The organism is Paenibacillus xanthanilyticus (genome assembly GCF_042682185.1).
Classification (GTDB): Bacteria; Bacillota; Bacilli; order Paenibacillales; family Paenibacillaceae; genus Paenibacillus_Z; species Paenibacillus_Z xanthanilyticus.
This window is the reverse complement of record NZ_JBHUHA010000002.1, coordinates 275,001-1,022,500: the sequence shown is the minus strand read 5'-3', so window position 1 is coordinate 1,022,500 and position 747,500 is coordinate 275,001. Positions and strand designations below refer to the sequence as shown.

642 protein-coding genes, 19 tRNA genes, 1 rRNA gene, 2 pseudogenes, 4 riboswitches and 1 other annotated feature (2 of these 669 cut by a window edge) are annotated in these 747,500 nt (G+C 58.7%); of the genes and pseudogenes, 515 read left to right on the top strand and 149 right to left on the bottom strand.

Features of this window, described 5'->3' with window-relative positions; translation table 11 throughout:
* The 18 genes from ACFSKT_RS21625 to ACFSKT_RS21540 all read left to right on the top strand — a co-directional run.
* Positions 1 to 2,389, top strand: a 23S ribosomal RNA gene (locus ACFSKT_RS21625) (it extends 541 nt beyond the left edge of the window).
* Positions 2,390 to 2,554: 165 nt separating this feature from the next.
* Positions 2,555 to 2,630 (top strand) — tRNA-Asn (locus ACFSKT_RS21620).
* Positions 2,631 to 2,636: 6 nt separating this feature from the next.
* A tRNA-Ser gene (locus tag ACFSKT_RS21615) sits at positions 2,637 to 2,724 on the top strand.
* A 15-nt stretch (positions 2,725 to 2,739) separates the two neighbouring features.
* Positions 2,740 to 2,814: transfer RNA gene (locus ACFSKT_RS21610), tRNA-Glu, on the top strand.
* Between the two features lie 19 nt (positions 2,815 to 2,833).
* Positions 2,834 to 2,908, top strand: a tRNA-Gln gene (locus ACFSKT_RS21605).
* A 6-nt stretch (positions 2,909 to 2,914) separates the two neighbouring features.
* Positions 2,915 to 2,987, top strand: a tRNA-Lys gene (locus ACFSKT_RS21600).
* Positions 2,988 to 3,002: 15 nt separating this feature from the next.
* Positions 3,003 to 3,088, top strand: a tRNA-Leu gene (locus ACFSKT_RS21595).
* Between the two features lie 9 nt (positions 3,089 to 3,097).
* Positions 3,098 to 3,184, top strand: a tRNA-Leu gene (locus ACFSKT_RS21590).
* 4 nt (positions 3,185 to 3,188) lie between these two features.
* Positions 3,189 to 3,263, top strand: a tRNA-Gly gene (locus ACFSKT_RS21585).
* 7 nt (positions 3,264 to 3,270) lie between these two features.
* A tRNA-Arg gene (locus tag ACFSKT_RS21580) sits at positions 3,271 to 3,347 on the top strand.
* Positions 3,348 to 3,355: 8 nt separating this feature from the next.
* Positions 3,356 to 3,432, top strand: a tRNA-Pro gene (locus tag ACFSKT_RS21575).
* A gap of 105 nt (positions 3,433 to 3,537) precedes the next feature.
* A complete protein-coding gene (locus ACFSKT_RS21570; protein WP_377718159.1) occupies positions 3,538 to 4,701 on the top strand; it encodes an MFS transporter in 1,164 nt (387 codons plus the stop codon).
* Between the two features lie 147 nt (positions 4,702 to 4,848).
* Positions 4,849 to 4,923, top strand: a tRNA-Glu gene (locus ACFSKT_RS21565).
* Positions 4,924 to 4,932: 9 nt separating this feature from the next.
* A tRNA-Met gene (locus ACFSKT_RS21560) sits at positions 4,933 to 5,009 on the top strand.
* Positions 5,010 to 5,020: 11 nt separating this feature from the next.
* Positions 5,021 to 5,097 (top strand) — tRNA-Asp (locus ACFSKT_RS21555).
* A gap of 15 nt (positions 5,098 to 5,112) precedes the next feature.
* Positions 5,113 to 5,188, top strand: a tRNA-Thr gene (locus tag ACFSKT_RS21550).
* Positions 5,189 to 5,198: 10 nt separating this feature from the next.
* Positions 5,199 to 5,285 (top strand) — tRNA-Leu (locus tag ACFSKT_RS21545).
* A 3-nt stretch (positions 5,286 to 5,288) separates the two neighbouring features.
* Positions 5,289 to 5,363, top strand: a tRNA-Gly gene (locus ACFSKT_RS21540).
* Between the two features lie 213 nt (positions 5,364 to 5,576).
* On the opposite strand, the gene ACFSKT_RS21535 is transcribed toward ACFSKT_RS21540, so the two are convergent.
* Positions 5,577 to 6,446, bottom strand: a complete 870-nt coding sequence (locus ACFSKT_RS21535; protein WP_377718160.1) for a helix-turn-helix domain-containing protein — start codon at positions 6,444 to 6,446, stop codon at positions 5,577 to 5,579.
* A gap of 159 nt (positions 6,447 to 6,605) precedes the next feature.
* Between ACFSKT_RS21535 and ACFSKT_RS21530 the strand changes: the two genes are divergently transcribed.
* Positions 6,606 to 7,439, top strand: a complete 834-nt coding sequence (locus ACFSKT_RS21530) for an amidohydrolase family protein (RefSeq protein WP_377718161.1) — start codon at positions 6,606 to 6,608, stop codon at positions 7,437 to 7,439.
* Positions 7,440 to 7,557: 118 nt separating this feature from the next.
* On the opposite strand, the gene ACFSKT_RS21525 is transcribed toward ACFSKT_RS21530, so the two are convergent.
* Both ACFSKT_RS21525 and ACFSKT_RS21520 read right to left on the bottom strand, forming a co-directional pair.
* Positions 7,558 to 8,439 carry a DUF6999 family protein gene (locus tag ACFSKT_RS21525; RefSeq protein ID WP_377718162.1) on the bottom strand — a complete coding sequence of 294 codons (882 nt, stop codon included), beginning with the start codon at positions 8,437 to 8,439 and terminating at the stop codon, positions 7,558 to 7,560.
* A complete protein-coding gene (locus ACFSKT_RS21520; RefSeq protein WP_377718163.1) occupies positions 8,436 to 10,310 on the bottom strand; it encodes a 3-oxoacyl-[acyl-carrier-protein] synthase III C-terminal domain-containing protein in 1,875 nt (624 codons plus the stop codon). The genes ACFSKT_RS21525 and ACFSKT_RS21520 overlap by 4 nt, the downstream gene beginning before the upstream one ends.
* A 222-nt stretch (positions 10,311 to 10,532) precedes the next feature.
* Between ACFSKT_RS21520 and ACFSKT_RS21515 the strand changes: the two genes are divergently transcribed.
* From ACFSKT_RS21515 to ACFSKT_RS21490, 6 genes are all read left to right on the top strand, one after another.
* The gene (locus ACFSKT_RS21515; RefSeq protein ID WP_377718164.1) at positions 10,533 to 11,363 is read left to right on the top strand and encodes a transglutaminase domain-containing protein; all 831 of its coding nucleotides are present in this window, start codon (positions 10,533 to 10,535) and stop codon (positions 11,361 to 11,363) included.
* A gap of 85 nt (positions 11,364 to 11,448) precedes the next feature.
* On the top strand, positions 11,449 to 12,600 hold the full coding sequence (locus ACFSKT_RS21510) for a metallophosphoesterase (RefSeq protein ID WP_377718165.1): 1,152 nt from the start codon (positions 11,449 to 11,451) through the stop codon (positions 12,598 to 12,600).
* A 68-nt stretch (positions 12,601 to 12,668) separates the two neighbouring features.
* Positions 12,669 to 14,057: a class II fumarate hydratase gene (gene fumC, locus ACFSKT_RS21505; RefSeq protein ID WP_377718166.1), complete on the top strand. Its 1,389-nt coding sequence runs from the start codon at positions 12,669 to 12,671 to the stop codon at positions 14,055 to 14,057.
* Positions 14,058 to 14,091: 34 nt separating this feature from the next.
* On the top strand, positions 14,092 to 14,487 hold the full coding sequence (locus ACFSKT_RS21500; protein WP_377718167.1) for an acyl-CoA thioesterase: 396 nt from the start codon (positions 14,092 to 14,094) through the stop codon (positions 14,485 to 14,487).
* A 52-nt stretch (positions 14,488 to 14,539) separates the two neighbouring features.
* Complete coding sequence (locus ACFSKT_RS21495) at positions 14,540 to 15,163, top strand: nitroreductase family protein (protein WP_377718168.1); 624 nt, start codon at positions 14,540 to 14,542, stop codon at positions 15,161 to 15,163.
* 282 nt (positions 15,164 to 15,445) lie between these two features.
* Positions 15,446 to 16,564 carry a hypothetical protein gene (locus ACFSKT_RS21490; RefSeq protein WP_377718169.1) on the top strand — a complete coding sequence of 373 codons (1,119 nt, stop codon included), beginning with the start codon at positions 15,446 to 15,448 and terminating at the stop codon, positions 16,562 to 16,564.
* A 197-nt stretch (positions 16,565 to 16,761) separates the two neighbouring features.
* On the opposite strand, the gene ACFSKT_RS21485 is transcribed toward ACFSKT_RS21490, so the two are convergent.
* Positions 16,762 to 18,681 carry an ABC transporter substrate-binding protein gene (locus tag ACFSKT_RS21485; RefSeq protein WP_377718170.1) on the bottom strand — a complete coding sequence of 640 codons (1,920 nt, stop codon included), beginning with the start codon at positions 18,679 to 18,681 and terminating at the stop codon, positions 16,762 to 16,764.
* A 137-nt stretch (positions 18,682 to 18,818) separates the two neighbouring features.
* Between ACFSKT_RS21485 and ACFSKT_RS21480 the strand changes: the two genes are divergently transcribed.
* Positions 18,819 to 20,321, top strand: a complete 1,503-nt coding sequence (locus ACFSKT_RS21480) for a DUF4153 domain-containing protein (RefSeq protein WP_377718171.1) — start codon at positions 18,819 to 18,821, stop codon at positions 20,319 to 20,321.
* Positions 20,322 to 20,420: 99 nt separating this feature from the next.
* Here the strand turns inward: ACFSKT_RS21480 and ACFSKT_RS21475 are convergent, their stop codons facing one another.
* On the bottom strand, positions 20,421 to 21,665 hold the full coding sequence (locus ACFSKT_RS21475; RefSeq protein WP_377718172.1) for an MDR family MFS transporter: 1,245 nt from the start codon (positions 21,663 to 21,665) through the stop codon (positions 20,421 to 20,423).
* A 232-nt stretch (positions 21,666 to 21,897) separates the two neighbouring features.
* Here ACFSKT_RS21475 and ACFSKT_RS21470 point away from each other — a divergent pair, with 232 nt between their 5' ends.
* On the top strand, positions 21,898 to 22,194 hold the full coding sequence (locus ACFSKT_RS21470) for a hypothetical protein (protein WP_377718173.1): 297 nt from the start codon (positions 21,898 to 21,900) through the stop codon (positions 22,192 to 22,194).
* Between the two features lie 30 nt (positions 22,195 to 22,224).
* Positions 22,225 to 22,989, top strand: coding sequence for a carbon-nitrogen hydrolase family protein (locus tag ACFSKT_RS21465; RefSeq protein ID WP_377718174.1), 765 nt, complete (start codon positions 22,225 to 22,227; stop codon positions 22,987 to 22,989).
* Positions 22,990 to 23,067: 78 nt separating this feature from the next.
* Here ACFSKT_RS21465 and ACFSKT_RS21460 read toward each other — a convergent pair whose 3' ends face one another.
* Positions 23,068 to 24,402: an arabinan endo-1,5-alpha-L-arabinosidase gene (locus ACFSKT_RS21460; RefSeq protein ID WP_377718175.1), complete on the bottom strand. Its 1,335-nt coding sequence runs from the start codon at positions 24,400 to 24,402 to the stop codon at positions 23,068 to 23,070.
* A gap of 264 nt (positions 24,403 to 24,666) precedes the next feature.
* Between ACFSKT_RS21460 and ACFSKT_RS21455 the strand changes: the two genes are divergently transcribed.
* Positions 24,667 to 25,410, top strand: a complete 744-nt coding sequence (locus ACFSKT_RS21455) for an MBL fold metallo-hydrolase (RefSeq protein ID WP_377718176.1) — start codon at positions 24,667 to 24,669, stop codon at positions 25,408 to 25,410.
* Positions 25,411 to 25,618: 208 nt separating this feature from the next.
* On the opposite strand, the gene ACFSKT_RS21450 is transcribed toward ACFSKT_RS21455, so the two are convergent.
* Positions 25,619 to 25,954, bottom strand: a complete 336-nt coding sequence (locus tag ACFSKT_RS21450) for a winged helix-turn-helix transcriptional regulator (protein WP_377718177.1) — start codon at positions 25,952 to 25,954, stop codon at positions 25,619 to 25,621.
* 138 nt (positions 25,955 to 26,092) lie between these two features.
* Here ACFSKT_RS21450 and ACFSKT_RS21445 point away from each other — a divergent pair, with 138 nt between their 5' ends.
* From ACFSKT_RS21445 to ACFSKT_RS21435, 3 genes are all read left to right on the top strand, one after another.
* On the top strand, positions 26,093 to 27,268 hold the full coding sequence (locus ACFSKT_RS21445) for an MFS transporter (RefSeq protein WP_377718178.1): 1,176 nt from the start codon (positions 26,093 to 26,095) through the stop codon (positions 27,266 to 27,268).
* Between the two features lie 132 nt (positions 27,269 to 27,400).
* Positions 27,401 to 28,147: an ABC transporter ATP-binding protein gene (locus ACFSKT_RS21440; protein ID WP_377718179.1), complete on the top strand. Its 747-nt coding sequence runs from the start codon at positions 27,401 to 27,403 to the stop codon at positions 28,145 to 28,147.
* Positions 28,144 to 30,111, top strand: a complete 1,968-nt coding sequence (locus ACFSKT_RS21435; protein WP_377718180.1) for an ABC transporter permease — start codon at positions 28,144 to 28,146, stop codon at positions 30,109 to 30,111. Before ACFSKT_RS21440 ends, ACFSKT_RS21435 begins: the two co-directional genes overlap by 4 nt.
* 91 nt (positions 30,112 to 30,202) lie before the next feature.
* Here ACFSKT_RS21435 and ACFSKT_RS21430 read toward each other — a convergent pair whose 3' ends face one another.
* Together ACFSKT_RS21430 and ACFSKT_RS21425 are read right to left on the bottom strand one after the other, a co-directional pair.
* Complete coding sequence (locus ACFSKT_RS21430; protein ID WP_377718181.1) at positions 30,203 to 31,216, bottom strand: sensor histidine kinase; 1,014 nt, start codon at positions 31,214 to 31,216, stop codon at positions 30,203 to 30,205.
* Positions 31,213 to 31,884, bottom strand: coding sequence for a response regulator transcription factor (locus ACFSKT_RS21425; protein WP_377718182.1), 672 nt, complete (start codon positions 31,882 to 31,884; stop codon positions 31,213 to 31,215). Before ACFSKT_RS21425 ends, ACFSKT_RS21430 begins: the two co-directional genes overlap by 4 nt.
* Positions 31,885 to 32,101: 217 nt before the next feature.
* On the opposite strand from ACFSKT_RS21425, the gene ACFSKT_RS21420 reads away from it, so the two are divergent.
* The 3 genes from ACFSKT_RS21420 to ACFSKT_RS21410 are packed head-to-tail and all read left to right on the top strand — an operon-like array spanning position 32,102 to position 34,959.
* Complete coding sequence (locus ACFSKT_RS21420; RefSeq protein ID WP_377718183.1) at positions 32,102 to 33,190, top strand: ArsR/SmtB family transcription factor; 1,089 nt, start codon at positions 32,102 to 32,104, stop codon at positions 33,188 to 33,190.
* Positions 33,191 to 33,203: 13 nt separating this feature from the next.
* Complete coding sequence (locus tag ACFSKT_RS21415; RefSeq protein ID WP_377718184.1) at positions 33,204 to 34,175, top strand: ABC transporter ATP-binding protein; 972 nt, start codon at positions 33,204 to 33,206, stop codon at positions 34,173 to 34,175.
* Positions 34,159 to 34,959, top strand: coding sequence for an ABC transporter permease (locus ACFSKT_RS21410; RefSeq protein ID WP_377718185.1), 801 nt, complete (start codon positions 34,159 to 34,161; stop codon positions 34,957 to 34,959). Before ACFSKT_RS21415 ends, ACFSKT_RS21410 begins: the two co-directional genes overlap by 17 nt.
* A gap of 76 nt (positions 34,960 to 35,035) precedes the next feature.
* Here the strand turns inward: ACFSKT_RS21410 and ACFSKT_RS21405 are convergent, their stop codons facing one another.
* From ACFSKT_RS21405 to ACFSKT_RS21395, 3 genes are all read right to left on the bottom strand, one after another.
* Positions 35,036 to 36,502, bottom strand: a complete 1,467-nt coding sequence (locus ACFSKT_RS21405) for a stalk domain-containing protein (protein WP_377718186.1) — start codon at positions 36,500 to 36,502, stop codon at positions 35,036 to 35,038.
* A 41-nt stretch (positions 36,503 to 36,543) separates the two neighbouring features.
* Entirely contained in the window at positions 36,544 to 37,977 is a 1,434-nt protein-coding gene (locus ACFSKT_RS21400; protein ID WP_377718187.1) for a stalk domain-containing protein, read from the bottom strand.
* Between the two features lie 241 nt (positions 37,978 to 38,218).
* Positions 38,219 to 38,518 carry a hypothetical protein gene (locus ACFSKT_RS21395; protein WP_377718188.1) on the bottom strand — a complete coding sequence of 100 codons (300 nt, stop codon included), beginning with the start codon at positions 38,516 to 38,518 and terminating at the stop codon, positions 38,219 to 38,221.
* A 133-nt stretch (positions 38,519 to 38,651) separates the two neighbouring features.
* A riboswitch (ZMP/ZTP riboswitch) is annotated at positions 38,652 to 38,732 on the top strand.
* A gap of 59 nt (positions 38,733 to 38,791) precedes the next feature.
* Between ACFSKT_RS21395 and ACFSKT_RS21390 the strand changes: the two genes are divergently transcribed.
* From ACFSKT_RS21390 to ACFSKT_RS21375, 4 genes are all read left to right on the top strand, one after another.
* Positions 38,792 to 39,643: a bifunctional 5,10-methylenetetrahydrofolate dehydrogenase/5,10-methenyltetrahydrofolate cyclohydrolase gene (locus tag ACFSKT_RS21390; protein WP_377718189.1), complete on the top strand. Its 852-nt coding sequence runs from the start codon at positions 38,792 to 38,794 to the stop codon at positions 39,641 to 39,643.
* Positions 39,644 to 39,710: 67 nt separating this feature from the next.
* Complete coding sequence (locus ACFSKT_RS21385; RefSeq protein ID WP_377718190.1) at positions 39,711 to 39,881, top strand: hypothetical protein; 171 nt, start codon at positions 39,711 to 39,713, stop codon at positions 39,879 to 39,881.
* Positions 39,882 to 40,081: 200 nt separating this feature from the next.
* A complete protein-coding gene (locus ACFSKT_RS21380) occupies positions 40,082 to 40,717 on the top strand; it encodes a histidine phosphatase family protein (RefSeq protein ID WP_377718191.1) in 636 nt (211 codons plus the stop codon).
* 115 nt (positions 40,718 to 40,832) lie between these two features.
* Positions 40,833 to 41,393, top strand: a complete 561-nt coding sequence (locus ACFSKT_RS21375) for a hypothetical protein (RefSeq protein WP_377718192.1) — start codon at positions 40,833 to 40,835, stop codon at positions 41,391 to 41,393.
* A gap of 102 nt (positions 41,394 to 41,495) precedes the next feature.
* On the opposite strand, the gene ACFSKT_RS21370 is transcribed toward ACFSKT_RS21375, so the two are convergent.
* The 4 genes from ACFSKT_RS21370 to hflX all read right to left on the bottom strand — a co-directional run bounded on the left by ACFSKT_RS21370 (position 41,496) and on the right by hflX (position 46,545).
* Positions 41,496 to 42,668, bottom strand: a complete 1,173-nt coding sequence (locus ACFSKT_RS21370) for a polysaccharide deacetylase family protein (protein WP_377718193.1) — start codon at positions 42,666 to 42,668, stop codon at positions 41,496 to 41,498.
* A gap of 62 nt (positions 42,669 to 42,730) precedes the next feature.
* Positions 42,731 to 43,309 (bottom strand): hypothetical protein, encoded by a 579-nt coding sequence (locus tag ACFSKT_RS21365; RefSeq protein WP_377718194.1) that lies wholly within the window; start codon positions 43,307 to 43,309, stop codon positions 42,731 to 42,733.
* Positions 43,310 to 43,544: 235 nt separating this feature from the next.
* Positions 43,545 to 44,933, bottom strand: a complete 1,389-nt coding sequence (locus tag ACFSKT_RS21360; RefSeq protein ID WP_377718195.1) for a glycine--tRNA ligase — start codon at positions 44,931 to 44,933, stop codon at positions 43,545 to 43,547.
* A gap of 334 nt (positions 44,934 to 45,267) precedes the next feature.
* On the bottom strand, positions 45,268 to 46,545 hold the full coding sequence (gene hflX / locus ACFSKT_RS21355) for a GTPase HflX (protein WP_377718196.1): 1,278 nt from the start codon (positions 46,543 to 46,545) through the stop codon (positions 45,268 to 45,270).
* 500 nt (positions 46,546 to 47,045) lie between these two features.
* Between hflX and ACFSKT_RS21350 the strand changes: the two genes are divergently transcribed.
* From ACFSKT_RS21350 to murI, 3 genes are all read left to right on the top strand, one after another.
* Positions 47,046 to 47,939, top strand: coding sequence for an aminoglycoside 6-adenylyltransferase (locus ACFSKT_RS21350; RefSeq protein WP_377718197.1), 894 nt, complete (start codon positions 47,046 to 47,048; stop codon positions 47,937 to 47,939).
* Between the two features lie 98 nt (positions 47,940 to 48,037).
* A complete protein-coding gene (locus ACFSKT_RS21345; RefSeq protein WP_377718198.1) occupies positions 48,038 to 49,300 on the top strand; it encodes an ATP-binding protein in 1,263 nt (420 codons plus the stop codon).
* A gap of 82 nt (positions 49,301 to 49,382) precedes the next feature.
* Entirely contained in the window at positions 49,383 to 50,189 is an 807-nt protein-coding gene (murI, locus tag ACFSKT_RS21340; RefSeq protein WP_377718199.1) for a glutamate racemase, read from the top strand.
* Positions 50,190 to 50,329: 140 nt separating this feature from the next.
* Here murI and ACFSKT_RS21335 read toward each other — a convergent pair whose 3' ends face one another.
* Both ACFSKT_RS21335 and ACFSKT_RS21330 read right to left on the bottom strand, forming a co-directional pair.
* Positions 50,330 to 51,292, bottom strand: coding sequence for a TauD/TfdA dioxygenase family protein (locus ACFSKT_RS21335; RefSeq protein ID WP_377718200.1), 963 nt, complete (start codon positions 51,290 to 51,292; stop codon positions 50,330 to 50,332).
* Positions 51,279 to 52,103 carry an alpha/beta hydrolase family protein gene (locus tag ACFSKT_RS21330; protein ID WP_377718201.1) on the bottom strand — a complete coding sequence of 275 codons (825 nt, stop codon included), beginning with the start codon at positions 52,101 to 52,103 and terminating at the stop codon, positions 51,279 to 51,281. The genes ACFSKT_RS21335 and ACFSKT_RS21330 overlap by 14 nt, the downstream gene beginning before the upstream one ends.
* Before the next feature lie 451 nt (positions 52,104 to 52,554).
* On the opposite strand from ACFSKT_RS21330, the gene ACFSKT_RS21325 reads away from it, so the two are divergent.
* The 8 genes from ACFSKT_RS21325 to ACFSKT_RS21290 all read left to right on the top strand — a co-directional run bounded on the left by ACFSKT_RS21325 (position 52,555) and on the right by ACFSKT_RS21290 (position 61,162).
* A complete protein-coding gene (locus tag ACFSKT_RS21325) occupies positions 52,555 to 53,664 on the top strand; it encodes an ABC transporter substrate-binding protein (protein WP_377718202.1) in 1,110 nt (369 codons plus the stop codon).
* 39 nt (positions 53,665 to 53,703) lie between these two features.
* Positions 53,704 to 54,570 carry an ABC transporter ATP-binding protein gene (locus ACFSKT_RS21320; protein WP_377718203.1) on the top strand — a complete coding sequence of 289 codons (867 nt, stop codon included), beginning with the start codon at positions 53,704 to 53,706 and terminating at the stop codon, positions 54,568 to 54,570.
* Between the two features lies 1 nt (position 54,571).
* Entirely contained in the window at positions 54,572 to 55,411 is an 840-nt protein-coding gene (locus ACFSKT_RS21315; RefSeq protein WP_377718204.1) for an ABC transporter permease, read from the top strand.
* Between the two features lie 28 nt (positions 55,412 to 55,439).
* Positions 55,440 to 56,807, top strand: coding sequence for an LLM class flavin-dependent oxidoreductase (locus ACFSKT_RS21310; protein WP_377718205.1), 1,368 nt, complete (start codon positions 55,440 to 55,442; stop codon positions 56,805 to 56,807).
* A gap of 92 nt (positions 56,808 to 56,899) precedes the next feature.
* Positions 56,900 to 58,336, top strand: a complete 1,437-nt coding sequence (locus tag ACFSKT_RS21305; RefSeq protein WP_377718206.1) for a DHA2 family efflux MFS transporter permease subunit — start codon at positions 56,900 to 56,902, stop codon at positions 58,334 to 58,336.
* A gap of 196 nt (positions 58,337 to 58,532) precedes the next feature.
* The gene (locus tag ACFSKT_RS21300) at positions 58,533 to 59,081 is read left to right on the top strand and encodes a GNAT family N-acetyltransferase (protein WP_377718207.1); all 549 of its coding nucleotides are present in this window, start codon (positions 58,533 to 58,535) and stop codon (positions 59,079 to 59,081) included.
* Positions 59,082 to 59,353: 272 nt separating this feature from the next.
* On the top strand, positions 59,354 to 60,316 hold the full coding sequence (locus tag ACFSKT_RS21295) for an aldolase catalytic domain-containing protein (RefSeq protein WP_377718208.1): 963 nt from the start codon (positions 59,354 to 59,356) through the stop codon (positions 60,314 to 60,316).
* 102 nt (positions 60,317 to 60,418) lie between these two features.
* The gene (locus ACFSKT_RS21290) at positions 60,419 to 61,162 is read left to right on the top strand and encodes a FadR/GntR family transcriptional regulator (protein WP_377718209.1); all 744 of its coding nucleotides are present in this window, start codon (positions 60,419 to 60,421) and stop codon (positions 61,160 to 61,162) included.
* A gap of 57 nt (positions 61,163 to 61,219) precedes the next feature.
* Here the strand turns inward: ACFSKT_RS21290 and ACFSKT_RS21285 are convergent, their stop codons facing one another.
* Together ACFSKT_RS21285 and ssuD are read right to left on the bottom strand one after the other, a co-directional pair.
* Positions 61,220 to 62,311 carry a taurine ABC transporter substrate-binding protein gene (locus ACFSKT_RS21285; RefSeq protein ID WP_377718210.1) on the bottom strand — a complete coding sequence of 364 codons (1,092 nt, stop codon included), beginning with the start codon at positions 62,309 to 62,311 and terminating at the stop codon, positions 61,220 to 61,222.
* Between the two features lie 146 nt (positions 62,312 to 62,457).
* Positions 62,458 to 63,600: an FMNH2-dependent alkanesulfonate monooxygenase gene (gene ssuD / locus ACFSKT_RS21280; RefSeq protein ID WP_377718211.1), complete on the bottom strand. Its 1,143-nt coding sequence runs from the start codon at positions 63,598 to 63,600 to the stop codon at positions 62,458 to 62,460.
* Positions 63,601 to 63,790: 190 nt separating this feature from the next.
* Between ssuD and ACFSKT_RS21275 the strand changes: the two genes are divergently transcribed.
* Together ACFSKT_RS21275 and ACFSKT_RS21270 are read left to right on the top strand one after the other, a co-directional pair.
* A complete protein-coding gene (locus ACFSKT_RS21275) occupies positions 63,791 to 64,525 on the top strand; it encodes an AAA family ATPase (protein ID WP_377718212.1) in 735 nt (244 codons plus the stop codon).
* 301 nt (positions 64,526 to 64,826) lie between these two features.
* Positions 64,827 to 65,345 (top strand): copper amine oxidase N-terminal domain-containing protein, encoded by a 519-nt coding sequence (locus ACFSKT_RS21270; RefSeq protein WP_377718213.1) that lies wholly within the window; start codon positions 64,827 to 64,829, stop codon positions 65,343 to 65,345.
* A 174-nt stretch (positions 65,346 to 65,519) separates the two neighbouring features.
* Here ACFSKT_RS21270 and ACFSKT_RS21265 read toward each other — a convergent pair whose 3' ends face one another.
* Positions 65,520 to 65,822: a hypothetical protein gene (locus ACFSKT_RS21265; protein ID WP_377718214.1), complete on the bottom strand. Its 303-nt coding sequence runs from the start codon at positions 65,820 to 65,822 to the stop codon at positions 65,520 to 65,522.
* A 174-nt stretch (positions 65,823 to 65,996) separates the two neighbouring features.
* On the opposite strand from ACFSKT_RS21265, the gene ACFSKT_RS21260 reads away from it, so the two are divergent.
* Complete coding sequence (locus ACFSKT_RS21260; RefSeq protein ID WP_377718215.1) at positions 65,997 to 67,346, top strand: vWA domain-containing protein; 1,350 nt, start codon at positions 65,997 to 65,999, stop codon at positions 67,344 to 67,346.
* On the opposite strand, the gene ACFSKT_RS21255 is transcribed toward ACFSKT_RS21260, so the two are convergent.
* The 5 genes from ACFSKT_RS21255 to ACFSKT_RS21235 are packed head-to-tail and all read right to left on the bottom strand — an operon-like array spanning position 67,343 to position 72,758.
* Complete coding sequence (locus ACFSKT_RS21255) at positions 67,343 to 68,212, bottom strand: ATP-binding cassette domain-containing protein (protein ID WP_377718216.1); 870 nt, start codon at positions 68,210 to 68,212, stop codon at positions 67,343 to 67,345. The genes ACFSKT_RS21260 and ACFSKT_RS21255 overlap by 4 nt on opposite strands.
* A gap of 31 nt (positions 68,213 to 68,243) precedes the next feature.
* The gene (locus ACFSKT_RS21250; protein ID WP_377718217.1) at positions 68,244 to 69,059 is read right to left on the bottom strand and encodes a hypothetical protein; all 816 of its coding nucleotides are present in this window, start codon (positions 69,057 to 69,059) and stop codon (positions 68,244 to 68,246) included.
* Positions 69,037 to 69,630, bottom strand: a complete 594-nt coding sequence (locus ACFSKT_RS21245) for an RNA polymerase sigma factor (RefSeq protein WP_377718218.1) — start codon at positions 69,628 to 69,630, stop codon at positions 69,037 to 69,039. The genes ACFSKT_RS21250 and ACFSKT_RS21245 overlap by 23 nt, the downstream gene beginning before the upstream one ends.
* Before the next feature lie 9 nt (positions 69,631 to 69,639).
* Positions 69,640 to 71,889 carry a hypothetical protein gene (locus ACFSKT_RS21240; RefSeq protein ID WP_377718219.1) on the bottom strand — a complete coding sequence of 750 codons (2,250 nt, stop codon included), beginning with the start codon at positions 71,887 to 71,889 and terminating at the stop codon, positions 69,640 to 69,642.
* Positions 71,886 to 72,758, bottom strand: a complete 873-nt coding sequence (locus ACFSKT_RS21235) for an ATP-binding cassette domain-containing protein (RefSeq protein ID WP_377718220.1) — start codon at positions 72,756 to 72,758, stop codon at positions 71,886 to 71,888. The genes ACFSKT_RS21240 and ACFSKT_RS21235 overlap by 4 nt, the downstream gene beginning before the upstream one ends.
* 345 nt (positions 72,759 to 73,103) lie before the next feature.
* On the opposite strand from ACFSKT_RS21235, the gene ACFSKT_RS21230 reads away from it, so the two are divergent.
* The 4 genes from ACFSKT_RS21230 to ACFSKT_RS21215 all read left to right on the top strand — a co-directional run bounded on the left by ACFSKT_RS21230 (position 73,104) and on the right by ACFSKT_RS21215 (position 77,103).
* Positions 73,104 to 75,200, top strand: a complete 2,097-nt coding sequence (locus ACFSKT_RS21230) for a putative bifunctional diguanylate cyclase/phosphodiesterase (protein WP_377718221.1) — start codon at positions 73,104 to 73,106, stop codon at positions 75,198 to 75,200.
* Between the two features lie 25 nt (positions 75,201 to 75,225).
* Positions 75,226 to 75,618, top strand: coding sequence for a gamma-glutamylcyclotransferase family protein (locus ACFSKT_RS21225; protein WP_377718222.1), 393 nt, complete (start codon positions 75,226 to 75,228; stop codon positions 75,616 to 75,618).
* A gap of 310 nt (positions 75,619 to 75,928) precedes the next feature.
* Positions 75,929 to 76,627: a Crp/Fnr family transcriptional regulator gene (locus ACFSKT_RS21220; RefSeq protein ID WP_377718223.1), complete on the top strand. Its 699-nt coding sequence runs from the start codon at positions 75,929 to 75,931 to the stop codon at positions 76,625 to 76,627.
* Between the two features lie 47 nt (positions 76,628 to 76,674).
* Positions 76,675 to 77,103: a DMT family transporter gene (locus ACFSKT_RS21215; protein WP_377718224.1), complete on the top strand. Its 429-nt coding sequence runs from the start codon at positions 76,675 to 76,677 to the stop codon at positions 77,101 to 77,103.
* Between the two features lie 180 nt (positions 77,104 to 77,283).
* Here ACFSKT_RS21215 and ACFSKT_RS21210 read toward each other — a convergent pair whose 3' ends face one another.
* Together ACFSKT_RS21210 and ACFSKT_RS21205 are read right to left on the bottom strand one after the other, a co-directional pair.
* Positions 77,284 to 78,093, bottom strand: a complete 810-nt coding sequence (locus tag ACFSKT_RS21210) for a hypothetical protein (protein WP_377776341.1) — start codon at positions 78,091 to 78,093, stop codon at positions 77,284 to 77,286.
* A gap of 132 nt (positions 78,094 to 78,225) precedes the next feature.
* Positions 78,226 to 79,242: an LLM class flavin-dependent oxidoreductase gene (locus ACFSKT_RS21205; protein WP_377718226.1), complete on the bottom strand. Its 1,017-nt coding sequence runs from the start codon at positions 79,240 to 79,242 to the stop codon at positions 78,226 to 78,228.
* 220 nt (positions 79,243 to 79,462) lie between these two features.
* Here ACFSKT_RS21205 and ACFSKT_RS21200 point away from each other — a divergent pair, with 220 nt between their 5' ends.
* The 8 genes from ACFSKT_RS21200 (at position 79,463) to ACFSKT_RS21165 (ending at position 92,947) form a co-directional block, all read left to right on the top strand.
* Entirely contained in the window at positions 79,463 to 79,744 is a 282-nt protein-coding gene (locus tag ACFSKT_RS21200) for a hypothetical protein (protein ID WP_377718227.1), read from the top strand.
* A 389-nt stretch (positions 79,745 to 80,133) separates the two neighbouring features.
* On the top strand, positions 80,134 to 81,732 hold the full coding sequence (locus tag ACFSKT_RS21195) for a copper resistance CopC/CopD family protein (RefSeq protein WP_377718228.1): 1,599 nt from the start codon (positions 80,134 to 80,136) through the stop codon (positions 81,730 to 81,732).
* Positions 81,733 to 81,758: 26 nt separating this feature from the next.
* Positions 81,759 to 82,622, top strand: coding sequence for a sensor histidine kinase (locus ACFSKT_RS21190; protein ID WP_377718229.1), 864 nt, complete (start codon positions 81,759 to 81,761; stop codon positions 82,620 to 82,622).
* Between the two features lie 128 nt (positions 82,623 to 82,750).
* Positions 82,751 to 83,437, top strand: coding sequence for a response regulator (locus ACFSKT_RS21185; RefSeq protein ID WP_377718753.1), 687 nt, complete (start codon positions 82,751 to 82,753; stop codon positions 83,435 to 83,437).
* Between the two features lie 183 nt (positions 83,438 to 83,620).
* Positions 83,621 to 84,256, top strand: a complete 636-nt coding sequence (locus ACFSKT_RS21180) for a YcnI family copper-binding membrane protein (protein WP_377718230.1) — start codon at positions 83,621 to 83,623, stop codon at positions 84,254 to 84,256.
* Between the two features lie 506 nt (positions 84,257 to 84,762).
* A complete protein-coding gene (pheS, locus tag ACFSKT_RS21175) occupies positions 84,763 to 85,794 on the top strand; it encodes a phenylalanine--tRNA ligase subunit alpha (protein ID WP_377718231.1) in 1,032 nt (343 codons plus the stop codon).
* Positions 85,795 to 85,823: 29 nt separating this feature from the next.
* Positions 85,824 to 88,265 (top strand): phenylalanine--tRNA ligase subunit beta, encoded by a 2,442-nt coding sequence (pheT, locus tag ACFSKT_RS21170; RefSeq protein ID WP_377718232.1) that lies wholly within the window; start codon positions 85,824 to 85,826, stop codon positions 88,263 to 88,265.
* A 326-nt stretch (positions 88,266 to 88,591) separates the two neighbouring features.
* Positions 88,592 to 92,947, top strand: a complete 4,356-nt coding sequence (locus ACFSKT_RS21165) for a cell division protein ZapA (protein ID WP_377718233.1) — start codon at positions 88,592 to 88,594, stop codon at positions 92,945 to 92,947.
* A 131-nt stretch (positions 92,948 to 93,078) separates the two neighbouring features.
* On the opposite strand, the gene ACFSKT_RS21160 is transcribed toward ACFSKT_RS21165, so the two are convergent.
* Positions 93,079 to 93,459, bottom strand: coding sequence for a cupredoxin domain-containing protein (locus ACFSKT_RS21160; RefSeq protein ID WP_377718234.1), 381 nt, complete (start codon positions 93,457 to 93,459; stop codon positions 93,079 to 93,081).
* Positions 93,460 to 93,660: 201 nt separating this feature from the next.
* Positions 93,661 to 94,023 (bottom strand): phage holin family protein, encoded by a 363-nt coding sequence (locus ACFSKT_RS21155; protein WP_377718235.1) that lies wholly within the window; start codon positions 94,021 to 94,023, stop codon positions 93,661 to 93,663.
* A 155-nt stretch (positions 94,024 to 94,178) separates the two neighbouring features.
* Between ACFSKT_RS21155 and ACFSKT_RS21150 the strand changes: the two genes are divergently transcribed.
* The 5 genes from ACFSKT_RS21150 (at position 94,179) to cysK (ending at position 100,108) form a co-directional block, all read left to right on the top strand.
* Entirely contained in the window at positions 94,179 to 96,542 is a 2,364-nt protein-coding gene (locus ACFSKT_RS21150; protein ID WP_377718236.1) for an endonuclease MutS2, read from the top strand.
* A 25-nt stretch (positions 96,543 to 96,567) separates the two neighbouring features.
* The gene (locus ACFSKT_RS21145; RefSeq protein WP_148932769.1) at positions 96,568 to 96,990 is read left to right on the top strand and encodes a DUF350 domain-containing protein; all 423 of its coding nucleotides are present in this window, start codon (positions 96,568 to 96,570) and stop codon (positions 96,988 to 96,990) included.
* Positions 96,991 to 97,151: 161 nt separating this feature from the next.
* Positions 97,152 to 97,727, top strand: a complete 576-nt coding sequence (locus ACFSKT_RS21140; RefSeq protein WP_377718237.1) for a hypothetical protein — start codon at positions 97,152 to 97,154, stop codon at positions 97,725 to 97,727.
* 123 nt (positions 97,728 to 97,850) lie between these two features.
* Positions 97,851 to 99,161, top strand: coding sequence for an MFS transporter (locus ACFSKT_RS21135; protein WP_377718238.1), 1,311 nt, complete (start codon positions 97,851 to 97,853; stop codon positions 99,159 to 99,161).
* A 29-nt stretch (positions 99,162 to 99,190) separates the two neighbouring features.
* Positions 99,191 to 100,108 (top strand): cysteine synthase A, encoded by a 918-nt coding sequence (cysK, locus tag ACFSKT_RS21130; protein ID WP_377718239.1) that lies wholly within the window; start codon positions 99,191 to 99,193, stop codon positions 100,106 to 100,108.
* A 500-nt stretch (positions 100,109 to 100,608) separates the two neighbouring features.
* On the opposite strand, the gene ACFSKT_RS21125 is transcribed toward cysK, so the two are convergent.
* Complete coding sequence (locus ACFSKT_RS21125) at positions 100,609 to 101,679, bottom strand: CotH kinase family protein (RefSeq protein WP_377718240.1); 1,071 nt, start codon at positions 101,677 to 101,679, stop codon at positions 100,609 to 100,611.
* A gap of 388 nt (positions 101,680 to 102,067) precedes the next feature.
* Between ACFSKT_RS21125 and ACFSKT_RS21120 the strand changes: the two genes are divergently transcribed.
* The 4 genes from ACFSKT_RS21120 to ACFSKT_RS21105 all read left to right on the top strand — a co-directional run bounded on the left by ACFSKT_RS21120 (position 102,068) and on the right by ACFSKT_RS21105 (position 104,833).
* Complete coding sequence (locus ACFSKT_RS21120; protein WP_377718241.1) at positions 102,068 to 102,817, top strand: hypothetical protein; 750 nt, start codon at positions 102,068 to 102,070, stop codon at positions 102,815 to 102,817.
* A 119-nt stretch (positions 102,818 to 102,936) separates the two neighbouring features.
* Positions 102,937 to 103,602, top strand: coding sequence for a DUF2642 domain-containing protein (locus ACFSKT_RS21115; protein ID WP_377718242.1), 666 nt, complete (start codon positions 102,937 to 102,939; stop codon positions 103,600 to 103,602).
* Between the two features lie 114 nt (positions 103,603 to 103,716).
* Positions 103,717 to 103,941: a hypothetical protein gene (locus ACFSKT_RS21110; protein WP_377718243.1), complete on the top strand. Its 225-nt coding sequence runs from the start codon at positions 103,717 to 103,719 to the stop codon at positions 103,939 to 103,941.
* 70 nt (positions 103,942 to 104,011) lie between these two features.
* Positions 104,012 to 104,833, top strand: coding sequence for a spore coat protein (locus tag ACFSKT_RS21105; protein WP_377718244.1), 822 nt, complete (start codon positions 104,012 to 104,014; stop codon positions 104,831 to 104,833).
* 108 nt (positions 104,834 to 104,941) lie between these two features.
* On the opposite strand, the gene pdxR (ACFSKT_RS21100) is transcribed toward ACFSKT_RS21105, so the two are convergent.
* Positions 104,942 to 106,405: a MocR-like pyridoxine biosynthesis transcription factor PdxR gene (gene pdxR, locus ACFSKT_RS21100; RefSeq protein WP_377718245.1), complete on the bottom strand. Its 1,464-nt coding sequence runs from the start codon at positions 106,403 to 106,405 to the stop codon at positions 104,942 to 104,944.
* 117 nt (positions 106,406 to 106,522) lie between these two features.
* On the opposite strand from pdxR (ACFSKT_RS21100), the gene hisC reads away from it, so the two are divergent.
* From hisC to ACFSKT_RS21040, 12 genes are all read left to right on the top strand, one after another.
* A complete protein-coding gene (gene hisC / locus ACFSKT_RS21095) occupies positions 106,523 to 107,599 on the top strand; it encodes a histidinol-phosphate transaminase (RefSeq protein WP_377718246.1) in 1,077 nt (358 codons plus the stop codon).
* Between the two features lie 165 nt (positions 107,600 to 107,764).
* A complete protein-coding gene (locus ACFSKT_RS21090; RefSeq protein ID WP_377718247.1) occupies positions 107,765 to 108,256 on the top strand; it encodes an Lrp/AsnC family transcriptional regulator in 492 nt (163 codons plus the stop codon).
* Positions 108,257 to 108,268: 12 nt separating this feature from the next.
* Positions 108,269 to 109,483, top strand: a complete 1,215-nt coding sequence (locus ACFSKT_RS21085; protein WP_377718248.1) for an aminotransferase class I/II-fold pyridoxal phosphate-dependent enzyme — start codon at positions 108,269 to 108,271, stop codon at positions 109,481 to 109,483.
* A gap of 112 nt (positions 109,484 to 109,595) precedes the next feature.
* Positions 109,596 to 109,841, top strand: a complete 246-nt coding sequence (locus ACFSKT_RS21080) for an aspartyl-phosphate phosphatase Spo0E family protein (protein WP_377718249.1) — start codon at positions 109,596 to 109,598, stop codon at positions 109,839 to 109,841.
* 152 nt (positions 109,842 to 109,993) lie between these two features.
* Positions 109,994 to 110,503: a DinB family protein gene (locus ACFSKT_RS21075; protein ID WP_377718250.1), complete on the top strand. Its 510-nt coding sequence runs from the start codon at positions 109,994 to 109,996 to the stop codon at positions 110,501 to 110,503.
* 191 nt (positions 110,504 to 110,694) lie between these two features.
* A complete protein-coding gene (locus ACFSKT_RS21070) occupies positions 110,695 to 111,243 on the top strand; it encodes a hypothetical protein (RefSeq protein ID WP_377718251.1) in 549 nt (182 codons plus the stop codon).
* Positions 111,240 to 111,818, top strand: coding sequence for a cob(I)yrinic acid a,c-diamide adenosyltransferase (locus ACFSKT_RS21065; protein ID WP_377718252.1), 579 nt, complete (start codon positions 111,240 to 111,242; stop codon positions 111,816 to 111,818). Before ACFSKT_RS21070 ends, ACFSKT_RS21065 begins: the two co-directional genes overlap by 4 nt.
* A 2-nt stretch (positions 111,819 to 111,820) precedes the next feature.
* Positions 111,821 to 112,780, top strand: a complete 960-nt coding sequence (locus ACFSKT_RS21060) for an RluA family pseudouridine synthase (protein WP_377718754.1) — start codon at positions 111,821 to 111,823, stop codon at positions 112,778 to 112,780.
* Between the two features lie 19 nt (positions 112,781 to 112,799).
* Positions 112,800 to 113,165: an arsenate reductase family protein gene (locus tag ACFSKT_RS21055; protein ID WP_377718253.1), complete on the top strand. Its 366-nt coding sequence runs from the start codon at positions 112,800 to 112,802 to the stop codon at positions 113,163 to 113,165.
* A 78-nt stretch (positions 113,166 to 113,243) separates the two neighbouring features.
* A complete protein-coding gene (locus tag ACFSKT_RS21050; RefSeq protein ID WP_377718254.1) occupies positions 113,244 to 114,443 on the top strand; it encodes an aminotransferase class I/II-fold pyridoxal phosphate-dependent enzyme in 1,200 nt (399 codons plus the stop codon).
* A gap of 203 nt (positions 114,444 to 114,646) precedes the next feature.
* Entirely contained in the window at positions 114,647 to 115,507 is an 861-nt protein-coding gene (locus ACFSKT_RS21045) for a 5'-3' exonuclease (RefSeq protein WP_377718255.1), read from the top strand.
* Between the two features lie 375 nt (positions 115,508 to 115,882).
* Positions 115,883 to 119,164 (top strand): carbohydrate binding domain-containing protein, encoded by a 3,282-nt coding sequence (locus ACFSKT_RS21040; protein WP_377718256.1) that lies wholly within the window; start codon positions 115,883 to 115,885, stop codon positions 119,162 to 119,164.
* A gap of 78 nt (positions 119,165 to 119,242) precedes the next feature.
* On the opposite strand, the gene ACFSKT_RS21035 is transcribed toward ACFSKT_RS21040, so the two are convergent.
* Together ACFSKT_RS21035 and ACFSKT_RS21030 are read right to left on the bottom strand one after the other, a co-directional pair.
* Positions 119,243 to 119,665 carry a DUF4183 domain-containing protein gene (locus ACFSKT_RS21035; RefSeq protein ID WP_377718257.1) on the bottom strand — a complete coding sequence of 141 codons (423 nt, stop codon included), beginning with the start codon at positions 119,663 to 119,665 and terminating at the stop codon, positions 119,243 to 119,245.
* Positions 119,666 to 119,681: 16 nt separating this feature from the next.
* Positions 119,682 to 119,945 (bottom strand): DUF4183 domain-containing protein, encoded by a 264-nt coding sequence (locus ACFSKT_RS21030; protein WP_377718258.1) that lies wholly within the window; start codon positions 119,943 to 119,945, stop codon positions 119,682 to 119,684.
* A 341-nt stretch (positions 119,946 to 120,286) separates the two neighbouring features.
* Between ACFSKT_RS21030 and ACFSKT_RS21025 the strand changes: the two genes are divergently transcribed.
* The 7 genes from ACFSKT_RS21025 (at position 120,287) to ACFSKT_RS20990 (ending at position 129,178) form a co-directional block, all read left to right on the top strand.
* Entirely contained in the window at positions 120,287 to 121,486 is a 1,200-nt protein-coding gene (locus ACFSKT_RS21025; protein ID WP_377776340.1) for a D-alanyl-D-alanine carboxypeptidase family protein, read from the top strand.
* 367 nt (positions 121,487 to 121,853) lie between these two features.
* The gene (locus ACFSKT_RS21020; protein WP_377718260.1) at positions 121,854 to 123,611 is read left to right on the top strand and encodes a sensor histidine kinase; all 1,758 of its coding nucleotides are present in this window, start codon (positions 121,854 to 121,856) and stop codon (positions 123,609 to 123,611) included.
* 27 nt (positions 123,612 to 123,638) lie between these two features.
* Positions 123,639 to 124,949, top strand: coding sequence for a response regulator (locus ACFSKT_RS21015; RefSeq protein ID WP_377718261.1), 1,311 nt, complete (start codon positions 123,639 to 123,641; stop codon positions 124,947 to 124,949).
* Positions 124,950 to 124,975: 26 nt separating this feature from the next.
* On the top strand, positions 124,976 to 126,397 hold the full coding sequence (locus ACFSKT_RS21010; protein WP_377718262.1) for an ABC transporter substrate-binding protein: 1,422 nt from the start codon (positions 124,976 to 124,978) through the stop codon (positions 126,395 to 126,397).
* 211 nt (positions 126,398 to 126,608) lie between these two features.
* Positions 126,609 to 127,037 carry a hypothetical protein gene (locus tag ACFSKT_RS21005; protein ID WP_377718263.1) on the top strand — a complete coding sequence of 143 codons (429 nt, stop codon included), beginning with the start codon at positions 126,609 to 126,611 and terminating at the stop codon, positions 127,035 to 127,037.
* Between the two features lie 554 nt (positions 127,038 to 127,591).
* Entirely contained in the window at positions 127,592 to 128,623 is a 1,032-nt protein-coding gene (locus ACFSKT_RS20995) for a phosphotransferase (protein ID WP_377718265.1), read from the top strand.
* A 66-nt stretch (positions 128,624 to 128,689) separates the two neighbouring features.
* Positions 128,690 to 129,178, top strand: coding sequence for a hypothetical protein (locus ACFSKT_RS20990; protein WP_377718266.1), 489 nt, complete (start codon positions 128,690 to 128,692; stop codon positions 129,176 to 129,178).
* A 69-nt stretch (positions 129,179 to 129,247) separates the two neighbouring features.
* On the opposite strand, the gene ACFSKT_RS20985 is transcribed toward ACFSKT_RS20990, so the two are convergent.
* Together ACFSKT_RS20985 and ACFSKT_RS20980 are read right to left on the bottom strand one after the other, a co-directional pair.
* Entirely contained in the window at positions 129,248 to 129,979 is a 732-nt protein-coding gene (locus ACFSKT_RS20985; protein WP_377718267.1) for a class I SAM-dependent methyltransferase, read from the bottom strand.
* 31 nt (positions 129,980 to 130,010) lie between these two features.
* On the bottom strand, positions 130,011 to 130,901 hold the full coding sequence (locus tag ACFSKT_RS20980; protein ID WP_377718268.1) for a helix-turn-helix transcriptional regulator: 891 nt from the start codon (positions 130,899 to 130,901) through the stop codon (positions 130,011 to 130,013).
* Positions 130,902 to 131,060: 159 nt separating this feature from the next.
* Between ACFSKT_RS20980 and ACFSKT_RS20975 the strand changes: the two genes are divergently transcribed.
* Positions 131,061 to 132,440, top strand: coding sequence for an MATE family efflux transporter (locus ACFSKT_RS20975; RefSeq protein WP_377718755.1), 1,380 nt, complete (start codon positions 131,061 to 131,063; stop codon positions 132,438 to 132,440).
* Positions 132,441 to 132,646: 206 nt separating this feature from the next.
* Positions 132,647 to 133,837 (top strand): Gfo/Idh/MocA family protein, encoded by a 1,191-nt coding sequence (locus ACFSKT_RS20970; protein ID WP_377718269.1) that lies wholly within the window; start codon positions 132,647 to 132,649, stop codon positions 133,835 to 133,837.
* A 418-nt stretch (positions 133,838 to 134,255) separates the two neighbouring features.
* On the opposite strand, the gene ACFSKT_RS20965 is transcribed toward ACFSKT_RS20970, so the two are convergent.
* The 3 genes from ACFSKT_RS20965 to ACFSKT_RS20955 are packed head-to-tail and all read right to left on the bottom strand — an operon-like array spanning position 134,256 to position 135,141.
* A complete protein-coding gene (locus ACFSKT_RS20965) occupies positions 134,256 to 134,474 on the bottom strand; it encodes a cysteine-rich CWC family protein (protein ID WP_377718270.1) in 219 nt (72 codons plus the stop codon).
* A gap of 45 nt (positions 134,475 to 134,519) precedes the next feature.
* Positions 134,520 to 134,801, bottom strand: a complete 282-nt coding sequence (locus ACFSKT_RS20960; protein ID WP_377776339.1) for a hypothetical protein — start codon at positions 134,799 to 134,801, stop codon at positions 134,520 to 134,522.
* A 46-nt stretch (positions 134,802 to 134,847) separates the two neighbouring features.
* On the bottom strand, positions 134,848 to 135,141 hold the full coding sequence (locus ACFSKT_RS20955) for a DUF3055 domain-containing protein (protein ID WP_377718272.1): 294 nt from the start codon (positions 135,139 to 135,141) through the stop codon (positions 134,848 to 134,850).
* 277 nt (positions 135,142 to 135,418) lie between these two features.
* On the opposite strand from ACFSKT_RS20955, the gene ACFSKT_RS20950 reads away from it, so the two are divergent.
* The 11 genes from ACFSKT_RS20950 to ACFSKT_RS20900 all read left to right on the top strand — a co-directional run bounded on the left by ACFSKT_RS20950 (position 135,419) and on the right by ACFSKT_RS20900 (position 148,166).
* Complete coding sequence (locus ACFSKT_RS20950; protein WP_377718273.1) at positions 135,419 to 136,417, top strand: HRDC domain-containing protein; 999 nt, start codon at positions 135,419 to 135,421, stop codon at positions 136,415 to 136,417.
* A 248-nt stretch (positions 136,418 to 136,665) separates the two neighbouring features.
* Complete coding sequence (locus tag ACFSKT_RS20945) at positions 136,666 to 137,127, top strand: chemotaxis protein CheX (RefSeq protein ID WP_377718274.1); 462 nt, start codon at positions 136,666 to 136,668, stop codon at positions 137,125 to 137,127.
* A gap of 177 nt (positions 137,128 to 137,304) precedes the next feature.
* Positions 137,305 to 138,111, top strand: a complete 807-nt coding sequence (locus ACFSKT_RS20940; RefSeq protein ID WP_377718275.1) for an SDR family NAD(P)-dependent oxidoreductase — start codon at positions 137,305 to 137,307, stop codon at positions 138,109 to 138,111.
* A gap of 28 nt (positions 138,112 to 138,139) precedes the next feature.
* Complete coding sequence (locus ACFSKT_RS20935; RefSeq protein WP_377718276.1) at positions 138,140 to 139,681, top strand: DEAD/DEAH box helicase; 1,542 nt, start codon at positions 138,140 to 138,142, stop codon at positions 139,679 to 139,681.
* Positions 139,682 to 139,835: 154 nt separating this feature from the next.
* Complete coding sequence (locus tag ACFSKT_RS20930; protein WP_377718277.1) at positions 139,836 to 140,567, top strand: thioesterase II family protein; 732 nt, start codon at positions 139,836 to 139,838, stop codon at positions 140,565 to 140,567.
* Positions 140,568 to 140,628: 61 nt separating this feature from the next.
* A complete protein-coding gene (locus ACFSKT_RS20925; RefSeq protein ID WP_377718278.1) occupies positions 140,629 to 141,048 on the top strand; it encodes a VOC family protein in 420 nt (139 codons plus the stop codon).
* Positions 141,049 to 141,266: 218 nt separating this feature from the next.
* On the top strand, positions 141,267 to 143,180 hold the full coding sequence (locus tag ACFSKT_RS20920; protein WP_377718279.1) for an S-layer homology domain-containing protein: 1,914 nt from the start codon (positions 141,267 to 141,269) through the stop codon (positions 143,178 to 143,180).
* A gap of 227 nt (positions 143,181 to 143,407) precedes the next feature.
* Complete coding sequence (locus ACFSKT_RS20915) at positions 143,408 to 144,178, top strand: ABC transporter ATP-binding protein (protein ID WP_377718280.1); 771 nt, start codon at positions 143,408 to 143,410, stop codon at positions 144,176 to 144,178.
* Entirely contained in the window at positions 144,159 to 145,409 is a 1,251-nt protein-coding gene (locus tag ACFSKT_RS20910) for an ABC transporter permease (RefSeq protein ID WP_377718281.1), read from the top strand. The genes ACFSKT_RS20915 and ACFSKT_RS20910 overlap by 20 nt, the downstream gene beginning before the upstream one ends.
* A gap of 21 nt (positions 145,410 to 145,430) precedes the next feature.
* Complete coding sequence (locus ACFSKT_RS20905; RefSeq protein WP_377718282.1) at positions 145,431 to 146,498, top strand: aminopeptidase; 1,068 nt, start codon at positions 145,431 to 145,433, stop codon at positions 146,496 to 146,498.
* 162 nt (positions 146,499 to 146,660) lie between these two features.
* Positions 146,661 to 148,166: an ABC transporter substrate-binding protein gene (locus tag ACFSKT_RS20900; protein WP_377718283.1), complete on the top strand. Its 1,506-nt coding sequence runs from the start codon at positions 146,661 to 146,663 to the stop codon at positions 148,164 to 148,166.
* Between the two features lie 72 nt (positions 148,167 to 148,238).
* Here ACFSKT_RS20900 and ACFSKT_RS20895 read toward each other — a convergent pair whose 3' ends face one another.
* The gene (locus tag ACFSKT_RS20895; RefSeq protein ID WP_377718284.1) at positions 148,239 to 149,543 is read right to left on the bottom strand and encodes an aminotransferase class I/II-fold pyridoxal phosphate-dependent enzyme; all 1,305 of its coding nucleotides are present in this window, start codon (positions 149,541 to 149,543) and stop codon (positions 148,239 to 148,241) included.
* 467 nt (positions 149,544 to 150,010) lie between these two features.
* Between ACFSKT_RS20895 and ACFSKT_RS20890 the strand changes: the two genes are divergently transcribed.
* Positions 150,011 to 150,802 carry an AraC family transcriptional regulator gene (locus ACFSKT_RS20890; protein ID WP_377718285.1) on the top strand — a complete coding sequence of 264 codons (792 nt, stop codon included), beginning with the start codon at positions 150,011 to 150,013 and terminating at the stop codon, positions 150,800 to 150,802.
* Positions 150,803 to 150,839: 37 nt separating this feature from the next.
* Here the strand turns inward: ACFSKT_RS20890 and ACFSKT_RS20885 are convergent, their stop codons facing one another.
* Positions 150,840 to 151,472 carry a pyridoxamine 5'-phosphate oxidase family protein gene (locus ACFSKT_RS20885; RefSeq protein WP_377718286.1) on the bottom strand — a complete coding sequence of 211 codons (633 nt, stop codon included), beginning with the start codon at positions 151,470 to 151,472 and terminating at the stop codon, positions 150,840 to 150,842.
* Between the two features lie 117 nt (positions 151,473 to 151,589).
* On the opposite strand from ACFSKT_RS20885, the gene pdxR (ACFSKT_RS20880) reads away from it, so the two are divergent.
* Positions 151,590 to 153,125 (top strand): MocR-like pyridoxine biosynthesis transcription factor PdxR, encoded by a 1,536-nt coding sequence (gene pdxR, locus ACFSKT_RS20880; protein ID WP_377718287.1) that lies wholly within the window; start codon positions 151,590 to 151,592, stop codon positions 153,123 to 153,125.
* Positions 153,126 to 153,272: 147 nt separating this feature from the next.
* On the opposite strand, the gene asd is transcribed toward pdxR (ACFSKT_RS20880), so the two are convergent.
* On the bottom strand, positions 153,273 to 154,061 hold the full coding sequence (gene asd / locus ACFSKT_RS20875) for an archaetidylserine decarboxylase (protein ID WP_377718756.1): 789 nt from the start codon (positions 154,059 to 154,061) through the stop codon (positions 153,273 to 153,275).
* 294 nt (positions 154,062 to 154,355) lie between these two features.
* On the opposite strand from asd, the gene ACFSKT_RS20870 reads away from it, so the two are divergent.
* The 11 genes and pseudogenes from ACFSKT_RS20870 (at position 154,356) to thiD (ending at position 172,805) form a co-directional block, all read left to right on the top strand.
* Positions 154,356 to 154,646, top strand: coding sequence for a hypothetical protein (locus ACFSKT_RS20870; RefSeq protein ID WP_377718288.1), 291 nt, complete (start codon positions 154,356 to 154,358; stop codon positions 154,644 to 154,646).
* Between the two features lie 152 nt (positions 154,647 to 154,798).
* Positions 154,799 to 155,965 carry a glycosyltransferase family 4 protein gene (locus tag ACFSKT_RS20865; protein WP_377718289.1) on the top strand — a complete coding sequence of 389 codons (1,167 nt, stop codon included), beginning with the start codon at positions 154,799 to 154,801 and terminating at the stop codon, positions 155,963 to 155,965.
* A 223-nt stretch (positions 155,966 to 156,188) separates the two neighbouring features.
* Positions 156,189 to 157,244 carry a copper amine oxidase N-terminal domain-containing protein gene (locus ACFSKT_RS20860; protein WP_377718290.1) on the top strand — a complete coding sequence of 352 codons (1,056 nt, stop codon included), beginning with the start codon at positions 156,189 to 156,191 and terminating at the stop codon, positions 157,242 to 157,244.
* An 87-nt stretch (positions 157,245 to 157,331) separates the two neighbouring features.
* Positions 157,332 to 158,252, top strand: coding sequence for a copper amine oxidase N-terminal domain-containing protein (locus ACFSKT_RS20855; protein ID WP_377718291.1), 921 nt, complete (start codon positions 157,332 to 157,334; stop codon positions 158,250 to 158,252).
* A gap of 7 nt (positions 158,253 to 158,259) precedes the next feature.
* On the top strand, positions 158,260 to 165,198 hold the full coding sequence (locus ACFSKT_RS20850; protein WP_377718292.1) for a glycoside hydrolase family 78 protein: 6,939 nt from the start codon (positions 158,260 to 158,262) through the stop codon (positions 165,196 to 165,198).
* 63 nt (positions 165,199 to 165,261) lie between these two features.
* Positions 165,262 to 165,369: riboswitch (TPP riboswitch) on the top strand.
* A gap of 445 nt (positions 165,370 to 165,814) precedes the next feature.
* Positions 165,815 to 167,575 (top strand): phosphomethylpyrimidine synthase ThiC, encoded by a 1,761-nt coding sequence (gene thiC / locus ACFSKT_RS20845; RefSeq protein ID WP_377718293.1) that lies wholly within the window; start codon positions 165,815 to 165,817, stop codon positions 167,573 to 167,575.
* The gene (locus ACFSKT_RS20840) at positions 167,568 to 168,779 is read left to right on the top strand and encodes a ThiF family adenylyltransferase (RefSeq protein ID WP_377718294.1); all 1,212 of its coding nucleotides are present in this window, start codon (positions 167,568 to 167,570) and stop codon (positions 168,777 to 168,779) included. The genes thiC and ACFSKT_RS20840 overlap by 8 nt, the downstream gene beginning before the upstream one ends.
* 19 nt (positions 168,780 to 168,798) lie before the next feature.
* Positions 168,799 to 169,656: a thiamine phosphate synthase gene (gene thiE, locus ACFSKT_RS20835; protein ID WP_377718295.1), complete on the top strand. Its 858-nt coding sequence runs from the start codon at positions 168,799 to 168,801 to the stop codon at positions 169,654 to 169,656.
* A gap of 6 nt (positions 169,657 to 169,662) precedes the next feature.
* Positions 169,663 to 170,439: pseudogene (locus tag ACFSKT_RS20830) on the top strand (thiazole synthase); the annotation flags it as partial.
* 178 nt (positions 170,440 to 170,617) lie between these two features.
* Positions 170,618 to 171,781, top strand: a complete 1,164-nt coding sequence (gene thiO, locus ACFSKT_RS20825) for a glycine oxidase ThiO (RefSeq protein ID WP_377718296.1) — start codon at positions 170,618 to 170,620, stop codon at positions 171,779 to 171,781.
* The gene (thiD, locus tag ACFSKT_RS20820; protein WP_377718297.1) at positions 171,765 to 172,805 is read left to right on the top strand and encodes a bifunctional hydroxymethylpyrimidine kinase/phosphomethylpyrimidine kinase; all 1,041 of its coding nucleotides are present in this window, start codon (positions 171,765 to 171,767) and stop codon (positions 172,803 to 172,805) included. The genes thiO and thiD overlap by 17 nt, the downstream gene beginning before the upstream one ends.
* 144 nt (positions 172,806 to 172,949) lie before the next feature.
* On the opposite strand, the gene ACFSKT_RS20815 is transcribed toward thiD, so the two are convergent.
* Positions 172,950 to 173,561: a TetR/AcrR family transcriptional regulator gene (locus ACFSKT_RS20815; RefSeq protein ID WP_377718298.1), complete on the bottom strand. Its 612-nt coding sequence runs from the start codon at positions 173,559 to 173,561 to the stop codon at positions 172,950 to 172,952.
* Between the two features lie 86 nt (positions 173,562 to 173,647).
* The gene (locus ACFSKT_RS20810) at positions 173,648 to 174,208 is read right to left on the bottom strand and encodes a CBO0543 family protein (protein WP_377718299.1); all 561 of its coding nucleotides are present in this window, start codon (positions 174,206 to 174,208) and stop codon (positions 173,648 to 173,650) included.
* A 270-nt stretch (positions 174,209 to 174,478) separates the two neighbouring features.
* Between ACFSKT_RS20810 and ACFSKT_RS20805 the strand changes: the two genes are divergently transcribed.
* From ACFSKT_RS20805 to ACFSKT_RS20690, 24 genes are all read left to right on the top strand, one after another.
* The gene (locus ACFSKT_RS20805) at positions 174,479 to 175,288 is read left to right on the top strand and encodes a beta propeller repeat protein (RefSeq protein ID WP_377718300.1); all 810 of its coding nucleotides are present in this window, start codon (positions 174,479 to 174,481) and stop codon (positions 175,286 to 175,288) included.
* A 92-nt stretch (positions 175,289 to 175,380) separates the two neighbouring features.
* Positions 175,381 to 180,708 carry a WIAG-tail domain gene (locus tag ACFSKT_RS20800; protein ID WP_377718301.1) on the top strand — a complete coding sequence of 1,776 codons (5,328 nt, stop codon included), beginning with the start codon at positions 175,381 to 175,383 and terminating at the stop codon, positions 180,706 to 180,708.
* Positions 180,709 to 180,907: 199 nt separating this feature from the next.
* On the top strand, positions 180,908 to 181,846 hold the full coding sequence (locus tag ACFSKT_RS20795; protein WP_377718302.1) for a glycosyltransferase family 2 protein: 939 nt from the start codon (positions 180,908 to 180,910) through the stop codon (positions 181,844 to 181,846).
* A 191-nt stretch (positions 181,847 to 182,037) separates the two neighbouring features.
* Entirely contained in the window at positions 182,038 to 182,763 is a 726-nt protein-coding gene (locus ACFSKT_RS20790; RefSeq protein ID WP_377718303.1) for a glycosyltransferase, read from the top strand.
* Positions 182,760 to 183,503: a glycosyltransferase family 2 protein gene (locus tag ACFSKT_RS20785; RefSeq protein WP_377718304.1), complete on the top strand. Its 744-nt coding sequence runs from the start codon at positions 182,760 to 182,762 to the stop codon at positions 183,501 to 183,503. The genes ACFSKT_RS20790 and ACFSKT_RS20785 overlap by 4 nt, the downstream gene beginning before the upstream one ends.
* Before the next feature lie 37 nt (positions 183,504 to 183,540).
* A complete protein-coding gene (locus ACFSKT_RS20780) occupies positions 183,541 to 184,263 on the top strand; it encodes a sugar phosphate nucleotidyltransferase (protein WP_377718305.1) in 723 nt (240 codons plus the stop codon).
* On the top strand, positions 184,260 to 185,381 hold the full coding sequence (locus tag ACFSKT_RS20775; RefSeq protein ID WP_377776338.1) for a GT-D fold domain-containing protein: 1,122 nt from the start codon (positions 184,260 to 184,262) through the stop codon (positions 185,379 to 185,381). Before ACFSKT_RS20780 ends, ACFSKT_RS20775 begins: the two co-directional genes overlap by 4 nt.
* A gap of 158 nt (positions 185,382 to 185,539) precedes the next feature.
* Entirely contained in the window at positions 185,540 to 186,952 is a 1,413-nt protein-coding gene (locus ACFSKT_RS20770) for a glycosyltransferase family 2 protein (protein WP_377718307.1), read from the top strand.
* Positions 186,953 to 187,101: 149 nt separating this feature from the next.
* A complete protein-coding gene (locus tag ACFSKT_RS20765; protein WP_377718308.1) occupies positions 187,102 to 187,395 on the top strand; it encodes a nucleoside-diphosphate sugar epimerase in 294 nt (97 codons plus the stop codon).
* A 27-nt stretch (positions 187,396 to 187,422) separates the two neighbouring features.
* Positions 187,423 to 187,746, top strand: coding sequence for an alpha-helical endospore appendage domain-containing protein (locus tag ACFSKT_RS20760; protein ID WP_377718309.1), 324 nt, complete (start codon positions 187,423 to 187,425; stop codon positions 187,744 to 187,746).
* Positions 187,743 to 188,084: a hypothetical protein gene (locus ACFSKT_RS20755; protein ID WP_377718310.1), complete on the top strand. Its 342-nt coding sequence runs from the start codon at positions 187,743 to 187,745 to the stop codon at positions 188,082 to 188,084. Before ACFSKT_RS20760 ends, ACFSKT_RS20755 begins: the two co-directional genes overlap by 4 nt.
* On the top strand, positions 188,081 to 188,368 hold the full coding sequence (locus tag ACFSKT_RS20750) for a hypothetical protein (protein ID WP_377718311.1): 288 nt from the start codon (positions 188,081 to 188,083) through the stop codon (positions 188,366 to 188,368). Before ACFSKT_RS20755 ends, ACFSKT_RS20750 begins: the two co-directional genes overlap by 4 nt.
* Before the next feature lie 397 nt (positions 188,369 to 188,765).
* The gene (locus tag ACFSKT_RS20745; RefSeq protein ID WP_377718312.1) at positions 188,766 to 189,860 is read left to right on the top strand and encodes a CgeB family protein; all 1,095 of its coding nucleotides are present in this window, start codon (positions 188,766 to 188,768) and stop codon (positions 189,858 to 189,860) included.
* A gap of 30 nt (positions 189,861 to 189,890) precedes the next feature.
* On the top strand, positions 189,891 to 191,036 hold the full coding sequence (locus tag ACFSKT_RS20740; protein WP_377718313.1) for a CgeB family protein: 1,146 nt from the start codon (positions 189,891 to 189,893) through the stop codon (positions 191,034 to 191,036).
* Between the two features lie 343 nt (positions 191,037 to 191,379).
* Entirely contained in the window at positions 191,380 to 192,933 is a 1,554-nt protein-coding gene (locus ACFSKT_RS20735) for a glycosyltransferase (RefSeq protein WP_377718314.1), read from the top strand.
* A 38-nt stretch (positions 192,934 to 192,971) separates the two neighbouring features.
* Positions 192,972 to 194,069 carry a non-hydrolyzing UDP-N-acetylglucosamine 2-epimerase gene (wecB, locus tag ACFSKT_RS20730; RefSeq protein ID WP_377718315.1) on the top strand — a complete coding sequence of 366 codons (1,098 nt, stop codon included), beginning with the start codon at positions 192,972 to 192,974 and terminating at the stop codon, positions 194,067 to 194,069.
* A complete protein-coding gene (locus ACFSKT_RS20725) occupies positions 194,059 to 195,042 on the top strand; it encodes a polysaccharide biosynthesis protein (RefSeq protein ID WP_377718316.1) in 984 nt (327 codons plus the stop codon). The genes wecB and ACFSKT_RS20725 overlap by 11 nt, the downstream gene beginning before the upstream one ends.
* Positions 195,039 to 195,869: a dTDP-4-dehydrorhamnose reductase family protein gene (locus tag ACFSKT_RS20720; protein ID WP_377718317.1), complete on the top strand. Its 831-nt coding sequence runs from the start codon at positions 195,039 to 195,041 to the stop codon at positions 195,867 to 195,869. Before ACFSKT_RS20725 ends, ACFSKT_RS20720 begins: the two co-directional genes overlap by 4 nt.
* On the top strand, positions 195,866 to 196,831 hold the full coding sequence (locus tag ACFSKT_RS20715; RefSeq protein ID WP_377718318.1) for an NAD-dependent epimerase/dehydratase family protein: 966 nt from the start codon (positions 195,866 to 195,868) through the stop codon (positions 196,829 to 196,831). Before ACFSKT_RS20720 ends, ACFSKT_RS20715 begins: the two co-directional genes overlap by 4 nt.
* Before the next feature lie 22 nt (positions 196,832 to 196,853).
* Positions 196,854 to 197,579, top strand: coding sequence for a glycosyltransferase (locus tag ACFSKT_RS20710; RefSeq protein WP_377718319.1), 726 nt, complete (start codon positions 196,854 to 196,856; stop codon positions 197,577 to 197,579).
* Positions 197,580 to 198,092: 513 nt separating this feature from the next.
* Positions 198,093 to 198,893, top strand: a complete 801-nt coding sequence (gene bacA / locus ACFSKT_RS20705; protein ID WP_377718320.1) for an undecaprenyl-diphosphate phosphatase — start codon at positions 198,093 to 198,095, stop codon at positions 198,891 to 198,893.
* A gap of 740 nt (positions 198,894 to 199,633) precedes the next feature.
* Positions 199,634 to 200,125, top strand: coding sequence for a GNAT family N-acetyltransferase (locus ACFSKT_RS20700; RefSeq protein WP_377718321.1), 492 nt, complete (start codon positions 199,634 to 199,636; stop codon positions 200,123 to 200,125).
* Between the two features lie 108 nt (positions 200,126 to 200,233).
* Entirely contained in the window at positions 200,234 to 201,016 is a 783-nt protein-coding gene (locus ACFSKT_RS20695; protein WP_377718322.1) for an SDR family NAD(P)-dependent oxidoreductase, read from the top strand.
* A gap of 128 nt (positions 201,017 to 201,144) precedes the next feature.
* On the top strand, positions 201,145 to 201,726 hold the full coding sequence (locus ACFSKT_RS20690; protein WP_377718323.1) for a hypothetical protein: 582 nt from the start codon (positions 201,145 to 201,147) through the stop codon (positions 201,724 to 201,726).
* 33 nt (positions 201,727 to 201,759) lie between these two features.
* Here the strand turns inward: ACFSKT_RS20690 and ACFSKT_RS20685 are convergent, their stop codons facing one another.
* From ACFSKT_RS20685 to ACFSKT_RS20675, 3 genes are all read right to left on the bottom strand, one after another.
* A complete protein-coding gene (locus ACFSKT_RS20685) occupies positions 201,760 to 202,476 on the bottom strand; it encodes a glycosyltransferase (RefSeq protein WP_377718324.1) in 717 nt (238 codons plus the stop codon).
* A gap of 59 nt (positions 202,477 to 202,535) precedes the next feature.
* Positions 202,536 to 203,621, bottom strand: coding sequence for a glycosyltransferase family 4 protein (locus tag ACFSKT_RS20680; protein WP_377718325.1), 1,086 nt, complete (start codon positions 203,619 to 203,621; stop codon positions 202,536 to 202,538).
* A 224-nt stretch (positions 203,622 to 203,845) separates the two neighbouring features.
* The gene (locus tag ACFSKT_RS20675; RefSeq protein WP_377718757.1) at positions 203,846 to 204,805 is read right to left on the bottom strand and encodes a ketoacyl-ACP synthase III; all 960 of its coding nucleotides are present in this window, start codon (positions 204,803 to 204,805) and stop codon (positions 203,846 to 203,848) included.
* 323 nt (positions 204,806 to 205,128) lie between these two features.
* Here ACFSKT_RS20675 and ACFSKT_RS20670 point away from each other — a divergent pair, with 323 nt between their 5' ends.
* Both ACFSKT_RS20670 and ACFSKT_RS20665 read left to right on the top strand, forming a co-directional pair.
* Positions 205,129 to 206,469, top strand: coding sequence for a YhcN/YlaJ family sporulation lipoprotein (locus ACFSKT_RS20670; RefSeq protein WP_377718326.1), 1,341 nt, complete (start codon positions 205,129 to 205,131; stop codon positions 206,467 to 206,469).
* Between the two features lie 232 nt (positions 206,470 to 206,701).
* The gene (locus tag ACFSKT_RS20665; RefSeq protein WP_377501205.1) at positions 206,702 to 206,926 is read left to right on the top strand and encodes a helix-turn-helix domain-containing protein; all 225 of its coding nucleotides are present in this window, start codon (positions 206,702 to 206,704) and stop codon (positions 206,924 to 206,926) included.
* Between the two features lie 91 nt (positions 206,927 to 207,017).
* Here the strand turns inward: ACFSKT_RS20665 and glsA are convergent, their stop codons facing one another.
* Complete coding sequence (gene glsA / locus ACFSKT_RS20660) at positions 207,018 to 207,953, bottom strand: glutaminase A (RefSeq protein ID WP_377718327.1); 936 nt, start codon at positions 207,951 to 207,953, stop codon at positions 207,018 to 207,020.
* A gap of 221 nt (positions 207,954 to 208,174) precedes the next feature.
* Here glsA and ACFSKT_RS20655 point away from each other — a divergent pair, with 221 nt between their 5' ends.
* The 4 genes from ACFSKT_RS20655 to ACFSKT_RS20640 all read left to right on the top strand — a co-directional run bounded on the left by ACFSKT_RS20655 (position 208,175) and on the right by ACFSKT_RS20640 (position 213,789).
* On the top strand, positions 208,175 to 208,855 hold the full coding sequence (locus ACFSKT_RS20655; protein WP_377718328.1) for a tetratricopeptide repeat protein: 681 nt from the start codon (positions 208,175 to 208,177) through the stop codon (positions 208,853 to 208,855).
* A 167-nt stretch (positions 208,856 to 209,022) separates the two neighbouring features.
* Positions 209,023 to 210,615 (top strand): SWIM zinc finger family protein, encoded by a 1,593-nt coding sequence (locus tag ACFSKT_RS20650; protein ID WP_377718329.1) that lies wholly within the window; start codon positions 209,023 to 209,025, stop codon positions 210,613 to 210,615.
* The gene (locus tag ACFSKT_RS20645; RefSeq protein ID WP_377718330.1) at positions 210,612 to 213,548 is read left to right on the top strand and encodes a DEAD/DEAH box helicase; all 2,937 of its coding nucleotides are present in this window, start codon (positions 210,612 to 210,614) and stop codon (positions 213,546 to 213,548) included. The genes ACFSKT_RS20650 and ACFSKT_RS20645 overlap by 4 nt, the downstream gene beginning before the upstream one ends.
* 37 nt (positions 213,549 to 213,585) lie before the next feature.
* Complete coding sequence (locus ACFSKT_RS20640) at positions 213,586 to 213,789, top strand: hypothetical protein (RefSeq protein WP_377718331.1); 204 nt, start codon at positions 213,586 to 213,588, stop codon at positions 213,787 to 213,789.
* A gap of 281 nt (positions 213,790 to 214,070) precedes the next feature.
* Here ACFSKT_RS20640 and ACFSKT_RS20635 read toward each other — a convergent pair whose 3' ends face one another.
* Positions 214,071 to 214,196 (bottom strand): hypothetical protein, encoded by a 126-nt coding sequence (locus ACFSKT_RS20635; protein ID WP_281288269.1) that lies wholly within the window; start codon positions 214,194 to 214,196, stop codon positions 214,071 to 214,073.
* A gap of 336 nt (positions 214,197 to 214,532) precedes the next feature.
* On the opposite strand from ACFSKT_RS20635, the gene ACFSKT_RS20630 reads away from it, so the two are divergent.
* The 9 genes from ACFSKT_RS20630 to ACFSKT_RS20590 all read left to right on the top strand — a co-directional run bounded on the left by ACFSKT_RS20630 (position 214,533) and on the right by ACFSKT_RS20590 (position 224,722).
* Positions 214,533 to 215,870, top strand: coding sequence for an ABC transporter substrate-binding protein (locus tag ACFSKT_RS20630; protein ID WP_377718332.1), 1,338 nt, complete (start codon positions 214,533 to 214,535; stop codon positions 215,868 to 215,870).
* Between the two features lie 31 nt (positions 215,871 to 215,901).
* A complete protein-coding gene (locus ACFSKT_RS20625) occupies positions 215,902 to 217,725 on the top strand; it encodes a cache domain-containing sensor histidine kinase (protein WP_377718333.1) in 1,824 nt (607 codons plus the stop codon).
* On the top strand, positions 217,722 to 219,362 hold the full coding sequence (locus tag ACFSKT_RS20620) for a response regulator (protein WP_377718334.1): 1,641 nt from the start codon (positions 217,722 to 217,724) through the stop codon (positions 219,360 to 219,362). The genes ACFSKT_RS20625 and ACFSKT_RS20620 overlap by 4 nt, the downstream gene beginning before the upstream one ends.
* 40 nt (positions 219,363 to 219,402) lie before the next feature.
* Positions 219,403 to 221,007, top strand: a complete 1,605-nt coding sequence (locus tag ACFSKT_RS20615; RefSeq protein WP_377718335.1) for a glycoside hydrolase family 3 protein — start codon at positions 219,403 to 219,405, stop codon at positions 221,005 to 221,007.
* Positions 221,008 to 221,223: 216 nt separating this feature from the next.
* Positions 221,224 to 221,673, top strand: coding sequence for a MarR family winged helix-turn-helix transcriptional regulator (locus tag ACFSKT_RS20610; protein WP_377718336.1), 450 nt, complete (start codon positions 221,224 to 221,226; stop codon positions 221,671 to 221,673).
* Positions 221,674 to 221,820: 147 nt separating this feature from the next.
* Positions 221,821 to 222,456, top strand: a complete 636-nt coding sequence (locus tag ACFSKT_RS20605) for a nitroreductase family protein (protein ID WP_377718337.1) — start codon at positions 221,821 to 221,823, stop codon at positions 222,454 to 222,456.
* A gap of 84 nt (positions 222,457 to 222,540) precedes the next feature.
* Positions 222,541 to 223,491 (top strand): ring-cleaving dioxygenase, encoded by a 951-nt coding sequence (locus ACFSKT_RS20600; RefSeq protein WP_377718338.1) that lies wholly within the window; start codon positions 222,541 to 222,543, stop codon positions 223,489 to 223,491.
* The gene (locus ACFSKT_RS20595) at positions 223,488 to 224,111 is read left to right on the top strand and encodes an alpha/beta hydrolase (protein WP_377718339.1); all 624 of its coding nucleotides are present in this window, start codon (positions 223,488 to 223,490) and stop codon (positions 224,109 to 224,111) included. Before ACFSKT_RS20600 ends, ACFSKT_RS20595 begins: the two co-directional genes overlap by 4 nt.
* Positions 224,108 to 224,722: a flavin reductase family protein gene (locus ACFSKT_RS20590; protein WP_377718340.1), complete on the top strand. Its 615-nt coding sequence runs from the start codon at positions 224,108 to 224,110 to the stop codon at positions 224,720 to 224,722. Before ACFSKT_RS20595 ends, ACFSKT_RS20590 begins: the two co-directional genes overlap by 4 nt.
* 75 nt (positions 224,723 to 224,797) lie before the next feature.
* On the opposite strand, the gene ACFSKT_RS20585 is transcribed toward ACFSKT_RS20590, so the two are convergent.
* The 3 genes from ACFSKT_RS20585 to yfbR all read right to left on the bottom strand — a co-directional run bounded on the left by ACFSKT_RS20585 (position 224,798) and on the right by yfbR (position 226,832).
* Positions 224,798 to 225,427 carry a TetR family transcriptional regulator gene (locus tag ACFSKT_RS20585; RefSeq protein ID WP_377718341.1) on the bottom strand — a complete coding sequence of 210 codons (630 nt, stop codon included), beginning with the start codon at positions 225,425 to 225,427 and terminating at the stop codon, positions 224,798 to 224,800.
* Positions 225,428 to 225,468: 41 nt separating this feature from the next.
* Positions 225,469 to 225,933 carry a hypothetical protein gene (locus ACFSKT_RS20580; protein WP_377718342.1) on the bottom strand — a complete coding sequence of 155 codons (465 nt, stop codon included), beginning with the start codon at positions 225,931 to 225,933 and terminating at the stop codon, positions 225,469 to 225,471.
* A 275-nt stretch (positions 225,934 to 226,208) separates the two neighbouring features.
* Positions 226,209 to 226,832: a 5'-deoxynucleotidase gene (yfbR, locus tag ACFSKT_RS20575; RefSeq protein ID WP_377718343.1), complete on the bottom strand. Its 624-nt coding sequence runs from the start codon at positions 226,830 to 226,832 to the stop codon at positions 226,209 to 226,211.
* Positions 226,833 to 226,933: 101 nt separating this feature from the next.
* Between yfbR and ACFSKT_RS20570 the strand changes: the two genes are divergently transcribed.
* The 6 genes from ACFSKT_RS20570 to ACFSKT_RS20545 all read left to right on the top strand — a co-directional run bounded on the left by ACFSKT_RS20570 (position 226,934) and on the right by ACFSKT_RS20545 (position 233,066).
* Positions 226,934 to 228,481 (top strand): fumarate hydratase, encoded by a 1,548-nt coding sequence (locus tag ACFSKT_RS20570; RefSeq protein ID WP_377718344.1) that lies wholly within the window; start codon positions 226,934 to 226,936, stop codon positions 228,479 to 228,481.
* A 49-nt stretch (positions 228,482 to 228,530) separates the two neighbouring features.
* Positions 228,531 to 229,496 (top strand): bile acid:sodium symporter family protein, encoded by a 966-nt coding sequence (locus tag ACFSKT_RS20565; protein ID WP_377718345.1) that lies wholly within the window; start codon positions 228,531 to 228,533, stop codon positions 229,494 to 229,496.
* A gap of 41 nt (positions 229,497 to 229,537) precedes the next feature.
* On the top strand, positions 229,538 to 231,346 hold the full coding sequence (pnpS, locus tag ACFSKT_RS20560) for a two-component system histidine kinase PnpS (protein WP_377718346.1): 1,809 nt from the start codon (positions 229,538 to 229,540) through the stop codon (positions 231,344 to 231,346).
* 115 nt (positions 231,347 to 231,461) lie between these two features.
* Positions 231,462 to 232,184: a response regulator transcription factor gene (locus ACFSKT_RS20555; RefSeq protein ID WP_377718347.1), complete on the top strand. Its 723-nt coding sequence runs from the start codon at positions 231,462 to 231,464 to the stop codon at positions 232,182 to 232,184.
* 197 nt (positions 232,185 to 232,381) lie between these two features.
* Positions 232,382 to 232,591, top strand: coding sequence for a hypothetical protein (locus ACFSKT_RS20550; protein WP_377718348.1), 210 nt, complete (start codon positions 232,382 to 232,384; stop codon positions 232,589 to 232,591).
* Entirely contained in the window at positions 232,584 to 233,066 is a 483-nt protein-coding gene (locus tag ACFSKT_RS20545) for a hypothetical protein (protein WP_377718349.1), read from the top strand. The genes ACFSKT_RS20550 and ACFSKT_RS20545 overlap by 8 nt, the downstream gene beginning before the upstream one ends.
* Positions 233,067 to 233,151: 85 nt before the next feature.
* On the opposite strand, the gene ACFSKT_RS20540 is transcribed toward ACFSKT_RS20545, so the two are convergent.
* Complete coding sequence (locus ACFSKT_RS20540) at positions 233,152 to 233,664, bottom strand: hypothetical protein (protein WP_377718350.1); 513 nt, start codon at positions 233,662 to 233,664, stop codon at positions 233,152 to 233,154.
* A 120-nt stretch (positions 233,665 to 233,784) separates the two neighbouring features.
* Positions 233,785 to 234,654 (bottom strand): helix-turn-helix domain-containing protein, encoded by an 870-nt coding sequence (locus ACFSKT_RS20535; protein ID WP_377718351.1) that lies wholly within the window; start codon positions 234,652 to 234,654, stop codon positions 233,785 to 233,787.
* 167 nt (positions 234,655 to 234,821) lie between these two features.
* On the opposite strand from ACFSKT_RS20535, the gene ACFSKT_RS20530 reads away from it, so the two are divergent.
* Together ACFSKT_RS20530 and ACFSKT_RS20525 are read left to right on the top strand one after the other, a co-directional pair.
* Positions 234,822 to 235,907 (top strand): Gfo/Idh/MocA family protein, encoded by a 1,086-nt coding sequence (locus ACFSKT_RS20530; RefSeq protein WP_377718352.1) that lies wholly within the window; start codon positions 234,822 to 234,824, stop codon positions 235,905 to 235,907.
* A 543-nt stretch (positions 235,908 to 236,450) separates the two neighbouring features.
* Positions 236,451 to 237,554: a GGDEF domain-containing protein gene (locus ACFSKT_RS20525; protein ID WP_377718353.1), complete on the top strand. Its 1,104-nt coding sequence runs from the start codon at positions 236,451 to 236,453 to the stop codon at positions 237,552 to 237,554.
* Between the two features lie 163 nt (positions 237,555 to 237,717).
* On the opposite strand, the gene ACFSKT_RS20520 is transcribed toward ACFSKT_RS20525, so the two are convergent.
* The 3 genes from ACFSKT_RS20520 to ACFSKT_RS20510 all read right to left on the bottom strand — a co-directional run bounded on the left by ACFSKT_RS20520 (position 237,718) and on the right by ACFSKT_RS20510 (position 239,469).
* Positions 237,718 to 237,858, bottom strand: a complete 141-nt coding sequence (locus tag ACFSKT_RS20520) for a DUF6254 family protein (RefSeq protein ID WP_187434533.1) — start codon at positions 237,856 to 237,858, stop codon at positions 237,718 to 237,720.
* 152 nt (positions 237,859 to 238,010) lie between these two features.
* Positions 238,011 to 239,087, bottom strand: a complete 1,077-nt coding sequence (locus tag ACFSKT_RS20515) for an AI-2E family transporter (protein ID WP_377718354.1) — start codon at positions 239,085 to 239,087, stop codon at positions 238,011 to 238,013.
* A gap of 199 nt (positions 239,088 to 239,286) precedes the next feature.
* On the bottom strand, positions 239,287 to 239,469 hold the full coding sequence (locus tag ACFSKT_RS20510; protein WP_377718355.1) for a hypothetical protein: 183 nt from the start codon (positions 239,467 to 239,469) through the stop codon (positions 239,287 to 239,289).
* Positions 239,470 to 239,712: 243 nt separating this feature from the next.
* On the opposite strand from ACFSKT_RS20510, the gene ACFSKT_RS20505 reads away from it, so the two are divergent.
* Both ACFSKT_RS20505 and ACFSKT_RS20500 read left to right on the top strand, forming a co-directional pair.
* Positions 239,713 to 240,393 (top strand): MIP/aquaporin family protein, encoded by a 681-nt coding sequence (locus tag ACFSKT_RS20505; RefSeq protein ID WP_377718356.1) that lies wholly within the window; start codon positions 239,713 to 239,715, stop codon positions 240,391 to 240,393.
* A 123-nt stretch (positions 240,394 to 240,516) separates the two neighbouring features.
* Complete coding sequence (locus ACFSKT_RS20500) at positions 240,517 to 241,272, top strand: alpha/beta fold hydrolase (protein ID WP_377718357.1); 756 nt, start codon at positions 240,517 to 240,519, stop codon at positions 241,270 to 241,272.
* A 153-nt stretch (positions 241,273 to 241,425) separates the two neighbouring features.
* On the opposite strand, the gene ACFSKT_RS20495 is transcribed toward ACFSKT_RS20500, so the two are convergent.
* Positions 241,426 to 242,427: a lipoate--protein ligase gene (locus tag ACFSKT_RS20495; RefSeq protein ID WP_377718358.1), complete on the bottom strand. Its 1,002-nt coding sequence runs from the start codon at positions 242,425 to 242,427 to the stop codon at positions 241,426 to 241,428.
* A gap of 166 nt (positions 242,428 to 242,593) precedes the next feature.
* On the opposite strand from ACFSKT_RS20495, the gene ACFSKT_RS20490 reads away from it, so the two are divergent.
* The 3 genes from ACFSKT_RS20490 to ACFSKT_RS20480 are packed head-to-tail and all read left to right on the top strand — an operon-like array spanning position 242,594 to position 245,104.
* The gene (locus tag ACFSKT_RS20490) at positions 242,594 to 243,349 is read left to right on the top strand and encodes an IclR family transcriptional regulator (protein ID WP_377718359.1); all 756 of its coding nucleotides are present in this window, start codon (positions 242,594 to 242,596) and stop codon (positions 243,347 to 243,349) included.
* Between the two features lie 26 nt (positions 243,350 to 243,375).
* Positions 243,376 to 244,149, top strand: coding sequence for an SDR family NAD(P)-dependent oxidoreductase (locus ACFSKT_RS20485; protein ID WP_377718360.1), 774 nt, complete (start codon positions 243,376 to 243,378; stop codon positions 244,147 to 244,149).
* Positions 244,150 to 244,201: 52 nt separating this feature from the next.
* Positions 244,202 to 245,104 carry a fumarylacetoacetate hydrolase family protein gene (locus tag ACFSKT_RS20480; protein ID WP_377718361.1) on the top strand — a complete coding sequence of 301 codons (903 nt, stop codon included), beginning with the start codon at positions 244,202 to 244,204 and terminating at the stop codon, positions 245,102 to 245,104.
* Positions 245,105 to 245,238: 134 nt separating this feature from the next.
* On the opposite strand, the gene ACFSKT_RS20475 is transcribed toward ACFSKT_RS20480, so the two are convergent.
* On the bottom strand, positions 245,239 to 246,006 hold the full coding sequence (locus ACFSKT_RS20475; RefSeq protein WP_377718362.1) for a YjgB family protein: 768 nt from the start codon (positions 246,004 to 246,006) through the stop codon (positions 245,239 to 245,241).
* A 175-nt stretch (positions 246,007 to 246,181) separates the two neighbouring features.
* Positions 246,182 to 247,018, bottom strand: a complete 837-nt coding sequence (locus ACFSKT_RS20470; RefSeq protein WP_377718363.1) for a helix-turn-helix transcriptional regulator — start codon at positions 247,016 to 247,018, stop codon at positions 246,182 to 246,184.
* A gap of 137 nt (positions 247,019 to 247,155) precedes the next feature.
* On the opposite strand from ACFSKT_RS20470, the gene ACFSKT_RS20465 reads away from it, so the two are divergent.
* Positions 247,156 to 247,923 carry a sugar phosphate isomerase/epimerase family protein gene (locus tag ACFSKT_RS20465; RefSeq protein WP_377718364.1) on the top strand — a complete coding sequence of 256 codons (768 nt, stop codon included), beginning with the start codon at positions 247,156 to 247,158 and terminating at the stop codon, positions 247,921 to 247,923.
* A gap of 39 nt (positions 247,924 to 247,962) precedes the next feature.
* On the top strand, positions 247,963 to 248,985 hold the full coding sequence (locus ACFSKT_RS20460) for a Gfo/Idh/MocA family protein (protein WP_377718365.1): 1,023 nt from the start codon (positions 247,963 to 247,965) through the stop codon (positions 248,983 to 248,985).
* A gap of 88 nt (positions 248,986 to 249,073) precedes the next feature.
* Here ACFSKT_RS20460 and ACFSKT_RS20455 read toward each other — a convergent pair whose 3' ends face one another.
* Positions 249,074 to 249,487 carry a DUF2203 domain-containing protein gene (locus tag ACFSKT_RS20455; protein WP_377718366.1) on the bottom strand — a complete coding sequence of 138 codons (414 nt, stop codon included), beginning with the start codon at positions 249,485 to 249,487 and terminating at the stop codon, positions 249,074 to 249,076.
* Positions 249,488 to 249,932: 445 nt separating this feature from the next.
* On the opposite strand from ACFSKT_RS20455, the gene ACFSKT_RS20450 reads away from it, so the two are divergent.
* The 7 genes from ACFSKT_RS20450 to ACFSKT_RS20420 all read left to right on the top strand — a co-directional run bounded on the left by ACFSKT_RS20450 (position 249,933) and on the right by ACFSKT_RS20420 (position 256,129).
* Positions 249,933 to 250,547 (top strand): CBS domain-containing protein, encoded by a 615-nt coding sequence (locus ACFSKT_RS20450; protein ID WP_377718367.1) that lies wholly within the window; start codon positions 249,933 to 249,935, stop codon positions 250,545 to 250,547.
* Positions 250,548 to 250,569: 22 nt separating this feature from the next.
* Positions 250,570 to 251,400, top strand: a complete 831-nt coding sequence (locus ACFSKT_RS20445; RefSeq protein WP_377718368.1) for a pyruvate, water dikinase regulatory protein — start codon at positions 250,570 to 250,572, stop codon at positions 251,398 to 251,400.
* 153 nt (positions 251,401 to 251,553) lie between these two features.
* Positions 251,554 to 252,387 (top strand): 5-dehydro-4-deoxy-D-glucuronate isomerase, encoded by an 834-nt coding sequence (kduI, locus tag ACFSKT_RS20440; protein ID WP_377718369.1) that lies wholly within the window; start codon positions 251,554 to 251,556, stop codon positions 252,385 to 252,387.
* Between the two features lie 30 nt (positions 252,388 to 252,417).
* Positions 252,418 to 253,194, top strand: a complete 777-nt coding sequence (locus tag ACFSKT_RS20435; RefSeq protein ID WP_377718370.1) for a DeoR/GlpR family DNA-binding transcription regulator — start codon at positions 252,418 to 252,420, stop codon at positions 253,192 to 253,194.
* A gap of 1 nt (position 253,195) precedes the next feature.
* On the top strand, positions 253,196 to 253,948 hold the full coding sequence (gene kduD / locus ACFSKT_RS20430) for a 2-dehydro-3-deoxy-D-gluconate 5-dehydrogenase KduD (protein WP_377718371.1): 753 nt from the start codon (positions 253,196 to 253,198) through the stop codon (positions 253,946 to 253,948).
* Positions 253,949 to 254,028: 80 nt separating this feature from the next.
* A complete protein-coding gene (cls, locus tag ACFSKT_RS20425) occupies positions 254,029 to 255,480 on the top strand; it encodes a cardiolipin synthase (protein ID WP_377718372.1) in 1,452 nt (483 codons plus the stop codon).
* Between the two features lie 271 nt (positions 255,481 to 255,751).
* The gene (locus tag ACFSKT_RS20420; RefSeq protein ID WP_377718373.1) at positions 255,752 to 256,129 is read left to right on the top strand and encodes a winged helix-turn-helix transcriptional regulator; all 378 of its coding nucleotides are present in this window, start codon (positions 255,752 to 255,754) and stop codon (positions 256,127 to 256,129) included.
* 84 nt (positions 256,130 to 256,213) lie between these two features.
* On the opposite strand, the gene ACFSKT_RS20415 is transcribed toward ACFSKT_RS20420, so the two are convergent.
* Positions 256,214 to 257,284: an SDR family oxidoreductase gene (locus ACFSKT_RS20415; protein ID WP_377718374.1), complete on the bottom strand. Its 1,071-nt coding sequence runs from the start codon at positions 257,282 to 257,284 to the stop codon at positions 256,214 to 256,216.
* A 302-nt stretch (positions 257,285 to 257,586) separates the two neighbouring features.
* Here ACFSKT_RS20415 and ACFSKT_RS20410 point away from each other — a divergent pair, with 302 nt between their 5' ends.
* The 12 genes from ACFSKT_RS20410 to ACFSKT_RS20355 all read left to right on the top strand — a co-directional run bounded on the left by ACFSKT_RS20410 (position 257,587) and on the right by ACFSKT_RS20355 (position 277,886).
* Positions 257,587 to 259,044 (top strand): S-layer homology domain-containing protein, encoded by a 1,458-nt coding sequence (locus ACFSKT_RS20410; protein WP_377718375.1) that lies wholly within the window; start codon positions 257,587 to 257,589, stop codon positions 259,042 to 259,044.
* Between the two features lie 261 nt (positions 259,045 to 259,305).
* Entirely contained in the window at positions 259,306 to 263,469 is a 4,164-nt protein-coding gene (locus tag ACFSKT_RS20405; protein WP_377718376.1) for an S-layer homology domain-containing protein, read from the top strand.
* A gap of 357 nt (positions 263,470 to 263,826) precedes the next feature.
* Complete coding sequence (locus tag ACFSKT_RS20400) at positions 263,827 to 265,614, top strand: sensor histidine kinase (protein ID WP_377718377.1); 1,788 nt, start codon at positions 263,827 to 263,829, stop codon at positions 265,612 to 265,614.
* Positions 265,607 to 267,163 carry a response regulator transcription factor gene (locus tag ACFSKT_RS20395; RefSeq protein WP_377718378.1) on the top strand — a complete coding sequence of 519 codons (1,557 nt, stop codon included), beginning with the start codon at positions 265,607 to 265,609 and terminating at the stop codon, positions 267,161 to 267,163. The genes ACFSKT_RS20400 and ACFSKT_RS20395 overlap by 8 nt, the downstream gene beginning before the upstream one ends.
* A 152-nt stretch (positions 267,164 to 267,315) precedes the next feature.
* Positions 267,316 to 268,293: an ABC transporter permease gene (locus ACFSKT_RS20390; RefSeq protein WP_377718379.1), complete on the top strand. Its 978-nt coding sequence runs from the start codon at positions 267,316 to 267,318 to the stop codon at positions 268,291 to 268,293.
* 12 nt (positions 268,294 to 268,305) lie between these two features.
* Positions 268,306 to 269,211 carry a carbohydrate ABC transporter permease gene (locus tag ACFSKT_RS20385; protein WP_377718380.1) on the top strand — a complete coding sequence of 302 codons (906 nt, stop codon included), beginning with the start codon at positions 268,306 to 268,308 and terminating at the stop codon, positions 269,209 to 269,211.
* Between the two features lie 124 nt (positions 269,212 to 269,335).
* Entirely contained in the window at positions 269,336 to 271,069 is a 1,734-nt protein-coding gene (locus ACFSKT_RS20380; RefSeq protein WP_377718381.1) for an ABC transporter substrate-binding protein, read from the top strand.
* Positions 271,070 to 271,204: 135 nt separating this feature from the next.
* Positions 271,205 to 273,586: a glycoside hydrolase family 95 protein gene (locus tag ACFSKT_RS20375; protein WP_377718382.1), complete on the top strand. Its 2,382-nt coding sequence runs from the start codon at positions 271,205 to 271,207 to the stop codon at positions 273,584 to 273,586.
* 314 nt (positions 273,587 to 273,900) lie between these two features.
* Entirely contained in the window at positions 273,901 to 275,385 is a 1,485-nt protein-coding gene (locus ACFSKT_RS20370; protein ID WP_377718383.1) for an alpha-N-arabinofuranosidase, read from the top strand.
* Positions 275,386 to 275,391: 6 nt separating this feature from the next.
* Positions 275,392 to 275,667: a DUF6171 family protein gene (locus ACFSKT_RS20365; protein WP_377718384.1), complete on the top strand. Its 276-nt coding sequence runs from the start codon at positions 275,392 to 275,394 to the stop codon at positions 275,665 to 275,667.
* Between the two features lie 280 nt (positions 275,668 to 275,947).
* Positions 275,948 to 276,931, top strand: a complete 984-nt coding sequence (locus ACFSKT_RS20360; RefSeq protein WP_377718385.1) for a Gfo/Idh/MocA family protein — start codon at positions 275,948 to 275,950, stop codon at positions 276,929 to 276,931.
* Positions 276,932 to 276,953: 22 nt separating this feature from the next.
* A complete protein-coding gene (locus tag ACFSKT_RS20355; protein ID WP_377718386.1) occupies positions 276,954 to 277,886 on the top strand; it encodes an aldo/keto reductase in 933 nt (310 codons plus the stop codon).
* A gap of 89 nt (positions 277,887 to 277,975) precedes the next feature.
* Here the strand turns inward: ACFSKT_RS20355 and ACFSKT_RS20350 are convergent, their stop codons facing one another.
* Entirely contained in the window at positions 277,976 to 278,944 is a 969-nt protein-coding gene (locus ACFSKT_RS20350; RefSeq protein ID WP_377718387.1) for a phosphatidylinositol-specific phospholipase C/glycerophosphodiester phosphodiesterase family protein, read from the bottom strand.
* A gap of 182 nt (positions 278,945 to 279,126) precedes the next feature.
* Here ACFSKT_RS20350 and ACFSKT_RS20345 point away from each other — a divergent pair, with 182 nt between their 5' ends.
* The 22 genes from ACFSKT_RS20345 (at position 279,127) to ACFSKT_RS20240 (ending at position 305,134) form a co-directional block, all read left to right on the top strand.
* On the top strand, positions 279,127 to 280,119 hold the full coding sequence (locus ACFSKT_RS20345; RefSeq protein WP_377718388.1) for an aldose 1-epimerase: 993 nt from the start codon (positions 279,127 to 279,129) through the stop codon (positions 280,117 to 280,119).
* Between the two features lie 518 nt (positions 280,120 to 280,637).
* On the top strand, positions 280,638 to 282,872 hold the full coding sequence (locus tag ACFSKT_RS20340; RefSeq protein WP_377718389.1) for a putative bifunctional diguanylate cyclase/phosphodiesterase: 2,235 nt from the start codon (positions 280,638 to 280,640) through the stop codon (positions 282,870 to 282,872).
* A gap of 505 nt (positions 282,873 to 283,377) precedes the next feature.
* Positions 283,378 to 284,775: a stalk domain-containing protein gene (locus ACFSKT_RS20335; protein ID WP_377718390.1), complete on the top strand. Its 1,398-nt coding sequence runs from the start codon at positions 283,378 to 283,380 to the stop codon at positions 284,773 to 284,775.
* A 43-nt stretch (positions 284,776 to 284,818) separates the two neighbouring features.
* Complete coding sequence (locus tag ACFSKT_RS20330; protein WP_377718758.1) at positions 284,819 to 285,670, top strand: phosphate ABC transporter substrate-binding protein; 852 nt, start codon at positions 284,819 to 284,821, stop codon at positions 285,668 to 285,670.
* 111 nt (positions 285,671 to 285,781) lie between these two features.
* Positions 285,782 to 286,729: a phosphate ABC transporter permease subunit PstC gene (pstC, locus tag ACFSKT_RS20325; protein WP_377718759.1), complete on the top strand. Its 948-nt coding sequence runs from the start codon at positions 285,782 to 285,784 to the stop codon at positions 286,727 to 286,729.
* A complete protein-coding gene (gene pstA, locus ACFSKT_RS20320) occupies positions 286,729 to 287,622 on the top strand; it encodes a phosphate ABC transporter permease PstA (protein WP_377718391.1) in 894 nt (297 codons plus the stop codon). Before pstC (ACFSKT_RS20325) ends, pstA (ACFSKT_RS20320) begins: the two co-directional genes overlap by 1 nt.
* Positions 287,623 to 287,735: 113 nt before the next feature.
* Positions 287,736 to 288,950 carry a methyl-accepting chemotaxis protein gene (locus ACFSKT_RS20315; protein ID WP_377718392.1) on the top strand — a complete coding sequence of 405 codons (1,215 nt, stop codon included), beginning with the start codon at positions 287,736 to 287,738 and terminating at the stop codon, positions 288,948 to 288,950.
* Between the two features lie 152 nt (positions 288,951 to 289,102).
* Positions 289,103 to 289,876 carry a phosphate ABC transporter ATP-binding protein PstB gene (gene pstB, locus ACFSKT_RS20310; protein WP_377718393.1) on the top strand — a complete coding sequence of 258 codons (774 nt, stop codon included), beginning with the start codon at positions 289,103 to 289,105 and terminating at the stop codon, positions 289,874 to 289,876.
* A 29-nt stretch (positions 289,877 to 289,905) separates the two neighbouring features.
* Complete coding sequence (phoU, locus tag ACFSKT_RS20305) at positions 289,906 to 290,565, top strand: phosphate signaling complex protein PhoU (RefSeq protein ID WP_377718760.1); 660 nt, start codon at positions 289,906 to 289,908, stop codon at positions 290,563 to 290,565.
* Positions 290,566 to 290,767: 202 nt separating this feature from the next.
* Positions 290,768 to 291,730, top strand: coding sequence for a phosphate ABC transporter substrate-binding protein (locus tag ACFSKT_RS20300; protein WP_377718394.1), 963 nt, complete (start codon positions 290,768 to 290,770; stop codon positions 291,728 to 291,730).
* Positions 291,731 to 291,828: 98 nt separating this feature from the next.
* On the top strand, positions 291,829 to 292,755 hold the full coding sequence (gene pstC, locus ACFSKT_RS20295; RefSeq protein ID WP_377718395.1) for a phosphate ABC transporter permease subunit PstC: 927 nt from the start codon (positions 291,829 to 291,831) through the stop codon (positions 292,753 to 292,755).
* Positions 292,752 to 293,639, top strand: a complete 888-nt coding sequence (gene pstA, locus ACFSKT_RS20290; protein ID WP_377718396.1) for a phosphate ABC transporter permease PstA — start codon at positions 292,752 to 292,754, stop codon at positions 293,637 to 293,639. The genes pstC (ACFSKT_RS20295) and pstA (ACFSKT_RS20290) overlap by 4 nt, the downstream gene beginning before the upstream one ends.
* A 15-nt stretch (positions 293,640 to 293,654) precedes the next feature.
* Positions 293,655 to 294,413: a phosphate ABC transporter ATP-binding protein PstB gene (gene pstB / locus ACFSKT_RS20285; RefSeq protein WP_377718397.1), complete on the top strand. Its 759-nt coding sequence runs from the start codon at positions 293,655 to 293,657 to the stop codon at positions 294,411 to 294,413.
* A 62-nt stretch (positions 294,414 to 294,475) separates the two neighbouring features.
* Complete coding sequence (gene phoU, locus ACFSKT_RS20280; protein WP_377718398.1) at positions 294,476 to 295,132, top strand: phosphate signaling complex protein PhoU; 657 nt, start codon at positions 294,476 to 294,478, stop codon at positions 295,130 to 295,132.
* Between the two features lie 662 nt (positions 295,133 to 295,794).
* On the top strand, positions 295,795 to 297,297 hold the full coding sequence (locus ACFSKT_RS20275) for a GGDEF domain-containing protein (RefSeq protein WP_377718399.1): 1,503 nt from the start codon (positions 295,795 to 295,797) through the stop codon (positions 297,295 to 297,297).
* Positions 297,275 to 298,489: an EAL domain-containing protein gene (locus tag ACFSKT_RS20270; protein WP_377718400.1), complete on the top strand. Its 1,215-nt coding sequence runs from the start codon at positions 297,275 to 297,277 to the stop codon at positions 298,487 to 298,489. Before ACFSKT_RS20275 ends, ACFSKT_RS20270 begins: the two co-directional genes overlap by 23 nt.
* A gap of 156 nt (positions 298,490 to 298,645) precedes the next feature.
* The gene (gene polA / locus ACFSKT_RS20265) at positions 298,646 to 301,306 is read left to right on the top strand and encodes a DNA polymerase I (protein ID WP_377718401.1); all 2,661 of its coding nucleotides are present in this window, start codon (positions 298,646 to 298,648) and stop codon (positions 301,304 to 301,306) included.
* A 227-nt stretch (positions 301,307 to 301,533) separates the two neighbouring features.
* Positions 301,534 to 302,388, top strand: coding sequence for a DNA-formamidopyrimidine glycosylase (gene mutM, locus ACFSKT_RS20260; protein WP_377718402.1), 855 nt, complete (start codon positions 301,534 to 301,536; stop codon positions 302,386 to 302,388).
* Positions 302,389 to 302,501: 113 nt separating this feature from the next.
* Entirely contained in the window at positions 302,502 to 303,221 is a 720-nt protein-coding gene (locus ACFSKT_RS20255; protein ID WP_377718403.1) for an MntP/YtaF family protein, read from the top strand.
* Between the two features lie 31 nt (positions 303,222 to 303,252).
* Positions 303,253 to 303,849, top strand: coding sequence for a dephospho-CoA kinase (gene coaE, locus ACFSKT_RS20250; protein WP_377718404.1), 597 nt, complete (start codon positions 303,253 to 303,255; stop codon positions 303,847 to 303,849).
* A complete protein-coding gene (locus ACFSKT_RS20245) occupies positions 303,846 to 304,424 on the top strand; it encodes a lytic transglycosylase domain-containing protein (protein WP_377718405.1) in 579 nt (192 codons plus the stop codon). The genes coaE and ACFSKT_RS20245 overlap by 4 nt, the downstream gene beginning before the upstream one ends.
* A gap of 233 nt (positions 304,425 to 304,657) precedes the next feature.
* Positions 304,658 to 305,134 (top strand): hypothetical protein, encoded by a 477-nt coding sequence (locus ACFSKT_RS20240; RefSeq protein ID WP_377718406.1) that lies wholly within the window; start codon positions 304,658 to 304,660, stop codon positions 305,132 to 305,134.
* A gap of 27 nt (positions 305,135 to 305,161) precedes the next feature.
* On the opposite strand, the gene ACFSKT_RS20235 is transcribed toward ACFSKT_RS20240, so the two are convergent.
* Complete coding sequence (locus ACFSKT_RS20235) at positions 305,162 to 306,805, bottom strand: pectate lyase family protein (RefSeq protein ID WP_377718407.1); 1,644 nt, start codon at positions 306,803 to 306,805, stop codon at positions 305,162 to 305,164.
* A gap of 348 nt (positions 306,806 to 307,153) precedes the next feature.
* Positions 307,154 to 307,372, bottom strand: coding sequence for an alpha/beta-type small acid-soluble spore protein (locus ACFSKT_RS20230; protein ID WP_148930539.1), 219 nt, complete (start codon positions 307,370 to 307,372; stop codon positions 307,154 to 307,156).
* Positions 307,373 to 307,531: 159 nt separating this feature from the next.
* On the opposite strand from ACFSKT_RS20230, the gene nrdR reads away from it, so the two are divergent.
* The 3 genes from nrdR (at position 307,532) to ACFSKT_RS20215 (ending at position 308,841) form a co-directional block, all read left to right on the top strand.
* Complete coding sequence (gene nrdR, locus ACFSKT_RS20225) at positions 307,532 to 308,011, top strand: transcriptional regulator NrdR (RefSeq protein WP_148930538.1); 480 nt, start codon at positions 307,532 to 307,534, stop codon at positions 308,009 to 308,011.
* Between the two features lie 49 nt (positions 308,012 to 308,060).
* Positions 308,061 to 308,133, top strand: a tRNA-Ala gene (locus ACFSKT_RS20220).
* 321 nt (positions 308,134 to 308,454) lie between these two features.
* Complete coding sequence (locus ACFSKT_RS20215; protein WP_377718408.1) at positions 308,455 to 308,841, top strand: MerR family transcriptional regulator; 387 nt, start codon at positions 308,455 to 308,457, stop codon at positions 308,839 to 308,841.
* A gap of 41 nt (positions 308,842 to 308,882) precedes the next feature.
* Here ACFSKT_RS20215 and ACFSKT_RS20210 read toward each other — a convergent pair whose 3' ends face one another.
* Positions 308,883 to 309,641: an SDR family oxidoreductase gene (locus ACFSKT_RS20210; RefSeq protein WP_377718409.1), complete on the bottom strand. Its 759-nt coding sequence runs from the start codon at positions 309,639 to 309,641 to the stop codon at positions 308,883 to 308,885.
* Between the two features lie 388 nt (positions 309,642 to 310,029).
* Here ACFSKT_RS20210 and ACFSKT_RS20205 point away from each other — a divergent pair, with 388 nt between their 5' ends.
* Both ACFSKT_RS20205 and ACFSKT_RS20200 read left to right on the top strand, forming a co-directional pair.
* The gene (locus tag ACFSKT_RS20205) at positions 310,030 to 311,376 is read left to right on the top strand and encodes an LLM class flavin-dependent oxidoreductase (RefSeq protein WP_377718410.1); all 1,347 of its coding nucleotides are present in this window, start codon (positions 310,030 to 310,032) and stop codon (positions 311,374 to 311,376) included.
* Between the two features lie 55 nt (positions 311,377 to 311,431).
* Positions 311,432 to 312,235 (top strand): SDR family oxidoreductase, encoded by an 804-nt coding sequence (locus tag ACFSKT_RS20200; protein ID WP_377718411.1) that lies wholly within the window; start codon positions 311,432 to 311,434, stop codon positions 312,233 to 312,235.
* A gap of 407 nt (positions 312,236 to 312,642) precedes the next feature.
* Here the strand turns inward: ACFSKT_RS20200 and ACFSKT_RS20195 are convergent, their stop codons facing one another.
* Entirely contained in the window at positions 312,643 to 312,789 is a 147-nt protein-coding gene (locus tag ACFSKT_RS20195; RefSeq protein WP_377718412.1) for a class IIb bacteriocin, lactobin A/cerein 7B family, read from the bottom strand.
* A 293-nt stretch (positions 312,790 to 313,082) separates the two neighbouring features.
* Here ACFSKT_RS20195 and ACFSKT_RS20190 point away from each other — a divergent pair, with 293 nt between their 5' ends.
* From ACFSKT_RS20190 to ACFSKT_RS20180, 3 genes are all read left to right on the top strand, one after another.
* On the top strand, positions 313,083 to 314,072 hold the full coding sequence (locus ACFSKT_RS20190) for a tRNA dihydrouridine synthase (protein WP_377718413.1): 990 nt from the start codon (positions 313,083 to 313,085) through the stop codon (positions 314,070 to 314,072).
* A gap of 289 nt (positions 314,073 to 314,361) precedes the next feature.
* Complete coding sequence (gene rhaD, locus ACFSKT_RS20185) at positions 314,362 to 315,204, top strand: rhamnulose-1-phosphate aldolase (protein WP_377718414.1); 843 nt, start codon at positions 314,362 to 314,364, stop codon at positions 315,202 to 315,204.
* A gap of 126 nt (positions 315,205 to 315,330) precedes the next feature.
* Positions 315,331 to 315,891, top strand: coding sequence for a hypothetical protein (locus ACFSKT_RS20180; RefSeq protein WP_377718415.1), 561 nt, complete (start codon positions 315,331 to 315,333; stop codon positions 315,889 to 315,891).
* Positions 315,892 to 315,925: 34 nt separating this feature from the next.
* On the opposite strand, the gene ACFSKT_RS20175 is transcribed toward ACFSKT_RS20180, so the two are convergent.
* Positions 315,926 to 316,759: an AraC family transcriptional regulator gene (locus ACFSKT_RS20175; RefSeq protein WP_377718416.1), complete on the bottom strand. Its 834-nt coding sequence runs from the start codon at positions 316,757 to 316,759 to the stop codon at positions 315,926 to 315,928.
* A gap of 191 nt (positions 316,760 to 316,950) precedes the next feature.
* Here ACFSKT_RS20175 and ACFSKT_RS20170 point away from each other — a divergent pair, with 191 nt between their 5' ends.
* Positions 316,951 to 317,934 (top strand): aldo/keto reductase, encoded by a 984-nt coding sequence (locus ACFSKT_RS20170; protein ID WP_377718417.1) that lies wholly within the window; start codon positions 316,951 to 316,953, stop codon positions 317,932 to 317,934.
* A gap of 155 nt (positions 317,935 to 318,089) precedes the next feature.
* Here the strand turns inward: ACFSKT_RS20170 and ACFSKT_RS20165 are convergent, their stop codons facing one another.
* Positions 318,090 to 320,171, bottom strand: coding sequence for a fibronectin type III domain-containing protein (locus ACFSKT_RS20165; protein WP_377718418.1), 2,082 nt, complete (start codon positions 320,169 to 320,171; stop codon positions 318,090 to 318,092).
* A gap of 389 nt (positions 320,172 to 320,560) precedes the next feature.
* On the opposite strand from ACFSKT_RS20165, the gene ACFSKT_RS20160 reads away from it, so the two are divergent.
* Complete coding sequence (locus tag ACFSKT_RS20160) at positions 320,561 to 321,229, top strand: hypothetical protein (RefSeq protein WP_377718419.1); 669 nt, start codon at positions 320,561 to 320,563, stop codon at positions 321,227 to 321,229.
* Between the two features lie 245 nt (positions 321,230 to 321,474).
* On the opposite strand, the gene ACFSKT_RS20155 is transcribed toward ACFSKT_RS20160, so the two are convergent.
* Positions 321,475 to 322,704 (bottom strand): acyltransferase family protein, encoded by a 1,230-nt coding sequence (locus ACFSKT_RS20155; RefSeq protein ID WP_377718420.1) that lies wholly within the window; start codon positions 322,702 to 322,704, stop codon positions 321,475 to 321,477.
* 242 nt (positions 322,705 to 322,946) lie between these two features.
* On the opposite strand from ACFSKT_RS20155, the gene ACFSKT_RS20150 reads away from it, so the two are divergent.
* The 17 genes from ACFSKT_RS20150 to ACFSKT_RS20070 all read left to right on the top strand — a co-directional run bounded on the left by ACFSKT_RS20150 (position 322,947) and on the right by ACFSKT_RS20070 (position 345,600).
* Complete coding sequence (locus ACFSKT_RS20150; protein WP_377718421.1) at positions 322,947 to 323,846, top strand: alpha/beta hydrolase; 900 nt, start codon at positions 322,947 to 322,949, stop codon at positions 323,844 to 323,846.
* A 346-nt stretch (positions 323,847 to 324,192) separates the two neighbouring features.
* Entirely contained in the window at positions 324,193 to 326,172 is a 1,980-nt protein-coding gene (locus ACFSKT_RS20145) for a fibronectin type III domain-containing protein (protein ID WP_377718422.1), read from the top strand.
* A gap of 215 nt (positions 326,173 to 326,387) precedes the next feature.
* A complete protein-coding gene (locus tag ACFSKT_RS20140) occupies positions 326,388 to 328,757 on the top strand; it encodes a fibronectin type III domain-containing protein (RefSeq protein WP_377718423.1) in 2,370 nt (789 codons plus the stop codon).
* A gap of 179 nt (positions 328,758 to 328,936) precedes the next feature.
* Positions 328,937 to 331,360 carry a fibronectin type III domain-containing protein gene (locus ACFSKT_RS20135; RefSeq protein ID WP_377718424.1) on the top strand — a complete coding sequence of 808 codons (2,424 nt, stop codon included), beginning with the start codon at positions 328,937 to 328,939 and terminating at the stop codon, positions 331,358 to 331,360.
* Between the two features lie 194 nt (positions 331,361 to 331,554).
* Positions 331,555 to 332,427 (top strand): nicotianamine synthase family protein, encoded by an 873-nt coding sequence (locus tag ACFSKT_RS20130; RefSeq protein ID WP_377718425.1) that lies wholly within the window; start codon positions 331,555 to 331,557, stop codon positions 332,425 to 332,427.
* 341 nt (positions 332,428 to 332,768) lie between these two features.
* Positions 332,769 to 334,001, top strand: coding sequence for a 4-hydroxyphenylacetate 3-hydroxylase C-terminal domain-containing protein (locus tag ACFSKT_RS20125; RefSeq protein WP_377718426.1), 1,233 nt, complete (start codon positions 332,769 to 332,771; stop codon positions 333,999 to 334,001).
* A complete protein-coding gene (locus tag ACFSKT_RS20120; protein ID WP_377718427.1) occupies positions 333,998 to 334,915 on the top strand; it encodes an ABC transporter ATP-binding protein in 918 nt (305 codons plus the stop codon). The genes ACFSKT_RS20125 and ACFSKT_RS20120 overlap by 4 nt, the downstream gene beginning before the upstream one ends.
* Positions 334,908 to 336,368 carry a 4-hydroxyphenylacetate 3-hydroxylase family protein gene (locus ACFSKT_RS20115; RefSeq protein ID WP_377718428.1) on the top strand — a complete coding sequence of 487 codons (1,461 nt, stop codon included), beginning with the start codon at positions 334,908 to 334,910 and terminating at the stop codon, positions 336,366 to 336,368. Before ACFSKT_RS20120 ends, ACFSKT_RS20115 begins: the two co-directional genes overlap by 8 nt.
* Positions 336,365 to 338,041, top strand: a complete 1,677-nt coding sequence (locus tag ACFSKT_RS20110; protein WP_377718429.1) for a copper resistance CopC/CopD family protein — start codon at positions 336,365 to 336,367, stop codon at positions 338,039 to 338,041. The genes ACFSKT_RS20115 and ACFSKT_RS20110 overlap by 4 nt, the downstream gene beginning before the upstream one ends.
* Positions 338,042 to 338,053: 12 nt before the next feature.
* A complete protein-coding gene (locus tag ACFSKT_RS20105) occupies positions 338,054 to 338,704 on the top strand; it encodes a YcnI family copper-binding membrane protein (protein ID WP_377718430.1) in 651 nt (216 codons plus the stop codon).
* 40 nt (positions 338,705 to 338,744) lie between these two features.
* On the top strand, positions 338,745 to 339,785 hold the full coding sequence (locus ACFSKT_RS20100) for an ABC transporter substrate-binding protein (protein WP_377718431.1): 1,041 nt from the start codon (positions 338,745 to 338,747) through the stop codon (positions 339,783 to 339,785).
* Positions 339,786 to 339,803: 18 nt separating this feature from the next.
* A complete protein-coding gene (locus ACFSKT_RS20095; RefSeq protein ID WP_377718432.1) occupies positions 339,804 to 340,586 on the top strand; it encodes an ABC transporter permease in 783 nt (260 codons plus the stop codon).
* An 18-nt stretch (positions 340,587 to 340,604) separates the two neighbouring features.
* Entirely contained in the window at positions 340,605 to 341,591 is a 987-nt protein-coding gene (locus tag ACFSKT_RS20090) for an ABC transporter substrate-binding protein (protein ID WP_377718433.1), read from the top strand.
* 210 nt (positions 341,592 to 341,801) lie between these two features.
* Complete coding sequence (locus tag ACFSKT_RS20085; RefSeq protein WP_377718434.1) at positions 341,802 to 342,164, top strand: DoxX family protein; 363 nt, start codon at positions 341,802 to 341,804, stop codon at positions 342,162 to 342,164.
* 75 nt (positions 342,165 to 342,239) lie between these two features.
* Positions 342,240 to 342,821: a TetR/AcrR family transcriptional regulator gene (locus tag ACFSKT_RS20080; RefSeq protein ID WP_377718435.1), complete on the top strand. Its 582-nt coding sequence runs from the start codon at positions 342,240 to 342,242 to the stop codon at positions 342,819 to 342,821.
* A 66-nt stretch (positions 342,822 to 342,887) separates the two neighbouring features.
* Positions 342,888 to 343,598, top strand: a complete 711-nt coding sequence (locus ACFSKT_RS20075; RefSeq protein ID WP_377718436.1) for an SDR family oxidoreductase — start codon at positions 342,888 to 342,890, stop codon at positions 343,596 to 343,598.
* 280 nt (positions 343,599 to 343,878) lie between these two features.
* A complete protein-coding gene (locus tag ACFSKT_RS20070; protein ID WP_377718437.1) occupies positions 343,879 to 345,600 on the top strand; it encodes an ABC transporter ATP-binding protein in 1,722 nt (573 codons plus the stop codon).
* 136 nt (positions 345,601 to 345,736) lie between these two features.
* Here ACFSKT_RS20070 and ACFSKT_RS20065 read toward each other — a convergent pair whose 3' ends face one another.
* On the bottom strand, positions 345,737 to 346,657 hold the full coding sequence (locus ACFSKT_RS20065; RefSeq protein ID WP_377776337.1) for an AEC family transporter: 921 nt from the start codon (positions 346,655 to 346,657) through the stop codon (positions 345,737 to 345,739).
* Positions 346,658 to 346,683: 26 nt separating this feature from the next.
* A complete protein-coding gene (locus ACFSKT_RS20060) occupies positions 346,684 to 347,373 on the bottom strand; it encodes a metal-dependent hydrolase (RefSeq protein ID WP_377718439.1) in 690 nt (229 codons plus the stop codon).
* 114 nt (positions 347,374 to 347,487) lie between these two features.
* Between ACFSKT_RS20060 and ACFSKT_RS20055 the strand changes: the two genes are divergently transcribed.
* Positions 347,488 to 348,294 carry a PaaX family transcriptional regulator C-terminal domain-containing protein gene (locus tag ACFSKT_RS20055; protein WP_377718440.1) on the top strand — a complete coding sequence of 269 codons (807 nt, stop codon included), beginning with the start codon at positions 347,488 to 347,490 and terminating at the stop codon, positions 348,292 to 348,294.
* A gap of 88 nt (positions 348,295 to 348,382) precedes the next feature.
* Here the strand turns inward: ACFSKT_RS20055 and ACFSKT_RS20050 are convergent, their stop codons facing one another.
* Entirely contained in the window at positions 348,383 to 349,708 is a 1,326-nt protein-coding gene (locus tag ACFSKT_RS20050) for a replication initiation protein (RefSeq protein WP_377718441.1), read from the bottom strand.
* A gap of 1,156 nt (positions 349,709 to 350,864) precedes the next feature.
* Between ACFSKT_RS20050 and ACFSKT_RS20045 the strand changes: the two genes are divergently transcribed.
* The 22 genes from ACFSKT_RS20045 (at position 350,865) to ACFSKT_RS19940 (ending at position 378,106) form a co-directional block, all read left to right on the top strand.
* On the top strand, positions 350,865 to 353,099 hold the full coding sequence (locus ACFSKT_RS20045; RefSeq protein WP_377718442.1) for a helix-turn-helix domain-containing protein: 2,235 nt from the start codon (positions 350,865 to 350,867) through the stop codon (positions 353,097 to 353,099).
* 674 nt (positions 353,100 to 353,773) lie between these two features.
* Positions 353,774 to 355,411 (top strand): extracellular solute-binding protein, encoded by a 1,638-nt coding sequence (locus ACFSKT_RS20040; protein ID WP_377718443.1) that lies wholly within the window; start codon positions 353,774 to 353,776, stop codon positions 355,409 to 355,411.
* Between the two features lie 89 nt (positions 355,412 to 355,500).
* Positions 355,501 to 356,409, top strand: coding sequence for an ABC transporter permease (locus ACFSKT_RS20035; protein ID WP_377718444.1), 909 nt, complete (start codon positions 355,501 to 355,503; stop codon positions 356,407 to 356,409).
* Between the two features lie 45 nt (positions 356,410 to 356,454).
* A complete protein-coding gene (locus tag ACFSKT_RS20030; protein WP_377718445.1) occupies positions 356,455 to 357,330 on the top strand; it encodes a carbohydrate ABC transporter permease in 876 nt (291 codons plus the stop codon).
* Between the two features lie 71 nt (positions 357,331 to 357,401).
* Positions 357,402 to 358,352 (top strand): sugar phosphate isomerase/epimerase family protein, encoded by a 951-nt coding sequence (locus ACFSKT_RS20025; RefSeq protein ID WP_377718446.1) that lies wholly within the window; start codon positions 357,402 to 357,404, stop codon positions 358,350 to 358,352.
* Positions 358,353 to 358,357: 5 nt separating this feature from the next.
* On the top strand, positions 358,358 to 359,044 hold the full coding sequence (locus tag ACFSKT_RS20020; protein ID WP_377718447.1) for a hypothetical protein: 687 nt from the start codon (positions 358,358 to 358,360) through the stop codon (positions 359,042 to 359,044).
* Between the two features lie 6 nt (positions 359,045 to 359,050).
* A complete protein-coding gene (locus tag ACFSKT_RS20015) occupies positions 359,051 to 360,814 on the top strand; it encodes a hypothetical protein (RefSeq protein WP_377718448.1) in 1,764 nt (587 codons plus the stop codon).
* The gene (locus ACFSKT_RS20010) at positions 360,811 to 363,036 is read left to right on the top strand and encodes a glycoside hydrolase family 88/105 protein (RefSeq protein ID WP_377718449.1); all 2,226 of its coding nucleotides are present in this window, start codon (positions 360,811 to 360,813) and stop codon (positions 363,034 to 363,036) included. Before ACFSKT_RS20015 ends, ACFSKT_RS20010 begins: the two co-directional genes overlap by 4 nt.
* A 250-nt stretch (positions 363,037 to 363,286) precedes the next feature.
* Positions 363,287 to 365,152, top strand: a complete 1,866-nt coding sequence (gene iolD, locus ACFSKT_RS20005; protein WP_377718450.1) for a 3D-(3,5/4)-trihydroxycyclohexane-1,2-dione acylhydrolase (decyclizing) — start codon at positions 363,287 to 363,289, stop codon at positions 365,150 to 365,152.
* 24 nt (positions 365,153 to 365,176) lie between these two features.
* Positions 365,177 to 366,109, top strand: coding sequence for a myo-inosose-2 dehydratase (iolE, locus tag ACFSKT_RS20000; protein ID WP_377718451.1), 933 nt, complete (start codon positions 365,177 to 365,179; stop codon positions 366,107 to 366,109).
* A complete protein-coding gene (iolC, locus tag ACFSKT_RS19995; protein ID WP_377718452.1) occupies positions 366,099 to 367,115 on the top strand; it encodes a 5-dehydro-2-deoxygluconokinase in 1,017 nt (338 codons plus the stop codon). The genes iolE and iolC overlap by 11 nt, the downstream gene beginning before the upstream one ends.
* 272 nt (positions 367,116 to 367,387) lie before the next feature.
* Positions 367,388 to 368,845 (top strand): CoA-acylating methylmalonate-semialdehyde dehydrogenase, encoded by a 1,458-nt coding sequence (locus tag ACFSKT_RS19990; protein ID WP_377718453.1) that lies wholly within the window; start codon positions 367,388 to 367,390, stop codon positions 368,843 to 368,845.
* A gap of 122 nt (positions 368,846 to 368,967) precedes the next feature.
* Complete coding sequence (gene iolG / locus ACFSKT_RS19985; RefSeq protein WP_377718454.1) at positions 368,968 to 369,990, top strand: inositol 2-dehydrogenase; 1,023 nt, start codon at positions 368,968 to 368,970, stop codon at positions 369,988 to 369,990.
* Between the two features lie 26 nt (positions 369,991 to 370,016).
* Positions 370,017 to 370,835, top strand: a complete 819-nt coding sequence (gene iolB, locus ACFSKT_RS19980) for a 5-deoxy-glucuronate isomerase (RefSeq protein WP_377718455.1) — start codon at positions 370,017 to 370,019, stop codon at positions 370,833 to 370,835.
* A gap of 72 nt (positions 370,836 to 370,907) precedes the next feature.
* Positions 370,908 to 371,915 (top strand): LacI family DNA-binding transcriptional regulator, encoded by a 1,008-nt coding sequence (locus tag ACFSKT_RS19975; RefSeq protein WP_377718456.1) that lies wholly within the window; start codon positions 370,908 to 370,910, stop codon positions 371,913 to 371,915.
* 182 nt (positions 371,916 to 372,097) lie between these two features.
* Positions 372,098 to 372,880 carry a CAP domain-containing protein gene (locus ACFSKT_RS19970; RefSeq protein ID WP_377718457.1) on the top strand — a complete coding sequence of 261 codons (783 nt, stop codon included), beginning with the start codon at positions 372,098 to 372,100 and terminating at the stop codon, positions 372,878 to 372,880.
* 155 nt (positions 372,881 to 373,035) lie between these two features.
* On the top strand, positions 373,036 to 373,161 hold the full coding sequence (locus ACFSKT_RS19965; RefSeq protein WP_377718458.1) for a hypothetical protein: 126 nt from the start codon (positions 373,036 to 373,038) through the stop codon (positions 373,159 to 373,161).
* A 231-nt stretch (positions 373,162 to 373,392) separates the two neighbouring features.
* Positions 373,393 to 374,379 carry an ATP-binding cassette domain-containing protein gene (locus ACFSKT_RS19960; RefSeq protein ID WP_377718459.1) on the top strand — a complete coding sequence of 329 codons (987 nt, stop codon included), beginning with the start codon at positions 373,393 to 373,395 and terminating at the stop codon, positions 374,377 to 374,379.
* A gap of 19 nt (positions 374,380 to 374,398) precedes the next feature.
* On the top strand, positions 374,399 to 375,199 hold the full coding sequence (locus tag ACFSKT_RS19955; protein WP_377718761.1) for an ABC transporter permease: 801 nt from the start codon (positions 374,399 to 374,401) through the stop codon (positions 375,197 to 375,199).
* Between the two features lie 138 nt (positions 375,200 to 375,337).
* Positions 375,338 to 375,820 carry a PH domain-containing protein gene (locus ACFSKT_RS19950; protein ID WP_377718460.1) on the top strand — a complete coding sequence of 161 codons (483 nt, stop codon included), beginning with the start codon at positions 375,338 to 375,340 and terminating at the stop codon, positions 375,818 to 375,820.
* Entirely contained in the window at positions 375,807 to 377,351 is a 1,545-nt protein-coding gene (locus ACFSKT_RS19945) for a PH domain-containing protein (protein WP_377718461.1), read from the top strand. Before ACFSKT_RS19950 ends, ACFSKT_RS19945 begins: the two co-directional genes overlap by 14 nt.
* A gap of 110 nt (positions 377,352 to 377,461) precedes the next feature.
* Positions 377,462 to 378,106, top strand: a complete 645-nt coding sequence (locus tag ACFSKT_RS19940) for a hypothetical protein (RefSeq protein ID WP_377718462.1) — start codon at positions 377,462 to 377,464, stop codon at positions 378,104 to 378,106.
* A 211-nt stretch (positions 378,107 to 378,317) separates the two neighbouring features.
* On the opposite strand, the gene ACFSKT_RS19935 is transcribed toward ACFSKT_RS19940, so the two are convergent.
* Complete coding sequence (locus tag ACFSKT_RS19935) at positions 378,318 to 380,153, bottom strand: fibronectin type III domain-containing protein (protein WP_377718463.1); 1,836 nt, start codon at positions 380,151 to 380,153, stop codon at positions 378,318 to 378,320.
* A gap of 887 nt (positions 380,154 to 381,040) precedes the next feature.
* On the opposite strand from ACFSKT_RS19935, the gene ACFSKT_RS19930 reads away from it, so the two are divergent.
* Positions 381,041 to 382,057 carry a cell wall hydrolase gene (locus ACFSKT_RS19930; protein WP_377718464.1) on the top strand — a complete coding sequence of 339 codons (1,017 nt, stop codon included), beginning with the start codon at positions 381,041 to 381,043 and terminating at the stop codon, positions 382,055 to 382,057.
* A gap of 184 nt (positions 382,058 to 382,241) precedes the next feature.
* Positions 382,242 to 383,042, top strand: a complete 801-nt coding sequence (locus ACFSKT_RS19925; protein WP_377718762.1) for a DUF2935 domain-containing protein — start codon at positions 382,242 to 382,244, stop codon at positions 383,040 to 383,042.
* A gap of 119 nt (positions 383,043 to 383,161) precedes the next feature.
* Here ACFSKT_RS19925 and ACFSKT_RS19920 read toward each other — a convergent pair whose 3' ends face one another.
* Both ACFSKT_RS19920 and ACFSKT_RS19915 read right to left on the bottom strand, forming a co-directional pair.
* Complete coding sequence (locus ACFSKT_RS19920) at positions 383,162 to 383,935, bottom strand: alpha/beta fold hydrolase (protein WP_377718465.1); 774 nt, start codon at positions 383,933 to 383,935, stop codon at positions 383,162 to 383,164.
* Between the two features lie 12 nt (positions 383,936 to 383,947).
* Complete coding sequence (locus tag ACFSKT_RS19915; RefSeq protein ID WP_377718466.1) at positions 383,948 to 385,096, bottom strand: M23 family metallopeptidase; 1,149 nt, start codon at positions 385,094 to 385,096, stop codon at positions 383,948 to 383,950.
* A 201-nt stretch (positions 385,097 to 385,297) separates the two neighbouring features.
* On the opposite strand from ACFSKT_RS19915, the gene ACFSKT_RS19910 reads away from it, so the two are divergent.
* From ACFSKT_RS19910 to ACFSKT_RS19900, 3 genes are all read left to right on the top strand, one after another.
* Positions 385,298 to 386,029 (top strand): response regulator, encoded by a 732-nt coding sequence (locus ACFSKT_RS19910; protein WP_377718467.1) that lies wholly within the window; start codon positions 385,298 to 385,300, stop codon positions 386,027 to 386,029.
* A gap of 1 nt (position 386,030) precedes the next feature.
* Complete coding sequence (locus tag ACFSKT_RS19905) at positions 386,031 to 387,824, top strand: sensor histidine kinase (protein ID WP_377718468.1); 1,794 nt, start codon at positions 386,031 to 386,033, stop codon at positions 387,822 to 387,824.
* Positions 387,825 to 387,916: 92 nt separating this feature from the next.
* Complete coding sequence (locus tag ACFSKT_RS19900; RefSeq protein ID WP_377718469.1) at positions 387,917 to 388,441, top strand: DinB family protein; 525 nt, start codon at positions 387,917 to 387,919, stop codon at positions 388,439 to 388,441.
* Here ACFSKT_RS19900 and ACFSKT_RS19895 read toward each other — a convergent pair.
* Positions 388,424 to 388,651, bottom strand: a complete 228-nt coding sequence (locus tag ACFSKT_RS19895) for a hypothetical protein (RefSeq protein ID WP_377776336.1) — start codon at positions 388,649 to 388,651, stop codon at positions 388,424 to 388,426. The genes ACFSKT_RS19900 and ACFSKT_RS19895 overlap by 18 nt on opposite strands.
* 164 nt (positions 388,652 to 388,815) lie before the next feature.
* Here ACFSKT_RS19895 and ACFSKT_RS19890 point away from each other — a divergent pair, with 164 nt between their 5' ends.
* Positions 388,816 to 389,583, top strand: coding sequence for a TetR/AcrR family transcriptional regulator (locus tag ACFSKT_RS19890; RefSeq protein WP_377718470.1), 768 nt, complete (start codon positions 388,816 to 388,818; stop codon positions 389,581 to 389,583).
* Positions 389,584 to 389,685: 102 nt separating this feature from the next.
* Here the strand turns inward: ACFSKT_RS19890 and ACFSKT_RS19885 are convergent, their stop codons facing one another.
* The 4 genes from ACFSKT_RS19885 to ACFSKT_RS19870 all read right to left on the bottom strand — a co-directional run bounded on the left by ACFSKT_RS19885 (position 389,686) and on the right by ACFSKT_RS19870 (position 392,941).
* Positions 389,686 to 390,876, bottom strand: a complete 1,191-nt coding sequence (locus ACFSKT_RS19885) for a DUF418 domain-containing protein (RefSeq protein WP_377718471.1) — start codon at positions 390,874 to 390,876, stop codon at positions 389,686 to 389,688.
* A gap of 52 nt (positions 390,877 to 390,928) precedes the next feature.
* A complete protein-coding gene (locus ACFSKT_RS19880; protein WP_377718763.1) occupies positions 390,929 to 391,720 on the bottom strand; it encodes an ABC transporter permease in 792 nt (263 codons plus the stop codon).
* Positions 391,720 to 392,607, bottom strand: a complete 888-nt coding sequence (locus ACFSKT_RS19875; RefSeq protein WP_377718472.1) for an ATP-binding cassette domain-containing protein — start codon at positions 392,605 to 392,607, stop codon at positions 391,720 to 391,722. The genes ACFSKT_RS19880 and ACFSKT_RS19875 overlap by 1 nt, the downstream gene beginning before the upstream one ends.
* Positions 392,608 to 392,794: 187 nt before the next feature.
* Positions 392,795 to 392,941, bottom strand: a complete 147-nt coding sequence (locus ACFSKT_RS19870; protein WP_377776335.1) for a hypothetical protein — start codon at positions 392,939 to 392,941, stop codon at positions 392,795 to 392,797.
* 281 nt (positions 392,942 to 393,222) lie between these two features.
* Between ACFSKT_RS19870 and ACFSKT_RS19865 the strand changes: the two genes are divergently transcribed.
* The 5 genes from ACFSKT_RS19865 to ACFSKT_RS19845 all read left to right on the top strand — a co-directional run bounded on the left by ACFSKT_RS19865 (position 393,223) and on the right by ACFSKT_RS19845 (position 397,461).
* On the top strand, positions 393,223 to 393,918 hold the full coding sequence (locus ACFSKT_RS19865) for a response regulator transcription factor (RefSeq protein WP_377718473.1): 696 nt from the start codon (positions 393,223 to 393,225) through the stop codon (positions 393,916 to 393,918).
* On the top strand, positions 393,911 to 395,050 hold the full coding sequence (locus ACFSKT_RS19860; protein WP_377718474.1) for a HAMP domain-containing sensor histidine kinase: 1,140 nt from the start codon (positions 393,911 to 393,913) through the stop codon (positions 395,048 to 395,050). Before ACFSKT_RS19865 ends, ACFSKT_RS19860 begins: the two co-directional genes overlap by 8 nt.
* A 70-nt stretch (positions 395,051 to 395,120) precedes the next feature.
* Positions 395,121 to 395,996, top strand: coding sequence for a M15 family metallopeptidase (locus ACFSKT_RS19855; RefSeq protein WP_377718475.1), 876 nt, complete (start codon positions 395,121 to 395,123; stop codon positions 395,994 to 395,996).
* A gap of 16 nt (positions 395,997 to 396,012) precedes the next feature.
* Complete coding sequence (locus ACFSKT_RS19850; RefSeq protein ID WP_377718476.1) at positions 396,013 to 396,516, top strand: VanZ family protein; 504 nt, start codon at positions 396,013 to 396,015, stop codon at positions 396,514 to 396,516.
* Positions 396,517 to 396,594: 78 nt separating this feature from the next.
* Entirely contained in the window at positions 396,595 to 397,461 is an 867-nt protein-coding gene (locus tag ACFSKT_RS19845) for an AraC family transcriptional regulator (RefSeq protein WP_377718764.1), read from the top strand.
* An 81-nt stretch (positions 397,462 to 397,542) separates the two neighbouring features.
* Here ACFSKT_RS19845 and ACFSKT_RS19840 read toward each other — a convergent pair whose 3' ends face one another.
* The 3 genes from ACFSKT_RS19840 to ACFSKT_RS19830 all read right to left on the bottom strand — a co-directional run bounded on the left by ACFSKT_RS19840 (position 397,543) and on the right by ACFSKT_RS19830 (position 399,991).
* Positions 397,543 to 398,556 (bottom strand): alpha/beta hydrolase family protein, encoded by a 1,014-nt coding sequence (locus tag ACFSKT_RS19840; protein WP_377718477.1) that lies wholly within the window; start codon positions 398,554 to 398,556, stop codon positions 397,543 to 397,545.
* Positions 398,553 to 399,092, bottom strand: coding sequence for a GNAT family N-acetyltransferase (locus ACFSKT_RS19835; protein WP_377718478.1), 540 nt, complete (start codon positions 399,090 to 399,092; stop codon positions 398,553 to 398,555). The genes ACFSKT_RS19840 and ACFSKT_RS19835 overlap by 4 nt, the downstream gene beginning before the upstream one ends.
* Positions 399,093 to 399,199: 107 nt before the next feature.
* Positions 399,200 to 399,991: a MerR family transcriptional regulator gene (locus ACFSKT_RS19830; protein WP_377718479.1), complete on the bottom strand. Its 792-nt coding sequence runs from the start codon at positions 399,989 to 399,991 to the stop codon at positions 399,200 to 399,202.
* 178 nt (positions 399,992 to 400,169) lie between these two features.
* Between ACFSKT_RS19830 and ACFSKT_RS19825 the strand changes: the two genes are divergently transcribed.
* From ACFSKT_RS19825 to ACFSKT_RS19805, 5 genes are all read left to right on the top strand, one after another.
* Complete coding sequence (locus ACFSKT_RS19825; protein WP_377718480.1) at positions 400,170 to 400,772, top strand: TetR/AcrR family transcriptional regulator; 603 nt, start codon at positions 400,170 to 400,172, stop codon at positions 400,770 to 400,772.
* A 55-nt stretch (positions 400,773 to 400,827) separates the two neighbouring features.
* Positions 400,828 to 401,256: an SRPBCC domain-containing protein gene (locus tag ACFSKT_RS19820; protein ID WP_377718765.1), complete on the top strand. Its 429-nt coding sequence runs from the start codon at positions 400,828 to 400,830 to the stop codon at positions 401,254 to 401,256.
* Between the two features lie 21 nt (positions 401,257 to 401,277).
* On the top strand, positions 401,278 to 401,658 hold the full coding sequence (locus ACFSKT_RS19815) for a VOC family protein (RefSeq protein WP_377718481.1): 381 nt from the start codon (positions 401,278 to 401,280) through the stop codon (positions 401,656 to 401,658).
* A gap of 85 nt (positions 401,659 to 401,743) precedes the next feature.
* On the top strand, positions 401,744 to 402,250 hold the full coding sequence (locus ACFSKT_RS19810; RefSeq protein ID WP_377718482.1) for a tellurite resistance TerB family protein: 507 nt from the start codon (positions 401,744 to 401,746) through the stop codon (positions 402,248 to 402,250).
* A gap of 200 nt (positions 402,251 to 402,450) precedes the next feature.
* On the top strand, positions 402,451 to 403,380 hold the full coding sequence (locus ACFSKT_RS19805) for a hypothetical protein (protein WP_377718483.1): 930 nt from the start codon (positions 402,451 to 402,453) through the stop codon (positions 403,378 to 403,380).
* A 121-nt stretch (positions 403,381 to 403,501) separates the two neighbouring features.
* Here ACFSKT_RS19805 and ACFSKT_RS19800 read toward each other — a convergent pair whose 3' ends face one another.
* Positions 403,502 to 404,083 (bottom strand): NAD(P)H-dependent oxidoreductase, encoded by a 582-nt coding sequence (locus ACFSKT_RS19800; RefSeq protein WP_377718766.1) that lies wholly within the window; start codon positions 404,081 to 404,083, stop codon positions 403,502 to 403,504.
* Between the two features lie 125 nt (positions 404,084 to 404,208).
* On the opposite strand from ACFSKT_RS19800, the gene ACFSKT_RS19795 reads away from it, so the two are divergent.
* The 3 genes from ACFSKT_RS19795 (at position 404,209) to ACFSKT_RS19785 (ending at position 407,154) form a co-directional block, all read left to right on the top strand.
* Positions 404,209 to 405,225, top strand: coding sequence for an AraC family transcriptional regulator (locus ACFSKT_RS19795; protein ID WP_377718484.1), 1,017 nt, complete (start codon positions 404,209 to 404,211; stop codon positions 405,223 to 405,225).
* A gap of 235 nt (positions 405,226 to 405,460) precedes the next feature.
* Complete coding sequence (locus ACFSKT_RS19790; RefSeq protein WP_377718485.1) at positions 405,461 to 406,111, top strand: FusB/FusC family EF-G-binding protein; 651 nt, start codon at positions 405,461 to 405,463, stop codon at positions 406,109 to 406,111.
* A gap of 140 nt (positions 406,112 to 406,251) precedes the next feature.
* On the top strand, positions 406,252 to 407,154 hold the full coding sequence (locus ACFSKT_RS19785) for a LysR family transcriptional regulator (protein ID WP_377718486.1): 903 nt from the start codon (positions 406,252 to 406,254) through the stop codon (positions 407,152 to 407,154).
* 6 nt (positions 407,155 to 407,160) lie between these two features.
* On the opposite strand, the gene ACFSKT_RS19780 is transcribed toward ACFSKT_RS19785, so the two are convergent.
* Both ACFSKT_RS19780 and ACFSKT_RS19775 read right to left on the bottom strand, forming a co-directional pair.
* Positions 407,161 to 407,493: a hypothetical protein gene (locus ACFSKT_RS19780; RefSeq protein WP_377718487.1), complete on the bottom strand. Its 333-nt coding sequence runs from the start codon at positions 407,491 to 407,493 to the stop codon at positions 407,161 to 407,163.
* Positions 407,494 to 407,617: 124 nt separating this feature from the next.
* Complete coding sequence (locus ACFSKT_RS19775; RefSeq protein ID WP_377718488.1) at positions 407,618 to 408,355, bottom strand: alpha/beta hydrolase; 738 nt, start codon at positions 408,353 to 408,355, stop codon at positions 407,618 to 407,620.
* Positions 408,356 to 408,707: 352 nt separating this feature from the next.
* Between ACFSKT_RS19775 and ACFSKT_RS19770 the strand changes: the two genes are divergently transcribed.
* On the top strand, positions 408,708 to 410,402 hold the full coding sequence (locus ACFSKT_RS19770; RefSeq protein ID WP_377718489.1) for a M3 family oligoendopeptidase: 1,695 nt from the start codon (positions 408,708 to 408,710) through the stop codon (positions 410,400 to 410,402).
* Positions 410,403 to 410,589: 187 nt separating this feature from the next.
* Here ACFSKT_RS19770 and ACFSKT_RS19765 read toward each other — a convergent pair whose 3' ends face one another.
* Complete coding sequence (locus ACFSKT_RS19765) at positions 410,590 to 411,246, bottom strand: flavin reductase family protein (protein ID WP_377718490.1); 657 nt, start codon at positions 411,244 to 411,246, stop codon at positions 410,590 to 410,592.
* A 512-nt stretch (positions 411,247 to 411,758) separates the two neighbouring features.
* Here ACFSKT_RS19765 and ACFSKT_RS19760 point away from each other — a divergent pair.
* The 4 genes from ACFSKT_RS19760 (at position 411,759) to ACFSKT_RS19745 (ending at position 441,275) form a co-directional block, all read left to right on the top strand.
* Complete coding sequence (locus tag ACFSKT_RS19760) at positions 411,759 to 420,683, top strand: non-ribosomal peptide synthetase (RefSeq protein WP_377718491.1); 8,925 nt, start codon at positions 411,759 to 411,761, stop codon at positions 420,681 to 420,683.
* A gap of 332 nt (positions 420,684 to 421,015) precedes the next feature.
* Complete coding sequence (locus ACFSKT_RS19755) at positions 421,016 to 422,674, top strand: type II CAAX endopeptidase family protein (RefSeq protein ID WP_377718492.1); 1,659 nt, start codon at positions 421,016 to 421,018, stop codon at positions 422,672 to 422,674.
* A gap of 3 nt (positions 422,675 to 422,677) precedes the next feature.
* Entirely contained in the window at positions 422,678 to 433,066 is a 10,389-nt protein-coding gene (locus ACFSKT_RS19750) for an amino acid adenylation domain-containing protein (RefSeq protein WP_377718493.1), read from the top strand.
* 67 nt (positions 433,067 to 433,133) lie between these two features.
* On the top strand, positions 433,134 to 441,275 hold the full coding sequence (locus tag ACFSKT_RS19745; protein ID WP_377718494.1) for an amino acid adenylation domain-containing protein: 8,142 nt from the start codon (positions 433,134 to 433,136) through the stop codon (positions 441,273 to 441,275).
* A gap of 162 nt (positions 441,276 to 441,437) precedes the next feature.
* Here ACFSKT_RS19745 and ACFSKT_RS19740 read toward each other — a convergent pair whose 3' ends face one another.
* Positions 441,438 to 441,863 carry a helix-turn-helix domain-containing protein gene (locus tag ACFSKT_RS19740; protein ID WP_377718495.1) on the bottom strand — a complete coding sequence of 142 codons (426 nt, stop codon included), beginning with the start codon at positions 441,861 to 441,863 and terminating at the stop codon, positions 441,438 to 441,440.
* A 146-nt stretch (positions 441,864 to 442,009) separates the two neighbouring features.
* Here ACFSKT_RS19740 and ACFSKT_RS19735 point away from each other — a divergent pair, with 146 nt between their 5' ends.
* From ACFSKT_RS19735 to ACFSKT_RS19710, 6 genes are all read left to right on the top strand, one after another.
* Positions 442,010 to 442,207 carry an XRE family transcriptional regulator gene (locus ACFSKT_RS19735; protein WP_148930439.1) on the top strand — a complete coding sequence of 66 codons (198 nt, stop codon included), beginning with the start codon at positions 442,010 to 442,012 and terminating at the stop codon, positions 442,205 to 442,207.
* Positions 442,208 to 442,222: 15 nt separating this feature from the next.
* Entirely contained in the window at positions 442,223 to 442,435 is a 213-nt protein-coding gene (sda, locus tag ACFSKT_RS19730; protein ID WP_377718496.1) for a sporulation histidine kinase inhibitor Sda, read from the top strand.
* Between the two features lie 211 nt (positions 442,436 to 442,646).
* The gene (locus ACFSKT_RS19725; RefSeq protein ID WP_377718497.1) at positions 442,647 to 444,389 is read left to right on the top strand and encodes an ABC transporter ATP-binding protein; all 1,743 of its coding nucleotides are present in this window, start codon (positions 442,647 to 442,649) and stop codon (positions 444,387 to 444,389) included.
* Positions 444,390 to 444,405: 16 nt separating this feature from the next.
* The gene (locus tag ACFSKT_RS19720) at positions 444,406 to 445,080 is read left to right on the top strand and encodes a response regulator transcription factor (RefSeq protein WP_377718498.1); all 675 of its coding nucleotides are present in this window, start codon (positions 444,406 to 444,408) and stop codon (positions 445,078 to 445,080) included.
* Positions 445,077 to 446,243 (top strand): sensor histidine kinase, encoded by a 1,167-nt coding sequence (locus ACFSKT_RS19715; protein ID WP_377718499.1) that lies wholly within the window; start codon positions 445,077 to 445,079, stop codon positions 446,241 to 446,243. The genes ACFSKT_RS19720 and ACFSKT_RS19715 overlap by 4 nt, the downstream gene beginning before the upstream one ends.
* Positions 446,244 to 446,389: 146 nt before the next feature.
* On the top strand, positions 446,390 to 447,172 hold the full coding sequence (locus ACFSKT_RS19710) for a MerR family transcriptional regulator (protein WP_377718500.1): 783 nt from the start codon (positions 446,390 to 446,392) through the stop codon (positions 447,170 to 447,172).
* Between the two features lie 17 nt (positions 447,173 to 447,189).
* Here the strand turns inward: ACFSKT_RS19710 and ACFSKT_RS19705 are convergent, their stop codons facing one another.
* Positions 447,190 to 447,681: a hypothetical protein gene (locus ACFSKT_RS19705; protein WP_377718501.1), complete on the bottom strand. Its 492-nt coding sequence runs from the start codon at positions 447,679 to 447,681 to the stop codon at positions 447,190 to 447,192.
* 382 nt (positions 447,682 to 448,063) lie between these two features.
* Between ACFSKT_RS19705 and htpG the strand changes: the two genes are divergently transcribed.
* Positions 448,064 to 449,941, top strand: coding sequence for a molecular chaperone HtpG (htpG, locus tag ACFSKT_RS19700; RefSeq protein ID WP_377718502.1), 1,878 nt, complete (start codon positions 448,064 to 448,066; stop codon positions 449,939 to 449,941).
* Between the two features lie 193 nt (positions 449,942 to 450,134).
* Here the strand turns inward: htpG and ACFSKT_RS19695 are convergent, their stop codons facing one another.
* Positions 450,135 to 450,404 (bottom strand): hypothetical protein, encoded by a 270-nt coding sequence (locus ACFSKT_RS19695; protein ID WP_377718503.1) that lies wholly within the window; start codon positions 450,402 to 450,404, stop codon positions 450,135 to 450,137.
* 175 nt (positions 450,405 to 450,579) lie between these two features.
* Between ACFSKT_RS19695 and ACFSKT_RS19690 the strand changes: the two genes are divergently transcribed.
* Positions 450,580 to 450,939 carry a hypothetical protein gene (locus tag ACFSKT_RS19690; RefSeq protein ID WP_377718504.1) on the top strand — a complete coding sequence of 120 codons (360 nt, stop codon included), beginning with the start codon at positions 450,580 to 450,582 and terminating at the stop codon, positions 450,937 to 450,939.
* A 261-nt stretch (positions 450,940 to 451,200) separates the two neighbouring features.
* Entirely contained in the window at positions 451,201 to 452,259 is a 1,059-nt protein-coding gene (locus tag ACFSKT_RS19685; protein ID WP_377718505.1) for a cation diffusion facilitator family transporter, read from the top strand.
* A 52-nt stretch (positions 452,260 to 452,311) separates the two neighbouring features.
* Here the strand turns inward: ACFSKT_RS19685 and ACFSKT_RS19680 are convergent, their stop codons facing one another.
* Together ACFSKT_RS19680 and corA are read right to left on the bottom strand one after the other, a co-directional pair.
* Positions 452,312 to 453,274, bottom strand: a complete 963-nt coding sequence (locus ACFSKT_RS19680; RefSeq protein WP_377718506.1) for an EamA family transporter — start codon at positions 453,272 to 453,274, stop codon at positions 452,312 to 452,314.
* Positions 453,275 to 453,321: 47 nt separating this feature from the next.
* A complete protein-coding gene (gene corA, locus ACFSKT_RS19675; protein WP_377718507.1) occupies positions 453,322 to 454,269 on the bottom strand; it encodes a magnesium/cobalt transporter CorA in 948 nt (315 codons plus the stop codon).
* A 201-nt stretch (positions 454,270 to 454,470) separates the two neighbouring features.
* On the opposite strand from corA, the gene ACFSKT_RS19670 reads away from it, so the two are divergent.
* From ACFSKT_RS19670 to ACFSKT_RS19655, 4 genes are all read left to right on the top strand, one after another.
* A complete protein-coding gene (locus ACFSKT_RS19670; protein ID WP_377718508.1) occupies positions 454,471 to 455,709 on the top strand; it encodes an MFS transporter in 1,239 nt (412 codons plus the stop codon).
* Between the two features lie 168 nt (positions 455,710 to 455,877).
* Complete coding sequence (locus ACFSKT_RS19665; RefSeq protein WP_377718509.1) at positions 455,878 to 456,276, top strand: VOC family protein; 399 nt, start codon at positions 455,878 to 455,880, stop codon at positions 456,274 to 456,276.
* A gap of 120 nt (positions 456,277 to 456,396) precedes the next feature.
* A complete protein-coding gene (locus tag ACFSKT_RS19660; protein WP_377718510.1) occupies positions 456,397 to 456,915 on the top strand; it encodes a GNAT family N-acetyltransferase in 519 nt (172 codons plus the stop codon).
* Between the two features lie 191 nt (positions 456,916 to 457,106).
* On the top strand, positions 457,107 to 457,451 hold the full coding sequence (locus ACFSKT_RS19655) for a hypothetical protein (protein WP_377718511.1): 345 nt from the start codon (positions 457,107 to 457,109) through the stop codon (positions 457,449 to 457,451).
* 19 nt (positions 457,452 to 457,470) lie between these two features.
* Here the strand turns inward: ACFSKT_RS19655 and ACFSKT_RS19650 are convergent, their stop codons facing one another.
* Together ACFSKT_RS19650 and ACFSKT_RS19645 are read right to left on the bottom strand one after the other, a co-directional pair.
* Positions 457,471 to 457,929 (bottom strand): hypothetical protein, encoded by a 459-nt coding sequence (locus ACFSKT_RS19650; protein WP_377718512.1) that lies wholly within the window; start codon positions 457,927 to 457,929, stop codon positions 457,471 to 457,473.
* Between the two features lie 12 nt (positions 457,930 to 457,941).
* Positions 457,942 to 458,706: a hypothetical protein gene (locus ACFSKT_RS19645; protein ID WP_377718513.1), complete on the bottom strand. Its 765-nt coding sequence runs from the start codon at positions 458,704 to 458,706 to the stop codon at positions 457,942 to 457,944.
* A 147-nt stretch (positions 458,707 to 458,853) separates the two neighbouring features.
* Here ACFSKT_RS19645 and ACFSKT_RS19640 point away from each other — a divergent pair, with 147 nt between their 5' ends.
* The 5 genes from ACFSKT_RS19640 to ACFSKT_RS19620 all read left to right on the top strand — a co-directional run bounded on the left by ACFSKT_RS19640 (position 458,854) and on the right by ACFSKT_RS19620 (position 462,851).
* Positions 458,854 to 459,552, top strand: coding sequence for a class I SAM-dependent methyltransferase (locus ACFSKT_RS19640; protein WP_377718514.1), 699 nt, complete (start codon positions 458,854 to 458,856; stop codon positions 459,550 to 459,552).
* 270 nt (positions 459,553 to 459,822) lie between these two features.
* Positions 459,823 to 460,677 carry an amino acid ABC transporter substrate-binding protein gene (locus ACFSKT_RS19635; protein ID WP_377718767.1) on the top strand — a complete coding sequence of 285 codons (855 nt, stop codon included), beginning with the start codon at positions 459,823 to 459,825 and terminating at the stop codon, positions 460,675 to 460,677.
* Positions 460,678 to 460,689: 12 nt separating this feature from the next.
* Positions 460,690 to 461,367, top strand: a complete 678-nt coding sequence (locus ACFSKT_RS19630) for an amino acid ABC transporter permease (RefSeq protein ID WP_377718515.1) — start codon at positions 460,690 to 460,692, stop codon at positions 461,365 to 461,367.
* Between the two features lie 12 nt (positions 461,368 to 461,379).
* Positions 461,380 to 462,129 (top strand): amino acid ABC transporter ATP-binding protein, encoded by a 750-nt coding sequence (locus ACFSKT_RS19625; RefSeq protein WP_377718768.1) that lies wholly within the window; start codon positions 461,380 to 461,382, stop codon positions 462,127 to 462,129.
* Positions 462,130 to 462,248: 119 nt separating this feature from the next.
* Positions 462,249 to 462,851, top strand: coding sequence for an acetylglutamate kinase (locus ACFSKT_RS19620; RefSeq protein ID WP_377718516.1), 603 nt, complete (start codon positions 462,249 to 462,251; stop codon positions 462,849 to 462,851).
* Positions 462,852 to 462,929: 78 nt separating this feature from the next.
* Here ACFSKT_RS19620 and ACFSKT_RS32665 read toward each other — a convergent pair.
* A pseudogene (locus tag ACFSKT_RS32665) lies at positions 462,930 to 463,637 on the bottom strand (GNAT family N-acetyltransferase); the annotation flags it as partial.
* Between the two features lie 357 nt (positions 463,638 to 463,994).
* Between ACFSKT_RS32665 and ACFSKT_RS19610 the strand changes: the two are divergent.
* The 8 genes from ACFSKT_RS19610 (at position 463,995) to ACFSKT_RS19575 (ending at position 474,325) form a co-directional block, all read left to right on the top strand.
* Complete coding sequence (locus ACFSKT_RS19610; protein WP_377718769.1) at positions 463,995 to 465,182, top strand: GTP-binding protein; 1,188 nt, start codon at positions 463,995 to 463,997, stop codon at positions 465,180 to 465,182.
* 366 nt (positions 465,183 to 465,548) lie between these two features.
* Positions 465,549 to 465,863 (top strand): hypothetical protein, encoded by a 315-nt coding sequence (locus ACFSKT_RS19605; RefSeq protein ID WP_377718518.1) that lies wholly within the window; start codon positions 465,549 to 465,551, stop codon positions 465,861 to 465,863.
* A gap of 529 nt (positions 465,864 to 466,392) precedes the next feature.
* On the top strand, positions 466,393 to 467,361 hold the full coding sequence (locus ACFSKT_RS19600) for an ABC transporter permease (protein WP_377718519.1): 969 nt from the start codon (positions 466,393 to 466,395) through the stop codon (positions 467,359 to 467,361).
* A gap of 19 nt (positions 467,362 to 467,380) precedes the next feature.
* Entirely contained in the window at positions 467,381 to 468,268 is an 888-nt protein-coding gene (locus tag ACFSKT_RS19595) for a carbohydrate ABC transporter permease (protein ID WP_377718520.1), read from the top strand.
* Positions 468,269 to 468,356: 88 nt separating this feature from the next.
* Positions 468,357 to 470,078, top strand: coding sequence for a type 2 periplasmic-binding domain-containing protein (locus ACFSKT_RS19590; protein ID WP_377718521.1), 1,722 nt, complete (start codon positions 468,357 to 468,359; stop codon positions 470,076 to 470,078).
* A gap of 109 nt (positions 470,079 to 470,187) precedes the next feature.
* Positions 470,188 to 472,101 (top strand): sensor histidine kinase, encoded by a 1,914-nt coding sequence (locus ACFSKT_RS19585; RefSeq protein WP_377718522.1) that lies wholly within the window; start codon positions 470,188 to 470,190, stop codon positions 472,099 to 472,101.
* Entirely contained in the window at positions 472,076 to 473,626 is a 1,551-nt protein-coding gene (locus tag ACFSKT_RS19580; protein ID WP_377718523.1) for a response regulator, read from the top strand. The genes ACFSKT_RS19585 and ACFSKT_RS19580 overlap by 26 nt, the downstream gene beginning before the upstream one ends.
* Positions 473,627 to 473,839: 213 nt before the next feature.
* On the top strand, positions 473,840 to 474,325 hold the full coding sequence (locus ACFSKT_RS19575) for a VOC family protein (RefSeq protein WP_377718524.1): 486 nt from the start codon (positions 473,840 to 473,842) through the stop codon (positions 474,323 to 474,325).
* 84 nt (positions 474,326 to 474,409) lie between these two features.
* On the opposite strand, the gene ACFSKT_RS19570 is transcribed toward ACFSKT_RS19575, so the two are convergent.
* Positions 474,410 to 475,540, bottom strand: a complete 1,131-nt coding sequence (locus ACFSKT_RS19570) for an NADH:flavin oxidoreductase (protein WP_377718525.1) — start codon at positions 475,538 to 475,540, stop codon at positions 474,410 to 474,412.
* A 308-nt stretch (positions 475,541 to 475,848) separates the two neighbouring features.
* Positions 475,849 to 476,079: a binding site (T-box leader), on the top strand.
* A gap of 54 nt (positions 476,080 to 476,133) precedes the next feature.
* Here ACFSKT_RS19570 and tyrS point away from each other — a divergent pair.
* The 3 genes from tyrS (at position 476,134) to ACFSKT_RS19555 (ending at position 478,227) form a co-directional block, all read left to right on the top strand.
* The gene (tyrS, locus tag ACFSKT_RS19565; RefSeq protein WP_377718526.1) at positions 476,134 to 477,414 is read left to right on the top strand and encodes a tyrosine--tRNA ligase; all 1,281 of its coding nucleotides are present in this window, start codon (positions 476,134 to 476,136) and stop codon (positions 477,412 to 477,414) included.
* A gap of 141 nt (positions 477,415 to 477,555) precedes the next feature.
* Positions 477,556 to 477,816, top strand: coding sequence for a DUF2164 domain-containing protein (locus ACFSKT_RS19560; protein WP_377718527.1), 261 nt, complete (start codon positions 477,556 to 477,558; stop codon positions 477,814 to 477,816).
* A 54-nt stretch (positions 477,817 to 477,870) separates the two neighbouring features.
* Positions 477,871 to 478,227: a hypothetical protein gene (locus ACFSKT_RS19555; RefSeq protein ID WP_377718528.1), complete on the top strand. Its 357-nt coding sequence runs from the start codon at positions 477,871 to 477,873 to the stop codon at positions 478,225 to 478,227.
* An 85-nt stretch (positions 478,228 to 478,312) separates the two neighbouring features.
* On the opposite strand, the gene ACFSKT_RS19550 is transcribed toward ACFSKT_RS19555, so the two are convergent.
* Positions 478,313 to 478,768: a DUF6376 family protein gene (locus ACFSKT_RS19550; RefSeq protein WP_377718529.1), complete on the bottom strand. Its 456-nt coding sequence runs from the start codon at positions 478,766 to 478,768 to the stop codon at positions 478,313 to 478,315.
* A gap of 281 nt (positions 478,769 to 479,049) precedes the next feature.
* Here ACFSKT_RS19550 and ACFSKT_RS19545 point away from each other — a divergent pair, with 281 nt between their 5' ends.
* A complete protein-coding gene (locus tag ACFSKT_RS19545) occupies positions 479,050 to 482,349 on the top strand; it encodes a DEAD/DEAH box helicase (protein ID WP_377718530.1) in 3,300 nt (1,099 codons plus the stop codon).
* Positions 482,350 to 482,512: 163 nt separating this feature from the next.
* Here the strand turns inward: ACFSKT_RS19545 and ACFSKT_RS19540 are convergent, their stop codons facing one another.
* A complete protein-coding gene (locus tag ACFSKT_RS19540; protein WP_377718531.1) occupies positions 482,513 to 484,189 on the bottom strand; it encodes a ribonuclease J in 1,677 nt (558 codons plus the stop codon).
* 149 nt (positions 484,190 to 484,338) lie between these two features.
* Here ACFSKT_RS19540 and ACFSKT_RS19535 point away from each other — a divergent pair, with 149 nt between their 5' ends.
* The 7 genes from ACFSKT_RS19535 (at position 484,339) to ACFSKT_RS19505 (ending at position 492,982) form a co-directional block, all read left to right on the top strand.
* Positions 484,339 to 484,497: a hypothetical protein gene (locus tag ACFSKT_RS19535; protein WP_377718532.1), complete on the top strand. Its 159-nt coding sequence runs from the start codon at positions 484,339 to 484,341 to the stop codon at positions 484,495 to 484,497.
* 278 nt (positions 484,498 to 484,775) lie between these two features.
* Complete coding sequence (locus tag ACFSKT_RS19530; RefSeq protein ID WP_377718533.1) at positions 484,776 to 485,801, top strand: LacI family DNA-binding transcriptional regulator; 1,026 nt, start codon at positions 484,776 to 484,778, stop codon at positions 485,799 to 485,801.
* The gene (locus tag ACFSKT_RS19525) at positions 485,798 to 488,083 is read left to right on the top strand and encodes an AraC family transcriptional regulator (RefSeq protein ID WP_377718534.1); all 2,286 of its coding nucleotides are present in this window, start codon (positions 485,798 to 485,800) and stop codon (positions 488,081 to 488,083) included. The genes ACFSKT_RS19530 and ACFSKT_RS19525 overlap by 4 nt, the downstream gene beginning before the upstream one ends.
* A 753-nt stretch (positions 488,084 to 488,836) precedes the next feature.
* On the top strand, positions 488,837 to 489,757 hold the full coding sequence (locus ACFSKT_RS19520) for an ABC transporter permease (RefSeq protein ID WP_377718535.1): 921 nt from the start codon (positions 488,837 to 488,839) through the stop codon (positions 489,755 to 489,757).
* Positions 489,758 to 489,772: 15 nt separating this feature from the next.
* The gene (locus ACFSKT_RS19515; protein ID WP_377718536.1) at positions 489,773 to 490,660 is read left to right on the top strand and encodes a carbohydrate ABC transporter permease; all 888 of its coding nucleotides are present in this window, start codon (positions 489,773 to 489,775) and stop codon (positions 490,658 to 490,660) included.
* A 61-nt stretch (positions 490,661 to 490,721) separates the two neighbouring features.
* Positions 490,722 to 492,311, top strand: a complete 1,590-nt coding sequence (locus tag ACFSKT_RS19510) for an ABC transporter substrate-binding protein (protein ID WP_377718537.1) — start codon at positions 490,722 to 490,724, stop codon at positions 492,309 to 492,311.
* A 140-nt stretch (positions 492,312 to 492,451) separates the two neighbouring features.
* The gene (locus tag ACFSKT_RS19505; RefSeq protein ID WP_377718538.1) at positions 492,452 to 492,982 is read left to right on the top strand and encodes a hypothetical protein; all 531 of its coding nucleotides are present in this window, start codon (positions 492,452 to 492,454) and stop codon (positions 492,980 to 492,982) included.
* Positions 492,983 to 493,047: 65 nt separating this feature from the next.
* Here the strand turns inward: ACFSKT_RS19505 and fabV are convergent, their stop codons facing one another.
* Together fabV and ACFSKT_RS19495 are read right to left on the bottom strand one after the other, a co-directional pair.
* Positions 493,048 to 494,238 carry an enoyl-ACP reductase FabV gene (gene fabV, locus ACFSKT_RS19500; RefSeq protein ID WP_377718539.1) on the bottom strand — a complete coding sequence of 397 codons (1,191 nt, stop codon included), beginning with the start codon at positions 494,236 to 494,238 and terminating at the stop codon, positions 493,048 to 493,050.
* A 181-nt stretch (positions 494,239 to 494,419) separates the two neighbouring features.
* The gene (locus tag ACFSKT_RS19495) at positions 494,420 to 496,033 is read right to left on the bottom strand and encodes a glycosyl hydrolase family 18 protein (RefSeq protein WP_377718540.1); all 1,614 of its coding nucleotides are present in this window, start codon (positions 496,031 to 496,033) and stop codon (positions 494,420 to 494,422) included.
* A gap of 306 nt (positions 496,034 to 496,339) precedes the next feature.
* Between ACFSKT_RS19495 and ACFSKT_RS19490 the strand changes: the two genes are divergently transcribed.
* Positions 496,340 to 496,513 (top strand): hypothetical protein, encoded by a 174-nt coding sequence (locus tag ACFSKT_RS19490; protein ID WP_377718541.1) that lies wholly within the window; start codon positions 496,340 to 496,342, stop codon positions 496,511 to 496,513.
* Positions 496,514 to 496,691: 178 nt separating this feature from the next.
* Positions 496,692 to 496,783, top strand: a riboswitch (cyclic di-GMP riboswitch).
* A 77-nt stretch (positions 496,784 to 496,860) separates the two neighbouring features.
* Positions 496,861 to 497,022: a hypothetical protein gene (locus ACFSKT_RS19485; protein ID WP_377718542.1), complete on the top strand. Its 162-nt coding sequence runs from the start codon at positions 496,861 to 496,863 to the stop codon at positions 497,020 to 497,022.
* Positions 497,023 to 497,133: 111 nt separating this feature from the next.
* On the opposite strand, the gene ACFSKT_RS19480 is transcribed toward ACFSKT_RS19485, so the two are convergent.
* A complete protein-coding gene (locus tag ACFSKT_RS19480; protein ID WP_377718770.1) occupies positions 497,134 to 500,010 on the bottom strand; it encodes a polysaccharide lyase family 8 super-sandwich domain-containing protein in 2,877 nt (958 codons plus the stop codon).
* Positions 500,011 to 500,428: 418 nt separating this feature from the next.
* On the opposite strand from ACFSKT_RS19480, the gene ACFSKT_RS19475 reads away from it, so the two are divergent.
* From ACFSKT_RS19475 to ACFSKT_RS19465, 3 genes are all read left to right on the top strand, one after another.
* Positions 500,429 to 501,595 (top strand): MFS transporter, encoded by a 1,167-nt coding sequence (locus ACFSKT_RS19475; protein ID WP_377718543.1) that lies wholly within the window; start codon positions 500,429 to 500,431, stop codon positions 501,593 to 501,595.
* A gap of 184 nt (positions 501,596 to 501,779) precedes the next feature.
* Entirely contained in the window at positions 501,780 to 502,955 is a 1,176-nt protein-coding gene (locus ACFSKT_RS19470) for a PstS family phosphate ABC transporter substrate-binding protein (protein ID WP_377718544.1), read from the top strand.
* Positions 502,956 to 502,993: 38 nt separating this feature from the next.
* On the top strand, positions 502,994 to 503,197 hold the full coding sequence (locus ACFSKT_RS19465; protein WP_377718545.1) for a hypothetical protein: 204 nt from the start codon (positions 502,994 to 502,996) through the stop codon (positions 503,195 to 503,197).
* An 89-nt stretch (positions 503,198 to 503,286) separates the two neighbouring features.
* On the opposite strand, the gene ACFSKT_RS19460 is transcribed toward ACFSKT_RS19465, so the two are convergent.
* Positions 503,287 to 504,399, bottom strand: coding sequence for a glycoside hydrolase family 88 protein (locus tag ACFSKT_RS19460; RefSeq protein ID WP_377718771.1), 1,113 nt, complete (start codon positions 504,397 to 504,399; stop codon positions 503,287 to 503,289).
* 170 nt (positions 504,400 to 504,569) lie between these two features.
* Here ACFSKT_RS19460 and ACFSKT_RS19455 point away from each other — a divergent pair, with 170 nt between their 5' ends.
* Positions 504,570 to 505,448, top strand: a complete 879-nt coding sequence (locus ACFSKT_RS19455; protein ID WP_377718546.1) for an AraC family transcriptional regulator — start codon at positions 504,570 to 504,572, stop codon at positions 505,446 to 505,448.
* 420 nt (positions 505,449 to 505,868) lie between these two features.
* Here the strand turns inward: ACFSKT_RS19455 and ACFSKT_RS19450 are convergent, their stop codons facing one another.
* Positions 505,869 to 506,258, bottom strand: a complete 390-nt coding sequence (locus ACFSKT_RS19450; RefSeq protein ID WP_377718547.1) for an SET domain-containing protein — start codon at positions 506,256 to 506,258, stop codon at positions 505,869 to 505,871.
* Positions 506,259 to 506,518: 260 nt separating this feature from the next.
* Here ACFSKT_RS19450 and ACFSKT_RS19445 point away from each other — a divergent pair, with 260 nt between their 5' ends.
* Genes ACFSKT_RS19445 through ACFSKT_RS19425 form a run of 5 tightly spaced genes read left to right on the top strand, consistent with a single transcriptional unit; the run spans position 506,519 to position 510,091 of the window.
* A complete protein-coding gene (locus ACFSKT_RS19445) occupies positions 506,519 to 506,929 on the top strand; it encodes a hypothetical protein (protein ID WP_377718548.1) in 411 nt (136 codons plus the stop codon).
* Positions 506,926 to 507,117 carry a hypothetical protein gene (locus ACFSKT_RS19440; RefSeq protein WP_377718549.1) on the top strand — a complete coding sequence of 64 codons (192 nt, stop codon included), beginning with the start codon at positions 506,926 to 506,928 and terminating at the stop codon, positions 507,115 to 507,117. The genes ACFSKT_RS19445 and ACFSKT_RS19440 overlap by 4 nt, the downstream gene beginning before the upstream one ends.
* Positions 507,118 to 507,150: 33 nt before the next feature.
* The gene (locus ACFSKT_RS19435) at positions 507,151 to 507,876 is read left to right on the top strand and encodes a glycosyltransferase family 2 protein (protein ID WP_377718550.1); all 726 of its coding nucleotides are present in this window, start codon (positions 507,151 to 507,153) and stop codon (positions 507,874 to 507,876) included.
* The gene (locus ACFSKT_RS19430; protein ID WP_377718551.1) at positions 507,869 to 509,011 is read left to right on the top strand and encodes a glycosyltransferase; all 1,143 of its coding nucleotides are present in this window, start codon (positions 507,869 to 507,871) and stop codon (positions 509,009 to 509,011) included. The genes ACFSKT_RS19435 and ACFSKT_RS19430 overlap by 8 nt, the downstream gene beginning before the upstream one ends.
* A 3-nt stretch (positions 509,012 to 509,014) precedes the next feature.
* Positions 509,015 to 510,091 (top strand): polysaccharide pyruvyl transferase family protein, encoded by a 1,077-nt coding sequence (locus ACFSKT_RS19425; protein WP_377718552.1) that lies wholly within the window; start codon positions 509,015 to 509,017, stop codon positions 510,089 to 510,091.
* A gap of 241 nt (positions 510,092 to 510,332) precedes the next feature.
* Here ACFSKT_RS19425 and ACFSKT_RS19420 read toward each other — a convergent pair whose 3' ends face one another.
* Both ACFSKT_RS19420 and ACFSKT_RS19415 read right to left on the bottom strand, forming a co-directional pair.
* Entirely contained in the window at positions 510,333 to 511,910 is a 1,578-nt protein-coding gene (locus tag ACFSKT_RS19420) for a sensor histidine kinase (protein WP_377718553.1), read from the bottom strand.
* On the bottom strand, positions 511,907 to 512,593 hold the full coding sequence (locus tag ACFSKT_RS19415) for a response regulator transcription factor (protein ID WP_377718554.1): 687 nt from the start codon (positions 512,591 to 512,593) through the stop codon (positions 511,907 to 511,909). Before ACFSKT_RS19415 ends, ACFSKT_RS19420 begins: the two co-directional genes overlap by 4 nt.
* 290 nt (positions 512,594 to 512,883) lie before the next feature.
* Here ACFSKT_RS19415 and ACFSKT_RS19410 point away from each other — a divergent pair, with 290 nt between their 5' ends.
* From ACFSKT_RS19410 to ACFSKT_RS19400, 3 genes are all read left to right on the top strand, one after another.
* The gene (locus tag ACFSKT_RS19410; protein WP_377718555.1) at positions 512,884 to 514,443 is read left to right on the top strand and encodes a catalase; all 1,560 of its coding nucleotides are present in this window, start codon (positions 512,884 to 512,886) and stop codon (positions 514,441 to 514,443) included.
* 257 nt (positions 514,444 to 514,700) lie between these two features.
* Positions 514,701 to 516,218 (top strand): glucose-6-phosphate dehydrogenase, encoded by a 1,518-nt coding sequence (zwf, locus tag ACFSKT_RS19405; RefSeq protein WP_377718556.1) that lies wholly within the window; start codon positions 514,701 to 514,703, stop codon positions 516,216 to 516,218.
* Between the two features lie 175 nt (positions 516,219 to 516,393).
* A riboswitch (cyclic di-GMP riboswitch) is annotated at positions 516,394 to 516,476 on the top strand.
* 79 nt (positions 516,477 to 516,555) lie between these two features.
* Positions 516,556 to 517,155: an HD-GYP domain-containing protein gene (locus tag ACFSKT_RS19400; protein ID WP_377718557.1), complete on the top strand. Its 600-nt coding sequence runs from the start codon at positions 516,556 to 516,558 to the stop codon at positions 517,153 to 517,155.
* A 63-nt stretch (positions 517,156 to 517,218) separates the two neighbouring features.
* Here ACFSKT_RS19400 and ACFSKT_RS19395 read toward each other — a convergent pair whose 3' ends face one another.
* The gene (locus tag ACFSKT_RS19395) at positions 517,219 to 518,505 is read right to left on the bottom strand and encodes a glycoside hydrolase family 27 protein (RefSeq protein WP_377718558.1); all 1,287 of its coding nucleotides are present in this window, start codon (positions 518,503 to 518,505) and stop codon (positions 517,219 to 517,221) included.
* Between the two features lie 109 nt (positions 518,506 to 518,614).
* Entirely contained in the window at positions 518,615 to 519,487 is an 873-nt protein-coding gene (locus tag ACFSKT_RS19390) for an AraC family transcriptional regulator (RefSeq protein ID WP_377718559.1), read from the bottom strand.
* Between the two features lie 234 nt (positions 519,488 to 519,721).
* Between ACFSKT_RS19390 and ACFSKT_RS19385 the strand changes: the two genes are divergently transcribed.
* From ACFSKT_RS19385 to ACFSKT_RS19355, 7 genes are all read left to right on the top strand, one after another.
* Complete coding sequence (locus ACFSKT_RS19385) at positions 519,722 to 520,831, top strand: rhamnogalacturonan acetylesterase (protein WP_377718560.1); 1,110 nt, start codon at positions 519,722 to 519,724, stop codon at positions 520,829 to 520,831.
* 114 nt (positions 520,832 to 520,945) lie between these two features.
* Complete coding sequence (locus tag ACFSKT_RS19380; protein WP_377718561.1) at positions 520,946 to 523,294, top strand: alpha/beta hydrolase; 2,349 nt, start codon at positions 520,946 to 520,948, stop codon at positions 523,292 to 523,294.
* A gap of 443 nt (positions 523,295 to 523,737) precedes the next feature.
* On the top strand, positions 523,738 to 526,152 hold the full coding sequence (locus tag ACFSKT_RS19375) for a chemotaxis protein CheW (RefSeq protein WP_377718562.1): 2,415 nt from the start codon (positions 523,738 to 523,740) through the stop codon (positions 526,150 to 526,152).
* Positions 526,153 to 526,189: 37 nt separating this feature from the next.
* On the top strand, positions 526,190 to 526,684 hold the full coding sequence (locus tag ACFSKT_RS19370; RefSeq protein ID WP_377718563.1) for a chemotaxis protein CheW: 495 nt from the start codon (positions 526,190 to 526,192) through the stop codon (positions 526,682 to 526,684).
* Between the two features lie 47 nt (positions 526,685 to 526,731).
* On the top strand, positions 526,732 to 528,558 hold the full coding sequence (locus ACFSKT_RS19365; protein ID WP_377718564.1) for a methyl-accepting chemotaxis protein: 1,827 nt from the start codon (positions 526,732 to 526,734) through the stop codon (positions 528,556 to 528,558).
* Between the two features lie 12 nt (positions 528,559 to 528,570).
* Positions 528,571 to 529,386: a CheR family methyltransferase gene (locus ACFSKT_RS19360; RefSeq protein ID WP_377718565.1), complete on the top strand. Its 816-nt coding sequence runs from the start codon at positions 528,571 to 528,573 to the stop codon at positions 529,384 to 529,386.
* A gap of 52 nt (positions 529,387 to 529,438) precedes the next feature.
* Positions 529,439 to 530,470 (top strand): protein-glutamate methylesterase/protein-glutamine glutaminase, encoded by a 1,032-nt coding sequence (locus ACFSKT_RS19355; protein ID WP_377718566.1) that lies wholly within the window; start codon positions 529,439 to 529,441, stop codon positions 530,468 to 530,470.
* 72 nt (positions 530,471 to 530,542) lie between these two features.
* Here the strand turns inward: ACFSKT_RS19355 and ACFSKT_RS19350 are convergent, their stop codons facing one another.
* Positions 530,543 to 531,544 carry a LacI family DNA-binding transcriptional regulator gene (locus tag ACFSKT_RS19350; protein ID WP_377718567.1) on the bottom strand — a complete coding sequence of 334 codons (1,002 nt, stop codon included), beginning with the start codon at positions 531,542 to 531,544 and terminating at the stop codon, positions 530,543 to 530,545.
* A gap of 158 nt (positions 531,545 to 531,702) precedes the next feature.
* On the opposite strand from ACFSKT_RS19350, the gene ACFSKT_RS19345 reads away from it, so the two are divergent.
* Genes ACFSKT_RS19345 through ACFSKT_RS19335 form a run of 3 tightly spaced genes read left to right on the top strand, consistent with a single transcriptional unit; the run spans position 531,703 to position 534,032 of the window.
* Positions 531,703 to 532,044, top strand: coding sequence for a UxaA family hydrolase (locus ACFSKT_RS19345; RefSeq protein WP_377718568.1), 342 nt, complete (start codon positions 531,703 to 531,705; stop codon positions 532,042 to 532,044).
* The gene (locus ACFSKT_RS19340) at positions 532,034 to 533,197 is read left to right on the top strand and encodes a UxaA family hydrolase (RefSeq protein WP_377718569.1); all 1,164 of its coding nucleotides are present in this window, start codon (positions 532,034 to 532,036) and stop codon (positions 533,195 to 533,197) included. Before ACFSKT_RS19345 ends, ACFSKT_RS19340 begins: the two co-directional genes overlap by 11 nt.
* A 40-nt stretch (positions 533,198 to 533,237) precedes the next feature.
* Positions 533,238 to 534,032, top strand: coding sequence for an SDR family NAD(P)-dependent oxidoreductase (locus tag ACFSKT_RS19335; protein WP_377718570.1), 795 nt, complete (start codon positions 533,238 to 533,240; stop codon positions 534,030 to 534,032).
* 14 nt (positions 534,033 to 534,046) lie between these two features.
* On the opposite strand, the gene ACFSKT_RS19330 is transcribed toward ACFSKT_RS19335, so the two are convergent.
* Genes ACFSKT_RS19330 through ACFSKT_RS19315 form a run of 4 tightly spaced genes read right to left on the bottom strand, consistent with a single transcriptional unit; the run spans position 534,047 to position 538,175 of the window.
* The gene (locus ACFSKT_RS19330; protein ID WP_377718571.1) at positions 534,047 to 535,180 is read right to left on the bottom strand and encodes a GerAB/ArcD/ProY family transporter; all 1,134 of its coding nucleotides are present in this window, start codon (positions 535,178 to 535,180) and stop codon (positions 534,047 to 534,049) included.
* Positions 535,181 to 535,185: 5 nt separating this feature from the next.
* Complete coding sequence (locus ACFSKT_RS19325; RefSeq protein ID WP_377718572.1) at positions 535,186 to 535,413, bottom strand: hypothetical protein; 228 nt, start codon at positions 535,411 to 535,413, stop codon at positions 535,186 to 535,188.
* Positions 535,414 to 535,437: 24 nt separating this feature from the next.
* On the bottom strand, positions 535,438 to 536,667 hold the full coding sequence (locus tag ACFSKT_RS19320; protein ID WP_377718573.1) for a Ger(x)C family spore germination protein: 1,230 nt from the start codon (positions 536,665 to 536,667) through the stop codon (positions 535,438 to 535,440).
* Between the two features lie 29 nt (positions 536,668 to 536,696).
* The gene (locus ACFSKT_RS19315; protein WP_377718574.1) at positions 536,697 to 538,175 is read right to left on the bottom strand and encodes a spore germination protein; all 1,479 of its coding nucleotides are present in this window, start codon (positions 538,173 to 538,175) and stop codon (positions 536,697 to 536,699) included.
* 136 nt (positions 538,176 to 538,311) lie between these two features.
* Here ACFSKT_RS19315 and ACFSKT_RS19310 point away from each other — a divergent pair, with 136 nt between their 5' ends.
* The 7 genes from ACFSKT_RS19310 to ACFSKT_RS19280 all read left to right on the top strand — a co-directional run bounded on the left by ACFSKT_RS19310 (position 538,312) and on the right by ACFSKT_RS19280 (position 545,838).
* Positions 538,312 to 539,421 carry a GerAB/ArcD/ProY family transporter gene (locus ACFSKT_RS19310; RefSeq protein ID WP_377718575.1) on the top strand — a complete coding sequence of 370 codons (1,110 nt, stop codon included), beginning with the start codon at positions 538,312 to 538,314 and terminating at the stop codon, positions 539,419 to 539,421.
* Positions 539,396 to 540,802 carry a spore germination protein gene (locus ACFSKT_RS19305; protein ID WP_377718576.1) on the top strand — a complete coding sequence of 469 codons (1,407 nt, stop codon included), beginning with the start codon at positions 539,396 to 539,398 and terminating at the stop codon, positions 540,800 to 540,802. Before ACFSKT_RS19310 ends, ACFSKT_RS19305 begins: the two co-directional genes overlap by 26 nt.
* Entirely contained in the window at positions 540,792 to 541,937 is a 1,146-nt protein-coding gene (locus tag ACFSKT_RS19300; RefSeq protein WP_377718577.1) for a Ger(x)C family spore germination protein, read from the top strand. Before ACFSKT_RS19305 ends, ACFSKT_RS19300 begins: the two co-directional genes overlap by 11 nt.
* A gap of 139 nt (positions 541,938 to 542,076) precedes the next feature.
* Positions 542,077 to 544,263 (top strand): alpha-galactosidase, encoded by a 2,187-nt coding sequence (locus tag ACFSKT_RS19295; RefSeq protein WP_377718578.1) that lies wholly within the window; start codon positions 542,077 to 542,079, stop codon positions 544,261 to 544,263.
* A gap of 137 nt (positions 544,264 to 544,400) precedes the next feature.
* On the top strand, positions 544,401 to 544,811 hold the full coding sequence (locus ACFSKT_RS19290) for a phage holin family protein (protein ID WP_377718579.1): 411 nt from the start codon (positions 544,401 to 544,403) through the stop codon (positions 544,809 to 544,811).
* Between the two features lie 142 nt (positions 544,812 to 544,953).
* Positions 544,954 to 545,355, top strand: a complete 402-nt coding sequence (locus tag ACFSKT_RS19285) for a YhjD family protein (RefSeq protein WP_377718580.1) — start codon at positions 544,954 to 544,956, stop codon at positions 545,353 to 545,355.
* 99 nt (positions 545,356 to 545,454) lie between these two features.
* On the top strand, positions 545,455 to 545,838 hold the full coding sequence (locus ACFSKT_RS19280; protein WP_377718581.1) for a cupredoxin domain-containing protein: 384 nt from the start codon (positions 545,455 to 545,457) through the stop codon (positions 545,836 to 545,838).
* 55 nt (positions 545,839 to 545,893) lie between these two features.
* Here ACFSKT_RS19280 and ACFSKT_RS19275 read toward each other — a convergent pair whose 3' ends face one another.
* Complete coding sequence (locus ACFSKT_RS19275; protein WP_377718582.1) at positions 545,894 to 546,148, bottom strand: hypothetical protein; 255 nt, start codon at positions 546,146 to 546,148, stop codon at positions 545,894 to 545,896.
* Between the two features lie 136 nt (positions 546,149 to 546,284).
* On the opposite strand from ACFSKT_RS19275, the gene ACFSKT_RS19270 reads away from it, so the two are divergent.
* The 5 genes from ACFSKT_RS19270 to ACFSKT_RS19250 all read left to right on the top strand — a co-directional run bounded on the left by ACFSKT_RS19270 (position 546,285) and on the right by ACFSKT_RS19250 (position 549,200).
* On the top strand, positions 546,285 to 546,572 hold the full coding sequence (locus ACFSKT_RS19270; protein WP_377718583.1) for a Dabb family protein: 288 nt from the start codon (positions 546,285 to 546,287) through the stop codon (positions 546,570 to 546,572).
* 5 nt (positions 546,573 to 546,577) lie between these two features.
* Positions 546,578 to 547,003, top strand: a complete 426-nt coding sequence (locus tag ACFSKT_RS19265; protein WP_377718584.1) for a DUF86 domain-containing protein — start codon at positions 546,578 to 546,580, stop codon at positions 547,001 to 547,003.
* A gap of 145 nt (positions 547,004 to 547,148) precedes the next feature.
* Positions 547,149 to 547,826, top strand: coding sequence for a helix-turn-helix transcriptional regulator (locus tag ACFSKT_RS19260; RefSeq protein ID WP_377718585.1), 678 nt, complete (start codon positions 547,149 to 547,151; stop codon positions 547,824 to 547,826).
* 469 nt (positions 547,827 to 548,295) lie between these two features.
* Positions 548,296 to 548,805 carry a DUF948 domain-containing protein gene (locus ACFSKT_RS19255; RefSeq protein ID WP_377718586.1) on the top strand — a complete coding sequence of 170 codons (510 nt, stop codon included), beginning with the start codon at positions 548,296 to 548,298 and terminating at the stop codon, positions 548,803 to 548,805.
* Between the two features lie 20 nt (positions 548,806 to 548,825).
* Entirely contained in the window at positions 548,826 to 549,200 is a 375-nt protein-coding gene (locus tag ACFSKT_RS19250) for a YtxH domain-containing protein (protein ID WP_377718587.1), read from the top strand.
* 83 nt (positions 549,201 to 549,283) lie between these two features.
* Here the strand turns inward: ACFSKT_RS19250 and ACFSKT_RS19245 are convergent, their stop codons facing one another.
* On the bottom strand, positions 549,284 to 550,201 hold the full coding sequence (locus ACFSKT_RS19245) for an AraC family transcriptional regulator (RefSeq protein WP_377718588.1): 918 nt from the start codon (positions 550,199 to 550,201) through the stop codon (positions 549,284 to 549,286).
* Positions 550,202 to 550,385: 184 nt separating this feature from the next.
* On the opposite strand from ACFSKT_RS19245, the gene ACFSKT_RS19240 reads away from it, so the two are divergent.
* The 6 genes from ACFSKT_RS19240 (at position 550,386) to ACFSKT_RS19215 (ending at position 554,860) form a co-directional block, all read left to right on the top strand.
* Positions 550,386 to 551,426 carry a copper amine oxidase N-terminal domain-containing protein gene (locus ACFSKT_RS19240; RefSeq protein ID WP_377718589.1) on the top strand — a complete coding sequence of 347 codons (1,041 nt, stop codon included), beginning with the start codon at positions 550,386 to 550,388 and terminating at the stop codon, positions 551,424 to 551,426.
* A gap of 206 nt (positions 551,427 to 551,632) precedes the next feature.
* On the top strand, positions 551,633 to 552,448 hold the full coding sequence (gene racE / locus ACFSKT_RS19235) for a glutamate racemase (protein ID WP_377718772.1): 816 nt from the start codon (positions 551,633 to 551,635) through the stop codon (positions 552,446 to 552,448).
* Positions 552,449 to 552,669: 221 nt separating this feature from the next.
* Positions 552,670 to 553,890, top strand: coding sequence for a M14 family zinc carboxypeptidase (locus ACFSKT_RS19230; protein ID WP_377718590.1), 1,221 nt, complete (start codon positions 552,670 to 552,672; stop codon positions 553,888 to 553,890).
* A 95-nt stretch (positions 553,891 to 553,985) separates the two neighbouring features.
* A complete protein-coding gene (locus ACFSKT_RS19225; protein WP_377718591.1) occupies positions 553,986 to 554,303 on the top strand; it encodes a hypothetical protein in 318 nt (105 codons plus the stop codon).
* Positions 554,300 to 554,602 carry an iron-sulfur cluster assembly accessory protein gene (locus tag ACFSKT_RS19220; protein ID WP_377718592.1) on the top strand — a complete coding sequence of 101 codons (303 nt, stop codon included), beginning with the start codon at positions 554,300 to 554,302 and terminating at the stop codon, positions 554,600 to 554,602. Before ACFSKT_RS19225 ends, ACFSKT_RS19220 begins: the two co-directional genes overlap by 4 nt.
* Before the next feature lie 36 nt (positions 554,603 to 554,638).
* Positions 554,639 to 554,860 carry a YuzB family protein gene (locus tag ACFSKT_RS19215; protein WP_148930337.1) on the top strand — a complete coding sequence of 74 codons (222 nt, stop codon included), beginning with the start codon at positions 554,639 to 554,641 and terminating at the stop codon, positions 554,858 to 554,860.
* Positions 554,861 to 555,024: 164 nt separating this feature from the next.
* On the opposite strand, the gene ACFSKT_RS19210 is transcribed toward ACFSKT_RS19215, so the two are convergent.
* Together ACFSKT_RS19210 and ACFSKT_RS19205 are read right to left on the bottom strand one after the other, a co-directional pair.
* Entirely contained in the window at positions 555,025 to 557,022 is a 1,998-nt protein-coding gene (locus ACFSKT_RS19210; RefSeq protein WP_377718593.1) for an LTA synthase family protein, read from the bottom strand.
* A gap of 165 nt (positions 557,023 to 557,187) precedes the next feature.
* Entirely contained in the window at positions 557,188 to 558,330 is a 1,143-nt protein-coding gene (locus ACFSKT_RS19205; protein WP_377718594.1) for a THUMP domain-containing class I SAM-dependent RNA methyltransferase, read from the bottom strand.
* Between the two features lie 118 nt (positions 558,331 to 558,448).
* Here ACFSKT_RS19205 and ACFSKT_RS19200 point away from each other — a divergent pair, with 118 nt between their 5' ends.
* On the top strand, positions 558,449 to 559,075 hold the full coding sequence (locus ACFSKT_RS19200) for an O-methyltransferase (protein WP_377718595.1): 627 nt from the start codon (positions 558,449 to 558,451) through the stop codon (positions 559,073 to 559,075).
* Positions 559,076 to 559,450: 375 nt separating this feature from the next.
* Here ACFSKT_RS19200 and ACFSKT_RS19195 read toward each other — a convergent pair whose 3' ends face one another.
* The 4 genes from ACFSKT_RS19195 to ACFSKT_RS19180 all read right to left on the bottom strand — a co-directional run bounded on the left by ACFSKT_RS19195 (position 559,451) and on the right by ACFSKT_RS19180 (position 563,557).
* On the bottom strand, positions 559,451 to 560,662 hold the full coding sequence (locus ACFSKT_RS19195; protein ID WP_377718596.1) for an MFS transporter: 1,212 nt from the start codon (positions 560,660 to 560,662) through the stop codon (positions 559,451 to 559,453).
* 214 nt (positions 560,663 to 560,876) lie between these two features.
* Positions 560,877 to 561,620 (bottom strand): twin-arginine translocase subunit TatC, encoded by a 744-nt coding sequence (gene tatC / locus ACFSKT_RS19190; RefSeq protein WP_377718597.1) that lies wholly within the window; start codon positions 561,618 to 561,620, stop codon positions 560,877 to 560,879.
* A 1-nt stretch (position 561,621) separates the two neighbouring features.
* On the bottom strand, positions 561,622 to 561,834 hold the full coding sequence (gene tatA / locus ACFSKT_RS19185) for a twin-arginine translocase TatA/TatE family subunit (RefSeq protein WP_377718598.1): 213 nt from the start codon (positions 561,832 to 561,834) through the stop codon (positions 561,622 to 561,624).
* Positions 561,835 to 561,928: 94 nt separating this feature from the next.
* Positions 561,929 to 563,557 (bottom strand): PhoX family protein, encoded by a 1,629-nt coding sequence (locus ACFSKT_RS19180; protein WP_377718773.1) that lies wholly within the window; start codon positions 563,555 to 563,557, stop codon positions 561,929 to 561,931.
* A 272-nt stretch (positions 563,558 to 563,829) separates the two neighbouring features.
* Here ACFSKT_RS19180 and hemE point away from each other — a divergent pair, with 272 nt between their 5' ends.
* The 3 genes from hemE (at position 563,830) to hemG (ending at position 567,400) form a co-directional block, all read left to right on the top strand.
* Positions 563,830 to 564,903 (top strand): uroporphyrinogen decarboxylase, encoded by a 1,074-nt coding sequence (hemE, locus tag ACFSKT_RS19175; protein WP_377718599.1) that lies wholly within the window; start codon positions 563,830 to 563,832, stop codon positions 564,901 to 564,903.
* Positions 564,896 to 565,828, top strand: coding sequence for a ferrochelatase (gene hemH, locus ACFSKT_RS19170; protein ID WP_377718600.1), 933 nt, complete (start codon positions 564,896 to 564,898; stop codon positions 565,826 to 565,828). The genes hemE and hemH overlap by 8 nt, the downstream gene beginning before the upstream one ends.
* A gap of 96 nt (positions 565,829 to 565,924) precedes the next feature.
* The gene (gene hemG / locus ACFSKT_RS19165; protein WP_377718601.1) at positions 565,925 to 567,400 is read left to right on the top strand and encodes a protoporphyrinogen oxidase; all 1,476 of its coding nucleotides are present in this window, start codon (positions 565,925 to 565,927) and stop codon (positions 567,398 to 567,400) included.
* 105 nt (positions 567,401 to 567,505) lie between these two features.
* On the opposite strand, the gene ACFSKT_RS19160 is transcribed toward hemG, so the two are convergent.
* Positions 567,506 to 568,045 (bottom strand): phosphatidylglycerophosphatase A family protein, encoded by a 540-nt coding sequence (locus tag ACFSKT_RS19160; RefSeq protein ID WP_377718602.1) that lies wholly within the window; start codon positions 568,043 to 568,045, stop codon positions 567,506 to 567,508.
* A gap of 145 nt (positions 568,046 to 568,190) precedes the next feature.
* Here ACFSKT_RS19160 and ACFSKT_RS19155 point away from each other — a divergent pair, with 145 nt between their 5' ends.
* From ACFSKT_RS19155 to rdgB, 6 genes are all read left to right on the top strand, one after another.
* Positions 568,191 to 569,306 (top strand): GerMN domain-containing protein, encoded by a 1,116-nt coding sequence (locus ACFSKT_RS19155; protein WP_377718603.1) that lies wholly within the window; start codon positions 568,191 to 568,193, stop codon positions 569,304 to 569,306.
* Positions 569,307 to 569,591: 285 nt separating this feature from the next.
* Positions 569,592 to 570,599: a methionine ABC transporter ATP-binding protein gene (locus tag ACFSKT_RS19150; RefSeq protein ID WP_377718774.1), complete on the top strand. Its 1,008-nt coding sequence runs from the start codon at positions 569,592 to 569,594 to the stop codon at positions 570,597 to 570,599.
* The gene (locus ACFSKT_RS19145; RefSeq protein ID WP_377718775.1) at positions 570,590 to 571,255 is read left to right on the top strand and encodes a methionine ABC transporter permease; all 666 of its coding nucleotides are present in this window, start codon (positions 570,590 to 570,592) and stop codon (positions 571,253 to 571,255) included. Before ACFSKT_RS19150 ends, ACFSKT_RS19145 begins: the two co-directional genes overlap by 10 nt.
* Before the next feature lie 45 nt (positions 571,256 to 571,300).
* Positions 571,301 to 572,188, top strand: coding sequence for a MetQ/NlpA family ABC transporter substrate-binding protein (locus ACFSKT_RS19140; RefSeq protein WP_377718604.1), 888 nt, complete (start codon positions 571,301 to 571,303; stop codon positions 572,186 to 572,188).
* A 185-nt stretch (positions 572,189 to 572,373) separates the two neighbouring features.
* On the top strand, positions 572,374 to 573,120 hold the full coding sequence (gene rph / locus ACFSKT_RS19135; protein WP_377718605.1) for a ribonuclease PH: 747 nt from the start codon (positions 572,374 to 572,376) through the stop codon (positions 573,118 to 573,120).
* Positions 573,117 to 573,764: an RdgB/HAM1 family non-canonical purine NTP pyrophosphatase gene (gene rdgB, locus ACFSKT_RS19130; protein ID WP_377718606.1), complete on the top strand. Its 648-nt coding sequence runs from the start codon at positions 573,117 to 573,119 to the stop codon at positions 573,762 to 573,764. Before rph ends, rdgB begins: the two co-directional genes overlap by 4 nt.
* A 129-nt stretch (positions 573,765 to 573,893) precedes the next feature.
* Here rdgB and asnB read toward each other — a convergent pair whose 3' ends face one another.
* A complete protein-coding gene (asnB, locus tag ACFSKT_RS19125) occupies positions 573,894 to 575,738 on the bottom strand; it encodes an asparagine synthase (glutamine-hydrolyzing) (protein ID WP_377718607.1) in 1,845 nt (614 codons plus the stop codon).
* A 157-nt stretch (positions 575,739 to 575,895) separates the two neighbouring features.
* On the opposite strand from asnB, the gene ACFSKT_RS19120 reads away from it, so the two are divergent.
* The 4 genes from ACFSKT_RS19120 (at position 575,896) to ACFSKT_RS19105 (ending at position 578,982) form a co-directional block, all read left to right on the top strand.
* Complete coding sequence (locus ACFSKT_RS19120; protein ID WP_377718608.1) at positions 575,896 to 576,294, top strand: hypothetical protein; 399 nt, start codon at positions 575,896 to 575,898, stop codon at positions 576,292 to 576,294.
* Positions 576,291 to 576,647, top strand: a complete 357-nt coding sequence (locus tag ACFSKT_RS19115; protein ID WP_377718609.1) for a hypothetical protein — start codon at positions 576,291 to 576,293, stop codon at positions 576,645 to 576,647. The genes ACFSKT_RS19120 and ACFSKT_RS19115 overlap by 4 nt, the downstream gene beginning before the upstream one ends.
* A 187-nt stretch (positions 576,648 to 576,834) precedes the next feature.
* Positions 576,835 to 577,962 carry a BMP family ABC transporter substrate-binding protein gene (locus ACFSKT_RS19110; RefSeq protein ID WP_377718610.1) on the top strand — a complete coding sequence of 376 codons (1,128 nt, stop codon included), beginning with the start codon at positions 576,835 to 576,837 and terminating at the stop codon, positions 577,960 to 577,962.
* A gap of 42 nt (positions 577,963 to 578,004) precedes the next feature.
* Positions 578,005 to 578,982 (top strand): aromatic ring-hydroxylating dioxygenase subunit alpha, encoded by a 978-nt coding sequence (locus ACFSKT_RS19105; protein WP_377718611.1) that lies wholly within the window; start codon positions 578,005 to 578,007, stop codon positions 578,980 to 578,982.
* 145 nt (positions 578,983 to 579,127) lie between these two features.
* Here the strand turns inward: ACFSKT_RS19105 and ACFSKT_RS19100 are convergent, their stop codons facing one another.
* Entirely contained in the window at positions 579,128 to 580,033 is a 906-nt protein-coding gene (locus ACFSKT_RS19100; protein ID WP_377718612.1) for an SDR family oxidoreductase, read from the bottom strand.
* 184 nt (positions 580,034 to 580,217) lie between these two features.
* On the opposite strand from ACFSKT_RS19100, the gene ACFSKT_RS19095 reads away from it, so the two are divergent.
* From ACFSKT_RS19095 to ACFSKT_RS19085, 3 genes are all read left to right on the top strand, one after another.
* A complete protein-coding gene (locus ACFSKT_RS19095) occupies positions 580,218 to 580,916 on the top strand; it encodes an SDR family NAD(P)-dependent oxidoreductase (protein ID WP_377718613.1) in 699 nt (232 codons plus the stop codon).
* A 116-nt stretch (positions 580,917 to 581,032) separates the two neighbouring features.
* Positions 581,033 to 582,241 carry a chromate efflux transporter gene (chrA, locus tag ACFSKT_RS19090; RefSeq protein WP_377718614.1) on the top strand — a complete coding sequence of 403 codons (1,209 nt, stop codon included), beginning with the start codon at positions 581,033 to 581,035 and terminating at the stop codon, positions 582,239 to 582,241.
* A gap of 10 nt (positions 582,242 to 582,251) precedes the next feature.
* Positions 582,252 to 582,710, top strand: coding sequence for a hypothetical protein (locus ACFSKT_RS19085; RefSeq protein WP_377718615.1), 459 nt, complete (start codon positions 582,252 to 582,254; stop codon positions 582,708 to 582,710).
* Between the two features lie 68 nt (positions 582,711 to 582,778).
* Here ACFSKT_RS19085 and ACFSKT_RS19080 read toward each other — a convergent pair.
* Positions 582,779 to 582,855, bottom strand: a tRNA-Arg gene (locus tag ACFSKT_RS19080).
* A gap of 270 nt (positions 582,856 to 583,125) precedes the next feature.
* On the opposite strand from ACFSKT_RS19080, the gene ACFSKT_RS19075 reads away from it, so the two are divergent.
* Both ACFSKT_RS19075 and ACFSKT_RS19070 read left to right on the top strand, forming a co-directional pair.
* Positions 583,126 to 586,281, top strand: coding sequence for an efflux RND transporter permease subunit (locus ACFSKT_RS19075; RefSeq protein WP_377718616.1), 3,156 nt, complete (start codon positions 583,126 to 583,128; stop codon positions 586,279 to 586,281).
* 30 nt (positions 586,282 to 586,311) lie between these two features.
* A complete protein-coding gene (locus ACFSKT_RS19070; RefSeq protein WP_377718617.1) occupies positions 586,312 to 587,208 on the top strand; it encodes a TetR/AcrR family transcriptional regulator in 897 nt (298 codons plus the stop codon).
* 201 nt (positions 587,209 to 587,409) lie between these two features.
* Here the strand turns inward: ACFSKT_RS19070 and ACFSKT_RS19065 are convergent.
* Positions 587,410 to 587,483 (bottom strand) — tRNA-Gly (locus tag ACFSKT_RS19065).
* Between the two features lie 231 nt (positions 587,484 to 587,714).
* Here ACFSKT_RS19065 and ACFSKT_RS19060 point away from each other — a divergent pair.
* From ACFSKT_RS19060 to yajC, 53 genes are all read left to right on the top strand, one after another.
* Positions 587,715 to 588,578, top strand: coding sequence for a hypothetical protein (locus tag ACFSKT_RS19060; protein ID WP_377718618.1), 864 nt, complete (start codon positions 587,715 to 587,717; stop codon positions 588,576 to 588,578).
* Between the two features lie 92 nt (positions 588,579 to 588,670).
* Entirely contained in the window at positions 588,671 to 589,972 is a 1,302-nt protein-coding gene (tig, locus tag ACFSKT_RS19055; RefSeq protein ID WP_377718619.1) for a trigger factor, read from the top strand.
* Between the two features lie 377 nt (positions 589,973 to 590,349).
* Positions 590,350 to 590,940, top strand: a complete 591-nt coding sequence (gene clpP / locus ACFSKT_RS19050) for an ATP-dependent Clp endopeptidase proteolytic subunit ClpP (RefSeq protein ID WP_148930311.1) — start codon at positions 590,350 to 590,352, stop codon at positions 590,938 to 590,940.
* Between the two features lie 24 nt (positions 590,941 to 590,964).
* Complete coding sequence (gene clpX, locus ACFSKT_RS19045) at positions 590,965 to 592,221, top strand: ATP-dependent protease ATP-binding subunit ClpX (protein WP_148930310.1); 1,257 nt, start codon at positions 590,965 to 590,967, stop codon at positions 592,219 to 592,221.
* 115 nt (positions 592,222 to 592,336) lie between these two features.
* Positions 592,337 to 593,452, top strand: coding sequence for a flavodoxin-dependent (E)-4-hydroxy-3-methylbut-2-enyl-diphosphate synthase (ispG, locus tag ACFSKT_RS19040; RefSeq protein ID WP_377718620.1), 1,116 nt, complete (start codon positions 592,337 to 592,339; stop codon positions 593,450 to 593,452).
* A gap of 119 nt (positions 593,453 to 593,571) precedes the next feature.
* Complete coding sequence (gene lonB, locus ACFSKT_RS19035) at positions 593,572 to 595,278, top strand: ATP-dependent protease LonB (protein WP_377718621.1); 1,707 nt, start codon at positions 593,572 to 593,574, stop codon at positions 595,276 to 595,278.
* Positions 595,279 to 595,370: 92 nt separating this feature from the next.
* On the top strand, positions 595,371 to 597,716 hold the full coding sequence (lon, locus tag ACFSKT_RS19030; protein WP_377718622.1) for an endopeptidase La: 2,346 nt from the start codon (positions 595,371 to 595,373) through the stop codon (positions 597,714 to 597,716).
* A gap of 58 nt (positions 597,717 to 597,774) precedes the next feature.
* The gene (gene yihA, locus ACFSKT_RS19025) at positions 597,775 to 598,377 is read left to right on the top strand and encodes a ribosome biogenesis GTP-binding protein YihA/YsxC (RefSeq protein WP_377718623.1); all 603 of its coding nucleotides are present in this window, start codon (positions 597,775 to 597,777) and stop codon (positions 598,375 to 598,377) included.
* Positions 598,378 to 598,583: 206 nt separating this feature from the next.
* Positions 598,584 to 599,174 (top strand): non-ribosomal peptide synthetase module, encoded by a 591-nt coding sequence (locus tag ACFSKT_RS19020; protein WP_377718624.1) that lies wholly within the window; start codon positions 598,584 to 598,586, stop codon positions 599,172 to 599,174.
* 356 nt (positions 599,175 to 599,530) lie between these two features.
* The gene (gene speD / locus ACFSKT_RS19015) at positions 599,531 to 599,929 is read left to right on the top strand and encodes an adenosylmethionine decarboxylase (RefSeq protein ID WP_148930304.1); all 399 of its coding nucleotides are present in this window, start codon (positions 599,531 to 599,533) and stop codon (positions 599,927 to 599,929) included.
* Positions 599,930 to 600,105: 176 nt separating this feature from the next.
* Positions 600,106 to 601,512 carry a glutamyl-tRNA reductase gene (hemA, locus tag ACFSKT_RS19010; RefSeq protein WP_377718625.1) on the top strand — a complete coding sequence of 469 codons (1,407 nt, stop codon included), beginning with the start codon at positions 600,106 to 600,108 and terminating at the stop codon, positions 601,510 to 601,512.
* Positions 601,513 to 601,589: 77 nt separating this feature from the next.
* Positions 601,590 to 602,408: a cytochrome C assembly family protein gene (locus tag ACFSKT_RS19005; protein ID WP_377718626.1), complete on the top strand. Its 819-nt coding sequence runs from the start codon at positions 601,590 to 601,592 to the stop codon at positions 602,406 to 602,408.
* Complete coding sequence (locus tag ACFSKT_RS19000; protein ID WP_377718627.1) at positions 602,408 to 603,109, top strand: precorrin-2 dehydrogenase/sirohydrochlorin ferrochelatase family protein; 702 nt, start codon at positions 602,408 to 602,410, stop codon at positions 603,107 to 603,109. Before ACFSKT_RS19005 ends, ACFSKT_RS19000 begins: the two co-directional genes overlap by 1 nt.
* On the top strand, positions 603,106 to 604,071 hold the full coding sequence (gene hemC / locus ACFSKT_RS18995; RefSeq protein WP_377718628.1) for a hydroxymethylbilane synthase: 966 nt from the start codon (positions 603,106 to 603,108) through the stop codon (positions 604,069 to 604,071). The genes ACFSKT_RS19000 and hemC overlap by 4 nt, the downstream gene beginning before the upstream one ends.
* A 5-nt stretch (positions 604,072 to 604,076) precedes the next feature.
* Entirely contained in the window at positions 604,077 to 605,633 is a 1,557-nt protein-coding gene (cobA, locus tag ACFSKT_RS18990; protein WP_377718629.1) for a uroporphyrinogen-III C-methyltransferase, read from the top strand.
* Positions 605,634 to 605,657: 24 nt separating this feature from the next.
* Positions 605,658 to 606,653 carry a porphobilinogen synthase gene (hemB, locus tag ACFSKT_RS18985; RefSeq protein ID WP_377718630.1) on the top strand — a complete coding sequence of 332 codons (996 nt, stop codon included), beginning with the start codon at positions 605,658 to 605,660 and terminating at the stop codon, positions 606,651 to 606,653.
* 63 nt (positions 606,654 to 606,716) lie between these two features.
* Positions 606,717 to 608,018, top strand: coding sequence for a glutamate-1-semialdehyde 2,1-aminomutase (gene hemL, locus ACFSKT_RS18980; RefSeq protein ID WP_377718631.1), 1,302 nt, complete (start codon positions 606,717 to 606,719; stop codon positions 608,016 to 608,018).
* A 64-nt stretch (positions 608,019 to 608,082) separates the two neighbouring features.
* Positions 608,083 to 609,009 carry an RluA family pseudouridine synthase gene (locus tag ACFSKT_RS18975; RefSeq protein ID WP_377718632.1) on the top strand — a complete coding sequence of 309 codons (927 nt, stop codon included), beginning with the start codon at positions 608,083 to 608,085 and terminating at the stop codon, positions 609,007 to 609,009.
* Positions 609,010 to 609,178: 169 nt separating this feature from the next.
* Positions 609,179 to 610,567: a LysM peptidoglycan-binding domain-containing protein gene (locus tag ACFSKT_RS18970; protein WP_377718633.1), complete on the top strand. Its 1,389-nt coding sequence runs from the start codon at positions 609,179 to 609,181 to the stop codon at positions 610,565 to 610,567.
* Positions 610,568 to 611,044: 477 nt separating this feature from the next.
* Positions 611,045 to 613,705: a valine--tRNA ligase gene (locus ACFSKT_RS18965; RefSeq protein ID WP_377718634.1), complete on the top strand. Its 2,661-nt coding sequence runs from the start codon at positions 611,045 to 611,047 to the stop codon at positions 613,703 to 613,705.
* A gap of 55 nt (positions 613,706 to 613,760) precedes the next feature.
* On the top strand, positions 613,761 to 615,137 hold the full coding sequence (locus ACFSKT_RS18960; protein ID WP_377718635.1) for a bifunctional folylpolyglutamate synthase/dihydrofolate synthase: 1,377 nt from the start codon (positions 613,761 to 613,763) through the stop codon (positions 615,135 to 615,137).
* A gap of 7 nt (positions 615,138 to 615,144) precedes the next feature.
* On the top strand, positions 615,145 to 616,548 hold the full coding sequence (gene murC, locus ACFSKT_RS18955; RefSeq protein WP_377718636.1) for a UDP-N-acetylmuramate--L-alanine ligase: 1,404 nt from the start codon (positions 615,145 to 615,147) through the stop codon (positions 616,546 to 616,548).
* 196 nt (positions 616,549 to 616,744) lie between these two features.
* Complete coding sequence (locus ACFSKT_RS18950) at positions 616,745 to 618,193, top strand: SPOR domain-containing protein (protein ID WP_377718637.1); 1,449 nt, start codon at positions 616,745 to 616,747, stop codon at positions 618,191 to 618,193.
* A gap of 60 nt (positions 618,194 to 618,253) precedes the next feature.
* Complete coding sequence (locus ACFSKT_RS18945) at positions 618,254 to 618,496, top strand: DUF4321 domain-containing protein (protein ID WP_377718638.1); 243 nt, start codon at positions 618,254 to 618,256, stop codon at positions 618,494 to 618,496.
* 43 nt (positions 618,497 to 618,539) lie between these two features.
* A complete protein-coding gene (locus tag ACFSKT_RS18940; RefSeq protein ID WP_377718639.1) occupies positions 618,540 to 619,172 on the top strand; it encodes a Maf family protein in 633 nt (210 codons plus the stop codon).
* Between the two features lie 35 nt (positions 619,173 to 619,207).
* Positions 619,208 to 619,897, top strand: coding sequence for a RadC family protein (radC, locus tag ACFSKT_RS18935; protein WP_377718640.1), 690 nt, complete (start codon positions 619,208 to 619,210; stop codon positions 619,895 to 619,897).
* Positions 619,898 to 619,942: 45 nt separating this feature from the next.
* A complete protein-coding gene (locus tag ACFSKT_RS18930) occupies positions 619,943 to 620,974 on the top strand; it encodes a rod shape-determining protein (RefSeq protein ID WP_377718776.1) in 1,032 nt (343 codons plus the stop codon).
* Between the two features lie 75 nt (positions 620,975 to 621,049).
* A complete protein-coding gene (gene mreC, locus ACFSKT_RS18925) occupies positions 621,050 to 621,913 on the top strand; it encodes a rod shape-determining protein MreC (protein WP_377718641.1) in 864 nt (287 codons plus the stop codon).
* Entirely contained in the window at positions 621,910 to 622,434 is a 525-nt protein-coding gene (gene mreD / locus ACFSKT_RS18920) for a rod shape-determining protein MreD (protein WP_377718642.1), read from the top strand. The genes mreC and mreD overlap by 4 nt, the downstream gene beginning before the upstream one ends.
* 68 nt (positions 622,435 to 622,502) lie before the next feature.
* On the top strand, positions 622,503 to 623,162 hold the full coding sequence (gene minC, locus ACFSKT_RS18915; RefSeq protein WP_377718643.1) for a septum site-determining protein MinC: 660 nt from the start codon (positions 622,503 to 622,505) through the stop codon (positions 623,160 to 623,162).
* A gap of 194 nt (positions 623,163 to 623,356) precedes the next feature.
* Complete coding sequence (minD, locus tag ACFSKT_RS18910; protein ID WP_377718644.1) at positions 623,357 to 624,148, top strand: septum site-determining protein MinD; 792 nt, start codon at positions 623,357 to 623,359, stop codon at positions 624,146 to 624,148.
* 6 nt (positions 624,149 to 624,154) lie between these two features.
* Entirely contained in the window at positions 624,155 to 625,327 is a 1,173-nt protein-coding gene (locus tag ACFSKT_RS18905; RefSeq protein WP_377718645.1) for an FtsW/RodA/SpoVE family cell cycle protein, read from the top strand.
* 182 nt (positions 625,328 to 625,509) lie between these two features.
* Positions 625,510 to 626,454 carry a peptidoglycan DD-metalloendopeptidase family protein gene (locus ACFSKT_RS18900; protein WP_377718646.1) on the top strand — a complete coding sequence of 315 codons (945 nt, stop codon included), beginning with the start codon at positions 625,510 to 625,512 and terminating at the stop codon, positions 626,452 to 626,454.
* A complete protein-coding gene (locus ACFSKT_RS18895; RefSeq protein ID WP_377718647.1) occupies positions 626,447 to 627,331 on the top strand; it encodes a site-2 protease family protein in 885 nt (294 codons plus the stop codon). The genes ACFSKT_RS18900 and ACFSKT_RS18895 overlap by 8 nt, the downstream gene beginning before the upstream one ends.
* A 39-nt stretch (positions 627,332 to 627,370) precedes the next feature.
* A complete protein-coding gene (locus ACFSKT_RS18890) occupies positions 627,371 to 628,621 on the top strand; it encodes an Rne/Rng family ribonuclease (protein WP_377718648.1) in 1,251 nt (416 codons plus the stop codon).
* Between the two features lie 163 nt (positions 628,622 to 628,784).
* Positions 628,785 to 629,096 carry a 50S ribosomal protein L21 gene (rplU, locus tag ACFSKT_RS18885; protein ID WP_377718649.1) on the top strand — a complete coding sequence of 104 codons (312 nt, stop codon included), beginning with the start codon at positions 628,785 to 628,787 and terminating at the stop codon, positions 629,094 to 629,096.
* Between the two features lie 14 nt (positions 629,097 to 629,110).
* Complete coding sequence (locus ACFSKT_RS18880) at positions 629,111 to 629,449, top strand: ribosomal-processing cysteine protease Prp (protein ID WP_377718650.1); 339 nt, start codon at positions 629,111 to 629,113, stop codon at positions 629,447 to 629,449.
* 13 nt (positions 629,450 to 629,462) lie between these two features.
* A complete protein-coding gene (gene rpmA / locus ACFSKT_RS18875; RefSeq protein WP_377495326.1) occupies positions 629,463 to 629,771 on the top strand; it encodes a 50S ribosomal protein L27 in 309 nt (102 codons plus the stop codon).
* Positions 629,772 to 629,944: 173 nt separating this feature from the next.
* Complete coding sequence (locus ACFSKT_RS18870) at positions 629,945 to 630,682, top strand: Spo0B domain-containing protein (RefSeq protein WP_377718651.1); 738 nt, start codon at positions 629,945 to 629,947, stop codon at positions 630,680 to 630,682.
* A 13-nt stretch (positions 630,683 to 630,695) separates the two neighbouring features.
* Positions 630,696 to 632,018 carry a GTPase ObgE gene (gene obgE, locus ACFSKT_RS18865; RefSeq protein WP_377718652.1) on the top strand — a complete coding sequence of 441 codons (1,323 nt, stop codon included), beginning with the start codon at positions 630,696 to 630,698 and terminating at the stop codon, positions 632,016 to 632,018.
* A gap of 214 nt (positions 632,019 to 632,232) precedes the next feature.
* Positions 632,233 to 632,670, top strand: a complete 438-nt coding sequence (locus tag ACFSKT_RS18860; RefSeq protein ID WP_377718653.1) for an ACT domain-containing protein — start codon at positions 632,233 to 632,235, stop codon at positions 632,668 to 632,670.
* Positions 632,671 to 632,709: 39 nt separating this feature from the next.
* Complete coding sequence (locus ACFSKT_RS18855; protein ID WP_377718654.1) at positions 632,710 to 633,996, top strand: homoserine dehydrogenase; 1,287 nt, start codon at positions 632,710 to 632,712, stop codon at positions 633,994 to 633,996.
* 26 nt (positions 633,997 to 634,022) lie between these two features.
* The gene (thrB, locus tag ACFSKT_RS18850) at positions 634,023 to 635,000 is read left to right on the top strand and encodes a homoserine kinase (protein ID WP_377718655.1); all 978 of its coding nucleotides are present in this window, start codon (positions 634,023 to 634,025) and stop codon (positions 634,998 to 635,000) included.
* The gene (gene pheA, locus ACFSKT_RS18845) at positions 634,997 to 635,872 is read left to right on the top strand and encodes a prephenate dehydratase (RefSeq protein WP_377718656.1); all 876 of its coding nucleotides are present in this window, start codon (positions 634,997 to 634,999) and stop codon (positions 635,870 to 635,872) included. Before thrB ends, pheA begins: the two co-directional genes overlap by 4 nt.
* A gap of 183 nt (positions 635,873 to 636,055) precedes the next feature.
* On the top strand, positions 636,056 to 638,233 hold the full coding sequence (locus ACFSKT_RS18840) for a LysM peptidoglycan-binding domain-containing protein (RefSeq protein ID WP_377776334.1): 2,178 nt from the start codon (positions 636,056 to 636,058) through the stop codon (positions 638,231 to 638,233).
* A gap of 141 nt (positions 638,234 to 638,374) precedes the next feature.
* On the top strand, positions 638,375 to 639,058 hold the full coding sequence (locus ACFSKT_RS18835; RefSeq protein ID WP_377718777.1) for a BofC C-terminal domain-containing protein: 684 nt from the start codon (positions 638,375 to 638,377) through the stop codon (positions 639,056 to 639,058).
* Between the two features lie 226 nt (positions 639,059 to 639,284).
* Positions 639,285 to 639,788, top strand: coding sequence for a crossover junction endodeoxyribonuclease RuvC (gene ruvC / locus ACFSKT_RS18830; RefSeq protein WP_377495310.1), 504 nt, complete (start codon positions 639,285 to 639,287; stop codon positions 639,786 to 639,788).
* Positions 639,785 to 640,417 (top strand): Holliday junction branch migration protein RuvA, encoded by a 633-nt coding sequence (gene ruvA, locus ACFSKT_RS18825; protein WP_377718658.1) that lies wholly within the window; start codon positions 639,785 to 639,787, stop codon positions 640,415 to 640,417. Before ruvC ends, ruvA begins: the two co-directional genes overlap by 4 nt.
* A gap of 20 nt (positions 640,418 to 640,437) precedes the next feature.
* Positions 640,438 to 641,460, top strand: a complete 1,023-nt coding sequence (ruvB, locus tag ACFSKT_RS18820; protein WP_377718659.1) for a Holliday junction branch migration DNA helicase RuvB — start codon at positions 640,438 to 640,440, stop codon at positions 641,458 to 641,460.
* Between the two features lie 71 nt (positions 641,461 to 641,531).
* Positions 641,532 to 643,682 (top strand): SpoIID/LytB domain-containing protein, encoded by a 2,151-nt coding sequence (locus ACFSKT_RS18815; protein ID WP_377718660.1) that lies wholly within the window; start codon positions 641,532 to 641,534, stop codon positions 643,680 to 643,682.
* Positions 643,683 to 643,690: 8 nt separating this feature from the next.
* On the top strand, positions 643,691 to 644,734 hold the full coding sequence (queA, locus tag ACFSKT_RS18810) for a tRNA preQ1(34) S-adenosylmethionine ribosyltransferase-isomerase QueA (RefSeq protein ID WP_377718661.1): 1,044 nt from the start codon (positions 643,691 to 643,693) through the stop codon (positions 644,732 to 644,734).
* 6 nt (positions 644,735 to 644,740) lie between these two features.
* Positions 644,741 to 645,889, top strand: a complete 1,149-nt coding sequence (tgt, locus tag ACFSKT_RS18805) for a tRNA guanosine(34) transglycosylase Tgt (protein ID WP_377718662.1) — start codon at positions 644,741 to 644,743, stop codon at positions 645,887 to 645,889.
* A gap of 15 nt (positions 645,890 to 645,904) precedes the next feature.
* The gene (yajC, locus tag ACFSKT_RS18800) at positions 645,905 to 646,219 is read left to right on the top strand and encodes a preprotein translocase subunit YajC (protein WP_377718663.1); all 315 of its coding nucleotides are present in this window, start codon (positions 645,905 to 645,907) and stop codon (positions 646,217 to 646,219) included.
* 138 nt (positions 646,220 to 646,357) lie between these two features.
* Here the strand turns inward: yajC and ACFSKT_RS18795 are convergent, their stop codons facing one another.
* Together ACFSKT_RS18795 and ACFSKT_RS18790 are read right to left on the bottom strand one after the other, a co-directional pair.
* On the bottom strand, positions 646,358 to 647,218 hold the full coding sequence (locus ACFSKT_RS18795) for a phosphatase PAP2 family protein (protein ID WP_377718664.1): 861 nt from the start codon (positions 647,216 to 647,218) through the stop codon (positions 646,358 to 646,360).
* Between the two features lie 109 nt (positions 647,219 to 647,327).
* Positions 647,328 to 647,711 carry a TIGR04086 family membrane protein gene (locus ACFSKT_RS18790; RefSeq protein WP_377718665.1) on the bottom strand — a complete coding sequence of 128 codons (384 nt, stop codon included), beginning with the start codon at positions 647,709 to 647,711 and terminating at the stop codon, positions 647,328 to 647,330.
* A gap of 258 nt (positions 647,712 to 647,969) precedes the next feature.
* Between ACFSKT_RS18790 and ACFSKT_RS18785 the strand changes: the two genes are divergently transcribed.
* On the top strand, positions 647,970 to 648,671 hold the full coding sequence (locus ACFSKT_RS18785; protein WP_417629474.1) for a DUF421 domain-containing protein: 702 nt from the start codon (positions 647,970 to 647,972) through the stop codon (positions 648,669 to 648,671).
* Positions 648,672 to 648,713: 42 nt separating this feature from the next.
* Here the strand turns inward: ACFSKT_RS18785 and ACFSKT_RS18780 are convergent, their stop codons facing one another.
* Positions 648,714 to 650,348, bottom strand: coding sequence for a putative polysaccharide biosynthesis protein (locus ACFSKT_RS18780; protein WP_377718667.1), 1,635 nt, complete (start codon positions 650,346 to 650,348; stop codon positions 648,714 to 648,716).
* Positions 650,349 to 650,516: 168 nt separating this feature from the next.
* Between ACFSKT_RS18780 and ACFSKT_RS18775 the strand changes: the two genes are divergently transcribed.
* The 14 genes from ACFSKT_RS18775 (at position 650,517) to ACFSKT_RS18710 (ending at position 668,353) form a co-directional block, all read left to right on the top strand.
* Positions 650,517 to 650,756: a post-transcriptional regulator gene (locus ACFSKT_RS18775; RefSeq protein WP_377718668.1), complete on the top strand. Its 240-nt coding sequence runs from the start codon at positions 650,517 to 650,519 to the stop codon at positions 650,754 to 650,756.
* A gap of 164 nt (positions 650,757 to 650,920) precedes the next feature.
* Complete coding sequence (secD, locus tag ACFSKT_RS18770) at positions 650,921 to 652,186, top strand: protein translocase subunit SecD (protein WP_377718669.1); 1,266 nt, start codon at positions 650,921 to 650,923, stop codon at positions 652,184 to 652,186.
* Positions 652,176 to 653,105, top strand: a complete 930-nt coding sequence (secF, locus tag ACFSKT_RS18765; RefSeq protein ID WP_377718670.1) for a protein translocase subunit SecF — start codon at positions 652,176 to 652,178, stop codon at positions 653,103 to 653,105. The genes secD and secF overlap by 11 nt, the downstream gene beginning before the upstream one ends.
* Before the next feature lie 92 nt (positions 653,106 to 653,197).
* On the top strand, positions 653,198 to 654,103 hold the full coding sequence (locus ACFSKT_RS18760) for a cation diffusion facilitator family transporter (RefSeq protein ID WP_377718671.1): 906 nt from the start codon (positions 653,198 to 653,200) through the stop codon (positions 654,101 to 654,103).
* A gap of 43 nt (positions 654,104 to 654,146) precedes the next feature.
* Positions 654,147 to 656,624: a single-stranded-DNA-specific exonuclease RecJ gene (gene recJ / locus ACFSKT_RS18755; RefSeq protein WP_377776333.1), complete on the top strand. Its 2,478-nt coding sequence runs from the start codon at positions 654,147 to 654,149 to the stop codon at positions 656,622 to 656,624.
* Complete coding sequence (locus ACFSKT_RS18750) at positions 656,621 to 657,133, top strand: adenine phosphoribosyltransferase (RefSeq protein ID WP_377718673.1); 513 nt, start codon at positions 656,621 to 656,623, stop codon at positions 657,131 to 657,133. The genes recJ and ACFSKT_RS18750 overlap by 4 nt, the downstream gene beginning before the upstream one ends.
* 287 nt (positions 657,134 to 657,420) lie before the next feature.
* Positions 657,421 to 659,604 carry a RelA/SpoT family protein gene (locus tag ACFSKT_RS18745; protein ID WP_377718674.1) on the top strand — a complete coding sequence of 728 codons (2,184 nt, stop codon included), beginning with the start codon at positions 657,421 to 657,423 and terminating at the stop codon, positions 659,602 to 659,604.
* Between the two features lie 24 nt (positions 659,605 to 659,628).
* Positions 659,629 to 660,072, top strand: a complete 444-nt coding sequence (gene dtd / locus ACFSKT_RS18740) for a D-aminoacyl-tRNA deacylase (protein WP_377718675.1) — start codon at positions 659,629 to 659,631, stop codon at positions 660,070 to 660,072.
* A gap of 96 nt (positions 660,073 to 660,168) precedes the next feature.
* Entirely contained in the window at positions 660,169 to 660,339 is a 171-nt protein-coding gene (locus ACFSKT_RS18735; protein WP_187434258.1) for a hypothetical protein, read from the top strand.
* A gap of 864 nt (positions 660,340 to 661,203) precedes the next feature.
* Positions 661,204 to 662,451 carry a histidine--tRNA ligase gene (hisS, locus tag ACFSKT_RS18730; RefSeq protein WP_377718676.1) on the top strand — a complete coding sequence of 416 codons (1,248 nt, stop codon included), beginning with the start codon at positions 661,204 to 661,206 and terminating at the stop codon, positions 662,449 to 662,451.
* Between the two features lie 39 nt (positions 662,452 to 662,490).
* Complete coding sequence (gene aspS / locus ACFSKT_RS18725) at positions 662,491 to 664,308, top strand: aspartate--tRNA ligase (RefSeq protein ID WP_377718677.1); 1,818 nt, start codon at positions 662,491 to 662,493, stop codon at positions 664,306 to 664,308.
* A 102-nt stretch (positions 664,309 to 664,410) separates the two neighbouring features.
* Positions 664,411 to 665,166, top strand: a complete 756-nt coding sequence (locus tag ACFSKT_RS18720) for a tRNA threonylcarbamoyladenosine dehydratase (protein ID WP_377718678.1) — start codon at positions 664,411 to 664,413, stop codon at positions 665,164 to 665,166.
* Between the two features lie 291 nt (positions 665,167 to 665,457).
* Positions 665,458 to 666,768, top strand: a complete 1,311-nt coding sequence (locus ACFSKT_RS18715; protein ID WP_377718679.1) for a replication-associated recombination protein A — start codon at positions 665,458 to 665,460, stop codon at positions 666,766 to 666,768.
* A 271-nt stretch (positions 666,769 to 667,039) separates the two neighbouring features.
* On the top strand, positions 667,040 to 668,353 hold the full coding sequence (locus ACFSKT_RS18710) for a hemolysin family protein (protein WP_377718680.1): 1,314 nt from the start codon (positions 667,040 to 667,042) through the stop codon (positions 668,351 to 668,353).
* A 123-nt stretch (positions 668,354 to 668,476) separates the two neighbouring features.
* Here ACFSKT_RS18710 and mnmA read toward each other — a convergent pair whose 3' ends face one another.
* Positions 668,477 to 669,595, bottom strand: coding sequence for a tRNA 2-thiouridine(34) synthase MnmA (gene mnmA, locus ACFSKT_RS18705; protein ID WP_377718681.1), 1,119 nt, complete (start codon positions 669,593 to 669,595; stop codon positions 668,477 to 668,479).
* Between the two features lie 243 nt (positions 669,596 to 669,838).
* Here mnmA and cymR point away from each other — a divergent pair, with 243 nt between their 5' ends.
* The 14 genes from cymR to ACFSKT_RS18635 all read left to right on the top strand — a co-directional run bounded on the left by cymR (position 669,839) and on the right by ACFSKT_RS18635 (position 684,033).
* Positions 669,839 to 670,258, top strand: coding sequence for a cysteine metabolism transcriptional regulator CymR (gene cymR, locus ACFSKT_RS18700; RefSeq protein WP_377718682.1), 420 nt, complete (start codon positions 669,839 to 669,841; stop codon positions 670,256 to 670,258).
* 63 nt (positions 670,259 to 670,321) lie between these two features.
* A complete protein-coding gene (locus ACFSKT_RS18695) occupies positions 670,322 to 671,476 on the top strand; it encodes a cysteine desulfurase family protein (RefSeq protein WP_377718683.1) in 1,155 nt (384 codons plus the stop codon).
* Positions 671,477 to 671,492: 16 nt separating this feature from the next.
* Entirely contained in the window at positions 671,493 to 672,041 is a 549-nt protein-coding gene (locus ACFSKT_RS18690; protein ID WP_377718684.1) for a PRC-barrel domain-containing protein, read from the top strand.
* Complete coding sequence (locus tag ACFSKT_RS18685) at positions 672,038 to 672,235, top strand: hypothetical protein (RefSeq protein WP_148930243.1); 198 nt, start codon at positions 672,038 to 672,040, stop codon at positions 672,233 to 672,235. Before ACFSKT_RS18690 ends, ACFSKT_RS18685 begins: the two co-directional genes overlap by 4 nt.
* A 153-nt stretch (positions 672,236 to 672,388) precedes the next feature.
* Positions 672,389 to 673,459, top strand: coding sequence for an AI-2E family transporter (locus tag ACFSKT_RS18680; protein ID WP_377718685.1), 1,071 nt, complete (start codon positions 672,389 to 672,391; stop codon positions 673,457 to 673,459).
* A gap of 587 nt (positions 673,460 to 674,046) precedes the next feature.
* Positions 674,047 to 676,683 carry an alanine--tRNA ligase gene (gene alaS / locus ACFSKT_RS18675; protein WP_377718686.1) on the top strand — a complete coding sequence of 879 codons (2,637 nt, stop codon included), beginning with the start codon at positions 674,047 to 674,049 and terminating at the stop codon, positions 676,681 to 676,683.
* Positions 676,684 to 676,732: 49 nt separating this feature from the next.
* Complete coding sequence (locus ACFSKT_RS18670) at positions 676,733 to 676,996, top strand: IreB family regulatory phosphoprotein (RefSeq protein WP_148930240.1); 264 nt, start codon at positions 676,733 to 676,735, stop codon at positions 676,994 to 676,996.
* Between the two features lie 33 nt (positions 676,997 to 677,029).
* Entirely contained in the window at positions 677,030 to 677,446 is a 417-nt protein-coding gene (ruvX, locus tag ACFSKT_RS18665; protein WP_377718687.1) for a Holliday junction resolvase RuvX, read from the top strand.
* Positions 677,447 to 677,454: 8 nt separating this feature from the next.
* Positions 677,455 to 677,757 (top strand): DUF1292 domain-containing protein, encoded by a 303-nt coding sequence (locus tag ACFSKT_RS18660; RefSeq protein ID WP_148930238.1) that lies wholly within the window; start codon positions 677,455 to 677,457, stop codon positions 677,755 to 677,757.
* A gap of 38 nt (positions 677,758 to 677,795) precedes the next feature.
* Positions 677,796 to 678,095 (top strand): DUF1292 domain-containing protein, encoded by a 300-nt coding sequence (locus tag ACFSKT_RS18655; protein ID WP_377718688.1) that lies wholly within the window; start codon positions 677,796 to 677,798, stop codon positions 678,093 to 678,095.
* A 144-nt stretch (positions 678,096 to 678,239) separates the two neighbouring features.
* Complete coding sequence (gene mltG / locus ACFSKT_RS18650; protein WP_377718689.1) at positions 678,240 to 679,370, top strand: endolytic transglycosylase MltG; 1,131 nt, start codon at positions 678,240 to 678,242, stop codon at positions 679,368 to 679,370.
* Positions 679,371 to 679,400: 30 nt separating this feature from the next.
* On the top strand, positions 679,401 to 680,363 hold the full coding sequence (locus ACFSKT_RS18645; protein ID WP_377718778.1) for a peptidase U32 family protein: 963 nt from the start codon (positions 679,401 to 679,403) through the stop codon (positions 680,361 to 680,363).
* A 51-nt stretch (positions 680,364 to 680,414) separates the two neighbouring features.
* A complete protein-coding gene (locus tag ACFSKT_RS18640) occupies positions 680,415 to 681,668 on the top strand; it encodes a peptidase U32 family protein (RefSeq protein ID WP_377718690.1) in 1,254 nt (417 codons plus the stop codon).
* Positions 681,669 to 681,993: 325 nt separating this feature from the next.
* Positions 681,994 to 684,033: a methyl-accepting chemotaxis protein gene (locus ACFSKT_RS18635; RefSeq protein WP_377718691.1), complete on the top strand. Its 2,040-nt coding sequence runs from the start codon at positions 681,994 to 681,996 to the stop codon at positions 684,031 to 684,033.
* Between the two features lie 87 nt (positions 684,034 to 684,120).
* On the opposite strand, the gene ACFSKT_RS18630 is transcribed toward ACFSKT_RS18635, so the two are convergent.
* Positions 684,121 to 684,807: a zinc metallopeptidase gene (locus ACFSKT_RS18630; RefSeq protein WP_377718692.1), complete on the bottom strand. Its 687-nt coding sequence runs from the start codon at positions 684,805 to 684,807 to the stop codon at positions 684,121 to 684,123.
* 49 nt (positions 684,808 to 684,856) lie between these two features.
* Entirely contained in the window at positions 684,857 to 685,297 is a 441-nt protein-coding gene (locus ACFSKT_RS18625; protein ID WP_377718693.1) for a MerR family transcriptional regulator, read from the bottom strand.
* Positions 685,298 to 685,774: 477 nt separating this feature from the next.
* Here ACFSKT_RS18625 and ACFSKT_RS18620 point away from each other — a divergent pair, with 477 nt between their 5' ends.
* From ACFSKT_RS18620 to ACFSKT_RS18610, 3 genes are read left to right on the top strand one after another with little or no spacing between them, the layout of a single operon-like run.
* Entirely contained in the window at positions 685,775 to 687,049 is a 1,275-nt protein-coding gene (locus tag ACFSKT_RS18620) for an ammonium transporter (protein WP_377718694.1), read from the top strand.
* Positions 687,050 to 687,103: 54 nt separating this feature from the next.
* Positions 687,104 to 688,174, top strand: a complete 1,071-nt coding sequence (locus ACFSKT_RS18615; RefSeq protein ID WP_377718695.1) for a DUF294 nucleotidyltransferase-like domain-containing protein — start codon at positions 687,104 to 687,106, stop codon at positions 688,172 to 688,174.
* Between the two features lie 18 nt (positions 688,175 to 688,192).
* Positions 688,193 to 688,927 carry an exonuclease domain-containing protein gene (locus tag ACFSKT_RS18610; protein WP_377718696.1) on the top strand — a complete coding sequence of 245 codons (735 nt, stop codon included), beginning with the start codon at positions 688,193 to 688,195 and terminating at the stop codon, positions 688,925 to 688,927.
* On the opposite strand, the gene ACFSKT_RS18605 is transcribed toward ACFSKT_RS18610, so the two are convergent.
* Positions 688,901 to 689,377: a M67 family metallopeptidase gene (locus ACFSKT_RS18605; protein ID WP_377718697.1), complete on the bottom strand. Its 477-nt coding sequence runs from the start codon at positions 689,375 to 689,377 to the stop codon at positions 688,901 to 688,903. The two genes, ACFSKT_RS18610 and ACFSKT_RS18605, sit on opposite strands and share 27 nt — an antisense overlap.
* Positions 689,378 to 689,429: 52 nt before the next feature.
* Positions 689,430 to 690,740, bottom strand: coding sequence for an MFS transporter (locus ACFSKT_RS18600; RefSeq protein WP_377718698.1), 1,311 nt, complete (start codon positions 690,738 to 690,740; stop codon positions 689,430 to 689,432).
* Between the two features lie 120 nt (positions 690,741 to 690,860).
* Between ACFSKT_RS18600 and ACFSKT_RS18595 the strand changes: the two genes are divergently transcribed.
* Complete coding sequence (locus ACFSKT_RS18595) at positions 690,861 to 691,406, top strand: TlpA family protein disulfide reductase (protein WP_377718699.1); 546 nt, start codon at positions 690,861 to 690,863, stop codon at positions 691,404 to 691,406.
* Positions 691,407 to 691,491: 85 nt separating this feature from the next.
* On the opposite strand, the gene cimA is transcribed toward ACFSKT_RS18595, so the two are convergent.
* On the bottom strand, positions 691,492 to 693,105 hold the full coding sequence (cimA, locus tag ACFSKT_RS18590; protein WP_377718700.1) for a citramalate synthase: 1,614 nt from the start codon (positions 693,103 to 693,105) through the stop codon (positions 691,492 to 691,494).
* A 247-nt stretch (positions 693,106 to 693,352) separates the two neighbouring features.
* On the opposite strand from cimA, the gene ACFSKT_RS18585 reads away from it, so the two are divergent.
* The 6 genes from ACFSKT_RS18585 (at position 693,353) to yjbM (ending at position 700,837) form a co-directional block, all read left to right on the top strand.
* Positions 693,353 to 694,627: a DNA polymerase IV gene (locus tag ACFSKT_RS18585; RefSeq protein WP_377718701.1), complete on the top strand. Its 1,275-nt coding sequence runs from the start codon at positions 693,353 to 693,355 to the stop codon at positions 694,625 to 694,627.
* 72 nt (positions 694,628 to 694,699) lie between these two features.
* Positions 694,700 to 694,933: a ferredoxin gene (locus tag ACFSKT_RS18580; protein ID WP_148930223.1), complete on the top strand. Its 234-nt coding sequence runs from the start codon at positions 694,700 to 694,702 to the stop codon at positions 694,931 to 694,933.
* A 217-nt stretch (positions 694,934 to 695,150) separates the two neighbouring features.
* Complete coding sequence (locus tag ACFSKT_RS18575; protein WP_377718702.1) at positions 695,151 to 696,917, top strand: FecR family protein; 1,767 nt, start codon at positions 695,151 to 695,153, stop codon at positions 696,915 to 696,917.
* Positions 696,918 to 696,929: 12 nt separating this feature from the next.
* Complete coding sequence (locus tag ACFSKT_RS18570; RefSeq protein ID WP_377718703.1) at positions 696,930 to 698,519, top strand: stalk domain-containing protein; 1,590 nt, start codon at positions 696,930 to 696,932, stop codon at positions 698,517 to 698,519.
* Between the two features lie 401 nt (positions 698,520 to 698,920).
* Complete coding sequence (locus tag ACFSKT_RS18565; RefSeq protein WP_377718704.1) at positions 698,921 to 700,018, top strand: quinone-dependent dihydroorotate dehydrogenase; 1,098 nt, start codon at positions 698,921 to 698,923, stop codon at positions 700,016 to 700,018.
* Between the two features lie 18 nt (positions 700,019 to 700,036).
* Complete coding sequence (gene yjbM / locus ACFSKT_RS18560; protein ID WP_377718705.1) at positions 700,037 to 700,837, top strand: GTP diphosphokinase; 801 nt, start codon at positions 700,037 to 700,039, stop codon at positions 700,835 to 700,837.
* Between the two features lie 99 nt (positions 700,838 to 700,936).
* Here the strand turns inward: yjbM and ACFSKT_RS18555 are convergent, their stop codons facing one another.
* The gene (locus tag ACFSKT_RS18555; RefSeq protein ID WP_377718706.1) at positions 700,937 to 701,482 is read right to left on the bottom strand and encodes a PCYCGC motif-containing (lipo)protein; all 546 of its coding nucleotides are present in this window, start codon (positions 701,480 to 701,482) and stop codon (positions 700,937 to 700,939) included.
* Positions 701,483 to 701,490: 8 nt separating this feature from the next.
* Positions 701,491 to 702,048 (bottom strand): thioredoxin family protein, encoded by a 558-nt coding sequence (locus tag ACFSKT_RS18550; protein WP_377718707.1) that lies wholly within the window; start codon positions 702,046 to 702,048, stop codon positions 701,491 to 701,493.
* 130 nt (positions 702,049 to 702,178) lie between these two features.
* Here ACFSKT_RS18550 and ACFSKT_RS18545 point away from each other — a divergent pair, with 130 nt between their 5' ends.
* Genes ACFSKT_RS18545 through ACFSKT_RS18535 form a run of 3 tightly spaced genes read left to right on the top strand, consistent with a single transcriptional unit; the run spans position 702,179 to position 705,412 of the window.
* On the top strand, positions 702,179 to 703,840 hold the full coding sequence (locus tag ACFSKT_RS18545) for an RsmB/NOP family class I SAM-dependent RNA methyltransferase (RefSeq protein WP_377718708.1): 1,662 nt from the start codon (positions 702,179 to 702,181) through the stop codon (positions 703,838 to 703,840).
* Positions 703,840 to 704,595, top strand: coding sequence for a pseudouridine synthase (locus ACFSKT_RS18540; protein ID WP_377718709.1), 756 nt, complete (start codon positions 703,840 to 703,842; stop codon positions 704,593 to 704,595). The genes ACFSKT_RS18545 and ACFSKT_RS18540 overlap by 1 nt, the downstream gene beginning before the upstream one ends.
* 19 nt (positions 704,596 to 704,614) lie before the next feature.
* Positions 704,615 to 705,412, top strand: coding sequence for a Cof-type HAD-IIB family hydrolase (locus tag ACFSKT_RS18535; protein WP_377718710.1), 798 nt, complete (start codon positions 704,615 to 704,617; stop codon positions 705,410 to 705,412).
* A 92-nt stretch (positions 705,413 to 705,504) separates the two neighbouring features.
* Here the strand turns inward: ACFSKT_RS18535 and ACFSKT_RS18530 are convergent, their stop codons facing one another.
* A complete protein-coding gene (locus ACFSKT_RS18530) occupies positions 705,505 to 705,600 on the bottom strand; it encodes a dihydroorotate dehydrogenase (RefSeq protein ID WP_148930213.1) in 96 nt (31 codons plus the stop codon).
* A gap of 221 nt (positions 705,601 to 705,821) precedes the next feature.
* Positions 705,822 to 707,198, bottom strand: coding sequence for an RsmF rRNA methyltransferase first C-terminal domain-containing protein (locus ACFSKT_RS18525; RefSeq protein ID WP_377718711.1), 1,377 nt, complete (start codon positions 707,196 to 707,198; stop codon positions 705,822 to 705,824).
* A 259-nt stretch (positions 707,199 to 707,457) separates the two neighbouring features.
* Between ACFSKT_RS18525 and ACFSKT_RS18520 the strand changes: the two genes are divergently transcribed.
* The 4 genes from ACFSKT_RS18520 to ACFSKT_RS18505 are packed head-to-tail and all read left to right on the top strand — an operon-like array spanning position 707,458 to position 709,713.
* The gene (locus tag ACFSKT_RS18520; protein ID WP_377718712.1) at positions 707,458 to 708,006 is read left to right on the top strand and encodes a GNAT family N-acetyltransferase; all 549 of its coding nucleotides are present in this window, start codon (positions 707,458 to 707,460) and stop codon (positions 708,004 to 708,006) included.
* A gap of 26 nt (positions 708,007 to 708,032) precedes the next feature.
* On the top strand, positions 708,033 to 708,698 hold the full coding sequence (locus tag ACFSKT_RS18515; RefSeq protein ID WP_377718713.1) for an HAD family hydrolase: 666 nt from the start codon (positions 708,033 to 708,035) through the stop codon (positions 708,696 to 708,698).
* A gap of 13 nt (positions 708,699 to 708,711) precedes the next feature.
* On the top strand, positions 708,712 to 709,215 hold the full coding sequence (locus ACFSKT_RS18510) for a cysteine hydrolase family protein (RefSeq protein WP_377718714.1): 504 nt from the start codon (positions 708,712 to 708,714) through the stop codon (positions 709,213 to 709,215).
* 45 nt (positions 709,216 to 709,260) lie between these two features.
* Positions 709,261 to 709,713 carry a DUF2663 family protein gene (locus ACFSKT_RS18505; RefSeq protein WP_377718715.1) on the top strand — a complete coding sequence of 151 codons (453 nt, stop codon included), beginning with the start codon at positions 709,261 to 709,263 and terminating at the stop codon, positions 709,711 to 709,713.
* Between the two features lie 26 nt (positions 709,714 to 709,739).
* Here ACFSKT_RS18505 and ACFSKT_RS18500 read toward each other — a convergent pair whose 3' ends face one another.
* Positions 709,740 to 710,612 (bottom strand): helix-turn-helix transcriptional regulator, encoded by an 873-nt coding sequence (locus ACFSKT_RS18500; protein WP_377718716.1) that lies wholly within the window; start codon positions 710,610 to 710,612, stop codon positions 709,740 to 709,742.
* Positions 710,613 to 710,972: 360 nt separating this feature from the next.
* Between ACFSKT_RS18500 and ACFSKT_RS18495 the strand changes: the two genes are divergently transcribed.
* The 17 genes from ACFSKT_RS18495 (at position 710,973) to ACFSKT_RS18415 (ending at position 723,984) form a co-directional block, all read left to right on the top strand.
* A complete protein-coding gene (locus ACFSKT_RS18495) occupies positions 710,973 to 711,344 on the top strand; it encodes a sensory rhodopsin transducer (RefSeq protein ID WP_377718717.1) in 372 nt (123 codons plus the stop codon).
* A 16-nt stretch (positions 711,345 to 711,360) separates the two neighbouring features.
* The gene (locus tag ACFSKT_RS18490) at positions 711,361 to 712,119 is read left to right on the top strand and encodes a DeoR/GlpR family DNA-binding transcription regulator (protein ID WP_377718718.1); all 759 of its coding nucleotides are present in this window, start codon (positions 711,361 to 711,363) and stop codon (positions 712,117 to 712,119) included.
* A 260-nt stretch (positions 712,120 to 712,379) separates the two neighbouring features.
* Positions 712,380 to 713,108, top strand: a complete 729-nt coding sequence (locus ACFSKT_RS18485) for a (Fe-S)-binding protein (protein ID WP_377718719.1) — start codon at positions 712,380 to 712,382, stop codon at positions 713,106 to 713,108.
* On the top strand, positions 713,105 to 714,619 hold the full coding sequence (locus ACFSKT_RS18480; protein WP_377718720.1) for a LutB/LldF family L-lactate oxidation iron-sulfur protein: 1,515 nt from the start codon (positions 713,105 to 713,107) through the stop codon (positions 714,617 to 714,619). The genes ACFSKT_RS18485 and ACFSKT_RS18480 overlap by 4 nt, the downstream gene beginning before the upstream one ends.
* The gene (locus ACFSKT_RS18475) at positions 714,612 to 715,349 is read left to right on the top strand and encodes a LutC/YkgG family protein (RefSeq protein ID WP_377718721.1); all 738 of its coding nucleotides are present in this window, start codon (positions 714,612 to 714,614) and stop codon (positions 715,347 to 715,349) included. The genes ACFSKT_RS18480 and ACFSKT_RS18475 overlap by 8 nt, the downstream gene beginning before the upstream one ends.
* Positions 715,350 to 715,510: 161 nt before the next feature.
* Positions 715,511 to 716,701 (top strand): MSMEG_1061 family FMN-dependent PPOX-type flavoprotein, encoded by a 1,191-nt coding sequence (locus ACFSKT_RS18470; protein ID WP_377718722.1) that lies wholly within the window; start codon positions 715,511 to 715,513, stop codon positions 716,699 to 716,701.
* 38 nt (positions 716,702 to 716,739) lie between these two features.
* The gene (locus ACFSKT_RS18465; RefSeq protein ID WP_377718723.1) at positions 716,740 to 717,117 is read left to right on the top strand and encodes a cupin domain-containing protein; all 378 of its coding nucleotides are present in this window, start codon (positions 716,740 to 716,742) and stop codon (positions 717,115 to 717,117) included.
* The gene (locus ACFSKT_RS18460; RefSeq protein ID WP_377718724.1) at positions 717,114 to 717,626 is read left to right on the top strand and encodes an NUDIX domain-containing protein; all 513 of its coding nucleotides are present in this window, start codon (positions 717,114 to 717,116) and stop codon (positions 717,624 to 717,626) included. Before ACFSKT_RS18465 ends, ACFSKT_RS18460 begins: the two co-directional genes overlap by 4 nt.
* Before the next feature lie 162 nt (positions 717,627 to 717,788).
* Positions 717,789 to 718,286 (top strand): GNAT family N-acetyltransferase, encoded by a 498-nt coding sequence (locus ACFSKT_RS18455; protein WP_377718725.1) that lies wholly within the window; start codon positions 717,789 to 717,791, stop codon positions 718,284 to 718,286.
* A gap of 183 nt (positions 718,287 to 718,469) precedes the next feature.
* Positions 718,470 to 718,895, top strand: coding sequence for a VanZ family protein (locus tag ACFSKT_RS18450; protein ID WP_377718726.1), 426 nt, complete (start codon positions 718,470 to 718,472; stop codon positions 718,893 to 718,895).
* Between the two features lie 12 nt (positions 718,896 to 718,907).
* A complete protein-coding gene (locus ACFSKT_RS18445; protein WP_377718727.1) occupies positions 718,908 to 719,621 on the top strand; it encodes an HAD family hydrolase in 714 nt (237 codons plus the stop codon).
* Positions 719,622 to 719,681: 60 nt separating this feature from the next.
* The gene (gene hisA / locus ACFSKT_RS18440; RefSeq protein ID WP_377718728.1) at positions 719,682 to 720,455 is read left to right on the top strand and encodes a phosphoribosylformimino-5-aminoimidazole carboxamide ribotide isomerase; all 774 of its coding nucleotides are present in this window, start codon (positions 719,682 to 719,684) and stop codon (positions 720,453 to 720,455) included.
* A 40-nt stretch (positions 720,456 to 720,495) separates the two neighbouring features.
* On the top strand, positions 720,496 to 721,257 hold the full coding sequence (locus ACFSKT_RS18435; protein ID WP_377718729.1) for a class I SAM-dependent methyltransferase: 762 nt from the start codon (positions 720,496 to 720,498) through the stop codon (positions 721,255 to 721,257).
* A gap of 19 nt (positions 721,258 to 721,276) precedes the next feature.
* On the top strand, positions 721,277 to 721,570 hold the full coding sequence (locus ACFSKT_RS18430) for an antibiotic biosynthesis monooxygenase family protein (RefSeq protein ID WP_377718779.1): 294 nt from the start codon (positions 721,277 to 721,279) through the stop codon (positions 721,568 to 721,570).
* Positions 721,571 to 721,752: 182 nt separating this feature from the next.
* Entirely contained in the window at positions 721,753 to 722,211 is a 459-nt protein-coding gene (locus ACFSKT_RS18425; protein WP_377718730.1) for a GyrI-like domain-containing protein, read from the top strand.
* 16 nt (positions 722,212 to 722,227) lie between these two features.
* Positions 722,228 to 723,196, top strand: coding sequence for a DMT family transporter (locus tag ACFSKT_RS18420; RefSeq protein WP_377718731.1), 969 nt, complete (start codon positions 722,228 to 722,230; stop codon positions 723,194 to 723,196).
* Between the two features lie 11 nt (positions 723,197 to 723,207).
* Positions 723,208 to 723,984: a PhzF family phenazine biosynthesis protein gene (locus ACFSKT_RS18415; protein WP_377718732.1), complete on the top strand. Its 777-nt coding sequence runs from the start codon at positions 723,208 to 723,210 to the stop codon at positions 723,982 to 723,984.
* A gap of 114 nt (positions 723,985 to 724,098) precedes the next feature.
* On the opposite strand, the gene ACFSKT_RS18410 is transcribed toward ACFSKT_RS18415, so the two are convergent.
* Entirely contained in the window at positions 724,099 to 724,407 is a 309-nt protein-coding gene (locus tag ACFSKT_RS18410) for a WGxxGxxG family protein (RefSeq protein WP_377718733.1), read from the bottom strand.
* Between the two features lie 190 nt (positions 724,408 to 724,597).
* Between ACFSKT_RS18410 and queD the strand changes: the two genes are divergently transcribed.
* Genes queD through queC form a run of 3 tightly spaced genes read left to right on the top strand, consistent with a single transcriptional unit; the run spans position 724,598 to position 726,509 of the window.
* Positions 724,598 to 725,080, top strand: a complete 483-nt coding sequence (queD, locus tag ACFSKT_RS18405; protein WP_377718734.1) for a 6-carboxytetrahydropterin synthase QueD — start codon at positions 724,598 to 724,600, stop codon at positions 725,078 to 725,080.
* Entirely contained in the window at positions 725,070 to 725,786 is a 717-nt protein-coding gene (locus ACFSKT_RS18400; RefSeq protein ID WP_377718735.1) for a 7-carboxy-7-deazaguanine synthase QueE, read from the top strand. The genes queD and ACFSKT_RS18400 overlap by 11 nt, the downstream gene beginning before the upstream one ends.
* Positions 725,787 to 725,807: 21 nt before the next feature.
* A complete protein-coding gene (gene queC / locus ACFSKT_RS18395) occupies positions 725,808 to 726,509 on the top strand; it encodes a 7-cyano-7-deazaguanine synthase QueC (protein WP_377718736.1) in 702 nt (233 codons plus the stop codon).
* 104 nt (positions 726,510 to 726,613) lie between these two features.
* Here the strand turns inward: queC and ACFSKT_RS18390 are convergent, their stop codons facing one another.
* Positions 726,614 to 727,834, bottom strand: a complete 1,221-nt coding sequence (locus tag ACFSKT_RS18390; RefSeq protein ID WP_377718737.1) for a GGDEF domain-containing protein — start codon at positions 727,832 to 727,834, stop codon at positions 726,614 to 726,616.
* Positions 727,835 to 727,949: 115 nt separating this feature from the next.
* Between ACFSKT_RS18390 and ACFSKT_RS18385 the strand changes: the two genes are divergently transcribed.
* Genes ACFSKT_RS18385 through ACFSKT_RS18375 form a run of 3 tightly spaced genes read left to right on the top strand, consistent with a single transcriptional unit; the run spans position 727,950 to position 733,690 of the window.
* Positions 727,950 to 729,080 (top strand): glycosyltransferase family 4 protein, encoded by a 1,131-nt coding sequence (locus ACFSKT_RS18385; protein ID WP_377718738.1) that lies wholly within the window; start codon positions 727,950 to 727,952, stop codon positions 729,078 to 729,080.
* Between the two features lie 24 nt (positions 729,081 to 729,104).
* A complete protein-coding gene (locus tag ACFSKT_RS18380; RefSeq protein WP_377718739.1) occupies positions 729,105 to 730,442 on the top strand; it encodes a metallophosphoesterase family protein in 1,338 nt (445 codons plus the stop codon).
* Positions 730,439 to 733,690, top strand: coding sequence for an AAA family ATPase (locus ACFSKT_RS18375; RefSeq protein WP_377718740.1), 3,252 nt, complete (start codon positions 730,439 to 730,441; stop codon positions 733,688 to 733,690). The genes ACFSKT_RS18380 and ACFSKT_RS18375 overlap by 4 nt, the downstream gene beginning before the upstream one ends.
* A gap of 63 nt (positions 733,691 to 733,753) precedes the next feature.
* On the opposite strand, the gene ACFSKT_RS18370 is transcribed toward ACFSKT_RS18375, so the two are convergent.
* Positions 733,754 to 734,797: a YkvI family membrane protein gene (locus tag ACFSKT_RS18370; RefSeq protein ID WP_377718780.1), complete on the bottom strand. Its 1,044-nt coding sequence runs from the start codon at positions 734,795 to 734,797 to the stop codon at positions 733,754 to 733,756.
* 162 nt (positions 734,798 to 734,959) lie between these two features.
* Between ACFSKT_RS18370 and ACFSKT_RS18365 the strand changes: the two genes are divergently transcribed.
* The 4 genes from ACFSKT_RS18365 (at position 734,960) to ACFSKT_RS18350 (ending at position 737,269) form a co-directional block, all read left to right on the top strand.
* Positions 734,960 to 735,529: a xanthine phosphoribosyltransferase gene (locus ACFSKT_RS18365; RefSeq protein ID WP_377718741.1), complete on the top strand. Its 570-nt coding sequence runs from the start codon at positions 734,960 to 734,962 to the stop codon at positions 735,527 to 735,529.
* A gap of 91 nt (positions 735,530 to 735,620) precedes the next feature.
* On the top strand, positions 735,621 to 735,941 hold the full coding sequence (locus tag ACFSKT_RS18360) for a hypothetical protein (RefSeq protein WP_377718742.1): 321 nt from the start codon (positions 735,621 to 735,623) through the stop codon (positions 735,939 to 735,941).
* Between the two features lie 93 nt (positions 735,942 to 736,034).
* A complete protein-coding gene (locus tag ACFSKT_RS18355) occupies positions 736,035 to 736,259 on the top strand; it encodes a hypothetical protein (protein WP_377718743.1) in 225 nt (74 codons plus the stop codon).
* 254 nt (positions 736,260 to 736,513) lie between these two features.
* Positions 736,514 to 737,269: a divergent polysaccharide deacetylase family protein gene (locus ACFSKT_RS18350; protein WP_377718744.1), complete on the top strand. Its 756-nt coding sequence runs from the start codon at positions 736,514 to 736,516 to the stop codon at positions 737,267 to 737,269.
* Here ACFSKT_RS18350 and ACFSKT_RS18345 read toward each other — a convergent pair.
* A complete protein-coding gene (locus ACFSKT_RS18345; protein ID WP_377718745.1) occupies positions 737,237 to 737,956 on the bottom strand; it encodes an N-acetylmuramoyl-L-alanine amidase family protein in 720 nt (239 codons plus the stop codon). The two genes, ACFSKT_RS18350 and ACFSKT_RS18345, sit on opposite strands and share 33 nt — an antisense overlap.
* A 136-nt stretch (positions 737,957 to 738,092) precedes the next feature.
* Between ACFSKT_RS18345 and ACFSKT_RS18340 the strand changes: the two genes are divergently transcribed.
* Positions 738,093 to 738,329: a YqzE family protein gene (locus ACFSKT_RS18340; RefSeq protein WP_377718746.1), complete on the top strand. Its 237-nt coding sequence runs from the start codon at positions 738,093 to 738,095 to the stop codon at positions 738,327 to 738,329.
* Here ACFSKT_RS18340 and ACFSKT_RS18335 read toward each other — a convergent pair.
* From ACFSKT_RS18335 to ACFSKT_RS18325, 3 genes are all read right to left on the bottom strand, one after another.
* Complete coding sequence (locus ACFSKT_RS18335) at positions 738,312 to 739,223, bottom strand: hypothetical protein (RefSeq protein ID WP_377718747.1); 912 nt, start codon at positions 739,221 to 739,223, stop codon at positions 738,312 to 738,314. The genes ACFSKT_RS18340 and ACFSKT_RS18335 overlap by 18 nt on opposite strands.
* A 156-nt stretch (positions 739,224 to 739,379) precedes the next feature.
* A complete protein-coding gene (locus ACFSKT_RS18330) occupies positions 739,380 to 740,357 on the bottom strand; it encodes a YqhG family protein (RefSeq protein ID WP_377718748.1) in 978 nt (325 codons plus the stop codon).
* The gene (locus ACFSKT_RS18325) at positions 740,354 to 742,162 is read right to left on the bottom strand and encodes a DEAD/DEAH box helicase (RefSeq protein ID WP_377718749.1); all 1,809 of its coding nucleotides are present in this window, start codon (positions 742,160 to 742,162) and stop codon (positions 740,354 to 740,356) included. Before ACFSKT_RS18325 ends, ACFSKT_RS18330 begins: the two co-directional genes overlap by 4 nt.
* A 270-nt stretch (positions 742,163 to 742,432) precedes the next feature.
* On the opposite strand from ACFSKT_RS18325, the gene ACFSKT_RS18320 reads away from it, so the two are divergent.
* Positions 742,433 to 745,060 (top strand): adenosylcobalamin-dependent ribonucleoside-diphosphate reductase, encoded by a 2,628-nt coding sequence (locus ACFSKT_RS18320; protein WP_377718781.1) that lies wholly within the window; start codon positions 742,433 to 742,435, stop codon positions 745,058 to 745,060.
* Between the two features lie 139 nt (positions 745,061 to 745,199).
* Here ACFSKT_RS18320 and ACFSKT_RS18315 read toward each other — a convergent pair whose 3' ends face one another.
* On the bottom strand, positions 745,200 to 746,375 hold the full coding sequence (locus tag ACFSKT_RS18315; protein ID WP_377718750.1) for a M20 family metallopeptidase: 1,176 nt from the start codon (positions 746,373 to 746,375) through the stop codon (positions 745,200 to 745,202).
* A 52-nt stretch (positions 746,376 to 746,427) separates the two neighbouring features.
* Positions 746,428 to 746,637 (bottom strand): DUF2536 family protein, encoded by a 210-nt coding sequence (locus tag ACFSKT_RS18310; protein ID WP_377718751.1) that lies wholly within the window; start codon positions 746,635 to 746,637, stop codon positions 746,428 to 746,430.
* Between the two features lie 146 nt (positions 746,638 to 746,783).
* Between ACFSKT_RS18310 and ACFSKT_RS18305 the strand changes: the two genes are divergently transcribed.
* A protein-coding gene (locus ACFSKT_RS18305; RefSeq protein ID WP_377718752.1) for a stalk domain-containing protein crosses the window boundary here: on the top strand, positions 746,784 to 747,500 show its 5' portion. The gene runs 510 nt beyond the window's last position; 717 of the gene's 1,227 nt are visible here — the first part of the coding sequence; the start codon lies at positions 746,784 to 746,786; the stop codon falls past the right edge of the window.

Here is a 747,500-nt window from a genome sequence, read left to right as displayed (position 1 = left end):
GGAGTGAAATAGAACCTGAAACCGTGCGCTTACAAGAAGTCAGAGCCCTCTATATGGGTGATGGCGTGCCTTTTGTAGAATGAACCGGCGAGTTACGTTCACGTGCAAGGTTAAGTCGGAAAGACGGAGCCGCAGCGAAAGCGAGTCTGAATAGGGCGATTGAGTACGTGGTCGTAGACCCGAAACCGTGTGATCTACCCCTGTGCAGGGTGAAGGTGCGGTAACACGCACTGGAGGCCCGAACCCACGAATGTTGAAAAATTCGGGGATGACGTGGGGGTAGCGGAGAAATTCCAATCGAACTCGGAGATAGCTGGTTCTCCCCGAAATAGCTTTAGGGCTAGCCTCGGTATTGAGAGTCATGGAGGTAGAGCACTGATTGGGTGCGGGGCCCGCCAAGGGTTACCAAGTCCAGTCAAACTCCGAATGCCATCGACTTATAACCGGGAGTCAGACAGTGAGTGCTAAGATCCATTGTCAAGAGGGAAACAGCCCAGACCATCAGCTAAGGTCCCCAAGTGTGTGTTAAGTGGGAAAGGATGTGGAGTTGCAAAGACAACCAGGATGTTGGCTTAGAAGCAGCCACCATTTAAAGAGTGCGTAATAGCTCACTGGTCGAGTGACTCTGCGCCGAAAATGTAACGGGGCTAAACACACCACCGAAGCTATGGATTGCAACTTTGTTGCAGTGGTAGGGGAGCGTTGTATGTAGGTTGAAGTCAGACCGTAAGGACTGGTGGACAGCATACAAGTGAGAATGCCGGTATGAGTAACGAAAAGACAAGTGAGAATCTTGTCCGCCGAAAGCCTAAGGGTTCCTGAGGAAGGCTCGTCCGCTCAGGGTAAGTCGGGACCTAAGGCGAGGCCGAAAGGCGTAGTCGAAGGACAACAGGTTGATATTCCTGTACCACCGTAGCCGTTATGAGCAATGGAGTGACGCAGAAGGATAGTAACGCGAGCTGATGGAATAGCTCGTCCAAGCAGTGAGGCTGATGTGTAGGCAAATCCGCGCATCGTAAGGCTGGGCTGTGATGGGGAGGGAAAATTACAGTACCGAAGGTTATGTGTTCCCGCTGCCAAGAAAAGCTTCTAGCCAGGTCAAGGTGCCCGTACCGCAAACCGACACAGGTAGGCGAGCAGAGCATGCTAAGGCGCGCGGAAGAACTCTCGTTAAGGAACTCGGCAAAATGACCCCGTAACTTCGGGAGAAGGGGTGCCTCGGTAGGGTGAATAGCCCTAGGGGGCCGCAGTGAAAAGGCCCAAGCGACTGTTTAGCAAAAACACAGGTCTGTGCGAAGCCGTAAGGCGAAGTATACGGGCTGACGCCTGCCCGGTGCTGGAAGGTTAAGGGGAGTGGTTAGGGGCAACCCGAAGCTATGAACCGAAGCCCCAGTAAACGGCGGCCGTAACTATAACGGTCCTAAGGTAGCGAAATTCCTTGTCAGGTAAATTCTGACCCGCACGAATGGCGTAACGACTTGGGCGCTGTCTCAACGAGAGATCCGGTGAAATTTTAATACCTGTGAAGATGCAGGTTACCCGCGACAAGACGGAAAGACCCCATGGAGCTTTACTGCAGCTTGATATTGGACTTTGGTACGATCTGTACAGGATAGGTGGGAGCCGTTGAAGCCTGAGCGCCAGCTTGGGTGGAGGCGCCGTTGGGATACCACCCTGATCGTATCGGAGTTCTAACCCGCCACCCTGAATCGGGTGGGGGGGACCGTGTCAGGCGGGCAGTTTGACTGGGGCGGTCGCCTCCTAAAATGTAACGGAGGCGCCCAAAGGTTCCCTCAGAATGGTTGGAAATCATTCGAAGCGTGCAAAGGCATAAGGGAGCTTGACTGCGAGACCAACAAGTCGAGCAGGGACGAAAGTCGGGCTTAGTGATCCGGTGGTACCGAATGGAAGGGCCATCGCTCAACGGATAAAAGCTACCCTGGGGATAACAGGCTTATCTCCCCCAAGAGTCCACATCGACGGGGAGGTTTGGCACCTCGATGTCGGCTCATCGCATCCTGGGGCTGAAGTAGGTCCCAAGGGTTGGGCTGTTCGCCCATTAAAGCGGTACGCGAGCTGGGTTCAGAACGTCGTGAGACAGTTCGGTCCCTATCTGTCGTGGGCGTAGGAAATTTGAGAGGAGCTGTCCTTAGTACGAGAGGACCGGGATGGACGTACCGCTGGTGTACCAGTTGTTCCGCCAGGAGCACCGCTGGGTAGCCAAGTACGGACGGGATAAGCGCTGAAAGCATCTAAGCGTGAAGCCCCCCTCAAGATGAGATTTCCCAATTAGTAAGACCCCTGGAAGACGACCAGGTTGATAGGTTCGAGGTGGAAGTGCAGCAATGCATGCAGCTGACGAATACTAATCGGTCGAGGGCTTATCCTAAAAGCAATCACGGAGTGAATGCTATCTTCGGAAGCATCTTCTGTGAACATTCGGAGAATGTTCACTTCGGAAGCATTGCTTGCTTCGGAGCGACATCTTCGAAAAAAACACAGCTAAAGTGTTGAGTTTCGTATCCAGTTTTCAAGGTGCAACACTCCTGAATATTCCCTGATAGCTCAGTTGGTAGAGCACTCGACTGTTAATCGAGTTGTCACAGGTTCGAGTCCTGTTCGGGGAGCCATTCCATGGAGAAGTACCCAAGTGGCTCAAGGGGACCCTCTGCTAAGGGGTTAGACTGCGTAAGTGGTGCGAGGGTTCGAATCCCTCCTTCTCCGTTCTTCTCTCAATAAGGCCCGTTGGTCAAGGGGTTAAGACACCTCCCTTTCACGGAGGTAACAGGGGTTCGAATCCCCTACGGGTCACCATCTTAGAATATTCAAGTGTTGGGGATTAGCCAAGCGGTAAGGCAACGGACTTTGACTCCGTCATGCCAAGGTTCGAATCCTTGATCCCCAGCCATTTTACGAGCCATTAGCTCAGTTGGTAGAGCACCTGACTTTTAATCAGGGTGTCGTAGGTTCGAGTCCTACATGGCTCACTTTTATCTTTATATGCGGTTGTGGTGGAATTGGCAGACACGCTATCTTGAGGGGGTAGTGCCCACCGGGCGTATGGGTTCGAGTCCCATCAACCGCACCATCTCAATATGCGGTCATGGCGGAATTGGCAGACGCGCTAGATTCAGGTTCTAGTGTCAGCAATGACGTGGAGGTTCAAGTCCTCTTGACCGCACCATTATGCGGAAGTGGCTCAGCGGTAGAGCATCGCCTTGCCAAGGCGAGGGTCGCGGGTTCGATTCCCGTCTTCCGCTCCATAAATACGCGCCCTTAGCTCAGCTGGATAGAGCGTTTGACTACGAATCAAAAGGTCAGGAGTTCGAATCTCTTAGGGCGCGCCATTTTATAACGGGATGTAGCTCAGCTTGGTAGAGCACCTGGTTTGGGACCAGGGGGTCGCATGTTCGAATCGTGTCATCCCGACCATCTTTTCAAAGCATGGAATACATAATCTACGCCGATCGCCTCTGGGTGATCGGTTTTTTGATATTTCGGACGTATGCAAGTTTCACGGAATGGAGCGTGGTAAGGATGACGGTTAATGTCCTTCGCATCTATAATATCGTCTATTTTTCGCTGTTTGCGATTTTTCTTTCTTTTCTGCCTGTGTATTTGTCTTCGATCGGGTTATCCAAGACGGAGATCGGCCTGCTCATTGGATTAGGCGGTTTCGTGGGGATGGTCGCGCAACCGATGTGGGGGATGCTTAGCGACCGCTTGCGAACGGTCAAGAAAGTATTGCTGCTGCTCCTTTTGCTGTCGGTCATCGTGGGAACCGTTTTGTTTCAATCGCAGCAATTGCTTCCGCTGTACGGACTCGTTGTGCTCATGTACGTATTCTTTATGCCAACGGACCCGCTGATGGAAAGTTTGAACGTGCAGGTCGCTCAACGACAAGGCGTTGCCTTCGGTTCGATCCGTATGTTTGGCGCGCTCGGCTATGCGGCGGCTTCGATGATCGTGGGGTACGCAGGCGAAGCAGGCGGTACATCGTCCTATGTTTATTTATTCGTCGGTTACGGGGCGCTGGCGCTTCTTCTCGGCTTTCTGCTGCCAGATGCTCCTGTTAGTGCGAAAGTGACGCGCCAAGGCGATTTAAAGGCCTTTCTGAAGGCGAGAAAGACCTTGTTATTCTTTACGCTGATCCTCATTATCTCGATCCCGCACCGCATGAACGATATTTTTATCGGTTTGTATGTGGAGTATCTTGGCGGGAGCACGGTACAGGTGGGCTACAGTTGGACGGTGATGACCGCGGTAGAGGTGCTGTTCTTCGCGATAAGCGGGAGGTTGATCAAACCAGGTCGAGAAATGGCTGTCATCACGTTTGCGGCGGGGTGTTACGCGATCCGCTTCTTATTGAGCGGATTGGCTTCGACACCAGGTGCGGTCGTCTGGCTGCAAATCATGCAGGGTGTATCGTTCGTCCTCTTCTACGGCGCAGCGATACAATTTTTATATCGCATCATTCCGGAAGAATGGAAGGCGACGGGCCAGACGCTCTTGGCCGTGCTGTTTTTCGGCATCTCGGGCGTTGTCGGCTCTACTGCCGGCGGCTGGCTGTTCGATCACATTGGCGGAGAAAAGGTGTATCTTCTCATGTCGGCGCTGGCATTCATCGGTGTTCTATTTAGCGTGGCCGTTCGGAGGTCGATCGAAGAAAAGCCCGGTTCGGAGACCGAAGCGAAGATCTAAGCGGAGCGAGAGCCGATCAGGATGCGGAATACGACGAATTTTTACGTCATACCGCAAAATCTTAATATTTTTCTCGAAAAGTATTGCCAAGTACTTGAAACGTATGTTATATTACTATTCGTTCGTGTGAAACGAACATAATAGTAAGGCCCGTTGGTCAAGGGGTTAAGACACCTCCCTTTCACGGAGGTAACAGGGGTTCGAATCCCCTACGGGTCACCATTTATTTATCGCGGGGTGGAGCAGCTCGGTAGCTCGTCGGGCTCATAACCCGAAGGCCGCAGGTTCAAATCCTGCCCCCGCAACCAATTCTTCATGCGGAGCCGTGGTGTAGAGGCCTAACATGCCTGCCTGTCACGCAGGAGACCGCGGGTTCGAATCCCGTCGGCTCCGCCATTTTTTTCATCATTTGCCGCTGTAGCTCAATTGGTAGAGCAACTGACTTGTAATCAGTAGGTTGGGGGTTCAAGTCCTCTCGGCGGCACCAGTTTTCATATGCGGTCATGGCGGAATTGGCAGACGCGCTAGATTCAGGTTCTAGTGTCAGCAATGACGTGGAGGTTCAAGTCCTCTTGACCGCACCATATGCGGAAGTGGCTCAGCGGTAGAGCATCGCCTTGCCAAGGCGAGGGTCGCGGGTTCGATTCCCGTCTTCCGCTCCATATGCGAAACGAACGTTCAGCGAGATGCTGAACGTTTTTTGTTTTTTTATGTAGGCAACGACATCATAGTGGCGCAGCGACAACAGGGTTGGTGGCCGGGAAAACAAAGCATGCGTATTCTCCTGAGGGATCAGTCTTGGATAATACGGGAGCAGCACGAAGAGCCTCCTTCTTGAGGAAGGAAGGCTTCGTGCGTTTCAAGTGTCGGTTGATTTAAGTAGGGAAATTTAACGTCAGCCGACGAAAGCGCGAAGGCGTGGATCCGGTAACGGCCTTGAACTTTTTGTGAAAATAGGGCAAGCTCTCGAAGCCGCATTGCGCGGCGATGTCGCTGATTTTATCATCGGTGCGGGTAAGGAGTTCTTTGGCGCTAAGGATGCGTTTGGTAAGAATGTACTCCGTGACGTTCATGCCGGTCAGCTGCTTGAATACCCGGCTGAAGTGCGAGGGACTGACGGCGGCTTCGCGCGCGAGCTGCGGCAGATGAATTTCCGCGAAGAGATGCTCCTCGATGTAGTGCAGCGCCTGGCCGATCCAAGGCCATATATGCGGGGGCGGGACGTCGCCGGCGGTAGAAGGCGTCGTATGACGCGCCAGCACGAGCAGCAATTGCTGCAGCGTTAATTGAACTGCTTGCCGGCATCCCGGCCGCTTCTCGCTGAGCTCCTCGTGGATGAGTTCCAGATGCTGCTCGATCGTCTCGCGGTATGTACGCGTATCCAGCTGGTACTGCTTGGCTTGTTTGCTGTGCTCGAAAGCGTCTAGGAGCGAGAACCCGTCTCCGTATACGTTGGGCGGTATGAGGAGCGGGCTGAAATATAAGGCGGTAGCGATGACCGGATCGGCCGCGTCCGGGAGCGTGCGGTGAATCGTGTCGCCGGGGATTAAGAAAAGATCGCCGGGTCTCACGTCGTACAGCGTCTGATCGATGAAGAAGGTTCCGCTGCCGGCATAGATAAAGACGATTTCGTACCAGTCGTGAAAATGCTCGGGCAGCTCGGTTTGCGACGATTTGGTCTCTCGGTAAGCGATATCGAACATGAACGGGCTTCCAGGCTTGATCGGTTTGCGTAATGGTTTCACGTACAGAGGCTCCTTTGAGTCGATTAATCTCGCTTTCTCCTAACATAGCAAGAAAGAGTACAAATCTGCAATGAGAAGCGACTTCTTGGCGAAGATATGCTGATACAATAGAAAAGAACGTCCGTTATGAACCATCCTATTCCACGCAGGAGGGGACTTATGCGTATTGATGCCCATCAGCATTACTGGAAATTAAGCCGGGGCGACTACGGCTGGATCGGTCCGGAGATGCCGGTGCTGTGCCGGGATTATTTGCCCGCCGACCTGCAGCCCGAATTGCAGCGGCATCGAATCGACAAGACGATCGTCGTGCAAGCAGCGGCGACGCTGGCGGAGACGGAATATTTGCTGGAGCTGGCGGAATGCGATGAATCGATCGCGGGCGTAGTCGGTTGGGTCGATATGTTCAGTCCCTCCTATGTTCACGCGTACGAACGTTTTGCCGGACATCCGAAATTCGTCGGGTTCCGCACCATGCTTCAGGATCTTGCGGATTCGTCGGTCATACTCGAACGCGGATATTTGGAGGCGCTTTCTTTCTTCGAGCGGAAAGGCACGCCGATTGATCTATTGGTCAAAACCCCGCAGCTGGACGCGTTGATTGAAGCGCTGGAGCAGGTGCCGCGGCTGCATGCGGTGATCGATCATGTGGCCAAACCGCGCATCGCGGAAGGCATCCAGGAGCCGTGGCGCAGCCAAATGGCGGCGATCGGCGCGATGCCGAATATATACTGCAAGCTATCGGGGATGGTGACCGAAGCGGATCATGAGCGCTGGAAGCCGGAACAGCTGGAGCCTTACATTCGCCATGTGCTGGAGCAATTCGGACCGGACCGCGTCATGTTCGGCAGCGACTGGCCGGTTTGTTTGCTGGCGGGCAGCTATACCGACGTCATGCATGCGCTGGAGTGTGCTTTGCCGGAGACATGGACGTCCGAGGAACGGGAGAAGCTGTTTGGCGGGAACGCGGCGGCTTTTTATCGGCTGAAGTAAGGCGGGCCCATCGCAGCGAAAAGCCGAGCCAGGTAGGGTAGGGTAGGGTAATGTGAAGTCCTTAGGCGGCGCTTCCGGCTCATTTAATCAACCGAAAACGTCAAGTAGGCTTCTTCCGTCAGGAAGAGGCCTCTTGGCGTTTCAACTCGACTAGCGTCGCGTGTAACTGCTCGGTCGCCAGCCCGTGCAGCACGAGCCGGAAGCCGGCGCGCAGGGTGGTCAGCGGCACCATCGGATGCTTATTGTTCACGAGCGCCATCCGCTCATTGCTGCCGACGATGCGGGAGGCGTAGATGCCGATCGTCTCGTCGAGCTGGAGCGAGTTCGTCGCCCGCCAGAAATCGTTATCGGTCAGGAACAGCTGGTAGACCGGCGTGAAGCATTCGATCGCCGTCGTAAGGTCCATGAAATTCGTCCAGCGCCCCGGCATCGGCTCGATCGGAATACGGCCGTGCGTAATCGCGTCGAAGTTCAAGCGCTTCTGCTTCGTAATTTCCAGCCCCTTCTCGCTCAGCTCGCGGTTCAGATTAATGACGAAGTTGTACAGGTTCAGGTCGTGAATGAGGAACAGATCGTCCTTCACCGGTTCCAGATTCGTCGGCTTGAGCGGATTCAGCTCGATCGCAACGCCCGGTATGTTGTCGCGGATGAATTGCAGCACTTCGGAGCCGAGATAGAAGTGGCGCAAAATCATGAAGTTGGCTTCCGGGCTGACGAACGTGCGCATGCCCCAATACAGCACGCGGTGAAGAAGGCGCGACGAGGTCAGTGCCTTGGGCACGACGATTTTGTACAGCTGCAGGACGATGATGAGCAGCCGGGCGAACGGACGCAGGACGGGGAGCAGAAACTGGCGCGATTTGCCGGAGCAGTCTTTGAGGTAAGCGGCCTTGGCTTCCTCGTTGAACGGGATGCTGCGGTCCATGTACAAGGCGAGAAAAGGATCCGGGTCGCGCTTGTCGTGCGTCATCCGCTCAAAATGGTTCGGTTGTTGGCTCATGCGTTCCCCAGCTCCTCTAATTGCAGCACGTAGAGGCGTGCGGTCGTTTTGGCCGTCTTGACGATGCGCGCCGCCATGTCCATTGTCAGCATCGGGTGGGCAATCGCGGTTTCGAGCCGTTCGAAATGTTTCTCGTCCGAGTCGCCGTGATAGATCAGGAACGACACCTGCTCGTCGGTCAGGTTCAGCTGCGCTTGAATCATTTCGCCCCAGTACCGGGCCATGCGGCAGCCAAGACCCTCGATGATCCACATGGCGCCGATCAGATCGAACGGATTATCCCGGCTGGCCCGCTGGAACAGGTAAGCGGATAGCGCCTCGCTGCCGATGTTCTTCTCGCCGGACTGGATCGCGGAGAGTTCGCCGCCGACGGCCGTGTAGTTGCGCTCGAGAATTTGAAAATCCCGATGTTCGTCCCGGGCATGCGCAATGAACAAGGAACGCAGGTCGATATGCTCGATCGCGATGTAGGAGGCGGCGCGGGCGATCCACTGCGAGCCGTCGATGACCTGCTGCCGAATGTTCTCCATGAGCAGCTTATACAGCTCCAACGTGAATTTGCCGTCGTATAGCTGACGAATAGCAGGCACGCGGGCAAGCCTCTGCTCGAAGTCGATCCATACCTGGACGAGCTCCCGGACAAGATAGGCTTGCGTCGCGCTGGCGGCATCGTAGTCCAGATGCGGCGCTTCCGGCTCCCGTTCCTTCACGAGACTGATCGCCGCGGCCGATTGATCGTCCGCGGACCCGACGACGGTCAGCAGCATGAAGGACGTCTGGAACCGTCCGCTCTCCGGCACCATGCAGAGCACCTGCTCGCCTGGCTTCAGATGGCCGTCGTTCAGCAGTTCCTCGAGCATGATGTAGATGGACGCGGCGCCGGTATTGCCTTTGGTGTACAAGTTGGTGAACCAGCGCTCTTCAGGAATGGTCAGTCCGCCGAGCCGGAGCAGGCGGAAGATTTCTTCCCGGAAGAAGTGCGAGGAGTAATGGCAGACCATCCAATCGATTCGCGCCGGGTCGATCCGTCCTTCGGTTACGAGCTCGAAGAGGCGACTCACGCCGACCTTGGGCATTTCGTTCACGAGCCGGATATCCTGCTTGAGATTGATGGCGCCGCGATCCGCTGCCTCCTGAATGGACGGGTAGTCGAGCCAGCTGGCCGGAGCGTCCGCGCCGGAAGAGACGCCGGCGTACATGCAAGCCTCGTAACGGTCGGCATAGGACATGTTGTCGATCCACTCGATCCGCAGCGACAGGCCGCATGAAGCGGGCTGGCGTTCGAGCACCGCGGCGCCGGCGCCGTCGGAGAGCATGAAGCGCAGAAAGTCGGTGTCGAACGGAATGGGACGATCCATAAGGGCGGCTTGCTGCTCGAAGCGAGTGTGTTTGAAAATACGGCTCGGAAACTCGCTGGCGCACGATACGGCGGCCTCGGTCTCGCCCGTCGCCACGCGCAAGAAGGCGTTCTTCATCGCCTGCATGCCGCTTCCGCACACGCCATGGTGAGTTGCGATGTCCATCGCGGGAAGCCCGGTACGCGCATGTACCATGCTGGCAAAGCCCGGTACGAGGAGGTCGCCCTGCGTCGTTCCGGCTGCAAGGAACCCGATCCGCGAATCGAGCGGTTCATGATGGCGTCGCAGCGCGTCGGCAATGGCGTATTGCGCCATCTCGGCATTCGAATAGAGGCTGCGCTGCTGCTTGTCGATCGCGTAGTGCCGGGTGCGAATCCGGTTTTGTTCCAAGATGCGGCGCATGGACTTGGAGCTCTTGCCGCCGATGCGGCCCAAGTAATCCTCGATCTCTTCGTTGCCGACGGGCTGGCCGGGCAGGAACTTGCCGATGCTGGTTATGTAGACGGAATTCATGCTGAAGCCTCCTAATTTGAACGGGGGTGGGCGAAGCTGGATGGATGCTGTTGCTTTAGTCGTATCATCTAAGAATCGCGCCTGTGCGAATAGTACTATTTCTCTCTAGTACCTGAGAAAGAGGACGAACCCGAGGGGGACCGCGCACAAGGCACTCGCCTTTCTTCTCCAAAACAAGGAAGGTATAATGGGGACAAGAAGCTACTTAAGGGGGCTGTCATCATGAGCAGGTTGATCGTTCGTCTAGGACTAGCGGCGGCGGCGTTAACGTTCGGGCTTGGCGCGGAAATGCGCTTCATAGACGCGGAGGCGCTCGCGCGGAGCACCTCGACGCCGTCTGCGCTCGAACGGGAAATCGCGATGCAGGTGGAACAGCGGCAGCCCGTCATTAAACTAGCGTATACCGGCGACCGCGCCGAGCTATCGGCGAACATCGCGGAGCTGACCCGGCGCGCGATCGAAGCGGATGATTATACGGCGTACGTGGTCGATGCTTATTTCTATTCGGTGCGGGCATGGGGAAGCACCGCCACGGTGACGATGAACGTGCGGTACCGGGAATCGGCGGAGCAGACGCGATATGTCGACGAACAAGTTCGGCAGGCGCTGGCGGCCATTATGACGCCCGAAATGAACGACCGGCAGAAGGTGAAGGCGATTCACGACTGGATCGTGCTGCGATTGGCCTATGACGAGAACCTGGCCAGGTACACCGCCTACGAGGCGCTGACGCAAGGCAAGGCGGTCTGTCAGGGTTACGCCCTGCTGAATCAGCGGATGCTGGCGGCGGCGGGAATCGAGAGCCGCATCGTCGAAGGCCAAGTGGACAGCGGCAGTCACGTATGGAATCTGGTCCAGCTCGAAGACGGCTGGCATCACGTCGACGCGACATGGGACGACCCGCTGCCGGACAAGCCCAGGCAGGCCGGCAGCAAGTATTTGTTGATCAGCGATGAGGAGATACGGAAGGACCACCGTTGGGAGAAAGCGTATCCGGCCGCGCGAGGGGAAGCGGGAACGGTGGCGGCTCCCAAGGATGCGACGGCTGATTAAGCGGGAAAGCAGAAAGCAAGGATGGGGATAATCTGGCGGCAACCGGCCAGGTCTGCTTGGAAATTGACATGGGAGTCGGATACGGATGAATATCGTTTCTGCGTTGTTGTTTTTGTTGGTTTTTCTCGTGCTTAACGCCTGGATAAGCTGGAACGGCTCGTTGTTCTGGTCGGCGATACTGCCGGAGGGCATGATGAGCGCGTATTGGATCATCTATGGGGTGATTGCGGTTGCCTATATAGCCGCCATGCTGCTGCGGCGAGCTCTTCCTTATTGGGGCTACGCGCTGCTGAAGCAGATCGGCTCCTATGGATTGGCCGTCTTGTTCTATGCGCTGCTGCTCGTGCCCGCGGGAGACCTGATTTACGGCGTGCTTCGGCTCGCCGGACTAGAGGCGGCTACGGCGCTGCCCGTCGCGGGCTGGACGGCCAGCGGCGGGCTGCTGGTCCTGCTGCTCAAGGGCTCCTGGAACGCGTGGCGCCCGATTGTAAGACGGTATGACATCGAGATCGGGAAATCCGGCGGCGCGTATAAATCGCTTCGCGTCATGGTCGCCTCGGATTTGCATTTGGGGAATATCGTCGGCAAACGGCATTTGAGACGGCTCGTGCGCAAGGCGGAGGAGTTGAAGCCCGACTTGATCCTGATGCCTGGCGACGTGCTCGACGACAGCGTGGAGCCGTTCGTGCGCGAGCGGATGGCGGACGTCATGCGGGAGCTGCGCGCCCCGCTCGGGGTATACGTCTCGCTAGGCAACCACGAATACTACGGCGGTCATATCCCCGAGTATATGGAGCGTATGAAGGCGATTGGCATCGAGGTGCTGACCGACCGTACGGTATTGGTGGCGGATTCCTTCTATGTGGCCGGCCGGAAGGACAAGGCTGCCGAATCCATGCAGAACGGCCGCCTCCCCGTCGCCGAGCTGCTGGCCGGATTGGACCCGGCCAAGCCGATCCTGCTGCTGGATCATCAGCCCTACGGCTTCGAGAAAGCGGCCGAGGCAGGCGCGGATCTGATGCTCTCCGGCCATACGCATAGAGGGCAAATGGCGCCAAACCATTGGATTACGCGGCGTTTGTTCGAGCTGGACTGGGGATATATGCGCAAGCACGCCATGCATGTCGTCGTATCCTCGGGCTTCGGCACGTGGGGGCCTCCGGTGCGGATCGGAAGCCGCAGCGAGGTGCTCGATCTCCGGGTCACCTTTACCGGATCGCAGGAAAAATCCGGCTAAAGTCGGACGGTTGGAAAACGTTGGCTCGGGTACAATGTAGGTGGACAATATTCTGGGAGGTAGGTCAAATGAGTTTTCGGATCGAAAAGGATTCCATGGGTGAAATCCAGGTGCCGGAGGATCGCCTATGGGGCGCGCAAACGCAGCGCAGTCTGGAGAACTTCAAGATTGGCACGGAGAAAATGCCGCTTCCCGTCATTCAAGCGTTCGCTTATTTGAAGAAGAGCGCCGCGCTCGCCAATAAAGGGCTCGGCAAGCTGGATCCGGCTAAGGCCGATGCGATCGCCGATGCCGCCGACGAAGTGCTGGGCGGACGCTGGAACGCGGAGTTCCCGCTGGCCGTCTGGCAGACCGGCAGCGGCACGCAGTCGAACATGAACGTGAACGAAGTGATCGCGCGGCGGGCGACGCAAATTCTGCGGGAGCGCGCCGGCGAAGGCAGCGTGCATCCGAATGACGACGTGAACCGCTCCCAAAGCTCCAACGATACGTTCCCGACGGCCATGCACGTCGCCGCGCTGATCGCGGTCGAAGACGACGTGCTGCCGGCGATCGATCAGCTGAAGTCGACGCTTATTCAGAAGCGCGACGCGTTCCACGACGTGATCAAGATCGGAAGGACCCATCTTCAGGACGCGACGCCCCTGACGCTCGGCCAAGAGATCAGCGGATGGGTGCGCATGCTGGAGAAGGCGGACGCCATGATCCGGCTGAGCGCGGAATCGCTGCGCGAGCTTGCGATCGGTGGCACGGCCGTCGGCACGGGGCTTAACGCCCATCCGGAGTTCGGGGATCGCACGGCGGCGGAAATTAGCAGACTGAGCGGCAAGACATTCAAGAGCGCCCAGAACAAGTTCCATGCGCTGACAAGCCATGACGAGCTGGTGTTCGTCCACGGCGCGTTCAAGGCGTTGGCCGCCGATCTGATGAAGATCGCCAACGACGTGCGCTGGCTGTCCAGCGGACCGCGCTGCGGCATCGGCGAGATCCGCATTCCCGAGAACGAGCCGGGCAGCTCCATCATGCCGGGCAAGGTCAATCCGACGCAGAGCGAAGCCTTGACGATGGTCGTCTGCCAAGTAATGGGCAATGACGCGGCGATCGGCTTCGCGGCAAGCCAGGGCAATTTCGAGCTGAACGTCTTCAAGCCTGTCATTATTCACAACTTCCTGCAATCGGCGCGGCTGCTGGCGGACGCCATCCGCTCGTTCGACGAGAACTGTGCGGTCGGCATCGAAGCGAACCGGGAGACGATCCAGCGACACCTGAACGAATCGCTCATGCTCGTGACGGCGCTGAATCCGCATATCGGCTACGAGAACGCGGCGACGATCGCGAAGACCGCTCATAAGGAAGGGTTGACCTTGCGGGAGGCGGCGATTCGCAGCGGTCTGATTACAGCCGAGAAGTTCGACGAGGTCGTTCGCGCGGAGGATATGATTTCGCCGAACGCGTAAACCCTCGCGTCATACAGCAGTAGGAGATGGGACCATGGAAGTATCGCTAGAGCTGATCGTGCGCTCCACCGAGATCGACGTGAACGGGCATGTGAACAACGCGAAATATTTGGAATACCTCGAATGGGGCCGCGAAGAATGGTACGAGCGCATGGAGCTGCCCTATGAGAAGTTTCTCGCGTTAGGCGTGCAGACGGTGACGGTCAATATCAACATCAATTATCGCCGGGAATGCAGGCAGGGCGACCGCCTAACGGTCATCACTGCGCCGGAGAAGGCGGGACGCAGCAGCTATGTGCTCCGGCAGGAAATTCGCAACGCGAATGGCGTCGTATGCGCGGACGCGCTCGTGACGAGCGTCGCAATGGACGCGGTGACGCGCGCGAGCCGCGTAATGCCGGAAGCGCTGCGAGCACTGTTCCCTGCGTGACGCATCGATGCCGTCGAAAAAGCCATTCTTAATTCCTAGGAGGCGTAAAATCATGAGCCAAAACGAAACAAATCCGTCCAACGTACTTGAACTTGCCGACGAGGTGGCCAGCCGCCGCGAGACCGACCATGCCGTTACGCCGCTGTTCCTCAATCGCTGGTCTCCCCGTTCGTTCGCGGATACGCCGGTAGCCGAGGAGACGCTGCTGACGGTGCTGGAAGCGGGCCGATGGTCGCCATCGTCCAACAATCTGCAGCCATGGCGGTTCATCGTCGCCAAGACACCGGAGCAGCTCGAGCTGTTCCAATCGTTCATCGTGCCCGGCAACCGGGCCTGGACGGACCGCGCGCCGGTGCTGCTGCTTCTCGCGTCCAACCCGCTGCGCGACAACGGGGAGCCGAACGGCTCGCACGCGTTCGATACGGGAGCGGCATGGGCGTCGATCGCGCTGCAGGCGCAAGCGCTCGGTCTGATCGCGCACGCGGTCGGCGGCTTCGACCGGGCGAAGGCGAAAGAGACGCTGGAGCTGCCGGATGGATTGGAGCTCCATGCGGTCGTGGCGCTCGGCTACCGCGGCGGCCTGGAGACGCTGGATCCGAAATTCCACGAGCGCGAAGTACCCAGCGGCCGGCGTCCGCTTCAAGAGAGCCTTATCGAAGCGAAAGCGAAGGGGTAACGGAAGAGATTCGGAAGGGCAACGCCCAGTCATACCGAGAGGGATAACGGAAGGACAGGACAAGCAGATGGCAGAGGCCGTCTGCTTTTTTGTATGAATAGAGATAGAACTATAGAGGATTCCCCGTGTTGCATAATGGAGATGCCAGAAATATAATGACCTTAATTTGGAATAGAACGTGGACAGCTCGCCGAATAGGTGTCATGAGGGCTCGTAAGGGTAGCGAGGCGGGAGTCCGTCATCTTTGAACCGAGCACGAACTCGATACGGGGAGGTTCAGCAATGGATAAGGGAAGACGCATAAAGCGTTGGTATGGAGTTTGTCTACGAGCAGCGATGCTGGCTATGGTCGCCTGCTCGCTGTTCGCTTCCCAGCCCTCGGAGGCTTCCGCGAACGGCGGGGCGCTGTCTTGGCCGCCGGCCGGGCAAGGGCCTCTGCGCTTCGACGAGAACTCGGGAATCGCGCTGGTCCGCGAGAAAATCATATATGAGATCGACCGGGAGCGTAACGATATCGCGCATGTCCAGGTTGAGTACGTGCTGCGCAACGGTAACGGGGGACCAAAGGATATCGAGCTGTTGTTCGTTACGCCGTCATTTCCCGAGGAGGAGTTCCATGTTAAGGAAGGAGATCGCGCCCTAAAGAAGACGGCGATTACGCATGTACAGCTTGAGAATTGGATGAAACGCGAACCCGCGAGAGAAGTGGTGGAACCGCTAAGCGGCAAGGTGCTTCGGTATCGGGAGCGTTCGCCGGGTACATTTAGCGGCGAACGCACGGATACGGGCTACTCGTTCCGCCTTTCCTTTACCTCGGGCGAGGAGAAAACCGTGACGATGGGCTACACCGACTATGGCGGCTTTCATCGGATCAACGTCGTGGAGACGGTTCATTCTTATCTGTACTATATGACGCCAGCTTCATTCTGGGAGGGCGAGACGGCCGTCGAGCTGGAGGTGCGCGTGCCGGATGGCAAGTATCGCTTGCATTCAAGCATCCCGCTGACGAAGTTGGACGAGGCCGCATACGGCGCTAAGCTTGACACCCTGCCGCAAGCGGAATGGCGGCTGTCCCTCGTAGATGCTTCGGGGCTGATCTACGGCACGAATTCGCCGATTCGGCATAATTTAATCAGTCTGCTCATCGTCGTGCTCGCGGCCGGCGGACTGTTCTACACGGCAATGCGGCGCAGACAATCGCTTATCATAGCGGCAGGAGCGCCGGCGATTTTCGCCTATGCTTACTTTTATGTCCAATCGGTCAGCAGCGATAAGATCCTCGATTTCTTGGCGGTCGGGTTGATTCGGGTGGTGCTCGCGGGACTGTTGGCGGCGGGCTGGCTCGTCGTTTGGTTAAGCATAAGGAAAAGAAAGGCCGCCGAAACGACAACGAGTGGGTAAGAGCAAGCTTGCTTGCAGGCGAAATACCCGCGTTCTGCGGGCCGCCCGAATGGTATAAGCACGGACAGACCGCGCGCCTGCGCTTAGTGGACGAAGGCATGGCGAAGCTGCAAGCGCGAGGGAGCGGGGAAGGCCGCCTCTTATCGGATTCAACAAAGCGTTAGGCTATTCGAAGAATGCAAGAAGAGCAGGCGCGATCAAAGCGCCTGCTCTTCTTGCGTGTCCGGGACGAACCAAAGATCGCGAAAACGGACCCAGCTGAGCGATTCCAGCGCGATGCCGCGCACGTTCGGCTGAAAAGCGGTCTTCAGGTGTTTGCGATATAGGAACATGAGCGCGCCGCGGTCCGTCAGCGTCTCTTCGATCGCGAGGAACAAGCTCCTTCGACGCGCGGGATCCGGCTCGGCCAGCACAAGCTCCACCGCTTGGTCCAGCCAGTGCCGCATATCCGGCAGCGTATGCTGCTGAAGGCTTCTGAACAAGTCCACGAGGCGCAGCTCGCGGTGCTCGTCGAGCATGACGGCGAAGAGCAGCAGGTCCGCGTCCATGCGGGCTTCGCCCTTGAACAGCTCGGCGGGGATGAGCTGGATGTCCATGTCGATTCCGGCTTGGCCGCACAGCTGCTGTATGATGCGCGCGTCGCGCTCATACTGCGGGATCGTGGCGAACAGCAGCCGATCGCCGGCAGAGCCGGAGCGGGAGCCCTTCGCCGGAGCCGGCGCAGCGATGGCGGGCGTCTCATTCGCCGGTTCGGATGCGTGGAGGCGCGAGACCCGTTCAGCCGCGATCTCATCGACGCGAGCACAGGCTTGCGCCGAGGCGAAGACCGGGGTCCCGAGAAGGCCGCCGCGATGAGCCGCTTGTCCTTCGCCCGGCCAGAAGCTGTCCGCTTGTTCGAGCACGTCGCCGGACAGAAGGCCAAGCAGCTTCCTCCGATCGATCGCCTCGTTCAACGCCGCGCGAAAGCGCGGGTCGCTAAGCGGACCTTCCTTCAGCTCGTTCACCGTCAGGAACTTGCAGGTCGTGCCGGATTGACGTACCTGCTGCCAGCCGGCCGAGGCGGCATCCGCCATGCGGACGTTGTGCATGACCTGGAAGGCGGGCAGCCGGGAAGTCTCCTGATTGGCCTCATCGCCGTCCATGGTCCACACCTCTACCCGGTCGAGAAAGCCGCGACCTTGAAAATAGGGGCCGAACGCTTCCAGCACCCAGACCCCTTGCTCGCTTCCCGTCAGCCGGAACGGACCTGTCCCGACCGGCCGAAGGCCGAATTCGGCGCCGGCAGATTCGCAGACATCCTGCGGCACGATGGAAGCCCGATTGGTCGAAAGGAAGGCAAGGAACGTCTCGTTGCGATGCGCAAGTCGGATGCGGACCGTCGTCTCGTCCGGGGTCTCGATGTCCGCGATTCCGCCGTATGCCCAGCTGTACAATCCGTTCGGCGCCAGCTTGCAAAGCCGTTCAAGCGAATATTTGACGTCGGAGGCGACCATCGCGCGCCCGTGATGGAACAGTACGCCTTTACGCAGATAAAACGTCCATAAGGTGCGGGTCTCATCCGTATCCCAGGCGTGTGCGAGATGGGGAATGATGCCTTGACCATGGGCGTCCATCCGGACAAGACCGTCGAACAGCTGGGCGACCAGATGGGATTCGCCCGCGTAATGCGTCGCGGCCGGATCCAGCGTATAGATGGTCTGCGCCAGCGGAAAGCGCAAAATATCGGAACGGGCGGAACCGTGCCGCTCGGAATGAAAGCCGAATTGCCCGCTCAGCCACTGTTGAAACTGCTCCCGGGCGCCTCCTTGATCCTCGAAGGACTGCAGAAGCGCAAGCGCCGCCTGCAAGTCCGACCGCTCGATCAGCTCCTGTGCTTCCTGAAGCGCCGTCTGCTCCACGCTCGCGAGGAAGCACAGCGTCGAGCGGTTGCCCCGTCCTCGCTTCGCTTCCCACGTCAGCCATCGTTCTTCTTGCATCCGCTTGAGCAGCATGACCATGTTGCGGTGCGTGCAGTCGATCACGCCGGACAGCTCGCCCGTCGTCGCCTCGAACGGCTCGCCGTCGCGGATATGCGCGTAATGCTGGCGGAGCGCCAAATAATGCCTGCGAATTTTCATGGAAAGATCCCCTAATTAAAATATGAAATTTCCAGTGTCTAACTTGCACTTTTTATTCCTGTTTTCATGGCTACAATATAAAGGAGAACGTCCTCAAAATGCAAGTCTATTACGTTGTTGCAAGGAGCGATTCGCGCATGAGAGATCCCGCACCCTGGCAAAAGAGATACGATCGGCTGCTGCCGATCGCGTTGCTATTCGGCGTATTCAGCCAGTACGCGCTCGTGGGACATGCCGCGGGATTATCGGTCCCGCTGCTGGTCATGGCCTTATATGCCGTCTTCTTCTACGCCATGAAAGGCAGAATCGGAGGGCTGGATCAGTGGCGGGGACAAAGCCGCTCCGGCTGGCTGCTGTTCCTCCCCATCGCGCTGCTCTCCGCAAGTTATGCCTTATTCTCGAACGAGTTGTTCCGCGCTCTGAACGCGCTGTTCATTCCGGCCATGCTGCTCGCGCAGGCGGCGCTCTTGACCCGCGCAAGCAGTAAGCCGTGGTACCGGGCGGCGTTCTACGCCGATCTGTTCGACATCAGCTTCATTCGCACGATGAAACAAGGCGCGGTCCCGTTCCGGCTGATCCGCGAGCTGATGGTTCGGGGAGGACGAAGGGAGGAGGGACGCGGGGCGGCGGGACAAGCGCTGCTCGGCTTGCTGCTCGCGGTTCCGGTGCTGATCGTGGTCGTGCTGCTGCTCGCGGCGGCGGACGGCGTCTTCCAGGCGTGGCTTGGCCGAATTCCCGCGCTGTTCGCAGACGCGCAGCTGGGCGAAGCGGTCATCCGGATTGGCTTCGCGCTCGTCGTCTCGCTGCTTGTGTTCTGCTACTTGTGGGGACTGTTATTTCCGGAGCAAGGGCCGCGAATGGCGCAGCGCCGAGGCGGCGAGCCGGTCGATGGCCGCACGGTCGACATGCGCCTGCACGCGGTGACCGGCTGCACGCTGCTCGGCAGCGTGGCCCTCGTCTACGTGCTGTTCGCCGCGCTGCAGTTCTCGTATCTGTTCGGCGCCGCGGACGGCCTGCTGCCGGAAGGGACGGCTTACGCCGCTTATGCGCGCCGCGGATTCGTGGAACTAGTGCTCGTCGCCCTAATCAATCTGGGGCTGCTGCTGCTTGGCCTTCACGGCCTGAAGCGCGAGCCGGGCGCCCTTGAGCATGCGCGCAGAACGCTGCTCGGCCTAATTGTCGGCTGTACGTTCGTCATGCTCGCTTCGGCGTACATCCGGTTGTCGCTGTACGAGGAGGCCTATGGCTACACGGTCACGCGGCTGCTCGTGCACGGCTTCATGCTGTTCCTGGCGGCGCTGCTGGCATTCGCGTTCGCGCGCATATGGCGCGAGCAGATCTCGCTGGCGAAAGCGTTCATCGGACTCGGACTGCTATCGTACGTCATTCTCAATTACGTGAATTTGGATGCGCGCATCGCCAGCCAAAATATCGCGCGCTACGAGCAATCCGGAGACATCGACGTCGACTATTTGGCGGGGCTGTCCGCGGATGCGGGGCCGCAGCTGCGGAAGCTGCTGGAGCGTCATCCGGAGCTGTCCGGCCTCGAGGCGGCCTTGACGCGGTTACGTGAAGACGCAAGCAAGGAGAAGGGCTGGCAATCGTGGAATTGGTCGAAACAACGGATGCGGTGGGAATAATAACGCCGGATCGGCAGAGGATGAAGCAAAGGCGGGGACCCTTGACGGTCCTCGCCTTGTGTGCGTCCAACGATTAGCGCGACGATAGCGGCTAAACTTTCACGCGGCTCGATCGGTTAGCCCGGCACGCGGCTTGCGCTGCTCGAGCAGCCGATGTCCGCGATAATAAAACGGAACCGCGATGAAGGTTAGCAGCATGAGAATGCCGAATATTAGCGGTCCTTGCGAGAAGCCGAGCTTATGCAGCAGGAATCCGCCCAGCCAAGCGGTTGCGCTCTGGCCGAGGAAGGCCAGGCCGCTGGCCCCGAAATACGCGCCTCGTTGATGCTCGGGGGCTATCTCGCCGACGATGACGTCGCCGTGCACGAAGCATAGAATTTCGCCGATCGTGAAGACGACCACGGACAGCGCGAGCAGGGCAGTATTGTCGAAAAGCCCGAAGCCGAAGACGCCGAGTCCGAAAAAAACGCAGCCGACCTTGAGCGCCGTAATGGACGAGTATCGTTTCATCAACCAGCCGAGCGGATATTGCAGGACCAGGACCGATACCGCGTTAACAAGGAACAGCTTGGGGTACAGGTCGATACGGTCGTGGCCCATGTACTGCGACAGCGTCGTATCCAGATGGCTGTAGGCGCCGGCGACGAACAGGTTGCCCATCAGGAAGCAGAGGAAGATGCGATCGGCGAAGACGACCTTGAAAATACGACGGAACGGCACCGGCTCCGATCCTGCTTGTCCCGCGCTGGCCGGACGGTACGAGCGGCGGACGATCGCGAGCGCCGCGGCGTAGAATAGGAAGATGACGCCGGCAATCGAGAACGGGGCGAACGAGGACGAGCCGCCTGCGCCTAATTGAAGTCCGATGAGCGGCCCGATGGCTGCTCCGATATTGATGACGAAATACCGGGCGTTAAACAAGATGGACCGCTGTTCGGCGGGCGTCACGTCCACCAGCAGGGCGCGGGCGGTCGGCTCGAACACGTTGCGGAACAAGCCGTTGCAGGCGCTCAGCAGGAAGAAGGCGGCGATGGAATCCGCCAGCGCGAAGCCCGCGAATACGAGGCTCCACAGCGTCATCGCCGTAATCATGACGGGGAAGCGGCCGAACCGGTCGGAGAGCATGCCCCCGATAAAGCTACTGCACGTCCCGGCGAACAGGCTGATGGCGAGAATCGCCCCGACGGTCGTCGGATCGATTCCTTTCGTCTGGCTCAAATAAATGCCGAGGAACGGGATTGCCATGAAAAATCCGGTGCGGGACAGGAAGGTGCCGGCCAAGATGGCCCAAGCAACGGGATGAAATCTAGGAATAAGCGAACGTGCTTGAATTGAGGTTGCCATAGGTGCGTCATCTACTTTCGGTAGGAAGTCTGCGCATGTCTTGCGTTGGTACTAATTATACGCGGCGGCCGACAGACAAAAAGGGTAGAAAACGACTTGGACAGTTCCCCTTTTCAAGGCGGGGGGCACCCATGTATGATGGAGGGCGTTAGTAGAGGGAGATTCGTTCAGCCGGAGCCTATGGCGAGGGGCTGAACGCGGCGGTTGCCGCGGAAGGGAGAGCCAGGCAGGAATGAAACGAAAAATCATCATCGGCGCGCTCGCGGCGCTCGCCGTTCCAGCGTTAATCCATTTGTCGCTCGAGGGGATCAGCCGGTATGTCAACGCGGCGCCGCCGGCAGCCGACGAGGCGAGTTTGGAGCTGGCGCCGGTTGCGCTTCTAGGTCATCAGGAAGGCACGGTGTCCGTGTTCTGGTACTCCTTCGGGTTCCCGGAATACATGTCGATCGGAACGGCGACTTTGGCCGTCTATATATTGGGGGTCGCGATCCGGACGCGGCTTCGACGACGGAGAGAACGTACGGAATAACGGACGATTGGACAAGCAGAAGGGAGCAGGATGTTAATGAAGATCGGACTGGCGCAAACACGGTTCCCATCAAGTATGACGGACGGTTTGAGCGCCATAGCGGCGATGATCGAAGAAGCGGCGCGGCAGGACTGCGAGCTCGTCTGTTTCCCGGAATCGATCCTGCCCGGCCTTCGAGGCGTTGGCTACGACGTCGAGCCTTACAATCACGGGCGAATGCGGGGGGCAGTCGAACAGGTGCGCAAGCTAGCGGCGGAGTGCGGCATCGCCGTGATCCTGCCGACGGAGTGGGAGGACGAGCTCGGCCTGCACCTGGTCGCGTTCGTCATCTCGGGGGAAGGGGAGCTGCTCGGCTACCAGACGAAAAATCAAATCGATCCGGACGAAGATCGGTTCGGCTATGTCCCCGGCGACGGCCGCCGTCTGTTCGAGGTCGGCGGCACGAAGTTCGGCATCGCAATCTGTCATGAGGGCTGGCGCTATCCGGAGACGGTCCGCTGGGCGGCGGTTCGCGGGGCCAGCATCGTATTCCATCCGATGTTCACCGGCGCAGTTACCCGTCCGGCGTTCTACGCGGCCGCGGCCGCCTGCCGAAGCGAGGAGAACCGGATTTTCTTCGCGCCCGTCAACTTCGCGCTCCCTGTACAAGGATGTCCGAGCGGCATCGTGGCCCCCTCGGGCGAGTGGCTATGCGCGTCCGAGCCGGGGCGGGAGCAGCTGCTTGCGTACGAGATCGACCCGGCGGAAGCGAGCGGCTTGCTGGCGAGGCGGTATCGTCCGGAGCTGCTGCGCTAACATCGAGATTGCTCGGCAAAAAAAAGGAGTAGCACGCGCGATGCGGCTGCTCCTTATTAGCGTGCGCTTATTACGCATCTAAATCTTGCTGGCCCATACGGCCACGCCGCGTTGATCCAGACCGGCGAGCGCGAGGGTCGGCTTGTTCCGCTGCCAATCCCAGGCGGGCGTCAGCAAGCAGGTCTCCACGACGCTGCCATAGGCGATGGCGATCGTCGTCTCTCCTGTCTGCTCCCACTGCCCGACGATGGAGCAGCATTCGAACCGGCCGTCCTCGAACAACGTCATCGGGACCGAATTCAGCACGGACTGAGGAATGAGCGGCGTCAGCTTGATCCGCTCGTATTCCCCGACGATCGACGCCCGGTCAATCGGCTGGATGCGTTCCCCGGCATAGCGCTGCGGGTTCAGGAGCGGCCAGCCGTCCGGGGTCCAGAGGATGCGGTGCACGTGCATCGTCGCGATCTGAGGGCCGCTGAAATCATGCTCGCGAATATGGCACGCCAAGTACCAAGCGTTGTCGTCGTCGCGCAGAACCGAATTGTGTCCGGGACCCATGTAGCCTTGGCCGCCGCCGAAGCGATAGCCGCCGGCGATCAGAAGTCCGATCTCATTGCGGTCGTCGTCCACGTCGTTCATATCCCGACCGTTCGGATCGAGGTAAGGTCCGAGCAGCGCGCGGCTTCGGCCGACTCTAATATTGTAATCGCTCTTCAGCGAGCCGTACGACACGAATAAATAGTAAAAGCCGGTATCCGGATTGAAACGGATGTACGGCCCCTCGATCGCGCCGTCCGCCCACTTCGGCCGCCTCGCGACGCAGACGCCGATGCCTTCCTCGGCCGCGAGTCCGGTCTCCTTGTCCAGCTTGATGATATGCATGCCGCCCCAGAAGGAGCCGTAGGCCATATAATGATCGCCCGTCTGCTCTTCGACGATGAGATTGGCGTCAATGGCGTTGACCGGAGAATCGTGGCTCGTCTTGAGCACGACGCCCCGCGGCTCGAACGGACCTTCCGCGTTGTCCGCGACCGCCAGGAAAATAGCAGACTGTCTGACGCCCCAAGTGGAATTCGAGCAATAAAGCCGGTATTCGTCGCCGACCTTGATTATATCCGGCGCCCATATGCCGGTATCGCCGACCCAATCAGACGATTCCTTCGGCGGGTTTTCGACGACTTTGCCGATGGTCTCCCACGTGATGAGATCGACCGATCGTCTGGCGATTGCGCCGGTGCAATACGTATAATATAGGCCCGTCGCCGGGTCGCGGAAGAGCGCCGGGTCGTGGGAGCCCCATAGACTGGACGGGTCCAGCTTCGGCGGCTGCTGTCCCTCGACGAATACGGGCTTCGGCGGCTGCGCGGGTGGAGCGGATGGGAAATGGATCGTCGCAGTATTCAGGTCGGTCATGGAAATCCTCCTTGAGAGATGCGCATGAAGTGCATGCCGTCGGCACAATGAAAGCGTTGGCATGGGTTAGGTTCATTCTATAAAAATATTAATATGTTTGCAAATATATTAATAAAAACATTAATACAATTATTAATCTAATATCGGGGATTTCGCTTTTTTAACTAGATAAAAAGTTATTTACGAATTAAACGTAATTTGTTAGGATGAGAGTAATTAACCTGAGAAAAACAAAGTAAGAGGTTAAATAAAGGAGGCGTATGTATGAATATTCAACGACTGTCTTGGGCTGGAATTCGAATTGAAGCAGGTGGCACCGCGGTGCTGATCGATCCAGTCACGCGCATTCCCGATCGCTTCGGCGGCGCGCGCGAACCGATGCATCCGCTGCGTACGTACGGCGAAGCCGATGTCGTCTTGGTTACGCATTTGCACGAGGATCACTTCGACCCCGATGCGATAATCGAGGCATTTGGCGCCGACATTCCGGTGTATGTGCCGTCTGCGATGGCGGACTCCGCGCGTGCAAAAGGATTGACGAACGTCATCGGGGCAGACGTAGGCGAATCCTTCGCGCTGGGGAACGGCGTGAAGGCGGCCGCCCTTCCCTCCGTCGACGGGGTCGGAGACGTGCAGGCAGCGTGGACGGTGGAAGCATGCGGACGGCGGGCGATCCATTGCGGCGATACGCTGTGGCATGGGTATTGGTGGGGAATAGCCGCCCAATACGGACCGTTCGACGCGGCCTTCCTGCCGGTGAACGGGGCGGTGCTCCAACTGCCGGGACGGCTGCCCAGCGGTCAGCCGATCTGCCTGACGCCGGAGCAGGCGGTGGCGGCCGCCGCGATTCTGACCGCGGGGATGCTGGTGCCGATCCATTATGGAACCGTGCACTATCCACCGGTCTATACCGAAACGCCGGATATCGCGGCCAGGCTCGCGGCGGCATCGGAGGGCAAGGTCGACGTGCGCATGCTGAAGGCTGGAGAGTCGGTTGCGCTTGGCTAATGAAGCGGGGAAGGGCTTGACGCGCGCTGGCGCTATAGCCAAGCAGGTTCGAATTGGGATGGTCCGCTCATAGGGGAAGAAGCAATAGAGGTTGTGGACGGCATTTCGGGGACGCGGCTTCGCTTGCGAATCTGCCGAAGGGCGAAGTCAAGCAGACAAGAGGGTGGAAACTACCGCGTTAGCGACGGTTTCCACCCTCTTTGGCATGTCACGGTTTGCGTCCCGCCCATTTGGCCGCCCAGCGGTCCATCGCCTTGAGCGCCTCGTTGAAATCCATCCCTTTCTCGGTCAAGGAGTATTCAACGGTTACGGGGACGGTCGGGATCACCTCGCGATGCACGATGCCGGTATGCTCTAAATGGCGCAGCGCATCGGTGAGCGATTGCGTCTTGACCACTTTCACGTCCCGCTGCAGCTGCTTGAACCGTTTCGGCCCCTTGTACAGCTCGGCGATGATCAGGAACGACCACTTGGCGCCTAGAATTTGGAGCACCTCGCAAATATTCGATAAATCTTCTTCCTCATGCCGAAGCTGCTCGCTCATCGAATCACCCGCTTATAAATAGTTAGTTGATCAATGCGAACGGACTATGTCCATCTGTTTTGCCTTCTTACAATAAGTTATTAACTTAACTATAATGACTGACAAGAGGGAAAACATCTGTTGAAGGAGATGGGGAGTATGAATCGGACATTGATCATGATGCTAGCGCTCGGGGGCTTCCTGGCCGGCTCCGCCGAGCTGGTCGTATCTGGTATTTTACAGCTAATCGCGGCGGATTTAAACCTGTCGGTAGCTTTGGCGGGACAGCTCGTCACCGCATATTCGGTCGCGTTCGCGGTTGGTACGCCGCTAATTATCGCATTCACATCGAAGCGCGAACGCAAGGACGTGCTGGTCGGCTCGCTCGTTCTATTCGCGCTTGGCAGCGCAGTGGCGTTCTTTAGCACGAGCTTCGCGGTTCTTGTGCTATCGCGCGTCGTGCTTGGCATCGGCGCGGGATTATACAGCGTGGTTGCGCTCAGTTCGATCGCGAAGCTCGTGCCACCGGACAAAATCGGCCGCGCGGTCGGCATGATCGCCCTCGGCTTCAGCCTCGCGATGGCGCTCGGGGTGCCGATCGGCGTGGCGATCGCGGAATGGTGGAGCTGGCGCGGCATTTTCGCCTTGCTGGCGGCGCTCAGCTTGCTGGTCGCCGGCGCGCTCGCGAAGCTGATGCCGAACATAGCCGGGGGAGCGAGCGTTCCGTTCGTCCAACAGGCGCGTGTACTGCGTAACCCCGTCATTCTGGCCGGCATCGGCGCGGCGTTGTTCAACAGTATGAGCCACTCGGTCATCCTGACGTATTTGGCGCCGTATTTGCAGACGATTTACGAGGTCGGCGCGGGCGGCGTCGGGGTCATCATGCTCGCATTGGGCTTGATCGGGGTGTTCGGCTCGCGTCTGGGCGGCAGCGGCGTTGATCGCTGGGGCGCGGGGGAAATGCTCGTGCTCAGCATGGCGGCGGGCGTCGTGACGCTGGCGTTAACGCCGCTGCTGTCGGCAACGCTTGCCGGAGGTCTCGCGTTGATTATCCTCTGGATGGGCTCGGTCTTCATGTCCGCTCCGGCGCTCAATGCCTATCTGATCCGGCAAGCCGGCGATGCTGCCGATCTCGTGCTCGGACTGAATACGCCGGTTATTCACCTGGGGCTGGCGCTCGGGGCAGCCGCGGGCGGCGTGCTGTCGGATGCTTCGGGCACGGTGCTGTATCATCCATGGCTCGGCAGCGTTATGGTGACGATTGGCGTCGCGGCAGCGGTATGGTCGAGCGGCACAGCCAGACGTAAAGGGTCAGCGGCAAAAACGGCGGTTTGAAGCGGGGGCTATTGCGCCAAGCTGCCCGATCCGAAGCCAAAGTGACAAAAACGTCACCTTCCTGCCAGCCGCCGCGATGGATAGCTCTCTTCATCCGGTCTATAGTAAGGACAGGAAAGGGAGGATGCGAACGTGCAAGCCATCATTCAAACGAAACAATTATCCAAGCATTACGGAAAAACGCAGGTGCTGAACAATATCGATCTTACTGTGAACGAAGGGGAGTTTACCGCCATTATGGGGCCGTCCGGCTCGGGCAAATCGACGCTGATGAACGTGCTGTCGACGATCGACCGGCTGTCGGGCGGCGACGTTTGGCTGAAGGGACAATCGCTGCTGGCGCTGAACAAGCGGGCGCTGCGCGAATTTCGCCAGTCGCATATGGGCTTCATTTTCCAAGACTACAACCTGCTCGATACGCTGAACGTGAAAGAGAACATTCTGCTGCCGCTATCGCTGCGCAAGGTCAGGTCACAGGAGATGGAAGCCCGCTTGAAGGCGATCGCGGAGGCGCTGGGCATCGAGAGCATCCTGGACAAATATCCGAGCGAAATTTCGGGCGGCCAGAAGCAGCGGGCGGCGTCGGCGCGCGCGATCATTACCGAGCCGTCGATCGTATTCGCCGACGAGCCTACGGGCGCGCTCGACTCGCGCTCGGCCACGGGACTGCTCGAGCAGCTCGTTCATTTGAACGACACCTTCGGCACGACCATCCTTATGGTGACGCACGATCCCTATGCGGCGAGCTATTGCGGAAGAGTGATCTTCCTCCGGGACGGCGGCATCGTCAGCGAGCTGTATGCGGGCGACCAAGGACATAAGGCGTTCTACGACCGGATTCTGGATACGCAGAGTCTGCTCGGGGGAGGCAAGCGATGAGCCTGCTCGATCTGACGCTGCGCAACGTGCAGCGGAATTTCCGCCTGTATACGATTTACCTGGTTTCCATGATCATCGGGGTCGTCATTCATTTCACCTTCTCGTCGCTCATGTTCAACGACGATATTCTAAGCGCGCTGGAGAACCGGGATAATTTCCGGATGGGCGTGTCGGTCGCGTCCGTGGTCGTATTCGTGTTCATTATTTTCTTCATTCTGTACGCCAATTCGTTCTTCATGCGGCAGCGCAAAAAGGAATTCGGCACGTACCTGCTCTTCGGCATGCGCGAGGGGCAAATCACGCGGATGGTGTTCTACGAAACGCTGGTCCTCGGCGCGGTATCGCTGGTATGCGGCATCCTGCTCGGGGGCCTGCTCTCGAAGCTGTTCGGCATGCTGCTCATGAAGCTGATGCAATACGACAGCGTCATCTCGCTATCCTTCCCGCTCGGAGCGGTCGGGACGACGGTGGCCGTGCTGCTGGCGCTCGCGGTCTTCGTCACGCTGCAAAGCCACTTCGTTATCCGCCGCGTCCAGCTGATCGAGCTGTTCCGGGCGAAGGAGCGGATGGAGAAGCCGATCGATGCGAACAGATGGCTGGCGCTGCTGGCGGTCGCGCTGCTCGCGGCGGCATTCGTCGTCATCGGCGGCGGGGCGACCTCGGTCATGTGGCAGGAGTACACGCTGGTGAGCATGATTATCGTCACGATCGGCATCATCGGCGGCACCTTCTTGTTCTTCCGCCAGTTCACGGGCTGGCTGCTGCAATATATAAGCGGAAGGCGGCGGTACTTCGAGGGCGGCACGATGCTGTGGACGTCCGCGCTGCGGTTCCAGGTGCGCGGCAATACGCTCAATCTGACGTTCATCACGCTGTTCGGCACGCTGATCATGCTGCTCACCTGCTTCGTTACAATCAACTACAAGGTCCAGTTCGACGCGGTCGGCATGAATTTGCCGAACGACATCGCCTATGAAGCGAAGGACCCGGCCGTCCGGACGGAGGCGGAAGCCATCATCGCCGAGTCCGCGCACGGCATCGTGTGGCATCGCACGCTGGAGGCGCTCGCGTCCGATCCGACTACGCCGGTGGACGATGCGTTCGAGAATCCCGAATATTTTTTTCCGCAGGTGCTGCTGGTGCCTCAGCAAGCGTACAACGAGCTCGTCAAGCTGCGCGGCGGCGACCAAACGGTCTCGCTTACGGGCGACGAAGCGGTATCGCTCTCGCAGGGGACGGATTTCGCGACGACGTTCGAGGGGGGCGACGTCAAACGGCTGGAGCTTGCGCTGGGTTCGCGTACCGCCGCGTTCAGCGTCGTCGAGAAGAAGGACTACGCGCTGCTCGGCTGGGCGAGCGATCCGGTGCTCTCCATGGTGAAGAAGCCGGCGGTTCTCGTGGTCGCGGACGAAGCTTATGCGTCCTTGCAGACGGACGCGGCGCGCAGAACGTTCGAAATCTACGATATCGAGGACGCGAAGAACGCGGAGGCGCTGTCGAAGGAGCTTCACGCGCTGGTGACGAAGCAGCCGGAAGCATATTACTCCTCGTTCGCCGACGTCTACTCAAAGCAGATCGAGGGCTCCGCGCTGCTGCTGTTCGCGAGCGCCTTCCTCGCGGTCATCGCCGTCTTCGCGCTGGCGAGCGTCATCTACTTCAAGCAGCTGCGCGAGGCGACGGAGGCCCGGGGGCAGTATGCGATTTTGCGCAAAATCGGGGTGCGGGAGGAGCAAATCCGCGGCGCCGTCCGCAAGCAGCAGCTGTTCGTGTTCGCGCCGCCGCTCGCGCTGGGAATCGCGTTCAGCTGGTTCATCATCAAGGTGTACATTCTGGATTCGGTGAAGGACTTTCCGGGGCTGACGGCCGCGGTGTGGGCGATCATGGGCGGCTATTTCATCATCTATTTCGTCTTCTACCTCGCGTCGGTGAACTTATATTACCGGTTGGCGAGCGCACGGGGATAGGGGATAGTAGGAGCAGCAAAAAACCGCAAGCGAACGGCTAGGATGCCGCGTGCTTGCGGTTTTTGGCGTCTTTCTCGATTGAACGTCCGGGCTAATCGTTTTCTTCCGCAATCGCCACGCGCCGCATCGACCAATGCACGTCGTGATGCTTCGGAAAATGGATCACCATCTCCGTGTACGCGCCGGCCACCGACGAGCAGGTCATGTAATGGCCGAGCCGGTTCGAGAGCTCCTGCGCGAGATAGAGTCCCATGCCCGTCGATTTGGCCTGCGTCTGCCGCCCGTTCGTCCCCGAGAAGCCGCGGTTGAACACGCGCGGCAAATCCTTCGCTTCGATGCCGATGCCGTTGTCCCGGATGACGAGCTGCTTCTCCTGCGCGAAGACGCGGGTCGAGATGACGATTTCCCCGTTCTCAGCCGTGTATTTCAAGCTATTCGTGAGGACTTGGTCCGCGATGAATTGGAGCCACTTCGGGTCGGATTGGACGGATAGCGACGGCTCCATCCGCAGATCGATCCGGATTTTGCGCGAGATGAACGTCTTCGCGTGGCGTCTGACGATGCCTTTCATGAAGGACGCAAGCGCGACTTCGCCGATCTCGTAATCTTGGCTGAAGCTGTCCAGCTTCGCGTAGTAGAGCGCCTGATCGACGTAATGCTCGATGCGGGCCAGCTCCTCTTCCAGGCTTGCCGGGTCGATCTGCGTCTGCTGCATGAGCCGAAGCACGGAGATCGGCGTCTTGATCTCGTGGAACCACGACACGATGAAATTATAATGCTCGCGCTGCTGCGCCTTCGCTTCGTTGAGCGCCTGGATGTGCCGGCGCTCCATCCGCTCCATGGCTTCGCGGTAGGCGGCCGCCTCCATCGACAGCGGGCGCGTCTCCTCGTCGTCCATGTGCCGGATCGCGCTTGCGCTCAGCGCGAAGCGGTACAGCGTGAAGCCGGCGGCGATGATCAGCGCGAGCGCGCAGGCGTACAGCACGGTGCTCCAGCGCCATAATACGCCGGGGTCGGTCATGAAGACGAGGGTGACGACCGCGACGACCGCGAGCAGGGCGAACAGGTAAGGCCGCTCGTACGCCAGGAACCGCCTGAACTTCATTCGACGATATACCCCATTCCTTTGCGCGTCGCGATAAAGTCTGCAAGGCCCAGCGAGGCGATCTTGCGCCGGAGCCGATTGACGTTGACGGTCAGCGTGTTGTCGTCGACGAACTGCTCGTCGTTCCAGAGCGCCTGCATCAGCTCCTCGCGCGAAATGATTTTGCCGATGCTGCGCATGAACGTCTGCAGCACGATGAATTCGTTGCGGGATAACTCGACGCTCTGCGTCCCCGCGGCGATCGACGAATTGGACAGGTTGAACGTGAGCCCGCCGTGCGCCAGCTGCAGCTGCTCGTCCTGGTAGGTATAATTGCGGCGCAGCAGCGCATTGACCTTGGCGACGAGGACGCCGAGATCGAACGGCTTCTGCACGAAATCGTCGCCGCCCATGTTGATCGCCATGATGACGTCCATGTTCTGATCGCGCGAGGAGAGGAACAGGATCGGCACCTTCGAAGCGGCGCGGATACGCTGGCACCAGTAGTACCCGTCGAACACCGGCAAATTGATGTCCAGGATGACCAAATGCGGCTGGGCTTGTTCGAATTCCTCCAACACCCGGTCGAAGCGGACCGCCTCGGTCACCTGCATCTGCCACTTGCGCAGCGTGTCGGCCACGATCGCACGGATCTTGTCGTCGTCTTCGACAAGCAGGATATGAAACAAGGAAGAGACCTCCTTTGGCGAATTTGTCGTGTTTTAAGTATAGCATTTCGGAACGATCAGGGGAGCGGGACGACGATTTCCGAAAATAACCATTAGCAAATATTGACAGGTGGGCGGTTGTTTGTTAATTTTGTCTTAAGTCATTATTTAAAACTGAGTATAGATTGTTAAGTATAAACTTAAGTCAGATCGAATGGAGAGGATCGTTATCGAACCCATGATCGAGCAGCAGCAGCAGTTGTTGGAGTTCGGCTACTGCGAGCCGCTAGAGTTCATCGCCGCGCTCTCGATGGCGGCCAAGAAGGATTTCATGCTGGAATTCGGCCGGGAGATGGGCATTGCGCTGGACGAAGAGGCGACGAACATGCTGGAGGGAATGATCGGCCGGCTGTCCCGTCACGTGAAGCGGGAGATGAATCTGCTCTTCGGCAAAAGCACGCTTTACGACCGGCTGGACGCCGGCCTGTACAACGTCTTCTTCGGCGGCGAGGAGGCGGCCACCACGAAGGAGTGGTTCGAACGCTATCGCAATTGGGACGCGCTCGATCTGGTGTATATGCTGCTGGAGGCGGTGTACGAGAGCGCGGGAATCGACTGGCTGGATGGGAGAGACGCCGCTTCGGTCCGAACGGATGCGCAGCTCCTGCCGCTGCTGGCCGCCGCGCATCCGCTGCCGGATGCGGAGCTGCACGCCGAGCTGCTCGATTGTGCCCGTTATCCGGAGGAGTTCCGGCACCGGACCGTCCTGCTGCTGGAATCGTTCTGGACCCATGCTTTTCTGCCGGAGCGGGAGCGCCTCGCGGCGTTCGGCGAGGAAGGCGCTCGGAAGTACGAGGCGCTGTTCGCGGCCGATCCCGAGCAGTCTTTCGCCCGCATCGCCCGGATCGATCCGAAGCTCGTCACGAAGCGGACGCGCGTGCACGTCAGCTATATTTCGCAGGTGTGCATGTTTTTCAACGCCGTCGATTGGCGCGGCGACGCGTGCAGCTGGATGTCGCTCGGCTACTTCAACGACGCATTGGAGCGCAGGCAAGAGGATAAGGACATGACCGAGAAGTTCCTGAAGGTGATCGCGGACAAACGCAGGCTCGACCTGCTGGAACTGCTCAAGACGCGCAATCATTACGCCGGGGAGCTGGCGCAGTTGATGGCGCTGACGCCGGCGGCTATCAATTATCATACGAACCTGCTGATCGATCTCGGTCTGATCCGGATTACGAAGGCGGACGGCCGCATCTATTACGAGCTCGACGCCGATCGGCTGTCTATGCTGATGGATCAGACCAAACGGATGTTGTTGAACTAAGGAGGGGAACGAAATGAGCCATTACGTGTTCGAAGCGCAGGAGATCAGCCAGCTCTATAAGAAAGGCAAGAACACCAAGCTGGCTAACGATAACATATCGCTCGGCATCGAGCGGGGCGAAATTCTCGGGGTGCTCGGTCCGAATGGGGCGGGCAAATCGACGCTGATCAAGCAGCTCGTCGGCCAGCTCAAACCGACGTCGGGCCGGGTGCTGTATGAGGGCAGCGAAGTATACGCCCAATCGCGCCGCGTCGCTTCGGAGGTGGCCTATTTCTCGCAGGACCCGCATGTGCTCTCGGATTTGCTCGTCATGGAGGCGCTCGTCTTCACCGCCCGCCTCCGGGGGATGGAGGCGCGCGCGGCGAAGCGCGAAGCGCAGGCGCTGCTCGAGCTGTTCGAGATGAGCGAGCTGTCCGGCAAGAAGCTAAGCCGAATCTCCGGCGGGCAGAAGCGGATGGTGGGCATCGGGACCGCGCTCATCGGCCATTCGCCGGTGCTCATCCTGGACGAACCGACCAACGAGCTCGATCCGAAGAAGCGCCGCCTCGTGTGGAATTTGATCGAGGAGCATAACCGGCAGGGGGCGACGATATTGCTCGTGACGCATAATGTGCTGGAGGCGGAGCAGGTCGTCGACCGGGTGGCGGTCATCAACCACGGGAAGCTGCTGGCGATGGACGCGGTCGCGAAGCTGAAGCAGCGGGTCGATCAGCGGCTCCGGTTCGAGATCGGCACCACGATGGGGCAGCGGGAAACGGCGGAGCGTGAGCTGTCCGCGTGGGGTATCGTGCAGGAGGGCGGCGAGAACCGCATCCGGCTGCTCGTCGAGAAGCACCGGGCGGCCGCGCTGCTGGAAATGATTATCGCGCGGTCGGACCTTGCGATCGAGGAATATTCCGTTCTTCCGCCAAGTCTGGAGGACGTCTACTTCCACATCGACCGGGAAGCGGAGAAAGGGGAGGCCTTGCATGAGAGGGTCGGTTAATCCCGCGCCGCAGGCCGCGATCGCGGTGCCTACGGGCTTGGGCAGATGGTGGACGGAGCTGTCGATCCTCGTGCGGATTCAATTCGCGACGATCCGCAACAGCTGGGTGTGGATTATCGTCATGGCGACGCTGATTCCGATGACGACGATTATTTTCATGCGGTTCTTCATCACCGATCCGTCCTACGAGAACATTGTGCAGATCTTGGCGGGCAATTTGCTGTTCGGCATCATCGTCATGGGGCTTAACGGCTTGGGACAGGAAATTTCGTTCCAGAAGCATCAGGATCACTTTACGTTCTACGCCTCGCTGCCGATTTCCAAATTCAACTTCGTGCTGGCCAACATGATCCGCGGCTTGATGAGCACCGTGCCTTCGTTCGTCATCCTCTTGTTCCTCGGCCAGTGGATGTTCGACGTGACGCTGCACATGACGCCCGCGCTGCCGCTCGTGGCGCTGCTATGCCTGACGAGTGTCGTCGGCGTCGGGATCATCCTTGGCTTCTGGTCGCCGAGCCATCAGCTGACGAACATTCTATGCCAAGCGCTCATGATGCTCATTACGTTCCTGTCGCCGGTCATGGTGACGGCCGACCAGCTGCCGACGGTCGTGCAGTGGATCTCGTACGCGCTGCCGACGACGTACGCGGCGGATGCGATGCGGCAGGTGCTGCTGCACGGTTGGACGACGGGCGTCCTGATCGATTGCCTCGTCATGCTCGCGTTCAGCGTGCTGTCGTTATTCATCGTCAGCAGGCTGGTCAGCTGGCGGGTGAACCGGTAGCGGTAGCGAAAAGCAAAGCCCTGTTCGCTTCACGCGAACAGGGCTTTTGGGTTGAGGTGCTGAGGCCCGACAAGGGCTACTCATAACGAATATCAATCTTCTCCGCCGCCTGATTCCAGTCCACCTGCGCGCCGAGCTGCTCGCTAATGAAGCGAAGCGGCAGGTAGGAGGTGCCGCTGACGCTGAACGGCGGCGTTTGAAGGTTGACCGCTGCGCCGTTCAGCTGTGTGATCCCCGTCTTGTAGTTGATCGTGATGCGAAGCGGCTTGTCCGGATCGACGCCCGTTAGCGTGACGGTCTTGGCATGGTCGTCCCAACTCAGCTTGGCGCCAAGCTTCTCGAAGACGGAGCGCAGCGGGACGAACGCTTGACTGGCGCGCGTCACGACGCCGTTCGTCAGCTCGACCGATTCGCCGTTCAAGATGACGGCGATCGGCTTCTGCACGGGGACGGGCAGCTCGTGGCTGAGCTCGTAATCGCCGTAGCCAAGCTCCGCGTTCTTGTTGAATCCCCACCCCCAGAGCGAGCCGTCCTTCAGCTGGAAAATGAGATGCCGGCTTGCTTCCACCTCTTCTACGCCCGTCGCGAGCAGGTTGAACTTGGCGTTCGGCGCTAGTTTGACGCCTTCCACCGATGTTTCATAAAGCTTGCCGTCGTCGGTCAGCGCGACGAGTCTGCGCTCGGCCAGGTAGGCTTCGCGTACGTCTTGGACGGCGCTAAGCATGACCGGTTGCTGCTTGTAATAGACGACGCCGTCGGATTGGCCGGTGACCGTCTTCCCCCAGAACCATAACCTGCCGCTGCGGTCAATGGCCGCCGAGCCGTTGATCTTCGCGATATTCGAGAGGCCGCGGACCTGCGCGGGCTTCACGTCTTGACGGCCCGTCTCGGCCACTTCTTCGGGGAGCGTCCACACGGTGCCGTCATGCTTGAGCCCCGCGTTCCGCTCGATGTCCAGCATTCCGCTCCAGCCGGGAACCGGCGAGAAGCGCGCAAGCTCCGGCGCGCTTCGGACGACCGAGCCCTCCTTCTTCAGGAACACCAGCACGCTCGCTCGATCATACGCGGGGGTCACTTCCTGATAGGCCGCGATTTTCGCCACGCCCTCGATGCCTTCAATCTTCCTCGTCTTCGACGGCACGAGTCCGTGCGGGTTCACGGGAACGGCGAAGACCGCGCCGCTCGCGTCGGCGATGAGCGCCTCGTCTTCCCAGTAACGCAGCACCGATGCGAGGCCGACCGCGCCGGGGATCTGCTCGATCGTTACGCGGTTCGTCGCGGCATCCCGCTGCCAATGCCAGACCGTATCGTCTTCCTTCACGACCAGCTGCTCGGCGAAGGCTTCCTTCACATCCGTCAGCCCGTGTACTTGGGTCGGGACGGCCTGCTTGCCGCTCCACGCCCAATATGAGCCGTCTTTCTTAATCAGCGATGTGGGCGAAAAGTCCGAGATGCTCCCTTGAAGCGCGGCCGCCGAAGTCGGGAACGCCAGCTGCAGCGAAAGCGCCGAAGCCGCTAGGAGCGCGGTGAGCGTTTTTTTCATCTATGCGATGCCTCCTCCGGGTCGTCATTTTACTTGATGAATTACTTATAGGTGATGCTGATCTGCTCTTCCTTCTGCTTCCATTCGACCTTGGCCCCAAGCTGTTCGCTAATGAAGCGAAGCGGCAAATACGAGTAGCCGCTCACGCTGAACGGTTCCGTCTGTGTCTGGACCGTCTTGCCGTTCAGCGTCGTCGCGCCGCTGCGGTAGTCGATCGCGATGCGCAGCGGGCTTGCGCCGTTCGTTCCTTCGAGCGTGACCGTCTTCGCCGAGTTGTCCCATGCGATTTTGGCGCCAAGCTTCTCGAAGACGGAGCGCAGGGGCACGAACGCTTGGCTGTCGCGCGTCACGACGCCGTTCGTCAGCGCGATCGTCTCTCCGTTTAATACAAGCGCGATCGGCGGCTGCATGGGAACCGGGATTATCACGGATGCATGGTCGAGCCCCCATGTCCAAAGTTTGCCGTCCGTTTTCTGAAAGAGACGTCCGCTGTCGCTTAGGCTGTCCACATCTTCGGCATGCAGGATGAAAGACGGATTGGACGGCATTCTGTCGACCTCGATGCTCGTCTCATACAGCTTGCCATTGTTGGTTAGGACGAAGAGCGACCTTCCCGCAACGTGAGCCTCGCGTACGTCGTTGATCGTCGCGATGCGAACCGGCGTCTGCTCGTGATACACGGTGCCGTCCGTGAAGCCGGTTACCGTCAGGCCCCAATACCATAACCGCGAATCTCCGTCGATCGCCGTGAAGGCATTAAGTTTCTTAATGTCGTTCAAGCCTTTCACTTGCTGCGGCGACTGATCCGATTGCGACAGCTCGTCCGACACAGCCCAGACGGTACCGTCGTCCTTCAACGCATAGCGGCCTTCCAGCGCAATAATGCCGTTTAGGCCCGCGACCGGAGTGAAATCCGTACGGCCTTGCGTCTGGCGCAGCACCGTCCCGTCTTTCTTCAAGAACAGCCATTGCTCGCGGTTGCTGAGCTTTACGTCCGCCGCGAAGTACGAGCTCATGGCGATGACGTTGTCGATGCCGGAGAGTTGGACGATTTCGGTAGTCTCCAGTTTGCCGTATTCCCTGTAAGGGAGGCGGTACACCGCGCCGGCCGCATCTACGGCGAGGAAGGCGGTATCATGATGGATGACGTCGGTCAGGCCTTTCATGCCGGGCACCTGCACCGCGGTCGATTTGCCCGTCCGATAGTCGACGGCCCAATGCCAGACGGTATCGTCTTTCTTCACGGCGAACTGGCCGATCGACGCCTTGATGTCCTGTAGCGCGGTTACCTGCGTCGGCACGGAGCGTTCGAGCATGCCTTGACTGCCCCATTCCCAGAGCGTGCCGTCTTTCTTCACGATGGTGCCGAGTCCGTATTGGGCAGTCGTCCCGCCGGCTGGCGCGGCTGCGGCAACCGTGACGATTTGAAGCGCGGTAAGGGATGCGAGTATTGCGGATCCGATGCGTTTTCGCATAGGGGGGGATTCCTCCTTCGGTCGTGGCGGTGTAAACAAACCACCCATTAGACGCTTCGGAGGCGGGGAAGGTTACGATAGTTAGGGAATATATGTAAATTAAACTTTTCTCATCGCATCGCAGTTTATCATCGTAAAGGGAAACGCGCGTTTCGCCGGCGCCTCGGGCATGGAGGAACATCGGAGGAACGCGGCATAAGCCGAAGCTAGCGCAAGTCAGCGCCTCCCAACCAGACTCGGATCAGAGGCGAAACCGCTCGATATGGGAGGACAGTCCTTCCCGCAGCAAAATCTCTTTCTGCTTCGGTCCGAATAGATCGAAATGGGGGTATCGGTCGCGGCGATGGATGTAAGCCGGATTCAACCCGTGCTGCCTGCACCAGGCGGACAGCCGTTCCAAGTCGGCGCAGCCCGCTTTGGTCACGGTCCGCATGCCGGGGAATCGCTCGTCGGTCCAATAATGCGTCAGAAAAGCGATTTCGCCGCGTAGGACCGCTTCCTTCCACGCGTTCAATTGTTGTCTTGTAATGCCTAGCGCCATGTCGGATCCACCTTTCTCCCTTTACTTTACCACGGCGGGTCAGGGATTTCGAAGCGCTGCAGGACTCTTTCGTTCGGCGAGCGAAAACGAGTCTTGCTCAGGTGCGCGCTTCGGCCTATAATGGTCGTAATTGAACGTGATGCGTAACTGGCGGAGCATGGGGAACCATGAGGGAGCGCATTGGCGGTAACGGCCGTACGCCTGGGCGAAGGTAAGGGGAGCAGCATCCCTTGCCTTTTTTTGTTTTGATCAATCCTACAGGAGATGAACCAAATGGCGGAAAACACATTGATTTTGAATGGAACGACGGTGGCGGACGGCATCAAGGCGGATCTTGCGGCGCGGGTAGCGGTATTGAAGGAGAACGGGATCGTGCCCTGCCTGGCGACGATCCTCGTCGGCGACGACCCTTCGTCGGCCACGTATGTGCGGATGAAAGGGAATGCCTGCGCGCGGCTCGGCATGGAGTCGCGCCGGATTCATCTGGGGGCGGAGACGACGACGGAGGAGCTGATCGCGGTCATCGACGAGTTGAACGCCGACGACGGCGTGCACGGCATCCTGCTCCAGCATCCGGTGCCGCATCAGATCGACGAACGCGCGGCGTTCGAAGCGATCGCGATCGGCAAGGACGTGGACGGGGTGACAATGCTCGGTTTCGCGCAGAACGCGTTCGGCATGGCGGAATATCCGTCCTGTACGCCGGCGGCGATCCTAACCATCCTCGACTACTACAACCTGCCGATCGCAGGCAAGCACGCCGTCGTCGTCGGACGCAGCCCGATTCTGGGCAAGCCGGTGTCGCTCATGCTGCTGAACCGCAACGCGACCGTGACGGTCTGCCACTCCAAGACGGAGGGCTTGGCCGAGCTTGTCCGTCAGGGCGACATTGTCGTGGCGGCCGTCGGCAAGCCGGCCTTTATCCAGGGCGAGTGGATCAAGGACGGCGCCGTCGTGCTGGATGCCGGCTATAACGAGGGCAACATCGGCGACGTGGATTACGAGGCATGTCTCGCGAAGGCGAGCGCCATCACGCCAGTGCCGGCGGGCGTCGGTCCCGTCACGATCGCCACGCTGCTCAAGCATACCGTGGACGCCGCGGAAAGAAGGGTGTTTCAACCGTAGTAAATCCGGGTATACGCGAATATACTGTGCTGAAGTCGTCTATTCGTGGTAAAGGAGCTGAGCTGAAGTGGAGATTGGTCAGTTCGAACAGGAAGTCTATACCGTAGAATTCGCGGATCGGCACTATAACGTCGTTTACTACCGGGAGATCGAGGCGATCGGCACGGAGGATGCCCGGCAGCAGATTCTGCTGCACCACCCCGACGCCAACATTCGCGCGGTCACCCGGAAAGAATAGCTTGTCGCAAGGAAGAACCGCCCGCGAGCGCCAGCTCGCGGGCGGTTTCTTTGTGTCACGTCGATAACCGGCCCTTGGATGGGGGAGGAAAATATGGACTGGCGGCGAACTTACAGAAGAAATGCAGCTCCATTGACCGTGAGAAGATAAATTCGGGCGGAACGGCACAAGCCGGGATCCGCATAGGGAGGTTCTACTCGTTGGCAGCTTCAACCTATTTGTATTTCGTCCGTCATGGGAACACGAACTTTTCGAAGGATCTCGAGCGGGAAGGCGCCGGCGCGAAGTTGACGGAAGAGGGCGAGCGCGATGCGCGGCGGGTGGCGGAGCTGCTGGTGGGCGAGGGTATCGACGTCATCGTCTCCAGTCCGCAGCATCGGGCGCGGGATACTGTCGCTCCGCTGGCGGAACGGCTGGGGAAGGAGATTACGCTTATCGAGGCGCTGAAGGAACGAGCGATCGGCAGCTTGAGCGTGGATATACCGGAGGAGGCGTTCCGGCGCGCAGTGGCGCTTTCGTTCGAGGATCTGGATGCGGCGTTACCCGAAGGGGAGACGACGCGGCAAGCGCGAGCGCGGGCGGTACCGGCGATCTCGCGCTTGCTGGAGGATCACGCAGGCAAACGGATCGCGATCGGCACGCATGGCAATATCATGACGATCATGCTCCACTATTTCGATGCGCGCTACGGCTACGCGTTCTGGTCAAGCACGAGCAAGCCGGACATCTACAGAGCGAGGTTCGAAGGCGGGCGGCTGGCCGAGGTGGAGCGATTGTGGGAGGAAGAGAGGACTGCGAGACCTTCATCCGTCACGCCGGGAGACGACAGCCGGTGACATGGACAGCCGACCGTGCAAGGAGCTGCTGCGTCATCGCACGACAGAGGCGCAGCTTGCGCATTGGTACGACGGCGGCAAGCGAATTTAACAACAGAAGAAAGGCGTTGTTCGCATGACCTTATATTATTACATGGCCGCAGGCCGCGAGCTGCCGACGGGCGCGTTCGGCAAGAACAAGACGACGATGACGCTGAATCATTACGTAACGCGCGTAAATCCGGCTGCGGCCGATAACGGGCCGATGCAGATGCTGCTGCGGAAGTACCCGGCGGGCGAGCAGCTAATGGAAGTGTACGAGACCGAATTGGATGCCGTCGGCTTGTTCGTTAAAGGTCCCATGGAAAACCCGGGAGCCGAGCATCCGTTCCAGCTGCCCCATATTTATGAAATGAGTCCGGAGGGCGGTACGTACAAGCTCCGTCCCGAATGGATCCAGACGCAGCCTGCAGCGTATGCGAAAAATCGCAAAAGCCTGGACGTGCTGCTCGATTATTTGCGGCGCCATCTCGAACCCGGGGAGCATGCCGAGCTTTACGCCTGCCGGGCGGACGGAAAGGAGCGGTTCCAGGACCGGCCTAAGCGCGAGCTGGACACCGTGCTGGACTTGAACGCGTTCACGCTGGGCGAAGCGTTCGATTGGCGGGAGCGCCAGTTGATCCGGGTCACGCGTTAGGGGCGTAATGCCGATGGCGGCATACAAAAGGCGGCGAGCCTTGGAAGTTTCCTTCCTTGGCCTGCCGCCTTTTCCGTGTGGATGATCGATGGATGAATGGCTTTATCGCGCAGGGTCCAGCTTCTTCAGGAACGCTTCGTCTACGTCGGCATTGGTGATGTTGATGCGCTTCAGGCGCAGCGTGCTCGGCCGGCTGCCGGGGTAATTGATGCCGGGCTTGACGAGCAGCGTCATCGTAAATCCCGCTTGACGGGCAATCTCTTCGCTGGCCATGCTGTAGTCGCCGAACGGGTAGCAGAGCACGAAGACGGGGCGGTGCGTATGGCGCTCGATCATCGTCTTCGACAGGATGAAATCGTCCAGCACCTTCTGCTCGTATGCCGCTTTCGTCTCCGGCTGTTTACCGACATAAGCCGGCGCCGTGACGAGACCGCGTTCGACGTCCGATCCGCGCACCTTGCCTTTGCGGTGCAGGTCGTACGTGTGGCTTTGGATATCGACGAGGCCGGTGGCGGACATCTCGGCGATTTGCCCCCAAGTCAGCTTCGGGGCCGCCTGGTCATCGGTCGGGCCGCCTGCGCCGCTTCGCATCGTGGAGGCGATGACGAAGATCGTCGCCTTGGCGTTGTATTTGCGCAGCAGCGGGTAGGCCAGCGTATAGTTGCTCTCGTAACCGTCGTCGAACGTGAGATAGACGGGTTTCTTCGGGAAGAGGCGCTCCCCCTTCAAATACTGCTGTGCTTCCGCGGCCGACAGCGTCGTGTACCCGCTCGTCGCAAGCGCCGCGAGCTGCTTCTCCAGCGCCTTCGGATGCACGATCGTCGACGAATCCAGATCGGTCTGAAAATGATGGTACATTAAGATCGGCAGCCCGTCCATCTCCGTACGGTAGCGAACGCCGTCGCTCGCGATGCTCAGCCGGTGCGTGCGCGCGTTCCAATCGACCGTATAGTTCGCGAAGCCGTTCAGCTTTCGAACTGGAAAATACAACAGGCCTTTGCGCTCCAGAAGCTCCTCCCGTGTTACGTTCAGCGTTCCCGATGGCGTCTGCTTGGCGCGAAGAGCCACGCCGCCGGGGGTTCGCTCCGGCACGAGCCCGAAGCGGGGGGCGGCATCGTCGAGGGGAAGGTAGACACTTCCGGACTGCTCGATCGGCGGGTGAGGCAGCTTGGCTTCCCAGCCGTTGAAATACGTATGGATCGCCACCGCCTTGCGTCCGTATGGGAACAGCAGCAGGAGCAGGATGGCGAGCATGAGACTGACTTTAGATTTCATGAGGCACCTTGATTAGAATGGATTTGGGTACAATGGCTTGCGGTTATACATTGCGGATGCAGCTAGCCGCGATGGCGTCTGCGCCGGACGAGGAACGCCGATATCAACACAGCGACAAGTCCGCTGGATAGAAGGATTAGCGCTCCATCCCGAAGGGACAGCTGTCGCCTGTTATCGTCCAGATTGACGATCGTCCGCGGCTCGACGCCAGGACCAAGCACGCGGAGATCTCTGGCGGCGGCCGACAGACCCTTAACGCTGCACAGACCGGCGTACGCATCTCCGTTACGCTCCTGATAAGCATAGACGAGATAGCGGGCGCCGACTTGGAAGTGGATTCCGCAGGAGGCTTCGGAGCCGCGGTCGAACACGATCAGCTCGGTATGGTCGGCGCCCTTCCACGATGCGGTCACCTTGAAGTGGTTCGCCTCCCGATATTCGATCGGTCCGAGGACGCCGGCTCGCCGCTTCTGTTTCTTCACGCGCAACACCTCGCCCGTGAACACAAATTTGGCGCTCGCCAGCGCTTCGGAAGGATTCGGTGTCGCGCAGTCGCATGCGTAAGAGACCGATGGCAAGGGGATCGCGATCCCAGCGGCGGCATAGAGCGCAAGCAGGAAGAATAAGACGATTTTTTTCATCGCGTAGGTGTCCCTTCATCATATCGCAGCTAATTCCGATTTGTAAATTAACTCCATTTCAGACGAGACATGACAGCCTAATGTTGCGCCGTCCGAATTGAAAAATAAAAAAAGCAACCGGCTTAGGCCGATTGCTTGACGAATGTACCATTTATTCTAGTTCCCGCTCGTATATGCCGGACATCTGCGCATCACAAGATAAGAAGGTTAAGCGTCGCCCGCTGATTAGATCACTTTAGAACTTCACGCGCCCCGTCAAGTAAGCCTTCAGCTCCGCGATCGGCAGACGCGTCTGCTCCATCGTGTCGCGGTCGCGAACGGTGACGCAGCCGTCGGTCTCCGACTCGAAGTCGTAGGTGATGCAGAACGGCGTGCCGATCTCGTCATGACGGCGGTAGCGCTTGCCGATGGAGCCGGCGTCGTCGTAGTCGACCATGAAATCTTCGGCCAGATCGGCGAAGATGCGCTGCGCGCCTTCGGCCAATTTCTTGGAGAGCGGGAACACCGCCGCCTTGATCGGCGCGAGCGCCGGATGGAAGCGGAGCACGACGCGGCTGTCGTCGCCCTCGAGCTGCTGCTCCTCGTAGGCATCGATGAGGAACGCCAGCGTGACGCGGTCCGCGCCGAGCGAAGGCTCGATGCAGTACGGCACGTAGCGCTCGTTCGTCTCTTGGTCGATGTAGTGGAAGTCCTCGCCGGAGTGAGCCATATGCTGCTTCAGGTCGTAATCGGTCCGGTCCGCGATCCCCCACAGCTCGCCCCAGCCGAACGGAAAGCGGTACTCGATGTCGGTCGTCGCGTTGCTGTAATGGGACAGCTCGTCTTCGGAGTGATCGCGCAGCCGAATGCTCGATTCGTTCATGCCGAGGGACAGCAGCCAGTCACGGCAGAAGCTGCGCCAGTATTCGAACCACTGCAGGTCTTCGCCCGGCTTGCAGAAGAACTCCAGCTCCATCTGCTCGAATTCGCGCGTGCGGAACGTGAAGTTGCCCGGCGTAATTTCATTGCGGAAGCTCTTGCCGATCTGGCCGATGCCAAACGGGATTTTCTTGCGCATCGTTCGCTGCGCGTTCTTGAAGTTGACAAAAATGCCCTGCGCCGTCTCGGGACGAAGGTACACCGTGTTGGAACTCGATTCCGTCACGCCTTGGAATGTCTTGAACATCAGGTTGAACTGGCGAATGTCCGTATAATCGCGGCTGCCGCAGTCCGGGCAGGCAATTGCGTGCTCGTCGATCAGCGCCTTCATCTGGTCGAAGGACATGCCGTCGACGACGATCTCGATGTCCTTCTCGCCCAGGGCGTTCTCGATCAGTTTATCCGCGCGGTGGCGGGCTTTGCACGATTTGCAGTCGATCATCGGATCATTGAAATTGCCGACGTGGCCGGAGGCGACCCATGCCTGCGGATTCATCAGAATGGCCGCGTCCAGCCCGACGTTATAGGGCGATTGCTGGATGAACTTCTTCCACCAGGCGCGCTTGATGTTGTTCTTCAGCTCGACGCCGAGCGGGCCGTAGTCCCACGTGTTGGCGAGTCCGCCGTAAATTTCCGATCCCGGGAATACGAAGCCGCGGTGTTTGGCCAGCGCGACGATTTGCTCCATCGTTTTGTTACTGCTCATCGTAGTGCACGCTCCTCAAGGTTAGGTTACAGCCGTATTCAAATAAAAAAGCTCCCGCCTCTAGGTCATCGCGGGGGAGCGATGCCTAGGGACGAGAGCGTAGCTGCACCCGCGGTTCCACCCTAGTTGACGTTTCGCTGCATGCGAGAACGCCCACTTTTCACAATTCCGCTCCGGACTGCCTTTTCCCTGACGAATCGCCGGGCTTGCACGGTCCCCGGCTCGCTGCCTTATAAGCGACTGGACGTCGCATCAGGTACTATTGGTCCATCAACGCGGATATGGCTGATTGGTGAACATCTTACCGCGGACGCGGACAAAAATCAATCCTGCGTTATTCGGCTTCGATCGGATCGGCGAACAGATGCTTGAACTTCTCGTAGTCCGCGGACTTGCATTCCATCTTCAATCGCGTGCCGTTCGGCTCGTAAGTCGTCTCCCGCACATGCGCGTTGGCATTGAAATAGGCGACCAGACGGCCCTCCTGGAACGGAATGATGACCTCGCACTCGACATAGTTCTGGAAAACCTTCTCTTTGACGAGCTCGACGAGCTCTTCCAGCCCGGCCTTCTCTTTCACCGACAGGTAGACGTTATCGCCGCTCGTCTGCGGGTACGCTTCGCCGGTCAGATCGGTCTTGTTGTACGCGTATATCATCGGAATATGATCCGCGCCCAGGTCCTTCAGCGTCGAGTTCGTCACGTCGATCATCCGCTGGTGCTCCAGGTTCGCGTAATCGACGACCTGGATGAGCAGATCGGCCTCGGCGACCTCCTCCAGCGTGGAACGGAACGCCTTCACGAGATGATGCGGCAACTGGCTGACAAAACCGACCGTATCCGTGAGGAGGAACGATTTGTTGTCCGGCAGCTCAATGCCGCGCACTGACGTCTCCAGCGTGGCGAACAGCATGTCTTTGGCCAGCACTTGTTTGTTCGATTCCGGCATGTACCGGTCCAAAATGGCGTTCATCAGGCTCGATTTGCCGGCATTCGTATAACCGACGAGACAGACGACGGGCACGCCGGTCTTCTGGCGCTGCTTGCGCTGCACTTGGCGGCGGGCGACCAGCTTCTCCAGCTCTTGCTGCAGGGCGGAGATCCGGTCCTCGATGCGGCGGCGATCCAGCTCGAGCTTCGTCTCGCCCGTACCTTTGTTCTTCATGCCGGAGCCGCCGCCTTGACGGCCGAGCGATTCGCGCAAGCCGACGAGACGCGGCAGCATGTACTGCAGCTTCGCGACTTCGACCTGCAGCTGCGCTTCGCGCGTCTGGGCGCGCTCGGAGAAGATGTCCAGGATGACGATCGTGCGGTCGATGACCTTCTTCTGCAGCGCGCTCTCCAGGTTGCGGATTTGGGATGGCGACAGCTCGTCGTTGAAAATGACGGTCGAGGCGTCCAGTCCCTCCGCGAGCCCCAAGAGCTCGTCGATTTTACCGCTTCCCAGGTAGTGGGAACCGTTGATTTTGGCCATGTTCTGAGTCAGCTCGCCGACGACCTCGATATTGCAGGCTTCCGCGAGGTTGCGCAGTTCCTCCATCGAATAGGCAAAGTCGGGACGATCCTGCAAATTAACGCCGACGATCACGGCTCTGTTGTTCGGTTGTTCCATATATGAATTCCTCCTAGGGCTTGTTTGGGATGCAAGGGAAGCGCGCGGACGCCAAAAAACGCACGGGCGTTCTGGCCTGTGCGTTCGAAGAGTCGAAGGAAGGAAACAAGGGAGTATCCGGTACGATCGATCGATGGCGCAGAAAGTGCCGTCGCCGTTAGCCGGTTACCAAACGGTCGATTCGGAACACGATGGACAAACAGACCCGCATCAGGGCGAGCGTCATCCAAGCGCAATCCGAATATTTGATTCCCTATAGGTATGTTCGAGACCTGCAATCTCGACGATCTCGTGGTACGATTAACCATGGGTTACCTATAAAGGACAGACCTATCCTGAGTCCTCTGCACAAGCAGAGCCTTGGCGCTATTCAATTAGCCGCGCAAAGTACGAACTCGGATAAAATCTATCACACGTAACCCTCCGTTCAATTTGAAGTACACACATTCTAACATAGCCGGCCGCGTATTTGCAAACAAATGGAAAAGAGGCGAGAATTCATGCGAAACGAAGCGCAGATGATGGACTTGATTTTGTCGACGGCCCGAGAGGACGAACGCATCCGGGCGGTTATTCTGAACGGCTCCCGGGCGAACCCGGAAGCCAGAAGGGATCTGTTCCAAGATTACGATATCGTGTACGTCGTCGCGTCGGTGGAAGACATCATCCGCGATCGCGCTTGGTTCGACCGCTTCGGCGAGCGCATGATCGCCCAATCTTCCGACCAGCAGCTGGACAGCGACCGCCAGCCGGGCGATAGCTTTATCTGCATGATGCAATTCATGGACGGCAACCGCCTCGATCTTCGCTTGTTTCAGGCGGACCGGCTGGCGGAGCTCGAACCGGACAGTCTCAGCGTGCTGCTGCTCGACAAGGACGGGCTGATCGGGGAGATGGAGCCGCCGAGTCTTCGGGATTATGCCGTGAAGCCGCCGGCCGCGCGGGAATTCGACGCATGCGCCAACGAGTTTTGGTGGGTAAGTACATATGTGGCCAAAGGATTGTGGCGGGACGAGCTGACGTACGCGAAGTCGATGATGGACGGGCCGGTAAGGGAGATGCTCATCCGGATGCTTGTATGGCGAATCGGCGAACGCACCGGTTATGCGGCCGATACGGGCAAGCTCGGCAAATATTTGAAGTCGCATCTGGCGCCAGCCGAGTGGGAGCTGTTCGTTCGGACCTACCCGGACGCCGTTCCGGAGCGGATGTGGGAAGCGCTGCTGCGGATGGGCGAGCTGTTCCGGCAAGCGGGACGCGAGGTGGCGGCCGCTTGCGGCTATGTCTACCCGGAGGAAGACGACCGGCGGGTAACCGCGCACTTGGCCTACGTCAGAAGGCTGGCGCCCGATGCTTCGGATTATATGAACCGCGATGGACATGGACGAATATGATTTTACACGGCGAGGCATGCGGGAAATAGGAGGATATTGGCAAGCGAGCTCGAACTGTGATTTGGTAGTGCAGAATGCCCAGCCGGGAGGTTGAACCGTTGTTCGTACAGATACTGCTGCTGGATGTGTTGTTCGTCCTCGTCCCTACATTTATTTTTGGCATTTTCTACGACCGGATGCGCAAGGCGCCGCTGTGGCATGGGTTCTTGCTCGGCCTCTCCGCGATGGTATGCCTCTCGACGAGCGTGCGCGAAGCCAATCTGTATTGGGATTTGCGCTACATCCCGCTCGTGATCGCCTTTCTCTACTGCGGCCGCAAGGCCGGACTGCTGGTAATGATCTGCATATTGGCGATTCGAACGTATGTCGGCACCGACGAAATGGTGGTCGGTCACATCAGCATCCTGTTGGCGGCGAGCGTACCGTGGTTGGCGGGCGCGGGTATCGGCGCGCTCCCTTATCGCGAACGGATCGCGAAATCGCTCATGATCGGCTGCTGGCCGCTAGTCACGTCGTTGGCGGTGCTCGGCGTTTATTCTGTACTGTACGGGGCGGATCGCTTCGGATGGCCGGATTTGCTGCAGATGCTTGTTTTCGGCGTGGCCTATATCGTTGCCCTTGGTCTATCGATTATGCTGAATGAAGCGATACTGGAGCGCGAAATGATGAAGATCGAGCTGCAGCGCGGCGAGAAGCTGCAGGTCGTCGGCGAGCTGGCGGCGTCGATCGCGCACGAAATCCGCAATCCGCTGACGGTCGTCAAAGGATTTCTGCAATTAAGCTTGGAACGAAAGGAAGCGGGTATTGCGCATATTCCGATCATGCTGGAGGAGCTCGGGCGCGCGGAGATGATCATCAACGATTATTTGAGCGTGTCGCGCCCCCAATTCGAGAAGATCGAAGCGTTCGATTTGGGCCTGCTGATTTCGAATATACTGGCGTTGTTGGATCCGCTTGCGAATAAAGAGGGCATCCTCATCGAGATGCAGCTGGAGGAGGGCCTCGCGCTGCGCACCGACAAGGCGCGCCTGCAGCAGGCGCTGCTGAATTTAATCAAGAACGCCGTCGAGGCGACGAAAGCCGGCGGCGTCGTGAAGGTTACGTTGAAGCCGGGGCCGGGCGAAGCGCACGTGACGATCGCCGATACGGGCCGTGGGATGACCGAGCAAGAGCTGAATCGCCTTGGCACCCTGTTCTATTCGACGAAGGAGAAGGGAACGGGGCTCGGCACGAGCGTCTCCATTCGGATTATCGAAGCGATGCGAGGGACCATTTCGTTCAAAAGCAAGCCGGGCGTCGGCACCCAAATTTCAATCGTGCTCCCGCTCGCGGAGCCTAACGTCCGGGAGCGCTTAGGCTAATCGCCTTCGCTAAGGCTGGACACGCGGGCCCGCTTGGAGGGATAATGGGATACCACCATTTCAAAAAAAGAGGTCAATTGGCATGATAACGACATCCAATGAGGCAAACGCCAAGAACATCGTATTTTTTGACTCGGGGCTGGGCGGGTTGAGCGTGCTGTCCGAGGCGCTCGATCGGCTGCCGGGCGAGAATTATATTTATTTCGCGGATAATCTATACGTGCCGTACGGGATGAAGCCGCAGGAGGACGTGCGCCGCTTCATTCTCGGGGCGTTCGAACGCATCATGGAGAACGAGGTGAAGGCGATCGTCGTCGCGTGCAATACGGCCACGAGCCTCGTCGTTCGCCAGCTGAGGAGCGACTACGGCATTCCGGTCATCGGCATGGAGCCGGCGGTTAAGCCGGCCGTGGAGCATAACCGCGCCAGCGGCAAGCGGGTGCTCGTGCTCGCGACGCCGATCACGCTCAAACAGACCAAATACGCGGAGCTGATCTCGCGACTGGACGGCGATCATATCGTCGATTCGCTCCCGCTGCCGGAGTTGGTCGCGTACTGCGAAGCGCTCAATTTCGATCCCGGCGAGATCGGGGCTTACTTTCGGGATAAACTCGCGCCCTACGATCTGAACAACTATGGTACGATCGTGCTCGGCTGCACGCATTATCCGTTCTATGGCAAATTGTTGAAGGAGCTGCTGCCGCCTCATATCGAGCTCGTCGACGGGAGCCGGGGAACGGTGTCCCGCTTGTCGGATGTGCTGGAGACGCACGGCTTGTCGAACCCGCAGACGCGCGGTCGCGTAACCTTCAGCTGTTCCGGGGAGCCGGCATATATCGAGAAGCTGGAGCGGGCGTTGGCGCTGTATCGGTCGGAGCTGTCGGTCTAACATGGAGTCGGCCGAATGGCAAGGTGAATAAGGGAGACGAAAGCCCGTCAAGGCATACGCCTTGACGGGCTTTTTGGCAGGGCTGACATTCTCCTGCTGTGCGATGTTCTTCGTGCAGGATGATCCCCGCAGGATCCGACTTAACCCGATGCGCCTCCGAAAGGCCGGTCGCCCACGATGGAGATTCGCTCCGCGACCCGGCGCTCCGGATAATAATCGTTCACCGCGTAGTGCTGGAGGGCGCGGTTATCCCAGAAGGCGACCGTATCCGGCTCCCAGCGAAAGCGGACATGATACTCGGGGATCGCGATTTGGCGGAACAAATACTGGAGCACTTTCTCGCTCTCTTGCTCCTCCAGGCCGACGATCCGGGTCGTGAACGAGGAATTGACGAACAGCGTCTTCCGTCCCGTCTCCGGATGGACGCGCACGATCGGATGCTCGGCAGCGGGGAATTCGGCTTGTTTGGCGGCTAATTGCTCCGGAGGCAGCGCCCGTCCGAACACGTGGGTGAAATCGTGAATCGCGGTCAATCCGTCGATGCGCACGCGGATCTCTTCCGGTAAATTATCATAGGCGGCCGCGGCATCCGACCAGATCGTATCGCCGCCGCCGGACGCCGGCACCTCGATCAGGCGCAGCACGGCACCGAGGGCGGGAGTCAGCCGCCAGGTTACGTCCGCGTGCCAATTGTTCTCGCGTCCCGCGGTCTTGTCGTCCTTGGCGAAACGAACAACGTCCGCCGAATCGCCCTGCGGCAAGAAGGGATGGTTCTCGAGCTCTCCCCAATTGCGGGCGAACGCCGCCTGCTGCTCGGACGTGATCCGCTGATTGCGGAAGAAGAGCACCTTCCACTCCAGCAGGGCGCGGTTCAGCTCCCGCTTCAATTCCTCCGTGAGCGGCAGGCGCAGATCGACGCCCTCGATCTCGGCTCCGAGCGTCCGCGCCAGCGGCTTCACGTCAAACAACGTATAAGGATCGGACGGCGCGTCGCCTGGCAGACGCCGAAGCAGGCGCGGACCGTTCACCGCTTCTCGGGCAATCGCAAGCGGCCGATCCGCGGCCGGCTTGCCTGCTGCGAGATTCGCTTCAGGAATGGCCATGTGATTGCGCCTCCTTCCGCAAGGCTTCAACAGGTTGCAGATGTTGACGGAAGAACCGGGTAGTCGCTTGAAGCGCCTCAACAAGGGCCGGAGTCGGGCCGGTGAACGGATGCTGAACGCCGAAACTATGGTCGCCGCCCTCGATTTGAACGAAAGAATGGCCTGGCGCGGCCAAACGAAGCGCTTCATGGCCGAGCAGAATGCGCTCGACATCGGCGCTGCCTTGCACGATAAGGGCAGGCTGCTTCAGATAAGCCAGTTTGTACGGAATGTCGTACCGGGACGCGTTCTGCTCGATATCGGCCGCGATGAACGGCTCGGCGCTAACGCCGGCGGGCGGCGTCAGATCCGATGGCGGATTCCAAGCGACGACGGCCCCGATCGCGGTCTGCTCCGCGGCCGTGATCACCGAGGCAGCTCCGCCTCGGCTATGGCCGAGCAAGCCGATTCGGCCGGGATCGGCGGACGCGGACAGCGGCAGTCGTTGTTCACGGACCAGCTCAACAATGGTCTGAAGATCTTCCAACTCCCTGCTTAACGTCCGGGCTTGGGCGATAACGGCATCAGGCTGTTTGGCCGCGGCCGCGTCGATTCTTGAGAAATCGAAGATGACGGTATAAAATCCAAGCTCGGCAAGCGCGTCTGTCACATAAGGCCAGAAGCCCCACTCCTTGAAACCGCGGAATCCGTGCGCCGTAATGAGGACAGGGAGGTCCTTGTGACCATCCTTCGCTTTAATTTCACCATTTAAGAACAATCCGTGGTCCAACGGGGCGCGAAACGCCTCCCGGCTAATCCGTGTCGTGCTCATGCCATCTACCTCCTACGCGAATGGGATTATGCATCTGAAGCAAAAAGAGGCTTTCTTCCATCAAGAAAGAACGCCTCCGTCCGTACGGTTAACGCATCGGATACACGGCCTTGCGGCTCAATACCCGATAAAACAAATTGGAATTGTAGACATCATATTATAGGGGGCCATCACAGCTGTCAATAGCGTGAATTGTCGAATCATTTTTTTGTCACTAGGCTGTTGACAACCCGATTTGATGCATGATAAAGTCGCTCTAAACCAAATCCAAGTAACTGAATTGGAATTGTAGGTAAAGGTCGACCAAACCATTGGAGACCCTGATCGAAAGCGTGCGCGGCGCGTTTAGATCGGGGTCTTCGACGTTTTGGGGCGGATTGGCGGACTACCGGAAAACCGGACCGATTGGACAGAGATTTCTTGCATCTACATAAATGGGAGGTTGAGGAGAATGAACAACGTACAGAAACGAAAAAGAGGGATCGGGAAGCTAGGGATCATCATGGCGGCGGTCGTCATGACGGCAGTGGTGCTGAGCGGCTGCGGCGGCGATAAAACCGTCACGGCGAACGCGAACGCAGGCAGCGGCAGCAAAGACGCGAAGAACGAGGCCGCTTCCTCGACGAATGGCGAACCCGAGCTGCTCGAGCTTCGCTATCAAGGCGGAGTAGGTTCGGTGACGCTGCCCGAGCTGGCCGAGGATCTGGGCTATCTGGCGCCGATCAAGCTGAAGTGGATCGGCAACACGATCAGCGGCCCGCAGGACATCCAATCCGCGGCGACGGGCGACGTCGACTTCGGCGGGGCGTTCAACGGCGCGGTCGTCAAGCTCATTGCCTCCAAGGCGCCGGTCGTGCCGGTCATCGGCTATTACGGGGTCAACGAGCAGCGGTGGGGCGGATACTTCGTGCTGGAAGACAGCCCGATCAAGACCGCGAAGGATTTTATCGGCAAGACGGTCGGGATGAACACGCTCGGCGCGCACTATGAGGTCGTCCTGAAGACGTGGCTGCGCAAGGAGGGGCTGAACGAAGACGAGATCAAATCGGTGCAGCTCGTCGTCATCCCGCCGATCAACGCGGAGCAGGCGCTGCGCCAGGGACAGGTCGATGTTGCCGTCCTCGGCGATATGGCGCGCGACAAGGCGCTGGAGCGGGGCGGCATTCGTCCAATCTTCAACGACTACGACCTGCTGGGCGAATTTACGGCGGGATCGTACGTCCTGCGCAAAGACTTTATCGAGAAAAATCCGAACACGGCCCGCAAATTCGTCGAGGCCGTCGCCAAAGCGATCGAGTGGGCCCGTGCAACGCCGACCGAAGAAGTCGGCGCACGCTTGGAGAAAATCCTTACGCAGCGCGGGCGCGACGAAGATACGTCGGTATTGAAGTACTTCAAATCGTACGGCGTCGCAGGCAAAGGCGGCCTCATCTCGGATAAGGAATTCCAGATTTGGATCGACTGGCTGGAGAACGAAGGCACGATCAAGAAGGGGCAAGTGAAGGTGCCGGACATTTATACGAATGAGTTTAATCCATTCAAGGACGAAGCGAACAAATAGAGCAGGCGGCAGGTCTATTCCACGCGCGAGGTGATTGAGATGACGACGAAAATCAGTTTTCAGCATGTGAACAAGACGTTCAAAGTGAAAGGAAACGCTGGCCGATCCGAGGCGACCGAATTCACGGCGCTGCGCGACATCAATTTCGACGTGAAAACGGGCGAATTCATGGTCATCGTAGGGCCGAGCGGTTGCGGCAAATCGACGCTGCTCGATTTGCTCGGCGGCCTGACGAAGCCGACGAGCGGCAGCATCCTGATCGACGGCAAGCCGATCAAGGGGCCGGCGCTGGACCGCGGCATCGTCTTCCAGCAGTACGCGCTGTTCCCTTGGAAGACGGCGCGCGGGAATATCGAGTTTGGCCTGGAAGCGAAGGGCATTCGAGGCAAAGAGCGGACCGAGCGGGCGCGCGAATTCCTCTCGCTCGTCGGCCTGGGCGGTTTCGAAGACCGCTACCCGCATGAGCTGTCCGGCGGGATGAAGCAGCGCGTCGCCATCGCCCGCAGCCTCGCGTACGACCCCGACGTCCTGCTGATGGATGAGCCGTTCGCCGCGCTGGACGCGCAGACGCGCGAAACGCTGCAGAGCGAGCTGCTGAAGATCTGGGAGAAGACGAAGAAGACGATCGTGTTCATTACGCACGGCATCGACGAGGCTGTCTATCTCGGTCAGCGCGTCGCGGTCATGACGAGCCGGCCGGGGCGGATCAAGGAAATCATCGACATTCCGCTTAGCGCGCGCAACGGCGAAGAGGACTTGCGCTCGGACCCGGAATTCGGACGTCTTCGCCATGAGATATGGAGCTTGCTCCGCGACGAGGTACAGCGCGCGCAGGCTTACGAGATTCAAGACAAAGTCGGTCACGCGCAGAACGCATCCAATAAAAATAAATCGGGGGTGTTGTAACATGGCAACGGCGGAAAAAAGCGTATCGCTGCCGATCGGATCGGCGCAGCGGCGGAGCTCCGCGATCGCGGCGCCGCTCGGCATCATAGGAAAGGTGTTGAAACGCACGATCGCCATCCTGGCGCTGGCGGCCATATGGGAAATGGTGCCTCGGGTAGGTCTCGTGGAGACCGCCTTCCTGCCGCCGCTCTCCGAAGTGCTTCAGGCCTGGTGGGGCTTGCTGACGAGCGGCGAATTGTGGACCCACACGGAATCCAGTCTGATTCGCTCGCTCGCCGGCTTCGGCATTGCGATTGCGGCGGCCATCCCGCTCGGACTGTTGATCGGCTGGTACAAAGGGCTGTCGGAGCTGCTCACGCCGGTGCTCGAGCTATTCCGCAATACGGCGGCGCTGGCGCTGCTGCCGGTATTCACGCTCATTCTGGGCATCGGCGAGACGTCCAAAATCACGCTGATCGTCTATGCGTGCTCGTGGCCGATCCTGCTCAACACGATTTCCGGCGTAAAGAACGTCGACCCGCTGCTCATCAAGTCGGCTAAGTCGATGGGGCTGTCGCCGGTTAAATTGTTCATTAAAGTCATTCTGCCCGCGGCCGTCCCGACGATCTTCACCGGCGTCCGGCTGGCCGGAGCCGGCTCGATTCTCGTCCTCATCGCGGCGGAGATGGTCGGCGCCAAAGCCGGTCTTGGCTATTTGATCAACTACGCGCAGTTCAACTTCCAGGCGCCGGAGATGTACGCGGGCATCATCAGCATCTCGCTGATCGGCCTGCTCTTCAATCAAGGGCTCGTCACGCTGGAGAAACGATTCACCGCTTGGAAGCAGACGCAATCCGAATAACAAATATAGCTAAGGATAGGTGATCGCAATGTCCACTGAAAATAAACGTCAAATCAAGCTCGGCGCCTTCTTCATGATTCCCGGCCATCATGTCGCGGCATGGCGGCACCCGGAGGCGGAGGCTCACTCCGTGCTGGACTTCAAGTTCTATAAGAAGCTGGCGCAAACGGCCGAACGCGGCAAATTCGACATGGTCTTCCTGGCGGACGGCTACGCGGTGTCGAAGCGGTTCCCGGCGGCGCTCGAGCAGACGGTTAGCGTCCGTCCCGAACCGCTGACGCTTCTGTCGGCGCTGTCCGCGGTGACGGAGCATATCGGCCTGACGGCGACGGTATCGACGACGTACAACGAGCCGTTCCACGTGGCGCGCAAATTCGCGTCGCTGGACCACTTGAGCGGCGGCCGCGCGGCCTGGAACGTGGTCACATCCTCGCACGACGAGGAAGCGCTGAATTTCAACCAACAGGTGCATCTGCTGCACGAGAAGCGCTACGACCGGGCGGAGGAGTTCCTGAACGTCGTTACCGGCCTGTGGGACAGCTGGGAGGACGATGCGTTTCTCTTCGACAAGGAAGCCGCCAAATTCGCGGACGGCAGCAAGGCGCACACGTTGAATCACGAGGGCAAATGGTTCAACGTGCGCGGACCGCTCAACGTTGCGCGGCCGGTGCAGGGGCATCCGGTCATCGTGCAGGCCGGCGCTTCGGAGCCGGGCAAGGAACTCGCCGCGCGCACGGCGGAGGTCATCTTTACCGCGTGGCAGACGCTCGAGGAGGCGCAGGCGTTCTACGCGGACGTGAAGGGCCGGCTGGCCAAGTACGGCCGTTCGCCGGATTCGCTCAAGATCATGCCGGGCGTCTTCCCGATCATCGGCCGCACCGAAGAGGAAGCGATCGCGAAGAAGCGTCAGCTCGAGGAGCTGATTCCGGTGGAAGCGGGCGTCAGCTTGCTCTCGGCGCTCATCAGCTTCGACCTGTCCGGGTACGACGTCGACGGCCCGCTGCCGGAGCTGCCGCAGCTCGAGCAGGTGAACGGCGGCAAGAGCCGATTCACGCTGCTGAAGGATTTGGCCGAGCGGGAAGGCTTGACGATCCGCAAGCTGTATCAGCGCATCGCGGGGGCGCGCGGCCACCGCGAGATCTTGGGCACGCCGGTGCAAATCGCGGATCAGCTGGAGGAGTGGTTCCATAACGGCGCGGCGGACGGCTTCAACATCATGCCGCCGTACCTGCCGGGCGGATTGGACGACTTCGTGGAGCTCGTGGTGCCGGAGCTTCAGCGCCGCGGCTTGTTCCGCACCGAATATGAAGGCAGCACACTGCGCGACCGCCTTGGGTTGTCGCGGCCGATTCACCCGGCTCAGCTGCAGCCGGCTAATATCGCCGCCTTGTCATGACCTCCGGTCTAGGGGGCGCCGCGGTAGCTCCGCAGGCGCCCGCCGTCATTAGGGAGCGGAAGGAGCCTTCCTCGTATTCCTGGCGGACGCTCATGACGCTGATCGTCGGCTCCTTCATTGGCATCTATCATGTCGTCTCGCTGAATGTCGCGCTGCCGGGTTTCATGACGATATTCGGAGCCGAGCTGTCGACGGTGCAATGGCTGGTCACGGGCTTTACGCTCGCGACCGGCATTATCGCCCCGCTCAGCGGCTACTTTGGCGACAAGTGGAGCAACAAGACGCTGTTCCTTGCGTCGCTTGCCGGCTTGACGATCAGCTCGGTGCTCTGTGCGCTGGCATGGAATATCTACGTCTTGATCGCCTTTCGGATCCTGCAGGGGATCTTCTGCGGCCTGATCCAACCGGTATCGCTGACGATGCTCTACCAGTCGGTTCCGGCCGATAAGCGGCCGCTTGCGGTCAGTCTCTGGTCCGCCTCCGGGATCCTCGGTCCCGCGCTGGCGCCGACCGTCAGCGGCTGGCTGCAGGGGTACAACTGGCACTGGATGTTCGTCGTCATGCTGCCGCTCAGCCTGGCGACCATGGGGTACGGGTGGCGGCATTTGCCGGGGGGAGGTCACGCCTCGCGGCGAAGGGCGGATTGGACGGGAATCGTTCTGGCGGTCGTCGGCAGTCTAGCCCTGCTGCTGCTATTCGGCAAGGTCCATGCGTGGGGCTGGGGCTCGCCGCTTGCGATCGGATGCTTGTGCGTCGGGCTCGCGGCCGCGGCCGCTTTCGTCCTTCACGAGCTGCGGGCGTCCGAGCCGCTGCTCCAGCTGCGTCTCTTCCGGCTGCGTCTGTTCACCGCAAGCTTAGGCGCTTCCGTCGTGCTGATCATCGGCTTGTATTCAGGTATCTATTTCATCCCGCTTTATTTGCAGCAGATCCATGCCATGACCTCGCTCGAGGTGGGGCTTCTGCTGCTGCCGCCCGCGCTGTGTCTGGGCGTCTCGACGCTGTTGTCGGGGAAGCTGTACCCGCGTTTGGGACCTGTGCCCCTCGTCGTGGCGGGCGCCGTGCTGCTCGCGTGGGCGTCGTGGCAGTTCAGCCTGCTGACGCCGGACACGCCGGAGGGCTACGTCATGCTGTGGATGTCCGTGCGATACGTTGGGGTCGGGCTGTCGATGACGCCGGCTATGAACGCGGGCATGGGCGCCGTCGCCAGCGAGCTGGCGGGCGACGCCTCGGCGCTCATTAACTGGCTGCGGCAGGTATTCGGCGCGTTGGGGCTCGGCTTGTTCACGTCGTTATTCTACGCGCGATTCGCGGTCCACGAGCGGCAGCTCGCGGACGCGTCTAACGGGTGGAGCGCCGAGCGTCTGCACGAGGAGGCGTACACGATGGGCATCAACGACGCGTTCCTTGTCGCAGGCTGGTTCGGTGTCGCGGCGATTCCGCTGGCGCTGCTGCTCGGCAGCCGGGTCCGATGGACCCGGCGCGCGAAAGCAGCGAGCGCGCCGCGCGAAGAAGGTGGAAGCGGGTTGTAGTTTCGAGCATTAGCGATGAATAGTCCGCGCCGGTATCGGCGCGGATATTTTTTGTTGGTCGCCCAGGTAAAGGAGCGTGAGAATGGCTTTTGGCAATAGGAGAGGAACAAGCACGACTCGCCTCCCGTTCATTTGCCGCTCCCGCGCGGCGCATGCTACAATTTGCTCATTCTGAAGAGCGGAGGAACACTCATACATGAACTCTTTTATCATTCATCAGTCCAATGTGCAGGAAGGCATTGTCGCCCGGCAGGCGACGCCGGAGGATACGGAGGCGGTGCTTGCGCTTCTGCTCGGCACGGCTAAGTGGCTGCAGAGCACCGGCTCCACGCAATGGAGCGCGCTGCTGCGCGGCGAGGACAGCCACGACACGCCAGCCGCCATCCGGCGCGGCGAAACGTTCGTCTTCGCGGCCGAGGACGGCGAGCTGGCGGGCGTGTTTATTCTCATGCAGCAGCCGAGCCCATGGGATCGCGACCTGTGGGGCGAGCTGGCGGAGAACGGCGAGTCGGCATTTTATTTGCACCGGTTGGCGATTAACCGCCGATTCGCCGGGCGCAGGCTCGGCGAGGCGATGATGCGCTGGGCGGAGAGCGGCATCCAATTCGGAGGCAAGACGCTCGTCAGGCTCGACTGCATCGCCAGCAACGAGGCGCTGAACCGCTTTTACAGCGGACTCGGCTATGCGTTCCGAGGGGCGACGAACGGCTTTAATTTGTATGAGAAGCCGACGGCTTCGCGGTAAACGCGCAGCGGGGAGCGGGATGCCGCGATACGATCGGCGCGTCCCGCGTCTGGCTCCGAGCTGCGTCCCGGGGTGAAAGGAGGGGCCGAGAAGCCTCTCTTTTTCGCGTGTAACGAGCGTCTCTCTTTGCGGATTCGACGCTTTGGCGCGTCTATTCACTAAACCGACTAATTTGAGAAGCGAATCCGGCAATTATTGTTTTGCGTTCGCGTCCCCATTCAAGTATGATGGATAGAAAAGACAATTGCCTAGCAGAAGGAGCATCAGTTGCCATGATTTCGAAAAACAGCCATGCCAAAATCGTCGACTGTACGATCCGCGACGGCGGACTCGTCAACAACTGGGATTTCAGCGTCGAGTTCGTCCAGCACTTATACAACTGCCTGAACGAGGCCGGCGTCGACTATATGGAGATCGGATACAAGAATTCGCCCAAGCTGTTGAAAGGCGCGGACAGTGCCGGCCCTTGGCGCTTCCTGGACGATGATTTCCTCCGCACCGTCATTCCGCAGAAGCTGAACACGAAGCTCTCCGCGCTCGTCGATATCGGCCGCGTGGACGAGAACGATATTTTGCCGCGCGAGCAAAGCATGCTAGACCTCATCCGCGTCGCCTGCTATATCCAGGACGTGGACAAGGCGCTCGAGCTCGTGCAGCTGTTCCACGATCGCGGCTACGAGACGACGATCAACATCATGGCGCTCTCCAACGTCATGGAGCACCAGCTGCTTGAGGCGTTCGAGCAGATCAACAACAGCGTCGTCGATGTCGTCTACATCGTCGATTCGTACGGTTCGCTGAGCCCGAACGACTTTAACCACCTGGTGGACAAGTTCCGCAAATATTTGCCGAACAAACGTCTGGGCGTGCACACGCACAACAATATGCAGCTGGCGTTCGCCAACACGCTGATCTCCGCGGAGAAAGGCGTCGAGCTGCTCGACGCGTCCGTATACGGCATGGGCCGCGCGGCGGGCAACTGCCCGACGGAGCTGCTCGTGGCGAATCTGAAGAACACGAAGTACAAGCTTCGCCCGGTGCTGGACATGATCGAGAAGTACATGATTCCGCTCCGCGAGAAGGAAGAGTGGGGCTATATCATCCCGTACATGATCACGGGCATGCTCGACGAGCATCCGCGTTCGGCGATGGCGCTTCGCGACTCCGCGAACAAGGACAAGAGCGTGGATTTCTACGACAAGCTGACGACGCCGGAAGTGTCGCACGGCAAATAAAGGATTGCGAATTACGAAGGCCGACCGGATGTCTGCCGCAGCGCTTGCGGGCGCGAGCGGCGGCCCGGCCGGCTTTTTTTGCGGGAAGGGCGGTAGTTGACGATGAGTTTTCAGAAAATAACGCCGCGCAAAATCTACGAGGAAATCGCGGAGCAGCTGAAGGCGCATATTTTGGACGGCGGCTGGAAGAGCGGCGAACGGCTCCCTTCGACGAAGGAGTTGTCCGAGCAATTCTCGGTGGGGCGCTCCACGATGCGGGAGGCGCTTAGCGCGCTCAAGGCGATGGGGCTGATCGAGATCCGGCATGGCGACGGCTGCTTCGTCCGCTCGGTGGAAGCGGGCGATGTACGGATGCCGGATTTCGACACCCGCTTGCTGAGCCGCGAAGCGATATTCGAGCTGTTGGAGGCGCGGATCGCGCTGGAAGTCTCGAACGCGTCGCTTGCCAGCCGGCGGCGGACGGAGGCGGATATGGCCGCCTTCCGGGAGCTGCTGAAGAGCATGCGGGATCGTCTGGGCGACGAGTCGTTCGGCGAGACGAGCGATCTGGCGTTCCATCGGCTGCTTGCCGAGGCGGCGCACAACACGATTCTCGTCCGGCTGCTCGAGACGATCGCCTCGCAGTTGGAGGCGGCGATCAAGGAGGCCCGGCGCATTCAACTCTACGGGAACGAGCAGGTGGCCCAGCGTTTGCTCGAAGAGCACGAGGCGATATTCGCGGCGGTCGAGCGGCAGGACGCCGCTGAGGCGGAAGCGCGCATGCGAGCCCATCTCGCGCACGTGGAAGGCGCGCTGCGCAAGCATTTCGAACAGCTGGATCATGGACAAAGCCCCGACGGCGCATGAATATGCCGTACGGGGCTTCCCGTGTTTCCTTCTGCCTTGGGATCGGTTGCTTCGCGCCTACTGTCCGCCTATGGCGTCGGTACGAATCGCTTGCTGGTAGAACGCAAGGTCGGGCGCGGTCGTAATCGTCTTCTGCGCGGCCAGAAAATCGCCGGTCGCTTTGAGCGTCTTCGCGAAGTCGCTTTCGGCTCCGCTTGCGCCCAAATATTTGGGCTCGCGCTGTTCCTCGGATTTGAGCCACACGAGCTGGTTCATCTGATCGAGGCTGTCCTGCTCGTTCTGGCCGAGCAGCGGCGCGAGCGCTTTGGCGGCCTCTTCGGGCTTGTCGCGGTAAAATTGAATCGTCTCGTCCAGTACGGCGACGTATTGCTTCAGGAACTCCGGATACTCGTCGGCGAACGTCTTGCGGACGATGCCCACGTCGGAGGTCACGATGCCTTGCTCGGCAAGCTCTTTCGCGGTGACGACGACTTTGCCCCCGTCCGCCTTGATTTTGCCTAACACCGGATTCCACACGAACGCGCCGTCGATGTCGCCGCGCTGCCAAGCGGCAAGAATGTCGGGCGGCTGCATGTCGAGAATCGTGACGTCCTTCTCGGCAACGCCAGCTGCCTGAAGGCCGGATAACAAGCTGAAGTGGCTCGTCGAGCCGAACGGCACGGCGATAGTTCGTCCGACGGCATCCTTGAGCGACGCGATCCCGCTGTCTCCGCGGACGGCCAGCGATTCGGCTTCGCCGATAATGTCGTGCAGGAAGTAGACCTGAAGATCAAGCTTGTTGGCGACCGCCACGGCGACGGGAACGGAGCCGGCCAAGCCGAGGTCGATGCCTTTGGCGGCGATCGCGGTGTTCACGTCGCGGCCGGATTCGAACGGAATCCACGTAATTTTCGTGTTCGGGAATTTCTTCTCCACCGCGCCGGTCGCTTTGGCGAGGAGCTCGGCGTTCGGGATGACCTGGAAGCCGATTCTCACTTCCTCGGGCTGTTTCGCTTCCGATTGTACGTCCGCCGAAGCGATCGTTTCTTTCGTCTCTCCAGCAGGATTCGAGTTGCCTCCGTTCGAGCCGCATCCGGCGAGCAGGAGCGCGGAGGCCAGAAGCGGAAGCGCCAAGGCGCGGACATTGAGTTTGCGGTTAAATCTAGACATGGCGTGCGTAACCCCTTTAGTAAAGTTATTTGGTAAAATAAACGTATCGCTCCGATAACGTGTCGGAGGTCGCGGTTCGATGAAACCGATGACGCGCCGGGCGTCGTACGGCCGCCCGCTAGTCAAGTTGTTGGCTTCTCCGCGCTTCATGCACGGCTAGCCGGCTGCCCAGGACGGTGATCGTAAGCGATCATTTCGCCCTGCTTGCCGATCACGTCCCGCTCCGCGCCGGAGCGGTTAAGCGGCAGGAGCGGGAACAGCAGCTCGGCCGCGCGGTACGCTTCTTCCAGATGCGGGTAACCGGAGAGGATGAACGTCTCGATTCCAAGCGCCGCGTACTCCCGCATCCTGGCGGATACCTGTTCGGGATTGCCGACGAGCGCGGTGCCAGCGCCGCCTCGTACGAGACCGATGCCCGCCCACAGGTTGGGCGCGACCACGAGCTTGTCGCGATCTCCCTTGTGCAGCGACGCCATGCGACGCTGGCCGACCGAATCCATGCGGGAATAGACCTGCTGGGCTTTGACGATCGTATCGTCGTCGACGTAGCGAATCAGAGCTTCAGCCGCTTCCCATGCCTCCTCTTCGCGTTCGCGCACGATGACGTGAAGGCGGATGCCGAAGCGGACGGTTCTCCCTTGCGCCGCATAGGCGGCTCTAACCTGCGCGATCTTCCGCTCGACGTCGGCGGGGGGCTCGCCCCATGTCAGATAGACGTCTGCGTGTTTGGCGGCGACGTCGATCGCGGCGGGGGACGAGCCGCCAAAGTAAAGCGGGGGATGCGGCTGCTGCTGCGGCGGGAACAGCACTTTGGCGCCGTTCACCTTCAGATGGGCGCCCTCATAATCGAGCGGCTCCTCTTCGGCGAGCAAGCGGCGCCAAACCGTCAGGAACTCGTCGGTCAGGCTATACCGGTCGTCGTGGCTGAGGAATAGTCCGTCGGCTTCCAGTTCCTCGGGATCGCCGCCCGCGACGACGTTCAGCAGGAGGCGTCCGCCGGATGTCCGGTCGAAGGTGGCCGCCATGCGGGCCGCAAGCGTCGGCGACATGAGTCCCGGGCGCAGCGCGACGAGGAATTTCAGCTTCTGGGTCGCGGGGATAAGCGAGGAAGCGATGACCCACGCGTCCTCGCAGGAACGCCCGGTCGGGAGCAGCACGCCGTCGTAGCCTAAGTCGTCGACGGCCTGCGCGATTTGGCGAAGGTAGACGGGCGTGATCGCCCTCGCTCCGTTCGTCGTGCCCAAGTAACGTCCGTCTCCGTAAGTCGGGATAAACCAAAAGAGCTCCATGCTTCTCATCCTCTCGTAAAATAAAAAACTCCCGGCACGCCCAAAAAAAGGGGATGCGGGAGTTTCCAGCTGGTCTGGTCAACTGCGCGGTTATCGTTTATTTAATTCCAACCGGAATACTATGAATAATGTAGCAGCAGCTGAAAATGTTGTCAATCAAAATGACGAAAGAGAGGAGGGGACTTCGCCCATGCCATTTTTGAAACGGCTGACGCTGCGATGGGAAGAGCTAGCGCCCGAGGACCGCGGACGGTTCCCTTACAATATTCCCGCGCTGCGGCAGTTGGACGAGCTGGCGTTTCGCGAGAACGTCACGTTCTTCACCGGCGACAACGGCTCGGGCAAATCGACTTTGCTCGAAGCGATCGGCGATCTGTGCGGGTTCAATATCGTGGGCGGCAAAGATACAGTCGTGCGCAATCAGATGGACGATGTGTCGCTCACGTCGATCATGAAGCTGCAGTGGCTGCCCAAGGTGAACCACGGCTTATATTTTCGGGCGGAGACGTTCGATACATTCGCGAGCTACATCGACGAGCTGGCACGGGACGTCGGCAGCTCGGCCTACGCGCCCTACGGCGGCATTTCGCTTCACCAACGCTCGCACGGCCAGGCTTTCCTGACGTTCTTCGAGAATCGGCTGTTGAAAAAAGGCCTGTACCTGCTCGACGAGCCCGAGTCGGCGCTCTCGCCGCAAAACCAGCTGGCCTTCCTGCGCATCATTCACGACATGGAACAATCGAGCCAAGCGCAGTTTATTATCGCGACGCATTCGCCGATCCTCATGGCTTACCCGGGCGCGGTCATCTATCATTTCCAAGAAGGACGAATCGAGGAGATCGCCTACGAGGAGACGGAGCAGTACATGCTGACGCGGGACTTCCTTAATCACCGGGAGCGATATTTGCGCATGCTCTTCGAATAGCAGCTTGTCGGCCAAGTCCGATTTCGCGATCCCCGGCTTCGCGCCGGAGACAATCCCGCTGCGCGCAGCGGGGTTATTTTTTATGTTCAGGAAGCGGCGGTAGGTCTTACGTGTGACAAATGGCCTATATTTACCCGCCTTAGGGCAGCATGAATCGGCATAATCGGCCTTCAAACGGCGGCGAAAAGTTTATTTTTTTGAGGGGATCTTGTCCGTTTCAAACGGATTTGGAGCCGTGTATATCCTAAGTGTCAAGCACGTGATTCAAACAAAGACGAACTCAAAAAAGGGAGAGATGATGATGAAGGGTTTTCGCGCGAAAGTCGGCATGATGCTGGTGGCATCGGCACTGGCGGTACCAACAATGGCCGCGGCCGCGGAGGAAGCGGTCACCACGACGGATACGGTCGTATCCACGGAGACGACGGTTCCGGCGGTTCAAAACATGAGCATCAAATTCCGGCTCGACAGCAGCCAATTCGAAGTGAACGGCACGACGATGACGATGGACACGGCACCGGATATCGTGAACCAAACGTCCTACGTCTCGCTGAAGCATTTCGCCGAAGCGATCGGCGCCGAGCTGACTTGGGATGCTTCGGGCGAGAACGCGACCTTGAAGACCAGCGACTTCACCGCGACCTTCAAAATCGGAGATTCCCTCATTTGGCTCAACGGCGCGGAGGTTGAACTTGGCGCATACATAGGCGAGAAAGACGGACGCACGATCGTGCCGATCCGCGCGCTCGGCCAGCTGTTCGGCTGGAACGTCAACTTTTACGGCGCCGGCAATATTTATTTGAGCAAAACGATCATGTAATGGGTGATCGCGTGAACACGAGGTGAAACTCATACGTTCCTATAGGTCAAGAAAGGGATGCCGGATCGTCAAAGCCATTTGACGACGGCATCCCTTTTTATTGGGGGGATTCGGCGGGCGGTCGTCACTCGGCAGCGAGTAACCCCTCGGATGTCGAGACCGTTAACCGCTCGTTTAGAAGCCCGGCAGCTCGCCGTCCCCTCGAATGTTGGCCGCATGATGAGCCGTGTTCGGATGCAAAAAGCCCGTGCCCGCAAGCGCGCGTCCGCCGGCCGTGGCGCCGGTCAATTCGACGCGCAGGTCCGCGCTTTCCTCGAAGTCGTGCAGCAGCGCTGTCTGGGACATGCCATCGATCTCGATGTACCAGAGGCGGTAGCCGGTATCGGTAACGACATAAAGCTGGGCTTTCGCGAACAACAGCTTCGTCGTCTCTTCGCCGCGCATAATGCTCAGTTCGGCCAATTGATAAGTTTCCATAACGCGTCTGTCCCCTTACGTCAAAGTCTTCTTCCGATTGTACTTCCCGGGCATTCGGGATGCAACCTTTATCCGTCTGGATGCGTTTGGAAGTTGTGGAGGCGCATATCCAGAACAAATAGCATGTGCATGCGCGTTCCGCAGCGTGTTCAATCCATACAAGGGGGCATGGAGATGAAGAAGACACGAACGAGAATGAAGGAACAAGGCGGCGGCCGCAAGCTTATCAAAGGCATGCGGCCGCTTGCGCTGCTCTTGGCGGCTGCGCTGCTGGCGAGCGGCTGCTCGTCGAACGACAGCGGCAACGATGCGGCTGCGGGCAATACGGCGGTCGGCGAAGCGGAGACGGACAGTGGCGCGACGGCCGACAAGGGCAGCGATTCGTCCGCGCCTTCCGATGGCGGCGACGAAGCCGCTAGCGAACCGAAGCCGTCGAAAGCGGAAGACAAGGCATCGCCGACTAAGAAGCCGAACGGGCAGCAGCCTGATCCGCAAGCCGGCTTGCTGACGGCGGGCGAGTGGAATGATCTGAGCGAATGGCAGGATTGGCAGCAGCTGAACGCCAGGCCGGAAGTGCAGCAGCTGCGCGATTACTGGGAATTTTACCGGTTCGATATGCTGGATGTTCGCGTCACCGGCGGCGGCCGGCCCGTTGCGGACGCGATCGTCCGCGTCGTGGACGAAGACGGTCAATACGTCTGGGAAGCGCGCACCGATGCGTCGGGTCGGGCCTTCGCTTACGCGGGGCTGCTTGACGAGCAGAGCGGCCAGGGCAAATATTCGGTCGAGGTCGAGTCGGACGGCGGACGGAAGCAATTCGAGAACGTATCGATTCCGCGCGGCGAAGCGCTGCAGGTAGATCTAGGCGAAGCGAAGCAGGCGCCGGACGATCTGGATCTCATGTTCGTCGTCGACACGACCGGTTCCATGGACGACGAATTGGCTTACTTGCAGACCGAGCTGAAGGACGTCGTGAAGCGGGTAGGCCAAGATAACGGCCAACAGCTCGATATCCGGGTCAGCACGAATTTCTATCGGGACAAAGGCGACGATTACGTCGTCCGGCCATTCCCGTTCACGCCCGATATCGATACGGCGGTGAAGCAAATCGGCGAGCAGGAAGCTTATGGCGGGGGGAATTTCCCGGAGGCCGTCGATCAAGCGCTTCAGGACGCGGTGCACGAGCACGAATGGAGCACGGACGCTCGCGCCAGATTGCTGTTTCTCGTGCTGGACGCCCCGCCGCACCACGATGATCCCGTTATTCGGAAGATGAAGCGCTTGACGCAGGATGCGGCGGCGCAGGGCATTCGGATCATCCCCGTCGTGTCGAGCGGCGCGGACAAAAATACCGAGTATCTCATGCGGTTCATGTCCGTGGCGACAGGCGGGACGTATCTGTTCTTGACCGACCACAGCGGCGTCGGGAACGAACACTTAGACCCGACTGTCGGCGAATACGAGGTTCGGCCGCTCAATGATTTGCTCGTCGACGTCATCAACCGGTACGTCCAGGCGAATTAACGTCCGGCTATGCCGGCTCGGTAGCGGCATCGAATGAAATACGCGTCCTCGAGCGTCGTCAGCGCAGGTTCGAAGCCTGCCCCAGGACAGCGGCTGCCGAGAAGACGGAGCTCGTCATAGCCGTCCTCGGGCCGGATGTGGAGCAGCTGTGCGGGATCGAACCGGCGGTGGGCGCCCTGGACGACAGTTCCGGTCCAGACGGAAGCGGGTAAGCCTTCCGTCCACTCTTCCGCCGTGCCGTAGAAGCAAGGGAGGCCTTCTTCGAACCACAGCACGTGGTCCGCCCATGCTTCCCATTCGTTCATCTCGTGCGTGGATACGACGATCGTGCGGCTTCGCGAATGGGCGGCCACGAACCGGGTGAAGTGCAGCCGCTCGAGCGTATCCAGCGCGTTCAAGGGTTCATCCAGGAATAGAAAAGACGGCGAGGCGATCCACGCTTGCGCCAGGGCGACCCGCTGTCGGACGCCCTGCGCAAGCGTTTTGATTTTGTGGGCGCGGTAGTCCCCGAGATGGAACGACTCGATCAGCCACTCCAGTTCGCCGGCGGCCAAGCCTCCTTTCAGCTCCGCGAAATAACGGAGCAGCTTGGTGACGGTCATTTGCTCGTACAGCTCAACGCCCGACGGCACGAATCCGATGCGCGCGCGGATGGCGGCCAGATCCCGTTCCACCCCCAAGCCATCGTAGCGAATGATGCCGCTGTCGGGGAAGCGGGCGGTCGCCAGCAGCTGCAGCAGGGATGATTTGCCCGCGCCGTTCGGCCCGACGAGCAGCGTGATCCCCGGCTTGAGCGTTAGCCGCGGCACGGACAGCTCGAACGACGATGCCTGGCGGCGGTACACGACCTGATGCATTTCCAGCATGATGCTTGTTTCTCTCCCTTGTTCGTCGTCGTTACGGAAGCAGGCGCGTGCCGAAGCTTCTGCGGTAGGCAAGCGCGAGCAGGAGCAGGCCCGCCAGCAGCGCGCCGGTCTGGATATGGGTCAAATACTCGTTCGAGGCGAAGTCCCACACCGGCACGATCCGCTGCATCAGGCCGTTCCAAGCGAACCAGAGCAGCAGCGCGACGGCATAGGCGGTCTTCATCCCGCGCGACATGATCAGATAAGCGGTGAGACCGCTCAGGAACAGCAGCACCGACAGCCAATGCAGCATGAACGGCAGCATCGGGAACGTCTCCACCTTCATGTTCATGTAGAACGAACCGGCGATGCCGAACAGCAGATTCAGGCTGATGACGATCATCGTACGGACGATGAGGAGCAGCGCGGGCGGGAACGGCGTGATCGACTCGATCATCCGCAGCTCCTTGTTCCAGGTGCGGAAGCTGTACGCAAGCGAAGCGAGCAGCAGCGCGGGTAATATAAAGGTGAAGGTGTTGCCTACCGAATGGAACGAGACGTTCTGGTCCGTCGGCAATATTAACAGCAGCATCGCGAACACCATCAAGCTGGCCAGCCAGTACATCCGGGAGTACGAAGAGAGCTGCGAGCGGATCAGCCGGTACAGCGATAGCGGGCGCAGCGGCGCCGATTGAAGCGTGTAACGCTCGGCTTCGGAGGTCTGCCGCAGCTCGTTGAACGCCGGTTGGAGATTGCGAATGAGACGGATCGTGTCCTGCGACGAAACCGGGCTCGCGAGCAGCCGGGAGAGCGGTTCGCGCATTTCATCTTCTAGCTGATTCAGTTCATTGTCGTTTGGCACGCTCATTCCGTCCGCCTCCTTGATGGCCCGCATCCGCCGCGATTTCGGGATGCAGGCGCGATTTTAACTTGCGCAAGCCGTTGTATAGATGAGTTTTGACCGAACCGAGCGGCAAGCTGACGATGTCGGCGATGTCTTGCAATTTCAAATCCTGAAAAAATCGAAGCGTGATGATTTCCTTTTGCACTTCGGGCAAGGAATCGAGCGATTCCTTGATTTCTCTGCGGGTCTCCTGCCGTTCCGCGATCAGCGCGACGGCCGGACCCAGATCATGCTGCTCCGGCGGCTCGGCGAACGAGGTTTGCACGTAGCGGAAGTGGGCGCTTTTCCAATAATCCCGGCATAAATTCAGCGCCACCCGGTACAGCCACGCCTGCACGTTGTCCGGCGGCTTCCGGTCCTGCAGCTGCTTGATCAGGCGGAGGAACGTCTCCTGGACGAAATCCTCGGCTTTGCCGCTGTCTTTGAGCTGCCGCTGGAGGAAGCCCGAGAGCGGGGCGTGATAGCGGTGGACGAGCGCTTCGAAGCTCGCTTGGTCGCCATCGGCCATCCGCTGCAATAATTCTTCATCTGTCATCGGAATTGCTCACCTGCCTTTCTCCTCATACCAGGCTTGTAGCCATTGTTCCCACGTAATACGCGGGTAGCGGTACGGCTCCGCCGCTTCGATCGCAAGCGGGCTTGCGAAACGCGCGGAAGTATGGTCTTCGATCGTAAGTCCCTCGTTCCAAAATCGCCGCAGCACCCGTTTGGCCACGTCCGCTTTGCCTTCTTCATAGGCGGTATCGATCATTTGCTTCATTTTTTCGCCGATCGGCGAGAGCATATAGACATCCTCCTCTTGCGCGATGACGCGTTCCTTCATCGGGATGTACAATGCGATCATTCGCCTGATTTCCTGCACGATCGAATACGTGCTCAGCATGCTGCGGTTCTGGTCTTCCCATTCGTTCACCGGGGACGAGCTGTAGACCGTGTCCCCGAACAGCAGGAAGCTGAGCGTTTGCTCCATCCGGTACGCATCGAGATTGCTATGCCGCAGCTCGCCGATAAACAACGTGTCCCCGATTGGAAAGACGCTTGTCAACCCGTAGCTGCGGTCAAACGTGCCAATGAACGGGAAATACACGATTTGGCGGATGCGCTCCAGCCGCATGCCCGTCCACTGTTCATAGAATGCCCGGCGCTCGCGCAGATTTTCCAAGAAAATCCGCGCCTCCTCCACATTGCCCGGCGTCGTCAGCATGAAGGCGGGCTCGTCTGCCACCTTCACCGTCGTGAACGAGCCGCCTGCTATGGTGGGAAGAGCGGCGTCCGTCCCGGCGAAGCTGCGCGCGTCTGGACGGTCATCGTCCGCCGGGGGCAGCGTGGAGACGAGCCGGCCGGCGAAACCTTCCAGCCGCAGGCGAAAATCCGCGCGCAGTCCGTCCGTCACGTCGGCGCGAGGCACGATCTGATCGCCTAGACGATACATCAAGCTGTCCCCGCCGGGGATGGGATACCAGCCCAGATAAGCCGGGAGGAATGAGCTCCCTCCGTGCGCGAACAGAAGATGGTACTGCCCCGAGCCGTCCTGCGCCCATTCGTTCAGCGGGGAAGCGGCGGCATATTCCCAGACCACCTTGTGCGAAGACGCGGCCGGATCGAGCGCATCCTGATCGAACGAGATGCGATCCTGCTCCTGCGTCCAGGGAACCGTCTCACCGTCCACCGTTAGTCCGCGTACGTTGAATTTTGGATAGAGCAGGAAGGTCACGCGTCCTTCGGTGCGATCGGTTACGGTATCGACCCCTTCATGAGCGGGAAGCAGTTGTCCCGCTCGGGTCGGCAAGACGATCTCCGCTCTCGCGGTTAAGGAATCGTCCTCGCCGCGCGAGAGCCGCACGTCGAGGCTCGCCACTTCGAAGGCATAGGGCTCGTGCGGCCGAATTTGTGCCGCATCCGCATCCGGAACGGACGGCATAAGCTGCCGCCATTGCGCGTATCGCTGCTGCCATACCTCAGCATAAGGGACGTACACCGCGGAGGCGGCGATCAAAGCGGCGCCCATAAGCGCGATCGGCGCAACCGGCCTGACTACCGGACGAGTGCGGGCTAGCAGGGAGCAAGCCGCCGCCAGGAGCAGCACGGTGACCGTCCCGGCGAATGCGTACGTCAGCGGATACTCCAAGCCGGACAACCGATAGGCCCAGGCCTCGCTCGCAGACGCCCCCAGATCCCCGATCAAATGATTCAAGCTGAACAGTCGCATCGGATGCCAATTAAACACTTCGATTAAATAGATGGGCACGAAAATCGAACCGAATATCCAGCCGCAGAAGGCGACAGGAAGCGCGAACCGCAGCGGGAACAAGGCGCCGACGACGATCCCGACCGCTACCCCAGCCGCGAAGGACGTTTCGTAAAGCGGCGCGTAATGGGCGATTTCGCTCCAGATGGACCGCCAACTTAATTTATGATGGACCGCGACGCCAACATAGACGGCGAGTATGCAGACGGTAAATGCGCTGCTGTACAGCATGCCGGCAATCCATTTGGCCGCGATCATGACGCGGTTCGTCACCGGCAAGGTCAAGCTCCACTCATAGGATGGATTCAGCGCGTCCCTCCGGATCAGCAGCACGCCGAGGAACATGGGGAGCGCCGTCAGGAACGTCATCAGCGTGGCGTGAGCATCGGCGGCGTACAAGTTGACGTCCATCGAGGCCGGAAGTCCGATATCCGCGCATTGAAATAGCATCCATAGCCCGGCCGCGGGCGGCAGCAGGAGGGTCCATCGCAGCCTGGCGATCAGCTTCAGCTCGAATCCCGTTTGCAGCCAAAGCGTCCGCATCACGATCCCGCGCCTCTGCTTCCGGTGATGAGCGCCAAATACCCTTCTTGCATCGTCGGCGCGGCGGCATGGGCATACGGAGTCGGAGGATACTCCGAGATCGTGCGGCAAAGAATGCCGTCCGCCGTGCGGCGAGCGGTCAGCAGCCGCTCTTGCGCCATCGCCCGCCATTCGCGCTCGGAGGCTTCCCACTGCCAAAGCTTGCCTTCGGCGTAACCGGCGAGACCGCCTAGCCGCCCGTTGTATAAAAGCTTGCCGCTTCGCAATACGAGCACTTGACCGCATACGGCCTCGATATCGCTCAGTACGTGCGTCGACAGCAGCACGGTGGCGTTCGGCGCCAGCTCGGCCAGCACGTTGCGCAGCCGCAGCCGCTCCTCCGGGTCAAGGCCCGCCGTCGGTTCGTCGACGATAACGGCTTCCGGCTTGCCGACGAGCGCTTGTGCGATGCCGAGCCGCTTGATCATGCCGCTGGAGAAGGAGCCGACCGGCTGATCGGCTTTGTCTTCGAGACGGACCGCGGCAATTAGCGCTTTCACTTGAGATTGCTGCTCCAAGCGGGTGCCCGCGTTCTTCAGCTTGGCGGCGTGCAGCAGCCACTCCCGGGCGGTCAACTGCGGATAAAGCCGGAACGTCTGGGGGACGTAGCCGATCCTTATTCTGGACCTTGCCACGTCACGAACGGTGACGCCGTGCAGCGAGGCATCGCCGGTCGTCGGCGCGAGCAGTCCGGCGAGCAGGCGCATGAGGGTTGATTTGCCAGCCCCGTTGGGACCGAGCAAACCGTAAATTCCGCGTTCTAACTGAAAGGTCAAGGGCTCCAAGGCCCAAATTTGTTTGTATTTTTTGCCTAATTGGTCGGCGGTAAGCATGCTTGCGATTCCTCCTCCTTCCTAAACGAGCGCCGGGGGCGAAAAGTTTGAGGAAGTGCTTGAAAGATGCTGGACAAGATCAATGTTTATAGTACAAACTAGAAAGAAGAACCATGTTTCTTCCGTCTATTTTACACGAAATCGTCCGGAATCGGATCATGCGCTTTCGAGAAGGATCGCCTAGGTCCTTGGACGATCGGTCAGGAACGGCGGAAGTATATTCATACATAATCGCAGTCTGTCGAATAGTGGCAATGAAGGATAATGGACGCAGGATGAAAGTCCTTTCCGATATAGGAGAGGCGAACGCAATGGAGCAATCCTTCTGGAGGGAATCGACCATTTATGAAACGGGCGGACATATGGACATGGGGAGCGGCGGTCTGCCTCATCGCGGCGGCGGCTGTTCCCGGCATGTTTGAATTTGGAATGAATTTGCATATTTATAAGCGGGATTTCGCCTTTATGCACGCGATGGGGGAATTTCTAACCTTTGCTTCCTGCTTCACGATCTTCACGCTCGGCTGCCTGTCCCGTCCGGGTGCCCTGACGCGTTGGCAGCGCTCGCTGGCTTCCTTGTACGGCGCGGTTGGCGTGCTGAGCCTGATGCATGCCATGACCTCGAAGGGCATGCCGCTGGCTTCGGCGGAAGGCGCGGTCTCGCTGCCGCTCGTCTATGCGGGCTGCGCCGAGCTCGCCGGCGCGATCGGACTGCTCGTTCTATTCGGCAAAGGCCATCGTGAAGCGGAGCGTGGGCAATCGCGGCTTGTCATAATCGGCGCAGCCACGGCCAGCGCCGTCGCGGCCGGGGGGATTTACGCGTGGGCAAGCAGCGTTGGTCTGGCGCAGGGGAACGGCATACGGGCGGTTGGCGCCGCGACGGAGGGCGTGATTCTGGTGGCATACGCGCTCACGGCGGCGCTGGTGTTCTTCCGTTACCGTACCTCCATGCCGACGCTCGCCTCATCCGCGATACAAGCGGTTGCGTTGTTTGCGCTTGCGAATTCGCTTCTCGTGGTCAGCGGCGGCGCCGAGACCTACGCGTTGCTGGCAGGACATGGATTACGGCTGCTCGGTTTCGCTTCGCTGATCCGGGGCATGATCGCCACGGCAGCGGAAGCGGAGGCGCAGATGCACCAATCGTGCAAGGCGGATATCGACCGCGACGAACTGACCGGGCTTGCGACAAGGCGCATGCTGAAGGAACAGCTGCAGGCCGAGATGATTCAGGCCAAGAACGACAACCGCGTCCTGGGGCTGCTGCTGCTGGATATCGACCGGTTCAAGACGATCAACGACGCGCTGGGCCATACGTTCGGGGACTCCATGATCCAAGCGGTCTCGGAGAGACTGCGGACGGCGATGGACGGTCAAGACCGGATCTACCGGATGGGCGGAGACGAATTCGCGGTCGTGCTGCCCGGACTAGCGACGACCGAGGCGGCCGAAACTTACGCGCAGCGGCTGATGGGCATGTTCGACCGGCCGATTCTGCTCGACGACGCGGAATATCACATCACGATCAGCATCGGCATTTCGTTTTTCCCGCAGGACGGAGAGAGCGTCGACGTGCTGATCAAGAATGCCGACACGGCGATGTACACGGCGAAGGTGCACCGCAACGAATTCCAAAGCTATCATTCCGAGATGAACCAGACGACCCGGGATAAGCTCCGGCTGGAGAGCGATCTGCGCAAGGCGCTGGAGAACGAGCAATTCACGCTCGCCTATCAGCCGCTGGTCAATTTGAGCACGGGACGGATCGTCGGCGTAGAGGCGCTCGTCCGCTGGCAGCATCCGCAGCGCGGACTGCTCCCGCCGGGGGAGTTCATCCCGCTTACCGAGGAGAACGGGCTGATCCTGCCGCTCGGCGAATGGGTGCTCAAGGCGGCTTGCAGACAGAACAAGGCGTGGCAGGATGCGGGCATGCCGCCGATGCGGATGTCGGTCAACCTGTCGATGAGACAATTCCGGCAGCATAAGCTGGCCGACCGGATCAAGAGCATTCTGGAGCAGACCGGCATGCCGCCGGAATATTTGGAGCTGGAGATTACGGAGAGCATGACGAGCGACGTGGAGTTCGCGATCGATACGCTGTCGAATTTGAAGGCGCTCGGCGTGCAGATCAGCATTGACGATTTCGGAACGGGATACAGCTCGCTCGGTTACTTGAAGCGGTTCCCGGTCGACAAGCTGAAGATCGACCGCTCGTTCGTTACCGACCTGACGGAAGGAAGCAGCGACGCCGCAATCGTCACGACGATTACGTCCATGGCCCGCCATTTGAAGCTGAAGGTTACCGCGGAAGGCGTCGAGAACGACGATCAGCTTCGCTTCCTGCGCGAGCGGAACTGCGAAGAGGCGCAAGGATATTACTTCACGAAGCCAATCCCGGCGAATTTATTCGAGCATTGGTATAAGCGGTATTTGCAAACGGCTTAAACAATCGGAGGTGGCAGGCCTGCGCGTGACATTATTCATCTATGGCTCGCTGCTGCCGGGGCTGAGCAACCACGGGTTATTGGCCGGACGTATGCTGGCTATGACACCGGGCCGCGTCGCCGGGCGGCTGGTCGACGTCGGGCCGTATCCCGCGTTGGTCCGCGATGCGGCCGCGGCGGAGAAGGGCAGCAAGGCGCGCGGTCTTTGGATCGACGTGGAGCTTAAGTTCTTGCCCATGCTGGATGAGCTGGAAGACTTCGCTGGATTGGAAGAGCCGAACGATTACGATCGCGTCTGGACCGCGGATGCCGATGACCCGGCGAAGTGCGGCTGGGTGTATGTCTGGCCGGACGACCGGGGCAAGCCGGCCGTGGACGGCGAGGATTGGGCGCGTTATTTCGACGAGAAGCGCAGATAGAAAGCAAGAGAACGGGGGCTACATGCGGCTCCCGTTTTTTTTGTGCGGATTTCGTGTACGCTGGCTGATCTTCTATCGCTGCAGCTAGCATGCCTCGCGTTTGCCGGTCTCTCGCTGCTGCTTGCCTTTGCCGTGTGCGTGAAGACGCTGGCGCCATCCAGGGCCGTGTTTTTCGAATCGCAGCCGTGACGTCAATTAACCTCCTTCATGCAGGTATAATAGGACATATGTCCTTTGGCATCGGCGGAAAATGACGTAAACTTTCGATGTCAGTCGAAACACAGCTATGGCATGAAGGGAGCGGCGAAAGTTGAAAAAGCGGAACGACGCGCAAGAGATTCGCGCGCTGATCGAAGGCCATGGTCTTGGCGAGGCGTTCGGTCCGGAGGCGGCGGAGCGGATAGAGCTTCGCGTATACGACGACGGCGAATTCGTGTGCAAGATGGGCGAGCAGACGGACGGACTGTACGTGCTCGTATCCGGCAAGCTGAAGATTTATACGCTGCTGCCGTCCGGCAAGTCGATGCTGCTTCGTTTCGGCAAGGCGCCGTCGCTAATCGGCGACGTGGAGTGGACGGGGCAATTTCCGGTTAAGAACAATGTGGAGGCCGTGGGCGAGTGCGTCCTGCTGTTTGTCAGCCGCGAGGTCATTATGGAGCTGCAGGCGCATCGTCCGGCTTTTCTTTGGTTCATGATCGAAAATTTAAGCTACAAGCTGCACACGTTCGGCAATGCGACGGCAATGAACGTGCTTTATCCGGTAGAGAACCGATTTGCGAGCTATCTGCTCACCCTGCACGAGCTTCGGGACCGGCAAGGAGCCGCGGACGAAATCCGTACCACGACGCTGACGGAGACGGCCGAGATGCTGGGGACGAGCTATCGCCATCTCAACCGGGTCATCGCCCGTTTCATCGGCGAAGGGGTGCTGGCGCGCCGAAGAGGGCGTCTCGTCATTTTGGACGAAGAGAAGCTGCGCGCGCTGGCCGGCGGCCATTCATACGCGTAGTCGGGCAGAGCTGGCGTGGCGGCTGTCGGAAGGGGTTCTGGCTAGTAATGACTGGGATACTGTATTCGATCGTGGCGGGTCTGATCGTGGCGATGCAGGGCGTCGTCAATACGCGGCTCAGCGAGAAGGCGGGGTTTTGGTTGACGAACGCGTTCGTGCACGGCTCGGGATTTGCGGTTTCGCTGCTCATCTTAGCCATCATGCGCGATGGCAGCGCGGGGGGGCTGATGCAAGCAAGCAAAGCCTACTGGCTCGGCGGAGTGATGGGCGTTGGGATCGTATTCGCGGTCATGAAAGGCATGGGGACACTCGGGCCCTCGTATTCGGTGGCGCTGCTCATGATCGCGCAGCTGATCTTCGCTCTGTTAATCGACAGCTTCGGCTGGTTCGGGACGCGAGCGGTGCCTTTCACCTGGAATAAAGCGGCAGGTATCGCGATCATGATCGCCGGTATCTTGGTCATGAAGTGGAAATAGATTCCGTCTCACGGGCAAGCGTTGGTACGAAAATCGGCAGCGGCGATAGAGTCGACCCAAGATCGCCGGCGGGAGACGAAATGGACGCCTCTATGCCCGAACAGGCCGCAGCGCTCGTTAGTCGAGCGCTGCGGCCTGTTCGGCGTGCCCAGCTGGTGTCGGGCGTACGAAGCGGATGGGCTATCGGACGATCGACGAGACCGGAACTTCGCCGGTCTCGTCGGTGCCCGCGGGGAACCACCCCATCGTCTTGGCTTCCGGCGTCACAGCAGGCCGACCATCCTCTGTCACGGGATCATCCGCATCCGCTTCAATAATCGCGGGGCTCGCGCCGGGTACGGTCGTCCTCCCGGGCGCGGCCGCATGGATGAGGCAGACGGGGAGCAGCACCGCGGTCGTGCCAAGCAGCATCAATCGTTTCACCCGGTAAACGGCGGCGGTGCCGTCAAGGCGATGGATGCGTTTATGCTTCACATGCTGCCTCACCGCCAGCAGAACGGCCAGCATTAGGGCCGCCCCGGCGAATAGGGACAGCTGCATCGGAGTCTCGCGCACCGACGGAAATACCGTTACGGCCGCATAGACGAAAGCCCCGAGGTTCAGCGCGTGGATCGGCAGCACCATCTTCTTATCCGATGCGGCTTTGCGGAGCGTCCGGCTTGGCCGCGACGACGCTGCCGGCGCCAGCTTTGCCGCGAACTTCGCCATGCGCCCGGCAGCCGATATGGCAGCCATGGCCGGTACGGCGATCAATGCGCCGAAGATGGCCCACTGGGCGAACGCCGTCACGGCCGCGCCGCGCGCGAGCGCTGCGGCCTCGCCGCCGATCAGCAGCGCGGTGATAACAAGCAGCAGCAGTGTCATCCCGGCGGTGCGCCGCATGCGGCCGGTGCTGTCGGCTAACGCAATCGCCCCGGCTCCATAGCTGGCGAACAAGGTCATCGTCGCGATGAGGAGCGCGATCGCGTCGCGCATCATCGTTTCTGGCATTTCCATACGCCTCCGTTTCCCATTAACATCACTTCCTCTATGTTACAAAGACGCGAAGGAGCGGGGAATCGGCCGGGGACGGGTTTTGAACCTGGACCTCAGGCTCGGAAGCGGGGTAGCCCGCAGACGGAGTTACCCGCTCACCGCTTCCTTCAACAGCTCGTAAGATCGCACTCTGGCGGCATGATCATACACGGTCGACGCGACGATGAGCTCATCGGCCTGCGTTTCGTCCACGATCTCTTGCAGACGCGCGCGTACGGTATCTCGGCCGCCCGCGATCGTATAGTTCAGCTGCCGGCGGACGATCGCTTTCTCCTGCGGCGTCCAGAGCGCGTCCATATCCGCGACCGGCGGCTGGAGCATCCCGGTACGCCCGCGAATGATATTGAGGAATTGCTGCTCGTGACTCGTGGCCAAGTAACGCGCTTCCTCGTCGGTCTCGGCCATGACGATGTTCACCCCGACCATGGCGTACGGCTTCTCCAGCTGGCTCGAGGGTTTGAAGCCGCTGCGGTACAGCTCGAGCGCCGGCAGCAGATAGTCCGGGGCGAAGTGGCTTGCGAACGCGAACGGCAGACCGAGCTCGGCGGCAAGCCGCGCGCTAAAGTCGCTCGAGCCTAGCAGCCAGATGGGGATATCGAGTCCTTCGCCGGGGAAAGCGCGGACTCCGGCCGGACGGTAGTCCTGGTGCGCATTCGGATCCAAATACGCGCGAAGTTCGCCCAGCAGCTCCGGAAAATCATGGCCGCCGCTCCCGAGTCCGCGGCGAATGGCGCGGGCGGCAGGCTGGTCGGAGCCCGGCGCACGGCCCAGTCCAAGATCGATCCGGCCGGGGTACATCGATTCCAGCGTGCCGAACTGCTCGGCGATCATGAGCGGGGCATGGTTAGGCAGCATGATGCCGCCGGAGCCGACGCGGATCTTCGTCGTGCCTGCGGCAATATAGCCAATGGCGACGGAGGTCGCCGAGCTTGCGATGCCGGGCATGTTATGGTGTTCGGCGAGCCAATAGCGGTGATAGCCGAGCCGCTCCGCGTTGCGGGCCAGGTCGAGGGAATTTCGGAATGATACCGAAGGCGTACTTCCGGCCGTGACCGGAGCAAGGTCTAATATGGAAAGCGTTACGTTCTCAATGGTTTTGCGCATGGTTGGAATAGCCTCCTGACAAGGATTCATGAATAGAGCATCCCCCGTCATTATGATCTTTTATTGAAATAAAAGCAAGTACCGACGTATTTGTAAGTAAGTATACAATTTATACTTAATCATAGGCGCTGAAGTCCGGCATGTCTTTCAAAATGGGCATGACCGACGCGAATTATGCTACAATGTGGGAAGTTTGACAATCGAGGAGTGGACATGGAAGATGGGCGGTCAACAGGTTAACGAGCAAGAGCTGGTACGGTACATCGCGGGCAAAACGAATGCGGACGAGAAGAGCATCGGACTCGTGCTGCGGCATGCGGCGGCGTTCATGGAACGGGCGCAAGCGGGACGCAAGGGCGAGGTCGATGTCGATATCGACGATATCGTCGATTACGTCATGACCCGCAAGGATGTTCGGCTGAGCGAGCTGGCGGTCGAGAGCATTCTCGAGGCGGAAATGGATTATTTGATGGACAAAGGGTTAGCCGGATATATTGACTAATTCGCGGGCAGGGTTCTCGCGGATCAGGCGCTCGCAGCTGCGCGGGCGCTTTTTGCGTTTCGTCTTTCCGCCGCGTAGTTTCATGTTTAATTTATGAAACTATCTAGGTTACAATGGCGATAGTTGGACGATAACCAATTAAGGAGGGAACTGATAATTTTTGGCTGATGTTGCCTGGGATCTAAGGGGCGGTCGCGCGGCGAGGCCAAGGCATGGCCCGAAAGTTCGGATTTTGTGCACTGGCATGAAAGTGATTCGGTTAGTACACTAAGACTTGTAGTGTAAATGAGAAAGGACGTGCGGCTTCATTGTTAACTCCTGCAAATCAAACATCGACTTATGCAATGCAGCGATTAATTAGCCTCCGCCATGCGGCGCGGCTTCTTCTTATGTTGGCGATGGCGGCGTCGCTGCTGCTGCTGCCGAGCCTGGCATCCGCCCACGCGGTCATCGAGAAGATGACGCCGGCCGCGGGCGAGCGAACGGCGGAGGGACCGGAGATGATCGAGCTCGTCTTCAACGAGGCGATCGAATCCAAGGTCGGTTCGCTCAAGGTGCTGGATAATCGGTCCAAAACGATAGGCTCGTCCGAGCCGAAGACAAGCGAGGACGGGCGTACCTTGTCACTCGCGCTCCCCGCGCTTGCGGAAGGCGTGTACACCGTTTCCTACAACGTTATTTCGGCGGACGGTCATCCGGTAAGCGGATCGTACGTCTTCATTGTCGGGAATCCGCCGGAAGCCGTCGATGCGTCGAATTTCAACGTCCATACCGAGCTGGGCCACGAAGGACACGTGATGTCCAACCAGCTGGGCGGCAGGGATTTCATTTTGTACGCCATCCGTATCGCTTATTATGCCGCGCTTCTGCTTGCCTCCGGTCTTCTACTGTGGTCGGCCGTCGCGAGACAGGAGAACCAGCCGTTGGGCCGCGTTCGCCGCAAATGGGAACTGCCCGTCGCGCGCAGCTTGCTCGTGATCGTCCTGCTCTTCGTATTCGTACAAGCGACGGAGATGATGAAGGGCTATCCGGCGAGCGATTACGCGAAGCTGTTCGGCCAAACCTCGGTCGGACGCGCATGGCTGCTGCTCATCGTGCTGGCGGTTGCCCTGTTCCCCGTGCTGAAGCTTGGCGCGGCGGCTCGCGCTGTATGGGCCGTGCTCATCCTGGGCGTGGAGAGCTGGAGCGGCCACGCGGCCGTCTACTCGCCGAAATTCGTGACGATCTTGCTGGATTTCATCCATCTGGCAGGCTCCGCGCTCTGGGCGGGCGGGCTTGTCCTGCTATTCGCCGTGTGGAAGTTCGATCGCAAGGAGGCGGGGCGTTTCGCGGAACAGTTCTCGCGGATGGCGCTCCTATCGATCGCGGTCATGACGGTCAGCGGCGTGGCGATGACGTTATTCTTCCTGCCGTCGCTGGATTATCTGCTCTATACGCCGTGGGGCAAAATGCTCATCGCCAAGACCGCCGTCGTCGTGCTCGTGCTCGTCGTCGGCGCGCTGCTCCGCTTCCGGGTGCGGAAGGGACAGCTGCCGCCGATCGCGCTGCTGCGGGTGGATTTAGGCTTAATGGCGCTCATTATCGCGGTTGTCGGCATCTTCACCTACATTACGCCGCTGCCGGCGAACGAGCCGATTCTGTATCATAAAATGGGCGAGGAGCAGCATCTCACCTTGCGCATCTCGCCAAACAAGCCGGGAGTCGACAATACGTTCTCCCTGCGCGTGTGGCTGCCGGAGAACGTCGGTTCGGCGAAGTCGGTCAAACTGCGCATGATCTCGCTCGATCGTCCGGAGCTTGGCGCCATCGATGTGCCGCTTGCGCCGTTCGAGGACGAGGAGACCAGCCAATTCACCGGCTTCGTCGGCGAATCGTTGAAGGCCGAAGGACCGTTCCTGCCATTCGCGGGCAAATGGCAGGCGGAGATGCGGGTCATCACCCAGAACGACGATGAAATCGTGGAACGTTATGAATTCCGCAACTATTAAACGGGTCGCGGGAAGGAGCGTCGGCGATGCGCTATAAGCGGATCAAATGGCTGATCCTCTGGATCCCGACAGCGACGATCGCGCTCTGGGAATATGTGCGGCACGCGTTCCTGCTTCCCTATATCTCGATGGATCTGGGCAACTTGCTCGCGCCGGTCATCGTGCTGGTCGTGACGCTTACGCTCGTGCGCGGGCTCATGCGCATGCTGGAGGAGGCGCACGAGTCGCTGCAGCGGGAGCGGGCGGTGAAAGCCGCGCTCGTCGAGCGCGAGCAGCTGGCGCGCGAGCTTCACGACGGCATCTCGCAGTCGCTTTTCTTGCTGGCCGTCAAGCTTGACCGGCTGGAGCGGGAGACGGAGGGTGGCGCGGCCGCCCAGACGGCCGTCCAGCTGCGCGGCACCGTCAGACGCGTGTTCGAAGACGTCAGACAGTCGATCGCGAATCTGCGCAGCGAGCCGTCGCTCGCGGATACGGAGTGGATGCAGCCGGTCGTGCTGCTCGCCGAGGAGATGGAGCGTTCGGATGGCCTGCGGGTGGAGATGGACTGGCGATTGTCGGAGCTGGGGCTGACGAACAAGCAGAAGGTCGAACTCATTGCCATCATCCGCGAAGCGATGCTGAACGTGCAGAAGCATGCGGGGGCGACCCGGATGCTGGTGCGTACGGAGCCGGAGGAGGGCGGAGGATTCCGCTGCACAGTCGAGGATGACGGAACGGGCGCCGATCCGGATGAGCTGATGGCGAAAGGCCGTTACGGCATCCGCATGATGCTGGACCGGGCCAAGGAAATGGACTGGCAGCTTGACATCGGCAGAGCCGGCGGGCCTGACGCGCGCGAACAACGCGGGGGCGGTCTGCGTGTCGAACTATCTTCGAAGGAGGGCGCTTGAGCATGAGGAAGCATCGGGAGCAGCCAAGAGAACAAGCGCAAGTCGAGCAATCGGGAGAAGGAAGCCCGCAGCCGCCGAACCGGGTTCGAGTCGTGATCGTCGACGATCATCCCCATGGACGGGAAGGCATGCGGGAAATCCTCGCCGCCGACCCGCTCTTCGATATCGTCGGGGAGGCGGCGCACGGCGAGCAGGCCGTCATGATGGCCGCCGAGCTTGCGCCGGAGCTGATGCTGATGGACATCAACATGCCGGTCATGAACGGCATGACGGCCACCCAGCATATCAAGGCGATCGATCCGACAATCAAGATCGTTATGGTGACGGTGTCCGACGATATTACGCATCTATTCGAGGCGATCAAGCGGGGAGCGCAAGGTTACTTGCGGAAGAATCTGTCTCCTTCCTCTTGGCTGGAATATTTGCGGGGCATCGTCGTCGACGATGCGCCGATGTCGAAGGAGCTGGCGCGGCGCCTGCTGCAGGAATTTAGCGGCGCCGCCGCTTCGGGCTCCGGCGATGCGGGGCGCATCGAGTCCGCAACCCCCGCCTCCCGGCAAGGGAAGCCGCAGTTGTCCGACCGCGCGGAGACGGGCATCGGCGATCATGGCCGAACGCCGCTGACGCAGCGGGAAGGCGATATCTTGGCGCGCGTCGCCTCGGGCGATTCGAACAAGCAGATCGCCGCCACGCTGGGCTTGTCCGAGCATACGGTGAAGAATCACTTGAAGAACATTTTGCAAAAGCTGCATCTGGACAACCGGGTTCAGCTGACGCGCTACGCGTACGAGCAGGGATTGGTAGGCGACCGCTAAGCCGAGGCATTCGGATTGCGGAATATGCGGGTGATGGGAAGGGGCTCGAATCGGCCGGAAGGCGGGTTTGAGCTTCTTTTTTGTTCACAATTCAGACACAAATGGCTAGCCCTATCGAGTCATGCCCCTGCAGAGCCGCTGCGCTATACTCGGTTCATCGAGCTAATAAGCATAGGGGGAATCATGATGAACGCTATGAAGAAGATGACGGTCATCGCGATGGCGGCGATGTTGTCCGTGGTGCTGTTCGCCGGCATGGCGAGCGCGCACGTGACGGTATGGCCGAAGGCGGCGACGCAGGGCAGCTACGAGGTATTCACGGTACGGGTGCCAAGCGAATCGGAGAACGTGACGACCAAGAGCGTGCGGCTGACCGTGCCGGACGCGGTGAAAGTGTCCCGGGTCGAGCCGAAAGCCGGTTGGACCTACGCGATCGAACAGAATGCGGAAGGCGGCATTACGAAGGTGACCTGGACGTCGGAAGGCGAAGGGCTGAAGCAAACGGAATTCGCAGAGTTCCGCGTGAGCGGCAAGGTGGCCGAGGACGCCACGGAGCTGATCTGGAAGGCGTACCAAACGTATAGCGACAACTCGGTCGTCGAATGGATCGGCGCGGCGGATGCGGATTATCCGGCATCGGTGACGACGGTGGCCCCGGGTGCGGCCGAGGGCGACGGCCATCACGGCGCGGCCGCATCGGCCGATGCGGCTGCCGAAGAAGCAACGAACGGCGAGTCCAAGCTGCCGCTTATCCTTTCGATCGTGGCGGTCGTGCTCGCGGCGATTGCGGCTGTCCGTTCATTCGCGGGCAAGAAATAATCGGTTCGGCGCGAACGCGAATCGCGCAGCGCAAGAGAGGTCCCGTCGGCGTCAGAACGATGCCGGCGCAGGGCCTCTCTTTGTTGTCCAGCGCAAGGAGAAGCCGATTTCGCGGATTTTCGCGCGGACGCTTGCGTAGGGGTCGACATTTTATATATAATCGACACATACTTTAACGCGATGAGGAAGATAAGTACGCAGTACCGCCGCACAGGGAGAAGACGCCGAAGATTGAGAGCGTCTTTACGGGAACGTGGCTGCCGAAATTCCCTTCCGAGCAGGTTTCTGAACGGGCACGCGGTCTTTACGGGCTGCTTGCGCTAGTAGGCGGACCCGGCTCTCCGGCCGATATCCGGAGCATGAGGAACGGCTTCGTCCCCGCCAACGCGCTATATGCGCTTGTCCGGCGGCGCGTCGACGTTCGAATATGGGTGGTACCACGATCCTTTCGTCCCTGCGTCAGCGGGGAGGAAGGATCTTTTATTTTGCGTATGGAGGCGAAAGGAATGAAAGAACGTTTAGAAGCATTGCGTTCGGAGGCGTTGGCGGAGCTTGCGACCGTCGACAGCCCGCAGCTGTTGAATGATCTGCGCGTCAAGTATTTGGGCAAGAAAGGCGCGCTCACGGAGATTTTGCGCGGCATGGGCTCGCTGAGCGCCGAGGAGCGCCCTATCATCGGCCAAGTCGGCAACGACGTGCGCGCGGCGATCGAATCCGTCATTGAAGAGAAGCAGGCGGCCTTCGTCGCGGCGGAGACCGAGATGCGTCTCGCGGCCGAGACGATCGACGTGACGCTGCCGGGCAAGAAACCGGAAGCGGGCGCGATTCATCCGCTGAACAAAGTGGTGCAGGAGATCGAGGATATTTTCGTCGGCCTCGGCTATACCGTCGCGGAAGGTCCGGAAGTCGAGACCGATTATTACAACTTCGAAGCGCTGAATCTGCCGAAGGATCATCCGGCTCGCGACATGCAGGACTCGTTCTACGTTACGGACGAAATTCTGATGCGCACGCAGACGTCTCCGGTTCAAGTCCGTACGATGAAGGCGGCGCAGGGCAAGCCGATCAAAGTCATTTGCCCGGGCAAAGTATACCGCCGCGACGACGACGACGCGACGCATTCGTTCCAGTTCAACCAGATCGAAGGCCTCGTGATCGGACCGAACATTCGGATGAGCGACCTGAAGGGCACGCTGCTCCAGTTCGTGCAGCTCATGTTCGGCAAACAGGCGCAAATTCGCCTTCGTCCGAGCTTCTTCCCGTTCACGGAACCGAGCGCGGAGGTCGACGTCACTTGTTCGCAGTGCGGCGGCGACGGATGCCGGATGTGCAAGCATACCGGCTGGCTCGAGATTCTCGGCTGCGGCATGGTGCACCCGCGCGTCCTGGAGATGGGCGGATACGATCCGAACGAAGTGAGCGGTTTTGCGTTCGGCATGGGCGTGGAGCGGATCGCGCTGCTGAAATACGGCATCGACGATATCCGCCACTTCTATACCAACGATCTGCGCTTCCTGAGCCAGTTCGTTCGCATGTAACGACAAGTTTGTAATAGGAGGGTACGACAGTGAACGTTTCATATAAATGGTTGAGCGAATATATCGATTTGAGCGGATACAACGGCGAGCAGCTCGCCGAACTGATGACCAGCGGCGGGATCGAAATCGACATCGTCGAAAATCGCGACAAGGGCGTTACCGGCGTCGTGGTCGGCCACGTGGTCGAGCGCGAGAAACATCCGGATGCGGATAAATTGTCCGTCTGCAAAGTGAACGTCGGGCAGGGTGAATTGCTGCAGATCGTGTGCGGCGCGAAGAACGTGGCCGCCGGCCAACTCGTGCCGGTCGCGACGATCGGCGCGAAGCTGCCGGGCGACTTCGCCATCAAGCGCGCCAAGCTGCGCGGCGTCGAATCGCAAGGGATGATTTGCTCCGCCAAGGAGCTGGGACTGAACGACAAGCTGCTGCCGAAGGAACAGCAGGAGGGAATTCTCGTCCTGCCGGAAGGCACGCCGGTCGGCGCATCGATTCTCGACGTGCTCGCGATCGCGGACGAGGTGCTTGAGCTTGACCTTACGCCGAACCGTTCGGACTGCCTCAGCATGCTGGGCGCGGCCTATGAGGTTGCCGCGCTGACAGGCCGTCCGGTCACGCTGCCGCAGGCCGGGCTGAAGGATGCGGCCGAGGTAGCGTCGGATTACGTGAAAGTCGAAGTGGAAGCGAAAGAGCAATGCACGCATTATGCCGCGCGTTATATTAAAGGCGTTCATATCGGTCCTTCCCCGCAATGGATGCAGAACCGTCTCATGGCGGCCGGCGTGCGTCCGATCAACAACGTCGTCGACGTGACGAACTACGTCATGCTGGAATACGGGCAGCCGCTGCATGCGTTCGACGCCGACAAGGTCGAGGGCGGCCGCATCCTGGTTCGACTGGCACGCGAAGGCGAGACGCTGGTGACGCTGGACGGACAAGAGCGCAAGCTGGAGCCGCATATGCTCGTCATTACGGACGGCACGAATCCGATCGCGCTGGCAGGCGTGATGGGCGGCGCGAATTCCGAGGTGACGGACGCGACGGTGAATATCCTCCTGGAATCAGCGCGCTTCGACGGTTCGACCGTTCGCAAGACGAGCCGTCAGCTCGGTCTTCGCTCCGAATCGAGCGCGCGCTTCGAGAAGGGCGTAGACCCAGCGCGAGTGATTCCGGCGCTCGACCGCGCGGCCGCGCTGATGGCTGAAGTCGCGAACGGCCTGGTGCTGGACGGAATCGTGCAATCCGAGCCGGCGGCAGTCGAAGAAGCCGTCATCGCCGTATCGATCGCGAAGATCAACGGCTACCTCGGCACGGAGCTGTCCAGTTTGGAGATCGAGACGATTTTCGGCCGTCTCCAGTTCCGTTACGAAGTATCCTCCGATCATGTGTTCACCGTCCATGTTCCGTCACGCCGCGGCGATATTACCCGCGATGTGGATTTAATCGAAGAAGTGGCGCGCCTGTACGGGTATGACAACATCCCGACGACGCCAATCGAAGGCGCGACTTCGCCGGGCGCGCTGACCAAGGCGCAGGCGATCCGCCGCGAGCTGCGCAAGCGGCTGACGAACGCGGGATTGCACGAGGTCATCAGCTACTCGTTCACGCATCCGGAACGGACGGCGCTCTTCCCGGATCTGACAAGCAACGCCGTGCCGGTTCGTCTGGCGCTGCCGATGAGCGAAGACCGCAGCGTGCTGCGCACATCGCTGCTGCCGCAGCTTCTCGAGACGGCGACGTATAACCGGAACCGGAAGAACGACGACGTGGCGATTTTCGAAATCGGCAGCGTCTTCCACACGGACGAGACCGAGCTGACGCGCCTGCCGCAGGAGAAGCACCGTCTGGCGGCGCTCATCACGGGCAACCGCATCGGCGCGAAGTGGAACCGCAAAGCGCAGCCGGCTGATTTCTACGATGCCAAGGGCATTGTCGAAGCGATTGCCGAGACCCTCGGCGTATCCGGGTCGCTGTCGTACGAAGCGGCGAAGCCGGAGCACTTCCATCCGGGCCGCACGGCTGCGGTCAAGCTGGACACCGAGCGCGGTCCGCTCGTGATCGGCTACGTCGGCCAGCTTCACCCTTCGGTGCAGCTCGCGAACGATCTGGGCGATACTTACGTCGTGGAGCTTGAGCTTACGCTGCTGTACGAGCAGGCGGATTTCGGCATCGTGTACAAAGCGCTGCCGCGCTACCCGGCGATGCAGCGGGATATCGCGCTCGTGGTCGACCGCGGCGTGGAAGCCGGCGCGCTGAGCGCGGCTGCTGCGGAACAAGCCGGCGCGCTGCTCGAGTCGATCAACGTGTTCGACGTCTACACCGGCGAGCGGCTCGGAGCAAGCAAGAAGAGCGTGGCGCTGTCACTCGTCTACCGTCATGCGGAGCGTACGCTGACGGATGAAGAAGTCACGGAGCTGCACGCTTCCGTCGTGTCGAAGCTGGAACAATCTTTTGGCGCGGAATTGCGTAAATAGGCAGGAGATGCAAGAAGCCGCATCGAATTAGTTCATTGCGAACCGATTCGATGCGGTTTTTTTGTTCTACGGAACGCGGATGCGCTTCCATGGAAGCAACCGCTCGGCATCGGCGCGCGCCGGCAGCCAGTTTTTCGGGCATGACGGATGGAAGGCATCTGGCGGTCCCGCCCTCGGCTTGATTCGCCAAGAGCCCATCGGTTATGCTGTTTGAAACGAATGCGTTGATAGCTTAGAAGCTTGCAAGAAGCCGATTGGAAGTACAGGAACGATAGAAGCCCGAAGTTAAGTCACAAGGATTTATTTCCCGAGGAGGAACCGCCTTCATGGATGCTGCCGGACGTAAAAGCATAACGGTTGATATATATGGTCATCAGTTCAAATTAATGGGTCACACGAACCCCGAGTATATTCGGAGGGTGGCTGCGCTCGTCGACGAAAACATGCACAAGCTGGCGAAAGGATATCCGCGTCTGGATATTCCCAAACTCGCGCTGCTTGCTGCCGTACATATGGCGGAAGACGTATTCCGGTTAGGCCGGGAGAACGAACAGCTGCACGAAACGGAAATCCGCTGCCAGACGTTGGCGCAGGAGCTCGAAGGCGCTCGCGCCGAGCGGGAAGCGCTGCAAGGGGAGCTTGAGCAGACGAAAGCGGCTGCGATTCAGGAGCTGGAGAAAGCCTTTGCGGAAGCCGCCGAAGAGCTGGCGCAGCTCCGACAAGAGAAGGAGAAGGAGCTTGCCGCGCTGAAGGAAGCGAAGGAGACGGAGCTCGCGACAGCCGAGCGCCGGCATCAATCGGTCATCTCGGAGATGCGCGAGGAGCTGGGCTTGGAGCTGGAGCTGCAGCGCGAGCATTATGAGCAGGCGGCGGAAGCAGCCGCGGCCGAGCTGGAGCGGATTCGCGCCTCGCTGGCCGAGGAGCTGCGACTCGCGGCCGAATCGCATGCCGAGTCGGCCCGGGAAGCGGCGGCGCAGCTGACGCGCCTGCAGGAGGAGCTGGCCCGCGAACGGGAGTCGGGCGCGGAAGAGACCGCCAGGCTGAACGCCGAGCTGGAGCAGGCGATGCTGATCTACGCGGAAGCGGAGGAGAAAGCCGCGGAAGCCCTGGCGCAGACGCGGTCGGAGCTGAACGCCGAGCTGGACGGTCTGAAAGCCGGGCATATGGAGGCGCAGACGCGCGCAGCCGCGGAGCTTGAGCATGAGCGGGAAGCGGCCGCCAGCGTGCTGGCCCGCAAGACTCGCGAGCTCGAGGAGGCGATCGCGGCGAAGGAGACCGCGGAGGCGGCAGCAGCGGCGGAGCTGGCGGACTTGCGGCAGACGATGCAGGAGCGGCTGGAGCAGGCGCAAATCGCCGTCATCGCGGCGGAGCAAGCGGCGGACGAAGCCGTGGCCAAGCTGCGCGCCGAGCTGGAGGCTCAGCTGGAGCAGGCCCTTGCCGCTCAGATCGAGGCGGAAGCGGGAGCAGAGGCCGAGCTGGCCCGCGTCCGCGCCGAGCTGCAGGCCGAGCTCGCGCACGCGCAAGCTTCCCATGCCGAGGCGGCGGCCGCAGCGGATGAGCTGCTGCGGGCCCAGCATGCGCTGCGGCTGGAGCTCGAGCAGGCACGCGAACTGCAGAGCGGGCAAGAGGCGCAGCTCGACGAGTCGAAGCGCCGGCTTGAGGCGCTTCAAGCGCAGCTGGCGCAGGCCGAGCAAGCGCACGTGAGCCAAGCCGGCGAGCTGCAAACGGAGATCGAGCTGCTGCAAGAGGAGCTCGCATCGGCGAAGGGCGCGCATGCCGGCCGAACGGAGGAGCTGCAGGCGGAGCTCGGGCAGCTGCGCAGCGAATTGGCGCAGGCGAAGGATGCGCACGTGAGCCAAGCCGGCGAACTCCAAGCGGAGATCGAGCTGCTGCAAGAAGAGCTGGCTACCGCGAAGGACGCCTATACCGGTCGTACAAGCGAGCTTGAAGCGGAGCGCGAACGATTCCAGGAGGAGCTGGCGAAGGAAAGGGAAGCGCATGCGAGCCGTGCCGGAGAACTGCAAGCGGAGATCGAGCTGCTGCAGGAGGAACTGGCGGAGAAGCAACGGGCACATGCGAGCCGAGCCGACGAGCTGCAAGCTCGGATCAACCGACTAGAGGAAGAGCGGGCGACCGAGGCTAGCGCGCATACGAGCCACGCAAGCGAGCTGCAGACCGAAATCGAGCTGCTGCGCGAGGAGTTGGCGGCTTCCCGAGAATCGCATGCCGGCCAAACCGTCGACATGCAGACGGAGATCGAGCGGCTGCGCGACCAACTCGCGAAGTCGAGCGACGCCCACGCGAGGGTAACGAGCGAACTCCACACGGAGATCGAACTGCTGCAGGAAGAGCTGGCGGCTGCCAAGGCGGCGCATGCCGGTCAAACCGGCGAGCTTGAGGCGGCAATTGCCCTCATTCGGACCGAGCAGGCGCAAGCAAGCGACTTGCACGCGAGCGAAACGAATCGGCTGCAGGCGGTGATCGAGCAGCTTCGCGAGGAGCTTGCCCAAGCCAAGGCATCGCACGCAGCCGAATCAGAATCGCTGCGCAACCAGCTGGCCAATGAGAAGGCCGACGCACAGACGCGGCTTGCGCAGGCGCAGGCTGAGCTGGACCAGCTGCTCGCCGCTTTCGAAGAGGCGGAGTCGGCTGCGGCGGCCAAGCTGGAGCGGCTGCAGATCGAACTTGGGGAGGAGCGGACGTCCTCGTCGGACACGATCGCCGAACTCGAGCGCGAGCTATCCGCCGCGCAAGCGGCGCTGTCGGCCGAGCAGGAGAGCGCGCGCGAAGCGTTGGCGCAGGCGCTTGCGCAGCACGTCTCCCGCGAGGAAGAGGCGCAAGCGGAGTTCGCGCAGGCGGCGGCCGCGGCGGCCGAACAGCTCGAGGCGGTTAGGCGCGATTTCGACGAGCGCCTCGCGATGGCGCAGCTGGAGCTTGAAGAATCGGAAGCCGAGAAAGAAGCACGGCTGGCTCAGCTTCAAGCTCAGCACGATCAGGCGCAGGAAGAGCTTCGGGAGGAGCTTCGCCGCGTACGCGATGAAGCGCGCGCCCAGCTAGAGCTCGCCCGCGAGTCCGCGCGTCTCGGTCTGGAAGGAGAGCGCGAGGCGGCGAAGGCGCAGCTGGATCGCGCCGCCCTGGAGGCGGCCGCAGAGCTGGATCGCGTCCGCGAAGAGCTTCAGCTGGACCTGGAGATCGAACGGGAGCTTCATACAGAAGCGGCGGCCGCCGCGATCGAGGAGATCAACCGGCTAAGAGCGGCCAACGAGACCGCGCTGGAGGAAGCGCAAGCGCAAGCGCGGCAGCAGCTGGAGCAGGTTCGCGAAGCGTTCGCGAGCGGCATCGAGCAGGAGAAGCGCAAGCATGAGGCGATGCTTGAGGCGGAGCGGCAAGCGACTGCCGAAGCGGAAGCCGCTCATGACGCGGTCCTGCTGAAGCTGGAAGAGGCCAAGCGATCGGCAGAGGCCGAGCTTGCCGCCGTTCGCGCTCAGGCGCAGGCGGAGCTTGCCGCGGCCCGTCAAGCCGCGGCGGAGGAGCTGGAAGCGGCGAAGGCAGCTCTTGTGCGCCAAGCGGAGGAAGAGCGCCGTGCCCTGCAGGCGCAAGCCGAAGAAGCGCGGCAAGCGGCGCAAGGCGAGCTTGCTCGCGAGCGTGAGAGCTCGGAACGTATGCTGGCGCAGGAGCGCGAGGGCGCGCAAGCGCTGCTCGACGAAGCGGTGCTGGAGCAGCTGGAGCAAGCCGAAGCGCTGCGTGCCGAATACGAAGCGCGCATTCGCTCGCTGGACGAAGCGAAGCAGGCCGAGCTCGCCCGCAGCCGGACGGCGAACGAAGAATGGCGCGAGCAGGTCGAGGCGCTGGAGGCCGAGCTTGAACGTGTCCGCGGCGAACGGGAAGCCGCCGTCTCGGCCGCGCAGGCGGCGGAAGGCGAGAGCCGCGCGCGATTGTCCGAAGCGGAGGCTTCGATGCGGGCACGCATCGACGAGCTGGAATTCCAGCTGCTGGAGGCGTCCGAAGCCGCGGCGGAGCTGCGCGGCCAGTTGGACGAATTGAAGCAGAAGGAAGCTCAGCGCAGCCAGACCGCGGGACGGCAGGACGAGCAGCTGCGCAAGCAGAACGAGCAAGCGGCGGCCGCCCAACGCCAGGCCCAGCAGCTGGAGGTGCAGGTCCGCGAGCTGACCGATGTCCGGGAGCGGCTTCGCCAGGAGCAGGAGACGCTCAAGGCACGGGAGCGCGAGCTGAGAGCGAAGCTCGGCGCGGCCGAGCAGCGGCTGCTGGAGCAGCGCGGCAATCAGCAGGAGCTGGAGGCGCTGCGCGCACAGACGGCAGCGCGAATCGCCGAAGCGGAAGCCAGTCTGGCCGGCGCGCTGCACCGCGCGGCCGAGCTGGAGCGGGAGCGCCGGGCGGCGGGCGAAGAGCTGGAGCTGGCACGGCGTCAAGCGGCCGCGCACGCGGAAGCCGAGTCGTCGCTAGCGGATCAGCTTGCGCTCGCGCGGGACGAAGCGGAAGAGCGAATCCGCGAGCTGACGCGCCAAGTATACGCGCTGCAATCCGAGATGGAAGAGCTGCAGCGGAATTCCGATCAAGCGGCGTTCGAGCGGCTGCAGGTCGAGCACAATAAGCTGAAGATCGAATATTCGAAGCTTCAGACCGAATACAACGAATGGATCGAACTGATCGAAGAAAGTTAAGCAGCGGTTATTGGGGCAGAATTCGCAAGAGAGGGCTCGCCATAACGGAGAGCCCTCTCTTTTTTTTTGCGGCGCGTCGGCGGGAAAAGAAGAAAGCGCCTCATCACCGAGATGGTGCGAGACGCTTGCATTTACTCGACGACGATCGTCGATTTCATTTTGGAGTGGCCGCCGCCGCACTGAATGTTGCAGAAGAACGTATACGTACCCGGTTCGTTGATCGTGACGACTTTATCATCGCCGGCCTGGATTTTCACGCCGAGATCTTGAATCTCGATGCCATGAATACCCGATTTGGTTTCGACGCTAATTTTTGTCGCTTCGCCTTTTTTGATTTTATATTCGGCTTGGTCAAACTCCCAGTTGGATGCTTTGATCACGATTTCGCTCGCGGCCGTAGCCGGTTCTTCCACGGCGCTGCTCGTCTCCTGAGCGTTGTTGTTCGAACCGCAAGCGGCCAATACGAGCACGATCGCGGCAAGCGTCATCATGAGCCATGTTTTCTTGAACAATGGTGGTACCCCTTTCCGTGCGTGGACTTAAGTTCTGGTGATTCGTACTTAAGTATACCGCTAATCGGACAAAATACCAGTGACGAACTGTTGAAGGATCGAGAGCGTTATATGTGGATTGACGGATAAGCGGACATAAAACCGGCCTCGCATGGGCGCGAGGCCGCGTTTCATGAGGACCGAGTAATCGGCAGCTTTACCTTAGCTGTGCTCTGCCCGTCGTCCGGCATCGTATGGCGTGCTGACCGGAATGAACAAGTCGATGATCCCGATCACCAAGGCCGCGAGGATGGCGCCGAGCCACGTGACGGCGAGGCCGCCGACGATGAATTGCGCAACCCAGATGACGGCCGCGCTGGCGATGAAACCGACGATGCCGCGCCCGAACGGCGTGACCCGTTTGCCGAAGATCCCTTCAATGATCCAGCCGAACGCCGCGATGACCAGCGCCAGGAACAACGCGCTCCAGAACCCGCCGACGCTGAACTGCGGAACGATGTAGCCGACCACCATCAAGACGATCGCCGCTACGATGAAACGGACGATATGACCCAAAATATGCATGACGAAACCCTCCTGGACCAAAAGTTTGTGATGCAAAGTTTCGTTGCAACAACTAGTGTACCCCCGCCCCCTTGACGGCCATGCATCCCAGCTTCCGTCATGGCATACGCATACAGCTTCGGCTATAATAAGGAACGAGAGGAGTTGTGCTCAGATTGGACACCAAAATACTGCAAACTTTAGAGTTTTCCAAAATTGTACATAGATTGACCTCCCATGCGGCGACGTCGCTCGGCAAGGCGGCGGCAGAAGCGTTAAGCCCAAGCTCCGACCTGGAAGAAGTGAAGCTGCGGCTGCAGACGACGGACGAAGCTTATAAGGCGGACCGGCTGAAGGGCAACGCGCCGTTCGGCGGCGTGACCGACATCCGGCCGCAGCTGCTGCGTTCCAAGATCGGCGGCACGCTTAATCCGGCGGAGCTGCTGGAGGTCGCGGAGACGATTCGCGGCTCGCGCAGAGTGAAGCGCCACGTGCTCAATCTGCATGAGGACGATCCGATTCCGCAGCTGGCGTTTCAGGCGGAGCAGCTCACCGAGCACAAATCGCTCGAGGACGCGATTCTTGCCTGTATCGACGATCAGGCGGAAGTCATGGACAGCGCAAGCAGCGAGCTCGCGGCGATCCGCAGGGAGATTCGCGGCGGCGAAGGCCGCATTCGCGAGAAGCTCGAGAGCATGATTCGCTCTTCTTCCGTGCAGAAAATGCTGCAGGACGCGATTATCACAATCCGCGGCGATCGCTACGTCATCCCGGTGAAGCAGGAATATCGCTCCCACTTCGGCGGCATCGTGCACGATCAATCCGGATCGGGCGCGACGCTGTTCATTGAGCCGGAAGCGATCGTGGCGATGAACAACAAGCTCCGGGAGATGCGGGCGGCCGAATCACGCGAGATCGAGAAAATACTCCAGATCCTGACGGCGCAGACGGCGGAATACGCCGATGACCTGCTGCTGGATCTGGACGTGCTCGGCCAACTGGACTTCGCGTTCGCGAAGGCGCGTCTCGCCCACGGCATGCGCGCCAGCCTGCCGATGATGAACGACCGCGGCTTCCTGAAGCTCAAGCGCGGACGCCACCCGCTCATCGCGGAGGAGAAGGTCGTGCCGCTCGACGTGGAGCTGGGCAATCAATATTCGGCCATCATCGTGACGGGTCCGAATACGGGGGGCAAGACGGTCTCGCTCAAGACGATCGGTCTGCTTAGCCTGATGGCGATGTCGGGTCTGTTCGTCCCGGCCGAGGATGGCAGCCAGCTGTGCGTATTCGATGCGATCTACGCCGACATCGGCGACGAGCAGAGCATTGAACAAAGCTTAAGTACGTTCTCGAGCCATTTGACCAATATCATCCGCATTCTGAAAGGTATGACGCCGAAGAGTCTCGTCCTGCTCGACGAGCTGGGCGCCGGCACAGACCCGGCTGAGGGCTCGGCGCTGGCGATCGCCATTCTGGAGCACATGCACAAGATGGGCTGCCGGATCGTAGCTACGACGCATTACAGCGAATTGAAAGCATACGCCTACAACCGCAAAGGCATTATCAACGCGAGCATGGAGTTCGACGTGCAGACGCTGAGTCCAACGTACCGGCTGCTCGTCGGCGTGCCCGGCCGAAGCAACGCGTTCGCGATCGCCGAGCGGCTCGGCCTGCAGCGCTCGATCATCGAGCACGCGCGCGGGGAAGTCAGCGAAGAGGATATGCGCGTCGAATCGATGATCGCCTCCCTCGAAGCGGATCGTCTCGGCGCCGAAGCGGAACGCCATACGGCCGAGGCGCTGCGCAAGCAGATGGAGGCGCAGCGGGCGCGCCACGAGGAAGAACTGCAGCGTTTCGAGGAGCAGCGCGACCGGTTGCTGGAGAAGGCGAACGAGGAAGCGCGCGAAGCGGTCGCCAAGGCGAAGCGCGAGGCGGAGACGATCATCGCCGACCTGCGCAGGCTGGCGCTCGAGGAGGGCGCTTCGGTCAAGGAGCATAAGCTGATCGAGGCTAGACGCAAGCTTGACGACGCCGCGCCTGCGCCGAAGCTGGCGAAGGGCGCCAAGACGAAGGCGGCCAAGCCGCAGCAGATCGGTCCGGGCGACGAGGTCACGGTGTACAGTCTGAACCAGCGCGGCCATGTCGTGGAATTGAGCGGCTCCGACGCGCTCGTCCAGCTGGGCATTATGAAGATGAAGGTGGCGCTTTCCGACCTGGAGCTCGTGAAGCGGGCGGAGACGGCCAAGACGCAGCAGCCGAAGCAAGCTGCCAGCTTGAAGCGGACGCGCGACGAGAATACGCGGATGGAGCTGGATCTGCGGGGAGCGAACTTGGAGGAAGCCATCCACGAGGTGGATCGGTTCCTGGACGAGTCGTTCTTGGCGGGGCTCGGCCGCGTGTACATTATCCATGGCAAAGGCACAGGCATTCTGCGCACGGGCATTAGCGATTTCCTGCGGCGCCACAAGCATGTGAAAGGCTACCGGCTTGGCGATTACGGCGAAGGCGGGTCTGGCGTGACGGTAGCGGAGTTGAAGTAAGTTTACGCACGGGAGGTGCCCGCCGGTGGAACGCGAAGTCGATCAATTGCTGAGCAATCCGTATGCCGCGTCGCTCGCCTATGTTTCGGTGGCGGTTCTGGCCTTGGTCGTGTTTTTATTCCTCTTCGAGGTCGTCACGCGCTATAATTGCTGGGACGAGATTCGCAAGGGCAATGTCGCGGTAGCCATGGCAACGGGAGGCAAAATATTCGGCATTTGCAATATTTTTCGCTTCTCCATCGAAGCGAACGATTCCGTTTACGAGAGTATGGGCTGGGCGGGCTTCGGCTTCGTCCTGCTGCTGGCCGCGTACTTCCTGTTTGAATTTCTGACGCCGGTCTTCCGGATCGACGACGAGATCGGCCGGGATAACCGGGCCGTCGGATTTATCGCCATGATGATATCGGTCGCGTTGTCCTATGTCATCGGCGCCACCGTCATCATCTGAGAAGCGCGGCCATCCTTGCCGATGCTGAAAGGGACGTTTATTGGGGATGAAATATTTATGGGGAACGCTGCTTGCGCTTGCTGTGCTGTTCTTTGCGCTCGGCGTCTGGTATGTGACGAAATAAGAAACCATGTTGGTTATGAAGGCCGGAGGAATTCGAAATGAGCGAGATTGAAACGACAGCGGTGTGCCCGTGGTGCCACACCGAAATTATTTGGGACAGCGAAATTGGGCCGGAGAAGCATTGCCCGTATTGCGGCAACGAATTGTCCGGCTATCGGACCGTGCAGATCGGAATCGATCAAGCGGACGAAGAGGAAGACGACGTAGAAGCATCGCCCGCCGATAGCGCGGACGCCGATTCGTACGACGATCTATGGGACGAAGAGGACTCGAATACGGCTAGCTCGCGCTCGGTTCAGCGCAGCGGCGGATCGTTCGGGGTCGGCGGCGGCCATCTGGCCGCGCAGGCGACTGTGCAGCATCTGCTGGAACAGCAGCTCGACATGCCCGAGTGTCCGGTCTGCCGAGAGTTCCTGCTGGAAGCCGGCGCGCAGACGGTGGCCGAAGGGTTCGCGCCTGTCTATTCCAAGCTGCTGAAAGGGCCGCTCTTGGCCGCACCGTTCCAGATCGTCACGTACGTATGCCCGTCATGCTTCCACGTGGAGAACAAGCTGGCTAAGCCGGATCAAGACCGGATGATCGAGACGCTGGCGGAAGCGGCGGACAATCTATAACCGAAAAGCCGATCTAGGCTTGGTAACTGGAGCCAAGCGCATCGTATGGGGCATCGTTCCTCCTTCTCCGGGGTATCTTACGTCAAGAGTACGTAAGCGACCAAGGTGGGAGGAACGAGAGCTATGGAGCAGGGCAAACATTCGGTGCAGTCCCAATGGGCGGCTACGATGGCGCGCGGGAAGATGCGCACGGAATCGTTCGGCGGCGGCGGCAAGCGCAACTACGACAGCCGCTCGCTGGACGGGCAGGCTGTTCTTTTGCTGGTCGTGCAAGGACTGCTTGGCATTGCCAACGCGCTGTCGGGTACGTTCGTGCCCGTATACCTGTGGAAGGCGAGCCAATCGCTGGCGCTGATCGGCTGGTTCAATCTGTTTCAAGCGACGGTCAGCGGCTTGACGTTCTGGCTCGCCGGCAAGTGGGTCAAAGAACATAATAAGATGCACTGCCTCCGGCTGGGCGTGGCGCTGTCGGGGGCCTTTTATTTAACGGTGCTGCTGATCGGCAAATCGGCCGTCGACTACGCGATTCCGCTGGGCATGCTCAACGGCGTCGCGCTCGGGTTGTTCTGGCTCGCGTACAACGTCGTCTATTTTGAAGTTACCGAGCCGGGCAACCGCGACCGTTTCAACGGACTGGCCGGATTTCTAGGCTCTGGCGCGGGTATTCTGGCCCCGTGGATTTCAGGTCTCATTATTACATCGCAATCGGGTGAACGCGGGTACACGATTATTTTCACGATATCGGTCATCCTCTTCGCGGTGGCGGTCGTCATGAGCTTCTGGCTGAAGAAGCGGGAGGCGGTCGGGCAATATGAATGGCTGTACGGCTTCCGGCAGCTAACGCGCAAGGACAGCCCGTGGCGGCGCGTCGTGCCGGCGATTATGGCGCAGGGCGTGCGCGAAGGCGTATTCATGTTCCTCATCAATCTGCTGGTCTATATCTCGACGAACAACGAGCAGAAGGTCGGCAACTTCTCGCTCATCACGTCGTTCGTCGCGTTGATCAGCTTCTGGCTGATCGGCAGGCTGCTGACGCCGGACCGGCGGAAGACCGCGATGTTGATCGGCGCCGTCATGGTCACGGCGGTCATCATTCCGTTGTTCTGGCCGCTGCGCTATGGCAACCTGCTCATGTTCGGTATCGGCTCGGCGATCTTCATGCCGCTCTATATCATACCGATGACGTCGACGGTGTTCGATATGATCGGCCAGTCCGAGGAGAGCGCCAGCCGGCGGGAGGAATTCATCGTGCTGCGCGAGGCGGGACTAACGGCGGGACGCGTCATCGGTCTGACGTCTTACCTGCTCGTGCTGCCGATCGCGAAGGGAACGCCGCAGGCCGTGCCGATTCTGCTCCTTGCGGTCGGGCTGTTCCCGATTATCGGCTGGCTGTTCATTCGGCCTTATTTATCAAAAGTGAAGCGACCTGCATAAGGAGCGGCTCATAAGGGAGAGAAGCGCTTATGGTGCGTATTGTGAACAATGTGGCGGAACTGATCGGCGACACGCCGGCGGTTCGGCTGCGTCGCCTCGTCCAGGAGGGCGACGCGGAAGTACTGGTGAAGCTGGAGAAATTCAATCCGAGCGGAAGCGTCAAAGATCGGGCGGCCTCGTCGCTCATCGCAGACGCCGAGCGTCGCGGCTTGCTCCGTCCCGGCGCGACGATCATCGAGCCGACAAGCGGCAACACGGGTATCGGGCTGGCGATGAATGCCGCGGTGAAAGGCTACAAGCTCATTCTCGTCATGCCCGATAATATGACGAAGGAGAGGATCGGGCTCTTGAAAGCCTACGGCGCCGAGGTCGTGCTGACGCCGGCCGCCGAGCGCATGCCGGGCGCGATCGCCAAGGCGAAGGAGCTGCAGGCTTCCATCCCCGGCAGTTTCATCCCGAATCAATTCGAGAACAGCGCCAATCCGGATGTTCACCGCACGACGACGGCGCCCGAGATAATCCGCCAGACCGGAGGCCGTCTGGACGCGTTCGTCGCGACCTCCGGGACGGGCGGCACGGTAACCGGGACGGGCGAGACGCTGCGCGCCTCCATACCGGGCTTGTACATCGCCGTCGTCGAACCGAAGGGATCGCCCGTCCTATCCGGCGGCCAGCCCGGCCCGCACAAGCTGGTCGGCACGAGCCCCGGGTTTATTCCGCAAGTGTTGAATACGGACGTGTACGACGAGATCGTGCAGGTCTCCGACGAAGACGCGCTTGCGACGATGAGAGCGCTCGCGCGCGAGGAAGGACTGCTGCTGGGCCCGTCGTCGGGCGCGGCCGTCTGGACCGCGCTGCAGCTGGCCCGCAAGCTGGGCGAAGGCAAACGCGTGTTATGCATTGCGCCGGATAGCGGCGAACGGTATTTAAGCATGGATATTTTCTAATCGTTCCTTTTCGATCCAAAACAAAAAAGAACCCGCAGCCCGCCATATCGGCGGCCGCTGCGGGTTTTTGTTGTTTCGGTAGATTATGCCTGACTTCAGAACGACGTAAGCTTTGTCCGCAGGACAAAAGCGTGCCGCGATCGAAAGCACCCGCCGACCGCGAACAAACGTGCCAGCACGAAAAGGGGAGTCCTGAAGTTTTCCAACGGAAAACTCACTTCGGAAGCATAAGCTGGCCGAAGTCCTTTGGTTCCCTTCAGCGGAGGGGGCAATGCTGTCAGGTTAAGGAAAAAGTCGGGTGAAGCAACCATGGCCTATAGTTGACAGGCGTATGTCTAAGAACTGCCTTCAAAACCGACTGAAGCTTTGTCCGAGAGGACAAAAGCGTGCCTCGCTCAAGCCTACCCGCCGACCGCGAACAATAGTAGCAGCACGAAGAGGGAGTCCAGAGGGCAAAGTCCTTTGGTTCCCCTCAGCGGAGGGGGAAGGGGGAGGAAGCCCTAATCCTTCCACTCGGCGAGCTGTGCCAACAGCACCTCCCGACGCTCCTTGATGAACCGGCTGATGACGTCCGCCTCGCCGAGAAACGTCTCGTAGGGCCATTTGCGCGTAAAATCGTCCCGCACCTCGGCTTGTATGTTGGCCATCATGTCTCTGACGATCGGTTCGACGGCGCGAGGCGTGAACGTCTCGTTCAGCAATCGTTTCAGCAGGCTGCGGTATCGGACGCGCACGGATCGGTAAGCCAGCAATTTGCCCGTCAGCTTATTCATCCCCCGCACGGGCACAAGATCGCTCGGACATAAGCGGCCGAAGCAGTTTCGCCCCCACGTCCCTTCGTAATCCCATGGAATAATCCGGTATTTGCTCGTTGCCCGATGCTCGTATAACGCATAATTCTGATCGAAACCGTCGTAGTTGTTCGTCAACACCGCGCCTGCCAGCCAGCGTAAGTAGAGGTCGACATCGAGACGTTTGCCAAGGTAGGCGCGCAGCGCGGGGCTGGATGGCCGATTCACGTGCGCGATGAAGGCGGCGAGCCGCTTCTTCGTTCCGTCGCCCCCTTTGACGAGCTGGTAGCCGGCGAAGAGCGAGCGTTTGCGACGCTTCGTCTCGTGATCGATCAGCGTGAAATCGGCGTTGTCGTTCACCGCGTAGACGAGGGAGGACGCACCGATGCGCCGGCGCTTGAAGAATCGCCCGTCGACCGCTTCGATCTCGACATACACGCCATGCGGCTTGCCGTTCCAATGCAGCTGGACGTGGCGGGTTCGCGGCGCCGGAACGCCGATCTCGTTAAAGAAGCGGAAGGACAGCGCGTTGCGGATGAGCGAAGGGTCGTCGTACTCCGCGTTCCAGTGCAGCGTGCGGCCTTCCGTCTGAATTTCGTATGATTTCTTCAAGTAGTTGCGGGTATGGCCGCCCCGGATGCGGATCCGGGCTTCGGCCGCCGCGCCGTCTCCGACCAGCCGCGCAGGCACGTAACGGTCGCTCCATACGTCCCGGAGCAGCTCATGACTCGCGCTGGGGTCAATCTCGATGGAGCGAACCGGCAATCCCTTTCCGGCCATGGGATCATCCTCCAGGCATCAGGTTCAGCCTGCCGCCTGCGGCGGGCAAGCTGCGATACCTTACTCTATGCGGGAGCCCGGCTGGAGGTGTGCGGATGGCGCGAGAAAAGCCAAAAGAAGCGTCTGCTCGGACGGGGAGCGGACCGCAGGCAAGCAGGCTTTGCGGAGCTAGACTAGCGTATATCTGATAGAAAATAGATTGCTATCCTAGTCCCTTTGAAGACGGGATACATATAAATATATTACAAACCGTCATCCGGAAGATTCGGGGGAAAGCGTCGGCCGGCAAGGCGTTTGCAGACGCTGCCAACCGCTAGATTGGAAGGAGGACGCGTGGCGAAGTTTCTATTTTCTTCACCCATCCTATATTAAACGGGAGGAATTCGGTATGGCATACGAGTACCATGGCAAGTCGTTCGGCAAGAAGTGGGACGGCCACAAATCCGACGGCCATAAATCGTACGGCAAGATGTTCGGGCACAAGTCGTACGACAAGAAGTGGGAGCACAAGTCGTACGACAAGAAGTGGGAGCACAAATCCGATAAGGATCATCGTTCCCATGGCGGCAAAAGAGACGAGGACTGGAAATGTCTGATCAAGAAGCATGTCGTCATCAAGCTGAAAAAAGGCTGTCCGGACTGGATCGATGGCGTGCTGATCGGCTTTGACTGCCACAAAATCGTATTGTTGACCAAAGGGGGCATCGTCTACGTCGAGGTCTCCTGCGTGAAGAGCATTCACGAGAAGAAGGACAAAAAGGAGCACTGCGGCTGCGGCAAACACGACGGGCATCATTCCGGCGGCCATAAAGACCATCACTCCGACGGCCATAAAGACCACCACAGCGGCGGCAAAGGCTACGGGCATGGCTTCATGGGCGGCGGCGACTGGTTCGACGGGCATCGCACGAAAGGCGGCGACGGTCTGCGCAGCGAAGGGCACCACGGCGGTCATTACGGCTCCGACAAAACGTGGGGCGTGAAGGACGGAGGCGACTACGGCGGCAAGAAGGATCACAAAGGCAAAGACGAGCACACAGGCAAATACGGCCACAAAAAAGGCGGCCACAAAAAAATCGGGCGTAAATGCGGCTGCGGCTGCAGATGCAAATGCGGCAAAAAGAAAATCGCCCGTTAACGCGCTCCAAAAGCCAGCCATTATCACGATCGCATGATGCAGCGCGGGCTGCGCGCCTCCAGCAGGCGCCAGCTTCGCGGCATCGGCATCCACAGCCGCACGAGGAGGAAGGGAAAGTCATGAGAAACCTACGTCCGCTCCTTAACCGTTACGTCGAGCTTCAAATCGCCGATGCCAAGCAGCCGGTCCGCGGCTGGCTGACTGATCTGGGACAAGACATTCTCGTCGTCTGCACCGGCGCCAACTACGTCTACGTGCCTCTCGTTCACGTCCGCCGCCTAAAGCTGCTGAACGCTTCACCGCCCCCGTCCGGGCTGCCGGAGGCGCCTTACGAGAACATGAACGACGGGATCTCTTACCGCAAAATACTTATGAACGCCAAAGGAATGTTCTCCGAATTGTATATTACGGGTGAGCAGTCGGTTCACGGGTACGTCAACAGCGTCATGAACGATTTCTTCGTCTTCTATTCGCCCGTCCATCACTCCGTCATCGTATCGCTTCAGCATCTCAAGTATTTGATCCCCTATCCGCAAGGCGAGACGCCGTATGCCTTGACGCCCGAACAATTCCCGCTTAAGCCTTCGCCGCTCACCTATGCGCGATCCTTCGACCAGCAGCTGCAGAAGCTGATCGGCGAGTTCGTCATTCTCAATCTGGGCGAGCAGGCGAGCGGCATCGGCGTGCTGAAAGGGATCGATCAGCAGGTCGTGGAGCTGTCGGACGCGAGCGGAGCGCCGGTCTTCGTGCACCTGAATCATATTAAGACGGTTCATTTGCCCTAATGGAAGGCGAAACCGCTTCTTTCCAATTTCGGGGAGGAGCGGATACATATTTTGGATGCGTGCGGTTCATAATACGGATGGTTTGAAAAAAATGGCGATAAGGAGGGGAATCGCATGTTACAGCCGATGTCCTCGAAAGAATTGGAGTATATCATCGATTCGATCTCGAATGAAGACCTGCTCTTGAAGCAATGCGCGGTTGCGGCGACGTCGACGTCGAACCAGGCGCTCGTCAACATCTATCAGCAAGCCATCAGCCAGCACCAGCAGCATATCGAGACGCTCATTCATACGATCCAGCAGCATCAGCAGCTGGCGCCGACGCAGCCGCAAAGCTAACCTGTCCCGCGAGGGACAAGCGTTTCGCTCGTACGAGATCGTGACAGTTAACCATAAGGAGGTTTTTCACGTGTTCCAACAATCGAACGGCCAGAATCAGTCGCATACCCATCTGTTGGCGGAGGAGGATTTGGCTTATACGGTGCTTGCCGACCTGAAACGCGTTTCCGGCGAGTACGCGACGGCGGTGACCGAATCGAATTCCCCGGATATCCGGCAGGTGTTCACATCGCTGCTGAACAGCACACTCCGGCTTCAAGGCGAGCTGTATCGCGCGATGCAGCAGAACAACCTGTACGACACGCCGACGTCCGCGCTGCGCCAAGAGGTGGACAAGCAGCTGCAGAAGCAGCAGCAGTCCCAGCAAAAAGCGGCGCAGCTGCTCCAAAAGGTCGGGCTGCAGCCGCAGAGCCAAGGCCAATTCCAGCCGCAGCAAGCGGCGAATTCGCGCCAACAGTTCCAACAGCCTCAGCAGGCGCAGCCGGTCAACGCGCAGGCGCAGCAGTTCCAGCAAACGCAAATGCCGGTGGCCGCGGGCGCGTTTGCCCAACAGGAGACGCAGCGTCAACAGTTCCAACCGAACCAATTTCCGATCGGCGCGAGCGCGTTCCAAGTGAGCGAGCAGCAATCGGCTTCCCAATATCAACCCGTTCACCAATCGATTACATACGGGCAGCAGTCGCACAACCCGCAATCGGGCATGAGCCAACAGCAGTACCAGCAGGCGAGACAAAACCAGCATTCGCAGCAGTTCCAGCCGTCCCTTCAGAACCAGGCGTTCCGGTCGAGCGCTCCGTCTTCCGCGCAGCAATCGCGCGCCGGCTCCGGGTTCGCGCCGCTGCAGCCGATCCACCAGACGCCTGGCGGCAATCAGCCGAATTACTTCTCCTAAGCACGACGTTACACGTAAGAAGCTCCCGCGAGGGAGCTTTTTTGCTTGAAAGACGAGCATACAGGAGAGGAAGTTCCGTCATTGCGGCTGTTCTCTAAGGCAGGCCAGCTAAGTTCTCCAAGCTTCCGCCAGCCTTCGGATGCCGGGCGCGATTCGTTGGATCGGGATGCCGCCGTAGCCGAGCAGCACCGTGCCGGGGGCGGCAAGCTCTGGAGCAAGCGCATAGATGGACGTCGGATAGACGAGGACGCGCGCCGCTCTGGCGGCGGTCACAAGCTCGTCCTCGCGCCTGCCCTCGCGGTCGCGCAGCAGCACGTGCAGCCCGGAGCCTTGGCCGATGACCTCCGCGCGATCGCCTAGATGCTCGCGGACGGCAGCCAGCACGGCCTCTTGCTTGCGGCCGTACAGCATGCGCATGCGGCGGATATGGCGCTCGAAATCGCCGGCGCGCATGAACTGCGCAAGCGCGGCTTGGAAGATCGGCGAGGCGAGCTGGTCGTAGCTATGGGCCATCGTCTTGAACGCCGACAGCATCTCCGGGGGTAGTACCACATAGCTGAGCCGAAGCGACGGAGCCAGCGCTTTGGAGAACGTGCCCAAGTAGATGACGCGACCGCCGGGATCGAGCCCTTGAAGGGAAGGAATCGGCTTGCCGCCATACCGGAACTCGCCGTCGTAATCGTTCTCGATAATATAAGCATCCCGTGTCTCCGCCCAGGCGAGCAGCTGCAGCCTTTTGGCGATCGAGGTCGTCATGCCGTAAGGAAATTGGTGGGAGGGCGTGACGTAGACGGCTTGGGCGGAGGTGGCCCGAAGCTCCTCGATTCGGATGCCGTCCGCCTCCAGCCGAATCGGCGCGACCGGCGCGCCGGCTTGCAACAGCAGCGATTTGACGCCGTCATTGACCGATTCTTCCGCCGCGACCTCCCGAAGGCGCGGACGGAGCAGCTGAAGCACCAGATCGAGCGAATGATACGTTCCCGCGCCGACGACGATCTGATCGGGCGAGCAGCGTACGCCGCGAGCGTGAAGGAGATAAGCGGCAATCTCTTCCCGCAGACCAGGATCGCCCTGGTAATCGCCGTACAAGAGGATACGGCCGTTCTCGGGCAGGAAGCAGGCGCCGACGAGCTTTCGCCATTGGCCATGCGGGAAATGGGACAGATCGACGGCGCCGTAGCCGAAATCGTAATCCGCTTCGTCGGCATCGGCGGCGTGATAGGCACGCGGCGGGAGCGGGGGATCATCTGCCGGACGGGGCTTCGACGCAGGTTCGCCGATCGGTCCCATGCGGGGAGAGGGGACGATCTCCGGCGAATGGATGGCGAGATCCGCGACGAAAAGTCCGGAGCGGGGGCGGCTGACCGCATACCCTTCCGCGGCAAGCTGGTCGTATGCGAGGGCGATCGGCGTTCGGCTGCGGCCCAGCAGCGATGCGAGCAGGCGCACGGAGGGCAGCTTCTCGCCGGGGCGCAATTGACCGGCGTTGATTTGAGCTTTGATATATCCATAGAGCTGCATATAAACAGGGACGTCGGACGCATCGTCGATCGTCGGCATGAGCGAGTGCATACGGATTCTTCTTCCTTTCGTGTATCTGTCACATGTAAAAAGTATAAACTGTACATTTTTCGTGTGACAAGACTGCATTACGATGGGAGCATGCCATTAGAAAGGGATGAGATGTCGATGACGCACACATACGCGCTGCCGCATATTGAACGGTTGGAGCCTTATGCATTAGGCGAGCAGCCGAAGCCGGGCCGGACCTGCGCCAAGCTGAATCAGAACGAGAGCCCTTATCCGCCCTCTCCGGCGGTGCTCGAAGCGCTGCGGCGCATGTCGGAGGAAGCGCTCCGCAGATACCCGGATCCAACGGCCGCCGCGCTCCGGGAAGCGATCGCCGAACGGACGGGGATCGCGGCGGATCAGATCTACTGCGCGAACGGGTCCAGCGAGATCATCTCGCTTCTGTTCAAGCTGTTCGTCGGCCCGGGCGGACGGGCGGCCGTGGCCGAGCCCGGCTTCGGACTCTACCAGACGGAGGCGGCCGGCCATCAATCCGCGTGCATCCCGGTCCCGCTGCTGCCGGATTACCGCTTGGATATCGATGGGTTGTTATCCAGCGGCGCCGAAGTGATAATTCTGATTCATCCCCACGCGCCGACCGGTTTGTTGACAGAGCGGGAGGATCTGGAGCGTCTAATCCGCTCGTTCCCGGGGCTGGTCGTCGTCGACGAGGCTTATATCGACTATGCGCCTTCCGGCTCGTCCATTCTGCCGCTCATCGGGCGATACTCGAATCTGCTCGTTCTGCGGACGTTCTCCAAATCCTACGGGTTAAGCGGACTGCGGGCGGGTTATTGCGCCGGAAGCCGGGAGCTGATCGGGACGTTCGCGAAGGGCGGAGGCATCTATAACGTGGACGCGCTGGCCCAGACGCTGGCGCTGGCCGCCGTGCGTGACGCTGCCTACATGCGAGGGATCGTATCACGCGTCGTTGCGACAAGGGATGCCTTTGCCGCCGAGCTGCGCAGGCGAGGATACGACGTGCTGCCGTCGTCAGCCAATTTCGTGCTGTGCGCGCCCCCCGCGACCGGTCCGGATGCCCAAGCAATATACCAGGGGCTGGCCGAGCGTGATATTTACGTACGGCACTACGAGCATCCGAGGCTTCGCGGCTTGCTCCGGATTTCGATCGGGACGGACGAGGAGATGGGCGGGCTGACGAAGGAGCTGGATGCGCTTGCGGCCGAATCCGGCTAGTGACGGGCGCGGCGGCCGCAAGCCGCGCCGCTTTTTCGCTTTGCAGGAAGCTTGGATTCGTTGTAATATAGACTTTATTACTTAGTGACACATCATGTAAAATTACGCCCTGCAAGCAAGGCGCAAGCGCTTTACTGTGGAATGGGGCAAGCGGAGGTATTGACGATGAGTGAGCTTAAAACGAAGATTTTGGAGCTGCTGAAGGAAGATGCGCGGCGCAGCGCGGAGCTGATCGCGACGATGCTGGATGCGGAGGCCTCGGCGGTGACGCAGGCGATCGCGGAACTCGAGCAGGAGCACGTCATCGTCAAATACGCGGCCGTTGTGAACCCGAGCAAGATCGACGAGGAGAAGGTTACCGCTTTGATCGAAGTTCAAATTACGCCGGAACGCGGCCGCGGATTCGAAGGTATCGCGGAACGGATCTATCAATATCCCGAAGTGCAGTCGGTCTACCTGATGTCCGGCGCATACGACCTGCTGGTCGAAGTCCAAGGGAAGACGCTCAACGAAGTAGCTTCGTTCGTATCGAGCAAATTGTCGACGATCGACGCGGTGCTGTCGACGAAGACGTTCTTTATTCTGAAGAAATACAAGCAGGACGGCATTATATTCGAGGAGCGCGAAGACGATCACCGTCTTCTCGTCTCGCCGTGAGGGTGATGGGCCATGATTAAAGAAGAAGAGAAATCCCAGCCGCAAACATCGCCCCGTTCCATGCGCGATTACCTCGCGCCTGGCGCGCGCGATATGAAGCCGTCCGGCATCCGCCGGTTCTTCGATTTGGCGGCCGGCCGCAAGGACATCATTACGCTGGGCGTGGGCGAGCCGGATTTCGTCACGCCTTGGCATGTGCGCGATGCTTGCATCTACTCGCTCGAGAGAGGCAAGACGCAGTATACGTCCAATGCCGGCATGCCGGAGCTGCGCGAGGCGATCGGTCAATATTTGAGCGATGGCTTCCATGTGAATTACAATCCTGCGGACGAAATTATCGTGACCGTCGGCGGCAGCGAAGCGATCGACCTCGCCTTGCGGGCGCTCATTACGCCGGGCGACGAAATTCTCGTGCCGGAGCCTTGCTACATCACCTACTCGCCGATCACGACCTTGAGCGGCGGCGTGGCGGTAGGCGTCGAGACGTTCGCGGAAGACAATTTCAAGCTGCGCGTGGAATCGCTGCAAGCCGCGCTGACGCCCCGCTCCAAAGTGCTGATCCTCTGTTACCCGAGCAATCCGACGGGCGGCATCATGACGTATGAAGACTGGCTGCCGATCGCCAAGTTCGCCGAGGAGAACGACCTGATCGTCATCTCCGACGAGATTTACGCCGAGCTGACCTACGGCATGAAGCACGTCAGCTTCGCTGCGATGCCTGGCATGAAGGACCGGACGATTCTCGTCAGCGGGTTCTCCAAGGCGTTCGCGATGACGGGCTGGCGGATGGGTTACGCATGCGGACATCCGGAGCTGATCGGCGCCATGCTGAAGATTCACCAATACACGATCATGTGCGCGCCGATCATGGGCCAGATCGCGGCGCTCGAGGCGCTCCGCAACGGGCTGGAAGAGAAGGACCGGATGGTCGAGTCGTATAATCAGCGCCGCCGCATCGTCGTGCAGGGCTTCCGCCAGATCGGGCTGGAGTGCCACGAGCCGCAAGGCGCGTTCTACGCGTTCCCTTCCGTGAAATCGACCGGGCTGACGAGCGAGGAATTCGCGACCCGGCTGCTGCAGGAATACAGCGTGGCGGCGGTTCCGGGGGACGTGTTCGGCAAAGGCGGCGAAGGCCACCTGCGGTGTTCGTACGCCAGCTCGATCGCGAACTTGACGGAAGCGATTGATCGAATTGGACAATTCGTTCAGAAATTGAAGGCAAACTAAAAAAATAGTTTCAATATTGGCAGACTTTGTTATAATAACTTTAACAAATTTTTATAAACATAGTTTGCACAAGTATGCCGGCAACCGATATCGACGACAGAAGGAGGAATGAATGTTGGCTTGTGCGGATTATGAATTCTCGTTTCTTAACGAAACGGGCGCCATGCAAGCGAAGCAGTACTCCTCCTCTATCCGCGTATTGGAAGACGAGATATACGAGCTGCGTCAACGTATGGAACAATCGTACCTGGAGCAGAAGACGTTCAGCTCCGAGATCGTCATCGACCTAAGCCGTAAACTCGACATTAAGATTAACGAGTACATGCGGTTTATGGTGAGAAGAAATTCGCTCCAGTAACAGGAACAGCAGCCGGCCGGCAGGCCGGCTTTTTTGATTTCTGGCGATTTATTAGTTAAGGGCGGAAGATGGATTTACAAACGAGAACAAATGTTCTATTATAAATGGGCATTCAAGAAAGAGGAGATATGCCGGAAAGGAAGAGGTCTACAATGGCAAGCAGAGAACAACTGCTGCATGATTTCGCCGCGCTTATTCCGTTCGCGGAGTCGCTGCGCGGGCTGGACGAAGCGGCCTGGACGGCGCCGGTCGCGCCCGGGAAGTGGGCCGTTCGCGATATCATTTCCCATATTATGCTATGGGATAAGTATTATTTGGAAGAAGCCATCGAGCGAATTTCCCAGGGCGAGCCGATATCGGCGCGGCATTTGGATTACGATGCATTCAACCGGGACGCCATGACCTTCGCTGCGACCCGCAGCCCGAAGGTGATCCTGGATCTTGCCATACGCTTCCGAAGCGAGATCATCCGCCAATTGACGATGCTCGGCGAGGAGCGCGCATCGCGCGTCTATACCGATGCGGACGGTCATCCGTTCGCCGTCAGGCAGTACGCGGCTGATTTTATCGCGCACGACGCGCATCATATGGCGCAGATTCGGCGCTTCTTGGGCCGGGAGGCGGATGTCGCGATCCGTTCGGATTCGCCGCAGCGTACATAAGTCGGCCGGGCGATTGGGCCCGGCTTCGAACGAGCGCGTTCTTCCACGGGGGAGAGCGCGCCGTTTGTCTTTTTCGTGACGAATCTTATCGGAATCTCTCGAACCTATCGCTTCGCGGATGTGGGGAGTGCGCCAGATATGATATAGTGAACGTAGACACTACGCCAGTGGAAGGAGCTTATTTGCCGAAGATGAAGAGAACGAAGAGATTGGCAGCGCTGCTGCTCATATTGTCCTTATTTGGCGCGCTGCTCGCGGGCTGCGGGGATGAGCCGGATTTAACGGTGTTCATTATGCCGAAGGAATATTTCAATCCCGACGCGGCGCAGAAGATCGAAGATAAAGTGCAGGCCGGGTTCGGCGACACGAAGACGATCGCGGTGAATGCGAGCCCGATGTACAACGCGCAGAAGCTGGTCGTCGAGATTGCGGCCGCGGGCAACGGGATCATCGTGATGCCCAAGGATGCGCTGCAGATGATGATCGACCAGGGGCCGGCCGTTCAGCTTGACGATACGTTCAAGGCGGAGGATTACCAGGAAGGCGTCATGGAGAGTCTGATCGAGGGCGAGAACGGCGAACTGACGAAGGTGAAGGGCTTGTTCGCGATTCCGGTCGAGAAGATCCCGGCCTTCAAGGCCGCCGGCTATGAAGAGAAAGATATCGTAGCGATTATCCCGGTGAACGCGCCGGATCGGGAATTGTCCAAGCAAGTGATGAAGGAGCTTATGAAGCCATGAGATTATATACGAGAACCGGGGACGGCGGGCAAACTTCCGTCAAAGGCGGCCGGGTGCGCAAGGACGACATCCGCGTCGATACGTACGGCACGATCGACGAGCTGAACAGCTTCGTCGGACAAGCGGCGGCCGTGGCGGCGCGCGAAGGGAAGCAGGAGGCGCTGGTCGCCGAGCTGCTGGATATCCAGCAGGAGCTGTTCGATTGCGGCTCCGATCTGGCGTTCGCCGATCCGGCCGGGCGGGATTTCAAGATGGACGCGCAGCCAGCCGAGCGGCTGGAGCAATGGATCGACGCGCATATCGCGGCGGCGCCCGAGGTGACGCGCTTCATTCTGCCCGGCGGGAGCGAGACGTCGGCCGTGCTGCACGTGTGCCGCACCGTCTGCCGTAGAGCCGAGCGCCGCGTCGTGACGATGGCTTCGGAGATGGAGATCAATATGGACGTGCTGAAGTATATCAACCGCCTTTCGGATTATTTCTTCGCGGCGGCTCGATCCGCGAACGCCGTGCTCGGGGTTCCAGACACGGAATACGTCCGCAGCGCGGAAGTGTTCCGCAAGAAGAAGAAGTCATGACGATGCAGTATTACCCGCCGCTCTCCGTGCTCGTAGAGGCGAAAGATGCGGGGATGATGGTGCGCACGCTCGTCGAGCGCCGCCTCGGCGTCTCGCGCAAGCTGCTCTCCCGTCTGAAGCTGACCGAGCATGGCATTACGGTCAACGGACGGCGGGTGTACGTGAATGATCGCGTGCAGGAAGGCGATCTGGTCGAGCTGCGAATGGAGCAGGAACGGTCGGACGATATTTTGCCGGAGCCGATGTCGCTGGATATCGTGTTCGAGGATGCGGATCTGCTCGTCGTCAACAAGCCGCCGGGCATCGTCGTGCATCCGACGCACGGCCACTATACGGGCACGCTGGCGAATGGCGTCGTCCACCATTGGCAGGAACGCGGCGAGGTCGTCCGGTTTCGTCCGATCCACCGGCTGGACGAGGATACGTCCGGGCTCGTCGCGATCGCGAAGACGCCTTACGTGCATCAGCAGCTATCCGAACAGCTGCAGGCGGGCGAAGTCTATAAGTCATACTACGCGTATGTATACGGCGCGCCGCCCGCCAATGCCGGCACCGTCGACGAGCCGATCGATCGGGATCCCGAATCGCCGCACATTCGTATCGTGACGCCGGACGGCTACCCGTCTGTGACGCATTACGAGACGGCCTCCGTGTTCGGATACGGCATCGCGTCGAAGGTGAAGCTGAAGCTCGAGACGGGGCGCACCCATCAGATTCGCGTGCATATGAAGCATATCGGTTGTCCGCTGATCGGCGATGCGATGTACGGCTTCGCCGCGCCGGATCGACTTGCGGACGGTCTGCCGAAGCTGGAGGGACTGGTCGAGCGTCAGGCGCTGCATGCCGCCGTGCTGGGCTTTACCCATCCGATTCGCCGCGAATGGATGCAGTGGGAAGCCTCGCTTCCCGAGGATTTGAGCAGCTTGGAGGCGGCGCTTGCCAAGCAGGATTTTGGACGATAGATAGGAGCAATGACATCCGATGAATAAACTTACGGTATACGAGTACCCCAAATGCGGCACCTGCCGCAGCGCGCTCAAGTGGCTGAAGGCCGCAGGCTATGCGGATATCGAGACGCACAACGTGTTCGAGACGGCGCCTTCCGCCGATACAATCACGGAGCTGGTCGCACGCAGCGGTCTCGACATCAAGAAGTTCTTCAATACGTCCGGCGAGGTCTACAAGGAGCTCGGTCTGAAGGACAAGCTCGGGGCTATGACAGACGAAGAGAAGATCGCCCTGCTCGCCTCGAACGGCAGACTGATCAAACGACCGGTCGTGACGGACGGCCGCAAGGTGACGGTTGGCTTCAAGGAAGAGCAGTTCGAACAGGAATGGAAACCATAAAGCCGGATTACGGCGCGCTCTTGCCGACAACATGGCAGGCTGCGCGCCGTTCGTCGATATAGGGAGGCGCGTGAACGAATGAAGAAATCTTGGCGGGCAGAGAAGTTGGATCGGCTCGGATCCTCGATCTTTGCCGAAGTGAGCGGTTGGAAACGAGAGGCGATGGCGGCGGGCATGGACGTGATCGACCTGAGCATCGGCAGCCCCGACCAGCCGCCCGCGTCGGAAGTGCGGCAGGCGCTCGCGGACGCGGCGCTAAGAGCAGACGCCTACGCATACCCGGGCACGAAGGGCAGCCGAGGCTATCTCGGCAAAGTCGCGGAATGGATGACGTACCGGTTCGGCGTCGACGTGAATCCCGAGACGGAGCTGCTCTCCTTGATGGGGACGCAGGACGGGCTCGGCCATCTAGCGCTCGCGTTGTGCAATCCCGGCGATATCGCGCTTATTCCGAACCCGGGCTATCCCGTCTATGCGGCAGGCCTTGCCGTGGCAGGCGTCGAGCCCTACTTGATGCCGCTTCGCGAGGAACGCGGGTATTTGCCGGACTTCGACGCGATTCCCGACGAGGTATGGCGCAAGGCGAAGTTCATGCTGCTCAACTATCCGAGCAATCCGCTATCGGCGGTTGCGGACCTGGCCTTCTATGAGCAGGCGGTTTCTGTGGCGCGGCGGCATGACGTCCTAATCGTGAATGACCTGGCATACTCGGAGATGGCGTTCGACGGTTTCCGCCCGCCGAGCATTTTGCAAGTGGAAGGGGCGCGCGATATCGCAGTGGAATTCCATTCGATGTCGAAGAGCTTCAACCTGGCCGGCGGTCGAATCGGCTTCGTGGCGGGCAACGCGGAGGCGGTTGCGGCCATGGCCGAGCTGAAGGGCAATATCGACTTCGGCGTGTTCCTTCCCGTACAGGAGGCGGCTGTAGCCGCGCTGGAGCGCGATATGTCGGGAACGATCGAATCGGTAGGCGGGTTGTACGAGCGGCGCAGGGATCTATTCCTTGAAGCGCTGGCGGCCGAAGGCTGGGAAGTGCCGAAGCCGAAGGCGACGATGTTCATCTGGGCGAAGCTTCCTCCGATGCGGTGGGTGCTTGCGGAACCTTGGACTTCGCGTCGAATTTCCCGGGAAATGCTGTCGAGGCACGGGGTGGCGGTCATTCCGGGCGATGCGTTCGGTTCGGAAGGCGAAGGCTGCGTACGCATCGCGCTCGTCGAGGAAGAAGGAAGGCTGCTGGAGGCGGCAAGGCGGATCGGACGATTTATTCGGGGCGAATAGCCGGTTAACGAATTGACCGGATGATGCTTAGAGGGGCTGTCCGCGCAAGATGGCGCGAACGAGCATCGCTCCCAGCGGGAGGCCCATTCGGAAATAGGTCGCTGCGCAGCAGGCATCATTAGCAATGTTTTGGCATTGCAGGCTGCTTGGGCGATGCACTAAGATGAGAAGAAGCAAGTATAACGGTATGGGGATGGAATCGGATGAACGAGAACAAAATTTTGATCGTGGATGGCATGGCCTTGCTGTTCCGGGCTTTTTTCGCGCAGTCTTACAGCGCCCGGCGGCTCGAGGACGGCACGCCGACGAACGCCATTTACGGCTTCATGCAGTATCTATTCGACGCGGTGAACGAATTCCGGCCGACGCACGTGGTATGCTGCTGGGATATGGGAAGCAAGACGTTCCGCACGGAATTATTCTCGGATTATAAAGCGAACAGGCCGGATGCGCCGGAAGATTTGATTCCGCAGTTCTCGCTCGTCAAGGACATCGTGGCGGCTTTGAATATCCCGAACATCGGGCTTGAGGGCTACGAGGCGGATGACTGCATCGGCACCGTGTCGACTAAGCTAAGCGAGCTGGGGCACGTCTACATTCTTACCGGGGACCAGGATATGCTGCAGCTGGTGGCGGAGCGCATTCATGTTGTCATTATGAAGAAGGGCCGGAATAATTACGCGGTGTACGACTTAGATTTCCTGAAGACGGACAAAGGTATACATCCGTTCCAGGTCGTCGAGATGAAAGGGCTCACGGGCGATACGAGCGATAATTATCCCGGCGTCAAAGGGATCGGCGAGAAAACCGCGCTGAAGCTGCTGGCCGAATTCGAGTCGATCGACGGCATCCTGAGCAATCTCGAGGCGCTGCCGAAGAGCGTCAAGGCGAAGATCGAAGCGGATCTGGAGATGCTTCATTTGTCCCGCACGCTCGCGCGCATTAACATCGAAGTGCCGGTCGCATGCAGCCTCGAGGAATGCGCCTGGAGCGTGCCGCTGGAGTCGGCTTCCGAAGTGTTCGATAAATACCGGTTAACGAACTTATTGAGAATGATCGGCTAATACGAGAAAACGAGAAGCCCTTTTCCTGCTTGCGGGAGAAGGGCTTCTTCGCGTTGTTCGTCTGCGCGGATAAGCAGGTATGAGCAGGCCTGCAACGCGGCGATCATAACGGGCCGAAAGTTGCAGACGGCGCTGATCCTGCTGCCCCATACAATAAATTCCACCGCGAGAAGTCAATTCCGTCGACTGTGTGGAAGGGGAAGCGCCACTACAATATCCGTGTAAACGCTTTAACGAGCTGCCGCATTGATTTGTGCAAACGTTTGAACGAAAGGAGGAATGCGAATCAAGACGGCGCGTAAGCCGCGCCGGGTAATCATGCCGAAAGCACAATTATCCAATCGCGCTCGGCCACTAAAGGAGGACTAATTGTACATGCGAGCAAGAACGTTCAGCAAACGAATCATTGCCTGGCTCATGGGCTTCATGGTGCTCGCGACGTCCGGCATCATTCCGCCGGCTGCGGAAACGATCGCGCAAGCGGCGGAAACATCCGCGGGATCGGCCACAATCTACTACTACACGCCAACGCGTAACTGGACTACCGTCTACATGCATCACAACGGGAGCGGAACTTGGACGCAGGTGCCCGGGACGAAAATGGACGCGGCCTGCCCGAACTGGACGCGGTCGACCGTTACGCTCGGCAGCGCGGCCGCGTTTGATCTGGTCTTTAACAATGGCTCCGGCACATGGGACAACAACGGCGGCGCCAACTACAAGGCCGGCACGGGAGTGCACCAAGTGAAGGACGGCAAGCTTACCGCCGCCGCCGGCAATCCATGCGGTACCGGGGGTGCGGACACGACCGCGCCGAGCGTCCCCGTCGGTTTGGCGAAAGGTGCGGTGACCAGCTCGTCCGCCGTGCTCTCGTGGACGGCTTCCACCGACAACACGGGCGGCAGCGGGGTAGCGGGCTATGATGTATACCGCGGCGGCGCGCTCGTCAAGAGCGGCGTAACGGGCTTAACCTATACGGATACGGGGCTCGCACCTGCCACGGCTTACAGCTACACCGTCGTGGCAAAGGATGCGGCGGGCAACCAATCGGCACAATCCGCGCCCTTGTCCGTGACGACTGCCGCAGCCGGCAATCAGCTCGTCGTCTATTATTACACGAAGACGAAAGGGTGGACATCGGTTAATGTCCACTATCAGCCGGCGGGAGGCAGCTGGACCGCCTCTCCGGGCGTGGCGATGAACGAGACGGCCTGCACGGATTGGGTGAAGAAGACCGTTGATCTGGGTTCCGCGGCGTCCATGAAGGCGGCCTTTAATAACGGCTCGGCCTGGGATAACAATGGCGGCGCGGATTATACGCTGGCTGTGGGAACCGTAACCGTGAAAGACGGCGTCGTGACCGCCGGGGCAGCGAACCCATGCGCGCCGCTGCCGGAAGACGTCACGCCGCCATCGGTTCCGCAAGGCGTATCGGCGGTAGCGAGCGGGCTGACGGTAACGCTGACCTGGACGGCTTCGACAGACAATGCGGGCGGCCGGGGCGTAGCCGGCTATGAAATTACGCGTACCGGCGGTACCGCTGGCGCGAAGACGTTCACGACCACGGGTACGTCGTTCCGCGACGCTTCGCTGGAAGCGCGCACAGCTTACAGCTATACCGTGAAAGCGTATGACAGCGCGCAGCCGGCCAACAAATCGGCGGCCAGCGCGGCCGCGAGCGCTACGACGGGCGACGCGCCGCCGCCAGTGCCGGGCGGAACGCCGATCGGCACGGATATGCGCGAAGACTCGATCTATTTCGTCATGACGGCGCGCTTCTACGACGGGGACGCTTCCAATAACCGCGGCGGCTCGGCGCACACGACAAGCGGCAACGCGGCGAATAACGACCCGATGTTCCGCGGGGATTTCAAGGGACTGATGGAGAAGCTGGATTATATTAAGGCGCTCGGGTTCTCGGCGATTTGGATAACGCCGGTCGTGTTGAACCGCTCCGACTACGATTATCACGGCTATCACGGCTACGATTTCTTCCGCGTCGATCCGCGGTTGGAATCTACAGGGGCGTCTTATCAGGACTTAATTAACGCGGCGCATAACAAGGGCATCAAGATCATTCAGGACGTCGTCTACAACCACTCCAGCCGTTGGGGCGCCAAAGGCTTGTACACGCCGAAGGTGTTCGGCATCCGCGACACCCAGTGGAGCTGGTATTACGACGAGCCGGTCGCCGGGGCGGAATACGACGGTCTGACCGTGAACGCGAGCGGCAAGCCGTACAACGGCGATCTGTGGTCGACGTCCGAGCCTGCGGGCAACACGTGCCGCAACTGGGGCGTGCCGACGGGCGCCACGAGCAAGGAAGGGTACAAAATCTACAATTGCCAATGGCCGAATCCGACGAGCGGCATGTTCCCTTCGAACCTGTTCCACCAGTGCTGGATCGGCAACTGGGAGGGAGAAGACTCCCGCAGCTGCTGGATCCATGAGGATTTGGCGGACTTCAATACCGAATCGAAGCCCGTGCAGGATTATCTGATCGACGCGTACAACCGCTTCATCGACATGGGCGTCGACGGCTTCCGGATCGATACGGCCGTCCATGTTCCGCGCGTCACCTGGAACCGCCATTTCCTGCCTGCCGCGCAGGAGCATGCGGTCTCGAAATTCGGCGACAAAGGCAAGAACTTCTTCATGTTCGGCGAAGTCGGTTCGTTCGTGAACGACAAGTGGAACCGGGGCTCGGTCAACCATTCCGCGCAGTTCTTCACGTGGAAGGAGCGGACGACGTATAGCGCCGACGATACGGCGGCGGCGCTGGAGCAGTACAACTACGAGAACAACATGGGCACGAACAACCAGCCGACGTCCACGAACGCGTTCCTAAGCGGCAACGCGTATCATCAGCCGGATCATTCCAAGTTCTCGGGCATGAGCGTCATCGACATGCGCATGCACATGAACTTCAGCGATGCAGGCAACGCATTCTGGAACGGGAAGGACTCGGATGACAGCTACAACGACGCCACGTATAACGTGGTCTACGTCGACAGCCATGATTACGGGCCGAACAAATCGCCCTCCCGGTATACGGGCGGAACGGCGGCGTGGGCGGAGAATATGAGCCTCATGTGGACGTTCCGCGGTATCCCGACGCTCTATTACGGCTCGGAGATCGAATTCCAGGCGGGCAAGCCGATCGATTGCGGCCCGACCTGCCCGCTCGCGACGACGGGGCGCGCTTATTTCGGCGACCACCTCGAAGGCTCGGTCGTGGCAAGCGGCTTTGGTCAGGTCTCCTCGGCTTCCGGCACCGTCGCCCAGACGCTTCAGAAGCCGCTCGTCAAGCATCTGCAGCGGTTGAACCAAATTCGCCGCGCCATCCCGGCGCTGCAGAAGGGGCAGTATTCGACGGAGAACGTCAGCGGCGGCATCGCCTATAAGCGGCGGTATACCGATACGGCCAAAGGCGTCGACAGCTTCGCGCTCGTCGCGGTCAGCTCCTCGGCGACATTCAGTAATATTCCGAACGGCACGTACAAGGACGCTGTCACCGGCGACGTGCGCACCGTCACGAACGGCACGCTCAGCGTGAACGTCAGCGGCCAAGGCAACCTGCGCGTGTACGTGCTCGACCTGCCGGGCAACCCGGCGCCGGGCAAGATCGGCGTGGATGGACCTTATTTGAAAGCGTAACCGAAAATGGATTGGGATCGCACGACAAAAACCCGCGCCGAGCGCGGGTTTTTGTCGTGCTTCCGTTTTTCCTTTCTATTACACGATAATGTCGATATCCGGCACCGAAATGACCGGCGGCGTCGTAATCGTCGACGTCGTGTTCGAGAAGTCTGCGACTTCGAGGACGACAGGGGCGCCTACGGGGATGTCGACCGTGTTGATGACGAGCGAAGCGGTCGTCAGCGAAGTGAGGTTCGCTTCCTGCATCATGCCGTTGACGTACACGTTCAAGTAGCCATTGACGGGCGGCGCGGGAAGCACGGTGATCGCATCGCCGTTGTCGTTGACGAACCCGGCGGCAGGTATCGTGGTCACGCCCCCGGCGATCATCGGCGCGGTCACCGTCGCGACGAAACGGAAGACGGCCGGCAGGACGCTGGTCGTCACCGTGCCGCCCGAGGCGACAGGCGCGGTCGCGCTGGCCGCGATGAATAATTTGATGAGCGAAGCTGGCATCATATTCACCCCCTTTCGTTCAGGCCATGATCCGGATCGACTGGACGATGATCGGCACGCCCTTCTGCGGGATATCCTCCGACAGGAAGCGAATCGAGCCCGCGCGAATCCGATACATGTTGGCCGGCTGAAGCACGGCGTTCACGAACGTCTGGATCAGCGACATGCCTCGCGGGTTCGGAATGCGATTGGTCCGCCCGTAGCCATCCACGCCGTCCTCGTCGCGGTATTCCCGCTTGGCGCCGTCCGCGACGGCGTAGAAGAGATAGACTTTGGTTTGCAAGGGACGGCGTGTCCTACCGCGGGATGATTTGCGCTTCGGCTGCCTTGAAGCTCGTTTACGGGGCGATTGCCGGATACTCACCTGGTCGTCACCTTCTTGGCCAAAAATGGGATTCCTTTACAGAATATGCGTTCACGCTCATGCCCGCGCAGCCGTTTGCCCGCGTTGCGAATGACCAAAAATGTGATCTAGCCTACACTTTTCTATTGTTGACGATCCGGTTGGGATGCTATCTTTAAATTATAGGGCAATCCAACCATTCCGCTCTCCAGAGCGGCTATATCCGGCGATAGAAAGGGCTGAGGACGATCGTCTTGCTTCGCTGCCTCCGTATTTGCACCATGATTATGCTTCTGGGAATATGCCTGCCCCGCGGGCTGCACGCCGAAGAAAGTATTCTGCAGCCGCCGGAGCTCCAGTCGGAGGCGGCGATTCTGATCGATGCCCGCTCCGGCACCGTCCTGTTCGAGAAAAACGCGACGGAGCGTCTGTATCCCGCCAGCATTACGAAAATCGTCACCGGCATCATTGCGCTCGAATCGGCCGATCCGGAAGCCATTGTGACCGTGTCCAAGGAAGCGCGGTATGAGGACGGCACCCGCGTCTATTTGGCCGAAGGCGAGCAGGTCACGCTCGGCAATCTCGTTTATGCGCTCATGCTCAATTCCGGCAACGATGCGGCGACCGCGATCGCGGAGCATATCTCCGGCTCGAAGGCGCTGTTCGCCGAGAAAATGAATGCGTTTGCGAAGGATACGGTCGGGGTATACGATACGCAGTTCACGAATCCGCACGGCTTGCCCGACCCGGCGCATTACACGACCGCTTCGGACATGGCGAAGATCGCGCAGTACGCGATGCGCAACGAGCGGTTCCGGGAGATCGTCGCAACAGATAAAATGCCGTGGAACGGCAAAGAGTGGCAGTCCCAGCTCGACAACCATAACAAGCTGCTCACGACATACGAAGGTACGCTCGGCGTGAAGAACGGCTACACGCAAGCGGCGGGCAATACGCTCGTCATTGCGGCGCAGCGCGGCGGCCTGGAGCTCATCGGCGTCATCCTGAAGGCGAACACGAACAAAGTGATTTACGCCGAAATGACAAAGCTGCTGGATTACGGGTTCGCGGCATTCGAGCCGAGACAGCTGTTCGCGGCGGGCGAAACGTACGAATACGGCACGGGCACGGAAGGAGAGACGCCTCGGATGTTCGTCGCCGAGGAGGAGCTGTGGACGGCGGTGCCCCGGCATGAAGTCGCCGACATGCAGGTCGACGCGCTCGGTTCGGTTACGATGAGCACCCCTTCGCGGACATGGACGGCCGGCATGCTGACGCTGCAGGCGTTCCCCGCGGAGAGCGCACAGCCGGCTGAGGCGGGAAGCGAAGGCGCCGGAGCGGCCGAAGACATCCGGGATGAAGCGGCTGTCGCTGAATCTGGTTGGGAGCTGCCGATTGCCGGCGCCTGGCTGCTCATGAATATCATGCTGGGCGCGATCGCGTTCTTGAAGCTGCGCAAGCGCGCGATGCGAAGGGCATAGCGCCGCCGCCGTGTCCGGTTTCGTCCGGGCTGATCCCATACTAGGAACAAGGCGTCTCAACCATCCGGTTGAGACGCTTTTTACATTTCATTTTCGCTGCATGCGGCATGCCGCCATGTTCGTAACAAACGACATCATCTTCGTAATGATGCACATCGCCAACCCGCGCGCCCTTGTCTATAATCGAAGCGTTAGCGGAATCGACCGCTATCGGATCGAACAAGCAAAGAATATGCCGGGCTGTCTTCTCAAGAGGACAGTCCCTACTTTAATATAGAGACAGACGAAGCCAAGGGGCCGGAGGGGAACTACGCTGAAAATCGGACTGACGAACCCGATCACCCAGCTCAACGTCAAGCAGCAGGTGATGCTGTTATTTGCCGTCATGGTCATTCCGATCCTGCTGCTCAATTTCTACGGGAACAGCAAGGCGGAGCAGATTCTGAAAGGGCATGTGACGAACGCGTATTTGGAGCTGAACAAACAAAATCTCGACTTGATCAACCGGGATATCGATACCGTCAACAAGGTGACGACGACGATCATCCAGAACCCGATCACCCAATCGCTCGTGCCGCGTGCAAATGAAACCGTTTACCAGCGGGTGCGGAAGTTCGCGGAGGCGGACCAATTTCTGGCCAGCTACTCGGTCGGCGTCAAAGGCGGGGAGGCGGTCTACTATTCGCTTTACGTCTATGATCCGAACGACGATTACGCCTTCGCCCCTTACGACCCGCAGATCAAAAAAGCGGGCGTCTACTTCTTCTCGGACGAGAGCAAGCCGGTCTGGTTCGACGAGGCGGTGCGCAAACGGGGAACGGGCTATCTTGCCATCATCGACGACATCGGCACGCTGCCGAACAAGACGACGCTCGCCTACATACGTTCCGTGACGAATATTTCGCTCGGCACCGGCGTCATCGGGGTGCTCGTCACGACGAATATGGACGAGAAAATTTCGGAGTCGCTCCGTTCGGTCAGCCTGCCGGACGGCGGCATCTATTTGACCGATTGGCACAACCGGATCCTCGCGGCGGCGAACCGGCAGATCGGGGATCCGCTGGCGCTGCCGGAGAACCACGGCGAATGGCTTGCGGGCATCGGCACGACGGATTTCATAGCATCGGGGTTTCTGCATGTGATGAGTTATGACGCCGCGCTGCAGCAGAAGCTCATCTACCAAATTCCGATCGCTTCGCTGCTGCAGAAGCAGAACGAACTGAAGCACGTCATCCAGCTCATCTCGATCGTCTATACCGCGGTCACGTCCATCATGATGATCTACTTCTGGCGCTCGCTCATGACCCCGCTGCAGCGGCTGGCCGTCTTCGTGCGCTCGTACGAGCCGGGACGGAAGCTGCCGGCCGCCGCGGGCAAGCGGCGCAAGGACGAGGTCGGCGTCGTCGTCTCGTCGGTGTACGACATGGCGGGCAGGCTGAACACGCTGATCGAAGACCGCTACCAGATGCAGATCCGGGAGAAAGAGGCGCAGCTCCAGATTTTGTACCATCAGATCAATCCGCATCTGCTGTACAACACGCTGGAGAGCATCTATTGGAAAAGCTCGCTCGAAGGCAATTCCGAATCGGCGGAGATGATCAAGGAGCTGTCGCGTTTGATGAAAATCAGCTTGAGCCGCGGCCGCGAGCTGATTACGATCAAGGAGGAACTGGAGCATGCCGCCGCGTACATCGGGCTGCAGGAGAAGCGCTATCAGTACGGATTCCGCGTGGAATGGGACGTCGATACCGATATCGAGCCGTTCTTGATTCCGAAAATCACGCTCCAGCCGCTGCTCGAGAACGCGATGATCCACGGCGTACGCAATATGGAGGACGACGGAATCATCCGCATCCATGGCCAGCGCCGGGGAGACGAAGTCGTGCTGCGCGTGGAAGATAACGGCTACAAGGAGGTCGATTTCACGTCCATCGACCGGCTGCTGCGCGAGGATCGGCCGAATCCGTCGCTCGGGTACGGCATCCGCAACATCCACCAGCGCATCCAGCTGCATTTCGGGAGCGAATATGGTCTCTCCTACGGGCCGAAGGAGGGCGGCGGCACGGTCGTCACGATCGTCATGCCGACCCGGACCGAAGAGCAAGGGCCGGCGGGTTCAGAATAGGAATGCGGGAAGAACGGAGTGAGAGAGATGCACAACATCCTGATTGTCGATGACGAGCCGCTTATCTGCATGGGCATCAGCAATTTGCTTGCCGGCGCGGGCCTCGGCATCGGACATATCTATATGGCGCATAACGCGTACGAGGCGCTCGATTATTTGCGGATGGAAGATATCGATCTGCTCATCACGGATATTCAAATGGGCACGATGAGCGGCCTGGAGCTCATGCAGCAGGCGAAGCTTATTAAGCCTTGGGTGCAGACGATCGTCATCTCGGCGCACGAGACGTTCCAATATGCGCAGACGGCCATGCGGCTGGGGGCGAAGGACTATTTGATCAAGCCGCTGAGCGGCGCGCAGGTCATGGATACGGTGAGGGACGTGCTGCTGCAGACCGGCAAAGCCGATCGGCCGGACGCGGTGTACTCGCCCAAGGTGCAGGAGGACTTCCGGATGGAAGCGCCCCTCGAAGAACGGATGGCGCTGCTTCGCGAGCTGATGGCCGGGGAGCGGTTCCCGGAGACGAGAGAACAATTGGCGCTGCAATATGGCATCGAGCTGCGAGGACCGTATTTCGCGGTGATTACGGCCGCGCTGCGTCTGTCGGACGATCTCGGGGAGCGGGACCGGAATTTGCTGCGGTATGCCGCGCTCAATATCGGGGGCGAGCTGGCGGGGCAGGGCTGCTCTGCGCTCGGGTTCTATACGGGTCCGACGAGCATCGGACTGCTGCTTCAGTGGGATGAAGCGCAGTACGCCGCGCTCGGGCCGAACAAGATCAACGGCATCGATATGACGGGACGAAGCTTGCATTTTACCATCAAGCGGGTGTTGAAACTCGACAGTATCGTCGGGATCAGCCAGATCCTGCGCGGGGAGGCGTTCGTGCCGGAGCTGCATGAACAAGCGCGGAAGGCGGCCCGATGGCATCAGGAGCTGCCCGACCACGAGGTGTTCTATTACGGAGACTTCAAGTGGAGCCAGTCATCGCAGGAGCCGACCGAGGAGGAGCTGGCGGCGCAGAACAACCTGACGGTCGAGCTCGCGATGCAATACATTCACAAGCACTACAGCCAGAAGGGGCTGAGTCTGCACGAGGTGGCGCAGGGGACGTACGTCAGCCCGAACTATTTGAGCTATTTGTTCAAGAAGCGCACCGGCACGAACCTGTGGGAATACGTGACGAAGCTGCGCATGGAGGAAGGGCGGCGCCTCCTGCTGGAGACCGGGCTTCGACGCTACGAAATCGCGGAGCGGATCGGCTACGATTCGCCGGAACATTTCGGCAAAATCTTCAAGAAGTATTACGGCATCAGCCCGAGCGAGCTAAAGAAATAACGGCAGGAGCAAGGAGGGCGCAACCGATGCGCAAAATCGCGACCGCGTTAATCGCGCTGAGCATGGCCGTCGGAACCGGGGGCTGCATTGGCGAAAGCGGGGGGCATGCGGGTCCGAAGGCGACGGAAGGCGGCGGGACTGCCGCTTCGGATCCCGCCCGTGACCGGGTCACCATCAGCATCTACTATCCGACCCCGGATTTGCCGGAGAATCGGGCGCACGAGGACGACAAGATCCGACGCTTCATCGCGCAGTACCCTTACGTCGACATCATCAAGAGCAACTGGCAGTACAATCCGAATGAGATCGGCATCAAGATGGCGTCCGGGGAAGCGCCGACGCTGTTCAACTCGTTCGCCTCGGAAGGCCGTTATCTCGCCGAGCGCGGCTGGGCGGCGGACATTACCGAGCTGTACGAGGCCTACCCGCACAAGGAACAAATCAACCCGCTGCTGCAGGATCAATTTCGGATCGCAGGCCGCGTCTACGGGTTGGCGGAGCGGGGCTACGTGACCGGCGTCATCCTCAACAAAAAGCTGCTCGAGGATCGAGGCGTGAAGCCGCCAGCGTACGATTGGACGTGGGACGACCTGCTCGCCGTCGCGAGCGCGGCGTCGAACCCGGCGAAGGGGATATCCGGCATCGCGCCGATGGGCAAGGGCAACGAGGCGGGCTGGAACTGGACGAATTTCCTGTTCGAGGCGGGCGGAGATATCCTGACCGTGGACGGGGGCAAGGTGCGGGCGGCGTTCCAGGGGGAAGCGGGACTGCGCGCCCTGGAGCTATACCGGAAGCTGGCCTGGGATGCGCGGGCGATTCCGAAGGATTGGGCGGTCGGCTGGAACGATGCGATCAGCATGTTCGTGCAAGGCAAGACAGCGATGATCATCTCCGGTCCGGATAGCCCGATCATTCAGGCGCTCAACCAGTGGGGCATGCCGCCGGAAGACGTGCTGTTCTACCCGATGCCGTCCGAGAAGCCGGGCGGGAAGCATACGGGCATCCTTGGCGGGGATTATCTCGTCATCAATCCGAACGCGACCCGGGAGGAGCAAGAGGCGGCGTTCCAATACGCCACCTTCGACATGTTTACGGAGCAGAGCTTGGAGGCGCTGGATGCCGAGATCGCGAAGCGCGAGCAGGACGGTCAATTTTTCATTACGCCCTTGATTCCGTATTTCAAAGATGATTCCGATTACGGCCGGCGGGTAAAAGCCATCTACGAGCGCCATGCCAACGTGTATGCGTACGACGACGAAGCGGTGCGGCTGTTCGATGGCAAAGTCGAAGTCCAGTACAACACGCAGCAGTATTACGGGGCGGTCACAGCGATGGTGCAGGCGGTCTTCGCCGACCCGGAAGCGAATTTGAACCAGCTGCTGCAAGAGACGGCGAAGACGGTGCAGAGCTTGTATTTCGACCGGGTGAACGTGCCGGGTAGTCCGTAGCGATTTTGGCGGAAGCGGCCGTTCGCGCGATACTAACGTAACCTTCAATTACAGGAATAGTCCAGGAGGGCTCGCGCTTCCGATCTGTTCGGCGGCTCGCGCCCTTCCTTGCCATCTGGACGGTATGCCGTCCGGGGAGGAAACGTTGACAAGGAACGGGTATCATGTGACGATGGCGAGGAGATGTGCGAGTTGAGAAGGGGCGAACGCAATGGAGGACAAGCCGCCAAAAAGAAAGCTTTCGGCGGGAACATGGATCAATCTGCTATTCGGAGGTTGGCTGAGTTGGACAGGATGGACACTGCTGTTGGGTGGGTTAATATTGAATACGCTTCTCATCCCGAAAATTGATTTGACCTTCATGCACGCGAACCGCGAAGCGATAGCGGTCATGGGCTATATTTTGGATGTGAAGGTCGTGTACTACCTAGGCAAAAAGCGGAATAAGAAGGCGGTTTATGCGACGGAATGGTACGCCATTTCAGAATCGGGCAAGCGATTAGAAGGGACGTCCTACATAAAGGGAGAACAACCTCGACGCGGCGACGATGTGCGAATCGTTGCTCCTTTAGGCCATGACGAAAATGCAAGATCGAGGGCAGTCTCGCCCGGCCATTGCCGCCGAGTTGGCTGGTGCTAGTGATTATCCCGTTATTGGGCGGAACTTTAGCGGCAATACTGATGGCACATTCATACCGCAAGGCGGCACTGCTATCGCGTGGCAGGCTAGTAGAAGGAACGTTGCTATCGAAGACACGCACGAACGTAGAGGTTAATGAAGCTCCCGTTTATTCTTTGACTTACAGTTATGCGGCAAGAAGCGGAGAGGCATTCGAACGATCCGTGCGAACGAGTGATCCGGCTCGGTACGAAAGCGAGCATGCAGTGATGATAGCATACGATCCCCGGCGGCCATCAAGGGGAGTATTTTTGAACACTTTGCCTGGCATGACGAAAGTTGAAGGCGATTGGGTGCGGACGGAGGTCGATAGTTCGACGATGGCGCTCGCTTGTCTTTTCGGAATGCTGCTGTTCGGCTTGATTGCTTCTAGCTTATATGCGACTTTAATGTATCAAGCACGAGCTTTTTGGTGATGCGACCAAACATGGAGAATTCCGCATTCGCAACTTCCCGCCTGTCTCTAGCGTCGAATCTGTGTTAAATGGCGCGGGGCTTACGAGCATGGATAATAAATGAGCGATGAGTCGGAGGACATTGAACATGGGAAGAAACTGCGCGCGATGCGTTCTGTGATCGATCCGGACAGCCTGCAGGCTTGCTTGCAAGCGGACTATGACGTGGGAAATTGGCAAGACTGCATATTGTGGCTGCGCGGACTGAACGATACGTACCGGGTCCGGACGCAGCGCGGGATGTATATGCTGCGGCTGTATCGGCCTGAAGTCGGCGAAGCCGACGTTCGGTATGAGATGGAACTGTTGAATGGTTTGACCCAAGAGCTGGCTGGAGGCGACACGCGGGTGGCTGCGCCGGCCGCAAGACGCGATGGGAACTTCTATGCGGTGCTCGAGGCGCCGGAGGGTCAAAGAATTGCCGTGCTGTTCCCGTTCGTGGACGGAACCGAGAATGCGCTGGCCGACGAAGCCGCATGTTATGCCTTCGGTCGTTCGGCCGGCGAGCTTCATGCGGCGATGGACCGCGTTCGTGTCTCGCAGGATGCATCGAAAAGACCGCTCGATGTTCGTTTCCTCGTGGAAGAGTCTCTGGAGCGAACGTTGAGCTATATCGGTACGCGCCATGCCGCTGCGCCGTTTTTGCGGGCATATGCCGAAACGCTCGTCTCGCGCATCGAAGCGGCGGTGAAGGAGGGCTTGGATTTCGGCCTCTGCCACGGGGACATGCATGGCAACAACAACGCGTTCGAGTCGGACGGCTGCTATACGCACTATGATTTCGAATGGGCGGCGCCCGGCTGGCGAGCGTACGACTTGGCGCATGTGCGCGTGAGGAAGCGGCAATCGGCGGAGACGAAGGACCTGCTGTGGGCGCAGATCTTAGGGGGCTACCGTTCGACGCGAGCTTTCAGCAAGCGGGATGAGGAAGCGGTCGAGTTGTTCGTCTTGGCGAGGCGGTTCTGGGTTATGGGCTTAGATGTGATGTTCATTCCGTCCGATATGGGCGCGCTCGATTATAGTGACGAATGGCTGGACGGTTTTGTGAAGGAGTTCAAGGAGGCAGGACTGGTCCCGGAGGCGGTGCTGTAGGTCTGTGCGCGGCCGTGTCCTTTCGCGCGCCGCTTGCCTGAACAAGACAAGAAAGAAGGATGAACGGTGAAGAAATCGGCCGGCATCGCCATCTGGCGGCTCCTATGGCTGCCTTGCGCCGCGGCGTTGCTGCTGTGGGTGCTGTTGTTTGCCGCGTATTATGGACATGTTGCCTATCAAAAAGCGCAAGCGGTGCGGCACACGACTGTCTTTCTGCAGGAACTTCAGCAAGCAGAATTTCACCAGGCGGCTAAACATTATGGCGAACCCTTGGATGGGGAAGGTTTGAGACTTCTCCACGAGCGAGAGGCTTTCAAGTTAGCGGATTACGATCACGTCCGGGCGGAATTCGACGATGGCTGCGTCTGTGTAGTCCATGCGGAGCTTACGTTCGAGACCAAGGCGAAGATGGTGGAGACGGACGCGATCATTACGCTTCGAAAAGGAAGAAAACCCGGACAAGTGTGTGCGATCACACCATCCGCGTTGAAGCGAGGCGAGATTCCAGAGCTTGATGCGTGGAATCGGATCGTTTGCGGGCATGACGGTTTTTAGTCGATCACGCAGAGCAGTGCCATCATAAAAACAACCCGGAGGACGCGGCCCTTCGGGTTGTTTCGCCCGCTATTCGCCCGGCTTCCGCGCGGCGACGAGCAGAAACATCGGCCGGCGGAATTCGTCCTTCCACGCGGCCAGCAGCTCCGGCGTTGGCGGCAGCTCCGACAGCTTCGTGATCGCGAAGCCTGCCGAGAGCAGCGCGTTCAGCTGCGTGGACACGGTGCGGTGGTATTTGACGACGTCGTTGTCCAGGAAACGCGCTTGGCGCGCGCCTTCTTCGTGATAATCATCCAGCGGCCAATGGAGCCGCTCGCCATCCGGCCCGTAATGCCAGTCCTGCGCCGCGCGGGCGGTGAAGACCGGATGCTCGACGGAGAAGACGAAGGCGCCGCCAGGCGCGAGATACCGATAGACGCGGCGGCATATGTCCGCGAAATCCGCGATGTAATGGAAGGCGAGCGAGCTCAGGACGACGTCGAACTCGCCGTCGGCAAAATCGATGTCCTCCATCGCGAGCTGCCGGTATTCGATGTCCGGATCATGCGTCATCGCTCGGGCACGGTCCAGCATGTTGGCGGACAGATCGACGCCGACGACCGAGCGCGCGCCGTGCTCTCGCGCGTACCGGCAGTGCCAGCCGAACCCGCATCCGAGATCCAGCACCCGTTTGCCCGCCAGTACAGGGAGCATTGCGCGGAACTCGTTCCACTCGCCCGCCGCATCCAACCCGCCGACCGAACGGGGCATTTGACTGTAGTTGGCGAAGAAGCCGTCTTCGTCGTATTTGTTCTGTTTCATCGATAAGCTAGCCTCCTTCTCCATTTTCGTCTCACTCCTTCAAAAACCGCTGGCGGTACTGCCGCGGCGACAACCCCTCGTACTTCGTGAATCGCGACGTAAAATACGCCGCTTGGTGAAAGCCGACTTCCTCTGCGATCCGCGCGATCGTAAAATCCGTGCGCAGCAGCAGCAGCTTCGCCTGCTCGATCCGGTAGCGGAGCAAGTATTCGATCGGCGAGCAGCCGAACTCGGCCTGCATGCAGCGGGCGATATAGATCGGATGGAAGCGCAGCTGCTCACCGAGCTGTTCGGCTTTGATGTCCTCCTTGTAATGCCGGCGCAGGTACATGGCGGCTTGCTGCGCGCAGGCGGCGCGCGGCGAACTGGCTTGTTTGCGGATGGTGGCGGCAAGCTGCTGGAGCACCTGCTGGAACAACGCGTCGAGCTGCCAGCGGGTAATGCCGAGATAGGACGTCTCGTTCAGCGCAATCAGCCGGTCCAGCAGCTCATACATATTGCTCGCCTGCGGAAGCGCGGCGTATTGCGGCAGCTGGAGCCGGTACGGCGTCGGGTCGAACGCGTGCAGCATGCGCGGCGCGCCTTCCTCCGGGGTCGCTGCCAGCGCATCGATACGTTCATCATCCTCGGCGCTCCATTCCCCCGCAGTTTGAAAATGAATCCAGTAATGCTCGGTCCGCTCCCGGCAATCCTCGTAGCCATAATGGTAGGCATCGGGACGCAAGAGGAGCGCGCTGCCCGGCGTCAAAGCAAACCGGCGTTCGTCCTCGCCGACGAACAAGCAGCCCTTGCGGACGATCAGCAGATCGAACACGCCGATGCCTTGCCGGCTCAAGTGCCGGTCGCCCGGCGCGAAGTCGGACAGCCCGCCGAGTATGTAGAACGGCAGCGGCGGGGCGCGAAAGGTCAGTACATTGGTCACGCTATCATTTCCACCTCTTTTGCGTTCAGGTTGGGATCGTGAAAGTTTCCGTTCAAATCCTGATACATGAGCTTCAGTATACCACGTATAATGTGTACAGAATAGTTCGCTCATGTTCATCATCACGGGAAAGACACGAAGAGGTTGGAGGTTGGAATGATGAAGGGAATCGATCGGAAATTTACGCTGTGGGCGCTGGCGTGGCCGATTTTTATTGAAGTGTTTTTGCAGACGCTGCTCGGGACGGTGGATACGCTGATGGTCAGCGAAGTATCCGACGACGCGGTGGCGGTCGTTGGTTTCTCGAATCAGTTATTTAACGCGCTCATGACGCTGTTCATTACGGTCGCCAGCGGGGCGGGCATCTTGATCGCCCAGCGAATCGGCGCCAAGCGGGAGGAGGATGCCCGCACGATCGCGATCATGTCGGTCACGGTCAGCGGCGCGATTGGCCTTGCGATCAGCATTGTGCTGTACCTGTGGCCGCAAGCGATCGCACGCGTGCTGCAGATGCCGGAGAATCTGATGCCGCTGGCGGACACGTATATCTCCATCGCGGGCGGCGGTATGGTATTGACCGCGATCATGGCCGCCTTCAGCACGGCGATCCGCAATACCGGCAATACGAAAGGGCCGATGTACGTCATTATCGGCGTCAATATCGTGCATGTCGTCATGAACTACGGGTTCATCTATGGCGAGCTCGGCTTCCCGCAGTGGGGACTCACGGGCGTCGCGGTGTCCACGTTGGCCAGCCGCGTTATCGCGTCGGCGGTGCTGCTCGTCATGTTCCTGTACGCATTCGGACGCAAAATCATGCTGCCCGAGTTTCTCCGCTTCGACCGGAAGCTGTTCGGCGAGGTCATGCGCATCGGCTGGCCGCTCGGCGTGAATATGTCCTGCTGGGTGTTCACGCAGCTGCTCATTTACACGTTCATCGCGATGCTCGGCGCGGCGGAGCTGGCGGCGCGCACGTATATGAATACGCTCGAATCCTTCTGTTTCATGCTGGGCTATTCGTTCGCGCTCGCGCTGCAAATTCAAGTGGCGCATCTGTTCGGCGCATCCCGGACGAGAGACGCTTACCAGGCGACGTTCCGCGCGATGTGGATCGGCCTCGCGGTCGTCACCGTCAACTCGCTGGTCATCTACTTGATGGGCAGCTGGCTGCTCGGACAATTCACCGACGATGCCGAGATCGTCGCGATCGGCGTCACGCTGCTCGGGATGAACCTGCTGCTGCAGCCGGGCAAAATGATCAATATGGCGCTCGGCAATGCGCTGAACGCGGTCGGCGATACCCGTTTCGTCATGTACATCTCGATCGGTTCGATGTGGGCCATCGCGGCCGGATGCTCGTACGTCACGGGCATTTCGCTCGGCTGGGGGCTTGTCGGCATCTATGGCTGCATGATTACGGATGAGTATTTGCGCGGATTTCTCTCTTGGCGCCGCTGGCGCAGCCGGACATGGATGACGCGGCAGTCGCACGCTCCAGCGGATGGCGGAGCGGCGGCGAACGGCGCTGTGCAAGCCTAGCCGAAGTTTGGAAAACCTCTTGCTCGATACGCACCGATTGACGGGGCGGATCGTACCGCAAGAGGTTTTCCGCGTTTAGGCGTAAATTGGCGTCCCTATGGAACGCATCGCGCGCAGGACCGATCGGCGTGAACGTGGTACAAGCCTGCGGCTTACGGGGTAATAGTCAGGTACAGGTTCAACGGAAAGCAAAAGGAGGCGTAACGATGGATACGATCAAAATCGGCATTATCGGCGGGGGCTTCATCGGTCCGGCCCATATCGAAGCGGTGCGAAGACTGGGGTTCGTCGAGGTGAAGGGACTCGCGGGATCCAGCGAAGAACGCGCGGAGCAGAAGGCGGCCGAGCTCGGCATTCCCGATTACTACGGCGATTACAGAGAGCTGCTGCGCGACCCTGAGATCGTCGCGGTCCATAACTGCACGCCGAACGATCTCCATTTCGAAATTAACCGGGCGATCATGCTCGCCGGCAAGCACGTCCTATCCGAGAAGCCGCTCGCGCTGAACAGCCGGGAATCCGGCGAGCTGCTGCGGCTCGCGCGGTCGAACGGCGTCGTGCACGGCGTTAACTTCAACTACCGGCAGTTCCCGATCCTGCAGCAGCTGTCGGCCATGATCGAGCGCGGCGAGCTGGGGGATATTCATCTCATCCAGGGCAGCTATTTGCAGGATTGGCTGCTCTACGATACCGATTACAGCTGGCGGCTGGACCCGAAGATCGGCGGCGCGACGCGGGCGGTGGCGGACATTGGTTCGCACTGGTGCGACACGGTGCAATTTGTGAGCGGCAAACGGATCAGCGAGGTCTGCGCCGATTTCTCGACCGTGATCCCGGTTCGCCGCAAGACGCAGCAGCGGATAACGACGTTCGAGACCGCCGCGGCGGAGGTCGCCGCTGGTTCCGAAACGGAAGTGTACGAGAATTATGAGGTGGAGACAGAGGATACGGCGTCCGTCCTTATCCGCTTCGAAGACGGAAGCAAGGGCAGCTTCACGGTGTCCCAGGTGAGCGCCGGGCGCAAAAACCGGCTCAGCTTCGAGCTCAGCGGCAGCCGCCAGTCCGCCTTCTGGAATCAGGAGGAGCCGCAGCAATTGTGGATCGGCCACCGGGACAAGCCGAACGAGGTGCTGCTGGCGGACCCGTCGCTGTTTGCGGAGGAGGCGCGCGGATCTACCCACCTTCCCGGGGGACATAACGAAGGCTGGCCGGACGCGCTCAAGAACAACATGCTGCAGTTTTACACCTTCATCCGGGAAGGGCGCGATCCGGCGTCGGAGGCGATGCCGTTCGCCACGTTCGAGGACGGGCACCGGTCGATGCTTATCGTCGACGCGATACTTACGAGCCACCGGGAAGGAAGATGGGTGAAGGTGTCCGAGATGCGCGAAGTATAGAGGGCCCGCAAAGTTACAGCTGATTGACGTAAAAAAGAGCCGCCCGAATTGATTTCGGGCGGCTTGTTTGACCCCACCGACTAAAAAACAACCCCGGATTCTCGTCAGCGGAGTTTCCGGGGTTGTTCTTAAATAGGCGGATGTCGACATTTAAGCCCCTCAAATTGAGGCGGTACTGTGCGGCTATTCGGTTGGCGTGCTGCGTTCCATTACCTTGAACGCAAACCAATCCGTCGATGAATGCAGCGTTCCATTACCTTGAACGCAAACCAATCCGTCGATGAATGCTGCGTTCCTTTACCTTGAACGCAAACCAATCCGTCGATGAATGCTGCGTTCCTTACCTTGAACGCAAACCAATCATCGGGTTTAATCTTTATTTTAATCTCGCCTTTGCGTGTCAACGAGGCGGTTTAGTTTATTTTTCCTCTTGGGCGGCGGTGCCGGGTGACTTCTTTGTCTCTGTTGTATAGTCCGCTAAGCACGCCTGGCATATGCATCGCTGTCCGCGAAGTTCAGCCGGAATGCGCTGCAGCAGTTCTTTCGGGAAATGCTCGGCGAAGCACCAGCAGGACGGCTGCGCCCGATTCGCTTCGTACCCGCAGTCGCTATCGCGGCCGCATAAAGGGCAATTCATTGTGCTCAGCTCCTAGGAGCCGACTCGATCTACCGCATCCTCGCCTTAAGGTTCATCAAGGGCATCGGGCGTCGTATCATTGAAATCCTCGCCCGGGTAGCCGCGGTTCAAGCCGTTGTGCAGCTCGCGGTTCTCGTAATCGAACCGGTTGGCCGGACGCTGGTCCACGCGCCAAGGCTTGCTCTTGCCCAGCTGCTCCGACACCATCGAAGAACCGTAAGGTCCTTCCGGGAACTCTTCGAACGTCAAGTCATTGCGCTGGGACTCCACCGTGGATAGATCGGTATACGGCCGGCGGTCTTCTTCTAAAAATCGGCTCACGCGCATCACTCCTGTGTACGGTAGTGGCATTACCGTAACAGTTTGCCCGCCGTCAGTCGGTAAAATTCACCGTGCCGACGATCAAATAAAGAAATTGGCTTAGCTCGGCCGCTTCTTCTTCACTGAGCTTGAATGTGTACTCCAGGTACCCTTCCTCCTCCAGATCATCCGGGCCGATTATAGCGGTTTTGCCGCTCTGCAGATCGGTCACGAGCTTCTTGCCGTAGAACCGGTTGGTCGTCGTCACAGCCAGATCGAACCGCTTAAGGCTTGGGGTAATAAAAGTCGTGAACCGCGTCGATGTTTCTTCCGTCATGTCGGACATAAAATCATAATCGGGCAGCATGAATGAGTCCTCCTCCGTATTGGTCTTTCGTTTCCTGACTATATGCCAAGTATCATAGCATTCGCCCATTAAAGCGGCAATAAGGAGCGGGACTTAAGGCTGTGTTCCCCTTGTCAGTCTTTGTCAGCCTATGCTATGATGAACCCAATCAAAGACTGCACGCGGGGAAGCACCTCTCTTTGTCCGATAACCGGACATGGGAGGTGCTTTTTGCGTTGTCCGCAATCTCTCCGCGCGCAGAGCTTGAGGCCGAATATACTTGTGGAGGTTGTCTAGTATGCAGGTAGTGTTTATGAACACGTTCGAGAGAACGTCGGAGCTCGCACAGGCGGAGCAAGCCCAGTTATCGATTTGCGAGCAGCAGGGAAGCTGGTCGGTGCTATGGTCCGGGAGCGGGTCTGAAGGAGAGGGTCAAACGATATGGTTCGAAGGAAGCTCGTGGGAGGAGATGCTCGCCTCTTTCCGGCACGGCGTCGCCGTGAAAATGGGAGAAGGCTTCGTGCCGGTCATCGATGGCATGCTTGAAGAGCGCAAACCGCTTGCCGCGGCGTCCAGCGTATATGCGATGCTGCAATGCTACGGCGAGACAAATGCCAATGCGGCGCTATTCGATGCGCTCCGCGACTGGCGCCGGGCGAAGGCGGCGGCCGAGAGGAGATCCGCCTATATGGTCGCGAATAATCGCATGCTGCTCATGATTAGCGCTTACGTGCCCTTGCTGCCCGAGGAGCTCGTACAGATTCCGGGCTGGGGCGATTCGAAGCTGGCAGCGTATGGCGAGGATATCCTGAAGATTACGGCGGCCTTCGAACAGCCTCAGCCGTTCCCGCTCGACTGGGTGAGCGAAGCGCTCGATCCGAAGCTGTTCACGTCGTGGATTTATAAGCAAAAGGAGAATAAATATAAAGCGGTGCTCGATCGTCAAACCGATAAAAAACGTTTGCTTGCTGCCATTGCGGAAGGCAAATCGATCGCGCAAATGCAGGCGGAGCTGGAGATGCCGCGACGCGATCTTATGGAGAAAATCGAGCGGCTGGAGCTGGAGGGCTACGACCTGGAGCCGTTCATCGCGCGCGAGCTCGCGGATATGCCGAGCGTCGAGCAGGAGCAGGTGTGGGAAGCGATGACGATCATCGGAGACCGGTACTTGAAGCCGGTGCTGCATCAGGTTTACGGCGAGGATCTGCCGTCCGGACAGCCGGTCGACATGCTCTATGACCGGCTTCGTCTCATTCGTCTGCGCTTCCGGAGACACGATAAAGCGGCTGCCGTATAAAACCGGAAATGGGCAGGATGAACTAGGCAATTGGTGGAAACAGCCCAATCCGAGCGTGTGCGTATAAACAAACGTATTTCCTTTTCCGATATATCCAATATATCACGAACATAGTTCGACAAAATCAGGGTTGTTCCGAGTTTCCTGAAAAAGGCATAGTATACTTGACCTAAGTTATCTAGTATAATACGAGATAGCTAGGTAGATGGGGAACTCGAAACGAGTCGAAAAAGGAGCGTTTCCTCGAGATGAAGGCTGAGTATATTAATCCATTCCTGGAGTCTGCTAAAATAGTCATCGAACAGGTGGCTCAAGTGCGGCCGTCGACAGGAACATTAGGCGTTAAAGACGTGAAGTTCGTCGAGAACTATATTTGGATCCAAATCGGTCTGAACGGCCAACTGAACGGCGATATCGTACTAGGTTTGAGCGAAGAGGTTGCCATCAAGATGGTCTCGGCCATGATGGGTGGTTTCGCGATTTCCGAAATGGACGAAATGGGTAAGAGCGCGATTTCCGAGTTGGGCAACATGATCAGCGGCAACGCGAGCACCATGCTGTTCAATCAAGGCGTCCGCGTGGACATCACCCCGCCTAAAGTGCTTCATTCCGCCCAGTCTGCCGGCTTCGAAACAAAGAAAGCATTGACGATTCCGTTGATTATGGATGGCATCGGCGAATTGGATATTCAAGTTCTTATCGCATCTTAATCGAGTTGCAACACCATTCGCTCCCGCAAGGGAGCTTTTTTACATAGTATTAACTTTTACGCTTAGACAGCTGAATGCTGCATTCCCAATCTCCCGATTGGGAACGCAAACCAATCAGCTTCTCTTTCGCATTGCCCCCCGCTCTGTTAAAGTAGAGCAAGAGCGGCCATAATTGGAATGAAAGATGGAATGCGCGTGAAACAGCTGAGTCAGTTGCGGAATCGAATTGTCGTCATTACCGGCGCGACCAGCGGCATTGGCGCGGTAACGGCCGTGAAGCTCGCCGAAGCGGGCGCCGTGCCGATTATTACCGGACGCAGCGCAAGCAAGCTTGCGGCGATGCGCGGCAGCGTGCCCGGCCAGTGCGGGTTTTACGAGCTGGACGTGACGGATACCGCCGACGTCCAGCGGGTCGTCGACCGGATCGCGACGGATTTCGGTCGAATCGACGTATTGGTCAACAATGCGGGCTTCGGGCTATTCGAGCGCTTTGAAGACGCGCCGCTCGAACATTTTGCCAAGATGATGGATACGAACTACATGGGCACCGTCCGCTGCACGAAAGCGGTGCTTCCTTATATGAAGAGCCAAGGCAATGGGCATATCGTAAACATCGCCTCAATGGCGGGCAAGCTGAGCACGGCCAAGGCCTCGGGGTACGCGGCGACCAAGCATGCGGTGCTCGGGCTAACGAATGCGCTGCGAGCAGAGCTGGCCCCGGACGGCATCGCGGTATCGGCCGTCAATCCCGGTCCGATCGACACGCCGTTCCTCGAGACGGCCGACCCGGGTGGCGGATATGCGGCGAGCGTCAAGGGTTATTTGCTTAAACCGTCGCAAGTCGCGGACGCGGTCGTACGCGTCATCGCGAAGCGCACGCCGGAGGTCGATCTGCCGCTGTCCGCGGGCATTGGCATCCGTCTATACGGACTAGCCCCCCGATTCGCCGACAAGACATTCGGCAAATTACTGAACCGCAAATAGAGCGAAAGCTAAAGGAGCAAGACAAGAAATGAATGTATTATGGGAAACGATGGGCGTAAAGGCCGAATTGGCCGCCAAATTGAGAGATAACGGCATCGATCAGCCGACGCCGGTGCAATCGGCGGCAATCCCCGAACTGCTTGCCGGGCATGACGTAACCGCGAGGTCGCAGACTGGAACAGGCAAGACGCTGGCATTTATCCTGCCCGCGCTTCAGCGGATCGAAGCGGACAATGACGCGCTTCAAGCGATGGTGCTGGCGCCGACGCAGGAGCTCGCGATGCAGATTTACCGGGTTGCAGAGCTGTACGGCGAAGAGCTGTCCCTCCGCGTCCAGCAGCTGATCGGCGGCGCGTCGATGCAGCGGCAGGTCGAGAAGCTGAGGCAGAAGCCTCATCTCGTCGTTGGGACGCCGGGCCGCATCCATGAGCTCGTGCAGGCGGGCAAGCTGAAGCTGCATCAGATCAAGCTGCTCGTCATCGACGAGGCGGACCAAGTGTTCGATCTCGGTTCGACGAAAGAAGTAGACACGCTGCTGACCCGGATGGACAGGCAGCGCCAGCTTGCCTTCTTCTCCGCCACGCGCCCGCAGACGATGGAAGCGTTCGAGCAGAAGTGGATGCGGGAGCCGAAGACGATCGACGTGACGACCGATCAGAAGCTGCCGAATCAGGTGGAGCATTATTATATCGTGTGCGACAAGCGCGACAAGACGGATACGGCCAGACGGCTTATCCGCATGTTGAATCCGCGTTCGGCGCTCCTTTTTATTAACGATACCGACGAGATCGCCAACTATGAAGCTAAATTAAGTTATGAAGGGTTTGCCGTCGAGACGCTGTACGGCGATGCAGACAAACAACGCCGCGCCGCTACTCTTGCCCGGTTCCGGGATGGTCGCTGCCAATTGCTGGTCGCCACGGACGTGGCCGCGCGCGGCCTTGATATCGCCGGCTTGCCGCTCGTTGTCCAGCTCGACCCGGCGACCGACGCGGAGCATTACGTGCATCGGGCCGGGCGAACCGGCCGAATGGGACGCGAGGGCACGGTCGTCACGATCATTACGCCCCAGCAGCGGTTCATCATGAGCAAATTCGCCAAGCAGCTGGGGATCGTGCTGGAAGAGAAGCAGATGTATCGCGGCCGGTTATGGGATGCCGACGAACAGCCATCATCCTACCAAAGCGGCCCGCAGCGCGAGGGAAGGGGACGCGACGGCGCTTGGCGGTCCGGCGCCGATGCAAGCGGAAGCCGCGCGCCGGGTGGCAAGCAGGCTGCAACCGGTCAGCCTCGTCCGGGCGCCGGCCTCGGACGGGAGACGAACGGGCCTAGTTTGCCGGATCGCGGCGAGCGCCGCTCCGCCGGCGAACGTCCGGTCTCGGACAATCGCTCGGACGCTGTCCGCTATTCGCGCACGGAAGAGGGCGTAATTCGCAAGAAGAGCGAACCGGCTTCCGCCTCGCCGAAATCCGCGCCGTCGACCAAGCCGGCCCAGAAAGCAGTCCGTGAGCGCGACCGCAAAGACAAAGGCGCGCCGAAATGGCTGAAGGCCAAACGGGATTCTCAATAGAGCAAGACAACCGGTCCGTTGATTTCTTTTGGCCGCGGACGGGAGGGTATGCGCTTCATGGACCCACTCTCCGGCCGAGAGCGCCGGACCGGTCTACATAGAGAATACGAGTGATGATGTCGCATTTAAGGCGTTTCGGGAGGAGAAACGGTACATGCAGCCCTACTATTTGTTTTGCCTTCCCCATGCGGGCGGATCGGCGATGATCTATGCCCGCTGGCTCGAGACCGTGGACCCGGCGATCAAGCTGGTCCCTCTCGAGCTGCCGGGAAGAGGCACGCGGTTCAAGGATCGTCCTTACCCGTCGATCGGCCCGCTCGTGGAGGAGCTGCACCGCAAGGTGAGCGCGTTCGTCGCGAGCGGCGCCGATTATGCCTTGTTCGGCCATAGCATGGGAGCGCTCTTGGCTTATGAGCTTGCGCGCAGGATTGCAGCCGGCGGAGAACCAAAGCCGCGCCATCTGATCGTCTCGGGCTTGAAGGCGCCGCAGCTGATCAACCGGGCATGGGAGCCGCTTAGCCACTTGCCGGACGACGAGTTGAAGGCGCGGTTAGCCCAAATGGGCGGAACACCTCAAGCGGTGCTGGATAACGAGGAGCTCATGGAGCTGTTTCTGCCCGTGATCCGAGCCGATTTTCGGCTGCTGGACGAATATGTGCATGAACCGCAGGTGAAGCTCGCGGTGCCGGTGACCGTGCTCACGGGGAATCAAGACCGGATGACGGAAGCGGAGATGCAGGCTTGGCAGGAACTGGCGAGCGGGCGGTTCGAGCTGCATACGTTTCCGGGCGGGCATTTCTATCTCGCCGATCAGACTCGCGAAGTCTCGGAGTGCGTTAGCGAAGCGCTGCTGGGCGGCCGCCTGCAGCAGTGGATGTGGCGTTGATCGGGACGAGGAACAGCAATGATATGGTTGCAAGGGGAGCCTTTCATGAGGAGGTAAGGCCATGAAGCCGCGAATTACGGTCGTTACGTTAGGCGTGGATGACTTGGAGCGATCGCTCGCCTTCTACCGGGATGGTCTCGGTTTTGCGACTGAGGGCATTGTCGGCCAGGAATTCGAGCATGGCGCGGTCGTCTTTATCGACCTGCTGGGCGGATTGAAGCTTGCACTGTGGGAGCGGCGGAACATCGCCCATGACGCGAAGGTCGCATTATCGCCGCCGAGTCCGACGGAGATGACGATCGGGCACAACGTGGGCAGCAAGGCCGCGGTCGACGAGATTATGGCGCTGGCCGGACGATCCGGCGCAGTTATCGCGGTCCCGCCGCACGATACGTTTTGGGGCGGGTACTCGGGGTATTTTCAAGACCCGGACGGTCACCTATGGGAAGTGGTATGGAACCCGCAGTGGGAGTTGGACTAGGGTAAGGGGACAGGTCGTGTGATAGAGAGACAGTGCGGAATTTCGCCTGTCTCTCTTTTGCGTGCCCGATAGGATGAGGCCTTGCGAGGAGGAGGCGCCTAGCACGCGTTCAAAAAAGTTTTCGACCCCACCCCCACAAACCGAAAAGGCCCGGCCGAATAGTATGGGCGAAAGCAAATCGCGGCACGGACCGCAGCTAAATGGGAGAGTGGCAATTGATGAACAAGGCAATGTTGAAAAAGACGGCAGTGGCATCGATGGCGGTACTGACGCTGGCAGGCGGCGCGACGAGCGCGTTCGCGGACGGCAAAGGCAAAGGGAACGACCGCAAGGACGATGACCGCAAATCCGGCTACAGCCAGAAAAAAGAAGAGTACAACATTAACGTCAATTTCAAAGATGAGAAGGAATTGAAATGGGCGCTTGAATATATCGTTCGCCTGGCATCGAAAGGCGTCTTCACCGGTTACGAGGACGGCACGTTCAAGCCGAACAAAGTCATCACGCGCATCGAGGCGATCACGGCGGCCGTTCGGTTGATGGGCCTGAAGGAGCAGGCGGAATCCGCCGAAGAGATGGCGACCGTCTTGAACTTCAAGGACGCGTCCGAACTGAAGAAGAAATATCCGTGGGCGGTCGGCTACGTCGCCGTCGCGCTTGAGAAAGATCTGTTCAACGAGACGGACACGAGCATCCAAGCCGAGAAGCCGGCAACTCGCCTGTTCGCGGCAACGCTGCTCATCAAGGCATTGGGTCTCGACGCCGAAGCCAAAGCAAAGGTCAACACGTCGCTGAACTTCCGCGACGCGAAGAACATTCCTGCGGCGTCGGTCGGCTACGTGGCGCTCGCGGTGGAGAAAGGGCTTATCACCGGCTACAACGACAACACGTTCCGTCCGAACCAGCCGGTTACCCGCGCAGAGCTTGCAGCGCTGCTCGATCGCACCGACGAGCAAATGCCGGATGACGACCAAGACGCGCAGGCGATCAGCGGCAAGCTGAAAGCGGCTGCGGCCGACGGCAAGATCACGATCGTCAAGTCGGACAACACGGAGACGACGGTTTCGCTGGCATCCCATGTATTCGTTTTCCGCAACAACGTGAAGGCGAGCGTGACATCCCTCGTCGCCGGCGACGAGATCGTGGTGCGCACGTTCGGCGGCAGCGCGGTGTTCATCGAAGTGACGAAACCGGCTGAGAGCACGGTTGCCGACGCTTCCTATGCAGGCAAGCTGAAGGCCGGCGTATCGAACAATTCGATCACCCTGGTGAAAGCCGATAATTCGGAGGTTGTTATTCCGCTGTCTTCGGGCGCGTACATCTTCCGTAACAATGTGAAAGTAGCGGCATCCGCGCTCGTGGCGGGCGACGAAATCGTCGTGCAAGTGTCCGGCGGCAAAGCCGTATTCATCGAAGTGACGAAGACGGCGGTACAGACGCCGGCCGACCAAACGTACAACGGCACGCTGAAAGCGGCGGTGTCGGGCGATTCCCTGACGCTCGTAAAAGCCGACAAATCCGAAATCGCGATTCCGATCGACTCGAACGCGTACATTTTCCGCAATAACGTGAAGGTCGCGGCGTCCGCGCTCGTGGCCGGTGATCAAATCACGGTCAGCGTGGCGAATGGCAAAGCGGTATTCATCGAAGTGACGAAGACGTTCGAGCAGCAGCCGGTGGAAGCAACGTATACGGGCAAGCTGAAGGCGGCCGTCTCGAATAACACGATTACGGTCATCAAAGCAGACAACACGGAAGTCGCAATCCCGCTTTCCTCGAATGCGTACATCTTCCGCAATGACGTGAAGGTGGCGGCATCCGCGCTCGTGGCCGGCGACGAGCTGCTCGTTCGCACGTACCAAGGCAAAGCCGTCTTCGTGGAAGTAACGAAGAACTACGTACCGCAAGTCGTGACGCAAACAGGCAAGCTGAACAGCGTATCCCTCGGCGCGGACGGCAAGATCAACATGATCTCCATCACGCAGGAAATCGCAGGCGGCACGCAGGCGCTCGTCCTGAATGTAGCTTCCAACGTGACGATCGTCGGCGATTCCGCCAAGCTCGTGGCTGGCGCGACGGTCGAGCTGAAAGTGACGAACAACGCGGTTACGTCCATTGAAGTGAAGGCATAATCGACTCCTCTTCCTAAAGAGATCAACATGAACCCCCGTCTATCGGCGGCGCTCCCCTGCGCATTGCCTTTGGACGGGGGTTTTGTGTCGAAAGGGGCGAAAATAGCCGCGCTGCTGCGTTGTCCGGTCGTACTCGCACGAAACTCCCCTCGTCGCGACGAACGATAGAGTGCCGTTTCGCCTTGCGCGGCTAATTTCGGTATAATGTGGACAGTGAGGTGAGCTGGATGAATCCGGTATTGGAAGTCCGCCAGTTGACTGGCGGCTATAGTCCGCGCAAGCCCGTGCTGCACGATCTCTCGTTCCAGGTGGAGCCGGGCGAGATGATCGGCCTGATCGGCTTGAACGGCGCGGGCAAAAGCACGGCGATCAAACATATTCTCGGTCTGATGCATCCCCATAAAGGCGACGTGCGCATTCAAGGGAAGACGCTTGCGGACAACCCGGAGCAGTACCGCTCGGCGCTGGCCTATGTGCCGGAGACGCCGCTCCTGTTCGACGAGCTGACGGTGGAAGAGCATCTTCGGCTGACGGGCATGGCGTACGGCGTGGAGGAGCGGGATTACGAGGCGCTGTCCGCCTCGCTGCTCGGCGAATTCCATATGAAGCCGAAGACGAAGGCGTTCGCGGCCCATCTCTCGAAGGGGATGCGGCAGAAGGTGATGATCATGAACGCGCTCCTCGCGCGGCCGCCGCTGTACATCATCGACGAGCCGTTCCTCGGACTGGATCCGCTCGGCATCCGGTCGCTGCTGGATAAGCTGGTCGAGGTGAAGCGGGAAGGCGCGGCCATTTTCATGAGTTCGCATATTCTGTCGACCGTAGAATCGTACTGCGATCGTTTCATCGTGCTGCATCACGGGCGCATGATCGCCTACGGCACGCTTTCCGAAGTATGCGAGACGGCGGGCATGCGGAGCGGGGAACGGTCGCTGGAGGAAGCGTTCTACCGGCTGACGATGGCGCCAGGAGGCCCGGATGGGACGCATATCGATTGAAGCGATTTGGGCACAACGGTCGTCGGCGTTCTGGCGAAGCTCGATGCCATATATCATCGATATGGCCAGAAGCGGCGTGCCGTTCGTGACGGCGATGGTGCTGCTGACGGCGCTGGCCTGGTATACGTCGCTGCTGCGGGCGATGCCGCCCGATTTTCCGTTCACGCTGGTCGGCATGGCGGCGCTCACGCCCGTTATCGCCTATAGTCCGCTGCGGACGTGGCTAAGAGAGGCGGATATCGTGTTCCTGCTGCCGCGCGAGGGCGAGATGCGCCGATACATAAGTCGTTCGATTCGGTATAACGGCCTTCCGGGTCTGGTCGCCGCGCTGATCGTCTGCCTAATCTATCTGCCGATCTTTACGCGCGGTCCAGGGGAGATGCCGCCGATGCTGCTGCTCGCCGTCGTGATCGCGATGAAAGGTCTCAGCATCGCGGCCGCGTGGCAGGAGCGAAGGCTGGTGTGGCGGAACAGCAGAAGGCTCATGCGAGTCGCCAGATGGATCGTGACGGCCATGTGTACCGCTGCATTCGTGCAGAGCGACCCGTTAGTCGCGGTCGTCATCGCGGCGGGGGGCATACTGCTGCTTGCACTGCTGTACAGGAGCTTGCCCAAATACCGCATGCCCTGGCAGACGCTGATCGCCGAGGAGAAACGCACGCAGCGTCGGTATACCGTGTTCTTCAGCGCGTTCGCCGACGTGCCGGCGGAGACGGCGCAAGTGGCGCGACGCGGGTATCTCAGCTGGCTCGGGCGGCGCATTCGATATTCGAGCGCACATGCCTTCGCCTACCTTTACGCGCATACGCTTATGCGCACGGAGCTTGGCGGCATTGCGATCCGGCTGACGCTGCTCGGGATGCTCTCGGGTTGGCTTGCGGCGGACGCAGGGTTATGGAACGGTTGGGGAGCGACTGGCGTGTACGTGTTGTTCGTCTGGCTCGTCGGCTTGCAGCTGTCGGCGCTCACGCAATCGCATCGGCATTCCGTCTGGCGCCATGTGTACCCGCTGCCGGAGTCACAGCGGGTAGCGGCTGTCGTCCGCGTTGACCGGTTCGCATTCTTGATTGCCGCCGCGCTGCTCTTCGTGCCGTATGCGATCGGGCTGCCCGCGCGCGGACAGACGGCGCAAGCGCTGGTGGCACTTGCGGTAGGGCTGGCCTTTATTTTGCTCGTTCGGCCGTCGCGAATCAGGCGCAAAATGAAAACCGATTGGGAAGAAGAAGACTAGAGGACAAGGGGAGACAACAATATGGCAGATCCACGCGTAGGCGAGCTGGCGAAGGTGCTGGTAGGCCATTCGATTCAAGTAAAAGCGGGTGAACGCGTCCTCATCATCGGGGAAGCGGAGACCGCGCCGCTCATTCGGGCCGTGTACAAAGAAGTGCTGCGGGCGGGCGGACATCCCGTTACGCAGGTGACGCTGCCGGAGATCGAGCGCATATTCATCCAAGAGGGCACGGATGAGCAGCTGGACGATATTCAGGTCATGAAATGGCTGTACGAGCAGTCGGACGCGGTCATCCGCATTCTGGGCGAAGCCAACAACAAGGAGCTGACGAACGTCGACCCGCTGCGTATTCAACGCCGGCGGAAGGCGACCGCGGAGCTGTCTCAGTACTTGATGAAGGGCGGCGCCCGGTGGGTGCTCACGATGTTCCCGACCCAAGCGCAGGCGATGGACGCGGGCATGTCGCTGGAGGAATACGAAGATTTCGTGTACAGCGCGGTAAATGTGGATTACGAGGCCATGCTGCAATCGATGCTGGCTGCTTCCGAGAAGTTCAACGCGGCGTCCAAGTTGCGGATCGTCGCGAAGGAGACCGATCTGACGGTCGATATCGCAGGGCGCAAGGCAGTCATGTGCGCGGGCTACCGCAACGTGCCGGACGGCGAATTCTACTTCTCGCCGAACCATCTGCTCACCGAAGGTCATATTTATTACGAATGGCCGACCATCTTCAACGGTCAAGAGATCGCCGGCATCCGGCTGCGCTTCGAACAGGGGCGCGTTGTGGAATGCTCCGCCGAGAAGGGCGAGGCGGCGCTGATCGCCGCGCTGGACACAGACGCGGGCGCCCGTTTCCTCGGGGAGCTCGGCATTGGCTGCAACTTCGGCATCGAACGGCCGACCAAGGAGATTCTGTTCGACGAGAAGATCGGCGGATCGGTCCATCTGGCGCTCGGGCGCGCGTATGAGGCGGGCGGCCCGGGGAACGAATCGCTCATTCATTGGGATATGATCAAAAGCTTGAAGGACGGCGGCGAGATCTATCTCGACGGCGAATTGGTGCAGAAGAACGGCAAATGGCTGTTCTAAGATGATTGACGAGCAGGCTCTTCATCACGGAAGATCGTTTCCGGATGAGAGCCTTTTTTTTGCTGTGTGCGAGATAGGATAAATCTAGGGTACTCTATTAAAATTTGACAAAAGAAGTGAGAGTGGTAAAATCTAGAAGATTAAAATAATAGGAGGTAACGAATGAAAGTTTCCAAATGGTCCCTGCCGACAGTCTTGTCGCTGTCGCTGCTCGTTACGGGCTGCGCGGGCGGGAATGACTCCGCCTTCTCGATGGACGAGGAGGAAGCGGGGACGCTGAAGGTGATGGCGCATGACGAATCGTGGTTTTTCCAGCAATACGGCAATTTGTTCAATACGAAGTTTCCAAACGTGGAGATTGAAGTGTTAAGCATGCGTTCGATCTACGGCGAAGGCGTGACGGATCACGAGAAGGCGTTCGCGGATTTCATCGAGAAGGAGCAGCCGGACGTCCTCATGCTCAGCATGGACCAATATGTGAAGTTCGCCGAGGCAAACAAACTCATCGAGCTGGATGCGATGCTCGAGGAAGAAGATTTCAAGAGCGCCGATCTGCTGCCCTTCGCGGTGGAGAGGATGAAGGAAAAGGGCGGCGGCAAGCTGTACGGATTGTCTCCCTTCTTCTACAGTCAAGCGCTATTTTACAATAAGGACTTATTCGATAAGTATGGCGTCCCGCTGCCGGACAAGAGCTTGAGCTGGCAGGAAGTCTTCGAGCTGGCGAAGCGGTTCCCGACGGGCGGCGATCAGAAGGAGCGCGTGTACGGGTTCTCCTATGGGTATGGGAACTTGACGAACATGGGCATGCTGATCGGCAATACGGAAGGGCTCCGCTACATCGATCCCGCCGCGACGAAAATCTCCATCAACACGGAGGGCTGGAAGCGTGTGTACGAGACGACCTTGGCCGCCGTCAAATCCGGCGCGATCTATTCGCCGGAGATGGTAAGCAATACGTCCGGATCCGGGAGCTATGAGGATTACATGGAACGGGACAAGTTCCTGTCCGGCAAAGCCGCGATGACCATGAACGGCTCCTATTACATGGACGAGCTTAGCCGCGCAGGCGATTTCAACAAAGACTACAAGCCGTTCACGTGGGGGTTGCTGACGGAGCCGATCGATCCGGCCAATCCGGGCACAGGCACGACGCTCGATCTGTCAGAGATCTATGCGATCAACGCCAAGGCGGCGAATCCGAAGGCGGCTTGGCAGCTCGTGAAGTATATTAACGGCGATCAGGCGGCGAAGCTGCTATCGCGGACGCAGAGCGGCAGTTTGCTGACGCGCACGCAGTATAACAAGAACAAGGTGAAGGGCGACGTGAACCTGGAGCCGTTCTATGCGCTGAAGCCTCGAGAATCGAATGACTTTAACACGAATATTCCGGGCGAGTTCTATACACCGTTCTTCGATAACGCGGAGAAAGAGCTGAAGGCGGTGCAAGCAGGCAGCCAAAGCTTGGATGAAGCGCTGCAGGCGATCGAGACGAAGGGGCAGCAGGAGCTGGATAAGGCGCGCAAAGCCCAGGAAGCCGAGAAGGCGAAGAAAGCTGCCGAAAGCGGCGGCGATAAGGCGGAGCCCTCCGGTGGCGACGCGGAAAGCGTGCAGGATGCAGAGACGACGGAGAGTGCATCAACTGCTACCGTGGCGGAGCCAACCACGTAACCGCTTGCGTACTTTCATAACGTAAAAAAGCCGCTGTCCGGGTGAACCGGATAGCGGCTTTGTTCGTTGGGGTTATTTGCTCGCGACCGTCACGTCTTGCACGGCCTTGTAGATCGTATCGTACAGCTCCTCGAGGTACGGCTCCTCAATGCAGGAGAACGCAACGCGCAGATCGGTCTCGCCCAGCGCGATCGTGCCGATGCCGTATTCGTCGAGCAGGCGCTGACGGACAGTCTCGGCGGTGACGCCTTTCAGCTTCAAGCACATGAAGTAGCCGGAGTTGAACGGGTAGTAGCCCCATACGTCGCCGTAGCGTCCGCTGTCGAGCAGTTCTTTGACGCGGTTGGCGCGGCCTTTCATAATGTTGAACTTCTCGGCCTTCTGCGCTTCGAATTCCGGCGATTGCAGCGCGTGAAGGACGAACGTTTGGGATGGATGCGCGCCGCTGGAGATGGTCGCGCGGATAATGCCCAGCGTCTTTTGCTCGAGCGCTGCAAGCAGCGACTCCGATGCGCTGGCGAACGTGATGAAGCCGACGCGGAAGCCCCAGACGTACTCTTCCTTGGTTGCGCCGTCGACCTTGATCGCCAGCACGCGCTCATGAAGGTCGGCCAGCTTGCCGAACAGCGACTCTTGCAGCGAATTCTCGAAGAAGAGGCCGAAGTACGCGTCGTCCGTCACGACGACGACGTTCACGCCGGCTTCGGCGGCGTCGCGGATCGCGGCGACGATCTCTTCGCCTTCCTTCGCGTTCGGCGTATAGCCGGTCGGATTGTTCGGGAAGTTGAGGACGACGATCGCTTTGCCCTTGCCCTTCTGCGCCAGCAGCGCTTCGCGAAGACCGGCGCTATTGAAGCGCTCCTCTTCGTTATAGAGCGGGTATTCGACGATCTCGGCGCCGCGGCGGACGCCGAAGGTCAGCTCGTAGTTCTCCCAGTTCTTGTTCGGGATAACGACGGCATCGCCGGCATCCGCGAACAGGTCGGCCACGATGCTCAGGCCGTGCGTGAGCGCGTTCGTGACGACCGGGTTGCCGAAGCTTTTGCCCGCGAGCGAAGGATTCTCCTTGATCATCTTCTCGCGCCATGCGGCGCGCAGCTCGGGCTTGCCCGCAGGAGGCGCATATTCGTAAATGTCCTTCGGATTGTACGCGGACAACGTATCTTGAATGACCTTCAGGTGCATCGGTTGACCGCCTTCAGTTGCGATGCCGATCGTGGCGTTGAACTTCTTCGCTTTCGATTTCGCTTCCGCGGATTGGCTTAAGATGCCGACTTTCGGGAAATAAATCGCTTTGCCAAGGGACGACAGCATCGCGTAAATGTGCGGATTTTCACGTTCGATCGTCGCGTTCAACTGCTGGGCAAGTGGGTTCATTGCACTCATTCCATCCTTCCACAAATTGGTTCGTAGGTTTGGGTTTACATGTTGAAAACTGTTTAGGTGATATTATATCACTATTTCAAGGCGGAAGCGCGTTAAAGAAGGGTGAAAATTGATAAATATTTAACATTTAAAAGCATTTTCGTATTTAATGTTCGCTTTGCGGACTATTTCGAGAAAATGCTGCGTCGGAAGCATAAGCTTAGCAATTCATGGAATGTTCGCTTTACGAACATAAACGAAAAATTGCTGGCTTCGGAAGCAACCGCTTTGCATTTTCGTATTTAATGTTCGCTTTGCGGACTATTTCGAGAAAATGCTGCGTCGGAAGCATAAGCTTAGCCGCCCCAATCCTTCAACGCTCCCTTCGGCCTGCGACGCCGATCTCTTGCGAATCGCGGCGGCCCGGTGTAGAATGACATCGACTAACATGTACCGGACGGATGGGAGGAATTTTCGCGGTGCTTCATCTTCCGCCATCAAGCTATATCTTAAAATCCGCCTTTGCTAAAATCGTATGCGAGCCCGGCTGGAAATGGCAAAAACGCGAAAAGCCGATGGCGAATTACGACCTGTTCTACGTCTGGAGCGGGGAAGGCGAAGTCATTCTCAACGATGAACCGTTCCAGGTCGGAAAGGGCAGCTGTTTCCTCTTTCGACCCGGCGACCATACAAGCGCGACGCATAATCCCCAAAAACCGCTCATTTTGACCTATATTCACTTCGACGTGAGCGAACCGGCGGCGCTCGTGCCGGAGCCGTACCGCGTCTTAACCGAGACGGTCGATTTCGAGCATTTGCTCTCGCGCTACGTCCGCTTGTTCCTCGTGAACACGTACGCGGCCGAGGAGGAAGCAAAGCTCATCCTGAAGCAGCTGATGATCCTGCTCCTCCGCGACGATATTATGGGCACCGGACCGGTGGAACGCAAAGCGAGCAACCAACTAACGGAGGCGATCCACGAGATCGCGAACTTCATCCGTCAGCATCCCGGCGCGGCGCATCGGGTGGAGGATCTGGCCCTTCGCGCGCAGCTATCGCCGCGGTACTTCTCGATTAAATTCAAGGAGATCGTCGGCGTCTCGGTGCAGACGTACATGATCCGCACGCGGATCGAACGCGCGCAGCATCTGCTCATGCACGCGGGGATGAACGTAACCGAGGTGGCGGATGCGCTCGGGTATCGGGATATTTTCTTCTTTAGCCGCCAATTCAAGCAATATACCGGCAAAAGCCCGTCCGAGGTCAGATAAGACCTTGGCGGGCTTTTCGTCGTCGATCGATCGTGCCTCAATCGAGCGGCTGCTTATGGGCCGGGCAGTAGCGGCGCATGAGCTCCACCGTCTCCGCGTCATAGTCGCTTCCGCGTTCGAGAAGTCCGCCCTCCACGGCCTGGCGCGGCTTCTCCTTCAAGTTCTGGCCGAACTTGAATTTGCCGATGACGCGAACCGGGTCAATCCGAACGACCGCAACGCCCTTCAGGCGCGGCGCGTAGTCCGGATCGTCGGCGTCGATCGTCTTGTAGCCCCCTTCGGGCTGCAGCTTGCGCATGAGCGCCTCGAGCGCGAGCGCCTTCTCGCGCGGATCGTCCACGATGACGGCCTCGCCGTCGATGCGGACGGATTTGAAGTAACTCGTCGCCGGACAGGCCATCAGCGGATCGGAGAAATAGGATGGAATAATCGCATATTCCTTGGCGATGGCGAAGGTCACCTTCGATCCGGCGCGCAGCGCCGTCATTTTCTCGCCGATCCGGCTGCCGTGAAAATACAGCTTGCCGCCGGTATAAGTATAATTTAGCGGCGTGACGATCGGTGCGCCATCCTCGTCCACCAGGCCGAGAAACCCGAAGCTCATCTCCTCGAGAAACGCCGTGATGTCTTCCTCTTGTTCGTTTTGCATCTGGAATTCTTGTCTTCGCATGGCCCCGCCATCCTCTCTAGATTCATTAGTAGCGATCGTAACGTGAATATTGACAATTAAAAAGATCCAATCTAGAGTAATTTCAATGTACCAGTTGGCGAATGGAGTCGGTGTGCCATGAATGTTCGAACGGGATATGAACGCTATTATGAGGCTTACGGACGCAAGACGGAGGCGCTCTATCAGGCGATGCGGGACGCGATCGTCAGCGGCCTCGCACAGGAAGGGATGCGGCTGCCCTCCAGCCGGGCGGTCGCGGCCGAGTACGGCCTGTCGCGGGGAGCGGTGAATCAGGCGTACGATATGCTGTATGCCGACGGCTACGTTCGGACGGAGGCGGGCAGCGGAACATTCGTCGCCTATCGCCCGGCTGGCGCCCGCGTTCCGGGAATGAAGGAGAGGAAAGAGAGCGACTCGGCATCCATTCGGCTATCGGCATGGGGCGAGCGGCTGCAGGCGTTCGGCTATGCGGCACAATCGAGCGAAGAACCGCGGCCGCGCATTGATTTCGAGACGAACGTCCACGCGCGGGAGCTATTCCCCGAAGCGGAATGGAAGAAAGCCATGTACGCGGAAGTAAGAGGCGCGGGCGGCAAGCAGGATACGCTGCCGGGCGAAGGCTATTATCCGCTGCGGGAAGCCATTGCCGTCCAGCTGAGGCGCGAGCGCGGCATTTGGGCCGATGCGTCGCGAATCGTGCTGACCAACGGTTCGATGCAAGCGATCGGCTTGCTGGCCATGCTGCTCTTGACGCCGGGCGACGCGGCCGTCATCGAGAATCCGACCTATGCCGGCATCGTCCGCGCGGTGCAAGCGGCGGGAGGCGCGCTTTTGCCTGCCCGCGTGGATCGGGAAGGCATCGTGCCGGAGGAGTGGGAGGCGCGCCTGCTGTTCGTAACGCCGACGCGCCATTTTCCGACCGGAGCGGTGCTGTCTTCGGAGCGGCGCGGGGCGCTGCTGGCTTGGGCCTCTCGCCAAGGAGCCGTCATCATCGAGGACGATTACGACAGTACGTTCCGCTGGAGCGGCCGGCCGAATGAACCGCTCAAGGCGCTGGACCGCGAGGATCGCGTCGTCTATGTCGGCACGTTCTCCCGTACGATGCTTGGCGAACAGCGGATCGGATACGCGCTCTTGCCGGAGCTGCTCGTCGAGCCGTTCCGCCGGGCCAAAATGCTATTCGAGCCGTCGTCCAGCGCGCCTGAAGCCCAGCGGGCTCTAGCCGCATTCATCGCCAGCGGCGCCTATGACCGCCATATCCGGCGCATCCGGCGGGTGAGCGGGCGGCGATTGCACCGGCTTCGCCGCGAGGCGAGCAAGCGGCTGTCCCGCTGGTTCGCGTTCGTGGATACGGACGCCGGGCTGCATCTGTTTGCGTATTGGATCGGTTTGCCGGAGGATTACGATCGGCTGCGGGAGGCGTGCGGGATGAAAGGCATTCGGTGGGCGGACGGATCGCGGTTCTGGGTGGAGCACATGCTGTCGGGCGCGCCCGAATGGGAAAACGTGGAGAGACCGGTTAGCGGAAGGCAAGGTTCGGATACGCGCTGCGCGCTGTTCGGCTTTGCGCATTTAAGCGAGGAGCTGATCGTGGAAGGCGTCGCCGGCATTGAAGCTGCGGCGATCTCGTTATTCGGCGACGGCCGCGAATAGGCGACACGGATGACGCCGTCTTAACGGAGCGTAAAGTATTATCTGTTAAAAAAGCCGCCTGAACGGCGAGCAACCCGTAACAACCGGGTGATCTGCGTTCAGACGGCTTTTCGCGCGTCGCGTTGGGGAAATGGGCTGCGGCTTGTTCTAATTGTCGACCAATACGCCGAGCCGTTCGCCCATCCGCACCTTCAGTCCGACCTTCAAGTCCTCGCGCGGGATGAAGCTGTCGTCTTCGGCGAGGAGCACGACGGTGGACCCGAATTCGAAATAGGCGAGTTCGTCGCCCTTCTCGACTTGGTCGCGGCGCGGTTCAACGTATTTGATACTGCTGACGTTCATGGCGCCAACCTTGACGACGGCCAGCTCGCCCGCCGATGTGCGGATATACGTGATGAGCCGTTCATTGCGGCTGAGCACGCGTTTCATGTGGCGGAGGCCGAACTCGTTAACCGGGTAAACCTTGCCCGGGACATGCTCGCGCTCGACGACGGCGCCGGTCACAGGCGTATGGATGCGGTGATAGTCCGTCGGGCTCAAGTAGAGCACGATATAATAGCCATGCTTGTAGTTCTCGGTGCGCGGCGAACGGTTGAGCAGCTCGTCCACCGTGTAATCCTGTCCCTTCACGTTCAAGATGGTGCCGGCTTCGATCGGTCCCGCGCCCGTAATGAGCGCATCCACGGGACTGGCGACCGCTTCGGCCGCGGCGTCGATGATGCGCATGCCAGGCTTCAGCCTTCGGGTGAAAAATTCGTTCAGCGAGCTATATTCATGCATTGCCTTCTCGGCTTCTTCCACGCGGATGCCGTACATGGCAGCGAATTTCGGTATAAAGCGCCGGCTGGCAGACGATTGCGCGAATCGTCCGGTTATTTGCGAGATCCATTTGCGGGAGCTAAGCTCGGTCATGGATCGGAGCAGCCATTTGGTCATGCCCGTCATTCACGTCCTTCCTATGTTCAAACGCTGATGCTTGCGGTACTTCGACTAGTTTGACATATCGCGTGTGTTTAATCAATACATTCTGGGACTTGATCGTGCGCTGATTGCAAAATCCAATGTTTGGATGTATTCGGAATTATTGGTCGGAACGGCCTCTTCCAAACGGTGCGAAGCCGTCATCTCGACCGGCGTGCGATTCGCTTATGGCCGTCATGTTCGCCTTCGATTGCGGCGAGGTTTGTCCCGTCTTGCTTTTGCCTATGCTGGCTGGTAGAGGTGATCGGCATGGAATGGCTGGTTTTAATCAGCACCGTGATCGGCGGGGCATTGGTTTGGTTATTGCGAAAGTTGGGCGGAGCGTGGCGGTTGGCAGCCAACCTCGCGGCGCTGCTCGCCTATGTCGCCGTCGTGGCGATCGGGGGCGGCAAGGTGATCGAAATCATCGTGGACGACGAGGTGCTCATGACGACGGTGCACGAAATATTTCTAAATGAGTTGTTTTTGGCGGGTGGAGGTTATTTGGCGGTATTCGGCCTTAGCCGGCTGGTGGAGTCGATGTTCAAACGGGCCAGATAGACGCGCGGGCGGGGCTGCATGTTTGAGAGCTACACAAGAATAAGCGGGATAATAGCCGAACTCTGACGGCCTATAGGGAGCCGCCGTTTCCATGCGATGGACAGCTTCGTAAGCTAAACTAGCTAGCTATGCGAGAAGGAGCTGATCCCGACATGACACGTCCTCGCATCGCATTTGTCACGCCAGGCGCTTTCCCGCTTCCTTCGCCGAACGGCGGTTCGGTGGAGCGCGTCGTGGAGAAGCTCGTGTCGCGGCTGGTGCCGACCATTGATGCGACCATCTACGGCCGGACCGGACGGTCGCTGTCCCGAAGCGGGATGCTGAATGGGGCGCGATGCATCCGTTACCCGGCAGCCGACAAACGCAAATACACGGCTCGGGTGCAATCGGCGCTGAAGAGGCTCACGCCGGACATTATCGAGGTGGAGAACCGGCCGATGTACGTGCTGCGGCTGAAGCGCAAGCGGCCGAGGAGCCGAATTTGGCTGCATCTGCATTCTTCCACCTTTATTACCGGCAAAGCCATTACGCGTTCCAACCTGGAACGAAGCTTCGCCCTTGCCGAGCGGATTATCGTAAACAGCGAGTTTCTTCGCGAAGACGTCATCCGCAGAGTGCCCGAGGCGGCCGGTAAAGTCAGCGTCGTCCACCCCGGCGTGGACATCGAGCGCTTCCCGTCCCAGTATACGCCGGAGGGCGCGGCAAGACGCCAGGCGCTTCGCGCGGCGAGAGGCTGGGAAGGGCGAAGCGTCGTCATGTTCATAGGCCGCCTCATCCCCATTAAAGGCGTGCATCACATTCTTCGCATTCTCCCGCGGCTGATCGAGCAGCATCCCTCCGTGCTGCTGGTCATCGTAGGCGGCGCCTTCTATGGCTCGAAGCGCACGACGGCTTACACGCGCAAGCTGCATCGGATGGGGGCCAAGTTTCGGAAACACGTCCTATTCGTCCCCTATGTGCCGCATACGGAGGTGCCCGACTGGTTCATCGCCGCGGACATTGCCGTCGTGCCTTCCGCGAATCGGGAGGCGTTCGGGCTCGTCAACGTCGAAGCGATGTCCTCCGGCTTGCCCGTCGTCGCCACCCGCGCAGGCGGAATGAAAGAAATCATCGAAGACGGGGTGACCGGCTATCTCGTCTCTCCGGAGAACGTCGAATTGGAGTTGGAGCAGCGTTTGCTGGAGCTGATGCGATGCGACGACCTGCGCCTTTTGATGGGATTGAAGAGCCGGGAACGGGTGGAGAACGCGTTTACGTGGGACCACTCCGCCCAGCGCTGGTTGGCTTTGCTGCGGGAGAGCGGATTCAGGCACGTGTAGAATTGTTGCAGGTTAGAAAGGCTCTACATGGCGCACGTATATGCGACTCACTCATTTTGGGTCTTGCTTCCAATATGGGCGTGCGTTATGATGAGAGGAACATAGGTACATCGTTATAGGACTACGGACAGGAAGCACCTGCTGATAGGCTCGAGTTGAGCGTATTGGCAGGTGTTTTTTGTCATTATATGTCGCTATAGGAAAGAAGTGGTGGTAGAATGTGATGGAGGATTTTGAAAGAGATTTGTATGGAAGTCGTAGATTGCGGGCTTGGAGCATTCGGGCGTTGAACAGCCTCGGTGTTAAGGCTCTAGGCAGCGGCGGAAGGGGGATCCGAGTTAAGAAACTTTGGCGGACGGCTGTGACTTCGATTCTCCTCGCGGTATCTATCGTGTTCATGTCCAGTGCGGGGGCTGCGCCGCGGTCGATAATGCTGAACGTAGACGGGACGCATATGCCCGCGAGTTCAGTAGCCGAAGGGCCTTACATCAACAAGGATGGGCGCAATCTTGTTTCGCTGCGTCATGTGCGATCGGCATTGGATGGCGTTCGCGTCAGTTACGACGAGAAGACGAAACGTGCTAGATTGACATCGGTCTTGCACGAAATCGAGGTGCCGGTCGGCCAGAAGTATTTAGTTGTGGATGGGAAGAAAATGACGATGGACACGGTTGCGTCTGCGCGGAACGGCGTTACCTATTTGCCCGCTCGGGCGATCGGGGAGGCGTTAGGGTATAAGGTGCAGTGGTATGCGCGGACGGGGACCGTGTACTTTATTTCCGCGAAGGAAAATAACTATGCGCGGTATCGGCTGGTCCAGGCGAAGCCGCTGCCGGTCACGGTCGCGGTGGGGGATTTCAGCGTCAAGGTTAGCAAATTCGAAATTTACCCGGTTGATTCGGCCGAAGCCAAAGAACTGCAGAAAAAATACGAACTTTCCAATTTTGGAACGCCCTATTATCTGGCCAAAGTGCAGCTGACATTGAGCAACCAGACTGACAAGAGCATCGGCTTTGACTACCAGGACTTCACGACGAAGTTTGCATTTCGGATCAATAGCGACAAGAAGGTTGCACTCCCCGCCATGTCGGTCAAGAAGGAGTATCTACAGGCTTTGAATAGCCCTAACCTACTTATGGCTTGGCGACTTGAGCCAGGAAAGAGTTTGACAAGCACTGCCGCCTTTGTGCTCACGCAGAAGAATATTGATTCTATTGATTTTATGGTCGAGGTGAATGGCGGGAAAGCAGCTGCTTTACTCGCTCAACTTGGGAAATAGGCGTCTGCCAGGACGTGGCTTAATACGCGTTAACTACATAACGCGGTTCTTCGGAAAAAGAGCCGCTTAATCGAGAGGATGAATTCTATGAGGAAATCTTTGAAATCGATCGCCGCGGCCGCCCTGCTCACCGCAACTATCGGATCGTTTGGGGCCGGTCAAGCATCGGCAGCCATCGTCAGCTCCGATATGCCGGTAAAAGTGCTATATAATGCTCGGCAAATTTCCGGGGACGTCGGTCCCAAAGTAATCGATGGCGCTGTACTTGTTCCAATTCGTTTCATCAGTGAAAAGATGGGCGCAACAATTATGCTAAGCGGAAATGACGTGACAATTTCTAGCGGCAAATCAGTTGTGAAAGTCACGATCGGATCAAAGACAGCAATTGTAGACGGGAAAAGCAAAACTTTGAATGCTGAGGTTATTTCTGAGAATGGACGCACTTTAGTTCCCCTGCAAGCCGTCGCCGGGCTTGGAGTGGCAGTTGAGTGGGACAGCCTCACTAAATACGTTTGGGTAGGCAGCAAGGATGTTCCCGAACTAAAGGACGTAGGCTCTAAACCAACTTCTCTTAAACCGTATATTAGTTATTACAAAAATGACGACTGGATGCTTAAATTAACCGAGCCAGCCACAAACACAGTCACGATTATTGAACAAAATGCATTTCCTTTTAAAATTGGTAATCGAATCTTCTATAGATATGATATTTCTTTCGGAGCCAATAATGAAAAATACATCAAGGCAACAACCACCGATAAAGGAATCATGGTGACACCACTTTACTTCATGACAAATGACGGAAAACTCCTGTTCAGAGACGCATTAGATAAACTTCGAATATCAAATGGAGATTTTAGGACTCATTTTTACCCGATTATTTCGGAAAGAGATAAATACCTTCTCAACAATATCAACTACAAGAGTTTCACAATGAACCAAGTTAGCTACATTCAAATTTTTGCAACTTTCGATAGCTTTATTTACTTGAGAAACCCATGGAGGTAATTAGGTCTTGATTAGGAAAAAGACACAGAAGAGATACGCGATTCTCATCATTTGTATCTTAGTGGCCGGATTACTTATGGAGGCGATCCCTGGGCTGAATTTTTTTGTCAGGGCAGCTTCCTCGGTTGGCAGCAATGCCATGGTTACTCCCGTTTCTCTTATAGAAGTCCCTTACAACAAACCGCCCACCTCGAGATACGCCGTTGGTTTTATGTCATACGAAATTTGGAAAAACTCCGCTGGTGAGTGGGTAAGCAAGAGACCTGGCGAACCTGCAGAAATGAGCTACACATATAACTTTAGTTTTCCCGGCAGAACTGTTCGTGACGTACAGATCAGAGCGTTTTCACCCACTTCAGATGGCTATGTTTTTACGAAATCTCGCGGGGAAGATTATAGATCATACGCTCAGTATGTCGGAAGCTCATCCGATCCAAGTATTGCTTCAAACAGCAAGAAAGGTATAGGCACGAGCAATATTTCATTCACCGCTCTTATCGACGGTGTATTAAACGCCAAAAATCCTGTAGATGCAATTGAAGGTGAACATGACAAGTTCGATCCTGATGTGGAAGCATGGCGCTATCTATACCCAGTAGTGTTTGAATTTCAACTTGATGGATTCCTAGAAGTCCACCACTTCACTACAGACGGCGTCAATATCGACGATCTTTTCACCGGCCAAACGGATACCAATTCAAGGGCCATGGAGGTGAATAAACCCTATACCGCCGCGCCCGGAACAAACTCGAAGTATACATACGTCGGGTACAAGGAACAAAATGAAACTGCCCCTTCCGGCGGTTCTATACTTGAAGGTAAACCAAGCTCATTTACCTACAATGGGACGTACGACACAAAGTACATCACCTTCTACTACGAGACCGGAGGGGCGGTCGACGTTAAACACCTCACGACAACCGGCGCAAGCCTCGATCCGGTTCCATTTAAGAACCACGTCGATAAGCTAGCAGACGGCCAATCGTATACAGCGTCGATTCCGAACGCCAGCGGGTACCAATACGTCGGCTATCGTAAGACGACCACCGGCACAGAACCAAGCAAAAGCGGCCCATACACCAGCGGGTCCTTCGGTACATTCACGTACAATTCCGGCGATTTTCAGCGCATGCATCTGCATCTCGTCTACGAGGTCGTAAGCGATGCGCAAATCAGCATTCGTCATATGGTCAGGGCCGGACCGACAGGTACATACAAAATGGAGAGAGAAGAGATTAAACCCATCACTTCTCTTCCCTACTCCGAACAATTCAATGCCCATTCACAGTATGGATCGGTTAACGGTTCAAGCTTGTCTTATATCCGCTACGATGACACCGTCGGCACCGGAGACAAGATCAACGTGAGTCTGAGCACCACACAGAAGAAAGCATACGTCTCCTTCTACTATCAGCATGCGCAAAGCTTTACGGGAGACTTCGATGTCGTGCCAGAGACGATCGCGTACAAAGACTCGTTCAAGCTGCATCCAAAGGATGTTCAATTGAACGGCTGCACCTACATTTCGCATTCGTTTAAAATCGAACGCAGCGGCACATGGACTGGTCCAAATGTCGTCGGCCAGACCACGGACTCCACCTATTCATTTAGTGATTACCCTTGGGTGATTGGGGTCGGCTACCATAGCGTCTATATGAAAATCAAAACTAGCTGCGGCGAAAGTAACTGGATCGGCCCGAAGGGCTTGAACGTTACCGGACCGTCGAAAAACGGCCCGCCGACATTCAAAATCGGCTTCACGCGGCCAAACGATACCAAGACGGCCTTGCATGAAGTCGTCGCCGGTACAACGCTGGACCTTGTCTACCTCGAAGATCCATCCGTGCCGACCCCGAACGATCCGGATGGCGACCTGATGTCCTTTATGGGGTTCGACTTTGCTGCAGGCAGTGCATTCATCCAGTCGATCCCGTCCAATAGTATCGAATACGTAAACGGGCAGCATGGCATAAAAATGGACGTCACTGGCTGGCATAACGTCTGCGGACAGATGCAGGATCAGTGGGGCCTATCTGCCACAGCATGTACGTATATCAACGTCGTACCGCCGAACCCGGTTCCGATCATCGGCTGCCCGGCTGCCGTCATTGAGAATCATCCGATCCCGGACAGTGCATTCGACGCGAGCCGCAGCTATAGCCCGCTGAAGATTAGTATCGATCATACGCGGGACGAATGGATCAACAAGAAAACCGAGGGCTATTACAACGGCACATCGTCCAATGTTACCGTGACCGTCGGACTCCATGTGTACGACGCGAACGGACTCAAATCCCTTGAGCCTGCTTATTGTACGATTACCGTCAAACCGGACTTGCCGCCTGTCGCCAAGTTAGGCGTTCCTCCCGTCGCGATCCGCGGCGAGGTAGCAGAAATTCTTAACCGTTCGACCAGCCCGGATGGCGATCCGATCACGCAAGCGGAGTACAAATACAAGTACGATGCCAACAACAATGGATTTGCCGATGATATATGGCAATCGCATACAGGTACGCTAGTGAAAACGACGTTTACTCCTTCGAAAGTCGGGAAGTACCTTTTCTACGTGAAGGTTACGGAGGCTTACGGGAAATTCGACGATACAGAAAATGAAGTCGCAAGCTCATTGACAATGGACGTCGTGAACCAAGCCCCGGAAGTCAGCTTCTCGATGGAAGGGAAGAACCCGAACCCGGATCTTGATGGGTACACCGAGCTGACGCCTGCGCAAATGCTCAATCAATCGCTTTATATTACGAACACGAACAAGCCAGTCTATAACAAGGCTAATCTTTGGGAAGTCCAAGGAAAGAAGCTTGTCGGCCTGGAAGGCCGGAATTTCGGGCCACAGGACATTAAAACCTATCGGATTAGTCGAACGGTATATGGAGGCAACGGAAGAACCTATGACTCCTATGAAACCTTGGTAATGGCGGATAATGGCTACGGGCCAAACCGACTTTCACCATGGCGTTCACAAGTCGGAAATACCCATACGTTCTCTTACCCATTGGTTGACCCTGCTACTAAACAATTTTTCCAGTTCAGCGGGTATGATACTTATAATGGTGAAGGGACTCTCTTCTCCAACAAGAAATATGTGTATTTCAGTACCTATCAATCTGGTCGGGAACTAGACGGAACGTACACGTATGAAACGAAAATTTATGCGCTAGACCCCAAAAAACTGAGTCCGGTTAAAACCATCATTGGAGGATGGGGTACGTTTACGAGGGAATATACAAACGGCAGTCCGTTTGTATTTGTCATCAATAAAAATGAACCCTCGTCCAAGAGAATGCCATTTAAAGATTCCAGCGGGCGTGCAATAGAGGTCTATATGACGCCATCGTATTTTACCGATTGGAAGCTGGCCGATGGATATATATACGCCAAAAGGAGCTGGGATGGCAAATACGATGGTCAATCCTACTGGTACAGTGAAATCGTCGTCTATGACGCGTTCACGGGCAAACAAGTGCGCAGTTCCATGGACAATCCGGACTTTTATGCGCAGTTGAAAAAAATGCTCACGGACAACGGAATTCCAGATGGGGGAGGCGTCGGAGTTTTAGAACGAGCCACGGGCACAGGAATTGTCGTTCAAAACGCTATTTCCCAAGCAAAGCCAGGGCAAGTATTCCAGTACCGATTTCGAATAAACGCAGACCTTACCTTTACCTTTTTAAGTAAACAACTTGCACCTGCTGCTAAGGGTGAATATGCAAAAAACAACATGAGTTCAAGCGATATGCAATTGAGGTACGGAGGATACTCCCCATTCTTCGATGCAGCCGGAAACATGTATCAGTATGAGGGGTATACGCCTTGGAGTGGCAGCTTGCGCGGTGTACCCGATCTCAATGTGACCAAGTACGATGCAACCGGAAAGCTGGTATGGCGTGTTTACTTAACACCTTTGCACCCGCTTCACAATAATTTACCAGGCCCTACTTTAGATGCGACCTTTATGAGCGTCTTTTATCAGTCGATTGAGTCCATTCCATCCTTAATGCTTGATCCGATTACTGGTGAGTTATATGCCAAGTATTACTACGATTATTACCCCTCCCAGGGACAAGTCATTCCGAACGCCATGACGGAGTTAAAGGTGATCAACACGGCTACTGGCGGGGTGATCAAGACCATTAACGATTTTAGCCATGCGGATGAGCTATCCCAACATTATGATTACACAGGCGGTCCTAATAATCGTCTCGGCCCGAAGTACTTCATGGACTGGAGCGGAAAAAGATGGGGCGGTCAAAGCGCAACCGTCACGATTGAGGGCAACCGTACCAATCGGGCAAATCAGCCTGATGGCTATGACCTTGGTGTACAGCGGGGCTACAATGAGATTTACGATCAGGGCGGGAATACCATTGGACGAGCAGGCGCTCCAGCCGGTTTTAGCCCGCAAGTATTCGGCGAATACGTACAGGACGGGGTGTTTGCCTCCTTCTCGGGAGCGCAATGTGACGGCTGCTACAGTCCGCAAGATTTGGTCAATCTCAATATTTCTGTTGGACCACCATCCACGACGCCTGCAATCGTCAAATCGTTCACGAACGGCCAGTTTTATTCATCGACATCATCGACCCTGAAAGACTTTGAAGCGCGGTTTGCGTTTAACATCCGCGACATCGACTATGATCAGGAATGGTTCGGCTATTCCTTCCGCATGAGCAGTCCGACGCAGCGATACGCGGTCGAGAGCGACGGGCGATCCTTGGCGCTGGCGGTGTATCAATCCGGCATCCGCACGGTGCTGGACAGCGTACCGTATCCGTTTCAAAGTCAAAAGGACTACGTGCTGAAAGTCCGGGCGGCCGGCGAGGAACTCGAAGTTTTCCTGAACAACACGCCGATACTGGCAGCTAACGACGCAACATACGCCGAGGGGAAATTCGGCTATTTCAGCGACAAGTCATATGTCACCTTCGGCAGCATTTTCTACAAGACGCTTGATCGCAGCTCGCCATGGTCCCATGCTTACGCCATCTGGGAAGAAGGCGCGGCCAAGGCGGACATCCAGTACAAGGATATCGTCTTCGCCGATCCGGAGAACGATCCGGCCGCGGGCGGGCAATACGACTGGTCGGTGCGGCATACGGCGCGGTTTATCCACCATCAGGGCGTATCCAAGCTTCACGGCAAGACGTTTGCCAACGCTCAGCTTGCCTTTGACGCGGTCGGCGATTACGCGATCCAACTTCGGGCGAAGGACGATCCGAATCCCGATTATTTATTCCCAAGCACCGTATTCGGCAGCTACCGGAAATCCTCGAATACGTTCGAGCAGACGATAACCGTCCATCGGCGGCCCATCGCGGATTTCAGTGTGCAGCAAGGGGAAGAGGGGTACATCGAATGGACGGACCGCAGCCGCGACCCGGACCGCTACTGGAGCGCTTCGGACTACTCCTTGGAAAATACGGGCATTGATTACAGGCTTAATCGCGGCATCGTGGAGAAGCGGTTTTATTACATTTCGCCCGGCGGCACCTACGCGGCCAAGAAGCTTACGACACCTGCGGAGACAGGCATATACGAGATCGGCATGGCCGTGAAAGACGAATACGGAGCATGGAGCGAATACGATGTCGAGTACATCTCCATCGGCAGGCTGCCTGCTCCGGATGACCCGCCGATCCCCGGATTTACGGCGAATCCGGTCGAGACGCACCGCGGCGCGGTTGTTACATTCTCCTCTTCTGCATCGGATAAGGAGGATGGCGGCAGAGAACATATCGCGCATGCCTATTATGTGTCGAAGCTGGGGGCCGAAGAGAATGAAGCGCTGCAAAGCACGTCCCGCACGACGTGGACGAAGGCGTTCTCGACGATGGGGACTTTCCGAATCCGTCAGGTGGTCGAGGATTCCGCCGGCCAAGACGCGGAGATGACCAGCCAGGTGACAATTGTGAACCGTCCGCCAACGGCGCAGGTGACGGACCCGGGCAGCGCGAATGCGTCGGCGCCGACCGTGGTGAAGGAGCTGCGTCCGCGGTTCATATGGACCTACGGCGATCCGGATGCAGATGAGCAGTCGCAATTTCAGCTGCGAATCACGCGGCAGGACGGTGGCGTGATTGCCGATACGGGCGTTCGCTCGGGCGTCCAGCAGCAGTTCGTGCCGACGGCGGATCTGCCGGAGAACATCCTGCTGAGCGTGAACGTGCGGGTGTTCGACGGCTTTGATTGGAGCGTTTGGAGCTCGCCGAAATTTTTCACGATCATCACGAACGATCCGCCGGAGGGAGACTTCGGCTGGACGCCTAGCCCCGTCTACGAAGGGGATGTCGTTCAGTTGACGCACGCGCTGACCGATCCGGATGACGATCGCTTGACGCTAAGCTATCGCGTAACTGCGCCCGGTGGCCAGCTGTCGACGTATTCCTTCGAGACCAGCCCGCCGTATTCGACGGCCGGACCTTCCTTCAAGGCGGTTCAGCCAGGAAATTACACGGTCGTGCTCTCCATCTCGGATGGCCAAGCGCCGCCCGTCCTGGTCACGAAGACGATCCCCGTCCTTCCGCTCGGGCTGTCGGGCGCGGTCCGGCACACGCCGGAGTGGGACAACCGGCGGCGGGCTTACAACCTTGCGAAGAGCGGCAAGGAGAATGAGCCGCGGGGAGCGCACGTGTTTTGGGCCGGTGAGAAGTTCGTGCTGCGCGCCCAAACGACGGCGACAGGGACCCTCACGACGGCCGACCGGGTGGACGTGACGCTGAATGGATCGACCGTCCGGTTGACGGCGGATAACCCGGCCCGAACCGCATGGAGCGGCGAGTTGTGGGAAAGCGGATTCGAGGACTTGGCGGACGGGCCGCTCGCCTTCGTTTTCCGCGTCCAATACAGCAACGGTACAGTGAAGACGGTCTCCGTGCCTGTCCAGATCGCGGGCAACGTCAATCAAACGTACGGTGTTCATCGCAAGCAATAGGCGGCTGCGGCAGGAAGAAAAAGGGTTGACAGTATATTTAAGCACGGGGTATAGTCGTACCATGAAATCCACTAGGGGCGCCCATCCGGGCTGAGATAAGGCGAATCACGCCTTGGTCCCTTCGAACCTGATCTGGGTTATGCCAGCGTAGGAAAGTGGGAATGTGCGTGCGAATTCGTCTTGCCTGTCCGCAGCAGCGTCCTTTCGGCGTGTTGCGGGAGCAGCAGGTGTGGACTATTCCTCTTCGCGGCCAGGGACGTGCGACGTCCGGCTTGCGAACAGGTGAACCGCGTGAACAGACCGCTCCTTCGCCGGAGCGGTTTTTTTGTGCGCGTAGCGAATCGGACATACCCGCGTGGGCGAATGGGCCACTTCGGAGGAGTCCTCGAGCCATCGCGCCGCGCACCGCAACGGCCGAAGCGAGAATTCGAGATCTTGTACGGCGTCATCGCGCTGCTGATTTTCCGTATGCAAGCGGAGCGGCGATGGAGATGCGCTTCATTTCTCGATTAAGGATCTGATATCACGTCGGGCACATTCGCGCCTGCCCGGCTTTTTTGACTGCTGATCATGCCTCCTAGGGGATTTCTCATCCACGCCTAGGAGGTTTTTTATTATGCCAATCTTGACAACCCCGCTGCCAGGCAGCCGGAAAGTATATGTACAAGGAAGCCGCGCCGACCTTCGCGTACCGATGCGCGAGATCGCGTTGTCGCCTAGCTCCGTGCGCGGAAGCGAAGAAGCGAACGAACCGATTCGAGTGTACGATGCGAGCGGTCCATACACGGACACGGATTACGAAGCGGATATTCGCCGCGGCTTGCCGGCTTCGCGGCGCGCTTGGATCGAGGAACGCGGCGACGTCGAATCGTACGACGGGCGCGAAGTGAAGCCGCTCGACAACGGCTTCCGCTCGGAGGAGACCGCGGTTAAGCGCGGCGCCGAGCTGTTCCCGGGTCTGGCCCGCAAGCCGCTGAAAGCCCGCGAAGGACGCAATGTGACGCAGCTTCATTACGCGCGCCAAGGCATCGTGACGCCGGAGATGGAATATATCGCGATTCGCGAAGGCATGACGCCGGAGTTCGTCCGCAGCGAGATCGCGGCCGGACGCGCGATTATTCCGGCCAATATCAACCACCCGGAGAGCGAACCGATGATCATCGGGCGTCACTTCCACGTGAAGATCAACGCCAATATCGGCAACTCGGCGGTCGCCTCCTCGATCGAGGAGGAAGTGGAGAAGATGACGTGGGCGACCCGCTGGGGCGCGGACACGATCATGGATCTGTCGACGGGCAAAAACATTCACACGACGCGCGAATGGATCATCCGCAACTCGCCCGTGCCGGTCGGCACCGTCCCGATCTACCAGGCGCTTGAGAAGGTGGACGGCAAAGCCGAGGATCTCTCGTGGGAAGTGTTCCGCGACACGCTCATCGAGCAGGCGGAGCAAGGGGTCGATTATTTCACGATTCATGCCGGCGTGCTGCTTCGCTACATTCCGCTCACGGCGAAGCGGGTGACCGGGATCGTCTCGCGCGGCGGCTCGATCATGGCGGCGTGGTGTCTGGCGCACCACAAAGAGAACTTCCTGTACACGCATTTCGAAGAAATTTGCGAAATCATGAAGCGCTATGACGTGTCGTTCTCGCTGGGCGACGGTCTCCGTCCGGGCTCGATCGCCGATGCGAACGACGAGGCGCAATTCGCGGAGCTGCGAACGCTGGGCGAATTGACGAAGATTGCCTGGAAGCACGACGTCCAGGTCATGATCGAAGGACCGGGGCACGTGCCGATGCACTTGATCAAGGAGAACATGGACCTTCAGCTGGAGCTGTGCGACGAGGCGCCGTTCTATACGCTCGGTCCGCTGACGACGGATATCGCGCCGGGGTATGACCACATCACGTCCGCGATCGGCGCGGCGATGATCGGCTGGTTCGGCACCGCGATGCTCTGCTACGTCACGCCGAAGGAGCACTTAGGGCTGCCGAACAAAGAGGACGTGAAGGAAGGCGTCATTACATACAAAATCGCCGCCCATGCGGCCGATCTGGCGAAAGGGCATCCGCGCGCGCAAATTCGGGACAACGCGCTGTCCAAAGCCCGCTTCGAATTCCGCTGGCGCGATCAGTTCCATCTGTCGCTCGATCCCGAGCGGGCGATGTCCTACCATGACGAGACGCTGCCGGCCGAAGCGGCCAAGTCGGCGCATTTCTGCTCGATGTGCGGGCCGAAGTTCTGCAGCATGCGCATTACGCAGGATATCCGCGACTATGCCGAGGCGAACGGGCTGCACACGGAAGAAGCGGTGGAGGCCGGTATGAAAGAGAAATCCGACGCCTTCAAGGCGGCGGGCAGCAGTATCTATGCGTAAGCCGGAGGAGCAGCCGCGCTGGCCGGACCGGTATTCCCGGCAAACGCGGTTCGCGCCGATCGGCGAGAGCGGGCAGCGGCGCCTTGAACAAGCGGGCGTGCTGATCGTCGGCTGCGGGGCGCTCGGCGCCTCGCTGGCCCAACATATGGCGCGCGCGGGTGTCGGACTCGTACGAATCGTCGACCGCGACTACGTCGAGCCGAGCAACCTGCAGCGGCAGGTGCTGTTCGACGAGCAGGATGCGCTGGAATCGCTGCCGAAGGCCGTCGCGGCGGCCCGCAAGCTTCGCCTGATCAACGGCGAGATCGAAGTGGACGCGCGCGTGCAGGACGTGACGAACGCGAACGTCGGCGAACTGCTGGAGGGCATGGATGCCGTGCTGGACGGGACCGACAATGCGGCGGCTCGGCTGCTGCTGAGCGAACATGGCTTCCGGCGGGGCATCCCGTTCTTCTACGGAGGAGTGGCCGGCTCCCAAGGAATGAGCGCGTCGCTCGTTCCCGGCGCCACCGCTTGCTTACGCTGTCTGATCGGGGGCGGCGAGTCGGATTCGGGAGCGGACACCTGCGATACGATCGGCGTCATCGCGCCGGCCGTGGAGTGGGTCGCCGCGCTGCAGGCAGCGGAAGCGCTGAAGTGGTTGAGCGGGCGACGCGAAGCGCTGCGGCGCACGTGGCTGAGCGGGGATCTGTGGCATTTCCGAGTCCGGGAGTCGGCGCTTCCTTCGCCCGCGCAGGGGTGCGACATTTGCGGCGGCGCGCAAGCGGCGGCAGAACGCGGAGGCGATGCGGACAATTCGAGAATTCGCGGCCGCAATGCAAAGGGTGCGCGCGACTCGCGGCAGGCCGCCTTTCATTTGACATCGTTATCCCTGAATCGATCCGGCCCGCTGGCAGAAGGCGAGCCCGTTCATCACGGATTTCGCGCGCAAACCGCGGTTTTATGCGGCCGGGATACCGTTCAGGTCACGATGGAAGAAGGCATCGGTCTGGATTTGGGCGAGGCGGAGCAATGGCTGGCTGCACGCGGCTGCGAAGTGACGAGCAATCCGTATTTGGTCAAGGCGGCCATGCCCGAAGGGGAGAAGCTGGTCTTGTTCCCGGACGGCCGGATCCTGGTGCAGGGCACGCAGGACCCGGCGCGCGCGACAGCGCTGTGCGGGGCGTATCTAACCGGCATGCGGGCAGCGGCAATCCTGCGCTGATGGAGAGGAGAAGAAGAGCATGAGGAGCAAGGGATTCGACTTTGGCTTGTATGTCATCACGGGCGAGAACTATCATCCGGGGCGCAAGCTGGAGCAGGTGATGGAGCAGGCGCTGCTCGGCGGCGCGGATATCGTGCAGCTGCGGGCGAAAGACGCCCCAAAACGGGAGGTGTTGGCCCAAGCGCGCATGCTTCGCGACTTAACGGCCCGCTACCAGGTGCCGCTGATCATCAACGATCATCTGGACATCGCGCTGGCAGTATCGGCGGACGGCGTCCATCTCGGCCAGGAGGATTTGCCGCTGGCTGAGGCGCGGGCGATACTGGGACCGGACAAAATTATCGGCATCTCGACTCACAACATTGCGCAGGCGTTAGAGGCGCAGGCGGGGGGAGCCGATTACATCGGCGTCGGTCCGGTCTTCCCGACCGGCACGAAGCCGGGACGGCAGGCGGTAACGACGTCTTACGTGAGGGAGGCGGCCGATCGCGTCACGATTCCTTTCGTGGCGATCGGCGGCATCACGCTGGACAATGTGGACGCGGTGCTCGAGGCGGGCGCCAAGCGGATCTGCGCCGTGTCTGCCATCGTCGGCAGCGCGGATCCCGCCGAGACGAGTCGGGCGTTCAAGCATCGGCTTCGCGCCTTTGCGGCGATGGCTATGCCGAATCCGGCGTCCAAGCAAATCCGGGTCAACGGCCGCGACGAATGGACGAACGCCGGGAGCGTGCAGGAGCTGGTCGGCCAGTATGGGCTCCAAGACGCGCGCATCGTCGTGGAATTGGACGGGGTTATTTTGTCGCGGGAAGCCTGGGCGCGGACGCAGGTGTCCGAAGGCGCGCAGCTGGAGCTGGTGCATTTTGTGGGAGGAGGTTAAAACGTCATGATCGAAGCAAACGTCAATATGGATCCGCTCGTCATTGGGGGCAAACGGCTGCAGTCCCGGTTTTTCCTCGGCACGGGGCGGTTCCCTAGTCCGGCCGTGCTGCAGCTCGCGCTTGAAGCGTCCAAGGCGGAGGTCGTCACGTTCGCGGTGCGCAGAGTAAATCTGGACGACGCGCGGGACGATTCGATCTTGCAGCATATGCACGAGCGCGAGCTGACTTATCTGCCGAATACGTCGGGCGCGAATAACGCGGACGAGGCGGTTCGCATCGCGCGGCTGGCCCGGGCGGCGGGACTCGGCAGTTGGATCAAGGTAGAGATCAGCGCGAATCCGCGCACGCTGCTGCCCGACCCGCTGGAGACGCTGCGGGCGACGGAGCGGCTGGCGGCCGAAGGGTTCGTCGTGCTGCCGTATACGTCGGACGATCCGATTCTGTGCAAACGGCTGGAGGAAGCCGGCGCGGCAGCCGTCATGCCCGGCGGCGCGCCGATCGGGTCCGGCCTCGGAATATTGAATCCGTACAATATCGGGCTGATCGCCCAAGAGTCGCGCGTGCCGGTCATCGTAGACGCCGGCATCGGCTCCGCGGGCGACGTCGTGCAGGCGATGGAGCTCGGGGCGGACGGCATTCTGGTCAACACGCCCGTCGCCAAAGCGCTGGATCCGGTCGGCATGGCGCAGGCGATGCGGCTCGCGGTCGAAGCCGGCCGGCTGTCGTATTTGTCCGGGCGCATCCCGAGACGCCAATATGCTTCGGCAAGCAGCGAGGCCGAGGGCATATCGAAGCCGGGATTATCCGTCCATGATGGCCATGGCGGCAATCCGGCACGGGACGTGAAGCTGGACGCAGCGACAGCAGCACAAGGCGAGAACGCCGCGCGAGAAGCCGCCGTCGCGATGGCGAGCAACCTCAGACAGCATGCGGCCGAACCAGCCGAAGCGGGGAAGGGGCTTGGCGGAATTGGCTGAGCGCGTCATCATATTGGGCGGCGGCATCATCGGCCTCTCCTGCGCGTTCGAAGCGCTGCGGTTAGGGTATGACGTCACGGTCATCGAGCCGGAGGCGTTCGGTGGCCAGGCTTCGGGGGCAGCGGCGGGGATGCTCGCCCCGTTCACGGAAAATCCCGAGCAGCCCGATCCGTTCTTCCGTCTGTGCCTGGAAAGCTTGAACCTGTACCCGTCATGGCTGGCCGACATCGAGGCGGTGTCGGGCTGCCGCGCCGACCTGCTGCAGACGGGCAGCTTGACGGTCGCGCTGCATGAAGCGGATCTGCTGCCGCTTCAGACGAGACTGGCATGGCAGCGGTCTTGCGGCTCCGGCGCGGAGCTCGTCGAGGGCGAACGGCTGCGCCGCATGGAGCCTCAGCTTGCGGCAAGCGCGCTTGCCGCCGTGTATACGCCGGAGGAGAGCCATGTGTACGCGCCCGCGCTCGTCGCCGCGCTGGAGGAGGCTTGCCGCAAGCTCGGCGCGCGCATGGTCGATCATGCCGGCGGCATTCAAGCGCCCGATCTGTTCGCCGCGGGAGGCATACGCATCGAGACCGCCGCTTGCGGCAGCTATGACGGCGATCGGTTAGTCGTCTGCTCGGGCGCCTGGGCGGGGCATTATGCGGCCTCCTTCGGCTTTCCGATCCCGGTGCACCCGATACGCGGCCAAATCTGTTCGTTCGACGTGCCCTTCGGAGAAGTGCGTCATATGGTGTTCTCCTCGCAGGCATATTGGGTGGGCAAACGGAACGGGACGCTTGTCTGCGGCGCTTCGGAAGACGTGGCGGGTTTCGACCGGACGGTCACGGAGCGCGGCATTGAACGTCTTGTACGCTGGGGCCCTCGGGTGCTGCCGTTCTTGGATGGCCGGGAACCCATCGACCGATGGGCGGGGCTGCGCCCGGCGACTCGGGACGGCTGGCCGCTCATCGGCCCGATTCCGGGTCGCGAGGACGTCATCCTCGCAGCCGGACATTACCGCAACGGCATCCTGCTAAGTCCCGCCACCGGCGCGCTCGTCGGCCGCATGCTCTCGGGCAGCGCGCAGGCTGAAGAGGCGCGCCCATTCGCGCCGGATCGGTTCGCCGTCTTGCAGAGGAGGGGAAGAGAATATGCGGGATTTCGATAATTGGGCGGCTTCAGCCCGTAACCAGCATGGCCAATTGTCTGGCCTGGCCGGGACTTCGGCAGCAGGCGGTCAATATGCGATTCAGCTGCCTCAGGACGTCGAGCCGCCGGCGGGGCGAGAGCCTGAAGCTGCGTATGCCGGCATCCGAGAACCTATCGCGTATTCCGCCGAGCTGACGGGCTGGCCGCCCCGGGTGCTTACCATCGCGGGCTCCGACAGCGGAGGCGGGGCTGGCATCCAAGCGGATTTGAAGACATGCCAAGAGCTGGGCGTCTTCGGCATGAGCGCGATCACGGCCGTGACGTCGCAGAACAGCCGCGGCGTGCATGCCGTCTATCCGATGCAGGAGGAAGCCGTCCTCTCTCAGATCGACGCGGTGCTCGGCGATATCGGCGCGCACGCGGTCAAGACGGGCATGCTGTATTCGAGCGATATCGTCAAATCTGTCGCTTCGAAGCTGGACGCTTACGGCATCCGCAAGCTGGTCGTCGATCCCGTTCTCGTGGCCAAAGACGGCTCCCCGCTGTTCCGGCGCGACGCGGTGAACGCCTTGCGTGACGAGCTGCTGCCGCGCGCGCTCGTCGCGACCCCGAATTTGCCGGAGGCGTGCGAGCTGCTCGGCATGGAGGAGAGCGCGATCCGATCCGTCTCCGACATGATGGAGGCAGCCAACATGCTGCTTCGGTTCGGTCCCAAATACGTCCTGCTTAAAGGCGGTCATCTGGAGGATGAAGCGTTCCGGGGACTGGCGATCGACGTGTTGGCCGGAGGCGACCGGTTGGCGGGAACGGAGCCGCTAACGCTCAGCGGCCCCCGTATCGCGACCCGGCATACGCACGGGACCGGCTGCTCGACGGCCGCGGCGATCGCCGCTTACTTGGCGCGCGGCTTCGAGATGGAGCATGCCGCGCGGGCGGCGAAGTGTTTCGTCGCCGCGGCGATCGCCCGCGCAGTTCCGCTCGGCGGAGGGATCGGTTCCCTATGGCATGCCGCGCACCGGGAGCCGGCGCACGGCCTCCAGTAAGCCAGGGCAGGCGTCAACAAATAAACCTCCGGCCCGTTCGCACCGGGCGGGGGTTTATTGGCCGTTCAAGCGGAGCGCGGCCGCCCTCGCGAACGGCTAAGGGTCGGTGACCGCGCCTGTCCTGTCGTCCGGCCCACTCGGGCGCTAGTCCGGGATATCCTGGCTGAGATGGATGGGGCCGGTCCGCACGACCCGGACGATCATCTGCGCGAATTGCTCCGGCGTCTGCTGCATCCCGGTCTCCAGCCAATGCTGAAGGAAGCCGAGATTGGCGGCCGACACGTAAGCGATCAGAAAATCGTACGGGATGTTCAGCCTCGCCTCCTCCACCCGCCATAGCGGCAGCAGCTTGTCGTAGAAATTCTCCTTCAGCAGCTGGACGACTTGGTCGCCGAAGAAGGAATCGCCGCCGGGCCCGAGCAGCAGACGGAACAGATCCGCGTGATCCGCGATGTACGCGAACAGGTCGACCAGGCTCTGGTCGGTTTCGTCGACAGCCGCTTTCCGGATCAGACCGTTCACGTCGAGGGTAATGACTTGTTCCCGCAAGCCTTGCAGAAACGCCATTTTACTCTGATCCAGCATATCCGGCACGTCTTTGTAGTGCAAATAGAAGGTGCCCCGGTTGATCTCGGCCCGCTGGGTCAGATCGCTGACCGTTATCCCCTCCAGTCCGCGTTCCTCGATTAATTCCAGCAGCGCCTTGTGGAGCAGCTGTTTCGTGCGTTCTTTTCTCCGATCGATACGTTCCGCCATACCGTGTAACCTACCTTCCTGCCCCTAAGCAAGGAGCGAATCGTCAGGGACTTCAATATGTTAACCTTTTCCATAACGAGCGCCGATCATGCGTCTCCCCGGCCCTTACTGCTTACCGCTCGCCAGCGCAGCATGCAATAGCGCACGAGAATGGCCAACAACACGAAACCGAGCAAAGAATACGCGTGTCTCCAACGATGAATCTCGAATAACCCGAGACGGATGAAAAGCGGTTCGATAACATAGGAGAAACACGCGGAGAGCGCAAACGCGCCGAGTAGATAGGCCCGCCAAGTAGAAGCAAACTGATACACGCACGCGAAGGAGAGCGGGATGACGCTCATATCCGCGGGAAGAAAAGGCGGCACGGTGGGCAGCAGCTTGTCGGGATACCCCCACAGAAGGAGATAGCTGCCCCAGACATCGCCGAACATGGCGATGATGCTCCATGCGAATACGCATGCGAGCAATTCCAGCGTGCGGGAGGGCACGCGGATCCATCTCCACCAGATGATCCAAGGCAAAATGGTGGCGGCCAGCAGAAACCACCAGTGGAGCGAAAGGAAATCGTCTTGATACCAGTGGTCGAGCGTCACTTCTTTATATTCATTCCGGATTTGATTGACGGCTTCGTGGGTCGGCTGCATCCTCCATCATCTCCTTCTCGTTAACGTGGTCAAAATATGGAAGGGTTATGCGCCGTTTGCTTCATTTAATTGACAGTGATAATCATTATCACTTAAAATAATGCTGTTCCAGAGGATAGCTTGCATTGAACTGCTGGACCTTCGTTCGGCGAGCATGATCCATGCGGAGATAACTACCCTTCGGCTTACGATCTTACGTCCGAGAGGGATCACGATATACGGGCGAATTACGCCATACCAAACGCCTTTTGAGCGAGGAGTGTCAATTTCATGCTGCCGAATTTCAATCGAAGCTGGCAGCCGCAATCGCGGCCGCTTCATTTTTCATCCGTTAAAGTACAAGGGGATCGCTCGCTAGTCGCGGCGTCGCCGGGCAAAGGCGTATACCATCGCAAGGAACACGGCGAATGGCAGCGGATGTCCGACGGGCTGCCGTCCGAATCGATGGTTCATCGGCTGCAAACGATGGATCGTCGGCTTTACGCGTGCACGAGCAAAGGGCTGTACCAGCTCCAGGACAACCGCTGGGTGAACGGCGATTTGGAACAGGCTTGTTATCAATATAAAGAAGAGTGGGGCTCCGCGTTCGCCGCGACGGACGACGGATTGTTATATCGCAACGGCGGCGAGTGGAGGCAGTCTGCGTACAAACGGATGATCGTATACGATTTTCTGTTCACGCCGGAGTATCTTTATATCGGTCTCGAAAGCGGCATCGGGATGTACGACCGCATGACGGATCAATGGGCCGGTTTTCCGCTCGGCTCGGGCGTGACCAGCCTCGCGGCCGACCGGACGCGATTGATCGGCGCGACGGATAGCGGCGAGCTTGTCATGAGCACGGGACGCGGCGGCTTCGAACGGATTCGTTTCGGCGATATGTTCGTGTTCAGCGTCGTCTCCCGATTGCCGCATGTGTACGTGTGCACGGATAAAGGATTGTTCCGGGTGGGCAGGCTGGGGGGCCGTCTGACCCTCTTCTCGCTAAAGCCCGGGCTGCCGGTGACGGACGTGGATTGGCTCGGTTCCGACCTGTACATGGCGACCCTGTCGAAAGGGATCCAAACCATGCGCGCGTAACGTTTTTGCCGCCGGATGCGAAACTCCAGTGACCTGCCTATAGGTGAATGCATATGATGCTATGACATTCGAGGTGGGAGAAGGAGAGGGCTATGGCGAAAAGCAGGAAAGGGAAACGCGCTAACGGGCAAAAACCGTTATTTTACGTCGATAATCCGAATGCTTCCGAATTGAAATGGCTGGACGATGTGAAGAAGAAAGCGCCGGCAGCATCCGGCGGCGGGGTATTCGACCCGCGCAAATCCGAGAACGAGAAGAAGCTGCAAGTCAATGCGGCCGCACCGCCGGCCGAGCCGATCCTCTCATTAGACGAGGCAGGCCACGACTGGCAGGAACTGCCGGCCGAGCTGAACGAGGATGCGGAGTACTGGCCGGAAGAAGGCGCAACCGCCGTCCAACCGGAGGCAGCTGGCCCGAGCGCGCTTGAGGCGCAAGCTGCATCAGTCGCGGAATTGCCGGTTGCGGACGTCGAACCGGAGATGAGCCGCGAGGAAAGGCTGGCGGTCTACGAGGAGCTGCGCGAACCCGAGCGGCCCGCCGCCTTCGTGTATACCGACGATATTGCGGACGAGGCGATCACGTCGGAGAAGATCGCGCCGGGCGCCATCGATTCGGCGCGACTGGGCCGCGGATCGGTCGCTTCCCGCAATTTGGCGGACTTCGCCGTCGAGAGCATCAACCTTGCGGAGGGCGCGGTCACGGCTTCGAAGCTGGCGCCGAATTCGATTACCGGCGAGCATCTGATTCCGGGCTCCGTCAACGGCTCGATTCTCGCGGAGCGCTCGATCGCCGGCGACAAGCTTCGCGATGGCAGCATTACGTCCGAGAAACTGGCGGACCGGACGATCAGCGCGGACAAAATCGCCGAAGGCTCGATCGAGACGAAGCATCTGAAGGCGTTCATCGTCTCCAGCGATTTGCTTGAAGACCAGGCGGTGACAGGCAGCAAAATCAAAAGCGGGGCCGTCCGTCCCGAGCATCTTGCGGCGGATGCCGTGAACGCATCGAAGCTGGCGGACGGCGCCGTGACGCGCTCCAAGCTGCGCGACGGCACGGTGACGAGCGAGAAGCTGGCCGCGGGCGCCGTGGATTCGGTGCATTTGAAGCCGGGTCTTCTGCTTGCCGAACACGTCGCGACCGGCATTCTGCTGGGAAAGCATTTGGCTCCGGGCGAAATCGTCGGGGAACATCTGGCCGAAGGCGCGGTCGGGCCGAGGGAGCTGCGCCGCGGAGCGGTCGATCAGGACGCGATCGCGACGGGCGCAATCGGCGAGACGCAGATCAAAAAAGGCGCGGTCGGCGCGGAGGCGCTGGCAGAGGGAAGCGTTAACGCCGAGCATCTGAACGACGGCGCGGTGACGACGCCTAAAATCGCCGATTTGTCCGTTTCCACGATCAAGCTGGGCGAGCATGCCGTCACGGCGTCCAAAATCGCGGACCAAAGCATCACGGCGGCGAAACTGGCGGATAATGCGGTCCAAAGCAAGCATCTCGGCAAAAGAAGCGTAGGCCCCGATCATATCGACGGCGGCTCGGTGACCGACCGCCATCTTGCGGTACGGTCGGTCAATGCCGCTCATTTGACCGAGGATTCCGTCGGGACCCGCCATTTGCTGGATAAAGCGGTGAAATCGGAGAAGCTGGCCGCCGGCGCGGTTCACCAAGCGCATCTTGCGCCAGGCTCCGTCGGGTCCGAGCAGCTTGGCGAGGGCGCCGTCACGGAGAGCCGTCTGGCCAGCGACAGCGTAACGGGGGATAAGTTGGCCGGCGGCGCGGTGTCCGTCCGGCATCTGGGGCACGAATCGGTCGCGTCCGACAAGATCGCGCCGGAAGCGATCAAAGCGTACCATCTGGCCGCCGGCGCGGTCACGGAGGAAGCGATCTCCGTCGAGTCCGTCGCGCCTTGGCATCTCCAACCGGGTCTGGTTGCCGCCGAGCACTTGAGCGACGGGTCCGTTCAGACCAACGCGCTGCAGGATGGAGCGGTGAAAGCCGCCAAGCTGGCGCCGCAATCGGTGCAGGAGCGTCATCTGACGCCAGGCATCGTGTACGGTCACCATCTGGCAGACCATGCCGTGAACTCGCTCAAGCTGTCGCCGGAGAGCGTATCGACCGATAAGCTGACGGACGGCGCGGTGACCGGCGGCAAACTGGCGGACGGAAGTGTCTCGGGCGCCAAGCTGGCGCCGCAATCGGTGGAAGGCGTTCACTTGACGGACGGCGCGGTCGGCGCGCATCACCTGGCAGACGGTTCGGTCGGCGCGCGTCATCTGGCGGAAGGCGCGGTTCAAGCCGGCCATATCGCAGCAGGCGCGATCGGGTCGGACGATCTCGCGGACGGGTCGATCACCGGCGCGAAGCTCGCTCCGGAGTCGATTGGCGCGGAGCAGCTGGGCATCGAATCGGTCGGCAGCCGGCAGATTGCCCAAGGCGCCGTGCTAGGCGTTCACCTGGCTTCGGGCAGCGTCATGGAGTACCATCTCGGCGACGGGGCGGTAACGGAATCCAAGCTGGCGGCCGGCAGCGTCGGAGCCGAGCAGGTGCAGGACGGGGCGGTCGGCAGCGAGGCGCTGCAAGCCGGCGCGGTATCCGCCGCGCATTTGCAGCCGGAAGCCGTTGGAGCCGAGCATGTCGCCAAAGGAAGCATCGGAGCGGAACATCTGACGGCCGATAGCGTCGGCGCCGAGCAGCTGAAGGATGGCTCTGTGGGCACGATCCACCTGATCGAAGGCGCCGTAACCGGCGAGAAGCTGTCGGTGCAATCCGTCGGCGGCGATCATCTTCGGATCGAGTCGATCAGCGGCAAACATGTCAAAGCGGAAACGCTGCAGGGGTACCATATCCGCAAAGGTTCCATCACGCAGGCCCATCTGGCCGGCGACTTGTTCCTGCCGGGCAAACTGCCGGACGGCAGCATTCACGGCAGCAAGCTCAAATCGGGCTCCATCGGTCAGACGCAGCTGTCGGCCGGCGCGGTAACCGGCAGCGCGATCGGGCATGGGGCGATTCAATCGGCTCATTTGGCCAAAGGGGCGGTTCGCGGCGAAGCGTTGAACGCGGGCGCCGTAGAAGCGAAGCACTTGGCGACCGGCGCCGTAACCGGCGAGAAGCTGGCGGCGAGCGCCGTGACGAACGCGGTCATCGCGGACGGCGCAATCACGGCTGATAAGCTATCGGCTGGCGCGGTCGGAGAAGCCCAGCTGCAGGACGGTTCCGTCACGACGGGCAAGTTGGCAAGCGGATCGATTGGCGGCGAGCATCTCAAGGCGGGAAGCGTCGGCAGCGATGCGATCGCGGATGCGTCCGTCACGGCCGATAAGCTGGCCGCGGACGCGGTCGGCACGGAGGCGCTCGCGGCAGGCAGCATCACAAGCGATAAGCTGGCATCGGGCGCGGTCAGCGCGAATGCGCTGGCAGCGAGCAGCGTGACGTCGGAGAAGCTGGCGCCAAGCAGCGTGGATTCGATTCATCTGGCTCCCGGGTCGGTCGGCAAGGACGCGATCGAAGCTGGCAGCGTGACGGCCGATAAACTGGCACCTGGCGTGCTGGACTTCGAGCTGGAACCGGGCAGCGTTGAAGCGATCCATCTTGCAGCCGGTGCTGTCGGCGAGGACGCGATCGAAGCCGGCAGCATTACGGCCGACAAATTAGCGCCTGGCGTGCTGAAGAGAGAACTCGATCCTGGCAGCGTGGCCGCGGTTCACTTGGCGCCTGGGTCGGTCGGATCGGCCGCGATTGCGCCGGGCAGCGTCACGGGCAATAAGCTGGCTCCCGGGTCGGTCGGATCGGCCGCCATCGCGCCGAACAGCATCGCCGCCGACAAGCTGGCCCCTGGATCGGTCGGATCGGCTGCGATCGCGGCAGGCAGCATCACCGCCGATAAGCTGGCAGCAGGCGTACTGGATTACGAAATCGAGCCAGCGAGCATCGCCTCGGTGCACTTCAAGCCGGGCGCGGTCGGATCGGCCGCCCTCGCGCCGGGCAGCATCACCGCCGATAAATTGGCATCGGGCGCGGTCGGCGCGCATGCCATCGCGGCGGGCAGCGTGACGGCCGATAAGTTGGCCCCGGGCGTGCTGGATCACGTGCTGGAGCCGTCGAGCGTCGCTTCGATCCACCTGGCCCCTGGAGCGGTGGGCACGGAAGCCCTTGCGCTGGGCAGCATCACGGCCGAGAAGCTGGCCGAGAATGCGATCAGGACGAACGCCATCGCCCCAGGCAGCATCACCGCCGATAAGCTGGCGCCGGGCGTATTGGACAACGAGCTGGAGCCGTCGAGCGTCGAATCGATTCACCTGGCAGCCGGCGCGGTGGGCACGGAGGCCATCGCCCAAGGCAGCATCACGGCTGATAAGCTGGCGCCAGGCGTGCTGGACCAGGAGCTCGCACCATCAAGCGTAGCCGCGTTTCATCTGGCGTCGGGAGCGGTCGGCGCAGACGCGATTCAAGCGGGCAGCATCACGGCTGATAAGCTGGCAGCGGACGCGGTCGGCGCGCATGCCCTCGCGCCAGGCAGCGTTACCGCCGACAAGTTGGCTTCTGGCGCAGTCGGCTCGGCCGCCATCGTCACGGGCAGTATCACGGCCGATAAGCTGGCGCCAGGCGTACTGGATCGCGAGCTTGCTGCGGGCAGCGTCGGTCCGGATCAACTTGCCGCCGGCGCAGTCGGCTCGGCGGCCATCGCCCCAGGCAGCGTCACGGGCAGCAAGCTGGCGAAAGGGGCCGTCGGCACGGACGCGCTTGCTTCGGGCAGCATCACGGCTGATAAGCTTGCGGCAAGAAGCATAAATGGGATTCATCTGGCCGTCGGCTCCGTTGATACGGACGCGATTGCCTCGGGCAGCATTACGGCCGATAAACTGGCGCCTGGCGTCATTGACGCGGACGCCATCCTGGCGGGCAGCATCACGGCCGATCGGCTTGCGCCGGGCGTGCTGGATCACGAGCTCGCACCGGGCAGCGTGGCTTCGGTTCATCTCGCGCCTGGCGCGGTCGGAGCAGGTGCCATCGCGAAGGGCAGCGTGACGAACGAGAAGCTGGCTTCTGGCGCCGTACACGCCGAGCATCTCGCGCCGGAGCTTCAGCTGGCGATTCGCAGCCCGCAGCTTGGGGATGGCAGCATCGGGACGGAGAAATTGAAATTCGCTCCGGTGCGCACGGCGAACGCGCTCATTTCCGCGAATCAGCAATTCGGATTTGCGGCCTACGATTTCGCGGGCCAAGGCGAGCTTGTCGAAGCGACGGTCGTGTTCGGCGAACCGTATGCGCATAACGGCTATGTGCTCGTCGCGACGACGGATCATCCTTCCTGCTACGTGGTCATCAAAGAGAAGCATGCGGACCGCGCGGTGCTGTCGATCATTCGGACGCGGATCAGCCCTGAGCCGAAAGGCCAGGTCAACTGGATCGTCATCGGCTAATCGCCTCTTTGGAACCCCCTTTTCTTTCGCGCTGCGCGAGAGAAACGGGGGTTCTTCGGCGTTCGCGGCATGAACGGGTGAAAGCCTTGACGTACACCTGCCGTTGCGGCGGCGATATTCGTACATACAATAGCTTGTGAATAGTCTGTCTGCATAGGAGCCAGGCGGACATCTATTTAGGCAAGGTGAGGTGATCGTCATGAGAAAAAAGACGGCGAATGCATCACGCGCTCGGCAGACGAGACGTTCGGTCCGCAAGCAGCCGCGTCCGCGAACCCATCGGAAGCCTCTTGCCCGGAATCGCAAACGACCGTCGCGCCCGTTACGCGGAGCGAAAGTCCCGCCGGCCGTTCAACCGTCGGCGATGGCGGAGCCGATCCAACGTGTATCCGATTCCCCGCCTGCCGTCTCCGTCGTCATACCGGTCATGAATGAGCGCCGTCATATCGCGGGGGTGATCCGCGAAGCGTTCCGCGTGCATCCGGATTCGGAAGTCATCGTCGTCGCGAACGGCTCGACGGACGGCTCCGCGGAGATCGCGCGGCGTATGGGGGCTAAGGTATTGTCCTATCCGCGGCCGCTTGGCCATGACGTCGGGCGAGCCGTCGGCGCCGAGCATGCCCGGGGCGATGTCTGTCTATTCCTGGATGGGGATATGATCATCCCGGCGGCGCAGCTCAAGCCATTCGTGCAGGCTGTCCTGCAGGGCGGCGTCGACGTGGCGCTCAACGACTACTCCGGGCCGACGAACAAAATGCAGGTGCACAGCGTCGTGCTGGCCAAACACGCGCTCAACACGATGTTGAACCGGCCTGATTTGGCGGGTACTTCGCTCACGGCCATCCCGCACGCGCTCAGCCGAAAGGCGCTGGAGACGATCGGGACGCAGTCGTTGTCCGTGCCGCCGCTCGCGCATGCGAAAGCAGTCCGCCTCGGGCTGCGGGTCGTCCCGGTTCAACGCGTGAACGTCGGGAAGCTGAACCTTCCAAGACGTGAGCGCGAACGGGTCGCGCCGCTTGAGCGGCTGATCATGGGCGATCATCTGGAGGCGCTCGAATGGCTGGCCCTGCATAGCGGAGCAAGAGCGGGATTCGCAGACGGCCGTACGGCCAGAAGCGGCCGGGGAGGTGACGTATGAGGCGAATCCGACGAACTCGATCAAGGCGCGCCAACCGGCCGCCGTTCGCATCCCGCGGCAAATCGCGGTCCAACAAGCGGCTCTCTGGTGCACGGCGGCCGCGCGGGCGACAACCGAGAGGGCGGCGCAGCGTCAGCGCCAGACCCGGACATTCACATCCCCAGGTCAAGCAGACCGCACGCGACTATCGCGTGTCCGCTATCGTGGTAGGCAGCCGATCGCCCGAAGCGGTCGCGCACATCCGTCAATGGTCTCGCCTGCCCGTGTTGGAGACGATTGTCGTGCTGGATGGCAAGGATCCTTCGCTCGCCGCGATGATCCGCGCGCAGACGGATGCGATCGTGCTCTTCCTTCCCGAGATGCTCGGCCCTGACGAAGACAGGGCATTGGGCGCTTCGCAAGCGCGAGGGGACATTCTCCTGTTTGTCTCGGGCCAGGATCCCGTCGACTTGGCGGCAGCCGGACGGCTCATTGCGGCAGTCGGGCAGGGGGCCGATATCGCGCTGGCGGATCGAGGCGCCAGTCTGGGCACGTTCCGCCAATGGGGGGAGGCCGATCGCGTGCGGGCCTTCATGAACAGCGCGCTGGGCTGCGCCTGGCTTGGCCCGAATACGCTGGATCAACTGCCGCACGCGTGGTCGCGCGTCGGGATGGAGCGTATCGGGGTTGAGCGGCTCGCTGTTCCGGCGCTCGCGCAGGCCGCGGCGATCACGGAGGGCCTCCGTTTGAAGACGATCCCGCATCATGCGGCCGCCATTCGCCGCGGCAAGGAGCGGCACGATCCCGATCAGGAAGGCCCGCTGCGGCTTGGCGACCATGCGGAAGCGCTGGTGAGCGTCATCCAGCGGCAGGGCAGCCGTCTTCAATGGCCGGATGAGACGAGAAGGCGCAGCGAGACCGGAGGCGACCGACAGTGAAGATGACGAGCATTATCATCCCGACGAGCAATGGACTGACGATGCTTCAGCAGGCGATCGGCGCGATTCGAACGTATACGAGTCCGCACGAAACCCCTTATGAACTCATCGTCGTCGACAACGGATCCACGGACGGAACGCCGGACTGGTGCGCCCGCGAGGGCGTGAAGCTCATTGCATTGCCCGCTAATGAGGGTTTCCCCGCTGCATGCAACCGGGGGCTGCGGCTGGCCAAAGGCGACTATTTGCTGCTGCTCAACAATGACGTGACGGTGTCCGAAGGCTGGCTGAGCGGGATGCTGAACGTGCTGAACGGCATGGAGGGGGCCGGGATGGTCGGACCGGTCAGCAATTACGTCAGCGGCCGGCAGCTGGCGACGTATCCGTTCTCGACCATGGACGAATTCCATCAGACGGCGGCCTACGTTCGATCGCTTCAGCTGGAAGCGGAGCCGATTGCTCGTCTGGTCGGCTTCTGTCTGTTGTTCAAACGCGAGCTGTACGCGGCCATCGGCGGCTTGGATGAACGCTTCTCGCCGGGTCATTACGAGGATGACGACTACTGTCTCCGCGCCCGGATGCTCGGCTTCGGGCTGTATATGTGCCGAAGCGTGTTCGTGCATCACCAAGGAAGCGCCAGCTTCAAGCGCGGCGAAGCGGCAGCGCTGGCGCAGCTGATCGAGCGGAACCGAGGGCTATTTATCGAGAAATGGCAGGTCGACCCGGCTCAATTCATGTAAGGCACAGATTTGTACTCGTACGTTAGGAGGGGATCGCTTGAAAGCTGTCATCTTGGCCGGTGGCACGGGCAGCCGTTTGATGCCGCTCACCAAGCTGCTGAACAAGCATTTGCTGCCGGTGGGCAGACTTCCCATGATCAGTTACGGTATCGACAAAATGAAGGAAGCGGGCGTCACCGATATTTTAATCGTCACAAGCAGACAGGCCGCCGGGGCATTCATCCATTATTTGGGGAGTGGTGCGGAATACGGCGTTTCGCTGACCTATCGCATTCAGGAGGAGGCTGGCGGTATCGCGCAGGCGTTGGAGCTGGCGCGTCCTTACGTCGGCGCCGACGAGAAATTCCTCGTGCTGCTCGGCGACAATCTGTTCGAAGAGGCGCTTACCCCTTATGTGGATGCCTTCCGGCGGCAGCCGAACGGCGCGATGGTCCTGCTGAAGGAGGTGCCGGATCCGGAGCGTTACGGCGTGCCGAAGTTCGACGAAGCCGGCGAGATTGTGCGCATTGAGGAGAAGCCGGCGCATCCGGACAACAATTGGTGCGTCACGGGCATATACGGGTTTGACGGCCATGCATTCGATTTTATCGCCGGCATCGAGCCTTCCCAGCGCGGCGAGCTGGAAATCACCGACGTGAACAACGCGTACGCCGCGCGCGGTCAGCTGCGCCATGGCAAGCTGCAGGGCTGGTGGACGGACGCAGGTACATTCGAATCGCTGCAGGAGGCGTCGCTGCGGTTGTCGGGGGATGCGCCATGATCCGCCCGGCACCGCTCGCGACAGCCGTCCAAGCTGCGGTTCCCTCGGCCGCCCCGGAACCGGCGAAGCGCCGGGCAACGCCAAGTCCGGCCGCCGGTCGACGAAGAAAGAAGACCGGCGCCGTGCCCGCAGCTAAAGAAAGAAAGCCGCGCAAAAGGACGTCGCGCCGCCGCCCGGCCAAACGAGGCGCGGCAAAACCGGCGCGCCCCCGGCATCGCAGGATTCCCGTGGAGCATGAGGCCCAAGTGCCGATCGATGATCCTGCCGCTCATCCCGCTGCAGGCGTCGGGGAGGGGCGAGATGCATACGAGGCGGGATACGAACGCGGCTTGTATGAAGGCGGCGAGCAGCTGCTCGAACAGTTGGTCCCGCCCGGCGCGCTTCTGGAAGAGATTGGATTGCGCGAGGTGCTGGCAGCCGGACTGGCCGCAAGGGCGCCGCAGCTGTATCCGCTGGCAGAGCCGGCACTCGTGTACGAGGAGCTGACGCACGCGATCGAGTCGAAGCAGCCTTACGCCCTCGTTCGGCTTGGCGACGGCGAGCTGCTGACCTTGGCGCAGGATACCGTGTTCGACGCGGAGACGATTCGGAGGGAGGGCCGTTTTCTGCCTTACGCCGGCGTGACGCCGCCCGATCTGGCGGCGCGCGATCTCGTCGCGATGGCCGTCCGGCAGGCGAACCGGGTCGGCGTCCCGGTAGCCAGACGGAAACATTTTCAGCTGCTGCTGCATCCGGTGCTTCGTCACCACGGCATCGATCCGGCCGGCCTGCGCCTCACCTCGTCGACGATCAACTACGGGCTTCAGCAAAGCGGGCTGCTGCCTCACTTGCTTACCGGCCGACGCCTCCTGCTCATCGGGGATAAAGCGCCGGCATTGGCGGAAGCGCTCGTCTCGCGCGGATTTACGGTGACCGGGATTGTCAGCCCCGTCAACGGCTTCGCGGCCATCGATAGGGTGATCCACGAAGCGAGCTTCATCGAGTACGACCTGGCGCTCGTCTCGGCAGGCGTCCCCGCCGTCGTCATTTGCTGGCGGCTGGCCACGGAATTCGGTCGGGTGGCGCTGGATTTCGGACATCTAGCCGACGCGCTCGGGAAAGGGCAGCTCTCGGTCTAGCTGCCTGCTGGCGCTTCCGAAGCGAGTTTTCTTGTCGCGAAGAAGCAGTCTCAAAGTAGTAACAAGAAAACTTGGCTTATGCTTTCGAAGCGAGTTTTCTTTGTCTCAAAGTAGTAATTTCAATGAAGTAACAAAGAAAACTTTAAGGAGCTGACGTTATGCCTCCCAAAAAAAGGCCGGCTCGCGCCGCGACCCGCCGCCCCAAGGCGAGGCCGGTTGCCCGGAAAAAACGGGATTGGTATCGCGCGGGCTACGATAGCGGATTCGAAACGGGGACCCGGCTCGGGCACGAAAGTTTCGGCTCGTTATTCGATGGCACGAGCATTATCATTCCGACGTACAATCAGCTCGCATACTTAAAGTCATGCATCGCAAGCATCGTCGACCATACCGATTTGCCCTACGAGATTATTATCGTCGACAACGGCTCGACCGACGGCACGGCCGCCTTTCTCCAGTCGCTCAGCGGTCAGATCCGCTATCGCATTCTCGATTCGAACCGCGGCTTCGCGGGTGCGACGAATACGGGATTGATGATGGCGAAAGGACAGACGCTGCTGCTGCTTAACAACGATACGATCGTGACGGACCGTTGGCTCGACAATTTGCTGACGTGCCTGAACAGCGATCCGCGCATCGGCATGGTCGGTCCGGTGACCAATTATATTAGCGGCAGCCAGCAGATCGAGGTGCCTTACGTGAACGTGGAGGAGATGCCCGAGTTCGCGCGGGAATTTAACCGCTCCGACAGCGCCAAATGGCATTTGACCGACCGGCTGACCGGCTTCTGCCTCCTGTTCCGCCGCGAGCTGCTGGAGCGGACCGGTTATTTGGACGAAGGATATGCGATCGGCAATTTCGAGGACGACGACTACAACGTGCGCGTCCGGCTGCAAGGGCGCCTGCTCGTCATCGCGCGGGATACGTTCATCCACCATTACGGCAGCGTCAGCATCAAAGCGCTGGGCAGCGAGCTGGAGGCCGTCAACCGGAACAATTCCACGTTCTTCTCGGAGAAGTGGGGCAATCCGCACGAGCTGATCGAACAAGTGAACACGCTGCTGCGCCGAGACGCGCAGGCGAGAGCGGCGGCCGCGCCTCCGGGTGAACCGGAGTCGGCAGACCCGTCTTCTCCTCCGCTGCCGAGCGAGTCCGCGTTTTTCCCGCAGGGGGTTGCCGTGCGCGGCGTGCGCGAGCAGATCTACTGGGTGGAGAACGGGCAGAGACGTCCGGTTGCCGGGGCGCTGTCTTTTCCGTGCGCGCGCCTCTCGCAGGTCGATCTGCTCCGCTGGCCGATCGGCGAGCCGATGGATGCGCTAGAGGCGGAACTCCGTTGGCGCGGACAGCCGGCGGGGGATGGCATCGGGCCGATGAACGGCTCCGCCCTCAGTCCGGACGGCCAATTATACATGGTCGAACAGGGCGTCAAACGAAGGCTCGCAACCCAGGCGGCGGCGGAATTTTGGGGACTGCAGTATCGCGTTCATCTGACGCCGGCCGTGGAGGAATGGGCCCTGCTGCCCGAAGGTTTGCCGATCATCGCGCCGTCGCGGGTCTCGGCGAATCTGTGAGCGAGGTGCCGCCCGCATGCGCCTGCCTTGCTTTGCCCGGACCATGGTTCCAGGCTGTGCGGTCCGATGCGCTGCCCGCGGGCGGCCGACCCCAGTATCACAGGCCAAGAAGGCGCATATGCTGAGTAATAAAAAGGGAGGGCGGCGGCATGGATCACATCGTAACGGAAATGATCGAGCATATTTCGCGCTCGCACGAGCATATGGCGCGCGTGCTCGAGGCCAAACGCCACGTTGCGGTTCGGATGGCGCAAATGGTGCATGCGCTGCCGGACACGCATCCGGATTTCGGCGGCATGGAAGGCTTGATGGAGAGCTCGCAGGCGGTGACGCAGAGCGTCGTCTCTTATTTGAATAGCATCGCCGAATTGCAGGAGACGCTCGCGACGACGATCGGATCGATCATGAAGGAAATGGAACAGCCGGAGCGGGACGATGAGTAAGGGGACGGATAAGGGGAGGGAGACCTCATGAGCAGGGAAAGCGCCTATGCGAGAATGCTGGATGCATCCGCTAAGCTGCAATCGAACGTCGCGTTAATTTTGGAGGCCAAAGCCGTGGAAGCCGAGAAGGTGCGCGCTTGGCTCTGCAACCATGTCTCTCCGGATGCGTACGGCGAGCAGCAGGAGCATCTGAAGGATACGCTTGGCGTTCATGAGCAGTTGATCGAGGTCATCGACGGACTGACGAAGCTGAACCAAGGGATGTCGAATGTGTTGAAGGCGGCGCTTCGGCAGGATGAACGAGGCGGCGGAGGCGGGTACTTCGGCGGATTCGGAGACCGCGACGAATGAGTCTTCTCACGCGGGAATGGGAGGCGAGAATCGAGCTGATCCGCTCGATTGCTAAGAGCCAGCTGGCGATCGCCCGAATCCTGGATAGCGTGGCGGACGTCGTCGGACATTCGCCGGAGATGGCACGCAAAGTCTACGACAACGTCGAATCCATGACGGCCTTTCAGCAATCGTTGGCGGAGAAGGCGGCGGGGCTGCGCACCCACAAACCACGGCAAGGCCGGCCGGGCAAACCGCTGCTGCTCCATGGAACGGATGGCTGGCAAGGAGAAGGGCGGCCGGGCGGCGGCAGCGACGTCGGCCGCAGTTCGTCGCAGAGGGGAGGGGAATGCGGATGAGCACGCCTTTACGGAAGAAGAAAACCCGGGTACGCGGCGCGGCGTCCAGCCGAACGAAGCGGAGAAGAACGGCCGCCGCGGCCAAAGGCGGCCGACGGAGACGTTCGACCGCCTTGCGCGGGAAGAGAGCGTCCGCGATCCGGCGGCGCGTGCCGCGCGCGCGGCACACCGCCGCTTCGGCGTACAACGAGAGCTATAACCATGCGTACAACGAAGGCTACAACATCGGATTTGCCCAAGGCTTCGAGCACGGACATCAGATCGCATACGAGCAGCAGCCATAAGGAAACAGCGGCCGGAAAATGGGCCGCTGTTTTTGTTTGGCGGTCCGTCTATACGAGAGGTCGTGCCGATTCGCGCCATGTTCACGCAATAGCGACACCAGCTTCACCGGCGTCACAATCGAGCGCCTCGCCCCTTCCGCCCCTCGCGCCCGCGCCCCATCCCTCAACTCCCGATCGCCTACCTCCTCGCGTTCTTCCTGTAACCGCTTGCCGGAATATACTACCGACCTCTAGCATCTTTACGCCTTCCGGGACGGCTGCCGTTCCCGGGCTAAATACGCGCCGCTGCTGGTTATCCGCCAATTTTGCCGCCTCGCCGGACAAGTGACCATGAGCCTTCCCTACCATCCGCATATATATGTAGACAGAAAGACTACCAAGGTTGAGGTGTGCGCCCATGGAATCGTTACGGAAGCAGAACGCGAACGCGGCGAAGCAAGGCTACGACGAAGGTCTCGCACATGGGACCCGGGACGGGGCGTGCGAAGCGGTCGTGCGCAGCGTCGCGCAGCCGCCGCCTGCAAGACGGGGCGTGCGGGTGCTGTATATCCCGCAAGGCTTCGAGGCGCTGGACGAGGGCATTATTTCGGCGCTTCGCCCGCTCGTGGGCGAACTGTTCACCGCCCCTGCCAGCCGGATCGCCGAGCAGGCCGCATTCATCCGTCCGGACTGGGTGTTCGTGCTGAACGGACTCCATGTGTTTCCGGACGATCACCTGGAGCAGATCGACGCGGTCCGCGCGCTCGGCATCAAGACGGCGATTTGGTTCGCAGACGATCCCTACGTCACCGAAGACACGATACGGATCGCCCCGCGGTACGACGCCGTCTTGACCCATGAACTCGGCACCATTCCCGTTTACCGGTCCAATGGCTGCGCCAACGTGAGCTACATGCCGCTGGCCGTAAACATCGGACGCTTCAAGCCGCAGCGGGTCGAAGCCCAGTATCGCAGCGACGTATGCTTCATCGGGCAAGCGTTCTGGAACCGGGTGGAGATGTTCGACGCGATCGCGCGGGAGCTGGCGAGCAAACGCGTCTTCATTGCCGGCGGCATGTGGGAGCGCCTGCCGAACTACAAGCTGCTGCAGCCGATGATTCGTCATGGCTGGCTGCCCGTCGAAGAGTCGGTCAAATATTACAACGGCGCCAAAATCGTCATCAACATGCACCGTGCCACCGCGGCGGGCGTCGACAACCGCAATTCGCTCAATCTCCCCGGCCTGTCGATCAACCCGAGAACCTACGAGATCGCCGCCTGCGGCACACTGCAGCTGACAGACGTCCGGCAGGACTTAAGCGACCACTACCGGCCGGGCTGGGAAGTGGAGACGTACGCGAACGTACAGGAGCTGGCCGCCAAGCTCAACTACTATCTGGTCCACGAAGAGGCGCGCCGGACGATCGCGCTTCGCGGTCTTCGTCGCACGCTGCAGCATCACAGCTTCGAGACGAGGCTGGAGCAGGTCGCGCAGACGCTGGGTTGGGAATAACCGCCCCGATTACGAAAGGAGTTGAAAGCCGTGGCAGCTTCGCCGCGCGCGCAAAGCAAACAACGCAAGCCATCCTTCAGCAAACAGGCGGCTCTTGGCCGACGGGACGGCTTGAACAGCGGATTCGAGCACGGATTTTGGTACGGACAGTGCGAATCCGTGCTCCAGCGCATCCCGCAGCAAACCGCCATTTGGCCGATTCACGCGATGTTCGTCGCCACGAGCAAAGGGTTTCCGTATTCCCCCATCGACGCCGCCTTGGCGGAGACGCTCGCCGGGATGACCCGCCAGCTGACGGTCACGAACGATTCCGAGCCCGTGGCCGCGATCGCCGCGCAAGCGCGGCCTGATATTGTCATCGTGCTCGACGGACTTAATATGCCGCTGGACCAAATCGACGCGATCCGCGCGCTTGGCATCCGCACGGCGATCTGGTTCACCGACGATCCTTACTACACGGACATGACGGCCGTCATCGCGCCGCGTTACGACGACGTCTTCACGCTGGAGCTGAGCTGCGTCGAGTTCTATCGGAATCTCGGCTGCGCCAACGTCCACTATCTGCCGCTTGGTTTCCATCCGGCGGAGTTCCGGCCCCGCAATCCGCCGGCCGAGAAGCGCCATGAGGTCAGTTTCGTCGGCTCGGCCTATTGGAAGCGGGCGGAGTTCTTCGATCAAATCGCGGATTACCTGGCGTCTAGAGATTCCTTCATTTCCGGCATCTGGTGGGAGCGCTTGACGAATTACAACAAGCTGAAGGACAAAATCGCGCTCGGCGCCTGGATGGGGCCGCTCGAGACGTCGGCCGTGTACAACGGCGCCAAAATCGTCATCAACATGCACCGGGCGCACGACGACCAAACGTTCAACAACAACAGCGCGGGCATTCCCGCGGTTTCGCCGAACCCGCGCACCTTCGAGATCGCCGCCTGCGCCACGCTGCAGCTGACGGATGTGCGTTCCGATCTGGTTAGCTTCTTCACGCCGGGTTTGGAAATCGTCACCTACAGCTCGCCCCAGGAGATGATCGAGAAAATCGACTATTACCTCACGCATGAATACGAACGCCGCGAAATCGCGATCCGGGGCATGCGCAGGGCGATGAGCGATCATACGTACGCCCGTCGGCTCGATCTGATGTTCCAGATGCTCTTTGCCCCCGTGATCCAACCTTGATGGCGGAGATCGGACGCACACTCGGCTGCCTGCCCATGGATAGCGAATTCCGGGGGCGGGCGAAAGACGTCGTACGCGCCAGCACGCCTGTCCGGCGGGCCCGCGAAAACCGGCGCTCGTATCCGGCATGCACAGACGTCCAAGGCGGGCGCGGATCGATTTGTGCGAATGGGAAGGGGCGATATGTCGTGCCGATCGAAATATCTCCTCCATATATTGTAGTACCGTACGCCGCGGGACAGCTCCTTCCCAACCGGGTTTGCCCGAATTCATGCCGCACGGCAGCTGACGCGAAGGAGGTGTATGCATACCCGTGCAACGCACGGGTATCGCAGGCTCATTCATGCCAATGAAACCGAAGATGCTTGTGTTCTCCCACATCTGCAGTCCCCAGTTCGTGACGGGGGCCGAGAAGCTGCTCGTGTTCATGCTGCGCGAGCTGAAGCCTTATTTCTCCTGCACCCTCGTCGTGCCTACGGAAGGCGTCATCGCCCAGCAGGCCCGCGAGCTCGGCATCCCGGTCATCCACCATGACGTGCCGATCGTCGTGCCGCTGTATCTGGCGCTCCCCCACTTAATGGGAGAGATCGAAACCTACCAGCGGAGCGAAGCGTGGCCGGCGCTGATCGAGCTCATCCGGCGCGAGCAGCCCGACGTGGCCTTCGTGAACACGACGGTGCATCCGCTGCCGGCGATCGCGGCCAAAATGCTCGGCATTCCGGTCATCTGGTCGGTCATGGAGGCGATCCGATTCACCCCGCACACGGCGGATTCCGCAGCCTTGATCGAGCACTGCGCCGATCTGGTCGTGGGGATCTCCGAGGCGACCCTGGCGCCGCTGCGCACGCCGGGTCTGCTGCCCAAGTCGATCATCATCCCGCCGTCCTGGGAGCCGAGCGCCCTTCATCCGGAGAGCTGGCCCGAGCTGCGGGCGCAGCGCCGCGCCGCGCTCGGAGTGGCGGATCATCAGAGACTGGTCGGCTATATCTCCTCCTCGATCTTCGAAGCGAAGGGTCTGGACCATTTCATGCAAATGGCAATCGAAGTGGCGGAACGATTCCCGGATGCGATCTTCCTGATCGTGGGCAATCCGACCGATCCGGCCTACTTCGAGCAGTGCCTGGAGCTTGCCAGGGCGAGAGATCTCATGAGCCGGTTCAGATGGATCCGGTTCGAGGAGAATGTCGAGACGATCTACCCGGCCATGGACGTGACGGTCATCCCGAGCACGACGGCCGAAGGGTTCGGCATGACGGCCCTCGAGGCGATGGTGTTCGGCCGGCCGGTCGTGCTTTACGGGTCCGGCGGATTGGCGGAGATCGCGGGCGCGACCGGCAACGGCGCCTACATGGCGACGACCGGCGACACGGGCGGCTTGTTCGCCCGCGTATGCAGCTTGCTGGGCGATCCGGCCCGGCTGGCGGCAGCCGGCGCGCACAATGCGTCGGCGTCCCGGATCGCGTTCGGCATCGATGTCTACCGCAGGCGAATCGTGCAGCTGGTGGGCTTGCTTGCCGGCAGAGGCGTGCTGCCGCCGGCGCCGGTGAAAGGAAGCAAGGACACCGTATACCGGTTCGAGCACGGCGTGCTGCGGCCGTACAGGACGGCGGAAGCGCTGCGGGCGGACGGCTTCGCATTCGAGCAGGTTCGCGAGGTGTCCGACCTGCTGATCGACCTGCTTCCCAAAGGCGCCCCGATCGGCGAGCCGCCTCCCCCGAAGCGGAGGAAGCTCTCGCGTGCGCTTGGCAGGCGTCGCACGGCCTTGCGTGCCCGGAGAAGGCGCGGTCGCAGGAGGCCGGCGCGCAGTGGCCGGATTGTGCGCAAGCGCGCCAGAAGGATCGGCGCCGTCCGCGTTCGGACGCGTCGCGGACGGCGCGCCCGCAAGCCGCGGCGTTGATGCCGCGCCTTAAGTTTTGAAGGAGGGAAATGACGGATATGCGCGTAGTGACGATTCTGGGAACACGGCCGGAAATCATCCGGCTCAGCCGCATCATACCGAAGCTCGATGCGCTGGCGGAGGAGCACGTGCTCGTGCACACGGGCCAAAATTTCTCCCGCACGCTGAGCGACATTTTTTTCAGCGAGCTTGGCTTGCGGGAGCCGGATTACATGCTCGGTCAAGGCATGCAGACGCTCGGGGGGCAGCTTTCGGTCATGTTCGGCGAGATCGAGCGCATCCTGGCGAAACACAAGCCGCACGTCGTGCTGCTGCTTGGCGACACGAACAGCGCGCTCTGCGCGATTGTCGCGGAGCGGATGGGCATCCCGGTCGTGCACATGGAGTCGGGCAACCGCTGTTACGATCTGGGCGTGCCGGAAGAGAAGAATCGCCGGATCATCGACGCCGTCTCGACGATCAATATGCCGTATACCGGCTACAGCAAAGGCAATCTGCTGCGCGAAGGCTTCCCGAGCAACCGCATCGTGCAGACCGGCAATCCGATCAACGAAGTCATCGCCCACTACATGCCGCAGATCGAGGCGAGCACGGTGCTGGCCGACCTGGGCCTTGCGCCCGGCGGCTATATGATCGTGACCGCGCACCGCGCGGAGAACGTGGATGATCCGGAGCGGCTCACCGGCATCCTGGAGGGGCTCAATCGCGTCGCCGCCCGGTTCGATACGCGGCTGGTCTGCAGCATTCATCCGCGGACCAAATCGCGGATCGAGAGCGGGAACGTACAGGTGGCGATGGACCCGCGCGTGTCCTTCCACGAGCCGCTCGGCTTCTTCGATTTCGTCACGCTGGAGCGGTTCGCCAAGTGCGCCATCACCGACAGCGGCACCGTGCAGGAGGAATGCTGCATCTTCGGCGTGCCGACGGTGACGATTCGCACGACGACGGAGCGCCCGGAGACGGTCGACTGCGGCAGCAACGTCGTGTGCGGACTGGACGCGAGGGCTATCGAAGAGGCGGTTGCCGTCATGACGGCGCTGCCGGCCGCTTGGGAATGCCCGGAAGGCTATTTGGCGAAAGACGTCTCGGATAAGGTTGTCAAATTTCTGCTTGGAGGGAAATGGAATGTTTACTAATCAGCGCATTCTTGTCACTGGCGGCACCGGATCCTGGGGCTACGAGCTGATTCGCCAGCTGCTGCCCCAACAGCCGAAGGAAATCATCGTCTTCTCCCGCAACGAGTCGAGCCAGGTGGCGATGAGCCGCGCGTTCGAGCATCCGGCCCTCAGCTTCTGCATCGGCGACATTCGCGATAAGGAAGCGCTGGTGAAGGCGTGCGAGGAGGTCGACTACGTCTTCCATCTGGCGGCGCTGAAGCATGTGCCGGTGTGCGAGGACCAGCCGTACGAAGCGCTCAAGACGAACGTGATCGGCACGCAGAACGTCATCGAAGCGGCCATCGCGAACAAAGTGAAGCGCGTCATCTATATCTCGACCGACAAAGCGGCGAATCCGTCCAACTTCTACGGCATGACCAAAGCGATCGGCGAGAAGCTCATCGTCTACGCGAACCTGCTTCGCTCCGATACGAAATTCGTCTGCGTCCGCGGGGGCAATGTGCTCGGGACGAACGGCAGCGTCGTGCATCTGTTCATGAACCAAATCAAGACCAAGGGCCAAGTCCGCATCACCGACATGAAAATGACGCGCTTCTTCTTGACGCTCCATGACGCGATCGCGCTGCTGTTTAAGGCGAGCGAATCGAGCCAGGGCGGCGAAATTTTCGTCATGACGATGCCGACGTGCCGGATCGTCGATCTCGCGGAGGTGCTCATGGAATCGCTCGGCATCCAGGCGGAAATGGTGGAGACGGGCGTTCGGCCGGGCGAGAAGCTGCACGAAATTTTGCTGACGGAATTCGAAAGCACGAGCACGGTCGTGTACGACGACGAATACTTGGTCATTTTGCCGCCGCTCGACATCCCGGGCCTGCGCGAGCATTACAAGCCGTATCCGGCCGTCGAGTTCGACAGCTTCAGCTCCAGCCAAATGCTGATGAGCAAAGAGGAGATCAAGGCGATGCTTGTGCGCGGGGGGTTCCTCGCATGAAATTGCTGATCGTCGGGGGGACCGGCATGGCCGGCCACATGTTCCGCGCCTATTTCGGGAGCAAACCCGGATACGAGGTGCTGTACACGACGAGGGATGCGGAAGACCCATCGGGTCTTCCGCTGGAGGTGACGGACAGCGAAGCGGTTGCTTCGCTGGTCTCGTCCGTCCGTCCCGACGTCATTCTGAACGCGGTGGGCGTGCTGAATCAGGATGCGGAGAGCCATCCGCTGCTCGCTTACCAGGTGAACGGACTGCTGCCGCACTGGCTGCGCCATCAGGCGGAGCAGATCGGGGCGAGATTGATCCATATTAGCTCGGACTGCGTATTCAGCGGGGAGCGCGGGCGGTACACGGAGGCCGACGAGCCGGAAGGCATGACCGTCTATGCGCGCAGCAAGGCGCTCGGGGAAGTGAAGGACCCGCAGCACCTGACGATTCGCACGTCGATTATCGGTCCGGAAATTCGCCAGAACGGCATCGGCCTGCTGCAATGGTTTCTGAAGCAGGAAGGGACCGTGAGCGGCTACGCGCGCGTCATGTGGAACGGGGTGACGACGCTGGAGCTCGCGAAGGCGGTCGAATACGCGATCGCAAGACCGCGCATCGGCGGCCTGGTGCAATTGACGGCCGCGGAGACGGTCAGCAAGCTGGAGCTGCTGCGTCTATTCCGCGAGACATTCGGACGGGATGACGTGACGATCGTGCCGGACAGCCGGATCTTCCTCGATCGCTCGCTCGTCTCGACGCGGGACGATTGGCAGTACGAAGCGCCGGGCTATGCGATCATGCTGCGCGAGCTGGCCGAGTGGATGTCCGCGCGATGAACCGGCCTCGCCTGTTGATTACGGGCGCGGGCGGATTCTGCGGGGAGCATGCCTGCGCGCATTTCGCATCGGCGGGCTGGCACGTGACCGGGGCCGTGCGCCGTCTGCCGCGGCAAGGGGCCATGCAAGCAGGAACGGATGGCGTGGAGTGGCGCGCCTCCGACCTGACCGCGCCCTCTGAAGTGAAGGCGCTGCTTGCGGATGCGCGCCCGGATGCCGTCCTCCATTTGGCGGGGGTGAACGCGGTCGGGCCGTCTTGGGACGATCCGGCGTCCGCGCTGGAAGCGAATCTGATGGGAACGGTCTACGTGCTCGAAGCGATCCGGGCGAGCGGGAGGCCGATTCGCGCCATCGTGGCCGGATCAATGCTGCGCTATCCGCTGCCGTCCGGGACGCAGGCGCCGGCGCCGCCGCATCCATACGGCTTGAGCAAATCGCTGCAGGTGCTCGCCGCCCAGAGCTGGGCGGCGATGTACGGGATGGACGTTATCGTGGCCGAACCCGGGAATTTGATCGGTCCCGGCCGTTCGCGAGGCATCGTGGCGCTGTTGGCCCGTTACGCGGCCGAGACGGAGCTGGCGGCCGAGCGGGGAGAGGCGCCGCCTCCGGCTTTTCGCCTCTCCTCCCGAACCGAACGCCGCGATATGCTCGACGTCCGGGATGCGATTCGCGCGTATGAATTGCTGCTCACAGGCGGAGAATCGGGCCGCGTCTATCCGCTGGCATCGGGCAGCATGATCACGCTCGGCGAGCTGGCGGACAGCTTCGCGCGGCTAGCGCATGCGCCGCTCGCCTTCGAGGTCGGAAGCTCGGCCGCGCCTTCGCCGCTGCCGGCGGACACGTCGGCGCTGACCGCGCTCGGGTGGGCGCCTTCGATCCCGCTTGCGCAGTCGGCCTCGGATACGCTGGAACAGATGCGCCGACTGGTTCGCAGCGGACCGGACGGCGCGGCGAACGTCTAATAAGAGGAGGAGCCGTCGAGCGATGGGAGAAGCCGGACCGACCGTAACGGTCGTCATTCCGTTTTTTAACGATCCATATGTTACCGAGGCCGTGGACAGCGTACTGGCGCAAACGTACGCCGACATCGAAATCATCGTCGTGGACGACGGTTCGACGATGCATGCCGAACGGCTGAAGAAATACGGCAGCCGGATTCACTACTTGGGCAAGGCCAATGGGGGAACGGCGAGCGCGCTTAATTACGGCTTCCGGCTTGCCAGCGGCCGATATGTCGCGTGGCTCAGCTCGGACGACCGCTTCTATCCGGAGAAGATCGCCCGCCAGGTGCAGGCGATGGAGCGGTCCGGCAGCTGGATCAGCCATACGGGCTTCGATTTGATCGACGAGGGCGGGCGTATTGCGGAGAAGGGGATCACGCCCCCGCCTGCTGGGCCCGAATTCTACCGCGCCTTCAACACGGCCAATCCGGTCAATGGCTGCACCGTCATGATGCGCAAGCTCTTGTACAACCAGATCGGGGAGTTCGATGAACAGCTGAGATATACCCACGATCTGGATTATTGGTACCGCGTCATGCTGGCGGGATTCCCGTTCTTGCTGCTGCCGGAGCCGCTCACGGCGTACCGCTGGCATGCGGGAATGGGGACCGTATTGCATAAAGAGGCGATCTCGCGCGAGATTCGTCTGACGCAGGCGAGACATGCGAGCCGGTGGAGCGCGTTTACGAGCCATTTGATCGGGGGATAGCGTCAGACCCGCGGCCCCGTCGAGCCTGACGGGCGAGAATTCGGCGAGTTAGGTTGAGGGACCGGCGGCGCAAGCGCGCGGGGAGGCGGCTTCTGCCGCCCCCGATGCTCTGGCGCTTTTTTTTTGCCGTTTTATCTTAGGCTGACAGCCGGCGTTCGCGATTAACTTAAGTCCCCTGCACGCCCCATTTTAGGAGAAACATCCGAGGTGAAACGGCTGACGCCGTCTTTTAGCGGCGCGGCGCGTTACATTCCGGATAAGCGAATTGGCTTGCGTTCACAATCCAAGGATTGGGAATGCAGCATTTCGCGACGAGAGATACAAGATGTATGAATAAACGTGAAACTTATCAATTCTTGTATTTCAAAAAACAGGTATTGAAGATGAGGTTTTCCTAGGCTTGCCCGTGCTATAATCGTAAAATAGGCTTGCGCCGGCAAACTTTCGACGGTTCCCGATCGTCAGTAGGTTGGCCGGAACGCAAAAGATAGAAGAAAGGCGGATAGGAATCGTATGTACGACATTATTAGCGCGATTGTGTTGGGACTACTGGAGGGCTTGACCGAATTTTTGCCTGTATCCTCCACGGGCCACTTGATCTTGGCGGGGCATTTGCTCGGCTTTGAAGGGAAAGCGGCGGATACGTTCAAGATCGTCATTCAGCTGGGCGCCGTGCTTGCCGTGTTCGTGCTCTATTTTAAGCGTTACATGGACATGCTTAAGAATCTATTGAAATTCGATTTCTCCGACAAAAACAAACTAAACGCCATTCACCTCGTGCTGGCCATGATTCCGGCATTGGTCGTGTACCTGGTCTTCAAGGACGTCATCAAAAACGAGCTGTTCGGACCGGGCCCCGTGCTCATCGGTCTCGTCGTCGGCGGCGTGCTCATGATCGTGGCCGCCCGTGCGAAGCGCAGGGTTACCGCGGAAGAAAGCGATAATATTACATACCGGCAAGCGTTCGGCATCGGCATGTTTCAATGTTTGGCCCTATGGCCGGGCTTCTCGCGCTCGGGCTCCACGATCTCGGGCGGCCTCTTGCTCGGCACGAGCCAGAAGGCGGCGGCCGACTTCACCTTCATGATCTCCGTGCCGGTCATGCTCGGCGCGACGGTGCTGGACATGTACGACAGCCGCGAATATTTGACCGCGGACGACATGACGCTGTTCGTCATCGGCTTCATCGCCGCCTTCGTCGTCGCGATGATCGCGGTCGTGACGTTCCTCAATTTGATCAAACGGCTGAAGCTGGAGTGGTTCGCCCTCTACCGCTTCGTCCTGGCAATCGTGTTCTATTTGTTCCTCATGTAGAGTAAGCATGAGAGGTTTGCCGGCCATGAGGCCGGCAGGCCTCTTTTTCATTGAATAGGAGCTTAGGGAATTGTGCAGCCGCTCATGTTATGGATAAAAACGTAGAGCGTGTCCGCGGAAGCGGACGAAAGCGAAGGTCAGCAGGGAGCTGTTTCAAGCAGACAACCTACAGGATACCACCCCAAGGCTAAACGTAACGAACGAAGCTCGAACAAGAGCCAGTCCGAAGGACTAGCGGGCTCCACCCGAACGGACACATCGAAGACGGCCGCACAACGAGTCACGCTCCTTCCGGGTGTCCAGAGGGCCGGGCCCGTGGTTCCCCTCGGCGGAGGGCAATGCTGTCAGGTTAAGGAAAGCCACTCAGGGCCAAAGTCTACAGGCTCTAATGTTAGGACGGACTTCAACACCTACTGAAGCTTTGTCCGCGAGGACAAAAGCGTGCCAACCTCTTACCGCCCCGCCAACCGCGACCCAACTCGCTAGTATGAAAAGGGAGTCCAGAGGGCAAAGCCTGAGCGGTTTCCAACGGAAAGCGCGCTTCGGAAGCATAAGCTTGGAGCCTCCTCGGCGGAGGAGGTGGGAGGAGGGAGCAACAAAAGTGGGATTAAAAGGGCAGAGCCCTCTGGTTCCCCTCGGCGGAGGGGGAAGGGGCGAGGGAATCTTTACATTCGCCGGGTTGAATTAATATAAATTGTGTTGTATATTTATACAAACGAACACGACAAGGAGGTCTTCCTTTGATTTATAAAATTGCAGATTCCCATGATGCGCCGGTCATTCACGAAGTGATGATCCAGGCTTTCCTTCACGATAAAGCAGAACCATCGGCCATGTCCGTTCCGGTCGAGACCGCGGAACGGATCGCCCTCGCGCTGGAAAGCGGCGAGAAAGCGATCATCGCCTACGACGAAGAAGACGGCTTGCCCGTCGCGACGGTCCGATTCGCGCTCAAGGAGACCGACGGCGTCGATTTCCACCAGCTGTCCGTCCTCCCCGGCAAGCAGGGACAAGGCATCGGCAAGGCGCTGCTTCGATTCATGGAGGCGTATGCCGCTAGCTGCAACCGCAATACCGTGACGTGCAAAGTTCGCTTGAACGCGCCCCGTCAAATCCGGTTGTACGATTCGATCGGATACAGCGTCCTCGGCGAAGAACTCGAACAGAAGCCGGACGGCACGAGCGTCTCCGTCGTCGCGCTCCGGAAAGTGCTTCAACTCCAGCCTGCCTAATGACAAACCGCCGCGCCCGTCCGGTGGTTTTTTCTTTTTCCGCCTCTCGTAGACGGCCCTAGGAAGGATATGGAATAATAGAGTAAAAAACGATCGGGAGGCATGGATATGGATCTCGGATTAAGCGGCAAAACGGCAATCGTAACGGGAGGAAGCAAAGGCATCGGGCTGGCGACGGCCATTCGGCTGGCATCGGAAGGCGCGAACGTGGCGATCGTGGCACGGGGGAAGGAGGCGCTCAACTTCGCGGCGGCCCGCATCGTCGAAGCCACGGGGCGCGAAGCGCTTCGGATATCGGCGGACGTCGCGTCGGAGGAAGCGGCGCGCGAGGCAGTCGCGCGGACGGTCGAGACGTTCGGCGGCGTCGATATTCTGGTGAATAACGCCGGAACCTCGGCTGCGGCGCCCTTCGAGTCGGTGGAGGCGGACGCATGGGATGCGGACCTTGGCTTGAAGCTGTACGGTGCCGTTCATTTCGCGAAGGCGGTCATCCCGCATATGCGTGAGCGCGGCGGAGGCGCGATCGTCAACGTCACCGCGGTAGGCGGCAAGACGCCGTCCGCCTCCTCGCTGCCGACCTCGGTCAGCCGCGCGGCCGGCTTGGCGCTGACGAAAGCGATGAGCAAGGCTTTGGCCAAAGACGGCATCCGGGTCAACGCGGTGTGCATCGGGCTCATTCGCAGCGATCAGATTGAACGGATGTGGCAGACGAAGGCGCCGGAGCTGACGTGGGAGCAGTTCGCCGCCGATCCGAAGCACGGCATTCCGCTCGGTCGTATCGGACGCGCGGAGGAAGCGGCCAACGTCATCGCGTTTCTCGCTTCGGCGGCGGCCTCGTATGTAACGGGTACTTCGGTGAATATCGACGGCGGTGCGGCCGCGGTGTTGTAGCTTCTTACGGCATGCAGATCATCTCCTGGATAAATGAACGGATTCTCACAATTAAAGGCTTATCATAGTTTGATATTTATGGTAAATTAGTCATCATATACATGATATGATGGGCAGGTGAGGGTTCGATGAAAGTAAGAAGCTTGCTTGTCGGCATGACCGCGCTCAGTCTATGTACCGCTGGTCTCGTATACGCGGATCCCATCGCGAAGAGCATGAGGGTCATCGTGAACGGCACCGAAGCGGCGGGCGGCAGCGCGAAGGCATTGGATGGGCTGTACTTGTCGGTCGACCTGATCCGGGATCAGCTGCGCGGCATCGTCGGCTTGGATAGCAAGAAGCAGACGGTGTCGATTTATACGCCGAACGTACATATGATGACGAAAGACAGCGATTCCATATTCGGCGAGGTGAACAAGGGCGCCAAAATTTCCTTCAACGTGCTCGCCCAGATCGATTCGCTCAAGACGGATCTCGCCGCCTTCAAGGTGACGATCACCGCTCCGGACGGCAGCGAGACGCTCATCGAGGAACGTAAGGCCGGCCAGAAGGCGTTCCCGGAGAAGGGCAAGGAAGATTTCTGGATCAATACCCCGGTGCTCAGCTACAAATTCGCGGATAGCGGCAATTACAAGGTTCGCTTCCACATGCAGCCAGTCGGCGACTCGGCCATGCACGTCGTGTCCGAGAAGGTCATCGTCTCCAAATAATCGCCGGCGACATACGAAAACAAGCCCAGCCCCCTAGTCGGGAAGCTGGGCTATTAACGCATCCATCAGCGGCGCGAAGGCGCGGTTGACCGAACCGGCTTCGTCCATGATCCGGTCGAAATGCCTCACCGTGCCCATATTGGTATGACGACGGTAGGCGGTGAGCGGTTCGTTCAAATAGTGGAAATCGATGCGGCAGAGCACCATTCGGATCCACAATTCGTAGTCGTGCGTATAGGGAAGCCCCGGGTTGAAATAGCCGATCTCCTCCACGATCTTCTTCGTCATCATGACGGTGCAGCCGTTCACCGGGCAGCCCAGGCGCAGCGCTTGGATGAACGCTTTGGCCGTCGGGTACTTCAAACCCGCCCGATACTGGGTAATCGCGTTGTGCTCATTAATGACGTCGTAATCGGTATGGCTGATCTGCGCGCCGACGCTCTCCATGAAGATGACCTGATTGTTCACTTTGTCCGGGTAGAACCGGTCGTCGGAGCTGAGCCAGGCGACGTATTTGCCGCTGGCGGCCTGGATGCCGTAATTCAGCGCGCTGGCGGTGCCGGCGTTGGCTTTGCCAAGATAGACGATGCGGTGCAAATATGGCGCGATCAGATGCTGATTGCTGGTCGAGCCGTCGTCCACCACGATTACTTCGATATTCCCGTAGGATTGCCCGAGGGCGCTTTCGATCGCCTGGCCGATGTAGGGATCATTGTAAAAAGGGATGATGATCGACACTTTAGGCGTCATACCGTCCACCTCTTCTTCTCTATAATGGTATTGCCGCTTCGGCGGGACGCTTGTCGGCGTCAAACCCGGTGAATGCCCAGCGCGGTGAGGACATTCACCATATCGGCGGCGTAGCGGGCGAGGGAGAAACCAGACCGAATGTGCTGCTGGGCCGCCGCGCGGATCGATTCCGCCGAAGCGCGGTTATCCATAAGCTCGAGCGCGGAGCTGACCGCCCCTTCCAGATCGTCCCTGGCGAAAAACTTGCCGGTGACGTGGGGGGTAATAAACGCGCGAACGCCATCCGAGTCGGTCGCGAGCACCGGGCAGCGGCAGCCCATCGCCTCGGCGACGGCATAGCCGAATCCTTCCGTATTCGAGGTAGATAAGAGCAGTCCATGCGAATCTCCGGTCGCGGACAAATACAGCGGCATCTGATCGTGCGGCACGTTCGAGCGGACCGTCAGCCGGCCGCCAAGTCCGAGCTCTTGGACGAGCGCCTGGAATCGCTCGCGTTCGCCAGCTTGGGCAAGGTTCTCGTCGACGAACATCCACACCTCCAAATCCGGCTTGCGCTTGGCGAGCTCGCCGGCGATATACAGGAAGAGCGGCCAATTCTTGTTGGGCTCCAGCCTGCCGATCCAGCTGACGACCGGCTTGCCCTCCGGATTCAGCCACGGCGCCGGCCGATGGGCGAACCGATCCGTGTCGACCATGTTCTGCAAATAGAAACGGGGGAGGTCGGGATACAGAGCGTTGAACAATTCCATTAAGTGCACCGTCGGGGGACTGATGATCGCCTGCGTAAAGCCTCGAAGCCACGGTCCGGCATCGACCAGCGTCTGTCTTGCTTCACGAAGATCGCCAAGGCCCTGCGCCTCGTACAAAATCGGCCCCACGTATCCTAAGCCCCGCAAGCGCGGCGGCATCAGATGATCGCACGAGGCGATGACCGCGTCGTAGCTGTACGTTTCGATAATCGAACGGATATCGGCGTCGTCGTTGGTGATGAAGTGGGTCGTGTCCGTCAAATTTTGCCGGCCGGCCCCATCCTGCAGATAGAGGAGATGCGACTCGATGCCGGCCAGCCGAAGCGCCCGGCTGCGAAGCCGATTCAGCGTCTCGAGCCCGCCGCTTGGGATGAAAAACGTGAACAGCAATTTCATAGGAGGCGTCTCCTTTTGGCGTGAAATGGCTATCTCTACCTCTTATTTTATGCGCGGGATTCTAGCGCCCGATTGGATAAATGACCCTTTCCCGCCGCTTTGTTCATCGTGCTTTGAATTGCGGTCAGACGCCGAATAGCCCTGCCGGAGCGCGTGATCGCACTCCGGCAGGGCTATTCTAGCGCATGATGATAACCAGGATATCTCCACTCGGGAGCAGAACGCTACAGCGTCCAGCGCAGCAGCAGCGCCGCTTCCGTCAACCCGCCGCCGAATCCGTACAGCAGCACGAGGTCGCCGGTCTTCAGCCGTCCGTCTTTCATGGCGATATCCAGCGCGAGCGGAATGGATGCGGCGGACGTGTTGCCGCGCGTCTCGAGGCTGGCGAGCGTCCGCTCGACCGGAATACCCGTGCGCTCGCAGACGGATTCGATGATACGCATGTTGGCGCTGTGCGGCACGAACCAATCGAGATCGGATGGCGAGTAGCCGTAACGCTCCAGCAGCGCCGATACGCCCTTGGGCACGTTCGTCACGGCCCACTTATACACTTCCCGGCCGTTCTGGACGATTTTGCCGTTCGTGGCGATCGGCTTGCCGTCGATGGAAGCGGACAGGCTGGAGCGGTACAGATTCGCGTTGCGGTCGCCCGAGGTCGAGACGTACGAGCCGAGCAGCGATCCTTCTTCGCTTCTTTCCAGCAGCGCGGCGCCGGCGCCGTCCCCGAACAAGATGCAGGTGGAGCGGTCCTCGTAATCGGTCGCCTTGGAGAGCGTCTCCGCGCCGATGACGAGAATCTTGCGGTGGACGCCGGTCAGCAGCAGGCCGTTGGCCAGCTGCAGGGCGCTGACGAACCCGGCGCAGGCGGCTTGGATGTCTGCCGTCCCGCATGTCTCGATCCCGAACTCGGCCTGTACGCGAGCCGACATGCTCGGGAAGAACGTATCCGGCGTCGTCGTCGCGACGAGAACAAAATCGACGTCGGACAGCTCGGCGCCGTAACGGGCTTGCAGGTCCCGCACGGCCGCAAAGCACAAATCGCTGCAGTATTGGTCATCGGCCGCGATGCGTCGCTCGCGGATGCCGGTGCGCTGCACGATCCATTCGTCGTTGGTATCCACCATGGCCTCCAAATCCGCATTGGTCAAGATGCGCTCCGGGACGTAGCTACCGAATGCGGTCATGCGCGCGTTGGAGTAGAAGGAAGGGGTCTGCACGGCGATCAGCTCCTTTGGTTTTAGTATCTACTATTAGTACCAGGTTCTAATACCTTCACTTTACCTAAATTCGTTCGTGGTGTCAACGTTGAACCGGACGAACGCCGCTATTTAAGATTTGATGTCCTTCGTGAAATGGCGGATAAGGAATGGGAATATTTGTAGGAGAGTGTGATCCCATTAAAGCCATGACCGGCATCGGTTAAAAGTGACAGCATAGCCCCTCCGGCTTCGGCTAACGCTATAATCGGGCAAAAAGCATGCTCGATCATACGAATGGAGGATGGTTCATGCAGCGCAAATGGTTATGGCTTGCCGCCGGCGCCATGTTCAGCACGGTCATCGTCGGCTGTTCCGACAATCATGGCGAGCTGGGCAACCGGAATATCCGCCAGCAAAGCGTCCGCGAGGACGGCAATGGCAATATGCACGTCAGATTTTTCGCGAACGATCAGCTGAACGAGCAGAATCGGATGAATGGCCGCCGTTTGAACAGCAACAACATTATCGGATCCCATCGCAATTATCGTCTGGAACTGGATACGAATATCGCGGAACGCCTCTCCTCGTTATCCGGAGTAGGCACGGCTTACGTCATGCTGACGAACTCGAACGCTTATGTCGCGATCGACGGCAGGGAGCAGGGGGGAATCAGCGCCCAATCGGTCGGTCAGTCGTCCATGCGTCCGCTCTCCCGCACTGACATGGCGTATTTACCGCCTTCGGCCCATGCCCTAACGGAGGGCGGCGCGCGAGCCTATGCTCACCCGTTCGGCGATACGATGAGCCATTCTAATTTCGACGGCATGACGCAAAGCACCAGAGCGAGCCGCTTCGACGGCCGGAGAAGCTACGACAGCACGAAATTCGGCCGCCAGTCGGCGGTTCGGACCGGCTTGGGCGCGAACGCCGCGGGAGCCGGCACGAATGCTTTTGGCCCGCTGAACTATGCGCATACGTTCCGCGATACGATGGGGCTCTCGAATTACGCGGAGATGCTGCAGAGCACCGGCGAGCTGAATCGGATCGGCGACCGCATGCAATATGATGCCATGAATAATAAGAATATGGCGAACGATCGCATGATCGGCATGCGCTCTTCGGCCGCGGGCACCCCGTCGAACGGAGCGGACATCGTCCGTAACGACCGCGAATCCACCATGGAAGCCCAGATGGATCGCGGCCGCCGCATGAATAGCCGGGCTATGGATATTATGCGCGATCGGTTACGGTTTACCCATCCTGCCCAACGCGGCAACACCACGAGCGGCGCGACGACGGTACGGCCGTATGGCGGGGAATTGGGCCGCGGCATGTCGATCGGCTACCAGAACAGCATCGATTACGACATGTATGGCAGCGGAGGACGAAGCACAGTTCGTCCGCTGTCCATGACGGGCGCTAGTGCCGTGCGCATCGACGGTCAGCTGCAAGCCGAGGTCGAGCGTGAAGTGAGATCAATGGCTCCTTCCGTCAACCACGTATACGTCTCCTCCAACCCGGACTTCGTCCACCGGATGGCGGCGTATGCCGAGGATGTTCGTCTCGGACACCCGATTCAAGGGTATATCACCGAGTTCAACGCCATGGCGGAGCGGGTCTTCCCGGCAAGGGCGCTTCGAGACCGATAATTTCTGTTACACGCGATAGAAGAAGAACCGGCGTCCGCGCAAGCGGATCGCCGGTTCTTCTTTTGCGTTCGCATACAGGCCTGGCCGTTTCGCCTTGCCGTCGCGTTATCGTGACGAGCGCCCATTTTTATGCACAATCGCACCACTCTATTCGCCTTTTCATACTATATTTTGACTGTATCCCTTGACCTTGTTAGACAACAAAAATCCCGAGCAAGGAGGGGTGACGCATTTGAGGGACAACGACCAGAAGAGCAAATTTTTATTGACGCACCGCGAACGCGAAGTGTTCGAACTTCTCGTTCAGGACAAAACGACTCGCGATATCGCGCAGCAGCTGTTTATTAGCGAGAAAACGGTCCGCAACCATATTTCCAATGTTATGCAGAAACTGAACGTCAAAGGTCGTTCGCAAGCGGTTGTCGAGCTGATTAAGCTTGGGGAACTGAAAATTTGACCGCCCGGCCGCTAACCTTGCTCAAGCCTTCTTATTGCGCTTTCGTTCGAAAGCGGTGTAGGAAGGCTTTTTGACGCGCGCGGGACACGACTTAGAACAAACTCCAATCGAACGCCGTACTCATCCGCTCCAGCAGATGGACGCCCGCCGTGCTGTTGCCTTGGCGTCCGAGCGCGGGGCCGACGACCCCGATGCCGTATTGACCGGGTACAATGGCCATGATTCCGCCGGAGACGCCGCTCTTGGCAGGGATGCCGGTGCGGATCGCGAACTCGCCGGAGGCGTTGTACATGCCGCACGTGACCATGAACGATTTGGCGATGCGAACGTAGCGTCGAGGGACGAGCTCCCGGCCCGTAACCGGATCAATGCCGCCGAATGCGAGCACGAGCGCCATGCGCGCCAGCTGCGTACAATCGATCTCCACGGAACAGTGATCGAAGTAGACCTGCAGCAGCTCCTCGACGTCGATCTCTCCGCCGAGCACTTCGTTATCCTTCAGAAAATAAGCGAGCGAACGGTTCCGATGCGCCGTCGCGGCCTCTGATCGGCTGACCGCTTCGTTGATGCGCAGCTCGTTCGTTCCGGCCGCATCCCGGAAGAAGCGAAGAATGCGCTCGATCTTGCGGGCGGGCGTCTCGCCCTTGATCAGCGACGTAACCGCGATGGCTCCGGCGTTGATAAGCGGGTTGAACGGGATGCCAGGCTCAACCAGCTCCAGCTTGAGCATGGAATTGAAGTCGTCCCCCGACGGTTCCATCCCGACCTTGGCGAACACGCCTTCCTCGCCGTGATCCATAAGCGCCAGCAGCAGCGTGAACACCTTGGAGATGCTCTGCATCGTGAATTTCAGATCATGGCTGCCTTCGGACGCGGTCTCGCCGCCTCGCCCCATGAGGGTGATGCCGAGCGCGTCGGCCGGTGCCTTTGCCAGCTCCGGTATATAAGCGGCGACCCGGCCATGAACGGCGAGCGCGCGGCTTTCGTTCACCCAGCCCGGCAGCTGGGCGCGAATTTGATCCAACATGCGATTTCCTCCCGCGGTGGCTAGTTGTTATTAGTGTAAGACGCCGCCTTGGCGATATGCAAGCAAGCTTTTTTGGCGAAGGAGTAGGCGATTCGCGTCTGGATCACACTAACGACATGGAGGGAAGAGGCAGCATAGCCGTCTATTCGCCATGCCCATTCTCATGTACAATAAGGAAGCGGTTCCCAATATTTCCGTGTATATGACATCAGGAGGGCATTATGTTTAAATTTTTATTGTTTGTTTTGTTATGGCGGATTCTAGGCAATCCGTTCTTGGCGATTCTGGTTTTTCTCGTCGTGCTGTATATTATCGACCGCAGGTTCGTCGGTTTATCCCCGAGCATCGTGAAGCCGTTTCGCCGCTTGTCCGCGATCCGCAGACTCCGTCAGCAGGTGCTCATGAATCCGAACGACGTTCCGGGCAAACACGAGCTCGCCCGGCTCTATATAGAACGGAAGAAGTACGCCAAGGCGAAGGAGCTGCTCATGCCGCTTCAGGACGCGTTGGACCATTCGGCGGAATTCTGGGACGATCTGGGGACGGCTCTTGCCTATCTTGGCGAAGAGGACGCGGCGGAGGCCGCGCTGCGCAACGCGCTCTCCATTAACCCGAGGGTGAAATACGGCGCCGCGTACTTGCGGCTTGCCTCCCTCAAAGCGAAGTCCGATCCCGCGGCCGCCATCGGGCACTTGGAATCCTTCCGCCGGATCGATGCGTCTTCCTGCGAAGCGTATATCCAGACGGCGAAGCTGTACGCACAGCTCGGCCGCAAGGAGGACGCGGCTCGCGCGCTTGCGGAATGCGGCCAGATATACCGGGCGCTGCCTCGCTTCAAGAAAAGGCAGGAGCGCAAATGGGCGCTTAAGGCTTGGTGGGGCAGACTAACCGGTCCACGATAGATCGGACGAACCGGATGCGATCACGTTCGTCGTTCGCCTCCCCCATACGAGATTTTCTTTCGTAACGATGCTCCCTGCGATGGATTGGATATCCATTGCAGGGAGCATTTCCGTTTCGGTTTTGCTATAATAAAAAGAATGGCTGAACGAAGCGGAGGGACGGACGGATGTACACACGTTTTCAGTTGAACGACGGCTTGGGCGAATCGCTGGAGGCCCAGCTCGCCGAAGTCATGCCGGCGGAGCTGCTGGAGCGCGGCTGGGATTACTTCCGCAGGGAGAAGGTGCGTTCGGTCGAGGTGATGAACGGCACGAGCATCTACGGCTCGGTCAAAGGCGAGACCGTATACGCGGTAACCCTTGACGCCGACGAATTCGCCTTCAGCACCTGTACCTGTCCGCACGGCGGTTATTGCAAGCATATGGCGGCCGTTTATTTCGCGTACTGCCAATATGCCGGGATGAGTCCGGACGAAGCCTACAATCGGCTGTTGTACGGCGGGGCGATCGGAGGGGAGCCGGCCGGGGAAGTCGACGGCTCTTCGACGGGGACGCCGCCGCGGACGGACGATCCCGCTCAGACGCCGTCCGGCTGGATCGAGGCGATGGAACGGAAATTCGGCGATACGTACCGGCAGTGCAGACATTCGCTGCATCCGCTGCAATCGGTGCTGACGTCGCTGAAGAGCATGTCCAAGACGTGGCCGGAGACGCAGCGCAGAATGCACTGGATGCATGCGATTCTGTTCGTGGCGGAGCAGGCGGAGCGGGCGTATTCGGCGGTGGACAGCCATACGCGCTACTATTACGAGATGGCGTTCGCGCGGATGACGGAGCCGTGGATCGCCCAGTATTTGGAGCTTGCGAGCCAAGTGAACGCGGCCGGCATGTCGGGGGCGGAACGGGAAGCGGTCGAGAGTCTTCGGGCGTTCTTTCACGCCCGCGACATGGACCGCGAAGGGCAGCTGCACCGTTGGGAGACGCTGTACTTCGCGCTGTGGGGCAAAATGATCGACGATCCCGTTTGGCGGGACGCCGAGGAGAAGTGGCTCGCCGGTCGGCACCAGCTCTCGCGTAGAGCGGGCCGCGTCTCGTTCTTCTACCCGATGGCGCTGGCGTTCCTCCATTTCGTGGAGGGCGGCGACGATAAGGCGGTGGCGCTGCTCGCCGATACGGAGTTCAACCGGACGGTGCTGCTCGCCTGCGACTGCGCCTTGGAACGACTGGAGGAGAACGACTGGGATCGGCTCGCCAGCTGGATGGATTACATTTATGCCGGACTCATGGTCGAACGCAAATCCCGCGCCTTCGGTCCGTTCCTGTCGATGTGCAGAATCGCCGATGAGCGTCAGCCGGAGAATCCGGCGTGGGAGAAGTATCTGATCTCGTTCTTGCCCAACTCCTACTCGGCCTTGTCCGATCATTGGATCGAGCAGCAGCGCTACCGGCAGTGGGCGGATCTTCAGCTGCGGATCGGCATCGATCCCGACGAGCTGGACGTTCAGGTGGTGCGGGAGGTGGCCAAGAACGCCCCGCTGGTGCTGTTCCCGATGTATCACCAAGCGATCGATCAAGCGATCCGCAGCCGCAACCGGCAAGGCTACCGGAACGCCGTCAAGCTGATGAAGAAGCTGGAGAAGCTGTATAAGACGGAGAAGAAGCAGGAAGCTTGGGATCGCTACATAGGCGAGACCGTGCGCAAGCACCAGCGGCTTCGCGCGCTGCAGGAAGAGCTCTGGAGGGGAAAAATCATCACATGAGAGGCTACACGGGAGCGGAAACGCTGTATGTCGACGGATATTGGAAAGACGGCGAAGGAATCGTGCTGAGCGTCCGCCATGCGGCAGGGCTTTCGCAGCGAAGCCGTTCGCTGCTGTTTGCCTGGCATGCCCCGTCTTGGTACGGCACCGAGATCGAGGAGCGGCTCGACGAGCGAACCGGGCAGATGGAGCTGAGCGTGCCTGCGCTGCTTGCGATGGATTATTTGGCGCAGCCCGCGCCGGTATCGCTTCTTGAAGTGGAGTGGGGCGAGCGCGCCCGGCGTCTTATGGATTACGCGGCGCTGCTTCGGACGGTGCTGCTGCGCGGCTGGTTCATCCCGGACTGGTCGCGATGGACGGAGCAGGAGCGCGCCTGGAGGTTGGATATCCCGACGCTGGAACCCGAGGCCGAGGCGATCGTCAGGCTGGAGGCCGAGCTGGCCGAAGCCGGCGACGGAGGCGCGCGGCGATGGCTGACGCAGCTGGTCGAGTCGCTGATCGAGAACGATGCCACCGTGGCCCAAGCCTGGCAGGAGACCGCCAGAGGCGCGGGCGAATCGGTGCTGGCGCAGAAGGCCGCCGACGAGGACGACTGGCTGGTCGCGATTGGACTCAAGCGCGACGACGTTCCGTTCCGGATGGCGCTGCAGCTGATGGAACCCGACGGCGAAGCCGGATGGCGGCTGCGCCCTGCGGTGCAGGACCGGGCGCTGGGCGGCGGTTGGCGCGCGCTGCGCCCGGCGGGACCTTCCGCCGGCGGGGAGGCCGAAGAAGGCTTGCCGCCGCTGCGCTTCCGCCTGCCGGACGACGCGCCGGCCGATTGGCGGCCGCATTTCGCTTCGCGGATGAGGCGCGAGGAAGCCAAGTGGCTGGCGGCGCTGCCGGATTGGACGGACGGCGGGGATGCGGAGAGCGGCGGACTGGCGTATATGCGGACGGAGCTGACCGACGGCGAGGCGTTTCAATTTCTGGAGCAGGCGAGCGGGAAGCTGCTGGCGGCGGGCGCGCCCGTGCTGCTGCCCGGCTGGTGGGAGAACGTGCGCAACCGGCGCCTGCGTCTGCGCGCCAAGGTCAAATCGTCGATCGGCGCGCCCGATCAGTCGACCTTCGGCCTTCAGCAGATCATCGACTTCGATTGGAAACTCGCGGTCGGCGGCGTCAGCATGAGCGAAGCGGAGTTTATGCGGCTGGCCGAGGAGAACCGCCGCTTGATGCAAGTGGGCGGGGAGTGGGTGCATTTGGACCCGGACGACGTGGATCGGATCCGCCGCTGGCTGAAGAAGAACGGCGGCAAGCAGGGGTTCACGATGCGCGACGTGCTCGAGATGCATCTGCGCGGTTCGGCCGAATTGGAAGCGGAGCAGGAAGACCGCGAGGCGCTTGAGGCCGAGGTGGAGCTGAACGAGCATCTGGCCGCCTGGATCGGCAAGCTGAGCGAGACGAGCGAGCTGCCGGTCATCGAGAAGCCGGCGGACTTCCGAGGCGAGCTGCGGCCGTACCAGCTGCAAGGCGTGTCTTGGCTTGCGTTCCTGCGGCAATTCGGCATCGGGGCCTGCTTGGCGGACGATATGGGCCTGGGCAAGACGGTACAATTCACCGCGTATTTGCAATACGTGCTGGAGAAGGGGAATAGGCTCGGGCCGTCGCTCCTCATTTGCCCGACGTCGGTCATTGGCAACTGGGAGAAGGAACTGGAGAAATTCGCGCCGTCGCTACGCATCCACGTGCATTACGGTCCGAAGCGATTCAAGGGCGAAGCGTTCGCCGAAGCGGCGCAGGACGCGGACTTGGTCATTACCTCGTACGCGCTGGCGCCGCTCGACGAGGAAGACATCGGCGCCGTGCCATGGGATGTCGTCTGTCTGGACGAAGCCCAGAATATTAAGAACTACTACACGAAGCAATCGATGGCGATCCGCGCCTTCCCGGCCCGGCACCGGATCGCGCTGACCGGGACGCCGATGGAGAACCGGCTGACCGAGCTGTGGTCGATCTACGATTTCATCAACCCCGGCTATCTGGGCAGCTTGGGCGAATTCAGGCGGGCGGTCGTCCAGCCGATCGAGCGCGAGCGGGACGAGGCGCTCATCGCCGAGCTGCAGCGGTGGGTGAAGCCATTCATGCTCCGCCGCGTGAAGAAAGACCCTTCGATTCAATTGTCGCTGCCGGAGAAGAACGAGATGCAGACCTACCTGTCGCTCACGGTGGAGCAGGGCGCGATCTACGAGAACATGGTCTCCGATCTGCTCGGCCAGCTGGAGTCCGTCGGAGCGATGCAGCGGCGGGGGCTCATTCTCTCGGCGCTTACCCGGCTCAAGCAGGTGTGCGACCATCCGAGCCTGCTGCTGAAGGAAGATCCGCAGGCGCCGGGGGCTTGGGATCCGGAACGTTCGAACAAGGTGCTGCGTCTGCTCGAAATGGTGGAGGAGATCGCGGCCGAGGGCGAACGCTGTCTCATCTTCACGCAGTACGTGGACATGGGCCTCGCGCTGCAGCGGCTGATTAACGAACGAATCGGCCTGCCGACGCCGTATTTGCACGGCGGCGTGCCGAAGGCCGCGCGCGACGCGATGATCCAGTCGTTCCAGAACGAGCAGGAGCCGGGCTGCGCCTTCGTGTTGTCGCTGAAGGCCGGAGGCACGGGCCTCAACCTGACGGCGGCGAACCATGTCATCCATTTCGACCGGTGGTGGAATCCGGCCGTCGAGAACCAAGCCACGGACCGCGCGTTCCGGATCGGGCAGAAACGAAGCGTGCAAGTGCACAAGTACGTCACGCTCGGCACGCTGGAGGAGCGGATCGACGATATGATCTCTCGGAAGCAGCTGCTGAACGACCAGGTCGTCGGCCAGTCCGAGAACTGGATTACCGAGCTGTCGACCGACGAACTGCGCGATTTGTTTTCGCTGCGCAAGCAGCGGCTGAAGGGCTAACGAACGCCGGCATCCGGCGGGGAATGAGGGGCGAAAGATGGAGAACGGTAAGGGAGACAACACGCTCAAAGAACGGGACGAACGCCAAGCGGCGCTGTCCGGGCGCAAGCCGGTCGGCGAGGAGCCTGAGCTGCTCGCCCTTGATCACGGTCCAGACGACGTCGCGCCGCATTGGCAGTCCTTCTACCAGGCTGTGCGGCAGTCGGTCTTGGGCATACGCGAGAAGAGCGGTCAAGTATAAGGGAAAGGATGATCCGAGTCCGTCGGATCATCCTTTTTTTTGCGACGAGCACGGGAAAGGCGGCCTAAATAAGGTCGACCGCATGTTCGCCGACTTCACGACAAGGGGAAGACGAAATCCATGCTGCTGCATCCGCTTCTCGCGTCGAATAGACGTTAACAAGCTAGGCGCGACGCCTTCTTGCCCCGGCATCGTACCTGGCCGCTTCACGATGCGCCGGTTGTTTGGTACAGTAGAAGCAACATGCAGCATCGTGGGGCTAGAGGCGCATGACACGCTGCTTAGTCGTTCTTGCTGCTTGGCTTCTGTACCGCCGTATCGTCCGACAGCTTGTCGCCGAACTGGTCCAGACGCGACGGGCTGGCCGCCGGTCCGTTGTTTTTCGGTTTGTTATTGCGTCCTGACATGTTCTTCACCTCCCGCTCTCATAACATGGGCGGGTTGGGCGGCTTTCATGCAGCCAGAACGATTCCCGCGAGCCATGCTCCGGGCGCAGATCAATCAAGAAGAGGAGTTTGAACCATGGGCATCCGTAGAAATGTGTCCCCTCTCCGGTTTTTTTTGTCCTCTTGCTTCGCGGATTCCGCCGCTATAATGAGAGTGGAAAGGGATATGGGGGTTCGACCGCGATTGGATGAAAGCGCATGCTTTTACAATTTGCCTTTTCCGCCGGTTCGGCCGCATGTACGCCTCTTCGGCGCGCGCAGCGCCCTATCGGGACGAGCAAACAGGAGGTCTCATTCATGAACATACGGCATACAGCCATGACCGTCATCGCGGTTTCCGTCGCAGCGGCATTCGCCGGCTGCGCGTCCGGGGGGACGAATGAGACCGGAGCGGACGCTCCCGGCGGGAATTCGGTATACAAAGACGTCAAGCTGACGCTGCGGCATACGCAGATCAAGGAATCGAGCAAGATCCGGCTCAAAATTTTTCAGGACGTGGTAGCGAAGACGGAAGCGGACAATCCGGGCTTGACAATCGAGCTCGAGGGGATCGACGAAGTCGTCAACCGGGACCAGAAGCTGAAGGCCGAGATGGCCGCGGGCAATCCGCCCGACATCTTCGAGGTGTTCGGCGGCGCGGATTTGGCGCTATACGTCAAAGCCGGACGAATGATGGATTTGACGCCGATCCTCGATGAGCTCGGCATCCGGGACGACTTCGCCAACTTGGACGAATTCACCATCGACGGGAAAATATACGGCCTTCCGTTCGGGGGCTATTGCGAAGGCGTGTTCTACAACAAAGCGCTGTTCGAGAAGCTCAACCTGACGGTGCCCCGCACCTGGGACGAACTGCTGCACGTCGGCAATGTGCTCAAATCCGAGGGCATCGTTCCGTTCGCCCAAGCCGCGAAGGACGCTTGGGTGGTCGGGATGATGTGGAACACGATCGCGGAGCGGTTCGTTGGCATCGACGCGTTCTACAAGCTGCGGACGGGCGAGGCGAAGTGGACGGATCCGGGCTTCGTGAAGTCGTTCGAGGCGTTCGCGCAGCTCGTGGACAAGAAATTTTTCACCGACGGATCGCTCGGACTCCCTTATGCGGTGCAAGGCACGCAGTTCCTCAGAGGGGATGCGGCGATGGTGTTCACCGGCACGTGGGACGCGAACCGCTTCGTCGGTCCGGAGGCCGGCAAGCTGGACGGCAACATCGGATTTTTCACGTTCCCGGCGATTCCGGGCGGCCAGGGCGACCAAACGTCCATTAACGGCGGCTATTCGAACGGCTTCGGCTTCTCCGCCAACGTGAGCGAGGATCAGAAGGCGATGATCGTCGCGTTCATCCGGAATTTTTACACGGTCGAGATTCAGAAGCGAACGCTGCTCGAGGACAAAGTGCTGCCTTCGATGCGCATGACCGACCTCTCCGGCGTCGATCCGCTCATGTCGGAGGTGCAGCGGACGCTGGCGAACGCGTCGTCGGCTTGGAAGGCGTTCGACTCGATCGTGCAGCCGAAAGTGGGCGCGGATCTGGGCGTCGGGCTGCAGGAGCTGATCGGTCAGGTGAAGACCCCCGCGGAAGTGGCCGCGCATGTTCAGGAAACGCAGCGCATCGCCAACCAAGCGACGCCGTAGCTTGCAAGTTCGTTAGAAGGAGCGATCGCATATGAACTTAAGAGTGAAGCTGTTCGCCGCCTTCATCGGACTGATCGTCGTTCCCTTGATCGGACTCGGCATCGTTTCCTTTCTGAATTCCGAGCATTTGCTCGAGAAGAAGTACAGCGAACAGACGGAGATCACCTTGAAGGCTGTCGGCGGCAACATCCGCTTTTTCTTCAAGGAGCTGGACCAAATTACCGACGCCAGCGTGACGAACAGCTGGATTCAAGAACCGCTGAAGGCGAATCTCGGCGCGGAGATCACCAAGCCGCAGGGGCAGATCAAGAAGAACCAGGCCGACAAGGAGCTTACGCGCGTGCTGTTCCAACATCCGGCCATCAGCATCGTCGTCCTGTACGCGAAGGACAATATGCAGTATCTCGCCTCGCGGAACGATCCGACCACCTTCCGTGCGATCGCGCTCGATCAGCTGCAGGGCTATGCGATTTACGATCAGGTGGTCAAGCGCAACGGCCTTCCCGTCTGGATCGGTCCTTACGAGGAGCAGGGGTTGACCGGAGACGACGTGCCGCTGTTCACCCAGATGCGGCTGGTGAAGGATACCGAATCGTTCAACGACCTGGGCGTCATGGTCACGCAGTACAAGACGGACGAGGTGGACCGGATGCTGCAGGACTTCACGCTGTTCGGCGACGATCACACGTCGCAGACTCGGTACTTGATCCTGAACAAGGACGGCCTGGTTATGCTCGACAGCGAACATGATCTGGAAGGGACATCGATCGCAGAGCAAACGGATCTTCAGGTCGATACGGCTGCCGGATACATGAGCGCGCGCGCCCGGTTCAGCGGCGAGGACGTGCTGTTCTCCGCCTATAATCTCGACCGCAGCGGGTGGGTGCTCGTCTCGGTCAAGTCTTGGGAATCGTTGACGAACGAGAACATGCGCTTTCTCCAGTGGATCGGCGGGATCACGCTGCTCTGCCTGCTCTCGGCCGTGCTGTTCAATATGCTGTTCGTCAACCGCATCGCCAAGGCGATCATCCGCGTCGTCCGCAAGATGCGTCTCGTGGAGCAGGGCATGATGGATACGCGCGTGACGGCGCACGGCCGCGACGAGACGGTGCTGCTGGCGCGTTCGTTCAATAGCATGGTCGAGACGATCGGCCGGCTGCTGCGGGAGGTCCGCCACGAGCAGGAGCGCAAGCAGCGCGCCGAGATGATGCTGATGCAGGCGCAGATCAAGCCGCACTTCCTGTTCAATACGCTGGAGTCGATCAACGCGCTGGCCGCGCAGAACGACGGGCGCAAGGTGATGCTCATGGTGCGGAGGCTGAGCAATCTGCTGCGCACGAGCATGCATCAGGCGGAGGTCATTACCGTCCGGCAGGAAATCGAGCATGTGCGCAGCTACCTCGAGATTCAGGATTACCGCTTCGAGGACGTCTTTACGTACGAGCTGGACATCCCGGAGGGCGCGCTCGACTTCACGATTTTGAAGCTGTCGCTGCAGCCGCTCGTCGAGAACAGCATTCAGCACGGCTTCGAGGGCCTGACGGAGCTCGGCGTCATCACGATCTCGGCCGAGGTGATCGACGGCGCGGTCGTATTCATGGTACGGGACAATGGGATCGGGATGAGCGAGTCGTCGCTGCGCAAACTGAACGGGATCGAGAACGAGAACACGGGACGCGCAGGCGCGCCGCCTCTCGGCGAAGGCGAGCGCAACGGACTGGGGATGCGCAATGTCGCCGACCGGCTGCGCATCCATTACGGTCCAGCTTACGGCATGATCGTCTGCAGTTGGCCGGGGTACGGTACAGTCATACGGATAACGATTCCGCGAATACGGGGTGAATGGATAGGATGACGCAGAACAACAGAGTGCTGCTGGTGGACGACGAGCTGCATATTACGCGCAACCTGGAGAAGGTCATTCCGTGGGAGATGCTCGGCCTCGAGGTGGCGGGGACGGCGAAGAACGGCGTCGAGGCGCTCGATTTACTGGAGCAGAACAAGGCGGATTTGATTTTGTGCGACATCCGGATGCCGGTCATGGACGGACTGGAGCTCGTGCGGCGCATACGCGAGCAAGGGCTCGATCTGGACGTCATCATGCTGACGGGCTACCAGGACTTTACGTACACGCGGGCGGCGATCCAATTCGGGGTCAAGGATTACGTCCTGAAGCCGATTCCGTACGACGAGCTCACCGGCGTCATCGCCCGAGTCATGAACGAACAGCGGGCCAGAAGACGCAAGGCGAAGGACGAGGAACGCAAAATCGGCCAAATGATCGATATGGCGAACGAGAAAATTTTATACGACGTGCTGATGGATTACACGGTGATCACGCCGGACAGCCTCCTGATGGCGGGCGTGGAAGGACAGATCGACGAGCCGGCCTACACGGTCATCGTGCTCGACTTGAACGTCGGCTCGGAGGACGCTCAGGATTGGCGAGAATGGACGGCCAAGGAGCGGAAAATGTGGAACTACTCCATCATCTCCGTGCTTCGCCGAACGCTGCAGAAGGCCGCGCTGCCGCATGCGGTTATCCAGACGCGCGACGGCGAGTGGTGCGTGCTTATCCAGAATGCCGGCGAGACGCTCGGCCAGGAGCAGATGGCGGAATGGACGCGCCACCTGCTCGGGGCAGTCCGTCAGGAGGCCGCGCACAAGCTGAACGCGGGGATATTCGCCAGGCAGGCGGCGCTGACGGATCTTGCGGCCGCCTATAAGACGGTGCAGCGCGGCATGCAGCTCGCAATCAGCGGAGACGGTCTGGCTTTCTTCGGCGGCGAGAAGAGCGCGGCGGTCGAGCCGGAGCGCGTCATGTGGGATACGGCGGAGCGGCTGGTCGGCGGGCTGAAGCGCGGCGACCCGGACAAGGTGAACGACGAGTTAAGCCGGCTGGCCGATCAGATGCAGCACGCAGGCGACATTCCGACGGAGCGGCTGGGGGCGATGCTGCATTTCGTGGCGCTGCACCTGATGCGGGAGTTGAAGGAAGCGGGACTGCTGCCGCGCGATCAGGAAGAGGTGTTCTGGCGTAAGCTTGACGGCCGCTTCTGCGTCAAGGACCTTATGGCGGCGATCCGCCAGGCGTCGAGCGTCGGGGTTGCCCGGTCGACCGACAAGCGCAAGCACTCGCACCGCCAGATGGGCGACGCGAAGGCGTTCATTGACCGGAATCTATTCCGCGATCTGAGCGTCGAGGAAGCCGCTTCCTTCGTCGGGCTCAGCACCTCGCATTTCAGCCTGCTGTTCAAGCAGACATACGGGGAGACGTTCATCGAATACGTGACGCGCGAGCGGATGGAGCGGGCCAAATCGCTGCTCGCCGATACGGCGCTCAGCGTGTCGCAGATCGCGAAGGAAGTCGGCTATGCCGAACGGCGCTATTTTACGAAAGTGTTCATGAAATACACCGGACAAAATCCGTCCGAATTTCGCACCTCCCGGCAGGGAGGGCAAGCAGCCGAGAACGAGCCTGAGGATCTGTAACGAACAGATCCGATGTAAGGACAAGGGAGAGAGACCGACGATGACGCAGGACATACACAAACTGAGCTTGAAAGAGAAAATCGGCCAGCTGTTCGTATTCGGCTTCCAAGGATACGAGCCTGCTCCGGAAATATTGGACTTAATCGAACGCTATGGGGTAGGCGGCGTGATCTACTTCACGCGCAATATCGTGGATGCCAAGCAGGTGCACGAGCTGTCGCAAAGCTTGAACGATGCCGGCCGGAAGGCCGGGCGGGTGCCGATGTTCATCGCGATCGACCAGGAAGGCGGCATGGTCGCCCGCTTGGTGAAAGGGATCACGCTGACGCCGGGCAACATGGCGCTCGGGGCGACGGGCGACGCCGATGCGGCAGGCGATACGGCGCGCATTAGCGGCGAGCAGCTGCGCGCGGTCGGCGTGAACTTGAACTTCGCGCCGGTCGTGGACGTCAACAATAATCCGGACAATCCGGTTATCAATGTGCGCTCTTACGGCGACAACGCCGAACTAGTCAGCGAATTCGGCCTTGCCGCGGTGCGGGGCTATCAGAGCGCTGGCGTCTCGGCGACGGTGAAGCACTTCCCCGGCCATGGTGATACGAATGTCGACTCCCACCACGCGCTCGCGATGCTGGCGCACGATCGGGCGCGGCTGGAGGAGATCGAGCTGGTGCCGTTCCGCAGAACGGCGGAAGACGCTGATTTCGTCATGACCGCGCACGTCGGCCTGCCGGCGCTCGACCCGTCCGGCGTGCCTTCCACGCTGTCGAAGCCGATCTTAACCGGCCTACTGCGCGAGGACATCGGCTACCAAGGCATCATCATCACGGACTGCTTGGAGATGGACGCGATCGACAAGAATTACGGACCGGGCAAAGGCTCGGTCATGGCGCTGCAGGCGGGCGCGGACATGGTGCTCGTCTCGCATACGCCGGCCAAGCACCGCGAGGCGCTGGCGGCCGTCGAAGCGGCGGTTGCCAGCGGCGAGCTGTCGGAGGAGCGGATCGACGCGTCCGTGAAGCGGATTCTGGCGGCGAAGGCCAAGCGCGGGCTTTACGAGCCGCTGAAGCCTTGGGCGGAGATCGAGGCGAGTCTCGATACGCCGGAGCAGCGTCAGGTCGTGGAGAAGTGGAGCGAGGCGTCCGTCACCCTCGTCAAGAACGAGGGCGGCCTGCTGCCGCTGCGCAAGGAGGCGAAGACGCTCGTGCTCTGGCCGGAGATTGTCGCCGTATCCGTAGCCGACGAGATGCTCTCCGAGGATGGGACGCTCGGCGCAAGGTTGGCGCATCGTCTCGCCGACGTGGTCGAGCGCAAAGTAACCGACCCAAGCGCGCTGGAGGGACTCGAGCAGTTCGAGCAAATCGTATTCGTCAGCTACGACGCGGCGAAATTCGCGGCGGAGCGCGCCATGGCCGCCAAGCTCGCGGAGCTGGCGCCAGACCGAACGGTTGCCGTCTCGGTGCGTAATCCCCTCGATCTGCTGCTGTACCCGGACGTAAAGGCGTTCCTCGCCGTCTACGAGTGCCGTCCGCTCGCGCTGGAGGCCGCAGCCAAGGCGTTGACGGGCGAGCTGGCGCCCGTTGGCCGGCTGCCGCTGCGCATCTCGGAGCAATATCCGCTCGGATGGCGCTGGCAGCAAGCATAAGCAAGCCGCAGTCATGATGGATTAGGATGGGCCGCGGCCTTAGGTGAACCTAGGGCGCGGCTCTTTTGCATGCAGCATTCATCATGGGGCGAATAACGGCAACGGCCGCAGGAAACAATTTAAGTAAGAGGTGTTGACATTGGTTTTAAATTGCGTTATCTTTAATTCAAGATAATTAAATCCAAAGCAAACAACGAGAAAGGAGCGGAGGAAACGATGCCGATCGAACTCAACCATGATCAAGCGGAATCGCTCAAGCTGTTCGTCGTGTTATCCAAGGCCTACAAGACGCTGATGGATCAAGCTGTGAAAGACATGAAGCAGCATCAGCTGTCGCCGTCGGAATTCACGATTCTCGAGGTGCTGTACAACAAAGGACGCATTCCGCTGCAGCAGATTGGCAGCAAGATTCTCGTCACGAGCGGCAGCGTCACTTACAATATCGACAAGCTGGAGAATCGCGGGCTGCTGAAGCGCGTTCCTTGCCCGGATGACCGGCGCGTCACGTTCGCCGAGATTACGGAAGCGGGCAGCGAGCTGTTCGATCGTATTTTTCCTCCGCACGCCGAAGTCATTCACGCCTTGACGGCAGGACTGGACAGGGAAGAGAAACGGTTGGCGACCGAGCTGCTGAAGAAGCTAGGCAAGGGGAGCGGCGCCGGATAGTTGCTAGGCATAAGAGCTGCACTCGGGAAGTCCTATGGCAAGCCGGGGGGCTTCTCCATAGGAATGGCAGGCAGCGGCCTGCAATTTCTTTTAACTGATATCTTAAATCAAAGATAATGAAATTTAAAATTCGCAGGAGGCGTAGTAATGTCCACATTCGAGGAAATCGTAAAGGAAAGAAGATCGGCGTCCAAGTTTCAACCCGGCATCGCGATTAGCGATGAAGAATTGAACGCGATGTTCGGCCTGGCCAAGTATGCGCCGTCCGCGTTCAATCTGCAGCACGCCAGATACGTCGTCGTACGGGACGAGGCGCTGAAGAACGGACCTGTCTACGAGGCGGCCGGCAAGCAGCACAAAGTTCGGTTGGCCTCCGCCGCCATCTTGGTGCTGGGTGACCTAGAAGCTTACAAGGACGCCGCTCGCATCAACGAAGGATTGCTGAACCTAGGCGTCATCAGCAAGCAGGAATACGATCGCACGGTCGAATCGGTGACGAGCTTCTACGAGGAACGCGGACCGGGATTCATGCGCGACGAGGGGATCCGCAACGCCAGCCTATCGGCGATGCAGTTCATGCTCATTGCCAAGGATAAGGGATGGGATACCTGCCCGATGATCGGATTCGATCCGGATCGCATGCGTGAAGCGCTCGGTATCCCGGAGCGTTACGTCCCCGCGCTGCTCATCACGATCGGCAAGGAAGACGAGAGCGGGCAGCGTCCGCGCGGGTACCGCAAGCCGGTGGCCGAGTTCGTATCGATAGACGGATTTGCGCAATAAACAATTGTCTGTAAGCGGCTAAATCTTATCCTAAGCCAACCCAAAACATAGGGCTCGCAGGAGCCCCTAAAAGGAGCGATTCTTATGACACTTCGTACATCCGGTATTCACCATATCACCGCATTTGCCCGCGACCCGCAAGCGAACGTCGATTTCTATGCGGGGGTGCTTGGCTTGCGACTGGTCAAAAAAACGATCAACTTCGACGCGCCCGAAGTCTACCACCTCTATTTCGGCAACGAAAATGGCAGCCCGGGCACGATTATCACGTTCTTCCCGTGGCCGAATTCCCGCAAAGGGCGGATCGGCGGCGGTCAGGTCGGCACGACGACGTACGTCATTCCGGAAGGCACCCTCAGCTTCTGGGCGGAGCGTCTGGCGAAACTCGGCGTGAAAGCGGAGCAGACGACCCGCTTCGGCGAAACGTTCCTCCAATTTGCCGACAATGAAGGTTTGCAGCTGGAGCTCGTGGAGCGCCGCGACGGCGAACCTAGTCAATGGTCGTTCGGCGGCATACCGGCGGACAAAGCGATCAAAGGCTTCGGCGGCGCAATTCTGTACAGCGTCAACCATGCGCAGACGGCCGATGTGCTCGTCAACGTCATGGGACTCGACAAAGTCGGCGAGGAAAAGGGGTACGCCCGCTTCCAATCCGAGGGGAATCTCGGTAACATCATAGATGTCCGGCTGGAAAATATGGCTTGGGGAGACGGCGGTGCGGGTACCGTTCATCACATCGCATGGCGCGCAAAAGATTTCGAGGAGCATGAAGCATGGCGCGAGCAGGTAGCCGGCCATGGCCTCGGCCCGACGCCGATCGTCGACCGCCAATACTTCAATGCCGTTTACTTCCGGGAAGGCGGCGGCATTCTGTTCGAGATCGCGACCGATCCTCCGGGCTTCGCTCGCGACGAGGCGCCGGAGACGCTCGGCGAGAAAGTGATGCTGCCCGAATGGTATGAGCCGCACCGCGCGGCGATCGAAGGCAATCTGCTGCCCATTCAAGTACGCGTATTGGAAGGTGATGAACAATGAGACATCTTTTCGAACCGGGAACGGACGCGAATGCGCCGACGCTGCTGCTGCTTCACGGCACGGGCGGCACGGAGCGGGATATGCTTGGACTCGGGCGCATGATCTCGCCCGGCTCCTCGCTGCTTAGCGTAAGAGGCAATGTGCTGGAGAACGGGATGCCGCGGTTTTTCCGCCGGCTTGCCGAAGGGGTCTTCGATATCGAGGATCTGATCGCCCGTACGGAAGAACTGTACGGCTTCCTGGATGAAGCGTCCGCCCAGCACGGATTCGATCGCGGCAATGTCGTCGCGGTCGGCTACTCCAACGGGGCGAACATTGCAGGGTCCCTGCTCTTCCACCACGCCAATTCGCTGCGCGGCGCGATTCTGCACCATCCGATGGTGCCGCGGCGCGGGGTAGACATCCCGTCCTTGAGCGGGGTGCCGGTGTTCATCGGCGCCGGCACGAACGATCCGATCTGCACCCGCTCGGAATCGGATGAGCTCATTTCGCTGCTGGAAGGCGCTGGCGCGACCGTAACCGCGCATTGGGAGCAAGCCGGCCATCAGCTGACCCGTACTGAAGCACAGGCGGCGGCGGAATGGTTCCAGGCGTCCTTCGGCGCCGGTGTCGGCCAATGATCACGATCGATCCGGCGCTTCATAGCGAACGCGACGTCTACAAGCTGATGATCGGCAGCATCGTACCCCGGCCGATCGCCTGGGTGACGACGCTCTCGGAGAGCGGGGTGCTGAATGCCGCGCCGTTCAGCTACTTCTCCATCGTCTCCAGCAACCCGCCGCTGCTTGGCGTGTCGATCCAGCGCAAGGCGGGCGAGATGAAAGACACCGCGCGCAACGCGATCGCCCGCGGCGAGCTGGTCATCCATATCGTCGACGAGGAGAACGTGGCTCAGGCGAATCAGACGGCCGCCAATCTGCCGCCGGATCAGAGCGAAGCCGAGCTGGCCGGCTTGACGGCTGTGCCGAGCGAAGCGATCGCGGTCCCGGGTCTCGCCGAAGCCAAAATCAGGATGGAGTGCGTGCTTGATCAGGTCGTGCCGATTAGCCGGCCGGGCGAGATGGAGCCGACGGGCGACCTGCTCCTTGCCCGCGTCGTCCGGTTCCACGTCGCGGAGAGCGTCTACCAGGACGGCCGCATCGACGCCGGCAAGCTGCAGCCGGTCAGCCGGATGGCCGGCAACGACTATGCGGCGTTGGGCCGACTGTTCACCATCGATCGGCCTATATAAAAGACGAAATCCCCTGTCAGCGTGCGACGACGCCGGCAGGGGATTTTGATTTTGGTTTGCGCGGATGCGTCGCGCTTACGCTGGCGGACTGTCGCTTCGCACCATCCGGTCGAACAACGCGATCAGCTCGTCGATATAAGCTTCCAAGTCGACGTCATCCGTCAGCTTCTTATTGAACATATATTCACCGATTGCGCCTTGAATCACGGAAGCCATGATCTGCGCGTTAAAGCTGCGGAATTCGCCGCGCGACTGTCCATTGGTCAGGATACGCTGCAGCTCGGCCGCCAGCGGATCTTCATCGTCGTCGCCGATTTTGTAATACGGTACATTGTCCGGCGTGCGCGCGTGGAAAATAATCTCGATCAGCGCCGTGCTGTGTCTCGGCCGGGTCGCCTGGTAGGCAAGACTGGCGGCGATATAGGCGTGGAGCTTCTCCGCGTTCGTGGATGCCGCGCGCGTTCGCTCCAGCACGTAACCGGCCGAATCGCTGACCAGCGCCATGAGCGTGTAGTCCATCAGCTCGTTTTTGTCCTTGAAGTGGTAGGAGATCAGCGCCGTGCTGATTTCAGCCCGTTTGGCGATTTGCGCCAGGCTCGCGCTCGCGAACCCGATCTCGTCGAGCGTCGTGATGGCCGCATCGACAATCTGGGCCCGGCGCGCTTCCGTGATGAACGATTGCTTCTCTTCGGTCTTCTTGCTCATGCGTGTTTCCTCCCCCGACAGCGAAGCAGGCCGCCAGTCGGTCATTTCGAGTGCGATTTGGCTTTCTTGCTCCATTGTACGAGCTGAACAATGGCGATGACAACCACGACGTTAATCACGATTTGGAGCGGGTGGGCTTCAATCTGTTCGGGCATCCGTTCGACGATCGAACCATCGAACAACCGGCCGACCAAGAAGACGATGACGATCAGCAGGCGCAGCGCGAATACGACCGGGATCATGCCGAGCGCCATTTGAAACAGCGGCTTGCCATGCTCGCTGCGCGCGAGGATAAGCGCGGAAGCGGCGAGCGCCATAATGCCGCCCAGCGCCATGAGCGCCGGCTGAATCCAGCGGTACCAGGGCAGGTCGGCGGCTTGCCAATGGTCGGCGTAGAAAAACCAGACGGCCCATAAGGCGAGGACGCCTGCGGCGGCGCTTAACGCCGCGAACCACTTACGGTCCGTTTCCTTGACGGATGCGGTGCTTGCTTTCGATTCACTCATGTTCATTTCCCCTTTCGAATAATTGCCGATTGTTCGAAGGCAGCGGCCAGACTAGAGAATGAGATTCGAATACTGGTTCAATGAATTGATCGAATGAACTAGATATTATGTGAACAATCATAAAACTGATTACTTGATCAAATTATAGATCGTGTGAACAACCGGTGTCAACGGCGCGATAAAAAATCCCCGAACAAAGGGCCTTCGCCCAATGCTCGGGGATTTCGTTCATCTGCTCATTTTGCTCGTCGGCTGTTCGCCGCGAGACGCCTCGCTCACTCGTCCTCCGACAATTCGTCGAGCGTCTTGCTGAAGGCGCTGGCCATATGATCGAGGAACCATTCGGTCTCCTGCATGCCCAACTTGCTAAGCGACTGCTCGATCTGACCTTTGGCCACGGCGAATTCGCGGTTGCCGGAGGACAGCTCGGACAGACACTTGATATAGGCGTCGAGCAGATCGGCCGCCTTGACGATGCGCCGCAGCTCCAGCTCCTCGGCATCCGGAGGCGGGGCGTCCGGCGCATGCTGGCCGAGCTCCCGCAGCAGCGGCTCGTAAGCAGCCTTGAGCGGGTCTGGCACCATGCCCATCAGCCGCTCGCCGGCCATCGCCTCGAGCTCCCGAAAATTCGAGAGCATGCGCGGATTGTGATGCTTGACCGGCGTCGGGATATCCCCGGTGAACACCTCGGTCGCGTCGTGGAACAAAGCGATCGTCGCCGCGCGCTCGGCGTTTAGCGAACGGCCGAACACGCGGTTGCCGATCTCGCACAGCAGGTGGGCGAGCAGGGCGACGTGATAGGAATGCTCGGCGACATTCTCGCGCGTCGTGTTGCGCATGAGGCTCCATCTTTTTATATATCGCAGCCGGTACAGGTAAGCGACAAAGTGATTTTCCAAGCGCGTTCTCTCTCCCTTGCGGATGGTTCTCCTATCGCGGAGGTCTATGCTATTATAGTATTATACCAGTTTTGCGAATAGAGAGAGGAGCAGCATCGTTCATGCAACATTTTGAAGAGAGCGTTTACAAGCTCATCGTCGAAACCTCCACGAACCTGCCGGGCGACGTCCGTAAGGTGATCCAAGCCGCGCAGGAAGCGGAAGACCGCGCCACGCGCGCCGGGTTGTCCCTATCCACGATCGCCACGAATATTGAGATGGCCGAATGCAACGTCTCCCCGATCTGCCAAGATACCGGGATGCCGACGTTCGTCGTGCATACGCCCGTCGGGGCGAACCAGATTGTCATGAAGAAGCAGATCCGCAGCGCGATCGCGCGCGCCACGAAGGACGGCAAGCTGCGCACCAACTCGGTCGATTCGCTGACAGGCGCGAACACGGGCGACAACCTCGGTCCCGGCACGCCGGTCATCCACTTCGAGCAATGGGAGAAGGACGATGTCGATATTCGCCTGATCCTCAAAGGCGGCGGCTGCGAGAACAAGAACATTCAGTACAGCCTGCCGACCGAGCTGGAAGGCTTGGGCAAGGCAGGACGCGATCTTGACGGCATCCGCAAGTGCATTATGCACGCGGTATACCAAGCGCAGGGCCAAGGCTGCAGCGCGGGCTTCATCGGCGTCGGCATCGGCGGCGACCGCACGACCGGCTACGAGCTGGCCAAGCAGCAGCTGTTCCGTCCCGTCGACGATACGAACGACATCCCGGAGCTGGCGCAGCTGGAAGACTACGTGCTGGAGCATGCCAACAAGCTCGGCATCGGCACAATGGGCTTCGGCGGCAACGTGACGCTGCTCGGCTGCAAGGTCGGGGTCATGAATCGGCTGCCGGCGAGCTTCTTTGTCTCCGTCGCTTACAACTGCTGGGCTTACCGCCGTCAAGGCGCCTTGCTGAACGCGGAGACGGGCGAGATCAAATCGTGGATCTATCCGTCCGGATCGGATACGCCGATGAAGAACGAGGCGGCGGACGAGGCGGCAGCCTCGGTATCCACGCAGCCTGAGCGCCGCGAGGTGGTGCTGACCACGCCAATCACGGAGGAGCAGATCCGCTCGCTCAAGGTCGGCGACGTCGTCATCATCAACGGCGAGATGCATACCGGCCGGGACGCGCTGCATAAGCATCTGATGGACCACGACGCGCCGATCGACCTGAACGGCGCGGCCATCTATCATTGCGGGCCGGTTATGCTGAAGGATGAAGCGGGACAATGGCACGTGAAGGCGGCCGGCCCGACGACGAGTATCCGCGAGGAGCCTTATCAGGGCGACATCATCAAGAAGTTCGGCATCCGCGCGGTCATCGGCAAGGGCGGCATGGGACCGAAGACGCTGAAGGCGCTCCAAGAGCACGGCGCGGTCTATCTGAACGCGATCGGCGGCGCGGCGCAATATTACGCCGAGTGCTTCAAGAACGTCAACGGCGTCGACTTCATGGAATTCGGCATTCCGGAGGCGATGTGGCATTTGCAGACCGAAGGGTTCGCCGCGATCGTCACGATGGACTCGCATGGCAATAGCTTGCACGCCGATGTGGAGAAGGATTCGTTCGCGAAGCTGGCCGAATTCAAAGAGCCGGTGTTCAAATAAGCCATCCGCCGCGGCGATGGCCAAGACTAGATATAAATGAGGGATGCGCGTGCGCAATTTCGGCCTGGCATTCAATAAGAAATTCGAACAATGGATGTTTCTCATTATCCCGGGATGTCTCATCCTGGGATTTCTTTTTTCCGGCGCCCTTGCGCGATTCGCCGGCACCGTCCCGTATTTGTTCGCCTACGTGACGTTCGTGATGGCCATCGGCTGCGGTATCAAGCATCTCGCGGCGGTGATGAAGCGGCCCGGCGTGATGGCGTGGACGTTAGTCCTCACCCATGTCGTGTCTCCGCTTATCGCTTACGGATTGGGCACGCTCGTCTTCGGCGCAGACTCCCCGTACGTCGTCGGCTTCGTCTTGTTCACGATCATTCCGCTCGGTGTCTCGACCGTGCTGTGGGTGGGCATGTCGGGCGGCAGCGTCCCGTTGATTCTGGCCATGGTCGTCATCGACTCTGCGTTAAGTCCGTTCGTCGTACCGGCTGGCATCCATCTCCTGTTCCGCGAGAGCGTCGAGACCGATACGGCGCAGATGATCTTCGATTTATTGACGATCATCGTGGTGCCCACCCTCGTCGGCGTCCTGCTGCACGACCTCACCAAAGGGCGCATTCAACCCGCGATTCAGCCCTACGCGGCGCCGCTTTCCAAAATTTGCTTCGCCCTTGTTGTCCTGCTGAACGCGGCGGCGATCGCCCCGCAGGCTTCGGCGCTGAAGGACGATTTGCTGCGGATCGTGCCGCTGGCGGTCTTAATGGTCGGGATTTGCTACGCGGTGGGCTTCCTCGGCGCATTGCCTTACCGGAACCGGGAGATGCTGACGACGGTCTCTTACGCCTCGGGCATGCGCAATATTTCGCTTGGCATTGTGCTGGCCATGGGTTACTTCAGTCCGCTCGCCGCGGTTCCCGTCGTCCTGTCGATTCTGATCCAGCAGCCGCTTGCGACGCTCCATCATGCCGTTTTACACAAACTTTACAATCGGAAGGCTGGCGTTCATAGCCCATGACGAGTACGATAGGGGACAGGAAACGGTGGAGGATACGGAAAATGAATAGTTTTCGGTTTCGATTGACCTTCGCAATGGTCGCGCTGATCGGCTTGTCGGTACTGGCCGCGGGCATTGTGATGGGCAACACATTCAAGCAAAATCATATTAACGCGCTGGAAGCCAGCATGGTGCGGGAGATGCGGATTATTCTGGACGGCATGGCGTGGCAGGACGCCGACGCCGGCACGCCGTTCGATTATTATACCGAGCAGGCGCAGCACTTAAAGGAAACGACGGAATCGCGCGTCACGTTCATTCGCGGCGACGGCGTCGTGCTCGGCGATTCGGATCATGATCCCCGCACGATGGATAACCACGCCGAACGAACGGAGATCGTGGAAGCGGGGCGCGACGGCGTCGGCCGCGCGATCCGTCACTCGGATACGCTGGACGAGAATTTGCTGTATGTCGCGATCGAGGCGGAACGCGGACAACCGGATAAGGGTTATATCCGGTTGGCGCTTAGCCTGGCGGCGGTCGAAGCGAGCATGAGCCGCATCTGGAGCGCGCTCATTATCGGCTTGCTTGTGCTGTTCATCGTCGCGGCGCTGGTCAGCTACCGGCTCGCGAGCGGGCTGACGCGGCCGCTGGAGCAGATCACGGCGGCGGCCAAACGAATCAAGAGCATGGATTACCAGGCACGGGTCAACGTGAAAAATCACGACGAAATCGGCGAACTCGGACAAGCGCTCAACGCGATGGCCGAAAGTCTGCAAATTCAGATGGCTCGCATTCATCAGAACGAGAATCAGCTGGAAAGCGTCCTGGACAACATGATCAACGGCATCGTCATGATCGACCGCGCGGGGCGAATGGTGCTGATCAACCGGCGGGCGGAAGAAGTGCTCGGGTTTCATGCCGGAGAGATGGTCGGCCGTCATTATACGGAAGCCAAGCAGCAGTACGAGCTGACGCAGATTATCCAGGATGGTCTGGAGCATCGGGAGCATGTGCGGGAAGAGATTACGTTCTATTTCCCGGAGGAGCGGCTGCTTGATCTCAACCTGGTGCCGATTTTCGAGGACGGCTCGGAATTCGGCGGCGTGCTGCTCGTCCTGCAGGACGTCTCGGCGATTCGGCGTCTCGAGCGGATGCGAAGCGAATTCGTCGCCAATGTGTCTCATGAGTTGAAGACGCCGGTCGCAGCGGTGAAGGGATTCGCCGAAACGCTGCTGAGCGGCGCGGTGAACGATCCGGAGATCACCAAATCGTTCCTGCAGATCATCTACGACGAGAGCGAACGGCTCAACCGGCTGATCGGCGATATTCTCGAGCTGTCGAAGATCGAATCGCGACGGGTGCCGCTGCAATTCTCGCCGATCGAGCTGCCGTCATTCATCTCGAAGACGGTGGAAGTGATGACGAGCGAAGCGGCGCGCAAGCATATCAACCTGTCTATGCGGGTCGAGCCGGGGCTGTTCGTGGAGGCGGACGAGGATCGCTTGCGACAAATCGTCATGAACCTGCTGGCCAACGGCATCAGCTATACGCCGGAAGGCGGCAAGGTATCGATCAGCGTGCAGCCGCTCGTCGACGGGCGGCCCGTGAGCGGCGGAGACGAGCCGGACTACGACTACATTCGTATCAGCATTTCGGATACGGGCATCGGCATTCCGAAGAAAGACCTGCCGCGCATCTTCGAGCGGTTCTACCGCGTCGACAAGGCGCGTTCGCGGAGTTCGGGCGGTACGGGTCTCGGCTTGTCCATCGTGAAGCACTTGGTCGAGCTGCACCATGGCACGATTTCGGTCGAGAGCACGGTCGGAATCGGATCGACGTTCATCATCGATATGCCGGTAATTCAATAGATTTCATGGAGAGCGGGAAGAGAGATAAAGGTTTACCCGCTCTTCATAGAATGATATGATTGGCTTGTAAAGAAGCCAAAAATAGTGCAAAACAATGCGAAACTTGGGGGTTCTCATGTCGCAAAAGGTATTAGTCATCGAAGACGAACCGACGCTCGCGCGATTGCTTTCCTACAACCTGACGCAAGAAGGGTACGACACAACGGTAATCGAGCATGGCGTAGAAGGGCTGCAGGCCGCATTGCAGCGTTCGTTCGACCTCATTATTCTGGACATTATGCTGCCTGGCATGAACGGATTCGAGATCTTATCGCGTCTGCGCCAAAGCGGCAACGGCACGCCGGTCATCGTCCTGACGGCGCGCAACGCCGAGGAGGAAGTCGTGCAGGGCTTGAAGCGCGGCGCGGACGATTATATTACGAAGCCGTTCGGCGTCGCGGAGCTGCTCGCCCGCGTATCGGCCGTGCTGCGGCGCACGGGGCCGGAGCAGGACGGCAAGGCAGCGGAATCCTCGGATAAAGTCATTTCCGCCGGAGAACTGTCGATTTTCCCCGAAAGGTACGAGGTTATTCTTGCCGGGGAAACCGTACCGCTTCGTCCGAAGGAATTCGAAGTATTGCTTTATCTGGTGCAGCGCCCCGGCATGGTCATTACCCGCGACGATCTGATGAACGTCGTCTGGGGCTTCGACTACATCGGCGGTCAGCGCACGGTCGACGTGCACGTCAGCTCGCTGCGCAAGAAGCTGGAGCTCGGTCAGCAATCGGTGCAGATCGAATCCATTCGCGGCGTCGGCTACAAGCTCGTCATGCCCAAGAAGCTCGGTTCGTCCAAATAGACGGCCGGGCTTTTTGCATACCTAGAATCCGAGTCAACTTCCTCCGCTTGCGGCGCTTAGGCGGAGTGGTTTGTTTCGAGTCGGCGCGATCGCTGTAAGAATATCTATCACCTATCGCCGCTTACATATTCGATGGCCCCTGAGGACAACCTACAACCAAATGCTTCCATCAGTATTAGGCAAAGGAGAGGATTCGCATGAAATCGAACGATACAGGCAAAAAACGGGATGATCAGACGGCCGTCGATACGGCGGGACTGCCGATTTTCCCGTACCGCGAAGATATATCGGCGACGAAGTCGATTGATCCGGTCGTCGAGGAGATCATGGACAATGTTGAGCATACATTCGTCGATGACGAAGCTGACGGCGAAGGCACGACCCGAACGAAGCGGGACAATGATTAAATATGTGAACGGTTGGTTCGCGATCGCGAGCGCATACGTGCTGTGCTTCTTCGCGTCCGGGACGGCGTGCGCGATGCTGTCCCGGCAGCCGATCGACCGGTACGACTTGGCCGGCGTCTGGATCGGCGCTGTCATGGTGGTCGTTCCCTATGCGCTTGCCGGGCTGTACGTATACCAACAATGGGGACGGTCAATTCGGCAAGCATTCGCGTTCGGCTTGACGCTGGTGATGGGCGAACGGCTGGGCATTCTGTTCTTCGGATCGGTCTTCGTTGCGGCAGGAGGTGACGGCGGCGGCAATGGCGTCGTCACCTGGCGCAGCGTGATCGACTTTGTGTGGGCGGAGGCGCTGCCGTATTTTACGCCGATTTATATTTACTGCGGCGGAATTAGCATCATCGTGTGCGTCGTCTCGGCGGTTGCGATATGGCCGAAATACGTGCGACCCTTGCAGCCGAGCCCATCGGCAGGATAAATGGTTGCGGCAAGGCGCGTACCCTTCCGCCTTCGCATGGAAAAGCCGTGGAGAGATAACTGTCTCTCCACGGCTTTTCGTGAGGTTAGGGCTCGCTTTGGCTGTGGTTGGCCGCTAACCGAACGACGGATTCGCCGCCATCGGCAGTATACTCGACCGTGTAGTCGTAAGCTTCCGCAATGGCGCGTAGCGGCAAATAAACATGCCCGTTCGTAAGGAGCATCTCTTGCGTAATCTCAAAGCGTTCATCCCGCACGTGATCATAAAAAGCCTTCTCGCCCGCGACCATCGTAAATCCGTCGCTGCGCTCCCCGACTGCGTTCAGATCGAAGGCCTGGATGAGTAAGCGCCGTTCGACGGGGTTCCAAGCAATCCCCTTAGAGACCGTGTCGAAGGGCACCAAAATGGAGAGCAGGAGAGGAGATACATACAGCACGTTATCTTGCGCGACATAGTCGGAGCGCTCCAAATCTCGCTTCTCGCCGTTCGCGTATTCGATCCTGATCCCTTTCGCTGGTTCGGCTGCATAGGCTGGCAAGGCTCCTGCCGCGCAGAGGAATGCAAGCACGGCCGTTAATCCGATTCGCTTCAATTTCACGGTATCGCTCCTTATTGTGGTAATAAACGGGATACCAATTTGACGTTTGGTCCCTGCGAATAGTTCCAAGTCCACGCGAAAAAGCCCGCCGTCCGTCTCTGTCGGAGACGAACGCGGGCTTTATTGCCGGTTCCAGGCGAGCATTCGCTTCTGGAACTGCTTCGGCGAGCAATCGTTGTATTTCTTGAACATTTTATAGAAATGCGCCATGTTCGGCATGCCAATCCGGTCGCCTACTTCCGAGACGCTCATGTCCTTGGTGAGCAGGATGCGTTCGGCCCACTTGATTTTGCGGTAATTCACGTATTCGGTGAACGAAAGGCCGATCGCTTTCTTGAAAAATTTGACGAAATAATAATAGCTCATGTTGGCCAGCTTGCATACTTCCTCCACCTGAATGCGGTCGGTCAAATGCGTCTCGACGTAATCGAGCACGCCGCGCAGCCGCGCCCGGTCGAAGTCTTCGCTCTCGGCGAGCATCTTCTTGGTGTCGCTGCGGATGAGCAGCAGGAGCAGCTTCTTGATCAACATGCTGACGGCCAGCTCATAGCCCGTCTGCTTCGTCGTCGCCTCCTGCAGAATCGAGCGGATGCACTCGGCGGCTTCCGCCTTCGCATGGGCATTCTCGCGGAAGATGTAGTTCGCTTGGCTGAGCGGGTTCTTCGTCTCGGAGAAAAACCGCATGTACGGCATGGAGCTGTGGTCGAAAAATTGCTCCAGGTCGAATTGCAGCACGATATAGTGCATCGGCACGCCAATGCTGCGGTCGCGATGCAGCTGGTTGGCGCCGATGATCGCGACGTCGCCGGCCTCCAGACGGACGCTTTCGTCGTCGATATACACGTCCAGAATGCCGTCCGTGACGAGCAAGAGCTCGAGTTCCCGGTGATGGTGCCAGTCAATGTAAAAATCGTGCATGCGCTCGGATTGAAATATTTTAAGAGACAAGAGAGGGTTTTCATAGACAACCTTCTCGTTGTAGAATTCCACGTGATCACCCCTGCAACAACAAAATGGCATAAAACGATCGCAAGATCCGCGATTACTAATCCATGCTTGTTTGAACTATACTTATTCTAGTTCATTGAGGTTCAATGGCACAACGCAAAATTACAGGATGGCGCTATAATAAACCGGATCTTTGGAGGGTAAATCAAATGGCACAAGCACAAGTACGCATCGGCATCATCGGCTGCGGCGGGATTGCGAACGGCAAACATATGCCGGCGCTGGCGAAAGTCGCCGAAGCGCAAATGGTCGCGTTCTGCGACATCGAAGCCGAGCGCGCGGTGAAAGCGAAGGAAACGTACGGCACGAGCGACGCGGTCGTCTTCACGGATTACCGCGAACTGCTAAAGGACGAGACGATCGAGGTCGTCCATATTTGCACGCCGAACGACTCCCATGCCGAAATTACGGTGGCCGCGCTCGAAGCGGGCAAGCACGTTCTGTGCGAGAAGCCGATGGCGAAGACGGCCGCGGATGCGCGCCTTATGCTCGAAGCGGCGAAGCGCACGGGCAAGAAGCTGAGCATCGGCTATCAAAACCGGTTCCGCGCGGACTCCCGCTATTTGAAGGAAGCTTGCGACCGGGAAGAGCTGGGCGAGGTGTACTTCGCCAAGGCGCACGCGATCCGCAGACGCGCGGTGCCGACGTGGGGCGTGTTCCTCGACGAGGAGAAGCAAGGCGGCGGACCGCTGATCGACATCGGCACGCATGCGCTTGATCTGGCGCTCTGGATGATGAACAACTACAAGCCGAAGGTCGTCCTCGGACGGGCTTACCATAAGCTGTCCCAGAACGAGAACGCGGCCAACGCGTGGGGCCCGTGGGATCCGGCGCAGTTCACGGTCGAAGACTCGGCGTTCGCGATGATCACGATGGAGAACGGCGCGTCAATCGTGCTCGAATCGAGCTGGGCGCTCAATTCGCTCGAAGTCGACGAAGCGAAAGTGACGCTCTGCGGCACCAAAGCGGGCGCGGACATGAAGCAAGGTCTTCGCATCAACGGCGAAGAGAATAGCCGCTTGTACACGAAGGATATCGAGCTGAAAAGCGGCGGCGTGGCCTTCTACGAGGGCGCAAGCGACGACCCGGCCGAGCTGGAAGCTCGCGCATGGATCGATGCCGTGCTGAACGACAAGGATCCGGTCGTAACGCCGGAGCAGGCGCTGGTCGTATCCGAGATTCTCGAGGCGATCTACGAATCCTCCAAGACGGGCAAAGCGATTTATTTCGAATAAGACCGAAGATCTTCAATTTATTGAGCATCCGCGTGCGGCACGAGCTGCAAGCGGATGTTTTTTTGTTGCTAAGGAAATTACGCAACCATTCAAGTTCTGAAAAAAACGTAAAGCGTGTCCGCGGAAGCGGACGAAAGCGAAGGTCGGCACGGAGCCGCATCAAGTAGGCAACCTACAGGATACAACCTAAGGCTAAACGTAACGAACGAAGCTCGAACAAGAGCCAGCTCGAAGGGCTAGCGGGCTCCCCTCGAAAGGACTCATCAAGGACGGCCGCGTAACGAGTCACGATAGTTCCGGGTATCCAAAGGGCCGGGGCCCTTGGTTCCCCTCGGCGGAGGGGGAAGGGGCGAGGGAGAAAGAGGGGTTGAAGGGCGAAGTCCTTTCCTCGATATTGGAGAGGAGCGGAAATCGAGGAACAAGCAGGAATATTGTCGAACGAAGTAGAATATTTCAGGAAAGCGATCTGGAACGGTGTCCACAGCCTTGCGCGGATGCGGCGGCCAGCGGCTTAGGTGCAGCTAGAAGTGTGGGGGTAGAGGAATGCGCAATGAGCGCCCTTCGTCCGTTCAAGCGTCGGACAAGTGGATGAGGATGGTCGTGAACGGGTATTGGCTCACGTTAGCCGTTACGCTTCTCGGACAAATCGCCGTGTACGCGATCTCAGATCGGACAAACAACGTATTCGATGCGTCGAGATATATGAAGCACTATGTGTGGCTGCCGGACGTTATTCTGGTTGCCCTCCTTGGCGGCTTGGAAGCCGCATTGCGCAAGCTGCCGGGGCGGAAGGATGCCGCGATCTTCATCGCGGGCATGCTGCTGGCGATGACGTTGGCCTTCTTCATGAGCGCGAACCTGCCGGGGGCGCTCGTTATTCTGCTGCTCCCGATGCTGGCCGGCATGTTTATGCTGAAGTCCAGCTATATTTATATTTCGCTAGGCTTGAATTGGACGTATCTGCTGCTGTTGTTCGCATTCGCGCCAGGTCGGCAATCACTTCCATTTTTCTGCGAAATGGCCATCGTCGCCTTCGTCCTGCTCGCTGCGGCGTTCAGCGGCGTCGGGGTGCTGAAGCGGGGGAGCGATTTGTTCGCGGTGCTGGAGAAATCGCATAAGTCGGTGCAGGAGCTGCTCGTGAAGAACGCGATGATGGACCGGATGAACAAGATCGACGCGCTGACAGAGCTCTACAACCATAAGACGTATCACGATTACGCGGAGAAGCTGGCCGAGCAGCAGCAGCGAAGCGCATTCCCGCTGCAGGTGGCGATGATGGACGTCGATAACTTTAAGCTGGTCAACGACACGTACGGTCACTGGGTCGGCGATATCGTGCTTCGGCGCGTAGCCGAGATCATCCGCGAGCATATGGAGGCGGATGACTTCGCGGCGAGATACGGCGGCGAGGAATTCATCGTGCTGCTGACGCTGAAGCCGCTGGAGCAATCGCTTATGGTGGTCGAGGCGATTCGCGGGGCGGTCGCCGAGGTCAAGTTCGAGGAGATGGGGGGCAGGTCCGTGACGATCAGCATCGGGCTTCATGATTTCGCGCAGGGCGAGAGCAAAGCCGACTTCTTCCGTACTGCCGACGCCGCGCTGTATGAGGCGAAGAAGATGGGGAAGAACCAGACGGTCATCCGGTAGCGGCTTGTAGGGGTCGAAATGGAAAAAGCTGCGCTCTACGCGCGCTCGCAACGTTGAAGTTGCGGACGCGGTAGGCGCAGCTTTTTTTGCGCAATAGGGAGAAGCCCCCACGAAGTCTGCCACATGTGGCTAGGCGATGCGGCGCTTCTCTCCGATGCACGGGTTACTCGTGATTGCGGAAACCCGCTTCGCCGGAGGAGCTTTCGTCAGACAGTTCTGCGAGACTTTTAATCTTGCCGTGGGGCCTTTGGTTTTGCTTGCGGCTTTTCCATGCGCTTTCACGACGGCCTTGAGAACTGGACATGAGAATGGCTCCTTTCGGTGATCACAATTAGGATGAGTTCGGGACGCGTACGGGGATCGGCGGATGCGCCGCTTCGCCCGGGGTCCGCTTCTATTGTCGCTCGAATCGCCCTTCGTTATGCGCGATGCAGATGTCAATTGCCGTCAGCCGGGTCAAATCGGAGGCTCGTCCGCCAGATCCGGCTCCGCCTCGGTGCGAAGCTTGATGAATCGGTAAATTTGGACGACGATGATTTTGACGATCGCATAGATCGGCACGGCGAGCAGCAAGCCGAGCGGTCCGACCAGCGTGCCGGCGACGAGCAGCAGCAAAATAATCGTCAGCGGATGGATTTCGAGCTGCTTGCCCATGATTTGCGGCGAGATTAAGTTCCCCTCGATCTGCTGCGCCACGAGCGTGACGATGAGCACCTTCACGATCATCATCGGCGAATCGACCGAAGCGACCAGCACGGCCGGCACGGCGGCGATGAACGCCCCGATATACGGGATGACGTTGGTCAGCATCGCCGCGAGCGCGAGCAGCACCGCGTAGTCGATGCCGATAATGAGATAGCCGATGAGCAGGAGAAGGCCGACGCAGATGGCGACGGTGATTTGTCCGCGGACATAGGTGGCGATCGTTTGGTCCATTTCGGACAGCAGCTTGCGGGCGAGCGCTTGGTTTTTGACTGGCAGGACCTTCAAGAACCCGCCGCTCATTTTCTCCCCGTCCTTCAGGAAATAATAGAGGACGAACGGGATGACGACGGCAAGGAGCACCAGATTGGCCACGAAGCCGAACAGCGCCGTAATATTCGTGCTGACCAGCTTGACGGCCACGTCCGCGTATTGGGTTGCTTTATCCTGCAGCGTCTTGAAGTCCAGGCTGAAGCTCTCGAGGAACTGGTTGAACGATTCGTTGTCCGCCAGTTCGTACCCTCGCTGTACGGCCGTCTGAACGAGATGCGGCATGCTCTCGGCAAGCTCGACGAACTGCTTCTTGATAATAGGCGCGACATAGATGATGAGCAGCGTGACTAAACACACGATCAGCAAGTAGATAATGAGGATGGCGGCGCTGCGCGGCACCTTCCTGCGGGAGAGAAACTGCACCAGCGGCCGCATCAAGTAGTACAAGGTTCCCGACAACAGAATCGGTATGAATAGCGTTTGGAACATTACCGCGATGGGATGAAACACGAAATTGATTTTGACCCCGACCCATATGATGAGAAAGATCAGCAGCACGCCGTAACCGACGCGAAAAAACTTGGAATTCGGCAGAAACGTTCACCTCCGCGATAAGTCTGCCGGTGCATCCGGATTGGGGCGAATGTCGCATGCCGGACTTGCCGATTTCTTGATATCGTGCCCATGCTATCAAAGCGTGATCCCTTTGTCAAACAACCCCAGGGGCACGCTTCATCGAGTCCGTTCCGGGTTGATCTTAACGTTTGATTCCCAGCAGGCGAACCAGCCAGCCGATAGCCGTTATCCCTTTCATCGCGCGCCTTCTTTGTTTCGCCGTATCGCTCCCCATCCGGTAGAGTCCCATCCGCTCCGCCCTTCGGATCTCCTCAAGCTCGTATTCTCTCAGCTTCTCGACCATATATTCCTCATGCAAACGCATTGCGCTCCGCCTCCAGACATGTTCGGCTTTTGTTCGCCTTCTGTATTTATTATGTCAGCGGAAGATAACGGTAAAAAGTGTAAGGATAAGCGGAATCATTTCCCCTTTTCGGTCGGCACGGTTTAAGGGCGGTGCGCGGCGAAGCCGTTCTCCTTCCGGACGCAGTCCTCGCTATATCAGGGGTGTCATATTCCGAGCATGCCCGCGATAGAGTGTGAGAGGAGGCGGAAAGGAGGCGGCAGGATGAATCATGCGAGAAGGAAATACGCGGCCGAAGGCGCGGGAACATTCGTCCTGGTTCTATTCGGATGCGGAAGCGCGGCGACCGCCGGAGGCAATCTCGGGAATTTAGGCGTTGCGATGGCATTCGGCTTATCGCTTATCGCGATGGCGTATGTCATTGGGCCGGTCTCCGGCTGCCACGTGAACCCGGCGGTGTCGCTGGCAATGTTTCTCCAGGGCAAGCTAAGCGGCCGTGATTTGGTCGGGTATATCGCTGCTCAGCTGATAGGCGGAACGCTCGCTTCGGGCTTGTTGTACGCGATTATCGAATCGACGGGCAGGGCGGTAACCGACCTGGGACAGAACGGCTATGGGCCAGGGTATGGCATCGGCATTACGGCGCCTATGGCCATTATCGTAGAGATTATTTTGACTTTTGTCTTCGTGTACACGCTGCTGGGCGTGAAGGCGACCGAGGCGACGGGCAAGATCGCGGGCATCGTGATCGGCCTTACGCTCACCTTCGTCCATCTCCTCGGCATCGGACTGACGGGGACTTCGGTTAATCCGGCGCGCAGCTTGGGACCGGCACTATGGCTGGGCGGCGATGCGCTAAGCGAGCTATGGGTGTTCATCCTCGCGCCGCTGATCGGTTCGGTCGTGGCGGTATGGGGGGTTCGGCGGTTGTATGGGAGGAAGTAGGCGAAGGCTTATCTTGCGGATTAACGTCAAAAATGAAAAAGTCGAATAAACCTTGCCACACAGTCGTCACTGTTCCTATCGTATACTTCTCTCATATGAAAGCGGTCTAAGGAGGAGTATAGGATGCATGATGTCAAGACGACCAACAGCTTGTCTGAAATCGGGGTTGTCTTCTTGTCCGGAGCAGGGCTTCGGCAGGAAATTTGGGCGGACGTCGTCTCGCAGCTGGCATGCCCGGCGCTGGTGGCGGAATATCCCGGCAAAGATGGCGGTTCCGCAGAAAATAACGCGTTCTCGTTGAAGGATTACGCCGGGCATGTGCAGCGTCAAATCGAGCATTGGGGCGTACGCCGGTTCGTGCTGGTGGCGCATTCGCTAGGCGGAGTGATCGGCCTGTGCGTCGCGCAGTTGATGCCGGAGCGGGTTGTTGGCTTCGTCGCGGTCGGAGCGGTTATACCGAAGAACGGCGGTTCGTTCCTATCCGTTCAGCCGTGGCCGAAACGCGTTCTCGTCTCAACGGTGCTTCGACTGGCGGGCACGAAGCCTCCTGCAGCGGCCCTCCGGCAGGGTTTATGCCACGATCTGACTTCGTTCCAAACGGAATCCGTGGTGGCGGGATTCCAGCCTGAATCGGTTCGCGTGTACACAGACGGTTGTGAGGCTGGCGTGCCGGAGGTGCCGAGGATGTACGTGAAGCTCACGCAAGATCGGATGCTGGATCAGCGACTACAGGACCGGATGGCGCTCCAGTTGGCGGCTCACCGCACCGTCAGCCTGCCGAGCGGGCATTTACCGATGTTGAGCATGCCGGAGAAGCTGAGCCGCGTGTTGGTGGCGTTCATGGCGACGGGGCCAGACGATCACGTGCAAGTCGTTTGACGCTTTAAAGTTGCCGGCTACGTTCCCCGCATACATCCCCGCCGCTCGGTGCCAAGTTGCTCATGCAACGATGCCATATCACGCGTCAAAAAGGCTCGTCCGGGGCGATTAATCGCCCAGACGAGCCTTTTTCATATCCGCACGCAGTACAGCTTAATCCCGCAGCAGCAGGAGCGACACGAACTCGTCTTCCGTCAGTTTGCCGAAATACGTGTTCAGATTGACGCCTGCGAGCGCTTGGCGGATCGCCTCTTCCTCATAACGGATGCCGGTCAGCAGCTCCTCGATTTCGGCGACCTCGCCGACGCCGAAGAAGTCGCCGTAAATTTTGACGAGATCCATGCGGCCGTCCGCCACGTCGAGCCGGACGTCGATGATCCCGGAGACGAATTTGCGTTCGTTCTGGATGTTGCATTTCGGCGAGCGTCCGTAGTTCCAATCCCAATTGCGGTAGCGCTCCTCGGCGAGCTTGCGCACGCCATCCCACTGCTCCGCGCTAAGCTTGTATTGCGGCACGTTCTCCGGCTCGCAGCCGAACAGCTCGCGCAGCAGCGTCGTGCGGAATTCCTCCGTCGTCATCGGCTCGGCCAAATACTCGGAGATGTTCGCCACCCGGCCGCGTACCGATTTGGTGCCTTTGGACTCGATCTTGATCGGCTTCACCTTCAGCGCCGAAGCGACGTTCTCCATCGCGGAATCGAACAGGAGGGTGCCATGGCTGAACATCCTACCGCGCGAGGCGAATTGGGCGTTGCCGGAAATTTTGCGTTCGCCGACCTGGATGTCATTGCGACCGCTCAGCTCCGCGTTCACACCAAGCTTGCGCAGCGCATCGATGACCGGCTGGGTGAACTTCGCGAAGTTATGGAACGAATCGCCGTCGTCCCGGGTCAGGAAGCTGAAATTCAGGTTGCCGAGGTCGTGATAGACCGCGCCGCCGCCGGACAGACGGCGTACGACGTGGATGCCCTGCTCGTGTACATAATCCGTATTGATCTCCTCGATCGTGTTCTGATTCTTGCCGATGATGATCGACGGTTCGTTAATATAGAACAGCAGGTAACTGTCATCCATCGGCAAATTGCGCAGCACGTATTCTTCGAGCGCGAGATTCAAGGTCGGGTCGGTAATGCCCTCATTATCGATAAACAGCATGTCGGTTCGCCTCCACAATGATTTCCACCTTCCATTACAGCAACCGGCGGGCACAAAGTCAAATTTTGCTTGCGGCGATCGGGCGTTCGATTTTATAATGGGTGTAGGTTTTATATAATGAATATGGTTTTGCATACAAAACCATGCAGCGCGAGGTTTAGACCGTATGACGAACGAGAAACCGAAATATTGGGTACCGGCTTTGGAGAAAGCGCATCACGTGCTGGCCGCGATTGCCGCGGAGCCCGGCGCGCTCAAGCTGATCGATCTTTCCCGCAAGCTGGAAATTAACAAAAGCTCGATGTTCACCATGCTCGCGACGATGGAAACGCTGGGCTGGGTGAAGCGGGAGGAAGGCGACACGTATGCGGTCGGTCCGGCGCTGGGCGACTTCGGCTACGCGTACCAGCGCAGCTTCGATATGCGGCCGCTCTTCCGCGAGGAGGCCGCCCGCGTCCTGCATCGTCTAGGGGAGAGCGTGCAGCTGGCCAAGCGCGTGCAGCACGAGGTGCTCTACCTGGACAAAATGGAAGCGCCGTCACCGGTCCGGCTCGTCTCCGAGCCGGGCATGCGCTTGCCCGCGCACGCGACGGCGCTCGGCAAGGCGATGCTCGCGTTCGTGCCGGAAGAGGAGATTGCAAGTCTTCTGCCGGAGACGCTCGCGCCGCTTACGGCGCATACGCTCCGGGACCGCGGCATGTTCATCGCCCATCTGAAGCAGGTGCGCGAATCGAAGCTTGCCTTCGATTTGCAGGAGGCGGCGATGGGGTTCAATTGCGTCGCCGCGCCGGTATTCGACCGCGAAGGGGAGGCGGCGTTCGCGGTCAGCTGCTCGATGCCGCTGCACAGCTGGACCGAGAAGCAGGACGAGGCCGTGCGCGAGATCCGGGGATTGGCTGAGCGGCTGTCCGGCCGCATGTAGAATACAGACGGAGAGGATGAAGGAAGATGCGGCTGAAGGATAAGGTCATATTGATTACCGGATCGGGTTCGGGCATCGGACGCAGCACGGCGCTGTTGTTCGGGGAGGAAGGGGCAAAGGTGATCGTCAACGATTTGTCCGAGGAGAAGGGCGAAGAGACGGCGGCTGATATTCGCGCGGCCGGCGGCGAGGCGGTCTATTACAAGGCCGACGTGACGGACCCGGCATCGGTGCAGCCGATGGTAGATGGCGTCATCGCGTCGTTCGGGCATATCGACGTGCTGTTCAACAACGCCGGCATCAGCGGCATTGGCGCGCTGCACGAGATCGAGCCGGAGATGTGGGACAAGGTCGTGAACGTCAACGTGCGAGGCGTCTATGTGCCCAGCAAATACGTCCTTCCGTATATGATGGAGCGCCGCAGCGGTTCGATCATCAACATGTCGTCGTGCATCGCGGAGATCGGGCTGGCCAGACGGGCCGTCTACGCCGCGACCAAGGGCGCGGTGCTCTCGCTCACCAAGTCGATGCAGGTGGACTATGCGCCGTACAATATCCGCGTGAACGCGCTGCTGCCGGGGACGATCATGACCCCGTTCGTGGAGAATTATCTTCGCACCTCGTACGCAGACCCGGAGGAAGCGATCAACGGGCTGAAGTCGCGTCAGCTCAGCGGCGAGATCGGACTTCCCGAGGACGTGGCCAAGGCGGCGCTATTCCTGGCTTCGGACGAATCGAAGTTCATGATGGGCTCTCCGCTGTACATCGACGGCGGCGTCGTATTCGGGAAGAACGCATAAACAGCTATTCTATTCCTCATTCCAACAATCGAATTCTAGGAGGCAACCTATCATGAAACTGGTGACGATCCAAAAAGCCGGGCGGCAGCTGCTCGGCGTGAAGACGGAAGCGGGCATTATCGATATCGAGGCGGCGCTGGCGGCGCATCCGGCGGAGACGGCGGTGCCGACCGACGTCATGGCCGTTATCGAGGGGGGAAATCAGGCGGTCGACGCGATCGACACGTACATCGCGGGGCTGGAGACCGGCAGCGGCGCTGCCTATGTTCTTGACGAGCAATCGGTCGAGTGGGGGCCGTGCGTGACGCGTCCGAACAAAATCATCTGCATCGGCCTTAACTACCGCAAACATGCGGAAGAGACGAAGGCGGCCATACCGGAATATCCGATTCTGTTCAATAAATTCAACAACACGCTGACGGGCAACGGCAAGGACATCGCGATTCCGAAAGTGACCAAGCAGCTCGATTACGAGGCGGAGCTCGTCATCGTCATCGGCAAGAAGGCCAAATACGTCGCCAAGGAAGAGGCCCTTGATTACGTATTCGGCTATGCGGCCGTTAACGATCTGTCCGCGCGGGATCTACAGCTTCGCACGCAGCAATGGCTGCTCGGCAAGAGCTGCGACGATTTCAGCCCGCTCGGTCCGTATCTCGTAACCGCAGACGAGGTCGGCAATCCGAACGACCTGGCGATCCGCGCGGTCGTGAACGGCGAGGTGCGCCAGAATTCGAACACGTCGGACATGATTTTCGGCTGCGACGAGATCGTCAGCTACGTCTCGCACCATATGACGCTCGTGCCGGGCGATATCATTCTGACCGGCACGCCGGAAGGCGTCGTCCTTGGTTTGCCGAAGGACCAGCGCGTCTACCTGCAGCCGGGCGACACGGTGACGATCGAGATCGAGAAGCTCGGCTCGCTGACGAACCGTTTCGTGGCGGAAGAAGCGTAAGCAGAGGTTCTTCGCGCTATTTAGCGGCTAAGGCAAGACGAAGATTGGTTCTTGGGCTGCATGCCGAACCATAACAAAGACTCCCGCTCGCGCCGCAAGGCGAATCGGGAGTCTTTTGGCATTCGGCCAAGCTGTTACCCGGCCATATTGTTCACGGCATCCTTCGGCGCGTACACCGAGATATGGTCCACCGTCCCCGTCGACTTCGGAATGATGAATTTGAGCTGGAAGTCTTCGCCGGCCTTATAGACATAAATATCGTCGTCGCCGTTCTTCGTCTGCTCGTCCGCCTTGCCAATCGCTGCTTCGATCTGCGCGAGCGTCAGCGACTGCAGGCTCGGATCGTCGGACCGAACATCGAAGATCTGGTTGCCTTTATTGTAGCCGATGACGGCGTTCTTGGCGCCGTAGGTCGCGTACATGCCCTTGCCCGCGAACTCCTCGTGATCCGATTGCCCCCAAGCCTTCTCGACATCGTCGATAAGGTCCGTGTGCGCGGCGAACTCGATGCCCGGCACCTTGCCCTGCTTGGCCAGCGCGAGCAATTCCTTCACTTGCTTGCCGGTATCGGCTTGTCCCTCGGAACCGTTCGTGCCGCCGCCCGCGCTGCCTGCCGTCGTGCCGCCGTTCGTGCCCGTACCGCCATTCGCAGATCCGGGTTGATTGTTCGCGTCCGGAATGCCGGTCGTGCCGTTATCGGTGACGGGCGTGTCGCCGTCGGTCGCACCGCTGGTTCCTCCGGCGTTGCCTTCCGGTGGCGGGACCGCGCCGTTGTTCTCCCCCGCATTCGTCGCGTTCTCGGCCGGCGCGGCGGAATTGTTGTCCTCGTTCTGGCAAGCGGCCGCCGCGAGCAGTCCGGCCAGTGCAAGCGCTAGTGCAGTCTTGTTCCATTTTCTGTTCATGGTGTCAGCTCCTTGTCATGGATTCGTCCTGCTGATTATTCAGTCTAGGTTAAATCCATACCTCTCATACTTCGCGACGAAACGAGCATGGTGTTCGATCTGACCGTCCGAACGGGAACAGACGCAGCCGCTACCTAAGGATCTGCTTAGCAGTCGCGGGTGGAAAAGCGCGGATCTACAGCAAATTCGTGCCGATCTCCGTCTCCCGGAACCGCTTGCGGAATTCGCCGGGCGGCGTGCCGTAGCGATGCTTGAACACTTTATGAAAATACGAATATTCGCCGAAGCCGCAGTTCTCCGCGATCTGATGGAGCGAGAACGACGTATACTTCATCCGCTCGAGCGCGGCCGACAGCCGCACCTCGGTCGCATAGTCCATCATCGTGCGGCCGACATGCTCCTTGAACAGGTGAACGGCGCGGGAGACCGACAACCCGGCGTGACGCGCCGCATCGTCGATTTTGAACCGGCCGGTCGCGTTCTCCTCGATGAATCGCTTCAGCCGCAGGACGGCGAACGGCGGCGGCGCGCTCGGGGCCGCCGTCTCCGTGACCGCTCGCTCCAGATAGAGGCATAGCGTCCGAAGCAAATAGTCGATAAGCTCGGGACTACCCGTCCCGCCCCCGTCGTCCGTCTGGCGGCGCTTCTCCGCGATCATCAGGCGCCAGAGGCCGAGCAGCTTCTCGTCGGGATCGATGCGGGCGATGAGCGGTCTGCCGGCGCGCGCCCACCATTCGTCGAGCCATTCGCTGACTGTCAGCAGGTAGTAATCCCCGCTCGCGATGCTGCCATCGGCGGCGTGCTGCTCCCCGACATGCAGTCCGTAGACGGTCCCGGGCGGGAGCATGAGCAGGTCGCCGGTCTCCAGCGCCACGCGGCGCCCCCCGATGTCGGCCTCGCAGCGCCCTTCGGTCTGCAGCCGGAATAAGTAGCAGGGCAAGCCTGTGCTATAGTGGTCATGGAAGCGCTGGGTATGGTAAGAATAGCCGCAGGTAAGGACAACGGATGACAAGGGTGAGGCCTCCTAATCAAAAATGATAGCCAAATAATCGATGTTACAATTATATCGTTTATGGTCAGCCCGCGCCAAGGGCGCTAAGATGAAGCTATATCGAAAGAAACAACACCGCTCAAGGAGAGTGTTTACGCATGAGAAAAATGGGCATTGGCGTGCAATTGTACACGCTTCGCAATGAAACCGCTGCCGATTTCGCCGGCACGCTGCGCAAAGTCGCGGAACTTGGCTACGAGGGCGTGGAATTCGCGGGCTACGGCGACTTGTCCGCCGACGAGATGAAGGCGCTGCTGGAAGAAACCGGACTGAAAGCGATCGGCGCGCACGTGTCGCTCGACGCGATGCGCACCGACTTGCAGGGCCAGATCGACTATCTGAAGACGATCGGCGCCCGCTACATGATCTGTCCGTGGGTGAGCGAAGAAGCGCGCAACCTCGAAGATTGGAAGAAGAACATCGCGTTCTGGAAGGAAGCGGCCGAGGAAGCAACGAAGCAAGGCCTCGTATTCGGCTACCATAACCACGACTTCGAGTTCCACGAGAGCATCGACGGCCAATTCGTATTCGACGCAATCTATGCGGCAGCGCCGGAATCGATTAAAGTGGAAATGGACGTCTGCTGGGTGAAATTCGCCGGCCAGGATCCGATCGCGTATATCAACAAATACGCCGGCAACCTGCCGCTGCTTCACTTGAAGGACTTCGCGCGCGACGAGAACGGCGGCATGATTACGCTCGAGCTTGGACAAGGCGAAGTGAACCTGGGCGATGTCGTCAAGGCTGCTTCCGATGCCGGCGTAGAATGGCTGATCGTCGAGCAGGACAACTGCCAGAATCCGCCGCTTGCAAGCATCGCGAATAGCTTGAACTGGGTCAAACAGAACTATTTGGCGCTCGTCTAAGAGCCCCTATCTCAATTGAATGAAGGAGAATGAACACGCATGAGTAAAGTAAGAGTGGCCGTCATCGGTTGCGGCTCGATTTCCAAATACCGCCATATTCCGGAGTACGCGGCCAACGAGAACGTCGAAATCGTCGCCTTCGTCGACGTCGTCGCGGAGCGCTCCCAAGCGTACGCCGACAAGTACGGCGCGCTGGCGTTCACGGACTATAAAGAAATGCTCGCCCAAGTGAAGCCGGACGCGGTCAGCGTCAACCTGCCGAATGCGCTCCACGCGCCGGTATCCATCGACGCGGCGAACGCCGGCGCGCACGTGCTCGTCGAGAAGCCGATGGCGGCGACGGCGGAAGAAGGGCACGCGATGATCGAAGCGGCCAAGAAGAACGGCGTGTTCCTGATGGTCGGCCACAACCAGCGCTTGATGCCGCCGCACGTGAAGGCCAAAGAGATTCTCGATAGCGGCAAGCTCGGCAAAGTGCTGACGTTCCGCACCTCGTTCGGCCATCCGGGTCCGGAAGGCTGGAGCGTCGACGGCCGCAACAGCTGGTTCTTCGAGAAGGAAGACGCGATCATGGGCGCCATGGGCGACCTCGGCGTGCACAAATCCGACCTGATCCGCTACCTGCTCAGCGACGAAGTATCCGAAGTGGGCGCCTTCATCGGCACGCTCCACAAGGACGGCACGCAAGTGGACGACAACGCGACGTGCTTGATCCGCATGAAGAGCGGCGCGATCGGTTCGCTCGTCGCAAGCTGGACGTACTACAAAGGCGAAGACAACAGCACGGTCCTCTGGTGCGAGAACGGCGTCATGAAGATCGGCACGCATCCGGACGATCAAGTCATCGTGGAACTCCGCGACGGCACGATCGAGAAGTATAAAGTCGGCGCGATCTCGACGAACGACAAGCAGGAATCCAGCGGCGTCATCGACGCGTTCATCACGTCGATCACGACGAACACGCCGCCGAGCATCTCCGGCGAAGAAGGACTGAAATCGCTGAAAGTGATCCTGGCGGCGTTCGAATCGCAAGCGACCGGCCGCATTATTTCCTTGGATTAATCCTGCGATCTGCTTCTCATACGAAAGAGCCTCCTATGCACCGCAAGGGTGTCCAGGAGGCTCTTTGCTTTGCGCGGAAACTGCGCTTTTAAGCGCCCGGGAGCGACTTGCGTCCGGCGAAGCCTTCGTCCCAGCCGTGGTAATGCGTGATGCGGCTCTCGCCTTCCTTCCAGCAGAGCAGCACGTCGCGGCCGTCGACTTCGCCGGGGAAGTCGAGCAGACCGGGATGAATCATTTTGAGCTGGACGCCTTGGCGCTCGAAATTCCCGATCGCGAGCTCGATCTCCATGCGCATGAATTCCAGCTCGCTCTCCAGTTCGAAGAACGGGTCGGGATCATCGGGCAGCCGCTCCGAAGATCGGGCATACCCGTTCTTCATTCGTTTCAGCTCGGATAGCCTCTCCTCGAACATGTTCGTCAGCCGCTGCAGACGAGCAAGTTCTTCCTTCAGCCTGGGCAGCAGCGCGTTGGCTTCCGTCAAGGTGAATTTTTTAGTCGTCACGGCACTCACTCCTTGCGTTAAGTGTACCCGATTGGGCTCGCGGCCGCCAAGTCCGCAACCCTTCCGAACTGCCTTAACATACGCGACGCGCGCGCCAATTCGTCCGCCAAGGGACGCATTTTTAGAATCTCTTAAAAACGAGAATGATTCTGATCAGCAAATCGATCATATTCGACAGCGAATGCGCGTGGTAGAATGGAAAAAGCGAACTTCGGGCTGGCGCTCGGGCCGAAGAGGCAGCGCTTTCATGAATGACCGGCAAGGATCGGCCCGCAATCCAGTACAAGCACTAGGCTTGCGCCATCCGGCCGGTGACCGCGGCCATCGTCTTCCGACGGCGGAGGATGGCCCTTCATCTTTTCCATAGCTGAGTTCTGCGAATCGCATAAATCGCGTGAACGTTTTTAGTGCCTGACCAGCGTTTAATGTCTGTCATAAGGGGTGTATGAACATCGAACTTACAGCGCGCCAGCGCGATATCGTCCAGCTCGTCCGCCAGCAGGCTCCAATTACAGGCGATCAAATTGCCGAGCAGCTCGGCATCAGCCGGGCTACGATTCGCTCTGATCTTTCCTTGCTTGTCATGCTTACCGTGCTTCGCGCAAAACCGAAAGTCGGCTATTTCACGGGAGATGCGTCCGATTACGAGACTCAGGAGCCATCCTGTACCGATATGAGCGTGCGGGAGGCGCTGGAGAAGCCGACTTTGCTGGCCAGCGCCTTGTCCGTCCACGAGGCGGTCGTAACGCTGTTTCTGGAGAACGCCGAGACGATCTGCATCATCGACGAGAACAAACGGTTCATCGGCATCGTGACGGCGAAGGACTTGCTGAAGCTGACGCTGGGCAATCCTCAGGCCGGCGCCATGCCTGTCGGGATGGCGATGTCGTGGCTGCCGGCCATGGCGGCGCTGTCGCCGGACGACAGTATCGGCTCCGCCGTGAGGACAATGCTCGCGCACGGTCTGGACGGCGCGCCCGTGTTGACGGAGAGCCGCGAGGTGGCCGGCTGGATTTCGAAGACGGCGATCCTCCGAAGAATGGTAGAGACGGATGTCTGATACGGAAAGGAGCGGGTCGGGAGTGAGGGACAAACAGCAAATCTTCATCTGCTCGGATGCGGTCGGCGAAACCGCGGAGGCGGTCGTCCGGGCCGCGATGCGGCAATTCGCGTTCACGAGCGGCAAGTTAAGGCGTTATGGCCATATCAAGCATGCCGACGAGGTGCGCGCGATCGTGGACGAAGCGGCGCGATGCCGAGGCGTCATCGCGTACACGCTCGTGCAGCCGGAACTGAACGGCTTGATGCGGGAGGAGGCGGGCGCGCGCGGCGTTAGAGCCGTCGACGTGCTGAGCCCGATGATGCAGGCGTTCATCGATACGTTCGAGGATACGCCGAACCGGATCCCCGGCCTCAATCAATCGCTCGATGCCGAATATTACAGGAAGATCGAAGCGATGGAGTTCGCCGTTCATTACGACGACGGCAAGGATCTTCGCGGCATTACGCTGGCCGACGTCGTCCTGATCGGCGTGTCGCGCACGTCGAAGACCCCGATCTGCCTCTATATGGCGCACAAGGGCATCCGGGCGACCAACTGGCCGCTCGTGCCCGAGATTCCGGTGCCGGAGCAGCTGCTGAAGCGCAGGAACGGCTTGATCGTCGGCCTGACGATGGATCCCGAGAAGCTCGCGTCGATCCGTACCGAGCGGCTTAAGGCGCTCGGTCTGCCGAAAGGCTCGGTCTACGCGACCGCCGCGCGCGTCGAGGAGGAGCTCCGCTACGCGAATCGAATCATGAACATGGTCGGCTGCGAGATCATCGACGTCACCAACAAGGCGATCGAGGAGACGGTGGGCATCATTTTGGAGCGGTTGCCGGCCGACCGGGCATTCTCGTCGCTCAATCTCTAATTCACAGACATGTTCGCAAGCATCCCCATCGAAGGGATGCTTTTTTTTCGTGCACGGGACTGGTTCGCTGCGAAATAATCGTTGCCATTCGGTTCGTTTTCGTTTAAATTAAACGTAAATGAACTTATATGAACTTAAAAGGAGCGATTGAACGTGGAAATCCGTTATGCGTCCCACCCGAATGAAGTGAAGGGCTTCGATACGTCGAGGCTGCGTGAGGAATTTCTGATCGAATCATTGTTCAAGACGGATGAGCTCGTGCTGACCTATTCGCACGTCGACCGTTTCATCGTCGGCGGCGTCGTGCCGGTGAACGAGAAGGTCGCGCTGGAAGCCGACAAGAAGGAGATGGGCTCCGCGTTCTTCCTGGAGCGCCGCGAGATCGGCATCATCAACATCGGCGGCAAAGGCACGGTAACGGTAGACGGCACGGTGTACAACATGGATTCCAAGGATGGCTTGTATATCGGTCTCGGCTCGCAGGAAGTCGTCTTCGCGAGCGACGACGCGAACGCGCCGGCCAAATTCTATCTCAACTCCGCACCGGCGCATAAGACGTATCCGACGACGCGCATCGCGATCAGCGAAGCTTCGCCGAACCATCTGGGCAGCATTCAGAACTCCAATGAACGCACGATCTATCGCTACATCCATACCGGCGGCGTGCAAAGCTGTCAGCTCGTCATGGGCATGACGCTGCTGAAGCCGGGCAACATGTGGAACACGATGCCGTGCCACACGCATAACCGCCGCTCGGAGGTGTACTTGTACTTCGACATGCCGCAGGACGGCGTCGTCTTCCACTACATGGGCGAGCCGCAAGAGACCCGCCATCTGGTCGTGCGCAACGAGCAGGCGGTCATCTCGCCGAGCTGGTCGATCCACAGCGGCGTCGGCACGAACAACTACACCTTCATTTGGGGCATGGCCGGCGAGAACCAGATTTTCGAGGATATGGACGCCGTGGCGATGCAGGACTTAAGATAAGAGGAAATTCAGTCAGAACGGATGATGGCAATGAACGCCCTAAGGCGGCACGAAATGATCATGGAGGCGCTCCTGGAGCAGAAGGAAGTGACCGTGAACGCGCTTAGCGACCGGCTCGGCGTTACCGGCAAGACGATCCGCGAGGATTTGGCGAAGCTGGAGGAGCAGGGACTGCTGCTGCGCGTCCACGGCGGGGCGATGCTCGCGCAGGGCGATCAGCTGGGCATTCTCTCGGCGAAGGGCGCGATCGCCAAGCATCTGGGCGAGAAAGCCGCGATTGCGGAGCTGGCGTTGTCCTACATCGAGCCGGGCGACATCATCGCGCTCGACGGGGGCAGCACGACGCTCGAAATCGCCAAGCGGCTGGACAACGCGCCGATCACGGTCGTCACGAACGATCTGAACATCATCGCCGAGCTGCTGCGCAAGGATGAGGTTCGGCTCGTCGTGCCCGGGGGCTACCGGGTGCGCAACATGCTGGCCGGTCCCGAGGCGGCCGCTTATATTCGGGGGCTGAACATTCGCAAGGCGTTCATCGCCGCGACGGGCGTTCATTTGCAGGTTGGCTTTACGGTCTATACGAATGATCTGATCGATTACAAACGCGCGATTATCGAATCGAGCGAGCGGGTGTTCGGCGTCATCGATCACCATAAGCTGGGGCAAAGCGCCCTTCGGACGTTCGCCTCGCTCGGCGATGTCGACGCGATCCTGACCGACGCGGGCTGTCCGCCGGAGACGGCCGAACGGTTCCGCGAGGCCGGGATCGAAGTGAGGATGGAACATGGAGACGCGGGAGGGCAATAGGATGAGTTTATTCGATCTTACCGGCAAGCGGGCGCTTGTGACGGGCGCATCAGGCGGGCTAGGCCAGGCGATGGCGATCGGTCTGGCGGAAGCGGGCGCGGACATTATCGCGGTCTCGTCGTCGGAGGCGCGGGAGACGGTGCGGCTCGTGCGGGAGCTTGGCCGCAAGGCGGAGCTGATCGCGGCGGATTTGAGCCAAGAGTCGCTGCTGGAGGGCGTCGTCGCGCAAGCGAACGAATTTTACGGCGGTATCGACATTCTCGTGAATAACGCGGGCATTATTCGCCGGAAGCCGGCGGCGGAGCATTCGTGGCAGGACTGGCACGACGTCGTGTCGCTTAATCTGGATTCGGTGTTCTTCCTCTCGCAGCTGGTCGGGCGCGGGATGCTGGAACGCGGCAGCGGCAAAATCATCAGTGTCGCCTCGATGCTCACCTACCAAGGCGGCATCAACGTGCCGGGCTACACGGCGAGCAAGCACGGCGTCGCGGGCATCACGAAGGCGCTGGCCAACGAGTGGGCCGGACGCGGCGTGCAGGTGAACGCGATCGCGCCGGGGTATATGACCACGAACAACACCGCGCCGATTATCGCCGACGAGAATCGGTACAAGTCGATCACCGACCGGATTCCGGCCGCGCGTTGGGGAACGCCGGACGATATGAAGGGGCCTGTCGTGTTCCTGGCTAGCGCGGCGTCGGACTATATGAACGGCCACGTGCTGAACGTGGACGGCGGCTGGCTGGCCCGATAGTCCCGCAAATATTTTGCCAACGTTTAGGTAATGCGCTATAGTGGTCTCATCCGGGTCGGAATCGAGGTGCCATAAGGCGCATGGTATGGTGGTTGTACGAACATTCTACGACGGTGATGCTGCTCTTCAACCTTGTGTTGGCAGCCGCCGTCATTTTTCTTGAGCGCCGTAACGTGGGCGTTACCTGGGCGTGGCTGATGGTCCTGCTGTTCATCCCGATCATCGGCTTTATCCTGTATTTGGTGTTCGGCCAGAATTTAAGCAAGGTGAAGCTGTACAAGATCAGCCGGGAGACGAGCCTCGTGATCAAAGCGATCATCGAAGGGCAGCGGCGGGCTTACCTGCACAACGATATCCAGTTCCACGATCCGGCGATGGTGCCGTATAGCAATTTGATCTACATGAACTTATCGAGCGGCTTCGCTCTGTATACGCAGGATAACGAAGTGGAGATCTACACGGACGGGCACGACAAATTCGACGCCCTCATCCGCGATATCGAGAGCGCCCAGCTGCATGTGCATCTGATGTATTACATCGTCAAGGACGACGAGATCGGCAGACGGCTCATGGCGGCGCTGGTCGAGCGGGCGAGAGCGGGCGTCGAGGTGCGGTTTCTGTACGACCACATTGGCAGCTCGCGGCTGCGCATGTCGTATTTCAGCGATCTCATCCAGGCGGGCGGCCATGTCGCCTCGTTCTTTCCATCGAAAATCCCTTACTTGAATTTCCGCGTGAATTACCGCAATCATCGCAAGCTGGCTATTATCGACGGCGCGGTCGGGTATATCGGCGGATTCAACATCGGGGACGAGTACCTGGGGCTGGATAAGCGGTTCGGCTATTGGCGCGATACGCACTTGCGGCTGCGGGGCAGCTCCGTGCTTCAGATGCAGGCGCAGTTCCTGCTCGATTGGAACCTGGCCTCCGTGACTGCGATTCCGGAGAATCCGGGCTATTTCCCCGTCGTCGAGAGCGAGGGCCAGGTCGGGGTCCAGATCGTCTCGAGCGGTCCGAACAACACGGCCGAGCAGATCAAGAACGCCTACATCAAGATGATCCATTCCGCCAAGGAGTACATTTACATCCAGACGCCGTATTTCATTCCCGACGAGAGCGTGCTGACGGCGATCCGCTTGGCGGCGCTGTCGGGCGTCGAGGTCGTTCTAATGATACCGGCCGTCCCGGATCACAAGATGGTGTACTGGGCGTCGTTCTCCTACTTGGGCGACGTGCTGGATGCGGGCGGGCGGTGCATGCTCTACACCAAGGGCTTCCTGCACGCCAAGACGATCGTCGTCGACGGCAAAATCGCTTCAGTCGGCACGGCCAACGTCGATATACGCAGCTTCAAGCTCAATTTCGAGGCGAACGCGATTATTTACGACAGCGGCGCGTCCGGGAGACTGAAAGCGATTTTCGAGCAGGACATGAACGACTGCCGGGAGCTGACGCCGGAGAACTACGCGGCCAGATCGCGGCTGCAGCGGTTCCGGGAATCGTTCACGCGGCTGCTGTCGCCGATTTTGTAAGCGAAGACGGGCAATCGCATGGCGGATGTCGAATAAGGACGGCTTCTCGGCGGAGGAGCCGTCTTTTGCGCGTTCGGCCTGCATTTTCGGCCAGGACGGGAGGAATTCGGCTATTGGCGGCAAATATGGAATAAGCATAATATGCCGAACCGAAATCGCCATCAACTGGAGAGTTCAACTATGCAAAGAAGGTCGCATGGAAGGCTGCACGGCCATACGCCCTTGATCTAGAAACGCAGGCTGTCGGAAGGGCCAGGAAGGGGATACGCGCATGGAGCCGGCAAGGAAAACGTATCAAACGGCGGTGGAAGCGACGCTGGAGGTGATGGGCGGCAAATGGAAGCCCGTCATCTTGTTTCACTTGACGTTCGGCCGCAAACGCAACGGCGAGCTGATGAGCTTGCTCCCTGCGGTGTCGCAGAAGGTGCTGACCCAGCAGCTCCGCGAGCTGGAAGAGACAGGCGTGATCGCGCGCATTGTCTATAATCAGGTGCCGCCGAAGGTCGAGTACGAGCTGACCGAATACGGGTGGACGCTAAAGGATATTTTGCACGCGATGTGCCGATGGGGCGACGTACATATCGAGCGAACGTACGGCCAGGACGCCGACATCCTGAACAGTCCGCACCAGGACGAGCGGGAGGCGTAGCGACGGATGAACGCAAAGAACGAGAAAGCCGGTTTCCCGAATAAGGAGACCGGCTTTTGTCCTGACATAGGAACCTCGCATGCGTTATGGAATCAGTCTCAGCCGGCGCATCTCCGTGAATATATCGAGGAACATCGCTTCCGTATCGATGAATTCATGAAACCCGAACCGGCGCGCCTTTGACCCGTCCGCGAAGAAATCATAGTCCCAGGAGAACGCGAAATCCCCGAATGCCCACGAGGAAACATCCTTGTAGCGGTTGGCCGCGAGGCCGTGTTTCTCCACCATGTGATCCCACAGCGGTTCCTTATCCGCCATGACGGTCGCCAGCGACATGGGCAGCGGCGGAGCCGTCTCGAGTTCGAAGAACCGGGCGATCTTGGGCCACATCTCATCCCACCGGAACAGATCGCCGTTGGCGATGTTGAACGCTTGATTGGCGCAGCGTTCGTCAGTGGCGGCCCATACGGTGGCGCGAGCGAGCAGCCCGGCATCCGTCATCTCCATCAGGCTATGGTAGGCGCCGGGCTTGCCCGGAAATCGCAGCGGGATGCCGAGTTCCTTGGAGATCGAAGCGTAGACGGCAATGACCATCGCGAGATTCATTGGATTGCCCAATGCGATCCCGCCGACCACCGACGGCCGGATCGCCGACCAGGTCCAACTGCTGCCCGGTTGGCGGCGTTCCAGAAATTGCTGCTGATCGACGTTGAATTCGGGCGGCATGTGGGGAGCGTCCGTTTCGCGGGCCGGCGTTTTGAACGGTCCCAAATGCGCGCCGTATACTTTATAGCCTTGCATGAGGCTGATGTGCTTCAACTGTCTCGCCGCAGGCTCGACCGCGTTGACGACGTTGACCAGCATGGCCAGATTGGGCGCGACCAACTCCGCCCATGACGGTCGATCCTGATACGCGGCGTAGAAAATATGCGTGACTTCCGTCAGCCCGCCAAGCTTGCGCTGCGTGTCCTTCTCATCCAGAAGATCTGCCGCAATATAGCGAATGTGACCTCGCGCTTCCCCGCCGCGACGGGATACCCCAATGACGTTCCAATCGGGCAACCCCTCCAAATAGTCGATTAAGTTCCGTCCAATGACGCCGTTAGCGCCGACGATCAATGCCGTTTTGCGCAGGTGTTCCCTTTTCTCCTCCATGCGATCCGCTCCTTCATGATTTTTTTTGGAATGGAATATAACGCCATTGTGCGGGATGGGATCGCAGTTGAAAAGTACGCACTTTGAAGTTACGTAAGCACCTGAAAGTAACGATGCGAACTAGTTCTGAGGAATGAAGTCGAACTCGATCGAAAAATAGGGCTGGAAATACCCGATATTCCTGTTTTGCTGCTTCCAAAACGAAGAAATAGTAAAATACACCCATAGTCAACGCATGTTACAGAATGTATCATTATGGGGGAAAAGATAGTCGAAATGTCGCGAGGGGAGTGTTTTACAGCATGGTGAAGTCGAAAAGAATCGCAGTCGCCCTGATGGCCGGGCTGATTGCCGTCCCTAGTCTCGGGGTGGCGCAAGAAGCAGGAACTCCGGTGGATACGAAAGGGCATTGGGCCGAACAGGTATTGAACAAATGGTCTGCAAGCGGCTGGCTGAAAGGGAACGAAGAAGGGAAAATATGGCCGAATCGAACCATAACCCGTGCGGAAGTTGCCGCGCTGGTCAATGCTTCGTTCGGATTCAATACGAAATCGGACGTTGTGTTCAACGATGTAAAGCCCGGCCGCTGGTATGCGGATGCCGTCTCGATTTCGGTCAAGGCCGGTTATTTTCAAGGCACGCCCGAAGGAAACTTTCGGCCGGACGAGCCTGTGTCGCGACAGGAGATGGCCGTTATCCTCACGCGGCTGCTGGCGTTGACCCCGCAGGATCCCCCTGCTCAATACCTCGATGCGGCGAAGGCGCCGGCTTGGAGCAAAGGAGCGGTCGGCGCGATGGCCGCTAGCGGCGTCATGATCGGTCGCGCGTCCGATTCGTTCGGGCTGACTGCATCGTCCACCCGGGCCGAGACCGTCGTCGTGCTGGATCGCGCGCTGAGCAAGCGTCCGCCGTTGCCCGGCACGACGGATCCGGCGCCGGAGACGCCGGCAGCAGCCGGGGTTACCGGCACGATCACGGGAAGCGGGAGCGAGGCGCTGCCTGACGGCGTGCTGGAATTAACGGCAAGTGACGGGAAGCGATATGAGATCCAGGTGCGTGCCGGGAAATTTTCGCAGACGTTGGCAGATGGCAGCTATACGATTGATTCGTATGTCATCGGCAAAACGCGGCTGAAAGTCGGCGTTTCACTTACGGTCGTGAATGGCAAATCCGACCGCGAGCTGAAGCTGACACCGGTCGCGAATGCGATCGGAAGCGTAACCTATGCGGATGGCAAGACATGGGGCAGCGGCAATTTGGTGTTGACCCAAACTTCACCGACGAAGCAATTCGTGGAGATCAGCGTGGTCAACGGCCTGTTCGCCGGGCAGCTGGAGAACGGCACCTACACGATCGGCAAGGTGGAGGACGGCAGTTCGTTCATTCCGATCATGAAGACGTTGACGGTCAGCGACGGGAAGGTGACGGATCCCGCCGTGCTTCAACTGAAGGCGCCGACCGTGACGAATACGGTCCATGCGACATGGGCCGACGGCTCCGAGCTCCCGAGCGCAGCCTTGATCGTCACGCCGCAAGGTTCGGACGCAGCGCTGTTCCTGCCGATCGAGAAGGGCCAAGCGAAGCTCACGCTGAACGACGGCGATTACATCTTTACCGGTTACATGTTGGAGAGTACGCAATGGCTCGTCAAGCTTGACATTCCGTTCAAAGTCAAGGACGGTAAGCTTGCAGCGGATCCAACCGCCGTCCAGGACGGTAAGGTCAAAGCCGATCCGTTCACGGTGCTGCTGCCGAAATAGATAACGGAATAGGCCGTATATAGGCGTTTAATAGCACCTCTCAAAAATGATCTCCTTGTCGAGCATCATTTTCGAGAGGTGTTTTTGTTATGCGAATGTCGAATTATCAGCGGGAAGACGGACGGATAAGGCTTGAAGTCCTAGAGACATGCTTGAATGGATTGCATAAATAATACCTATTCTACCATGGAAACATATGGATACGTTATGTATCATCTAGTAAGGAAGAAAGAGTCGAAATGTCGAGGGGAGCGTCGGAAGTTGGTCAGATCGAAACGAATTGCCACGTTTTTAATTGTATGCATGCTGGCTATGCCCGTTACGTCGGGGTACGCGGCAGCAAATGGCGAACCGGTGGATACAAAGGGCCACTGGGCGGCGGGCACGCTGGACAAATGGTCCGGCAACGGCTGGTTGAAAGGGACCGCGGAAGGGGAATTGCTCCCGAATCGCACGATAACCCGTGCGGAAGTCGCGGCATTGGTCAATGCTTCGTTTGGGTTCACCGACAAATCGGGCGCGGTCTTTAAAGATGTCCGATCCGGCATCTGGTATGCCGATGCCGTCTCGATCGCGGCGCAGGCCGGCTTTCTGCAAGGGTCGGCGGACGGGTATTTCCGGCCCGATGCGGCAATTACGCGCCAAGAATTCGCCGTGTTGATCGCGAGGCTGCTCGACTTGGGACCGGCAGATCCCCCGGCACATTATAAAGACGCCGTGAATGCGCCCGGCTGGAGCAAGGGCGCGATTGGCGCCGTCCTGAAAGCCGGCATTATGGTCGGCCAGACACCAGACTCGTTCGGGCTGCAGAAGCTGGCGACGAGAGCGGAGGCTGTCGTGATCCTCGATCGCGCGCTAGGCAAGCGGACAGTTCAAACCGAGGAGCAACCGGCGGACAAGCCGGAATCGGCAGAAACGGAGAAACCGGCCGTTACGGCGCCGCAGACGCCAATCCCGCCCGCGGCGGGGAACGGCACCGGCGGCGGGGCTCCCGGCGGAGGCAATCCGGGCGGCGGTAATTCGGGAGGCAGTCCTGTAAGCGGGCCGGCGGAGGCTTATTATGCAGAGGCGAAGACGGTTCTTGGCGGTACGGCCATCACGCTGAAGACCGCGCCGCCATATGGAACGTCGCTTTGGTATGCGCCTGTCGGCACGACGGTATTCGCCGAAGGCCCGCAGCAGTCCGTGCTGAGAGGCAATGGCGTCGCCAAGCGGATCGCTGCGCCGGAGGCGGCCGGAACGTATCGGCTTTACGTGGTCAGAGGCGGCACGGCGTCGGCTGCATCGTTTGCCGCGCTGACCGTCGCGAATACGCCGAATATCGAGGGGACGCTGAAGAACAAAGTCGGCGCCGCGATCGAATCCGGCGAGCTGGTGCTGGAAAATCATAAGGGAGAACGGTTCACAGCCAACGTGGCCGCCGGAGCGTTCAAGCTGTACTTGCCGGCAGGGGACTATCGCGCGGTGAAGCTGGTGCACGGCGATGCCGAGTCCGACTTGTTCGCGCGCTTCTCTGTTAAAGGCGGCAAACTGGCGGTCGGCACTTCGCTTGATCTCATCGTCTATGCGTCCGCAGAGCACAATGTGAACGGCGAAATCCGTTTCGACGGCGCGGTAGGAACCGATGTGGACGGCATAGCGGAGGTGGCGAAGGAAGGGAGCGGCAATCGCTATGCCGTTCCCGTACGGGATGGGCGTTTCGTTTTGTATTTGCCGGCAGGCGTCTACCGCGTCGGCGGATTCCGGTCGTCGAGCGGCGAATGGTTTGCGGCGCCCGAACGTGTTTTTGTCGTGGAGCAGAACCCGTCCGTCATTGCGGTTGATCTGAGGCGGGCTAACATTACCGGGGGAATTATCCAGGCGAATGAACAGCCGGCAGCGAATGGGCTTGTCGATATCGTCAGCGCGGGAGTGGGGAATAGACAGTACTACCATGCGCGCGTGAACAATGACGGACTGTTCCAGGTTTATTTGCCTGACGGACCTTACAAGTTCTACAGTTACGACAATGGCGTGTACAGTCAACCGATCGGCGGATCATTTTTCGTTCAGGGAGGCAAAGTTACCGAGGGCGGTACGACCGTGAAGCTTCCAGCTGCGAATTTCTCCGCGACTATCAAACAAGGGGAACGAACCGTAATCGAAGGCAGCATCTGGGTTGGCAGAAGCGACGGCAGTTCCTTCGCCATTCCGTTCAAGGAAGGCAAGCTGGAGGCGGCGTTGCAGCCGGGTTCATATACCGTGAAAGCTTACCGCGGGGATTATGGAAGCTACGCGTTGAATGTGCCTTTCGAATTTACCGAGGGTATGAAATCCGTTACACTTGCAGTGCCAGCCGCCAACGTGAAGGTCACGTTCACCGGCGCGGACGGCGATCAGAGCGGAACGCTTAGCATCGTGAATGTCCACGCGAGGGAAACCTACTCTGCCCCGGTGCTGGAAGGGAAAGTTGAAGCCTTCCTTCCGGATGGCGAGTATGCGCTCTTGTATAGCGGGGAGAACGGCAAACTGATCACGCTGCAGCAGCGAATTACGATCAAGAACGGACATGCCGCCCAGCCGGAGATGACCCTCCCCGTTCCGGTAGCGAACGTAAAGGGGACGATTAGCGGTGGCGGCAACGCCCCCTTTGTAAGAAACATTGTGATCCGCTCGAAGTCTAATCCTACCGACGTGTACCATCCGCAAATCGTGGACGGTCGATTCGATCTATACTTGCCTGACGGCGAATATGAAGTGACGGGATATTCGTTCAATTACTATGCCGACTTCGCGCTTTCCCTGGCCTTCAAGGTCGAAGGCGGCGCCAGTCCGCATGTTGAAATCCCCGAAGGCAAAGTAAAAGGTACGCTGCATCAAAAATTAACGGGTATTCGTATTTCTGGCGCTAACCTGTTAGTCAGAAAAGTTGTCGGAACGAATGACCAGACCTACTCGATTCCGGTGATCGACGGGAAGTTCGAGGCTGATCTGCCGGATGGGGATTACCGTGTGGTCGGTTACGAAGACTGGGGTTCGTATCATTTGACTACGTTGGTCGGCGGGTTCACCATCAAGGGAGGACAATCTCAAACCGGCCCGCTGCTTCTTATTGAAGAGGGAAGCAACGTCGAAGGTACTCTCTATTCCGCAGAAGAATGGTATACCCAAGTGAAGCTGTACGTGCTGAACGACCAAACCCAAGAGCAGCATTACATTGAAGTGCGCAACAACCAGTTCAGCGCTTATTTGCCTGACGGTTCGTACACGATCCAGGGCTACTACGATACGGCGAGCAATCGCGTTGTGGAACTCGGCCGGCCGCTCGCGATTCAAGGCGGCAAGCCGACGGAGAAACCGATCGTCCTATCCAAGGATGCGGTCCAACGAGGAACGGTCAAGACGGCCGGGGGCGAAGCGGCGGACGCGGGCAAGCTGCGGATCAAGGCGGCGGGGGAGAACGGCACTCGCTATGAGGTGCCGGTCAAAGCGGACGGGACGTTCTTCTTCAACCTGCCGGCCGGCGATTATATCGCGGAGAGTTATGCGGGTTCGGCCGGGAATGTCGATTATGCGCTGAACGTGCCGTTCACGATACCGCAGGACGGAGCAGGTCAACCCCTTGCGCTCGTGATCACAGCCGCGATAAGCGGCAAGGTTCAAGGCGCCGCTGGCGAGTCGCTGCCGGACGGCGTGCTGACGTTGAAGGATGCAGCGGGCAAGCTCGTCCAGATTCGCGTACAGCACGGCGTGTTTCACCAGCCATTAACCGACGGCACCTATAAAGCGGAATCGTATACAGTCGGAAAAACGAGCCTGAAGGTCAACTATACGTTCGAGGTCAAAGCCGGCAAGGCCGACCGCGAGCTGACGATCGTGCCGGTCGCCAACGCGATCGGGGGCGCGTTCGCCGCCGATGGAACGCCATGGGATGGCGAGCTATTCCTCACGCCGTCCTCGCCGAAGGAGCCGTTCGTCGAGCTGAGCGTCGTGAACGGCCTGTTCGCCGGTCAATTGAAGGACGGCACCTACATCATCGCCACGCTGCAGAACGGGGATGTCTACGTGCCCGTCATGCGGACGCTCGTCGTCAGCGGAGGCCGGGTGACGGATCCGGCTGTGCTTCAGCTTCTGGTGCCAACGTCGCCGATTCCGGTCGGCGCGCAATGGACCGACGGTACGTCCGTGAACGGACTGGCGCTGATCATCCAGCCTCGCGGCTCCTCGGCGAAGATGCTCCTGCCTATCCAAGACGGGCAAGCCGAGCTGCTGTTGAACAACGGGATGTATGACATAACGGGGTATCTCCTCGTGAACGACGAGAAGCCCAAACCGTTTAATCTGCCGTTCGAGATAAAGGAAGGCGAGCTTATCCCGGACCCGGCTGCCATCCAGGACGGTCGTGCGAAAGCCGATCCGTTCACGGTGCTGCTGCCGAAAACCTAACCAGCACGTTATCGTGCGAACAATTTATCGCTTATCGCCAGAACTTTAGATAAAAGCCGCCGGGCTTGCCCGCGCGGCTTTTGTCGCGTCATGCGGCGTGTGTCGCCAGCACATGGCCGTCGTTGCTTCTTCGATTTCCCACGCCGCCCACTGATTCCCCCATGAAAATAGATCGAATTTCCTCATGTTTTTATGCGAAAATGTGTCTTACAATGGAAGGTAGGCATGAAGAAGCGCTGCGACGGGGAAATTCGAAAACGCTTTCCGTCGAAATACGCGGTTATGCCTGAGCCGGAATGCCCACACTTGAAGCGAGTACGGCTTTCATCATGGATTTTACCGCAGGGGGGTGCGAGCTTGTATAAATCGATCATTCGGATCGTCAACGATATGAAGCTGCGCCATAAGCTGTTTTTGTCGTTTATTGTAGTCGTGTTCATTCCGGTGCTCATCATCGGGTATTTCTTGACGAGCGAGCTGCGCTCCATGGCGCTCGGCAACGCGATGGAACAGACCGTGACGAACGTCGAGCGGGTGAAGAAACGGACGAGCGAGGTCGTCAGCATCTCGTACGACACGGCGTACCGGCTGGCGAACGATGCCCGGCTGGAGACGGTCGCGAATCGGCGGTACGACTCCGTATACGACGTCGTCAAAGCTTATAAAGAATATCCGGATTTTCGGGATAATCTGCGCTTATATGAAGAACTCGCCGCGATCCGGCTGTACGTGAACAATCCGACGCTGCTTAATAACTGGGAGTTTATCCAGCCAACGCCGGACATCGTGGAGGCGCCTTGGTACCAAAGCGCCATTCAGAGCAGTCTCGTCGATTGGAGCTACGTCGAGGATGAGCGGGACGGGAAGAAATATTTAAGTCTTGTGCGGCGGGTCGATTTCCCGAACCAAAATTCGACCGGCGTGCTCGTCATTAATGTCAATTCGGAGATGCTGGCCTCTATCCTGGCGCAAGAATCGTTCGAGACGATGATCGTCGACAGCAGCAATCAGGTCGTCGCGTCCAATCGTCCCGGCAAGCTGGGCAAGACGCTGGAGGAGCTCCAATTCGATCCGGCGATTATCGAGGGCATGACGGGGACGTTCGAGACCGTCATGGACGGCAACAAGCTGCAAATCATGGTGGACGATCTCCGGCCGAAATCCAGCATGAACGAGCTTCGCATCCTCTCTATCTTCTCGATCGACCAGATCGTGCAAGAGGCGAACCGGACGATCCGGCTGGCGGTCACCGTTATCTCGATCAGTCTGGCCGTCGCGACGCTGCTCATTTACGGATTTTCCACCCTGCTGTCCAACCGGCTGCTTCGCCTTAGCAAGCATATTAACAAGGTGGCGACGGGCAATCTCGGGATCGCGATGGAGATCGACGGCAAGGACGAGATCGGCCAGCTGTCCAGGCAATTCAATGCCATGGTCGCGAGCATTAACGGGCTGATGAGCGAGGTGGAGGAGTCCAATTACCAGAAGCGGCAGCTCGCCCAGAAGCAGAACGAGATCAAATTCAAAATGATGGCCAGCCAAATCAACCCGCATTTTCTGTTCAACGCGCTGGAGTCGATCCGCATGAAGGCCCACATCAAAGGGGAGACGGAAATCGCGAAGGTCGTGCGGCTGCTGGGCAAAATGATGCGCAAAAACCTGGAGGTCGGCAATCGCAGCATTCCGATGCGCAGCGAGATGGATATCGTCCGCTGTTATCTGGAGATCCAGAAATTCCGCCATGGCGACCGCCTTCATTTCGAGCTGCTCATCGATCCGGCCGCGGAGGAAACGTTCATTCCGCCGCTCATCATCCAGCCGCTCGTCGAGAACGCCGTTGTGCACGGGCTCGAGAGCAAGGAGGAAGGCGGTCTCGTTCGGGTCAAAGCCAGCGTCGTCGGGCAAGAGGTGCATATCGAAGTCATGGACAATGGCACCGGCATGACGGAAGAGCGGGCCGCGGTCGTCCTGCAATCGCTGAGCGAGCAGGACGACGACGAGCGCAACCGGATCGGGCTGCGCAACGTCCATATGCGGCTGCTGCTGACGTACGGCGCGGAGCACGGACTCAACATTCACAGCGTGCCCGGCGAAGGGACGCAAATCCGGTTTCACATTCCGCTAGGGGGGCGATCACATGTATAACGTGCTGCTTGTCGATGACGAGCCGATGATACGGGAAGGACTTCGGACGCTGATCGACTGGGAGGAGCTGGGCTACCAGGTCGCGGACACCGCCGGGAACGGGAGGGAAGCGCTGGAGAAGCAGGAGCGGCTGAACCCGGATTTGATGATCGTCGATATTCGGATGCCGGGCATGGACGGCTTGACGTTGATCGGCCATCTGCGGGAGAAGAACGAGCGTCTTCATATTTTGATCCTGAGCGGGTACGCCGATTTCGATTATGCCAAGAAAGCGATCCAATACCAGATTGACGGCTACCTGCTCAAGCCGGTGGACGAGGACGAGCTGACCGGATATTTGGATCGGCTGAAAAAGGTGCTCGACGCGGAATCGGCCGCGAACCGGCGTCATTCGGCGATGAGCGAATGGAACCGCGAACGGCTCATTCAGACGTGTCTGGAAGGGGCTTATCCGGAGGATGCCGCCGATAGCTTGGAAGACGCCGCGCGGGAGGCCGGGTTAGTCTGGCCGTCCTACGAGCTGCTGCTCGTGCGGCTGCATGCGGAGCAGGATCTGGATTCCGGCGTCTTCGCGTACATGAAACGGCGATTCGTCACGTTGTTCGAGGAAGCGGGGCGGGGAGTTGTCTTTTACGCGGAGCCGTATATCGGTCTGCTGCTTCGGGAGCCGCTGCAGAGCGAATACCAGAGCGCCCGCGTCTATCGGGATATCGCGAATATCGCGGCTGAACGCGAGCTGGGCTTCACCGTCGTCTCGGGCGGCGCGGAAGAGCGGCTGACCGATCTCGTGCGCGCCCATGCGACGGCCGTGCGGCTGATGAATCTGCGTTTCTTCTATGAAGAAGGCCGCATCATCGGAGAACAGACGGAGCCGATCGATCACAAGCTGGCGGACGAAGCGGACGAGCACGAGCCCTTCGATCCGGATGCGACCGCGGAGAAGCTGTATTTGACGCTGGATATCGGCAACATGGAGGCCGCGAAGCAGCTGGCCGCCGAAGCGGGCGAAGCGATGCTGCGCGCGAACTATTCGGAGCAAGAGATCAAGACCGGGATGGTGCAGTTGATCACGGGCGCCATCGGGAAGCTGACCCTTCACCGCCAAGAACTGCAAGATCGGCGCCACGAGCTGTCCGGCGGCATTATCGGACTGTACAAGCCGCATACCTACCAGTCGTTGATCGAGAGCGTGCAGTCGGTGCTCGCCCGCGCCATGGAAGGGCTGGACGCGGGTGGAACGGATAAGCAGATCATGAAGATGATCGATCTCATCCAGCGCAATTACCAGCAGCCGCTCAAGCTGGAGACGCTGGCGGACGTGCTTGGATACAACAGCGCATATTTGGGGAAGCTGTTCAAGACGACGACGGGCGAGTATTTCAATAGTTATCTGGACAAGGTGCGGATCGAGAAGGCGAAGAGCTTCCTGGATCAAGGCATGAAAGTGTACCAGGTCGCGGAGAAAGTCGGGTACACGAACGTCGACTATTTTCACAGCAAATTCCGCAAATACGTCGGCGAATCGCCATCCGCCTACAAGAAAAAGTGAAACATTCGACACGCGCTCGGCCAACGCCGGGCGCTTTCTCTATTTTCTAGGGGACGGAGTAGAATTTTTATATGATTTTGTAGAAAATCCTTGGGGTACTTCCGCCGCCGCCGCTTCGTTACAATAAGGACATACAGCAAGGAGGGGTACCAATGGAAGCGGTAACACAAGAGAAGCCCAAGGAGAGAGGGCGCCGCGAGACATCCCGGTTCTGGCGCATTTTTCTACAGCAGAAATATTTGTACATGATGTCCATTCCGTTCGTCATCTGGGTATTCATCTTCAGCTACCTGCCGTTATGGGGCTGGACGATGGCATTCCAGAAGTACAGACCGATGCCGAACAAATCGTTCTGGGAGCGCATCGTCGATCAGAAATGGGTTGGATTCGATCAGTTCGCGCGATTGTTCGCCGATGACCAATTTTATCTGGTGCTGCGCAATACGCTGGCCATGAGTTTCATGGGGCTGATCGCAGGCTTTACGATCCCGATCATTTTCGCGATTCTGCTTAATGAAGTCCGTCTGATGGCGTTCAAGCGATTCGCGCAAACCATATCGTACTTGCCTCACTTCGTATCCTGGGTCGTCGTCGCCGGCATCGTCACGAAGATGCTGTCCGCCGACCACGGCGCAGTCAACGATTTCCTGATGTGGATCGGCATTATTGATCAGCCGATACAGTTCATGGCCAAGGGATCCTACTTCTGGAGCATCGTCACTGCGGCCGATGTATGGAAGGAAACGGGCTGGAACACGATCATCTACCTGGCCGCAATCGCCGGCATCAGCGCCGAGCTGTACGAAGCTGCGAGAGTCGACGGCGCAAGCCGGCTTCGCCAAATCTGGCATATTACGATTCCGGGCATACGTTCGACGATCATTATTTTGCTTATTATGTCCATCGGACATCTCGTTAGTATCGGCTTCGAGAAACAGATGCTGCTCTCGAACAACCTGGTCACCGACTACTCGCAGGTGCTTGACCTGTACGCCTTGCAGTACGGACTGCAGATGAGCAACTTCTCGTTCGGTACCGCGATCAACATGTTCAACTCCGTCGTCAGCATCATCCTGTTGTTCACGGCGAACGGCATTTTCAAACGGATTACCAAAGAAAGCATCATGTAGGAGGGGTGCCCCATGGCAGCGAAAACGATGCGCAAAGGCGCGCCTATATCTGACCGCATATTCGATATTTTCGTCTACGGCTTCGTCCTGTTGGTGACGGTCGTGACGCTCTATCCGTTCCTGAACGTGCTCGCGCTGTCGCTCAACGATTCGACCGACAGCGTGCGCGGCGGCATCACGATCTTCCCGAGGGAGTTTACGCTCAAGAACTACAGCATTATCTTCGGCTACGAAGGCTTGCTGCAAGGTTTGCAAATTTCGGTTCTCCGCACGATCGTCGGCACGGTGCTCGGCTTGATCAGCGCTTCGATGCTGGCCTTCACGCTGTCGCGTCCGGAATTCCAGGCCCGCCGCTTTATCTCGGTGTTCCTGGCGCTGACGATGTACGTCTCGGGCGGTCTGATTCCGACGTACCTGCTCATCAAGGATCTGAACATGATCGGCACTTTCGCGGTCTACGTTCTTCCAGGCATGGTATCGGCGTTCAACGTCTTCATCATCCGCTCGTTCATGGACGGCATTCCGTATGCGTTGCAGGAATCCGCCAAGCTCGACGGCGCGAACGACTTCACGATTTACTGGCGGGTCATCCTGCCGATGGCGAAGCCGGCGCTCGCGACGATCGCGCTCTTCTTGGCGGTCGGTCAATGGAACGCCTGGTTCGATACATGGCTGTACAATGCAAGGGCCGATCACTTGACGACGCTTCAATTCGAATTGATGAAAGTGCTGCAAAGCACGACCACCGGCAACAGCGATTACCGGAACACGAACATCACCCAGGTGATGGCGAGCATCTCGCCGGAATCGGTCCGCATGGCGATCACGATCGTCGTTACCGTTCCAATCCTGTTCGTCTATCCGTTCCTTCAACGGTATTTCGTGAAAGGCATGACGCTCGGCGCGGTCAAAGGCTAATCGCCGGACTGACCAAACTTGCCGGCGGTAATCACGGGCAGCGCAAGCTGCCCTCCATATCGGTATTTACAGGGGCACCTGTTGTACAACATATAGTTGTGAATCCAAAAGGGAGGTTTACACGATGACACAAAAGAGAAAGTGGACTGGCGTAGTGTTGGCGACCGCGATGGTAGCCGGACTGCTCGCAGGCTGCGGCGGCAACAACAACGGCGGCAACGCCGGTACGAACAATGGTGCGACGAACGGCAACCAGGCGGCGGAAGGCAATAACGCGGCGTCCGAAAATTTGAGTCCGCTTACATTAACGTACTACAGTGAAGATACGAACGCGAACTGGGCGAACATGCAGGATGCGGTCGGCAAGAAAATCACGGAGAAAACGGGTATCACCCTCGACGCGGAATTCGCGGTCGGCGACCCGGTACAGAAGTCCGCGCTCATCGCGACGAGCGGCGACTACCCGGATCTGATCGCGGCGAAGAACAGCATCAACAAATTCGTTGACGCCGGCGCCGTTATCGACCTGACCGATCTGATCGAAGAACATGCGCCCAACATCAAGAAGCTGTACGGCGAAGAGATGAACCGTCTCCGTTACAGCAACGAAGACAAATCGATTTACGTCATCCCGACGAACGCGGGCGTCGACCAAACGTACTTCACCGCAGGCGGCGGCTTCGAGCTCCAGCATCGCGTCGTGAAAGAGCTGGGCTTCCCGAAAATCCGCACCGTGAAAGATTTTGAGAACGCCATCAAGCAATATTTAGCAAAGCATCCGAAGGACGAGAACGGCAATCCAAACATCGGCCTGACGCTGAACGCGGACGACTGGCACATGTACATCTCCGTCACGAACCCGGCTTTCCTCGCGACGGGCGGCTCCGACGACGGCGAATACTACATCGACATCGACACGCAAGAAGTGACGTACCACTTCAGACGTCCGGAAGAGAAAGAATACTTCCGCTGGCTGAACCATATGAACGCCGAAGGCCTTCTGGATCCGGAGAGCTTCGTTCAGAAGTATGACCAGTACAAAGCGAAAGTCGCTTCCGGCCGCGTACTCGGCTTGATCGACCAAGAGTGGGACTATGCGGACGGCGAGAAAGCGCTGAAGGCCGCAGGCAAATTCGACCAAGGCTACGGCCACTACCCGGTCACGCTGACCGAAGAATTTAAAGACGCTTCCTTCCAGCCTACCGGCTTCCTGAGCGGCTACGGCGTCGCGATCTCCAGCACGAACCCGGATCCGGTCCGCACGATCAAGTTCCTGGATTACCTGGCTTCCGACGAAGGTCAAGTGCTCGTGAACTGGGGCATCGAGGGCGAGCATTACAAAGTAGAGAACGGCAAGCGCGTCATTCCGGCAGAAGTTAACGACCGCAAAATCAACGACGCCGCGAACTTCCAGAAAGAATCCGGCATCGGGCAATACCAAATGATCGGTCCTCACTACGGCGACGGCGTGAAAGATCCATCCGGCAACTACTACACGACGAACTTCCCTGAGCAAATCGTGGCCAGCTACAACGACGTGGAGAAGGAAGTGTTGGCCGCTTACAAGGCGACGACATGGAAAGATCTGTTCCCGAAAGAAGAGGAATTCAAAGTTAAGCCATGGGGCGCGGCATGGAACATTCCGGTTCCAGGCGACAGCGAAATCACGATTCTCGACGAGAAGCTGAAGAGCATCACGTGGAAACGCATTCCGGAAGCGATTCTGGCGAAGCCGGCCGATTTCGACAAAGTGTGGGATGCCTACATGAAAGAAATCGAAGCGGCAGACGTCGAGAAAGCGGAAGATCTGCGTCAAGAACTGGTCCAACAGCGCGTAGAGCTCTGGAGCGGCAAATAGATCGACTCCAATTGCGCAGCCGAGCGGCAGCGCAGCAGAACCAAAACCTCCAACCGAGCATTGCGGGTTGGAGGTTTTTTTGCCAAGATAGGGCGAATGGAAATCGCAGGAAGAAACGAGGAGGGCAGAAACCGCATGAAGCAACCGGGGAACGAACTGGCATTATGGTACGAGCAACCGGCCGGGACATGGGAAGAAGCGCTGCCGATCGGCAACGGCCGTCTAGGCGGCATGGTGTTCGGCGGCGTCCGGCAGGAACGAATTCAATTGAACGAGGATACGCTCTGGTCGGGCTTCCCGCGCGACACGAACAATTACGAGGCGCTGCGCCATCTGAAGCGGTCCCGGGAATTGCTGCGCGAGGGGCGCTTCCGCGAAGCCGAGAAATTGATCGGCGATGGCATGCTCGGCCCGCGCTCGGAAGCGTATTTGGCGATGGGCGATCTATGGCTCGACCAATCCATGGCGGGCGGCTGGAGTGAATACAGGCGATCGTTGGATTTGGATACCGGGATCTCGTTCACGGCGTTCCGCGACGACAACGATACGGCTTATCGTCGAGAGACGTTCGTCAGCCATCCCGACGGGGTGATGGCCGTTCGTATGGAAGCCGAGGGTCCGGGAACGATTAATGCACGCGTCCGGCTAAGCTCCAAGCTGCAATTCTCGGTCGCGGCGGATCCAGCCGGGGAAGAAGCGACGACCGGCAAGCTGACCCTGCGCGGCAGGGCGCCGAGCCATGTCGCGGATAATTATCTGGGCGATCATCCGCAAGCGGTGTTGTATGAGGCGGAACGCGGATTATCCTTCGCCATCATGCTAATCGTGCAGTTGAACGGCGGGCGGCTCGCCGCGGACGAGGATGGCAGCCTCGTCATCGAAGGGGCCCATTCCGCGCTCATTCTGTTGACTGCCGCCACCGACTTCACGGAATATGACGATCAGCCGGCTCCGGGCTCGGGATTGGAGATCGAGCGTTGCGAGTTGCAGCTTGCGGCCGCTGCCGGGATCGTCTACGACGAATTGAAGCGCAGACATATCGAAGACCATCGTGCGCTGTTCCGCCGCGTGAGCCTTACGCTAGGCGCAAGCGAAGGCGATCGGCTGCCGACCGATACGCGTCTGACAGCCTACCAGGGCGGAGCAACCGATCCGGCACTGGAAGCGCTGTTGTTCCAATATGGCCGTTATTTGCTCATCGCGAGCTCCCGTCCGGGCACGCAGGCGGCGAACTTGCAGGGCATCTGGAACGATCACGTCCAGCCGCCTTGGAACAGCAACTATACGACGAACATCAATACGCAGATGAATTACTGGCCGGCTGAACTTGGCAACCTTGGCGAATGTCACGAGCCATTGTTCGACTTGATCGGCGAGCTCAGTCGGACGGGCGCGCGGACGGCGGCGATTCACTATGGCGCGCGCGGCTGGACGGCGCATCATAACGTCGACCTGTGGCGCGTCTCCACGCCGGCGAGCGGCGATCCAAGCTGGGCGTTCTGGCCGCTGGGCGGCGCGTGGCTGAGCCAGCATCTGTGGGAGCGCTACCGGTTCAGGCCGGACGAGGAGTTCCTGGCGAAGACCGCTTACCCGCTCATGCGCGGCGCGGCGCTATTCGGTTTGGACTGGCTGCAGGAGAACGAGGACGGTACCCTGACGACGCTGCCGTCGACGTCGCCGGAGAATCGCTTCGTCACGGAGGAGGGCGAACCGTGCAGCGTGACGATCGGCTCGGCGATGGATCTGACGATCCTCCGCGAGCTGTTCCATGCTGTGATCCAGGCGGCCGAGATAGTGGATGCGGACGCCGAATTGCGGGGCGAGCTCGAGCGCGCGCTCGCGAGGCTGGCGCCCCTGGCGATCGGAGAAGACGGACGACTGCAAGAATGGTCGCTGCCGCATAAGGAGCTGGAGCCGGGACATCGGCATGTCTCGCATTTGTACGGCGTCTATCCAGGCGCGTCGATCAACGAACGCGACACGCCGGACCTTATGGAGGCCTCGCGCGCGTCGCTCGCTGCCCGCATCGCGCAGGGCGGCGGGCATACCGGATGGAGCTGTGCCTGGTTGATTAATCTTTACGCCAGGCTGCGCGAGAGCGAGAATGCGCACCGATTCGTCCGCACGCTCCTCTCTCGCTCGACGTATCCGAACTTGTTCGACGCGCATCCGCCGTTCCAGATCGACGGTAATTTCGGCGGCACGTCCGGGATCGCCGAAATGCTGGTGCAGAGCCATCTCGATACGATCGAGCTGCTGCCCGCGCTGCCATCCGCCTGGACGGAGGGCAAGGTTACGGGCTTGAGGGCCAGAGGCGGATTTATCGTCGATATCGAATGGCGCAATGGCAAGCTCGCGCAGGCGAGAATCGAATCGACTCATGGCTCGGACTGCCGAATCGGGTATGACGGGGGAGTTTCCATCCGACTTCCGGATGGAGAGATCGTCGCGTCCCGCGCGGCTTTCGGAACCGAAGTTGGCGGCATTTATTTGGTTACCGGCGTGGAAGGCGGATAGCATAGAGTCTGACATGCGGCAATCCGCATGGGCACGTATGTTCGGAAAACGAGCGGAAACGCGAAAATTTCCAAATAGCCGGGCGACCTTTGGTTGCCCGGCTGTTTGGCGATTCCCTTCCCCGATTATTTCCTAGGAAATGTCGTAGGCCTAACACGCTAAATTGATAGTTGGATTTATGTATTTGTTAATCTGTTGCTAATTTTATCATTGCGAACAGCCATGGTTTTATGGTTTAATTAATTCATGTACATAATATGTTAATCAGTTAGTTATTTCATTAATCCAGTATGCGGTTAAAGGAGATTTGTGACATGAGCAATCATATCGTCATTAACGCCGACCTCACGAAAGGTACGATCAGCAAGCATATTTACGGTCATTTCGCGGAGCATCTGGGTCGCTGTATTTATGGCGGCATCTGGGTTGGAGAAGATTCGGATATTCCGAATACGAACGGCATTCGCAACGACGTCTTGGAAGCGCTTAAAGGGTTGAGCATTCCGAACCTGCGCTGGCCGGGCGGCTGCTTCGCGGATGAATACCACTGGAAGGACGGCATCGGTCCGCGCGAAGGCCGCAAGCGGATGGTCAACACGCACTGGGGCGGCGTCGTGGAGAACAACCATTTCGGCACTCATGAGTTCATGAAGCTGTGCGAACTGCTCGGCACGGAGCCATACGTCAATGGCAACGTCGGCAGCGGCACCGTCCAGGAGATGTCCGAGTGGGTCGAATACATGACGTTCGACGGCGAATCGCCGATGGCGGACCTGCGCCGCGCGAACGGGCAAGAGCAGCCTTGGCGTCTGAAGTTCTTCGGCGTCGGCAACGAGAACTGGGGATGCGGAGGCAACATGCGTCCGGAATATTACGCGGACCTGTACCGCCGCTACCAGACGTACGTGCGGAATTACGGCGACAACAAAATTTACCGCATCGCGGGCGGTCCGAACATCGACGATTACCGTTGGACCGAGGTGCTCATGCGCGAAGCGGGCCGTATGATGGACGGCCTCAGCCTGCACTATTACACGATCCCGGGCAGCTGGGAGGAGAAGCAATCGGCGCTTGATTTCAACGAGAGCCAGTGGTTCGAGACGATGAAGAAGGCGCTGCACATCGACGAGCTGATCACCAAGCACAGCGCGATTATGGACCAGTACGACCCTCAGAAACGCGTCGCGCTGATCGTCGACGAGTGGGGAACGTGGTTCCTGGTCGAGCCGGGTACGAATCCAGGCTTCCTGTACCAGCAGAACACGATGCGCGACGCGCTGGTCGCAGGACTGTCGCTGAACGTGTTCAACGCGCATTGCGACCGGGTCCGGATGGCGAACATCGCCCAGACGGTCAACGTGCTGCAATCGGTCATCCTCACCGAAGGGGACAAAATGGCGCTGACGCCGACCTACCACGTCTTCGAAATGTACAAGGTGCATCAGGATGCGGAGCTGCTCGAGCTGTCGAACTCGTCCGCTGCCTACGAGATGAACGGTCAGACGCTCGACCAAATCAGCGCGACTGCCTCGCGCGGTCAGGACGGCAAGCTGAACATCAGCCTTTGCAACGTCAGCCATGAAGCAGCGGCGGAGATTACGATCGAGCTGCGCGGCTTGAAGGATGCGCAGGCGTCCGCTTCCGGCCGCGTGCTGCATGCGGCGGATATCCACGCGCACAACACGGTTGACGCGCCGAACGCGGTCGCGCCGGTCGCGCTGGAAGGCATCCGCTTCGAGAACGGCATTCTGCGCGCGACGCTGCCGGCTGCATCCGTCGCGGTGCTGAGCATCGGGTAACGCCCGATGTCCGCGCTCGCAAGCCGGCCGGAAGGCTGCAAGGGCTGTCGGGACAGCGTCCATGTGCCGGAGGCGCAGATCGACCGCATGATCGAGAAGCTGGAGCGCCATCCAGAGAGCTGCGCGCCGACCGATCAATACGAGGCGCGGCTGGCCAGCTGCGCGGCCTGCGCCGATCTGCAGTACGGTTCCACCTGCGCCCACTGCGGGTGCTTCGTCCGGGTGCGCGCCAAGCTGCTGGCCGGCACGTGCCCGAAGCCCGGCGGATCCAAGTGGGCCTAACCATCTTAGTCCCGTCCATGCCGCAAGCCGCCCGGCTCGCCCTTCATCGGAGCGTGAGCCGGGCGGCTTGGCGCATGCGCGGGCTAGCGATCGTCAGCATGCTCCGCTCGTCGCGAGCGGAAACCAAACTGGGCGTTGCCAGCATGCTCCGCTCCCTATCGCGAGCGGAAACCAAACTGGGCGTCCCAAAATCTAATATGAATAAGCCATATTGTTCTATATAAACGATCACCTTTCTTGGACTATAATGGTGCCAAAACCAAGAAAAGCAGGTGCACGCATGAACCGAAAACTACGTTGGGGCATTATAGGATGCGCAGGTATTGCAGTTCGTTCCGTTATTCCAGGTATTCAGCAGTCGGAGACCGGCGAGGTCGCCGCGATCGCGAGCCGGGGCTTGGCCAAGGCGCAGGAGACTGCCGAGAAGCTGGGCATCCCGAAAGCTTACGGCAGCTATGAAGAGCTGCTCGCGGACGGAGACATCGACGCAGTCTATATTCCGCTGCCGAACCATCTACATATGGAGTGGACGATTAAAGCGATCGAGGCGGGCAAGCACGTGTTGTGCGAGAAGCCGATCGCGCTGAATGCGGCGGAAGCGCAGCGCATGGCGGACGCCAGCCGCAGCGCGGGCGTCCATCTGGCCGAGGCGTTCATGTACCGCTATCATCCGGCCTACGCGCGGGTGAAGGAAATTATCGATTCCGGCGAAATCGGCGAAATTCGCGGTATTCACGGCACGTTCACGTTCAACAACGCGAAGGATTCCGGCAACGTCCGCTACAAGCGCGAATGGGGCGGCGGCTCGATTTACGACGTCGGCTGTTATCCGATCAGCGCGGCCAGACTGCTGCTTGGCGAAGAGCCGGTTGCCGCCACCGTTCACGCCTTGCTATCGCCCGAGCACGACAACGTCGATATGATGGCCTCGGGTATTCTCGAGTTTAGCGGCGGCGTGGCGCTCTCCTTCGACTGCGGCATGTGGGCGGCATTCCGTAATACGCTCGAGGTGCTCGGCACCGAAGGACGCATCGAGCTGCCATCCGCTTTCCTGGGCTCGAACTTCTTCGTGCACACGGGCGAAGGCACGCGTGTAGAAGAGCAGCCGACGCTTAACCAATATTCGCTTCAGGCCGACGATTTCGCACGCGTCGTATGGGGCGAGAAGCAGGCTACGTTCGCGCCAGAAGACGCGGTGGCGAACATGAAGGTAATCGATGCTTGCCTGGAGTCGGCGTATACGCGCTCCCGGGTCACCCTTTAAGGCGAGAGGAGCGGCGGATACGATGAAGAAGATCGAACTGGCGGGATTGAAGCAGGGCGTATCGCAATTGATCATGGGCTCGGATTACTTCGCGCCGGAGGTGTATGAACTGGTGCGGACGAACCTCGACGCGTTCACCGCGATCGGCGGCAATACGATCGATACGGCGTATATCTACTGCGGAGGCAAAAGCGAGCAGGCGATCGGCATGTGGCTGGAGGAGCGAGGCAACCGCGGCGACATCAACGTCTGGACGAAAGGCGCGCATCCAAACCAACACGGCTCGCGCGTGTCCAGAGAAGCGATTCGCGAGGAGCTCGGCATCAGCCTGGAGCGTCTGCGTACCGATTACGTCGACTTATACGCGCTTCATCGCGACGACCGGAACGTACCGGTCGGCGAGATTCTGGAATGGCTGAACGAGCTTGCCGAAGAAGGGCGCATCCTCACGTTCGGCGCATCGAACTGGACGACGGACCGGCTTGCCGAGGCGGCCCGCTACGCGGAGGAGCACGGGCTTCGCGGGTTCTCGTTCAGCAGCCCGAACCTAAGCTTGGCGAAGGCGCAGGAACCGTATTGGCACGATTGCGTCAGCATCGACGCGCCATCGCTGGCTTGGCACGAGCAGAGCGGGCTGCCGCTGTTCTCCTGGTCCGCGCAGGCGAGGGGCTTCTTCACCGGCCGATTCACGCCGGACGACCGCTCGGACGCCGATCTTGTGCGCGTCTTCTACAACGACGACAATTGGGAACGCTACCGCAGAGCCGAGCAGCTGGCGAAGGAGAAGGGCGTGACGACGATTCAGATCGCGCTCGCCTACGTACTGAACCAGTCGTTCCCGTCGGCGGCGATCATCGGTCCGCGCAACGAGGCGGAGATGCGCTCCTGCCGCGAGGCGGCCGATCTGACGCTGTCGCCCAGCGAGATTCAGTGGCTGGATTTGCGCCAGCCTTAAACGAAACACGGCACGACCCGCCGAATATCTATTCGGCGGGTCGTTCGGTTGTATAAGCGGCAGAGCTCGTCTGCTCGCCGCATGCGTGCTTAGAACCACCTTTGCGGCCATAGCGACGATACAGGCTCGGCATAGATTTGCCGCGCGGCTTTTGCCAGCAGCGTCCAATAAGACGGAGGAGGGGTTTTGGCGCTCGCCAGTTGCCGTTCTTTGATGCGGTCCGTGTAGAAGCCGTGCGCGCCCTGGTCCATGTACCGCAGCATCGCGTCCGCGTCATTTATGGTGTGGACGTACGCATGTACGCCCGCTTGCTCCAACCGATGCAGGAAGTCGGCGTTTGCCATCGATTCCGGCAGCGTGACGGCCGCGACGCGCGGATGGGCGCGGACGAACGTCAGCGCCTCCGCTTCCGTATCCGGGGACATATAGAGCGTATAGATATACGAATCGAATCGGTGCACCGATTCGATCGCGGCATACATCGTTTGGTCGTAAAATTGCGGGACAATCCGGCGCAGCAGCTCCGGTTCATGCTCGGCGGCTTCCTTCATCGCCTGGAATTGACGGCGAACGATGGTCGGATCGGCGTCTTTCGTATCGGTGATGAACACCGCGTCCGGATAGGCCCGCAGCAGATCGAGGAGCCCCTCGAAGTCCAGCGTTCGGTACGCATGATGGACGAGCAGCGACAGCGCCTCTTCGCGGGTCAGCGGCAGGCCGCGCCGGCCGGCTTCGGGCGGGGTTTGTCCCAACAGCCCGTACAGATAGGTCTGCCAGTCATGGCGTGTAACGAGATAACCGTCGGCGGACAGCTGCAGATCGACTTCGAACAACCGATAACCGTCGGCATAGTTCGATTGGAACGCCTCCAGCGTATTCGTATACGTGTGCCCGTCGATTTCGCCCATGCCGTGCGCAACGAGCCGATGACGAGTCCAATCGGGCTCCGTTCTGGGCGATTGCGCGGCGAGCGCCGTGTTGGGACCGTGTGTCGTCGTAGCCGCGAGAGCGTAGGTTAGTAGACTAATAGCCAGCAGCAGCGCGGAAGATCGGTTCATATGGAGCAGCCTCCCTCCGGAATTCGTGGATGTCAAGGAATACCCGGTGTTTACCCGCTTTGGGGGGACGATAATCCGGAGCGGATTGGCGGCTTCATTGTTCCCGCGCTTTTTGGTAATCTAGTAGAGTAGAACAGCGAGATGTGCGAGATTCGAGCAAGTTAACAAAGGAGCGTATACATATGAGCGAAATCAAAGCTTTCGAGGGAACTTATCAAGGCGAACGCGCTATCTACTTGCGCGCGGGCCGCTACGAGGCGGCGCTGCTTCCGGAGATCGGCGCCAATCTGATCGCCTTCCGCGACGTGGAGAACGGGAATCGCTTCCTGCACGAGCCGACCGAGGAAGAATTTGCTTCCTTTAAGGCCAAGCCTTGGATTCATGGCATTCCGGTCCTGTATCCGCCGAACCGGTTCGAGGATGGCAAATTCCCGTGGAACGGCACGGTCTACCAATTCCCGGTCAACGAGACGTCGACGGGCAACCATCTGCACGGCTTCGTGGCAGATACGCCTTGGGAAGTGGAGGACTTCGGCCAAACGAAGACCGAAAGCTACGTCGTCGCCGCCCTGCACGTCACCGAAGGCCATCCGGTCTATACGTATTTGCCGCACCGCTTTACGATCAAGCTGCGCTACGCGCTCGGCGCGAACGGCCTGTCTCAGCACATCTTCGTCCAGAATGAAGGCGATTCCGAGCTTCCATGCCTGTTCGCCTTCCATACGGCCATCAACGCGCCGTTCGTGCCGGGCGGAGAGGCCAAGGATTATCGCGTGAAGCTGACGATCGGCGAGCGTTGGGAGCTGAGCGAGCGCATGCTGCCGACCGGCGCCTACCAGCCGCTGACGGCCGACGAGATCGCGCTGCGCGACGAGGGCGTCTACCCGTTCTTCGGCGAGATGGACAACCATTACACCGCGGTGCCGCAGAACGGCCGCAACCGGATGGAGCTGACCGACACCAAAGCAGGCGTCACGCTCGTGTATGACGTCGGCACCTCCTACAAGCAATGGATGATCTGGAACAACGGCGCGACCGAAGGGTTCTTCTGCCCGGAGCCGCAGATCAATCTCGTGAATGCGCCGCACGTCGACCTCCCGCGCGACCAGATCGGTCTGTTCAGCCTCGCCCCGGGCGAGATTTGGGAAGAGACCGCTCGCCTGTACGTGAAATAAAAGAAAATTACCAATAAAAAGCAAAACTCCGCGCCAATCCGGCGCGGAGTTTTTGTTTTTTATTGGAATGCAAGAAACGCACCATCTCTCAAAAGGCAGTAAAGCGTGTCCGCCCCAGCGGACGAAAGCGAAGGTCAGCACGCAGTAAGCCATCCGCTCTATCGAACAGGATTCCACCCCAAGGCACAACGTTACGTACGAAGCGCGAACAATAGCCTGTCCGAAGGACAAGCGGGCCCCCTGCGAAAGGACACATCGAAGACGGCCGCGTAGAAGGCAGGCTTATTTCGGGAGTCCAGAGGGACGACTCCCTCTGGTTCCCCTCCGCTGGAGGGGGAAGGGGCGAGGTGTAGACAAGGAAGGGGCGAGGCGAATGACGGGATGGGGCGAGGAAAAAATAAAATTATTTTGCGATTTGATGTAAAAACTTGTTCGGTTTTGGTCGAAATAGAAAGTAACAGATCGCGTGGCGACAAGCGCGGTCGATCAGGATTAACGGAAACGGGGGACAACAAGAGATGACAGAACCGATAAAGCCTACCTTCATACAAGAATCATTTGCCAGATGCGCGGCTTACCAATTGAAGGCAGACCAATTACCGGGATACCAATCTTGCGATCCCGAACGGCATGCGGCGAAATTGGAAGAATACGCGGAGACGCTTTCCATTACACAGGAATTCATTACGCATATGCAGCTGTCCGTCTCCGAGGAGCTGCCGCTGCTGGCGGCCGTATTCGATAACGAAGGCGTGATCTTGCAGCTCGCCGGCGATTCGACCATGATGAAGCTGATCGAGGCGGCGGGCTTCAAGTCCGGTGTCGCGCTGACGGAAGAGCTCTCCGGCACGAACGCGGTTAGTCTGGCGATCATGAGCGGCGGTCCCGTGCAGCTGATCGGCGACGATCACTACCATCATTTTTTCCACAGGCTGGCCTGTTATGCGGTCCCGTTCAAATACTTGGAGACCGGCGCGCGAGGCGCCGTGCTGCTGATGACGTCGGCGCATCTTCATAATCCCCTGCTCATCCATCTCCTCCGGACGGCGGTGGATGCCATCGAGCGGGAGATGACCCTTCGCGAACAGAACAAGCGGCTCAACGTGCTCAATCAGATCATCATGAACACGAAGAAGAACTCCGCCATCATCTCGGATGAATCAGGATTCATTATCGAGGTGAACGAGCTGGCCGCCCAGAACTTCAAGCTGAGCCGGGACGAGCTAATCGGCAAGCAAATTTGCGAACTGCCGCATTTGGGCGATTATTTCGGCCGCGTGCTGACAGAAGGCGCCTTGTACGAGGATATCGAAATTAGCCTGGAGGGCTTCAACATCGTCGGGTTGTTCGATGCCAGCCCGATCCTGAACGAGAAGGGCAGCATCATTGGCGCGTACGGACAGTTCCGCGACATTACGGAACGCTACGAAGCGGAAGCGCGCATTAACTATATGGCATTCCATGATGAGCTGACCGGACTTGCGAACCGCCGAATGTTCATCCAGACGGCGCAGGACGAGATGCACCGGCAGCCGCATTTGGACGAAGGCCAGCTGGCATTTATCTATTTGGACCTCGACCGTTTCAAGTTGGTCAATGATTCGCTCGGGCACACCGAAGGCGACCGGCTGCTCAAGGAAGTCGCGACGAGGCTGAAATCGTGTATTCGCGACAACGATCTGGTCGCCCGCATGGGCGGCGACGAATTCATGTTCATGCTGCGCAGCGTGCATCATGAACACGAGATTGCCGGCGTGGCGGAGCGCATTCTGCAGGCTTTCGAGGAGCCGTTCATCCTGGGCGTGCACGAATTCCACGTCACCCCGAGCATGGGCATCGCGCTGTACCCCAAAGACGGCACGGATATCGAGACGCTGATGGTGCAGGCGGACAGCGCGATGTATCAAGCGAAGGCGAGCGGGAAGAACACGTTCAAATTTTTCGACTCCGATATGCGCATCATCACCGGCGGCCAGCTGGCGCTGGAGACCGCGATGCGCCGGGCGATCGAGCAGGAACAGTTCTCGCTGCACTATCAGCCGCAAATGGACACGCAGACGGGCAAGCTGATCGGCATCGAAGCGCTGATCCGCTGGCAGCATCCGACGATGGGCATGATTCCGCCGAGCCGGTTCATCCCGCTTGCCGAAGAGACAGGGCTGATTCTGCCGATCGGCCAATGGGTCATGAGGGAAGCCTGCCGGCAGAACAAAGCCTGGCAGGAAGCCGGTTACGCTCCTATGCGCATGTCCATTAACTTATCGGCCAAGCAGTTCACGAAGAGCGATCTGATCGAATCGATCTCGAGCGTGCTGGATGAGACATCCTTGACGCCGGACTTCCTCGAGCTCGAAATAACCGAATCGATGACGATGGACGTCAATTCGACGGTCATGACGCTGAACGGGCTTCGGAAGCTGGGCGTACAAATCGCGATGGACGACTTCGGCACCGGCTACAGCTCGCTCAACCATCTGAAGCGTTTCGGCCTGCATCGCTTAAAGATCGACCAATCGTTCGTCCGCGATATTATGACGGACACCAACGATGCGGATATCGTCGGTTCGATCATCGTCATGGCGCACCGCCTTGGCCTGCGCGTCATCGCCGAGGGCGTCGAGAATAAAGAACAGTATGAGTTCCTGCAGGAACATTTATGCGACGAAGTGCAGGGCTACTATTTCAGCAAACCGCTGCCGGCGGAGGAGCTGGAGAGCCAGTTCCTCGCCGTCGACAGCGCACTCATACGATAACCCAAAAGGACTGCCGAAGCGGCGGTCCTTTTTTTGTCGTGACCTTGTAACGCCGCAAGGCGATCGCGCCTCCAATAACGACACCAGTATCGCTGTTGCTCCATGAGGTGTTCCCTTAAACATGCAGCGACTATTACCCGTAAGGCCTCCCGCGCGTAACGAGTCATCCCGCTCAGCGGCTTCCCGAGGGTTTAGCCTCCTTCCCTTCGGGAGCATACGCTTGGGCAGAGCCCTTTGGTTCCCCTCAGCGGAGGGGGAAGGGGGAGGAATAGTCTAGGCCATTGGCAGGAGTCCGGAAAGTTGCAAGCGGGATTTTGTCCTTCATAATAACTACATATTTGATTAACAGACGGTTTACAAACCTTGCCTATAATCGGTCTTGTACATAAGGAACACCCCTTGTGAGGCAGGCAATGGCAGGATCGGCGAATGACGAACGAGGGCGGTCATGAAGAGACAACGGCAGGTCAAAAACAGTTCTAACGAGGAAAGGTGAACTAATTCCATGTCCATGAAGAAAACGGTCATCATCTCCGTACTCGCGGCAGCGGTCAGCACGTCCGCGGTCGGCGCCGTATCGGCTGCTCCTGCGGCGACGGCAAGCACGCAAGTTACAAGCAGCACGTTCTACGTGAACGATGCGTTAACGACGGTTCGCACGATCGTGAAGGACGGCGTGACGCTCGTGTCCGTCCGCGATCTTGGCGTCGCGGCAGGGGCGACGTTCACGGTAACGGGCGGCAAGACGGTGCTGGCGTACTTGAACGATGTGCTTGTCGAGCTGCAGGACGGTTCGACTACAGTGCGCATCGGCGGCGAAGAGGGCGAACTGGGCGCGGCGGTCGTGAACGTGAACAACTCGTTCTACGCCGAACTGGAAGGCTTCGCGAGCGCGCTTGGCATTGAGCAGACGACCGATGCGTCCGGCAAAGTATGGCTGGATACGACGAAGCGGCTTGCGGATGCGGAAGATCCGATCTGGATCGACGCGCAAACGCTGCTTGTCAGCACGCTGGCGGAAGATGGCAGCCGAGTGGATTATAAAGTAAACGCGGCAACCGGCGAATTCACGGAAGTATTCCGCACGAGCACGGCTTCGACGCTGACGGTTGCGCCAAACGGCGCGAAAGCGGCTTACACGGACGAGACCGGCGCGGTCTACGTACTGGATCTGGCGACGAAATCGTCGGCGAAGGTAAGCAGCGACGACACGATCAAGCCGGAGCTCGTCTGGTCGGCGGATAGCAGCGCGATCTATTTCCTGCAAGGCGACAAAGGCTCGGTGATCGCGAAGCTGAACCCGGCCGATGGCGCGATTACGAAAGTGCTGGAAGATAAAGTCGACTACAAAGCCGATCTGGCGGTATCCGCGGACGGCAAGAAATTCATCTATTCCGTCACGAAGCCGGGCGCGGTCACGGCCGATGCCAACAAGCCGGTCGAGAGCGACGACGTGGCGATCGACATGACGGGTACCGAGCCGCAGCTGTACGTCTTTGATTCGAGCGTGAAGGACGGCAAGCCGGCGAAGCTGACGGAGAAGACGGACGACAAAATTTTCGTCGGCGCTTCGGCGGACGCGGGTCAAGCCTACTACATCAGCTCCGAAGAGAACAAAGCCTCGTCCCTGATTGCGGTCGGCACGGACAAATCCGTCAAATCGCTGCTGGATGGCAAAGACGTGATCCAAGCAACGGCAGCCGGCGATAAGCTATACGCGCTTGTGGCCACGGCGACCGGCGGCGAAGTCTACGAAGTGCAAGGCGGCACGTCGAAGCTGCTCTATACGGTATCCGAGGACGTGTCGGAGATCGTAGCAGGCCAAGGCACGCCGGTCGCGGTCGTCGAAGGCGGCGCGATTCTCGTGGACAACGGCGGCAAATGGAAGAAAGTCACGAAATAACTTAACCCCCTACATTCGAGAGGAGATTTAACGAATCATGAAAATGAAATGGTTTAAAAGTTTGGCGTTCACGACACTCGCCCTCGCGGTAATGGCTACGGCCGTTCCGGTCGCAAGCGCGGCCAGCAAGCTCAGCGGCAAAATCGTCATTAACGGCTCGTCGGCGCTCCTGCCGCTCACGCTGCAAGCCGCCAAGGAATTCAAGAAAGCGAATCCGAAAGTGAAAATCTCCGCATCCGCAGCCGGCTCCATTACGGGTCCGCAATCGGTGCGCAAAGGCATCGCCGACATCGGCGCGGTTGACTGGGACGCTTCCCAAGACGTGCCGGGCTTCAAGAAATTCGAAGGTCAAGTGGCGCACAAAGTCGCGGTCATTCCGTTCGCGGCTGTCGTCAACAAAGGCGTGGGCGTCGACAACCTGACGACCAAGCAGCTGCAAGACATTTTCTCCGGCAAAGTGAAGAACTGGAAGGAAGTCGGCGGCAGCGACGCGTCGATCGTCGTCGTCAACCGCGCATTCGGCTCGGGCACGCGCGTCAACTTCCAAATGAAAGCGTTGGACGGCGCGGACTTCATGTCCAAAGGCGACAACTACAAAGAGGTTAAGTCGAGCGGCGATATGAAAACGGCCGTCGAAACGACGCCGAACGCAATCGGCTACATGGACCTCGTCTATGTCACGAGCAAAATGAAGGCGCTCAAAATCAACGACGTGGCGCCGACCGAAGCGAACGTCATTAACGGCAAATACAAAGTATGGGGCTACGGCTATTACATGACCAAAGGCCAGCCGACGGGCGCGACGAAGGCGTTCATCGAATACATCCAAAGCAAGACGTTCCAGAACGGTTCGCTGAAAAAATTGAAGTTTATTCCGATCTCCGCGATGAAGTAATTTCAACTCCCATGCGGCCAGCTTAGGATGAAAGTGCCTAGCTGGCTTCTTTTATGGGGTTCGCGTGAAGATTTTGTAAAAAACGAAAGGGGCTTAACGAGCATGATGGAGATGTCTGCGCCCGCGAGCGCCGCGGCAACCGAGCTGGGCACGAGCTTGAAGACGAGCTCGGGCAAGACGTTCGGACGCCGGGCGAGGCTCGCGTTCTATAACCGCACGTTCAAGGCGATCTGCGTCGTCTGCGCGGTTTTCGTATGCATTATTTTGTTCTCGATTCTGTTTCTGATGGGCCGCACCGGCATTCTGACGTTCGAATACGTCTCACCGATGGAGTTCTTCTTCTCGACCGAATGGGTGCCGGAGAACGAGCAATACGGCGCGTTCGTGTTTATTTTCGGGACGTTCGCGTTGACCGCGCTGACGATGCTGATCGCCATGCCGATCTCGATTCTGATCGCGGTCTTCCTGGCGGAGGTAACGCCGCCGTGGCTGCGCGCCATGCTTCGTCCGGTGCTCGATTTGCTGGTGGGCATTCCTTCCGTCGTGTATGGCTTCCTGGGCATGACGCTGCTCATCCCGCTGCTGCGCGACGTGACGGGCACGACGATGGGCGACGGCCTGCTCGCGGCCGCGATCGTGCTGACGATTATGGTGCTCCCGACGATCAGCCGGATCAGCGACGATGCGATTACCGCGGTGCCGAAGAAGTACCGGGATGCATCCTACGCGCTGGGCGGCACCCGTTTCCAGACGACGTTCAAGGTCGTCCTGCCGGCGGCGCGCAGCGGCATCATGTATGCCGGCATCCTCGGCATGGCGCGCGCGATCGGCGAGACGATGGCGGTCGTCATGGTCATCGGCAACACGCCGCAGCTGGCGAACAGCCTGCTGAAGCCGACGTCCGTCCTGACGAGCAACATCGTCATGCAAATCGCGAACGTGCCATTCGACTCGACGTGGAACTACGCCCTGTATTTAATGGGCTTCCTGCTGCTTGTGATTTCGCTGCTCATGATCGTGCTCATCCGCTTCATGCAGCGTAAAGGAGTGCAACGATAATGTCCGCTGGCATTCAAAAGAGCCCGTTCGTGTCTTCGCGCAAAAGCGGGAACCGGCTCAAAAACAATCTGTTCACCGGCCTTGTATGGACGGTCGGCATTTGCACGATCATCTTCATCGTTGGTCTCCTGTTCCTCATCTTGGAGAAAGGCATGCCGAAACTAAGTCTCGACTTCCTGCTCGGCCTGCCGGACGAGATCATGGAAGGCGGGGGCATCGGTCCGGCATTGTTCAATTCCTTCTATGTCCTGATCATCTCGCTCGTGATCTCGATACCGCTTGGCATGGCGGCTGGCATCTACCTGGCGGAGTTCGCGCCGGATAACAAGTTCATCGGCTTCCTGCGCGTCTGCGTCGAAGGCCTGGCTTCCGTTCCTTCGATTATCTTCGGCTTGTTCGGCATCGTGCTGTTCGTCGAAGCGTTCGATATCGGCTTGACGATCATCGGCGGCGCGGTGAGCCTTGCGTTCTTGAACCTGCCGGTGCTTACCCGCGTGACGGAGGAGGCGATTCGCGCCGTGCCGCAGGAGATGAAGCATGCCTCGTTCGCGCTGGGCGGCACGCATCTGCAGACGATTCGCCGCGTGCTCATCCCGGTCGCGCTGAATGGCATTATTACCGGCATCTGCCTCGTGGCCGGCCGTGCGTTCGGCGAGAGCGCCGTCATCATCCTGACGGCCGGGGTGACGACCTCGGGCGTGATGTGGGATTTCAACCTGCTGTCGCCGGGCGAGACGCTAGCCGTCCATCTCTGGTATGTGCAATCCGAAGCGATCGTGCCGGATGCGGTGGAGATCGCGGAGAAGTCGGCGGCCGTGCTCGTCTTCATCGTGCTGCTGATCAATCTGCTGTTCCGCATTCCGCTCTGGTTGAACGCGCGGAAGATGCGATAATTGACACAATATGACGCATTTTGACATTCCGTTAACATTTTCATATACGTCCGATAATGCTCTTTCCCTATAGTGGGAACTAGCGATAGAGGATGGAGATGGAGGGAACAGGAATGAACAATGCTGTATTAACGACGGTACGTGGGCTGACGATCGTAAGCGAGGCCAAGAAGAAGGTGAACGACGAGAAGCGGGAATCGTTGGCCAGCAGGGTGAGCGGCCCGGCCGAAGGTTCCCGCGACTCCGTATATACAAGGTTTATCCGCCCGGTCATGATGGTGCTGCCGACGCGCAAGTGCAGCGAAGTGATCGAGCAGTTCAATGCGGCGCCCGATAGCGAGTGCGTCATCGTGTGCACGGAAGCGGACGAGCCGCTCGGCCTTGTCATGAAGCATCGGCTGTCCAGGCTCCAGACGCAGCGATTCGGCAAAGAGCTGTTCTTCGAACGCAGCATTACGAAGCTGATGGACGAACAGCCGCTTGTCGTCGAGGCGGCAATATCCGACCAGGAGCTGCTTGATCAGGCGCTCGGACGCGAGGAGAGCACCTTATATGATTGCGTAATCGTCACGAAAGGCGGCCGCGTCGCCGGCATCCTGACGATGGCGGATCTGCTCAACTTATCCCGGCTGCTGCAGCAGCAAAGCGCCCAGTCGCAAATCAAGACGATGGCCGGCGCTGAACGAATGGTGCACGAGATCGACCGTTCGGTCGAAGAGGTGCTGCAGGCCGCGCGTCATGGCGAACGGATGTCGGAGAAAATGGTCGACTACACGCTCCAAGGCAAAAGCGAGCTGAATAAAGTCAGCGAGGCCTTCTCGAACCTCTCCGGACTGACGGCCCGCCAGGTCGAGCAGATCAAGCAGCTGCAGAATCAGGCGGACGCGATCGGCGCCGTGTCGAAGCTGATCCGCGACTTGGCCGAGCAGTGCAACCTGCTGGCGATGAATGCCAGCATCGAGGCGGCCCGGGCCGGCGAGCATGGCAGAGGCTTCGCCGTCGTCGCCGGCGAGGTCGGGAAGCTGGCGACGCAGACGAAGCAGTCGGCCGGCGAGATCGGCGACTTGATCCGCACCGTTCTGCAAGCGGTCTCGGTCACCGCCGAGCTGGTCGCCGCCAGCCGCGACGAAGCGCTGTCCAGCGCGGCCTCCGTGCAGGAGGCGTCCGGCGCATTCGAGCAGCTGTTCCACGCCGCCGCCGGCAACCGCAAGAGCGCTTCCGAGATCGGACGATTGGCGGACGACGCATACCGGCAATCCGAGCGGGTCGCCAGCGAGCTGAACCAATTGATCGACACCATGCGAGGCGGGATGGAGCACGAGAACTAGCTTTCTAACGCGTTGGGCAGCATCCGACGGATATTTTACATTCCGTTTACAAATCATCAATACGACTTTGACATATCGACGCTAGGATAGGTACAGGTTGGACAGCGGCGTCAATGTTGTCCGAATGAAGTCCGCACACTGGAGGGAACGCCATGCAAGCGCCAGCTCATACGCAAGCGTTAATCGAAATCGATAAATTAAATTTGTACTACGGTACATTCCACGCGCTCAAGAACGTGTCCATGGAAATTCCGGAGAAGGCCATTACCGCCTTCATCGGTCCGTCCGGCTGCGGCAAGTCCACGCTGCTGCGCACGTTGAACCGGATGAACGACATGATCGCGGGCACCCGGATCGAGGGCAAAATCGCCATCGGCGGGGCAGACATCTATTCGAAAGAGGTCGATGTCGAAACGCTTCGCAAGAAGGTCGGCATGGTATTCCAGCAGCCGAACCCGTTCCCGAAGTCGATCTATGACAATGTCGCGTACGGTCCTCGCCTTCATGGCATCACGAGCCGCAAGCAGCTGGACGAAATCGTCGAGACGAGTCTTCGTTCTGCCGCGCTGTGGGAGGAAGTGAAGGATTATCTGAAGCGTTCCGCGCTCAGCCTCTCCGGCGGTCAGCAGCAGCGGCTGTGCATCGCGCGCGCCTTGGCCGTCGAGCCGGACGTGCTGCTCATGGACGAAGCGACATCCGCCCTGGACCCGATCTCGACGCTGAAGATCGAGGAGCTGGCGCAGGAGCTGAAGGACCGTTATACGATCGTCATGGTGACGCACAATATGCATCAGGCGGCGCGCGTCTCGAATCAGACGGTGTTCTTCCTGAACGGCGAAGTCGTCGAATACGCCGAGACGGAGAAGCTATTCTCCACGCCGCGCGACCAACGGACGGAAGATTACATTAGCGGACGATTCGGCTAGATTAGAGGGGGACGTTACAAGCAATGATGATGACTGCACGCAAAGAATTCGACCATGGACTTGAAGATTTGCGCGAATTGCTGCTCGATATGGGGCGCAAAGCCTCCACGGCGCTGGACCGGTCCCTGCGGGCGCTCAGCCAATTGGACGTAGAGGCGGCGAAGCGGGTCATTGAAGACGACGTCGATCTGAACCGTCTCGACGAGCGGGTGTTCGACCTGGGCGCTCGCCTCATCGCCACCCAGCAGCCGGTCGCGAAGGACCTGCGCCGGATTCTGATCGCCTTCAAAATCTCGAACGATCTCGAGCGGATGGGCGATCTGTCCGTCGACGTGGCCAAAGTCGTGCTTCGCCTCAGCGGCGAGAAGCTGATCAAGCCGCTCATCGACATTCCGCGCATGGGCGAGATCGTCCAGTCGATGATCGACGACGCGATTCGCGCCTTCGTGACGGAGAATGTGGATCTGGCCTACAAAATGGCGAAGGAAGATGACCGCGTCGACGAGCTGTACGGCCAAATTATTCGCGAGCTGTTTGCGCTCATGGCGGAGAATCCGTCGACGATCGCGCAGGCCAGCCAGCTCAGCTTCGTCGGCCGCTTCGTCGAACGGATCGGCGATTACGCGACGAACATCGGCGAGAACGTCGTCTACCTCGTCACCGGCACGAGACCGGAACTTAACGCCTAGCTGCATGTGTGAACAGTCTGTTGAGGGGTAACCTGAAGCAGGCTGTTTTTTATTTACAAAGCCGCATAGGCAAGCATACATTTCCCGAAAATATTTACATTGCGTTTACATAGTGAAAATACCCGTTTAACGACAAGCTTTTACAATGAATCATGTAAAGCAAATAAACCCGTGCAAGAAACGGAAGGAGAAAACCATTAGCATGAAAAAGATGTTGCTTGTAGTAATGGCTCTGGTGTTGACGGTCAGTCTGGCGGCTTGTGGTTCGAAGAACTCGACGAACAACGCGGCCAACAACGGCGCGAATCAAGAGGCTGGCACAAATAACGGAACGACAGGCGGCGCTGAAGGCGGCGGTGAAGAACTTTCCGGTTCGATCCTGGCAGTAGGTTCGACGGCATTGCAGCCGCTCGTCGATCAAGTATCGAAGAAATTCATGGAGCAGCATAGCGGCGTGACGATCCAAGTGCAAGGCGGCGGCAGCGGCACAGGCCTGACGCAAGTCGCGGGCGGACAAGCGCAAATCGGCAACTCGGATATTTTCGCCGAAGAGAAATTCAAAGACGCGGAAGCCGATCTGGCCAAAGACCTGGTCGACCACCAAGTAGCGGTCGTGGGCATGGCGACGGTCGTAAATAAAGAAGTCGGTGTAGACAGCCTGACGAAACAGCAGCTGGTCGACATCTTCACGGGTAAAATCACGAACTGGAAAGACGCAGGCGGCGCGGACGAAAAAATCACGATCATCAACCGCCCGGCAAGCTCCGGCACGCGCAAAACGTTCGAGACGTACGCGCTCGGCACGAAAACGGAAGACCTGCAAGGCTCCATTCAAGAAGATTCCTCCGGTACGGTTAAGAAGCTCGTCGGCGAAACGCCTGGCGCAATCGGCTACCTGGCCTTCTCGTACCTCGACGATACGGTAAAACCCGTGAAATACGACGGCGTTGAACCATCCGAAGCAACGGTGATCGACGGCACGTACCCGGTATGGGCATATGAGCACATGTACACGAAGGGCGAGCCGGATGCGGCGACGAAAGCCTTCCTCGAGTACATGCTGACAGATGAAGTGCAAAACGCCGACGTGACGGAGCTTGGTTACATCCCGGTTAACAAAATGACCGTTACCCGCGCGGTAGACGGTACCGTAACGAAGAAGTAATCGGACTGAAGGCGGTCCGCTAGGACGGCCGATACGCATTCACAAGCCAGAGAGGCGATCCATTCGCCTCTCCTTGGCAGTTAAGAAGGAGAGGTACTATGGAGCAGACGGCTGTGAAAGGTCAGAAGACCAATTCGAAATCCGCATTCATGAAACCGCACATCAGAGAAGAATGGGTTGGCCGCGTATATACGTTCATTTGTATTTTGATCCTGATCGCGACGATTTTGGCTATCGTTTATTTTGTCGCTTCCAAAGGCTTAAGCACGTTCATTACGAACGGTGTGAACATCGGAGATTTGCTAACTGGACTGAAGTGGGATCCGGAGGGCGAACCGGCCGTGTTCGGCGCGCTTCCGTTCATCTTCGGTTCATTCAGCACGTCTTTGCTCGCTGCGCTCATCGCCGCTCCGCTCGGCTGCTGCGCCGCGATCTTCATGACACAAATCATGCCCGGGGCAGGCAGACGCTATATGCAGCCCGTCATCGAGCTGCTCGCCGGCATCCCGTCGGTCGTCTACGGCTTTGTGGGCTTAAGCGTCATCGTGCCGATGCTTCGCGCAGTTTTCCCCGGTCAAGGGATCGGGATTCTGGCCGGTTCGCTCGTGCTGGCCGTCATGATTTTGCCGACCATCACGTCCATCGCGACGGATGCGCTCGCCTCGCTGCCAGGCGGCTTGAAGGAAGGCTCGTTCGCCCTTGGCGCGACGCGCTGGCAGACGATCTACCGCATCGTCCTGCCGACGACGCTGCCGGCGCTGCTGACCGGCGTCGTGCTCGGCATGGCGCGCGCGTTCGGCGAGGCGCTGGCCGTCCAGATGGTGATCGGCAACGCGCCGCATATTCCGCGTTCCTTGTTCGAATCCGCATCAACGCTTACGAGCGCCATTACGCTCAGCATGGGCAATACGATTTCCGGGACGGCGCATAACAACGCGCTTTGGTCGCTTGCGCTGATTTTGCTCACGATGACCTTCGTCTTCGTCTTCGTCGTCCGCGTGCTGGAGAGGAGAAATCACCGATGAACGCTAGAACCGCCGACAAAGTCGCGACCGTCGTCATTTGTTTATTCGCCGGCATTATCGTACTCGTCCTGCTGGGACTGCTCGGCTTTATCTTATTCCGCGGCTTATCGCATATCAGCTGGGACTTCCTCACCTCGGCGCCAGAGACGATCAAGGCCGGGGGCGGCATCGGGCCGCAGCTGTTCAACTCGCTGTTCCTGCTCGTGCTGACGATGATCATCACGATTCCGCTAGGACTTGGCGCCGGCATCTACATGAGCCAATACGCGAAGCCCGGCAAAGTGACGAACTCCATTCGTCTCGTCGTCGAGGTGCTCTCGTCGTTCCCGTCGATCGTCGTCGGCCTGTTCGGCTTGCTCGTGTTCGTTAACATCATGGGCATCGGCTTCTCGCTCTTCTCCGGCGCGCTCGCGCTGACCGTCTTCAACCTGCCGCTCATGGTCCGGATTACGGAACAAGCGATGGCCGGCGTGCCTCGCGAGCAGAAGGAAGCGAGCCTGGCGCTCGGTCTCTCCCGCTGGAAGACGATCACCTCGGTCATGCTGCCGATCGCGATGCCGGCGATCATTACCGGCACGATTCTCGCTGCAGGCCGCGTATTCGGCGAAGCCGCCGCGCTGCTCTTCACCGCCGGCATGAGCTCGCCGCGGCTCGATTTCACGGACTGGAATCCGATCAGCCCATTCTCGCCGCTCAATCCATTCCGACCGGCGGAGACGCTGGCCGTGCATATTTGGAAAATCAACAGCGAAGGCCTCGCGCCGGATGCGGGAGAGATCGCCGCGGGCGCTTCCGCCGTGCTGGTGCTGACCGTGCTGCTGTTCAACTTCGGCGCCCGCTGGTTCGGCCGCTTCATGCACCGCAAATTCACCGCAACACGTTAGCAGGAGGAATCGCACATGGCAACCACCGGGATGAAAGTGAAGGATTTGAGCGTATTTTACGGAGAGAAGGAAGCGGTGAAGAAGGTGTCGCTCTCCTTCTCGCCTAAGCAAGTCACCGCCTTGATCGGTCCGTCGGGCTGCGGCAAATCGACCTTCCTGCGAAGCTTGAACCGGATGAACGATACGATCGGCGGCGTGAAGACGACCGGCGAGATCTGGATCGACGATGTGAACATCAACGACCCGTCGATCGACGTCGTCGAGCTGCGTCAGCAGATCGGGATGGTGTGGCAGCGTCCGAATCCGTTCCATAAGTCGATCTACGAGAACATCGCCTTCGGTCCGCGCTATCACGGGATCAAGAACAAGAAGAAGCTCGACGAGATCGTGGAGGACTCCCTCCGCAAGGCCGCGCTGTGGAATGAGACGAAGGACCGGCTGCACAATTCCGCGCTCGCGCTCTCGGGCGGCCAGCAGCAGCGGCTGTGCATCGCGCGTTCAATCGCGGTCAAGCCGAAGGTGATTCTGATGGACGAACCGGCTTCCGCACTCGACCCGGTATCGACCTCGAAGATCGAGGAGCTTATCGCAGAGCTGAAGAAGGAATACTGCATCGTCATCGTGACGCACAACATGCAGCAGGCGGCTCGGGTATCCGACCGGACGGCATTCTTCTATATGGGCAAGCTGATCGAGACGGACGAGACGGACAAAATGTTCACGAACCCGTCCGAGAAAGAGACAGACGATTACATCTCAGGCCGATTCGGTTAACAAGAGTCTTCGCAAGAAGCGATAACGGGGCGGCGAGTCGCCGACGAAGGGGAGAAGCGTACGTGAGACGCAAAGAACTGGATGAAGGACTGAAGCAGCTCCAGGAGCTGCTCGTCGAGATGGGCGAACGCGTCGAGCATGCGCTTGCGGAGGCGATGGCGTCTCTGCAGACGCTGGATGCCGAGAAGGCGCGCGTCATCGTGGAAGAGGACCGCAAGCTAAACGAGCTGGAAGAACGCATCGACCAGCTCGGCGCGCGGATGATCGCCACACAGCAGCCGGTGGCGAAGGATTTGCGCCGGATTCTGACGGCGTTCAAGATGGCGGCGGATCTCGAGCGGATGGGCGACCTGTCGGTCGATATCGCGAAGATTACGCTTCGTCTGCAAGGACAGACGCTCGTCAAGCCGCTGGTCGACCTTCCGCGCATGGCGGAGCTGACGCAGCAGATGATTCACGAGTCGATCCAATCCTACGTGCAGGAGAACGTCGATTTGGCGTACAAGATGGCCAAGGACGACGACGAGGTCGACGCGCTGTACAATCAAGTGACGCAGGACTTGTTCAAGCTGATGGTGAGCAACCCGCAGACGATCACGCAGGCGGGCATGATCAGCTTCGCCGGCCGCTACGTCGAGCGGATCGCGGACCATGCGACGAACATCGGCGAGAGCGTCGTGTATCTGGTGCTCGGGAAACGGCCGGATTTGAACGTGTAGCCTCGAATTTCTCGTTGCGACCCTAAAGACAAACAAAGTGGTGCCACAGGATCATGTTCCTGTGGCACTATTTTTATTCAAATTTTCACCTTGGTCTTAACTTTATTATTGATCGTTTATTTACTTACATAATCCATAACCTTCTGGTTCCCCTCGGCGGAGGGCAATGCTGTAAGGTTAACGAAAAGCATAGGGAGAAAGCCAGCGACGGTCAGCGGTTAACAGGCTTCAACACGCTTATGTCTGAGAAGGACTTAAACCCGCTGAAGCTTTGTCCGGCAGGACAAAAGCGTGCCCCGCTCAAGCTCAATCGCCGACCGCGAACAAACATGCCAGCACGAAATAGGGAGTCCTGAGCGTTTCTAAGGAAAACGCACTTCGGAAGCATACGCTTGGGCAAAGCCCTTTGGAGCCTCCTCGGCGGAGGAGGAGGGAGGAGGGAGCAACAAAAGCGGGGTCAACGGGGCGCAGCCATTCTTAACCTGACAGCATTGCGGCGGAGGGGGAAGGGGGAGCGAGAACGGAGGATCCTGGAGGGCGAAGCCCTTTATTGCGCCCCTTTTACCCACGCTTTACAAACCCGGAACGCTCCTTAAACAATCCGGTGCTACAATAGCGAAATAGTGCAAGAGAATCAGTTCATTCGCATCGAGGGGATAGCCGTGGAAGAGATCGGATACGGATTGCTGGATCGAACGTTGATGGAGAAAATAACGGAGCGCTGGCATCATGGCGGGGTCGGGGTTATTCTGCTGCATATTGACCGAGCGGGAAACGACGAGCTGGCGGCCATCCGGCATTGGATGGAACAGGAACGCCGCTTATTTTGGCAGTACCGGATGAATCACGATTATTATTTCCTGCTCGGCCGGCAGCGCGAGGACGTGCGGCTGGACAGGCTTATCGCCCAATCAGCGAAAGCGCTGCGCGAATGTCTGCGGGCAGCGCAGCGAGGCGGACAGCGGGATTATGCCGGTTATGCGATCGGCAGCTCGGCGATTTACCCTTCCGGCGTAGGACGTTCGGCGGAATCGATGATATACGGCGCGCTGAAGGAAGCGTTGTCGGCCGCGAGCGAGCCGCTTCGGCAGCCGGTCCGCGGGCGCAATGACGAGCAGGATGAGCCGGCGGATGCTGGACAAGCACCTGTCGGAGACGCATTCCAAATCGGCGCATTGGCGAAGCAAATTCCGGTATTTGACGTGAAAACGCGCGTATCGGAGGTCGGCAAGCTGTTCGAGATGAACGAGCGCTTGCAAGGGGCGGTCATCGTGGCGGGGCAGCGTCCGGTCGGGCTGATAATGAAAGAGAAGCTGCACCAATTGCTTGCCGGGCCGTTCGGCATCGCGCTGTATTGGAACCGTCCGATCGAGAAAATTATGGACGATCATCCGCTCATCGTCGACGCCGAAAGCTCGGTGGAGTCGGTCTCGCAGCTGGCGACCGCGAGGGATCATGCCAAACTATACGACGTTGTCGTCATCACGCGGGACGACCGGCTGCTGGGGGCCGCGTCGATCCGTTCCATTCTGGAGTGTATGACGAACCTGCGGACGGAGGAAGCGAGAACGTCCAACCCGCTTACCGGCTTGCCGGGCAATGCGTCGATCGTCCGGGAGATGCAGCGGCGAATCGCCGCAGGGCGCCCCTTTGCGGTGCTGTACGCGGACATGGACTACTTCAAATGGTTCAACGATCGCTTCGGCTTCAGCCAAGGCGATGCGTTGATTCGATACTGCGCGTCAGTCCTACAGGAGGAAACGAGGCAGGCGGCGCCGAACGGCAGTTTCGTCGGCCATATTGGCGGCGATGATTTCATCGTTATCGCCGATGCCGGTCAAGGCGAGACGTTGTGCCGATCGGTCCTAAGCCGATTCGACGACGGCGTCGTGAGTTTCTATGGCGGAGCGGACAATCTGGCCGTGTCGGATCGTTCGGGTAACCGGGTCGACCAGGAAGGGGTCAGCTTGTCCGTCTCGCTCGTGCGGTGGGACGGCGACCGGCCGGTCACGCCGGAGAATTTGTCGCAGGCGGCCGCGCGATTGAAGAAGCGGGCCAAGAGCATGCGAGGCAGCTCGTATGTGAGCGGCGGCGTGTTTGAAATGCATCGGGGAGAGGAACGAAATCAACGTGGAGCAAGTCATGGATATGAATCGACACTATAGCCGGCTGTGGGGCAAATCGCGACCCGGTGCCGCCGGCATCATCTATATGGCTTGGCATGGGCCGGGCAAGGACGAATACCGGCGCAGAAGCTGGTCGGCCGCGCAGTGGAGGAGCTTTGTCGAGCGGGAGACGGAAGCGCTCCGCGCGGAGCTGCCCGGCGTGCAGCAGATTTGGATGCGCGAGGATCTGTTCCTTTGCCTGCCGATGTCCGGCGATGACGCGGAGCTGCAAGAGGAGCGGCTGCTGGAACTCGCGAATCGGCTGAAGCGCGAGTGGGAGCCGTCGTACCGCGGCATCGCGGCATCGGATATGTTGCCTGGCATGGCGCTGCATACGGGGATCGCCTATATGCGGGATAACGGCCAGCGCCTTAATTCGTCGTGGTGGTACGAAGGGATGAAGCGGGCGCTCGTACACGGCCAGCATCTGTTCGCGACGGAACGCAGCATGAAGCTGCGTCTGTTCGAGCAGCTCACGCGGCAGCGGCTGCTCTACCCGGTCTTCCAGCCGATCATCTCGCTGCGCAACGAATCGGTGTACGGCTACGAGGCGCTCAGCCGCTTTCCCGCCAACCGGTGGTTCCCGGGCCCGCAGCAGCTGTTCGATTTCGCGTCCGCGGAAGGGATGGTGTACGTGCTGGACCGGCTGGCCCGCGAGCGCGCCATCGAGTCGAGCGCGGGTCTGGCGGGCGGACAGAAGCTGTTCATCAATCTGACCGCGCAAATTATGGACGATCCGCAATTTACACCGGGGCAGACGTTGTCGCTGCTAGCCAACATGGGCCTCTCCGCGCACCACGTCGTGTTCGAGATCACCGAGCGCAGCTCGATCGAGGATTTCCAGACGGCCAAGCGGACGCTCGATCATTATCGGAGCCAGGGATTCCAGATCGCGATCGACGATGCCGGCGCGGGCTATTCCTCTCTCCAATCAATCGTGGAGCTGCAGCCGGATTTTATCAAAATCGACCGTTCGCTCATTCGCGGCATTCATGCCGATGCGGTGAAAGGGCATATCGTGCACACGTTTACCGAATTCGCCTCCAAAATGGGCAGCGCCATCATTGCCGAAGGCATCGAAACGGAGGAAGAGCTGTCTTACATCCGTGATATGGGCGTTCCTCTGGCGCAAGGGTACCATCTCGGCAGGCCGCAAGAGGCGATTAGTACGGGCCATCATGGGGAGAAATGAAGAAGAGCGTATCCAGACTGGCCATGCGGATGGCCGGTCTTTTCGTCTCACGGGCAAGATTACGATTACCAGGCGGTATCGGCGGCGCAAAGTGGGAAAGCTTGTCTGCTTTATGCTATGATAACGGGTAGTAAATAAGTGCGCGAGGTGCCTGACATGGAAAAATGGGTCTTGATCGACGGTAACAGCATCGCTTACCGGGCTTTCTTTGCAATGCCGCCTTTGACGAATTCGGCCGGCATGCACACGAACGCGGTTTTCGGCTTTACGCAGATGCTGCTGAAGCTCCTGGAAGAAGAGAAACCGACGCATATGCTCGTCGCGTTCGACGCAGGGAAAGTGACGTTCCGCCATGAAGGCTACGAGGAATATAAGGGCGGACGCCAGAAGACGCCGCCGGAGCTGTCCGAGCAGTTCCCGGTGCTGAAGGAGACGCTGAAGGCATTCGGCATCGCGCAATTCGAGCTGGAAGGCTACGAGGCGGACGATATTATCGGGACGCTGACGCGCATCGCGGACGAGCGCGGCGTGCAGGCCGTCGTCGTATCGGGCGACAAGGATATGCTGCAGCTGGCTTCCGACCATGTGACGATCGCGATCACCCGCAAGGGCGTCACCGAGATTGAACACTATAACCCTGGCGCGATTCAGGAGAAATACGGCTTGACCCCGCTGCAGATCATCGATCTGAAAGGGCTAATGGGCGATACGTCCGATAACATTCCCGGCATCCCCGGCGTCGGCGAGAAGACCGCGCTCAAGATGCTGCACGAATTCGGTTCGGTCGAGAACGTGCTGGCCAACACGGACAGCCTGAAGGGCAAAATGAAAGAGAAGGTCGAGACGCACAAGGAAGACGCGATCATGAGCAAAAAGCTGGCGACGATCTTCCGCGAGGTGCCGATCGAGAGCAAGGCCGACGAGATCGCTTACGGCGGCTACGACAAGGCGACGCTGGCCGAATCGTTCCGCAAGCTGGAGTTCAAATCGTTGATCGAACGCCTCGACCTGAACGCCTCGGACGCTTCTGGCGCAGACGCGATCCCGGCCGATGAGAGCTATGAGCTGATCGTCGTAGACGAATCGACGTCGGCCGAGACGCTGAACGAGGCGCTTGCGGGCACCGAGTGTCTTTACATCGAAGCCGTCGGCGAGAACGCGCATCAAGCGCCGCTGCTCGGCCTGGCGCTCAGCGCGGGCGAGCGCGTCTTCGTTCTTTCGCACGATACCCTTATGGGACCTGCCGGCGAGCCGGTCAGAAGCTGGCTCTCCGATCCGGAAGCGCCGAAGCAGGGCTATGACCTACATAAGGCGGAGCTTGTGCTGTCGTGGCACGGCATCGAGCTGCGCGGCACTTCTTTCGACGTCATGCTGGCCGCCTACCTGCTCGACCCGACGGAATCCGACCAGACGCTCTCGTTCCTGGCGGGCAAATACGGCATTCCGTCCATCGCATCCGACGAGTCGGTGTACGGCAAAGGCGCGAAGTTCAAAGTGCCGGATGCGGACGCGCTCGCGCGTCATCTGGCTCAGAAGGCGGCCTGCGTGAAGCGGCTCATCCCGCTCCAATACGAGGAGCTGGAGAAGAACGGCATGAGCAACCTGTATTTCGAGCTGGAGCAGCCGCTGTCCGTGGTCCTTGCTTCCATGGAGAAGAAGGGCATCAAGGTCAATCCGGAGGTGCTGCAGGAGCTGGGCCGCGAGCTGGAGCGCAACATCGCGCAATACATGAGCGATATCTATTCCCATGCCGGGATGGAATTCAATATTAACTCGCCGAAGCAGCTCGGCGAGGTGTTGTTCGAGAAGCTGCAGCTCCCGGTCATCAAGAAGACGAAGACGGGCTATTCGACCGACGCCGAGGTGCTCGAGAAGCTGGAGCCGTATCACGAGATCGTCCGGCTCATCCTGCACTTCCGCCAGCTGTCCAAGCTGCAATCGACTTATGTGGAAGGCTTGCTGAAGGAGATCCGGCAGGATACGGGCAAAGTCCATACGTACTACCGGCAGACGATCGCGGCGACGGGCCGCCTGTCTAGTCAATTCCCGAACCTGCAGAACATTCCGATCCGGCTGGAGGAAGGACGCCGCATCCGCAAAGCGTTCGTGCCCTCCGAGCCGGGCTGGTACATTCTGGCGGCCGACTATTCACAGATCGAGCTTCGGGTGCTCGCGCATATTTCGGGCGACGAGAAGATGAAGGAAGCGTTCCTGAATGACATCGACATACATACGAAGACGGCGATGGACGTATTCGGCGTACAGCAGGAGCAAGTCGACGCGAACATGCGCCGCCAGGCGAAGGCGGTCAACTTCGGCATCGTCTACGGCATCAGCGACTTCGGCCTGTCGAACAACCTGGGCATTACGCGTAAAGACGCAGGCCGCTTCATCGAGCAATATTTCGAGGCGTTCCAAGGCGTTCGCGGGTATATGGACAATATCGTCATGCAGGCGCGCCGCGACGGATACGTCACGACGCTGCTCGAACGCCGCCGGTACTTGCCGGAGATCAAAGCCTCGAACTTCAATTTGCGCTCCTTCGCGGAACGCACGGCGATGAACACGCCGATCCAGGGCACCGCCGCCGATATCATCAAGCTGGCGATGGTGAAGATGGACAAGGAATTGGAAGCGCGCGGGCTGCGCAGCCGCATGCTGCTCCAAGTGCATGACGAATTGGTGTTCGAGGTGCCGGAGGACGAGCTCGAGACGATGAAGACGCTCGTGCCGGAAGTGATGGAGAGCGCGATCCAACTGGACGTGCCGCTCCGGGCGGACGTCAATTACGGTATCAATTGGTATGAGGCGAAGTAGACGAGCAGGAGGCATTCGTCCCCGATTTAAGGTATAATGGTCATGCGGTATTGACTTTTTTCACGCATCGTTTCATTTGCGTTCCGGATCGGGAACCTGAACGAAATTCGAAGTTATAGGAAAGCAGCGGGCTAAGACAGGCGTTTCGGACGAAGCGGCTTGCCTTGGCCTGCTTCGGTGTTGCGGCGCGCGCCGCATCGGCCGTTTGCATCAGGGAGGGAAGACATATGCCGGAATTGCCGGAGGTTGAAACCGTGCGAAGGACGCTGATCCAGCTGGTCGCGGGCAAACGGATCGACCGGGTGACCGTGTCGCTGCCGCGCATCGTCCAGCGTCCGCAGGAGCCGGAAGCTTTCGCGGCGGCGCTGGCCGGGCAGACGATCCGCACGGTGGAACGAAGAGGGAAGTTTCTGAGGATCGTACTCGACGATCTCGTGCTGGTGTCCCATCTTCGGATGGAAGGACGCTATGGCGTCTATGGACAGGACGAGCCGGTCGAGCTGCATACACACGTCATTTTCCATTTTGATGACGGCACGGAGCTGCGCTACAAGGACGTCCGCCAGTTCGGCACGATGCATCTGTTCGCGCCGGGCGAGGAGTTCGAGCAGAAGCCGCTTATGAAGCTGGGCATCGAGCCGCTGGACGAGTCGTTCACGCTGGGGGCGTTCAAGCAGGCGCTCGCGGGCCGCACGACGAAAATCAAGCCGCTGCTGCTCAATCAGGAATACGTGGTCGGGCTTGGCAATATTTACGTGGACGAAGCGTTGTTTACGGCGGGCATCCATCCGGAGCGCACGGCTGATACACTGAAGTCGTCGGAGTGGCAGAAGCTGCATGAAGCAGTGCGTTCGACGCTCGAACGCGCGGTTGACGCGGGCGGCTCGTCCATCAAGTCGTACGTGAACGGGCAGGGCGAGATGGGCATGTTCCAGCATCAGCTTCTCATCTACGGACGCAAAAACGAACCGTGCAGCCGCTGCGGCCGGGCGATCGAGAAGTCGGTCGTCGGCGGACGCGGCACGCATACGTGCCCGTCCTGCCAGAAGCCGCCAAGGCCGAAGCCGGCCGCGCGGGAATAGCGGGCGATGCACCTGCGGGCGGGTGTTCCGCATATGATGTACCATTCATGGGCGAATATACGTGTTCTTTCGCAAAGAAAGTTCACGATTGGCCATCATGGGAGGGACATCGGTTGCTCGCACATGCTGCATCTTTGCTGCTGCTCGCGTTTGCCGTCAGTCTGGACGGATTGGGCGTGGGCGTAACTTACGGATTGCGCCGGATCCGCATACCGGTCTTCTCGGTTGTCATCATTTCGCTTTGTTCCGGATTTGTCGTGTGGTTATCGATGCAGATCGGCACCGTGCTGGCCGGTTATCTTTCGCCGGATTTTGCCAGCTGGGCCGGCGCCGCGCTGCTCGTGTTGATCGGCGCGTGGGCGTTGATCCAGCATTTCCGCCGAGGCAAAGGGGAAGACGAAGAGACGGAGGACGAAGCGGACGTTCGAACCGCGACGACATCCGTAGCGGATCCGGACGGCGCGCCGTCCGCCAGCGACTGGCAAACGACCAAAACGATCGTGATCTTGGAGCTGAAGCGGCTGGGGTTGGTCATTCAAATTTTGCGCACGCCGCAAATCGCGGACGTGGACCGCTCGGGCATCATCTCCGCTTCCGAGGCCGTACTGCTCGGCTTCGCGCTGTCGCTGGACAGCTTCGGCGCCGGCTTAGGCGCAGCGATGGTCGGATTTCCGCCGGTGCTGACCGCGCTTATCATTTGCACATCCAGCGGATTGTTTCTGCTGGGAGGCATGCAGCTTGGCTTTCGCTTCGCGGGGATGCGGGGCATGCAGGCGCTGTCGGTGCTGCCGGGATTGATGCTGATCGCAATGGGAATTATGAAACTGCTCTAACGGGCAAAGAGGTTAGTAATGAGGTGAAGGCATGATACTGGGGTTAACGGGCGGCATCGCCTGCGGCAAAAGCACGGTCTCGTCCATGCTCGTCCGCCGGGGTGCCCAACTCGTCGACGCCGATAAGGTCGCCCGGGAAGTCGTTCTTCCCGGCGAACCGGCGCTGAACGAGATAATCGCGTTATTCGGCCAGCGCGTCATCGCGGAGGACGGGACGCTGGACCGGCGCGAGCTGGGGAGCATCGTGTTCGCGGACGCGGACAAGCTGAAGCAGCTTGAACGCATTCTCCATCCCGCCATCCGGGCGCGCATGCGCCAGCAGGTAGAGGCCTACGAAGCGGCCGATCCCAACGGCCTTGTCGTCGCGGATATACCGCTGCTGTACGAGACGGGACAAGCGGATAGCTATCCGCGAATCATGGTGGTTTACATACCGAGAGCGCTGCAGATCGAACGGCTGATGGCCCGCAATTCGCTGCCGATGGAAGAGGCGGTTCGGCGCATCGACCTGCAGATGGACATCGAAGAGAAGCGGAAGCAGGCCGACTACGCCATCGATAATAGCGGGGACTTGAAGGCCACGGAAAGGCAGATAGACGACTTTTGGCGCGAAGCGGGATTGGCATGAAAATCGTAAATAAACCTAAATTTCGGCGTAGAATGCTGGCGCTGCTCGTCGTAGCGCTGGTTGGCCTCTTATTTCTCAACTCCGATTGGATCGGACGCTGGATGTATCCGATCTCGTACGAAGCGGATATTCGCGTAAGCGCGAAGAATTACGGCCTGGAGCCGCATCTCATCGCCGCGATCGCACGCGTGGAGACGAACTACAGCCCGAGCAAAGTGTCGAAGAAAGGCGCGGTCGGCATTATGCAGATCATGCCGGACACGGCGAAGTGGATCGTTGAACGCGGGGGCTTTAACGGCGTTACGCTGGACAACCTGTCCGCCCGCGCCGATATCGGCATCGAGATCGGCTCCTGGTATTTGCAATCCCTGCACAAGCAATTCGACAACAACCGTCTTGCTGCCGTGGCCGCCTACAATGCCGGACCCGGATCGGTGAAACGGTGGTTGTCAGACGGCACGTGGAACGGCAAGGAAGAGACGCTCGACGACATTCCGTACGGCGAGACCAGGCACTATGTACAACGCGTCATTTATTATTATAATAAGTACAGGAAGCTGTACCCGGATTTTTAGCTTCTCATGTAGACTGCGGGCACGCATGAAAGAATAGACCATTCCGTTTACCGTCGGCGACTAAGTTGCCGGCGATTTTTTTGTGCTTGCAGTATCGTATCACGACGCGAAGCGAACGGAACAGGATTGATCGTGTCGAAAAATTCTCGTCCGTCTAGGTATGGGGAATGATGGTTCTGTCTCCATTACATGCCATAATTGAACTAAATCCTTGCCTTGAGGAGGAAGCGAAAATGAAATTAGGGTTGGCATTGCTATCGATTGCCTCGTTCGTCGTCGCGGTTTCCACTCCGGTATTATCCGCTGAACCCCAGCTTGAACCAAGACCAACGGCGTTGTTTTTTCAGTCTTCAGGCGGTTTGTACTGGACCAATGCGGCCATGGATACCTATTGGGGGAAAATATGGCGTTCCTATGGCTACGCTCGTATCGAACGAGCCAAACCTACAGCGCCACAAATGGTCACGGTGCATCTCCAATCCCCGCCAGGCTATAATTACGATTTAAGCTTATGGGAAGAAGGCAAGGCTCGCGTACAAGCGAAAAGAATGGGGATCGGACAGATTGAAACGATAAAGGATGTGCCGATAAGCGAAAGCTATACGATCCAGATCGCGTCTAATGTGTCTCCCGGTAATTTCAGCGGAACATCGGGTTTCGTGTTATGGATGGAGGAGAATGAGGTAACACCAGGCTTCGCAAACGACTAGGTTGCGCTTGCGAAGCCGCTGTTGGGTTCATTCATTAATATACGAGGTAATTCGCCCGAGTTTCAACATGGAGTGCATGACGGGGTTATTCACCTGAATATCGATAATGATGTCTTTGGAGATGCCTGAAGCTCGCAATGCGTTGACTTCCAGGTCGATCATGCCGTCTTGTGTCGCTGAACCGGTAGGGCCGGCTGTCGCGCTTTTAAGGACCTGATGCGGGGCGCTGATATTGCTGTCGAATGTCAGGCGGCGGTAGATGGTGACCACGATCGACGATTGGGCGGCATCGCTGCCGGCATAAAAGGTGTAGTACAGACGAAAGCTCTTCAAACTATAGATACCGAGAACTTGCAAGGGAACAATGATTCTGCAATTAATAGCTCCATTAAAGGACATGTAATTATGATTAAACGCGCGTATCCCATCGTGCGAATGGGGCATCAGAAAATGCAGCGGGTGAAATACGGTATCTTCGGTCGCAAGTTTGCCTTCGCGCGGGCCAACAACGTTATTTTGCAGCACCCATGACAGCGTCGCGATCTCGGCCGATTTGCCGATCCGGTCCGAAGTGGAATCCAGGATTCGATTATCAGTCGCGTTCAGATTGAAGTAGATATCGGTCAAGTTGCCAAAGCCTCTGACATGCTCGAATAGATCGTATTTCGAGGAAAGCTGTAACATGGTGTCCGAATTTTTCACGACGATATTACGAAATAGGTTGGGATGTGCGGCGTTAATGATGCCGCCTCTTGCCGCGTCGCTATAAAAGTGCGTTGCTATGCCCACCCGGGCATTCTCGATATGAGCCGTATCCACGGTACATGCGCGCGAGTTGTTAATCAGGATCCCTTCCGAGGTTTGGCCGCGGCCCACATGGCCCCGGATATGCTCCAGCCGGCAGGCGTTCGAATTCGCGATCGAAGCAAGCGACCCGTGTTCGGTGGTCTCGGCAACCGGGTCGTAGGATTCTCCGTTGCGGATATAACACCGATTGCTGTTGGCAATAAACCCAATCGAATAATAGGAGGAGACTTTGTTGGGCGATTCGACGTAAATGTTCTCCGCCCATGTCTCCACGCATCCGGGGGTGGATCCATCCACGTCGTTGCCGATACCTATGCCCTGCGTCGCGTTTCGGATCCAGATATTCCGGGCGAAACAGTTGGCTGCGTGCGCGAATTGAATCGCGTAACCTCCGCTATTCGATCGCGTCGAAGTGTAGTCGAAATCGATGAATAAGTTTTCTATGCTGGCGTACCTGGACCTAATTCGGCTGTCGTCGGGTTCCAATCGTCTGCCGTCCTGAAAGGGAATGTCCGTGAAGGCATCGTTCCGGAGCGTTCCTCGAATTTTGGAGGCTACAAGCATATCTCGCCGCGCCCGATTCCATTCGCGGCTATTGCCAACGACAAAGGCGCAACGGCCCTCATCGCCGCTGATGGCGACGCGAAGCCTTGTCGTCATGCCATCCCCAACAACCCGGATGTTGCTGGGAACAAAAACGGGGTAGCGCCAAAAGTAAGGCTGACTCGCACCCGGTAAGTATACGGTCCCGTTTCCGCCTTGTCTGACAAGGTCGTCGATGGCTTGTTGTACTGCGATCGAGGCGTCAAAAACGCCATCGAGCTGAACAAGATAAGGAGCCTCTAGCACATTGATGAAAGCCATTGCGGTTCACTGCCTCCGTTCTGTCACGTTGACTTGCCCGATGACGGTTAATGGACAGGAGCGAAGTTTGCTGATTTAACGCCAAAGGCGTCTAAGGGAAATCGAAACCATGCGAGCACTATCCGAAAAAATAATGACATTGACTATATTTATGCGAAGGCATGCAGGATTTGAACGGGGAAGATTGGAATATTAAGCAGGAGCTCTAATCGAGGTGGCTATTTGGTTTTGCCTTGCATCCAAAAAGCCCTTATAATATGAACGAAGGCTATGCGCGTAAATTAAAGAAGCTCCGGTACAAGCCGCCTGTGGAGGGCGGCTTGACCGAAGCTTCAACCATCTTAGTGATTATTTGTATTGACCGGCAAGGGACTGTTCAGCGATTTGGACCAGCTTACGAGTGATGTAGCCCCCGAGGGAACCTGCGTCACGCGTAGCCATGTTACCGTAGTAACCGTCTTGTGGGATGGAGATACCCAGCTCTTGAGCAACCTCGTATTTCATTTGGTCGAGGGCTGCGTTCGCTTGTGGTACAACCAGTTGATTGCTGCTGCGATTTTGGCTCATTGTTGTTCACCTCCTTGCGGTTGGTAACAGTATTATGTTTCGGCTTGACGGTTTTCATTACAACGAATTTGTTAGCAAATGTTTCCGTAAGCGTTTCACCTTAGTACGGGCGGGCATCGCGCCGGCTGAAGCGGCTTACAGAACTGGAGGTTAAGGACGATGAAATGTCCGTATTGCGATTATGCAGGCACCAAAGTGCTGGATTCCCGGCCCGCGAACGAGAATAAGTCCATTCGCCGCAGAAGGGAATGCGAGAAGTGCAGCCGCCGCTTCACCACCTTCGAGATGGTGGAGGAGACGCCGCTAATCGTCATTAAGAAAGACGGCAGCCGCGAGGAGTTCTCGCGCGACAAAGTGCTGCGCGGTCTCATTCGGGCATGCGAAAAGCGTCCGGTCTCGGTCGAACGGCTCGAGGTTATTGTTTCCCAAGTGGAGAAAGAGTTACGCAATACCGCTTCAACGGAAGTCGATAGCCAGCGAATCGGCGAGATCGTCATGGGCGAGTTGTACCCGGTTGATGAAGTGGCCTACGTTCGGTTCGCCTCCGTGTACCGTCAATTCAAGGACATCGACATGTTCATGAAGGAACTCAACAATTTGTTATCGAACCACCCGCTCAGCGGCGGCAAAAAAGATTGACACCGCTGAGCGCACGTGGTATGATCTTACTTGTCTGTAAGACATACACGGGGCCTTAGCTCAGCTGGGAGAGCGCATCGCTGGCAGCGATGAGGTCAGGGGTTCGATCCCCCTAGGCTCCATACGAATGAAAAGCCATCACAATTGTGATGGCTTTTTCGTATGAATTGCCTAGCGGGAGATGAATTCCCCTTAGGCTTGATGTCCGACCAATAGGCACCATTTAGGTCGGATTTTTTTGTGTTGATAGAATTACAAATGGGCAAACCAGGGGACTAGTCCTGCGCACAGGGAACATGCGAGGAAGCTTCTCCCTATTAACTTTCGTGGACAAGCGCGGCGTCTTTCATGCAACGCCAGTGCTCCTTGCGATGAAATTGTTTCTTTCCATAAGCACACCGACATATAATTGAGATGAATCTCGTGCGAGGAGGCCCCCAAAAATGAAAATTAGCGAATTGTCCCGTCTAACCAGTGTCAGCCCGCGCGCAATACGACATTATGAAGAAAAAGGGTTGCTTACGTCCGACAGACTTGACAACGACTATCGGGAGTTTAGCGAATCTGCCGTCGAACGGATCCGATCGATTCAGCTTTATTTGAAGCTGGGATTGACGACAGATGAAATACGGAGCTTGTTCCAGTGTGAGGTTGCCTCGCCGGACGATTACGAATACTGCGAAGAAATGCAGGAAATCTATGAAGGAAAACTACGCAAGGTGAAAAGCCAGATCGATTCCATGCTCCAATTGAAGCGGCTGCTGGAGCGGCAGATTGAGCTGACGGCTGCCAGCCAAGATAAGATGCAGATATCCGTCCAGCGTGCGTGAGCTTCTTGGCATGACACAGCGGACATCTGTGCCATCGTTCCCTACTGCACGTTAAGGCCTTGTCCTAGACCGCCGTCTACGGACAATTTGGCGCCTGTCGTGAAGGTGGCCTCAAAGGCGAGAAACAGAACGGCCTTGGCCACTTCCTCCGGCGAGCCGTGACGTTTCATTGGCGTGATCTGGTCGCCAAGCTTCTCAAAGGCGGCCCGTTCCGAGTCCGAGAATCCGGCTACACCCATCGTCGGCGTTGTGATGAAACCGGGGCTTACCACATTGACGCGAATGCCCCGAGGCAGCAGTTCAGCGGCAAAGCCTGAGGCAAACGAACGCAGCGCCGCTTTGGAAGCGCCGTAAACGCTCATTCCCGGATTGCCGCCTTCATCTGCCACAGAAGACGTTAATATGATCGATCCGCCTTCTCGAATGAATGGCGCCAGACGCTGAACCGTAAAGAAGGCCCCCTTCGTATTCACGTCAAATGTCTTGTCGTACGAGCTTTCGGTCACTTCCGTGAAAGCTTCGAGCAGTGCGATTCCGGCATTGATGTGGACGAAGTCAATCTGCCCGAACCGTTCGGCGACATAAGCACGTAATGCATCAATATCCGCCATAAGCGATGCATCGGATTGAATGACATGTGCCTTTGCTCCGAGCTCCTCTCTCGCATCTTCTACATTTTTCGGATTGCGCCCTGTCACGATGACCTCGGCTCCCCCCGCCAGCAATGATTTGGCCACTGCCATCCCCATACCGTGCGTACCGCCCGTTATAACAGCCTTCTTTCCTTCATACGTGCTCATGATCTTGTTCCTCCCCGTTCAAATGTGTGTTGCCGTCTTTCTAAGGCGAGTATAAAGGTTCACACTAACGTGAAGGTCAATAGCTAATTTTTCGGTGATAACAAGAGACCCTGTTAGCAGATTCGGGAGCAACGGGCCCATCCGCTTAGGTAACGGTAGAGGGGAATGCAGTGACGGTTTATTTCATTTACAGTTAGCGGTTGACGGCTAGGAACAATAGCATTAATATAGCATTAATCCAAGTAAGTCTATATGATATTAATAAATTCATGCGACCGGAACAACCGGAGCCCTTCATTGTATCTATGAATGGGCTCTTTTTGTATTACGGGAATAGCGCGGGGGCAAAACGTGATCTTGGAGAGATGAAAAAAGGAGAGTGCTTGCTATGAGTCAAACACGTAAAAAAATGCACCTGAACGTGTTCCTGTTAAATCACGGCCATCATGAGGCGGCGTGGCGCCGAACGGATGCAAACCCTCAGAGTTCAACGGATATTCGATATTTTACGCGTCTTGCGCAAATCGCGGAGAAGGCGAAGTTCGATTCCCTGTTCCTGGCGGATGTGCTGTCCGTCGGAAAGAATATCCGCCACGGCTCCCATGTCGGCCTTGAGCCGTTCACGCTGTTGTCCGCGTTGGCTGTCGTAACGGAGCATATCGGTCTGATCGGCACCGTATCGACGACCTTTAACGAGCCGTTCAACATTGCGCGCAAATTCGCTTCTCTGGATCATATCAGCAATGGACGCGCGGGCTGGAACATCGTCACCTCGGGAAGCGAATTCGAGGCGGCTAACTTCAGCAATAATGAGCACCTGCAGCATGCCAAACGGTACGAGCGGGCTCGCGAATTCCTCGATGTAGCGACTAAGCTGTGGGATAGCTGGCAGGACGATGCGATCGTGTTCGATCGCGAATCCGGGATCTTCGCGGACGATTCCAAGGTCATTGCGATCCACCATGCGGGTCACTATTTCCATGTAACGGGACCCCTTAACGTGCCGCGCACCCCGCAAGGTTATCCTGTTCTTGTGCAAGCGGGTTCCTCTGAGGACGGCAAGGCATTCGCGGCGCAATACGCCGAGGCGATCTTCACTGCGCAGCAGACGCTGTTGGAAGGGCAGCAGTTCTATGCCGATGTGAAAGGACGGGTAGCAAAGTTTGGCCGTAATCCCGATTCAGTCAAGATTCTGCCGGGAATTTGCCCGATCATCGCGCCGACCGAATCGGAAGCAAGGGAGAAGGAACAGGAGCTGAATGAGTTGACGGTGCCGGCTTATGGGCTTAATCAGCTTCGGTGGGTTACCGGCATAGATTTCTCCTCGTATCCGCTGGACGGTCCATTGCCCGAGCTCCCTCCAGTGACCGAGATTAACGGCAATAAAAGCCGCTATCAGCTCATAGCCGATCTGGTCGCGAACGAGAACCTAACGATCCGACAGCTCATTTATAAGTTGGCCGGCGGCCGCGGACATCGGGTGTTCGCAGGGACCCCTGTTCAGGTGGCCGATCAATTAGAGGAATGGTTCGAGCAAGGAGCGAGCGATGGATTTAACGTGATGCCGCCTTATTTGCCAGGAGGACTGGAGGACTTCGCGGAGCTGGTGGTCCCGGAATTGCAGCGCAGAGGATTGTTCCGGTTGGAGTATGAGAGTCGCACGCTGCGCGGGAACTATGGCTTAGCGCGTCCGACGAATGGTTGGACTCCTCACAAGGAAGCTTTAACCACGTAAGTGATCCGCAGAAATTTCCATCATTCACGACCAATTGAAGGAGAGGACGGACGATATGACCTATCAATTAGAGGGGAAAACGGCGATCGTAACGGGAGGTAGTGCCGGGATCGGCCTAGCCATTGCAAAAAAACTGCATGCAGAGGGTGTGCATGTGCTGATAGCCGCAAGGGATGAGGAGCGTCTTCGTCAGGCGGAGGAAAGCATTCGAAGCGCCGGTACTTCACGTTCGGAAGGCGCCCAAATCGTTACGTTCCAAGCGGATTTAAGGGAGGCGGATAGTGCCGCGCGGCTCATCGACGCTGCACTGGCCGCATTCGGCCGAATCGACATTCTGATCAATAATGCTGGAGCGCCTAAATCAGGATCGTTTTTGGAGTTAACGGACGAGGATTTCGCCAATGTATGGGACTTGAAGCTATTTGGCTACATTCGTACAATTCGTGCCGTGCTCCCGCAGTTACTTAAACAAGGCGATGGGCGTATCGTGAACATCATCGGCACGGCGGGCAGAAATCCTTCGCCAAGCTTACTTCCTGGAGGGATTACGAATGCCGCTTTGCTGAATTTCTCCAAGGGAATCGCACGACAACTTGCGCCTCAAGGGATACGGCTTAACGTTATTTCCCCTGGCTTAACGGAGACGGAAAAGGGGGAAGAGCTCGTCGCGCAACAAGCAGCCGCCAAAGGCATTTCGGTTAACGAGCACAAGGCCCAGTTTCTTGCAGCCATTCCGATTGGTCGAGCTGTCTATCCGGAGGAGATTGCCGAACTTGCGCTGTACCTCGTATCGGATAAATCCGCTTCGATCTCCGGGACGGAAATCGTAATCGACGGCGGCCATCAACAGGGATTATAAGGCGGTTATCGCTACAAGCAGGCGCTCCTCAAAGCGCCTTTGTCACAAAAAAAGGAATTTCCTTCCTGATGACGAAAAATGAATCGGGGGGTGAGAAATAGGATGAAAAGAGTATGGATAACACCAGAGTTAGAGATTCTTCCGATCGATGAAACGCTTGCTGGTGTCGGCCGTCAAATCGATTTTGTACATGTAGGCGGGACAAACGTTGATCACAGTATATATTCCTAGTGAAGTAGCGAGAGCACCCCATCGAGGGTGCTTTTTTCATGCCGGATCGGCCATTGCCTTCTGTATTCGTCGCTGGACCGCGAGGCGATCGCGCATCCGCTTCATCCGAGCTGGGGGCTCATGGATACGATCTTTCGGCTAGCTTGAGGCAAAAAAAAGAAGAGGATTCCCTCTTCTTAGCGTCCACGCCTTTTAATTCGAACGTTTGGACCCCAGCCGCCATTGACCTCTTGCAAATCCTGCTGAGTTAATTCTTCTTGAATATCATCCAACTCAATTTCAGTTGGCGCTTGTTCATCCACGTTTTTTTGTTCTTCAGCCATAGCGCACCTCCGTAATCGATAGATCAATTTTACCATCGTCCTGTTAATATAAAATAACCCAATAGGGTGATATGTTTAGGGATCGTATGACACCGGGCGAACTGGCAGCCATCCTGTTGTTCATTAAGATCCTCAAACCCGCTGCTGCCACTCTTCCGCTCTTTTGTCATGACATGATTACGATTATAATAAAGTCGTGATACACTATAGTACGTCTGTGGTTAACTGACAGCGAGTATTTTACTAATTTCGGGACAACCATTGTTCTGGCAGGTATAGAGGGGTTTTTAAGGATGAAAGAAAATTTTTGGCGTGATTTACCGCGACCTTTTTTTGTGCTGGCACCCATGGAAGATGTGACGGATGTTGTTTTTCGCCATGTCGTCAGTGAGGCAGGCAGACCGGATGTGTTCTTTACGGAGTTTGCGAATACAGAAAGTTATTGTCACCCGGAGGGGAACAAAAGCGTGCGTGGGCGCTTGACCTTCACCCCAGATGAACAGCCCATTGTCGCCCATATCTGGGGAGATAAGCCGGAGTTTTTCCGTGAAATGAGCATCGGGATGGCGAAAGAAGGATTCAAGGGCATCGATATTAATATGGGGTGTCCCGTGGCGAATGTAGCGGAGAATGGGAAGGGCAGCGGATTGATCTGCCGTCCTGAAATCGCAGCGGATATTATCCAGGCCGCCAAAGCCGGCGGACTGCCTGTCAGCGTGAAAACAAGGCTCGGCTTTACGGACGTAGACGAATGGCGCGACTGGTTAACCCATATTTTGCAACAAGACATTGTTAATCTGTCCATTCATCTGCGGACCAGAGAGGAAATGAGCAAAGTAAAAGCGCATTGGGAACTGATTCCGGAGATTAAGAAGCTTCGTGATGAGGTGGCGCCACATACGCTTCTGACCATTAACGGCGATATCCCGGACCGTCAGACCGGCTTGCAGCTTGCTGAGCAATACGGCGTCGACGGGATTATGATTGGGCGCGGCATTTTTCAAAATCCATATGCTTTTGAGAAAGAGCCGAAGGCGCACAACAGTGCGGAATTGCTCGATCTGCTGCGGCTCCATCTGGATCTGCATGATCAATATGCCGCAGAGGTACCACGTTCGTTTAGCGCGCTTACCCGTTTCTTCAAAATTTATGTTCGTGGGTTTCGAGGGGCGAGTGAACTCCGAAACAGCTTGATGAACGCCAAATCAACAAGTGAAGCACGCGCACTGCTGAGTGAGTTTGGCAGCAAGGAGCAGGATGGGGCGGAGAAACATGGGGATTAGATCATAAGACAACCCGACGGTCCACCGGCGTTGCCCAAGCAATCGGACAAGAATAGCAATAAGTTTCAAACGAATCCCTTAGAAGCACCGGATAACGCCTCGTATCCGATGGTTTCTAGGGGATTTTTTGTGCTGCCCCATTTTCCAAACCTGCGAGAAAAGTCACAGACATCCTGGTTTCGCATCGTTAAAATGAAGAAAAACAAATATAAACGGAAGTAAATAAAATTTGTTTATATTTGAAAACTGCGTTTTGGCGCAAAATGATAAAGTGAAGGAGAGAGAAACCATGCTTACGGAAAATGTGAATGCGACGGGTGATGTTCAATGTCTACACGCGCCTTTCATCCAGGAGATGTGCGAGATTACGCATCATATGTGGATGCTTGGGTGGGACGAACTGAATGGCGGCAATATCAGTTATCGGCTGGACGAGGAGATGGTGGCTCGCTATATGAACATCACGGGTCCGCATCGCACGCTTAAGCTCTCCTTTCCAGTACGCGCGCTAGCCGGCCAATATTTTATCGTCACCGGCTCAGGCAAATACTTTCGTAATGTGGTCAAGGACCCTGAAGCAACGCTCGGGGTGCTTCGGGTGACGGCAGATGGCGAAAACATCGAGATTCTGTGGGGATTACGAGGCGGAGCCAAGCCGACCAGCGAGCTGGCGTCTCACTTTATGAGCCATGCCGAGCGTCAGCAGGCGGATCCAGAGCATCGCATCGTTCTGCACACGCATGCAACGCATGTAATCGCGATGACCTTCACGCATGAGTTGAACGAATTGAAGTTTACCCGAACCTTGTGGCAAATGTGCACCGAATGCCTCGTCGTTTTCCCCGACGGAATCGGCGTCGTACCTTGGATGGTGCCAGGCAGCAGCGATATTGGCCGTGCTACGGCAGAGAAGATGAAGGACTACCGTGCCGTCATTTGGCCGCAGCATGGCATCTTTGTCACCGGTACGACGATGGATGCCACGTTCGGGCTCGTAGAAACGATTGAGAAGGCTGCGAAGATCTATAATGTAATCGGAGGAAGAGCGGTTAAGCAGACGATCACCGACCGGGAGCTGCTTGATCTAGCGGCGGCATTCCACGTTGAACCTCGAGCGGGAGTACTGGATTAACCTGATCTTGCGACTTGTCATCGTGCCCCGTCTGCGGTCGAGCATCGAACCGTTCCCCAGAGCGATTCCGTAACGGACGCCATCCCTTATCCTAATAGTATAACGTTAGCGCTAGGGGAGAACGGGATGGAAGAGAGCTTGAAGGTATACGTGCTGCTGACCGATACGGGGACGATCTTCACGAGGCTCATTAAGTTATTCACCAAGGTGTCGTTGAATCATGCTTCGATTGCGCTGGACCCGTCGCTCGAGGAAGTGTACAGCTTTGGCCGCAAGTGCCCGAGGAACCCGTGGATCGGCGGTTTCGTGCGGGAGGATGTACGGGGAGAACTGTTCGATGATGCCACGTGCGCGGTTTTCTACTGCAAGGTCGATAGAGACTCGTACGAGCGGATGAAGTCCAGAATCGAAGAAATCCAGCGGAATGAGCACCAGTACAAATATAATCTGCTCGGCTTGTTCGGCATTCTGCTCAACAAGCGGATCAAACGGGAGCGGGCTTACTTCTGCACGCAATTCGTCGCCGCGATGCTGGAGATGAACGGGATAGCCGTCAGCGCCAAACCGTCCGAGCTCACGACTCCCTATGATTTCGAGCAGACGACTGCGCTGCGAACGATGTACCGGGGGAGTTTGCGTTCTTATATCGCCAGGCAGAAGGAGGATATGCGCCGCTCCGCGAACTAGAGGCGGGTCTTCGCCTTCCACGGCAAGCTCGCCGTTACTTCGAGCCAAGCTTCCGGTACGCACTCGGCGATCGCCCATAGCGCTGGCTGAACATTTTACTAAAATGAAGCGGATTGGCATATCCGACGCTGTACGCAATCTCCTTGACCGAAAGAGAGGTTTCCGTGAGCAGCTCGCTTGCTTTGCTTATTCGCAGCTGACCTAAATATTGCTGCGGCGGCATGCCGACGGCTTCTTTGAATAATTCGGTCATATATTTGCGGTTTAGCCCCAGATTCCTCGCCATGTCCGCGACCGTAATGGCCTCCGTATAATTGTTCGCTAGAAATCGGACCGCTTGCGAAATATAGTGATCCTTCGCGGTTCCCGTCATAAAGGCGGAGGGCTCTTGCCGAGCCGATTCCAATACGAGCGCAAGGAAGGCATAGAGCGCAGAGGTCATCTGCAGCGGTTTGCTGTAGTAGTGCTGATTCGCATCGAACAGCCGGTTGAAGCACTGCCGGATTTCTTGTTCGCGGTCGCATCGAATGACCGGGCAGTCCGGCGTGAATCCGGCTTGCTTCAAATAATCGGGCACGATGGCTCCGTCAAACGCCACCCAAGAAAAGTTCCACGGGTCCTTCTCGTCGGTTTGATAGAAGGACAGAACGCCGGGGGATAGAAGAAAGACATGACCCTTGTCAATTCGAAACGCAGTATCGCGAATGCGTAAAAGGCCCGTACCGCTGTGAATATAAAAGAGTTTATACGAATCCTTAATACCCGGTCCCCACGACTGGCCCGGGGCGCATTGCTCGGTACCCGTATAGTGAAACTGGATATCCTGCTGGTCCTGGATTTTGTGATGGGCGATTTTATGAATGGTCAATGTGCTCATTTCTCCTTCTGTCACAAGCTTCCATCACGATCAATGCCGACATTATGATATATAATCCTGCCATTCTATTATAGCGAATCCGGCGGATTATCAATAGAATATAAGCATCGCTCGGGAAACAGGGCGCGAAGAAGGCAGGTTCGTCTTCCATTCCAATTCGAATTGAAAAGAGGTCATGTTCCATGGAATATAACTATCTCGGAAGATCCGGGCTGCGGGTCAGCAAGCTTTGTTTGGGCACGATGAATTTCGGCGTGGATACGGATCAGGCGGAAGCCTTTCGCATTATGGATGCGGCCTTGGATGCCGGCATTCAATTTTTCGATACGGCGGATATTTACGGCTGGGGCGAGAATTCCGGGACGACCGAGACGATCATCGGCAATTGGTTCGCATTAGGCGGCAACCGGCGGGAGCGGGTCGTCTTGGCGACGAAAGTCTATGAGAAGCTCCATAAGCCGCTCTATGGGCCTAACGACGAGAAGGGCTTGTCTTTATACAAAATTCGCCGCCATTTGGAAGATTCGCTGCGACGTCTGCAGACGGATCACGTGGAATTGTACCAAATGCATCATATCGACCGCCGCACGACGTGGGAGGAAATTTGGGGTGCTTTCGAGGGACTGGTGAATCAGGGCAAAATCGATTACATCGGCTCGAGCAATTTTGCCGGCTGGCATCTGGCCAAGGCCCAAGCGGCCGCGAAGGAACGGCACTTCCTCGGTCTTGTGAGCGAGCAGCACCTCTACAATCTCATGAACCGTCTTCCCGAGCTGGAGGTATTGCCGGCCGCGCAGGATATGGGCTTAGGCGTCCTTGCATGGAGTCCGCTCGCAGGCGGATTGCTGGGCGGCAACGCGTTGTCGGCGAATGCGAACAAAAAACGAAGCAGCCGCAGCGAAGCGGAGCTTGCCCAATACCGGGGGCAGCTTGAAGCCTTTGCAAGCCTCTGTTCCGACCTGGGCGAGAAGCCTGCTAACGTCGCGCTCGCGTGGCTCCTGGCCAATCCGACCGTGACGGCGCCGATCATCGGCCCGCGAACCGCCCGGCAGCTGCTGGATACGCTGCGGGCAGCAGAGATCAAGCTGGATGAAGCAACCCTTCAAGAGCTGGACCGCATCTTCCCGGGTCCCGGCGGCGCGGCTCCGGAAGCATACGCGTGGTAATCGGTCCGAGGAAGCGGGCCGGAGAATAGGCGCGAGCAATCGTCGGTTGGAGACGGGCGTCTTTGTGGCCGAGCAGTTCCGTATAACAACCAAGAACCTTCGTCCCTATAGCGGGCGAAGGTTCTTGACGTCTGACAATGAGTTAACGAACGATTTTAGCTAAACGGGATGACGATCTTGGATTGGCTGCCTTGCGCGGATGTCGCATCCGTTCTCACCGAGGCCGATCCGTTGCCGATCGCGTTCCAAATCTCCACCCTTACCTTGCCGTTGCTTAAGTTCGCGAACGAACCGGAAGATGACTTCAATCCCTTGGACTGGTTGTAATCTTCCGTTCCCGGCGTGTCGTTGGTGGCGAAGTAGTTATAGGTTTCCAGGCGGTCATACGTGCCGTCGCCCGTGAAGTCATACGAGATGCGGACCTGAACGCCGTTGCCTATGGAGGATGCGGAATCCACGAACAGGTTGAACGCCGTCGAACCTCCGCTGTACGTGCCCGATACGCCGGAGAGCACGTAGGAAGTCGGCGTGTGCACTGTTCCATCCCAGTTCGATCCGCCCGCCGCTGCGATCGTGTCTGTGTTCGCATTGGAGCCGGCTGTCGTCGAGAGCGTGCCCGTCACGCTGGAAGAGGCGCCATCGCGTACGAACAAGGTGGGCGAGATGGACGAAGAGGACGAGGATGTCGTCACCGAGATGGAGCTGCTGGCGGCCGACGTGTTGCCTGCCGCGTCTTTGGCCTTGACCGCGAACGTGTAGGCTGTGTTAGCCGATAAGCCGGTAACGGTATAGGTGGTGCCTGTGCTCGAACCGACAACGGCCCCGTTTCTCAAGATATCGTATCCTGTCACGGCCACATTGTCCGTGGATGCCGTCCAGCTCAAGGAGACGGAAGCCGATGTTTTCGACGGCGAAGTCAAGTTCGCCGGCACGGACGGCGCCGTCGTGTCGCCGCCGCTGCCACCGCCGGTTAAGTAAGTCCCCGTAAACGGATTGAAGCGGTGGATCGCGATAATCAGCCAGCCCGTACTGGATACGCAATTTTCCATCGCCATTCTCCAGTAGCTATTATTGGAGCCTTTCAGGGAGTACGGAACGCCGCCGAGCAGCGACCCGCTCGTCCCTTGTTTCTTCACGATTTCATGGATGATGGCGTCGGCCTTGGTTTGGTTGCCCTGCATGTAGTACGCGAGCGACATGAACGCCGAGCCTTCGAACCAGATATCCGCGCACTTGTTGCCGATCGGATTGCCGTTCTGGTCGGTGCCTACCGCGCAATCGTATTGCCAATCGAAGTCATACGCCGTGAGCAGGGCGCCGGAACCATCATACGTCAGGGAGTGGACGTATTTCGGGCTGCCGACGGTACCCGAACCATTGGCATTCTCAACATAGGACAGCGTGGCTTGGTAATTCCGCGTGCCGGACAGACCAAGTGCCAGTACGCCCCACGGGTTGACGTCCATCGGGACGGCCGGGTCGATCAGATTCGTATTGTTTTTCCAGCCGCCTCTCCACCGGTTGTTCGCGGAATCCCACACGACGTTGTCCAGGAAGCTTTTTACCCCCGTCGCCGCATTGTTGTAGGCCGTTGTACGATCCGCGAATTTGCCTGCGTAGTATTTCAGAATTTGGTACATATCCTCGTTGTGCTCCGTGGAGGACCATACCTCGTCGCTCCAAGCGCCGTTCAAATCCCACGTCGTGCGTCCGCCGGCAATCGCGCCGTTCGGTTTTTGGAACGTGATCGCCCAATCCAGCGCTTTTTTCGCCGGAGCTTGGTACGTCGTGCCGCCATACAATTTCTCGTGAGTCATGAAGGCCATCACCATCCAGGCAACAGGGCCGACGTGCTTGCGGATCTCTTCCCCGTATCCGTTCCACCAGTAGGAGTTGATCCAGGAGCCGTCCGGATCTTGAATCGCGACCATTTTGTTCAGCACTTTCTCCGCGCGCGTACGGTCGCCCTTCAGCATGAACGCAATCGCGGCGACCGCTTGGTCATAGGTGTATACGATCTGGCGGCGTTCCGTCGCGTTCCACCAATCGTCGAAGCTGTCCACCAGACCATCCAGCGCAAAACCGGCCGTCAAATCCTGCTGTGCTTTGAGCCAAGCGTACGCGTTGTTGGATGCGGCCGCATTGTCCGCGGCGCTGACGCTGGCCACCGGGAGGATTTGCATCAAGAGCAAGAAGCATACCAATACCGCGCCTACTTTTCGTTTCCAGTTCATCATGTTTCCAATTCTCCTCTGCTTGTAAGATTACACTTGATCCCAGAACCCGGAACGTATCCGAGGGTTCACATGGCTCGACGGCTTTTTATGGAGTACCCACTCCTTTCCATAGGATTGCGTTTTCTGAAAACGCTTACGAAATGATGTTATCATTCCGCCTCCATTTCGGAAATGTGATGAAATAAAGGAATTTGGTTCGTTTTTTAAAGGTGAATTCTGGAAGGGTAGTCAACCGCTAATAGTCTGTGTCGGGTAGGCGGCGTCAGCGAATGATATGTGGCAGCAGCTTTGCCTAGGCTGCCAAACGTTTATTATGGCTGCTGTCGAGGAACGAAACAGACGAATTTTGCTGGCGTCGGCTTTGCTTAAGAAGGCGGGGGCCGCGTTAAATGGAAGATTACTATTATGACGACGAGACTGATCTCGATGCAGCAGAACATATGACAGGAGCCATGGAGGCACTTTTCCGCTATAACGAGATGACCAAGAAATTCGTGCTCATCAGAACGCTGCAAGGGCTTGGGCGAATCGATTATAGACAAACAAAGCCCGCCACCAAGAAAGCTGGTCCCGGCAGTTACGGGATCTATCAGGGAATATACTTAATCGATGTGATTCCCGCGAATAACACGTCTTACAATTATAGGGTTGAACATCTTACTCCAAATACGGATTATATCTTCATGGTAACGCCAGTGAACGACTATTGGTCAATGCCGGGAGCGACGATTAATATCCGTACGCAATCAGGCTCGACGCCGCCCGTCTGGCCGGTCGGCAGCAAAGCGTCATCAGGCGGAACGACGACGCGGATTGCGCTCATCGGCTGGACCGAGGCATTGGATGATACCGGCGTAACCGGCTACCGGATCATGAACGGAGCCCAAGTGATCGCCGAGCTTGACGGGCATACGCGCTGGAAGGGTATCGAAGATTTGACGCCAGGCACGATCTATACGTTCACGGTCGAAGCTCGCGATGCGGCCGGGAACTGGTCGACGACTGGTCCTTCGGTGACGGTGACCACGCTGGCATCCAATGGTATCCCGCTTCAGTAGGAAAGGTTCGCTAAGTCAACATGGGCACGCCTGAATCGAATGCTGGACGCACAAAAGGCACCTCTTCGAAGGTGCCTTTTCGGGTGCATTTCATTCGCGTATTTCTCAACCGCCCTCAAGATGTGCTTTCCAACCTGGCTAGAGGAGAGGATTACATCACGAGTAGATAAAAAAGATCCTAGTCAATTTATCGACTAGGACCGTGTCAAAGATGGTGTGTAACCTTACGATGAGAGCGCCTCTTACTAGTTAAATATCGTTGTTTCTACGACGTCCGGTTTCTTCTTTTTAGTCGTTAATCTTTTACCGATCAACATGGAAGGTCGTTCAACTAATCTGTAATACAATGTCCCCACAGCCAATGCTAGAACTGGTATTGTAAACGCCAAGACTTTCAATGAAATACTATGTCCAGCAGCATGAACTACGATTAATAATATAATCGGATGAATCAAGTATACACTGTATGAAATTCTTCCGAGCCACAGCATGACAGGGTTGCTCATAAATTTCGTGTCCGTGCCGATAATCAGTGTGATGAACAAAAATACGCCGACTGCTGTACCAAAATCGATGATTAATGTAGCGATATTCCCCGAAATTAGGTTACCGTTGTGTTTCATGAATCCAAGTCCTGGTGTAATCCATTCTATATTGTAAAAAAGGATTGCCAATACAACGACAATTGATTTGCCCAGCACGCCGACTTGTTTAATGTAATGAATTAATTGGTGCCGATGCTTGGCCATCAAAGCGCCAATGATAAAGAATGAAGTGTAGTAGAATGTTGCGCCGAATGAAGTAACAAGCGCACTCAATTCTTCTTGGTTAACCATTTTTGCGGCAACGACCATAGCTGTCTTCAAACTAATCGTAATGATGAGGCCAATGACTCCTGTCTTTAGCCAACTGCGAGTTCTCAATACGAAGATCATGATAAAAGGGAAAAACAAGGATATTCGCATTTCGTGCACGAGGCTCCATGTTGAGGTCGCGATGTTATGAGTGTCATAACCCAGCATTAAGAAGAATGAAATAATGTGATAAGGTGTTAGATTGGTACTCCATTGTTCATTGAACCAACTACTCGTACCTTCAACTACAGGTTTATCTGTAGGGAAGAATAAAGTGAAAATGAGAATGGAGAGCAAGACAGTGACGATATAGGGTAAGTAAATTCGGCAAAACCGCCTTACAGCATAAACGCCATAGGATGTTGTCCGATTATTAATAAAAGGTAAAGCCAGGACAAAACCGCTTAATACAAAGAATAATACAACAGCTTGATAACCCGCCCAGAGCGTATGCAGAGGAGAACGTTCCAAAAACCTAACTACGTTATTGGAGATTGGTTCATGATAAAACGCAGTTAAGAAAATCGGGAAGATCAATAAACAATGATGAATGATTACGGTGAATGACGCTAAGCCTCTTAGAGAGTCTAAAGAATCGATGCGACTGGTTTCTTTTTTCATATATTCCGTCCTTTGTTCATTATTGATACAGATTGTATCATATTAAAGGGGTTAATAGAAGAGCGTCACTACAATTTTCTCTTTCCATCATCGACAGCAGGATAATGAAAGTCCGGAGGGGCAGGAGCGCGGACGAATAAACCAAGGCACTCAATCGCGAGTGGCTTTTATTGTATTTTCGGCATGTTTGCCATCTGTAGGCCAATATAATCTAGCATCACCGTCGAAAGGGGGGCCAGTCCATGCTGGTTATGAAACTTCAATTGTGGGACGATGCCGATTACGTCACGCTGCAGACCTACGTATTGGAACGATCGCCGGAACTTTCGCCCGACCGGCGCCGCCCAGCCGTTATTGTATGTCCCGGCGGGGGGTACATGGGCACATCGGATCGGGAGGCCGAACCAGTCGCGCTGCGTTTTGCCGCCCAGGGCTACCATGCTTTCGTTCTCCGGTATACGACGTACTGGCCGGGTTTCGTCGATTTTGCCACCCATCCGCTCCCGGGGAATCCGAAGACGCGCTACCCTCAGCCGCTATTCGATTTGGGCAAAGCGATCATGGTCGTACGTCAGCATGCCGAAGCGTGGAACGTCGACCCGGACCGGATCGCGATTTGCGGCTTCTCGGCCGGGGGGCATCTCGCGGCTTCGCTCGGCGTTCACTGGCAGGACGACTTCCTAAGCGAACAGCTTGGCGTGCCGAACCAATCGCTGAAGCCGAATGCGTTGATTCTCAGTTATCCGCTCCTCGATTTTGTGAGCATGAAGCAAGAGGTGGAAGCAAAGGCAAGCCCCGAGGATAAGGAATTCTGGCGTAAGTCCAATCTGGCTATCTTCGGCACCCCGGATCCGACGGACGAGGAGCGGGCGAGATTGAGTCCGCCGCGGCATGTCTCTTCTTCGATGCCACCGACATTCGTCTGGCACACCGCCGACGATGATCTCGTCTACGTCTCGAATGCCCTGAACCTCGCAAGCGCGATGGCCGCGCATCAGGTTCCCTTCGAGCTGCACGTGTTCGAAAGCGGCGTGCATGGGATGTCTTTGGGCGACGAGACGTCCGCCGGGGGAGCGGAGCATGTGAATGCGGACAGCCAGTGGATGAGGGCGGCATTAAAGTTTTTGAAGAGGCGCGGTTAGCCGCCGGCTGAATACGAAATGTTCGAGAGGGGGCAGGGGGAGCCTGCTCTCTTTTTTTGTGCGGCATTGTGGTGGAAGGATTAGGAACGCAGCTTCTGCATTTTTATTCTATCAACCCGCCTAAACTTGGGATATATTTCCTTTTCCGTTTGTGCTATGCTCTACTTGCGAAAAATACCTTTTCGGATGAGAGGTGATCATAGACAGCGTAGGATTCGAATTCTGACGCAAATTTGTTGCACGGACGCGATGAGAGAAACGGAGGCATGATCAGTCACCGACGGCAGGGCTTTATCCAACCAGTCAGCTGCCGCCATTATGATGGGAAAAGGTGGTCGAACCCTTAATGAAAACCAGGCTTAAACGGCAAATCGCGCTTCTGCCCCTTCTAGCTATGATGATCCCCCAATACGCATTCGCAGAAGAGCCGGGCTATACCGCCACGGATATCAAAGTCGCCGAAGTGGCGGCTAATGGCCAAATCCTTGACGTCGATATGGGGACCCATCGGATTTTATATTATGATCCGACAGCCAGACAGCTGGCGATCCAAAATATGTCGACCGGCCAAGTGACGGTAAATCCTTCTGTCTTCCCGACGAATGCGAGTACGCCTTCCGGACACTTAACGGTAGATGGGGCCGCGTATGTGAAGCAAGGATCCTTAGAGGTATGGACGAACAAAGGCGTTTTGGATCTTGGTTATCGAAATAACTGCAACGCGATCGAGCGGGATTACGTGACGTACTGCTCGAGCTACGGCGATAGCGAGAAGCTCGTCCGCCGACACTTGGCATCGGGGCAGGAAACTACCGTCAAGTGGTTTGACCCTTATGAGGATTATTTGGGAGACGTGGATGTTCGGAACGACGGCAGCGTGGTGTACAGCTATCGGCAAGGTTATGCCAGCAGTATCTATAATTACAATTCGCTCTATCTCTTCCAAGACGGGAAGACGATTTTACTGCACGGCCAAGACGGACTTTATAATTACCAAGGGTATTTTAATGACAAAGGCGTCGCCTTTGTAAAGCAAGACGGATTCGATGACGACATCGAAGAAGAGGATGCGCTGTATTTCCGCGAGACGACGGCTTCCGGATCGATCAAGTGGTTAAGTTCCGGGGGGGAATACACCGGCATTCATGGTCATAACAACGATATCGTATACACGCGAACCGGCGATAACGGCATCTCCCAAGTCTATCTGTTCGCGTCTCGCCTTGGCGGCGCGATATCGAACGATCCTTCGGGCGCGGTAAGCTTGGGCGCGATATCGGATGACGGCGATGTCGCATATCAAGTGAAGGGAGCCTCGCGGTTCTCCATCAGCCATGTGTGGAATGGCCAACGAGTCGCATACTCCGCCGGCCTTAGCGGGGCCAAGCCGTTCTGGCAGAACGGCGTCTGGTATTCGAGCCATGGAAATACCGTCTACAAACATGTGCCGCCGCAAGAACTGACGGTTCCGATCTGGTTGAATGGAAGCCTGCTCCGTGCGAGCGAGATCGATTCGACCAGCGCGCTATTGTCCTGGGATGCGGCCGTCGATGCGATCGGGGTTACGGGGTACCGGATTTATAAGCAAGGTCAGCTGCTTGCGGAGCTTCCAGCCGGAACGACTTCTTACTCGCTGACAGGCCTCCAGCTCGGCGAGAAGGCTTTGTATAAAGTGGAAGCAGGAAATGCGGCCGGCAACTGGTCGAGCGACGGACCTTCCGTGGAGTTCGTCACCAGTCCCCGGGATCTGGCGAAGCCGACATGGCCGGCAGGCAGCAAGGCAACCTCCGGCGGGACGACGACCGCCATCGCGTTAATCAGCTGGACGCCGGCCGTGGATAACGTCGGCGTAACCGGGTATCGGATCATGAACGGGACGAACGTCGTCGCCGAGACGGACGGGAACACGCGTACGAAGGGGATCACGGGTCTGAATACGAACCGGACGTATACGTTCAAGGTCGAAGCCCGGGATGCGGCGGGCAACTGGTCGACGGACGGTCCGTCCGTGACCGTGACGACGCTGCCCGTTGGCGGTGATTTGACCGCGCCGACTTGGGAGGAGGGCAGTCAGGTCACAGCCGGGAGTACGACGTCGACTTCAACGACACTGAGCTGGTCCGGGGCGACGGATAATGTGAATGTGACCCGGTTCCGAATTATGAACGAGACCGCCGTGCTGGTCGAGGTACTCGCGAACCCGAGAACCGCCGTAATTGAAGGATTGGCACCGGGAACCACGTATACGTTGCACGTGGAAGCGGGCGACGAGGCGGGACATTGGTCCGCTGATGGACCTTCCGTCACAATAACCACGCTGCAGTAACGATAATCGATGCATGTCGGACGCCTCCTGTGCCTGCTCCCGCGCACAAGAGGCGTCTTTTTTGCGAGATGCCGGTGTCGGAGCCGCTGCGGATACGGCGTTACGGTAGAGAGTTATGCATGAATGGATGATAAAGGATGGTTTTCAAAATCCTGAGGTGTTATGATGATTTTAGTGATACATAATGTATCAAAAAAAGGAGGAATGCTGAGTTTATGCTTCGTACTGTTCGTCTTGCTTTCTTCGCGATTCTCATTGCAGCCTTTGCTAGCCAGCCTGCTGCTTACGCGAATTCTCCTGAGCCGGAAGCGGTCTTGACGGCCGCCGCGGACACCTCGTCCCATCCCAAACCAACCATTACCATCAATGCGCCGTTCCCGCGTCAGGTCGCGACGCCGACGCTGCCGATCAAAGCCAGCTGCAAGGATGCGTTAGGTTACCTGTGCAAGATCAAGGTAGAGGCGTGGGGCGCCTATAATCTAACAAAGCTGCTCGTCGATTATCAACCCTCGATCGACGAAGTCGTGTCGCTCGAGTCCTTAGTCGGCGAAGAAGTGACAAAGTTGGTCTTTACGGCCGTCGATTCCTTGGGACAAACGACGAAGGTCGAGCAACCCGTCTACTTGGAAGCCAGTCCGAATGCCGCCTTGCTGCTGGAGGTCGAGAACGCCACCCTGCTGGACGTCGATTTCAAGCAGGGGCGCGTTTTGTACTATGATCATGCCGCCGCTAAATTGGGCGTTAAGTTCCTGGATAGCCGCTCCACCGTTCTCATCCCCGCTCCGGTGTTTTTGGATGGCAGTACGCATTTACCCAAACGAGCCGTCTTCATAAGGAACGGCGTAGCTTTCCAATCTACGGAAGACCGTATCGTGGTATGGAGTCCGGACAAGCCATTGTCTGAGTTGGAGAGCACGAACGGTTGCCTGGCAGCGAACGGCGACTATTTGTTGTACTGCAAACCGGTCACTGGCGCGAAAAATGCGGCTATTGTCCTTAAACAGCTAACCGCAGGGACCGAGGAAGAGCTGCTCCGTTACGGTTATTACCCGTTAGACTGGAGTGATATGAACGACTTATATGAAGCTGAAATCTCCGATGATGGCCGGGTGCTGCTCTCGTTCGGCGTAGGTTACACGGAGGGGCATGACATCCAATTTTCTGACCTTTACCTGTATCAGTCGGGACAGCTGCAGATGATCAGCGACAAGCGCACGTTCAATTCCATCGCGGGGTTCGACGGCGACGATATTGTGTACTATTCCTGGTACCCCGGGGGCACGTTTAACGCTGATGCTGGCGAGGTTTTCCGTCGCCGTCCGGACGGCCAGGAACTGTCGCTTGGCAGCGGTGAATCCGTTTATGGTCCCTGGCTGCAAGATAGTTGGGTCGCCTACAGCCATTCCATAGACTTAGGCAATTGGAATTACAAGCCCCAACTTATCGTCATTTCGCCGGACGGCACAACGACGGTTGCCGAGGAATATAGAGGAACGGCCGTGGCTGTCGGGGGCAATGGAGACGTCGCCCATCGATATGGCGGCGAGACCCAAGTTAGTCATCGCTATGGGGATAACTACGCTTCCTTCCGTGCCGCAAATATGTACGCCAAGCTAGTATGGCATGAAGATAGCTGGTACTCCATCTTAGGAGGCGCCTTGTTCAAGATTAGCGTACCGGAAGAAGCCAATGGTCCGTCTTGGCCGGACGCAGGCAGCGTTGTGACGGCGAGCAACGAAACCAACGCGACGGTTGATCTTCATTGGCCAGCCGCTTCGGATGATTCATCAATCGCTTATTATGAATTGTTTTTGGATGATCTACAGAATAGCGATAAAGAACGTTGGATAGCCAAAGTTCCAGGCAACGAAACCTCCTACACGTTGGATCGCATAACGAATGCATACCTATACAAGATCACCATTCGAGCTGTAGATAGCTATGGGAATTACTCCACGACCATAGCAAGTCCGATGCTCTATGGTTTTTATCGGGATCCGCAGGCACCCGGTTGGCCAAGCGGCAGCGCGCTTCAGGCAAGCGCTACGACGACTTCCGGCACGACGCTCGCGTGGAACGCGGCGGAGGACAATAGAGCCGTAACGGGGTATCGCATCTATCAGGGACCTTATCTCATCGCGGAAACGACGGCGGATGTACGTACCTTGGCCGTGACCGCCTTAACGCCGAATTCGACCTACTCGTTCAAGGTCGAAGCCGGGGATCAGGCCGGCAACTGGACGGTCAACGGCCCTTCCGTTAATGTGAAAACAATCCCCGAGCCGGGCGTCGATGCGACCGCGCCGACCTGGCCGGCGGGCAGCAAGGCGACCTCAGGGGGGACGACCACCGTCATCGCGCTGATCAGCTGGACGCCGGCCACGGATAATGTCGGCGTTACCGGGTATCGGATCATGAACGGGACGAACGTCGTCGCCGAGGTGGACGGGAACACACGCACGAAGGGGATCACGGGTCTGAACACGAACCGGACGTACACGTTCAAGGTCGAAGCCCGAGATGCGGCGGGCAATTGGTCGACGGACGGACCGTCCGTCACCGTGACGACGCTGCCTCCTCAATGATTGGAAGAGACCTCATGTATCTGCCTCCTGCAGACAAGAGGTCTCTCTTTTTTGCGAGATGGCGGTAGACAAGAATAGATAATTGTAAATGGATGATAAAGGATAGTTTTCAAAATCATGAGGTGTTATGATGATTTTGATGATACGTAATGTATCAAAAAAGGAGGAATGTTGAGTTTATGCTTCGTACTGTTCGTCTTGCTTTCTTCGCGATTCTCATTGCAGCCTTTGCTAGCCAGCCTGCTGCTTACGCGAATTCTCCTGAGCCGGAAGCGGTCTTGACGGCCGCCGCGGACACCTCGTCCCATCCCAAACCAACCATTACCATCAATGCGCCGTTCCCGCGTCAGGTCGCGACGCCGACGCTGCCGATCAAAGCCAGCTGCAAGGATGCGTTAGGTTACCTGTGCAAGATTAAGGTTGAGGCATGGGACAAACAATATCTGAAGATGGTGCTCGTCGACTATAAACCAGCCATAGACGAAGTAGTATCGCTGGAGCCCTTGGCCGGCAAGGAAGTCACGCGGTTGATCTTCACGGCCGTCGATTCCTTGGGACAAACGACGAAGGTCGAGCAACCGGTCTACTTGGAAGCCAGTCCGAATGCCGACAAGCTGCTGGAGGTCGAGAACGCCACCCTGCTGGACGTCGATTTCAAGCAGGGGCGCGTTTTGTACTATGATCATGCCGCCGCTAAATTAGGGCTCAAGCGACTGGATAGCGGCTTAACCGAACTTATCCCCGCGCCGGTGTATTTGGATGACAAGACCCATTTGCCCAAGCGAGCCGTCTTCACAGGAGATGGCGCAGCCTTCCAATCCACCGTTGACCGCCTCGTCGTATGGAGTCCAAACAAGCCGCTGACTCAGCTGGAGAGCACAAGAGGATGCTTGGATGCGAACGGAGATTACTTGTTGTACTGCAAACCGGTGGGGGGCTCAAAAAATTCCGCGATCATCCTACATCGTTTATCATCGGGGATCGAGGAGGAATTGCTCCGTTACGATTATCATCCGGATGAATGGTATTCCTATTTCAGCGATATGAATGATTTATATGATACGGAGATCGCCGATGACGGCCGGGTGCTGCTCTCGTTCGGCGAAGGCTACACAGAGGCTTGGGACGTTCAATACTCGGATCTATACCTTTATCAGTCGGGACAGCTGCAAGTAATCAGCGACAAGAGAACGTTTAATTCCATCGTGGGGTTCGATGGGGAAGATATCGTATATTATTCCTCGTCTCTATACTCCAGTTACGGTGAAACAGGTGATATTATCCGACGCCAGTCAGACGGCCAGGAACTGTCGCTTGGCAGCGGCGAAGACATCAAAGGTCCTTGGTTACAAGACGGATGGATTGCCTATAACCGCAGCGTATACAGTGACGACAGGCAGTTCTTGCATACTGAAATGATCGTTATTTCGCCATCCGGCGAAATGACGTTTACCCGAACATTCCCATCGGAGAGAATCGAGACCATTGGGGCAGCGGGTAATGGAGGCGTTGCTTATTATAATCCTTTTGAGCTTCATTACGAAACCCAAATTCAGCATCCATATGCGTCAGGATACGCTTCCTTCCGCGCGACGGAGCGGAATGCTAAGTTGGTGTGGCATGAAGATAGCTGGTACTCCTTGCTTGGCGGTGCCTTATTCAAGGTCAGCCCGCCGGAAGAAGCGAATCCTCCGAGCTGGACGAACGCGAACAGCGAGGTGGCGATCGACGACGAGACCGATACAACAATCCAATTGCATTGGCCGGCGGCCATGGATGATTCGGCAGTCGCGTCCTATGAATTGTTTCTAGACACAGATTCTTGGCCGATACAGACTGCTTCCCATTGGGTAGCCACGATACCTGGGGACACGACTTCTTTTACCTTCGATCGCACGATGAAGTTTCCTAAGACCGACATCTACGGGTACCGTCTTGCCGTTCGCGCAGTGGATGTACACGGCAATGTGTCGACGACGATACAGAGTCCCGCGATCTACGGTCTGAACTGGGAAACCACGGCGCCTGTATGGTCTAATGGAAGCGCGATTCAGGCAAGCGGTACGACGACTTCCGGCACGACGCTCTCGTGGAACGCGGCGGAGGACAATAGAGCCGTAACGGGGTATCGTATCTATCAGGGCCCTTATCTTATCGGGGAAACGACGGCGGATGTACGTACCTTGGCCGTGACCGGCTTGAAGACGAATTCGACCTATACCTTCAAGGTCGAAGCCGGAGATAAGGCTGGCAACTGGACGGTCAACGGACCTTCCGTAAATGTGAAGACATTGCACGAGCCGGGCGTCGATGCGACCGCGCCGACCTGGCCGGCGGGCAGCAAGGCGACCTCAGGGGGGACGACCACCGTCATCGCGCTGATCAGCTGGACGCCGGCCACGGATAATGTCGGCGTTACCGGGTATCGGATCATGAACGGGACGAACGTCGTCGCCGAGGTGGACGGGAACACACGCACGAAGGGGATCACGGGTCTGAACACGAACCGGACCTACACGTTCAAGGTCGAAGCCCGGGATGCGGCCGGCAACTGGTCGACGGACGGTCCGTCCGTCACCGTGACGACGCTGCCTCCTCAATGATTGGAAGACACCTCTTGTACCTGCTCCGGCAGACAAGAGGTGTCTTTCTTGCTGTCGACGGCGATGGAGCGATTGCCATCTAATGGAATGCTGTCAACTAAGCCGAGGAGAATTAACCCTCATCCCGTCTAGATCAGAATCCGCCGAATATAGTAAAACGTACATGAACGCGCGAGCGGAGAGGAGGTTTGCATGTGGACCGTGATCTGTCCGTATCTGAGGGCTGCGCTAGCGAGGAATCGAGAGATCAGATCATGACGAACTTCATTACATATATTCGTGAAGTCTACGAGCTTCTTGAACGGGAACGTGACTTAACGCCTTCGAATCTGAACGTCACTGCTCTGATCGAGCATCTGAAGCAGCAATTGTTGCTGCCATTCTCGCCCGTTGAGGTTCGGGAAGTCCTGAGCAGCCCGCATATTCAACGAATCTATCCCCTTCTGCTTGCCAAGCTGTCTGAATGTGAACGTCATGCAGAGCTGTTCTATGCCCGGGAATTGTGCCAATCCGATCATCAGCACGGACTGGATAGAATGAAGCAGTTACCCAGCTGGAGCATTTATGAAGCGCTGGTCGGTCAGGAAGTGCATTTCATCCGCAAGTTTACCCGGCCTGAACGAATCCGCACGCCGATCGTTTTTGTTGGAAGCGGACCGATGCCGCTTAGTGCCGTCCTTCTTCATCTTTACACGGCTGTCGATGTCATCTGTCTAGAAAAGGATGAAGTGGCTTTTGAAACCTCGCGCCGATTGCTGCAGCGGCTTGGTTTAGCGGATAACGTGAAGGTTGTCCATGAGAATGGCGAAACCTTTGACTATAGCGCGTGTAGAAGAGTGTTCATCGCGAGCCTTGTTACCGACAAAAAGGAGGTGCTTCGTCGAATTAAGCGTACCGCTCCAGATCCATTGGTTGCCGTACGGACGGCCGAAGGCATGCGGCAGCTCATGTATGAATCCGTCGACGAAGCCCAGCTGGAGCAAGCGGGATGGAGATTGTTGGGGAGAAGCTCGCCCAAAGAGGGGCTGGTGGTCAACTCCACCTTGTTTATGGAGCAGCGTGATTAAGTTCGCCGGCTTTCATAAGGATAGAGGACGCAGCCGGTCATCGCGGCTGCGTTTTTTGCCGTCGATGGCTGTCGGGGCTAAACAGAAAGACAGAAATTTCGCGCGGAAGTTTTTACTTCTAGAGCATGATATCCGTTTTCGAGCGTCTTCCAAATTACGGTTGACGAGTGTACGCAACCATGGTAGGATCAACTCATTGAAATGCATATTAATCCAGTAGGAATTAGAGGGATACCGGACGACCGGAGACGCCATCGAATGCGATGAGAGGTCTCCGGTTTTTTTGTGCGCTCGGAGATCCGAGCAGGAATGGACATGAGAAGGAATCGGGGAGGACTAGCATGGCGATCAATGAAGCAACGGGGACGATCGAATCTTCATTTGGCGACCGCACCCCGCTATGGCAGGATGGCGCGCTCCGGCAGGCTTATTTGCTGCCGCGCACGACGGAGGAGCTGCGAAATAAGCGGTCGGGTTTTTGGGGACCTACGGATGGCGCTTCGGCATTCGCGGACGGCTGGACCGATTATGCGCATTCCCTGCTTGCCGGGTGGGACGCGCATGAACCTTTCGTACGCGCCGAGGAGAGAGGCACAACCGGCGCTTGGAGAGAGCTTTATAAGCAGAGCGAGCGGCAGCGTTCCGTGATCACAACTTCACTGCATCCAATCGCGCCTCTTGGCGACAGCCGGCCTATCATGCAGTCGGAGGCAAGCGGGGGCATTCGGCTGCATGGAAGGCAGACGTTCGGAGCGGGCGCGTGGTTCGCTGACGAGCTGCTCCTTTTCATCCGCGAAGAAGGCGCAGCGCACCCGACGGTTGCCGCGCTTATTCAGAAGGGGACGGAGGGGCTGCGGCTAATCCCTGCCGGGAACGGCTCCGCTCATTCGGAGAGCGGCCCTGTCGTCGCGGCGTATGAAGACGTTCGGATTCCGGCCGAGAGATTGTGGACTGGAGAGGATGCCGACAGCCTGAAGCGGCTGCTGGATCATCCGCTGGTCAAGTCGCTCGCCGACTATCAGTGGGCAGCCAGACAGCTTGACGCGATCGAACTGCTTGCAGGCACCGCTTTCGCGCTGGCGGAGGAGACGGGACGCGGCGAAGAGCTGCACATCCAAGGCGAGCTGGGCGAGCTGATTCAAGGGATCGAGACGCTGAAGGCGCTGCTTCACGCCGCGGAGCTCTGCGCCCGGCCAAGTCCGGCCGGCGTGCTGCTGCCCGCGCCGGCTCCGCTTCATGCGGCGCTTCTAATCGCGGACGAGAGCTACGGCAAGGCGGTACGCGCCTTGCAGCGGATCGGCGCTGCCGCATTCTTGGCGAATCCGAACAACGCGTCGCCGACTTCCCCCAACGACGGCAAGCCTTCGCTGCTGCAATTGGCCTGGGGGCTGACGGGAAGCGAGGCGTCCACCCGAACGAAGCTTCACGAGCAGCATGCGTTCGGCGATTCGCTGGCGAAATCGCAGGAGCTGTACCGTCACTATCCGGTGCATCTGCTCCGGAGAAGGTATCAACAATTTTGGCAGTCCATGCAGCCTTTGGACGGCAAAGAGGAATCGGAGGTGCAGATATGACCGTCAAAATATCGGCGAAAGCGGTTCATATGGAATTCGCGACGAGATCCGAGACGAGGAAGAAAGAGGCCATCACCGTGCTGGATGACTTCGATCTGGACGTGAAGCAAGGGGAGTTTCTCGCCATACTCGGTCCGAGCGGCTGCGGGAAGTCTACCTTCCTCCACATCTTAGCGGGTCTATCCAAGCAGACGTCCGGCGAGATCGCGGTAGACGGCAAGCCGATCGACGGCGTCAACAAGAAGCATGGCGTCGTGTTCCAGGGCTACGCGCTGTTCCCTTGGCGCACGGTGCTGGAGAACGTCGAGGTCGGGCTGCAGATTCGCGGCGTCCGCTCGAAGGAGCGCAAGCAGATCGCGAGAGACTATATTCAGCTCGTCGGCTTGCAGGACTTCGAGAACCGGTATCCGCACGAGCTGTCCGGCGGCATGAAGCAGCGCGTCGCGATCGCGCGATCGCTCGCTTACGCGCCTGACGTACTGCTCATGGATGAGCCATTCGCGGCGCTTGATGCGCAGACCCGGGAGATTTTGCAGGGGGAGCTGCTGCGCATCTGGGATGCGAAGAAGACAACGATCGTGTTCATTACGCACAGCCTGGACGAGGCGATCTATTTGGCCGACCGCGTCGCCGTCATGACGGCGCGGCCGGGCAAGGTGAAAGAGCTGATCGACATTCCGCTTGCCCGGCCGCGCGCGGCGGACATCCGCAATTCGGAGGCATTCGTCCAGCTTCGCAAGCGGGCATGGGATATTTTAAAGGACGAAGTGGACAAATCGCAGCAGCTGGGCAAGCCCGCAGAGGTTCCCGCGATCGCAGGCGCGGCGGCTGCCGCAGCCGAATACAAGCCGCAGCCGATCGCGGAGCACGAAGCGGAGCGATTCCCCGAGAAGGCGGCAAGCAGTCATGGTTGAGGAACGAATAAAGATGGCGAATACGCGGATGACGGCAGGCAAGGCTTATCTTGATCGGCTGAACGACGGCCGTCGGGTTTGGCTGGACGGGGAGATCGTCCCCGATATTCGCAGCCACCCGGCGTTTCGGGGGACCGTCCGCTCGGTAGCGGCGCTGCTCGATTTGCAGGACGCGCCAGCTACCAAATCCCAATTGACTTTTAAGACCGACAACGGAGCGAAGGCGCATATCGCTTATCTGATTCCGGAATCGAAGCAAGACTTGTTCCGGCGAAGCGAAGGGCTGCGGATCTGGTCGGAGGCCACCTTCGGCATCATGAGCCGCGTCGCCGGATTTTATCGCTCTCAGCTGACCGGCTGGTATATCGCACGGAATCTCATCTCGCGGGAACAGCCCTATTTCCCGCAAAAGATAGCCGACTATTACGCGTACGTCCGGGACAATGACCTGCTGGTGACGGCAGCCGGCCATGATCCGCAGATCGATCGGACGAAGCTGGCCCACGAGCTCGGCGATTTGTACACGGCGGTTCGAATCGTTCGCGAGACGGAAGAGGGCCTCGTCGTCCGAGGGGCCAAAATGATCGGCACCGGCGCCCCTTACATGGATGAAATCGTCGTATCGCCACATAGCAAGAAGACGGATGACGAGCAGCGCTACGCGGTCATGTTCGCAATACCGGCCAGTCACCCCGGCGTGCATTTGATATGCCGCGAATCGTTCGCCTCCGACCGGGAGGACGATCACCCGCTCAGTTCGCGGTTCGACGAGATGGACGCCGTGCTTGTCTTTGACGACGCCCTTATCCCATGGGAGCGGGTATTCGTGAAAGACGATCCGGACGCGATCTGGCGCATCCGCTCGGACCGGATGGTGAGCGCGATCAGCTTGCACGAGAATATCGTCCGCCTGGCGAGCAAGCTCGAATTCATGGCGGCGGTCGGTACGGAGCTGGCCGAATCGATCGGCATTACCAAATTCGCGCACGTCCAGGAGAAGCTGGCGGAGCTATACGCGCAGCTGGAGGCGATCCGGGCGCTGCTGCTGTCCGCCGAGCATCGGGCCACCCTTCATCCGCTCGGCGTATGGGAACCGGCGCTCGAGCCGATCCTCACCGCCAAGAACTTGGGCAACCGCTACTATCCGAGGGCGGTGGAAATCCTGCAGCAGCTCTCTGGCGCCGGCATGCTTCAGGTGCCGTCCACGATCGCCGAACTAAGCGGCCCGCTGGGCTCCAAGCTCCGAACAATATACAGAGGCGCGGACCGGGACGCGGAGGAGCGGGTCAAACTGCTGAAGCTCAGCTGGGATTTGGTCGGCAGCCGCCTCGGCGCGAGACACGAGCTATACGAGCGGTTCTATGCCGGCGACCCGGTGCGGACGTATGCCGGTCAATATCTGGCCTACGACAAGCAGCCGCTGCTCGATAAGGTCGCGCGCGTTACGGGATGAGCAAGTCGTTACGACGGAAGACAACCGCTCTTCTTGCCGCGATCTTCCTATCGGCGGCGCTATGGCTGCTCCTCCCCGGCGGCGTCGGATCCGCCCATTCGTCGCTTATGGACGCGGCTCCGGCTCCGGATGGCCGGCTTGCGGTGGCTCCATCGGCCATCGTGCTGCAGTTCAACGAGCGGCTGGAGGATAAAGGATTCGCGATACAAGTGTACGACCGCGAAGGGCTCCCCGTCGCGAAGCGGGAAGCCGCGATGGACGCGGATCGCCGGTCGATGCGCTTGCCGCTCCCGCCTCTGTCGGACGGCAGCTATACCGTCGCTTATCGGCTGCTGTCGGCGGACGGCCACCCCGTACGCGCCTCTTACGTGTTCACGGTCGGACAGACGACGGAACCGATCCGAGGGTACGTCTCGGCCTCCCGGCTCCACGAAGAGCATGTGCTCGGCGACAACATTCCATACTGGGTCGTGCGCGGCTTGTATTTCGCCGGGCTGCTGGCGGCTGCGGGGTGGGTCGGCTTGCGTGTATACGCAGCAGCGGTCGCGGAGCGGATCGGCCGGCGTTACGGCTTGACGCGACAGCTGCTTATCGGCTTCCACCTCCTGGCGCTGCTGCTGCTCGCGTGGCAGGACTATGGCAAATTAAGCATTGGCTTCGACGACTCCGAGCGGCTGGACCTCCTATTCGGTACCTCGATCGGCTTGTCTTACGTCATAGCTATTCCCGTCGCAGCAGCCGGGTTCTGGCTGACCGGCAGACGGCGGGCCGCGGACGGGTTATGGATTATGCTGCTATTCGGGGCCAAGGGCTTGAACGGGCATGCGATGGGATATGCCGCACCTTCGCTTACATACGCATTGGATATGCTGCACTTGGTCGCCGCCTGCCTATGGGCGGGCGTCCTGCTCGCTTTCGCGGTCGCGGGGCCGAGACGGCTCACGGATGGGGAAGGAGCCGACGCTGCCAGGTTGTCGCACACCGCCTTCGTCGCGATCGTCATCCTAGCCGTCAGCGGACTGGCAACCGCGGCGCTGTACACGAACGGCTTCGACCGTCTGCTGGACTCGCAATGGGGAAGGCTGATGCTGGCCAAGACCGGCGCGGTTGTGCTGATCGTCGTCGCGGGCGCCTTCGTGCGCCGATCGTTACGAAGCGGGAAGCTGCGAAGAGGGTCGGCTTGGCTGATATTCGATGGAGGCTTATTCGCGGCGGTAATCGGCATCACGGCCGTATTTACGTACTTGAATCCGCTGGCGGCGACTGGGCCCTTGTTCTGGCACGAGAAGGTGGACGGCGCTCATATCGCGGCGATTATCACGCCGAACAAAGCCGGGACGACGAATCAGTTTCTGGTGGCGATCGGCGGGTTGAAGCAAGTGTCCAGCACGGGCAACAAGGAAGCGTCGGCCGAAGGAGACGATGGTCCGAGGAAGGTAACGCTGCGTTTGCAGCCGATCGACCGGCCGGAGATCGCGCCGATCGACGTGCCCCTTGCCAAGGTGCCGACCGAAGGCGGCCCGGGCAGTCTGTACGATTATAATTACGCGACCGAGGGCAGTTATTTGGCGCTGCCGGGTAAGTGGAGGCTCGAGGTGCGGGTGCAAGATAAGAAGCTGAACGAGATCGTGACAGTAACGAGCTTCTATAGCGACAACGAGACCGAACGATAGGGGGAATCGAAAATGGCCAAATGGGGTGTCGGCGCGATCGTCGCGTTTGCGCTTATGGTCTTGCTGGCAGGAACCGCATCTGCGCACGTGACGGTGCTGCCGAACGAGACGACGCGTGGTGCTTACGAGGTGTTCACCGTCCGCGTACCGACGGAGCTGGAATCGGAGACGACGAAGGTCGAGCTGCTTTTCCCGGAAGGCGTCGAGATTAGCCGCGTGCAGCCGCTAGGCGGCTGGAGCTACACCTTCGGCACCGAGACGGACGGTTCGAAATCGTCGATCGTCTGGACGGCCGAAGGCGCGGGACTAAAGAACGGCGAGTTCGGCGAATTCAAGCTGCAGGGGAAGGTGGCAGACGATGCGCAGGAGCTGGTATGGAAAGCGGTACAGACCTACGCGAACGGTTCCGTCGTGGAATGGGCCGGCGAAGCCGATGCCGAGACGCCCGCATCCGTAACGCAGGTGTTGGAGGGTACGGGAGAGGCGGGCCATCACGGCGCGTCCGGCGATCGCCATCCCGCCGGCTCATCGGAGAGCGCGTCCGCGGGAAGTGACGGGCTGTTAAAGTCGCCGCTATTTTATCTGTCGCTGGCTGCGCTGGGCGCAGGCTTAGTTGCCTTGTCGCTCGCGCTCGGCCTGCGCCGTCGCAAGCAGCTAGCTTAATCGGGCATCCGAATTTATACAATGAGGGAGAGAAGCGTACATGTTGAACAACGGTTCGAAGAAAAAACGGAAATGGACGAAGCTCGTCGGCATACTTGCATTGGCGGCGGCCGTATCGGCCTGCGGCAGCGCCTCGAATAAGGCGGAAGAAGGGGCGAATTCCGCAACCGCCGCGGCGGACGGCGGCTCACAAGTCGTCGAGTTCAAATACCCGGACAATCCCGGATTCGACCTTGTCTATTTGGCTGATGAGCTCGGCTACTTCGATGGCACCGGCACGAAACCGAAATACATCGGCAAGGTCGCCGCGCCGCAAATTATTCCGCTCGTCGGCACGGGCGATATCGATTTCGGCGCGCGCATGGTGCCGCTCGTCATCTCGGCGATCGCCAGCGGCGCGGATATCAAGGTCGTCTCCGCGGGAGGCAAGACGCTGCAGGAAGCGCCGCATATGAAATATTTCGTCCGCAACGACGGCTCCATCAAGACGCCGAAGGATCTGGAGGGCAAGACAATCGGCTTCAACAGCTTCGGCGCCTGCGCCGAGTTCGTCTCCAAGAAATGGTTCAAGGAGCAAGGCGTCGACATTAGCAAAATCGAATTCCTCGTCGTGCCGGACGACAAGCAGGAGCAGACGCTGGAGCAAGGCGGCATCGACCTGGCCATCATTCATGCCCCGTTCTCGGGCAAGGCGGAGCACAACGAGAAGCTCGTCAAATTGTGGAGCGACTACGATCTGGACGGCGGTCTGGGCGGCATGGCGCCGTACAGCGTCAACGGGAAATTCGCCAAAGAGCATCCGGAAGCGGTAAAGGATTTCGTTACGGCGATCGCCAAGGCGGCGAACTGGGTCAACGACAATCCGGAAGAAGCGGAGCAAATCATCGCCAAGCGGCTGGGCGTCGACGTGAAGTACGTCGACCGGTTCGCCTATGTCGACGATCTCGTCGTCACGGAGGAGCCGATCCAGTATTATATCGATATTTTGGAAGAATACGAGAAAATCCCGAAAGGGAAAATCAACGTCAAAGATGTGTATACGAACGAATTCAACGAGTTTGCGACAGCATCTTCGGCATAGTCGAGAGGAGAGACGCGCATGAGCGGTAAAATAGTCTCGTTCACAAAAGCGGTTGATCGCAGCCTGGCGATCGTCTTGTTCTTCGTCGTATGGGAGCTGCTGCCGCGGCTTGGCATCGTGAATGCCGCGTATTTGAGCCCGCCGTCGGACGTCGTCTTCGCGATCGGGAAGCTGATCGGAAGCGGCGAGCTGTGGACTCACGTTGCGGCGAGCCTTCGCCGTTCGCTGTCCGGCCTCTTGCTCGCCATCGCGCTTGGCACCGCGGCGGGATTGCTGCTCGGCTGGTTCAAGCGGTTCGAGACCATTCTCGATCCGCTGCTGCAGCTCGCGCGGCAGGTGTCCGCATTCGCCTTATTCCCGGTGTTCATTCTGTTCCTGGGCATTGGCGAGTCATCCAAAACGGCGATTATCTTCTGGGCGTCGTTCTGGCCGATCCTGCTCAACACCGTCAGCGGGACGAAGCAGGTCGACAAACTGTTGATCGACTCCGCCAAATCGATGGGCGGATCGCAGCTGTTCCTATTCTTCCGCGTTATTCTGCCCGCGGCCGCGCCGAGTATTTTCACCGGCATCCGGCTGGGCGGGGCCTACTGCATTACCGCGCTCGTCGCCGCCGAGATGATCGGTTCGTCGGCCGGGCTCGGCTTCTACATTTTGAATTCGCAGGAGATCTTCCAAATTCCGGACATGTACGCGGGCATCATCCTGTTGGCGATCCTCGGTTTGCTGCTCAACTACGTGCTCGCGTTCATCGAATCCCGGTTTACGCGATGGCGGAAGGGACTTGTCAACAATGCATAGACAAAGGCCGGAAGAACGATGCGGGCGCTGAAATGGCGGATCGGACTTGTGCTGCTGCCGGTCGCATTGCTCCTGAGCGGCTGCGGGGATCGCGGCGAGGAAGCGGGAGCGGTGAACAGGCAGCCCGTCGACGCCGGCAAGCTGAAGCTCGGCTATGGCGGCACCAGCGCTCTCATCGGCTTGCGGGAGCGAGGCGATGTGGAGGCCAAATTAGCGGCGCATTCGCAATCAGTCGACGTGGAATGGGTCCGGTTCGATGACGATGCGTCGGTATTTCGCGCCATTGAGGAGGGGCGCGTCGATATCGGCGCCGTCGGCGACGCGGTTCCCGCGCTGATGAACCGGGAAGACGCGCCGCTCGTCTATTTGGCGGCCGAGCCGGCCAATCCGGCCGCGTACGCGGTTGTCGTCCCGCTGGATTCCGACATCTTCGCCGCGGCAGACTTGAAAGGGAAGCGGGTTGCATATGCGCCCTTCTCCAACGAGCATTTGCTGCTGCTTCAGACGCTCGGATCAGCGGGGCTGACCGAGCGCGACGCGAAGCACGTGAAGCTTAAGCCTGCCGAGACGCTTAACTCCCTAGAAGGGAGAGAAGCGGACGCCTGGGCGGTCGGCGAGCCGGAACTGAGCCGCATCGAGCCGCTAGGGATTCGCATTATTGCGAGCGGCTCGCTGTCCGCGGCCAAGCGCGATATTTACGTGACGACGCCCGAGAGCTTGCGAGGAAGAGAGGCATTGTTCCGTCTTGTGGTCGACGCGATCGGCGAATATGACGATTGGGTACACGCTCGCATTCACGACGCGGCGGAGCTGCTCTCGGGATTGACCGGCATCGAGCATGCCGGCTGGCTGGCTTCATTCGAGCGCAAATCGTACGGCACAGCGCCCTTCCTCGCCAGCATCGCCGCGGAAGAGCGGCAGCTCGCCGACACGGCCGCCAAGCTAGGCGGAAGAGGGGAGGCTATCGAGTCGGACGAATTTATTCGGGTTTGGCTGCCTGAATAACCGAGCAGGAAGGGCGGCTTTCCGGAATCGGCATTATACGCCACAACGCGCGGAGACTCTGTACAAGCGAATATTTCATCGTCAGACACGTCCATCGGGGCGTGTTTTTTCGTGCGGGAATAAAACGCTTTACAAAAAACGGTGAAGCATTATATGATGTTATAGGACACCAAAAGGTGTCCTGTAATTAGGGACGGAAGAGGGATTCTGATGCAAATACTCACCTACATTCTTCAAGGCTGGCTGCTTTTCTCGATGGGTTTCTTTGGCGGGAGCAAAATCGCGGGGGCGCAACATCAGGTCGATCTGTTCGAGTCGATTCAACTTCCTCAATGGTTCCGCGTCTTTACCGGCTACGTTCAGATCATCGGTTGCATCGGTCTTCTGATCGGCTTCTGGTATCCGGGGATTGCCGCATGGTCGGGAATATTTATCGGCATCATGATGCTGCTCGCGATCATCTCGCATTTCAGAGTCAAGCATCCGATCACGAAGATCATTCCGGCCATATTGAATCTGTTGATCGCGCTTGCAGTCGTTTTGCTGTATGCTGACGAATTGTCCACCTTGTAATATCAACTTGACGAAACCGTTGGAAATCAAATACAATCATTATGTACTGAACGGTATAGAAAGAGTGGATGCACGATGGTTCGGCCTAAGGAATTCGATGAGCGGGTCGCGCTGGCCGCGGCCATGCAAGTTTTTTGGGAGAAAGGGTATGAAGCCACGTCCATTAGCGATCTTACGCAGCGGATGAACATACAACGTCCGAGTTTGTATGCAACGTTCGGCGGGAAGAAGGAGCTGTTCGAAGCCGCGCTGAAGGCTTATGCGCAGTCGAGCCTCGCATATGTCGAGAGCCAACTTCGCAGCGATACTTCCGTGAAAGCCTCGTTACTCGCGTACTTTCAAGGCCTTATCCATGGAGCAGGCGGCAGCAACCCGGATTTCGGATGTCTTTGCGTCAATACGATGGTCGAATTGGCGCCGCACGACCCCGTTTTTGCGGACATAACAAGCGATTTTCAAATTCGATTAACCGAACTGTTCCAGAGAACGATTGATCACGGCATGCAATCCGGGGAATTATCCAAGCAGCTGAATGCTGCTTCGATCGCCCGCATATTGACGTTAACGGCGATCGGATTATCCGTGACGATGAAGATGAAGCCCGACCCTTCGCGGGTTGAGCAGGTGGCTGAAGAAATTCTTACTCTTTTGGAGTAAGTTTTTTTATACCAGTTATGTACCGATCGGTATATAACGAATATCGAAATAAGGAGGCGTTAACGGATGAACGAGAAAATCGCGTTAATTACAGGCGCAAACAAAGGCATCGGTCTCGAAATCGCGCGTCAGTTGGGGAACAAAGGAATGATGGTGTTGGTAGGTGCTCGACATTTGCCGAAGGCGGAGGAGGCCGCCGCGCAGCTGCAAGCCGAACGAATCCGGGCTTATCCGGTGGAGCTGGATGTTACGAATCAGGAGCAGATCGGATACGCGGCGGCACGAATCGAGAAGGAATACGGCAAGCTGGACGTGCTCGTCAACAATGCGGGGATTTACTTGGATCATGAAGGGGCGGACGTCGATATGATGCGGCGCAGCTTCGAAACGAACTTTTTCGGCGCCTACGCGCTGACCGCTTCGCTGCTGCCTTTGCTGAAAGCGAGCCCCGAGGGGCGAATCGTGAATCAATCCAGCATACTCGGCTCGATCGGAACGATTCTTGGGAACGACATGTACGGAAAGGCTTCCGCACCTGGGTATACCGTCTCCAAAGCAGCGATGAACGCCTGGACTGCCCAGCTGTCCATCCAGCTTGCGGATACCCCGATTAAGGTAAACGCCTGTCACCCGGGATGGGTCAAAACCGACATGGGGGGAAGCGGCGCCGTCATGGAAATTCATGAAGGGGCGGAGACGGCCGTCTACTTGGCCACGCTGCCTGAAGATGGACCCACGGGTGGACTGTTCCATAAGCAGGAAAGGCTGCCTTGGTAAGCTGCTTCCGTCAAAGCGACCTTATCAACGTACCAGACAAGGATCGAACATCCGGCCTTAACCCGATAGTTCCCCGGCTTAGACCCTCTATAGGATTGCGATCAACCACGTCCGATTGGACGTGGTTTTCGGTTCAAACACAAGCACGGATCCGATTTTCGCTGCCCCATCATTTCCCGCAATGAATAATAATGATTTTCATTCTCAATTAAATCTGCTACAATCAGGATTGTTTATGTCCAAGAACAAGTCATGAAAGGAGCTGAGAGGCAGCGTGGCGATGCTGCGACGTTTTTTCACCTATTATAAGCCGTACAAAGGGTTGTTCCTGCTCGATTTCGGCTGCGCCGTCCTGGCGGGTCTGCTGGAGCTGGCGTTCCCGCTTGTCGTCAATCGTTTCGTGGACGATCTGCTTCCCAAGGGGAGCTGGTCGATTATTTTATGGGCATCCGCGGGCCTGTTCGCGCTATACCTGTTGAATACGGGATTGAACTACATCGTCAACTACTGGGGGCACATGCTGGGCATCAACATCGAGACCGATATGCGGCGGAAGCTGTTCGCGCATATTCAGAAGCTGAGCTTCCGGTTCTTCGACAATACGAAGACCGGTCATCTGATTTCGCGGCTGACGAACGATCTGCTCCAGATCGGGGAAGTGGCGCATCACGGGCCGGAGGATTTCTTCATCGCCGTCATGACGCTGCTGGGCGCCTTTGCGCTGATGTTCGCGATTAACTGGAAGCTGGCGGTGTTGACCTTCGTGATCGTGCCGGCCATCATCTGGCTCGTCGTCTACTTCAACGGCAAGATGTCCAAGGCGATCGAGCAATTGTTCACGAATATCGGCGAATTCAATGCGCGCATCGAAGACAACATCGGCGGCATCCGCGTCGTGCAATCGTTCACGAACGAGCCGCACGAGCAGGCGAAATTCGCCGTCAACAACAGCAATTTCCGGCGGACGAAGCTCGTGTCCTACAAGCTGATTTCCAAAAACGGGTCGATCAGCTACATGATGATGCGGTTCGTGACGCTGTTCGTCATGGTATGCGGCACGTGGTTCGTCATTCAGAACGAGCTGACGTATGGAGAATTCATCGGGTTCCTGCTGCTCACGCAGGTGTTCTTCAAGCCGATCGAGAAAATCAACGCCATCATCGAGAGCTACCCGCAGGGCATCGCCGGCTTTAAGCGGTACACCGAGCTGCTGGACACCGAGCCGGATATCGCGGACGCGCCGGACGCCGTCGAGGCAGGCAGGCTGCAGCGAGAAATCCGCTACGATAACGTATCCTTCGGCTATGAAGGCGAATCGCCGATCTTGAGCGGCATCAGCCTGTCGATCCGAGCCGGCGAGACGGTCGCCTTCGTCGGACCTTCCGGAGCCGGCAAGACGACGCTATGCAGTCTGCTGCCGCGATTCTACGAAGTCGACGGCGGCTCCATCTCGATCGACGGCACCGACATTCGCAAGATCAAGCTCGCTTCGCTGCGCAACCAGATCGGCATCGTCCAGCAGGATGTCTTCCTCTTCTCGGGCACGATTCGCGAGAACATTCTATACGGCAGGCTGGACGCGAGCGAAGCGGAGCTGTGGGAAGCGGCCCGGCTCGCGCGGCTGGAGGCGTTCATTCAATCGCAGCCGGACGGCCTCGACACGGTCATCGGGGAACGCGGCGTGAAGCTGTCCGGCGGACAGAAGCAGCGGCTCGCGATCGCACGCATGTTCCTGAAGAATCCACCGATCCTGATCCTCGACGAGGCGACGTCGGCGCTGGATACCGAGACGGAGACGTATATTCAACAATCGCTGACCGAGCTAGCCAAAGGCCGCACCACGCTCGTCATCGCCCATCGGCTGGCCACGATCAAGAACGCCGACCGCATTATCGTCGTCACCGAGCAAGGCATCACGGAGCAGGGCAACCACCGGGAACTGCTAGCTGCCGGAGGCGTATACAGCCGGCTTCATACGGCTCAATTCGGCACCTTGGTTTGACGCGTTGATGACTTTAGAGATGGCAGCGAAGTGGCAGTGGATCGTTACGGAACGCTTATTTATCGGCTACAAGCTATAGAGGAATGCCTCGCATGGCGCCCGCGGGAACTTGTTCCCGCGGGCGCCATTGTTCCTATTAGAAAAGGACCAGCGCTAGATTGACGACAACGGTTAGCGTTAAGCTGCTAAGCAGCATGGACACCAAGACCGCCTGTGCGGCGAATCCAGGCTCGTTGCCGTATTCCAGCGCGAGAGCGGCGCTATTCCGCGAAGTCGGGATCGCGCTGGCAATGAACAATGCTTGCGCCGTAACGCCCTTCATGTGAAGCAGCAGAATGATGACATAGGCGCATAGGGGCGATAGGATGAGCCGCACGAAGCTGCTGAGGAGTACGGCCGAGGTGTTGTGCTGCAGCTTGGAAGACGCGATTTGCGCTCCGATGGAGACGAGCGCGAAGGCAAACATGCCAGACGATATTTGATCCAGCGGAAGCAGGAGGGGATCTGGAATCCGAATGTCGCACAGCTGAAGGATCGACCCGGCCGCAATCGCATAGAGGACCGGCATTTTGGCGAATTGGATCAGCGATTTTCGCAATCCCGAGGTCGCCTTGCTCGCGTTCAGCAGGCCGAACGTGAACGTCGCGAAGAGCTCGAAGACGACCACGATGACTTGGATCGACATGGCGAAGGGGTCATGTTTGAAGGCCAAAGCGTTGACCGGTATCCCCACGTTGCCATTGTTCGTTAAGGAGACACTGTTCGAGAAGCTGGCTGCCATCGGCTTGGAGTAGCCCATGATACGGCTGATCGCGTACCCGACCATGACGATGACCAGGAATTGAAGGAGCAGAAATCCGGCGACGGACGCGATCAGCTTCGTAGACAAACGCGCTTCGTATATTTTGACGAAAGCCAAAGCAGGCACATAGTAGTTGATAATGAGCTTGGAGAAACTGTTCAAGTCGAACGTAAACCTTCTATGAAGCAGGGCGCCGATGGCGATGGGGATCAGGATCGGAAGCATAATCGAATAAAACGTATTCAGGATGGACATGGTTCGCACTCCGTTCGGGAATAGTCTCAGCCGAGCTTAAGCACGGCGCCGGGGGATAGCACGGTCCCTGCAAGGCCCATACGGGATAAGTTCTCAATGAATCGATCGGCGTCCTGCTCGATCGGAGGGAAGGTGCCGTAATGCATCGGCACGACATGACGGGCTTGAATCCACGCAGCAGCTTGCAGCGCCTCGGCAGGTCCCATCGTAAACCGGCCTCCGATGGGAAGGAAGGCGACATCGATATCGAAGCGACGGCCAATCCACTGCATATCGCTGAACAATCCGGTATCTCCGGCGTGGTAAATCGTCTTGCCCTCCATTTCCACGACGAATCCGACAGGGACGCCCGCATATAGACGATTCCCGTCTGCGGTCCGAACGGAGGAGGTGTGGAGAGCCTGGGTCAGATGAACGCGCCCGAAATCGAACGACCACGCTCCGCCCACATGCATCGCTTCCGTCTTCGCGCCTTGCGCGGCGAAGTACTCCGCCAATTCCTCTACCGCAATGATTGTCGCGTCGTTACGCTTTGCCACGGAAGCTGCATCGGTGATATGATCGTCATGACCGTGCGTAAGCAAAATATACTGGGCGAGAATATCCTCCGACTTCACGACGGCCGCAGGGTTGGCATCCAGATAAGGATCGATGAGAACGGAGTGGGAGCGGCTTGTTAGCTGAACGCAGGAATGGCCGTGGAACAAGATTTGCATCCGGTTTCCTCCTTTTTTATAACAATTTTACTTTCGATCGACTGTTTTTATATTATAAATATGCAGGCGAATTGTCAATAACATCCACCTTTATTTTTTAGGAGGTTATTTGCGTTGCTGTCCTTGGACAAACAATTGCTATTTCTGGTCTCCTCGGCGGGAGGCATTGAAGTCAAACGGCTCGTGGAGATTTATGAGGCGCGGGAGGTTGATCATCAGGTCGTCCGTAATGCGCTGCTCCGTCTCAAAAAGGACGGTTATCTCCGCTCGAGCGAACGCTCGAAGTACGAGATTACGGAGCAGGGGCTCGATTTTATCACCGCAATTAATCAAAAATCGCTGCTGCTGGGAAGAGCGTGGGACGGTCAATGGTTGACGGTCATGTTCGAGGTGCCGGAATCCGAGCGCAAGAAGCGGGATGCGCTGCGAGGCGATCTGCTGCAGCTAGGCTTTGGCGCTTTGCATAAAGGCGTGTATATTTCTCCGTGGGATTATGCGGACGAAGTCATTCGATTCGCCAAGCAATACGAGATCGAGGAAAGATTGACGATCATGAGAGGCGTATTCGTTACGCGTCAGCCCCAGCCTGATCTCGTGAAACGGCTATGGCCGATAGATGAATTGAATCACGTGTATCGAGCGAAGATCGAATGGTATCGAACGGCATTCGCTTCCACGGTAACGCCGCTGCTGCGAGATCCGGCGGACGGACTTGCCCTGTTCGTCCGCTTCCTGGAGCTGGGCGAGCTGTTAGCGAACTTAAGCTTGAACGATCCTATGCTGCCGGCGGAATTACTAGATGAGGATTGGCTGGGAAAGTCCAGCTTTGAGGAAATGCAGCAGGGCCTGAGTCAGTTAGCCGAAGCTATTCCCGCAGACTCCCCTTACCGAACGTTCGTCCATCGATTCACGCAAGCATAGCTTTCTCCATGACGGCGGGGCAATCCGCTCCCAATAAAGAAGGGTTATCCCAATCACCGATTCCCGGTCATTTGGATAACCCTTCTGCTTAGAACGGATACTGCGCTTCTTCCCATTTCTCGTAAATCGGCTTCAAATACGGATCGCCGGCCATGTCCTCATAGAGAAGCGGCGGCTTCCGCAGCGTTTTGCGCTTCTTCTGAATCGTCGTCAGCGCTTCGAGCAGCATGGCGTCGCGTTCCTCGGCAATCTGCTGCAAGCGCTCGACCGATGCGTCGGTGGAAGCGAAACGAGCAAGCATGCTCTTGAAATTGGCCACGATCGCATCCAGCGTCTCCACGTCGGCGGCGGTCGATTCCTCGAACCCTTGCTCGACGTTGCGAAGCTCCAGCCCGAACATCGCGTCGTCGATCGGCGTGTCGAACAGGGAGTTGGCATAGTTCTCTTCGATCGCCTTCACGATGTAGCCGGCCATATTCCGGATCGTTTGCCCCGCGCTCATGGCCCGCACGTGACGGACGTTCTCTTCGATATAGAACGGATGGTATGCTTTCGCGAGCTGAACCGCTTTCTTGCGATGAATGCCGTTCTCGACCAGCAGCTGCAGCAGCGTCTCGGCATCGTAGTTGGCGACTTCCTGGTCGTTGTTCATGTTCTTCGTGTTCTTGTGTATGCGGAAAATAAAGGATTCCACGGAACGTCCGACGCGCTTATGTATATCGTAGGTAAAGAAGATGTCCGTCTTCTCCTCAAGCTCCACCTGGGCGCGGTCGATTAATTCCCGCAGATGCTTGAGCATTTTGTATTTGTCATCCGGTATGTTCAACAGGTGGCGAAGCTCGTTCACCTTAATGATCCGTTCTTTCCGAAACTCCCGTTCCTTCAGGACCTCGTACAGCCGCCAGTTGTATTCGGACTTCAGCTTCAGCACGTTCTTTAGACGGAATTTGGTGTACGCTCGCTTCAAATTACGGAAGAAGGGCGCCAAATCTTCGGATAGTTTGATCGTAACCCGGCCTTCGCCGTCTTTATAGGTCGCGCTTTGCACCCACGTGATTTTTTGCCGCGTGTTGTCGTGCGATAGCTTGAGCTGCTTGGACTGCAGCGAATCGATCGCTTTCTCGACCCGTTCGTAAAAGGACTTCCCCTCGACGCCGATCAGATTGGCCAGTTCCTTGATCGAGACGGTATACGTCTTGAATTCTTCGTCATCGGGCTGCACGAGAGAGACGAGAGAGAAGATCAGCCGGCGCTCCGTTAAATCGAGGTCCTGCTGCGCGTTAATAATCTCCCGCGACTGGTTCACCCAGTAATAATCTTTGATGTCTGCTTCAACCGCTTCCGGCAGATTCAAGGCCAGTTGGCCATCGGCTTCGACTGCCAGCTCCTCTTGGGCAATTGCTTGATCGCTCATTTCGCTACGCTCCTCTACCAATCTACTATATCCGATTTTTTTCGCGGGAGAAATGGAAGAATCAGGAGGATTTCGCGGCGATCGAGATATGTCCGCAAAAACGGAACGGAGAGACGAGGGAGGAACGTGCGGAAATGCCCAAAGGTAAAGCGCCAAGTGGTGACCCGACCGTTTGGGCCATGAAAGATGTCCGTAAAAACGGAACCGAAAATTTTTTTCGGTTCACATGTCCGCATGGACGGGGGTTATGTCCGCAAAAACGGAACTACCGGACCTGCGTCCGAACGGCCGCGATCCTCTCGAAAGAATAAATAGACGGTTCTGCTGCCGATCGCAACGAATACGTTCACGATAAGCGCGATTTACCGCGGGTGCGGTTCCGTTTTTACGGACATATCTCCATCAAGCAGGCCGAATGCGGCGCAGTTGGTTCCGTTTTTGCGGACATTAAAGGAGAATACGGCCTCTTCGGGGATGTATTCGTCCCGTTTTTGCGGACATATGACGGCAGCAGCGGCCCCTTTTGTACGGACATCACCCTCTCCAGTCCGTTTTTGCGGACATTAAACAAGCTTTGCGGGCCTTACGCAAGCTTCGTTCCGTTTTTCAGGACGTATAAGTCCGTTTATACGGACATCACCCCGTCGATACGGACATCACGTTCCGTTCATGCGGACATTGCATTCCGCTGCTCCGGACATATGGCCCCGTTTTTACGGACATGTCATTCCCTTTATGCGTACTTTTCGTTCCGTTTGTGCGGACATCTCGCATGTCAAACCCTTTCCCACCGAGGGGTGAGCCCGTGCTTAACAGTATTAATCAAGGTATAAACAATCAAATAAATATAAAAAAGGAGTAACATAGACAAATTTCGACATGATCGGACGAAATTCTTCGCGGACATGTGGATAAACACGCTGGGGCAGTCGCTTTCATGATCGAACAGCGAGAGAAAGGTACGAACGGGATGTGATTTTGTGTACAACCGGGATGCAGGCAGCGGCCGCAAAAACCGCGATACTCCAATTCAAAAACGGTTTCGCATCCCTTTTACTCATGCTACAATAAGTGCAGAAGTTAACCGCTTAACCTAATGAATAACGAAATATGGCAACGCTTACAAAATGAGTCGCTTTCCGTCTGGAGGTTGCGCATGTTCAAGCTGAATAACTGGTATTTCCGGTTGCTCGTTTCGTATTTTCCAATTCTCGTGCTTACCGTCTCGATGATCATCTTCCTGTCGTTCATCGCGGTGAATGAAATATCCCGGTCCGAAACGGCCAAAGCCGACCATATCACAACCGGTTACGTGGTAGATAGCATCGAGAACGCGCTTCATGAGGTCGAATTCACCGTGCTGAACGAAGCCTCCAAAAATTTGAGCTACGCTTCGTATTTGGACGGCTCCAGGTCGACCAACGATAAATACAGCGTCGTTCGCAGTCTGCGCACCTTAGTCGAGGACAGCGAGCTGATCGAATCCATCTATTTATATAGGGAATCCGACGATTCGGTGCTGACGGCCAACGCCCAGACCGAGCTGGCGGATTTCGGCGACCGGGATTTCGTTGGACAAGCGAAGGCTAACCGGGATTATCAAGGGTGGTCGGTCAGCCGGGAATACCGGGAATTCGACCGGTTAGAGCCGGTCCGGGTTATCTCCATGTACAAGCAGACGCCGCTGCCGTTCGGCAAGGACGGTATTCTGGTCATTAACGTCGATCTGTACGCGGTCGAGCAAATTATCGGGAGCATGACGAATCGCCAAGTGTCGTTCATGCATATCACCGATGCCGCCAAGCAGCGGATTTATCCTGCGGCCGACAGCCCCGACGATGTCGGCGGGGGCAGCGTGCTGACGACGATTACGTCGAATTCACTGGGCTGGACGTTCGAGAGCGGGATCCAGGCCGGACGTTTGCTCGGATGGGTATCGGTCGTGTCCTATGTATGGGTCATTCTCGCCGTGTTAACGTTCGCAGCCGCCATTATTACGATTATTTGGGTGACGCGTCGCAACTACAAACCGATTCAGCTCATGATGAACCGGATCCAATCGTTCCAGATGCGCGGCAGCGACGGGAACGCGGTCGGCATGGACGATCTGACGATCATCGACCGCGCGCTCGAGAATTTGATCGTCCAGTCGCAGGATTACGAGAAGGAGCAGCGGGAGAGCGCGATGCTGCAGCGCAGACAGCTGTTCAACGAGCTCATTAGCGGGCAGCGCGGCGAGCAGACGATCCATCGGATGCGTAAGCTGAATCTGCTTCCGGCTGCGGGGCGTTATGCCGTCATGGTCGCCAGACTGAACCGGTATGAGCAGTTTCAGACCGAGAATACGGCGAACGAGCAGAATGTGTTGAAATTCGCGCTCGGCAACGTCATGCAGGAATTAACCCTGGGCGAAGGCTTGCAGGGATGGGGGGAATGGTCGGCGCCCGACCGGATTGCGTTCGTCTTCGCTGTGAGCGATCCGGAAATCCCCATGGCGGATCAGCTGCGCCGAACGGCGAGCGTCGCCCGGCAGTGGGTCGGCGAGCATCTGCGTCTGCCGCTCTCGCTGGGCATCGGGTCGGTCGTCGAGGAGTGGAGCCGGATCGGACAATCGTACCGCGATGCGCTGTCCGGCATGGAATATCAATTCGCGATCGGGCGCGACGCGGTCACGTACAGCGGCGATATCCCGCCTAATCATTCGCGCGGGATGTTCAACCACATGCAGCTGTGCAGCGAATGCGTGCAGCAGTTCCGGCTAACGAGCGATAGCTGGCGCGAGACGTACGAGGATTTATTCCGGCAGCTCGCATCGGACATGCTGAAGGACGAGGATATTCACGCGCTGATGCAGCTGTTCATCCAGACGCTAACCCGCGAGCTGAAGGATTTGTCCAACACGCTGAACGAATGGCTCGAAGGCGAGCGCATCGCCGCGTTGACCGCCAAAATGAAAGAAGCGTCTTCGCTGAACGAGATGAAAGAGCTGCTGCTCGATTATTTGCTCGAACTCTTCGACGCCTACGTCGCCATGAGCGAGACGAAGAACTACAAAACGATGATGACGGAAATGCGGGCTTACATCCAGGCGAATTTCGCCGATCCGGATCTGTCCCTGAAGCATCTCAGCGACCGGTTCCAGATCTCGGGCAAATACGCGAGCCATCTGTTCAAGGTCGAGTACGATATGAAATTCGTCGATTTCCTCGTGCAGCTGCGCATGCAGCAGGCCGAGCGTCTGCTCGCCGACACGGACGAAACGGTCCAGAACATCGCCCTTCAAGTCGGTTATGCCAATTCCATCACCTTCGGCCGCGTATTCAAACGCACGACGGGCGTCACCCCAGGCGAGTTTCGCAGACTCAAAATGCGCCCCTCCGCGCAAACTTAGGAGGGAAAAATGCGAATGCGGCGGAAGCCGCATTTTTTATTTCGTAAGAAGTAATTAGACGGTGGGGGCAATTGAATTTTCAGCCCACGTAAAGCGTGTCCACGCCAGTGGACGTAAGCGAGGATCGGCACGAAGCAGGGTAGCGATCGTCAACGTCGAGGTCACCGCCCCAAGGCAACCCGTAACGAACGAAGCTCGAACGAAAGCCTTTGTCCCAAAGGACAAAAGCGAGCTCCTTTCGAAAGCACACATCAACGCCGGCCGCGAGGCACATACGAACCATCGGGTGTCCAGAGGGCGGAAGCCCTTGGATCCCCTCCTCAGGAGGGGTGGGGGAGGGAATCCTTTCGGGAAAGGAAAACAGTTTGGTGAGAGAAGTTAAGCTCGCGATTACGGTTTATCTACAGGATTTTGATCGAAAACGAAAACGGTTTACGCTAGGAAAATGATCTATATAGATCGCGAAAACCCAACAACGACGCGGGTTTGGCGAATCGGTTTGCAGCGCCGAAACCGGTTTATTGCACGGGTGCAGAGAACCGTGTCATACTGAGGCCACTTCCCGATCACGGGGCGTCAGCCGCAGTTGAAAGCGCGTTCAATCATCATTCAACAGATCGGCCGCATGCCCGAATACAGGAAGAAGCGTACATGACGAAAGAGGGGTTGGAACCATGGTAAAAGCGGCAAGAAGAACAATGAAAGCCAGCAAAATACTAGCGGTCACGCTCGGATGTACCATGCTGCTCAGCGCATGCAGCGGCAACGGCAATAACGGAGGCACGAACGCAAACGCAGGGGCCAACGAGAACGCGGCCGCAGGCGGCAACAAGCCTTCAGGCGAACAAGTCACCTTGAAGGTCGAGGTGTTCGACCGCGGCAACTCGCCGGCCGGCTCGACGATCACGAACAACTATTTAACGAAATACGTGCAGGATAACTTCGGCACGCCGAACAACATCAAGGTCGAATTCGTACCGGTTCCCCGTTCGGAAGAAGTGCAGAAGCTGAACGTCCTGATGGCCAGCGGCAGCGACGTGCCGGACATCGTATTCACGTACGACTCGGGCACCTTCTACCGGTACGCGCAGCAAGGCGGCTTGACGGATCTCGGCGAGCTGCTCGAGCAGCACGGGCCGAACCTGAAGCAATTCCTCGGCGAAGACACGCTCGCGTACGGTAAATATGAAGGCAAGCAGTTCGCCTTCCCGGCGAAGCGGGCGCATCTGGGCAAATACTCTTCGTTCATTCGCCAAGACTGGCTCGATAAACTCGGACTGCCGGTGCCGAAAAACACCGACGAGCTGTACACGACGCTGAAAGCGTTCAAAGAGAAAGATCCGGGCCAAACCGGCGGCAAAGTCATTCCGCTCGGCATGGCGCTGGCGCCGGCGCAGTTCGAACCGCTGCTCTGGTCCTTTATTCAACCGGTCACGGAAGAGCAGCGCTACACGCTGACCCAGCAGCTCGGCTCCAACGACTATCCGGTGCTGCTGCCCGGCTTCAAAGACGGTCTTCAATTCATGAACAAGGCGTATAACGAAGGGCTCATGAGCGCCGACTTCAGCTTGGACGAAGACAAGAAGAAGCTGAACGAAGACGCCGCCAAGGGGCTGGTCGGATTCTTCAGCGAAGACGATATGAACCCGTTCTATGCGGACGGCCTGTACGCGACGCTCCAGAAGAACATTCCGGATGCGAAAATTTCGGCGGTCGACGTGTACACGAACTCGGAAGGCAAACATCCGAAGCCGGAATACGCGCCGGTCGGCCTGTTCCTCATGATTCCGAAGAGCAGCAAGAACGCGGAAGCGGCGGTCAAATATTTGGATTGGATGGCGTCCGGCGATAATCTGCTGCACATGCAGAACGGCGTGGAAGGCGAGAACTACACGCTCGAGAACGGCATTCCGATGGCGAAGGCCGATGCACCCGACGAGATCAAAAACCGCATTTACAACTGGGGCGACATGGCGATCATCTCCAACGGCAAGCAGCTCGGCGATACGGAGAAGAACGTGGAAGCCTACGTGCTCAACATGCCGGAGCCATTCCGGGAAGAGACCCGCAACGCGCTCTCGGTGTCGAGATCCGATACGATCAAGCCGGTCTTGTTCGACCGTCCGATCGAAGCGCAAGCCAAATACGGCACAGCGCTGCGCGACAAGCTGAACGAAATGATCGTCAAGACGACGATGGCGAAGCCGGATCAATTCGAGAGCACGTACGAAACGGTCATGAAAGACTATATGGCAAGCGGCGGCCAAGCGATTTTGGACGAGCGCACCAAGGCATATGAAGAAATGAAATAATACCGAACGCCGGCATCGGGCGGCTCGGAGACGACGGATGCTTAAGGCGCCTTCGTCTCCGGGCGCGATCGCCAGGCGGCTAGGGGTGGATGACATTGAACATGGCCGTGTATCTACGGAGATATTGGCAATTGTACGCGCTGCTTATTTTGCCGGTCAGCTACTTCATTATTTTCAAATACGGGCCGATGTACGGCATTCTGATCGCCTTCAAGGACTTCAACTTCTTCCAGGGCATTAACGGCAGCGAATGGATCGGACTGGATGCGTTCCGCGAGGTATTCGCCATGGCGGACTTCTACAAGACGCTGCGCAATACGCTCATGCTCAATTTTCTCGACCTGCTCGTCTCGTTCCCGGCGCCGCTATTCCTGGCCATCATGCTGTACGAGCTGAAGATCGTTTGGTTCAAGAAGCTGTCGCAAACGATTTTGTACATTCCGCATTTCATCTCGTGGGTCATTATCGGCGGGATCGTCTACCAAGTGTTCGGCACGCAATCGGGCATGATCAACAACATCATCACGTCGATGGGATTCGAAGCGATTCCGTTCCTGACCGATAAGAGCGACTGGCTCATCACCTACTTGGCCGTCGGCGTGTGGCAGAGCGCCGGTTGGGGGACGATCATTTATTTGGCGGCGCTGACGGGCATCAACAAGGAGCTGTTCGAAGCGGCCGAAGTGGACGGCGCGGGCCGTCTGCGCAAAATCTGGAGCATCACGCTGCCGTCGCTGAAGCCGACGATCGTGACGCTGCTCATCATCAACTTAGGCCATATGATCGCGATTGGGTTCGAACGTCCGTACGTCATCGGCAACACCGCCGTCCGGGATTATTCGGACGTGCTCAGCACCTTCGTGTACCGCATCGGCATCGAATCCGGCCAGTATACGCTGGCGACAGTCGTCGGCTTGTTCCAAGCGGTCGTCGGACTCGTCTTCGTGCTCGGCGCCAACTATACGTCCAAGAAGCTTGCGGACCAAAGCATTCTATAACCGATCACCAACCGGCTACCGACAATGAGAAAGGAGCGTTGAGACATGAGAGATCGACAGGCCAGCCGAATGTTCGACGTAACCAATACGATCGCCATTCTCGTATTCGTGCTGCTATGTCTGGCTCCATTTCTTCACATATTGGCCATATCGCTAAGCTCGTCGCGCGCCATCATGTCCGGGGAGGTCAGCATCCTCCCGGTCGAGCTGAACTGGACGGCCTACAAGCAGGTATTCTCCGACATGTCGATGATCCGTTCGCTCGGCTTCACGGTCATGCTGACGGTGCTCTTCACCGTCCTATGCATGCTGATGACGATCGCCGCGGCTTATCCGCTGGCGAAGACGAAGCTGAAGGGCCGCAAGGCGGTTATGTTCATCATCGTCATTACGATGTTCTTCAGCGGCGGCATTATCCCGGAATATATGCTCGTGCGCAATCTGAACTTGCTGGATTCGGTCTGGGCGCTCGTGCTCCCGGGGCTGATCAGCCCGTTCTACCTGATTATTCTTATCACGTTTTTTCAGAATATTCCGGATTCTCTTGAGGAATCGGCGGAGATGGACGGCTGCTCGCACGTGCGCACCTTGATCAGCATCATCGTGCCGCTGTCGCTGCCGGTGATCGCCACGCTGAGCTTGTTCTACGCCGTCGGCCGCTGGAATGGCTTTCAGGATACGCTCATGTACATTACAAGCCCGGAGATGTATCCGCTTCAGTTGAAGCTGTATCAGCTGGTGCAGAACAACATGGTCAGCGAGCTGATGCAGCTCGAAGGCGCGACGGGACAGACGATGCTTCAACCGGAGAGTCTCAAAGCGGCGAGCGTTATTTTCGCGACGGTGCCGATCTTGATCGTGTATCCGTGGCTGCAGCGGTATTTCGTCAGCGGCGTCATGCTCGGGGCGGTCAAAGGGTAATGCGAAGACGCATCCGGCTTCAGCCAACCTGTTGTTGGCCTGGCCGGCGTCGCCGGATGGAGGAGTGCAACATGGGCAAGGACAAGGGAGAATATTCGTTCTCGACCTGCTGGAATATCAAACGCCATCAGACGGGAAGCGGCATGATCGAGGAAATCCGGGAGCTGGGCTTCCGCCGCGTCGAGCTGAATTATAACGTGACGCCGGAGCTGCTCGCGACGATCGAGCCGATGATCGAACGGGGCGACATCGGGGTGTCGAGCGTGCACAACACGTTCCCGTACGTGGCGGACTCCGATTACGGCACCGATTCCGTCCTGCTCGGCTTCGACGACGAGGAGAAGCGCAGGCGGGCGATCGAGCTGCTGATCCAATCGGCGGAATACGCCTACCGCTATGGGGCGAAGTCGGTCGTCGTTCACCCGGGCGAAGTGCCGTTCGACTATAACATCGATCAGGCGCTCAAGAAGATTTACAACGAGGAAGGACCGTCGTCGGCTGCGTACGCCAAGCTCTGGCATGAAATGCTGGAGCGCCGGGAAACGCTGGCGGACCGCTATTTGCAGCGGATTGGCGATAGTCTGGAGGAGGTCTGCGATCGCATTGACGCGAAAGGCTGGAAGGTCGCCATCGGCATCGAGACGCGGTCGCGCTGCTATCAGATGCCGACGCTGCGCGAGGCTCGCGCGGTGTTCGACCGGCTGCAGGGCGCAAGAGTCGGGCTATGGTACGACTTCGGCCACGGCATGATGATGGAGCGGATGGGGCTGTACGATAACGCGCGGGACATGGAAGCGATCCGGGATTACGTGGTCGGCGTCCATATTCACGAGACGGTCGGGCTGTCAGACCACTGGTGTCCGTACGTGCACAGCGGCGACATGGAATATTTCGACCATTTCCTCCCGATTATCGAGGCGGCGCCCGTGAAGGTATATGAGCTGAAAGCGGCTTGTACGCCGGAGGACATTGAAATTAGCCACGACAGGCTGCTGGCGAAGCTGGCCGCGCGAGAGGTCTAACGCTCATGGACTTGAAGCATTTGGCCGCTTACGCGCCGCTGCTGTATTTCGATCGCAGGGAGCCGTTCTATCCGGTGCGGGTCGGCGTCTCCGTCCTGCGGGATGGCGGGCCATCGCCGTCCTTTCGGCGCATCTTCTCGTTCGCGGCTGGAACCATCGATTACGTAATCGAATTCGCGATTTATTGGGATTACGACATTCAGCACTTATATGAGTTGGAGCATGTATGGGTGTACGTCGACAAGCACGGCGAGGTCGCCGACGCGGAGGCCAGCTTTCACGGCAAATTCTTGAAGGCGCTCCTGCCCGACCGATCGAATATAGCTGGCCGGACGGTCAGCCTCTATTCGCAGCCGGGCAAGCACGCCTTCTCTCCGCTGCCGATTCTGTTCGAACTGCTGCCGAATGTCAGAACAGCTACGGATCAAGGCGCTGGCGCCGGAGGGCTGACTCTGCCGGCATGGTACAAGGCGCCGAGGCTGCACGATGAGGATACGAATGCGCTCGTCCGGGTGTATCAGCAGGCCCTTCATCGGTTCACGCCGACGTTCGACTTCGTCCCGTACGAGCTTGCGAGACGCAAGGAGCTGTTCGTCCCGTGGGAGACGCTGTTCGAGGAAATACCGGCGCGAATCGAAGCGGAGCTGGACACCATCCGGCGCGCGCTTCATGGCACGAACTTGGAAGGATGATGACGAATGACAATCTACGAGAAGCTGGTCGCCGTCAATGACGACTGGGTCGCGCCAGGAATCGACCATCAAATTATGGACAGCGGAAGCCGCTTCTGCGGCGGAGCCGCCGATCCGGACAACGGCATCGCATGGCCGACCCATACGGGCACGCTGACGGTCATGGCGGTCTGGGGCTGCGCCCTTGTGAACGAAGACTCCCGCTATTATCGCGACGAAGACTTGGCAGCGAGGCTCGAGCTGGCCTCCGCCTTCATCGTTCGCCTCCAGCACGCGGACGGGACGATCTCGCCCGGCTGGACGAATATGCATTCGCCGCCGGATACCGCCTTCGCCGTCGTCGGGCTTGCTCAGCTGCACGAGCTGCTTGAGCGGCACGATTGGGCGGCGCTTGCCAAGACGCGCGCGAACATCCGCCGGTTCCTCGAGCGATCGGCGCCCGCGCTGCTCACCGGCGGCTGCCATACGCCGAATCACCGGTGGGTGCTGGCCGCGGCGCTTGCTTTCCTGCACCGGCTGACGGGCGACGACGCGCTGATCGCCCGCGCGGATGCGTGGCTGGCGGAAGGGATCGACATTACCGAAGACGGCGAGTGGACGGAGCGCAGCAACGGCATCTATAACGGCGTAAGCGACATCATGCTGCTTCATGCCGCCGAGCTGCTGGGCCGGCCCGAGCTGCTGGAGCCGGTTCGCCGCAACCTGCGGATGATGGCCTATCTGGTCCATCCGGACGGGGAAGTCGTCACCGATTATTCTGGCCGACAGGACTTCGGCCAAGCGTTCGATCTGACCGGCTATTTGCCCGCGGCCAGCCTGATGGCGCACCGCGATCAAGATCCGTTCTTCGCCGCCCTGGCGGAGCTCGGCGGCGAATCGCTCCGCCATCCCGGCGCGATCTCGAACAATGGTTTGCTTCCGTATTTGCTCCATCCCAAGCTGCGCGTTTCCGCCGTGAAGCCCGGGAGCCTGCCGGAGCGGTACAAAGTAGTCATCAACAGAGGGTTCGATCGGCAGCATTATTTGAGCCGGATGGCGTCAGCCGGTCACGGTGGACGCATCTATCACAGCCGTCTACATCCCGATTTCGGCGCTCCGGTCGCGCGTCAGCGCGAAGGCGGCACGAGCGTGACGGTCATGACGGAGACGAACTCGTTCTTCGCGCTCCGGCATGGGGCGGCGAAGCTGTTGGGCGTGCAGGTGAGCAGCTCGTTCGAGCCCGGGTTCATCAGGATGAACGAGCTGGAGCAGCTCGATGACGGATACCTGCTGACCGGCGAGGAGACCAAGGGTTATTACGGTCCGATCGCGGCGGATCGCCTTCCCGAATCGGCTTCGGGCGCGGTCAGCCCGTGGTATCTGCTGCCGCATCAGCTGCGCGAGGTGACCCATCTTCAGCACCACCGCGTCCAGGTCGAGCTGACCGAGACTGGGGAAGGCTGGAGGCTGCGCGTGCGGTGCGACATGCCGGACGTGCTGCTGACCCAAATCTCCTTCGTATTCGGGAAGGAAGGGACGATCCGCGGAGGAGAGCGCGCGCCGGCCGAGACGGGGACGCAGTTCTGGAAGGACGGCATCGTAACTTTCGTCAATGGCGAGGACTGGATCGAGGTAAACGGCGGCGCGCATGAGCACCGGGCCAAATCGATTCGCGGCGCCGCCTTCCCGTCGGATTGCCAGACGCTGGTCGTCAACGTGCTGACGCCGTACGACCGGACGTTCGACATACGCCTGTCACCGCAGAATGGCACGAGGGGGAACGCACAATGACGGTCTATATGGACGCGCATGACGGCGCGAGATACGCCTTCGGCGACGACGAGCTCCGCATTCTAGAGCTGCTGGCTAACCGGTATGTCGGCGCCAACCCGCCGATCCCGTTCGTCTATCGCGCCTTCTCGCGCCAAGGCATCCTGCAGAACGCCGAAGGCTTGTACGAGATGGAGCTGGCTTCGCGCTTGCCGCAAGCCGCGCATGGCGACTACGCCTATGTGTACGGTCTGGTGTGGAGCGACAACGAGCGTTCGATCGACTGCAATTTGGAGCCGATCGGCCCGATTAAGCTGTACTTGAACGAGGAGCTGCTGTTCCGCACGTCGGCCGTGGAAGAGATGAAGCCAGACGCGCGAGTCGTCGTTCCGATGGTATTCGCCAAAGGCTGGAACCGGATTCTGATCGAAGCTAGACGGACGCCGGCGGGCTTCGGCTGCCGCTTCGGCGCCGATGAGGCGAAGGTGCGCATCTTGAACGTGCTGACGCCGTTCGCCGGAAGGGAAGGGGCCGCCGGCTGGGTCTATTCCGAGCCGGTGAAGACGTCTCGATACGGCGCGGGCGCTTGGCCGGACGTGCTGCTGCCGGAAGCGGAGACCGGCTTAAGCTGGCTGCCGCGCGCGAGCTGGACGGAGGACGAGGCGGTTGTCCCGAATTTGGAACGGCTGTATGGCCGGCCGGAGACGACGGTGGCCGGTTACGGCTGGACGCGTCTTCCCGTGACGGGCGCTCGCGCGCTCGAGCTGGAAGGACGCGTATATGGTCCGGCCTCGGTATGGCTCGATGGCGAGCTGGTGCTGGAGATGGCCGAAGCAGGGGCGTTTTGCCATAGCGTATCGTCCGCAGCGGGCGGCGGTCAATTATTGATCCGCGTCTTGAGCGGACCGCAAGGATGGGGCTTCGAGCTGAACCTGTCGGCGAACGGCAAGCCGGTTGCGCTCGAGCAGCCTGTGCACGTGCACGGCTGCGGCGGTGCATGGATGTATGCCGGACCGATCGCGGCCGACGCCGGGCTTGCGCCTTCGGCCATGTGCCGGCTGTCCGAATTGCTGCCGGCCGTTGATCTCGGCGGCAATCCCGCAGGCTGCACGTATTGGGAGCTGGATGCGCCGCACACCCGACTTCGACCGTTCTACGAGAATGCGATGCTGAGCAACAAGTGGACGACTGGGACGGCGACCAACTTCGGGCGATGGGATTATCCGCTCGGCGTGACGATGTACGGCCTGCTGCGTGCGGCGAAGGCGCTGGGGCGAGGCGAACTGTCCGACTACGCGATGTCCCATATTCGCAGCTGCACGGACATGTACGACTACTCGCTATGGGACCGCGCCGAGTACGGTTTTCCGAGCGTCAACCACCAGCTCGTGCTGATGCGGATGCTGGACAACTGCGGCTCGTTCGGCTCGGCCATGCTCCAGGCGCAGCTGCAGGGAGGGGACGACAACTTTCCGCGCATCGGGGACACGATCGCGGACTTCATGCTGAACAAGCTCGAGCGGCGCGAAGACGGGGCTTTCTTCCGGCTGAGCGAAGGTGAATACTTCGACAACACGATGTGGGCGGACGATCTCTATATGAGCGCGCCGTTCCTGACGCGATATGCGCTCGTGAGCGGGAAGCGGGAAGCGATGGATGAAGCAGCGCGGCAGTTCTTGTTGTTCCGGCGGTATCTGTTTATGGAGGATCAGCGCATCATGTCGCACGTGCACGACTTCAAATACGGGCAGGCGACGCGCGTGCCGTGGGGCCGCGGCAATGGCTGGGCGCTGTTCTCGCTGACGGAGCTGCTCGAGCATCTGCCGGCGGATCATCCGGATCGCGACTCGTTGCTGGATTTCTTCCGGGCTATGTGCGCTGGCGTCGCGGCTCTGCAGAGTGATTCAGGATTGTGGAGACAGGTGCTGAACGAACCGGATGCGTACGAGGAAGCGTCATGCACCGCGATGTTCGCCTACGCTTTCGCTCGGGGCGTCCGCTTCGGCTGGCTGCAGCGCGATGAGCGATATGCGGAAGCGGCGATTGCGGCATGGCGCGGGTTGACGAGCAAGGCCATCGATCGCTCCGGCAACGTTCACGGCGTGTGCAGCGGGTCGCGGTACTCCTTCTCGCCGGATTATTACATGTACGATCTGCGCACGGTCGTCAACGACAATCACGGCATCGGCATCATGATGCTCGCCGGCGTGGAGATCAATCTGCTCAAGCGACATTTAGGCTAGTGGCGAAAAACCAGCGTCCTCCGGTTGGTGTGGACCAAGCAGGTGAATGCTTCCGAAGCTGCTTTCTTCCAGAGAGCTTTCAGCTGTTCCGGCTCGATACCGCCGACTCTCCCGCTGCTTCTAGACTACGCTTCCAGGCACGGGAGCGCTTGCAAAATAAAACTCGTCCAAGTGGCATACATTCGCTCGCAAGAGCATTTTTTTTAACAGTAGGTTAAGCGCTTAATCCTATTATGAAGGCGGGGATCCGATGAAGACGATCAAGTTGTCGATGGCGCAAGCGTTGTTAAGGTTTCTCGACAACCAATATGTATCGGTAGACGGCGAAGAGATCAAATTCGTCAAAGGCGTCATGGGCATATTCGGGCACGGCAACGTGACGGGCATCGGCGAGGCGCTCGAGCGCAGTCCGGGCAGCCTGGAATTCATGCAAGGGAAGAACGAGCAGGGCATGGCGCATGCAGCGGCGGCGTTCGCCAAGCAGAGCGGGCGGAAGCAAATCTATGCCTGTACGTCCTCGATCGGACCCGGCGCGCTGAACATGGTGACGGCGGCCGGCACGGCGACGGTGAACCGGATTCCGCTGCTGCTCCTGCCCGGCGACAACTTCGCCTGCCGACAGCCCGACCCGGTGCTGCAGCAGCTCGAAGTGCCGAGCGATTATACGGTATCGGCGGTCGATGCCTTCCGCCCGGTCAGCCGGTATTGGGACCGGATCACGCGGCCGGAGCAGCTGATCACAGCCGCGCTGCAGGCGATGCGCGTGCTGACCGATCCGGCGGAGACGGGTGCCGTCACGTTGGCGCTGCCGCAGGACGTGCAAGCGGAGACGTACGATTATCCGGCCGCCTTCTTCGAGAAGCGCGTACATGTGCTGGATCGCCGTCCTCCCGCGAGGGAAGCGATCCGGCGCGCGGTCGAGCTGCTGGCCGGTAAGCGGAAGCCCTTGCTGATCGCAGGCGGCGGCGTCCATTACAGCGATGCGACGGCGGAACTGGCTGCGTTCGCGACGGCCTTCGGCCTCCCGGTCGCCGAGACGCAGGCGGGCAAGAGCGTGCTGCCTTGGGATCATCCGCTCAACATGGGCGGCGTCGGCGTCACGGGGACACTCGCGGCGAACAAGCTGGCGAAGGAAGCGGACATCATTATCGGCGTCGGTACGCGTTATTCGGACTTCACGACGGCGTCGAAGTCGGCGTTCGGCAATCCGGACGCGCATTTCATCAACATCAATGTCAGCGCTTTCGACTCCGCGAAGCTGAGCGGCATCGCGGTCACGGCGGATGCGAAGGAAGCGCTTCGCGCCCTCCGCGACGCGCTGGTCGAAGCGAACTATGCGAGCGGCTACGGCGAGGGAGAGTTGGCCGGGTTGAAGGCGGAATGGAATCGCGAGGTAGACCGTCTCTACGCAAGCGAGCATGAAGCGGGGCTGGCCCAGACGCGTGCGCTCGGCGTCATCAACGAAGCGCTTCGGCCGTCCGACGTCATCGTCGCGGCGGCGGGCAGCCTGCCGGGCGACCTGCACCGGCTGTGGCGTCCGGCCGAGCCGGGGACGTATCACATGGAGTACGGGTTCTCGTGCATGGGCTATGAGGTAAGCGGCGCTCTCGGCGCGGCGCTTGCGGAGCCGAACCGGGACGTCTACGCGGTCGTCGGCGACGGCAGCTACCTGATGCTCCATTCCGAGCTGGTCACGAGCCTGCAGGAGGGCGTCAAGATCACGGTGCTGCTCTTCGACAACAGCGGCTTTCAATGCATTCATAACCTGCAGCGCGGACATGGCAGCGACGGCTTCGGCAACGAATTCCGTTATCGCGAGCGCGCCACCGGCCGGTTAACCGGGAACTACATGCCGATGGATTTCGCCGCCCATGCGCGCAGCTTGGGCGCCAGCGCCTATACTGTCCGCACGTCTGAGGAGCTTCGCGAGGCAATCGAGCAGGCGCGTAAGGAGCCGGTCTCGACGCTGATCGAGATCAAGGTACTGCCCGGCACGAATACGGACGGCTACGAATCGTGGTGGCGGGTCGACGTGCCGGCGGTGTCCGAAAGCCCGAAAGTGACAGCCGCGCACAACGCGATGGCGGAGCGGATCGGCCAAGCAAGAGAGCTGTAAAGACATAGCGAGGAGGAAGCAGGCATGAGCGACAAACGACCTTTCCGCATCGGCGTTCATCCGATTAACTGGGTGGGCGAGGACGTCCGCGAGCATGGGGCGGATACGACGTATGAGACGATTTTGGACGATATTCGGCGGCTGGGATTAACCGGCACGGAGATGGGGCGCAAATATCCGCAGGACCCGGCGGTGCTGAGGCAGGAGCTCGATTCTCGGGGCATTCAGCTCGTCTCCCAGTGGAAATCCGTCCTGCTGTCCGACCCCGCGTACCGGGAGCAGGAGCTGGCGGCTTACCGGGCGCATTGCGAATTTCTGAGCGGCATGGGCAGCAAGGTCATCAGCACGGCGGAGGTCGGCGGCTCGCTCCACTTTGATCCTCGCCGTACGCCGAACGAGAAGGAGGTGCTCCGTCTCGACGACGCCGGCTGGCGCGCCTTGGCGGAAGGGCTGAACGCGGCCGGCAGCATCGCGCGCGAATACGGCATGAAGCTGACGTACCACCACCATGGCGGCACCGTGGTGGAGTCTGGCGAGGAGATCGATCGCCTGATGGCGTTGACCGATCCTTCGCTTGTCTGGCTCCTGTACGATACCGGGCACGCCTATTATGGCGGTGCCGACCCGCTGCAGGTGCTGCGCAAGTATTACGACCGCATCGCATACATCCATCTCAAGGACGTCCGCCCGGACGTGCTGGCCGAGGCTCGCGCGGAGGGCGCTGATTTCGTCACCTGTATTCGCAAGGGCGTGTTCACGGTGCCGGGCGACGGCTGTATCGACTTCGCGCCGATCGTCGGGGAGTTGGTCGAGCGGGGTTATGACGGCTGGGCGATGCTCGAGGGCGAGCAGGATCCGGCGCTTCATCCGGCCTATGAATATGCGCGCAAGGCGCTGGACTATATCGACACGCTGATTCCGGTCGGCGGGCGGGAAGGAGCCGACCATGACCAATAACGCCATCGCGTTCAATGCGGCGAAGCCGCTCGATTTCGTCGCCATCGGCCGATTGTGCATCGATCTGAACGCCAACGAGATCAACCGGCCGATGGAGGAGACCATCACGTTCACTAAGTACGTCGGCGGCTCGCCGGCGAACATCTGCATCGGCATGTCCCGGCTCGGGCTGAAGACCGGCTTTATCGGCAAAGTAGCGAACGACCAGATGGGCCGGTTCATTACCGGTTATCTCGAGCGGGAAGGCATCGACGCCTCGGGCGTCTCGATCGACCGGACGGGGGCCGTTACGGGGCTCGCGTTCACGGAGATCAAAAGTCCGACGGATTGCAGCATCCTGATGTACCGGGACAACGTCGCCGACCTGCTGCTCGAAGCGGGCGAAGTGCCGGAAGCGCTTATCCAAGGCGCCAAGATGCTGCTCATCTCCGGCACGGCGCTGGCGAAGAGCCCGTCGCGCGAAGCGGTGTTCCAAGCGCTGGAGTACGCCAAGAAACACGGCGCCGTCATCGCCTTCGATCTGGATTACCGGCCATACACGTGGACATCCGACGAAGAGACGGCGGTCTACTATAACCTCGCGGCGGAGAAGTGCGACATCATCATCGGGACGCGGGAAGAGTTCGACATGATGGAGCGCCTCGGGAACAACCCGGAGCGGGACGACCATATTACGGCGGCGAAGTGGTTCGACCATTCGGCCAACATCGTCATCATCAAGCACGGCAAGGACGGCTCCATCGCCTACACGAAGGACGGCGACTCCCACCGGGCAAGAAGCTTCCCGGCCAAGGTCGTCAAGACCTTCGGCGCGGGCGACTCTTACGCGGCCGGCTTCCTGTACGGACTCATGCAGGGCTGGACGATCAGCGCCAGCATGGAGTTCGGCAGCGCCGCGGCGTGCATCGTCATCTCGAGCCACAGCTGTTCGGACGCGATGCCCAAGGCGCCGCAGGTGCATGAACATATCGAGCGCTGTCTGAGGGGCGAGATTACGAATGACTAACTTACTAACTAAATAAATAGCGAAGTTGAATTTGAGATTGAGAACAAGGCGCGAAGCAGGCGGGGGTGAATCTGGAGAAGCAAAGGTGAATGCTGCGCTACCCGGATGGAAGCTCAAACCAATCACCTGCGGCGTTCGCCTTTGTTCACGGACTCCCCCCTTTGCTAATTCATTCATGGAGTCCGTGAACAACAGCGATCATAAGATCACCCCCAGATGCGTAGCGAAATCCTTGTTAGAAATATTATTTCAACGAAAGCGGGGAACCACCAATGACCAACGCAACCGTCCAAACCTTGAACAACCTCATCGGCGGCCAATGGGTGCCGTCCCGTTCCGGTCGCACCGAGCCGGTCTACAATCCGGCGACTGAAGAAGTGCTCGCCCACGTGCCGATCTCCTCCCGCGAAGAGCTCGACGAAGCGGTCGCCGCCGCGAAGGACGCGTTCCGCAGCTGGAGCAAGACGCCGGTGCCGCGCCGCGCGCGCGTGCTGTTCAAGTACCAGCAGCTGCTCGTCGACCATTGGGATGAGCTGGCGCGCCTCATTACGCGGGAGAACGGCAAAAGCTACACCGAGGCGTACGGCGAAGTGCAGCGCGGCATCGAATGCGTCGAATTCGCGGCGGGCGCGCCGTCGCTCATGATGGGCAAGCAACTGCCGGATATCGCCTCCAACCTCGAATCGGGCATGTACCGCTATCCGATCGGCGTTGTCGGCGGCATTACGCCGTTCAACTTCCCGATGATGGTGCCGTGCTGGATGTTCCCGCTCGCGATCGCCTGCGGCAACGCATTCGTGCTGAAGCCGTCGGAGCGGACGCCGCTCTTGGCGGCCCGGCTCGCGGAGCTGTTCGCGGAAGCCGGCTTGCCGGCGGGCGTGCTGAACATCGTCCATGGGGCGCATGACGTCGTGAACGGCATCCTGGAGAACCGGGACGTCGCCGCGGTATCCTTCGTCGGCTCGCAGCCGGTCGCCGAGTATGTCTACAAGAACGGCACGGCCAACGGCAAACGCGTCCAAGCGCTGGCCGGCGCCAAAAACCATTCGATCGTCATGCCGGATTGCGACCTCGATGCATCCGTCAACCAGATCGTGACCGCCGCATTCGGCTCGGCGGGCGAGCGCTGCATGGCATGCGCGGTCGTCATCGCGGTCGGCGAGGTCGCGGATGCGCTCGTGGCGAAGCTGCAGGAGGCGGCGGACGCCATCACGATCGGCAACGGGTTGGAAGAAGGCGTATTCCTCGGACCGGTCATTCGCGATTCCCATAAGGCGCGGACGCTGGGCTACATCGAGGCGGGCGAGCAGGAAGGCGCGACGCTGCTGCGAGACGGCCGCAAGGACGCCGCGGCGAGCGAAGGCGGCTACTTCGTCGGACCGACGATTTTCGATCATGTCAGCTGCGAGATGAAGATCTGGAAGGACGAGATATTCGCGCCGGTGCTCTCCGTCATGCGCGCCGCCACGCTGGACGAAGCGATCGAGATCGCGAACCGCTCGTCGTTCGCCAACGGAGCGTGCCTCTTCACGCAGAACGGCAGTCACGTACGCCAATTCCGCGAGACGATCGACGCCGGCATGCTCGGCATCAACCTCGGCGTACCCGCGCCGATGGCGTTCTTCCCGTTCTCCGGCTGGAAGGAGTCGTTCTACGGCGACCTCCATGCCAACGGTACGGACGGCGTCGAATTCTACACGCGCAAGAAGATGGTCACGGCGCGCTGGTAGTCGAGTTCTACGAACACGCAACGACGTCAACCAACGAACGACAACCGGCGTATACGTCAAAATAAACGAGGAACGGGCGCGCTCGCGATGGCGCGACGCGCCGGATTGGGAGGAGCGGCAGCATGGGCAAGGTGAGAGTAGGCATTATCGGCGCGGGGCGCATCGGCAAGATCCATGCCGACAATTTGCTTCGCATGGCAGACGCGGAGGTCGTCGCGGTCAGCGATCTGTTCGCGGGCGAGGAGCTGCGGGCGTGGGCGAGCGAGCGCGGCATCGGCCTCGTGACGACGGACAGCGCGGAGCTGATCGGACATCCGGGGATCGACGCGATTTTCATTTGCTCCTCGACGGACACGCACGTGCCGCTGATCGTGCAGGCGGCGGAAGCGGGCAAGCATATTTTCTGCGAGAAGCCGGTCAGCATGGACGTGAACCGGACGCGGGAAGCGCTCGAGTCGGTCAGCAAGGCTGGCGTGAAGCTGCAGATCGGCTTCAACCGCCGGTTTGACCACAACTTCATGCGGCTGCGCGAGCTGGTCGGTCAGGGGCGTGCCGGCGATCCGCATTTAATCAAAATCACGTCGCGGGATCCGAATCCGCCGAGCGCGGCCTACATTCAAGTATCCGGCGGCATCTTCATGGACATGGCGATTCACGACTTCGACATGGCGCGCTTCTTGGCGGGCAGCGAAGTGGAGACCGTCTTCGCGCAAGGCGCGGTGCTAGTCGATCCGGTCTTCGCCGAATACGGCGATCTCGACACCGCGATCACGACGCTTACCTTCGCCAGCGGGGCGATGGCGGTCATCGACAACAGCCGCCGCGCCGCCTACGGGTATGATCAGCGCGTCGAGGTGTTCGGCTCCAAGGGCGCGCTATCCGCCGACAACGATTACCCGAACACGGTCGTCGTCAGCGATGAGGCTGGAGTAAGCCGCGACAAGCCGCTGCATTTCTTCCTGGAGCGCTACAATGACGCGTACATCGAAGAGACGAGACAATTCATCGACAGCGTACGGCATGACCGGCCGCTCGCGGTCGAAGGCTTCGACGGGCTGCAGGCGGAGCTGATCGCCCGGGCGGCTAAGGAATCCGTGAAGCTGGGCAGGCCGGTGAAGCTGGCGGAGCTGACCTCGCTCGCATAATTAGGGAACGGAGAGTGAATCGCCCAATGGCTAATTTAATCGTACCTGCACAATCCGAACCCGGATTGGACGGGCGCATACTATCGATCACGCCGGAATCCGCGGGCTGGAATTACGTCGGATTCGAGGTGTTCAAGCTGGTGCCGGGGCAGTCGCTCCATCGTGCGACCGGCGATCAAGAAGCATGCTTGGTGCTGGTGAGCGGCAAGGCGGACGTGTCGACGAGCGGCGCGACCTGGAGCGGCATCGGCGAGCGGATGAGCGTCTTCGAGCAAATCCCGCCTTACTCGGTCTACGTGCCCAGCGGCGATGCTTACAACGTAACGGCGCTGACGGAGCTGGAGCTTGCCATCTGTCTGGCTCCGGGAGGGGGCGGACGCGAAGCACGTCTGATCGCGCCGGCGCAGGTCGGCGTCGAGCACCGGGGCAGCGGCAATATGGCCCGGCTCGTGCACAATATTCTGCCGGAGAGCGAGCCGGCGGACAGCCTGCTCGTCGTCGAGGTGTTCACGCCCGGCGGGCATTGGTCGAGCTATCCGCCGCATAAGCATGACCGCGACTTCCTGCCCGAGGAATCGCTGCTGGAGGAAACCTATTATTACCATACGAATCCCGTCCAGGGGTTCGCAGTGCAGCGCGTCTATACCGACGATCGTTCGCTGGATGAGACGCTGGCCGTCGCCGACGGGCAGGCGGTGCTCGTGCCGAAGGGGTATCATCCCGTGTCGGCGCCGCCGGGCTACGACGTCTACTACTTGAATGTCATGGCCGGACCGACGCGCACGTGGAAGTTCTACAACGATCCGGACCATGCGTGGCTGATGCCGCCGCAGTCGGCCAGATAATCGTTGAAAGCGGTCTCTTTTGCGCGCATAATGGAACTGTAACCGATTACCGGCGAATGGAGAGCGTAAAGCATGAAAGCGACCATATATGACGTTGCCAAAGAAGCCGGCGTATCGATCGCGACCGTATCCCATGTCATTAATGGCAAAGGGAAAATCAGCAGGGAACGGCGCGAAGAAATCACGCGGATCATGGTGCGCATGGGCTACAAGCCGAGCATGATCGCTTCCGCGCTTACCGGCAAGAAGACATTTGCGCTGGGGCTGCTCGTGCCGGACATCTCGAATCCCTTCTTCGCCGAGATCGCAAGAGCGGTCGAAGACGAGGGGCAGCGGCACGGCTACAGCGTCTTCATATGCAGTACGGATAACAAGGACGAGAAAGTCGAGCATTACGCCGAGCTGCTGCGGCAGAAGAACGTCGACGGGGTGATTATCGGCACGGGGATGAAGGAGCTGGCCGTGCTGGACCCGCTGCTGCACGGCGGGGTTCCGATCGCCTTTATATCCCGGGAATTCCCAACCGCGCAAGTGCCGTCCGTCGTCGTGGACGATTACGCGGGAGGCGCGGCCGCGGCGGAGCACCTTATTGCGCTCGGACATCGGCGGCTCGCCGTTCTGGCCGAGGAGGAATCGGTAAGCAGCAGCCGCGAACGCGTGCGAGGGTTCCGACATACGCTGACCGCTGCCGGTATCGCCTTCGATCAGACCGATGTGCGGATTAGCGGCATGAAAGAAAGCATGCACCGCGCGTTGGAGCTTCTACGGCAGGGCGATCGCCCGACCGCGATCTTCTGCTGCAACGACATGCTGGCGATCGGCGCGCTGCGGGCGGCCAAAGAGCTTGGGCTTCGGATTCCGCACGACTGTTCGATCGTCGGCTTCGACGATACGGTGCTTGCCTCCGTGACCGATCCGCCGCTGACGACGGTCGCGCAGCCGATCGATCGGATGGGGCAGGCGGCCGTTCAAGTGCTGGTCCGCCTGATCGAACAACCCGATATGCGGTCCGAGCGAATCGTGCTGCCGCCCGCGCTGTCGATTCGGCAGTCGTCGGCGGCATGGGCAGGGGACGAATAGTCAGCCGAATCCGAATATGATTGACAGCCGCGTTCGCGAGAATGCGGTTGTTTGTTTTGTCTTGAGCTATCCGCAATACTGTCCCGTATGGCTTATCATTCCATGGCCGGAGCGGCATAATTCATCCCGATTAAACAAAGCCTTAAATCGCAATCCAATTATGGATTTAAGGAGATCGAATAATGAAAAAAAGTATCGTACTGGCCGCCCTCCTCCTCGCTGCCGGCTGTTCCGGCGATCACGCGACGCCGGAACAGCAATCGGTCGATCCGGTTCGAACCATCGAGACGCAGGACAGCGCAGCCCCATCGCGCAGCATGAATCAGGCTTCGTCCATTGCGTTGGAAGGCGGCAGCGGCCAAGGATCGCTGCGCGCGAAGCAGCTGCCGGGCATTACTGTTCGCATCGGGCAAGGCCAGCTACCCAACGGGGCGACCTACTGGACCGGTCAATATCCGGCCGGCGGACCGTATGGAAGCGGTCAGCCGATGACGGGGTGGCCGACGGGCACGAAGACGCAGCAGCCGGCCGTCCGGCAGCCCGCTGTCCGGCAGCCGGTCGCACAGCAACCAGCGGCTCAACAACCGGCAGCCGACGCGTCCCAATTTGCGCAGCAAGTGCTGACCATTGTGAACAAGGAACGCGCGAACGCGGGGCTCAAGCCGCTCAGCATGAACGCGTCGCTGTCAAAAGTGGCTATGGCCAAGGCGCAGGATATGCACAACAACAACTATTTTTCCCACCAGTCGCCGACATACGGCTCTCCGTTCGATATGATCAAAGCGTTCGGCATCACATACCGGACGGCGGGGGAGAATATCGCGAAAGGTCAGCGGACGCCGCAGGAAGTGATGACCCAATGGATGAACAGCCCGGGGCATCGCGCCAACATCCTGAAGAACGGCTACACGCAAATCGGCATCGCCTACTACAAGGGCGAATGGGTACAGCAATTTATCGGATAGTTAGCGGTCTCGATCACGACGACAGCCACGTCCAACAAGGACGTGGCTGTTTTTCGTGCTGACTCGGCGTTCTTTTGCTATGGCCGGCTAATCTCCCCGGAACGAGCAGCATTCACATCCGTAAAATAGTCATATTGACGACAGGGGGTGAGCGGATGAGACGCAGAAAGAAGCGCCGGAGAGCAGACAAAACCAGCTGGTTTCATGACTTTTGGGCGGAGATCGTCATCGAAGTGCTCATCCGAGGCGCGTTCAAGGTACTGGCGCGCATATTCAATTGAACACGCGACCTTCGGCATTCAAACGTGCGATCGCCATCTTTTCTAAAGATGGCTTTTTTGCATGGGCAACCGTCCAAGCCTGCCCATTTGCCCCTCTGGCCTCCGCCTCCAGACTGAACCGGGAAATCCCTTCTTGAGGTACATTGAAGGTTGAGGGCTCCGATCTGTTTAACTTCCGTTTAAATTCGCCCGTTAAGATCGCCTTATCAACGGCAAACAGGAGGAATCAAGATGGTACAGGTACACAAAGGGGAATGGGCGGTGGAAGCGCGCGGGCTGGTCAAGACGTTCGGCGACAACCGCGCGGTGGACGGCGTCGATCTGCACGTGAAGACGGGTTCGATCTACGGCGTGCTCGGCCCGAACGGGGCGGGCAAGACGACGACGATCCGCATGCTGGCGACGCTGCTGCGCCCGGATGCGGGTTCAGCCCGGATCTTCGGCCGAGACGTGGCCACGGAGTCGCATATCGTCCGGCAGCTGATCGGGGTGACGGGTCAATACGCGTCCGTCGACGAGTCGCTGAGCGCGACCGAGAATTTAATCATTTTCTCGCGGCTGCTCGGGCTGGGGCGCGCGGAATCGCGGAAGAAGGCGATGGAGCTGTTGGAGGAGTTCGGCCTGACGGAGGCGGCGAAGCGTCCGCTCAAGAATTTCTCCGGGGGGATGCGGCGTCGGTTGGACCTGGCGGCCAGCTTGATCGCGCAGCCGCCGCTTATTTTCTTGGATGAGCCGACGACGGGCCTCGATCCGCGCACCCGGACCCAAATGTGGGAGACGATCCGGAGGCTCGTGAAGACGGGCTCGACCGTGCTGCTGACGACGCAATATTTGGAGGAGGCCGACCAGCTGGCCGACCGCATCGCGGTCATCGACCGGGGGCATGTCGTCGCGGAAGGCACGGTGGATGAGCTGAAGGCTTCGGTCGGTACGTCGTCGCTGCACTTGAGCGTCCATCGGCGAGAGGAGCTGGAGACGGCGCGCGACATCGTGGAGCGGGTGCTGCGCGTGCCGTCCAGCCTCGCGCCGGAGGCAGGCACGATCACCGCGCCGATGGCGGACGCCGACCTAGTGACGGATCTCCTGATGGAGCTGCGCGAGAGCGGGATCAAGCTGGCGGAGATGAGCGTGCAGAAGCCGACGTTGGATGAAGTGTTCCTCACCATTACCGGGCATGGCGCGACAGCTGCGGATACAACCAGAGCGGAGGGGAACTAACATGAATCAAACAACGACTATGACGGCCGGCGCGTCCCGGCCGCTGCGCCAGCGCGCGAGCCTTCGGCAGACGATCCGCCACTCGCTGACGATGGCCTACCGGGGCTTGCTGAAGATCAAGCGCACGCCCGAGCAGCTGTTCGACGTCACGCTGCAGCCGATCATCTTCACTTTGATGTTCACCTATATCTTCGGCGGCGCCATTTCCGGCGACGTGCAGAGCTATCTGCCCGTCATTATTCCCGGTATTCTCGTGCAAACCGTCATCGGCACCTCGATCGTCACCGGCGTCCAACTGCGGGAGGATATGGACAAAGGCGTGTTCGACCGGTTCAAATCGCTGCCGATCGCGCGCATCGCACCGCTCGCGGGCGCTCTGTTGGCGGATACGATCCGCTACACGATCGCGACGGTACTGACGTTCGCGATGGGCTACATCATGGGCTATCGTCCGGAGGGCGGGCTCGACCACGTGGCGCTCGCCGGGCTGCTCGTGATCGTCTGCTCCTGGTCGGTCAGCTGGATCTTCGCGTTCTTTGGCGTCATTGCCCGCACGGCATCCAGCGTCCAAGGGATTTCCATGCTGGTGTTATTCCCGCTGACATTCCTCTCGAACGCCTTCGTGCCGGTCGAGACGATGCCGAATTGGCTGCAGTGGTTCGTCAACATCAACCCGATCTCCCATCTCGTCTCGGCCGTCCGGGATTTGACGAATGCGGGCACGGCCGGATCGGATCTAGCCATTGCGCTGATCGGGGCCGCCGCGATCGTGGCCATCTTCGCGCCTCTTACGGTAAGGGCTTATATGAAGCGGACCTAACCATCGCAAGCGCAGCCTGTTCGGGCTGCGCTTTTTGGCATGCCGACGACGTAACTTGAATTGTTTGGGCGACTCGGCCGTATTACAATTGATTGAACGATAAGCGAACGTTCGATGGCGGGAAGGGGAGAGGGAGACATGGCGGAAGAGACTTCATGGGATAGGCTCGATAAGAGAGTGACGCAAGCGAACAAGATGGCGGGCGCCATTGCATCGGCGGTCTACGCGGCGCTCGCGCTGGCGCTCGTCGCGCTGACGGTCCGGTTCGGCTGGCCGTGGTGGATTGCGGCGGTTGCCGGCGCGTTGGCCGCGGCGGCGATGCTGGTCGAGATCTTCATCGCGCCCCAGCTCGCATACCGGACTTGGCGCTACGCGCTTCACGAGGAAGAGATCGAGCTGCATCACGGTTTGTGGTTCCGTCGCAGGACGATGATCCCTTATGCCAAAATTCAGCACGTGGATGCGAAGCAGGGACCGATCATGCGCAAATACGGCTTATTCGCGATCACCTTCTCGACGGCCGCGGGCAGCCATAAAATCCCGGCCCTGGCCGAGCAGACCGCAGATCGCGTGCGCAGGCACATCGCCGTGAAAGCGAGGATTGCCGATGAGCGGCTCTAACGAACAGGCGGCGGGAGAGGCTAGACGTCTGCATCCCATATCCATGCTGTATTTCGTGAGCAAAGGCGTCAAGGAGCTTTACGGCTGGCTGCCGCTGATTCCCGTCCTCGCGATTACCGCGCCGAAAGTGTTCGGTCCCGGCGCGAGCCGGCTGGTCGTCGCGTCCGTCTTGGCCGGGGGAGCCGTACTGCTGCTTGTGGGGATCGCTTGGCTGCGCTGGCGCAAATTCATGTACCGAATCGATGCCGACGGCATCTATGCGGAGCATGGGCTCTGGGTTCAGAAGAGGCTGTGGATTACGAAAGAGAGCGTGCAATCGCTGGATACGAAAGCGGCCGTATATGACCGGATGTTCGGCTTGGTCAGCTTGCGGCTGGAAAATGCGGGCGCTTCGGAGTCTGAGGCGATGTTCAGCAGCGTCACGCGGGCTGAGGCCGAGCGAATTCGAATCGCGCTCGGGTTCGCGCCGTCTGCAGGCGCGAGTGATGGCCGCGAGCAAAAGCACCATGAAGCGGAGCCGACGCCGACCCCAGCCGCGCCGGGATATTCGGCGTTACCCGCCTCGCACTCGGGCAAGGCTGCCGGGAGCGAAACGACGGTTATCGCGAGAACGCTGAGCAGACAAGAGCTGCTGCTGCACAGCACGACGACGGACAAATTCGGGGTCATACTGCTGCTGGCCGCCGGCGGCATGGGAAAGCTGTGGGATAGTTGGCTGGCCGATTCGGCCGCATGGGACTTCTTCGCGCATCGGCTCGGTGCGTTAGGGATCGGCCTGGCGGCGATGCTTCTCCTATTCTTGTGCTGGCTGGTGGCGGTGGCGGCGACCTACTTGACCGATTACGGCTTCGAGGTGAGGCTGCATGACGAGAAGCTTCATATCGCCAAGGGATTGTTGGAGCGCAAGCAGTTCACGCTTCGCCGGGACCGGATTCAAGCGGTGCATCTCATTGATCATGCCCTGCGAAGACCGTTCGGCTTAGTTACGATCCGATTAATTATCGCGGGCGCGCAAGAGAATAACGAGAAAACGACGGTGTTGTTCCCGTTGATGAAAGAAGCGCATGCAGCCGATTTTCTGGCCCGATTCCTGCCCGCCTATGTTTATCAAAGAGAATGGTCCGTCCTGGATCGATCGGCGAGGCGGCACTATGTCTTCATTCCCGCGTTCATCTGCGGGCTGCTCGCGATGCCGGCGATGATCTGGATACCCGGCGGCTTCGGCTGGTTGGCGCTGCTCCTGCCGGCCTTCGCCTGGTTGGCGGGCGAGCTGTCTTACCGGCAGACCGGTTGGGCGATGCATGGCGACCAGCTAGCCATACGCAAAGGCTTGTTCGCACGCCACCGCATTCTGATGCCAAGACGTCGCGTTCAGTGGTACCGGATGACCGAGACGCCGTTCCAGCGCACACGCGGCACCGCTTCGCTGAAGGTGACGCTTGCTTCGGGCCAAGCGGGCAAGCCGGCGGACATCGCGCACCTGCCGAAGCCGCAGGCGGAAGCGATCTTGCGCTTCCTGTCGCGTCGTTAGGACCGCGGCGGAAGTTTTCCAATATCGGGCACGGCAGGTCAAAGTTTGTTAGCGCTTGCTAGACGGCTTGATCGGTCCGGTGCTATACTGGAATACGGGTGAAGCAGACGATGAATAAGGAAACGACGAACGAAGAAATCGCGGAAAACCAAGAGCAAGAGCAAGATCAAGCGGCCAAAGCGCAAGAGCAATTAGGCGAGCTGGTAAGGGCGGTTTTCCATAACGGCCTTGTCGCATTGAAGACGCACTTCGAGGATGTCGAAGGACAAGTCGTGAACCAAGAGGTTTACGGACCGGTGTTCATGTATCAAGTGAAGGACGATTCGGACAACGCGTACGTGACCGGCTTTTTGCTTCGCGAGCTGGTGGCTCGATTCCAATCGGGCAAGGATCCCGCCTCGTGGCTGGCTTCCTTCTTCTATGAGCTCATGAAAACCCCTGGCGGCAAAATGCTGCCAAGACCTCCGGCCAATGAAGACGAAGCGAAAGCGATGATCGACAACGTGCTTGTGCCGCAATGCATCGCGGCGGTGAAAGAGGAGTTCGAAGGGCTGGACGTTCACGTCGGGCTGCAGTGGCACAACGAATACGGTCCGGTATTTGAATCAGGCTTCCCGGAGATCAAGGACGGCAACAACGTGTGCGCGGTTCCACTCCATCTGCTGCTGACGCAAATGCTCCTTAACCGGGATCCGTCGGAAATCATCATTCAAGGGTTATACAATATTCGCAAAGAACACGGGCTGGAATCATAACCGGGAAACACGCCGCACAGGCGTGTTTTTTATTTGGGGATGTTTGGCGACGGGGGCATCATCCACGTGGTCATCCGTGGGCAGATGTGAGCAAGCGTAACCCAGGAACGAAGCGGAGCGCTGGGGGATGGAATGGCGAAGCGGCATGAAAGGGAATATTTGAAAGGGGGCCGGCGCCGGCCCCCTTCGTTAGTTTTGCGACGGTATCCGACTACGCCTTAAGCAGCCAGAGCGCCGGGACGTTCGGCGGTTCCCAGCCTTGCAGCGACGTATGCGGCTGCCGGCAGGAATACGTTTTGCCGCCGTAGGTGACCTCGTCGCCTGCTTTGTAGCTGACGCCCGCGGCCCACGGGCGCGCTCCGGCTGTATCCGTCGTCGCGCTGACAACGGCCGCCGCCGATCGGTTGCCGGCCGCATCGAACGCCGTGACGGAGAACGTGTACGCCGTGCCCGGGTTCAAGCCGCTCAGCGTCGCGGCCGTTCCGGAGACGTTTGTCGATACGCCGCCATATGCGACGGTATAGCCGGTCACGCCGATGTTGTCAGAGGACGCGCTCCAGCCGAGCGTCACGGTGGTGGAGGATTTGGCCGTCACGATCAAATTGGCCGGCGTCGACGGCGCGGTCTGATCCGACGAGACGACTTCGGTGCGGACCGTCAAGGGACTGCTGGCGGGAGAGACATTGCCGGCGGCGTCCTTCGCCGCGACGGTGAACGTGTAGTTGGTATCCGGCGCAAGACCCGTAATCTGAGCCGACGTGCCGATGACCTCCTTCGAGACCGAGCCGTACTTCACGGTGTAGCCGGTGACGCCGACGTTGTCGGTTGCCGCGTTCCAAGCGAGCGAGACGGTCGAGGACGATTTCGCCGTGGAGACCAGACCGGCAGGCGCGCTCGGGGCCTGCGTATCCGGCGCCGGCGGGACGATCGCATTCAGATAAGCGCGGTGCTTCGACGAGAATTCGAAGTTGTTAAATTTGTCCCAGTTGATCGACCAGGTCATCAGGCCGCCCATATTCGGGTAGCCGGTTGCGCTTCCGCGCGTCTTGTAGCTGGCCAGCTGCTTGCCTTTGATCAGCGCGTCGAGCGCCTTCTGCACCTCGGCGACCGGCGTGAAGCCGCCGCCTGCGTTGTTGTTGGCCGGCAGCCCGAGCAGCACCTGCTCCTGCCGAAGCGGCGGGAAGAAGTGGTTCGCGTTCTTCGCGACCGGGAAGCCGGTCAGCACCATATCGGCCATCGCGACGTGGAAATCGGCGCTGCCCATCGTGTGGTATTGGTCGTCGAGGCCGATAATCGGCCCGGAATTGTAGTTCTGCACCTGCAGCCAATCCAGAATGTCCCTCGTGGCGTGGATAACCGGCAGATAGGCGCCCGCCCGCGTGTCGCAGCTGATGCAGCTGCCGCCGTAGAACTGGTAGCCGAGCTGGACGAAGAATGTCTCGGGCGCCATCGTCAGCGTGAATTTGTCCGTCCCGAAATAACCGTTGATGCTCTTCAGCGCGTCGATCAGATTCACGATGACCGGCGTCGTCGGATTACGGAAGTCGGCATCCCCTTTATTGAGGTAGAGCGAATGGCCTTCGAAATCGACGTCCAGCCCATCGAAGCCGTATTTCTCGATAATGCCCTTCACGGAGCTTGTGAACGCGTCGCGCGCGGCAGTCGTCGTCAGCTGCACTTGACCGTTGGCGCCGCCGATAGAGATGATGACCTTCTTGCCCTTGCTCTTCAAATAGGCGACGTCCGCTTTGAAGTCGGCCTCCGTATAATTGAAGGGCGTAAAGGCGATATTCCCCGCCGCGCCGGAGGGCTCGGCGAACGAGACGTTGACGACATCGAAATCCGGCGAGACGTCGCGCAGACGAACGAAGCCTGAACCGTTGTCGAAGTTGTGCCAATAGCCGACGATTTTGTAGCCGCCGGCCGGGGCGGCCGTAGCCGTCGGCACGGTAGACGGGGCGATTACGGCGACGGGTAAGCTTGCGGCCAATAATGAGGCGGCAAGAGATAAAATGCCGATCGTGCGTCTGAAACGGAATGCGCGCATAACATAGACCTCCTAACCGGAATTGGACTCATTTATGAAGCGCTTACAATATTGCAGGCCAATCAGTCTGCGGCTTGCTTAATGCTGGCGGGACAGGCCTCCTCTCCGGCGCAAATGCGGGGATCAAGTGAATGAGGGCTAGGAACGTCACCCGAATGCCACCTATCTCAATTTTCCATTTCTACGGATGGTTGTTGAAGGGGGAAGTTTCCAGTGCACCGGGGGAAAATTTCGTTTCATCGACGTTCCGGTAAGGGCGGTGCTACAAAGTAAGCTTTGTCCACAAGGACAAAAGCGTGCCTCGCTCGAACGCCTCCGCCAACTATCAGCCATCATGCCAGCACGAAAAGGGAGTCCAGAGGGCGGAGTCCTGAGCGCTTTCAAACGGAAAGCGCACTTCGGAAGCATTTGCTTTAGAGCCCCCTCGGCGGAGGGGGCAATGCTGTCAGGTTAAGGTAAAACGTCCACTGAAACCACTTGTGGCCTATAGTTGATAGGACGGACTTCAACACCCACTGAAGCTTTGTCCGTTAGGACAAATGCGTGCCAATCTCTAACCGCCACGCCAACCGCGACCCAACTCGTCAGCACGAAAAGGGAGTCCAGAGGGTGAAGCCCTTTGGTTCCCCTCAGCGGAGGGGGAAGGGGGAGGGAGCAATAAAACTCGGGTTAAAGGGGCGGAGCCTCCTTATCCTGACAGCATTGGCGGAGGGGGTGGGGGAGGGCAGCCCTGAGAGGAATTCTATGGCTGCAACCCCCCTAAAATGAGGAGTTTTTCATAAAATCAAGTCAAGAAACCGTTAATTCTGAGAAGATGTTAATCCTACGGCGCCGGTGGGCTATGCTATAATTTCCGAGAGAAGCACGCCCGGGAGTTAGAGTACATCATGAAGAACGGGGAGGTACACATGATCAGAGAAGGCAAGTCAACGATTTGGATGATGAGCGTCATGGTTCTGGGGTTACTTCTGCTATGTTTCGGTCCGATGAGCGTCATATCCACCGCGGAAGCGGCAATGGAGCATCAAGCAACGATCAAGGTGAACGGCAAGTCGGCGAAGCTGTCCGATCCCGTCCTGGTGCAAGGCGGCAGAATGTATCTGCCGGCGGCTAGAATCGCCGCATTGGCCGGAGCGGACACAAGCTGGGATAAGGATAATGAAGAATTAACCATACATACGGCAGTCAATGACAAGGTCGTGCTCGGCAACGGGGTTCCGGTCGTATATTTCAACGACACACGCTATCGGATGGATGCGCTTCCATTCACGCGGGACGGCAGGCTGTATGCGCCGCTTCGCGAGTTGTCGGAGCTGCTCCATGGCAGCTTCCAGAGCAGCGCGGATGGCGATGCGATCGAAATTACCGTCGAAGCGGAGAAGGTCGTAGCGGACGGTTACGGGTTGAACGAGATTAGCAAGGAAACGGGCTATAGCGCAGCCCAGCTGGTCAAGCGCAATGGCTTGATCTCCCAGGCTGCAGCGAAGAACGGGACGAAGTTGAAGGTCGTCTTTCCGTCGTTCCTGAGTAAGCCGGCTGCTCCCTACACGGAGGCGGACCTGACGCTGCTGGCCAAGATTACGATGGTCGAAGCCGGGTACGAGAGCTACGAGGGTCAACTGGCCGTGGCGAATGTCATTATGAACCGGGTGAACCATTCGGCATTTCCGGATACGATTAAAGGCGTCATCTATGCCGGCAAGCAGTTCCCGCCAGCGCACAACGGTCTGCTCGACAAGAGCAAGCCGCACGCGAGCGCATATCGGGCCGCGAAGGACGCATTGAACGGGAAGAACATCGTCGGAGATGCGGTCTATTTCTTCAATCCCGCCCGCGCCAAAGGATCGTATTTTTCCAGCATGGACGTCATAGCGACGATCGGCAATCATAGTTTCGCGCAATAAGAAGAGTCCGCTGCGGCCTAGAGGCTGCGGCGGATTTTTTGCGTGATGCGCAGCCCAAATAGGGAGAAAAAGAACGAGAAACGGTGGAGGAAGGCGTCAAGAAAGGTATATTGATCAAGCAGGCAGCCATACGAATGGGGGAGAAGCGAAGGAGGGATGCGGCTTGCTGACAAACGGGTTTGTCATGCGTTCACTAGAAGAAGTACGGTTTTGGTCGCGCATTATGAAAGAGCATTCATTATTTCTGAAGCTCGGATTTCGATGCGAGGATACGCAGTTGATCCAGGAGGCGAACGGATTTTACGCGGTATTCGAAAACATCGAAAATAAGGCGCACGCTTTCACATTCGACACGGATCCTGCTGTGATCAAAAGATTCAACGAAGAAGTCCATCAAGCGGTATCGCACATCTGGGTGTTCAAAAGAAAGGTGCTCGGTTTGATCCTCACGTGCAAGCTTCCGGGGGCGAACAATTTTCCCTTATTGGTCGATCACGTGAGCAGGGAGGCCAACTACTTTAGGAATCGGCTGGCGGAACTCAATACCGGCAGGCTGGAGCCGCTGCCGGATGCGATCATTGACGAGAACGTGTTCTTCTTGCGAATCATGGCGGACCATGCGAAGTTCATCAGCCATTTGCTCGACCCTTCGGAGCGGAAGCTGATTGAGCAGGCGAACAACTTTAGTCAAGAATTCGACCAGCTTCTGTTCCAAGCCAGAGACTTGGAGTCCATGCGCCCGCAATCGCAGACACTGCCGCTGCTGGATCAATTTTTGGACCAGAACAGAGTGTCGGTCAAGTCGCTTCGGGATTTCAAGAAAACGGCTCGCGAGCTAATCGAAGCGTGTAGAATCAAGAGCATCATTCATCCTTTATTGGCGGACCACGTATTTCGGGAAGCGGAGCACTTCCTGTTTATTATCGACATGTTCGAGAACAGCTTGACGGGCAAACCGGTGCCGGATCGGCATCAGTTGGGTTAAGACGAAAACAGCAGGACGAAAGAGGCTGCCAGCGTAGGGCAGCCTCTTTGGCGTGAAGGTGTGGAAGCTCTGATTACCGACCCGCGTCTCGCTGGATTCGGCATGCATGGCGCGCGTCTCTAATGCGGCGTTCGGCTCCGATCCCGCGCGGCCTCGACGCAATCGGCGACGGCCTTCCGGACTGCCTCGGGTTCCGTCATTTGGGGGAAGTGCCCGCTGCCGAAAGCGATACGCTGCTGGCCATGGCTATTCATACGCGCGTAATCCAGCTGGTTGCGCTGACGGATCGCATACGCCGCCTCCGGCATCATCGGCGGCCGCTTGCCGCCGGAGAGGACGATGAGCGGCACGTCGGGGAAGGGGCCGGCCGCGGCGATCTGCTTCGCCGTTTCGTCGACGAAGTGCGTCTCCGACCATTGGCGCTCGGGGAAGAAGCGGTCGAACATGCCGAGCACCCGGTTTAATCCTTTGACGACCGCTCCCTGCGTCTGGTTGATAACCAAATCCTCCGGATGGCTGGCTTCAAGCAGCACGACGCCCACAATTTCCTCCGGGTGCAGGCGTGCGAACAGATTGGCGTACAACCCGCCGAGCGAATGGCCGACGAGCACATAGGGCGGCGAGATGCCGAGCTTCTGCAGCAGCTCGCGAAGCGTCGACACAATCGTCTGGCCATCCTGCGGGCGGTCAGGCTTGGCGCTGCCGCCGACGCCGAGCCGATTGTACGCGAGCGTGCGGGTTTGGCCGGCCATCTCATGAAACGTCCGCATCCAGCCTTCGATTGGCCCGCTGCCGCCATTGATCAGAATAACGGCAGGCGAGCCTTCGCCGGATAGGGCGTATTCGATCGTGCCCGCGCTGGTTTGCAATTTCGACTTTACAATGGGTTTCATCAAGGCACCTCGTTAGGGGGATGGCTTCGCGCCGGTAAGGGTATCGCCGCGCACGGGCTTCGCGCCGCTCTGGAATGAGACGGGAATGGTTGTCGCAATCTCTTCCGCCTTCGATGGCGGCGACACTTGAAAATGGATATGCGCCTCGGAGGAATTCCCCGAGTTCCCGCATTGCCCGATCACTTGTCCGGCCCGTACCCGATCGCCCTCTTGGACGACGATGGAACCGTTCTTGAAATGGGCGATCATGCTGTATTCGCCGCTCTCGTGGCGGATGAGGATCATGTTGCCCGCCGGATGCGCTTCGTTCATTTGGCCTACAGGTTCATTATCGGGGATGCCGTCTACGACCGCAACCACAACGCCGTCCGCCGGCGCCAAGACGTTCTGCCCGAATGCGAAATAGCTTTCGTTCTTGGCCGGGTCGCCCTCATAGCTGAAGCCGTCCCGCTCGATAATCAGGTCGAAGGCGTAGCGGACAGGCTCATATTCGTAATGATAATTCAGGAATGTATTGTGCCCGCCCCAGAACACGAGCCAATCGCCCTCGAACGGCGGCCGAAACGTTGTCTTCGAGTAGGCGGTGTCGGTCGCGGGGAAGGCCGGATGCTCCAGAATTTGAATGCCGGCGATCGTGGACGTATCGTCGAGCGTCGCGCGCAGTCCTTTCGTCCCCTCCGGATTCGCCCATACGAAATGCTCATACCCGTTCAGCCGCATAGCGCTCGTCAGCTCGAAGGCTGCAATGTTCGCGGTAAACGGCTTCCCCATGGAACGAAACTGATCGAGCGTCACCGCCTTCTTGAGATCGTCGCTGAACTGGGCATACATCCGCTCATACTCGCCGGCCAGCAAACGGTTCGCGATGTCTTTGCCGCCGATTCGCCGCAACGTTTCTTTCGTTGCTTCCTTCTTGCCATCTCCATCGCCTTCCTGCGCACCGTTGACCGCTTGCTCCGTCGTTTGCTCCTGTTCGTTCAGCGTCTTCTCCTCCTTCGTGGGTCCGCTCACTTCCGCGCAGCCAGCCAGCAGCAATCCGGTCGCGAGCAGCAGTATCGCGGATTTGCCGGCGCGCACAAGCATGTTCCTCGGTTTACGGAAATACAGCCATTTGTAACGCGTATCGCCCCTAAAAGACGGCGATAGCCGTTTCGTCTTCATTATGGCGCGTCCTCCTTCTCTTGCAAGTTTGAACCCAGTATAACGCCTCAAACTTACGCCCCCTCCAACGGAGGATGAACGAAGCCTTAACTTTTGCAGCCTGGCAAAAAGGACAATTAAGGTAAAGGTAAGATTGTCATGAGCTGGAAGTGCGATACAATACTAGTATCTCTTATCTATTCTTATTGTCGGGTGATGAAAATGAAAGAAGCGAAAATTCTCGTCGTCGACGACGAACGCGCGATCGCGGACATGATGGCCACCGTGCTTCGTAAAGAAGGCTTCTCGCATGTCGATTTGGCGCATGACGGAGAAGCGGCCTTGTCCGCCTGCGAGCGTACCCGCTATGATCTGGTGCTGCTTGACGTCATGATGCCCGGACGGAGCGGACTGGATATTTGTCCGTTCATTCGCAGCACGACGGATGCGCCGATCTTCTTCCTGACCGCGCGTTCCTCGGATTTCGACAAGCTGTCGGGGTTCGCGGTCGGCGGCGACGATTATATTACGAAGCCGTTCAATCCGCTTGAAGTAGTGGCCAGAATACAGGCTCAGCTGCGCCGATATTTGCAACCGAAGACGCAGCCGCAGCCCGCGCAAGAGGAGATGCCGCCGCCAGGACGTTACGACTTCGGCCGGTTCCAGCTAGACGAGGCGCAGGCAACGTTGACGGTGGACGGGGAGCCGTCGCACTGCCCGGCGCTCGTGTTCCAGCTCCTCTTGTTCCTATGCAAGCACCCGAACCGCGTGTTCAGCAAAAGCGAGCTCTACCAGCGCGTCTGGGGCGAGGAGTCGATCGCCGACGATAACACGGTCATGGTCCATGTTCACCGCATTCGCGAGCGGATCGAGCGCAACCCGTCGAAGCCGGAGTATCTGGTTAACGTGCGCGGCATCGGCTACAAGCTGATCCGGCCCAAAGGAGCGCGCTGATATGGTCCGTAGAAGGCTGGCGGTTCGATTCAGCCTGCAGCTGGTGGGAGCGGGCGCGCTGCTCGTCGTGCTGGCGGTCGTCATCGTCATATGGATTTTGGCGAGGCTCGAAGAGATTGAGATCCGGCGCAGCTTCGCGCCGACCGGCATCTCCAGACTGATCGCGGAGTCGCGGACGGACGCCAGCGGACTGATCGCCGATCCCGTGCTGTTGGAGCGGCTGCGCGAGGACGGCGGCTGGCTGCAAAGTCTGGACGATCACGGGAATGTCATTCAGTCGTTCAACGCGCCGGACGATCTTCCCGATCGGTATCTGCCTGGGCAATTGATGGATTATTGGATCGGCAGCGAACCGTATCCGTACCGGCTCGGATTATGGATTCAGGAGAAAGACGGCGTCACGTACACGCTGCTCTACGGCGCGCGGTCGCCGACCGAGGATCTGCTCGGACGGCTGATCGATGACGGCAAGCTGGAAGGCGGCAGCTTGTCCTTCTCGGAGGCGACGCTCGCGATGCTCGGTCAACGCGACGGATGGGTACAGGTGCTCGATCGGGAAGGGCGCGAGTTAGCGGCATGGGGGCGGCCGGATGGAGCGCCAACGACCTATTTGCTGCAGGATCTGGCGCTTCAGAGCGTCAATAACGACGGCGTCGGCGCGCTGATGGATACGCGTTATGACAAGCGGACGGGCTACACGTGGGTGTATCAATATCCGATGAGCGAGGCGCGTCGGCACGCGATGCCGATACCGGGCATGATGCCCGAGGCGCAGGTGATGATTGCGGGCTTGGCCGCTTTTCTGCTTAGCGCGCTGCTGCTCTTCATCGTGCTGTCGATTTGGTACGCCAATCGGTTCGGTACTCCGCTTATCCAGATTCTCGGCGCGATCCGGCGTCTGGGCGGCGGCAATTATGCGGAGCCGTCCCCGGCGCGTCCGAAGCGGCGGCGTTTCGCTCTGCGCAAGAAGGACGCACGCAAGCGCCGCAACCGGATATTTGGCGAAGTGTTCGAGTCGCTCGAATCGCTGACGCGCGCGCTTCGCGCGGGCAAGGACGCGGCGGAGCGCACGCAGCGCACCCGCGAAGAATGGATCGCCGGGGTAACGCACGACATGAAGACGCCGCTTGCTTCGATCCAAGGCTATGCCCACCTGATGGCCGCGGACAAATACAGCTGGACGGAAGACGAGATCCGCAAGTTCGCGTCGATCATCCTGGAGAAATCGGAGTATATGGATAAGCTCATCAACGATTTGTCGCTGACGTACAGGCTGCGAAGCGGAGATATGCCCGTCGTCTTCGAGGAGCTGGATGCTCGCGGCTTGCTGGAGCATGCGGTCGCCCGCGCCATCGGGCAGCCCGGGTATGACGGCGGCAGGGTGCACTGTTCTGTGCCCTCGTCGCCTGTACGGGCGGAGCTGCACGAGCCCTGGTTCGAGCGCATCGTCGATAATCTCGTCGCGAATGCGTTTCTGCACAATCCGCCGGATACCCTCCTGCGCATCGCGATGACGCAAGACGCGAGGGACGGAAGCTGGCGCATCGATTTTGCGGATAATGGCCGTGGAATGGATGAGCAGACCGTCGAGCGGTTATTCGAGCGTTACTATCGCGGGCTCAATACGGAGATCGGCTCCGAAGGCAGCGGTCTGGGCATGGCGGTCGCCAAGGAGCTTGTGCAGGCGATGGGCGGGAGGATCGAAGTACGGTCCGAGCCAGGGCGAGGGACCGTCGTTAGCCTCATTTGGGACCGGAGCGGTCGCGATCTGATTCGTACGGCGGATGCGACATGAGGCGTTTACGCCGGTTCGCGGTGGTGGACATCCTCCATGACGCTATAATGGTCACGAGCTTGAAGATGGTCTAGTTGGGAGGGAACGAGCCGATGACGTTCGAACTAAACGAAGCCGTAGAAATTCTGGATCGGACGCCGACGATGTTAGCGAGTCTATTGGCCGGGTTGTCCGGCGGCTGGCTAAAGGCCAACGAAGGCGAGGAGACGTGGAACGCGGTCGAGGTGCTGCTGCACCTGATCGAGGCTGACCGGACCAATTGGATACCGCGGCTGGAAGTCATGCTGCAAGATGGCGAAGCCGGCGCCTTCCCCCCTTTCGACCGGTTCGCGCACTTGAACAACGGGCAAGCCGATTCCGGGGCGGATCGGCTGCTGGTGGATTTCAAGGTGCTTCGCGTCCGCAATATCGAGCGCCTCCGAGAGCTGATCGCATCGGAGGACCTGCTGGAGCGACAAGGCACGCATCCGGCATTCGGCCCCGTGAAGGCGCGCGAGTTGATCGCGACATGGGCCGTGCACGATTTGACCCACACGGCCCAAATCGCCCGCGTGTTGGCGAAGCGGTACCGCGGCGACGTCGGTCCGTGGAAGGCGTACTTAAGTATTCTGAAATAACGCATGGACGAAGATGGCGCTGCTCCGGGCAGCGTCTTCTTGACGTTGGGCGGAGCAGCGCCGGTCAACCCTCCTCGCTCGTCGCTTCGGATGCTCGGAGCGGTCCTGCCAGCCCGAAGAGAACAGCGTAAGCCACTCGTCAAGGGACGGGGATTCCGCTGCTTCAGCCGCGGACGGCGCGAGCAGGCGGGCCAGCTCGCGGTTAAACATGGCGAAATAGCGCCTGGCGGCTTCCTCCGACAGAACCGGGTCAATGCAGCCTTCCGCTTTGCAAGCGGCGCATTTAACCCTTCCTCCCGTTGTGCTATAATACTGTTTATACAATACACAATTATGCGGGGCAGCATGACGGCATAGGCTGCAGGAGGAACGGAATGGACGAGGAAACGAGGCAAGACGAGCTGCCGCGCGGCGTGGCGCTCAGCTGGGGCATTGTCAAGGAGCCGCAGCGCGGACCGAAGCGGGAGATGAACGTCAAGCAGATCGTGGACGCCGCGATCGCGATCGCGGATGCAGAAGGGCTGACCGCCGTATCCATGAACCGGGTGGCGTCGTCCCTCGGCTTTACGGCGATGTCGCTTTACCGGTATATCCCGAGCAAAGAAGATCTGCTGCTGCTCATGCAGGACGCGGTGTGCGAGCTGGGGATTGAGGAACGGATCGATGAAGGGATGCCCTGGCGGGAGGGCTTGCGCATTTATGTGGAAGCGATGATTCAGCTCTACCAAGACCGTCCCTGGTTTAGCGATATTCCGATTACCGGCGCGCCGATTACCCCGAACAATTTGAAGGTGGTCGACAGCGCGCTGCGCATCATGCGCGGGCTTCCCTTGACCGATGCCGAGAAAATGTCCGTCATCCTGCTGCTGAGCAGCTACGCGCGGGCATGCGGCATCTTGCAGCGGGATTTCAACCGGGCGCTCAAGGCGGGGATGACGTCGGCTTCGTTCAGCGGCGCGCCGTTCCTGGGCGCACTCAGCGAGCTGGTGACGGCGGAGCGCTTCCCGGATTTGCGGCCGCTGCTGGTCTCCGGCGCGTACACGGGCACGGATGAAGCCGCGGATGAGATCTTGGACGATTTCGATTTCGGGCTGGCGCGGATTCTGGACGGCATCGAGCATTATATGGCAGGCAAAACGTGAATAAAGGCAGCATGTTCCCGCAATTGCGGAGAACAAGCTGCCTTTTGTTTTTTATGGCGCTTATGGCGAGCTTCTATTCCCATGCTTGCCGTAGCTACTCGTTCACTTGCGGTATACCAGCCTTCGCAATAGCGCATCCGCTGGACCGGGACGGCCTCGTCTCTCCAGCCAGACTGCCAGGCATCCCCCGGTCAGCCAGACGAGGACGGCAAGCGAGAAGGCGCCGGCGCCGCCGATGCGAGCTCCGAAGCCGAACGCGACGGGCGATAGCAGCAGCACGACCACCGCTTCTTGATACAGATAGAACGTAAGCGAACGCTTCCCAATGGCGGCCAAAAAAAGCGTGAGTCTCGGAACCATGCGGCGTGCGGATAGGCTGAGAAGGGCAATGAGGGCTAAGTAGCCGAACCCCCCGGTGATTCCGCTGAGCAGGCTAAGCGCGACGCTCCAGTCGAGCGCGGCGGCGGGCGCATCCCACAGCCGCGCGCCCGCCAGCGCCAGCGGAAGCGCACCGGCTGCGGAGAGGCCGATGCCGCCGAACGCGATCCTTTTCAGCTGCGACCGGTGCGCTTCCGGCCGTTCGATCCACTTCTTCCCGGATAGCCATAGGCCCAGCAGTACGGGGAGCACCATCGGGAAAAGCGACATTTGGACCAAAATGACGAACGGGTAAGCGATCGCATGATCCGCGACCATCTGGGCGTAGGTGGGCGAATGCGAGTTGATGAAGGACTCGCCCGCCGAGATCGGCATGATCCACACCCAGGTGACCGGAATGATGACGAGGTAGGCCAGACCGGTCCAGAAGATTGCCCGCCGCTTGGCTTGTTCGGATCGGAACAGCAGTCTGCCGAACAGCAGGCCGGTCACGCCGTAGAGCCCGAGTACATCGGCGCCTCCGATGAAGACGAAGTGTACGAAGCCGAACGCGATCAGCAGCCACGAGCGGCGGCGCAGCGAGCGGCGCGCCTCGTGCTCTGGCACGCCTGCGGCGAGCTGCCGGGATACCATGAGCGCCAAGCCGTAGCCGAATAGTCCGGCAAAGAGCGGATACGAGCGATTATCGACGAGCAGCAGTCCGAAGAAATTGACGATGTCGTCCAGGACATGCTCTCCGATCGGCCTGCTAATGAAGGTCATGCCGGAGGAATGGACGTACATCGGAACATGAGCGATTACGATGAGCAGCAGCATGAAGCCGCGGCCAAGATCGGGCGCCAGCAAACGTCCGTCCGGAGAAGTCGGACCGCTTAATGCCGGCCTCGGCCTTGCAGCGCGTTTCGCATGTGTCATGCTCTCAGCCTCCCGCTATCAGATTAGGGTTCGCCGCATACGTCGGGGCAATCTATCTGGCGCCGGCCTTCCGACGGAACGCCCAGGCGGCCCAGATTAGCGAGATCAGCAGGATGAGCGCGCACCAGCCGACCGCCAGCCAAGCCTGATTGCCGATCGGCGTGCCGGTCAGAAGCGCTCTTAGCGTCTCGATGATGGGCGTGATCGGCTGATGTTCCGCCACGCCCTGCAGCCAGGCGGGCATCGTGTCAGTCGACACGAACGCGCTCGAGAGGTAAGGGAGGAACAGCAGGGCGAAGCCGTAACCGCTCGCGGCTGCAGGACTGCCGGCCACGAGACCGATGGCGGCGTACGCCCAGGTGAGGGCGAAGATGAACAAGCTGACCATGCCGATCGCAAGCAGCCACTCGGCTGTGCCCGCGTTCGGCTCGAAGCCGACGAGCAGGGCGACGCCGATGACGATGCCGGTCGCCAACAGGTTGCGGACAAGGCTTGCGACGACATGCCCCGTCACGACGCTCATGCTGACGATCGGCATCGTCCGGAACCGGCCGATGATGCCGGAGGTCATATCGTGGGCGACGTCCACCGCGGTGCTCGAGGAGCCGAAGCCGGCGCACAGCAGGATAATGCCGGGCACGACGTAATTCACGTAATCGCCGCTCCGGTCGATCGCGCCGCCAAAAACGTACGTAAACAGGAGCATAAGAATCGTGGGCAGCATAATAGCCATAATTAAGGCTTCGGAATTGCGAAGCGTAAGACGCATGCTGCGGCCGATGAAGACGGCGTTCGTGGCCAGCAGCGAAGGCGTCTTGGCTTGGGCTTGCGGTTGGATGTTCATCATACGGATACGGCCTCCTTGGGCATGGCGGTCAAGGCAACGAAGACGTCGTCCATGCTCGGTGTGCGCAGCCGGACGCGCGTCTCGGGCGGCAAGGACGGCAGGAACTCGGCTAGCTGGCGCTGCACGTCGGCGATCCGGCCGCTCGTCGAAACGACGTGCACGACCTCATCGTTCGCGTTCACAAGCTCGATCACCTCGCCGCCGACGCGCGTCTTCAGCTCGGCCGGCGATCCGGCCGCGATGATGCGCCCGTCGCTGAGGACGGCGACGCGATCGGCGAGCTGATCGGCTTCTTCCAAATACTGCGTCGTCAGAAACACGGTGATGCCTTGCTTCGCCAGACGAAGGATGATGTCCCACAAGGCGCGGCGGCTGGAGGTATCCAGTCCGGTCGTGGGCTCGTCGAGAAATAGAATCGGACGCGGCGAGATCAGACTGACAGCCAGGTCGAGGCGGCGCCGCATGCCGCCCGAATAGGTTTTGACCCGCTTGCGGGAAGCCCCGTTCAGCTCGAACTGCACGGACAGTTCGGCCGCTCGCGTCTTCGCCTCGGCGGAGCTTAGACCGGATAAGCGGCCGATCATGATGAGATTCTCCTCGCCGGTCAGCGCGTCGTCCACGGCGGCGAATTGACCGGTTAGGCTGATCGCGCGCTTGACGTCGTTCTTCTGGCGAACGGTATCCGCTCCCGCTACGCGCGCCGTTCCCTGATCCGGGATGACCAGCGTCGCGAGGATGTGGATCAGCGTCGTTTTACCGGCCCCGTTCGGACCGAGCAAGGCGAAGATCGAGCCGGCGGGCACGTCGAGATCAAGGCCTTTGAGCACATGGTGGTTCCCGAAGCTTTTGTGCAGATTACGAATTTCAATCGCGTTAGCATGCATCGTCGGCACCTCTTTCTGTTTATAATATAAACAGTATATTTTATAAACAGTGTATATAATAAACAGTAAAAGCGCAACGATAATTTCGGGTGACTCGTCCTCTCCCCATCACGTCTTCATGCAAAGAAAAGAAACCCGCGACGCATCGGCGTCGCGGGTTCCATCATTTTGTCTGCGGTCTGGTCAACTAGGAGAGCGGCCCACGGCGACGACCGCCGCCTTGGACGTTCTGGCGTTCCGTTTCGTCCAGCTCCTCCGGCAAATCGGTGAGCTCCGTTTCCTGCGCGCTGCCTGCTTGTTCTTGATCGTCAGGCTTCAGGTTGTTGTGATCCAACTTACTGCACCTCCCTATCCGATACCCCGATCGTATCAGATCGCAGTTGGACTGACCATCCCCCATATGGGTAATAGCGCCGGTTGCGCCGCGCTTTGTTCGGCGGACGATGCCGGTCGTTTACGCTTGGGTTCATGGGGATCGCCCGTTGAGCGGTACTGCCTTTTCCGTTAAGATGTATGGATAGACGATGCTATTTTGTTATTCTAAAGTATAAAACGCGCTGTGCCGCCCATAAGAGCGGCCACAGCCGCATCACGTTGTAAGGAGCTGTTCGCCGCATGAAACGCGTGACGATATTAATCGCCGATGACGAGCCCGAGATCGCGGACCTCATCGCGATGCACATCGAGCAGGAAGGCTATCAGGCCATCAAGGCAAACGACGGCGCGGCCGCGCTGCAGGCGGTGCTTGCGCATCCGATCGATTTGGCCATTCTGGACATTATGATGCCGAAGCTGGACGGCCATGAATTGACGCGGCAAATTCGGGAGCGTTATCGGTTCCCGATCATTTTCCTCAGCGCGAAGGCGTCGGACCTCGACAAAATCACCGGCCTCGTGATGGGCGCCGACGATTATATGACCAAGCCGTTCAACCCGCTCGAGCTGGTCGCCCGGGTGAACGCCCAGCTGCGCCGCGCGCTGCACTTGAACGCGCCGCCGGCCGGTACGAAGACGATGATCGAATCGGGCGGCCTCGTGATCGACCCGGACAAGCGGACCGTCGTCTTATACGGCGAACTGGTCATCCTCACGCCCAAGGAGTTCGATATTCTGTGCTTGCTGGCCGGTCATCCGAACAGCGTGTTCAGCGCGGAGCATATTTTCCAGCAGGTGTGGGGAGATGCCTATTATGAGAGCGGAAGCGGCAACACCGTCATGGTGCATATCCGGACGCTGCGCAAGAAGCTGGGCGAAGACAAGGACAAGTTCATTAAGACGGTATGGGGAGTAGGGTACACGTTCAATGGTTAAATCCAGACGCAGCTTTCGGTCCAAAATGCTCGGGTTGTTCGGGCTGAGCATGCTGCTCTCCGGCCTGCTCACGTATTTGCTCTACAAAGGGCTGCAAAGCTATTATCACGAGCACGTATTCGCGGAAGACCCGATCGTGCGGCTTCGCCGGTTCATGAGCGAGGTCGGCGACGTTAACACGTTCATGGTCGTCTTCATTCCGCTGGCGGTCTTATTCTTTTACCTTTTGTCCAAGCCATATGCGGCCTATTTCGAAAAAATCTCGAGCGGCATCCGTCGGCTGGCCGGCGGCGACTTCGCGACGCGCGTGGAGATTGATTCGGGCGACGAGTTCCAGACGATCGCCGAGGACATCAACCGGGCGGGCGAGAAGCTGAAGAACGCCATCGAGCGAGGCGACTTCGCGGAGACCAGCAAGGACCAGCTTGTGCTCAACTTGGCGCATGATTTGCGAACGCCGCTGACGTCGGTGCTCGGGTATTTGGATTATATCCTGAAGAACGAGCAGCTTCCGCCCGAGCAGGCCAAGCACTACGCGATGATCGCGTATACCAAGTCCCGGCGGCTGGAGCGATTGATCGAAGAGCTGTTCGAGATTACGAAAATGAACTACGGCATGCTCGATATCGAGCGGCAGCCGGTCGATCTGAGCGAGCTGCTGTACCAGATGGCCGAGGAGATGGTTCCCATCTTCGAGAACGGCGGCTTGTCTGCCCGGCTGACGGTACCTGCGCGCGTCATGGTAAGCGGCGACGGGGCGATGCTCGCGCGGGTGTTCGAGAACCTGCTGTCGAACGCGGCGCGCTACGGAACGGACGGACGGTTCATCGATATCGCCTGCGAGACGGATCCGGAGGCGGTAACGGTGCGCGTGACGAATTACGGCAATCATATTCCGGAACACGAGCTGCCGTTTCTGTTCGATATGTTCTATACGGGAGACCGGGCGCGCACCCATCAGGGCGGAAGCACCGGGCTTGGCTTGTTCATCGCGAAGAACATCGTCGAGCGCCACGGCGGCAGCATCGCGGCCCATAGCGACGTGACGCAGACCTCGTTCGAGGTGAGGCTGCCGCTGAAGCGGGAGGAAAGCCCAAGCGGATCCAGCGGAACCAATTTAAGAAAAATTTAAACAACAACCCACTTTCGATTTAAACACTTTTCATTAACCTTAAGGACAGACGGTTAAAGGAGAGAGTTTGGTGAAGAAGTGGGTTGTTTTGTTGTTGCTTGCCGTGTTGATCGGCAATTCCTATATCCAGCGCGAGCAAGAGGGAGAAAGCGCGGGCCGCGCGTACGGGGAGGGGGATCGTTCGACGATCACGGCAGCGGAGGCGAACGGCGGCGGGCGGGCGATCGAGCTGACGGAAGCGCAGACATACGGCGGCAGCCTGATCCTCGTGAATGCGGCGCACCCGGTTCGCGAAGAGGGCGTTCTGCCCGATATCGTCGCGTTAGCGGCGCATCCCGAATTAATCGAAGGCTATGGATTGTTAGAGGCGGACACGCGGCTTTCCGCCGGCGTGGCGGAACGGTTCCGCGACATGGTCGACGCGGCGGCCGAGGACGGGGTCACTCATTTTCGCATCAGCAGCGGATACCGGGACGAGGCCGAGCAGCGCCGGATGTACGAAGAGAAAGGCGCGGAATACGCACTGCCGCCCGGCCGCAGCGAGCATAATACCGGACTGTCGCTCGATGTCGGATCGACGCTGGGGGAGATGGGCGGCTTGCCAGAGGGACAATGGCTTATCCGTCATGCCGCGGAGCACGGCTTCATCCTCCGTTATCCGAAGGACAAGACGGAGGTGACCGGCATTCAGTACGAGCCGTGGCATTTTCGCTACGTCGGATTGCCGCACAGCCTGATCATGGAAGAGAACGATTTGGCGTTGGAAGAATATTCGGCATTTCTACGGAAGAAGGGCATCATCCAATCGGAGGCGAACGGCGAACGGTATGAGATTCAGGCCGTCGATGTACCCGGTCATGCAACCGCGCGGGTACCTGCAGATGCCGAAGTGGAACTATCCGGAGACAACCAGGGCGGCGTCGTCATCACGTCGCGGCTGCAATAAAGGAGGAGCGAAACAGATGGAGAACGCAAGAACGGTAAGTGTCGTGAGTATCGGCAAAAGCGCGAAAAAGCTATTTTGGTTTGCGTTATTTCTCATTTACGGGTATGGTCTCGTTAAAGTCATTTTGTTCAAATACGGTACGGTGGACGCCGCGGTGCTCGGTCGCCAGCTCCAGCTTGCGGTGGACAACCCGGAGCACGCGCTGCACAGGCTCAGCTTCGGCAACTTTACGCCGCTCGAGTCGATTACGCGGAATTTGCAGCGATTGTCCAATCGCAACGATGCGGTGAATCTATTCGGCAACATCGCGATCTTCGCCCCGCTCGGCGCATTCGTCGGCTTGCTTACTCGGATGAAGTGGCTTGGCGCGATCGTGGTTCCGTTCCTGGTCAGTCTGTCGCTCGAGTGCGCGCAGATCGTGTTCTCCATGGGGACCTTCGATGTGGACGATCTGATCCTCAATACGCTGGGTGGCTTGCTCGGCTATGCGGGATATCGGCTGTTTACCCTGCAGCATTGAACACCGAATGTCGGGCAGGTCCGGCGGCAACCATGGTACGGTATACGTGAAAGGAGGCGCGAACACGTGCTGGAGACGATGAATGAGGCGCTGACGTATATCGAAGCGCATTTGACGGAGGAGATCGATTACAAGGAGGCTGCCCGGCGAGCGCATTGCTCGGAGCATCATTTCAAGCGGATGTTCTCGGCGCTCGCGGGCATCCCGTTGTCGGAATACGTCCGGCGCCGCAGGCTGACGCTGGCGGCGGTGGAGCTGCAGGATGAGGCGGTCCGCATCCTCGACGTCGCGCTCAAATACGGCTATGAATCGCCCGATTCGTTCACTCGCGCTTTCGCGCAGCTGCACGGGGCGACGCCGTCCGAAGCCCGCAAGCAGGGCCGGACGCTCAAAGCGTTCCCGCGCATGACCTTTCAACTAACGGTTAGGGGAGGAAACGAAATGGAATATCGCATTGTGGAGAAGGACGCCTTTCGGGTCGTCGGCGTGACGCGGCGGGTGCCGATCGTGTTCGAAGGGGTGAATCCGGCGATCGCGGAGCTGGCGGGTACGCTGACGCCGGAGTTGATCGCGACGATCAAGGGGCTGTCAGATACGGAGCCTGCAGGCATGATCAATGCCTCGGTGAATTTCTCCGAAGGGCGCATGGAAGAGAAGGGCGAGCTGGATCACTATATCGGGACCGCGACGACGCAGCCGGCGCCGGAAGGATTGGCGAGCCTGGAAGTCGAGGCTTCCGCTTGGGCGGTGTTCACCGCCGTCGGTCCGTTCCCGCAGACGCTCCAATCGGTATGGGGACGCATCTATTCGGAGTGGTTCCCATCCGCGGGCGCGGGCTACGAACAAACGGGAGGACCGGAGCTGCTCTGGAACGAGTCGCCGGACACGTCGCGGCCGGATTATCGCAGTGAAATTTGGATTCCGGTGCGGAAACGGCAAGCTTAGGAGCGGTATCACCGGCTGAGAATAAGGCATAATTTAGCGGCTCTCGCGCATCACAGCGCGGGAAGCCGCTTTTTGTCCATTCTACTCGCCTATGCGCTGCACGAAGCTAGCCAGGTCATCGAAGTAACCGGGATCGAACAGCTTCCGGGGAAAGAACACCGCATAGAAGGTCGCCCGCAGCTCTGACGCCGCGTTCGCGCTTGTCAGCATGGCATGGTCCGCTTCCGGCAGGCGCGTGACGGACAGCAATCCGGGAGCAACGCGCTGCCGGTAGACGCGCTCGGTCTCCGCGACATCCACGTTCAGATCTTGCCCGCCAAGCACGAGATGAACGGGGCTGCGAAAGGAAGAGAGGCTGGGCGTGGCATCCGAGCGAAAATTTCGCGCGACAAATTGCCAGCGTTCCCGGGTCATGCGCGTGCCGTGCTTGACGATCCGCGCGTACGCCTCATAGGACGCGCCTTTTTGGAGCAGCAGGTTGACGCGTTCCTCCAAAGCAAGCCGTTCGCGGATGTCGGCCTCCGCGAATCCGTCGCGTTTCATTTGTTGACGGGTATGATACGCGCCTTGAGAAAGCCAGTTGATCGCGGGTGCGACTAGGATGCTGAACGCGATCTCCCGGTCCTGTTCGACGACGGACGGAATCACCCATCCGGCTTGGCTGGCGCCCCATAAGCCGATTCGGCGGGCATCGAATATCGCCTGTCGCTTCGCCCACCGAAGGGCCTGCAGCGTTTCCTCCGCGCGATCTTCCATGCTTTGGTTTAGCCAGCTGCCGTCGGAGCCGCCAATGCCGGGTTTGCTTAACGATAAGGACGCGTAACCGGCTTTCGCGAATGCCTCCCATAGCGGCTTGTAAAACCCGTCGTAGGACGCGTCGGCAGGGCCGTCGCCGTGGACGAAAACGACGAGACCGACCTTGCCGATCGGCTTCTCGGGCATTGTCAATATGCCGCGCAGCACGCCTTCTTTCGTTGGAATGGCGACCGGCTGCTCGACCATCTCGAAGTCGTGCTGCCAGACGATGAGCAGGACGGCGGCCGCGATCGCCAATGATAGGAGAGTTGCGGCCCATCGCAGCCGTTGCCGGATCATTCCGAGTCCCCAGATCCATGCACTTCCCATGCCATATAGCGCCAGCGGCTTTCTTTCAGAATCCATTCGCTCGTCCAGCTTGCCGATTCGCGCAGCGTCGCGAAACCGTGGCGTTCGTACAGCCGGGACGCGCCCTTATTCGAACCCGCGACGTGAAGCGACAGCCGCTTCAGATCCGGGCAGTCTTGGACATATTGCTGCGCCCAAGAAAGGAGCCGGCTGCCGATTCCCCAATTACGATGGCGCGCACTTACGGCGAGATGGTCGATGTAGCATTCGCCTGGCTTCGGCGCATAGTGAAGCAAAGACATGCCCGCGGCGAATTTGCAGGCGCGCAGCAAGCCATACTCTCGCCTCAGCCCGGCTAGTGTTCCTACCCAACGCCGATCGGAACCGGCAGAGCCGCCGGCCTGAGTTAAGGCGATCGAACCGATCACTTCGTCATGAAGAAGGGCGACCATGTGCGGCGTCCCGATGCATTCCGCCTTCACGGACATCCACGCGGCGAGCACGTCACCGATCCGAACCTCTCCCACAGGCAAGAGCGCTTGGAATTTGCGGCGGAATGACGATGCAATCAGACGGCACGCCTCCCGTTGGTTCTCCGGGCGTATGGGGACAATCCTGATGGGCAGGCGTTCCATCATACGCCGACTGCCCTGGTCCGGTTCACGGCAAACTGAATTTCGTAGAGGAGCTTGCCATTATCGAACATGGACATGTACGAATCTTCGATCACGACCACCGGTCCCGAACGTTCCAGTACCCATTGCTCGGCTTGGCGGAGTAGATTTTCGATTTCGCGTTCCAACTCGTCGTCATCCGCAAGCGACGTCCAACTCACAAGGTACTCGCCAGCCTCTAGCACCAGATCCGCCTTCTCGCCGGGCGCGGTCACGATGTAGAGCGCGCTCTCTTCTTCCATTCCGTAGACGAAGTGCAAATCGGACTTGAACAGACCGCCTTGACTAGGCTTCCGTTCCGCGAGATGGCGGGCGTGCAGCGTTTCCTTATCGGGAAGCGGAATCCAACGAGTTAGCCGCCGCGTCTCGAGCATCTTGATTTCGCAGCAGGCGTCTTTAGCCGTATGCGACCATATCGCCCGTCGATCCAACAGCCGGCCGGTGAAGTCGCGGAGCTGGTGAAGCCGATCGATCTCGGCCGCGATACGCGCCATGGACCGGTTAAGGAGCGCTTCGTAATCTTCCGGCGCGTAGGAAGCAAGGGCAACCTGAATATCGCCGACCGGAACCTCGAGCTCGCGCAGCAGCAAAATATGAGACAAGCGGTAAATTTCTTCGATCCCGTACATGCGATATTGATTGTCGCCGGTAAAAGCGGGGTTCAAAATGCCTTTCTCTTCGAAATAACGGATTTGGTGGACGGAGACATCCATCAGTCTAGCGAGTTCGCTGATCGTGAGATGGGTATGCAAACGATCCAGCTCCTTTCTTCTCTTGCGGCGTTAACGTTAACTATAAACCTTAGGTCTGACCCAAGGTCAATAGCGTGCGCAAGAGAAAGAACGATTGACAAGAATGGATGGAAAAGGTAAGCTGAAATCATAAAATGTTAGTGATCACTAACTATCATCCGAGAATGAGCGTGAGAATATGGCAGCATCGCATAACGGAAGCAGCAAAGAGCGGCTAATGACAGCCGCCATCGAACTGATGGCCGCCCGAGGGTATAAGGGCGTATCGACGAAGGAAATCGCGGCCGCGGCCGGCGTCAGCGAAATGACGCTGTTTCGCCAATTCGGCAGCAAGAAGAATTTATTGGACCAGGCGGTCGACCGTCATCATTACGCGGCCGAGATGGAGCTCTTCTTCCGCGATGCCATCGCGTGGGATTTAGGGCCTGACTTGCACCGGATCAGCCGCTTGTATCACGACATCATGAACCGTAACCGGCATCTGTTTCTGATCGTGCTGAAGGACGACGATCTGACCGACATCCGGGAACGGGCGCAGCAGCATCCGCGGAAGCTGCTGGAACTGCTGACCGGGTATTTGGCGGACATGCGACAGCGGGAAGCCGTCATCGAGATGGATGTGCAAGCGCAAGCAATGGCGTTCATGTTTATGAATTACGGGGCGTTTATGGCGGGACTATTCGTCGCGACGCCGATCGCCGATCGTCAATCCGAGGCCGTCATCGCCGGCGGCGTGGAAACGTTCGTGCGGGCATGGACGCCGCGAGTCGGAGGAGCATAAGCAAGCGAAGCGCAAAGACGATCGGTGATGAGGGGGGCTGACGACGATAATGGGGATGGGGCATTCGAGAGAAGGCAAGGTCGGCTTGACCGCGGCAAGCGGATATCAGATCGGCGTTCGCCGAACGCTGCCGTGGTCGCAGGAGCAGGCGTGGGCGTTCCTGACGTCGCGAGAAGGAGTGCGGCTGTGGCTTGGCGAGGTGGAGCCGCCGCGACTCCAAGCCGGCGAGACGTTCGCGTCCGCGGCTGGCATTAGCGGCGAGCTTCGCGTCGTGAAGCCGTTCGAGCAGCTGCGCCTGCGCTGGAAGCGAGCATCTTGGCCGACGCCGTCGACCTTGCAGATCCGGCTGCTGCCGGCGAAGAGCGGGACGACGGTCAGTTTCCACCAGGAGCAGCTCGTAAGCGCGGAGCTTAGGGAAGAGATGAAGTTGGTCTGGGAAGATGTGCTTGCCGTCATGATAGCCAAGGCTAGCGATTCCACGTAAATAAGGGAGAGGAGATTCGCCATGAACCGATTCAGCCATATCGATCTTCGAGTGAACCGTCTGGCGCTGGCGCTGCCGTTTTATGAGAAGCTGCTGCCCGCCCTGGGCTTCACCCGAACCTTTCATAGCGCGGATTGGCGCGTATTCGCAGGCGAAGGGGAGCTGCCAAGCGCCCCCTATTTCGCGATTACGGAGGACGCGAACCATCGGCCGTGCGCGAACCTGATCGGCTTCTGGGCGACCGACCGGGAGGAAGTTGACCGGATCGCGGCGTTGGTGAAAGAGGCCGGCGGCAAGTTGAACGACGGGCCGCGGCAATTTCCGATCAGTCCGACGTATTATGCGGTATATTTCGAGGACCCTTGCGGCAATAAATATGAAGTCGTGCACAGGCTGAACTGAAGAACGTGAAACGTCCGGCCTGCTCGTACGTAAACAAGGGAACCGGGCGGCAGCCCGGGCTAACATTTGCGGGAGGTTTTGAACCATGGGTTTGTTTGATATGTTTAAAGGCGATAAATCGACGGAGGGCATGACGCCGCATTTCGCATTCGCGACTTCGCTGCTGTACATGATGAAATCCGACGGCGAAATGGATAACGAGGAAATCGGCCAGCTGCTCGCGGTGCTCGGCGGCGAATCCAAGAACGGCGTCATCGGCGTAGGCGCGAATAACCGCGCGCTGCTGGACCGCGCGCTCAAATATACGCGTTCCAATTCCATCGAGTCCTTCCTTCGCGAAGCCGCACCGATCCTGACGGATGCCCAGAAGATGTGTATTCTCGTGAACCTGGTCGACTCGTCGCTTGCGGACGGCGAGCCGGAGCGCGAAGAGCAGGAGCTGTTCGCCAAATTCCTGACGGCGTTCAACATTACGGAAGAACGCTTCAAGCCGTTCTTTGAAGTCATCATGCTGAAGAACGATCGCTCCGTATTCATCAATCAGAACCACCCGATGAACCAGCCGGGCTACCAAGTCAGCCTCGGGATCTAAACCATCGCATCGATTGCAAGCACGCCTCCGTAGGGGGCGTGTTTTTTCATACGTAAGGTGAAGTTTCACCGTCATCAACGACCCTCGCCTATAGGGAGAACGCCAGCCGATTTACCTTGCATGCGGCTTTCCTTTCGGCAACCTTTTCGAAGGAATGGCGTCTATGATGGAGATGGAACATGTTGGAGGTAGATACATAAGTGGGGATGACATGGAAAGCAAGTAGAAGCGTGCTGCTCATCGGACTTGCGGCGACGACGGTGCTGGCAACGGGATGCGCTACGCAAGACAAGCAGGGGAGCGACGGGAATCACGCTGCCCTTAACTCAGAGGCGGCGGGCGGAGGCACAACATCTGGAAAAGGGGCCGCGGATGGCGAGAATGGCCAAGCGGTTGAGCCGGATAGCGAGCAAGTCAAGGCGCTAGACGAACAATCGGCAACTGGGGAAGCGAATGGCGGCGAAGCCGAGATCGACATTCCGTCGGTCACGATTCCGGAGCGAGGCATTACGTTGTCGCCGGCTCAACCGGAAGGCGCACTGCTTCAAATCGGCGGGAAGCGGCAGCGATTCGACTGGACCTACACGACGTCAAGAATGATACTGCCGCGGCTGCAGGCAAGCGATTATGACCAAGACGGCGAAGATGAGCTGGCCGTCGCGCTGAACGTCGATTCCGGAACAGGGTTATCGGTGGACGAACTGCACATCGTGGAATTCGAGGGCGGGGGCGCGAAGGCCGCCGAACCGACCGAAGGCGCCGCTCCCTTCGTGGATCGCATCTTCGCCAGTGAAGACTACCTCGCACAGCTCGGCAGCGCATTGACGTTCCAGACATCCGAAGCAGCGGGCGAGTTGTTCGGCCATGTGACGCTGAACGGCGAGACAACGAAGGTGAGTTTGAAGTCCTTCCAAACGGGCTATAACGGCAAAGTGACCGAGAAGCTAGGATATGGTTCGATCGTCGGGTTCGAGCCGTCTGCCAATAAGCTGATCGCGACATTCGGGATAGGCGTTATCATCGAGAACGTGGCCGAGCCCCAATATTTCGGCGAGATCCAAGCAGACGTCGGCTACAAGGACGGGGAATTTCTATTGAGCGCCTTCCGGTTCAACGCGGATGAAGAATGAGTAGCAGTAACGAAACTTGCAAATAAGGCCGCACGCACCAAACTCTTGGGGCGAGGCGGCCTTTTGCTTTTCGGTCAAGCGTACAAAAGCTTCGGGTTCGACACTCCGCGCAGCGCTGGCGTTAAGCCCGGTTCATCCCAAGCTTGCGCGCCTCGTCCAGCCACTTCTTCCGCCGCTCCGCCGTTGATGGCCGCACGGGGCCGACCTCCGTAATCTTCACGGGCGAGATGCCGCAGAACTTGAGAATGTTATTGCGCATGACCCGGTGTCCCGCATGACGATAGATCCACCGGTTATACCAAGGCGGCGTATCCATGGTGACGATCAAACGCGCGGTTTTGCCGGTTAGCAGCTTATCCCAGAGCTGGGAGTTGTCGCGGTACTTGAACGCGAAGCCCGGCAGGAAGACGCGGTCGATAAAGCCTTTCAGCAGCGCGGGCATTGCCCCCCACCAAGTCGGGTAGACGAATACGAGGTGGTCGGCCCAGCGGATCAGCTCCTGGGCTTCCGCAAGTTCCGGCTCCAGCTCGGTCCGCTGCCGGTAACCGTGAGCCAGGTTCAAATCGAAGCGAATGGCGGATAGGTCCAGGCGCCGCACCTCGGCTCGGCTGTCGGCGGCCCCTTCGGCATAAGCGCCGGCTAGCGCGGCGCAGTAGCTTTGCGCATCGGGGTTGCCGTTAATGATCAGAATATTGGACTTCATCATAATCCTCCTCCTTCGGTTACGTGCAATATGCTATCCTTGCTATAAGCATAGAAGGAATGCAGCCGCGTGGGTATGATGAATGACGCACAGCGGGCTGCGATTTCGCGCAAAGGAGGCAGATCATGTCGGGCACACCGGATGTTTCGATCGCCATGGTTTATCCGGTCATGAAGGCCATCATGCATAAAGGGTTAGCATGGGAGGCGTTCTGCGCGCACATCGGTTTCGACGCCGGGCTGCTGCAGGATTCGGATGCGCGCATTCCGGGCGCGGAGCTGGAGCGGATTATGAACGCCGCGGCTCAATACGCAGGGGATGATCATTTTGGGCTTCATCAGGGGCAAATAACGGAGTTCGCGGATATGGGCATCTTGGGATACGTCATGATGCATTCCCGCACGGTCGAAGGCGCGCTTGCGGCCTATCGCCGGTACAACGATATTTTGTGCTGCGGCTTCAATCTGGCTTGGACCACGGAAGGGGATGAACTGCGCATCGGCATGTATCTCGAGCATCCCGGCCGAATGGGCAGGCATTGCGCGGAAGATATGGCCAGCTCGTTGTATGGGTTGATCGGCAAATTTACGAATCGGCAGTTCGCCCTGCTGCGGGTTCAATTCACGCATGAACCGCCGGCGGAGCTTGCGCCCTACGCGCGCGTATTCGGGCTGACCCCGTCGTTCGGCGCGCCGCGCAACGAGCTGGTCCTGCCGCGCGGGGTGCTGGACGCACCGATTCTGTACGCGGACGCGAAGCTGCTCGGCATTTTCGAGGGGATCGCCCGGGAGACGAAGGCGGGACTGGCCAAGCCGGAATCGTTCGCCCAGCGAACCGAGCAGTGGATCGGCGCCTGCATGCCCGCGAGCTTCCCGAGCTTGCAGCAGACGGCGGAGCATTTTGGCCTGAGCTCGCGAACGGTCCAGCAGAAGCTGAAAGAAGAGGGGACCTCGTATCAGGAGCTGTCGGCGAGCGTTCGGCGGGAGCTCGCCATCGCGTACTTGCGCAAGCCGGGCTATTCGGTGGGAGATATCGCCTACGCGCTGCATTTCTCGGAGCCGAGCGCCTTCCAGAACGCCTTCAAGAAGTGGACCGGGTTCACCCCTGGCCAATATCGGGCGCAGGCGGCCGGCGATAACTGACAATTGCGCGCGCCTAGCGAATTCGGTATATTATGTAGTCATAGGAGGTGGTAAGTATGGCAGCACGCGATTGCCGGGTTCCATCCACTCATGCAAAGCCACGATTCGGAGGCGATACTTTGCATGGGGCGTTAACGGGGAAGTTTATCGCCTAAACCAGCTGGCATCGTTTCTAATGGTGGCTTTGCCCCTTATTTGACAAGCATGCATTCACACAATAAGGAGCTGACCAGGAATGGGACCATTTATTAGAAACCACCACTATAATTTTATCAAGAAACAAACGGGCATCGTGCAGCAGGCGCTGCGGACGAGCGCCGATCCGAAAATCGTGCAGACGGTCCGGAGCAGCGCGGTCGCCAAAATCACGGAGCAGTTCCCGGAGCTGACGGACGCGCAGCGCGAGCTGCTCGAAGGATTGGCGGACGCGAAGACGGCCGAGGATTTTCAGACGTATCTGCGTACGCTGGAAGCGCTGGTCGAGGTTTTCCCCGAGGTAAGCGAAGCGGGGATTCGCAAGCTGTTCCCGAAGAATAAGAAGCTGAAGGTGCCGGATGTTGGGCTCATCGACCGCCGCTTCGTCACCTATCTGGGCTGGCACGACATCGCGACGGGCAAAATGTTCATGGTGTACGACTACCAAGGTCGCATCGTCGGCATCGAAGGCAAGTATACGCCGTCGAACAAGAAAAGCTATTGCTTCGTATGCAATCGGGTCAGCGAGGTCGGCCTGTTCTCGGCGATCACCAAATCGAGGCCGGCCAAGTCCTCGCCCGACTATTACAAAGCCGTCGGCAATTACATGTGCATGGACGCGACATCGTGCAACCAGAGCGTAGCGGAGACGGCGCAGCTGGAGCGCTTCATCGGCAGCGTCGTGGACTAACGCCGGCATAGGCAAGCTCGCAGGGGGCGGAAACTTCGGTTTCCGCCTTTTTGGCGTGCAATTCGCTTGCTCATTCTCTGCCCCCCGCCCATAATGAAACATAACGAATGGCGAACCCGAAGCGGGCAGGAGGAACGAACATGGAGTTGACCTATTTGCATACCTTCCTGGAGGTGGCCAAATCCGGAAGCTTTACGCAGACGGCCGAGAAGCTCGGCTATGCGCAGTCGAGCGTCACGACGCAAATTCAACGACTCGAGGAATCGTACGGGGCGGTGTTGTTCGAACGGTTCGGCCGCCGCATGAAGCTCACCCACGCGGGCGAGGTGCTGCTCGGCTACGCGCGGGACCTGATCCGGCTGCACGGCGAGTCGAAGGAAGCCGTCTCCGCGCAAAACGGGGGCTCGCTCTCCATCGGGACGATCGAGACGATGGCGGCCTTTTTCCTGCCGCCGCATCTGCAGGCCTTTCAGCGCGCCTACCCGGAGATGAACGTCATGCTGCAGCCCGGCAGCGAGCCGGCGATCATCGAGGCGGTGCGGGCCGGGGAATTGGACCTGGGCGTCATTCTCGATCCGCCCTTCGCCGATCCGGATTTTTATACCATTGCGGTCAGGGAAGAACCGCTTGTCATCGTCGCGCATCCCGAGCATCGGCTGTCGGGGCTGGGCGAGGTCAGCATCGGCGACTTGGCGGGCGAATCGCTCATTCTCACCGAAGAGGGGTGCACCTACCGAGCCATGCTGCTCGGCGCGCTCAAGGAGGCCGGCGTCGGCTGCAAGCTGTCGTACGAATTCGGCAATTTGGAGGCGATCAAGCAATGCGTCGTCTACGGACTTGGCGTGGCGCTGCTGCCGGAGATCGTCGTCCGGCAGGATGTGCGCCTCGGCAAGCTGTCCGCCAAGCCGTTCGCACATCCGGCTTGCAGGTTCTACACGCAGATTATCTATGCGAAGCGAAAATGGGTGTCGAAGCCGTTCCGTTATTTTCTGGAGCTTGTCGGCGCTCCGGTTGGCGGAGGGCAGGAGAGCGCTGGCGGCTGAGCCGCGTTAGTCGACACGGCTCAGCCGAAGATACGACGAAGGCTGGAAGAGAATATAGTAGATTCCAAGGAACGGATTGAATAACCGCCAGCCTTGGATCCGACAATCGCACGCGAAGCGAACGCATTCGTTCGCCTCTAATCGGAACGGGATTGTACCGCTGCCGCACCAGTCGATACGCAGCTCGATCTCATGATCACCCGGCGAAAGCGGGATTTGGCGCGTCCCGCCATCTTCGATATTGCCCATGTCCTGACCGTCGATCAGAATAACGAAATGCCGGATTTTGTTCGCGTATTGGGTGCTGCGGGTCAGTTCGATCCAGCCGAATGGTTCCATAGCGCACCTCCTTAACATGCATTTATTTTACCGTATACAGGATATTGAAGCGCAACCAAAAAAAGGCGCGAATGCCGGGGCTCATTCATAGCCCCTCGGCGTTCGCGCCTTTTGTGATTCGCGCTTATCCGGCATACAGCCATTCGAGCGCGCTGACGAAATGTTTGGCAAAGAAAACCTGGTCGTGCGTCCCGCCTTCTTCGACCTCGAACTTCAGCCGGTCCCCGCCGAGCCCGTGGTGTTCCAGCGCGCGGCGGGCATCGTGCGAGTAGGGAACCATATGGCGCTGGATGCTCGTCTTATGGATGCCTTCGAGATTGCCGACGGACATGTATATTTTCTGGTCGGCCTGCGGAAGCGGCGTCTCGTGGACGAACGTTAAGAAACGCTCGTACCACACCGAGGGGGACAAGGCGCCGAATCGGCCGAAGACGTGCGGCTTGCGGAACGCGGCGTAGAGCGTAATCATGCCGCCGAAGGAGGCGCCAATGATCGCGGTATGCGCGGCCGTGGACTCGGTCCGGTACGCTTGGTCGATATGCGGCTTGAGCGTCTCGGCCAAATAATCGAGATAATCGTCGCCCTTGCCGCCGAAATCCGCATACGTGCCGGTGAGCGACTTGGCCGGCCATGGCGTGTAGTCGTCGTTGCGGTTAATCGGCTCGATGCCGACGAGGATCACCTCCGGCAGCTCCCCTGCGATGAATTTATGCTCCAGTTGGTTGAAACAGTTGCGCGCCAGCGTCGCCCCGTCCTGTATATAGACGACCGGGTACCGCCGATCGTCGTGGGCATAAGAAGGCGGCAGGGAGATGTGGATATTGCGCGACCCGATCGTCTCGGTATCGAATGGTTGTCTCATAGCGTCAAAGCACCTCGTTCACTAGCTTCTCCTATTATCCGTTCATGATAGAACAAAGCGGGGCGCCCTGCCATGGATGGATGACCGCTGCGGCATGGACTATGCGATATGGCGTAATCGGATACTTATTTACATCTTGTAATTGCCCTATGAAGCGGCGTAACATCATAATCAAATACATGTGTTAAATTTTATCAATTACAACAAGGAAATTATGGCACGGACGTTGTAATTATTAGGTGATCTAGGCTTATAGTCTGGAATTTATTAGAAATACAAACGTGATGGATCAGTTTCATGCTTATCCGTCGCCTTGGATTTCGATAACCAAATTGGAGGGTGGGCCCAAATCATGAATTTCAGCGAATTCCGCTATGAACGGCCGGATGTGAAACAGATCGAACAGCAGTATAAAGCACGGATTCAACAATTTATCGATGCCCAGACCGCCCAGGAACAGAATGAAGCCCTCAAAGCCGTCAACGAGCTGCGGATCGCGTTCGAGACGCAGTGCACGCTGGTCGAGATCCGGCACTCCATTGACACGAACGACGAATTTTACAAGGCAGAGCAAGATTACATGGATGAAATCAAGCCCGTCATTCAAGAATATGCGACCGATTATTACCGGGCGCTCGTCGAGTCCAAGTTCCGCGGCGAGCTGGAGGCGATCTGGGGCAAGCAGCTGTTCCAGCTGGCCGAGCTCTCGCTGAAGACGTTCAAACCCGAGATCATCGAGGATCTGCAGAAGGAGAACAAGCTGATCTCCGCGTACGCACAGCTGATGGCTTCCGCCAAGATTCCGTTCGAAGGCGAAGAGCGGACGCTCCCGCAGCTCATTCCGTTCGAGCAGTCCAAAGACCGGGAGACGAGACGGCAGGCAGCCGAGGCGCGCTATACGTTCATGGCCGAGAACAGCCAGGAGCTTGATCGCATATTCGACGAGCTTGTCCAAGTTCGCACGACGATCGCCCGCAAGCTGGGCTTCGAGAACTTCGTCGAGGTCGGGTATGCGCGCATGAGCCGGACCGATTATAACGAGGAGATGGCCGCCAACTTCCGCAGCCAAGTGCTGACGCATATCGTGCCCGTGGCCAGCAAGCTCAAGGAGCGTCAACGCGCGCGCATCGGCGTGGAGCAGCTGATGTATTACGACGATTCGTTCAGCTTCCCGACCGGCAACCCGACGCCGAAGGGCGATCCGGAATGGATCGTGGCGGGCGGAGCCGAGATGTACCGCGAGATGTCGCCGGAGACCGACGCATTCTTCCAGATGATGAACGAGCGCGGCTTGATGGATCTGGTGAGCAAGAAAGGCAAACAAGGCGGCGGCTACTGTACGTTCCTGCCGCAGTACGAAGTGCCGTTCATTTTCTCGAACTTCAACGGCACCTCGGGCGATATCGACGTGCTGACGCATGAAGTGGGCCACGCGTTCCAAGTGTACGAGAGTCGTCATTTGGGCGTGCCGGAATACTATTTCCCGACGTCGGAAGCGTGCGAGATTCACTCGATGAGCATGGAGTTCTTCGCGTGGCCGTGGATGGACCGATTCTTCAAGGAGGATGCGGAGAAATACCGGTTCGATCATCTGGCCAGCGCCTTGCTGATCGTGCCGTACATCGTGGCGGTCGACGAATTCCAGCATGTCGTCTATAGCAATCCGAATGCGACGCCGGATGAGCGGAAGCAGGCTTGGCGGGAGATCGAGCTCAAGTACTTGCCGCACCGCAACTACGAGGGCAACGATTATTTGGAGCAGGGCGGCTATTGGCAGCGTCAGCTTCACATTTACCACTATCCGTTCTACTATATCGATTATGCGCTCGCGCAGATTTGCGCCTTCCAGTTCTGGAACCGGATCAACGACAGCTTCGAGACGGCATGGGCCGATTACCTCAAGCTGTGCCGCGCGGGCGGCGGTCAATCTTTCCTCGGCTTGGTCGAGTTCGCGGGATTGACCTCGCCGTTCGCGGACGGCTGCGTCGAATCGGTCATCGGCGGGATCGAACGTTGGCTGGATGGGGTAGACGATACGAAACTTTAACATGCGCTGCAAGCCGGTACCTGAATGGTGCCGGCTTCTTTCGCGTCATCAGCCGTGTCACAATCGTGACCGAACAGGTCCCTCATTCCGAGTCTGGCAAACGACAAGCTGCCGGCGGCATATTCGACGCGCATCAGCCTTTCAGCAAGCCCGGGGAATCCCGGGCTTTTTGTCGTGCGTATCACGCTCACGATTCCGTGGCGGCCGGGGTGAACGCAGCGGGCGACGAGGCGGCGGGGCCAAATACGGGGGCAAGCCTTGATTGCGACAGTTGATCGCCCAATCCGAAATATTCGCAGAAGTTCATGATCATCGGCTTCCATTTCGCCGGGTCGATATAGCTGCAGCCTTGGGGTGACAGGATCGATGTCTCCGCATGAACGCGTACGATCGCGACTTCCAGGGCGACGAGCGAGCTTGGCGCCTCGAATGGGTGCGCGCGGACCAGCTTCGCTTCGAGCTGTACCGGGCACTCCAGCACCCGAGGCGGCGCGACGGCATGCGACGGAGCCGGGGTGAGCTTGGCGATCCCGAATTTATCGGCTTCATGGCGATAACCGCGTTCGGCTTTGCTGGTCGGGACCGGATTGCGGCCCGTTAGCAGCGTCAAGCGGTCGATCGCCGGAATCAAGTCGACGGAGGGCAAATTAAGCACGCATTCGCCTTGCCGCAGCAGGTTCTGCACCGTTTGCGACTTGTCGCTCAATCCGAGCATGCAGGAGCGGTTGAGCCACCAAGCGGACGACATCGGCGCCAGATTGGGCGTTCCGTCCGGGTTCTGCGTGCTGATCAGCACGACGGAGGTGCCAAAATACAATATTTTCGGTTCAATGACGGTATGCATGGGGAATCACGTCTCCTCGGATGGAATTGGCATCAGTGTACCACGCGGCGGCGGCGTTTACCGGTTGCCCGGGGTATAAGAGCAAGATCGCGAAAAAGACGTCGAATCCGGGCGAGGGATTGACCCGCACACTTTTCGATTTTTGTAAAGCCAAGGGGAATGGCGGCGCAAAAGCGGATAGAATGGCCGAGATTCCAAATTATATTTTCAATATTATGGAATATCGTACCAGACCAGACATGTCTGTTAAGGAGCAGTCCCCGCCTACTAGTCGAATAGTCCGGGAAGTATTGGAATTTAGTATATTATGGTAATTATTACCCTTTCTATTTGCCTATGAATGCTTGGTTTATCCAGTCATTATTACCCCACGACCAAGAGGATATTGTCCTTGTTCGTTGGAGGATGACGTCTTAGAATTGCTATTATTTACTACTTCTCACCTACAACCGCATAGCTGCCAGCGTCCTGCAACGTCAGTGCTCGTTCAAATTCATGGGGGGTTTGATGCCTTGACCGTTTTCAGAAGTTTAACGCAACTGCTGCAAGACCGCGCGTCGGAAGAGAAAGGAATGACCTTCATCCAGGCGGCGCATGAGCGATCGCTGTCGTACGCCGGGTTATACGATCGGGCGCGTCGTCTGCTATTAGCTCTGCAGGCGAAGGGAATGAGGCCCGAGGACGAGCTGGTCCTGCAAATCGACGACAACGAGACGTTCGTCTGCCTATTCTGGGCATCCATATTAGGCGGATTTCGTCCGGTTCCGGTTACGGAGGCGGGCAATGACGAACAGCGCGCGAAGCTCGGCAACATTTTGAGCTTGCTGAACCGCCCTTTCCTGGCGGCTTCCCGCGAAGACCGGACGCAGCTTGAACGCATTTGGAACGAGGCGACGACGGAGAGGAAGACCCCGTTCGCCGAGCGATTCGTCGGCTTGGAAGAGCTGGACGCCGAAGGCGGTTACGGGACGGTCTACGAAGCCGGGTTGGACGACATCGCATTCATCCAGTTCTCGTCTGGTTCGACTGGCGAGCCCAAAGGGGTCATACTGACGCACCGCAATCTGCTGGCGAACATGAGACAGATCGTAGACGGCTCGCAGGCGGCGGAGAACGGTTCGTCGCTGAGCTGGATGCCCCTCACGCACGATATGGGCTTAATCGGTTTTCACCTATCTCCCATCTATGCCAACATCCATCAATATGTCATGCCTACATCGCTATTCGTACAGAACCCGACGCTATGGCTGCAGAAAGCGCACGAGCATCGGATCACCCAGATATCCTCTCCTAACTTTGGCTACAAACACTTCCTGAACTACTTCAAAGAAGAGCAAGCCCGCGAGTGGGACTTGTCCTGCGTGCGGCTCATATTCAACGGCGCCGAGCCGATCTCGGAAGCCTGGTGCCGCTTATTCACGGAGCGGCTGGCCCCTTACGGCTTACGGCCCGGCGCGATGTTCCCGGTCTATGGCTTGGCCGAAGCCAGCCTCGCCGTCACGTTCCCGCCGGTGAACGAAGGGCTGGTCTGCGCCCATCTCGATCGGGATGCGTTAGCCGAGAACTCGTTCGTCAGGCTGACGGAAGCGGATGACCGGCGATTGACGCTGGTCGACCTCGGTTACCCCGTGGAAGGCTGCGAATTACGGATTTGCGGCGATGATGGAACGATCCTAGCCGATGAGCGAGTCGGCGAGATTCAGATCAGCGGCCCTAACGTGACGCGAGGCTACTACAACAATGCGGCGGCGACGCGCGAAGCGTTCTCGGCGGACGGCTGGCTGCGCACCGGCGACATGGGCTTCCTGCGAGGCGGACGGCTGATCGTAACCGGCCGGAAGAAGGAGCTTATTTTCGTCAACGGACGCAACGTCTACCCGCACGATCTGGAGCGGCTGGCCGAAGCGCTGGACGAGATCGAGCTCGGCAAGGTGGCGGCCGCGGGCGCGGTCGATTCGGCGACGGGCGCGAACATCGCGCTGGTATTCGTCCTCTACCGCCGGAAGCCGGAGCAGTTCGCGGACTTGGCGGCCAAGCTGAAGCGGCATCTGAACCAAAGCGCGGGCATCGAAGTCGCGCACGTGCTGCCGGTCAAACGGCTGCCGAAGACGACGAGCGGCAAGCTGCAGCGCTACAAATTAGCAGCACAATTCGAAAGGGGAGAATTTCAAGCGATAATCGAGACGCTGGACGGCATGTCCGGCGCGAGTCATTCCGGCGCAAGAGACGCGGAGAACCAACCAGACGAGTTAGGAGGGATTTTGACACCGTTATACCGGGAAGTGCTTCGTATCGAAGGGCCGATTGGCGACAGCGCGCATTTCTTCGAGCTCGGCGGCAACTCGCTGAAAGCAACGATGCTGGCCGCCAGGCTGCGCGAACAATTCGGCTTCGATGCCACCATGCGAGACATATTCGACCACCCTACGGTTGCCGAGATGGCGGCTTGGCTGCGGACGGCCGCGAAGGGCGAAGTCGCGCCAATGACGCAAGCGCTTCCCGCCGACGCCTATCCGGTGACGCCGGCGCAGCGGCGGATTTTCATCCAAGAACAGGTGAACGACATCGGCACGAGTTATCATATCCCGCTCGTGCTCGCGGTGAACGGCCATGTGGATACCCACAAGCTGGGCGAGTCGATCGACGCTCTCGTGGAGCGGCATGAGCCGCTTCGGACCTGCTTCGAGTACGTGCACGGGGAGATTCGGCAGCGCGTGGTCCCGAATGCGGAATGCCCGATCATGTTCTTGACCGGCAGCGACACGATCGACGAAGCGGCGAAGCGGTTCTTCGCCCGCCGATTCGAGCTGAGCGAGGCGCCATTATGCCGATTCGGGCTATTCGCGGAGGAAGGTCGCAGTTATTTGCTGATGGATTTTCACCATATCGTGTGCGACGGCATTTCGCTAACGCGTCTCATTCAGGAGTTCCAGCTGCTGTATGCCGGCGAGACGCTGCCCCGACTGCGCGTGCAGTACAAAGATTATGCGCGATGGCAGGAGAAGCGGTTGGCTTCCGAATCGCTCGCGCGGCAAGAGCGGTATTGGCGCGGACAGCTGGCCGGCAAGCGGCCTGTTCTTCAACTGCCGGCCGATTATGCGCGGACGCCGTTCCGAACGTATGAAGGCCGCATCGCGCGAGAGGCCATCGGCACGGAGCTTGCCGCTGGCATCGATCGGCTGGCACGCTCGCTGGGGGTTACCGTCAATACGCTCTTGTTCGCCGCCTACATGTGGACGCTGCGCCTATATACGGGGCAAGACGAGCTGATCGTCGGATCGTTGGTGGCCGGCCGCGACCATCCGGATGCGGAGACGATGATCGGCATGTTCAATAACTATTTGCCGATCCGGGCAACGGTGCAAGGCGGCGAGTCGTTCCGCGCGTTCGCCGGCAGGCTGCACGCCGTGCTGCTGGAAGCTTACGACCATCAGAATTTCCCATACGACGAGATGGCCGCGTTCGATGGCGAACAGCTTAACGCTTCGCGGAATCCCCTGTTCGATACGATGCTGATCTTCCACAACGAGCTCGATCCGCATCTTCGCTTCGAGCTGGACGGCATTCGGTGGGAGCAGATCGGGTATCACAACGGCACATCCAAGCTGGATTTCAAATTGGACGTCTACTGCCGCGAGGACGGCGGACTGGACGCGGTCTTCGAATATAACGTCAAGCTGTTCAAATCCGAGACGGCCGAGGGCATCGCGGGTCGGTTCGTTCATGTGCTGGGCGAGGCGGCGAGCGTGCCGGATCGTTCGCTGGAGACGCTTCCCCTCCTGTCTTGGGAGGAGGAACGCCGGCTGCTGCTTGCGATGAACGACACGAACTCGCCGTATGACCGGGGACGCCTCATCCATCAGTGGCTGGAGGAACGCGCGCGATTGACGCCGGATGCGGCGGCCGTCATCTGCGGAAGCCGAATGCTGACGTATCGGGAGCTAAACGAGCGGAGCAATCGGTTGGCCCGGACACTGCGAGAACGCGGCGCGGTGCCGGATTCGCTTGTCGGCGTGCTTACGGTCCGATCGCCGGAGATGATGGTCGCGATCATGGCCGTGCTGAAAGCGGGCGCCGCCTATATGCCGATCGACCCGGCCTACCCGCCGGAACGCATCCGTTACATGCTGGAGGACAGCCGGGCCCGGCTGCTGCTTGCCCAAGGTTCGCTTGCGGATGAAGCGTGGATGCGCAGCGTCGGGTACGAAGGTGACCTGCTGCTGCTGGAGGACGCACGGCTGTATGAACAGGAAGCCGGAGAATTGGAACAAGCGATTGACTCGCGTCGTCTGGCGTACGTGCTGTATACGTCGGGTTCGACAGGCCGGCCGAAAGGCGTCGCGATCGAGCATCACAGCGTCATTAATCGGATCGACTGGATGCAGAAGGCGTATCCGCTTCAAGCGGGCGACGTCGTGCTGCAGAAGACGCCGATCACCTTCGACGTCTCCGTCTGGGAGCTGTTCTGGTGGAGCATGGCCGGCGCATCCGTCTGCCTGCTCGCGCCCGGCGACGAGAAGGACCCGGCGCGGATCATGGATGCGATGGAGAAGCATGGCGTGACGATGCTGCATTTCGTGCCTTCGATGTTCGGCGCGTTCCTCGACCACGCGGAACGGCATCCCCGCGCGTTCGCCAAGCTGGATCGCTTGAACGCCGTATTCTGCAGCGGCGAAGCGCTGCCCGTCCGGATGGTCGAACGGTTCCGTTCGCTCACGGCGCTGCGGCCGGCGAGGCTGGTCAATCTGTATGGTCCGACGGAAGCAACGGTAGACGTTTCTTATTACGATTGTACGGAAGGCGAGCTCGGCATGTCCGTGCCGATCGGTCGTCCGATCGACAACGCGAGGCTGTACGTGCTCGACGAGAAGCGCAGATTGCTCCCCGCGGGCGTCGCGGGCGAGCTCTATATTGCGGGAGCGGGGCTAGCAAGAGGGTACTGGAATCAGCCTGCGCTAACGGCCGAGCGGTTCGTGCCGGACCCTTACGCGCCCGGTGAGCGCATGTACCGGTCAGGCGATCTTGTCCGCCTCCGTACGGATGGCGAGCTCGACTATTTGGGGCGAATCGACCATCAGGTGAAAATTCGCGGCTATCGTGTCGAATGCGGCGAGATCGAAGCCGCGCTCCGGAGGCAGCCCGGCGTGAAGGACTGCCTGGTCGCGGCGGATCGGGATGATAGCGGGGACATCCGGCTGTGCGCGTACATCGTGGCGGACGAGGAGATCGAGCTGCGCGCGCTGCGGGGCGGCATCGCCGCAAGACTGCCGGACTACATGGTGCCGACCCATTGGGCGCGTCTCTCCGCGATGCCCTTGACGTCAAGCGGCAAGGCGGATCGCCGGGCGCTGCCGGAAGCGGCTCCGCTCGCCGCGGACGAAGCGGGTCGCGTCATGCCGAGCGGCGAGCGGGAAGAGCAGCTGGCCGGCATCTGGCGGCAGGTGCTCGGCACAATGGAATTCGGCGTGACGGATAGCTTCTTCGAACTTGGCGGCCATTCGCTCAAAGCGGCGGAGGCCGCGGCGCTGATCCAGCAGCGGCTGGGGCTGGCGGTCTCCATCCGCGACTTGTTCGCAGAGCCGACCATCCGTGGATTGGCGCGTTTGCTAGCCGCGCCGGGGGATCGAGCTGACGGCGTTATTGAACGGGTGGAAGCGCAGCGTTATTATCCGCTCTCGTCGGCGCAGCAAAGGTTGTTCGTGCTCCAGCAGATGGAGGGGATCGGCACGGCTTATCATCTGCCGTTCGCGCTGAAGTTCGAGGGCGAGCTGAACGCGGGCAAAGTCGAAGCGACGATCGCGCAGCTGATCGCGCGGCACGACACGCTTCGCACCACATTCGGCTGGGCGGACGGAGCGCCCGTCCAGTTCATACACGAGACGGTCGCGTTCAAGCTGGAGAGCTGCGCGGCTGACAGCGAAGCCGACGCGAGAGAGAAGCTCGCGGCGTTCGTTCGCCCGTTCGACCTCGGCGTCGCGCCGCTTATGCGGGCGGCCGTCGTGGCATGCGGCGAGCGTGCCGGTTACTTGATCTTCGACTTCCATCATTTGATCGCCGACGGGTTGTCCGGCGTCGTGTTCGCGGAGCAATTCCTCGCCTTGTATCAAGGGGAGGAGCTCCCGCCGCCCGCCATTCAGTACAAGGACTACGCCGTATGGCAGAACAATCTGGCACGGACGGAAGCTTACATGGACGATGCACGGTATTGGCTCGAGCTGCTGTCGGGCGCGCTGCCGGTGCTGCAGCTGCCGACGGACGGCGTGCGGCCGGCCGTCCAGCGGTTCGAAGGGGCGAGCGTGCCGCTTGAATTCGACGACATTCTGGAGCGGAAGCTCCGCGCGTTCGCGGCAAGCGAGGGCGTCACCCCGTATATGGTGCTGCTCGCGGCCTACTATGCCTTCCTCTCCAAATATTCGGGCCAAGAGGATATCATCGTCGGCACGCCCGTGGCCGGCCGGGGCCAGGCGGAGACGCTTGCGCTCATCGGCATGTTCGCGGGGACGCTGCCATTGCGGCATTATCCGTCGGCCGACAAACGGTTCGCCGATCTGCTGGCCGAGGTGAAGCAGGGCACGATCGAAGCGCTGTCGCACGACCTTTATCCGTTCGAGGCGATGGTCGAGAAGCTGAACGTGAGGCGGGATCCGAGCCGGCCGCCGCTGTTCAGCGTCATGTTCGCGATGCAGAATCAAGAGCTGCCCGCATTGGCCGTCAGCGGCCTTACGATCAGCGCGGAGCCGCTGGAGTCGCGCGCGGCGAAGTTCGATTTGACGCTCGAAATCGCCATGTCCAATGACCGGCTGTCCGGCCGGCTGGAATACGCCTCCGGCCTGTTCCGACAGGAGACGGCGGCGCGGATGGCGGGGCATTACGTCCGCCTGCTGCGGGAAGCGATCGGGGAGCCGGACCTGCGGCTTCATGAGCTGACGATGATGGCGCCGGACGAAATGCAACAGATCACGGAGACATTTAACCAGACGGCGAGTCCTTATCCGGAAGAGCTTCTCGTGCATGAGACGATGGCGCGGCATGCAGCGCATACACCTAGGCAGCCGGCGGTTACGTGGGCGGGCGGGATGCTGACGTACGGCGAGTTGAACGCCCAGGCCGGCGCGCTTGCGGCGCGGCTTCGCGAATGCGGCGTGGGGCGCAACACGGTCGTCGCCGTCATGGCGGAGCGCTCGCCGGACCTCATCGTCGCGGTGTACGCCGTGCTGAAGGCGGGCGGCGCATACTTGCCGGTCTCGCCCGCGCTGCCCGCGGCGCGGATCGCCCACATGCTGGCGGACAGCGGCGCTTGCGCGCTGCTCACGCACGAGGCGCACGCTGGTCTGGCTTCGGATTTCGCAGGAGCGGTCATCCTGCTGGACGAGGACATCGCTCGCGGAGCGGTTGATCGGGAAGGAATCGGGGCAGCGGAGGAAGAGGCCACGGAGCGGGCGACCGATCCCAGCGGCTTGGCTTACGTCATCTACACGTCCGGCTCGACCGGCCAGCCGAAGGGCGTGATGGTCGAGCATCGCGCGATCGTCAACCGGCTGAACTGGATGCAGTCTCGGTATCCGATCGGACCTGCAGACGTTATTTTGCACAAAACGCCGATCACCTTCGACGTCTCCGTCTGGGAGCTGCTGTGGTGGAGCATGGCGGGCGCGTCCGTGCACCTGCTTGAGCCCGGCGGCGAGAAGGACCCTTCGCAGCTGCTGGACGCCATCGAATCGGCGGGCGTGACGACGCTGCACTTCGTTCCGTCGATGCTGATGTTGTTCGCGGAATACGCGGAGCGCGCGGATGCGGCGGAACGGATTCGCTCGGTGAAGCAGGCGTTCGCCAGCGGCGAAGCGCTCCAGCCCGCGCAGGCGGAGGCGTTCTACCGCCTTGCGCCGCATGCGCGTCTGGCGAATTTGTACGGCCCGACCGAAGCGGCGGTCGACGTGACGTATTACGATTGCGAGCCGGAGGCGCAGGCGAGCTCCATTCCGATCGGCAAGCCGATCGATAATATTCGGCTGTACATTCTCGGTCCTCATGGCGAGCTTCAACCGATCGGCGTGCCTGGTGAGCTGTGTATCGCGGGGGTAGGCGTGGCACGGGGGTATGTGAACCGACCGGAGCTGACGCAAGCGAAGTTCGCCTCGCATCCGATCGCGGGCGAAGGGCCGCTGTATCGGACCGGCGACTTGGCGAGATGGCGTCCAGACGGGAATATCGAATATTTGGGACGCCTCGACACGCAGGTGAAAATCCGCGGCCAGCGACTGGAGCCGGGCGAGATCGAATATCGCCTCCTGCAGCATCCGCACGTTCGGGAAGCGGTCGTGCTGGCGAAGCTAGGCCGCGAGGGCAGCTTGTTCTTATGCGGTTACTACGTCTCGGACCAAGAACTCTCCGTGCAAGAGCTGCGCGCGAATCTGGCAATCGATTTGCCCGACTACATGGTGCCGGCGTTCTTCGTTCGCGTGCCGCATATGCCGGTGACGGCGAACGGGAAGCTGGACCGCGCCGCGCTTCCGGCGCCGGAGTCGAGTTCGGTCCCGTCCGGCCGACATGTCGAGCCGGGCAGCGAACTGGAGAAGCGGCTAGCGGCGATCTGGTGCGAGCTGCTGGATATTCCGCGCGTCGGCGTGCATGACCAGTTCTTCGAGGTCGGCGGCAATTCGCTGCTGCTCATCCGGGTGCATGCCCGAATCGACGAGCGGTATCCGAAGCTCATGAAAGTGACCGATCTGTTCGCATACCCGACGATCGCCGAGCTGGCGGCCTTCATGGAGAAGGCCCTGGCCAAGACGGCGCTTCGGGAGCTGCCGCTGCTGCCGGTGCCAACGGCATTCTTGGCCGCGGCCGGAGGCGGGCGGCAGCCGGAACGCGCTTTCCGGTTCGCGCTCGAAGCCGAATTGGCGGAAGGGCTCAGACGGATGGCGGCAGCGGAACAGACGGAAGATGCGGTCGTGCTGCTCGCGCTGTTCGCGTACGTGCTGGCCAGTCTGAGCAAGCAGCCGGTCGTGCCGGTTCAGGCGGCGCTCGGCAGCGACGGCTCGGCCGTATCCCTGCAGCTGGATATTCGCCAGGCAGCGGAATTCGGCGCGCTCGTCCGTATGGCGCGCGAGGCGCTGCGGGACAGCTCGGGCAGCCATCCCCGCTACCCGCTGGCCGCGCTCGAGTCGATCCATATTGACAAGGCGGACGGCGAGGTGCTGCCGCTGTTCCACCGAAGAAGCGGCGGCGACAACGGCGCGCTCCGTCAATTCGACCTGCGGCTGGCGGTTGAAACGGAGTCGGGGAACGGTCCGTTTGCCTTTACGCTGACTTTCAACGATAAGCGGCTGCACCCAGACGGCGTCCGCGTGCTGATCGACAATTTCGTGAAGCTGGCCCGAATCGTCACGCAGGCGGCGCTTGCCCGAAGCGAGGCCGGCAGCTCGGCCGAACGGGATTGAGACTTCGGCGGTAAAAGGAGGAAACCCACTGAAGCTTTGTCCGCGAGGACAAAAGCGTGCCAGCTCGAAGCAACCCGCCGACCGCGAACAATCGTGGCTGCACGAAGAAGGGAGTCCAGAGGGCGAAGTCTGAGCGTTTTCCAACGGAAAGCGCACTTCGGAAGCATATGCTTGGTTCCCCTCAGCGGAGGGGGAAGGGGGAGGGAGCAACAAAAGTGGGGTTAAAGGGGGGAAGCCCTTTTTAGCCTGACAGCATTGACTTAGAGGGGGAGTCCGGATCGCGGCTCATCCGCGGCCGGACGCACGTCCTCCTACCAAAGGAGCGGACGCACGTGAAAAAATATGTCCAGCTATTCGGCAATCTGCTTGTTTATTTCGGTGTGTATACGGCGGTCTCGCTCATTCACAACCTGGTCATCGTCCCGATGTTCCCGGCCTATAACGACGTCCTGTGGCGCAACGTCCCGGTCTGGATCACGATCAACTTCGCGATCACGGCGGCGCTGCTGCTCGGTTTTATCGGCATCAAGAAGGCGGTCCGCAAGGATGGCCGAACCGATAACGTGATCGCGATGAGCCGGTTCGCTAATCTGTCACGGGAGAATTGGATCGCGCTGACGATTCTGGGTCTGGCGATCGGCATTTTCTATTTGTCCATTCTGAAGCTGTCGTTCGTCGCCTCGGCTTTCCCGGGCTTCGAGGAATACGTAACGCTGTTCATGCGTTCGGACAGTTTCGTGCTGACGCTGATCGCGCTCGTCGTCATCGGCCCGCTGTTCGAGGAGGTGCTCTTCCGCGGCGTGATCTTCAATCTGCTGCGGCGGACGGTGCCGATTTGGGCGACGTTCCTCGTGCAGGCGGCGCTTTACGCGTACGCGCAGCCGAATCCGTCGGTGCAGCTGATCGCCTTTTTCCTGGCCATCATCTACAGCTTCGTCTACCTGCGGACCGGGTCGATCTGGTCGACGATTTGGGTGTCCGCGGTCATGAACGCGTTTATTTTCACGACGAAGCAGTTCGGGCTGCATGAGGTGTTCGGGGACTTCCGCGACGCCACGCTGTTCTTCAGCGCGCTGCTCAGCCTGTTCTTCATGGTGTATACGGTATACGTCATCTGGAGAGGGCATGGCACGATGCGCTACAACGTCATGGTCGGCAATCTCGTCCTATGGGTGTTCCTTTACTTCATCATCTACATCCCTTCGCTGCTGCTCTGGAACAACCAGCTGCTGGCCATGAAGTCGATCGAACCGTTCCTGCGGGCGAACAACGTGCTTGGCTTCGTCATCTACGATCTGATCGCACTCGCCGTCTACTATGCGGTCATGCGTGCCTTGCATAAAGAAAGCTTAATTAAGGTCAGCAACTTCAGCGCGATTTCCGTCAAATCCGGCGTGCTGATCGGCCTGCTCGGTATCGCGATGGGCGTTTGGGTGCAAAGTTTCTTCAAAATTCCGTACATTGCCGAGGCATTCCCGCAGTTCGAGGGGCTGTTCTCGTATTTGACGACCGCGACGTTCGTCATTCTCGTCATCTTCCTGCTTATCCACTCCGTGTACAAAGAAGTGTTCTTCCGCGCCCTCGTGTACAACGTGCTGCGCACGGAGATGAACATGACGCTGTCGATTCTCATGTGCGGCGTCATCTACGGCGGGTTGTTTTTCAACTGGGACATCCCGATGACCGTCTACGCGCTGGCCGGCGCGCTCATCTTCAGCGCGATGTTCGAGTGGTACCGCTCGATTTGGGCGCCGATCATCAACGAGTTCCTGCTGTTCTTCACGTATTATTGGTTCCGCAAACTGGATATTCCGTACGGCACGCTGCTGATCGTCCTTCTTGTCGTCAGCTCGGTCGCGATTATCGGGCTGGTGGCGTATTTGTACCGGCATCGGGAGCGCGGCACGGGCGCGGCGCTGAACGACGCCAAGACGAGCCGCGGGAGAACGGCAGAGCAGAAAGCGGCGGTATCGATGGAAATGGGGGGCTGACCGATGCTCGATCTGGATATGTTGTCATGGGATCGCGAACAGAACGAAGCCGCCCGAATCGAGGAGGTGTCGCTCAAGGACATCGCGATTATCGGCATCTCCGCGCGTCTGCCGGAAGCCGAGGACGTGGAGCAGTTCTGGGAACGGCTGCGGGAGGGCAAAGATTGCATCGCCCCCTTCCCGGCATCGCGGAGACGAGATGCGGAGGCATACCTAAGACGCATAGGCTTGTCGGAAGAACAGGTCGCGTATTATGACGGCGCGTTCCTGGGCGAGATCGATAAATTCGACCATGCCTTCTTTCGCCTGTCGCCGAAGGAAGCGAGTCTGATGACGCCGAACCAGCGGCACTTCCTGGAACAAGCGTGGCGCGTGATCGAGGACGCGGGCTACGGCGGCGGACTGCTGGATGGCAGCCGCACCGGGGTGTACGTCGGCTTCAACAACGACACGATGCACGATTACAAAAGCCTCATCGCCGACGTCGATCCCGAGCTGCTGTCGCTGGCGGTGCCCGGCAATCTCTCGTCGGTCATCGCGGGGCGGCTATCGTACCTGCTCAATCTAAAGGGGCCGGCCGTCTGCATCGATACCGCTTGCTCCTCCTCGCTTGTCGCGCTCCATGCCGCCTGTCAGGCGCTGCGCGGCGGCGAGTGCGACATGGCGATCGCCGGCAGCGTGAAGATCGCGCTGCTGCCCTTCGCCCATGAGATCAAGATCGGCATCGAGGCGTCCGATTGGCGGGCGCGGACGTTCGACGACCGCGCGGACGGCACCGGCGCGGGCGAAGGCGTCGTGGCGATAATGCTGAAGCCGCTTGCCCGCGCGCTTGCCGATGGCGACGCCGTGTACGCGGTGATCAAAGGCAGCGCCGTTAATCAGGACGGCAGCTCGGTCGGCTTGACCGCGCCGAACGTCCGGGCGCAGGAGGACGTCATTGTTAGAGCATGGGTGGACGCGGATGTCGACCCGCTGACGATCTCTTACATCGAAGCCCACGGCACGGGCACCAAGCTCGGCGATCCGATCGAGATCGAGGGCATTAGCCGGGCCTTCGCCCGGTACACCGACCGGAAGCAGTTCGTGGCTGTCGGTTCGCTGAAGACGAACATCGGCCATCTGGACCACGCTGCGGGCATCGCGGGTGTGCTCAAGGCGGTGCTCGCGCTGCGCCATCGTCAAATTCCCGCTTCGCTTCATTTCGTCACGCCGAATAAGCAAATTCCTTTCGCCGATTCGCCGTTATATGTGAATGCGGAGCTCGCGGATTGGGAGACGGACGGCGGGCCGCGCCGCTGCGGCGTCAGCGCGTTCGGGATGAGCGGCACGAACTGCCACGTCGTGCTGGAGGAGGCGCCGGCATCGGCTGACCAGCGGGCCAGCAAGCTTCCATCTGAGGCGTCGGCGAGCTTGGAGGCTCGCGAGGGAGAACGCTTCGTCTTTCCGCTCTCGGCCAAGAGCGAGGCGGCGCTTACGGGACTGATCGGCGCCTACTTGAACCAGGCGGAGCGGCTGACGAAGGTGTCGATCGCGGATGCGGCCTATACGGCGCAGACCGGACGCTGGCATTACCGGTGCCGTCTGGCGGTCGTATGCGACTCGGTAGAAGCGCTGCTGGTTAAGCTTCGCCGCTTGCTCCTGGCAGGGCTGCGTACGGATGCGTCGGCAGGCATCTATTATGGCGCTTCGGAGGCGGAGGAGGGAGAGATCCGGCTGTCGGACGGGATGCTGCCGGATGAATTGGCGGCGCTATATGCGGAAGGGATGCGAATCGATTGGAAGCGTCTGCACACGGACGTTAAGCGGAACCGGGTGCACCTGCCGGCCTATTCGTTCGAGCGCACGCGCTGTTGGCTGGATCTGGCCCCTGCGGCATCGGCTGGGTCGTTCGCGTTGGCGGGCGGAGCGGAAGATCGATATACGCAGACCGAACGCATCATCGCGGCCGTCTGGGCGGAGACGCTTGGTCTAGAGACGATCGATGTGCAGGAAAGCTACTTCGCGTTGGGCGGAGATTCGATTCTGGCGATCAAAATCGTCAATCGGCTGCGACAGGAGCACGGCATGTCCATGCTCGAGGCCGCGCATCTAATGCAGTACGACACGATAGCCGAATTGGCTAGGTACGCGGAAAGCCGCGGGGCCGGTCTGCCCAAAATTGCGGCTGACAGGAATCAGACCGGCATGGCTTCTCGTCAAGATGGCGGCACGTCGATCCATGCCCACGCCGTCGTGACCATACCGCCGCAAGCCAAGCGGCTCTACTATCCGCTGACCCCTTCGCAGCGAAGGGTGTTCGTGCAGGAGCAGCGGGGCGCATCCGGCACCGGCTATAATATGCCGCTTGCGTTCCTCATCCAAGGCGGACTCGATCCTGAGCGGCTGCTGAAGGCGACCCATCTTCTCGTGCGCCGGCATGAAGCCTTCCGCACCCGGTTCGATTGGCAGGACGGGGAGCCGGTCCAAATCGTGCAGGAAGAAGCGGAAGCGGACCTGCTGATCGCACAGGCGGGCAGCGCGGACGAAGCGAGCGGCATCGCGAAGGGCTGGATCCGGCCCTTCGACATCGCCCGCGCGCCCCTGCTGCGGGTGGGATTCATTCAGCTTCCAGACGAGGAGCAGCTGCTGTTTCTCGATCTGCACCACCTGATCGGCGACGGCGCTTCGATCGGCATCGTCATGAACGATTTGCTGCGACTGTATCACGGCGAGGAGCTTGAGGCTCGTCCGCTTTCGATCCGTTATACCGACTTTGCCGTTTGGTATCAGGGCTGGCTGGCCGGTGAGGAGGCGAAGCGGCGGGCGGACTATTGGCGGGCGAGCCTGGCGGAACCTTTGCCCTTGCTTCGGCTGCCGCTCGACCGCAATCGGCATGCCGTCACGCGCGCGTACGCGGGCGATACGATTCGCTTCGCCATACCTGCTGCGTTGACGAAGACGCTCACGGGGCTGGCCGGCGAGCAGCAGCTGACGCTCAATGCGCTGCTGTTCGGTCTCTTCTCGCTGCTCGCGAGCCGATACGCGGGCCAGACGGAGGCGATGATCGGCACGGTCGCGGCCGGTCGGCCGCTGCCGGAGCTCGAAGGGCTTGTCGGCATGTTCATTCATTATTTGCCGGTACGCATTCACGCGGAAGACGCCGCGACGCTGGCCGCTTTCTTGCGGGCGGCGAACCGGTCGCTTCGGGAGGCGCTTGCGCACGAATACCCGTACGACGCGATGGTTCGGCAGTTGGCCGGGAAGACGGACGCTTCGCGCAATCCGTTCTACGATGCCATGTTTATTTTTCATAACGAAAGCGGGTTAAACGCGCTGCAGGCCGGCGGTCTCGAAGCTGCCGGGCTGCGCTTCACGGATCATCCGCTGCCGCAGGACGCAGCGCCGCTGGACATGAAGCTGGATGCCTTTCCGCAGCCGAACGGCTCGATCGCGTTCGCGCTAAACTACAGCACGGAACTGTTCGAACGCGGCACGATGGAGCGCTTCGGCTCACATTGGACCGCGCTGCTCGGGCGTCTGGCGGAGGAACGGGACGCGCTGCTCGCATTGCCGTTGACCGAATTTACGCTCTGGTCCCGGGAGGAAGAGGAGACGATGCGCGCCAAGCGCGGCAATAACGACGCGGCGACCGAAGGGATCGTGTCTGCGCTAGCGTCGAAGCCTCTGCGTCTGCTCATCAGCGCGACCTTCACGGCCGATGGAATCGGCGAGCATATCGAGGCGTGGACGGAGCGCTTCGGCATTCCGCTTCGCGCGGACTATGCGCCTTACAATCAGGTGTTCCAGCAGCTGCTGGACGGGGGGAGCGAGCTTGCCGTCAACGATGGAGCGAATGTGATCTTCGTCCGGTTCGAGGACTGGCTTGGCGAAGACCGGCTGAGCGCGGCGGCGGGCATACCGAAGCTGCATGCGCTGTATAGCGAACTGCTCGAAGCGATCGGTCGGGCGCCGAAGCGGGTGCCGATCGGCGTGGTCGTATTCCCGGTTACGCCGCACTTGGGCATCCCGGGCGAGCTGGCCGTCGCCATTCGGGGGGCGCAAGCACGGCTTCTGCGCGAAGTCGAGGCGATGGAGCATGCTTTCGTCGTCGACTGCGCGCGGGCGGCCGAGGATTATGGCATCGCGGAGCCGTTCGACGCGGTGAAGGAAGCGGCCGCGCATATGCCGTTCACCGAAGCGTTCGAAGCGGCGATCGGCGCGTCCGTAGCACGCCGTATCGTCGCTTGGCGTCGCCCGCCGTTCAAGGTGCTTGCGCTCGACTGCGACAATACGCTGTGGAAAGGCGTGGTCGGCGAGGACGGCGCGCTCGGCGTGGAGATCTCGGCGCCTTACCAGGCGGTGCAGCTTCAGGCGCTTGCGCTTCATGACGCCGGCGTGCTTATCGCGCTGTGCAGCAAGAACAACGAGGCTGACGTCTGGGAGGTGTTCGACCGTCATCCGGATATGCTGCTGCGGAGGGAGCATATCGTGCATGCAGCCGTGAACTGGCAGCCGAAACCGGACAATATGCGCGCGCTGGCCAAGCAGCTTAATCTCGGGCTCGACAGCTTCATCTTCCTGGATGACAGTCCGGTCGAGTGCGCGGCCATGATGGGCGAACTGCCGGAGGTGCTGACGCTCCGGCTGCCGGATGATCCGGCGCGCATTCCGTCTTATCTGCGCCATGTCTGGGCGTTCGATCGCTGGAAGTCGTCCGAGGAGGACCGGATGCGGACGCGGTTGTATAAGTCCGAGTCGCGCAGGCAGGAAGAGAAGGAGCGGGCATCTTCGGTGGATGAGTTCCTGCGAAGCCTGGGACTTGCGGTGAGCGTGAGCCCGGTCGTGCCGGAGCAGCTTGGCCGAATCGCGCAGCTGACGCAGCGGACGAATCAGTTCAACCTGAATCCGGTCCGCCGCACGGAAGCGGAGCTTGCGCGGTGGCTGAGCGAGCCGAACGTCGCGGGCTGGGCGATCGAAGCGCGCGACCGGTTCGGCGAGTACGGGCTCGTCGGCGCGCTGTTCGCGGAGTCGAGGGACGAGACGCTGCGCATCCAGGCGTTCATGCTCAGCTGCCGGGTGCTGGGCCGCCGCGCGGAGGAGGCGGCAATCGCGAGCGTGGCGCAATACGCGGCGGATCGGGGGCTTCGCCGTCTTGAGGCGTGGTTTGTCCGGAGCGCGAAGAACGCGCCCATGCTGGCCTACTTGGAGCGCGGGGGGTGGACGCGCGCCCGCGAGGAAGGCGGCATGACGGCATTCGCGTACGCGATCGACGATGTTCCGGCCGCGCCGGATTTCATCGCGCTGTCCGACGCCTCGCTATCGGCAAGCGGCGACTCGGATCGGACGGAGCGGCATGCGCAAGGACGGCAAAGTCAATCCGACGCTTCCGCGTCCCTGGCGAGCTCGTCGGCAGCGGTCTTGCCGGATCCGGCCGCAGCGCAGAGCGATTCGCCGGTCATCCGCGATCTCGGCCCATGGCATGCCGAGCGTATCGAGGCCGCAGGATTGCTTCACAAAGCCTACTATTGGCCGCTGCGGCATTATTCGGAGCGCTCGCTGCTGGAGCTGTCCGCGGCGCGTCGATCGGCTTCGGCGCCTGGCGCGCGGGGCGGCGATGCCCCCCGTGCCGACGATCACGCATCGCCCGCGGGGGAGACGGAGGAGGCGCTCGCGGAACTATGCCGGGAGCTGCTCGGCCGCTCGTTCGTCGGGGCGACCGACGACTTCTTCGCGCTCGGGGCGAGCTCGCTGGATGCGGCGGCATATATGTCCCGCATCTACCAGCGGCTCGGCGTCCAAGTGTCGTTCAAGGAGCTGTTCGAGTTCCCGACGGTGCGAGAGTTGGCCCGACGGCTTGACGGCCGAGATGAAGAGGCGGAGACGGAGCTGACCGTCGAGCCCGCGTCGTCGGCAGGATCGGACTTCTACCCGGTTGCTTCCGCGCAGAAGCGGTTGATGATGATTGCGCAGCAGCCCGGGGGAGAGAAGTCTCTCTATAACGTACCCGGCGCCGTGAAGCTGACCGGGCCGCTCGATCTGCTGCGTCTGGACGAAGCGCTAAGAGGACTCGTCGCTCGGCACGAAGCGCTGCGTACCGTCTTCGAGTGGAAGGACGGCGCGCCAATCCAACGGGTGCTGCCGGAGGTGCAGCTCGATATCGAGCTGTACGACGCGGAGGACGAAGACGCCGTCGCGAGTATCGTAAGTGAATTCGTCCGTCCTTTCGATCTTGGGCAAGCGCCGCTAGCGAGAGCCGGCGTGGTGCGCTTAGGCAGCGGCGGGACTCGACACCTGCTGCTGTTCGATCTTCACCATCTGATCGCCGACGGCGCTTCGATGCAGGTCATCATCGAAGATTTCGCTGCGCTCTATGCGGGCGGACGATTGCCGGAGCTTACGCTTCATGCGAAGGAATTCGCCGCACGGGAGCAAGCGTCGCTCACGTCCGCGCGGAAGCGGGAGCTGGAGCGTTACTGGTCGGAGACGGTCTACGCCGAGGAGCCGCCGGCGCTTCAGCTGCCGACGGATGACCCGCGTCCGGCGCGCCAGCGTTATGAAGGCGCGCGCCACTACGAGATGTGGGATGCGGAGCTCGTCGCGCTGGCGAGAGGACTTGCCGCCGAGAATGGAGCGACGCTCTTCATGGTGCTGCTCGCCGCGTTCAATGTCCTGCTGGCCAAATACGCGGGCCAAGAAGATATCGTCGTCGGCACGCCTGCCGCCGGACGGACGCTTCCGGGCGCGGAGCGCGTCGTCGGCATGTTCGCCGGCACGCTCGCGCTTCGGAACCGGCCGCGCGGAGACCTGTCGTTCAAGGCATTCGTCGCCGCCGTTAAGGCGCATACGATCGAAGCGTTCGAGCATCAGGATTATCCGTTCGAGGAACTGGTCCGCAAGCTGGATCTGCCGTCCGATCCGAGCCGGCATCCGCTCTTCTCGGTCATGTTCGTGCTGCAGCGCAGGCAGCGCGCCGCTCTTCTGGAAGGGAACCTGCTCGCCGAACCGCACGACCTGCCCCAGCGCTTCTCCCGCTTCGATCTAACGCTCGATGCGGCGGAACGCGAGGAGGGACTTCTGCTGGGCTGGGAATACGCCGCCAGCTTGTTCCGCCCCGATACGGTCAAGCGCATGGCGGGGCACTTGGCGCATATTATCCGGCAAGCGGCAGCTAATTCCGAGCTGCCGATCGCCAGTCTTGAACTGCTGACCGAGGCGGAAGCGCTGGAGCTGCAGCGCTTCCAGCCGGCCGAGCCGGAGTATGACCGAACGCTCACCCTCTCGCAAGCCTTCGAACGGCAGGCGGCGTTAACGCCGGACCGTATTGCCGTCGTCGGCGGCGGCCGCGAGGTTCGCTACGCGGAGCTGAACGCGTGCGCGAATAAGCTGACCCTGCAATTTGCGGCCGTGGACGTGCAGCCCGGCAGCCGCGTCGCTATCCTGATGGACCGTTCTTGGGAGATGGTCGCGACCGTCTTGGCTGTCTTGAAAGCCGGCGCCGCCTACGTCTCGATCGACCCGGAGTACCCGCAGGAGCGCATGCGCTACATGCTGGAAGACAGCGGGGCCGTTCTGCTCATCGCGGAGGAGCGGTATTGGGCGCGCGTCGATTGGGCCGGCAAGCGGTTGACATCGGAGGACGTCTTCGGCGAAAGCGGCCTGGAGGCGCGGCCAGATCCGGGCAACCCGGTATCTGCCGGCCAACCGCAGGATCTCGCCTACATCATCTACACGTCCGGGTCGACCGGCGCGCCGAAAGGCGTCATGGTTCCGCACCTGGGCATGCTCAACCTGGAGCAGTTTTTCAAGCATGACCTGGGCATCCGGCCCGAGGATCGCATTGTCCAATTCGCGAGTGCTTCGTTCGACGCTTCGGTCTGGGAGACGTTCATGGCGCTGCTGACGGGCGCCTCGTTATACATCGCGACCAAAGAAACGATCGCGAGCTTCTCTCGGTTCGAGCGCTTCCTGAACGAGCATGGCATCACGGTCGCCACGCTGCCGCCTACCTACGCCATCGGCCTTACGCCTTCGCGGCTGCCATCGCTTCGCCTTATCGTGACGGCAGGGTCTGCCGCCTCGCCGGAGCAGGTTCGCAAGTGGACGCGCCGCGCCGCTTACGTCAATGCCTACGGGCCGACGGAGACGACAATCTGCGCCACATGGTGGAAGGCAGAAGCCGATAGCGCCGACTCAGGCCACGATTACGAATCTTCAGCCGACGCAACGGTGCCGATCGGCCGGGCGCTGCCTAATATGCGGGCATATATCGTGAACGCCTCGGGGCAGCTTCAGCCGATCGGCGTGCCGGGCGAGCTGTGGATCGGCGGCGATGGCATCGCGCGTGGTTACCACGGGAAGCCGGAGCTGACGGCCGAGAAGTTCATCGCGAGTCCGTTCCGCGCAGGCGAACGGGTATACAAGACGGGCGATCTCGCCAGATGGCTCCCGAATGGCCAGATCGAATACTTGGGCCGAGCCGATCATCAAATCAAGCTGCGCGGCTTCCGAATCGAGCTCGGCGAGATCGAACAGGCGCTGCGCGCCTGTCCGGGCGTTCGCGAGGCCGCGGTTATCGTGCGGCGCAGCGAAGCGTGGGGCGAGTATCTGTGCGCGTACTATGCGGTGGAAGCCGATGCCGTCCTTAAGCCAGCAGAGATCCAATCATACGCGGCGGCGAAGCTGCCGGCGTACATGGTACCGGCCTTCGCCGTGCCGCTCGCGGCCATGCCGCTGACGCCGAACGGCAAGGTGGACGTCAAGTCGCTGCCGGAGCCGGATGCGGAAGCGGAAGCCGATGAGCAGTCGCACCTTCCGCCAGCGACGGAGACCGAAGCCGCGCTGGCATCGATGTGGGAGACGATGCTCGGCGTATCGAGCCCGGGCGTCGGCCGGTCCTTCTTCGAGCTTGGCGGTCATTCGCTGAAGGCCGCAGAGCTGCTCGCCGCCATTCACGAGCGATTCGGCGCCGATCTGGCGTACAGGCAAATTTTCGAATCGCCTACGATCCGGGAGCTTGCCGCCGTTATCGATCGGCAGGAAAGCCGCGTAGGGCCGGAGCAGATCCCAACCATTCCGCGACGCGACCTGCACCCGCTATCGGCGGCGCAGCGGCGGATCTATCTCGAGAGCCAGCGGCCTGGCGCCGAGTATGCGAGTCATATGCCGAGCGCGCTTCTCGCGGAAGGGAAGTTGGACGCAGCGCGGGCGGAAGCGGCGCTTGCGGCGATCATCCGACGTCACGAAACGCTGCGAACGAGCTTCGTCATGCATGAGGGAGTGCCGGCGCAGCGCGTACAGGCGGAGGTCGATTTTCGGCTGGAGCGATTGGAAGCCGAGCAAGGCGAAATGGACGTCGACGCCTGGGTGAGCCGGTTCGTGAGACCTTTCGACCTGACGGCCGCGCCCCTGCTGCGCGCCGGGATCGTCCAGCTTGCGCCGGAGCGTCATCTCTTGCTCTTCGACATGCACCATATCGTATCGGACGGCTTATCGATCGGGAATCTCGTTCGCGAGTTCGCCCTGCATTACGAAGGCGGTGAGCTTCCGCATCTGCGCATGCAATACATCGACTATGCGGCATGGCAGGAGAAGCGGTTCGCCGCGCGGCGAGAGCTGCTCGAGCGCTACTGGCGCGAGGCGTTGGCCGGCGAGCTTCCGGTGCTGCGGCTGCCGGAGGATTACGAACGCCAGTCGTCCCGCAGCCGCGATGGCGGCGCAGTCGCCTTTGAATTGGGCCGAGATTTGGAAGATCAGCTGAGCAGTCTTGCCGCCGAGCGCGGATGCACGCTGTATATGGTTCTTCTCGCCGGGTTCGCTTCGCTCCTCAGCCGATATACGGGCCAAGAGGATCTCATCATCGGTACGCCGGTATCCGGGCGTGAGCATCCGGATGCCGCATCGCTGATTGGCATGTTCGTCGGTACGGTCCCCCTGCGCTGCCGCCCATCCGGCGGAATCCCGTTCGCGCGTTTCCTGGACGATACGAGAGCCCGGACGCTGGAGGCGTTCGAGCACGGGGATTATCCGTTCGAGCTGCTCGCGGAACGACAAGCGGTCCGCCGCGAACCGGGACGGCACCCGATTTTCGACGTCATGTTCGCCATGCAGGACCCGGATCTGCTCGCCTCGTCCTTGAACGGCTTGACGCTCAAGCCTTGCGAGCTTGCGCGGCGCGGCGCCAGATTCGACGTAACGCTGGATTTCTATAAGGAGGACGGCGTCTGGAAAGGCGCGTTCGTCTATGCCGCCGCGCTGTATGCGCACGGTACGATCGAGAAGATGAAAGACCGGTATGTCGCTTTGCTTGGCGCCGTCGCCGAATCGCCGGATATGCCGCTGCAAGATATTCCGCTTGGCGGGAATGAGCCGGACCATGTTGGCCGCGCGTGGGAGTCGCTTGATTTTGCCTTCTAGCGCGAGTTCAAGAGGTCGACGATTAGCGCTACTTGAGACAATTCCTATCAATCGGGGTGTGATGTTCATGAGAACGGTATTCGAGAAAGAGCGCGCGTATTGGAGCGGAAGGTTTACGGAGGCGGATACGCTGTCGGCGCTGCCTTGGGGCAAGCCGACGGGAAATCTTGCGAATGGCGCGGATCTCGACAACCCGGAGGCGCCGCAGATTGTCCAGACGATTCCGCGTGAGACAGGAGAGCGGCTGACGGCCATCGCCAAAGGCTCGCCTTCGGCGCTCTATCTGCTGTTTCTGACCGGCCTCCAAAGCTTGTTCTACAAATATACGCACGACGAGACCGTTATACTGGGTGTCCCCGCGACCGCCGGGCAAGACGGCGCGCGTGCGGATAACGGCATCCTGCTCGTGAAGACGATGTCGACCGGTTCCAGCACCCTCCGGACGCTGCTGAATGCGACGAAACAGGCTGTCGGCGAGGCCATGGCGCATCGCGGCATTCCATTCCGGGAGATGGCGGAAGGATTGGCGTACCGCGTGGATCAGATCGGCCGGCCCGTTATTCCCATGATCGCGTCGCTAGGCGAGCTCCATCCGCCCGATGCCACGGCCGAATTCGGCTGCGACCTTCATTTCCGCTTCGAACGCAGCGGCGCGGACCTGCAGGTGCTGCTGACGTACAATGAAGCGCGCTATGAGACGGACCAGCTGTCGACGATGCTGGGCCATCTGTGTCACTTGTATGACGCGCTCGTCCGGAACCCGGACCAAGCGCTTGACGCGATCGAAACGATGCCGCCGGCGGAAGTCGCGCTGATGCGCATCGGCTGGAACGACACGGATACCTCTTATGAGCGCAGTCAAACGATCCATCGGCTGTTCGAGCGGCAGGCGGAGCGAACGCCGGATGCGGCGGCGGCGGCCTTCGGCGGCGAGCGGTCGACGTACCGCGAGCTGAACGAGCGGGCGAATCGCCTTGCCCGGACGCTCCGCCAAGCGGGTGCGGGTCCCGGCAAGCTCGTCTTGGTCATGGCAGAGCGCGGACTCGATCTCGTAGTCGGGCTGCTTGCCGTCTTGAAGTCAGGCGGCGCCTATGTGCCGATCGATCCGGAATTTCCCGAGACGCGCATCCGCCATATGATCGAGGACTCCGGCGCGGGACTGCTGGTGGCGCATCGCGAGCTTGCCGCAACTATCGCTTTCGGCGGCGCCTGTATCCATTTGGATGATCTTGATGCGTATGCGGCGGATGGCGCTAATCTCGAGTCGTGTGCCGGCGCGGACGACCTTGCGTACGTGATCTACACATCCGGCTCCACGGGCAAGCCGAAGGGCGTCATGATCGAGCATCGGGCCGTGCATAACTTCTTCGTCGGCATGGAAGCGCGCATCCCGTTCGAGCCGGGCTCCGCAATATTGTCGGTCACGACCTATTCGTTCGATATCTTCGTGCTGGAGACGCTGCTGCCGCTGACGCTCGGCATGACGGTCGCCATCGCGGACAAGGAGCAGCAGGCCGACCCCGGCTTGCTCGCATCGTGGATCGCGTCGCAGAACGTCCGCATGGCGCAAATGACCCCTTCTCGCATGCGTTTGCTGCTGGCGGACCCCCGAGGGCGCGAGGCGGTCGCGGGATTGGATTGCATCCTGCTCGGCGGCGAAGCGCTTCCCGCGCCGCTGCTGACCGAGCTGCGCGGATCGACGCAAGCCCGCGTGTTCAATATGTACGGTCCGACGGAGACGACCGTATGGTCCACCTTGCATGAGACGGAGGGCGATGACGATACCCGCATCGGAAGACCGATCGCGAATACGCAGATCTATATTGTAGGTCCGGCCGGGCAGCTGATGCCGACGTGGACGGCTGGCGAGCTGTGCATTGCCGGCGACGGGCTGGCGCGAGGCTATTGGCGGCGGGAAGACCTGACGGCCGACAAATTCGTGCCGCATCCGTTCGCGATCGGCGAGCGGATGTACCGCACCGGCGATCTGGCGAGATGGAAGCCGGACGGCACGATCGAATGTCTGGGCAGATTGGATCAGCAGGTTAAAATACGGGGCTACCGGGTGGAGCCGGGCGACATCGAAGCCCAGCTTCTCGCGTTGGACGGGGTGCGCGAAGCGGCTGTAATCGCACGCGCCGAAGAGGGAGGGACGAACTCGCTGTACGCATACTATGCGTCAGCGACCGACATTCCGCTCTCGCGGCTTCGAGCGCATCTAGGCGAACGGCTGCCTTCGTATATGGTGCCGTCCGGGTTCATGCGGCTGGAGCGGCTGCCGCACACGCCGAACGGCAAGCTGGACCGCAAAGCGCTGCCGGCGATCGAGACGTCCGCGTCATCGCAACCGGTATCCGCCCCATTGAACGACGAGCAAGCGCGGCTTGCGGACATCTGGAAAGACATTCTGCACGTGCCGAACGTTGCGGCGACGGATCATTTCTTCGAGATCGGCGGTCATTCGTTGCGCGCGGCGGCTTTGCTGCAGCGCATCTACGAGCAGACGGGCGCTGCGCTGACGTTCCGCGACGTGTTCGACCATGCGACGCTCGAGCAGATGGCGGATGTCATTAGCAAGGCTGCTCGGAGTACAGGAGCCGTTATACCCGCCGCGGAGCCGGCTGACTATTATCCGTCCACATCCGCGCAGCGAAGACTGTACGTGCTCAGCCATCTGGACGGGGCCGCGGCCGGCTATAACATCCCGATGGCGCTGCGCATCAACGGGCCGCTTGAGAAGGAGCGGCTGGAATACGCGTTCGACGAGCTGATCCGGCGGCACGAGGCGCTGCGCACGAGCTTCGATACGGTGCAGGGAGAACTCGTGCAGCGGATCCAGCCGGAGGCCAGGCTCGCCGTTGAATATGCCGCGGCGAGCGAGGAGGAGGCTAGAGAGCGGGCCCTCGCGTTCGTCCGGCCGTTCGACCTGCGCCGCGCGCCGCTGCTGCGCGTCGGCGTCATCGAGCTTGCGAACGACCGCCATCTGCTGCTCATCGACGTGCATCACATGGTGGCGGACGGCGTATCGATCAACCTGCTGGTGGAGGAGTTTACACGCATCTATGCGGGCGAGCCGCTCGAGCCGCTCCGCGTCCAATACAAGGATTACGCCGTCTGGCGGCAGCGGCAGGAGCAGACCGAAGCGTATGCGGCGCATGAGCGGTTCTGGCTCGAGACGTTCGCGAGGGAGCTACCGGTGCTGGATTTGCCGACCGATTACGCCAGACCGGCGCTGCAGCGGTTCGAGGGCGATCTGATCCGGTTCGAGATCGGGGAAGCGCTGACCGCGCGTCTTACGACCTTCGCGGCCGAGCGGCAGGCGACGCTGTACATGGTCATGCTGGCGGCGTTCTCCGCGCTGCTTGCCCGCTATAGCGGAGCGGAAGACGTCGTCGTCGGCTCGCCGGTCGCGGGACGGACGAGCGGCGATACGCAGCGCGTCATCGGCATGTTCGTCAATACGCTGGCGATGCGCAGCTATCCGGCCGCGCGCAAGCCGTTCGCCGACTATTTGCAGGAAGTGAAGGCGATGGCGCTCGGCGCCTACGAGCACCAGCACTATCCGTTCGAGGAGCTGGTCGGCCGCCTTCGCCTGGCGCGCGACTTCAGCCACAACCCCCTGTTCGACACGGCGTTCGCGCTGCAGAACATGGAGAGTCCGCTGCCGGCGTGGAGCGGGTTCGAGACCGAGGATTACCCCTTGTCCCACGCGGTGGCGAAGTTCGATCTGGCCTTAACCGCGATGCCGACGGAAGGTCGCCTCGCCTGTATGCTCGAGTACAGCCGGTCGTTGTTCAAACCCGAGACGGCCGAACGGCTGGCAGCTCATTATGCGAACCTGCTGCAGGCCATCGTCGATCATCCGGAGCAGGCGATCGGCTCGCTTGATTATATGAGTGAAGCCGAGACGAGACGGATCGTGGAGATGTTCAACGCGACGGAAGCCGATTATGACCGGGCGCAGACGCTGGCGGGCTTGTTCGAGCGGCGAGTGCGGCTTGAGCCGGAAGCGGTCGCGGTCGTATGCGAGGGCCGAGAGTGGACGTACAGGCAGGTGAACGAGCGGGCGAACCAATTGGCTCGCCTGCTGCGGACGAGAGGCGTCGGAGCGGAGACGCTGGTCGCGGTCATCCTCGAACGTTCCGTCGACATGATCGTCGGCGTGCTCGGCATCGCGAAGGCGGGCGGCGCTTACGTGCCGTTCGAGCCGCAATTCCCGAGAGAGCGGATCGAAGGCATCCTGCGCCGCTCGAACATTGCGTATTTGGTTACGCAGACTGAAGCATTCCGCCCGTTCGAGCCGTTCAAATGGACGCTCCCGCAGCTGCGAGACGTGATTTTGTTGGATGAAGAACAGCCGCATGCGGAGCCCGAGCGAATCGACGCCGAGCAGGTGAAAGCGTTGTGGGATTACATCGCCCGCAGCGCGGAAGACCGGGTCCAGGAGGGCGGTTTCGTCAGCAGCTATACGGGCGAGGCGTTCCGCGAGGAAGAGGTCGAGCGTTATGTCCGTCACGTGACCGGGCTGATCAAGCCGCATCTGGACGCATCGTCCCGCGTGCTCGAAATCGGCTGCGGCTCGGGTCTCATCATGTTCGAGCTGGCCGGCGGCGTAGCCGCCTATGTGGGCATGGATCCTTCGCCGCTGACGCAGCAGCGCAACCGCGAGCGCTTGGCAGGCGGGGCTTATCCTTCGGTGTCGCTACTGGAAGGGTTCGCGCACGAGACGCAAGGTTTGGCGGACGCGAGCTTCGACGCGATCGTCATCGCCAGCGCGGCGCAATTTTTCCCGGGGTACCGGTATTTGGAGGCGGTCATCGCGGAATGCCGGCGCCTGTTGGCCCCTGGCGGGCTGCTCGTCGTCGCGGACGTGCCGGACGAGGACCGTAAGGAGACCTTCCGGCAGTCGCTCGCGGATTTCGCGCGCGAGCATCACGGGACGTACGAGCCGACGTACAACATGGATAAATTGCTCTACGCAAGCCGCAGCTTCTTCGAATACGCGGCGAGCGCGGCAGGCGGACTTATCGTAGAGCCGGCAATCGAGCGCCGGACGGACGACTTCCCGAACGAGCTGCAGTATCGGATGGATGTTGTCATGCAAAGAACCGACTTGATGGTCGTACAGCCGGCGCCGAACGTACGGGAATGGACGGGGTGGCATCTTGGCGGATACGAAACGAACGATCCCGCCTGCCCGTCGAAGGCGGACCATCTTGCCTACGTCATCTTCACCTCCGGATCGACGGGGACGCCGAAGGGCGTCATGGTGAAGCACCGGCCGGTCGTCAACCTGATCGAATGGGTCAACAACACGTACGGCGTCGACGGCCGGGATCGGGTTCTGTTTATGACGTCGCTCTGCTTCGATCTGTCGGTCTACGATATATTCGGGTTCCTGGCCGCCGGGGCGTCTGTGCGGATCGCCACGAGGGCGGAAATTCGCAATCCGAACGCGCTTGCCGCCATCTTGCGGGATGAGCCGGTCACGTTCTGGGATTCCGCGCCGGCCGCGCTCCAACAGCTGATGCCTGCGCTCGAGGCGATGGGCGAGGCAGCCCGCGGCTCGCGTCTGCGGCTCGTCTTCCTAAGCGGCGACTGGATTCCTGTCACGCTGCCGGATCGGCTGCGGCAGGCCATACCGTCCGCGCGCGTTATCGCCCTCGGCGGAGCGACGGAGGCGACGGTCTGGTCGAACTATTATCCGGTCGGCGACGTCCAGCCTCATTGGGCGAGCATCCCGTACGGGAAGCCGATCCAGAACGCGCGCTATTACATTCTGAACGATGCGCTCATGCCTTGTCCGATCGGCGTCAAAGGCGCGTTGTATATCGGCGGCGAAGTGCTCGCATCCGGCTACATGGACCAGCCGGAGCTGACGGCGGAGCGGTTCATCGACAACCCGTTCCATCCCGGGAAGCTGTATTGGACGGGAGACATGGCCCGCTGGCTGGACGACGGCAACATCGAATTCATGGGCCGGGTGGATCACCAAGTCAAAATTCGCGGCTATCGCATCGAGCTTGGCGAGATCCACGCGCAGCTGATCAAGCATGCGGCCGTCCGAGAGGCGGTCGTGCTCGACCGGCCCGATCCGCACGGTGCAAAATGCATCTGCGCCTACTACGTATCGGAGTCCGGCCTATCACCGGCCGAGCTTCGTGCTTATGCGGCCAGATGGCTGCCTACCTATATGCTGCCTTCGTATTTCGTGCCGGTGGAGGGGATCCCGCTGACGGCCAACGGCAAGGTCGATCGCGCCGCCCTCCCCGAGCTGAACGCCGCGGTCTCGCTTGCCGCGGCAGATTATGCGGAGCCGCGCACGGATGCCGAGCGGGCGCTCGCCGATATATGGGCAGAGCTGCTGGGCATGGAGCGGATCGGCATTCACGACGATTTCATGGCGCTCGGCGGCGATTCGATGAAGGCGATCCAAGCCGCGGCGAAGCTTGCGGAACGCGGCTACCGGATCGATATCGAGCATCTTTTCCGCTACACCCGGATCGCGGAGGCGGGCGCCTACGCGCAGCCGATCGCGGACGCGCCGGCCCAGCCGACGGAGCTTCCGCCGCTCCTGCCGGTCCAGCCGCGGTATATCGAGTTCCTGTACTGTACCGAGATGGAGGTCGTCGCCGTCGCCGAATGGCACGGACGGGGCTCAGCCGGCATGTTCGCCGATACATGGACGTTCGGCTACACGCCGAATGCTTCACCGCGGCTTGGCGCGTGCCTAAGCGAGCTGCAGCGCTTCGATCCGCTGCTGCTCGAACGGTATCACGGGCTGGCGCTGGAGGATCGGACAATCGCCGATTTCGAGCTTGCCGCCGCGGACATATTGAAGCAGATCCGCCAAGGCAATCCTGTACTGGCCGCGGTCAAGGCGAACGCGATTCCATGGGACGGCGGCTTCGGCAACCCGGACAACACGCGCATCCATGCGGCGACGATCATCGGCGCAAGCGACGACGGCGAGACGTTCTTCTGCTCGGACAGCTGGTACAGCAAGTTCGCGCAGCCGCTGCCGAAGGCGGATTTGCGGGCGGCGTATTTGAACCACGCGGTCATGCGCAAAACGCGCGAAGCGGCGGAGCTTGCGGATTGGCGCGCCGTCGTGCTGGCGCATGCGCCGCACACGGAGGGCGAGCAATCGCCGTTTGGCCAAATGCGCGCCTTCGCGAAGGCTGTTCGAGCCGGTCTCGATTTGGCCGTCGAATGGGGCGATTCGGGCACCTGGCACGACGCGCCGCTCATCCGCACCATCTTCGATCTGAGCACCGGCCGGATGATGTTCGCGGGCCTGCTGCGGGAATTGTCGGCAAGGGATCGCGTACCGCGGCTTGAGATCATCGCCGACGGATTGGAAGAAGCGAGCAACCGGTGGCGTTCGATCAACAAAATTCTCGTGCGGGCCAGCGTGAATCCGACCGATGGCCGACACGGCGAGCGGCTGGCCGCCAAGCTGGAGGAAATCGCGGGGTTCGAGGAGCAGCTTGCGGCCGAATTGCGCGGTATCGCTGAGACGCGCGAAGCCGTTCAAGCGCAAGCGGAGACGGATGGCCAGCGCGATGCGGAAGCCGGCACGCAGCCGCATGGGGCGGGTGAATACGCCTACGCGGTCGTACCGCTGGAAGCATTCATGAACGACCAAGGCTTCGGCAGTCTCGCCAGCGGTCGGGCTAACTTGACCGGCATGGGGACGTATTTCCTGCCGGATGATGCGATCACGGCCGAAGGTTTCCGCGTGGATCGTCGCCCGTTCGGCATCGCAGACCTCATCGACGGACAGAGCGACAACATCTCCTGCCACGGTCAGATCATCCGCCTGCCGGAAGGCCGCTACGATGAAATCGCGCTGCTCGGCTGCAGCGAATGGGGCAATTATATCGAGCCGTGCACGGCGGTGTACAAGGATGGATCGAAGGAGGTGTTCCGGCTCCGGTTCACCGACTGGACGGGCGCGCCGCGCTTCGGCGAGCAGATCGCATGGGAAGGACGGATCGCCGAGCGCAACGAAATCCGTACCTTCGTCCTCGACCAGCCCGGACGTATCTTCATGCAGACGTACGCGCTCGATGGCCGGAAGGAAACGTCTTCGCTGCAGCTCCCTTATAGCCCGGGCATGCACATCTTCGCAATTACGCTGCGCCAATCGCAGACCGCGCTTCATCCGGATGCGGATCCAAGCCAGCCGGAGGGCATCCGCGCATAAAGGATGCTATGAATTGAATTACCTGTACGAATCGTTATAACAACAACGGCCCGGCCTTCGCATCGATGCGAAGGCCGGGCCGTTCTGTAATTATAGAGAGGCTTGCCGAGGCTCGGTTGGCCCTGCACGCCATCCAAGTGCTTCGGCGAGGCAGCAACCGGCTTACTCTTTCTTCGGCTCGCCATCAGCATCATCGGTATCGGTCCGATCCTGACGTCGGTCCATCTGCGCTTCACGGTCTCTCCGGTAACCGCTGAACGCCAAATATTCGGCGATGAACGCTCGCTCCTTCTCGGGCAGCTCGCTGAGCCGGCAATCGAGTTGCCAGTTCGGCGCAAAAAAATAAGGCTCGCGGCTCTCGCTCACGCGTCCTGGGCGCGCCCGGAATTCCGCTCCGGTCATCAGCCAGTCGAGACTGACGTCGAAGAAAGCGGCGATCTCGATCAGCTTGCGGGCGGATGGGGCGGAGGCGTTGCGTTTCCAGTCGCCGAAATTACCCGTCGAGATATTCAACTGTTCGCAAAAGGCTTTCTTGGACATGCCTCGAAGGGCGATGAGCGATTCGATTCGTTCGTAAATAGTCTGCATGGCCGCAATCCCTCCAAAATAGGGCGAAACACGTATTTAAGTAAATTTTAGGTTGAATGATGACTTAAGTAAGTTATAATGATAGAAACCGATTACGAAAAGTATAGCATATCCGGCAAGCCGGCATAAGCAGGGAGGGGGCGGCGGTGAAGCGCACGAGACCGATCACGCCGTTCGGCTGGGCGATCAAGCGGCGTCTGGCCGAGCTGGAATTGGATCAGAAGGAGTTCTGCCGCCGATACGATATCCCCGCCTACCGGTTGTCGAATTTGATCAGCGGCACGCGCAAGGCCGAGCAGTACAGGAAGCTGGTGATGGAGGTATTGGACATTGCGGACCAATAAGCGGGCAGGCCGGGCATGCCTGTCATGATTCCGCCGAGAAGAGGTAGAGAATGGCTGCTGGGGCGGTTCTCGGACGAGGCGGTGCTGGAGACATATCGGGAGGCGAAAGCCCTTCGGCTGGAGCGGGCCTTTATCGGCATGCTCGCGAGGGAGCTCCGACGCAGGCGGCTGGCGCTGCCGGTAATCGCGGAGAAGCACGCCGCAAGCGATAGCGACGGCTCCGGCTAGCGCAGTCATGCTGCGCGATAGCCGATCAGGAGCGCGGTGACGATTGATCAATACCCCAGCCCGATCCTATATGTTGACGATGGATATAACGAGTCATCTTCCGACACGCCGTGCGCGTTTTGCGAAGAGGGCTCGTTTTCGTTTAAACTCCGTTTACATAGACGTTATACATTAAACACGACCTATAGATAGCCATGAAGGAGTGGAGCGCATGAAACAAAATATAAAAAGGTTCTGGGGGCTCGTGCTGGAGACGAATCCGCCGAAGGCGCTGCTGGCGATCGCCGTGGCGCTCAGCGTCGTCAACACGCTTGTCGGTCTGACGATCCCGTTGTTTACGAAAAACCTGGTCAACGGCTTCTCGTTGGACTCGCTTGGGGCGGGACAGATCATTGGACTAGCCGGCGCGTTCATCGCGCAGGTGATCGCCGGCGGCGCGGCCGTCTACATGCTGCATTACGGAGGCAACAAGATCGTCTCCGCGATTCGGGAGCGGCTGTGGCGCAAGCTGCTCCGGCTGCCGGTGCCCTATTACGACAGCAAGGAGACCGGGGAGACGGTCAGCCGGCTGACCAACGATACCGCGGTCATGAAAGGACTCATTACCGAGCATATTACGGGCTTCTTCTCCGGCGTGTTATCCATCATCGGGTCGCTCTCGGTGATGCTGTATATGAACTGGAAAATGACGCTCGTCATCTTCACGGTCTTCCCGCTCGCCGCGCTCATCATGATGCCCATCGGCCGGCGTATGTACAAGATCGCCAAGGCCGCGCAGGAAGAGAACGCGCGCTTCGCATCAGTCGCCACGCGCGCCATATCGGAGATCCGTCTCGTCAAGGCTTCGGGCTCGGAAGGCGCCGAGTTCGAGCAAGGGCGAAGCGGCATCCGCAGCCTGTTCGGACTCGGGTTGAAGGAAGCGAAGATGCAGGCGTTGATCAGCCCGACCGTGTCGTTCCTCATGCTCGTCATCCTCGTGGCGTTAATCGGCTTCGGCGGGGTGCAGGTGTCGTCCGGCGCGATGACCGCGGGGGAACTGGTCGCCTTTATTATGTATCTGTTCCAAATCATCATGCCGATTACGCAGATTACGCAGTTCTTCACGCAATTTCAGAAGACGATGGGCGCGACCGAGAGCATCATCGGCATTCTGGAAGCGGACGAGGAAGCGCTGGAAGACGGACTTGCCGTTCCGCGCCGGACCGAGCCGATCCATGTGCGTGACGTCTCATTCGCTTACAACCCCGAAGAGCCGATTCTGGACCGGTTGAACTTCACGATCGAGGGCGGCAAAGTCACGGCGATCGTCGGACCGAGCGGCGGCGGCAAAACGACGCTGTTCTCGCTGCTGGAGCGGTTTTACCTGCCGTCCGCAGGGGCCATTCGCCATGGAGATCGGGATATCGCCGACTATTCGCTGCAAGCGTGGCGGAGCCAGATCGGCTACGTCTCGCAGGATAGTCCGGTTATCGCGGGTACGATCCGGGATAATTTAACCTATGGACTGAATCGGGCCGTGACGCAGGAGGAACTCGAACAAGCAGCGCGAATGGCTTATGCAGACGGCTTCATCCGGGATTTGCCGGACGGCTACGAGACGGCGGTCGGCGAGCGCGGCGTGAAGCTGTCCGGCGGCCAGCGGCAGCGGATCGCGATTGCCCGGGCGCTGCTGCGCGATCCGCACATTCTCATGCTGGACGAGGCGACGTCGAATCTCGACAGCCAATCGGAAGAGGCGGTTCAGCTGGCGCTCGCGAATTTGATGCAAGGGCGAACGACGGTCGTCATTGCGCACCGGCTGTCGACGGTCGTCGATGCCGATTCGATTATTTTCATCGAGAAGGGACGCATTACGGGACAGGGGACGCATGAGCAGCTGTACGGCGGACACGAGCTGTACCGAAGTTTCGCGGACGGCCAGCTTCGCATGCAGATGATGGCCGAGCAGGCCTGACGGGAGGAGAGCGGTCATGGCGCAAATACTTGTAGTGGATGACGACCCCCATATTCGCGAGCTGGTTCGCGTTATGATGCAGCGGGAAGGTTATACCGTTGCCGAGGCGGCCGACGGGATGGAGGCGCTGGAGCGGATGGAAGCGTCCGCGGCGGACTTGGTCATTCTGGATATTATGATGCCCCGCATGGACGGATGGGCGCTGTGCAAGGAGCTGCAGCGGCTGTACGAAGTCCCGCTGCTCATGCTGACGGCCAAAGGCGAGACGGTCGATAAAGTGCGCGGCTTCGATTTGGGGACGGACGATTATTTGGTGAAGCCGTTCGATCCGCCCGAGCTTGTCGTTCGGGTCAAAGCGCTGCTGAAACGGTACCGGATCAATAGCTCCCAGCAAGTGTCCGCCGCCGGATTGACGCTGGACCGCGCAGCGAACCGGGCGCAGGCGCACGGCGAAGAGCTCGCGCTTCCGCCGAAGGAATTCGAGCTGCTCTTCATGCTTCTGGGCAGCCAAGGCCGGACCTTGACGCGGGATCAGCTCATCGAGTCGATCTGGGGCTACGATTTCGACGGGAACGAGCGGACGCTCGACGTGCACATCAACCGGCTGCGGGAGAAGCTTGCCCAGCGGGGCGTACAGCTTGCGATCCGCACCGTGCGCGGTCTCGGCTACCGGATGGAGAACGCGACATGAGGGCGGGGCGGAGGCAACGCCGAAGTCGCCGCGCGGGCAAGGGTTCGGTCTGGGATGAGCTGGCCAAGCGCAGATCGCGCCCGCACATCGCGGCCCGGATTGTCGGCGTCGTCCTCCTGTTGTTCCTCTCGGCCGGCGTGGCGTACTCGATCGCGTACTGGCTGACCGGCGGGCTGCTGGCGCGGATCGATCGGCAGTGGACGCCGTTCTGGACGCAGCTGGCCACCGCGCTCGTCGGCATGCTCATTATGATGCTGTCGGCGATCGTCATCGGACTGGTGACCGGACCGAAGCAGCGGGCGGTCTGGGGCGAAATCATCGACGCGCTGCGACGGATCGCCAAAGGGGATTTCAACGTGACGCTGGACAAAGATCGGCGGATGGACGGGCAGTGGGGCGATTTCGTCCAGACGATCAATCATATGGCCTCCGAATTGAAGCAGATGGAGCAGCTTCGGCAGGAATTCATTTCCAACGTGTCGCACGAGATCGGCTCGCCGCTTACCTCGATCCGGGGGTTCGCCCATGCGCTTCAGAACGAATCGCTCACGTCCGAGGAGCGCAAGCATTACCTGTCGATCATCGAGACCGAGAGTATGCGTCTCTCCAAGCTGAGCGACAATCTCCTCAAGCTGACGTCGCTCGAATCAGCGCAGCAGCCCTTCGAGCCGAGCGCCTACAGACTGGACACGCAGCTTCGCAATGTCGTGCTGGCATGCGAGCCGCAGTGGCTGGAGAAGGAGCTGGAGCTGGCGCTCGAATTGTCTCCCGTCACGATTGAAGCGGACGAAGAAATGCTCAGCCAAGTGTGGAACAATTTGATCGTCAACGCCGTGAAATTCTCGGAGCGCGGAGGGGATCTGACCGTGAGGCTTGGGCAGAACGGCGAAGAAGCCCTTATCGAGGTGAGCGATACCGGTTGCGGCATTACGGAAGAGGACCAGAAGCGTATCTTCGAACGTTTCTTCAAAGGAGATAAGTCGCGCACGCGCACGGCCGGCGGCAGCGGACTGGGGCTGTCGATCGCGAGCAAAATCGTCGAGCTGCACGGCGGCGCGATCGGGGTGCGAAGCCGCCTTGGCGAAGGCGCGACGTTCACGGTGCGGCTGCCGCTCAAGGCGAAGGGTCCGGAATACCCCGCTTCGGGCGAAGCGCTCGCCTAACTATCAGGCAGCATCGACAAGCACGCCGCGCTAGGGCGTGCTTTTTTCTCTGGGTTGCATCCGTGCTGATAAAGGCCTTCACTAAACCGCTTGACTCTCCTCTTAGAGGAGGCCTTATCGTAGGTTTCGAAGGGAGCGTGACGCAAGTGAATTATACGGTGAAAGAAGTGTCGGCATTGTCCGGCGTGACCGTCAAGACGCTGCACCATTATCACAAAATCGGACTGCTGCTGCCGGCCGCGGTCAACGAAGCGGGCTACCGGTTATATGGCGACGAAGAGCTGAAGCGGCTTCAGCACATTCTGTTCTATAAGGAGCTGGACTTTCCGCTGGCCCGGATCAAGTCGCTTATGGACGGAGGTCAAGGCAGATTGGCGCACCTTGCAGAACAAGAGGAGCAGCTGCGCTTGAGACGAGAGAGGTTGGATGAAGTGATGCAGACGCTGAAGGCCGCGATTAATCATGAGAAAGCAGGGGAAGCTATGGCAAAGGAAGAAATGTTCCGGGGATTCGGTCTCGAAAGCGAGGAAGCGTGGCACGAAGCGCTGGAGGAGCAGAATGCGCATTTGAAAGAGACGTATGGCGTCGACCTGCTCGACGATCAACCGATCGATCCGGTCGCCATGAACGAATTAGCCGGAGAAGCGGCGCAATTCATGGACGCGATGGCCGAAGCGCTGCGAAGCGGCATCATGCACCGGGATGAGCGGGTTCGCAAGCTGCTTGCGGATCACGCGGCATTCCTCACGGATAAGGGGCATCCGACGGGCGCGGCCGAGCTCGCGGCTCAGACGCGATTTTTCTTAACCGACGCGTTCCATCTGCAGATGCTCGAGAGCCAACAGGTAGGGCTGGCTTATTACTTGGCGGCAGCTGCAGATGCGTGGGCGTCGGAATCGGCTTCGAACGCGCGACAAACCAAAGATTAATTTAATGAGTATACGCGTCAAATGCGGGATCTGCGCGGCATGCTGAACGTCATCTCGGTCCGGTCCTCGCGCTCGAACCACAGCTGGAACAGATAGACCCCGGTGCTCAGGCCGGTCAGGATGAGCAGCATCGACGTACTGGTCAGCGTCCCTTCGGTAATGCCCGCTCTGGACAGCCAAGGCGCGAGTTCGAAGGCGAACAAGCTGTTCACGGCCAAGTTCAAGATCAGATAGAGCCAGAACCGATGGAAGGACAGCGCGAGAATCCAGATCGTCACGACCCAATACGCGCTGAAGATGAGCGGCGCCGGCGTGACGGCGTCCCAGGCGAACAGCGACTGCTTATAATGCCACCAGCCATATTCCCACGCCACCTCGTACAAAATCACGTTGACGATCGTGACGAACATGGCGGCGGGCAAATACTGGCGAATCAAATCTCGGCGAAGCAGCAGCAGGGTGAAAAAGGGCAGAATGAACACCGCCCACAAGATGATGCGAAGAATCATAAGTACGTCACTCCTTCTCGGTTTGAAACGAATGATTGCGGTTTAAGCTTGTTATCTCCTTCGCGACTTACGCTCATTCGTTCTATATCCAGCCAATACAGCCTGAGCTTGGCCGCGCATCGCGGCGAAAGCCAGGCTGTTTGGCGTCAAGGGACGTTGTCAGACGCAACGCGATTCCGCCGCCGCTGCCTGAGATAGGGATTTAAGGCGTGAGCGCCATCAATGGGTTCAGCCCGAGACGTCAGGAACGTGTATGAGCCTTGGAAATATTGACATGCGGGAAGGCGAAATGATATAAAATTAGTGGGCTGGCACTCGCTGCATTAGAGTGCTAACGATGTTAACCGATCCATAACGATGAATCATGGAGGAGAAGCAAGGTATGGAGAAAAAGCAGTTTCAGGCCGAGTCCAAACGATTGTTGGACATGATGATTCACTCCATCTACACGCAGAAGGAAATTTTCCTGCGCGAACTGATTTCCAACGCCAGCGACGCCATCGACAAAATTTACTATTTGGCGCTGACCGACTCGAACCTGACGTTCGATAAGGACAGTTATTACATTCAAATTACGGCCGACAAAGAGAACCGCACGCTGACGATTCGCGATACGGGCATCGGCATGACGCAGGAAGAGATGGAGAACAATCTGGGCGTCATCGCCAAGAGCGGCTCGCTTGCGTTCAAGAAGGAGAACGAGTCGAAGGACGGCCACGACATCATCGGCCAATTCGGCGTCGGCTTCTACTCGGCGTTCATGGTCGCGGACGTCGTCACCGTCGTCAGCAAGCCGCTGACGGGCGGACAAGCGTATAAGTGGGAATCCGCGGGCGCAGACGGCTATACGATCGAGCCTTGGGAGAAGGATACCGTCGGCACGGAGATCACGCTCAAGATCAAGGCGAACACCGAGGACGAGAGCTACGACGAATTCCTCGAGGAATACCGCCTGAAGGCGATCATCAAGAAGTACTCCGACTTCATCCGCTATCCGATCAAGATGAACGTCACGAGCCGCCGACTGAAGGAAGGCAGCGAGAACGAATACGAGGATTTCACGGAAGAGCAGCGCGTCAACAGCATGGTGCCGATCTGGCGCAAGAACAAGAGCGAACTGACGAACGAGGATTATGAGTCGTTCTATAACGAGAAGCGCTATGGCTTCGACAAGCCGCTCAAGCATATCCACCTGCACGTGGACGGCGCGGTCGTCTATCAGGCGATTCTGTACATTCCGGAGAACACGCCGTTCGACTTCTATACGAAGGAATACGAGAAGGGGCTTGAGCTGTACGCGAACGGCGTCCTGATCATGAACAAATGCGGCGATCTGCTGCCGGATCACTTCAGCTTCGTCAAGGGGATGGTCGATTCCGAGAGCCTCTCGCTGAACATTTCGCGCGAAATGCTCCAGCATGACCGCCAGCTGAAGCTGATCGCCAAGAACATCGCGAGCAAAATCAAGAGCGCGCTTCAGAGCCTGCTCAAGGACGAGCGCGAGAAGTACGAGCAGTTCTACAAGTCGTTCGGCCGCCAGCTGAAATTCGGCGTGTACAACGACTACGGCGCCAACAAAGAAGCGCTGCAGGATTTGCTCCTGTTCACCTCCTCCAAAGAGAAGAAGCTCGTGACGCTGGACGAATACGTCTCCCGCATGCCGGAAGACCAGAAGTATATTTACTATGCGACCGGCGAGACGAACGAGCGGATCGAGAAGCTGCCGCAAACCGAGATGGTGCTGGACAAAGGCTACGAAATTCTTTACTTCACCGACGATATCGACGAGTTCGCGATCAAGATGCTCCTCTCGTATAAAGACAAGGAATTCCGCAGCGTCTCGAGCGGCGATCTGGGCATCGAGGAGGAGAATAAGCAGGAGGACGAGGAGCTGGCGAAAGCGAACGCCGATCTGTTCGACTACATGAAATCCCAGCTGTCGGGCAAAGTGACGAACGTGCGCGCATCCAAGCGGCTTCGCAGCCATCCGGTCTGTCTGACGTCGCAGGGCGAAGTGTCGATCGAGATGGAGAAAATCCTGCGCGCCATGCCGAACAGCGGCGGCGTCTCGGCCGAGAAAGTACTGGAGATCAACGTGAACCACGAGGTGTTCCAGTCGCTCAAGTCCGCGTTCGAGCAAGACAAGGAGAAGCTGAGTCTATATACGGCGCTTCTCTATAACCAAGCGCTGCTCATCGAAGGACTTCCCCTTCAAGATCCGGTCGAATTTACGAACGATATTTGCAAAATCATGGTGTAACCTGTTCGCATGCTTGCGACAACGCCCCTGTGTTGGCCATATGGTCAACGCAGGGGCGTTTTGTTCATCTTCAAGCAGCCAAAAAGCCCTATTGCGGGTCGAACAACCGCAGCAGGGCTTTGATGGTTAACGCTTTCGTGGTAAGATGGCCGTATTTCTAGCTTTGGGAGAAGCGGTCGTGAACAAGCGGGAACTAATGCGCCTGTCGGTCGCGCGGCGGCGTCTCCCAGCCTGGCATGTGTCTAACGTCTGCTTGCGCGCTGCGCACCGCTTCTAGAAAAGCTTGCGTCGTGCGAATGCGATTGTTCGCTAGGGTAATTTGCTCATGATGCTTGACGATGGCGACTCGATTACGCTGAAGCAGCTCGTCCACCTTTTGCGAAGTGCTTGTGATGCTTGTTGTCGCCGGACTGACGGGGTCTTGTGCCATGCTCTCTTCGTGAACAACGCATTGTTCGGCCATCTTACTTACCTCCCTGAATACGAGATTAATGGCGGCGGGCGACAGGTTTGCCTTATGTACGGTATTGTTCCTGCGGTTGCTTGACGCAGATGTTGTGAAGTGTATATACCCATGCTGGACGGGGTTGAAACAGCTGCCGGAACGAAAATGAAAGAAACGCGAGGGAATGACGAATATGGACAATGGATTATGGATTTTTCTGCTGCTTGTCGTAGCCGCCGTGTGGTACGGGCGCGCGGCCTATCGGAAGCGAAGCGGAATAGCGGGCGCCGCGAACAACCTTCGAAAGCTGGTTGACAGAGAGCGGCGGGGGACGAGCGAAGCGTCGGATTTGCCGGAATGGGAGCGCAGCCTGTCGCTGCTCGACCGGCATCCGAGCGAATATAATCAATTGAATATGGAGATCGGCGTCGTGGAAGCGTTCGTGTTTTTCTTGATGCGGCATTATCCGGAGGATGAGCGGATCGGCCTTTTGCGGGAGGAAGCGTCTTTTCGGAAGGATACGGTCATGGGATTCAAAGTAAACCGGCCCTAATGTTATCTGCCCGCCTCAGGCGACACGGCTGCCATCAGACTTCTAAGCGTGAAACCGATAAATTCCTGTAATTCAATGATAGCCGCGCATGCGCGGCTTTTTTCGATCTTCCAATATACCGGAAGCGAGGTTGGAACGAAATATCGTTTTCGGTCTTGCACGCTGGCGAATCTTTACACTATACTATATATGAGCATTTGTTCATATATAATGACGAAGTGTACTTGGGAACCTTAGGGTAATCCGGTTGGAGGTATCTGTATGAAACATACGAATCCAGATGCGCTGCATGAACACAAGCACGACCATTCGTGCGACGGCCATGGACAGCATCATGATCACGATCATCATGGACACGATCATCATGGACACGATCATCATGGACACGGTCATCATGGGCACGGTCATGATGGTCACGAACACCATCACGGACCGGGTCACCATCACCATGGCCCCAATAATAAAGCGGGGCTTGCGATCGCGCTCGGCATTACCTCGTTGATCATGCTGCTTGAATTTGCGGGAGGGCTGCTGACGAACAGCCTTGCGCTATTGTCCGATTCGGGTCACATGCTCAGCGACGCGGCGGCGCTGCTTCTCAGTCTGACGGCCTTGTGGATGGCGGCGCGGCCCGCGACGGCCCGTCGTTCGTTCGGCTTTTACCGCTTTGAGATTTTGGCGGCTCTCTTCAACGGGGCGGCGCTGTTCTTCATCGCCGGCATTATCATCTGGGAAGCGTCCGGCCGGTTCTTCGCGCCACCCGAGGTGCAGAGCGGTTCGATGATGCTGATCGCCTTGATCGGGCTGCTTGCGAATTTGATTAGCGCGTGGTTCCTGATGCGTAAAGGCGACGTCAAGGACAACATCAACGTCCGCAGCGCATATCTGCACGTGCTAGGCGACGCGCTCGGCTCGGTCGGCGCGATCGCCGCCGGCTTGCTGATGTATTTCTTCTCCTGGTACGCCGCCGATCCGATTATTAGCGTCGTCGTCGCGCTGCTTATCCTCAAGAGCGCTTGGGGCGTAATCAAGTGGGCCGTCCATATTCTGATGGAAGGCACGCCGCCGGCCGTCGACGCGGAGCAGGTCAAGAGCACGCTGCTCACTATCGAAGGCGTCCAAGACGTGCACGATTTGCACATCTGGACCATTACCTCCGGGATGGACTCGCTCAGCTGCCATCTGCGCGTGCTGGACGCCGCGGACGAGCAGCACATCCTGCAGCAGGCGATCAGCCGGCTATCCGAGACATTCAGGATCGACCATGCTGCGATTCAAATCGAGAAGTCCGGCATTGCGCACCCCGCCTGCAAAATCTAACAGAGCTTCCGACAAACAAAGCCGCATGCCTGCGAGGGCATGCGGCTTTTGCCTATCCACCGAGCAGCTTGAGCATGAGTACGCCCCCGAAGGTTGTCATCACCCCGGCCGTCTCGAGTCTCGTAAACCGTTCGCGGACGTAGAATCGACTGTACGCAAGCACGAACAGGACGTTGCTCGCCACGACGGCGGAGACGAGTCCGGCTTTGCCAAGGTCGAAGGCGGTTAAGATCAGCACCATGCCGACCGCGTTCGTGATGCCGATGAGCATGCCGATAAGAAAGGCCCGCCGGTCGGACCAGGGCTTGTCGGATGCGCCGGTTCCATTGGCGACGCTAAGGCGTTCTCCGCCGCGCGGATCGGACGGCGATTGACTGTTGTCGGCGCCATAACCCGCGACGGCGGCTTCCTTGCGCGGCACTCGTGCTTGGCTTCGCTCGATCCAGCGCCATGCGCCGAAGCAAATCGTCCCCGTGAAGAACATGAGGAAGAGCGTCGGGAACAGCGGCGCCTCCCGCAGCTGCGACCATTTGCCGGAAAGGTCATTGGCCGCGAACATCGCGAGGGCAAGCAGCCCCCACTGCGCGCCTTGCAGATTGCCGAGCGTAATATCGTTGGAAAACCGGACGAGCAAGACGCCCGCGATGATGACGAGAAAAGCGGCCAGCTGCGTCCTATCGAGCGTTTCGCCCCAGAAGACCAGCGCGCCGATCGCGACGAGCACGGCCGGGAGGGCGGTTATAATCGCCACGACGGAAGCTTTGCCGACTTTGAAGCCTTGGAACATGCTGGCGTTGGCCACGAACGAGAAGAGGCCCATTTGGACCCCGATCCAAGCGCTCGCGTCCCACGATTGATTGAGGAGTAGCGCGCATCCCCCGCAGATGACGGCGCCCATGAAGAACGTTCCGGCGAGCAGCGCGTTGCGGCTAAGCGGCTGCTGGCTCGTCCAGTGATAGAAGATGCCCCGCAGACCAAAGCTGATCGACGCTAGTAAGGAGAATAGAAGCCACATGAACGGATACGGTCCTCGCTTTCGTTAAATTGCCGCAGCAGCCGGCCCTATCTGAACCAACCCTTTCTGCGGAACCAGCCATACATGCCTATGCCCAGGGAGGCCATGACAAGCAGCACGGCGCCATACCCCCATCGCCACTCGAGCTCGGGCATGTGCGCGAAATTCATGCCGTATAGGCCGGCGATGAACGTTAGCGGCATGAAGATCGTCGTAATGACGGTCAGCGTCTTCATGATCGTGTTCATGCGGTGGGCGTTCAGCGAGATGTAGCTGTCGCGCAGATCGGCCGTAATTTCTCGGTTCGATTCCAGCATATCGGCGAGCTTGAGCAAATGGTCGTGAATGTCTTTGAAATAAACGAGCTGGCTCCTCAACTGGTCGATCCGCTCGGTATTAAGCAGCCGATAGAGCAGGTCGCGCATCGGCAGAATCGTCCGTCTTAATTTGAGCAGCTTGTTGCGGATCTCGAACACCTGGTTCATCCAAGACTCATTCCCAATGGAGCTGGCCGATTCGAGCTCGCTTAATTGATCCTCGAGCGAATACATGCCGGGGAAATACTCATCCACCAGCTTATCCATGACCACGTAGGCGGCATAGAGAGGACCGCGGTCCTTTCCTTTCTGCTGGTCGCCGATCTTGGACCACGCCTCGTCAATCTCGCGAAGCGGACGGTGGTGGAACGTAACGATATACCGGGGGCCGATGAACAAATTCACCTCATGGGCGGCCAGGGTCTCGGGCTGGATGGCATGCATAACAAGAAAATGGACGTCGTCATAGTGGTCCATCTTCGGACGCTGCAGCAAGTGCATGCAATCTTCGATCGCCAGAGGATGGAAGCGGAAATGGCTGCCGAGCAGCTTCGCCTCCCGTTCGGTCGGTTCGCTGAAGTCGACCCAATACCAAAGAATGGCATCGTCCGCAAGCTCGCTCAGGCTGAGGTCGCGGAGCACTTCGAGCGTCTTGGTAACGGCTAACGTACGAATCATGAAAGAAGACTCCTTACAAGCGGGAATGGTTCCCATTATACCACAGGCGCTGCAAGCGGGATGCGCGCCGAGAAAGTCAAATTCTCATATATTCTTGCCTAAATATACGGTTGCGGACCCGGCGGCTTTCTGTGAAGATAACGGTAGCGGCAAAATCGACAGCTTGCGCTTAATCCTGAAGAATCGTGGTGCATCTCGCCTATGAAATCCAAAACGCCGATCGTCAAGCTCGGCTTGACCATGAGCCCCCGCGTTTGGCTGAACGCCAAAATCGATCTGGGGGCGACTTGCCTATTCAGCTTGTTCAACGTCGTGCTCAACCAATTCTACGTGGCCTTCGCCATCCAACAGGGGGCCAGCCACGCCCAGGTTGGCATCTTGACGGCCGCGCCGGCCGTCGGCTTGATCTTCTCTCCGCTCTGGGCGAACTGGATCGAGAAGCGCAACCGGCCGCTGCCCTTTGTCATCATCCCGAATATAATCGGACGGCTCTTATTGTTCTTCCCCGCGTTGTTCGCGTCGCCCTCGGTCTACGTGGCGGTCGCGATCGCCTTTCAATTGCTGATGGGCATTCAAGCGCCGGCGTACGCGTCGCTGGTCTCGCGCATGTACCCGGCCGACGTGCGCGGCCGGCTGATGGGCTACGTGCGCGTCGCCATGGGACTGCTCATGATCCCGCTCGCGTACGTCGTCGGCAGCTGGGCGGATGCGTCGGGTCCGTCGGGACCGCTGATTGCGGCCTCAATCGCGGGGACCGCGTCGATCATCCTGTTCCGCGGCTTGCGTATTCAGAAGCAGAAGCCGAAGCCGCAGGCGGATATTCGCAAATTCTCGCTGCGCGATCAATGGGCGCTGGTGCGGGGCAACCGGCAGCTGGCCGTCTTCCTGGGCGCGACGACGTTCGCGGGATTCGGCAATATGATGGCCAGCCCCTTGTACCAGATCATTCAGGTGGACGTGCTGGACCTGTCGAACGTGCAGATCGGGTTCGCGCGGATGGCTTATTATTGCGGCTTGCTCGTCACGTTCCTCGTGGCGGGTTACATGATCGACCGGTTCGACATCAAATACACGCTCATGTGCGGGATCGGCGCTTACGCGATCGTGCCCGCGCTCTATGGATTATGGGGCACCTATCCGGCCGTCATCATCGGCAATGGCATTCAAGGCATCGGCGAAGCGATCTGGGATATCGGCATTCTGTCCTTCATCTTCCGGCTGGCTCCCGGACGCGAGGCCGCTGTCTTCGGCGTGCACCTCATGCTCTTCGGCTTCAGGGGCTCCATCGGCCCGCTGCTGAGCACGACGGTGCTGCAGGACGTCTCGCTGGAGGTGCTGCTGCTCTGGGCCGCGGCCTGCGGCGTGATCGGCACGGCGATGTTCGTGCTGGGGAACCGAAGCCCGGCAGGCGCGCGGCGCAAGCCGGATCTATCAGCCTAATCGTACGGCCTCGCGCCGGGGGGAGTCGACATGACGACCCTCTGGCGCTATTTGTCGTCGGCGCATGGCTATGCATCCTGGGTCAGAGTGCAGCTAAAGAGCCGAATCTGGTAAAATAAGGCCAGGATCTTGCGGATCTGACTGATAACGGACAAGGAGTGGAAGAGGATGAGCAAAGTAACGCCGTTCCTGATGTTTCAAGGACAGGCAGAGGAAGCGATTACCCATTACGTCAACCTCATTGAGGGCAGCGAAATAACGAGCCTTGTCCGGTACGGACCGAATGAGCCCGGCGCGGAAGGCAGTGTCATGCAGGCCTCCTTCTCGCTGAAGGGACAAGAGATCCTGTGCATCGACAGCAGCATCAAACATGATTTTACGTTCACGCCGGCCTTCTCGCTCTTCGTCACCTGCGATACGGAGGAGGAGCTGGACAAGCTGTACGCAGGACTGTCGGAGGGCGGTCACGATTTGATGCCGCTCGGCGATTACGGCTTCAGCAAGAAATTCGGCTGGTTCGTCGACCGTTTCGGCGTCTCTTGGCAGTTGACTTTGCCGCACGCGTAAGCGCGCCGTAGGTGTTTTGCGCGCGTACCCGCGCGTTCTTTTCTCCGCCTGGCAGGCAAACTCCCGGCGCCATCCGCATATGCTCTTGTAGGACGAACTCGCGTAAGGGGGCAATTGCGGATGGAGTTGAAGCTTTACGCGCTGCAGACGCTGCAGGAGACGGCGCTCTGGCGGGAGGCGTTTGCGAAAGGCGGCCTCGATCGGCCGATCGGCTATTATGCCGACTGCTTCGAAGCCAATCGCGGCGGCAGGCAGGTCACGGTGCTGGCCGAGGCGGACGGAAGGATCGCCGCATGCGGACATGTGCTGAAGGAGTCGGGCTGCGCTCCGTTCCGGGAAGAGGGCATTGCGGAAGTGCACGGTGTGAACGTCTTGCCGCAGTTCCGGCGCCGCGGAGTCGGCGGCCGGCTGCTTGACGAGCTGGAAGCGATCGCTTTGCGCAAGTATGCGTCGATCGGTCTAGTCGTAGGATTAGACGTAAATGATGGACCGGCAAAACGCATGTATGCCAATCGGGGATATGTGCCGGATGGCAGAGGTCCGAGCCGCGGCGGCGAGACGGTCGAGCTGGGCGGGCTGGCGAGGGCGGATGATCTGCTGGTGTATTGGACGAAAGAGCTAGGCGCGAAGCAAGGCTAGGCGGGGCGGGATTTCCAGCGCACCGTACGGCATGGCGAATAGCCTGGCGGGCTCGCAATCGAGCTTGCCGGGCTATTTGCGTTTTCCGGTCGGAGCCGGCAAACGCGCAAGATATTTTTCAAGCGACTGTAACATTTTTCTAGAATATCTCGTTTAAGGGAAGTCATCGATGGATAGGAAAGGAGATTGCTATGTTTACCAGTCGGTTTACGCTGGTCGCGGCCAGCTTCATCGTCGGCTTATCGTTTATCGTGGGCTGCTTCGTGCTGCGAACGGGAGAATCTCCGCTCGTGCAGACGTCCGGCGGCGAGAAGGCGGTGCTGACGCTTAAGGAAGCGGCCGCGGCGCTGAATATGACCGAAGCGCAGGTCAAGCTGATCATCAGCGCGGAGGAGAGCGACCCGGGGAGCGATCGAATGAAGCTGCCCTACTTCAATATCAAGAGCGATCTTTTCTTTAGCCGCGTGGGCCTTCTGGCTTGGATCGAAGCGGCTTCGGCTGAGCGGCGGCATTATTCGGGGCAGGCGATCCAGTAAGCGGCTGGCCGTGCTGGCGTCAGCTTAGATGCCTGATCGCCGACACGCCCAGCGCCGTGTTGTTCCACAGCAGCTCCTCGATTGATTCCCGGTCGCGATCCTCGCACCGGATCACGAGCACGACCTCGCTCGTGATGGCTTTGGCGCCGTTTTTCGTTTTGCGAAGAAGGAGCATTTTGAGCCCGAAGCCGATCGCGATGCCGGTCAAGAGCCCGATCAACCCCCACCAAATCGGACCCCACGCCAGCTCGTAGCCGTAGACCGCGCCGAGCAGCATGAGGCAGGTGCCGAGAATGGCGGCCGCGTCCATCGTGCTGAATCCGTCGGCGCTGTGGATCGTGTCGAACAGCTTGCGAGGCTCTGTCCGCTTGTCCAGCGGCACGGCCAGAATTTGCTCGTTCGTCAGGCCCTTGTGCGTGAGCGCGGACAGCGCAAGTTCCAGGAAGATGGACTGTTCGAAGGTTGCGATGATATACACCGAATGGGCACCTCATTTGAACGGCATTTTGAACGCCGCCGATTGAAAGTGGTTACGAAGGTAATAGGATTGCTCCTTCTCGAACAGCTTGTTCTGTTCGACGCAGGAAACATAAGCATCATAGAAAATGAAGCAGTAGATGGACGGCAAATACATGAGCCACTGCATATCGAGCGATTTTGTCGCCGCGGCCGTTTGCCCGGTCAAGCTGAGATGGACGGCCGGGAGCAAGTGGGAGAAATAAATGACCGTCGTCGTGTAGCCGAAGAAGAACAACCCGGAGATGACCTTGTGCACGTACATATGGCCGAGTCCGGGCATAATGGCCGACCAAGCGAGGGCGACCCAGGGCTTGCGTTTGTCCAAATAGTTCATGTCCCAGGGGCCCATTCGCGTCGCGACCATCGGGGCGTCTTCGCGGTCGGCGAGCAGATACAGCTTGTTGATATCGACGGTTGAGCGATAGCCGTCCCAGATCGCGTAGACATAAATGCCAAGATAGGCAATCAGCCAATTTTGGTCCAACGACTGTTTGGCCAATTCGAATTTGCCCTGCAGCGAATACATGATTCCTGTGTTTATATGCGCTTTGTTGTTGATAAAGATTTCCCAGAGAATGAGAATGAACGCTTTCGTATACCGCTGCAGCAGCAAATTGCCGAAGCCCGGATAGGAGAACGCGAAGAACGCGACGACCCACGGATTGCGCAGGTGAAGCTGATTGGTCGTGAACGAAGATAAGTACGCTCGCGGGCGCCTGGCGGTCGTGGGGGGCACGTCGTGCACTCCTTTCGGCAACGGGTCGATGCTCACAGGTTTCTCATAAATGTCCGGCGATATTCCAAAAGCTCCAACCGTTCCCAATTACGTTGCCCTGCGAACGGGTGCGCCTGTAAAATGAAGGGAATAAAGGGGGCGACGCGCGTGGATCGGATTACGCAAATCAGGGAAGCGGAGAAGCACTATCACGACGAGCTGTTCAAGGAGCATCGCCTATTCGAGCCGGGTTCATGGATGAGCAAGCCGGTCGGGACGGTCATCGAGCTGCTGGAGGCCGAACGCGACAATCTTCAAGTATTGGATCTGGGGTGCGGCCCAGGGCGGCACAGCATACCGATCGCGCGGCGGGTAAGTAAGAGCGGCGGACTCGTCACGGGTGTCGACCTGTTGGATTCCGCGATTGCCAAGCTTGGGGAATACAGCCGGGAATTCGGCGTTGAACGGTCGATACGCGGCGTGCAGTGCGATATCGAGACGTTTCGGATCGAAGCGGAAGCGTACGATTATATTATCGCGGTATCCTCGCTAGAGCATCTTTCTTCGGAGGAGGCATTGGCAAGCAAATTAGCGGAGATGGCAGCCGGAACGAAGCCAGGCGGCGTGAACTGCCTCCTCGTCAATACGTCGATTACCGAGACGGTAATCGGCTCGGGGGAGCAGCTGGTGCCCATGTTCGAGCTGAATGTGACGAATGCGCGGCTGCATGACCTGTTGGCTGGCCCGTACGCAAGCTGGCAGGTGCTGGCGGACAGAAGCAAGACGACCGTCTTCGAGATTGATCGGGACGGCCGGCAGGTCGAGCTGGCATCCGACTGCGTGACCTTTGCGGCGCGCAAACCGTGATTCGCGCAGTTTCAAGGTTTCATTCCAGGGTGAAAATAAGACCGGGGCCATCATGGTTCCGGTCTTATTGTTTATGATTAATTTCCAGAAATTCGTATATATTCGCGAAAATATGGAATACTATCTCAGAATTTAGCGGCAGTAACCCGTAACTCCGGTTGAATCTACTTAGTTGACGGCATATACTAATAGATGTTACGATGTTTAATATCTTACTAATCTAGTAGGGATAGAGGGTTATGCCCGTAGACAGAAGGAGAGAATCGCATGATGAAGAAACGCAATTACGTCCTGCTGATGCTGGTGGTCGTCTTGACGATGGCGCTTACGGCTTGCGGCGCGAAGAACGAGTCCAATAATTCCGGGACCGGCAATGGCACGACGGCCGGTACGGCGAATAACGGCGGCGAAGGCGCTGAGTCGACGCTGCTCGATACGATCAAGAAGGAAGGCAAGATCCGTTTCGGCACAGAAGGCACGTATGCGCCGTTCACGTTCCATGACAATAACGGCGAACTGACGGGCTTCGACGTCGAGCTTGCGCGCGAAGTGGCCAAGCGTCTCGGCGTGGAAGCAGAATTCGTCGAGACCAAGTGGGATGGCATGTTTGCCGGCATCGACGCCAAGCGCTTCGACGTGATCGCGAACCAAGTGTCCATTAACGAAGAACGCCTGGCGAAATACGACTTCTCCGATCCGTACATCGTCTCCAAGGCGGTGCTGATCGTCCATGAAGACAACGCCGACATCAAGGCGCTCGCCGATCTGAAGGGCAAGAAATCCGGCCAGTCGCTGACGAGCAACCTAACGCAGATCGCCAAAGACAACGGCGCGGAAATCGTGCAGGTCGACGGGTTCAATCAAGCGATCGAGATGCTCATCTCCAAGCGGATCGATGCGACGATCAACGACGGTCTTTCGTTCCTGGACTTCAAGAAGCAGAAGCCGAACGCGCCGATCAAAATCGTGGCCGAGACGGAGGACGCTTCGCAAAGCGCTTTCCTGTTCAACAAAGGCAATCCCGAGCTCGTGCAAGCGGTCAACGAAGCGTTGAAGGCGATGAAGGACGACGGCACGTACTTGTCCATCTCCGAGAAATACTTCGGCGCCGACGTCTCCAAATAACAGGCGTTCGATATGAGTGATCAATCGACCAGACTGTGGAACATCTTCGTGGATTCGTTCCTGCCCCTGCTGAAAGCAGGGGTCCTTTTTACGATTCCGCTCACGCTGATTTCGTTCGCGCTCGGATTGATCGTCGCCCTGCTGACCGCGCTGGCGAGGCTGTCCGATATCCGGATCCTGTCCGGCATTGCGCGCTTCTACGTGTGGATTTTCCGGGGAACGCCGCTGCTGGTGCAGCTGTTCATCATTTTCTTTGGGCTTGCCCATGTCGGCATCATTATCGATCCATTCCCGGCGGCGGTCATCGGCTTCACGCTGAACGTCGGCGCCTACAATTCAGAAGTAATTCGCGCCGCGATCCTCTCGGTGCATAAGGGACAATGGGAAGCGGGTTATTCACTCGGCATGACGCGGGTGCAGGCGCTGCGCCGCATCGTGCTGCCGCAGGCGGCTCGCGTCGCCGTTCCGCCGCTGTCCAATTCCTTCATCAGTCTCGTCAAGGATACGTCCTTGGCGGCAAGCATCGCGCTTACGGAGCTGTTCGGCAAGGCGCAGCAATTTACGGCCACCTACTACGAGCCGCTCTTGCTCTACTCCGAAGCCGCGCTCATCTACTTGATGTTCAGCACGGTGCTCTCATTCTTGCAAGCCAGGCTGGAGCGGCGGTTCGACCGCTACTCGGCCAGATAGAGGTAGACGATGATTCTGCAAATGACGAATGTAAAGAAGTCGTTCGGACGCAACGAAGTGTTGAAAGGCATCGATCTGACGCTGGACAAAGGCAAGGTGCTCGTGATCATCGGCCCTTCCGGTTCGGGCAAGTCGACCTTGCTTCGGTGCATGAACCTACTCGAAGTGCCGACGGACGGGCAGATCAGCCTGAACGGCGTGTCCGTGGACTTCTCGGGCGGTCGCAAGCCGGCGAAGAACGCGGTATTGGACATCCGGAAGCGCACAGGCATGGTGTTCCAAAGCTATAATCTGTTCCCGCACCGGACCGTGCTGGAGAATATTATCGAAGGACCGGTCGTCGTCCAGCGCAAACCGGTGGAGATGGCGAAGCTGCGCGCGATGGAGCTGCTGCGCAAAGTGGGGTTGGAAGACAAAGCGGACGCTTATCCCCACCAGCTCTCGGGCGGCCAGCAGCAGCGCGTCGGCATTGCCCGGGCGGTGGCCATGGATCCGGAGCTGCTGCTGTTCGACGAGCCGACGTCGGCGCTTGATCCCGAGCTGGTCGGCGAAGTGCTCAAGGTCATCCGGGAGCTGGCGGCGGAAGGCATGACGATGGCGGTCGTGACGCACGAGATGAAATTCGCCGGCGAGGTTGCCGACCAGGTCGTCTTCATGGATAACGGCATGATCATGGAGGCGGGAACGCCGGAACAAGTGCTGAAGCGGCCGGCGAACGAGCGGACGAGGATGTTTTTGTCGAGGTTGACGGATGCGACATAAGGAAGGACACGAGGGGAGCTGCGGCTCCTCTTTTTTTAGGTTTTGGATGGGCCAAACACGAACGCGAACTTCTGCCTATATACTGTAGCAGAATATTGGCAAAGGAGTTAACGACGCGTATGTATGGTTATTACGGCTACCCCCTTTATGATTGGCGCTTGAATCCGCCTATGACATGGTCGCCTTCCAAGGTGATGCTTGACCGGCAGCTGCGGGCATTGTGGGAACAGCATGTGTACTGGACAAGGCTGACGGTGAACAGCATCATTGAACGACTGCCCGACGAGAGCGTCACAACCGCGAGGCTGCTGCGCAATGCCGCCGATTTTGGAGCTGCGCTGGAGCCTATATACGGGCCGGCCATCGCGGCAGCGTTCGCCGAATTGCTGCGCGGCCACCTCACGATCGCGGCCGAGCTGGTGAAAGCACTGCTAGCCGGCAATACGGCGGCGGCAGAAGATGCGCAGAAACGCTGGTACGAGAATGCGGACGATATCGCGTTATTCCTCAGCCGCATTAATCCGTACTGGTCGCAAGCAGAATGGCAGAAAATGATGCATGAGCACTTACGGCTTTTGACCAGCGAAGTGTCCACCAAACTGATGAAGAATTACGAGGAAAATGTCGCCCTCGGCGACCAGATCGAAGCGCAGGCGCTCGAGATGGCCGATATGATGACAACCGGCATCATTCAGCAGTTCCCCGCCCGCTTTAATCTCTAAGGAATAAGAGCGGCTGCTCGGATCGTATAGCGGCGTGAACGAGGAAGCTAGCGGGGGGGCGCAGCGATACCAGTAACGGTACGCCTCCCGGTAACCTAGCTTCGCATACAACCTTCGCGCAGGCGCATTATTCAGCACGACGGCCAAATAACTGGAGCGTGCGCCTTCATGCCTTCCCCAATGGAGCAAACGGAGGATCATCTGCTCGGCGTATCCCCGATTCCTGCAGCTGGGATCGGTCACGATATCGTAGAGGCCGATATACCCGCGCTCGATGACGCCGAAGCCGCAAGCAACCGCTTTTCCTTCCTCATAAAGCCGAATGAAGCCCGCTGTTGTCCGTATCTTGCCGAGCATTCGAGTCATGACGGGTTGGTGATGCAAGGCGGAGCCGTTCAGCCTGCAAAAATCCGCGATCCAATCTTCGGACGGCTGCGTCTCTATGCTGAATTCGGACGGCAGCGGATCTCGGAGACGAGCCAGCTCCAGCGTTTGCACGCTGGTTATATCCACCTGCTCATAGCCGCGATCTGACAGCAGGCGATCCAGACCGTCCGGCGCGGATGCGGTTAGTTTGAATACGGGCTGCAGCTCATTGTCTCGATAAATCCGCTCGCAGACGTCGATCTTCGGCGACAGCTCGCACTTCCCGCTATAGAGAGGGCTGACCGAATTCGCGCGTTTGGTATAGCCTTCGGCAAAGCGAAGCACCCAGCCATCATAGAGCACGGTGGAGAGAGCCGGCCAGTTGTTCAGCGACAGCTCTTCGATAAACGTGATATCCATCGGATAACCTCCCTTTCGTGATGATGAATGATTATACGTAATTATGCATAAAAATACAATGCTGTTGAATGAATATGCAGGCGGGGGTGTCCATTGGAATGGGTATGCATCATTACGAGGATTTTAAGCGTAATAATTACATTTGACTTAAGGTTAAGATGTGTGCTAGGATTTTAAAAAGTAAAAATTACGAATTAAACCCGAGCGCATGCGAACGACCCATTGGACAAGGTGGGTTCATCGTGGGCTTCACAACACATCTGATTATCGTAATTATTACAATATGGAGGTAATACATACATGAACAAGCCAACATTCGCCAACCGCACGGAAATGAAAGCCGCACAAGCCTTCCCTATGCGACCAATCCCGGTCACGGTATTGAGCGGCTATCTGGGCGCGGGCAAGACGACGATCTTGAACCATGTGCTGAACAATCGGCAGGGCTTGCGCGTAGCGGTCATCGTCAATGACTTGAGCGAGGTGAACATCGATGCCGGGCTGATCCGGGACGGAGGCGGGCTATCGCGCACGACCGAGACGCTCGTGGAGATGTCCAATGGCTGCATCTGCTGCACGCTGCGCGACGATTTGCTGCGCGAGACGCAGCGGCTTGCGATGGAAGGGCGATTCGATTACATCTTGATCGAATCGACTGGCGTCGGCGAGCCGGTGCCCGTCGCACAGACGTTTACTTATGTAGACGAGGAATTGGGGATCGATCTGAGCGCCGTGTGCAGGCTCGATACGATGGTGACCGTCGTGGACGCCTACCGCTTCTGGCACGACTTTGCCTCGGGCGAGACGCTCATGGACCGCAGCCAGGAAGCGCACGAGCACGATGCCCGCGAGGTGGTTGATTTACTGATCGACCAAATCGAATTTTGCGATGTGCTGGTGCTGAACAAGTGCGACTTGGTCGACGAATCCGAACTCGCGCATTTGGAGGGGGTGCTGCGGAAGCTTCAGCCGCGGGCGAAGCTGATCCGCGCGGCAGGCGGCAAGGTGAACCCGGCCGATATTCTGAACACAGGCTTGTTCGATTTCGAGGCGGCGAGCGCTTCCGCGGGCTGGCAGCGAGAGCTGGACAAGCCTTCGCATACGCCCGAGACGGAGGAATACGGCATCGGCTCCTTCGTTTATGAGCGCGTGCGGCCCTTTCATCCGGGGAGGCTGCTCGATTGGATGTCGTCGTGGCCGGAAGAGGTCGTACGGGCGAAAGGCATCATGTGGCTCGCGACGCGCAGCGACATCGGACAAACCATTAGCCAGGCAGGGCCATCTATTCAATTCGGCCCTTCGGGTAACTGGGTGGCGGCGCTGCCGGAGGCCGAGAAGAACGAGATCTTAAGGGAAGAGCCGGAGCTGCGCGAAGCCTGGCACCCGCGATATGGCGATCGGATCAACAAAGTCGTCTTCATCGGCATTGAGATGGATCGGCAGCGGCTGACGGACAGCTTGGACGCGTGTCTGCTGACGGAAGAAGAGATGGCGCTCGATTGGCAGACGTTCGAGGATGAGCTCCCGAACGCGGAGGCGGTATAACGCGACATGCAGGACGAATGCTGACACGCCGCGTTTCGAGACAAAAAAAAGCGACCCGCACGAATGCGGGTCCAAGTGTTTATATGAATGGGGGGTCGTTGATTCTTATTACCCCCGGTAACAGGAGAATAAACAGGCAATCGCAAAAAAATAAAAAAGTTTTTTTGGAGCGGCGGAAATTCGCGCGAGAAGCCGTAGAAGGTGGCGCCGAAAGCGCTAGATAGCTCGAGCGAGATCATCTAGTCTCTCCACAAGGCGACGGCCGCGATTAGGTAGAAATTTGTCGAAAACGTATTTACAGCCTTCCCCGTCCGATCGTAAGATAGCTCTTAGAGGCCGGAGCGGCCAAAGAGAGGATATGGGGATATGTCGAAGAAGAAGGTATTGGCGGGGCTCATCATCCCACAGATCGTTTATGTGTTGTTCATTCTGGTCTGGATTTTCGTCTCGATCGCGTCGGTCATGATGTTCGATTCGCCGGGCTCGGAGAACCACCTGGGCGTATGGGCGGTATTCCTGCTCATCGTCGCGTACCCGGTCGGCCTGATTGCCGGACTTCTTTTAAGCTGGGTGTCCTTCTTCCGAAGAAGGTATCGGGCCGCGCTCCTGTGGAACGGCATCCCGCTGCTGTGGGTGCTGCCGATCGGCGGATTCCTGATCTATGCGAATTTTTTCAGTTAATTATAAGGGCATCAGCCGCAAGAGCCATCTTAGGGTGGCTTTTCGCGCGTTTAGGTCAGCCAACCCGTTGGCTGGCTTTTTTCGTTTCCCTCGGCGGGGGCAATGCTGTCAGGTTAAGGAAAAACGGCTGGTGAAGCCACCGGTGGCCAACGATCAACAGGCTTCAACACGCTTATGACTAGAAGGACTTACCTCCCCCTGAAGCTTTGTCCGTAAGGACAAAAGCGTGCCAGCTCGAAGCAAACCGCCGACCGCGAACAAGCGAACCAGCACGAACAAGGGAGTCCTGAGCGTTTTCAAGGAAAACGCACTTCGGAAGCATGCGCTTGGGCGAAGTCCTTTGGAGCCTCCTCGGCGGAGGAGGTGGGAGGAGGGAGCATTGGCGGAGGGGGAAGGGAGAGGAAGCAAGCTTCCACCTAAAAAAACGTCACCATAACCAAAATCGCAAGCCTATTATTATCGGTGTACCCATTTTACAATGAGAACAAAGAAAGGGCTTACATGATAGAGAGAGAGGAAGGTGCGGCCGATGGGCGCAAAGGCTCAAAGCGGCGCGGAGTGGGAGCGCAATACGGCAGCAAAGGCTAGAACGACTAGCATATGGCGCAAAATTTACGGGCAGCGCTACCTGCAAGTGATGGCTTTGCTCGGCGTAGCGTGGATGCTCGTGTTCAACTACATTCCGATGTACGGGATTATCATCGCGTTCAAGGAATACGACATTATTTATTCGATCTCCGAAGCGCCGTGGGTTGGCTTGGAGCATTTCAAGGCATTTCTCGAGGACGACAGCCTGCCGTACGTCATTAAGAATACGCTCGGCATGAGTTTGTTCAAGCTGCTGATCGGATTCCCGCTGCCGATCCTATTCGCCCTCCTGCTGAACGAGCTTCGTTCGGCGATTTTCAAGCGGTGGGTGCAGACGATTTCGTATTTGCCTCACTTCCTGTCCTGGGTTATTCTGGGCGGCATCATGGCGACTTTCCTCGCCGACGTGGGGATCATCAACAAGCTGCTGCTGGCGCTTGGATGGATCGACGAGCCCATCATGTATTTGGCAGAGCCGCAATATTTCTGGTCCATCGTCGTTTCCTCCGACATCTGGAAGGAGCTTGGATGGTCTGCGATTATCTACCTGGCCGCCATATCGAGCGTCTCGCCCGAACTCTATGAAGCGGCGACGATCGACGGCGCCGGACGATTCCAGAAGATCTGGAACATTACGCTGCCTTCGATCAAAGGGACGATCTCGATTCTGTTCATCCTGGCGATCAGCGGCATTCTGAACTCCAACTTCGATCAAATTCTCGTCCTGCGCAATGCGCTGAACGAAACGTCCAGTAACGTTATCGACGTCTATGTGTACCAGACCGGCTTGGCTTCGGGACGGTATTCGTACGCGACGGCCGTCGGTCTGATCAAATCGTTAATCGCGCTTGTCCTGCTGCTCGCCGCCAACCGGGTGACGAAGCGGCTCAGCGATACGTCCTTATTCTAGTCAAAGGCGGTGCAGCCCTATGTTCTCTTTCAAACGGCAAACCGTCTCCGAGACGGTGTTCGAAGTCGTTAACGCCATGATCATGCTGCTGATTTGTTTCCTCATGCTCTACCCGATCTGGTATGTCATTATTAATGCCTTCAATGACGGGGAAGACGCGATGCGCGGCGGGATCTACTGGTGGCCGCGGGAATTCAGCTTATCCAGCTTTCATGCGGTCTTCCGCAGCGAAGGCATCATGACGGCGATGGGCATTACGGTCGCCAAGACGCTTATCGGCGTGCCGGTGCACGTGTTCTTCACCGCGATGGTCGCGTATGCCTTCTCCCGCAAGGAGTTGGTCGGCCGCAAGCTGTACATGCTCATCGGCACGATCACCATGTTCTTCGGCGGCGGGCTGATTCCGTACTACCTGCTAATTCGCGACCTGCATTTGCTGGATAATTTCTTGGTATACATTATTCCGGCCGCGTTCAGCTTCTTCGATCTCATCATCTTCCTGTCGTTCTTCCGGGAGATCCCGGCGGGACTGGAGGAGGCGGCGAAGATCGATGGCGCGAACGATTTCAAGATTTTCTACAAAGTGATCCTGTTCGTCTCGCTGCCGGTCGTCGCGACGATCGCCCTGTTCCACGGGGTCTATCAATGGAACGACTACTTCACCGGCATGATCTACATGAACGATCAGAATTTGCAGCCGATCCAGACGTACCTGTACCGGGTCGTGGCGCAATCAAGCTCGAACCAGATGCTTGCGGCTATGCCGAGCGGCGTATCCGTCAGCGTCACGAGTCAATCGCTCAAGCTCGCCACGATGGTGGTGACGACGGCGCCGATCGTCGTGGTCTACCCGTTCCTGCAGAAGTATTTCGTCAAAGGCTTCATGATCGGTTCCATCAAAGGTTAACTACGGTTACGGTTATCAACCCCGCCTAATTCGGCGGGGGTTGCTAATACATTCATTCCACTCATGCATAGAAAAGGGGTTAGTGCAGATGAGCAAAGTGCGCAAAATGATGACATCGCTTACAGCGCTCACCGTCGTCTGTTCGATGGCGTTCACGCTGGCAGCATGCTCCGGCGGGAACAACGGCGGTAACAACAACGCCGGTGGCAAGACGAACAACGGAGCGGCGCCGTCGAACACGGCGGAAGGCGGCAATAACGCAGCGCCGGCGGAGGAGCAGAAGCCGAGCGCGGACACGCCGGGCTGGCAGGGCAACACCGAGCCGATCACCTTCGATTGGTACATGAACTTCTCCTGGTTCAACAAGAAGTGGGGCGGGGACGCGACAGCCGAATACATCACGAAGAAGACGGGGGTCGACATCAATTTCATCGTCCCGGCGGGCAACGAGAATGAGAAGCTGAACACGATGATCGCTTCGGGCAAGCTGCCGGACTTCATCACGCTCGGCTGGTACGAGGAAGGCGTGCGCAAGATGATCAACGGCAAGCTCGTGCTGCCGCTCAACGAATTGGCGGACGAGTACGATCCCTACTTCTTTAAAGTCGCCGATCCTGCTAAACTGGGATGGTACACGCAGCCGGACGGCAACGTGTACGGCTATCCGAACGCGTCCTCGTCGCCGGCGGATTACGAGAAATACGGCTCGAAGTTCACGTCGAACCAGACGTTCGCGGTGCGCAAAGACATGTACGAGGCGCTCGGCAAGCCGGATATGAGCACGCCGGAAGGCTTCCTGAACGCGCTGAAGGCCGCGAAGGAGAAGTTCCCGGACGTGAACGGCCAGCCGCTCATTCCGCTCGGCCTGCATGAGTTCACGGAGACGGGCAACTACTCGCTCGAAGGTTACCTGCAGAACTTCCTGGCGATTCCGCAGCAGAAGGACGGCAAGCTGTACGACCGCCGTCTCGACCCGGAATATATCAGCTGGCTGAAGACGTTCCGCCAAGCGAACGAGATGGGCCTGCTCGCCAAAGATATTTTCATCGACAAGCGTCCGCAGATGGAAGAGAAAATCGCGCAAGGCCGTTACTTCGCGATGCTGTACCAACGTTCCGACTTCGCGACGCAGAATACAGCGCTCTATCAGAAAGACCCGAACATGGTGTACATCGCGGTGAACGGACCGGCCAACTCGAAGAAAGAAGCGCCGACGCTCTCCGGCCCGGGCATCTCCGGCTGGACGCTCACGCTCATCTCGAAAGACGTCAAAGACAAGAAGCGCGCGATTCAATTCCTCAGCTATCTGATCAGCGAAGAGGGCAACCGGGACATGTTCCTCGGCGAGAAAGGCGTCACGTACGACACGATTGACGGCAAAGACCAGTTCAAGCCGGAAGTGCTCGACCTGCTGAACAAAGACCGCACCGGATTCGATCAGAAGTACGGCGCGTCCTACACGTACTGGATGCTGATGGACACGAACATGAACCTGCAATGGGCGCCGCCGTCCGCGGAGCCGGCCAAGAGCATGGAAGAGTGGACGCTCGGCAAGTCGATCAGCATGTCCGAATTCGATAACTTGAACGCGCCGCCGACGTCCGAAGAAGGCATCGCTGATGCTAAGAACGGCCGCACGTGGGGCAAGGCGCTGCCGAAGCTGCTGCTCGCCAAATCCGACGCGGAGTTCGACGAGATCTGGAACGACTACGTCGCGGATCGCACGAAGAACAAGCAGGACAAAGTCGACGCGTACCGTCAGAAGATGTATGAAGAGAACGTGAAGAAGCTGGAAGCGCTGAACAAGTAATACGCGCCTCCTGCATCGCGCAAGGCAACCTTAAGACAGCCTGGAAGCTGCTCCCAGCGAGCGGCCTCCGGGCTATTACTACCTGAAGGGCAAGGAAGGTGTTGGCAGGATGGGGAAGCTTGCCCGGAACGGAAAATTAAGCCTGATGCAGATGGTCGGCCGCATGTCGATTCAGCTGAAGCTGATCCTCTCGTTTATTTGCATTATTTTGATTCCGATCATCCTCGTCTCCTGGTATTTGTTCAACGACGCGTACCGCAAGACGATCGAGGATCTGAAGCGCACGAACCAATTCATGCTCGAGGTCGAGAAATCGAGCGTCGCCGGCAATGTGGCGCTCATGGAGCGGACGGCGCAGCTGGCCATTACGAACAGCACGATTAAGGAATACCTCGGCGCGGCGGAGGAGCTGGAAACCGGCGATTTGTTCGAATTCAAAATGGAGGCGTTCGCGAATTTCCAGCAGTTTTTGTTCAACAATCCGAGCATCGCAGCTATCCGCCTGTACACCGAAAATCCGCACGTCATGGAGATGTATCCGGTCATCTTCCAGGAGCGCCGGATCAAGGATAAGCCGTGGTACGACGAAGTGATCGGGCGGAACCAGATGGTCTGGTGGGATATTAGCAGCAGCCCGAAGGAAGTCGTGAACGACGTGACGGGCGGCACCCAGAACGGGTTGTACGTGTCGCTGCTGCGTGAGACCAATTATGAAGACGGCCGGCATAACGGCGTGCTGGAGGTAAAGATGGAGGCGGGCACCTTCTTCGCGAAGACGTTCAGCAGCATGCAGGACAGCCATTCGCAGATGATCGTCGTCAACCGGGAGGGGCGCGCCTACACGAACGAGCGGGCATTGATCTTCCGCGAGCTGCCATTGAACGAAATTTTGCGCCAGTTTCAGCTTCGCGCATCGGACGTGCCGGATAGCTTCTCCTTCACCTACAAGGGACATCCGTTCTTATGCATCCCCGCCCAGCTGGAAGGACTGGACAGCTATCTGCTGAACGTCGTCTCGCTCAAAGAGCCGCTGGAGCAAGTGAATCAGAACCGGAATACGATTATTTTCGCGACGCTCTTCCTCATCGTCCTGCTGTCGATCAGCTCCTATGTCATGCATTCGCTCATCTTGAAGAAGCTGACGATTTTGCGGGAGTCGATGAAGCAGGTGCGCAAAGGCAATTTTAACGTCGATATCGCGATTACGAGCATGGACGAGGTCGGCGAGCTGGCCTACCATTTTCGCCAAATGCTCAAGAAGATGAACGAGCTGATCGTCGAGGCGGTCGGCCGGCAGGCGGCGACGAAGGAAGCGGAGCTCAACTCGCTCAAGAACCAGATCGACGCTCATTTTCTGTACAACACGCTGGAGAATTTGAAAATGATGGCGGAAATCGAAGGCCAGTACGCCATCTCCGATTCGCTTACGTCGCTCGGCGGCATGATGCGTTACAACCTCCAGTGGACCACCAACCACGTGCGGCTTAAAGACGAGCTGACGCATATCCAGAACTACATCGCGATCATGAATATTCGGTACGACAACCATCTGGAGCTGCATATCGACGTCCCGCCGGCGTACATGGATCAGGAAGTGCTGAAGATGTCGCTGCAGCCGGTCGTCGAGAACGCGGTGAAGCACGGGATGGGCGCGCGGCATGCTTCCCGGGAGAAGCTGGCCATTACCATCAAAGCGTACCAGTTGAACGATTGCTTGGCGATCGAGGTGAGCGATAACGGAGACGGCATCGAAGAGGGCAAGCTGCGGGAAGTGAACCTGATGATTCGGCTGGAGGACGGCGAATACCGGCAGCTGCGCAGCGCGTCCGCGCGCGGCGAGCGTGAAGGAAGCGGGATCGGGCTGCGCAACGTGGACCAGCGTATCGTCATGAATTACGGCAAGCCGCACGGCATTCGGGTCGAGAGCGTGCAAGGCAGTTACACCCGCGTCACGCTGACGCTGCCGTATCTAATCTTAACCGGAGGTGCGACCGCCCATGCGCAAGCTATTGATCGTGGATGACGAGAAGAATATACGCGCCGGCTTGAAGGCGATGATCGAACGCGAATTCCCCGGCGGCTATGACTTCGACTTCGCGGCCGACGGCGAGGAGGCGCTGGCTCGGATCGACGAGGCAGGCGCCGATCTGGTCATTACGGATATCCGGATGCCGGTTATGGACGGCATCGCGCTGATCGACGCGCTCCATGCGCGGACAGCGAGGCCGGACGTTGTTATCTTAAGCGGGCATGACGATTTTCAATACGCCAAGGCGGCCATCCGCTATGAGGTCAAGGAATATTTGCTCAAGCCGATCGTGCGGGAGGAGCTGTTCGGCGTCCTGCGCCGGATGGAGACCGAGCGTCAGCGGAAGGAGACGGCTGCCGGCGCCATACGCGATTCGGCTGCGATGCAGGCGGAATTGGCGGCGACGCAGCTGAACCTGCTGTTCATGGAACAGAACACCAATCCCGCGGACGCCCGCGAGCGGCTGTCGAAGGCGGGCCTGGAATGGCTGGACGAAGGCTTCTATGTCGGCGTCGTCAAGTCGGGAGAGGCGCTGCAGCAGGGCGACCGGGCCAAATGGATTGCCCGCGTCGAGGAGCTGACCTGCTTGAGTGAAGAAGAACAGAGCCTTCGCTTCTACGACAAGGACGGCAAGCTCGTCTTGATCTGCGGCCGCAGCGAGCCGCTGGAGCGGCTTGCGGGTCAATCCCGCCCCCAGAACAGGTTTCACGCCGGCCGGAGCGGACGGTTGACGGGCATGGAGATGGCCAAGACCGGCTACGAGCAAGCGGCGCGGGCGCTGAAGTACAGCTTGCTGCATACCGGCAGCGGCGTCGTGCACTATTCGGATATCGGCGACAAAGAGATCATGGGGAAGCTCCCCCTGCAGGACATTCAGAAAATCGCCAATATGCTCGGCAGCGGCCGGGATGCGGAGATGAACCGGCTGCTGCAGCACGTGCTCGATATCCGGCTCGTCATGCGTTACGACATCAGTTATCTCGAAGGCATCAGCAAGGCGCTCAACGAGCATGTCTTCGACCGCGTCTTCCGCCAGTACGGCGAAGAATCGGTCGATATCCTGAAGCTGCACAAGCAGGTTGGCGACCTCTACAGCTTCGGCCAATTCCACGATTATTACCGCAGCGTGGAGAGTCTGCTGCAATTGCTCAGCGATTACGTCGGCCGGATGCGTCAGGTTCATCACGAGCGCGGCGATCTGCAGCGGGCGATCGACTACATACACGAGCACTATCAGCGCGATCTGAACATGGCGATGGTGTCGAATCATGTGTCGCTCAATTACTCGTATTTTAGCCAGGCGTTCAAGGATTATACCGGCGAGACGTTCGTCAGCTACCTGCGCAAGCTGCGGCTCCAGAAGGCGAAGGAGCTGCTTGCGGGCACGAACTTGAAGGTGTACGAGATCAGCGAGCAGGCGGGCTTCGATAACGTGAAGCATTTTACCCGGGTGTTCCGCGAGACGGAGGGCGTCACGCCGCTTGAATACCGATCCGTCCGCGAGCCTTCGCAGCGGTAAGCGGGCGGATACGAGGCGACTGCTGCATACCGAAGTGTTGGGGCGCGTCGCTTTACCGCAATCGGGAAGAAACATGCCGCGAGCCGCTGTGGTAAAGTCGACGTATAGCTTGCGGGGCCGCGGGCGAGGCTGACTGTCAGGGGCGCTAGTCGCTTGCGGGTCTTCTCCCGCCGGCCAGCGGGCAATTATTGCGCGAGAGAGGTGCCAGGCGGCATGCAAAAAATTACCCCGTTCCTTTGGTATAACGACAATGCGGAAGAAGCCATTCGCCACTACATTTCGATTTTCGAAGGCGGGCGGATCGTGAGCGAAAGCCGGTACGGCGAGCATGGGCCGGGACCGGCAGGCTCGCTCATGTCGGCTACCTTCGAGCTGGAAGGCCAGACGTTCATGGCGCTGAACGGCGGACCGCTTTATGCGTTCACGCCTGCAATCTCGCTCTACGTCGATTGCCAGTCGCAGGACGAGGTCGACCGCTTGTGGGAGAAGCTGCTCGAAGGCGGCGGCGAACCCAGCCGTTGTGGCTGGCTGACCGATCGATTCGGCGTGTCCTGGCAGATTATCCCGCGCAAGCTGGGCCAGCTCCTTCATGGCGGCGACCCGGCGGGTTCGGCGCGCGCCATGCAGGCGATGCTCGGCATGAGCAAGCTGGACGTGGCGGAGCTGCAGCGGGCATACGATGGCGAGACGAAGGAATAGACGCAATATGATGCAAGAGCACCCGAAGGTGCCGCGTGGAACGCGGCTGCCTTCGGGTGCTTGTCGTTTCATTGGACATTCGATTTAATACAGCGTCTTCGTCGCGTCCATCGTGAACGGCACGAGCTCGTCGTTGCGTCCGTCGCGGATCTTGGCGGCCCAGGCCGGATCGGCGAGCAGGGCGCGGCCGACGGCGACCAGGTCGAACTCGTCGCGCGCCAGCCGTTCGAGCAGGCCGTCGATGCGCTCAACGTCCGAGCTCGCGCCTTTGCGGAAGTAATCCATGAAGTCGCCGTCCAAGCCAACGGAACCGACGGAGATGACCGGTTTGCCGGTCAGTTTCTTCGTCCAGCCGGCGAGGTTGAGGTCGGAGCCTTCGAATTCCGGTTCCCAGAACCGGCGGGTCGAGCAGTGGAAGACGTCGACGCCAGCGTCGACCAGCGGCGCGAGAAACTGGCCGAGCTCCTCCGGCGTGGCAGCGAGTTTGGCGGTATAGTCCGAGCTCTTCCACTGCGAAAAGCGAAGCACGATCGGGAAGTCCGGTCCAACGGCCGCGCGGCAGGCGCGAATCACTTCGGCTGCGAACGTCGTGCGCTGGACGAGATCGCCGCCGTAGCGGTCCGAGCGGCGGTTCGTGCGTTCCCAGAAGAACTGGTCGATCAGATAACCGTGCGCCCCGTGCAGCTCGATGCCGTCGAAGCCGATGCGTTTCGCATCGGCCGCCGCTTGCGCGTAGGCGGCAATCAGCGAGCCAATCTCTTCCTCGGAGAGTGGTTCGTTCACGGCGCTGCCTTCCAGATCCAAGCCGGATGGACCGACTGGCGGCGCCTCCGGATTCGGCTGGCTGCCGACCGGGCGCGCCATCCCGACATGCCATAGCTGCGGTATGATGCGTCCGCCGGCCTCATGCACCGCCTGAACGACGTTCGCCCACCCTTGCAGCGCCGCTTCGCCGTGGAAATTCGGCCAGTTCGGACTGGCACCAGCGGCTGGATGATTGATGAGCGTACCTTCCGTCACGATCAGCCCGACGCCGTTCTCCGCGCGGCGGCGGTAATAATCCGCCACGTCTTGGCCGGGAACGCCGTTCGGGGAGAACCCGCGCGTCATCGGCGCCATGACGATCCGATTCGAGAGTTTGAAGCCGGCCGATTCGAAAGGCGCGAACAGCGGAGCGGCGGATACTTCTTGCTTGGCGTTTTCTTGAAGCGACATGACATATTCCTCCTCGCATATGGACCTAACGGAACTGGATAACATTGGCGATTTTCGGTTGCTTCGCTCATCTTCTCACATTTGCTTACGAAAATAAAGTAAGTACGATTCGATGTCGATAAAATGAGTCGATTGACCTAATACGGCGGCGTCCATACTCAGCGGAGAAGATGAGATGGCTCCTGCCGATCGTATGCGAATACTAGGGGGGATGAGGACGGTCCTTATTTTCCGCGCGTTCGCCGCCCTTTGCCAAGGCGGCTATTGACAGGAGGGGTTCGAATTCGGTAAAGTTGTGTCAGCTTGAATATGAAGCTTGGAAGGGAACAAGTAGCGTGAACGAACGCGATCTCAGAGAGCCGGCGGGTGGTGCAAGCCGGTACGCGCGTGAACGCGAATTACATCCCGGAGCTCCATGATCCGAAACTGACCTGCAGGCAGAAGGACATGGCGGCCGCCGACCGTTAACCGGCAAGAGTGGAACGTGCGCCTCGTGCGTATGTTCAATTAGGGTGGTACCGCGATGACTCGTCCCTGTCAATGACAGAGACGGGTCTTTTTTGTTTATTCACACTGGAGATGGAGGGGTTCGCATGACAACGAACATAACGAGCCAAGATTTATTGGAGGATTTGGAATACCGCGGTCTGGTGTACCAAGTGACGGACCGGGAGAACCTGGATAAGAAGCTGAAGAGCGAGCGTGTCACGCTGTACTGCGGCTTCGACCCGACGGCGGACAGCCTGCACATCGGCAGCCTGCTGCCGATTCTGACCCTTCGCCGGTTCCAGCTGGCGGGCCATATCCCGCTGGCGCTGGTCGGCGGCGGCACCGGCCTGATCGGCGATCCGAGCGGACGCTCCTCCGAGCGATCCCTGAACACGGCCGACACGGTAGCAAGCTGGACGGATAGCCTGAAGAACCAGCTGTCGCGCTTCCTTGATTTCGAGAGCACGGACAACTCGGCGAAGCTGGTGAGCAACTACGATTGGATCGCGCCGCTGGACGTCATTACGTTCCTGCGCGACGTGGGCAAGAACTTCACCGTCAACTACATGCTCGCGAAGGATTCGGTCGATTCGCGTCTGGCCAACGGCATCTCCTTCACGGAGTTCAGCTACATGATCCTGCAGGCGTACGACTTCCACAAGCTGCATGCGGAGCAGAATTGCTCGCTTCAGCTGGGCGGCAGCGACCAATGGGGCAACATTACGGCCGGGCTGGACCTGATCGGCAAAATGGGCGGGGGCGACGCGTTCGGCCTGACGATGCCGCTCGTGACGAAGAGCGACGGCAAGAAGTTCGGCAAGTCCGAATCCGGCGCGGTCTGGCTCGACCGGAGCAAGACGAGCGCGTACCAGTTCTACCAGTTCTGGATCAATACGGACGACAGCGACGTCATTAAATTCCTGAAATACTTCACGTTCCTCACGCGCGAGCAGATCGGGGCGCTCGAAGCCGAGCTGGCGGCGCATCCGGAGAAACGCGCGGCGCAGCGCGAGCTGGCCCGCGAAGTGACGCGCATCGTGCACGGCGGCGAGGCGGTGGAGAGCGCGGAGAAAATCACGCAGGCGCTGTTCTCCGGCGACGTGACGAAGCTGAGCGAGGCCGAGCTCGTCGAGGCGCTGTCCGACATGCCGACGACCGTCATTAGCGGCGGCGAGGCGCGCGGCCTGATCGACCTGCTGATCGAGAGCGGCGCGGCGCCGTCCCGCCGTCAAGCGAAGCAGGATATCGAGAGCGGCGCGGTATCCGTCAACGGCGAGAAGCTGACGAGCATCGACGCGCAGATCGGCGACGACCACAAGCTGCACGGGAAGTACGCGGTCATCAAGCGCGGCAAGAAGAATTACTACCTGGCGAAATTCGAATAGTGAGTAACGACTGACGCTCGTGTGCGGCAAGCAGCGAATGGGCGGCGGCGGACAACGAGACATGGAATGGCGTGCGAATTGAACTTCAATTTGGCACGCCATTATTTTTAACCGTCCAATAACCTATGGGGAGGAACGCCTATGAAACCGCTCAAAATGCCGCAGGATCAGAAGCTGGTCTTGGCCGAAAAGGTCCAATCGTACGTGTACGACGAATTCGACAAGGAAATCGGTCAGTTAGCCGCCGAAAATCTCGTCGAATTCATGCTGAAAGAATTAACGCCTTACATCTATAACCAAGCGCTTGGCGACGCCAGAGCGGTCATCCGCGACAAGGTGGCTTCGCTCGAGGAGGAGCTGTATGCGATCGAGAAGCCGATGACGGACGCGCGGAGGCGTTAATGGCTGGTCGAGGATGGGTAGTGGGCGAAGCGATGATAGGAGGCAGGTGACAAAATGAAAATAATAATAAAGAATCCTCCTAGATTTCAGCCTTTAAGAATTCCTTCATGCTGGGAGGTATCCTACAATTCGTTTTTAGAACTCGACCCTAAGGAATTAGGAGCTGAAAAGAACGAAAGGTGGTTCTGCTTTACCGAAGATTTATTGCAGCTCCAACATACTAGATACGATATTGTTTTAGATGTGGGTTGGTACCCAGAGGCAGATCCAAGTGGCCATTATGGATTGGTACTAATCAAAGGTCGTGATTGGCAATCTCCACTTGTCTCATTCAGTACGAACGATAAGGCAGAAATAGTAGAAAAAATTGAATTATTAACTTGGCAAGTTGGGGAAGGATATTTCAATTAAATTACTAACATGGGTATATGCAGGATATGTAGAATAAAGAAAAAACCTTCATCCCGCCATGTGGTGGAATGAAGGTTTTTCGTATTTACTGCCCTAACTGACTAAGCTGTCCAAGCGTATCGGTGATGTTGCCAAGCGTCTGAATAATCGGCGACTGCTGGAGCGCTTCGAGGTCGATGACGTTGTTTTGGATTTGCTCCAAATACGTGTTGACCTGCGTCAGCAGCGTTTCGTTGTAACCGACCAGCGTCTGGTGAACGTCCTCGGCGAAGCCGGGGGCCGTTAGTTCATTGAACTGCGTAATATCGGTCTTCATTGTCTCGAACGACTGCTGCAGGCTGTCGCGCGCGGCGGGGTCGAGCAGCGCTTGCTCGGCCAGCGTCGGCAGGTTGTTCGCGAATTCGGTCGCGTTATTGACATAGGACGTCGCCTCATTGACATAATCCAGGGAACTGTTCACGGTATCGAGTACCGAACATCCGGCGGTGAAGATGACGCTGAAGACGAGGAGCAGCAGGAGTAGAGGTCGTTTTAATTTCATTGGTGGATGGCCTCCATTCGTTTATTTAACCTTACCCCTTACTACTCCGCAGGATGCGGGAAGGTTCCGGTTTTTTCGGCAAGCAGCGCGGATGCCGGCGGTTTAGATGTCTCTTGAACCCGTCGTGGCCGAAAACTAACGCCTCCGTGCAGCCGCAAATGAAGGCACGGGCGCTTCAACGAACCTGGCACATCCTGCCGTCCACTTTCCGCGGGCGCGCGTCATCTGCTATGATAAGAACAAATGATCGTTTTTACGCCAAAGGGGAAAGGAAACACGCCATGGCTTTTCAATATACGGATGACGACGTCAGGCTGCTGTGCGGCCGGTTCGCGTTCGAGGAGGGCGAAGCGATTCGGCGGGCGGGCGGGGTGACCGTGCTAAGGTTCGATCCCGTCGAGCCGTTCTGCGAAGCGAACGTTCGCACGCACAAAGATTGGATCGTCGGCGTCTCGCTCGACCGGCGCGGCGATATCGCGGCCTCCTGCAGCTGTCCGGACTTCGATCCGGAGGACAAATATTGCGAGCACGTCGCCGCAATGATGCTTCATCTGCTGGACGAACCGGACATCCCGGCCGAAGCGCTGCGCGCCAGAGGCGGGACGGCGGGCGATGCTCAGCTGACGAGCGGCATTCTGGAGCTGTTCCGGCACAAGCCGCGCGCCACCACCGGGACCGCGCTCGTCGTGCGGGACACGCGGGAGCCGGTCGAAGCCGAGTTCACCTGCGTCATTTTCTCGTCCGGTTACCGCAACTACCGCATCGGCCTCGAGCTGAAGGTGGGAGCGGGCAAGCGGTTGTATGTCGTGCCGGATATCGGCTTGTTCCTGGACGCGATCGCGCTGCGCGCGGTGCAGCAGTTCTCGAAGAGCTTCGCCTACGATCCCGCTCGGCACCGGTTCAAGCCCGAGGATGACGCGGTGCTGACGGAGCTTCGGCGGATCATCGCCAATGAAGCGCTGTATCGGGAGCAGAGCGCGACGGCCGCCGCTACCGCCAAACAGCGAAGCAAGCAATCGAGCCGCATGGTGCTTGTTCCGCCCGCCGATTGGGAGATCGTCCTGCCGCTGCTGGCATCCTGCGAATCCGTGGTGATCGATCGGGATGGCGAGTTTTCGGCTGGGCTTCAGCTCAGCGACGAGCAGCCGCCGATTCGCTTCGCATTCGCCGAGCAAGAAGATGCGGGTTTCCTGCTGGAGGCGCACGGTCTGGACGAGGTCGTCGTGCTCCCCGATTACGGCATGGTGCTCGCCGAAGGGAAGATGCATAAGCTTCCGCTTGATGCCTGCAAGCAGCTGGCCGAACTGAAGAACATGCTGGATGCCTCGCGCAAACGTCAGGTCGCGATTGCGCCCGCGCACATCGAGCCGTTCATGGAGAAGGTCGTGCCCGGTCTCATGAAGATCGGCCAGGTGCATGTCGCGCGCAGCGTGACGGAGCGGATCGTGCAGACGCCGCTCGTCGCCAAGCTGTACCTCGACCGGATTCGCGATCGGCTGCTGGCGGAGCTCGAGTTCGTCTACGGGGATATTGTGTTCAACCCGCTGGCAGGTCTTGCCGAACATCCGGGCGAGCAGCAGCGGATCCTGCTTCGCGACGGCGACAAGGAGAACCAAATTCTCGATCTCATGGACCAGAGCGGCTTCGTGAAGACGGAGCTCGGCTATTTCATGCATGAAGAGGAAGCCGAATACGAGTTTCTCCACCACGTCGTGCCGAAGCTCGAGAAGCTGCTGCGGGTATACGCGACGGCCGCGGTCAAGACGCGCGTGTTCGTCCCGAACGCGCCTCCGGGCATCCGGGCCGAGGTGGATGAACGGACGGATTGGCTGGAATTCAAATTCGAGCTGACCGGCATCTCCGACGGCGAAATCCGCAACGTATTGAAGGCGGTCGTGGAGAGACGGCGGTATCATCGCCTGCCGGACGGGGCGCTCCTTCCGCTGGAGGGCCGGGAGTACGAGGACATTCTTCGCTTCATGAACGATATGGGCATTAGCAAAACCGAGCTGACCCGCGCGCAGATTCGCGTGCCCGTCGCCCGCGCGCTTCATCTGACAGATAGCGGGGAATACGGCCGAGCCGTCACGCTCGGCAAGTCGTTCCGCCAGCTGCTGGCGCATATCCGCAACCCCGACCACTTGGAGTTCGAATTGCCGCCGAGCCTCGATCCGATCCTGCGGGATTATCAGAAGTACGGCTTCCAATGGATGCGTACGTTGGCGCATTACCGCTTCGGCGGTATTCTGGCGGACGACATGGGCCTTGGCAAAACGGTCCAGAGCATCGCGTACCTGCTCTCGATGCTGCCGGAGATCCGCGAGCATGGGCAGCCCGCGCTCATCATCGCGCCGGCGTCGCTCATGTATAACTGGCTGAGCGAGTTGAACAAGTTCGCGCCGGACATTCGGGCGCTCATCGCGGATGGCACGCGAGCGGAGCGAGGCGGCAAGCTGGGCAACCTGGCCGGCGTCGATGCGGTCATCACGTCGTACCCGCTTATCCGCCGAGACCTCGCGTTGTACGTCGGCACCGCGTTTCACACCGTCATTCTGGACGAAGCGCAGTTCGTGAAGAACTTCACGACCCAGACGGCGCAGGCGGTCAAGTCGCTGCAGGCGAAGCATCGCTTCGCGCTGACCGGAACGCCGCTCGAGAACGCGGTGGAAGAGCTATGGTCGGTATTCGGCGCCGTCTTCCCGGACTTGTTCCCTACCCGCAAGGCATTCACCGAGCTGTCCCGCGAGAGCGTCGCGCGCCGCGCAAGGCCGTTCCTGCTGCGCCGGTTGAAGACGGATGTGCTGAAGGAGCTGCCGGAGAAGATCGAGTCGCTGCATTCGTCCCAATTACTGCCGGAGCAGAAGAAGCTCTACGTCTCGTATCTGGCCAAGCTGAGGGCGGAGACCGCGAAGCATCTCGACGACAACCGGGGCTTCCAGCAGCATCGGATCAAGATATTGGCCGGCATCACCCGGCTCCGACAAATTTGCTGCCACCCGGCGCTGTTCGTCGAAGGGTACGCGGGCAGCTCGGCGAAGTTCGAGCAGCTGCTCGCGATCGTGGATGAGTGCCGCAGCACGGGCAAGCGGATGCTCATTTTCTCGCAGTTTACCGAGATGCTCGGGCTGATTGCCAAGGACCTCGTGAAGGAAGGCATCCCGTATTTCTATCTGGACGGGAGCACGAAGGCGTCCGAGCGGGTGGAGCTGTGCAACCGGTTCAACGACGGGGAGCGGGACGTGTTCCTCGCCTCGCTCAAAGCCGGCGGCACGGGGCTCAATCTGACCGGAGCCGACACCGTCGTGCTGTACGACCTGTGGTGGAATCCCGCGGTCGAGCAGCAGGCGATGGACCGGGCGCACCGGATCGGCCAGACGAAGATCGTGCAGGTGATCCGGCTCGTCTCCCACGGGACCGTGGAGGACAAGATGTACGATCTCCAGCAGCGGAAGCGGAGCTTGATCGACTCGATCATTCAACCGGGCGAGGAACAGCTATCCGCGCTGAGCGAAGCGGATATTCGCGAGATTCTGGCGATCGGCGCGGAAGAACGGGAGCTGGAGGCGGAAGCGAGGCCATAAGAGGAGGCGCGTGTAAGGAGTTTTTTTTCGGGCCAACGTCGCCTCGAACATGAGACTGAGCGAAGCGGCGTTGGATTGGGAATGCACGCCAATAGAGAAGGACCTTGCGGCTTAAGCGGCCGTAAGGTCCTTTTCGAGTTTTTCTATAGCCAGCGGGTGCTTCTCAAACCTCCATTATAATCGGCAGAATCATCGGCCGCCGCTTCGTCTGGGCATAGAGGAATTTACCGATCGCGTCCTTGATCCCCGTCTTCATCGCGTTCCACTGGCCGGCATGCTCAGTCTTCATCTGATTCAGCGTAGCGACCGCAATCCGTCCGGCTTCTTCCAGCAAGCCCTCGGATTCCCGGACGTAGACGAAGCCGCGGGAGATCAGATCCGGTCCGGAGAGCACGCTGCCGTCGGTCTTGCTCAGCGTCACGACGACGATGAGCAGGCCGTCCTCGGACAGCAGCTTGCGGTCGCGCAGGACGATATTGCCGACATCGCCGATGCCAAGGCCGTCGACGAGCGTGCTGCCAGCAGGCAGTTTGCCCGCCTTGCGCGCCGAACCGGCCGAGAATTCCACGACATCGCCATTGCCCACGAGGAAAATATTCGCCGGCTCTACGCCGACCTGCTCCGCCAGTTGACCGTGCAAATAGAGCATCCGGTATTCGCCGTGAATCGGAATGAAGTAACGCGGCTTCATCAAGGTGAGCATCAGCTTCAGCTCTTCCTGGCTCGCATGGCCGGAGACGTGCATGCCGGTGACGGAGCCCGAGCCGTAGATGACCTTGGCGCCGAGCTGGTACAGATGGTCGACGATGCGCGAGACGTTCCGTTCATTACCCGGTATCGGCGTTGCCGATAGGATGACGGTGTCGCCGGCTTCGACGGACAACTGGCGATAGTCAGAGCGGGAGAGACGGGACAGTGCGGCCATCGGCTCGCCCTGGCTGCCCGTGCAGAGCACGGCGATCTGATGCGGCGCGTAGCGGTGCGTATCGCCGGGTTCGATCAGGATGCCGTCGGGCACGTTCAAATAACCGAGCTCGGCCGCGATGGTTACGACGTTGATCATGCTCCGGCCGAGCAGCACGAGGCGCCGGTTCGTCTTGTGCGTCGCGTCGATGACCTGCTGGAGCCGGTGCACGTTCGAGGCGAAGGTGGCGATGAATACTTTTTGCCGCGCCTTGAAGAACGCTTCCTCGATCGATTCGCCGACGAGTCGCTCGGAAGGGGTGAAGCCCGGACGTTCGGCATTCGTGCTCTCGGAGAGCAGAGCCAGCACCCCGCTTTGGCCGATCTCGGCCATTTTGTGCAAATCCGCATACTGCTGGTTCACCGGCGTGAGATCAAACTTGAAGTCTCCGGTATGGACCACGCGGCCTTCCGGCGTATCGAAGACGACGCCGAGGCAATCGGGAATGCTGTGATTCGTCTTGAAGAACGATACGATGATTTGGCCGAGCTTCACGCTCGACTTGGAGTCGACCGGGATCCGCTTCGTGCTGCCGAGCAGGCCATGCTCCCGAAGCTTGCCTTCAATGAGGCCGAGCGTCAGCCGAGAAGCATAGACCGGCATGTTCAGCTGCTTCAGGATGTACGGGATGCCGCCGATATGGTCTTCGTGACCGTGTGTGACGATCAGGCCGCGAATGTTGTCCCGGTTGTCCAGCAGATACGTAATATCCGGGACGATCAAATCAATGCCGAGCAGGCTTTCGTCCGGGAACTTGGAGCCGCAATCGACGACGATGATATCTTTGCCGTATTGGATCACATACATGTTCTTGCCGATTTCTTGCACGCCGCCTAGGGCGAAGATCGACAAGGTAGGTTCATTCGATGGTTGCATGTCTGGCGCCTCCGTTCATGGATTCATATAAATTAAGGATGCACGTTTTCCAGCCAATTTATAAAATGGATATTCGCGCATAACAAATTCTTCCGCGGCGCACCTTATTCGGGTCGAACGCCAAACGCCGCGAAAGGAGGATGGGAAGCATGCCGCATCAGAAAGAAGTGGAGACCGACGGCGATCCGAACACGCTGTACGAAGATTTGAGCGCCCATGAACGCACCGGTTTTTTCGTCAGCGAAGTCGATGCCGAGGACCAGGTGCCGGACCAAACGCACGTTGAAATGGCCAATCCGAATGCCTGATCGGACAAGAGGGCGGAGAAGACGGGGGAGATAGAGATATGCCGCTGTCTTTTCCGTGCGCCCGCCGTTTGGAAGCAGGATGCCATTTCTTACGATTTACCCGCCCGTCCGAAGCCTCAACCGACCGGCATCCAGGTAAGGCAGGTCCCCGATCTGAAGCCTTTGCGAGGATGATAGAGATCATTACTACCCCGCACGCCACCTATTCCAAAAATCATTGTAAACGATTACAGTACGCTCTATAATAGGGTTATCCTAGAAATGGAGCGATCTTATCCATGAAAGAACCAACGATAATGGACGTTGCGCGTCAGGCCGGCGTCTCCGTGGCGACGGTATCGCGCGTCTTGAACGGCAGTACGTTAGTGAACGCTTCCACGCAAGAGAAGGTGATGGAGGTGATCCGCACGATGCACTATACGCCGAACGCGATCGGCAAGCAGCTGCGTTCCCAGAAGACGATGACGATTGCCGTCGTCGTGCCGGACATCAGCATTACCTATTGCGTCGAGATCATCAAAGGCATCGAGAATACGGCGAATCCGCTTCACTATAAAATCATCATATGCGACGCGCAGAACAAACCGGAGAAGGAGCGGGAGTTCATGACGCTGCTCGTCAGCCGGACGGTCGATGCGCTTATTCTGGTCACGCCGAGCCAGACGGACGCCGAGCTGGCGGCTTATGCCGACAACGGCTATGCGCTAGGCGTCATCGGCCGCGACGCGGGCCATGACGCGATTCCGTGCGCGCTCACGGACAATGTGAAGCTGACCCGTCAGGTCATGAGCCATCTGATCGCGCAAGGTCATACCCGCATCGCCTTCATGAGCGGCTTCGCCACCGCGATCGACAGCTATGAGCGGCTGGAGGGCTACATGAAGGGACTGCAGGAGGCACGGCTGCCGTTCGTGCCGGAGCTGGTCGACAATGGCGATTTCACGGAAGAGGGCGGATACGAGGCATTCATGCGGCTGCGCGATCGCAATACGGGCATGACGGCGGTATTTGCGGCGAACGACGAGATGGCGCTCGGCGTGCACAAGGCTTGCGGCGAGCTGGGCATTCCCATCCCCGAGGGGATGGCCATCGTCGGCGTGGATAATAGCAGAATCACGAATTACGTCCGCCCGCCGATCAGCTCCGTGGAGCAGCCGCTGCAGACGATGGGCGTGCTGTTGGCCGGCAAGCTGATCGATCAGATGAACGCCAACGAGCAGGCCGGCCAGCGCGTCTTTAAGATCGATTCGAAGCTGATCGTCAAAGGCTCATCGCTCAAGGAGGCAGAGGAGGGACACGGATGAAGCGCGCGGGTGCGGACAACCGCTACTACGGCAAGTTTTTTTTGGCGATGACCGTGTCGATCGTCTTGACGATCGCGGTATTGTCGGTCATCCTGTACGTTCATTTCGAGCGGATCTCGCTTAAGCAAGCCTATGACGGCACGATGGAACGGCTGGAGCAGACGACGCAGGAAGCATCTGTCATGTCGGTCACCGCGGCGACGTTCGCCAAGCAAATCTACAGCGATCCTCACGTCGCCAACCTGCTTAATTTCCCGGATGCCGACGCGATCGAGGTGAGCACGGCGGTCAAGCAGCTGAACAATTACCGCGAGACGTCTCCGTTTATCGACTCCATCTACGTGTACAACGCGAAGGCGCGCACGTTCTATGTCAGCTCGGACATGTCCGTGCCGGCGGTATTCGCCGAAGACGAGTTCTATGATCAGGAGATGGCCGACATGGTGACGCGGCTGAACGAGTTCGAGACGCTCATGCCGATTCCGCGCAAGCTGATGATTGAAGGGCTGGCCGGCAATATTGCCGAGAAGCAGCGGGATACGTACACGTTCCTGCTGTACGATACGCTCACGCGCAGCGGTCGGAAGAACGTCGTCGTGGTCAACATCAAGGAGACGCAGCTGCACAAGCTGATCGACGGCTCGCTGACGAACGACGCGACGAATTCCTTCGTGATCGACGCTGCCGGGAAGTTGGTCTCCAGCAGCTGGAAATATCCGATGCTGTCGGACATGCGATCGACGCCATACATAAGCCGCGTACTCGAAGCGCCGGAGGGAACCGGTTATTTCGCCGAGCAGGTGGACGGGGTCAAATCGCTCGTCACCTATACCGAGCCGGATTATTTGGGCTGGCGTTATATCCGCATCGTCCCTTATCGCCAGATTACCGCGCAAATTACGGATATGCGCAACAAGACGATCGTCATCGCGGGTTCGATCCTGCTGGCCGGTCTGGCGCTTTCCTATTTTGTCTCGCGTCGTCTGTACGCCGGAATAAGCCATAAGCTGACGCGATTGGGCAAGCTGGAGGCGGAGAACCGGGAGGCGCTCGCCGCCCGAAGATCGGAGTGGTTGAAGAGTTTGCTGAAGGACGGCGGCGACACGGACGGGCTGCGGGTGAAGCGGAACTTCGAGCGATATGGCATTCCCTTGGAGCCGCAGGGCGACTTCCGTGTTGTGCTGCTCGCGATCGACGACTACGGCGGGTTCTCGGAGCAGTACACCGCGCGCGACCGCAGGCTGATACGTTTCGGGCTGCAAAATATTGCGCAGGAAATAATGCTCGCTTCCGGATTGTCCGCCGTTGCGGTCGATGTGAGCGAAGATCATGCGGCATGCCTCATTCAAGAACGGCAGCCGGGAGCGATGGACGAGGGCCGATTATCCGAGATTTGGCCGGAAATCCAAGCATCGGCACGTGCCTTCCTGAAGTTGTCCATCACGCTGACCGTCAGCGGCAGAGGGGAAGGCATCGCGGTCGTTAACGCGCTGTACGACAGCGCGCTGGAGGCTACGTATTACCGATTGTTCGAAGGGGATGGAGCGGTCATTCGCGCGGCCGACGTCGAGGCGAAGAAAGCGAAAACGTACGACTATCCGGCCGGCAAGGAAAAGCAGCTGCTCGAAGAGCTCATGCTCGGCCGGATGACGCAGGTGAAGCAGCTGTTCGCGGACATCATCGACGATGCGACGAACTACTCCTATATGTCCTTCCAGCTCGCCATTACCCGTCTGTCGTTCGCGCTGCAAAACACGCTGCGCGCCATGAACCAGCATCATGCGGCGGATGGCGAGCTTGCCGTACCGTCCCTGCATCTATATACGAATGACCGGGTGCAGTCGCTGGACGAATTGAAGGGCAACTATATGACGCTGTTCGCGGCCGTCGGTCAACGGCTCGAAGCTCGCAAGCGGGGCCGGAACGACGATCTTCCGGACCGGATCAAGGCGCTGATCGAATCCCGTTACGCCGATCCGGATTTGTCGCTCGACATGCTGTCGGAGGAGCTGGGGCTGTCGGCGACGTACCTCGGTCGCGTTTTCAAGCAGCATACGTATCAGACGATTCTGGGCTACATTAGCGAAGTGCGGATGAACCGGGTCAGATCGCTGCTCGAGGAGACGAACGATCCCGTAGGCGAGATCGCCGAGCGGGCAGGCTTTGCCAATAACCCGTACTTCTATAAAGCGTTCAAAAAGGTTAACGGCGTCACGCCGGCGGAATACCGGAAGAACAGAAGGCAGCGGCAGGAGGAGGACGAGGACGCGATTCTGGCGTAGGCGGCAATCGCGGGCTTCGGGCACCTCGATGGCCGGTCAATACGCTGCGATTCAGTTGCCCGACGCCGTTTGTGCGCGCGTTATATTTTCCTTCCGATCAGTCCTTGCCGCCGCGGCAAGGACTTTCTTTGTATTTGGGGCTTGTAAATAAAGTAAAGCATGTCCGCGCCAGATGACGAAAGCGAAGGTCAGCACGCAGAAGGACCACTGTTCAAACGAACATGAGACCACCCCAAGGCTAAACGTTCCGTGCGAAGCTCGAACAACAGCCTGTCCGGTAGGACTAGCGGGCTCTCCTCGAAAGGACACATCGAAGCCGGCCGCGCACCGAGTCACGCTCATTAGCGGTGTGCTATCAACCCTCTGTTTCCCCTCCAAAGAGGAGAAGAGGGAAGGAGGCGAAGGGGAAAACCGACTGAAGCTTTGTCCGCAAGGACAAGAGCGTGCCCAATCGAAGCAGCCCGCCAACCGCGAACAAACGAGTCATCACGAAAAAGGGGAGTCCAGAGGGCGAAGTCCTATGGTTCCCCTCGGCGGAGGGGGAAGGGGGAGGTAATTAGTGACCCTGTTCGCAAAAGGATAGCCGCCATTTCGCGTCAAAAGTGAACGATGTCGCGGATGATCAGTTGTTGCGGAGGTCGGCGCTCTCTAATATGGGCATTGCAGGCGAGAACGCTTCCGAACTTCCAGGCAGACCGCCGGATTCGCGAAGATCGTCCGCGAAATATGCACAAGAAGGAGGGCCACATCGACATGACCGGAAAACATGGCCTGATGCGCGAGCTAAACCGCAATAAAACGTTGTTTCTTATGATCGCGCCGACGCTGATCTTCTTCATCGTCTTCAGCTATGTCCCGATGGTCGGCATCTATTACGCGTTCACGAAGTTCGATTTCGAGGGGGGCTTGTTCGGCAGCGAGTTCATCGGGTTCGAGAATTTCAGATTTCTATTCGAATCCGGCTTGCTGTGGAATTTGACCAAAAACACGGTGCTCTACAACTTGGCGTTCCTGATTATTGGCAACGTCATGCAGTTGGTCTGCGCGATTTTCCTGTCGCAATTGCCTGGCAAGCTGTTCAAGAAATCGGCGCAGTCCGTGATGTTCCTGCCGTACTTTCTATCGTGGGTACTGGTCGGCGCGTTCGTCTTTAATCTCTTCTCGGACCTCGGCGTCGTGAACACGGTGCTGAAGCAGATGGGCATGCAGCCGTACGACTTCTACATCCAGACCGCGCCGTGGAAGTACATCATCGTCTTCTTCAGCGTCTGGAAAGGGCTCGGCTACGGCACCGTCATCTACTTGGCGGCGATCATGAGCATCTCCGACGAGCTGTATGAGGCGGCGAGAATCGATGGGGCGAACATCTTCCAGCAGATCCGCCGCATCACGCTGCCGCTGCTCAAGCCGACGTTCATCCTGCTCATTCTGTTCAGTCTCGGCGGCATTCTGAAGGGACAGTTCGATCTGTTCTATCAAATTATCGGCAGCAACGGCATGCTCTACGACGCGACGGACATTATCGATACGTACGTGTTCCGCTCGCTCACCGTCAACTTCGATATCGGGATGGGCACGGCGGCCGGCTTGTACCAATCGTTCTTCGGCTTCATTCTCATTATGTCGGTCAACTATATCATCAAGAAAACGCGCGAAGATTACGCGTTGTTCTAGAAGGGGGAACGCTCTATGCGGATGAAAGCCGAACCGGCCACGCGGGTGTTCAACCTTGTCGGCTACGCGCTGCTCATCGTCATTTCGCTGCTGTGCCTCATCCCGTTCTGGCTGATCGTCGCCGGATCGTTCACGGATGAGCTGGAGATCGTCTCGGACGGCTTCAAGCTGTTCCCGAATACGGTCTCGTTCGAGGCGTACAAATCCGTCTTCCAGACGCCGGAGCAAATAATCCGAGCTTACGGCGTGACGATCGGCGTGACGGCTGTCGGCTCGGCGCTCGGCCTGCTGCTGACGTCGATGGCGGGGTACGTGCTGTCGCGCAAAGATTTTGTTTACCGCAATTCGCTCTCGTTCTTCATCTACTTCACGACGCTGTTCAGCGGCGGGCTTATTCCGTGGTACATCATGATGACCAAATATCTCGGGCTGAAGGACAGCTACTGGGCGATGATACTGCCGCCGCTCATCAGCGCGTGGAACATCATCTTGATGAAGAACTTCATGAAGTCGATCCCCGATTCGATCATCGAGTCGGCCAAGATTGACGGGGCGGGCGACTTCCGCATCTATCGCCAGCTGATTATGCCGCTATCCACGCCTGGTCTAGCCACGATCGGCTTGTTCCTCGCGCTCGGCTATTGGAACGACTGGTTCAACGCGAACGTGTTCATTACCGACGACGGCAAATATCCGCTGCAATTCCTGCTGTACAAAATTTTATCCAGCGCGGCGGTACTGCAGACCGACAACGGCGCTTATCTCGCCGCGAACATCGTGCCGCCGACGGAGACGCTCAAGATGGCGGTGGCGGTCGTCGCGACGGGACCGATCATCCTGCTCTATCCGTTCGTGCAGCGGTATTTCGTGAAAGGGCTGACGATCGGCGCGGTGAAAGGGTAAGCAAGTGGCGAGCGAGGACTTCATTTTACGGGTTATACGAGAAAAGGGAGGCGTCAAAGAGATGAGCATGAAACAAAAACGGGCATCGCTCTTCGTCGTGCTGACGATGCTGACGAGCTTGCTGGCCGCATGCGGCGGCAACAACAATAACGGGGGGAGTGCGCCGGCACCTTCGAACGACGGAGCGACTTCAAATAACGGAGCGGCTGTAAGCGGCGAGGCGGCGGACGGGGAGAAGAAGCTCGAGAAGGTCGAGCTGACGTGGTACCTGCTTGGGGATGCGCACAAGGATCAGGACAAAGTCGTCGCCGAGTTCAACAAAATGCTGTCCAAAGATCTGAACGCGACGATCAAGCTGAACTTCACGACGTGGAACGACTGGCAGACCAAATACAACCTGCTGCTCACCTCCGGCGAGAAGGTGGACATGATCTTCGCCTCCAGCTGGTCGGATTACTATAAGCTCGCGAAGCAGGGCGCGTTCCTGGATCTGAAAGACCTGCTGCCGCAATATGCGCCTACCACGTGGGGCAATGTGCCGAAGCAGGATTGGGAGTCCGTCACGGTCGCCGGCGGCATCTATGCGGTGCCGAACACGAACGCGGAATATACGCCGGACGGCTTCGTCTACCGTGAAGACTGGCGCAAAGAGCTGGGTCTGCCGGAGTTCACCGACGTCAATTCGATCGAAGCGTACCTCGATGCGGTGAAGACGCAGAAGAAGGTGACGCCGATCAACGGCGCGGCGTATGAGAACGTGCAGCGGCTGTTCCGCACGTGGTACGACTTTCAGCCGATCGGCTCGGACGTCATCGGCGCGACGAGCTACGACGCACCGCGCGATATTCAGATCATTCCGTTCACGGCGCAGTTCGAAGAGTGGGTGAAACGGATGAAGACGTGGGCGGACAAAGGCTACTGGAACAAGAACGCCCTGTCCTCCAAGCAGGAAGCCGGCGACTTCATCAAGACCGGTCAAGGCGCATACTACTGGCGCAATCCGTCCAGCGCGGGCGGCTTTATTAACGAGATTACGGCCAAGCAGCTGAAGATGGAGATCGGCTACTTCCCGTTCACGCGTTTCCACAATTACGTCATCCCGACGCTGCCGATCGCCAACGGCATGGCCATTCCGAAGAGCTCGAAGAACCCGGAGCGCTCGCTCATGGTGCTCGATAAGCTGCGCAACGATCCGGCGTACTTCAATCTGCTCACCTACGGGATCGAAGGCACGCACTGGGCGAAGGGCGAAGACGACAAGACGATCGTCATCCCGGCGCCGGGCGTCGATCTGAATAAGACACCTCGCTATGACATTGCCAGCTGGGGCTGGCGCTATGAGCCGAACATGAAGGGCGAGAAGGGCGGCTGGGCTGGCCTCGACAAGCTGAAAGAAGAGTTCAAGCCGATCAGCAAGCCGGATATTTTCGGCCCGATCTACATGGACTACGAGCCGGTCAAAGCCGAGCTCGCCGCAGTCAACCAAGTGTTCGAGCAATACGGCAAGCCGCTCATGCTGGGCCTGACGAGCAACGTCGACGCGTCGCTCAAGACGTACCGCGATAAGCTGAAGGCCGCGGGCATCGAGAAGGTGCTCGAGTATGTGAAGACGGAAGCGAACACGTATTTCGACGAGAAGGGCATTCAGTAGTAAAGGTAGTGCAAAGAATGAGCAGCCTATCGGCATCTGCCGATAGGCTGCTTTTTGTCGCTTCAGGATGGGAATTCATGGTAAAGTGGAGTCAGAGAAGCTGCGCACGTAATTTCGCGGTAGTAGGAAGGCGATGAATAATGATCAGTCTGTTAACCTTTGCCCGGCGCTCGTTCATCATCGGCGCTTTCGCGCTGGTTGTTCTGCTAGGCGTCGTGATATGGTTTGATCGCGCAGACCCCATACGAGATGACGGATTGACGACCTACTCCGATCCGGGAGGACGCTATAAGATCTATACGGTGATGGTGAAGAACGAGAGCCGACAAGACATCAAGCTGCAAAGCGTGCAGGTGAACGACGGCGAAAAGCCAATGATCGCGAAGCTCGGCATTACCTATGGATCCGGGCATCAGGTTCAGTATCTGGGCGAGCAGACCGATCCCGCGACGCGATTCGTAGAACTCGAGGCAAGCCCGATCCAACCGCAGGCGTCGGAAGAAGAGATTCTGGCGATTATCGCCAATGGGAAGTCTACGCCAACGCATTACGGCATTATGTTTCGATATGACGATGAGCCCGTCCAGCAGATTACGATCCGCTATACGTATTATGGCCTTCCCAAAGTAAAGCATATCCGAAGCTGGTTTGAATTCGGAGTTCCTTTTTAATTCAATTGCAGCAAAATGAAATACAGCGGTTCCCCGCCACCTGGCAGGGAACCGCTGTATGATGATTAACGCAAATTCACAATCGCCACGTCCGGATTGACATCCGCCTCGTAATCGACGCCGTCCGTCTCGAAGCCGAACAGCTGGAAGAACTCGCGCCGGTAGCCTTCCAAGTCGGATAGCTCGTACACGTTCTCCGTCGTCAGCGCCGCCCACAGACGCGCGACCTCGGCTTGCACCTCTTCGCGCATTTCCCAATCGTCCACGCGAATGCGTCCCTTCTCGTCCACGGCCGCAGGCGCTGCGCCGTACAGCCGCTCCGCGAACAGCCGGTACATTTGCTCGATGCAGCCCTCATGGCTGCCTTTTTCCTTCATCACCTTATAGAGCGCCGAGATGTAGAGCGGCACGACCGGGATCGCGGAGCTCGATTGCGTGACGAGCGCCTTGTTGACGGAGACGAAGGCTCGTCCGCCCGCGGCGCCGAGCTGATCGTTCAAGCGGATGGCCGTGGCCTCCAAATCATCCTTCGCGCGGCCGATTGTCCCTTCGCGATATACCGCATGCGTAATTTCAGGCCCGATGTAAGAGTACGCGACCGTTGTCGCGCCGTCGGCCAATACGCCCGCTTCCTGCAATTCATCGATCCACATTTGCCAATCTTCTCCGCCCATGACCGCGATCGTCTGGCGGATCTCGTCGTCCGTCGCCGGTTCGATCGTCGCGAACGAGACGTCGCCGGTATGGAAGTTGACCGTCTTGTTCGTATACGTGTCGCCGATCGGCTTAATGACCGAGGTGAACGTCTCGCCCGACTTCGGGTGCGTGCGGCGCGGCGAGGCGACGCTGTAGACGACGAGATCGATTTTGCCCAGCTCGGCCCGGATCAGCTCGATCGTCTTGGTCTTGATGTCGTCCGAGAAGGCGTCGCCCACGATGCTGAACGACTTGCGTCCGGCTTCGGCGGCCGCTTGCTCGAACGCCGCGGAGTTATACCAACCGGCCGATGCGGTGCGGGCGCCTTCGGCGGCCTTGTCGAAATAAACGCCGACCGTATTCGCGCCGGCCGCGAAGGAAGCGACGATGCGGGATGCGAGTCCGTAGCCGGTCGATGCGCCGATGACGAGCACGCTGCGCGGGCCTTCGATCGCGGGTTGTCCTTGCACGTACTCGATTTGGCGCCTTACTTGTCGGGCGCAGCCCTCTGGATGCGCGGTCGTGCAGATGAAGCCGCGTGTCTTCGGTTGGATGATCAATCGGAACAATCCCTTCTATTCAGGAGTGGAAGCGGGTTTTCCAAGATGACGGGTTCTATCGTTATTGTACCGATTCGCCGTTGGTAATGGAAGCCTTTCCATATTGCGGCCGAGGCGGGATAGAAGCGCAAAAACCCTCCCGAGACCGGGAGGGCGAAAGAAGTTCGAGAAAAGGATCGTATTATTGCAGGCTTTGATGAAGCGCGCCGAGCAGCTCGCCGCCGGCCGTATCGTAGCCGAGCGACCAGATCATGGCGCCGGCGAGGTTTTGATTCTTAATATAAGCGGCTTTGTGACCGATGGACTCGGCGTCGTCGTAGCTGATGAACGTGCTGCCGTTCCACAGATAAGGCACTTTCGCATCCGAGTTGTAGTAACGTGTGTAGCCGTTCATGCCGATATAAGACGATTTCAGATCCGCGTACGTGACCGATCCGCCGCCGGAGTACGTCTGATAGAGGCCGTTGCCGGCGTTCGTGACGTTGGTGTACTTCGTACCGTAGAACGGGATGCCCATGACGATGCGGTCGGAAGGAACGCCGGCTCTCAAGTAGAGCGAGATGGCGTCGCTCACACTGGTTTCCCACGTGAACTTGCTGGCAGGGTCGCGGTAGAGCGGCGCGTTAAAACCGGTCATCGTCTCCCAGGTGCCGTGGATGTCGTAGCTCATCACGTTGATATAATCCGAGACGGCGGCAAGCTTGACAATTTCGACGTTGTTCAAATACGAGCCGCTGGCGGCCGAGGCGAACGTAAGCAGATACGTTTTGCCGTCCTTAAGGCTCTGGGCGTTCAGCTTCTCGCGAATCTTCTGCATGAGCAGCGTGAAATTCGTCTTGTCTTCCGGGCGGTTGATATTGCCCGCCGCGCCGCCGGCTACCGGGTATTCCCAGTCAATGTCGATACCGTCGAAGCCATATTGGACGATGAATTGGACCGCGCTCGTGGCGAAAATGTCCCGGTTCGTTTCATTCAGAGCGGCATTCGAGAACTGAGCGGAGCCGCCCCACCCGCCGACCGAGATGAGCGTTTTCAGATGCGGGTACTTCTGTTTGAGCTTCAACAGCTGGTTGAAGTTACCGTAGAACGGATCGGTGGCTAGATCGTTCGGGAAGCGCTTCTGAAAATCCGCGTACGGATCGCTCGGCACGACTTTTAAGTCGGCGCCGACGTTCGCGAACGCATAGTTAATGTGCGTCAGCTTGCTGCCATCGATCGAGGCGATCTGCAAGCCGTTATACGTCGACCATCCGGTGTAATATCCGATGACGCGTTTGCCGGACGCTGCGACGGTTGGCGTTGCCGTGCTTGTCACGGTGGTCGGCGTCGTCGATGTCGTTGTTACAGCTGCCGTCCCCGTCGTTGTTGTAATGGCATCCGTCGAGACGGTCGTCGTGGTCGTCGCGGCGACCGTTGTCGTGACGGTCAGCGGCGCGCTTGCCGCTGACACGTTCCCCGCGGCGTCGGCAGCTTTCACGGTAAACGAATATTTCGTCCCCGCGAGCAGGTTGTTCACGGCGTAAGCGGTCGTCGTGGCCGAACCGATCTGGACCGTACCGCGGTAAACCAGGTACTTGGCAATGCCGACATTGTCGGTCGACGGCTTCCAGCTCAACTGAAGGCTGGATGGAGTGACATTAAGCGCGGTCAGGCTCGTCGGCGCGGTCGGCGCCTGCCGATCCTTAGGGGCTGCCGAGACGTGGGTGCCGGCGAGCGCGAATGCGAATGAGAGCAGAAGCAGAGCTAGGAAACGGGCATAGCGGCGTGTCGGCATAGTCTGTGGCTGACTTGACATGATGTCCCTCCGATAAGTGGTATGTGGTTTTACTAGAATGATAGCGTCATTATAGCAGTTAAAATCTATCGTAAATATATATCGGAAGACCCTTGGCAAATTGAATAGAGGGTAAAAATGAAAAGCTTGCAAGTTTCCGAGGCACTAGTTCATTGGACGGCAACTCGGGCAATATCACGGTATTGCATTCGTTTCCTGCAATTCCCGTTTTGTCGAAAATGCGCGGGTTCGCGTATAAGTCAACAATTGGCAGCAGACACTATAGGTCGAGCAGCGGGAAGACAAAGCGAAAGGAGGTTGGAGCGGATGGTAGACAAGGCGACTCTCTTCGGCGACAACCCGGAAATGGACGAGCTTCACACGCATGCGGCAGGCGCGACGGATTTGCACCGCACTCGCGTGACGGAGCAGCCGGTAGCGGTACAGCCGCCGCTTGCGCCGGGCATCGTCGACGAGCGGGAATTGGATCGAGAAGGTTAATCGGGGACAGAGAAGAAGCCGCGGACACCGAGGTCCGCGGCTTCTTTGCGCAGCTTGGCGATGTCCGCAAAGGGACAGCCCCGGTCGTCAAGAAGACCCAAGGCAGCGCAGCCCATTTCCGTATTTTGGACTGGCCAAGAGGGACAATTGTCCTGTACAATGTGGTTATGAAGATCTACTCGACAAATGGCAAACCTGGCGAAAGCCAGCGACGCAAAGCTAGAGGGACTTGCGCGGCATGTAAGACGCGCGTGTCAGCCAGCTGCCGAAGGGAAGCGATCCGCGTTCTTCCTTTTCCGGGCTAACTTGGAAGAGTGGTTTTCGAACCCGTGCGAGGAGGATGCGTAATGAATGAACAATTGATGCAAGAGTCGCCCATGGTCATGTTAAGCGAGCTGGTAGGGGACGCGAACGTCCGGGAGCTGCTGCACAACATGCAGGCGATGACGAAGCAGGAACTTGAAGAGCTGAGGGATTCGTTGGAGTTGTTAGCGCTGCACGTGTCATAGATGAAAGGAGAAACAGCCGCGATCGCGGCTGTTTTTTTGTAGCGGAAGGAAGCTCCCGGGCCGATGCTGCCTATTAGACAAGAGCGCGAACGCTTGCGATGCGACGCGGCGCTACTGCACGAGCACAAGCGCGGGCCGGCTGTCGGCCGTCGCATGCTCTTTGGAGCCATAGTTCGCCCAGCCGTTCGCGCCTTGATTGGATGCGCCGGCAATGCGGATGGACACCTTCTTGTCGCCCGCGATCGCGGCGTTCACTTCGGCGGTGATGTCGATCATGGCGGATGTGCCCGCCGCCGGGACGGTCCAGGATCCGAGCAGCGCGCCCGAAGCGGGCTTGTTGCTCCACGTAATCGAGCTCTCGCCCCAGCTGTCGCTAGCTGCCAGATAGGCTTGATGGGCGATGCCGGTCATGCCGACGCTCGTCGGCGTTAGACGGAGCTTGGCGCTCGCAACGGGGCTGCTTACCCCGGCGAGGTTGAACCGGATGAAGGCTTCACGCGCATAGCCGGCAACGTCGTTCTTGATAACGAGCGAGGTGTCGGCGCCGTAATTCACGCTTGCGCTCGCCCCGTCGCGAACGTAGGCATCCGCTTCGGCGCCAAGGTTCGTCACGACCGCGCTGCCCAGCGCAAACTTCGCCGCGAACGATCGGCCGAGCGAACCGGCGACGTTCACATCCAATTGAATCGTCGGCGCGAGCGAGACGACTGTGACGCCGGCATCGAGCGATAGCGCGGACGTCGCCGTGCGGTTGATCTCGATGCGGATCGTGCCGGTGTTCGCCTGCGTCGGGTCTGCCGCGGCGATAGCTAGTTCGCCTCCCGATTCGGTAACGGTGACGGATGACTTCTTGTTGCTCGTCAAATAAGCGGATCCGTTCACATTCACCGTCTTGACCGCGTCGTTCCAGAAATTCGCGCCGACCGTTCCCGATGCGGAATCGCGGACGGCGTGCGCGGCCGTGGAGTTTTCCAGCACGGCGATATCCGGGTTCGCCGCGTAGGCGGCCATGTCGGATGCGGACTTGCCGGGAAGAATGGCGTACGCATACGTCGCGCCGCTCGGGTTGTTCCCGTGATTGAAGGCAAGGCTGAGGAAGCGATTCGTCACTTGAGCGGTGCTTTGCCCCGTATTGACTTGGCTCCAGGAGCCGGTGCGCGTCTCGCGCAGGCCGCTCACCGCCGATGGCGACGGGAAGTAGTAGCCGATATCCGACCCGGCCGCGCTGCCGGCAAGATGCGCCCAGCTGACGTTCGTCATGGCCTCGTTCCAGCCGGATGCGGTCGATTTGGCCGAGCCGTTCACGGTGAGGGCGTTCGTGCCGGCGGCGTTCAGCTTGCGGTTTTCGATGATCGTTTCGACCTTTTTGTTGTCGGTGCTCGTAATGCCGGAGCCGAGCGCGACGATCCGATCGCCGAAGAGGAACCACGATTTTTTGCCCGCGAGTGTCGTGCCCGTCACGGGGGTCATCGAGAAGTCCATGCCGACGGATGCATGACTTCCGAGCTCCGATCCGCCCACCCAATTGCGGTTGCCGGTGTAATGCTTGGAGTTGACCGGCGTCGCGCTTACGGCGCCGTCCGTCGTCGTGCCGGGCAGCCGGTACATATCGACGGTCGCCCAGTAGTTGCCGCTGAATTGGCTTAAGTCCCCGTTGTAGAGCGAGGTCATGCCGGCGCCCGTATACCAGCCTTTGCCATTCTCGCCGTTAATGTACTCGAAAGCCGAGATGCGGCTGGAGAAAAGAGAGAGGCCGAGGGCGAACGTTGGCCGCAGCTGGACCGCTCTGTCCATGCCGGCGAAGACGTGCGTCTTGACGAGATCGGCGCCGGCCGCGACCGCGCTGTCCGACATGAGCGCCTTGACGCGAACGATATCCGATACGCCCATCTCCGCATAGTAGTTGGCGAATGTCGTGTCCTGCGCGATCCAGCCTTTGGCGATCTGACGGATAAGAAGCGCCTTATCGGCAGGTGCGCCTTCCGCCAGCCGCACGAGCGAGATGATGATCGAGCGTCCGGCTTCATGGTCCTCGGACTCCTCGCGGGAGATCGCCCGCCCGCGCACCATGTCCATGATCGCCCCCTTATACATGACCGGCTGGAACGAATCCGTGACCCACTTGTACACGTTGCCGAGGTTGGCATCCGTTACCTGCCAGGTGGAACCTTGCAGCAGATAGAGCAGCTTGGCCATGTCGGAGATAAGCACGCTGCCGTAGCTGCCCGTATAGGCGACGTCCGCATGCTGGACGAACGAACCGTCCGTATAGAATCCGTCCCCGTCCGTCACGTATAGCAGCGTCTGGCTGATCGCGTTGCGACCGGCGGTCAGCTTGGCGGAGTCTTTGCCGACGACGCCTGCCACCGCGACGATGAGCGCTTTGTCAAGACGATTGGCGCCGGTCTCCGTGATGGTCGGGGAGATCGTCCGCTTCGTCGGGTCGGGGCAGAACTTCTGGATCGCGTTCAAGTAATTCGTCCGCTGCGCCGCGGACAGGTCGTCGTACAGGAGCGTCATGATGTCGTTCAAAATGAGCGGCGTGCCGATCTCCCAATCCCACCAGTTGCCCGTTTCGCTCTTGGTTGTGTTGTATTTGTTCGCGTATAGCCAGTCGAGCGCGGCAATGATGTCGCTCTTGAGCGTCGCATTTTGCTGAAGGGAAGAGCCGCTTGTCGCATACGCGATCGCCATCGTCTTGAGCCGATTGTAGCTGCCGGTGATGGTGCTGGAAGCCGACCAGTCGGCCAGGTCGCTCCATAATGCCGTACGGCCTGCTGAGGTGTCGAGCGACGTCCAGAAGCCGTTTGCCTTGGTCGTCGTGGATTGAATCGAAGCAGCGATGTCCGGATCGGACGCGTTCGCGTTGGCGCCGCCGACGAGAAGCGTCTTCCATTTGGCGCGCAGTCCGTCGTATTCATCCGCTGCATGAGCGGACGGCACGAACGAACCGATGGTACCTCCAAGCATGAGCACGAACGTGAGCATCACAGCCAATAACCGCCTTTCCGAATGACGAGGAAGCATGATCAAAACCCCTTCCTGATAATGTAAGCGCTTCCCTTTCGTTCTTCGCCAAACGCTTGAGCCGCTGGCGAGAAGAAACGAAGGAAGCCGCTTATTTGTAAGATAGCACCTTCTCGATAGGCAAGACATGCCCATTTTGCGCGAAATATTGACCATTTGCACGAGATGCGGCAGGGGTGGACGAATCGGTCTCTTGGTCGAATGCGTGGACGGAGCGATGGTTCCAAGTCGGCGCTTCTACGACGAAAGTCGGAGACCGACTCAGCCGAAAGTCGAAGAGGGGGCCTGGCGCAAATCCGTCCTCTCGGCGATGTCGCACGTCGCTTGCAGCGTTACAATTAACGTAACGAAATGAACGTGTTGCGGAGGCGATTTGGATATGGAACGTTTATGGACGGGGCCGTTCGTGACGCTCACGATCGGGATGCTGGCGCTGTTTACCGGGTTTTATTTTCTGCTGCCGACGCTGCCTTTGTTTATTCAAGATTTGGGCGGCTCGCAGACGCAGGTGGGGCTCGTCAGCGGCGTGTTCACGCTCACGGCCGTCCTATTCCGGCCCCTCGTGGGTGGTCTGCTGGACCGGTATGGGCGAAGGCCGTTCATCATATGGGGGCTGTTGTTGTTCGCAGTGGCTATGTACGCCTACGACTGGATCGGCGGGATCGCGGCGCTGCTTGCGCTTCGCTTCCTTCACGGCTTAAGTTGGGCGATGTCGACGACGGCGGTGGGCACGGCGATCACGGACATTATTCCGCCGGCGCGACGCGGCGAAGGCATGGGCTGGTACGGCATGGCGATGACGATCGCCATGGCGATCGGGCCGATGGCCGGCTTGTGGCTGATCGAGACAGGTTCGTTCCGAGCCGTCGTGCTCGTCGCGACGGGCTTGTCCATCCTGGCGCTGGCGCTCGCGTTCATCGCGAAGACGCCATTCGAGCGCTCGGCGGGACGCCAGCCGATGAAGCTGTTCGAGAAGTCGCTGCTGCCGATCACGATATCGATCCTATTCTTGGCGGTTGCTTACGGCGGCATTACGACGTTCCTGTCGCTGTTCGCCGTCTCGATCGGCGTGAACGCCGGGCTGTTCTTCCTCGTCTATGCGATTACGCTTACGCTCATCCGGCCGATGGCCGGCAAGCTGTCGGACCGATACGGAGAGGTCGGCGTCATTATTCCGTCGCTCGTTGTCACGATAGCGGCTTTGATCGTGTTGAGCTTGGCCTCGGGCGTCGCCGGCGTCGTGACGGCAGCCATTCTCTACGGGATCGGCTTCGGCTCCGCGCAGCCGGCTCTCCAGGCTTGCGCGCTCCGGATGGCGCGTCCGGATCAGAAGGGCGTGGCGAATGCCTCGTTCTTCACGGCGTTCGACCTAGGGATCGGCCTGGGCTCGATCGCGCTCGGCGCCGTGTCGCAATTCGCCGGCTACCCGGCGCTGTTCGTCGTCTGCGCGGCCTCGGCGGCACTCTCGCTCGTCATCTTCGTTGTCGCCGTGCGCACGAAGCTTCCACGCAGCCGGCAAGCGGCGGGTGAAGAGGCCGCCGTATAAACCCCTATGCTTGAACTGCAAGCGGCGCGTCCATGCCAATCATGGATGCGCCGCTTTAAAGTTTTCCTTAAAATTTTTCGCTTTGGAAGGAAATGGAATACAACTGTCAAATATCATTACGTCCGTAATGAGTGCATACCGTTCAGGTGTCGTCCGGACAATACAACGTAATGGGAGCTATAGGATGAGTTGGTCGATTGTCGTGCGTCTAATTGTCGGGGGGCTGGCGGTGATGGTGATCGGCCTGGTCGGATTTGTCGGCCTCATCATGACGTCGCTTGGCGGCTCGCTGTTTTATTCGGTATTCATCGGGGTTGCCGCAATCGGGCTCAGCTTGCTCGTCATCGCGCGGCTGATCCCTAAGATACCCTTAAAGGGGCTGCGTATTGCTTCGGGCTTGTTCGCCGCCGGACTGTTGATTTCGGTCGCCGTTCATGAAGGACTTCAAGCGTACGAGAATCGTTTTGCCGTCGTGAAAGAAGGGCAGGTCGATCTTCGGGCCTACGAGCCGTTCGCGGAAGGGACGAAGGCGGCGAAGCTTCACGAGCGCTCCAAGCTGTCGCTGTCAGGAGAGCTGCCAAGGCTGGATGGGGCCACCGCGCTCTACCCGCTCTATGCGGCATTCGCACAGGCGGCATATCCGGCCGGGACGTATCCGGCTTACGGCGGCGACACCCTTATCACGAGCAGCGGCACGGCAACCGCCTATGAGCGGTTGATGGACGGCGAAGCCGACATGATCTTCGCCGCGGCGCCGTCCGAGCAGCAGCTCGCGATGGCGAAGCGGAAGGGCGTTGAGCTCGAGCTGACGCCGGTCGGCCGTGAAGCGTTCGTCTTCTTCGTGCAGGCGGATAATCCGGTAAAAGGGTTGAAGTTGGCCGACATCCGGCGCATTTACAGCGGGGAAGTGACGAACTGGCAGGAGGTCGGCGGCAAGAACGCGGCTATTCGGGCATTTCAGCGGCCGGAGAACAGCGGCAGCCAGACGATGCTGCAGCGCGTTATGAAAGACTACCGGTTGATGACGCCGCCCAAGGAGACGGTTGCCGAGGCGATGGCGGGCATCATCGAGCAGACGGCGGATTATCGGAATTATTCGATCGCGCTCGGTTTCTCGTTTTTGTTCTATGCGACCCAAATGGTCGGGAACGGGGAGATCCGGCTATTGGAAGTGGACGGCGTAGAGCCGAACCGGGATACGATCGCCAGCGGCGCTTACCCGCTTGCGGCCGACTTCTATGCGGTGATGGCGGGGACAAGCAATCCGAACGCGAGGGCGCTGCTGGATTGGATTCGTTCGAAGCAGGGGCAGGAGCTGGTGGAGGCGACGGGATACACGCGAACGGCGGAAGCGCGGTAGACCGGCGCGTGCGGCGGGAAAGGAGCGAGGACTGGCGGATGACAGAACGCGATACAAGCAGCTGCGCGGTGCGGCGCGTCGGCATCGTGCGAGCGATCGGACCGGCGCACGCGTCGCTGCTGGTGAACGGGAAGACGGTCAGCGTGGCGGCGGTCAAGCTGGCGGCCGGAATGAACGTAGGCGACGCGGTAATCTGGGATGGCAAGCAGTGGAGTCCCGGACCGGCGGATGGCAATGGCTAGCGGGGAAATAGCAAAAGGCCCTCTAGGCGGAGGGCCTTTTGCCATTAGGCGATGCTGTGCTCGATCGATCGTAAGCTCAGGTCCGTCGTTTAATAAACGCGATGCTTCCAGCCGCTCAGCTTGGCGAAAGCTTCGGCGTAGTAATAATCGCCGTAGATGAGCGAGCCGTCGACGAACTGATTTTGCGGCTTGTGGCCGGTGCCGTGCCGCAGGATCGCTTCGTGCTCCGGCTCATCCCATGTCGCATAGCGCTCCGTCAGCGAACGCAAGATCCGGTGCGCGGCGGCAAGGTAAGCGTGCTTCTCCTTGCCGGGCACGGCGTCCGCGATCTCGAGCAAGCCGGAAGCCGCGATGGCGGCGGCGGAGCTGTCGCGCGGCTCCCCTTCGAAGCTGTCGAGCCGGAAATCCCAGTAAGGCACCTGGTCGTCCGGCAGCGAAGCGACGAAATAGTGGGCGATTCGCTTGGCTGCATCAAGGAAACGCTCATCGCCGGAGTGACGGTACGTATTGGCGAAGCCGTGCAGCGCCCATGCCGTGCCGCGGCTCCACGAGGAGTCGGCGGCAGCGCCTTGTCCGCCGAGATTCTCTATGTACTCGCCGCTGCTCGGGTCGAACGACAGAATATGCTTGACCGACCCGTCGTCCCGAATGCCGTGCCGCATCGTCGTCTCGGCATGTCGGATCGCAATGTGCCGGTAACGCGGGTCGCCCGTCGTCTCGCTGGCCCAGAACAGCAGCGAGATGTTCATCATGCAGTCGACGATCGCCCAGCCGTAATGGTCGCCGTTCCAGGCGCGAATGAAGGCGCCGGCCGGATTGTACCGGGCTGCGAGATAATTGGCGGCGACGAGGCCGCGCCGCTGTCCTTCCTCGTCGCCGGTCAGCTTATGCTTCATCACGGCCGTCGCGAGGAACTGGAAGCCGACGTCGTGGTGGATATTGCCGCTCGTGCCGGAGAACCACCGCTCCAGCGTCTCGTCCCAATGCCAGGCGGCATCCCGGTACTGCGCGCCGCCTGTCATGTCGTGCATGAGCCAGAGCAAGCCCGGCCAGAAGCCGCTCGTCCACCAATCGGTGCCCGTGCTGTCGTATTTGCCGTCCTTGCCTGCAAAATGAGGACATTTCTCGCCGATCTGGCCGATCATTCGCGTTACCTTGTGATCCAGCCGTTCCATTACGTTTGCAATATAAGCGCTATCCATCATGGTGTTCTCCTCCTTTAAATGAACGTTCAAAAAGTCGACCATTCAGCACCGAGAAGGCGACTTTTTGAACGGTCTTTCATGGTTCCTATTGTAGCGGGAGAAGCGAAACGGAAGTTATACTAGAATGTAGTAAAATGTTGTGCGATTGCGCATTGTGGAGGCCAGCGATGAAAAGGCTTTTCGACCCGATCCTCTTTGACGGGAAACGGGACACGTGGTTTTACCGGTCGCGCTCCGACCGGGATTTTACGGGATTCTACCATTGGCATCAATGCTGCGAGCTGCTGTTCGTCCACGAAGGCCAAGGCCGCGTCGTGCTGAACCGGCAGAGCTACGAGATCCGCAGAGGCATGCTGTTCTTTTTCCAGCCTTACCGGCTTCATCACGTGCATGCCAACGTCGGCGAGGACGCGCCTTATGTCCGGTCGGTGCTCTATGTGGATCCGGATGCGCTGGCGGACGCGCTGGGGCTTCTCCCGCGCCGTTCGGCTTTCTTCGGCGATTTGGTCCAAAGCCGCGATGCGCAGGCGGTCTATGACCTAAGCGGCATTGCCTCGCAGGTCGAATGGATGTTTGAGCGCTATGAGCAGGGAAGGAGACTACAGGCCGGGGACGCGGAGCAAGCGGAAGAGCTGACGGTGCTGATGCTCCAGCTCCTGCAAGCGATGGAACACGGAGCGCAGAAGGGGCCTGACGACCGCTCGCAAGCCGGTCAAATGGAGCCGCTGCGAACGCGGCGGTATTCGGAGCGCGTCATGCAGTGGATCGAGCAGCACTATGCGGAAGATTTTTCGCTTACGCGGATGGCGGAGGAGCTTCATCTGTCGAAGTTCTACGTCTCTCGGCTGTTTCGACAGGAGACGGGCAGCAGCATTACGGATTATTTGACGGCGCGCAGAATCAAGCACGCCTGCCGGCTGCTCCGGACGACGGCGCTGCCCGTGGAGCGGATCGGCGCGGAGGTGGGCCTGCCGAACCCGTCGTATTTCATTCAATTGTTCAAACGGGAGGTCGGGCGGACGCCGCTCAAGTACCGGAACGGTTAGGCGCACGCGCATGCCTCTCCCCCCAAAAAAAGCGACCCGCCAAAGTGGCGGGTCCAGTGCCCTTGCTATCTCATCACCAGCGGAATTGTGCGGCTTGTGATCGAGTGTAGCGCCTCTTCCTTAAACCAACCTGAACGTCAGATGAGAAATGGATAAAAAAGCCGCGCGGCCTGATGAAGGCCGCGCGGCTTTTTGCAAATACAAGATTTTATGTCTTTCACGCCTATAAGTCATCTTGTATTTCATTCTCGCGGAATGCTGCATTCCCCATCTTCCGATGGTGAACGCAAACCAATCCGCTTTACCGGTCGCGGAATGCTGCATTCCCCATCTTCCGATGGTGAACGCAAACCAATCCGCTTTACCGGTCGCGGAATGCTGCATTCCCCATCTTCCGATGGTGAACGCAAACCAATCCGCTTATTCGCTTACGTTTTTATCCTCGAACCAAATCTCGTCCTCGCTGTCGACCTCGCCGCCGTAATTGATGTAAATCTCGTCGTCGGCCGCAATGTCGCCATACGCGTAGAACTCGACGGTGTGGTTGTCGAAGTTGAGCTCGTAATAGGCATTGGGCTTGTAAGAGTGGTTGAACAGCATTCCGTAGCCGAGCAGCAAGGCGGTATGATTCGCGCCGTAGGCGAACACGTAGTCGGCGAGCAGCGTTTTCTCGATGTGTTCGTGCTGCTCGTTCGGATACGGGATGACCGGCGCGGCGTGAAACATCGTGCCTTTGGCGATCGGCTCGGTCGCGAATACGCCCCGGTTAAACTCGCCGTCATCGATTTTGGACGTTCTTACTTCGATCATAAGGTCACCTGCGCGCTTTTCGTAGTTTGTGCTTTGCGGCTTGCCTAGCATTAACAACTCATTCTAGCTTACCTTGGGCAATAAGGCAAATGACCGTAAGGAAACGCTCCTTGCGTGGCAGTTCACGCGCCTCTGGGGGAACAGGCGAACATTTTTATATGAACAGGCCAACGAACAACCCTTTTCACGCCGCTTTTCATAGATTGTAAGGATCTCCCTTCATGTTCATAGCGAAGCGAGGATAGGAGGATACAATGAAAATGATCATGACCGAAAAAGAGCTGAAGGCGCTGTTCGACGGCCTGGCAAGCGTCATTCGCGCGTTCTACGGGAGCTCGGAACCAAGCGGAGGCAGCGCGCAGCATGAGCCGCCAAGAGCAGGGCTGCGGGGACTGCTTCGTTCGCTGATCCGGAGGGCGGATGCGCAGGTCGTCCCGGAGTCCGAGACGGGCGGTATCTATCCGGGATTGGAACGGATGAAAGAGATGATGAGCCGTTACCAGGGCAGGCGCGCCGAGCTGACGACGCAGGCCGGCCTCGTGGCGGGCGAGATCGCGGCAATCGGCGGGGATTACGTCAAAATCGCCGAGAGCGGCGGGGCGTACGTGCTGATTCCGCTGGAGCAAATCGTTAGTTTTCATCTATCCGGGAAGCAGGTGATGGAACGATGAACGGGGAGCTGCAAGCCTTGATCGGCAAGCAGGTTCAGGTGGCAAGCGCGCTGGAGACGACGACGGGCGTCGTCGTGTCGGCGGACGGCACCTCCTTGACGCTGCGCACGTCCGAGCTGTCCGGATACGAGATGGGCAGCTATGCGATTTTTCAGCTGCGCCTGATTGCCTATATTCGGGTGCTCTAATCTAATACGCGAAGCCGCAAGGAGGTGAGGAGCATGACTTATGCGCGGATACCGGGCCTGGTCAGCATTGTGATGACGGTCTATAACAAACGCGCTTATTTGGAAGAGTGTCTGGACAGCATTCGGCGGCAGACGTATCCGAATTGGGAGCTGATCCTGGTCGACGACGCGTCGACCGACGGCTCCTATGAACTGGCCGCGCGCTGGCTGGACGAGAACGAACCGCTCCTCTCCGGAGGCAAGGGCGTCTATGCGCTGCGCCTGCCGCGCAATTCGGGATACGCGGGAGCGATCACCGCAGGCATGTATTTGTCCAAAGGGGCGTATATCGCCATCCACGATGCCGACGATTTGTCGCATCCGCAGCGGCTGGAGAAGCAGGTCGCGTTTTTGGACGCTCACCCGCACATCGACCTCGTCGGCACGAATTACGAAGTGTTCGAGGACGGTTATCCGGAGCGGAGGATGAGAGCCAATTGGCTGCGATACGGCGAGCAGATCGGCAAAGTGTACGCAGCGGGCGGGCACTGCATCTGTCACGGGACGGCCATGCTGCGGGGAGAGTTGTTCGACCGGATCGGCGGACATACGCGAAGAATCGAGGGTGCGGAGGATTACGAATTCATCGCCAAAGCCATCAAGCCGGGCGCCCGAAACGTCGAGAATTTGCCCGAGGTGCTGTACTACTACCGCAAGCATGTGCAGCAGCGCTCTCGAAAATATTTCGGCAAGTCCCAAACGGAGCAGGCCGATGAGTGACCGTATCCGGGTGCTTATGGTGATGGATAGTCTGGCCGTCGGGGGGACGGAGACGTACGTGCTCAGTCTGGTAAAGGCATTCCCGCGCATCGGCGTCCAGCCGGTCTACGCCGGCGCGGGCGGCATCATGTACGATTCGTATGCGAGGGCAGGGTGCCCGATTCATATCGTGGAACTGGCCGCCGGCTCGCTGCTGGCCCCTGAGTGGCAAGAGCCGGTCGAACGCGCGCTCGCCCAAATTATGCGCCGGCGGCGCATTGACGTCGTGCACGTGCACCAGACGCCCTCGGGCTTGTATGCGGCCGAGGCGGCCGCCAAACTGGGCATCCCTGTCGTGATGACCGTGCACGGAGCCTATTACCCGGCGGATCAGCTGCGCAGCTTGGCGGACATCGGCACCGCGTTCATCAGCGTGAGCAAGCCGGTGGAGGCCTATCTAGCCCGTCAGGGCATCGATTCGCAGCTTATTCCCAATGGCGTCGACACCGACGACTTTTATCCGGATTCGTCCGCGAATGCGCGCGAATCGCTCGGTATAGCACAGGATGCGCAGGTCATCGTGTATGCCAGCCGGCTGGCATGGGATAAGGCGAGCGCTTGCTTGATGCTTATTCGCGCTGCCCATGCGCTTCGACAAGCGGGCCGGGAGCGGCTGCGCGTCGTCATCGCCGGCGACGGGAACCAGTACGCCGCCGTAAGGGAGCTGGGGGAGGCGGTCAACGCGGAGGCGGGGGAGGCGTTCGTTCAGTTGGCGGGCAATCAGACGGAGATGAGGCCGATCTACAATATGGGAGACCTCGTCGTCGGCACGGGACGCGTGGCGCTGGAAGCGATGGCCTGCGGCAAGCCGGTGCTCGCGGTTGGCAATCACGGCTACTTCGGGCTCGTTCGAGCCGAGAACCGCGCAGAAGCCTGGCAGTGTTACTTTGGCGACCACGATTCCCGGGAACGTCCGGACGAGCGCCGCATGGCCGAGGAGCTGGCGGCCGCGCTCGACGATCCGCGCGGGCTTGCCGCGATCGGCGAGGAGAGCCGGGCGTGGACGCAGCTGCGATTCGATATTCAAGACAAAGCCGTCCGGCTGGCGACGTTGTACCGCTCGCTGTGCCGGAACGCGCCGAAGGAGCGTGGGTAAACGATGAGAAACGTGCTGTATCTGGGATGGATCGGCTTTAACAATCTGGGCGACGAATGGATGTGGGAGATGTTCCGGGATATGGCGGCCGTCGAGCTAGACCCGGCAGAATACCGCATCATCCCATCGCTGCCATCGGTAGATTGGAAGAACGTCGCCGCGTACGATTCCGTGGTGCTCGGCGGCGGGTCGCTCATCATCCCGGGCTACGTGGAACTGCTTCATCGGGCGATGGAGCTCGGGAAGAGGACGATCATTTGGGGGAGCGGCCATGACCGGCTGAATCGTCTGCTTCCGGGCGAAGGGGAAGCGGTCGTCTCTGATGCGGCTGTCGAATCGGACGATTACCGGCGCAAGCTGGACGAGATCGTCGCCTATTCGGGGTATAAGGGAGTCAGGGGGCCTTGGACGCTCCGGTACTTGAACGAGCTGGGCGTGCGGACGGAGGGCGTGGAGCTATCGGGGGACTCGGCCATGTTGATGGCCGCGCCTGCGCCGCTCCCGGAGGCAGCGGCCGGTGCGATGACGCCGCAAGCCCCGGTTCGACGGATCGGCATCAACTGGGGGACGTCGTACAACCGAATCTACGGAGGCAGCGAAGCATACGTCGAGGACGCGCTGGCCGAGGCGGCCAAAGCGCTCATCGCGCAAGGCCGCGACATCTACTTGTACTCGGTGTGGGGGCCGGACCGCGAAGCGCTGCAGCGGCTTCACGCCAAGATTGGCATGCCGGAGAAGACGGTGCTCGATACGAACGTGTACGGCGCGGAGCAATACGTTCGGCTGCTGCAGACATTCGAAGCGACGCTCAACTTCAAGCTGCACGCGAACCTGCTGTCGGCGGTCGCCGGCGTGCCGTTCGGCTGCATCGGCTACCGGTTCAAGTCCTTCGACCTGCTCTATGGTCTGGGGCTGCCGGAGCGAATCGTGGCCGCGGATGATCCGAAGCTCGCGGCCCGGCTAACAGAGCTGGCGCTCGTGTCTCCGCAGGAGCGCGTCCGTCTGGCGGCCGTGCTGGCGGCGAAGAAGCGGGAGACGCACGAATCGCTCGTTCGCCCGTTCCGCGAGCGTCTGTTGTAACCTTGGCGAGGTGCGCCAAACGGTTCAAACGTCAAACAGGCAGTGTCTCACGGCCGTCTGCAACCGGCCTGGAGGCACTGCCTGTTCGCTTTCGCGCCATAAACACTGGGGAGAGTGGATCTTGCGCAGGACAAGCATAACGCGGCGCCTTAAACGAAGCTGAAAGGCAGCAAAGGGAGCTCGGAGCGCCCCGCTAGGGCGAAAGAGGCGGTCGGCGGTCGGCGGTCGGCAAGCCGCCGCTTCAGTCTGTCGGCGCATACGTCGCGGCGGGGAGCTTAACCGTGAAGGTCGAGCCCGAGCCAGGTTCGCTCGCGACCTCGATCGAGCCGCCGTGCGCTTCGGCGATCGAACGGCTGATCGCAAGGCCGAGGCCGGCGCCGCCGTATTTGCGCGTCCGGGAGGAGTCGCTCCGGTAGAACCGCTCGAACAAGCGCGCTTGATGCTCCGGTGTTATGCCGGGACCGTTATCGGATACCGACAGTTCGGTCGGCCACCCCGCTCCCGGCGTGCGGATCGACAGGCGGATCGCGCCGGCGGCGGCGTCGGTATGCTGGACGGTGTTATGGAACAAATTGAGCACGACTTGTTTGATTTTGTCAGCGTCGGCCATTATATCGGTCGGCTCCAGCTCCAGCCGAACGTCGCGTTCGCCGGCGAGAAGACGAAGCTGCGGTTCCATCTCCCGGATCAGGCCGGAGAGGCTGCAGCGCGTTAAGGAAAGCCGGGGCTGCTGATCGAGCTTCGCCAGCAGGAGCAGATCCTCGACGAGCTTATTGATCCGCTTGGATTCGGCATGCATGCTGCCGAGCGCCGAGCGAAGCTGCTCGGGCTTCGTGACCGTTCCGCGCAGCAGCACCTCGAGAAAGCCGTGAATGGAAGTCAGCGGCGTGCGCAGCTCGTGCGAGGCATCGGCGATAAATTGGCGCATGCGTTCCTTGGCCGCCCGTTCGGCTTCGAACGCGTTGTCGAGCCGGCCCAGCATGCCGTTGAACGACACGGACAGCCGGTCGATTTCCTCCTGGCCTTGGTGGCCGGGCAGCCGCTCGGTCAGATTGCCGGCGTCGGTCTTCTCCACCGCCTCCACGACGGTGGAGAGCGGGACCAGCGTCCGCCGCAGCAGGGGCAGGAACAACGCCGCGCCGGCGGCCAGCGCAAGCGTCGACAACGTGGCGAAGATGAGGAGCTGCTGGACGATGACGTCGGCGAGCGGCGCCGTGCGCACGCCCATCTGGACGATTCCGCCGCGCCCCCGTCCGGGCGGTCCATCCAGCCGGAAAACGACGAGCTGCTCCGTGCCTTCGGTATCGGCGGCGAGCCGGTAATCCGCCTTGCCGCGATTGCTTTCGAGCGAGGCGCGAACGGACTCGTATTGCGCCGCGCTCAGACGCGGCGACGGCAGTCCGTCTTCAGCGGACAGATCGGAGAATTGCCCGTCCTTGCCGACGTACGCAAGCGAGGCGTCAGACAGGAAGAAACGGGGGCGACCCGGGTGAGGGGACGAGGTCTTGGGCGGGCCCGATTCGCTCTCGCCGGCTCTCGTGCCGGATTGCGCGCCGATGTTGGCCGCAGCCGGCTCCTTGTTCGCTCCGGTTACGCCCGCGCGCCGCTGCCAATCGCCGGATTCGCCGAGCACGTTGTTGATCGGCGCCGTCAACAGCTGGGCTTCAAGCGCCTCCGCTTTGTTTCGATAGAGAAACTCTTTCATGAATACATATTGCATGACGCCGATGACGATGAGAATGCCGGCGATGAGAAGGATGGACCGAAGCAGCAGCTGATAGCGCAGCGACCTGGGGCCGAACGAACGACGCCGGTTCATGGCAGATCGACCCGATAGCCGGCTCCCCGCAGCGTCCGGATGAGCCGGTGCTCCTTGTCGCCAAGCTTCTCGCGAAGAGAGCGGATATATACCTCGACGATGTTGTTCTCGCCGCCGAAGTCGTACGACCACACTTTATCGAGGATCGTCGTCTTGCTGAGCACCGCGCCATGGTTGAGGACGAGAAACTTAAGCAGGTCGTATTCCGTCGGCGACAGCTCCAGGACGCGCTCCATATACATAATTTCGTTCTTGCGATCATCGATCCGGAACGGGCCGTGCGAGACGGCGCCGAGCAGATCCGGGAACTGGTTGCGCAGACGCGCTTGGATCCGGGCCAGCAGTTCGTCGAAGCTGAACGGCTTGGCCATGTAATCGTCCGCACCCAGCGTCAGTCCCCGCACCCGGTCGGTGACCTCGTCTTTGGCGGTCAGCATGATAACGGCGATGTTGTCGCCGGATTCTTTGAGCGATTGGCACACCTCGAAGCCGCTCCTCTCCGGCATCATGACGTCCAGAATCGCGACGTGCGGCTTGAAATCGCGGGCGGCCTGCAGCGCTTCTTCGCCGTCCTGCGCGGTATGGACATCGTAGCCTTCGCCTAGGAGGCCCAACTCGAGAAACTGCAATATATTCGGTTCGTCGTCGGCAATCAGAATACGAATGCGTTTGTCGGGATGCATGTATCGATTCCTCCAGTTCTTCGATTGAAGACGAGTTCGGTTCCATCATTCTAAGTGGTTGGCGCACAACAGGTCTAGTGGATTCAGCAAACGTTCAGCTTGCCGGGCAATGCTTCCCCTCAGTCGCGGACCAGCTTTCTACTACCGCAAAGCTATTGTTCGGTTGCCCGCGTTCCATTTATATCGCGCGTTCTTCGGGGACACTCCGCTTCGTCTGGATATGAGTTCCAAAGTTGGGTCATCCTAACGTACGGTTATCTAATCCACAGACAGTGAAGGTGAGCAGATCCATGAGCAGCGACAACAATCAGACGTTAACGACGCGCCAGGGGCATCCGGTCAGCGACAATCAGAATGTTCGCACGGTCGGCAGCCGGGGCCCGACGACGCTGGAAAATTACCAGTTTATCGAGAAAATCACCCACTTCGACCGCGAGCGCATTCCGGAGCGCGTCGTGCACGCTCGAGGCGCTGGCGCGCACGGCGTATTCGAGGCGTACGGGAAGGTCGGCGACGAGCCGATCGCCAAATACACGCGCGCCAAGCTGTTCCAGGAAGCGGGCAAGCAGACGCCGGTGTTCGTGCGGTTCTCGACCGTTGTGCACGGCGGCCATTCCCCGGAGACGCTGCGCGATCCGCGCGGCTTCGCGGTGAAATTTTATACCGAGGACGGCAACTGGGATCTGGTCGGCAACAATCTGAAAATATTTTTCATCCGCGATCCGCTGAAATTCCCGGACATGGTTCATTCCTTCAAGCCGGACCCCGTCAACAATTTGAACGATCCCGAGCGGATGTTCGACTTCCTCTCCTTGTCGCCGGAAGCGACGCATATGGTGACGTTCTTGTTCTCGCCTTGGGGCATTCCGGCGAATTACCGCCAGATGCAGGGCTCCGGGGTCAATACCTACAAGTGGGTGAACCGCGAGGGCGTCGGCGTGCTGGTCAAATACCATTGGGAACCGCTGAAGCAGGGGATCAAAAACTTGCTGCAGAAGGACGCCGAGAAAATTCAGGCGACGCATACCGAGCACGCGACCCAGGATCTATACGATGCGATCGAACGCGGCGATTATCCGGAGTGGGAGCTGTGCGTGCAAATCATGAGCGACGACGAGCATCCGGAATTGGACTTCGATCCGCTTGATCCGACGAAGCTGTGGCCGCCCGAGAAATTCCCTTTCCTGAAAGTGGGCAAAATGACGCTGAACCGCAACCCGCAGAACTACTTCAACGAGGTAGAGCAGTCCGCGTTCGGTACGGGCGTCCTCGTCGACGGGTTGGATTTCTCCGATGACAAAATGCTTCAGGGCCGCACGCTCTCGTATTCGGATACGCAGCGCTACCGCGTCGGGGCGAACTATCTCCAGCTGCCGATCAACGCGCCGAAGACGCATGTTGCCACCAACCAGCGCGACGGGCAGATGGAATACAAGGTGGACTTGGCGCCAGGCCAAAACCCGCATGTCAACTACGAGCCTTCCTCCCTGGGCGGACTGAAGGAAGCGCCGAAGGCCGGCAAGGACCACGAGCCTCATTATAACGCGAACCTGGTTCGCCAGCGCATCGAGCGAACGAACGACTTCGGGCAGGCAGGAGACACGTACCGGGCGTTCGAAGATTGGGAGCGCGACGAGTTGATCGAGAATCTCGTCGGCGCGCTCAAGGTATGCAAGCCGGATATCCGGGAGCGAATGATCGGCTATTTCACGCAGGCGGATGCCGATTACGGCCGCCGCGTCGCGGAAGGTCTCAAGCATGCGGACGCGCAAGCCGGCAGCGGCTCGGCGGACGAAACGCAGGCATCGCAATATGCGAAGGACAATGCGCGCGGAACGGATGGGTATTAAATTTTTGGATAGGGTTCACAAGCGCACGCACGAGCGCATTAATCCGAACAGGCATGATTCCATCCGGAATTGTGCCTGTTTTCGCGTATTTAAGGCCGTTGAACGCCTTGTTATCAATTGTGTCGGAATTGTGACATCTTCATAAACCCTTCATAATGCCTTCATCAACTCTTCATGAAGCTTCCGGTATGCGGTGGTATTCTGAGTAGCATAGAGAGAAACAACGGCGATGAGAAGCCGCTCGGAGGGAAACGACTATGGATGCAATGACGTTTGTACTATTCGGCGCCACTGGCGATTTGGCGAAACGCAAAATATTCCCCGCGATTTACAATTTATATCTGGACCGGAAATTGCCGGAGTCCTTTCAACTTATCGGTCTTGGCCGGCGCAAGCTGAGTGAAGACGAATTCCGCAGCCAGGTCGCCCAATCGCTGCGTGCCTTCTCGAGAAGACCCGCAGCGGATGAGTCCGCGGTCCGCGACTTCTTGGAGCACATCGGCTACAGCGAGCTGAACGTGAACGAGCTGTCCGATTACGCGAAGCTGGCTTCGCGCATCGAGGAACGCGAGCAGCGGTTCGTGCTGCCAGAGAACCGGGTATTCTACATGTCCGTCGCGCCGGAGCTGTTCGGCACGATCGTGGCGAATTTGCAGGAGAGCGGCTTAAGCCGCGTATCCGGCTGGAAGCGGCTCGTCATCGAGAAGCCGTTCGGCCATGACCTCGAATCCGCGCGCATCCTCAACGCAAGCTTGGCGCAGGCATTCGAGGAGAAAGAGATTTTCCGCATCGACCACTATCTCGGCAAGCCGATGGTGCAGAATCTGGAGGTGCTCGAATACTCCAACCCTGTGCTTCAAGCGCTGTGGCGCAACCGTTACGTGGCCAACGTGCAGATCACGGCGGCCGAGACGGTCGGCGTAGAGACCCGGGCGGAATATTACGATCATTCCGGCGCGGTCCGCGATATGTTCCAGAACCACATGCTTCAAATGCTCATGATGCTGGCGATGCAGCTGCCGAAGCACAGCACAGCCGAGGAAGTCGGCTTCAAGAAACGCAAAGTGATGGAGGCGCTGCGCCCGCTTCAACATGAGGGCGTCGAGACGAGTGTCGTGCGCGGGCAGTATACGGCCGGTCAGATCGGCGGGAAGCAGGTCGCGGGGTATACGGAGGAGCCTGGGGTGAACCCAGCCTCGACCACCGACACGTACATCGCGGCAAGATTGTGGATCGACGATTATTTCTGGAGCGAAGTGCCGTTCTATATTCGTACCGGCAAGCGGCTGGCAGGGAAGTCGACTCGGATCGTCATCGAATTCAAGGACCCGGCGGACAAATTCTCCCGCACGAACGAGACGACCGCGCCGAATCTGCTGACGATCGATATCGGGCCGGAAGCGGGCGTAACGTTCCAACTCAATATGAAGAATCCGCTCAACGGCAAAATCGAACCGGTCCAAATTCACACGGCTGTGGACGAGAAGGATGTGCCGGAAGCCTACGAGACGCTGATTGCGGATATGATGCGCGGCGATTCCACCTTCTTCGCCCATTGGGACGAAGTGGAGCTGGCTTGGCAGTGGGTGCAGCCGATCTTGAACGCGTTCGAGCGTAATGAACTTCCGCTGCATACCTATGCGGCAGGCTCGAACGGTCCGGAAGCGGCCGACCGCCTCTTGGAACAGGACGGGTTCCATTGGTGGCATGATGAGCAGCTGACGGCGACGCAGGAAGAGCGCAAGCTGGCCGAGACAGCGGGCGTGCAATTTTAACGCACTTCTATAACGTGGAAGCCCCGTACGAAGCGATGACGACGTACGGGGCTTCATTTTTCTGTGGGTGTGAAATAATTTAATTCCATTAATTCCATTTAATGCAATAAAAAATATTGGTTTAACCTTGGAGGAATCGAGCCGGCTATGTCGAACATGTAGACAACAACTAAAAACGGACATGGATGCGATGATCAATCTTCTTTACCTGGGCACTTGGGAGATTGGGAGCGAGTAGTGCAACCGACCAGTGGCGACTGCGTCGGTTTTTTTTGTTACGCTATTAACGGGGAGCAAGCACAATGAACGTAGGCATAGTTGAAACGGAGGGCGAGCGATGAGCAGACTGCGGATGTCGATGGAAGTCGTTGACCCGGAAATCTTAACATTGCTGGCCCGGCTGGAACAACACGACATCGGAACTTACGCACATTCGATGCGGGTGGCGGAATATTGTGATTGGTTTGCAGGTCATCTGAACATGCGGCGCACGGATCGCGAACGGTTTTTCCATTCCGCGCTGCTGCACGATATCGGCAAGCTTAAGATTCCAAGCGACATCCTGAACAAGAAATCACGGCTGACGGACGAGGAATGGCACGAAATTCGTAAACATCCGCTGTACGGGATGGAGTTCGTGCGCGAGCTCGTGGCGAGCAATATCGTAATGTCCGACATCATCACGATGCATCACGAGAATACGGACGGCACGGGCTACCCATACAATTCGCGAACGTTGGAACTCCCGGCGCAAGTCCGCATCATTCGGGTGATCGATAGCTTCGACGCGATGACGGGCAACCGGAGTTACCAGCTCGTCAAGACCGTGGATGAAGCGCTGGATGAATTAATCCGCTGCCAAGGCACACTGTATGATCCCGAGATTGTCCGGTTGTTCTGCGCCCATATTCAAAACGGAAACCAACCCTCATCATGAAAAGAAGCCCCTTTGACAAGCCGATCGCCGCCGGCTGCCGAAGGGGCTTCCTTCCTTTCCATGTTATAGCGGGGTGAGCCGTACCAGCTTGGCGCCATGCGCAGGAATCGTGAACGCGATCTCATCTTCTGCGATGTCTTCATCCTGGCGCGCCCATAGGTCACGGACGCGGCGCGGACCGTCGATGCCCAGCTGCCCGAAGCTGGCGGTGACGAGCGAGGGCTCGTCGGTCGCATTGAACAGCGCGGCGTAGGCGTTGCCCTGCTCGTCGAACGCGCTCCATACGATCCGGTCCTGCTCGCGCGCAGCTTGTCTGGCGCCTCGACTGCTGCGGTGCAGGTGCAGCACCTCGTCGTTCGTCAACAGACCCAGCGTCCACTCGTCGTTGTCGCGCATCTCGCCGCCCATCATGAGCGGGGAGCGGAAGATCGCCCACAGCGACATCATCGTCACCTGCTCGTCCTTCGTGAACCGCGTCCAGCGGTCGGCCCCTCCCCCGTCGACGGAGCGGATGCCGAGATGGCCGAGCGGCAGCATGTCGCAATCCGGCCAGCAGCCTTCCTTGACATGTGGCGCCCACTTCTCGCAGCGCTCGAACATGTTGTACAACAGCGGCCAGATGTCCCAGAAGTCGTCCGTCATCCGCCACATGTTGGCGTTCGCCGCCAAATGGTCGGCGTATTCGAGCGGCGCCGGACCCGGCGAGAGGCTGAGCACCATCTCCCGTCCGCAGCGGTCGATCGCCCGGCGGATCATCGCGATCTCCTCGGCATGAATGCCGTACAGGCGAGAAGCCGCAATGTCGTCTACCTTGACGAAATCGACTTCCCATTCGGCATACAGCTGGAATAACGAATCGTAATAGGCTTGGGCGCCGGCTTTGGCCGGGTCGAGACCGTACATGTCCGTATTCCACGGACAGATGGAATTGGGGTGGGCGATATCGCGAGCGCCTTCCTCCGAGCCGAGAATCGGCGTATTCGCATGGACCGCTTGGCGCGGAATGCCCCGCATAATATGAATGCCGAACTTCAGGCCAAGTCCATGGACATAATCGGCGAGCGGCTTGAAGCCTTTGCCGCCGGCGGCGGAGGGGAATCGGTTCGCGGCGGGAATCAATCTGGAATATTCATCCATCTCGAGCGGCACGAACGGCCGATAGGCGGAAGAGACGGCGCCGGGCTCGGACCATTGGATATCGACGACGATGTATTCCCAGCCATGCGGCTTGAGGTAACGGGCCATATAGTCGGCGTTGGCTCGGATTTCTTCCTCCCGGACGGCGGCGCCGTAGCAGTCCCAGCTGTTCCAACCCATTGGGGGCGTCTGAGCGATACGATGATGATTCATGCTAGCAAACAGCTCCTTCTATCGATAATATTGCGCTTCTGTTGTAAGCGTAATCGATAGCTAGTCATTCATCCATCCTAATGAATTGCGCCATTATGTAAAATATTGCTCAATCGAACGTCAGCTGCCTGGCGGCAAGCACGTCGCGCCCCAGCCGGTATTCGCCGGGCGTGCAGCCGACCCATTGGCGAAATACTTTGCTGAAATAGCTGCCCGAGGCGAAGCCGCATTCCCGCGCGATGCGATCGAGCACCCAATCGGTGCTCTGCAGCAGCTCGGCCGCGCGCTGTATGCGCAGGCGCGTTAAGTAGTCGAGCGGCGTATAACGGGTTTCGCGCGCGAAGAGCCGGATAAAATGATATTTGGACACGCCAGCCACCTCCGCCACCTGCGCGATACTGATCGGAGAACCGTAGCTGGCTTGCATATAAGCGATGGCTTGCTGTACGGGAGGCGGCAGTACATGCGCGGGCTTGTCGCGTTCATGCCGGGCCAATTCCATGAGCAGCCGATAGACCAGCGAAGAGGCAGAATAAGCGTCGGTAATGCGACCGGCCGCGGCATCCGCGAAGGCCGCGATGAGCACGCGCATGGCGGGGCTATCCTTGTCGAAGCGGACCACGTGACCCAAGCGCGATACGATGCTGGACCATAGCGCTTCCGCATGCTTCTGCCGGAACAAAATGAAATAAAACGTCCACTCTTCGCTTTCCTTAGGCAGCGCGTAACGGTGATCGCCCGGAATATCGACGAGGAATGCTTCGCCTGGCCCGATTTTGCGCGTCTGCCCCTCCATATGGAGCTCTCCCCATCCCGATACGGTATACTGCAGCAAATAGAGCGGTCCGTCCACGCGTTTGCGTCCGTCCCACTCGTAGTCTGGCCATGCGCGCTCATAGCCGAGGGCGTAGAGACCGAGCAGCGGGAGCTGCTCTTTCTCCGCGAACCGAAAGCCGTAGCTGCCATAATCCTGGTTGCCCATCCCGAAGCTCCTTTCCTCCATCTACTGGTGTTCCGTTCCGATGCGGGTGACCGCCTTCGCCTAGCGTACAACATCCCTTTGCGGCATTCAATGGAAGAGACGAAGAGGCGGCCGACGGTTGACGCCGGTGATTCATCTGAATTTTGATTACAATCGGTCGGAAAATCGGCTTCTCTTATTGACGAGTCTGACGCTATGCTGTCTAGATAGACAGATTAAGGAGGGACGGTATCCATGAGCAAGAAGCAGCTGAATTTTGATTTTGGCATCGGCGAACCGGAGTCCGGTTATATTAAAATCGACGAGAACGCGGTCTACACGCCGGCAGTGGGCTGGGGATTCGTACGTACGGAAAGGGTCAGCGCGCGTGATCGGGGCGAAGGCGGACCGTTATGCCGCGATTTCTGCATCCCGCATGAAGCGGTGTTTCGGGTCGACCTGCCGAATGGCGCTTACGTCGTAGCGTTCATCATGGGCGATGCGCTCCACGAGACGTCGACGACCGTGAAATACGGCTTGGGTCGGATGTTGTTCCGCCAGGCGCGCGCGGCCGCGGGCGAATTCGTGCGCGTCTCCGCGGCGGTTAGAGTGGAAGAAGGCATCTTATGGTTGGCGTTCTCGGGCCTGGCCCCTCGCATTAACGCGCTGACGATCGCCCCGTCCGAAGAGGTATTCACGCTCTATTTGGCCGGCGATTCGACCGTGGCGGATCAGCCGCCCGAAGGGGAGCCGTATGCGGGCTGGGGACAGATGCTGCCGATGTATTTCAAAGGGGATGCGGCCGTTGCCAACCATGCCGCTTCGGGCCGCAGCTCCCGAAGCTTTATCCTGGAGGGTCGGCTGGATACGCTGCTCAAGGAAGCGCGGGCGAACGATCTGCTGCTTATCCAATTCGGCCATAATGATCAGAAGTACGATGAGTTGAGACGAACCGAGCCCTTCTCGACTTACAAGGAACATTTGCGGATCTACGTCGAGCGGGCGAGGGCGCTAGGGATGACGCCGATCTTGATCACTTCGGTACACCGTAGGTATTACGAGCCGGGCGGCCAGCTCGCCGATACGCATGGCGATTATCTTGTCGCCGTGAAGGAGCTTGCTCAGGAAGAAAGCGTTCCGCTGATCGATTTGGCGGCCAAGAGCAAGCGGCTCTACGAAGAGCTTGGCGAGGAGGCGTCCAAATCGCTATTCATGTGTGGCGCGCCGGGAGAATTTATTCATTTTCCCGGAGGCATTGAAGACAATACGCACTTTCAGACGGCCGGGGCGATTCGGATCGCGGAATTGGTCGTCGAAGGACTACGGGAGCTGCGCATTCCCCAACTGCTCGTCGCGTTTCGTTAACCCCGCCATATTTTTGAGATGCCAAGCAATGGCGCGAGCGCTTATAATGTAAGGATGACAAGCTCATGATAACGTTCATCCCACTTCGCTTGTCGCCAAGGAGTGACGGGCCTTATGAATCTTCCGCTGGAGGAGCTTCCGTTGTCCCAGCCTCGTCCGCGCCGGCTGCGCCGATTCGGACAGTGGTTGCTTAACCGGGCGCTTCATACTTTTCAATATGATACGTTATTTTGGAGGCGAGCCCTGTTCGGACTATGGGGCGTCTACGCCTCCGCCCTCATCGTGACGGCTTTCGGCATGACGACCGGGCTCGGCATGATGGCCGATATGCTCATCGCCCTTTTCCTTGGCGTGCTGGCGATGTCGCTGGCTTCGATCGCATCGGCTTTCGTGTTGACGCTCGCCTATGTGCCAGTACCTCGGCTTTTCGTGTCGGGCCTGCTGTATACGGGCGGCGCGGTCACGTTCATTCTGTACCACGCGGATATGGGCATGTTCGTCTCCCTGATGTGCGGCGCCATCGCTTCCGGTGCGGGGGCGGCCGCTGGTCTGCTGTTCGCGGTGATGGCGAGCGATAGATTGGCATGGAGAGGCAAGGCTGCCACGCTCGGTACGGTCTTCGTGCTTGCGGCGGCGTTAACCTTATGGCAGCAGGGAGGCATTCGACCGAATCAAATGGGGGATGCCGATCAGGCTGACTCGGCGGCCGACTCGGCCGACGCTGGCGCGGACGGCGCAACCGCCGTTGCCGCAGGGGTTGACGGCTCGGCGCCCTTGCCGTTGGCGTCCGACAATCCGGCGTCGCCGGGAGCGTACCGGGTAAAGACCTTCACCTACGGCAGCGGGACGGATCGCAACCGGACCGAATATCGGTCGGGGGCGGATCTTATCACCGAGACGGTCGATGCATCCGCCTATATCAAGAAGTGGCCGGACATCCGCGAATGGTTCTGGGGCTTTGACGAGAAGGCGCTGCCGGTGAACGGCCGGGTATGGATGCCAGAGGGGGAAGGGCAATTCCCGCTCGTGCTCATCGTGCACGGCAATCATCTCGCCGAGCAATTCTCCGACGGCGGGTATGCTTATCTGGGCGAGCTGCTGGCCAGCCGAGGGTTCATCACCGTATCGGTGGACGAGAATTTCCTGAACTATTCGGTCTGGGGCGGCATCCCGAGTCAAGACTTCAAAGTGCGCGCTTGGATGCTGCTCAAGCATCTGCAGCAGATCGGCGCGTTCAGCAAACAGATCGGCAACCCCTTCGCCGGGCATGTCGATTTCGGTCAAGTGGTGCTGATGGGACATTCCCGCGGCGGTCAAGCGGCCCCGATGGCCGCGGATTGGACACGCTGGTTCAAGGATGACAAGAGTCTCACGGACATGGGCGAATACCGCATTCAGTCCGTCGTGGCGATCGCCCCGACCGACAAAGCGATCGACAAAACGACTGCCGTGCTCAAGGACGTGAATTACTTGACGATTCAAGGCGCGTTGGACGGCGATGTCAATGACTTCTATGGCGATCGCCAATACGGACGGGTATCCTTCTCGAACACGGCGGCAGCCGGTTTCCGGTTCAAGTCGTCGATCTATATCGGCGAGGCGAACCACAGCCGGTTCAACACCGATTGGGGCGCGATGGACGACAGCTTGCCCGGCGGGCTGTTTCTCGACCGATCCGGGATGATGGACGCGGATGACCAGCGTGAGATCGCCAGAGTGTACATCTCCGCCTTCCTGGAAGCGACGATTCACGGCAAGAACGAGTACCGTCCGCTGTTCCAAGACTATCGCTACGGCAGCGTCTGGCTGCCCCAAGCGACGTACTTCAATCGCTACGAGAGCAGCTCGTTCATCGCGGCCGGCACGTTCGACGAAGACCGCGACAAAACAAAACTGCTTCGTCAAAACACGGCGGAAGCGCAGGGACTGAAGTGGACGGAGGAGGAAGCGAAGGATCGCCAGCGTCACAATCGCGGCACGCGCGGCGTCGTGCTCGAATGGGACGAGGGGCGTGGCGGCTCGTATACGGTGACTTTCTCGGATGACTTCCGCCGCCAATTGGCTGCCTCGCGCAGTCTGGATTCCTTCGTCTTCTCGTTCGCGAACCTGGAGCGCGATCTGAGGCAAGAGGACGAGACGGCCATTGTACCGCTGCCGGATATCGAAGTGGAGCTGACGCACAGGGGCGGCGCGAGCGTGACGCGTCCGCTGTCCGTTTTCATGCCCGTACTGCAGCCGGTTCGGTCGACGTTTACGATCGCCTCCTGGATGGAGGAGCGGATTAAGGACGAGAAGTATAAAGAAGAGACGGAGCCGGTCTTTCAATCCTATCGGCTGCCCCTCTCGTCGTTCGAAGTGAACGGCGTGTCCTACGCGGCCTCGGAGCTGGCGTCGGTGACGTTCCGGTTCCAGGGCGGGCCGGGCAAGGTCATGTTGGACGATATCGGATTCGACGCGCAATAAAGAGGGTAACCGGCTGCAGCGACTGCGGCCGGTTTTTTTGTTGTATTTATATCTCTGGAACTTGCTTCGTAAAGCGTGTCCGCGACAACGGACGAAAGCGAAGTTCAGCACGATGGCTTGCCACGTACTCGAAGTGGGACTTCAAAACCGACTGAAGCTTTGTCCGCGAGGACAAAAGCGTGCCAGCTCGAAGGTACCCGCCGACCGCGAACAATTGTGGCAGCACGAAGAAGGGAGTCCAGAGGTAAACGTTTTCCGTTAGGAAAACGACATCGGAAGCATATGCTCAGTCCTTTGGTTCCCCTCGGCGGAGGGGGAAGGGGCGAGGGAGAAAGGAAGGAAGGGGGAGCGACAAATAATTACCAGTCGAATAACCTAACACGGTGTTGATTAACGACCGATCATATCATTATGAACGCTCAAGAAATTGCGAGGCGATAGGATTGACGAACCCATTCATCACAGAGCAAATGGTCGAAATGTTCATTTACGAGACCACTCAAAATATTGAAACGCTGGAGCAGACGATCGTCCATTGCGAGACGGAAGGCTTCGACCCGGAAGCGGTAAACGACATCTTGCGCAATATGCATACGATCAAAGGCTCTTCGGCGATGATGTGCTACACCAACGTCGCGACGCTCTCCCATTCGCTCGAGGATCTGTTCTTCTTCCTGCGAGAGCAAAAGCCGGCGGAAGTGGACTATACGCTGCTGTCGGACATGGTGCTCGAGGGCATTGATTTCATCAAGGTGGAGCTGCACAAAATCAAAACGGGCGATCAGCCGGACGGCGAAGCCGATGCGCTGATCGGTTCGATCCAGCAGTTCCTCGCGCAGTTGAAGGAGGCGAATCACACGGCCGCTCCCGGCCAGAAGGTTCCTTCCGCAGGCAGCCCGAATGCCGCTTACCAGACGGCCGCAGCGCAAGCCCTCGCTCCATCCACACCAGCCATGCCGGCGGAGGCTGCTCCGCAAGGTGAAGAGGGCATGATCGGCTACGAGGCGCTGCTGCATTTCATCGAAGGCTCCGAAATGGAGAACGTTCGCGCGTTCGGCGTCGTGCATGCGCTGCAGCAGCATGTATCCGGCATAACCTGTTTCCCGGCGGATTACTTGGAGAACGAAGAAAGCATTCGGCACATTCGCGAGCAAGGATTTCGGATTCGCTTTCAGTCCGCCGAATCGTACGAGAAGCTGCACGCGCTGCTGGAGGACACGCTTTTCCTGAAGAGCGTGCGGCTGACGGTACCGGGCCAGTCGCAGCGGAGCGAATTCCGCGCGCACATCCGCTTCCAAGCCGATTGCGAGATGGAGAATATCCGGGCGTTCGGCATCGTCCACGCGCTCAAGGACCAGGCGTGGAATATCGCATGCGAACCGGCGGATTACCTGGAGAACGAAGCCGCGGCGGAGCTGATTCGGGCCGAAGGGTTCATGATGCGGTTTCGGAGCGATGTCCCGTACGCCCGTTTCCGGCAGATTTTGGACGAGACGCTGTTCCTCAGTCATTATGAACTGCATCTGGTCGGCGATCCGGCAGCTCCATCCACTCCTCAGACCGTAAAGTCATCTACGCCGGCTCAAGCGGAGGGCATGCCAGCTGCGACTGTTCCTGAACCGACGCCGGAGAAAAAGAGCAAGCCGGCGAAGAAGGAGCAGGGAGAGGGCGGCGCGGCGGGGCACGGCGGCCAAAGTCTGATCAGCGTTAACCTGGACAAGCTCGACCGGCTGATGGATCTGGTCGGCGAGATGGTCATCGCCGAAGCGATGGTGACGCAAAATCCGGACTTGCACGGACTGCAGCTCGACCGGTTCCATAAGGCGTCACAGCTGCTGCACAAAATTACGAGCGAGCTGCAGGACGTCGTCATGTCGATCCGAATGGTGCCGCTTACGGCCACCTTCCAGAAGATGCATCGCATCGTGCGCGACATGTGCAAGAACCTCGGCAAAGAAGTGCAGTTGAAGCTGGTTGGCGAAGAAACCGAGGTCGACAAGAACGTCATCCAGCATATTTCGGACCCGCTCATGCACCTGATCCGCAATTCGGTGGATCATGGTATCGAGCTGCCGGAAGACCGGGCGTCGGCAGGCAAGCCGCGCGCGGGCACCGTCACGCTGGAGGCGCGCAATGCCGGCGGCGATGTGTATGTCTATATCAAGGACGACGGCAAAGGGCTCTCGAAAGAAAAGCTGCTGGAGAAGGCCAGAGCCAACGGTCTTCTTACGAAGCCGGAGCACGAAATGTCGGACAAAGAAATTTTTGGTCTCATTTTCTTGCCCGGTTTCTCGACGAAAGAAAATATTTCGGAATACAGCGGCCGCGGCGTCGGCATGGACGTCGTCTCTCAAAACATCAGCGCGATCGGCGGCACGATTGCCGTGGACAGCGTGGTGGGGGCAGGCACGACGATTACGCTGAAGATTCCGCTGACACTGGCTATTATAGACGGCATGACGATCCGCGTAGGCGCATCCCGATATACGGTCCCGACGGTGTCGATCGTCGAATCGTTCCGCCCGCGGGAAGCGGACATTATCCGCGATCCGGACGATCGCGAGATGATTATGGTTCGCGGGCAGTGCTACCCGATTCTACGGCTGCATGAGCGTTACGGGGTGAAGCCCGATACGACGCTGTTCTCGGAAGGCATTCTGATCATGATCGAGCACGACGGCCGGTCATTCTGCCTGTTCGCGGACGAGCTGCTCGGCCAGCAGCAGGTCGTCGTCAAGGCGCTGCCGGCGTATATCAAGCGCATGCGCAATATTCAAGGGTTGGCGGGCTGTACGCTGCTTGGGGACGGGAGCATTAGTCTCATCCTGGATCCTGGCGCACTGTCCGCGTCCGGTTAACGTAAGCGCAACCATCATGCAAGGAGGACAATCATAGATGACGGATCAAGACCTGATGCAGCAAGAACTCGAAGAAGACACGCAGCGAGGCAAGTATTTGACATTCAAGCTCGTCAATGAGCATTACGGCATCGAAATCAAATACGTCATCGAAATTATCGGCTTGCAGCCGGTTACGATCGTGCCGGAGCTGCCCGATTATATGCAGGGCATCATTAATTTGCGCGGCAAAATCATTCCCGTTATGGACGTGCGTCTTCGCTTTAAGAAGCCGTTCCGCGAGTACAACGACCGCACCTGCGTCATTGTCGTCGACATCGACGAGGTCACGATCGGCTTGATCGTCGATAGCGTATCGGAGGTACTGGAAATCCCCGATACGGAAATCGTCAATCCGACGGAGCTGAACAAAGGCTACAGCAGCAAATATATCAAGGGCATCGGCAAGTCTGGCGGAGACGTGAAGCTCATTCTCGATTGCGCCAAACTCATGCAAGAGCAAGATCTCGGCAGTCTGTCGTTAAACGCTTAATACCCATTATTCCCTAACATCCAGATCGACATCATAGGAGGATTACGATGAATCTCACCATTAAAAATCGGCTGCTCGCCAGTTTTGGCTTTATGTTGGCCCTTCTCGTTGCCGTCGGCGTCTATGCCACGATGTCCCTGAGCAACGTGAACGAAGAATCCACGATCATTAGCGAAATTTGGCTCCCTGGGGTGAAAGAAGCCAATGCGATGGACACGATGATATCCGATTACCGGATCGTGGAGTACCAGCATGTTATTTCGACAAGCAAGCAGCAAATGGCCGAGTTGGACAAAGCCATCTCGCAGAAGAAAAATGAAATCAGCGATGTGATCGCTTCTTATGAAAAAACGATTATCGAAGACATCGACGCGCGGAATTTCCAGGCCGTCAAAAACGAATGGAATCACTATTTGACCATTAGCGGCGAAGTGTTGACGCTCAGCCGTCAACTGCAAACAAATCAAGCGATGCTTCGCATGAACGGCGATTCGGCGGAAATGTTCGAAAGCGTTTCCAGTAAGCTAATCGAATTGGTCAAATATAACGAAATCAGCGCGCAGAAAGCCAGCGAGCAAGGCGATAAAACATACGCGAACACGCGTCTGATCATCATCATCGTCATTGCGGCGGCCGTGATCATCTGTTTGGCGGTCAGCATTCTGATCATCAACAGCATCGTTCGTCCGCTCCGTTCATTGACTCAAGCAGCGGACAAGCTTGCGGTAGGCGACGTGAACGTCAACGTACGCTCGACAACGAAAGACGAAATCGGCTTGCTGATGGGCGCATTCGAGAACATGATCGCAAACATTCGCGAGCAGGCCCAAGCCGCCGAGCGCATCGCCGCGGGTGATCTAACCGTCAGCATTCACGTCCGTTCGGAGCAGGATCTGCTCGGACGCAAGCTCCAGGAGTTAGTCGATAATATGAACGACGTCATGTCGAACATCAACTCGTCTGCGGAGCAGGTGGCGTCGGGGTCCGGTCAAGTGTCGGCTTCCAGCGTCGCGCTGTCGCAGGGCGCAACCGAGCAGGCGAGCGCCGTCGAAGAGCTGTCCGCGTCGCTCGAAGAAATTTCGTCCCAGACGAACTTGAACGCGCAGAACGCCGGCCATGCGAACGAGCTGGCGGAGACGCTGAAGGAGAACGCGGTTAACGGTAACCGCCAAATGGGCGAGATGCTGAGCGCGATGGAGCAGATCAACGACGCGTCGGCCAACATTTCCAAAATCATCAAAGTCATTGACGAAATCGCGTTCCAGACGAACATTCTCGCGCTGAACGCGGCGGTCGAGGCGGCCCGCGCAGGCCAACATGGCAAAGGCTTCGCGGTCGTAGCGGAGGAAGTCCGTAATTTGGCGGCTCGTTCCGCGGGCGCGGCGAAAGAAACGACCGACATGATTGAGGGATCGATCAAGAAAGCAGAGATCGGCACGAAGATCGCCCGCGAAACGGCGGCCGAGCTGGAGCAGATCGTAAGCGGTATCGAGCGGGTCGCCGCGCTGGTGGGGAACATCGCGATTTCCTCCAACGAGCAGGCATCCGGCATTTCGCAAATCAACCAAGGCATTATGCAAGTATCGCAGGTCGTGCAGACGAACTCGGCCACAAGCGAAGAGAGCGCGGCGGCGAGCGAAGAGCTGTCGAGCCAAGCGTCGATGCTCAAGGATATGGTCGGCCGCTTCACGCTGAAGCATGGCAAGCGCCAATACGGGAGCGGCAAATTCGACGAGTTCAGCCCGGCGGTGCTGCGCATGCTGGAGTCGATGGGAGAGAAACGCCCAAAAGCCGCACCTGCGCGCGATCATCAAGACGGCGGTTCAGCTTGGAACAACATTGCCCTGTCCGATAACGAATTCGGCAAGTATTAAGAGGGCTGCGCCATGGTTGCCATTACGGATAAAGAGTTCAAGCAGCTGAGCGAGTACGTCAAGCAGCATTTCGGCATTCATTTGAAGGAAGAGAAGCGGCCGCTCGTCATCGGCCGCCTGCAGCAAGTACTGTCGGAGAAGCGGCTCGCGTCTTTTAGCGCGTTCATGAACGAGGTCGTCAGCGACCGCTCGGGACGGTTCGCGAAACTGCTGGTCGATAAAATTACGACGAACCATACGTTTTTCATGCGCGAGGTGGATCACTTCCAGCATTTCAAGAACGAGGTTCTCCCTTATCTGGCGCGCACGGCCAAGGACAAAGACTTGCGCATTTGGAGCGCCGGTTGTTCGTCGGGCGAGGAGCCGTACACGCTGGCCATGATCATGGATGAATTTTTCGGGGCGGAGAAATCCGGCTGGAACACGAAGCTGCTGGCGACGGACATTTCCGGGCGCGTGCTGGAAAAAGCGCAGAAAGGCATCTACAGCACGGAATCGGTGCAGGCGATTCCGCCGGCATGGCGCAGCCGTTATTTTCAACAGCTCGATGCGCACCAGACCATGGTCAAACCGGAGATTCAGCGCGAAATTATTTTCCGCAAATTCAATTTAATGGAGCCGGCGTTCCCGTTCAAGCGGAAGTTTCACGTCATCTTCTGCCGGAATGTCATGATTTATTTCGACGGACCGACCAAGAACGCGCTGATTGCGAAATACTACGAAATGACGGAGCCGGGCGGCTATCTCTACATCGGGCATTCCGAATCGCTGGACCGGGATTCGACGCGTTATCAGTATATCAAGCCGGCGGTGTATCGGAAGCTATGATGGCCGGAACCCGGAACAGGCCGCAAGGTGGAGAAAGGAGCGCGAACCGTCCGTGACGCGCAAGATCAGAGTGTTGGTAGTCGACGATTCCCTCGTGTTTCGCGAAGTGATGTCGCGCGCGTTATCCGCCGACGAATCCATCGAGATCGTGGGGTCGGCCGGCGATCCGTTCGATGCCAGAGACAAATTAATGGCACTGCGGCCCGATGTCATGACGTGCGACGTCGAGATGCCGAAGATGAACGGCATCGAATTTTTGCGCAGGCTGCTGCCCCAAGTGCCGCTCCCGGTCGTCGTCGTCAGCGGCGCGAATGACGCGGTCGGCGAAGCGATGATGGTCGGGGCGGTGGATTTCGTGCGGAAGCCCGATCCGCATTCACCCAAGAGCGTGGAGAGCTTCCTGCGGACGCTGGCGGCCACGATCAAATCGGCGGCCCACGCCAAGATCGTGCCGGGCGGCGCTTCTCGCCAGTCGGCGCCGCTTCCGCACGAGACGGCGAATGCAGCCGGGACGCTTGCGGGACGGAAGCTCATCGCCATCGGCGCGTCCACCGGCGGGACGGAGGCTATCTTCAGCGTATTGAAGCAGTTGCCCGCCACCATACCGGGTATTGTTATCGTGCAGCACATCCCGGTCGGCTTCTCGCGAATGTTCGCGGATCGGCTGAATCAGACGACCGGCTTCGAGGTGAAGGAAGCGCAGAGCGGCGACGAGGTCATCCCGGGCCGCGTGCTGATCGCGCCGGGCGACCGGCACATGCGCGTGAAGAAATCGGGCAGCTCCTACCGCGTCGAGTGCTTCGAGGGCGAGAAGGTGAACGGCCACTGCCCGTCTGTGGACGTGCTGTTCGACTCGGTAGCCAAAACGTGCGCCGCGGAGAGCGTCGGCGTCATGCTGACCGGCATGGGCTACGACGGTGCCAAAGGCTTGCTGGCGATGCGCCGGAAGGGCGCGCGCACGATCGGCCAGAACGAGCAGTCGTCGGTCGTATACGGCATGCCGCGGGTGGCCTTCGAGCTGGGCGCGGTCGAGAAGCAGAGCTCGCTGGAGTACATCTCGCAAGCGATCTTGAAGATGCTATAAGCTGCAAAAGCAAAAGAAAGCCCCGCAGACCATCTCGGTGAACGAGATGTCCGCGGGGCTTTCGGCATATGATCAACTTCCGCTCGAGCGCCGCAGGTGAATCGCCGGCGGCAGTACGACGCGCCGCCAGTCTTCCGCGGCCTTGCCTTGAATCCGGTCGACGAGCAGCCGGATGCCAAGCACGCCGAAGTCGTAGGCCGGCTGGGCGGCGACGGTCATGAACGGATCGAGGACGAAGCCGGCCTCCAGCTCGTCGAAGCAGACGACCGCGACGTCCTCGGGGACGCGCAGGCCTTGATCCCGCAGCGCGCGGATCGCGCCGAGCGCCAGGAAGTTATTGGCGGCGAACAGCGCGGTCGGCGGCTCCGGCAGCGCCATCAGCCGCTTGACGTGCTGTGCGATTTCTCCGGCGCGATAATGGCCTTCGGCCACGTATTCCTCGCGGTAAGACAGCCCGTTCAGGCGAAGCGTCTCTTCATAACCCGCTTGCCGCGTTCTCGCCGTCGAGACGCCCCGCGACCCGCCGAGCAGCGCGATTCGCGCGTGGCCTTGCTCGATCAGATGCGAGGTCAGCCGCTTCGCGCCTTCTTTGCTGTCGCCGAGCACCATGTCGCATTCGATGCCCGGCACCTCCCGGTCGATCAGCACGAAGGGGAGGTTCTGCTTCCGCAGCCGCTTCAAGTTCGGCAGCGATGCATCGCCTGTAGGCGCGAACAGCACGCCGTCCACGCGGGCGGACAGGACCGTATCGATATACTCCTTCTCCTTGGCCAATTGTTCGTCGCTGTTGGCGAGCAGCAGCCGGTACCCAAGCTCGCGGGCGGCGTCTTCCGCGCCCCGGGCAAGCGAGGTATAGAACGGATTCGTGATATCGGTAATAAGCAGCGACAGAATGCGCGACTCCTGCTTGACGAGGCTGCGCGCCATCGCATTCGGGACGTAGTTCATTTCCTTCATAATATCCAGCACGCGCTGGCGCGTCTCGTCGCTGATCCGGCCCGTGTTATTGATAACGCGCGACACGGTCATGGCCGAGCAGCCGGCCCGCTTCGCAATATCATAGATTGTCACCATAATGTTGCCTAAACTCCCATTCCGCAGCGATTTTTCTCTGTTTTCACTATAACGGAAATGGTGCTTGACAGCAATCGCAGGCACTGTTAGTTTAGAGTTATCGATAACCCAATAATAACGCTTTCTTTCATTTACAGGGGCAGAGAGGATGGTGCCGCATGGCACATGCGATTCAACCGGGCGCCGATGCGCTGGTCGTCGATCCGAAGGACGACGTCGCGACGGCGCTGCGGGATTTGGCCGCAGGCGAGGACGTGCAGTATCGAAGCGGGGAGGCGCTCGGGCAAGTGACGGCGCTCGCCGCGATTCCGTTCGGACACAAGATCGCGATTCGGGATATCGCGTCCGGTCAGCCGGTGCGCAAGTACGGGGAGATTATCGGACAGACGACCGAGCCCGTTAAGGCGGGCGAGCATGTCCACATCCATAACGTGGAAGGCATTCGCGGCCGCGGGGATCAAGCGGGAAGCGCAAAGGAGACGAATTCGCATGCAAACTGAACTGCTTGGCTATTTGCGCCCGGACGGCGACTACGGCATCCGCAATCATCTGCTCATCATCCCGACGGTCATCTGCGCCAATCAAGTCTGTACGCGCATTACGCAGCTCGTCCCCGATACCGTCGCGATTCCGCATCAGCACGGCTGCAGCCAGATCGGCGCGGACAAGGACCGTACGTTCGCGACGCTGTCGGGAACGGGACGCAACCCGAACGTCGGCGCGGTGCTTATCGTTAGCCTTGGCTGCGAGGTCGTGGACCCCTACGCCCTGGCGGAGGACATTCGGCGTACCGGCAAACGGGCCGAGGTCATCGATATTCAGGAGGTTGGCGGATCGATCAAAGCGATTCAGCGCGGAGCGGAGCTTGCCCGGGAGATGCGCGCGGAGCTCGATGTGCTGAAGCCGGAGCCGATTCCGGCCTCGAAGCTGCGCATCGGCGTCAAGTGCGGCGGTTCGGACGCGACGAGCGGCATGGCGTCCAATCCGGCGCTCGGGGCAGCTTCCGACATCCTGATCGACCTGGGCGGCACGGTCATCATCAGCGAGACGACGGAGATCATCGGAGCGGAGCATGTGCTCGCCGCGCGGTGCGCGACGCCCGAAGTCGCCGATCAGCTCTACGCATTCGTCGCGCGCTTCGAGCGCGAGGTCGAGCGGATGGGCGCCGATATGCGGGGCGGCAATCCGAGCCCGGGCAATATCGCAGGCGGCCTCACGACGATCGAGGAGAAGTCGCTGGGCTGCATCAGCAAATGCGGGACGTCGCCGATGATGGGCGCCTTCGAATACGCCGAGCCGATTCCAGGCACGGGCCTGTATTTCATGGATTCGCCGGGCAACGACATCGAATGCGTCTCCGGCATGGCGGCGAGCGGCGTGCATCTCGTCTGCTTCACGACGGGACGGGGGACGCCGACCGGCGCGGCGGTCGTGCCGGTCATCAAGATAACGGGCAATAAAGCGATGTACCAGCGGATGACGGACAATATGGACGTGGACGTCAGCGATATTCTGGACGGGACGGCTGGCGTAGGGCTCGCCGGCGAGCGGATCTGGCAGGAGATTGCCGAGGTCGCCACGGGCAAATTGACGAAGGCCGAGATTCTCGGACACCAGGAATTCAGCATTAATCGGATCGGACCGAGCCTGTAGCGAAAAGGCGCTGCAAGGCCACGAGGAAGGGGAACGGAAGATGGGAAGATTACAAGGTAAAATCGCGCTGGTCACGGGCGGCAGCCGGGGCATTGGCGAAGCGATCGTCATCCGGCTGGCGGAAGAAGGGGCGAACGTGGCCGTCAATTTCACGTCGGATTCGAGCCGCGCAAAGGCGGAAGCGGTGGCGGAGCAGGCGCGCGCGCTTGGCGTGAACGCCATTATCGTGCAGGCGGACGTGGGCAGCAAGGAACAGGTGGAGCGCATGTTCGGCGAGGTGGAGACTGCATTCGGACCCGTTGAAATTCTCGTGAACAATGCCGGCATCGCGCCGTTCGAGCCGTTCATGAAAGTGACGGAGGAGACGTGGGACCGCACCTTCAACACGAACGTGAAGTCGATCTTCATGTGCTCGCAGCGGGCGGCGGCGTCGATGATCGAGCGCCGCGCGGGCAAGATCGTCAACGTGCTCTCGACGGCGAGCCTGGTCGTCACCAGCCCGGTCATCCCGCACTACCAGTCCTCGAAGGCGGCCGCACATATGCTGACCAAGGGAATGGCGATCGAGCTTGGCAAGTTCGGGATCAACATCAACGCGGTCGGCCCGAGCACGGTCGATACCGATATGTGCACCGATTTCCTCGCGGATCCGGAGCTGCGGCGCAAGGAAGTGGAGGCCAATCCGATGAAACGGCTTGGCACCGCGCGTCAGATCGGCGACGCGGTCGTCTTCCTCGCCTCCGAGGAGGCTATGCAAATTAACGGCCATCTGCTCATGGTCGACGGCGGGTTGACGGTCAAGGCCGCGCAGCCTGACGACCATATGGAAAGGTAGTCTTCGTCTCGTCGCTATGACGGAGACGCTTGCGCCTCCGGCTTCTCCTGGGAGCCGGAGGCTTTTTTGCGTTTGCGCACGGCCGCGACGGCCGCGATGAATAGGACGGGACCGACGCCGCAGACGATGCCCCACACCATATGCGTCGTCGTCAGCAGGAACACCCAATTGGCCTCTCCCTCATGCAGCGCGGTATAGGACAGCACCGCCATAAGGAAGGCCAGCGGATAGATAAGCATCGTGTCCTCCTTGCGCCCGAGCAGGTGCATGCACGTTTGATGCGCGACGAAAAGGATGATCGTCGCTTTCATGAAGGCGGCAACGATAACGCTATAAGCCATGAGCGCTTCGATGCGCTGGAAGACGTCCGTGATCTCGACCGTGCGGGCGACTTCGTAGAGCGAATATTTGCGGTCGCCGGCTACCGGTCCGAATACGAGCAGCGCGACGATCGTGGAGAGCATGAGGCAGACCGCGCTGCCCACGATGGCGAAGCTCATTTTGCGGCCGAGCTTCTTGTCCGGATTGCCGATGAACGGCAGGAGCATCCCGAACAGCGACATCTCCGCGTAGGGCAAGCCGAACGTGAAGAGCGATCCATGGATAATCGGGCCAACGCCGTTCGGCATGATCGGCAGCATCCGGGCAACCTCGAAGTTGGAAGTCGAGAATGCCGTGACGAGGAGCGTGAAGGCAATGACGCTGCCCATAAGCAGGGGGAACAGACCCGCGAATTTGTCGATGCCGGTTCGCACGGTAATCGCCGCCACGGCGAATAGCGGGAAAATGAACCAGTACGATTCTGTATTGCGCATCATGGAGCTGCGCATGAACATCGCGACATCGAGGATAACGGCGGCTCCGATATGCAGCTGGTAATACAAATAGGCCGCACCCAGCGCCAGCGTCACGGGCAAACCGAGCGCCTCTTGGCCGCACTGGATCAGACTCTTCCCCGGATAGCGGCGGTTCAGCCACAGCAGGAGCAAAAGCAGCGGCATGCCGGCCAGCGCGCCGGCAATAATCGCGATCCAGGCCCCTCCCCCGGCGAAGCTAATCAGCGGGGCGGGCAGATTGACGATCGCCGAACTGGTCAGAAAGACAAACAGCAGCCATACGGCCTGATTCGATGTGATATAGACGGGCATTCGACTCACCCCTTCCAGCCTAGTGCTTGAATGATGGCCAAGCCAATCCGGCCGAACAACGTATTGGCCAAATCGTAGAAGCCGGGCAAATGAATCCATCGGAACGTCAGCGCGGCGTGATAGAAGGTGATGCCCAGCAGGGCGATGTAGACCGCCTTCACTCGCGTAGGCCTGGGGCCTTCGCGGCGTCCGTCGCGAAGATCGACCAGCACCATGATGGCAAGCCAGGTCAAGACGATGACGATCAGGATAGCGCATCACTCCTCGTTGTCCGGATGATTCAGGAACGGCTTGCCGCCGGATGTGCCGTGCGAGGCGAACAGGACGTCGACCTCGAAGGCGACGTTGATCTTGGCGAAGCGCTCCGGCCAATCCTTTCTCCATGTCCGCCATAGGCCCGGATGACGCTGATAGATCGCATTGCCGATGCCCAGCGTGTCCGATTGCGACCGCTGCAGATGCCGAAGAGCGGTCGTCGCGTGCGCTTTGATCTGGTCCGCGACCTTCTTGCTCAAGTCCTTCTCGTGCATCGACGTAATAATATGGCTGCAGGCTAAGCCCAGCGCGGCCGCATCGGCATGCATGCGGTACGTTACATTCAACGACTCGCCCTTGATCCGGATGCTCTTCGCGGTATGGAACTGGAGTATTTCGATCGATTCCGTCCCCTTGCTTGGCTCGCCTTCGCCTTGCGATCCGCACGGAATTTCGACGACGCCGCCATGATAGACGTCATCCAGCATCAGCAGTCCTTCCGTCTCGGTGCCCGTCAGCTTATCGGTCATGCGTCCATCCCGAATGATGGCGATGCCGGCCATGCTGGGCTTGGTTGCCCCGCCCTCCGAGCGCTGCGTTAAATAAGGGACCATGGCCGTGGCGGAGGCGCTGCGCAGCTGGATGGCCAGCTTGAGCAGACTCGCGTGCACGGACTTGCCGCTATATTTCGCGGCGACGCGTTCATTCAAATAGTATTGCTGGCTCACCGTGTTTTCAATTAACGGCGCGACGTCCAAATAGGGTCCGGCTTTGCCGCGCGTTATGATCACGCTGCAGGTGAGCCGAGGCTCGTTATCCCGGTAAAAGATATCGAGCAGCTCGGACATCATGCCTTCCCGGGCGAGCTTCTCGCTGATGAGAACCGAACGCAAATGGCTGAATTGCGCTTTGCGCCCGACGTGGACCGTCAAATCCCGGATCGCTTCCATCACGGTGCTGCCGCTTGTCCGCACGTTGATATAGGGGCGGCCGGTCTTGCCCTTCGCCGCCACCGATTGCGAGGGTTTGTAGATCTGGAGCGTGAGCAGCAGCTTGCCGTCTTCGCCGCGATCGAAAGCCATGCCCATCACGAAGGCGCGTTCGGTCAGCTCGGCCTGGTCGCCGCAGCCGGCCGTGAGCAGCAGCAAGGCGCCGATCAGCGCCGTGATCGATAGGCGGCGCATCGTATGCAGAGGGGAGCGGCGATGGTAACGTGCTGCACAAGAGCTCATGAGGTTCACATCCTTATCGGAACAGGCGGTCAAGATTGTTTCGTCGCGGGCTTCCGGTCCGCTCGCGGCTTGAATCGGGATACCAGCGGTCTTCGAATGGCGGTGTCGGTCATTTGACCCGCATTCCAAGGTGCGATCGGGCGCAAGTAAGGGACGCCGAGCGATTGCAGACGGGCGAGATGGTTCCAAATGAGCAAATAACCGATCATGAGGCCGAAGCCCCCCAGCATCGTGGCCAGCGCCATGAGCGGAATCTGGAGCAGCCGGAGGGCAATGGCGAAATTATATTGCGGCAGCGAGAAGGAGGCGATTCCGGTCAATGCGATGACGACGACCATGATCGGCGAGGCGATGCCCGCATTGATCGCAGCTTCTCCCACGACCAGCGCGCCGACGATGCTGACGGCGGATCCGACGGGTCTAGGCAGTCGAATGCCGGCCTCGCGCAGCAGCTCGAAGAAGAATACCATGATGAACGCCTCCACGAATGCCGGGAAAGGAATGCCTTCCCTGGAATCGAGCACGGCCAGCAGCAGCACCGTCGGGATCAGCTCCGTATGGAACGTGGAGAGCGCAATGTAAAGGCTGGGCAGCAGCAGCGCCATGAGGAACGCGGTAAGCCGCATCCACCGGATCGCATTGGCGACCAGCGTGCGCTGGTAGTAATCCTCGCTTGACTGCAGCAGCTCGAAGAACAAGCCGGGGCAGAGAAGCAGACTGCCCGTGCCTTCGACCAAGACGACGATCTTGCCGCCGAGCAGCGCGGCCGCCGCCACGTCCGTACGTTCCGTGTAGCGAAATTGCGGGAAGGGCGACCAGGTGTTATCTTCGATGACGCTCTCGACATATGCGGTTTCCAGCACGTCTCCATCCTTAAGCCGCTCCATGCGCCCGACGAACTCTTTCAGCACGGCGGGTTCGACGGACCCTTCGAGATAGGTGTAGGCGACCATCGTGCGGGAAGCGCCCCCGCCGCGCAAATAGCAGGTTTTCAGTTTGGGACTCTGGATGCGCGAGCGAATCATGCCGATATTGACTTTCATCTTGTCGACGGTACCTTCGCGCGGCCCTTGCACGACGGGCTCCGTGACCGACTCGCCGACATCGCGGCTTGGCACGTCGCCGGCCATGTAGGCGATCGCTTTCTCCCACCCGTCGATGAAGATCACGACATAGCCGCCAAGAACGAGGCTGACCGCATGCTCCATATCCTCGACCAGGAAGGCAGGCTGCTCGGAGGCGACGTTCAAGGCGTAATAGTGGGCGATCATCCCCGGCGTGACCGTTTCCCCGGCGCCGAGCGTCTGTTCCAGGACCGACTGCATCGTCTGCCGGAAGTAGTTGGCCGTGCGCTCCTGCACGATCGTGTCGAAGAAGACGGAGAACGCCCGGCTCTTCATGTTCGGACCGAACTGCCAAGGCAGCATCCGCAGATCGCCGCAGGAGGCGAACGTATGCTGGAGAATGCGGGCATTCGCTTCGATGGAGGTGGCGACCTTCGTTGGCATCGGAATCCTGCCTTTCCGGTTATTGTCTAATCTCCATCGTTCCATGAAAGCCCGCCGTTTATGCATGGAAGATCATGCATGACAATTCGGCCCGCAGGGCATCATTTGGGAAAAGCGCCCGGGAGATGGTGGAGAGATGAATGTGCAAACCTACGGGCTATGGCCGTTGTTCTTCATGTTGATATTATCCGTCGGGCTGGCCAACCATGTCATCGTGCTGCCCCTTATCTTGAATGACGCCGGACGCGACGCTTGGCTGTGCGCGCCGGTCGCACTGGCCGCAGCGCTGCCTTGGGTCTATTTCATCCTTCATGGGACCTTGAAGCGGACGGGCGGAGAACCGCTCGCACGGCAGCTGTTCCAGCGTCTGCCGAAGCCGGTGGCTATTCTGCTGCTCGCGCCGATGGGGCTTCAGTTGATCGTGACCAGCTTCCATACCTATGCGGAGACCGCGGGTTGGACGACGTTGACCTATTTGCCCGCGACGCCGCCGTTCATCATCTATGTTTGCTTGATCGCGCTGATCTCGTTTGGTGTTTGGAAGGGCATTCGCGCGATCGCCATTATGTCGACGATGCTGCTGCCGGCCGTCGTGTTTCTGGGCGATTTTGTCATGACCGCGAACATGCCGGACAAGGATTACAGCTACCTGCTGCCGATCCTGGAGCATGGGCCGGACGGCGTTCTGCTCGGCAGCCTGATGACGCTGGGAAGTATATCCGAGTTGTTCATTTTACTTCTGGTCAAGCACCACTTAAGCCGTCCGATTCAAAGCGGACACCTCATCGGATTGATCGTGTTTCTCATGCTGCTGACGGTGGGGCCGGCGATCGGCGCCGTGACCGAGTTCGGCCCGGTGGAAGCCGCCAAGCTGCGTTATCCCGCTTTCGCGCAGTGGCGGCTCGTCACGATTGGACGGTACATCGAGCATTTGGATTTCTTTGCGATTTTTCAGTGGGTATCCGGTTCGTTCGTCCGCATATCGATGTCCATGTTTGTCGTGCTGGAGCTGCTTTCGCTGCGGAAAAAGGCGCACCGGGGCCTCGCATTGGGAATGCTCTGCGTGCTGTACGTGTTCGCGGCGAAGCTGCTGGCCCAATACTCGTTCGATTACAGATTGTTGATCCGGCTGATCTTCTTCGGAAACATCGGTCTGACGCTCACGATAACGTCGGTGATTTGGCTGCTGTCATTCAACAAGCTGCGGGAGGAGAAGCGCGATGTCGGAAGCGAACGCCACGCCTAGGACGGCGGAGTGGATACGGGAGAAGCTGCGCGGCTGCGGAGACGTCATGATGACGGAGCTGGATAACCCGGGCGATCCGCACGGACGCGCGACGGTCATTTATTGCGAAGGCATGGTCAGCCGCGAGCTGCTGCAGAACCTGCTGCTCCAGCAGGGCGGTTGGGCACCCGAGCTGCAGGGATCTCCGTTCGTATCGGAGTTTCTTCCGGGCGACGAAGGCGAGGAGGTGCTCCGATGCATATTTGACGGGCAGCTCGTCGTCTGGCGGCATCATAGCGGACGATTCTTTGCTTATAACATCTCGAATCAGCCGAACCGTACGCCGGAGGAGTCGACGATGGAGCTGTCGCTCAAAGGGCCGCGCGACGGCTTCGTCGAGGCGATCGACGTCAACACCGCTCTCATCCGCAAACGGCTGCGTACCCCCCGGCTGCAAATCGAAAACTTTCGGATCGGCGAGGCTTCGCAAACGCCCGTGCGCTTGCTCTACATGAAGGGAATCACGCCGCCCGCGGTCGTAGACGAGGCACGCAGAAGATTGAAGGCGCTTGATATCCAGGCTTTGCACGGGGCCGCCGAGCTCGAGGAAATTATCTCTGACCGCTCCATGTCGCTCTTCCCGCTCATGAACTACATCGGCCGGCCCGATTTCGTCGTCCAGTCGCTGATGAACGGCCGTTTCGCCATTCTGGTGGACGGTTCGCCCGCCGGCTTGATCGCGCCGGCCAATCTGGCGATGTTATTCAAGTCGCCGGAGGATGCACACCTGCCGTTCTTCTATGTGGCGTTCGAACGGATATTGCGATTAATCGGCTTGTCCCTCGCGATCAGCCTGCCCGGATTCTGGATCGCGCTGCTGGCCTTCAATACGGATCAAATTCCGCTCCCGCTGCTGGCGACCGTGACGATCTCGCGCAACGGCCTGCCGCTCAGCGCGCAGCTGGAGCTGTTCTTGATGATGCTCATGTTCGAGATATTCCGGGAAGCCGGCGTCCGGCTGCCTCGCCCCGTCGGGCAGACGGTCAGCGTCGTCGGCGGGCTCATCGTCGGGGACGCGGCAATCCGCGCCGGCCTGACCTCGCCGACGATGCTCGTCGTCACGGCGGTCACGGCCGTGGCGACGTTCACGCTTGTCAATCAGTCGCTGAACGGCAGCGTGCTCATCATGCGGCTGTATATCATGCTGATTTCCTCGATCTTGGGGCTGTTCGGCTTTTTCATCGGACTCTTCACCGTGCTGCTCTATATATCCTCGCTGGAATCGTTCGGCATGCCCTATATCAGCTTCGGGGAGATCAAGAGCGCGAGGCAGCTGGTGACGATCTTGCTCCAGCTCCCCTGGAAACTTCGGGCGAAGCGGGTGAAGCGTCATGACCATTAAGCCGCGCGCATGCGTACGTCCGGCCGCGGTCCTGTTGGCATGTCTGCTGCTGGCGGGCTGCTGGGATTCCACGAACATGGAGACCATCGATTATGCGACCGCGATGGGCGTCGATTATAAGGACGGCAAGTTCATTGTCTACGCCCAGCTGGTCGATTTCACTTCCATCGCCAAAAGCGAAAGCGGCGAGAAGAGGAATGAGAAGGTATGGATCGGGCGGGGCACCGGGCCGACCTTCTACGGCGCGTTCGGCGAATTGCTCCGCACGGCGCAGACCGAGATGAATACCGAGCAGCTCAAGACGGTTATTATCCGTGACAGCGCGATCGTGAAGCTGGATGAGATTCTCGATGCGCTGAACCGGGTGCGGGTAGCCCGCTACACATCCTGGGTGTTCGGAGCGACGACCCCGATCGAAGAAATACTCGCGACCGACACATTTTTCGGCATGCCGCAAACGACCAGCCTGATTTACAGTCCGCGAGACCAGATGCGCCGGGCGAATCTGATCGACCCGCTCAACATGCAGCGTTTCGTGGCGAAGTATAACGAGAGCCCCGCCACCGTTCTCCTTCCCGTGGTCGGGGTCAGCAACCGCATGTGGAAGGAGGTGAAGAAGCCGGTTCATATGCAGGTTGTGCAGGGCTTGTTCGCGATCAAGCGCAAAGGCCGGGCAACGTATTTGCCGCTCGCGGATATCGCGGGCGTCAAGTGGGTGAATCCGAATTTCACCCGCTATTTGGTGCCGCTCATCGACAAAAGCGGCAACAAGGCGACGGTCGCGGTGAACGACGTCAAGGCGAAGGTGCGGATCGATGTATCCAAGGCAGACCCTGTTTTTACGATCCAGCTGAAGGTCGTCGGCGAGGTGGCGGAGATTGGCGGCCAGATGTCCGAGGAACAGATCGTACGGCGCATGAAGCGGCTTATTGCAGAGGAAATTCTCCATTCATACCGGAAAGGACTTGCCAAGGGCGAAGATATTTACAGTCTGGAAGAGTCGTTATATCGCAAGCATCTCGGCGTCTGGCGCAAGCTTACGGGCGGACGCGAGGAGTGGCTGCCGGGCAAGAACCAGTTGAAGGTCGATGTGGCGTTCCGGCTGCGAGGCTCAGGCAGTTTCGGATTGAATTGATTGTCGTAAAATCCTACATTTCTCCATGTCCCGGCTAAAAGCGTCCATACTCAGCGGACGGCAGCCGGCTCTATACTGGAATTAGAACCTGATTTGCGTTCTAATCAGCGCCAGAGCAGAAACAAGGAGGAATGACAGGATGCCGATCCTGGTAAATAACGAGCAGCAGGTGTTTCATCTGCAAACGGACTCGACGAGTTACGCCTTTCAAATTATACATGGGTATCCCGTTCACCTATACTGGGGCCGCAAGATCCGCAAGGCCGATCCGGCCCTGCTTCACGAACGCAACGGCCGGCCGTCCTTCGACCCGAATCCGGTGGAGGCGGACAAATCGTTCTCGCTGAATACGGTCATGCTGGAATATCCCGGCTACGGCACGACGGATTTTCGTACGCCGGCGTACGAGGTCGGTCTTGCGAACGGGAGCAGCGCGGCGGAATTGACCTACCGCTCCTACCGGATCGTAGAAGGCAAGCCCGCGCTGGAAGGGCTGCCTGCCGTATACGCCGAATCGGACAGCGAGGCCTCGACGCTCCTACTCGAGCTGGCGGACGATCTGACGGGCTTAACCGTCGAACTCAGCTACACGGTCATGGAAGGATTCGACGTCCTGATTCGCTCCGCTCGGCTTACCAACGCCGGCAAGGAGCCGATCCGGCTGAACCGCGCGCTAAGCGCAAGCGTCGACCTGCCGCACGACCGCTTCGAATTCCTGCAGCTGTCGGGCAATTGGAGCCGCGAGCGGCATATTCACAAGCGCGCATTGGCGCCGGGCATGCAGTCGGTGGAGAGCCGCCGGGGATCAAGCAGTCATGCCCAGAATCCGTTCTTCGCGCTGCTTGCGCAAGGCGCGGACGAGGATCACGGCGACGTCTACGGCTTCAATCTTGTGTATAGCGGCAGCTTCGCGGCCGGTGTAGAGGTGGACTCCTATGCCGTCTCGCGCGCCTTCATCGGCATCAATCCGTTCGATTTCTCCTGGCTGCTCGCGCCGGGTGAATCGTTCCAGACGCCGGAAGCGGTCATGGTGTATTCGGGCGAAGGGCTCGGCGCGATGTCGCGCAAGTATCACAAGCTGTACCGGACCCGCCTTTGCCGCGGCGCCCATCGCGACCGGGTCAGACCGATACTCGTGAACAACTGGGAAGCGACCTATTTCAATTTCAATGCGGACAAGATCGAGGCGATCGCCAAAGCCGGCGGCGAGCTCGGCATCGAGCTGTTCGTGCTCGACGACGGCTGGTTCGGCCATCGCGACGACGATTCGACCTCGCTCGGCGATTGGGTCGTCGACCGCAAGAAGCTGCCGAACGGACTGCCGGATCTGGTGGAGCGCGTCAATCGGCAGGGCTTGTCGTTCGGCCTCTGGTTCGAGCCGGAGATGATCTCGCCGGACAGCGACCTGTACCGCGCGCATCCGGACTGGTGCCTGCACGTCGAAGGGCGCAGACGATCGACCGGCCGTTCGCAGCTGATCTTGGACATGTCGCGCAAAGACGTGCAGGATTACCTCGTAGACGCGCTCGGCGCAATCCTCGGCAGCGCGCCGATCCGCTACGTCAAATGGGACATGAACCGGAACATGACGGAGATCGGCTCGGCGCAGCTTCCGCCGGAGCGTCAGCGCGAGACGGCGCACCGGTATATGCTGGGGCTCTACGACGTGCTGGAGCGGATTACGTCGGCGCATCCGGACATTCTGTTCGAGAGCTGCTCCGGCGGCGGCGGACGGTTCGACCCGGGCATGCTGTATTACATGCCGCAGACGTGGACCAGCGACAATTCGGACGCGATCAGCCGGCTGTCGATCCAGTACGGCACGAGCATTGTCTACCCGATCAGCTCGATGGGCGCGCACGTGTCCGCCGTTCCGAATCATCAGGTCGGCCGATTGACGTCGCTGACGACGCGCGGCGACGTGGCCATGTCCGGCAATTTCGGCTACGAGCTGGATCTGACCGTGTTCTCCGATGCGGAGAAAGAAGAAGTGAAGCGGCAGATCGCGCTCGTGAAAGAAGTACGCGAGCTTACGCTGTTCGGCGACTTCTACCGGCTGCTCAGTCCGTTCGAGGGCAACGAAACGGCATGGATGTTCGTCTCCGAAGACCGCAAGGAAGCGCTCGTCGTGCATGTGACCGTGCTGGCGCAGCCGAACGCGCCGCTAAGCCGGCTGAAGCTCAAGGGGCTTGATCCGTCCGCAGAATATAAGGAACTGGGCAGCGGCCTTGTTTCCGGCGGCGACGAGCTCATGCACGCGGGCATCCGAGTCGTTTATCCGCATGGCGATTTCGGCAGCAAGGTGTACCGGTTCCGGGCGGAATAACGTCGTAATTTTGAGAGGCGCGCGCCCGGGAGCTTCCGGGCTTTGCGTTCAATCGCCCAATATGGATGTTTTTCCGCATCGCCGGTACAGCCGTGGACAACCTGAGAGACCCCCTTTGCATAGGATGTAGCATGTTCATGCAAGGGAGGGGGTTCGAGATGCAGTGGGTGTTCTGTACGATTCTGGCCGGACTCGGCGCCGTGGAGGCGTTCGTGTTCGGCATGTGGCAAGAGTCGCTTACCGTGCTGCTGGTCGCCATGGGGATCGATATTGTTTCGGGTGTCGCCGCGGCGGTCAAGCGCAAATCGGGGTTGAACAGCCAGATCGGTTCCTGGGGGCTGACGCGCAAAGGGCTCATGTTTCTTGTCATTCTGTTGGCGCACCGGATCGATGTCCTGCTCGGCACCGGATACGTGACGATGAATGCGGCCATTTATTTCTACTTAGCGAACGAAATGATCTCCATTATCGAAAATTTCGGCGAGCTCGGCATCCCGCTGCCGCCGAAACTGCGCGAACTGATCGAAGTGCTGAAGAATAAGAAATAATCGTCAAGGGCCGCCTTCACTCGTGAAGATCGGGCCCTTGTTTATTTGGATTATTTGGACCGGTCGGGTCACCTGAATTCGGTTGTAATGCGAACGTACATTCGATATAATAAGAACAAATGTTCTTATTGGAGGGGTGTTCATGACGCGAGAGACCGGCAAGGGACCAGTCGTACAGATCGGAAGAGAGCTGGAGCTGGTGAAACGTTACGTGCTGCTGGGCGTCACGGTACGCATACTGAATCATGATATCCGGGTCGTCGGCGCCGCGCCGGCGAAGCTGCCGCGCCTGTACGAGTCGATGCTGCGCGGGCTGCAGGACCGTACGCTGCTGGAGCTTGCCGCGCTGCGCAAGGATTTTCGCGAGCACGGCATCCGCATCGTGGAGGAGCTGCAAGGGACCGGCGGCATGACCGCGCGATACATTAGCCGGGGCTATGAGCACTCGTTTACGCTCGGCTGGAGTTATGTGCGCGCCGAATCCGAACGTCTATTGAAATGCTACACGACGTCACACAACGTTCAAAGTTTTGTCAAAATCTAAAAAAAGTTTTGGTAGAATCCGGAGTTTAATGTTGAGAAAATCGGACGATCTTATGTAATATAAAGAGTAGACATTTCAGCTAAAGGGGAGCAAGCAGTAATGTATAAGTGGATTATGTTCGTCATTTTCGCAGCTGCATCCGCACTGGGTATTTACCTCATGGCGACCCAACTGCCGGAGAAGCCGGTAGATGAAGCGGCTTCCTTGCCGCCAGGTACCGTGATGGTTAAGATTGAAGCCAATGCCGATTTCACGTTCGATCAGCCGGAATACAAAGTGAAGAAGGGCGACAAAGTCATCCTGAAGCTTGTTAACAAAAGCGGTATTCACGGCGTTGCGATTCCTGACCTGGGCGTCGATCTTCAAGGCGACAAGATGGAACAGGAAATCACGGTGGATCAAGCGGGTACATTCGAAATGCACTGCTCCATTATGTGTGGTACGGGCCATGCCGACATGAAATCCGTTCTCGTCGTCGAATAGTTATAGCATGGAACAAGGAAAAGGAGCCCTGATCGGCTCCTTTTTTTAAAATCGTTTAGTAAGAGCGTTTGCGTCGTCTGCCGCGCGCGATCATCCAATCGCAGATGAAACCCAGGATCGCCCAGCTGACGATCGTCAGCGCGTACATCGTGAATACGTTGATTTCGTGGATATCCTTGAACATATCCGCGAACCAGCCCGGTATGCTAAACATAAAGAACACCATGTTATGCGGGTCATAACCGGTGTAGTTGAACAGGCACAAGGCGACGCCAATCAGCGTGGCGATAATGGTAATCCGGTAACGCACCCTGTCATCCCCTTAGCGATAAGATTGCCGATTACTACGTCAGCTTGGCTTATTATGCGACGCGAGACATTAACTCATTCGGCGGCCGCAACCAGCAGTCGCTATGATTTCATTTGGACAAGGAGCGATCAATCGCATGATCACGCACATTGTATTATTCAAGCTTAAGGACCGCAGCCCGGAAGCGATCGCGCAGACCGTGCAGGTATTGAAGGATATGGAGGGCAAGATCGACGTGCTGAAGCATATTGAAGTCGGCGTCGATGTCGTACATTCGGAACGCTCTTACGATATTGCTCTATTCACGAAATTCGATTCCTTGGAGGCGCTCGGCGCCTACCAGATCCATCCGGTTCATCAGAAAGTCATCGAACATATGGCGCAGGTGCGCGAAGCGTCCGCCAGCGTCGATTTCGAGAGCTAGCCGCCATGTATTACGTGAATCAGGAACAGATATCGGTTCGTCTGGCCGTCATACCGGATGTGGCGGGGGCGATGCGCGCGCTGACCGAACAGTGGCGAGGGGAGCTGCTTCAAGGCTTGGCCCAGGAACGGGCGCTTCATTTGGCGATCGAAATCGTGACGGACGTCGGCAGTTATGTGATCGACGGCTTCATTATGCGCGATGCGAGCAGTTACGAAGACATTATCGATATCATTGCGGAGGAAGGCGTCTTCCCTAGCGCGATCAAGGAGACGGTAATGGAGCTCGTCAAGCTTCGCAAGCCGCTCGTACAGGATTATTTCGCCTGGCCGGCCGGTGAACTGCATCCGCTTACGTCTGCGCTGCCTGACGTGCTGGACCAGTTCAAACGAAGCGTGGAAGCGTATTTACTGCAGGAATTAGGATTGTAATTCAGTTTATCGAACGGTTGTCCGGTTTACGGGCGACCGTTTTATTTTGCGGGCCGAGTGACGGCCGAGATTTACGGAAAAGCCAAAATAGGATACAATGTCGCTATCAACAGACGATTTCTAGGCGTAAAGGCGGTGATGAGACATGGAACCATTCGGCGATGCGCTGCCCTTGAAGACCCCGTTTCGTCAAGAGGGCGGAACGCGGCAGACCATTCTGATGCTCCTGAAGACGAGAGCGCATATGAACGCGGGCGACCTTGCCCGGGAGCTGAATATTACGGAGATGGGCGTACGCAGGCACTTGAGCGCGCTGGAGCGGGACGGTCTTATTCGCCCGACGCTAGTCCGGCAGTCCGTGGGGCGCCCGACGCTGCGGTACAGCTTGACGGAGGAAGCCGAGCATGTGTTTCCGAAGACCTATAGCTCGCTTGCGCTCGATTTGCTTGAAGAGCTGGAAGGCGACCCGGATGCGGAAGGCTTGATCGCCCGCATGTTCGAGGGACGCAAACGCAAATTGTTGGAACGCCACGCCGGGCGGATGGGCGGCAAGGACCTCGCAGCTCGCGTGCGGGAGCTGGCGGACATCCAGAACGATGGCGGTTATATGGTCAGCATGGAAAGCGGCGGAGACGAGCTTATCCTCCATGAATACAACTGTCCGATCGCGCAGGTGGCGGCACGCTACGAACAGGCATGTCAATGCGAGCTGGCGCTCTTCCGCGAGCTGCTGGCTGCGGACGTGGAGCGGACCGAATGCTTGGCCAAGGGCGGAATGAAATGCACATACCGGATCGCGCGAATGACGCGGGAGTCCGATTAGAAGCCGAATTGCGGGCAGCCGCGATTCGGTTTTTTTGTCGTTTAGGCAGCGGGAGGAAGCCCACGGTTCCCCTCGGGTAGGGCAATGTTGTTAAGTTAGGAAAAACGTCCGCTGAAGCCACCCATGGCCCATAGTTGACAGGCATACGCACGCTGATGTCTTAGGACTGACTTTAAATCCCACTGGAGCTTTGTCCGTTAGGACAAAAGCGTGCCGCGCTCAGGCCCCATCGCCGACCGCGAACAAGCACACCTGCAGGAACGGGGAGTCCAGAGGGCAAAGCCCTTTGGAGCCTCCTCGGCGGAGGAGGTGGGAGGAGGGAGCAACATGCGGAGGGGGAAGGGGGAGGGAACAAGAAGGGCGGCGCCATTTTTCATTCGGCGTTTGTGTCAAGACGAGCCCATGCTGCTTATACTGTCATTATGAATTGGGCATTCGCCCGATATCCGGGCATAAGGAGGAACGGACGATGATCCAGATTTGGTTTCAGGCGACCATCGCCATCGCCTTCGTCGTGCTGGTAGCTGGCGTTCTGCTGTGGCTCCGGTCAGCCGACCGCAAGCTTGGAGGGCTGGTGGAATCCGCCAAAGCGATCGAGCGCAGCGCAGCTGAAATCACGGTGAAGGCCGGCGGTGTCGCCGACCCGGCGGCGGAGGCGATCCGAGCGGTCCATCGGCAAATCGACAGCGCGGCCCGATTGTTCGAAGCCGCCCGCATCATTGGCGATTCGGCGGATCAGGCAGCCGCGGCTGTGCGCAAACTGACGGGCGTATTTACCGACCATGCCGCTTCGCAAGTCGAACGCGGCGGCGGCAAGTATAAGCATCAAATCAAGGAAGCGCTGGATTGGGCGGAAGTCGGGTACGCGGCGTGGCAGTTCGTGCAGTCCAAACGCAGCGAAGAACGGTCTTCTGCATGCTACCCGGGCGATTTTGGGCACGATACCAAAGAACCTAAACCGGAAGCGGCCACTTTATGAAGATGAAGGAGAGAGGCAAAATGGCAAAGAACAAAGCGAACAAAGGTTTTCTGTACGGCTTGCTAGCAGGAGGCGTCGTAGGCTCGGTAACCGCGCTGTTATTCGCGCCGAAGTCGGGCAAGGAACTTCGCCAGGATATCGCGGACGGCGCCCAGCAAGTCGGGGAGCAGACGGCTCGCATCGCCGGCCAAGTCGGCGAATCGACGACGCGCCTCGCGAAACAAGTCGGCAGCGGCGCGTCGGCTATCGCGGATAAAGCGAAAGAGACGACAAGCAATGTTATCGATTCCGTGCGCAGCTGGAAACGCGGCGAAGATCGTCCCGAGCGGCTTGAAGTGAATGAAGAAGTGGCGGTAGCGAAGGAAGAAGAGGAAGAGTTGACGACGATCGGCTAACGACGCCGGTGCATCAATAAACGCATAAGACCGGGCAGGCCATGTCGACGATGACATGGTCTGTTTGGCCGTAAGCGCCGATGTCAAGCGTCCTCGTGCGGCTCCTGGAACGGAGGACGGCTTGCATGGTCTTCCTCTTGCGAATTCCCGCGTTGGCCAAGCCGGTAGGCAGTAGGCGAGCAACCTGCGAATTTATGGAACAATCTGGAGAAATAGAGCGGGTCGCTGTACCCGACCGAGGCGGCGATCTGATCGATCTGCAGCTCGTGCGGACCGTCCAACAATTCGCGAGCGCGCTCCATGCGGACCTGCTGCAGAAACTGTTTGGGCGACAGGCCGGTCGTCTGCTTGAACATCTTGGATAGATGCGTGCGATGGTAGCCGAGCGTGCGGGAGAGATCGTCGATCGAGACGGATTCGGCGTATTGCAGCGAGAGCCAGCGAATCGCGCGTTTGATTTGGCGCTCGATATCCGTGCCGAGCCCTTGATCCGGCGTACGCAGCCGGTTCCGGTTGGCATCGCCGAACAATTTGAACAACAAGCGCAATAGGCCCGATGCTTCTAGATCGGCCAAATCGGCCGACGGCGTTCGCTCGAAGGTCCGCTGCATCGCCTTGTACAATCGGAGCGCCCGCGTCAGCGAAGACAGCTTGATCACGGGATGATCGATGGCGATCCCCAGTGCCGCCATAGCGTCCGCGGCGCCTTCCCCTTTGAACGCGACCCAGCGGTAGGTCCATGGCTCGGCGCGGTCGGCCGCGTACGAGAACAGCGTATCCGGGAAAATGACGAACGTATCGCCGGTCTCCAGCTCATAGACCCGGCCGTCCATGCGGAAGACGCCGCGTCCGGACGTAACGGTATGCACGAGATAGTAATGATGCACGGCCGGTCCGATCGAATGGCCGGGAACCGGGCGGCCGTGGCCGCTGAACAACACGAACAGCTCGCCGCGCGGCTGCAGCGGGTTGACGCCGATTGAGAAGTGATAGTGGTCCATGGTCGTGAGCAAGCTCCTTGCGCGTGATGATACGGATAAGTTAGCTCTATTATATAGGAGTTAAGCCCTCTGGCGATACGGAGGATCGTCTGGCGAAAAAAAAGCTGTACGGTGCAACATTCTTGGATGCCGCTCCGTCTAGAAGGAAGAACCAACACACCAGCTATTACACCAGGAGGTAGAAATGATGAAAACAACGAAGAAACTCGGACTTGCGGCATTGACGACAGCTTTGATGGTAACGGGCGCAAGCGGCCTGGCATCTGCGGAGGAGAACTTGACGGTAATGCCCATAAGCGCGCCAATCAGCGCGCCGGATAACGGCGTCTATACGCTGGCTGTGAACGGATCGGTCGTGAGCAGCGCCGGCTATTTGAATAAGAACGGCAAGGATGTCATGATTCCGCTGCGCGATATGGCGGCATCGCTTGGCTATAGCGTGACGTGGAACGGCAAGACGCAATCGGCTGAACTGACGAAAGGCGCGCAGTGGACAAGCGTGAAACCGGGCGCGGATCAATATTCGTTCGCACGCATGCTCATCAAGCTGGGCGCCGCGCCGGAGCAGAAGAACGGCAAGATTTTCGTACCGGATTCGTTCGCGGCGCAGGTGCTTCAAGCGGATGTGGCGCGCGTCGGCGGCACCGTGGAAGTGTCGCTCGCCGAGAAGAAAACGATGGTGACGGATGGCTTCGTTACTGGCGTCAACGTGAAAGACGGCGCAGGCAGCGTGCGGATCAACGGCACGGGCACGGAAGGACTCGTGCTCAACGTAGGCAAGGATACGGTCGTCAAAACTGAGGATGGCCTCACGCTTGAGTGGACGGACGTACAGCTAGGTTACGAGGTAGAAGCGGTGCATTCGCTGGCGCAAACGATGAGCCTGCCGCCGCAGACGCCGCTGTATGAGCTGATCGTCAAGAAGCCGTCCGCGGCGATCGAGACGCTCGGCACCGCAGGCACGATTGAAGAGGTAACGAAGGCCGCAGACGGCAAAATTAGCGTTCGGATTCATGGCGAAGCGCTCAGCGCCGGATCCCAAACCGAGATTAAGCTGTTGCTGAACGAGAATACGCAGCTCGTTACCGCTGCCGGCGAGAAAGCGACTTCCGAACAATTGGTTCAAGGCGCGCGGGTCATCGCGTTCTACGGCCCGATGATGACGAGAAGCCTGCCGCCGATCGGCACGGCTTGGAAGCTGGTTGTCCTGCCGGCCGCGCAATAATCGAACGACAATGCTCGTCTCCCGGTTCTTCGCCGGGGTGCGCACGCAAGCCGGGTTCCCTAGCGGAGCCCGGCTCTTGTCGTTATAGAAGCCTTGTCCGCGCAAGCTGAGGCCATCGGAAGGTACGTTTTTCGCGTTCCGTTCATATTCTATTGAAGCTGATATTGAGCTTATACAGACAAAACGTAGAAGAAAGCGGTGTGTTTGTGCAACAACCGATCGCAATATTGGACTCCGGCGTCGGCGGGCTTACCGTGGTCAAGGAAGTGCTGCGCCAGCTGCCGATGGAGAAGGTGCTCTATTTCGGCGACACGGCCAGGGCGCCGTACGGGCCTCGCCCGGCCGAAGAGGTGATGCGGTTTACGCGCGAGATCGTCGACTACTTGATCCAATATCAGCCGAAAATGATCGTGATCGCGTGTAATACGGCCACCGCCGTTGCGCTGGAAGATATACGCTCGCGCGTAAACGTACCCGTCGTAGGCGTGATTCACCCGGGCGCACGCGCGGCTTTGGGAAGAACGCAGAATGGCATGATCGGCGTCATCGGCACGGAAGGGACGATCCGCAGCGGCGCCTATGAGCTGGCGCTCAAGCAGCTTTCGCCTCATGTCCGGGTCGTTAGCTTGGCTTGTCCGGCGTTTGTCCCGCTCGTCGAGATGGGCAACTTCCGTTCTCCCGAGACGCAAGCGACGGTGGAGCAAGGGCTCTCTGGACTTCGGCCCTACCCGTTCGATACGTTGATTCTTGGCTGCACGCACTACCCGTTTCTGGCGGAGACGATCTCGGAGGTGACCGGTCAGCAGGTGGCGCTCATCAGTTCTGCGGACGAGACGGCCCGCGAGATTAGCACGATTTTGCACGACCAGAACAAATTGGCCCGGAACGTAGAACAGCCGATCCATCAATTTTGCTGCAGCGGCGACTCGCGTCTGTTCAAACAGATCGCGCTCCAATGGCTCGGCGAACAAATCGCATTGAGCCCGGTCATCTGGCAGGTGCCGCGAATCGGGATGACGTGATCAACGGAACATAATCGAATGAAAAGAAAGAAGTCTCGAACGCCGCGAGCAGCGCCTCGCGGATGCGCGCGAGACTTCTTTGCCGTGCGCAACAGGCGTAATGTCGGAGGCGGCACGCAAGGGAAAGCATACGCCGCGCTGGCATGCAGGCCGACTACCTTGCATAGCATGTGACAGGAGACGTGTATAGACGCACAGCTTGTCCAGAGGAGGTTTTGCGCATGCTGCCTTATGTCGTACAGCCGGGCGACACGCTGCTTCGCATCGCCCGGAGATTCCATATTCATGCCGCCGCGCTGCTGGCGGCCAATCCGAGATTGTCCCCCGCGGCTTCGATCGCGCCGGGGCTGATCGTGTTTATTCCGGAACAGAACGCGTCCTGCTATTGCGTGCAGCCGGGCGATACGGTGCTCGGCGTGGCCGAGCGGTTCTCGCTCTCGGTCCAGTCGCTGCTGGCGGCGAATCCCCGCTTGGATCCGAAGCGGCTTGTCCCGGGCCAATTGGTGACGCTTCCCGAATCGGAAGAAGGCGACCGCTTGTCGGTCGTCAACGCCGGCGCGGAGTATGGACCGTCCGAGCTGGAGCGAGATCTGGCCGCGCTAGAGAAGAGCTATCCGTTTCTGCACGTGCAGACGATCGGCGCAAGCGTCCTCGGGCTCCCGCTCTATGCGCTTCGTATTGGCGATGGCGCCCGCAAGCTGCACATTAACGCCGCCATGCACGCCAACGAATGGATTACGACGCCGCTGCTCATGCGATTCGTCGAAGAACTGGCCGCGGCCGGCGCCCGCGGTGGGCAGCTGGCTGGCCTTGACGTACGGCAAGCGCTCGGCGAGGTGACGCTCTGGGCGGTGCCGCTCGTGAACCCCGACGGCGCCAAGCTGGCGCAGGAAGGCTTGCAGCCGGATCACCCGCTGTATCATGAGCTGCTGCAGTGGAACCACGGATCTCGTCGCTTTCGCCGCTGGAAGGCGAACGCCCGCGGCGTCGATTTGAACGATCAGTTCCCCGCCTTCTGGGAAGAGGAAGTGAAGCGCCGTGCGGCCGACGGGCCGGGCAGGCGGGACTATCCGGGGCCGGCGCCGCTCAGCGAGCCGGAGGCGAGGGCGCTCGTCGACTTGACGGCAGCCGAGCGATTCGATATGGCGATCGCGCTGCATACGAAAGGGCAGGAGATTTACTGGAATTATCGAGGCTACGAGCCGCCGGAGAGCGAAGGTCTGGCCCGAGCATTCGGTCAAGCCAGCGGATATAAGCCCGTCAAGCTGTCCGGCAGCGATGCCGGCTACAAGGACTGGTTCATTTACGAGTATCGCAAGCCCGGTTTTACGATCGAACTGGGCAGCGGCGTCAACCCGCTCGCCTTGGATTGCTTTGAGGATGTGTATGATGAATTAATGCCGCTGCTCGTGCGCGCCATCCGTTTTCTGGCCGGGCAATAAACGTCCGAGAGGGCGCTGGGGGGAGTTGGAAGGCAAGATGGCATGCGGCCTTGACGGCCCTATGTTATAATGACGGCGAAAGGAGGCCGCATGCCATGCGTAAATTGCTTTCGCTCCGCCATTGGCGGCATGTGTTTGTCCGTATTTACCGGCTGCTTGCCGCGAAAGAGGTGAAGCTGCTGGACAAGCTGCTTTATGTCGTTCCGGTGCTGATCTACTGGGTGGTGCCCGATGCGCTGCCGCTGCTTCCCGTTGATGATATCGCGGTGACCATGATTGCCGCCGAGTTGTATACCCGTTGGACGTTGGATGGAACGGAAATACGGCCGGATTTTGCGCTGAAGGTTGAACTGCGCGTCCGGTTTCTTTACAATAGGAGAGATGGTACGATGAAGGAGATGAAGAGTTCATGAAGTGCAAAATTTCGCGCAACGCGGCCAAAGTGCTGCAGGCCGAATTGGACAAGCCCGAACACGAAGGTAAATTCCTTCGCGTCTATGTGACGCATTCCCATGGCGACCATGCCCACTACGGGCTTGGCATCGACGACCAATCCGATAAAGACGTGCTGGTCGACACGGACAGCGGCATCAAGGTGCTGCTCGAGAAGGACAACGATTTCTTGGACGGCGTTCGCGTCGACTATTTCTATTCGCCGGAAGAAGGCTTTGCCGTTACGAACCCGACTAAAGGCAACCACGGCGACCACTAAGCAGTTGGCCGTCGACTAGAGCGGGGAGAACGGATCATGCCGAACGATATACGAATTTGCGACAAATGCAAGCATATTTCCGTGAAGAAGATGCTGCCCAAGCTTCAGAAGCTCGATCCGAGCGCCGAGATTCTCGTTGGCTGCAAGTCCTATTGCGGTCCGTGCGCGAAACGGGCGTTCATCTTCATCAACGGCCGGTACATTACCGCGCCGACCGAGGACGAAGCGATCGAGAAAGCTCGCCCTTACGTGAAATAAACAACGTGAAACGGCTGTCGCCGTCTTTTGCGGCGAAGCGCGTTTCATTCCGGAGAATTCTAAGCTCCTGTATGCGCGCGAAGCTTGTACACGCTTAGAATTCACGAAGAAACCTCCCCGCGAGCCGCGAAGGCTGGCCGGGGAGGTTTCTTCGTGTTGTGGACTTACGGTTGTTTGCGGAACTCGCGGATGAGGTCATACACGACGACGCGGTCGGACATGACCAGCTCTTTGCGCGCTTCCGAGCTCGCGGGGCAGGCGCTGTTGTCCAGCGTCTCGCCGGTGACCGCATCGAGACAGTGGTTGTGCTCGGGCAACCCGTCGGTAGCGGGGAAGAACCAGACGCTGCCGTCCGTATAAGCGCCTTCGCGCATGACGACGCGTTTGCCGGCAAGCGGTTGTTCGGTAACGAGCGGCGTGCCCAGATGATAAGAATCCGCGCTCGGGATGCCGAGCAGATGCAGGATCGTCGGCGTGATGTCCAGCTGGCCGCCGACTTCCTCACGTAGGCCTTTCAGCTTGCCATCCGGTACATGGACGACGAAGGGCACTTGCTTCAGCACGTTGTAACGATCGACTTCGTTCAGCGGTTGACCAAGGAATTGCTCGAATTGCGTCCAATCCCGGATCGAGTTGTCATGGTCGCCGTAGAACATGAAGATCGATTTGTCCCATAGCCCTTCTTTCTTCAGCTGCTCGATCATATTTCCCAGCGACGTGTCCACGTAATGAGCGGCTTCAAGGTAATCGCCGAAGATCGTGCCCTTGAATTCGCCGACGTCCAGCGTCTGGTAATCCTTCGGCAGCGGGAACGGATGATGGCTGGAGAGCGAGATGAGGAACGAATAGAACGGCTGCTTCGTCTCCTTCATGACCTCCACCGATTGCCGGAAGAACGAGTTGTCCCCCAGCGACCAGCCGAGCGGCTCGTCGATCGTAAAGTCCTTGCGGTTATAGAAACGGTCGTATCCCATGTTGGCATACATCGTATTACGGTTCCAGAACCCGCCGTCGTAGGCGTGAAACACATTCGGCGAGTAGCCTTCCTTCTTCAGGATCGCGGCGAGCGAATCGATCTGGTGCTGGGCATAGCGAATGAAGACGGAACCGGTGATCATCGGCTGCAGCGACGCATTGGCGGCCAGGTCGGCATCCGACGTGCGGCCTTGGGACGTCTGATGATAGAAGCGATTGAAATACAAGCTTTCATCGATCAGCTTGTTCATGTTCGGGGTCACTTCTTGACCGCCGATGGATCGGCCGATCATGAAGTTCTGGAACGCCTCCAGTTGGATGAGAATGACGTTGCTGCCTTTGTAGGCGCCGAACATCGGATCGCTTTCCAGCTGCCGTCGCGTCTCGCCCCGTTCGTCGAAGAACTGTTTCGCCTCCGCGATTTCGGTCTGCGTCAAGATGTTCTCGTGCAAAATGTTGTCGCGCGCGTAACGATAGGCATCGTAACCGTGAAAACCGAGAACGCCCGTCACGTTATACAACGACAAGTTCCACCAGTTGCCGACGAACAGGCCGATCGCCCACGTTTGCTTGGCGATATTGATCGGCACGAAGACGAGCGTCATGCCGGCCGCGAAGATGATCAGGCTGCTGGATACGCGGAAGACGACGTTAAACCAGCGGCGTTTGATCCGCTCGGCGGCGCTGATCGCCGCCGAGTCCGCGGTTCCCCGCTTGCGCCGCTGCGCGAGCGCATACACGCCGAAGGCGATGATGAACGGCCATTCGACGATGAACCACAAATCCGCCGGTCCAATTAACGTCCAGATACTGTCGCCCAGTTCTCCGACTTGGCCGGCTTGCAGCAGTACCGGGATGGAGATGAGATCTTGGAAATATCGGAAATAGACGAGATCGGCATAGATGACGAAGGTAAGTATAAGATCCAGGACGAGCAGCGCGACCGTCCGCGCGCGGGGAGCGAGCCACATCGTCCAGAACGAGACGAGCGCAAGCGTGCCGAGACCGACGAGCACGTCGTCCCAGCTCATGGCCATGTTCCGCACGTGGACGAAGCGGTCGAACAGGACGAGCTTCATCATCATGACGACGAAGAAGATCACGATATCAACGGCTTTGATTCTTTCCAATCCTTCCAGCGAGGCCCGCACGCTCCGTTTCATTTTAGTTTGCAAAGTATTGCGCATGAATCGATTTCGTTCCTTTCTTCCATGGTGCCCCTAAAGGCTCCAAATTACAGCGCCCTTGTCCGCGATCCGCCGGCTTGACAAAAAACGGCGTGCCGCGCAGCAAGGGCGTTGGCGTGTTCGATAATGGGTCGCAGGAAGCCTACCCGCGCTTCAATAAGTGGACTAGTCCTTCTGCCGCGGTGGAAGCGGACCGAAGTATTGGTATAGCGCGCATTCGATGCGGCCGTTGAACAGCTTGCGCTTCTTGGTCGCGTTCTGGCCGAAGTTTTGCTCGAACGTCTTGGTCGGGCTAAGCGCGAAGAACGACCAGGTCGGCAAATACTGCGCGATCAGGCCGAGTTGGCGGATCGCTTTCTCGGCTTCCGCATCGTCTCCGAGACGTTCGCCGTACGGCGGGTTCGTCACGATGACGCCATAATCGCCTTCCGGCTTCAGCTTCGCCACCGGCAGGACGCTGAGTTTGATATCGCGGGCGAAGCCCGCCTTCTTCACGGCGGCTTCCGCGATTTCGATCGCGCCTGGATCAATGTCGGAGCCGCTGATCATGAGCGGGATATCGTCTTGGACCGCGTCATACGCTTCCTCTCTCGCGCGTTCCCAGATCTCCTCGCCGACGAGCGGCCAGCCCTCGCTGTTGAACGTACGGCGCAGACCCGGGGCGATGTTCCAGGCGATCATCGCCGCTTCCACCGGGATCGTGCCGGAGCCGCAGAACGGATCCACGAGCGGGCGATCCGGCTTCCATCGGCTGAGCAGCACCATCGCGGCCGCCATCGTTTCTTTAATCGGCGCCTCGGTGACCAGCTTGCGGTAGCCGCGCTTGTGCAGGCCGGGGCCCGTCGTATCGAGCGTAATCGTCGCGATGTCGTTCAGCAGAATGACCTCGATGACGAAGCGCGCGCCATCTTCGGGGAACCATTCGGTACCGTACGTCATTTTCATCTTCTCGACGACCGCTTTCTTGACGATCTTCTGGCAAGCCGGCACGCTCGTGAGTTGGGACTTGTGCGAGCGGCCTTCCACCGGGAATTCGCCATCGCCGGGAATAAAGGCCGCCCAGTCGACCGCCTTCGCGCCTTCGAACAATTCCTCGAACGTGGTGGCCGGATACTCCGCCATCTTAATAAGCACGCGGTCGCTCGTCCGCAGCCATAGATTGGCGCGCGCGATATCCTCCGGCCCTCCCGCGAACACGACCCGGCCGTTCTCGACCTTCTGATCCTCGTAGCCCAGATCCTTCAATTCGCGCGCGACGATCGCCTCAAGCCCCATCGGCGCGGTGGCGATCAATTGCAATTTACTCATCGTTGCTATCACTCCGTCTTCTTGCCGGTTGTATCCACCCGGTCAAAATCATACAATCAAGTATAGGACAAACTCGGCCTGAATTACAATTCCGGCCTTATGGGAGCGATAGACGGCAATGGAAGCAGCAAATTACGTACATGAATTGCTCGGCGGCGACGCCGATCTTGAGCGGGTAATCGAATCGATCAAGGCGCTCGGAATGCCGGAGATATCTGTAGCGCCCGGCTATGGACGGATGCTGACGATGCTGGTGCGCCTGTCCGGCGCGAAGCAGGCGCTGGAGATCGGCGCGCTCGGCGGCTATAGCGGGATTTGCTTGGCACGGGGACTCGGCGAGGACGGGAGATTGACCTCGCTTGAATTGCTGCCGCATTTTGCGGACGCGGCGCGAAGCAATATGGAAGCGGCCGGATTCGGCGAGCGCGTCGAATACCGTGTCGGGGATGCGAAGGATAACCTGGCCAAGCTGGCGGAAGAGGGAAGGCGCTTCGATTTCTTCTTCATCGATGCCGACAAGGAAGGGTACCCCGTCTATTTAGACTGGGCGCTTGCGCTGGCGAACCCCGGCGCGGTCATTGTCGGCGACAATACGCTGCTTCGCGGCCGGGTATGGAATCCGGAGAAGAACGGGCCGTCCGTGGCGGCGATGCGGGCGTTCAACGAACGGATGCTAAGCGACGAGCGGTTGACGGGGACGATCCTGCCGGGCTACGACGGACTGACCGTGGCGATGGTGAAGTAGTCCGTTGCTAAAGATGCGAAAAGCCTTCGGCTCTGCACGTTGCAGAAAGCCGAAGGCTTTTTTGTCGTTCTTTAGGCAATTATGCAACCGTTCGAGTTGTGGATCAAAACGTAAAGCGTGTGCGAGGGACGAAAGCGAAGGTCGGCAGGATGCACAGGCTTAAGTCTGTGGACTGGCTTGAACCCACCTGAAGCTTTGTCCGTTAGGACAAAAGCGTGCCCCGCTCAAAGCCAACCCGCAGTCCGCGAACAATTGAGGCAGCACGAAGAGGGAGTCCAGAGGGCAAAGTCCTCTGGTTCCCCTCGGCGGAGGGGGAAGGGGGAGAGAGTACAACAAAAATGGGGTCTAAAGGGCGCAGCCCTTTGTCCCGGTGACTTACCCGCCGGCGGCGGATCCGGGCCGGCGGATCAAGCTCCATCTCACCCACACCGCGTTCACGGCGAACAAGACGGCCGAGACGATGAAGACCCCCTCGATGCCGATCCAGCCGGAGATCACCCCGCCCGCGATGGGTCCGATCATGTTGCCGAGCGACAGCGTGCTCGAGTTCAAGCTGAATGACCGCGATTCCATGCCGTCCGGCGTATGCTTGCGGATAAGCGCGTTGACGGAAGGAATGAGTCCGCCCAGAAACATCCCTTGCACGAAACGGAGCGCGAGCAGCTGCCAGACCGTGGACGCGAATGCCTGCGGCACGAACAGAAGCGCCGCCCCGACGAGCGATACGCCCAGCACCCGTTCTTGGCCGATCCGATCGCTCAGCCGGCCGAGCAGCGGCGAGGCAATCATATTGGACAAGCCGGTTGCCGAGCCTACGAGCCCCGACCAGAACGCGAGATTGACGGCGGTGCCGTGCAGCTCCTGCACATAGAGCGGCATCAAGGGCATCGGGCCGATCATCGCGAATTGGATAAGGAACGTCACGGCGAACAACGAGGCGAGCTGCGGGATGCGGCCCAATTTGCGAAATCCGGCCATGACCGAGATGTTCGGCTTGGCGGCCGCCTTCGTCCGGTCGAACGACTCCTTCACGACGAACATCGCCAGCAGCGAAGCCAGAAACAAGAGCAGACCCGTGACGTAGAAGATCGGTCGGAAGCCGATCGCATCGGCCATGAGTCCGCCAATGAACGGACCCAGAATAGTGCCTGCAATGCCGCCCGATTGCAGCGTGCCCATGGCGAAGCCCATCCGCTCTTTCGGCGTGGTGGCCGATATGAGCGACACCGAGGCCGGGTTGAAGCCGGATATCGTGCCGTTCACCATTCGCAGCAAGAGCAGATGCCACGGATTTTGCGCGAACCCCATCAGCACCATGACGATCGCCATGCCGAATCCGGAGCGCAGCAGCATCATTTTGCGCCCGTACCGATCGGACAGCTTGCCCCACAGCGGTTGGAACAAGAACGACGTGACGAAGTTGCCGGCGAAAATAATGCCTGCCCACGTCGCCGTCTCGTGCGCGTCGGTTAGTCCGAGATCCGACTGTAAATACAGGGACAGGAACGGGATGATCATCGTCATGCCGGCCATGACTAGAAATTGCCCAACCCACAGCACGGCCAAGTTTTTCTTCCACTGCTCCATATGCGGTGCCTCCTTCCCGACATAGCCTTGTGAACACAGCAGGAACAGTATAGCACAATGGCGACGAGAAACAGCGAAGTTGGCCAGGCGGTGGGCGGGGGAGGGGAGCGCAAGGATGAAATCCAGACGGCAAAAAACCGCCATGTTCCCCTCTTAAGGCGGGAATGGCGGTAATCGCGTGGTGCGGGATGTGTTCGAGCCGCGCTTCTCGCGACTACGACGAAGCCTCGGCTTGCCAATCGGACTGCGCGCGCAGCTGATTGCGATAAACGAATTTCGAGATCGCGATGCTCACCTCGTACAGCAGGAAGAGCGGCACGATGACGAGAATGTCCGACACGATGTCCGGCGGCGTGATCGAGATCGCGACGATGGCGAGCGCGAAGTAGGCTACCTTGCGGGCCTTGGCCAGACGGTTCGGATTCAGGATCCCGATCTTCGTCAGGAACATGACGATCGCGGGCATCTCGAACAGCAGGCCGAACGGCACGGTCATGTGGATCATGAACGAGAAATATTTCTGCGCGGTGTACATCGCCAGAAATTCATCCCCGGCCATCTCCTCCATGAACGAGAGCACCATCGGGAACAGGATGAAGTAGCCGAAGCTGATGCCGGCCACGAACAGCGCGCTGATCGCCGGAATGAACGCATAGACCGTTCGATTGGCGATTGGCGGCAGCGCGGGTTGGACGAATCGCCACGTCTGATAGGCGGCGACCGGCAGCGTAACGGTGATGGCCACCACCGCGGAGATGACCAAGTACACCCACAGTACGTCCGACGGCCCGAGCACGACCAGCTTATGATCGATGCCGCGCACAAGCCAATCGTAAATGTCCCGCACATAGATAAAGGCGGCCGCCATGGAGACGAGGAACGCCGCGAGCGTCCGAATGATTCGGGTTCGCATCTCGCCCAAGTGGCCGACCAGATTCAATTCGTTCGGATTTGCCATCTTACGATTTGGAGACCGCCGTCTGCGCGGCTTTGTCCTTCTTCGCGTCTTCGTCTTCGTCTCCGCCGACGAGACCGCGCGTCGAGCTCTTGAATTCGCTCAGCGTACGGCCGAACGCGCGGCCGAGTTCCGGTAATTTCGCCGGCCCGAAAATAATGAGCGCGATGATAAGAATCAAAATAAGTCCGGGAATGCCAATGCTGCCGAACGGCATGTGTGTCCATCTCCTTTAATCGTCGGATGCGCCGCTTTTCCGATCGGACAGGCTGGCGCATCCGCGTTCTGATGAATGTGTTGTGCTTGCTGCTTTACAGCTTGAAGCCGCTGATCGCCACGACGCCGCAGCGCGCGATTTTATCGCCCGGGCGGTGCGGCCACAGGCTGGTCGGCTTGCTCAGATCGGTCGTGTTCTCGCCCGGATGCTGCACGGAGAGGAAGAGCGTGCTCTCGTCCGGCGTGAAGAACGGACCGGTCAGCTCGCTGTCGTTCGGCCCGGAGGCGAACTGAAGCGCTTTGCCTTTAGCGCTGCCGCTCGTCGGGATGACGAACAGGCCATTGTTCATGAATGACTTGTGCACGCCTTTGTTCTGGCTGCTGCTGGAGATGTCGGTGACGACCCACAGGTTGCCGTTCGAATCGAAGGCCAGGTTGTCCGGGGAGCTGAAGCCGGATTGGCGGCCGCCCGCGGCGAAGATTTCGAAATCGAACTCCAGCGCGCCGAGATCGTTATTCGCTTCGAAAATCCGGGTAATATGCCCGTGGATGTTGCCGTGGTTATCGTTGTTCGTGTGGGCGATGAACACGGTGTTGTCGAACGGCGAAATTTCGATGTCTTCCGGGCGGTCCGTCGGCGTGCCGCCTACGAGCAGCGCGGCTTCCTGGCAGTAAGTGACGACGTCGCCGAGCGACGCGAATTTCTTCTGAACGTCGGTTTTTTCCGCGTACGTCTTGGATTTCTTCACTTCATCCAGCGTGACCGGCATCCATTTGCCCGATTTCAGGTTCGCCACGTAGAGCGTGCCTTCTTCGAGCAGCGCGGAATTGGCGCGGCCGGCGGAAGCGTTGTATTTGCCTTTGCTGATGAATTTGTAGACGCAGGCGTCTTTCTTGTCATCGCCCATGTAGACGACGACGCGGCCGTCGGCGGCCAGGCCCATCGCCGTGTTTTCATGGTTGAAGCGTCCGAGCGCGGTATGCTTCTTCAAGTACGTTTTGTCGAACGGATCGACTTCGACGACCCAGCCGTAATGCGTGTCCGGCAGTTTGGATGCGGCGGCCGTCTCGGCGAAATTCTCCTCGCAGGAGAGGACGGTGTTCCACAGCGTCACGCCGCCGGAGCAGTTGGCGAACGTGCCTTGCGCGGTCGTCGCGTTCTTCAGTGCCGGTATGCCTTTCGCCGGTCCCGTCAATTGGAAGGTCGAGAAGCCGTTGATGCGGCGCGCATAAATGGAAGTGGGGTCGAGCTTCCACGTGCCGTCCGCATCCCGGTAAACTTCGGTGACGGACATGCCTTGGTTATAAAGATTGCTATGTATTTGTTCGGCGGTCATGGTATCGTCCGAAACGGGGCCCAGCACGAAAATAGTCGTATATTCGTGGTTCGTGACGAGCAAGCCGCGCGTGCTGGAATCTTTAATCGGGAAGAAGGCGTTGTAGTCGGCGCCGGAACCGAATTTCTCGCCAGCCGGGTTGATGACGTCGCCGTACGCCGCAACCACGTCGTATTTGAAGTTTTTCGGCACGATCAGCTTGTCCTCTTTGGAAGGTTGGATCGGATCGAAATAGCCGCTCACTTTATTCGTCTTGAAGCCGAACAGGTGGTTGGCGTTGCCGGTCGCGGCGGATGCTTTGCCCTCTAGCGTGCCGAGTCCGGCGGATGCGACGGCCAGCGCGGCTGCGCCCGTACCCAGGTAGGAAAGAAATGTTTTACGGTCCATGTTGTTGCTCAAGAAATTCACTCCTTAGCGAATTAGTAGCCTCGTGAACAAGCGTACATGCCCATTGTTAATGGAGCGTCACCAATTGTTAATTGAACGTCATGTAAACTTGGAGAAATTGTAAATGCTTCCTGCGCGTTCAAGATTGCGGCGAAAGCGAACATCGATTTGTCATATGATTGTCAACGAAAGCAAGGCGGCGGCGGTTGTTACGCCCACATAAAAAGGGCATAATGGAAACGAAGGGAATACGAGAGAAATGGGGAACGACAATGAGCTACAACGACCGTTTCATCCGGGCGTGCCGGAAGGAATCCGTCGATCGCTTGCCCGTCTGGTACATGCGACAAGCGGGGCGATATGACCCCGACTACCGAAAAATAAAAGAAAAATATTCGCTGCTCGAAATTTGCCGCCAGCCCGAGCTGGCCGCGGAAGTGACGATGATGCCGATCCGCAAGCTCGGGGTCGATGCGGCGATTTTGTATTCCGATATTATGAATCCGGTCGCTTCGATCGGCATCGATTTCGACATCGTGCCGAACATTGGCCCGGTCATCGACAATCCGATCCGTTCGGCGGCCGACGTGGAGCGTCTGAAGCCGATCGACGTCGAAGGCGATCTCGGCCACGTCCTGGAGACGATCCGCATCCTGGACCGCGAGCTGGACGTGCCGCTCATTACGTTCGCCGGCGCGCCGTTCACGATCGCGTCTTATTTGATCGAAGGCCGTCCGTCCAAGTCGTACATACGGACCAAGTCGCTCATGTACGGCGATCCGAAAGTCTGGTTCCAGCTTATGGACAAGCTCGGCGACATGGTCATCGCTTATTTGCGCGCGCATATGGCAGCGGGCGGTAAGGCGTTCCAGCTGTTCGACAGCTGGGTCGGCGCGCTGTCGCCGTCGGATTTCCAGAAGTACGTCCTGCCGACGATCGAGCGGATCTTCGACGAGCTGTCCGACCTGCCGCAGCCGAAGATTTATTTCCCGGGCGTCGCTTCCGGCGAGCTGCTGCCGACGCTCGGCCGCTTGAAGGCCGACGTCATCGGACTGGACTGGCGCGTTCCGATCGCGGAAGGCAGACGCCGCCTTGGCGGCAAGTATGCCGTGCAGGGCAACCTCGATCCTTATGTGCTGACCGCGCCGATGGAGGTCGTCGAGTCTTATGCCCGCGCGATTATCGACGAGGGAATCCAGGAGCCGGGCTACGTGTTCAACTTGGGCCATGGCTTGTTCCCGGAAGCTTCGCTGGACAAGCTTCGCGAGCTGACCGCATTCATTCACCGTTACTCGGCCGAGGCGATCGCCGCGCGCCGCGAGAAGGAGGCCTCATCCCATGTCTAACGAACAAATTGCCGTCCTCGTCATGTCGTACGGAACGCCGGAGAGCATGGACGACGTCGAAGCCTATTACACGCATATCCGCCGCGGCAATCCGCCGACGCCTGAGCTGCTCGCCGAGCTGAAGGGCCGCTACGAAGCGGTGGCGGGCGGGGTATTCCCGCTCCGCGAGAACACGGACCGTCAAGTCGAAGCGCTCCAACAGACGCTGGACGAGCTCGAGCCGGGTCGCTACGTCTGCTATCAAGGCCTCAAGCACGCGCGTCCTTATATCGAGGACGGCGTAGAAGCGATCGCGAAGGCCGGCTTCAAGCAAGCCGTCGGCATCGTGCTCGCCCCGCATTATTCCGTCATGAGCGTGGGCGGCTACAATAAGCGCGCCAAGGAGAAAGCGGCTGATCTGGGCGTCGAGATGACGTGCGTGGACAGCTACCATCTGCATCCGAAGCTCGTCGACGCGCTCGTCGACCGCGTCGTGACGAAGCTGACCGCGTTCGACCGCAGCCGGCCGCTGAAAGTGTTGTTCAGCGCGCACAGCCTGCCGGTTCGCATTCGCGAGCTGGGCGATCCGTACGAGCAGCAGCTGCTCGAGACGTCCGACGCGGTCGCCAAGAAGGCCGGCGTGCAGGATTGGGAATTCACGTGGCAGAGCGCCGGACGCACGCACGAGCCGTGGTTGGGTCCGGATATTCTCGATACGATGAGAGAACTGTCGGAGAAGGGATACAAGCAGGTGCTCTCCGCGCCGATCGGATTCGTCTCTGATCATCTGGAAGTGCTGTACGACCTGGATATCGAGGCCAAAGCGCTGGCCGAAGAGATCGGCGTTCATTTCGAGCGAATCGCCATGCTGAATACGGACCGCTTCTACATGGAGACGCTGGCCGAGACAATCATTGCGCAGCGCGAGACGCCGCAAGCGGGATAACGATTCACTCGCCGTTATTTGGAGGCGACATATAAAGAGAGTCATAAGGCGAGTGGAATACGTCGCCGATTAGCATCTTATAGGAGATGAAGTTGTATGCGGAGAAACGGGGAACCTGATCGGATTGTCGTCGTAGGCGGCGGGATCAGCGGACTGAGCTCCGCTTTTTATTTGCAGAAGGAAGCGCAGCGCCGGGGCCGCGGCATCCACGTGACGATCGTGGAAGCGATGGATCACGTCGGCGGCAAAATTAACACGCTGCGCCGCGATGGATTCGTCATCGAGCGGGGGCCCGACTCTTTCCTGGCACGTAAAAAGCCGATTATCGATTTGGCAATGGAATTAGGCATCGAACAGCAGCTGACCGGCACGAATCCGGCGGCGAAGAAAACGTACATTTTGCATCGGCGGAAGCTTCATCCCATGCCGCAGGGGCTGGTGCTTGGCATCCCGACGGAGATTGCTCCGTTCGCGAAGACGGGCTTGCTTACCTTTGGCGCGAAAATGAGAGCGATGCTCGATTTCGTCATGCCTGCGCGCGCGGCCGAAGGCGACGAGTCGCTGGGCAGCTTTCTGTCGCGCCGGCTGGGGCCGGAAGTCATGGAGCGGGTCGCAGAGCCGCTGCTGGCCGGCATCTATGCCGGCGACTTGAGCAAGCTGAGCTTGCAGGCGACGTTCCCGCAGTTCGGCGCGGCGGAGCGCAAGCATGGCAGCCTGATCCGCGGCATGCGAGCGAACCGAGGCAAGACGCCGGTGATCGCGGCGAATGCATCGGAGCTGCCTTCCTCCGCGCGTACGGCCTTCCTGACGTTCAAGGGCGGACTCGCGACGATGGTCGACGAGCTGGAGCGCGCGCTCGCGCGCGGCGGCGTCGAGTTCAGGCTGGGCGCGAAGGTCGAGGGAATCGAGAAGGTCTCGAATGGCGCTAAGGGACGAGAGGGGCCATGCGGCTACCGCGTGATGCTGGAGGGCGGAGACTCGCTTCCGGCGGACGGTGTCGTGATCACGACGCCGGCATTCCACGCAGCTTCGCTGCTGGAGCCCCACGTGAATGTCGAGGCGATTCGGGGCGTTAATTACGTGTCGGTCGCCAACGTGGTGATGGCGTTCGACAAAGCATCGCTAGGCGGTTATCAATTCGACGGCTCGGGCTTCGTCATTCCCCGTTCCGAAGGGACGACGATCACGGCCTGTACATGGACATCGTCCAAATGGCTGCATTCCGCTCCGGACGATAAAGTGCTGCTGCGCTGTTACGTTGGCCGAGCAGGCGACGAGGCTGTCGTGGACTTGCCGGATGACCAGCTGAAGGAGGCGGTCCGCGCGGACATCCGCTCGATCATGGGGATTACGGCCGAACCGCTGTTCACGGAGATTACGCGGCTGCATCAATCCATGCCGCAGTATCCGGTCGGCCATCTGGAGCGGACGGCGCAGCTGCGCACGCAGATGGCGAAGGCGCTGCCGGGCGTATGGGTGACGGGGGCGGCCTTCGATGGCGTCGGATTGCCGGATTGCATCCGTCAAGGCAAGGAGGCGGCGGCCAGCTTGCTGGACGCGCTGGAAGGGTGAGAGACGCGTATCAAGCGAGGTTAGATGCAGCATGACACAAAGAGGGCAGAGACGAAAGTCGGTCGCAACCGGCGTTCGCCCTGCCCTCTTCATATGTAATCGCGATTAATCCAGCGGCGGCGTCGTACGGCCCTCGCGTTCGGCCTGCTTGCGATGGGCGATGCGGCTGCTCGCCGATGCGGCGATCGCGCCCACGATGTCGTCGAGGAAGGTGTGGCACTGCTCGTCTTCTTTGTCGTTCAGCTTCTTCAGAATGCCGGGCTTCAGCTTATCGACATAGCCGAAATTCGTGAAACCGATGCTGCCGTATACGTTGACGATCGACAGCGCGAGGATTTCGTCGCATCCGTACAGACCCTCGTCATTCTCGATCATTTCCTGCAGCGGCGGAAGAAGCTTGCCTTCTTCGGCGAGGAGATCGAGCTGAATGCCGGTCAGGATGGCGTTTTGTACCTCGCGTTTGGAGAGGACGGCATCCACATTATGGCCGCACTCCTCGATCGTCAGATCGGGGAAGTAATCCTTCTGCAGGAACAGCACCAGCTCGGCGATTTGTTCGCGCGTTACGCCGCGTTTGGCCAGCCAGTCTTTCGTCGCGGCCGCGACGCTTTCGCTATTTAGGCTGTACACTTTGGACTTGGTCATCGATTGCACCCCTTGGCTCGAATTAGTGGGACAAAACTGGTCTAATTGCTCGGACGGGCTCGTATACATAGTACTACAAAAGGAGACTTGTACCAAATAAGCGCCAGTTTAATCCGTAACATCAAAAAAGGGAGGAACTATCGAGATGACTCACTATCGTGTACTTCGCAAAGCGGCGCTGGCCGGCGTGCTGGCCTTACCGATCCTGACCGCGGGATGCGGGCTGTTCTCCGAGCAAGCCAGCCAGCAGATCGATCCGCCTCAAAATGCCGAGCAGACGAGCAGCACGGGGGCGGCCAACGCGACCGGCGGCGCGGCGACTGCCGCTCAGAACGACACGACAGCCGGCCAATCCGCGGATGCGGGCGGCGAAGCGGTCGCGGAAGGACAGACACAGATGACGGTGTATCTGCGCGACCAGAACCAGCTGCTGGCGCCGGTCACCGTGCTGGCGACGCTCGGGGCGGAAGAATCGGCCGGCAAGCGGGCGCTTGAGCTCATGGTGCAGGGCGGTGCGAATGAAAGCGAGCTGCCGAGCGGCTTCGAGGCGGTGCTGCCGGCAGGGACGGCCGTCAACAGCGTGGAGGTGATCGCCGACCAGAAGAAGGCCGTCGTCGACTTCTCCAAGGCGTTCGGCAACTACGCGGCGACGGACGAAAGACGCATCGTGGAAGCCGTAACGTGGACGCTGACGAGCCTGCCGGGCATCGAGAAGGTCGAGCTGTCGATGGACGGCGTGAAGCTGGGCGAAATGCCGGTGGACGGCCTGCCGCTCGACGAGGCGCTTACCCGCGCGGTCGGCATTAACCTGGAGACGGCGGAAGGCGTAGACTACAGCCAGTCGACGCCGGTCACGTTGTACTTCTCTTCGGTGACGCCGAACGACGAGCCGTATTATGTACCGGTGACGCGCCTTATTAACCGAACCGACAATAAAGCGAAGGCGGCGATCCAGCAGCTGATCGCGGGCCCTTCCGATCTGAAGAGTTTGACGCCTGTCGCTACGCCGGATATTCAGGTGCAGGACGTGAAAAAGGAGAAAGACTACGTCACGATTGACCTGAAGGACGAGGCTTACCAGGACGGTCAGGCCATGCCGGCTCAGATGCTGAAGGCGGTCGTGCTGGCGCTGGCGGAGAATACCGGCTATGCCAAAGTGAAAATCACCGTCAACGGCAGCGCCTCGGTCATCGACACCGAGAACAATTCCTACAGCGAACCGGTGGACAAACCGCTCTACGTGAACGCCATTAAGTCCTAATTGTGACAAAGAAATGGCAAAGCCCGCACTTCCTCGTGAAGTGGGGCTTTTTTTGTTACAACTGTTATTATTTGTTATTGACGTAATGATGTGAGGTTGTTAAAATTGCACATATCCGTGTAACTGGATAGGAATAATGTGGAAAATCCCTCGAACCTTCAACCAACAAGGCTCCCGGGTGCTAAATCCGGGTTACATAGAGCGAATCTTTTAAAAGAAGCGCAAGAGGGTATTATACGTGGTAACGGGACTTTTCGCAATACTTTTGGGCAGGAGGGCTTTAAACTGATAGAACTAGCAAGTATTACCAAAAAGTATCGGGTCGGCAAGCAATACGTCGAAGCGATCAGCGGCGTCGATCTGACCGTGCGCAAGGGCGAGATCTTCGGGATCATTGGCCATTCCGGCGCGGGCAAGAGCACGCTGCTGCGCTGCGTCAATTTGCTGGAGCGTCCGACCTCGGGTTCTGTCAAGGTTGCCGGCGTCGAGCTGACGAAGCTGAACGATCGTCAGCTGCAGCAGGAACGCCGCAAGATCGGCATGATCTTCCAGCACTTCAATCTGCTCTCGATGGCGACGGTTCGAGAGAACATCGCCTTTCCGCTGAAGCTCGCGAAGCTGCCGAAGGCCGAGGTCGCAAGCCGCGTGAACGAGCTGCTTCAGCTGGTCGGTCTCGAGCAGCACGGGGACAAGTATCCGGCGCAGCTCTCCGGCGGACAGAAGCAGCGGGTCGGCATCGCCCGCGCGCTCGCGAACAATCCGGACGTTCTGCTGTGCGACGAGGCGACGTCGGCGCTCGACCCGCAGACGACGAGCGCGATCTTGGCGCTGCTGCTCGACATTAACCAGAAGCTCGGCATTACGATTCTGCTGATCACCCACGAGATGCAGGTCATCCGCTCGATATGCGACCGCGTCGCGGTCATTGACGGGGGCACGATCGTTGAGATGGGCGACGTCATTGACGTCTTCCTGAAGCCGCAGCATCCGGTGACGCAGGACTTCGTCGACGAGGCGGCCGAATCGCAGTCGGACATGAGACAGCTGCTGAGCGCGCGTCAAGGACGCATCTTCCGCGTTCATTATGTAGGCCACGTCACCTACGAGCCTGTATTGTACAACGCGGTGAAGGCATCCGGCGTGAAGGTGGCGATTTTGCAGGGGACGATTTCGCGGATGAAGCAGACGCCATACGGCGAACTGATCGTAGAATTTATCGGCGAAAGCGCGGAGATTGACGGCATTCTGGCGCAGCTTCGCCAAGATGGCTTGAATGTGGAGGAATTGACATGACCTTTGAAAATGTGCGCCCGGACGAAATTTGGAAGGCGACCAAAGATACGCTGACGATGACGGCGTGGTCGCTCGTCTTTACGATCGTCCTCGGTTTCTTCCTTGGCCTTGTACTGTTCCTCACTTCACGCCGGCAGCTGCTTCAGCAGTCGGCCGTATACGGCGTGCTCTCGTTCATCGTCAACATCGTCCGTTCCGTGCCGTTCGTCATTCTCATGATTTCGATCATGCCGTTCACGAAGGCGATCACGGGGACGACCTTCGGCGTGGCGGGCACGATCCCGCCGCTCATCGTCGGCGCGGCGCCGTTCTTCGCCCGGCTGGTCGAGACGGCGCTGCGCGAAGTCGACCGCGGCGTGATCGAGGCGGCGGTGGCGATGGGGGCCTCCAAGTCCGACATCGTATTCCGCGTCCTCATGCGCGAGGCGCGTCCGGGCTTGTTCGCGGCGGTGACCGTGACGGCGGTCACGCTCGTCTCCTATACGGCGATGTCGGGCGTGATCGGCGGCGGCGGACTCGGCGACTTGGCGCTGCGCTATGGTTATCAACGTTTCCAGACCGACGTCATGCTCGTCACGGTGGCGCTGCTTGTAATATTGGTTCAACTCCTTCAGATGGCTGGCGACCTGCTCGTGCGACGCTATAGCCGCAAGTAGGATTCATGGACATAGAGAAGCAATGATTATTAGGAGGGATTGGGAATGAGAAAGATTAGTTTGATTCTCCTCACGCTGGTGCTTGCGGTCGTCGTATCCGCATGCGGCGCGAAAAACAACGAGGGCAACAACGCCGCGACCGGCAACGGCGGCGCAACGAACAACGCGGCGGCCAATGACGCCGAAGGCAATGCGGCTGGCGAGACGACGGAAGAAGTGACGCTGAAGGTCGGCGCTTCTCCGGTGCCGCACGCGGAGATTTTGAAGCATATCGCGCCTGCGCTCAAAGAGCAAGGCATCAACCTCGAAGTGACCGAGTTCACGGACTATGTGCAGCCGAACGTACAGCTGTACGAGAAAGCGATCGACGCGAACTTCTTCCAGCACGTGCCTTATCTGGATCAATTCAATAAAGATAAAGGCTATGACCTTGTCAGCGTAGGTACTGTGCACGTGGAGCCGTTCGGCGGCTATTCGAAGAAAGTGAAAAGCGTGGACGAGCTGAAGGAAGGCGCGAAAGTCGTCATTCCGAACGACCCGTCCAACGCGGGCCGCGCGCTTGCGCTGCTGGAGAAGCAAGGGGTTATCAAGCTCAAAGCGGGCGTAGGCGTTGCCGGCACGGTAGCCGACATCGAAGAGAACGCGAAGAAGCTTGAGATCACGGAAGTCGAAGCCGCGATGCTGCCGCGTCTGCTGGACGAAGTCGACCTCGCGCTGATCAACACGAACTACGCGCTCGAAGCGAAGCTCGTGCCGACGACGGATGCCCTGTTCCTCGAGGACAAAGACTCCCCGTACGCGAACATTCTCGCCGCTCGCCCGGACAACAAAGATTCCGACGCGATCAAGAAGCTGCTGGCCGCGCTCCAAACGGACGACGTGAAGAAATTCATCGAAGATACGTACAAAGGCGCAATCGTGCCTGCGTTCTAAGTTCGCCTCCTGAACGCGTAATGAAAGAGCATGTCCGAACCGCCCGAGCGGCCGGACATGCTCTTTTTTTCCTTTCGCCGAGGTCAGGATGATTTTCGCGGGCGGCTTTGGTAAAATAGGATGGATTAGCGGGAGCGGTCAAGCCGTTCCCGCCTTAGCATGAAGGACGGAGGATTACGCTTACGATGAGAACCGACGGAAGACAATGGGACGCGCTGCGGCCCGTCACCATGACGATGAATCCCAACAAGTACGCGGAAGGCTCGGTGCTGATCGAATTCGGCGATACGAAGGTGCTGTGCACGGCTTCGGTTGAAGAGCGCGTGCCTCCATTCATGAAAGGACAGGGCAAGGGCTGGATTACGGCCGAATATTCGATGCTGCCGCGGGCCACGCAGGTACGCAACCAGCGGGAATCGGCCAAAGGCAAGCTGACCGGGCGCACGATGGAAATCCAGCGGTTAATCGGACGGGCGCTCCGCTCCGTCGTCGATCTGCAGGCGCTTGGGGAACGCACGATCACGATCGACTGCGACGTCATTCAGGCGGACGGGGGCACAAGAACGACATCCATCACGGGCGCGTTCGTGGCGCTCGCGCTGGCCGTACATAAACTGAGCAAAAACCATGAGTTCGCGAAATACCCGATTACCGCTTACCTGGCTTCGGTCAGCGTAGGTGTTATCAATGGCAAGACGCTCCTCGACCTCAATTACGAAGAGGATTCTAAGGCCAAGGTTGATATGAACGTCGTCATGACCGGCGACGGTAAATTCGTCGAGATTCAAGGCACGGGCGAAGAGGCGCCGTTCTCGCGGACGGAGCTCAATGAACTGCTCGGCGCGGCTGAGAGCGGCATTCTGGAATTAGTCGCCAAGCAGAAGGACGTGCTCGGGTTATTCGGCAATCGGATCGGAACGGCGAACGCATGAGGGTCGGGGATACGGTCGTCGTCGCGACGAAGAATGCGGGCAAGGTGCGCGAATTCGCGCACGCCTTCGCCAAGCTGGGCATGGAAGTCGTCAGCATGTTCGATTATCCGAATTTGCCGGACGTCGTGGAAGATGGCCGCACGTTCGCCGAGAACGCCCGCAAGAAAGCGAAGACGGTGGGCGACGCGCTTGGTCTTCCGGTACTTGCGGACGATTCCGGACTTGAGGTGGCGCGCCTGCAGGGAGATCCAGGGGTCTATTCCGCCCGTTACTCGGGCGAAGGCGCGACGGACGCCGCGAACAACGCGAAGCTGCTGGATGAACTGAGGAAGCTGGATGCCAGCGGAGTCGAGCGGTTCCAAAGCCTGGAAGACGGGACGGAGCTGCTCAGCGAAGCACGCTTTGTCTGCGCGCTCGCGCTGTACGATCCGAAGGATGGCTCGTTCGTCGAATCGGAAGGTTTCGTGGAAGGTGATATCTTGAGCCAGCCGCGCGGCGAAGGCGGCTTCGGCTACGACCCGCTATTCTGGCTCGTATCGCACCACCGCTCCATGGCAGAGCTGACGAAGGACGAGAAGCAGGCGATCAGCCACCGCGGCCGGGCGCTCGCTCAGCTGCTGGAGCGGTTGCATAACGAAGCGTAAAAGACGCCGGCGGGATGGGCCAAGCGAATCCGAATCATCGCCGCTCTCGACAACCACAATACCCGCAAGCATGCCCGAATGAGGGTTGCTTGCGGGTTTTTGTCATGCCGCGGCACGGAGCGCACGCGATTATCGGATCGTCACGTTATATTCGCGCAGCCAAATATCGATTTGCAGCAAATAGGCGAACAGCTGCGGACCGCTCATCAGCTGCCCAAACCAAGGCAGGTTGGAGCTGGCTTCGTCCGAGGCGGCGATTTCGCGGATTTTCGCGACGTTAATCAGCGGCAGCAGCGGAGAAGTGCCTTCGTCCAAAATCTCGATCACCTTGGAGCGGACCGCGTTCAAATAATTCGGGTTATGCGTCTTCGGATACGGGCTTTTCTTCCGGTATAGCACGTCGTCCGGCAGCACGCCTTCCATTGCCAGGCGAAGAATGCCCTTCTCCCGATCGCCGGCGGTTTTGATTTCCCATGGAATGTTGAAGACATAGTCGACGAGCCGGTGATCGCAGAACGGCACCCGAACCTCGAGTCCCGCCCCCATGCTCATCCGGTCCTTGCGGTCAAGCAGCGTGGGCATGAAGCGGGTAATGTTCAAGTACGACATGACGCGCATTTTGGCGGCTGCTTCGTCTTCGCCTTTCAGCTTCGGGACTTCCGCGATGGCATCGCTGTAGCGGTCGCCGATATACTCGAGCGGCCGGATCCACGCGGCGACGTCTTCCGACAGCAGCCCCGCGCGCATCTGGGAGGCGAGCGACCAAGGGAAGGTCGCAGCGTTCAGCGACTCCTCCCGGTGGAACCACGGGTAGCCGCCGAAGATTTCGTCCGCCGCTTCTCCGGAGATCGCGACCGTCACGTGCTGCTTGATCGCTTCGCAGAACAGGAGCAGCGACGAATCCACGTCGGCCATGCCCGGCAGGTCGCGCGCGAGCAGGGCGGCGTGCAGCGCGCCGTAGATGTCCGGCGTATCGAATTTGAACGTGTGATGCTCGGTGCCTAAGTATTGGTTCATCCGTTCGATCCAAGGCGCGTCTGCGTTCGGCTGGAACGCGTGAGCCTTGAAATGCTTATCGTTGTCTACGAAATCGACGGAGAAGGTCTTGAATTTTCCTTTGCCGCTTTGCTCGTAATGACGGACCGCGAGCGTCGTCAGAATGCTCGAATCAAGCCCGCCGGAGAGCAGCGTGCCGAGCGGCACGTCGGAGATCAGCTGGCGCTCGACCGTATCGGTCAGCAGGTCGCGGACGGACTTGGCCGTCTCTTGCACCGTTTCCGTATGCGGCCGGCTCTCCAGCTTCCAATAGTGGGATACCGAGACGCCTGAGCGCGTGACGGTCGCGCATTGGCCGGGCAGCAGCTCGCTCAGATCGCGGTACACGCCTTGGCCGGGCGTTCGCGCGGGACCGACGATGAAAATTTCGGCCAACCCTTCCGGGCCGACCTCGGGCCGGATTGCCGGGTGGGCGAGGAGCGCTTTCGGCTCGGAGCCGAATATGAATCGGCCAAGCTGCTTGGCGATGAACAGCGGCTTAACGCCGAGACGGTCGCGGGCCAGGAACAGATGCTGCTCCCGCGTATCCCAGATCGCGAACGCGAAGATGCCGTTGAACCGTTCCACGCACGCGCGTCCCCATTCCATGTAAGCGACGAGCAGCACTTCCGTGTCGCAGTTGGTGGTGAAGGAGCGGCCGCGGCCTTCGAGCTCCCGCTTCAGCTCGGGAGCGTTGTACAGCTCGCCGTTATATACGATGACGTACGTATCGTCGCCGGAGGCGCGGACCATGGGCTGCGCGCCGTTGGCCGGGTCCATGACGGACAGGCGGCGATGGCCCAGCGCCACGTGCGGGGAGATCCACGTGCCGGTGGCGTCGGGACCGCGCAGGGCGAGCGTATCGGTCATTTTCTCCAGCGTGGCGGATTGTAAAGTCAAATCCTCGTTCCAATCGATCCAGCCCGTAAATCCACACATTGGTTCTCATTCCTCTCTCGCTTGGGCTTCTGCCTTGGAAATGGGCGTTAGAAACAGCGGTATTAGAATGGGTATGCGACAAAAAAGGATAAAATGTCTGTCCCCCGGGGGATGCTAAAGAGGATGAAAATGCCGGGCATAAGGAGCGTGTAAGACGATGTACGATCGTCAGGAGAACAATATCCAAGATGCGGAAGCGGGAATGCCCCAAGCAGGCCAATCGCTGGAGCGCAAAACCTATTATGTGTCCGTACAGGCAGGGTCCGTGTTGGAAGATCCGGAGGTAGCGGCCTTCGAGCTGGAAATCCGTGCGAACGAGGAAGAGCTTGATCGCCTGGAGGAGCTGTTCGACGATCTGGCGACGGAGGACGAGGCAGAGGTGGTCCATTTTCATAAACATCCCTACGGCTCCGCGGATACGGATCATCTGAGTGACGGCGTCGATTCGATACTCGTCGAAATCTACAAGCTGCTCTATGACTTGGGAACCCCGGAAACCCGCGTGCATATCGCTAAAATGGGGTTATTCAGCGTGTCCGAAGGTTATTTGTCATGATTGAAACGCTCCAAGTCAAGGGCGCTCGCGTCAAGGGCGCGGTTGACAGGAACGGTACGCGCTGCGCGCTGGTGGAAGTCGACACGGAGGCGTACGGAACCGGCGGGCTCCTCGCCTACTTCGGGCCGTCGGCCGACGACGAATACGATTTGAGTGCAATCGTGCATAACGACGCGTCTCGGGATATCGACTGGTTCGATAACAGCAGTCATCTCGCTTATGAAGACGTGAGCATCGGCCTATTCGAGACGGCGTCCATGAAGACGGATTGGGGACAGCGCGAAGCGTTCAAGGAGCAGGTGTTGGCTTGCGCGGGGGTTAGAGAAGAAATGGCCGGCTTGAGATTAAACTAGTCGCAATGGTTGAATCGTGTTCGTTTCATGTGAGAGTAGTGGCAGCGGTGACTGTGCGTGACGCACAGTTGCCGCTTTTCTTTTTGGGCGTATAAGAGGAAATATGTTATGTTTGTTGACATCGATCTGCGCTTCTCCTATAGTTTGCTCTAAGCTTTCGGGGTTTTATGAGGGAGGGGCGAATAGATTGAAGAAACTCGGAATCGTATTGCTGCTCGTTGTATGCTCGTTGATCGCGGCCTGTTCAAAGGGTACGGACGCGCCGCCTAGCGATGCCGCCGCAGTGGCTGATGCCGCGAATACCGGCTCCGATGGGGAGCGTGAGCGGCCTCGCGTGGCCTTCGTGTACTTAGGCGTGCCGGGCGACGGCGGATGGACGTACGAGCACGACCAAGGCCGGTTGGCTATGGAGAAGGAGCTCGGCATCCAGTCGACGACGGTCGAGAACGTACCGGAAGGCGCGGATGCGGAGCGGATTTTCGAAGAGCTGGCGCAGGATCATGACGTGATCTTCGGTACCAGCTTCGGTTATATGGACGCGATGTACAACGTGGCGCAGAAGCATCCGGACGTAAAGTTCATGCATGCGAGCGGCTACAAGACGCTGGACAACCTCGGCACCTATTTGGGCAAGGAATATCAGAGCGCTTACCTGGTGGGCATGGCCGCCGGCAAAATGACGACAAACAATCATCTCGGCTACGTCGGCGCGTTCCCGATTCCCGAGGTCATCTATACGATCAATGCCTTTACGCTCGGCGCGCAAAGCGTCAATCCGGATGCGAAGGTCTCGGTCGTGTGGAGCAACACGTGGTTCGATCCGACGACGGAGCGCCAGGCCGCGACGAGCCTGCTCGACAAAGGCGTCGACGTGCTGGCGGCCTATCAGGATTCGCCGGCAAGCCTGCAAGCGGCGGCGGAACGCGGCATCTGGGGGATCGGCAACGATTCCGACATGGGCAAATACGCCCCTGACCATTATATCTCCAACCCGGTGTGGAAGTGGGGACCATATTACATTCAAGCGGTGAAATCGGTCATGGACGGCACGTGGAAGGCGGAGAGCTACTTCGGATCGATGAAGGACGGCATTACCGACATCGCGCCGTTCGGCAAGAATGTCCCGCAAGACGTCCAAGACCTCGTAATGGCCAAGAAGCAAGAAATTCTGGACGGGACGTTCGACGTCTTCGCAGGGCCGATCGCCGATCAGGCCGGGACCGAGAAGGTGGCCGCGGGCAGCGCGATGAGCGTGGACGATATTCTGAACATGACATGGTTCGTCGAAGGAGTCGACGGGACGATCCCGCAGTAACGAGCGAACCGGACGTTCGCTTCTTCCTAAGGAGGAGAGGGCATGGTGCTTCAAGATCCGGCATTGCTTCGCCAGTGGCATCCCGTCGCAGTAGACGCGGATATTGGCGACGAGCCGAAGCAAGTGACCGTTTTGGGTGAAAAAGTCGTGTTGTTCCGGACGCCGCATGGGGTTAAGGCGATGCGCGACCTGTGCATTCATCGCGGCGTGCCTCTTTCGCTGGGCAAAGTGTCGGAGGGCGAGATCGTGTGCGCTTACCACGGCTGGCGATATGACGGAGACGGCCGCTGCGTGTGCATCCCGTCGCTGCCGCGCGGCGCGGCGATTCCGCCCAAAGCAAGGGCGCAGACGTACGCATGCCGAGAACGGTACGGGTTTATATGGGTTTGCATGGGAGATTCGGGGTCCGACAGCTTGCCGATCGAGGGCCTGGTTGACGAGTCGCTGCTGCCGATTCGAATGGGGCCTTATCCGGTAAAAGCCTCTGCGCCGCGTGTCGTCGAGAACTTCCTGGACGTCTCGCACCTTATGTTCGTCCACGAAGGACTGCTCGGTGACAGCGCGTTTGCGGAGATCGACGATTACCGCGTCTATCCCACCGGGCAGGGTCTCGCGACGGACGAGATCGTCGTCTATCAGCCGGATCCGGACGGGCGCGGGGTAGGCGTAGACAATCGCTACGTGTACGAGATCTTCTCGCCATGCTGCGTCAAGCTGGTCAAACGAACGGTCGGCTCAAGCGACGTCTTTCATCTGTTTCTGATGGTGCTGCCGGAGACGGATACATCATGCACGGCGTTCATGCTCCAGCTTCGGAATTACGCAGCAGACGTGGCGGACGACGTATTTATCGATTTTCAGCAAACACTGCTTGAGCAGGATAAGCGGATCGTCGAAGCGCAGAAGCCGGAGCTGCTGCCGCTGGATTTGCAAGCCGAGCTGCATTTGAAATGCGACCGGGTTGCGATCGCGTATCGGCGCATGCTGAAGGAGCAGGGCGTGACGATCGGAACGGAATAGCGGTTGGCATGAGCGCCAAGCAATCCTTCTTTCGATTTCGGGAATATGAAAAGAGCCAACCTGCACGGGTTGGCTCTTTTGTATTCCAACGTGCGTAATACAGCGACGTTAGTGTATATTTCGGACAACGGATGACGCAGCCGGCTTATCCGTTCACGACTTCCCCGCCGTTAATATGGAGCACTTGTCCACTCATATAGGAAGAGTCGCCGCAGCCGAGATACACGTACGCCGGAGCAAGCTCATCCGGTTGTCCGACGCGGCCGAGCGGGGTGTCGGCGCCGAACTTGGCCACTTGCTGCTCGTCGAAGGTCGACGGAATGAGCGGCGTCCAGATCGGGCCGGGCGCCACCGCGTTGACGCGAATGCCTTGTGCGGCGATGTTTTGGGAGAGCGCGCGGGTGAAGGACACGACCGCGCCTTTCGTCGACGAATAGTCGAGCAAGGTCGGATTGCCCTTGTATGCCGTAATGGAAGCCGTGTTAATAATAGAAGCGCCTGCCTGCAGGTGCGGAATAGCCGCCTGCGTAATATAGAACATGCCGAAGACGTTCGTGCGGAACGTGCGCTCCAGCTGTTCGGGCGTGATCTGCGCAAGCGACTGCTGTGGATGCTGTTCGGCTGCGTTGTTGATGACAATGTCGAGCTTGCCGAACTGATTAACAGTTTCTGTCACGGCTTGCTTGGCGAAGGCCGGGTCGCCGATATCGCCTGGGAGCAGCAGACACTTCACGCCATGCTCCTCGACGATTCGCTTCGTCTCCTCGGCATCGCCGTGTTCGTTCAGATACACGATCGCGACATTCGCGCCTTCCTTCGCATAGGCCACCGCAACGGCTCGTCCGATGCCGCTGTCGCCGCCAGTAATGATCGCTGCTTTCCCTTTGAGCTTGCCCGCCGCCAAATACGCGGGGGATTCGAAGAGCGGCTTCGGCGTCATTTCGGACTCCAGCCCGGGCTGCTGATTCTGGTGTTGAGGAGGAAGCGTCGTCGGGCGTTGAGGGCCGTCCGCCGGTTGCGGGACGGGCTGCTTTTGGTTTTGTTCGGTCATTGCCAAACACTCCTTTCACTGCCATAGCATTTCGAGTTCGCGCGTTTTTTACGCACAGGCGTTCAAAATCATATAACCGTGCGAACATGGGTTGGAATCTGCCGCGGGGAAGTTCATGGTTAGAAATCCCTTCGTGAAAGCGCTATACTATAGAAGATAGGCTTAGGAACAGGAGGAGAGAAAGATGAAAATCGCGATTACGGGCGCAAGCAGAGGGCTTGGGTACGAGCTTGCGAGCGCCGCCGCCAAAAGAGGGCACACGGTATATGCCGGCATGCGAAATCCGGCAGACCTCGACCGATATGGGCATCTCGAACCGCTAGTTAGAGAACGGATCATCCCGATCGAGCTGGATGTCGCCTGCCGGGATTCGATTCGTTCGTTCGCCGATGCGATCGCCGCGCGCGAATCGGCGATCGATGGTCTCGTGAACAACGCGGCGATCTTGCTTGGCCGGGAGGACGGGATCGAGTCGCTCGATCCGGATGCGTTGAACGCTTCCTTGACGACGAATCTCGTCGGTCCCGTGCTCGTCGCGCAGTCGCTGCTGCCGCTGCTCCGCGGCGCGAAGCTGCCGTCGATCCTGAATATCTCTTCGGAGGCGGGGGCGTACGCCTCGGTCTATGCCGGCGATTATCCGTACGGAGTATCCAAATCCGCGCTTACTTATTTCACGGAGAAGCTTCGGATGGAGCTGGCGCCGCAAGGCTTTCAGGTACTCTCGATCCATCCGGGTTGGATTCGCACGGATATGGGCGGAGAACAAGCGCCAGGCGATCCGGCCGCGACGGCGGAGTCGATCGTGGGTCTTCTGGAGCGGGCCAGACCGCTGCAGGTGAAGCGCGGTTTCGTGGACGCGAAAGGGCAAGAGCTGCCCATCTAAGAAAACGGCTATTATTTTACAATTTCTTCACTTTACGGCCGCCGGAGCGGATGGTACGATCGGTCGAAGTCCGGATCAGTCTTGTCCGGATTTGAATCGATGAGGAGCGAACAACAATGACGAACAATACGGAATATACCGAGCCGCGCACAAGCTCGGTTTGGGAGATATTCCGGGTCGCGCTGCGGCTTGGACTTACGTCGTTCGGCGGACCAGTGGCCCACCTTGGGTATTTTCGGGCTGAATACGTCGAAAGGCGAAAGTGGTTGAATGACCGTGCCTACGCGGAGCTCGTATCGCTCTGTCAGCTGCTTCCCGGGCCGGCCAGCAGCCAAGTCGGCATCGCGATCGGCATGCTGCGCGGCGGGTGGCTGGGCGGTTTTGCCGCTTGGAGCGGCTTCACGCTTCCCTCGGCGCTGGCGCTCGCGGTGCTCGCATTCGCATTGGAGCAGACGGGCTCTGCCGACGGCTCGTGGGCGAGATGGCTACTGCTCGTTGCGGTGGCGGTCGTCGCCCAAGCCGTGCAGGGCATGGCGAGGACGCTTGCGCCGGAGCGGAAGACCGGGACGATCGCGCTCGCGGCAGCCGCCGTATCGCTGTTATGGCCGTCATCATGGGTACAGCTGATCGTGTTGGCGGGGGCCGCGGCAGCGGGTCTGATCTTTTTTAAGCGCGTCAACGAGGCCGCAGACGGTAGTAGTCCGTTTCCGTCTCCAGTCAGCGCTCGGGCAGCCGTGTGGTTGCTGGCATTATTTGTGCTTTTGCTGATCGGCTTGCCGCTCGCCGCGGCTGTTCTGGATAACAAGTGGGTCCAGCTCGGCGACATTTTTTATCGCGCTGGTTCGCTCGTCTTTGGCGGCGGACATGTAGTGCTCCCGATGCTGGAGCCGGCGGTGGCGGAGCAAGCATGGATGAGCGGCGATCGGTTCATGGCGGGCTATGGCGCCGCTCAGGCTGTTCCCGGGCCCCTATTTACTTTATCCGCTTATATTGGAATGGCGGCAGGCGGTTGGTCCGGCGCGCTGGTCGCCCTGCTTGCGATGTTCCTGCCTTCGTTCCTGCTGGTGGGCGGCGCGCTGCCGTTCTGGAACGCGCTTCGCGGCCAAGCGAGGCTGCAAGCGGCATTGACGGGCGTTAACGCGGCTGTTGTGGGAATCCTGCTCGCCGCTTTGTATGATCCGGTATTTACGGGGGCCGTGCATAACAAGCTTGATCTATGCGTCGTTTTGGCGGCGTACGCCCTGCTGGTCCTGTGGAAGGTGCCGGCTTGGTTGCTGGCAGGGGCAGCATTGGCCGCCGGAATCGCGACAACTTGGTGGATATAGGTGATGAACGTTGAAATTTACGATGGAATCCCGATTGCCGTGCGCGCCGGAGCTCATGTGGGATCGAGTAGCGGATACCGCGACCTTTCGTCTGGTATCCGCCCCGCTTATGGCGTTTCTGAGCCTGGATCCCGGCGGGTTTCCGAAGCGCTGGACGGCCGGGGGAACGTATGCCCTTTCGATGCGCTTGTTCGGTCGCCTTCCGCTTGGACGCCATGAGATCACGGTACTAGACATTGACCCTTCGGCTAGACGGTTATCGACCTCTGAGCGAGGGATGTTGATCAAGAGCTGGAAGCATACGATGCAGGTGAAGACGGACGGTTCTGAAGGCACCTTGTTCCGAGACGAGCTGGTCGTGCGGAGCGGAGTTGCGACGCCGCTGATCGTCGCGGGCGCCTATTTCTTTTTCGTATACCGCCATTGGCGCATGGGAAGGCTCGTACGCGATGGCAGGCTGTTTACGTAAGACGAACGAGGGAAATACAAAAAGCTCCTCATGACAAGTCATGAGGAGCTTTGTTCGTGTTAAGGGAATGGCGTCCCGGAAGGGATTCGAACCCCCGACCGTGCGCTTAGAAGGCGCATGCTCTATCCAACTGAGCTACCGGGACAACGGAAATTAATATACCATACCGGACAAGGTGCTTGCAACCAATACTTCGGTATTTTTTTAAAAAAAGTATAGATGTGACGAAACGCGGAATTGTAACCGATTGGATGGCACAATTTATGAACATGGGCGTAGTGAGGTATGTAAAGTTTGTGACTGACCGTTCGTTAAAATTGACTTTTGAACGGCGGTCAAATAATATCAATGGTAGATTGACCGTCGTTCAAATTGGATGATGGGGAAGATGAGACAAAGGACAAGGAGTGGGAAAGTGAAGGGTATTATCCGATTTTCGTTAAACAACAAATTCGCTTTGTGGCTCATGACGATCATCGTCGTCGTTGCCGGGCTATATTCCGGCTTGAACATGAAGCAAGAGACCATCCCCAACATCAACGTTCCGATTTTGACCGTGAACACCGTATTTCCAGGCGCGGCGCCGGAAGAGGTGGCCGACCAGCTCACCGTTCCGCTCGAGCAGCGCATTCAGAACTTGAACGGCGTCGACGCCGTCAACTCGACCTCGAGCGAGAATGTGTCCATCATTACAGTGCAGTACGGCTACGACAAAGACATGAAGGAAGCGGAGAGCGAGCTCCGCGAGGCGATCAGCGGATTCGAAGCGCCGTCGGGTGCCCAAGATACGCAAATTTCCAAGATCAGCCTGAACGATTTTCCGGTCGTGTCGCTTAGCATCTCTTCGAAAGAGCGCGACCTGGAAGAAGTGACGAAGTTGGTCGAGACGGAGCTAACGCCATCGCTTGAAGGCATCGACGGCATCGGCTCGGTCGCGATCTCCGGGCAGAACATGAAAGAAGTGCAGCTCACGTTCAATAAAGAAAAGATGGCGCAGCTCGGATTGAGCGAAGATACCGTCAAAGGCATCGTGCAAGGTTCCGCTCTGAAGGTACCGCTTGGCTTGTTCGAGTTGGACAAGTCCGAGAAAACGATCGTCGTCGACGGCAACGTCGCCACGCTTGAGCAGCTCCGCAACATCGCGATTCCAGCCATCCCTTCGGGCGCGGGTGCTGGCGCTGGTCCGGCGGCTGGGGCTGGAGCAGGCGCGGCCGGAGCGGCGACCGGTGCCCCTGCGCCTGGTGCGGCTGTTGGCATTCCGACGGTGAAACTTTCGGACATCGCCACGATCGAAATGATTAATAAGGCGGAATCGATTTCCCGCACGAACGGCGAGCTCTCCATCGGCATCAATGCCACGAAGGCTTCGGACGCGAACACGGTAGACGTGGTCAATGCGGTGAAAGAAAGAGCCGAGGATTTCAAAGCCGAGCATGCGGATATCAACACCGTCGTCTTGCTCGACCAAGGCAAGCCGATCGAACAATCGGTCACCACGATGATCGACAAAGCGCTGTTCGGCGCGCTGTTCGCGGTCGTCGTCATTCTGCTCTTCCTGCGCAACATTCGCACGACGATCATTTCGGTCGTCTCGATCCCGTTGTCGCTCGTCATTGCGCTTCTCATTCTGAAGCAAATGGATATCACGCTGAATATCATGACGCTCGGCGCCATGACCGTCGCGATCGGCCGGGTCGTGGACGACTCGATCGTCGTCATCGAGAACAACTATCGCCGGATGGCGCTGCGCGGCGAGCGGCTGCGCGGCAAGGAACTCATTACCGAAGCGACCCGGGAGATGTTCATCCCGATCCTCTCTTCGACGCTTGTCACGATCGCGGTATTCCTGCCGCTTGGCACGGTAAGCGGACCGATCGGCGAAATGTTCATGCCGTTCGCGCTCACGATGGTCTTCGCGCTCCTGGCGTCGCTTCTGGTCGCCATTACGATCGTGCCGATGATGACGCACATGATGTTCCGCAAAGGACTCAAAGCGAACCAAACGCACGAAGAGAAACCGGGCGCGCTCGGACTTCGCTACCGCAAAATTTTGAACTGGTCGCTTAATCATAAGCTGATCACCTTCATCGGGGCGGTTGCGCTGCTGGTTGCGAGCTTCTTCCTTGTACCGTTCATCGGCTCGAGTTTCTTGCCGGAGGAAGAAGAGAAGTATACGATGATCACGTATTCCCCAGGTCCTGGCAAGCTCCTCTCCGACGTGGAACAAACCGCGCTTGAAGCAGAGAAGTTGATTATGGGCCAAGAGGGCATGGAAAATCTGCAATATTCGGTCGGCGGACAGAGCCCGATGAGCTTCGGACCGAACAAAAGCGCGTTGTTCTATATTCAATACAACGACGACACCGAGAATTTCGGCGATGTGAAGAAGAAGCTTGTAGAAGACTTGACGAAGATTGAGCCGACCGGCAAATGGGGCGAAATGGACTTCTCGGGCGGCATGGGCGGCAGCAAAATCAGCTTGAATGTCTACGGCGAATCGTTCGAGGAGATCAAACCTGTCGTCGAGCAGATCGCGCAGATCATGGAGAAGAACGAATCGCTCGAGAAGGTCGAGACGTCGCTCTCCAAACAATACGAGCAGTATACCCTCGTGGCTGATCAAGAGAAGCTGAGCAAGCTCGGCTTGACGGCAGGTCAAATCGCGATGAAACTATCCCCCGTTCGGGAAACGCCGGTATTGACGACCGTTCAAGAGGACGGTAAAGTCTACAATGTCAATATTCAGGTGGATGCGAAAACGTATACCACGATCGCGGATATCGAGAATGAAACGATTCAATCGCCGCTTGGCATGTCGGTACCGCTGAAGGACGTGGTGAAAGTCGAAAAAGGCACGTCCGCCAATTCGGTAACGCGCATCGACGGCAAACTATACGTGGAAGTCTCGGCGGAAGCGGTCGGCAAAGATGTCGGCAGCGTTTCGACGAGCTTGCAGAAAGAAATCGACAAGCTCGAATTACCGCCGACCGTATCGGTCGATTTCGGCGGCGTAACGGAACAAATCAATGAAACGTTCACCCAGCTTGGTCTTGCGATGGCCGCGGCGATCGCAATCGTTTACTTGCTGCTGGTTATCACGTTCGGCGGCGCGATTACGCCGTTTGCGATTCTCTTCTCGCTGCCGTTCACGATTATCGGCGCACTGGTCGGTTTGTTCCTGGCCGGCGAGACGATCAGCGCGACCGCGATGATGGGCATGCTGATGCTGATCGGCATCGTCGTCACGAACGCGATCGTCCTGCTGGACCGCGTCCTTCATATGGAGAAGGAAGGCTTGACGACGCGCGAAGCGCTGATCGAAGCGGCGGGGACGCGTCTGCGTCCGATTCTGATGACCGCCCTTGCGACGGTGGGCGCGCTGCTCCCGCTCGTGCTTGGATTCGAAGGCGGCAGCGGCGGCTTGATTTCCAAAGGACTCGGCGTTACCGTCATCGGCGGCCTAATCAGCTCGACGCTGCTGACGCTGCTCATCGTGCCGGTCGTATACGAATTCTTGGCGCGTTTCAGAAGAAAACATGCCGATGACGAGGTGCGCGAAACGGCGCATTAAGTCGTTGGCGCGAAAGCGGGTGCCCTACAGTTGGAAGGCAAGAAGCAGCAGATTATCCGGGCGGCTATCCAATGCTTCTCGGAGAAGGGCTACAGGGGCACGTCCATTCAAGATATCGCGGACGTGCTTGGCATCGCCAAGGGCTCGCTCTACTTTTATTTCAAATCGAAGAGCGACCTTCTGCAGTTCATTATAAAAGATTACCTTGACCGCATCATGGCGGAATATGTGGATCTCAACAGCAGGGAGGACTTGAAGCCGCGCGATTTGCTGCGGCGCCACGTTCTCACCGGACACCGCATGTACGAAGAGAATCAGGCGTTCTTCTCCATGCTCTTGCGCGAACGTTTCGAAGTGCATGACGAGCTGCACGAGCTGATGATGAACGCACGCCGCCAAGGGCTGGTCATGACGCATGAATTGATTTGCAAGACCTACGGAGATCGCGCGCATGCTTACGCCCGGGATCTGACGATCATCTTCCAATCCATGACCGAAGGATTTCTGGCGCTGGTCGTCTTCGAGCAGCAGCAAATCGACCCCGAGCGGCTGGCGGATTACATCATCGCGCGTCTTGACGCGATGGTTGCCGATTTAAGCCAGGGCGGCAACGATCCGATTATCGGTCCCAACGTGCTGGAGGGCTGGCTCGCTTCCGTTCGCGGCGGCGAGACCGGCAAGGCGGAGCTCTTGGCCGAAATCCAAGCGCTGCGGGAGGCGGTCTCAGCCGGCGTGCTTGATCCCGCGGACAACCCGGACGAGGTGCAATCGACGTTGGATGTCTTATCCGCGGAGCTGGACAAGAGCGAGTCGCAGCCGGTCGTGCTCAAAGGCATGCTGGCGCTGCTAAAGGCGGTCAAGACGCCCGATATTCGCAAGAGAGCATTGAAGCTGGAGAGCGGTCTTCAAGACCGTCTTCAGGGCTAGAGAGACGAAAGCAGGCCGCTGCGGTGAACGCAGCGGCCTGCTATATTAAGATCGGGTTTTGCGGTTTTAAGTTGCTCCGTTGCGTTAATAATAAGAAGCGTACAAAGCAAATCATGGAAGCTCGAGCGGATTCATTTTTCGGGCAAATAAAAAACGCTCCCTCTCGGTAGCGTATGTATGGCATGATGTAACGACTTATAGTGGAGCGGGTGAAGGGAATCGAACCCTCGCCTCAAGCTTGGGAAGCTGGCGTTCTACCATTGAACTACACCCGCGCAAAGTCAATGATAAAAGGATAGCATATGCGCTCATGGAAATCAAGGCACGGGAGTGTTATAATACAACGGCGTAGACGGCGCGTCAGCATCGGCGCGTGTAAAACGGTATAGGCGTGCAAATAAGGCGGTGATCTCATTACGACTTCCAAAACGCCGCAAGGCGAGCATAAAGACAATGTGTATTTGTTTCCTAAAATGCTGGATCAATATCAGGTGCAGTTGACCCGCATGTTGGAATCCGAACGGTACGGCGAGGCGAAGAGCCTACTGAGATTCCTGATGCAGTGCCAAGGGGAAGACAAGCGGCACTATGAAGAATGGAGCAATCTTTTATCCTGGCTGGAGATGGCTTTCCCGGGTCCGGACAGCGGATATGGCGCGCTGCAAGGCGATCCCTGGCCGGATACGGAGGCGGACGAAGAGACCGAGGATTCGCTCCGGCGGCAGACGATCGCGCCCGTGCAGCAGGATCAGGCCTACGTCGAGCAAGTATTATATATCATGCAGCATCACCCGGTCGTGGATCAACAAATACTCGCACTGGAGCGGGCGGCTCATTTGGACCACCCTGACGTGGACGAGACGATTATCCACTGGTTGACCAAGCAGGAGCTGCACCCCGCGCTGCAATTCAAAGCGCTTCAATGCTTGCGACGGCGGGGCGTGACGGGGCGGGTCATGCTGGAGCGTCTGGGCGAAACAGTTGACCTCGAGATCGAACGTACGCCGCTGTCGATGGAGGATTTTCCGGACGTGGCGGCTCGGATCGTCGAGCGTGTCGAATCGGTCACCGAAGTCATGGATTCGACGATGCCTCATTTTGCCCGCGAATTGTGGAAAGAAACGCTCCAGTGCTTGTATGGCACGTCCGCCTACGAACGCATGGCCGCAGACGATGACGAGACGGTCGATTGTTATGCGGGCGCCCTGCACCAGACGCTGGAGCTGTCGCTTTACGGGCGAAGCGAGGACGATCAAGTGCGGGATACATACGGAATTACGGATGCGCTGCGGTTCCGATACGAACAAGCTTGCCGGACGCTCCGGCATGCTTCGCATTTTCATCGCGGCAGAGACTGGAACGAGCCTTGATATTCAGGTAGATTTTGATTATAATGTAGTGGTTTATGATCGCGAAACCTGTACGCTTGATGCGTGATTTTATCTGGAGGGGAAAGCATAACATGAAAGCAACATGGGAAAAAATAGACAAGAATCTTGTCGCCATCGACGTTGAGGTCGATGCGGCTCAAGTTTCGGAAGCGCTTGACAAAGCCTTCAAGAAAGTCGTTCAAAAAGTGAACGTGCCTGGCTTCCGCAAAGGCAAAGTGCCTCGCGCGATGTTCGAGAAGCGTTTCGGCGTGGAGAGCCTCTACCAAGACGCAATCGACATCCTGCTTCCGCAGGCTTACACGGCAGCACTGCAAGAGACGGGCGTAGAAGCAGTAGATCGTCCTGAGATCGACGTGGAGCAATTCGCGAAAGGCGAATCCTTCAAGTTCAAAGCGAAAGTAACGGTTAAACCAGAAGTGAAACTCGGCGAGTACAAAGGCCTCGAACTTCCTGCGGCTGATGCTAATGTCGGAGAAGAAGAAATCGCGGCAGAACTCGAGCGTCTCCAACAGCGCCATGCTGAGCTGACGGTCATCGACGAAGGCGAAGCACAGAACGGCGACACGGCTGTCATCGATTTCGAAGGTTTCGTGGACGGCGTCGCTTTCGAAGGCGGCAAAGGCGAGCGTTACTCCCTGGAACTTGGTTCCGGCTCGTTCATCCCGGGCTTCGAAGAGCAAGTCGTAGGTCTGGCGACTGGCGACTTCAAAGACGTTGTCGTCACGTTCCCTGAGAACTACCATGCCGACAACCTCGCTGGCAAAGAAGCGGTCTTCAAAGTGAAGCTGCATGAGATCAAGCGCAAGAACCTTCCAGCGCTCGACGACGAGTTCGCGAAAGACGTAAGCGAATTCGACACGTTGGACGAGTTCAAACAAGATCTCGCGAAGAAACTGGCCGACCGCAAAGAGAAAGAAAATGAGCAAGCGCGCGAAGTTGCCGTCGTCGAGAAAGCTGCCGAGACAGCTGAGATCGACGTGCCGCAAGCAATGATCGACACGGAAGTCGACTTCATGCTGCGTGACTTCGAACAACGTCTGCGCATGCAAGGCATGAACCTGGATCTGTACTACCAGTTCTCCGGCCAAGACGAGTCCGTGCTTCGCGCACAGATGGCAACCGACGCCGAGAAACGCGTTCGCAACAACCTCGTGCTGGAGCAAATCTCCAAGAACGAAGGCATCAGCGCTTCCGACGAAGAGCTGACGGAAGAACTCGAGAAGCTCTCGGGCATGTACAACCGTCCGGTGGACGAGCTCCGTACGCTGTTCGCTACGAACGGCAACATCGAGAACCTCAAGTCGGATATCGTTATCCGCAAAACAATCAAGTTCCTGCTCGACAACAGCAAAGTCGCTACTGAAGTAGCTTAAGGTTCGAGGCCGTCCCCGGTGGGCGGCTCGTTCTATCAAGAGGGGAGGCACGTGCAAACGTGCCTTCTTTCAACTCAACGCTTCAATCCTTGCCCGCGGTGAGCGGCGAGGAACATAACGTTCGATAGGGGCTTGCCCCGTACATAACCATAACCTTTCGCCGTATACTGTAACATTCGGTGAAGCCGCCCGAACCATGAGCGAAGCGGATTCCACGCCTTTTGGATGGAAAAATGACTTTGCCATCGGAACGTGGTAAAATAACGTAGATACCCGGTTACTTACTTGAAGAGGCACCTTGAATCAACCGCGCAGTGGGGGGACCACGAGGGTAAGCGGCCTATAAGGACCGCATTAAATTTAAGGAGGTTGGTCGCATGAATCTCGTACCAGTCGTCGTTGAACAAACGAACAGAGGAGAACGTTCTTACGACATTTACTCCCGTCTGCTGAAGGATCGGATCATTTTCCTGGGAAGTGCGATCGACGATGATGTCGCGAACTCTGTCATCGCGCAGTTGCTGTTCTTGGCTGCAGACGACCCGGAGAAGGATATCCATTTGTACATCAACTCGCCAGGCGGTTCGGTTACTGCTGGGATGGGTATTTATGATACGATGCAATTTATTAAACCGGACGTCTCCACCATTTGCATGGGACTTGCCGCAAGTATGGGGTCGCTGCTGCTGACGGCCGGCGCGAAAGGCAAGCGCTTCGCGCTTCCGAACGCGGAAGTGATGATTCACCAGCCGCTTGGCGGCGTTCGCGGTCAAGCGTCGGATATCAAGATCCATGCCGATTGGATTTTGAAGACCAAAGAGAAGCTGAACAATATTTATGTTGAACGTACCGGACAGCCATATGAGAAAATTGAACGCGATACCGACCGCGACAATTTCATGAGCGCCGAGGAAGCGCTCAATTACGGGTTGATCGACAAGATCGTCACGTCTGCCGTTAACCTGTAACCATCGATACGAAGGGGTGATCCCATGTTTAAATTCAACGACGAGAAGGGCCAGTTGAAGTGCTCGTTCTGCGGCAAATCCCAGGATCAAGTGCGTAAACTTGTTGCTGGACCTGGCGTTTATATATGCGATGAATGTATCGAACTGTGCACGGAGATCGTGGAAGAGGAGCTCGGCCACGAGGAAGAGCTCGATCTGAAGGATATCCCGAAGCCGAAAGATATCCGCAACATTTTGGATTCGTACGTGATCGGCCAGGAGCAAGCGAAGAAATCGCTGTCCGTCGCCGTATACAACCACTACAAGCGGATTAACTCGGGCAGCAAGATCGAAGACGTCGAGCTGCAAAAGTCCAATATCCTTCTTGTCGGTCCTACGGGCTCCGGCAAGACGCTGCTCGCGCAGACGATGGCGAAGATTCTCAACGTGCCGTTTGCGATCGCAGACGCAACATCGCTGACAGAAGCCGGTTATGTCGGCGAAGACGTCGAGAACATCTTGCTTAAGCTGATTCAAGCGGCGGATTACGATGTGGAGAAAGCCGAGCGCGGCATCATCTACATCGACGAAATCGACAAAGTGGCCCGCAAATCCGAGAATCCGTCCATTACGCGCGACGTATCGGGCGAAGGCGTACAGCAGGCGTTGCTGAAGATTCTCGAAGGCACCGTAGCATCCGTTCCACCGCAAGGCGGCCGGAAGCATCCGCATCAAGAATTTATCCAAATCGACACGACGAACATTCTGTTCATTTGCGGCGGCGCGTTTGACGGATTGGAGCAGTATATCAAGCGCCGGATCGGCAAGAAGGTCATCGGCTTCAATACCGCAGGCGAAGGTCAGAAGGATCTGAAGCCAGGCGAATATTTGAGCATGGTATTGCCGGAAGACTTGCTCAAATTCGGGCTTATCCCTGAATTCGTAGGCCGTCTGCCGGTCATCTCGACGCTTGAGCCGCTGGATGAAGCTGCGCTTGTCCGCATTCTGTCCGAACCGAAGAATGCGCTCGTGAAGCAGTACCAGAAGCTGCTCGAGATGGACAATGTGAAGCTTGATTTCGATCAACCGGCTTTGGAGGCGATTGCCAAGGAAGCCATCAAGCGGAACACGGGCGCTCGCGGCCTTCGCGCGATTATCGAGGGTATCATGCTCGACGTCATGTACGAAGTGCCATCGCGCGATGATGTGCAGACATGCCTCATCACGGAGAAGGTCGTCCAAGACAAGATCATGCCGGAGCTTACGAGCAAGAAGGGCAAGAAGAAGGAAGAAAGCGCCTAACATAGAAAGATAAACGCCATTTCCACCCTTGTGCGGAGGCAATTTGCCGGCCGTTCAGGGGTGGACTTTGACGTTATTAGGAAGATTTTCGCTTCGATGGGAGAGGAAACCAAACATGTATTTACGTCAAGACACCGTGCCTGTCAAAGTAGGTCCCCTTACGATTGGCGGGAGCAACGAAGTCATCATTCAAAGCATGTGCACGACGAAGACGGCAGACGTGGAAGCGACTGTTGCGGAAATTTTGCGTCTTGAGGAAGCGGGCTGTCAAATTGTCCGCGTAACGGTGAACAATAAGGAAGCGGCTGAAGCCATCAAAGAAATCAAGAAACGTATCCATATTCCGCTCGTCGCGGATATTCACTTCGACTACCGTCTTGCGCTGGCCGCGATCGAGAACGGCATCGACAAGGTTCGGATCAATCCAGGCAACATCGGGCGCCGCGAGAAGGTAGAAGCGGTTGTTAAGGCGTGCAAGGAGAGAGGGATTCCGATCCGGATCGGCGTTAACGCAGGTTCGCTCGAGAACCATCTGCTGGAGAAATACGGCTACCCGACCCCGGAAGCGATGGTAGAGAGCGCGCTCTTCCACATCGGCATTCTGGAGGAGCTCGATTTTCACGACATCATCGTATCCCTCAAAGCATCGGATGTACCGATGGCCATCGCGGCTTATCGAATGGCGGCGGAGAAAATCAAATACCCGCTGCATTTGGGCATTACGGAAGCAGGTACGTTAACCACCGGCACGATCAAGAGTTCGGCGGGCATCGGCGCCTTGCTGGCGATGGGGATCGGCAACACGGTACGCATCAGCTTGAGCGCGGATCCGGTCGAGGAAGTGAAAGTGGCGCGGGAAATCCTGAAGAGCTTCGGCTTGATCACGAACGCCGCGACGCTCGTATCCTGTCCGACCTGCGGACGTCTTGACATCGATTTGTTCTCGATCGCCAACGAGGTGGAAGAGTACATTAGCAAGATCAAAGTACCGATCAAAGTATCCGTGCTCGGCTGCGCGGTGAACGGTCCAGGCGAAGCGCGCGAAGCGGATATTGGCATTGCGGGCGCACGGGGCGAAGGCATGCTGTTCCGGTACGGAGAGATGATCCGCAAAGTGCCGGAAGCCGAGCTGCTCAGCGAGCTGAAGAAAGAAATCGACGAAATCGTGCGCGTGTTCGAAGAGACGGGAGAGATCCCGGGGCGGAAGACGCATCACGCGGCATCCAAGTAACGAGCGAACGAAAACTTTAGATGGCTTCTCACGATTATTACATCCGGCACGGGGCAATACTGACAAGTATGAGCCCGGAATTGCCGGATGTTTTTGTTTGGAGAGGAGTCGATTTGGTAATGAGCAATATCAGTTTAATCGTCATGCTAATTCAAGTTTTTTTCGCGATCGTGATCGGTCTGTATTTCTGGAACTTACTGCGGAATCAAAAGACGAATCGGACCGCCGTCGATCGGGAATCCCGCAAGGAGATGGATAAGCTGCGGAAGCTGCGTTCCATCTCGCTGACGAAGCCGCTTGCCGAGAAAACCCGACCGCAGACGATGAACGACATCGTCGGACAACGCGACGGTCTGCGGGCGCTAAAGGCGGCGATGTGCAGCGCGAATCCGCAGCACGTCATCATTTACGGTCCTCCTGGCGTGGGCAAGACGGCTGCCGCGCGGGTCGTCCTTGAAGAGGCGAAAAAGAACCCCACCTCGCCTTTTCAGCAGGACGCGAAATTCACGGAGATCGACGCGACGACCGCGAGGTTCGACGAGCGCGGCATCGCGGACCCGTTGATTGGTTCGGTGCATGATCCGATTTATCAAGGCGCGGGCGCCATGGGCGTAGCCGGCATTCCACAGCCGAAGCCAGGGGCCGTCACGAAAGCGCACGGCGGCATGTTGTTTATCGACGAAATCGGCGAATTGCATCCGATCCAGATGAATAAATTGTTAAAAGTGCTGGAGGATCGCAAAGTCTATCTGGAGAGCGCTTATTACAACTCGGAAGACTCGAACATTCCGATGTATATCCACGACATTTTTCAAAATGGCCTTCCGGCGGACTTTCGCCTTGTCGGGGCAACGACGAGGTCGCCGCATGAGCTGCCGCCGGCGTTGCGCTCGCGGTGCATGGAGATTTACTTCAGACCGCTGCTAGCGGAGGAGATCGCGGAAATCGCGGTGAATGCGCTGAAGAAGATCGGATTGCCGCCTAGCCCGGAAGCGGTCGATGTCGTGAAACGCTATGCGACGAATGGCCGGGAAGCGGTCAACGTCATTCAGTTGGCGGCGGGACTCGCGTTATCGGAGAAGCGCGATACGATTACGGCGGCCGACATCGAGTGGGTTGTCAACAGCAGCCAGATCCCGCCGCGCCCAGACCGCAAGGTTCCGACTTTGCCGCAGGTCGGTTTCGTGAACGGATTGGCGGTCTATGGCCCCAACATGGGCACGATGTTGGAGATCGAAGTGAGCGCGATTACGGCTAAACCAGGACGCGGCCGCTATACCATTACGGGGGTCGTCGACGAAGAAGAGCTCGGCGGCGGCAGCCGGACGCTGCGACGCAAGAGCATGGCCAAAGGTTCGGTCGAGAACGTCTTGACCGTGCTTAGACGTCTGGGACTTGCGCCGGAAAATTATGATCTGCACATCAACTTCCCGGGCGGAACGCCGATCGACGGACCTTCGGCGGGCATCGCGATGGCGACGGCGATCGCTTCGGCCATCAAGGGCGAAACGGTGGACAATAAGCTCGCCATGACCGGTGAAGTGGGTATTCACGGCAACGTGAAGCCGGTTGGGGGCGTGCTGGCGAAAGTCGAGGCGGCGTTTCAAGCCGGTGCCAATCGGGTTATTATCCCACGAGAGAATTGGCAGGCCGTTTTTGCGGACTTAGAGGGCTTGCAAGTCATTCCGGTCGATCATATTGAAGAAGTGTTCCGCCATGTGTTCCGCACGGAAGAAATGCGCATTGCCGCTCCCTCTCCGGCAGCCACAAGCGACGTTTTTATCGCATCGAGTCTCCCCTATTTGCAGGCGGATTCCGTAGAGTGATAAAATGGAATAGAAACACGGTAGAAGCTTAAGCGTGTTTTCCGCCAACAATCGTATGGACGGAGAACTTCAGCGATCATGGAGGTGCTGGAATGGGACCTGCAAAATGGAAAGGTCGTCGGCTGCCCCTGCTTCCGCTTCGGGGGCTCCTTGTATACCCCAGCATGGTGCTCCACCTCGATGTGGGCAGGGAAAAGTCCGTCCGCGCGTTAGACCGCGCAATGTTAGACGATCATATGATTCTGCTTTGCTCGCAGTCGGAAGTGAATATCGAAGAACCGACCCAGGAGGACATTTACCGGGTTGGCACGATCGCGCGAGTAAGGCAAATGCTCAAACTGCCGAACGGCACAATCCGCGTCCTGGTCGAAGGGGTCGTACGCGCGGAGGTCGTCGACTATTTGCCGAACGACGACTTCTATGAAGTATCGGTGAAAGAGCTGCCGGAGACCGAATCGAACGATCCGGAGATTGATGCGCTGATGCGCACCGTCCTGAACCAGTTCGAGCATTACATCAATCTGTCCAAGAAGGTGACGCCGGAGACGCACGCGGCCGTATCGGACATCGATGAGCCGGGCCGTCTCGCCGATGTCATTACCAGTCATCTGTCCTTGAAGATTAAAGACAAACAGGACATTCTGGAGACGATTGACGTGAAAGCGCGTCTGGAGAAGCTGCTCGATCTGCTGAACAACGAGCGCGAGGTGCTCGAGCTCGAACGCAAGATAAGCCAGCGCGTCAAGAAACAGATGGAGAAGACGCAGAAGGAATATTACTTGCGCGAGCAAATGAAAGCCATTCAGAAGGAGCTCGGCGAGAAGGAAGGCCGGGCCGGCGAAGTGGAAGAACTGCGCAATCAGCTCGCCAATGCCAACCTTCCCGAGAAAGTGCAGGAGAAGGTCGAGAAGGAAATCGACCGCCTCGAGAAAATGCCTTCGACATCTGCCGAAGGCGGCGTCATTCGCAATTATATCGATTGGCTGTTATCGCTGCCTTGGAACGACGTGACGGAAGATATTCTCGATATCGCCGGCGCCGAAGCGATACTGAACGAGGATCACTATGGCCTGGAGAAACCGAAGGAACGCGTGCTCGAGTATTTGGCCGTCCAGCAGCTCGTGAAGAAGCTGAAGGGGCCGATCCTCTGTCTCGTCGGACCTCCGGGCGTCGGCAAAACGTCGATGGCGCGCTCGATCGCCAAGTCTCTTGGCAGACAATTCGTGCGCATCTCGCTTGGAGGCGTGCGGGACGAAGCGGAGATTCGCGGTCATCGCCGGACGTATGTGGGAGCCATGCCCGGCCGGATCATTCAAGGCATGAAGACGGCTGGCTCGCTCAATCCGGTGTTCCTGCTGGACGAGATCGACAAGATGGCGATGGATTTTAGAGGCGACCCGGCTTCCGCGCTGCTAGAGGTGCTTGACCCCGAGCAGAACAACACGTTCAGCGACCATTTTATCGAGACGCCTTTTGATTTGTCCAACGTCATGTTCGTGACGACGGCCAACGCGATTCATAATATCCCACGGCCGCTGCTGGACCGGATGGAAGTGCTGTACATTCCGGGCTATACGGAACTGGAGAAATTGCAGATCGCCACTCGCTATCTTCTGCCCAAGCAGAAGAAGGATCACGGCTTGGAGCCGGAGCAGCTGACGGTGACGGAAGATGGGCTCCAAATGGTGATCCGCGAATATACGCGGGAATCCGGCGTGCGGAACTTGGAGCAGCAGGTCGCGTCGATTTGCCGGAAAGCGGCCAAGTCGATCGTGTCGGACGCGGAACGCAAGCCGATCGAAGCCGATGCCGCAACGATCAAGGAATGGCTTGGACCTCCGAAATTCCGCTACGGCATGGCCGAACTGACGGATCAAGTCGGAGCGGTGACCGGTCTGGCTTGGACGGAAGTCGGCGGAGATACGCTGGTCATCGAAGTAACCGTCCTGCCGGGCACGGGCAAATTGACGCTTACCGGTAAGCTTGGCGACGTCATGAAGGAGTCGGCGCAAGCGGCGTTCAGCTTTACGAGGTCGCGCGCGACCGAATTGAACATCGCGCCGGACTTCCACGAGAAGAACGATATTCATATCCATATTCCGGAGGGCGCGATTCCGAAAGACGGTCCTTCCGCCGGCATTACGATGGCCACCGCGCTTATTTCGGCGCTGACAGGCCGCAAAGTATCACGGGATGTCGCCATGACCGGCGAAATCACGCTGCGCGGACGCGTGCTGCCGATCGGCGGGCTGAAGGAGAAGTCGCTCGCCGCGCATCGGGCGGGTATCCGCAAGGTGCTGCTGCCGAAGGATAACGAGCGCGACCTTCGCGATATTCCAGAGAGCATCCGCGCGGACATGGAGTTCGTTCCGGTCGCGCACATGGATGAAGTGCTTAGCCATGCGTTGGTCAATCAGTCGCCCGTAGAAGCCCACTAGCGGCTTGCACGGGCAATGCCGCGCAATACCGATAATAGAAAGCAGGTTTGCAAGAAGCATGAAAATTACGGATGCTGAGTTTGTCATCAGCGCGGTCCTGCCGAATCAATATCCTGTGGACGCCTTGCCAGAGTTTGCTCTGGCAGGGCGTTCCAATGTCGGCAAGTCATCGCTGATTAATCGCATGATCCAACGCAAGAATCTGGCGCGTACGAGCTCGCAGCCAGGCAAGACGCAGCAGCTGAACTACTACAGGGTCAATCAGAAATTGTACTTTGTTGACTTCCCGGGCTACGGCTACGCCAAAGTGTCCAAAGTGCAGCGGGAGCAGTTCGGCCAAATGATCGAAACGTTCCTTGGCGATCGGGAGCCGCTGAAGATGGTGCTGCTAATCATCGATATTCGGCATGCCCCGAGCAAGGACGATTGCTTAATGTACAAGTGGCTGCGTCACTACAACATCCCGCTTACCATCGTCACGACGAAAGCTGACAAAATCCCCAAAAGCCAGTGGCAGAAGCATATCAAGCTGATTAAAGAGACGTTGGAAGCGGAACCGAGCGACCGCGTCGTGCTCTTCTCGTCCGAGAGCGGGCTTGGCCGCGACGAGCTCTGGGATGTCATTATGAGCAAGGTTGAGGATACGGTAGCATCCGAGTGAGTTTATGGTTGAAAAGCGAGAATAACGGGTAAAAACGTGATACGATCGCCGATTTCTCCGGAATTTTTCAGAAATATGCGAGAATATCGAGAACAGATGGCAGGAATAAACCTTTTGGATCGGGTATAATATACGTAAGCAGTACAATCGGTTTGAACGAACCCCAGGCAGGGGATCGTGCAAGTTAAAGAATTGAGGAGATTTTTATGGCTCAGCGGATAGCCACGGAGTATGTCAAAGCTTCTCTGCAATTAACGGCTGATGAGATGGCGGGATTTGTCCGGTTTTTTGAAGAACAGCATGTGAGACAGCAGGTGCGCGTGCTTGACAACGGCAATCACGAAATGTTTCTCGAGGACGAGACAGGTCGGGAAGAGGTCCGCTTGATTTTTGAACGCATGCAGGATCGGTACGTTTGCACATTATCCTGCCGGCTGATGCATCCCAAGCTTACGAATGCCATGCGCAAAGCCGTAGCGGCGTTCAGGGGAGATGCCATTGTTAACCGCATTTATCCAACGTATACGATGACGTATCATTATGTGCAAGGCTCCGTAAGACGAATCGTCGAACATAAGCAAGGCGAGGTTCGGGTCGTGTTCGAATACAAGGACACGGTTGGCCAACTCGAGCAGCAATTCAGAAGCAATGAAGTCGAGCAATCCATTGTACTGCTGCAGAACGCCGTGAATGAATTGCTTGATCTGCGCAATCTTTGCACGGATGTTTCGCAAATTGCCTTAATCGACGAGAAGCTGCGGCTTGCAACCCACCAATTGTTCATTCTAGAAGCTTAATCTGTACGTATAGCATGCCCTTAGAACCGCTGCCTAGCAGCGGTTCTTTTCATTGTTTGCGACTTTCGTAAACCCTCGTAATAGGCGCGCGAAGAACGCCATATTTGCATACGATAATTTCGGGTTGGGGGGCGGCGGGGGAGACGGGTCATAAATTAGAAAAAAAAGAGTTGCATTTCTCCCGGATAGATGTTATTTTTATTTTCGTTGAAAATAATTAGCTTCAAATTAGGAACCAGGATTCACTCAGGACATGGTTATGTTGCGAGAGATTATTCCCTCGGGCAGTGAATGACGTAGGTCCTAGCGGATGAAATTTTTAAAACATTTTATTCCTAGGAAGGGGGAACCGAAAGATGGAATATTCAACTTTCGGAAGACACGTTGCTGTAGACACTTGGGGTGTAGATTTTGAGTTGCTCAACAACGCGGAATTTTTGCAAGCCCAAATGGTGGAGGCTGCAGAAGCGTGCGGCGCTACCGTACTCTCTGTGCAGGCCAAACAATTCGAGCCACAAGGAGCAACGGTGCTCGTATTGCTGTCTGAAAGTCATCTCTCGATTCACACGTATCCTGAAAAAGGTTTCGCGGCGCTGGACTGTTACACTTGCGGCGAGACTGTTGATCCGCAGCTGGCGATCGACTACATGATCTCCGTGCTGAAACCGACAACGACACATGCGAAGAAGCTTGTTCGCGGTATGGGTGAATTGCAAGTCGTAGAACCAGAAATGAAACAAGCGCAATTCGTGTAATATATTGATGATTAACGGCTATGGAGCCTGACTCCGTAGCCGTTTTTATATGCGGTTTTTCGTGTAAAAAGGAGGGTGTGCATCTTCAAACTTTTTTCATAATTGCGGGCGTATAGCTTGTCGAACTGTGCTATAATAACTAATGTTCAAATTTACTGGAAGGCAGGTGAACGCGCATGCACATTGTTGTTGTCGGGCTGAATTACCGGACGGCTCCCGTTGAAGTTCGCGAACGGTTTACGTTTGCCGAGCAGGAACTGCCGGAAGCGCTCAAGCAACTGCAGCAGACGAAGAGCATCATGGAATGTGTCATTGTAGCGACCTGCAACCGTACCGAACTGTATGCCGTCGTAGACCGTCCGCAGTTATGCGGCCATTACATTCGGAACTTTATGGAGCAATGGTTCGGACTGCCGCGTGAACAGTTTACGAGTCATCTATATATGTATGAGGACGACGGGGCGATTAAGCATTTGTTCCGCGTCGCAAGCGGATTGGACTCGATGGTCATCGGTGAGACGCAGATCCTCGGTCAAGTCCGAAGCGCCTTCTTGCTCGCCCAAGAGCATAAGGCGACGGGAACGGTATTCAATATGTTATTCAAGCAAGCGGTCACCCTTGCCAAACGGGCGCATACAGAGACGAGCATCGGCGAGTCGGCCGTATCGGTCAGCTACGCGGCCGTTGAACTCGGCAAACGTATTTTCGGTCATTTCGCCGGCAAAACCGTCATGATTCTGGGCGCGGGCAAGATGAGCGAGTTGACCGCCAAGCATTTGCACGCCAACGGCGTGAAACAGATCATCGTCGTAAATCGCACCTTCGAACGCGCGGTGCAGCTTGCCGAGAAATTCGGCGGCGTCCCGTGCGCGATGGAAGATACCGTTCGACGGTTGCATGAGACCGATATTTTGATCAGCTCGACGGGCAGCGACGGTTACGTGCTGAACCGGGAGCAGGTGGCCGGCGCGATGAAGAAGCGCAAGTCCAAGCCGCTTTTCATGATCGATATTGCGGTTCCCCGCGATTTGGATCCGCGCATCGCGACGATCGAGAATGTATTCTTGTACGATATCGACGACTTGGAAGGCATCGTCGAGAGCAACATGGAGCTGCGCCGCCAGGAAGCGGCCAAGATCGAGTCGTTCATCGCGATCGAACTCGACGTCTTCCAACATTGGTATCGCACGCTCGGCGTCGTGCCGCTTATTCGCGCGCTTCAGGACAAGGCGGCCGCCATTCACGAGGATACAATGGAAAGCTTGACGAACAAGCTGCCCGATTTGGATGAACGTGAATTGAAGGTCATTCGGAAGCTGACGAAGAGCATCGTCAATCAGATGATGCAGGACCCGATCGTGCGGATTAAAGAGATGGCAGGCGAGAAACACGGCGATGAAGCGATGGATTTGTTTGTGAAATTGTTCGCACTTGAGGAATCGGTTGCGCACGAGGATGACCGTTCGAAATCCGCGGCCGTCAAGAGGGAGTTCCAGACGTCCGCGGCGGAGAACAGTTCGAAAGTGGCGAAAGGCAAGCAGGCCCTGCAGATGCCGGGCATCGCGGCTGCCGTAACGCCATAACCACGCAGGGAGGCAGGCCGCATAAGCGCGGCCTGCCTCTCACGCAATAGCCGAACCTGTAAGGCGTGGAGGCGCGTATGATTACAGAGAACTGGTTATATGATGCAATGTTGTACATATACGCCCTGAGCCTGCTGTTTTACTTCTCCGATTTCGTGGATCGCAACCGGAGAGCGAAGCAGATGGGTACAGGGCTGCTTGTTTTCGTCTGGGTGCTCCAGACCGCTTATCTGATCCAGCGCATCGTGTCGCATTTGAACATGTCCTTTTTTAGCTTGTTCGAATATTTGCTCTTATTTTCTTGGTTATTGGTCACCATTTCGCTCGTTATGAACCGCTTTTTCCGTATCGAATTCATTGTATTTTTCGTCAATGTCATCGGATTTGCGGTGCTCGCGCTCAATATGTTCGGCATTGGCAGCGGTACGTCGCTCGAACGCTGGGAGCTGGCCCGCAAGCTGCTGTACGTGCACGTGAGCCTTATGATATGCGCGTACGCCGCGCTTACGATCGCGACGATTTTCGCGTGCATGTATTTGTTCCTGCACAGCAGGCTCAAGGGCAAGCAGTGGACCAAATCGGTCCGGCGGCTGCCCAGCTTGGAACTGATCGACATTTACATGTACCGCTGCACGCTGGTCGGCGCGCCGCTGCTTGCGATGTCGCTGGCCGTGGCGGTTACGTCGATTTTGACCGAGGGCGAATTCGGGCTGCTGCTCGATCTGAAAGTAATCGCGTCGTTCATCTCGTTAGGTTTGTACATATGGACGCTGCTGAAGCGCCGCTGGCTGGACGGACCGGGCTGGAAAATGGCGCGCTGGATTTTGTACAGCTATGCCTTGCTGTTCTTGAACGTATTTCTCAATCAAGCGTCTTCCTTCCACGGGTGGTCGTAATGGGACGCGAGGGGAGAACGAACACCTATTATGCGCTGCACCTTGATTTGCGGGGCAAACGTTGCGTAGTGGTTGGAGGGGGCCGGATCGCGGAGCGCAAAACGCGCGGTTTGCTCGAAGGCGGAGCGGATCGAGTCACGTTGATCAGTCCGGCTGCAACAGCCGCCTTGGTCGCTTTGGCCGAACAGGGGTCTATTCAATGGTTGCGCAGGGAATACCAAGAAAAGGATGCTGAAGGCGCGACGCTCGTGTTCGCGGCGACGGATAGCCGGATAGTCAATGAACGAATCATGCAGGATGCGCGCTCGGCCGGCGCCTTGGTTAACCAAGCGGATGAAGCGGCGGAGGGGGACTTTATCGCGCCTTCGACGGTCCGCAGCGGTCCTTTGCTCATGTCGGTGTCCACTTCCGGGACGAGTCCGGCGCTTGCGAAGCGAATCCGAAGCGAGCTTGAAGACCGATATGCAGAGCCGTATGCGTGGTGGGCCGAGCGGCTAGGCGAACTGCGTGCGACCATATTGAAAGAAAAGAAACTAGCAACGGCTATGAAACGCGCCATGCTGCAAGAAGCGGCGGAGGAAGCAGAGCTCGATCTGCAAGGCGTCCGACGTTCCCCGCAGCGAGGCGACGAAACGATAGAGGCATGGGGAAGCCGTCTGCAGCGGCGGACCAGTCTTGATGGAGGCGTGGACAGAATATGAATGAAACGAAAGCAGAACGCAAAACGATAATCGTCGGCACGCGACAAAGTGCGCTGGCGCTGACCCAAACCGGGCAGGTTATCGACCAGCTGCGCGGCCTATGCGAGAAGCATGGTCTTCCGTACGAGTTCGAAATCCGCAAAATCATTACGAAAGGCGATCGCATACTCGATGTCACGCTATCCAAAGTCGGCGGCAAAGGGCTGTTCGTGAAAGAAATCGAGGAGGCGCTCCTAAGCGGTGAGATCGATCTGGCGGTTCACAGCATGAAGGACATGCCGTATGAGCTACCGGAGGGGCTCATGAACGGCGCGATTCCTCGGCGCGTCGACCCAAGGGACGCCATCATTGCCCGCGATGGCTTGACGTTCGAGACGCTGCCGCAGGGCGCCAAAGTGGGGACGAGCAGTCTTCGCCGCGCTAGCCAGTTGAAGAATGCCCGTCCGGATATCAAGCTGGAGTCGATACGCGGGAATATCGATACGCGGATTCGCAAGCTGGAGACAGAAGGCTTCGACGCTGTCGTGTTGGCGGCGGCCGGTCTGAAGCGAATGGGCTGGGAAGACAAAATTTCGTCCTATGTACCGGAGGATGTCTCGGTGCCCGCCGTCGGTCAAGGCGCCCTCGGCATCGAATGCCGCGCGAATGACGAGGCCGTACGCGAGCTGCTGGCGCTGCTGAACGACCGCGAGACCGAATTGGCTGTCCGCGCGGAGCGTACGTTCCTAGGCGCGTTGAACGGTGGCTGCCAAATCCCAATTGGCGCGTACGCGACGCTATCGGCAGGTGCCGATGGAGAAGCGCCGCTTCTGACCATGACCGGCATTGTGGGGACGCCGGATGGCTCGGTGCTGCTCAAGGAGATTCGGCAAGGCCATGATCCGGAACAACTTGGTCTCGAGGTCGCGGAAGCGCTCCGGACCAAAGGGGCGGACCGCATACTGGCCGAGCTCGAGGGTTAAGCGTTATGAGCGAGGGGAGAGGCATCGTATATTTGGTCGGCGCAGGCCCCGGCCATCCGAAGCTTATTACGGTTCGCGGGATGGAATGCCTTCAAGCTTCGGACGTCGTCGTGTATGATCGACTTGCCAGTCCGAGACTGCTCGCGAATATGAAGCCGGGCGCGCAGAAGATTTACGTAGGCAAGCTTCCGGATCGCAATATGCTGGAACAAGAAGAAATTAACCAGCTGCTCGTCGAATTGGCGCTGGAGGGCAAGATCGTCACGCGGTTAAAGGGCGGGGATCCATCGATTTTCGCCCGCGTGGCCGAAGAAGCCGAGTTACTGGCGGAGAACGGCATCGAATTCGAGATCGTGCCAGGCATTACGTCGGCGATCGCCGCCCCTGCTTATGCGGGCATTCCGGTTACCCACCGGGAATTGGCGGCTTCGGTATCCGTCATCACCGGTCACGAGAGCCCGGACAAGCAAGACCGATCGGTGCAGTGGGAGCGGATCGCCCAGATGGAGGGCACGCTCGTACTGTTAATGAGCGTGGCGAACATCGGTTATATTGCCGGGGAACTCATGCGCCACGGTCGCAGCCCGGATCTGCCGGTTGCGGTCATTCAATGGGGGACGACGCCGGACCAGCGTACGGTTACCGGGACGCTGGCAACGATTGAGTCCATCGTGCGGACGGAGCGGGTTCGTCCGCCGGCCGTCATCGTCGTCGGCGAGGTCGTCCGCCAGCGGGAGAAGATCCAATGGGCGGAACGCCGTCCGTTGTTCGGCATGCGCGTGCTTATTACCCGCTCACGCGCCCAGAGCAGCGACCTGGCCGAACGGATCGAGGCGCTTGGCGGGGAGCCGTGCGAATTCCCCGTCATCGAGACGCGGGAACCCGTCGATCCGGCCGTCATGGCGGAGGTCGAGGCCGCGCTGCGAAGCGGGAACGAATACGATTGGATCATGTTTACGAGCGTGAACGGCGTGGACTATTTCTTCCGTTATTTGCAGCGTTACCGGATCGATATCAGGCAGTTTCATCGGGCCCGCGTCGCTGCGGTCGGACCGAAGACGGCGGAAGCGCTGGAGCGGCGGGGATTAGTCGTAGAGGCGCTGCCTGCCCAATATCAGGCCGAAGGGCTTCTCGATCATTTGGCCGACGTTCTTGTTCCCGGGCAGCGCGTCCTGCTGCCTAGAGGAGATTTGGCGAGAGACATTTTGCCAAGAACGCTCGAAGCGCGCGGCTTGAACGTCGTGGAGATCGACGTGTACGAGACGGTCGCCGCCGAACAGCAGGATGAAGAAGTGCTCGAATTGCTCCAATCCGGGGCGGTCGACGTCGTTACGTTCGCGAGCTCGTCGACGGTCACGAATTTGATCGCCGTTTTGCGACGGATGGGCGTGAAGAACCCTGTTGAACTGCTCGGGAAGGCCAAAGTTGCGTGTATTGGCCCGGTTACGGCCAAGACAGCTGTGGAAGCCGGACTTGCCGTTGACATTATGCCGACAGATTCGACGATCGACGCGCTCGTTGCGGCGATCGCGGCCGAGCGTCTAGCTGCGCCATATCTATAACCCATGAAGGAGGGACTCTCTCAAATGAGCTACCCGATTACGAGATTACGTCGTCTGCGTCGAACGCCGGCGCTCCGACAACTGGTCAAAGAAACGATTTTAACGGTGAACGACTTCATTTACCCGATATTCGTGACGCACGGGACGGACATCAAGGCGGAGATTCCGTCCATGCCGGGCGTGCATCATTTCTCCTTGGACCGGCTAAAGCCGGAAATCGATGCTGTCGTCGCGAGCGGTGTTCAATCCGTGCTGCTGTTCGGCGTGCCGGCGACGAAAGATGCCGTTGGCACTTCGGCCTATGACCATAACGGCATCGTGCAGGAGGCCACCCGCAAAGTGAAAGAATGGGCGCCGGAACTCGTCGTTATTGCGGACACCTGTCTATGCGCTTACACCGACCACGGCCATTGCGGCGTTATTCATCACGATCCGAAGACCGGCTATGCCGAGATTGACAACGATCCTTCGCTCGCGCTGCTGGTGAAGACGGCAATCTCGCAAGCGGAAGCGGGCGCGGATATCATTGCCCCGTCCAACATGATGGACGGCTTCGTCCACGCGATCCGCGCGGGTCTGGACGAGGCAGGCTACGAGAATATTCCGATCATGTCGTATTCGGTCAAATATGCGTCCGCCTTCTACGGGCCGTTCCGCGACGCCGCGCATTCGACGCCGCAGTTCGGCGACCGCAAGACGTACCAGATGGACCCGGCTAATATTCGCGAAGCCATGCGCGAAGCGGAAGCCGACGTGCTCGAAGGCGCCGACATGCTCATGGTGAAGCCGGCACTCGCCTATCTGGACGTGCTCAGAATGGTGAAAGAGAATTTCGATCTGCCGCTCGTCGCGTACAACGTCAGCGCGGAATATTCGATGGTGAAGGCCGCAGCCGCGAACGGTTGGGTCGACGAACGCGCCGTCGTGCTGGAGACGTTGACGGGCATGAAACGCGCTGGCGCGGATTTGATCATTACCTATCACGCGCTGGACGCGTCCAAGTGGCTGCGCGGCGAATAACGAACATTTAGCCGACAGGGAGTAACCCCCGGCGGCATACTATGAAACAGGCAGGTGTCTACTATGAGCGAGCAGAGTCGCGCTAGAATGGATGAGCGTTCCAAAGAAGCTTTCGCCTCCGCCAAGGAGGTCATTCCGGGCGGCGTCAATTCGCCGGTACGGGCATTTCGCTCCGTCGGTTTGACGCCGGTGTACATGGAGCGCGGAGAGGGTTACCGCGTCTATGATATCGATGGCAACAGCTATATCGACTACGTCGGTTCGTGGGGACCGCTTATCATGGGTCACGCCCATCCGGAGGTCGTCGAAGCGATCAAGAAGACGGCGGAGAAAGGGACGAGCTTCGGCGCGCCGACCGAGCTGGAGACGACGATGGCGAAGCTGGTGGCCGAACGCGTGCCTTCCATCGATCTGGTGCGCATGGTCAACTCCGGCACGGAAGCCACGATGAGCGCTCTGCGCCTGGCGCGCGGATATACGAAGCGGAGCATGATTTTGAAGTTCGAAGGCTCGTATCACGGACATGCGGATAGTCTGCTGATCAAAGCGGGCTCCGGCGTGGCGACGCTCGGATTGCCAGACAGCCCCGGCGTGCCGGAGAGCGTCGCTTCCCACACGCTGACAGTGCCGTACAACGACATCGAATCGGTCAAGCTGGCGTTCGAGAAATTCGGCGAGCAGATCGCCTGCGTCATCGTCGAGCCGGTCGCGGGCAATATGGGCGTCGTACCGCCGCTGCCTGGCTTCCTGCAGGGCTTGCGCGAGATAACCGAGCAATATGGCAGCTTGCTCATTTTCGACGAAGTGATGACCGGCTTCCGGGTTCACCTCAACTGCGCGCAAGGGCTGTACGGCATCACGCCGGATTTGACCTGCCTCGGCAAAGTCATCGGCGGTGGCCTGCCGGTCGGCGCATACGGCGGCAAACGCGAGATTATGGAGATGATGGCCCCTACGGGACCGATCTACCAGGCAGGTACGTTGTCCGGCAATCCGCTCGCGATGGCTGCGGGCTACACGACGCTCAGTCTCTTGAAGCAGGAAACCTATGAGTATCTGGAGCGGATGGCCGTGCGTCTTCAGCGCGGTCTTCAATCGAACGCGGAAAAACACGGTGTCGCGATGACGATCAACCGCGTCGGTTCCATGGTGTGCCCGTTCTTCACGGACAAGCACGTCATTAACTACGAAACCGCCAAGACCGCCGATTTGGAGCGTTTCAAGGCTTACTTCGCGGCAATGCTCAACGGCGGCATCAGCATACCGCCTTCGCAATTCGAGGGCATGTTCGTTTCGGCGGTCCACGACGAGGCGGCGATCGACGCGACGATCGCGGCGCACGACGAAGCGCTGCGCCGTCTATAGGCAAGGAGCGAGAGCAGACCCCATGGACATGACGATATTTGCGCGTCAAGGAGAGTGGTTGGCCGTGAGCATTGAGGCCCTGAACGCTTGGGGCGCCTCGAGCGATCCGGACCGCTACCCTCCTCTTCGGGCCGGCAGCCACCCGCACATTGTGCGCCAGCGGCTGCTGGCTCTTGCTTTATTTCCCGAGAAATGGATCAACCGGCTGTTCTCCGTCGGCGGCATACAATGCTCGGAGACCTCTATCCTGCTGCGAGCATTCGAGCCGGCCGATCTTCGGAAGGAATTGGCTTATCGGCTGGCGCAGCTGCCGGCCGCCGAGCCGTTCTTGGCCGTTCCGATTCTATATGAAGACGATTGGTGCATCGTCTTCGACAAACCGTCCGGCATGCCGGTACACCCGAACGGTCCCGGTCACCGGGGGACGCTCGACGAGGCTGCCGCCCGGCTTGGCATGCGCCGCGAGGATCCGCTGCCCATGAAGCATATCCATCGCCTGGACGACGATACGTCCGGTCCGGTGCTGTATGCCAAGAACGAGCTGGCGCAGTTGAGATTGGACGCGGCGATGCGGGAGAAACGAGTCGATCGCGATTACGAGGCCATCGTGCAAGGCCGTCCGCGGCAGGCGACCGGCATCGTTAACGCCCCGATCGGCAAGGATCGTCATCACGGTTCGCGCCGTCGCGTGTCGCCGGGAGGCGACGATGCGATTACCCATTATGAAGTCGTCCGGCAGAGCGCCGGTTGGGCCAGGCTGCGCCTGCGGCTCGAGACGGGCCGTACGCATCAGATTCGCGTCCATATGAGTCATATTGGACACCCGCTTGCGGGAGACGCGTTATACGGCGGGCGTACGCAGGACATCGGTCACCAAGCGCTTCGCGGCGCGCGGCTGACGTTTCCGCATCCATTGACCGGCGAGGCGGTACGGGTCGATTGCCCCGAACCGCCTTGGTTCTCCGCGCTTGCGGCCAAGCTCTCGTTGTAGCAAGCGGCCAAGAAGTCGGCCATTCAGCACCAAGAACGGTAGATGGACTTCTTGAACAACCTCTAATAGCGTCAAATTCGTAGTCATGCCCGACTCCTCCTAACCATATAGTGAATAGGGAAGATAGCTGTATCCAAGCTGTTTAGGAGGGGAAAGGAGGACGAAACGCTTGTCTAACCAAACGAACGGATTACGTTTTGACGTCTACGAGCGCGTGCATTTGCCGGATGATGTACTGGGCATCGACGAGTTGGAAGAGATTGAACTCGTGCCGCGCATACAAGTGATTCAACAAGGGGAACAGGTGCTGCTAAAAGGGCATCTGCTGCTCTCGGGTGTATACCGCGCGGCTAACGGCAGGGCGGATGCGCAGACGCTCGAGCATTGGATCCCGGTCGAGATCACGCTGCCGCTCAATCGGGTGAACCGTCTGGACGACATTTCGGTCGAAATCGATAATTTCGACGTCGACTTGCTGTCCGCCCGGACGTTGAATATCACGGGCGTGCTGTCGCTGCTCGGGATCGAGCTGGAGCCGTCCAGACAACCGGATTCGTGGCGTGAAGAGCCGTTTACGGTCGTGCACGAACGGTCGCAGCAGGAAGACGTCGAAGTGGAGCAGCCGGAATCGGCGGAGGATACTCGTTACTACGACAATTGGGTGGCTTCTGAGCAGGCCGAGCAGTTCAGGGCAGCCGAAGCGCAAGAAGCGGCCGAACGCGATGCGCGGGACGCCGCACTTCGGGAAGCGGCGGAAGAAGAGTCGCGGCAGGCCGAGCTTGAGCAAGAGCGGCAGTTGGAGCTATGGCGTCAACAGGAAGCGCTGATCGCCCAGCAGCGCGAGCTGGAAGAACGGCAGACGAGGGACGCGATCGCCCAGATCGAGCAGGAGGCTGCCGAGCAGCGGGAGCGCGAAGCCGCGCAGGCGGAACGGGAAGCCCGGGAACAGGTCGAGCGGGAAGAAGCAGCCAGGCGGGAAGCGGAGCGGTCGCAGGTCCCTACTCAGGACGAGCAACCGGATGCGGAGCAGAGCCGGACGGCCGAGACGGTATTCACGCCGTTTCTGTCCGAGGCAGTCGAGCAGGCGGAAGCGTTGCGGGATGAAGCGCAGGCAGCCGGCGGACAACCGGTAGACGAATACGCGCGCGCGGCGGAGGAACCCGATCAATCTCGCAAAGAATTGAGAGTGGCCGTTAATGCGAAGCCGCTACAGGAAGGGTCGGAGCAGCAGGAGAGCGCAAGCGGAATCGGATTCCGCTCGATCCTGCATTCGAGTCAGCGGGAGCAAGAGGCGCGGGCGGCGGCGGAGCTCAGCGCGAAGCGAGCGGCGGAAGAAGCCAGACGCGCGGCCTCGGACGAGATCGAGTGGAAGAGCTTGTTCTTGAACCGGGCGAACGAAGAGAACGCGTTCCGGAAAGTACGGATGGCGATCGTGCAGCGGGAGGATACGCTCGATACGATCGCGGACCGCTATCAGCTACAGGCCCGCGAAATCGCCCTTTATAACCGGCTGGCCGATCAAAGCGTGAGCGAAGGCCAGGTACTCTATATCCCTTAAGTCCGATAACCCTTCCAGAGAGCGGTGCTTTCTGCAAGGGTTTTTTATTGGAACGGCTATCATCCCTAGTCGGAGCGACTGCCCGGGTTGACTGATGGAATTAGAAACGTGTATGATAAAGGGTATACGGAAATACTTTCTTCTAACGACGTTGAAGGGGAAGAGTGACAGCAGCGCTTTCAGAGAGCGGAACCGTTAATAGCTGCGAGGTTCTGCAAGAGGCTTAATGTTACAGGTCGCCCCGGAGTTGCCTTTATGAGCGTTGACCCGCAAGGTTCTTCGTTAGTAGGGGCCGGACGCAGCCGTTATCTGCATGAAGTGTCGCGAGCGGGAGCATTGTACTGCGCGCGAAACAAAGGTGGTACCGCGGAAGCAAAACCTTTCGTCCTTTGCAATAAGGACGGAAGGTTTATTTTATTTTCGGCAAGGGCTGCTAGATAAGCTGGCGCATTGCAACACTATTGGAGGTAGAATCTGATGTCTGACAAAGCAACGGGCACATCGATGCCGACGACCTATGATCCGAAGTCGGCCGAAGCGAAGTGGTACGATTTCTGGATGAAGGGTAATTTCTTTGAAGCGGGCAAAAAACCGGACGCGCCGGCGTACACGATCGTCATCCCGCCGCCGAACGTAACCGGGATGCTGCACATCGGCCACGCGCTCGATTGCACCCTGCAGGATATTTTGATCCGCACGAAGCGGATGCAAGGCTTTGACGCGCTCTGGCTGCCGGGCAGCGACCACGCGGGCATCGCCACGCAGACGAAGGTGGAGCAGAAGCTGCGGGAGGAAGGCGTATCCCGTTATGATCTGGGCCGCGAGAAGTTCCTGGAACGCGTATGGGAGTGGAAGGAGCTCTACAACGACAAGATCCATGCGCAATGGGCGAAGATGGGCTTCTCGCTGGACTATTCCCGCGAGCGGTTCACGCTTGACGAAGGGCTGTCGAAGGCGGTTCGCGAAGTATTCGTCCGTCTCTACGACAAGGGCTTGATCTATCGCGGCAAGAAAATCATCAACTGGGATCCGGCCGCGCGGACGGCACTGTCCGACATCGAAGTCGAGTACAAAGAAGTGAACGGCAACCTCTATCATCTGCAGTATCCGCTTAAGGACGGCGGCGGCTATCTGACGGTCGCCACGACCCGCCCAGAGACGATGCTGGGCGATACGGCAGTCGCCGTGCATCCGGAGGATGAGCGCTACAAGCACTTGATCGGCCAAATGCTCGTGCTGCCGATCGTCGGACGCGAAATTCCGATCATCGGGGACGAATACGTCGAGAAGGACTTCGGCTCGGGCGCGGTCAAGATCACGCCGGCTCACGACCCGAACGACTTCGAGGTCGGGCTGCGCCATAACCTGCCGCAGATCGTCGTCATGGACGAGAGCGGAATCATGAACAACGAGGCGGGACCATACCAAGGGATGGACCGGGCCGATTGCCGCAAGCAAATCGTGGCGGATCTGAAGGCGCAAGGGGTCTGCACCAAGATCGAGGAGCACGTTCACCAGGTAGGCCACAGCGAGCGCAGCGGCGCCGTCGTCGAGCCGTACCTGTCCACACAGTGGTTCGTGGCGATGAAGCCGCTCGCGGATCAGGCCATTGAAGCCCAGCATACGGACAAAGGCGCGAACTTCGTGCCGGATCGTTTCGGGCGCAGCTATTTGCAATGGATGGAGAACGTGCGCGACTGGTGTATTTCCCGCCAGCTGTGGTGGGGCCATCGTATCCCGGCCTGGTACTGCGACGCTTGCGGCGAGATGCATGTATCCCGTGAAGATCTGACAGTTTGCGGCAAGTGCGGCGGTTCGGATCTGCGTCAGGACGAAGACGTCTTGGATACGTGGTTCAGTTCGGCGCTCTGGCCGTTCTCCACGCTGGGCTGGCCGGAAGAGACGGCGGACCTGAAGCGTTATTACCCTACGTCGGTGCTCGTGACGGGCTACGACATCATTCCGTTCTGGGTGTCCCGCATGATTTTCCAAGGACTTGAATTCACCGGCGAAATGCCGTTCAAGGACGTATTGATCCACGGTCTCGTCCGCGACGAGCAAGGCCGCAAAATGTCCAAATCGCTCGGCAACGGCGTGGATCCGTTCGACGTCATCGAGAAGTATGGCGCGGATGCGATGCGCTTCATGCTGGCGACGGGCAGCACGCCGGGCCAAGACTTGCGCTTCCGCTGGGAGCGGGTCGAGCAGGCGCGCAACTTCGCGAACAAGATCTGGAACGCGTCTCGTTTCGCGCTGATGAATCTGGAAGGCGTCGAAGCATCCGATATCGATATTAAGGTGAAGCTTGGCACGGCGGACAAATGGATCCTGCATCGACTGAACGAAACGGCGCGCGAAGTGACCCGCCTAATCGACAGCTACGAATTCGGCGAAACCGGCCGCCAGCTGTACAATTTCATCTGGGATGACCTGTGCGACTGGTACATTGAGTTTGCGAAGCTGAACCTGTACGGCGCCGACGAAGAGGCGAAACGCGCGACGCAATCGGTGTTGGCTTACGTGCTGGATCGTACACAGCGGCTCATCCATCCGTTCATGCCGTTCATCTCCGAAGAAATCTGGCAGCATCTGCCGCATGAAGGCGAATCGATTACGCTCGCCGCTTGGCCGACGTACGATGAAGCGCTGGAAGCGCCGGAAGCCGTCCGCGAGATGGAGCTGCTGATGGAGCTCATTCGCGCCGTACGCAACATCCGCGCCGAAGTGAACGTGCCGATGAGCAAGAAGATCGAGCTGATGATCAAGCCGAAGAGCGAGACGGAAGCCGCGATTCTCGGCCGCAACGAAGAATTCGTCAGCCGCTTCTGCGGCACGTCCAAGCTGGCGATCGATCTCACCTTGAACGCGTCGGATAAAGCGATGACCGCGGTCGTTACGGGCGCGGAGCTGTACTTCCCGCTTGCGGGTCTGATCGATATTTCGCAGGAAATCGCCCGTCTGGAGAAAGAAATCCAGACGCTGAACGCCGAAGTCGAGCGCGTCGAGAAGAAGCTGGCCAACGAAGGGTTCGTGGCGAAGGCGCCGGCCAAAGTCATCGAGGAAGAGAAGGCAAAGATGGCCGATTACGCGGAGAAGCGCGGCGTCGTTCAGGCGCGTCTGGCCGAGCTGCGCGCGTAAGCGCGCGGCAGCCGGCCGCCGACGTTCGAATCGAGATCAGGAAGAAGGATAAGCGATGAGTAATCAAGAGATGCAATTCGCCGATGGCGCGCTCGCGTCCTACGAAGAGGCTCGGGACTGGATCGAAGGATTGGTGCCGTTCGGCATCCGTCCCGGACTGGAGCGTATCGAACGATTGATGGACGCGTTCGGCAATCCGCACCGGCGGCTTAAATTCATACATGTCGCAGGCACGAACGGCAAAGGTTCGGTCTGCTCGTACTTAACCAGCGTACTGCGCCAGAGCGGGTACGACGTGGGGACGTTCACGTCTCCTTATATCACGAAGTTCACGAACCGCTTCCAATATAACGGCGCCGACATTCCGGAAGAAACGCTGCTGGAGCTGGCCAACAAGCTGAAGCCGCAGGTGGAAGCGCTCGCCGCGACCGAACTTGGCTCGCCGTCGATGTTCGAGGTGGCGACAGCGCTCGCCATTCTGTATTACGGCACCGTTGCCTATCCGGACTACGTCGTCTGGGAGACGGGGCTTGGCGGGCGATTGGACGTGACGAATATCGTCGTGCCGGTCGTATCCGTCATTACGAACGTCGGTCATGACCACATGGATATTCTGGGCGACACGTTAACGGATGTCGCGCGGGAGAAAGCGGGCATTATCAAGCCTGGCGTGCCGGTCATCTCGGCCGTCGTTCAACCGGAGGCGGTCGACGTCATCCGAGAGACGGCCAAGGCCCGCAACAGCACGCTTTATCTGCTTGGCGAACAGTTCCAGGAACGTAACGGGCATGCCGCGGACGACGAGCAGTCGTTCCGGTTCGAAGGTCCGTTCCGCGCGATCGACCCGCTGGCGATTACGCTGCGTGGCGCGCATCAGCGGACGAACGCGGCGGTCGCCGTCATGACGCTGGAAGTGCTGCGTCAGTACTATGCGCTGATCGTGGAAGACGAGGACTTGCGGGAAGGTCTTCGTAATGCGGCGTGGCCGGGAAGGCTCGAGCTCGTGCAGCAATCGCCGCGACTGCTGCTGGACGGCGCGCACAATCCGGAAGGCGCCCAAGCGCTAGCCGACGCGCTCAAGAGCGGATACGCGGATGATCGGCTGCATTTGATGATGGGCATGATGGCAAATAAGAATCATCGTGACACCTTGCGGCATATACTACCTCTAGTGGATACGCTTGTCGTGACCGAGCCTGATTTTCGCAAAGCGATGCCTGCACGGGAGCTGGCTGAGCTCGCGCAGCGGCTGAAGGAAGAGAACGGTTATGCGTTTGAGCTGATCATCGAACCGGACTGGAGGGCCGCGCTGGAACGGCTTCAATCCGTGACGGGCGAATCCGACCTCGCGGTGGTCACCGGAACGCTTTACCTGATAGCCGATGTCCGTTCCCGGCTGCTCTACAATATGGAATCTGAAAAAGGTTGGTGAACCGTCTTTGAATACGGCAGAACACGTACATTTCATCGGTATCGGCGGTTACGGCATGAGCGCCATCGCGCGGGTCATGCTGGAAATGGGGTACAAGGTTACCGGCTCCGACGTCGCGAGAGCGGAGCTGACGGAGAAGCTGGCAGCCAAGGGCGCGAGCATTTACATCGGTCATGAAGCGGAGCATGTAAAGGGCGCGGATCTGGTCGTATATTCGACCGCTCTCTCGCGCGACAATGTGGAACGCAAAGCGGCGGAAGACCTGAACATTCCGATTCTTCACCGGGCGCAAATGCTGGCCAGGCTGATGAACAACGGCAAAGGAGTGGCGGTCGCCGGTGCGCACGGCAAGACGACGACGTCTTCCATGATCGCGCTTGTAATGGAAAATTGCCAGTTAGACCCTACCTATATCATCGGCGGTGAAATCGTCAACGTCGGCACGAACGCAAAGGCGGGCAAGGGCGATTATGTAGTGGCGGAAGCGGATGAGAGCGATGGTTCGTTCCTTCAATATCATCCGGCGGTCGCGATCGTGACGAACATCGAGCCGGATCACCTGGAGAATTACGATGGCGATTTCGGCAAATTAAAAGCGGCTTACGTCCAGTTCTTGAGTCAAGTGAAGCCGGATGGCAAGGCGATCGTCTGTTTGGACGACGAGACGATTCAGGAATTGCTTCCGCAAGTGGAAAGCGGACCGCTTGGCGAGAGCGGCTTGCTCACTTATGCGATCGATCGGACGGACGCGGAGTATACGGCATCCAATTTGATTCTTGGCGACCGGAAGGTGTCCTTCGATATGAGCCGCGACGGTGAATTGTTGGGGACCATTCATCTGTCCGTTCCCGGCCGGCATAACGTTTATAACGCCATGGCAACCATCATTACCTGTTTGGAGGCGGGCGTGCCGTTCGCTCAGATCGCGGATGCGATCGTGGAGTTCCGCGGCGCGAAGCGCAGATTCCAAGTGCTTGGCGAAGTGAATGATATGCTTGTCATCGACGACTATGCGCACCATCCGACGGAAATTCAAGCGACGATCAGCGCGGCCAAGGCGACGGGCAAACGGATTATCGCCGTGTTCCAGCCGCAGCGCTATACGCGCACGTATTTCCTGCTGGAGCAGTTCAGCCGCGCGTTCCCGGAGGCGGACGAGGTCATCATCACCGATATTTACTCGCCAGCGGGCGAGAAGCAGATCGAAGGCGTGACTTCGCAGAAGCTGGTCGAGCTGATCGTGAAGAACAGCAATGCGAATACGTCGTACATCCCAACCAAAGAAGAAGTGCAGCGCGTGCTCGCAGAACGGATTAAGCCTGGCGATCTCGTCATTACGATGGGCGCAGGTGATATCTGGAAAGCGGCCGACGGCTTAGCCAAACAGCTTCGCGCCCAAAACGGCGCATAACGGAAACCGGTTCAGTTCGCAATGGCGGATGGGACCGGTTTTTTGCGTGTGAAGAGGCGATGGCAAAACGAAATAGGCGGTTCCCTCGTTATAAGGTATGCGTGCGCGAATTCGGCAGTAGGCGGCGGTACGGTTCTAAATCTCTTAAATTCCCCATACTCTAGCAATAGAAGAACGTGGACAAGGAGAGAGGAACATGAATACGAAAGCACGCATCACGTACCGATTCGACAAAGATCACGGAGCGCTCCAGCAGCGCCAGCCGCTGCCGACGGAAACGCCTCCGCCGAACGTAGTGCCGTTCTTCCAAGAAGAGATGTCGTTTACGCAGCCGCAAGCGGAATGGAAAAGCCCGTTTCAAGATGATGCTTCCGCACTAGAGCAGCTGATTCGAGATGCGGATAAACCGGCCCGGAAGCGGCCGATACAACGGCCGAGCGTAACCCATGAATCACATGGCGCGGCATCGAATCACCCCATGGCCTCGGCGTATCCGAACGAGACGGATTTGCCTATCGAGCTGGACGATCAGATCGATGCGGGCATGATGACCATCGAGCTTGGGGACGAGCAGGACGAGCAGATCGAACAGATTGTCGAAGCAATCCCGGTCAAGACGGACGATAAATCGCGGGCAGCTTCGAATGTAATAGAGGTTCCGGATGGACCCTTCATTGATCCCCGGTTATTGCTGGAGGACGAGAAGAGGCGGAGCGCCTTCTCGCCGACACGGGCGAGCGTGTATCGTTCGAACCAAGGTCCTTCTTGGCTGAAAGTGTTCGCTTCGGTAGCCGGAGCGGTCGCGACGGGAGCATTGTTCGGTTACATGGCGCTGTCTCTCTTCACAGGCGGCGAGCCGGCTGCACTCACGGAGACGCCGTCACAGACGCAGCATACCGGACAATCGAACTTAGGCGGTGCGGGAGCGGATCCGCAAGCGAATGTCCCCTCGACTTCCGATGCTGACTCGGGAAGCACGGCAGGCAATCCGAGCGGCGGGAAGACGGGAGAAGCGGTCAAGAGCGGCAAGCTAACCGCGCTGGAAGTGCCGCCTGCCACGTATATGATGCTCCAATATGGCGTATTCAGCGGCAAGGAAGGCATGGAGGCGGCCGTATCGGAGCTGAAAGGCAAGGGGCTGGCGGCCTCCGCGGTGGCGACGGGCAAAGATTATCGTGTCTATGCAGGCATGTCGGGCGACCGCGGTCAGGCCGAAGCGCTGCAAGCGGTGCTGCCGGAGCTGCAGCTGTATGTCAAGCCGATCGAAGTTCCGGCGCTAACGCAGCTTGCCTTTAACGGCAAAGCGGAGACGGCGCAAAATTTCTTCGCGCTGCAAGCCGATCTGTTGGAACAGCTCGATCAGTATGCGTCGGGCAAATTGGAAGGCGTCGAAGCGGAAGCGGGCGCGTGGAGAGCCACCTATGAGAAATGGGCGAAAGCCGTACCCGGCATAGAAGCATCGCTCACGGATCAGACGGGACTAACCGCGATGAAAGAGCTGAAAGAATCGCTCTCCCAAGCGGCAGCGGCGGCAAGTCAATACGGCAGCCAGCAGGACGAAGCGCAGCTGTGGGCGGTTCAATCGTCGCTCATGGACGCGGTCTTTATTCTTCAAGCTTGGTTTGCGTCCACGAATGCATTGTAAGCGGTAGATTCATCGCGTATAATGATGGGTGTGTCAAATTATGGCGAGGGACGTAAGAAGATGAAGAAAAATATATGGATGTTCCTGTTGTTTATCTTGATTGGACTGCTGACCGGCGCACTCGTCTCGCGATGGCTGCAAGCCGTGCCCGGACTCGACTTTCTGACGAAATCCTACCCGATTACATGGTCGCCGGCGGCCGACCTGCTCATTCTTAGTTATGATTTAACGATTAAGCTAGACGTTAGTCTTATCAGCATTATTGGGCTTATTGCAGCGATTTGGTTATACCGGAAAATGTAGGGAAGCATAATGAATATACAGCTGTCCAAGGAGTGTTTGATAGATGGTCGCTTACGATCACACGAAGGATACAGCCGTAAGCCGGCTTGTGCTGGCGTCTTCTTCACCGCGCCGGCGGGAACTGGTCGCATCGCTCGACCTCTCCCTGCCGGTTCTCATTTTATCGCCTGATACGGACGAATCCACGCCGGCTCATTGGAAGCCCGTGCAAATCGTCGAGCAGCTTGCGCTGCGCAAAGCGCGCGCGGCCCGATCGCTGCTCGCACCGGACGAGGAACGGAACGCTGTTATTGTCGGCGCCGATACGATTGTCGTGCTGGATGGCGAGGTCATGGGGAAGCCGAAGGATGAAGAGGATGCTTATCGGATGTTGGAGCTGCTCCAGTCTCGGGAGCATGAAGTGTATTCGGGCGTCGCTTGCGTGCATGCCGAGGACGAATCGCGCGAAGCTGTCGCGCATCGGATGACCCGGGTTCGCATGAAGCCGCTCGGGGCGGATCGCATTCGCCGGTATATCGCCAGCGGTGAACCGATGGACAAGGCAGGCAGTTACGCGATTCAAGGGCTAGGCGCGACGCTGGTCGAGCGGATTGACGGCTGCTATTTCAACGTGGTAGGTTTACCGCTGTCACTGCTGTCGGATATGCTGGCCGAATTCGGCATCGAGGTATTCTAGCGCGGACAAGCATTTCACTGAAGGTGGGAGAGGACATGGAAGCGCATAGCTACGTGCTGCGCGACATCCCCAGCGAAGAACGGCCTAGAGAGCGCATGATGACGGTTGGGGCAGAAGCATTGAGCCAAGCGGAATTGCTGGCGATCTTGCTGCGAACAGGTACGAAACGGGAGTCGGCTGTGATGCTGGCGGCTCGCATCCTGAAGGAATGCGGCAGCCTGCGGGGATTAGTCGATATGACGGTCGAGGAACTTACCGCGATTCGGGGCATCGGGCCGGCGAAGGCGGTGCAGCTGCTGGCCGGCATCGAGCTTGGCCGAAGGCTCGCGAAGAGCCGTCAGAGCGATATGCCCGCAATCCGCAAGCCGCAGGATGCCGCCGATCTGGTCATGGACGAGATGCGATATTTGAAGAAGGAACATTTCATATGTCTCTTCCTCAATACGAAGAACCAGGTGATCGTGAAGGAAACGCTGTCGGTCGGTACGTTGAACGCGTCGCTTGTCCATCCCCGCGAAGTATTTCGCGCGGCGATCAAGTGCAGCAGCGCCTCGATCGTCTGCGTACACAACCATCCGAGCGGCGATCCGTCGCCGAGCCCCGAGGATATTGTGTTAACGCGCAGATTGAAAGAAGCAGGCGAGCTTGTGGGCATCGACGTGCTCGATCACCTAGTGATCGGCGACAACCGCTTCGTTAGTTTGAAGGAGCAGGGTTTGATGTAATATAATAAGAAAGATTGTCTGTCTAGAGGAAAGGAAGAGTTGATTATGTTTGGTGGCTCCAAAGATCTTGGTATTGACTTGGGTACGGCGAATACGCTCGTATACGTAAGAGGAAAAGGCATTGTCGTCAGAGAACCATCCGTGGTTGCGCTGCGTACGGATACAAAAACGATCGAAGCGGTAGGTGAATCCGCCAAGAAAATGATTGGCCGCACGCCGGGGAACATTCGCGCGGTCCGTCCGATGAAAGACGGCGTGATCGCCGATTTTGAAACAACCGCAACGATGATCAAATATTTCATCCGCCAGGCGCAGAAAGCGCGCTCGGTATTCCCGCGCCATCCGAACGTCATGGTATGCGTGCCCTCGGGCATTACGGCCGTTGAACAACGCGCGGTGAAAGACGCGACGGAGCAAGCCGGGGCGAAAGAAGCCTTCACGATCGAAGAGCCGTTCGCGGCGGCGATCGGCGCCGACTTGCCGGTATGGGAGCCAACCGGAAGCATGGTCGTCGATATCGGCGGCGGTACGACCGAAGTAGCCGTTATCTCCCTTGGGGGCATCGTGACGAGCCGCTCGATCCGCGTGGCCGGCGACGAAATGGACGAAGCGATCATTCAATATATCAAACGCATGTACAACTTAATGATCGGCGAACGCACGGCGGAGCAGCTGAAGATGGAGATCGGCTCGGCGCTGACCATGGATCAGCCGCAATCGATCGAAATCCGCGGCCGCGATCTCGTATCCGGCCTGCCGAAGACGCTGCCGATCTCGTCGGAGGAGATTGCCGAAGCGTTGGCGGATACGGTGAACTCCATCGTCGAAGCCGTCAAGGTGACGCTCGAGAAGTGTCCGCCGGAGCTGTCGGCCGACATTATGGACCGCGGCATCGTCCTGACGGGCGGCGGCGCGTTGCTGCGCAACCTGGACCGCTTGCTGTCCCGCGAGACGGGCATGCCGGTCATCGTCGCGGAGAACCCGCTTGATTGTGTGGCGATCGGCACGGGCCGGGCGCTCGACAATATCGATCTGTTCAAGACGCGCGGAGGCCCGGTCTCCCGCTCCAAACGCTAACATCCGAGGCTTGTGCGGCTTGCCGGATGGAAGATAAGAATTATGGGCGGGTGAAAAGGAAAATTGTTTAATTGGATGCGCAACAGACGAATTATCGTGTTAATGATCGTCGTCGTTCTGTTCGTAGCGGTGATGGGATTTTCGATCGGGGAGCGGAAGAAATTAACCTGGCCCGAAAATTTCATCATGGACGCATCCGGCGCTGTGCAGCAATGGTTCTACAAGCCCGCTGGCTATATAGCGGGCTTCTTTGAAGATTTAGCGAATCTCCGCGGAATCTACGAGGAGAACGAAGAGCTGCGCAAGACGGCCGCGGCCTACGCAAGGGACAAGAGCAAGTTTAATAGAATGGAAGATCGGATCGCGCAACTAGAGAAGGCGTTGGCTTTCACCCAGCGCCAGCGTGAGATGAACAATTATGAATACATGATCGCCCACGTCATCGCGGTCAGCAACGATCCCTATAACCAGACGATCCGCATCGACCTCGGGTCGAAGGACGGCATCAAGCTGAATATGGTCGTCGTCACGACCGAGGGGCTCGTTGGATTGGTGAACCGCGTGGATCCGCTCTATTCCAATGTTATGCCGCTTACCGAATTGGACGAGAAATCGCCGGATACGAAGCTGATTGCCGCTACCGTGCTTGGACACGAGAAGGACGCCTTCGGCATTATCGACGGCTATAACCCGGAGACAGGCATGCTGTCGATGTCGCGGATCTCCGAGAGCTACAGACCCGTCAAAGGCGACACGATTATTACGTCTGGCTTGGTGAACGTGTTCCCGCAAGGGATGGTCATCGGAACGGTTGAATCCGCGCAGGTCGGCGATTTCGGTTTAACGTATACAGCCACGATTAAGCCTGCGGCGGACTTTGAGCACTTAACCGAGGTGCTGGTCGTGAAGGTGCCGGACGTGGAGGAGCTGGCCAAATGAGCATGACGCGCATTGTTATCGTCATGCTGCTGTTTTTTTACGCGGAAGGGACGATTTTTTATTGGCTGCTTCCCGACGCGTGGACCAGCCGGCTCGTGCCGCATTTCGCGCTCGTGTTTGCCCTGTTTGCCGCATTATACAAGAATCGGTATGCCGCTCTTTTCCTCGGCTTCGGTTTTGGTTTGCTGCAGGATATCGTGTTTTACAATAATATTTTGGGTGTGCATGCCTTTGCTGGCGCGGCCGTCGGCTATTTGACGGGACTGTTGGTGGAGCGTCGGCGCAGCACGCTTCTGATGGCGCTCGTCGTCGTTGGATTTGCGACCTATGTGTATGATACGATCGTGTTTTTCATTTACCAGGTGTTCCGATTGAATCATATGGCCTACGATTGGGCGCTTATCAATCATATCTTGCCGAGTTTGTTCCTCCAATTCGGCTTCGCGCTTCTTATGTACATCCCGGCAAGGCGCTGGTTCGAATGGAATGGCGCGAAGAAATCCGAGGAGGAAGAAGAATAGAAGCATGCAAGCAGGAATCGCCGCATCTTGGAAAGAATCGTATACTAGAGAGAGGGGGAGGGACGGGCGTGACCGAGAAGCAGCATATTACGATCAAAGGCGTAAAGGAAGGGCTCGTTTTCCTTCTAGATGACGCCTGCGATTTTTCCTCACTGCTAGCGGAGCTTCAATATAAACTGGAAAAGTCGCATCAACAGCTGCTGACAGGTCCGATCGTTCACGTCCATGTCAAGCTAGGCGCGCGCGTCGTGACGGATGAGGAGAAGGAACAGATTCGTTCGCTTATCCGAGCAAGAGGCAATCTGCTCGTGCAATCGATCGAGGGCGAAATCCCTCCGCAGCAGGAAGTTTCATCGAGCGAGAATCTTAAGATTTTAACGGGCATCGTCCGATCCGGCCAAACGATCGAGCATGACGGCAATCTGCTCTTGATGGGGGATTTAAATCCCGGCGGTTCTCTGCTGTGCACAGGGGATATTTACGTGCTGGGTGCCCTCCGCGGCATGGCCCATGCCGGCAAGGACGGAAGGAACGATGCCGTTATCGCCGCTTCCATGCTGAGACCGACCCAGCTGCGCATTGCCGACGTCATCAGCCGTCCACCGGACGAATGGATGTCGGGTGAAGCGATGATGGAATTCGCGTACTTAAACGAGGGCGTCATGCAGATTGACAAAATGGCGCATTTAAACCGGCTGCGCAAGGAACCGATCCTGTTCAAGGTATAGGTTTAATTCGGAAGCGGCGCATGGCTTGAAGAATAACGGCGTCAGCCGTTTCACCTTGAAATACAAGCATTTATAGGTTGACGCTTATTAAATTATCTTGTATTTCTCCGGAATGAAACGCGCAACGCCACTACAAGACGGCGTCAGCCGTTTCACCTTGCAGGAGTGAATAAGGCAAGTGGGGAGTGTCTGTCATGGGAGAGGCAATTGTAGTGACATCAGGCAAAGGCGGCGTCGGCAAAACGACGACATCTGCCAATTTAGGTACAGCGCTGGCTCTGATGGGCAAGAAAGTGTGCATGGTGGATACCGATATCGGTCTTCGGAACCTCGACGTAGTCATGGGACTGGAGAATCGGATTATTTATGACCTCATTGACGTGGCGGAAGGACGCTGCAGGTTGAATCAGGCGCTTGTCAAGGACAAGCGGTTCGATGAACTGTACATGCTTCCCGCGGCGCAAACAAAGGATAAGCACGATATTTCGCCCGAACAGGTGCGCGATATCGTGCTTGAACTGAAGAAGGAGTACGATTTCGTCATCATCGATTGCCCGGCCGGCATTGAACAGGGCTTCCGCAACGCCATCGCGGGCGCGGATAAAGCCATTATCGTCACGACGCCGGAAAATGCGGCCGTTCGCGACGCCGACCGCGTAATCGGATTGCTGGAGCAGAGCGGCATTCAAGCCAGGCTTATCATCAATCGCATACGCGCGAACATGGTGCGCTCGGGCGAAATGCTCGATATCGACGAAATTTGCCAAGTATTGGCCATCGATTTACTGGGCATCGTGCCGGATGACGAACGAGTCATCAAAGCGGCGAATGCCGGCGAGCCGACGGTCATGGATCCTTCTTCCCGCGCCGCGATCGCCTATCGCAATATCGCTCGCCGAATTCTCGGCGATATGGTGCCGCTGATGCCGCTTGAGGACAAGTCCAGCGCCTTGAAGCGGTTCAGGAAGTTTCTCGGAATGGGATGATCGGATTTGCTCGATAAATTAAAGAAAATGGACTGGGGCATCGTGCTGCTCTTGCTCGTGCTGATGGTCGTCAGCACGCTGCTCGTGCGAAGCGCCACCTATGGCGACCCCCAGTTCAAAAGCTATGACGTCAAGACGCTAATCTTTTACGGCATCGGCTTTGTGGTCATGGTCTTGGTCACGTTGTTCGATTACCGCATCCTCTTGAAAATATGGGTGTACCTGTACGTATTTGGCATCATCCTGCTCGTGGTCGTGTATTTGACGGCTCCAGAGATTAACGGCGCGAGAAGCTGGTTCCAGCTGCCCGGTGGACTGAATTTCCAGCCGGCGGAGATGGAGAAAGTCATTTTAATCATCACGATCGCCTTCTTGATGGGTCGCAGGCAAGGCGATCCGCTCCGGGTTCGACAAGATCTGCTGCTGATCGCGGCCTTCTCGTTCGTGCCATTCGTGCTGGTCATGATTCAGCCGGATCTCGGTAACGCGATTATTTACCTGGTTATCGTGCTCGGGATGCTCTGGATCGGCAATGTACGCTATACGCATGTCTTGTTGGGTCTGACGATCGTAATCGGGAGCTTGGTGCTGTTCGTCTTTATGTTCAACCAGTACAACACGGAAATCAAAAATTTCCTGGTCGAGAAGGAAAAGACGCACTGGTACGAACGGATCAACGGCTTTATTAATCCGGACAAGGCGTCGGACAAGGAAGTGTACCAAGCCAATAAGGCCAAAATCGCGATCGGCTCGGGCGGCTTAACCGGAGACGGCTATATGAAAGGGGATTCCAAAAACCGGAAGTTTATCCCCTATCCGTATTCGGACGCGATTTTCGTCGTAGTAGGCGAGGAGTTTGGCTTCCAAGGGGCCGCGATCGTCCTGCTGCTGTATTTCTTGCTTATATACAGGATGATTCTTATCTCCTTCCAGTGTTACGATATACGCGGATCGTTCATTATCATCGGGATCGTATCCATGTACGTGTTCCAAATCTTCCAGAATATCGGCATGATGATCGGCTTGATGCCGATTACCGGTATTACGCTGCCCTTCATTAGCTACGGCGGTACGTCGCTGCTGCTTAACATGATGTGTATTGGGCTCGTCTTTAGCGTGAAAGCCCATCAGGAGAAATACGAGCTCGACCATATTGCCGTTCAGCGGAAAGCCCGCTGAACGGTTTTTTTTGCGCGCGATTCAATTGACACCCAACAGGCTCATGGCTGTTTCCGTCCGAACATATCTCGTCCAATTCGTTCATATATATGAATGCGAACAAGCTTGCGCATCGCAAGGCTGGTCGCGATATAGCCAAGCGGCAAAGTCCGCAGATGCCGGGCTAATGGGGGGATGGAAGCATGGATACGAGGAACGGCGTGAAACAGCGTCGTCAAGAGCGGATACGGCGAATTATGGAGCAGGAGGCGCGCGAAGCGCTGCCGACGCCGCACGATGAGATCGCAAGCGGCCCATACAATCTGCTGCCAAAGACCGCCTGGACGGGATTGACGCCTGGAGCAGCCGACGAGAAAACGACGTCGCCAGCCCATTTGGATCCGGAGCTCGCATGGAAAAAAAGGCCGAATCCATGGGAATCCGAGCCTTCGTGGGGAACGGTCACGGCACTCAAGCCTGCGCGAGGCGGCACGGAGGCGCAGCCACCGGCGTCCGGCGACGGTTCCGGGCCGCTATTGCGGGCTTTTTTCATACAAAGCATGGTGGCTGGCGTGCTGTTCGTCATCCTGTTCGCGATGGCCCAGTCGGAACACCCGGCCGCCCAGCGAGGCAAGGCCATCGTAACGGCGGCTCTGACGGACACGATCGACTTTCAGGTTGCCGCGTCGTGGTATGAGCGAACGTTCGCCGGTACCCCATCGTTTATACCGCTTTTCCGCGCCAAAGACGGAGGGACGGTGCAATATACGGAAGGGACGATCCAACTGCCAGTGGTAGCGCCGATTACGGGCGGGACGATCGTGCAGTCGTTCGCCCAGACGTTATCCGGCATCGACATCGCCGTGAAGGACGGCGGGAACGTCATGGCGTCGGAAACGGGACGCGTCTCGCTCGTGACGGAGAACGGGGAGAGCGGGAGAACGGTCGTCATTCAACACGCTAACGGGCGGGAGACGATCTACGGCAAGCTCGCCGAGGCTCAAGTGGCCGAGAGCGATTGGGTGGAAGCGGGACAGGACATCGGTACCCTGCAGGCGGCGGGCGGCGACGGTACAAGCATGCTGTTTTTCGCCGTCAAGGAGAAAGGCCGGTACGTCGATCCCGCAGACGTAGTTCCGTTTGATTAAGTGGAAGGGAACAGTCTGGACCGTTCATCCGTTATTCGTGCTGATCATGCTCGCTTCGGTGGCGACCGGTTATTTTACCGAACTGCTGACACTCTTCGCACTCGTGTTCGTCCATGAGCTCGGTCATGTAGCCGTGGCCAAAGGGTTCGGTTGGACGGTGCGAGAAGTGAAGCTGCTGCCGTTCGGCGGCGTGGCGGAAGTGGAAGACGGCAGCGGCGTGCCGGCGAAGGAGGAGGCGATCGTCGCGATAGCCGGTCCGCTTCAGAACGTCTGGATGGCCGCCGCGGCTTGGGGACTGGGTCAGACAGGGCTTTGGAGCGAGGAATGGTCGCAGTATGTCATCTCGGCGAACGCGATCATCGCGCTGTTCAATTTGCTGCCGATCCTGCCGCTTGACGGCGGCAAGCTGATGAACGCGCTGCTCAGCCGAACGACAACCTACCACCGGACGCTGCGCATCGGAGCGCGCGTAAGCCTCGTTTTAAGCGCGGGGATGGTCGTGTTCGCGGTTTTGCCATGGCTGCATGGCGGCCAGACCGGCATTCAGCCTAATTTGCTCGTCGTCGGCCTGTTTCTCCTCTTGACCAATTGGACCTATAACCGACATATCCCGTTTCTATTTCTCCGCTTCCTCACCAGCAGGGGACTATCCGCGTCGCGTCACTTGACCAAAGGCGCATGGGCGCTGCCGATCATCGTTTCGAAGGCCCATACGATCGCCTCCGCGCTCCGATTGTTCAAGCGGGACAGCTACCATCTCATCGTCGTCATGGAAGAGACGGGGCAAATTCTCGCCGTCTTGCCCGAACAGCAGCTCGTGAACGGTTACTTGGAAGATGGGAAGCCCGATCGTGCAGTTTTGGAGCTTTTCATGTAATATAGGAGTAACAATGGGCATGACAGGTGGTTGGATAACATGAAGCAAATGCTCGTGCACGGCAGTCAGGACGCGCTGCAGACGGCTATCGTGCAGAATGGTCATCTCGTCGAATTCGACATGGAGAAAGGCGACACCACCGGCAGGCTGGTCGGGAGCGTCTACAAAGGGAAAGTCATGAACGTGCTGCCGGGCATGCAGGCGGCGTTCGTGGATATCGGGCTGGCTAAGAACGCCTTCTTGTATATCGACGACGTGCTGCATCCGCATCTGGAGCGGCAGCCCAAAGAGAAACCGCCGATCACGGATTTACTGTCGCATGGACAGGAGTTAATCGTGCAAATCGTGAAGGAGCCGCTGGGTGGCAAGGGCGCGCGCGTCACGACGCATTACTCGCTGCCTGGTCGTTTCCTGGTGTACATGCCGCACGCCGATTATATCGGCGTCTCCAAGAAAGTGGGCAGCGAGAGCGAACGGACAAGGCTGCGCCTAACCGGCGACGAAATCCGCGAACAGGGAGAGGGCGTTATTTTGCGCACGGCCGCCGAGGGCGAGGCGAATGCGGCGCTTGACGCGGACATCACCTTGCTTCGCGAGCGCTGGCGCGATATCGAACGCCGGGCGGCCAACAGCGCGGCGCCTTGCGAACTGCACAGGGAAGCAAGTCTTCCGCAGCGGCTCGTACGCGATTTTTTGTCCGCGGAGACGGACGAGATCTGGATCGACGACCGGAGAAGGTACGCGGAGATGGAACAGCTGGTTAAAGATATGGCGCCGGCAATGCTGCCTAGATTGAAGCAATACCGTCATCCAGAACCGATGTTTGACCGGTATCGGATCAAAGCGCAGCTAAATGAGGCGTTCGAGCGGAGAATCCGGCTTGGAAGCGGCGGCGATCTCGTGTGGGATACGACGGAGGCGTTGACCGTCATCGACGTCAATACCGGCAAGTATGTCGGGACAAGCGATCTGGAGGATACGGTGTTCCGCACGAATATGGAAGCGGCCGAGCAGATCGCCAGATTGCTCCGCCTTCGCGATACGGGCGGAATCATCATCATCGATTTCATCGACATGGAGTTGGACAGGCATCGCGAAGAAGTGCTGCAGCGGCTTGAAACCTTAATCAAGCAGGATCGGACGAAATGTCAAGTCGTCGGGTGGACGAAGCTCGGCCTGCTCGAGCTGACGCGCAAGAAGGTGCGGGAGACAGCGCATACCCAGCGTATCGAAGCGTGCAGCGTGTGCAAAGGCAAGGGGAAAGTGCCTGCCGCGCCAATGCTCACGTAGCGAATATTAGGGTTGCGGCCTATGCGCCGATTATGCTACAATACTATGGTGCGTATGAGAGCTGGTCTTTTCATCCACATATACCGCGCAGACCAGGTATAAGCTTGCGGGCGATCCGCGACACCTGTATCAGGCGAGTCTTCGAAAATAAGGAGGTGCACCCATGTACGCAATTATCGAAACTGGTGGCAAGCAATACAAAGTCCAAGAGGGCGATGTGCTTTACATCGAGAAACTTGACGCAGCAGAAGGCGGCAGCATCACGTTTGACCGCGTCCTCGCGGTTTCCAGCGAGAACGGTCTGGTGACAGGAACTCCGGTTGTTTCCGGCGCATCCGTATCCGCAACTGTTGAGAAGCACGGCAAAGGTCAGAAAATTATCGTCTACAAATACAAGGCGAAGAAAAACTACCGCCGTAAGCAAGGTCATCGTCAACCGTACTCCAAAGTAACGATCGGCAAAATCCAAGCTTAATTGCGGGATTTGGCATGATTACCGCTACTTTCGTCCGGTCGGCCGAGGACAACCGAATCGTTTCGTTCGCGATTTCTGGACATGCTGATTATGCGAAGCGCGGCAAGGATATTATCTGCGCAGGCGTTTCTACCGTTTCGGTAGGCACCGTGAACGCGATTGAAGAATTAACCGGCGTCGAGCTGCCGGCTTCCATGCGAAGCGGATGGCTGCAGTCGGTGATTCCGCTTCAAGCGGACGATACGGTTAACGAGCGAATCCAACTATTACTGGAATCGATGCGAGTGATGCTTGCTTCGATTGCGGTTTCCTACGGAAAATATGTTGAAGTTCGTGAACAAATCGACACATGAAGGAGGGAATACCATGTTGAAACTGAATCTTCAGCTCTTCGCTTCGAAGAAAGGCGTAGGTTCCACGAAGAACGGTCGCGACTCGCACTCCAAGCGCCTTGGCGCTAAGCGCGCAGACGGCCAAGCGGTAACGGGCGGCAGCATCCTCGTTCGTCAACGCGGAACGAAAATTCACCCGGGCAACAACGTGGGCATCGGTAAAGATGACACGCTGTTCGCACTGGTGGATGGCGTCGTGAAGTTTGAACGTTGGGGACGCGATCGCAAAAAAGTGAGCGTGTATCCAATCGAAGTTGCTCCAGTTGCGGCAGCAGTGGAGTAATATCGCCCAAACCGCCCCGGTCCTGCTTGCAGGGCCGGGGTTTTTTGCCCATATCCGGACGCTGCGCGACGAGGCGCAAATCGCACTCCGAACGACGTGCGGGAGTGAACTTTGCGCCTCGTCGTGCTATACTGTTTAAGCTAAGGAAAAGACAGGAAAGTAGGACAGTGTGCATGAGTCGCTTATCATCGATTAAGCTATATGCGGCTGCATCCGTGTTGCTACCTGCAGCAGCCGTACTGATTTGGCGGTCCGAGCTTTGGCTTCTGGCCGTATTCGTAGCGTGGTCCATGCTGGCGGCGGCCTTATGGATCGTGGCAGAACGCAAGGAACAGGAACAACGGCACGCGAGAATGACGCATGCGCTGCAATCGGCATCGGTGCGAACGCTTAATCATCATCGACATGACTGGATGAACGACTTGCAAGTGCTGTATGGGTACATAAGGATGGGGAAGACGGATAGAATGGTGCAATATGTGGAACAAATAAGAGAGAGAATGAACGAAGAGAGTAAAATTGCAAGACTCGGCGTTCCTTCACTGATTGCGTTCATTCAATCCTTCCGCACGTTGACGCATTCCCTCCAGCTGGATGTACGCATAGAAGGCGAATTGAACTTGACTGAACTGTCAATCGATCACGATCGGTTTGCGGAAGCTATTATGGAGCTTATTAACTTATACCGGTTTGCCATCAAACCGTCTAGCGGAGAGGCGGCCAAGCTATCGCTCGCGTTCGAGCGCGAGGAGAAAGCGTTGCTGGTCACGTTCCGGTTAAGCGGGGAACTGAACGACCCCGCCCAGTGGCAGCAGGGTTGGAAGCAGCGGGTCAAAGGCTCGGGTCTGGCGCCGGCCGGATCGGAGCAGAGCCCGGCGTGCTTGCACCTGCAGGCGAAGCTCGCACATTGAACGGAGGACATACATGTTTGTAGATAAGGCCAAAGTATTTGTAAAAGGCGGCGACGGCGGAAACGGGATCGTTTCCTATCGTAGAGAGCTTTACGTCCCTAACGGAGGACCGGCGGGCGGCGACGGCGGCCGGGGCGGCGACGTCATTTTCGTCGTGGACGAAGGACTGCGCACGCTGATGGATTTTCGCTATCAGCGCCATTTTAAAGGCGAACGCGGCGAACGCGGCAAAGTAAAAGGGATGCACGGCGCCGGAGCGGAGGATATGTACGTTCGAATCCCGCCGGGCACGATTATCATTGATGAAGATACGCAGGAAGTCATCGCCGACATGACGCGCAACGGTCAGAAGGTCGTCGTAGCGAAGGGCGGACGCGGCGGACGCGGGAATATGCGGTTCGCGACGGCGAAGAACCCGGCGCCGGATTTCGCTGAGAACGGCGAAGAAGGCCAAGAACGCTGGATCACGATGGAGCTGAAAGTCATGGCGGACGTCGGCCTGGTCGGTTTCCCGAGCGTCGGCAAATCAACGCTCCTCTCCGTCGTCTCTGGCGCGAAGCCGAAGATCGGCGCATACCACTTTACGACCTTAACGCCGAATCTCGGAGTCGTGGACGTAGGCGACGGCCGCTCGTTCGTCATGGCGGATTTGCCTGGCTTGATCGAAGGCGCGCATGAAGGCATCGGTCTTGGCCACGAGTTTCTGCGCCACGTCGAGCGCACGCGCGTTATTTTGCACGTGATCGATATGTCGGGCTCGGAGGGACGCGACCCGTTCGAGGATTGGATTAAGATCAACGAAGAATTGAAGCTCTATAATCCGATATTGGCGGAGCGTCCGCAGATTATCGTGGCGAACAAAATGGATATGCCTGATGCCGAAGCGCAGCTGGAGCTTTTCAAGGAACAGCTGAAGGAATTCGGCGGTGAGATCGAATACGACATCATGCCGGCCTCCTCGCTGACGAAGCAGGGCGTGCAAGAACTGCTGTACAAAGCGGCCGACGTGCTGGCTACCGTACCGGAAGCACCGCTCATCGAAGAGGTTAAGGAAGTCGCGGAACGCAAAGTGTACACGATGGAGAAAAAGGAAGACGACACCTTCACCGTACGCCGCGAGAACGATTGGTTCGTCGTCGAAAGTCCGGCGGTGGAGCGCATGATGAAACGGATCAACCTCAATACGTACGACGCGGTTATGCGGTTTGCGCGCACGCTGCGTAAGATGGGCGTCGACGAGGCGCTGCGCAAAATCGGCGCAAAAGACGGCGATCTGGTTCATATCGGCGAATTCTCCTTCGAGTTCTTCGAAGGCACCGATTATTTCTACGAATAAACACGCTGCGGCTGGAGGCTGCTGCGCAAGGCTCCATGATGGACGGGCCGGGCGCAGCAGCCTTTGTCGTGAATCAGGGGAATTCCTGCGAGTATAAAACCGGATGTGCCGGGAGCAGATGCGACGGTTTTGTCGAAGCCTATTGCCGTCGCCTCATTTATCCGCTATAATGTCCACTATAAGTGAACAGTTGTCTTTATTGGGAGGACGAAACATGCCGGAACGCTATTTTGTCGTCCGCGAGGATATTTTGCCGGAAGGAATCGTGAAGACGATTCACGTCAAAGAGATGCTGCAGCGCGGCGAAGCGGCTACCGTCCATGAAGCGGTGGAGCGGGCGGGCTTAAGCCGCAGCGCCTTTTACAAATATAAAGACGGCGTATTCCCGCTCAATCAGCTGGACAGGGAACGAATCGTAACCATATCGGTCGACCTGGAGCACCGCGCCGGCATTCTATCCAAGGTGCTTGGACTTGTGGCCGGCTCGGAGGGCAATATTCTGACCATTCATCAGTCCATACCGCTTCAGGGCTTCGCGAACGTGGTCGTGACCGTGGATACGTCGCCTATGAGCAGCACGCCGATCGAGCTGGTAGACTCGCTGCGCAAGCTGCCTGGCGTGCGCAAGGCATCGATCATCGGACAAGGATAGAACCGAGAGACAATTTTGAATCAGATGGAGGAGAACCCTATGAAACCTGTTAAAGTAGGCCTGCTTGGGCTAGGTACCGTCGGAACGGGCGTCGTTCGCATCGTGGAAGGACATCAGGAGGATTTGCAAAGCCAAGTCGGGTCTCCGATTGTGATCGAGAAAGTGCTTGTACAGAACAAAAGTAAAGCGCGCAACATTAGCGTAAGCGCGGATAAACTGACCGAGGATCCATGGGAGATTGTCAACAACCCGGACATCGACGTCATCGTCGAAGTGATGGGCGGGATCGAAACGACCAAGACGTACATTCTCGAAGCGCTCTCGCGCGGGAAACATATCGTCACGGCGAACAAAGATCTGATGGCGCTGCATGGTCCCGAAATTTTAGCGAAGGCTCACCAGCACGGCTGTGACGTACTCTACGAAGCGAGCGTCGCAGGCGGGATCCCGATCATTCGGACGCTGATCGAAGGGTTCTCCTCCGATCGGATTACGAAAATCATGGGTATCGTGAACGGCACGACGAACTACATCCTGACTAAAATGAGCCAGGAAGGCGCGGACTATGCGGACGTCTTGAAAGAAGCGCAAGCGCTCGGTTACGCGGAAGCCGATCCGACCTCGGACGTGGAAGGGCTCGATGCTGCGCGTAAAATGACCATTCTCTCGACGCTCGGCTTCCGCGCGAACGTGGCGCTGGAGGATGTGGACGTGAAAGGCATCTCGTCGGTGAGCCGCGAGGACATCGCCTACGCGAAACGGCTCGGCTACGAAGTGAAGCTGCTCGGCATCGCGGAGCGCCAGGATGATTACATGAGCGTGAGCGTCCAGCCGACGATGGTGAAGAAGACGCATCCGATCGCTTCGGTGAACGGCGTGTTCAACGCGGTGTATGTACACGGCGAAGCGGTGGGCGAGACGATGTTCTATGGACCGGGCGCGGGCGAGCTGCCGACGGCGACATCGGTCGTGGCGGACTTGGTCGCAGTCGTAAAGAATCTGAAACTCGGCGTGAACGGCAAGCAGCTCGGTTTGACGTACAAAGAGAAGAAACTGAAGACCGATGAGCAAATCGCGTCTAAGTATTACCTGCTGCTTCATGTCGACGACCGCGCCGGCGTGCTGGCTCGGATTACCCAATCCTTTGCCGAGTACGAGGTGAGTCTCGAATCGGTCGTCCAGCAGCCGAATCCGAATCATCAGGAAGCCGAAATCATTATCATTACGCATGACGCCAGCAAGGCATCGGTCAACAAAGTGCTCGCCGCGTTCGAATCCATGGACGTCGTAAAAAGCGTGAAGAGCGTTTACCGCGTCGAAGGCTAGCGTGGAAGATGAAAGGTGAACACACGATGAGTGATAGACACGTACTTGTTAGAATACCCGCTAGCACGGCGAACTTGGGACCGGGCTTCGATACGCTCGGCATGGCCTTATCCTTATATGCTTGGTTGGAGCTGTCGGTTCCCGCTGACGGCGAGACGGTTATCGATCTGTACGGAGACGGGCTGGATGGCGTGCCTCTGAATAAATCGAATCTGATCTATAAAGTCGCGCAGCGCGTCTTCGACGAAGCCGGCGTCCAAGTGCCGGAGCTGCATATCTCGATGTACAGCGAAATTCCGCTTACACGGGGGCTCGGCAGCAGCGCTTCCGCGATCGTCGGCGCGCTTGTGGCCGCTAATGCTTTGATCGGCAGCCCGCTGACCGATGACAGGCTCTTCCAGATTGCGACCGAACTCGAAGGCCACCCGGACAACGTCGGCGCTTCGTTGTTCGGCGGCATCGTCGTCTCGGCATGGGACGGCGCTCGCGCGGAACAAGTGCGCCTCGAGCCGCATGCGGATATGGACGTACTGGTCGCGATCCCGAATTTCCAGCTGTCCACCGAGAAGGCGCGGCACGCGCTGCCATCGGAAATTTCCATGAAGGATGCGGTCTTCAACGTCGGGGCCAGTTCGCTGCTCGTAGCCGCGTTTGCGAGCGGACGGCTGGAGTTGATCCGACATGCCATGCGCGACCGTCTCCATCAGCCCTACCGAGCACCGCTCATTCCGGGCATGGCGGAAATTTTGGATCGGGCCTGCGAATACGGAGCGCTCGGCGCCGCGCTCAGCGGAGCCGGACCGACGCTGCTCGCGCTCGTTGAAGCGGGTAGTCCGAACAAACGCGAATTGGAGCGCTTTTTGAAAGAGACGCTTAGCGCGCAAGGGATAACGGCTGAATTGAGATGGCTGCGTCCGGATGCGCAAGGGCCGATCGTAACGATGAGCGAAGACGCGCATGCGTCGGCATTCATGGACCGGATCAAAGGAGAAAGAACGGCATGACCAAAATCGCACTGCTGCCGGCGGGCTCCGTGTCCGACGAGGCGGCAAGATATCTGTTCGAAGGGCAGGAGGCGCGGTACGACCACCACAAGCTGATCGCGAACGTCTTCCTGTCGACGGCGAACGGCACGACGGATTATAGCATCATCCCGATCGAGAACACGATTGAAGGCTCGGTCACGTTACATACGGATTGGCTCGTGCACGAAGTGGACTTGCCGATTCAGGCGGAGTGGATCTACCCTTCCATTCAAAACCTTATCAGCCGTAAGGAAGAAGTGACGGATGAAGGCGATAAGCTCGACTATGGGCGTATCGTGAAGGTGCTCAGCCATCCGGTTGCCATGGCACAATGCTTGCAGTATTTGCGAGAGCATCTGCCCCATGCGGAACAGGAGCATGTCAGCAGTACGGCGGAGGCCGTTCGGATCGTTCGCGACAACCCCGGTAAGGGGTGGGCGGCGATCGGGACGACCATCGCAGCGGGAAACAACGGGCTCGATATTCTGGAGCAAGGCGTGACCGATCACGACAACAATTTCACCCGGTTCCTGCTCGTCGGCAACCGCCCGTTCACCGATCGGCCATCGGACGTGCAGAAGACCAGCATTCTCGTGACGCTGCCGGAGGATTTTCCGGGCGCGCTCTCCCAGGTGCTGTCCGCATTCGCTTGGCGCCGGATCAACCTCTCCCGAATCGAATCGCGCCCGACGAAGAAGAAGCTCGGGACGTATTATTTCTTTATCGACATTAACATGTCGCTCGACTCGGTGCTGCTTCCGGCGGCCATTGAAGAAATCGAAGCGCTTGGATGCCAGGTTCGCGTACTCGGCAGCTATCCAAGTTTTACGTATCCGATCGTCGAAGGTTAGCTTACCGACGCGATCGTCATCGACCACGCTTATGCGAGGTCCGACCTGTTTTCAGGCCGGGCCTCCATTTTTTTTTGCACCGAAAGGGAGACACTCGCCTATCTGCTGCATAGGATGTAGGGATAAACAACGGGCGCTCGCCTGTTGCGAACGTATGAGAATGCGTCAGGAGGTAAGCGTCAAGTGAAAATCCATATCGTTAAAAAGGGTGACTCCCTGTACTTAATCGCAAAAAAGTACAACGTCTCGCTGGATGAGGTCGTAAAGCTGAACCCGGGCATTACGAACCCCGACGTGCTGGAGGTTGGGACGAAAGTGAAGGTTCCGACGTGGAAGCCGGTGCAAGTCGACGTCATGCATCAGCATGTCGTCAAGCAGGGCGATACGCTGTGGAAGCTGTCGAAGGCATGGGGGATTCCGCTGAGCGACATGATTAAAGCGAATCCGCATCTGAAAAATCCAAACGTGCTGCTCACCGGCGAAGTCGTCAATGTGCCTAAGCCGGGGACGCCGATCGTCGTGCCGGAGAGCGTGGAGCACTCGCATGCAGGGAACGGCCACCATCCGCTGCACCCGCTGTCGGTCGTGCAAGGCGTTACGGACTTGGTGGGCAAAGTCGGCAAACTGCCGGCAGAAGTACTGCCGTCGATCCCGTTCCTAGGGGGCAAAAAATCGACGTCGCCGATCGAAGGCAAGGCCAATACGGCGCCAATCGAAGGCAAAGCCGATACCGCGCCGATTCCGACGCCAGTGCCGGAACCGATTCCCGAAGAACCACCCGTCGCGGAATTGCCTGCCGAGGAAGTGCCTGTCGAACAGCCACCGGTTGTCGAACAGCCACCGGTTGTCGAACAGCCTCCGGTTGTCGAGCAGCCTATCGAATTGCCGCCCGTCGCGGAGGAGAAGCCGGTTGAACTGCCGCCTGTCGTGATCGTCGAGCAGCCTATCGTGAAGCCGGGCTATTCGATCAACATCGAATACGAGAAAAGCACGGATCTATTCGAACAATACGGCATTCCGGCCACGGAAGTCATGTCGCTCTACGATATGCCAGCGCTGCCGGAGTCGCTTCACCATCCGAAACAAGAGCATCATCACGGCTACGGCGTCGTGCAACCCGTACACGGGGGCTATGGGTACGGCGCGCAGCCAGAGCTGCTCAGCCCTGCCGAGGATGCGGATTGCCCGCCGGGGCAGGTGGGCGGCGCTTCGGATTTGCCTTGGGGCGCGCCGGTGCCCATCACGCCGCCGAGTCCCTACGGTGGGAGTCCATCCGATCATGGAGGGCCGGGTTACGGATATGGCGCCACACCAGCCGGAATCGGACCTTTCGGCTATGATCCTTCCGATCTTTCGCCGCACGCTGCTCCGCACGTAGGCTATGGCTACGGCCAAGAGGCGCCGCAGACGCTGCCTGCGCACCACGGACCGCAAAGTGGCTACGGTCACGGCTATGACGCGCCGCAGACGCTGCCTGCGCACCACGGACCGCAAAGTGGCTACGGTCACGGCTATGACGCGCCGCAGACGCTGCCTGCGCACCACGGACCGCAAAGTGGCTACGGTCACGGCTATGACGCGCCGCAGACGCTGCCTGCGCACCACGAACCGCAGGGCGGCTACGGTTACGGCTATGACGCACCGCAGACGCTGCCTGCGCACCACGAACCGCAGGGCGGCTACGGTTACGGCCATGACGCACCGCAGACGCTGCCTGCGCACCACGGACCGCAGGGCGGCTATGGCTACGGCTACGGCCAAGAGGCGCCGCAGACGCTGCCTGCTCACCACGGACCGCATGGTGGTTACGGCTACGGCGACGAGACGCCGCAGACGCTGCCGGCGGACCTGGGCCAGCAGAGCGGCTATGGTTACGGTTATGGCGCGCCGCAGGTGCTTTCGTCACATCATGATCCGCAAAGCGGCTATGGCTTTGGCCATGGGGCACCGCAGACGCTGCCGGCCAGCTTCGGTCCGCAAAGCGGCTATGGGTATGGACCGGCAAGCGGTCCGCTGCACCTGAACGATTACGGCTATGGCCATGAAACGGCCGGAGTGTCGAATTTCTCGGCCGGACACTGGGGCATTCCGACATACGGTTATTCCGGTTACGGCCAAACCTCCCCGCTGCAGCACGTCGGAGCCGCCGATAAATCCGGCGACTGCGGGTGCGGCGACGGTCGAGAGAAGGAACCGGCGTTCGAAGACGAATTGGATTTGAAAATCGAGCTGCCGCATGCCGGCAAAAAAACGGTCGTTCCCCGCAAGCCGGCCAAAAAAACGACGGTTCGGACCGCTCGCGCGCCCCGCGCTTCCCAACCGAGACGCACCGGACCTAGTCTGCCTTGGATTAACCGCTAACCCTATCGGACGACGAGCCTGCCCGCCACACGCGCGAGCGGGCTCTTGCCGCGATGTTTTGATTCTGCGCGCGAGCATGCATATTCCCCCAACTGCCGAGAAAGACTAACAAAAAAGGTAAAAAGGGGTGCTTTCCGGGTGATGGAATTTAGCCTCTGGAAGCAGTTGAAGAAGCGGCTCCGCCGCAGAGGAAGACCGTCGTGGCAGCTTGGTTGCTTATTGGCCGCCGTTATCGCTTTTGGCGCAAGCTCGCAAGCCGCTCAAGCCTGCGCAGCCGAAATGCCGAGTTCAGAGACGTGGTTCGATCCGCAGTCGGATCATCGTGGAACGGCCGGCGTTCGACTGCAAAGCCGCAGCGTAATCGAAACATTATCCAATCAAGCCGGCGATCATACCGTAGAGCTGCGGCGGGTTTATCTTTGCGGCGATGAAAGGGAGGCGCTCGGCACCATGGGCTCGCAGCAGGTGCTGGGGCTGATGCGTCAGCACCCGCAATGGACGGCGCTGTTGGAGCCCGATGGCCAGGTCGTGATGGAGGAGATGATCGACGATCTGTCGGATGCCTGCAAAAAGACCGCTACGTTCAGCATGGACAAAACCGGCCGGCTGTCGTTATTCGACGGACCTCCAAAAAAGGAAAAAGTGCTGCGCACCTTCTTTCAACTGGACGTCAATTTCATGGAGAGCAGCCTGCCGCGGGAACAGCTCGATCAATTAACGGCCGGTATCCGCGTCACGGATAAAGACGAATATAACAGCGTGTTGTCCACGTTTAGCGATTATGCGACGGACCGCAGCGAGAAAGTCATGAAGCGCACCTATTGAATCGCGTGCAGGGAGGAGCCCACGAAGCTCCTCCCTTTTCAAGTATATAGGCATGTAAAAAGTTCACGATGTCTCTGGGTTGAAGCGCGCTTTGCCGCAAAAGAGGGCGCAGCCGTTTCGCCTTGTTTGGCCTGTATCGAAAGCGTGTTCTCATAAAGGCGAACATTTGCTATAATGGGGGGAGCCATTTGGGCAGAGGATTACGCATGCGTGAGGAGAGAGCAGGTTGCGCGTATTAGGCATTGACCCGGGAATCGCGATTGTCGGGTTCGGATTCATCGATAAAATCGGCAGCAAACTCGTTCCGGTCCAGTATGGCTGCATCCAGACGGAAGCGCACACGCCCCAGGAAACGAGACTTCTTCAAGTGTACGAATCGGCGTGCGCCTTAATGGACAAGTACAAACCGGACACCGTTGCGGTCGAGAAGCTGTTCTTTAACAAGAACGTGACGACCGCTTTTTCCGTCGGGCAGGCCAGAGGCGTGATCATATTGGCCGCGGCGCAGCGCGGACTGCCGGTGACGGAATATACGCCGCTGCAGGTGAAGCAGGCTGTCGTCGGATACGGCAAGGCGGAGAAGCGGCAGGTGCAGGAGATGGTGCGGATGTTCCTGAAGCTGTCGCAAATTCCGAAGCCAGACGATGTGGCCGATGCGCTGGCGGTGGCGATTTGCCATGCCCATTCGTCCGTTTTATCGCAAAAAATCAACGAGGTGACCAGGCCATGATAGACTACGTGAAAGGCCGGGTCGTCCATTGGGACGTCGAATATATCGTCGTGGACGTGCGCGATATCGGCTATCAAATTTTTACGCCCAACCCGTACGCGTTCGCCAAGACAAGCGAGTCGGTGACCGTCTATACGCACCATCACGTGCGGGAAGACGCGACGCTGCTATTCGGCTTCGAGACGCGCGAGGAGCAGAACATGTTCCGCAAGCTGCTGGAGGTGTCCGGCATCGGGCCTCGCGTTGCGCTGGGCATTCTTGCGGGCGGCAAGCCCGAAGCGGTAGCGGCGGCGATCCGTCAAGAGAACATTTCGTTCCTGACGAAGCTGCCCGGCATCGGGAAGAAGACCGCGCAGCGCATGATTTTGGATTTGAAAGACAAGCTGGAAGCGCTCACCGGCGGCTTCGGGCTAACGGCGGACGGCCTTGCGTTCGATAATCCTTCTATACCGCCTGAATTGATCGAGGGCGGCGTCGCTTGGCGCGAAGCCAAGGAAGGGTTGTCTGCGCTAGGGTATACGACGGCGGAGCTGGACCGCGCATGGCATGCCATGAAGGACTCGGTCCAGGCGGACGAGAGCGTCGACGCCTTAATGAAACGCGCGCTGCAGCAGCTGTTTAAAGGTTGAGTGGGAAAGGAGAGTTGCACATGGACGACCGGATTATCTCCGCCAACCTGATGATGGAAGATGCCGCGGTGGAGCTTAGCTTGCGTCCGCGTTATTTGGCCGAATACATCGGGCAGACGCAAGTCAAAGAGAATTTGAAAGTGTTCATCGAAGCGGCGAAGCTGCGCAAGGAAGCGCTCGACCACGTCCTGCTGTACGGTCCGCCTGGACTTGGCAAGACGACGCTTTCCAATATTATTGCCAACGAGCTGGGCGTTAACCTGCGTACGACGAGCGGTCCAGCCATCGAGCGGCCGGGCGATCTGGCCGCGCTGCTAACGAATCTGCAAGAGGGCGACGTGTTGTTCATCGACGAGATTCATCGGCTTCACCGGACGGTGGAGGAAGTGCTGTATCCGGCGATGGAGGATTTCGCGCTCGATATTATGATCGGCAAAGGGCCAAGCGCCAGGTCGGTTCGGCTGGAATTACCGCCGTTTACGCTGATTGGCGCGACGACGAGGGCGGGCCTCTTGTCCGCGCCGCTGCGCGACCGCTTCGGCGTCGTTAGCCGACTGGAGTTCTATACCGTGGACGAGCTCGCTTTTATCGTCTCCCGCGCTTCCGAGATTCTCGGCGTCGATATCGTCGGGGAGGCGGCAAGAGAGATCGCCATGCGTTCGAGGGGGACGCCTCGGATCGGTAACCGGCTGCTGAAGCGGGTGCGTGATTTCGCGCAAGTGCGCGGTGACGGCATCGTCACGCACGAGCTGGCCCGATATGCGCTGGAACTGATTCAAGTCGATCCGCTTGGCTTGGACCAGATCGATCACAAAATGCTCAAGGCGATGATTTCGAGTTATCGGGGCGGACCGGTCGGACTCGATACGCTGGCCGCGACGATCGGGGAAGAGAGCCAAACGATCGAAGACGTCTACGAGCCATATTTGATGCAAATCGGGTTCTTGCAGCGAACGCCGCGGGGAAGAATCGTTACCCCGCAAGCCTATGTGCACCTTGGGTTGCCGATTCCCGAACAGTTTGGCGGAGAGGGCGGCAAGTAGGACTCAACTCAAGGAAATCTTGGTGAACGCGATACGCGGTACACGTAACAGAACATGGAGAGGAGCGGCTCATGGAACGCGAAGCAAGGAACGAGCGGCGGTTGTCTGGCATAGGCGGCTTCCCACCGCGGTCATGGCGGCGCATAGCGGTTTCGCTTATGGCCGCGCTGCTGCTGGTATCGGTATGGACGGCGTGGCCTTCTTACGGAGCGGTGCCGAAGCTGGATACGATCCGGGTTGCGATTTTCATCGATCTGCCTAAATATAAGCTGAATACGGCGACGGGGACGTTCTCGGCGTCCGGGGGGCTCGAGATTGGCGTACGCCAGCCCTCGGGCGTGCAGCCGCTGTTGACGGCGAAGGCGGGCGAGACGGTGCGATTCACGTTGGACGACTATAAGGTGCGCGTATTCGAGAGCGCCGACTTCTCGAAGGCGCTGGCCGCCGCCAAGCGCGTGAAGACTGCCGGCGGCTCTCCGTTTCTGACATCCGCCTCCAAGGGCGGACTCGTCTATCAAGTGCAGGAAGGCAGCTATCCGACCGCGGCCGCGGCCAAGACAGCTGCAGCCAAGTGGGCAGGCGACGGCACGCTGTCGTCCATTACCGGCAAGGCGGACTCTACGGTAACAGGGCCTATGCATCTTGAAGCGGGCGCGTATGCCTCTCTTGAGGAAGCGAGGGCCGCGGCAGCCGCATTCGGCGCCGCGGGCTTGGATGCCTATGCGGCCAGGAAGCAGTCCGGTACCGCGGCCGCCGTCTATACGGTGCTTGTCGGTTCGGCCACAGATAGCGCGGGGCTCGCGGCCGTGAAGACGGCTGCGGCAGCGCTGCCGGAGGGAGCTGCGTTGCAAGCGGCGGATACGGCGGCTTCGTCCTATCTCTTGATGCTCGAGGACTATGCCGTTACCGGGGCGCCGAACGCGCCGCAAGCGCTGTACGCGTTGCCTGCAAGCGGCACGAAAGTCTGGATAAGATCCACTTCGGAGGGCGGCATCAAGTTCGCCGAGCGATATGGCCGCAGCTATCGCGGTCAATTTGAAGTGAGCGGGTTGAACGGCAAACTTACGATCGTCAACGAGCTGCCGTTCGAACAATATCTGTACTCGGTCGTCGGCGCCGAGATGCCGGCTTCCTGGCATGCCGAAGCATTGAAGGCGCAAGCGGTCGCCGCTAGAACGTACGCCTTGTATCAAGGGTTCGGATTTCAGGTCGCCCATGTCGTCGATACGGTACTAAGCCAAGCGTACGGCGGGATTAGCGCGGAGAAACCGGCGACGATCAAGGCCGTCGATGCCACGAAGGGCGAAGTGGCCATGTATGGCGGCAAGCTGATCGAGACCGTCTTCTCGTCCAGCGCCGGCGGAGCGACGGCGGAAGCGCAGGAGATATGGAGCAGCGCCGTCCCTTATTTGAAGACGGTGAAGAGTCCGGACGAAGTATCGGAGAAGGGCTTGTACAAATGGTATCGCGTCGTCCTTCCGAGCGGCGTCAATGGTTACATCCGCGAAGATCTGCTAGCCTCGACGGACGAGAAGACGCCTGCCGGTTCGCCGATTATGAGCGTTAAAGGCAATGGCGTTAAGGTACGGCCGATTCCGCTCGTTCAGGACGCGGTTGCCCCATTATCGCAAGTGAATAGCGGGACGCGCGTCGTCGTGCTGGAGAAAGTCACCCAATCGAACGAAATGTCTTGGGTGCGCGGACCATTCACGTCCTCTGAGCTTCTCGCGACGATCAAAGGCAAAGTGAAGACGGCCGTGCAAGGACCGATTCGAACGCTGGAGATCAGCAAGACGGGACCGTCCGGAAGACCGACGGAAATCAAGGCTAACGGTTCAGTACTTGCTGTCGGGAATCCTGACGCTTTCCGTTCCGCGTTCGGCGGCCTGCCGAGCACGAATTTCCGCATTGACGAGACATCCCGCATGGCGATTGCGGGAGCGGCCGGCACGGCAGAGCGCACCTCGGGCAGCGCGGGCTTCATCGTGCAAGGCGGCGAAGGGAATGCGGAGGAGATCGGCGGCAGCCAGCTCTATATTATGAACGGCAAAGGCGAAATCCGGGCCGCGACCAAAGAACCGTCCTTCCGATTCGTCGGCAACGGATATGGCCACGGCGTAGGCCTGTCGCAATACGGCGCCCGCGGGTTGGCGGAAGCTGGGTATGACTATCAATATATTTTGCAATACTACTATAAAGACGTAACGATCGGTAAGGAATGAGCGAACAGATGAATGTACAGGATTTCGATTTTGAATTGCCCGAGCGCTTGATCGCGCAGACGCCGCTGGCGGATCGTACCGCTTCGCGACTGCTGATGCTGGATAAGGCGACGGGTGCGACCCGTCATGGCGGGTTTACGGATTTGGCCGGCATGTTAAAGCCGGGCGATACGCTCGTGCTCAACGATACCCGCGTGCTGCCGGCGAGACTGCTCGGCGCCAAAGCCGACACGGGGGCCAAAGCGGAGCTGCTGCTGCTGAAGCAGACGACTGGCGACCGCTGGGAGACGCTCGCCAAGCCGGCGAAGCGGCTGAAGATCGGCACGGAGCTCGTGTTCGGCGATGACGGCAGCGGCGCGCCGCTGCTGCGGGCCATCGTAACCGGAGAAGGAGAGATGGGCGCGCGCGCAGTCGAGTTTCGATATGAAGGCATCTTCCAAGAGATTCTCGACAAGCTGGGCGAGATGCCGCTCCCGCCTTACATCAAGGAGAGATTGTCCGATCGTGAACGCTATCAGACCGTATTCTCGAAGCATGCCGGATCGGCTGCTGCGCCGACCGCGGGCCTTCACTTTACGACAGCGTTCTTGGAACAACTTTCCAGCAACGGCATCGATATCGCCTACGTAACACTACATGTCGGACTAGGCACTTTCCGCCCGATGTCGGTAGAGCGCATCGAAGAGCATGAGATGCACAGCGAATATTACGAATTGAGCGCAGAGACGGCCGAGCTGCTGCGGGCGACGAAAGCGCGCGGCGGACGAATCGTAGCCGTCGGCACGACCTCCGCCAGGACGCTCGAGACGGTTGCCGGACGTTTCCCGGAAGGTCCGGTTGCCTGCAGCGGATGGACGGATATCTTCATATATCCCGGCTATGAATTCAAGCTGGTGGATGCGCTGTTAACGAACTTTCACTTGCCGAAGTCGACGCTCGTCATGCTCGTCAGCGCGCTCGCAGGCAAGGAAGCGGTCATGAATGCTTATAAGGAAGCGATTGAACAAGAATACCGGTTCTTCAGCTTCGGAGACGCAATGTTTATTTACTAACGGAGAATGGAAGAGTGCACAGTGGCGATTAAATACGAATTAATTAAAGTTTGCAAACAGTCGGGGGCTAGACTCGGGCGCGTACATACGCCGCACGGCGTCATCGATACGCCGACGTTCATGCCGGTCGGCACCCAGGCGACGGTCAAGACAATGAGTCCGGAAGAATTAAAGCAGATGGACGCGCATATTATTTTGAGTAACACGTACCATCTGTTCCTGCGTCCGGGCCACGAGATCGTCCGCCAGGCCGGAGGCTTGCACAAGTTCATGAACTGGGATCGGCCGATCCTGACCGACAGCGGCGGTTTTCAAGTGTTCAGCTTAAGCAACATGCGCAAGATCAAGGAAGAGGGCGTCGAATTCCGTTCCCATCTGAACGGCGACAAGCTGTTTATTTCGCCGGAGAAGGCAATGGAAATTCAGAATGCGCTCGGTCCGGATATCATGATGGCTTTCGACGAATGTGCGCCGTACCCTGCAGATCACAAGTACGTGAAGCAATCGCTGGAGCGTACGTCCCGTTGGGCGGAGCGCTGCTTGAAGTCCCACGCCAGACCGCATGACCAAGCGCTCTTTGCGATCGTGCAGGGAGGCATGTTCGAGGATTTGCGCAAGCAGAGCGCGGCGGATTTGACTTCCATGGATTTCCCGGGGTATGCTATTGGAGGACTAAGCGTAGGTGAGCCTAAAGACCTGATGTTCAACATGCTGGACGTGACCGTCCCGCTGCTCCCGTCCAACAAACCGCGCTATCTGATGGGCGTCGGTTCGCCGGATGCGTTGATCGAAGGATCGATCCGCGGCGTTGACATGTTTGACTGCGTACTGCCTACCCGCATTGCGCGCAATGGGACAACCATGACAAGCTCCGGCCGTTTGGTGATCAAGAACGCGAAGTTTACGGAGGACTTCGGTCCGTTGGATCCGGAATGCTCGTGTTATACGTGTCAGAACTATTCGAGAGCGTATATCCGTCACCTTATTAAAGCCGACGAGACGTTTGGCCTCCGACTGACGACGTATCACAATTTGCACTTCTTACTGCAGCTCATGCGAGACGTACGCCAAGCAATTATGGATGACCGGCTGCTAGACTTCCGGGATGCCTTCTTTGCCAAGTACGGCCTGTTTGACAATGATAAAGGATTTTAAAGGAGGATTTTTGTCATGGAAGCTCTCGGTTCTATTCTACCTTTCGTGCTGATGTTCGCGGTTTTTTATTTCTTGCTTATTCGCCCGCAGCAGCGCAAACAGAAACAACGCACATCGATGCTGTCCCAGCTGAAGAAGGGCGACAAGATCGTTACGATCGGCGGCATGCACGGTACGATTCACGAAATTACGGACGACACGGTCGTCCTTCGCGTCAACGATGCGACTAAGATTACGTTCGACCGCAGCGCGATCAACAACGTGACGAGCGCAAGCTCGACGCAAACGGTGGAGAAGAAGGAAGAGAAAGTCGAAGAAGTGAAAGCTTAATCGTCTTGCTTTTGCAAGAGTGCAAGAACCCCGGTGCTTCCGCACCGGGGTTTTTATGATAATGAGCAAGACATTTCGCTCTCGATCAAAAAGGCCAGCCCCGATAATCCGGAGCTGGCCTCTTGGCATATGGACGCTTCAGTTGGCTTCTTCTCTCGTTAACGTTCGTGCTGCGGCAATTCGGCCGATACGGCGTGTCCGCATGCGCACCGTCGCTTTGCTTAAGCGCAAACCCACGGTGGAGGCGAATAGGCCGAGCAGCAGGCCGCCGCACATGTCGATCAGCCAGTGAATGCCGAGGTAGAAGATTGCGAAGATGACGCATGCCGCAATAATGCCGCAAAACCACGCCCATCGTTTGATTCCGGAGCGCATGGCCAATACGGCGAGCGTCACCGAGATCGACGTATGCAGGCTCGGGAAGCAGTTGTTCAGCCCCGATAACGCACGATACTCCGTCTCGAACGATGGAAACACGTCCAGCATGAGGAAACGAACGCTAGGATCGTGGTACCAAACCTCGTTGATCGGAAGCAGCAGGTAGAACGGGATGGCGACCAAATAGTTGATCATGATCGCGTAACAGGTTGCGTAGAACATCCGTTTCGTCGAGTCCTTGTACGTATAGACGCCGATGGACGTGATAAGCAGCGACTGGAAGACCACGACGTATATGAAAGAAAGGACGGCGGTCAGAATCGGATTTTCGAACGCATGCTGAAGATTGCTTACGAAATTGCCTTCAATCGATTGAAAGATCCCCGTGTAATCGGCCGTGTTGATAAAGTATTTGGTCTCGACGGTCAATTCGATTTTATTGAGGAACAAAATGGCCAGCAGCGCGACGAAATGGATCAAATAGGAGCGAGAGGTCGCGAGCTCGCGAAGGAATAGTCCTCCGATTCGAAAAGGATTCGTCCTTCCGGCATACCAAAGCAGCACAATGACGGTCAAGGTCGTGTAAATCGTGACCGTGGTCATATTTTGAAACAAAACCATCGTATTGAAATCCCCCTAAACATTTACCGAAATTGCAGCGATGCAACTCGATCTAGTATAGCACAAATGACGGGGGGGATTACAATGTAGGCCAGCCGGAAGGAAATTCCTATGATTGACTTGTATTCACGCCGAAAATGCCGCCAAGCGCTCCGCTTCCGAGCGCGACCCCCATCATCGTCAACGTGCTTGGCGTCAGCCCGGCGTTCGTGGCCAGGAAGCCGACGAGCAGCACGAGCACCCCGTAAGCAAACCCTAAAGCGCCTCCATAATACCATCCGCGCTTGCCGGACCTTCTACCCGACACGAAACCGCCGCAGAGCGCGGCTATGCCATGCACGATCAGGCTATAAAGGCCTAGCTGATTCTCTTCCATGTTTCCGAATCGAAGCAGAAGCGAGAGCGCAAGGGCGCCGAGCGCAAGCCAGACGGCGGCATACACGATGCCGGAGAGCATGGGCGATGGAATTCGTACTTTCGCAACATGTTTCATACGTACAACTCCTCCTCGTCTTAAGTCCATGAATGAATGCGGTTAGTACACCATATGGCCAAGCTGCCGCAAATAGTACAAGGGCCCCGATGTTCCCATAAATTCGAAAAGGTACATTTCGTATTGACTCATTTCCCTCCGGTGACAATAGCTGTACGCAGCGGATAGAAGAGAATCAGCTTCGCCTGCCGCCGCACGGTAATACGAAGGAGGCGCTGAAGTTTGGACATTTGGGACAACGCAATCCGAACTTTTGGAATGTACTTTGTCGTGTTTATCGTCATCCGACTGATGGGCAAGCGGGAGATCGGAAAATTGTCCGTGTTCGACATGGTCATCTCCATCATGGTTGCAGAGATTGCGGTTATCGTCATCGAAGATACGGATCGCCCGTTCATCGACGGGATTACGCCGATGGCGGTGCTCGTCGCCGTCCAGGTGTTTCTGGCTTACATTACGCTGAAAAGCCGCAAGCTGCGGCTGTGGTTCGACGGGAAGCCGACGATTCTCATCGAGCGCGGCAAATTAAACCGGGAAGCGATGCGAAAGCAGCGGTACAATCTGGACGACTTGCTGCTTCAATTAAGAGAGAACAAGCTGCCGACGGTGGCGGACGTGGAGTTCGCCGTGCTGGAGACGACCGGCAAGCTCTCCATTTTCCCGAAGGACAAGAAGAAAGGCACAGGTCACCAAGCGGGTGAACCCGTGCCCGGCGCTATCGCGCAGACGCCGCTGGCCAAGCCGTTTCCGAAAAATTATCGATTCGAGTCGCTGCCGGTTCCGCTGATCATGGACGGCAAAATCATCGAGGACAACATTCAGATGATCGGCAAGGATCGGTTTTGGCTCAATACGCAGCTCAAGCAGCGGGGGATTCAGGAAGCGAAGCAGGTGTTCTTGTGCACGATCGATCATAAAGGGAAGTTGTTCATCGATCCAATGCGGCGTCCGCGTACATAACCGGAACCAAAAGAGCTGAAGGCGTGTTCGAAGGACATGCCTTTACAGCTTGCGCGGACGCAGCCACTTGCCCAAGACGGGAATACGCGTGACGTCATCCTTGTTCACGATGCCCATTTTGATCATCAGTCCGATGTAGAGCAGTCCTCCCAGGAGCGATGCGACCAGCAGGTTATGCCAGGATGCCGGCAGCAAATGTTGGTTCATGATCCACAGCGACGCCGCCCCCATTATGATCATAGCGGTGCCGACTTTGATGAAATCGAGCATCTTCATTCTGAAGCCGACCGCTCGCATCACGCTGAACCCGTGCAGGAGCGTTACCAGGGCAATGTTCACGTTAATCGCGATCAGGGCGCCATATATGCCGAGCTCTGGCCGAGAAGCGAGTTCGACGATCAACACCAGCTTGACGATCGCGCCGATCAAGGTATTCATTAACGCGGTGCCCGGCTTGTCAAGCGCCTGAAGCGCAGCTTGGAGCGGTGCCTGCAAATAGATAAACAGGCCGATCGGCGCCATCCATTTCAGCATCGGCGCGATGTCCGCATGGTCGTATAACAGCAAGCAGATCGGTTCGGCGAAGAGTCCCATGACGACGACGAACGGCGCTCCGGTAACAAGCGACAAGCGCATCGATTGATGCAGCCGCTTATGAATCGTCGAGCGGTCGCCTTTGGCGGCAGCCTCTGACAAGTTAGGGACGAGCGAAACGGCCAGGGAATAGGTGAGCGCGGTGGGCAGGAGCAAGATCGGGATGATCATCCCTTGCAGCGCGCCGTAGAGCGCCGTCGCTTCCGCAGCAAGCAGGCCGGCGGCCGCAAGCGCCCGTGCCGTCAGGATGGATTCGAACAAATAAGAGAATGACCCGATTAATTTGCTTGCCGTTACGGGGACGGATAATCCGATCAGACGGCGCAGGATCGGCTGACGTTTAAGCAATTTTCGCGGCGATGGCGCAGTTTTGGACGGGGGCGCCGTCACGCCTCCCGCTTCGGCCTCGTTAGCCGCTTGCTGGTGCTGAGCGCTCTTGTCCTGAGCACCATTATTTTTGTCCTTGTAATTCCACAGCAGAATTGCGAGCGCGGCAATCTCGCCGGCGACGACGCCCAGCATAGCCCCTGCTGCTCCCCACTCGATGCCGTAAGGCAGAAGCCAACTGGCGAACAACAGGGAACCGATGATACGAATGATCGTCTCGACCGTCTGCGAGACCGCGGTCGGGATCATGTTCTGCTTGCCTTGGAAATAGCCCCGGTACACGGAACCAATCCCGATGATCAAGAGCAGCGGGGTAGTAACCTGCAGTGTGCGATATACGCGGGAATCGGTCATCAGGTTGGTGGATATCCAAGGAATGAGCAGCGCGAATACGACGGTCAAGCCGAGCGCGAGCAAGACGGAGAGCGCCATCGCCGCACGGAAGATTTGCTTGACGCGGCGAGCGTCCCCTTTGGATTCCGCCTCAGCGATCCACTTGGCGACGGCAAGCGGGATACCGCCCGTAATGACCGTCAGCATCACGATCAGGAACGGATATACGAGCTGGTAAAGCCCGACGCCCTCCGCGCCGATAATCCGGGGCAAGGCTATGCGCGGCACAAAGCCGAGTATGCGGTTCAACACGCCGGCCACCAGGAGAATAAGCGCGCCCTTGATAAATGTTTGCTTCGTCACATCGATTCCCTCGCTTTGCGAACATGTCCATGTGTTCTAAGCTATGCGGGGGATGTCCGGTTCCATGCTTCGAAAATTGCGCTGTAGGCTTTTCGCGAAAATGGCAGGAATATGTTGGATCGTTGACGAAATGATCAGACAAGAGGCAAAAGGCAGGGGGGCATTCCAATGACGGAAGAGGAATGGATTGATTCCATCGAATCGCTATGCGAGAGCAAAGCGGCGGAGTTTCGAATGATCGGCTATGAGCACGTGACGGGGAAAGAGATTTGGGAATGCATCAGCGATAAATATGCGAAGACCGGCGAGCCGGCCATGCATCAGGTCGTGAACGATATCCTATCGCTCAAGGTGACCAAATTCATGAATTTTTTGACCATAAGCGCATACAAGGGGACCCATTTTTGAACGTGGGGCTCTTTTTTTGACTCGATTTTCCTGCAGGGCTATAATAAATGATGAAATGGCGGCGGCAGACGCATGTCGAAAATGCGCGTCTGTTAGCAATCGCGGTCAGAATCGTGCGGCAAAGCCGGACGATTCACTACATTTAGAGGGGGAACACAGGCATTATGAACCGTCTGCTAGCATTAGTGCTTACCGTCGTGCTTACGCTTGGCGTGGTAGCGGCGACAAGCCCATGGCTCGTCAAACAGGTGAACCTTGGCCTCGATCTGAAGGGCGGCTTCGAAATCCTGTACGAAGCGCAGCCGCTGAACGAAGGCGGGGAAGTGACGCAGGATTCCTTGCGCGAGACGGCCAAAAGTCTCGAACGCCGCGCGAACAAGACCGGCGTCGCAGAGCCGGAAATTACGCCGGAGGGCGCAAACCGTATTCGCGTCCGAATCGCGGGCGTCACCGACGAGGCACACGTGCGGGAAATTTTGAAAACGCCCTCTACCCTTACGTTTCGCAGCATGGTGGGATGCGCGGAAGGGACAGGCTACTGCAAAACCGAACTGACGGGCACGGATTTCGTGGAAGGCGGCGCGGGCTATCGGATGACGACGCTCGGCGGCTACGAAATTACGATCAAGCTGAAAAGCTCCTCCAAATTCGGCGAGGTAACCAAAGCGATCGCGGCGCTGCCGGCGGGTACGAACCAGTTGGCGATCTTTATGGACGAGGAAGAAATCTCCGCTCCAGCCGTATCGCAATCGATTAACAGCGACGAGGCTGTCATTACGGGCAACTTCACACGCGAAGAAGCGAAGGATTTGGCTGATAAAATTAACCTGGGCGCGCTGCCGCTCAAGCTGACGGAGAAATATACGCAAAGCGTAGGCGCTTCGCTTGGCAAGCTGTCTTTGCAACAAACGCTCTTCGCCGGCGGGCTCGGGACCGTGTTGATCTTGATCTTCATGATCGTGTTCTACCGCATTCCAGGGCTAGTAGCGAGCTTTACCATTATTTCGTTCATCTGGCTGCTGCTTCTAGGTTTCAAGCTGATAAACGCGACGCTGACTTTGCCGGGCATTGCCGCGTTTATTCTGGGGATCGGGATGGCGGTTGACGCGAACATCATCATGGCAGAGCGGATCAAGGAAGAGATTCGCAGCGGCAAGAGCATTCTGTCCGCTCACCGCGCCGGATCGAAGCGTTCGTTCTTGACGATCATCGATGCGCACGTCACGACCATTATCGCGGCGCTCGTCATGTTCTTCATCGGTACGGGCGCGGTCAAAGGGTTCGCGGTCGTGCTGCTTTTGACAGAGGTCGTCAGTATACTTACGAACGTCTTCTTCTCGCGTTTCATTCTTTCTCTCCTTATTCGCAGCAACATTATTAAGAAGCCGTCGTTACTTGGCGTGAAGGAGAGTGAAATCCGTGCGCTTTAATTACTTTGGCGAGAATAACCGCTCGTTTAGCTTCGTCGAGAAGAGCAAGTATTTCTTTATCTTCTCCATCGCGATCACCATCCTCGGGGTCATCGTGCTCGCGGCGATGGGGCTGAATTACGGCGTTGATTTCAGCGCGGGTTCGAATGTCGATGTCGTCGTCAAATCGGATCTGAGCGCGAAGAAGGAAGAGATCGAATCGTACATTAAGGACAGCGGCCTTCATGACCCGCACCTTACCATCAGCGCGACGCGCGTGACGATGCGGTTTGACGAGATTTTGACGGATGCCCAGGAAAAGGCTCTGCGTGCCGGATTCACCGAGAAATTCGATAAAGAAGCCTCCTTCGAGGTGAATACCGTCGACGTTGAGATGGCTCGCGAACTGCAGTATAACGCCTTGAAAGCGGTACTGATCGCCAGCATCGGGATCATCATCTACGTCAGCATCCGGTTCGAGTGGCGGTTTGCGATCGCGGCCGTCGTCGCGCTCCTGCATGACGCGTTTATCGTGATCAGCTTGTTCTCGATTTTCCGTCTGCAGGTCAACCTGCCGTTCATCGTGGCCATTCTGACGATCATCGGCTACTCGATCAACGACACCGTCGTCATCTTCGACCGGATCCGCGAGAATATGCGGTTCGCAAAGGTGAAGACGCATGACGATTTGAGCAAAGTCGTCAACGACAGCATCTGGCAAACGCTGACCCGATCGATCAATACCGTGATGACCGTGGTCGTCGCGGCGGCCTGCTTGTTTATTTTCGGCAGCGAATCGATTAAAATGTTCTCATTGGCGATTTTGTTCGGCTTGGTCTGCGGCGCATACTCGTCGATTTTCATCGCGAGCCCGTTCTGGCTGCTGCTGAAGAAAGGCGAAAAGCCGAAGGCGGCCGCCAAGACTCCTGCAGCCTCTTGATCGCCGGACAGGTTCGCGGCCAGCATGGCGTAATGGCGTTATCGCGTCTTACCCCTTGCTGAACCGGGGAATTCAGGGGGAGATTGGGTTTCATGACACCGAATGAACGATATGCGAAAGCGGAATCCGCCGCGTGGTTGAACTTGCTCGGCAATGCCGGGATTGCGGTCGTGAAAGCAGGCGTCGGCATGATGGGCAGCAAAGCGCTGCTCGCCGATGCCTGCCGGAGCGCATCGGACGCGGCGGGTGCCTTCGTAACGCTGACGGCGCTTCGACGCAGCCGGCAAGGCGCGGCGGATCCGGGGCTCAAATCGGCGAAAGGCCGAATTGAAGCCTTTACGGGCGTCATCGTATCGATTATGCTTATGATTGTAGGTCTTGAGGTCGGCATCTCGGCGATCAAATCGATTGCCGACGGCGTCGACGAAGGTCCGGGCTGGCCGGCAGTCGTCACGGTTATCGCGGCATTCTTGCTGAAGGAGCTATTCTTCTCCGGCAAGGAGCGGCGGATGGATTTGTATGCTTCGCTTGCCGCTTTCGTCGGCACCGGTGCTGCCGCGCTCGGCGAACCGCTGAAGCTTCCGGTACTGTATTATTTCGACCCGGCCTCATCGCTGATTATTGTCGTCATCGTGTTTTCGAGCAGTTATCGTATCGCCACCGCTTCGGTGTTAAGAAGCAGTTATTGCGAAGAACAACCGGCAGACATTCACGAGTTCAAAGCTGCCGTTCAACGGATTGAAGGCGTGGTGACGGTCGAAGAGCTTCGAGCCAGAGAGCATGGCCATTACGTCGTCGTCGATCTCGTCATTAGCGTCAACCCGAGAATAACGGTGCTCGAAGGCAATGAAGTCGCCAAACGGGTCAAATATTTCTTGATGAAACGTTTCGGTCATGTGACCGATGTAAGCGTACATGTCGAACCTTACGATCCGGGCTACCCTTACAAATCAAACCACGATCCGAATCAGGAACATATGCCGACGCTGCTGCAATAGCAGCGGCGGTTTGTTTTTGTTGGAGCATTTACGAGGAAGGAAGATGCGTCTTTTGATACGATCAAAGACTCGCTGGAAGCTTTCCGTGCTGAGCGCGGAAGATGAACGCCAGGCCGAGGCGCTAGCTTCGGTGCTTAAGCTGCCGCCCTTGGTTGCAAAGCTGCTTGTACAGCGCGGGGCGGGCGACGAGGAGACGGCGCGAACGTTTCTATACGGCGGGGAAGAATGTTTGCACGATCCATTTTTGCTGAAGGATATGGACAAGGCAAGCGCCCGCATTCGCCAGGCGGCGGATCATGGAGAACGCGTTCGCATCTATGGCGATTATGATGCGGATGGCGTCTCGTCGACGACGCTCATGATTTATTTATTCCGCTGCCTGGGTCTGAATTTTGACCATTATATCCCGCACCGGACGCTGGAGGGCTATGGACTCAACGAGAAAGCAATCGATGCCGCGCACGAAGCGGGCGTTACGCTGATCGTCACGGTCGATACCGGCATTAGCGCCGTTCATCAAATCGCGCACGCGAATTCGCTGGGCATCGATGTCGTCGTCACGGACCATCACGAGCCGCCCGAGAAATTACCCGAGGCGTATGCATTGGTTAATCCGAAGCAGGAGGATTGTCCATACCCTTTCAAAGGACTGGCCGGCGTCGGCGTCGCTTTCAAGCTGGCGCAAGCGGTCCTCGGCCGACCGCCGATGGAGTGGACCGATGTCGTCGCGCTGGGCACGATTGCGGATTTGATGCCGCTGACCGATGAGAATCGAGTGCTGGTGAGGCACGGCATCGATCGGCTGCGGCAGACGGACAAGCCTGGATTCCGCGCGCTGATGGAGGTGGCGTCGATCGACGCCGCGCAGGTGACCTCGACGAACGTTGCTTTCGGCATGGCGCCCCGCGTCAACGCAGCAGGGCGACTGGCGCATGCCAACGCGGCGGTCGATCTGCTGACGGCAAGCAGCGAGGAGGCCGCGGCGGGACTTGCCCACGAGCTCGATGTGTTGAACAAGGAACGCCAGCAGGTCGTGGAGAATATCGTAGCCGAAGCTAACGTGATATGGGAAGCCAAGCGAAGGGCGGCGATCGAAGCGGGGAAATCGGATCCGAGCGTGATCGTGCTAGCCGGAGAAGGATGGAATGCGGGCGTTGTCGGCATCGTGGCCTCCAAATTCATCGAGCGTTACTACAAACCGACGCTCGTGCTTGGCATCGATGCGGAGACGGGGATGTGCAAAGGCTCCGCTCGCTCGATCGACGGTTACGATCTACACGCGGCGCTCACGGCATGCGACGACTTGCTCGACCATTACGGCGGTCATCAGGCTGCGGCCGGGATGAGTCTTCATCGGGACCAGCTCGATTCATTCGAGGAACGGCTTAGCCAGTTGGCTGACGAATGGTTGACGCCCGATGACTGGGTGCCGAAGACGACGATCGACTTGACTTGCCATATCGAAGAGGCGACGCTTGATATTCTCGACCAGCTGTCGGTGCTGGAACCCTTCGGGGTGGAGAATCGTTCGCCGCGGCTTCTTCTCGAGGAAGCCGTCATTGCCGATCGGCGGGTTATGGGCAAAGACCGCAAACATCTGAAGCTGGCGCTCGCGGGGAGCAAGAAGCTGCTTGATGCTGTCGGGTTCGGACATGGGCCGATGGCAGATCGCTTATCGGACGGGGCTCGAATTCGTCTGGTGGGCGAGCTATCCGCGAACGAATGGAACGGACAGCGGAAAGCGCAGTTTATGATTCAGGATTTGTGCGTGGAGCATGTGCAGCTGTTCGATTACCGTTCGGAGCCGTCTCCGATGCAAAGCTTCCAGAAACTCATGGCGGAGGCAAGATTCGGCCATGCTAATACTACGTGTGTAGTGGTCCCGTCAGGGGCGTGGAAGTCGGCTGCGGAAGAAGCGGCGGCAAGCTCTCCGCTGCGTGATCGGACTCGGTTCGTAACCCATGCGGATTGGCCGTCTGAGCCGAAGGAAAGCTATGAAGCGCTCGTTCTGCTCGGTACGCCTCCTTCGTCATCCGCGATCGAAGAAGCAATTCGCGGTTGCGTTACGATCGAAAGCGTGTATGCTTTATATAGTCAGCCCAAAACGAATGATCGCGCTCAAGTCGGCAATCGTTCGTTTCATCCGGGCCGGGAACATTTTGCGAAACTTTATCAGACGCTTCGCCGCATGGGAGATCTCCCCGATGAGGGCTTGAGAGAACGGTTGGCCGTTATGCTTGGCTGGCCGGAAGAGACGATTCGCTTTATGCTCGACGTATTCGAGGAGCTTGAGCTGATCGCGATCGCCGGCGGCATGGCCCGGCTCTTGACCCCGTCTTCGAAGCGGGATTTGGCGGAAGCGCCATCGTATAAGAAACGGCAAGCGGACGCGGAGCAAGGCGCGATACGATTCGCTAAAACCCTGCAATTCGCCGAGTGGCTGGCAACGAGGAGAGAGCAGACCTCATCCATCATTCATCAAACTAATTCGAGTCAACAAGAAGGAGTGTCAGTACCATGAATTTCAAAGACTACATTCGCGTCATCCCCGATTTCCCGCAGCCAGGCATCCGTTTCAAGGACATTACGACGCTGACGAACAATGGCGAGGTTTATAGAGCGGCTATCGAATCGCTCCGCCAAGCGGTGGCGGACAAGGGCATCGATCTGATCGCGGGACCGGAAGCACGCGGTTTCATCGTCGGCGCTCCGCTCGCCATCGCGCTCGGCGTCGGCTTCGTGCCGATTCGCAAGAGCGGCAAGCTTCCGGGTGAAGTGGTGGAAGCAAGCTACGATCTCGAGTATGGCAAAGACAAGCTGGCGATTCACAAGGATGCGATCAAACCGGGACAACGCGTTCTGATCGCCGACGACTTGCTCGCGACGGGCGGGACGATCGCGACGACGATCAACCTGATTCGCCAATTGGGCGGCGAGGTCGTCGGTTCGGCGTTCCTAATCGAGCTTTCGTACCTGGACGGTCGCAATAAGCTGGAAGGCATCGATACATTCTCGCTCGTTACTTATTAAAATAAGCGCGATGGAGCCGCTCGACCGTTGAGGTCGGGCGGCTTCTTTTATCGGACCAAGACAGGAATGTCACGTGATGCTGTAAAATGTCGAAAACGTCGCGATGTTATGACTCGCAATCCTTGCAGGATGAGGATCGCGTCGATGACAGGCTTTGTCGACGGCGAGGGCCGTTACAGTTGACGCCATGCGGTTTGTGAGGGCATAATAGGAGAAATACGAACTGCGGCCGCGTTTTTCTGGCATGACGAAGGCGTTGGTTTGACAGGATCCGAAAGGGACGTTTCATGGGCATAGAGCAATTACTTGAAAAGGCGTCGACATATCTGAAGGAACAGGATATTTCGCGCATTAAAGAGGCTTACGAATTTGCCGAAGCGGCGCATCACGGCCAAGTTCGCAAATCGGGAGAGCCGTATATTTTGCATCCCGTTGCCGTAGCCGAAGTGCTTGTTAATATGCAAATGGATGTATTGTCGATCATTGCCGCGCTGCTGCATGACGTTGTCGAAGATACGACGGTTCCGCTGGCGGAAGTACGGGAACGTTTCGGCGAGACGGTCGCGATGATTGTCGACGGCTTGACGAAATTGGAGAAAATCCAGTTCCGTTCCAAGGAAGAGCAGCAGAACGAGAACTATCGCAAAATGTTCCTGGCCATGGCGCAGGACATTCGCGTGATCTTGATTAAATTGGCCGACCGGCTTCATAATATGCGAACGCTTAAATATCAGTCTGAAGAAGCGCAGCGCCGCATCGCATACGAGACGCTCGAAATCTTCTGTCCGATCGCGCATCGCCTCGGTATTTCCGCCATCAAGTGGGAAATGGAGGATATCGCGCTTCGTTATTTGAATCCGCAGCAATATTACCGGATCGCGAACTTGATGAAGAAGAAGCGGGTCGAACGCGAGCAGTATATCAGCGACGTAATCGGACGGATAACGGAGAAGCTCGAGGAAATGGGCATCGAAGGCGATATTTCCGGACGGCCGAAGCATATCTACAGCATTTTCAAGAAAATGAACGACCGGAACAAGCAATTTTCCGAGATTTACGATTTGTTGGCGATCCGGATCATCGTCGATAATATCAAAGACTGCTATGCGACCTTAGGCATCATACACACGCTGTGGAAGCCGATGCCGGGTCGTTTCAAAGATTATATCGCGATGCCGAAGGCGAATATGTATCAGTCTCTGCATACGACGGTCATCGGACCGACGGGAGAACCGACCGAGGTGCAGATTCGGACCTGGGACATGCATCGGACGAGCGAATACGGGATCGCGGCGCATTGGGCGTACAAAGAAGGCGCGGTCGTGCCGGGCAACAATTTCGAGGACAAAATGACGTTGTTCCGCGAAATTATCGAGCTGCAGCACGAAGCAAGCGATGCCTCCGAATTCGTCCAATCGCTGAAGATGGACTTCTTCTCCGACCTTGTCTTCGTGTTTACGCCGAAAGGCGAAGTGTTTGAGCTGCCCGCAGGCTCGGTGCCGCTCGATTTCGCTTATCGCATTCACACCGAGGTCGGCAACCGGACGATCGGCGCCAAGGTGAACGGCCGCATCGTACCGCTGGATCATAAGCTGAAGACCGGCGATATCGTCGAGATTCTCACGTCCAAGCATTCCTACGGGCCGAGCCAGGATTGGATCAAAATCGCGCAATCTTCTCATGCCCGCAGCAAAATCAAGCAGTGGTTCAAGAAGGAGAAACGCGAAGAGAACGTGGCGAAGGGCCGCGAAATGCTCGAACGCGAGCTGAAGCGTATCGGACTGGAAGCCCCGGCGTTCATGGCCGACGACAAACTGTTGGAAGCGGCGAACAAATTCACGTTCAACGATATCGACGATATGTTATCCGCGATCGGCTTTGGCGGCATTACCGCGGCTCAGATCGTGACCAAGCTGACGGAGAAGATGCGCAAAGAGGCCGAGGAAGCGAACCAGCTCGAATTGACGACGGAGAAGCGGGAAGTCAAGACGGCGCCCGCGCTGCGCAAGACGCGTCCGACCTTGGGCGTATCGGTCAAAGGCGTCGACAATTTGCTCGTCCGGTTCGCGCGCTGCTGCAATCCGGTGCCGGGCGACGAGATCGTCGGTTACATCACACGCGGTCGCGGCGTCTCCGTTCATCGGATCGACTGCCAGAACATTCAGGCGGAGACCGAGGGCGAAGAAGCGGCGCGCGTTATCGAAGTCGAATGGGAGCAGTCCGTCGAAGCGAATTACAGCGTCGACATTGAGATTACCGGCTATAACCGCAACGGCTTGCTGAACGAAGTGCTCCAGGCGGTGAACGAAATCAAGACGAATATTGCCGCTGTTACGGGGCGCTCCGACAAGAACAAGCTGGCTTTGATCCATATGACGATCCTCATTCGCAACATCGAGCATTTGAACGCGGTCGTGGAGCGGATCAAACGGGTTAAAGACGTGTATACCGTGCAGCGCATCATGCAGTAGGAGCAAAGCGAGGTTTGACGATAGATGAAAGTGGTTGTACAACGCAGTAAAGCCGCATCCGTTACGGTCGCAGGCGAAGTCGTGGGCGCGATCGACAGCGGCTTGCTGCTGCTGGTCGGCGTTACGCACGACGATACCGAGACCGATGCAAAGTGGATGGCCGAGAAAATCGCGGGCCTTCGCATATTCGAGGACGAGAACGGAAAAATGAACGAATCGGTTCAAGAGGCGGGCGGCTCAATATTGTCCGTCTCGCAATTCACTTTGTATGGCGATTGCAAGAAAGGTAAACGGCCTAATTTCATGGCGGCTGCACGACCGGAGCAGGCTGAGCCGCTATACGAAGCGTTCAATGCGATGCTGCGCGCGATGGGCATTACGGTTGCGACGGGGCGCTTCGGCGCCATGATGGACGTCGCGCTCGTCAACGACGGTCCCGTCACGTTAATCGTCGATAGCCGGGCATAGTCGAGCGAGATGATTAGGAATGGTTGATCGGGCAACACTAGACACGTACGACTGCCATGCGGCAGCGATCATGACGTGGAAGGGGTTCGCGCGGCCATGCACCAATCTCGAAAAGAACAAGGCATCGAGCGATCGGGCAGACGACTGCTTCAGCCGGACCGGCGGGAAGCGCTAATTTTCTCCGAGCTTGAGGAAGACATCGAGGCAGCCTCGGAGTGGGCGGTCGGGGGCGTAGCCCCAAGACGCGGCGAGAACGGATCGTGGTAGAAGCGGGCGGGCAGCTCGAAGATTGGTTTGCGTGGCGAATTTGAACGCGAACCATTCGTCGCTGCTGTCCGCTTGTTTTGCGTTGGGGAATGAACGCAAACCAATCATTCGAAGAAGCTCGCCAAATGCTGCATGCAAAATCTTCGATTTTGAACGCAAACCAATTGGCGAACGCGAAATGCTGCAAGCCATCTTTGATGGCGCAGGCATTAGGCGTAAACGCTTCAATTTTTGTAACCATCCTGTAATTTGTTTTCAATGTTGCTTTAACATGACCTGTCTATAATAGATTTCGACCCCCTTTTTTGAATACAAATACTTTGGACCTGCGGCGATGCTGCAGGTTTTTTTCTGTCTATCAGAGGGGCTCAGCTGACATTCATTGCGGTTTCTTGGTTATAGTATGTCCCGGCTTAGGCTATAATGTGAGAGAGATTCGGGTTAGATCCGGATGTAAACCCTTGACAGGCGGCATGGCCGCCGATACAATACGAGTTATATATTGTCGATCCAGTGATGGAACCGCGTCGTTCGATGTCAACTACACAGAGAGGGATTCCCCGGCTGCAAGAATCCTTAGCGTGCGCGAACGAACAGACTTTCCGGAGGACAATCGGTGAACGGCTGCTGTTTGCGGCGCTCATTAGCCGGTGTGCGTAGTCGGGCGTTAACCGATTCAAGCGAACTGTCGAGTAACGCGTCGGTTCGGAATGTGGGTGGCACCACGGTAGCAGCGATTCAATCGAGCTCTCGTCCCTTTGTCTGATCTTCAGACGGGGCGAGGGCTTTTTTTGATACGAACGAAGCGAGGCGGTCATTGGCTGCCCATCGCGGGATGTTCACCAAGCAGAAGGAGGGGTTGCGATGAGCTTTCAAAAACCGCCGGGCACGCAGGACTTTCTGCCGGGTTCGGTCGAAAAATGGCAGTTCGTCGAAAGCAAAGCGAGAGAAATTTGCCGCCGATTCAACTTCCGGGAAATTCGGACGCCGCTGTTCGAATCGACCGAGTTGTTCCAACGCGGCGTAGGTGAGACGACCGACATCGTCGAGAAGGAAATGTACACGTTCACCGATCGCGGCGACCGCAGCTTAACGCTGAGGCCGGAAGGGACGGCCGGTGCCGTGCGGGCGTACGTGGAGAACAAGTTGTATGGAGAGCCGGACTTAACGAAGCTCTACTACATCGGTCCGATGTTCCGGTACGAGCGGCAGCAGGCCGGTCGGTACCGCCAGTTCCACCAATTCGGCATCGAGGCGCTCGGCGCGGTCGATCCGGCGCTGGACGCGGAAGTGATCGCGCTGGGGTATACGTTCTACAAGGAAGTCGGCCTGACGGGGGTGACGGTCGAGATCAACTCGGTCGGCACGCCGGAAGTACGCGCCGCTTTTCGCGCTAGACTGCTGGAGTTCCTGAATCCGAAACGCGAGCTGCTGTGCAAAGACTGCCAGTCGCGCATCGACCGAAATCCGCTTCGGGTGCTCGATTGCAAGCACGATCAGAAGCACTTCGAAGACGCGCCGTCGATTCTGGATAGCCTGGATGAGTACTGTCTGAAGCATTTTGACGCGCTGCAGCGCCATTTGACGGCGATGGAGATTCCGTTCCGAGTCAACTCTAGGCTCGTACGCGGACTCGACTACTACACGCTGACGGCGTTCGAATACAAGTGCGAAGGGATCGGCGCGATCGATACGATCGGCGGCGGCGGCCGTTACAACGGACTCGTCGCGGAGATCGGCGGACCGGACCAGCCGGGCGTCGGACTTGGACTCGGCTTGGAGCGCACCGTTATGCTGCTCGAGAACCAGAAGGTGGAGCTGCCGAACCTGCATGCGATCGACGTCTATATGGTCGCGCTAGGCGAATCGGCGGAGCAAGAGATGACGCGTATCCTGCACGCGCTCCGCTCCCGGGGCATCTCAGCGGAACGCGATTACCAAGGACGCAAGATGAAGGCGCAATTGAAATCGGCCGACCGGCTGCAAGCCCGGTTCACCGCGATACTCGGCGACGACGAGCTCGCGCGCGGCGAGATTGCGCTGAAAGAAATGTCCACAGGTCAGCAGCGCTTCGTTCCGATCAACGAATTGGCGGACGAATTGTTGAAATAGGCAACACCATTCTACGAATGCTAAAGGAGTCGAAGCTTTATGATGCTCAAAACGCATGCATGCGGAACGCTTTCCAAAGCCCACGTGGGCCAAACGGTAACCTTGAACGGTTGGGTGCAGCGCCGCCGCGACCTTGGCGGAGTCCTCTTCATCGATCTGCGCGATCGTACCGGCATTATTCAAATCGTGTTCAACCCGGATTTCTCGGGCGATGCGCTGGCCATTGCCGATCGCGCGCGCAATGAATACGTACTCGCCGTTCGCGGTACGGTGGTCGAGCGCGACGCCGAGACGGTGAACGCCAACCTTGCCACGGGCGAGATCGAAGTGCGTGTAACCGAAATCGAAGTCATGAACGCGGCCAAGACGCCTCCGTTCCCGATCGAAGACGGCGTTGAGGTCGACGAGTCGCTTCGCCTGAAGTACCGCTACCTGGACCTGCGTCGTCCGGAAATGCAGAAGACGCTTATGCTGCGCTCGAAAGCGGCCAAAGTATTCCGCGACTTCCTTGACGGCGAAGGCTTCATCGATGTCGAGACGCCGATCTTGACGAAGAGCACGCCGGAAGGCGCGCGCGATTATCTGGTGCCAAGCCGGGTTCATCCGGGCGAATTCTTCGCGCTGCCGCAATCGCCGCAAATTTTCAAGCAGCTGCTGATGGTGAGCGGTCTGGAGCGTTACTATCAAATCGCACGCTGCTTCCGCGACGAGGACCTTCGCGCGGACCGTCAGCCGGAGTTCACGCAAGTCGACATCGAGACCAGCTTCTTGTCCCAGGATCAGCTGCTCGAGCTGATGGAACAGCTCGTCGTGCGTTTGTTCCGCGAGACCAATAACGTGGAAATCCCGACGCCGTTCCAACGGATTACGTACGCGGATGCGATGAACAAATACGGCTCTGACAAGCCGGACCTTCGCTTTGGTCTCGAGATGGAGGACATTACCGACATCGTGCGCGCAAGCGAAGTGAAGGTGTTCGCTTCCGTCGCGGCCAGCGGCGGCGTCGTGAAGGCGCTGAACGCGAAGGGCTGCGCGAGCTGGAGCCGTAAGGAGCTTGACGACCTGCAGCCGTTCGCGGCGCGCTACGGCGGCAAGGGCTTGGCATGGGTCACGGTGAAGGAAGGCGAATGGCGCGGTCCGATCGTGAAATTCTTCAAGCCGGAAGAAATCGCGGCGCTGACCGAGAAACTCGGCGTCGAGGAAGGCGACCTGCTCCTGTTCTCCGCGGACAAGAAGAAGGTTGTCGCCGACGTGCTCGGCAATCTGCGCCTGAAGATCGGCAAGCAGCTCGGCCTGATCGACGAGTCCGCATTCAAATTCGCTTGGGTCGTCGACTTCCCGCTTCTCGGCTGGGACGAAGAGGCGAAACGTTATGTCGCTGAGCACCATCCGTTCACGCGTCCGAACGAAGACGATCTGCACCTGTTCGAATCCGATCCAGGCCAGATCCGCGCGCAAGCGTATGACCTTGTCCTGAACGGCTACGAAGTAGGCGGCGGTTCGATGCGGATCTTCAAGCGCGACGTGCAGGAGAAAATGTTCAAGGCGCTTGGCTTCTCCCTGGAAGAAGCGCATGAGAAGTTCGGCTTCTTGCTGGATGCGTTCGATTACGGCACGCCTCCGCACGGCGGCATCGCGTTCGGCTTCGACCGTCTGGTCATGCTGATGTCCGGCCGCACGAATCTGCGTGAGACGATCGCCTTCCCGAAAACGGCAAGCGCGACCGATCTGTTGACCGATGCGCCTTCGGAAGTCGACATTTCACAGCTGCAGCAGCTGCACATCCGCACGCTGCCGAAGCCGGTCAAACAAGCGGAGCCGGCTGCGGCAGGCGCTGCGCCGACAGCTCAATCCTAAATTCCGATGCGGTTCGGCCAGTCAACAGCGGCCGGGCCGCTCTCTTTTCCCGTTATAAGAAAGAGGAGAAACCGAAACTAGACGACAAAGGAGGCACTTGATATGCTGCATCAATTTTCCCGGACGGAGCTTGCGATCGGACCCGAGGGGCTTGAAATTATGAAGCGGAGCACCGTGGCGGTACTTGGCATCGGGGGTGTAGGCTCCATCGCCGCAGAAGCGCTGGCGCGCACGGGCGTAGGGCGGATCATTCTGATCGACAAAGACGTCGTCGACATCACGAACATCAACCGCCAGATTCACGCGCTCACGACGACGGTCGGCCAGCCGAAAGCCGATCTCATGCGCGAGAGGATCAAGCTGATCAATCCGGATTGCGAGGCGATCTCGCTGCGCATGTTCTATACCGAGGAGACGTACGAGAAGCTGTTCGAATACCCGCTCGACTTCGTGGTCGACGCGTCGGACACGATTTCGTACAAAATCCATCTCATCAAACAGTGTCTCGAGCGGAAGATCCCGATCATCTCCAGCATGGGCGCCGCGAACAAGATGGACCCGACCAAATTCCAGATTGCCGACATTTCGAAAACATCGATGGACCCGATCGCCCGCGTCGTGCGGACCAAGCTGCGTAAGGACGGTATTAAGAAAGGCGTGAAGGTCGTCTTCTCCACGGAGCAGCCGAAGAAGCCGCGCGAGGACGTGACGCAGCGCATCGTGCCGGAGAACGCCCCGGAGATCCGCAAGGCGCAGCAGCCGCCGGCGAGTAATGCCTTTGTGCCCCCCGTGGCCGGCTTGATTATGGTCAGCGAAGTGGTCAAAGATTTGCTTGCCGCAGGCGGCGTCGAGATTTAACGGCTCGTACCGCTCCACCTATATACAACGCGCAACCCAAAGACGCCTGAGACGGAGCAATCGCTCGATCGGGCGTCTTTTTTCGTTGTCTGAGTCGCGATCCTATCGTTTCGGGAGTACTAGAGAAAACCAATCTTTCTTACAACCCTCGTCCCTTCTTTCAAGGCGGGAACCGGGCAAATAAGGGCTTTTTGCCGTTATTCGGTCATTGGCGAACATCTGTGCGAGTATGCTATGATGATAGAATGAGGTTGAACGAACATGGAAAATAATCGCGGGCAGGTGTGACGAGTGGACTTATTTTCGTATCAAGAGGAGACGGAAGCGCCGCGAGCCAAGCTGCTGGCCGACCGGATGCGGCCGGAGACGATCGAAGATTATATCGGGCAAGAACATATCGTGGGGCCGGGGAAGCTGCTTCGGCGCGCAATCGAAGCGGATCAAGTATCCTCGGTTATTTTGTACGGACCTCCGGGGTGCGGGAAGACGACGCTCGCGCATATTATCTCGAAGCGGACGAAAGGCATCTTCGTGAAATTGAACGCGGTCGATGCATCCGTCAAAGACGTGCGGGAAGTGATCGAGGCCGCGCGCACGAACAAGGCAATGTACGATCGCAAGACGATCTTGTTCCTCGACGAGGTGCACCGCTTCAATGCATCGAGGCAGGATGCGCTGCTGCCGGCCGTCGAACAAGGCATAATCATTTTCATCGGGGCGACGACGGAGAACCCCTTTCACTATGTGAACGGAGCGCTCTTGTCCCGCTCCACGCTGTTTCAGCTTGAGGCGTTGACGAGACATGATGCCATGACGGCCATGCAGCGGGCGATCGCGGATAAGCAGCGGGGTCTTGGCTTCATGGATCTTACCGTGGACGAGGAGGCGCTCGCGCATATCGCGAACATGGCAGGCGGCGATATTCGACGCGCGCTCAACGCGATCGAGCTGGCCGCGGTCACGACGCCTTCTCAGCCGGACGGCTCGGTGCACGTGACGCTTGCGGTCGCCGAAGAATCCATTCGCAAGCCGACGATTCGAGCGGATGAATCTACGCAATACGACGTGCTCTCCGCCTTCCACAAAAGCGTGCGTGGTTCTAGCGATGCGGCGCTGTTCTGGTTTTTGTACGCCGTCGAGCGGCTGGGCATGGATCCGATGACCTTCTTGCGTCGGCTAATCGTCGCCTGCAGCGAAGATATCGGCCTTGCGAATCCGCAAGCGATGGTGCAGGCGGTGACGGCGATGGATGCGTACCACAAGATCGGCTGGCCGGAGGCGAAGTATAATATCGCCCAAGCGATCCTGTTCGCCGTCGAGAGTCCCAAATCGAATGCCGCGGCGCTCGCCATCGGGAGCGCCATGACGGCGATCGAATCGATCGGCACGGCGGAAGTGCCGCTGCATCTGCGCGACGCTCATTACAGCGGAGCTCAGCGGCTTGGCCATGTGGGCTATCAATACCCGCATGATTTTCCGGGTCATTACGTGAAGCAGCAGTATTTGCCGGACCGGCTGGACGGCAAGCAGTTTTACAAGGCGACTGCGCAGGGAACCGAGGATAAAATCCGTCAAAATCAAGCGAAACGCGTCGGAAAGTAGCAGCGAGGGGACAAAAACGCGAGCATCAGGGCGCTATCGGCGCATAATGGCCGACCTTTACCGAATAAACATACCATACGCACCGAAATCGGTGCAGACGCACTTCCCGCGGTTTGACGCGGGAGGCTGGATTCGTCTAATCTAATATTATGGCCTTACCTACATTTTTTTATCCAAAAGGAGGTGTACCTGTCACCGACCGCCGGTTTTCGTTCGGCACTCGGTTGGCAGGAGTTTCTTGAGTGACCCGTTACCCATATGGTTGAATGGAATGTTGATTTTCGTGCTAGTCTTTTTGAACGGCTTTTTCGTCGCGGCTGAATTTGCGATGGTGAAGGTTCGAGGCAGCCGGATCGATACGTTGGTATTGGACGGCAATAAGCGCGCGCGATTTGCATCCAATGTCACGACGAATCTGGACGCATATCTGTCCGCGTGTCAATTAGGCATCACGCTCGCGTCGCTCGGTCTAGGATGGATCGGGGAGCCCGCGATCGCGGATGCGATTGAACCGATGCTCCGGAAGTTGAATTTCGGAGATGCGCTCATTCACACCATCGCGTTTATCATTGCGTTTTCCGTCATCACGCTATTGCATATCGTGCTCGGAGAATTGGCGCCGAAGACGGTAGCGATCCGCAAATCGGAACAGGTTACGTTGTGGACCGCCTTGCCGCTCATCGTATTTCACAAAATCATGTATCCGTTCATTTGGTTTCTCAATGGCACCGCTAACAGGATATTGAAGCTTATCGGGATCGAGCCTGCAGGCGAGCATGACTCGGCCCATACCGAAGAAGAAATCCGAATTCTTATGAAAGAAAGCCACAAGTCCGGTCTCATCGATAATACGGAACTCACCCTCGTGGACAATATATTCGATTTTGCGGAGACGAACGCCAGGGAAATTATGATTCCTCGCACCGAAATGACCTGCTTATATACGAACCTCCCGTTCGAGGAGAACCAAGAGATTGCGCTGCGCGAGATGCACACGCGCTATCCGGTATGCGACGGCGACAAAGATAACATCGTCGGTTTCGTCCATATCAAAGACATGCTGAAGTACGCGGCCCAAGGCGTTACGGACGTCAAGTCCATTCTGAGGCCGATCACGACCGTGCCCGAATCGATGCAAATCAGCACGCTGCTCAAGCTGATGCAGAAGAAGAAAACGCAAATCGCGATTCTTATCGATGAATACGGCGGAACGAGCGGTTTGGTTACGCTGGAAGACATTATGGAGGAGATTGTCGGGGAAATACAGGACGAATTCGACGAAGAGCGCCCGGATATCGAACGCCTTAACGATTCCACCCATTCGATTAACGGCTTGATGCTGATTGAAGAAGTGAACAGCTACTTCGGTCTGGATATCGATACCGACGACTACGATACGATTGGCGGCTGGCTCTACTCGCAGATCGAAATCCCGCCGACCCGCAACCAGCGGATCGAGCTGCCGAACGGGTTGGAGTTCATTATCGAAGAGACGGATCATTTGCGCATTTCCCGTATCCTGCTGAGAAAGCAGGGAAACCATTTTGAGCCCGGTACCGATGAACTCCAGGCGGAGACCGGCTGATCGGGACAACGGGACTTGGCCATACTCGCTTACAGCCCGAATTAACGTTAAACGATAAAAGGCAGATCCTCTTGAGGATCTGCCTTTTTGAGCTGGCTCACAGCGCAGCGCTACCTTTGCTCGTTATCCCGCATGCGGCTCGAATTGCACCTGATCGATCGTGCCTCCGCCTAGGCAGACATCGCCTTCGTAGAAGACGACTGCTTGGCCGTGCGTGATCGCTTTTTGCGGAGCATCGAAGACGACATCGGCCGTCGTGCCGTCCGCGCGGAACGTAATCGTGACGCCTTGGTCAGGCTGGCGGTATCGGAATTTGGCCGTGCAGCGAACAGAACCTTCCGGCAGCGCCCCGGAGATCCAATTCACGCCGGTCGCGGTCAAGCCGTACGAGTAGAGACTCGGATGTTTATCGCCCTGCACGACGTACAGAATATTTTCCTTCAAGTCTTTCGAAGCGACGAACCACGGCTCGCCTGTGCCCGAACCGCCGATACCGAGACCTTGGCGCTGGCCGAGCGTGTAATACATCAGGCCGTCGTGGCGGCCTTTCTCTTCGCCGGTGACCAGGTCGATCATAGGTCCGGGCTGAGCAGGCAAGTAACCGCTCAGGAAGGATTTGAAATTGCGCTCGCCGATAAAACAGACGCCGGTGCTGTCCTTCTTCTTCGCGGTCGCAAGCCCGGCTTCTTCCGCGAGACGGCGGACTTCAGGCTTCGGCAGATGGCCGATTGGGAACATCGCCTTGGCCAATTGGTCTTGTCCGAGCGCGTGCAGGAAATACGTCTGATCCTTGTTGCCGTCTACGCCGCGAAGCAGGCGAGTCGTGCCGTCCGCATCGCGTTCGACCCGCGCGTAATGGCCGGTGGCCAAATAGTCGGCGCCGAGGTCGAGCGCCTTCTTCAGGAAATCGCCGAATTTGATTTCGCGGTTGCACATGACGTCCGGATTCGGCGTCCGCCCGCGGCGGTATTCGTCCAGGAAGTAAGCGAATACCTTGTCGTGATAGGCTTGTTCGAAGTTAACCGTATAGTAGGGAATGCCGATCTGCTCGCAGACGCGGCGCACGTCCTCTGCATCGTCTTCGGCCGTACAGTGGCCGAATTCATCGGTATCGTCCCAGTTTTTCATGAATATGCCGATTACATCGTAGCCCTGTTGTTTCAGCAATAGGGCAGTCACGGAGGAATCGACGCCACCGGACATGCCGACGACGATCCGGATGCTGCTGTTATCTTGATTCATCGTAATACCACCACCTTCTATGATAAAACGGGCGGGACTTTCGCCCCGCACCGCAAGTTTCTCTATTGTAGCACAGATGAAACGTATTTTTCATGAGAATGTCATGCTTTTTTACCCAAAACGGCCGAGGATATGTTAACATAGATATGATATGGGAATACCAAGTTTTATTGATGTATGTGGTGAAGGCATGACTTGATTTCCGCATATGCATTCTCGGGATCGAAAGAAGAGGTGTCATAGTTGAAGATATCGACTAAAGGCCGTTACGGGTTGACGATTATGATGGAGCTTGCTGCCAAGTTCGGCGAAGGCCCAACCTCGCTCAAGAGCATTGCTGAGCGTAACGGTTTATCGGAGCACTATTTGGAGCAATTGATCGCGCCGCTACGCAACGCCGGATTGGTGAAGAGCATCCGCGGGGCATATGGAGGATACATTCTCTCGAGAACCCCGGAATCGATCACGGCAGGGGACGTCATTCGAATTCTCGAAGGTCCGATCTCACCGGTCGATTTTACGGAAGAGGATGATCCGGCCAAGCGCAACTTGTGGCTGCGTATTCGCGACAGCATTGCCGAAGTGCTCGACTCGACAACGCTCGAGGATCTGGTCACGTACAAAGAAGAAGGCTCGCAGGACTCCTACATGTTCTACATCTAGCAAACTAACAGCGGTCCGGCGTCCGTATGCGAAAGCCGGGCCTTTTGTAAGGACGGAATGTTTATGGAACGTATCTATTTTGATCATGCCGCATCGTCGCCGCTTCATCCCGATGTGGCCGATGCCATGATGGCTGTATATAAAGAGACGTTCGGGAATGCCTCGAGCACGCACAGCTTCGGACGCGCGGCCAAAGCGCTGCTCGGCCGATCGCGCGAGCGGATCGCCGCAGCGGTAGGCTGCGCGCCGAACGAGCTGTATTTCACATCAGGCGGAACCGAAAGCGATAACGCCGCGATTGCCGGTGTGGCAAGAGCGATGCATAAACAAGGGAAAGCTCACATCATTACTTCTTCGGTCGAACATCATGCCGTATTACGGACATGCGAAGCGCTGCAGAAGGAAGGATTTGAGCTTACTGTGCTTTCGGTCGATGCGTCGGGTCTTGTGTCGCCTGCCGATGTCGAGGCCGCGATACGTCCGGATACGGCGCTTATCACTGTCATGTACGCCAACAACGAGACGGGAACGATCCAGCCGATCGAAGCGATCGGGACGATCGCGCGCGAACGCGGCATTCCGTTTCATGTGGACGCCGTGCAGGCGCTCGGTTCGATTCCGATCGACCTGAAGATGCTGCCCGTGGATCTGATGAGTTTCTCCGCGCACAAAATCAACGGTCCGCAAGGGATTGGCGCTTTGTATATAGCGAAACATCTTCCGTTTGAACCTCTGTTATTCGGCGGCTCCCAGGAGCGCAAGCGCCGGGCGGGAACCGAGAATCTCGCCGGCGCGGCCGGCTTTGCCGCTGCCGCCGAGCTTGCTGTGAATTCCTTGACGGAGAAGAAACTTTTTCTGGACAAGCTTCGTCTTAATTGGATAGAACGCATGAAAGGTACCTACGGCGCCGAACGAATCGCGGTGAACGGCCACCCGACCGAGACGCTGCCGCACATCGCGAACCTCAGCTTTATCGGTTCCGACACCGAGACCTTGCTCATGAATTTTGACTTGGCTGGTATTGCCGTATCCGGAGGCTCGGCTTGCACGGCCGGGGCGATCGAACCGTCGCACGTGCTGATCGCCATGGGAATTTCCGAAGCGCGTTTGACGTCCGCCGTCCGGTTTAGTTTCGGTTTGGGGAATACTTTGGAGGAACTTGAGCGGGCGCACAAGAAAATTGCAACTTTCTTGAATCGCATCCGTACTAACGCTTAGGAGGACTCCAGTCGCCGTGATTAAACTTCAACATGTCATCGGTCTTCCCGTATTGGAGCTTCACTCGGGTAAGCAGGTCGGTCACGTGAAGGACGCCTGGTTCGACGAACACTGGCAGCTGACCGGAATCGTGCTTGATGCGGGCCGGCGATTTTTTACCGCGATGAAATCCGTCTTATGGACGGACGTCGTCAAATGCGGCGATGATGCCGTGCTGATTGCTAGCGAGACGGCAGTCAGCCATGCCGGTAAAGCCGACGTGCACCGCTCCTTTCACAACGGCCCCGTTCGCTTGAAGGACCTGATGGTCGTCACGACGGACGGTGAACAGCTTGGACGCGTCTCCGATGTTTATTTTAGTGATTTACAGGGTACACAAATAGTAGGCTATGAGCTAACCGACGGTTTTATTGCGGATATTATGGATGGCCGCAAGTGGCTGCCCGTTCCGAAGGATCCCGACACCGTCATGCTCGGCAATGATGCGATCATCGTTCCGGCCGGCAGCGAGCTGCTGCTGGAGCCCGTCGCAGCTTCTGATTCGGATATAGGGAGAAATGTATGATGAGATGTCCCAACTGCAACTCGAAAGATATCGGTAAAATCGGTTCCCACCAGTTCTATTGCTGGGGCTGCTTTATTGAATTGACCGTGAACGGCGACAAGATGTCCGTCTTCCAGGTGGAAGAGGACGGTACGCTGAGCTCGCTCGACGATCTTTTCTTCGAGGACGAGATCACCCAAGTGCACGCGAATTAATAACGATGAACCTAAGAGACGGTTTCCGCCTGGCGGAGGCCGTCTTTTTTGCCGTTGTCCGCCTGATCGTGCTGTGTTTTCCTGAAGGGGATGAAACGGGGAAGTTGTACATATACTTGTACAAACTGCGGTGAGGAAAGGAGGGGAGCGGACGTGGAACGTTTTACGAACAGCCGTCTGTTCAGAGCGCTCGTGTTTCTGATCTTGGGGCTGATTGCCCTCTATTTGCTGCTGCTCGTGAAGCCGATCATCGTGCATATATACGCGTTCCTCAAAGCGGTTTTCGCACCTTTCTTGATCGCGATGATCATCTCGTACGTCTTGAATCCGATCGTGAGCCTGCTCCATGAGCGTAAAGTGCCTCGAACCTTCGCGGTATTGCTCATCTATGCGGTATTTTGCGCGTCGCTGGCCGTTATTCTGATTAATGCGATCCCCATGTTCATGGAGCAGCTGCAGGAATTGAACCACCACATGCCGGACTTGACGATGCGCGCGCATAGCCTCGTCAACGACTTGAACAATTCCTCTTATTTGCCGGAGAGCTTCAGAGGGAGCATCAACAATTCGCTGTACAAGCTGGAGAAGATGGCGACCGAAGCCGTATTTTCCTTCATTAATAATATCGGGGCCATGCTGAACGTCGTATTCATCGCGTTCATTATCCCGTTTCTCGCGTTTTATATTTTGAAGGATTTCGAAGTGTTCGAACGGACGATTTTGACATATGTGCCCAAGCCGCACCGAAAGCACGCGGTTCGCATGCTCAAAGATATTGACGCCGCGCTCGGCAGCTATATTCGGGGGCAATTTCTCGTCTGCGTGATTGTGGGTGGATTGGCTTACCTGGGTTATTGGATCATCGGCCTTCCGTACCCGCTGCTGCTCGCGAGCATCGTGGCGGTCACGAACATCATCCCGTACTTGGGCCCGTTCATCGGGGCTGCTCCGGCGCTGGTGGTAGCTTCCACGATCTCATTCAAAATGATGCTGCTGGTCGTCGTTATCAACACGCTCTGCCAGATTCTCGAGGGCAATGTGATCTCGCCTCAGGTCGTTGGTCGAACGCTGCACATGCATCCGCTATCGATTATTTTCGTGCTGCTCGTCGGCGGAGAACTGGCGGGCATCGTCGGCATGATTTTGGCGGTGCCGATCTTCGCGGCGGCCAAGGTGGTTGTCCAGCATCTATTCGCCTACTACGTTAGACGAAAGATCGTATGATTTGACAGCTGGGATGAAATACCGATATACTAAAAAGTAGACGATTATCGTCATAATGTTAAATCGGCGATGAAACATGAAGTACGCCATAGCCCTTCAACCAGAGATGAAACTTCTTCGCGGCCGTATGTTCGACCGCGTAGGCTGGGAAAGTTTCAATGAAGAAGAATGGCGGAAAGCTCGTTTCGGAGAGTGGAAGAACTCCACCGGCTGGACCCGTTAGCGTCCGCAGAGGAGATTGTCTCCTTCGTTTCTTTCGAGAGCGAGAGCAGGCAATAACCAGGGTGGTACCGCGAATGATCGTCCCTGTTATAGACAGGGGCGTTTTTTGTTTTTTCATCATTCAAGCTATATCAGTTGGAATTAACGAAACGAACAATTGTGCGGAGAAAGATTGATGAATCTGAAGAAGCGAAGCGTTCGCCTTTGTGTGGGTTATCAACCTTGAACATTATATCTAAAGATAACCGTGAACAACAGCGATCGTAAGATCATCACTCTTGCGCAGCAATTATATTGTTCGTACGTTGTTGGTCAACTAATATAGCGTCACCGTCACTATTCACGTCACTGGAGGCATGGAGAACATGAAAGCTGCAGAAATCCGTTCCAAATGGCTTGCATTCTTCGAGAGCAAAGGACACAAAATCGAACCGAGCGCATCGCTCGTGCCGCACAACGATCCGTCGCTGCTCTGGATCAACGCGGGCATGGCGCCGCTTAAGGCGTATTTTGACGGCCGGGTCATCCCCGATAACCCGAGAATCGCCAACTCCCAAAAGTGCATTCGCACCAACGATATCGAGAACGTCGGCAAAACCCGCCGTCACCATACGTTCTTCGAAATGCTCGGCAACTTCTCGATCGGCGATTATTTCAAAGAAGAAGTCATCACGTGGGCGTGGGAGTTCCTGACCGACCCGAAGCATATCGGCTTCGACCCGAATCGTTTATCGGTCACGGTGTATCCAGAGGATGAAGAGGCATACCGTTACTGGAACGAGAAAATCGGCTTGCCAGCCGAGCGCATTTACAAGCTCGAGGAGAACTTCTGGGATATCGGCGAAGGTCCGTGCGGCCCTTGTACGGAGATCTTTTATGATCGCGGAGACAAATACGGCGATCTGAACGATCCGGAATGCTGGCCGGGCGGCGAGAACGAGCGCTTCCTGGAAGTATGGAATCTCGTGTTCTCGCAATATAATCATAATAAAGACGGCAGCTACACGCCGCTTCCGAATAAGAACATCGATACGGGCGCGGGTCTCGAGCGGCTCACGTCGATCTTGCAGGACGTCGATTCGAACTTCGACACCGACCTGTTCATGCCGATCATCGAGCGGACGTGCGAGATTGCCGGCGTACGTTACAAAGTCAACGCGGATCACGACGTAGCGCTCAAAGTCATCGCCGATCATATCCGCACCGTGGCATTCGCGGTAGGCGACGGCGTTCTGCCGTCCAACGAAGGCCGCGGCTATGTCATCCGCCGTCTGCTTCGCCGCGCGGTCCGCTACGGCAAAACGCTCGGCGTCGACCGTCCGTTCCTGCATGAACTGGTCAGCATTGTGGGCGGCATTATGGGCGTTTACTATCCGGAAGTCGTGGACAAGCGTGAATTCATCGAGAAGGTTATCCGCACGGAGGAAGAGCGTTTCCACGAAACATTGTCCGACGGTTTGGCGCTTCTGGCGGATTTGGTTAAACATGCACGTCAAGCTGGCCAAACGGAAATCGGCGGTCAAGATGCGTTCAAGCTCTACGATACGTACGGCTTCCCGTTCGACCTCACCGAAGATTACGCGTCCGAGCAAGGCTTCACGGTCGACCGCGCCGGATTCGATGCGGCGATGGACGCGCAGCGCGAACGCGCACGCGCGGCACGCCAAGATACCGGCAGCATGAACGTGCAAGGCGGCCCGTTGGCGGATTACACGGAGAAGTCCGAATTCGTCGGCTATAACGATCTGACGCTGGAAGGCGCCGTCGTGAAAGCGATCGTGGACGGAAGCGCGCTCGTCGAATCCGCCGAGGAAGGCGCCCGCGTGCTCGTGCTGCTCGATCGTACGCCATTCTACGCGGAGAGCGGCGGCCAAATCGGCGATAAAGGCACGATCATCGGCGACGGATTCGTGCTGCAAGTCGAAGACGTCACGAAAGCGCCACACGGTCAAACGGTTCATCATGGCTTCGTCGAGAGCGGCACGCTTCAGACGGGCGCAGCGGTTCGCGCCGCCGTCACGGCACGCACGCGCGAAGCGATCATCAAGAACCATACGGCGACCCACTTGCTGCATCGCGCGCTCAAGGATGTGCTGGGCGAGCACGTCAATCAAGCGGGATCGCTCGTTGAGCCGGATCGTCTCCGTTTCGACTTCTCGCATTTCGGCGGTATCAGCGCGGAAGAGCTGGCTGATATCGAACGTCGCGTGAACGAGCAAATTTGGTTGGGCACGCCGCTTCAAATCAGCACGATGCCAATCGCCGAAGCGAAGGCTCAGGGCGCAATGGCGCTGTTCGGCGAGAAATACGGCGACACGGTTCGCGTCGTTCGCGTCGGCGATTACAGCATCGAGCTGTGCGGCGGCTGCCATGTTACGAACACGGCGCAGATCGGACTGTTCAAGCTGCTCGGCGAGAGCGGCATCGGTTCGGGGGTGCGCCGGATCGAAGCCGTAACGGGCCAACACGCATACGAATACGTCGAAAGCCAGCTGGAGCTGCTTAAGCAAGCGGCGGGACTGCTGAAATCGAATGCCGTCGACGTACCGAAGCGGATCGACGCGCTGCATGCGCAGGTGAAGGAGCTTAGCCGCGAAAACGAATCGCTGCAGGGCAAACTAAGCCGCATTGAAGCGGGTTCGTTGGAATCGTCGGTCAAGACGGTGGGCGGCGTCAGTGTGCTGGCCGCCAAAGTAAGCGCCCCGAATATGGATGCGCTTCGCGGTATCGCGGATGAGCTGAAGACGAAGGTGGCGAATGCTGTCATCGTACTGGGCGCGGCGGCAGAAGGCAAAGTCAACCTGGTCGTGTCCGTATCGCCGGAGCTGGTGAAGCAGGGCTTCAACGCGGGTAAAATCATCAAAGAAGCGGCAGCGGTTTGCGGCGGCGGCGGCGGCGGTCGTCCGGATATGGCCCAAGCCGGCGGCAAAGATCCGTCCAAGCTGGAAGAGGCGCTCCGAATTGCCGAAGAACTGGTTCTCTCGCAGGCAAATGTGATATGATAAGAATATCAAACGGCTGTTAAGCGGCTTGGAAAGTGAGGTGCTGGCGATGAATTCCATGGACAGAACGATGAAGTTCGATGTAAAGGCAGAGGGACTTGAAACTTCTTCGAAGGACATCTTGTTATCCGTCTATAATGCGCTGCAGGAGAAGGACTACAATCCGATCAACCAGATCGTCGGCTATTTGCTGTCCGGAGACCCCGCATACATTCCGCGGCATAACAATGCCAGAAGTCTCATTCGCAGGAAGGAACGCGATGAGCTGATCGAAGAGCTTGTCCGCTCTTACTTAAGTCAGCACCGCCAATAAGACCGTTCAGCACGATAAGGGGATGAAAGTCGCATGCGCGTCATGGGCATTGATTACGGCGACCGCAACATCGGCATCGCCGTCAGCGACGCGTTCGGCTGGACCGCGCAACCGGTAAAGGTCGTACAGAAGCGGCGTGACGACGGCGAACTCGACGAGATCGCCGCGCTGACGAAGGAACATGAAGTAAGCGAGATCGTGGTCGGTTTGCCCAAAAATATGAATGGCACCGTCGGTCCGCGTGGCGAAATTTGCATCGCATTCGCACAATCCTTGCAGCAAAAACTAAACTTACCCGTTCACCTTTGGGACGAAAGGTTGACGACGGTCGCAGCCGAGCGAACGCTCATCGAAGCAGACGTCAGCCGGAAGAAGCGAAAATTAGTGGTGGACAAAATGGCGGCAACGCTCATTTTGCAAAATTATCTCGATTCTAAAACGAAAAGGTGAGGGTTACGATGACAAAGGACGACATGCAGTTCGAAGAACCAGAAATCATCTACATTCCGGACGAGGACGGCAATGAGGAAGAGTTCGAGGTTGTCATGAAGTTTGAGGTGGATGGCTCCGATCAAAAATATATGATGGTCGTTCCGCTGAATGCCGAGGAAGACGACGAAGAAGCAGACGAGGTGTACGCGTTCCGATATGAAGAAGAAGGCGACGACCTGAAGCTGTACACGATCGACGACGAGGAAGAGTGGAACATGGTTGAAGAAACGTTCAACACCCTGCTCGCCGAGATCGACGAGAACGACTAGCGCATTAAGCTGCGTAGGTCGAAAGGAGCGTCAGACGTTTGAAACCAGTTGAACGCATATCCGTTTTGGGTCCGATTTACGGCCGCGAGGTCGAGCTTGTCGGCGAAGACGGAGGAACAGAACCATTCCAGATCGCGGCGGAATTCCGGATCGGCGAACAGATGTATGCCGGTTTGCAAACCGAAGCGATGCGCAAGGAAGACGAAGTCGCATTTTTCCGGATCGTCCAACAGGACGGCGGAGAGCCCGAGCTTGAGTCGATTGACGACGAAGATGAATGGGAAGATGCGGCGGAAGCTTACGACGACCTGTTGTTTATCGGCGAAGAACAGCCTTAAGGCTGGTTCGACGACGGAAGCGATTGGTCGATGATTTGAAGATGCTTGGAAGCAGGGGCGGTCTAAGGCCGTCCCTTTTCCACGGCATTTGAAGCCTAAGCAGTCTTAGCTACCCGTACCGCAGCCGAAATGGAGGACCTGAGCTTGGATTATCAGAAGCAGCCAGTGAAAGGAGCGCAAGACGCGGGTCGTAGCGCGCGCAGAGGGCCGTCAAAAGCACGGATCACGCTGTGGGTGATTACCTCGCTTCTTGGACTCTTTATTGTTATTGCAGCAAGCATTGCCTTTTATATTTGGAACGGTTTGCGACCTGCTCCCGCGGGCGACGTTCGCGAGGTCGTATTGGAGAACGGCATGTCGCCGTTTGAGTTTGCGCAAGTACTGGAAGACCAAGGGATTATCCGAAACGGCTTTATTTTCAAATATTATTTGCGGTATAAAGATGAAGGATCGCGGTTCCAGGCAGGGACATATGAACTTACTCCCGGCATGGATATCGACGCGGTCATCGCGAAATTGAATGCAGGCGAAACGGTGGAAGCCGAGACGATTCGCTTTACGATACCGGAAGGATTCACGGTCAAGCAGATCGCGGATGCCTTAAGCAAAGAGGGGCTTGTCGATCGGGATGCATTCCTCGCGCTAGCGGACGGGACAAGCCAATGGGCCGATGTCGAGGCGATTCGCGGCATCCCGGATAACAAAGACCTCAAGCACCGACTGGAAGGTTATTTGTTCCCAGAAACCTACGAGATGGAGAAAGGAAGCACGGCGGAACAAATTATGGACCGCATGCTCAAAGAGCTCGATCGCAAGCTGGTTTCCTTGCCGGAAGAATGGGAAGAGGCGATGAAAGAGCGCGGCGTTACTTTCCATGAATTGATGACTATTGCCTCCTTGGTCGAACGCGAAGTCGTCGTGGACAAGGAAAGAGCGCTCGTCGCAGGTGTCATCTACAACCGGTTGAAGGCCAAGATGCCGCTGCAAATCGACGCGACCGTGCAATATTTGCTCGACAAACAAAAAGAAAGGCTGTTGGTGAAAGACCTGGAGGTCGAAAGTCCCTACAACACGTACAAAACGAACGGATTGCCGCCTGGACCGATTGCGTCGCCGAGTTTGAAGTCGATTGAAGCGGCGTTATATCCCGAAACCTCGGAATTCCTATTCTACGTGACAAAGAAGGATGGCTCAAACGAGCACTTGTTCGCCCGCACGTTCAGCGAACACAACCGCAACATTCGCAAGAGCAACGAAACTTCGACGCAAAACTAACTACGAACTCGATGAGAAGGAGGGCGCATGATGGCAACGAAGCCCGAACTATTATCCGGCGCTGCTTCAGTGGAGGAATTAAAGCGGTTCGCGGAAGCCGGAGCCGACGCATTCGTGATCGGGGAATCTCGTTACGGCGTTCGTCTGCCGGGCGATTTCTCGGTCGAACAGATCGCAGAAGCGGTAGCCTACGCCAAACCGCACGGGATAAAGATTTATGCGGCCATAAATAACGTCTTGGATAATGATACCGTTCGTACCCTGCCTGAGTATATGAAACAAGTCGTGGAAGCAGGCGTGGACGCGATCGTGTTCGGTGATCCGGCCGTGCTGATGACGGCGCGTGCCGAAGCGGCGGGGACGGCACTCCATTGGAATGCGGAGATGACGTCCACGAACTACGCTACGGCGGATTATTGGGGAAGACGCGGCGCTACTCGCTTTATTACCGCACGGGAGCTTAACATGGAGCAGGTGCTGGAGACGAAAGCTAAATCTTCTCTTGAAATTCAAGTGCAAGTACATGGCTTGACGAATATTTATCATTCCAAACGTCCGCTCGTTCGCAACTATATCGACCACCAAAGCGAAGGCGCTGGCGAGCAGCCGATCCAACTACCCGGAAAAGGGGTGCCGCAAGGCACGATTGAAGAAGGTTTGTATTTAATGGAAGCGGAGCGTCCGAATGAACGGTATCCGATTTACGAAGATGCCAATGGCACGCATATTATGAGCGCGGACGATTTGTGCATGATCGAGAATTTGCATGAGTTGATGGAAGCGGGTATCGACAGCTTCCGAATCGAGACGCTGCTCAAATCCGCCGAATATAATGAAACCGTGATTCGCGCTTATCGTGCGGCCATCGACGCGTATGCCGCCGATCCGGACGGCTACCGGTTCAACGAATCGTGGCTGGAAGCAATTCAAGCTTTACAAGATCCGAATCGCGAGTTATCCTATGGGTTCTTCTATAAAGAACAAGTGTATTGATCAGGTCACGATCTGACGACATCGCGAAACACAATCAGGAGGTGCACGGCCATGGCAACGAAGACGAAACCGCGTTTTACGGGAAAACGTCACCGTCTGGACCGGCCTGAGCTGCTTGCTCCGGCAGGCAATCTGGAAAAACTTAAGTTCGCCGTCCATTATGGGGCGGATGCGGTATATATCGGCGGCCAGCATTATGGGCTGCGTTCGAATGCAGACAACTTCACATTCGAAGAAATGAAGGAAGGCGTAGAATTCGCAGCCCGATACGGCGCCAAAGTGTTCGTCGCGACGAACATCTATGCGCACAACGAGGATCTGGCAGGGCTGGAGGATTATTTGCGCGGCTTGGAAGAAGCGGGGATCGCGGCGATTATCGCGGCCGACCCGATTATCATGGAGACGGCTCAGCGCGTCGCGCCGAAGCTGGAGGTGCATGTCAGCACGCAGCAATCGACGATGAACTGGCAGGCTGTGCAATTTTGGAAAGAAGAAGGCATGCCGCGCGTCGTGCTCGCCCGTGAAGCCAGCCTAGAAGAAATCGCGGAGATTAAAGCGAACGTGGACGTCGAGATCGAAGCCTTTATCCACGGCGCGATGTGCTCGTCGTATTCGGGACGCTGCGTGCTCTCGAACCATTTTACGGATCGCGACTCCAACCGGGGCGGGTGCTGCCAATCATGCCGCTGGAAGTACGATTTGTATGAGGACGACATTCAAGTGTATGGCATGGACGAAGATCAATTTACGATGGGCTCCAAAGACTTATGCATGCTTGAGAACGTGCCGGACCTGATTGAGGTCGGCGTTGACAGCTTCAAAATCGAGGGGCGCATGAAAAGCCTGCACTACGTGGCAACCGTCGTTCATGCGTATCGTCAAGCGATTGATTCTTATATGGCGGATCCCGATAATTATGAGCTGAAGGAAGAGTGGCTGCATGATATTCAGAAAGCCGCGAACCGTCCGCTTAACACAGGATTTTTCTATGACACGCCAGGCGCAGAAGATCATATTTACGGACCGGAAGATAAAGCGGCGCCGTACGATTTTGCAGGCGTCGTGCTCTCGTATGACGAATCTACCGGCCTTGCGGTCATTCAGCAGCGTAATCATTTCAAGCCGGGTCAAGAAGTTGAATTTTTCGGTCCGAACGGCACCGGATTCAAACAAGTGGTCGGCGAGATTACCGATGAAGCTGGGAATAAGCTAGACGCCGCTCGCCATCCGCTGCAGCCGATCGTCATGCGATGCGAACAGCCGGTTCAGCCGATGGACATGATGCGCAAACGGATACGCCCGTAGTCTCTGCACCTTAGCATACTCCTTTCCGGTCGTGTTTACCCCGGGGAGGAGTTTTTTTGTTCTGGCGTCGTTTGCTATAAAGTTTTAACGCGGCAAAGCCGACAAATAGGATAAGGATAACTTTGCACGGCGAGGAAAGCCTTGCCGATCTCATAGACAAGAGGAGAGAGCGCCTGAACAAGCAACCATGGACCATGACAACAGCAGGAAGGATGAGCAGCGCGAACATATCCTGGACGTATCGTCGCGAAGCAGCCGGTTTACAGATTCATTCATGTAAACGCTTTACTTATACAGCAACCTCGATCAGGCTAAGGGGGCCATTATGAGAAACCGTATTCGTTTGCAATCCGTCGGACTGAAGTTATTTTTGATTATCTTTATCGCGATTGTCGTATGCGTATTGGTCGTCGGTTTATTTTCGTATTCCACCTCCAAATCCATCATTAAAGACAAGGTGTCGGAATCAACGGAAGTGGCGATTCGCCAATCGGCGGGCAAGCTGGACTTGATGTTCCAGAACTACGAAGATATGACGATGCAAATTATGCTGGACACGACCATTCAGAAGAACATCGACGCCATGATCAATTCCGAAGATACATACGAACGTTTTCAAGCGACGCAAGAAGTGAACAAGGTTCTTCAGATGTACGTTGTCGGCAATGATTCCATCGTCAATACGAACCTCATTGCGATCGGGGGCGATATCCCGACGATATCGGTCGGGGCGACGTTGACGGAGGCGCAGAACGAAGCCTGGTTCAAGGAAGTGGTGGAGCAGGACGGCAAGCTGGTCTGGATTCCGGTTCAAGCTAAAGGTTTGAGCGGGCAGGGCAACACCCCGACGTTCGGCGCGACCCGCGTCATCAAGAACACCATTACGAACAAAGGCGATTTCGTGCTGGTAATGGAATATAGCGCGGAGCACCTGGCCGACCAGTTGGCCGATCTGCAAATCGGCGATGGCAGCCGCATCTCCATCGTGGATATGAATAGCGCCATCGTCTACGATAGCGACGTGACGCTGGTGGGCAAGCCTTCGGCGGTTAAACTTCCAACTGAAGGGCAGAAGGCGAAGGGCGGTTCCTTAGATGGGACGGATCATGCCGGACGCGAAGTGCTGGCGATCTACGATCAATTCGAGGCTGTGGAGAATTGGCGGCTGCTCGGCACGGTGCCGGTCGAACAATTGGTGAAGGACGCGGGTACCATTCGCACCACCACGTGGATTATTGCGGCTGTCGCGGCGCTGCTGGCTGTCGGCATTGGACTCTTCGTCATTCGTATTGTTGCTAGACCGCTCGTCCAACTTCGCAATCTCATGAACGAGGGAGAGCGCGGCAACCTGATGGTTCGCTCCAATATCAAGAGCAAGGACGAGATTGGCCAGCTATCGAACAGCTTTAATCAGATGATGGCCCAAATCACGACGCTTGTTCATCAGACGACGAACTCGGCGCAGGAAGTGTTAATGACAGCCGGAGAACTGGCGGAAGCCTCTCGTCAAACGTCCACTTCGGCGAAGGAAATCGCATCGGCGACGGAAGAGATTGCTAGCGGTGCGACAAGTCTTGCGATCGAAGCGGAACGGGGCACGGATCTGACGGGTGAAATCGAGCTTCAGATGAAGCAGGTGTTAGCGAGCAATTCGTTGATGTCTTCGGCTGCCCGCGAAGTCGAACGCTCCAGTATGCAGGGCACCGACCACATGAAAGTGCTGATCAACAAGACCACTTCGACCGAAGAGATGACGCGTTCCATGGTCGAGAAGGTCGAGCGGCTGCAAGAAAGCACGGAATCCATTCGGAAAATACTCGATGTACTGCAAAGCCTGACCAAACAGACGAATATTCTATCATTGAACGCGGCGATCGAGGCGGCGCGAGCGGGAGAAGCCGGCAAAGGCTTCATGGTCGTCGCCGACGAAATTCGCAAGCTGGCGGACCAATCCAGACAATCGATCGACGTCGTCGGACAGATTACCGTGACCATCCAGAACGAGATTGAAGAGACGGTCGGCGTCTTGTCCACCGCATATCCGATGTTCCAGGAACAAATCGTGTCCGTGAAAGAGGCGGATGCGATCTTCACCGGCGTCCATGGGCAAATGACGCAGTTCATCGGCAGCTTGAACGACGTGACCGAGGCAATCGGGAAGCTGGAACATTCGCAGCAAGTATTAAATGAAGCGATGAGCAACGTAAGCGCGGTTGCGGAGGAATCCTCGGCGACATCGGAAGAGGTGGCATCGTTAAGCAGCGAACAGACGAACATTGCCGCCGGGCTGGTCAACCTGTCGGAGAAGCTGGAGACCGTCTCCCAAGCGCTTGGCGAATCGTTATCGCGATTCACGACCAAATAATCAACAAATCCAGGCAAGGCAAACAAAGAGGAAGGCCGTCGAATCGACGGCCTTCCTCTTTGTGCATATCCGGATGAACTGAAACGTTTACTCATCGCGGTTCGAACTGAAGATCATCACGTATTTGAGCAATTCAAGGAGAGAGATTAACGCAGCGGCGACGTAGGTCAATGCGGCGGCGTTGAGGACTTTGGCCACGCCGCGTTCTTCCTCGTTCGTAATGAAGCCTTCGGACACCATAAGCTCCCTTGCCCGGCTGCTGGCGTTGAACTCGACGGGCAACGTAATCAATTGAAACGCGACCGCGATGGAGAAGAACGCAATGCCGAGTCCGAACAAGCCAGTCGCTTGAAAGAAGAAGCCGGCGAGCAGCAGGAACGGCGCGATGCCGGACGCGATATTGACGACCGGGAAAATCCGGTGGCGAAGCGCAAGCATCGGATAGTTGACGCTGTGTTGGATCGCATGTCCGACCTCGTGGCAAGCGACCGAGATCGCCGAGATGGAATGTTCATAATACACCGGCTCGGACAGGCGCACGACCCGATGAATGGGATCGTAATGGTCGGAGAGCGTGCCGCGCACCGGTTCGACGGGGATGTGATGAAGTCCGTTATTGTCTAGCATGCGTCTGGCCGCCTGATAGCCGGTTAGCCCGCTCGCGGCGGGGACGCCTGACCATCGGTTAAACGTACCCCGAACGCGAAATTGAGCCCAGATGGAGACGGCAAAGGCTATTAGGATGAGGAAGTCCATAGGGTGAAAGAACAACATGTGCGTATCCCTCCATTAAGGTACTTTCGCTGGTGTATCGCCTCAGGACTTACATAAATCCGCTTTTGTTCATTAGCAGCATGAGCGCTTCGACGCAAGCGGCGGTCGAAGGGACGATCCGTTTGAATACTTGCTGCGCCTGTTTAGGCTTCAACTGATTCAGTACCGGTTCGAGCTCCTTCACTTCGCGCTGCAGCTGCTCCAGGCGAAGCTGGAGGTCCGTTAGTTTACTCGAGACATGTTCGTCGGGCGAAATCTTTTGCCAGCTGTCGATGTTGGTTTTGATTTCGTCTAAGGAATATTTGTCCTTCTTCATTTGTTCGATTCGTTTGAGCCGCTCCAGCGTGTCGTCGCTGTAGAGCCGGTAGTTTTTGGCGGATCGGGTTTCGGGAACGATAAGACCGGTTGATGTGTAATAATCGATGGTGCGCGCGCTTACGCCAGCGAGCTTGGATAATTCGCCAATACGGTATAGCGGTTTCTCTGCCATGTCCTCACCTTCTTTCAGGCACATGATTACTTATCTATATTATGATACCGAAAAATCAACCATACAGTCAAACGTCACGCTTTTGGTGCGATTTACAAGTCAAAAAGCTAACATGACAGCTAATTTTACGTCATACATAAAATATAGATCGCATGTGAAAAAAGCCAAGTTGCCTCAGAAATCCGAAGTATTCTCGTCCTCCCAACCCGATTCGAAGCCTTTTGTGAGAAAAAACTTAACATTGATATCTTGAAAAGACACGAACGTTAGAATATTTTTTGCACTTTGTCAAAAAGGATATTGTCAAAATAACCTGTTCTGACTATAATGACATTAAGTCTTTCCTCATGTGTAAGGAATCATAACATTAAGGGAGTGGTCGTCGTGGTCAAGAAAACATTAGTATCATTAGGAGCTTTAGCCTTACTGTTCCCGGCCTTATCGTATGCGGATGATCCATCAGCAGCACAACTAAATATGGGGCTAAATGCCCTGTGGATCATGGTGTCGGCCGTACTGGTTATTCTGATGCAAGGCGGTTTTATTTTGCTTGAGTCCGGATCGACCCGCATGAAGAATGCGGGCCACGTCGCCGGCAAAACGATTTTCACGCTGGGCCTTTGTTCCTTGGTCTATTGGGCAGTCGGTTATGGCTTCACGTTCGGTACGGATAATGCGGAAACCACGCTAAGCAAATTCCTCGGTATTGGCGATTTCTTCTTTAATCCATCTATCGTAGCGGACGAGGGCGCTAGCTATCCGTCGACGATTTTCTTCCTGTTCCAGTTGGCGTTCGCCGCAATCTCGCTCAGCATCGCGTGGGGCGGATTCGCAGAACGCGCCAAATTGTCTTCCTACCTCGTATTCACGGTTCTGTTCACCGCGATTATTTACCCGGTTGTCGCGCACTGGATCTGGGGCGGCGGTTGGCTGGCCAAAGACGGCGCGCAAGACTATGCGGGTTCCACCGTCGTTCACTTGACGGGCGCGCTCGCGGCTTTCGCGGCTACAGTTCTTCTTAAACCTCGTATCGGCAAATTTAACAAAGATGGTTCCGCGAATGAAATTCTTGGTCACAACCAAGTATACAGCGCATTATCGGTCCTTCTTCTGTGGGTGGGCTGGTTCGGTTTCAATGCAGGCAGCGCGGTAAGCGTCGGCGAAGGATTCTTCGGTTACGTGGCGTTCAATACGCAGTTGGGCGCGGCAGGCGGTGCCGTAGCGGCGCTGCTGATCTCCTGGCTGGTGGCAGGCAAGGCGGACATTACGTCGATGCTCAATGGCGCTCTCGCTGGTTTGGTCGCCATCACCGCATCGTGCGCATTCGTTGATCCTTGGGCAGCCGTCGTCATCGGTCTCGTTGCCGGCATCCTGGTAGTATTCAGCGTGAAGTTCTTCGAGAAAATCAAAGTCGACGATCCGATCTACGCATTGTCGGTACACGGGGTTGCCGGGATCTGGGGTACGCTGGCCAACGGTATCTTCGCCACCCAAACACTGGCGGAGCAAGTAGGCGTCGGCCGCGGCGGTCTGATCGACACGGGCAGCTGGCACCAATTGTGGATTCAATTCGAATCCGTCGTCGTCTGCGGCGCGTTCGTACTCGCGGCATCGTTCCTGATTCTGGGCGTTATGAAAATGATCATGGGCTTCCGCGTCACGGAAGAGCAAGAGATTATCGGTCTGGACCTTTCCGAGCACGGTACTTACGGCTACCCGGAGCAAATGAAGAAAGCGCAGCAAAATCTGTAACTCCCATGGTAAAATCGGGATAGTAGAGATATGGACCAAAGGGGAGCGAGCAGTATGAACGATCCGGTCTGCGCACAACTGCTGACGACAATCAGCCAAGCCGACGATTACAAGACGCTGCGCGGATTACGCGATCAATTCCATGAGCATATGGAATCGCTGCTCTTCGAACAACCGGTCGAACAATTTTATGACCATCTGAACGGCGTTCATGACGCGCTGATCCAGCGCGCGATCGCCCTTTCGGAAATGCAAATGGCACGGATGGGGAACGGCTCCCCTCCCGTGCCTTATGCATATCTATTGTTCGGCAGCGGCGGGCGGGAAGAGCAGACGTTATCCAGCGATCAAGACAGCGGCCTCATCTATCAGGATCCCAGCGATTCTTCGCAGCTGGAGGATATCCGGCGATATTTTTGCGATTTTGCAGGCGTCATCACCCAAGCTCTCGTGCAGATCGGTTATCCGCCTTGCGAAGGCAATGTCATTAGCTCCAATGCGGATTGGAACATGCCGTTATCCGAATGGAAACAAAAGCTCAACGGCTGGTTCGAGGAGCCGAATTGGGAGCGGGTTCGTTATTTGCTCATCATCGCGGACGCGCGATGCGTCTATGGCGCATGCGAGCTTGCGGACGAGCTAAAAGACCATTTCTATTCCGATCTGCTGCGCAACCCGGTCGTGGCGAATCATATGCTCAGCAATACGATGCGGCATAAAGTGCTGATCGGCGTCTTCGGCCAGCTGTTAAAGGAGCAGTATGGTGAGGATGCAGGCAGTTTGGATGTGAAGTACGGCGCCTATATTCCGATGGTGAACGCCATCCGGCTGATGGCGATCCAAGCGGAGCTGCGCGAGACGTCCACGCTGGATCGAATCGCTGCGCTTCACCGGATAGGCAAGTTTACGGAAGGCGATAGGCAGATGTACCGCGAAGCCTTTCAGCTTTTTCTGCGACTGCGGCTGATGACGACCGAGCGGTACGTCGATTCGGTGTATGCGAATAACGGCAAGCTGGCCAAACGGCGGTTGACCAAGGATTTGATCGAAGAGCTGAAGGTCGGACTTCGTGTAGGCAAAAAACTCCAACGTCGTGTGCACAAGGAGATGGACGGAAGAACGTAGCGTGAAAGGGGTGACACCATGAAAGAGCAGAAGGGCGTCGGGCGGATGTGGCATCTGTACAAAATGGGAGGCATTACGCCGGCAATTGCTTCGATGCTGGGGGCGCAGAATGCCCAGCAGATGGCGTTTATCCGCTCCATGTCCAAGGAGCAGCGCAAGCAGTCCGCTATGGAACAGCTGCTGGATGAAACGGAGTATATCGTCTTCGATCTCGAGACAACCGGCTTCAATCCTTACAATGGCGACGAGATCCTTTCCGTCGGTGCCGTCATGATGAAAGGACGCGAAATGTACGAGGACCGGATTTTCTACAGCCTCGTCAATCCGAAGCGGCGCGTACCGAAGCATATCACGGAACTCACCGGCATTACGAACGACATGGCGGAGGACGCGCCGGATTTGATGCAGGTGCTGCATGACTTTATGGAGTTCGTGGGCAAGCGAATCTTAGTCGCGCACGCGAGCGGACATGATAAGCAGTTTCTCAATGCGGCGTTATGGCGAACGTCCAAAGTGAACCTGACGCACCGCGTGCTCGATACGATGATGGTCGCCAAATGGCTGGAGCCGAATCGGGAAGGGTATGCGTTAGATGAATTGCTGATCGAAAGCGGCATCGCGATCACGCAGCGGCATCATGCGCTGGAGGACTCCTTAATGACCGGACGGTTGTGGCAGCATTACTTGCGAAGGATCCTGTCGCGGAACATCCAGACGCTTGGGGATCTATACGCGTACTTGAGCAAACATTGAAGGCAGCCATTGTCCTCGGCGCAGGCGGTACACGCAAACCGAAGGCGAATCCGGAACGGCCAAAGAGAGAATCCAATACGTCTCCGCGCCCGAATGCCGCAGACCGGCCAGATCGGCTTGCGACAAGACAGGCGGAGCGGTGGGATGGGAATGGAAGAAACCGACAAGCGATTGTCGGTTTTTTTGCATCCGATAATAGGCGTCGACCCATGCGTCCGGCGAGAAGGCGAAGGTCCGAACCGGGTTCGCTGCCGCATTGGGAATCGCATAGACATCGGTTATTCGTATAGCCGCATCTTGCAGACAACCTGGAAGCGGACCCGCGAGCGCGCCGCAAGCTTCGTAAGGCAGCCTTTGCCTGGCATGCTGAAGCATCGTTTCATAAGCATCTGCCGTGATCGTGATTCGGGCGGTCATACCGTGGGATTGCTCAAATGGTGTATTAAGCATCTTCGCGCGCCTTTCCATCTATGCTTACCCCAGTATAACACAGGCGCACGCATCACGCGGCGTCGCCTGCAGTCTTGGGCGGGCGGACGAAGCCGGCGACCAATCCGAGCGCGCACAGCGATAGTCCGGCTACGACGCCATATAACAGCAGGTCCGATTTGCTGGCCAGCCAGCCGAAGATCGGCGGTCCGAAGGCAACGCCGAGGAAGCGCAGGCTGCTGTACAGCGAAGTGATCATGCCGCGGTGCTGGCTATCGACAGAACCGGTAATCAGCGTATTGAGGCAGGGGAGCACCATCCCGGTTCCCACGCTGCCGACGGTGGCCAGCCCGATCACAATCCACACATTCTGATGGAAGAATGCCGCGGCGCCGAGGGAGGCGGCCAAGATCGCAAGCCCGAGCAGCATGAGTCTGCGCATAAGGACGCCGTTGTTCTTAATGTGGTGGCCGGTCAAATACGCGGTAATGACTAGCCCAAGCAGCGGGATTGCTAATATGCCGCCTTTGGCCACGCCATCGATACTGTATGGTTTTTTCTCCAGCACGTCCGATAAACGGAACAGCACGCCGAACAAAATGAACAGGCCGAGCGCCCCCGCGAGGAAGGCAGATATCAGCCACTTCCCTTTCTCCCGGAACACTTGCGCGACGTTTGCCACGTACGTTTTGACGGGGATCGGCTTCTTGTCGGTCTTCTTCGGCTCCTTGATCATGAGCATAAGCGCGAACGAAGCGGCGCAGAAGAACGGAAAGGCGAATAGCGGGGCGTACCATATCCACATGGCGAGCAGGGACCCGATGATGGGGCTGACGACTTTGCCCGCGCCGTTCGAGGCTTCGATCAGTCCGAGCGCTTCGCTTTCCTCGCCGTCCTTGTACATATCACCCACGAGCGCCATTGCGATCGGGGAGGTGCCGGCCGCTCCGATCCCTTGGAAGGCTCTGGCCGTAATCAATACGCCGTAGGAATGCCACAACGCGCCCAGTCCCGCGACGATCCCGGCAGCGCCGTAGATGGCCAACGAAATGAGGATGATCAGTTTGCGCGAATAGCGGTCCGACAGATAACCCGTAATCGGAATAATGACGCCGGCGGCGACGGAGAACAACGTAATGACCAGACTGGATTGAAAATCGGACACGCCTAGCTGCTGCTGCAGATCCGGCAAAATCGGCACCAGCATGGAATTGCCCAACACCAGCACGAGCGGAACGGAAGCGAACGCAATGTATTCCTTCCACTTGCCCCCGCCCGAACCGCCGCTTTTCGACTCGTTCGTTTCACCTTTGGACGTTTCATACGTTCGCAGTTGCTGCCGGTTACCGCTCCCGGCGCGCGTTGTCGTGTTTCCCAACTTCATCTCTCCCACGTCAAAGTCTCATGCTGAATAATATTCCCCTGAACTTGAGCTTCCATCCTCGCCATGGTAACATGACCTTAAGATGGAACATGCAATCAACCAGACGAAAGAAGGCTTGACATGAGAAGAACGCTGCTGCTGCTCGCCGTCATCCTTGTGTTGACGGGCGCGGCTTTGTATCAGAACCAATCGAAGGGCGCTGCGGGCAATGCCACGGCGGCCTCATCATCCTCGGAGGCGAAGCCGAAACCGGGATACACGGCTCCCGCGCTGTCGCTGCCGAATTTGGACGAGCAATCGGTCGCGATCGGCGGGCAGAGCGACAAGCTGACGCTGCTCAATTTCTGGGCATCCTGGTGTTATCCGTGCGAGCTGGAAGCTCCGGATCTGCAGGAGCTGTCAGAGAAATATGCGGACCGCATGGTCCTGCTCGGGGTCAATTCGACCAAGCTGGATAAGGAACGCCAAGCGCGCGAATTCGTCGATCAGCAGAAGCTGACGTTTCCGATCCTGATGGATCGAGAGGGGACGGCAACCGACCTCTATAAGATCAACACGTTCCCGACCAGTCTGATTATCGATCAGAACGGGGTTGTGCGCGAGCGGGTGCAAGGGGTGATCACCAAGGCGGAGTGGGAAGATAAAATCGAGAAGTGGCTCAACTAACCTCAAGTCTAGGGGATGAAAAAACGCCTCGCACGACAAGACCATCTTGTCGGCGAGGCGTTATTCGTTCTAAATGCGATTCGCGCTAGTGGTTCACCAGGCCGAATCGTTCGCGCGGTTCATCCTGCGCGGGTTCCACTTTGTCCATTTTCAGCAGCGCGTAGCGGAAGCTGTCGACGAGTGCTTCCCAGCTTGCTTCGATGACGTTGCTGGAGACGCCGACCGTGCTCCAAGAGCTCGTGAAATCGGTGGATTCCATGAGCACGCGGACTTTGGCCGCCGTCGCATCCTTCTCGTCGATGACGCGCACCTTATAATCGGTCAGATGAATCGCGTTGATATTCGGGAAAAATTGAACGAGCGCTTTGCGCAGCGCATTATCGAGCGCGTTGACCGGTCCGTTGCCTTCGGCGGCGGTGTAGACCGATTGGCCATCGACGTTCACCTTCACGATCGCTTCTGCGTTCATTTGGCCGGCCGATTTCTCCATGATCATTTTGAACGAATCGAGCGTGAAGACGGCTTTCGTCTCCCCGAACGCATCTCTAAGCAGCAGTTCGAGCGAAGCGTCCGCGCCTTCGTACTGATAGCCCTGGTGCTCCAGCTCCTTGATTTGCTCCATAATGTGCTTGGTTTTGTCGTTGTTGGCGTTAATATCAAGCCCGAGCTCCTGTGCCTTCGAAATAATATTGCTTTGGCCGGCCAACTCGGAGACGAGGATGCGCTGCTTGTTGCCGACCAGCTGCGGTTGGATATGCTCGTAGGTTTTCGAGTCTTTCATGATCGCGGAGACGTGAATGCCGCCTTTGTGCGCGAACGCCGCGTTGCCGACGAACGGTTGCCCGACCGGCATGGTGGCGTTGGCGATCTCGCTAACGTAGCGCGCCGTGCTCGTGAGCGATTGGAGCTGTTCCGGCGTTAGACAAGGATAGTTCATTTTGAGCTGCAAATTCGGTATGATCGAGCACAGGTTTGCGTTGCCGCATCGCTCGCCGTATCCGTTAATCGTTCCTTGCACCTGTCTTGCCCCGGCTTGAACGGCCGCAAGCGTATTGGCGACGGCCAGCTCGCAATCATTATGGGTATGTATGCCGATCGGCGCCGTAAGCTCCGCGCGTACGCGGGAGACGATCTCATGAATTTCGGAAGGAAGCGTGCCGCCGTTCGTATCGCACAGCACGAGCCAGTCCGCGCCAGCGTCCTGCGCGCTGCGCAGCGCGGCGAGCGCGTATTCAGGATTATGCTTATAGCCGTCGAAGAAGTGCTCCGCGTCGTAGATCGCCTCGACGCCGCTGCGCTTGAGGAAAGCGAACGAATCGAAAATCATGGCGAGATTTTCCTCGAGCGTCGTTTGGAGAGCGGTGTGCACATGAAAATCCCACGACTTGCCGACAAGCGTGGCGGCGGGAACGCCGGATTCGACGATCCGGATTAGACTGGTATCATGCTCGGCCAGACTGTTCTTGCGTCTCGTGCTGCCGAACGCGGTCAGCTTCGCCTGGAGCCGGAGGTTCTTCGCACGCTGGAAAAATTCGATATCTTTACTGTTGCTGCCCGGATTGCCGCCTTCGATATAATGAACGCCGAGAGCATCGAGCTTCTGGGCGATTTTCAATTTGTCATCTGCCGATAGGCTGATGCCTTCCCCTTGCGTTCCGTCCCGCAGCGTTGTATCGAATATGGAAATTGCCTGTGCCATTGCTTGGACGCTCCTTCCCTCATATAAACTGTCTATAAATTCATAATTTTATCATTATAGCATGAGATGTTGCGGGCGTAAACGAAACGGACGACGGGAAAACGGCGAAAATATCGGCTTTTCAAGCAAGCGAAATCGACCTGGCGTGAACGCTAACGGGGGCGCTTCGGCATGTTGACCCGGACAACGGGCGATTGTATGATTTATATATTTCAGCAGTGGAAGCGGAAGGGTAAGGGAGCGGAACATGGCGGAAAAACGATCGGGGCGGATTATCGTCCATGTCGATATGAACGCGTTTTATTGCTCCGTTCATGAAGCGGAGCAGCCTGACATATATAAAGGAAAGGCGACCGCGGTGGCCGGCAGCGCGGAGCTGCGCAAAGGCGTTATCGTGACCTCCTCGTACGAGGCTCGCAAGCGCGGCGTCAAGACGGGGATGACGGTTCGTCAAGGCCTGAAGCTATGCCCGGATCTGATGCTGATCCAGCCGGATTTTGATCTGTACCGCAAATACTCCAGAGGATTCTTGAACATTGCATCGCAGTACACGCCTTTGGTGGAAGCGTCCTCGATCGACGAATGCTACCTCGACATTACCGGCTCTTCCACCTTCGGGGAGCCGCTCGAGATCGCACGCGCGATTCAACGGCGGATCCGGGAGGAGTGGCAGCTGCCCTGTTCGATCGGCGTTGCGCCGAACAAGCTTTTGGCAAAGATGGCATCGGACATGCAGAAGCCGAACGGCTTCACCGTGCTGCGCATCCGGGATGTGCCGCATCTGTTGTGGGATAAGCCATGCGACACTTTATTCGGTATCGGACGGAAGACGGCGGACAAACTAAGAAAGCTTAACATCCGGACGATCGGACAGCTGGCGGCTGCGGATGAAGGACTGCTTGCAAAGCAATTCGGCGTCGTCGGCATCTGGATGAAAGCAGCTGCCCATGGCATCGATCACGCGCCGGTGAACGAGCAGCGGGAACCGAACAAGTCGATCGGCCACACGACGACGATGCCGCGCGACGTGACCAAGCGCGAGGAGGCGCATCGGATTTTGCTCAATTTGACGGATCAGACCGGCCGCAGGATGCGAAGACAGAAACTAATGGCCAAGGTCGTGCAGATTACGATGCGCAATCCGGACATGTCGACCATTACGCGCTCTGCCACGCTTCCCAATCCGACGGACGCCACGCCGGACCTTTATAAGGAAGCGACGAAGCTCTTCGATCAGCACTGGCGGGAAGGCGCTCCGCTTCGCTTGCTTGGCGTGACGCTTCAGAACTTGAGTCCGCGGGACGAATCCGCCATACAGTTGGATCTGTTCAACTATGAGGAGCAGCCGAAGAAAGAGGCGCTTACGAAAGCGATGGATATGCTGCGCGACAAATTCGGCGAGGACGCGGTGCTGACCGCGGGCATGCTGGGCGACGACCCGTCGGCGCTCATTCGCAACAAACGAATTCGGGGGACATCCTTGCAAACAGACGAGCTTTTGTTATATAGTAGTGATGATTGAGGTCATAATAATCATTATAAATAGGGCATGAACGCGACCCGACATGCGATTTATTTTTGGGAGGGAAACACGGTGGCAAAGTATACTTACGTCGATAAAGATACATGTATCGCTTGCGGAGCTTGCGGCGCGACGGCACCAGACATTTACGATTACGACGACGAAGGCTTGGCGGAAGTCATTTTCGACGGCGACGGCAACCGCGGCGTCAAGGAAATTCCGGAAGACCTGTACGACGATATGCAAGACGCAACCGACGGTTGTCCGACGGATTCGATCAAAATCGCGGATTCGCCGTTCAACTAATCAGGTACGATAGATGCAGACATAACCCCTGGCGCCTTTGGCGTTCAGGGGTTATTTGTCGTCTTCATATTGCCAGTTTTATAAGCGCAAGGATAGAATAGGAGATAGGCTGGAAGTATCGAGTCTCTCGATCTCGCGGCGATCGTTTCGGTATTTTCATAGGTATCGGGAACTAATCTACCATCATCGAGGGACGGCTACATAAGGAGGAGAACGCTTGAATCGCTATTATGCAAGATTAACGTCGATCATGCTTTGCTTCGCGCTGCTGATCGCGCCTGCCGTTCTATGGACGGGAACGAAACAGGCATCCGCGCAAGTGATGCGCGTCGCTATCGTCAAATCGCTGAAGGGCGGCGTGTCCGTGCTGAAGTCGGGCGGTTCGAAACCGTTCAAGGCGTTCAAAAACATGAGCTTGAACGAAGGCGACCTGCTGAAGACCGGCAAAGACGGCAGCGTTCAACTCGAACTGGCGAGCGATGATTCGGATCGCGATGAATTGACGGTCGGCAGCGAATCCGAAATTTCCTTTACGAAACTCAAAGACAAGACGGGCTCTAAAACGAAGCTGAACGTATGGGCGGGAACGTTATGGGTCAAGGTCAAGTCGGTCGCCGGCGCGGAGGACAGCTTCGAGGTGGAAACGCCGACCTCGATCATGGGCGTCCGCGGCACGAAATTCATTGTCGTCGTCAACCCTCGCACGCGCGTATCCAACGTCGTCTTGGCGGCGGGGGTAATTGAATCGGTGGTGAACAAAAATACCGGCAGCGGCTCGGGAACGGGAAAATCCACGGTGATCTATCCGACGCAGCAAATTGTGCAGACGCAGATCGGCGGAGATGTGGAGACGATCGTGTCGAGCATCGATATCGATTCGTTCGTCCAAGACGTGCCGCCGGACGTCATTCGCGCCATCGTCACCAATGCCGCCAACATCGACGAGGAGCAGAAGGGGCAGCTGGAGCAATGGGAGCAGCAGTTGAAGGGCGGGGCGCTAAGCGGCTCCAAGCCTAAAGAAGCCAATTCCTTGGAGGAATTGAAACGGCTCGAGCATAATTACCAGCTGATGATTTCGTTGATCGCGCAGAAGGCGATGCAGACAAAGAAAATCGAATCGAAAGAGTTAGAGAATTTGGTTAAACAGACGAACGACGAGGCGGGTCGGATCGTCGTGGACCTGAATACCGAGGAAAAGCTGGATTTGACGGAGTCAGAACGGCGTGCGCTTGAGGAAGCGAAGAAGCTTCAGGAACAAGAGCGAGCGCGTTACGAGCAGGAGAGGCTGCTGCTCGAGCAGCAAAGAAAGCTTCAGGAAGCGTTGGCGCAAAAACTGGAGGATCTGCGAAAGGAAAACGAGGAGCGGAACCGCGAAGCGCTGGAGAAATTGGCGCAAAAGGCGGAGGATCTGAAGAAACCGGTCGACCAGGCAACCAAGAACCCGCCAAGCGGCGGGGTGAATGCCGTCATCCCGATTGTGAAATTAACGGGCGATCAAACCGGGGGCACCATCAATGTCGACGTCAATCTGGACGATTTCACCGGAGACAAGAAAATCGCCGCATTCCAATTCGAATTGGAATACGACGAGCGGCTGACGTTTGACATGGACGCCTACCTAAAGCCCGCTTATACCGATATTCGCAAAACGACAAGTCCATTCAAAGTGGAACCGGCCGGGGAGATTCTCCCTAACGCGCTTAGCGCCGATCAGCTGAAGCTGATGAGCGCCGCGCAGAACGGCGGGCCGCTTCCGAAGCCGACCGTGGTGTACTCGGTTGCCAAATTCGCGGGCGAGGCGCTTGCGATCCAGAATTCGACCGCAATCGTCCGTCTCCCTTTTACGCTCGGTTCCTCGATCGGATCGAGCGATACGCTTCGGTTCCGCTTGAAGAGCGTCACCGGACTGAACCAAAACGGTGAAGCCGTATACCGATCTACTTATTATGGCGAACTCAACATTCGCCCGACACAGCAAGGTTAGGAGCATGCGACCATGAAGAAAAGCTTAAGCATCGCGGCAATGGCCGCGGCGCTTCTCATAACGGCGTTTGAGCCAAGCGCGGCTGCTGGGGCATCCGCCTCCTCGCTCGCCGTCAAGAAACCATTGTTCGAAATTCATACGCTGGCCGGGAGCGGCGAGTTCGCCTATCGCGAAGGAAAAGGCGGCACAGCTACCTTTAATCAGCCTACTTCGCTGCTAGTCGATGCCGCGAGCGGCTCGATCGTGCTGGCCGATACGCGCAATCAACGTATACGCGCGATTGCGGCGGACGGCGCGACCTCGACGCTGGCCGGCACCGACTGGTCGAACGGGGAATGGGACTTGCCGCTTGGCGGCCTGAATGACGGCAAGACCGGCGAGTCCGTCCTTAACGCGCCGGGCGGACTCGCCGCCGACGCCAAGGGCAATGTGTATATCGCGGACACGGAGAATCACGCCATCCGCATGCTGGACCGTGCCGGCATGCTGACGACGATAGCCGGCAACGGCGTCATTGGCAATACGGACGGACCCGCGACGGAGGCGCGTTTCTATCATCCGCTGGACATCGCCGTTACCCCCGACGGCGTTATCTACGTGGCGGATACGCTGAACCACGTCATTCGGGTAATCGAAGCCGGCAAGGTGTCGACGATCGGAGCGCTGCCGGAGCGCGCAATTCAGTCGTCGGAGGAAGCAGAACTCGCCGGCAATTTCGCGGACGGACCGCTTGCCGGGGCTAAGTTCAATGAGCCAAGCGGCTTGGCGCTCGATGCGAAAGGGAATTTGTTTGTCAGCGATACAGGGAATCAGCGAATCCGATATGTCGATTTCGGCCAAGGCGTCGTGACGACCGTCGCGGGCGGCCGGACAGGTTCTTTCCCGGGTTATGGCGCCGAAGAAGCTTACGTGTCCGGAGATTATGCGGACGGGAAGGCCGCGGAAGCCAGATTTAACGCGCCAAGAGGGCTGGCGGTGACGGCGGAGGGCGGTCTGCTCATTGCGGATTCGCTCAACCATGCGATCCGTTATTTGAAGGACGGCGTCGTGACGACCCTTGCCGGCACGCCGGGTGATACCGGGCGTGTGGATGGCGTGGCGTCGGCTTCCGGCTTCAATCGGCCGACCGATGTCGCATGGTTGGGAGGCGATTCGTTCGCGGTGGCGGATGCCAACAACAATCGTATCGGCGTCGTGAAGCCTTACGCATTGCCGACCGGACTGAAGAAAGCCGCGGCAATTCATTTGCTGCTGGATCGGCAGCTGGTCGTCACGGATGCCGCGCCGGTCGTGGCGAACGGAACGACGTTCGTGCCGGTGCGTGTCATCACCGAGCAGCTCGGGTTCACCGTGCAATACAAGGCAGGCAAGACAGTACTATCCCGCGGCGAATTGAGCTACACGGTGAGCGCGAAGGCCGCGTCGATTGCGAAATCCGAATCGGGCAAGGCGCAGATCGTCAACCTGTCGGCGGCTCCGTTCTACAAAGAAGGCCGGTTGTTCGTGCCGGTGCGCTTCTTCGCGGAAGAAGCAGGGCTTGACGTGCAGTGGCTGTCCCATGTAGGCGCCGTGCTTCTGCGGCATAAGCAATTCTCAAACTAGACGAACAGGCCGCTCCTTCGGTTGAAGGAGCGGCCTGTTCCCGCTGTTATATAGAAGCGTTATAGCGTTAGTTGTTGACGATGAGCAGCACGGCCATGAGGATCGCTATGGCGGCGAAGGACGAGAGCACCCAAATTAAAGCTTTTTTATTGACGGTTTCTTTCGGTTTCGTTTTCATGGCTGGCGGTCTTTTCTTTGGATGGCTCATGCGAATCAACCCTTCTATTCAAAATGGACATGTAGTTATATTGTAACCGTTTACGAAGTGGCGAGCAATCCTTTTATGCGCGCCCAAGGCTGCAAAAGGCTGGCCGAAGCGGGGCGGAGCTCTTTCTTTTTGTGCCAGAAAAGGATAAACTGTTCGATAGAGCTAAATAGACGAACGAAAGTGGTTGATTCAAGTGTTGTATACCAAGTTGGCTAAGCCTGTCTTCTTCCGAATGGATCCCGAGAAAGCGCATCACCTTGTAATCGACGGCCTGTATACCGCAGCGAGAATTCCCGGGCTGCCGGCTGTCATGCGCGGCATGTACGGGGTGAAGCAGTACCCTGAATTGGAAGTCAACCTGTTCGGACTTCATTTCCCTCATCCGGTCGGGCTCGCGGCCGGCTTGGACAAGAACGCCAAGGCGGTCGAGATGTTCGCGAATATCGGGTTCGGCTTCGCGGAGGTTGGCACGGTCACGCCGAAGGGACAAGCCGGCAACGAGCAGCCGCGGCTGTTCCGCTTGCCGAGCGACGAAGCGCTCGTGAACCGGATGGGCTTCAATAACGATGGCGCGGACGCGATGGCGCAGAGGCTGGCGGCCGTGACGGACCGTCGAATTCCGATTGCCGTGAACATCGGCAAGAATAAGACGACGCCGAACGAATCGGCGCACGAGGACTACCGCGCCTGCATGCAGAAGCTCTATCCGTATGGCGATTTCTTCGTCGTGAACATCAGCTCGCCGAATACGCCTGATCTTCGCGCGCTGCAGCACGGCGACGAGCTTAGCTTGCTGCTTACAACTGTTATGGAAGAAGCGGCGAAGCAAGCGGCCAAGGCTGGCGCTCAGCCGAAGCCGGTGTTGGTGAAGATCGCGCCGGATATGACCGACGAACAGCTCGGGTATACGGTCGAGACGATTCAGAAGAGCGGCGTAGCGGGGATTATCGCCACGAACACGACGATCAGCCGCGACGGGCTGACGCATCCGAACAAGAAGGAGACCGGCGGATTGAGCGGCCTTCCGCTCAAAGCGAGATCCACCGAGGTCATCCGCGCCGTATACCGCCAGACCGGCGGGCAGCTGCCTATTATCGGTTCGGGCGGCATTTTTACGGCAGACGATGCATACGATAAAATTCGCGCTGGTGCAGCTTTAGTCGAAATTTACACCGCGCTTATATACCGCGGACCTGAACTGTTGAACGAGCTCGCGCTAGGAATACGGCAGCGGCTTATCGCAGACGGTTACGCGTCCATCGCTGAAGCGGTTGGAGCAGATCATCGGTAACGAACAGGAGGCGGCTGGATGGACGGTAGAGACTGGAGCCTGTTTTTACAGCCTTACGAACAAGCGGTAGAAGAGTTGAAAGTCAAATTCAAGACGATGCGTACCGAGCTGAAAGTGCGTGAAGCCTATGCGCCGATCGAGTTCGTCACGGGACGCGTGAAGAAAATATCGAGCATTCTGGAGAAGGCGAAACGGTTGTCCGTGCCGCCGGAGAAAATCAACACGGGGATCGAGGACATCGCCGGCATTCGCATTATGTGCCAATTCGTCGACGATATCCACCGGGTGGCGGAGCTTATCCGGGCGCGCAAGGACTTGACGCTCGTGTACGAGAAAGACTACATCACCAATTTTAAAGAGAGCGGCTACCGGAGCTTCCATATGATCGTCGAATATCCGGTGCAGACGGCGCTCGGGCTGACGAAGGTGTTGGCCGAAATTCAAATTCGCACGCTTGCGATGAATTTCTGGGCGACGATCGAACATTCGCTCAACTATAAGTTTAAGGAGAGCTTGCCCGAGGACGTGAAGCTGCGTCTGAAGAAAGCGTCGGAGGCGGCTTTCCTGCTGGATACCGAGATGTCGAGCATTCGCCAGGAGATTCTCGAGGCGCAGACCGATTTCGAGAAGAAATCGAACGTCGTCTCCAGCGTCCTCAGCGACATCCAAGACTTGTATTTCTTCCATCGCGTTCGAGAGGCGGCGCAATTCCAGCTGCGCTTCAACGAGCTGTGGGAGCAGGAGGACGCCTATGGCATTCGCTTGCTGGCCGATGACATCAAGACCGCTTTGAAGCGGGCGAAGAAAGGCCAGGGATAATCGTTCCGCTGTTTTTCGAGTGGATATAACAAGAACCCCGAGCATATGCCATTACTGGCAAGCTCGGGGTTCTTGTCGCTGGGCATGAAAGCGGCGATTCTAGCTCGCCGTCGAAGGTTTATACTTGTCATCGATGAATGTGCGGATCTCGTCCGCGCTCTTGCCTTCGCCCTGCAGCTTCACGATGTCCTGCAGCTCCTGCATGCAGATGCCACAGCTCGCGCTGTGGTTCGTCCACGTAATCTCACCCTCTTTGGCATCCATGATATAGCAGCGGTACAGCGAGTCGTGCACGTCTTCTTCGTAATCCATGCATCCGCAGTAGCAATTGATCTGCTTCATGATATCCGCGGCTCCGCCGACTTGCGCGTAGAGCGATTGCGTCAGATCGGTGTAGTCGCTCAGAAAGCCGGGCATCGTCTGATAAGAGGCCGTCGTCTCGATCAGCTCGCTGCCGTGGAGATGGGCGCCGTCTTCCTTGCCTCCGCCGCAGGCGGACAGAATCGCGATCGAGGCCGCCGTCACGGCTGCGAGCGCGACCAGCTGACGGATGGCCTTGCGCCGCTGATGGGGCGTATCGGCATTGTCCGTTCTGCTTGGGTCGGTCGGATGGAGAGACCTGTTCGGTGTAAACCAGCGTTTCATGGCGCAGCTCATCCTTTCCGTGGCGCGTTCACCTTGCCTTTATATTTCTCGAAAAAGGCGCGATAGTCTTCGATTTTGTTGCCGTCGGTTCCCGGTTCCGCAAGACCGCCCACGATTTTGTCGACTTGCGCGCCGTTCTCGTAATAAACCAAGGTTGGCGTATATTCGATCAGCTCGCTGCGGATGTAGGCGGGAAATTCCAGCGTGTTGAACTGCTTCATATCCACGTCCAGCTCATTCACGACCGGGGTCAGCTCCGGTGTCGTGTATTTGCAGTGCGGACAGGTGGAGGAGAAGAAATACACGAAGAAGTTCTTCTTGTCGGCCTTGAGCTGGTCGAGCTCGTCTGGCAGCATGATGTTCTGGTAATTCGGGTCATCCAGCAGCTCGCGCGTAGCCGGGTTCAGCTGGGACATGCTTTTGCCGTACGCGTTATCCTTGGTCATCATGTTCACGACGACGAGCAGACCGATCAGGACGACGAACACGGTGAGGGCGATCAGGATCGGTTTCTTGCTCCCGCTTTTCTTGTTGCCGGCGTACGTATTATTATTCTTCTTCGACATGAATCAACCTCCGACTTGGGCACGAATGTTGGTCAAGCTAACGGCTTTATTATACAATAAGACGAATAGAGAAAAAACCGTGATTTCCATAAGGTGGGACCGGCAAGCGCAAAGGAGTAGGATCGACAGCATGGGTATCACGTTGCCGCAATTGTTCGCGGATAAAATGAAACGGCTGCTCGGGCCGGAATACGAAGCCTTCCTCGCTTCATACGAACGTCCGCGCAAATACGGCCTGCGGGTGAACGGCTTGAAGCTGACGCCGGAGGCGTTCTTGGCGATTTCGCCGTTCAAAGACCGCTTGACGCCCGTGCCGTGGGCGGAGGGCGCCTTCTATTATGAGGAACAGGACCGACCAGGCAAGCATCCGCATTACCATGCGGGCTTGTACTATATTCAAGAGCCGAGCGCCATGGTGCCGGCCGAGCTGCTCGGCGTCGTGCCGGGCGACCGTGTGCTGGACTTGTGCGCCGCGCCCGGAGGCAAGTCCACGCAATTGGCGGCCAAGCTGAAGGGCGAGGGCGTGCTGGTCACCAACGACAACGCGCGGGAGCGAACGAAGGCGCTCGCGAAGAACGTCGAGCTGGCCGGCATACGCAATGCGGTCGTGCTGAACGAGGAGCCGGCAGGCATCGCCCGCGTCTTCCCGGAATGGTTCGACAAGATTCTCGTCGACGCGCCGTGCTCGGGAGAAGGGATGTTCCGCAAGGACGAATCGATGGTCGCCGAGTGGGAGAAGCATTCCGTCGAGCGCTGCTCGGCGATGCAGCGCGACATTCTGAAGCACGCGGCGGACATGCTCGCGCCGGGCGGTACGTTGGTCTATTCGACATGCACGTTCTCGCCCGAAGAGAACGAGACGCAGATCGCCGAGCTGCTCGCGGCGTGCCCGGAGCTGGACGTCGTACCCGTGCAGCTGGCGCACGGCTGGGCATCGGGCAGACCGGAGTGGGTGGCTGCGGAAGCCGCGGAAGGCTTGTCCGCCTCGAGGCTTGCCAGCATAGCCGGTACGGTGCGGCTGTGGCCGCATTTGACGGAGGGCGAAGGCCATTATGCAGCGGTATTGCGCAAGAACGGCGAACGCAAGGACGGCTCCATTGCGCCGCGCGGCGGTCAGCCGACGGATGCTGCTGTAGCCGGGAAGCATGATGGCGATGACACGGGTCGGGGCAAACGCCGGGGAGGCGAGTCCGGAAGGACGTCGGCCCATAAGCATGAAGAGCGCAGACGGGACCGCGAGCAAGACCGCGCCCTGAAGTCGGCGCCGAAAGCGAAGGATTTTCGATCGAAAGCGGCAAAGGCGGCCCTCGCGCATGCGGGAAATCCTTCGGATGCGTGGAAGCAGTTCGGCGAAGCGCACTTGAACGGATTCCCAAGGGAAGGCTATCGCATCGTGACGTACGGCACGCGAGTATACATGCAGCCGGCCATTGTGCCGCCGCTGGATGGGCTGCAGGTCGTCCGTCCCGGATGGTATGTCGGCGAGGCGGGCACGTATCGGTTCGCTCCGTCGCATCCCCTCGCCATGGCGCTCCGAGCGGACGAGGCGCGCATGTCGCTTCAATATGAAGCGGAGGATATGGACCTGGTCCGGTATTTGAAAGGCGAGACGCTCCATGTCGAGGAACGCGGCCTGCGAGTGCACGGCGGTAAGGAAGTGAACGAATCGAATCATCCGCAAGTATCCGGCTACGTGCTTGTCTGCGTGAACGGATACCCTGTCGGCTGGGGCAAATATAACGGCGGCGGGATGCTCAAGAACGAGCTGCCTGCCGGTTGGAGGTGGATGTAATGGCGAAACGAATGCGGCTGGACAAGCTGTTGTCGAACATGGGCTTCGGTTCGCGCAGCGAAGTGAAGATCGCCGTCAAGCAAGGGCGCGTCACCGTGGACGGCGTCCGGGCCAAGGATAGCGGCATGCAGCTGGACCCGGAGAAAGCCGATGTCGTCATCGACGGCGAGCGAGTCGTCTATCAGGATGTGATCTACGTTATGCTGAACAAACCGCAGGGCGTCGTGTCGGCGACCGAGGACACGCGAGACCGAACGGTCATCGATCTGCTCGCGGACACGGACCGGGTGCTGAAGCCGTTCCCGGTGGGGCGGCTGGACAAGGACACGGAAGGGCTGCTGCTCATCACGAACGATGGCGCGCTCGCTCATGATTTGTTATCCCCGAAGAAGCATGTTCCGAAGACGTACGAAGCGAACGTGCTCGGCGACGTGGGCGAAGAAGACATCAGGGCGTTCGCCGAAGGCGTGGCCCTAGACGACGGTTATGTCACCATGCCGGCTCAGCTGCGGATTGACGGCCGGGAGGAACGAGAGGACGGCATCTATTGCCGAATCACGCTGACGATTCATGAAGGGAAATTCCATCAGGTCAAACGGATGTTCGAGTCGGTGGGCAAGAAGGTCGTCTATTTGCGGCGAGTCGCCATGGGACCGCTTCAGCTGGACGAGTCGCTGCCCCTAGGCGATTATCGTCCCTTGACGGAAGACGAGCTCCACGCGCTGTTCTCCGTTCGGACCGCGCGGAATGATTAAAGCAGGAGGAATGGCAGCTATGGCACTACATTACGATATAATAGCGCTCGACGTCGACGGCACGCTCCTCACGGATGCGCACCAATTGACGGAGGAGACGAAAATGGCGGTGCGAGAGGCGGCCGAGCGCGGCGCGGAGATCGTGCTGTGCACGGGCAGAGGTCCCGTCAACACGCTTCCGGTGCTCGCGGAGCTGGGGCTTTCGGGCACGATCATCACCCACAACGGCGCGGCGACGGTAGATGCCGCGAAGCGGCAGGTGCTCCATCAATACGATTTGTCGCCGGAGGAAGTCATGCGGTTTATCGCGTATTGCCGCGAGGGGGGCCATCACTTCGATCTCAATACGGCGTTCGAGCTGATGGCGGAGACCGTGCGCAAGGAAGCCGAAGCGATGTACGCCATGTTCGACATCCAGCCGATTCTGGGACCGTTCGCAAGCCCGCTCCCGGCCGGGCTCGTCAAATTTACGGTATTCGGTTCGCGGGAAGAGATGGACCTTGTCGAAGAGGCGTGGAACTGCTGGACGCACGGCTTGTCCCATATTCGCAGCGGCGACTTCTTCATCGACGTCATGCATCCGGAAGCCAGTAAAGCGGCCGCGCTGAAGCAGCTGGCCGCGCTGCGCGGCATCGCGCCGGAACGGGTCATGGCGATCGGCAATTACTACAATGATATCGGCATGCTGGAATTTGCGGGCCTAGGCGTGGCGGTGGCCAACTCGCCGGATGCCGTGAAGGCGAGCGCGAAAGCGCTGACCCGTTCGAACGAAGAGAACGGCGTTGCGCATGCGCTGCGCGAATACGCGTGGTCGTAGCCGCAGAAGCGGAACGACTAATGGAAAAAGCGTAAGGACCCCGGGTCCTTACGCTTTTTTTATGCCTTTCCCTTATGATGAATGGGCCGCGATTAGTAAAGAACGCCGCGCGTTACGATAACCAGCAGGATGAACAGAACCAAGATTATACCTGCAGATGTGAAGCCGCCACCATGTACACCGGACATTGAAATTCCTCCCATATTCAGGTATTTTCCCGGCGCCTCAGCTGTGTTGTCTTAAATGCGTTCTCGGCACTCGGTATACGTTATCATATGCGAGGCGATCAAGAAGGACTGGACGAATGCCGGGAATGCCGTCGAAATGGGCATGCGTACCGGCAGCGATGCCGCATTGGTACGTTGAAGGCAAGGAGACAGGTGCCGGACGATGCCGGATGCCGCGTATGTTATTTAAAGAGGCGCAGGCCTTTCGGCAAATGGTTCTTCACCATGCCCGCGCTCGCTTTGCCCCAACCGAGGGGAAGACCATCGACGGCGATCAGGCCCCAACCCGCGCTGCCAGCGGATGCTGCCAGCGTCTCGCCGCGCAGATAGGCGGCGATCTCGGGCGCGTCCGGCGCGTAGGACTGCGTCCACTTCGCGGCGGAGGCAGGCAGCGCCATGGCTAAGGCATGCGACGGTTCCACCCGGTTTTTGCGAATATCGCACAGATGCAGACCGGGACGCGGCACTTTCAAGCCTTGAAGCTCCGCGCTCGTGAAGCGCCCTTCGGCGGAGCCGTAAGGCAGCCAGTACAAGGCGTCGCCGAACCGGATCGGCTCGCCGGGAGCGAGCGTTTTGCCTTGCGGAAGCGACTCCTGCACAAAGGCTTGGAAGAGGGCCATTTCCGCTTTCAACAGGCTGCCGGCAGCGGCCGATTTTCCTCTACGTCCCGGTTTGCGGTCCTGCGCCTCCGGCTGCGGTTGGGCGGACTCCGATTTAAGGAGCACGGCGACGAAGTGTCCTTCCCCGCGGGCAAGATGCGGCCATACCCGCTCGGTCAGAACGAGCTCGAATTCGGGGTGAAGACGGCAGAAAGCCTGCATCGCATCTTCGTTCTCCGCGCGATTGAACGTGCAGGTGGAGTAGACCATACGTCCGCCGGGCTTCAGCATCGCAGCGGCATGCTCCAGAATATCGGCTTGCCGCGCCGCGCACATGGCGACATGCGACGGCGACCACTCGGAGACGGCGCCTTCATCCTTGCGGAACATGCCTTCGCCCGAGCACGGCGCGTCGAGCATGATCCGGTCGAAGAAGTGGGGGAACCGTTTGGACAACTCGTCCGGCCCGGCATTCGTGACGACCGCGTTGACGATGCCGCAGCGCTCCACGTTCTCGCTTAATATTTTGGCGCGGGCCGGATGGATTTCGTTTGCAATGAGCAATCCTTCTCCGTCCATCTTGCCCGCGATCTGGGTCGTCTTGCCTCCTGGCGCGGCCGCAAGGTCAAGAACGGTTAGGCCCGGGCGGACGTCCAGCAGCTCCGCGGCCGTCATCGCCGACGGTTCCTGAATATAGTAAAGGCCTGCGGCATGATAGGGATGCTTGCCAGGACGGGCTTGTTCGTCGTAATAGCGACCCGTCTCGCACCAGGGGATGGGTTCGAGGCCGAACGCATCCGTTAGCGCCCCTTGGACGGACGGCCATGCGGCGGATTTGAGCGGATTCACTCGCAGACCGAACGTCCTTGGCTGTTCGTAGCTGGTCAGGAAGGCATCGAATTCGGGGCCGAGCAAATGTTTCATTTGGTTAAGATAGGCTTCGGGTAATGTTGCGCGCACGTCGAAGAACTCCTTTATTTCATTAATCGGTTGGCGATAAGATTCGCCTCATTATAGCACAAATGGTTAGCCGTCATTTTAACGCCAGGGATGATCCGCTAATCCAGGAAAGATTATCAAGCTAGCACAGATATGATATAGTGGAGGCGCATGAACGGTTTTCGCGGGAGGGGATCGGACAAATGAAGATTGTGCCCTACGAACGAAGCTATTTCCGTTGACCTAGCAGACAGATAAAGGCAAGGAGTACGATAACCAGATGCACATGCAAACCGAACGACTGTTTCTTCGGGAATTAGAGGCACGCGATGCGGAGGCGGTACTGGATTACGTACGGCGTAACCGCGATTTTCTGGAGCCATGGGAAGTTCGCAGAGAAGAGGCGTACTACACGCTCGAAGCGCAGGTTGAGCTGCTGCGTCAGGACGCGGCGAGAACCGCGCGCGGCGAGCAATTCAAAGTATGGCTCTCCCCGGCGGGCGAGCCGGCGAAGGTGATCGGCTCCGTCACGCTCAGCAATATCGTGCGAGGCGCCTTCCTTTCCTGTCATCTCGGCTACCGGCTGGATGCGCAACAAGCGAACCGCGGTTTGATGACGGAAGCGCTGTCGGCCGTGATCCGGCATGCGTTCGACGAGCTCGGTCTACACCGGATCGAGGCGAACATCATGCCGCGCAATGCGGCCTCGCTCGGCGTCGTGGGCAAGCTTGGTTTTTACGAAGAGGGGCTGGCTCTGAAATATTTGTTCATCAACGGCCGCTGGGAGGATCATCTCCATATGGTGCTCCGCAATGCGGCGATGGAGTGAAAGACGGGAGGAGGCGCCGAACGCGGATGATGGTACAAGCGGTTATCTTCGACTTGGACGGCACGCTGCTCGACCGGGACGCTTCGCTGCGCGAATTTCTGAAGGATCAATATGCTCGATTTCCTCAGCTTCGGACGATTTCCCGGTCAGCTTTCATGGATCGGTTCATCGCGCTCGACCGGCGTGGTTATGTGTGGAAGGACGAAGTATACCGGCAGCTTATCGCGGAATTCGGATTCGAACTGCGATGGGAGATGCTGCTGGCGGATTATTGGGAAGGCTTCCGGCGTCACAGCCGACCGTTCCCGAACGCGGGGAGCATGCTTGCGGCGCTGCGCGCCCGGTCGCTCCGAATCGGCTTGATCTCCAATGGCTACGGGGAATTTCAACTGGCGAACTTCCGGGCGCTCGGGATCGCGCACCAATTCGACGAGGTGATGATCTCGGAATGGGAAGGGCTGCGCAAGCCGGATGCGGCGATCTTCCATCGGATGCTGGACAAGCTCGGCGTGAAGCCGCAGGAGGCGATATACGTCGGCGATCATCCGGCGAGCGACGTGGCGGGCAGCCGCGCCGCGGGGCTGAAGGGCGTCTGGAAATACGACCCGCTGCTCGAGGCGCCCGAAGAGCATGACGGCGTGCTGATGGACTTGGCGGAGCTCGTCGACCTCATTGACAATCATACACGATAACGGAGGAATGGTTATGAAGATCGCTTTATTAATCATTGACATGCAGCATCTGTTCGTAAAAGACGCGCCGGTCTATCCGGACTTGCCGCGCGCCTGCGAGTATATCAATTATACGGCCAGACTGCTGAGGGACAGCGGGCATCTCGTCGTCCACGTACAGGATATGGAAGAGGCGACGAGCGTGGCGCCGGAGAAGCTCGGGATCATCGACGAAATTACGCAGGCGGAAGGCGACCGGTATATCGAGAAGATGTGGTCCAACGCCTTCTGGAATACGGAGCTGGAAGAGCTGCTGGCCGAGCATGCGGTCGGACTCGTGGTGGTCGCGGGCTACGCGGCCGAGCATTGCGTGACGTTCACGTTCAACGGGGCGCGGGAGCGGGGGTTCAAGGCAGCGATCCTGCAGAACGGGATCCTTGGCGAGAAGCCTGATTCCGTCCAGATCGTCGCGCGCGACCGTTCGCTCGTCTCTTATACGGTTCTCGATTATTTAGCCCAGCTCAGCCGTCTGGAGTAGTTCAGGATTCGGCCAAGCCGCATATATATCATTGAGGTGATGGAAATGCGGACGGTCGCGGAGCAGATTGACGAACTGCCGATATCGGGGGACGCCAAGGGCGTCTTGAAGGAAGTCGTGAAACGCAAGGACAAAGTGGACGGGTTAAAGCGAAGGCAGATGCTGCTCGCGATCGTCAACGGCGGCGTGGCGGTCGTATTGTTAGTTTGGCTGTACAAGCTGAGCCGCGTCTCCAGCGCGAACGTCTTCGATATCCTGGGCTACCTCGGCGGCAGCACGGCGGCGACGTTCTTCCTGCTCGTGGCGATCTCTTCGTTCCTGTATGCGGGCAGCGTCTCGAAGGAATACAAGAAGGAGAAGCAGAAGTACGACGACTTAAGGCAGGAAGCCATCACGTATTTGCGAGCCAAGTGGGATGTGACCGAGGAATCGATCTTAAGGGATAAACTTTCCGCCATTTTGAGTAAGCGCGACATCAATTTGGTCTTCTACAGTTAGTTATGCTCGAAAAGCAAATGGCAGCGCTATATGCGCTGCCATTTTTTGCGGTACGCGAGCGGGGTCAGGCCCGAGCGTTCCTTGAACAGATTGATGAAGTGGCTCGTATTCTCGATGCCGACCGCAAGCGCGATGTCGCCGACGGGCAGCGCCGTATCCAGCAGCAGCTCCTTGGCGCGCGTGATGCGGCGGTTGATCATATATTCGCCCGGCGTCGTGCCGGTGCAGCGTTTGAACAATTTGGCCAAATGGAATTTGTTGACCTCGAACCGGTCGGCCAGGCGGTCCAGCGTCAGACGCTGCCGATAGTCCCGGTCGATGACCTGCATGACGCCTTGTATGAGCGGCGGGTACGCCGGATTGCTGGACGAATACTGGTGCGCGGCGAGCACGACCTCGGTCATCATGGAGACGAGAATGGACGAGGCGACGAGCTCCGCGCGCAGGTCGGGTATGAGCTGCTCTCGCTGGAGCCGCTCGAACAGCTGACCAAGCTGCGAGTCGGGCAGCAGCGCGGCTAGCGGCTTTTCCTGCTCGGCGAATTGCTCGTAGTACGTCTGGACGCCGGCGCCGTTAAAGTACGCCCAATACAGCTCCCAATCCTTGTTCGAGTCCGAACCGAAGCGATGGTGATGCTGGCCGTCGATAAAAGCCGCTTCGCCCGGCCGAAGCCGGTGCGACTGATTACGGTAAGTTAAGGTGCCGGTACCGGAGACGGTGTAGACGATCAAATACGAGCTGAGCGTGTCACGCTCCAGGAAACACTTTTCGCGAATGCGGCCGTAGCCGGTTTCTTGCACATAGTATAGAGATGCCTGCGCAAAGGCGCTTGGCGTCGCGATATGGCGGATCGGATTATCGGGGCGGGGATCCGTGGCCCGCTCGAGTGGAACATGCACGAACATTTAGACCTCCCATCATGCTCATAATGGCAAGGCGGCGATTGCAGCCGGATCTGCTGCGAAGGACCAAGGTGACGTGCGTGGTGGTAAGCGGCCGCCGCATAGATATCAGATTACATTACACGTTTTGGCGACCGCCGAATCCGATTCCGTCGGAATTGGGCCTGCGGGAGGACAATCGCGGCGGGACAATAGACGATATACCTGATTGAAAGACAAGCCAACTTTTTTGGCGAAGAACATATTCAAACGCATAATTTCATGCTATTCTAATAAAAACGGAAGTAAACACAGATTTTCGGAATGATGCAAAGAAGTTGAAAGAACAATCTTTACATGGAAGCAGGAGGAATCGCGATGAATCAAGCGAAAGGCGCTAAGCAGTGGATTATTCCCGACGGGTATATCCCGCCGACGAGTGCGGGAACGCTCGAGAGCCATGAATCGATTTGCGTGCTCAATTGTTCGTCCGAAGAGGCGCTTCTAAGCATCACGATATTTTTCGAAGATCGCGAACCGATCGAAGGTATGCTTGTCGTCGTGCCGGGTCGCAGAACGAAGCACATCCGGACCTCGGGGCTTGCCAAGAACGGCGAGCGCATTCCGGCCGGCGTGCCGTATGCGATCGAGCTCGTCAGCGATATCCCGGTCATCGTGCAGTACAGCAGGCTGGACGCGACGCAAGCGGAGAACGCGCTCATGTCCGTTATGGCCTATCCATTGAAATGAGAAAGAGGGCGTCCGTATGTTGGTTGCGGAACGATATGAGAAAATCATCCAGCTCGTCAATGAGCGGGGCAGCATCAGAGTAACGGAACTGAGCGAGCTGTGCCAGGTGACGGAAGAGACCATCCGCCGTGACCTGGACCGGCTGGAAGCCGCGGGCAAACTGCGCCGCTCGCATGGCGGCGCGGTCAGCGTGAAGGAGGGGCAAGCGGAGACGCCTTATTCCGAACGGGAAGTGCTGTACGCGGACGAGAAGCGGCGGATCGCGCAGGAGGCGGTCAGGCAGATCATGCCGAAGGACCGTATTCTGCTTGATGCGAGCACGACGGCTTGGTATATGGCGGCCAGCATGCCCGACATCCCGCTGACGGTATTGACGAATTCCATCAAGGTGGCGGCCGAGTTGAGCACGAAGGAACGAATCGAGGTCATCGCCACGGGGGGGATCGTCGCGCCGCGGTCGCTATCGTTCGTAGGACCCTTGGCGGAGCGTTCGCTGGATGCTTATCACGTCGACAAATTGTTCCTCTCGTGCAAAGGCGCTCATCTGGAGCGGGGCATCAGCGAGTCGAACGAGCTGCAGGCGCGAATTAAGCAGCGAATGATCGGTATCGCCGATCGGGTGATTCTGCTGGCGGACGGGTCCAAATTCGGCAGTCAAGCATTCGCCCAAGTCGCGCGTTGGGACGCGGTGCACGAGGTCATCACGGATCGTACGGCTACCGCAGCCGCCGTTGAAGCGCTGCGGGAGCAAGGCATCGTCGTGACGACGGTGTAAGCGAGCTGAATGGACTCTGGCGCTTTGCGCCGCGGGGCGTGTCGCGTCGTCATGCGAAGTCATGGCGGCGCGGCCGGCTTCGCCATCTCGGTTTATTTTCGAGTGGATGGGAAGCAGATGGATTGCACTTCTGGCACGTGCGTTTGCCGAACAACTTTTCATTGTCAAGATGTCTGATAACCTGATAAACTATGTTCAACTACGATCAACGAGTATGAAATTTGCCACTATGCTCTAATTCCATGCAACGAGGTGCGCATATGAAAGTCTCTCTTTTCATTACCTGCTTAAGCGACGTGATTTACCCCCGAGTCGGCGAAGCGATGGTCAGGCTGCTTGCGAAATACGGCATCCGCTTGGATTTTCCGACCGTGCAGACGTGCTGCGGCCAGCCTGCTTTCAATAGCGGGTACTGGCAAGCCGCCCGCGATAGCGCCGCGACGATTTTGGATGCGTTCGAGGATAGCGATTTCGTCATCTCGCCTTCGGGCTCCTGCACGGGCATGATCCATCACTACCCCAAATTATTCGAGCAGGATCCCGAGCAATACAAGCGGGCATGCGCGCTGCGGGATAAATCGTACGAATTTACGCAGTTTCTGGTCCAGGTACTGGGCGTGACGGACGTCGGGGCGACCTTCCCGCACAAAGTGACGTATCATCCTTCCTGCCACGGCAGCCGTCTGCTCGGCGTGAAGGAAGAGCCACTCGCGCTGATGCGTCAGGTCAAGGGCTTGGAGCTCGTGCCGCTGCCGTTCGCCGAGGACTGCTGCGGGTTCGGCGGAACCTTCGCCGTCAAGATGGGCGATATATCCGGTGCGATGGTGACGGAGAAGGCTGATCACGTGCTGGAATCGGAAGCCGAAGTGCTGGTCGGACTGGACATGGCCTGCCTCATGAATATCGCGGGGAATCTGCGGTTTCGCGGAGAGCCCGTGCGCGTCATGCATTTGGCCGAATTATTGTACGAAGGAGTGACCCGGTCATGAGCGGCAACCATTCGACAGCCACGGTGAAGGCGCGCGCGGAGCTGGCGCTCAACGACGAGTTTCTGCGCAAGGCGGTGCGATTCACGACCGAACGGCTTCGCAGCGGCAAGAAGAACGCGTCGGAGGAGCACGGCAACTGGGACGAGTGGCGGGAGAGAGGCCGGCAAATCCGGCTGCACACGATCGCGCATCTCGACTATTACTTGAATTTGTTCGCGGACAACGCCAGGGCGAACGGCGCTTACGTGCATTTCGCGGACACCGCCGCGGAGGCGGTTCAGATCTCTTTGGATATCGCGGCGCGCAAGCAGGCCAAGACGGTCGTGAAGTCCAAGTCGATGGTCACCGAGGAGCTGCATTTGAACCACCATCTCGGCACGATCGGCGTCGAGGCGATCGAGACCGACCTCGGCGAATATATTATCCAGCTGGCCGGCGAGACGCCGTCCCATATCATCATCCCGGCCATCCACAAGAACCGGTATCAGATCGCCGACCTGCTGTCGGCCGAGGCGGGAGAGCGGCTCGAGCCGGATACGTCCGTGCTGGCCGGATTCGTGCGCAAGAAGCTGAGGGAGAAGTTCCTTGAGGCAGACATCGGCATGACCGGCTGCAACTTCGCCATCGCGGAGAGCGGTTCGATCGTTCTCTTCGAGAACGAAGGGAACGCCCGCATGGTCTCGACGGTGCCCAAGACGCAGATTACGCTCATGGGCATGGAACGCATCATTCCGAGCTTTACCGACCTGGAGGTGATGGCGACGCTGCTGCCGCGTTCGGCGACCGGGCAGAAGCTGACCGTGTACATGTCCGCCATCTCGGGCCCGCGGCGCAGCGCGGATGCGGACGGACCGGACGAAATGCACATTATCGTCATCGACAACGGACGCTCGCTGCAGCTGGGCGATCCGGAATTCCAGGAGCTGCTGAACTGCATTCGCTGCGGCGCCTGCCTGAACGCTTGTCCCGTCTATCGCCACATCGGCGGCCATGCGTACGGCGGAACCTACTCGGGTCCGATCGGCGCGGTGCTGACCCCGGCGCTGAAGCAGAACGTCGCGGAATGGGACGATATCGCGAACGCCTCCAGCTTGTGCGGCGCTTGTTACGAGGCCTGTCCGGTCAAAATCCCGCTGCATGACATGCTCGTCTACTTGCGTCGGCGCAAGGTCGAAAGCGGCCACGGCAACAAATGGGAAGGCGCGGGGATGAAAGGCTTCGGCGGCGTTATGGGCAGCTCCAAGCTCATGCGCGGCGTGCTGGCCATCGGCCGGCTCGGTCAAGGACTGGTCGCGCGAGACGGCGAGATTCGGCTCAGCATCGGTCCGCTCAAGGAATGGAATCGCTATCGGGTGACGCCGACGCTCGCCAAGGAATCGTTCCGGCAGCGCTGGGGAACGATCGAGCGGGAATTGCGCGAAGGGCTGGCCGATCTGGATCCGGCGATGAAGAAACGAATGGAAGCGATGAAGAACGCCCGGGCGGGCAAAGGGGGGCACGGCCATGGCTGATCAGACGGCGCTGACGCACGAACAATGGCTCGAGGAGATGGATCGGAAGGGGCGCGAGAAGCAAAAAAGCTTCATCGCCAATATTGCGGGTCGTCTAAGGCGCGAGACAGGCAAGCCGCCTGCCGGACATCCGTACCGGGGCGCCCCTTCGTTCTGGCAGCGGTTCGAATGGCCGCTGGAGGAGCGGATCGAGCGATTTTCCGCCAACTTCAAGAGCGCGGGCGGGCACGTCGTCCGCGTGCCGGACATGGCGGCCGCTTCGGCCTTCATTGCGGATAAGGCGAAGGAGATGAGCGCGCATTACATCGTCCGTCAGCAAGAGGCCGCGCTGGAGGCGCTTGAACTCGAGGCGGCGCTTCCCGGCTGCGAGGTTTCCGTCTGGAACGACGATCCCGGCAAGCCGTGGAAGGCGTTGGCCGCGCAAGCTGATTTCGGCGTCGTAATGGCCGATCATGCGGCCGCGTATACCGGATCGCTCGCCGTTCTGTCCGCCAAGGAGAAAGGCCGCTCGGTTAGTCTGCTGCCGACGGTGCTGATGGCGCTCCTGCCGGTCGACCGCCTTGTTACCCGATTGGGCGAGATTCTCATGCCGCTTGACGCGGCCGGTCGCGAGAAGCTGCCGGCAGGCGTGCACTTTATATCGGGTCCGAGCCGTTCGGCCGACATCGAGAACGACTTGACGATCGGGGTTCATGGTCCGGGCGTCGTATATGTGATCCTAATTGGTTGATGCGCAAGCGCCTTCGATTCCGGCTATCCGGCCTGGAATCGGGGCTTTTTTTGTGTTTGGCCGGTACCGGCGGTCGTGGTTTCCAAAAATTGAGAGCTGTGGTATAGTAGTTCAAAAATTATGGCGGAAACGCGCGTGAACGCGGTGTGGGAGGAATTGCAATGGGGAACGCAAGCGAACGGCTCATATTTAAACGGGCGGGCGTAGACGATGCCGAACGTATTCTGGGGTTATTAACGGGGGCGGCTAGCTGGTTGCTGGCCAAAGGCATCGACCAGTGGCGACCGGAATATTTCTCGCTGGACGGCATCCGGTCGGAGATGTCCGTCGGGAACGAATATTTCCTCGTGTATCGCGGCGAAGCGTGCGCGGGCACGTTCTTCATCGCCTGGTCGGATCCGGCCGTGTGGGGCGCGCGCGACAACGAGGATAGCGGCTACTTGCATCGTTTCGCGGTCGCCAGGGAGCATGCGGGGCAAGGCATCGGGGAGGCGGTGCTGCGCTGGGCCGGCGATTATATCGCCCGGCAGGGACGCGGTATGTTCCGATTGGACTGCATAGCGGACAATCCTCGTCTGAACCGGTTGTATCGGGACACCGGTTTTCGATATGTCGATACCGTCGGTTTTGATAACGGCTGGCACGCCAATCTGTACGAAATGCCAGCGGCCAGGCAGCAGCCGGGCGAGTCGGCTGCGACGGCCGCGCTCGATTCGGCGGTCGATCTCCCCTTTGGGGACTTCATCCGGTCGGCGGACGAGCTCCGGCAGCTGCTCGGCGATTCGAATCCGGTCGTCCAGCGCAAGACGATCAGGCGTATCGACCGGCATTGCGCCGAGTTCATGTCGCGCTCGCCGCTCGTCTTCGTCGCGACCGCGAACGCACGCGGCGAGTGCGACGTCTCGCCCAGGGGAGATGCCCCGGGCTTCGCCCTCGTGCTCGACGAGCGGCACCTTGTGCTGCCGGAACGCCCGGGCAACCGACGGATGGATGCCTACCGGAATATCTTGGCTAATCCGCGGATCGGTCTCGTGTTCGTCATTCCTGGTCTGGACGAAGTGCTCCGCGTGAACGGGGAAGCTTGGATCGTGCGGGACGAGGAGCTGATGGCGCGTATGAGCGCCTTTGGCAAAGTACCGAAGCTTGGCATCGGCGTTCGGGTGGAAGAATGTTATTTGCACTGCGGCAAGGCGTTCAAGCGTTCTCATGTGTGGGAGCCGGAGCAATGGCCGGATTTGGCGGGACTGACGCCGATTGCCAGGATGATTGCCGACCACGTCGGTGCGCCGGACATCGACGAGGCGAAGGTCGCGCAAGGGATGAAGGAAACCTACGAGCAGCGCATGTATTAGCAGAGGAACAGACACGCAAAAAGACGGAGGGATACGTCATGAAGACGAGCAAAGCGGCGGCGCCGCACTACATATGGGGAGCCGATTGCGACGGCTGGCGGCTGGTCGATCGGCCCGATCAAAGCATCATCCACGAACGCATGCCTGCGGGCGCTTCGGAGGAGCGGCACTATCATGAGCGGGCCCATCAATTTTTCTTCGTGCTGAGCGGCTCGGCGGTCATGGAGATTGAAGGGGAGCTGCATCATCTGCAGCCGCAGGAAGGTATTGACGTCGCGTCCGGCTTGCGCCATTGCATCCGCAACGAGTCGGCCGAACCGGTCGAGTTTCTCGTGATCTCTGCGCCGACGACCAGAGGCGACCGTATCGCGGCACCGCCTGTGACCGACACGTCGCCAGGGCGTGACGCGCGATGACGATTCGGTTGCGACAGCTTGCGGCGGCGCTGCTTTTCGACGGGACCAAGGTGCTTCTCATGCATAAAAAGGCCTCCTGCTGGCAGAGGCAGACGTCGCCTTTCTACGCGGCGATTGGCGGTCATATGGAGGAAGGCGAGCTGAATGATCCGTATGCGGCATGCTTGCGCGAAATCGAAGAGGAGACGGGGCTGCTGGAGCGGGATATCGCGAATCTGCGGCTCAAGTACGTCCTCCTTCGTCTCAAGGAGCACGAAATCCGTCAGCAGTTCATTTATGTCGGGGAAGCGCTGCGCACGGACGTGACCGCCTCCGAGGAAGGCGAGCTGGAGTGGCGGGAGCTGGAGGACGCGATGAGCCTGCATTCCTCGGCGATCCATCACGCGATGCTGCGCCATTATCGCGATGATCCGCTGCCGGATCAAGTGTATACCGGCACCATGTCGATCGCGGAGGACGGTTCTCCTTCCGTCCAGTGGCACCCGCTGCGGGATCCGCGCGTCTTCTGAGATCGGGATAAGCGGGTTGCCGGAGGGAATTATTTTTGGCGGAAAAGATAGAGAACGCCGCGCCCGTATAGTAATATATAGGTTATCCGCCGCCTGTCCGTGTTACGGAGGGCGGTCTTTTGACCCTATCAGACTAGCAGCGCGGAAAGGTGAACGGCCATCATGAACAATCTTGCATTCGTAACGTATGAAGAGCAGTACTTGGATCAGGTAAGACAAACATACAATTATTATGTGGCGAATACGACGGTATCGTTCGATCTGGAGCTTTGCTCGCGGGAAGGCATGCGGCAGCTGATCGAGCCGGTATCGCCGCTGTACCGTTCGTTCGTCATTTTGTGGGATGGGCAATACGCGGGTTACGTGCTCATGACGCAGCATAAGAAGAAAGCGGCGTTCCAGGTAACGGCCGAAATCACGATTTATTTGGACCAAGCTTTCACCGGCCGCGGCATCGGCAAAGCCGCCGTTCCCTTCCTGGAGCAGCTAGCCCGGGAGTCCGGCATACATTCCCTCGTGGCGGCCATCTGCAGCGAGAACGAAGGCAGCTTGAAGCTGTTCGGCAAACAAGGCTATGTCCAATGCGCGCACTATCGGGAAGTGGCCTATAAGTTCGATCGCTGGCTTGATTTGATCTGCTTGCAAAAAATATTGCGATAGGCGGTTGTGCCGATGACAGACCGGAGGACCGCCGCGGGTGGCTGAACTTTATACCGCTCCGCCTCGGCGCGAAGGCACGACGCGCTCGATTATTTGCACGACATGCTTGCGGCTTGCGAGAGCGCGGCCGAAGAGGCGGCCGGACGGCGTTAGCCGCCTGACCCGCCGATGTAAGGAGGCATTATGAAAACAGCGGCTATGTTGATTACCGTCTTGTATACCCTGCTGCTGCTCTATTGGATGTTCATCGGATTCGGCCGCACGCATTTGCCGTATCCCGGATACCAGTATAATTTAATTCCATTTCATACGATCAAAATGTACATGCTGCACGCGGACCACTTCAACGCGAAGAACTGGGCGATCAACGTCGTCGGCAATATCGCGGTTTTCATGCCGTTCGGCCTTGCGGTTCCTTATTTGCGAAAAATGTCCGGCTTTCGGTTTATCCTGCAGTTTGTCGTCATATTGTTGATGTTGGAGTGTTTGCAGCTCATTAGCCAGCGCGGCAGCTTCGACGTCGACGATCTCATGCTGAACACGATCGGCGCTTTGCTGGGCTATTGGATGTACCGGAGATGGTTCGCCGGTGGCGCTAAGGCGAGCTAAGGAGAAGAACACATGTATAAAGCCATTTGGTTTGATTTAGACCATACGCTGTTGGATTACGATCAAAGCGAACTGCTCTGCATGCAGCTCACGATGGAGCGGCACGGCTTGACGCAGCGCCCGGATTATGAGTGGGAAGGGTTCCGCTGCGTATTTGCACCGATTAATTGGACGTACTGGACAGAACGGGTGCAGCGCAATCTTGCGATCTCGCAAGTGTTGGATTTATCATTCCGGGACACGCTCTCGCGGCTCGGCTGGGACGAAGAGCTTTCTTCCCCGATGACCCGAACGTACTGGGAGTTATTCTGTGGTGCGGCACACGTGATGGAGGGCGCCGGGGAACTGCTCGCGCGGCTTCGCGAATCGTACGCGCTCGGCGTCATCTCGAACGGGATCGGGGAAGCCCAGCGGGGGCGGCTGCAAGCGAGCGGATTATTCGGGTATTTCGACCATCTGCTGATTTCCGACGAAGTGGGCTTATGGAAGCCGGATCCGGCGCTGTTCACCTTGGCGGTGGAAGCCAGCGGGTGTTCCAAAGCGGAAATTCTGTTCGTCGGCGATTCGCTGTCGGATGATTATCGCGGCGCGAAATCGAGCGGCATCGACTTCTGCTATTACAATCCGTCCCGTGCCGAGCTGTCGTCCGGGCACGCGCCGAACTATATGTTACATAGGCTGTCCGAGCTTCCGGATCTCTTGGCGAAGCACCAAATCTCGGCATAGACAACGAGCAAGACACGCTAACTACCTATCTACTCGAACGCGATAGAATGGAGACGAACGATGGAATTTAGACCTTGTATTGACCTGCACGGGGGCAAAGTAAAGCAGATCGTCGGCGAAACGTTGACGGCCAGCGCAGCGCAAGGCGGCGTGGTGGAGAATTTCGTGTCGGAGCTCGGCGCCGGACACTACGCGGCGTTGTTCAAGCGCGACGGGCTGCGCGGCGGTCACGTCATCATGCTTGGCGGCGGCAACGAGATTGCTGCCCTCGAAGCGCTTGCCGAATATCCGGGCGGCCTCCAAATCGGAGGCGGCATCACGGCGGATAACGCGCTGCATTACTTGGAGCGCGGCGCTTCGCACGTCATTGTCACGTCGTATATTTTCCACGATGGGGCGCTGGACATGGAGCGGCTGCGCGGGCTTGTGGAGCGCGTCGGCAAAGATCGGCTCGTCATCGACTTAAGCTGCAAGCAGAAGGACGGCAAATGGTATGTCGTCACGAATCAATGGAAGACATTCAGCGATTTCGAAGTGAGCCCGGAGAGCCTGCGAGAGCTGGCGCAGTATTGCGATGAATTTCTGGTGCATGCCGTCGATGTCGAGGGCAAGCGCAGCGGCATCCTGGAGAGTCTGGTCAAACTGCTCGCGGACGCGTCGCCGATCCCGACGACGTACGCCGGCGGCGCGAGATCGCTCGACGATCTGGCGCGATTCCGCGAGTTGACCGGCGGCCGACTAGGCATCACGATCGGCAGCGCGCTCGATATATTTGGCGGCGCGCTCCCTTATGAAGAGGTCGTACGTTATTGCGACGGGACTTCGTCTCGATAAAGCGATACCGATCGCGTAAAGCCGGAGAGGGGTGGATCGTATGGATAGCAAGACGCGGTTCTCGAATCGGGTGCAGGATTACGTCAAATTTCGGCCGAGTTACCCGCCTGCGTTGATCGAAGCATGGCTCCGGCTCGCCGGGGTGAAGGCGGGGGACCGGGTGGCGGATGTCGGCGCGGGGACCGGCATCTTTACCCGGCTGCTGCTCGAACAGGGCTTGGAGGTGCTGGCCGTCGAGCCGAACGACGACATGAGACTCGCCGCCGAGCAGGCGGTTAGTCCGCTGCAGCTGGACCGCTTTCGCTCAGTGGCGGCTTCCGCCGAAGAGACAACGATTGGCGATGCCGAGGTGGACGCGGTTGTGAGCGCGCAGGCGTTCCACTGGTTCGATCCCGCCTTGGCGCGCGCGGAGTTCGCCCGCATTCTCAAACCAAGCGGCACCGTGGCGCTCATCTGGAACACGCGGGACGCGTCGGGCAATCGGTTCGCCGTGGAGTATGAGGCGCTGCTTCACGCCTTCTCGCCGGATTATGAGAACGTCGGCCATCGCCGGCTGACGCCTGGCGATTTCGAAGCTTTCTTCGCGAATGGCGCCTACGAACGCGTCGCGTACGTGAACGAGCAGTGGATTTCGCTTCCGGAATTGATCGGCCGCGCATCCTCGTCCTCCTATACCCCGGCATCCGGCACGGAGGCCCATGTGCTGTTCACGCAGGCGCTGACGACCTTGTTCACGACCCACGAGCAGCAGGGCAGGGTGCCTTTTCATTATCTAGCCGAACTTTACATCGGCCGCGTCTAACGAAACGGAGGGCATTGTCATTATACTTGAAGTCGCTATTTTGAACGTGAAACAAGAATGGAACGATTCGTTCGTCGATACCTTTCGGCAAGCCTCTTCGATCATCGCTTCCATGAAGGGCTATATTCGTCATGAGCTGCAGCGCTGCCTCGACCGGGAAGGGCAGTACGTGCTGCTCGTCTGGTGGGAGACCTTGGAAGACCACGTCGAAGGTTTTCGCCAATCGGAGGGCTATCAGGAGTGGAAGCGGCTGCTTCATCATTACTATGATCCGTTCCCGATCGTCGAGCATTACGAGAATATCCCGCTTTAAGCGGTGGGATGGAGCATCGACAGCGGCGGGACAACTTGACCGCAAATTTACATGTAAATCCCAGAAAATGTTACCTAAGCCGCTTCCCTACGTGGTACACTGGACATATGCGCGGCAGCGAGGCTGTCCCTGCATAATGGGGACGGCGCCCGCCAACACTCGCTTAAGGGAGGTTTATCGCGATGAACAATTGTGCCGTAGTGATAAAACCCGTCATCCATCTCGTCGGCCTCAGCTACTGCGGACCCTACTCGGCGATACCGGATGAAGCGATCCGATTGCAAAGCGAGTTTTTGTCCCGCAAGCATGAAATCCAGGGCGAGGTCGACACGAATTTGCTGCACTGCCCGTATTTTGGCAACGAAGTATTCGTCAGCTACCTGGCTTGCTGGGAAGTGGCGGGCTCGCATCTCGACCACGTGCCGGAGGGGATGGTCCAATTTACCATACCGGAGCGGACATACGCGATGGTACGATGTACGAACAAACGGATCGGCGAGGGCTACGAGACGCTGCTGGCCTGGATGAACGAACAGCGATTAGTGAAACGGGACAATGCCGTTTCGCTCGAGATTTATTATATCGATGAACATCTTGAGGAGGAGCATGTCGACCTGCTGATTCCGATTGAACATCAATAAAGGAGTAACTTGCATCTTGATTACCGCAGAACGATTTTACCGGCATCCGCTCGGCATCTTGGCAGCATCCGGACTTGCCACGCTACTATGGGGAAGCTCCTACCCGTTTATCAAGTGGAGCTATTCTTCTTTGGCTATTGGACGCACGGATACGTTTGAGCAGCTTTTGTTTGCCGGCTACCGATTCACGCTGGCCGGGCTGCTCATTCTTCTTTTCATGCTGGCCCGCCGGGAACGGCTCGCCTATCAACGCGGGAGCATGCGCATCTTGGCCCCGATCGCGATGTTTCAAACGGTGCTGCAGTATATTTGTTTTTATGCCGGCATGGCGCTAAGCAGCGGCGTGATTGGTGCGGTCATTGCGGGGACGATCTCGTTCTTCCAAATCGCGCTCGCCCATTTTGTCTACCGGGATGACCGGCTGAACGGTACGAAAGCTACGGGTCTGCTGATCGGGTTCTCGGGCTTGGCGGTTCTTGGCTTCTCGAACGCGGCGGATACCGGCGGACCGATCTTTTCCGTGGGCGAGATTCTGCTGATGGCGTCCTCCTTCTTCTCCGCGGCGGCGAATCTGATCTCGCGCAGAGGCGCGTCGGCGTACAGCGTCACGTATTTGAACGGCTACCAAATGCTCCTCGGCGGCATCGTCCTGATGTTGATCTCCGGCTGGCGCAGCGGGTTCGCGCCGTTCGCGTTCGACCTGAAGTCCTCGCTCATGCTGCTTCATCTGGCGCTCGTCTCCGCGGTCGCATTCATGCTGTGGAACAACGTCATGAAATACAATGCGGTCGGCAGCGTCTCGATGTACTTGTTCTTGATTCCGGTCTTCGGCGTCCTGCAGTCCGCGCTGCTGCTAGGCGAGCAGCTGCATCTGTCAGTGCTGGCGGCGCTGCTTCTGGTCAGCTTGGGCATCGTGGTCGTCAACCGGAAGAAGGCGCCCGCGGCGTTCCAGCCTGCATCGGATACGGCCGGACTGACCAAGTAGGAGGACTGGATATGGCGTTACCCTTTGCACTAATCGACGCATTCGCATCTGCGCCGTTCACGGGCAACCCGGCGGCGGTTTGTTGGCTGGAAGAGCAGAAGGACGAGGAATGGATGAAGCTGACGGCCGCCGAGTTGAACGCGCCCGAGACGGCTTTTCTGGAGAAAGTCGAGGACGGCTACCGTCTGCGATGGTTCACGCCGGCAGCCGAAAGCGAACGTTGCGGCCACGCGACGCTTGCAGCCGCTCACTTTGCGTATGAGCAGGGACTGGTCGAGGACGGCGTCGAAGTCCGGTTCCATACCCGGTTCGGCTTGCTGACGGCGACGAAGCGCGAGGACGGGATACGGCTCGACCTCCCCGCCGAACCCGCCGAACGGGCGGATGCGCCGGAAGAGTTGATCCAAGCGCTAGGTCTCATTCCTCGCTTTACAAGCCGTAACCGCATGGGGTATCTGATTGAGGTGGACAGTGAAGCGACAGTCCGCACTTTGAAGCCGGACTTCATGCTGTTATGCCGTCTCTCCGCGCAAGCGGTGATCCGCGGACGCGAACACGATTTCGTGTCGCGCGTGTTTATGCCGGCTTCCGGGCCCGACGAGGATTTCGTAAGCGTGTTTGCGCATTGCGCGCTCGCGCCTTATTGGCAGCGGCGGCTGCGGAAGGACGAGCTTCTTCCGTATCAGGCGTCCCGGCGGGGCGGAGAGCTTCGGCTGCACCTGGAGCAGGGGCGGGTATTCATGACGGGGCGCGCGACCACGATCGTAACGGGCCATTTTCGGGCGTAAACGCTAACGTTTGATTTAACCTAAGAAAAACGCCTCTCCTTCCTTGCTGCGCATGCAAGCGAATGGAAGAGGCGTCTTTTTGTCATGCAGAGCCAATGCTTTCCAGCCTTACACCTAAGCTCTCTCGCGGTCGCGATGTCGGTCTTTGCCTCGCATGCCGGCTAATCCTAACAGACCGAGCAGGCCGAGCCAGCCCCATTCGAATCCGTCGTCATCAGTTGCGGCGTATGCCCGTAAATTGTTGTTGCCGTTGTTGCCGTTGTTGCCGTACGTGTTCAGCATTCGCGTATCATTCGTGCCGTATCCTTGCGTTTGGTTCTGATTGGCGCGGTGGTTATCGGACATATTATCCGCCGAAACCGACGCAGCGCCGGAGAGCGACAATGCGGCAAGCAGCGATAGTGTAGCAAGCTGTTTTTTCATGTGAACCTCCGTTAGTCGGGAATGGTGATGCAAATTTGCACAGTCTTGTTATGCCCTAATTGCGCCGCGCTTAGCGATGGATAGCAATGGCAGGCGAAATCGGGATGCTCCGCAGGCGCAAAGACTGGTTCTGCGCGTGGCGGCATGCTATAATGAGCCTACTTCAAGATGGACGAGGTGCTATAATTACGTGACTTACGAAATACCGCAGAAAGCCCAGCAATTTGGGACCGATATCAAGCAAGAACAGCTGCGCTACCATAACCGGAGGGTGCTCGTCTCGAAAGAATTCACGTTCGACAGCGCGCATCATCTGCATTTATACGAAGGCAAATGTAAAAGCATGCACGGTCATACGTACAAGCTGCAAATCGTGATGTCCGGCAAAACCGATTACCGCGGACTGACGATCGACTTCTCGGATATCAAGCGCATCACCAAGGAGCGGGTGATCGACAAGTTAGACCACCGGTACTTGAACGACGTGCTGCCTCCGATGAACACGACGGCCGAGAACATGATCGTGTGGATTTACGAGCAGATCGCGAAGGCGCTTGTCGAGGAAGGCTATGCGCCGAACGTCCGGCTTGAGGAAGCGAAGTTATGGGAGACGCCGACGAGCTACGCGGCCGTTACGCGCGAGCTGATGGAGGCGGTCGAAGATGGCGAATAACGCAGAAGAAGCAACGCGCGATCCCATGGCGATCCGCTTGCCGATGGTAGAAATATTCGAAACGGTCGAAGGCGAGGGCACCCGCGCCGGTTATCCGACCGTTTTTGTCCGTTTATTCGGGTGTAACCTCCGCTGTGTCTGGTGCGATACAACGTACAGCTATCCCCCGGCCAAGGCCGAATTCACGATGTCCATCGGCGACATCGTCCGTCAAGTCGAACAAGAGTACAAGGCAGCGCACATTTGCTTTACGGGCGGCGAGCCGCTGCTTTATGGCGACCGGTCGGCGGCTCTTCTGGAAGCGCTGTGCGGGATTGAACGCATCGTTGACGTCCATGTGGAGACGAACGGCGCGATCGACCTGGCTCCGTTCTTGGATGGCATTCGTTCGCCCAAGGCGCGATATGTCATGGACTACAAACTGCCGGACTCCGGCGAGAACGATAAGATGCTCCACGAGAACTTCGCGCTGCTACGGCCGCAGGATGAAGTGAAGTTCGTCGTCGCCACGGATCGGGATTTCGATGCGGCGCTGGAGGTGCTGGACCGGTATCCAACGGCGGCGCTGCCGTTGTTTAGTCCCGTTTGGGAGAGCATGCCGCCAGCCAAGCTTGTCGAGCGCATATTGGCTAGCGGTAGACCGGGCATCAAGCTGAACTTGCAGCTGCACAAGATTATTTGGGACCCTGCCAAGCGGGGCGTATAAGGATTGGAGTGGAACATTCTCATGAGCAAGCAGGAAGAGAAGAAAGCCGTCATCATTCTGAGCGGCGGTTTGGACAGCACGACATGCATGGGATTTGCGAAAGAAGCCGGTTATGAACTGTATCCGATTACGTTCGACTATGGCCAGCGGCATCGGATCGAGCTGGCGAACGCGCGTAAAGTGGCCGAGTTCTACGGCGTGGCGCAGCGTTATAAGGAAGTGAAGCTGGGCTTCCTCCGCGAGTTCGGCGGAAGCGCGCTGACGGACGACGCCATTGAGGTGCCGAAGGCGGCGGATGAGGCGGTTCAGGAGAGCGAAATTCCGGTAACCTACGTGCCAGGCCGCAACTTGATGTTCTTATCGATCGCGACTTCGTACGCCGAAGCCGTCGGGGCGGAAGCCATCTACATCGGCGTGAACGCGCTCGACTACAGCGGGTATCCCGACTGCCGTCCGGAATTTATTGCTAAAGTGCAGGAAGTGATGACGCTTGCGACGAGAGTCGGCGTGGAAGGCAAACCGATTACGATTCAGACGCCGCTGCTCGATTTGACGAAAGCGGATATCGTTCGCGAGGGTACGCGGATGGGCGTTCCATACGAGCTGACGACCTCCTGTTACAACGGCGAAGTCGAAGCCTGCGGCGAATGCGACAGCTGCAGACTGCGGCTAAAGGGATTCGCGGAAGCGGGCCGCGTGGATCCGATTCCCTACAAAGCCTAGCCATCGCGGACGCAAGCAGACGATCCGCAGCGCGGGAACGAGATAGAATAAGAAGCCGCGGATGCGATGCATCTGCGGCTTCTTGGTTTGCTTCTATAAACTTTTTAATCGCCGTCTCCAGCCGCCTTCCGTTTCGCGGACTCCGGCTTGGAGCGTGACCGCGGCTTCGTAAGCTTCGGCATGTTCGGATGCAGCGACACTTTGTTTTTGCCGGTCGTCTTGGAGTGATACATCGCTTCGTCGGCTTGCTTCACGACGTCCAGGACCGGACAGCCGCTCCCCGCGCTGACGCCGACGCTGACGGTGACGATCGTTTCTTTCTCGACGCGGCTGCGAATGGTCTCGGCGACCTGCTCGGCGTTCGCGCCGGGCGCGGATATGAGCGCGAGCAGCTCTTCGCCGCCATAACGTCCGGCCGCGCCGATGCCGCTCGTTTCTTCTTTCAGAATTTCCGCGATCTGCTTGAGCACCCCGTCCGCCTTATGGTGGCCATGCGTATCGTTCAGACGCTTGAAATTATCGATATCGCAAAAAATGATCGCGATCTGTCCTTGCTCCCGCATCGCGCTATCCGCTTTCTTCTGAAAATGCTTGCGGTTATAGAGCGAAGTCAATCCGTCTGTAATGGAAGAATGGAACGTCGTGACGAGTCTCTCCACGACCCACTCGAACAAGAGTACGAATAGCAGCGTATAATAGATAGCAGGCAGCCAGTTATAGACGATTGTCGTGAGCGCAACCGCGCCATGGAAGAGATATCGCTCCGCCAAACCGACGACGTGGAAGATCAAATAGACGATCAGACTGGCGGAATACGGCAGCCGTTGCTCGATGCCCCTGCTGCTGAGCATGATCGCCGATATGACGACCAAGCCGTATAAATCGAGGGCAACCGTGCCGTAATAGGGGACATTTCCCGATTCGGCGATGGCGGTCGGTTCGATCGAAAGGCCGGCCCCTGCGGCGATAAGCGCGCCAGCGCCGAGTATCAGGAAAGGCATGCCCTTTAACCTGGAAGAAGGCTGCGTATACAATTTCATGAACACAAAGTTTATAATGATAAAAGATAGCAGGCTGAGCAGCGATTGCATGATCAGCACATCGGGATAGCCCGATAGATCGCGGTCGGATTGCGACAGCATAAAGCCGTACTGGGCACAGATGGCGGCCAACACGCCGATCAGCAAACGGTAAATGCCGTTGCGCTTGTACATGCGGTGCAATCGGATCGCCATGAAGAGCATGAGGGCGACGATCGTAACGACGCTGGCCGAGGCAAAGGATTGCCCGCCCGGTCCGGCCAGCCAATGAGGCGTTGTCATCATATGAGGTCTCCTTGACGTTCGTTTCCTATCACTTTCGCTAACTTTACAGAAACATATGTTCTAGTATATCATGTTTGAGGCAGGCGGCAAACTGTCTGCCTTTAGGAGGAAGCCTATGAAGATTTTGCAGGCGCTGTTTTTTCCGCCGGAGCAGCCGGGCGGGGTCTCGTCCATGATCCCGTACGTCCAAGACCGATTTAACAAGATCGGCTGGCCCATGGAGCTGTTCTCGCTGCCGAAGCGGGTCCGGGGAAAAGGACAGGAAGAGGTCGTCTTCGATACGTTCGACCCGAAGCCGTTTGAAGGGCATCCTATCGTGGATAAATATTTGCAGACGTACCGGGATTACGTATGGTGGACGAAGCTTCGCATGACGAAGCGCTTCGATCTCGTCCATGCCCATCATCCGATCGCAGCGCTCGTCATGAAGCAGTTGTATCCGGACACGCCGCTCGCGATGACGGTGCATTCAAGCTACGAGCGCGAGCTGATCCTCAACGGAAAGATTGCCGAAGGCGGACCGGAGCACAAGTTTCTGACATCCATTTATCGCGAGCTGGAGCATAAGGCGGACCGAATGCTGACCGTATCCGAGTCGTTCCGCAGCTACTTGACGCCTTACGTGGATCGGCCCGAAGCGATCGGCGTCATTCCGAACGGCTTCGACGAGAAGCGCTTCAAGCCGATTTCCCACGAGAACGAGGTCGTCCAGTTGATTACGGTTTGCCGGCTCGTGCCGGCTAAGGGACTCGACATTCTGCTTCACGCCTGCGCGGAGCTGAAGCGTCGCGGCCACCCGTTCGTGCTTCATATTATCGGTGACGGCCCGATTCGGCCGGAACTCGAGCAGCTCGCGCTGCAGCTGGACTTATACGACGATATTATTTTTTACGGGTACATGCTTCATCCGGAAGAATTCATGCCGTTCTTCGACGTCTTCGTCTTGCCGTCACGCGCGGAGGCATTCGGGTCGGTATTCGCGGAAGCCGCGCTCTGCTGGCTCGCGCTGATCGGGACGAACGTGGGCGGCATCTCGGAACAAATCGAGAACGGCGTGAACGGCTTGCTCGTGCCGCCTGAGGATCCGATCGCCCTTAGCGACGCGCTTGAGAAAGTCATAACGGATCCCGTATTCCGTTACAATATGGCCCGGCATGCCTGGAACAAGGCGAAGCGGGATTATTCGCTTCATCGGGTGATCTCCCAGTTGAAGCAAGTTTATATCGATCTGAAGCCGGAATCGTAGCATTCCGGGCAGGAGGTTAAGGTCATGGGCATTCGTTTTCGCTTTATACACGCCGCTGACCTGCATGTCGACAGTCCGTTCCGAGGATTGACTGAGGCGCCGGCGCACGTGAGAGCGGCGCTCGGCGAATCGACCTTCGAGGCCGTCAGGCGGTTGACCGAAGCGGCTATCGCGCATCGCGTCGATTTTATCGTCATCTCGGGCGATCTATATGACGGGGCAGATCGTTCGCTGCGGGCGCAGCTGACGCTCCGCCGCGAGTGGGAGAAGCTGCACGCGCACGGCGTGCAGCTGTTTGTCATCCACGGGAACCACGACCATCTATCGGGATCGCAGGCCAATTTGGAACCGGTGCCGGGGGTTCATGTATTCGGTTCGAACCAGGAAGAAGGATACGCGCAATCCGTCCCGGCATATACCCGCGGAGGCGATTTGTGCGCCTATGTGCACGGCATCTCATACGGTGCCAGGGCGGTAAACGAAAATCTGGCCACGCGGTACCGCCCCCGCCAAGACGGGACGTACGAGATCGCGCTGCTTCATGGCAATGTGGACGGCGACGCCTCGCACGATCCTTATGCGCCTTGTTCGCTTCGCGAGCTGACCGGCATGCCGTTTCATTATTGGGCGCTGGGCCATATCCATGGAAGAGCGGTGCTGCATCGGGACCCGTATGTGGTTTATGCCGGCAACACGCAAGGCAGGCATAGGAAAGAAACGGGAGCGAAGGGCTGCTATGTAGTGGATGTCACCGAGAACCACCTGACAAGCCTGAACTTCGTGCCGCTGGATACGGTGCGCTGGGCGGTCGTCGAGGTGGATATCGCAGGACTTGCGACGGAGCATGCGCTCATACAGGCGATCGAGGACGGCGTGACCCGCCAAGCGCTGCAGCACGAAGGCCGCGCATCGATGATTCGGGTTCGTCTTGCCGGCAGAGGAGCCCTTCACGCCAAATTGCTGCAGCCCGAGTACGCCAAGGACTTGACGGAGGGGCTTCGCGCGCAGATGGAGATGCGATCGCCGATGTCCGAGGGAGAGAACGGCTGGATTTGGCTGACCGGCATTGAGGTCGGGACGAACGCGGAACTGAACGAGGAGGCGCTTAGAGAGGAAGAGGGCTTCGTGGGCGAGTTATTCCGTTCCACGGAGGAACTATTGGCAGACCCCCTCCTCATGGCAGAGCTGGCGGAAGAGGCGGCTGAATCGCTCTACCTCAATGCCCGGCTCCGGCGCATGCTGCGAGAGTTGACGCCCGATGCGAACGCCCGCATTGCCCGGGAGGCGGCCGAATTGGCGCTTTCGCTCGTCGCCGGTGCCGATGCGCAGCATGGTTCGGGAACCGGGGAGGAGGGAGCATGATGCGCTGGAGCGGTTTACATATCGAAGGATTCGGCAAATGGTCGGATTACCGGTTGAAGCTCGGCGACGGGCCGACGGTCATCTATGGACCGAACGAAGCGGGGAAGAGCACGATACTCGGATTTGCGCGAAGCATGCTCTATGGTTTCGCCTCCAAGGCGAACAGAACCGAGCGTCAGGAACCAATCTATGGCGGCAAGCATGGCGGCCGGCTGTATTTTCAAGATGCGCAGGGGCAGAATTACGTCATGGAACGTTATGCCGCCTCCTCTAGTAAGGTTACCGTCAAACGGCTGGACGAGTCGGGGGGGCTAGCTGCGGACGGGGACGTGATGGTCTTGACCCAACCGCAATGGGAACGTCAATTTCTGGATGGGATTAACGAGCGGATTTACCGCGAATTGTTCGCGATCACATTGACGGAGCTGCAGGCGATCGGCATGCTCGAAGGAGATGAGCTCGGCAAGCAGCTGTACCATGCCGGCTGGAGCGGCGGCGCGGCTGCGGCACTTGCGGAGAAGCAACTTGTGGGGCAGCTGGACGCGCTGTATCGTCCCAAAGGAAGCACGCAGCCTCTAAACCGCGCGGCAAAGACATGGGAGGAGCTGGAGAACGAATTAAAGCGGCTTTCGGATCCCATCGCGCACTATCGGCGGCTCACCAGCCAGATCGAGGAGGAAGCCCTCGTGCTTCGGCAAGAAGAAGAGGCGTTGACCGCATTGCGTGCGGAATCGGCCTTGCTTCATCGGGCGGTCGCGCAGCACAGCTTGTGGTTGGACAAGCGGACGCTGCTCCTGGAACAGGAAGCGTTAGGTGCCCGGCCGCTGCTGCCGGAAGACCTTCGTCATCGCCACGATGCATCGATGAATCAACGGGCGAAGCTGTTGGCGGAGATCGCACGTGTGGATACGGATCGCGAGGAGTGCCGGTCCAAGTTGTCGCTGCTGACAAGCGACGGGGCGGTTCTAGAGGATGCGGAACCGATCGAGCATCTGCTGCTGTCCGCCCGGGAGATCGCGTCCATGCGGACGGAGATCGCGGAGTTAGCCGCCGAGATCCGCGAGCACCGCGCGGCGCTGGCACGGCTAATAGGGCGGATTTCGCCGGAATGGACGGAGGAACGTCTCTCCTCCTTCCAAGCGACGGTGGAAGATCGGGACACGTTAAGGCGCTGGCGCGGACGCGAAGCGGAGCTGCTGCGGGAGAAGGAAGCGGCCGAGACGCTGCTGCGAAGCATCCTTCCCGATATACGCGAGTCGCGTCAGCAGCTCGAGAAGTGGCAGCGGGAAATGGAGTCGCTTCGGCATCGACGCGTCGGAATCGAGCTGAAGCCGCTGAGCGCCGAAGCGCTGCAGACGGCAGCGCGTCTGTTCGAAGACGCGGTTTGGGAATGGGAGCTGGCCGAGCTCCGCGGCGGGCAAGCGGCAGAGTCCGCTCCGTCCCGGCGTAACCGGCTTACTCCCGCTGGCCTATTCTGGACCGTTGCCGTCGTCCTCGGTTTTGCCAGCGCGCTGCTCGCCTGGAGCGGATCGCCGGCGACATCGGCCGCTGCCGGCGCCGGGGCGATCGCCGGCGTGTTTGGTGCTTTATTTTGGCCCAAGCAGGCGGCTGTCCATCGCACTCGCACGGCCGACGCCGGAGCAGCGGAGCGTCAGGCAGCCGCCAATCGGCTGTCCGCCGCGGTCGGCGCGTTAGCCGCCGAGCCGGGACCCATCATCACGGCGCTTCGCCTGGGATCGGATACTCGGGTGTCCCATCGCGCGCACAGCAGCAGAGCCGGGAGAGCGCGGGCTGCCGCAGCCGACGCGATAGCTCAGGGCGAGGCGGAGGCTGCCGCTAGTGTAGAGAGTCGAGCCGATGGGAAGGAATCCATCCGCAATGCGATCGAGCAGCGGCTGGAGCAGCTTAGAGAAACGGGGCGGGTGCGGGAGAAAACGCAAGAAGCGGAGACGAGATTAACCCGCATGCATGCGCAGGAGCAAGAGGCGCGACAGCGCGCGGAAGCGGCCGTTCGCGAGCTGAACGACCTGAAGTCGCGCCGCGAACAATGGCTGACGGCGAGAGGTCTGCCCGCTTACGTGACGGCGGAAGGCGCGCTTGAGCTGCTCGACTTGGCGGAACAGGGACAGGATCGGTTGCAGCAATTATCGAGATCCATGCTGAAGCATGCCGAACTGACAAGACGGGTTTCCCGGTTCGGGCAGGAGGTTGGCGATATTGCGGCCCGCTGCGGCATGAATGGCGATCGGGTCACGGAAGAACCTGAGATCGTCATCCGGCAGCTGCATGCATTGCTTCAGCGTCAATTGGCCGCAGACGCGGAGGCGCAATCGCACCATCGCCAGCTGGAAGCCTTGGATGCTTCGGCGGCTCAATTGCATGCGGAGCTGGCCGTCCAAGAGGCGCAGGTCGCGCAGTGGCATGCGATGGCCGGAGCGGCGGACGCGCTCGAATTTGCGAACGCGCTCGAAACGTCAGAGCGCAGAAGATTTCTTACTGCGTCCCTCATCCGAATGGATGCCGAGCTGGGGGCCGGCTTAATCCCCGAGCAGCATCAGCAGATCGAAGCGTGGTATGCCGTCTCCGACGAAGCGTCGCTTCGCCTTCACGCCCAGCGGACGCACGAAAGGCTGACGGAGCTTGAGCGCGGTTATCGGGACCGTTCGGAGCAGATCGGCCGTTTGCGCCAGGAGCTGGACACGCTGATTCGTCAGGACGATAGACGCCGGCTGGCGGAAGAGAAGGAGCAGACTGCGGCCGTCGTCGAAGAATTATCGCAGCAATATCTCGTCCGCGCGGCGGCGCTTGCGATGATTCGCCGAACGAAGCGAATCATGGAAGAGAAGCGTCAACCGGGCGTTCTCCGAGACGCTTCCCGCTACATGGCGCGTCTGTCGCTGGGGCGGTATACGCGTATCGTCATACCGGACGGCGCGCACACCGTGTATCTGCATACGCCGGACAACCGGGTCGTCGATAGCGTGCATGTGAGCCGGGGAACGGCGGAGCAAGTATACCTCGCCATGCGGCTGGCGCTCGCGGATGAAGCGTCGGCCTCTGCTGGACTGCCGATGATGCTCGATGATCTGTTCGTCAATTTCGACCGCGCGCGGTTGGAAGCGGCGGTGGAGATCGTGAAGGAGCTTGCCGGCCGCAGGCAGCTGCTGCTGCTGACTTGCCATCCGCATATTAGAGATTTGCTGATAGAAGCGATGCCGGCCGCACAGCTGGTGGAATTGACTTCCTAGGACGAAGTGCGAATCGTCCTGGAAGGATTCCGCCGCGTGCGGCCTTTTTGGTTTTTGGCTCGCTTATTTTTTAATGTCCGACAGCCGAAGCCGGATAAGAAGCGCGAGCCACCCGAGACTGATAAGCCCGAAGAACGGATACAGCGTGGAGAGCAGCGTGCCGAAGCCGATCTGACTGAGCAGATAGCAGATCAGCAGAATGCCCAATATGATGAGCGTCGGCGAAACTTTGAAGCGTTCCTGCAGCTGCAGCGTCAACCCGTAAATATCGGCGATCAACGTCGTGAAAATTTCCGCGAAGATGAGGAAGATATACATCCACTGAATACCGCTGCCCAGCTCGCGGGCGATCGCGCCCATCGGGATCGCGAACTGCTGAATGCCCGGCATGTACGCCGACAGCGCGAAGTGACCCGAGATCAGCATAAATCCAATTCCGATTCCGCCGAGCCAAGCGCCGGATATAATCGTTTTGCGGTCTTTCGTCTCGGCGCCGAGCGGCACGAGCACCGCTTGGGACATGGAGAGATTAAAGGCGGCATACAGAAACGGCGATAGCCACGCGGCTAGCGGCGAAAGGTCGCTCGTCATGAGGATCCACCTGTCCGCTTCAGGGGTGTTCATCGTATCCATCACGATGAGCACGGTGAACAGCAGCATGACCGGCACGACGACCGAATTGACGGCCAAAATGGCGTTCATCCCTTTGCGCAGCAGCAGGTAGCAGAGGAGGAGCGTGATGAGCAATCCGGATTGATACGATATGTTCCAATGCTCGTTGAATATCGAGCCCGCCCCGGCCAGCATAACGGCGGTGACACCGAATAAGACGATTAGCATGAAGTGGCTGACCCACTCGCCGAATCGCTCGCCGAACAGCGCTTTATTGACGTCCTCATAAGACTTCGCGCCAATTTCCGCAGCGATGAGCATCATTTTGGTGCCGAGCCAGATGAACATCACCGTTGCCAACAATATCGTCGCGACAGCCCAGTTGCCGAAGCGGGTGAAAAACTGCAGGATTTCCTGACCGGTCGCGAATCCGGCCCCCACGATCGTGCCCATGTACGTAAAGGCAATCTGCATCACTTTCACATATCTTTTCATTCCCATGTCCTGCCTTTCTCCGCCATTCGCTCACTCTATTACACCCTATGCCCGGGTAGGGACAGGCATGACAAGTTCCTCGATTGGATGATAGATGTGGTTGCGCATTCGGGCGCGCGTGTGGTACCTTTACGAAAAAAGGTTTTCCGTGGAGGGAAAGCGATGGAACGATTGAAGGCGCGCATTTTAGAAGAAGCATCCGTCCTGAACCAGGACGTTCTCAAATTGGATGGGTTGTTGAATCATCAGGTCGAGCCCGAACTGACGGTCGAAATGGGCAAGGAATTCGCGAGGCTGTATGCCGAAGCAGGCATTACGAAAGTCATAACGGTCGAATCGTCCGGCATTCCGGTGGCGTTCGCGACAGCCATGGCGCTGGGTGTGCCGCTTGTATTCGCTAGACGGAAGAAGACGCTCATCGCCGATCCGGACGCTTATATGGAACGGGTGCCGTCCTTTACCAAAGGGATCGTTACGGACATTATGGTCTCGCGTCAATTTCTGAAAGAGGAAGACACGGTGCTGTTCATCGACGATATTATTGCCAACGGGGATGCCGCGCGGGGGTTAATTAAGATCATCGAGCGCTCGGGCGCGAAGCTGGCCGGCCTTGGCATCGTGGTGGAGAAATCGTTCCAGGCCGGTGCGCGGACGATCCGCGAACAGGGTATTCGGGTGGACTCGCTCGTGCGCGTCAAGTCGCTCGAAGGCGGCACGATCCAATTCGAATAGGAATAAGGTCAAATGTACCATGCCTAGTGGGTTTTCGGATGAAGGTTTATCCGCTATAATGGTCATGAGAACCGAGGGGAGGCACACAAGCATGGGGAAATTTTCAGCCGAGTATTTGCAATCCAAGTTGTCCGATGCTAAAGTACACTTCGAGCGCGCGCTCGATTGCAAACATACCGAATTCGACGACCTGTATCCTTACATGATTGAACACCCGCAATTTTTCTGGTATAAACGATACGTCGCTTGGTCGGAGCTGTTAACGATCGTGAAGCTGTGCGAAGAGCTCGAATTCGCCTGGAGCGAGCAGTTCTCCCAGAAACAAGCTGAATACATCGCCAGCCGCGTGATGTCCTCGCGCGTCTTGGACGAGTGGTATGAGACGAACGGCTCGAAGGAGCATGTCGGTTAACGCGAATGCGAGCAGCGGAAGCGTGGTATTATAGTGGCCTTGGGCATGCCAATTCAGCTGCCCGAGGCCTTTTGTTATAGGAGGAAGATGAAGATGGTGAGCGATAGCGAACTGGACAAGTACCGCCAGGAAGGGACCAAAATCCGGGTCGTACGCGACGGGCTCGAACGGAATGACGTGATCGGCATCGTCGTCGCGTGGGACGCGGACACCGTATTAATCCGGCGACATAATCGCCGCGTCGTGAAGCTGAGCAAATCCTATGTATACGAGCCGTTCGATTCGCTGCGGACGGATTTGACGCAAGCGTCGGAGTGAGCGCAGGAGAGAAGCGGATCGATGTCGTGTGACGGGAACCTAACCTTTACAAGGGGAGGTTCCTTTTTCGCATGCTTCCGCGTTTGGTCGATCGATGGCGAGCGAGCGGCCAAGCTGGAATTCCCTCGGATAGATTATCGGGCTCCATCGCACAATGAGGGTATCTTCTACGCGAGAGGGGCTTATTCCGTATGCGGCATCTAGTCGTAATCATCGCTGCGCTTCTGTTAAGTTGCTTGCTTGTAGGCTTCCCGATGGCACCGATATTCGCCGAAGGAGCGGGATTCTCTGGCCGTTCTCCGTCCCCCGACCGGCAAATTGCCGTCGTCATCGACGACTTCGGCAACGGTATGACCGGCACGGAGGAGATGTTCAAGCTGCCGATCCGATTCACCGCTGCCGTCATGCCGTTCATGCCGACCACCAAACGCGACGCCGAGCTGGCCCATGAGAAGGGGCTGGACGTGATCGTGCACATGCCGATGGAACCGAATCGTGGCAAGCGCCATTGGCTGGGACCTGGCGCCATTACGACGGATTTGCCGGATGACGAAATTCGCCGCCGGGTCGAAGCCGCGATCGCGGACGTACCGTATGCGATCGGCATGAATAATCATATGGGTTCGAAAGCGACGAGCGACGAGCGTGTCATGCGTATCGTGCTGTCGGTCGTGAAGGAGCACGGCATGTTCTTCCTCGATAGCCGTACCACAGGCAAGTCCGTGATTCCGAAGCTGGCGGCGGAGCTCGGCGTGCCGCAATTGTCGAACCACGTGTTTCTCGACGATGTCTATACCGCCCAGCATATCGCGAAGCAGATGGGGGTGGTCAAGCAGCACCTTAGCGCGCATGAAGCGTGCGTGACGATCGGCCATGTCGGCCCTCCGGGCAAAAAGACGGCAGCTGTTCTTCGGGATTCGATCCCGCAAATCTCGCAGCGGGCGGCCTTCGTGAAGCTGTCCGAAATGCTGGTGCCTTCACCGGAAAAGGATATAATTCCGCACCCCTGACGCAATGGCGTCGGCGATCTGCAGCTGCGTGCGCGGATGGGTCAGCAGCGCGCGATCGCGGGGATTGCTCATGAAGCCCATCTCCACGATGACCGCAGGCTGTCGAATCGTCTTGAGAAGGAAGTAGGACTTGCCGATCCGTGGCCAAGCGGAGGTATTCTGCTGGACGTTCAACGCATGCTGAATGAAACCGGCCAACAGCGCGCTTTGGCCCTCCCGTTGGTGAAATACCAACGGTCCGTTCGCGCTGCGATCATCGGCCCAATTGACGTGCAAGCTGACGACGAGGGTCGTGTCGAGTTCGCGGCTTAATTCGGTCCGCTGCGACAAGTCTCGTTGATGGCGGGAACGGCTGCCATGCCAGCGATTGTCGTCGCTTAGCGCATAATCGCCGTCCCGGTTCATCACGGCTCGAATACCGCTTGACCGCAACAGCAAATAAAGCTTTTTGCCGACGGCCAAATTGATGTCTTTCTCCAGGAGACCGTTATAGACCGTACCGCCGTCGACGCCGCCGTGCCCGACGTCGATTAATACCTCCGCCGCGGGAAGCGCGCGTTTGTACTCCGGTTCGGGCAGGGGAGCTTGTGCTGATGCTGCTGCCGCCGGTAAGAGGAATAGCAGCGTGCAAAATAGCGACGCGGCTCTTGCGACAATGGTTGAGCGATGGGTCGGATGATGGCGCAATCACGTTCCTCCTTTTCGGCATGAATGGTTATCTTCCCTTAGACTGGCATTTTGGCAAGCAACTCATGCATGTTTGAATCGGATTGCGCGCGGGCACAATACAGAGTAGAGATGAACGAAAGAGGAGGGAAGACCGATGGCAGGACGCGATGATTTAATCAAGTACGTGACCCAGCAGGTCGTTACCTATATCGATACGCCGGAAGAAGAGCGCAAGCAGAAACGGCAAGCAGCCAAGGCTGCGCGCGAGCCTTGGCTGACGAAGTGGTTCGGCATGGCGCCGGTCGGCATCGCGCTGTGGTGGCGCGCAAGGAAAGACCGGGCCTTAGAGGTGATGGAGACGGAACAGCCGGACTTAGTCGTTGAAAAATAAGCCTTCTGATTGAATCGCGGTTAGCGGAACGAATCGCGAGCCGTATTGATCGAATGCGACAAACAAGGAGTCGTCATCCCAGCGATGGTAACCGATCGCGGGCCATACGAACAGGACTTGCTTGTCATAAAGCTCGGATGTGAAGCGAATTTGCCGTTTTTGATCCAGGAGCGAGACGAGCAATTTGCTCTGCATGCCGGCGATTGGCTTTTTGGTCAGCCATGGCATTCTTTCGTAAGCATCGAAGATTTCGTTCGTGCGCGACGCCAGAATACGGCTGTTCGTTAAAGCGATGCCGCCTGCAAGCGATTCGGCACGAAGATGAAGGGCGGCTTGTTTCCACTGCCTTTCATTAATGGGCAGCTCTTCGGCTGTCCACGCATCCAAATATCGGACTTGTCCATCCGGAGAAGTCCATTTCCAAGCGGCCAGCAGAGGGTGAACGTACAATCGTTCCAGCTTCAGCGGCCGTTTTGTCGCTTCGGCATAGGATGCGACGAGTCCTTGATGAATCATCGAGGTATAAAGCGTATTAGGGTCAAAAGCAGGATGGCGGCCGGCTCCATATTCGCCAAGTTTGAAGCCGCCCTCCTCTTTCGCATGAATAATCATATATCCGACCGGCTTCGAATCGGCGCCGCGCAGCGTGACCAGCCATCCGTGCTGACCCGGCCCGATCGGCGTGATCTCGGCTTTAGCGCCGAGCCAGTCTTGGAAGCCGTTTTGGCTGGCGATGGATTGAATCCAGAATGCCGCTTGCCGTTCAAGCTCGGATGCAGGCGATGGTACACCGCTCACGATTTTTTGCGGCTGCGGCGCCGCGGCCGTTAATACGCTCCCGCTACCCATTAACATGACGAGCATTGCCGCACATAGAGGAATCCATTTACGCATAATGGCTCACCTGCTCTTCCGCGAAGTATAAGTATGGACATTGTACCGCAGCCCGCGTACGAAGCATGTAGGAACCTGTCGCGCCGAGGCGGGACAAGCTCCTTCTTTTTTTGCCGCATAACTTCGGATTAACGGTCAATCTCCTTCTTCTTGTCGTTACCCGATTCCTGCCAAATAGAAAATGCCGCAGTTTATGGCGGATACGCTTACGCGGGGCTCATACTGCCAGCGGATTTCGTCTTGCCGGCGCTCGAATTGCGTTTGGATGGAAGCGCGAATCTCTTCATCCTCGGCCGCGGCGACCAAGGGCTCGTAATAATGCCGAATCGTGGCGAGTTCCTCTTGAAGTCGCGCGGCCGCTCCTTGCGCCCAGCCGTAATCATAGCTTTTCAGCTTGCGTTCGATCAGCGACTCGGCCAAGGAAGCGGCTTTATTCAGCGTTAGCGCATTTTTGGCGGTGTGCACGTTAGGCGGCAAGCGAGGCGTCATCCGAAGCGCAAGCATCGTTTCGTGAAACCCTTCGACGCATTGACCGGTCGCCAGCGATACGCCAATCGAATGGAATTCCTCGCGCTTCATGTCGCACGCGAATTCGACTTTCAGATTGAGGCCCAGCCAAGCCGTATAAGCGGTGGATTGAAGCGGGTGGGCATTCTTTCGGTCTGGCTCCTGGAACAGGCACACGTAGCTGCCGCCGGACTTCGCCGACTGAAAGAGCTGCTCCAATTTGCGCGAACCGAAGTGCAGATCTTCCCGTGGAATGCGCTGGTTCGTGTTCAAGCTGCCATGAACGAAGCCGAACGAGCGGCCGATGGCGGCATCCGCGGCTGCTCCGATCGCGGTCCCCGCGCCCGTACCGTTGCCCGGTGCGGTCCCCGGCTGATTCCCGTCCTGCTGCTCGCTGCTCTGACGTTCCTCGTATTTCTTCTTGTCGGTAATGAGCAGCATCGTCATCGTTTCGGGATCGGCGCCCGTCCGGTCGACGAAGCTCCAATAGAAGGGGCGATTGGTCAGATCCCGGTCGGCTTGCGGCGACAATTTGACGATAAAATGCGCGGGCGATTTTTCCACGACGCGGCAGTCCGTCGTCTCCAAATAACGCTGGACGAATTTATGCACCTGTCGCTCGTTCATGGGCGCACCTCCACCGTTTGGCCGACCGCGTCAAGGATGGCGCCGATCGGCGTATCTTCGATTTCCTCCGACTCGACTTCCTCTTTCAGGCGGCTGAGCGAATCCCCGAGATCTTGAATACGGCTGCGCAGCTCCTGCGTATTGCCGGCCTCGAGCATGGCTTTGGACAGCCGCTGCTCCAGCGTTTGATCCTCTTTCTCGAACCGTTCGAGAATATGATCCAGCCCGCCGATGACCAACTCGAACAAATTAATTTTCTCGTGCAGCAGCTCGACGATATGCTCTTCGATCGTGCCCAGCGTGCAGAGATTATAAATTTTGACGTCGTTCTTCTGTCCGAGCCGGTGCACGCGCCCGATCCGCTGCTCGACGCGCATCGGGTTCCAGGGAAGATCGAAATTGATGATGTGGTGGCAGAATTGAAGATTAATGCCCTCGCCGCCGGCTTCGGTCGCGATCAGCACCTGCGCGCGTCCGCGGAACAGATCCATCATCCAGTCTTTCTTGCCTCGGTTCATGCCGCCGCGGTAAGGGACGGCCACGAGGTTGTGCTGCCGGAAGTAGTTCAGGAGATATTCCTGCGTTGCCCGATATTCCGTGAAAATGATCACCTTGTCGTTCATCTCGCGAATGAGCTCCATCGCCTTCTCCGCTTTGGAGTTGGCTTGAATATTGCGAATGAACTCGACGAGCTCCCAAATTTTCGCGCGGATCGGCGAATCCTCGGCCGTCTTCTTGAACAAGTTCACGAGCGTCAGGAATACCGCGTCGCGGCTGGAGCACACCTCACGCTGCAGCGTCACGAGCGCCAGCATACTGGACCAGTCGCCGCCGCTCTCGTTATAGCGGTCGCGCACGAAGCCGGTCACCGCGTCATACAGCGCCTGTTCTTCGGTAGACAGCGGGAGGGGGATATTCTTGACGATCCGCTTCGTGAACTGGATGCCGCCGTCGCCCCGCCGATTGCGAACCATGACGCTCGAGAGCGCTTCCTGGAGCCGGTCCTCGTTCTTCGGCACGCGCTTATCCACAACGAAATTCGCCGAGAATTCGCTTTGACCGCCGAGCTGTCCCGGTTTGAGCAGCGTGATAAGGTTATACAGCTCGTCCAGGTCGTTCTGTACGGGCGTGGCGGTCAGCAGCAGGCAATACTTTTTGCGCAGCTGATTGACGAACTGATAGTTGGTCGTTTTTTTATTCTTCAGCTTATGCGCCTCGTCGATAATAAGCAGATCGTAGTCTTGACCCAGCAAGATATCCCGGTGAGGGTCGCGTTTGGCCGTATCGATCGACGCGACGACGACGTCGTTCTGCCAAGAGTGTTCTTTTTTCTGCGCGATGGCGGGGATGCCGAACTTCTGGTTCAATTCCCGAACCCACTGGAGCACGAGCGAGGCCGGGACGAGAATCAGCACCCGGCTAACAAGCCCGCGAACCATGTATTCTTTCAAAATAAGTCCGGCTTCGATCGTCTTGCCGAGCCCGACTTCGTCGGCGAGAATCGCGCGGCCGCTCATTTCGTGCAGCACCTTGCGAGCCGTGCTGATCTGATGCGGCATCGGTTCGAGCGCGGGCAGCGTTCTCATGCACTGCAAATCATCGAAACTCGCGATCAATTTCGATTGATCGGCTTCGACGGCTAATTGATACATCGTCCAATCGTCCCACGGGCCGTTGCGATCGACTCGCTGCTGCAGTTCGGTGAACCAGGTTCTGTCGAACTGGACGTTGACGTGCGCGTTTAATTTCCGCGTCAGAATGGAGGAAGGCTGATCCCCTCGTAGATCGTTCGCAGGTTGCGTCATGAGGAACTCCTTTCCAGGTAAAGGGTATACAAGTCCTTCATAGTATGACCTTGATCATAGCAATTCATAAGAGGGCGTGAGAAAAAGCTGTAACGTTCGGATTAGGAAAAATAGCGCCCGAAGAAGATACAGCCAGCTAGAGCGAGCTTGTACCGCGTTAGGTTGTCCGAATAGGCTGTTTTTCACTATTTACGTCTATATTTAGTGTGATACAATAGCATGAGGACACAAGATATAGTGAACGAAGCTTATGGGGAGGAACAGATGTCAATGGTTACGAAGAGCAGCAGCCGGTTAGAGGGATTGAGCGAGAAAATATTTTTGGATCGTTATGCATGGAAGCAAGCATCGCCGGAGCTTGCGAAAATGGGCGATACGGTGCTCGTCCTGACGAAAGACGACCCTAAGTTCCCGACGAAAGAAGTCGGCGAGGTCATTGCCCGCAGCGGCGACGAAGCGACCGTTCTGCTGCGCAGCGGCGAGACGATCAACACGCCGGTCGAGAAGCTGACGCTGACGGTCGAGCGCACGCCCGAGGAAATGTGGGACCGGCTGGCAGGCGCGATTGCGGGCGCTGAGCCGACGGAAGAGAAACGCGATCTATGGCGCGAGAGATTCCGCTATTTGCTTGATGATTGGAAGCTTGTTCCAGGAGGCCGGATCGCAGCCGGCGCCGGCGCAAGCGACGAGCTGACGCTCTTCAACTGCTACGTCATTCCTTCCCCGAAGGACAGCCGCGGTGGCATCATGGAGACATTGTCCGAAATGACGGAGATCATGGCCCGCGGGGGCGGTGTCGGCATTAATCTCTCGTCGCTCCGTCCGAGACGTGCGGTCGTGAAGGGCGTCAACGGCTCCTCCAGCGGCGCCGTGTCCTGGGGCGGGCTGTTCAGCTACACGACCGGATTGATCGAGCAGGGCGGGAGCCGCCGCGGCGCGCTCATGCTCATGATTCACGACTGGCATCCGGACGTGCTCGACTTTATTACCGTTAAGCAGACCATGGGTCAAGTGACGAACGCCAACCTGTCGGTTTGCGTCAGCAACGATTTCATGCGCGCGGTGAAAGAGGATCTGGATTGGGAGCTGGTGTTCCCGGATACGAAGGAAGAAGGGTACGACGAAGATTGGGACGGCGACTTGGCGAAATGGCGCGCGCAAGGCAAACGCGTCATTCATTACCGGACGGTGCGCGCACGCGAAATTTGGCACACCATCATCGAATCCGCCTGGAAATCGGCGGAGCCAGGCGTCGTCTTTATGGAATATTACAACCAGATGTCCAACAGCTGGTACTTCAATCCGCTCATCGCGACGAACCCTTGCGGCGAGCAAGGGCTGCCTGCGTGGGGCGTCTGCAACTTGTCCGCGATTAATCTTTCGAAATTCTACGATGAAGCGAACCAGGACGTGGATTGGGCCGAGCTGGGCAAGGTTACCCGCTACGCCGTGCGTTTCCTGGACAATGTCATCGATGCGACGCCGTATCATTTCGAAGAGAACGAGCGGAATCAGAAGCGCGAACGCCGCGTCGGCTTAGGCTCCATGGGTCTTGCCGAGCTCATGATCAAGCTGAAAATCCGTTACGGCAGCCCGGAATCGCTGCTGTTCTTGGATAAGCTCTATAGCTTTATCGCGCGCGAATCGTATATGGCATCCTCCGATATCGCGGCGGAGAAAGGTTCATTCGAAGCGTTCGAGGCGGACAAATTCGTGCAAAGCGGATTTATGAAGCAAATGATCGAGACCTACCCGGAGCTTGGCGAGTCGGTTGCGGCGAACGGCATGCGGAACGTCACGGTGCTTACGCAGGCGCCGACCGGCAGTACGGGGACGATGGTCGGCACGTCGACCGGTATCGAGCCGTACTTCGCGTTTGAATATTTCCGTCAAAGCCGTCTTGGCTTCGACAAGCAATACGTGCCGATCGCGCAGGAGTGGAAGGATGCGAACCCGGGCGAAGAGCTGCCTGATTATTTCGTGACATCCATGAGCCTGTCGGCGGAAGATCACATTCGCGTGCAGGCGGCGATCCAGCGCTGGGTCGACAGCTCCATCTCCAAGACGGCGAACTGTCCGAACGACTTCACGGTCGATGAGACGAAGCGGCTCTACGAGCTGGCCTTCGAGCTGGGCTGCAAGGGTGTTACGATCTATCGCGACGGCAGCCGCGACGTTCAGGTGCTCTCGACCAAGAAGGATGAAGACGACAAGGCGCAGGAGGCCGTTCAACCTGCGACAGACGATCGGGAAGCAGCTGCGGCTGCGGCGTTCAAAGTAGCGGCGGAGACGGCCGTCGCCGCGGCGGTCGAGGCGAACAAGATCGCGGAACCGATCATCGACAAGCAGTATAAGCGCCGTCCATCCATTCTACGCGGCGCGACATACAAGATTAATACGCCATTCGGCATGGCCTATATTACGATCAACGATCTCGACGGCACGCCGGTCGAAATTTTCTTGAATGTCGGCAAAGCGGGCTCCGACGTCTTCGCGATGGCGGAAGCGCTTGGCCGTGTCTGCTCGTTGTTCCTGCGCTACGGCGAGCATGGCAACAAAGTGCAGCTGCTCATTAAGCATTTGAAAGGCATCGGCGGCTCCGGCGCGATCGGCTTCGGCGCGAACCGCGTGGAGTCCATCGCGGATGCCGTGGCCAAATCGCTCGAGCTTCACATCTCGGCCAACGGGGAGGAAGCGGCATCGGTTGAAGCCGAGACGCCGTCCTTCGCGACGCTGCCGACGATCGCACCTCCGTCTTCCGCTGGCTCCGCAGCCTACGGCGGCAAGCCATCGGAAGCGCACCCGCGCGACTTGTGCCCGTCTTGCGGCGGCGCGACGCTCGTGCACATCGAAGGCTGCAAGACGTGCGGAACTTGCGGGTACAGCCGCTGCACGTAATGCGATAGGGGAATATAACGCAAGAAAGCCAGGTTGGACGATGATCCAGCCTGGCTTTTTTGTTGTTTTTGTTGTCTGGTAGTACCCGTGCGGTTGCCGAGGGCGTTTAATCCGGGGAATCAGCAGCCAAGCGAACGCTTTAGGTTGTTTTTTGTTGATCGAATTCCGCTTTGATATCCGCGAGCAGCTCGGGGTTCGTCATCACATCATAGGCGGTAGCCGCCAGCATTTTCGCGCCGAAAATCATTCTTTCGAGGGCGCGCTCCGTCATGGCGGCATCGCGGAATTCGACGGTATGCAGCAAATAACGTTCCTCGACAATCTTGACGTAGGGATGGATCGCAGGACAGCGCAGCGATACATTGCCGAGGTCCAGCGAGCCATGATCCACGCCGGTCGTAATGTCGCGCTCCGGAATACCGGCCTCAAGCAAATTGGAGGTAAAGACGTCCGACAACGTCTCGTTCGTGCGCAGTTCGTCGTACGACAATTCGTAATGGTTCCACTTCAACGTGCAGCCGGTTTGCAGCGCCGCGCCTTCTGCGCATCGTTTCAGCTTTTCGGTAAGCTCGTTCGTGTACGGGCGCGAAGCGGAGCGTGCGTAAAATTTAGCGGACGCGTATCCCGGTATAACGTTCGGAGCGGTACCGCCGTTGTCGATGATGCCATGAATCCGCGCGTCGGGCCGCGTCTGCTGACGCATGGCGTTAATCGCATTGAACAGCTGGATGACGGCGTCCAGCGCATTCACGCCTTCATGCGGACTCGCCGCAGCATGCGCCGTTTGCCCGAAGTACTCGAACTGAATCGCGTCCATGGCCAGCGACGAGCCGGACTTCTCGAACTTGTAGTAGGGGTGGGCCATTAGCGCAAAATCGCAATCGTCGAATAAGCCCGCGGCCGCCATCGTCACCTTCGCGCCGTTTGTTTCCTCCGCCGGCGTGCCGTAGATCCGAATGATGCCTCCGGTTGCATCCGCGACCGATTTGAGCGCAGCGCCAGCCGCGAGACTCATGATGCAGATCATATGATGCCCGCAGGCATGCCCAACTTCCGGCAGCGCATCGTACTCGCAGAGGAAGGCCGCGATCGGTCCGGGACGCCCCGTATCGTAAGTGCCAATGAAAGCCGTCTCCAATCCGAGCACGCCGCGTTCTACCTGAAACCCTTGGCGCTCAAGCTCCTCCGTTAATTTCGCAGCGGCGAGAAATTCTTTGTTGCCCAGCTCCGGATTTGCCCCAATGTACCGGGAGATGGCTTTGTAACCGCCGCTATTGTCGTCGATATGCGCCAACACGTCGTGTTTCGTCTTCATTCTCATGCTCCTTGCTCGCTCATCGTGATCAGAATTCCGCGATGACGGCTTTTTACTTTTTCGCTTTAAAATGGACTGTCGCGCTATAGAGCATTTTCTCCGCTCTAGGATCGAATACGACGTTGTGCTGCACGGCGTTCACTTCCAGCAGCATGGCTTTGTTATCGTCAATTTTGACCGCGATTGTTTTTTCCAGGGAAGCAAGGTCGTAAGCTTGGAAAAATTCGACCTTATCCGTTAATCGGTCCAGCATGAAATCCATGTTCATTCATCACCCGTTTGCGTTTTTCTCTATTATAGGGGTCTTGGCCTTTGTTGATCAATGAACCTATCAAACATGCTATAATGATAGCGATATTCATAGATTGGGAGAGGATCAAAATTAAGGGATTTTATAAAAAGGCCGCAATGGCCGTCACCGCAGCCGCGCTGCTCCTATCCGGTTCGCAAGCGGCGCTGGCAGCGCCTGCCGGCAAGCCTTCCGTTTCGATTATGCTGGATGGGTATCCGCTGAGTTTTCCGAGCGAACCGGTCATTGTCAACTCCACGAACATGGTACCTTTTCGGGCGATCGCGGAGGCACTGCGCATTACGGTCGTCTGGGATCCGGGGAAGAGAACGATTACCGCTACGAAAACCGTGAAGGGCAAGATGAAGAAGGTTGTCTTGCAGCTGAATAGTAAGCAGGCGATCGTGAACGGAACCGCGGTGGCACTGCAAGCCGCACCAATTAACCAAGCAGGCAACACGCTGGTGCCGCTTGCCTTTTTCAGTTCGCAGTTCGGCGCCGGCGTCGCATGGAATGGCGCAACGAAGGTCGTCACGATTCAATCGCCGATCGAAGATATCTATACAATGGCTTATTATGCGATGTCGTCTTTTAAAGAACGCGCGTATATCGATTCGCTCGACGCTGTTTCGTTCGGCTGGTCTCGGATTAGCAAGGAAGGCGAGCTTATTTTCGACGGCATCGATTTCTACTGGCCTCAAGCCGCGGGCGAGATTACGCCGGAAAGCATCGTGGCTAATGCTGCCGCCAAGGGAACGGACCCGTACTTTATGGTATTTGGCACGGATGGTTCGGGAGAAGTAACGAAACTGCTTGGCGACGCTAACCTTAGCGCC

What these genes read in the sequence shown, in the direction of transcription:
- ACFSKT_RS21570 (WP_377718159.1), top strand. Translation starts at nt 3,538, where the DNA reads ATGACGGTTAATGTCCTTCGCATCTATAATATCGTCTATTTTTCGCTG.
- ACFSKT_RS21530 (WP_377718161.1), top strand. Translation starts at nt 6,606, where the DNA reads ATGCGTATTGATGCCCATCAGCATTACTGGAAATTAAGCCGGGGCGAC.
- ACFSKT_RS21525 (WP_377718162.1), bottom strand. Translation starts at nt 8,439, where the DNA reads ATGAGCCAACAACCGAACCATTTTGAGCGGATGACGCACGACAAGCGC.
- ACFSKT_RS21520 (WP_377718163.1), bottom strand. Translation starts at nt 10,310, where the DNA reads ATGAATTCCGTCTACATAACCAGCATCGGCAAGTTCCTGCCCGGCCAG.
- ACFSKT_RS21515 (WP_377718164.1), top strand. Translation starts at nt 10,533, where the DNA reads ATGAGCAGGTTGATCGTTCGTCTAGGACTAGCGGCGGCGGCGTTAACG.
- ACFSKT_RS21510 (WP_377718165.1), top strand. Translation starts at nt 11,449, where the DNA reads ATGAATATCGTTTCTGCGTTGTTGTTTTTGTTGGTTTTTCTCGTGCTT.
- fumC (WP_377718166.1), top strand. Translation starts at nt 12,669, where the DNA reads ATGAGTTTTCGGATCGAAAAGGATTCCATGGGTGAAATCCAGGTGCCG.
- ACFSKT_RS21500 (WP_377718167.1), top strand. Translation starts at nt 14,092, where the DNA reads ATGGAAGTATCGCTAGAGCTGATCGTGCGCTCCACCGAGATCGACGTG.
- ACFSKT_RS21495 (WP_377718168.1), top strand. Translation starts at nt 14,540, where the DNA reads ATGAGCCAAAACGAAACAAATCCGTCCAACGTACTTGAACTTGCCGAC.
- ACFSKT_RS21490 (WP_377718169.1), top strand. Translation starts at nt 15,446, where the DNA reads ATGGATAAGGGAAGACGCATAAAGCGTTGGTATGGAGTTTGTCTACGA.
- ACFSKT_RS21485 (WP_377718170.1), bottom strand. Translation starts at nt 18,681, where the DNA reads ATGAAAATTCGCAGGCATTATTTGGCGCTCCGCCAGCATTACGCGCAT.
- ACFSKT_RS21480 (WP_377718171.1), top strand. Translation starts at nt 18,819, where the DNA reads ATGAGAGATCCCGCACCCTGGCAAAAGAGATACGATCGGCTGCTGCCG.
- ACFSKT_RS21475 (WP_377718172.1), bottom strand. Translation starts at nt 21,665, where the DNA reads ATGGCAACCTCAATTCAAGCACGTTCGCTTATTCCTAGATTTCATCCC.
- ACFSKT_RS21470 (WP_377718173.1), top strand. Translation starts at nt 21,898, where the DNA reads ATGAAACGAAAAATCATCATCGGCGCGCTCGCGGCGCTCGCCGTTCCA.
- ACFSKT_RS21465 (WP_377718174.1), top strand. Translation starts at nt 22,225, where the DNA reads ATGTTAATGAAGATCGGACTGGCGCAAACACGGTTCCCATCAAGTATG.
- ACFSKT_RS21460 (WP_377718175.1), bottom strand. Translation starts at nt 24,402, where the DNA reads ATGACCGACCTGAATACTGCGACGATCCATTTCCCATCCGCTCCACCC.
- ACFSKT_RS21455 (WP_377718176.1), top strand. Translation starts at nt 24,667, where the DNA reads ATGAATATTCAACGACTGTCTTGGGCTGGAATTCGAATTGAAGCAGGT.
- ACFSKT_RS21450 (WP_377718177.1), bottom strand. Translation starts at nt 25,954, where the DNA reads ATGAGCGAGCAGCTTCGGCATGAGGAAGAAGATTTATCGAATATTTGC.
- ACFSKT_RS21445 (WP_377718178.1), top strand. Translation starts at nt 26,093, where the DNA reads ATGAATCGGACATTGATCATGATGCTAGCGCTCGGGGGCTTCCTGGCC.
- ACFSKT_RS21435 (WP_377718180.1), top strand. Translation starts at nt 28,144, where the DNA reads ATGAGCCTGCTCGATCTGACGCTGCGCAACGTGCAGCGGAATTTCCGC.
- ACFSKT_RS21430 (WP_377718181.1), bottom strand. Translation starts at nt 31,216, where the DNA reads ATGAAGTTCAGGCGGTTCCTGGCGTACGAGCGGCCTTACCTGTTCGCC.
- ACFSKT_RS21420 (WP_377718183.1), top strand. Translation starts at nt 32,102, where the DNA reads ATGATCGAGCAGCAGCAGCAGTTGTTGGAGTTCGGCTACTGCGAGCCG.
- ACFSKT_RS21415 (WP_377718184.1), top strand. Translation starts at nt 33,204, where the DNA reads ATGAGCCATTACGTGTTCGAAGCGCAGGAGATCAGCCAGCTCTATAAG.
- ACFSKT_RS21410 (WP_377718185.1), top strand. Translation starts at nt 34,159, where the DNA reads ATGAGAGGGTCGGTTAATCCCGCGCCGCAGGCCGCGATCGCGGTGCCT.
- ACFSKT_RS21405 (WP_377718186.1), bottom strand. Translation starts at nt 36,502, where the DNA reads ATGAAAAAAACGCTCACCGCGCTCCTAGCGGCTTCGGCGCTTTCGCTG.
- ACFSKT_RS21400 (WP_377718187.1), bottom strand. Translation starts at nt 37,977, where the DNA reads ATGCGAAAACGCATCGGATCCGCAATACTCGCATCCCTTACCGCGCTT.
- ACFSKT_RS21395 (WP_377718188.1), bottom strand. Translation starts at nt 38,518, where the DNA reads ATGGCGCTAGGCATTACAAGACAACAATTGAACGCGTGGAAGGAAGCG.
- ACFSKT_RS21390 (WP_377718189.1), top strand. Translation starts at nt 38,792, where the DNA reads ATGGCGGAAAACACATTGATTTTGAATGGAACGACGGTGGCGGACGGC.
- ACFSKT_RS21375 (WP_377718192.1), top strand. Translation starts at nt 40,833, where the DNA reads ATGACCTTATATTATTACATGGCCGCAGGCCGCGAGCTGCCGACGGGC.
- ACFSKT_RS21370 (WP_377718193.1), bottom strand. Translation starts at nt 42,668, where the DNA reads ATGAAATCTAAAGTCAGTCTCATGCTCGCCATCCTGCTCCTGCTGCTG.
- ACFSKT_RS21365 (WP_377718194.1), bottom strand. Translation starts at nt 43,309, where the DNA reads ATGAAAAAAATCGTCTTATTCTTCCTGCTTGCGCTCTATGCCGCCGCT.
- ACFSKT_RS21360 (WP_377718195.1), bottom strand. Translation starts at nt 44,933, where the DNA reads ATGAGCAGTAACAAAACGATGGAGCAAATCGTCGCGCTGGCCAAACAC.
- hflX (WP_377718196.1), bottom strand. Translation starts at nt 46,545, where the DNA reads ATGGAACAACCGAACAACAGAGCCGTGATCGTCGGCGTTAATTTGCAG.
- ACFSKT_RS21350 (WP_377718197.1), top strand. Translation starts at nt 47,046, where the DNA reads ATGCGAAACGAAGCGCAGATGATGGACTTGATTTTGTCGACGGCCCGA.
- murI (WP_377718199.1), top strand. Translation starts at nt 49,383, where the DNA reads ATGATAACGACATCCAATGAGGCAAACGCCAAGAACATCGTATTTTTT.
- ACFSKT_RS21335 (WP_377718200.1), bottom strand. Translation starts at nt 51,292, where the DNA reads ATGGCCATTCCTGAAGCGAATCTCGCAGCAGGCAAGCCGGCCGCGGAT.
- ACFSKT_RS21330 (WP_377718201.1), bottom strand. Translation starts at nt 52,103, where the DNA reads ATGAGCACGACACGGATTAGCCGGGAGGCGTTTCGCGCCCCGTTGGAC.
- ACFSKT_RS21325 (WP_377718202.1), top strand. Translation starts at nt 52,555, where the DNA reads ATGAACAACGTACAGAAACGAAAAAGAGGGATCGGGAAGCTAGGGATC.
- ACFSKT_RS21320 (WP_377718203.1), top strand. Translation starts at nt 53,704, where the DNA reads ATGACGACGAAAATCAGTTTTCAGCATGTGAACAAGACGTTCAAAGTG.
- ACFSKT_RS21315 (WP_377718204.1), top strand. Translation starts at nt 54,572, where the DNA reads ATGGCAACGGCGGAAAAAAGCGTATCGCTGCCGATCGGATCGGCGCAG.
- ACFSKT_RS21310 (WP_377718205.1), top strand. Translation starts at nt 55,440, where the DNA reads ATGTCCACTGAAAATAAACGTCAAATCAAGCTCGGCGCCTTCTTCATG.
- ACFSKT_RS21305 (WP_377718206.1), top strand. Translation starts at nt 56,900, where the DNA reads ATGACGCTGATCGTCGGCTCCTTCATTGGCATCTATCATGTCGTCTCG.
- ACFSKT_RS21300 (WP_377718207.1), top strand. Translation starts at nt 58,533, where the DNA reads ATGAACTCTTTTATCATTCATCAGTCCAATGTGCAGGAAGGCATTGTC.
- ACFSKT_RS21295 (WP_377718208.1), top strand. Translation starts at nt 59,354, where the DNA reads ATGATTTCGAAAAACAGCCATGCCAAAATCGTCGACTGTACGATCCGC.
- ACFSKT_RS21290 (WP_377718209.1), top strand. Translation starts at nt 60,419, where the DNA reads ATGAGTTTTCAGAAAATAACGCCGCGCAAAATCTACGAGGAAATCGCG.
- ACFSKT_RS21285 (WP_377718210.1), bottom strand. Translation starts at nt 62,311, where the DNA reads ATGTCTAGATTTAACCGCAAACTCAATGTCCGCGCCTTGGCGCTTCCG.
- ssuD (WP_377718211.1), bottom strand. Translation starts at nt 63,600, where the DNA reads ATGGAGCTCTTTTGGTTTATCCCGACTTACGGAGACGGACGTTACTTG.
- ACFSKT_RS21275 (WP_377718212.1), top strand. Translation starts at nt 63,791, where the DNA reads ATGCCATTTTTGAAACGGCTGACGCTGCGATGGGAAGAGCTAGCGCCC.
- ACFSKT_RS21270 (WP_377718213.1), top strand. Translation starts at nt 64,827, where the DNA reads ATGAAGGGTTTTCGCGCGAAAGTCGGCATGATGCTGGTGGCATCGGCA.
- ACFSKT_RS21265 (WP_377718214.1), bottom strand. Translation starts at nt 65,822, where the DNA reads ATGGAAACTTATCAATTGGCCGAACTGAGCATTATGCGCGGCGAAGAG.
- ACFSKT_RS21260 (WP_377718215.1), top strand. Translation starts at nt 65,997, where the DNA reads ATGAAGAAGACACGAACGAGAATGAAGGAACAAGGCGGCGGCCGCAAG.
- ACFSKT_RS21255 (WP_377718216.1), bottom strand. Translation starts at nt 68,212, where the DNA reads ATGCTGGAAATGCATCAGGTCGTGTACCGCCGCCAGGCATCGTCGTTC.
- ACFSKT_RS21250 (WP_377718217.1), bottom strand. Translation starts at nt 69,059, where the DNA reads ATGAGCGTGCCAAACGACAATGAACTGAATCAGCTAGAAGATGAAATG.
- ACFSKT_RS21245 (WP_377718218.1), bottom strand. Translation starts at nt 69,630, where the DNA reads ATGACAGATGAAGAATTATTGCAGCGGATGGCCGATGGCGACCAAGCG.
- ACFSKT_RS21235 (WP_377718220.1), bottom strand. Translation starts at nt 72,758, where the DNA reads ATGCTTACCGCCGACCAATTAGGCAAAAAATACAAACAAATTTGGGCC.
- ACFSKT_RS21230 (WP_377718221.1), top strand. Translation starts at nt 73,104, where the DNA reads ATGAAACGGGCGGACATATGGACATGGGGAGCGGCGGTCTGCCTCATC.
- ACFSKT_RS21215 (WP_377718224.1), top strand. Translation starts at nt 76,675, where the DNA reads ATGACTGGGATACTGTATTCGATCGTGGCGGGTCTGATCGTGGCGATG.
- ACFSKT_RS21210 (WP_377776341.1), bottom strand. Translation starts at nt 78,093, where the DNA reads ATGCCAGAAACGATGATGCGCGACGCGATCGCGCTCCTCATCGCGACG.
- ACFSKT_RS21205 (WP_377718226.1), bottom strand. Translation starts at nt 79,242, where the DNA reads ATGCGCAAAACCATTGAGAACGTAACGCTTTCCATATTAGACCTTGCT.
- ACFSKT_RS21200 (WP_377718227.1), top strand. Translation starts at nt 79,463, where the DNA reads ATGGGCGGTCAACAGGTTAACGAGCAAGAGCTGGTACGGTACATCGCG.
- ACFSKT_RS21195 (WP_377718228.1), top strand. Translation starts at nt 80,134, where the DNA reads ATGTTGGCGATGGCGGCGTCGCTGCTGCTGCTGCCGAGCCTGGCATCC.
- ACFSKT_RS21190 (WP_377718229.1), top strand. Translation starts at nt 81,759, where the DNA reads ATGCGCTATAAGCGGATCAAATGGCTGATCCTCTGGATCCCGACAGCG.
- ACFSKT_RS21185 (WP_377718753.1), top strand. Translation starts at nt 82,751, where the DNA reads ATGCGGGAAATCCTCGCCGCCGACCCGCTCTTCGATATCGTCGGGGAG.
- ACFSKT_RS21180 (WP_377718230.1), top strand. Translation starts at nt 83,621, where the DNA reads ATGATGAACGCTATGAAGAAGATGACGGTCATCGCGATGGCGGCGATG.
- pheS (WP_377718231.1), top strand. Translation starts at nt 84,763, where the DNA reads ATGAAAGAACGTTTAGAAGCATTGCGTTCGGAGGCGTTGGCGGAGCTT.
- ACFSKT_RS21165 (WP_377718233.1), top strand. Translation starts at nt 88,592, where the DNA reads ATGGATGCTGCCGGACGTAAAAGCATAACGGTTGATATATATGGTCAT.
- ACFSKT_RS21155 (WP_377718235.1), bottom strand. Translation starts at nt 94,023, where the DNA reads ATGCATATTTTGGGTCATATCGTCCGTTTCATCGTAGCGGCGATCGTC.
- ACFSKT_RS21140 (WP_377718237.1), top strand. Translation starts at nt 97,152, where the DNA reads ATGAGCGAGATTGAAACGACAGCGGTGTGCCCGTGGTGCCACACCGAA.
- ACFSKT_RS21135 (WP_377718238.1), top strand. Translation starts at nt 97,851, where the DNA reads ATGGAGCAGGGCAAACATTCGGTGCAGTCCCAATGGGCGGCTACGATG.
- cysK (WP_377718239.1), top strand. Translation starts at nt 99,191, where the DNA reads ATGGTGCGTATTGTGAACAATGTGGCGGAACTGATCGGCGACACGCCG.
- ACFSKT_RS21125 (WP_377718240.1), bottom strand. Translation starts at nt 101,679, where the DNA reads ATGGCCGGAAAGGGATTGCCGGTTCGCTCCATCGAGATTGACCCCAGC.
- ACFSKT_RS21120 (WP_377718241.1), top strand. Translation starts at nt 102,068, where the DNA reads ATGGCATACGAGTACCATGGCAAGTCGTTCGGCAAGAAGTGGGACGGC.
- ACFSKT_RS21115 (WP_377718242.1), top strand. Translation starts at nt 102,937, where the DNA reads ATGAGAAACCTACGTCCGCTCCTTAACCGTTACGTCGAGCTTCAAATC.
- ACFSKT_RS21110 (WP_377718243.1), top strand. Translation starts at nt 103,717, where the DNA reads ATGTTACAGCCGATGTCCTCGAAAGAATTGGAGTATATCATCGATTCG.
- pdxR (WP_377718245.1), bottom strand. Translation starts at nt 106,405, where the DNA reads ATGCACTCGCTCATGCCGACGATCGACGATGCGTCCGACGTCCCTGTT.
- hisC (WP_377718246.1), top strand. Translation starts at nt 106,523, where the DNA reads ATGACGCACACATACGCGCTGCCGCATATTGAACGGTTGGAGCCTTAT.
- ACFSKT_RS21090 (WP_377718247.1), top strand. Translation starts at nt 107,765, where the DNA reads ATGAGTGAGCTTAAAACGAAGATTTTGGAGCTGCTGAAGGAAGATGCG.
- ACFSKT_RS21085 (WP_377718248.1), top strand. Translation starts at nt 108,269, where the DNA reads ATGATTAAAGAAGAAGAGAAATCCCAGCCGCAAACATCGCCCCGTTCC.
- ACFSKT_RS21080 (WP_377718249.1), top strand. Translation starts at nt 109,596, where the DNA reads ATGTTGGCTTGTGCGGATTATGAATTCTCGTTTCTTAACGAAACGGGC.
- ACFSKT_RS21075 (WP_377718250.1), top strand. Translation starts at nt 109,994, where the DNA reads ATGGCAAGCAGAGAACAACTGCTGCATGATTTCGCCGCGCTTATTCCG.
- ACFSKT_RS21070 (WP_377718251.1), top strand. Translation starts at nt 110,695, where the DNA reads ATGAAGAGAACGAAGAGATTGGCAGCGCTGCTGCTCATATTGTCCTTA.
- ACFSKT_RS21065 (WP_377718252.1), top strand. Translation starts at nt 111,240, where the DNA reads ATGAGATTATATACGAGAACCGGGGACGGCGGGCAAACTTCCGTCAAA.
- ACFSKT_RS21060 (WP_377718754.1), top strand. Translation starts at nt 111,821, where the DNA reads ATGCAGTATTACCCGCCGCTCTCCGTGCTCGTAGAGGCGAAAGATGCG.
- ACFSKT_RS21055 (WP_377718253.1), top strand. Translation starts at nt 112,800, where the DNA reads ATGAATAAACTTACGGTATACGAGTACCCCAAATGCGGCACCTGCCGC.
- ACFSKT_RS21050 (WP_377718254.1), top strand. Translation starts at nt 113,244, where the DNA reads ATGAAGAAATCTTGGCGGGCAGAGAAGTTGGATCGGCTCGGATCCTCG.
- ACFSKT_RS21045 (WP_377718255.1), top strand. Translation starts at nt 114,647, where the DNA reads ATGAACGAGAACAAAATTTTGATCGTGGATGGCATGGCCTTGCTGTTC.
- ACFSKT_RS21040 (WP_377718256.1), top strand. Translation starts at nt 115,883, where the DNA reads ATGCGAGCAAGAACGTTCAGCAAACGAATCATTGCCTGGCTCATGGGC.
- ACFSKT_RS21035 (WP_377718257.1), bottom strand. Translation starts at nt 119,665, where the DNA reads ATGATGCCAGCTTCGCTCATCAAATTATTCATCGCGGCCAGCGCGACC.
- ACFSKT_RS21025 (WP_377776340.1), top strand. Translation starts at nt 120,287, where the DNA reads ATGATTATGCTTCTGGGAATATGCCTGCCCCGCGGGCTGCACGCCGAA.
- ACFSKT_RS21020 (WP_377718260.1), top strand. Translation starts at nt 121,854, where the DNA reads ATGCTGTTATTTGCCGTCATGGTCATTCCGATCCTGCTGCTCAATTTC.
- ACFSKT_RS21015 (WP_377718261.1), top strand. Translation starts at nt 123,639, where the DNA reads ATGCACAACATCCTGATTGTCGATGACGAGCCGCTTATCTGCATGGGC.
- ACFSKT_RS21010 (WP_377718262.1), top strand. Translation starts at nt 124,976, where the DNA reads ATGCGCAAAATCGCGACCGCGTTAATCGCGCTGAGCATGGCCGTCGGA.
- ACFSKT_RS21005 (WP_377718263.1), top strand. Translation starts at nt 126,609, where the DNA reads ATGGAGGACAAGCCGCCAAAAAGAAAGCTTTCGGCGGGAACATGGATC.
- ACFSKT_RS20995 (WP_377718265.1), top strand. Translation starts at nt 127,592, where the DNA reads ATGAGCGATGAGTCGGAGGACATTGAACATGGGAAGAAACTGCGCGCG.
- ACFSKT_RS20985 (WP_377718267.1), bottom strand. Translation starts at nt 129,979, where the DNA reads ATGAAACAGAACAAATACGACGAAGACGGCTTCTTCGCCAACTACAGT.
- ACFSKT_RS20975 (WP_377718755.1), top strand. Translation starts at nt 131,061, where the DNA reads ATGAAGGGAATCGATCGGAAATTTACGCTGTGGGCGCTGGCGTGGCCG.
- ACFSKT_RS20970 (WP_377718269.1), top strand. Translation starts at nt 132,647, where the DNA reads ATGGATACGATCAAAATCGGCATTATCGGCGGGGGCTTCATCGGTCCG.
- ACFSKT_RS20965 (WP_377718270.1), bottom strand. Translation starts at nt 134,474, where the DNA reads ATGAATTGCCCTTTATGCGGCCGCGATAGCGACTGCGGGTACGAAGCG.
- ACFSKT_RS20960 (WP_377776339.1), bottom strand. Translation starts at nt 134,801, where the DNA reads ATGCGCGTGAGCCGATTTTTAGAAGAAGACCGCCGGCCGTATACCGAT.
- ACFSKT_RS20955 (WP_377718272.1), bottom strand. Translation starts at nt 135,141, where the DNA reads ATGCTGCCCGATTATGATTTTATGTCCGACATGACGGAAGAAACATCG.
- ACFSKT_RS20950 (WP_377718273.1), top strand. Translation starts at nt 135,419, where the DNA reads ATGCAGGTAGTGTTTATGAACACGTTCGAGAGAACGTCGGAGCTCGCA.
- ACFSKT_RS20945 (WP_377718274.1), top strand. Translation starts at nt 136,666, where the DNA reads ATGAAGGCTGAGTATATTAATCCATTCCTGGAGTCTGCTAAAATAGTC.
- ACFSKT_RS20940 (WP_377718275.1), top strand. Translation starts at nt 137,305, where the DNA reads ATGAAAGATGGAATGCGCGTGAAACAGCTGAGTCAGTTGCGGAATCGA.
- ACFSKT_RS20935 (WP_377718276.1), top strand. Translation starts at nt 138,140, where the DNA reads ATGAATGTATTATGGGAAACGATGGGCGTAAAGGCCGAATTGGCCGCC.
- ACFSKT_RS20930 (WP_377718277.1), top strand. Translation starts at nt 139,836, where the DNA reads ATGCAGCCCTACTATTTGTTTTGCCTTCCCCATGCGGGCGGATCGGCG.
- ACFSKT_RS20925 (WP_377718278.1), top strand. Translation starts at nt 140,629, where the DNA reads ATGAAGCCGCGAATTACGGTCGTTACGTTAGGCGTGGATGACTTGGAG.
- ACFSKT_RS20920 (WP_377718279.1), top strand. Translation starts at nt 141,267, where the DNA reads ATGAACAAGGCAATGTTGAAAAAGACGGCAGTGGCATCGATGGCGGTA.
- ACFSKT_RS20915 (WP_377718280.1), top strand. Translation starts at nt 143,408, where the DNA reads ATGAATCCGGTATTGGAAGTCCGCCAGTTGACTGGCGGCTATAGTCCG.
- ACFSKT_RS20910 (WP_377718281.1), top strand. Translation starts at nt 144,159, where the DNA reads ATGGGACGCATATCGATTGAAGCGATTTGGGCACAACGGTCGTCGGCG.
- ACFSKT_RS20905 (WP_377718282.1), top strand. Translation starts at nt 145,431, where the DNA reads ATGGCAGATCCACGCGTAGGCGAGCTGGCGAAGGTGCTGGTAGGCCAT.
- ACFSKT_RS20900 (WP_377718283.1), top strand. Translation starts at nt 146,661, where the DNA reads ATGAAAGTTTCCAAATGGTCCCTGCCGACAGTCTTGTCGCTGTCGCTG.
- ACFSKT_RS20895 (WP_377718284.1), bottom strand. Translation starts at nt 149,543, where the DNA reads ATGAACCCACTTGCCCAGCAGTTGAACGCGACGATCGAACGTGAAAAT.
- ACFSKT_RS20885 (WP_377718286.1), bottom strand. Translation starts at nt 151,472, where the DNA reads ATGCGAAGACAAGAATTCCAGATGCAAAACGAACAAGAGGAAGACATC.
- pdxR (WP_377718287.1), top strand. Translation starts at nt 151,590, where the DNA reads ATGAATGTTCGAACGGGATATGAACGCTATTATGAGGCTTACGGACGC.
- asd (WP_377718756.1), bottom strand. Translation starts at nt 154,061, where the DNA reads ATGACCAAATGGCTGCTCCGATCCATGACCGAGCTTAGCTCCCGCAAA.
- ACFSKT_RS20870 (WP_377718288.1), top strand. Translation starts at nt 154,356, where the DNA reads ATGGAATGGCTGGTTTTAATCAGCACCGTGATCGGCGGGGCATTGGTT.
- ACFSKT_RS20865 (WP_377718289.1), top strand. Translation starts at nt 154,799, where the DNA reads ATGACACGTCCTCGCATCGCATTTGTCACGCCAGGCGCTTTCCCGCTT.
- ACFSKT_RS20860 (WP_377718290.1), top strand. Translation starts at nt 156,189, where the DNA reads ATGGAGGATTTTGAAAGAGATTTGTATGGAAGTCGTAGATTGCGGGCT.
- ACFSKT_RS20855 (WP_377718291.1), top strand. Translation starts at nt 157,332, where the DNA reads ATGAGGAAATCTTTGAAATCGATCGCCGCGGCCGCCCTGCTCACCGCA.
- thiC (WP_377718293.1), top strand. Translation starts at nt 165,815, where the DNA reads ATGCCAATCTTGACAACCCCGCTGCCAGGCAGCCGGAAAGTATATGTA.
- ACFSKT_RS20840 (WP_377718294.1), top strand. Translation starts at nt 167,568, where the DNA reads ATGCGTAAGCCGGAGGAGCAGCCGCGCTGGCCGGACCGGTATTCCCGG.
- thiE (WP_377718295.1), top strand. Translation starts at nt 168,799, where the DNA reads ATGAGGAGCAAGGGATTCGACTTTGGCTTGTATGTCATCACGGGCGAG.
- thiD (WP_377718297.1), top strand. Translation starts at nt 171,765, where the DNA reads ATGCGGGATTTCGATAATTGGGCGGCTTCAGCCCGTAACCAGCATGGC.
- ACFSKT_RS20815 (WP_377718298.1), bottom strand. Translation starts at nt 173,561, where the DNA reads ATGGCGGAACGTATCGATCGGAGAAAAGAACGCACGAAACAGCTGCTC.
- ACFSKT_RS20810 (WP_377718299.1), bottom strand. Translation starts at nt 174,208, where the DNA reads ATGCAGCCGACCCACGAAGCCGTCAATCAAATCCGGAATGAATATAAA.
- ACFSKT_RS20805 (WP_377718300.1), top strand. Translation starts at nt 174,479, where the DNA reads ATGCTGCCGAATTTCAATCGAAGCTGGCAGCCGCAATCGCGGCCGCTT.
- ACFSKT_RS20800 (WP_377718301.1), top strand. Translation starts at nt 175,381, where the DNA reads ATGGCGAAAAGCAGGAAAGGGAAACGCGCTAACGGGCAAAAACCGTTA.
- ACFSKT_RS20795 (WP_377718302.1), top strand. Translation starts at nt 180,908, where the DNA reads ATGAGAAAAAAGACGGCGAATGCATCACGCGCTCGGCAGACGAGACGT.
- ACFSKT_RS20775 (WP_377776338.1), top strand. Translation starts at nt 184,260, where the DNA reads ATGATCCGCCCGGCACCGCTCGCGACAGCCGTCCAAGCTGCGGTTCCC.
- ACFSKT_RS20770 (WP_377718307.1), top strand. Translation starts at nt 185,540, where the DNA reads ATGCCTCCCAAAAAAAGGCCGGCTCGCGCCGCGACCCGCCGCCCCAAG.
- ACFSKT_RS20765 (WP_377718308.1), top strand. Translation starts at nt 187,102, where the DNA reads ATGGATCACATCGTAACGGAAATGATCGAGCATATTTCGCGCTCGCAC.
- ACFSKT_RS20760 (WP_377718309.1), top strand. Translation starts at nt 187,423, where the DNA reads ATGAGCAGGGAAAGCGCCTATGCGAGAATGCTGGATGCATCCGCTAAG.
- ACFSKT_RS20755 (WP_377718310.1), top strand. Translation starts at nt 187,743, where the DNA reads ATGAGTCTTCTCACGCGGGAATGGGAGGCGAGAATCGAGCTGATCCGC.
- ACFSKT_RS20750 (WP_377718311.1), top strand. Translation starts at nt 188,081, where the DNA reads ATGAGCACGCCTTTACGGAAGAAGAAAACCCGGGTACGCGGCGCGGCG.
- ACFSKT_RS20745 (WP_377718312.1), top strand. Translation starts at nt 188,766, where the DNA reads ATGGAATCGTTACGGAAGCAGAACGCGAACGCGGCGAAGCAAGGCTAC.
- ACFSKT_RS20735 (WP_377718314.1), top strand. Translation starts at nt 191,380, where the DNA reads ATGCCAATGAAACCGAAGATGCTTGTGTTCTCCCACATCTGCAGTCCC.
- wecB (WP_377718315.1), top strand. Translation starts at nt 192,972, where the DNA reads ATGCGCGTAGTGACGATTCTGGGAACACGGCCGGAAATCATCCGGCTC.
- ACFSKT_RS20725 (WP_377718316.1), top strand. Translation starts at nt 194,059, where the DNA reads ATGTTTACTAATCAGCGCATTCTTGTCACTGGCGGCACCGGATCCTGG.
- ACFSKT_RS20720 (WP_377718317.1), top strand. Translation starts at nt 195,039, where the DNA reads ATGAAATTGCTGATCGTCGGGGGGACCGGCATGGCCGGCCACATGTTC.
- ACFSKT_RS20715 (WP_377718318.1), top strand. Translation starts at nt 195,866, where the DNA reads ATGAACCGGCCTCGCCTGTTGATTACGGGCGCGGGCGGATTCTGCGGG.
- ACFSKT_RS20710 (WP_377718319.1), top strand. Translation starts at nt 196,854, where the DNA reads ATGGGAGAAGCCGGACCGACCGTAACGGTCGTCATTCCGTTTTTTAAC.
- bacA (WP_377718320.1), top strand. Translation starts at nt 198,093, where the DNA reads ATGTACGACATTATTAGCGCGATTGTGTTGGGACTACTGGAGGGCTTG.
- ACFSKT_RS20695 (WP_377718322.1), top strand. Translation starts at nt 200,234, where the DNA reads ATGGATCTCGGATTAAGCGGCAAAACGGCAATCGTAACGGGAGGAAGC.
- ACFSKT_RS20690 (WP_377718323.1), top strand. Translation starts at nt 201,145, where the DNA reads ATGAAAGTAAGAAGCTTGCTTGTCGGCATGACCGCGCTCAGTCTATGT.
- ACFSKT_RS20685 (WP_377718324.1), bottom strand. Translation starts at nt 202,476, where the DNA reads ATGACGCCTAAAGTGTCGATCATCATCCCTTTTTACAATGATCCCTAC.
- ACFSKT_RS20680 (WP_377718325.1), bottom strand. Translation starts at nt 203,621, where the DNA reads ATGAAATTGCTGTTCACGTTTTTCATCCCAAGCGGCGGGCTCGAGACG.
- ACFSKT_RS20675 (WP_377718757.1), bottom strand. Translation starts at nt 204,805, where the DNA reads ATGACCGCATTCGGTAGCTACGTCCCGGAGCGCATCTTGACCAATGCG.
- ACFSKT_RS20670 (WP_377718326.1), top strand. Translation starts at nt 205,129, where the DNA reads ATGCAGCGCAAATGGTTATGGCTTGCCGCCGGCGCCATGTTCAGCACG.
- glsA (WP_377718327.1), bottom strand. Translation starts at nt 207,953, where the DNA reads ATGTTGGATCAAATTCGCGCCCAGCTGCCGGGCTGGGTGAACGAAAGC.
- ACFSKT_RS20655 (WP_377718328.1), top strand. Translation starts at nt 208,175, where the DNA reads ATGTTTAAATTTTTATTGTTTGTTTTGTTATGGCGGATTCTAGGCAAT.
- ACFSKT_RS20650 (WP_377718329.1), top strand. Translation starts at nt 209,023, where the DNA reads ATGTACACACGTTTTCAGTTGAACGACGGCTTGGGCGAATCGCTGGAG.
- ACFSKT_RS20645 (WP_377718330.1), top strand. Translation starts at nt 210,612, where the DNA reads ATGAGAGGCTACACGGGAGCGGAAACGCTGTATGTCGACGGATATTGG.
- ACFSKT_RS20640 (WP_377718331.1), top strand. Translation starts at nt 213,586, where the DNA reads ATGGAGAACGGTAAGGGAGACAACACGCTCAAAGAACGGGACGAACGC.
- ACFSKT_RS20635 (WP_281288269.1), bottom strand. Translation starts at nt 214,196, where the DNA reads ATGTCAGGACGCAATAACAAACCGAAAAACAACGGACCGGCGGCCAGC.
- ACFSKT_RS20630 (WP_377718332.1), top strand. Translation starts at nt 214,533, where the DNA reads ATGAACATACGGCATACAGCCATGACCGTCATCGCGGTTTCCGTCGCA.
- ACFSKT_RS20625 (WP_377718333.1), top strand. Translation starts at nt 215,902, where the DNA reads ATGAACTTAAGAGTGAAGCTGTTCGCCGCCTTCATCGGACTGATCGTC.
- ACFSKT_RS20620 (WP_377718334.1), top strand. Translation starts at nt 217,722, where the DNA reads ATGACGCAGAACAACAGAGTGCTGCTGGTGGACGACGAGCTGCATATT.
- ACFSKT_RS20615 (WP_377718335.1), top strand. Translation starts at nt 219,403, where the DNA reads ATGACGCAGGACATACACAAACTGAGCTTGAAAGAGAAAATCGGCCAG.
- ACFSKT_RS20610 (WP_377718336.1), top strand. Translation starts at nt 221,224, where the DNA reads ATGCCGATCGAACTCAACCATGATCAAGCGGAATCGCTCAAGCTGTTC.
- ACFSKT_RS20605 (WP_377718337.1), top strand. Translation starts at nt 221,821, where the DNA reads ATGTCCACATTCGAGGAAATCGTAAAGGAAAGAAGATCGGCGTCCAAG.
- ACFSKT_RS20600 (WP_377718338.1), top strand. Translation starts at nt 222,541, where the DNA reads ATGACACTTCGTACATCCGGTATTCACCATATCACCGCATTTGCCCGC.
- ACFSKT_RS20595 (WP_377718339.1), top strand. Translation starts at nt 223,488, where the DNA reads ATGAGACATCTTTTCGAACCGGGAACGGACGCGAATGCGCCGACGCTG.
- ACFSKT_RS20590 (WP_377718340.1), top strand. Translation starts at nt 224,108, where the DNA reads ATGATCACGATCGATCCGGCGCTTCATAGCGAACGCGACGTCTACAAG.
- ACFSKT_RS20585 (WP_377718341.1), bottom strand. Translation starts at nt 225,427, where the DNA reads ATGAGCAAGAAGACCGAAGAGAAGCAATCGTTCATCACGGAAGCGCGC.
- ACFSKT_RS20580 (WP_377718342.1), bottom strand. Translation starts at nt 225,933, where the DNA reads ATGAGTGAATCGAAAGCAAGCACCGCATCCGTCAAGGAAACGGACCGT.
- ACFSKT_RS20570 (WP_377718344.1), top strand. Translation starts at nt 226,934, where the DNA reads ATGCAACATTTTGAAGAGAGCGTTTACAAGCTCATCGTCGAAACCTCC.
- pnpS (WP_377718346.1), top strand. Translation starts at nt 229,538, where the DNA reads ATGAATAGTTTTCGGTTTCGATTGACCTTCGCAATGGTCGCGCTGATC.
- ACFSKT_RS20555 (WP_377718347.1), top strand. Translation starts at nt 231,462, where the DNA reads ATGTCGCAAAAGGTATTAGTCATCGAAGACGAACCGACGCTCGCGCGA.
- ACFSKT_RS20550 (WP_377718348.1), top strand. Translation starts at nt 232,382, where the DNA reads ATGAAATCGAACGATACAGGCAAAAAACGGGATGATCAGACGGCCGTC.
- ACFSKT_RS20545 (WP_377718349.1), top strand. Translation starts at nt 232,584, where the DNA reads ATGATTAAATATGTGAACGGTTGGTTCGCGATCGCGAGCGCATACGTG.
- ACFSKT_RS20530 (WP_377718352.1), top strand. Translation starts at nt 234,822, where the DNA reads ATGGCACAAGCACAAGTACGCATCGGCATCATCGGCTGCGGCGGGATT.
- ACFSKT_RS20525 (WP_377718353.1), top strand. Translation starts at nt 236,451, where the DNA reads ATGCGCAATGAGCGCCCTTCGTCCGTTCAAGCGTCGGACAAGTGGATG.
- ACFSKT_RS20520 (WP_187434533.1), bottom strand. Translation starts at nt 237,858, where the DNA reads ATGTCCAGTTCTCAAGGCCGTCGTGAAAGCGCATGGAAAAGCCGCAAG.
- ACFSKT_RS20510 (WP_377718355.1), bottom strand. Translation starts at nt 239,469, where the DNA reads ATGCGTTTGCATGAGGAATATATGGTCGAGAAGCTGAGAGAATACGAG.
- ACFSKT_RS20505 (WP_377718356.1), top strand. Translation starts at nt 239,713, where the DNA reads ATGAATCATGCGAGAAGGAAATACGCGGCCGAAGGCGCGGGAACATTC.
- ACFSKT_RS20500 (WP_377718357.1), top strand. Translation starts at nt 240,517, where the DNA reads ATGCATGATGTCAAGACGACCAACAGCTTGTCTGAAATCGGGGTTGTC.
- ACFSKT_RS20495 (WP_377718358.1), bottom strand. Translation starts at nt 242,427, where the DNA reads ATGCTGTTTATCGATAATGAGGGCATTACCGACCCGACCTTGAATCTC.
- ACFSKT_RS20490 (WP_377718359.1), top strand. Translation starts at nt 242,594, where the DNA reads ATGACGAACGAGAAACCGAAATATTGGGTACCGGCTTTGGAGAAAGCG.
- ACFSKT_RS20485 (WP_377718360.1), top strand. Translation starts at nt 243,376, where the DNA reads ATGCGGCTGAAGGATAAGGTCATATTGATTACCGGATCGGGTTCGGGC.
- ACFSKT_RS20480 (WP_377718361.1), top strand. Translation starts at nt 244,202, where the DNA reads ATGAAACTGGTGACGATCCAAAAAGCCGGGCGGCAGCTGCTCGGCGTG.
- ACFSKT_RS20475 (WP_377718362.1), bottom strand. Translation starts at nt 246,006, where the DNA reads ATGAACAGAAAATGGAACAAGACTGCACTAGCGCTTGCACTGGCCGGA.
- ACFSKT_RS20465 (WP_377718364.1), top strand. Translation starts at nt 247,156, where the DNA reads ATGAGAAAAATGGGCATTGGCGTGCAATTGTACACGCTTCGCAATGAA.
- ACFSKT_RS20460 (WP_377718365.1), top strand. Translation starts at nt 247,963, where the DNA reads ATGAGTAAAGTAAGAGTGGCCGTCATCGGTTGCGGCTCGATTTCCAAA.
- ACFSKT_RS20450 (WP_377718367.1), top strand. Translation starts at nt 249,933, where the DNA reads ATGAACATCGAACTTACAGCGCGCCAGCGCGATATCGTCCAGCTCGTC.
- ACFSKT_RS20435 (WP_377718370.1), top strand. Translation starts at nt 252,418, where the DNA reads ATGAACGCCCTAAGGCGGCACGAAATGATCATGGAGGCGCTCCTGGAG.
- kduD (WP_377718371.1), top strand. Translation starts at nt 253,196, where the DNA reads ATGAGTTTATTCGATCTTACCGGCAAGCGGGCGCTTGTGACGGGCGCA.
- cls (WP_377718372.1), top strand. Translation starts at nt 254,029, where the DNA reads ATGGTATGGTGGTTGTACGAACATTCTACGACGGTGATGCTGCTCTTC.
- ACFSKT_RS20420 (WP_377718373.1), top strand. Translation starts at nt 255,752, where the DNA reads ATGGAGCCGGCAAGGAAAACGTATCAAACGGCGGTGGAAGCGACGCTG.
- ACFSKT_RS20415 (WP_377718374.1), bottom strand. Translation starts at nt 257,284, where the DNA reads ATGGAGGAGAAAAGGGAACACCTGCGCAAAACGGCATTGATCGTCGGC.
- ACFSKT_RS20410 (WP_377718375.1), top strand. Translation starts at nt 257,587, where the DNA reads ATGGTGAAGTCGAAAAGAATCGCAGTCGCCCTGATGGCCGGGCTGATT.
- ACFSKT_RS20395 (WP_377718378.1), top strand. Translation starts at nt 265,607, where the DNA reads ATGTATAACGTGCTGCTTGTCGATGACGAGCCGATGATACGGGAAGGA.
- ACFSKT_RS20390 (WP_377718379.1), top strand. Translation starts at nt 267,316, where the DNA reads ATGGAAGCGGTAACACAAGAGAAGCCCAAGGAGAGAGGGCGCCGCGAG.
- ACFSKT_RS20385 (WP_377718380.1), top strand. Translation starts at nt 268,306, where the DNA reads ATGGCAGCGAAAACGATGCGCAAAGGCGCGCCTATATCTGACCGCATA.
- ACFSKT_RS20380 (WP_377718381.1), top strand. Translation starts at nt 269,336, where the DNA reads ATGACACAAAAGAGAAAGTGGACTGGCGTAGTGTTGGCGACCGCGATG.
- ACFSKT_RS20375 (WP_377718382.1), top strand. Translation starts at nt 271,205, where the DNA reads ATGAAGCAACCGGGGAACGAACTGGCATTATGGTACGAGCAACCGGCC.
- ACFSKT_RS20370 (WP_377718383.1), top strand. Translation starts at nt 273,901, where the DNA reads ATGAGCAATCATATCGTCATTAACGCCGACCTCACGAAAGGTACGATC.
- ACFSKT_RS20365 (WP_377718384.1), top strand. Translation starts at nt 275,392, where the DNA reads ATGTCCGCGCTCGCAAGCCGGCCGGAAGGCTGCAAGGGCTGTCGGGAC.
- ACFSKT_RS20360 (WP_377718385.1), top strand. Translation starts at nt 275,948, where the DNA reads ATGAACCGAAAACTACGTTGGGGCATTATAGGATGCGCAGGTATTGCA.
- ACFSKT_RS20355 (WP_377718386.1), top strand. Translation starts at nt 276,954, where the DNA reads ATGAAGAAGATCGAACTGGCGGGATTGAAGCAGGGCGTATCGCAATTG.
- ACFSKT_RS20350 (WP_377718387.1), bottom strand. Translation starts at nt 278,944, where the DNA reads ATGAACCGATCTTCCGCGCTGCTGCTGGCTATTAGTCTACTAACCTAC.
- ACFSKT_RS20345 (WP_377718388.1), top strand. Translation starts at nt 279,127, where the DNA reads ATGAGCGAAATCAAAGCTTTCGAGGGAACTTATCAAGGCGAACGCGCT.
- ACFSKT_RS20340 (WP_377718389.1), top strand. Translation starts at nt 280,638, where the DNA reads ATGACAGAACCGATAAAGCCTACCTTCATACAAGAATCATTTGCCAGA.
- ACFSKT_RS20335 (WP_377718390.1), top strand. Translation starts at nt 283,378, where the DNA reads ATGTCCATGAAGAAAACGGTCATCATCTCCGTACTCGCGGCAGCGGTC.
- ACFSKT_RS20330 (WP_377718758.1), top strand. Translation starts at nt 284,819, where the DNA reads ATGAAATGGTTTAAAAGTTTGGCGTTCACGACACTCGCCCTCGCGGTA.
- pstC (WP_377718759.1), top strand. Translation starts at nt 285,782, where the DNA reads ATGTCTGCGCCCGCGAGCGCCGCGGCAACCGAGCTGGGCACGAGCTTG.
- pstA (WP_377718391.1), top strand. Translation starts at nt 286,729, where the DNA reads ATGTCCGCTGGCATTCAAAAGAGCCCGTTCGTGTCTTCGCGCAAAAGC.
- ACFSKT_RS20315 (WP_377718392.1), top strand. Translation starts at nt 287,736, where the DNA reads ATGAACAATGCTGTATTAACGACGGTACGTGGGCTGACGATCGTAAGC.
- pstB (WP_377718393.1), top strand. Translation starts at nt 289,103, where the DNA reads ATGCAAGCGCCAGCTCATACGCAAGCGTTAATCGAAATCGATAAATTA.
- phoU (WP_377718760.1), top strand. Translation starts at nt 289,906, where the DNA reads ATGACTGCACGCAAAGAATTCGACCATGGACTTGAAGATTTGCGCGAA.
- ACFSKT_RS20300 (WP_377718394.1), top strand. Translation starts at nt 290,768, where the DNA reads ATGAAAAAGATGTTGCTTGTAGTAATGGCTCTGGTGTTGACGGTCAGT.
- pstC (WP_377718395.1), top strand. Translation starts at nt 291,829, where the DNA reads ATGGAGCAGACGGCTGTGAAAGGTCAGAAGACCAATTCGAAATCCGCA.
- pstA (WP_377718396.1), top strand. Translation starts at nt 292,752, where the DNA reads ATGAACGCTAGAACCGCCGACAAAGTCGCGACCGTCGTCATTTGTTTA.
- pstB (WP_377718397.1), top strand. Translation starts at nt 293,655, where the DNA reads ATGGCAACCACCGGGATGAAAGTGAAGGATTTGAGCGTATTTTACGGA.
- ACFSKT_RS20270 (WP_377718400.1), top strand. Translation starts at nt 297,275, where the DNA reads ATGGATATGAATCGACACTATAGCCGGCTGTGGGGCAAATCGCGACCC.
- polA (WP_377718401.1), top strand. Translation starts at nt 298,646, where the DNA reads ATGGAAAAATGGGTCTTGATCGACGGTAACAGCATCGCTTACCGGGCT.
- mutM (WP_377718402.1), top strand. Translation starts at nt 301,534, where the DNA reads ATGCCGGAATTGCCGGAGGTTGAAACCGTGCGAAGGACGCTGATCCAG.
- coaE (WP_377718404.1), top strand. Translation starts at nt 303,253, where the DNA reads ATGATACTGGGGTTAACGGGCGGCATCGCCTGCGGCAAAAGCACGGTC.
- ACFSKT_RS20245 (WP_377718405.1), top strand. Translation starts at nt 303,846, where the DNA reads ATGAAAATCGTAAATAAACCTAAATTTCGGCGTAGAATGCTGGCGCTG.
- ACFSKT_RS20240 (WP_377718406.1), top strand. Translation starts at nt 304,658, where the DNA reads ATGAAATTAGGGTTGGCATTGCTATCGATTGCCTCGTTCGTCGTCGCG.
- ACFSKT_RS20235 (WP_377718407.1), bottom strand. Translation starts at nt 306,805, where the DNA reads ATGGCTTTCATCAATGTGCTAGAGGCTCCTTATCTTGTTCAGCTCGAT.
- ACFSKT_RS20230 (WP_148930539.1), bottom strand. Translation starts at nt 307,372, where the DNA reads ATGAGCCAAAATCGCAGCAGCAATCAACTGGTTGTACCACAAGCGAAC.
- nrdR (WP_148930538.1), top strand. Translation starts at nt 307,532, where the DNA reads ATGAAATGTCCGTATTGCGATTATGCAGGCACCAAAGTGCTGGATTCC.
- ACFSKT_RS20215 (WP_377718408.1), top strand. Translation starts at nt 308,455, where the DNA reads ATGAAAATTAGCGAATTGTCCCGTCTAACCAGTGTCAGCCCGCGCGCA.
- ACFSKT_RS20210 (WP_377718409.1), bottom strand. Translation starts at nt 309,641, where the DNA reads ATGAGCACGTATGAAGGAAAGAAGGCTGTTATAACGGGCGGTACGCAC.
- ACFSKT_RS20205 (WP_377718410.1), top strand. Translation starts at nt 310,030, where the DNA reads ATGAGTCAAACACGTAAAAAAATGCACCTGAACGTGTTCCTGTTAAAT.
- ACFSKT_RS20200 (WP_377718411.1), top strand. Translation starts at nt 311,432, where the DNA reads ATGACCTATCAATTAGAGGGGAAAACGGCGATCGTAACGGGAGGTAGT.
- ACFSKT_RS20195 (WP_377718412.1), bottom strand. Translation starts at nt 312,789, where the DNA reads ATGGCTGAAGAACAAAAAAACGTGGATGAACAAGCGCCAACTGAAATT.
- ACFSKT_RS20190 (WP_377718413.1), top strand. Translation starts at nt 313,083, where the DNA reads ATGAAAGAAAATTTTTGGCGTGATTTACCGCGACCTTTTTTTGTGCTG.
- rhaD (WP_377718414.1), top strand. Translation starts at nt 314,362, where the DNA reads ATGCTTACGGAAAATGTGAATGCGACGGGTGATGTTCAATGTCTACAC.
- ACFSKT_RS20180 (WP_377718415.1), top strand. Translation starts at nt 315,331, where the DNA reads ATGGAAGAGAGCTTGAAGGTATACGTGCTGCTGACCGATACGGGGACG.
- ACFSKT_RS20170 (WP_377718417.1), top strand. Translation starts at nt 316,951, where the DNA reads ATGGAATATAACTATCTCGGAAGATCCGGGCTGCGGGTCAGCAAGCTT.
- ACFSKT_RS20165 (WP_377718418.1), bottom strand. Translation starts at nt 320,171, where the DNA reads ATGATGAACTGGAAACGAAAAGTAGGCGCGGTATTGGTATGCTTCTTG.
- ACFSKT_RS20160 (WP_377718419.1), top strand. Translation starts at nt 320,561, where the DNA reads ATGGAAGATTACTATTATGACGACGAGACTGATCTCGATGCAGCAGAA.
- ACFSKT_RS20155 (WP_377718420.1), bottom strand. Translation starts at nt 322,704, where the DNA reads ATGAAAAAAGAAACCAGTCGCATCGATTCTTTAGACTCTCTAAGAGGC.
- ACFSKT_RS20150 (WP_377718421.1), top strand. Translation starts at nt 322,947, where the DNA reads ATGCTGGTTATGAAACTTCAATTGTGGGACGATGCCGATTACGTCACG.
- ACFSKT_RS20145 (WP_377718422.1), top strand. Translation starts at nt 324,193, where the DNA reads ATGAAAACCAGGCTTAAACGGCAAATCGCGCTTCTGCCCCTTCTAGCT.
- ACFSKT_RS20140 (WP_377718423.1), top strand. Translation starts at nt 326,388, where the DNA reads ATGCTTCGTACTGTTCGTCTTGCTTTCTTCGCGATTCTCATTGCAGCC.
- ACFSKT_RS20135 (WP_377718424.1), top strand. Translation starts at nt 328,937, where the DNA reads ATGCTTCGTACTGTTCGTCTTGCTTTCTTCGCGATTCTCATTGCAGCC.
- ACFSKT_RS20125 (WP_377718426.1), top strand. Translation starts at nt 332,769, where the DNA reads ATGGCGATCAATGAAGCAACGGGGACGATCGAATCTTCATTTGGCGAC.
- ACFSKT_RS20120 (WP_377718427.1), top strand. Translation starts at nt 333,998, where the DNA reads ATGACCGTCAAAATATCGGCGAAAGCGGTTCATATGGAATTCGCGACG.
- ACFSKT_RS20115 (WP_377718428.1), top strand. Translation starts at nt 334,908, where the DNA reads ATGGTTGAGGAACGAATAAAGATGGCGAATACGCGGATGACGGCAGGC.
- ACFSKT_RS20110 (WP_377718429.1), top strand. Translation starts at nt 336,365, where the DNA reads ATGAGCAAGTCGTTACGACGGAAGACAACCGCTCTTCTTGCCGCGATC.
- ACFSKT_RS20105 (WP_377718430.1), top strand. Translation starts at nt 338,054, where the DNA reads ATGGCCAAATGGGGTGTCGGCGCGATCGTCGCGTTTGCGCTTATGGTC.
- ACFSKT_RS20100 (WP_377718431.1), top strand. Translation starts at nt 338,745, where the DNA reads ATGTTGAACAACGGTTCGAAGAAAAAACGGAAATGGACGAAGCTCGTC.
- ACFSKT_RS20095 (WP_377718432.1), top strand. Translation starts at nt 339,804, where the DNA reads ATGAGCGGTAAAATAGTCTCGTTCACAAAAGCGGTTGATCGCAGCCTG.
- ACFSKT_RS20090 (WP_377718433.1), top strand. Translation starts at nt 340,605, where the DNA reads ATGCGGGCGCTGAAATGGCGGATCGGACTTGTGCTGCTGCCGGTCGCA.
- ACFSKT_RS20085 (WP_377718434.1), top strand. Translation starts at nt 341,802, where the DNA reads ATGCAAATACTCACCTACATTCTTCAAGGCTGGCTGCTTTTCTCGATG.
- ACFSKT_RS20080 (WP_377718435.1), top strand. Translation starts at nt 342,240, where the DNA reads ATGGTTCGGCCTAAGGAATTCGATGAGCGGGTCGCGCTGGCCGCGGCC.
- ACFSKT_RS20075 (WP_377718436.1), top strand. Translation starts at nt 342,888, where the DNA reads ATGAACGAGAAAATCGCGTTAATTACAGGCGCAAACAAAGGCATCGGT.
- ACFSKT_RS20070 (WP_377718437.1), top strand. Translation starts at nt 343,879, where the DNA reads ATGCTGCGACGTTTTTTCACCTATTATAAGCCGTACAAAGGGTTGTTC.
- ACFSKT_RS20065 (WP_377776337.1), bottom strand. Translation starts at nt 346,657, where the DNA reads ATGTCCATCCTGAATACGTTTTATTCGATTATGCTTCCGATCCTGATC.
- ACFSKT_RS20060 (WP_377718439.1), bottom strand. Translation starts at nt 347,373, where the DNA reads ATGCAAATCTTGTTCCACGGCCATTCCTGCGTTCAGCTAACAAGCCGC.
- ACFSKT_RS20050 (WP_377718441.1), bottom strand. Translation starts at nt 349,708, where the DNA reads ATGAGCGATCAAGCAATTGCCCAAGAGGAGCTGGCAGTCGAAGCCGAT.
- ACFSKT_RS20045 (WP_377718442.1), top strand. Translation starts at nt 350,865, where the DNA reads ATGTTCAAGCTGAATAACTGGTATTTCCGGTTGCTCGTTTCGTATTTT.
- ACFSKT_RS20040 (WP_377718443.1), top strand. Translation starts at nt 353,774, where the DNA reads ATGGTAAAAGCGGCAAGAAGAACAATGAAAGCCAGCAAAATACTAGCG.
- ACFSKT_RS20035 (WP_377718444.1), top strand. Translation starts at nt 355,501, where the DNA reads ATGACATTGAACATGGCCGTGTATCTACGGAGATATTGGCAATTGTAC.
- ACFSKT_RS20030 (WP_377718445.1), top strand. Translation starts at nt 356,455, where the DNA reads ATGAGAGATCGACAGGCCAGCCGAATGTTCGACGTAACCAATACGATC.
- ACFSKT_RS20025 (WP_377718446.1), top strand. Translation starts at nt 357,402, where the DNA reads ATGGGCAAGGACAAGGGAGAATATTCGTTCTCGACCTGCTGGAATATC.
- ACFSKT_RS20020 (WP_377718447.1), top strand. Translation starts at nt 358,358, where the DNA reads ATGGACTTGAAGCATTTGGCCGCTTACGCGCCGCTGCTGTATTTCGAT.
- ACFSKT_RS20015 (WP_377718448.1), top strand. Translation starts at nt 359,051, where the DNA reads ATGACAATCTACGAGAAGCTGGTCGCCGTCAATGACGACTGGGTCGCG.
- ACFSKT_RS20010 (WP_377718449.1), top strand. Translation starts at nt 360,811, where the DNA reads ATGACGGTCTATATGGACGCGCATGACGGCGCGAGATACGCCTTCGGC.
- iolD (WP_377718450.1), top strand. Translation starts at nt 363,287, where the DNA reads ATGAAGACGATCAAGTTGTCGATGGCGCAAGCGTTGTTAAGGTTTCTC.
- iolE (WP_377718451.1), top strand. Translation starts at nt 365,177, where the DNA reads ATGAGCGACAAACGACCTTTCCGCATCGGCGTTCATCCGATTAACTGG.
- iolC (WP_377718452.1), top strand. Translation starts at nt 366,099, where the DNA reads ATGACCAATAACGCCATCGCGTTCAATGCGGCGAAGCCGCTCGATTTC.
- ACFSKT_RS19990 (WP_377718453.1), top strand. Translation starts at nt 367,388, where the DNA reads ATGACCAACGCAACCGTCCAAACCTTGAACAACCTCATCGGCGGCCAA.
- iolG (WP_377718454.1), top strand. Translation starts at nt 368,968, where the DNA reads ATGGGCAAGGTGAGAGTAGGCATTATCGGCGCGGGGCGCATCGGCAAG.
- iolB (WP_377718455.1), top strand. Translation starts at nt 370,017, where the DNA reads ATGGCTAATTTAATCGTACCTGCACAATCCGAACCCGGATTGGACGGG.
- ACFSKT_RS19975 (WP_377718456.1), top strand. Translation starts at nt 370,908, where the DNA reads ATGAAAGCGACCATATATGACGTTGCCAAAGAAGCCGGCGTATCGATC.
- ACFSKT_RS19970 (WP_377718457.1), top strand. Translation starts at nt 372,098, where the DNA reads ATGAAAAAAAGTATCGTACTGGCCGCCCTCCTCCTCGCTGCCGGCTGT.
- ACFSKT_RS19965 (WP_377718458.1), top strand. Translation starts at nt 373,036, where the DNA reads ATGAGACGCAGAAAGAAGCGCCGGAGAGCAGACAAAACCAGCTGGTTT.
- ACFSKT_RS19960 (WP_377718459.1), top strand. Translation starts at nt 373,393, where the DNA reads ATGGTACAGGTACACAAAGGGGAATGGGCGGTGGAAGCGCGCGGGCTG.
- ACFSKT_RS19955 (WP_377718761.1), top strand. Translation starts at nt 374,399, where the DNA reads ATGACGGCCGGCGCGTCCCGGCCGCTGCGCCAGCGCGCGAGCCTTCGG.
- ACFSKT_RS19950 (WP_377718460.1), top strand. Translation starts at nt 375,338, where the DNA reads ATGGCGGAAGAGACTTCATGGGATAGGCTCGATAAGAGAGTGACGCAA.
- ACFSKT_RS19945 (WP_377718461.1), top strand. Translation starts at nt 375,807, where the DNA reads ATGAGCGGCTCTAACGAACAGGCGGCGGGAGAGGCTAGACGTCTGCAT.
- ACFSKT_RS19940 (WP_377718462.1), top strand. Translation starts at nt 377,462, where the DNA reads ATGAATAAGGAAACGACGAACGAAGAAATCGCGGAAAACCAAGAGCAA.
- ACFSKT_RS19935 (WP_377718463.1), bottom strand. Translation starts at nt 380,153, where the DNA reads ATGCGCGCATTCCGTTTCAGACGCACGATCGGCATTTTATCTCTTGCC.
- ACFSKT_RS19930 (WP_377718464.1), top strand. Translation starts at nt 381,041, where the DNA reads ATGAAGAACGGGGAGGTACACATGATCAGAGAAGGCAAGTCAACGATT.
- ACFSKT_RS19925 (WP_377718762.1), top strand. Translation starts at nt 382,242, where the DNA reads ATGCGTTCACTAGAAGAAGTACGGTTTTGGTCGCGCATTATGAAAGAG.
- ACFSKT_RS19920 (WP_377718465.1), bottom strand. Translation starts at nt 383,935, where the DNA reads ATGAAACCCATTGTAAAGTCGAAATTGCAAACCAGCGCGGGCACGATC.
- ACFSKT_RS19915 (WP_377718466.1), bottom strand. Translation starts at nt 385,096, where the DNA reads ATGAAGACGAAACGGCTATCGCCGTCTTTTAGGGGCGATACGCGTTAC.
- ACFSKT_RS19910 (WP_377718467.1), top strand. Translation starts at nt 385,298, where the DNA reads ATGAAAGAAGCGAAAATTCTCGTCGTCGACGACGAACGCGCGATCGCG.
- ACFSKT_RS19905 (WP_377718468.1), top strand. Translation starts at nt 386,031, where the DNA reads ATGGTCCGTAGAAGGCTGGCGGTTCGATTCAGCCTGCAGCTGGTGGGA.
- ACFSKT_RS19900 (WP_377718469.1), top strand. Translation starts at nt 387,917, where the DNA reads ATGACGTTCGAACTAAACGAAGCCGTAGAAATTCTGGATCGGACGCCG.
- ACFSKT_RS19895 (WP_377776336.1), bottom strand. Translation starts at nt 388,651, where the DNA reads ATGTTTAACCGCGAGCTGGCCCGCCTGCTCGCGCCGTCCGCGGCTGAA.
- ACFSKT_RS19890 (WP_377718470.1), top strand. Translation starts at nt 388,816, where the DNA reads ATGGACGAGGAAACGAGGCAAGACGAGCTGCCGCGCGGCGTGGCGCTC.
- ACFSKT_RS19885 (WP_377718471.1), bottom strand. Translation starts at nt 390,876, where the DNA reads ATGACACATGCGAAACGCGCTGCAAGGCCGAGGCCGGCATTAAGCGGT.
- ACFSKT_RS19880 (WP_377718763.1), bottom strand. Translation starts at nt 391,720, where the DNA reads ATGAACATCCAACCGCAAGCCCAAGCCAAGACGCCTTCGCTGCTGGCC.
- ACFSKT_RS19875 (WP_377718472.1), bottom strand. Translation starts at nt 392,607, where the DNA reads ATGCATGCTAACGCGATTGAAATTCGTAATCTGCACAAAAGCTTCGGG.
- ACFSKT_RS19865 (WP_377718473.1), top strand. Translation starts at nt 393,223, where the DNA reads ATGAAACGCGTGACGATATTAATCGCCGATGACGAGCCCGAGATCGCG.
- ACFSKT_RS19860 (WP_377718474.1), top strand. Translation starts at nt 393,911, where the DNA reads ATGGTTAAATCCAGACGCAGCTTTCGGTCCAAAATGCTCGGGTTGTTC.
- ACFSKT_RS19850 (WP_377718476.1), top strand. Translation starts at nt 396,013, where the DNA reads ATGGAGAACGCAAGAACGGTAAGTGTCGTGAGTATCGGCAAAAGCGCG.
- ACFSKT_RS19845 (WP_377718764.1), top strand. Translation starts at nt 396,595, where the DNA reads ATGAATGAGGCGCTGACGTATATCGAAGCGCATTTGACGGAGGAGATC.
- ACFSKT_RS19840 (WP_377718477.1), bottom strand. Translation starts at nt 398,556, where the DNA reads ATGATCCGGCAACGGCTGCGATGGGCCGCAACTCTCCTATCATTGGCG.
- ACFSKT_RS19825 (WP_377718480.1), top strand. Translation starts at nt 400,170, where the DNA reads ATGGCAGCATCGCATAACGGAAGCAGCAAAGAGCGGCTAATGACAGCC.
- ACFSKT_RS19820 (WP_377718765.1), top strand. Translation starts at nt 400,828, where the DNA reads ATGGGGCATTCGAGAGAAGGCAAGGTCGGCTTGACCGCGGCAAGCGGA.
- ACFSKT_RS19815 (WP_377718481.1), top strand. Translation starts at nt 401,278, where the DNA reads ATGAACCGATTCAGCCATATCGATCTTCGAGTGAACCGTCTGGCGCTG.
- ACFSKT_RS19810 (WP_377718482.1), top strand. Translation starts at nt 401,744, where the DNA reads ATGGGTTTGTTTGATATGTTTAAAGGCGATAAATCGACGGAGGGCATG.
- ACFSKT_RS19800 (WP_377718766.1), bottom strand. Translation starts at nt 404,083, where the DNA reads ATGAAGTCCAATATTCTGATCATTAACGGCAACCCCGATGCGCAAAGC.
- ACFSKT_RS19795 (WP_377718484.1), top strand. Translation starts at nt 404,209, where the DNA reads ATGTCGGGCACACCGGATGTTTCGATCGCCATGGTTTATCCGGTCATG.
- ACFSKT_RS19790 (WP_377718485.1), top strand. Translation starts at nt 405,461, where the DNA reads ATGGGACCATTTATTAGAAACCACCACTATAATTTTATCAAGAAACAA.
- ACFSKT_RS19785 (WP_377718486.1), top strand. Translation starts at nt 406,252, where the DNA reads ATGGAGTTGACCTATTTGCATACCTTCCTGGAGGTGGCCAAATCCGGA.
- ACFSKT_RS19780 (WP_377718487.1), bottom strand. Translation starts at nt 407,493, where the DNA reads ATGGAACCATTCGGCTGGATCGAACTGACCCGCAGCACCCAATACGCG.
- ACFSKT_RS19775 (WP_377718488.1), bottom strand. Translation starts at nt 408,355, where the DNA reads ATGAGACAACCATTCGATACCGAGACGATCGGGTCGCGCAATATCCAC.
- ACFSKT_RS19770 (WP_377718489.1), top strand. Translation starts at nt 408,708, where the DNA reads ATGAATTTCAGCGAATTCCGCTATGAACGGCCGGATGTGAAACAGATC.
- ACFSKT_RS19765 (WP_377718490.1), bottom strand. Translation starts at nt 411,246, where the DNA reads ATGCATACCGTCATTGAACCGAAAATATTGTATTTTGGCACCTCCGTC.
- ACFSKT_RS19750 (WP_377718493.1), top strand. Translation starts at nt 422,678, where the DNA reads ATGCTCGATCTGGATATGTTGTCATGGGATCGCGAACAGAACGAAGCC.
- ACFSKT_RS19745 (WP_377718494.1), top strand. Translation starts at nt 433,134, where the DNA reads ATGAGAACGGTATTCGAGAAAGAGCGCGCGTATTGGAGCGGAAGGTTT.
- ACFSKT_RS19740 (WP_377718495.1), bottom strand. Translation starts at nt 441,863, where the DNA reads ATGCAGACTATTTACGAACGAATCGAATCGCTCATCGCCCTTCGAGGC.
- sda (WP_377718496.1), top strand. Translation starts at nt 442,223, where the DNA reads ATGCCTGTCATGATTCCGCCGAGAAGAGGTAGAGAATGGCTGCTGGGG.
- ACFSKT_RS19725 (WP_377718497.1), top strand. Translation starts at nt 442,647, where the DNA reads ATGAAACAAAATATAAAAAGGTTCTGGGGGCTCGTGCTGGAGACGAAT.
- ACFSKT_RS19720 (WP_377718498.1), top strand. Translation starts at nt 444,406, where the DNA reads ATGGCGCAAATACTTGTAGTGGATGACGACCCCCATATTCGCGAGCTG.
- ACFSKT_RS19715 (WP_377718499.1), top strand. Translation starts at nt 445,077, where the DNA reads ATGAGGGCGGGGCGGAGGCAACGCCGAAGTCGCCGCGCGGGCAAGGGT.
- ACFSKT_RS19705 (WP_377718501.1), bottom strand. Translation starts at nt 447,681, where the DNA reads ATGATTCTTCGCATCATCTTGTGGGCGGTGTTCATTCTGCCCTTTTTC.
- htpG (WP_377718502.1), top strand. Translation starts at nt 448,064, where the DNA reads ATGGAGAAAAAGCAGTTTCAGGCCGAGTCCAAACGATTGTTGGACATG.
- ACFSKT_RS19695 (WP_377718503.1), bottom strand. Translation starts at nt 450,404, where the DNA reads ATGGCCGAACAATGCGTTGTTCACGAAGAGAGCATGGCACAAGACCCC.
- ACFSKT_RS19690 (WP_377718504.1), top strand. Translation starts at nt 450,580, where the DNA reads ATGGACAATGGATTATGGATTTTTCTGCTGCTTGTCGTAGCCGCCGTG.
- ACFSKT_RS19685 (WP_377718505.1), top strand. Translation starts at nt 451,201, where the DNA reads ATGAAACATACGAATCCAGATGCGCTGCATGAACACAAGCACGACCAT.
- ACFSKT_RS19680 (WP_377718506.1), bottom strand. Translation starts at nt 453,274, where the DNA reads ATGTGGCTTCTATTCTCCTTACTAGCGTCGATCAGCTTTGGTCTGCGG.
- corA (WP_377718507.1), bottom strand. Translation starts at nt 454,269, where the DNA reads ATGATTCGTACGTTAGCCGTTACCAAGACGCTCGAAGTGCTCCGCGAC.
- ACFSKT_RS19670 (WP_377718508.1), top strand. Translation starts at nt 454,471, where the DNA reads ATGAAATCCAAAACGCCGATCGTCAAGCTCGGCTTGACCATGAGCCCC.
- ACFSKT_RS19665 (WP_377718509.1), top strand. Translation starts at nt 455,878, where the DNA reads ATGAGCAAAGTAACGCCGTTCCTGATGTTTCAAGGACAGGCAGAGGAA.
- ACFSKT_RS19660 (WP_377718510.1), top strand. Translation starts at nt 456,397, where the DNA reads ATGGAGTTGAAGCTTTACGCGCTGCAGACGCTGCAGGAGACGGCGCTC.
- ACFSKT_RS19655 (WP_377718511.1), top strand. Translation starts at nt 457,107, where the DNA reads ATGTTTACCAGTCGGTTTACGCTGGTCGCGGCCAGCTTCATCGTCGGC.
- ACFSKT_RS19635 (WP_377718767.1), top strand. Translation starts at nt 459,823, where the DNA reads ATGAAGAAACGCAATTACGTCCTGCTGATGCTGGTGGTCGTCTTGACG.
- ACFSKT_RS19630 (WP_377718515.1), top strand. Translation starts at nt 460,690, where the DNA reads ATGAGTGATCAATCGACCAGACTGTGGAACATCTTCGTGGATTCGTTC.
- ACFSKT_RS19620 (WP_377718516.1), top strand. Translation starts at nt 462,249, where the DNA reads ATGTATGGTTATTACGGCTACCCCCTTTATGATTGGCGCTTGAATCCG.
- ACFSKT_RS19610 (WP_377718769.1), top strand. Translation starts at nt 463,995, where the DNA reads ATGCGACCAATCCCGGTCACGGTATTGAGCGGCTATCTGGGCGCGGGC.
- ACFSKT_RS19605 (WP_377718518.1), top strand. Translation starts at nt 465,549, where the DNA reads ATGTCGAAGAAGAAGGTATTGGCGGGGCTCATCATCCCACAGATCGTT.
- ACFSKT_RS19600 (WP_377718519.1), top strand. Translation starts at nt 466,393, where the DNA reads ATGGGCGCAAAGGCTCAAAGCGGCGCGGAGTGGGAGCGCAATACGGCA.
- ACFSKT_RS19595 (WP_377718520.1), top strand. Translation starts at nt 467,381, where the DNA reads ATGTTCTCTTTCAAACGGCAAACCGTCTCCGAGACGGTGTTCGAAGTC.
- ACFSKT_RS19590 (WP_377718521.1), top strand. Translation starts at nt 468,357, where the DNA reads ATGAGCAAAGTGCGCAAAATGATGACATCGCTTACAGCGCTCACCGTC.
- ACFSKT_RS19585 (WP_377718522.1), top strand. Translation starts at nt 470,188, where the DNA reads ATGGGGAAGCTTGCCCGGAACGGAAAATTAAGCCTGATGCAGATGGTC.
- ACFSKT_RS19580 (WP_377718523.1), top strand. Translation starts at nt 472,076, where the DNA reads ATGCGCAAGCTATTGATCGTGGATGACGAGAAGAATATACGCGCCGGC.
- ACFSKT_RS19575 (WP_377718524.1), top strand. Translation starts at nt 473,840, where the DNA reads ATGCAAAAAATTACCCCGTTCCTTTGGTATAACGACAATGCGGAAGAA.
- ACFSKT_RS19570 (WP_377718525.1), bottom strand. Translation starts at nt 475,540, where the DNA reads ATGTCGCTTCAAGAAAACGCCAAGCAAGAAGTATCCGCCGCTCCGCTG.
- tyrS (WP_377718526.1), top strand. Translation starts at nt 476,134, where the DNA reads ATGACAACGAACATAACGAGCCAAGATTTATTGGAGGATTTGGAATAC.
- ACFSKT_RS19560 (WP_377718527.1), top strand. Translation starts at nt 477,556, where the DNA reads ATGAAACCGCTCAAAATGCCGCAGGATCAGAAGCTGGTCTTGGCCGAA.
- ACFSKT_RS19555 (WP_377718528.1), top strand. Translation starts at nt 477,871, where the DNA reads ATGAAAATAATAATAAAGAATCCTCCTAGATTTCAGCCTTTAAGAATT.
- ACFSKT_RS19550 (WP_377718529.1), bottom strand. Translation starts at nt 478,768, where the DNA reads ATGAAATTAAAACGACCTCTACTCCTGCTGCTCCTCGTCTTCAGCGTC.
- ACFSKT_RS19545 (WP_377718530.1), top strand. Translation starts at nt 479,050, where the DNA reads ATGGCTTTTCAATATACGGATGACGACGTCAGGCTGCTGTGCGGCCGG.
- ACFSKT_RS19540 (WP_377718531.1), bottom strand. Translation starts at nt 484,189, where the DNA reads ATGCAACCATCGAATGAACCTACCTTGTCGATCTTCGCCCTAGGCGGC.
- ACFSKT_RS19535 (WP_377718532.1), top strand. Translation starts at nt 484,339, where the DNA reads ATGCCGCATCAGAAAGAAGTGGAGACCGACGGCGATCCGAACACGCTG.
- ACFSKT_RS19530 (WP_377718533.1), top strand. Translation starts at nt 484,776, where the DNA reads ATGAAAGAACCAACGATAATGGACGTTGCGCGTCAGGCCGGCGTCTCC.
- ACFSKT_RS19525 (WP_377718534.1), top strand. Translation starts at nt 485,798, where the DNA reads ATGAAGCGCGCGGGTGCGGACAACCGCTACTACGGCAAGTTTTTTTTG.
- ACFSKT_RS19520 (WP_377718535.1), top strand. Translation starts at nt 488,837, where the DNA reads ATGACCGGAAAACATGGCCTGATGCGCGAGCTAAACCGCAATAAAACG.
- ACFSKT_RS19515 (WP_377718536.1), top strand. Translation starts at nt 489,773, where the DNA reads ATGCGGATGAAAGCCGAACCGGCCACGCGGGTGTTCAACCTTGTCGGC.
- ACFSKT_RS19510 (WP_377718537.1), top strand. Translation starts at nt 490,722, where the DNA reads ATGAGCATGAAACAAAAACGGGCATCGCTCTTCGTCGTGCTGACGATG.
- ACFSKT_RS19505 (WP_377718538.1), top strand. Translation starts at nt 492,452, where the DNA reads ATGATCAGTCTGTTAACCTTTGCCCGGCGCTCGTTCATCATCGGCGCT.
- ACFSKT_RS19495 (WP_377718540.1), bottom strand. Translation starts at nt 496,033, where the DNA reads ATGTCAAGTCAGCCACAGACTATGCCGACACGCCGCTATGCCCGTTTC.
- ACFSKT_RS19490 (WP_377718541.1), top strand. Translation starts at nt 496,340, where the DNA reads ATGGTAGACAAGGCGACTCTCTTCGGCGACAACCCGGAAATGGACGAG.
- ACFSKT_RS19485 (WP_377718542.1), top strand. Translation starts at nt 496,861, where the DNA reads ATGAATGAACAATTGATGCAAGAGTCGCCCATGGTCATGTTAAGCGAG.
- ACFSKT_RS19480 (WP_377718770.1), bottom strand. Translation starts at nt 500,010, where the DNA reads ATGCTCACGTTCGTGCTCATGCTTGGAGGTACCATCGGTTCGTTCGTG.
- ACFSKT_RS19475 (WP_377718543.1), top strand. Translation starts at nt 500,429, where the DNA reads ATGGAACGTTTATGGACGGGGCCGTTCGTGACGCTCACGATCGGGATG.
- ACFSKT_RS19470 (WP_377718544.1), top strand. Translation starts at nt 501,780, where the DNA reads ATGAGTTGGTCGATTGTCGTGCGTCTAATTGTCGGGGGGCTGGCGGTG.
- ACFSKT_RS19465 (WP_377718545.1), top strand. Translation starts at nt 502,994, where the DNA reads ATGACAGAACGCGATACAAGCAGCTGCGCGGTGCGGCGCGTCGGCATC.
- ACFSKT_RS19460 (WP_377718771.1), bottom strand. Translation starts at nt 504,399, where the DNA reads ATGGATAGCGCTTATATTGCAAACGTAATGGAACGGCTGGATCACAAG.
- ACFSKT_RS19455 (WP_377718546.1), top strand. Translation starts at nt 504,570, where the DNA reads ATGAAAAGGCTTTTCGACCCGATCCTCTTTGACGGGAAACGGGACACG.
- ACFSKT_RS19450 (WP_377718547.1), bottom strand. Translation starts at nt 506,258, where the DNA reads ATGATCGAAGTAAGAACGTCCAAAATCGATGACGGCGAGTTTAACCGG.
- ACFSKT_RS19445 (WP_377718548.1), top strand. Translation starts at nt 506,519, where the DNA reads ATGATCATGACCGAAAAAGAGCTGAAGGCGCTGTTCGACGGCCTGGCA.
- ACFSKT_RS19440 (WP_377718549.1), top strand. Translation starts at nt 506,926, where the DNA reads ATGAACGGGGAGCTGCAAGCCTTGATCGGCAAGCAGGTTCAGGTGGCA.
- ACFSKT_RS19435 (WP_377718550.1), top strand. Translation starts at nt 507,151, where the DNA reads ATGACTTATGCGCGGATACCGGGCCTGGTCAGCATTGTGATGACGGTC.
- ACFSKT_RS19430 (WP_377718551.1), top strand. Translation starts at nt 507,869, where the DNA reads ATGAGTGACCGTATCCGGGTGCTTATGGTGATGGATAGTCTGGCCGTC.
- ACFSKT_RS19425 (WP_377718552.1), top strand. Translation starts at nt 509,015, where the DNA reads ATGAGAAACGTGCTGTATCTGGGATGGATCGGCTTTAACAATCTGGGC.
- ACFSKT_RS19420 (WP_377718553.1), bottom strand. Translation starts at nt 511,910, where the DNA reads ATGAACCGGCGTCGTTCGTTCGGCCCCAGGTCGCTGCGCTATCAGCTG.
- ACFSKT_RS19415 (WP_377718554.1), bottom strand. Translation starts at nt 512,593, where the DNA reads ATGCATCCCGACAAACGCATTCGTATTCTGATTGCCGACGACGAACCG.
- ACFSKT_RS19410 (WP_377718555.1), top strand. Translation starts at nt 512,884, where the DNA reads ATGAGCAGCGACAACAATCAGACGTTAACGACGCGCCAGGGGCATCCG.
- zwf (WP_377718556.1), top strand. Translation starts at nt 514,701, where the DNA reads ATGGATGCAATGACGTTTGTACTATTCGGCGCCACTGGCGATTTGGCG.
- ACFSKT_RS19400 (WP_377718557.1), top strand. Translation starts at nt 516,556, where the DNA reads ATGAGCAGACTGCGGATGTCGATGGAAGTCGTTGACCCGGAAATCTTA.
- ACFSKT_RS19395 (WP_377718558.1), bottom strand. Translation starts at nt 518,505, where the DNA reads ATGAATCATCATCGTATCGCTCAGACGCCCCCAATGGGTTGGAACAGC.
- ACFSKT_RS19390 (WP_377718559.1), bottom strand. Translation starts at nt 519,487, where the DNA reads ATGGGCAACCAGGATTATGGCAGCTACGGCTTTCGGTTCGCGGAGAAA.
- ACFSKT_RS19385 (WP_377718560.1), top strand. Translation starts at nt 519,722, where the DNA reads ATGAGCAAGAAGCAGCTGAATTTTGATTTTGGCATCGGCGAACCGGAG.
- ACFSKT_RS19380 (WP_377718561.1), top strand. Translation starts at nt 520,946, where the DNA reads ATGAATCTTCCGCTGGAGGAGCTTCCGTTGTCCCAGCCTCGTCCGCGC.
- ACFSKT_RS19370 (WP_377718563.1), top strand. Translation starts at nt 526,190, where the DNA reads ATGACGGATCAAGACCTGATGCAGCAAGAACTCGAAGAAGACACGCAG.
- ACFSKT_RS19365 (WP_377718564.1), top strand. Translation starts at nt 526,732, where the DNA reads ATGAATCTCACCATTAAAAATCGGCTGCTCGCCAGTTTTGGCTTTATG.
- ACFSKT_RS19360 (WP_377718565.1), top strand. Translation starts at nt 528,571, where the DNA reads ATGGTTGCCATTACGGATAAAGAGTTCAAGCAGCTGAGCGAGTACGTC.
- ACFSKT_RS19350 (WP_377718567.1), bottom strand. Translation starts at nt 531,544, where the DNA reads ATGGTGACAATCTATGATATTGCGAAGCGGGCCGGCTGCTCGGCCATG.
- ACFSKT_RS19345 (WP_377718568.1), top strand. Translation starts at nt 531,703, where the DNA reads ATGGCACATGCGATTCAACCGGGCGCCGATGCGCTGGTCGTCGATCCG.
- ACFSKT_RS19340 (WP_377718569.1), top strand. Translation starts at nt 532,034, where the DNA reads ATGCAAACTGAACTGCTTGGCTATTTGCGCCCGGACGGCGACTACGGC.
- ACFSKT_RS19335 (WP_377718570.1), top strand. Translation starts at nt 533,238, where the DNA reads ATGGGAAGATTACAAGGTAAAATCGCGCTGGTCACGGGCGGCAGCCGG.
- ACFSKT_RS19330 (WP_377718571.1), bottom strand. Translation starts at nt 535,180, where the DNA reads ATGCCCGTCTATATCACATCGAATCAGGCCGTATGGCTGCTGTTTGTC.
- ACFSKT_RS19320 (WP_377718573.1), bottom strand. Translation starts at nt 536,667, where the DNA reads ATGAGCTCTTGTGCAGCACGTTACCATCGCCGCTCCCCTCTGCATACG.
- ACFSKT_RS19315 (WP_377718574.1), bottom strand. Translation starts at nt 538,175, where the DNA reads ATGCCAACGAAGGTCGCCACCTCCATCGAAGCGAATGCCCGCATTCTC.
- ACFSKT_RS19310 (WP_377718575.1), top strand. Translation starts at nt 538,312, where the DNA reads ATGAATGTGCAAACCTACGGGCTATGGCCGTTGTTCTTCATGTTGATA.
- ACFSKT_RS19305 (WP_377718576.1), top strand. Translation starts at nt 539,396, where the DNA reads ATGTCGGAAGCGAACGCCACGCCTAGGACGGCGGAGTGGATACGGGAG.
- ACFSKT_RS19300 (WP_377718577.1), top strand. Translation starts at nt 540,792, where the DNA reads ATGACCATTAAGCCGCGCGCATGCGTACGTCCGGCCGCGGTCCTGTTG.
- ACFSKT_RS19295 (WP_377718578.1), top strand. Translation starts at nt 542,077, where the DNA reads ATGCCGATCCTGGTAAATAACGAGCAGCAGGTGTTTCATCTGCAAACG.
- ACFSKT_RS19290 (WP_377718579.1), top strand. Translation starts at nt 544,401, where the DNA reads ATGCAAGGGAGGGGGTTCGAGATGCAGTGGGTGTTCTGTACGATTCTG.
- ACFSKT_RS19285 (WP_377718580.1), top strand. Translation starts at nt 544,954, where the DNA reads ATGACGCGAGAGACCGGCAAGGGACCAGTCGTACAGATCGGAAGAGAG.
- ACFSKT_RS19280 (WP_377718581.1), top strand. Translation starts at nt 545,455, where the DNA reads ATGTATAAGTGGATTATGTTCGTCATTTTCGCAGCTGCATCCGCACTG.
- ACFSKT_RS19270 (WP_377718583.1), top strand. Translation starts at nt 546,285, where the DNA reads ATGATCACGCACATTGTATTATTCAAGCTTAAGGACCGCAGCCCGGAA.
- ACFSKT_RS19265 (WP_377718584.1), top strand. Translation starts at nt 546,578, where the DNA reads ATGTATTACGTGAATCAGGAACAGATATCGGTTCGTCTGGCCGTCATA.
- ACFSKT_RS19260 (WP_377718585.1), top strand. Translation starts at nt 547,149, where the DNA reads ATGGAACCATTCGGCGATGCGCTGCCCTTGAAGACCCCGTTTCGTCAA.
- ACFSKT_RS19255 (WP_377718586.1), top strand. Translation starts at nt 548,296, where the DNA reads ATGATCCAGATTTGGTTTCAGGCGACCATCGCCATCGCCTTCGTCGTG.
- ACFSKT_RS19250 (WP_377718587.1), top strand. Translation starts at nt 548,826, where the DNA reads ATGGCAAAGAACAAAGCGAACAAAGGTTTTCTGTACGGCTTGCTAGCA.
- ACFSKT_RS19245 (WP_377718588.1), bottom strand. Translation starts at nt 550,201, where the DNA reads ATGGACCACTATCACTTCTCAATCGGCGTCAACCCGCTGCAGCCGCGC.
- ACFSKT_RS19240 (WP_377718589.1), top strand. Translation starts at nt 550,386, where the DNA reads ATGATGAAAACAACGAAGAAACTCGGACTTGCGGCATTGACGACAGCT.
- ACFSKT_RS19230 (WP_377718590.1), top strand. Translation starts at nt 552,670, where the DNA reads ATGCTGCCTTATGTCGTACAGCCGGGCGACACGCTGCTTCGCATCGCC.
- ACFSKT_RS19225 (WP_377718591.1), top strand. Translation starts at nt 553,986, where the DNA reads ATGCGTAAATTGCTTTCGCTCCGCCATTGGCGGCATGTGTTTGTCCGT.
- ACFSKT_RS19220 (WP_377718592.1), top strand. Translation starts at nt 554,300, where the DNA reads ATGAAGTGCAAAATTTCGCGCAACGCGGCCAAAGTGCTGCAGGCCGAA.
- ACFSKT_RS19215 (WP_148930337.1), top strand. Translation starts at nt 554,639, where the DNA reads ATGCCGAACGATATACGAATTTGCGACAAATGCAAGCATATTTCCGTG.
- ACFSKT_RS19210 (WP_377718593.1), bottom strand. Translation starts at nt 557,022, where the DNA reads ATGCGCAATACTTTGCAAACTAAAATGAAACGGAGCGTGCGGGCCTCG.
- ACFSKT_RS19205 (WP_377718594.1), bottom strand. Translation starts at nt 558,330, where the DNA reads ATGAGTAAATTGCAATTGATCGCCACCGCGCCGATGGGGCTTGAGGCG.
- ACFSKT_RS19200 (WP_377718595.1), top strand. Translation starts at nt 558,449, where the DNA reads ATGGAAGCAGCAAATTACGTACATGAATTGCTCGGCGGCGACGCCGAT.
- ACFSKT_RS19195 (WP_377718596.1), bottom strand. Translation starts at nt 560,662, where the DNA reads ATGGAGCAGTGGAAGAAAAACTTGGCCGTGCTGTGGGTTGGGCAATTT.
- tatC (WP_377718597.1), bottom strand. Translation starts at nt 561,620, where the DNA reads ATGGCAAATCCGAACGAATTGAATCTGGTCGGCCACTTGGGCGAGATG.
- tatA (WP_377718598.1), bottom strand. Translation starts at nt 561,834, where the DNA reads ATGCCGTTCGGCAGCATTGGCATTCCCGGACTTATTTTGATTCTTATC.
- ACFSKT_RS19180 (WP_377718773.1), bottom strand. Translation starts at nt 563,557, where the DNA reads ATGGACCGTAAAACATTTCTTTCCTACCTGGGTACGGGCGCAGCCGCG.
- hemE (WP_377718599.1), top strand. Translation starts at nt 563,830, where the DNA reads ATGAGCTACAACGACCGTTTCATCCGGGCGTGCCGGAAGGAATCCGTC.
- hemH (WP_377718600.1), top strand. Translation starts at nt 564,896, where the DNA reads ATGTCTAACGAACAAATTGCCGTCCTCGTCATGTCGTACGGAACGCCG.
- hemG (WP_377718601.1), top strand. Translation starts at nt 565,925, where the DNA reads ATGCGGAGAAACGGGGAACCTGATCGGATTGTCGTCGTAGGCGGCGGG.
- ACFSKT_RS19160 (WP_377718602.1), bottom strand. Translation starts at nt 568,045, where the DNA reads ATGACCAAGTCCAAAGTGTACAGCCTAAATAGCGAAAGCGTCGCGGCC.
- ACFSKT_RS19155 (WP_377718603.1), top strand. Translation starts at nt 568,191, where the DNA reads ATGACTCACTATCGTGTACTTCGCAAAGCGGCGCTGGCCGGCGTGCTG.
- ACFSKT_RS19140 (WP_377718604.1), top strand. Translation starts at nt 571,301, where the DNA reads ATGAGAAAGATTAGTTTGATTCTCCTCACGCTGGTGCTTGCGGTCGTC.
- rph (WP_377718605.1), top strand. Translation starts at nt 572,374, where the DNA reads ATGAGAACCGACGGAAGACAATGGGACGCGCTGCGGCCCGTCACCATG.
- rdgB (WP_377718606.1), top strand. Translation starts at nt 573,117, where the DNA reads ATGAGGGTCGGGGATACGGTCGTCGTCGCGACGAAGAATGCGGGCAAG.
- asnB (WP_377718607.1), bottom strand. Translation starts at nt 575,738, where the DNA reads ATGTGTGGATTTACGGGCTGGATCGATTGGAACGAGGATTTGACTTTA.
- ACFSKT_RS19120 (WP_377718608.1), top strand. Translation starts at nt 575,896, where the DNA reads ATGTACGATCGTCAGGAGAACAATATCCAAGATGCGGAAGCGGGAATG.
- ACFSKT_RS19115 (WP_377718609.1), top strand. Translation starts at nt 576,291, where the DNA reads ATGATTGAAACGCTCCAAGTCAAGGGCGCTCGCGTCAAGGGCGCGGTT.
- ACFSKT_RS19105 (WP_377718611.1), top strand. Translation starts at nt 578,005, where the DNA reads ATGGTGCTTCAAGATCCGGCATTGCTTCGCCAGTGGCATCCCGTCGCA.
- ACFSKT_RS19100 (WP_377718612.1), bottom strand. Translation starts at nt 580,033, where the DNA reads ATGACCGAACAAAACCAAAAGCAGCCCGTCCCGCAACCGGCGGACGGC.
- ACFSKT_RS19095 (WP_377718613.1), top strand. Translation starts at nt 580,218, where the DNA reads ATGAAAATCGCGATTACGGGCGCAAGCAGAGGGCTTGGGTACGAGCTT.
- chrA (WP_377718614.1), top strand. Translation starts at nt 581,033, where the DNA reads ATGACGAACAATACGGAATATACCGAGCCGCGCACAAGCTCGGTTTGG.
- ACFSKT_RS19060 (WP_377718618.1), top strand. Translation starts at nt 587,715, where the DNA reads ATGTTGGAATCCGAACGGTACGGCGAGGCGAAGAGCCTACTGAGATTC.
- tig (WP_377718619.1), top strand. Translation starts at nt 588,671, where the DNA reads ATGAAAGCAACATGGGAAAAAATAGACAAGAATCTTGTCGCCATCGAC.
- clpP (WP_148930311.1), top strand. Translation starts at nt 590,350, where the DNA reads ATGAATCTCGTACCAGTCGTCGTTGAACAAACGAACAGAGGAGAACGT.
- clpX (WP_148930310.1), top strand. Translation starts at nt 590,965, where the DNA reads ATGTTTAAATTCAACGACGAGAAGGGCCAGTTGAAGTGCTCGTTCTGC.
- ispG (WP_377718620.1), top strand. Translation starts at nt 592,337, where the DNA reads ATGTATTTACGTCAAGACACCGTGCCTGTCAAAGTAGGTCCCCTTACG.
- lonB (WP_377718621.1), top strand. Translation starts at nt 593,572, where the DNA reads ATGAGCAATATCAGTTTAATCGTCATGCTAATTCAAGTTTTTTTCGCG.
- lon (WP_377718622.1), top strand. Translation starts at nt 595,371, where the DNA reads ATGGGACCTGCAAAATGGAAAGGTCGTCGGCTGCCCCTGCTTCCGCTT.
- yihA (WP_377718623.1), top strand. Translation starts at nt 597,775, where the DNA reads ATGAAAATTACGGATGCTGAGTTTGTCATCAGCGCGGTCCTGCCGAAT.
- ACFSKT_RS19020 (WP_377718624.1), top strand. Translation starts at nt 598,584, where the DNA reads ATGGCTCAGCGGATAGCCACGGAGTATGTCAAAGCTTCTCTGCAATTA.
- speD (WP_148930304.1), top strand. Translation starts at nt 599,531, where the DNA reads ATGGAATATTCAACTTTCGGAAGACACGTTGCTGTAGACACTTGGGGT.
- hemA (WP_377718625.1), top strand. Translation starts at nt 600,106, where the DNA reads ATGCACATTGTTGTTGTCGGGCTGAATTACCGGACGGCTCCCGTTGAA.
- ACFSKT_RS19005 (WP_377718626.1), top strand. Translation starts at nt 601,590, where the DNA reads ATGATTACAGAGAACTGGTTATATGATGCAATGTTGTACATATACGCC.
- ACFSKT_RS19000 (WP_377718627.1), top strand. Translation starts at nt 602,408, where the DNA reads ATGGGACGCGAGGGGAGAACGAACACCTATTATGCGCTGCACCTTGAT.
- hemC (WP_377718628.1), top strand. Translation starts at nt 603,106, where the DNA reads ATGAATGAAACGAAAGCAGAACGCAAAACGATAATCGTCGGCACGCGA.
- cobA (WP_377718629.1), top strand. Translation starts at nt 604,077, where the DNA reads ATGAGCGAGGGGAGAGGCATCGTATATTTGGTCGGCGCAGGCCCCGGC.
- hemB (WP_377718630.1), top strand. Translation starts at nt 605,658, where the DNA reads ATGAGCTACCCGATTACGAGATTACGTCGTCTGCGTCGAACGCCGGCG.
- hemL (WP_377718631.1), top strand. Translation starts at nt 606,717, where the DNA reads ATGAGCGAGCAGAGTCGCGCTAGAATGGATGAGCGTTCCAAAGAAGCT.
- ACFSKT_RS18965 (WP_377718634.1), top strand. Translation starts at nt 611,045, where the DNA reads ATGTCTGACAAAGCAACGGGCACATCGATGCCGACGACCTATGATCCG.
- ACFSKT_RS18960 (WP_377718635.1), top strand. Translation starts at nt 613,761, where the DNA reads ATGAGTAATCAAGAGATGCAATTCGCCGATGGCGCGCTCGCGTCCTAC.
- ACFSKT_RS18950 (WP_377718637.1), top strand. Translation starts at nt 616,745, where the DNA reads ATGAATACGAAAGCACGCATCACGTACCGATTCGACAAAGATCACGGA.
- ACFSKT_RS18945 (WP_377718638.1), top strand. Translation starts at nt 618,254, where the DNA reads ATGAAGAAAAATATATGGATGTTCCTGTTGTTTATCTTGATTGGACTG.
- ACFSKT_RS18940 (WP_377718639.1), top strand. Translation starts at nt 618,540, where the DNA reads ATGGTCGCTTACGATCACACGAAGGATACAGCCGTAAGCCGGCTTGTG.
- radC (WP_377718640.1), top strand. Translation starts at nt 619,208, where the DNA reads ATGGAAGCGCATAGCTACGTGCTGCGCGACATCCCCAGCGAAGAACGG.
- ACFSKT_RS18930 (WP_377718776.1), top strand. Translation starts at nt 619,943, where the DNA reads ATGTTTGGTGGCTCCAAAGATCTTGGTATTGACTTGGGTACGGCGAAT.
- mreC (WP_377718641.1), top strand. Translation starts at nt 621,050, where the DNA reads ATGCGCAACAGACGAATTATCGTGTTAATGATCGTCGTCGTTCTGTTC.
- mreD (WP_377718642.1), top strand. Translation starts at nt 621,910, where the DNA reads ATGAGCATGACGCGCATTGTTATCGTCATGCTGCTGTTTTTTTACGCG.
- minD (WP_377718644.1), top strand. Translation starts at nt 623,357, where the DNA reads ATGGGAGAGGCAATTGTAGTGACATCAGGCAAAGGCGGCGTCGGCAAA.
- ACFSKT_RS18900 (WP_377718646.1), top strand. Translation starts at nt 625,510, where the DNA reads ATGGATACGAGGAACGGCGTGAAACAGCGTCGTCAAGAGCGGATACGG.
- ACFSKT_RS18890 (WP_377718648.1), top strand. Translation starts at nt 627,371, where the DNA reads ATGAAGCAAATGCTCGTGCACGGCAGTCAGGACGCGCTGCAGACGGCT.
- rplU (WP_377718649.1), top strand. Translation starts at nt 628,785, where the DNA reads ATGTACGCAATTATCGAAACTGGTGGCAAGCAATACAAAGTCCAAGAG.
- ACFSKT_RS18880 (WP_377718650.1), top strand. Translation starts at nt 629,111, where the DNA reads ATGATTACCGCTACTTTCGTCCGGTCGGCCGAGGACAACCGAATCGTT.
- rpmA (WP_377495326.1), top strand. Translation starts at nt 629,463, where the DNA reads ATGTTGAAACTGAATCTTCAGCTCTTCGCTTCGAAGAAAGGCGTAGGT.
- ACFSKT_RS18870 (WP_377718651.1), top strand. Translation starts at nt 629,945, where the DNA reads ATGAGTCGCTTATCATCGATTAAGCTATATGCGGCTGCATCCGTGTTG.
- obgE (WP_377718652.1), top strand. Translation starts at nt 630,696, where the DNA reads ATGTTTGTAGATAAGGCCAAAGTATTTGTAAAAGGCGGCGACGGCGGA.
- ACFSKT_RS18860 (WP_377718653.1), top strand. Translation starts at nt 632,233, where the DNA reads ATGCCGGAACGCTATTTTGTCGTCCGCGAGGATATTTTGCCGGAAGGA.
- ACFSKT_RS18855 (WP_377718654.1), top strand. Translation starts at nt 632,710, where the DNA reads ATGAAACCTGTTAAAGTAGGCCTGCTTGGGCTAGGTACCGTCGGAACG.
- thrB (WP_377718655.1), top strand. Translation starts at nt 634,023, where the DNA reads ATGAGTGATAGACACGTACTTGTTAGAATACCCGCTAGCACGGCGAAC.
- pheA (WP_377718656.1), top strand. Translation starts at nt 634,997, where the DNA reads ATGACCAAAATCGCACTGCTGCCGGCGGGCTCCGTGTCCGACGAGGCG.
- ACFSKT_RS18835 (WP_377718777.1), top strand. Translation starts at nt 638,375, where the DNA reads ATGGAATTTAGCCTCTGGAAGCAGTTGAAGAAGCGGCTCCGCCGCAGA.
- ruvA (WP_377718658.1), top strand. Translation starts at nt 639,785, where the DNA reads ATGATAGACTACGTGAAAGGCCGGGTCGTCCATTGGGACGTCGAATAT.
- ruvB (WP_377718659.1), top strand. Translation starts at nt 640,438, where the DNA reads ATGGACGACCGGATTATCTCCGCCAACCTGATGATGGAAGATGCCGCG.
- ACFSKT_RS18815 (WP_377718660.1), top strand. Translation starts at nt 641,532, where the DNA reads ATGGAACGCGAAGCAAGGAACGAGCGGCGGTTGTCTGGCATAGGCGGC.
- queA (WP_377718661.1), top strand. Translation starts at nt 643,691, where the DNA reads ATGAATGTACAGGATTTCGATTTTGAATTGCCCGAGCGCTTGATCGCG.
- tgt (WP_377718662.1), top strand. Translation starts at nt 644,741, where the DNA reads ATGGAAGAGTGCACAGTGGCGATTAAATACGAATTAATTAAAGTTTGC.
- yajC (WP_377718663.1), top strand. Translation starts at nt 645,905, where the DNA reads ATGGAAGCTCTCGGTTCTATTCTACCTTTCGTGCTGATGTTCGCGGTT.
- ACFSKT_RS18795 (WP_377718664.1), bottom strand. Translation starts at nt 647,218, where the DNA reads ATGGTTTTGTTTCAAAATATGACCACGGTCACGATTTACACGACCTTG.
- ACFSKT_RS18790 (WP_377718665.1), bottom strand. Translation starts at nt 647,711, where the DNA reads ATGAAACATGTTGCGAAAGTACGAATTCCATCGCCCATGCTCTCCGGC.
- ACFSKT_RS18785 (WP_417629474.1), top strand. Translation starts at nt 647,970, where the DNA reads ATGTACTTTGTCGTGTTTATCGTCATCCGACTGATGGGCAAGCGGGAG.
- ACFSKT_RS18775 (WP_377718668.1), top strand. Translation starts at nt 650,517, where the DNA reads ATGACGGAAGAGGAATGGATTGATTCCATCGAATCGCTATGCGAGAGC.
- secD (WP_377718669.1), top strand. Translation starts at nt 650,921, where the DNA reads ATGAACCGTCTGCTAGCATTAGTGCTTACCGTCGTGCTTACGCTTGGC.
- ACFSKT_RS18760 (WP_377718671.1), top strand. Translation starts at nt 653,198, where the DNA reads ATGACACCGAATGAACGATATGCGAAAGCGGAATCCGCCGCGTGGTTG.
- recJ (WP_377776333.1), top strand. Translation starts at nt 654,147, where the DNA reads ATGCGTCTTTTGATACGATCAAAGACTCGCTGGAAGCTTTCCGTGCTG.
- ACFSKT_RS18750 (WP_377718673.1), top strand. Translation starts at nt 656,621, where the DNA reads ATGAATTTCAAAGACTACATTCGCGTCATCCCCGATTTCCCGCAGCCA.
- ACFSKT_RS18745 (WP_377718674.1), top strand. Translation starts at nt 657,421, where the DNA reads ATGGGCATAGAGCAATTACTTGAAAAGGCGTCGACATATCTGAAGGAA.
- dtd (WP_377718675.1), top strand. Translation starts at nt 659,629, where the DNA reads ATGAAAGTGGTTGTACAACGCAGTAAAGCCGCATCCGTTACGGTCGCA.
- ACFSKT_RS18735 (WP_187434258.1), top strand. Translation starts at nt 660,169, where the DNA reads ATGCACCAATCTCGAAAAGAACAAGGCATCGAGCGATCGGGCAGACGA.
- hisS (WP_377718676.1), top strand. Translation starts at nt 661,204, where the DNA reads ATGAGCTTTCAAAAACCGCCGGGCACGCAGGACTTTCTGCCGGGTTCG.
- aspS (WP_377718677.1), top strand. Translation starts at nt 662,491, where the DNA reads ATGATGCTCAAAACGCATGCATGCGGAACGCTTTCCAAAGCCCACGTG.
- ACFSKT_RS18720 (WP_377718678.1), top strand. Translation starts at nt 664,411, where the DNA reads ATGCTGCATCAATTTTCCCGGACGGAGCTTGCGATCGGACCCGAGGGG.
- ACFSKT_RS18710 (WP_377718680.1), top strand. Translation starts at nt 667,040, where the DNA reads ATGTTGATTTTCGTGCTAGTCTTTTTGAACGGCTTTTTCGTCGCGGCT.
- mnmA (WP_377718681.1), bottom strand. Translation starts at nt 669,595, where the DNA reads ATGAATCAAGATAACAGCAGCATCCGGATCGTCGTCGGCATGTCCGGT.
- ACFSKT_RS18695 (WP_377718683.1), top strand. Translation starts at nt 670,322, where the DNA reads ATGGAACGTATCTATTTTGATCATGCCGCATCGTCGCCGCTTCATCCC.
- ACFSKT_RS18685 (WP_148930243.1), top strand. Translation starts at nt 672,038, where the DNA reads ATGATGAGATGTCCCAACTGCAACTCGAAAGATATCGGTAAAATCGGT.
- alaS (WP_377718686.1), top strand. Translation starts at nt 674,047, where the DNA reads ATGAAAGCTGCAGAAATCCGTTCCAAATGGCTTGCATTCTTCGAGAGC.
- ACFSKT_RS18670 (WP_148930240.1), top strand. Translation starts at nt 676,733, where the DNA reads ATGAATTCCATGGACAGAACGATGAAGTTCGATGTAAAGGCAGAGGGA.
- ruvX (WP_377718687.1), top strand. Translation starts at nt 677,030, where the DNA reads ATGCGCGTCATGGGCATTGATTACGGCGACCGCAACATCGGCATCGCC.
- ACFSKT_RS18660 (WP_148930238.1), top strand. Translation starts at nt 677,455, where the DNA reads ATGACAAAGGACGACATGCAGTTCGAAGAACCAGAAATCATCTACATT.
- ACFSKT_RS18645 (WP_377718778.1), top strand. Translation starts at nt 679,401, where the DNA reads ATGGCAACGAAGCCCGAACTATTATCCGGCGCTGCTTCAGTGGAGGAA.
- ACFSKT_RS18640 (WP_377718690.1), top strand. Translation starts at nt 680,415, where the DNA reads ATGGCAACGAAGACGAAACCGCGTTTTACGGGAAAACGTCACCGTCTG.
- ACFSKT_RS18635 (WP_377718691.1), top strand. Translation starts at nt 681,994, where the DNA reads ATGAGAAACCGTATTCGTTTGCAATCCGTCGGACTGAAGTTATTTTTG.
- ACFSKT_RS18630 (WP_377718692.1), bottom strand. Translation starts at nt 684,807, where the DNA reads ATGTTGTTCTTTCACCCTATGGACTTCCTCATCCTAATAGCCTTTGCC.
- ACFSKT_RS18625 (WP_377718693.1), bottom strand. Translation starts at nt 685,297, where the DNA reads ATGGCAGAGAAACCGCTATACCGTATTGGCGAATTATCCAAGCTCGCT.
- ACFSKT_RS18620 (WP_377718694.1), top strand. Translation starts at nt 685,775, where the DNA reads ATGGGGCTAAATGCCCTGTGGATCATGGTGTCGGCCGTACTGGTTATT.
- ACFSKT_RS18615 (WP_377718695.1), top strand. Translation starts at nt 687,104, where the DNA reads ATGAACGATCCGGTCTGCGCACAACTGCTGACGACAATCAGCCAAGCC.
- ACFSKT_RS18610 (WP_377718696.1), top strand. Translation starts at nt 688,193, where the DNA reads ATGAAAGAGCAGAAGGGCGTCGGGCGGATGTGGCATCTGTACAAAATG.
- ACFSKT_RS18605 (WP_377718697.1), bottom strand. Translation starts at nt 689,377, where the DNA reads ATGCTTAATACACCATTTGAGCAATCCCACGGTATGACCGCCCGAATC.
- ACFSKT_RS18600 (WP_377718698.1), bottom strand. Translation starts at nt 690,740, where the DNA reads ATGAAGTTGGGAAACACGACAACGCGCGCCGGGAGCGGTAACCGGCAG.
- ACFSKT_RS18595 (WP_377718699.1), top strand. Translation starts at nt 690,861, where the DNA reads ATGAGAAGAACGCTGCTGCTGCTCGCCGTCATCCTTGTGTTGACGGGC.
- cimA (WP_377718700.1), bottom strand. Translation starts at nt 693,105, where the DNA reads ATGGCACAGGCAATTTCCATATTCGATACAACGCTGCGGGACGGAACG.
- ACFSKT_RS18585 (WP_377718701.1), top strand. Translation starts at nt 693,353, where the DNA reads ATGGCGGAAAAACGATCGGGGCGGATTATCGTCCATGTCGATATGAAC.
- ACFSKT_RS18570 (WP_377718703.1), top strand. Translation starts at nt 696,930, where the DNA reads ATGAAGAAAAGCTTAAGCATCGCGGCAATGGCCGCGGCGCTTCTCATA.
- yjbM (WP_377718705.1), top strand. Translation starts at nt 700,037, where the DNA reads ATGGACGGTAGAGACTGGAGCCTGTTTTTACAGCCTTACGAACAAGCG.
- ACFSKT_RS18555 (WP_377718706.1), bottom strand. Translation starts at nt 701,482, where the DNA reads ATGAAACGCTGGTTTACACCGAACAGGTCTCTCCATCCGACCGACCCA.
- ACFSKT_RS18550 (WP_377718707.1), bottom strand. Translation starts at nt 702,048, where the DNA reads ATGTCGAAGAAGAATAATAATACGTACGCCGGCAACAAGAAAAGCGGG.
- ACFSKT_RS18545 (WP_377718708.1), top strand. Translation starts at nt 702,179, where the DNA reads ATGGGTATCACGTTGCCGCAATTGTTCGCGGATAAAATGAAACGGCTG.
- ACFSKT_RS18540 (WP_377718709.1), top strand. Translation starts at nt 703,840, where the DNA reads ATGGCGAAACGAATGCGGCTGGACAAGCTGTTGTCGAACATGGGCTTC.
- ACFSKT_RS18535 (WP_377718710.1), top strand. Translation starts at nt 704,615, where the DNA reads ATGGCACTACATTACGATATAATAGCGCTCGACGTCGACGGCACGCTC.
- ACFSKT_RS18530 (WP_148930213.1), bottom strand. Translation starts at nt 705,600, where the DNA reads ATGTCCGGTGTACATGGTGGCGGCTTCACATCTGCAGGTATAATCTTG.
- ACFSKT_RS18520 (WP_377718712.1), top strand. Translation starts at nt 707,458, where the DNA reads ATGCACATGCAAACCGAACGACTGTTTCTTCGGGAATTAGAGGCACGC.
- ACFSKT_RS18515 (WP_377718713.1), top strand. Translation starts at nt 708,033, where the DNA reads ATGATGGTACAAGCGGTTATCTTCGACTTGGACGGCACGCTGCTCGAC.
- ACFSKT_RS18510 (WP_377718714.1), top strand. Translation starts at nt 708,712, where the DNA reads ATGAAGATCGCTTTATTAATCATTGACATGCAGCATCTGTTCGTAAAA.
- ACFSKT_RS18505 (WP_377718715.1), top strand. Translation starts at nt 709,261, where the DNA reads ATGCGGACGGTCGCGGAGCAGATTGACGAACTGCCGATATCGGGGGAC.
- ACFSKT_RS18495 (WP_377718717.1), top strand. Translation starts at nt 710,973, where the DNA reads ATGAATCAAGCGAAAGGCGCTAAGCAGTGGATTATTCCCGACGGGTAT.
- ACFSKT_RS18490 (WP_377718718.1), top strand. Translation starts at nt 711,361, where the DNA reads ATGTTGGTTGCGGAACGATATGAGAAAATCATCCAGCTCGTCAATGAG.
- ACFSKT_RS18485 (WP_377718719.1), top strand. Translation starts at nt 712,380, where the DNA reads ATGAAAGTCTCTCTTTTCATTACCTGCTTAAGCGACGTGATTTACCCC.
- ACFSKT_RS18480 (WP_377718720.1), top strand. Translation starts at nt 713,105, where the DNA reads ATGAGCGGCAACCATTCGACAGCCACGGTGAAGGCGCGCGCGGAGCTG.
- ACFSKT_RS18475 (WP_377718721.1), top strand. Translation starts at nt 714,612, where the DNA reads ATGGCTGATCAGACGGCGCTGACGCACGAACAATGGCTCGAGGAGATG.
- ACFSKT_RS18470 (WP_377718722.1), top strand. Translation starts at nt 715,511, where the DNA reads ATGGGGAACGCAAGCGAACGGCTCATATTTAAACGGGCGGGCGTAGAC.
- ACFSKT_RS18465 (WP_377718723.1), top strand. Translation starts at nt 716,740, where the DNA reads ATGAAGACGAGCAAAGCGGCGGCGCCGCACTACATATGGGGAGCCGAT.
- ACFSKT_RS18460 (WP_377718724.1), top strand. Translation starts at nt 717,114, where the DNA reads ATGACGATTCGGTTGCGACAGCTTGCGGCGGCGCTGCTTTTCGACGGG.
- ACFSKT_RS18455 (WP_377718725.1), top strand. Translation starts at nt 717,789, where the DNA reads ATGAACAATCTTGCATTCGTAACGTATGAAGAGCAGTACTTGGATCAG.
- ACFSKT_RS18450 (WP_377718726.1), top strand. Translation starts at nt 718,470, where the DNA reads ATGAAAACAGCGGCTATGTTGATTACCGTCTTGTATACCCTGCTGCTG.
- ACFSKT_RS18445 (WP_377718727.1), top strand. Translation starts at nt 718,908, where the DNA reads ATGTATAAAGCCATTTGGTTTGATTTAGACCATACGCTGTTGGATTAC.
- hisA (WP_377718728.1), top strand. Translation starts at nt 719,682, where the DNA reads ATGGAATTTAGACCTTGTATTGACCTGCACGGGGGCAAAGTAAAGCAG.
- ACFSKT_RS18435 (WP_377718729.1), top strand. Translation starts at nt 720,496, where the DNA reads ATGGATAGCAAGACGCGGTTCTCGAATCGGGTGCAGGATTACGTCAAA.
- ACFSKT_RS18425 (WP_377718730.1), top strand. Translation starts at nt 721,753, where the DNA reads ATGAACAATTGTGCCGTAGTGATAAAACCCGTCATCCATCTCGTCGGC.
- ACFSKT_RS18415 (WP_377718732.1), top strand. Translation starts at nt 723,208, where the DNA reads ATGGCGTTACCCTTTGCACTAATCGACGCATTCGCATCTGCGCCGTTC.
- ACFSKT_RS18410 (WP_377718733.1), bottom strand. Translation starts at nt 724,407, where the DNA reads ATGAAAAAACAGCTTGCTACACTATCGCTGCTTGCCGCATTGTCGCTC.
- ACFSKT_RS18400 (WP_377718735.1), top strand. Translation starts at nt 725,070, where the DNA reads ATGGCGAATAACGCAGAAGAAGCAACGCGCGATCCCATGGCGATCCGC.
- queC (WP_377718736.1), top strand. Translation starts at nt 725,808, where the DNA reads ATGAGCAAGCAGGAAGAGAAGAAAGCCGTCATCATTCTGAGCGGCGGT.
- ACFSKT_RS18390 (WP_377718737.1), bottom strand. Translation starts at nt 727,834, where the DNA reads ATGATGACAACGCCTCATTGGCTGGCCGGACCGGGCGGGCAATCCTTT.
- ACFSKT_RS18385 (WP_377718738.1), top strand. Translation starts at nt 727,950, where the DNA reads ATGAAGATTTTGCAGGCGCTGTTTTTTCCGCCGGAGCAGCCGGGCGGG.
- ACFSKT_RS18380 (WP_377718739.1), top strand. Translation starts at nt 729,105, where the DNA reads ATGGGCATTCGTTTTCGCTTTATACACGCCGCTGACCTGCATGTCGAC.
- ACFSKT_RS18375 (WP_377718740.1), top strand. Translation starts at nt 730,439, where the DNA reads ATGATGCGCTGGAGCGGTTTACATATCGAAGGATTCGGCAAATGGTCG.
- ACFSKT_RS18370 (WP_377718780.1), bottom strand. Translation starts at nt 734,797, where the DNA reads ATGAAAAGATATGTGAAAGTGATGCAGATTGCCTTTACGTACATGGGC.
- ACFSKT_RS18365 (WP_377718741.1), top strand. Translation starts at nt 734,960, where the DNA reads ATGGAACGATTGAAGGCGCGCATTTTAGAAGAAGCATCCGTCCTGAAC.
- ACFSKT_RS18360 (WP_377718742.1), top strand. Translation starts at nt 735,621, where the DNA reads ATGGGGAAATTTTCAGCCGAGTATTTGCAATCCAAGTTGTCCGATGCT.
- ACFSKT_RS18355 (WP_377718743.1), top strand. Translation starts at nt 736,035, where the DNA reads ATGGTGAGCGATAGCGAACTGGACAAGTACCGCCAGGAAGGGACCAAA.
- ACFSKT_RS18350 (WP_377718744.1), top strand. Translation starts at nt 736,514, where the DNA reads ATGGCACCGATATTCGCCGAAGGAGCGGGATTCTCTGGCCGTTCTCCG.
- ACFSKT_RS18340 (WP_377718746.1), top strand. Translation starts at nt 738,093, where the DNA reads ATGGCAGGACGCGATGATTTAATCAAGTACGTGACCCAGCAGGTCGTT.
- ACFSKT_RS18335 (WP_377718747.1), bottom strand. Translation starts at nt 739,223, where the DNA reads ATGCGTAAATGGATTCCTCTATGTGCGGCAATGCTCGTCATGTTAATG.
- ACFSKT_RS18330 (WP_377718748.1), bottom strand. Translation starts at nt 740,357, where the DNA reads ATGAACGAGCGACAGGTGCATAAATTCGTCCAGCGTTATTTGGAGACG.
- ACFSKT_RS18325 (WP_377718749.1), bottom strand. Translation starts at nt 742,162, where the DNA reads ATGACGCAACCTGCGAACGATCTACGAGGGGATCAGCCTTCCTCCATT.
- ACFSKT_RS18320 (WP_377718781.1), top strand. Translation starts at nt 742,433, where the DNA reads ATGGTTACGAAGAGCAGCAGCCGGTTAGAGGGATTGAGCGAGAAAATA.
- ACFSKT_RS18315 (WP_377718750.1), bottom strand. Translation starts at nt 746,375, where the DNA reads ATGAAGACGAAACACGACGTGTTGGCGCATATCGACGACAATAGCGGC.
- ACFSKT_RS18310 (WP_377718751.1), bottom strand. Translation starts at nt 746,637, where the DNA reads ATGGATTTCATGCTGGACCGATTAACGGATAAGGTCGAATTTTTCCAA.